Annotated in this window: 800 protein-coding genes, 11 tRNA genes and 122 pseudogenes (2 of these 933 running past the window's edge); 496 read left to right on the plus strand and 437 right to left on the minus strand. The window is 57.5% G+C overall.

Annotated elements, in window-relative coordinates; all coding sequences use genetic code 11:
- Together ACZ1HE_RS04390 and ACZ1HE_RS04395 are read left to right on the plus strand one after the other, a co-directional pair.
- On the plus strand, nucleotides 1-39 hold the end of the coding sequence (locus tag ACZ1HE_RS04390) for an MFS transporter (RefSeq protein ID WP_472619716.1). 156 nt of this gene lie to the left of the window's left edge; 39 of the gene's 195 nt are visible here — the last part of the coding sequence; its start codon lies off the left edge, out of view; it ends in the stop codon at nucleotides 37-39.
- Nucleotides 40-43: 4 nt separating this feature from the next.
- Nucleotides 44-1243 carry an MFS transporter gene (locus ACZ1HE_RS04395; protein WP_472619717.1) on the plus strand — a complete coding sequence of 400 codons (1200 nt, stop codon included), beginning with the start codon at nucleotides 44-46 and terminating at the stop codon, nucleotides 1241-1243.
- Here the strand turns inward: ACZ1HE_RS04395 and ACZ1HE_RS04400 are convergent.
- Nucleotides 1240-2187, minus strand: a complete 948-nt coding sequence (locus tag ACZ1HE_RS04400) for a LysR family transcriptional regulator (RefSeq protein ID WP_472619718.1) — start codon at nucleotides 2185-2187, stop codon at nucleotides 1240-1242. The two genes, ACZ1HE_RS04395 and ACZ1HE_RS04400, sit on opposite strands and share 4 nt — an antisense overlap.
- Nucleotides 2188-2271: 84 nt before the next feature.
- Between ACZ1HE_RS04400 and ACZ1HE_RS04405 the strand changes: the two genes are divergently transcribed.
- Entirely contained in the window at nucleotides 2272-5604 is a 3333-nt protein-coding gene (locus ACZ1HE_RS04405; RefSeq protein WP_472619719.1) for an SDR family NAD(P)-dependent oxidoreductase, read from the plus strand.
- A 54-nt stretch (nucleotides 5605-5658) separates the two neighbouring features.
- Nucleotides 5659-6051, plus strand: a complete 393-nt coding sequence (locus ACZ1HE_RS04410) for a DUF2147 domain-containing protein (RefSeq protein WP_472619720.1) — start codon at nucleotides 5659-5661, stop codon at nucleotides 6049-6051.
- Between the two features lie 554 nt (nucleotides 6052-6605).
- Here the strand turns inward: ACZ1HE_RS04410 and ACZ1HE_RS04415 are convergent.
- Nucleotides 6606-7529, minus strand: coding sequence for a helix-turn-helix domain-containing protein (locus ACZ1HE_RS04415; RefSeq protein WP_472619721.1), 924 nt, complete (start codon nucleotides 7527-7529; stop codon nucleotides 6606-6608).
- Between the two features lie 312 nt (nucleotides 7530-7841).
- Here ACZ1HE_RS04415 and ACZ1HE_RS04420 point away from each other — a divergent pair, with 312 nt between their 5' ends.
- Nucleotides 7842-9392 carry a sulfatase-like hydrolase/transferase gene (locus ACZ1HE_RS04420; RefSeq protein ID WP_472619722.1) on the plus strand — a complete coding sequence of 517 codons (1551 nt, stop codon included), beginning with the start codon at nucleotides 7842-7844 and terminating at the stop codon, nucleotides 9390-9392.
- 713 nt (nucleotides 9393-10105) lie between these two features.
- Here the strand turns inward: ACZ1HE_RS04420 and ACZ1HE_RS04425 are convergent.
- From ACZ1HE_RS04425 to ACZ1HE_RS04495, 15 genes are all read right to left on the minus strand, one after another.
- Nucleotides 10106-10399: a hypothetical protein gene (locus tag ACZ1HE_RS04425; protein ID WP_472619723.1), complete on the minus strand. Its 294-nt coding sequence runs from the start codon at nucleotides 10397-10399 to the stop codon at nucleotides 10106-10108.
- Entirely contained in the window at nucleotides 10399-13101 is a 2703-nt protein-coding gene (locus ACZ1HE_RS04430; RefSeq protein WP_472619724.1) for a calcium-binding protein, read from the minus strand. Before ACZ1HE_RS04430 ends, ACZ1HE_RS04425 begins: the two co-directional genes overlap by 1 nt.
- A gap of 60 nt (nucleotides 13102-13161) precedes the next feature.
- Nucleotides 13162-13806 (minus strand): sugar transferase, encoded by a 645-nt coding sequence (locus ACZ1HE_RS04435; protein ID WP_472619725.1) that lies wholly within the window; start codon nucleotides 13804-13806, stop codon nucleotides 13162-13164.
- Between the two features lie 38 nt (nucleotides 13807-13844).
- Nucleotides 13845-15905 (minus strand): GumC domain-containing protein, encoded by a 2061-nt coding sequence (locus ACZ1HE_RS04440; protein ID WP_472619726.1) that lies wholly within the window; start codon nucleotides 15903-15905, stop codon nucleotides 13845-13847.
- A gap of 3 nt (nucleotides 15906-15908) precedes the next feature.
- Nucleotides 15909-16751 (minus strand): glycosyltransferase family 2 protein, encoded by an 843-nt coding sequence (locus tag ACZ1HE_RS04445; RefSeq protein ID WP_472619727.1) that lies wholly within the window; start codon nucleotides 16749-16751, stop codon nucleotides 15909-15911.
- Nucleotides 16751-17266 carry a glycosyltransferase gene (locus tag ACZ1HE_RS04450; protein ID WP_472619728.1) on the minus strand — a complete coding sequence of 172 codons (516 nt, stop codon included), beginning with the start codon at nucleotides 17264-17266 and terminating at the stop codon, nucleotides 16751-16753. The genes ACZ1HE_RS04445 and ACZ1HE_RS04450 overlap by 1 nt, the downstream gene beginning before the upstream one ends.
- Before the next feature lie 22 nt (nucleotides 17267-17288).
- The gene (locus tag ACZ1HE_RS04455) at nucleotides 17289-17756 is read right to left on the minus strand and encodes a UDP-N-acetylglucosamine--LPS N-acetylglucosamine transferase (RefSeq protein ID WP_472619729.1); all 468 of its coding nucleotides are present in this window, start codon (nucleotides 17754-17756) and stop codon (nucleotides 17289-17291) included.
- A 106-nt stretch (nucleotides 17757-17862) separates the two neighbouring features.
- Nucleotides 17863-19098 carry a glycosyltransferase family 4 protein gene (locus ACZ1HE_RS04460; RefSeq protein ID WP_472619730.1) on the minus strand — a complete coding sequence of 412 codons (1236 nt, stop codon included), beginning with the start codon at nucleotides 19096-19098 and terminating at the stop codon, nucleotides 17863-17865.
- On the minus strand, nucleotides 19095-20024 hold the full coding sequence (locus tag ACZ1HE_RS04465; protein WP_472619731.1) for a glycosyltransferase family 2 protein: 930 nt from the start codon (nucleotides 20022-20024) through the stop codon (nucleotides 19095-19097). Before ACZ1HE_RS04465 ends, ACZ1HE_RS04460 begins: the two co-directional genes overlap by 4 nt.
- Before the next feature lie 23 nt (nucleotides 20025-20047).
- The gene (locus ACZ1HE_RS04470) at nucleotides 20048-21355 is read right to left on the minus strand and encodes a hypothetical protein (RefSeq protein ID WP_472619732.1); all 1308 of its coding nucleotides are present in this window, start codon (nucleotides 21353-21355) and stop codon (nucleotides 20048-20050) included.
- Nucleotides 21352-22335 carry an acyltransferase family protein gene (locus ACZ1HE_RS04475; RefSeq protein WP_472619733.1) on the minus strand — a complete coding sequence of 328 codons (984 nt, stop codon included), beginning with the start codon at nucleotides 22333-22335 and terminating at the stop codon, nucleotides 21352-21354. The genes ACZ1HE_RS04470 and ACZ1HE_RS04475 overlap by 4 nt, the downstream gene beginning before the upstream one ends.
- Entirely contained in the window at nucleotides 22332-23591 is a 1260-nt protein-coding gene (locus ACZ1HE_RS04480; RefSeq protein WP_472619734.1) for a Coenzyme F420 hydrogenase/dehydrogenase, beta subunit C-terminal domain, read from the minus strand. Before ACZ1HE_RS04480 ends, ACZ1HE_RS04475 begins: the two co-directional genes overlap by 4 nt.
- Nucleotides 23588-24814, minus strand: coding sequence for an oligosaccharide flippase family protein (locus tag ACZ1HE_RS04485; RefSeq protein ID WP_472619735.1), 1227 nt, complete (start codon nucleotides 24812-24814; stop codon nucleotides 23588-23590). Before ACZ1HE_RS04485 ends, ACZ1HE_RS04480 begins: the two co-directional genes overlap by 4 nt.
- Entirely contained in the window at nucleotides 24811-26064 is a 1254-nt protein-coding gene (locus ACZ1HE_RS04490) for a polysaccharide pyruvyl transferase family protein (protein WP_472619736.1), read from the minus strand. The genes ACZ1HE_RS04485 and ACZ1HE_RS04490 overlap by 4 nt, the downstream gene beginning before the upstream one ends.
- 144 nt (nucleotides 26065-26208) lie before the next feature.
- Nucleotides 26209-26811, minus strand: a complete 603-nt coding sequence (locus ACZ1HE_RS04495; RefSeq protein ID WP_472619737.1) for a response regulator transcription factor — start codon at nucleotides 26809-26811, stop codon at nucleotides 26209-26211.
- A gap of 235 nt (nucleotides 26812-27046) precedes the next feature.
- Here ACZ1HE_RS04495 and ACZ1HE_RS04500 point away from each other — a divergent pair, with 235 nt between their 5' ends.
- The 3 genes from ACZ1HE_RS04500 to ACZ1HE_RS04510 all read left to right on the plus strand — a co-directional run bounded on the left by ACZ1HE_RS04500 (nucleotide 27047) and on the right by ACZ1HE_RS04510 (nucleotide 31653).
- Nucleotides 27047-27583, plus strand: coding sequence for a putative pterin-binding protein (locus ACZ1HE_RS04500; RefSeq protein ID WP_472619738.1), 537 nt, complete (start codon nucleotides 27047-27049; stop codon nucleotides 27581-27583).
- Between the two features lie 56 nt (nucleotides 27584-27639).
- Complete coding sequence (locus tag ACZ1HE_RS04505) at nucleotides 27640-30099, plus strand: hybrid sensor histidine kinase/response regulator (RefSeq protein ID WP_472619739.1); 2460 nt, start codon at nucleotides 27640-27642, stop codon at nucleotides 30097-30099.
- 1023 nt (nucleotides 30100-31122) lie between these two features.
- Nucleotides 31123-31653 (plus strand): hypothetical protein, encoded by a 531-nt coding sequence (locus ACZ1HE_RS04510; protein ID WP_472619740.1) that lies wholly within the window; start codon nucleotides 31123-31125, stop codon nucleotides 31651-31653.
- An 827-nt stretch (nucleotides 31654-32480) separates the two neighbouring features.
- On the opposite strand, the gene cls is transcribed toward ACZ1HE_RS04510, so the two are convergent.
- Nucleotides 32481-33890: a cardiolipin synthase gene (cls, locus tag ACZ1HE_RS04515; protein ID WP_472619741.1), complete on the minus strand. Its 1410-nt coding sequence runs from the start codon at nucleotides 33888-33890 to the stop codon at nucleotides 32481-32483.
- A gap of 430 nt (nucleotides 33891-34320) precedes the next feature.
- Here cls and ACZ1HE_RS04520 point away from each other — a divergent pair.
- Nucleotides 34321-35051 (plus strand): annotated as a pseudogene (locus ACZ1HE_RS04520) (YihY/virulence factor BrkB family protein).
- A 93-nt stretch (nucleotides 35052-35144) separates the two neighbouring features.
- On the opposite strand, the gene ACZ1HE_RS04525 reads toward ACZ1HE_RS04520, so the two are convergent.
- Together ACZ1HE_RS04525 and ACZ1HE_RS04530 are read right to left on the minus strand one after the other, a co-directional pair.
- Nucleotides 35145-35675: a helix-turn-helix transcriptional regulator gene (locus tag ACZ1HE_RS04525; protein WP_472619742.1), complete on the minus strand. Its 531-nt coding sequence runs from the start codon at nucleotides 35673-35675 to the stop codon at nucleotides 35145-35147.
- A complete protein-coding gene (locus ACZ1HE_RS04530; RefSeq protein WP_472619743.1) occupies nucleotides 35617-36144 on the minus strand; it encodes an AraC family transcriptional regulator ligand-binding domain-containing protein in 528 nt (175 codons plus the stop codon). Before ACZ1HE_RS04530 ends, ACZ1HE_RS04525 begins: the two co-directional genes overlap by 59 nt.
- 409 nt (nucleotides 36145-36553) lie before the next feature.
- Here ACZ1HE_RS04530 and ACZ1HE_RS04535 point away from each other — a divergent pair, with 409 nt between their 5' ends.
- The 9 genes from ACZ1HE_RS04535 to ACZ1HE_RS04575 all read left to right on the plus strand — a co-directional run bounded on the left by ACZ1HE_RS04535 (nucleotide 36554) and on the right by ACZ1HE_RS04575 (nucleotide 44532).
- A complete protein-coding gene (locus tag ACZ1HE_RS04535; protein ID WP_472624357.1) occupies nucleotides 36554-38050 on the plus strand; it encodes an arylsulfatase in 1497 nt (498 codons plus the stop codon).
- 91 nt (nucleotides 38051-38141) lie between these two features.
- Nucleotides 38142-38651: a DUF1269 domain-containing protein gene (locus tag ACZ1HE_RS04540; RefSeq protein ID WP_472619744.1), complete on the plus strand. Its 510-nt coding sequence runs from the start codon at nucleotides 38142-38144 to the stop codon at nucleotides 38649-38651.
- Nucleotides 38652-38735: 84 nt separating this feature from the next.
- On the plus strand, nucleotides 38736-39137 hold the full coding sequence (locus ACZ1HE_RS04545) for a PRC-barrel domain-containing protein (RefSeq protein ID WP_472619745.1): 402 nt from the start codon (nucleotides 38736-38738) through the stop codon (nucleotides 39135-39137).
- A 91-nt stretch (nucleotides 39138-39228) separates the two neighbouring features.
- On the plus strand, nucleotides 39229-39795 hold the full coding sequence (locus tag ACZ1HE_RS04550; RefSeq protein WP_472619746.1) for an HdeD family acid-resistance protein: 567 nt from the start codon (nucleotides 39229-39231) through the stop codon (nucleotides 39793-39795).
- Nucleotides 39796-39855: 60 nt separating this feature from the next.
- Nucleotides 39856-41559, plus strand: a complete 1704-nt coding sequence (locus ACZ1HE_RS04555; RefSeq protein WP_472619747.1) for an alkaline phosphatase family protein — start codon at nucleotides 39856-39858, stop codon at nucleotides 41557-41559.
- Between the two features lie 53 nt (nucleotides 41560-41612).
- The gene (locus ACZ1HE_RS04560; protein WP_472619748.1) at nucleotides 41613-42407 is read left to right on the plus strand and encodes a hypothetical protein; all 795 of its coding nucleotides are present in this window, start codon (nucleotides 41613-41615) and stop codon (nucleotides 42405-42407) included.
- A gap of 42 nt (nucleotides 42408-42449) precedes the next feature.
- Complete coding sequence (locus tag ACZ1HE_RS04565) at nucleotides 42450-42779, plus strand: hypothetical protein (RefSeq protein WP_472619749.1); 330 nt, start codon at nucleotides 42450-42452, stop codon at nucleotides 42777-42779.
- Nucleotides 42780-42789: 10 nt separating this feature from the next.
- Nucleotides 42790-43254 (plus strand): hypothetical protein, encoded by a 465-nt coding sequence (locus ACZ1HE_RS04570; RefSeq protein ID WP_472619750.1) that lies wholly within the window; start codon nucleotides 42790-42792, stop codon nucleotides 43252-43254.
- Between the two features lie 126 nt (nucleotides 43255-43380).
- Nucleotides 43381-44532 carry a mechanosensitive ion channel family protein gene (locus ACZ1HE_RS04575; RefSeq protein ID WP_472619751.1) on the plus strand — a complete coding sequence of 384 codons (1152 nt, stop codon included), beginning with the start codon at nucleotides 43381-43383 and terminating at the stop codon, nucleotides 44530-44532.
- A 15-nt stretch (nucleotides 44533-44547) separates the two neighbouring features.
- Here ACZ1HE_RS04575 and ACZ1HE_RS04580 read toward each other — a convergent pair whose 3' ends face one another.
- The gene (locus ACZ1HE_RS04580) at nucleotides 44548-44787 is read right to left on the minus strand and encodes a hypothetical protein (RefSeq protein ID WP_472619752.1); all 240 of its coding nucleotides are present in this window, start codon (nucleotides 44785-44787) and stop codon (nucleotides 44548-44550) included.
- Between the two features lie 322 nt (nucleotides 44788-45109).
- Between ACZ1HE_RS04580 and ACZ1HE_RS04585 the strand changes: the two genes are divergently transcribed.
- Both ACZ1HE_RS04585 and ACZ1HE_RS04590 read left to right on the plus strand, forming a co-directional pair.
- Nucleotides 45110-46399: an AI-2E family transporter gene (locus ACZ1HE_RS04585; RefSeq protein WP_472619753.1), complete on the plus strand. Its 1290-nt coding sequence runs from the start codon at nucleotides 45110-45112 to the stop codon at nucleotides 46397-46399.
- A gap of 254 nt (nucleotides 46400-46653) precedes the next feature.
- Complete coding sequence (locus ACZ1HE_RS04590; RefSeq protein WP_472619754.1) at nucleotides 46654-46863, plus strand: hypothetical protein; 210 nt, start codon at nucleotides 46654-46656, stop codon at nucleotides 46861-46863.
- A 347-nt stretch (nucleotides 46864-47210) separates the two neighbouring features.
- Here ACZ1HE_RS04590 and ACZ1HE_RS04595 read toward each other — a convergent pair whose 3' ends face one another.
- The 3 genes and pseudogenes from ACZ1HE_RS04595 to ACZ1HE_RS04605 form a co-directional block, all read right to left on the minus strand.
- Nucleotides 47211-47441 (minus strand): integrase arm-type DNA-binding domain-containing protein, encoded by a 231-nt coding sequence (locus ACZ1HE_RS04595; RefSeq protein ID WP_472619755.1) that lies wholly within the window; start codon nucleotides 47439-47441, stop codon nucleotides 47211-47213.
- 84 nt (nucleotides 47442-47525) lie between these two features.
- A tRNA-Ser gene (locus ACZ1HE_RS04600) sits at nucleotides 47526-47615 on the minus strand.
- An 82-nt stretch (nucleotides 47616-47697) separates the two neighbouring features.
- Nucleotides 47698-48614, minus strand: a pseudogene (locus tag ACZ1HE_RS04605) (LysR family transcriptional regulator).
- Between the two features lie 96 nt (nucleotides 48615-48710).
- On the opposite strand from ACZ1HE_RS04605, the gene ACZ1HE_RS04610 reads away from it, so the two are divergent.
- Nucleotides 48711-49838, plus strand: coding sequence for an enolase C-terminal domain-like protein (locus ACZ1HE_RS04610; RefSeq protein ID WP_472619756.1), 1128 nt, complete (start codon nucleotides 48711-48713; stop codon nucleotides 49836-49838).
- Between the two features lie 11 nt (nucleotides 49839-49849).
- On the opposite strand, the gene ACZ1HE_RS04615 is transcribed toward ACZ1HE_RS04610, so the two are convergent.
- Nucleotides 49850-50371, minus strand: a complete 522-nt coding sequence (locus tag ACZ1HE_RS04615; RefSeq protein ID WP_472619757.1) for a winged helix DNA-binding protein — start codon at nucleotides 50369-50371, stop codon at nucleotides 49850-49852.
- A 123-nt stretch (nucleotides 50372-50494) separates the two neighbouring features.
- On the opposite strand from ACZ1HE_RS04615, the pseudogene ACZ1HE_RS04620 reads away from it, so the two are divergent.
- The 8 genes and pseudogenes from ACZ1HE_RS04620 to ACZ1HE_RS04655 all read left to right on the plus strand — a co-directional run bounded on the left by ACZ1HE_RS04620 (nucleotide 50495) and on the right by ACZ1HE_RS04655 (nucleotide 58125).
- Nucleotides 50495-51753, plus strand: a pseudogene (locus tag ACZ1HE_RS04620) (NAD(P)/FAD-dependent oxidoreductase).
- 35 nt (nucleotides 51754-51788) lie between these two features.
- On the plus strand, nucleotides 51789-52766 hold the full coding sequence (locus ACZ1HE_RS04625; RefSeq protein WP_108786030.1) for a TRAP transporter substrate-binding protein: 978 nt from the start codon (nucleotides 51789-51791) through the stop codon (nucleotides 52764-52766).
- Between the two features lie 64 nt (nucleotides 52767-52830).
- Nucleotides 52831-53361 (plus strand): TRAP transporter small permease, encoded by a 531-nt coding sequence (locus ACZ1HE_RS04630; RefSeq protein WP_472619758.1) that lies wholly within the window; start codon nucleotides 52831-52833, stop codon nucleotides 53359-53361.
- Between the two features lie 2 nt (nucleotides 53362-53363).
- The gene (locus tag ACZ1HE_RS04635; RefSeq protein WP_085797300.1) at nucleotides 53364-54683 is read left to right on the plus strand and encodes a TRAP transporter large permease; all 1320 of its coding nucleotides are present in this window, start codon (nucleotides 53364-53366) and stop codon (nucleotides 54681-54683) included.
- Between the two features lie 15 nt (nucleotides 54684-54698).
- Nucleotides 54699-55622: a hypothetical protein gene (locus ACZ1HE_RS04640; RefSeq protein WP_472619759.1), complete on the plus strand. Its 924-nt coding sequence runs from the start codon at nucleotides 54699-54701 to the stop codon at nucleotides 55620-55622.
- On the plus strand, nucleotides 55609-56358 hold the full coding sequence (locus tag ACZ1HE_RS04645; protein WP_472619760.1) for a 5-oxoprolinase subunit B family protein: 750 nt from the start codon (nucleotides 55609-55611) through the stop codon (nucleotides 56356-56358). Before ACZ1HE_RS04640 ends, ACZ1HE_RS04645 begins: the two co-directional genes overlap by 14 nt.
- Nucleotides 56355-57367: pseudogene (locus ACZ1HE_RS04650) on the plus strand (5-oxoprolinase subunit C family protein). The gene ACZ1HE_RS04645 and the pseudogene ACZ1HE_RS04650 overlap by 4 nt, the downstream one beginning before the upstream one ends.
- Nucleotides 57364-58125 carry a LamB/YcsF family protein gene (locus ACZ1HE_RS04655; protein ID WP_108786034.1) on the plus strand — a complete coding sequence of 254 codons (762 nt, stop codon included), beginning with the start codon at nucleotides 57364-57366 and terminating at the stop codon, nucleotides 58123-58125. The pseudogene ACZ1HE_RS04650 and the gene ACZ1HE_RS04655 overlap by 4 nt, the downstream one beginning before the upstream one ends.
- Nucleotides 58126-58169: 44 nt before the next feature.
- Here ACZ1HE_RS04655 and thiC read toward each other — a convergent pair.
- From thiC to ACZ1HE_RS04670, 3 genes and pseudogenes are all read right to left on the minus strand, one after another.
- A pseudogene (thiC, locus tag ACZ1HE_RS04660) lies at nucleotides 58170-59968 on the minus strand (phosphomethylpyrimidine synthase ThiC).
- Between the two features lie 506 nt (nucleotides 59969-60474).
- On the minus strand, nucleotides 60475-61794 hold the full coding sequence (locus tag ACZ1HE_RS04665; RefSeq protein WP_472619761.1) for a D-alanyl-D-alanine carboxypeptidase family protein: 1320 nt from the start codon (nucleotides 61792-61794) through the stop codon (nucleotides 60475-60477).
- Nucleotides 61795-62194: 400 nt separating this feature from the next.
- Complete coding sequence (locus ACZ1HE_RS04670; protein WP_472619762.1) at nucleotides 62195-62902, minus strand: HAD family hydrolase; 708 nt, start codon at nucleotides 62900-62902, stop codon at nucleotides 62195-62197.
- 86 nt (nucleotides 62903-62988) lie between these two features.
- On the opposite strand from ACZ1HE_RS04670, the gene clpS reads away from it, so the two are divergent.
- From clpS to hemF, 4 genes are all read left to right on the plus strand, one after another.
- Nucleotides 62989-63330: an ATP-dependent Clp protease adapter ClpS gene (gene clpS, locus ACZ1HE_RS04675; RefSeq protein WP_472619763.1), complete on the plus strand. Its 342-nt coding sequence runs from the start codon at nucleotides 62989-62991 to the stop codon at nucleotides 63328-63330.
- Between the two features lie 64 nt (nucleotides 63331-63394).
- Nucleotides 63395-64318, plus strand: a complete 924-nt coding sequence (locus tag ACZ1HE_RS04680) for a class I SAM-dependent methyltransferase (protein WP_472624359.1) — start codon at nucleotides 63395-63397, stop codon at nucleotides 64316-64318.
- Between the two features lie 35 nt (nucleotides 64319-64353).
- Complete coding sequence (locus ACZ1HE_RS04685) at nucleotides 64354-65154, plus strand: SDR family NAD(P)-dependent oxidoreductase (protein WP_472619764.1); 801 nt, start codon at nucleotides 64354-64356, stop codon at nucleotides 65152-65154.
- Between the two features lie 9 nt (nucleotides 65155-65163).
- Nucleotides 65164-66048: an oxygen-dependent coproporphyrinogen oxidase gene (hemF, locus tag ACZ1HE_RS04690; protein ID WP_472619765.1), complete on the plus strand. Its 885-nt coding sequence runs from the start codon at nucleotides 65164-65166 to the stop codon at nucleotides 66046-66048.
- A gap of 24 nt (nucleotides 66049-66072) precedes the next feature.
- Here hemF and ACZ1HE_RS04695 read toward each other — a convergent pair whose 3' ends face one another.
- The 3 genes from ACZ1HE_RS04695 to hemC form a co-directional block, all read right to left on the minus strand.
- Nucleotides 66073-66486 (minus strand): hypothetical protein, encoded by a 414-nt coding sequence (locus tag ACZ1HE_RS04695; RefSeq protein WP_472619766.1) that lies wholly within the window; start codon nucleotides 66484-66486, stop codon nucleotides 66073-66075.
- A 96-nt stretch (nucleotides 66487-66582) separates the two neighbouring features.
- Nucleotides 66583-67527, minus strand: a complete 945-nt coding sequence (locus ACZ1HE_RS04700; RefSeq protein WP_472619767.1) for a fatty acid desaturase family protein — start codon at nucleotides 67525-67527, stop codon at nucleotides 66583-66585.
- An 82-nt stretch (nucleotides 67528-67609) separates the two neighbouring features.
- Complete coding sequence (hemC, locus tag ACZ1HE_RS04705) at nucleotides 67610-68569, minus strand: hydroxymethylbilane synthase (RefSeq protein ID WP_472619768.1); 960 nt, start codon at nucleotides 68567-68569, stop codon at nucleotides 67610-67612.
- Between the two features lie 103 nt (nucleotides 68570-68672).
- Here hemC and hemE point away from each other — a divergent pair, with 103 nt between their 5' ends.
- Entirely contained in the window at nucleotides 68673-69716 is a 1044-nt protein-coding gene (gene hemE, locus ACZ1HE_RS04710; RefSeq protein WP_472624361.1) for a uroporphyrinogen decarboxylase, read from the plus strand.
- A 64-nt stretch (nucleotides 69717-69780) separates the two neighbouring features.
- Here hemE and ACZ1HE_RS04715 read toward each other — a convergent pair whose 3' ends face one another.
- Both ACZ1HE_RS04715 and ACZ1HE_RS04720 read right to left on the minus strand, forming a co-directional pair.
- Entirely contained in the window at nucleotides 69781-70863 is a 1083-nt protein-coding gene (locus tag ACZ1HE_RS04715) for a CaiB/BaiF CoA transferase family protein (RefSeq protein ID WP_472619769.1), read from the minus strand.
- Between the two features lie 80 nt (nucleotides 70864-70943).
- Entirely contained in the window at nucleotides 70944-71924 is a 981-nt protein-coding gene (locus ACZ1HE_RS04720) for a DMT family transporter (protein ID WP_472619770.1), read from the minus strand.
- Between the two features lie 176 nt (nucleotides 71925-72100).
- Here ACZ1HE_RS04720 and ACZ1HE_RS04725 point away from each other — a divergent pair, with 176 nt between their 5' ends.
- From ACZ1HE_RS04725 to ACZ1HE_RS04780, 12 genes and pseudogenes are all read left to right on the plus strand, one after another.
- The gene (locus ACZ1HE_RS04725; protein ID WP_472619771.1) at nucleotides 72101-72613 is read left to right on the plus strand and encodes a CoxG family protein; all 513 of its coding nucleotides are present in this window, start codon (nucleotides 72101-72103) and stop codon (nucleotides 72611-72613) included.
- A 91-nt stretch (nucleotides 72614-72704) separates the two neighbouring features.
- Nucleotides 72705-73634 carry an ABC transporter ATP-binding protein gene (locus tag ACZ1HE_RS04730; protein ID WP_472619772.1) on the plus strand — a complete coding sequence of 310 codons (930 nt, stop codon included), beginning with the start codon at nucleotides 72705-72707 and terminating at the stop codon, nucleotides 73632-73634.
- Nucleotides 73631-74392, plus strand: a complete 762-nt coding sequence (locus ACZ1HE_RS04735; protein WP_472619773.1) for an ABC transporter permease — start codon at nucleotides 73631-73633, stop codon at nucleotides 74390-74392. Before ACZ1HE_RS04730 ends, ACZ1HE_RS04735 begins: the two co-directional genes overlap by 4 nt.
- A 158-nt stretch (nucleotides 74393-74550) precedes the next feature.
- Nucleotides 74551-75348, plus strand: coding sequence for a S49 family peptidase (locus tag ACZ1HE_RS04740; protein WP_472619774.1), 798 nt, complete (start codon nucleotides 74551-74553; stop codon nucleotides 75346-75348).
- Nucleotide 75349: 1 nt separating this feature from the next.
- Nucleotides 75350-75523, plus strand: coding sequence for a hypothetical protein (locus ACZ1HE_RS04745; RefSeq protein WP_472619775.1), 174 nt, complete (start codon nucleotides 75350-75352; stop codon nucleotides 75521-75523).
- Nucleotides 75520-76482 (plus strand): calcium/sodium antiporter, encoded by a 963-nt coding sequence (locus ACZ1HE_RS04750; protein ID WP_472619776.1) that lies wholly within the window; start codon nucleotides 75520-75522, stop codon nucleotides 76480-76482. The genes ACZ1HE_RS04745 and ACZ1HE_RS04750 overlap by 4 nt, the downstream gene beginning before the upstream one ends.
- A 23-nt stretch (nucleotides 76483-76505) precedes the next feature.
- On the plus strand, nucleotides 76506-77285 hold the full coding sequence (locus ACZ1HE_RS04755) for an SDR family oxidoreductase (protein ID WP_472619777.1): 780 nt from the start codon (nucleotides 76506-76508) through the stop codon (nucleotides 77283-77285).
- Between the two features lie 290 nt (nucleotides 77286-77575).
- Nucleotides 77576-79447, plus strand: a pseudogene (gene uvrC, locus ACZ1HE_RS04760) (excinuclease ABC subunit UvrC).
- A gap of 53 nt (nucleotides 79448-79500) precedes the next feature.
- A complete protein-coding gene (locus ACZ1HE_RS04765) occupies nucleotides 79501-80658 on the plus strand; it encodes a serine hydrolase domain-containing protein (RefSeq protein ID WP_472619778.1) in 1158 nt (385 codons plus the stop codon).
- Between the two features lie 55 nt (nucleotides 80659-80713).
- Nucleotides 80714-81376 (plus strand): CDP-diacylglycerol--glycerol-3-phosphate 3-phosphatidyltransferase, encoded by a 663-nt coding sequence (gene pgsA, locus ACZ1HE_RS04770; protein WP_472619779.1) that lies wholly within the window; start codon nucleotides 80714-80716, stop codon nucleotides 81374-81376.
- A 3-nt stretch (nucleotides 81377-81379) separates the two neighbouring features.
- A pseudogene (locus ACZ1HE_RS04775) lies at nucleotides 81380-81610 on the plus strand (MoaD/ThiS family protein); the annotation flags it as partial.
- Nucleotides 81611-82072 (plus strand): molybdenum cofactor biosynthesis protein MoaE, encoded by a 462-nt coding sequence (locus ACZ1HE_RS04780; protein WP_472624363.1) that lies wholly within the window; start codon nucleotides 81611-81613, stop codon nucleotides 82070-82072.
- A 442-nt stretch (nucleotides 82073-82514) separates the two neighbouring features.
- Here the strand turns inward: ACZ1HE_RS04780 and ACZ1HE_RS04785 are convergent, their stop codons facing one another.
- From ACZ1HE_RS04785 to ubiA, 3 genes and pseudogenes are all read right to left on the minus strand, one after another.
- Entirely contained in the window at nucleotides 82515-82826 is a 312-nt protein-coding gene (locus ACZ1HE_RS04785) for a hypothetical protein (RefSeq protein WP_108786060.1), read from the minus strand.
- Between the two features lies 1 nt (nucleotide 82827).
- A pseudogene (locus tag ACZ1HE_RS04790) lies at nucleotides 82828-84781 on the minus strand (OmpA family protein).
- A gap of 65 nt (nucleotides 84782-84846) precedes the next feature.
- A complete protein-coding gene (gene ubiA, locus ACZ1HE_RS04795; RefSeq protein ID WP_472619780.1) occupies nucleotides 84847-85809 on the minus strand; it encodes a 4-hydroxybenzoate octaprenyltransferase in 963 nt (320 codons plus the stop codon).
- Nucleotides 85810-85821: 12 nt separating this feature from the next.
- On the opposite strand from ubiA, the gene ACZ1HE_RS04800 reads away from it, so the two are divergent.
- The 4 genes from ACZ1HE_RS04800 to ACZ1HE_RS04815 all read left to right on the plus strand — a co-directional run bounded on the left by ACZ1HE_RS04800 (nucleotide 85822) and on the right by ACZ1HE_RS04815 (nucleotide 89351).
- Complete coding sequence (locus ACZ1HE_RS04800; protein ID WP_472619781.1) at nucleotides 85822-86547, plus strand: 16S rRNA (uracil(1498)-N(3))-methyltransferase; 726 nt, start codon at nucleotides 85822-85824, stop codon at nucleotides 86545-86547.
- Nucleotides 86547-87389 (plus strand): GNAT family N-acetyltransferase, encoded by an 843-nt coding sequence (locus ACZ1HE_RS04805; protein WP_472619782.1) that lies wholly within the window; start codon nucleotides 86547-86549, stop codon nucleotides 87387-87389. The genes ACZ1HE_RS04800 and ACZ1HE_RS04805 overlap by 1 nt, the downstream gene beginning before the upstream one ends.
- Nucleotides 87386-87913, plus strand: coding sequence for a hypothetical protein (locus ACZ1HE_RS04810; protein WP_472619783.1), 528 nt, complete (start codon nucleotides 87386-87388; stop codon nucleotides 87911-87913). Before ACZ1HE_RS04805 ends, ACZ1HE_RS04810 begins: the two co-directional genes overlap by 4 nt.
- Nucleotides 87914-87980: 67 nt before the next feature.
- Nucleotides 87981-89351: a glutamate--cysteine ligase gene (locus ACZ1HE_RS04815; protein ID WP_472619784.1), complete on the plus strand. Its 1371-nt coding sequence runs from the start codon at nucleotides 87981-87983 to the stop codon at nucleotides 89349-89351.
- On the opposite strand, the gene ACZ1HE_RS04820 is transcribed toward ACZ1HE_RS04815, so the two are convergent.
- From ACZ1HE_RS04820 to ACZ1HE_RS04840, 5 genes and pseudogenes are all read right to left on the minus strand, one after another.
- On the minus strand, nucleotides 89348-90193 hold the full coding sequence (locus ACZ1HE_RS04820; protein ID WP_472619785.1) for a fatty acid desaturase: 846 nt from the start codon (nucleotides 90191-90193) through the stop codon (nucleotides 89348-89350). The genes ACZ1HE_RS04815 and ACZ1HE_RS04820 overlap by 4 nt on opposite strands.
- Nucleotides 90186-90683: a hypothetical protein gene (locus ACZ1HE_RS04825; RefSeq protein ID WP_472619786.1), complete on the minus strand. Its 498-nt coding sequence runs from the start codon at nucleotides 90681-90683 to the stop codon at nucleotides 90186-90188. Before ACZ1HE_RS04825 ends, ACZ1HE_RS04820 begins: the two co-directional genes overlap by 8 nt.
- 29 nt (nucleotides 90684-90712) lie before the next feature.
- Nucleotides 90713-91240 (minus strand): GbsR/MarR family transcriptional regulator, encoded by a 528-nt coding sequence (locus ACZ1HE_RS04830; protein WP_472619787.1) that lies wholly within the window; start codon nucleotides 91238-91240, stop codon nucleotides 90713-90715.
- Between the two features lie 110 nt (nucleotides 91241-91350).
- A complete protein-coding gene (locus ACZ1HE_RS04835; RefSeq protein WP_472619788.1) occupies nucleotides 91351-91827 on the minus strand; it encodes a YHS domain-containing (seleno)protein in 477 nt (158 codons plus the stop codon).
- A gap of 385 nt (nucleotides 91828-92212) precedes the next feature.
- A pseudogene (locus tag ACZ1HE_RS04840) lies at nucleotides 92213-93836 on the minus strand (GMC family oxidoreductase).
- Between the two features lie 119 nt (nucleotides 93837-93955).
- On the opposite strand from ACZ1HE_RS04840, the pseudogene ACZ1HE_RS04845 reads away from it, so the two are divergent.
- From ACZ1HE_RS04845 to ACZ1HE_RS04860, 4 genes and pseudogenes are all read left to right on the plus strand, one after another.
- A pseudogene (locus ACZ1HE_RS04845) lies at nucleotides 93956-95187 on the plus strand (TRAP transporter substrate-binding protein).
- Nucleotides 95188-95299: 112 nt separating this feature from the next.
- A complete protein-coding gene (locus ACZ1HE_RS04850) occupies nucleotides 95300-96145 on the plus strand; it encodes a TRAP transporter small permease (RefSeq protein ID WP_472619789.1) in 846 nt (281 codons plus the stop codon).
- Nucleotides 96145-97503 carry a TRAP transporter large permease gene (locus ACZ1HE_RS04855; RefSeq protein ID WP_472619790.1) on the plus strand — a complete coding sequence of 453 codons (1359 nt, stop codon included), beginning with the start codon at nucleotides 96145-96147 and terminating at the stop codon, nucleotides 97501-97503. Before ACZ1HE_RS04850 ends, ACZ1HE_RS04855 begins: the two co-directional genes overlap by 1 nt.
- A gap of 12 nt (nucleotides 97504-97515) precedes the next feature.
- Nucleotides 97516-98297 (plus strand): annotated as a pseudogene (locus ACZ1HE_RS04860) (IclR family transcriptional regulator).
- Between the two features lie 99 nt (nucleotides 98298-98396).
- On the opposite strand, the pseudogene plsY reads toward ACZ1HE_RS04860, so the two are convergent.
- The 5 genes and pseudogenes from plsY to ACZ1HE_RS04885 form a co-directional block, all read right to left on the minus strand.
- Nucleotides 98397-99006, minus strand: a pseudogene (plsY, locus tag ACZ1HE_RS04865) (glycerol-3-phosphate 1-O-acyltransferase PlsY).
- Nucleotides 99006-100289: pseudogene (gene pyrC, locus ACZ1HE_RS04870) on the minus strand (dihydroorotase). Before pyrC (ACZ1HE_RS04870) ends, plsY begins: the two co-directional pseudogenes overlap by 1 nt.
- Complete coding sequence (locus tag ACZ1HE_RS04875; protein WP_472619791.1) at nucleotides 100286-100663, minus strand: hypothetical protein; 378 nt, start codon at nucleotides 100661-100663, stop codon at nucleotides 100286-100288. The pseudogene pyrC (ACZ1HE_RS04870) and the gene ACZ1HE_RS04875 overlap by 4 nt, the downstream one beginning before the upstream one ends.
- Nucleotides 100660-101187 (minus strand): hypothetical protein, encoded by a 528-nt coding sequence (locus ACZ1HE_RS04880; RefSeq protein WP_472619792.1) that lies wholly within the window; start codon nucleotides 101185-101187, stop codon nucleotides 100660-100662. Before ACZ1HE_RS04880 ends, ACZ1HE_RS04875 begins: the two co-directional genes overlap by 4 nt.
- Complete coding sequence (locus ACZ1HE_RS04885) at nucleotides 101184-102119, minus strand: aspartate carbamoyltransferase catalytic subunit (RefSeq protein WP_472619793.1); 936 nt, start codon at nucleotides 102117-102119, stop codon at nucleotides 101184-101186. The genes ACZ1HE_RS04880 and ACZ1HE_RS04885 overlap by 4 nt, the downstream gene beginning before the upstream one ends.
- A gap of 735 nt (nucleotides 102120-102854) precedes the next feature.
- Between ACZ1HE_RS04885 and ACZ1HE_RS04890 the strand changes: the two genes are divergently transcribed.
- The 4 genes and pseudogenes from ACZ1HE_RS04890 to ACZ1HE_RS04905 all read left to right on the plus strand — a co-directional run bounded on the left by ACZ1HE_RS04890 (nucleotide 102855) and on the right by ACZ1HE_RS04905 (nucleotide 109152).
- Nucleotides 102855-103619, plus strand: a complete 765-nt coding sequence (locus tag ACZ1HE_RS04890) for a uracil-DNA glycosylase (protein ID WP_472619794.1) — start codon at nucleotides 102855-102857, stop codon at nucleotides 103617-103619.
- A gap of 24 nt (nucleotides 103620-103643) precedes the next feature.
- Nucleotides 103644-104186: a molybdenum cofactor biosynthesis protein B gene (gene moaB, locus ACZ1HE_RS04895; RefSeq protein WP_472619795.1), complete on the plus strand. Its 543-nt coding sequence runs from the start codon at nucleotides 103644-103646 to the stop codon at nucleotides 104184-104186.
- A 109-nt stretch (nucleotides 104187-104295) separates the two neighbouring features.
- On the plus strand, nucleotides 104296-105765 hold the full coding sequence (locus tag ACZ1HE_RS04900; protein WP_472619796.1) for an efflux RND transporter periplasmic adaptor subunit: 1470 nt from the start codon (nucleotides 104296-104298) through the stop codon (nucleotides 105763-105765).
- Nucleotides 105755-109152 (plus strand): annotated as a pseudogene (locus tag ACZ1HE_RS04905) (efflux RND transporter permease subunit). Before ACZ1HE_RS04900 ends, ACZ1HE_RS04905 begins: the two are co-directional and overlap by 11 nt.
- Here the strand turns inward: ACZ1HE_RS04905 and ACZ1HE_RS04910 are convergent.
- The gene (locus ACZ1HE_RS04910) at nucleotides 109136-109561 is read right to left on the minus strand and encodes an NUDIX hydrolase (protein ID WP_472619797.1); all 426 of its coding nucleotides are present in this window, start codon (nucleotides 109559-109561) and stop codon (nucleotides 109136-109138) included. The pseudogene ACZ1HE_RS04905 and the gene ACZ1HE_RS04910 overlap by 17 nt on opposite strands.
- 3 nt (nucleotides 109562-109564) lie before the next feature.
- The gene (locus tag ACZ1HE_RS04915; protein WP_472619798.1) at nucleotides 109565-110368 is read right to left on the minus strand and encodes a protein-disulfide reductase DsbD domain-containing protein; all 804 of its coding nucleotides are present in this window, start codon (nucleotides 110366-110368) and stop codon (nucleotides 109565-109567) included.
- A gap of 123 nt (nucleotides 110369-110491) precedes the next feature.
- Between ACZ1HE_RS04915 and ACZ1HE_RS04920 the strand changes: the two genes are divergently transcribed.
- Entirely contained in the window at nucleotides 110492-111067 is a 576-nt protein-coding gene (locus tag ACZ1HE_RS04920) for a YqgE/AlgH family protein (protein ID WP_472619799.1), read from the plus strand.
- Here the strand turns inward: ACZ1HE_RS04920 and ACZ1HE_RS04925 are convergent, their stop codons facing one another.
- Nucleotides 111068-112018 (minus strand): L-threonylcarbamoyladenylate synthase, encoded by a 951-nt coding sequence (locus tag ACZ1HE_RS04925; RefSeq protein WP_472619800.1) that lies wholly within the window; start codon nucleotides 112016-112018, stop codon nucleotides 111068-111070.
- Nucleotides 112019-112148: 130 nt separating this feature from the next.
- On the opposite strand from ACZ1HE_RS04925, the gene ACZ1HE_RS04930 reads away from it, so the two are divergent.
- From ACZ1HE_RS04930 to ACZ1HE_RS04965, 8 genes and pseudogenes are all read left to right on the plus strand, one after another.
- On the plus strand, nucleotides 112149-113852 hold the full coding sequence (locus ACZ1HE_RS04930) for an acyl-CoA dehydrogenase (RefSeq protein ID WP_472619801.1): 1704 nt from the start codon (nucleotides 112149-112151) through the stop codon (nucleotides 113850-113852).
- A gap of 23 nt (nucleotides 113853-113875) precedes the next feature.
- Complete coding sequence (locus ACZ1HE_RS04935) at nucleotides 113876-114898, plus strand: MBL fold metallo-hydrolase (protein WP_472619802.1); 1023 nt, start codon at nucleotides 113876-113878, stop codon at nucleotides 114896-114898.
- A gap of 16 nt (nucleotides 114899-114914) precedes the next feature.
- Entirely contained in the window at nucleotides 114915-115376 is a 462-nt protein-coding gene (locus tag ACZ1HE_RS04940; protein WP_472619803.1) for a DUF6173 family protein, read from the plus strand.
- A gap of 256 nt (nucleotides 115377-115632) precedes the next feature.
- Nucleotides 115633-116589 carry a glycerophosphoryl diester phosphodiesterase membrane domain-containing protein gene (locus tag ACZ1HE_RS04945; RefSeq protein ID WP_472619804.1) on the plus strand — a complete coding sequence of 319 codons (957 nt, stop codon included), beginning with the start codon at nucleotides 115633-115635 and terminating at the stop codon, nucleotides 116587-116589.
- A 134-nt stretch (nucleotides 116590-116723) separates the two neighbouring features.
- On the plus strand, nucleotides 116724-117470 hold the full coding sequence (locus ACZ1HE_RS04950) for a glycerophosphodiester phosphodiesterase family protein (protein ID WP_472624365.1): 747 nt from the start codon (nucleotides 116724-116726) through the stop codon (nucleotides 117468-117470).
- On the plus strand, nucleotides 117454-118026 hold the full coding sequence (locus ACZ1HE_RS04955) for a hypothetical protein (protein ID WP_472619805.1): 573 nt from the start codon (nucleotides 117454-117456) through the stop codon (nucleotides 118024-118026). The genes ACZ1HE_RS04950 and ACZ1HE_RS04955 overlap by 17 nt, the downstream gene beginning before the upstream one ends.
- Nucleotides 118027-118090: 64 nt before the next feature.
- Entirely contained in the window at nucleotides 118091-118225 is a 135-nt protein-coding gene (locus ACZ1HE_RS04960) for an aa3-type cytochrome c oxidase subunit IV (protein ID WP_085797357.1), read from the plus strand.
- A gap of 19 nt (nucleotides 118226-118244) precedes the next feature.
- Nucleotides 118245-118875: pseudogene (locus ACZ1HE_RS04965) on the plus strand (hypothetical protein).
- 276 nt (nucleotides 118876-119151) lie between these two features.
- On the opposite strand, the gene ACZ1HE_RS04970 reads toward ACZ1HE_RS04965, so the two are convergent.
- Together ACZ1HE_RS04970 and ACZ1HE_RS04975 are read right to left on the minus strand one after the other, a co-directional pair.
- Complete coding sequence (locus tag ACZ1HE_RS04970; RefSeq protein WP_472619806.1) at nucleotides 119152-119484, minus strand: AzlD domain-containing protein; 333 nt, start codon at nucleotides 119482-119484, stop codon at nucleotides 119152-119154.
- Nucleotides 119481-120197, minus strand: a complete 717-nt coding sequence (locus ACZ1HE_RS04975) for an AzlC family ABC transporter permease (RefSeq protein ID WP_472619807.1) — start codon at nucleotides 120195-120197, stop codon at nucleotides 119481-119483. Before ACZ1HE_RS04975 ends, ACZ1HE_RS04970 begins: the two co-directional genes overlap by 4 nt.
- A gap of 55 nt (nucleotides 120198-120252) precedes the next feature.
- Here ACZ1HE_RS04975 and ACZ1HE_RS04980 point away from each other — a divergent pair.
- The 4 genes and pseudogenes from ACZ1HE_RS04980 to ACZ1HE_RS04995 all read left to right on the plus strand — a co-directional run bounded on the left by ACZ1HE_RS04980 (nucleotide 120253) and on the right by ACZ1HE_RS04995 (nucleotide 124293).
- Nucleotides 120253-121138 (plus strand): annotated as a pseudogene (locus tag ACZ1HE_RS04980) (formate dehydrogenase accessory sulfurtransferase FdhD).
- Between the two features lie 3 nt (nucleotides 121139-121141).
- Nucleotides 121142-121738: a molybdenum cofactor guanylyltransferase MobA gene (gene mobA / locus ACZ1HE_RS04985; protein ID WP_472619808.1), complete on the plus strand. Its 597-nt coding sequence runs from the start codon at nucleotides 121142-121144 to the stop codon at nucleotides 121736-121738.
- Entirely contained in the window at nucleotides 121735-122226 is a 492-nt protein-coding gene (mobB, locus tag ACZ1HE_RS04990; RefSeq protein WP_472619809.1) for a molybdopterin-guanine dinucleotide biosynthesis protein B, read from the plus strand. The genes mobA and mobB overlap by 4 nt, the downstream gene beginning before the upstream one ends.
- 788 nt (nucleotides 122227-123014) lie before the next feature.
- Nucleotides 123015-124293, plus strand: a pseudogene (locus ACZ1HE_RS04995) (molybdenum cofactor synthesis domain-containing protein).
- A 189-nt stretch (nucleotides 124294-124482) separates the two neighbouring features.
- Here the strand turns inward: ACZ1HE_RS04995 and ACZ1HE_RS05000 are convergent.
- The 3 genes and pseudogenes from ACZ1HE_RS05000 to ACZ1HE_RS05010 all read right to left on the minus strand — a co-directional run bounded on the left by ACZ1HE_RS05000 (nucleotide 124483) and on the right by ACZ1HE_RS05010 (nucleotide 126616).
- A pseudogene (locus tag ACZ1HE_RS05000) lies at nucleotides 124483-125506 on the minus strand (hypothetical protein).
- Nucleotides 125507-125519: 13 nt separating this feature from the next.
- Nucleotides 125520-125990: a transcription elongation factor GreA gene (greA, locus tag ACZ1HE_RS05005; RefSeq protein WP_472619810.1), complete on the minus strand. Its 471-nt coding sequence runs from the start codon at nucleotides 125988-125990 to the stop codon at nucleotides 125520-125522.
- Between the two features lie 236 nt (nucleotides 125991-126226).
- On the minus strand, nucleotides 126227-126616 hold the full coding sequence (locus tag ACZ1HE_RS05010) for a VOC family protein (protein WP_472619811.1): 390 nt from the start codon (nucleotides 126614-126616) through the stop codon (nucleotides 126227-126229).
- Nucleotides 126617-126704: 88 nt separating this feature from the next.
- Between ACZ1HE_RS05010 and soxR the strand changes: the two genes are divergently transcribed.
- The 5 genes and pseudogenes from soxR (at nucleotide 126705) to ACZ1HE_RS05035 (ending at nucleotide 132372) form a co-directional block, all read left to right on the plus strand.
- Nucleotides 126705-127160, plus strand: coding sequence for a redox-sensitive transcriptional activator SoxR (gene soxR / locus ACZ1HE_RS05015; protein ID WP_472619812.1), 456 nt, complete (start codon nucleotides 126705-126707; stop codon nucleotides 127158-127160).
- Nucleotides 127161-127288: 128 nt separating this feature from the next.
- Complete coding sequence (locus tag ACZ1HE_RS05020) at nucleotides 127289-128935, plus strand: electron transfer flavoprotein-ubiquinone oxidoreductase (protein ID WP_472619813.1); 1647 nt, start codon at nucleotides 127289-127291, stop codon at nucleotides 128933-128935.
- Between the two features lie 125 nt (nucleotides 128936-129060).
- Nucleotides 129061-129516: a VOC family protein gene (locus ACZ1HE_RS05025; RefSeq protein ID WP_472619814.1), complete on the plus strand. Its 456-nt coding sequence runs from the start codon at nucleotides 129061-129063 to the stop codon at nucleotides 129514-129516.
- Nucleotides 129517-129823: 307 nt separating this feature from the next.
- On the plus strand, nucleotides 129824-131560 hold the full coding sequence (locus ACZ1HE_RS05030; RefSeq protein WP_472619815.1) for a tetratricopeptide repeat protein: 1737 nt from the start codon (nucleotides 129824-129826) through the stop codon (nucleotides 131558-131560).
- Nucleotides 131553-132372, plus strand: a pseudogene (locus ACZ1HE_RS05035) (4-(cytidine 5'-diphospho)-2-C-methyl-D-erythritol kinase). The gene ACZ1HE_RS05030 and the pseudogene ACZ1HE_RS05035 overlap by 8 nt, the downstream one beginning before the upstream one ends.
- On the opposite strand, the gene ACZ1HE_RS05040 reads toward ACZ1HE_RS05035, so the two are convergent.
- Nucleotides 132365-133363, minus strand: coding sequence for a polyprenyl synthetase family protein (locus ACZ1HE_RS05040; RefSeq protein WP_472619816.1), 999 nt, complete (start codon nucleotides 133361-133363; stop codon nucleotides 132365-132367). The pseudogene ACZ1HE_RS05035 and the gene ACZ1HE_RS05040 sit on opposite strands and share 8 nt — an antisense overlap.
- Before the next feature lie 56 nt (nucleotides 133364-133419).
- Between ACZ1HE_RS05040 and ACZ1HE_RS05045 the strand changes: the two genes are divergently transcribed.
- The 3 genes from ACZ1HE_RS05045 (at nucleotide 133420) to ACZ1HE_RS05055 (ending at nucleotide 134696) form a co-directional block, all read left to right on the plus strand.
- The gene (locus tag ACZ1HE_RS05045; protein WP_085797613.1) at nucleotides 133420-133635 is read left to right on the plus strand and encodes a putative signal transducing protein; all 216 of its coding nucleotides are present in this window, start codon (nucleotides 133420-133422) and stop codon (nucleotides 133633-133635) included.
- Nucleotides 133636-133639: 4 nt separating this feature from the next.
- Nucleotides 133640-134419 carry a tRNA1(Val) (adenine(37)-N6)-methyltransferase gene (locus ACZ1HE_RS05050; RefSeq protein ID WP_472619817.1) on the plus strand — a complete coding sequence of 260 codons (780 nt, stop codon included), beginning with the start codon at nucleotides 133640-133642 and terminating at the stop codon, nucleotides 134417-134419.
- A 112-nt stretch (nucleotides 134420-134531) separates the two neighbouring features.
- Nucleotides 134532-134696, plus strand: coding sequence for a YdcH family protein (locus tag ACZ1HE_RS05055; protein WP_472619818.1), 165 nt, complete (start codon nucleotides 134532-134534; stop codon nucleotides 134694-134696).
- Here the strand turns inward: ACZ1HE_RS05055 and yddG are convergent.
- The 9 genes and pseudogenes from yddG to ACZ1HE_RS05100 all read right to left on the minus strand — a co-directional run bounded on the left by yddG (nucleotide 134693) and on the right by ACZ1HE_RS05100 (nucleotide 142651).
- Entirely contained in the window at nucleotides 134693-135559 is an 867-nt protein-coding gene (gene yddG, locus ACZ1HE_RS05060) for an aromatic amino acid exporter YddG (RefSeq protein ID WP_472619819.1), read from the minus strand. The genes ACZ1HE_RS05055 and yddG overlap by 4 nt on opposite strands.
- Nucleotides 135556-136504, minus strand: a pseudogene (locus ACZ1HE_RS05065) (transcriptional regulator GcvA). Before ACZ1HE_RS05065 ends, yddG begins: the two are co-directional and overlap by 4 nt.
- Before the next feature lie 306 nt (nucleotides 136505-136810).
- A pseudogene (gene phbB, locus ACZ1HE_RS05070) lies at nucleotides 136811-137534 on the minus strand (acetoacetyl-CoA reductase).
- A 188-nt stretch (nucleotides 137535-137722) separates the two neighbouring features.
- Nucleotides 137723-138898: an acetyl-CoA C-acetyltransferase gene (locus ACZ1HE_RS05075; RefSeq protein ID WP_472619820.1), complete on the minus strand. Its 1176-nt coding sequence runs from the start codon at nucleotides 138896-138898 to the stop codon at nucleotides 137723-137725.
- A 184-nt stretch (nucleotides 138899-139082) separates the two neighbouring features.
- Nucleotides 139083-139922: an EAL domain-containing protein gene (locus ACZ1HE_RS05080; RefSeq protein ID WP_472619821.1), complete on the minus strand. Its 840-nt coding sequence runs from the start codon at nucleotides 139920-139922 to the stop codon at nucleotides 139083-139085.
- Between the two features lie 282 nt (nucleotides 139923-140204).
- The gene (locus ACZ1HE_RS05085) at nucleotides 140205-141131 is read right to left on the minus strand and encodes a sterol desaturase family protein (RefSeq protein ID WP_472619822.1); all 927 of its coding nucleotides are present in this window, start codon (nucleotides 141129-141131) and stop codon (nucleotides 140205-140207) included.
- Nucleotides 141128-141514 (minus strand): hypothetical protein, encoded by a 387-nt coding sequence (locus ACZ1HE_RS05090; RefSeq protein ID WP_472619823.1) that lies wholly within the window; start codon nucleotides 141512-141514, stop codon nucleotides 141128-141130. Before ACZ1HE_RS05090 ends, ACZ1HE_RS05085 begins: the two co-directional genes overlap by 4 nt.
- A gap of 60 nt (nucleotides 141515-141574) precedes the next feature.
- Entirely contained in the window at nucleotides 141575-141904 is a 330-nt protein-coding gene (locus ACZ1HE_RS05095) for a hypothetical protein (protein WP_472619824.1), read from the minus strand.
- Between the two features lie 167 nt (nucleotides 141905-142071).
- Nucleotides 142072-142651, minus strand: a pseudogene (locus tag ACZ1HE_RS05100) (TlpA disulfide reductase family protein).
- 22 nt (nucleotides 142652-142673) lie between these two features.
- On the opposite strand from ACZ1HE_RS05100, the gene argH reads away from it, so the two are divergent.
- Entirely contained in the window at nucleotides 142674-144065 is a 1392-nt protein-coding gene (gene argH, locus ACZ1HE_RS05105) for an argininosuccinate lyase (RefSeq protein WP_472619825.1), read from the plus strand.
- Nucleotides 144066-144079: 14 nt separating this feature from the next.
- Here the strand turns inward: argH and ACZ1HE_RS05110 are convergent, their stop codons facing one another.
- A complete protein-coding gene (locus ACZ1HE_RS05110) occupies nucleotides 144080-144211 on the minus strand; it encodes a hypothetical protein (protein ID WP_472619826.1) in 132 nt (43 codons plus the stop codon).
- A gap of 92 nt (nucleotides 144212-144303) precedes the next feature.
- Nucleotides 144304-145530: a patatin-like phospholipase family protein gene (locus ACZ1HE_RS05115; protein ID WP_472619827.1), complete on the minus strand. Its 1227-nt coding sequence runs from the start codon at nucleotides 145528-145530 to the stop codon at nucleotides 144304-144306.
- A gap of 277 nt (nucleotides 145531-145807) precedes the next feature.
- Here ACZ1HE_RS05115 and lysA point away from each other — a divergent pair.
- Nucleotides 145808-147075: pseudogene (gene lysA / locus ACZ1HE_RS05120) on the plus strand (diaminopimelate decarboxylase).
- A 99-nt stretch (nucleotides 147076-147174) separates the two neighbouring features.
- Nucleotides 147175-149677 (plus strand): annotated as a pseudogene (locus ACZ1HE_RS05125) (TIGR02302 family protein).
- A gap of 72 nt (nucleotides 149678-149749) precedes the next feature.
- Here the strand turns inward: ACZ1HE_RS05125 and ACZ1HE_RS05130 are convergent.
- Complete coding sequence (locus tag ACZ1HE_RS05130; protein WP_472619828.1) at nucleotides 149750-150610, minus strand: zinc-ribbon domain-containing protein; 861 nt, start codon at nucleotides 150608-150610, stop codon at nucleotides 149750-149752.
- 184 nt (nucleotides 150611-150794) lie between these two features.
- On the opposite strand from ACZ1HE_RS05130, the gene ACZ1HE_RS05135 reads away from it, so the two are divergent.
- From ACZ1HE_RS05135 to ACZ1HE_RS05150, 4 genes and pseudogenes are all read left to right on the plus strand, one after another.
- On the plus strand, nucleotides 150795-151472 hold the full coding sequence (locus ACZ1HE_RS05135) for a cell division ATP-binding protein FtsE (RefSeq protein ID WP_472619829.1): 678 nt from the start codon (nucleotides 150795-150797) through the stop codon (nucleotides 151470-151472).
- Entirely contained in the window at nucleotides 151469-152368 is a 900-nt protein-coding gene (locus ACZ1HE_RS05140) for a cell division protein FtsX (protein ID WP_472619830.1), read from the plus strand. Before ACZ1HE_RS05135 ends, ACZ1HE_RS05140 begins: the two co-directional genes overlap by 4 nt.
- A complete protein-coding gene (locus tag ACZ1HE_RS05145; RefSeq protein ID WP_472619831.1) occupies nucleotides 152368-153108 on the plus strand; it encodes a lysophospholipid acyltransferase family protein in 741 nt (246 codons plus the stop codon). Before ACZ1HE_RS05140 ends, ACZ1HE_RS05145 begins: the two co-directional genes overlap by 1 nt.
- Nucleotides 153095-153699, plus strand: a pseudogene (locus ACZ1HE_RS05150) (pyridoxamine 5'-phosphate oxidase family protein). Before ACZ1HE_RS05145 ends, ACZ1HE_RS05150 begins: the two are co-directional and overlap by 14 nt.
- Before the next feature lie 8 nt (nucleotides 153700-153707).
- Here ACZ1HE_RS05150 and ACZ1HE_RS05155 read toward each other — a convergent pair.
- The gene (locus tag ACZ1HE_RS05155) at nucleotides 153708-154301 is read right to left on the minus strand and encodes an NAD(P)H-dependent oxidoreductase (RefSeq protein WP_472619832.1); all 594 of its coding nucleotides are present in this window, start codon (nucleotides 154299-154301) and stop codon (nucleotides 153708-153710) included.
- A gap of 100 nt (nucleotides 154302-154401) precedes the next feature.
- Between ACZ1HE_RS05155 and ACZ1HE_RS05160 the strand changes: the two genes are divergently transcribed.
- Entirely contained in the window at nucleotides 154402-154938 is a 537-nt protein-coding gene (locus ACZ1HE_RS05160; RefSeq protein WP_472619833.1) for a TetR/AcrR family transcriptional regulator, read from the plus strand.
- 52 nt (nucleotides 154939-154990) lie between these two features.
- On the opposite strand, the gene ACZ1HE_RS05165 is transcribed toward ACZ1HE_RS05160, so the two are convergent.
- The 8 genes and pseudogenes from ACZ1HE_RS05165 to sucC all read right to left on the minus strand — a co-directional run bounded on the left by ACZ1HE_RS05165 (nucleotide 154991) and on the right by sucC (nucleotide 165482).
- Nucleotides 154991-156160, minus strand: coding sequence for a glycosyltransferase (locus ACZ1HE_RS05165; protein ID WP_472619834.1), 1170 nt, complete (start codon nucleotides 156158-156160; stop codon nucleotides 154991-154993).
- Between the two features lie 117 nt (nucleotides 156161-156277).
- The gene (gene lpdA, locus ACZ1HE_RS05170; protein WP_472619835.1) at nucleotides 156278-157666 is read right to left on the minus strand and encodes a dihydrolipoyl dehydrogenase; all 1389 of its coding nucleotides are present in this window, start codon (nucleotides 157664-157666) and stop codon (nucleotides 156278-156280) included.
- Nucleotides 157585-158166 (minus strand): MAPEG family protein, encoded by a 582-nt coding sequence (locus tag ACZ1HE_RS05175; protein ID WP_472619836.1) that lies wholly within the window; start codon nucleotides 158164-158166, stop codon nucleotides 157585-157587. Before ACZ1HE_RS05175 ends, lpdA (ACZ1HE_RS05170) begins: the two co-directional genes overlap by 82 nt.
- Before the next feature lie 122 nt (nucleotides 158167-158288).
- Nucleotides 158289-159786, minus strand: a pseudogene (gene odhB / locus ACZ1HE_RS05180) (2-oxoglutarate dehydrogenase complex dihydrolipoyllysine-residue succinyltransferase).
- A 3-nt stretch (nucleotides 159787-159789) separates the two neighbouring features.
- A pseudogene (locus tag ACZ1HE_RS05185) lies at nucleotides 159790-162748 on the minus strand (2-oxoglutarate dehydrogenase E1 component).
- Complete coding sequence (locus ACZ1HE_RS05190; protein ID WP_472619837.1) at nucleotides 162745-163287, minus strand: DUF805 domain-containing protein; 543 nt, start codon at nucleotides 163285-163287, stop codon at nucleotides 162745-162747. The pseudogene ACZ1HE_RS05185 and the gene ACZ1HE_RS05190 overlap by 4 nt, the downstream one beginning before the upstream one ends.
- A gap of 58 nt (nucleotides 163288-163345) precedes the next feature.
- Nucleotides 163346-164227, minus strand: coding sequence for a succinate--CoA ligase subunit alpha (sucD, locus tag ACZ1HE_RS05195; protein WP_108786130.1), 882 nt, complete (start codon nucleotides 164225-164227; stop codon nucleotides 163346-163348).
- A gap of 61 nt (nucleotides 164228-164288) precedes the next feature.
- Nucleotides 164289-165482, minus strand: a complete 1194-nt coding sequence (sucC, locus tag ACZ1HE_RS05200) for an ADP-forming succinate--CoA ligase subunit beta (protein WP_472619838.1) — start codon at nucleotides 165480-165482, stop codon at nucleotides 164289-164291.
- A 323-nt stretch (nucleotides 165483-165805) separates the two neighbouring features.
- Here sucC and ACZ1HE_RS05205 point away from each other — a divergent pair, with 323 nt between their 5' ends.
- The gene (locus tag ACZ1HE_RS05205; RefSeq protein WP_472619839.1) at nucleotides 165806-166852 is read left to right on the plus strand and encodes a glycosyltransferase family 2 protein; all 1047 of its coding nucleotides are present in this window, start codon (nucleotides 165806-165808) and stop codon (nucleotides 166850-166852) included.
- Nucleotides 166853-166908: 56 nt separating this feature from the next.
- Here ACZ1HE_RS05205 and mdh read toward each other — a convergent pair whose 3' ends face one another.
- Entirely contained in the window at nucleotides 166909-167871 is a 963-nt protein-coding gene (gene mdh, locus ACZ1HE_RS05210; RefSeq protein ID WP_472619840.1) for a malate dehydrogenase, read from the minus strand.
- Between the two features lie 160 nt (nucleotides 167872-168031).
- On the opposite strand from mdh, the gene ACZ1HE_RS05215 reads away from it, so the two are divergent.
- A complete protein-coding gene (locus ACZ1HE_RS05215) occupies nucleotides 168032-168787 on the plus strand; it encodes a sulfite exporter TauE/SafE family protein (protein ID WP_472619841.1) in 756 nt (251 codons plus the stop codon).
- Nucleotides 168788-168866: 79 nt separating this feature from the next.
- Here ACZ1HE_RS05215 and ACZ1HE_RS05220 read toward each other — a convergent pair whose 3' ends face one another.
- A complete protein-coding gene (locus ACZ1HE_RS05220; RefSeq protein ID WP_472619842.1) occupies nucleotides 168867-169181 on the minus strand; it encodes a hypothetical protein in 315 nt (104 codons plus the stop codon).
- A gap of 295 nt (nucleotides 169182-169476) precedes the next feature.
- Between ACZ1HE_RS05220 and ACZ1HE_RS05225 the strand changes: the two genes are divergently transcribed.
- From ACZ1HE_RS05225 to ACZ1HE_RS05285, 13 genes and pseudogenes are all read left to right on the plus strand, one after another.
- Nucleotides 169477-170331 carry an HpcH/HpaI aldolase/citrate lyase family protein gene (locus ACZ1HE_RS05225; protein ID WP_472619843.1) on the plus strand — a complete coding sequence of 285 codons (855 nt, stop codon included), beginning with the start codon at nucleotides 169477-169479 and terminating at the stop codon, nucleotides 170329-170331.
- 32 nt (nucleotides 170332-170363) lie between these two features.
- A pseudogene (locus ACZ1HE_RS05230) lies at nucleotides 170364-170919 on the plus strand (NnrU family protein).
- Between the two features lie 12 nt (nucleotides 170920-170931).
- Nucleotides 170932-171138 carry a DUF1737 domain-containing protein gene (locus ACZ1HE_RS05235; RefSeq protein WP_472619844.1) on the plus strand — a complete coding sequence of 69 codons (207 nt, stop codon included), beginning with the start codon at nucleotides 170932-170934 and terminating at the stop codon, nucleotides 171136-171138.
- A pseudogene (locus ACZ1HE_RS05240) lies at nucleotides 171138-172167 on the plus strand (MaoC family dehydratase). The gene ACZ1HE_RS05235 and the pseudogene ACZ1HE_RS05240 overlap by 1 nt, the downstream one beginning before the upstream one ends.
- Nucleotides 172164-172355: pseudogene (locus ACZ1HE_RS05245) on the plus strand (histidine phosphatase family protein); the annotation flags it as partial. The pseudogenes ACZ1HE_RS05240 and ACZ1HE_RS05245, both read left to right, overlap by 4 nt.
- A gap of 55 nt (nucleotides 172356-172410) precedes the next feature.
- Nucleotides 172411-172752, plus strand: coding sequence for a histidine phosphatase family protein (locus ACZ1HE_RS05250; RefSeq protein ID WP_472619845.1), 342 nt, complete (start codon nucleotides 172411-172413; stop codon nucleotides 172750-172752).
- Between the two features lie 24 nt (nucleotides 172753-172776).
- Entirely contained in the window at nucleotides 172777-173547 is a 771-nt protein-coding gene (locus ACZ1HE_RS05255; RefSeq protein WP_472619846.1) for a DUF4344 domain-containing metallopeptidase, read from the plus strand.
- Nucleotides 173544-174059 (plus strand): GNAT family N-acetyltransferase, encoded by a 516-nt coding sequence (locus ACZ1HE_RS05260; RefSeq protein ID WP_472619847.1) that lies wholly within the window; start codon nucleotides 173544-173546, stop codon nucleotides 174057-174059. The genes ACZ1HE_RS05255 and ACZ1HE_RS05260 overlap by 4 nt, the downstream gene beginning before the upstream one ends.
- Nucleotides 174060-174105: 46 nt before the next feature.
- Nucleotides 174106-174772 (plus strand): annotated as a pseudogene (locus ACZ1HE_RS05265) (DUF1194 domain-containing protein).
- A gap of 424 nt (nucleotides 174773-175196) precedes the next feature.
- Entirely contained in the window at nucleotides 175197-175580 is a 384-nt protein-coding gene (gene sdhC / locus ACZ1HE_RS05270) for a succinate dehydrogenase, cytochrome b556 subunit (RefSeq protein WP_472619848.1), read from the plus strand.
- Between the two features lie 12 nt (nucleotides 175581-175592).
- Nucleotides 175593-175964 carry a succinate dehydrogenase, hydrophobic membrane anchor protein gene (locus ACZ1HE_RS05275; protein ID WP_472619849.1) on the plus strand — a complete coding sequence of 124 codons (372 nt, stop codon included), beginning with the start codon at nucleotides 175593-175595 and terminating at the stop codon, nucleotides 175962-175964.
- A 24-nt stretch (nucleotides 175965-175988) separates the two neighbouring features.
- Complete coding sequence (gene sdhA / locus ACZ1HE_RS05280) at nucleotides 175989-177803, plus strand: succinate dehydrogenase flavoprotein subunit (RefSeq protein WP_472619850.1); 1815 nt, start codon at nucleotides 175989-175991, stop codon at nucleotides 177801-177803.
- 10 nt (nucleotides 177804-177813) lie between these two features.
- Nucleotides 177814-178593, plus strand: a complete 780-nt coding sequence (locus ACZ1HE_RS05285; protein ID WP_472619851.1) for a succinate dehydrogenase iron-sulfur subunit — start codon at nucleotides 177814-177816, stop codon at nucleotides 178591-178593.
- Between the two features lie 68 nt (nucleotides 178594-178661).
- Here ACZ1HE_RS05285 and ACZ1HE_RS05290 read toward each other — a convergent pair whose 3' ends face one another.
- On the minus strand, nucleotides 178662-179480 hold the full coding sequence (locus tag ACZ1HE_RS05290) for a DUF2189 domain-containing protein (protein ID WP_472619852.1): 819 nt from the start codon (nucleotides 179478-179480) through the stop codon (nucleotides 178662-178664).
- A gap of 172 nt (nucleotides 179481-179652) precedes the next feature.
- On the opposite strand from ACZ1HE_RS05290, the gene ACZ1HE_RS05295 reads away from it, so the two are divergent.
- From ACZ1HE_RS05295 to ACZ1HE_RS05305, 3 genes are all read left to right on the plus strand, one after another.
- Nucleotides 179653-180366, plus strand: a complete 714-nt coding sequence (locus ACZ1HE_RS05295; RefSeq protein WP_472619853.1) for a ZIP family metal transporter — start codon at nucleotides 179653-179655, stop codon at nucleotides 180364-180366.
- A 190-nt stretch (nucleotides 180367-180556) separates the two neighbouring features.
- The gene (locus ACZ1HE_RS05300) at nucleotides 180557-180751 is read left to right on the plus strand and encodes a hypothetical protein (RefSeq protein ID WP_472619854.1); all 195 of its coding nucleotides are present in this window, start codon (nucleotides 180557-180559) and stop codon (nucleotides 180749-180751) included.
- Nucleotides 180752-180808: 57 nt separating this feature from the next.
- Nucleotides 180809-181657, plus strand: coding sequence for an urea carboxylase-associated family protein (locus tag ACZ1HE_RS05305; RefSeq protein WP_472619855.1), 849 nt, complete (start codon nucleotides 180809-180811; stop codon nucleotides 181655-181657).
- Between the two features lie 500 nt (nucleotides 181658-182157).
- On the opposite strand, the gene deoD is transcribed toward ACZ1HE_RS05305, so the two are convergent.
- From deoD to ACZ1HE_RS05320, 3 genes and pseudogenes are all read right to left on the minus strand, one after another.
- A complete protein-coding gene (deoD, locus tag ACZ1HE_RS05310) occupies nucleotides 182158-182871 on the minus strand; it encodes a purine-nucleoside phosphorylase (RefSeq protein ID WP_472619856.1) in 714 nt (237 codons plus the stop codon).
- A gap of 16 nt (nucleotides 182872-182887) precedes the next feature.
- Nucleotides 182888-183205: an H-NS histone family protein gene (locus ACZ1HE_RS05315; RefSeq protein ID WP_472619857.1), complete on the minus strand. Its 318-nt coding sequence runs from the start codon at nucleotides 183203-183205 to the stop codon at nucleotides 182888-182890.
- Between the two features lie 110 nt (nucleotides 183206-183315).
- Nucleotides 183316-185281, minus strand: a pseudogene (locus ACZ1HE_RS05320) (methylmalonyl-CoA mutase family protein).
- A gap of 148 nt (nucleotides 185282-185429) precedes the next feature.
- Here ACZ1HE_RS05320 and ACZ1HE_RS05325 point away from each other — a divergent pair.
- The 7 genes and pseudogenes from ACZ1HE_RS05325 to ACZ1HE_RS05355 all read left to right on the plus strand — a co-directional run bounded on the left by ACZ1HE_RS05325 (nucleotide 185430) and on the right by ACZ1HE_RS05355 (nucleotide 192347).
- On the plus strand, nucleotides 185430-186821 hold the full coding sequence (locus ACZ1HE_RS05325; protein WP_472619858.1) for a 1-acyl-sn-glycerol-3-phosphate acyltransferase: 1392 nt from the start codon (nucleotides 185430-185432) through the stop codon (nucleotides 186819-186821).
- A gap of 108 nt (nucleotides 186822-186929) precedes the next feature.
- Nucleotides 186930-188215: pseudogene (ccrA, locus tag ACZ1HE_RS05330) on the plus strand (crotonyl-CoA carboxylase/reductase).
- Nucleotides 188216-188428: 213 nt separating this feature from the next.
- Entirely contained in the window at nucleotides 188429-188647 is a 219-nt protein-coding gene (locus ACZ1HE_RS05335; protein ID WP_472619859.1) for a hypothetical protein, read from the plus strand.
- Entirely contained in the window at nucleotides 188586-189305 is a 720-nt protein-coding gene (locus tag ACZ1HE_RS05340) for a helix-turn-helix transcriptional regulator (RefSeq protein ID WP_472619860.1), read from the plus strand. The genes ACZ1HE_RS05335 and ACZ1HE_RS05340 overlap by 62 nt, the downstream gene beginning before the upstream one ends.
- 84 nt (nucleotides 189306-189389) lie before the next feature.
- Complete coding sequence (locus ACZ1HE_RS05345; protein WP_472619861.1) at nucleotides 189390-190028, plus strand: acyl-homoserine-lactone synthase; 639 nt, start codon at nucleotides 189390-189392, stop codon at nucleotides 190026-190028.
- A 61-nt stretch (nucleotides 190029-190089) separates the two neighbouring features.
- Nucleotides 190090-191622 carry an ATP-dependent DNA helicase gene (locus ACZ1HE_RS05350; protein ID WP_472619862.1) on the plus strand — a complete coding sequence of 511 codons (1533 nt, stop codon included), beginning with the start codon at nucleotides 190090-190092 and terminating at the stop codon, nucleotides 191620-191622.
- Nucleotides 191619-192347 (plus strand): SDR family oxidoreductase, encoded by a 729-nt coding sequence (locus tag ACZ1HE_RS05355; protein WP_472619863.1) that lies wholly within the window; start codon nucleotides 191619-191621, stop codon nucleotides 192345-192347. Before ACZ1HE_RS05350 ends, ACZ1HE_RS05355 begins: the two co-directional genes overlap by 4 nt.
- Nucleotides 192348-192367: 20 nt before the next feature.
- On the opposite strand, the gene ACZ1HE_RS05360 is transcribed toward ACZ1HE_RS05355, so the two are convergent.
- The 15 genes and pseudogenes from ACZ1HE_RS05360 to trpS form a co-directional block, all read right to left on the minus strand.
- Nucleotides 192368-193129, minus strand: a complete 762-nt coding sequence (locus ACZ1HE_RS05360) for a TIGR02186 family protein (protein ID WP_472619864.1) — start codon at nucleotides 193127-193129, stop codon at nucleotides 192368-192370.
- 3 nt (nucleotides 193130-193132) lie between these two features.
- Nucleotides 193133-194056 (minus strand): annotated as a pseudogene (locus ACZ1HE_RS05365) (sulfite exporter TauE/SafE family protein).
- Between the two features lie 91 nt (nucleotides 194057-194147).
- Nucleotides 194148-195114, minus strand: a pseudogene (locus ACZ1HE_RS05370) (ABC transporter permease).
- Complete coding sequence (locus tag ACZ1HE_RS05375; RefSeq protein WP_472619865.1) at nucleotides 195114-196208, minus strand: ABC transporter permease; 1095 nt, start codon at nucleotides 196206-196208, stop codon at nucleotides 195114-195116. Before ACZ1HE_RS05375 ends, ACZ1HE_RS05370 begins: the two are co-directional and overlap by 1 nt.
- A 1-nt stretch (nucleotide 196209) precedes the next feature.
- Nucleotides 196210-197737: pseudogene (locus ACZ1HE_RS05380) on the minus strand (ABC transporter ATP-binding protein).
- 114 nt (nucleotides 197738-197851) lie between these two features.
- Nucleotides 197852-198850, minus strand: coding sequence for a BMP family lipoprotein (locus ACZ1HE_RS05385; protein ID WP_472619866.1), 999 nt, complete (start codon nucleotides 198848-198850; stop codon nucleotides 197852-197854).
- 156 nt (nucleotides 198851-199006) lie between these two features.
- Nucleotides 199007-199405 (minus strand): GNAT family N-acetyltransferase, encoded by a 399-nt coding sequence (locus ACZ1HE_RS05390; RefSeq protein ID WP_472619867.1) that lies wholly within the window; start codon nucleotides 199403-199405, stop codon nucleotides 199007-199009.
- Between the two features lie 11 nt (nucleotides 199406-199416).
- Nucleotides 199417-200001 carry a tRNA (adenosine(37)-N6)-threonylcarbamoyltransferase complex dimerization subunit type 1 TsaB gene (gene tsaB, locus ACZ1HE_RS05395; protein WP_472619868.1) on the minus strand — a complete coding sequence of 195 codons (585 nt, stop codon included), beginning with the start codon at nucleotides 199999-200001 and terminating at the stop codon, nucleotides 199417-199419.
- Nucleotides 199998-200465: a GFA family protein gene (locus ACZ1HE_RS05400; protein ID WP_472619869.1), complete on the minus strand. Its 468-nt coding sequence runs from the start codon at nucleotides 200463-200465 to the stop codon at nucleotides 199998-200000. Before ACZ1HE_RS05400 ends, tsaB begins: the two co-directional genes overlap by 4 nt.
- Nucleotides 200466-200468: 3 nt before the next feature.
- A pseudogene (locus tag ACZ1HE_RS05405) lies at nucleotides 200469-201031 on the minus strand (NifU family protein).
- A 69-nt stretch (nucleotides 201032-201100) separates the two neighbouring features.
- Nucleotides 201101-201694, minus strand: coding sequence for a DsbA family protein (locus ACZ1HE_RS05410; protein ID WP_472619870.1), 594 nt, complete (start codon nucleotides 201692-201694; stop codon nucleotides 201101-201103).
- Nucleotides 201695-201703: 9 nt separating this feature from the next.
- On the minus strand, nucleotides 201704-202159 hold the full coding sequence (locus ACZ1HE_RS05415) for a universal stress protein (RefSeq protein WP_472619871.1): 456 nt from the start codon (nucleotides 202157-202159) through the stop codon (nucleotides 201704-201706).
- Nucleotides 202160-202240: 81 nt separating this feature from the next.
- Nucleotides 202241-203104, minus strand: coding sequence for a branched-chain amino acid aminotransferase (locus tag ACZ1HE_RS05420; RefSeq protein ID WP_472619872.1), 864 nt, complete (start codon nucleotides 203102-203104; stop codon nucleotides 202241-202243).
- A gap of 89 nt (nucleotides 203105-203193) precedes the next feature.
- The gene (locus tag ACZ1HE_RS05425) at nucleotides 203194-203781 is read right to left on the minus strand and encodes a hypothetical protein (protein WP_472619873.1); all 588 of its coding nucleotides are present in this window, start codon (nucleotides 203779-203781) and stop codon (nucleotides 203194-203196) included.
- A gap of 23 nt (nucleotides 203782-203804) precedes the next feature.
- Nucleotides 203805-204836 (minus strand): tryptophan--tRNA ligase, encoded by a 1032-nt coding sequence (trpS, locus tag ACZ1HE_RS05430; protein WP_472619874.1) that lies wholly within the window; start codon nucleotides 204834-204836, stop codon nucleotides 203805-203807.
- Between the two features lie 102 nt (nucleotides 204837-204938).
- Between trpS and ACZ1HE_RS05435 the strand changes: the two genes are divergently transcribed.
- Nucleotides 204939-205625, plus strand: coding sequence for a rhomboid family intramembrane serine protease (locus ACZ1HE_RS05435; protein ID WP_472619875.1), 687 nt, complete (start codon nucleotides 204939-204941; stop codon nucleotides 205623-205625).
- A gap of 4 nt (nucleotides 205626-205629) precedes the next feature.
- Here ACZ1HE_RS05435 and murJ read toward each other — a convergent pair.
- The 3 pseudogenes from murJ to ACZ1HE_RS05450 form a co-directional block, all read right to left on the minus strand.
- A pseudogene (gene murJ / locus ACZ1HE_RS05440) lies at nucleotides 205630-207173 on the minus strand (murein biosynthesis integral membrane protein MurJ).
- A pseudogene (locus tag ACZ1HE_RS05445) lies at nucleotides 207170-209864 on the minus strand ([protein-PII] uridylyltransferase). The pseudogenes murJ and ACZ1HE_RS05445 overlap by 4 nt, the downstream one beginning before the upstream one ends.
- 94 nt (nucleotides 209865-209958) lie before the next feature.
- A pseudogene (locus ACZ1HE_RS05450) lies at nucleotides 209959-211133 on the minus strand (penicillin-binding protein activator).
- 85 nt (nucleotides 211134-211218) lie between these two features.
- On the opposite strand from ACZ1HE_RS05450, the gene rsmI reads away from it, so the two are divergent.
- From rsmI to gshB, 3 genes are all read left to right on the plus strand, one after another.
- Complete coding sequence (gene rsmI / locus ACZ1HE_RS05455; RefSeq protein WP_472619876.1) at nucleotides 211219-212076, plus strand: 16S rRNA (cytidine(1402)-2'-O)-methyltransferase; 858 nt, start codon at nucleotides 211219-211221, stop codon at nucleotides 212074-212076.
- 28 nt (nucleotides 212077-212104) lie between these two features.
- Nucleotides 212105-212449 (plus strand): YraN family protein, encoded by a 345-nt coding sequence (locus ACZ1HE_RS05460; protein WP_472619877.1) that lies wholly within the window; start codon nucleotides 212105-212107, stop codon nucleotides 212447-212449.
- A gap of 62 nt (nucleotides 212450-212511) precedes the next feature.
- Nucleotides 212512-213450 carry a glutathione synthase gene (gene gshB, locus ACZ1HE_RS05465; RefSeq protein ID WP_472619878.1) on the plus strand — a complete coding sequence of 313 codons (939 nt, stop codon included), beginning with the start codon at nucleotides 212512-212514 and terminating at the stop codon, nucleotides 213448-213450.
- Here the strand turns inward: gshB and ACZ1HE_RS05470 are convergent.
- The 5 genes and pseudogenes from ACZ1HE_RS05470 to cobU form a co-directional block, all read right to left on the minus strand.
- A complete protein-coding gene (locus ACZ1HE_RS05470; RefSeq protein WP_472624367.1) occupies nucleotides 213441-213827 on the minus strand; it encodes a magnesium chelatase subunit ChlI family protein in 387 nt (128 codons plus the stop codon). The genes gshB and ACZ1HE_RS05470 overlap by 10 nt on opposite strands.
- A gap of 18 nt (nucleotides 213828-213845) precedes the next feature.
- Nucleotides 213846-214968, minus strand: a pseudogene (locus tag ACZ1HE_RS05475) (YifB family Mg chelatase-like AAA ATPase); the annotation flags it as partial.
- 43 nt (nucleotides 214969-215011) lie between these two features.
- Nucleotides 215012-215884: a glutathione S-transferase gene (locus ACZ1HE_RS05480; protein ID WP_472619879.1), complete on the minus strand. Its 873-nt coding sequence runs from the start codon at nucleotides 215882-215884 to the stop codon at nucleotides 215012-215014.
- Between the two features lie 60 nt (nucleotides 215885-215944).
- A pseudogene (locus tag ACZ1HE_RS05485) lies at nucleotides 215945-216528 on the minus strand (histidine phosphatase family protein).
- Nucleotides 216525-217046, minus strand: a complete 522-nt coding sequence (gene cobU / locus ACZ1HE_RS05490) for a bifunctional adenosylcobinamide kinase/adenosylcobinamide-phosphate guanylyltransferase (RefSeq protein ID WP_472619880.1) — start codon at nucleotides 217044-217046, stop codon at nucleotides 216525-216527. The pseudogene ACZ1HE_RS05485 and the gene cobU overlap by 4 nt, the downstream one beginning before the upstream one ends.
- A 102-nt stretch (nucleotides 217047-217148) precedes the next feature.
- On the opposite strand from cobU, the gene ACZ1HE_RS05495 reads away from it, so the two are divergent.
- The 5 genes and pseudogenes from ACZ1HE_RS05495 (at nucleotide 217149) to ACZ1HE_RS05515 (ending at nucleotide 221676) form a co-directional block, all read left to right on the plus strand.
- The gene (locus tag ACZ1HE_RS05495; protein WP_472619881.1) at nucleotides 217149-218027 is read left to right on the plus strand and encodes an RNA polymerase factor sigma-32; all 879 of its coding nucleotides are present in this window, start codon (nucleotides 217149-217151) and stop codon (nucleotides 218025-218027) included.
- On the plus strand, nucleotides 218024-218857 hold the full coding sequence (locus ACZ1HE_RS05500; RefSeq protein ID WP_472619882.1) for a ChaN family lipoprotein: 834 nt from the start codon (nucleotides 218024-218026) through the stop codon (nucleotides 218855-218857). The genes ACZ1HE_RS05495 and ACZ1HE_RS05500 overlap by 4 nt, the downstream gene beginning before the upstream one ends.
- Before the next feature lie 91 nt (nucleotides 218858-218948).
- Nucleotides 218949-220145 carry a bifunctional phosphopantothenoylcysteine decarboxylase/phosphopantothenate--cysteine ligase CoaBC gene (gene coaBC / locus ACZ1HE_RS05505; protein ID WP_472619883.1) on the plus strand — a complete coding sequence of 399 codons (1197 nt, stop codon included), beginning with the start codon at nucleotides 218949-218951 and terminating at the stop codon, nucleotides 220143-220145.
- 27 nt (nucleotides 220146-220172) lie between these two features.
- Nucleotides 220173-220628, plus strand: a complete 456-nt coding sequence (dut, locus tag ACZ1HE_RS05510) for a dUTP diphosphatase (protein ID WP_472619884.1) — start codon at nucleotides 220173-220175, stop codon at nucleotides 220626-220628.
- Nucleotides 220628-221676: pseudogene (locus ACZ1HE_RS05515) on the plus strand (HesA/MoeB/ThiF family protein). Before dut ends, ACZ1HE_RS05515 begins: the two are co-directional and overlap by 1 nt.
- A 52-nt stretch (nucleotides 221677-221728) precedes the next feature.
- Here the strand turns inward: ACZ1HE_RS05515 and ACZ1HE_RS05520 are convergent.
- Nucleotides 221729-222943, minus strand: a complete 1215-nt coding sequence (locus ACZ1HE_RS05520; protein WP_472619885.1) for a trans-sulfuration enzyme family protein — start codon at nucleotides 222941-222943, stop codon at nucleotides 221729-221731.
- 141 nt (nucleotides 222944-223084) lie between these two features.
- Between ACZ1HE_RS05520 and ACZ1HE_RS05525 the strand changes: the two genes are divergently transcribed.
- Nucleotides 223085-225100 (plus strand): M3 family metallopeptidase, encoded by a 2016-nt coding sequence (locus ACZ1HE_RS05525; protein WP_472619886.1) that lies wholly within the window; start codon nucleotides 223085-223087, stop codon nucleotides 225098-225100.
- A gap of 149 nt (nucleotides 225101-225249) precedes the next feature.
- Here ACZ1HE_RS05525 and ACZ1HE_RS05530 read toward each other — a convergent pair whose 3' ends face one another.
- The 6 genes and pseudogenes from ACZ1HE_RS05530 to ACZ1HE_RS05555 form a co-directional block, all read right to left on the minus strand.
- Nucleotides 225250-226182, minus strand: coding sequence for a 2-hydroxyacid dehydrogenase (locus ACZ1HE_RS05530; RefSeq protein ID WP_472619887.1), 933 nt, complete (start codon nucleotides 226180-226182; stop codon nucleotides 225250-225252).
- 4 nt (nucleotides 226183-226186) lie between these two features.
- Nucleotides 226187-227335, minus strand: coding sequence for a rod shape-determining protein RodA (gene rodA, locus ACZ1HE_RS05535; RefSeq protein WP_472619888.1), 1149 nt, complete (start codon nucleotides 227333-227335; stop codon nucleotides 226187-226189).
- Nucleotides 227332-229279, minus strand: a pseudogene (mrdA, locus tag ACZ1HE_RS05540) (penicillin-binding protein 2). Before mrdA ends, rodA begins: the two are co-directional and overlap by 4 nt.
- The gene (locus ACZ1HE_RS05545) at nucleotides 229276-229815 is read right to left on the minus strand and encodes a rod shape-determining protein MreD (protein ID WP_472619889.1); all 540 of its coding nucleotides are present in this window, start codon (nucleotides 229813-229815) and stop codon (nucleotides 229276-229278) included. The pseudogene mrdA and the gene ACZ1HE_RS05545 overlap by 4 nt, the downstream one beginning before the upstream one ends.
- On the minus strand, nucleotides 229808-230722 hold the full coding sequence (gene mreC, locus ACZ1HE_RS05550; RefSeq protein WP_472619890.1) for a rod shape-determining protein MreC: 915 nt from the start codon (nucleotides 230720-230722) through the stop codon (nucleotides 229808-229810). The genes ACZ1HE_RS05545 and mreC overlap by 8 nt, the downstream gene beginning before the upstream one ends.
- A gap of 60 nt (nucleotides 230723-230782) precedes the next feature.
- Complete coding sequence (locus ACZ1HE_RS05555; protein WP_472619891.1) at nucleotides 230783-231829, minus strand: rod shape-determining protein; 1047 nt, start codon at nucleotides 231827-231829, stop codon at nucleotides 230783-230785.
- A 334-nt stretch (nucleotides 231830-232163) separates the two neighbouring features.
- Here ACZ1HE_RS05555 and ACZ1HE_RS05560 point away from each other — a divergent pair, with 334 nt between their 5' ends.
- The 3 genes from ACZ1HE_RS05560 to ACZ1HE_RS05570 are packed head-to-tail and all read left to right on the plus strand — an operon-like array spanning nucleotide 232164 to nucleotide 233574.
- Nucleotides 232164-233060, plus strand: a complete 897-nt coding sequence (locus ACZ1HE_RS05560) for a sterol desaturase family protein (protein ID WP_472619892.1) — start codon at nucleotides 232164-232166, stop codon at nucleotides 233058-233060.
- A gap of 18 nt (nucleotides 233061-233078) precedes the next feature.
- The gene (locus ACZ1HE_RS05565) at nucleotides 233079-233417 is read left to right on the plus strand and encodes a hypothetical protein (protein WP_472619893.1); all 339 of its coding nucleotides are present in this window, start codon (nucleotides 233079-233081) and stop codon (nucleotides 233415-233417) included.
- Nucleotides 233344-233574 (plus strand): DUF2141 domain-containing protein, encoded by a 231-nt coding sequence (locus tag ACZ1HE_RS05570; protein WP_472619894.1) that lies wholly within the window; start codon nucleotides 233344-233346, stop codon nucleotides 233572-233574. The genes ACZ1HE_RS05565 and ACZ1HE_RS05570 overlap by 74 nt, the downstream gene beginning before the upstream one ends.
- Nucleotides 233575-233640: 66 nt before the next feature.
- Here the strand turns inward: ACZ1HE_RS05570 and ACZ1HE_RS05575 are convergent.
- Nucleotides 233641-235216: pseudogene (locus ACZ1HE_RS05575) on the minus strand (2-isopropylmalate synthase).
- 305 nt (nucleotides 235217-235521) lie between these two features.
- Here ACZ1HE_RS05575 and ACZ1HE_RS05580 point away from each other — a divergent pair.
- Together ACZ1HE_RS05580 and ACZ1HE_RS05585 are read left to right on the plus strand one after the other, a co-directional pair.
- The gene (locus tag ACZ1HE_RS05580; protein ID WP_472619895.1) at nucleotides 235522-236187 is read left to right on the plus strand and encodes an SDR family NAD(P)-dependent oxidoreductase; all 666 of its coding nucleotides are present in this window, start codon (nucleotides 235522-235524) and stop codon (nucleotides 236185-236187) included.
- A pseudogene (locus ACZ1HE_RS05585) lies at nucleotides 236181-237709 on the plus strand (cryptochrome/photolyase family protein). Before ACZ1HE_RS05580 ends, ACZ1HE_RS05585 begins: the two are co-directional and overlap by 7 nt.
- A gap of 2 nt (nucleotides 237710-237711) precedes the next feature.
- Here ACZ1HE_RS05585 and ACZ1HE_RS05590 read toward each other — a convergent pair.
- A complete protein-coding gene (locus ACZ1HE_RS05590; protein WP_472619896.1) occupies nucleotides 237712-238293 on the minus strand; it encodes a helix-turn-helix domain-containing protein in 582 nt (193 codons plus the stop codon).
- 77 nt (nucleotides 238294-238370) lie between these two features.
- Between ACZ1HE_RS05590 and ACZ1HE_RS05595 the strand changes: the two genes are divergently transcribed.
- Together ACZ1HE_RS05595 and ACZ1HE_RS05600 are read left to right on the plus strand one after the other, a co-directional pair.
- Nucleotides 238371-238721, plus strand: a complete 351-nt coding sequence (locus ACZ1HE_RS05595) for a hypothetical protein (protein ID WP_472619897.1) — start codon at nucleotides 238371-238373, stop codon at nucleotides 238719-238721.
- The gene (locus ACZ1HE_RS05600; protein WP_472619898.1) at nucleotides 238696-239556 is read left to right on the plus strand and encodes an MFS transporter; all 861 of its coding nucleotides are present in this window, start codon (nucleotides 238696-238698) and stop codon (nucleotides 239554-239556) included. The genes ACZ1HE_RS05595 and ACZ1HE_RS05600 overlap by 26 nt, the downstream gene beginning before the upstream one ends.
- Before the next feature lie 3 nt (nucleotides 239557-239559).
- Here the strand turns inward: ACZ1HE_RS05600 and ACZ1HE_RS05605 are convergent, their stop codons facing one another.
- Nucleotides 239560-240969: an MORN repeat-containing protein gene (locus ACZ1HE_RS05605; protein ID WP_472619899.1), complete on the minus strand. Its 1410-nt coding sequence runs from the start codon at nucleotides 240967-240969 to the stop codon at nucleotides 239560-239562.
- A gap of 157 nt (nucleotides 240970-241126) precedes the next feature.
- Here ACZ1HE_RS05605 and ACZ1HE_RS05610 point away from each other — a divergent pair, with 157 nt between their 5' ends.
- From ACZ1HE_RS05610 to ACZ1HE_RS05620, 3 genes and pseudogenes are all read left to right on the plus strand, one after another.
- Complete coding sequence (locus tag ACZ1HE_RS05610) at nucleotides 241127-242797, plus strand: NAD+ synthase (RefSeq protein WP_472619900.1); 1671 nt, start codon at nucleotides 241127-241129, stop codon at nucleotides 242795-242797.
- 100 nt (nucleotides 242798-242897) lie between these two features.
- A pseudogene (locus tag ACZ1HE_RS05615) lies at nucleotides 242898-244228 on the plus strand (NAD(P)/FAD-dependent oxidoreductase).
- Between the two features lie 108 nt (nucleotides 244229-244336).
- Complete coding sequence (locus tag ACZ1HE_RS05620) at nucleotides 244337-245395, plus strand: dipeptidase (protein ID WP_472619901.1); 1059 nt, start codon at nucleotides 244337-244339, stop codon at nucleotides 245393-245395.
- Nucleotides 245396-245434: 39 nt separating this feature from the next.
- On the opposite strand, the gene ACZ1HE_RS05625 is transcribed toward ACZ1HE_RS05620, so the two are convergent.
- Complete coding sequence (locus ACZ1HE_RS05625) at nucleotides 245435-246367, minus strand: MBL fold metallo-hydrolase (RefSeq protein ID WP_472619902.1); 933 nt, start codon at nucleotides 246365-246367, stop codon at nucleotides 245435-245437.
- A gap of 132 nt (nucleotides 246368-246499) precedes the next feature.
- On the opposite strand from ACZ1HE_RS05625, the gene ACZ1HE_RS05630 reads away from it, so the two are divergent.
- Together ACZ1HE_RS05630 and gltX are read left to right on the plus strand one after the other, a co-directional pair.
- The gene (locus ACZ1HE_RS05630) at nucleotides 246500-246928 is read left to right on the plus strand and encodes a DUF1801 domain-containing protein (protein ID WP_472619903.1); all 429 of its coding nucleotides are present in this window, start codon (nucleotides 246500-246502) and stop codon (nucleotides 246926-246928) included.
- Nucleotides 246929-247019: 91 nt separating this feature from the next.
- Nucleotides 247020-248342 (plus strand): glutamate--tRNA ligase, encoded by a 1323-nt coding sequence (gene gltX / locus ACZ1HE_RS05635; RefSeq protein WP_472619904.1) that lies wholly within the window; start codon nucleotides 247020-247022, stop codon nucleotides 248340-248342.
- Between the two features lie 68 nt (nucleotides 248343-248410).
- Here the strand turns inward: gltX and ACZ1HE_RS05640 are convergent, their stop codons facing one another.
- Nucleotides 248411-248980: a gamma-glutamylcyclotransferase family protein gene (locus ACZ1HE_RS05640; RefSeq protein ID WP_472619905.1), complete on the minus strand. Its 570-nt coding sequence runs from the start codon at nucleotides 248978-248980 to the stop codon at nucleotides 248411-248413.
- A gap of 96 nt (nucleotides 248981-249076) precedes the next feature.
- On the opposite strand from ACZ1HE_RS05640, the gene ACZ1HE_RS05645 reads away from it, so the two are divergent.
- On the plus strand, nucleotides 249077-249523 hold the full coding sequence (locus tag ACZ1HE_RS05645) for an RrF2 family transcriptional regulator (protein WP_472619906.1): 447 nt from the start codon (nucleotides 249077-249079) through the stop codon (nucleotides 249521-249523).
- Here ACZ1HE_RS05645 and ACZ1HE_RS05650 read toward each other — a convergent pair.
- Both ACZ1HE_RS05650 and ACZ1HE_RS05655 read right to left on the minus strand, forming a co-directional pair.
- Nucleotides 249524-252053, minus strand: a pseudogene (locus ACZ1HE_RS05650) (ABC transporter permease). It abuts the gene before it with no gap.
- The gene (locus ACZ1HE_RS05655) at nucleotides 252050-252745 is read right to left on the minus strand and encodes an ABC transporter ATP-binding protein (RefSeq protein ID WP_472619907.1); all 696 of its coding nucleotides are present in this window, start codon (nucleotides 252743-252745) and stop codon (nucleotides 252050-252052) included. The pseudogene ACZ1HE_RS05650 and the gene ACZ1HE_RS05655 overlap by 4 nt, the downstream one beginning before the upstream one ends.
- A 50-nt stretch (nucleotides 252746-252795) precedes the next feature.
- Here ACZ1HE_RS05655 and ACZ1HE_RS05660 point away from each other — a divergent pair, with 50 nt between their 5' ends.
- Both ACZ1HE_RS05660 and ACZ1HE_RS05665 read left to right on the plus strand, forming a co-directional pair.
- Nucleotides 252796-253428, plus strand: coding sequence for an arylesterase (locus ACZ1HE_RS05660; RefSeq protein ID WP_472619908.1), 633 nt, complete (start codon nucleotides 252796-252798; stop codon nucleotides 253426-253428).
- A 57-nt stretch (nucleotides 253429-253485) separates the two neighbouring features.
- Nucleotides 253486-254103, plus strand: coding sequence for an SOS response-associated peptidase (locus ACZ1HE_RS05665; RefSeq protein WP_472619909.1), 618 nt, complete (start codon nucleotides 253486-253488; stop codon nucleotides 254101-254103).
- A gap of 40 nt (nucleotides 254104-254143) precedes the next feature.
- Here ACZ1HE_RS05665 and ACZ1HE_RS05670 read toward each other — a convergent pair whose 3' ends face one another.
- The 3 genes from ACZ1HE_RS05670 to ACZ1HE_RS05680 form a co-directional block, all read right to left on the minus strand.
- Nucleotides 254144-254350 carry a cold-shock protein gene (locus ACZ1HE_RS05670; RefSeq protein ID WP_472619910.1) on the minus strand — a complete coding sequence of 69 codons (207 nt, stop codon included), beginning with the start codon at nucleotides 254348-254350 and terminating at the stop codon, nucleotides 254144-254146.
- 222 nt (nucleotides 254351-254572) lie between these two features.
- Nucleotides 254573-255130, minus strand: coding sequence for a L,D-transpeptidase (locus ACZ1HE_RS05675; protein ID WP_472619911.1), 558 nt, complete (start codon nucleotides 255128-255130; stop codon nucleotides 254573-254575).
- A 58-nt stretch (nucleotides 255131-255188) separates the two neighbouring features.
- On the minus strand, nucleotides 255189-255572 hold the full coding sequence (locus ACZ1HE_RS05680; RefSeq protein ID WP_472619912.1) for a hypothetical protein: 384 nt from the start codon (nucleotides 255570-255572) through the stop codon (nucleotides 255189-255191).
- A gap of 124 nt (nucleotides 255573-255696) precedes the next feature.
- On the opposite strand from ACZ1HE_RS05680, the gene ACZ1HE_RS05685 reads away from it, so the two are divergent.
- Entirely contained in the window at nucleotides 255697-256080 is a 384-nt protein-coding gene (locus ACZ1HE_RS05685; RefSeq protein ID WP_472619913.1) for an acyl-CoA thioesterase, read from the plus strand.
- Between the two features lie 3 nt (nucleotides 256081-256083).
- Nucleotides 256084-256517, plus strand: a pseudogene (gene trxC, locus ACZ1HE_RS05690) (thioredoxin TrxC).
- A gap of 3 nt (nucleotides 256518-256520) precedes the next feature.
- Here trxC and ACZ1HE_RS05695 read toward each other — a convergent pair.
- Both ACZ1HE_RS05695 and ettA read right to left on the minus strand, forming a co-directional pair.
- Nucleotides 256521-256754, minus strand: a complete 234-nt coding sequence (locus tag ACZ1HE_RS05695) for a hypothetical protein (RefSeq protein WP_472619914.1) — start codon at nucleotides 256752-256754, stop codon at nucleotides 256521-256523.
- A gap of 651 nt (nucleotides 256755-257405) precedes the next feature.
- Nucleotides 257406-259074, minus strand: a pseudogene (gene ettA, locus ACZ1HE_RS05700) (energy-dependent translational throttle protein EttA).
- Between the two features lie 205 nt (nucleotides 259075-259279).
- On the opposite strand from ettA, the gene ACZ1HE_RS05705 reads away from it, so the two are divergent.
- A complete protein-coding gene (locus tag ACZ1HE_RS05705) occupies nucleotides 259280-259702 on the plus strand; it encodes a tellurite resistance TerB family protein (protein WP_472619915.1) in 423 nt (140 codons plus the stop codon).
- Between the two features lie 9 nt (nucleotides 259703-259711).
- Here ACZ1HE_RS05705 and dacB read toward each other — a convergent pair.
- A pseudogene (gene dacB, locus ACZ1HE_RS05710) lies at nucleotides 259712-261199 on the minus strand (D-alanyl-D-alanine carboxypeptidase/D-alanyl-D-alanine endopeptidase).
- A gap of 85 nt (nucleotides 261200-261284) precedes the next feature.
- On the opposite strand from dacB, the gene ACZ1HE_RS05715 reads away from it, so the two are divergent.
- Nucleotides 261285-262112, plus strand: coding sequence for a DMT family transporter (locus ACZ1HE_RS05715; RefSeq protein ID WP_472619916.1), 828 nt, complete (start codon nucleotides 261285-261287; stop codon nucleotides 262110-262112).
- On the opposite strand, the gene ACZ1HE_RS05720 is transcribed toward ACZ1HE_RS05715, so the two are convergent.
- Nucleotides 262092-262709, minus strand: a complete 618-nt coding sequence (locus tag ACZ1HE_RS05720; protein WP_472619917.1) for a nicotinate-nucleotide adenylyltransferase — start codon at nucleotides 262707-262709, stop codon at nucleotides 262092-262094. The two genes, ACZ1HE_RS05715 and ACZ1HE_RS05720, sit on opposite strands and share 21 nt — an antisense overlap.
- A gap of 30 nt (nucleotides 262710-262739) precedes the next feature.
- Nucleotides 262740-263207 (minus strand): MOSC domain-containing protein, encoded by a 468-nt coding sequence (locus ACZ1HE_RS05725; protein WP_472619918.1) that lies wholly within the window; start codon nucleotides 263205-263207, stop codon nucleotides 262740-262742.
- Nucleotides 263208-263447: 240 nt separating this feature from the next.
- Here ACZ1HE_RS05725 and ACZ1HE_RS05730 point away from each other — a divergent pair, with 240 nt between their 5' ends.
- The 3 genes and pseudogenes from ACZ1HE_RS05730 (at nucleotide 263448) to ACZ1HE_RS05740 (ending at nucleotide 267907) form a co-directional block, all read left to right on the plus strand.
- Nucleotides 263448-265022, plus strand: coding sequence for a lysine--tRNA ligase (locus ACZ1HE_RS05730; RefSeq protein ID WP_472619919.1), 1575 nt, complete (start codon nucleotides 263448-263450; stop codon nucleotides 265020-265022).
- A 54-nt stretch (nucleotides 265023-265076) separates the two neighbouring features.
- Nucleotides 265077-265478: a DUF4864 domain-containing protein gene (locus tag ACZ1HE_RS05735; RefSeq protein WP_472619920.1), complete on the plus strand. Its 402-nt coding sequence runs from the start codon at nucleotides 265077-265079 to the stop codon at nucleotides 265476-265478.
- 140 nt (nucleotides 265479-265618) lie between these two features.
- Nucleotides 265619-267907, plus strand: a pseudogene (locus ACZ1HE_RS05740) (glycosyl hydrolase family 28-related protein).
- A 30-nt stretch (nucleotides 267908-267937) separates the two neighbouring features.
- Here ACZ1HE_RS05740 and ACZ1HE_RS05745 read toward each other — a convergent pair.
- Nucleotides 267938-268681 carry a hypothetical protein gene (locus ACZ1HE_RS05745; RefSeq protein WP_472619921.1) on the minus strand — a complete coding sequence of 248 codons (744 nt, stop codon included), beginning with the start codon at nucleotides 268679-268681 and terminating at the stop codon, nucleotides 267938-267940.
- A gap of 107 nt (nucleotides 268682-268788) precedes the next feature.
- Between ACZ1HE_RS05745 and ACZ1HE_RS05750 the strand changes: the two genes are divergently transcribed.
- The 6 genes and pseudogenes from ACZ1HE_RS05750 (at nucleotide 268789) to ACZ1HE_RS05775 (ending at nucleotide 271231) form a co-directional block, all read left to right on the plus strand.
- The gene (locus ACZ1HE_RS05750; protein ID WP_472619922.1) at nucleotides 268789-269061 is read left to right on the plus strand and encodes a nucleotide-binding protein; all 273 of its coding nucleotides are present in this window, start codon (nucleotides 268789-268791) and stop codon (nucleotides 269059-269061) included.
- A gap of 41 nt (nucleotides 269062-269102) precedes the next feature.
- On the plus strand, nucleotides 269103-269369 hold the full coding sequence (locus tag ACZ1HE_RS05755; protein ID WP_472619923.1) for a hypothetical protein: 267 nt from the start codon (nucleotides 269103-269105) through the stop codon (nucleotides 269367-269369).
- A 30-nt stretch (nucleotides 269370-269399) separates the two neighbouring features.
- Nucleotides 269400-269719, plus strand: a pseudogene (locus ACZ1HE_RS05760) (antibiotic biosynthesis monooxygenase family protein).
- A 78-nt stretch (nucleotides 269720-269797) separates the two neighbouring features.
- A complete protein-coding gene (locus ACZ1HE_RS05765) occupies nucleotides 269798-270205 on the plus strand; it encodes a universal stress protein (protein ID WP_472619924.1) in 408 nt (135 codons plus the stop codon).
- Between the two features lie 349 nt (nucleotides 270206-270554).
- Entirely contained in the window at nucleotides 270555-270848 is a 294-nt protein-coding gene (locus ACZ1HE_RS05770; RefSeq protein ID WP_472619925.1) for a DUF5665 domain-containing protein, read from the plus strand.
- A gap of 29 nt (nucleotides 270849-270877) precedes the next feature.
- Nucleotides 270878-271231, plus strand: coding sequence for an MmcQ/YjbR family DNA-binding protein (locus ACZ1HE_RS05775; protein WP_472619926.1), 354 nt, complete (start codon nucleotides 270878-270880; stop codon nucleotides 271229-271231).
- A gap of 65 nt (nucleotides 271232-271296) precedes the next feature.
- Here the strand turns inward: ACZ1HE_RS05775 and ACZ1HE_RS05780 are convergent.
- Nucleotides 271297-271381 (minus strand) — tRNA-Arg (locus ACZ1HE_RS05780).
- Nucleotides 271382-271539: 158 nt separating this feature from the next.
- Here ACZ1HE_RS05780 and ACZ1HE_RS05785 point away from each other — a divergent pair.
- From ACZ1HE_RS05785 to ACZ1HE_RS05845, 13 genes are all read left to right on the plus strand, one after another.
- Nucleotides 271540-272784: a tyrosine-type recombinase/integrase gene (locus tag ACZ1HE_RS05785; RefSeq protein ID WP_472619927.1), complete on the plus strand. Its 1245-nt coding sequence runs from the start codon at nucleotides 271540-271542 to the stop codon at nucleotides 272782-272784.
- 53 nt (nucleotides 272785-272837) lie between these two features.
- Entirely contained in the window at nucleotides 272838-272975 is a 138-nt protein-coding gene (locus tag ACZ1HE_RS05790) for a hypothetical protein (RefSeq protein ID WP_472619928.1), read from the plus strand.
- 95 nt (nucleotides 272976-273070) lie between these two features.
- Nucleotides 273071-273451: a hypothetical protein gene (locus tag ACZ1HE_RS05795; RefSeq protein ID WP_472619929.1), complete on the plus strand. Its 381-nt coding sequence runs from the start codon at nucleotides 273071-273073 to the stop codon at nucleotides 273449-273451.
- Nucleotides 273452-273534: 83 nt separating this feature from the next.
- On the plus strand, nucleotides 273535-273771 hold the full coding sequence (locus ACZ1HE_RS05800) for a helix-turn-helix transcriptional regulator (protein ID WP_472619930.1): 237 nt from the start codon (nucleotides 273535-273537) through the stop codon (nucleotides 273769-273771).
- A gap of 91 nt (nucleotides 273772-273862) precedes the next feature.
- Nucleotides 273863-274201: a hypothetical protein gene (locus ACZ1HE_RS05805; RefSeq protein WP_472619931.1), complete on the plus strand. Its 339-nt coding sequence runs from the start codon at nucleotides 273863-273865 to the stop codon at nucleotides 274199-274201.
- 331 nt (nucleotides 274202-274532) lie between these two features.
- Nucleotides 274533-274763 carry a helix-turn-helix domain-containing protein gene (locus ACZ1HE_RS05810; protein WP_472624369.1) on the plus strand — a complete coding sequence of 77 codons (231 nt, stop codon included), beginning with the start codon at nucleotides 274533-274535 and terminating at the stop codon, nucleotides 274761-274763.
- A gap of 1221 nt (nucleotides 274764-275984) precedes the next feature.
- Complete coding sequence (locus ACZ1HE_RS05815) at nucleotides 275985-276761, plus strand: helix-turn-helix transcriptional regulator (RefSeq protein ID WP_472619932.1); 777 nt, start codon at nucleotides 275985-275987, stop codon at nucleotides 276759-276761.
- A gap of 114 nt (nucleotides 276762-276875) precedes the next feature.
- Nucleotides 276876-277937 carry an ABC transporter ATP-binding protein gene (locus ACZ1HE_RS05820; RefSeq protein WP_472619933.1) on the plus strand — a complete coding sequence of 354 codons (1062 nt, stop codon included), beginning with the start codon at nucleotides 276876-276878 and terminating at the stop codon, nucleotides 277935-277937.
- Nucleotides 277937-278893, plus strand: a complete 957-nt coding sequence (locus ACZ1HE_RS05825; protein WP_472619934.1) for an ABC transporter permease — start codon at nucleotides 277937-277939, stop codon at nucleotides 278891-278893. Before ACZ1HE_RS05820 ends, ACZ1HE_RS05825 begins: the two co-directional genes overlap by 1 nt.
- Nucleotides 278886-279716, plus strand: coding sequence for an ABC transporter permease (locus ACZ1HE_RS05830; RefSeq protein ID WP_472619935.1), 831 nt, complete (start codon nucleotides 278886-278888; stop codon nucleotides 279714-279716). Before ACZ1HE_RS05825 ends, ACZ1HE_RS05830 begins: the two co-directional genes overlap by 8 nt.
- Nucleotides 279717-279767: 51 nt before the next feature.
- A complete protein-coding gene (locus ACZ1HE_RS05835) occupies nucleotides 279768-280799 on the plus strand; it encodes an extracellular solute-binding protein (RefSeq protein WP_472619936.1) in 1032 nt (343 codons plus the stop codon).
- Nucleotides 280800-280907: 108 nt separating this feature from the next.
- The gene (locus tag ACZ1HE_RS05840) at nucleotides 280908-282128 is read left to right on the plus strand and encodes a serine hydrolase domain-containing protein (protein WP_472619937.1); all 1221 of its coding nucleotides are present in this window, start codon (nucleotides 280908-280910) and stop codon (nucleotides 282126-282128) included.
- Between the two features lie 29 nt (nucleotides 282129-282157).
- Nucleotides 282158-283828, plus strand: coding sequence for an amidohydrolase (locus ACZ1HE_RS05845; RefSeq protein ID WP_472619938.1), 1671 nt, complete (start codon nucleotides 282158-282160; stop codon nucleotides 283826-283828).
- A 510-nt stretch (nucleotides 283829-284338) separates the two neighbouring features.
- Here the strand turns inward: ACZ1HE_RS05845 and ACZ1HE_RS05850 are convergent.
- A complete protein-coding gene (locus ACZ1HE_RS05850) occupies nucleotides 284339-285304 on the minus strand; it encodes an SdiA-regulated domain-containing protein (protein ID WP_472619939.1) in 966 nt (321 codons plus the stop codon).
- 191 nt (nucleotides 285305-285495) lie between these two features.
- On the opposite strand from ACZ1HE_RS05850, the gene ACZ1HE_RS05855 reads away from it, so the two are divergent.
- Complete coding sequence (locus ACZ1HE_RS05855) at nucleotides 285496-286239, plus strand: hypothetical protein (RefSeq protein WP_472619940.1); 744 nt, start codon at nucleotides 285496-285498, stop codon at nucleotides 286237-286239.
- Here the strand turns inward: ACZ1HE_RS05855 and ACZ1HE_RS05860 are convergent, their stop codons facing one another.
- The 10 genes from ACZ1HE_RS05860 to ACZ1HE_RS05905 all read right to left on the minus strand — a co-directional run bounded on the left by ACZ1HE_RS05860 (nucleotide 286240) and on the right by ACZ1HE_RS05905 (nucleotide 293541).
- On the minus strand, nucleotides 286240-287181 hold the full coding sequence (locus ACZ1HE_RS05860) for a metallophosphoesterase family protein (protein WP_472619941.1): 942 nt from the start codon (nucleotides 287179-287181) through the stop codon (nucleotides 286240-286242).
- The gene (locus tag ACZ1HE_RS05865) at nucleotides 287171-288223 is read right to left on the minus strand and encodes a hypothetical protein (RefSeq protein WP_472619942.1); all 1053 of its coding nucleotides are present in this window, start codon (nucleotides 288221-288223) and stop codon (nucleotides 287171-287173) included. Before ACZ1HE_RS05865 ends, ACZ1HE_RS05860 begins: the two co-directional genes overlap by 11 nt.
- A 400-nt stretch (nucleotides 288224-288623) precedes the next feature.
- On the minus strand, nucleotides 288624-289268 hold the full coding sequence (locus tag ACZ1HE_RS05870) for a protein-tyrosine phosphatase family protein (RefSeq protein WP_472619943.1): 645 nt from the start codon (nucleotides 289266-289268) through the stop codon (nucleotides 288624-288626).
- Between the two features lie 114 nt (nucleotides 289269-289382).
- Nucleotides 289383-289556: a hypothetical protein gene (locus ACZ1HE_RS05875; RefSeq protein WP_472619944.1), complete on the minus strand. Its 174-nt coding sequence runs from the start codon at nucleotides 289554-289556 to the stop codon at nucleotides 289383-289385.
- A gap of 158 nt (nucleotides 289557-289714) precedes the next feature.
- Complete coding sequence (locus ACZ1HE_RS05880) at nucleotides 289715-290329, minus strand: hypothetical protein (protein ID WP_472619945.1); 615 nt, start codon at nucleotides 290327-290329, stop codon at nucleotides 289715-289717.
- Nucleotides 290330-290637: 308 nt separating this feature from the next.
- Nucleotides 290638-290976: a hypothetical protein gene (locus ACZ1HE_RS05885; RefSeq protein WP_472619946.1), complete on the minus strand. Its 339-nt coding sequence runs from the start codon at nucleotides 290974-290976 to the stop codon at nucleotides 290638-290640.
- Nucleotides 290977-291300: 324 nt separating this feature from the next.
- Entirely contained in the window at nucleotides 291301-291600 is a 300-nt protein-coding gene (locus ACZ1HE_RS05890; RefSeq protein ID WP_472619947.1) for a hypothetical protein, read from the minus strand.
- A gap of 982 nt (nucleotides 291601-292582) precedes the next feature.
- Nucleotides 292583-292659, minus strand: a tRNA-Arg gene (locus tag ACZ1HE_RS05895).
- Nucleotides 292660-292748: 89 nt separating this feature from the next.
- Entirely contained in the window at nucleotides 292749-293210 is a 462-nt protein-coding gene (locus ACZ1HE_RS05900) for a GNAT family N-acetyltransferase (RefSeq protein WP_472619948.1), read from the minus strand.
- Between the two features lie 19 nt (nucleotides 293211-293229).
- Nucleotides 293230-293541 (minus strand): ETC complex I subunit, encoded by a 312-nt coding sequence (locus tag ACZ1HE_RS05905; protein ID WP_472619949.1) that lies wholly within the window; start codon nucleotides 293539-293541, stop codon nucleotides 293230-293232.
- Between the two features lie 222 nt (nucleotides 293542-293763).
- On the opposite strand from ACZ1HE_RS05905, the pseudogene uvrB reads away from it, so the two are divergent.
- Nucleotides 293764-295951: pseudogene (gene uvrB / locus ACZ1HE_RS05910) on the plus strand (excinuclease ABC subunit UvrB).
- Nucleotides 295952-296256: 305 nt separating this feature from the next.
- On the opposite strand, the gene ACZ1HE_RS05915 reads toward uvrB, so the two are convergent.
- Complete coding sequence (locus tag ACZ1HE_RS05915) at nucleotides 296257-296646, minus strand: hypothetical protein (protein WP_472619950.1); 390 nt, start codon at nucleotides 296644-296646, stop codon at nucleotides 296257-296259.
- A 327-nt stretch (nucleotides 296647-296973) separates the two neighbouring features.
- Here ACZ1HE_RS05915 and ACZ1HE_RS05920 point away from each other — a divergent pair, with 327 nt between their 5' ends.
- Both ACZ1HE_RS05920 and ACZ1HE_RS05925 read left to right on the plus strand, forming a co-directional pair.
- The gene (locus ACZ1HE_RS05920; protein ID WP_472619951.1) at nucleotides 296974-297321 is read left to right on the plus strand and encodes a hypothetical protein; all 348 of its coding nucleotides are present in this window, start codon (nucleotides 296974-296976) and stop codon (nucleotides 297319-297321) included.
- Nucleotides 297322-297531: 210 nt separating this feature from the next.
- Nucleotides 297532-297960 (plus strand): hypothetical protein, encoded by a 429-nt coding sequence (locus tag ACZ1HE_RS05925; RefSeq protein WP_472619952.1) that lies wholly within the window; start codon nucleotides 297532-297534, stop codon nucleotides 297958-297960.
- On the opposite strand, the gene ACZ1HE_RS05930 is transcribed toward ACZ1HE_RS05925, so the two are convergent.
- The 8 genes from ACZ1HE_RS05930 to lpdA (ACZ1HE_RS05965) all read right to left on the minus strand — a co-directional run bounded on the left by ACZ1HE_RS05930 (nucleotide 297957) and on the right by lpdA (ACZ1HE_RS05965) (nucleotide 307994).
- Complete coding sequence (locus ACZ1HE_RS05930) at nucleotides 297957-299207, minus strand: helix-turn-helix domain-containing protein (protein ID WP_472619953.1); 1251 nt, start codon at nucleotides 299205-299207, stop codon at nucleotides 297957-297959. The genes ACZ1HE_RS05925 and ACZ1HE_RS05930 overlap by 4 nt on opposite strands.
- A gap of 116 nt (nucleotides 299208-299323) precedes the next feature.
- On the minus strand, nucleotides 299324-302176 hold the full coding sequence (gene gcvP, locus ACZ1HE_RS05935) for an aminomethyl-transferring glycine dehydrogenase (protein WP_472619954.1): 2853 nt from the start codon (nucleotides 302174-302176) through the stop codon (nucleotides 299324-299326).
- A 68-nt stretch (nucleotides 302177-302244) separates the two neighbouring features.
- A complete protein-coding gene (gcvH, locus tag ACZ1HE_RS05940; protein WP_472619955.1) occupies nucleotides 302245-302610 on the minus strand; it encodes a glycine cleavage system protein GcvH in 366 nt (121 codons plus the stop codon).
- Nucleotides 302611-302628: 18 nt separating this feature from the next.
- Nucleotides 302629-303726: a glycine cleavage system aminomethyltransferase GcvT gene (gcvT, locus tag ACZ1HE_RS05945; RefSeq protein WP_472619956.1), complete on the minus strand. Its 1098-nt coding sequence runs from the start codon at nucleotides 303724-303726 to the stop codon at nucleotides 302629-302631.
- Nucleotides 303727-303756: 30 nt separating this feature from the next.
- Entirely contained in the window at nucleotides 303757-304170 is a 414-nt protein-coding gene (locus tag ACZ1HE_RS05950) for a universal stress protein (protein WP_472619957.1), read from the minus strand.
- 75 nt (nucleotides 304171-304245) lie between these two features.
- Nucleotides 304246-305619: an alanine/glycine:cation symporter family protein gene (locus tag ACZ1HE_RS05955; RefSeq protein WP_472619958.1), complete on the minus strand. Its 1374-nt coding sequence runs from the start codon at nucleotides 305617-305619 to the stop codon at nucleotides 304246-304248.
- A gap of 49 nt (nucleotides 305620-305668) precedes the next feature.
- The gene (gene lipA, locus ACZ1HE_RS05960; protein WP_472619959.1) at nucleotides 305669-306598 is read right to left on the minus strand and encodes a lipoyl synthase; all 930 of its coding nucleotides are present in this window, start codon (nucleotides 306596-306598) and stop codon (nucleotides 305669-305671) included.
- A 13-nt stretch (nucleotides 306599-306611) separates the two neighbouring features.
- The gene (gene lpdA / locus ACZ1HE_RS05965; RefSeq protein WP_472619960.1) at nucleotides 306612-307994 is read right to left on the minus strand and encodes a dihydrolipoyl dehydrogenase; all 1383 of its coding nucleotides are present in this window, start codon (nucleotides 307992-307994) and stop codon (nucleotides 306612-306614) included.
- Between the two features lie 175 nt (nucleotides 307995-308169).
- Here lpdA (ACZ1HE_RS05965) and ACZ1HE_RS05970 point away from each other — a divergent pair, with 175 nt between their 5' ends.
- Nucleotides 308170-308784 (plus strand): helix-turn-helix domain-containing protein, encoded by a 615-nt coding sequence (locus ACZ1HE_RS05970; RefSeq protein ID WP_472619961.1) that lies wholly within the window; start codon nucleotides 308170-308172, stop codon nucleotides 308782-308784.
- A gap of 1 nt (nucleotide 308785) precedes the next feature.
- Here the strand turns inward: ACZ1HE_RS05970 and ACZ1HE_RS05975 are convergent, their stop codons facing one another.
- Together ACZ1HE_RS05975 and pdxR are read right to left on the minus strand one after the other, a co-directional pair.
- Nucleotides 308786-309613, minus strand: a complete 828-nt coding sequence (locus tag ACZ1HE_RS05975) for a PhzF family phenazine biosynthesis protein (RefSeq protein WP_472619962.1) — start codon at nucleotides 309611-309613, stop codon at nucleotides 308786-308788.
- Nucleotides 309613-311028, minus strand: coding sequence for a MocR-like pyridoxine biosynthesis transcription factor PdxR (gene pdxR, locus ACZ1HE_RS05980; protein ID WP_472619963.1), 1416 nt, complete (start codon nucleotides 311026-311028; stop codon nucleotides 309613-309615). Before pdxR ends, ACZ1HE_RS05975 begins: the two co-directional genes overlap by 1 nt.
- Before the next feature lie 94 nt (nucleotides 311029-311122).
- Between pdxR and ACZ1HE_RS05985 the strand changes: the two genes are divergently transcribed.
- A complete protein-coding gene (locus ACZ1HE_RS05985) occupies nucleotides 311123-311833 on the plus strand; it encodes a GNAT family N-acetyltransferase (protein ID WP_472619964.1) in 711 nt (236 codons plus the stop codon).
- A gap of 64 nt (nucleotides 311834-311897) precedes the next feature.
- On the opposite strand, the gene ACZ1HE_RS05990 is transcribed toward ACZ1HE_RS05985, so the two are convergent.
- Entirely contained in the window at nucleotides 311898-313940 is a 2043-nt protein-coding gene (locus tag ACZ1HE_RS05990; protein ID WP_472619965.1) for a molybdopterin-dependent oxidoreductase, read from the minus strand.
- A 169-nt stretch (nucleotides 313941-314109) separates the two neighbouring features.
- Here ACZ1HE_RS05990 and ACZ1HE_RS05995 point away from each other — a divergent pair, with 169 nt between their 5' ends.
- Together ACZ1HE_RS05995 and ACZ1HE_RS06000 are read left to right on the plus strand one after the other, a co-directional pair.
- Nucleotides 314110-314976 carry a 2-dehydro-3-deoxygalactonokinase gene (locus ACZ1HE_RS05995; RefSeq protein WP_472619966.1) on the plus strand — a complete coding sequence of 289 codons (867 nt, stop codon included), beginning with the start codon at nucleotides 314110-314112 and terminating at the stop codon, nucleotides 314974-314976.
- A gap of 132 nt (nucleotides 314977-315108) precedes the next feature.
- Nucleotides 315109-315339 (plus strand): annotated as a pseudogene (locus tag ACZ1HE_RS06000) (hotdog domain-containing protein); the annotation flags it as partial.
- A gap of 75 nt (nucleotides 315340-315414) precedes the next feature.
- Here ACZ1HE_RS06000 and gph read toward each other — a convergent pair.
- Nucleotides 315415-316071, minus strand: a complete 657-nt coding sequence (gph, locus tag ACZ1HE_RS06005; protein ID WP_472619967.1) for a phosphoglycolate phosphatase — start codon at nucleotides 316069-316071, stop codon at nucleotides 315415-315417.
- A gap of 311 nt (nucleotides 316072-316382) precedes the next feature.
- Here gph and hemP point away from each other — a divergent pair, with 311 nt between their 5' ends.
- The gene (gene hemP / locus ACZ1HE_RS06010; protein ID WP_472619968.1) at nucleotides 316383-316550 is read left to right on the plus strand and encodes a hemin uptake protein HemP; all 168 of its coding nucleotides are present in this window, start codon (nucleotides 316383-316385) and stop codon (nucleotides 316548-316550) included.
- Nucleotides 316547-317020, plus strand: a complete 474-nt coding sequence (locus ACZ1HE_RS06015; RefSeq protein ID WP_472619969.1) for a hypothetical protein — start codon at nucleotides 316547-316549, stop codon at nucleotides 317018-317020. The genes hemP and ACZ1HE_RS06015 overlap by 4 nt, the downstream gene beginning before the upstream one ends.
- Before the next feature lie 67 nt (nucleotides 317021-317087).
- Here the strand turns inward: ACZ1HE_RS06015 and ACZ1HE_RS06020 are convergent, their stop codons facing one another.
- From ACZ1HE_RS06020 to ACZ1HE_RS06065, 10 genes and pseudogenes are all read right to left on the minus strand, one after another.
- Nucleotides 317088-320156 carry an aminotransferase class III-fold pyridoxal phosphate-dependent enzyme gene (locus ACZ1HE_RS06020; protein WP_472619970.1) on the minus strand — a complete coding sequence of 1023 codons (3069 nt, stop codon included), beginning with the start codon at nucleotides 320154-320156 and terminating at the stop codon, nucleotides 317088-317090.
- Nucleotides 320157-320244: 88 nt separating this feature from the next.
- On the minus strand, nucleotides 320245-321123 hold the full coding sequence (locus tag ACZ1HE_RS06025; protein ID WP_472624371.1) for an NAD(P)-dependent oxidoreductase: 879 nt from the start codon (nucleotides 321121-321123) through the stop codon (nucleotides 320245-320247).
- A 90-nt stretch (nucleotides 321124-321213) separates the two neighbouring features.
- Entirely contained in the window at nucleotides 321214-321603 is a 390-nt protein-coding gene (cueR, locus tag ACZ1HE_RS06030) for a Cu(I)-responsive transcriptional regulator (protein WP_472619971.1), read from the minus strand.
- Between the two features lie 10 nt (nucleotides 321604-321613).
- Nucleotides 321614-324090, minus strand: a pseudogene (locus ACZ1HE_RS06035) (heavy metal translocating P-type ATPase).
- A 312-nt stretch (nucleotides 324091-324402) separates the two neighbouring features.
- Nucleotides 324403-325164 (minus strand): SDR family NAD(P)-dependent oxidoreductase, encoded by a 762-nt coding sequence (locus ACZ1HE_RS06040; RefSeq protein WP_472619972.1) that lies wholly within the window; start codon nucleotides 325162-325164, stop codon nucleotides 324403-324405.
- Nucleotides 325161-326093 (minus strand): SDR family oxidoreductase, encoded by a 933-nt coding sequence (locus ACZ1HE_RS06045; protein ID WP_472619973.1) that lies wholly within the window; start codon nucleotides 326091-326093, stop codon nucleotides 325161-325163. The genes ACZ1HE_RS06040 and ACZ1HE_RS06045 overlap by 4 nt, the downstream gene beginning before the upstream one ends.
- Nucleotides 326090-326260: a hypothetical protein gene (locus ACZ1HE_RS06050; RefSeq protein ID WP_472619974.1), complete on the minus strand. Its 171-nt coding sequence runs from the start codon at nucleotides 326258-326260 to the stop codon at nucleotides 326090-326092. The genes ACZ1HE_RS06045 and ACZ1HE_RS06050 overlap by 4 nt, the downstream gene beginning before the upstream one ends.
- The gene (locus ACZ1HE_RS06055) at nucleotides 326257-326991 is read right to left on the minus strand and encodes a bile acid:sodium symporter family protein (protein WP_472619975.1); all 735 of its coding nucleotides are present in this window, start codon (nucleotides 326989-326991) and stop codon (nucleotides 326257-326259) included. The genes ACZ1HE_RS06050 and ACZ1HE_RS06055 overlap by 4 nt, the downstream gene beginning before the upstream one ends.
- Entirely contained in the window at nucleotides 326988-327734 is a 747-nt protein-coding gene (locus ACZ1HE_RS06060; RefSeq protein WP_472624373.1) for an NAD(P)/FAD-dependent oxidoreductase, read from the minus strand. Before ACZ1HE_RS06060 ends, ACZ1HE_RS06055 begins: the two co-directional genes overlap by 4 nt.
- 1 nt (nucleotide 327735) lies before the next feature.
- Nucleotides 327736-328308 carry a flavin-containing monooxygenase gene (locus ACZ1HE_RS06065; protein WP_472619976.1) on the minus strand — a complete coding sequence of 191 codons (573 nt, stop codon included), beginning with the start codon at nucleotides 328306-328308 and terminating at the stop codon, nucleotides 327736-327738.
- An 80-nt stretch (nucleotides 328309-328388) separates the two neighbouring features.
- Here ACZ1HE_RS06065 and ACZ1HE_RS06070 point away from each other — a divergent pair, with 80 nt between their 5' ends.
- Nucleotides 328389-329030 carry a TetR/AcrR family transcriptional regulator gene (locus ACZ1HE_RS06070; protein WP_472619977.1) on the plus strand — a complete coding sequence of 214 codons (642 nt, stop codon included), beginning with the start codon at nucleotides 328389-328391 and terminating at the stop codon, nucleotides 329028-329030.
- Between the two features lie 11 nt (nucleotides 329031-329041).
- On the opposite strand, the gene ACZ1HE_RS06075 is transcribed toward ACZ1HE_RS06070, so the two are convergent.
- Together ACZ1HE_RS06075 and ACZ1HE_RS06080 are read right to left on the minus strand one after the other, a co-directional pair.
- Nucleotides 329042-329659 (minus strand): pyridoxamine 5'-phosphate oxidase family protein, encoded by a 618-nt coding sequence (locus ACZ1HE_RS06075; protein WP_472619978.1) that lies wholly within the window; start codon nucleotides 329657-329659, stop codon nucleotides 329042-329044.
- Nucleotides 329660-329669: 10 nt separating this feature from the next.
- Nucleotides 329670-330083 carry a nuclear transport factor 2 family protein gene (locus tag ACZ1HE_RS06080; RefSeq protein WP_472619979.1) on the minus strand — a complete coding sequence of 138 codons (414 nt, stop codon included), beginning with the start codon at nucleotides 330081-330083 and terminating at the stop codon, nucleotides 329670-329672.
- A 360-nt stretch (nucleotides 330084-330443) separates the two neighbouring features.
- Between ACZ1HE_RS06080 and ACZ1HE_RS06085 the strand changes: the two genes are divergently transcribed.
- Nucleotides 330444-331019, plus strand: a complete 576-nt coding sequence (locus tag ACZ1HE_RS06085; protein WP_472619980.1) for a TetR/AcrR family transcriptional regulator — start codon at nucleotides 330444-330446, stop codon at nucleotides 331017-331019.
- Between the two features lie 21 nt (nucleotides 331020-331040).
- Here ACZ1HE_RS06085 and ACZ1HE_RS06090 read toward each other — a convergent pair whose 3' ends face one another.
- Genes ACZ1HE_RS06090 through ACZ1HE_RS06100 form a run of 3 tightly spaced genes read right to left on the minus strand, consistent with a single transcriptional unit; the run spans nucleotide 331041 to nucleotide 334405 of the window.
- Entirely contained in the window at nucleotides 331041-331454 is a 414-nt protein-coding gene (locus tag ACZ1HE_RS06090) for a hypothetical protein (protein WP_472619981.1), read from the minus strand.
- The gene (locus ACZ1HE_RS06095) at nucleotides 331451-333181 is read right to left on the minus strand and encodes a 3-hydroxyacyl-CoA dehydrogenase NAD-binding domain-containing protein (RefSeq protein WP_472619982.1); all 1731 of its coding nucleotides are present in this window, start codon (nucleotides 333179-333181) and stop codon (nucleotides 331451-331453) included. Before ACZ1HE_RS06095 ends, ACZ1HE_RS06090 begins: the two co-directional genes overlap by 4 nt.
- Before the next feature lie 15 nt (nucleotides 333182-333196).
- Nucleotides 333197-334405 (minus strand): acetyl-CoA C-acetyltransferase, encoded by a 1209-nt coding sequence (locus ACZ1HE_RS06100; protein ID WP_472619983.1) that lies wholly within the window; start codon nucleotides 334403-334405, stop codon nucleotides 333197-333199.
- Between the two features lie 98 nt (nucleotides 334406-334503).
- Here ACZ1HE_RS06100 and ACZ1HE_RS06105 point away from each other — a divergent pair, with 98 nt between their 5' ends.
- From ACZ1HE_RS06105 to ACZ1HE_RS06125, 5 genes are all read left to right on the plus strand, one after another.
- Entirely contained in the window at nucleotides 334504-335505 is a 1002-nt protein-coding gene (locus tag ACZ1HE_RS06105) for an AraC family transcriptional regulator (RefSeq protein ID WP_472619984.1), read from the plus strand.
- 130 nt (nucleotides 335506-335635) lie between these two features.
- The gene (locus ACZ1HE_RS06110) at nucleotides 335636-336229 is read left to right on the plus strand and encodes a YceI family protein (RefSeq protein ID WP_472619985.1); all 594 of its coding nucleotides are present in this window, start codon (nucleotides 335636-335638) and stop codon (nucleotides 336227-336229) included.
- 105 nt (nucleotides 336230-336334) lie between these two features.
- Nucleotides 336335-336709 (plus strand): c-type cytochrome, encoded by a 375-nt coding sequence (locus ACZ1HE_RS06115; protein WP_472619986.1) that lies wholly within the window; start codon nucleotides 336335-336337, stop codon nucleotides 336707-336709.
- A gap of 16 nt (nucleotides 336710-336725) precedes the next feature.
- Nucleotides 336726-337259 (plus strand): RNA polymerase sigma factor, encoded by a 534-nt coding sequence (locus ACZ1HE_RS06120; RefSeq protein ID WP_472619987.1) that lies wholly within the window; start codon nucleotides 336726-336728, stop codon nucleotides 337257-337259.
- Nucleotides 337249-337989: a hypothetical protein gene (locus ACZ1HE_RS06125; RefSeq protein WP_472619988.1), complete on the plus strand. Its 741-nt coding sequence runs from the start codon at nucleotides 337249-337251 to the stop codon at nucleotides 337987-337989. Before ACZ1HE_RS06120 ends, ACZ1HE_RS06125 begins: the two co-directional genes overlap by 11 nt.
- A gap of 538 nt (nucleotides 337990-338527) precedes the next feature.
- Here the strand turns inward: ACZ1HE_RS06125 and ACZ1HE_RS06130 are convergent.
- Both ACZ1HE_RS06130 and ACZ1HE_RS06135 read right to left on the minus strand, forming a co-directional pair.
- Nucleotides 338528-339685 (minus strand): acyl-CoA dehydrogenase family protein, encoded by a 1158-nt coding sequence (locus ACZ1HE_RS06130; protein ID WP_472619989.1) that lies wholly within the window; start codon nucleotides 339683-339685, stop codon nucleotides 338528-338530.
- Nucleotides 339682-340323 carry a TetR/AcrR family transcriptional regulator gene (locus ACZ1HE_RS06135; RefSeq protein ID WP_472619990.1) on the minus strand — a complete coding sequence of 214 codons (642 nt, stop codon included), beginning with the start codon at nucleotides 340321-340323 and terminating at the stop codon, nucleotides 339682-339684. The genes ACZ1HE_RS06130 and ACZ1HE_RS06135 overlap by 4 nt, the downstream gene beginning before the upstream one ends.
- Nucleotides 340324-340438: 115 nt before the next feature.
- Between ACZ1HE_RS06135 and ACZ1HE_RS06140 the strand changes: the two genes are divergently transcribed.
- The 11 genes from ACZ1HE_RS06140 to ACZ1HE_RS06190 all read left to right on the plus strand — a co-directional run bounded on the left by ACZ1HE_RS06140 (nucleotide 340439) and on the right by ACZ1HE_RS06190 (nucleotide 351596).
- Complete coding sequence (locus tag ACZ1HE_RS06140; protein WP_472619991.1) at nucleotides 340439-342220, plus strand: acyclic terpene utilization AtuA family protein; 1782 nt, start codon at nucleotides 340439-340441, stop codon at nucleotides 342218-342220.
- Nucleotides 342220-343839, plus strand: coding sequence for an acyl-CoA carboxylase subunit beta (locus ACZ1HE_RS06145; RefSeq protein ID WP_472619992.1), 1620 nt, complete (start codon nucleotides 342220-342222; stop codon nucleotides 343837-343839). The genes ACZ1HE_RS06140 and ACZ1HE_RS06145 overlap by 1 nt, the downstream gene beginning before the upstream one ends.
- A 2-nt stretch (nucleotides 343840-343841) precedes the next feature.
- On the plus strand, nucleotides 343842-344048 hold the full coding sequence (locus tag ACZ1HE_RS06150) for a hypothetical protein (protein WP_472619993.1): 207 nt from the start codon (nucleotides 343842-343844) through the stop codon (nucleotides 344046-344048).
- Nucleotides 344027-344632 carry an enoyl-CoA hydratase/isomerase family protein gene (locus ACZ1HE_RS06155; RefSeq protein WP_472619994.1) on the plus strand — a complete coding sequence of 202 codons (606 nt, stop codon included), beginning with the start codon at nucleotides 344027-344029 and terminating at the stop codon, nucleotides 344630-344632. Before ACZ1HE_RS06150 ends, ACZ1HE_RS06155 begins: the two co-directional genes overlap by 22 nt.
- Nucleotides 344633-344635: 3 nt before the next feature.
- Complete coding sequence (locus ACZ1HE_RS06160; RefSeq protein ID WP_472619995.1) at nucleotides 344636-346612, plus strand: acetyl/propionyl/methylcrotonyl-CoA carboxylase subunit alpha; 1977 nt, start codon at nucleotides 344636-344638, stop codon at nucleotides 346610-346612.
- Nucleotides 346613-347365 (plus strand): nitronate monooxygenase, encoded by a 753-nt coding sequence (locus tag ACZ1HE_RS06165; protein ID WP_472619996.1) that lies wholly within the window; start codon nucleotides 346613-346615, stop codon nucleotides 347363-347365.
- Complete coding sequence (locus ACZ1HE_RS06170; protein ID WP_472619997.1) at nucleotides 347362-347742, plus strand: nitronate monooxygenase family protein; 381 nt, start codon at nucleotides 347362-347364, stop codon at nucleotides 347740-347742. Before ACZ1HE_RS06165 ends, ACZ1HE_RS06170 begins: the two co-directional genes overlap by 4 nt.
- Before the next feature lie 12 nt (nucleotides 347743-347754).
- The gene (locus ACZ1HE_RS06175) at nucleotides 347755-348543 is read left to right on the plus strand and encodes a TIGR03084 family metal-binding protein (protein WP_472619998.1); all 789 of its coding nucleotides are present in this window, start codon (nucleotides 347755-347757) and stop codon (nucleotides 348541-348543) included.
- Between the two features lie 317 nt (nucleotides 348544-348860).
- A complete protein-coding gene (locus tag ACZ1HE_RS06180; protein ID WP_472619999.1) occupies nucleotides 348861-350018 on the plus strand; it encodes an acyl-CoA dehydrogenase family protein in 1158 nt (385 codons plus the stop codon).
- A 203-nt stretch (nucleotides 350019-350221) separates the two neighbouring features.
- Complete coding sequence (locus ACZ1HE_RS06185) at nucleotides 350222-350830, plus strand: DJ-1/PfpI family protein (RefSeq protein ID WP_472620000.1); 609 nt, start codon at nucleotides 350222-350224, stop codon at nucleotides 350828-350830.
- Nucleotides 350817-351596 (plus strand): nuclear transport factor 2 family protein, encoded by a 780-nt coding sequence (locus tag ACZ1HE_RS06190; protein ID WP_472620001.1) that lies wholly within the window; start codon nucleotides 350817-350819, stop codon nucleotides 351594-351596. The genes ACZ1HE_RS06185 and ACZ1HE_RS06190 overlap by 14 nt, the downstream gene beginning before the upstream one ends.
- An 18-nt stretch (nucleotides 351597-351614) precedes the next feature.
- Here ACZ1HE_RS06190 and ACZ1HE_RS06195 read toward each other — a convergent pair whose 3' ends face one another.
- Entirely contained in the window at nucleotides 351615-352499 is an 885-nt protein-coding gene (locus ACZ1HE_RS06195) for a LysR family transcriptional regulator (protein ID WP_472620002.1), read from the minus strand.
- Between the two features lie 178 nt (nucleotides 352500-352677).
- On the opposite strand from ACZ1HE_RS06195, the gene ACZ1HE_RS06200 reads away from it, so the two are divergent.
- From ACZ1HE_RS06200 to ACZ1HE_RS06215, 4 genes are read left to right on the plus strand one after another with little or no spacing between them, the layout of a single operon-like run.
- On the plus strand, nucleotides 352678-354867 hold the full coding sequence (locus ACZ1HE_RS06200) for a dehydrogenase E1 component subunit alpha/beta (protein ID WP_472620003.1): 2190 nt from the start codon (nucleotides 352678-352680) through the stop codon (nucleotides 354865-354867).
- Complete coding sequence (locus tag ACZ1HE_RS06205) at nucleotides 354864-355898, plus strand: ACP S-malonyltransferase (protein WP_472620004.1); 1035 nt, start codon at nucleotides 354864-354866, stop codon at nucleotides 355896-355898. The genes ACZ1HE_RS06200 and ACZ1HE_RS06205 overlap by 4 nt, the downstream gene beginning before the upstream one ends.
- Before the next feature lie 30 nt (nucleotides 355899-355928).
- The gene (amaB, locus tag ACZ1HE_RS06210; protein ID WP_472620005.1) at nucleotides 355929-357431 is read left to right on the plus strand and encodes an L-piperidine-6-carboxylate dehydrogenase; all 1503 of its coding nucleotides are present in this window, start codon (nucleotides 355929-355931) and stop codon (nucleotides 357429-357431) included.
- On the plus strand, nucleotides 357421-358692 hold the full coding sequence (locus tag ACZ1HE_RS06215; RefSeq protein ID WP_472620006.1) for an NAD(P)/FAD-dependent oxidoreductase: 1272 nt from the start codon (nucleotides 357421-357423) through the stop codon (nucleotides 358690-358692). The genes amaB and ACZ1HE_RS06215 overlap by 11 nt, the downstream gene beginning before the upstream one ends.
- Nucleotides 358693-358738: 46 nt before the next feature.
- Here ACZ1HE_RS06215 and ACZ1HE_RS06220 read toward each other — a convergent pair whose 3' ends face one another.
- The 10 genes and pseudogenes from ACZ1HE_RS06220 to ACZ1HE_RS06265 all read right to left on the minus strand — a co-directional run bounded on the left by ACZ1HE_RS06220 (nucleotide 358739) and on the right by ACZ1HE_RS06265 (nucleotide 368510).
- Complete coding sequence (locus ACZ1HE_RS06220) at nucleotides 358739-359563, minus strand: TauD/TfdA dioxygenase family protein (protein WP_472620007.1); 825 nt, start codon at nucleotides 359561-359563, stop codon at nucleotides 358739-358741.
- Between the two features lie 78 nt (nucleotides 359564-359641).
- Nucleotides 359642-360214, minus strand: a complete 573-nt coding sequence (locus ACZ1HE_RS06225; RefSeq protein ID WP_472620008.1) for a HupE/UreJ family protein — start codon at nucleotides 360212-360214, stop codon at nucleotides 359642-359644.
- A gap of 79 nt (nucleotides 360215-360293) precedes the next feature.
- On the minus strand, nucleotides 360294-360848 hold the full coding sequence (locus tag ACZ1HE_RS06230) for a HupE/UreJ family protein (protein ID WP_472620009.1): 555 nt from the start codon (nucleotides 360846-360848) through the stop codon (nucleotides 360294-360296).
- Between the two features lie 90 nt (nucleotides 360849-360938).
- Nucleotides 360939-361333, minus strand: a pseudogene (locus ACZ1HE_RS06235) (RidA family protein).
- 14 nt (nucleotides 361334-361347) lie between these two features.
- Nucleotides 361348-362970 (minus strand): AMP-binding protein, encoded by a 1623-nt coding sequence (locus tag ACZ1HE_RS06240; RefSeq protein ID WP_472620010.1) that lies wholly within the window; start codon nucleotides 362968-362970, stop codon nucleotides 361348-361350.
- A 2-nt stretch (nucleotides 362971-362972) separates the two neighbouring features.
- Nucleotides 362973-364120: pseudogene (locus tag ACZ1HE_RS06245) on the minus strand (acyl-CoA dehydrogenase family protein).
- A complete protein-coding gene (locus ACZ1HE_RS06250; protein ID WP_472620011.1) occupies nucleotides 364113-365000 on the minus strand; it encodes an enoyl-CoA hydratase family protein in 888 nt (295 codons plus the stop codon). Before ACZ1HE_RS06250 ends, ACZ1HE_RS06245 begins: the two are co-directional and overlap by 8 nt.
- Nucleotides 364997-365464, minus strand: coding sequence for a MarR family winged helix-turn-helix transcriptional regulator (locus tag ACZ1HE_RS06255; RefSeq protein ID WP_472620012.1), 468 nt, complete (start codon nucleotides 365462-365464; stop codon nucleotides 364997-364999). Before ACZ1HE_RS06255 ends, ACZ1HE_RS06250 begins: the two co-directional genes overlap by 4 nt.
- A complete protein-coding gene (locus ACZ1HE_RS06260; RefSeq protein WP_472620013.1) occupies nucleotides 365461-366219 on the minus strand; it encodes an SDR family NAD(P)-dependent oxidoreductase in 759 nt (252 codons plus the stop codon). The genes ACZ1HE_RS06255 and ACZ1HE_RS06260 overlap by 4 nt, the downstream gene beginning before the upstream one ends.
- Complete coding sequence (locus tag ACZ1HE_RS06265; RefSeq protein WP_472620014.1) at nucleotides 366216-368510, minus strand: bifunctional salicylyl-CoA 5-hydroxylase/oxidoreductase; 2295 nt, start codon at nucleotides 368508-368510, stop codon at nucleotides 366216-366218. The genes ACZ1HE_RS06260 and ACZ1HE_RS06265 overlap by 4 nt, the downstream gene beginning before the upstream one ends.
- A gap of 130 nt (nucleotides 368511-368640) precedes the next feature.
- Between ACZ1HE_RS06265 and ACZ1HE_RS06270 the strand changes: the two genes are divergently transcribed.
- The 6 genes and pseudogenes from ACZ1HE_RS06270 to ACZ1HE_RS06295 all read left to right on the plus strand — a co-directional run bounded on the left by ACZ1HE_RS06270 (nucleotide 368641) and on the right by ACZ1HE_RS06295 (nucleotide 374273).
- Nucleotides 368641-369414, plus strand: coding sequence for an alpha/beta hydrolase (locus ACZ1HE_RS06270; protein WP_472620015.1), 774 nt, complete (start codon nucleotides 368641-368643; stop codon nucleotides 369412-369414).
- Between the two features lie 4 nt (nucleotides 369415-369418).
- Nucleotides 369419-370252 carry a tryptophan 2,3-dioxygenase gene (locus tag ACZ1HE_RS06275; protein ID WP_472620016.1) on the plus strand — a complete coding sequence of 278 codons (834 nt, stop codon included), beginning with the start codon at nucleotides 369419-369421 and terminating at the stop codon, nucleotides 370250-370252.
- Nucleotides 370253-370436: 184 nt separating this feature from the next.
- Nucleotides 370437-371319, plus strand: a pseudogene (locus tag ACZ1HE_RS06280) (FAD binding domain-containing protein).
- Nucleotides 371316-371795, plus strand: a complete 480-nt coding sequence (locus ACZ1HE_RS06285; RefSeq protein WP_472620017.1) for a (2Fe-2S)-binding protein — start codon at nucleotides 371316-371318, stop codon at nucleotides 371793-371795. The pseudogene ACZ1HE_RS06280 and the gene ACZ1HE_RS06285 overlap by 4 nt, the downstream one beginning before the upstream one ends.
- Nucleotides 371795-374035 carry a xanthine dehydrogenase family protein molybdopterin-binding subunit gene (locus ACZ1HE_RS06290; protein ID WP_472620018.1) on the plus strand — a complete coding sequence of 747 codons (2241 nt, stop codon included), beginning with the start codon at nucleotides 371795-371797 and terminating at the stop codon, nucleotides 374033-374035. Before ACZ1HE_RS06285 ends, ACZ1HE_RS06290 begins: the two co-directional genes overlap by 1 nt.
- Nucleotides 374028-374273, plus strand: a complete 246-nt coding sequence (locus tag ACZ1HE_RS06295) for a MoaD/ThiS family protein (protein WP_472620019.1) — start codon at nucleotides 374028-374030, stop codon at nucleotides 374271-374273. Before ACZ1HE_RS06290 ends, ACZ1HE_RS06295 begins: the two co-directional genes overlap by 8 nt.
- A 698-nt stretch (nucleotides 374274-374971) precedes the next feature.
- Here the strand turns inward: ACZ1HE_RS06295 and ACZ1HE_RS06300 are convergent.
- Nucleotides 374972-375046 (minus strand) — tRNA-Thr (locus ACZ1HE_RS06300).
- 82 nt (nucleotides 375047-375128) lie between these two features.
- Between ACZ1HE_RS06300 and ACZ1HE_RS06305 the strand changes: the two genes are divergently transcribed.
- The 16 genes and pseudogenes from ACZ1HE_RS06305 to ACZ1HE_RS06380 all read left to right on the plus strand — a co-directional run bounded on the left by ACZ1HE_RS06305 (nucleotide 375129) and on the right by ACZ1HE_RS06380 (nucleotide 385954).
- Complete coding sequence (locus tag ACZ1HE_RS06305) at nucleotides 375129-375284, plus strand: hypothetical protein (RefSeq protein WP_472620020.1); 156 nt, start codon at nucleotides 375129-375131, stop codon at nucleotides 375282-375284.
- A gap of 5 nt (nucleotides 375285-375289) precedes the next feature.
- A pseudogene (gene murA / locus ACZ1HE_RS06310) lies at nucleotides 375290-376556 on the plus strand (UDP-N-acetylglucosamine 1-carboxyvinyltransferase).
- Nucleotides 376556-377032 (plus strand): DUF2948 family protein, encoded by a 477-nt coding sequence (locus ACZ1HE_RS06315; protein ID WP_472620021.1) that lies wholly within the window; start codon nucleotides 376556-376558, stop codon nucleotides 377030-377032. Before murA ends, ACZ1HE_RS06315 begins: the two are co-directional and overlap by 1 nt.
- The gene (locus tag ACZ1HE_RS06320) at nucleotides 377033-377518 is read left to right on the plus strand and encodes a GNAT family N-acetyltransferase (protein WP_472620022.1); all 486 of its coding nucleotides are present in this window, start codon (nucleotides 377033-377035) and stop codon (nucleotides 377516-377518) included.
- A gap of 81 nt (nucleotides 377519-377599) precedes the next feature.
- The gene (hisD, locus tag ACZ1HE_RS06325) at nucleotides 377600-378901 is read left to right on the plus strand and encodes a histidinol dehydrogenase (RefSeq protein WP_472620023.1); all 1302 of its coding nucleotides are present in this window, start codon (nucleotides 377600-377602) and stop codon (nucleotides 378899-378901) included.
- Nucleotides 378902-379215: 314 nt separating this feature from the next.
- Nucleotides 379216-379695, plus strand: a complete 480-nt coding sequence (locus ACZ1HE_RS06330) for a UPF0262 family protein (protein ID WP_472620024.1) — start codon at nucleotides 379216-379218, stop codon at nucleotides 379693-379695.
- Between the two features lie 6 nt (nucleotides 379696-379701).
- Entirely contained in the window at nucleotides 379702-380160 is a 459-nt protein-coding gene (locus ACZ1HE_RS06335) for an arsenate-mycothiol transferase ArsC (protein ID WP_472624375.1), read from the plus strand.
- Nucleotides 380157-380555, plus strand: coding sequence for a ketosteroid isomerase-related protein (locus ACZ1HE_RS06340; RefSeq protein WP_472620025.1), 399 nt, complete (start codon nucleotides 380157-380159; stop codon nucleotides 380553-380555). Before ACZ1HE_RS06335 ends, ACZ1HE_RS06340 begins: the two co-directional genes overlap by 4 nt.
- Nucleotides 380548-381141, plus strand: a complete 594-nt coding sequence (locus tag ACZ1HE_RS06345; protein ID WP_472620026.1) for a GNAT family N-acetyltransferase — start codon at nucleotides 380548-380550, stop codon at nucleotides 381139-381141. Before ACZ1HE_RS06340 ends, ACZ1HE_RS06345 begins: the two co-directional genes overlap by 8 nt.
- 446 nt (nucleotides 381142-381587) lie before the next feature.
- Nucleotides 381588-382464: pseudogene (locus ACZ1HE_RS06350) on the plus strand (carbon-nitrogen hydrolase family protein).
- Nucleotides 382465-382554: 90 nt separating this feature from the next.
- Nucleotides 382555-382773 (plus strand): translation initiation factor IF-1, encoded by a 219-nt coding sequence (gene infA / locus ACZ1HE_RS06355; protein ID WP_005978431.1) that lies wholly within the window; start codon nucleotides 382555-382557, stop codon nucleotides 382771-382773.
- Between the two features lie 10 nt (nucleotides 382774-382783).
- Nucleotides 382784-383361, plus strand: a pseudogene (locus ACZ1HE_RS06360) (Maf family protein).
- A complete protein-coding gene (locus tag ACZ1HE_RS06365; RefSeq protein ID WP_472620027.1) occupies nucleotides 383358-384380 on the plus strand; it encodes a ribonuclease E/G in 1023 nt (340 codons plus the stop codon). Before ACZ1HE_RS06360 ends, ACZ1HE_RS06365 begins: the two are co-directional and overlap by 4 nt.
- Complete coding sequence (locus ACZ1HE_RS06370) at nucleotides 384377-384559, plus strand: DNA gyrase inhibitor YacG (protein ID WP_472620028.1); 183 nt, start codon at nucleotides 384377-384379, stop codon at nucleotides 384557-384559. Before ACZ1HE_RS06365 ends, ACZ1HE_RS06370 begins: the two co-directional genes overlap by 4 nt.
- 80 nt (nucleotides 384560-384639) lie before the next feature.
- Nucleotides 384640-384714: transfer RNA gene (locus ACZ1HE_RS06375), tRNA-Phe, on the plus strand.
- Nucleotides 384715-384775: 61 nt separating this feature from the next.
- Nucleotides 384776-385954, plus strand: a complete 1179-nt coding sequence (locus ACZ1HE_RS06380) for a DUF6538 domain-containing protein (protein WP_472620029.1) — start codon at nucleotides 384776-384778, stop codon at nucleotides 385952-385954.
- 60 nt (nucleotides 385955-386014) lie between these two features.
- Here ACZ1HE_RS06380 and ACZ1HE_RS06385 read toward each other — a convergent pair whose 3' ends face one another.
- The 4 genes from ACZ1HE_RS06385 to ACZ1HE_RS06400 all read right to left on the minus strand — a co-directional run bounded on the left by ACZ1HE_RS06385 (nucleotide 386015) and on the right by ACZ1HE_RS06400 (nucleotide 392583).
- Entirely contained in the window at nucleotides 386015-386308 is a 294-nt protein-coding gene (locus ACZ1HE_RS06385) for a hypothetical protein (protein WP_472620030.1), read from the minus strand.
- 415 nt (nucleotides 386309-386723) lie between these two features.
- Nucleotides 386724-388400, minus strand: a complete 1677-nt coding sequence (locus ACZ1HE_RS06390; protein WP_472620031.1) for a hypothetical protein — start codon at nucleotides 388398-388400, stop codon at nucleotides 386724-386726.
- A gap of 1043 nt (nucleotides 388401-389443) precedes the next feature.
- Nucleotides 389444-390436, minus strand: coding sequence for a hypothetical protein (locus ACZ1HE_RS06395; protein WP_472620032.1), 993 nt, complete (start codon nucleotides 390434-390436; stop codon nucleotides 389444-389446).
- A gap of 23 nt (nucleotides 390437-390459) precedes the next feature.
- Nucleotides 390460-392583 (minus strand): ATP-binding protein, encoded by a 2124-nt coding sequence (locus ACZ1HE_RS06400; RefSeq protein ID WP_472624377.1) that lies wholly within the window; start codon nucleotides 392581-392583, stop codon nucleotides 390460-390462.
- An 890-nt stretch (nucleotides 392584-393473) separates the two neighbouring features.
- Between ACZ1HE_RS06400 and ACZ1HE_RS06405 the strand changes: the two genes are divergently transcribed.
- From ACZ1HE_RS06405 to ACZ1HE_RS06430, 6 genes are all read left to right on the plus strand, one after another.
- On the plus strand, nucleotides 393474-395588 hold the full coding sequence (locus tag ACZ1HE_RS06405) for an AIPR family protein (RefSeq protein WP_472620033.1): 2115 nt from the start codon (nucleotides 393474-393476) through the stop codon (nucleotides 395586-395588).
- Between the two features lie 48 nt (nucleotides 395589-395636).
- Entirely contained in the window at nucleotides 395637-397271 is a 1635-nt protein-coding gene (locus ACZ1HE_RS06410; RefSeq protein WP_472620034.1) for an ATP-binding protein, read from the plus strand.
- Complete coding sequence (locus ACZ1HE_RS06415) at nucleotides 397268-398092, plus strand: HNH endonuclease (RefSeq protein WP_472620035.1); 825 nt, start codon at nucleotides 397268-397270, stop codon at nucleotides 398090-398092. Before ACZ1HE_RS06410 ends, ACZ1HE_RS06415 begins: the two co-directional genes overlap by 4 nt.
- 76 nt (nucleotides 398093-398168) lie before the next feature.
- Entirely contained in the window at nucleotides 398169-399785 is a 1617-nt protein-coding gene (locus ACZ1HE_RS06420) for a DEAD/DEAH box helicase (RefSeq protein WP_472620036.1), read from the plus strand.
- A gap of 112 nt (nucleotides 399786-399897) precedes the next feature.
- Nucleotides 399898-400158 (plus strand): EcoRII N-terminal effector-binding domain-containing protein, encoded by a 261-nt coding sequence (locus ACZ1HE_RS06425; protein ID WP_472620037.1) that lies wholly within the window; start codon nucleotides 399898-399900, stop codon nucleotides 400156-400158.
- A complete protein-coding gene (locus ACZ1HE_RS06430; protein WP_472620038.1) occupies nucleotides 400050-400328 on the plus strand; it encodes a DNA binding protein in 279 nt (92 codons plus the stop codon). Before ACZ1HE_RS06425 ends, ACZ1HE_RS06430 begins: the two co-directional genes overlap by 109 nt.
- Here the strand turns inward: ACZ1HE_RS06430 and ACZ1HE_RS06435 are convergent.
- Nucleotides 400325-400774 carry a very short patch repair endonuclease gene (locus tag ACZ1HE_RS06435; protein ID WP_472620039.1) on the minus strand — a complete coding sequence of 150 codons (450 nt, stop codon included), beginning with the start codon at nucleotides 400772-400774 and terminating at the stop codon, nucleotides 400325-400327. The two genes, ACZ1HE_RS06430 and ACZ1HE_RS06435, sit on opposite strands and share 4 nt — an antisense overlap.
- Before the next feature lie 4 nt (nucleotides 400775-400778).
- The gene (gene dcm, locus ACZ1HE_RS06440; RefSeq protein ID WP_472620040.1) at nucleotides 400779-401852 is read right to left on the minus strand and encodes a DNA (cytosine-5-)-methyltransferase; all 1074 of its coding nucleotides are present in this window, start codon (nucleotides 401850-401852) and stop codon (nucleotides 400779-400781) included.
- 677 nt (nucleotides 401853-402529) lie between these two features.
- Between dcm and ACZ1HE_RS06445 the strand changes: the two genes are divergently transcribed.
- Nucleotides 402530-404206: a hypothetical protein gene (locus ACZ1HE_RS06445; RefSeq protein WP_472620041.1), complete on the plus strand. Its 1677-nt coding sequence runs from the start codon at nucleotides 402530-402532 to the stop codon at nucleotides 404204-404206.
- 469 nt (nucleotides 404207-404675) lie between these two features.
- On the opposite strand, the gene ACZ1HE_RS06450 is transcribed toward ACZ1HE_RS06445, so the two are convergent.
- From ACZ1HE_RS06450 to ACZ1HE_RS06520, 15 genes and pseudogenes are all read right to left on the minus strand, one after another.
- Nucleotides 404676-406337 carry a fasciclin domain-containing protein gene (locus ACZ1HE_RS06450; RefSeq protein WP_472620042.1) on the minus strand — a complete coding sequence of 554 codons (1662 nt, stop codon included), beginning with the start codon at nucleotides 406335-406337 and terminating at the stop codon, nucleotides 404676-404678.
- A gap of 285 nt (nucleotides 406338-406622) precedes the next feature.
- Nucleotides 406623-409038, minus strand: a pseudogene (locus ACZ1HE_RS06455) (ligase-associated DNA damage response DEXH box helicase).
- A gap of 260 nt (nucleotides 409039-409298) precedes the next feature.
- Entirely contained in the window at nucleotides 409299-410606 is a 1308-nt protein-coding gene (locus tag ACZ1HE_RS06460) for an ATPase (RefSeq protein WP_472620043.1), read from the minus strand.
- Between the two features lie 118 nt (nucleotides 410607-410724).
- The gene (locus tag ACZ1HE_RS06465) at nucleotides 410725-411267 is read right to left on the minus strand and encodes a prepilin peptidase (protein ID WP_472620044.1); all 543 of its coding nucleotides are present in this window, start codon (nucleotides 411265-411267) and stop codon (nucleotides 410725-410727) included.
- 3 nt (nucleotides 411268-411270) lie between these two features.
- Nucleotides 411271-412116, minus strand: a complete 846-nt coding sequence (locus ACZ1HE_RS06470; RefSeq protein WP_472620045.1) for a tetratricopeptide repeat protein — start codon at nucleotides 412114-412116, stop codon at nucleotides 411271-411273.
- Nucleotides 412117-412146: 30 nt separating this feature from the next.
- Nucleotides 412147-412689, minus strand: a complete 543-nt coding sequence (locus ACZ1HE_RS06475) for a tetratricopeptide repeat protein (RefSeq protein WP_472620046.1) — start codon at nucleotides 412687-412689, stop codon at nucleotides 412147-412149.
- 52 nt (nucleotides 412690-412741) lie between these two features.
- Nucleotides 412742-413725, minus strand: a pseudogene (locus ACZ1HE_RS06480) (type II secretion system F family protein).
- Between the two features lie 13 nt (nucleotides 413726-413738).
- Nucleotides 413739-414708: pseudogene (locus ACZ1HE_RS06485) on the minus strand (type II secretion system F family protein).
- Nucleotides 414709-414720: 12 nt separating this feature from the next.
- Entirely contained in the window at nucleotides 414721-416166 is a 1446-nt protein-coding gene (locus ACZ1HE_RS06490) for a CpaF family protein (protein WP_472620047.1), read from the minus strand.
- Nucleotides 416167-416189: 23 nt separating this feature from the next.
- Nucleotides 416190-417429 (minus strand): annotated as a pseudogene (locus ACZ1HE_RS06495) (AAA family ATPase).
- A 190-nt stretch (nucleotides 417430-417619) separates the two neighbouring features.
- Nucleotides 417620-418246 (minus strand): OmpA family protein, encoded by a 627-nt coding sequence (locus tag ACZ1HE_RS06500; protein ID WP_472620048.1) that lies wholly within the window; start codon nucleotides 418244-418246, stop codon nucleotides 417620-417622.
- Nucleotides 418247-418262: 16 nt separating this feature from the next.
- Nucleotides 418263-419672: a type II and III secretion system protein family protein gene (locus tag ACZ1HE_RS06505; protein ID WP_472620049.1), complete on the minus strand. Its 1410-nt coding sequence runs from the start codon at nucleotides 419670-419672 to the stop codon at nucleotides 418263-418265.
- 191 nt (nucleotides 419673-419863) lie between these two features.
- Nucleotides 419864-420721 carry a Flp pilus assembly protein CpaB gene (cpaB, locus tag ACZ1HE_RS06510; RefSeq protein WP_472620050.1) on the minus strand — a complete coding sequence of 286 codons (858 nt, stop codon included), beginning with the start codon at nucleotides 420719-420721 and terminating at the stop codon, nucleotides 419864-419866.
- A gap of 320 nt (nucleotides 420722-421041) precedes the next feature.
- On the minus strand, nucleotides 421042-421227 hold the full coding sequence (locus tag ACZ1HE_RS06515) for a hypothetical protein (protein ID WP_472620051.1): 186 nt from the start codon (nucleotides 421225-421227) through the stop codon (nucleotides 421042-421044).
- 89 nt (nucleotides 421228-421316) lie between these two features.
- On the minus strand, nucleotides 421317-421502 hold the full coding sequence (locus ACZ1HE_RS06520) for a hypothetical protein (RefSeq protein ID WP_472620052.1): 186 nt from the start codon (nucleotides 421500-421502) through the stop codon (nucleotides 421317-421319).
- A 354-nt stretch (nucleotides 421503-421856) separates the two neighbouring features.
- Between ACZ1HE_RS06520 and ACZ1HE_RS06525 the strand changes: the two genes are divergently transcribed.
- A complete protein-coding gene (locus ACZ1HE_RS06525; protein ID WP_472620053.1) occupies nucleotides 421857-422675 on the plus strand; it encodes a lytic transglycosylase domain-containing protein in 819 nt (272 codons plus the stop codon).
- Between the two features lie 48 nt (nucleotides 422676-422723).
- Here the strand turns inward: ACZ1HE_RS06525 and ACZ1HE_RS06530 are convergent, their stop codons facing one another.
- The 3 genes from ACZ1HE_RS06530 to topA form a co-directional block, all read right to left on the minus strand.
- On the minus strand, nucleotides 422724-423353 hold the full coding sequence (locus ACZ1HE_RS06530; protein WP_472620054.1) for a 3-oxoacid CoA-transferase subunit B: 630 nt from the start codon (nucleotides 423351-423353) through the stop codon (nucleotides 422724-422726).
- 12 nt (nucleotides 423354-423365) lie between these two features.
- Nucleotides 423366-424082, minus strand: a complete 717-nt coding sequence (locus ACZ1HE_RS06535) for a CoA transferase subunit A (protein WP_472620055.1) — start codon at nucleotides 424080-424082, stop codon at nucleotides 423366-423368.
- A gap of 134 nt (nucleotides 424083-424216) precedes the next feature.
- Nucleotides 424217-426901 carry a type I DNA topoisomerase gene (gene topA, locus ACZ1HE_RS06540; protein WP_472620056.1) on the minus strand — a complete coding sequence of 895 codons (2685 nt, stop codon included), beginning with the start codon at nucleotides 426899-426901 and terminating at the stop codon, nucleotides 424217-424219.
- Nucleotides 426902-427033: 132 nt separating this feature from the next.
- Here topA and ACZ1HE_RS06545 point away from each other — a divergent pair, with 132 nt between their 5' ends.
- A complete protein-coding gene (locus ACZ1HE_RS06545; protein WP_472620057.1) occupies nucleotides 427034-427471 on the plus strand; it encodes a hypothetical protein in 438 nt (145 codons plus the stop codon).
- Nucleotides 427472-427474: 3 nt separating this feature from the next.
- Here ACZ1HE_RS06545 and dprA read toward each other — a convergent pair whose 3' ends face one another.
- Nucleotides 427475-428545, minus strand: coding sequence for a DNA-processing protein DprA (gene dprA, locus ACZ1HE_RS06550; RefSeq protein ID WP_472620058.1), 1071 nt, complete (start codon nucleotides 428543-428545; stop codon nucleotides 427475-427477).
- A gap of 337 nt (nucleotides 428546-428882) precedes the next feature.
- On the opposite strand from dprA, the gene ACZ1HE_RS06555 reads away from it, so the two are divergent.
- Together ACZ1HE_RS06555 and ACZ1HE_RS06560 are read left to right on the plus strand one after the other, a co-directional pair.
- Nucleotides 428883-429134, plus strand: coding sequence for a hypothetical protein (locus ACZ1HE_RS06555; protein WP_472620059.1), 252 nt, complete (start codon nucleotides 428883-428885; stop codon nucleotides 429132-429134).
- The gene (locus ACZ1HE_RS06560; RefSeq protein WP_472620060.1) at nucleotides 429131-429538 is read left to right on the plus strand and encodes a hypothetical protein; all 408 of its coding nucleotides are present in this window, start codon (nucleotides 429131-429133) and stop codon (nucleotides 429536-429538) included. The genes ACZ1HE_RS06555 and ACZ1HE_RS06560 overlap by 4 nt, the downstream gene beginning before the upstream one ends.
- Nucleotides 429539-429545: 7 nt before the next feature.
- On the opposite strand, the pseudogene tldD reads toward ACZ1HE_RS06560, so the two are convergent.
- Nucleotides 429546-430968 (minus strand): annotated as a pseudogene (tldD, locus tag ACZ1HE_RS06565) (metalloprotease TldD).
- A 176-nt stretch (nucleotides 430969-431144) separates the two neighbouring features.
- On the opposite strand from tldD, the gene coxB reads away from it, so the two are divergent.
- From coxB to ACZ1HE_RS06620, 11 genes and pseudogenes are all read left to right on the plus strand, one after another.
- Nucleotides 431145-431981 (plus strand): cytochrome c oxidase subunit II, encoded by an 837-nt coding sequence (coxB, locus tag ACZ1HE_RS06570; RefSeq protein WP_472620061.1) that lies wholly within the window; start codon nucleotides 431145-431147, stop codon nucleotides 431979-431981.
- Between the two features lie 106 nt (nucleotides 431982-432087).
- A complete protein-coding gene (cyoE, locus tag ACZ1HE_RS06575; RefSeq protein ID WP_472620062.1) occupies nucleotides 432088-433047 on the plus strand; it encodes a heme o synthase in 960 nt (319 codons plus the stop codon).
- Nucleotides 433044-433208 carry a hypothetical protein gene (locus ACZ1HE_RS06580; RefSeq protein ID WP_472620063.1) on the plus strand — a complete coding sequence of 55 codons (165 nt, stop codon included), beginning with the start codon at nucleotides 433044-433046 and terminating at the stop codon, nucleotides 433206-433208. The genes cyoE and ACZ1HE_RS06580 overlap by 4 nt, the downstream gene beginning before the upstream one ends.
- A complete protein-coding gene (locus ACZ1HE_RS06585; RefSeq protein ID WP_472620064.1) occupies nucleotides 433208-433783 on the plus strand; it encodes a cytochrome c oxidase assembly protein in 576 nt (191 codons plus the stop codon). Before ACZ1HE_RS06580 ends, ACZ1HE_RS06585 begins: the two co-directional genes overlap by 1 nt.
- A gap of 23 nt (nucleotides 433784-433806) precedes the next feature.
- On the plus strand, nucleotides 433807-434619 hold the full coding sequence (locus ACZ1HE_RS06590; protein WP_472620065.1) for a cytochrome c oxidase subunit 3: 813 nt from the start codon (nucleotides 433807-433809) through the stop codon (nucleotides 434617-434619).
- A gap of 108 nt (nucleotides 434620-434727) precedes the next feature.
- Nucleotides 434728-435396 carry an SURF1 family protein gene (locus tag ACZ1HE_RS06595; protein ID WP_472620066.1) on the plus strand — a complete coding sequence of 223 codons (669 nt, stop codon included), beginning with the start codon at nucleotides 434728-434730 and terminating at the stop codon, nucleotides 435394-435396.
- 6 nt (nucleotides 435397-435402) lie between these two features.
- Nucleotides 435403-436794 carry a threonine synthase gene (gene thrC / locus ACZ1HE_RS06600; RefSeq protein WP_472620067.1) on the plus strand — a complete coding sequence of 464 codons (1392 nt, stop codon included), beginning with the start codon at nucleotides 435403-435405 and terminating at the stop codon, nucleotides 436792-436794.
- Nucleotides 436791-438054: pseudogene (locus ACZ1HE_RS06605) on the plus strand (M16 family metallopeptidase). The gene thrC and the pseudogene ACZ1HE_RS06605 overlap by 4 nt, the downstream one beginning before the upstream one ends.
- Nucleotides 438054-438638 (plus strand): GNAT family N-acetyltransferase, encoded by a 585-nt coding sequence (locus tag ACZ1HE_RS06610; protein WP_472620068.1) that lies wholly within the window; start codon nucleotides 438054-438056, stop codon nucleotides 438636-438638. Before ACZ1HE_RS06605 ends, ACZ1HE_RS06610 begins: the two are co-directional and overlap by 1 nt.
- A gap of 101 nt (nucleotides 438639-438739) precedes the next feature.
- On the plus strand, nucleotides 438740-439567 hold the full coding sequence (locus ACZ1HE_RS06615; RefSeq protein WP_472620069.1) for an MBL fold metallo-hydrolase: 828 nt from the start codon (nucleotides 438740-438742) through the stop codon (nucleotides 439565-439567).
- 15 nt (nucleotides 439568-439582) lie between these two features.
- Complete coding sequence (locus tag ACZ1HE_RS06620) at nucleotides 439583-440998, plus strand: FAD-binding oxidoreductase (protein ID WP_472620070.1); 1416 nt, start codon at nucleotides 439583-439585, stop codon at nucleotides 440996-440998.
- A 52-nt stretch (nucleotides 440999-441050) separates the two neighbouring features.
- Here the strand turns inward: ACZ1HE_RS06620 and ACZ1HE_RS06625 are convergent, their stop codons facing one another.
- Nucleotides 441051-441533, minus strand: coding sequence for a fasciclin domain-containing protein (locus ACZ1HE_RS06625; protein ID WP_472620071.1), 483 nt, complete (start codon nucleotides 441531-441533; stop codon nucleotides 441051-441053).
- A 166-nt stretch (nucleotides 441534-441699) separates the two neighbouring features.
- Nucleotides 441700-442239, minus strand: a complete 540-nt coding sequence (locus ACZ1HE_RS06630; RefSeq protein WP_472620072.1) for an adenine phosphoribosyltransferase — start codon at nucleotides 442237-442239, stop codon at nucleotides 441700-441702.
- A gap of 335 nt (nucleotides 442240-442574) precedes the next feature.
- Between ACZ1HE_RS06630 and ACZ1HE_RS06635 the strand changes: the two genes are divergently transcribed.
- Entirely contained in the window at nucleotides 442575-442748 is a 174-nt protein-coding gene (locus ACZ1HE_RS06635) for a hypothetical protein (protein ID WP_472620073.1), read from the plus strand.
- A gap of 6 nt (nucleotides 442749-442754) precedes the next feature.
- Here the strand turns inward: ACZ1HE_RS06635 and ACZ1HE_RS06640 are convergent, their stop codons facing one another.
- The 4 genes from ACZ1HE_RS06640 to ACZ1HE_RS06655 form a co-directional block, all read right to left on the minus strand.
- Nucleotides 442755-443384 carry a LysE family translocator gene (locus tag ACZ1HE_RS06640; RefSeq protein WP_472620074.1) on the minus strand — a complete coding sequence of 210 codons (630 nt, stop codon included), beginning with the start codon at nucleotides 443382-443384 and terminating at the stop codon, nucleotides 442755-442757.
- 53 nt (nucleotides 443385-443437) lie between these two features.
- Complete coding sequence (locus ACZ1HE_RS06645; RefSeq protein WP_472620075.1) at nucleotides 443438-444445, minus strand: DUF418 domain-containing protein; 1008 nt, start codon at nucleotides 444443-444445, stop codon at nucleotides 443438-443440.
- A 320-nt stretch (nucleotides 444446-444765) separates the two neighbouring features.
- Nucleotides 444766-445638, minus strand: coding sequence for an S-methyl-5'-thioadenosine phosphorylase (locus ACZ1HE_RS06650; RefSeq protein ID WP_472620076.1), 873 nt, complete (start codon nucleotides 445636-445638; stop codon nucleotides 444766-444768).
- 72 nt (nucleotides 445639-445710) lie between these two features.
- On the minus strand, nucleotides 445711-446274 hold the full coding sequence (locus ACZ1HE_RS06655) for an invasion associated locus B family protein (RefSeq protein ID WP_472620077.1): 564 nt from the start codon (nucleotides 446272-446274) through the stop codon (nucleotides 445711-445713).
- Between the two features lie 175 nt (nucleotides 446275-446449).
- On the opposite strand from ACZ1HE_RS06655, the gene ACZ1HE_RS06660 reads away from it, so the two are divergent.
- Nucleotides 446450-448084, plus strand: coding sequence for a SulP family inorganic anion transporter (locus ACZ1HE_RS06660; protein ID WP_472620078.1), 1635 nt, complete (start codon nucleotides 446450-446452; stop codon nucleotides 448082-448084).
- A gap of 51 nt (nucleotides 448085-448135) precedes the next feature.
- Here ACZ1HE_RS06660 and ACZ1HE_RS06665 read toward each other — a convergent pair whose 3' ends face one another.
- Both ACZ1HE_RS06665 and ACZ1HE_RS06670 read right to left on the minus strand, forming a co-directional pair.
- The gene (locus tag ACZ1HE_RS06665) at nucleotides 448136-448768 is read right to left on the minus strand and encodes a CatB-related O-acetyltransferase (RefSeq protein ID WP_472620079.1); all 633 of its coding nucleotides are present in this window, start codon (nucleotides 448766-448768) and stop codon (nucleotides 448136-448138) included.
- On the minus strand, nucleotides 448768-449373 hold the full coding sequence (locus tag ACZ1HE_RS06670) for a flavin reductase family protein (protein WP_472620080.1): 606 nt from the start codon (nucleotides 449371-449373) through the stop codon (nucleotides 448768-448770). Before ACZ1HE_RS06670 ends, ACZ1HE_RS06665 begins: the two co-directional genes overlap by 1 nt.
- Nucleotides 449374-449463: 90 nt before the next feature.
- Between ACZ1HE_RS06670 and ACZ1HE_RS06675 the strand changes: the two genes are divergently transcribed.
- The 4 genes from ACZ1HE_RS06675 (at nucleotide 449464) to ACZ1HE_RS06690 (ending at nucleotide 451944) form a co-directional block, all read left to right on the plus strand.
- Nucleotides 449464-449952, plus strand: a complete 489-nt coding sequence (locus ACZ1HE_RS06675) for a GNAT family N-acetyltransferase (protein WP_472620081.1) — start codon at nucleotides 449464-449466, stop codon at nucleotides 449950-449952.
- Nucleotides 449953-449998: 46 nt separating this feature from the next.
- Entirely contained in the window at nucleotides 449999-450757 is a 759-nt protein-coding gene (locus ACZ1HE_RS06680; RefSeq protein WP_472620082.1) for an EcsC family protein, read from the plus strand.
- An 88-nt stretch (nucleotides 450758-450845) separates the two neighbouring features.
- Nucleotides 450846-451298, plus strand: coding sequence for a DUF1178 family protein (locus ACZ1HE_RS06685; RefSeq protein ID WP_472620083.1), 453 nt, complete (start codon nucleotides 450846-450848; stop codon nucleotides 451296-451298).
- 4 nt (nucleotides 451299-451302) lie between these two features.
- Nucleotides 451303-451944 (plus strand): SDR family NAD(P)-dependent oxidoreductase, encoded by a 642-nt coding sequence (locus tag ACZ1HE_RS06690; protein WP_472620084.1) that lies wholly within the window; start codon nucleotides 451303-451305, stop codon nucleotides 451942-451944.
- A 4-nt stretch (nucleotides 451945-451948) separates the two neighbouring features.
- On the opposite strand, the gene ACZ1HE_RS06695 is transcribed toward ACZ1HE_RS06690, so the two are convergent.
- Nucleotides 451949-452299 (minus strand): hypothetical protein, encoded by a 351-nt coding sequence (locus ACZ1HE_RS06695; RefSeq protein ID WP_472620085.1) that lies wholly within the window; start codon nucleotides 452297-452299, stop codon nucleotides 451949-451951.
- Between the two features lie 184 nt (nucleotides 452300-452483).
- Between ACZ1HE_RS06695 and ACZ1HE_RS06700 the strand changes: the two genes are divergently transcribed.
- The 5 genes and pseudogenes from ACZ1HE_RS06700 (at nucleotide 452484) to eda (ending at nucleotide 460716) form a co-directional block, all read left to right on the plus strand.
- Nucleotides 452484-453722, plus strand: a complete 1239-nt coding sequence (locus tag ACZ1HE_RS06700; RefSeq protein WP_472620086.1) for an aspartate kinase — start codon at nucleotides 452484-452486, stop codon at nucleotides 453720-453722.
- A 46-nt stretch (nucleotides 453723-453768) separates the two neighbouring features.
- Nucleotides 453769-456012 (plus strand): phosphoenolpyruvate--protein phosphotransferase, encoded by a 2244-nt coding sequence (ptsP, locus tag ACZ1HE_RS06705; protein WP_472620087.1) that lies wholly within the window; start codon nucleotides 453769-453771, stop codon nucleotides 456010-456012.
- 793 nt (nucleotides 456013-456805) lie between these two features.
- Nucleotides 456806-458256 (plus strand): annotated as a pseudogene (gene zwf, locus ACZ1HE_RS06710) (glucose-6-phosphate dehydrogenase).
- Between the two features lie 4 nt (nucleotides 458257-458260).
- Nucleotides 458261-460071 (plus strand): annotated as a pseudogene (edd, locus tag ACZ1HE_RS06715) (phosphogluconate dehydratase).
- A 6-nt stretch (nucleotides 460072-460077) separates the two neighbouring features.
- Nucleotides 460078-460716 carry a bifunctional 4-hydroxy-2-oxoglutarate aldolase/2-dehydro-3-deoxy-phosphogluconate aldolase gene (gene eda, locus ACZ1HE_RS06720; protein WP_472624379.1) on the plus strand — a complete coding sequence of 213 codons (639 nt, stop codon included), beginning with the start codon at nucleotides 460078-460080 and terminating at the stop codon, nucleotides 460714-460716.
- A gap of 80 nt (nucleotides 460717-460796) precedes the next feature.
- Here the strand turns inward: eda and ACZ1HE_RS06725 are convergent, their stop codons facing one another.
- Nucleotides 460797-462653 (minus strand): ABC transporter ATP-binding protein, encoded by a 1857-nt coding sequence (locus ACZ1HE_RS06725; protein WP_472620088.1) that lies wholly within the window; start codon nucleotides 462651-462653, stop codon nucleotides 460797-460799.
- A 171-nt stretch (nucleotides 462654-462824) separates the two neighbouring features.
- Between ACZ1HE_RS06725 and ACZ1HE_RS06730 the strand changes: the two genes are divergently transcribed.
- Entirely contained in the window at nucleotides 462825-464039 is a 1215-nt protein-coding gene (locus ACZ1HE_RS06730) for a pyridoxal-phosphate-dependent aminotransferase family protein (protein WP_472620089.1), read from the plus strand.
- 210 nt (nucleotides 464040-464249) lie between these two features.
- On the opposite strand, the gene ACZ1HE_RS06735 is transcribed toward ACZ1HE_RS06730, so the two are convergent.
- From ACZ1HE_RS06735 to ACZ1HE_RS06745, 3 genes are read right to left on the minus strand one after another with little or no spacing between them, the layout of a single operon-like run.
- On the minus strand, nucleotides 464250-464429 hold the full coding sequence (locus tag ACZ1HE_RS06735) for a hypothetical protein (protein ID WP_461405201.1): 180 nt from the start codon (nucleotides 464427-464429) through the stop codon (nucleotides 464250-464252).
- A gap of 49 nt (nucleotides 464430-464478) precedes the next feature.
- Nucleotides 464479-465612 carry a pyridoxal phosphate-dependent aminotransferase gene (locus tag ACZ1HE_RS06740; RefSeq protein WP_472624381.1) on the minus strand — a complete coding sequence of 378 codons (1134 nt, stop codon included), beginning with the start codon at nucleotides 465610-465612 and terminating at the stop codon, nucleotides 464479-464481.
- Between the two features lie 57 nt (nucleotides 465613-465669).
- A complete protein-coding gene (locus ACZ1HE_RS06745) occupies nucleotides 465670-466569 on the minus strand; it encodes an aspartyl/asparaginyl beta-hydroxylase domain-containing protein (protein ID WP_472620090.1) in 900 nt (299 codons plus the stop codon).
- Between the two features lie 245 nt (nucleotides 466570-466814).
- Here ACZ1HE_RS06745 and ACZ1HE_RS06750 point away from each other — a divergent pair, with 245 nt between their 5' ends.
- Both ACZ1HE_RS06750 and ACZ1HE_RS06755 read left to right on the plus strand, forming a co-directional pair.
- Nucleotides 466815-467885 carry an SMP-30/gluconolactonase/LRE family protein gene (locus ACZ1HE_RS06750; protein WP_472620091.1) on the plus strand — a complete coding sequence of 357 codons (1071 nt, stop codon included), beginning with the start codon at nucleotides 466815-466817 and terminating at the stop codon, nucleotides 467883-467885.
- A gap of 79 nt (nucleotides 467886-467964) precedes the next feature.
- The gene (locus ACZ1HE_RS06755; protein ID WP_472620092.1) at nucleotides 467965-468747 is read left to right on the plus strand and encodes a crotonase/enoyl-CoA hydratase family protein; all 783 of its coding nucleotides are present in this window, start codon (nucleotides 467965-467967) and stop codon (nucleotides 468745-468747) included.
- A gap of 221 nt (nucleotides 468748-468968) precedes the next feature.
- Here ACZ1HE_RS06755 and ACZ1HE_RS06760 read toward each other — a convergent pair whose 3' ends face one another.
- The 7 genes and pseudogenes from ACZ1HE_RS06760 to ACZ1HE_RS06790 form a co-directional block, all read right to left on the minus strand.
- Nucleotides 468969-469298, minus strand: coding sequence for a DnaJ family domain-containing protein (locus ACZ1HE_RS06760; RefSeq protein ID WP_472620093.1), 330 nt, complete (start codon nucleotides 469296-469298; stop codon nucleotides 468969-468971).
- Between the two features lie 39 nt (nucleotides 469299-469337).
- Complete coding sequence (locus ACZ1HE_RS06765; RefSeq protein ID WP_472620094.1) at nucleotides 469338-470174, minus strand: benzoate/H(+) symporter BenE family transporter; 837 nt, start codon at nucleotides 470172-470174, stop codon at nucleotides 469338-469340.
- Between the two features lie 82 nt (nucleotides 470175-470256).
- Nucleotides 470257-470502, minus strand: a pseudogene (locus ACZ1HE_RS06770) (benzoate/H(+) symporter BenE family transporter); the annotation flags it as partial.
- 119 nt (nucleotides 470503-470621) lie between these two features.
- Nucleotides 470622-473777, minus strand: a complete 3156-nt coding sequence (locus ACZ1HE_RS06775; protein WP_472620095.1) for a valine--tRNA ligase — start codon at nucleotides 473775-473777, stop codon at nucleotides 470622-470624.
- A gap of 346 nt (nucleotides 473778-474123) precedes the next feature.
- Nucleotides 474124-474891 (minus strand): dienelactone hydrolase family protein, encoded by a 768-nt coding sequence (locus ACZ1HE_RS06780; RefSeq protein ID WP_472620096.1) that lies wholly within the window; start codon nucleotides 474889-474891, stop codon nucleotides 474124-474126.
- Between the two features lie 81 nt (nucleotides 474892-474972).
- On the minus strand, nucleotides 474973-475572 hold the full coding sequence (locus tag ACZ1HE_RS06785) for an HD domain-containing protein (protein WP_472624383.1): 600 nt from the start codon (nucleotides 475570-475572) through the stop codon (nucleotides 474973-474975).
- Between the two features lie 36 nt (nucleotides 475573-475608).
- Nucleotides 475609-476508 carry a phytanoyl-CoA dioxygenase family protein gene (locus ACZ1HE_RS06790; protein ID WP_472620097.1) on the minus strand — a complete coding sequence of 300 codons (900 nt, stop codon included), beginning with the start codon at nucleotides 476506-476508 and terminating at the stop codon, nucleotides 475609-475611.
- A 109-nt stretch (nucleotides 476509-476617) separates the two neighbouring features.
- Here ACZ1HE_RS06790 and ACZ1HE_RS06795 point away from each other — a divergent pair, with 109 nt between their 5' ends.
- Nucleotides 476618-477499: a LysR family transcriptional regulator gene (locus ACZ1HE_RS06795; protein ID WP_472620098.1), complete on the plus strand. Its 882-nt coding sequence runs from the start codon at nucleotides 476618-476620 to the stop codon at nucleotides 477497-477499.
- Between the two features lie 168 nt (nucleotides 477500-477667).
- Here ACZ1HE_RS06795 and ACZ1HE_RS06800 read toward each other — a convergent pair whose 3' ends face one another.
- Nucleotides 477668-478105 (minus strand): Lrp/AsnC family transcriptional regulator, encoded by a 438-nt coding sequence (locus ACZ1HE_RS06800; RefSeq protein WP_472620099.1) that lies wholly within the window; start codon nucleotides 478103-478105, stop codon nucleotides 477668-477670.
- A 101-nt stretch (nucleotides 478106-478206) separates the two neighbouring features.
- On the opposite strand from ACZ1HE_RS06800, the gene ACZ1HE_RS06805 reads away from it, so the two are divergent.
- The 3 genes and pseudogenes from ACZ1HE_RS06805 to ACZ1HE_RS06815 all read left to right on the plus strand — a co-directional run bounded on the left by ACZ1HE_RS06805 (nucleotide 478207) and on the right by ACZ1HE_RS06815 (nucleotide 482746).
- Entirely contained in the window at nucleotides 478207-479349 is a 1143-nt protein-coding gene (locus tag ACZ1HE_RS06805) for a type III PLP-dependent enzyme (RefSeq protein ID WP_472620100.1), read from the plus strand.
- Between the two features lie 46 nt (nucleotides 479350-479395).
- On the plus strand, nucleotides 479396-481693 hold the full coding sequence (locus ACZ1HE_RS06810) for a xanthine dehydrogenase family protein molybdopterin-binding subunit (RefSeq protein WP_472620101.1): 2298 nt from the start codon (nucleotides 479396-479398) through the stop codon (nucleotides 481691-481693).
- Nucleotides 481671-482746, plus strand: a pseudogene (locus ACZ1HE_RS06815) (DUF2235 domain-containing protein). Before ACZ1HE_RS06810 ends, ACZ1HE_RS06815 begins: the two are co-directional and overlap by 23 nt.
- Before the next feature lie 290 nt (nucleotides 482747-483036).
- On the opposite strand, the gene ACZ1HE_RS06820 reads toward ACZ1HE_RS06815, so the two are convergent.
- Together ACZ1HE_RS06820 and metF are read right to left on the minus strand one after the other, a co-directional pair.
- A complete protein-coding gene (locus ACZ1HE_RS06820; RefSeq protein WP_472620102.1) occupies nucleotides 483037-483489 on the minus strand; it encodes a PaaI family thioesterase in 453 nt (150 codons plus the stop codon).
- A gap of 57 nt (nucleotides 483490-483546) precedes the next feature.
- Nucleotides 483547-484413 carry a methylenetetrahydrofolate reductase [NAD(P)H] gene (metF, locus tag ACZ1HE_RS06825; RefSeq protein ID WP_472624385.1) on the minus strand — a complete coding sequence of 289 codons (867 nt, stop codon included), beginning with the start codon at nucleotides 484411-484413 and terminating at the stop codon, nucleotides 483547-483549.
- A gap of 95 nt (nucleotides 484414-484508) precedes the next feature.
- Here metF and ACZ1HE_RS06830 point away from each other — a divergent pair, with 95 nt between their 5' ends.
- Complete coding sequence (locus tag ACZ1HE_RS06830; RefSeq protein ID WP_209251845.1) at nucleotides 484509-484703, plus strand: YqaE/Pmp3 family membrane protein; 195 nt, start codon at nucleotides 484509-484511, stop codon at nucleotides 484701-484703.
- Nucleotides 484704-484707: 4 nt separating this feature from the next.
- Nucleotides 484708-485613, plus strand: coding sequence for a LysR family transcriptional regulator (locus ACZ1HE_RS06835; RefSeq protein ID WP_472620103.1), 906 nt, complete (start codon nucleotides 484708-484710; stop codon nucleotides 485611-485613).
- Nucleotides 485614-485699: 86 nt separating this feature from the next.
- Here ACZ1HE_RS06835 and ACZ1HE_RS06840 read toward each other — a convergent pair whose 3' ends face one another.
- Nucleotides 485700-486740, minus strand: a complete 1041-nt coding sequence (locus ACZ1HE_RS06840) for an NADP-dependent oxidoreductase (RefSeq protein WP_472620104.1) — start codon at nucleotides 486738-486740, stop codon at nucleotides 485700-485702.
- Between the two features lie 175 nt (nucleotides 486741-486915).
- On the opposite strand from ACZ1HE_RS06840, the gene ACZ1HE_RS06845 reads away from it, so the two are divergent.
- Nucleotides 486916-487701 carry an inositol monophosphatase family protein gene (locus ACZ1HE_RS06845; protein WP_472620105.1) on the plus strand — a complete coding sequence of 262 codons (786 nt, stop codon included), beginning with the start codon at nucleotides 486916-486918 and terminating at the stop codon, nucleotides 487699-487701.
- 263 nt (nucleotides 487702-487964) lie between these two features.
- On the opposite strand, the gene ACZ1HE_RS06850 is transcribed toward ACZ1HE_RS06845, so the two are convergent.
- The gene (locus tag ACZ1HE_RS06850; protein WP_472620106.1) at nucleotides 487965-488384 is read right to left on the minus strand and encodes a MerR family transcriptional regulator; all 420 of its coding nucleotides are present in this window, start codon (nucleotides 488382-488384) and stop codon (nucleotides 487965-487967) included.
- Between the two features lie 300 nt (nucleotides 488385-488684).
- Here ACZ1HE_RS06850 and ACZ1HE_RS06855 point away from each other — a divergent pair, with 300 nt between their 5' ends.
- Both ACZ1HE_RS06855 and ACZ1HE_RS06860 read left to right on the plus strand, forming a co-directional pair.
- Complete coding sequence (locus ACZ1HE_RS06855) at nucleotides 488685-489143, plus strand: hypothetical protein (protein WP_472620107.1); 459 nt, start codon at nucleotides 488685-488687, stop codon at nucleotides 489141-489143.
- Nucleotides 489144-489148: 5 nt separating this feature from the next.
- The gene (locus ACZ1HE_RS06860) at nucleotides 489149-489367 is read left to right on the plus strand and encodes a GDCCVxC domain-containing (seleno)protein (protein WP_472620108.1); all 219 of its coding nucleotides are present in this window, start codon (nucleotides 489149-489151) and stop codon (nucleotides 489365-489367) included.
- A gap of 303 nt (nucleotides 489368-489670) precedes the next feature.
- Here the strand turns inward: ACZ1HE_RS06860 and ACZ1HE_RS06865 are convergent, their stop codons facing one another.
- From ACZ1HE_RS06865 to putA, 4 genes and pseudogenes are all read right to left on the minus strand, one after another.
- A complete protein-coding gene (locus ACZ1HE_RS06865; protein ID WP_472620109.1) occupies nucleotides 489671-490045 on the minus strand; it encodes a GFA family protein in 375 nt (124 codons plus the stop codon).
- Nucleotides 490042-490785, minus strand: coding sequence for a rhomboid family intramembrane serine protease (locus ACZ1HE_RS06870; RefSeq protein ID WP_472620110.1), 744 nt, complete (start codon nucleotides 490783-490785; stop codon nucleotides 490042-490044). The genes ACZ1HE_RS06865 and ACZ1HE_RS06870 overlap by 4 nt, the downstream gene beginning before the upstream one ends.
- A 241-nt stretch (nucleotides 490786-491026) precedes the next feature.
- Complete coding sequence (locus tag ACZ1HE_RS06875; protein ID WP_472620111.1) at nucleotides 491027-492364, minus strand: metal-dependent hydrolase family protein; 1338 nt, start codon at nucleotides 492362-492364, stop codon at nucleotides 491027-491029.
- A gap of 213 nt (nucleotides 492365-492577) precedes the next feature.
- A pseudogene (putA, locus tag ACZ1HE_RS06880) lies at nucleotides 492578-495980 on the minus strand (bifunctional proline dehydrogenase/L-glutamate gamma-semialdehyde dehydrogenase PutA).
- 103 nt (nucleotides 495981-496083) lie between these two features.
- Here putA and ACZ1HE_RS06885 point away from each other — a divergent pair.
- From ACZ1HE_RS06885 to ACZ1HE_RS06895, 3 genes are all read left to right on the plus strand, one after another.
- Nucleotides 496084-496572 (plus strand): Lrp/AsnC family transcriptional regulator, encoded by a 489-nt coding sequence (locus ACZ1HE_RS06885; RefSeq protein ID WP_472620112.1) that lies wholly within the window; start codon nucleotides 496084-496086, stop codon nucleotides 496570-496572.
- Nucleotides 496573-496602: 30 nt separating this feature from the next.
- Entirely contained in the window at nucleotides 496603-497169 is a 567-nt protein-coding gene (locus ACZ1HE_RS06890; RefSeq protein WP_472620113.1) for a tetratricopeptide repeat protein, read from the plus strand.
- Between the two features lie 151 nt (nucleotides 497170-497320).
- Nucleotides 497321-497407: transfer RNA gene (locus ACZ1HE_RS06895), tRNA-Leu, on the plus strand.
- A gap of 59 nt (nucleotides 497408-497466) precedes the next feature.
- Here the strand turns inward: ACZ1HE_RS06895 and ACZ1HE_RS06900 are convergent.
- Nucleotides 497467-497934: a hypothetical protein gene (locus ACZ1HE_RS06900; RefSeq protein ID WP_472620114.1), complete on the minus strand. Its 468-nt coding sequence runs from the start codon at nucleotides 497932-497934 to the stop codon at nucleotides 497467-497469.
- Between the two features lie 495 nt (nucleotides 497935-498429).
- On the opposite strand from ACZ1HE_RS06900, the pseudogene ACZ1HE_RS06905 reads away from it, so the two are divergent.
- The 6 genes and pseudogenes from ACZ1HE_RS06905 to ACZ1HE_RS06930 all read left to right on the plus strand — a co-directional run bounded on the left by ACZ1HE_RS06905 (nucleotide 498430) and on the right by ACZ1HE_RS06930 (nucleotide 503842).
- Nucleotides 498430-499492, plus strand: a pseudogene (locus tag ACZ1HE_RS06905) (Hint domain-containing protein).
- A gap of 171 nt (nucleotides 499493-499663) precedes the next feature.
- Nucleotides 499664-500284, plus strand: coding sequence for a 30S ribosomal protein S4 (rpsD, locus tag ACZ1HE_RS06910; protein ID WP_472620115.1), 621 nt, complete (start codon nucleotides 499664-499666; stop codon nucleotides 500282-500284).
- A 97-nt stretch (nucleotides 500285-500381) separates the two neighbouring features.
- Nucleotides 500382-500714, plus strand: a complete 333-nt coding sequence (locus ACZ1HE_RS06915) for a TraR/DksA family transcriptional regulator (protein ID WP_472620116.1) — start codon at nucleotides 500382-500384, stop codon at nucleotides 500712-500714.
- A 277-nt stretch (nucleotides 500715-500991) separates the two neighbouring features.
- Nucleotides 500992-502077, plus strand: a complete 1086-nt coding sequence (hisC, locus tag ACZ1HE_RS06920; RefSeq protein WP_472620117.1) for a histidinol-phosphate transaminase — start codon at nucleotides 500992-500994, stop codon at nucleotides 502075-502077.
- Complete coding sequence (locus ACZ1HE_RS06925) at nucleotides 502074-502994, plus strand: prephenate/arogenate dehydrogenase family protein (RefSeq protein WP_472620118.1); 921 nt, start codon at nucleotides 502074-502076, stop codon at nucleotides 502992-502994. Before hisC ends, ACZ1HE_RS06925 begins: the two co-directional genes overlap by 4 nt.
- Complete coding sequence (locus tag ACZ1HE_RS06930) at nucleotides 502991-503842, plus strand: extensin-like domain-containing protein (protein ID WP_472620119.1); 852 nt, start codon at nucleotides 502991-502993, stop codon at nucleotides 503840-503842. Before ACZ1HE_RS06925 ends, ACZ1HE_RS06930 begins: the two co-directional genes overlap by 4 nt.
- Here ACZ1HE_RS06930 and ACZ1HE_RS06935 read toward each other — a convergent pair.
- Nucleotides 503839-504840 carry a DUF2125 domain-containing protein gene (locus ACZ1HE_RS06935; RefSeq protein ID WP_472620120.1) on the minus strand — a complete coding sequence of 334 codons (1002 nt, stop codon included), beginning with the start codon at nucleotides 504838-504840 and terminating at the stop codon, nucleotides 503839-503841. The two genes, ACZ1HE_RS06930 and ACZ1HE_RS06935, sit on opposite strands and share 4 nt — an antisense overlap.
- A 68-nt stretch (nucleotides 504841-504908) precedes the next feature.
- Here ACZ1HE_RS06935 and ACZ1HE_RS06940 point away from each other — a divergent pair, with 68 nt between their 5' ends.
- The 3 genes from ACZ1HE_RS06940 (at nucleotide 504909) to ACZ1HE_RS06950 (ending at nucleotide 509080) form a co-directional block, all read left to right on the plus strand.
- Nucleotides 504909-505439 carry a gamma-glutamylcyclotransferase gene (locus ACZ1HE_RS06940; protein ID WP_472620121.1) on the plus strand — a complete coding sequence of 177 codons (531 nt, stop codon included), beginning with the start codon at nucleotides 504909-504911 and terminating at the stop codon, nucleotides 505437-505439.
- A gap of 71 nt (nucleotides 505440-505510) precedes the next feature.
- The gene (locus ACZ1HE_RS06945) at nucleotides 505511-506701 is read left to right on the plus strand and encodes a biopolymer transporter ExbB (protein WP_472620122.1); all 1191 of its coding nucleotides are present in this window, start codon (nucleotides 505511-505513) and stop codon (nucleotides 506699-506701) included.
- A 3-nt stretch (nucleotides 506702-506704) separates the two neighbouring features.
- Nucleotides 506705-509080 (plus strand): peptidoglycan -binding protein, encoded by a 2376-nt coding sequence (locus ACZ1HE_RS06950; RefSeq protein ID WP_472620123.1) that lies wholly within the window; start codon nucleotides 506705-506707, stop codon nucleotides 509078-509080.
- 6 nt (nucleotides 509081-509086) lie between these two features.
- Here ACZ1HE_RS06950 and ACZ1HE_RS06955 read toward each other — a convergent pair whose 3' ends face one another.
- From ACZ1HE_RS06955 to gloB, 4 genes are all read right to left on the minus strand, one after another.
- Nucleotides 509087-509602 carry a DinB family protein gene (locus ACZ1HE_RS06955; protein WP_472620124.1) on the minus strand — a complete coding sequence of 172 codons (516 nt, stop codon included), beginning with the start codon at nucleotides 509600-509602 and terminating at the stop codon, nucleotides 509087-509089.
- A 57-nt stretch (nucleotides 509603-509659) separates the two neighbouring features.
- Nucleotides 509660-510622, minus strand: coding sequence for a M23 family metallopeptidase (locus ACZ1HE_RS06960; RefSeq protein WP_472620125.1), 963 nt, complete (start codon nucleotides 510620-510622; stop codon nucleotides 509660-509662).
- Nucleotides 510622-512946, minus strand: coding sequence for an ATP-dependent Clp protease ATP-binding subunit ClpA (clpA, locus tag ACZ1HE_RS06965; RefSeq protein WP_472620126.1), 2325 nt, complete (start codon nucleotides 512944-512946; stop codon nucleotides 510622-510624). Before clpA ends, ACZ1HE_RS06960 begins: the two co-directional genes overlap by 1 nt.
- Before the next feature lie 174 nt (nucleotides 512947-513120).
- Complete coding sequence (gene gloB, locus ACZ1HE_RS06970) at nucleotides 513121-513888, minus strand: hydroxyacylglutathione hydrolase (protein ID WP_472620127.1); 768 nt, start codon at nucleotides 513886-513888, stop codon at nucleotides 513121-513123.
- Between the two features lie 62 nt (nucleotides 513889-513950).
- Here gloB and ACZ1HE_RS06975 point away from each other — a divergent pair, with 62 nt between their 5' ends.
- From ACZ1HE_RS06975 to ACZ1HE_RS07020, 10 genes and pseudogenes are all read left to right on the plus strand, one after another.
- A complete protein-coding gene (locus ACZ1HE_RS06975) occupies nucleotides 513951-514697 on the plus strand; it encodes a methyltransferase domain-containing protein (protein ID WP_472620128.1) in 747 nt (248 codons plus the stop codon).
- Between the two features lie 343 nt (nucleotides 514698-515040).
- Entirely contained in the window at nucleotides 515041-515601 is a 561-nt protein-coding gene (locus ACZ1HE_RS06980) for a F0F1 ATP synthase subunit delta (protein ID WP_472620129.1), read from the plus strand.
- Nucleotides 515602-517139 (plus strand): annotated as a pseudogene (atpA, locus tag ACZ1HE_RS06985) (F0F1 ATP synthase subunit alpha).
- 12 nt (nucleotides 517140-517151) lie between these two features.
- Nucleotides 517152-518030, plus strand: a complete 879-nt coding sequence (locus tag ACZ1HE_RS06990; protein ID WP_472620130.1) for a F0F1 ATP synthase subunit gamma — start codon at nucleotides 517152-517154, stop codon at nucleotides 518028-518030.
- 17 nt (nucleotides 518031-518047) lie between these two features.
- Nucleotides 518048-519472 (plus strand): F0F1 ATP synthase subunit beta, encoded by a 1425-nt coding sequence (atpD, locus tag ACZ1HE_RS06995; protein WP_461405284.1) that lies wholly within the window; start codon nucleotides 518048-518050, stop codon nucleotides 519470-519472.
- A 12-nt stretch (nucleotides 519473-519484) separates the two neighbouring features.
- Entirely contained in the window at nucleotides 519485-519889 is a 405-nt protein-coding gene (locus ACZ1HE_RS07000; protein WP_472620131.1) for a F0F1 ATP synthase subunit epsilon, read from the plus strand.
- A 118-nt stretch (nucleotides 519890-520007) separates the two neighbouring features.
- Entirely contained in the window at nucleotides 520008-520358 is a 351-nt protein-coding gene (locus ACZ1HE_RS07005) for an H-type lectin domain-containing protein (RefSeq protein WP_472620132.1), read from the plus strand.
- A gap of 153 nt (nucleotides 520359-520511) precedes the next feature.
- Nucleotides 520512-521000, plus strand: a complete 489-nt coding sequence (locus ACZ1HE_RS07010; RefSeq protein ID WP_472620133.1) for a twin-arginine translocation pathway signal — start codon at nucleotides 520512-520514, stop codon at nucleotides 520998-521000.
- A 2-nt stretch (nucleotides 521001-521002) separates the two neighbouring features.
- Nucleotides 521003-521434, plus strand: coding sequence for a hypothetical protein (locus tag ACZ1HE_RS07015; RefSeq protein ID WP_472620134.1), 432 nt, complete (start codon nucleotides 521003-521005; stop codon nucleotides 521432-521434).
- Between the two features lie 289 nt (nucleotides 521435-521723).
- Nucleotides 521724-522209 carry a RidA family protein gene (locus tag ACZ1HE_RS07020; RefSeq protein ID WP_472620135.1) on the plus strand — a complete coding sequence of 162 codons (486 nt, stop codon included), beginning with the start codon at nucleotides 521724-521726 and terminating at the stop codon, nucleotides 522207-522209.
- Nucleotides 522210-522281: 72 nt separating this feature from the next.
- Here ACZ1HE_RS07020 and ACZ1HE_RS07025 read toward each other — a convergent pair whose 3' ends face one another.
- Nucleotides 522282-523301 (minus strand): ribose-phosphate pyrophosphokinase, encoded by a 1020-nt coding sequence (locus ACZ1HE_RS07025; protein WP_472620136.1) that lies wholly within the window; start codon nucleotides 523299-523301, stop codon nucleotides 522282-522284.
- A gap of 103 nt (nucleotides 523302-523404) precedes the next feature.
- Between ACZ1HE_RS07025 and ACZ1HE_RS07030 the strand changes: the two genes are divergently transcribed.
- Together ACZ1HE_RS07030 and ACZ1HE_RS07035 are read left to right on the plus strand one after the other, a co-directional pair.
- The gene (locus ACZ1HE_RS07030) at nucleotides 523405-523998 is read left to right on the plus strand and encodes a DsbA family protein (RefSeq protein WP_472620137.1); all 594 of its coding nucleotides are present in this window, start codon (nucleotides 523405-523407) and stop codon (nucleotides 523996-523998) included.
- Complete coding sequence (locus tag ACZ1HE_RS07035) at nucleotides 523998-524795, plus strand: alpha/beta fold hydrolase (protein ID WP_472620138.1); 798 nt, start codon at nucleotides 523998-524000, stop codon at nucleotides 524793-524795. Before ACZ1HE_RS07030 ends, ACZ1HE_RS07035 begins: the two co-directional genes overlap by 1 nt.
- 121 nt (nucleotides 524796-524916) lie before the next feature.
- Here the strand turns inward: ACZ1HE_RS07035 and ACZ1HE_RS07040 are convergent.
- The 4 genes and pseudogenes from ACZ1HE_RS07040 to ACZ1HE_RS07055 form a co-directional block, all read right to left on the minus strand.
- Nucleotides 524917-525952, minus strand: a pseudogene (locus ACZ1HE_RS07040) (threonine aldolase family protein).
- The gene (locus ACZ1HE_RS07045) at nucleotides 525952-526422 is read right to left on the minus strand and encodes a YcgN family cysteine cluster protein (protein WP_472620139.1); all 471 of its coding nucleotides are present in this window, start codon (nucleotides 526420-526422) and stop codon (nucleotides 525952-525954) included. The pseudogene ACZ1HE_RS07040 and the gene ACZ1HE_RS07045 overlap by 1 nt, the downstream one beginning before the upstream one ends.
- Nucleotides 526419-527351 (minus strand): bifunctional riboflavin kinase/FAD synthetase, encoded by a 933-nt coding sequence (locus ACZ1HE_RS07050; RefSeq protein ID WP_472620140.1) that lies wholly within the window; start codon nucleotides 527349-527351, stop codon nucleotides 526419-526421. The genes ACZ1HE_RS07045 and ACZ1HE_RS07050 overlap by 4 nt, the downstream gene beginning before the upstream one ends.
- 211 nt (nucleotides 527352-527562) lie before the next feature.
- On the minus strand, nucleotides 527563-529035 hold the full coding sequence (locus ACZ1HE_RS07055; RefSeq protein ID WP_472620141.1) for a S8 family serine peptidase: 1473 nt from the start codon (nucleotides 529033-529035) through the stop codon (nucleotides 527563-527565).
- Between the two features lie 125 nt (nucleotides 529036-529160).
- On the opposite strand from ACZ1HE_RS07055, the gene ACZ1HE_RS07060 reads away from it, so the two are divergent.
- The 3 genes from ACZ1HE_RS07060 (at nucleotide 529161) to ACZ1HE_RS07070 (ending at nucleotide 532070) form a co-directional block, all read left to right on the plus strand.
- Complete coding sequence (locus ACZ1HE_RS07060) at nucleotides 529161-529850, plus strand: adenylate/guanylate cyclase domain-containing protein (protein WP_472620142.1); 690 nt, start codon at nucleotides 529161-529163, stop codon at nucleotides 529848-529850.
- Nucleotides 529838-530932, plus strand: coding sequence for a tetratricopeptide repeat protein (locus ACZ1HE_RS07065; protein ID WP_472620143.1), 1095 nt, complete (start codon nucleotides 529838-529840; stop codon nucleotides 530930-530932). Before ACZ1HE_RS07060 ends, ACZ1HE_RS07065 begins: the two co-directional genes overlap by 13 nt.
- 145 nt (nucleotides 530933-531077) lie before the next feature.
- Nucleotides 531078-532070 (plus strand): phosphatase PAP2 family protein, encoded by a 993-nt coding sequence (locus ACZ1HE_RS07070; RefSeq protein ID WP_472620144.1) that lies wholly within the window; start codon nucleotides 531078-531080, stop codon nucleotides 532068-532070.
- 95 nt (nucleotides 532071-532165) lie between these two features.
- Here the strand turns inward: ACZ1HE_RS07070 and ACZ1HE_RS07075 are convergent.
- The 3 genes and pseudogenes from ACZ1HE_RS07075 to ACZ1HE_RS07085 form a co-directional block, all read right to left on the minus strand.
- Nucleotides 532166-532610: pseudogene (locus ACZ1HE_RS07075) on the minus strand (MaoC family dehydratase).
- 102 nt (nucleotides 532611-532712) lie between these two features.
- On the minus strand, nucleotides 532713-533588 hold the full coding sequence (locus ACZ1HE_RS07080) for a TIGR01459 family HAD-type hydrolase (RefSeq protein WP_472620145.1): 876 nt from the start codon (nucleotides 533586-533588) through the stop codon (nucleotides 532713-532715).
- An 87-nt stretch (nucleotides 533589-533675) separates the two neighbouring features.
- The gene (locus ACZ1HE_RS07085; protein ID WP_472620146.1) at nucleotides 533676-534599 is read right to left on the minus strand and encodes a GlxA family transcriptional regulator; all 924 of its coding nucleotides are present in this window, start codon (nucleotides 534597-534599) and stop codon (nucleotides 533676-533678) included.
- Nucleotides 534600-534697: 98 nt separating this feature from the next.
- Here ACZ1HE_RS07085 and ACZ1HE_RS07090 point away from each other — a divergent pair, with 98 nt between their 5' ends.
- The gene (locus tag ACZ1HE_RS07090) at nucleotides 534698-535108 is read left to right on the plus strand and encodes a GFA family protein (RefSeq protein WP_472620147.1); all 411 of its coding nucleotides are present in this window, start codon (nucleotides 534698-534700) and stop codon (nucleotides 535106-535108) included.
- A gap of 67 nt (nucleotides 535109-535175) precedes the next feature.
- On the opposite strand, the gene ACZ1HE_RS07095 is transcribed toward ACZ1HE_RS07090, so the two are convergent.
- Together ACZ1HE_RS07095 and ACZ1HE_RS07100 are read right to left on the minus strand one after the other, a co-directional pair.
- On the minus strand, nucleotides 535176-536096 hold the full coding sequence (locus ACZ1HE_RS07095) for a manganese-dependent inorganic pyrophosphatase (RefSeq protein ID WP_472620148.1): 921 nt from the start codon (nucleotides 536094-536096) through the stop codon (nucleotides 535176-535178).
- Nucleotides 536097-536208: 112 nt separating this feature from the next.
- The gene (locus ACZ1HE_RS07100; RefSeq protein ID WP_472620149.1) at nucleotides 536209-537207 is read right to left on the minus strand and encodes a TraB/GumN family protein; all 999 of its coding nucleotides are present in this window, start codon (nucleotides 537205-537207) and stop codon (nucleotides 536209-536211) included.
- A 114-nt stretch (nucleotides 537208-537321) separates the two neighbouring features.
- Between ACZ1HE_RS07100 and ACZ1HE_RS07105 the strand changes: the two genes are divergently transcribed.
- From ACZ1HE_RS07105 to ACZ1HE_RS07145, 9 genes and pseudogenes are all read left to right on the plus strand, one after another.
- On the plus strand, nucleotides 537322-537993 hold the full coding sequence (locus tag ACZ1HE_RS07105) for a DUF2161 domain-containing phosphodiesterase (protein WP_472620150.1): 672 nt from the start codon (nucleotides 537322-537324) through the stop codon (nucleotides 537991-537993).
- 154 nt (nucleotides 537994-538147) lie between these two features.
- On the plus strand, nucleotides 538148-538435 hold the full coding sequence (locus ACZ1HE_RS07110) for a co-chaperone GroES (protein WP_472620151.1): 288 nt from the start codon (nucleotides 538148-538150) through the stop codon (nucleotides 538433-538435).
- Nucleotides 538436-538486: 51 nt separating this feature from the next.
- Nucleotides 538487-540137: pseudogene (groL, locus tag ACZ1HE_RS07115) on the plus strand (chaperonin GroEL).
- Between the two features lie 79 nt (nucleotides 540138-540216).
- Nucleotides 540217-540684, plus strand: coding sequence for a GNAT family N-acetyltransferase (locus ACZ1HE_RS07120; protein ID WP_472620152.1), 468 nt, complete (start codon nucleotides 540217-540219; stop codon nucleotides 540682-540684).
- 84 nt (nucleotides 540685-540768) lie between these two features.
- A complete protein-coding gene (locus ACZ1HE_RS07125; protein WP_472620153.1) occupies nucleotides 540769-540990 on the plus strand; it encodes a hypothetical protein in 222 nt (73 codons plus the stop codon).
- Nucleotides 540978-541229, plus strand: coding sequence for a hypothetical protein (locus tag ACZ1HE_RS07130; RefSeq protein ID WP_472620154.1), 252 nt, complete (start codon nucleotides 540978-540980; stop codon nucleotides 541227-541229). Before ACZ1HE_RS07125 ends, ACZ1HE_RS07130 begins: the two co-directional genes overlap by 13 nt.
- Nucleotides 541230-541245: 16 nt before the next feature.
- Nucleotides 541246-541578 carry an EamA family transporter gene (locus ACZ1HE_RS07135; RefSeq protein ID WP_472620155.1) on the plus strand — a complete coding sequence of 111 codons (333 nt, stop codon included), beginning with the start codon at nucleotides 541246-541248 and terminating at the stop codon, nucleotides 541576-541578.
- A gap of 40 nt (nucleotides 541579-541618) precedes the next feature.
- Nucleotides 541619-542389, plus strand: a complete 771-nt coding sequence (locus ACZ1HE_RS07140) for an alpha/beta fold hydrolase (RefSeq protein ID WP_472620156.1) — start codon at nucleotides 541619-541621, stop codon at nucleotides 542387-542389.
- Nucleotides 542386-543537, plus strand: coding sequence for an alpha-D-ribose 1-methylphosphonate 5-triphosphate diphosphatase (locus ACZ1HE_RS07145; protein WP_472620157.1), 1152 nt, complete (start codon nucleotides 542386-542388; stop codon nucleotides 543535-543537). The genes ACZ1HE_RS07140 and ACZ1HE_RS07145 overlap by 4 nt, the downstream gene beginning before the upstream one ends.
- A 79-nt stretch (nucleotides 543538-543616) precedes the next feature.
- Here ACZ1HE_RS07145 and ACZ1HE_RS07150 read toward each other — a convergent pair whose 3' ends face one another.
- From ACZ1HE_RS07150 to ACZ1HE_RS07160, 3 genes are all read right to left on the minus strand, one after another.
- Nucleotides 543617-544690, minus strand: a complete 1074-nt coding sequence (locus ACZ1HE_RS07150; RefSeq protein WP_472620158.1) for a 5-(carboxyamino)imidazole ribonucleotide synthase — start codon at nucleotides 544688-544690, stop codon at nucleotides 543617-543619.
- Nucleotides 544683-545171, minus strand: a complete 489-nt coding sequence (purE, locus tag ACZ1HE_RS07155; RefSeq protein ID WP_472620159.1) for a 5-(carboxyamino)imidazole ribonucleotide mutase — start codon at nucleotides 545169-545171, stop codon at nucleotides 544683-544685. Before purE ends, ACZ1HE_RS07150 begins: the two co-directional genes overlap by 8 nt.
- Nucleotides 545172-545283: 112 nt before the next feature.
- On the minus strand, nucleotides 545284-545508 hold the full coding sequence (locus ACZ1HE_RS07160; protein WP_085794755.1) for a YdcH family protein: 225 nt from the start codon (nucleotides 545506-545508) through the stop codon (nucleotides 545284-545286).
- A 162-nt stretch (nucleotides 545509-545670) separates the two neighbouring features.
- Between ACZ1HE_RS07160 and ACZ1HE_RS07165 the strand changes: the two genes are divergently transcribed.
- From ACZ1HE_RS07165 to ACZ1HE_RS07185, 5 genes and pseudogenes are all read left to right on the plus strand, one after another.
- Nucleotides 545671-546084, plus strand: a complete 414-nt coding sequence (locus tag ACZ1HE_RS07165) for an Hsp20 family protein (protein ID WP_207559640.1) — start codon at nucleotides 545671-545673, stop codon at nucleotides 546082-546084.
- Nucleotides 546085-546087: 3 nt separating this feature from the next.
- Entirely contained in the window at nucleotides 546088-546312 is a 225-nt protein-coding gene (locus ACZ1HE_RS07170) for a DUF1150 family protein (protein ID WP_472620160.1), read from the plus strand.
- A 141-nt stretch (nucleotides 546313-546453) separates the two neighbouring features.
- Nucleotides 546454-547331 (plus strand): annotated as a pseudogene (locus ACZ1HE_RS07175) (PhzF family phenazine biosynthesis protein).
- On the plus strand, nucleotides 547328-548188 hold the full coding sequence (locus ACZ1HE_RS07180; RefSeq protein ID WP_472620161.1) for a hypothetical protein: 861 nt from the start codon (nucleotides 547328-547330) through the stop codon (nucleotides 548186-548188). The pseudogene ACZ1HE_RS07175 and the gene ACZ1HE_RS07180 overlap by 4 nt, the downstream one beginning before the upstream one ends.
- A gap of 80 nt (nucleotides 548189-548268) precedes the next feature.
- Entirely contained in the window at nucleotides 548269-549294 is a 1026-nt protein-coding gene (locus ACZ1HE_RS07185) for a glutathione S-transferase C-terminal domain-containing protein (protein ID WP_472620162.1), read from the plus strand.
- A gap of 106 nt (nucleotides 549295-549400) precedes the next feature.
- On the opposite strand, the gene ACZ1HE_RS07190 is transcribed toward ACZ1HE_RS07185, so the two are convergent.
- The 4 genes from ACZ1HE_RS07190 to trxB all read right to left on the minus strand — a co-directional run bounded on the left by ACZ1HE_RS07190 (nucleotide 549401) and on the right by trxB (nucleotide 554636).
- Entirely contained in the window at nucleotides 549401-551116 is a 1716-nt protein-coding gene (locus ACZ1HE_RS07190) for a bifunctional sulfate adenylyltransferase/adenylylsulfate kinase (protein WP_472620163.1), read from the minus strand.
- Nucleotides 551117-551347: 231 nt separating this feature from the next.
- A complete protein-coding gene (locus ACZ1HE_RS07195) occupies nucleotides 551348-553036 on the minus strand; it encodes an adenylate/guanylate cyclase domain-containing protein (RefSeq protein ID WP_472620164.1) in 1689 nt (562 codons plus the stop codon).
- Between the two features lie 131 nt (nucleotides 553037-553167).
- Nucleotides 553168-553698, minus strand: a complete 531-nt coding sequence (locus ACZ1HE_RS07200; protein WP_472620165.1) for an RES family NAD+ phosphorylase — start codon at nucleotides 553696-553698, stop codon at nucleotides 553168-553170.
- Nucleotides 553695-554636 (minus strand): thioredoxin-disulfide reductase, encoded by a 942-nt coding sequence (gene trxB / locus ACZ1HE_RS07205; protein ID WP_472620166.1) that lies wholly within the window; start codon nucleotides 554634-554636, stop codon nucleotides 553695-553697. The genes ACZ1HE_RS07200 and trxB overlap by 4 nt, the downstream gene beginning before the upstream one ends.
- 224 nt (nucleotides 554637-554860) lie before the next feature.
- On the opposite strand from trxB, the gene ACZ1HE_RS07210 reads away from it, so the two are divergent.
- Nucleotides 554861-555361 carry an Lrp/AsnC family transcriptional regulator gene (locus tag ACZ1HE_RS07210; protein ID WP_472620167.1) on the plus strand — a complete coding sequence of 167 codons (501 nt, stop codon included), beginning with the start codon at nucleotides 554861-554863 and terminating at the stop codon, nucleotides 555359-555361.
- Nucleotides 555362-555481: 120 nt separating this feature from the next.
- Here the strand turns inward: ACZ1HE_RS07210 and ACZ1HE_RS07215 are convergent, their stop codons facing one another.
- The 5 genes from ACZ1HE_RS07215 to lgt form a co-directional block, all read right to left on the minus strand.
- A complete protein-coding gene (locus ACZ1HE_RS07215; RefSeq protein WP_472620168.1) occupies nucleotides 555482-556324 on the minus strand; it encodes a Hint domain-containing protein in 843 nt (280 codons plus the stop codon).
- A 255-nt stretch (nucleotides 556325-556579) separates the two neighbouring features.
- Nucleotides 556580-556729: a hypothetical protein gene (locus ACZ1HE_RS07220; protein ID WP_472620169.1), complete on the minus strand. Its 150-nt coding sequence runs from the start codon at nucleotides 556727-556729 to the stop codon at nucleotides 556580-556582.
- Nucleotides 556730-557013: 284 nt separating this feature from the next.
- The gene (pgeF, locus tag ACZ1HE_RS07225; RefSeq protein ID WP_472620170.1) at nucleotides 557014-557769 is read right to left on the minus strand and encodes a peptidoglycan editing factor PgeF; all 756 of its coding nucleotides are present in this window, start codon (nucleotides 557767-557769) and stop codon (nucleotides 557014-557016) included.
- Complete coding sequence (locus ACZ1HE_RS07230) at nucleotides 557766-558836, minus strand: class I SAM-dependent methyltransferase (RefSeq protein ID WP_472620171.1); 1071 nt, start codon at nucleotides 558834-558836, stop codon at nucleotides 557766-557768. The genes pgeF and ACZ1HE_RS07230 overlap by 4 nt, the downstream gene beginning before the upstream one ends.
- Nucleotides 558833-559735 (minus strand): prolipoprotein diacylglyceryl transferase, encoded by a 903-nt coding sequence (lgt, locus tag ACZ1HE_RS07235; protein ID WP_472620172.1) that lies wholly within the window; start codon nucleotides 559733-559735, stop codon nucleotides 558833-558835. The genes ACZ1HE_RS07230 and lgt overlap by 4 nt, the downstream gene beginning before the upstream one ends.
- 96 nt (nucleotides 559736-559831) lie before the next feature.
- Here lgt and ACZ1HE_RS07240 point away from each other — a divergent pair, with 96 nt between their 5' ends.
- The 5 genes and pseudogenes from ACZ1HE_RS07240 (at nucleotide 559832) to ACZ1HE_RS07260 (ending at nucleotide 563066) form a co-directional block, all read left to right on the plus strand.
- Complete coding sequence (locus ACZ1HE_RS07240) at nucleotides 559832-560080, plus strand: accessory factor UbiK family protein (protein ID WP_472620173.1); 249 nt, start codon at nucleotides 559832-559834, stop codon at nucleotides 560078-560080.
- A 346-nt stretch (nucleotides 560081-560426) separates the two neighbouring features.
- A pseudogene (locus ACZ1HE_RS07245) lies at nucleotides 560427-560928 on the plus strand (type III secretion system chaperone family protein).
- 40 nt (nucleotides 560929-560968) lie between these two features.
- Entirely contained in the window at nucleotides 560969-561784 is an 816-nt protein-coding gene (gene proC / locus ACZ1HE_RS07250; protein WP_472620174.1) for a pyrroline-5-carboxylate reductase, read from the plus strand.
- A pseudogene (locus ACZ1HE_RS07255) lies at nucleotides 561777-562103 on the plus strand (tRNA-binding protein); the annotation flags it as partial. The gene proC and the pseudogene ACZ1HE_RS07255, both read left to right, overlap by 8 nt.
- Nucleotides 562104-562113: 10 nt before the next feature.
- Nucleotides 562114-563066: pseudogene (locus tag ACZ1HE_RS07260) on the plus strand (2-hydroxyacid dehydrogenase).
- A 147-nt stretch (nucleotides 563067-563213) separates the two neighbouring features.
- Here ACZ1HE_RS07260 and ACZ1HE_RS07265 read toward each other — a convergent pair.
- Nucleotides 563214-563792 (minus strand): thymidine kinase, encoded by a 579-nt coding sequence (locus ACZ1HE_RS07265; RefSeq protein WP_472620175.1) that lies wholly within the window; start codon nucleotides 563790-563792, stop codon nucleotides 563214-563216.
- 378 nt (nucleotides 563793-564170) lie between these two features.
- On the opposite strand from ACZ1HE_RS07265, the gene ACZ1HE_RS07270 reads away from it, so the two are divergent.
- Nucleotides 564171-564629 carry a hypothetical protein gene (locus ACZ1HE_RS07270; RefSeq protein WP_472624387.1) on the plus strand — a complete coding sequence of 153 codons (459 nt, stop codon included), beginning with the start codon at nucleotides 564171-564173 and terminating at the stop codon, nucleotides 564627-564629.
- Between the two features lie 88 nt (nucleotides 564630-564717).
- Here the strand turns inward: ACZ1HE_RS07270 and ACZ1HE_RS07275 are convergent, their stop codons facing one another.
- Nucleotides 564718-565842 (minus strand): beta-ketoacyl-ACP synthase III, encoded by a 1125-nt coding sequence (locus tag ACZ1HE_RS07275; protein ID WP_472620176.1) that lies wholly within the window; start codon nucleotides 565840-565842, stop codon nucleotides 564718-564720.
- A gap of 167 nt (nucleotides 565843-566009) precedes the next feature.
- Here ACZ1HE_RS07275 and ACZ1HE_RS07280 point away from each other — a divergent pair, with 167 nt between their 5' ends.
- Genes ACZ1HE_RS07280 through ACZ1HE_RS07290 form a run of 3 tightly spaced genes read left to right on the plus strand, consistent with a single transcriptional unit; the run spans nucleotide 566010 to nucleotide 570563 of the window.
- On the plus strand, nucleotides 566010-566477 hold the full coding sequence (locus tag ACZ1HE_RS07280) for a MarR family winged helix-turn-helix transcriptional regulator (RefSeq protein ID WP_472620177.1): 468 nt from the start codon (nucleotides 566010-566012) through the stop codon (nucleotides 566475-566477).
- On the plus strand, nucleotides 566474-567511 hold the full coding sequence (locus tag ACZ1HE_RS07285; protein ID WP_472620178.1) for an efflux RND transporter periplasmic adaptor subunit: 1038 nt from the start codon (nucleotides 566474-566476) through the stop codon (nucleotides 567509-567511). The genes ACZ1HE_RS07280 and ACZ1HE_RS07285 overlap by 4 nt, the downstream gene beginning before the upstream one ends.
- A 10-nt stretch (nucleotides 567512-567521) precedes the next feature.
- Nucleotides 567522-570563 carry an efflux RND transporter permease subunit gene (locus ACZ1HE_RS07290; RefSeq protein ID WP_472620179.1) on the plus strand — a complete coding sequence of 1014 codons (3042 nt, stop codon included), beginning with the start codon at nucleotides 567522-567524 and terminating at the stop codon, nucleotides 570561-570563.
- Nucleotides 570564-570678: 115 nt separating this feature from the next.
- On the opposite strand, the gene ACZ1HE_RS07295 is transcribed toward ACZ1HE_RS07290, so the two are convergent.
- Nucleotides 570679-572088, minus strand: a complete 1410-nt coding sequence (locus tag ACZ1HE_RS07295; protein WP_472624389.1) for a sulfotransferase family protein — start codon at nucleotides 572086-572088, stop codon at nucleotides 570679-570681.
- A gap of 60 nt (nucleotides 572089-572148) precedes the next feature.
- A pseudogene (locus ACZ1HE_RS07300) lies at nucleotides 572149-572235 on the minus strand (hypothetical protein); the annotation flags it as partial.
- On the opposite strand from ACZ1HE_RS07300, the gene ACZ1HE_RS07305 reads away from it, so the two are divergent.
- Nucleotides 572202-572393: a hypothetical protein gene (locus tag ACZ1HE_RS07305; protein ID WP_472624609.1), complete on the plus strand. Its 192-nt coding sequence runs from the start codon at nucleotides 572202-572204 to the stop codon at nucleotides 572391-572393. The pseudogene ACZ1HE_RS07300 and the gene ACZ1HE_RS07305 sit on opposite strands and share 34 nt — an antisense overlap.
- A 163-nt stretch (nucleotides 572394-572556) precedes the next feature.
- Here ACZ1HE_RS07305 and carB read toward each other — a convergent pair whose 3' ends face one another.
- Nucleotides 572557-575901, minus strand: a complete 3345-nt coding sequence (carB, locus tag ACZ1HE_RS07310; protein WP_472620180.1) for a carbamoyl-phosphate synthase large subunit — start codon at nucleotides 575899-575901, stop codon at nucleotides 572557-572559.
- A gap of 182 nt (nucleotides 575902-576083) precedes the next feature.
- Between carB and ACZ1HE_RS07315 the strand changes: the two genes are divergently transcribed.
- The 3 genes from ACZ1HE_RS07315 to aspS all read left to right on the plus strand — a co-directional run bounded on the left by ACZ1HE_RS07315 (nucleotide 576084) and on the right by aspS (nucleotide 579800).
- Nucleotides 576084-577205, plus strand: coding sequence for an aminodeoxychorismate synthase component I (locus ACZ1HE_RS07315; protein ID WP_472620181.1), 1122 nt, complete (start codon nucleotides 576084-576086; stop codon nucleotides 577203-577205).
- Nucleotides 577160-577822 carry an aminotransferase class IV family protein gene (locus tag ACZ1HE_RS07320; RefSeq protein ID WP_472620182.1) on the plus strand — a complete coding sequence of 221 codons (663 nt, stop codon included), beginning with the start codon at nucleotides 577160-577162 and terminating at the stop codon, nucleotides 577820-577822. Before ACZ1HE_RS07315 ends, ACZ1HE_RS07320 begins: the two co-directional genes overlap by 46 nt.
- A 193-nt stretch (nucleotides 577823-578015) precedes the next feature.
- Nucleotides 578016-579800 carry an aspartate--tRNA ligase gene (aspS, locus tag ACZ1HE_RS07325; RefSeq protein ID WP_472620183.1) on the plus strand — a complete coding sequence of 595 codons (1785 nt, stop codon included), beginning with the start codon at nucleotides 578016-578018 and terminating at the stop codon, nucleotides 579798-579800.
- 301 nt (nucleotides 579801-580101) lie between these two features.
- On the opposite strand, the gene ACZ1HE_RS07330 is transcribed toward aspS, so the two are convergent.
- Nucleotides 580102-580821, minus strand: a complete 720-nt coding sequence (locus ACZ1HE_RS07330) for a response regulator (RefSeq protein ID WP_472620184.1) — start codon at nucleotides 580819-580821, stop codon at nucleotides 580102-580104.
- A 146-nt stretch (nucleotides 580822-580967) separates the two neighbouring features.
- Here ACZ1HE_RS07330 and mce point away from each other — a divergent pair, with 146 nt between their 5' ends.
- Together mce and ACZ1HE_RS07340 are read left to right on the plus strand one after the other, a co-directional pair.
- On the plus strand, nucleotides 580968-581372 hold the full coding sequence (mce, locus tag ACZ1HE_RS07335) for a methylmalonyl-CoA epimerase (protein WP_472624391.1): 405 nt from the start codon (nucleotides 580968-580970) through the stop codon (nucleotides 581370-581372).
- Between the two features lie 53 nt (nucleotides 581373-581425).
- Entirely contained in the window at nucleotides 581426-581701 is a 276-nt protein-coding gene (locus ACZ1HE_RS07340; RefSeq protein WP_472620185.1) for a DUF1467 family protein, read from the plus strand.
- 292 nt (nucleotides 581702-581993) lie between these two features.
- On the opposite strand, the gene ACZ1HE_RS07345 is transcribed toward ACZ1HE_RS07340, so the two are convergent.
- The 4 genes and pseudogenes from ACZ1HE_RS07345 to ACZ1HE_RS07360 form a co-directional block, all read right to left on the minus strand.
- A complete protein-coding gene (locus ACZ1HE_RS07345) occupies nucleotides 581994-582692 on the minus strand; it encodes an EI24 domain-containing protein (protein WP_472620186.1) in 699 nt (232 codons plus the stop codon).
- Nucleotides 582689-583266: pseudogene (locus ACZ1HE_RS07350) on the minus strand (nitroreductase family protein). The gene ACZ1HE_RS07345 and the pseudogene ACZ1HE_RS07350 overlap by 4 nt, the downstream one beginning before the upstream one ends.
- 359 nt (nucleotides 583267-583625) lie before the next feature.
- Nucleotides 583626-584741 carry a class II histone deacetylase gene (locus ACZ1HE_RS07355; protein WP_472620187.1) on the minus strand — a complete coding sequence of 372 codons (1116 nt, stop codon included), beginning with the start codon at nucleotides 584739-584741 and terminating at the stop codon, nucleotides 583626-583628.
- Between the two features lie 166 nt (nucleotides 584742-584907).
- Nucleotides 584908-585153, minus strand: coding sequence for a hypothetical protein (locus tag ACZ1HE_RS07360; RefSeq protein WP_472620188.1), 246 nt, complete (start codon nucleotides 585151-585153; stop codon nucleotides 584908-584910).
- Between the two features lie 119 nt (nucleotides 585154-585272).
- Here ACZ1HE_RS07360 and ACZ1HE_RS07365 point away from each other — a divergent pair, with 119 nt between their 5' ends.
- From ACZ1HE_RS07365 to ACZ1HE_RS07380, 4 genes are all read left to right on the plus strand, one after another.
- Nucleotides 585273-585983 carry a M48 family metalloprotease gene (locus ACZ1HE_RS07365; RefSeq protein WP_472620189.1) on the plus strand — a complete coding sequence of 237 codons (711 nt, stop codon included), beginning with the start codon at nucleotides 585273-585275 and terminating at the stop codon, nucleotides 585981-585983.
- Entirely contained in the window at nucleotides 585980-586348 is a 369-nt protein-coding gene (locus ACZ1HE_RS07370) for a YigZ family protein (protein WP_472620190.1), read from the plus strand. The genes ACZ1HE_RS07365 and ACZ1HE_RS07370 overlap by 4 nt, the downstream gene beginning before the upstream one ends.
- A 73-nt stretch (nucleotides 586349-586421) precedes the next feature.
- Complete coding sequence (locus tag ACZ1HE_RS07375; protein WP_472620191.1) at nucleotides 586422-586676, plus strand: DUF6455 family protein; 255 nt, start codon at nucleotides 586422-586424, stop codon at nucleotides 586674-586676.
- 9 nt (nucleotides 586677-586685) lie between these two features.
- Complete coding sequence (locus ACZ1HE_RS07380) at nucleotides 586686-586961, plus strand: DUF6455 family protein (RefSeq protein WP_472620192.1); 276 nt, start codon at nucleotides 586686-586688, stop codon at nucleotides 586959-586961.
- A gap of 175 nt (nucleotides 586962-587136) precedes the next feature.
- Here the strand turns inward: ACZ1HE_RS07380 and ACZ1HE_RS07385 are convergent, their stop codons facing one another.
- Nucleotides 587137-587379 carry a CDGSH iron-sulfur domain-containing protein gene (locus ACZ1HE_RS07385; protein WP_472620193.1) on the minus strand — a complete coding sequence of 81 codons (243 nt, stop codon included), beginning with the start codon at nucleotides 587377-587379 and terminating at the stop codon, nucleotides 587137-587139.
- 182 nt (nucleotides 587380-587561) lie between these two features.
- Here ACZ1HE_RS07385 and ACZ1HE_RS07390 point away from each other — a divergent pair, with 182 nt between their 5' ends.
- A complete protein-coding gene (locus ACZ1HE_RS07390) occupies nucleotides 587562-587858 on the plus strand; it encodes a diacylglycerol kinase (protein WP_472620194.1) in 297 nt (98 codons plus the stop codon).
- Nucleotides 587859-588030: 172 nt separating this feature from the next.
- A complete protein-coding gene (locus ACZ1HE_RS07395) occupies nucleotides 588031-589386 on the plus strand; it encodes a hypothetical protein (protein ID WP_472620195.1) in 1356 nt (451 codons plus the stop codon).
- Between the two features lie 30 nt (nucleotides 589387-589416).
- Here the strand turns inward: ACZ1HE_RS07395 and rimO are convergent, their stop codons facing one another.
- Entirely contained in the window at nucleotides 589417-590829 is a 1413-nt protein-coding gene (gene rimO, locus ACZ1HE_RS07400) for a 30S ribosomal protein S12 methylthiotransferase RimO (RefSeq protein WP_472620196.1), read from the minus strand.
- A 99-nt stretch (nucleotides 590830-590928) separates the two neighbouring features.
- Here rimO and ACZ1HE_RS07405 point away from each other — a divergent pair, with 99 nt between their 5' ends.
- The gene (locus ACZ1HE_RS07405) at nucleotides 590929-592881 is read left to right on the plus strand and encodes an AsmA family protein (protein WP_472620197.1); all 1953 of its coding nucleotides are present in this window, start codon (nucleotides 590929-590931) and stop codon (nucleotides 592879-592881) included.
- 138 nt (nucleotides 592882-593019) lie between these two features.
- Here ACZ1HE_RS07405 and ACZ1HE_RS07410 read toward each other — a convergent pair whose 3' ends face one another.
- The 4 genes and pseudogenes from ACZ1HE_RS07410 to ACZ1HE_RS07425 all read right to left on the minus strand — a co-directional run bounded on the left by ACZ1HE_RS07410 (nucleotide 593020) and on the right by ACZ1HE_RS07425 (nucleotide 597681).
- On the minus strand, nucleotides 593020-594516 hold the full coding sequence (locus tag ACZ1HE_RS07410) for a phosphomannomutase/phosphoglucomutase (protein ID WP_472620198.1): 1497 nt from the start codon (nucleotides 594514-594516) through the stop codon (nucleotides 593020-593022).
- Between the two features lie 20 nt (nucleotides 594517-594536).
- The gene (gene kdsA / locus ACZ1HE_RS07415) at nucleotides 594537-595370 is read right to left on the minus strand and encodes a 3-deoxy-8-phosphooctulonate synthase (RefSeq protein ID WP_472620199.1); all 834 of its coding nucleotides are present in this window, start codon (nucleotides 595368-595370) and stop codon (nucleotides 594537-594539) included.
- A gap of 4 nt (nucleotides 595371-595374) precedes the next feature.
- Nucleotides 595375-597044 (minus strand): annotated as a pseudogene (locus ACZ1HE_RS07420) (KpsE/RkpR family capsule polysaccharide export protein).
- Nucleotides 597022-597681 carry an ABC transporter ATP-binding protein gene (locus ACZ1HE_RS07425; protein WP_472620200.1) on the minus strand — a complete coding sequence of 220 codons (660 nt, stop codon included), beginning with the start codon at nucleotides 597679-597681 and terminating at the stop codon, nucleotides 597022-597024. The pseudogene ACZ1HE_RS07420 and the gene ACZ1HE_RS07425 overlap by 23 nt, the downstream one beginning before the upstream one ends.
- 340 nt (nucleotides 597682-598021) lie before the next feature.
- Here ACZ1HE_RS07425 and ACZ1HE_RS07430 point away from each other — a divergent pair, with 340 nt between their 5' ends.
- Together ACZ1HE_RS07430 and ACZ1HE_RS07435 are read left to right on the plus strand one after the other, a co-directional pair.
- The gene (locus tag ACZ1HE_RS07430; protein ID WP_472624393.1) at nucleotides 598022-598609 is read left to right on the plus strand and encodes a uracil-DNA glycosylase family protein; all 588 of its coding nucleotides are present in this window, start codon (nucleotides 598022-598024) and stop codon (nucleotides 598607-598609) included.
- Nucleotides 598602-599390, plus strand: a complete 789-nt coding sequence (locus tag ACZ1HE_RS07435; protein ID WP_472620201.1) for an SseB family protein — start codon at nucleotides 598602-598604, stop codon at nucleotides 599388-599390. Before ACZ1HE_RS07430 ends, ACZ1HE_RS07435 begins: the two co-directional genes overlap by 8 nt.
- 67 nt (nucleotides 599391-599457) lie before the next feature.
- Here ACZ1HE_RS07435 and yghU read toward each other — a convergent pair whose 3' ends face one another.
- Nucleotides 599458-600336, minus strand: a complete 879-nt coding sequence (gene yghU, locus ACZ1HE_RS07440; protein WP_472620202.1) for a glutathione-dependent disulfide-bond oxidoreductase — start codon at nucleotides 600334-600336, stop codon at nucleotides 599458-599460.
- A 252-nt stretch (nucleotides 600337-600588) separates the two neighbouring features.
- Between yghU and ACZ1HE_RS07445 the strand changes: the two genes are divergently transcribed.
- Nucleotides 600589-601116 (plus strand): YHS domain-containing (seleno)protein, encoded by a 528-nt coding sequence (locus tag ACZ1HE_RS07445; protein ID WP_472620203.1) that lies wholly within the window; start codon nucleotides 600589-600591, stop codon nucleotides 601114-601116.
- A gap of 122 nt (nucleotides 601117-601238) precedes the next feature.
- Here the strand turns inward: ACZ1HE_RS07445 and ACZ1HE_RS07450 are convergent, their stop codons facing one another.
- A complete protein-coding gene (locus tag ACZ1HE_RS07450; protein ID WP_472620204.1) occupies nucleotides 601239-601820 on the minus strand; it encodes a GcrA family cell cycle regulator in 582 nt (193 codons plus the stop codon).
- Between the two features lie 139 nt (nucleotides 601821-601959).
- Here ACZ1HE_RS07450 and ACZ1HE_RS07455 point away from each other — a divergent pair, with 139 nt between their 5' ends.
- Nucleotides 601960-602763 (plus strand): ABC transporter permease, encoded by an 804-nt coding sequence (locus tag ACZ1HE_RS07455; RefSeq protein WP_472620205.1) that lies wholly within the window; start codon nucleotides 601960-601962, stop codon nucleotides 602761-602763.
- Here ACZ1HE_RS07455 and ACZ1HE_RS07460 read toward each other — a convergent pair.
- The 3 genes from ACZ1HE_RS07460 to ACZ1HE_RS07470 form a co-directional block, all read right to left on the minus strand.
- Entirely contained in the window at nucleotides 602760-604007 is a 1248-nt protein-coding gene (locus ACZ1HE_RS07460) for an MFS transporter (RefSeq protein WP_472620206.1), read from the minus strand. The two genes, ACZ1HE_RS07455 and ACZ1HE_RS07460, sit on opposite strands and share 4 nt — an antisense overlap.
- Nucleotides 604008-604114: 107 nt before the next feature.
- Nucleotides 604115-604999: a DMT family transporter gene (locus ACZ1HE_RS07465; RefSeq protein ID WP_472620207.1), complete on the minus strand. Its 885-nt coding sequence runs from the start codon at nucleotides 604997-604999 to the stop codon at nucleotides 604115-604117.
- Between the two features lie 132 nt (nucleotides 605000-605131).
- A complete protein-coding gene (locus ACZ1HE_RS07470) occupies nucleotides 605132-606361 on the minus strand; it encodes an MFS transporter (protein WP_472620208.1) in 1230 nt (409 codons plus the stop codon).
- Nucleotides 606362-606644: 283 nt separating this feature from the next.
- On the opposite strand from ACZ1HE_RS07470, the pseudogene ACZ1HE_RS07475 reads away from it, so the two are divergent.
- The 3 genes and pseudogenes from ACZ1HE_RS07475 to ACZ1HE_RS07485 all read left to right on the plus strand — a co-directional run bounded on the left by ACZ1HE_RS07475 (nucleotide 606645) and on the right by ACZ1HE_RS07485 (nucleotide 609737).
- Nucleotides 606645-607831 (plus strand): annotated as a pseudogene (locus tag ACZ1HE_RS07475) (acetylornithine transaminase).
- Nucleotides 607832-607905: 74 nt separating this feature from the next.
- Complete coding sequence (argF, locus tag ACZ1HE_RS07480; protein ID WP_472620209.1) at nucleotides 607906-608832, plus strand: ornithine carbamoyltransferase; 927 nt, start codon at nucleotides 607906-607908, stop codon at nucleotides 608830-608832.
- Between the two features lie 20 nt (nucleotides 608833-608852).
- Nucleotides 608853-609737, plus strand: a complete 885-nt coding sequence (locus ACZ1HE_RS07485; RefSeq protein ID WP_472620210.1) for a GNAT family N-acetyltransferase — start codon at nucleotides 608853-608855, stop codon at nucleotides 609735-609737.
- On the opposite strand, the gene ACZ1HE_RS07490 is transcribed toward ACZ1HE_RS07485, so the two are convergent.
- The gene (locus ACZ1HE_RS07490; RefSeq protein ID WP_472620211.1) at nucleotides 609727-609963 is read right to left on the minus strand and encodes a hypothetical protein; all 237 of its coding nucleotides are present in this window, start codon (nucleotides 609961-609963) and stop codon (nucleotides 609727-609729) included. The genes ACZ1HE_RS07485 and ACZ1HE_RS07490 overlap by 11 nt on opposite strands.
- 7 nt (nucleotides 609964-609970) lie before the next feature.
- Nucleotides 609971-610654: a LysR family transcriptional regulator gene (locus ACZ1HE_RS07495; protein WP_472620212.1), complete on the minus strand. Its 684-nt coding sequence runs from the start codon at nucleotides 610652-610654 to the stop codon at nucleotides 609971-609973.
- 112 nt (nucleotides 610655-610766) lie between these two features.
- On the opposite strand from ACZ1HE_RS07495, the gene ACZ1HE_RS07500 reads away from it, so the two are divergent.
- Nucleotides 610767-611747 (plus strand): sterol desaturase family protein, encoded by a 981-nt coding sequence (locus ACZ1HE_RS07500; RefSeq protein WP_472620213.1) that lies wholly within the window; start codon nucleotides 610767-610769, stop codon nucleotides 611745-611747.
- A 180-nt stretch (nucleotides 611748-611927) separates the two neighbouring features.
- The gene (locus ACZ1HE_RS07505; RefSeq protein WP_472620214.1) at nucleotides 611928-612932 is read left to right on the plus strand and encodes a 2-dehydropantoate 2-reductase; all 1005 of its coding nucleotides are present in this window, start codon (nucleotides 611928-611930) and stop codon (nucleotides 612930-612932) included.
- Nucleotides 612933-612943: 11 nt separating this feature from the next.
- On the opposite strand, the pseudogene ACZ1HE_RS07510 reads toward ACZ1HE_RS07505, so the two are convergent.
- Both ACZ1HE_RS07510 and ACZ1HE_RS07515 read right to left on the minus strand, forming a co-directional pair.
- Nucleotides 612944-614420 (minus strand): annotated as a pseudogene (locus ACZ1HE_RS07510) (inorganic phosphate transporter).
- 92 nt (nucleotides 614421-614512) lie between these two features.
- On the minus strand, nucleotides 614513-614971 hold the full coding sequence (locus ACZ1HE_RS07515) for an NUDIX hydrolase (protein ID WP_472620215.1): 459 nt from the start codon (nucleotides 614969-614971) through the stop codon (nucleotides 614513-614515).
- 162 nt (nucleotides 614972-615133) lie between these two features.
- Between ACZ1HE_RS07515 and gndA the strand changes: the two genes are divergently transcribed.
- Together gndA and ACZ1HE_RS07525 are read left to right on the plus strand one after the other, a co-directional pair.
- On the plus strand, nucleotides 615134-616531 hold the full coding sequence (gene gndA / locus ACZ1HE_RS07520; protein WP_472620216.1) for an NADP-dependent phosphogluconate dehydrogenase: 1398 nt from the start codon (nucleotides 615134-615136) through the stop codon (nucleotides 616529-616531).
- Nucleotides 616528-617277: an SDR family NAD(P)-dependent oxidoreductase gene (locus tag ACZ1HE_RS07525; protein ID WP_472620217.1), complete on the plus strand. Its 750-nt coding sequence runs from the start codon at nucleotides 616528-616530 to the stop codon at nucleotides 617275-617277. The genes gndA and ACZ1HE_RS07525 overlap by 4 nt, the downstream gene beginning before the upstream one ends.
- A gap of 114 nt (nucleotides 617278-617391) precedes the next feature.
- On the opposite strand, the gene hrpB is transcribed toward ACZ1HE_RS07525, so the two are convergent.
- Nucleotides 617392-619842, minus strand: coding sequence for an ATP-dependent helicase HrpB (hrpB, locus tag ACZ1HE_RS07530; RefSeq protein ID WP_472620218.1), 2451 nt, complete (start codon nucleotides 619840-619842; stop codon nucleotides 617392-617394).
- 32 nt (nucleotides 619843-619874) lie between these two features.
- Nucleotides 619875-620591 carry a DUF3108 domain-containing protein gene (locus ACZ1HE_RS07535; RefSeq protein ID WP_472620219.1) on the minus strand — a complete coding sequence of 239 codons (717 nt, stop codon included), beginning with the start codon at nucleotides 620589-620591 and terminating at the stop codon, nucleotides 619875-619877.
- A gap of 80 nt (nucleotides 620592-620671) precedes the next feature.
- On the opposite strand from ACZ1HE_RS07535, the pseudogene meaB reads away from it, so the two are divergent.
- The 4 genes and pseudogenes from meaB to ACZ1HE_RS07555 all read left to right on the plus strand — a co-directional run bounded on the left by meaB (nucleotide 620672) and on the right by ACZ1HE_RS07555 (nucleotide 623199).
- A pseudogene (gene meaB / locus ACZ1HE_RS07540) lies at nucleotides 620672-621650 on the plus strand (methylmalonyl Co-A mutase-associated GTPase MeaB).
- Nucleotides 621651-621894: 244 nt separating this feature from the next.
- Complete coding sequence (gene rpmB, locus ACZ1HE_RS07545; protein WP_085794823.1) at nucleotides 621895-622182, plus strand: 50S ribosomal protein L28; 288 nt, start codon at nucleotides 621895-621897, stop codon at nucleotides 622180-622182.
- A 145-nt stretch (nucleotides 622183-622327) separates the two neighbouring features.
- Complete coding sequence (locus ACZ1HE_RS07550; protein ID WP_472620220.1) at nucleotides 622328-622678, plus strand: hypothetical protein; 351 nt, start codon at nucleotides 622328-622330, stop codon at nucleotides 622676-622678.
- 44 nt (nucleotides 622679-622722) lie between these two features.
- Complete coding sequence (locus ACZ1HE_RS07555; protein ID WP_472620221.1) at nucleotides 622723-623199, plus strand: copper chaperone PCu(A)C; 477 nt, start codon at nucleotides 622723-622725, stop codon at nucleotides 623197-623199.
- A 115-nt stretch (nucleotides 623200-623314) separates the two neighbouring features.
- Here the strand turns inward: ACZ1HE_RS07555 and ACZ1HE_RS07560 are convergent, their stop codons facing one another.
- A complete protein-coding gene (locus ACZ1HE_RS07560; RefSeq protein WP_472620222.1) occupies nucleotides 623315-624010 on the minus strand; it encodes an NAD-dependent deacylase in 696 nt (231 codons plus the stop codon).
- 57 nt (nucleotides 624011-624067) lie between these two features.
- On the opposite strand from ACZ1HE_RS07560, the pseudogene ACZ1HE_RS07565 reads away from it, so the two are divergent.
- Nucleotides 624068-624495 (plus strand): annotated as a pseudogene (locus ACZ1HE_RS07565) (low molecular weight protein-tyrosine-phosphatase).
- Between the two features lie 155 nt (nucleotides 624496-624650).
- On the opposite strand, the gene ACZ1HE_RS07570 reads toward ACZ1HE_RS07565, so the two are convergent.
- Nucleotides 624651-625616, minus strand: coding sequence for a LysR family transcriptional regulator (locus ACZ1HE_RS07570; protein WP_472620223.1), 966 nt, complete (start codon nucleotides 625614-625616; stop codon nucleotides 624651-624653).
- Nucleotides 625617-625695: 79 nt separating this feature from the next.
- Between ACZ1HE_RS07570 and hisD (ACZ1HE_RS07575) the strand changes: the two genes are divergently transcribed.
- Nucleotides 625696-626994: a histidinol dehydrogenase gene (hisD, locus tag ACZ1HE_RS07575; RefSeq protein ID WP_472620224.1), complete on the plus strand. Its 1299-nt coding sequence runs from the start codon at nucleotides 625696-625698 to the stop codon at nucleotides 626992-626994.
- Between the two features lie 2 nt (nucleotides 626995-626996).
- Here the strand turns inward: hisD (ACZ1HE_RS07575) and ACZ1HE_RS07580 are convergent, their stop codons facing one another.
- From ACZ1HE_RS07580 to ACZ1HE_RS07590, 3 genes are all read right to left on the minus strand, one after another.
- Nucleotides 626997-627659, minus strand: coding sequence for a glutathione S-transferase family protein (locus ACZ1HE_RS07580; RefSeq protein WP_472620225.1), 663 nt, complete (start codon nucleotides 627657-627659; stop codon nucleotides 626997-626999).
- Nucleotides 627656-627973, minus strand: a complete 318-nt coding sequence (locus ACZ1HE_RS07585) for a hypothetical protein (RefSeq protein ID WP_472620226.1) — start codon at nucleotides 627971-627973, stop codon at nucleotides 627656-627658. Before ACZ1HE_RS07585 ends, ACZ1HE_RS07580 begins: the two co-directional genes overlap by 4 nt.
- A gap of 167 nt (nucleotides 627974-628140) precedes the next feature.
- Nucleotides 628141-628881: an NlpC/P60 family protein gene (locus tag ACZ1HE_RS07590; protein WP_472620227.1), complete on the minus strand. Its 741-nt coding sequence runs from the start codon at nucleotides 628879-628881 to the stop codon at nucleotides 628141-628143.
- Between the two features lie 273 nt (nucleotides 628882-629154).
- Between ACZ1HE_RS07590 and lepA the strand changes: the two genes are divergently transcribed.
- Complete coding sequence (gene lepA, locus ACZ1HE_RS07595; protein WP_472620228.1) at nucleotides 629155-630969, plus strand: translation elongation factor 4; 1815 nt, start codon at nucleotides 629155-629157, stop codon at nucleotides 630967-630969.
- A 345-nt stretch (nucleotides 630970-631314) separates the two neighbouring features.
- Nucleotides 631315-631827 (plus strand): YkgJ family cysteine cluster protein, encoded by a 513-nt coding sequence (locus ACZ1HE_RS07600; protein WP_472620229.1) that lies wholly within the window; start codon nucleotides 631315-631317, stop codon nucleotides 631825-631827.
- On the opposite strand, the gene ACZ1HE_RS07605 is transcribed toward ACZ1HE_RS07600, so the two are convergent.
- The 3 genes from ACZ1HE_RS07605 to ACZ1HE_RS07615 are packed head-to-tail and all read right to left on the minus strand — an operon-like array spanning nucleotide 631824 to nucleotide 633837.
- Nucleotides 631824-632615 (minus strand): metal ABC transporter permease, encoded by a 792-nt coding sequence (locus ACZ1HE_RS07605; protein ID WP_472620230.1) that lies wholly within the window; start codon nucleotides 632613-632615, stop codon nucleotides 631824-631826. The two genes, ACZ1HE_RS07600 and ACZ1HE_RS07605, sit on opposite strands and share 4 nt — an antisense overlap.
- Complete coding sequence (locus ACZ1HE_RS07610) at nucleotides 632615-633361, minus strand: ATP-binding cassette domain-containing protein (protein WP_472620231.1); 747 nt, start codon at nucleotides 633359-633361, stop codon at nucleotides 632615-632617. Before ACZ1HE_RS07610 ends, ACZ1HE_RS07605 begins: the two co-directional genes overlap by 1 nt.
- Nucleotides 633358-633837, minus strand: a complete 480-nt coding sequence (locus ACZ1HE_RS07615; RefSeq protein WP_472620232.1) for a Fur family transcriptional regulator — start codon at nucleotides 633835-633837, stop codon at nucleotides 633358-633360. Before ACZ1HE_RS07615 ends, ACZ1HE_RS07610 begins: the two co-directional genes overlap by 4 nt.
- A gap of 136 nt (nucleotides 633838-633973) precedes the next feature.
- Here ACZ1HE_RS07615 and ACZ1HE_RS07620 point away from each other — a divergent pair, with 136 nt between their 5' ends.
- Nucleotides 633974-634261 (plus strand): metal ABC transporter solute-binding protein, Zn/Mn family, encoded by a 288-nt coding sequence (locus tag ACZ1HE_RS07620; RefSeq protein ID WP_472620233.1) that lies wholly within the window; start codon nucleotides 633974-633976, stop codon nucleotides 634259-634261.
- Complete coding sequence (locus ACZ1HE_RS07625; RefSeq protein WP_472620234.1) at nucleotides 634251-634994, plus strand: metal ABC transporter solute-binding protein, Zn/Mn family; 744 nt, start codon at nucleotides 634251-634253, stop codon at nucleotides 634992-634994. The genes ACZ1HE_RS07620 and ACZ1HE_RS07625 overlap by 11 nt, the downstream gene beginning before the upstream one ends.
- Before the next feature lie 68 nt (nucleotides 634995-635062).
- Here ACZ1HE_RS07625 and ACZ1HE_RS07630 read toward each other — a convergent pair whose 3' ends face one another.
- Entirely contained in the window at nucleotides 635063-635398 is a 336-nt protein-coding gene (locus tag ACZ1HE_RS07630) for an ArsR/SmtB family transcription factor (protein ID WP_472620235.1), read from the minus strand.
- Between the two features lie 468 nt (nucleotides 635399-635866).
- Nucleotides 635867-636871 carry a GlxA family transcriptional regulator gene (locus tag ACZ1HE_RS07635; RefSeq protein WP_472620236.1) on the minus strand — a complete coding sequence of 335 codons (1005 nt, stop codon included), beginning with the start codon at nucleotides 636869-636871 and terminating at the stop codon, nucleotides 635867-635869.
- A 263-nt stretch (nucleotides 636872-637134) separates the two neighbouring features.
- Between ACZ1HE_RS07635 and ACZ1HE_RS07640 the strand changes: the two genes are divergently transcribed.
- The 3 genes and pseudogenes from ACZ1HE_RS07640 (at nucleotide 637135) to ACZ1HE_RS07650 (ending at nucleotide 639696) form a co-directional block, all read left to right on the plus strand.
- Nucleotides 637135-637761: an ATP-dependent Clp protease proteolytic subunit gene (locus ACZ1HE_RS07640; RefSeq protein WP_472620237.1), complete on the plus strand. Its 627-nt coding sequence runs from the start codon at nucleotides 637135-637137 to the stop codon at nucleotides 637759-637761.
- A 177-nt stretch (nucleotides 637762-637938) separates the two neighbouring features.
- Nucleotides 637939-639206 (plus strand): annotated as a pseudogene (gene clpX, locus ACZ1HE_RS07645) (ATP-dependent Clp protease ATP-binding subunit ClpX).
- A gap of 127 nt (nucleotides 639207-639333) precedes the next feature.
- A complete protein-coding gene (locus ACZ1HE_RS07650) occupies nucleotides 639334-639696 on the plus strand; it encodes a RidA family protein (protein ID WP_472620238.1) in 363 nt (120 codons plus the stop codon).
- 23 nt (nucleotides 639697-639719) lie between these two features.
- On the opposite strand, the gene ACZ1HE_RS07655 is transcribed toward ACZ1HE_RS07650, so the two are convergent.
- On the minus strand, nucleotides 639720-640022 hold the full coding sequence (locus ACZ1HE_RS07655) for a hypothetical protein (RefSeq protein WP_472620239.1): 303 nt from the start codon (nucleotides 640020-640022) through the stop codon (nucleotides 639720-639722).
- Between the two features lie 167 nt (nucleotides 640023-640189).
- On the opposite strand from ACZ1HE_RS07655, the gene ACZ1HE_RS07660 reads away from it, so the two are divergent.
- The 3 genes from ACZ1HE_RS07660 to ACZ1HE_RS07670 are packed head-to-tail and all read left to right on the plus strand — an operon-like array spanning nucleotide 640190 to nucleotide 641417.
- Nucleotides 640190-640573, plus strand: coding sequence for an NADH:ubiquinone oxidoreductase subunit NDUFA12 (locus ACZ1HE_RS07660; RefSeq protein ID WP_472620240.1), 384 nt, complete (start codon nucleotides 640190-640192; stop codon nucleotides 640571-640573).
- Between the two features lie 26 nt (nucleotides 640574-640599).
- Nucleotides 640600-641055 (plus strand): outer membrane lipid asymmetry maintenance protein MlaD, encoded by a 456-nt coding sequence (mlaD, locus tag ACZ1HE_RS07665; RefSeq protein ID WP_472620241.1) that lies wholly within the window; start codon nucleotides 640600-640602, stop codon nucleotides 641053-641055.
- Nucleotides 641052-641417 (plus strand): DUF2155 domain-containing protein, encoded by a 366-nt coding sequence (locus ACZ1HE_RS07670; RefSeq protein WP_472620242.1) that lies wholly within the window; start codon nucleotides 641052-641054, stop codon nucleotides 641415-641417. The genes mlaD and ACZ1HE_RS07670 overlap by 4 nt, the downstream gene beginning before the upstream one ends.
- Here the strand turns inward: ACZ1HE_RS07670 and aat are convergent.
- The 4 genes from aat to ACZ1HE_RS07690 form a co-directional block, all read right to left on the minus strand.
- The gene (aat, locus tag ACZ1HE_RS07675; protein ID WP_472620243.1) at nucleotides 641372-642004 is read right to left on the minus strand and encodes a leucyl/phenylalanyl-tRNA--protein transferase; all 633 of its coding nucleotides are present in this window, start codon (nucleotides 642002-642004) and stop codon (nucleotides 641372-641374) included. The genes ACZ1HE_RS07670 and aat overlap by 46 nt on opposite strands.
- Nucleotides 642005-642052: 48 nt before the next feature.
- The gene (gene accC, locus ACZ1HE_RS07680) at nucleotides 642053-643402 is read right to left on the minus strand and encodes an acetyl-CoA carboxylase biotin carboxylase subunit (protein WP_472620244.1); all 1350 of its coding nucleotides are present in this window, start codon (nucleotides 643400-643402) and stop codon (nucleotides 642053-642055) included.
- 12 nt (nucleotides 643403-643414) lie between these two features.
- Nucleotides 643415-643924, minus strand: a complete 510-nt coding sequence (accB, locus tag ACZ1HE_RS07685) for an acetyl-CoA carboxylase biotin carboxyl carrier protein (protein WP_472620245.1) — start codon at nucleotides 643922-643924, stop codon at nucleotides 643415-643417.
- Between the two features lie 146 nt (nucleotides 643925-644070).
- On the minus strand, nucleotides 644071-644607 hold the full coding sequence (locus ACZ1HE_RS07690; protein WP_472620246.1) for a LuxR C-terminal-related transcriptional regulator: 537 nt from the start codon (nucleotides 644605-644607) through the stop codon (nucleotides 644071-644073).
- A 306-nt stretch (nucleotides 644608-644913) separates the two neighbouring features.
- On the opposite strand from ACZ1HE_RS07690, the pseudogene ACZ1HE_RS07695 reads away from it, so the two are divergent.
- The 3 genes and pseudogenes from ACZ1HE_RS07695 to pssA all read left to right on the plus strand — a co-directional run bounded on the left by ACZ1HE_RS07695 (nucleotide 644914) and on the right by pssA (nucleotide 647900).
- A pseudogene (locus ACZ1HE_RS07695) lies at nucleotides 644914-646357 on the plus strand (cryptochrome/photolyase family protein).
- A gap of 101 nt (nucleotides 646358-646458) precedes the next feature.
- Nucleotides 646459-647172, plus strand: coding sequence for a phosphatidylserine decarboxylase (locus ACZ1HE_RS07700; RefSeq protein WP_472624395.1), 714 nt, complete (start codon nucleotides 646459-646461; stop codon nucleotides 647170-647172).
- On the plus strand, nucleotides 647169-647900 hold the full coding sequence (gene pssA, locus ACZ1HE_RS07705) for a CDP-diacylglycerol--serine O-phosphatidyltransferase (protein ID WP_472620247.1): 732 nt from the start codon (nucleotides 647169-647171) through the stop codon (nucleotides 647898-647900). The genes ACZ1HE_RS07700 and pssA overlap by 4 nt, the downstream gene beginning before the upstream one ends.
- Nucleotides 647901-648205: 305 nt before the next feature.
- Here pssA and ACZ1HE_RS07710 read toward each other — a convergent pair whose 3' ends face one another.
- The 8 genes from ACZ1HE_RS07710 to ACZ1HE_RS07745 all read right to left on the minus strand — a co-directional run bounded on the left by ACZ1HE_RS07710 (nucleotide 648206) and on the right by ACZ1HE_RS07745 (nucleotide 656440).
- A complete protein-coding gene (locus ACZ1HE_RS07710) occupies nucleotides 648206-648775 on the minus strand; it encodes a PqiC family protein (protein WP_472620248.1) in 570 nt (189 codons plus the stop codon).
- A 2-nt stretch (nucleotides 648776-648777) separates the two neighbouring features.
- Nucleotides 648778-650871 carry a PqiB family protein gene (locus tag ACZ1HE_RS07715; RefSeq protein ID WP_472620249.1) on the minus strand — a complete coding sequence of 698 codons (2094 nt, stop codon included), beginning with the start codon at nucleotides 650869-650871 and terminating at the stop codon, nucleotides 648778-648780.
- On the minus strand, nucleotides 650872-651318 hold the full coding sequence (locus ACZ1HE_RS07720) for a paraquat-inducible protein A (protein ID WP_472624397.1): 447 nt from the start codon (nucleotides 651316-651318) through the stop codon (nucleotides 650872-650874).
- A gap of 173 nt (nucleotides 651319-651491) precedes the next feature.
- A complete protein-coding gene (locus ACZ1HE_RS07725) occupies nucleotides 651492-652148 on the minus strand; it encodes a paraquat-inducible protein A (RefSeq protein ID WP_472620250.1) in 657 nt (218 codons plus the stop codon).
- Between the two features lie 312 nt (nucleotides 652149-652460).
- Nucleotides 652461-653273, minus strand: coding sequence for a phosphosulfolactate synthase (locus tag ACZ1HE_RS07730; protein WP_472620251.1), 813 nt, complete (start codon nucleotides 653271-653273; stop codon nucleotides 652461-652463).
- Nucleotides 653270-654859: a tripartite tricarboxylate transporter permease gene (locus ACZ1HE_RS07735; protein ID WP_472620252.1), complete on the minus strand. Its 1590-nt coding sequence runs from the start codon at nucleotides 654857-654859 to the stop codon at nucleotides 653270-653272. The genes ACZ1HE_RS07730 and ACZ1HE_RS07735 overlap by 4 nt, the downstream gene beginning before the upstream one ends.
- Nucleotides 654859-655422, minus strand: a complete 564-nt coding sequence (locus tag ACZ1HE_RS07740) for a hypothetical protein (protein ID WP_472620253.1) — start codon at nucleotides 655420-655422, stop codon at nucleotides 654859-654861. Before ACZ1HE_RS07740 ends, ACZ1HE_RS07735 begins: the two co-directional genes overlap by 1 nt.
- Before the next feature lie 67 nt (nucleotides 655423-655489).
- Nucleotides 655490-656440, minus strand: a complete 951-nt coding sequence (locus ACZ1HE_RS07745) for a Bug family tripartite tricarboxylate transporter substrate binding protein (protein ID WP_472620254.1) — start codon at nucleotides 656438-656440, stop codon at nucleotides 655490-655492.
- A 122-nt stretch (nucleotides 656441-656562) separates the two neighbouring features.
- On the opposite strand from ACZ1HE_RS07745, the gene ACZ1HE_RS07750 reads away from it, so the two are divergent.
- The 10 genes from ACZ1HE_RS07750 to ACZ1HE_RS07795 all read left to right on the plus strand — a co-directional run bounded on the left by ACZ1HE_RS07750 (nucleotide 656563) and on the right by ACZ1HE_RS07795 (nucleotide 664169).
- Entirely contained in the window at nucleotides 656563-656781 is a 219-nt protein-coding gene (locus ACZ1HE_RS07750; RefSeq protein WP_472620255.1) for a hypothetical protein, read from the plus strand.
- A gap of 10 nt (nucleotides 656782-656791) precedes the next feature.
- Nucleotides 656792-657046 carry a MarR family winged helix-turn-helix transcriptional regulator gene (locus ACZ1HE_RS07755; RefSeq protein WP_472620256.1) on the plus strand — a complete coding sequence of 85 codons (255 nt, stop codon included), beginning with the start codon at nucleotides 656792-656794 and terminating at the stop codon, nucleotides 657044-657046.
- Nucleotides 657043-658482, plus strand: a complete 1440-nt coding sequence (locus tag ACZ1HE_RS07760; RefSeq protein WP_472620257.1) for a sulfatase-like hydrolase/transferase — start codon at nucleotides 657043-657045, stop codon at nucleotides 658480-658482. Before ACZ1HE_RS07755 ends, ACZ1HE_RS07760 begins: the two co-directional genes overlap by 4 nt.
- Entirely contained in the window at nucleotides 658482-659330 is an 849-nt protein-coding gene (locus ACZ1HE_RS07765; RefSeq protein WP_472620258.1) for an MBL fold metallo-hydrolase, read from the plus strand. Before ACZ1HE_RS07760 ends, ACZ1HE_RS07765 begins: the two co-directional genes overlap by 1 nt.
- Before the next feature lie 141 nt (nucleotides 659331-659471).
- Entirely contained in the window at nucleotides 659472-660320 is an 849-nt protein-coding gene (locus tag ACZ1HE_RS07770) for a fumarylacetoacetate hydrolase family protein (RefSeq protein ID WP_472620259.1), read from the plus strand.
- A gap of 132 nt (nucleotides 660321-660452) precedes the next feature.
- A tRNA-Gly gene (locus ACZ1HE_RS07775) sits at nucleotides 660453-660526 on the plus strand.
- Nucleotides 660527-660737: 211 nt separating this feature from the next.
- Nucleotides 660738-662555, plus strand: coding sequence for an ABC transporter transmembrane domain-containing protein (locus tag ACZ1HE_RS07780; protein WP_472620260.1), 1818 nt, complete (start codon nucleotides 660738-660740; stop codon nucleotides 662553-662555).
- Between the two features lie 72 nt (nucleotides 662556-662627).
- Complete coding sequence (lysM, locus tag ACZ1HE_RS07785; protein ID WP_472620261.1) at nucleotides 662628-663056, plus strand: peptidoglycan-binding protein LysM; 429 nt, start codon at nucleotides 662628-662630, stop codon at nucleotides 663054-663056.
- A gap of 258 nt (nucleotides 663057-663314) precedes the next feature.
- A complete protein-coding gene (locus ACZ1HE_RS07790; protein WP_472620262.1) occupies nucleotides 663315-663596 on the plus strand; it encodes a hypothetical protein in 282 nt (93 codons plus the stop codon).
- Nucleotides 663597-663722: 126 nt separating this feature from the next.
- Nucleotides 663723-664169 (plus strand): hypothetical protein, encoded by a 447-nt coding sequence (locus tag ACZ1HE_RS07795; RefSeq protein WP_472620263.1) that lies wholly within the window; start codon nucleotides 663723-663725, stop codon nucleotides 664167-664169.
- Here the strand turns inward: ACZ1HE_RS07795 and ACZ1HE_RS07800 are convergent.
- The gene (locus tag ACZ1HE_RS07800) at nucleotides 664144-664395 is read right to left on the minus strand and encodes a hypothetical protein (protein ID WP_472620264.1); all 252 of its coding nucleotides are present in this window, start codon (nucleotides 664393-664395) and stop codon (nucleotides 664144-664146) included. The genes ACZ1HE_RS07795 and ACZ1HE_RS07800 overlap by 26 nt on opposite strands.
- A gap of 211 nt (nucleotides 664396-664606) precedes the next feature.
- On the opposite strand from ACZ1HE_RS07800, the gene ACZ1HE_RS07805 reads away from it, so the two are divergent.
- The 4 genes and pseudogenes from ACZ1HE_RS07805 to ACZ1HE_RS07820 all read left to right on the plus strand — a co-directional run bounded on the left by ACZ1HE_RS07805 (nucleotide 664607) and on the right by ACZ1HE_RS07820 (nucleotide 669334).
- Entirely contained in the window at nucleotides 664607-664894 is a 288-nt protein-coding gene (locus ACZ1HE_RS07805; protein ID WP_472620265.1) for a hypothetical protein, read from the plus strand.
- 340 nt (nucleotides 664895-665234) lie between these two features.
- A complete protein-coding gene (locus tag ACZ1HE_RS07810) occupies nucleotides 665235-667124 on the plus strand; it encodes an acyl-CoA synthetase (RefSeq protein WP_472620266.1) in 1890 nt (629 codons plus the stop codon).
- Nucleotides 667125-667135: 11 nt separating this feature from the next.
- Entirely contained in the window at nucleotides 667136-668059 is a 924-nt protein-coding gene (locus ACZ1HE_RS07815) for an alpha/beta hydrolase (protein WP_472620267.1), read from the plus strand.
- 74 nt (nucleotides 668060-668133) lie between these two features.
- Nucleotides 668134-669334: pseudogene (locus tag ACZ1HE_RS07820) on the plus strand (NADH:flavin oxidoreductase/NADH oxidase family protein).
- 42 nt (nucleotides 669335-669376) lie between these two features.
- On the opposite strand, the gene ACZ1HE_RS07825 reads toward ACZ1HE_RS07820, so the two are convergent.
- Nucleotides 669377-670231 carry an alpha/beta fold hydrolase gene (locus tag ACZ1HE_RS07825; RefSeq protein ID WP_472620268.1) on the minus strand — a complete coding sequence of 285 codons (855 nt, stop codon included), beginning with the start codon at nucleotides 670229-670231 and terminating at the stop codon, nucleotides 669377-669379.
- Between the two features lie 125 nt (nucleotides 670232-670356).
- Between ACZ1HE_RS07825 and ACZ1HE_RS07830 the strand changes: the two genes are divergently transcribed.
- Together ACZ1HE_RS07830 and ACZ1HE_RS07835 are read left to right on the plus strand one after the other, a co-directional pair.
- A complete protein-coding gene (locus ACZ1HE_RS07830) occupies nucleotides 670357-670740 on the plus strand; it encodes a hypothetical protein (RefSeq protein WP_472620269.1) in 384 nt (127 codons plus the stop codon).
- A gap of 68 nt (nucleotides 670741-670808) precedes the next feature.
- Entirely contained in the window at nucleotides 670809-671363 is a 555-nt protein-coding gene (locus tag ACZ1HE_RS07835; RefSeq protein ID WP_472620270.1) for an AraC family transcriptional regulator, read from the plus strand.
- A gap of 37 nt (nucleotides 671364-671400) precedes the next feature.
- Here the strand turns inward: ACZ1HE_RS07835 and ACZ1HE_RS07840 are convergent, their stop codons facing one another.
- Entirely contained in the window at nucleotides 671401-672237 is an 837-nt protein-coding gene (locus tag ACZ1HE_RS07840; protein WP_472620271.1) for an alkaline phosphatase family protein, read from the minus strand.
- 282 nt (nucleotides 672238-672519) lie between these two features.
- On the opposite strand from ACZ1HE_RS07840, the gene ACZ1HE_RS07845 reads away from it, so the two are divergent.
- Both ACZ1HE_RS07845 and ACZ1HE_RS07850 read left to right on the plus strand, forming a co-directional pair.
- Entirely contained in the window at nucleotides 672520-673443 is a 924-nt protein-coding gene (locus ACZ1HE_RS07845) for a hypothetical protein (protein ID WP_472620272.1), read from the plus strand.
- Between the two features lie 55 nt (nucleotides 673444-673498).
- On the plus strand, nucleotides 673499-673729 hold the full coding sequence (locus ACZ1HE_RS07850; RefSeq protein ID WP_472620273.1) for a hypothetical protein: 231 nt from the start codon (nucleotides 673499-673501) through the stop codon (nucleotides 673727-673729).
- A gap of 45 nt (nucleotides 673730-673774) precedes the next feature.
- On the opposite strand, the gene ACZ1HE_RS07855 is transcribed toward ACZ1HE_RS07850, so the two are convergent.
- The 19 genes and pseudogenes from ACZ1HE_RS07855 to ACZ1HE_RS07945 form a co-directional block, all read right to left on the minus strand.
- Complete coding sequence (locus ACZ1HE_RS07855; RefSeq protein ID WP_472620274.1) at nucleotides 673775-675412, minus strand: ABC transporter ATP-binding protein; 1638 nt, start codon at nucleotides 675410-675412, stop codon at nucleotides 673775-673777.
- Nucleotides 675409-676224, minus strand: coding sequence for an ABC transporter permease (locus tag ACZ1HE_RS07860; RefSeq protein WP_472624399.1), 816 nt, complete (start codon nucleotides 676222-676224; stop codon nucleotides 675409-675411). The genes ACZ1HE_RS07855 and ACZ1HE_RS07860 overlap by 4 nt, the downstream gene beginning before the upstream one ends.
- Nucleotides 676224-677180, minus strand: a complete 957-nt coding sequence (locus ACZ1HE_RS07865) for an ABC transporter permease (protein WP_472620275.1) — start codon at nucleotides 677178-677180, stop codon at nucleotides 676224-676226. The genes ACZ1HE_RS07860 and ACZ1HE_RS07865 overlap by 1 nt, the downstream gene beginning before the upstream one ends.
- A 12-nt stretch (nucleotides 677181-677192) precedes the next feature.
- Nucleotides 677193-678783: pseudogene (locus ACZ1HE_RS07870) on the minus strand (ABC transporter substrate-binding protein).
- Nucleotides 678784-678900: 117 nt separating this feature from the next.
- Nucleotides 678901-680895, minus strand: a complete 1995-nt coding sequence (locus tag ACZ1HE_RS07875; RefSeq protein WP_472620276.1) for a CocE/NonD family hydrolase — start codon at nucleotides 680893-680895, stop codon at nucleotides 678901-678903.
- Between the two features lie 88 nt (nucleotides 680896-680983).
- Nucleotides 680984-682087 (minus strand): DUF4147 domain-containing protein, encoded by a 1104-nt coding sequence (locus ACZ1HE_RS07880; RefSeq protein WP_472620277.1) that lies wholly within the window; start codon nucleotides 682085-682087, stop codon nucleotides 680984-680986.
- Nucleotides 682084-682524, minus strand: coding sequence for a D-aminoacyl-tRNA deacylase (gene dtd / locus ACZ1HE_RS07885; protein ID WP_472620278.1), 441 nt, complete (start codon nucleotides 682522-682524; stop codon nucleotides 682084-682086). Before dtd ends, ACZ1HE_RS07880 begins: the two co-directional genes overlap by 4 nt.
- Nucleotides 682512-683423, minus strand: coding sequence for a carbohydrate kinase family protein (locus tag ACZ1HE_RS07890; protein ID WP_472620279.1), 912 nt, complete (start codon nucleotides 683421-683423; stop codon nucleotides 682512-682514). The genes dtd and ACZ1HE_RS07890 overlap by 13 nt, the downstream gene beginning before the upstream one ends.
- Entirely contained in the window at nucleotides 683411-684079 is a 669-nt protein-coding gene (locus tag ACZ1HE_RS07895; RefSeq protein ID WP_472620280.1) for a nitroreductase, read from the minus strand. The genes ACZ1HE_RS07890 and ACZ1HE_RS07895 overlap by 13 nt, the downstream gene beginning before the upstream one ends.
- A gap of 94 nt (nucleotides 684080-684173) precedes the next feature.
- The gene (locus ACZ1HE_RS07900) at nucleotides 684174-684695 is read right to left on the minus strand and encodes a hypothetical protein (protein WP_472620281.1); all 522 of its coding nucleotides are present in this window, start codon (nucleotides 684693-684695) and stop codon (nucleotides 684174-684176) included.
- Nucleotides 684641-685045, minus strand: a complete 405-nt coding sequence (locus ACZ1HE_RS07905) for an FAD-dependent oxidoreductase (protein ID WP_472620282.1) — start codon at nucleotides 685043-685045, stop codon at nucleotides 684641-684643. Before ACZ1HE_RS07905 ends, ACZ1HE_RS07900 begins: the two co-directional genes overlap by 55 nt.
- Nucleotides 684946-686199, minus strand: coding sequence for an oxidoreductase (locus ACZ1HE_RS07910; RefSeq protein WP_472620283.1), 1254 nt, complete (start codon nucleotides 686197-686199; stop codon nucleotides 684946-684948). Before ACZ1HE_RS07910 ends, ACZ1HE_RS07905 begins: the two co-directional genes overlap by 100 nt.
- A gap of 168 nt (nucleotides 686200-686367) precedes the next feature.
- Entirely contained in the window at nucleotides 686368-687504 is a 1137-nt protein-coding gene (locus ACZ1HE_RS07915) for a primosomal protein N' (replication factor Y) - superfamily II helicase (protein WP_472620284.1), read from the minus strand.
- A gap of 7 nt (nucleotides 687505-687511) precedes the next feature.
- The gene (locus tag ACZ1HE_RS07920) at nucleotides 687512-687661 is read right to left on the minus strand and encodes a hypothetical protein (RefSeq protein WP_472620285.1); all 150 of its coding nucleotides are present in this window, start codon (nucleotides 687659-687661) and stop codon (nucleotides 687512-687514) included.
- Nucleotides 687662-687668: 7 nt separating this feature from the next.
- Nucleotides 687669-688815, minus strand: a pseudogene (locus ACZ1HE_RS07925) (SPFH domain-containing protein).
- 129 nt (nucleotides 688816-688944) lie between these two features.
- A complete protein-coding gene (locus ACZ1HE_RS07930; protein WP_472620286.1) occupies nucleotides 688945-689907 on the minus strand; it encodes a DUF2927 domain-containing protein in 963 nt (320 codons plus the stop codon).
- Nucleotides 689908-689910: 3 nt separating this feature from the next.
- Entirely contained in the window at nucleotides 689911-691101 is a 1191-nt protein-coding gene (locus ACZ1HE_RS07935) for a toxic anion resistance protein (protein WP_472620287.1), read from the minus strand.
- A 41-nt stretch (nucleotides 691102-691142) separates the two neighbouring features.
- Nucleotides 691143-692054 (minus strand): 5-bromo-4-chloroindolyl phosphate hydrolysis family protein, encoded by a 912-nt coding sequence (locus tag ACZ1HE_RS07940; RefSeq protein ID WP_472624401.1) that lies wholly within the window; start codon nucleotides 692052-692054, stop codon nucleotides 691143-691145.
- Between the two features lie 174 nt (nucleotides 692055-692228).
- The gene (locus ACZ1HE_RS07945) at nucleotides 692229-693197 is read right to left on the minus strand and encodes a pseudouridine synthase (RefSeq protein ID WP_472620288.1); all 969 of its coding nucleotides are present in this window, start codon (nucleotides 693195-693197) and stop codon (nucleotides 692229-692231) included.
- 63 nt (nucleotides 693198-693260) lie between these two features.
- Between ACZ1HE_RS07945 and ACZ1HE_RS07950 the strand changes: the two genes are divergently transcribed.
- The gene (locus ACZ1HE_RS07950) at nucleotides 693261-693734 is read left to right on the plus strand and encodes a nucleoside deaminase (RefSeq protein ID WP_472620289.1); all 474 of its coding nucleotides are present in this window, start codon (nucleotides 693261-693263) and stop codon (nucleotides 693732-693734) included.
- Nucleotides 693735-693949: 215 nt separating this feature from the next.
- Here ACZ1HE_RS07950 and ACZ1HE_RS07955 read toward each other — a convergent pair whose 3' ends face one another.
- Together ACZ1HE_RS07955 and ACZ1HE_RS07960 are read right to left on the minus strand one after the other, a co-directional pair.
- Nucleotides 693950-694381, minus strand: coding sequence for a DMT family transporter (locus ACZ1HE_RS07955; protein WP_472620290.1), 432 nt, complete (start codon nucleotides 694379-694381; stop codon nucleotides 693950-693952).
- 91 nt (nucleotides 694382-694472) lie between these two features.
- Nucleotides 694473-694859: pseudogene (locus tag ACZ1HE_RS07960) on the minus strand (EamA family transporter); the annotation flags it as partial.
- A 74-nt stretch (nucleotides 694860-694933) separates the two neighbouring features.
- Between ACZ1HE_RS07960 and ACZ1HE_RS07965 the strand changes: the two are divergent.
- Nucleotides 694934-695812: a LysR family transcriptional regulator gene (locus ACZ1HE_RS07965; protein WP_472620291.1), complete on the plus strand. Its 879-nt coding sequence runs from the start codon at nucleotides 694934-694936 to the stop codon at nucleotides 695810-695812.
- Between the two features lie 215 nt (nucleotides 695813-696027).
- Here the strand turns inward: ACZ1HE_RS07965 and ACZ1HE_RS07970 are convergent, their stop codons facing one another.
- Complete coding sequence (locus ACZ1HE_RS07970; RefSeq protein WP_472620292.1) at nucleotides 696028-697554, minus strand: DUF1214 domain-containing protein; 1527 nt, start codon at nucleotides 697552-697554, stop codon at nucleotides 696028-696030.
- 346 nt (nucleotides 697555-697900) lie between these two features.
- On the opposite strand from ACZ1HE_RS07970, the gene ACZ1HE_RS07975 reads away from it, so the two are divergent.
- Both ACZ1HE_RS07975 and ACZ1HE_RS07980 read left to right on the plus strand, forming a co-directional pair.
- Entirely contained in the window at nucleotides 697901-698134 is a 234-nt protein-coding gene (locus tag ACZ1HE_RS07975) for a glycine zipper 2TM domain-containing protein (RefSeq protein WP_472620293.1), read from the plus strand.
- 11 nt (nucleotides 698135-698145) lie between these two features.
- Nucleotides 698146-698487 (plus strand): EF-hand domain-containing protein, encoded by a 342-nt coding sequence (locus tag ACZ1HE_RS07980; protein WP_472620294.1) that lies wholly within the window; start codon nucleotides 698146-698148, stop codon nucleotides 698485-698487.
- Between the two features lie 217 nt (nucleotides 698488-698704).
- On the opposite strand, the gene ACZ1HE_RS07985 is transcribed toward ACZ1HE_RS07980, so the two are convergent.
- The 8 genes from ACZ1HE_RS07985 to ACZ1HE_RS08020 are packed head-to-tail and all read right to left on the minus strand — an operon-like array spanning nucleotide 698705 to nucleotide 705443.
- A complete protein-coding gene (locus ACZ1HE_RS07985; RefSeq protein ID WP_472620295.1) occupies nucleotides 698705-699877 on the minus strand; it encodes a M24 family metallopeptidase in 1173 nt (390 codons plus the stop codon).
- A 15-nt stretch (nucleotides 699878-699892) separates the two neighbouring features.
- Nucleotides 699893-700870, minus strand: a complete 978-nt coding sequence (locus ACZ1HE_RS07990; RefSeq protein ID WP_472620296.1) for an adenylate/guanylate cyclase domain-containing protein — start codon at nucleotides 700868-700870, stop codon at nucleotides 699893-699895.
- Nucleotides 700867-701604, minus strand: a complete 738-nt coding sequence (locus tag ACZ1HE_RS07995) for an adenylate/guanylate cyclase domain-containing protein (RefSeq protein WP_472620297.1) — start codon at nucleotides 701602-701604, stop codon at nucleotides 700867-700869. The genes ACZ1HE_RS07990 and ACZ1HE_RS07995 overlap by 4 nt, the downstream gene beginning before the upstream one ends.
- Nucleotides 701597-701833, minus strand: coding sequence for a hypothetical protein (locus ACZ1HE_RS08000; protein WP_472620298.1), 237 nt, complete (start codon nucleotides 701831-701833; stop codon nucleotides 701597-701599). The genes ACZ1HE_RS07995 and ACZ1HE_RS08000 overlap by 8 nt, the downstream gene beginning before the upstream one ends.
- A complete protein-coding gene (locus ACZ1HE_RS08005) occupies nucleotides 701830-702804 on the minus strand; it encodes an adenylate/guanylate cyclase domain-containing protein (protein ID WP_472620299.1) in 975 nt (324 codons plus the stop codon). The genes ACZ1HE_RS08000 and ACZ1HE_RS08005 overlap by 4 nt, the downstream gene beginning before the upstream one ends.
- Nucleotides 702801-703778, minus strand: coding sequence for an adenylate/guanylate cyclase domain-containing protein (locus tag ACZ1HE_RS08010; protein ID WP_472620300.1), 978 nt, complete (start codon nucleotides 703776-703778; stop codon nucleotides 702801-702803). Before ACZ1HE_RS08010 ends, ACZ1HE_RS08005 begins: the two co-directional genes overlap by 4 nt.
- Nucleotides 703775-704746 carry an adenylate/guanylate cyclase domain-containing protein gene (locus ACZ1HE_RS08015; RefSeq protein WP_472620301.1) on the minus strand — a complete coding sequence of 324 codons (972 nt, stop codon included), beginning with the start codon at nucleotides 704744-704746 and terminating at the stop codon, nucleotides 703775-703777. The genes ACZ1HE_RS08010 and ACZ1HE_RS08015 overlap by 4 nt, the downstream gene beginning before the upstream one ends.
- A 4-nt stretch (nucleotides 704747-704750) precedes the next feature.
- Nucleotides 704751-705443, minus strand: a complete 693-nt coding sequence (locus tag ACZ1HE_RS08020) for a metal-dependent hydrolase (protein WP_472620302.1) — start codon at nucleotides 705441-705443, stop codon at nucleotides 704751-704753.
- A 55-nt stretch (nucleotides 705444-705498) separates the two neighbouring features.
- Between ACZ1HE_RS08020 and ACZ1HE_RS08025 the strand changes: the two genes are divergently transcribed.
- Nucleotides 705499-706164, plus strand: a complete 666-nt coding sequence (locus ACZ1HE_RS08025; protein ID WP_472620303.1) for a ceramidase domain-containing protein — start codon at nucleotides 705499-705501, stop codon at nucleotides 706162-706164.
- Here ACZ1HE_RS08025 and ACZ1HE_RS08030 read toward each other — a convergent pair.
- A complete protein-coding gene (locus ACZ1HE_RS08030; protein ID WP_472620304.1) occupies nucleotides 706136-706723 on the minus strand; it encodes a TetR/AcrR family transcriptional regulator in 588 nt (195 codons plus the stop codon). The two genes, ACZ1HE_RS08025 and ACZ1HE_RS08030, sit on opposite strands and share 29 nt — an antisense overlap.
- Nucleotides 706724-706811: 88 nt before the next feature.
- Here ACZ1HE_RS08030 and ACZ1HE_RS08035 point away from each other — a divergent pair, with 88 nt between their 5' ends.
- Entirely contained in the window at nucleotides 706812-707960 is a 1149-nt protein-coding gene (locus ACZ1HE_RS08035; RefSeq protein WP_472620305.1) for an aromatic ring-hydroxylating oxygenase subunit alpha, read from the plus strand.
- Nucleotides 707961-708080: 120 nt separating this feature from the next.
- Nucleotides 708081-708605: a hypothetical protein gene (locus ACZ1HE_RS08040; protein WP_472620306.1), complete on the plus strand. Its 525-nt coding sequence runs from the start codon at nucleotides 708081-708083 to the stop codon at nucleotides 708603-708605.
- 192 nt (nucleotides 708606-708797) lie between these two features.
- On the opposite strand, the gene ACZ1HE_RS08045 is transcribed toward ACZ1HE_RS08040, so the two are convergent.
- Nucleotides 708798-708881: transfer RNA gene (locus ACZ1HE_RS08045), tRNA-Tyr, on the minus strand.
- A 132-nt stretch (nucleotides 708882-709013) separates the two neighbouring features.
- Between ACZ1HE_RS08045 and rlmB the strand changes: the two genes are divergently transcribed.
- The 4 genes from rlmB to ACZ1HE_RS08065 all read left to right on the plus strand — a co-directional run bounded on the left by rlmB (nucleotide 709014) and on the right by ACZ1HE_RS08065 (nucleotide 711493).
- A complete protein-coding gene (rlmB, locus tag ACZ1HE_RS08050) occupies nucleotides 709014-709787 on the plus strand; it encodes a 23S rRNA (guanosine(2251)-2'-O)-methyltransferase RlmB (RefSeq protein ID WP_472620307.1) in 774 nt (257 codons plus the stop codon).
- Between the two features lie 26 nt (nucleotides 709788-709813).
- On the plus strand, nucleotides 709814-710143 hold the full coding sequence (locus ACZ1HE_RS08055; protein ID WP_472624403.1) for a hypothetical protein: 330 nt from the start codon (nucleotides 709814-709816) through the stop codon (nucleotides 710141-710143).
- Nucleotides 710144-710259: 116 nt separating this feature from the next.
- Entirely contained in the window at nucleotides 710260-710715 is a 456-nt protein-coding gene (locus ACZ1HE_RS08060) for a YHS domain-containing (seleno)protein (RefSeq protein WP_472620308.1), read from the plus strand.
- Nucleotides 710716-711022: 307 nt separating this feature from the next.
- Nucleotides 711023-711493 carry a CoA-binding protein gene (locus ACZ1HE_RS08065; RefSeq protein WP_472620309.1) on the plus strand — a complete coding sequence of 157 codons (471 nt, stop codon included), beginning with the start codon at nucleotides 711023-711025 and terminating at the stop codon, nucleotides 711491-711493.
- Nucleotides 711494-711575: 82 nt separating this feature from the next.
- On the opposite strand, the gene ACZ1HE_RS08070 is transcribed toward ACZ1HE_RS08065, so the two are convergent.
- The 3 genes and pseudogenes from ACZ1HE_RS08070 to hisF form a co-directional block, all read right to left on the minus strand.
- Nucleotides 711576-712142, minus strand: a complete 567-nt coding sequence (locus ACZ1HE_RS08070) for a putative periplasmic lipoprotein (protein WP_472620310.1) — start codon at nucleotides 712140-712142, stop codon at nucleotides 711576-711578.
- Between the two features lie 73 nt (nucleotides 712143-712215).
- On the minus strand, nucleotides 712216-712533 hold the full coding sequence (locus ACZ1HE_RS08075; protein ID WP_472620311.1) for a phosphoribosyl-ATP diphosphatase: 318 nt from the start codon (nucleotides 712531-712533) through the stop codon (nucleotides 712216-712218).
- A pseudogene (hisF, locus tag ACZ1HE_RS08080) lies at nucleotides 712530-713292 on the minus strand (imidazole glycerol phosphate synthase subunit HisF). The gene ACZ1HE_RS08075 and the pseudogene hisF overlap by 4 nt, the downstream one beginning before the upstream one ends.
- A gap of 122 nt (nucleotides 713293-713414) precedes the next feature.
- Between hisF and ACZ1HE_RS08085 the strand changes: the two are divergent.
- Together ACZ1HE_RS08085 and ACZ1HE_RS08090 are read left to right on the plus strand one after the other, a co-directional pair.
- A complete protein-coding gene (locus tag ACZ1HE_RS08085) occupies nucleotides 713415-713858 on the plus strand; it encodes a DUF302 domain-containing protein (RefSeq protein WP_472620312.1) in 444 nt (147 codons plus the stop codon).
- A 67-nt stretch (nucleotides 713859-713925) separates the two neighbouring features.
- A complete protein-coding gene (locus ACZ1HE_RS08090) occupies nucleotides 713926-714297 on the plus strand; it encodes a hypothetical protein (protein ID WP_472620313.1) in 372 nt (123 codons plus the stop codon).
- On the opposite strand, the gene hisA is transcribed toward ACZ1HE_RS08090, so the two are convergent.
- Nucleotides 714294-715016 (minus strand): 1-(5-phosphoribosyl)-5-[(5-phosphoribosylamino)methylideneamino]imidazole-4-carboxamide isomerase, encoded by a 723-nt coding sequence (hisA, locus tag ACZ1HE_RS08095; RefSeq protein WP_472620314.1) that lies wholly within the window; start codon nucleotides 715014-715016, stop codon nucleotides 714294-714296. The genes ACZ1HE_RS08090 and hisA overlap by 4 nt on opposite strands.
- 135 nt (nucleotides 715017-715151) lie before the next feature.
- Between hisA and ACZ1HE_RS08100 the strand changes: the two genes are divergently transcribed.
- The gene (locus ACZ1HE_RS08100; RefSeq protein WP_472620315.1) at nucleotides 715152-715550 is read left to right on the plus strand and encodes a DUF2147 domain-containing protein; all 399 of its coding nucleotides are present in this window, start codon (nucleotides 715152-715154) and stop codon (nucleotides 715548-715550) included.
- On the opposite strand, the pseudogene hisH reads toward ACZ1HE_RS08100, so the two are convergent.
- The 3 genes and pseudogenes from hisH to hisB form a co-directional block, all read right to left on the minus strand.
- Nucleotides 715551-716188 (minus strand): annotated as a pseudogene (gene hisH, locus ACZ1HE_RS08105) (imidazole glycerol phosphate synthase subunit HisH).
- A 68-nt stretch (nucleotides 716189-716256) separates the two neighbouring features.
- Entirely contained in the window at nucleotides 716257-716739 is a 483-nt protein-coding gene (locus ACZ1HE_RS08110) for a GFA family protein (protein WP_472620316.1), read from the minus strand.
- A 48-nt stretch (nucleotides 716740-716787) separates the two neighbouring features.
- Nucleotides 716788-717375 (minus strand): imidazoleglycerol-phosphate dehydratase HisB, encoded by a 588-nt coding sequence (hisB, locus tag ACZ1HE_RS08115; RefSeq protein WP_472620317.1) that lies wholly within the window; start codon nucleotides 717373-717375, stop codon nucleotides 716788-716790.
- A 183-nt stretch (nucleotides 717376-717558) separates the two neighbouring features.
- On the opposite strand from hisB, the gene ACZ1HE_RS08120 reads away from it, so the two are divergent.
- Nucleotides 717559-717798: an Lrp/AsnC ligand binding domain-containing protein gene (locus ACZ1HE_RS08120; protein ID WP_472620318.1), complete on the plus strand. Its 240-nt coding sequence runs from the start codon at nucleotides 717559-717561 to the stop codon at nucleotides 717796-717798.
- Nucleotides 717799-717802: 4 nt separating this feature from the next.
- Here the strand turns inward: ACZ1HE_RS08120 and ACZ1HE_RS08125 are convergent, their stop codons facing one another.
- The 7 genes and pseudogenes from ACZ1HE_RS08125 to ACZ1HE_RS08155 form a co-directional block, all read right to left on the minus strand.
- Nucleotides 717803-718666, minus strand: a complete 864-nt coding sequence (locus tag ACZ1HE_RS08125; protein ID WP_472620319.1) for a GNAT family N-acetyltransferase — start codon at nucleotides 718664-718666, stop codon at nucleotides 717803-717805.
- 89 nt (nucleotides 718667-718755) lie between these two features.
- Nucleotides 718756-718830: transfer RNA gene (locus ACZ1HE_RS08130), tRNA-Gly, on the minus strand.
- Between the two features lie 42 nt (nucleotides 718831-718872).
- A tRNA-Gly gene (locus ACZ1HE_RS08135) sits at nucleotides 718873-718947 on the minus strand.
- Between the two features lie 41 nt (nucleotides 718948-718988).
- Nucleotides 718989-719063, minus strand: a tRNA-Gly gene (locus ACZ1HE_RS08140).
- Nucleotides 719064-719500: 437 nt separating this feature from the next.
- Nucleotides 719501-722938 (minus strand): pyruvate carboxylase, encoded by a 3438-nt coding sequence (locus ACZ1HE_RS08145; RefSeq protein WP_472620320.1) that lies wholly within the window; start codon nucleotides 722936-722938, stop codon nucleotides 719501-719503.
- Between the two features lie 139 nt (nucleotides 722939-723077).
- Nucleotides 723078-724234 (minus strand): annotated as a pseudogene (locus tag ACZ1HE_RS08150) (alpha-hydroxy acid oxidase).
- Between the two features lie 44 nt (nucleotides 724235-724278).
- Nucleotides 724279-726042: a sensor domain-containing diguanylate cyclase gene (locus ACZ1HE_RS08155; RefSeq protein ID WP_472620321.1), complete on the minus strand. Its 1764-nt coding sequence runs from the start codon at nucleotides 726040-726042 to the stop codon at nucleotides 724279-724281.
- Between the two features lie 399 nt (nucleotides 726043-726441).
- On the opposite strand from ACZ1HE_RS08155, the gene ACZ1HE_RS08160 reads away from it, so the two are divergent.
- The gene (locus ACZ1HE_RS08160) at nucleotides 726442-728652 is read left to right on the plus strand and encodes an ATP-dependent helicase (RefSeq protein ID WP_472624405.1); all 2211 of its coding nucleotides are present in this window, start codon (nucleotides 726442-726444) and stop codon (nucleotides 728650-728652) included.
- On the opposite strand, the gene ACZ1HE_RS08165 is transcribed toward ACZ1HE_RS08160, so the two are convergent.
- Both ACZ1HE_RS08165 and ACZ1HE_RS08170 read right to left on the minus strand, forming a co-directional pair.
- Complete coding sequence (locus ACZ1HE_RS08165; RefSeq protein ID WP_472620322.1) at nucleotides 728649-728939, minus strand: DUF1330 domain-containing protein; 291 nt, start codon at nucleotides 728937-728939, stop codon at nucleotides 728649-728651. The genes ACZ1HE_RS08160 and ACZ1HE_RS08165 overlap by 4 nt on opposite strands.
- Nucleotides 728940-729418: 479 nt before the next feature.
- Complete coding sequence (locus ACZ1HE_RS08170) at nucleotides 729419-729643, minus strand: DUF1127 domain-containing protein (RefSeq protein WP_472620323.1); 225 nt, start codon at nucleotides 729641-729643, stop codon at nucleotides 729419-729421.
- 951 nt (nucleotides 729644-730594) lie between these two features.
- Here ACZ1HE_RS08170 and mraZ point away from each other — a divergent pair.
- From mraZ to ACZ1HE_RS08215, 9 genes and pseudogenes are all read left to right on the plus strand, one after another.
- Nucleotides 730595-731099, plus strand: a pseudogene (gene mraZ / locus ACZ1HE_RS08175) (division/cell wall cluster transcriptional repressor MraZ).
- Between the two features lie 4 nt (nucleotides 731100-731103).
- Nucleotides 731104-732084 (plus strand): annotated as a pseudogene (gene rsmH / locus ACZ1HE_RS08180) (16S rRNA (cytosine(1402)-N(4))-methyltransferase RsmH); the annotation flags it as partial.
- A gap of 6 nt (nucleotides 732085-732090) precedes the next feature.
- Nucleotides 732091-732441: a cell division protein FtsL gene (ftsL, locus tag ACZ1HE_RS08185; RefSeq protein WP_472624407.1), complete on the plus strand. Its 351-nt coding sequence runs from the start codon at nucleotides 732091-732093 to the stop codon at nucleotides 732439-732441.
- Nucleotides 732438-734225, plus strand: coding sequence for a peptidoglycan D,D-transpeptidase FtsI family protein (locus ACZ1HE_RS08190; protein ID WP_472620324.1), 1788 nt, complete (start codon nucleotides 732438-732440; stop codon nucleotides 734223-734225). The genes ftsL and ACZ1HE_RS08190 overlap by 4 nt, the downstream gene beginning before the upstream one ends.
- A gap of 19 nt (nucleotides 734226-734244) precedes the next feature.
- Nucleotides 734245-735726 (plus strand): UDP-N-acetylmuramoyl-L-alanyl-D-glutamate--2,6-diaminopimelate ligase, encoded by a 1482-nt coding sequence (locus ACZ1HE_RS08195; RefSeq protein ID WP_472620325.1) that lies wholly within the window; start codon nucleotides 734245-734247, stop codon nucleotides 735724-735726.
- The gene (locus ACZ1HE_RS08200) at nucleotides 735723-737105 is read left to right on the plus strand and encodes a UDP-N-acetylmuramoyl-tripeptide--D-alanyl-D-alanine ligase (RefSeq protein ID WP_472620326.1); all 1383 of its coding nucleotides are present in this window, start codon (nucleotides 735723-735725) and stop codon (nucleotides 737103-737105) included. Before ACZ1HE_RS08195 ends, ACZ1HE_RS08200 begins: the two co-directional genes overlap by 4 nt.
- Nucleotides 737106-737138: 33 nt before the next feature.
- A pseudogene (gene mraY, locus ACZ1HE_RS08205) lies at nucleotides 737139-738220 on the plus strand (phospho-N-acetylmuramoyl-pentapeptide-transferase).
- A 156-nt stretch (nucleotides 738221-738376) separates the two neighbouring features.
- Complete coding sequence (gene murD / locus ACZ1HE_RS08210) at nucleotides 738377-739777, plus strand: UDP-N-acetylmuramoyl-L-alanine--D-glutamate ligase (protein WP_472620327.1); 1401 nt, start codon at nucleotides 738377-738379, stop codon at nucleotides 739775-739777.
- An 11-nt stretch (nucleotides 739778-739788) separates the two neighbouring features.
- The gene (locus ACZ1HE_RS08215) at nucleotides 739789-740613 is read left to right on the plus strand and encodes a trypsin-like serine peptidase (RefSeq protein WP_472620328.1); all 825 of its coding nucleotides are present in this window, start codon (nucleotides 739789-739791) and stop codon (nucleotides 740611-740613) included.
- A 9-nt stretch (nucleotides 740614-740622) separates the two neighbouring features.
- Here ACZ1HE_RS08215 and ACZ1HE_RS08220 read toward each other — a convergent pair whose 3' ends face one another.
- The 4 genes from ACZ1HE_RS08220 to ACZ1HE_RS08235 all read right to left on the minus strand — a co-directional run bounded on the left by ACZ1HE_RS08220 (nucleotide 740623) and on the right by ACZ1HE_RS08235 (nucleotide 743832).
- Complete coding sequence (locus ACZ1HE_RS08220) at nucleotides 740623-741801, minus strand: BaiN/RdsA family NAD(P)/FAD-dependent oxidoreductase (protein WP_472620329.1); 1179 nt, start codon at nucleotides 741799-741801, stop codon at nucleotides 740623-740625.
- A gap of 135 nt (nucleotides 741802-741936) precedes the next feature.
- Nucleotides 741937-742296, minus strand: coding sequence for an amidohydrolase family protein (locus tag ACZ1HE_RS08225; RefSeq protein ID WP_472620330.1), 360 nt, complete (start codon nucleotides 742294-742296; stop codon nucleotides 741937-741939).
- Nucleotides 742196-743443 carry an amidohydrolase gene (locus tag ACZ1HE_RS08230; RefSeq protein ID WP_472620331.1) on the minus strand — a complete coding sequence of 416 codons (1248 nt, stop codon included), beginning with the start codon at nucleotides 743441-743443 and terminating at the stop codon, nucleotides 742196-742198. The genes ACZ1HE_RS08225 and ACZ1HE_RS08230 overlap by 101 nt, the downstream gene beginning before the upstream one ends.
- Entirely contained in the window at nucleotides 743380-743832 is a 453-nt protein-coding gene (locus tag ACZ1HE_RS08235) for a hypothetical protein (RefSeq protein ID WP_472620332.1), read from the minus strand. The genes ACZ1HE_RS08230 and ACZ1HE_RS08235 overlap by 64 nt, the downstream gene beginning before the upstream one ends.
- Nucleotides 743833-744262: 430 nt before the next feature.
- On the opposite strand from ACZ1HE_RS08235, the gene ftsW reads away from it, so the two are divergent.
- The 15 genes and pseudogenes from ftsW to ACZ1HE_RS08310 all read left to right on the plus strand — a co-directional run bounded on the left by ftsW (nucleotide 744263) and on the right by ACZ1HE_RS08310 (nucleotide 761107).
- Complete coding sequence (gene ftsW / locus ACZ1HE_RS08240; protein WP_472620333.1) at nucleotides 744263-745426, plus strand: putative lipid II flippase FtsW; 1164 nt, start codon at nucleotides 744263-744265, stop codon at nucleotides 745424-745426.
- Nucleotides 745426-746518: pseudogene (locus ACZ1HE_RS08245) on the plus strand (UDP-N-acetylglucosamine--N-acetylmuramyl-(pentapeptide) pyrophosphoryl-undecaprenol N-acetylglucosamine transferase). The gene ftsW and the pseudogene ACZ1HE_RS08245 overlap by 1 nt, the downstream one beginning before the upstream one ends.
- Before the next feature lie 11 nt (nucleotides 746519-746529).
- Nucleotides 746530-747924: a UDP-N-acetylmuramate--L-alanine ligase gene (gene murC / locus ACZ1HE_RS08250; protein ID WP_472620334.1), complete on the plus strand. Its 1395-nt coding sequence runs from the start codon at nucleotides 746530-746532 to the stop codon at nucleotides 747922-747924.
- Between the two features lie 82 nt (nucleotides 747925-748006).
- Nucleotides 748007-748222, plus strand: coding sequence for a DUF2484 family protein (locus ACZ1HE_RS08255; RefSeq protein WP_472620335.1), 216 nt, complete (start codon nucleotides 748007-748009; stop codon nucleotides 748220-748222).
- On the plus strand, nucleotides 748222-748461 hold the full coding sequence (locus ACZ1HE_RS08260; RefSeq protein WP_472620336.1) for a DUF2484 family protein: 240 nt from the start codon (nucleotides 748222-748224) through the stop codon (nucleotides 748459-748461). The genes ACZ1HE_RS08255 and ACZ1HE_RS08260 overlap by 1 nt, the downstream gene beginning before the upstream one ends.
- A gap of 232 nt (nucleotides 748462-748693) precedes the next feature.
- Nucleotides 748694-749620: a UDP-N-acetylmuramate dehydrogenase gene (gene murB / locus ACZ1HE_RS08265; protein WP_472620337.1), complete on the plus strand. Its 927-nt coding sequence runs from the start codon at nucleotides 748694-748696 to the stop codon at nucleotides 749618-749620.
- A 105-nt stretch (nucleotides 749621-749725) separates the two neighbouring features.
- A complete protein-coding gene (locus ACZ1HE_RS08270; protein WP_472620338.1) occupies nucleotides 749726-750646 on the plus strand; it encodes a D-alanine--D-alanine ligase in 921 nt (306 codons plus the stop codon).
- 98 nt (nucleotides 750647-750744) lie between these two features.
- Nucleotides 750745-751638, plus strand: coding sequence for a cell division protein FtsQ/DivIB (locus ACZ1HE_RS08275; RefSeq protein ID WP_472624409.1), 894 nt, complete (start codon nucleotides 750745-750747; stop codon nucleotides 751636-751638).
- Nucleotides 751639-751643: 5 nt separating this feature from the next.
- Nucleotides 751644-752978 (plus strand): cell division protein FtsA, encoded by a 1335-nt coding sequence (gene ftsA, locus ACZ1HE_RS08280; RefSeq protein ID WP_472624411.1) that lies wholly within the window; start codon nucleotides 751644-751646, stop codon nucleotides 752976-752978.
- A 6-nt stretch (nucleotides 752979-752984) separates the two neighbouring features.
- Nucleotides 752985-753389: a hypothetical protein gene (locus ACZ1HE_RS08285; protein WP_472620339.1), complete on the plus strand. Its 405-nt coding sequence runs from the start codon at nucleotides 752985-752987 to the stop codon at nucleotides 753387-753389.
- Between the two features lie 346 nt (nucleotides 753390-753735).
- Nucleotides 753736-755384, plus strand: a pseudogene (gene ftsZ / locus ACZ1HE_RS08290) (cell division protein FtsZ).
- Between the two features lie 200 nt (nucleotides 755385-755584).
- Nucleotides 755585-756517, plus strand: coding sequence for a UDP-3-O-acyl-N-acetylglucosamine deacetylase (lpxC, locus tag ACZ1HE_RS08295; protein ID WP_472620340.1), 933 nt, complete (start codon nucleotides 755585-755587; stop codon nucleotides 756515-756517).
- Between the two features lie 128 nt (nucleotides 756518-756645).
- A complete protein-coding gene (locus tag ACZ1HE_RS08300) occupies nucleotides 756646-757500 on the plus strand; it encodes an outer membrane protein assembly factor BamD (RefSeq protein WP_472620341.1) in 855 nt (284 codons plus the stop codon).
- A 24-nt stretch (nucleotides 757501-757524) separates the two neighbouring features.
- Nucleotides 757525-759174: a DNA repair protein RecN gene (gene recN / locus ACZ1HE_RS08305; protein ID WP_472620342.1), complete on the plus strand. Its 1650-nt coding sequence runs from the start codon at nucleotides 757525-757527 to the stop codon at nucleotides 759172-759174.
- Between the two features lie 247 nt (nucleotides 759175-759421).
- Nucleotides 759422-761107, plus strand: coding sequence for a chloride channel protein (locus tag ACZ1HE_RS08310; RefSeq protein ID WP_472620343.1), 1686 nt, complete (start codon nucleotides 759422-759424; stop codon nucleotides 761105-761107).
- 530 nt (nucleotides 761108-761637) lie between these two features.
- On the opposite strand, the gene ACZ1HE_RS08315 is transcribed toward ACZ1HE_RS08310, so the two are convergent.
- Together ACZ1HE_RS08315 and ACZ1HE_RS08320 are read right to left on the minus strand one after the other, a co-directional pair.
- The gene (locus tag ACZ1HE_RS08315; RefSeq protein WP_472620344.1) at nucleotides 761638-761982 is read right to left on the minus strand and encodes a DUF427 domain-containing protein; all 345 of its coding nucleotides are present in this window, start codon (nucleotides 761980-761982) and stop codon (nucleotides 761638-761640) included.
- Between the two features lie 81 nt (nucleotides 761983-762063).
- Nucleotides 762064-763854 (minus strand): aminopeptidase P family protein, encoded by a 1791-nt coding sequence (locus tag ACZ1HE_RS08320; RefSeq protein ID WP_472620345.1) that lies wholly within the window; start codon nucleotides 763852-763854, stop codon nucleotides 762064-762066.
- A gap of 116 nt (nucleotides 763855-763970) precedes the next feature.
- On the opposite strand from ACZ1HE_RS08320, the gene ACZ1HE_RS08325 reads away from it, so the two are divergent.
- Together ACZ1HE_RS08325 and ACZ1HE_RS08330 are read left to right on the plus strand one after the other, a co-directional pair.
- A complete protein-coding gene (locus ACZ1HE_RS08325; protein ID WP_472620346.1) occupies nucleotides 763971-764165 on the plus strand; it encodes a hypothetical protein in 195 nt (64 codons plus the stop codon).
- Nucleotides 764162-764329 (plus strand): hypothetical protein, encoded by a 168-nt coding sequence (locus ACZ1HE_RS08330; protein ID WP_472620347.1) that lies wholly within the window; start codon nucleotides 764162-764164, stop codon nucleotides 764327-764329. Before ACZ1HE_RS08325 ends, ACZ1HE_RS08330 begins: the two co-directional genes overlap by 4 nt.
- Nucleotides 764330-764396: 67 nt before the next feature.
- On the opposite strand, the pseudogene cobT reads toward ACZ1HE_RS08330, so the two are convergent.
- From cobT to cobS, 3 genes and pseudogenes are all read right to left on the minus strand, one after another.
- Nucleotides 764397-766273, minus strand: a pseudogene (cobT, locus tag ACZ1HE_RS08335) (cobaltochelatase subunit CobT).
- A gap of 121 nt (nucleotides 766274-766394) precedes the next feature.
- On the minus strand, nucleotides 766395-766967 hold the full coding sequence (locus ACZ1HE_RS08340; RefSeq protein WP_472620348.1) for an aspartate/glutamate racemase family protein: 573 nt from the start codon (nucleotides 766965-766967) through the stop codon (nucleotides 766395-766397).
- A gap of 41 nt (nucleotides 766968-767008) precedes the next feature.
- Nucleotides 767009-767995 (minus strand): cobaltochelatase subunit CobS, encoded by a 987-nt coding sequence (cobS, locus tag ACZ1HE_RS08345; RefSeq protein WP_472620349.1) that lies wholly within the window; start codon nucleotides 767993-767995, stop codon nucleotides 767009-767011.
- Between the two features lie 336 nt (nucleotides 767996-768331).
- On the opposite strand from cobS, the gene ACZ1HE_RS08350 reads away from it, so the two are divergent.
- On the plus strand, nucleotides 768332-769837 hold the full coding sequence (locus ACZ1HE_RS08350; protein ID WP_472620350.1) for an arylsulfatase: 1506 nt from the start codon (nucleotides 768332-768334) through the stop codon (nucleotides 769835-769837).
- 983 nt (nucleotides 769838-770820) lie between these two features.
- Here the strand turns inward: ACZ1HE_RS08350 and ACZ1HE_RS08355 are convergent.
- A pseudogene (locus ACZ1HE_RS08355) lies at nucleotides 770821-771445 on the minus strand (J domain-containing protein).
- A gap of 115 nt (nucleotides 771446-771560) precedes the next feature.
- Here ACZ1HE_RS08355 and ACZ1HE_RS08360 point away from each other — a divergent pair.
- Complete coding sequence (locus ACZ1HE_RS08360) at nucleotides 771561-771815, plus strand: BolA family protein (RefSeq protein WP_472620351.1); 255 nt, start codon at nucleotides 771561-771563, stop codon at nucleotides 771813-771815.
- 106 nt (nucleotides 771816-771921) lie between these two features.
- Here ACZ1HE_RS08360 and ACZ1HE_RS08365 read toward each other — a convergent pair whose 3' ends face one another.
- Complete coding sequence (locus ACZ1HE_RS08365; RefSeq protein WP_472620352.1) at nucleotides 771922-772440, minus strand: DUF4177 domain-containing protein; 519 nt, start codon at nucleotides 772438-772440, stop codon at nucleotides 771922-771924.
- A gap of 127 nt (nucleotides 772441-772567) precedes the next feature.
- Between ACZ1HE_RS08365 and ACZ1HE_RS08370 the strand changes: the two genes are divergently transcribed.
- Both ACZ1HE_RS08370 and ACZ1HE_RS08375 read left to right on the plus strand, forming a co-directional pair.
- Nucleotides 772568-773974, plus strand: a complete 1407-nt coding sequence (locus tag ACZ1HE_RS08370; RefSeq protein WP_472620353.1) for a phospholipase D family protein — start codon at nucleotides 772568-772570, stop codon at nucleotides 773972-773974.
- Nucleotides 773967-774107 carry a hypothetical protein gene (locus ACZ1HE_RS08375; RefSeq protein ID WP_472620354.1) on the plus strand — a complete coding sequence of 47 codons (141 nt, stop codon included), beginning with the start codon at nucleotides 773967-773969 and terminating at the stop codon, nucleotides 774105-774107. The genes ACZ1HE_RS08370 and ACZ1HE_RS08375 overlap by 8 nt, the downstream gene beginning before the upstream one ends.
- A 424-nt stretch (nucleotides 774108-774531) precedes the next feature.
- Here ACZ1HE_RS08375 and gatB read toward each other — a convergent pair.
- The 6 genes and pseudogenes from gatB to pepN form a co-directional block, all read right to left on the minus strand.
- A pseudogene (gene gatB / locus ACZ1HE_RS08380) lies at nucleotides 774532-776042 on the minus strand (Asp-tRNA(Asn)/Glu-tRNA(Gln) amidotransferase subunit GatB).
- Nucleotides 776043-776251: 209 nt separating this feature from the next.
- Nucleotides 776252-777382, minus strand: coding sequence for a hypothetical protein (locus ACZ1HE_RS08385; RefSeq protein ID WP_472620355.1), 1131 nt, complete (start codon nucleotides 777380-777382; stop codon nucleotides 776252-776254).
- 274 nt (nucleotides 777383-777656) lie between these two features.
- Entirely contained in the window at nucleotides 777657-778088 is a 432-nt protein-coding gene (locus ACZ1HE_RS08390) for a hypothetical protein (protein WP_472620356.1), read from the minus strand.
- Entirely contained in the window at nucleotides 778088-778207 is a 120-nt protein-coding gene (locus ACZ1HE_RS08395; protein WP_472620357.1) for an SDR family oxidoreductase, read from the minus strand. Before ACZ1HE_RS08395 ends, ACZ1HE_RS08390 begins: the two co-directional genes overlap by 1 nt.
- Nucleotides 778195-778827: an SDR family NAD(P)-dependent oxidoreductase gene (locus ACZ1HE_RS08400; RefSeq protein ID WP_472620358.1), complete on the minus strand. Its 633-nt coding sequence runs from the start codon at nucleotides 778825-778827 to the stop codon at nucleotides 778195-778197. Before ACZ1HE_RS08400 ends, ACZ1HE_RS08395 begins: the two co-directional genes overlap by 13 nt.
- A 3-nt stretch (nucleotides 778828-778830) precedes the next feature.
- The gene (gene pepN, locus ACZ1HE_RS08405) at nucleotides 778831-781383 is read right to left on the minus strand and encodes an aminopeptidase N (protein WP_472620359.1); all 2553 of its coding nucleotides are present in this window, start codon (nucleotides 781381-781383) and stop codon (nucleotides 778831-778833) included.
- Between the two features lie 240 nt (nucleotides 781384-781623).
- Here pepN and ACZ1HE_RS08410 point away from each other — a divergent pair.
- The 3 genes and pseudogenes from ACZ1HE_RS08410 (at nucleotide 781624) to ACZ1HE_RS08420 (ending at nucleotide 785142) form a co-directional block, all read left to right on the plus strand.
- Nucleotides 781624-783758 (plus strand): annotated as a pseudogene (locus tag ACZ1HE_RS08410) (malate synthase G).
- A gap of 64 nt (nucleotides 783759-783822) precedes the next feature.
- On the plus strand, nucleotides 783823-784248 hold the full coding sequence (locus ACZ1HE_RS08415) for a GlcG/HbpS family heme-binding protein (protein WP_472620360.1): 426 nt from the start codon (nucleotides 783823-783825) through the stop codon (nucleotides 784246-784248).
- A gap of 114 nt (nucleotides 784249-784362) precedes the next feature.
- On the plus strand, nucleotides 784363-785142 hold the full coding sequence (locus ACZ1HE_RS08420; RefSeq protein WP_472620361.1) for a gamma-glutamyl-gamma-aminobutyrate hydrolase family protein: 780 nt from the start codon (nucleotides 784363-784365) through the stop codon (nucleotides 785140-785142).
- Between the two features lie 86 nt (nucleotides 785143-785228).
- Here the strand turns inward: ACZ1HE_RS08420 and ACZ1HE_RS08425 are convergent, their stop codons facing one another.
- The 3 genes from ACZ1HE_RS08425 to ACZ1HE_RS08435 form a co-directional block, all read right to left on the minus strand.
- Nucleotides 785229-787316: a Hint domain-containing protein gene (locus tag ACZ1HE_RS08425; protein WP_472620362.1), complete on the minus strand. Its 2088-nt coding sequence runs from the start codon at nucleotides 787314-787316 to the stop codon at nucleotides 785229-785231.
- 492 nt (nucleotides 787317-787808) lie between these two features.
- On the minus strand, nucleotides 787809-790046 hold the full coding sequence (locus tag ACZ1HE_RS08430; RefSeq protein WP_472620363.1) for a xanthine dehydrogenase family protein molybdopterin-binding subunit: 2238 nt from the start codon (nucleotides 790044-790046) through the stop codon (nucleotides 787809-787811).
- 3 nt (nucleotides 790047-790049) lie between these two features.
- A complete protein-coding gene (locus ACZ1HE_RS08435) occupies nucleotides 790050-790514 on the minus strand; it encodes a (2Fe-2S)-binding protein (protein WP_472620364.1) in 465 nt (154 codons plus the stop codon).
- 101 nt (nucleotides 790515-790615) lie between these two features.
- Between ACZ1HE_RS08435 and ACZ1HE_RS08440 the strand changes: the two genes are divergently transcribed.
- A complete protein-coding gene (locus ACZ1HE_RS08440) occupies nucleotides 790616-791194 on the plus strand; it encodes a TetR/AcrR family transcriptional regulator (protein WP_472620365.1) in 579 nt (192 codons plus the stop codon).
- Here ACZ1HE_RS08440 and kynU read toward each other — a convergent pair.
- From kynU to ACZ1HE_RS08460, 4 genes are all read right to left on the minus strand, one after another.
- Nucleotides 791187-792380 (minus strand): kynureninase, encoded by a 1194-nt coding sequence (kynU, locus tag ACZ1HE_RS08445; protein ID WP_472620366.1) that lies wholly within the window; start codon nucleotides 792378-792380, stop codon nucleotides 791187-791189. The two genes, ACZ1HE_RS08440 and kynU, sit on opposite strands and share 8 nt — an antisense overlap.
- A 236-nt stretch (nucleotides 792381-792616) precedes the next feature.
- The gene (locus tag ACZ1HE_RS08450) at nucleotides 792617-793084 is read right to left on the minus strand and encodes a DUF2269 family protein (protein WP_472620367.1); all 468 of its coding nucleotides are present in this window, start codon (nucleotides 793082-793084) and stop codon (nucleotides 792617-792619) included.
- Nucleotides 793081-794394, minus strand: coding sequence for an SDR family oxidoreductase (locus ACZ1HE_RS08455; protein ID WP_472620368.1), 1314 nt, complete (start codon nucleotides 794392-794394; stop codon nucleotides 793081-793083). The genes ACZ1HE_RS08450 and ACZ1HE_RS08455 overlap by 4 nt, the downstream gene beginning before the upstream one ends.
- 71 nt (nucleotides 794395-794465) lie before the next feature.
- Nucleotides 794466-795218, minus strand: a complete 753-nt coding sequence (locus tag ACZ1HE_RS08460; protein ID WP_472620369.1) for an SDR family NAD(P)-dependent oxidoreductase — start codon at nucleotides 795216-795218, stop codon at nucleotides 794466-794468.
- 225 nt (nucleotides 795219-795443) lie between these two features.
- Between ACZ1HE_RS08460 and ACZ1HE_RS08465 the strand changes: the two genes are divergently transcribed.
- The 3 genes from ACZ1HE_RS08465 to ACZ1HE_RS08475 all read left to right on the plus strand — a co-directional run bounded on the left by ACZ1HE_RS08465 (nucleotide 795444) and on the right by ACZ1HE_RS08475 (nucleotide 799042).
- Nucleotides 795444-795893: a methyltransferase family protein gene (locus ACZ1HE_RS08465; protein ID WP_472624413.1), complete on the plus strand. Its 450-nt coding sequence runs from the start codon at nucleotides 795444-795446 to the stop codon at nucleotides 795891-795893.
- A 130-nt stretch (nucleotides 795894-796023) separates the two neighbouring features.
- On the plus strand, nucleotides 796024-797595 hold the full coding sequence (locus ACZ1HE_RS08470; RefSeq protein ID WP_472620370.1) for a Re/Si-specific NAD(P)(+) transhydrogenase subunit alpha: 1572 nt from the start codon (nucleotides 796024-796026) through the stop codon (nucleotides 797593-797595).
- A 13-nt stretch (nucleotides 797596-797608) separates the two neighbouring features.
- A complete protein-coding gene (locus tag ACZ1HE_RS08475; RefSeq protein WP_472620371.1) occupies nucleotides 797609-799042 on the plus strand; it encodes an NAD(P)(+) transhydrogenase (Re/Si-specific) subunit beta in 1434 nt (477 codons plus the stop codon).
- An 18-nt stretch (nucleotides 799043-799060) separates the two neighbouring features.
- Here ACZ1HE_RS08475 and ACZ1HE_RS08480 read toward each other — a convergent pair whose 3' ends face one another.
- Entirely contained in the window at nucleotides 799061-799264 is a 204-nt protein-coding gene (locus ACZ1HE_RS08480; RefSeq protein WP_472620372.1) for a hypothetical protein, read from the minus strand.
- A gap of 16 nt (nucleotides 799265-799280) precedes the next feature.
- Between ACZ1HE_RS08480 and ACZ1HE_RS08485 the strand changes: the two genes are divergently transcribed.
- Nucleotides 799281-800558 (plus strand): DUF3422 family protein, encoded by a 1278-nt coding sequence (locus tag ACZ1HE_RS08485; protein ID WP_472620373.1) that lies wholly within the window; start codon nucleotides 799281-799283, stop codon nucleotides 800556-800558.
- A 47-nt stretch (nucleotides 800559-800605) separates the two neighbouring features.
- On the opposite strand, the gene ACZ1HE_RS08490 is transcribed toward ACZ1HE_RS08485, so the two are convergent.
- From ACZ1HE_RS08490 to ACZ1HE_RS08500, 3 genes are all read right to left on the minus strand, one after another.
- Nucleotides 800606-801538 (minus strand): ABC transporter permease, encoded by a 933-nt coding sequence (locus ACZ1HE_RS08490; protein ID WP_472620374.1) that lies wholly within the window; start codon nucleotides 801536-801538, stop codon nucleotides 800606-800608.
- Entirely contained in the window at nucleotides 801531-802538 is a 1008-nt protein-coding gene (locus tag ACZ1HE_RS08495) for an ABC transporter permease (protein WP_472620375.1), read from the minus strand. Before ACZ1HE_RS08495 ends, ACZ1HE_RS08490 begins: the two co-directional genes overlap by 8 nt.
- A gap of 110 nt (nucleotides 802539-802648) precedes the next feature.
- Entirely contained in the window at nucleotides 802649-804355 is a 1707-nt protein-coding gene (locus tag ACZ1HE_RS08500; RefSeq protein WP_472620376.1) for a peptide ABC transporter substrate-binding protein, read from the minus strand.
- 283 nt (nucleotides 804356-804638) lie between these two features.
- Here ACZ1HE_RS08500 and ACZ1HE_RS08505 point away from each other — a divergent pair.
- The 6 genes and pseudogenes from ACZ1HE_RS08505 (at nucleotide 804639) to ACZ1HE_RS08530 (ending at nucleotide 811599) form a co-directional block, all read left to right on the plus strand.
- Nucleotides 804639-806461: pseudogene (locus ACZ1HE_RS08505) on the plus strand (ABC transporter ATP-binding protein).
- Between the two features lie 9 nt (nucleotides 806462-806470).
- Nucleotides 806471-807637, plus strand: a complete 1167-nt coding sequence (gene argE, locus ACZ1HE_RS08510) for an acetylornithine deacetylase (RefSeq protein ID WP_472620377.1) — start codon at nucleotides 806471-806473, stop codon at nucleotides 807635-807637.
- Between the two features lie 6 nt (nucleotides 807638-807643).
- A complete protein-coding gene (locus ACZ1HE_RS08515; RefSeq protein WP_472620378.1) occupies nucleotides 807644-808015 on the plus strand; it encodes a nuclear transport factor 2 family protein in 372 nt (123 codons plus the stop codon).
- Between the two features lie 24 nt (nucleotides 808016-808039).
- Nucleotides 808040-809206, plus strand: coding sequence for a M20 aminoacylase family protein (locus ACZ1HE_RS08520; protein WP_472620379.1), 1167 nt, complete (start codon nucleotides 808040-808042; stop codon nucleotides 809204-809206).
- A gap of 39 nt (nucleotides 809207-809245) precedes the next feature.
- Nucleotides 809246-810407 (plus strand): annotated as a pseudogene (locus ACZ1HE_RS08525) (M20 aminoacylase family protein).
- A 28-nt stretch (nucleotides 810408-810435) separates the two neighbouring features.
- Nucleotides 810436-811599 (plus strand): M20 aminoacylase family protein, encoded by a 1164-nt coding sequence (locus tag ACZ1HE_RS08530; protein ID WP_472620380.1) that lies wholly within the window; start codon nucleotides 810436-810438, stop codon nucleotides 811597-811599.
- Nucleotides 811600-811676: 77 nt separating this feature from the next.
- Here the strand turns inward: ACZ1HE_RS08530 and ACZ1HE_RS08535 are convergent, their stop codons facing one another.
- The 3 genes and pseudogenes from ACZ1HE_RS08535 to moaA form a co-directional block, all read right to left on the minus strand.
- The gene (locus ACZ1HE_RS08535; protein ID WP_472620381.1) at nucleotides 811677-812723 is read right to left on the minus strand and encodes a glycosyltransferase family 4 protein; all 1047 of its coding nucleotides are present in this window, start codon (nucleotides 812721-812723) and stop codon (nucleotides 811677-811679) included.
- Nucleotides 812720-814017: pseudogene (locus tag ACZ1HE_RS08540) on the minus strand (3-deoxy-D-manno-octulosonic acid transferase). The gene ACZ1HE_RS08535 and the pseudogene ACZ1HE_RS08540 overlap by 4 nt, the downstream one beginning before the upstream one ends.
- On the minus strand, nucleotides 814017-815024 hold the full coding sequence (moaA, locus tag ACZ1HE_RS08545) for a GTP 3',8-cyclase MoaA (protein ID WP_472620382.1): 1008 nt from the start codon (nucleotides 815022-815024) through the stop codon (nucleotides 814017-814019). The pseudogene ACZ1HE_RS08540 and the gene moaA overlap by 1 nt, the downstream one beginning before the upstream one ends.
- 92 nt (nucleotides 815025-815116) lie before the next feature.
- Between moaA and ACZ1HE_RS08550 the strand changes: the two genes are divergently transcribed.
- Nucleotides 815117-815584, plus strand: a complete 468-nt coding sequence (locus ACZ1HE_RS08550; RefSeq protein WP_472620383.1) for a hypothetical protein — start codon at nucleotides 815117-815119, stop codon at nucleotides 815582-815584.
- Here ACZ1HE_RS08550 and ACZ1HE_RS08555 read toward each other — a convergent pair.
- The 4 genes and pseudogenes from ACZ1HE_RS08555 to glmU all read right to left on the minus strand — a co-directional run bounded on the left by ACZ1HE_RS08555 (nucleotide 815581) and on the right by glmU (nucleotide 819997).
- Nucleotides 815581-816255: a DNA alkylation repair protein gene (locus ACZ1HE_RS08555; RefSeq protein ID WP_472620384.1), complete on the minus strand. Its 675-nt coding sequence runs from the start codon at nucleotides 816253-816255 to the stop codon at nucleotides 815581-815583. The genes ACZ1HE_RS08550 and ACZ1HE_RS08555 overlap by 4 nt on opposite strands.
- Before the next feature lie 17 nt (nucleotides 816256-816272).
- Nucleotides 816273-816815, minus strand: a complete 543-nt coding sequence (locus tag ACZ1HE_RS08560) for a pyridoxamine 5'-phosphate oxidase family protein (RefSeq protein ID WP_472620385.1) — start codon at nucleotides 816813-816815, stop codon at nucleotides 816273-816275.
- Nucleotides 816816-816817: 2 nt separating this feature from the next.
- The gene (gene glmS, locus ACZ1HE_RS08565; protein ID WP_472620386.1) at nucleotides 816818-818641 is read right to left on the minus strand and encodes a glutamine--fructose-6-phosphate transaminase (isomerizing); all 1824 of its coding nucleotides are present in this window, start codon (nucleotides 818639-818641) and stop codon (nucleotides 816818-816820) included.
- Nucleotides 818641-819997, minus strand: a pseudogene (gene glmU / locus ACZ1HE_RS08570) (bifunctional UDP-N-acetylglucosamine diphosphorylase/glucosamine-1-phosphate N-acetyltransferase GlmU). The gene glmS and the pseudogene glmU overlap by 1 nt, the downstream one beginning before the upstream one ends.
- 132 nt (nucleotides 819998-820129) lie before the next feature.
- On the opposite strand from glmU, the gene ACZ1HE_RS08575 reads away from it, so the two are divergent.
- The 3 genes from ACZ1HE_RS08575 (at nucleotide 820130) to ACZ1HE_RS08585 (ending at nucleotide 823434) form a co-directional block, all read left to right on the plus strand.
- Nucleotides 820130-820828 carry an HAD-IA family hydrolase gene (locus ACZ1HE_RS08575; RefSeq protein WP_472620387.1) on the plus strand — a complete coding sequence of 233 codons (699 nt, stop codon included), beginning with the start codon at nucleotides 820130-820132 and terminating at the stop codon, nucleotides 820826-820828.
- A gap of 46 nt (nucleotides 820829-820874) precedes the next feature.
- Nucleotides 820875-822071 carry a DegT/DnrJ/EryC1/StrS family aminotransferase gene (locus ACZ1HE_RS08580; protein ID WP_472620388.1) on the plus strand — a complete coding sequence of 399 codons (1197 nt, stop codon included), beginning with the start codon at nucleotides 820875-820877 and terminating at the stop codon, nucleotides 822069-822071.
- 199 nt (nucleotides 822072-822270) lie between these two features.
- The gene (locus ACZ1HE_RS08585; RefSeq protein WP_472620389.1) at nucleotides 822271-823434 is read left to right on the plus strand and encodes an isovaleryl-CoA dehydrogenase; all 1164 of its coding nucleotides are present in this window, start codon (nucleotides 822271-822273) and stop codon (nucleotides 823432-823434) included.
- 85 nt (nucleotides 823435-823519) lie between these two features.
- Here the strand turns inward: ACZ1HE_RS08585 and ACZ1HE_RS08590 are convergent, their stop codons facing one another.
- Nucleotides 823520-824125, minus strand: coding sequence for an OmpW/AlkL family protein (locus tag ACZ1HE_RS08590; RefSeq protein ID WP_472620390.1), 606 nt, complete (start codon nucleotides 824123-824125; stop codon nucleotides 823520-823522).
- A 182-nt stretch (nucleotides 824126-824307) separates the two neighbouring features.
- Here ACZ1HE_RS08590 and ACZ1HE_RS08595 point away from each other — a divergent pair.
- From ACZ1HE_RS08595 to ACZ1HE_RS08780, 38 genes and pseudogenes are all read left to right on the plus strand, one after another.
- A pseudogene (locus ACZ1HE_RS08595) lies at nucleotides 824308-825834 on the plus strand (AMP-binding protein).
- Nucleotides 825831-826331, plus strand: a complete 501-nt coding sequence (locus ACZ1HE_RS08600; protein ID WP_472620392.1) for a hypothetical protein — start codon at nucleotides 825831-825833, stop codon at nucleotides 826329-826331. The pseudogene ACZ1HE_RS08595 and the gene ACZ1HE_RS08600 overlap by 4 nt, the downstream one beginning before the upstream one ends.
- A gap of 14 nt (nucleotides 826332-826345) precedes the next feature.
- Nucleotides 826346-827950, plus strand: coding sequence for a carboxyl transferase domain-containing protein (locus ACZ1HE_RS08605; RefSeq protein WP_472620393.1), 1605 nt, complete (start codon nucleotides 826346-826348; stop codon nucleotides 827948-827950).
- A 3-nt stretch (nucleotides 827951-827953) separates the two neighbouring features.
- Nucleotides 827954-828259, plus strand: a complete 306-nt coding sequence (locus ACZ1HE_RS08610; protein ID WP_472620394.1) for a hypothetical protein — start codon at nucleotides 827954-827956, stop codon at nucleotides 828257-828259.
- Between the two features lie 51 nt (nucleotides 828260-828310).
- On the plus strand, nucleotides 828311-829855 hold the full coding sequence (locus tag ACZ1HE_RS08615) for an acetyl-CoA carboxylase biotin carboxylase subunit (protein WP_472620395.1): 1545 nt from the start codon (nucleotides 828311-828313) through the stop codon (nucleotides 829853-829855).
- Nucleotides 829856-829934: 79 nt separating this feature from the next.
- Nucleotides 829935-830210: pseudogene (locus ACZ1HE_RS08620) on the plus strand (acyl-CoA carboxylase biotin carboxyl carrier protein subunit); the annotation flags it as partial.
- A gap of 73 nt (nucleotides 830211-830283) precedes the next feature.
- Nucleotides 830284-831138 carry a hydroxymethylglutaryl-CoA lyase gene (locus tag ACZ1HE_RS08625; RefSeq protein ID WP_472620396.1) on the plus strand — a complete coding sequence of 285 codons (855 nt, stop codon included), beginning with the start codon at nucleotides 830284-830286 and terminating at the stop codon, nucleotides 831136-831138.
- Nucleotides 831139-831660 (plus strand): P-loop nucleotide/nucleoside kinase family protein, encoded by a 522-nt coding sequence (locus ACZ1HE_RS08630; protein ID WP_472620397.1) that lies wholly within the window; start codon nucleotides 831139-831141, stop codon nucleotides 831658-831660. It begins immediately after the preceding gene.
- Nucleotides 831661-831662: 2 nt separating this feature from the next.
- The gene (locus tag ACZ1HE_RS08635; protein ID WP_472620398.1) at nucleotides 831663-832442 is read left to right on the plus strand and encodes a crotonase/enoyl-CoA hydratase family protein; all 780 of its coding nucleotides are present in this window, start codon (nucleotides 831663-831665) and stop codon (nucleotides 832440-832442) included.
- Nucleotides 832443-832815: 373 nt separating this feature from the next.
- Entirely contained in the window at nucleotides 832816-833181 is a 366-nt protein-coding gene (locus tag ACZ1HE_RS08640; RefSeq protein ID WP_085795125.1) for an NADH-quinone oxidoreductase subunit A, read from the plus strand.
- The gene (locus ACZ1HE_RS08645; protein WP_037307875.1) at nucleotides 833172-833705 is read left to right on the plus strand and encodes a NuoB/complex I 20 kDa subunit family protein; all 534 of its coding nucleotides are present in this window, start codon (nucleotides 833172-833174) and stop codon (nucleotides 833703-833705) included. Before ACZ1HE_RS08640 ends, ACZ1HE_RS08645 begins: the two co-directional genes overlap by 10 nt.
- Nucleotides 833702-834307 carry an NADH-quinone oxidoreductase subunit C gene (locus ACZ1HE_RS08650; RefSeq protein ID WP_472620399.1) on the plus strand — a complete coding sequence of 202 codons (606 nt, stop codon included), beginning with the start codon at nucleotides 833702-833704 and terminating at the stop codon, nucleotides 834305-834307. Before ACZ1HE_RS08645 ends, ACZ1HE_RS08650 begins: the two co-directional genes overlap by 4 nt.
- Nucleotides 834307-834480 carry a hypothetical protein gene (locus tag ACZ1HE_RS08655; RefSeq protein ID WP_472620400.1) on the plus strand — a complete coding sequence of 58 codons (174 nt, stop codon included), beginning with the start codon at nucleotides 834307-834309 and terminating at the stop codon, nucleotides 834478-834480. The genes ACZ1HE_RS08650 and ACZ1HE_RS08655 overlap by 1 nt, the downstream gene beginning before the upstream one ends.
- Nucleotides 834477-834623, plus strand: a complete 147-nt coding sequence (locus tag ACZ1HE_RS08660) for a hypothetical protein (protein ID WP_472620401.1) — start codon at nucleotides 834477-834479, stop codon at nucleotides 834621-834623. Before ACZ1HE_RS08655 ends, ACZ1HE_RS08660 begins: the two co-directional genes overlap by 4 nt.
- A gap of 2 nt (nucleotides 834624-834625) precedes the next feature.
- Nucleotides 834626-835012: a nuclear transport factor 2 family protein gene (locus ACZ1HE_RS08665; RefSeq protein ID WP_472620402.1), complete on the plus strand. Its 387-nt coding sequence runs from the start codon at nucleotides 834626-834628 to the stop codon at nucleotides 835010-835012.
- Between the two features lie 41 nt (nucleotides 835013-835053).
- The gene (locus ACZ1HE_RS08670) at nucleotides 835054-836268 is read left to right on the plus strand and encodes an NADH-quinone oxidoreductase subunit D (protein ID WP_472624415.1); all 1215 of its coding nucleotides are present in this window, start codon (nucleotides 835054-835056) and stop codon (nucleotides 836266-836268) included.
- A complete protein-coding gene (locus ACZ1HE_RS08675; RefSeq protein ID WP_472620403.1) occupies nucleotides 836265-836564 on the plus strand; it encodes a hypothetical protein in 300 nt (99 codons plus the stop codon). Before ACZ1HE_RS08670 ends, ACZ1HE_RS08675 begins: the two co-directional genes overlap by 4 nt.
- Before the next feature lie 27 nt (nucleotides 836565-836591).
- A complete protein-coding gene (nuoE, locus tag ACZ1HE_RS08680) occupies nucleotides 836592-837677 on the plus strand; it encodes an NADH-quinone oxidoreductase subunit NuoE (protein ID WP_472620404.1) in 1086 nt (361 codons plus the stop codon).
- A gap of 24 nt (nucleotides 837678-837701) precedes the next feature.
- Entirely contained in the window at nucleotides 837702-838154 is a 453-nt protein-coding gene (locus ACZ1HE_RS08685; protein ID WP_472620405.1) for a hypothetical protein, read from the plus strand.
- Between the two features lie 27 nt (nucleotides 838155-838181).
- Nucleotides 838182-838421 (plus strand): DUF5337 domain-containing protein, encoded by a 240-nt coding sequence (locus ACZ1HE_RS08690; RefSeq protein ID WP_472620406.1) that lies wholly within the window; start codon nucleotides 838182-838184, stop codon nucleotides 838419-838421.
- Between the two features lie 7 nt (nucleotides 838422-838428).
- Nucleotides 838429-839725: pseudogene (gene nuoF / locus ACZ1HE_RS08695) on the plus strand (NADH-quinone oxidoreductase subunit NuoF).
- A gap of 11 nt (nucleotides 839726-839736) precedes the next feature.
- Nucleotides 839737-840054 (plus strand): annotated as a pseudogene (locus tag ACZ1HE_RS08700) (MAPEG family protein); the annotation flags it as partial.
- Between the two features lie 96 nt (nucleotides 840055-840150).
- Nucleotides 840151-840654, plus strand: coding sequence for a DUF3291 domain-containing protein (locus ACZ1HE_RS08705; protein ID WP_472624417.1), 504 nt, complete (start codon nucleotides 840151-840153; stop codon nucleotides 840652-840654).
- A gap of 70 nt (nucleotides 840655-840724) precedes the next feature.
- Nucleotides 840725-841081: a hypothetical protein gene (locus ACZ1HE_RS08710; RefSeq protein WP_472620407.1), complete on the plus strand. Its 357-nt coding sequence runs from the start codon at nucleotides 840725-840727 to the stop codon at nucleotides 841079-841081.
- A 98-nt stretch (nucleotides 841082-841179) separates the two neighbouring features.
- Nucleotides 841180-841596, plus strand: coding sequence for a DUF5333 domain-containing protein (locus tag ACZ1HE_RS08715; protein WP_472620408.1), 417 nt, complete (start codon nucleotides 841180-841182; stop codon nucleotides 841594-841596).
- A gap of 3 nt (nucleotides 841597-841599) precedes the next feature.
- A complete protein-coding gene (nuoG, locus tag ACZ1HE_RS08720; RefSeq protein WP_472620409.1) occupies nucleotides 841600-843621 on the plus strand; it encodes an NADH-quinone oxidoreductase subunit NuoG in 2022 nt (673 codons plus the stop codon).
- Nucleotides 843618-844004: a hypothetical protein gene (locus tag ACZ1HE_RS08725; protein ID WP_472620410.1), complete on the plus strand. Its 387-nt coding sequence runs from the start codon at nucleotides 843618-843620 to the stop codon at nucleotides 844002-844004. The genes nuoG and ACZ1HE_RS08725 overlap by 4 nt, the downstream gene beginning before the upstream one ends.
- Before the next feature lie 6 nt (nucleotides 844005-844010).
- Nucleotides 844011-845049, plus strand: a pseudogene (gene nuoH / locus ACZ1HE_RS08730) (NADH-quinone oxidoreductase subunit NuoH).
- A gap of 2 nt (nucleotides 845050-845051) precedes the next feature.
- Complete coding sequence (gene nuoI, locus ACZ1HE_RS08735; protein ID WP_108785594.1) at nucleotides 845052-845546, plus strand: NADH-quinone oxidoreductase subunit NuoI; 495 nt, start codon at nucleotides 845052-845054, stop codon at nucleotides 845544-845546.
- The gene (locus ACZ1HE_RS08740) at nucleotides 845543-845962 is read left to right on the plus strand and encodes a carboxymuconolactone decarboxylase family protein (protein ID WP_108785593.1); all 420 of its coding nucleotides are present in this window, start codon (nucleotides 845543-845545) and stop codon (nucleotides 845960-845962) included. Before nuoI ends, ACZ1HE_RS08740 begins: the two co-directional genes overlap by 4 nt.
- Nucleotides 845959-846561, plus strand: coding sequence for an NADH-quinone oxidoreductase subunit J (locus tag ACZ1HE_RS08745; RefSeq protein WP_108785592.1), 603 nt, complete (start codon nucleotides 845959-845961; stop codon nucleotides 846559-846561). The genes ACZ1HE_RS08740 and ACZ1HE_RS08745 overlap by 4 nt, the downstream gene beginning before the upstream one ends.
- 2 nt (nucleotides 846562-846563) lie before the next feature.
- Nucleotides 846564-846869: an NADH-quinone oxidoreductase subunit NuoK gene (nuoK, locus tag ACZ1HE_RS08750; RefSeq protein WP_005624625.1), complete on the plus strand. Its 306-nt coding sequence runs from the start codon at nucleotides 846564-846566 to the stop codon at nucleotides 846867-846869.
- 6 nt (nucleotides 846870-846875) lie between these two features.
- On the plus strand, nucleotides 846876-849011 hold the full coding sequence (nuoL, locus tag ACZ1HE_RS08755; RefSeq protein ID WP_472620411.1) for an NADH-quinone oxidoreductase subunit L: 2136 nt from the start codon (nucleotides 846876-846878) through the stop codon (nucleotides 849009-849011).
- Complete coding sequence (locus ACZ1HE_RS08760) at nucleotides 849011-850555, plus strand: NADH-quinone oxidoreductase subunit M (RefSeq protein WP_472620412.1); 1545 nt, start codon at nucleotides 849011-849013, stop codon at nucleotides 850553-850555. Before nuoL ends, ACZ1HE_RS08760 begins: the two co-directional genes overlap by 1 nt.
- A 14-nt stretch (nucleotides 850556-850569) precedes the next feature.
- A complete protein-coding gene (gene nuoN / locus ACZ1HE_RS08765) occupies nucleotides 850570-852012 on the plus strand; it encodes an NADH-quinone oxidoreductase subunit NuoN (protein WP_472620413.1) in 1443 nt (480 codons plus the stop codon).
- 54 nt (nucleotides 852013-852066) lie between these two features.
- Complete coding sequence (locus ACZ1HE_RS08770; protein WP_472620414.1) at nucleotides 852067-852816, plus strand: biotin--[acetyl-CoA-carboxylase] ligase; 750 nt, start codon at nucleotides 852067-852069, stop codon at nucleotides 852814-852816.
- A gap of 14 nt (nucleotides 852817-852830) precedes the next feature.
- On the plus strand, nucleotides 852831-853604 hold the full coding sequence (locus ACZ1HE_RS08775) for a type III pantothenate kinase (RefSeq protein WP_472620415.1): 774 nt from the start codon (nucleotides 852831-852833) through the stop codon (nucleotides 853602-853604).
- Nucleotides 853605-853606: 2 nt separating this feature from the next.
- Nucleotides 853607-855274: a ribonuclease J gene (locus tag ACZ1HE_RS08780; protein WP_472620416.1), complete on the plus strand. Its 1668-nt coding sequence runs from the start codon at nucleotides 853607-853609 to the stop codon at nucleotides 855272-855274.
- A 187-nt stretch (nucleotides 855275-855461) separates the two neighbouring features.
- Here the strand turns inward: ACZ1HE_RS08780 and ACZ1HE_RS08785 are convergent, their stop codons facing one another.
- The 7 genes from ACZ1HE_RS08785 to ACZ1HE_RS08815 all read right to left on the minus strand — a co-directional run bounded on the left by ACZ1HE_RS08785 (nucleotide 855462) and on the right by ACZ1HE_RS08815 (nucleotide 860676).
- Complete coding sequence (locus tag ACZ1HE_RS08785) at nucleotides 855462-855635, minus strand: RSP_7527 family protein (RefSeq protein ID WP_472620417.1); 174 nt, start codon at nucleotides 855633-855635, stop codon at nucleotides 855462-855464.
- A gap of 158 nt (nucleotides 855636-855793) precedes the next feature.
- Complete coding sequence (locus tag ACZ1HE_RS08790; protein WP_472624419.1) at nucleotides 855794-857050, minus strand: DEAD/DEAH box helicase; 1257 nt, start codon at nucleotides 857048-857050, stop codon at nucleotides 855794-855796.
- Complete coding sequence (locus ACZ1HE_RS08795) at nucleotides 856996-857175, minus strand: hypothetical protein (RefSeq protein ID WP_472620418.1); 180 nt, start codon at nucleotides 857173-857175, stop codon at nucleotides 856996-856998. The genes ACZ1HE_RS08790 and ACZ1HE_RS08795 overlap by 55 nt, the downstream gene beginning before the upstream one ends.
- Nucleotides 857176-857358: 183 nt before the next feature.
- Nucleotides 857359-858303, minus strand: coding sequence for a glycosyltransferase family 2 protein (locus ACZ1HE_RS08800; RefSeq protein ID WP_472620419.1), 945 nt, complete (start codon nucleotides 858301-858303; stop codon nucleotides 857359-857361).
- Nucleotides 858290-858445 (minus strand): hypothetical protein, encoded by a 156-nt coding sequence (locus ACZ1HE_RS08805; RefSeq protein WP_472620420.1) that lies wholly within the window; start codon nucleotides 858443-858445, stop codon nucleotides 858290-858292. Before ACZ1HE_RS08805 ends, ACZ1HE_RS08800 begins: the two co-directional genes overlap by 14 nt.
- Nucleotides 858442-859041 (minus strand): hypothetical protein, encoded by a 600-nt coding sequence (locus ACZ1HE_RS08810; protein ID WP_472620421.1) that lies wholly within the window; start codon nucleotides 859039-859041, stop codon nucleotides 858442-858444. The genes ACZ1HE_RS08805 and ACZ1HE_RS08810 overlap by 4 nt, the downstream gene beginning before the upstream one ends.
- Before the next feature lie 27 nt (nucleotides 859042-859068).
- Complete coding sequence (locus ACZ1HE_RS08815; protein WP_472620422.1) at nucleotides 859069-860676, minus strand: peptide chain release factor 3; 1608 nt, start codon at nucleotides 860674-860676, stop codon at nucleotides 859069-859071.
- Between the two features lie 156 nt (nucleotides 860677-860832).
- Here ACZ1HE_RS08815 and ACZ1HE_RS08820 point away from each other — a divergent pair, with 156 nt between their 5' ends.
- Entirely contained in the window at nucleotides 860833-861180 is a 348-nt protein-coding gene (locus ACZ1HE_RS08820; protein WP_472620423.1) for a BrnA antitoxin family protein, read from the plus strand.
- Nucleotides 861181-861306: 126 nt separating this feature from the next.
- Nucleotides 861307-861618: a hypothetical protein gene (locus ACZ1HE_RS08825; protein ID WP_472620424.1), complete on the plus strand. Its 312-nt coding sequence runs from the start codon at nucleotides 861307-861309 to the stop codon at nucleotides 861616-861618.
- A 562-nt stretch (nucleotides 861619-862180) separates the two neighbouring features.
- Here ACZ1HE_RS08825 and ACZ1HE_RS08830 read toward each other — a convergent pair.
- Together ACZ1HE_RS08830 and ACZ1HE_RS08835 are read right to left on the minus strand one after the other, a co-directional pair.
- The gene (locus tag ACZ1HE_RS08830; RefSeq protein ID WP_472620425.1) at nucleotides 862181-862618 is read right to left on the minus strand and encodes a c-type cytochrome; all 438 of its coding nucleotides are present in this window, start codon (nucleotides 862616-862618) and stop codon (nucleotides 862181-862183) included.
- A 311-nt stretch (nucleotides 862619-862929) separates the two neighbouring features.
- Nucleotides 862930-863938: pseudogene (locus ACZ1HE_RS08835) on the minus strand (Hint domain-containing protein).
- 184 nt (nucleotides 863939-864122) lie between these two features.
- On the opposite strand from ACZ1HE_RS08835, the gene ACZ1HE_RS08840 reads away from it, so the two are divergent.
- The 7 genes from ACZ1HE_RS08840 to ACZ1HE_RS08870 all read left to right on the plus strand — a co-directional run bounded on the left by ACZ1HE_RS08840 (nucleotide 864123) and on the right by ACZ1HE_RS08870 (nucleotide 871173).
- Complete coding sequence (locus ACZ1HE_RS08840; RefSeq protein WP_472620426.1) at nucleotides 864123-864902, plus strand: SDR family oxidoreductase; 780 nt, start codon at nucleotides 864123-864125, stop codon at nucleotides 864900-864902.
- A 3-nt stretch (nucleotides 864903-864905) separates the two neighbouring features.
- A complete protein-coding gene (locus ACZ1HE_RS08845; RefSeq protein WP_472620427.1) occupies nucleotides 864906-866012 on the plus strand; it encodes a hypothetical protein in 1107 nt (368 codons plus the stop codon).
- Between the two features lie 111 nt (nucleotides 866013-866123).
- The gene (locus ACZ1HE_RS08850; RefSeq protein ID WP_472620428.1) at nucleotides 866124-867167 is read left to right on the plus strand and encodes a methyltransferase domain-containing protein; all 1044 of its coding nucleotides are present in this window, start codon (nucleotides 866124-866126) and stop codon (nucleotides 867165-867167) included.
- A 67-nt stretch (nucleotides 867168-867234) separates the two neighbouring features.
- The gene (locus tag ACZ1HE_RS08855; RefSeq protein WP_472620429.1) at nucleotides 867235-868341 is read left to right on the plus strand and encodes an ABC transporter ATP-binding protein; all 1107 of its coding nucleotides are present in this window, start codon (nucleotides 867235-867237) and stop codon (nucleotides 868339-868341) included.
- 147 nt (nucleotides 868342-868488) lie between these two features.
- Entirely contained in the window at nucleotides 868489-869271 is a 783-nt protein-coding gene (gene surE, locus ACZ1HE_RS08860) for a 5'/3'-nucleotidase SurE (protein WP_472620430.1), read from the plus strand.
- Nucleotides 869268-869915 carry a protein-L-isoaspartate(D-aspartate) O-methyltransferase gene (locus tag ACZ1HE_RS08865; RefSeq protein WP_472620431.1) on the plus strand — a complete coding sequence of 216 codons (648 nt, stop codon included), beginning with the start codon at nucleotides 869268-869270 and terminating at the stop codon, nucleotides 869913-869915. The genes surE and ACZ1HE_RS08865 overlap by 4 nt, the downstream gene beginning before the upstream one ends.
- A gap of 67 nt (nucleotides 869916-869982) precedes the next feature.
- Nucleotides 869983-871173 (plus strand): peptidoglycan DD-metalloendopeptidase family protein, encoded by a 1191-nt coding sequence (locus ACZ1HE_RS08870; RefSeq protein ID WP_472620432.1) that lies wholly within the window; start codon nucleotides 869983-869985, stop codon nucleotides 871171-871173.
- Nucleotides 871174-871273: 100 nt separating this feature from the next.
- On the opposite strand, the gene ACZ1HE_RS08875 is transcribed toward ACZ1HE_RS08870, so the two are convergent.
- Both ACZ1HE_RS08875 and ACZ1HE_RS08880 read right to left on the minus strand, forming a co-directional pair.
- Entirely contained in the window at nucleotides 871274-871939 is a 666-nt protein-coding gene (locus ACZ1HE_RS08875; protein WP_472620433.1) for a helix-turn-helix transcriptional regulator, read from the minus strand.
- A 33-nt stretch (nucleotides 871940-871972) separates the two neighbouring features.
- Complete coding sequence (locus tag ACZ1HE_RS08880) at nucleotides 871973-872281, minus strand: hypothetical protein (RefSeq protein ID WP_472620434.1); 309 nt, start codon at nucleotides 872279-872281, stop codon at nucleotides 871973-871975.
- A 226-nt stretch (nucleotides 872282-872507) separates the two neighbouring features.
- Here ACZ1HE_RS08880 and ACZ1HE_RS08885 point away from each other — a divergent pair, with 226 nt between their 5' ends.
- The 8 genes and pseudogenes from ACZ1HE_RS08885 (at nucleotide 872508) to ACZ1HE_RS08920 (ending at nucleotide 880121) form a co-directional block, all read left to right on the plus strand.
- Nucleotides 872508-872735 carry a twin-arginine translocase TatA/TatE family subunit gene (locus ACZ1HE_RS08885; RefSeq protein WP_472620435.1) on the plus strand — a complete coding sequence of 76 codons (228 nt, stop codon included), beginning with the start codon at nucleotides 872508-872510 and terminating at the stop codon, nucleotides 872733-872735.
- Nucleotides 872736-872741: 6 nt separating this feature from the next.
- Nucleotides 872742-873207: pseudogene (tatB, locus tag ACZ1HE_RS08890) on the plus strand (Sec-independent protein translocase protein TatB).
- Nucleotides 873204-874088, plus strand: a complete 885-nt coding sequence (gene tatC / locus ACZ1HE_RS08895) for a twin-arginine translocase subunit TatC (protein WP_472620436.1) — start codon at nucleotides 873204-873206, stop codon at nucleotides 874086-874088. Before tatB ends, tatC begins: the two are co-directional and overlap by 4 nt.
- Before the next feature lie 505 nt (nucleotides 874089-874593).
- Nucleotides 874594-875826, plus strand: a complete 1233-nt coding sequence (locus ACZ1HE_RS08900) for an adenylate/guanylate cyclase domain-containing protein (RefSeq protein ID WP_472620437.1) — start codon at nucleotides 874594-874596, stop codon at nucleotides 875824-875826.
- 10 nt (nucleotides 875827-875836) lie between these two features.
- Complete coding sequence (locus ACZ1HE_RS08905) at nucleotides 875837-876469, plus strand: tetratricopeptide repeat protein (RefSeq protein ID WP_472620438.1); 633 nt, start codon at nucleotides 875837-875839, stop codon at nucleotides 876467-876469.
- A gap of 282 nt (nucleotides 876470-876751) precedes the next feature.
- A complete protein-coding gene (gene pepT, locus ACZ1HE_RS08910; RefSeq protein ID WP_472620439.1) occupies nucleotides 876752-877996 on the plus strand; it encodes a peptidase T in 1245 nt (414 codons plus the stop codon).
- Between the two features lie 69 nt (nucleotides 877997-878065).
- A pseudogene (locus ACZ1HE_RS08915) lies at nucleotides 878066-878909 on the plus strand (ATP-binding protein).
- Between the two features lie 240 nt (nucleotides 878910-879149).
- Nucleotides 879150-880121: an aromatic ring-hydroxylating oxygenase subunit alpha gene (locus ACZ1HE_RS08920; protein ID WP_472620440.1), complete on the plus strand. Its 972-nt coding sequence runs from the start codon at nucleotides 879150-879152 to the stop codon at nucleotides 880119-880121.
- Nucleotides 880122-880124: 3 nt separating this feature from the next.
- Here the strand turns inward: ACZ1HE_RS08920 and ACZ1HE_RS08925 are convergent, their stop codons facing one another.
- A complete protein-coding gene (locus tag ACZ1HE_RS08925) occupies nucleotides 880125-880769 on the minus strand; it encodes an SDR family NAD(P)-dependent oxidoreductase (RefSeq protein WP_472620441.1) in 645 nt (214 codons plus the stop codon).
- Between the two features lie 42 nt (nucleotides 880770-880811).
- Nucleotides 880812-881060 carry a hypothetical protein gene (locus ACZ1HE_RS08930; RefSeq protein WP_472620442.1) on the minus strand — a complete coding sequence of 83 codons (249 nt, stop codon included), beginning with the start codon at nucleotides 881058-881060 and terminating at the stop codon, nucleotides 880812-880814.
- 349 nt (nucleotides 881061-881409) lie between these two features.
- On the opposite strand from ACZ1HE_RS08930, the gene ACZ1HE_RS08935 reads away from it, so the two are divergent.
- On the plus strand, nucleotides 881410-881997 hold the full coding sequence (locus tag ACZ1HE_RS08935; RefSeq protein ID WP_472620443.1) for a hypothetical protein: 588 nt from the start codon (nucleotides 881410-881412) through the stop codon (nucleotides 881995-881997).
- 12 nt (nucleotides 881998-882009) lie between these two features.
- Here the strand turns inward: ACZ1HE_RS08935 and ACZ1HE_RS08940 are convergent, their stop codons facing one another.
- From ACZ1HE_RS08940 to radA, 7 genes and pseudogenes are all read right to left on the minus strand, one after another.
- Nucleotides 882010-882486 carry a TetR/AcrR family transcriptional regulator gene (locus ACZ1HE_RS08940; RefSeq protein ID WP_472620444.1) on the minus strand — a complete coding sequence of 159 codons (477 nt, stop codon included), beginning with the start codon at nucleotides 882484-882486 and terminating at the stop codon, nucleotides 882010-882012.
- A gap of 117 nt (nucleotides 882487-882603) precedes the next feature.
- Nucleotides 882604-884124: an amidophosphoribosyltransferase gene (gene purF, locus ACZ1HE_RS08945; RefSeq protein WP_472620445.1), complete on the minus strand. Its 1521-nt coding sequence runs from the start codon at nucleotides 884122-884124 to the stop codon at nucleotides 882604-882606.
- 384 nt (nucleotides 884125-884508) lie between these two features.
- Nucleotides 884509-885069, minus strand: a complete 561-nt coding sequence (locus tag ACZ1HE_RS08950; RefSeq protein ID WP_472620446.1) for a Hint domain-containing protein — start codon at nucleotides 885067-885069, stop codon at nucleotides 884509-884511.
- A gap of 352 nt (nucleotides 885070-885421) precedes the next feature.
- Nucleotides 885422-885922: a tetratricopeptide repeat protein gene (locus ACZ1HE_RS08955; protein ID WP_472620447.1), complete on the minus strand. Its 501-nt coding sequence runs from the start codon at nucleotides 885920-885922 to the stop codon at nucleotides 885422-885424.
- The gene (locus ACZ1HE_RS08960) at nucleotides 885919-887067 is read right to left on the minus strand and encodes an adenylate/guanylate cyclase domain-containing protein (RefSeq protein ID WP_472620448.1); all 1149 of its coding nucleotides are present in this window, start codon (nucleotides 887065-887067) and stop codon (nucleotides 885919-885921) included. The genes ACZ1HE_RS08955 and ACZ1HE_RS08960 overlap by 4 nt, the downstream gene beginning before the upstream one ends.
- Before the next feature lie 308 nt (nucleotides 887068-887375).
- Nucleotides 887376-887930, minus strand: coding sequence for a CvpA family protein (locus ACZ1HE_RS08965; protein ID WP_472620449.1), 555 nt, complete (start codon nucleotides 887928-887930; stop codon nucleotides 887376-887378).
- Nucleotides 887931-887974: 44 nt separating this feature from the next.
- Nucleotides 887975-889335, minus strand: a pseudogene (radA, locus tag ACZ1HE_RS08970) (DNA repair protein RadA).
- A 207-nt stretch (nucleotides 889336-889542) separates the two neighbouring features.
- Between radA and ACZ1HE_RS08975 the strand changes: the two are divergent.
- Nucleotides 889543-890025 carry a DUF2867 domain-containing protein gene (locus ACZ1HE_RS08975; protein ID WP_472620450.1) on the plus strand — a complete coding sequence of 161 codons (483 nt, stop codon included), beginning with the start codon at nucleotides 889543-889545 and terminating at the stop codon, nucleotides 890023-890025.
- Nucleotides 890026-890027: 2 nt separating this feature from the next.
- On the opposite strand, the gene ACZ1HE_RS08980 is transcribed toward ACZ1HE_RS08975, so the two are convergent.
- The 15 genes and pseudogenes from ACZ1HE_RS08980 to ACZ1HE_RS09050 all read right to left on the minus strand — a co-directional run.
- The gene (locus tag ACZ1HE_RS08980) at nucleotides 890028-890726 is read right to left on the minus strand and encodes a DNA repair protein (RefSeq protein WP_472620451.1); all 699 of its coding nucleotides are present in this window, start codon (nucleotides 890724-890726) and stop codon (nucleotides 890028-890030) included.
- A gap of 235 nt (nucleotides 890727-890961) precedes the next feature.
- On the minus strand, nucleotides 890962-891414 hold the full coding sequence (locus ACZ1HE_RS08985) for a paraquat-inducible protein A (RefSeq protein WP_472620452.1): 453 nt from the start codon (nucleotides 891412-891414) through the stop codon (nucleotides 890962-890964).
- A gap of 136 nt (nucleotides 891415-891550) precedes the next feature.
- On the minus strand, nucleotides 891551-891847 hold the full coding sequence (locus ACZ1HE_RS08990; protein ID WP_472620453.1) for a hypothetical protein: 297 nt from the start codon (nucleotides 891845-891847) through the stop codon (nucleotides 891551-891553).
- 59 nt (nucleotides 891848-891906) lie between these two features.
- A complete protein-coding gene (locus ACZ1HE_RS08995; protein WP_472620454.1) occupies nucleotides 891907-892653 on the minus strand; it encodes an ABC transporter ATP-binding protein in 747 nt (248 codons plus the stop codon).
- Nucleotides 892646-893086, minus strand: a complete 441-nt coding sequence (locus tag ACZ1HE_RS09000) for a hypothetical protein (protein WP_472620455.1) — start codon at nucleotides 893084-893086, stop codon at nucleotides 892646-892648. The genes ACZ1HE_RS08995 and ACZ1HE_RS09000 overlap by 8 nt, the downstream gene beginning before the upstream one ends.
- On the minus strand, nucleotides 893083-893865 hold the full coding sequence (locus ACZ1HE_RS09005; RefSeq protein WP_472620456.1) for an MlaE family ABC transporter permease: 783 nt from the start codon (nucleotides 893863-893865) through the stop codon (nucleotides 893083-893085). The genes ACZ1HE_RS09000 and ACZ1HE_RS09005 overlap by 4 nt, the downstream gene beginning before the upstream one ends.
- A gap of 107 nt (nucleotides 893866-893972) precedes the next feature.
- Nucleotides 893973-894998 (minus strand): annotated as a pseudogene (alr, locus tag ACZ1HE_RS09010) (alanine racemase); the annotation flags it as partial.
- A gap of 53 nt (nucleotides 894999-895051) precedes the next feature.
- Nucleotides 895052-895984, minus strand: a complete 933-nt coding sequence (locus ACZ1HE_RS09015; protein WP_472620457.1) for an isopenicillin N synthase family dioxygenase — start codon at nucleotides 895982-895984, stop codon at nucleotides 895052-895054.
- A 160-nt stretch (nucleotides 895985-896144) separates the two neighbouring features.
- Complete coding sequence (locus tag ACZ1HE_RS09020) at nucleotides 896145-897143, minus strand: agmatine deiminase family protein (RefSeq protein WP_472620458.1); 999 nt, start codon at nucleotides 897141-897143, stop codon at nucleotides 896145-896147.
- 74 nt (nucleotides 897144-897217) lie between these two features.
- Nucleotides 897218-898708, minus strand: a complete 1491-nt coding sequence (locus ACZ1HE_RS09025; protein ID WP_472620459.1) for a replicative DNA helicase — start codon at nucleotides 898706-898708, stop codon at nucleotides 897218-897220.
- A gap of 199 nt (nucleotides 898709-898907) precedes the next feature.
- Complete coding sequence (locus ACZ1HE_RS09030) at nucleotides 898908-899585, minus strand: orotate phosphoribosyltransferase (RefSeq protein WP_472620460.1); 678 nt, start codon at nucleotides 899583-899585, stop codon at nucleotides 898908-898910.
- Between the two features lie 72 nt (nucleotides 899586-899657).
- Nucleotides 899658-900695, minus strand: a complete 1038-nt coding sequence (gene pyrC / locus ACZ1HE_RS09035) for a dihydroorotase (RefSeq protein WP_472620461.1) — start codon at nucleotides 900693-900695, stop codon at nucleotides 899658-899660.
- A 94-nt stretch (nucleotides 900696-900789) separates the two neighbouring features.
- A complete protein-coding gene (locus ACZ1HE_RS09040) occupies nucleotides 900790-901752 on the minus strand; it encodes a phosphoadenosine phosphosulfate reductase (protein ID WP_472620462.1) in 963 nt (320 codons plus the stop codon).
- Nucleotides 901753-901838: 86 nt separating this feature from the next.
- Nucleotides 901839-902916 (minus strand): annotated as a pseudogene (locus tag ACZ1HE_RS09045) (glycosyltransferase family 2 protein).
- Between the two features lie 115 nt (nucleotides 902917-903031).
- Nucleotides 903032-905243, minus strand: the 3' portion of a protein-coding gene (locus tag ACZ1HE_RS09050; protein ID WP_472620463.1) for a glycosyltransferase family 2 protein. Its footprint extends 170 nt past the window's final position; 2212 of the gene's 2382 nt are visible here — the last part of the coding sequence; its start codon lies off the right edge, out of view; its stop codon occupies nucleotides 903032-903034.

Genomic DNA, 905243 nt, shown 5'->3' on the forward strand with positions numbered 1-905243 from the left:
GCGATGTTGGTTGACGCAATTTCAGATCCCTGGGCTTAGCTACTTGTCAGATCGTTGCACCTCCCGTTTGGGACGCAGACATCCGTTCATGTATGCCTCCATCGTGCCGATTGCGATCACCTATTACCTGCTTTGGACGCCGCCAGAGGCCAGCGAGTTCATGCTTTTCCTCTATCTGACGTTCATGTCGGTGGCGGTGCGTCTAACGCTCACCTTTTTTGAGATTCCCAACTCGGCGTTGATTGGTGAAATTTCTCATGACTATGACAAGCGGACAGCCATTACCGGTTTGCGCCTTATGTTCGGCTGGCTGGGTGGGGTCATCATGGCAGTGGTCGTCTATCAGGTGTTTTTGCCGGATTCAGTGGACTACGACCCGGGTATCCTGAACCCAGAAGGTTATACACGATACGCATTCTGGGCCACGTTGGTCATGGTAGTGACGATGTTTGTGTCTGCGGTTGGAACCCAACGGGCCGTCAAGGTTTTCAGCACTCCCGACACCAACAGCGAAGGCTACGGATTTCGATTTTTCAAGAACGTGGGGCATGTCTTTGCCGACAGTTCCTTTAGGTCGGTGTTTCTGGCATCGCTGTGCACCAACCTAGTGTCTGGCTTAGCCATGTCGCTGCAACTCTATTTTGGAATCTTCTATTTTGGCCTGAGTTCAACCCAGATCGCACTTGTGACACTAACGATGGTTCCTGCTGCGATCATCGCTTACTTGTCCACTGCATTTGTTGTGCGTGGTTTTGAAAAGAAATCTGTGGCTGTAACACTGAGCTGGATGGCTCTGGTGTTGTCGGTTTCACTGGTTGTTGGAAAGTACGTCGACGTGCTCCCAGCTCCGCGCAGCCCGGAATTGTTTTACGTGGTTGCCATCCTGACATTCCTGACGACAACCGTGACCGTACTTTTGAGCGCCGTGAAATTTTCGATGACGATTGACCTAGTGGACGCCGATCAGATCCGTACTGGGCACCGCGCCGAAGGGCTGTATTTTGCGGCGTTTTCGTTCACGCGCAAGGTTGTGACAGGCCTCGGGATATTTGTGTCGGGCGTCATGCTGAGCTTGGGAGCGCAAAGCGGTCGGCTGATCGATGGCAGTACAATGCACTCCATTGCCATCCCCTATGTCGTACTGATCGCAGTGTTGTACGCCTATTCTGTTTGGGTGCTGAAGGGATTCACACTGACCCGATCCGAACATGGCGATAACCTCCAAGCCCTCGGGAAAGGTTAAGGTCCACCTCGTGTGCGGCGCCGGAAGACGGATTGATCCAACATGCGTTGCACTTCTGACAGAAGCTGCTTGGCCGCTGGGGGCAGTGGACGTTCCCGCAGCCATGCGGCTACGCCGGATATGGTGTTATCGTTGAACGGCCACCCTTGGACTTCGACTTTGCGCACCAGGCCTGTAGCGACCTCTTGCTGAATTATGAACTCAGGCAGGATGGCCAATGCGTTGGTCCTCAACAGTAGCTGACGCAGCAAGCCGAAATCCTGCGATGTCAGAAACGTACCGCGCAGATCTTGAAGCCCCGAGAAAGCGTCGGGATATGCATCAAGAATGCGCCACAGGAACCAGTCTGGAACGTCTCCGCCAATGACCGACAGATGTCGCAGGTCGTTGATAAGAATAGTTGGTTTCGACAGCAAAGCGTGGTCAGACCGACAAAACAGAGCGGGCGGTTGCAAAACAAGCTTGCGATAGCTCAGCACGTCTTCCTCGCGATCCGGCTGAAGGCCAAGATACATGTCAATTTCGCGGTTGCGCAGGCGCTTTTCCCAACGTGCGCGATTGCAGGAGAGGACTGTAAATTGCAACGATGGATGCTTGTTGATCATCTTGGCAAGAGGCAGGGAAAGCAGGCTTTCGCTGACTGCTGGATCCACTCCGATCACCAACCTGCCGCCTTGATGGCTCTCCATCAGCTGCAAATCGCGCGCTGCGGTGTCCATGTCGTTTAGCGAGCGTCTGGCTGATTCGATCAGCCGTTCGCCAAAGGCCGTAGGCACGGTACGCCCACGCGTGCGATCAAACAGCTCAACACCGTAGCTTTCTTCGAGCTTGCTAATTGTTTGGCTCACAGCCGAATGGGAAACGCCTAAAGCCTCTCCAGCCAAGCGAAAATTGCCAGTGTCACCAAGCGCAACAAGTTGCCTGAGAGGGTTAAGGCTGTCCATTTCGATATCCCCGTAAGCATTGCTTACATTCTTTACAAGTTAGGTTAGCAGGTCAAACTTTGCACTGTGAGCAGAGGATGATTTATGGAATTCGAAGGTAAAGTCGCATTTGTCACTGGGGGGGCGAATGGCATCGGTTTGGCGATTGCCAGTTCGTTGGGTCGGCGTGGCATGTGCGTCATGCTTGCGGACATCGACAGCGACACATTGGTCCAAAGCTGTGCAAAGCTTTGCGATAAGGGCATCGATGCAGCTTGGGTGAAATGTGATGTCTCGGACCCGGCATCGGTAAAGAAGGCCGTCGAAGCTACTCTCGAACGATTTGGCAAAGTTCATTTCCTGGCAAATAATGCTGGTGTGTCCTTGGGGGGAGAGACGGGAACAATTCCCATCGAAGATTGGAATTGGATTCTTGGCATCAACTTGATGGGCGCAGTGCATTGCACCGAAGCATTGGTCCCCGTGTTCAAAACGCAAAGCGAGGGCGGCTTTATCTTGAACACTGCGTCCATGGCGGGGCACCTCGCCTTGCCTGGCGGTGGCCCCTATAATGCATCAAAGTTTGGTCTGGTTGGATATAGCGAGTCACTGCGTCAGGAATTTGCGTCTACCGACATCGGCGTCGGTCTGTTGTGCCCCGGATGGGTGCGCACAGATATTCATAAAAGCGCCCAAGGAAGCCCGTCGAAAAAAGAGAGTGAAGTCCCACGCGAACAAACAGAGCAGGACCGGCAGGTGGCTGCCGCGATTGATGCAGGGCTGGAGCCGGACGTCGTCGCCGAGTGGGCCCTGGATCAGATCGACAAAGGGCGTTTTTACATCTTTACACAAGCCGATCTTGCGCCTTTCGTTGCAGGGCGGTTCTCCGAGATCGAGACCGATTTGCAAGCAAGCGCAACCATCGAAGACTATGCGCTTGAGCACGCCATTAGGGTCGGCCAGGAACCGTTGGACGTGGCCGTTATCGGCGCAGGTTTTTCCGGAATCTGCGCGGCAATCAAACTGCAAGAAAGCGGCATCGTTAACTTTCGCGTCTTTGAAAAAAGCGATGGTCTTGGCGGCACTTGGTGGCACAACCGCTATCCAGGAGCAGCTTGTGACATCCCCTCGCACTTCTATTGCTACTCCTTCGAGATGAACCCCGACTGGAGCCGTTTCTATGCACCGCAGAAAGAGATACAGTCCTATATCCAGCATTGCGCCGAAAAGTATGGCGTGCGGGATCGGATAAGCCTGAAGTGCGAGATCACCGAACTTCAATTTGACGAAACCAGCTCGCTTTGGATCGTTCGTTTTGAAGACGGATCAGAAGTTCGTGCTCGCTTTGTCGTGAATGCGGCTGGTGGGCTGCACAAGCCGTTCATTCCCGAATTCCCCGGACGCGAGAAATTTGACGGCGTCGAAATGCACACGGCGGAGTGGGACGAGAATTTTGATCCTACCGGCAAGCGTATTGCTGTCATCGGAAGCGCAGCAAGCGCAATTCAAGCAGTTCCTCAATTGGCTCAGACTGCAGAGCATGTCACGTTATTTCAGCGCACGCCTAACTACATCGCAGCGCGCGAAGATTTTGGGTACTCCGACGAGGAAAAACACAGCTTCCGCAGAGATCCTTCGAAAATGCAGGCGGTTCGGGAGGAACAGTTCGAAGACAAGGACACCCGGCTTTACCCGATTGTCGTAAGTCCCGCGATCCGCAAGGTTGCCGAAGCTGAAATCAAAGCGCACATGCGTTCGCAGATCAACGATCCAGCCCTCGCTGACAAGCTGATGCCAGATTACGAACTTGGCTGTAAGCGCATCCTGATCTCAGACGACTTTCTACCCGCGCTCAATCGCTCCAACGTAACACTTGAAACCGCCCCAATCACGGCGATTGAATCGGCCGGTGTCAAATCCGAAGAAGCGCTGACGCCGGTGGATGCGATCATCTATGCGACGGGGTTTGATATCGAAGGGCAGCGGTCTGCCTTCCGCGTGACAGGGCAGAACGGCCGCTCGTTGGAAGACATCTGGCAGTCACGCGCTGACGCCTATAAATCCAGCATGGTTCCCGACTTGCCGAACTATTTCCTGGTGACTGGTCCCAACTCCGGTGTCGGCACCACTTCGGTTGTTTATCTGATCGAACAATCCGTGGACTGGATCGTTGACGTTGTGAAATTGGCAGGGCGTGATCGCTTGGTTTCGGTGAGTGATGAGACTTGCCATAAGTTCAGTGACACATTGCAATCGCAGTTGGACAACACCGTTTGGGCGTCCGGGTGTGATAGCTGGTACATCGGTTCAAATGGCCGCATCGAAACTCTTTTTCCGGGCAATGCACGGGATTTTGCGAACCAGATGAGCCATGTGGATGAGGCAGAGTTTGTTCTGACCGAACTTGCATCCAACAAAGGCAAACCGCCCCGCAACTGGACGGCCAGAAGGCAAGCTGGCAAAGATCCGACACCAGCACGTAAATTGGATCCTACAATCGGGGCGATCCTGTCATCTCCGGACGCCAAGAATGGCCCCAAGATGCAAGAGATGTCTGCCCCGGATGCCCGTGCATTGTTCTCTGCGATGGTCGAAAGACTGGAAGCTCCAATCTCAATCCCATGCGCCATTGAAGACGGAGCCATGGAACTTGAAGGCCGAACCCTGAACTACCGGGTCTACAGGCCCGCCGAGGCGAGTCCCGAGGCGGCCGGAATGGTGTTCTTTCATGGTGGCGGATGGGTGATCGGGGATCTGGACACTCATGACAATGCCTGCCGCGCACTTGCGATTGGAAGCGGCGTTACGCTGATTTCCGTGGACTACCGCCGCGCGCCGGAATTCAAATTCCCTGCGCCCGTCGAAGACGCCCGGGACGCATATCTCTGGGTGGTTCGGAACGCAGCCGCACTTGGCCTTGACCCAACGCGCATTGGCGTAGGTGGTGACTCCGCTGGCGCGAACCTAGCAGCAGTGACTGCTCAGTTGTTGCGTGACGCAGACGGTCCGAAATGTGCCTGGAGTGCGTTGATCTATCCTTCGGTTGTTGCGGGGCATGAAACACCATCGTCCATCGAGTTTGCCGAGGGTTTTGGGTTGGATGCAGCGTTGCAGGATTGGTTTGCGCGCCATTACATCCCCGAAGGCGTCGATTGGGAAGATCCGCGAATTTCACCGCTACGGGCTGAATGTCACGCAAACCTGCCGCCTGCGTTGATTGCAACAGCGGGTTTTGATCCATTGCGCGACGCAGGACAGGAGTTTGCCACCGCATTAAAGGACGCGGACGTGCCAGTCGACTATGTCGAATACAGTAGCCTGATCCACGGCTTCAAAAGCTGGGCCGGTATTGTTCCGGACGCCACTGCGGCCTTGCACGACATTGCAGAACGCATAGGGATGCTTGCAAGTTCACAAGGGCGAAAGCCTCCGGAATAAAACAAAAACTTCAACCACCACTCACAGAACAGCCAGATCCAAGAGGAGGATTTCATGAATAAACTGTTTGTTGGCGCCATGGCGCTGATGACTGCCGGACCGGCTTTCGCAGACGAACCATATGGCATTTGGCGCACAATCACGGATGACACTGGTGCTCACTTGTTGGTGGACATCCATCCTTGCCAAAATGTCGAAGAAAAACTGTGCAGCACAGTGACCGAAGTTGTGAATTCGGATAATCCAGCCGCTCAAGAACTTATCGGACGGGCCATTTTCTGGGACATGGAACTTGTGGAGGAAAACCGTTGGGAAAACGGGACGGTCTATGACGTTCTGACTGATACCAACTACGATGCACGCGTTACGCTGGGCAAAACTGCTATCAGAGTAGAAGGCTGTGTTTCTGGTTTCTGCGACGGTCAGAACTGGAAGCGGCCAGAGTAAGCAACATAGTTTCAGACCCGAATAAAAAACACTGCAAATTGATGCCTGCAATCGGAACGAATGCAGATTGCTTTTTGTTTCGTGACTGAGAGCGGTGTTCCGCGAGCGCTTCAGGAGACATCGAACTAGTGAACTGGTAAAGAGTATCGTTTCGATCTCGTGACCAAGGCCTATGTCCGCTTTGGGATAGGCTGAAAATTCTCTATCACGCGCCCGGGTATCTGCTTTGACCCGTTCGGATGACTTTGCAAAGATCGCAACGTTGCGCATATGCCACTGGCTGGATTGGTGTGTCTACGAGGGAGAACTGGAAGCCAATCCATTCTCCTCTGTGCGGTTCGAGGCCCGGGTCCGGCACCAGCTTTACGCTGTGCCTTCTGATAAGGAGGGAGCAGTCAATCAAGCTCCGCGCCAGGAACGGCAACTGAGAGCTGATAGTTCCAATTGCTTCGGATGATATGAGTTTGTGCTTTTCCTACACAGCGGTCATCTCAGGTTTTCGCTCGAATGTTCGGTTCGGGGCGATTTAGGTCACGGTTTTAGCCAGAAACGGATCAAGGAATCCCCGTTTCTGCTAGGGTCTGCGAGGGTAATTCACCAAAGAAAGTCCGGTAATCACGGGCAAACTGACCCATGTGCCAGAAGCCATACGAGTTCGCCACATCGGCAATCCCGCAGTCATATCTCTCTCTAGCGAGCTTGGCGTGCACCGCGCTCAGGCGGGACCTTTGTAAGAACTGTTTGGGTCCGATACCGTAGGCATCGAGAAACCCTCGTCTCAAGGTAGGCGCAGATACGCCGACTTCAGAGCAGATCTGCCTGATCGATATGCACTCGTCGAGGTTGGAAATCATGTATTCTACAGCCATTCGGGCAGCGCGGTTCCTTTGCGAAGACTTGCCGCTGCCGCCCCACACTCTTGGCGACGAGAGCATCTCAAGGATCGACAGGATAAGGTCATCTTCCTCTTCTGGTGAACACATTTCGAGGCCTCGGGCGATGCGCAGCCGTGCCATTTTTCTAATTCTGAAGTGATGCGCGCCAACGTTGCTCATGGAAGACGTTGCTGCGCCTTTCAGCGCTTCGCTGATATCAAGCCCGCAATGGTGTGCCATACCTTGAGCAAATTGGGTGTCGATGCCGAAAACTACACCTGAAAAGATTTGCGAGCTTACACCGTCAAAGGGTTGATCGCTGCCAAATGTCATAACGTCGGTGTCGGATGGTACCTGACCAAGCCATTTCGAAATTCGCTGTGGGTCCGGGAGCCCAAATGCCAAAACATCGGGACGCGATGTACCGGTCTGGTGTACTGCCTTGTCAAAATTCAGATCGATCAGCGTCAGTTTTTGCCCGGCCCAAACAGATACTCGGGTGTTCAAGTTGCCGCGTTCAATCTGCGTCAACTCTACATCCCAATTCGTTAGATCCCTAAACTGGCTCGGGTCGCGCAGTCGCAAGGATCCATCAGGGGTCATGCCCGAAGGCCTGATCGTTTTTTGATGTGGTCCATTTTCAGGTCCGCGTAGTTTCAATGCAATGTTGAAAGTTAATGTAGGTGCGAACCATTTGAGTTTCCAACATGAAAAAAGTCTCTGAAGCGACCACGGGCCGTCCATGCCTACCTGAGGGCACCGCTCGAACCGAAAGGGTAGTGGCTCTTCTGACCAAGTCAGAGCGAGCCGAATTGCTCGCGCAGGCCAAGCGGCGGTCGCTTTCGCTGTCCGGCTACAGCCACAGGCTGATTATCGAAGGTCTCAGAAAAAACCAGGAGCCAACGGGGTAACAATATGAAATTAAAACATTTACTTCAGACACTCGCACTTCTTGGCGCCGCCTCTTCGGCTGGAGCGCAAGAGGGTGGGATCATTCATGACGCCGAGTATTATGTGCTCAAGAAGCAGAACGCGGCTGTCTGGGCCGAGAACGATGCCGAAGTCGATCAGATGCTGGCCGAATTTCGGGATCGAAATGACGGCAAACCACCAAATATCTTCTACATCCTTATCGACGACATGGGGTTCGGTGACATGGGGATGCCTGAGATGAACGCAATCCGCGGCTACTCAACACCCAACATCAATGATCTGGCCGACGAAAGTATGCGGTTCGCCCGAATGTACACCGAGCCGTCTTGCACACCGTCCAGGGTTGCATTCATGACGGGCCGCCAACCTCACAGAAATGGAATGGGGGACACAGCTGTTGATATCTCGGGTTTCGGGTTGGCTGATGAAGAGGTCACGTTGGCTGAGGTCCTGAAAAGCGTGGGCTATAACACTTCTCATGTCGGCAAATGGCATATGGGGGATATCCAAGAATCCTGGCCGACCTATCAAGGTTTCGACTACGCGGCATTTCCGATCCACCAACAGGGCCAGCTGGCAATCTTCAACAAGGATGCCGCCAAAGAAGAAATCTCCATGGCCATCGGGGAAGAGAATTATAACAGCAAGTACACCTTGGACGGATGGTTTCGGCCGGACCCGGGCCACATGATCACCGGCCTTGAAGCAACAATTGGTAGCGAGGTGCGCGAGGTTCACATGGAGCCGGGAGAAGAGTGGACCCAGCAGAAGTACAACGAAATGAACATTCGCTACCAGGCGCAAGCATTGGAACAACTCCGCGACTTGGCCGGTAAGGAAGAGCCGTTTTTCCTCCAGTATTGGCCTCTGGTACCGCTCTCAACAACACGAACAACCCAAGAGGCGTTCACAACTCCAAACGGCGGCACCTTTGTCGAGAGTATGGAAGAACTCGACGAATGGATCGGCGTCATTCTTGATGAGGTCGAGGCACTCGGCCTAGAGGACAATACCCTTATCGTCTTGATGGGCGACAATGGGCATTTCACCAAATACGCGCCGGGCAGCGGCTTTTCCCCGCTGGTCTTCCGAGGCGGTAAGGCTGACACGTCAGAAGGTGGCGTTAGGGTTGACGCCTTCGCGCGCCTTCCCAGCCTCATCGAAGGCGGCTCGATTGTTTCTGACATAATCCATATCGCCGATCTGTTCACTTCGATCGCCCGAATGGCCGACGCCACCGATGCAATCCCTCGCGACCGCATCATTGACGGAGTCGATCAAACATCCCTCATGATGCTTGGCGACACCAATGGCCGACGAGACCACGTCATGATCTACTCAATCAATTCCTTGAAAGCGGTCGTGAAAGAGCACATCAAGTTAAAGGTTCCCGCCAAGGGCGAGAACGCAATCGTAGCCAAGTTTTTCAATCTCTTCAGGGACCCTCGCGAAGAGACTAGCGTGTCTACCGAGATCGGTGCACTGGGGTGGTCACGAGTTCAACCGCATCATCGCTCGGCACCTGAAGTTTAAGAAGATGTATCCCGATCAGCCCCCCGCGTACGGACGTCCGTATCAGGGCATTGCGAACTTGCGTCCCGAAACCGTCGCTGCCGTTGACGCATTCGTAGCCAAACGGGATATATCCCCAGATTGACCTCACCGTAATCGCATGCCACCCCCAAGATGCCTATTTTGTTTGGGGGTGGCTTTCCTTGTTCAACTGGGACCACATTTGGAAAACAGATTTTTGCAAAATCAACTCAACGTTCCCTCGGAACCGGAACCAGCTACCTGTTTCTGCACTTCCAACGGCGGCTCTCTCCCACTCTGCAGACCTTGATGTCCAATGGCCATGTCCACTATGGGCTGCGGCCAGCCATTCGCGCAAACCGCTGAAAACAGCAGTTATGAGCCCTTATTGACCGATGCTGCGGTTTGCATATTTTGGTAATGAGGGCGGAAACCTGACATTCGCTGCGGGTGCAATCGCTTAGAGTGCTAGGCCCTAATCCGGCATTCGATGGCCAAGCAGGCCTCACGGTATCGACAACCCATTTTGAAACTCAAAATGGCTCGAGAACACCGCCAAAAATAACTCCATGGCCAAATTTTGTCCCTACTTCATCATGGTCAACAGGTTAATTGTGTTCGAAACGAATTGAAGCTTGGGTATGGTAAACCAAAATGGAAGGTTCGAGCGACTGATACCGCTCGAACCCAGCGCATACAGCGATCTGTAGATACTAAACATCCCACGTGATTAAGTCGATATCTGCAACGTTTTGAATATCTAGTCCTCTCAGCAGAATTGAATCTTCTGACGTATAGATTAGCCGCACTCCATCTGTGTCGGCTACCAATTGCATAGTTTCAATGTAGCGTGCTTCGAGAAGCAAACTGTCGGCCGAAACATCGAAATCGCCGATCACGTCATGGCCATCACCTGTTTCAAACTGAAACGTATCGGAGCCGGTTCCGCCGTACATAAGGTCATCGCCAAATCCGCCGGATAGCCGATCATCACCAGAATCGCCCATCAGCGTATCGTGTCCCGCCCCCCGCTGAGGATGTCCGCGCCCTCGCCACCGTGCATTTTGTCCGAGCCGTTACCGCCTGACAGTTCGTCGTTTCCCTGCCGCCCGTCGATGTGGTCGTCGCCGCCCATGCCATTCAGAAGGTTGTCGCCCCCATTGCCAAGCAGCCGGTTCGCCGCGTCGTTCCCAGTTGCGGAGTAGTTGGCAGTGCCAAACAGGAAGGCATCCTCGACATGCTCGGACAGGGTCACATCGGCCTTGGCATGCACAACGTCATGCCCTTCGCCTGCGTATTCGATGATGGTGTCTAGCGTATCGGTGACCTTGTAAACGTCGTTCCCCAATCCACCGTAGGCAATGTCAGCCCCGGCGTTTCCCGACAGGATGTCACGACCATCCCCGCCATACATGACGTCATCCCCCTGTCCCGGGCAAAGGATGTCATTGCCGTCCCCGCCATATACCGTATCTGCCCCGTTGCCGCCGTGCAGCTTGTCATTGCCGACATCACCGTAAAGGAGGTCGTTGCCGTCCCCGCCATGCAGTTTGTCATGCCCGTCGCCGCCGTAGACCAAATCGTTGCCTGCGCCAGCGATCAGATTGTCGTTTCCGCCTTGACCATCGATCACGTTATCCAGTTCGTTGCCGACAATCATGTTACGAGCAGAGTTTCCAGTTCCGACCAGAGCCGCAGATCCCTTTTGCAGCCATAGGTTTTCGAGACCGTCGGCGAGTTCAAAGCTGACACGAGATTTGACTGTGTCGGTTCCATCTCCACCCGCTTCTGAGACCACATCGTTGAGATGATCAACAAAGTAGGTATCGTTTCCCAGCCCTCCATACATGGTGTCGGCGCCTGTACCTCCGTCCAGAACGTCTCGTCCAGCTTCACCAAAAATGAGATCACTTCCGGCCTGGCCACGGATGAAATCGTTACCAGCGCCTCCATAAACGTCGTCGTCACCATCACCGGCAAAGATTTTATCATCTCCTGAGAAACCAAGAATGACGTCGTTCAAGCCGTCTGCGCCATCAATCATTGTGCCGTCTGCGTCGGTGAAACCCACAAGGTGATCATTGGCCGCGGTTCCTTGAACCGGAGAAGTATTGATGGTCAGAGTCGCAGCGTCGGCCACTCCACTTTCATTTTCGATTCCATATGTAATTTCAACCGAGACATCTTGCGGCAAAGATCCAGGAGTAACCTCCACGAACCCGTTCCCCAGGTACTTGATAGTTTCCCCGTTGCGGAGCGTGAGAACGTCACCGGATTCGACCGGCACACCGTCAAGATGCGTCAAAGTCAAAACCTCGCCATCACTGACCTCGTCATTTTCAAATAAGTCGATAAGTACAGTTTCGCCCTTGGCCGCCAAATAAACGGTGTCGTCTTCTGCGACTGCAACCGAGATGACCGGCGCGCGAAGAAGAACGGTAGATGACGTGTCTATCCCGAAGAAGGGATCTATGCCGCGTGTATCCATGGCACCGTCATTGCTGGAAACTCTGGGTGCTTCGGCCAAAAGCTCCATATATAGTAACCCATCCGCCCCCGTCGTTATTGTGTAAAAACCTCCAGCGTTTGGTGTGCCGCTGTCCAAATCATGATCAGTATTGTTGGCCCCGGCATAAATATTGCCATCTGCATCAACCATTGTGGCGCCGTAAGCGCTTGCTGGCACACCGGATCGAATGTCGCCATCGACAATAGTGCCGACGATGACCTGTGTTGTGACGATAGGATCTCCACCCAGGGCAACTTGCGAAACATCAATGGAAACCAAGGTTCCTGGTTGCCCGCTCGCCCCACTATGGCCAACGCCGAAGAAGGTTTGTAGATCGGCATTGTAGGCCAGATCGGCCAAACCTTTTGTCGCAGCACCAGATGTTGGAATATCGATCGTCTGCGAAATCAACTCCCCATCGGGACCCGTCTCTGAAAGATCATATACGACTGCCTGACTGAGGTTCCCACTGAAGGTCCAGAGCTGACCTGTATCATCTACATCGCCAATGTAGGATCCCATTACACCGCTGGCGACTTTGTAGGTGGCGCCCGAGGCATCCATTGCGATGACGTCATTTTTGTTTATCGCTAGACCTGTGGCATCAGTTCCCACTGATCGGGCCAACCCATAGATCAAGTCTGTTTCAGTGGAGTATCCAATGGCGTTGACGTTGACCGCAGCAGGGGTCTCTGTCTCGGTGTATGAGTTTGTTTCCAAGTCAAATTTGACCAACTGGCCGTTCAGAACCTGGTAAACAAAGTTCTGACCCGGCGCAAAAGCATCCACCGTTACAGTGCTGCCCATAAATGTCATTGTCTGCTCTATGGACGGGATTACGCCAGATGTGTCGATTGTGTTGTCGGAATCACTGCCCACATCAAGTATGCGGAACTCGATCTGTGCGACTTCACCAGTTCCAACAAGTTCAAAAACGTAGGTTTCAAAAACAGCTCCGTCATGCGCGAATTGGCCAATGCTTTGACCGTCAAACACGACCTCTATCGTGACACTGGTAACGTTAGCCAGAAGGTTGGCTGCGAGGCTGAACTCCAACTCATAGGGAACGTCTTCGGTGGTCTGGACGCTTGTTGTAAGCACCGGCAAACCGTCGGCCGTCACTGCGCCGGACCAGTGATCTGAGACCGTGTATTGGTCAAATGTGAGCCTGTCGTCGGTATCTTGAAGTAGATTGTCCATGATCGGTTCCGTCTCTGCGATTTTTTGTGAAGGAAAAAGTTAAGTTTTGACCGGGCGGTGTCAGTAGGCGCCTCTTCCGGTCAAAACAGCGGTGAAAGTGCGCAACAGGATCACCAGATCAGTAATCACAGACGCGTCGCGTACATATTCCAGGTCAAGCTCGATCATCTGATCAAAGCCAATCTCAGCCCGGCCTGAAACTTGCCAGAGGCCGGTGATCCCGGGCAGGACCAGATGCCTGCGATGCGCATTTTCGGAATATTCCGCGACCTCTTGCGGCAATGCGGGGCGGGGCCCGACCAGCGACATGTCACCTTTCAGCACGTTGAAGAGCTGTGGCAGTTCATCCAGCGACCAGCGGCGCAGGATCCGACCAATGGGTGTGATACGGGGATCATTGCGGATCTTCAGGCACAGCCCCTCGCGGTCGCTTTGATGGATCAGCTCCGCGCGGCGAGCTTCGGCATCCGCGTACATGGAGCGGAACTTGATCATCCGGAAGGGGACGCCATGTTGCCCAATCCGGGTTTGCACAAAGAACACTGGCCCGCGCGAGGTCAGAGCCACGACCAAGGTGATGAGCAGCAGGACGGGCCAGATCAGTAACAATGCCAACAGGCCAAAGCTGAGATCCAGCCATCGAGCGGCGATCCGGGCGGGGAAGGTGCGCCGTTCGTTGGCGGCGTTGATGGATAGCATAGTCATTGTGTGTCTCCCCAAGTGGCAGAAGTTTTGGCAGCAGTTCATGTGCGCAAGCGCAGCCGGGGATCCCCCGGCAGGGCGTCGCGCAACACGGCGACGCTGCCATTGCGCGGCAGGCCGTCGAGGCGATTGATCTGGGCGAAAATGGCGTCCTTGCGGGTGCTGGGAATTATTTGCAAAACGCCGACATCAGCGGCTGGCAGGACAAACTGGCAGGACAAACGATCGCAGAGGCTGCCCGCGGACACGATTACGACGTCGAAATCATAAAGGACCTCGTCCAGTGCACCGCGCACCATTGGGGCGGACACACCTGAGTCTTCCAGATCGCAGGCGGGCCCCTGCGGCAGCTCCCAGATGCCATTTGCACCCTGCGTATACGTCGGTCCGGACAGTGTGTCGGCTATGAAGCTTCGCCAGTTGTTCGCTGATTGCGATGAATTCGCCGCGCCGATGTCTGCGTCAATAAACAGTGTCTTCATCTGCGCCCGGGCATGGCTTTCGGCCAGTGCACGAGCCAAATCTGTGGTCTGGCTGTCATCGGCAGAGGTTACCGCGATCACCGGCGCCTTCCCGACAAGGCGCGGTTTGCGCAAAGGATGCAGTTGCAGTTCGTTGCGCAGCAGATCCGCGGCATGGGCATCCGTCAGCCCGGCGGAAGACACCTGCAAAACCGGTACCTGATGCTCTACCGGTGTCAGGCTTTCACCGAACCGTATGCGACGCTCGGTCAGGCCCATGGCTAGTGCAAGCATCAGGGCCAGACCTGCGCCGCCCATCATGCCGGAGGCCGCCAGCATCTTGCGGCTGTCACTGACGGGATCAACCGGAAGCGATGCCGGTGACATCACCACGGCATAACCGGGCAGCGAGCGACCGGATTCCAGGCGGATAACCTCTAGCGCATGGCGAGTTTCTTCGAGCAGGTCGCGCGCCTCGACTATGTCCTGTTCAACCTGATCCAGCTCGATCCGGCGGCGGTTCAGGTCACGTGCTTCTGCCCTGGCGGCGTCGAGCTGTCCTTCGATCTTGGAATAGAGGCTGCGGATTTCTACGACGCTGGTGTCATTGCCGTCTGCGGATGCATTAGTCAGCGCGCCGGTCTGACCCAGTACCTTGATCTGTTCGCGCCGATCCGCCAACGCGGTTTCGATCACCGTGATCTCGTCCAGTTTGGCAGATTCCTTCAACCGGAATCGGGCGTTACTTTGCCCCTCATACCCTGCACGCAGACCCGCCAGTTCGGCCATCAGCTTTGCGCGTTCGAAATTCAGATCCGCCGTTGCGCGGTCCAACAGTGTAGCGCGCATGATCTCTTCGTCTGACGTATCCGCGGATGCCCCGCCCCGGTCTGCCTGGAGCGCGGTCAGGGTCGCTGCGACCTCGGATTTCCGGGCGGCCAGAGAGTCAATCTGCGCGATCTTTTCGATATGCGCCTTGGCAATCGCGTTCATGCCGAACTCACCACCAACTTCCAGCTGTGTCGCGCGCAATTGGGTCAGGCGTTGCACCAGTTCCTGTTCGCGGTTGTACAATTCGGACAGACGCACGGCGGACCGGGCGTCTTCCGCTTCGACCTTTAACTGCAGGTAGGCGGCAACAACGGCGTCCAGCTTTTGCTGTGCAAACCCAGGCTCGCGGCTCTTGGTTTTGAGGACGATCAGGCTGTCCCTGCGTTTGATTTCGATGGAGCCCGACAGATCTTTGGCCGATAGGTCGCCCCGCTTTTCGGGCTGGCTTGCGGTGATGGTGTCCACGGCGCGGGACATGACGGGGTGCGAGGCGACATAGGTGGTCTCCGCCTTGACGAAACTGTCAAAGGTTTTGAGGACCGAAGCCTCGCCGGTCGCATAGAGGATGTTGGATTCCTGGGGGTAGACCCGCAAAATCGCCTGCGATTCATAGAGTTGCGCGCCTGACAGGTAACCGATGCCCCCCAATGCCGGGCCCAACAACATTGCGCCACCAATGGCGTGTTTCCACCGCCCGCGCATTGCCCGGGCGAGGCTCTGCACGGGATTCGGTTCTGGACTTTCAGCAGGCTGCGCCAGCGGCGCGTCTTGCTCATCCACGAAATCCGGTTGGATAGCGACCAGCGACATGGCTTAGCCCACCGCGCGCGAAGACAGATCGCGTTCCCAGCGTGCTTTGGAGTTGTTCCCTTCAAAGGCCAGCAAGATGCGAACCCAGGTCATGATTGTTAGAAACACCAAAACAGGGATAACCTTGGACGGCTTGGTAAGTGCTTGGCGGATCATCCTGGGAAGGCTGCTGGGGTCCGGGCGGGACAGGCCCATTTTGCTGACTTGGCGCGCGCCCCGGATGCTACGGCGGCGCACTTTGATCAGGTCGCTTAGGTTCGAGGGAGCGCGGGCGGTAAAGGTGCAGCCCTCAGCAAGGGCGATGTCCGGCGCGGGAACGCAGCGACGAATGAATTCGTCGTCTGCAGTGATCTCGGGCAAAGGGAGAAGCCGCGCGGCGGTGGCTGCGGACAGGGCGAACAGGCCTCCGAACTTGCCGCGAGTGAAGTATGGATTGGTGCGCCAACCCCTATAGAATGCTTTCACCAACGGGGAGGCATGGGTCGTCACAACATCCATTTGGCCGCACGCAGCCTGCGCTGAACCAGTTGTCAGTGGCGCAATCAGGGCCTTGATCGAGTCCGAGGTCACATCAAGGTCTGCGTCCAGAAAGATAACTGGGCCACCTTTGGCACTGGCAGCATAGCCCAGGTTTAGGGCGTGACATTTGCCTGCACGTTCCGTTTCGATGACCGTTGCCTGTGGCACTGCCGCCCGTGCGCGCGCGGCGGTCGCGTCGGTGCAGCCGTTTGCGATGACGATCACCTCGTACACATTTTGCGGCAAGCCACGGGACAGAAACCACAGCGTGCGCCCGATGACTGCAGCCTCGTTATGGGCGGGGATCAGGATCGTTGTGCAGCTCATTACGCGCCTCTCTGCGCGGTCGGTTTCTCCCAGACGAAATCGCGGATGACGTTGAGCAATGGCTCCAGCTTGGGATTGACCGTATCGGCCCCGGATTGGGCGACCGGGAACCCTTGGAACAACGCGCGGTCCAGCGCCTCGTGCAGGGCCTCGCCATCTGCGACCACGGTGACATTGCCGAGGTGCGCCATTTCGGCGGCTGTATCCTGCTGGTGATCGGTGCGGTGTTCGCCAAACTTCAGCCGCCTGGGCATCAGGATCAGCGGCTTTCCCAGTTCCGCAGCCGACAGGATCGTGCCCATGCCCGCATGCGATACGATCAATCGCGCGGCGCTGAAACGGGTCGCAAACTCTGACTGGCTGAGATGATCAACCGTGTCGATATGGTTGAACTTACGCTGGCTCGCCCCTGTCTGGGCAAAGACAGGAACGACCGGATTTCGGGCTGCCCAGTTGTTAAGCCCATCCAGCAGACGGTCGAATGGCAGTTGCGTGCCTACGGTTGCAAAAATCATGGTGTGGTTTCCTGGATAAGGGTCAGATGACTGCGCCGCGATATTCGGCTCCAGTGGACTGGGCGACCTCGGGCCATTGGGACAGGACGCGGTCGGCGATGCCCATCGAAAGGCGGGCGGATATCGACAGCTTTCGCGCGTTCGCAATCGAGTCGATGAACATCGTGCGCGCGCCGATCAGGCGGGCCAGCCGGATGGCCAGAAATCCGCCAGCAGCTCCAGTTGAGATCACCACATCCGGGCGGATACGGAGTACGATCCACGCCATGCGCAGCACGCAGACTAGCAACCGAAGTGGTGTGTCCTTGTTCGCGTCCGGGTAGGTGTGAATGCGCTCTGACGGGGAGCGGTCTGCGGCGGAAGGGTCGGTGGTGGCAAAATGCAGTTCGGCACCGTCGAACGCGGGCGTTAGGTGCTGCATCTGGACCCAATGACCACCACCAGAGGAGACGGCAAGAACGACGGGGCGTGAGTGGTGGCGGACAGGCATCTTGCAATCTCCCAAGGTTTGGTTTGTTCCTGGGAAGAAAATACCGTGATTTAACTCATTGATGTTAATGCGCAAAAAGCGATTTTGAGCTCGCAAGTGGGTGGGGTTAGCTATCCTTTCGGATAGCGGTGGGCGCATTCTGCTGGATCAGTAAGTCTTTGTAGAGGGTGACCAACTTGTCGGCCTTCACGCTCCACAATCCTTCACGCAAAACCTTGGTCCGGGCGCCCTGTCCCAGGCGCTGGCACAGGGCGGAATCACTCGCCAAGCCCCGCACAGAATCGGCGATACTGGCGGCGAATGCATCGGGTGATGTGACCGGGACACGGACGCCGCATGTGTTATCGACAATCCAGCCCGGCCCGCCACGATCTGCAGTGATGATAGGAAGGCCGTGGCGCATTGCCTCGTACAGGACCCCGCCCGCTGGCTCGCGGAAAGAAGGGAAGCAAAAGGCGTCGTGACTGGCGTACAGCTCCTCGACCTGTTCGCGCGGGATCTTACCCAGAAAACACACACGATCCGCGACGCCCAGTCGCTGTGCCTCGGCCCGACAAAGGTCCAATTCTTCACCTGACCCAGCACTGGTCAGGGTCACGCCCGGCAAGTCGCGCAGATGTGCCAAGGCACGAACCGCATCGCGCAGCCCTTTGGTGCGCACGGCCCGGCCAACATGCAACAGGCGCAGAGAGCCAGGGCGGGAGGAGCGCTCAACCGCTGGCGCAACGGAATCAATGCCCAGCTCCAGAACCGGTTCAAACCGTTGCAACGGAATGTCACCCAACACGTCTTTCACATAGGGCGCCACACCCAGAACGCAGGCCGCCCCGGCATAGCTGGCGCGAAGCCATGGGTCATTGCGGAACCGGAACGAGTCCAGAGCGCGCAGACGGGTGAAGAGCGGGGCGCTGGTTGCTTCGGACTGGAACGCAGAGGGAGTATCCAGCGCGCCGCCGAGGGGGCCAATGATGTAAGGTATCTCGAAATGGCGCAGAGGAGAGGCATAGCGTGCCGCCTGCGGCATCAACTGATGGGCCAGATCGAAGCGTTCACCTCTGCTCAGGGCCTGACCGATCCACTGTCGCACATGTGTGGCAAAAACCGGCCAAGCGGGTTTCAGCATCGCGTTCAACCGCTCGTGCTTCATCGCCCACGCGGGTTCGGGCCACGTCACCACCCGCGCGCCGGGCAATTGCGAGGCGACATCAGCACGGCCCGGACGCTGAAAGGTCAGGACCGTCAACGCCACCCTGTCCGCCAGCGCTTCGGCCCATTTGAAGGCGACAAACGCCTCACCCACATCTGTGCCGTCCAGGTTTGGGGCGATCAGCAGAACCTTCATGGCCGGGCACCTTCCGTGGGCCAGGCTTTGTACAGATCAGCGGTTACACAACGGAAATGCCGGGCCCTGGCGCGCGCGGCCCCGCGCCGCAACGGGCTGAGCACTGTCCAAAGGGCTGCGCGTGTTACGTTGTGAAAGCTGAGCACTGCAAAGCAGGCCATCCCGGCCAGCAAGCCGCCGTGTTTGCGATGCAGGCGTGTGGTGCCTTCGGTCAGCATCACATCGCGGCGATGGTTCAGTCGCGCGACCGCCCCGCCGCCAAAATGTGTGATTTCAGGGAGCGGGACAAACATGATACCCCAACCCGCGCTCGCGAACCGGTGACACCAATCGGTTTCCTCGCCATAAAAAAAGAAGGCCTCGTCCAGCAGTCCCACCTGTTCCATCGCTACCTGGCGCACAAACATCGCTGCGCCGGAGATCACGTCGACCTGCCTCTCGGTCGACCGGTCCCAGCCGGTCATGCGATAGCTGTCCAGCCGTGCCAGTTTCGTCAGCCCTAGCGCCTGCATGGTCAGGAATTTGAGCGAGGGAAATGCGCTGCAAGATGATTGGATTGTGCCGTCTGCGTTCAGGACTTTCGGCCCCATCACGGCGACCTCGGGACGGGCATCCAGCCATGCCACCGCGTCTTGCAGTACCGTGCCATGCACCAGCGTGTCGGTGTTCAGCAACATAACATATCGTCCGCACGCCTGCCGCAACGCGACGTTGTTGCCGCCCGCAAAGCCCAGGTTATCAACGCTTTCGATCAGAGTAACATTCGGAAACTCTGCGCGAACCATGGCGACGGATGTGTCGGACGAAGCGTTGTCCACCACAAGAACCTCGACTTGCAGGTCGCCAAGTCCCGCTCGCACGGAAGTTAGGCAATCCCGCAAGAGATCACATGTATTCCAGTTCACGATGACAATAGAGAGATCCATGAAGGGTAACCTTTCTTAGGAATTCAGAATAAACGCGCAGGTTGCAGTACGACTGAATTTCGGCTCGCAGGTTTAACCGCCTGAGGATGCCGAGGCCTGGCATCCAGCATCCATGCGCCAGACCCAATGAGGAAAAAGAACAGTACAAACAGCGCGTTCCACAAATGAACCGTCGCTGCCGCCACAGCGATCCCGAACAGCGTGAACGCCCAGGCATGCCGCGCCCGCTGCCATGTGTCCGGCACGCGCTTGCGTTGCCCTACCGACCAGACCAACCCCAGCAATACGCCCAGCAACAACAGGAATGCAGGAATGCCGTAGCGCATGGCCGTCAGCAGCCAGAAATTGTCCATGCTGTCCGACATCCAGACCGGGCGTTCCCAGTCGCCCAACCCAATGCCAAAAATCGGATGCCGCGCGACCTCGGCCGTGCCGTACTCGAACAGCAGGATGCGGTTATAGGCGGATTGCTTGGAAAAGGTAAAATAGTTGACGAACACATGGAACGGCGTCCTGCTCGAAAACAGGTCGATGACCACATAGGCCAGCGCGAACAGCGAAAACAGCGCGGCCCAACGGCCTTGGATCTTGCCCAGCACACGCTCCCACGCGGCGACGAACCCTTGCATCATCAGTACCAGATACGGTCCGCCAGAGGCTGACATAAACGTCGCCAGCCCCACGCCGAACACCTTGGCCATGCCTGTGTAATTGTCGAGCCGCTTCTGCGCGACCACGAAATATGCCAGCGAAAAGGCCGACGCACTGAAAATGCCGCAAAGTATTGGATGATCAAACGGACCAAACGTCCGCTCGATCCCCATGCGGGGTTCGATGAACGGCGCGCGCGGTCCACCCACCGCGCCCGAGATCGTGTCGTACAGTATGTGCACACCCGTCAACGCCTCGGGTAAGGTGAACAGCAGCATGGCCACAACAACACCAACATAGGCACGGGCCATGGCGGAAAAGTCCTCGTAACTGCGGATGTAGAGACGCCCGACAAGGTACGCCCCCATACATTCCACAAAGTATATGCCGCCGGATTCGATGCCTTGGCGCAGCCCGCCCCATTTGATCAGCGCGAGGATCGCCCAGGCGCAATGGGCCAACAGCAGCATGTCGAACAGGTTCATTTTGCCCCGCCGACCGATAAAAAGCTGAAACAGCATCGGCAAGATCATCACGATCAGAACCACGCGATAGACAGACATCCGCAGCCCGCCCAAGTTGATAGAAACGGGGGTGGGCAACATGATGGCTAGGAAGAACACGGCGATGACCGCCGGGACACCGAACAGCGTGGGAGAGAAGGTCTTCGCGCGGGTCATTGCACGGCCACGGTCTTGCGGTAGGTCAGCGTCGGGTATTCGACCCCGTGCCAGCTGAAGACCGCGAAAGGAAATGTGAGGACGAGGGAAAGGGCCGCCAAGGGGACCGGGGCGATGCCCGGCAGCAGATAAACGACAGTTTGCGCGACGGGCCAGCCATAGATGTAAAGGCCGTAGGAAAGATCCGCGTTCAGGCGGATCGGGCGGGCGCAGAGCGTGATGGACAGAACGCCATAGCACAGTGCTACAACCGAGAAAGGGGCCGGAAGCAGGGTGACGGCGCAGATCGCGGCGATTCCGGCCCATGGGCTCAGGCGCAGGCTCTGGCTGACATGATGCACGGCCATGCCAACGGAAAACGCAAAAAACAGCGGCACAAAGGTGGCGAGCCGGGGAGACAGCGCGTCCTGCCAGAGGGACGCGACCCCGGCCAGCGTAGCAAGGCTCAGAACCCAAACGCCCCGACGCAGAACGCCCATCGACACCAGAGCCATGCAGACACCGTAAGCCAGCACTTCGTAAAACAGGCTCCACAATGGGCCATTGACGACGCCGGGATAGGGGTTGGTGGCAAATGCGCCGGTGATCCGGTGTTCGATGGACACAAGCGTGAAAGCACGCAGCCACCAGTGCGCGGCTTCTGCCGGGGTGGCCGTTGCCCCGCAGGCATAGGCCAGACACAGCGTTAGGATCAGGGCCACGCCCAACCCGGGAAAGATGCGACGCACCCGCGATCGCCAGAACGCGATGGCCGGGCGGCGCTCTGCACTGGCCGTAATCAACAGGCCGGACAGAAAAAAGAAGAGTAGAACTGCCCAACCTCCCAAGGACCGTCCGGTGAGGTGCTCCAAGGGCTCCGCTGTTCCGGGGCCTTGGGCAAGCGGCCACGCGTGGCTAACAATCACACAGCCCGCCAGTGCCAGCCGCAGCGCGTCCAGATTGCCGGACCGACCAGTACGAAATGCATCGGCCAGGGTCATGGGCCAACCCTGCCGATAGTCACGTTCCGCCACAGGCGATTACGCAGAATGCGTTTCCAGGTTCCCAGCACGGATTGCATCTTCTGTTTTGTCGACAGTCGCAGCCACAGTGACCACAGGCGCTGTCCCTTCAAATGCGGGGTCTGTAAACCGACAACCCGCATCGCAGCGATCCGTCCCCATGCTGCGCCATGTGTTTTCTTCAGGTTCGGTTGTGCGTCCTCAATGACATTTCGCGAACGTGGTTCAGCGATCAGAACGCCCGCACGAATGGCAGCCTCGACCAAGGCCCGGCCCCCGGCCGTCCGCGCAACGATCAGGGAGCGTCCGGCGTCCTGATCCCCATCGGGCGGCGCGTGCCATGGGTCGCCGACCGAGATGTCGGCAAAGGCCCCGGTGTGATCCGCGCAGATGTTGCAGCGCCAGCGGCGTTCGCCTTGCAGGATGGTGCCCCAACCTTCGGCATAAGGAATGCCCTTGGACAGATGTTCTACTCCCGACGCGTCCCGCCACGTGGCCTGCATCAGTCCCGGCCAGCCATTGCCGCGATAACGTAGCTCGATCAGGTCGCCGTCCTTGGGTACCTCTAACCGGTCCAGCAGCCGGTCTGTGGCCATCAAGTTCGGTGCGCCAGCGCAGAAGATCGCGATTGTCAGCGGGATCTTGGCTGCGAGTTCATTGTCTTGCTCCGTCGCACGCCGGACCGAAGCTACATCGCAGGGCTTGCCAATGAACGCGACCTGATCCGCGCCACGCGTGATCTCTCCTACCAATTCCGCAGGACTGGCCTGTGCATAGCGCGAGCCGGTGCCGCGCATCAGCCCAACCCGGTCGTGGCTGATAACGGCCTCGTTCAGACGTGGGTCGTCCCGCCGGGCGACGACATGAGCGACGCCATCAACCTGCCCAAAGTTCAACGCGAAGGCTGCCGGGGCTGTCACTGCGCCGCCTGACGACCCCTTAAGACGGATCTCCGGATCGGCGGCCCAGCCTTCCCATGTAGACTGGATCGGCCCCCAATCGGCTTCTGTCTGGTCCCTAATCGGAAGCTGAGACCAGTCGCTGTTTGCGCCCGAGCAAACTGCCATTGCTGCTTTAGATGCTGCGCGCCCCTCCTCACTACGCGCCACGACCGGGCGGCGGCCATGGACCGGGTCTTCCAGCATGCGGATAGCGTTTGGGAAAGCACCGGCGCAGCCCCCACATCCGGTGCAAAGGTTGCGTTCGACAACAGAGGTAATTGGATCGGCACTCATGAATAGACCTCATTGGAAATGGGAGTTGTGAAAGACAGTTGTGCTAAGGACATGGCCCGTAGAGTTGCCGCAGCCTCGCCCACTGCGGCGGCGGCTCCGATGGCGGCCAGTGGCAATCCAATAGCAGCAAAGGCCGCAGCAGGGATCAGGGCAGCGGCGCGCATCAAATTGGCGCGGGCGGGATCGCCGGTGCGCCCCGTGGCAATGGCAAGTTGCGAATAGGGCGTGCGCAAGATGCGGAATCCGGCGGCGATGCCTACGGCGATGGCTAGTGCAAGATCCGGGTGGACATCCGGGCCGTAGATAAGCGGGACGGCCACGGGGGCCAGCACGGCGAACCCGACAGCAATTGTCACGCTAAGGCTAATATGGGTAACCAGGACAGGCTGCCAGACCGAAGAGAGCATGCCCCGGCGCAGCGCGTCGCGCAGGCGGGGCAAAACCAGCGAGGCAGCCGCTCGCCCGACAATTTGCGCAGGCAGCAGGGCCAGTTGCAAAACCACACCGTAAACCGCCAGTGTGGCCCAGTCATAAGACCGCGCCACGATCAGGCGATCCGCGTAGAAGGTCAGGAACAACAGCCCTGCATTCAGGATTAGCGGTGCGCCAAATCGCCAAACGCGTTCGATCGCTTGTCGGGATAGGCGCAGGCGATAGGTGCGGGACGCCACCAGATGAGACAGGCTCACATAGGCCACTGCATGCGAGATCAGCACCAACGCCATGGCACGGTGGTCGTTCAACAGCGACGCTGCGGGCAGGACGAATGCCGCCATGACCAGAGTCGCACCGCCTTCGACCGCTGCCAGCGAGTGGTACCGGTACCGGCGTTCGGCGCGGCGAAAATCAAGGTGTGTCAGTCCACGCAGCAACGGGATGATCGCCAGCACGGCATATGTCGAAGCCTCAGGCCCATTCGCGAAGATCATCGCCAGCATCGGGGCCAGTGCCAGCAGCCCCAATGCCCCGACGACGCCCCTGATCACCGCGACCCCCTGCAAGTCTGCCTGCAACCGGGCGGTGTTGCCGTCCTTTGCCTGCAGGATCAGACGGTCGATGCTCAGATCGCTTGCCATTTCGGTAAGCCGGACAACCAGCGCCAGTATCATCGCTTGCCCCAGTTGTTCCGGACCAAGCATCCATGCAAAAGTCACCGATCGCGCCAATGCCGCGGCCTCGGCCAGAACCGGTACGGCCCAGGGAATCCAGCGGCCAGAGGTCACGCGGCCACTCCGGCCTGCCGCGCTATCACGTCCATTTCATCTGCCGCGCGGGATTTCACACCGGCTAGGCGACGGTGTAGGGTGGCGTGCATAGCGCTGCGTTGGGTGAAAGACGCAACTGCCCGTCCCGCCAACTGACGTGCATCTGCGCGGCGCAGATCGACAACCTCATCACCGATGCCGCATTGTTCGAAGACGCCATAGGCCTTGTCGGTATATCCCAGCCCCAGTGTCGGAACCCCCGAGGAAAACGCTCCGATAGTGGCGTGCATCCGCGCGCCAGCAAACCAGTCTAGCCGAGACAGGACCCATTTCAGTTCCATCGCGCTCAACCGCTCTTCCAGAACCTGAACGCGGTTACGTTCCCGCTCCCCCAACCGTGCCCGCAAGGCCCGCGCAGCGTCGAGGTCGCTTTCCGGATCACTGTCCGGGCGCTGCACATGAGGCACCAAAAGAAGCCGCAGATTGGGATCGGCCTGCAACAGGGCTTGTGCCAGTGCATCCAACTGATCCCGGTGACTGGCCTTCAGACCAAAGGCTTGCCGCGCGGTGTCGTCTTCGTTGCACAATAGGCCCGACACGTTAAGGCCTGCCACGGGCACGCCTCGGTCCGGCGTAAGCCAGTTGGCCAACTGACGAGGCAAGTGGGTGGGTTCAGCTGCGGGAAGGGCCACCGCGACATCCACCCCTAGACGATGGCGGTCGGCATCAAACGACGCCCCCAGCGCCATTTGTAGGAACTCAAAGCTTTGCGCATCCCTTACCCAAACCGCTTTGGCCCGGCGCAAGATCGACATGGCCTTATCCAGCGCGGCATTGTCTCGAAACGGGCCTAGCTTTTGCGGCAGTAGGATCAGCGGTACGCCCGCATCCAGCGCCAGCCGTTTGGTCAGGGCCATAGCCTGAAATCGCTTGGTTCCGTAGATGTCGGTGAAGCTGTCCCCGCCCGAGATGTCGAGCACAGCACGTGAACCCATAACGACGCGGGCGGGTGCGTTGAACCTGCCTTTGACGCGGGCAATCGCGTGGGCGGTGCGCAGGCTGTCCCCGCGCCAGTACCGGCGGTGATGGGTCAGGCCGACCAGATTGACGTTTGCGTAGCCCCAATCCGCTTGACGCAGGCCGCGCCCGTGATCGGCAACCGTCATTTGTGTAGCACCGCGTTGCGTCAATCCAGCCACAACCGAATGGCACAGCGCACTGACGCCCTGATTTCCAGTATCCGGTGCTGCGTTCAATAAGGTGATCATGGCGGTCCTCGCGACTGTTGCAAGGACGTTAACCCGGTGGCCTTACCTCTGTCCGCTGCGCGTCAGGTAAGGTCCGGCTCCTGATGGAGGGGGTGACCTATTCAAAGGGATAGGTCGCGGATCCATGGAAGGAAAAAGGTTGGGTCAGACCAGATTGCGATCGCGGGCGATCATGGCCGCATGCGTACGATTCTTAGCATTCAGCTTGCGACACAGTGTTTTGGCGTGCAGCTTCACCGTGGCTTCGTGCAGATCATAGTCGCGCGCGATTTCCTTATTCGCCTTGCCCTGACAAATGCCACGCAACACATCCATCTCGCGTTTGGTCAGCAACCCGGGTTCGGCTTCGTCTTGTTGCTGCATAAGGTTGAACGGCGCATATGTTTCGCCTGCAGCCATAAAATTGGCCGCGCTGATCATAGACTTCGACCCTAGCGTTTTCGGCACAAACCCCGCCGCCCCGGCGGCGATGGCCTCTTCCGCCAAAGCGCGCGTGGTGGTGCCCGATAAGATGGCAACGGGACGTTCCTCATTCGCTTCCTGCATCTGCGCCAATCCGTCCAACCCATTCATTCCCGGCATGTTGTAATCCAAAAGAACCAGATCAAACGTACCGGTGGCTTTGACTACTTCCAACGCCGCACCCAGGGTTCCGGCGGTTTCAACTTCTGCGTTCCCTTCAGCAATCAAGAACGCGGCAATAGCTTCGCGGACCAAATCGTGATCATCTGCAACAAGTATCCGCATGAATTCCCTTTCTTCAGACCACAAATTACGTCTGGTCACTGATATAAACCGCTCACACATCTCTAACCCTATTGCGTTTCTCAAGGATTACCACATGCATTTTACTGCCGTATTTCTTTCAAGCGGACAGCCGAGCACCCCATTTGAGACCCCCAAACCTATCCGAAAGTATAAGGCAGTATACGCATGGCCAGATGACGCGCAGCGGAGAATGTGCGATTCAAGAGTAGCTTCAATGAAAGGTTTGCGCATGGTGTCCCTGTTCTCAAAACTCCCTAACCTCTTAGGTTTGGTGGCCATCACGTGCATGATCGCGACCGGACCGGCGGCGGCGCTGGACCCCGTAACCGGAACACCCATCCTCACTGTGACTGGTGATGTGCAAAACACCAACGCCGATGGCGCGGCTGAGTTCGACTTCGACATGCTCGGGACGCTGGATACGGTCACGTTCGAGACCTCGACGATATGGACCGATGGCGTGCAAAAATTCACTGGTATCGAACTGGATGACTTACTTACACTGGTCGGCGCGGAGGGTGAAACGCTCAAGGCCTTCGCCGTCAACGATTATGCTATCGAAATCCCGGTAAGTGATGCGGTGGACGGTGGACCCATCGTGGCTTTTTTGCACAATGGCGAGCAAATGAGTCTTCGCAACAAAGGACCGCTCTGGATCGTGTACCCCTATGACAGCAAGTCGGACTACCAGTCGGAACTGATCTATTCCCGAAGCATCTGGCAACTTAACCGCATTGAGGTTCAGCGCTGAACGACAACAAGCAAAACCCGGAAGGCACGCACCGGCGCGGGCGGATCATTTCCGCCGTGACGTTTGTGGCTGTTCTGGCACTTGCATTGTTCGCAGCGGTCCTGCTGAATGGAGACATCAGACGCAAAATCGACGCGCTGGCCACGGCCCAGTCGGACAGCGTGCAATGGTCGCTGGCACAGGCGGATGTGGAACTACTGGCACTAAATGCCGAGGTTCTGTCTGCCACAATAGACCCACCTGCATCGCTGGCCCAACTGCGCAGCCGGTTCGACATTTTCTACAGTCGCGCACAGACGTTGATCATCAGCCCACAGTATGCGCCGCTACGTGAAGACCCAGAGGTCGCAGCTGCGCTAGAACAGATCGACGTTTTTTTGACCGAGGCCGTGCCGATTATCGACGGCTCGGATGACGCGCTGGGCGGGGCACTGTCTGACCTGGCCGCCCGAACCGATCAAGTACGCGGTCATGTACGGACAGTCACGTTAGAGGGCGTGTCAATCCTGGCGGAAACCGCTGATACCCAAAGGTTGGCCACCGCGCAAACGCTGTCGTGGGTTTCCGCGTTGACGCTTGGCGTTTTGTTGATCCTGGTTCTGATGCTTTTATTCCTATTGCGTCATTTCCGTCGCGAACGCGTGATTGCAAAGGAACAGAGCTTGGTGCAGTCGCGGTTGGCCGCCGTTGTGTCGACCTCGTTGGACGCGGTTCTTGTAGTGGATCGGCAGGGTCGGATCATGGATTTCAACGGCGCGGCGGAACGCGTTTTTGGGTATTCAAGGGACGAGGCCATTGGCGGTGATCTGGCCAAACTGATTGTCCCGGATCATTTCCGTGACGCTCATCGCGCTGGCATGACCCGCTACCTGACTACCGGGGAAAAGCGGGTGGTCGGCACTGGCCTCGTCCAGCTGGAAGCCAAGCGCATAACGGGCGAGGTGTTTCCGGTGGAACTGTCCATCTCGACCGCCGAGGCCGACGATGGTGAAATCTTCGTCTCTTTCATTCGCGATATCTCGGCCCGCGTGGCAGCGCAGGAGGAACTGGTCAAGGCCCGCGACGATGCGGTGGCAGGGGACCGCGCCAAGGCCGAGTTCATTGCCGTAATGAGCCACGAAATGCGCACGCCGTTGAATGGCATGTTGGGCACGTTGGACCTGATGGACGCCTATACACGCAACGCAAAGGAACAGGAATATCTAGAGATCATCCGCGCCTCGGGCAGGCTGCTGCTGCATCACGTCGACAACGTTCTTGAACTGTCGAGGGCAGAGGCGAGGCAGATAGAGACGGCAAAGGAGGTGTTTGATCTGCCCCAACTGGTGCAAGAGTTGGTGGAGGGTCAGCGGGGCGTGGCGCAGCATAGGGGGAATACGTTGCATGTTTCGGTCAGCGATGGGTGCGGTGACCGTGTGCTGGGCGATCCAATGCGGTTGCGCCAGATCCTGATGAACCTTGTTGGCAATGCCACCAAGTTCACGCGTGATGGTCGTATCTCTGTCTATGTGACCCGGATCGAGGCAGGCGACGAAGTCGAAATCAAGGTCGTCGATACGGGTATTGGCATTGCTCCGGCGGATCAAGAACGGGTGTTTGAAGATTTTGTGACGCTGGACGCGACCTACAGTCGGGAAATTGGCGGCACTGGGCTCGGCCTGGCCATCGTGAAGCGATTTGTTGAAGCGCTGAACGGACGCATAGTTCTGGACAGCGCCCTTGGCCAAGGTAGCATATTCCGTGTCACACTTCCTTTGCCCAAGGTGACCAACACCGAAGCTGAGTATTTTGAGCATTCCAGCGCTGATTTTTCGAAGGCCGCAGGAGGCAGCGGCCTTCGGATCCTTATTGTCGAAGATAACCGCAACAACCGGGTCGTGATGAGCGATATGTTGGAGTTGGACGGGCATTCAGTGGAGGCTGCGTTTGATGGCAAACAGGGTGTGGAGCGGGTGCAAAACGCAGGCCCCTATGATTTAGTGTTCATGGACATTTCGATGCCCAGAATGGATGGGATTGAAGCCACCCGAACAATTCGTGCATTCGAAGCACCCGATGCACATTTGCCGATCGTCGCGGTAACCGCACATGCTGATCCAGCCGAAGCCGACCGCTTTCGCGCAGCAGGAATGGATGACGTGTTAGTCAAGCCAATTTCACGAACGACATTGCGTCAAACTCTTAGTCGGTTGTGCCTGGAGAATTCGACCGTGTCTGACGGAAACGAAAGAAGCCGTACTAGTGTGAAGAGTCCCGTTCTGGATTTCAGCCAAATCCAAGAGTTGAGTCATACATTGGGCCGCAAAAAACTGACCACACTGGCCCAAGAGTTCATTCAAGAAGCGGATCCCGCAATTGATCAGATATGCCGAGCTCTTTCTTTGGGCAACACGGACACGGATTTGGTCTCCTTGATCCACCGCACCGCTGGATCTGCCGCCTTGGTGGGGGCTGCCGCGCTCCGAATTGAGCTGCAGGCCACTGGAAGCGCGCTTAAAGACTGCCTTGCCCCTTGAAGCTGAACTGCCCAAGCGCCTTCTATCGCTTTGGGATCAAACTAAGTTGTGCCTACTTGAATATCTAGAAAGGTAGATTTCGAATTGGCCACGGCATTCGCTATCGTGCGGTTTTATCATCGCGGCAGGGGCCATTGAACGATCACCACTCGATTTGAAGGCCTCTAACAGATCTGCGCATCTTCCGCCTGAGACTTTCCAATTGCTTCATTTTGGCCGCGCGTTGGTCCCGGCGGATCCGGCGATCATCTAGGCGGAAAGTCCGAGTTGTTGGAGCGATGTGAAAAATTCTGGTGTAGCTCCTTCGCAGACCTCGTTTGACTACTTCTTTCACACACTGAAGGTCCATTTAAAAAGCTTCGATTCAGTGTACGTGACCGTGATGAACGGCAGCTATGGGCCGAACTTGCTACTGACCCACGCACTCATCTTACTCTATCAGCTTTTTCGGATCTCACTGTACACGGATCAGATCATTGACCGCGTTGCGAGTTTCGGCGGCTTGACTAGAATGACCGTCACCCGCACGATCCAGCGCTGCGCACCAGACGGGTCAACAACAAGATACAGACCGCCGCCTTCCCTATGCCGCCCAGGGCCGAGTTTCTCCATCAGCTTCTGTGTCGGCTTTCCGCCGAGTGCCGCCATCTGAAATACCACAATTCATACCACCTAAAGAAATTACACGAGTTAAATTGAATGAAAGCGAGCAGAATGCCTAAGTAGCACTAGCTCCCTTAAAACAAGGGCCACATGCACATCATTGGAATGAAGGAAAATCCAGTAAAATGTGATGGTGGCGGAGACGAAGTTCGCCACATTTTCATCGTAACATGTTTAAATGTAATGATTAATTTCCCCCAAGCATTTTAAAGCCCACCTATAGGCCCATTTCAACGATAATTTTTTATGTCCGTGCGATGGCATCGGGCGCAATAAAACCGCCCTCAACCGATGTGATGTGTTTACAAAAGGGAAAAAAGGTAAGTAATATTGACGTATAAATGACGGAATTGACGGCTCATGCCTCATGATGAGAAAAAATCAAAACGTGGTCCAGATGGCAAGTTTCTCCCAGGACACAAGCCGCCGAAGTCACCCGGACGCCCGCTGGGTGCAAATGGCATCAAGGCGCAAGCATCACGTCTTGCAAGCGAGCGGCTGGAAGACATGCTCGGACGTGCCACTGACATCATTTCCGACGAACTGGATAACGGCAACCCAACCGTGGCCCAGTGGCTGGTTGATCGGGTTCGGCCACCTGGACGCTCAGACTTCGTTCAGCTGGCCGACGGGAACAAATTGGGCTCGATTGAAGGTATTCTGGTCGCTTCTGAGCGGGCCACAATTGCAGCATCGCGTGGCGAAATCAGCCTGCAACAGGCAATGCTTCTTCAGGATATCTTGGGTCGGCACGCACAACTAAAGGGGTTTCAGGAGTTGTCCGTGCTCCGCTCCGAAGTCGAAGAAATGCGTCATACAATCATGAAGCCTGCTGCCATCGGCAACTCTCTGCTGCCTATATGGGGCCGGTTAAGTGAGAAGCAGAAATGAACAGCCTGTCAGAAAGAAAAATTGTGAGAAACACAACAGCCCTTAAGTCTATGCCCGATTGGGCCGCTGTTAAGGCCACGCTTAAAGCAGCAATTGAGGCTGACAACCGGTTGAACGTGTCAATCCGGCATTCCGAGAAAATAGGCGCTTTACCTCCAAACCTGATGTCCGGGCAGTGCGATCTCTATCAGGCAAGACGGCTGCTTGCAGCCGCAATTTCACACCTGAGGAAAAGTAGCGCGTTGGGTCGGTAATTGATCGCTCAGAGCACGTAGACGACCTTGAGGACCAGCGCAGCATTTGTCGCAAAGGGCGTATTCTGTTGAAATCCTCTTCGCTCACCTCAAACGCATTTTCGGGCTGGGACAGCTGCGACTACATGGCCCATGTGGCGCGAACGACGAATTCCTTCTCGCCGCCACCGCCCATAACCGCATGACCCAAACCGGTCGTGCGGCCTAAAAGCGCGTGTCACAGCTACATGGGGAAAGGGGATCTTTCGGTCCGATTTAGATCCAGGCAACACGGCCGACTTCGAGCAGGTTGCTGCGTTTGCTGGATAATTGTGTTTAGTCCACGGGGCATTCTCAACCTTTTACGATTTTTGCGACACTACCGCCTTTAGTCGTCTTCGAAACGCCAGACAACTTGGCAATACCCGATTCCGCCTTCAGCTGGATTCGACCCCTTGATGGCCGCAGGCCCCCTAACTTCGGAACAGTCCCCAGAAACTCGCATTGCGGAAAATGCGTCCGATATTGGTTGTTCTATCGTCCAAAAAAGCACTCCACCCCAAGGGGTATCGAGAGACAATCCCTGGTCCCGGATTACAGGACCGGGGCGAACAGCCGAGCTATAGGGGCGCCGACTCGAATGTGCAAAGGCTGTTCGGCAAGGGTCTTGTCCAGCATCCACGCGCGGTCAAAGTCCATTTCCAGCATGGCCGCTGTTGCGGCCGCGGGGCGGCGGTCAAAAAACACGGCCATCGCCTCAAAGTTCAACCGGAATGAGCGGTTGTCCAAATTGGTTGTGCCAACAGCAGCAAAATCATCATCCAGCAAAACAACCTTCTGATGCATGAATCCCGGTTGGTAGCGCCAGACCTGCACGCCCGCGGCGCGTAATTCATCAAAATAGGCAAATGCCGCCAGCCAAGGGATCTTGTGATCAATCACCTCAGGCGCCAGGATGCGAACATCAACGCCACGAAGGGCTGCATGTTTCAAGGCCGTCAGAACATCCGTGTCAGGCACAACATAGGGCGATGCGATCCAGACCCGGTACTTGGCGGCGCTGATGGCTGAGAAGAAGAACAACGCTCCAGTTTCCATTTCGTCTCCGGGGCCCGTGGGAACAATCATCGCCGTCATGTCTTCGGGCGCATGTGGCGCTTCCCAGTCCAGATCCTCAATCAGAACCTCGCTGGTGGCCCAGTGCCAGTCCTCGGCAAAGATAAGTTGTAACTGAGAAACGACCGGGCCTTCTAGCCGGGCGTGTGTATCGCGCCATGTCCCGAATTTCGGGTCCAGTCCGACATACTCGTCGCCGACATTGAAACCACCGGTGAACCCGACCTTGCCATCGACGACAACGGTCTTGCGATGGTTTCGCAGGTTAATATGGAACCGGTTCTTCGGCCCCCGAACAGATTTGGGATCAACGACCTGCACACCGGCTTCTCGCAGATGTTCTTGATAGTCGCGCGGCAGTTTAGCGCTGCCCACTGCATCGAAGATCAGCCGCACAGTGACGCCCCGTGAAGCAGCGTCAATCAGATGCTTCTGCAAGCGCTTCCCTAGCCCATCGCTCCTAATAATATAGAACTGAACGAGGACATAGACTTTTGCCGCATCAATGGCGGCGAAAATCGCGTCGAACGTGTCATGCCCATCGATGAGGAGGGTCATGTTGTTTCCGCGCGCGGCGGGTAGTTCAGATATTTTTTCAAAGGCTTGAACCGGTATTTCGGTCGCGCTGGCGGGCGCGTTTGCTTCCTTAAAGGTCTTCACGCCTTCGATGATCTCTTCGCTGTCGCGGCGGGCAATCAGGTAGTGCTTGAATTTGTGGTGACCAAGGAAAAGATACATCGGGACACCAATATATGGTGCCGTAATCAGGAACACGACCCATCCAACCGCGCCTTGCGAGGTTCGGGCAGATGAAATCGCGCGCCAAGCAAACCAGATGGCGACAATTTCCAGAGCTACAAAGGTCAGAACGAATAACTGTGTGTCCATCGAGATCCCTCTTTTGTCAATCGCCCAAGCGGGCATGCGTAGGGTCCCGTAAGGGTCCTGAACAGTTGCACGGGTCAGTGGACAACAGTTGAATGAGTTCTGCAAGGTCGTCGCTGCCATGCGCCCCTGCCTGAACCCGGGAACATTGCGACCGCTACGCATTGGTGCCAACGGATCTACCGCTGTGTGGTTTTCCAGTAAGTGTCTGATTTAGCTTGAATGTCCATTGATAGCCCGCCGCAGGCAATAGAAGGACAGCTGATGTTTGCTTCAACCTGAAGCTTTAGCGTGCTAGAAAAAGTCGCTGATATCAATACAGAGGACGCGTGACATGACCGTACGGCTAGTGGCACGGGCGTTCTGGGCGGCATTACTTCGGTTTGAATCCAATTATGGCTGGTCAAAAAGCAGCCACATCGCCATGTCGATGATGCTGGCCTTGTTTCCATTCACGATCTTCGCATTGTCTCTGACACAGGCCTTATCGACAGAATATTCCACCCTTGACATTATCGAGTTCATTTATGGGACATGGCCCGACAGTATCGCCGAACCCATTGTCAAAGAAGTGCGGGCCGTTTTGCAAGATAGCAATGTCAAAGCAATGACCATAGGAGGTTTGCTCGCAGTTTTTTTGCCTCCAATGGCGTAGATGCGGTGCGCCAAGTCGTTACGGACGCCTATCGTGAACACGATCCCCGCCCACTTTGGAAATCGCGGGCGATATGTGTTGTATTTGTTTTGTGTGGCTCTGCCATTCTGGCCGTGGCGGCGGTTCTAACATTTGCTGCACCGTTTTTTGTCGACACGTTCCATTCTGGTGGTGACGGATTGGTGTCCTTTGACACAATACGGCTAGGCATTTCATTTGGCCTGTTGGTTTTTTCGATCTTCGCCTGCCATATGTGGCTACCCGGCCATCATCATACCGTGAAACAGGTTTATCCGGGGGTCGTCATGACGGTCCTACTGTGGCTTGTCGCTGGAAAAGTATTTGCGGAGTACGTCGCGAATTATTCGTCTTACAGCATAACCTATGCAGGTTTGGCTGGGATTCTGGCCGCCTTGGTGTTCTTGTACGTCATGTCGGTGATCTTTGTGATCAGCGCCGAATTCAATGGCCGTCTGATCGCAATCAAAACCCATCTGGTCGACGGGTGAGAAGTGACGCAACCAGTTTCGACCGACTATTGAACTGATCTTCTATCGAACTCGCGGCAAGGACTGTGCTCGAAGTCTCTGAGATGCGCCCGTTCAGTCCATGCGCGTCGAGTTTGCATAGGTTGAAGGTGTGCAGCCTTCCCATTGGGTGAATGCTTCTGAAAAACTTTGCCGATGCCCAAAACCAATGGCGTCCGCAGTGTCATCAATCGCGACTCCGGACTCCAGCAACCGTCGCGCTTCATTATGGCGTTCAGTCTTAAAGATTTTTCGAAACGACGTCCCTTCGTCTTTTAGCTGCATCTGAAGACTGCGGGGGCCTATCCCCAGTGCCCGGGAGGTGTCGGAAAATGACCACGGTGCAATTCCGAAAGAGGCTCGAACCAGGCCTGCGACCAAACCTGTTTTTTCTGAGCGAGCACCCCGTTGGATTTTTTTGTCGCCAAGAAAACGTGTTAGGATTTCTGCTTGCACGATATCCGTACGAAGCATTTTGGCCTTCAGCAATTTGTCGTTGAATTCGATGTAACCCTGGTTCGAATTCCGAACCGTCGTGACATTGGGGTTACTTTTGAAATGTGCTCGGCGATCCGCCGGGATAAGCGATCTGAATAGCCGGATCACTCTGTGCGCACGACATGAGTACGATTTGGGCCAGCAAGCTCACGGTATACTGAATGTCCTGTTTGGCATCCTTTGCGCCAAACGGATTGAAGTACCAAATGCGACATCGCCCTTTGTATGCCCTGATGACCAGTTCGGAATCGTTCTGATAGTACTTCAGAGCCGTGGATGCTGTTTGCAAAGCCTCCCAAAGCGTATCCGACGAGACGATTGCCCTTCCAAAAACGCCCAGCTCTGACAAGTTCTGATCCAGACCAGCCCGAACAAAGAAATCGTCATCACCTGCCATTCGGACAATATCGCTTATGCCCTTCATGTAGGTTGATGCGTCAATGGTTGCCTCAGCATCGGTTGGCAAATGCAAGGATCGCAGGGTTCGTTCAAATCGACCTTTGTCGTCGGCCAATATGATGACCGGGCCGTGAAATGCCCCGGCCCGGATCGCAAATGTGTTTTCTGTTTTGTGCATCTTGCCCATTTTCACAGAGGATTATCCTAAGAAAATTAAGTCAAACGGACGGCAAGTCGAATCGTCAAGCTGGAAGAAATTGTGCGCCTACGTCCTTTTGGCGCGCATCTGTTCGGTTTCAGACCGTAGTGCCGGGTATTGCTGTTCGTATCCCCGGCACGTTGAAAACGTATTCATACACTCAAAAATCATGATTTAGATTCGTGTTTGCCGACAAATCCAATGAAGCCTTCGCCTAACGTCATCGATAATTCTGAGTTTGGTCGGTAGCAAAATCGCCGAAATCGGAAGCCACCGACTTGGAAAATCAAGAAATCCTGGAGGTAAAATGCAAGAAAAACTTGGGCTTACAAAGACTGCAGCAGCGGGGGCTTTGTCAGCTTTCGTGGTTTTTGCAGCGGGCGCGGTGATGGCGCAGGACAAGCCGAATATCCTGGTGATTTGGGGTGATGACATCGGCCAATCCAACATCTCGGCCTACACACGGGGTCTAATGGGGTATGAAACGCCCAACATCGACCGGGTTGCAAACGAAGGCATGATGTTCACTGACTACTATGGGGAACAGTCGTGTACTGCCGGACGATCGTCTTACATTATGGGGCAATCCGTCTATCGGACGGGCCTGTCTAAAGTAGGTCTTCCCGGTGCTGATCTTGGCATGCAAGAGGAAGATCCAACGATTGCGGGCCTTCTGAAAGCCGAAGGATATGTTACCGGGCAGTTCGGCAAGAACCACTTGGGCGACCAGGACCGGATGCTGCCAACGAACCACGGTTTCGATGAGTTTTTCGGTAACCTGTATCACCTGAACGCGGAAGAAGAGCCGGAAAACCGCGACTATCCGGGCGATGCCGTTTTGGCAGACGGGCAGACATTCCGCGAAGCTTTTGGCCCGCGCGGTGTGATCAAATCATCGGCTGATGGTAGTGTTGAAGACACTGGTCCGCTGACCAAGAAACGGATGGAAACCGTTGACGAAGAAACAATCGCAGCGGCGATTGACTTCATCAAACGTTCTCATGAGCAGGGCAAGCCTTTCTACGTCTGGTGGAACGGCACGCGCATGCATTTCCGCACACACGTGAAGGATTCACTCACCGGTATCTCCGGCCAGGATGAATATGGCGACGGCATGGTCGAACATGACATGCACGTCGGCCAGCTTCTGGACGTGCTGGACGAGTTGGGCATCGCCGACAACACCATCGTTCACTACTCGACAGACAATGGGCCACATAAAAACACCTGGCCTGATGCAGGTTCGAACCCGTTCTACAGTGAAAAGAACACCAACTGGGAAGGTGGATGGCGTGTGCCTTCGCTGGTGCGTTGGCCTGGCAAGATCGAGCCTGACAGTGTTTCGAACGAGATCATGCACCATATGGATTGGCTGCCGACTTTCCTGGCGGCTGCTGGCAATGACAACATCAAGGAAGAGTTGAAATCTGGCGGTGTTCAGGCCATTGGTCGTGAATACAAGGTGCATCTGGATGGTTACAATTTCCTGCCGGTCTTGTTGGGTGATACCAAAGAAGGCCCCCGCCACGAAATCTTCTACTTCGCAGATACCGGTGAACTGACGGCGCTTCGCTATGACGACTGGAAGCTGATTTTCCTTGAGCAGAAGGCAGTTTCGACATTGCGGGCATGGATCGAACCCTGGACCGCACTGCGCGTTCCCTTGATCACCAACCTGCGGCGCGACCCATATGAACAGGCGCATCTGACATCCAACACCTACTACGACTGGATGATCGACCGGATTTATTTCCTGGTTCCTGCGCAGAAATACGTCGGCCAATTCCTAGCTACCTTCCAGGAATTCCCTCCGCGTCAGAAACCGGCGAGCTTCTCGATCGATCAGGTCATGGAGATGATGACTGCGAACAACGGTAGCAAGTAGTCCAAGCCGTTTACTTCAAAATTTGGGGCCGCGATTTCAGTGATCACGGCCCCTAATTCAAACCATCTGAATCAATTTTAGGAGATCTCCAATGTCCAATCTAGTAATTGTGTTGTTCGAGGGCCGCCACACCGCTGATGAGGCGTTACTTCGTGTCGCTAAGATGGATGCCAATTGGGAGGCTGATATCAATGACTTTATCGTTGTCACCCGGGGTGACGATGGCGAAATTCGCATCAAGAACTCGGATACCTTAGCCGCGACTGGAATGATTGGCGGAGCATCGCTCGGCTCATTGACCGGTTTTATGATCGGCGCGCTGGCAGGCAACCCCGCAGCAGGGCTTTTAATCGGCGCTGCTGCCGGGTCCGGAATGGGGACACTGGCCGGTGCACTGGATCAAGCTGATGAAGAAGACGCGCTAGCGGCACGGCTTGGCGCAAAGCTGACACCCAATAGCTCGGCTCTCGCAATGATCGGCTGGACAAACCGGCCAACCAAACTGCTCGGTGAATTGGAAGGCATGAAAGGCGAGGTCATCGAAACTTCGCTGTCCGTCAGCGATGAAAAAGAGCTGCGTGCTGCCCTGTCTGCAAGCTGATTTTGCGCCTTTAGCATCCCGGCACCCACTGCAGTTGGATGCCGGGATACTGTTCTTTGAATCCTTGAGACAGGAAGTGCTTCGATGAAGAAATTTCTTTCATCCGCCGCGTTCTTGACCGCATTCGTGCTTGGAAATTCGGGGCCGACCTCCGCCCAGCACGTAGCTGGCGGCGTTGTCGTTGAATACAACAATTTGGACATTACCGTGGTTGCGAACGGTTGGAGCGTGGTCGACCTCTTGCGTGGGAATGTTCTTAATTCTGACGGAGATTTTGTCGGTTATGTCCATGATGCAATTGTCCTGCCGGATGGTGATACAACCTTTGTGATCGTCAACGTCGCGGGGTTCGTCAATATCGGCGAAAAGCTGATTGCCTTGCCTGCTGCTGCGTTCGAGATCAACCCCGAGGGTGACTTGCTGCTGCCGAATGCAACCAAGGATAACCTGAAAAAATTGCCGCGGTTTCGCTACGCAAGAAACTAATGAACTTGGCGATTGCGATGCGCGATTTTCGCCGTGGAATCGCACATGAACAGATCTGGAAATGCGGTCCTCCAAAGAAAGAGACTTGGAAATGGCGAATTCTACATACGATCTTCAGAAAAGCTGGAGTTGGTTTCTGGCTGCGGGAATCTTGATGATGGTCGGAGGAGCCTGTGCGATCTTTGCGCCGTTCATCGTGTCTTTGGCTGTCGAATTGATCGTGGGCGCATTCTTTGCCGTTGTAGGTATCGTGATGCTCGTTCAGGTTTTCACAGCCAAGGATGGCTGGGATGCCCGGATTACCTACTTAGTTCTTGGGCTGTTCAACGCGTTTGCCGGGTTGATGCTTTTGTTTCGTCCGATTGAGGGCCTGATGACGTTAACCTTGGTCATGATCGTCGCTGTTTTTGTAAACGGTTTGATACGGATCGCAGTAGGTGTGATGGCACGCCCCGAGCCTGGTTCTGGGTGGGTTGTTTTCGGTGGCTCGATATCGGTTCTGGTCTCGCTCTATTTGATGACTGTTTATCCCGAAGCAAGCGTGGTGCTGCTTGGTGCCCTGGTTGGTGTCTCACTGATCGGAGAAGGCGCCGGGTATATCCGGTATTCCTACGGCCTGAAGAACAATGTGTCGGTTGCGATCGGACAGTCGGCCTAGCATGCCATTGTTCACTATTTCACGTGTAATCGCACGATCCTTTTCAGGTCAGGGGGAAACATGATCGACGCCTTTTCAAGATCTGTTGTAGTGGTCGCAATGACGCTTGGTTTCGTTGCCTCATCCGCACCAGTGGCGAATGGCGCGGAAGAACCTCGATTGGTCCTTCAGATCACGGTGGATCAGTTGCGCGGCGATCTGATTGACCGTTACAGTGCGCATTTGGGCGAGGGCGGTCTCAGGTATTTGCTGCAAAACGGGGTCAGTTTTGCCAACGCCCATCACCGGCACGCCAACACCGAAACCATTGTCGGCCACACGACATTATCCACCGGCACCGACCCGGCTATTCACGGCATGGTTGCCAACCTGTGGTTTGACCGCAAGACCGACACCCCCTTCTATAATGTGCAGGATCCAGATTTCCCGCTCGTAGGCGCGGCCGGGATCGATGCCGCGACCGAAATCGACCCGACCCAGCGCGCTGCCACAACCGACGGGCGGTCGCCGCGCAACATCATCAGCTCGACCTTGGCCGACGAAATCGCCCTTCATTTCGGGCCAACCTCGAAAATCTTTGGTGTATCGGTCAAGGATCGCGGTGCCATTGCCATGGCCGGGCACGCCGGTCAGGCCTATTGGTTCTCCAAAGCCGAGGGCCGGTTTGTCACCAGCACCTTCTATCGTAGTGACTACCCGGACTGGGTCGGGGACTGGGAGGCGCGGGGCAGGGTCGCATCCTACGCAAATCAGGACTGGATTCTGACGCACGACGCGGTGTCCTACGCCTTTGCTGACCGTGACGATCAGCCTTGGGAAACCGCGTTGCCCGGTTTTGGCCGCACGTTCCCGCATAACTGGGGGCCGCCGGACAATAAGTACTTCACTACCTTCCTGACCCTCAGCCCGGCAGGCGACGAAATCACCATTGATTTCGCAAAGGCAATGATGGACGCCGAACAGGTAGGGGCGGACGAGGTGACCGATTATCTGTCGGTCAGCCTGTCCTCGACCGACTATGTCGGGCATATTTTCGGCCCCTCCAGCCTTGAGGCCGAGGACAATTTCGCCCGGCTCGACCGGAGCATTGCCGATCTTCTGGCCCATGTTGAGGCCACCGTGGGGCTTGAGCATACGTTGATTGTCCTGTCGGCAGATCACGGTGCGCCCGAGCATCCGGGGTATCTGGCGACCCTCGGTATCGAGGCGGGATTGTTCGATTTTCAGCGCGTCGATACCGAACCGGGCTTCGTGCGCCTGCAACTGGATTTCGGAGCCTCTCGCGACCTGATCCAGAATTTCTCAAATCCGTATCTTTACCTCAACCAGGACCTGATCGCGGCGAAGGGGCTGGACCCGGTGGAGGTCGAGAATGCTGTGGCGGATGAACTTCGCAAATTGCCGGGAATTGCTTATGCCGTGGGCAGTTCCGCGTTGCGCACCGGATCCGTTCCTCGCGGGAAGATCACTGATGCGGTCCTGGCGAACTTTCATTCCGAACGGTCAGGTGACATCTATGTCGTGTTCGAACCACATTGGTTTGTCGCCGACTTCGACGGGTTGACGGTTGCCTCGGCGCATGGGTCGCCCTGGACATATGACACCCACGTCCCGCTAATATTCTCTGGCCCTGGGATCAAGCCACGGACGGTCGTGCGCCGGGTCGAAACTGTGGATCTCGCACCGACGGTGGCAGCCTATTTGGGAACCAAGCCTCCCTCTGGGGCAACAGGCGTACCTTTGCCCGAAGCGATGCGACAATGATCAAAATTACCTGCTGATGATTACGGGATTTCAATTTGGAGAACAAAATGAACATGCCAACGATTTTGATCCTGACTTGTGCGGCGCTCTTGTGGCTGTTCAACACGCAGGCCCATGCACAGCCAGACGTGGGTTCTGATGCCGCGCAGGCAAACAATCCGCTGGCCAAAATCAAGGCATTCAACATTCAGAACTACTATATCGGTGAATTCACCGGCCCCGGAAATTTGACCGGGAACCAGTTCGTGCTGCGGTATGCCCAACCAGTTTCTATCGGCGGTACCAACTGGCTGATCCGGGCATCCCTGCCGTTCAACTCTTTGCCCATGGGCGCGAGGGGACAGAAGATCAATGGAATTGGAGATTTTGACATTTTCGCGGCCTACCAGTTCGACACCGGAAACCCGGCGGTTAGCTTTGCCATCGGACCACAAGTTGTTGCTCCGACCGCCACCGACAGTAGGCTGGGCGCAGATCAGTGGCAATTGGGCTTGGCCAATGTTTACTTCAATGCCAAATCCTCAGTGCTTCAATACGGTTACCTTCTGACATGGCGCACAGGGGTGGGCGACACAAACAACCGTTCCCGGGCCAACCTTGGAGCGTTTCAACCGTTTATTTTCTACCAGTTGGGCAACGGATACTATACCGGCGGCGCACCGATCTGGTCTTACAATTTTGCCAACGACAATTACTCGGTCCCACTTGGAATTCGACTGGGCAAGGTGACCAAGCGCGGGAACACGGTGTTCAACTTTTTTGTCGAACCACAATACTCAGTTTCCGACAGGGGAACGGGTCTTCCAAAATGGCAGGTGTACATGGCGCTGAACATGCAATTCCAGTGACACTGAAGTGTAGCACCGGTCGGCCGAAAAGGTTTCAAGACGATGATCGACAAGCAAAAGATAACAACAGACGTGCCCGATCTTGAGATAGAGCGTTCAGTGGCTGCTGGGGAAATCACGAAACAGCCGGTCGAAAACGATGCAGCAGAACCGCAAACCAGTGGAAGTTCGGAAACTGATGAGGACGTTGAACCCCGACTGAAAGATATAGAACAAGTTCTAGAACAATACGGCCTAGACGCAGACGAACTGCAGGACATTTGGGCACGTTTCTTGGAAGAGCTAAAGGACCTTCCTTCAAAGAACCCGATTGTAACTGTGTTCGGGGCCTTCCTGCTTGGCTTTCTCGCTGGCCGTAGCAGCAAGCATTAGGAAAAACAAAATGAACCGAGTAAGCAGAAATATCTCGATCGCGCTGCGGGCGGAGCGCCTTATCGCGCAACGGCACATGATGGTTCTACGTAACCAGACCGGGCTGATGGCCGCTGCGGCACTGGTGGCCGGCATCGGGCTGATCATGATCAATATGGCAGCGTATTTTGCGCTTAGCGCACCGCTTTCTTCACAAGCGTCCGCCCTGATCGTGTCGATCGCGAATTTCATTCTTGCTGCTTTACTGGCCTTTGCAGCAAGCCGAATGAGCGCGGATGCGGATGTACAAAGTGCGACCGAAGTCCGTGACATGGCCATTGAGGATCTTGAGGCCGAAATCACCCTGGTGATGACCGAGGCGAAGGACGTCGCCACCGATATCCGGCAAATGGTTAAAAACCCGCTTGGAACTGTAGTGCCGGGATTGGTGGGGCCTGTGGCAGAGGCTTTGCTAAAGTCAGCCAAGAAAAAATAGGTTAGTAACAGTGTTTGATCTGCGGGCCCCTCGTAACATTGACCGGGCGTCTGCGGGTCGTGCATGGTGTTCCGGTCGGCAATCCTTCTAGCTAAGCTAGGTTTTACGTGACCACCACTGAAAGAAATGAACCAACCATTGGAATTTGACACAGCCAACTGGCCGAGCATCATTCAGAATTTCGGGGCCACCATGAATGGGTGGTTGGCGAGTATCGATCCTGGTTCAATGGCGGTTTCTCTTGCTGCTCTTGTTGTTATCTGTCTGCTTCGCAAGAAACTCTCTGACTGGATAGTCGCAGGCTTCGAATTGTTGCTGAAACGGTTCTCGGTCTACTTGACGGACGAGGTTACTTCCCAACTCAAGATCGCGGTGCAGGTTCTGGCCGTCACTTTTGCCGTCTTTCTAACACTAAGTATTGTCAAACCTCCTCATATATTGGTTGGGGTGTTGAACCAACTGCTCGGATCTGTTGCGCTCATCGCAGTTTTCGCAACCTGGTATCAACTAAGTGGCCCGTTTGTCTCGATTCTGGTTACGGACAAGATTGAACCCGCGACAAGCGAGACAAGTTGGATCCAGCGGGTCAGTCAATTCGCAATTCTGTTGTTCGGGCTGACCTCGCTGCTGAAGGTCTGGGAAGTGGACATAAGCGGTGCCCTGACCGGAGTTGGCGTTTTGGGCGCTGGCGTGGCAATTGCCACTCAGGACCTGATCCGCAACCTGGTCGCCGGAATGACCAACATGAGCGAGAACCGGTTCAAAAGTGGTGATGCGATCCAGGTCGAGGGGCAGTTTGTCGGAACCGTCCAGCGAATAGATTTGCGGTCAACCCTGATTGTAGGGTTCGATCAGATCCCTCGCTATATCCCCAATTCCGATCTGTCGAATTCCGTCGTGCTGAATTATTCGGCACGCAAACATCGCCGGATCGAGGTCGTGGTTCCGCTGGTGTTATCGTCAACCCGCGAGCAAATCGAAGCGGTTCGCGATGCATTGCGGCTGCATCATCTGACCAGTGGAGATTTTCATCTGGATGCGGAAGCCGCGCAATACATCTACATCAACGAAATTGGACCGAGTTCCGTCAATATCCTGATGTATGTCTGGACCAAAAGCGCGGATTACGAAGCGTATCTGCAGACGAAAGAAAAAGTGACACTGGCCATTCTGCATGCGGTCAAAAGCTCGGGAACCGAGCTTGCCTTTCCGACGCAGACACTCAATTTTCAAGGTGAACCGTCCAGTAGGTCGCCAAGATCAGATTTGGCCGAATGAGCGAGTCGGAGACTGTCAGTCCAACTGCTTCTTCATGCGATCGTAGGTGCTTTTCATCTTCAAACCGAGTTCTCGGGCGGCTTCGCCAACTTCCTCGGCCGTCTTTTCGAATTGCGAGTGTGACAAAAACTTGTCCCACTCACCCATCAATTCCTCCCATTCATCTTCTGCTTCCTTTGAAGCCAGATGAAGCTGCAGTTTCAGGTCATCTCGGCGCTGCTGCAAATCTTGCAACATCTTTGTGATTTTGGCCATTTTGTCCTCGTCTATTTCTGCAAAAAGTAGTGTAGGGTAAGCGGGCAAGAATGCAATGCTTTTTCAGATTAAGTAATTACAAATAAAAAACAAATTATGCTCTAGATCCTAATTTCGAAGCTCCGTTCTTCTTGAAGCGCAAATCCGGTTCCATCTTGAGTTGTTTGGATACTGCAGTGCGGCCGTCGATGGGAAAGAAACCGGCATTCCGGAATTCGCAAGGTGCAATGCCATCCGGTCGAGCACTATTTGGCTCATATTGAGAGATGGCCATAGCACGTTGATATGCTATGGTTTTGTTGCCAAGTGGAGGGCGGAAAAGATGGAACAGAACGTTTCTACCAAGGCTGAAGAAACGAATGTGCCATCTTCTGGTTCAAGGATGCCACTGACCATGCTGCCGCTGGCGGCGGTGACGGTTCTGTTCAGTGTTGCGTTTATCGAAATTGCGCGTCCCTTTTTGGCCGCCCTAGCGCTGGCGGCGATTTGCGCGATCCTTGTTCAACCGTTTTATCGCGCCATTCTGTCTCGGGTCGGCCAGCGGAGCGGAGTGGCCAGCACGATTACGGTTCTAGTTGGACTTTTCCTTGTGGTAGCACCACTTATCGGCATTTCCTATCTTGCTGCGTCACAGGCCACCGGACTGATTGAAGAGGCCGGTGAGCTACTGGACTCGCTGTCGGATAATGTTGAATCGATCAAGGGAGGGACGTTCGAGTACCCTCGTTGGGTACCTTTCCGCGAAGACTTGGCTGGTGCAGGTCCCCAGATCATTGAAAAAGTGAATGAACTGCTGGGATCCGTTGCCTCGTTTCTGGCTTCATCCCTGTCGGGGCTGACCAACGGAACTGCAAATTTCTTTCTGGGCCTGTTCACTTTCATTTATGCACTTTTCTTTTTCCTGCCGCTAGAGACATCGGCGTTCCGGCCGATCCTGGCTAATTCCGGGCTGTCGGTCGATCTTCAAGACAAGTTGCATGACAGGATCGTTTCGGTGAGTCGTGCGACGATCAAGGGAACCTTGCTAATCGGTGTGATCCAGGGCGCGCTGGGTGGGTTCGGTTTCTGGATGGCAGGCATCGAAGGCGCGGCGTTCTGGAGCATAGTGATGGCAATCGCCGCAGCGATCCCGGGGCTGGGAGCCACTGGCGTGGTTGTTGGTGGTGCCATTTACCTGTTTTTGGAAGGGTCGGTAACTTGGGGCCTTAGCTTGGCTGCCTGGGCGTTTCTTGTCGTCGGCACCATCGACAACGTCCTGCGCCCCACGCTTGTAGGGCGGGATGCTCAGATGTCCGACCTGATGATTTTTGTCAGCACTTTGGGCGGCTTAGCTGTCTTTGGTGCATCCGGGCTAGTTTTTGGTCCGGTGATTGCAGGTGTTTTTGTCACGTCCTGGCAGGCCGTTTCGAAAACCTTTCTGGAGCTGGTCGGCGCTTCAGGTGCGCATGACGCCTCTGCACAGGCTGCCGAGCCCGTTTCACCTCAGCCGCCCGGGCACGGCGAACCAAATCGCTCAATTCATAAGACCGGTTTTGTCACCGCTTCGAAAGATGACCTCGAGGCTCAGGTCGAAGCTCTCAAACGTGAATTGAAGGAAGGTGATCCGAGTTGACACCATACGGTGTTGTTACCTCAATACCCATTCGATCGTGTTTCATGGATCAGATTTGGGGCAAAACTGCCCATACCCGGCCGTGTTGCACGGATCATAAGCGATGCGAGATTGTCCTAAACCCCTTAACTCTAGAAGATGTGTTTTTTCTTCGTACGACCGAGAGATTTCATGCGGTTGAGCGCCTTTGATGCAATTTGTGCTTCGGCAATCTGGCTGTCGAAATCACGTGCTTGCAGGCGGTTGCAAATAACTTGTTTCCATCTACCGATCTGGGCTTCAACACGCGACCTCTCGTTGTATCCCGTCTTATCCAGATGCGGCACAGTCATCCGGAATTCTGGCCTGCTGCCGCATCCCGCACTTGGGACGAGCTCGAACCGATGGACCAGTATATCGAGCGGGCTGGTTTGGCCGCAATGCGTCAGGCGTTGGACGAAACACGGAGGCATGCGCCGGGTTGAACCGCGGCGCCGCAGTGAACGTCGGGCGGTGAAATTAAGCAACATCTTCGATGTGATTAACGGAACATAAGCCGACGGTCGAGGCACAAAACCTCCCAACCTCCCAACAAAACGCTCGGTGGGGAAGTTGGGAGGTTTTTTGCTTGTCCGCCCGCAACAACTGGCCGGTTGGTCTCGATGCGCGTTGTGACATTTTCGATCAAACCTTCCTTAGCAGGGCATTCTCGAACCGCGCGTCGGCACTATTGGGGCCGGGAATGAGGCGCGGCTCGACCTGTCGCAGCCTGCGTCCAAAACTGTTACGCGCAGGAATACGGCTTTCAGAAACGTCTTCAGCAGCACACCACTCACGAAAGCTCAAATAAAGATCCGCAACTTTGACGACGCTCAACCGCCACCTCGAAAGTGATCCGCTGCCGTTCTGGTTTTGACCGGCTGGAAATTGGATCTATACCGACAGATACTTTTGCTCGTGCATCCGCTGCCTTCCGGCGCGCTTCAGCCAAAGAGACAGCACCGCGACCACCGGTTCGCCCGCCCGGCCCACCCAAAAGCGCACCTAAGGGATGGGCCTTCATGAACTCACCTAGGCCCGTATGAGCCACATGTGCTCACAATTTAGCATATTTTCGGGGGGTATGACTTTGATTGAAGTTTGGTAGTGGCGGAGACGAAGGGATTCGAACCCTCGAGACCCTTCCGGGCCTACTCCCTTAGCAGGGGAGCGCCTTCGACCACTCGGCCACGTCTCCGTCGACCCGTTTATGGTGTTCCGAAACGAAGGACAAGAGTGAAATTGATCGATTTGCAAACTCGTTGCAGGCCCTTGGCTGATCAGTTGCGATTTGGTCTGACAGCCATCCGTTTCATTTGCTCGGACACTTGGTCCAGGAATTGACTTCCAATTGCGGAAAGCGGGCGGTCGCGGGCGGTGGTGATCACGATATCCAATAGGATGCTCGGTTCAAACCGCCGCAGAACATAACCTTGACCATCGTCGCTTGACAGGGTGAAGGGATCGATAAGGGTGGCTCCAAAGCCGTGTTTCACAAGGTTCAGTGCATTGCGAAAAAGGTCCGTATGGCAGGTGATGCGCCATTTGGCGTTGTGGGACTGAAACGCTTCGCGGACACGGCGGTTCACCATGTGTTCGGACCCGATGACGATGAAGGGGTAGTCGTCCATGATCGCAGGCGTCAGCACTTCATGCTGGGCCAGGGGCTGTCCTCGGGTACGGCGCAGAGCGTTTCAAAGTAGTAGTTTCGCGCCTCAAGCCCGTCGTGGCGCAGGGGAAGCTCGCAGATCCCGATTTCGAACAGGCCTGCCATAACCCATTCCTGCACGCGGGTCGAAAACTGCGATTGGAATGAAATGGTCAGGTTGGGGCGGGTTTCGGCAAATTTACGGAACTGCGACGGCATGAAGCCAAAGGCCAACGAATGGTTGGTGGCGATTTGCAGTTGCCCGGCCTGCTGGTTCTGCAGGTCGATCACCGCTTGGTTCACGTGATCCAGACCGCGCACCAACGTGTCAATCTCATCAAACAACAAGGCGGCTTCGGGTGTTGGCACAAGGCGACCCCGGTTGCGTTCAAACAGCTTGAGCCGCGTAGCCCGCTCGAGCTGGTTCAACAGGTTCGAGATACCGGGCTGTGAGATGCCTAATTGGGCAGCAGCCCCAGTGACGGTGCCGGTTTCGATGACGGCGTGAAAGGCCTGATACTGGCGAAAAGAAGCATTCATGATCGACATATATCATTTCAACTTATGGGTTGGATAGAAAATAGTATTGGAAATGATGGCCTTGCTTGCCCAGAATTCACGTGCGCACAAAAGGATGGGGGCTGCATGTCAGATTTGTCGCAAACCATTACGGGGTTTGATGTTTGGCATTTGGCCGTGCCGGTTGTTTCGGCGCGCGATCATGGCATTGGTCGGGTCGAGGGATCGTGTGAGATCGTTGTCCTGCGCCTGACATCTGAAAGTGGAGATCAAGGGTTTGGCGAGGCCTCTCCCTGGTCCGTGTTCACAGGCACGCCCGAGGCGACCTATGCCGCGCTGGATCGGTATTTGCGGCCCTTGGTGGTTGGGCAAAAGGTGGGTGATCGGGCCGCTATCATGGCCAAGGCGCAGCGCGCGGTGGCCCATTGCACTGAGGCAAAGGCGGCGCTGGAATCTGCCTTGCTGGATCTGTCCGGACACATCACTGGCCTGCCGGTCTGGGCTTTCTTGGGCGGTAAATGTCGCGATACCATTCCGCTGAGCTGTTCCATCGCAAACCCGAATTTTGATGCCGACATTGATTTGATGGAGCGTTTGCGGGCCGATGGCGTTGGCCTCATCAAGCTCAAGACCGGGTTCAAAGACCACGCGTTTGACGTAATGCGCCTTGAACGGATTGCTCAGGATTTCCCCGAGTTTGGCGTGCGTGTCGACTATAACCAAGGGCTCGAGATCGAAGAGGCGATCCCTCGCGTTCTGGATATAGCGCAGTTCCAGCCCGACTTCATCGAACAGCCTGTGCGTTTTCACCACTTCGATATGATGGCCCAACTGCGTGGAATCACTGATGTTCCCTTGTTGGCGGATGAGAGCGTGTTTGGGCCCGAGGATATGGTTCGTGCCGCCCGTGAAGGGATCTGTGATGGCGTATCGATCAAGATCATGAAATCCGGCGGCCTCACCCGGGGGCAATCGGTTGCTCGCATTGCGGCGGCCAACGGGTTGATGGCTTACGGTGGTGACATGTTCGAAGCTGGTCTGGCGCATCTTGCGGGAACTCACATGATCGCGGCAACGCCCGAGATCACGCTGGGATGTGAGTTCTATCAGGCCAGCTATTTCCTGACCGAAGATATTCTGGAAACGCCGTTTCAGGTGGAAAACGGTCAGGTGATTGTGCCGGATACTGCAGGTCTGGGCGGGCGGCCTGATCTGGACAAGATGAAACGTTTTGCTGTCAGGGCATCGTCATGAGCGGCAGAGCTTCAGAACGCCGTCGCGGCGCGGGCGGCCTGGTCGTATTGGCCGGACATCAGGCGCATCAGCGCGGACAGGCGGCTGAGTTGGTCGGGTTCAAAGCCAAGCTCGTTCATGGCGTTAAGCAACAGATTCTCGCGAATCTTGCGGTAGCGGTCGCATACGGCAATACCTTGATCCGTCGCCTCAACCGTCTTTTCCTTACCCAAGCGCCCGTCGCTGACCAGCCCGGACTTCTTCAGCTTTTTTACTGCGTAATTGACGTTGTGCGTGTCTTCGACATTCAGCACCAGACAAATGTCGGCCAGCTTTTTGGGGCGCCCGCGATGGCGCACTGTGTGCAAGACCAGAACGTCCAACGCCGACAGCTCGGGATGCCCGGCCGCGGCCATGGCCCGTTCGGTCCAGCGCGAAAAAGCGTTGTTGGCAATGATCAGGCCAAATTCGAACTCGGAAACTTCGGGAAAGCTCCCTTCGGCCAGATGGGCCGAGGAAACAACGGGGCCAAGTGTGTCAGAGGTTTTGCTCATGGGTAGAGAATGGCAAACGATGATAATTTGTCAACATTTTGTTGACGTATCGCAAAAAAGTGACATGCTTACGGCATTGGAATCACCAGACACAGGTCAATTCACAGCCGGAGGAGGGGTGTGATGCAGGACAGCAAGACCGTTGTTGTGATCGGGGCGGGCATCGTTGGTGTCTCGACCGCGATCTGGTTGCAACGGGAAGGGCACAAGGTCACCATCATCGACCGCAAGGGGCCCGCCGAAGGGACATCGTATGGCAACGGCGGCATATTGGCGTCGTGCTCGATCGTGCCGGTGACGGGGCCGGGTCTGTTGGCCAAGGCACCCAAAATGCTGTTCAGCCCCAATCAACCACTGTTCCTGAAGTGGAGCTATCTGCCCAAACTGCTTCCGTGGTTGACCAAATACATGAGCCATGCCAACGCTGATGACACCCGGCGGATCGCCGAAGCTTTGACGCCCATTGTTGGTGACAGCTTGCAGGACCATCTGGCGTTGGCCGAAGGGACGGGGGCCGAGCATTGGATCGTGCCGACCGACTACATCTTTGCCTACAATGACCGTGAACACTATGGCACGGACGCGTTTGGCTGGGGCCTGCGCAAGACGAACGGGTTCCAGTGGGACGAACTCGAAGGGCAGGCGTTCCGCAATTTTGACGACGTTTACTCTCCTGATCTAGGCTTTGCCGCGCGGCTGAAAGACCACGGACGCATTCGCGATCCGGGGCAGTACATCAAGGATCTTGCCGATTTCTTCGTGTCTCAGGGTGGCAAACTGATCATCGCTGATGTCGACGACATCGCGCGTGAGAACGGCCAAGTGACAGGCGTACGAGCAGGTGGTGACACAATCTCATGTGACACAGCCGTCGTGGCATTAGGGGCTTGGTCCGGGGCGCTGACGAAAAAACTGGGGATCGACGTTCCGCTTGAGGCCGAGCGCGGCTATCATCTGGAATTCTGGGAACCCACCGTGATGCCCAAGACACCTGTCATGGTCGCGGCGTATAAATTCGTGGCCACCCCGATGGAGGGACGCTTGCGTTTGGCCTAGCACCGTTGAGTTCGGCGGGCTGGAGGCTGGCCCGTCCGAGGCGCCACTGGATCTGCTGCGTCGCAATGCCAGCAAAGTGTTTCCGGGGCTGCGGGCGTCGCATGTGACCGAATGGTTGGGCCATCGTCCCGCACCGGCGGATCTCGATCCCGGTGATTGGCGAGCTGCCGCACCTAAAAGGGGCCTACACTGGTTTCGGGCACCACCATATCGGCCTGACCGGCGGGCCCAAGACGGGCCGTATCCTGGCGCAACTCATCTCGGGCAAAGCGCCCAACATTGATCTGAGCATCTATTCACCGGCCCGCTATACGAAGGCCGGATAGAACCAAAAAAGACAGTCCAACCAAGGGAGAAGATAATGAAAACCTTTACCAACCTGATGGCTGCTACAGCGCTGACCGCGGCCAGTGCACTGCCCGCTGTGGCGGAAACCTGGGACATGCCGATGGCCTATTCGGCGTCGAACTTCCACTCGGCGACCGGTGCGGAGTTTGCCCAATGCGTGACCACCGGCACTGGTGGCGAAATTGAAATCGTGACCCACCCGTCGGGTTCATTGTTCAAAGGCGCCGATATCAAGCGCGCGATCCAGACTGGTCAGGCCCCGATTGGCGAGCGACTGCTGTCGGGTCACCAGAACGAAAACGCGCTTTTTGGCTTTGACTCAATCCCGTTCCTGGCCACCTCGTTTGATGACAGCGCCAAGTTGTGGAAAGCGGCCAAGCCGTCGATCGAAAAGCTGCTGGCCGAGCAGAATCTGACACTGCTCTATGCTGTTCCGTGGCCGCCTCAGGGGCTGTATTTCAAGAACGAGGTGAACTCGGTCGCCGAAATGAAGGGTATCAAGTTCCGCAGCTACAACAACGCCACCTCGCGTCTGGCAGAACTGACTGGCATGCTGCCTGTGACCATCGAAGCGGCTGAAATCAGCCAGGCCTTTGCCACTGGTGTGGCGGAATCCATGGTCTCGTCGGGTTCAACCGGTTACGACCGCAAGGTTTGGGAAAGCCTGGGATTCTTCTACGAAGTGGATGCTTGGCTGCCGCGCAACTACGTGATGGTAAACTCCGAAGTGTGGGCTGAAACCGCCGACGCGCACAAGAACGTCATCAAAGGCTGTGCCGAGCTGGCGGAATACGCGGGCAACTGGCGCGCCAAGGAATACACCGGTTTCACGCTGCAAGGTCTGCGTGACGGTGGCATGAGCGTTGGTCCGGCGTCTGAACAGATGACCGGCGAGCTGAAGGAAATTGGCGTTACCATGACCAACGAGTGGCTCGAAGCCGCCGGTGACGAGGGCAAAGCCATCGTCGATGCCTTCAAGGCGTCACAGTAACGACTGAAACACCGGGCGGCGCGTCACGTGCCGCCCGAATTCCATCCGACGGGAGGGTGACATCATGGGCGTTCTGCGCGGCCTTAGGGCAGTTCTCGATTACATATACAGACTTGCAGAGATACTCGCGGCGCTCTGCATGATCGCCATCCTGGTTCTGATCTTGCTGCAAATGCTGGCCCGTTGGTCGTCCGAGGTATTCCCCGGTGCGCCGGAATACGCGGCTTATTTCATGGCGGCGGCCTCGTTTCTGGGATTTGCAGCGGCGCTTAATCGCGGCTCGCACATCCGGGTGTCGCTGCTGCTCAATGCGGTTGGACCGGGCATGAAGCGTTATGTAGATATCTGGTGCTTTGCCGTCTCCGCCGCTGTGGTCTGGTATTTCTGCTGGCATGCGCGCCAGTTCGTGTTCTGGTCGTGGAAGTTCAACGATGTCAGCCAGGCGCAGGACAGAACCGCGCTGTGGATTCCGCAATCGGTCATGGTGATCGGTGGTGTGATCCTAGCCATCGCGCTGACCGACCATCTGTTGCACCTGATCTTCAAGGGTGAGCATCGCATCCAGCACGACAACGTCGAAACGCAGGAGGTCTGACAATGGATTATGTCGTACTTGTCGTAATCTTCCTTGCGGTTCTTTTCCTGCTCTTGGGCAGCGGCGTCTGGGTTGGCATCGCCATGATGGGCGTCAGCTGGGTCGCGCTGGAGCTCTTTTCAAATTCACGTACCATCGGACAGGACATGGTCAGCCAGATCTGGTCTGCCTCGAAATCCTGGGAACTTGCAGCCTTGCCAATGTTCATCTGGATGGGCGAGATATTATTTCGAACGCGCTTGTCTGAGGACATGTTCAAAGGCCTGTCGCCGTGGATGGCAAAACTGCCGGGTGGTTTGGTGCATGCCAACATCGTCGGCTGTACCGTCTTTGCGGCCGTGTCCGGATCATCCGCCGCGACCCTGACCACCGTGGGCAAGATGTCGATCCCGGAACTGCGCAAACGTAACTACCCCGAGACGATGACGATCGGCACCTTGGCCGGTGCGGCGACACTTGGCCTGATGATCCCGCCGTCGCTGACGCTGATCGTCTACGGCGTGACCATTGATGGTGTCTCGATCATCAAACTGTTCTTTGCGGGCGTTCTGCCAGGTCTGGTTCTGGCTTCGATGTTCATGATCTATGTGGCGGTCTATTCCAAACTCTCCAAGAGCTGGAACCCGTCGCAAGAAGACGGGATGTCCTTTATGGACAAACTCAAGAACTCACGCTTTCTGATCCCGGTGATCCTGCTGGTTCTGACCGTGATCGGCTCGATGTACCTGGGCTTTGCCACCCCGACCGAGGCTGCGGCCATTGGTGTGGTCGGCGCATGGGTTCTGGCACTGATCCAAGGGTCGCTGAACTGGCAGACCTTCCGCGACAGCACCATCGGTGCGGTGCGGACCTCGGCCATGATCGCGCTGATCCTTGCGGGGTCTGCCTTCCTGAAGTTTGCGATGGCCAAGACCGGCCTGCCCAAGGAACTGGCCGAGTTGATCGCAGGGTGGGAATTCACCAAGTTCTGGCTGCTGATGGTCCTACTGGTGTTCTACATCATCCTGGGCTGTTTTCTGGACGGGATTTCGACCGTGGTTCTGACCATGGCGGTACTGGAACCTGTGGTTCGCGAAGCGGGCATCGACCTGATCTGGTTCGGTATCTTCATCGTGGTGGTGGTTGAGATGGCACAGATCACGCCGCCCATCGGGTTCAACCTGTTTGTGATGCAGGGGATGACGCAGCATGAGATGGGATTCATTGCCCGTGCGGCCTTCCCGATGTTCATGATCATGGTGCTGATGGTCTTTGTCCTCATTGCCTTCCCCGACCTTGCGACCTGGTTGCCCGACAATCTACGATCCGGGCCAGGTGGCTAAGGTAAAGGACCTGACATGTTCGGCAGTGGGCTGGCGTTCATCGCCCGGCATGGAAAGTTTGGTCTGATCATCGGATTGGTGGCGGGGTTGGCATTGCCTGACCTGGCCATCATCCTCAGGCCTTGGATCCCGGAAATGGTGGCCCTGCTGCTCTTTCTGACTGCGTTTCGGATCGGCCCGCGCGAGGCTATGGGAAATCTGGGTGACTTACGCACCACGGCTGTCACGGCGTTGTGCCTGCAACTGGGGCTGCCGCTGTTGTTCTTGTTCGGGCTATGGGTTTTCGGGGCGCAGTTCACCCCGCTGGCTATGGCCATCGTCCTGATGTTGGCCGCGCCGTCGGTAACAGGTTCGGCAAATTTCTCGATCCTGCTGGGGCATGATCCGGCGCCTGCGTTGCGGCTCTTGATCTTGGGCACGGCGATCTTGCCGCTGACCTGCGTTCCGGTGATGTATCTGTTGCCCGAACTCGGCGGATTGCAGGCGACACTGCTGGCGGCAGGGCGGTTGTTGGTAGTGATCCTGATCGCGGCGGTGTTGGGGTTTGCTTTACGACACTTCGGGTTCCCGAAGCTGTCGGAGGAGCGTCGCAGCGCCGTAGACGGGCTGACTGTGATTGCCCTGGCCATCATCGTGATTGCATTGATGTCCGCGATCCGCCCGGCCTTTGCCCGAGATCCGGCAGAGCTAGCGTTCTGGCTGGTCGCGGCTTTTGCCATCAACTTTGGCGCGCAGATCGTAACCTATGCGTTGCTGAAGGCCAAAGGACGCACGGATGCCGTTCCGATTTCGATCGTTTCGGGGAACCGGAACTTTGCTCTTTTCTTTGTGGCGCTTTCGCCCGAGATAACCGAACCGTTGTTGATTTTCCTGGGGTGTTACCAGTTTCCCATGTACCTGACCCCAACCCTGTTGCGGAGGCTCTATGACCCACGCTGACCAATTCCCTCTGGTGCGCAATGTCGGGCTGGACGGGATGCTTGTGACTTTTGCGGACACGATGACCGAAACATCGAACCGTGCTGCTTTGGCTTTTCGGGGGATGATGGAGGCCGAACGGCCATCGGGTGTCATTGAGACTTCGACCTCTCTGGCATCTGCCTATGTGCGGTTTGATCCGGGACAGTTGAGCCACGTTGAGTGTGAAGGTTGGTTGAACCGGTTGTTGGCAGATCGTGACTGGTACGCGGCGCGCCTGCCAAAGGGGCGCAAGTTTTGGCGTGTTCCCACGGTTTATGGAACAGACCTTGCGCCGCAACTCGAAGATGCGGCTGCGGCCGCGGGCCTGTCGGCCTCGGACGCGGTCGAAAGGCTCGCATCGTCCCGTGTCCGGGTGCTCACCATCGGGTTTGCGCCGGGTCAGCCATATCTTGGGCCGCTGGAGCCTGCGTTTGACATCCCGCGCCTCAAAGAGCTGAACCCCATGGTGCCAGAGGGTGCATTGGTGCTGGCGATCTCGCAGTTTGTGCTGTTTTCGGGGCCTACGCCTACGGGTTGGCGGCATGTGGGGCAGACGGCCTTTCGGTGTTTTCAGCCGGAGCGTACGCCGACGTTTGCACTGAACCCCGGGGACGAGATGCAGTTTGTGTCGATCACGCCTGATGAGTTGGACGAGATCCGCACCCGCAATGAAGATGGCTATGGTGGTGCGCAGATCGAGGAGATCGAGGCATGAGTTTGCGTGTTCTTCGCATCGGTCCCGCGTGTACGATCCAGGATCAAGGGCGCTTTGGGTATACCGAACAGGGATTGTCGCGGGCGGGTGCTGCCGATCTGATGGCCTTGCACGAGGGCGCGGCGTTGCTGGGCCAATCGCCGCAGCTTGCCGCGTTGGAGATGGCTGGGATCGGGGGCGAGTTCGAAGCGTCCCAGGACATGCGCATCGCCCTGACTGGGGCGCCGATGGCGTGCAGCATTGATGGAACGCCTGCGGTCTGGAATGCCTCGCATCAGCTGCTCAAGGGGCAGCACCTGAGCCTTGGGGCCGTGTCGCGGGGCAGCTATGGCTACTTGCATGTGGGTGGCGGGATTGCCTCTGACCCGTTCCTTGGATCGCGTGCCGTGCATCTGACAGCCAAGGTGGGGCAAGTGGCGGCAGCGGGCGATGCGCTGCCTGTTGGGCAAGACGATGGGGACGCTGGGCAAAAGATCGCCGTGTCCGACCGGTTTCAGGGCGGCACTCTACATGTTGTGCGCAGTTTCCAGAGCGACCTGTTTGACGACGCGACCCGGGCCCGGTTCGAGCAGACAGAGTTCACACGCGGTCCCCGGGCCAACCGCATGGGAATGCAGCTGGACAGTGCGGGCGAGGGCTTTGCCGCCAAGGGGCAGCTCAATATCCTGTCCGAGGTTATCACGCCAGGCGATATCCAGATGACGGGCACCGGCAACCCTTTCATCCTGCTAAACGAATGTCAGACGACCGGAGGATACCCCCGGATTGCAACCGTGTTGCCGTGTGACTTGCCCCGCGCGGCGCAGACACCGGCAGGGGGGCGATCCGGTTCAAGTTTGTGACGCTAGAAGAGGCGGCAGATCTGCAAGCGGCTTTCGTGCGCGATCTGGGGCGTTTGCCCAGCAAGACCGAGGCATTGGTACGCAACCCGCATGACATTTCGGACTTGCTGTCCTACCAACTCATCAGTGGTGTGGTCTCGGCCACCGAAAAAGGAGACCCCCAATGACCCAAGTCGATCTGAACGCGGATATGGGCGAGAGCTTTGGCCCCTGGAAGATGGGCGATGATGAGAACCTGTTGCAGGTGATCACCTCGGCCAACATTGCTTGTGGGTTTCACGCGGGGGACCCGGATGTGATGGCCAAGACCATGACAATCGCGGCTGAAAACGATGTCGGTATCGGGGCGCATCCCGGCTTTCCCGACCTGCAAGGGTTTGGTCGCCGCAACATGAAGGTGCCTCATGCCTCTCTGCGCAATCTGGTGCGCTATCAGCTGGGGGCGGCGATTGGCATGGCGCAGGCCGTGGGCACCAAGGTGCGGCATCTGAAATTGCATGGAGCGCTGGCCAACATGTGCTCGGTTGATCTGGACATGGCGCGGGCCTGTTATCAGGGCGCGTTGGACGTGGATCCGGACATCATCGTGATGGTGCTGGCCGTGACCAAGCAGGAAGAGGCCGTGCGGGAACTGGGCTGCAAATGGGTTGGCGAGATATTTGCCGACCGGGCTTATAATGATGACGGCACGCTCGTGGATCGGTCGCTGCCGGGGGCCGTTATCCATGATGCGAACGTGGCAGGGCCGCGTATCCTAGAAATGGTCAAGGAAGGCGCGATCATCACCGAGAGCGGCAAGCGGCTGGAGACCTCGATCGACACCATCTGTCTGCATGGCGATGGGGCGACAGCGTTGCAGATCGCTCGCTCGGTTAAACGCTGCCTGACCGAAGGCGGGGTCGAGGTGACCAAGTTCGTGCGCTGAACGCTGGAAAATGGGGGCCGTTGAACTCACGGCCCCCGCACTCGTTACTCGGCCGGTTCTTTGGCTGGCATGTAGAGATCACCGCCTTCACGGAACTTGGCGGCCATGGCCTCCATCCCTTCTTTTTGCGCCTCGGCCCGGATGTCGTGCGATATCCGCATCGAGCAAAATTTAGGCCCGCACATGGAACAGAAATGTGCGACCTTGTGGGCCTGTTTCGGCAAGGTCTGATCGTGGAATTCGCGCGCGGTTTCCGGGTCGAGTGACAGGTTGAACTGATCTTCCCACCGGAATTCGAACCGAGCCCGCGACAGGGCATCATCGCGGCGTTGCGCCCCCGGCAGACCCTTGGCCAGATCGGCGGCATGGGCGGCGATCTTGTAGGTGATCACCCCTGTTTTGACGTCGTCACGATCCGGCAGGCCGAGGTGCTCCTTGGGCGTCACATAGCAGAGCATCGCACAGCCGAACCAGCCGATCATCGCGGCCCCGATGCCGGATGTGATGTGGTCATAGCCCGGTGCAATGTCCGTGGTGAGCGGCCCAAGCGTATAGAACGGTGCCTCGTGGCAGCACTCCAGCTGTTTGTCCATGTTCTCTTTGATCTTGTGTATGGCGACGTGGCCCGGGCCCTCGATCATCACTTGGCAGTCCTTGGCCCAGGCGATTTTGGTCAGCTCACCCAAAGTTTCAAGTTCGGCAAACTGCGCCTCATCATTGGCATCGGCGATGGAACCGGGTCGCAGACCATCGCCCAGAGAGAACGACACGTCATAGGCCCGACAGATGTCGCAGATCTCGTCAAAATGCTCGTAGAGGAAGCTCTCCTTGTGATGATGCAGACACCACTTGGCCATGATCGAGCCACCACGCGAGACGATGCCAGTCACACGATTCACGGTCATCGGCACCATGTGAAGGCGCACACCGGCATGGATGGTGAAATAGTCCACGCCCTGTTCGGCCTGTTCGATCAAAGTGTCACGGAACACCTCCCACGTCAGGTCCTCGGCGATGCCGTTCACCTTTTCCAGCGCTTGGTACATCGGCACGGTCCCGATGGGTACAGGACTGTTGCGGATGATCCATTCGCGGGTGTTGTGGATATTGCGACCAGTGGATAGGTCCATGACCGTGTCCGCTCCCCAGCGGATCGACCAGACCATCTTGTCGACCTCTTCCTCCATGCTGGATGTAACAGCCGAAGTGCCCATGTTGGCGTTGATCTTGACCAGGAAATTGCGGCCGATGATCATCGGCTCGGATTCCGGGTGGTTGATGTTGGCAGGGATGATGGCGCGGCCTGCGGCAACCTCGTCCCGGACGAATTCGGGCGTGACGTAGTCGGGGATGTTGGCGCCCCAGTCGTTGCCGTCGCGGACTTCGGCCACCGCCTCGCGCAACTGGTTTTCGCGGATGGCGATAAACTCCATCTCGGGCGTGACGATGCCGGCGCGTGCATAGGCGAGTTGCGTCACTGCCTTGCCGTCCTTAGCGCGCAGGGGGCGGGGCTTGATCGGAAATTCGGGCGTCAGCCGGTCGCCTTCGACAAAACCGTTGTCAGCAGCGGTGATTTCGCGCCCCTGATAATCTTCGACGTCACCACGCGCTTCGATCCAGGCGCGACGCAGTGCGGGCAGGCCTTGTTTGATGTCGATCTGCACGTCGGGATCTGTGTAGGGCCCTGAACTGTCATAGACGGGGAGGGGGGCTCTCCGGCGGTCGGGTGGACCGAGATTTCGCGCATCGGCACCCGGATGTCGGGATGCCGCGTGCCGGGTACATAAATTTTGCGCGCGGCGGGCAGGCCACCCGTGGTGATCTTTGGATTGGGGACGTTCATGTCAGTGCTCCTCAAGCGTTTCACTTAAAAAGACACAGATGAAGAGGGCTTGGATGCACAGAGGGGTGTACGGCCCCATCTCGTCAGACAGCGCAACGGGTCATGATCCCGGCGATTGCGATGCCCTAGCTTCCTCCGCCAGTATCAACTGGGTCAGGTTCAAAGGGTCGCGTCGCCGTGCGTTTTGCACTGTCAGCCTCTCAGTCCCCTCGGTGGGACCCCCTGCGTGCGCCTTGGATAGTCGGTGAATACGGCGTAGGCCACGCTCCAGTTCGAAGTCGGCGATAAGGCCAATTCCGAAAGCGCTGTCCGCTTGGCGCACATGTTTATCGACAAGCGCCAACCGCCGAGCGTAGCGAGGCCAGACCCAACGGGAGTAGGTGTTTCGTCAGAAACATCGACAACGGGCGGGAATGCCCTTTCCAGTTGAAAATTGGCCGCCGCACAAGAAATGACCGCGGAAGTCCGCGGTCAGATCTTACGAGGTAGTTCTGGGGGTAGTTTTCTTAGGAGGGGCCGATCATGAAACAAGTCACATTGCGCGCCTTGAGGCGACGACAGGCCAGATCCGCCTGGTCGCGGGTCATGCCTTGAAATGTCGCATCAAACCCTCGGCTCGACTGGTTCACCTTGCGCAGCGTTCCGTCCAATGTTGCCATTTCGGCCAGTGCTGTGCGCAACAAAACTTTCTCGGCCAAGTACCGATTGGTGTAGCGCCCGACATTGATGCCCCAGTGATGGCCTCCCGACGTCGACAACCGCGTGACGACCTCCTGCTCCGGTTGAGGAGGAGGTGAAGGTTCAGCATTAGCAGAAGTCAGGACTAGGTTTTCAGGTCTCAAGGCCGGACGCGTGTCCGAAGTGGCGGCCGTGTTCGCGTCAACCGAGGCGATTGCTTCGGAGATTCCAGCCTGAATACGGTCCTTGTTCTGTTCGGCGGCTTCGGCCACCAACAATGCAGATGCAATTGGGCGCGTCTTTGGGCGCAGGCTGGTCTTGGGCGCGCCTGCCAAACGGATTGTTTTGCTTCCTACATCCGAAGTGTTGCCGACATAGGCCGGACGGTTCGGTTTGCGGATCGGTGCCCGGGACGGTGCCCGACGGAACCCCAAGTCGAGCAGTTCAGCGACCTTGGCATTCCGGGAAGAAGTCGACTTGCCGCCAAACACAGTTGCGATAATCCGTTCATTGCCACGTTTCGCCGATGCCACGAGGTTGAAACCCGCCGCGCGGGTGTATCCGGTCTTGATCCCATCTGCTCCCTTGTAAGCTCCCAGCAGCCGACGATTGGTGTTGTTGACCGATTTGATTCCGGCGTTGGTCGATTTGCGAGAGAACAGGTTGTAGTACTGCGGGTAGTCGTATAGCAGATGCCGCCCCAGTGTCGTCATGTCCCGCGCGGTCGACATGTGACCGCTCTCTGTCAGGCCATGTGCGTTCTTGAACGTGGTGCGTGTCATGCCCAAGGCTTTGGCTGTGCGTGTCATGCGGCGGGCAAAGGCGGCCTCGGAACCGCTGATGGCAATACCGATGGCCGTGGCGGCATCGTTGGCCGACTTCACTGCGGCTGCTCGAATTAGATACCGGAATGCAATCCGTTGACCTGAGCGCAAACCCAATTTGGAGGGCGGCTCGCTTGCCGCTTTTTGGGTGATGCGTACCTTGGTGTCTAGTGTGATCTCGCCATTCCGCACCGCTTCGAAAGCGATGTACAGGGTCATCATCTTTGTCAGCGATGCCGGATGTAGGCGGGTGTCTGCATTGCGTGCATGCAGAACTTCACCCGTGCGGGCATCAATAACCATTGCCGCATAGGGTGCTGACATCGCGCTGAGCGGAATCAGAACGCACAACCACAATGCTGTGAGAATAATAAGGCCCAAACGGGCCGACTTTATGCGTCGAACCTGCACGATTATTGCCTCTGTCTGCCTCTGGCCGCCGATTTTCCGGCTGACTCATTGATTTATTGGGATCAGGCTAACACAGTGATTCCCAAAATAAACCCGCAGCTTTAGTGCTGAAGCGGTTTTCGGCGGTAACTTGAAACCAGATGTAGCGTATAAGGCAAGGTTGCCCGCAATACCGGCGAATGTGGCAAGAATGAGGCGCAATTGGAGTAAAGAAAAACTCTGCCGTTGCCTGCAAAGCACAATCTCGGCCGAACCCAAAAATAGGTCTGCGGAAACCCGAAGGTGATTTGTTCCTGCTCCAAAACTCAGAAGGTCAATCCAGGACGGAAATCAGACTTGGCAAACCGCCAAGGTCTTGCAACTCGTGAAACCGCGAGGTGTCTCCAGGTGCTTCGGCCTGTTCGATTTCCCAAGTCAACTGATGTGGGACATGAACGCCCCAACCTCCGGCCTCGATCGCAGGCAGGACATCCGAACGCAGAGAGTTTCCGACCATCATCGAACGTTCTGGTCCGTGACCGTGATGCGCAAAAATCGTGACATAAGATGCAGCTGTCTTTTCACTGACAATCTCGACAGCGTCGAACAATTCGCCAAGCCCTGACTGGGCCAACTTTCGTTCCTGATCCAGAAGATCCCCCTTGGTGATCAGCAAAACCCGGTGCGTTTCAGCAATCGTTGCAACCGTTTCCTGAGCGTACGGCAACAACTCGATCGGGTGGGCCAGCATGTCCTGCCCTGCTTCGATAAGTTCGCGAACAACCGAGGCGGGAACACGTTCCTCGGTTACATCGATCGCGGTTTCGATCATAGATAGAACAAACCCTTTCACCCCATACCCGTAATGTCCCAAGTTTTTGCGCTCGGCCGCGATCAGCCGCTCGGCCAGGTGGTCTGGATCGGCGTGATCTGCCAGCAGTTCTGCAAAGCGATCCTGGGTCAGGCGAAAGAAGCGCTCGTTGTGCCAAAGCGTGTCATCGGCATCAAAGCCAACAGTGGTAAGTTTGCGATCCGTCAACACCTGTTCGCTTTCCCTTTTCTAAACCCGATGGAAGGTTATATAAGCCAGACTACCAAACGAGTTTACCAACCGGATAGATCCGCGCGATGCTGCTACAACCCCTGATGATGTCGGACAAGCCAGGCGACGACAATGACACTTCGGTGCTTGTTGAAACTCGGCCCAAGACCAAGCGTCCGCCGCTGTACAAGGTGCTGTTGCTGAACGATGACTATACACCGATGGAATTCGTAGTGCATGTTTTGGAGCGGTTTTTTGGTATGACACACGCAGAGGCGTTTGAAATCATGCTGACCGTTCACAAAAAAGGTGTGGCGGTTGTAGGTGTGTTCAGTCACGAAATTGCTGAAACCAAGGTGGGGCAGGTAATGGATTTTGCCCGCAGACATCAGCACCCCCTGCAATGCACCATGGAAAAAGAAGAGTAAGGCATCGACATGTCCGCCCGTCTGTCTCTGGCGCTCGATCTCGGGCGCGTTTTCCTTGTCCGGAGTGGTGTCTGCTGTATTGCCCACACCAGAACACGACCTGAGCAATTTACCGAAGTCCACAAAGATCGTTCAGCCCTTCAAGCCGTTTTTCGAGCATTTCGAGAAACAGGGGTTCGATTGTGTACCCGAAGGTAGTGATCCCTGTGATCTGGCTATCGTTTTCGTACCGCGTGCCAAGGCCCTTGCGCGGGCCGTGATCCATCAGGCCTGTGTTCGATCAGACGGGTGGGTGATCGTTGACGGAGCCAAGACCGATGGGATCGACAGCCTGCTCAAGGACGTGCGCAAACGGGTCGAGGTTCATGGCCCGATATCCAAGGCACACGGCAAGATATTTTGGTTTTGTGCCGCCGACAGAGAGTTCGATGACTGGGCCGCACCAACCGAACAGACAGTTGATGGTTTCCGAACGGCTCCGGGTGTTTTCTCAGCAGATGGTATTGATCCAGCTTCGGCACAGTTGGTTGATGTGTTGCCGGAAAAACTGGGCCGTCGGGTCGTGGATCTTGGGGCCGGTTGGGGGTTTTTGTCTGCGAAAGTAATACATACTCCGGGCATCGAAACACTCGATCTAGTCGAGGCAGACCACACCGCATTGAATTGCGCGCAGGTAAATGTGCCCGATCCACGCGCCCGGTTTCATTGGGCCGATGCACAAACATGGCGTTCGGCTGAGGCAGTGGATTCAGTTATCACAAACCCACCGTTTCATACGTCACGAGCGGCCGATCCGACCTTGGGGCAAGGGTTCATTGCCACCGCATCCAGAATACTGGCTCCATCGGGGCACTTGTGGCTGGTAGCCAATCGTCACCTTCCCTATGAGACCACAATGACCCAGCATTTCAAGCATGTGGAAGAAGTTGCCGGGAATAGTCGCTTCAAGATCCTGCATGCGTCGCGTCCCACTCGCACTCGTCACTGAACACCGCTAACCTGCGCCAAACTCAGGAGGATCAAATGTCCTTTTCAATAGCTGGTAAGACCGTAATCGTAACCGGTGCCGCCAACGGGATCGGTCTGGCCATAGGCCGCCATTTCGCGCAAGCCGGAGCAAACGTGATGTTCGCAGACATGGACGAAAAGCGGTTGATCAGCGAGTTGGGTGAACAGGCGGACGAGGGCAACGTTCGGTATTTCGCGGGAGATTTGCGAGAAAAGCTCACGATTGCCAATCTGCTGTCGGCCACAGTCGATGCATTTGAACAGATCGACATCCTGGTAAACGCGGCGCGTCAGGTCAGTTCGTCTGATCCATTGGATGCTGATGATCCGTCTGTCCGAACCTTATTGGACCAGAACCTGTTTCCAGCGATGCGCCTGAGCCAACTGGTCGCGAAACGGATGATCAAGCAATCCGAAGATCAGGACGAAGGAACTTGCGGGTCAATCATTAATCTGTCCTCCATTGCTGCGCGGCGTACACATCCCGACTTGCTGGGCTATTCGGTCGCGTCGGCGGCTCTGGATCAGATGACACGCTCCCTGGCCGTGGCTCTGGCTCCAAACCGAATTAGGGTGAACTCAATTGCTCTGGGATCTGTCATGAGTGCGTCTTTGCAGAACGCTCTGAAAGACAATCGCGAAGCGCGTAGCGACATCGAAGATCACACGCCATTGGCGCGCATTGCCTCTCCGACCGAATTGACCGAAACCGCTCAATTTCTGGCGTCCGATGCTTCAGCGTTCATGACGGGGCAGATTCTAACCTTGGATGGTGGACGTACGTTGTTGGATCCCGTAGGCGCGGCCGCACACTGAGGCATGGATATGTTCGAGACAGAAAAAGTCGCTGCTGCTGCCTGGTTTCGTAGCTTGCGGGATGAGATTGTTGACCGGTTTGAGGCGTTGGAAGATTCCCATGTCGACGGGCCTTTTGCGGAATTGGATGTGGGCAGGTTCGACGTCACGCCGACGAGGCGCACGGCTGAGGATGGGTCTGACGCAGGTGGAGGGCTGATGTCGGTCATGCGCGGTGGGCGCGTATTCGAAAAAGTGGGGGTTAATGTCTCTGAAGTGCACGGGACCTTGGGAGAACGCGCTCAAATGGCCATGGCGGCGCGCAAGGGCATTCCCGGTATGAAGGAAGACCCGAGGTTTTGGGCAAGTGGGATTTCACTGGTGGCACATATGCAAAATCCGCATGTGCCAGCGGTTCACATGAATACCAGAATGTTCTGGACACCGCATGCTTGGTGGTTTGGAGGGGGCTCTGACCTGAACCCTTGTCTAGAATATGATGAGGATACAGCCCATTTTCATGCCGAACAGAAAAGGCAACTGGATCCCCATGGATTGGCGCATTATCCCCGGCTCAAGGATTGGGCGGATGAATATTTCTATATTCCGCACCGCAAACGCGCTCGAGGCGTCGGCGGCATCTTTATGGATGATTACTGCACCGGTGACTGGCAAGCTGACTTCGAACTGACCCAAGACATCGGGCGGGCTTTCCTACCTGCCTATGTGCCACTTGTTGAGCAACGGCGCAAAATGGCCTTCACAGAAGCAGACAAGGACGCGCAATTGGTGCACCGAGGTCTCTATGCTGAATACAATCTAGTCTATGACCGCGGCACCAAGTTTGGCTTGGAGACCGGTCACGACCCCGATGCAGTGTTGATGAGCCTGCCACCTATGGCGAAGTGGACCTAACAGAAATCTTCGCCTGAATTGTACCTACCAGGGCCAAAGCTCGTCTTCGATCCGGTCGTAGCAGTAGTTCTGGGCCATGTGCGCGGGCATATTGTCCCCGACGTTTTTGACCGAAACCGAATATCCGGGTGTTGTGTTTGCACCCTGTGGTGGGCTCAAGGCATATTGAACACCTTTGCGACCCTGCACTGTCACAGCGGGGCCGACGGGTTGAACCAAGTAGATGCGTTGTGTCGCACTGGTACGAAGAACACGGATTGCATAGTCCCCAGCCCCGCACCAGAAGTCCTTGGGCGCGGAACCGTGCCGGTTCACAACTTCGAACACACCGCTTTTGTTGACGGGGTAGACCTCAAACCTATTCAACGCCTGAAATCCGGCTGCAACGGTCGGGACCATCAGTGCAATAGCCAGCAGCAGGGGTGACTTATGACGCATTACGAAATACCTCTCGGAACCCAATTTTTGAAAACCTTAGCCCGAAATTTGCTTGATGCCAGAAAAACTGGGTACTTGCTCTTCGGAATCGATGGATCACGCAGATCTCCATCCGGCCTCTCGTAGGGCCGTACCATAGTTCGCGGCGGTTTTCATCTGCGAGCCAAGCCCCTTGTTCAAAAGCGCTTTGTGCATCTTAGGCAGGTTATGGCAGGGCACGTGCATGACCATGTGGTGTTCCAGGTGGTAGTTGACCCAGTAGGGGGCCACCAACAAACGCGCCAGCGGTCCGGCCATTGTCGTGCGGACGTTCTGCAAGGGGTTCTCTGACTGTTCTGTTGCGCCGTGCTCCGCGATGTTGCGCACGCGTAAAACAAACTGGAACCAGGTCAGGTAAGGCAACAGCCAAAAAGCCAGTCCCCACCACCAATCTCCGACCAGGCTCATAATCAGCATGACGCCTAGGAACACAGGCATCGACTTCCAAAACTGTGGCGCCTTGAAGCTTTGCGCAAAATCCGAAGCCGCGGCTTCCATGGCTTCTTTGTCACCCGCCAATTGAAACGACCGCAAAATTTGTCCTGTCAATTGCTTCACCCCCGTGCGCCCGGTCAGATCACGAGTGAATTTGCGTTTGAGCGAAGCGTGCGAAGTCGGAAACTTGGAAGACAGCACCAGATCGGGATCTTTGTCCGTCTGCGTAAACCGGTGATGGGTCAGGTGATAATGCCGGTATGCAGCCAGTTCAGCCAATATCGGGCGACCGCAAAGCCATTCGCCAACGACGTCGTTAAGCCGACGGTTCTTGAACAGCGCGTTGTGCGCGGCCTCATGCATGAGGATCGCGAGACCCAACTGCCGCGAACCGATCACGATGACAGCGATCATGAATGTCACTGGGTTGGGCCAGAGGCCGAATAATGCAACTGCCAATGCAATCGTGCCCCAGCAATGCAGCGTCAACCAGACGCCCATGGCGTTAGATCGCTCGGCCAGGGGGCGAATTTCTTCGGTACTCAGATATGCCTTTCCAGGTGTCATGGTTGGTCCTCCTCCGCCTTTTGACGGTCCCAACACCATGACAGTCTGTCAAACTATGCGCGGCGTCACAACTTATGTGACGTCACGACCGCCATTCGAAAAACCCTTGGCCAGCTTGTTCCAGCAGTTTGGCGGCCATGGACCGACCCATTTCTGCACCATCTTCAACGGGGCCTGACTGGTCGTCGCTGATCACTTCGGACCCGTCAGGGCGCAGCACTTCTCCACGGAGGCGCAGGGTGGCGCCATCCAGCTCGGCCAGCCCGGCGATGGGTGTTTCGCAAGAGCCGTCAAGCGCGGCCAAAAAGGCGCGCTCGGCCCTCAGGCGCTGCTCTGTGTCGGTGTCATGAATGGCGCTGAGCAGATCGGCGGTCCGTGTGTCGTCGATGCGGCGCTCGATGCTGATCGCGCCTTGGGCGATGGCGGGCAGCATATCTTCGGGTGAAATCGCGGTGGCGGGCACGCCGTCCATGTCCAGCCGGTTGAGGCCCGCAAGCGCAAGGAATGTGCACTCGGCGACGCCGTCTGCCAGCTTTTTCAAGCGCGTTTGCACGTTGCCGCGAAACTCTACCACATTCAGGTCAGGGCGGCGGTTGAGCAGCTGCGCGCGGCGGCGCAAGGACGAAGTACCTACAACAGCACCCGACGCAAGATCGGCAATCGAGGTCGCGCTGGGCGAGATGAAAGCATCACGCACGTCTTCGCGCGGCAAAAACGTATCCAGGATCAGACCGGCGGGTTGCACCGTCGGCATGTCCTTGGTCGAATGCACGGCGATATCGATGTCACTACGCACCATCGCCTCTTCGATCTCTTTGGTGAACAGCCCCTTGTTGCCGATCTCTTTGAGCGGTCTATCTGCGTCGATCATGGCACGGTTGTCGCCTGTGGTGGTGATAACCACGATTTCAAAGGCGTCATCGGGCAGGTCATGCGCGGCCATCAGCCGGTTGCGGGTCTCATACGCTTGGGCCAGGGCCAGCGGAGAGCCACGGGTGCCGATCTTGAGCGGGGACGCGGGGGTAGGAAGCTGTGCTGTCATACCCCTGCTTTAGTCGCGTCACATTGCCCTGACAATGGGGGCACTGCTTGACAAATTGCCGCCGAAGGCAGAACCGGTGATGGAAACGGACATGGGGACGAGCATGGGTGAACAGAAGAAGCTGCTGCGCGCATTGGCTGGCGAGACGCAGGATGTGCCGCCGATCTGGATGATGCGGCAGGCTGGGCGTTACTTGCCGGAATACCGTGCGACCCGCGCGCAGGCCGGTGACTTCCTGTCTTTGTGCTACAACCCCGAGCTGGCGACGGAGGTTACCCTGCAACCAATCCGCCGCTATGGGTTTGACGCGGCGATCCTGTTTGCCGATATCCTTTTGGTACCCCAAGCGCTGGGCGCAGATCTGTGGTTTGTGACGGGTGAGGGGCCGCGACTGTCGACCATCACGTCGCAAGCCGATTTCGATGCGTTGAAACCGGCCGCAGATATTCACGAGACGCTGAACCCGATCTATGAAACCGTCCGTAACCTGTCACGCGAGCTGCCGTCTGAGACAACGTTGATTGGTTTTGCTGGCGCGCCCTGGACTGTCGCGACTTATATGATCGCTGGCCGTGGTACCCCGGATCAGGGACCGGCTCATGCGCTGCGCGAAGGTAACACTGCGCTGTTTGAGGCGCTGTTGGTCCGGATCACCGAGGCCACCATTGATTACCTGTCGATGCAGATCGAGGCTGGTGCCGAAGTGGTCAAGATCTTTGACAGTTGGGCCGGATCGCTGAAAGGCGAGGCTTTCGAGAAATATGCTCTGGAACCGACGCGTGTGATCACCAAGGCGCTCAAAGAGCGCCACCCGAGTACCCCCGTCATCGGCTTCCCGCGTGAGGCGGGCGATAAATATGTGGGATTTGCCAAGGCAACCGGCGTGGACTGTGTGGCGCTCGACAATTCGGTATCGCCCGACTGGGCGGCGGCAAATGTTCAGGTGGATGGATGCGTTCAGGGCAACCTGGCGTCACGCCATATGGTGACTGGAGGTCAGGATCTGATCGATGAGACCCGCGCGATCGTGCAGGCGTTTTCTGGCGGGCCGCATATCTTTAACCTTGGCCACGGGATTACGCCGGATGCGGACCCCGAGAATGTGCAATTGATGGTCGACACGGTGCGCGAAGGCGCGCGCGGATAAGGGGCTCTGCCACCGTCGCTTTGCGACTCTCCCGCCGTATCTTCACCAAGAAGAATGAAGGACGTCAGGTTTTGAGGCTGGCGCGGATTTCTTCGTCGTGTTCGCCGCGCTTCGGGCTGGGGCGTGGTTTCCAATCATAGGTGGAAAAGCGTGGCGCACTTGCCGCCTGCAGTGCGCCGTTTGCGGTCTGCCAGGTTTGCCGCGCCTCGTTCATCGGATGTGCCAGTGCTTCTTCGGGGCTGAGCACGGGGGCAACACAGGCGTCGGTGCCGACAAAGATATCGGCCCAATGATCGCGAGGATGGCTGGCAAAGATACCGGTCAGGCGGTCGGTAAGCGTCTGCCAGAGTTTAGGATTGTACTGCTGCTGAAACTCGGGGTCATCTGAAAGGCCAAGCAGCTCGAGGAAAAGCGCGTAGAATTTGGGTTCCAGGCATTGCACTGTCATGTAGCCGCCATCAGCACAGCGATAGGTGCGGCTCCAATGTGGGCCGTCCAGCAGGCTGCGCCCACGTTGGTCAGACAAGTTACCGGTCTGACGCAGGCTCATCAGTAGGTTCATCATATGGGCGGACCCGTCATAGATTGCGGCATCGACCACAGTGCCTTGTCCGGTGGCGCGCGCATTCAAGATGCCCGCGAGCAGACCCGTCACAAGGTACATGGCCCCGCCACCAATATCCCCCACCATCGTGGCGGGTGTTTGTGGCGCATCGCCAGGGGCCGAGCTGTACCAGAGCGCGCCGGACAGCGAGATGTAGTTCAGGTCGTGACCTGCGACCTTTTCCAACGGTCCGGATTGGCCCCAACCTGTCATGCGGCCAAACACCAGACGCGGGTTGAGTTGCTGGCAGACGTCCGGGCCGATCCCTAGTTTCTCCATTACGCCGGGCCGGAACCCTTCGATCAGGCCGTCAGCTGTGGCGATCAGGGATTTGAGCGTGTCCAGATCGTCCGCGTCCTTGAGGTCCAGTGCAACCGAGCGCTTGCCGCGGTCCAGCAGGGAGCGTTCTGGCATGCCAGGGGTGACTGCGCCGCCTTTGCGGTGCACGACGATTACATCTGCGCCCAAATCCGAAAGAAGCATGGAGGCAAAGGGACCAGGTCCCAGCCCTTCGATTTCGATGATCCGAATGCCGTTTAGCATATGCGTTGCTCCCTCTTCTCTGGACGCAAGGTTCCTGCGCGTCAGAAGGATTGCAAGCATCTGCTAATGCGACGTGGCGTTCAGTAGCGGCCTTTGATCTCGGTGCGGGCCACGCGGCGTGCTTTTTGTTTTTCCCTTAAGAAGACAAAAAGGCCCGATCCCATGATCATTGCCATGCCAACCCACACCGCGGGTGCGGGAATCTCTGACCAAAACAGCCAGCCCCAGAAGACGGCCAGCGGCAGTCCGATGTATTCGAACGGTGCGACAGTGGCCGCATCGGCCATACGATAGGCCTGGGCTAGGCAATAGCCGACAATTCCGGAGTTCAATCCCAGCCCGATGAACAGATACCAATCGTGCGCGTCCGGCCAGACCCATGCCCGCAAGAGAAAGACCCAGCTGGCGTTCTCCAGCCCTTCGGCATAGCGTCCGTCACCGGCAAAGATGTAAAAACCCACAGAAACAATGATGAACATGCCTTGGATATAGACGGCGAGGGCAGAGGCTTTGGTTGTGGCCCCCAACTTGCGAGTCATCACCTGGTTGATGGCATAGGTCAGTGCCCCGACGACGGGCAGCAGCAGAACAATCCGATCAGCAGTCGCGCTCTCGCTACCCTCCCACGGGCGCTGCATCAGGATCACCCCTGCAAATCCGACGACAACAGCCGATAGGCGCATAATTCCGACCTTTTCCCCCAAAATCGGGATCGACAGGACGGTGATGAACAGCGGGGCTGCAAAAAACAGTGCGGTGACATCCGCCAGCGGCAGTGTCGCAAGTGCCACGAAAAAGCTCATGTTTGAGGCAACGACCATCAAGCACCGAACGATGTGGAGGGTGGGATGGCGGGTTTTTAGCAGCGATACGCCGCCTTCGAAGTAGAGAAAAACGAATGACATCATGATGCCAATTGACGAACGCAAGAACACCGTCTGATGCAGGGGGTAGCCACCCGATAGCTGCTTGATCAGCATGTCGTTGATCGAGATCGCGAACATTCCGACTAGAATAAAAGCAATGCCCACGCCGGAGCGGGTTGCAGGTGTCTCTGTCATGTGGTGCTCCAAAACGACAGGGCCGATGAATTGCCCTGTGGCCTGTTGCCACCGCTATCACAGATCGGGCGTTTGTCTATCTCTGTTTTTGATAGCTGGTCTTCATAGGGTTGGCGGCTATGTTTGGCTGGATTAGACAGAGATGACCAATCAATCCCTACCAAGGAGCACAACCCATGCAGATGAGCGACACGCGCCAGATCAAGGCAGACCCAGCCGCGGTTTATGCCGCTCTGCTCGATCCTGAAGTGCTCAAGGCCTGCGTGCCCGGCGCGCAAGAGCTGACTGGCAACCCGCAGGATGGGTATGAGGCAACTGTGGTGCAAAAAGTTGGCCCGGTGAAGGCAACGTTCAAAGGTGCGGTGACCATGTCGGATCTGGTCGAGAACCAGAGCCTGACCATCGCGGGCGAAGGAAAAGGCGGAGCCGCCGGATTTGCCAAGGGTGGGGCAAATGTCACCATCACACCGTCCGAGGGTGGAACCGAACTGGCCTATGACGTCGAAGCCAAGGTTGGAGGCAAGCTGGCGCAATTGGGCAGCCGCTTGATTGACGGATTCGCCAAGAAGATGGCGGATCAGTTTTTCGCCAATCTGCAAGAGCAGCTTGAAGGGCTTACTGAAGCTGTTGAAGATGAGACACCTGAGGAAAAGAAATCCTGGCTCGGCAAGTTGACCGGCCGCGACTGACCCTGCGCCCGCGCGCAGGGGACTGTGCACGGACGCCCTGTTCCTTTGGATGTCGGGCGACTAGTGTTCCCGCCGAAACAACGGAGCAGACATGTCCAACATCCTGTCCATCACAGACCTGCGTAAATCCTATGCGGGCGGGTTTGAGGCGCTCAAAGGCGTCTCCCTCGACATTCACGAGGGCGAGATTCTCGCTCTTCTGGGACCTAATGGTGCCGGGAAGACTACTTTGATCTCAACCGTTTGCGGAATTACAACGCCGACATCTGGCACGGTGACAGTGGGCGGTCATGACATCCAGGCCGAATACCGTGCGGCGCGCCAAATGATCGGGCTGGTCCCGCAAGAGATCAATTTGGAGCCGTTTGAAACTGTCTGGAACACCGTGCGCTTCACCCGAGGTCTTTTTGGCAAGCCTCGCAATGATGCGCTGCTGGAGCAAATCCTGCGTAAACTGTCGTTGTGGGACAAGCGCAAGAACGCCACCAAAGAACTGTCAGGCGGCATGAAGCGCAGGGTGCTGATCGCTAAGGCGTTGGCCCATGAACCGCGCGTGTTGTTTCTGGACGAACCCACTGCTGGCGTCGACGTCGAGCTGCGCAAAGACATGTGGGAGATCGTGGTCGAACTGAAGAAGGACGGTGTGACCATCATCCTGACGACCCATTACATCGAAGAGGCCGAGGCCATCGCTGACCGTGTCGGCGTGATCAACAGCGGGCAAATCCTGCTGGTTGAGGGCAAGGACACGCTGATGGCCCAGATGGGTAAAAAACAGCTGGAAGTCGAGCTGACCGAGGCGATCTCGGAAATCCCCACCTCGCTGGCCGAGCACGACTTAACCCTGATCCGGGACGGGCAGGCGCTGCTCTACACGTATGACACCCGGGCCGAGCGCACCGGGATCACCGCGCTCCTCAACGATGTGGCGCAAGCCGGGTTGGTGTTAAACGACGTGCAGACCCGCCAAAGCAGCCTTGAAGACATTTTTGTCGACCTGGTCTCAGGAGAACACGCATGAACTGGACCGCAATCGCTTCCATCTATCGGTTCGAAATGGCGCGGTTCTTCCGCACCCTGGCGCAGAGCTTCATCTCGCCGGTGATTTCAACTTCGCTCTATTTCGTCGTCTTTGGCGCTGCCATCGGCAGCCGCATCCAAGAGGTTGAGGGCGTGTCTTATGGTGCCTTCATCGTGCCGGGGCTGATCATGTTGTCGGTGATCACGCAATCTATCTCAAACGCTTCTTTCGGAATCTACTTTCCGAAATTCATTGGCACGGTGTACGAACTTCTTTCGGCCCCTGTGAACTTCTTAGAAATCGTCTGTGGTTATGTCGGTGCAGCGGCGACCAAGGCGCTGTTTATCGGGATCGTGATTTTGGCCACATCGATGCTGTTTGTCGACGTGAGCATTCAACATCCCTTTGCGATGCTGGCGTTTCTGGTGCTGACGTGCCTGAGTTTCGCTTTGCTGGGGTTCATTATCGGTATCTGGGCTGGGAGTTTTGAGCAGTTGCAACTGGTGCCCCTGCTGATCGTCACGCCGTTGATCTTTCTTGGTGGGTCTTTCTACTCCATCTCGATGCTGCCGCCCGTCTGGCAAACCGTCACGCTATTCAACCCGGTGGTCTATCTGATTTCGGGTTTCCGGTGGTCGTTCTTCGGGATTGCAGACGTGCCAATCGGGCTGAGTCTGCTGGCCATTCTTGGGTTCACGATGTTGTGCCTTGGGGTCATATGGCTGATTTTCCGAACAGGTTGGCGTATCCGAAGCTAAACGTGGCGCAGCCCCAACAAACCAAGAGAATAATTGCACCTGACGCCCCTTGGCGTCGTTGCAAAATTGCCCTTGGACTGTGGGAATTTTGTTGCCGTCGCGTTTCTGTCCCGACCAGCGTCTTGTTTGTCGGCAAGCGGCATTCTACATCGGCTGTCATGAAACTAAGCTTGCCGTTTGTAAAAAAGCCACCATTGGTGGCCGTTGTTAGATTGTCTGGTACCATCGGTATGGCCGGGCGCGGTGCATTGAATGACACCTCGCTTGCACCCGTTTTGGAAAAGGCCTTTCGCAAAGGCAAACCCGCCGCGATTGCACTGGAAATCAACTCGCCCGGCGGTTCTCCGGTCCAAAGTTCGCTTATTGGTGCCCGCATTCGGCGGCTGTCTGATGAACTGGAAATTCCGGTTTATGCGTTTGTCGAAGATGTGGCAGCCTCGGGTGGCTATTGGCTGGCAGCCGCCGCGGATGAGATTTGGGCCGACGACAGCTCGGTTCTGGGTTCAATCGGTGTGATTTCCGCAGGCTTTGGTGCGCATATCTTTCTGGCACGCCAAGGCTTTGAACGCCGGGTGCATACGGCGGGCCAATCCAAATCGATGCTGGACCCGTTCAGCCCGGAAAAGAAAGAGGACGTTGAACGGCTCAAGGGCGTTCTGGACGACATCCATGGAAACTTTATCGACCACGTCAAATCAAGGCGCGGTGACAAGCTAAGCACCGAGACGGACCTGTTCACGGGCGAAATCTGGTTGGCGCGCAAGGCGACCGAACTGGGGCTGATTGATGGGATCGCGCATCTGAAACCCAAGATGCAGGAACGGTTCGGCGAAAAGGTGCGGTTCCGCCGCTATGGCCTGCGCAAGCCGTTCTGGTCGCGCTTCGGCGCCTCGGTTGTGCAGGACGCAGTTGCCGGAATAGAGGAGCGTGCAGCTTACGCGCGGTTCGGCCTCTGACATGATAATCAAGATCGTTGCGATATTTCTGGTGTTCATGGTCGTGCTGGCCATGTTCGGCAAGTTGCACTGGCTGCCTGGCGGCAAGCGCCTTGCTTCGGCCAAATGTCGCAAGTGCGGTCGTTACAAGATCGGCAAAGGCCCCTGCGCCTGCGGCCATGGAGGCGCAAAATGATGCCCTGGATTCTCTCGGGCCTTGGCCTGGTTATCCTGCTTCTGGCCGGTGATGCCCTGGTGCGTGGCGCCGTGAACCTTAGCTTGCGCCTGGGCGTGCCTGCCTTGATCGTCAGTTTGACCATTGTGGCCTTTGGCACCTCGGCACCGGAACTGCTGATCGCGATCAAGGCGGTAAAGGAAAATGCGCCGGGTATTGCCTTGGGTAATGTCGTGGGGTCGAACACGGCAAACATCCTGCTGGTTCTGGGTATTCCGGCCTTACTGGCCACGTTGCACACCAGCGAATGCAATACGCGCCGAAACTATGTTTTCATGTTGATCGCAACTGTGCTGTTTATCGGGCTGGCCTTCTGCGGAACTTTCACGGTCTGGAGCGGTCTGATCTTACTTGCAGCCTTGGCATTGGTGCTGCTGAACGCCTTTCGTCAGGCGCGTGCGCATCGCAGGCAAGGGGCTGCTGACGAGGATGAAGAAGAACTGGATGGCCTCGAAGATGCAGACCCGAACATGCCGTATTGGCGCATTGGGATTTACCTTGTCCTAGGTTTGATCGGTCTGCCCATGGGGGCCCATCTGCTGGTGGATAATGCCTCGATCATCGCGCGAACCTATGGTGTCAGCGAGACAGTGATTGGTCTGACGCTGGTCGCAGTGGGGACATCGTTACCCGAACTGGCCACAACGGTTATGGCGGCGCTGCGTCGTCAGGCGGACGTGGCGCTGGGCAACGTCATCGGGTCGAACATGTTCAACTTGCTGGCCATCGTGGGCCTGACAACATTGTTTGTGGGTGACATCCCTGTGGACGAGGAATTCCTGGAATTTGACCTGTGGGTCATGCTGGGTGCATCGCTGCTGTTGATTCCATTTGTGTTCTTCAAGCGCGACATTACCCGCATCTGGGGCGTGATCCTGTCCGTGCTCTATTTCACTTATGTAATCGCCGTGCTTGTGTAGGTCGATTTTCGAAGGGGATTGCAATGAAACGCTGTTTGGTAACAGGGGCTGGAATTCGGCTTGGCCGCGCTATGGCACTGTATCTGGCAGACCGCGGGTATGACGTCGCGGTTCATTTTGCGTCTTCTGAACAACCGGCATTAGAGACGGTGGAAGAAATCCGGGGCAAAGGGAGAAATGCGGTCGCGCTGCAGGCCGATTTGCTGGATGAAGCGCAGGTGAAAGAGTTGTTGCCGAGGGCTGTGGAAGCTCTGGGTGGTTCAGTCACCTGCCTTGTGAACAATGCTTCGATCTTTGACTATGATACCGTTTCCAGCGCGACCCGAACCAGTTGGGATCGTCATATGGAAAGCAACCTGCGTGCCCCATTTGTACTGACGCAGGCCATGGCGGCTCAAGGGCTGACCGCGGACATGGATCAGAACGGAGAACCGATAGCAACCGGCTTGATCGTCAATATGGTCGACATGCGCGTGAACAAGCTGACGCCGGAATTCATGACTTATACCCTTGCTAAGATGGGGCTGTGGGCAATGACACGCACGACTGCCCAAGCCCTGACGCTGACCATTCGCGTCAATGCAATCGGGCCCGGCCCGACGATGCAGGGCCATCGACAATCCGCAGAGCATTTTGCAGCGCAGCGGTCGAATACGATTTCAGGAAGAGGCGCAAATCCGTCGGATATCACTGCCGCTCTAGGTTATTTTCTCGATGCTCCGGCGGTTACGGGACAGATTCTTTGCGTAGACGGCGGACAGCATCTGGGCTGGAAAACACCAGACGTTTTAGGACCGGAGTGAACCTATCTGGCGCGAGTTTTGCACTGCTCCTGTTTTCGTTACTAAAGCGTTACAAAAATGTCTTTGTTTTCATGGCCTTGCTACATGCCAAAGAAAGAAATGTTTAAAATCAAACAGTTATGTAGCTGCCTATTTTTTGTGCAAACACGCGGAGAGCCCAATTTTAAACGGGTTTTTGTACTTCAGGGAAAGATATCTCCACAGTTATCCACAGGAATCGTGGATTTGTTTTCTCTTGATCCTGACGCGTCGAGATTGCAGCCGGAGCCAGAGAATCATATTTCAGTGACATGACTGACGCACACGCAATCAACGAAGACAGCACACCCACTGGATACGCCTGCATTCAGGGGTATCTGAAGACGCTCGACAATTCGCCGGGTGTCTATCGGATGCTCGATGCCGAAAGCCGGATTCTTTACGTTGGTAAGGCCCGCAACCTCAAGGCGCGCGTGTCGAATTATTCCCGCCCAGGACATTCCGGCCGAATAGAACGGATGATCCGTGCCACGGCCTCGATGATGTTTCTGACGACACGTACTGAAACCGAGGCGCTGTTGCTGGAACAGAACCTGATCAAGCAACTTAAGCCCAAATACAACGTGCTACTGCGCGATGACAAAAGCTTTCCAAACATCCTGGTGGCAAAAGGGCACACATTTCCACAGATCAAAAAGCACCGAGGGGCAAAGAAAGAAAAGGGTGCTTATTTCGGCCCCTTTGCCAACGCAGGCGCGGTCAATCGAACGCTCAACCAACTGCAAAAGGCTTTCTTGCTTCGCAATTGCTCGGATTCAATGTTTGACAGCCGCACACGTCCCTGTCTGCTGTATCAGATCAAACGATGTTCGGGTCCTTGTGTTGGGCTGATCTCGCAAGAGGGGTATGCAGAAAGCGTCCGGGACGCAGAACGCTTTTTGTCCGGCCGCTCGACCAAGGTGCAAGAAGACCTGGCAGAGCAAATGATGGCAGCCTCTGAAGCGATGGAGTTTGAACGGGCGGCCGAGCCTGCGCGATCGCATTCGCGCCCTTACACAGGTGCAGTCGAGTCAAGGCATCAACCCGCGTGGTGTGGCCGAGGCGGATGTGATCAGTTTGCATATGGAAAGCGGGCAGGCCTGTGTTCAAGTCTTTTTCATTCGGGCCAATCAGAACTGGGGTAACCGCGACTTCTACCCTCGTGTCGGGCCGGATGTATCATCCGCCGAAGTCATGGAAGCATTCCTTGGCCAATTCTATGACAACAAGGAGCCCCCCGTCAGTTGATCCTGTCGGATGCGATTGAAAACGCTGATCTGATGCAACAAGCCCTGTCTGAGAAAGCGGGGCGCAAGGTCGAAATTCTTGTCCCACAACGCGGTGAAAAACAAGAACTCGTTGCAGGGGCGTTGCGCAATGCGCGCGAGTCTTTGGCCCGACGCATGTCTGAAAGTGCGACCCAGGCTAAACTGTTGCGTGGTGTGGCCGAGGTCTTTGATCTGGACGGTCCTCCAGACCGGATCGAGGTCTACGACAACTCCCACATCCAAGGCACCAATGCTGTAGGCGGCATGATCGTTGCAGGCCCCGAGGGGTGGATGAAAAACGCTTACCGAAAATTCAATATCAAAGGCGATGACCTGACTCCGGGTGACGACTTTGGGATGATGAAAGAGGTATTGAACCGCCGCTTCACCCGATTGTTGAAAGAAGATCCGGATCGCGACAAAGGCCTCTGGCCCGATCTACTGCTAATTGATGGCGGAGCGGGACAGGTAAGTGCCGTGCATGAAATCATGGTTAACCACGGGGTTGAGGATATCCCGATGGTCGGTGTCGCCAAGGGGGTTGATCGGGATCACGGTAAGGAGGAGTTTCACCGGGTTGGCCAGCGCACCTTCGCTCTCAAACGCAACGATCCGGTTCTGTATTTCATCCAGCGTCTTAGGGATGAAGCGCACCGATTTGCAATCGGGACGCATCGCGCGAAACGTGCCAAGGCGATCGGGGCGACGCCGCTGGACGAGGTGCCCGGTGTAGGTGCCACGCGCAAACGCGCTCTATTGGCGCATTTCGGCAGCGCCAAAGCCGTCAGTCGCGCCAACCTTGCTGACTTGAAGGCGGTAGACGGGATATCAGACACGCTGGCTGAAACGATCTACGACTTTTTCCACGACCGGTGACTTGCCAATTCTGTTTCCCTGCGCTTGGCTGTTTGGAACAGGGAGAGAGACACATGCCGATCATGCAGGGATTTCCGCCAGAACAGGCGGACCGGGTTACTTTGGCCAATTGGCGCACACAACCTTTTTCGTCTTGGGCTTTTCATCATGTTCGCGAGATCGTTCCTTCAGCTGAAATAAGCAACGACCCAGCAAACATCTGGCATTTTCCAAAGGGCGATCAGCTTGTGGCGGATGCGCAAATCGACGAGGCGTTGGCCGGGACGCGCACCGACGCGCTGGTGGTGATGCACAAAGGGCAGGTTGTGCAAGAGTTCTACCGTAACGGCATGACCGCTGAGGATCCGCACATCCTGATGTCTGTCTCGAAATCGATGCTGGGACTGCTTGCGGGTTGCCTGCACGGCAAGGGATTGCTGGATTTGGGGGCGCAGCTGACGGATTACGTTCCAGAACTCAGCGACACAGCCTATGCAGGAGCCACCGTGAGACAGGCGTTGGACATGCGCGTAGGTGTCGAATTCTCGGAGGACTATCTGGCTACATCCGGTCCGATCGTCAGCTACCGCAAGGCTGCCAATTGGAACCCGGTGGAGCCAGGAGACACCATACCTGATCTGCGCAGTTTTCAATTGATGTTGAGCAATGCTGACGGGCCTCATGGGGGCCGGTTTCACTATGTTTCGCCGGTCACAGATCTGCTGGCCTGGGTTTTTGAGCGCGCAACCGGTTCACGCTATGCTGACCTGATGTCCCAGCATCTGTGGCAGCCAATGGGTGCCGAAAGAGCTGGTTATATCACCGTTGACCGTATTGGAGGTGCACGCGCTGCCGGTGGAATGTGCGTCACAGCGCGCGATCTTGCGCGCGTGGGGGCATTGATGTGTCGGAGAGGCCTGCGAGACGAAAAATGCGTGATCCCCGAAGCCTGGTTAATCGACATCATGGAAAACGGCGACCAGCAGGCTTGGGAGCAAGGTGATTTCCATGATCGCTTTGACACCTATGATATGTGCTACCGCTCAAAATGGTATGTGCATCAAGGAGATGCGCCACTAATTCACGGGATGGGCATTCACGGACAATATCTGTTTGCCGATCCCGTGCGGGATCTCTCAATTGCGATTTTCTCGTCCGAAGCCGAACCCACCAGTGATCTGGCATTTGCGCCCCGAATGGCGCTTGTGAAGCTGCTGCAGGCCGCGGTTTGACAAGCATGGCATCGACCCTCTTTCCTCGGGGCGCTTGCCGGGATAAACCGGTCGCATGACTTGGAACCTGCCCAATATCCTGACCGTACTTCGTCTGGTTGCTGCACCCGGCGTAGCGGTGATGTTTTTGTATTTCACTCGGCCCTATGCCGATTGGTTTGCTCTGGCGCTGTTTGTTGTGGCTGCCGTCACCGATTGGTTCGACGGCTATCTGGCGCGGGCTTGGAAACAGGAAACCAAACTAGGAGCAATGTTGGACCCGATTGCCGACAAGGCGATGGTTGTGATCGCATTGATGGTCATTGTGGGCTACTCTTCGATGTCGCCCTGGTTGGTGCTCCCTGCAACCGTCATCCTGTTTCGTGAGGTTTTTGTTTCGGGGTTGCGTGAATACCTTGGTGATACGGCTGGAACGCTGAAGGTAACGAACCTCGCTAAATGGAAAACAACGGCCCAGATGGTGGCGATTGCCGTATTGTTTGGTCAGGGCGTCTTCGAGCACTATTTGGGAATGAGCGCCTGGGGAATGGATGCACAGCTGATTGATGACATCTTGTCCGGTCGCGAAGAGGATCTGTTGGGCTTGCGCTGGAAACTGGCGGGAATGGAATTGTGCTGGTGGGTTGGTCTGACCTTGCTGTGGATCGCAGCAGGTCTCACAGCAATCACAGGTGTAGACTATTTTCGCAAAGCCATGCCGCACGTAAGAGAGGGTTGATTCGTGGATATCCTGTATTTCGCTTGGGTGCGCGAGCGCATTGGCCTGCCCAAGGAAAAGATCGAGACACACGCGGAAACCGTGTCACAGCTGGTCGATGAGCTACGGGCGCGTGAAGAACGCTATGAGGTTGCCTTTTCTGACCTGAGCGCGTTGCGCGTGGCCCTGGATCAAGAGTTGTCGGATTTCGACGCGTCGCTGGTCGGCGTACGTGAAGTGGCGTTTTTTCCGCCAATGACCGGGGGTGAGCCGGTGAAAATCTCGGTTCAACGAGAGCCATTTGATCTCGGCGCTGAAGCCAACGCATTTGCTGCTGGCGACACATCGAACGGGGCAATCGTGACCTTTACGGGCGTCGTGCGGGATTTGGCGCAAGGCGATCTGGATGTGATGGAGATTGAGCACTATCCAGGCATGACCGAAAAGGCATTGACCAAGATCGCGAGCGAAGCGCTTGCGCGTTGGTCGCTGGGTGACGTGATGGTGATCCACCGCCATGGCCGTCTGGCACCGGGCGATCAGATCATGATGGTGGCAACGGCTGCGCCGCACCGCAAGGATGCGTTTGAGGCGGCTGAATACCTTATGGATTACCTCAAATCGCGTGCACCGTTCTGGAAGAAGGAAATTACTGGCCAAGGCGCGGATTGGGTTGCAGCCAAAGACGAGGACGAGGACGCCCTGACGCGGTGGTGAAGCTCACTGGATCGTGGTCCAAGTCTCGAATGCGGCATCGACACGTTCCCGCCGTGTGCGTTGCGCGGCCGCATTAGCTCGGTCTCCATAATCTTCGCGATATCTTGCGCTGTTATGATCCATAACCTCGACCGAGACCGCGCCAAACTGATCGCTGTGACGTCCAGAGTGAACTTGTTCAACCGAACGGCGTGACCAATCCACCCATTGCGATAGCGGTACCCGACCAAGGCGTTAGAGACATTGCCAAGGACCACACGGGTGTGTCAGCTCATGCCTGCAGTGTTCGAAACAGAAACAGGCTGCTGGCTGGCAGGTGCCCGAACTTGGCGGCATAGGGACTTAGCGACGTTGGGCTTGGTGCCAATCTGTCCAGACATCTTGCTGTTGCAGCCGAATGCGGTGGCATTGATTCAGCAGGTCGCGTTTTGGTGATCACGGGTTAGCCTACGCGAGCGCGCAGTTCTTCGGCCTCTTGCCGGGCGGCACGCAGGCCATCCATGGCGGCGCTCAGTTCTGCTTCGGTCTGGGTCAGCTGGTTGGTCAACTCGGCCTCGCGCTGTTGCAGATAGGTGATTGCCTGGTCGCGAGTTTCTTCAGCTTCGTGCAACTCCTGGCTCATCCGGTCCAGATCCGCTACGTCGCTTTGCCGAACGCGTGTGAACCTGTGAACCAGCCAGTTGGCAAACCATCCCATGGCAAAGGCCACAAAGAGGATAATTGCGGTGGTGATGATGAATTCTGTTCGGTTCATGTCACTGGTCCTCTTCGTCGGGTTGAGGCGCGTCTTCCGGCGTGTCGGCCTCTGGCTCTTCATCTTCGCCAGAGGGTTCTGAAGCAGAAGTGTCGTTGGTGTCATCAGCGACAGCATCCAGGGTCGATTCGGAATCCTCGGCACCTTCAGGCCGGATCAATTTGAACTCGATCCGGCGGTTGGCTTCTCGGCCTTCTTCGGTTTTGTTATCAGCGATCGGCTGACTTTCACCATAGCCGATGGCGGCGTAGCTGGATGTTAGAACACGACGTGACCGCAACTCGTTCAGAACCGATTGCGCGCGCGCCTGACTCAGCTGCTGGTTCATTTCTTCGCGGCCTTGGCTGTCAGTGTGCCCCTGAATCTCAAGCCTGATCTGTCCACAGGCTTCCAGAATGTCGGCAATTCTGTTCATCGTATCCAGTGAGGCCGCGGCAATCGTGGCAGAGCCAGGTTCAAAAGCAATCTTGCCGGCTTCCTGAACAAGAGCAATTTCCGCTTCGCAAACTTCCGGGTCGGGCGCCTTGTCCTCGGGTTCTGGCGGGGCACGGTAAGTGACTGAAAGGTCAAATGTCTGGGCCTGTCCCAGTTTGTCCGAGAGAAGCCCGGAAATGCGCGAAGTGGCGTCTTCCTGTGTGCTGATCCCGGTCAAAATGACGTTGTCAGGTGTCACGGTCAGAGCGCCGTTGGTCAGCATCGATAGCGCTTCGAGCCCTGCCAGAACGCGTACTGGCCACGTGGCTGGAAGATCGGGAACGACGCGTGCCGCAGTATAGACGACGTCAGATCCAAACGCAGCCTTTGCATAACTATCGACCATGTGGCGCAGGTTTTCGTCGTTCAAGCGTCCGCGAAGCTGAACCAGACCTTCAGGACTGAGTGTGGCAACAAATTCGGGTGGTCCTACAGCGTCCGAAACCTCAGGTTCCGGAAGGATTGCATGCAAGGCAAAGACATCGGGCAAGTCGGCTTCTAGTTCCCCAACAATGCGGTCGAATTTAGTCTGATCCGTTCCTTGGGCCGCGACGAGTGTGATGTCGGCGTCGGCTATTGTGACCGATGCCTGCCCCAATTCGGCGACTGCGGCGATACTCAATTCCGAGGCCCGCGCCCATTTGGGGGTAGGAACCCCCATGCCGATAGTGCACTTCAGTGTTCCTTTCAGGCCAGCCTGACGAGCTGCGGCCTGTATTCTTGCTTGAGCAATACGGTCCTGAGCGGAGCAGGCGTCGAACCGTGCCCCCGTCTCATCAATGAGGAAACGTAGGGTAAAGGGCGTAATGACTGGCCGAGGCGCGGCTATGTCGATGCCGATGCGCAGACCCGGCGGAGCCGCGCGGTTGAGGGCATCTTCCAGCTGTTGCTTGGCCTCGGTGCTGTCCGAAATTGCGGTGATCGAGACGCGTCCAGCCGTTACCGAGACTTTGGAGCGGGGTAACATCGACAAAGCCTTGAGCGAAAAGCCCATGGCATCAATCCAGCCGTTCGGAATGTTGTAGTCGGCGGTCTCAAGCAGGTCAGTGACGTTTTCCGCTCCCGCCAGAGAGTTCAGGGCGTCGATTATCTCTTCTCGATTCGAATTGGCCGGAATAAGTCCGATAATCGAGATGCCACTATCGTTGCGCAGAATTTCGGCAGAAAACATGGGCGGTGCGAGATCGGCCGTCGGTGCGATCTGCATGTTGTCGATCACCCGTGATGGGTCAACTTCATCGCCCGCAACCGTCAGTGCGTTGAACCGCGTGGCCTCGTCTTTGGCAATGCCTAGCCATGATCACTTGCAGACCGTTTGCTTGCACCTCAGCCCAGTCGTGTCCGCCGCGATCCAAAGCACGTCGCACGACAATTTCAGAGTTTTCTTCGACGGCTGTAACGGCAAAGCTGGCGGCAACTAGGGAAAGCCCGGCAGCTAATGCAAAGGTCAGGGCGACCACAATCGAAAGGGGAAGGCGCATGTTTTAGGGTCGTTTTCCGTCCGGTCTTTGCAAGATGTCTTACAATCCCGGCGCCCTATGTGCAATCACGCGAACAGGGCCGCGCAAAAGAAGATGAGCGGAATAAAGCCGGTATCGCGATTTACACGGAAGAGTTGCAACAATTTCGCGTTGTCTTCTATGTCCAACCCGCGCAACTGCCAGGCCATGTGCCATCCCATGGCCCATGGGCCTGAAAGAGCCAAAAGCATTGCAAAAAGCGGGGCGTCGGGAAGCCCTGCTTCGATCACGGCAAGCCCCATGAGACCGACAGTTGCCACCAGGAAATACTTCATCCATCGAGCGGTATCGGTGCCAAACAGACGTGCCGTGGATTTCACCCCGATCAACGCATCGTCCTCGGTGTCCTGATGGGCATAGATGGTGTCATAAAACAAAGTCCAGGCGATCCCGGCGAGATAGAGCAGCACCGCGGGCGCACCCAGTGTGCCCGAATGGGCTGTCCAGGCCAGCAAAGCGCCCCAGTTGAACGCCAGACCCAGAAACACCTGCGGCCACCAAGTGAACCGCTTGGCATAGGGATAGACCGCAACCGGCAACAGCGACAGCACGCCAAGCGCGATGGCCGCGCGGTTGAAGGTCAACAGAATGGCCAGCCCCAACAGTGCCTGAAGCACCATCCAGAACAGTGCTTGTTTCACGCTCACCTGGCCCGAAGGGATGGGCCGAGATCGCGTGCGCTCGACCTGCCCGTCAAAATCACGGTCTGTTATGTCATTCCACGTACAGCCCGCACCACGCATCAAGAAGGCGCCCAGGCCGCAACCCACCGCGATCCACAAGTCGAACAGGCGCGGGGTTTGATCGTCAAAGATCGCCAATGCCAGGCCCCACCAGCAGGGGATCAAAAGCAGCCAAGTGCCAATGGGCCGATCCGCACGGCTCAGCCGCAGATAGGGACGGGTCCATGCAGGGGCATATCGGTCGACCCAGTTGTCTTGTGGTGCGTCTGATACCTGACCATCTGGTGTTGGGGCATTGCCTTGCATATGTAGGCTTTCATGAGTGCAAAGATCAGACTGTATGTAGAGCACCCTTTGGGGGATGGGCAATCGGTTCCTTTGGATCGTGATCAGGCGCATTATCTCTTTGGCGTGATGCGTATGACCGTTGGCGGGCAGGTGTTGTTGTTCAACGGGCGCGACGGCGAGTGGGTGGCCGATGTTGAGCAGGCGGGCAAACGCGCTGGGGTGTTAACCTGCGTCGAGCAGACCAAACCGCTACAGATGCCACCCGATCTTTGGTTGCTCTTTGCGCCGATCAAAAAAGCCCGTACGGATTTCATCGTTGAAAAGGCGGCAGAAATGGGCGCTGCGCGGATCGTACCGGTGCAGACCGAGTTTACCAATTCCGAGCGCATCCGCCAAGACCGCCTGCAGGCCCATGCGGTCGAAGCCGCAGAACAATGTGGCGGCACTTTTGTCCCCGAAGTGGCTGATCTGCAGAAACTCGACCGCCTTTTGGATCACTGGCCCGAGGATCGCCAGCTCATGTTCTGCGACGAGGCCGAAGTGGGCGCGGCAAAACGTCTGGCCGCCAATACACCCGGTCAGCCTTGGGCCATCCTGATCGGGCCAGAGGGCGGGTTCTCGGACCGCGAACGCGCACGCCTCTCGGCGCTGCCCTTTGCACATGTCGTCAGCCTTGGCCCCCGCATCCTGCGGGCTGATACGGCGGCGGTGTCGGCGATGACGGTCTGGCAGCAGGCGTTAGGAGATTGGGAGTGATGACTGACATCAATCACATCACCAAAGCGGCGTTGCCACGGGTAAGGGCGCTGCTAGAGCAGCGGATCGAAAGCTCAATGTTTCCACTGGCCAACCTGCGTGATCATGGATTGAACGGAAATCACCCCAACGCTGTAACCGGGTGGGTGACGCCGACAGCGGATCAGGCACTGTTTGTTACCAACAAGGGAATGATCTTACCCCAGATTGATCCGGTCCGAGCTAAGGATTGGGCAAGTGTCTTGAACGCCAGATCTGTGATTGGTTTTGCTGGCGCAACAGAACAAGTGCGGGCATTGATCCCTGCTCTTGGCATGCAGGACACGCCAACAGAGCTGGATGAGGATGAGCCGGGTTTGGGCTTGGATCTGGCAATGCTTCGTATGCCGGGAACAGACGGTTTCACATTGCGCCCCTTGTCAGATCTGGATCGGACCATCGCTATTCATTGGCGGGCCATGTCCCAGATCGAAACACTGGGGGCCCCGGCAGAAATCGCCGAAACCCGAGCCGCGGTTGACATCGATGCCTATTGCGCGCGCGACAGTCACCGTGTGCTTTTTCACAAAGGGGATCCCGTAGCTCTGACAGGCTTCAACGCGTCGCTTCCTAACATTGTGCAAATTGGCGGCGTCTTTACCCCTCCCGAACTGCGAAATCGGGGCTATGCGCGGGTCGCTGTTGCCCAACATCTGCAAGAGGTTGCAGCGCAGGGCGTGCAAAGAGCGGTGTTGTTTGCTGCCAACATAGCAGCTGTTCGTGTCTATCAAGCCTTGGGGTTCACACCTTGCGGCAGTTTTTCACTGGTTCTCTTCGATGGCCGACAGGAGGTTCGTGTATGAGTTTCATTCGTCCCGAAGCAAAAGCGGCCCTTTGGCGGTGGCGCGAAGTCATCGCCGCTCGACCTTTGGCCTTTGTTGGCTCTACATGGGTTGTCGGCCCCGGTGGCCTTCTTGGCGGGTTGGGTTGGATTGCAATCGCTGTCAGCCTTGGCTTGGCTGTCGTGGGCTTTCAACGCGCGCGGTTCCGTACCGGATCGGGAGGGCCGGGTGTGGTCCTCGTAGATGAGGGGCAGATCACCTACTATGGCCCGCTAACCGGGGGCGTAGTCGCGACAGATGCCATCGAACGGCTGGCGCTGGACCCCACGGCCAAGCCCGCGCATTGGGTGCTGGAACAACCCGGCCAGCCGCCGCTGCACGTGCCTGTGAACGCCGAAGGAGCCGAGGCGTTGTTTGATGTCTTTGCCACGCTTCCCGGACTGCGGACCGAACGCATGTTGGCCGAGATGGGGGGCAAGGGCGTTCACCCGGTCGTGATCTGGGAACGGCGTTCGATGCGTCCGCCCGAGCTCAGGCTGCATTGACAGTTCGGTCTTTTCGCCTCACTGCTGACGATCAGACATAGCTAATTCAGGATCAGGAGCGCGTCTCATGTCCATTCCTCAGTCCGGCGGTGGGCCGATCGAACGCCACGAACAACTGGCGCAATATCTGGCCGATGGGTGCAAACCCAAGGATCAATGGCGGATCGGTACCGAGCATGAAAAGTTCGGCTATTGCAAGGACACGCTGAAACCTCTGCCGTATGAGGGCAAACGTTCGATTCTCGCCGTTCTCGAAGGGCTGCGGGATGGACACGGATGGGCGCCGCTGGAAGAGGGCGGTAAGCTGATCGGTCTGGAAAAAGACGGGGCCAATGTTTCACTCGAACCGGGTGGACAGCTTGAACTTTCCGGCGCGCCGCTTGAGACGATCCACGAGACCTGTGACGAGGTCAATCAGCACCTGCGCGACGTCAAGGATATCTCTGACAAGATCGGCGTGGGCTTCATCGGTCTGGGCGCGGCCCCGATCTGGAGCCATGAGCAGATGCCGGTAATGCCCAAGGGGCGCTACAAGCTGATGACGGACTACATGGACCGCGTCGGCACCATGGGCAAGGTCATGATGTACCGGACTTGTACGGTGCAGGTGAATCTGGACTTCGCCACCGAGGCGGACATGGTGCAAAAGCTGCGCGTGGCCTTGGCGTTGCAGCCAGTGGCGAATGCACTGTTTGCCAACTCGCCCTTCTTGGATGGCAAGCCCAACGGGGTGAAATCCACCCGCGGTCTGGTCTGGCGGCATCTGGATGATGCGCGCACCGGCATGTTGCCGTTTGTGTTTGACGAGGGGTTCGGATTTGAGCGCTGGGTGCAGTACGCGCTCGATGTGCCGATGTATTTCGTCTATCGCGACGGCAAATACATCGACGCGCTTGGCATGTCGTTCCGCGATTTCCTTGAGGGCAAGCTGCCCGCGCTGCCGGGTGAAACGCCCACGCTCAGCGATTGGGCGGATCATCTGACCACCGCATTCCCCGAGGCGCGGATCAAGAAATTCATGGAGATGCGCGGTGCTGATGGTGGCCCTTGGCGGCGGTTGTGTGCCTTGCCCGCATTCTGGGTCGGTCTGATGTATGATCAATCATCGCTCGACGCTGCGTGGGATCTGGTCAAGGGCTGGGACGCCGAAACGCGCGAAGCGCTGCGTGTGGCTGCATCCGAGCGGGCCTTGCAAGCTCAGGTGGGTGATATCAACATGCACGAACTGGCGCGTGAGGTTGTCGCGATTTCCGAGGCCGGGCTGAAAGCACGCGCCAAGCCCGGCGCAGGCGGTCTGGTCCCGGACGAGACCCATTTCCTGAATGCGCTGAAGGACAGCATCGAAACTGGCAAAACTCCGGCTGACGAGCTGTTGGACCGCTACAATGGCGAATGGAACGGCGACCTGACCAGAATATACGATGAGTTTGCCTATTAAGTCAGCGCATCTCTGCGTTCAGCTGCGTGGTTCGAATCCAGCCATGGTATCACTGGCTGGCGGTTTTTGGCGTAGCCGGGAACCTGCTTGTCCAGCCGTTCTGCCAATTCCGGTAAACGGCTGACGGGCACCTTGGGAAACAGGTGGTGTTCTCGGTGATAAAACATCAGATAAGCGGCCCGTGCTAGCGGGCCGCGCTGGCTGCGTCCAGCCAAACCGCTGTGTGCGGTCCCTTGATGGGTGATCCAGACTGCGAAGAAGGCAGTCATGCATTGCGCCACCACCATCGCGGCCAGATGCAACCACAGGAAGGTCAGACCCAAGGCAAAGATCGCGGACACCACGCCTGCTACGGCGACTCCATCCACGATCAAGCGCCGCCGCCATTTCGGACCCCCATTGCGCCAGGCCGCTTGGATCAGATCGACTGGAAAACGCGGGCCATACAGCAAAACCTCAAGAGCGCCCATCTCGCCACATTTACCTTCGTGATCCTTGGGACCCATGGCGTGACGGTGGTGTTGCATGTGGCTCCATGCGACCGAACAGTTGCAGCCGCACATGGCCCCGCTCAGAACATGAAGGATCACGATATCCCATCGACGCGGCAGACCCAGATTGCCATGGATCGCCTCGTGGTTCAGGCGCAAGGCGCAAAGAAAATACATGAAGCTGCCGATGGCCCCCAAGGGCCAGAATGCGGATGCAAAAAGCCACCAGGATAATGCCAGCCACGGCAGGGGGAGCGTCAGTTCGATCAACTTCTGGCGGCGACTCAACGGGGTAAGTTCGTGCCAATTTACGCCTTTTGGGGGTGTTTCTTTGACATGAGCATCACACATGGCGTTCGCTCCTTTGGTTTTGACGATGACGTATAAGCAGGGCGGCAACGAAGCCCCAAACCGGGGCAATCATGGCACCTGCAATCAGCAAAATCCTGGCGAAATAGGAGAGGCCGTCGAAAAGGAACGCTGCACCAATTGCGAAGAGTAGAGCAGAGACGGCCGAGTTCGCTGTGAGGGCCAGCAGGGCAATCAACACGGGATTTGGGTGAAATCGAGCGAGGAAGCGCCGTAAAGTCCATCCGCCGATAAGAGTGAACTGAATGAATCCAAAAGGGATCGCAAAAAGGGCGAAGTACAAAGCGATCGTAAGGAACTGGAATGCATCTGACAAAATGCGAGGTAAAACGCCGACCCATTCGATTGCCACGGCAAGCGCAAAACAAATGCAGTAAAGGCCAATCACGCCAAGCAGAGTGGCAAACGGGGCAATGCCCACCGCAAAGTTGATGTCGGATTCTAGTTCGTTAATTTTAGTTATTTCTGTCATTTGAGAAATCTCCAGGCAAAATTTTTTGGCTACGAGCCTTTGGGTAAGAAGCGGGTGAGTTTAGAGCCGAGTTTCAATACAGCCAGATGGACGCTTCGAGGCAGGCGCGAGAAGTCGGTGTACCAGTCATCAAACATCTGCATCACACGCAGTGTTTCGGTCATGCGGATTTTGACGACCTTGGGCGTACCATCCTCAGCGGCTTCTTTCTCGACCTCTTTCAATGCGGCGAGAGTCGGAGCGAACTCGCGCTCGCGGCGTCCCTGGATCACGGTATCAACCAGATCGAACATGTCGCGCACCGATGTGAAATGATCGCGTCGGTCGCCTAGCTGTCTGCTGGATTTCACCAGCTTCCATGCTTGAAGCTCCTTCAGCCCGTTCGATACGTTGGAGCGTGCCATATCCAGTGTCTCGCAGATCTCTTCGGCGGTCATCGGATCAGGCGCGATGTGCAGCAGCGCATGAATTTGTGCAACAGAACGATTGACGCCCCACCGCGAGCCCATCTCACCCCAGTGAAGGATAAAGTTCTGCATGGACGGGGTCAGGTTCATTGTGCGACTCGCCTTATATTTCTGTAATGACAGAAATAACTGACGCGTGTGGTGCGGGCAAGAAAAAACCGGCAACGCGATGCGCTGCCGGTTTGTCGGGAAACCCGTGATTACTGCGCTTGCAGTTCTTCGGGGGTCTTGTCTTCGATATCGGTCCAGTTGGTGTTAGCCGATACGATGAAGCCCGGGACGTCTTCGTTCCAGCGTTCCTGGATCTGAGCCGACAGGTTCAGGTACAGCTTGTCGTCGACGATTTTCCAATAGTTCGGGTCGCCATCAAATTTGAAGCCCATCGCAGTGCCGAACGCGCAGAACCCGCCGTATGCAGGTGCATATGCTTCGGGGTTGGCTTCAAAAGTGGCCTTGTTCTCTTCGGATGAGAACCAGTAAGTCGCGTCGTTGTAGACTGAAGTCACGCGATAATCACCTTTTGTGGGTTCACCTACGGTGAAATAGGCGACCGGGTCAAAGCCCTGCAGAGCCAAGCCGGTGTTGCTCGCGTTGACGTCGACGCCAGCTGCCAGAGTTGCGCTTACCAGAGTTACGGACAGGGCGATGCCGCTGATCAAGGATTTTACTTTGTTCATGAGTCTTTCCTCACAGGTTCAGACCTTTTCACCAAATGCGAACAAGGTGCTGTTTTTTCGATGTTGGGTGACGTGTAATTCCGTCACGACACCGACATGGGACAAGCTTTGATCACGTTCAAAGCAACTCAATTTGATTGTGCGGGGGTGAAAACAGACTGTGCGTAAATGTGGGTTTACAGATCGGTAATCTTGCTTTTTCGCACAGATTTTGACTTTGAGAATTAGTGATGATTTGCTTCTGGGCCACAGGTTCATATGACGGCCAGCAACAAAACCTGCGTAAGAGAAACCTACACGCAGATCTAATAGCGATTTGCGAAAGCACTTTGAGTGGATGTTTCCTACGATGTATTTCCCGGTAAGACTTGGGTATGGCCCAATGTCAGACCGGGTTCTTGCGGTCTTCGAGGATCATGTCGCTGGCCTTTTCGCCGATCATTATGGTTGGCGCATTTGTGTTTCCTGACACGATGTCCGGCATGATCGAGGCATCCGCTACCCGAAGTCCGGCAATGCCGCGCACCCGAAGCCTATCATCGACCACCGCCAGATCATCTTGTCCCATCCGGCAGGTGCTTGTCGGGTGATAGATCGTCTGGCTGATGTTTCGGGCACAGTCCAGCAGCTCTTCGTCGGTCTGTGGATTGTTTGATGGCACGTGTTCACGCACGATAAAGGGCGATAGAGCCTTGGTTTCCGTCATCGCACGGGCAAATTTTACGGCACGGATGGCGCAGAGTTGGTCCGCCGTGGCTGACAGGTAATTCGGCACGATCTTGGGGTAATCCGCTGCGCGGGGCGTCGAAATATGGATGTGCCCCCGGCTTTCGGGGCGCAGCTGACAGACCGAGGACGTGATACCCGAAAACGGGTGCATCTCGATCCCTGGCTTGTCGGCACTGAGCGGTTGGAAATGGAATTGGATGTCCGGAGTCTCCAGCCCCTCCATCGACTTGGCAAATATGCAGACCTGGCTCGCCCCCAGGCTCATCGGGCCCTTGCGGAACAGCACATAGTTCAGGCCGATCCCCATGCGCGGGACAAAGCCGTTGATTGCATCATTGAGGGTTGCGGCGTTCACCTCATAGACGAGGCGGATCTGCAAGTGGTCCTGCAGGCATTCACCAACGCCCGGCAGCTCGTGGCGCACCGCGACGCCCGCCTTTTGCAGCACGTCGCCGCGACCAATGCCGGACAGTTCAAGGATTTGCGGCGATCCGATCGCTCCAGCGGACAGAATGACTTCGCCGCCGGGGTTCAAATGAACCTCATGCGTTTGCCCTTTGGTCGAGTACCGGACCCCAACGACACGCTTGTCGTCGTTGGGGTCAAAGATCAATTCCTCGGTATGAGCGTGGGTGATGACCTCAAGGTTGGGACGTTTCTTGGCTGGGTTCAGAAACGCGCGCGCCGACGAGCAGCGAAAACCGCCCTTGGCTGTTTGATGGAAATATCCGGCGCCTTCTTGGTCGGCTCCGTTGTAGTCCTCGGTTCGGGGGACACCCATTTCGACGGCGGCATCGATGAAGGCTTCGGAAATCTCGCTTTTGGCGCGGATCAAGGACACAGCCAACCCACCGTCGTCGCCATGATAATCGTCGGCGCCGTTCTCATGCGCTTCGGAGCGCTTGAAGAGCGGCAAAACATCATCATACCCCCAGCCGCGATTTCCCCGTTGCGCCCAACGGTCATAATCCTCTTTCTGACCGCGTACGTAGAGCAAACCATTGATTGAGGACGATCCGCCAAGCGTCTTTCCACGCGGCCAATCCAGGCTGCGATTGTTCAATCCCGGATCAGGTTCGGATTTGTAGCACCAGTCGGTGTTGGGGTTGTGCAGGGTTTTGAAATACCCCACCGGAACGTGGATCCAGGGGTTCACATCGCGGCCACCGGCCTCAAGCAGAATCACCCGATCTCGCCGGATTTTCACTCAGCCGATTAGCCAAGACACAGTCGGCAGAACCTGCTCCAACAATCAGAAAATCAGCTGTTTTTGGTGACATAATCAGATCCTCCGGCGGGTTAGCTAGGCAAGGTTAAAGAATTCCCTTGCGTCATCAATCAATAGATGAGTAAAAATGAGACCACAAGTCTCAATAATTAATACTTAGGGAGGAGAACTATGAGTATCGGAAACAAGCTGAGCAGAATGTCTCGGCGCGACCTATTCAGGGTCGCGGGGCAGTATGGTTTAAGCTCGACGTTGTTGGCGGCTGGTTCGTTTGGGGGGCTATGAGCGTGGCCAACCTGGCAAACGCCGCCGAGTCGACTTATGAGAAGCGGTTCGCAAAGCCAGCCAAGCACACACTGAAGTTCGGCGCAGCAGGGTTTAACCCTCAGAACCTGCTGATCGAACGCGCGGGTGCTTTGGAATTCGCACGCGATCTGGAAAGCCGCACCGATGGCGAGATTCGTGTTGAGTTCATCGGTAACAACCAGATCTGTGGTCAGGTGTCCTGTGTCGAGAAAACCCAGCAAGGCATCGTCGACATCTATGCGGCCTCCACCCAGAACTCGGCTGGTGGTGCACCGTATCTGAACGTACTGGACTACGCATACATGTTCCGTAACCGCGCGGACCAGTATCACTTCCTGTATTCGCCTAAGTCCCAGGCGTTGCTGCGTGAACCTTATGAGCGTCGTCACGGGCTGAAATTCCTGTTCAGCCATGCGGAACTGCGCGGGATCCAGTTGGGTCTGTCGTGGGAAGACAAGCCCACCGTCACCAGCGTCGAGCAGCTGTTCGGCACCAAGAACCGCGTCACGGGTACCCAATTGGGTCGGATCGCGATGACGGCTCTGAACCTCAACCCGGTTCCGGTCGCATGGGAAGAAACCCTGGATGGCCTGAAGCAAGGTCTGATCGACGGTGCTGAAACCTGGGCGTCGGCTGTGGCCTATGCCAACATGTCGCCGGTTGTTTCGCAGTCAGTTCACCTGAACTTCTTCTGCGGCACTGAGCACACGGCGATGTCGGCCGAGGTCTTTGATGGTCTGGGAGGTGAACTTCAGGATGCCGTGATGGAATCGGCCTATTGGGCGCAAACCCATGTTCAGGCTGCCAACGAAGCGGCGCTGGTCAAAACGGTCGGCATGTCCGATCCGCAGTTGCCAGACACCATCTTTGCCAAAAACAACGTGCGCAACGCATTCCTGTCCAAGGAAGAGCTGCGCAAGGCCGAAGAGATGTGTTCGCCCGAATTCCAGCCACAGCTGTGGGAAGAATGGCGCGAACGGATCAACGGCTGGCAAGGTGGCGCAGACACCTATCAGGAGATCTACGACGAAGTGCGTACGATCCCCGAGGATACGCTGCCCGAAAACGTCGAACCCCGCCGTTGGTGGAAATCGTAATCCACCGCTAAGGTATTGGAGCTGGCCTCGGGTTTCGGGGTAAGCTCATTTGTCCGTGCCAGCGGAAAATCTGCGGCACCGGGCGTATTTAGGAACATGGGAGGGGCACCAGATGTCAGTCTGGGCGGACATGTCCACCATCATCACGGCGACCGTGACGGGGGATATCAACTTCAAAGTCGTAAAGGCCTACCGCTCTGATGCGGCTTGGCTTGTGTTTGGACCGCTGACCTTGATCGGCGCGGTTATCTTTTACTATCGCGAAAAACTGGCAGTCAGATTGGAAGAGAGGCTGGGATATTCGGCCACGCGTATCACTCATCCGATCATCGCTGTAATGTTGGCCCTGGGTTTGGCGGCGGCCTTTCTGGATCCAGTTGCCAATTTCCTAAGTACGGTGACGGGCGACAATCTGCGACTGCTTGTCGTGCTCATTCCGGTTCTGCTGATCCTGTTGGAGCGTACACCCGAACGCACCATCGTCGTCTATTGTTACATCGTCATGGCGGTGATCATCTTTGTCGGCGTCATCCAGCGGTTTGTCTTTTCGGTGCAGGCCCCCTGGTCGACGACCATTCCGCCGCTCTTGTTCATGATCATGGCGTGGTACGGGTGCACCTTTAACATCCGTTTGCGCACGCATCTGAGCTTTTCCGAGTTCCGCACCAAGCTTGGCCGCAAAGGCCAGTTGTTCTGGCTGACCATGGACAACGTCCTGTGGCTTATTTTCTGCATCATCATTGTCACCACTACGGCCCGTGTGACGGTCAACACCTATGACAACTTTGCCATTGTTCTGGGGACCGACGACATCATGCGCTGGTGGTTCATCCTGACGATGCCTTTGTGCTTCATCCTATTGGCGACGCGCGCAATCGAGAACATTCTCGAAGATCTCGGCAAGTACCGCGGTGATGGTCCAATGATCGAGCAAGCCGTAATCGGGGGGGACACCTGATGACCGATGCAACCTGGATTACGATCATCTCGCTGAGCGTGACCTTTCTGTTCATGATGGGCACGCCGGTTCTGCTGATCATCTTCTATTGGGTCGTGGGGTGCAGCTTTGTTCTGGATTTGACACTCGACAACACGGGCGCCGAGATGCTGAACGTCTTCAAGGACGGGTTTGCGCTCATGGCGATGCCGCTGTTCATCCTGACCGGAGACCTGATTAACAAATCAGGGATTGCCAAAAGGCTATCGGACTTTGCCTATGCCTGCCTTGGCTGGCTGCGGGGCGGTCTGGCCATGGCCTCGCTTGGGGCTTGCGGCCTCTTTGCTGCGATCTCGGGCTCGAACTCGGCCACCACGGCCACAATCGGTTCGATGCTTCACCCCGAGATGGTCAAAGGCGGATATGACGAGCGCTTTTCAGCGGCCACGGCTGCGGCTGGCGGTACCGTTGGCATCATCATCCCGCCGTCGATCATCTTCATCGTCTACGGCTTCCTGATGAACCTGCCGATCTCGGACCTGTTTGTGGCTGGCATTCTGCCAGGCACACTGATGGTTGTCGGCATGCAGCTGGCCTGCTGGATCATCTGCCGCATCAACGGCTGGGGTTACCTGATCCCGCTGCAGCTGAACCGCGTTTTGAAAACCGCGTTTGGCGCGTGGCTGGGTTTCTTTGCCATTGGTCTGGTGCTTTGGGGCATCTACACCGGCAAGTTCTCTCCGACCGAAGCTGCGGGCGTGACCGTGGGGTTCTGTATCTTTGCAGGTCTCGTCAGTTACCCGGTCAACAAGATCATGGGGGCTGACAAAGACAAGCACATTTCGGACAAAAGCTTTGCCGAGATGTTCGCGGTCGAAGGGTTCACCTTGCCGGAAATCCCCTCAATCGTGGTCCGTTCAGCTCAGATCAGCGGCATTCTTGCGCCCCTGATCGCGGTGTCCGTCGTGATGCAGCAGATCCTGTCCCTGCTTGGTGCGCAGCAAACCATCGGAGATTTCGTAACCTCGATGGGCGGTTATCATGCGGTACTCTTCACCTCGATGGTGATCGTGTTCTTCTCGGGCATGGTTCTGGAAAGCCTGCCGGTGACGATCATTCTGGCACCGATCTTGGCACCTATTGCGGCCTCGGTGGGTATTGATCCGATCCACTTTTCGGTGATCTTCCTTGTGGGGGCATCCATCGGGTTCATTACGCCGCCATACGGGTTGAACCTCTATGTGGCATCGGGCGTAACCGGAGTTCCATATTTCCGTCTGCTTCGCTATACGGTGCCATATCTTGCCGCTTTGATCTCGGTCTGGGTGCTTGTGTCACTTGTACCGGATCTGGCATTGGCACTGTTGCCGAACAGATAGAAATGAGATGCGATGCCTGAAGACGCGACACCTTCGAAAGAACACCAGATCCCGACCAACCTTCGGCTTCTGCGGATTTTGGAAGAAGTTGCGCGTCTTGGGGTATCCGTAAAGCCGGTCGATCTAATCGATACGATCGGCTTACCGAAACCAACGATCCATCGGCTTCTGCAAACTGCAGAAGCCGAAGGTTTTTGCAGCGAGACCTGGATGGCCGCTCCTATGGGCCCGGAGATCGCTTGAGGGCGCTCGCGGTGAACACGATGTCGTCCGAGCGGATACGCACTGCGCGTTTGGCCATCATGAAGGCAGCCGCCGAGGAGATCGGGGAAACCATCAACCTTGCCACGCCGGATCGCGAAGGTATGACATATCTGGATCGTGTGGAAACCAAATGGCCGCTGCGCATCCAATTGCCCATTGGGACCCAAGTGCCGTTTCATTGCACTGCAAGTGGCAAGATGTATCTGTCCTCTCTGAAGTCGACTACATTGAACGGCGTCTTGAATTCGAAACCCTTAGAGGTTCTGACCGAACAAACCATCACTGATCCTTCCGTCCTTCGTCAGGAACTTATCGAAACTCGAAAAAGAGGGTATTCCCAAGACAACGAGGAGTTCTTGGCCGGAATGGCTGCGATTGCAGTGCCAATCTTCGATCCGCAGGATCGGCTTTTGGCGACTCTGTCGGTTCATGCTCCCGTCATGCGTTGCTCTCTTGAGGATATCCTTGGCTTCCTGGAGCCCCTGAAGGCGGCGGCTGCAAAGTTATCCGAACTTAACAAAAACCCATAGCGTCCGCAAAAAGAGCGGGCAGTTTTTGTCAGGCTTGTATTTTTGCCTATAGTTAGAATCTGACAAAGGCTTTTGGCAGAGGGACGGCAAACAATCCGATCAGCTTTTTTGTCCGATCCGGGGTTCAGACCCTGACCGGATACGGGCGATATTGGCCCGGTGGCGCCAATAGACAAGAAGCGTCAATATCATGCCTAAAAAAAGAGCAGTGCCATGCCCCAACAAAACCGCCCAGACCGTGGAGCTGGCCGCCGCTGCAAGAGCGGCCACGGACGAGATACGGGTTATTGTCGCTGCAACCAACCAGGTCAGGCAACAGGCGACACCGACAGGCCACGCCAAGGCCAGCCACAGGCCAAGAAATGTGGCGACCCCTTTGCCACCCTTGAACGCCAGCCAGACCGGATAGCAATGACCAATAAACGCGGCAAGGGCGGCCACCTGCGCTGCGGCTTCCCCGCTTATTGCGCGCGCCAGCAAGACGGCAACAATGCCCTTGCCACCGTCAAACAGCAATGTCAGGGCGGCCGCGGACTTGTTGCCAGTACGCAGCACATTGGTGGCTCCGATGTTGCCCGATCCGATATCGCGCAAATTGCCCAACCCCATCGCGCGTGCCCAGATCATGCCAAAAGGAATGGATCCCAGTGCCGTAGCCAATTGCGGCCCACAAAAGCAGGCCGAATGCGGGGGTATCAAATGGGGGCATCAGTTACTCCGAAAGACTTCGTGACCACCAACAAAAGTTGCCAGCACCCTACCTTGCATCCGCTGGCCGTCAAACGGGGTGTTCTGGGATTTCGACAACAGCGTCGTGCGGTCGAGCACAAAGGGCACATCCGGATCGAACAGCACCAGATCGGCGGGCGCACCAGCACTCAGCTTAGCCAGCGTCCAATCCCAAACGTTTCGCAGGGTTAAGCGACATCGCCCGGAACAAAGTCGGCAGGTCCAGATATTCGGCATGGACCAAACGCAGGGCTGCTCGAGCAGGAAAGTTTCTAAAGCAACTGCCCCGGCTGCGGCCTCTTCAAACGGTAGGCGTTTGCTCTCTTCGTCTTGCGGCGTGTGCATCGAACTGATGATGTCGATCAGGCCGCTGCGCACTGCCTCGATAACTGCCAGCCGGTCGTCTTCGGACCGCAGGGGCGGCTTGACCTTAAAGAAGGTGCGATAATCGGCTACGTCCAGCTCGTTCAATGTCAGGTGATGGATCGAGGTTCCAGCCGTGATGTCCAGCCCGTTGTCCTTGGCACGCTCCAATGCGGGCAGGGCGCGGGCGGTGGTGATCTGGTCGGCGTGATACTTGGCCCCGGTCATTTCCAAAAGGGCGATGTCGCGGTCCAATCCCATCCGTTCGGCCATGGGTGAAACCGCAGGCAAACCATAAAGCGCGGCAAATTTGCCGCTGGTCGCAGCGGCCCCCTTGCTTAGAATCGGTTCCTGGGTATGGGCCATGACCAACGCGCCACAGGAACGGGCGTAGGTCAGCGCACGGGTAAAGACCTTGGTGTCGCTAATCACATGATCGCAATCGGTAAAGGCCACGGCGCCTGCATCCTGCAGGAACCCGATTTCGGTCATCTCTCGACCTTCGCGCCCCTTGGTCAGCGCTGCCATCGGCAGGACATTGACCTGTGTGTCCGCTTGAGCTCGACGGGTCACAAATTCCAGTGTTTCGGGCGTGTCGATGGCAGGTGAGGTGTCGGGGCGTGTCACCATAGTGGTTACGCCACCAGCTGCCGCCGCGCGGCCGGCAGATTTATAGCTTTCTTTGTGGCGCTCGCCCGGCTCGCAAACCTTGACGCCAATGTCGATGATGCCCGGGGCAAGACATTTGCCTAGGCAATCTACGGTCGCGGCATCCGATTGCTCGGGTGACCCGGCACCAGAGGCCACAATCCGCCCGGAGCTTACCTGCAGCCAACCAAGCGTATCCGTGCCTGCATCGGGATCAATCAGGCGGGCGTTTGTGAAAAGAGTATCGCTCATGGAATGGCCCTTTCGATGGCGGCCTTGGTGGCCGCGGGATCGGCTTGGTATTTGATCAGGTGCTTGTCACCTGTTTTGGTCACGATCTGAACATAGCTGCCCATGGCGTTGACCGTTTCTATGTTGCTCAGCGCGACGTGGCGCGGACCAGGTCCAACAAGTTCGCGACCCTCGATAGACCAGACAAAACCCAGCTCTTCGGAGGCCAGATACCAACCGCGCAGGACTATGGCAGCCAGTCCGGCTGGAGCGCCAGTCCAGATGTAAGGGTTGCCGATCAGCCAAAGCACCAGCATCGCGCCGCCCATAGCGGCGGCGGCCATCCAAGTATGGCTGCGGATATAGGCTCTGCGGTCGGCGGGAAACTCGGTCATCGGATGATCTTCACCGCCGCGAATAGGATCAGAGCCATGACAATCGCAAATAGGGCAAATCCAATCCGACGTGCTTCAGACCTGATTTTCCGAGGCGCCACACGGGGTGCCGAGTAGGGGCGGGCACTTTCAGATGACATGGGGCGCGCAGACCAATCGGTTCCGTCTTCGGTATAGATACCAACAAGCGACACGTTGGACGAGGGCACGAGTATCGCTGGCGTCCCATCAAACGCTCGACTGCGAAGCAGCAGGAGCCATCCTTGAGTCGCGTCGAGTGCCGGTTTGTCCAATTGGCTTGGATCGATGCCGCAGCCTTCGGTCAGATATCCGTGCAACCCTACCTCTTCCAGATCCGAGACAGGAAAGACCTCAACCTGATCCTGAAGCAGTGTATCGACACCCAAAACCTGCGCCGCAGCTCCTGGCTCGCGCAGGAATTTCGCCTGCTCTGGGGGCATCTTCAGCGCAAAAAGGCGCACAACGCGCTGTTCGCCTGCTCGTATCTCGAGCGGGTTGGTCATGCTGCTGCACCCAGATTGCGGGCCAGTAGTTCCATTGCTGCCATACGCACGGCAACGCCCATTTCCACCTGCTCCTGAATGACCGAGCGGTTGATGTCGTCGGCCAACTGCCCGTCAATCTCGACGCCGCGGTTCATCGGGCCGGGATGCATGACGATGGCGTCCGGTTTGGCGAGGCTCAGTTTTTCAGCGTCCAACCCGTAGCGATGATAATATTCACGTTCCGAGGGTATGAAGCCACCATCCATCCGCTCGCGCTGAAGGCGCAGCATCATGACCACGTCGACATCCTGCAACCCTTCGCGCATGTCGTCGTAAATTTCGGCACCAAATTCGGCGAATTGGCCGGGCACCAGAGTCGGCGGTCCGATCAGGCGGATGCGGTTTTCCATCTTGCCCAAAAGGATCAGGTTTGAGCGCGCTACACGTGAATGGGCAACATCGCCACAAATCGCGATGTTGAGACGGTGCAGACGCCCTTTGGCCCGGCGGATTGTCAGCGCATCCAACAACGCCTGTGTCGGGTGTTCGTGCTTGCCATCGCCCGCGTTCAGCACCGCGCAATTCACTTTTTGCGCCAACAGATCGACCGCGCCAGAATGCGGGTGACGCACCACCAGCAGGTCGGGGTGCATCGCGTTCAACGTCATCGCCGTGTCGATTAGCGTTTCACCTTTTTTGATCGAGCTGGCCTGCATTGCCATGTTCATCACATCCGCGCCTAAGCGTTTACCGGCAATCTCGAAACTGGCCTGTGTGCGGGTCGAGTTTTCAAAGAACATGTTGATCTGCGTCAGCCCGGCCAACACATCGGCATGTTTGCTCGATTGCCGGTTCAGATCCACATAGGTCTCGGCCAGATCCAGGATCGCGGTGATGTCACTTTGGGAAAGCTGTTCGATGCCAAGAAGGTGACGGTGCGCAAAACTCATGGGCCGGACTCCGATCTGACATTTTGAGCGCTTATAGAAAGGTCGCTCGCCCCGTGCAATATGCAAGCAGGCCCTATTCTGGCGCACATCCACCATCGGGCAAACACTGCTCCCCGGGCTTGCACCATTTACCGTAACCGCAGTCGATCGCCTGGATCGGAACACAGCCCCGACCTTTGGAGCATTTGAATCCTGGGCGGCATTCCGACTCTGTTTCTTCGCATTGGTACCAGCCCGGAGACGAGCAGCCACCGCCAGGCAGGCAGCCCGTGGTTGGATCGGCGCCCGGAACGTCGAGGCGCTCTTGGTCTGTAACCCTGCGACACCCGCCACCAGGTACGCAGTCTGTGCCCGGCGGACAAATCTTGCCGTTGCTGCATTGGGTTGAGCCGTGAGCCGAGCAGCGAAGTCCCCCGTCAATGCAGATTTGACCGCGCGGGCATGATCGACCGCCGCCGCAATATGTCCCCCCAAGTGGAATACAATGCCCGTCCCAACTGCAGGTGGTTCCCGAACGACAGCAGTTACGCAGTCCGCATTGCAAAGTGCCGATGGGGCATCCAGATTGCGCGCCACCAAAAGGGGAGCCAATCTGCGACTGGGCCGCAGCAGATATGAACAAAAAAAGGCTGAGAACCACAAATCGCAACATTGAGGCAATGTTCCTTCGGGTCTTGCTGCATGGCAAGTGGTAATCCACTTTCCCTTGCCGCTGGGCAGGGTAGAGTGTGCGTCATGGAATCGGATCTGGATTATCACACTGCGAAGGCACTGCTGGAATGGCAGGTCGAACTTGGCGTGTCCGAGGCCATCGGGGACGCCCCGGTTGATCGTTTTTCACTGCCTGACAAATCCACAAAACCGAAGTCAGCTCATGTGCCACCGGCGACGCCCGTCAAGCCCAAGGTTGAAGACCCCGCGGTAATTGCCGGTCAGGCCGCTCGGGCGGCAAACTCTCTGGAAGCGCTGCGCGCCGCAATGGAATCGTTTGAGCACTGTGAACTCAAAAAAGGCGCCCGCAATTTAGTGTTTGCTGACGGCAATCCAGAGGCGCGCGTTATGATCATTGGCGAGGCGCCGGGGCGTGACGAAGATCGCGAAGGACGCCCCTTTGTCGGGCGCGCCGGGCAGTTGCTGGACCGGATGCTCGAGGCAATTGATCTGTCACGTGAGAGCTCGGTCTATATCACGAATGTCTTGCCCTGGCGCCCGCCGCAAAACCGGGACCCCAAGCCGGAAGAGATCGGGATGCTGAAACCTTTTCTGGAACGGCATGTGGAAATTGCCCAGCCTGATGTTCTGGTTCTCATGGGCAACATCAGCTGTCAGGCCGTTCTGGGAAAGCGTGGCATCACCCGACTGCGCGGCAATTGGGAAACAGCGTTGAACTTGCCGGTCATGCCCATGTTCCACCCCGCTTATCTGCTGCGGCAACCACAGGCCAAGCGTCATGCGTGGGCCGACTTGTTGGAGCTGAAGACAAAGCTGATGGGCAACTGACCTCGGACCATTGAAAGGCCCTCTATGTCTCGTATCGACGAAACCAAGGATTTTATCGCAACTCGAATTGCGGTGCTGACCGTGTCGGACAGCCGCTCGATAGAAGAGGATCGGTCTGGTCAGGTGCTGGTGAACCGGATTTCCGAGGCCGGTCATGTGCTGGCGGACCGAAAGATTTTGCCGGATGAACGGGTAGAGATCGCGGACCAACTTCGTGCCTGGGTGGCGGATCCCGAAATTGATGTGGTGATTTCGACCGGTGGGACGGGTCTGACTGGCCGCGATGTCACGGTCGAGGCGCATCGCGACGTCTATGAAAAGGAAATCGACGCCTTTGGGACCGTGTTTACCATCGTGTCGATGCAAAAGATCGGCACATCTGCCGTACAATCACGCGCCACGGGCGGGGTTGCGGGCGGGACCTATCTGTTTGCGCTGCCCGGCAGTCCGGGGGCGTGCAAGGATGCCTGGGACGAGATTCTGGTCAAACAACTGGATTACCGTCACCGCCCCTGCAACTTTGTCGAGATTTTTCCGCGATTGGACGAACATCAGCGACGGAAGTAGGATAATCCGACGTTAAACTCCCGATAACCGCCTTGTGCCTTGGCAATGTTAATAGCCTTGCTAGGTTAAGTGCATGGCAGCAATGAGCGACCGAAACAGGGTATAAGACATGCGTTTCCTGCGACAAAGCCTGGTTGGGGTGTTCCTGGCGTCCATGACGCTGGCATTGCTGATCTATGCCGGACAGCTTGTGATGGGGGCTGTGCAAACCAGACTTTCAAATCAAAAGGCACAACCACAGGCGCGGGAACGCGTGTTTGCTGTGAATGTCCAGCGGGCCGAAATGGAAACGATCGTGCCGCTGCTCGCAGCATTTGGACAGGTTCAAAGTCGGCGCACATTGGAGCTGAGGGCGCCGACGGCAGGCCGGGTCGTTGAATTGGCGGAAAACGTTGAAGAAGGTGGCGTGGTGTACGCGGGTGAGGTGCTGTTGCGCATTGATCCGGCAGATGCGCAATCTGCACTGGACCGCGCCGAGTCCGATCTTTTGGATGCTCAGGCCGAGGAGCGCGACGCAGAACGCACATTGGACCTTGCGCGAAATGAATTGGAAGCTGCCCGGGATCAGTCCGATCTGCGCACGCGCGCGTTGAAGCGCCAGCAGGATTTGGCAGAACGGGGCGTCGGTACGGCAGCGGCGGTGGAAACCGCCGAGTTGGCAGCCGCTTCGGCCCGTCAAGCGGTTCTGGCACGTCGGATTGCCGAGGCACAGGCTGAGGCGCGTATCGATCAAACCGTAACCCGTTTGGCGCGCGCACAGATCGCGCTTGATGCCGCACAGCGGGATTTGTCGGACACGACAATGACAGCCCGGTTTGACGGAACACTCAGCGGAGTTAGCCTCGTTGAGGGGCGCCTTGTATCAGCCAACGAAAAACTTGCGGAACTGGTCGATCCGATGGCTCTTGAAGTGGCCTTTCGAGTATCTACCGCGCAGTATGCACGTCTATTGGACGACGACGGGCGTTTGATCAAAGCCAAGGTAATTGCCTCTCTCGATGCTGCAGGTTCAAACTTGTTTGCGCATGGAACTGTCAGCCGAGACAGCGCTGCAGCAGGAGAGGGACAATCGGGCCGATTGATCTTTGCGCGATTGGATACCGCATTGGGCTTCAAACCCGGAGATTTCGTGACCGTTTCGGTTGAGGAGCCTCCACTCGCAGCGGTTGCTCGACTGCCCGCGTCCTCGCTTGATGCCGAACGTACAGTGCTGGTCGTCGGCGCTGACGATCGGCTCGAAAAGCTCAAAGTTCAATTGGTGCGCCGCCAGGGTGACCACGTGCTATTGCGCGGTGAGGGGCTTGAAGGGCGCGAGGTTGTGATTGGCCGCACACCGCTGCTTGGGACTGGAATCCGCGTCCGCCCACTGAGGGAAGAAGCCAATGCCGAGCCGACGGTTTCGATGTTGGAATTGACAGATGAGAGACGTGCAAAGCTTGTGTCTTTCGTCGAAAACAACGAGCGAATGCCAGATGAGATGAAGGCGCGCGTTTTGGCGCGTTTGGCTGAGGCCAAGGTCTCGGCACAACTGGTGCAACGGATCGAAGCCCGGATGGGGGTGACGTCTCATGACACGTGAGATTCCCGAAGTTGCCAGCGGATTGTTCAGCTATTTCACGCGCCATCGGACTGCAGCTAACCTGTTGTTGGTCGTGCTGCTGGTGCTGGGGGCAGCAGCGATGCCCAACATGCGGGCCCAGTTTTTTCCCGATGTTATTGTAGAGAATGTGGACGTTCGTGTCGTCTGGGATGGGGCCGGGCCCGAAGATGTCGATAGTGCCATTGTGCAGGTTCTGGAGCCGACGCTGCTTGCAGTAGATGGCGTTGAAAGCTCATCTTCGCGATCCAGTGAAGGCCAGGCTTACCTCCAACTGGAATTTGAACCGGGCTGGGACATGGCTCGCGCGCAAGATGATGTTCAGTCGGCTATCGACACGGTCACGACGTTGCCCGAGGACGCCGAGGATCCATCAGTTCGCCGCGGTGCTTGGCGTGACCGGGTAACAGATGTGGTTTTGACCGGGCCAATTGACCCTGATCAGCTGGGGCTGTTCACGGATGAGCTTGTAACCCGTTTGTTCGAAGTTGGTGTAACACGCACCACCATTCGGGGGTCGCCGCGCCGCGGACGATTGTCGAGGTCCCCTCGGCTCAGCTGATTGCCAATGACGTGAGCATGGCCGACATCGCATCAGCGATCGCAGCCGAGGTTGACACCGATCCAGCTGGAGACGTGGCGGGGGCCAATGCACGGGTGCGCACCGGGGTGGCCAAGCGCAATCCCGAAGATATCGAAAGCATCGTTTTGCGTTCGAACCCGGACGGTTCCAAACTGACCATCGGCGATGTGGCGGCGATACGAGTTGAAGGCGTAAACCGAATTCGAAGCTATTATGTGAAAGAACACCCGGCCATGTCGGTTCGCATTGACCGCTCGGATCAGGGGGACGCAATCCGCATCCAGCGCGTTGTCGAGGACGTCGTCGACGAGATGCAACTGAGCCTGCCGCAAGGTGTCACGGTCGAGTTGATCCGGACCCGCGCCGCGGCCATCACTGGCCGCCTGAACATCCTGGTCGACAACGGGTTGATGGGATTGTGCCTGGTGGTGGCACTGCTTTTCCTATTCCTGAATGCACGTATCGCATTCTGGGTGGCCGCTGGCATTCCGGCGGCGATGTTTGCGGCTATTGCGCTGATGTATGTCGGAGGCCTGACCATAAATATGGTTTCACTGTTCGGGCTGATCATCACTCTTGGTATCGTTGTGGATGATGCGATTGTTGTGGGGGAACACGCGGATTTTCGGGCGCGCCGCCTGGGCGAGCACCCTGTTGTCGCCTCGGAGCGTGCAGCACGGCGTATGGCTATGCCGGTTTTCGCAGCTACTCTGACAACAATTATCGCATTTTTTGGCCTGACGGCTGTTGGCGGGCGTTTTGGCGAACTGATCCGCGATATCCCGTTCACCGTGATCGCGGTTCTTGCAGCTTCTCTGGTCGAATGCTTCCTGATCCTTCCCAACCACATGAGCCACGCCATCGCCCATTCGGCCAAGGAACATTGGTACGACATGCCCAACCGGGTGGTGAACCGAGGTTTCAGATGGATGCGAGATCACCTGTTTCGTCCGTTCATGGGCTGGGTTGTTTGGGCACGCTATGTGGTGTTGGCCGGTGCCATAGTAATTTTGGCCAGCCAGCTTGCTTTGTTCATTCAAGGCGATGTCAAATGGCGATTTTTTAACGCACCTGAACGGGGATCGGTTACAGGCAACTTTGCCATGGTCGAAGGGGCCACGCGCGCCGACACTCTGGAAATGATGCGCGAAATGCAGCGCGCGACCGAAGAGTTGGGCAAGCAATACGAAGAACGCTATGGCCGCAACCCGTTGGATTATGTCTTGGCTGAAATCGGTGGCAATGCCGGGCGGGGCCTATCCGGCGTTGACACCAAGGACAAAGACCTGCTGGGCGGCATCTCGATCGAGTTGATCGACGCCGATCTGCGTCCTTATTCGAGCTTTGCCTTCGTAGGAGAGTTGCAGGATTTTGTAGTCCGGCATCCGCTGGTCGAGACCGTCAGCTTCCGCGGCTGGCGCTCGGGTCCCGGCGGTGACGCATTGGATGTACAGTTCTATGGGGCCGAAGTCACAACGTTGAAACAAGCGTCAGAAGACCTGCAAACGGCGCTGTTGCGCTACCCCGAGGTGTCGGCGGTCGAGGACAACCTGGCTTATGACAAGGAAGAGGTGGTGCTGGATCTGACGGCGCAAGGCCAGGCCCTGGGCTTTACCATCGAAACGCTGGGCCGCGCTCTCAGATCGCGTCTGAACGGGATCGAGGCTGCGACTTATCCCGACGGTCCGCGCAGTGCCGAGATCCGGGTGGAACTGCCCGAAGGGGAACTGACTGCCGATTTCCTGGAGCGCACCCTGATGCGCACTCCTCAAGGTGTATATGTACCGTTGGCGGATATTGTGAGCGTCGATCAACGCACCGGTTTTTCCACCGTGCGCCGCGAAAATGGCGTGCGGTTGGTGTCGGTGACGGGCGACATTTCCGAGGATGACCCCGCCCGCGCTGAAGAGATTTCACAAGCGCTGAGCGAAGAAATCCTGCCCAAGATCGCCAGTGAACGTCAGGTGGAATGGCGCATGTCGGGGCTGAGCGAGCAAGAGGACGAGTTTCTGAATGACGCGCGCACGGGCCTGATCCTGTGTCTGACGGGCATCTACCTTGTGCTGGCCTGGGTCTTTGCCAGTTGGACGCGGCCCTTGGTGGTCATGGCGATCATTCCCTTTGGTCTGGTGGGAACGATTTGGGGCCATTACCTGTGGGAGGTTCCGCTGAGCATGTTCACGGTTGTGGGTTTGTTGGGCATGACAGGGATCATCATCAACGACTCAATCGTTCTGGTTACGACCATCGACGAATACGCCAAGGAACGCGGGTTGATCCCTTCGATTATTGACGGCGCAGCCGACCGCTTGCGCCCGGTAATGCTGACGACTCTGACCACGGTATTGGGGTTGGCGCCACTGATGTATGAACAATCGCAGCAGGCCCAGTTCCTCAAACCCACCGTGATCACGCTGGTCTACGGTTTGGGTTTTGGCATGTTCCTGGTGCTGCTGGTTGTGCCTGCATTGGTCGCAATTCAGCGCGATGTAGCACGCCCTCTGACTGCCATGCGTCGCGCCATGCGTGGCCCGGATCGCCGTGTTCGCGGAATTGTCTACCTGGCGTGGATGGCGATGCTGGCGTGGTTGGTGACAACGATGGTCTGGCCGCTGGTCAACGGCGCGCTGCCCGTTCAGATCAGCGCCATGGTTCCTGTGCTGAGCGGACTGCCTGTCTTGCAAGCCGGGATTGCCTTGTTCTTTCTTGGGGCATTGATGATCACGCTCGTCGCCATGATCCTGGGGCTTGCGGTCATTGCGCGAAACTCTACGTCACGCGTGTAAGGGCCATGTCCAAAAGGTCAGTGACACGTGCGCTCATTGGCAACTCACCCGTCTTCACCACGTCAATTGGCACCCACCGCACGTCGGCAATCTCGTCGACTACGTGTGGATTGCCCGCGACGTACTCACACAGCACACCGACCAGCAGGTAATGCGTTATGACCTGGCCTGCATCATCCTGCCGGATCAGGTCGTAGTTTGTCAGATATTCTACCGGTTCCGCGATAACGCTGGTCTCTTCGCGCAGTTCACGGGTGGCAGCAGTCAGGGCCGTTTCTCCCCACTCCACATGACCGCCCGGAAATCCCCAGAGCCCCGCGTCGGGCTGTTTCTTGCGTTGCGCCAACAGGACATTGCCGTCATGGATCACGACGGCCAAAGCACCGAGTTTGGGGATAGGTGAACTCATAGTTCAACCCGGTGAGCAGCCCTGGATGTCGACACTGTGTGCCCCGCCCAGAACCGTTAGGCGAATCTCGGAACGGTCAATTGCAAAGGCGCGGCTGTTGTCGCTGATCAGCTCGGCGGTCGACGTCAGCACATTCCCCTCGCGTCGTGTCTGCGGCTCGGAGGCCCAAAGCGACGGATCGCCCGGTTCGATGACCATCATTTCGGATCCACCGGTTGCGGGCAGGCGTACCACGGCCTCGATCTTCATGCCGTCCTTGGTGGGTGACAGGCGGCAGGTGGCGGATTTCACTCCGGCCTCATTTGCCGAATACGGGCGCGCGGCAAGGGCTGCGGCGATTGCCGGGTTGCGACCGGCCGAGGCGTCCAGATCGTGATCGAACTTCAGCTGTCCGGGGACGCAGACGTCACTGCACACTCCAAACGACATCTGCCCTTTCAACTGAACAGGTTTTCCAGCACGTTTGGGTGTGATTTCGACCGGCAGGATCAACTGGTTTTCGTACCCTATGGTTCGCAGGCCGCTCTGATCAAAAACCTTTGGCGAGGGCCACGTGAATGAGACTTCGCCGACATTACGCGATCCGCGCCAATCAAAGTGTGGTGGGATGCCCGCGTCACCGGGTGCGCGCCAATAGGTTTTCCAACCGTCGGCGAGAGTCATTTTTATTGCGCCCAAATAAGTGCCGCGGTCTGTTTGGCCTCCATCCAGGATTTCCAACTGGACAATGTCATCCAGCCCGCCGACTTGGGCGGCGGCAAAGGAAGGAGCAGTCAGGCCAACGGCCAAGGCAACAATCTTAAGCATGATCCTTAGATGCGCGTTCTGCCGATGAAATCCAAGTAACGTTCGGGTCAGCCCAAGATTATTTTTCTTGTTTGTGACCTCGGCTCTTGCGCCACCGCCGGGGCGTGTCCATTCTTGGGGGACATGGAGCAAGAGAACACAAAGATGCAATTGACCGGCAAGTTGCTGATTGCCATGCCAGGCATGGGCGATCCGCGGTTTGCTCATTCGGTGGTGTTTGTTTGCAGCCATGGAGATGATGGGGCCATGGGTTTGATTGTGAACAAACCCGCAGATTTGCCCCTCTCGGCACTCCTGGAACAACTGGACATCAACTGCCCCTCACGTCGGATCGGCGAGCGGCCAGTTCGGTTCGGAGGCCCTGTGGAAACAGGGCGCGGATTTGTCCTGCATTCGTCAGATTACGAAGCAAACCTGCATTCGCTGGAAATTGGGGAGGGTTTCAGCATGTCAGCGACTTTGGACGTGCTGGAAGATATCGCCAATGGCGAAGGTCCTGCACGCGGGTTACTGATGCTGGGATATTCCGGTTGGGGACCCGGCCAGTTGGAAGACGAGATCGCAGCCAACGGGTGGCTGACAGCCGATGCAGATCTGGGGATCGTCTTTGACCTGGACGACGGGAATAAATGGGAAGCCGCGCTGAAGTCTCTGGGTATCAACCCGCTGACCCTGTCTGCCAGCGCCGGTCACGCCTGATTAGGCTCCTCTGGGGGCCGCTGCACGACGTAGACGGTCGTTGATAGCCAACCCCAATCCTTTTTCAGGGATCGGGGATACGGCAATAGGACGCCCGGTGATGTCCAGTTTGTGCAGGGCCGAGAAAAGATTTGCTGCGGCCTCTGTCAGATCCCCGGACGTAGAAAGGTTAAGATCGCAAGACACATTGCCAAAGCCCAGCAAAATCTCGTCCCCCACCGGGATCTCGACGTTTAGCCGAACGCTGGATTCGGGCGCATAATGCGACAGCAGCTGCCCCGGGGCGGACAGGGCGTCACCCTGTTTGTGGGTCTCGATGCGTTGACCCAGACAGGCCTCGATCAATTCTGCTGACAGCCCGCCGGGGCGGAGCAACACGACATTGCCCGAAAGTCCGACAATGGTGGATTCCAAGCCAACCTCACATGGGCCGCCATCTACAACCGCAGAAATGCGTCCGTTCAATCCGCTGCAAACATGTTCTGCGGTCGTTGGGCTGATCCGGCCGGATGGATTGGCCGAAGGGGCGGCGACTGGGCCGTCGAACTCTGCCAATAACGCGCGTGCTATGCCATTGGCCGGAACGCGCACCGCCAGAGTGTCCAGACCAGCAGTAACCAAAGGAGAGATCCCGTGACCCGGCTTGAGCCGTAGAACAAGCGTCAGTGGACCGGGCCAAAACGCCTGTGCCAGGCGATCGGCCTCATCCGTCCAGACAACATAGCGCTTGGCAGCCTCAATACTGGCAACATGGGCAATCAGCGGATTAAAGCTGGGCCGTCCCTTTGCCTCATATATCCCGGCGACCGCATCATCGTTGCGTGCGTCACCCCCTAAGCCATAGACTGTCTCAGTCGGAAAGGCGACCAGCTCGCCTGCGCGCAGCAGATCAGCTGCCGCCTCGATGTCGGCTGGGCGGGCCGTCAAATAAGATGTGTCCTTACGATACATGGTCGGTGACGCGGCGTTTTGGTTGCTTGCAAGGGGGCGGTGGATAGGTAATCGTCCAAACCCTGTCTTTTATCGGTGCCCAGCGTGGAAGCCAAGCCCGCGCTCACCGCCCAACCATCCGAGGGAACCAATGCCCTATCGCGCACCAGTCACCGACTACCAATTCCTGCTCCGTCACGTTGCCGGGTTCGATCAGATCGCCGAGACCGAGAAATTTTCGGAAGCCTCAGATGATGTTGTCGATGCGATCCTAACCGAAGCGGGCAAGATGTGCGAAGAGGTGATGTCGCCCCTGCAAGTCCCCGGTGACCTACAGCCCGCGCGCTTGGAAAATGGCGTTGTTCGCACGTCGCCCGGCTATGCCGACGGCTGGAAGGCCATTGCCGAAGGGGGCTGGATCGGGATGAGCGGCGATCCGGAATATGGTGGCATGGGCTTGCCGATGACGGTGACCACTGCCGTGAACGAGATGATGAGCGCTGCGTGCCTTTCGCTGCAACTGGCCCCGCTGATGAGCCAGGGTCAGATCGAAGCAATGGAACACCACGCCAGTGACGCGATCAAGGAACTGTTCCTGCCCAAGCTGATGTCAGGCGAATGGTCAGGCACAATGAATCTGACCGAACCGCAGGCCGGATCGGATGTGGGTGCGCTGAGTTCCAAAGCCGTAGATAATGGCGATGGCAGCTATTCGGTGACAGGGCAAAAGATCTTCATTTCTTGGGGTGACAATGATTTTGCCGGCAATGTCTGCCATCTGGTTCTGGCTCGCCTGCCGGATGGCGTGCCGGGTACCAAGGGTATCAGCCTGTTCATCGTGCCGCGCAACCTGCCGGATGACAACGGTGAGGCGGGCGTGGCCAACAGCCTGAAAGTGGTGAGCCTTGAGCACAAGATGGGCCTGCATGGCTCTCCCACCTGCGTGATGCAGTTTGACGGCGCCAAAGGATGGCTTGTGGGCAAGGAACACGGCGGCATGGCTGCGATGTTCACCATGATGAACAACGCGCGTTTGGGCGTTGGCGGTCAGGGTGTGGGCGTTGCCGAAGGCGCCTATCAACACGCGCTGGCCTATGCACTGGAGCGTAAGCAGGGCAAGACACCAAGCGGAACTATCGTGGACCACGCGGACGTGCGCCGGATGCTGATGAGCATGAAGGCAGATGTATATGCGTCGCGTGCGATTTTGCTGAACTGTGCGGCAGCCATCGACATGCAGACCGCCACCGGCGATGCCGAGTGGTCCGCCCGGGCGGCATTCCTGACGCCAATTGCCAAAGCGTTCGGAACCGAGACAGGCATGCGCGTGGCAGAGACAGGCGTGCAGGTGCACGGCGGCATGGGTTTCATCGAAGAAACCGGCGCGGCGCAGTTTTATCGCGATGTGCGTGTGACCGCGATTTACGAGGGTACCAACGGCATTCAGGCGATGGACCTTGTGGCGCGTAAGATGATGGATGGTGGCGAGGCTGCGGCCAAGCTGCTCGATGAGATCGAAGATCATGCAGAGCGCGCACGGGCGACGGTGCCCGAGTTGGCTGGACCAGTCTGGGAAGCCACGGAAACCCTGCGTGAGGCGACCGAGTGGTTGGTGGCGCAGGGAGACATGAATGAGCGGTTTGCCGGTGCGGTGCCCTATCTGAACGCCTTTGCGCGTGTGTTGGGTGGCCACTATCACCTAGTGGCGGCGTTGGCCGATCCGGCGGGGCCGCGTGAAAAACTGGCGCGCTTTTATATTAACGCATTGCTACCCGAGCATGCAGGCCTGCTGGCTCAAGCGCAGAGCGGGGCAACGGATGTCTTCGGTCTGACCATCGACGAGTTGGTCGCTTGATGGACGGGGCTCAGACATTGGCAATGCGATACCCTTGGGACACCCCTCCGGAGCTGGGCGAAGCCATAGAAGTGGCCGAGGGTGTTCTGTGGATGCGTCTTCCGCTGCCGATGAAACTGGACCACGTCAATGTCTATGCGCTGGACGAGGGCGACAGCTGGACGGTGATCGACACCGGCTTTGCGTCCAAGAAATCGCGCAGCATTTGGGAACAACTGATGGCGGGCCCTCTGGGGGGCAAGCCGATCTCGCGTGTGGTGGTGACACACCACCACCCCGATCACATGGGGCTGGCGGGCTGGTTTCAGTCCGAACATGGGGCGGAACTGGTGACAACGCGTACGGCATGGCTGTTCTCACGCATGCTGACGCTTGATGTCCAGGAAAGCTGGCCTGAAGAGACGCTGGACTATTACCGTTCGGCGGGTATGGATGCAGACATTCTGGCCAAGCGTATGGCGGATCGCCCGTTCAATTTCTCGGATATGGTGTACCCGATGCCGCTGGGGTTCCGGCGGATCAAACAGGGCGACGTGTTCCGTATGGGCGGGCGAGATTGGGACGTGCATATGGGCAACGGCCATGCGCCCGAGCATGCCACATTCTGGAGCCGGGACGACAATCTGGTGATCACTGGCGACCAAATCCTGTCCTCGATCAGTCCAAATATCGGCGTCTATGCAACCGAGCCGATGGCCGATCCGCTGGCGGAATGGCTCGAAGCCTGCGAGCGGCTTGCCCCATTGGCGCGAGAGGATCATCTGGCGCTGGGCGGGCACAAGTTGCCGTTCACAGGGCTGCCGATCCGAATGCGGCAACTGATCGACAATCACCACGGCGCGTTGAAACGCCTGCTGAACCATCTGGATACGCCCAAAACCGCATCCGAGTGTTTCGCACCGTTGTTTAAGCGCACCATTGGTGAGGGGGAATACGGTCTGGCCCTGGTCGAGGCCGTTGCGCATGTGAACCATCTCTACCATATCGGAGAGGTGACCCGGACCCGCCGCGAGGATGGGGCCTGGCTGTATCAGCGCAAAAACTAAGTTCAGGGGCTAAGACATGGACGACAAGATCGAAACGGCGGCCGAGGCAGCAGAAGCAGCAGCCCTTCCACGTCATCACGAGGTCCATGCAGACCCTGAACGCAAGGCCAAGCTAGGCCCAGTACCGGCGCAGATGCAAAAACCCGCCGAGGCCAAGAGCCCGTCGCGTTGGGCCTATGAGCGGCTGATTCTCTACATTCGCAGCTTCGAAGAACAGCTGGATGGCGAGCACGAAGTGGCCATGGGGTTCACCGGTGGCGATGCAGGCGTGCTTCGGATTGAGGGGATGGGGTACTTTGACCCGGATATCATCACCTTTTATGGCAGTGATTCAAACGGTGTTCGCACGCAGCTGGTGCAGCATGTAAGCCAATTGAACGTGATGCTGCGGGCCTTGCCCAAACCCAAGGAAGATACGCCCGCAACCCGCATCGGTTTTCGTCTGGCGGCAGATCTGGAATCGTCGAACGAGACCTAGTCCAAGTTCCGCTTTGGTGTATGATCGTTTAGGACCCGGGGCTGCTCCCGCCGGTCGAACAAGCATCAAAGATGCCCTCCTCCCGTTGGGCCAGGCGCCTCGCTGACGCGAGGCGCGCCACTGCAGAACGATAGAACAGGTTTCGCCGCTGCCACAATTGCAGGGGCAACCGCGCAACGGCCGATGTTCTCACAGTCTCCCCCTTGCCATACAGCGCCTCCCATCGTTCAATGCTCGCATTGAAAGGGAGATTGTCGTGTCGCATTATTCCACGGTAACAGAGGCTTATGCGCAAGCCTGGGCCAGAAGACGGGTGTTTGTGCCCCTCTACATGGCGTTGCGCCTGCTGGCTTATGCGCTGATCGCACCGGGTATGGCAGCGACCATCAACCTGGCGGTCTCGCTTTCAGATCAACCGGCGTTGACGGATCAAGATATTGCGTATTTCATCCTTACCCCCGTCGGGTTCCTTGCGACGTTGGTTGTTCTGAGCATCCTGTTGACTGTCGAGGTGTTGAGCTTTGCGGTCATGAGCACCAGCCTGCGCTATGATGGTTCTGACCGCTGGCGCACATCCTGGGCAGCTTTTGGTTATGTCGTCAGCCGTGTCAAAGAGTTGTTGATCTTTGGTATGCTGTTCGTACTGCGCGTGCTCTTGTTGGTGGCACCCTTTGCGCTGGTCGCGGGAGTGATCATGCTGTGGGCCACCGGGGACTATGACATCAATTACTATCTGACCTACAAGCCGCCATCGTTCCTGGCAGCGGCGGGCATTGTTGCCGTGATTCTGTTGGCTTTGGCGCTTGTCCTGCTGCTGCGCCTGTCGAGTTGGGCGCTCGCGCTGCATCTGGTTCTGTTCGAAGGCATCCGCCCGCGTGATGCCTTTGGTGAAAGCCGAACCCGCATGCAGGGCAAACAAACGCGACTCAAGATCGAGCTGGTGATGTGGGTCGCGGTGCGGTTGATGATCTCTCTAGCGATTGCATTTGTGGCGGGGATTGCGATCAACCTGGTTCCGGTCTCTGAGGGGCAATTGAAAACGGCGCTGACTCTCTCGATGGCGATCGTACTTCTTTGGGGGTGGCACTTATCGTTCTGTCCGCCGTGGCCCTTGGGGCTCTGGCTGTGCTGTTGGACGGATTCTTTGAAGGGGAACGGTTGCGGGCCCCCGAGATCACAAAAGGTGGCAGCCTGCGGGTGCGACTGGCATTGATCGTTGGTGTCGGGATCGTCGCGGTGGTCGGCGGGATCTGGATGGGCAACGGGTTGCTTGAATCTGTCGAAGCCGACGATGACGTCGAGATCATCGCCCATCGTGGCGCAGCCGGGTCACGACCTGAAAACACCATGGCCTCGATCGTCAAAGCTATTGGGGACGAGGCCGATTGGGTCGAAATCGACGTGCAGGAAACCGCAGATGGCGAAGTCGTCGTCATGCACGATAGTGATTTCATGAAACTGGCAGGTGTCAACCTGACGATTTGGGACGCGACGATGGCGGACCTGGCTGATATCGACATCGGCAGTTGGTTTGATCCAGCGTATTCGGACGAACGTACACCCACGCTGCATGAGGTACTGCAAGCTGCGCGCGGTAAATCCAAGGTTCTGATCGAGTTGAAATACTACGGCCACGATGAGGAACTGGAAAACCGAGTGGTCGCGATTGTCGAAGAGCTTGGGATGCAGGATCAGATCGCGATCATGTCGCTGAAGTATCCGGCGGTGCTCAAGATGCGGGAACTGCGACCTGAATGGAGAGCGGGTGTTTTGGCAGCCACGGGTTTGGGGGATCTGACCGCGCTCGAAGGCGACTTCCTGGCCGTAAACGCAGGCATGGCCAATGTGTCCATGGTCAACGCCACCGATGCGGTGGGCAAGGATCTTTATGTCTGGACCGTGAATGATCCGCTGCAGATGTCCAAGATGATTTCGCTGGGTGTCGACGGCTTGATCACCGATGAGCCCGCGCTGGCCCATCAGGTGCTGGAGTTCCGCGCGGGCCTGACCCCCACGGAGCGCATGTTATTGTGGATGACAGAGGAACTGGGGCTGGACCTTTCGAGCGGAGACTATCGTGACGCCAGCCCGTAGCCTGTTGACCATCGCGTTCGCGGCTCTGTCTCTGCCTGCCACCGCGGATGAGAACAGTGTGACGCGCGCCTTGGAAATGCCTGCACACCGTGCCTTGATGTCGATTCGCGTTGATGCAGAGTTGAATGGATTTGAGACTGACGGTTGCTCGGGTGGTCTGTCGTATAGTTGGCGTGTGGTGGCAGGTCGTTTCCCCGACTTTGCCGAGGCGCATGATCAGAACCCACCCTGGGAAAGCTGCTGTGTCATCCATGACCGTGCCTATCACAACGCAGGCGGGGCCGAGACGGTTGACGACAGTTATGATGCACGCCTGGCCGCCGACAAGGCTTTGCAAAGCTGTGTAAAGCGCACCGGTGCGCTACGCGTGGACGAAGTTGCCGCGCATTACGAAGTCACTCCAGATACTGTAGCGGCGGCTTATGATGCCATTGCCGAGGCGATGTATCTGGCGGTGCGATTTGGTGGTGGCCCATGTTCGGGCCTGCCGTGGCGGTGGGGCTTTGGCTATCCGGGATGTACCGTTCTGGATGCTATTGGCCCTGCGCGCGAATGACGTGGTGACAGCCGCTTTCAAATCCAGTATCCAACAAAAAAATCTGACGAATAGGAAAAAACCCATGGCGGACCACAAGCACGGCGAAATGGACATCACCGATCAAACCGCAATGTACAACGCTTTCATCAAGTTCTGCACTTGGTCCTGCGTTGTCATTTTTGGCATTCTGCTGTTCCTTGCGGTTTTTGCGTCCTGATCTGATCGCGATAGAGAACGTGTTTCGTCTTGTCTTGGCTGGCGCTTTGGCGCTTGGGTTGGTCGGTTGCACCTCGGCGCGAGGTCCGCAGGCGACCGACGCTCAAATTTCAGCAGTATCTTATCGTGACCCTGGTCCCGCGACGCTGACGCTTTATACGATGATCAACAACCGGACAGGCGGTGGAGCGCACACGTCGCTCATGATCAATGCGCGTGAGCGGATCATCTTTGATCCGGCGGGATCGTTCCAAGCTGATATTGTTCCTGAGCGAAACGACGTTCTCTTCGGCATCACACCCGCAGTAGAGCAAGCCTATCGGACCTCTCATGCGCGTTCGACCCACCATGTTGTGGTGCAAGAGATCGAAGTGACGCCTCAGCAAGCTGAGACGGCCTACCAATTGGCCAAGCAAATGGGCCCGGTTCCGGGCGCGTTTTGCGCGAGTGCAACTTCGCAACTGCTCCAGCAGGTTCCGGGGTTCGAGGGAATTAAGTCGGGATTTCAGCCGACGAGATCTGTCTGATCAATTTGAGCAGATGCCGGGTGTGAAGACAGAAAGATACTACGAGAACGACGACGCTGACCTGCAAAAAGGTTTGGCCGAGAACAACGCTAAGCTGAACGCCAAGGTGGCAACAGGCGGCTGATACATTTGCATTCTTCGTGACCTGCTTACTGTGTCATGATGGTTCGAGACTCGTAACCCTCCCGCACCCGAACGATCCCGACTTCGTCGGCACCGCTAACGGCTTTGGGCTGGGCGCCGGGCAAAGCCCGGCGCGGTCCTGCTTGGGGAATCTGGTTCGCCTCAAACGTCAACCGTCGAGCGAAGCGAGGCCCGGCCCAACGAGAGGAGGTGTCCCGTCAGGGGCATTGACGACGGGCGGGAGCGCCTCAGAGTGATGGCGACGAACCGAGGCGGGTTAACCCACCAGATACAGCAGCCCGTACAGCGTTGCCGCGCCTGAAAAGATCGCGGCAATCACATTTTTGGTCATGAGCCCCACCACCAGCGCCACGGTGGCGGCGCTGGTGCGCGCCAAGTCAGGTTCTCCGCCAGTCGCGGCAGGCCAGACCACCAGCGGCGCAATCAGGGCAGGTAGGATTGCCACCGCAGTATACCGCAGATGACGCAGCAGCCATGGGGGCATCGCCCGGTCCCCCACAAAGCCGATGAACACAAAACGCAGCACAAAGCTGCCGACCGCCATGCCGACGATCACGATCCACATGGTGGTGGGGTCGATGCTGCTCATGCCTGTAACTTTCTGCGCGCCAGAATGACTTCGGCCTGCGCGCCCGCCATCATGCCGATACAACCGGCGATCAGCAGCCCCAGGTTATAGGGAACGGCTGTTGTCAACAGTGCCGCCACAATGGCCACCAAGGCTGCAATCACATGGGGCAGGGTGCGCAGCATCGGCCCCAGCATCGCCAGAAACGTGATCGGCAGTGCAAAATCCAGCGCCCAGCTGTCGGGGATCTGCGTTCCCAGAACCGCGCCCAGATAAGTACACAGATACCAAAGCGGCGCGATGGGAGAGATCGAACCAAAGAAATAGGCCATCTTTTGCGGTACCGTCATGTCCGGTTCTTTCTCGAACTGCACGGTCGAACAGGCATAAGACTGATCCACCACAAAATAGGCTGCAACGGCTCGCTGCCAGAGGGGCGCACCACCCAGGTGTGGTGTCAGCGCCGCCGAATACATCGCCACCCGCAAGTTCACCGCCAGGGCCGAAGCCAACACGATCAGGGTCGGGGTTTCCTCTTGCAACAGCTGCAATGCGGTAAATTGAGCAGCCCCCGCGAAAACCGTGGCGGTGAAGATCATGGTCTGGACAATATCCAATCCCGCTTCGGTCGCCAGCACGCCAAACAGGGTGCCAAATGGGATTGCGACCAGAACAAAAGGCGAGCCGTCGCGAAAGCCTTTCCAGTAAAAGGAATTCGATGTGGTGAATGCCATGCGGAAATCCTAAGTTAAGCGCGAAACAGGTAACTGGCTTGGGGAAGGGTTTCAATTGGCTATCTCGGACGATCTGTCGGACTATATCATCGCCCCCGATCCGGGCGCGGTGCGGTTGACCCGTGCGGTCGAGGGGTTTGACCAAAATGGTCAAGCGACTGAGATTTCCGTGGTCGAGGAACGCCCCCTGACCATCTTCCTCAACAGTCAGGAAATCGTCACTGCGATGACCATTGGGGATTATCCTGAGTATCTGGCGCTTGGGTTCCTGCGCAATCAGGGCATGCTGCTGCCCGACGATGTGATCACCGGTACCGATTATGATGACGATCTTGAAACCGTTGTGGTGCGCACCGAGCGTGAAACGTCTTACGAAGAAAAGCTCAAGAAAAAGACCCGCACCTCTGGTTGCGCTGTTGGCACCGTTTTTGGCGACATGATGGAAGGGCTCGAGGACGTTCGCCTGCCTGCCGTTCAGGTGCGCACATCGTGGCTCTATGATCTGTCGGGTAAGATTAACCGCACCCCGTCGCTTTACCTTGAGGCCGGTGCGATCCACGGCACCGTGCTGTGCCGTGAGAACCGACCGCTGGTCTATATGGAGGACGTGGGCCGCCACAACGCGGTCGACAAGATCGCTGGCTGGATGCTGTCGACGGGTGAGCAGGCGTCGGACAAGATCCTCTACACCACTGGTCGGCTTACCTCCGAGATGGTTATCAAGACCGCGATGATGGGTATTCCCGTGCTGGCATCCCGCTCGGGCTTCACCGCACTGGGGCGTTGAAATCGCGCGTGAGGTCGGGTTGACCCTGATCGGCCGGATGCGCGGACAGCGGTTTGTGTGTCTATCCGGCGAGGATCGTTTGATGCGCGACGTTGATCCCGCCAGTGTGCCGGTTGAGGATAGAAAACACCGCAGAAAAAGCGCGGGAGCGTAGAACATGATGCAACCTCTCGGAGTGATCCTGGCCGGTGGTCAAGCCCGTCGGATGGGCGGCGGCGACAAGGGCGCGTTGATTCTGGGCGGGCGCAGCCTGCTGGATCGGGTGATCGACCGGCTGGGGCCGCAGGTTGAGCGATTGGTGCTGAATGCCAATGGCGATTCGCAGCGGTTTGTCGAATACGGCTTGCCGGTGGTCCCGGATACTTTGGCTGACTATCCGGGACCACTCGCAGGTGTTCTGGCGGGTATGGAATATGCCGCCGATCAGGGCTTTTCCCACATTGTTACCGCCGCCGCCGACACGCCGTTTTTTCCCACCGACCTGACCGAGCGTCTGACCCGGGCCGCCGAACGCGCAAGCACACCGATTGCTTTGGCCGCGACGCAGGAAGAGGGGCGGATGAACCGGCACCCCACCTTTGGCCTTTGGCCTGTCGCCTTGCGTGCGGATCTGCGTGCCTCGCTTGAGGATGGGTTGCGCAAGGTGGTGCTCTGGACGGACAAACACGGTGCGGCCTCGGCTCCTTTTGACGACAACGCTTTTTTTAACATCAACACGCCCGCCGACCTGGCCCAGGCCGAGACGATGCTATGAAGATCTATGGCGTCACGGGGTGGAAAAATTCGGGAAAAACCGGATTGATGGAGCGGCTGGTCACTGAGTTCACCGCCCGTGGGCTGAGCGTTTCAACCATCAAACATTCGCACCACAGTGCGGATGTAGATCATCCTGGCACCGACAGCTACCGGCATCGCCAGGCAGGCGCGCAAGAGGTGGTGCTGGCCTCGTCCGTGCGGGTCGCAATCATGCAAGAGTTGCAAGGCGCGCCCGAACCGGCTTTGGCTGATTTGCTGGTCCGTATTCGTCCCGTTGATCTGGTATTGATCGAAGGGTACAAGCGCGAAACTCACCCAAAAATCGAGGCTTTTCGCTTGGCTTCAGGCCAGGAACTGATCGCACCAAATGATCCAACAATCCGGGCGGTGGCTAGTGATACGAAACTGGATTTGAACCAGCCCGTTTTCGATTTGGACGCGACGAGCGAGATCGCCGATTTCATTGCCGCCGAGGTTGGTTTGTGACCCAATTTGTGTCCTTTGCCATGGTGGACTGGTCCGGGGGCAATGACACCGGGCCTCGACCGCGCAAGGATGCAATTTGGGCCTGTGTAGCGCGACAAGGAGCAGTCCAAGAACCAGTTTATTTGCGCAATCGTGGTATGGCAGAAGCCTGGCTGCAAGAGTTGATCGAGCAGGAATATGCCGCTGAGCGTCGGCTGCTGATCGGGTTCGATTTTCCATTTGGGTACCCAAGGGGCTTTGCGCGAGCGATGACGGGGTCTGATGATCCGCTTAAACTGTGGGAGTGGTTTGAGGCGCGGGTTGAGGATGAGCCGACCCAAAACAACCGGTTCGATCTGGCAGGGCAGATAAATGTGTCTTTGGGTGGGCGGGGACCTTTTTGGGCCAACGCTCTCAAGAGGGAAATTCCCGGGTTGCCGCGTACCAAGGCCAGCTATCGCAACCCCTTTCAAGACCGGCGCGATGTGGAGCATTTGGCAAAGGGCAGCTTCACTTGTTGGCAGTTGGCCGGTGCGGGCGCTGTGGGCAGTCAGGTCATCATGGGTCTCCCTGTTCTGGAGCGGCTGCGTCGGGCGAATGCTGACAAGATAGCCGTCTGGCCTTATGAAACGCTGGATAAACCAATTGCCTTTGTCGAAATTTGGCCCTCGATGACGGCTGGGCCCGCACCGGACGGTTGGATAAAGGATGCATGGCAAGTGCATCAGTTGGCGACGCAATTGTCAGCAATGTCAGTTGATGAGCTAAATCAAAAACTTGATGCTCCGGTCGGAGAGGAAGGGTGGATCATGGGAGTTGAGAATACCAATACTGACCTCTTGCCGCCGAAATTGAGCAATGATTGCTTTGCCTTACCTGCAGGTGTCCATTGGACCCCGGTCGACGAAGCACTGGATCTTCTGCGTCAACGTCTTTCGCCTGTGACACTTGTTGAAACCGTTGGGGTTGGCGAATGTCTGGGGCGGGTTTTGGCGTCGGATGTTGCCGCGCTTCGATCCAATCCGCCGCAACCAAATTCGGCCGTGGATGGATATGGGTTCGCTGGCGCAGTTCCCGATGGAGATCATGTTGTACCCCTTGTGAGGGGGCGAGCCGCCGCCGGAGTCCCGTTTGAGGGAAACGTGCCCAAAGGAAAAGCCATCCGGGTGCTGACCGGTGCTTCGCTACCCGATGGTGTGGATACGGTCATACTGGAAGAAGACGTCAACTCGGACGGGGCGCAGATTGCATTTCGAGGTCCCCTCAAAGAAGGAGCCAATGCGCGAAAGGCTGGAGAAGACGTCGTGGAAGGACAGGTAGTGCTGACAGCAGGTCGGGTGCTCACACCTGCCGATATGGCATTGATGTCCGCAGTTGGAGTTGCCAGTGTTTTGGTGCGTAAACCGCTGCGCGTGGCGGTGATATCCACCGGGGATGAATTGGTGAACCCGGGGATGGCTGCAGGGCCAGGGCAAATTTTTGACGCAAACCGGCCGATGCTACTGGCGATGGTTGCCCGATTTGGCGGGGTGCCTGTCGATATGGGGCAGGTTGCTGACAATCGCGAGGCACTGCGGGCCTGTCTTGACGATGCCGCCGACCGGGCGGATGTTATTTTGACAAGTGGCGGTGCATCAGCCGGGGACGAGGACCACGTTTCTGCCCTGCTCAACGAAGCAGGCGCAATGCAACAGTGGCGTATCGCAGTCAAGCCAGGGCGCCCGATGGCCTTGGGCCTTTGGAATGAGACGCCGGTTTTTGGCCTGCCGGGAAATCCGGTGGCCGCCATGGTTTGCACTTTGATCTTTGCCCGTCCTGCGATGGGGCTTTTGGCCGGTGAGAATTGGAAGGAACCGCTGGGGTTCGATTTGCTTAGCTGCATTTGAAAAGCGAAAGAAGCCAGGACGAAGAGAATACCTCAGAGGTCGCATTCGCGACGGACAGGTCGAGGCGTTCAAATCGGAAGGTTCAGGACGTATCAGTGGTTTGAGCTGGGCTGACGGTTTGATCGAGATCGACGACGGAGAACGCCACATCCAGACCGGAGATCTGGTGAGGTTTATCCCATTCGCCAGCTTTGGCCTATGACCGAACTTGGTGTGACAAAAACGGTTCAGGACCAATGAGCATTGGTTGAAACACTTCCACTATTGGATCGGGTGCCTTGCTGCCGCGCGGCAAGCGCCATTTCGGAAACGGAGAGTGTACGAAGTCGATGTCACCGGGCGCGCGTCAGTACAGGGCCCATCGCGAAAATCAACTCTACTCCGATTGAGGTCAGTCGAAAGTGCCAGCTACGCGGCCCAACAGCATGAAGGCGCGAGCTGTTCGTGTGTCCCCAAGCGCCGAAATCTCTGCGTCATCAGCTTCGGCCTCAAACTCGGTGAACATCTGATCAAACTTGCGCAGGAAGTGGTGCGCCGCATCTCTGAAGATCGGGTCTTGTTTCATGCGGCTAGGCCGTGAGGGCAAGTGATGACCGGTCACGCACCCCACCAAGTGCAGCCACCGCTCGACCCCGTGCACCGTGCGCAAACTGACGCCATACTTCGGGGCGGGCCATATCTGGGCGCAAATCGTCCATGTAGATGCCGTCTTGGGATAGCAACGTCAGAACATCTTGGGCGGCCTGGATCAGTTGGGCCGCTTTTCGGTCTTTGAGGGCGCGCCTCAAAGCTGCAAAGCCTTCAGTGTCTTCGGCTGTTTCGGGAAAGTTCAGGGCACGGATGAAATCATTGGACGGCAGCGGGGGCGACAAAGCTTCGGCCGGTGTCCCGAGTTCCAGTGAACCTTGATCGCCACCTTCACCTGAGGGCACGACCTGCGAGGGGGCTGCTGGTCGAGCGTTGTCCCGGCGTTTTGTCGAAAAAGTGGCCAAGGCAGTTTCCGTTTTACGGGCCGTTTCCGCAATCTCGTCCAGTTTTTTGGCGACCGAAGGTTCCTGATTGACCGAAGCGCGCTGTTGCTGCGTCACATAAGCGTGCCGTATGGCGTCAATGGCCGCCTGAAGGCGCTGACTTTCTTCGCGCATTACGCGGCTCGATTTAGCGGCTGTGGCAGCCACCCAGATCATCGCCACCGGCATAAATACGGCTAGCATCGCAACAAGGTACCCGATGGCGCCGAATTGCTCGCCAAATGCGGGGCCAAACACAAAGAAAGCCACTGCTCCGCCGAGCCACAGCACGCTAAGGGCAATGGCTGCCAATTCAATACCCGTAATAGCCGATTGCCTGGGCTTATCGTAGATGCCAAGCGGCGTGGGGCGTGCAGAATCTGGGTCAGGCGATGGGCCAGACATGGGCGTCAATCCGTCAGGAGTACTGGATATTCAAGACCTCGTAAGACCGTACACCACCCGGTGTGCGGACCTCAACGCTGTCGCCTTCGTCTTTGCCGATAAGCGCGCGCGCGATCGGCGACTTGATGTTCAAAAGACCTTTTTCGATGTTGGCTTCATGTTCGCCAACAATTTGCCAAGTCTTTTCCTCGTCGGTGTCCTCGTCCACCAAAGTGACCTTGGCGCCGAACTTGATGGTTCCGTTCAGTTTGGCGGGGTCGATGACCTCGGCCAGAGACAGAACGCCTTCCAGCTCTTTGATACGCCCTTCGATGAAACCCTGCTTTTCGCGGGCCGAATGGTATTCGGCGTTTTCCTTCAGGTCGCCCAATTCGCGCGCCGAGGCGATGGCCTCGATGATGGCGGGGCGTTCAACGGATTTCAGGTGCTTCAGCTCGGTTTCGAGCGCGGCGAACCCCGTCGGGGTCATTGGGATCTTTTCCATCGGCAACCGGTCCACATAAAATAGGTGTCGCCCCGCCGCGTTGAAAGCGCCGGGGCGACTGTTTGGGTTGAAGGATACCTGACCCAAACCAGAGGCAGATTGCAAGAGGAGTCGTTGGCCTGGATGCGCAAATCACTGCCTATTTCCGCTTTGAGGATGCAGGTCCTGGTCGTTGACGTCGATCAACGTGTCTTTCGTTGCGCCAGCGATCTGGCGGAACATTCAGCCAAAGCATCTCAATCATAATGGACCACCTCGAATTCTATGTCGTTGTCATCGTGGAAATAGAACCGTCGTCCCGGTTCATAGTCATGGTGTTCACCCGGTTTGAAACCTGCTTCCCTGACCAGCACCTCGGTGGCCTCAAAGTCGTCAACCACAACAGCCACGTGGTTTAGGCCTCCGAGAAAGTCATAGGACTCCTGATCCGGTTTTTGCAGCGGCTGCGTCGAAGGCGGACGGTAGAGCGCCAGATAGGTGTCCGCATTGCCGACATGGACGGTGTACCCGCCAGAGATCGCTTCGCCCTCCCACCGGGTGTGCCAGCCAAACACCTTGTGCATCCATGCGGCGGTGGCATGCGGGTCTGCAACAGTGAAATTGGTGTGTTCTAAGGTGGCGGTCATCTGCTCAATTCCTTTGCGTCTGAGTTGATCTTGAGATAGCGTAATTTCTAAACCTAACTTTAGGTCAAGCTATTTTTGATGAGGTGTCATGCCAGTATCAGACGGGTTGCCAATCGGGGCATTGGCCGAGCGTACGGGACTGGCCGTTTCGGCCATCCGATACTACGAGGATCAAGGGTTGATCTCGCCTTGGCGAAACCCGGGCGGGCAGAGACGTTATCAGCGTGCCGACATCCGGCGGCTGAGTTTTGTGATGATCGCGCAGCAATTCGGTCTGTCCTTGCCTGAAATCCGTGAGGTGTTGAGTGGGTTGCCGGGCAACCGCACTCCGACCAAAGCGGACTGGAACCGGATCAGCAAAGGACTGCGCAAACATCTGGACGCACGAATCAGCACATTGCTGCGATTGCGTGACAATTTGGACGGATGCATCGGTTGCGGTTGCCTGAGTTTGCCCAACTGCAAACTCTATAACCCCGAAGACCGGGCAAAAAAGGGCGGAAGCGGCCCAAGGTACCTGATGGGCGACACACCGGACACATGATTGCCGCGATGCAGCATGTGACGCTCAGTTTTATTTGACCTTAGGGGCCCCCAAAGGGTAATCACCCACGAAACAAAATTGCGCCCAAAGGGGCCACTAGCGAAAAGATAGCCAAGGAGCGCCACCAAATGGCCGAGATTGAACGCGAAGCGATGGAATATGACGTTGTGATCGTCGGTGCGGGCCCTGCGGGTCTGTCGGCGGCCATTCGTCTAAAACAGCTGGACGCAGACCTGAACGTCGTTGTTCTGGAAAAAGGTTCGGAAGTTGGCGCGCATATCCTGTCGGGCGCGGTTCTGGATCCTTGCGGCCTGGACGCTCTGATCCCGGATTGGAAAGAAAAGGGCGCGCCCCTGACCGTTCCGGTCAAGGAAGACAACTTTTACATGCTGGGCGAAGCCGGTCAGATCCGCATCCCCAACTTCCCCATGCCGCCGCTGATGAACAACCACGGCAACTACATCGTGTCGATGGGCAACGTCTGCCGCTGGATGGCCGAGCAAGCCGAAGAGCTGGGCGTCGAAATCTTCCCGGGCATGGCATGCTCGGAGCTGGTTTATGGTGACAACGGCGAAGTCAAAGGCGTCGTCGCGGGCGTCTTTGGTCTGGAGCAGGATGGCTCTTACGGTCCCGACACCGAGCCGGGGATGGAGCTGCACGGCAAATACGTCTTCCTGTCCGAAGGTGTCCGCGGCTCGCTGGCCAAGGAAGTCATCGCCAAATACGACCTGCAGGCCGGTAAAGAGCCGCAGAAGTTCGGTGTGGGCATGAAAGAGATCTGGGAAGTCGATCCGGCCAAGCACAAAGAAGGCACTGTGACCCACACCATGGGCTGGCCTTTGGGGTCGAACGCCGGTGGTGGGTCGTTCATCTATCATCTGGACAACAATCAGGTTTACGTCGGTTTCGTGGTTCACCTGAACTACAAGAACCCGCACCTGTTCCCTTACATGGAATTCCAGCGCTTCAAGCATCACCCCGTCGTGGCCGACCTCCTTAAGGGCGGCAAGCGCGTGGCCTATGGCGCGCGTGCGATCACCGAAGGCGGTTATCAGTCGATGCCCAAGATGGTGGCACCGGGTGTGGCATTGCTGGGTTGTTCGGTCGGCATGGTCAACGTGCCGCGCATCAAGGGCAACCACAATGCGATGCTGTCGGGCAAAGCCGCAGCCGAGGCCGCCTTTGACGCGATCAAGGCAGACCGTTCGGGCGACGAGCTGTCCGATTACGAGGTCGAAGTGCGCACCGGCCCGATTGGCAAGGACCTGAAGAAGGTTCGCAACGTCAAACCGATCTGGTCCAAGTGGGGCCTGACCGCGTCGCTGATGCTGGGTGGCCTGGACATGTGGACCAACACGCTTGGTTTCTCGCTGTTTGGGACCGTGAGCCATGGCAAGAACGATGCGGAATCGACTGGCAAGGCGTCGGACTACCAGCCGATCGATTACCCCAAGCCCGATGGCAAGCTGTCGTTTGACCGTCTGACCAACGTGTCCTTTGCAGCCACCAACCACGAAGAAAGCCAGCCCTGCCATCTGCGCCTGGCCGACCCGAACTTGCCGATCAATGTGAACCTGCCTCAGTTCGATGAACCGGCGCAGCGCTATTGCCCGGCCGGCGTGTATGAAGTTGTTGAAAAGGACGGTAAGCCGGACTTTGTGGTGAACTTCCAGAACTGCGTACACTGCAAAACTTGCGACATCAAAGACCCCAGCCAGAACATCACTTGGGTCACACCTCAGGGTGGCGACGGTCCGAACTATCCCAACATGTGATCTTTTCTGACAAGAGACATGAGAACGCCGGGTGCCCAAAGCGCTCGGCGTTTTTGTCTTGATCTAAAGTACGCTTGAGCCCCTAGAGTGTGCCCTGCATCTAGGGCTGAAGGCGGAGGTAGGCCGTGAAACCGGATACTCTTGGGATCTATGAGACGCATCTCCCCGTACGCGACCTTGAGCGGTCGATCAGTTTTTACCGCGACAAAATCGGGCTGGAGCTGGCCAAATTTCTGCCAGAACGTCAGGTTGCGTTTTTCTGGGTGGGTGGCAAGGAAAAGGGGATGTTGGGTTTATGGCAGTCTGGCGCAGGACCTTTGAACATGACCCTGCATTTTGCTTTTCGATGCAGTGTGGATGCGGTGATGTCCGGTTGTGCGCGGTTGGAGGGCAAGGGCATTCAATCCTTAGGATTTCACGGTGAGCCGGTGTCAGAGCCGGTCGTGATCGGCTGGATGCCTGCTGCGTCGCTCTACTTCAAAGATCCAGACGGACATTCGATCGAGATGTTGGCCGTGTTGCCGGATGATCCTGATCCTGGATTTGGCGTACAGAGCCATTCAGCGTGGTCGGAGCGGTGAAACCGCCTTCCGGATGGGTAGGAAGCTCGAAAGCCCTCTCGCCCGTCGTCGATGTCCTGGCGAGGCATCTTCTCTGGTTGGGCTATGCGCGGCGCGCCTTTGCGTACTCGGCAAATGGCACTGACAAAACCCAAGCAACAGGCGGGTCTCCCTCAGCACTGTCTGGTGCTACCGATAGTGTCTTTCACCTATGGGACGAGCGTCCTGACGATCGGCTGTATATGAGCAAGAATCTGTAGCTGTCTGGCATGTGAAGCGGACCACCATTGCCTCTGGTGACACTAAGCCCTAGCTTATGCGGGAGCATATGAGAAAAGGCAGGCTTTTGGTGTATTCCCTCGTTCGTACCGCGGCGGCGGCCGTACTGGCAGTTTCTTTGACTTTGCCATCAACTGGTTGGACACAATCGGGTGCGGGGTCATACTTGGCCGGACGGCAAGCCATATATGACAGTAACTTTGCGGCGTCTGCCAAATACTACACTCAGGCCTTGATGAAGGACCCTCAGAACCCGTTTCTGATGGAAAATGCCATCCTCTCACAATTGGCTCTGGGAGAGATTGAGCGGGCTTTACCCATTGCACAAACCCTTGAGGGATTGGGTTTGAGCAGTCAGATGGCATCAATGGCTGTCATAGCCAATCTGGTCGCAGACGAAGCCTATGACGAAATTTTGAGCAGACTGGTCGGCGAGCAAACGATCAGCCCCCTGGTAGATGGCCTTCTTATCGGATGGGCCCATATGGGGGCAGGGTCTGTCGGCAAAGCCCTAGCACATTTCGATAAACTGGGAGATGAGGCTGGATTGCGCGGTTTCGCTCTTTACCACAAGGCGATGGCGCTGGCATCGGTCGGTGACTTCGAAGGGGCAGATGCCATATTCTCCGGCGAAGACGGTCAGCAGGCATCGTTGACGCGCCGGGCAATTCTGGCAAACGTAGAAATCCTGTCGCAATTGGGGCGCAACAACGATGCGCTAGAACTGATGGCCGAAGCTTTTGCCGGTCGGTTCGATCCTGGTCTGACCGAAGTAGCCGACACCCTTGCGCAGGGCGAGACCCTACCGTTTGTTCAGGTCCGCTCAGTGCGTGATGGCATAGCCGAGGTGTTTTTTACAATTGGCGCAGCCTTGAGTGGCGAAGCTTCAGACGACTACGCATTGATCTATGCCCGTTTGGCTGGTTTTTTGCGACCCGATCACAATGACGCGCTATTACTCAGTGCTGGATTACTGGAAAATCTTGGGCAATATGACTTGTCCGTCGACACTTATAAGAAAATCCCGGAAAGTAACCCCGATCACTTCGCAGCGGAACTTGGTCGAGCTGAGGCATTGCGGCGCGCGGCCAAGCCGGATGCTGCAATCGAAGTTCTCGAGCAGTTGACACGCGAGTTTCCGACGCTGCCTGCTGTTCATTCAGCGTTAGGTGACCTGCTTCGTCAGCAAGAAGACTATGTCAACGCAGTCGAGGCCTATGACAAAGCGTTGGAATATACAGATGAAGAGGCCGCGAACCGTTGGTTCCTCCTCTATGCCCGCGGTATCAGCCACGAGCGTCTGAAACAGTGGCCACAGGCTGAAGGGGATTTTCGAACCGCCCTGGAACTGGAACCGGACCAACCTCAAGTGTTGAACTACCTGGGGTATTCGCTTGTCGAAAAGAAACAAAAACTGGATGAAGCACTATCAATGATTGAGCGCGCCGTCGCTGCGCGTCCGGATAGTGGGTATATTGTTGATAGCCTGGGTTGGGTTTTGTTCCGTTTAGGGCGCTATGATGAGGCCGTTGGCCACATGGAGCGAGCTGTTGAGCTTATGCCGATTGACCCTGTAGTGAATGACCATCTTGGGGATGTTTACTGGGCTGTCGGACGAAATCGCGAAGCTCAGTTTCAGTGGAGCAGGGCTCTCTCTTTCATCGACCCAGAGGATACGGACAGTGAGGCCGACCCGGAGCGGATACGTCGCAAACTGGAAGTTGGGTTGGACGAAGTGCTTGCCGAAGAAGGTGCAGACCCGCTCAAGGTTGCAAACGATGGCTGAGGGGCTAGCCCCGGCCAAGGTAAATCTGTCTCTACATGTAAGCGGCCAGCGAGAAGACGGTTATCACCTGCTAGATTCGATCGTTGTGTTCGCTGATTTCGGAGATCGCCTGAGCCTGACGCCCGGCAACGCCATGTCCTTGGTCGTCGGCGGCCCATTCTCAGCCGGAGTTCCGACAGATCACGGCAATCTAGTCTGGCGCGCGCTCGAAAAGGTCGGATGGTCTGGCAACGTTGATCTGCACAAGGCCCTGCCTCATGGTGCAGGGATCGGAGGTGGCTCGTCGGATGCCGCCAAAGCGCTGCAATTGCTGGCGGATCAAGGCGTCCAAATTCCTGACGGGTTGCCGCTCTCTTTGGGTGCGGATGTCCCGGTTTGTATGCATGCAAAGGCGGCGCGAATGCAGGGGATTGGCGAGCGCATCACGCCGCTGAACATGCTCGGCGCTTCCGGCGCTATTGATCAATCCTGGCGTGGCCGTTCCCACGGGAGCAGTGTTTTCGGGGCTCGAGAGTCGTGAAAATGCGCCGATGCCGGATCATGTTCCAGAGTTTGCTGGGGCTGAGGACTGTGCCGAATGGCTGTTGAACCAACGCAACGATCTAGAGCCGCCAGCCATTAAGGTCGCATCTGTAATCGAGCGTGTCCTGACGGACCTGCGAAATACGCGCAGTGTTCTAATGGCACGAATGTCGGGATCAGGATCAACCTGCGTTGCGCTCTATCCCACAATGAAGGCCGCGCATTTCGCGGCCTATGTCATTGGCGCCGAGCATCCCGATTGGTGGTGCATCGCAACCGAACTTAGTTGAGGCGCGACACCACGTAATCGGCCAGATCGCGCAGCATGGTGCGGATCTCATGGTCGGGCAGTGCATCCAACGCTGTCTTGGCCTTGGCCGCCCAGCCGTTGGCGTCATCGCGGGTAGCGTCCAACGTGCCATATTTGGCCATCAGCGCCATCGCGTGTTCCAGATCGCCCTCTTCCTGGCGACCTTTTTCGATGGTGCGTTCCCAGAATGCACGTTCGTCTGGAGTGGCCTGAGCCACGGCCTTGATCACTGGCAGGGTCAGCTTGCGTTCGCGGAAATCGTCGCCAACGTTCTTGCCGGTGGCCTTGCTGTCGCCTTGGTAATCTAACAGGTCATCCGCGATCTGAAAGGCGATGCCAAGCGCGTCGCCATAGTCATAAAGCGCCTGCACCTGTTCGTCGGAAGCGTCCGCGATTACGCCGCCCACCTGAGTGGCGGCGGAGAACAGTGCAGCTGTTTTGCCGCGCACAACTTGCAGATAGATGCCCTCGTCCGTTTTCAGGTCGGTCGCAGCGGTCATCTGCAGGACTTCACCCTCGGCAATCGTGGCCGATGCATTGGCGAGGATGTCCAGAACCTGCAACGAGCCGGTTTCGACCATCAGCTGGAAGCTGCGCGAAAACAGATAATCGCCCACCAGTACCGAGCTTTTGTTGTCCCACAGCAGATTTGCGGTGGGGCGGCCTCGGCGCTGCGCGCTTTCGTCCACCACATCGTCATGCAACAGGGTAGCGGTGTGAATGAATTCCACGGTGGCGGCCAGGCGCAGATGGTGCTCGCCCTGATACCCACACATACGCGCTGCAGCGAGCGTCAGCATCGGGCGCAATCGCTTGCCGCCGGCACTGACGAGATGTGCCGTCACTTCGGGGATGCGGGGTGCATGTTCCGATGCCATCCGGGTTTGGATCAGCTCGTTGACTGCGGCCATTTCACCGGCCAGCGTCGCGGCCAGTTGCTCATGAGGTTTCGAGACGGTGCTGATATTCATCACACTCCTGCTACAAGGGTCGACATATGCCCCACCTTGCCCTTACATCCGACGTCATGAAGGAACTATTGCGCAGCACCGATCCGACCATCATGGCCTTTGCCTCCGCCCTTCTTGAGGGCGAGGATATAGACTGCTTTCAGATGGACGTAAATATGAGCATCCTCGAAGGAGGCATCGGAATTTTCCCCCGTCGCATGATGGTGCGGGAAGAGGACTATGATTACGCCGTTCGAGTGATGCGCGACAACGAAATCCCATTGGGCAAATAGGCCCGTGACCTTTCACGTGTTTTCCGACGATCAGGTGACGCAGAACGCCTTTCTGGGCGGGCGGTTGAGCTTGCTTCAACCTCGCGAGGGGTATCGTGCAGGCGTTGATCCGGTCTTGCTCGCCTCGGTTGTACCCGCGCGGGCAGGTCAATCGGTGCTGGAGCTGGGCTGCGGGGCGGGCGCGGCAATTTTGTCGCTGCTGACGCGGATCGACGGGGTGCAAGGCCATGGTGTTGAATTGCAACCCGAATACGCCGATCTGGCGCGCCGAAACGCAGCGCAGAACAATTTGTCGATTGAGGTAACATGTGCTGATCTCAGCGCGTTGCCAGACGCGCTGCGTCAGCTTCGGTTCGACCATGTCATCGCCAATCCACCTTATTATCGCAGCGGTGCCCATAGTCAGGCCCGTGATGTGGGGCGCAGTGTCGCCTTGGGCGGGGACACGCCCCTGACCAATTGGGTCGAGGTTGCAGCGCGTCGATTGCTGCCTAAAGGCTTCCTGCATGTGATCCAGAGAACCGATCGCCTGCCGGAATTGATCGCTGCTTGCGAGGGGCGTTTGGGCTCGCTTGAAGTGCTGCCATTGGCGGCTCGCCCAGCGCGCGCGCCGGACTTAGTGATTCTCCGAGCAAGGAAAGAGGGAAAATCGCCCTTTCGCCTGCACGCTCCACAAATCCTTCACGAAGGCGAACGTCACACGGCTGATGTCGAAAGCTATGTCCCGGAAATTCGGGCGGTTTTACGCGATGGCGCAGCCTTACGGTGGCCTGCCGTAAGGTAAGCGATTGTTAGCCGATATGTCAGATTGATGACAGTTTCATGCACCTGCAGCGTGACAGAGCGATTTTGATATGCTCAACTCGTCCAGCATACAATTGAGAAGGAGGATTGCCATGAGCCTGAGCTCGCACCTGACGGAGCTGAAAAAGAAGCACGAGCATCTCAGTCTTGAAGTGGAAGAGGCACAGCGATCACCTAGCATTGACGGGCTGCATCTGGCAAATCTGAAGAAACAAAAACTCAAACTAAAAGAAGAAATAGAACGCCTGTCTGTCTAACGTGACATACTGCTGCGGGCCGCAATCACTGCACCGCCCGTGATCAACAAGGCCGCGATCGCCAAAGCCCAAGTGGGCGCGGCGATCCCGGCAACCACCAAAACAAGGGTCGACAACAGGGGCGCCGCATAAGAGCTGGTGCCGAGCATCTGAATGTCCCCGCGTTTCACTCCGATATCCCAGACGTAAAACGCCAGCCCCACTGGACCCAAGCCGAGGCCAAGCGTCGAGGCCCAGCCCCAGGTGCCTTGCGGCCAGACGGTTTCTTCGACCGCCAAGTGCAGGCCCCAGGACGCAATGGCCGTGGCGACGCAGAACACCGCGACCGAGCTTGTGGGCACCTCTCCCATGCGGCGCGACAGGACCGAGTAACCTGACCATGTCAGCGCGCATAGAAGTGCCAACATGTAGCCGGGCAGAAATTCAGCCTGAAATCCGTCGCTACCGCCGCCCAGGATGATCAGGGCTGCGCCGGAAAAACCGAAACAGGCTCCAACCAGATGGCCGAGTTTCAATTTTTCGCCGGGCAATAGTCCCGAGAGCAACACGATCAGCAGAGGCCAGAGATAGGCGATCAACCCGGCCTCGGCCGCTGGGGCCAGCCTAAGGGCTGAGAAATAGAGCGCGTGATAGCCAAAGAGGCCGATGGTGCCAAAGACATACACCTTGACCGGTATAGTACGCAGTTGCCCAAGGCTCCCGCTGGCCGCAGTCCAGATCAGCCCCAAGGTCCCGCCAATGGAGAAGCAGATAGCGTTCAGCAGCAGTGGTGGCGTCGGTGCGGACCCGACGGTTAACAACGCGAGCAACGCCCACAGTAGGACGGCGATAAAGCCGATGGCGGTGGCTTTGGATTTGCTCATGCTGACGGGACGTCCTCGACCGGAATAATGTCAAACTCGTCCGAGATATGCGCGGTCTTGTCAATCTCGGATACGAACCAATCGCGGAATGCCTTGACCTGCGGGCGCTCTTCGACTCCCGGTAGGCACAGGAACCGAAAGCGTCCGGTGCTTTCGATGGCGGTCTTGAAGGGCGCCACAAGCCGCCCCTCTTGCAGATCTTTTATGATCATCGCGCGCCGACCAAGAACAGCGCCAACCCCAGCCACGGCGGCATCTACGGCATGATCGGCATTAGAAAAATGCGTGCCATGTTCGGGGTTGTGTTGCACGCCGACTGCACGAAACCAGGTCGCCCAGTCACAGGGTGGGCGCAGAAAGGCGATGGAATCGTCAAAGATAAGCGGCGCGTGTGTCAGGCTGTCAGTCGTCGGGAACTGCTCAGCCATTTCGGGCGACATCACAGGCGTCAGCCACTCTTTGCGCACCTGAACCGAATACAGTCCCTCGTCAGGGCCATAGCCGAACCGGATCGCAACATCTACATCGTCGCGCTTCAGGTCTACCATACGCAGGGTGGCTGAAAAACTGAGGTCAATATCAGGATGTTGGCGGGCGAAATCATAGAGCCGTGGAGCGAGCCATTTTGCCGTCAAGGCGGGGCCAGCGGTGACGGTCAGCGATGTGTTGTCCTGCAATCTGCGTGCGGCGCGCCATGCATCGGTCAACGTTTGAAACCCGTCCGCCGCGCCTGGTGCCAGCGCACGCCCGGTTTCAGTCAATTCCACCGCCCGATTGAGGCGTTTGAACAGAGGCTGTCCCAAATGCTCCTCAAGCGACTTGATCTGAAATGACAAAGCCGTCGAGCGTGACATTCAGTTCCTTAGCCGCGTGGGCAAAGGACATGTGCCGAGCTGCGGCATCAAAGGCGCGCAAGGCGGTTAAGGGGGGCAGTCGGTCTCTCATGTTCGCATCAAAAATTCTTAAGTGAAGGTCTCAAAACTCTCGTTTGTACGATTGCAATTGGTGTCACATATTGGGTGCAAGTCAAGACAAACTGATCTGAGAAAGGGCAGAGAGATGATCGAGATGACGACAAACCCCGCCGCCCAACGTGCATTCCAGCGGGCACATGCAGAGCGGTCCAAGGCCATCAAGTCGGTATTTAACTGGCTGTTCGGTTCCCGCTGAGCGCAGCGCGCGCGTTCTTACGGGATATGAAAAGGGCCGGTCCTGATGGACCGGCCCTTGCTGTTTGTTTGGCACTAAGGCTTAGACGAAGAACTGTGCGCCGTTGGCCGAAATGGTCGAGCCGTTGACAAAGCCCGCATCGTCCGCAACCAGGAACGACACGCAGCGTGCGATCTCTTCCGGCTCACCCAGGCGACCTGCCGGGATCTGAGCGATGATCGACTCGCGGACTTTTTCCGGAACCGCCATCACCATGTCGGTGCCGATGTAGCCGGGGCAGATTGCGTTGGCGGTGATGCCTGCGCGCGCGCCTTCTTGGGCCAGCGATTTGACGATGCCCAGATCGCCCGCTTTGGTCGCGGCATAGTTCACCTGAGCGAACTGGCCTTTCTGACCGTTGATCGAGCTGATGACAACGATGCGGCCGAACTTGCGCTCGCGCATGCCGGGCCAGATCGGGTGAACGGTGTTGAACACGCCGGTCAGGTTGGTATCGATGACTTGGTGCCACTGCTCGGGCGTCATCTTGTGGAATGGTGCGTCGCGGGTGATACCTGCGTTGGCAACAACGATGTCGATTGGCCCAACTTCGGCCTCAACCTTGGCGATGCCTGCAGCCGAGATCCTCGTAGTTGGCGACGTTCCACTTGTAGGTGGCGATGCCGGTCTCTTCTGTGAATTTGGCTGCGGCTTCGTCGTTACCTGCATAGGTTGCCGCGACGTTGTAACCTTCGGCCTTCAGGCGCTTGGAAATCGCGGCGCCGATGCCGCGCGAGCCGCCGGTGACGAGTGCTGTTCTTGCCATTGAGGAATCCTCCAATTGAAATTTGGCGTTGTAATGCTGTTACCCATTACGGTCAGGATGCGCAATATTCTTTCGTGATGAAATTCTCATGACGGGCGGAGAATTTTGTCGCAGTCTGTGTAAGGAGTTGATGTTAAAAGAAAAGGGCGCCGCAATGGGCGCCCTCTCTATGGCGGATGCGCCGATGCTTAGTCGCGCTCCACGCACAAGGCTACGCCCATGCCACCACCGATGCACAGGGTGGCGAGACCTTTTTTGGCGTCGCGGCGCTTCATCTCGAAAAGCAGGGTGTTCAGAACGCGGCAGCCCGAGGCGCCGATGGGGTGACCAATGGCGATGGCGCCGCCGTTCACGTTCACGATCGACGGATCCCAGCCCATGTCCTTGTTCACGGCACAAGCCTGCGCAGCAAAGGCTTCGTTGGCTTCGACCAGATCCAGATCTTCAGGCTTCCAGCCTGCTTTTTCCAGAGCCTTGCGCGAGGCATAGATCGGACCCACACCCATGATCTGCGGGTCCAGACCAGCAGTGGCGTAGGACACGATGCGGGCCAGCGGCTCAATCCCGCGCTTTTCAGCGTTGTCGGCGGACATCAGCAGCGTCGCTGCAGCACCGTCGTTCAGGCCAGAGGCGTTGGCCGCGGTGACCGACCCATCCTTGGTGAAGGCCGGGCGCAGTTTCTGCATGGCTTCCATGGTGGCGCCGTGACGGATGTATTCGTCCTTGTCCATCACGATGTCACCCTTGCGGGTCTTGATGGTGAAGGGGGTGATTTCGTCCGCGAACTTGCCGGCCTTTTGGGCCGCTTCGGCTTTATTCTGCGAAGCGACGGCAAATTCATCCTGCATCTCACGGGAGATCTGCCACTTCTCGGCGACGTTTTCAGCGGTCTGACCCATGTGATAACCGTTGAAGGCATCCCACAAACCGTCGCGGATCATGGTGTCGATGTACTTCATGTCACCCATCTTGTGGTAGGCGCGCAGGTTTGCTGCGTGGGGCGACAGGGTCATGTTTTCCTGACCACCGGCGGCGACGATGTCGGCGTCACCCAATTGGATGTGCTGAGCCCCCAAAGCAACGGCGCGAAGGCCCGAACCACAGACCTGGTTGATGCTCCAAGCGGCGCTTTCTTGCGGTAGGCCAGCGTTGATGTGCGCCTGACGGGCCGGGTTTTGGCCTTGAGCGGCAGTCAGAACCTGACCCAGGATGGTCTCGCTGACTTCGCCTTTTTCGATACCGGCGCGCTCGACGACGGCCTCCAAAACTGCGGCGCCCAAATCATGCGCAGGGGTGTTCGCGAACGAACCGCCAAAGCTGCCTACACCCGTCCGTGCGGCCGAAGCAATTACTACGTTGGTCATGTGATCCAATCCTTTGCCGTCATATTTCTTGAGAAATGTGAAGGCTTCGGTCTTAGGAGTCGACTCACAAAGCGCCTCGCATCTCACACTCTCGCAAAAGGTGACATAGCGGAATGCTGCACTTGCAGCAACAGACAGCTTGCCTCATGTGTCGCAAAATCGAGTTTAGGCGCAATTTTTGTACTCAGGCACTGCGTTTGTCCTGAGCGGATTGTTTCCAAGGCGGATTAACGGTGGGAGCTCCAAACAGAAAACCCTGCAAACAGTCGACGCCTTGTGAGACCAGAAACTCGGCCTCTTCGACGGTTTCGACCGATTCGGCGATGGTGAACATGTCGAATTGCCTGGCAATTGTAATCAAGGATCGGACCACGGCCTGGTTGTCCGGGTTTTTGTCGATGCCCCGAATAAACTGACCGTCGATCTTTGCCGCGTCGAAAAAGAACTCACGAAACAGGCGCAAGGCGATATTGCCGGCGCCAAAATCGTCCAGAGCAAAAGCGATACCGTGCTCTTGGAGTTGATCCATAAAATCGATTACCAGTTCGGGAACCGTCATAACCGAGGTTTCGTTGATCTCGAGTATTAGACGTTCACCCAGCGAAGCGTCCTTTTTTAAATGACGGTTTAGGATCTGAGACCATTTTTTGAACCCAATCGAGCGAGCAGACATGTTGATCGACAGTCGGATAGTCGGATTGCGGGCCAAGGTTTGCAGGCCAATTTTTAGTGCGTTGCAGTCCAGTTCGCGCCCGATTTCGGTGTTTTCGACGCTCGGCATGAAATCTCGTGCCGGAATCACTCGCCCGGTTTCATCCAGAACACGGATGAATCCTTCGTAGAAGGCGCATTGATGCGGCGGCTGAGCTTGCATTACGGGCTGAAAGGCCAAAAAGCACTGATTGTGTTTCACGGCTTCTGTCGCCATTTGTACGGCGGAACGATCCCTTTGTCTGACAGCAGCATCCAATGGGTTGTCCAGTTGCCGATTAGCGTTGGCCATCATCATTCGGCGTTGCAGCATGTTGATCCTCTTATCGGCGGGCGCGGATATCGAGGACAAGACTTTGCCAAAAATGTGAATCAAGCCTTAAACCTAAAGTTTTCCTAAAGTTCTTGATGCATCGTTGAAAGCTATTGGTTGAGCAGTCCGTCCAAGCTCTTTCAAGTTAGATCAGCTTATTGAAAGTTCATGAATTTCAATTGGATGAATAAACTTCCCCCTTCTTCGAAGCGCGGCGAAGATGGATAGGTCGATTGTGATTGTGAAGCTTCGTTCAAAATTGAAAGAACTTTACGGCAGTCGTCAGAACCCAGGCGATCCTCGATCCTGTGGATTGCGGATCAGATGTTTGGATTTGATGGTTTCAGACGTGTCCCGGCTGCCGTCGTGGCTATAACCAGGCGGGCCAAAAGCATAACTCAGGCGCTCGCGCCAGCTTATCCCGGACTGAAAAACATCTTTGAAAATTCCCAACCATTCATGAAAAGCAACACGTAGCGGATTGAAACTGCCGAGGTTATGGACAAGGCCATAATCCACCTTTTCATCATCCTGTTCCGGAACAAATGTGCCGAACATCTTGTCCCAGATGATGAACACACCGGCATAGTTGCAATCCAAATAGCGTGGATTGCGACCGTGATGGACCCGGTGATGACTGGGGGTGTTCATCACTGCTTCGAACCAACGAGGCATCTTTCTGATTGCCTCGGTGTGAATCCAGAATTGATAGATCAGGTTCAGCCCGCCGCAGAACAGCACAATCGCGGGATGGAACCCCAAAAGGATCAGCGGTGCCCGTACGATCATCATGAAGGTGAAAGTCCCAGTCCAGGTCTGTCGCAGTGCCGTGGTCAGATTGTAGTGCTGGCTGGAGTGATGGTTCACATGGCTGGCCCAGACCCAGCGAATGCGATGCCCGAACCTGTGCACCCAGTAATACCGCAGATCGTCCAGCACAAAACACAAGATGAACACCCCGACCGAGGTTCCCAGATCCAGAGGTGTCAGCGCCCAGAGGAACATGAAAAATCCATAGGCGATAAACCCGACCAGCAGGCCCGACGCCACGCTGCCCGCACCCATGATTAAAGAGGTCACGGCATCGCGCGTCTCGTACCGCCCTCCTTTGCCTTTGACTGCGATCCAGATGAACTCGGCCAGAATGGCGGCAACAAAGAAGGGAACCGCCAGTTGAGTGGGGTCGGGAAAAGAAAGAGTGTCTGTCATGTCGCCTGAATCATGTTGCGCCATTGCTGGCGTTCTTCGGGTTCTAGCTCCACGCGGACGCTTGGGGCGGTGAAATCAGAAAAGCGGAAGCGCAGGCCTCGGCTGGTGTCATCCAGTTCGACTTGCGTCAGATGGCGCGCGACTGTGTCCGCGCCAAATGCCCATACAAGCCCCATCCCGGCCGAAGTCGTCACCAACGCCGCATGTCCGTCCTTGGCCGCGATCACACTTCTGACGTGATCATCCGGAAAATGACGCACCCAAGCCTCGCGCGCTGTGCCCTCGGTCAGGTGCGCGCGGTTGGACTTGCCGCTTAGATGCAGCATGACCGCAATGGATGCGATGCCGACAACCACAAGGATCAGCAGGGTATCAAGTGGCATGGGGTCCTCCTGCCCCAAAATCTGCGCAAGCTGGACGGCTCTGTCAAAGGTGGCGTCGCGTCAGCCAGGTTGGAGTTGATCCAAAACCATCGGCTGGACCACGCGCTCGACAAACGGAACCAATCCGTCGGGACCAGAACTGCGATCCTTGAGGTGGATGGACACATCCGGACGTCGACTGGCGATCACTCCGATCAGCGCGCCGCGAATTGCGTCGTCCAAACCAGCCCCCATGACGACGCAAGCAATCCTGGGTTCCGCTTCAAGCTGGTGGATGACTTCGGCCTGATCATGGGCCCCCAGCCATTCTATGGGTAGGTGTTGCAGTTGTTGGGCGACATTGCCAATCACCTGAGGCAGCCGACCAATCAGAAGTACCACGGGTTTCATGGCTCTCTCCATCTTACCAAGTCAGCGCCTGCACATTTGGCAGGCCTGCGTAGTATAGCACAAATGGCTCTTGGCTCAGCTGTCCCTCTTCTTCTTGCTAAAAACACACCGGAGCGCGAGGCAGAGCCTCGCTCTCCGTGTATCAACCGGCGAAGCGCTTCAGAAAATCAAGATGGCGTTGCAACAAGCGCCTTGATGATCGCTTTGGCGCTTTCCGAATTCCATTCTGCATCGCCCAACATCCGCGCGATTTCCTGACCTTCGGGGTTCAGGATGACAGTCACCGGCAAACCCAACACCCGCATCTCGCGCGACAATGTCATCCCCAGATCCTGGTGACGGGGCAGGTTGGTGACTTCGATGTCATCAAAGAACTTCTGAATTCCCGCCGGAGAATTGCGCCCGGTGGCGATGGTCAGTACTTCGAAATCGTCGCCACCAAACTCTTCCTGCAGTTCCGAGAATTGAGGCATCTCCTTGCGGCAGGGGGCACACCAGGTGGCCCAGAAATTCACCAACACATATTTGCCCTTGTAGTCAGCCAGCGTTTTCTGGCCGCCGTCATCTTCCAGGTCAAAGGCCTTGTCCGAAACGGGCAGGGGGTTGGGCAGGATGACAAGCTTCTTCATGCTCCCTTCGCGCAGGGCCTCAAGCGCTAAGCCGATCAAGATCGGCGGCGATGGCGCCGGATGGATTTGCGCCCACCGCAAGGGCGGTATAGACGAGGGCCAGCAACAGTTTCTTCATATCCCCTCCGAAGGGTTTCCAGATGACCGACAAGACCTCGAACCAAATGTGGGGCGGCCGCTTTGCCGCCGGACCGGACGCGATCATGGAGGCGATTAACGCCTCGATCGGGTACGATCAGCGGATGGCAGCCCAAGACATTGCTGGCTCGCGGGCCCATGCGGCGATGTTGGCCGCAACAGGCGTTATTACGGATAGTGATGCCGAGGCCATTCGTGAAGGCCTCCTCACCGTATTGTCAGAGATCGAAGGCGGAACGTTTGAGTTTTCGACCGCGCTCGAAGACATCCACATGAACGTCGAGGCGCGCCTGAAAGAGGTGATTGGCGAGCCTGCAGGACGTTTGCACACGGGCCGAAGCCGAAATGACCAGGTTGCGACCGATTTCAAACTCTGGGTCCGCGATCAACTGGACGCGGCGGAAAGTGGCCTGCTGGCCCTTATCCGTGCGCTTTTGGCGCAGGCCGAGGCCGGTGCCGATTGGGTGATGCCGGGCTTCACCCACCTGCAAACCGCGCAGCCTGTCACATGGGGCCACCACATGATGGCCTATGTCGAGATGTTTGGCCGTGACCTGTCGCGGGTCCGCGATGCGCGCGCCCGGATGAACGAATCGCCCTTGGGCGCAGCAGCGCTTGCAGGGACATCCTTTCCCATCGATCGGCACATGACCGCCGAAGCCTTGGGTTTTGACCGTCCCGCCGCCAACTCGCTGGATGCAGTCAGCGATCGTGACTTTGCGTTGGAATTCCTGTCGATCGCCTCGATTTGTGCCGTACACCTTTCGCGTTTTGCCGAAGAGCTGGTGATATGGTCCTCGGCCCAGTTCCGCTTTGTCACGCTGTCGGATCGCTTTTCGACCGGTTCGTCGATCATGCCGCAGAAAAAGAACCCCGACGCCGCCGAGCTGATCCGCGCCAAGGTCGGCCGCATCTATGGCGCCAACACCGCGCTGATGATGGTGATGAAGGGCCTGCCGTTGGCCTATTCCAAGGACATGCAGGAAGACAAAGAACAGGTCTTTGATGCTGCCGACAACTGGATGCTGGCGCTCGCCGCGATGGAGGGCATGGTCAAGGACATGACGGCGAACCGCGAAAGCCTGGCTGCTGCTGCCGGTTCTGGCTTTTCGACTGCGACGGATTTGGCTGACTGGCTGGTGCGGGTTCTGGGCCTGCCGTTCCGCGACGCCCATCACGTTACTGGTTCGCTGGTTGCGATGGCCGAAACCAAGGGCTGCGATTTGCCGGATTTGACGCTGGCGGACATGCAATCGGTGCATGCAGACATCACCAACGATGTCTTTGGTGTTCTTGGCGTCGATAATTCAGTAAACTCGCGCATGTCTTATGGTGGAACCGCGCCAAAACAGGTGCGTGCCCAGATCGAACGTTGGAAAGCGACCCTGTCATGACCCTGATCCGCACCTCACTTGCTGTCGTCTGTCTTGCAGTTCTGGCGGGATGCGGTGCGGATGGCGAACCCGTGCAGCCGTCCCTCAACGCCCATGTGGGTCTTGGGGGCAGCAGCACTTATGTCGGTGGCAGCGTCGGACTGCACCGCGGCCCGTTCAACCTGTACTTAGGTTTCTAGGAGCGATTTGCAGTTCGCTTATCCGCGATTTCTGGCGGCCGAGCTGCAAATAAAACCCGTCAATCAATGGCTTCGACCTGGCTGCGCGTCATTAATTGCGGCGGCTTTGAACTCCATGCGCTTCCTGTTTCGAACTTTGAGTAACCATATGCAAAAAGAGCCTGCATATAGTCTTGATCGAATGGAGTTGGCGAACTCTCCTTAAATCCGGCGCCGATCCAAGTAACCCTGTACGAGCTTCCAACATCGCGTGCACCTAGGTAAATTTCGAGTAGATCGTCGGTGCCTTGTGTCTTGACGAGTGTCTCTAGCGAGCGTGTGGCTATTGGAATCAACTTCCCTTTCGTTGTCTCGTGTTCAGGCAAAACTCGAAAATTCCGTATGACAAAAAGGTCTTCTGATTGCGAAGGCAACTCGCGTCGCGGATCGGCGAGATACCAGGCGTCCAATCCGGTGGACGCCGAGTAAATTGCGCCATCCACGTGCATTTCGTCCCGGATACCATTCGGAGTTTCAATTTCCATCAATACTGGCGGAAACGCTCCTGGAATGGATGAAGATGCCAGCAAAGCGTCTTCGAATACTCTTTCGGCATTTGGGGCCTTGCTCGCCGCAATTGCTCCCAGGTTCCAAATCACTGGCCGTTGCGCATCCAAGCTGAGCGATTGAATGAGAAGGCGTCTGCCCTTGTTGTGTTCCTGAGCAACTTCGGCAAGGAACTCCGGTGTCACAGTATCCCTGATGATTTGTTTCAGAGGGGCGTTGTCTGCTGCAGAGATGTTGAATGCGGTGCCGATCAGTGTCCGCGCTCTAAAGATCTGGTTGGCGGGTGTCCCACCATAGAACTGTCGAAGTGCGTCATCATATTTTGATCCCAGAAAAGCAAATGGCGCGATCAACGCGCCAGTACTTACACCGGTTACCGTTGTGAATTGGGGGCGCGTGCCGCTGTCTGACCACGCATTCAATAACCCAGCGCCATAGGCACCTTGTTCGGCTCCTCCGGACAAGACCAATACGGATCGTCCGCCGGACCCAACTCCCGACGATCTACGTTGGCTGTATGTTTCGGCTATTAAGGCATCAAGATTTGAAGGTGGTGTATCTGCCCAGTACCTGGCGTTCGGGATACCGGGGGTTTCCGGTGCGACCAGATCAGCTTGGCTCGCTGGAGCACGGTGCAGCTCGGCGCATCCTGCCAACGCGAGAACCAAGGACAAAACACCAAACATATTCAAGGTTTCCAAAATGTCGCAGGGCAAGAAACGTGACACTTTGAATCTCATGAGGTGGTTTCTCGTCTTTGAGGCATGCCTAAGAATACGAAGCTACTCGTGCCTTGGAGTATGTGTTGTGGATGCGGTTCACAGTGGTTTTGGTTCGCCTGCATTGCAACGCATTTTTTGCGGAAAACTTGGCAATGATCGCCTCTGTGCTTGGGCCATTGCGGAGCACTCTTTTACAATCAGCCTGTTGTCTTTGAAGTCGACGGCGAACTTCGTTCATTTTACAGGTTTCAATTCCCATTGATCCGGGCAGTGATTTTGGTCTAATCGCGCAAGTATGGATCACTTTCTCTATCGCGACGGCGCGCTCTACGCCGAGGATGTTCCGGTTTCCGAAATCGCCGCCAGCGTCGGGACCCCGTTCTATGTCTATTCGACGGCCACCCTGCTGCGTCATTTCCAGCTGTTCGATGATGCGCTGGAGGGAACAGACCACCTTGTCTGCTATGCGATGAAGGCGGCTAGCAATCAGGCGATCCTGCGCACGTTGGCGCAAGCGGGCGCCGGTATGGATGTGGTGTCCGAGGGCGAGTACCGACGGGCTCGCGCCGCCGGAGTACCGGGTGACAAGATCGTCTTTTCCGGCGTCGGCAAGATCGCCCGAGAAATTCGCACCGCGCTGACCGATGGTATTCGCCAATTTAATGTCGAATCCGAGCCCGAGATGGAGGTGATCAACACCGTCGCCCTCGAACTGGGCGTCGTGGCCCCGGTCACCATCCGTGTAAACCCGGATGTCGACGCCAAAACCCACGCCAAGATCGCGACCGGCAAGTCCGAGAACAAGTTTGGTATCCCGATCTCGCGCGCGTCAGAGGTTTACGCACATGCGGCTTCTCTGCCGGGCCTCGAAGTCATTGGCATCGACGTTCACATTGGCTCGCAACTGACTGAACTGGAACCGTTCAAGTTGGCCTATGAGAAAGTGGCCGAGCTGACCGAACAACTGCGCAGCGAGGGGCACAACATTCGCCGTCTCGATCTGGGGGGCGGTCTTGGCATCCCATACACCCGCTCGAACGAGGCACCGCCACTGCCGGTGGAATACGGCAAGTTGATCAAGGACACCCTGGGCCATCTGGGCTGTGAGATCGAGATCGAGCCAGGCCGCCTGATTGCGGGTAACGCAGGACTGCTGGTCTCGGACGTGATCTATGTGAAATCAGGTGAAGGTCGCGATTTCCTGATCGTGGACGCCGCGATGAACGACCTGATCCGCCCGGCAATGTATGAGGCGTATCACGACATCGTCGCCGTGAACGAACCTGCCCCGGGGACAGAGATGCAGCCCTATGACATCGTCGGCCCCGTCTGCGAATCCGGTGACACATTCGCCAAACAGCGTAACATGCCGCCACTCAAATCCGGCGATCTGATCGCCTTCCGCAGTGCCTAGGCGCTTATGGCGCGGTCATGTCCAGCGAATATAACACACGTCCCCTGATCCCAGAGGTTTTGGTGAATGGTGATCAATTCGCGGTTATCCGCCCACGTCCAACCTTTGACGAAATCATAAACCGCGATACCATACCCCAGTGGCTCTGACGCGATCCCGCGCGGGCCGTTGGGAGTGATGCTTTGAAAGCCAGACAGCCCGGGACATTGCCAATTCCGCGACTTTCGCTTTGGGCGACCCATTTGGGCATGGTTGCCGAGCAGCTTACTCGATCCTTCTGGCCGCTTTTCTCCATAGTGATGGCAGCCCTTGCGGCATTGCTTCTGGGTTTACACGAAATGGTGCCGGTCGAGGCTGTCTGGGGTGCCGCCTTAACAGCAGGTTTGGCGGCTTTGGTGGCTCTGGTGTTTGGCGCGCGCAGGTTTCGATGGCCAACACGAACCGACGCTTTGATCCGTCTTGACGAGTCGCTTCCGGGTCGGCCAATCCAAGCTCTTGTTGATACACAGACAATCGGTTCCAGCGATGCTGCTTCCGTCACCTTGTGGCAAGCACATCAGCGGCGCATGTCGGAACGGGCGTCACAGGCAGAACCGGTAAAGCCTGATTTGAATCTGTCACACCGTGATCCCTATGCGCTGCGATACGCGGCCTTGCTTTTGTTGTCCGTTGGTTTGTTGTTCGGTTCAATATGGCGGGTTCAGTCGGTCGCGAATTTGACGCCCGGCGGCGACGCTTTGGCGACGGGGCCGTCTTGGGAAGGGTGGGTTGAACCTCCGCGATACACCGGGTTGCCCACGCTATATTTGAACGATCTGACTTCGGACACATTGCTTGTACCCGAAGGGGGCGGATCACGCTGCGGTTTTATGGCCAAGTCGGCGCGCTTACTCTTTCGGAAACGGTCACAGGCGAAGTTATCGAGGGTAAAGGCGACGCGACCACGCACGATCTCATTGTCTCGCAATCGGGGTCCGTACAGATCCAGGGTCAGGGCGGCAAGCAATGGGCGATCGAGATGATCGAAGACAGTGCACCGCAAATTTCTGTAGCAGGTGTGATCGACGCAGAAGCGGGGGGCAGATGAGCCTGCCCTATACCGCGAGTGACGATTATGGCGTTGTTTCCGGCACCGCTCATATTGAATTGGATTTGGCGGCTGTGGATCGTCGGTACGGGCTGACTGCCGACCCTGACCCGCGCACTGTCGAGACTGTGGACCTGCCAATGCCCATAGCGGGCGACAGGCGCATGTTTACCGAGGATTTTATCGAAGACTTCTCGCAGCACCCGTGGGCCAACCTGCCGGTCAAAGTTACGCTGACTGCGGAAGACGCAAATGGAAACATAGGCGAGGCGATGCCCTACGGTGGTATCCTACCGGGGCGCCGTTTTTTTGATCCGCTGGCGGCTGCTGTGATCGAACAGCGGCGCGACTTGTTGTGGGCAACGTCCAACGCCAAACGAATCGCGCAAGTGCTGCGCGCCGTGTCTCATCGCCCCGAGGACGTATTCCGGTCCGAAACGGTCTATCTTCGTTTGCGTTTCACCCTTCGTCGTCTTGAGGCATTCACAGAATACGGGCTGCGTCCTGAACAGCAGGCAGAAATAGCGCAATCGCTATGGGATCTTGCCGTCATGATCGAAGACGGAACGTTAGGTGATGCCCTCGAACGCCTGCGTCAAGCGCGCGAACGTTTGGCCGAGGCGATGAAGAACGGTGCCTCTGATCAGGAAATTGCAGAATTGATGCAGGAATTGCGCGAGGCGACGCAAGACTATCTGCAACAGTTGCAGCGTCAGGCCGAAAACAACGGGCAGCAGTCGCCCGAAAGTCAGCAACAATCCGAAAACATGATGACGCTCAATCAGGATGACTTGCAGCGCATGATGGATCGCATTCAGGAGTTGATGGAACAAGGTCGGATGGCCGAAGCGGAACAGGCCCTGCGTGAATTCCAGGAAATGATGGAAAATATGCAAACGGCTCAGGGTCAACAGGGCCAGGGGCAATCCGAAGGGCAGCAGGCCATGGAAGGTCTTGCTGAAACCTTACGCAACCAGCAAGGGCTGAGCGATCAGGCGTTCCGCGATCTGCAGGAACAGTTCAATCAGGGTGGCCAATCCGGTCAGAGCCAGGAAAACGAAGGTCGCAATGGCGGCCAAGGCCGTGGCCAGAGCCATGAAGGGCAGCAAGGTCAAGGTCAGGGGAACGGTGATCGTCAAGCACAGGACGGGCAGCCAGGTGCAGGAGATCAGGGAACTCTGGCAGACCGGCAGCAAGCGCTGCGAAACGAGTTGCAACGCCAGCAGGATGGCCTTCCTGGTACTGGCACGCCGGAGGGAGACGCAGCGCGTGATGCCTTGGGTCGGGCGGGCGAGGCTATGGACAACGCCGAAGACGCATTGCGACAGGACGATCTGGCCGAAGCCATTGATCAACAATCTGAAGCGATGGAAGCACTGCGCGAAGGGATGCGGTCATTGGGCGAGGCGATGGCCCAGCAAAACAATCAGACACAACCAGGTCAAGGGTCGCAAGAGGGCGACATGCAGGCCCAAAATCGAGACCCCCTGGGCCGCCAACAGGGATCCGCCGGGTCCATATCAACGGACGAGAATTTGCTTCTTGGTGAGGACGTGTACCGTCGTGCTCGCGAGCTGCTGGATGAGATACGTCGCCGCGCCGGAGAAGGCGAACGCCCTGAGGCCGAGTTGGAATACCTAAAACGGTTGCTCGAGCGGTTCTGAACCGCAATATCGCCAGTACCGCCAAGGTATTCAGCGGTTTTGAAATCTAGAACCCCTAGTTTTCCAAATAAGCTATTGCGCTGAAAGGCTCGACATCTGCATGTCGAGCCATACACGGGCCTGGTCCACCAGCGCCACAAATGCGCTGAGCATTGGATCGGCCTGCGGTACGCTCTGAGCGATCTGCGGTGCATTCAAATACAACAAAGCCAGCAACGCGCCGAACAATATTGCCACCGTCAAACCGCGCATGAACCCCCCACCCCGATTGCGGCGGGCAGGGCCCGGGGCAACGGCGGTTGTTGGCGTCGCGGCGTCCGCTTGGTCCGATCCGCTGCGCAGCGTGGAATTGATTTCCTCGATGTCAGGAAGCAAATCTCGCCGAGTGGAACCGTCGACAGACGCGTCAGTTTTTTGTGGGTCTTCGCCCTTCATGACCGCCATTCGGTCGCGGGCTTCTTTGGCGCGCCGTGAGGGTTCGTCGCCTGATGTCGCATCCAGCCCCAATTCAGGCTGGCTTTCGATATTTTCGGCTTCATGCGCGCGCAACTCTGCTTCGCGTGCAGCTTCTTCTTTCAGAATGTTCGCAACCGATGGCTCCACACCCTTTGAATGGTCTTCACGGGGCGTCGAGGGCAGGTCATCGTCGTAGGTCAGATCATCTTGCTGATCGTCATAAATGTCGTCTTGGTCGTCAAACTCTGGCTCAGGTTCTGGCTGAGAGCTCTCTTGTCCGGTTACCGCGGCCCGCAAGTCATCAGGTTTGGGTTCCGGTTGTTGCGTGTCCGGCTGTTCGGTCGCCTGTTGCGCATCCGGATGGGGTTGAAACCAGGTGTCGCCACAGTTGGAACATTGTACGTCTCGACCTTCGGACGGGATCACCTCGGCCGGTACCTCGTACTGTGCTCCACAGTTCGGACATGTAAGACGCATGCTGCCTCCCGGACCAATGCTGGTCAGATGTTATTTTTGAAGCGATCATATGCCGTTAAGCCCTTTTCGAAAAGAGACATCTGATCACTTGCTGCCAAGTGTCACCTTGCGGACTCGGTTCGGGGCATTGAAACTGTTCACCGGCTGAGGCACAAGAACGCTCATAAGCGTCAGGGGGCAGAATTTGATCGAGCTGGATAATGTCGGCTACAGCTATGGTGGCGGCGAATTGCTGGGCGAAGTATCGGTGCAGCTTGCGCCGGGTTCGTTCTATTTCCTGACGGGCCCGTCGGGTGCCGGGAAGACCACGCTGCTCAAACTGTGTTATGGGGCACTGCAACCGACAGCGGGGCAGGTCCGCGTTTTTGACCAGGACATGCGCTATCTAGATCGGGACCAGATGGCCATGATGCGCCGTCGCATCGGTGTTGTTCATCAGGATTGCCGGTTTTTGGATCATCTGCCGTTGGCGGAAAATATCGCCCTGCCATTGCTCGTGTCTGGTCGGAGTATGACCAGTGAAGAAGAAAATTTGACAGAATTGATGCAATGGGTCGGGCTGGCTCCGCGTGCCGACGCCCTGCCTCCCGAATTGTCAGGCGGAGAGCGCCAGCGTGCTGCCCTTGCCCGGGCGGTGATCATGTCCCCCGATGTGATCATAGCTGACGAGCCTACCGGTAATGTTGATTGGGAAATGTCGCAGCGGCTGCTGAAACTTCTCGTGGAACTGAATCGCATGGGAAAGACCGTTTTGATTGCAAGCCATGATCTTGCATTGATCCGGGCGGCCAAAAGTCAGGTCCAGGCGCGTGTTCTTAGAATCTCCAATCGTCGATTGCAGCTTGCAGGAGCGGACCTATGAGCAACGGAACGATCCGTAGCCTGCTGATGGGCGACAAGCAGGCCGACAGGGTGGTGCCACCTACGGGGTTCACGGCGCGGCTGACGCTATTTGTTTCCGGCGCGATGGCTTTTTTGGCGGTCTTCGCGTTGGCTCTGTCCCTGGCGTCGGGGCGCTTGGCGGATCGTTGGGCAGATGAATTGGCGCGCTCTGCGACTTTGCGGATCAATGCACCTGCTGACCAAAAAGCAGCACAAACCGAATTGGCGCTCAAGATCCTGCGCCAGACCCCCGGTGTAGAAACTGCGCGGGCATTAAGCGTCGAAGAACAGACCGCATTGCTGTCCCCTTGGTTCGGACCGGATTTGCCGTTGGATACTCTGCCAGTACCGCAGCTTATCGAAGTGATCGAAGGTGACACAGGTTACGATCAGGCCGGGCTTCGGCTCCGGTTGAGCGCTGAAGTGCCCGGCGCGGTTCTTGACGATCACACACGATGGCGCGATCCACTGGTGGCAGCGGCGAATTCTTTAAGACGGTTGGCTTTGATTTCGATTTTGTTGATTGGCGGTGCAACGGCGGCGATGATTACCCTGGCCGCCAATGCGGCCCTTTCCGCAAACGCACAAGTGATTGAAGTACTGCGATTGGTTGGCGCGCAAGACCGTTTCATTGCCGGTGCTTTTGTACGTCGTTTCACATTGCGGACCCTGGTTGGTGCCGCGGTCGGTGTTGTTTTGGGCATGGGCGGTGTGCTGCTATTGCCCGAAGCATCGCAAGAGGGTGGTTTCCTGACGGGATTGGGCTTTCGCGGGGTGGGATGGTTGTTGCCGTTTACCGTGCCGATCATGGGAGCAATCGTTGCATTTGGCGCGACATGGGCAGCTGCTCGGCGAACACTTAAGGAGCTGACGTGATGGTCAATGCGTTTCAATGGCTGAGATCCCTGATCTTCATGATCGTGATCTACGCGTGGATGGTGTTTCTAGGGATTCTGTTCCTTCCATATGCGATCGTTTCAAAACGCGGCGCGTTGAACGCTTGCAAAACCTATGCACGCAGCACAATTTGGTTGGCGCGTTGGATGGTCGGTATCCGCTCCGAGGTACGTGGCAACCCACCCACCGAACAGGTCTTGATCGCGGCAAAACATCAGTCGTTCTTCGATATCCTGCTGATCTTCAACGCCATCCCTCATGGCAAGTTCATCATGAAACGCGAACTCCTTTGGACGCCGGTCATTGGTCTCTATGCCAAGCGCCTGGGGTGTATACCGGTCAATCGGGGCAAAAAGGGGGCTGCGATCTCAAAAATGGTCAAAGATGTAGCAGCCGAATTCGAAGAACCAGGTCAGTTGGTGATTTACCCTCAGGGTACTCGGGTCGCTCCTGGCGTGAAGAAACCGTACAAAGTTGGCACTGCTGTTTTGTACGAAGGGCTGGGTGATCCATGCGTGCCGGTGGCTGCTAACGTGGGCGTGTTCTGGCCGCGCACTGGCATCATGCGTAAACCAGGGCTCGCCATTGTGGAATTCCTCGATCCGATTGAGCCAGGAGTTGCGCGCAACAGTTTTATGTCGCGACTCGAAACTGCAGTTGAAAGCAAATCTGACGAGTTGATGCGTGAAGTGGGGTTTGACCCGAATGCAGTACATTGAGGACATAAGCGCACTTGAAGCGCTCTATGGTACCCCGGGTGCTGCCGCGACCCGCAAGGTGGCGCGCCGGATGACACCGCTTTATCGCAAATGGATCATGGCCTCCAAGCTATGTGTGCTCAGCACGGTGGGCCCTGAGGGCACCGACGGAAGCCCGCGCGGAGATGATGGCCCTGCGGTGTTGGAACTGGATCCCGGTACGCTGGCTATGCCCGACTGGCGCGGTAACAATCGGCTCGACAGCTTGCGCAACATCGTGCGTGATCCGCGTGTCGCGCTGATGTTTGTCGTTCCCGGATCGAACAATGTGGTCCGTGTGAACGGAAAAGCGCGACTGACTGCGGACGAGGGGCTGCGCCACCGGTTCGAACAAAGGGGCAAACACCCCGCCACAGTTATCGTGATCGAGATCGCCGAGATCTACACCCAATGTGCCCGTGCCCTGATGCGGGCAGGCACATGGACCGATGGCGACCAGAGCGCCGGATTGCCAACCGTCGGCCAGATCCTGGCCGAGGTTAGCGATGGCGAAGAAGGCGGCGAGCGTTATGATGCCGAATGGGCGCGCGCGCTGCCAAGACAATGTGGTAAGGCAACAGTCACACCGCTGCCGCACCGATCTTTGATACCTGTGATATCCACCGTTCCACGCGATCGGGTTTCGGCGTGCTTGCGCCTGCAAAATAGGTAAACCTGGTTGGTTTGAAGCCGACAAATCCCAGGATCTGCCCACGCATCTGCCGGATGAGCGCCTGACGATAAACCAACCGCATGAACCAGCCCGGCGTGTCTGACGTCAGTATGACTCGCGCTGTACGCCCGGACAGCATCGGGGCAGGCAGCCCGGCGAGCGTGGTCTTTCGGGTGTCAAAGGTGCGGCCCGGAATGAACATCCTATCAATCAGACCTTTCAGTTTGGCAGGCAAGCCGCCCCACCACATGGGTGTTGTCAGGACCAGATGATCGCTCCACTCGATGTCTTGCAGTACCTGCTCCAGCACAGGTTCCAGTGGCTTGAAGTCGTGATAGTTGCCCTGACCAAAGTCATGATCAAAGTCCAATTCGCTCAGATGAACAAAGCGTACATCGTGTCCCTTGTTCCTTGCGGCGTCACCATAGGTTTGGGCAAAGGTCCGTGACAGGCTGCTTTCTGCGGGGTGTCCATCAAGGACGAGAATTTTCTTGGGTTGCATCGAGAATCTCCAAAATTGACCATGGTCAATTAATAGAATCAAAAAATGACCGCGGTCAATAAAAATTTGACCATAGTCAAAATATGTGCGACCCAGCCACATGCAAAAGACGATTCAAAAACGTACGCTGAAAACCCGGGCCAAGCTGATCGCTGCGTCTGAAGAGGTGGTTGCCAAGGCCGGATACGAGGCCCTGAGAGTCGAGGATGTCGTTCAGACTGCCGGCGTTGCCAAGGGGACATTCTTTGCGCATTTTCGCGACAAGGATGCGCTGATGGAGATCCTGATAGGGGCCAAACTTGATAGCACCCTGACCCAAGCTGAAGGTCGCACTGCTCCCAAAACAGTCTCCGAGTTGATCAGTGGGCTGGAGCCCGTTCATAATCTTATGACGTCCGAGCGTTATGTCTTTGACCTGATTTTGCGCTATTCCGGCGCTGCCGCCATCGCCGAGATTGGTCCAATCGCACATTGTTTTGAACGGTATTTTCGTATCGTTGCGGCGTGGATGGAAACCGTCGAAACACGAAATGACATAGCTGCCGATCTGCTTGCCGAAGGGGTGCAGGCCTTTGCGATTCAGTCCATGTCACTGAAGTACTGTGCGTTGCACAGCGCACAAGATTTTTCCGGCTAAGCTCGAGGTTTACCTGAATGCCTGGCTGACGCCAGCCGCGTGCAAGTGACGATCAGACCAGCGACTGCAGATGCACCATCCGACGGGCAAACTCTGTTTCGAAATCATGCGTCTGTGCAAACTTCAACGCGTGGGCGCAGGCCTGCACGACTGTCTCGCGATCCTGATCCAACTGGGCCAGCCGCTCCGCCATTGCAGAGATGTCGTTCATCTTGACAGTCCAACCGGCTCCGCTCCGAGGCGCCAGGTCGGCCCACATCTTGTTGTCATACCCGGCAATCGCCAACCCGCAGCCCATACTTTCCAGATAGGTACACGACGGATCGGATTGCTTGTGACAGCATAGGTAGACGTCGGCATTTGTGATCTGCCAAGGTACCAGCTCACTCGAAAAATCCACCGGATCATGCAGTGTGACGCATTCGGTCAGACCGCGTGTCGATATCTCGTCCTGAATGCTGTCTCGCAGCCGTCCCGCACCAAATATGTCCAGTGTGACCTCAACTCCCAGATCCCGTAGGTGTGTCACTATAGGCACCAGGTCTTGGGCGCCTTTCATTGGCTCCAAACGACCGGAAAAGACCAGCCGCAAAGGCTCGCCACGGCGCAACCGTTCCCGCCGCGCCTGCATCTGCGCGTCACTGCAAAAAAGGTCAGGCGTCATGCGATTGTCGAAATAGGTCAGCCCACCGGGCACTTTATCCTGATAGGCAAGAAACCCGGGCGCGCCATTGCTTTGCAGAGCATCGCACGCTCGCAATGCGCCGATCCTACGTCGCTCTTGTAGCAGGTTCCATGCGATGGATTTCAACCGTTTGAACATGCTGGTGTCAGGTTCCAACCATGCAATCTGTAATCGTGTCTCCAGAATATACTCGATCACATAAACCGTCTTGATCCCTGTCCCTTTTGCCAGCGTCGAGATGTGCAGATTGGTATGATCATCGGCGCTACACATAACCAGATCTTGGTCTGATATGTCGCCCAAACTGATCTCATCTTCTAAGCCGACCGTACGCAATTCAAATCCCAGTTCTTCGCGGGTACGCCGGACGTTGTATTCGATATGGGTTGCGCCGGTTCGAAGTAAACAGGTCACGGGACCCGGCCAGAGGTCGCAGTGACGCTTCATACCTTCATAGAACTTGATGTCGAGAAGAGCGCCCTCTGGCGTTTCAATCACCGGTGCAGGGGCCAAAATGATAAGGCGAGGCGAAGTCACGGGCGATAGTCTCCGAGATCGGGTCAAGGCTACGTGAGCATCTACGAGCGCAGAACCGATGGCAAGCGCTGTGTATGAGGCGCAAAGTAGCAAACCGGGCCGCTTTGCGCCGAAGCTTTAGCTGTGAATGGCTCCATCACCACAAGCCAACGCAGCCTCGCGCACGGCTTCGGAATACGTTGGGTGTGCGTGGCAGGTCAGGGCGATGTCTTCGGCCGAGGCGCCAAACTCCATCGCCACACAGATCTCGTGGATCATGTCGCCGGCTGCAGGGCCTATGATTGCAGCGCCCAGAACCCGATCTGTTTCGGCGTCTACGATGATCTTGACGAAGCCCTCGCCTTGATGCACCGCCTTGGCGCGTGCGTTACCCATAAAGTTGAACTTGCCAACTTTGACCTTACGCCCTTCGGCCTTGAGCGCATCTTCGGTCGCGCCGACGGTGGCCACTTCGGGGGTGGTGTAGACGACGCCGGGGATCACGCCATAGTTCACGTGGCCATGCTTGCCCGCGATTACCTCGGCCACGGCCATACCCTCGTCCTCGGCCTTATGCGCCAGCATCGGGCCTTCGATCACGTCACCGATGGCATAGACGCCCGGCACATTGGTGCGCCATTGCGCATCGGTGGCGATCTGACCACGTTCGGTCATCTTGACGCCAAGCGCGTCCAGGCCCAGCCCCTCGGCATAGGGTTTGCGGCCGGTGGCAACCAGCACCACATCGGCGTCGATCACCTCTTCGTCGCCACCCTTTTTGAGCTGGTATTTGACCTTGGCCTTGGATTTGGTGGTCTCTACCCCTTGCACAGCGGCACCCATGATGAACTTCAGGTTCTGCTTTTCCAGGATCCGCTTGAACGTGCGCTGCACATCCTTGTCCATACCGGGGCAGACCGCGTCCATGTATTCAACGACCGTGACCTCGGATCCCAGACGCGCATAGACCGAACCGAGTTCCAGCCCGATCACACCAGCCCCGATCACAACCATCTTCTTTGGCACTTTCGGCAGTTCCAACGCCCCGGTCGAGGTCACGACGATTTTCTCATCGATCTCAACACCTGGCAGTGACGAGGGTACCGACCCAGAGGCGATCACGATGTTTTTGGCCTCATGCATGTCGTCGCCAACCTGCACCTTGCCCGCCGCCGGGATCGACGCCCAGCCCTTGATCCAGTCGATTTTGTTCTTCTTGAACAGAAACTCGATACCGCCGGTGTTCTGACCAACCACGTCCGTCTTATAGCTTTTCATCTGGGGCCAATCGACCGACGGCGTTTTGCCTTTCAGGCCCATGTCCGCAAAGTTGTGCTCGGCCTCATGCAGCATATGGGTCGCATGCAACAACGCTTTGGATGGGATACAGCCCACGTTCAGACAGGTGCCGCCCAGGGTCTCGCGCCCCTCGACCACAGCGGTTTTCAGGCCCAGTTGAGCGCAGCGGATTGCCGACACATAGCCGCCCGGGCCTGCACCGATGATGATGACGTCATAGTTAGCCATTTACGTGGTCCTTTGTGGTTGTGTCGGGGTGGGGGCGCTGCCCCCGGCCCGATGGGCCTCCCCGGAGTATATGGGAAAAAGTGAAAGGTCATAGAAGGGCCGCCACAAGCATCGCCATCGTCGCAAAGAACCCTGCCATCCAGATGAGCGTCCGCCCGGGCGTCCAGCCGAAAGCATAGGCTAAGCACATAAAGCACCCGTGCTGCCAGGTATATCCAGGCAAAGGCAGTGGTGAAGACGGTGGATTGATCGGTGACGGTGATCGCCAGCGCCGCAATGGCATAGAGAACCAACCCCTCGGTGTGGTTGCTCAGCGCGCGGTGCAGGCGCGCGCAGATCGGGGGACGGGCAAACGGCACATCCCGCGGCCCCATGGCGGCATTCAAATCGACCGAGCCGTGGCCGGAGGCGAGGTAGAGAAAAACTGCACGCCCCAAAGCAGGGCGGCGAGGGTGAGGGTGAGGAGTTCGGGGGTCATTGCTCCGAATGTTCCCATCCATGAGTACAGTTTAGAAAGATCGGCCCGGCATAGCCGGGCAGCGCCCGACCCTCCCCAAGGGAGGACGCCTTGCGCCCAACCAGGGTCAGGCGCTGCCCTCTATAGGGAAGGTCGGTCATATGATTACAGATCCATCAACAAACGACGCGGATCTTCCAGCGCTTCCTTGACGCGCACCAGGAATGTCACGGCACCCTTGCCGTCGACGATGCGGTGGTCATAGCTCAGCGCCAGATACATCATCGGGCGGATCACCACTTCACCGTTGATCGCCATCGGACGGTCCTGGATTTTGTGCATGCCCAGGATGCCCGACTGCGGCGGGTTCAGGATCGGCGAGGACATCAGCGAGCCATAGACACCGCCGTTCGAGATCGTGAAGGTTCCGCCCTGCATTTCCGCCATCGAAAGCTTGCCGTCGCGGGCGCGCTTGCCCTTTTCGGCAATCGCCTTTTCGATGTCCGCGAATGACATGGAGTCCGCATCCCGGATGACCGGAACCACCAGACCCGTAGGAGTGCCTGGCAGCTACGCCCATGTGGACGAAGTTCTTGTAGACGATGTCGGTGCCATCAATTTCGGCGTTGACCTCAGGCACTTCTTTCAGCGCGTGACAGCAGGCCTTGGTGAAGAACGACATAAAGCCAAGGCGTGCGCCATGCTTCTTTTCGAACTCTGCTTTGTACTGATTGCGCAGGGCCATCACCTCGGTCATGTCCACCTCGTTATAGGTGGTGAGCATGGCGGCGGTGTTCTGGCTGTCCTTCAGGCGCTTGGCGATGGTCTGACGCAGACGGGTCATCTTGACCCGCTCTTCGCGAGCGGCGTCATCGGCCGCGACTGGCGCGCGCGGCGCTTGGGCAGCGGGGGTGGGCACAGCCGCCGCAGGCGCTGGGGCTGTAGCCCCTGCTGCCACGGCACGGGCCACGTCGTCCTTCATGATGCGACCATCGCGACCGGTGCCGGTCACGGCAGCGGCGCTGATGCCAGCCTCGGCCATCGCTTTCTCGGCCGACGGCGCATTGGCCACGTCTTTACCCAAAGCAGCCGGAGCCGACACAGCCGCCGCCGGAGCGGCAGCCACAGCGCCCGAGGACGAGATCACGCCCAGCTTGGCGCTAGCATCCACGGTGGCGCCTTCGGGGGCGGTGATTTCGGCCAAAACACCCGCTGCCGGGGCAGGGACCTCGACCGAGACTTTGTCGGTTTCCAGCTCACAGAGCATTTCGTCCTGCGCGACGGTGTCACCCACGGCCTTGAACCAGGTCGACACGGTCGCCTCGGTCACGGATTCACCCAGCGTGGGGACCATGACGTCAACATTGTCGCCGGACGGCGCAGCGGCAGCAGCCGGAGCCGCCGCAGGTGCTGGGGCCGCTCCTTCACCTGCGGTGATGGTGGCCAGCAGCGCGTTGACGCCGACGGTATCACCCTCGGCAGCGACGATTTCCCCCATGACGCCAGCGGTAGGGGCGGGCACCTCGACGGTGACCTTGTCGGTTTCCAGCTCACAGAGCATCTCGTCCACGGCAACGGCATCACCGGGTTTCTTGAACCATGTGGCCACGGTGGCCTCGGTCACGGATTCGCCAAGCGTGGGGACACGAACTTCGGTTGTCATGCTTTAGTTTCCTTCGATGCTCAGCGCTTCGTTCACCAGCGCTTCTTGTTGTGCTTTGTGTTGGCTGGCCAGACCTGTGGCAGGCGAGGCCGATGTGGCGCGGCCGACATAGCGTGGCCGTGTGTGTTTGGCTTTGATCCGGGTCAGGACCCATTCGATGTTGGGCTCGATAAAGGACCAGGCCCCCTGGTTCTTGGGCTCTTCCTGACACCAGATCACCTCGGCACCCTTGAAGCGCTCCAGTTCGTTGATCAGAGAATGCGCCGGGAACGGGTAGTACTGTTCGATCCGCAGCAGATAGACATCGTCGATGCCGCGCGCGTCGCGTTCCTCCAGCAGGTCATAGTAGACCTTGCCCGAGCACATAACGACCCGCTTGATCTTGTCATCCGCCACCAGATTGGTGTCCGAATTGCCCTTTTGCGCGTCATCCCACAGCACCCGGTGAAAGCTTGATCCGGTGGTGAAATCTTCGGCCGTGCTGATCGCCAGCTTGTGGCGCAACAGCGACTTGGGCGTCACCAGGATCAACGGCTTGCGGAAGGTGCGGTGCAGCTGACGGCGCAGGATGTGGAAATAGTTCGCTGGCGTCGTACAGTTCGCCACGATCCAGTTGTCCTGACCGCACATCTGCAGGAAGCGTTCCAGACGTGCCGACGAGTGTTCGGGGCCTTGCCCCTCGAACCCGTGCGGCAGAAGCGTGACCAGACCGGACATCCGCAGCCATTTGCTCTCGCCCGAGCTGATGAACTGGTCGAACATGATCTGTGCACCGTTGGCAAAGTCGCCAAACTGCGCCTCCCACAAGGTCAGAGCGTTGGGTTCAGCCAGCGAAAAGCCATACTCAAACCCAAGCACCGCATATTCCGACAGCATTGAGTCAATGACTTCGTATTGCGATTGACCCGCGCGGATGTTGTTGAGTGGGAAATACCGCTCTTCCGTCTCTTGATTGACGATACCCGAATGGCGCTGCGAGAAGGTGCCGCGTGTTGCATCCTGCCCCGACAGGCGCACAGGATAGCCTTCGGTCAGAAGCGAACCAAAGGCCAGGGCCTCACCCGTAGCCCAGTCAAAGCCGGTGCCGCTGTCGAACATCTTTTTCTTGGCGTCCAGCAGGCGACCGACAGTCTTGTGCATGGGGAAGCCTTCAGGGACGCTGCTCAGCGATGCGCCAACCTCGGCCAGGGTTTCCGGCGTGATCGACGTTTCGCCGCGAACGTATTCGTCCTTGTTCTTGTCCAGATGGGACCAGCGCCCATCCAGCCAGTCGGCCTTGTTGGGTTTGTAGTCTTTCCCGGCTTCGAACTCATCATTCAGATGCGCCTGGAAGGCGGCTTTCATGTCTTCGATCTCGCCCTCGGGAATCAACCCGTCCTTGACCAGACGCTCGGTATAAAGCGACAGGGTCGTTTTGTGGGTCTTGATCTTCTTGTACATGATCGGGTTGGTGAACATGGGCTCGTCGCCCTCGTTATGACCAAACCGGCGGTAGCAGAAGATGTCGATGACGACGTCCTTGTGGAACTTCTGGCGGAACTCGGTCGCGACACGGGCCGCGTGCACAACCGCCTCGGGGTCGTCGCCGTTTACATGGAAAATCGGTGCCTCAACCATCAGCGCGATGTCGGTGGGGTAGGGGCTGGACCGGCTGAAGTGCGGCGCAGTTGTAAACCCGATCTGGTTGTTGACCACGATGTGCATGGTGCCGCCGGTCTTGTGACCGCGCAGACCCGAAAGGCCAAAGCCCTCGGCCACAACACCCTGACCGGCAAAGGCCGCGTCGCCATGCAACAGGATGGCCATGACCTTGGTGCGGTCCTCGTCGTTCAACTGATCCTGCTTGGCACGAACCTTACCCAGAACCACAGGGTTCACCGCCTCAAGGTGTGAGGGGTTGGCCGTCAGCGACAGGTGGACAGAGTTGCCGTCAAATTCACGATCTGACGAGGCACCCAGGTGATACTTCACATCGCCGGATCCATCGACATCTTCGGGCTTAAAGCTGCCGCCCTGGAATTCGTTGAAGATGGCGCGATACGGCTTGGCCATCACGTTGGCCAGAATGTTCAGACGTCCCCGGTGGGGCATGCCGACCACGATGTCCTGCAGACCCAAGGCACCGCCACGCTTGATGATCTGCTCCATCGCCGGGATCAGGCTTTCGCCGCCGTCCAGACCGAACCGCTTGGTGCCCATGTATTTCACATGCAGGAACTTCTCGAACCCTTCGGCCTCGACCATCTTGTTCAGGATCGCTTTGCGCCCTTCTCGGGTGAACGAGATTTCCTTGCCGAACCCTTCGATCCGCTCTTTCAGCCAGGCGGCCTCTTCGGGGTTCGAGATGTGCATGTACTGCAGCGCGAACGTGCCACAGTAGGTTCGCTTCACGATCTCGACGATCTGGCGCATCGAGGCGACCTGAAGCCCCAGCACATTGTCGATAAAGATCGGGCGATCCATGTCGGCGTCAGTGAAGCCGTATGTTTTGGGGTCCAGTTCAGGATGTGGGGTGCCCGAACGCATGCCGAGCGGATCCAGATCTGCGACCAGATGGCCCCGGATCCGGTAGGCCCGGATGATCATCAGCGCCCGGATCGAATCCAGCACCGCGCGTTTGATCTGGTCGTCGCTCACCTCGACGCCTGTCTTTGCGGCTTGATCCTTGATCTTCTTGCTAGGCCGCCTGCGTCTCGCCCGCAGGCCATTCGCCGGTCAGGGCACCCATAACCTCGCCATCGGGCATCGGCGGCCAATCGGGTCGCGCCCAGGACGGGCCAGCGGCCTCGGCCTTTACGTCCAGTTCCGTGTCACCCATCTGACGAAAGAACTCGGCCCAGGCGGCATCCACCGCGTTCGGGTCATTGGCGTATTGAGCATACAGCTGCTCCAGATACTCGGCATTGTGCCCCTGCATAAAGCTTGAGGCGTGGAACACGTCATTGGGTGTATGTTCGGTCATGATTGTACCTCTGTTGGGTTGGGACCGTATTGGTTTGTGCCGGGCTGGCTGGGGCGGGTGAGCCACCACAGAACCAGCAGCGGAGAGACGATGAGCACAAGCATCGTCGGAACCAGCACCAATAGCGTGGCGCGGGTAAAGAGAAGGTCAAGAGAGCCGCCCGCGGCAAAGCTCGACGCGATGCCGATGCCAAAGAACAGCACGCCAAACGCACCCACAATCAGCAAAATCGGGAGCAGGGCATAAATCCCGCTGCGACCGGTATCATGCATCCGCCGCCAGGCGACGGTGAGGTGGGGCAGGAAAACGATAAGACCAACCAGGCTCTGCACCGGTTGGCTGGACGTGGCGGTGATGGTTTTGACGCCATTCACCTCAGTTTCAACGACCTGAGTGAACATCTGCCAGTCAATGATGCCGGCGATCACGTTCCAGATCACGATGAACAGGAAAAAGAACCAATACTCAGGCCGCGATGCGCGCCCCGAGAACGTGAGAAACTTAGAGAAACATGTTCTTACGGCTTGGTTGAATGTCATGTGCCTCGCCCCTCTGGAAAATTCGGCCCCGGCGTTTGTGCCGGAGCCGATAACTGATTTAGCCGATGGCCTTCAGCACAGCCTCGCCCAGACCGGCGGGGCTGTCGGCGACCACGATACCAGCCGATTTCATGGCTTCGATCTTGTCCTCGGCACCACCTTTGCCACCGGCAACGATCGCACCGGCGTGACCCATGCGGCGGCCCGGAGGGGCTGTGCGGCCCGCGATGAAGCCAGCGGTTGGCTTCCAGCGGCCTTTCTTTCGCTCACCGGCCAGGAATTCGGCGGCTTCTTCTTCGGCCGAACCACCGATCTCACCGATCATGATGATCGACTGGGTCTCATCGTCGTCCAGGAACATGTCCAACACGTCGATGTGCTCGGTGCCCTTGATCGGGTCGCCGCCGATGCCAACAGCAGTGGACTGGCCCAGGCCGATGTCCGAGGTCTGTTTCACGGCTTCATACGTCAGGGTACCCGAACGCGACACAACACCGACCGATCCACGCTTGTGGATGTGGCCGGGCATAATGCCGATTTTGCAGGCGTCGGGCGTGATGACACCGGGGCAGTTCGGGCCGATCAGACGGCTTGCAGAGCCTTCAAGGGCGCGCTGCACCTTCATCATGTCCAGAACCGGGATCCCTTCGGTGATGCAGACGATCAGCTCCATTTCGGCATCGATGGCCTCGAGGATCGAGTCGGCCGCGAAGGGCGGCGGAACATAGATCACCGATGCGTTGGCTTCGGTCACGTGCTTGGCTTCGTGGACCGAGTTGAAGACGGGCAGGCCAAGGTGCTCGGAGCCGCCTTTGCCGGGCGTCACGCCGCCAACCATCTTGGTGCCATAGGCGATGGCCTGTTCAGAGTGGAATGTCCCCTGCGAGCCGGTCAGGCCCTGACAGATGACTTTGGTGTTTTCGTCGATGAGGACTGCCATTTGGCGTTCTCCTTAGAATACTTGCTTTTGGGGAAAGGTGGGCTGGCACCCACCCCAAGGATTAGCCTTTGACAGCTTTCACGATCTTCTCGGCGCCGTCGCTGAGGTTGTCGGCTGCGATCACGTCTAGGCCAGAGGTGTTGATGATCTCTTTGCCGGCTTCCACGTTGGTGCCTTCAAGGCGCACAACCAGCGGAACCTGCAGGCCGACCTCTTTCACCGCGGCGACGACGCCCTCGGCGATGACGTCACAACGCATGATCCCGCCAAAGATGTTCACCAGAATGCCTTTGACGTTCGGGTCCGAAGTAATGATCTTGAACGCCTCAGTGACCTTCTCTTTGGTTGCACCGCCGCCCACGTCGAGGAAGTTGGCAGGCTCGGCACCGTAGAGTTTGATGATGTCCATGGTGGCCATCGCCAGACCGGCACCGTTCACCATGCAGCCGATCTCACCGTCCAGAGCAATGTAGTTCAGGTCATACTTGGAGGCTTCCAGCTCTTTGCTGTCTTCTTCGGTCACGTCGCGCAGTTCGGCGATGTCCGAATGACGATACATGGCGTTGCCGTCAAAGCTGACCTTGGCATCCAGCACCTTCAGGTCGCCGCCATCGGTGACGATCAGCGGGTTGATTTCCAGCATCTCCATGTCCTTCTCGACGAAGGCGGTATAAAGCTGACCCATCAGCTTGACGCACTGCTTGACCTGCGCGCCGGTCAGACCCAGCGAGAATGCGATGCGGCGGCCGTGGTAGGCTTGGAAACCAGTCGCGGGATCAACGCTGAACGACAGGATCTTTTCGGGGGTCGCAGCAGCAACCTCTTCGATATCCATGCCACCCTCGGTCGAGCAGACAAACGAAATTCGCGAGGTCTGGCGATCCACCAGCAGAGCCAGATACAGCTCGGTCTCGATGCCGGAACCGGCTTCGATGTAGATGCGGTTGACCTGCTTGCCCACCGGACCGGTCTGATGCGTGACCAGAGTGCGGCCCAGCATCTTCTTGGCTTCCTCGGCGGCTTCTTCGACCGATTTGGTCAGGCGTACGCCGCCTTTTTCACCGGCGTCGGCTTCTTTGAAAGAACCCTTGCCGCGGCCACCTGCGTGGATCTGCGCCTTGACAACCCAAAGCGGTCCGTCCAGCTCACCTGCTGCGGTTTTGGCGTCCTCAGCTTTCAGCACAACGCGGCCGTCCGATACCGGGGCCCCGTATGTGCGTAGAAGGGCCTTGGCCTGGTATTCGTGGATGTTCATTTGAAACTGTCCCGTCTGACTACGATTGGACCTCAATAGAGGTGTGTTGAACCTTCAAATAAAGGGTTTTTTGCCAGACCGCTGCAATTCTCCGTGGTTTTCTCAAGTTTGTGATCACGCTCTGAAAAACTGTGATCACAAGGCGACCGATCGCGAATCAATTTGCGTTGTCGGGTCGCGTGGCTGTTGTGAAACGGCATCAAACAAAAGGAAACAAGGCATCCAAGAAAGCGGCTTACTTGGATCAACTCACGTGGTAATTCAGGTTATGCTACAAATGTCCTGGGCAGTGATCGTCCCGAACAGGTGTTGAGGTTTCAGATATGGCACAGCGGTTGGCCACATGGGCCGTAACAGCAACAGTTGCAGAGCCCGTCGAGTTGCTGGCCGCTTTTGCGTGTCATCACTTGAAGATGGGCGCGTCCGAGGTTCGCTTGTATCTGGACAAACCCATTGGACAGGCCAAACGGGAACTCAGGCGCATTCCCGGTGTCGTGGTCATTCCCTGCAACAAGAACTACTGGGCATCAGAATGGAACATCGAAGCGCCTGAGCGATTGATGTTGCGGCAACGGCGAAACGCGCTGCACGCTTATCGCGAGACCCAGGCAGATTGGCTGGCCAATATTGATGCGGATGAGTTCTTGTTTTCCCGCGGGTCCATTGACCAGGTCTTGGCCGAGGTGCCGGATGATGATGATTTTGTAATCATGCCAAATGTCGAACGCGTATTTCGGCGCAGTGACATGAGTACGATCTTTTCGGGTCTGTTTCGGGTTCGAAGCCCCTATCGCCAACGTCGCAACAACATCATCTTTGGAGATGTGAACACCTACACCCGATCAGGGTTTTCCGGCTATGTGATTGGAAAAAGCTTTCTGCGCACAGGTCGACGGATGGTTCCCGGTTTGCATCGGCCATTCCGCCGAGATGGAGATGACGGGCTGTCCAGCGACCTCAAGTCATCCGAGATTGCAATGCCAATGGTGTGCCATTTCGACGGGCTGACCCCGTTGCATTGGATAGCCAAGCTATTGCGATATCACGAAATGGGCACGTACAGCGGGCAAATGCGGCAGGATCCGGCTCGTGTGGCACAGATTGACTACGTGATGAAAAACCTGGGCTCGGTCGCGGCAGTACAAGAATTGCACGATTTGGTGAAAACAATAGATGCAGAGACTGAAAAGCGTCTTACTGAGCAGGGGCTGTTGATTGACCCCGGTCTGGATCCGTCCAGGGATGTGGCAGATTTAGCGCCTTGGTTGTCATTTGACTATGACGTCCAGAAATTTGACCGGTCCCTGCGAGCGTCACGGCCAACACTTGCCGAGCAATTGGTAGACTATGATCGTTATCGGGTGGCTTGAAACAACAAAGCCGACGGAAATTCCGTCGGCTTTGAGATTGGCTTGCAGCCAAAGGCTTAGGCCAGCGAGCTGTCGATGCCTTTGCATGCGTCGATCAGGCCTTTGACGGCGTTGACCGAGTTGTCGAATCCGGCTTGCTCTTCTTTGTTCAGCTTGATGTCGACAATGCGCTCGACGCCACCGGCACCGATCACGGTTGGAACGCCAACATACATGCCTTTGACACCCAGTTCGCCGTCGCAATATGCGGCGCAGGGCAGAACGCGCTTTTGGTCTTTCAGATAGGCTTCGGCCATTTCGATCGCCGAAGTGGCAGGTGCGTAGTAGGCCGAACCGGTTTTCAGCAGGCCAACGATCTCGGCGCCGCCGTCACGGGTACGCTGCACGATGGCGTCCAGCTTGTCCTGTGTGGTCCAGCCCATGTCGACCAGATCGGGCAGCGGGATACCGGCAACGGTCGAATAGCGAACCGACGGCACCATGGTGTCGCCGTGGCCACCCAGAACAAACGCGGTCACGTCGCGCATCGAAACGCCGAATTCTTCCGACAGGAAGTGCGCAAAACGCGCCGAGTCCAGAACGCCTGCCATGCCGCAGACCTTGTTGTGGGGCAGGCCCGAGAACTCGCGCAGAGCCCAGACCATCGCGTCCAGCGGGTTGGTGATGCAGATCACGAACGCGTCGGGCGCGTGGGCTGCGATGCCTTCACCGACCGACTTCATGACCTTCAGGTTGATGCCCAGCAGGTCGTCGCGGCTCATGCCTGGCTTGCGCGCAACACCGGCGGTCACGATGCAGACGTCAGCGCCTGCGATGTCAGCGTAATCGCTGGTGCCCGACATTGCGGCGTCAAAGCCTTCGGACGGGCCGGATTCGGCGATATCCAGCGCCTTGCCCTGGGGCAGGCCGTCTGCGATGTCAAAGAGGACAACGTCGCCCAATTCCTTGACTGCTGCGAGATGCGCAAGTGTGCCGCCGATGTTCCCTGCGCCGATAAGGGCAATTTTGGGTCTGGCCATTGGAAAGTTCTCCGATCCGAATGAAAATCGCGCGTTTGCTAGTCGCTTATGCGCCACCGCGCAAGGGTTCTGCGGCGCGGCATGCTATCGCATACAGGGTGTTACACCCGATCTGGGTGCGCTAACGTTCAATGGAATAAGGGTGATTGGGGTCGCAAACGTGCTGGAATTCAATTTGCTGTTTTTCGCCGTGGCAATCCCGGCAACGGTGTTTGCGGGCATTTCCAAGGGTGGCTTTGGCTCAGGTGTGGCCTTTGCGTCGTCTTCGATTCTGGCTTTGATCCTGACGCCAACTCAGGCTCTGGCCCTGATGCTGCCGCTCTTGATGCTGATCGATGTGGCGACCTTGCGCCCCTATTGGCGCAGGTGGAGCTGGCCGGACGCTCGCGTGCTGATCCTTGGCGGAGTTCCTGGGGTGGTGCTGGGGATCTGGTTGTTCCAGGTCACAAATGACGATGTGTTGCGATTGCTTATCGGGGGCATCTCGCTGGCCTTTGTGGTCTGGCAGCTCATGCAGCGCCAAGGCTGGTTGCCCGAGGCCCAGGATCGCCTGCCAGCATCAGCCGGAGTTGTGGCAGGGGTCGTCGCGGGCTTTACCAGTTTTGTGAGCCACGCGGGCGGTCCACCTGCTGCCGTCTACCTGCTATCGCAGCGCCTGACCAAAACCCAGTTTCAAGCCACAACTGTTCTGGTCTTCTGGACCATAAATATCGCCAAGTTCATTCCCTATGCGTGGCTCGGCCTCTTTACCCTGCAAACCACGTTGGCGAACTTGCTGCTTGCGCCCTTTGCTCTGTTGGGCGCATGGCTGGGTGTCAAAGCGCATCATCTGGTCTCCGAGCGCCTGTTTTTTGGGGTCACTTACGTCTTGTTGGTAGTCACAGGATGCAAACTCATCTGGGACGCCCTGACCTGACCAAGCAACAAAAAGGCCGCTTGCTCTCAGAGGGAAAGAGAGAGCAAGCGGCCCTGCGCCTGATACCACTCGACAGGTTTCAGGCGTCGTTCCCTTTGGCGGGCAGCGCCTCGGCCAAGGTCTCGAACGATTGGCCTGAAGCGACCAGACAGGTCACACCACTTGGCATGGTCACCGTGATCGTCCAGCTGCCGGTCTCGTGCGAGGCGAACACCTCGACCACGGACCCTTGCGCGGCCAATCCGATGCTCTGGCGGGTTTCGCCGTATTTCTCGGCCAACCGTTCCAGAACCGCGGGACGCGGTGCACAGTTCTGACCTTGGGCATTCACCGCTTGGGCGGCCAGAACCATCACACCCAGTCCCATGGTGAGTTTGAACATTTGCTTCATCATGACATTTCCCCTTTGCTGCGAAGTAGACCTTCTCCCGTCGGAGCCGCACCAAAGCGGCAGTAAAGTGACGAGTGTCGGAGGGGGCGCTCTTGTCGTCAGGTGGCCTGATCTTGTGGCGTTTCGTCTCCGATCTGATGCAGGAAATCCTGCGATAACTGTGCTGAAAACAGGTTAACGGACCGTGCGCGGGCCAAGACATTGCGTGATTATGCTGCATCGCGGCGATTTGCTCTTGAACTTTCCGGCTAAAAATGCCCCTGTCCGCGCAACATTCTTTCGCACGAGGTTTCCCGCCATGGACGCACGTCAACGCCCCTACCGCTCGGTTCTTTATATTCCCGGCTCGAAAGAGCGCGCTTTGGAAAAGGCCAAAACCCTGCCTGTAGACGCGATCATTTTTGATCTCGAAGATGCCGTGTCAGTAGATGAAAAGGAAAACGCCCGTGAAACGCTCAAGGCGGCTCTGGCGGCTGGCGGTTATGGCGACCGGGTCAAGATCGTGCGCATCAACGGCTTCGACACGCCCCGGGGCCGTGACGATGCGGCTGCCGTGGCAGACATGGACGCCGATGTGGTTCTGCTGCCCAAGGTCGGCTCGACCGATGATCTGGACGCATTGGCCGCTGTTACCGGCGATCTGCCGATCTGGGCGATGATGGAAACCCCGCGCGGCATGCTGAACGCGCCTGCGATTGCGGCCCACCCGCAGATGCAGGGCTTTGTCATGGGCACCAACGATCTCGCGAAAGAGCTGCAAACCCGCTTCCGCCCAGATCGCCTGCCGCTGCAAACCTCGCTTGGTCTGTGCCTTCTGGCTGCCAAGGCCGAGGGGCTGATCATCGTCGACGGCGTCTATAACGCGTTCAAAGACGACGAGGGATTGCGCGCCGAATGCGAACAGGGCCGCGACATGGGCTTTGACGGCAAGACGCTGATCCACCCGGCACAGGTCGACGTGACAAACGAAGCTTTCGCCCCGTCCGAGGCCGAGATCGACCTCGCCCGCCGCCAGATCACGGCATTCGAAGAAACCGAAGCCGCCGGTCAGGGCGTCGCCGTGGTCGATGGCAAGATCGTGGAAAACCTGCACGTTGCCACCGCCCGCGAAATTCTGGCAAAAGCAGAAGCAATCGCAGCCCTGGCATCCTGACAGGGCGCGCCAGCTAGCGGGGAGAGCAAGCAATGGGTTTTGGTTTGTTGATTTTGGGTGTGGCCCTTTGGTGGGCACCACATCTGTTTAAGAGGGTCATGCCCGAACAGCGCGCCGCCATGGGCAATGCCGGACGCGGTGTCGTCTCACTCGCGCTCGTTGCCTCTATCGTGCTGATGGTGATTGGCTATCGCGCCACCGACTTCATCTATGTCTGGGCCCCGCCCAGCTTCATGGTCCACATCAACAACCTGCTGGTGCTGATTGCCATCTGGATGATGAGTCCTGCTTAGCCAAAAGGGTCTTCTGCTCAACAAGGTTCGCCACCCGATGCTGGCGGGCTTCAAGGCCTGGGCGTTCGCGCACCTGCTGGTCAACGGCGATCTGGCCTCGATCATCCTGTTCGGCGGGCTACTGGCGTGGGCCGTGGTCGAGGTTATCGTGATCAACAAATCCGAACCCGACTGGACCCCGGGCGAACCCGGAACACTGGCCAAGGACGCCATGTTCTTTGTCGCCTCTATCGTGCTGTTGGCCATCATCGGCTACATCCACGGGCTGCTCGGCCCATCCCCATTCCCCGGCTAAGGAGCTGAACCCATGGCCAAACTTTATCGCCTCCTGACCGAGGAGGACACATCCGCCTTCTGCCACAAGGTAAGCGAGGCGCTTTCCAAAGGCTGGGAGCTGTATGGCGATCCCACCTATGCATTTGACCAGGAAAACAACGTCATGCGCTGCGGTCAGGCCGTCACCAAAGAGGTCGACGCCGACTATGCGCCCGACATGAAACTAGGACAGCAATAATGGCAAAAACCAACCCCGGCCGCTTTTTCGAAGACTACTCTGTCGGCCAAGTCCTGACCCACGCGGTGCCACGCACCGTCTCGGGTGGCGAACGGGCGCTCTATCACGCGCTCTATCCGGCGCGCCACGCGCTTTATTCTTCGGATGCCTTTGCCCAGGCCAGCGGTCTGCCCGCCAGTCCCATCGACGATCTGGCCGCGTTCCACGTCGTCTTCGGAAAAACTGTGCCTGATGTCTCGCTGAACGCTGTTGCCAACCTGGGTTATGCCGAGGGTCGTTGGCTGCTGCCGGTCTATCCCGGCGATACGCTGCGCTCGGAATCTGAGGTTATCGGCCTCAAGCAGAACTCCAACGGCAAGACCGGCGTTGTCTATGTTCGCACCCGTGGTCTGAACCAGCGCGACGAGGTCGTGATGGAATACGTTCGCTGGGTGATGGTCCGCAAAAACAACCTCGACGCACCCGCGCCCGAAACCATTGTGCCGGACCTGAACAAAGTGGTTCCCGCCGACCAGCTTGTGATCCCTGAAGGCCTGGATTTTTCGAACTACAACTTCGATCTGGCCGGTGAACCACACCGCTGGGGCGATTACGAGATTGGCGAGACTATCGACCACGTCGACGGCGTCACCATCGAAGAAGCCGAGCACATGATCGCCACGCGCCTGTGGCAGAACACCGCCAAAGTACACTTCGACCTAACCTTCCGCCCCGACGGGCGTCTGATCTACGGCGGTCACGTCATCTCGATGGCGCGTGCACTGTCGTTCAACGGTCTGGCCAACGCACAGATGATCGTGGGCCTCAACGGCGGCGCGCACGCCAACCCTTGCTTTGCCGAGCACCACCGTCAAAGCCTGGACCGAAGTGCTGGACAAGGCCGACACTCCCGCTCCCGGCGTCGGTGCCATCCGCCTGCGTCTGGTGGCCACCAAAGGCGGCGCACCGTTCGAGCTGAAAGACGAAAACGACAAGTACAAGCCCGACGTTCTGCTCGACCTCGACTATTGGGCGCTGATGCCGCAATGACCCAAGCTGGCCGGATCGCGATTTACCTCACCCATCCCGAGGTCAACATAGATCCGGCCATCCCCGTAGCGGATTGGGGCCTGTCCCCGACCGGGGCTGATCGGACCGCAACCCTCGCGGCCCGTTTGACCCAGGCCCCTGTGCAGGTCATAGCCAGCGCCGAACGCAAGGCGCTCGAAACCGCCTGGCCTTTGGCCGCACGGTTCGGCACGCCGGTCACGGTCCGCCCCGGCATGCACGAAAATGACCGCTCGGCCACCGGTTACCTGCTCGGCCCCCGAGTTCGAAGCCACTGCAGACGCCTTTTTTGCCACCCCGCACCAATCCATCCGCGGCTGGGAACGCGCCATCGACGCCCAATCCCGCATCGCGGACGAGGTGCGGCGCGCCGTGAACAGCCATCTGGGCGATCGGATCATGTTCTGCGGTCATGGCGGGGTCGGTACGCTGCTCTACTGTGATCTGGCCGACAAACCCATCGACCGCACGTGGGACCAGACCGGCGGCGGGCACTGGTTCTCCTTCGATCCAGACAACTGGACCGCGCTTAGCCACTGGGCACCGATGGAAACCCTGTCATTCTGATTGGCCTGTGATAGCGTCCGCCACATGACGCGCTTCAAATCCAATATCCTGGCCGCTGGCCTCTTGGTCGGGTTGACTTCACCCGTCGCCTCCGAGTTCTCAATGGATGCGGAAGAGGCTACGCAGGCCTATGTCGAAGCCAACCTTTTGGGCATCTTCTATCACGAGCTGGGTCACGCGTTGATCGACATGCTCGACCTACCGATCTTTGGGCAGGAAGAGGATGCAGCAGACGTCCTATCGGTCTTCCTCATCGACGCGCTCTATGAAGAGGACAGCGCTGTTGATCTGGCCTATGGCACTGCCTTTGGCTTTCTCGGAGAGGTGGAACAGCGTGAGGCTGAGAACGAATTGCCCGCCTATTGGGATGTCCACGGCCCAGACCTGCAACGCTATTACAACCTTGTCTGCATCTTTTTCGGCGCCAACCCGGATGAGCGCGAGGACGTGGCAGAGGATCTAGGTCTGCCTGCCGACCGAGCCGACTATTGTCCCGACGAATACGATCAGGCCAATCACAGCTGGGGCGCGGCCTTGGAAGACATCCTCTCGGATCGTCCTGCCCAAACCATCCGCCTAGGCCAGTTCGAGATCGAATCCGACGGCGGCGAGTTTACCGCCCAGTTAATCGAGGCCGAAGTCGAAGCGCTGAACCAGGACTTCAAACTGCCCGATGACCTGATCGTCTCGGTCCAACCCTGCGGCGAACCCAACGCCTACTACGACCCCCAAGCTCGAGAGATCACCATGTGTACCGAATTTGCTGACAACCTAGCCGCTTGGGCCCCCGAATGAACTTGCGATGCGCGCATGTGGACGATGCTTCAAGCCTCGCTGCTGTCGCCATCGAAGTCTGGGTCGGCACCTACCTGCGCGACGGCGTGTCAGGTTTCTTTGCCGACTACGTGTTTGAAAACCTGACACCGGACGCCTTTCGCGCCCTGATCGCAAACCCAAAGGAGCACATTGTGGTGTCGGAACGCGGCGATGGCATCGACGGGTTCATCCGCATCAGCCAGGGCAAACCGGCCGAGGTGTCGGGCTGTTCGGACGTTGAAATCGCTACGCTCTACTTGCAACCTCGACACCGCGGGCATGGGATCGGACAGGCGCTGTTACAGCGCGGACTGGACATCTGTTCCGATCTTGGAGCAGCTCAGCCATGGCTGATGGTGAATGCGGAAAACACCCGGGCGCGTGCCTTTTATGCCCGTAACGGGTTCGACGAAGTCGGCCATACGTTCTTTCGCATTCAAGATGGCGCGTATCGCAACGAAATCCTGGTCTATCGTCCTGACAAAAAATGATGTGTTCGTGACGTGACATTGTTGCTGCCTCTCGTAAGGTGGGGGCATGTGGCGCACCGCGATCTCAGCTCTGGCCTTTGCGGCCATGACCCTACCGGCTCAAGCCTGCGATCTGGCTTTGGCGCTTGCAGTGGATGTGTCAGGCTCGGTCGACAGCCGTGAATACGGCATTCAGATGAATGGCCTGGCCCATGCTTTGCGCGATCCGATCATTTCCGAGGCCCTTGTGCGGGGCGACAGCCGTCTGATGCTGGTGCAATGGACCGGGGCCTCGCGTCAGCAGGTGACCATACCCTGGACCCGGATCGACAGTTTTGACGCTATCGATGCTTTTGCCGTGGCGGTCGAACAGGACGTCCGCGTTTGGCGCAACTTCTCAACCGCGATCGGCGAGGCGTTGCAGGCGACGATGAATACCTTTGACCAGGTGCCCGACTGCAAGCGCCACCTGATCGACATTTCGGGCGACGGGTTCTCAAACGAAGGACTGGAGCCGACCACAGTGCACCCCGAACTGCGCGCGGCCGGAATCACAGTGAACGCCATCGCGATCGAAGAAAGCGAACCCGACCTGACGGCGTATTTCTTTGAAAACGTGATCGTGGGCGAGGGGGCCTTTGTCGTCTCGGCCGCCGGGTTTCTGGATTACCCCGAGCGGATCTCGAAAGAAACTGCTGCGTGAAGTGACCCAGCAAACTGCCGCGCTGGATTAACGCCACGTTTTGACCTGGCAGAGGGGGTACTCCCGCACCCGAGCGATCCTGACTGCGTCAGCACCGCTAACGGCTTTGGGCCCGGCACCGGGCAAAGCCCGGTGCCGGGCCCAACGGGAGGAGGTGTTTCGTCAGAAACATCGACGACGGGCGGGAGTGGCCCGAGAGGAGAGAGCTCTATTGGGGGTGATGAACCGCGGGTCTGGCCAGTCGATCAGGATTCGTGATCACAACACTATACCTTCGATATCGTTAACATTCGTGCAGATACTGATTATTTGTGATCACGCATCAGTTTGCTGTGATCACATAATCACATTTCTGCACTGCCGCGCCAAAAAACCGCGCCTTTTAACGCCCCTTCTACGTGACAGACCGGCAAAAAACAGTAAAACCAATCGCAGCCAACCGGAAAGGAGCCACCATGGCCGATGTCAATCGGGGCAACCGCCCGCTCTCGCCGCACATTATGATCTATCGCCCTCAGATGACGTCTATCTCGTCTATCATGGTCCGCATCAGCGGGTTGGGTGTTCTCGCTGTGTCCTTGCTCTTTGTCTGGTGGTTGTTGGCCGCCGCCTCGTCCGAGGCCGCCTTTGCGCAGATCGACGGCTTCCTGCGCAGCTGGTTTGGCGATCTCATCCTGTTCTTCACGACCTGGGGTCTCTGGTATCACACCCTCGGTCGGTTGCGGCACGTATTCTGGGACTTTGGCTATTGCCTGGATGTCGAGGTGTCCGAAAAGCTGGGCATGGGCATGTTTGTTGGTGCCACGATCCTCGCCATTTTGACCGCAGTTCTGGTGTAAGGAGGCTGGCAAATGCGATATCTGACCGACCGTAAACGCGCGCAAGGCCTGGGTGCAGGCAAATCCGGAACTCAAGGGCATTGGAACACCATGGTCCGCGCCATGTTGCTGACCATCCTTGTCCCGCTCTTCATCTTCACCGTTGGCGCTGGAATTGGCGGAACCCATGCCGAGGTCGTCGCCTACTTTGGACGCCCGTTCCCGGCAATCGTTGTAGCGTTGACGCTGATCGTCGGCCTGCAGCAGCTGATGTACGAGGCACAGGAAGCGATCGAGGATTACATCCACGGTGTCGCGGAAAAGGTCACGCTCGTGGCGATGTGGGGCTTTGGCTACACGCTGATGGTTGCCGGGCTATTTGCGCTCGTGAAACTCGCCCTCTGAGACGCGCGGTAAGGATTTAGAACAATGACAGCAGCATATGAATATGAAACCCACGATTACGACGTCGTTGTCGTAGGCGCAGGTGGTGCAGGTCTGCGTGCAACTCTTGGCATGGCCGAACAAGGCCTGCGCACCGCGTGCGTGACCAAGGTGTTCCCGACCCGCTCGCACACGGTTGCGGCACAGGGCGGCATCGCCGCCTCGCTCTCGAATATGGGTCCCGACCACTGGCAGTGGCACATGTACGACACCGTCAAAGGTTCGGACTGGCTGGGTGACACCGACGCGATGGAATATCTGGCGCGCGAAGCCCCCAAGGCGGTCTATGAGTTGGAACACTACGGCGTTCCGTTCTCGCGCACCGAAGAGGGCAAGATCTATCAGCGCCCGTTCGGCGGCCACACTACAGAATTTGGCGAAGGCCCCGCCGTGCAGCGCACCTGTGCCGCTGCCGACCGCACCGGCCACGCGATCCTGCACACGCTTTACGGTCAGTCGCTGAAAAACAACGCCGAGTTCTACATCGAATATTTCGCCATCGACCTGCTGATGAGCGATGACGGCCAATGTCAGGGCGTCGTCTGCTGGAAGCTGGATGACGGCACCATGCACGTCTTCAACGCCAAAATGGTCGTACTGGCCACGGGCGGTTATGGCCGTGCGTACTTCAGCGCCACTTCGGCCCATACCTGCACCGGCGACGGTGGCGGTATGGTGATGCGCGCGGGCCTGCCGATGCAGGATCTTGAGTTCGTGCAATTCCACCCAACCGGCATCTACGGCTCGGGCTGCCTGATCACGGAAGGTGCACGGGGCGAGGGCGGTTACCTGACAAACTCCGAAGGTGAGCGGTTCATGGAGCGTTACGCGCCCCAGTACAAAGACCTGGCACCGCGTGACTATGTCAGCCGGTCCATGACCATGGAAATCCGCGAAGGCCGCGGTGTGGGCGCCGAGGGTGACCACATCCACCTGAACCTCAGCCACCTGCCAGCTGAAGCCCTGGCCGAACGCCTGCCGGGCATTTCGGAAAGCGCCAAGATCTTTGCCGGTGTTGACGTGAACAAGGAACCGATCCCGGTTCTGCCCACCGTTCACTACAACATGGGCGGCATTCCGACCAACTACTGGGGCGAGGTTCTGAACCCGACCGAAGAAAACCCAACCGGCATCGTTCCGGGCCTGATGGCCGTGGGCGAGGCGGGTTGTGCCTCGGTCCATGGTGCCAACCGTCTGGGCTCGAACTCGCTCATCGACCTCGTGGTCTTTGGCCGCGCCTCCGCCATCAAGGCGGGCGAGGTTGTTGACCCCAACGCGGCCGTACCTCAGGCATCCGCCGACAAGGTCGAAAAGGTCTTTGAACGCTTTGACAGCCTGCGCTACGCCAAGGGTGCGATCCCGACCGCTGATTTGCGTTTGGAAATGCAGAAAACCATGCAGCGCGACGCGGCCGTGTTCCGCACCGCCAAAACCATGGCCGAGGGCGTCGATGCGATGACCGAAATCGCCGGCAAGATGGGCGATGTGAAGGTCACCGACCAATCTCTGGTCTGGAACTCGGACCTGATGGAAACGCTGGAACTGACCAACCTGATGCCATCGGCGCTTGCCACCATCGTCAGCGCCGAGGCCCGCAAGGAAAGCCGCGGCGCCCACGCGCACGAGGATCACACCGAGCGTGACGATGAAAACTGGCGCGTGCACACTGTCAGCCGCATCGACGAGACCGGCACCAAATGCGATCTCAGCTATCGCCCGGTGATCACCGATCCGCTGTCGACCGAAGCCGAAGGTGGCATCAGCCTCAAGAAAATCGCGCCCAAGGCGCGGACATTCTAAGGAGAGAGAAATGGTACAACTGACCCTCCCCAAGAATTCGCGCATCACCACGGGTAAAACCTGGCCCAAGCCCGAAGGCGCCACCAACATCCGCAAGTTCAAGATTTATCGCTGGAACCCGGATGATGGTCAGAACCCGCGTGTGGACACCTACTTCCTGGACATGGACGCCTGCGGCCCCATGGTTCTGGACGCGCTGATCAAGATCAAGAACGAGATCGACCCGACCCTGACCTTCCGCCGCTCGTGTCGCGAAGGCATCTGTGGGTCCTGCGCGATGAACATCGACGGGATCAACACGCTGGCCTGTATCTATGGCATGGACGAGATCAAGGGCGACGTGAAAATCTATCCGCTGCCCCACATGGAGGTGGTCAAGGACCTGATCCCGGACCTGACGCATTTCTATGCGCAGCACGCGTCAATCATGCCGTGGCTGGAAACCAAAACCAACCGTCCGGCCAAAGAGTGGAAGCAGTCGATCGACGACCGCAAGAAACTCGATGGCTTGTATGAATGCGTGATGTGCGCGTCCTGCTCGACATCCTGCCCCAGCTACTGGTGGAACAGCGACCGCTACCTCGGTCCCGCGGCCCTGCTGCACGCTTATCGCTGGATCATCGACTCTCGCGATGAGGCAACAGGCGAGCGTCTGGACGAGCTCGAAGATCCCTTCAAGCTCTATCGCTGCCACACCATCATGAACTGCGCCAAGACCTGCCCCAAGGGTCTGAACCCGGCCAAGGCCATCGCAGAGATCAAAAAGATGATGGTCGACCGCGCCGTCTAAGTCAGCGCGCAACGGTTTTCCAACAGGCCGACCTTTGGGTCGGCCTTTGTTGTTTGCAGAATGCGCCTTTAGCTTTCAGCGGGCATCACGGCCCGCTGATACAGGTGCCACGTGGTGTGCCCAAGAACAGGCAAGGTTAAGATCAGGCCCAGAAACGCCGGAACCATCGACACCAGCAACGTCACGGTAATGACTGCGGCCCATCCCAGCATGACAACAGGGCTTTCCTTGACCACGCGTATGGATGTCAGCATGGCCGAAATGAAATCGCTCTCGCGGTCCAGCAACATCGGCATGGCGATGACGGTCACCGTGAACAGGGCAGCTGACAGCAGGGCCCCTGCACAGGTACCGACCGCCAGAAACAGCCACCCCTCAGGTGTGAAAAACACGACCTCAAGAAACCCGCTCAAACCGGAAAAGGACGTATCCTTCAGGATAATGGCTAGCCAAAGCCGAACCTGGTAAATCCATATCCAGAACATGAACAGGGTAACAAAAGCCATCCAGCCCATTTCACGCCTGCGTTGATCGGCAACCACGGTCAGGATATCAGCCCAACCGAAACTCTGCCCGGTCTGCAACCGGCGCGACATCTCATACAGCCCGGCGGCGGCAAAGGGCGCCACCAGCGGAAAGCCAGCGATGGCAGGAATGATCACCCATATCTGGTCGAGCCAGAGCAGGCACCACACAAAGAGGATGCCAAAGATGGCGTAGAACAGACCAAAGAATCCGCTCATGACGGGGCGCGCCAGAAAGTCCGACATCCCGGCTTTGAGCGACGCGATGACATCAGCGGCCTTGATAGGGTTGATCCCTGGCAGCGTGTTTTGCTCTGGGGGCTGATTGTCCTGTGGTGCGGAACTTGTTGTCTTGGATGTCATGGCACTCCTCCCAAACCATGGTGCCGCGATTGGGTTTCTGTCGGCAGACCCTGCTCCAGTCTTGAGTGTGCAGCAGCTCTGGCGGCTGAGCAAGCGGACCGATTAAGAGATTGAAGGGGTGATCCGGGATTGCTGGCTTGGCAAAGACTGAAATTCCGACTTAGATCAAACAATGAGCGATCTGACTTACGCCTTGCTATTGGCCACTTTCGCAGGACTGGCCATGCCCCTTGGGGGGCTGTTTGCACGCTATGAACATGTGCGCGACACACGCATCCAATCCCGCATCGTGCATGCCGTGACCGCCTTTGGTGGTGGCGCGCTGCTGTCAGCCGTTGCGCTGGTTCTGGTGCCCCGCGGTGCCGAAGCGCTGCCCGTCACCCTTGCGATCCCATTGCTGGTGGCAGGTGGCGTCAGCTTCTACGTCGTAGACAAGGTGCTGGCACGAGCAGGGGGCAGCGGTGCGTTGTTGCTGGCGATGTTGTTGGACTTCCTGCCCGAAGCGATGGCCCTTGGCGCGCTGCTTACGACCGAGTCAGCCACGGCAAAGCTGCTGGCGGCGATGATATTCTTGCAGAATCTGCCCGAGGGGTTTTCCGCCTTTCGCGAAATCTGGTCACGGGGCCAAGTGCCTGGCTGGCAGATCCTGTTGATCTTCATCGGCCTCGCGGCCCTTGGCCCTTTGTGCGCGGCAATAGGGTTCCAATTTCTGTCAACCGACCCGGAAACGCTTGGCGCGATTATGATCTTTGCAGCTGGCGGTATCCTGTATCTGTTGTTTCAAGATATTGCACCCGAGGCCCACGTGTCCGGTGACTGGTCACCCGCACTGGGGGCTGTCTGCGGGTTTGCCTTGGGGCTGGCCGGGGACATGATCATCGGTTGATCCAGAGCGTTTCTCAGGATGCAAAGACAGACAGAGAGCCCTCCCGCCCGTCGTCGATGTTTCTGACGAAACACCTCCTCCCGTTGGGCCTAGCGCCGCGCTGTGCGCGGCGCGCCACCGCATTGTACGACAGGCATAGACGTAGGCTAAGGGCGTTTCGATTGCAGGTCGGATACGTTAAGCCCATGGCATGCTGATCTTGCTTCTTCCACTTACGCTGATGGTACTTGCCTATTTCATCTGGCGCACCAAGACCTCGATGCTCAGCCGCAATTGCAGATGGCGGCAAAGTCGGGCCAAAGGGCTTTGGCGCTGCGCATCCTGCGGAGCCGAGGTTCTGGGCACCGATCAACCGCGCCAGTGCAATGCTCGACGCCCAAGCTGACCTCTTGCATCTGCCCTGCCTATCGTGCCCATCTATCAGGCAAGAGGAGATGCCAAAATGACAACACCCCCAGCGGACGCAGCCGCCCGTCGCGCCATTGCACCAGTGATCTGTTACCCACCCGAGACGTTGCCCGAGCCGCCAGTGGAGCTTTATCGCGCCGCACGCGAGAGTGCGGTCAAGATCGACGAGGTCCTTGTGCCCGCCCGCGATGCGCGATGTTTTACCGTGCCTGCGGGCCATTTCTTTCGCATCTCCTCGGTCGAGGGACCGCAGGTGGGGGATTTGAACCTGCACAACCTGAACGACGTGACCGAGCGTTTCTATTCCGGCAAGACCCGAGCGCTGCATGGCACCCACATCACAACCGGTGAACGTATGTGGAGCAGTTTCCCTGACATGCGCCCGATGGCTACGATCATCGAGGACACGCTTGGTTGGTATGGGATCGACGAGTTTGGCGGTTCGGTTCACGACGTAATCGGCACCCGCTGTGATCCCTATACCGGCAACCTGCTGGCAGGCACCCAATACCACCACTGCTGCCATTCAAATCTGACCCGATCCTTGGCCGATTATCTGGGCGTGCCTTTGAAAGAGGCTGAGCCGCTGGTGCATGATGTGCTCAACGTGTTCATGTGTACCGGGTTCACCCGCGACACCGGACAGTATTTTATGAAAGCTTCGCCCGTGCAGCCCGGTGACTATCTGGAGTTTTTTGCGGAAATCGACCTCTTGGGCAACCTAAGTGCCTGCCCTGGTGGGGATTGTTCTTCGGAGCATTCTTCGGATGCAGCCTCTTGCTATCCGCTTTTGGTCGAAGTTTTTGCCCCGAAAGAAGGGGCGCTGGAAGGATGGAGCAGCCCAGGCCCCAACCGCTATGACGGAAGCCATGGCAGGGGATAGTGCCGGTTTTCTTGGGAACTGGCGTCTGTGTAATCCTGCTAAATAGGAACCCAAGGGTGCCAAACTCGAACGGCTCCCGCGCCCACGCGATCCCGACTGCGTCGGCACCGCTGGCGGCCTTGGGCCGGGCACCTCGCCTCTGGCTCGGCGCGGTCCCGCCTGTTGCGAACGCGGCATACCTAAACACCTTTGGTTGGCGACTGTGCCGCCGAGCGCAGCGAGGCCGGGCCCAACGGGAGGAGGTTTTTCGTCAGAAACATCGACGACGGGCGGGAGCGCCCCCTCCGTCAGTCACAATGTTGATTGGGATAGCGTCTTAACAAGGGCGAGGTAACAGTTTTGTTTTTTTACACATGAGACCAATGTGTGAAAGCACCGGGCGAAGGTTTAACTTTCGCCCGGCGTGTTGTGTCATGTTCAAGGGTGCATCCGCCGGTGCACGGGTAGTGCACGCTTGGTGCACGCATGTCACACCCAGGAATTGCAGCAACACCAGAAAGTTAAAGCACCTCTGCAAAGGAGGCTTCAAGCGCGATTTCTACCATATCGCCAAAGCTGCGTTCACGCTGTTCGCTGGGAAGCGCCTCGCCTGTCAACAAGTGATCTGACACGGTCAAAACGGCCAGCGCCCGACAGCCGTGGCGGGCTGCGAGATTGTAGAGTTCAGCTGCTTCCATCTCAACACCCAGGATGCCGTGACGCACCATCTGTTCGTTGAGATCTGGCCGCTCATCATAAAACACATCCGAGGAGTAGATCCCGCCGATGTGCGTTGTCGTGCCCTTGGCGTGCGCGGCATCGGCTGCCGACCGCAGCAGGGACCAATCCGCACAGGGCGCAAAGTTCACCTCTTTGAAGATCCCACGCGAAGGCGTGCTAAGCGTCGTGGCCGTCATTGCCAGGATGACATCCCTGACCGCAACTTTTTCCTGCATTCCACCACAGGATCCGATGCGGATCAGTGTCTTGGCTCCATAATCCCGGATCAACTCGTTGACATAAATCGACAGCGAAGGCATTCCCATGCCGCTTCCCTGAATGGTGACGCGCTGGCCTTTCCAAGTCCCGGTATACCCCAACATTCCGCGAACTTCGTTAACCAGTTTTATGTCCGATAGAAATGTTTCAGCCGCCCATTTCGCTCGATATGGATCTCCGGGCAAAAGAACTGTTTCTGCGATTTCACCGGATTTAGCGCCAATGTGAATTGTCATTGCTGAAAACCTATTCTCAGATTTCTAGATCTGAAATATCAGCACCCGATGTCAAGGCGTCGTGAATCCACTGTGGTTTGCGTCCGCGGCCAGACCAGGTTTGCTCTGGATTGGCGGGATTGCGATATTTCGGAGCAGCTTTCCCCAATTTTCCGCCCTTTTTACCTTCAGGTGACAATTCAGCTAATGAAAACCCGAATTCGGCAACGGCCTTTTCGGCGGCAGCCAACGCTTCACGGCGCTCTCTTCCTTCTGCTTCTCTGAGAGCAACTTCGACATTTGACCGCAATTCAAGCAGGTCTTTTCGTGACATTGAACTTAGATCGATTCCCATAGATCCCAACTCCTATTTTATAGAACGCCAAAAGATGGCGCACAGAGCGCCACCATAATGATTTTCTAGACGCATTTCAGCGACAAATTACAAATTAGGCGGGTTTTGGATTATTCAGCTGCGATTTCTTTGGGATCTGCAAGTGTTACAATGTCTGACATGATCGTATTGAGTTCAAAATCCTTTGGAGTATAGACTTTCGATACCCCCATTGATCTCAATCTATCGGCGTCTTCATCTGGAATAATTCCACCTACAATAAGTGGCACGTCATTGAGACCAGCAGCTTTCATGCGGTGCAATACGTCTTCGACCAATGGCAGATGACTACCGGACAAGATTGATAAACCTATTACGTGAGCTTCGTCGTCAATTGCTGCGGTGACGATTTCTTCGGGCGTCAGGCGGATGCCCTCGTACGAGATGTCCATGCCGCAATCACGCGCGCGGAACGCGATCTGTTCGGCGCCATTGGAATGCCCGTCCAGGCCGGGTTTGCCGACAAGAAACTTAAGGCGCCGCCCCAATTGGTCGCTGACCGCATCCACGCGCGACCGGATGTCGTCGAGCCCTTCGGTTTTGTTCGATACCGAGCCTGAAACACCCGTCGGGCCACGGTAAGTGCCATAAGCTTTGCGCATCTCTTCAGCCCATTCTCCAGTGGTGACACCGGCCTTGGCTGCAGCAATTGATGGTTCCATGACGTTTGTGCCAGAACGGGCAGCTTCGCGCAGGGCGGTTAGAGCGGCAGTAACAGCAACGTCATCGCGCTGGCTGCGCCATTCTTCCAGTCGACCGATCTGTTCTTGCTCAACTGCCGGATCGACAACCATGATGCCGCCGTCTTCGGTCTGCAACGGCGAGGGTTCGCCCTGCGTCCATTTGTTCACGCCAACAACGACGGTCTCGTTGCGCTCAATCCGGTTCAGGCGTTCGGCGTTGGAATCCACCAGGCGCGACTTCATGTATTCAATCGAGGCAACAGCCCCCATCAGAATCCAGGTTTGCCAGCTCGGCACGTGCCCCGTCTTTCAGTTCTTCGACCTTGGCGTCGACTGCTGGGTTGCCATCGAACAGATCGTCAAACTCCAGCAAGTCGGTTTCATAGGCCAGGATCTGCTGCATCCGCATAGACCACTGCTGGTCCCACGGGCGGGGCAGGCCAAGCGCTTCGTTCCATGCTGGCAGCTGCACAGCACGAGCACGGGCTTTTTTCGACAGGGTCACGGCCAGCATTTCGATCAGAATGCGGTAAACATTGTTTTCCGGCTGCTGTTCGGTCAGGCCAAGCGAATTTACTTGTACGCCATAGCGGAACCGGCGCGACTTCGGGTCGGTCACTCCGTACCGTTCAACCAAAATCTCATCCCACAGATCCACGAATGCGCGCATTTTGCACATCTCGGTGACAAAGCGGATGCCCGCGTTCACAAAGAACGAGATACGGCCGCAAAGCGCCGGGAAGTCCTCGGCCGGAACGCGTGGGCGCAGTTCATCCAACACGGCGATTGCGGTGGCCAGAGCAAAGGCCAGTTCCTGCTCAGGCGTCGCGCCTGCTTCTTGGAGGTGATAGGAACACACGTTCATCGGGTTCCATTTCGGCACGTTGGTGTAGCAATATTCAGCCACATCCGCGATCATCTTGAGCGACGGCTTTGGCGGGCACACATAGGTGCCACGCGACAGATACTCTTTGATCAGGTCGTTTTGAACGGTGCCCTGCAACTTCGAGATATCCGCGCCTTGCTCCTCGGCCACAGCAATATAGAGCGACAACAGCCACGGCGCAGTGGCGTTGATTGTCATCGAGGTGTTCATCTGCTCCAGCGGGATCTGGTCGAACAAGGCACGCATGTCGCCCAGGTGCGAGACCGGTACACCGACCTTGCCGACCTCACCACGCGCCAACACATGGTCGCTATCGTAACCGGTTTGAGTCGGCAGATCGAAGGCAACCGAAAGGCCGGTCTGACCCTTGGCCAGGTTGCTGCGATAAAGCGCATTCGATGCTGTTGCGGTGGAGTGACCGGCATACGTACGGATAAGCCAGGGGCGATCTTTCTGCGTCTGCGTCATGGTGGGCCTCTCGAGTCGGGTGGGCAATAATATTTCGTTGATGAGTTCTAAATCGTAATTTTCAGCACATGTCAATTCGCTGCGTTGCGGCGAGGTGTTGTAACGCGAGTGGATTGTGGCATGAGCAAATTAGTGGCAGGTTGCGCAAATGACGCAGACCGTAGAACTCCCGCTTTGGCTTTTTGTCCTGATCGTGCTGTTCGCTGCGGTCACCTTTGCCTCGCATTTTCTATTCCCATCTGTCCGCTGGTTTTTTCGTCATCGACTCGAGCGCGCTGTTGCTCGTTTGAACAAACGCCTTGAGCGTCCGATCCAGCCGTTCAAATTGGCTCGTCGACACGACATGATCCAGCGGTTGATTCATGATCCTCAGGTGGGGCAGGCCGTACGCGATCATGCAGACGCAGAGGGCATCCCCGAGGCGGTGGCATTCGAAAAGGCCCGCGGGTACGCGCGTGAGATCGTGCCGTCTTTCTCGGCTTTTACATATTTCAGCTTTGCGATCAGGTTGGCGCGGTTTCTGAGCAATGCATTCTATAATGTGCGTCTGGACTACCAAAACGAAGCAGCCATCAAAGGCATCGACCCGAATGCCACTGTCGTCTTTGTTATGAACCACCGCAGCAACATGGACTATGTGCTGATCACGTATCTGGCGGCGCAACGGTCCGCCTTGTCCTATGCTGTGGGTGAATGGGCGCGGGTCTGGCCGCTCAGTCGTTTGATCCGAGCCATGGGAGCCTATTTCATTCGCCGCAAATCAGGCAGCGACCTTTATCGGCAGGTCTTGGCCTGCTACGTACGCCACGCGACCGAGGCTGGGGTGACCCAGGCCATGTTTCCGGAAGGTGGGTTGAGCCTAAACGGCACGCTGGGGCGCCCCAAGCTGGGGCTGTTGAAATACATCATAGATGGAAGCGACCCGCAAAAACGCGATGTCGTTTTTGTTCCTGTTGCCCTGAACTATGACCGTGTGCTTGAAGATACGATTTTGACCACGGCGGCGAACCGAGCCGAGCGGCGATTTCGCGCACGGATCGGCGTTATCATGGGGTGGGTACTGAAACAGATCTGGCGTCGGATTACCGGGCGATACAAACGGTTCGGATATGCGGCCGTACGATATGGCGAACCATTGTCACTGCTCAATTTTCAAAACAGCACGGACGAGGATCTGACTATCCCCCTGGCGCGCGAATTGATGTCTCGCATTGGAAGCGCAGTGCCGGTTCTGCCGATCCCATTTGTGTCTTGGCAGATCAACAGAAATGGCCCAATGAAACGCGAGGATATTGAGCGGGCTTTGATCGAGCTAAATTCTGATCTCTCCCCGACCGAGGTCGCAGCCCTGATTGACGAAGGATTGGCACAGCTCACGGATCGGCGAATTCTTGTCAAGCAGAACGATGTCTATCTCGTCGGTTCTGAAAGGCCGGACCTGCTGAGGTATTATGCGGCGTCTGTCGATCACTTGTTGCAGCCTGATGGCCTAAATGATGCTGCGGATGCAAAGGATCATGCTGCGATCGCAGGGTCATAAAATTACAAAAAGCGTCTAAATGGTGTTGCAATGTTGCGCGGCCATTTGTATTTCATTTTCAAGCCCGCGATTCTGCGTTGCGGCGAGATTTAGAAAAAGGAGGCCGATATGGCTTTGGACACTAACGGCGGTATCGCGTCGTACGAGGCGCCTGAAAAAGACCTCTACGAAGTGGGTGAAATCCCCCTATGGGCTATGTGCCCAAGAAAATGTACGCGTGGGCGATCCGTCAGGAACGCGAAGGCGAGCCCAACAAGGCGATGCAGGTTGAAGTCGTCGATGTGCCTGTGCTCGACAGTCACGAAGTGTTGGTCCTGGTGATGGCAGCTGGCGTGAACTACAACGGGGTCTGGGCGTCGCTTGGTATTCCGATCAGCATGTTCAACGTCCACAAGCAGCCCTACCACATTGCTGGTTCCGACGCTGCAGGTATCGTCTGGGCCGTGGGTTCGAAAGTGACCCGCTGGAAAGTTGGTGACGAAGTTGTCATCCACTGCAATCAGGATGACGGCGACGACGAGCATTGTAACGGTGGCGACCCGATGTTCTCAGACAGCCAGCGTATCTGGGGCTACGAAACCCCCGATGGTTCGTTCGCTCAGTTCACCAACGTTCAGGCTCAGCAGCTGATGCCGCGCCCCAAGCATCTGACCTGGGAAGAGGCCGCTTGCTACACCCTGACCCTGGCAACTGCATACCGCATGCTGTTCGGTCACGAGCCGCACGATCTGAAACCAGGCCAGAACGTTCTGGTTTGGGGTGCTTCGGGCGGTCTGGGTTCTTATGCGATCCAGTTGATCAACACCGCAGGTGCCAACGCCATCGGTGTGATCTCGGACGAAAGCAAACGTGATTTTGTCATGGGGCTGGGTGCCAAGGGCGTTCTGAACCGCAAAGATTTTAACTGCTGGGGCCAACTGCCCACAGTGAACACTCCGGAGTATGCCGAGTGGTTCAAAGAGGCCCGCAAGTTCGGCAAAGCGATCTGGGACATCACCGGCAAAGGCGTGAACGTCGACATGGTGTTTGAACACCCCGGCGAAAGCACATTCCCGGTTTCAACCTTTGTTGTGAAAAAAGGCGGTATGGTTGTGATCTGCGCCGGGACCACCGGCTACAATCTGACCTTGGACGTGCGCTACATGTGGATGCACCAGAAGCGTCTGCAGGGCTCGCACTTTGCGCACCTCAAGCAGGCATCCGCGGCAAACCAGCTGATGGTCGAGCGACGCCTTGATCCGTGCATGTCCGAAGTCTTTACTTGGGACGAACTGCCTGAAGCACACATGAAGATGCGTCGCAACGAGCACCTGCCGGGCAACATGTCCGTACTGGTTCAGTCGCCCAAGACTGGCTTGCGCACATTGGAAGAGGTTCTGGAAGCAGGCAGTTAACCCTAACTGCAGAATCTAGCTGACAAACTGGCCCGCGAATCACCACTGTGGTTCGCGGGTTTCTTTGTGTTGGAAGGCGACATTCACCGTTTCAGTAGGTTAAGAATCTCGACCTCGCTGTTTATGGGGAGTAGAAAGAAGTGAATTTCCTAACACAAATCGCACATGCTATAGTTGTGTTAACCTATCGTTAACTGTTTCGGAGAGACTCTGATGGCGCACAATGACTGGATTTTGGACGTTCTGGCGGATCTCAAGAACTTCGCTTCCGCGAACGGGCTGGGAAAGCTTGCGGATCAGCTGGATGACACCACGCTGATTGCTGCTGTTGAAATAGCGTCCCAGAAAGAAGAGGCTCGTACGCGCGCGAATGGGGAAAACGGTCAGTTTGGATCAGATATTGGAGGCATTGGACGCTTCCAGCGGGCTTGAAGATCTACAAGTCGTTTCCGAAGCATTGAGGGATGTTTTGGCTGTCCGCCATGTTGTTTACCATTGGGTCGACAGCGCCGGGGAGCAATACGGTTGTGGGACCTATTCCGATGAATGGGTTCAACGCTATATTCAGCAGAATTATCACCGTATCGACCCTGTAATCATAGGGTGTTTCCAACGTTTCCATCCGGTTGACTGGAAGCGGATGGATTGGTCTGGCAAAGCAGCAAAGGCAATGTTGGATGATGCGCTGAAGCATAATGTCGGAAACCAAGGGTATTCGATTCCAATTCGAGGACCCAAAGGGCAATTTGCCCTGTTCACTGCAAATCACAGTTGCGACGACGACGAATGGGCAGCGTTTATACAAACCTATGGCCGAGACCTTTTGCTAGTCGCACACTACTTTAATCGTAAAGCACTGGACTTTGAGACCGGCAGGCAGCCGGAGCAAGCGCGTTCACTCTCGCCGCGCGAAGTGGACGCCATGACCTTGTTGGCCATGGGATACAACAGGGCCCAAGTAGCCCATTCTCTGTCGATATCCGAACACACCTTACGAGTGTACATTGAAAGTGCCCGGTTCAAATTAGGTGCGCTGAACACAACCCATGCGATAGCAACAGCAATGAGCCGAGGCTTAATCGTGGTTTAGAGCATCGTTCGCCATCCTGACCAGATGTTAACCATTGCTCTGTACTCCCTTTGTTCCATCGACGGACAGAAAGGGGACCCGCAAATGTTGCGCTACGTTTATGCAGATGAATTGGACCGATTTCCCAAATTGACCGATTCCATGTTCCGCGATCGCGCGGATCAGTTCAAAACCCGACTTGGTTGGGATGTGTCGGTTGATGGCGAGGGCTATGAGCGCGATCAATACGATGACCTGAACCCTCTTTATGTCATTTGGGAGGAAGCAGATGGGCGTCATGGCGGATCAATGCGCTTCCTTCCAACAACCGGGCCAGTCATGGTCAACGAGGTTTTTGGACATCTGACGGGTGGGGCACCGATATGCAGCCCTCTGATTTGGGAATGTACCCGTTTTTGCCTGGCGCGAACGGCCAGTCCAAATGTGGCCGCGGCCCTTATGCTGGGTGGAGGTGAAATCATGACAGGCTTTGGTATTCGCCACTTCGCAGGCGTTTTTGATGCCCGCATGGTGCGGATCTACAAAGCCATTGGTTCATCGCCCGAAGTACTTGGCTCCGAAGGGACAGGCAGGGAGCGGATATCGGTTGGCCTGTGGGAGTTCGCATCTGAGGCGCGAGAACGGGTCGCGAAGCGGGCGGGCATTTCACCAGCACTTTCAAAGTTATGGTTTAACAGTGCTTTTGGGCACGTACACACGTCACGATTTGCAAAGACAGGATAATCTGTGGAAAACAACGGCAGGGTATCTGGTGATAGAGGATAGCTGCCTATAGGGTCACGACATGACCCAATCTCCTGTCGTTTTTTCGGAAGACCAGGCAACCGCATTTGATGCGGTGGCCGATCTGTTGCGAAGTTCAGGTATCGACCTCGAAGACGAAGCGCTATTGAAACCTCCTGCGGGTGGCGACACCGGCGTCATGGCCGTCGTTGGCAAGGCAGGTTCGGGAAAAACCCTGCTTTTGGCAGAGCTGTTCAAAGCTTTGGAACAGGCAGGGGTTCAAATCGTTTCTGGAGACTTTGAAAGCCGCAAGAACCGTGATCGCAGAACGCTTGCGATCCTTGCTCCAACAAACAAAGCCGCGAGCGTTTTACGGTTGCGTGGTGTCCCGGCGACCACAATCCACAGGATACTCTACACGCCGGTTTATGATCCGGAGTACGAGCGTATTGCAGAATGGCTGGCCGGAAACGGCGAAAAGCCCGAGGTCGAGGGGTTGACCGAGGAGGCTTTGGCCCGAGCGGCTGCATTTTACGAAAAGAACAAGTCGATCCCCGGTGCCCTCGCTGCCGCAGGGCTGCGCGGGTCAGATTTCATCACTGGATGGAAACGGCGGGACGAGCCGTTGGACATTGGGTTTGTGGACGAGGCCTCGATGCTGGACGACCGGCAATTTGAGGACCTAAAGGAGATTTTTCCAACCCTTCTGCTGTTTGGCGACCCGGCCCAATTGGCGCCAGTCAATCAATCCGGGGCGATGGTCTTTGACGGTTTGCCGGAACCGCGAAAGCTCGAATTGCAACGCATTCACCGGCAGGAGGCGGACAACCCGATCCTTGATCTAGCTCATGCTCTGGCCGACCCGCAGCTGGAATTTCATGATTTCGAGCGAATGATCGAAGACACTTCCAAAAGAGATGAAAGAGTTGTTTGGGGCCAACGGGTCGAAGTTGACCTGATGGCGCGTAGTCCGGTTCTGGTCTGGCGCAATGCCACCCGAATACGTCTGATCAATGCGTTTCGCACGGTTCATGGAGCGCCCGAAGAAGAACTGTTGGAAGGGGAACCACTGATCTGCGACGGGCTGGAGCTGCCGCTGAAGCATCGCAAAAAACGTCTGGATCTTGAGGCGCGCGGCTTGATCAAGGGCGCGCAGGTGATCTATCTGGAGCCCGGACGCAAGGCGGGGTTCTCGCGTCTGCACGTGATGGGCGCCGAAGATCCGCAGGTCAGCGCAGCGTCCATCGTCAAGATCGAAAAACCGGACGAGGAAGAGCCGTTCATTCCCTTTGCCGCGCGGATGGGAGCCACGTTTCTGCATGGTGCAGCAGTGACGATCCACAAAGCGCAGGGTTCTCAATGGGACACGGTTCAGGTCTTTGCCCCTGACATCTATGTAGCAGCCCGCATGGGGCGGGTGGAGGCTGGTCAGCCTCTGTGGAAGCGTTTGGCCTATGTGGCGATCACACGGGCGCAGGAACGGTTGATCTGGGTCGTGCGCAATCGCCTGTCCAAACCCACCTATCCACTGCGGGTTGATGATCTGCGCGCAAAACCGGCTGCGACACTGACATTGGAGGCTGAGACAACATGAGTTCGATCATCGTCACCGGAGCAAGCTCGGGCATTGGCCGGGCGACTGCAGAGCTTTTCCTGGCCAAGGGATGGACCGTAGGACTATTGGCCCGTCGGGGCGACGCGCTGGCCGAAGTTGCCGGACGCAATCCGCAGGCGATCACATTGATCGCCGACGTCACCGACCCCACGGCCGTGCAACAGGCGTTTGACCGCTTTATGCGGCAGGCGGGCCGGTTGGATGTGCTGTTCAACAATGCGGGTATCTTTGCGCCCGGCGGAACGATTGACGAAATTGCTCTGGATGATTGGTATCAGACCGTTAACGTGAACCTGAACGGGATGTTCCTGGCAGCGCGCGCCGCGTTTGCAGCGATGCGCAATCAGACGCCCCGGGGTGGCCGGATCATCAACAACGGTTCGATTGCGGCCCATGTTCCGCGGCCAAACTCGGTGCACTATACCGCAACGAAGCACGCGATCACGGGGCTGACCCGCAGCCTATCGCTGGATGGGCGAGATTTAGGAATCGCCTGCGGTCAGATCGACATCGGCAATGCGCGGACACCGATGGTTCAGGGCTTGAACGATGCGGCCGTCGCCGCTGGTCGTAAACCGGACCCATCCATGGCAGTTGAAGATGCTGCAAAATCGGTCCTGCACATGGCCGAGCTGCCGCTTGAGGCGAATGTGCAGTTCATGACAGTGATGGCCACCACCATGCCGTACATTGGGCGCGGCTGAGAGCATCAGCCGCGTCAAATTTACCCGGCGCGGAAGATCCGGAACACAGCCGATGCGCCCCAGCCTGCGGCGATGGCAATGGCCAAGGACATCAGGCCATACCAGACGGGCTGTTCACGAGACATGTTGAACAGGAACCGCTCCAGGCCAACTTTCTGAACCGCAATCGAGGTCTCATAGTCGCCAACAATCTGCCCGTCGCGTGTCAGGAAAATACGCGTTGCATAATCGCCTTCGGTTAGATCTGCAGGCATATCGATGGATGTGCGGAACAGCGTCTGCTGATCCAGAGCAACCTGACCTTCAAGTGTCTGATACAGACCTTGGCTTTGCTTGATGCGAATAACAGCGTCAGTGAAGCTTTCAGCGTCCGTAATGTTCGCGGGTGCGCCGACCGAGCGGATGGCGTTGTCGATGGTGATCTTTTCGCGCAGGTCCTCGGTGTTGCTGAGGACCTGATCAATCGGGCCGGTGGTGGCAACGGCGTAGAAGCTGGGGGCGGCGTCAACCTCGACGGCATCGGTGTTCACCCAGATCCCGAATACGTTTTCCTTGCGGCGCACGACGACAGGCTCGGACGGTCCGGCCACGGTGATGACCACTTCAAGCGGCGAAGATTGATCGATGGGTGCCTCACGTTTGACAGCACCAAAGATCAGGATTTCCGAGCCGTCAAAGCTGGTGGTGATGGCAACGTTGTCCTTGCTCAGACCCAGCACGACCTCTTCGGCGGTGGCAAAGGTGGGCAGCAGGAACAGCAGGGTCAGAAAGATGCGGAACATGGCTTAATGACCTCCGGCTGCGCCGAGCGAAAAAGCTCGGTGGGTTGCAGGAGCAGATCAAGGGCAAGCTTGCCGCAAACCACCAGCACCATCAGGGCCAGCAGAACGCGCAGCTGTTCGGCCTTCATCTTGACGCCGATCCGGGTGCCAATCTGGGCACCGATCACGCCGCCAACCAGCAACAGAACCGCAAGCACCACGTCCACAGTATAGTTCGTGGTGGCGTGCAGCATGGTGGTAAAGCCAGTCACAAAGATGATCTGGAACAGCGAGGTTCCGACAACGACTTTGGTGGGCATGCCAAGCAGATAGATCATCGCAGGCACCATGATGAACCCGCCGCCAACACCCATGATGGCTGACAGGATACCGACGAAGACGCCGACGATCAGTGGTGGAATGACTGAGATATAGAGGCCCGAAGTACGGAACCGCATCTTCATCGGGAGCGCGTGAACCCATGTGCGCTGACGGCGCTTCGCAGGAGCACCTCCGGCAGCACCACGTGCCTTTCAGAATCGCGTTCAAGCTTTCGACAAACATCAGGCTGCCGATGATGCCAAGGAAGACGACGTAGCAAAGTTTGACCAGCAGATCGACCTGGCCGAGGCTCTTGAGATAGTTGAAGACCACAACACCAAGGGCAGCCCCTGTAAGACCCCCGACCAAAAGCACCGTTCCCATCTTAAGGTCCACGGTCTTTCGTCGGAAATGTGCCAGAACGCCCGAAAAAGACGAGGCAACGATCTGGTTGGCCTCGGTGGCAACCGCAACAGCAGGCGGAATACCGATAAAGAACAACAGTGGCGTCATCAGGAATCCGCCGCCGACACCAAACATGCCCGACAGGATTCCGACCATGCCGCCAAGTCCCAACAAGAGGAACGCGTTGACGGACACTTCGGCTATGGGAAGGTAAATCTGCATGAACACTGTTAGACTGCGGCGCGGGGCGAAATCAACCACCCATGCTGCTTTGCAGAAATCAGGACTGATTTGCCGCAGCCAACTGGACTTATCAGCGTTCCTTTACATAGGGTTCGCCGCCTGCTCGCGGTGGAATTGCTTTGCCGACAAACCCTGCCAGGATCACCACGGTCAAGATATAGGGCAGGGCATCCATCACCTGTACGGGAATCACCACGCCTCCGAGGTCGATATTCTGGAACCTCAGCGCTATGGCCTGCAGCAGGCCAAACAGCAGACAGGCCCACATCGCCTGCCATGGGCGCCATTTGGCAAAGATCAGCGCCGCCAATGCGATAAAGCCACGGCCTGCAGTCATGTCCTTGACGAATCCGGCCTGCAGAGCGGTTGCAAGATAGGCGCCAGCGATGCCGCAAAGCACGCCACAGATCGCCACGGCTGCATAGCGCAGTCCTACGACCGACACACCGGCTGTGTCCACAGCAGCAGGGTTTTCACCCACGGCCCGCAGGCGCAGGCCAAAGCGGGTGCGATACAGGACCCACCAAGTGCCGGGAACGGCCAGGAATGCCAGGTAAACAAGGATGGAATGGCCTGAAAGCAGCTCGGAGTAAATGGGGCCGAGAATCGGCACACCGCTGAGCGCTTCGGCAAAGGGGAAGTTGATCGGCTCGAATCGGCCTCCAGCAAAGAGCGACGGCGTGCGACCGCCCTGTTTGAACCAGTCCTGCGCGATCAGCACCGTCATGCCCGCCGCAAGGAAGTTGATCGCAACACCGGAAATCAGCTGATTGCCACGGAAGGTGATCGAGGCTAGGCCGTGCAGACCGCTCAGCACCAGTGAAGCAGCGATGCCTAGCCAAAAGACCCAGCCAGACAGAACCGGTCACCGCAGCGACGGCAGCTGAAAAGAAGGCCGCCATGAGCATCTTGCCCTCAAGCCCGATGTCAAAGATGCCCGCGCGTTCTGAATACAGCCCCGCCAAACAGGCCAGCAGCAAAGGCGTGGCTAGGCGAACCGTCGAATCGAGGACTTGGATGATCGTCAGGAAATCCATCACGCTTTGCCTTTCCGCAGGGCCAGGAACATCTTCTCAAGCGGCATGCGCACCATATTGTCGAGCGCACCGGTAAACAGGATCACAAGAGCTTGAATCACCACGATCAGCTCGCGCGGGATCGAGGTCCACAAGGCCAACTCTGCACCCCCTTGATAGAGGAAGCCAAACAGGATCGCGGCAAGGAACACGCCAAATGGATGGCTGCGCCCCATCAGGGCTACGGCGATGCCGATAAACCCGGCGCCTTCAGTCGAGTTCAGAACCAGCCGTTCCGCTTCGCCCATGACGTTGTTGGTGGCCATCAAACCCGCCAACGCACCCGAAATCAGCATGGCGATCATGGTGATTTTGACCGGCGAGATGCCTGCGTAAAGCGCGCCGGTTTCCGAATGACCATAGGCTCGGATTTCATAGCCCAGCCTAGTGCGCCAAATCAGTGCCCACACCACGAAGCAGGCTAAGATTGCCACCAAAAGCGTTACGTTCGCAGGGGCAGCTTTGGAAAAGCTGATCCCAATCGGGGCGAGCAATTCGTGCAGCGTCGGCAGGTGAACCGCTTCGGGGAATCGCGCTGACGCCGGGTCCATCGACCCCTGTGGGCGCATCACATTGACCAGCATATAGTTCAGCACCGCAGCCGCGATGAAGTTGAACATGATGGTGGTGATCACGATGTGACTGCCGCGTTTGGCTTGCAGATAAGCCGGGACCGCGGCCCAGGCAGCGCCAAAGATCATCGCGCCCGCACAAGCGGCAAGCAACGCCAGCGACCAATGTGGCCACGGCACGTAAAGACAGACCATGGCCACGCCAAGACCGCCCAGCATTGCCTGACCCTCGCCCCCGATGTTGAACATACGGGCATGAAATGCCACGGCCACGGCCAAGCCTGTGAACATGAAGTTGGTGGCATAATAGAGCGTATAGCCCCAGCCATAGGTCGACCCGAGCGCGCCGGTGACCATCAGGTTTACCGCCTCAACAGGGTCTTCGCCGATCGCAACGATGACGAGGGCCGACAGGATTGCGGCCAGGATCAGGCTGATGACGGGGATAAGGACCACGTCGGCCCATTTGGGCATCTTGTCCATCTTAAGCGGCCTTTCCATCGACGCCTGCCATCAGCAGGCCCAGTTCTTTTTCGTCCGTTTCATGGGGCAGGCGCTCGCCCATGATGTGGCCGTCAAACATGACGGCGATCCGGTCGGAGAGAGAAGATCTCTTCCAGCTCCACCGACACCAGCAGCACCGCCTTGCCTTGATCGCGCAGGGCGACGATCTGTTGGTGAATGAATTCGATGGCGCCGATATCGACGCCCCGGGTTGGTTGCCCAACCAGCAGCAGGTCAGGGTTACGTTCGATTTCGCGCGCGACGACGATCTTTTGTTGGTTGCCGCCCGAGAAGTTCTTGGCTGCCAGCCATCCGTCGGCTGGGCGCACATCGAATTTTTCAATCTTGCGCTCGGTGTCGGCACGCAGGGCGGCATTGTTCATGAAGATGCCGCTTTGGTAGGCGGGATCATGGTGATAGCCAAAGGCTACATTTTCCCAAGCGTGGAAATCCATGATCAGGCCTTCGCGCTGCCGGTCCTCGGGCACATGTGCGATATGTTGGTCGCGGCGCGCACGCGCGTCCGATCCAGCACCGCTCAACGCCGGGGGCGATCCGTTCAGACGAATGCTGCCGGTGCCGGGGCGCATGCCGCCCAGAACTTCGAGCAGTTCGGACTGTCCGTTTCCAGCCACACCTGCGATGCCCAGAATCTCGCCCGCGCGGACCTGAAGGTTAATGCCCTTGACCCGCTCAACGCCTTTTTCATCGGTGACATGCAGATTCTCGACCTCGAGAACCGGAGCGCCAACCTTGGCGGGCACCTTGTCCACTTGAAGTAGAACCTTACGGCCCACCATCAGCTCGGCCAGATGCTGCGGATTGGTCTCGGTTGTCTTGACCGTCGCTGTCATCTGCCCACGCCGCATGACGCTGACGGTGTCAGTGGCCTCCATGATCTCGCGCAGCTTGTGCGTGATCAGAATGATTGTTTTGCCCTCATCTTTGAGGCGGTGAAGGATGCGAAACAGCTGATCAGCCTCGGCCGGGGTCAACACGCCCGTGGGCTCGTCCAGAATTAGAATATCGGCCTGACGATAAAGCGCCTTCAGAATCTCGACCCGCTGCTGCATGCCCACGCCGATCTCTTCGATCACGGCATCAGGGTCGACGTTCAGCTCGTATTCAGTTGCCAATTCCTTGAGCGTTTTCCGCGCCTTGGCAAGCGAAGGCTTGAGGAGCCCGCCGTCTTCAGCGCCGAGGATGATGTTTTCCAGAACGGTAAAGTTCTCGACCAGCTTAAAGTGCTGAAACACCATGCCGATGCCTGCTGCGATGGCGGCTTGGCTGTCCGGGATCTCGGTCTTTGCACCGTTGATCCAGATCTCGCCTTTGTCGGCTTTGTAAAATCCGTAGAGAATGCTCATCAACGTGGATTTGCCTGCACCGTTTTCACCGATGATCCCATGGATCGTACCGGGGGCGACGCTGATAGAGATGTCCTTGTTTGCCTGGACGGGGCCAAAGGATTTGGAAATCCCTTTAAGCTCGATGGCTGGGACGGTCATGATTTAACCTCGATGGCCGAAGAGGGGCGCATGGTTTGGCGATGTGCCGCCAAAGTTGCGCGGGGAGGTGAAAGGTGGGCCGGTGCGGTCACACCGGCCCACGCGGATAAGCGATTAGAAGCTTACAGCCGGGCAGCTGTCGTTTTCGTAATAGCTGACAACGGTGGTCTTGCCGTCGATGATGTCCTGACGCGCTGTTTCAACCGCGCCTTTCATGTCATCGCTGACCAGCGAGGCGTTGTTGTCGTCCATGGCAACGCCCACACCTTCTTCGGCCAGGCCCATGGTGAAGACACCGGTTTCAACGTCTGCGCCTGCTTTCATCGCGTCATAAACGGCCACGTCCACGCGCTTCAGCATCGAAGTCAGGACCTTGCCCGGGTGCAGGTGGTTCTGGTTGCTGTCCACGCCGATCGACAGGATGCCTTCGTCGGCTGCGGTCTGCAGAACACCAACGCCGGTGCCGCCAGCAGCAGCATAGATCACGTCAGCACCTTGTGCGATTTGCGCTTTGGTCAGCTCCGAACCCTTCACCGGGTCGTTCCACGCCGACGGGGTGGTGCCGGTCATGTTGGCAACGATGTTTACGTCAGGGTTCACGGCCTTGGCGCCTTGGGCATAGCCGCAGCCAAAGTGACGGATCAGCGGGATGTCCATGCCGCCGATAAAGCCGACGGTGCCGGATTTCGATGCCATTGCGGCCATCATACCAACCAGGTACGAACCCTCATGCTCGGCAAAGCCGATCTGACGGACGTTTGGAGCATCCAGCCAAGTGACGTCAACGGCAACGAATTTGGTGTCGGGGTAATCAGCCGCAACTGCGCTGAGCGGGTCGGCCATGGCAAAGCCCATGGTGATCACCGGGTTGGAGCCTGCCTCGGCAAAACGGCGCAGGGCCTGCTCGCGCTGCGCTTCGGACTGCAGCTCGATCTCACGGTACTTGCCGCCGGTTTCTTCGGCCCAACGAGCCGCACCATTGTGGGCTGCTTCGTTGAAGGATTTGTCGAACTTGCCGCCCAGGTCAAAGATCAGCGCGGGCTCGGCCAGTGCGGCCCCTGCGGTCAGCGCCAGCGAGGCTGCGGCGCCCATCAGTGATTTCATGAGGGTCATTTTGTACTCCCGTTGGTTTTTGTTTCGAACGTCCAGCTTATGCCGACGCCCGTGCATGCGAGCAGAACTGCAATAATAACGGCAATTAAGGACGGAGCCAGCCCAAAGAATCAACCGCTTTTTGACCGATTGGTCCAAGAATCGCGGGGATTGCCGTCAGGGCAGGGGCCGTTGCATCACGATGGCGTCGATACTCTCCTTGGCGGAACGCTTGTAATAGCCGGATCTGCGGCCGTGGGGCGCATATCCGCAGGCTTGGTACAGCGCAATGGCCGGAGCGTTATCGGCCGCGACGTCAAGAAAGGCACGCTCGGCGCCTTGGCTGATGGCCATATCGTGCCATGCTGCCATGACCTGTTTTGCTAGCCCTTGGCGTTGGTGTTCGGGATGGGTTGCGATGGTCAGCAACTCGGCTTCACCGGCAATCACCTGAACCAGAGCAAAACAACGTGCATCACCTTTGGCAAACGTAAATGAGTTGGACAGAAGATCGCAAAATTCCGTTTCACCCCAGGGGCGTGATTGAATGAACGCTGCCCTGTGTGTAGCGGCCATGTCAGCCGGCGTCATTCGTCCAACAGCTTTGGCGGGACATCACGAGACGGGGCCGCGTCGGCAGGTCGAATGTAAAACGGTGCCGGTGGGGTCTCTATGTCGAGATGGCGTTCAAACGTGATTCGTGCGATGGCGATGGCTGTTTCGGCACTGTCTTCGCTTAGATACAGCGGTGCTACATCCTTGGCTTCGATGAGCGGCAAGAGTTCGGCAGGTTCCCCGTTGCGGCGAATGTAGACATGTTCGCGGGGTGCAGAGATGGCTGGCAAAGTGCCGTCAGGCGCGATCAGGCCAATCGATTCGAAGCCTGTAACACCAACGGCGGGAATTCCCAGACCCAATGCTAGCCCGCGCGCCGCTGAAACCGAGATGCGGATGCCTGTGAAATTCCCTGGTCCGGTGCCAACACCAATGGCATCCAGATCACGCCAGTGCACACCGCCCTTTGCCAGGACCTCTTCCAGCAGGGGCATCAGGCGTTCCGCTTGGCCACGCTTCATTTCTTCGCTTCGAGCCACAAGCACATCGCCATCTCGCAGCAAGGCTGCAGCGCAAAATGGCCCTGATGTATCAAATGCAAGAATGAGAGTGCTCATTGTTCTGTCGGTCCAGTTTCCGGGGCGGATTGCGCGTGCAGATAATCCCGACCCGAGCCATTGTCACGTGGCAAACCATCGTCCAGATGCAGCCAGTTTGGCGCATTGTTCGCATGGCAGTGCAAGTCCGGTGCCAGATCGTCGATCTGATCAATCACGCCAAGGGGCACGTACATCTGGTCTGGCAGGTAGTCGAACCACGCGGCCATGGCCGAGCCACAGGTCTGACAAAACCAGCGTTTAACCCCGGGATTGAATTCGACCGGATCTGGCCAGGAGGGCAGGATATTGATGACTTCTGGGTCAAAAGCCGCAAAAGCTGCAACCGGCCCGCCGGTTACACGGCGGCAGTCGCTGCAATGGCAATAGGCGACGACTTGCGCGGGGGCAGAGGTCTGAATGCGAAGGGCGCCGCAATAGCAACGCCCTGACAGTTTTGTTGTTGTTTGCGCCGGGTCAGACATGGGTTAGACGGCGACGGGGCGCACCTCGGTCACTTCGGGGATGTAGTGACGCAGCAGGTTCTCGATGCCCATTTTCAGCGTCAGGGTCGATGAGGGGCAACCGGCGCAGGCGCCTTGCATGTGCAAATAGACAACGCCGCGGTCAAATCCGTGGAAAGTGATGTCGCCACCATCTTGCGCCACCGCAGGACGCACTCGACTGTCCAGCAACTCTTTGATTTGGTCCACAACTTCGCCGTCTTCGCCAGTGTGTTCAGCGTGGCCCGAGGCCGCTTGGGCGTCATCCGCCATAACCGGTTGGCCGGACTGGTAGTGTTCCATCACCGCGCCAAGAATGGCGGGTTTGATGTGGTCCCATTCGACTGCGTCGTCCTTGGTGACGGTTACAAAATCGTTGCCAAAGAACACGCCCGTCACGCCGCTCACAGTAAACACGCGGGCGGCTAGGGGGATTTCGTGGCCGCTTCGGCCGAGGGGAAGTCTGCAGTGCCCACTTCAAGCACGGTCTGACCGGGCAGGAATTTCAACGTCGCCGGGTTCGGTGTCGATTCGGTTTGAATGAACATGAGCAGCCTCCATGATGCGTGCTTCTGATATGCGGTCATGGGCGAGGGAAGTCAATAATTGGAACCGTTCTAAATTGAGTCGGCGTGTAATAACGCCTCGTCCAATCGGTCATCGCCCCAAAAAAGCTCGTCCCCCGCGATGAAACTTGGGGCGCCAAACAGGTCCAACTTTTGCGCTTTGTCGGATTGAGCGCGCAACGCGGCTTTTGTCTCGGGGGCACTTGCGTCCTGCATCAGGTCGGCGTCCAAACCTGCCTCGAGCCAGCACTCGGCCAGAACCCCGACGTCCGAAATGGTCAAGCCGCGTCCGAACTGGGCTGTGTAAACAGCTCGAACAAAGGGAGCGATCCGACCCTGCTGCTTTGCCACCAACGCCAGCCGTGCTGCTATCAGTCCGTTTTGCGGAAATGGATGGGGTCGCAAGAATGGCAAATCGCGCGCAGCACATAGGCGCTCCATGTCACGCCACATATAGCGACCTTTGGCGGGGTAGATGTTGAATGGCGAGTTGTCCCAGCCCTGCGCCGCAAAGATCGGACCAAGCAAAAAGGGCTGCCAGTCGACGACAACCCCATGTCGTGCTGCGGCATCTTCGATCCGCATGGCGCTGAGATAGGAATAGGTCGAGGCGAATTCAAACCAGAATTGAATGCGCCCCGTCATGACTCGCCCTCAAGTGATCGCTTCGAGCTTTTCTTTGCTAAGATCACCGGGGACTATGGTGATCGGGATTGGCAGTGACCCAGACGAGCGACTTAGCTGCGACACCAATGGGCCGGGGCCCTTTTTGTCGTTGCCCGCTCCCAGAACCAAGACGCCAATTTCGGTATCTTCCTGAACCTGCGCAATGATCTCGTTCACCGCCTCACCTTCGCGAATGATCAACTCGGGCTCAACATGCTGCTTGTCACGCATCCATTTGGCGAACACTTCGTAATGGGCATGAATGCGTTCGCGGGCCTCTTCGCGCATCACTTCGCCAACGCCGATCCAGTGGTTGAATTCATCCGGCGGAATGATCGACAAAACGGCCACGCCGCCGCCGGTGTGCGACGCGCGCATCGCAGCAAAACGCATGGCATTCAGACATTCACGGCTGTCATCCAGGACGACAAGAAACTTACGCATGGGCAATTATCCTCTTTCACCGGATCATGCATTACGGGACGAGGGCTTGCAATAACAGGGTTTCTTATTTGGTCCAGAGGTTTACCCGGCTGACGCGGCCCAATCCCAATAAAGCGCACGCGCCCTGCGAGCGATAGGGCCAATCTGGAATTGCGTATCGTCCAGAGCTGTCACTGGCGTGACCTTGTTCATGTTACCGGACATGAAAATCTCATCCGCGTCATGGAAATCCTGGAACGACAGGACCGCCTCATGAACCTTTACGCCGTCTTCCTGTAGGTTCTTGATGTGGCGCGCACGTGTGATCCCGGCCAGAAAGGTGCCATTTGCGATTGGCGTGAACACCTCGCCATCGCGGACCATAAAGATGTTGGCGGTGGCTGTTTCAGCGACATTGCCCATGGCGTCGGCAACCAGCGCGTTATTGAACCCTTTGGAGCGGGCCTCCTTCAGCATCCTGGCGTTGTTGGGATAAAGGCATCCGGCCTTGGCATTGACGACTGCATCTTCCATCACGGGACGGCGGAACCGGGTGGTGGTCAGGGTGACCGAGGCCTCGGGCGCGGCCATCGGGATTTCCTCCAGGCAAAGGGCGAAACCGGTCGAATCCTCTTGCGGTACAATCGCGGTTGGATCGCCATCGATGCCCCAATACATCGGGCGGATGTAGACGGCCTTGTCTTTGCCATAGGCCTTCAGGCCCTCTCGGGCAATTTCGATCATTTCTTCAGTTGCGACAGTGGGGGTCAGCATCAATGCCTCGGCCGAGCGATTGGTGCGGGCGCAATGGGCGTCCAGATCCGGGGTCAAACCCTCAAAGAACCGAGCGCCGTCAAATACACCCGATCCCAACCAGGCGCCGTGATCAGCCGCACGCATGATCGGGATGTCTCCATCATGCCAAGTGCCTTCGAAATAGGTGCGGATGTTGGTGCCGGTTGCCATTGTAGTCTCCCTCTCTCATGTCAAAACCTGAGTGAGAAAGGGTCAGAAGTCCAGACCTGTGCGCGTCTGCAATGCAAACGTGATTGATGTCAGTTCAATTGCCACCACTTACCGGGCAGAGGTGCGTTCACGCTCCAGCAGGTTTCGGGCGGGTTAGCCCCCGAAATGTCGAAGTCTTCGCACGAAACAATCAGATAGTTGTATTTTCCAGCCAGAAAGGCTGAAAGCGCGATTACGCATGCAATTCCGACCAATCCATAGCGCAGCCGCCGGTTGGTCAGTTCCATCGCCTCAGGAAGGGCCGCGCGCATGATAATAAACATGATGTAGGGCAGCGATAGAAGAATGGCCGACAGCGCCAGCAATGACATCAGAAGCAGCACCCATTCGTTGGTGTTGCCCAGGAAAATGATCCCACCAATGATCCACGCCGACGGGACAATCAGAAGCACCGCACCAAGCGGCATAAAGTACTGTTCACCTTCTTCTGTCCGCCCGATCAAAGCATTGGCCAACAGGGCGGCAATCGAGGCAGCCCAGACCTTGAACAGGTGATCGGTGAAAACGGTTCCATAGGCCCCAAGGTTGAAAGCGACCGGCCAGATTGCAAAGGACGACAGCACAGCTGCCACAAAGAACGCGTTTGCTTCCCGAGAGGAGGGAGGGGCAGAAGGCATAGTTTTGCTTTCGTCGTGCAGGATCAGAGCGTGACAGGTGGCACCATGCCCACAATATCATAGGTTTGGCGCAGGATCGGGGCGGTGATCTCACGTGCGCGCTCAGCGCCGCGGGTCAGGATGCGGTCGATCTCGTCTTGCTCGTTCATCAGACGTGCCATCTCGGTCGAGATGGGGGACATCTTTGCCACGGCCAATTCGGCCAGCATCGGTTTGAACTCACCAAATTGCTTGCCGCCCACATCGGCCAGCACCTGATCCACTGACTGCTCGCTGAGCGCGGCATAGATGTTGACCAGATTGCGTGCCTCGGGGCGCTCATCCAGACCCTTTGCCTCGGATGGCAGAGCATCCGGATCGGTCTTGGCTTTGCGGATCTTTTTGGCAATGGCATCAGCGTCATCGGTCATGTTGATGCGACTGGCATCCGAGGGATCGGATTTCGACATCTTCTTTGACCCGTCCCTCAGGGACATGACACGGGTAGCTGCGCCCTCGATCACCGGCTCGGCCATCGGAAAGAAGTCGACGCCATAGTCATGATTGAACTTGGCAGCGATGTCCCGAGTCAATTCGACGTGTTGTTTCTGATCATCTCCGACCGGAACATGCGTAGCGTGATAGATGAGAATGTCCGCGGCCATCAGGGCAGGGTAGGCAAATAGGCCTAGCGACTGGTTCTGAGCGTTTTTACCGGCTTTGTCCTTGAACTGTGTCATTCGCTGCATCCAACCCATGCGGGCGACGCAGTTGAATATCCACGCGAGTTGCGCGTGTTCAGGCACCTGGCTTTGGTTGATCAGGATGGATTTCTCGGGGTCAATGCCCGATGCGATAAAGCCGGCACACAGCTCGCGGGTGTTCTTGCGCAGTGTTTCCGGCTCCAGAAACTTGGCAGTGATCGCATGAAGGTCAACCATGCAATAGACGGTTTCGAACTCTGATCCCTGCATGTCCACAAAGCGCTTGATCGCACCCAGGTAATTTCCAAGCGTCAAACCACCCGAAGGCTGGATGCCGGAAAACACACGCGGCGTGAATTGGGTCTCGGACATGTCAGACAACTCCCGTCTGGAATAATAGGCTCATGTCGCTTACCCATGAGGTCAAAGGACGTCAACAGGCGGAAGTTATACGCCCGCAACGGAGTTCCGGTCATGAGCAGCGACCCCAACCCATCCGCAGTAAATCCTCTACCACCGGTCGTGGTGGCCCTTTTTCTGATTATCATAGGGATCGAGTTGATCTTTACCCTGGGTGCACGCGGTATCGTCGGCGGCCCCGAAGCGGTCGGATGGCGATTGAACGCGATCCAGACCTATTCCTTTTCTGGCGAGATATTTGCCTGGATGTGGGACACCGGTCGCTGGCCATTGGATCAAGTTATGCGATTTGTGACGTACCCGTTTGTTCATGGGTCGTTCACACAAACCTTATTTGTCTGTGTTTTTGTACTAGCGATGGGTAAAATGGTCGCCGAGGTTTTTGGTGGCGTCGCAATGCTGGCGATTTTTGTGCTGTCGGGGATCGGTGGGGCGCTGATCTACGCAATTCTTTTGACGGAACCATACCCTTTGGTTGGCGGCTTTCCACCAGTTTACGGTTTGATCGGTGCCTTCACATTTCTGTTGTGGGTGCGGTTGTCCAGCGTTGGTGAAAATCAGAGCCGCGCTTTTACCCTGATCGCGGTCCTTATGGGTATTCAGTTGGTATTCGGTTTGCTGTTTGGGGGAACCAAAGATTGGGTCGCTGACTTGGGGGGATTTGCCACCGGATTTGGCCTGTCATTCTTGTTGGTGCCAGGAGGCTGGGCGCGCATCCGGCGCATGATGCAGCGTGATTGAAGGTTCACCCGCTGCGCCGCAGGGATTGTCTGAATTCTGACAGCCGAAACGCGCCGATCGCATGGCCGACCCCAAAGTAGACAATTGCGCCAATTGCGATCAACACCAACAGTGCCAGGTACCGCCACCCCGGAGCATGCAGAGCGGCTGCTCCGAACAAGGCCACGATCCACAAGACAACGCCCATGACAATTGACGCAACGACGATCCGCCAGGCGCGGGACCGGAACCGCGCATCGAACTTGGCAACAGCACCGTAGGACCGTGCCCCGAACATCAGCAAGCCGATCATGACCCAACCCGCGACGGTTGCGGCGATTGCAGGTGCAAGCCAGTCAAGATAGGGGTGCAGCCCGACGGCCAACGCGGCGTTGACGACCATTGCGACAAGCGCGTAGCGAAATGGCGAACGAGTGTCCTCGCGCGCGAAAAAAGCGGTTGCAACAGTTTTTGCAATACAAATGCAGGCAGGCCTAATCCATAAATCGACACGGCAACAGCGATGGCGGCTACATCGTCAGACGTGGTCTGCCCCCGCTCATACAGGACCGAAACCAGCGGCAGTGGAATGACCATGAAAGCTATGGCCGACGGGATCGTCAGCATCAAAGCGAACTCTCCGGCGCGGGAATAGGCCGCACGTGCGCCATCATCGTCCTTGGCACGCAGGCGGCGCGACAGTTCCGGCAAAAGAACGATGCCAACGGCGATGCCGACCACCCCAAGCGGTAATTGATACAGTCGATCGGCCACAAACAGCCAACTTACAGCGCTCTCTGTACCCGATGCGATCCGCTGCCCTACCACCAGATTGATCTGCATAACACCGGACGCAAGGGCCGCTGGGACTGCGACGCGGACAAGGTTTGCCATTTCCGGTCCCCATCTTGGTCGACTGGGGCGGATACGGATGCCTGCCCGCTCTGTTGCGATCCAAACCAACGCCAACTGTGCGACCCCGGCCACCGGAATAGTCCAGATCAACCAGGTGATGATTTCTCCGTCCAACATCGCCCCAACCACCATTGCCGAGCACGTGAAAATATTGAGCAGGACAGGAGCAGCAGCTGCGGCAGCAAAGCGTCCGGTTGAATTTAAAACACCCGAAAACAACGCCGCCAACGACATCAACAGGATGTACGGAAAAACCACATAACCATAGCTTACGGCCAAATCAAAACGCTCGTTGCCCCAGAATCCATCAGCCGTGAGCCAGACCAATCCCGGCATGAAGATCATGCCCAGACCGGTCAGGATCAATACTGAAAACCCAAGCACATTGAACGCCTGCTGGGCAAAAGCCTGCGCGTTCTCATCGCCTTCGTATTTCTTTGAGAACATTGGAACAAAGGCTGCATTGAACGCCCCTTCGGCAAAGAAACGGCGAAACATGTTGGGCAAGCGGAAGGCTGCAACAAAGGCGTCCATCACGGGGCCGGGACCAATCAACGAGGTGATCAGGATCTCGCGAAGAAATCCCAATACGCGGCTTGCAAGGGTCCAGAACCCGACCGTCAGAAACCCCGAAGTCAACCGCAATGTCTTCATGCGTTGGCCCGTTTTACACCTTCGGTGATTGCTTCGCGTAGTTTCTTTTCAAGCGTTCGCTGCTTGCTTGCGGCGTGGTACTTCAAACCGAACATGTCCTTAACATAGAACGTATCGACCACTTGCTCGCCATAGGTCGCAATGACGGCGTTTGCGATGTACACATTGGCCCCTGCAAGTGCGCGCGCCAGATCATACAGCAGACCGGGGCGGTCGCGTGTGTCGACCTCGATGATCGTATAGATTTCCGACCCTTCGTTGTCGAAAGTAATATGGGTCGGAACCTTGAACGCTTTTTCCCGTTTCTTGATCTTGTCACGAGATTTCAGCGCATCTCTGGCAACCACTTCACCCTTGAGCGTCTTGTGGATCATTTGCGTCAGGCGCGGCAGTCTTGCCGCCTCGTAGGGCCGACCTTCAGCATCCTGAATCCAGAAGGCGTCGGTCACATAACCATCTTTCGAGGTGTAGCTGCGCGCATCGACCACATTTGCTCCAACCAAGGCCAACGCCCCCGCCACTCGGGCAAAGATGCCCGGATGATCCCACATTGTGAAACAGGCGCGCGTCGCGTCACGGTCTTCGTCCGGATGTAGGCGGATCTCTATGTCGCCGGGATCCAACGACGTGTCCATCAATCGCAGCATCTGGGCAAACTCGACGTGAGTTTCGGTCTGCAGCCCCTGCCAATAGGGGGCATAGTGCCGCCCGGTTTCGGCCTTGAGTTCGGATTTTCCCCACCCGGCCAGGGCCGCGCGCAAGGCTTTCTTGGCTTCGGTTCCGCGGTTCTCTCGGTTCAGGTCCTCCATCCCCGTCTCAAGCGCCCGCTTGGTTTCGCGATGCAAGGCACGCAGAAGGGTGGCTTTCCAGTTGTTCCAAGTGTCTGGTCCAACGCCACGAATGTCACAGACTGTCAACACAGTAAGCAGATCCAACCGCTTGACCGTCTGTACCGCCTTGGCAAAATCCCTAACTGTTCTTGGATCGGAAATGTCGCGTTTCTGCGCCATATCAGACATCAGCAGGTGATAGCGCACCAGCCATTCAACCGTCTCGCAGTCCGACTTGCTCAACCCCAGACGAGGCGCCACCTTGCGCGCGATTTTGGCGCCCAGGATCGAATGATCTTCGGGGCGGCCTTTGCCGATATCATGCAGTAGCAGCGCGACATAGAGCACCTTGCGGTTGATCCCTTCTTTGAGGATGCCGGATGCCAAAGGCAATTCTTCGACCAACTCGCTTTTCTCGATCATCGCCAAGTTGGTGATGCACTGGATCGTGTGTTCGTCCACGGTATAGCTGTGATACATGTTGAACTGCATCATCGCCACGATGGGCTCAAACTCGGGGATAAAGGCCGAAAGAACACCAAGTTCATTCATCCGCCTCAGCGCGCGTTCCGGGTTGCCGTGTTTCAGCATCAAATCCAGAAAAATACGCTGCGCCTCTTTGTCGGCGCGCATCTCGTCATCAATCAACGCCAGATTTGCTGTTACCAGCCTCATTGCGTCAGGGTGAATCAGCATTCCCGTGCGCAGGCCCTCTTCGAACAGCCTTAGCATGTTCAACTTGTCGGCCAGGAAATTCTTGGGATCTGCCACGTCCAGACGCCCGCGCTCGACCTTGTAACCCGACTTTACACGAGGGCGGCGGCGAAAGATGCGTTCCAGCAAAGGTTCGCTTTTCATATGCGCCGCTTCCAACTTGGTCAGCAGAATACGTGTCAGTTCACCCACGCGGGTGGCTTCGCGGAAGTACTTTTGCATGAAGACTTCGACCGCGCGTCGGCCAGCACGATCCTCGTATCCCATACGGGCGGCCACTTCGACTTGCAGATCAAAGGTCAGTTGCTCGGTGGCCCGATTTGTCACCAGATGTAGATGCGAACGAACCGCCCAAAGAAAACTCTCAGCCTGAGCAAAAGTGTCCAACTCATCCGGTGTGAACAATCCCAGCGGGACAAGTTCAGCCACGTCTTGAACGCCGTAAAGGTATTTTGCGATCCAATACAAAGACTGCAAGTCGCGCAATCCGCCCTTGCCCTCTTTGACATTGGGTTCGACCATGTAGCGTTCGCCTTGCTTTCGATGACGCTGATCCCGCTCGGCTAGCTTGGCTTCGATGAACTCCTGACCGGTGCCGGTGAACAGGTCTGACTTAAGCCGTTCATCCAGTTCTTTGGACAAAGGGGCATGACCAGCCAAGAATCGCTGCTCCAGCATGGCAGTTCGAATGGTGAAATCCTCGGCTCCCAAACGCAGGCAATCTTTGATCGTACGTGAGGAGTGACCAACCTTGAGACGCAGATCCCACAGCATGTACAGCATCGATCTCGATGACGCTCTCGGCCCATGCCGTGATTTTGTAGGGGGTAAGGAACAGCAGGTCGACGTCTGAAAAGGGCGCCATTTCACCGCGCCCGTACCCACCCACGGCCAACACCGCGATGCGTTCACCTTGGGTCGGATTGGAAAGCGGATGGAGAATGTCACCGGCTACAAACAGCGCTGCGCGCACCAATCCGTCAGTTAAGTACGTATAGGATCGGGTCAGAGGTCGCGCGGCAAATGGAGACTTCGCAAAAGCCTCGGCTATCGCGGCACGACCTGATTTTTGAGTGTCACGCAGGACCTCGACAACGGCACTGCGGACAACTGAATTGTCGCTCGCCTGCTCCGCCACATCAAGAATTCGACGACGGATCTCGTCCGCGTCAAAGATGTCGGTTGGCTCACATATCAACTGCCCTGAAGGGTCCGGTTGTAGCGGGTTCTTTTGGATAAAATCAGAATCCGGCACCGGAGAAACTCTGTGGTGCAGGGTCGACTACGATAACCTGCTTGTCTTGAATTGTCGCCACTGCAAGGCCACGTTCGTTGGTCCCATCAGGTAGTAGGCGAAAGATGCCGCCAACGCCCTGAAAACCAGCGCTTTGGGTCAACGCAGCACCGGTTAGCGCGTTGGAATTACCCGCGCCGACCAAAGCGCCGATCGCGGCGATGCCGTCATAAGCCAGTCCACCAATCGGGTGGGGGACCCCCGTAAGCGGCCTGATAGCGGGCGCGGAAATTCTGGGCCTTCGAAGGGTCAGGCATTGCAAACCAGCCTCCCTGAACACCTGGCAACTCCAGTGTCTGTGCTGGAATATCCCAACGGGTCAGGCCAATGTACTGCGTCGTGACGTTGGAAACACCGGCCTCAGGCAAGAGTTGCGTAAACAGCGGCAGGGCCCCCGCAGTTGTCGAGGTCAAAAAAATCGACTGTGCGCCGGATCCATCGACTGTGGCCTTGACCTGAGGGATGGAGTTGATGACCCCTTGCTGTGAGCGTTCATAACCAACTGATCCCGCCTGTGATGCAGAACTGGAAGCGATGGCCTGAGCAATTGCGGCGCGGCCCAGTTGTCCGGCCTCGTCGTTGCTGTGGACGATGACGATATTGCCCTTGCCGGTTGCGGCAGCATAGTTGGTCAAACGGTTTGCCGCATTGTTGAATGTCGGCCCCAAAACAAAGACGTTACCGCTAAGCAATATTGGTGTTGTTGGAAAACGACAGAACGTTGACCTTTTTATTTAGCACAGCCAGGCCAGCCGCATTTGCCGCTTGAGCATAAACTGGCCCTAGAATGATCTGAGCTCCTTCACCAACTGCTTGCTGAGCAACGGCGGATGCGGTCGCCGCATCGCCTGCAGTGTCATAGACCCGTAAATCTATCTGAACATTCTGCAAATCACCAATTGCCAATCGCGCTGCGTTTTCCAGGCTTTGCGCGAGCACGGCGTCACCGGATTGTGCAGAACCCTTTGGTACCAGAAGCGCGACAGAAACCGGTTCCGAAGTGTTGATTGTTGGTCCACCACTGGTGATTCCACCTGGGTCACAAGCAGCCAGAAAAGTAGCGACAGTCAGGCCAAGGACCGACAGGGTCACCTTGCGGGTCGACTTCAAAACGGCAAACATCTAAATCAAAACTCCCTCATCCGGCCTTGTTCAGCCGATTATGTACAAGCCGCGATAATAAACGTCAGAAAGGTCGGGTCCAGCGTTGAATCACCAAAAGGTAAGATTGCCCTCGGGGCTCTACTTTGTTGGCACGCCCATCGGGACCGCACGGGACATCACCCTGCGGGCGCTCGATGTGCTTGCTTCGGCTGACATGATCGCAGCCGAGGACACGCGCAGCCTGCGTCGCTTGATGGAAATCCACGGTGTTCCGCTCGAAGGGCGCTATATCCTAGCCTATCACGATCACAGCGGCGCGGGCGCACGGGCCAAGGTTTTGGCCGCTTTGGAAGCTGGGCATTCAGTCGCCTATGCGTCCGAGGCGGGCATGCCATTGATTGCTGATCCGGGGTACGACCTCAGTCGTGCGGCGTCAGAGGCCGGGTATATGGTCACGGCGGCACCCGGCGCAACGGCGGTGGTGACGGCCCTGACTTTGGCAGGGCTGCCGACAGATGCGTTCTTTTTTGCCGGGTTCCTGCCAAACGCCAAATCCGCGCGCCGCTCCCGGTTGGAAGAGTTGCGCGAGGTTCCCGGTACACTGGCTTTTTACGAATCGCCCAAGCGGGTTGCGGCCAGCCTGTCTGACATGGCGCTGGTTCTGGGCGCAGACCGGCCTGCCGCAATGTGCCGAGAGCTGACCAAGAAGTTCGAAGAGGTTCGGCGCGGTACTTTGCAAGAGCTTGCCGACTCGCTGGCTGATGACCCGGTGAAGGGTGAGATCGTGGTGCTCGTCGACCGTGCCCGTTCAGGTCCTGTTAACGAAGAAGACATAGAAACGGCCCTGAAACAGGCGCTGGAAAGTCATTCGGTCAAGGATGCGGCAGATCTGGTGTCCAAAATGTATGGGCTTCCGCGCAGGGCGCTCTATCAAAAGGCGCTGCAGCTCGGGAAAGGGTGATATGTCGGTACAGGTCTGGCGCGGATCAATGGCTCATTACGCAGGTGACGCCGCCGAACAGATCGTGGCACGCACCTATGCAGATCTTGGGTTGGAACTGGCGGAGACCCGATGGCGGGGTCAAGCCGGTGAGATCGATTTGATCCTGCGCGACAGGGACGCGGTGGTTTTTGTTGAAGTCAAAAAGAGTCGAAACCTCGATCAGGCGGCCTTGCGTCTGGGACCTAGACAGATCGAGCGAATTTATGACGCGGGAGCCGAATTCCTGGCAAACGAACCAAAGGGTCAACTGACCGAGGCGCGCTTTGATGTGGCCCTGGTCGACGCGACAGGACAGGTTCAAATTCTTGAGAATGCGATTGGGATGGAGTGAACCCCATTGAACCCGGCCTGCGCCTGCGCCATGTATCGGGCAGCAGACAACAAGGACGCGCCATGAAAATCGCCTTTCAGATGGACCCGATCGGGAATGTGGACATCAACGCGGACAGCTCGTTCCGCCTCGCCGAAGAGGCGCAGGCGCGGGGTCATGAGCTGTTCTACTACAGTCCCGACCACTTGGCCTATCAAGAGGGACGGATCACAGCGCGCGGCTATGATATGACAGTGCAGCGTGTCGCAGGCGACCCGGCCGTTCTGGGCGAGATGCGGGAGGTCGATCTGGCAGATTTCGATGTGGTGTGGCTGCGCCAGGACCCGCCGTTCGACATGCACTATATCACCTCGACCCATCTGCTGGACCGGCTCAAGGGGCAGGCGCTGGTGGTCAATGACCCGTTCTGGGTGCGCAACTATCCCGAAAAGCTGCTGGTGCTGGATTTCCCGGACCTGACGCCGCCGACCACGATTGCGCGTGATCTGGACACCATCAAGGCGTTCAAAGCCAAACACGGCGACATCATCCTCAAGCCCTTGTACGGCAACGGCGGCGCGGGCGTGTTCCGCCTGGATGCCAATGACCGCAACCTGTCGTCGCTGCACGAGCTGTTCACCGGGTTCAGCCGTGAACCTCTGATCGTGCAGAAATTCCTGCCGGATGTGAGCAATGGCGACAAACGTGTGATCTTGGTTGATGGCGAACCGGTTGGAGCGATCAACCGCGTTCCGGCGGCGGGTGAGACACGCTCGAACATGCACGTTGGTGGACGTCCCGAAAAGATCGGCCTTTCAGAACGTGACCTGGAGATTTGCGCTGCCATCGGGCCTTTGCTGCGCGAAAAGGGCCAAATCTTTGTCGGTATCGACGTCATTGGCGATTACCTGACCGAGATCAACGTGACCTCACCCACAGGTATTCAAGAGCTTGAACGCTTTGACGGCGTCAACATCGCCGAAAGGGTCTGGCAAGCGATCGAGGGCAAGGTTCAGGCATAAGCCTTTGTCGTGATCCGGAAACTCAAAGCTTCGGCGACATGGGGTTTGCGCACGTCGTCGGACCCTTCAAGATCTGCGATCGTGCGCGCCACCCGCAAAATGCGGTGATAGGCGCGCGCTGACAGGCCGAATCTGTCGGCGGCCTTCAAGAGCATCTCTTTGCCCTCTTTGTCCGGTGTGGCGATGGCTTCGAGCACCGAGCCCTCGGCATCAGCGTTCTGCGCAGCGTCTGGAGTTTCACGAAACCGCTCGGCCTGCACGGTGCGGGCGGCTGCCACGCGCGCAGCGACGGTTTCCGACCGGTCACCGGATGGCGGCAGATCGAGGTCGGCAAACCCCACTGGCGGCACTTCGATCCGCAGATCGAACCGGTCCATCAACGGGCCAGAGATGCGCCCCAAGTAGTCCTCACCACAAATCGGCGCGCGAGAACAGGCCCGGGCAGGGTCCGTCATGTAGCCGCATTTGCAGGGGTTCGCGGCCGCCACCAACATGAATTTGCAGGGGTATTTTATGTGTGCATTGGCGCGCGCAACCATGACTTCTCCGGTTTCGATGGGTTGGCGCAGGGTTTCCAGCACGGTGCGCGAGAATTCGGGGAATTCGTCCATAAAGAGCACACCGTTGTGAGCCAGTGATATCTCACCCGGTTTGGCGCCCTTGCCGCCTCCGACGATGGCCGCCATTGACGCTGTGTGATGCGGCTCGCGAAAGGGGCGGGTCATGGAAATGCCGCCCTCGTCCAACAGACCACTGAGCGAATGTATCATGGATGTGCTGAGCGCCTCGGCTGCAGTCAGGGGGTAAGATACCGGGAATGCGTGCAGCGAGCATGGATTTGCCAGACCCCGGCGTGCCGATCATGATCATGTGATGACGCCCGGTGGCGGCGATTTCCAGCGCGCGTTTGGCCCGTTCCTGACCCTTCACGTCACGCAGATCTTTGGCAAAAGGATCGGAATGGATTTCTCCGGCTTTGGCAGGGGAAAGCAAGGCTTGGCCGGTGTAGTGGCGGACAACAGTGGCCAGCGTGTCGGCGCCGATCACTTGCGCGGAATCGACCCAAGCGGCTTCGGCGCTTGAGGCTTGCGGGCAGAGCAGCATACGGTCCTCTTCGGCGGCCGCCATGGCTGCAGGCAAGGCACCCACGACTGGCACCAGTGAGCCGTCGAGCGACAACTCTCCCAAGGCGACGGTTTGTTCGGCGGTTTCCTTTGGCACGATTTCGAGGGCGGCCAAAAGGGACAGTGCGATAGGAAGATCGAAATGGCTACCCTCCTTGGGTAGGTCGGCGGGAGACAGGTTGATGGTGATGCGTTTCGACGGCAGCGCAATCGCCATCGAACTCAGCGCCGAACGCACTCGGTCGCGCGCTTCGGATACGGCCTTGTCCGGCAGGCCCACGATAGAAAACGCAGGTAGACCGGGGGTGACGGCGCATTGCACCTCGACCAGGCGGGCGTCAACGCCTTGAAAGGCAACGGTATAGGCGCGGGCGACCATCTCTGTCCTGTTCATTGGTTAACAAGACATTGCTAGCGCCCGCGTGGTTTAGGAAAGGTTAACGCGCCCCGATCATTTCCACGAAGGCGGGCCATGCCTCGGGGTCGGCAACGGTTTTGTCGCGACAGAACGGGTTGCAAAGGCCCCAGATCTGACCGTCGAGTTCCAGGAAATTCTGCACCGGCTTGCCCGAATAAGGGCAATGCGTGTTCTCGCTGGATGTTGCCTCAACCGCTTTGGCCTTGCGGCTTGCAATCGGCCAGTGGGATGTCGGCAGGTCGACCGGGTAAGGAAACGGATCATAGGTCTTGGTCAGTCCCATCGCGCGCCATTGACGCACCGACAGATCCGACAGCAGCTCAAGGCAATAGGCGCGGTTGGCGTCGGACACGGGCAGGCCATAGCCAATGATGCGGGCGGCAACGGGGGTATAGAACACATCCGCCAGAGAATAGGTGCCGAACAGCGGGCCTGTAGTCGCGCCTGACACAGTCCGCGCATGCGCCCACAGGATTTCGATCCGCTCAAGATCGATCAGCGTTTCAGACGAAGGTTCAAACCCCTCATAGCAGTGCAACAGCTGCATCGCGCATTCCCCGCGCAAGGCCCCAAACCCCGCCACCATTTCGGCACACAGCCACCGGGCCGCAGCGCGACTGGCCGGGTCCGACGGCCAGAGGCCCGCGTCAGGGTTTTCTTCGGCCAGAGTTTCGGCCATCGCCAGACTTTCGCCCACAACAGTGCCTGCAGGTGTGCGTAGGGTCGGCACAAGGCGGGCAGGGGCAAGCGGGGCCATATCTGCGGCCATGGTCCCGGAATAAAGGCCAATCAAGTGGGTCCGGTGGGGGATGCCGAATTTCTCGAGCATCAGCCACCCGCGCATGGACCAGCTGGAAAACAGCCGATCACCGATGAAAAGGTCATAGGTCATGTGCGCGAGGGTAGATGCGGTTTAACCCATCGGTAAATCAGATTTTTGTGCGCCTTTACATCACGGGAGGTGATTGATCCGGTGCACATCCCATCCTTGTGAATGATGGCTGAGTTCCGTCACCGACAGGTTGTCGATCTTGTGGCCAAAGGCCTGCTCGGCATCCAAGCGCAGAGCGCGCTGCACCTGCGTCAGGATCACCCCGAAATGCGCCACAACGATCAAATCTCGGCCGCTGTGCTGCGTGATCAAGGTATCAACGGCGGCATCCACACGGGCGCAGACCTCATTCCAGCTTTCACCATTGGGGGGCGTACTTCGCCCGGAGTCTCCCAATAGGCGCGGATGCGCGTGGGATCTTCGGCCTCGATTTCAGCAAAACGGCGCAGTTCCCAGTCGCCAAAGTTGATTTCACGCAAGCCCGAATGATGCGCAAGGCGGGTGCGATCGCCCTGAATGGCGCTTGCGGTGTCCGCGGCCCGCAACAGATCGGAAGAGACAACAACGGCAGGGTGAGGCAGGTGGTTGGACAAGCGCGCGATCGCGGCGGTATCGCTCAGGTCGGCGGGCAGATCGGACCAGCCAACCATGGATTTTGCGTGCGTCGGTCCATGGCGCACCATGTGCAGGCGGGTCGTGGTCATGGCAATTGTCCTTTTAGTACATGAGGTAGGCCCACGGTGACGGAAACCACCAGATCTGCCTTGGCGGCCAATGCGATGTTCAGCCTGCCTTGCGCCTCGCGAAATTGCCGGGCCAGCGCGTTGTCGGGGACGATCCCGTGCCCCACCTCATTCGAGACCACGACAACCGACGCGGCTGTGTCGGTAATCGCGTTCAAAAGGCGGTCTTGAGCTGCGGTCAGGTCGCTTTGAGCTAGCAGATGATTGCTCAGCCACATGGTGGCGCAATCGATAAGGCAGGCGTTGTCGACGGCCAGCTCTGACAGGGTGTCGGCTAGCTCCAAAGGGGCCTCGACCGTGTGCCAGCCGGTTCCACGTTGAAGAATATGACGGTCAATCTTGGCCCGCATTTCTGCATCAAATACTTGTGAAGTGGCCAAATATACCCTGTTTTTACCTGACAGAACAATAAGTTGCTCGGCATAGGCCGATTTGCCTGATGCAGCACCTCCGACGATAAAGGTGAATTTTGGAAACAAGTTATTACCTTACATTTGATCCGCCTGACGTTTCCCTGCGTATCTATTGTGAACGCGCAAAACAAGCCACGGCAGGCGTGCCGGACATTTGGGGAGAGATGTATGGCCTTGGACAATGTACGAGACACGTCAATGTCGCGCAAAGCGATGAAGGCGGAGCTGCTAGACGCAGAAACTGAACGGGCGCTTGCCTATGCGTGGCGAGATGATCGCGACGAAGAGGCGCTTCACCGGCTGATCAACGCATATATGAGACTAGCTATTTCAATGGCAGCCAAGTTCAAGCGCTATGGCGCGCCCATGAATGACCTGATCCAAGAGGCGGGTTTGGGCCTGATGAAGGCGGCTGACAAATTCGACCCTGATCGCGGTGTTCGCTTTTCGACTTACGCAGTCTGGTGGATCAAGGCGAGCATTCAGGATTACGTAATGCGCAATTGGTCGATGGTGCGCACCGGTTCGACCTCGTCTCAGAAGTCACTGTTTTTTAATATGCGTCGTGTGCAGGCGAAATTTGAACGCGAGGCAGCGAGCGAAGGCGCTGCATTGGACCGACATCAGCTTCACGAGATGATTGCGTTGGAGATTGGCGTTCCGCTGCGAGATGTGGAAATGATGCACGGTCGCCTGTCGGGGTCCGACTTCTCGTTGAATGCGGTGCAGTCTGCAGATGAAGAAGGCCGCGAATGGATCGATGCACTCGAGGATGAGAGCGAACAGGCCGCTGAGCACGTTGAAAACGTTCATGACACGGCACAGCTGCGAGAATGGCTACTCAAGGCGATGGGTGCGCTGAATGCGCGCGAGCAATTCATCATCCGCGAGCGCAAGCTGCGCGATACACCCCGCACGTTGGAAAGTTTGGGCCAGGAACTCAATCTATCCAAAGAGCGGGTTCGTCAGCTCGAAGCGGCTGCTTTTGCCAAGATGCGCAAAAGCCTTGAAGCTGAATCGCACGAGGTGCAACACTTCCTCGTATGAGACATGTTGCGATTCTGATCTGCGCCTGCGTGGCGTTAGTGGCCGCCCCGATCCGGGCGGCCTTGGCGTCTGAGCTGGTGCCGGACGAACTTATGCTGAAAATGGCGGGCGCCGATGTGGTGATCGTGGGCGAAGTGCACGACAATCCCGTGCACCATCGCGTTCAGCGCGACGTTGTGGCCGCGTTGGAACCCCGCGCCATGGTGTGGGAGATGCTGACCGCAGAAGGCGCGGATCGTATCAACCGCAACCTGATTTCAGATCCCGAAAAGCTGGCTGCCACCATTAGATGGGCCGAATTGGGCTGGCCGCCCCTGTCGATGTACTTGCCGATTTTCGAGGCTGCGCCGGATGCGCCCATCTATGGCGCGCTTGTTCCGCGCGAGGCGGCAATGGCGGCGATGGATGCGGGCCCCGCTGTGGCGCTTGGCGCTGATGCGGCGCGCTATGGGTTGGCGGTTCCCCTTCCGGATGAAGAGAAAACCGCGCGCGAGGCCGGACAGATGGCGGCGCATTGTGACGCTTTGCCCGCCGAGATGGCGCCTGTTCTGGTGCAAATTCAACGCCTACGGGATGCCGTGCTGACCCGGGCCATACTGACCGCGATCAAGGATACCGGAGGTCCGGTTGTTGTAATCACGGGAAACGGTCATGCGCGCAAGGATTGGGGTATTCCCAGTTTCTTGTCCCGCATGCAGCCGGGATTGCGTGTGTTTGTGCTGGGGCAATCCGAAGGGGGCTCGATCCAAGGGACATTTGACGCCGTACTGGATGCGCCTGCGGTCGAGCGCGATGATCCCTGCGCGGCGTTTCACAAAGCCACTGACTAAGGCCCGCGAAAATCGGCTGGTGGTTGTGGCGGGCTTTGCCTAATGTCTGCCGGGCTGATTACGGGGCATCGGAAACGGGAAGGGGGCAGCCATGCTGGCATCCAAGCGCATACTTCTGATCATCGGAGGCGGGATTGCGGCCTATAAATCTCTCGACCTGATCCGCCGCCTGCGCGAACGTGGCGCCGAGGTGACGGTGGTCCTGACCAAAGCTGCTGAAGAATTCGTAACCCCTCTGTCAGTGTCGGCCTTGGCCGGAACCAAGGTTTACCGCGATCTCTTTGATCTGACGGATGAGGCAGAGATGGGCCACATCCAGCTATCGCGCTCTGCCGATTTAGTAGTTGTTGCGCCTGCAACAGCTGATCTTATGGGCAAGATGGCTTGCGGTTTGGCCAACGATCTGGCCTCGACCCTGTTGATGGCGACGGATACGCCCGTGCTGTTGGCTCCGGCGATGAATGTGCGCATGTGGGAGCACGCCGCGACGCAACGCAATCGCGCAACGCTGGCGGCTGATGGGATTGCTTTTGTCGGTCCCAACGATGGTGATATGGCCTGCGGTGAATACGGTCCGGGCCGCATGTCCGAACCGTTGGAGATTGTCGCCGCAGTCGAGGCGCATTTTTCTGATGGTCCTTTGCAGGGCAAGCGTATCCTGATCACGTCCGGCCCCACGCATGAACCCATCGACCCAGTGCGCTATATCGCCAACCGCTCGTCCGGCGCGCAGGGCACTGCTGTGGCGCGGGCACTAGCGTCTCTGGGCGCCCATGTGGTCTTTGTGACCGGCCCTGCGGACGTGCCCCCGCCCGATGGGGTTGAGGTTGTAGCTGTACAAAGCGCCCGAGAAATGGCTGACGCGGTGCAGGCTGCTCTGCCCGTGGATGCGGGTGTCTTCGCCGCCGCCGTTGCCGATTGGCGTGTCGCCAGTGCCTCGGACCGTAAGCTGAAGAAGAGCAAAGATGGGCTGCCTGTATTGGAGTTCGCCGAAAACCCCGACATCCTGAAAACCGTCTCGCGGATGGAGCAGGGCAGACCGGGTCTGGTTGTGGGTTTTGCCGCAGAAACCAACGATGTGATCGAAAACGCGACCGCTAAGCGGCTGCGTAAGGGCTGTGACTGGATTGTGGCCAATGACGTAAGCCCTGCGACTGGCATCATGGGCGGGGCCGAAAACGCGGTCATTTTGATCTCGGATACGGGTGCCGAAGAATGGCCGCGCATGAGTAAGTCTGATGTAGCCGCGCAACTGGCCGAGCGGATTGCGAAAGAGCTGGCGGGCTAGAAAAACATGCAAGCAGGAGGCCAGCAGATGGTAGCCATTCGGGTCATCAGAGACGAAGAAAGCGATCCGCAGATTGCATTGCCCAGCTATGAAACAGCTGGGGCGGCCGGTGCTGACGTGCGTGCCAACTTCCCCGATCGCAACGGGGTCGTGCTTGCACCCGGGGCACGGGCGTTGATCCCCACCGGTCTGCGGCTAGAGATCCCCGCAGGCTTTGAGGTGCAGGTGCGCCCGCGCTCGGGTCTTGCGCTGAAACACGGCATAACGCTGCCCAATACGCCCGGCACCATCGACAGTGACTATCGCGGTCCGCTCGGGGTGATCTTGCTCAATGCAGGCGCAGATCCGTTCGAGGTGGCGCATGGCGAGCGTATTGCACAGCTTATTGTTGCGCCGGTTTTGCAGGCGCAATTCGACCTTGTGGACGGGTTAAGCGACACCGAACGCGGCAGCGGCGGTTTCGGCTCGACCGGGCGCGGCTGATGCTTCTGGTTCTGGGCATGGCCGCAATGCTTTGGGGCATTGGCATGGTGATGGGGGTGTCCCGTCAGGCACGGCTGACCCTCATGGGCGGATTGCTGGCGCTGGTGTTGCTGTTGCAGTTCGCACTGCCTGTCGGCCACCCGGTCCGCGAGGCGACGGGACAATCCCCGGCGCTGTGGCTGATCCTGACAGGCGCGGTAGTTCTGATCATCGGATATTCGCGGCTGATCGCCTGGCTCCGGACCCGCAGCGCCTCTGAGACGACCGAGCAGACGCCCAAACAGACGGGCAGTTTCACCGAAACCGAGCTGGAACGCTATGCCCGCCATATCGTCTTGCGCGAATTGGGCGGACCAGGACAAAAGCGCCTGAAACAAGCCCGTGTTCTGGTGATAGGGGCGGGTGGTCTGGGCGCGCCGGCTGTTGCAATATCTAGCGGCGGTTGGGGTCGGCACCATTGGGGTGATCGACGATGACGTGGTCGAAAACGCCAACCTGCAACGACAGGTGATCCACCGGGATGCAGATATCGGCGTGCCCAAGGTGTTCTCGGCCCAAATGGCAATGGAGGCGCAGAACCCCAACGTTTCTGTGCGCCCCTACAACCGACGGCTGACAGCCGACATCGCAGCCGAGCTTTTCGCGGATTATGATCTGATCCTCGATGGCACCGACAATTTTGAAACCCGTTATCTGGCCAATGAAACCGCGGTGAAGCTGGGCAAACCGCTGATTTCTGGCGCGTTGGCACAGTGGGAGGGACAGCTGAGCGTGTTCCATCCGGCTGACACAGGCCCCTGCTATCAATGCATCTTCCCCGAAACCCCCTCCGGGTTTGGCACCATCGTGTTCCGAGGCCGGGGTGATTGGCCCGCTGCCGGGCGTGGTCGGGTCCATGATGGCGGTCGAGGCGGTCAAGCTGATCACGCAGGCAGGTGCGGTGCTCAAAGGTGAGATGCTGATCTATGACGCACTTTATGGGGAAAGCCGCAAGATCACCCTGTCCAATCGCGCCGATTGCCCCATTTGCGGATCAGGCGCGGCATAGCGCAATCGCCGCGCGTCGACAGGCGCGCGGCACGGCACGGCTCAACCCTGATTTACGACAGTGCCACGTCCAGATCGGCAATAAGATCCTCAGCGTCTTCCAGTCCCACTGACAGACGGAAAATCCCGTCTCCGGCATAGGCGCGGTAATCTTCAAGCTGTGCTCCTTCTAGACGGAATGACGTCTCCATCAGCCCGGCAGTTTCCATCCAGAAGATCAGCGAGCGATGATGACCCAGCGACACCGCATAATGGATCACCTGCAAGCGGTCGATCATCTGCTGCGCGATCCGTTGACCTGCCACAGCATCCCCCACCTGGAACGAGATCATGCCCGAGGTGTTTGACATCTGCCGCTCCGCCAATTCCGCCTGCGGATGCGACGCGAGCCCCGGATAGATCATACGGGTGACCGATGGGTGGCTTTCCAACCATTCCGCCACCGCATGCGCACCCGCCTGATGGGCTTTCATTCGCAGAGGTAAAGTCGAGGCACCGCGCGCAATCAGCCAGGCGTTGAAGGGCGACAGGATCCCTCCGTGATGGATCGACGCCTCCGCACGCATCTTGGCGATCAGATCCGCGCGACCCGCAACCGCCCCGCCAACCGCATCACCATGTCCGCCGATGTATTTGGTGATCGAATGCATCGTCAGATCCACGCCCAAGCCAGCGGTGTCCATGCCCAAAGGCGAGGCAAAGGTCGCATCGCAGCTGTGCAAGGCGCCCACCTCCTTCGCCAGCTTCGACACCGCCGTCAGATCCGTCAATCGCCCGATTGGGTTCACCGGAGTTTCCGTGTGGATGAGCCGGGTGTTTGGTCGAATTGCCGCCGCAACCGCCTCGAGATCCGACATGTTGACCGTGCTTACCTCGATCCCCAGGCGTGGCAGGGTTTCACGCGCAAGCTCCGCGACCCCGGCATATGACACGTCTGAGATCACCACGTGATCGCCCGCCGACAGAAACGTCAGAAAGATCGCCGTGGCCGCCGCCATGCCGGAAGCGGTGCACAGACAGGCCTCGGTCTCCTGCATCGCCGCGATCTTCTTTTCCAGCATCGCCACGGTTGGGTTGTCCCATCGGGCGTACAGAAACCCCTCGGGACCACTCTCAAGATCATGCGCGGAAAACCCGGCCACCTGATCGGTCACAAAGGTCGATGACATATGCAGCGGCGGGGCCGAGGCACCCGTCGCAGGGTCTGGCCCTTCGCCCGCATGAATGGCTTGCGTCATTGGACCCAGGGGGCGGTTTCGTTGCGTCATGATCTTCTCCCGTGTTTCGGCTCACAGTGGGCGGGCATGGCCGACCGGGCAAGAGGCTTCCCGACAGAGTCTGCCAAATCGCGACACACCCTCTGGACCAACGGCAGGCGCGCACCTAGCTTGAGCGCAAAGGAGACACCCATGACCAACCCGATCCTTGCCGAGTGGCAAACCCCTTTTGAAATCGCGCCGTTCGATGCCATCAGCGATGATGATTTTGCCCCGGCTCTGGACGCAGCGCTGACAGCTCACCTCGAGCAGATCGAGGCCATTGCCAAAAACACCGAAACCCCCGATTTCGACAACACCATCGGCGCGATGGAGGCGGCGGGTGAGGCGCTCGACAAGGTGCTTTCGGTGTTCTTCACAGTCGCGGGGGCCGACAGCAACCCCAAGCGCGAAGAGTTGCAGCGAGATTTCTCGCCAAAGCTGGCGGCACATTTTTCAGCAATTTCATCGAACAAGGCGCTGTTTCGCCGCGTGGCAGACCTCTGGGCGGGCAAAGATGATCTGACCCTGACGCCAGAGCAGTCCCGTGTCCTGATGCTGACCCATCGCGGCTTTGTTCGCGCCGGTGCCGCGCTGGAAGGCGCCGATGACACCCGCATGCAAGAGATCAAAGCGCGACTTGCCACTTTGGGGACATCTTTCACCCAAAACCTGCTTGCGGACGAGCGTGAATGGTTCATGGAACTGACCGAGGACGATCTCGACGGTTTGCCTGAGTTCGTCGTCGATGCTGCCCGCGCCGCTGGGGCAGAGAAGGGAGTCGACGGCCCTGTCGTGACCCTGTCGCGTTCTATCATCGTGCCCTTCCTGCAATTCTCGCCTCGCCGCGACCTGCGCGAAGTGGCCTACAAGGCCTGGGCCGCGCGCGGCGCCAACGGCGGCGAGACGGACAATCGCGAGATTGCGGCCGAGACGCTGAAACTGCGTGAGGAACGAGCGCATCTATTGGGCTATGATAACTTCGCCACCTACAAGCTGGAAACCGAAATGGCGCGCACGCCCGAGCGCGTGCGCGATCTGCTAATGCAGGTCTGGGAACCCGCCAAGGCACAGGCCGATGCAGATGCGGAAATCATGACTCAGATGATGCAGGTGGACGGCGTCAATGGCCCGCTCGAAGCTTGGGATTGGCGCTATTATGCAGAGAAACGCCGCAAGGCTGAACATGATCTGGACGAGGCCGAACTCAAACCCTACCTGCAACTAGACCGCATGATCGAGGCCTCATTTGCCTGCGCCAACCGCCTGTTTGGCTTGGATTTTGTCCCGCTGGATATCCCGCTCTACCACGAAGACTGCCGCGCATGGGAAGTCACCCGGAATGGCGAACATGTGGCTGTATTCATAGGCGACTACTTTGCCAGGGGTTCCAAACGCTCGGGCGCATGGTGCAGTGCCATGCGCGCTCAGGCCAAGTTCCCGAAGGTACAGGCGCCCATCGTGATCAACGTCTGCAATTTCGCCAAGGGCGATCCGGCGCTTTTGTCCTATGATGATGCACGCACCCTGTTCCACGAGTTTGGCCACGCCCTGCATCAGATGTTATCGAACGTTACTTATGAAAGCATTTCAGGCACATCCGTGGCGCGTGACTTCGTCGAACTGCCCAGTCAGCTTTATGAGCACTGGCTCGAAGTGCCCGAGGTCCTGGCCGAGTTCGCCACTCATGCCGACACAGGCGCGCCGATGCCGCAGGAAATGCTGGACAAGGTGCTTCGGGCCGCGAATTTCGATATGGGGTTCCAGACGGTGGAATATGTCGCCTCGGCGCTGGTGGATCTGGAGTTCCACGATGGGGACGCGCCTGCTGATCCGATGGTCAAACAGGCTGAGGTGTTGAACCGGATCGGCATGCCCCACGCCATCGGGATGCGTCACGCAACACCGCAGTTCGCCCACGTTTTTGCGGGCGATGGCTATAGCTCGGCCTACTACAGTTACATGTGGTCCGAAGTGATGGATGCAGACGCCTTTGCCGCTTTTGAAGAAGCGAGTGGTGCGTTTGACGAGGAGCGGGCCAAAGCGCTTGAGACGCACATCCTGTCCACCGGCGGCTCGCGCGAGGCTGAAGAACTTTACTTGTCGTTTCGGGGCAAGCTGCCGGGTGTTGAGGCACTGCTCAAAGGGCGCGGTCTCATCGCAGCCTAACTGCGCGGTCTATCGACCTTGCGTCCTGCGGTCGGCAGGGGGCCAGGCTCACGCGGGCTTTGCCCGCGTGAGCCTGGCCCAACGGGAGGAGATGTTTCGTAAGAAACATCGACGACGGGCCGGAGCACCCCCGAAGCTGAATCGACGGGTTAATATCCGAGGGACCGATCCACGACATGCAACAAAGGCTCACCGTTCAGGTCGCGGCGGATGTTTTCCGCGATGACCTGGCTGGCTGTGTTGGCGCGGGTCTCGGATGCGATGTGGGGTGTCACCGTCACTTGGGGGTGCGCCCAATAGGGGTGCTCGGCGGGCAAGGGCTCGACGCGGAAAACATCCAGGGTCGCGTGGGCGATCTGGCCGCTGTCCAAGGCCACGAGCAGGGCGTCGTCGTCGATCAAAGGACCTCGGCCCGGATTGATGATACAAGCGCCATTCGGCATCAGTCTCAGCGCGTCTGCATCCAGTGTGTTTTCGGTCGCCTGTGTGTTCGGCAACAGTAGAACCACAATCTCTGCCTCTGATAGTGCCGCCCGCAGACCTTGCGGCCCGCTTTCGCAGCGGATTCCGTTGATTTCCTTGGCGGACCGACTCCACCCCGTAACATCGAACCCCAAACCGGCCAGGGCCTGCGCCACGGCTGCCCCCAAGGCCCCGAGGCCCAGAACGGTGACTTTGCGATCCTGAGCTAAGGGCGGGGCTTCATTGCGCCAGATCCCGTCTTGGCCGTGGATGTGGCCATCGATTCCAAGGTGATAGCGCAGCGTGTGTCCCATCACCCATTCGATCATGCCCTGAGTCAGCCCGTGGTCCACCATCCGCGTTAGCGGCACAGTCAGGGTGCCGTTGCCAACCACGTCCTCGACCCCCGCCCAAAGGTTCAGAACCGCACGCAGCCTTGAATAGGGAGTGAAGTCCTGAACATTGCTGTTGGGCGCATAGACGATGTAGTCCACGGCCTCCGGCGCAAACTCGGTTCGCAGATCGAAGTCCACGCCCGCGTCCGTCAAGGCTTTGGTCAAAGGTTGCTCATAGGTCGTCCAACGCTCAGCCTTGGCGGCGAACAGGATGTTTGTGGTCATGATGTCAGGATCCCAGACGAGGTCGGTGGATATGCGCACTTTGTACCAGGCCAAATGCAACCATCAATACCAGCATGGCTGAACCGCCATAGCTGACCATTGGCAGCGGCACGCCAACGACCGGCGCAAGCCCCATGACCATCGACATGTTGACAGCAAAGAACAGGAAGAAGTTGATCGAAATGCCTAGCGTGACCAAAGAAGAGAACCGGTCTTTCGTGGCAAGCGCTGTAAAGATGCAGAAGAAGATGATCAGGCTGTAGAGACCCAGCAGGGAGAAACCGCCTACGAAGCCGAACTCTTCGGCCAATGTCGTAAAGATGAAGTCAGTGTGCTTCTCGGGCAAAAAGTTCAGACGCGACTGCGTCCCTTGCATGAACCCGCGCCCCGTCCAGCCACCTGAACCAAGCGCGATCTTGGATTGAGTGATGTGGTAGCCCGCGCCGAGAGGGTCCGAGGAGGGATCAAGGAACGTGTCAATCCGACGATATTGATAGTCCTTGAGCAGCTGCCAGTCGGTCTCACGGCTTTGAAATACGGCGGTGACAAGCCCCACACCTGCCGCAACAACTGCCGCGAAATAGGCCCAGTGAACTCCGGCAAGGAACATCAATCCGCCGCCCGCAGTCATCAGCAGGATCGAGGTGCCAAGGTCTGGTTGCCGCAGCACTAAGAAGGTTGGGAAGAGGATCATGATCACCGGCATTAGAACCCAGAACGGGCGCGAGGTCTTGTTGCCAGGCAACCAGTCATAATAGGCTGCCAGAAGCATCACCAGTGTGATTTTCATTAACTCCGAGGGTTGCAATCGCATGAAGCCAATGTCGATCCAACGTTGTGCACCCATGCCGACGGTCCCAAAAAACTCAACGGATATCAACAGGATGATCGAGATCAGATAAGCCACCACAGCCATATTGCGCCAAAACCAAATTGGAACCATGGCCACAAACATCATGACAGCAAGGCCAAGCGCAAAACGCTTCATCTGCGGTTCGGCCCATGGAGTGAACGATCCGCCTGCCACCGAATAAAGCATTAGGAACCCGATGCCCGCCACACTGATCAGCAGCACGGTCAATGCCCAGTTCATGTAGAACACCTTGCGCAGGCCCGTGGGCGTCGACTTGACCGTATATTCAAGATAACTCATGCGCGGTCCTTTTCATCGGTCCGGGCACGCGGGCGGCGCTGGCGCTTCATGCGCTCTTGCTGGGCCTCGATGCGGCCACGGTCTTTGCTGGGATAAGCCTCCAGCGGGGGCGTTCCTCCATAGAGTGCCTGAAGCATGATGTCTCGCGCGACAGGGGCAGCGGCTTTGGATCCACCGCCGCCGTGCTCCACCACGACGGATATCGCAAATTTTGGGTTATCATACGGGGCAAAGCTCACAAATAGCGCATGGTCTCGACGTTCCCAGGGCAAATCTGCGTTGCGGATTACGCCTGCGGCGCGTTCGGCAGTGGTAATGTTGCGAACCTGGCTTGTACCCGTCTTTCCAGCCATTCGAAAGGCATCGTCAATGATCCGGCTACCATAAGCAGTACCGCGGCGATCGTTGCTGACCGAGTACATCGCTCGCCGCAGTTTTCGCAGGTTGCTCTCCTGTACGTCCATGGTTTCGCTCGGCACCCGTTGGCTGTTCGACGCCGTCAATGGATTTGACCAGGCGCGGGGATACGCTGCGGCCTGTTGCAATCCGAGCGGTCATCACCGCCAATTGCAATGGCGAGGCCAGCATGAAGCCTTGGCCGATTGAGGCATTTGCTGTGTCGCCTACCAGCCAGTCTTGCCCGTGAACTCGCGATTTCCATTCACGATTTGGCGCCAGTCCGCTGGCCACGGCAGACATCGGCAGATCGTGCCTGACGCCTAGCCCAAACTTTCGGGCCATCTCTGAAATCTTATCGATCCCAACTTTCAAAGCGACGTCGTAGTAGTAAACGTCACAGCTGCGTTTTAGCGAGTTTTGCAAATCGACGTGTCCGTGGCCACCGCGTTTCCAACAGTGAAATCTTCGGCTGCCAACTTCGAGATAGCCTGGACAGTATACAGTGTCATCTGGTCCGGTCAGTCCCGCTTCCAGTGCAGCCATGGCCGTGATCATCTTGAACGTTGAGCCGGGTGGATAAGTACCCTGGACCGATTTGTTTGCAAGTGGACGATAAGGGTCCTCGGTCAATTTCCGATAGTCGGCAACTGAAATCCCACGAACGAACAGGTTCGGGTCGAATGACGGAGCAGAAGAGATCGCCCGCAAATCACCGCTTTCGCAATCGATCACCACGGCCGAGGCGCTTTCGTTGCCCAAACGGGCTTGGACATACTCCTGCAAATCCGCGTCGACCGATAGCTGCAGGTCAGATCCTTGTTGGCCTTCGCGCCGACCCAGTTCCCGCATCACCCGTCCAGTGGCATTGACTTCGACCCGCTTGGCGCCGGCCTTGCCGCGCAACAGGCTCTCGCGCTTGGCCTCAATGCCCACCTTACCAATCTGAAATCGAGGGATGCGCAAAACGGGTTCCGGGTCGGTGATCTGGCTAAGATCATAGTCGCTGACCGGGCCGACATAGCCCACGACATGCGCAAAGTCCGACTCTTGAGGGTAGACCCGGGTCAGGCCAACCTCTGGCGTGATGCCAGGCAAGGCCGGGGCATTGACCGCAACCTTTGATATATCGTCCCAAGTCACGCGCTCGGCGATGGTGATCGGTAGAAACGGCGGTGACCGGCGCATCTCAGCGCGAGCACGATCCAATTCCTCGGGATCAAGTGGCACCAGCTTGGACAAATCCGAGATAACCTTGTCCACGTCACCCGCATCTTCGCGCACCATGATGATGCGATACAGCGGGATGTTTTGACCTAGAATATTGCCGTTTCTGTCGAACAGCTCTCCTCGGGTTGGCGGGATGAGGCGAATGTTGACACGGTTTTCTTCAGCCAAAAGACGGAATTGGTCAGCCTGATCAACCTGCATGTACCGCATCCGCATTGCCAAACCGCCAACAAATGCGGCTTGAACGCCGCCCAGCAACAGGGCTCGACGGGTCAGTTTGCGGTGCGTACCTTCGACGTCTCTTGGGTTGCGTTTCATGACCGGCCTCCCAAGACGTCGGCATCAGCGGGCGTCAATTTGCGTACAGCGAACAGGTTCTGGGTGACAAAAACCACGATGGGGTACAGTACAACAGTCAGCACCAATTGTATCAGCACCAGCCAAAGCGGCGCTTGTTCAACAGCGGTGAGCCCGAGGATCATTCGGTTCAGAACCATAACCGACACCAGTACCAGACCAACCGAAGCCCACTCTCCCAGAAAACTTGCATCGCTCAAGCCCGCTGACCAATTGCGTAGGTAGGCAGTTCCGGCCACAATCAAGGCCGCCAACAAACCAGGTGGGCGTTGCAGCATGAAATCGGCCATGAGCATGACAATGGCCACAGAAAGAAGCGGAACGTAGTCTGGACGCCTCAAGGTCCAGGCAAAAGTGAAGGCAAGCAACAGATCAGGCGGCGCCCAACGACTGGGCAACGTTCCAAGAGGCAGCAGGTGAAAGAACAGGATCAGCAAAGCCAACCCAAAATACAGGATACGCATCACCCATAAACGCGAAGGCAAAAGGCTATCCATCGGCCGCCTCTTCGTCATCCACGATCTCGACGTTTGTGTCATCGACCGGATCCGTTGTCACGATATCGCCGGGTGACTTAATTTCTTCATTGCCCAAATGCCTGATGACACGCAGAAATTCGAGGCGTTCGTAGTCGGCAGAAAGACGTACACGCAAACGCCCCGAAGGGTCCTGAGCGATCTGCCCGATCAGAAGTCCAGCGGGAAAGACACCTCCGTCGCCGGACGTAATTACCCGGTCGCCGGCCTTGATGAGTTCTCGGTTTTCCAGAAAATCCACCACAGGTGCCGCTGTGTTGTCTCCGGCAACCAAAGCGGTTTGACCCGAAGGTTGGATCGTTGCTGGAATGGAACTGGTCGCGTCAGTCAGCAAGATCACGCGGGCCGTATTTTGACCGACACCGGAAATGCGCCCCACCAAGCCTATGCCATCCATGGTCGCCCAACCGTCAACAATCCCGTCACGAGCGCCCACGTTCAGCAACACCGACTGGCGAAACGGCGAGCCGCTATCAGCCATTACAACGCCGGTCACGTAGGTCAGCTGTGGATCAAGACGCACGTTGTTGAGGTCCAGCAGACGAGCGTTTTCCTGTTCCAATTGCAGGGCAGCCTCTTTCCAGGCGCGCATCTGTCGCAATTCGCTTCGCAGTTCACGGTTTTGTTCACTAAGCCTCTGGTAGCTTTGGAAGTCACGAAACAGGTTGATGGTGGCAGTGACCGGAACCATGGCCCAATCCATGGATGGAACGACTTTATCCGTTACCTGCGCCCGGAAACGTTCGACCCGTGGGCTATCGATCCGCCAGACAAGGAAAATACCGAGTAAACACAGCAACAAGACCCCAAGCAACAACCTGCGCAATGGGGCGGTGTAGTCTTCGCGCTGTGAACGATCCTTGGCCACGGGACTCCCTTTCGGCGCGCGCTTGGTCCTGAACTCGTTGTGCCCTGAAGGGTGCGCCCCTTAGCTGTCGTAGTCAATCGCGTGGCGCAGTTGCTTTTCGTATTCCAGCGCTTTGCCGGTGCCGAGTGCCACACAGTTCAAGCTTTCGTCAGCAATCGACACGGCCAAGCCAGTCTGCTCACGCAGGGCCAGATCCAGATCACCCAGCAAAGCACCGCCGCCGGTTAGCATGACGCCGCGATCGACAATATCGGCGGCCAGGTCGGGCGGAGTTGTCTCCAGCGCAGTCATCACTGCTTCACAGATCTGCTGTACCGGTTCAGCCAGAGCCTCGGCAACCTGGGCCTGGCTAATCTCGATTTCTTTCGGCACACCGTTGAGCAAATCACGTCCGCGAATTTGCATTGAACTTCCGCGTCCGTCGTCGGGCATCCGGGCGGTGCCGATCGAAGTCTTGATGCGTTCGGCCGTGGATTCGCCCACCAGCAAGTTCTGCTGACGGCGTAGGTAGCTGATAATCGCTTCGTCCATCCGGTCGCCGCCAACACGGACTGAACGGGCGTATACGATGTCACCCAGAGACAGGACCGCAACTTCGGTTGTTCCGCCGCCGATGTCGACAACCATGTTGCCGGTGGGATCGGTGATCGGCATGCCCGCACCGATGGCCGCTGCAATCGGTTCGGCGATCAAGCCGGCGCGGCGGGCGCCAGCGGACAAAACCGACTGGCGAATCGCTCGCTTCTCGACCGGGGTGGCCCCGTGCGGGACACAAACGATGATCTTGGGTTTGGAGAATGTCGAACGCTTGTGCACTTTACGGATGAAGTGTTTGATCATCTCTTCGGCAGTATCAAAGTCGGCAATCACACCCTCGCGCATTGGTCGGATTGCTTCGATGCTTCCCGGTGTCCGACCCAGCATCAGCTTGGCGTCCTCACCTACGGCGAGAACCTTTTTTACACCATCTTTGACATGATAGGCCACAACGGATGGCTCTGACAGAATGACCCCGCGGCCTTTGACATAGACCAGTGTGTTGGCAGTGCCGAGGTCAATGGCCATGTCCGATGTGAACAAGCCGCCGAGATTTCCAAACACTGACATTTACGCGTGATCCTGCTGAGAGCTGCCGATTGGTACCGCGACTCTGATGGCGCGGGACGATGATCTTATAGGCGTCCAAAGGGGAGGGCGAAAGTAGAGAATCATCGGAAACAGCGCGTTTCCGCCAGTTCCTGCATGGTTTTGTGTCGGAACTGCTCTGCCATCTCCGAAATATGCAATTTTGGACAATGGTTTCTACTTTTTGCCTTCGCGCATCAGGTTCTCGCAAGATTTTTACTTACAAAAGCATGTTTGCTATTGCATTAGAGAGAGCGTTCACTAATTAAGTTGTCATAAATGACAGCAAAACTCTATCTGACGAACGGGATACGCTATGGACTTCCTCAGTCAATATATCAGCGACTTTCAGCTGACACATTGGGAAACCTTCATCGACGAGTGGTTTCTCGTCTTCGCCCTTGCATTCTTGGCGTTTGAATTAATCCGCTATGCGGTGGTCAAGCGGCTGAACTGGGAAATGGTTGGTGACACTGTGACCAACTTCATTACTCTCGCATTCTTCATCGGCATCACCTTTCTGGGCATGGCTGCTTTCTATGTCGGCGCATATTTCTATGCCGCCCAATTTGCGGTGTTCGAGATACCGACAACATGGGCCTCTTTTCTGATTGCGCTGGTTCTGGCCGACCTTGCCTATTATTGGGAGCACCGGATCCTGCACCGGATCAATTTTCTCTGGGCAACCCATTCGGTGCATCACAGCTCGCCCTTCTTCAACATCTCTGTGGCCTACCGCCACGGACCGTTGGATGGCTTCTGGCCCCTGTTCTTCCACCTGCCGCTGGTTTTGCTGGGCTTCAACCCGATCCTGATCCTGGTGGTGGAATTGCTGGTGCAGCTCTACCAGACCGCGCTGCACACCGAGGTGATCGGCAAACTGTGGAAACCGATCGAGATGATCATGAACACGCCGTCGCATCACCGTGTCCACCACGGTTCGAATCCCAAATATCTGGATAAGAACTATGCTGGGATCTTCATCATTTGGGACCGTATGTTCGGCACCTTTGAAGAGGAAGAGGAAGAGGTGGTTTATGGCCTCGTCAAACCGATCGACTCGATCAACCCATTTGTGGCCTTTTTCCACGGGTTCACGCGCCTTGCAAAAGATGTCTGGAACATGCCGGGGTTCATGAACAAGCTGGGGGTCTTCTTTGGCCCACCGGGCTGGCAGCCGAAAAACCGCAAAGACACCCCGCCTGCAGAATAAGCCATAAGGACAGCACAGATGCCATCCAACGTACAACGCATCACCGCCGCCATGGCGACAGCCGCTCTGTTTGTGGGCGGCGCATGGCTCGCCACGGGCTTTGCCGTAGACCTGCCGGACGCCTCGGTTTCAACTTCGGGCGCAACCTCGGACGCGGGTTTGACCGTCAACCTGCACGGCGCGCGCAACGATACCGGAAATCTGATTGTCATGGTGTTCGATCAGGCCGAACCCTTTGCGAACATGGATTACCAAAACGCGGTTGGCTACCTTGAGACGCCGCATGAGCACCTATCCGCAACGGCTGGATTTCCCGGATCTAAACAACAACTACTACGCTCTCGTCGCCATCCATGACGAAAATGGTGATTATGAGTTGAACTATGACGAGAACTACTTGCCGACCGAAGGTTACGCTATTTCGGGATCAAATGACCTGTATAGCGATCCGGTGTTTGAATATTCGCTGGTCGAACCCGGAAAGGTCGATCTCACGTTCTACTACTGGCAGTAAGTCAGTTGGGGAAATAGAAAGGGCGGCTCTTCTGAGCCGCCCTTTCTTTGATCAGTGACCTATAGGTCAGGTCACGTCCTTGTACGAGATTTCGCGGGCATCCACACCTGGGCCCGACTTTTCGCGGCGCACGATCAAACGGTTGAGCGCATTAATATATGCGCGGGCCGAAGCTACGACGGTATCGGTGTTGGCGGATTCGCCCGTGGCGATCACGCCGTCCTCTTCCAGACGTACAGTCACGGTGGCTTGTGCGTCGGTACCCGCAGTTACGGCGTGCACTTGATACAGCTGCAGGCGCGCAGTGTTGGGATAGAGCGTGCGGATGGCCTTGAAGGTTGCATCAACCGGGCCATCGCCATGCTCCGTCGCATCGACGTCCTTGCCGTCGATCTCCATCTCGACGGTGGATTCCGCAGGGCCACCAGTGCCGCAGACCACTTTCATCGATACCAGTTGCAGATGATCGTTTTCCGCATCCTCACCCGAACGCATCAGCGCGACGACGTCATCGTCAAACACCTCTTTCTTGCGGTCGGCCAGTTCCTTGAACCGAACAAAGATATCCTTGAGCTGGTTGTCGCCCACCTCGAACCCAAGCGTTTCCAGCTTGTCGCGCAGCGCGGCGCGGCCCGAGTGTTTGCCAAGCGGCAGCGAGGTGCCTGCAAGGCCCACATCCTCTGGGCGCATGATCTCGAACGTTTCCTTGTTCTTGAGCATGCCGTCCTGGTGGATGCCGGATTCATGCGCAAAGGCGTTCTTGCCGACGATGGCCTTGTTGAACTGCACCGGGAAACCCGACACAGTCGCAACGCGGCGCGAGATGTGCATGAGCTTTTTGGTGTCGATGCCCGTGTGCCAGGGCATGATGTCATTGCGAACTTTCAGGGCCATCACGACCTCTTCGAGCGCGGTGTTGCCCGCACGTTCGCCCAGGCCGTTGATGGTGCATTCGATCTGACGCGCGCCACCCGCAACAGCGGCCAGCGAGTTCGCGGTCGCCATGCCAAGGTCGTTGTGGCAGTGGGTGGCAAAGACTACCTCATCCGCGCCCGGCACAGTTTCGATCAGGTTTCGGATCAAATCGGCGCTCTCGACCGGAGCGGTGTAGCCCACCGTGTCGGGAATGTTGATCGTGGTTGCGCTAGGCCTTGATCGCAATTTCGACCACGCGGCAGAGATAGTCCCATTCAGTCCGCGTTGCATCCATCGGCGACCACTGCACGTTTTCGCACAGGTTGCGCGCGTGGGTGACCGTCTCGTGGATCTTGTCGGCCATCTCATCCATGGTCAGGTTCGGGATCGCACGGTGCAGCGGTGATGTGCCGATGAAGGTGTGAATGCGGTTCTTTTCGGCGTGTTTTACGGCCTCCCAGCAGCGGTCGATATCAGCGTAATTCGCACGGGCCAGACCGCAGATGCGGCTGTTTTTGGAGTTCATCGCGATCTCGGACACGGCCTTGAAATCACCTTCGGATGCGATCGGAAAACCGGCCTCGATGATGTCGACGCCCATCTCATCCAGCAGCCCCGCAATCTCGAGCTTTTCCGAATGGGTCATGGTCGCGCCGGGGCTTTGCTCGCCATCACGAAGCGTGGTGTCAAAGATCACGACGCGATCTTGGTCAGGAATATTGGTCATTTTGGTATCTTTCGTATCTGTCCTAAAGCCATTTGGCGCGCGGGCTGCCTCCTCTGAGCGGGCGCGCCGGATGGCACGCTCAGAGGCGGATTAGGATCAGTAGGCCACGCAACGACGCACCGCAGTCAGCGGTGAAGGTCGAATTATGTGCGTGGTTGATCATAGGGAAAGTTTATACAGACCGTTTTTGGAATGGAAAGGGTAAAATGCGCGGGCCCTGTGCCACAGCCGGGTGCGACGCAATTTCTGTCCTTTCGGACGAATGGAAATTTGAAGTTGGTTGCGTGTCAGCTAGTTCCGTAGAAATGAAACGTGCATTGATCATTGGAGCGTCCGGCGGGATCGGGCGGGCAGTTGTCGCAGAGTTGAAAGCCCGCGACGTGTCTGTCGCGCAGCTTTCGCGGTCCGAAGACGGGTTGGATTTGACCGACCCCGAGGCGGTTGAGCGCGTGCTAAGCGGAATAGAGGGGCCGTTTGATCTGATCCTAGTGACCTCGGGGGCATTGGAAATCGATGGCGCTGCTCCGGAAAAGACAGTTCGCGCGGTCACAGCAAAGGCGATGATGGATCAGTTCGCAGTAAACGCGGTTGGTCCTGCTCTGGTCTTGCGGCACGCATCCCGGTTGCTGCCACGCGACCGGCAGGCGGTTTTGGCCGTGTTGTCCGCGCGGGTGGGGTCGATTGGAGACAACCGATTGGGTGGCTGGGTCAGCTACCGCGCTGCGAAAGCGGCCGTGAACCAGATTGTACATACCACAGCCATCGAACTTGCCCGCACACACAAGGAGTCTGTGTGTGTCAGTCTCCATCCGGGTACCGTGGCGACTGATTTTACCAGAAAGTATCTTGGTCGAAATCCAGCGGTTTCACCGGAAGTGGCTGCAGCGAACCTGCTTGCTGTTATCGAAGGGCTGCATCCCGAGCAGACTGGCGGATTTTATGATTGGACCGGCTGGGCGGTGCCTTGGTGACGCGTTTAGTTCTGGTTCTTGGGGATCAACTGTCGTCCTATCTTTCCGCATTGCGTCAAGCGGACAAGAAAACTGACATTGTCGTCATGGCAGAGGTTTTGGCTGAGGCCGAGTACGTTCCACATCATCCCAAAAAGATTGCGCTGATCCTTACAGCAATGCGCAAGTTTGCCTTGAGGCTTGAGGCAGACGGATGGACCGTGGCCTATACAAAACTCGAGGATCCAAGCAATAGCGGCTCTATCGGCGGCGAACTGTTGCGTCGCGCTCAAGAAATGGAGGCGACCGAAGTTTTGGTCACATCGCCCGGAGAATGGCGGCTGATTCAGGCTCTTCGGGAAATACCTCTGATGCTCCGATTTCTCGCGGATGATCGATTTGTTGCCAGCCGCGAAGACTTTGAAGCTTGGGCCATTGGCCGCCGACAGTTGCGCATGGAATATTTCTATCGCGATATGCGGCGCAAAACCGGCTTGATGATGGAGGGGGACAAGCCCGCTGGCGGGAAATGGAATTTCGACGCAGATAATCGCAAAACCTTGCCAAAAGGGGTGCAGCCGCCCGAACCCCTGCGGTTTGAACCAGATAGCATAACCAACGAGGTTCTTGATCTGGTTGAACAGCGGTTTGGTAAAAACTTTGGAACGCTCAGACCGTTTTGGTTTGCCACGGATCAAGCGCAAGCCGAAGCTGCATTCGAGCACTTTATCACCCACGCATTGTCCTCGTTCGGAGACTTTCAGGACGCAATGGTCATTGATGAGCGGTTTTTGTTTCACGCCGTTATGTCACCGTACCTGAACATCGGGTTATTGGACCCGCTTTCAGTTTGTCGACGTGTCAAAGACGCGTGGGAGGCGGGCGACGTTCCGATCAATGCAGCCGAAGGTTTCATTCGGCAGGTCATTGGTTGGCGAGAATTCGTGCGGGGGATCTATTTTTTGCAAGGACCCGAATACGTTACCCGGAACGCCTTGAAACACGACCTCCCTTTGCCGACGCTCTATTGGGGGGCGAGACGCGCATGAATTGCCTGTCGCAGGCTGTTGAGCAGACCAAGGATGAGGCGTACGCACACCACATTCAACGGCTGATGGTAACCGGTAATTTTGCATTGTTGGCGGGTGTCGATCCCGCGCAGGTGCACGAATGGTACTTGGCTGTCTATGCAGATGCTTTCGAGTGGGTCGAGGCACCGAATACCATCGGGATGAGCCAGTTTGCAGACGGCGGAGTGGTAGGGTCCAAACCGTACGTCTCTAGTGGTGCATATATCAATCGCATGTCTGACTATTGCAAGACATGCGCGTATTCGGTGGCGACTAAGACGGGACAGGACGCGTGCCCGTTCAATTTGCTGTATTGGCATTTTCTGGAGCGCCATAAGTCGCGGTTCGAGACGAACCAACGCATGGGCAACATGTACCGGACGTGGAGAAAGATGGACCCAGACAAGCGGGCACAGATTCTTGCCGATGCCGAAGTCTTTCTTGCCCGTCTCTCGGCAGGCGAAAAAGTTTGACTCTAATAGTGCGGCGGCGTGACGGCCCACACGAGTACGGTCTTGTCCGGGCCGGGGTTGTGATAGCGATGCGGACGGGTCGAGGCGAATTGGATCGTGTCACCGGGTCCGAGCAGATAGGTCTGATCGTCCACCGTCACCTCCAGCTGCCCTTCAGCGACATATCCAGCCTCTTCGCCCTTGTGCGAAAACAGTTCCTCGCCCGAGCTGGCGCCGGGTTCGAACGTGGTCAGAACCAGTTCCAACTGACCTGACAAAGAGGGGCTGAGCAACTCGTCTTTCAAGCCGGATGAGAACCTTAGCGCCCGACGACGGTTGGCCCTTACTATCAGTTCGGCCTCGGGGTCTGCTTCGGTTGCAGGGTCTGGAAAGAACCAGTTGATGCCCACCCCAAGCGCTTTGCCGATCACATTGAGAGCGCGAATGGAAGGGTCAGCGTCCTGCCGCTCCAGCTGACTAAGGTACCCTACCGACAGGCCGGTTTCACCCGCTAGTTGCTTCAGGGTCAGACTGCGTGCTTTGCGCAGTTCGCGCATGCGCGCCCCGATGATGGGCGTAGTTTGGCGAGGTGAGGTATTCGTCATTGACTCATCTGAATTTTGGATCAAAAATTATGATACATAATAATATCGCATCTGAGAATTCAGATAAAGGAGACATCATGTTCCGCAGTCCCTTCTTTCGTGCCTATGGATTCTGGCATTGGGGTGAGGGGCTGCAGACGGTTCTGTTCACCTGGTACATGACTTTTCACGCGGGGCTGTCGGCCAGTGAGATCGGGTTCTATCAAGCGCTGGTCCTTTCTCCGTTTCTGGTGTTCACGATTGCCGGAGGGATGCTGACGGATCGCATCGGGGCAGGGGTGAGTTACATCGGATCAACGACGCTTTTTGGGGTGTTGTTGATCGGATATGGTGCGCTGGACCACATGGTCGGGTTTGTGCCGGTGCTGTTCTTTGCCTATTGCGTGGCGGCAGGTGTGGTCAGTGCGGTGTCAGAATCCGGCGATTGACACGTTTATCCCAGAGGCAGGGAGGGGCACTGCCTATGAAAACGGGTTGTTGGCAGCCACGGCGCATAATCTGGCAAAGCTGAGTGGTACGATCACCGGGTTGCTGCTGCCGTTGCTGGCGGCGTTTGGTGGGTTTGTCGTCAACGGTGTGCTGATGTTGCTGAGCGTTGCTTTCCTGCGCAAACATTTGCTGAAAAACGAGGCGCATCCAAAGGTCCAAACATCGGTCGAGGGACCACCCTGGTCGCGGATATGGCGGCACTATCGCGCCTGCCCCGAGAATTTTGACATCCTGCTGTCCAGCGCCATGTTAGGGCTTCTGATCGTGCCAACAGGGTACATCCTGTGGCCGCTGACCCTTCGAGAACGCTTTCCCGAATATGGGGATTTGATCGCACTGGTGAACATCGCCAGCTGGATCGGGGCGATTTCGGCCACCGCGATAACGGGCCGACATTCCAGACGCATTTCTAAGCCGGGTCTGGTGTCTCTGGCAGTGTGGGGCGGCTATGCCGTGATGCTGACCACGCTGACAATGGTTGGCAGTTTCCAAGCCTTATGTCTTGTCGTGATGATCCTGGGCAGCGTCAAGGTCGGCAAGGCGATGGTCTATGGTAAATACATCCACAATTGCCCGACCAGGACACGCGGGGTGTTGATCTCTGTCGAACAGACGGCGTTCTGGGGGCTGGCCACGTTGGGGACGTTTGTCATGGGCGCATCAGTTGATCTGATCGGATTGGATACGACCACCCTGACAACAGCGCTGCTGGTGTTGGTGTTTGTGGCGGCGTTGGCTATGCGCGGACGCTTGCTGCACCTTAGCCCAGCCTGACGTTTACCCGTCCGAAGCGTTGTCGGTTTTCAGTGCACCGTTTTCCCAGTCGCCCTGTTCCTCTTGTCCGCTGGCATAGCGCATGGTGCCTTTGCCCTGGCGTTTGCCGTTCAGGAAGTTGCCTTCGTACACGTCGCCGTTGGCGTAGGTTGCCACACCGTAGCCCGAGATTTTCCCACCCGACCACGCGCCCTGGTATTTGAAGCCGCTGGCCATAACGATTTCTCCGGTTCCTTCCCGCTGACCATCGGTGAATTGCCCTGTGTAAACAGAACCATCCGGGTAAGTTGCCTGACCTTGGCCATGGCGTACGCCAGACCTCCATTCGCCGTCGTAGCGATACCCGTCGGCGTAGGTCATGACACCGTAACCGTCATTCTTGGCATTCTTGAAATCGCCTTTGTAGACAACACCGTTAGTAAAAGTAGCGGTTCCCATCCCTTCAATCACACCGGCGACCCAGTCGCCTTCATAGGTTGACCCGTCAGGGTAGGTGATTTTCCCCAGGCCGTCTGCAAGATCGCCTCGAAAATTACCTTCGTAGACCGAACCGTCAGGGTAAGTTACCTTACCGTGCCCTTCGATCTGACCTGCAACCCAACTGCCGATGTAAATGTAACCGTCGGTTCCAGTGAATGTGCCGATGCCTTCACGGCGATCGTCTGCGAATTGGCCTTCATAGACATCCCCGTTGGCATAGGTGACTTTGCCGCTTCCCTCACGCCGCCCAGCAATCAGATCACCTTCATAAACATCCCCATTGGGTTGCGTCAGCCTTCCTTGCCCGCTGATTTGCCCATCTGCCCAGAGGCCGACGTAAATCAGCCCGTCCGGCAAGGTCAGTGTTCCCTGACCGTGACGTTGCCCGTTCTTGATTGCGCCTTCATAGGCTGCGCCGTCAGGATAGGTAACCTTGCCTTGTCCTTGTTTCTGCCCATCGAACCAGTCGCCTTCGTAGATGTATCCGCCGGGGCTTTGCATGATGCCTTTGCCATGATGCTGGGCATTGAGAAAGCTGCCCTCGTAGCGCACGCCATTGGCGTAAACAGCGACGCCTTGACCATTTATGACACCGTCTTTCCATTCACCCTCATAGGTGCCGCCATCCGAAAATGTGATGCGGCCCAATCCCTCGGGTTTTCCTTTTGAAAACTCACCTTCGAAAACGGATCCGTTGGGAAAACGTGCGACACCCCGCCCCTTGATTTCACCGTCGATCCATTCGCCGGTGTATTCGTATCCGTTGGGCAGGCGATAGGTGCCGGTTCCGTGCTGCAAGCCCCCGCGGAAAGTTCCTTCGTAGACGCCGCCAATGTCATCCTGTGTGGTCAGGATCTGACCATCCTGTGCCCAAACCGCCGTGGTAAGGGTCAGTGCGGAAACAACGATGGTCGCTGTACGGATCTTGTTCATTTGTGCTCTGCCTGCCCTTTGTTCGGCCAACCACGCGGCTGGCAACACAAAATTATGTCAGGTCGCGCTCATGAGCAACGCCTTTTGCCGCATCTGGGTTTTCACCCGCTCATGATCTGCTACATCGCCGTAAGCAACGATGAAATTGAGAACGTAGATGGCAGACCGTTTCCGAATAACAGTGGCGCAGTTGAACCCGACTGTGGGGGATTTGAAAGGCAATGCCGATCGAGCCCGAGTCGCATGGAACACGGCCCGGGACGCGGGTTCGGACCTCGTGGCGCTGCCGGAAATGTTTCTGGTCGGCTACAATCCTCAGGATCTTGTTTTAAAGCCTGCGTTTCAAAAAGCTGCCAAAGAGCAGGTTCTGGAATTGGCGCGCGATTTCCGAGACGGCCCCGCACTTGCCATCGGCGCCCCCTGGGTCGAAGACGGAAAGGTGTTCAACGCCTATCTGGTTCTCCAAAATGGGGACATCTCGGCGGTGATCCTCAAGCATCATTTGCCAAACGAAGCCGTGTTCGACGAAAAACGGGTGTTTGAACCCGGGCCGATCGCTGGTCCTTTTTCGGTCAACGGCGTGCGCATTGGATCGCCGATTTGCGAAGATGCATGGCACGAAGATGTCGCCGAAACGCTGGAGGAAACCGGAGCCGAATTTCTGCTCATCCCCAATGGCTCGCCTTATTTCCGTGGCAAACATGACATTCGGCTCAGCCACATGGTGGCCCGCGTGGTCGAGACGGGATTACCACTGATTTATCTGAACATGGTGGGTGGTCAGGATGATCAGGTGTTTGATGGCGGTAGTTTTGCATTGAATCCAGGCGGTCATCTGGCTGCACAGTTTCCTGTGTTCGATGAAGTGTTGGACCATATCGATCTCGAGCGCGGAGGGCATGGTTGGCGCGTCGTTGATGCCAACAAAGCAAACCAACCACCCGAGATCGAGCAGGATTATCGCGTGATGGTCGAAGCGCTTCGGGACTACACTCGCAAAACCGGGTTTTCAAAAGTTGTGATTGGTTTGTCGGGAGGCGTGGATTCCGCCCTGGTCGCCACCCTCGCTGTCGATGCTTTGGGTGCTGACAACGTGCGGTGCGTGATGCTGCCGTCTGAGTTTACGAGCCAAACCTCACTTTCCGACGCTCAATCGGTCGTTGATGCCTTGGGCACGCCTTTTGACACTGTCCCGATCGGCGATAGCCGTGCGGCCGTGACCGATACGCTCGCACCGCTTTTCGCGGGCACTAAGCCGGGTTTGACCGAGGAAAACATCCAATCCCGATTGCGTGGCTTGTTGCTCATGGCGATCTCCAACAAATTTGGAGAGATGCTGTTGACCACCGGCAACAAATCCGAGGTCGCGGTAGGGTATGCCACGATCTATGGCGATATGAATGGGGGCTACAACCCGATCAAGGATCTTTACAAGACCCGGGTGTTCGAGACCTGCCGCTGGCGCAACCTGAACCACCGCGTATGGATGCAAGGGCCATCCGGGCAAGTGATTCCGCAATCGATCCTGAATAAACCACCCAGTGCTGAATTGCGTGAAGATCAAAAAGACAGCGACAGCCTGCCGGACTATTCGGTGTTGGATGCAATTTTGGAAATTCTGATCGATCAGGACGGTTCGATCGCCGACTGTGTAGCAGCCGGGTTTGATCTGGATGAGGTCCGCAAGATCGAGAGCCTTGTGCTGATCAGCGAATACAAACGATTTCAATCTGCCCCGGGCGCGCGTTTGAGTCGTAGGGCTTTTTGGTTGGACAGACGTTATCCGATAGCAAACCACTGGCGTGACAACGGATCACTTTCGGACTGAGTCTTCCTGACCACAGTGTCGGGAAAGATGTGCGCAGCACTTGTTTCGGATCCAATTCACCCTCCATATCGCGTGAGTTGCCAGAAATGATAATCCAGCCATGCCCGGACCCCGCCTGACCGAGTTTTATTCGGACCTAGCTCTGCCTAAGAATGTTGACGTCGTCGTAATCGGTGGCGGCATTATCGGGGTATCAACAGCCTTGGAATTGGCTGAACGCGGCGTTTCGGTTCTGCTGTGTGAAAAAGGCCAGATCGGGGCCGAGCAGAGCTCGCGCAACTGGGGCTGGGTGCGATTGGGAATGCGCGACCCACGTGAAATTCCGTTGATGGTCGAAGCCATCAGGTTATGGGAAGGGCTGGACGGGCGTTTGGGTCGGTCAACGGGATACACCCAATCCGGCATTTTGTTTGGCGCTTCAGGTAAACGGTCACTGACCGAATTGGAGCGTTGGGCTGAACACGTGGCGGGTTTGCAGGTTGGCGAGCGTATTCTGACCAAAGACACTTTGGGCGAGGTTTTCCCGGACTCCGAACTCCCTTTTCCGGTGGCTTACTCATGCCCGGCGATGGCCGTGCAGAGCCACAATTGGTCGCGCTCAGCAATCGCCGAGGGTGCTCGTGACCGGGGTGCATCGATCCTGACAAGCTGCGCCGTCCGGGCAGTCGATGTCCAGGGCGGTCAGATTGCCGGAGTTGTGACCGAGCGTGGCCGCGTGACCTGCGATCAGGTGGTGCTGGCGGGGGTGCGTGGTCGCGGCTCTTTGCTGGAAATACCGGAATTGAATTGCCGCAGCTTAAAGTTCTGAACACGGTTATGCGCACGTCGCCGATCAAAGATGGACCCGAAGTTGCGATGTGGTCTGACAAGTTCGCCATCCGCAAGCGGGCGGACGGGGGGTATACTATCGCCTCGGGCCACGAAAACACCGTGGATCTGGTGCCGGACAGCCTGCGGTTGGCATGGTCATTCCTGCCAGCGTTCCGTCAGGAATGGCGTTCGCTAAGATTTCGTCTGTCCAAACGCTGGCTGGAAGAAGCCCGGCAAGATCGCAGGTGGTTGTCGACGGACGTGTCCCCGTTCGAACATTGCCGCATCCTGGACCCGGAGCCGTCAGAAAAGGTTTTGCGCAACGCCTGGAGCAATGCGCGCAAGGCGTTTCCCGCTTTGGACAAAGCCGAGATCGTACAAAGTTGGGCCGGGATGATTGACGTGACACCTGACGCGATCCCGGTGATTTCGAAAGTTGTCGATCTGCCTGGCATGCACATCGCGACCGGGTTTTCCGGCCACGGCTTTGGTATCGGCCCCGGCGCTGGGCGTCTAATGGCCGATCTGGTGACAGGTGCGACCCCGCTGGTGGATCCGTGGGAGTTCCGGCTGTCGCGATTCACGGACGGCACGCGTGTGGCGCCTGATCCTGGCTATTAAAAAACACGCCAGACATTGATCAGGTGACCATTCACATTGATCTGTTGGGCCATCCATTGTTACGAACAAGGCGTTACGGTTCAACAGATTAAAGGTCACCCGTTCGCCATGCAGCATTCACAGCCCTTTGTCTTTGATGGTCACAACGATGTTCTAAGCAGGATGCTGTCACAGTCTCTGCCAAACCCTGCCGAGGTTTTTGAGTCCGGCTGGGACGGTCATATCGACATCCCCAAGGCCAAAGCAGGTGGTTTGGGTGCTGCGTTCTTTGCTGTCTATATCTCCTCCGGAGGGGACGGTCCAAACATCCTCGAACTCATGCAAGGGTATGGCTATGACCTGCCGTTGCCTGCGCCGTTGCAGCTCAGCGATGCAGGTCCAGTGGCATGGCAGCAAGTCGAAATCCTAAGAACTTTTGAAAAACATCGCCTCGTCCGGATTTGCACAAGCGTTTCACAGATCAATGAGAGCGTAGAAGACGGGGTGATGGCCGCCGTCCTTCACATGGAAGGCGCTGAGGCGATTGGGCCTGATCTGGCCGAACTTGACGCGTTTCATGCAGCGGGGCTGCGGTCTTTGGGGCCGGTGTGGAGTCGTCCAACCATTTTTGCGGAGGGCGTGCCGTTTCGTTTTCCCTCGACACCGGACATTGGCGGAGGCTTGACGGACGCGGGGCACAGTTTGGTGCGCCGCTGCAACCAGCTGGGTATCATGCTGGATGTATCGCATCTGAACGAGGCGGGATTTTGGGATCTGGCTTCCACAACAGATGCGCCAATTGTGGCAACCCATTCCAACGTACACGCCATCTGTCCCCATTCCCGCAATTTGACGGACAAGCAGCTGGAGGCGATCGCGGAAAGCGGTGGAGTGGTCGGCCTGAACTACGCCACTGCCATGCTACGCACTGACGGTCGCATGGTCGCTGAAACTCCCGTGGCCGAGATGATCCGGCATCTGGAGCACATGCTGAGTTTCTTGGGTGAAAATGGCGTGGCGCTTGGGTCGGATTTTGACGGTGCCATGGTGCCCGAGGCCATTGGTGACGCGAGCGGGCTGGGTGTTCTGAGGTCCGCGATGCAAGAGGTCGGATTTGGTGAAGAATTGATCGAGAAGATCTGTCACCGCAACTGGCTTGACGTTCTGGAGCGCACTTGGAAAGACTAAGAAAGCCGGTGGCCCAACTGGCGGGCCACCGTGTGAGTATCAGCCCATCAACTGATAGCTCACGGGCACATAACGGAAGCCTTCGTCGCGGGTTTCAACGTAACCAGCGGCGGGGAAGGGCATGTGATAGCCGATCATCGGGATCTTGTCGGCGGCCAGCATGCCCAGAACGCGACGGCGCGACGCGGCAGCATCCTCGGGCGAGGCATCAAAGCTGAAGGCCCAATCCGGGCGCGCAAAGCTCCAGACATAGTGGTTGGCAAGGTCAGCGGTCAGCAACAACTGACGCCCGCCGCTTTCCAGCATGAAGCAAGTGTGGCCTGGGGTATGCCCATGGCTGGCCACGGCGGTCACGCCTGAAGCAACGCTGTCGCCGTCGTTGATGAAAGTCATCTTTTCGGCCAATGGAGTGACCAGTTTGGCGACCATGTCACCCACGCGGTTCCCGGCCTCCATCTTGGACCAGAAGTTGTATTCGGCTGCTGCTGTCACGTAGCGGGCGTTCGGAAACGTCGGCGCGCCATCGGTCATCATTCCACCAATGTGGTCGGGGTGCATGTGGGTGATCACCACGACGTCAATCGCATCTGCCGAAACGCCTGCCTGCGCCATCGCCTTGGCAATGCCGCCCTGACCAAGGCCGGTGTCGAATAGAATGATCTCGCTGCCGGTGTCGATCACGGTCGGGGTGAAATAGAACTGTACGCTGTCGGCGGGAACGAAGTTCTCAGCAGAAATCTGTGCGAATTCCTCATCCGACGCGGCCTTGCCGAACAGATCCTTTGGACCTTCTCGCATGGCGCTGCCATCCAGTAGCGTTGTCACGGACATATCGCCCAGTTTGAAACTATGCGCCAGCGGGGCAGGGGCTTTGCCGCCATGTCCACCTGCCAGCAAGGGCGAAGCAGCGGCAGCAAGCGGAAGGGCGGCGGCACCGGTCAGTGCGGCACGGCGGGTCAGGTTCAGGGTCATCGGGTCACTCCTTGTTGGTCTTTCAACGTGCGGGTCGAATATCGGCAAAGCTAGTCCGGTTGAGTGACAGGACAATCAACTTCGCGTGTGCTTGGGCTGGTCTGGGTGTTTGTTGACGCCTAAAGTGGAGACATGAGCGCCAACAAGACCCAACCCACCAACGCAGATGTAGCTACCTATATTGCTGGGGTGACGCCGGACTCCAAGGCTGCAGACGCCGCGCGACTGGACCAACTGTTTCGTGAGGTCACCGGGTTTCAGCCGGTGATGTGGGGCGAGGCGATCGTTGGGTATGGACGCTATCATTACCGCTACAAGTCGGGCCGCGAAGGTGATTTTCTGGCCACCGGATTTGCACCGCGCAAAGCGGCCCTGTCGATCTATATCATGCCGGGCTATGCGGATTTCGGGGACATCTTGGCGCGTCTTGGAAAGCACAAGATCGGCAAATCCTGTCTCTATGTGAACAAACTGGCAGATATCGACCTGGACGTATTGGCAGACCTCATCCGCGCCGGGCTGCGTGATCTGGCGACCCATTGGCCGGTCGAGCCGACCTGAACCTGTTCTTCGTTCCAAATGTGGTTCAATGTGTCCTCTACTGGACAAAACCTCGGGCCTGTGACACAGCACGCGGCAACAGGAGATGCTGATGACCACCACTCGTTTCGCCCCGTCGCCCACCGGTTACATTCACGTGGGCAACCTGCGCACTGCGCTGATGAACTACCTGATCGCCCGCAAGGCAGGTGGCACGTTCATCTTGCGCATCGACGACACCGACCCTGAGCGGTCGAAAGAAGAATACGTCGACGGCATCAAGCAGGATCTGGAATGGCTGGGTCTGCACTGGGACCGGGTCGAGCGGCAGTCCGAGCGGCTGGAACAGTACAACGCGGCCGCAGACAAGCTGCGCGAAATGGGTCGTTTCTATGAGGCGTTTGAGACACCAACCGAGCTGGACCTCAAGCGCAAGAAGCAACTGAACATGGGTAAGCCGCCGGTCTATGACCGAGCTGCGCTGAACCTGTCGGATGCCGAAAAGGACGCCTTGCGTGCCGAGCGTGGCAATGGAGTGTGGCGCTTCAAGCTGGATCACGAGCGGATCGAATGGACCGATGGCATTCTGGGTGACATTTCGATCGACGCCTCCAGCGTGTCCGACCCTGTTCTGATCCGTGGCGACGGGCAATTGCTCTACACGTTGGCTTCGGTTGTCGATGACACCGAAATGGGAGTGACGGATGTTGTGCGTGGGTCTGATCATGTGACCAACACCGCAACCCAGATCCAGATCATCAAGGCGCTTGGCGGCGACTGCCCGCGCTTTGCACATCATTCGCTGCTGACCGGCCCGCAGGGCGAAGCGCTGTCGAAACGTCTGGGTACACTGGCCCTGCGCGACCTGCGCGAGGCTGGCGTGCAGCCGATGGCTCTGCTGTCGCTGATGGCGCGTCTGGGGTCGTCTGACCCGGTGGAACTGCGCACTGAGATGGCTGAACTGATCGACGGGTTCGACATCAACCGCTTTGGTGCGGCTCCAACCAAGTTCGACGAGCAGGACCTGTACCCGCTGACCGCGCACTACTTGCAGACACTGCCGCTGGACGCCGTGGCTGAGACCGTCGCAAGTGTTGGCGTTCCGGGTGATCTGGCCGAGGCGTTTTGGTTGATGGCACGGGGCAACATCACCACGCTGGGGGATCTGGGCGCTTGGTGGGACCTGTGCCGCGACGGGGCCGAGCCGCTGATTGATGACGAAGATCGTGACTTTATTGCCGAGGCCATGGCGCTGCTGCCTGACGAGGTGGATGGGGACACTTGGGGCAGTTGGACCAAAGCCGTAAAAGAGGCCACTGGTCGCAAGGGCAAGGGTCTGTTCATGCCGTTGCGCAAGGCGCTGACCGGGCAAGAGCGTGGGCCGGAGATGGCGGTACTTTTGCCGCTGTTGCAGGTAATCAAGGTACGCGGGTAAACCCTCCTTCAGCGACCGTATTTGCAACAAGAAGAATAAGGGCGGCTCCGGACCAGGGCCGCCTTTTCCTATGTCTGCTCGATGGGTTTGACATTTAGGTCTGAAAGGTGGTGATCCACCAACGCAGTCTCCTTCATCGTCAGCGTCTGATGGCGTGGATAGCGCGGATCCGAGCGATCATCCAAGATCGGCGCGTCCCAGCCATCTGTGGTGGCAAAGAAGTCAGCGACACCGTCAAGGCCAAACATCTGGCGGTAACCTTGGACGACCACGTCCAGATAGCTCAGTAAAATCGGGTGGCGCGTGTCCGGGGGTGATTGGCGTTCTATCGGCACGGCATAGACGGCGATGTCGGCCGGGTGAGTCAGGCCGTGGGTGATGGAGTAGGTCGCCGAATGACGGTCATAGGCCCATTCGCGCTCATCCAAGGCGGCCCAATCGTTGTTGGGGACATGGGCGATCAGCCCGTCGATCTCGGACGCCTCACACGGAACAGCCGTCAGAAAGGCGACCGGACGCAGGTCGGTGTGCCGCCAGGCGCGCCGCCATCCCCGCAGCCGCGCAGGTTGCGGGTCGAGGTAGTCGTGCGTGGCGCGGTTCACCAGGCTGCCATAGCCAAAGAAATAGGGGGCCGTCATTGTTGTCCTGCCGCAAAGCTCCATTGATGTATGTCAAACCGCTTTTTTGCGGGATGTGCAATACAGGACGCAGCCAAGTAGTGAGGAGGCGTTGTCATGCGTATTACCAAGAGAACCAACATTGCTGTGCGGTTGTTGATGTATTGCGCCGCGCATACCGACCGGTTGGTGACAAAGTCGGAAATTGCCGAGGTCTGCAACATCTCGGAAAACCATCTGGCCCAGGTCATCAATCAGCTGAGCCAGTTGAATTTCCTGAGCACGCAACGCGGCCGTAACGGTGGCATGAGCCTGGCGCGAAGTGCCGATCAGATCCGTATTGGCGAGGTTTTCCGTCACATCGAAGGCAGCCTGCCGATTGCCGAGTGTTTTGCGGATGTCGACAACACCTGCCCCTTGACGGATGCTTGCCGCCTTCGTGTGGCGCTGAGTGACGCGGCGCAGGCATTTTATGCTTCGCTGGACGAGATCACGCTGGATGCTCTGGTCTGCGACAATGTCGATCTGCTGAAAATCCTGCAGCCGATCAGCTGCGGGCGCTGATCACTCGCGCGCTCGCAAATTCTGAGCCGGGCTGACGGACAGGGGTCGCCACGCAAAGGCAAGCCCTGCAAGCAAGGTGGCGAATACGCCGCCCGATACGATGGCTATGGCCGAGGGCCAGATCACGGTGAAATCGGTTTCCAGCACATAGTTACTGACGGCCCATCCTCCCAACACACCTGCCAGCAGCGCAATGCAGCCTGCCGCCGCGCCCAGGAACGCGGAGCGCAGAGCGAAGCTGGATAGCACTCGCGCGCGTGTCGCGCCCAGGGTTTTCAGGATCGAGGCCTCATAGGTGCGCGCGGCTTCACCGGCAGCGGCGGCTCCGATCAGGACTAGGAATCCGGTCAACAGGGATGCTCCTGCGCCGTAAGATGTGGCCGCTGCCAATCCGGCCAGAACATCGGACACACGGTCGATGGCGTCTTTTACGCGGATTGCGGTGATGTTGGGATAAGCCTCGGCCAAGTCACGCAGAATCTGGGTTTCGGCCTCTTCTTCGGCGTAGACGGTCGAGATGAAGCTGTGCGGTGCGCCTGCCACGGCCGAGGGGTTCATCGTCATTACAAACCCGATCCCGGCGGTCGAAAAATCGACCTCGCGGAACGAAGTGATCGTCGCCTCAATATCCCGACCAAGGATATTCACTGTAAGCTTGTCGCCAAGCGAAAGACCCAATTCTGCGCCTTCTTCGGCGGCAAAGCTGATCTGCGGCGGGCCGGTGTAATCCTCGGGCCACCATTCCCCTTCTAGAAGGCGCGTATTGTCCGGCATGTCGGCGGCATAGGTGATGCCCCTGTCGCCTTCGATCACCCAGTGATCGCCAGCCACTTCGATGGCTGACTCGTCGTTGATCTGCGTTATCACACCGCGCAGCATCGGCGCGCTTTCGATCTTGCTGACAGCGGGGTCGTTTTCCAGTCGCTCCATGTAACCCGGCATCTGATCTTTCTGGATGTCGACAAAGAAATACGACGGAGCGATGTCAGGCAAATTGCCGGAAATGGCATTGCGCAGGTTGCCGTCGATCTGCCCCACTGCGGCCAGAACCGACAGGCCCAGACCTAGCGACAGCACGACCGAGGCTGCCCCTTCGCGCGGGTCCGAGATGGCGGCAAATGCCCATCTGAGGGCGGGTTTGCCGCGTGCCGGGCGCGCGCTGACGCGGGCCAGTTTGCGCAATCCAACGGCAGAGAGAGACAGCAGCAACAAGGTGCCGATCAGGCCCCCCGCAGTCCAAAGTGTCAGCTCGGCGGAGCCACTGAACCAGGCTGCAAGACCGATGAGCAGACCCAGACCGCCCAGAGTGGCCAGCACATAGCCAAAGCGAGGCAGCAGGCGCGCACGGCTCAATGCATCACGGTACAGCGCGGCAGGGCCGATCTCGGCCGTGCGAGACAGGGGCCAGAGGGTAAAGACAAAGGCCGTCAACATACCGTAAAGCGCGGCCTCGGCGAGCGGGCCCGGATAGATGGCAAAGGCTGCGGGGATAGGCAGGCGCGCCTCGATGATGGGGGCGAGCAGGACCGGGACAAGGCCACCCAACAAAAGGCCCATGGCGATGCCCAGGATCGACAGCGCACCGATTTGCAGGAAATAGGTTTGAAAGATCGTGGCCCGGTCCGCGCCAAGAGTTCGGAAAGTGGCGATCGTGCTGGTCTTGCCTGCAAGGTAGGACCGCACTGCGGCGGATACACCGACGCCACCTACGGCGAGACCGGCCAGCCCGACCAGAATAAGGAATGCGCCCAATCGGTTCACAAATTCAGCCACGCCGGGCGCGCCGTTGCGGGCGTCCGTCCAACGCATGCCGGACGTTGTAAAAGCGTCTTTCGCCTGTTCGGACAAGGCAATCAGATCCGCCTCATCCGGCAGGTCCATGCGGTATTTGGTTGAATACAGCGATCCCGGAGCGAGCAGCCCGGAGTTTTGCAGGTCCTTGGTGCGCAACAAAGTTCTGGGACCCAGTGCCAAAGCCATCTGCGGCCCCGTCGGGTTCGCGGGTGAGTTCAGCCATTAGGACAAAATCCTGCGTGCCCAAACGGAAGGTATCGCCGGGGGTCAGCCCCAAGCGGTCTATAAGGACGCGGTCCATGACAGCACCGGGAAGGCCCTCGGTCCCATCAAAGGCCGTAGCCAGCGGGATTTCCGGCGAAAGCTGTACACTGCCCACCAACGGATACAGATCGTCGACCGACTTTACCTGCGTCAGCCCACGCTCGGTCACACCGTTGTTGTCGACCACGGCCATGGAGCGGAAATCGGTGACCTCGGACACTTGGGTGGCGTTTTCGGCCATCCAAGCCCGTTCAAGATCGGACGCAAAGCGATAGGTGAATTCCATCTGGGCATCGCCACCCAGAATGGCAGACCCTTCGCGCGTCAGCCCTTCGGTGATGCCCGCGCGGATCGAGCCCACAGCGGCGATGGCTGCAACACCAAGGGCGAGGCAGGCGAGGAAGATGCGAAAGCCGCGCAGGCCGCCGCGCAGTTCTCGGGTCGCAAAGCGGGACGCGAGACGCAGACTCATTCTGCGGCCTCTTGGGCGGCGCTTTCATCAATGCGTCCATCGCGCAGGCGGATCACCCGGTCGCAGCGCGCAGCGAGGGCGCGTGAATGCGTGACTAGGACTAGCGTTGCCCCGTGTCGGTCGCGCAGATCAAACAGCAGGTCCATGATCGCGTTGCCATTGGTGCCGTCCAAGTTGCCGGTGGGTTCATCCGCCAACAGGATATCGGGACGGGGTGCGATGGCCCGGGCGAGTGCCACGCGCTGTTGCTCTCCGCCCGACATTTGGGTCGGGTAGTGGTGCGTTCGGTGGGCAAGCCCGACAGCTTCTAGCTCGGCCTCGGCCCGGTCAAAGGCGTCGCGGTGCCCGGCAATTTCTAGCGGAGTGGCGACGTTTTCCAGAGCCGTCATCGTCGGGATCAGGTGAAAGTTCTGGAACACCACTCCCATGTGTGCCCGGCGAAAGGTGGCCAATTGATCCTCGGACATATCCGTCAGCGTCTTGCCCAAGGCGGTGATTGTACCGCCAGTTGCCTGCTCTAACCCGCCGATCAGCATCAGCAGCGAGGATTTGCCCGAACCGGACGGCCCGATCATGCCCAAAGTCTCACCCTTTGCGACCTCAAGCGAGATCGAGTGCAGAATATCCACCCGTCCGGCATTGCCATCCAGCGACAAACACGCATCTTGGAGGGTGAGAATGGGCTGTGTCATGTGGGCTGTCCTGTTTTCGTTGTTCATTGGGATATGGAGTGTACTGCGAAATGCGCAAGGTTCTGATTGCTGGGCTTTTTGTCGTGTGCGGTTTTCCGGCAACGGCAGAGCCGGTTGTGATCGCCGCTTTGGGGGACAGCCTGACCCAAGGGTATGGCCTGCCGCAGGGACAGGGATTCGTGCCCCAGCTACAAGAGTGGCTTGACGATCAAGGGGTCGAAGTGGAACTGGTGAATGCAGGCGTTTCGGGCGACACTACCGTCGGCGGAGCTGCTCGGGTGGCCTGGACCCTGACACCTGAAGTGGACGCCATGATCGTTACACTTGGCGGTAACGATATGCTACGTGGGATTGATCCCGCAGCCGTACGCCAGAACTTGACCACGATTCTAACGGCAGCGCGCGACGCGAATGTAGAAGTTCTGTTGGTTGGTATGCAGGCACCGGGCAACTATGGCCCAGAATACAAGGCGGATTTCGACAAGGCTTACGTCGAATTGGCCGATGAATTTGGTGTTCTGCGGGCCGAGAGCTTTTTTCAGGGCTTTCCAGTGAACGACGACCCGTCTGCGGTTCAGCAATGGATGCAGGCAGACGGGATTCACCCAAACCCCGAGGGCGTGAACCTGATTGTCGAAGGGTTGGGACCCCAGGTTTTGGAGCTTGTCAAAGCTGCAAACTGACTTGCCATTAGAGGAAGTGATCCTTCAGTCTGGTCAGGACGCCAAACGGGGGATCAGATGCCAGGGCGATTTTTTCTAACCACGCCGATGGTCGAGATTGCAGAGCAGCTGAATGTGCCAGTTGGCGATACGGCAGATGAATCGCCGCGTCAGAATATCAGGCCCGGTCAAGAAGTCGTTGTGCTCACCGATCAAGGGCTGACCCGTATGCGATGGGGCATGATCCCTGTGGGTCGGGTCAATGCGCGCGGGCGTCCGGTGATGGAGACGATCATCAATGCGCGCTCGGAAACCGTATTCGATAAGTCAGCCTTTGATGGGGTTGGGCGGGCCGTAATTCCGGTCGATGGGTGGTACGAATGGACCGGTGAGAAACGGCACAAAACGCCTTGGCGTTTGTCGTCCAAGGACGGCCATCCGTTGTACTTTGCCGCTATCACCGATGTCTGGACCGCCCCGGGTGGGTTGCAGGTTCCGCAGGTCGCGGCGGTCACCTGTGAACCAAATGCGGATGTAAAACCCATTCATCACCGAATGGGCGTTATCCTACATATCGATGAGGTGCAAACGTGGCTGTCGGAAGAGGAGGGCGTTGCTCGCAATCTAATGCGGCCCTTGCCCAATGGCTTGCTGGACATACGCGAAGCCCTAGGTGTGGATTGGTCAGATCCGTAAAGGGCGGGTCGTTTTCCGGCCCGCCCTTCGATATCAAAGCTCAAACAACTGCAATGTTAATAGCTGCTTCGCGGCCATCACGACCGGGCTCGATGTCAAAGGTGACTTTCTGGTTGTCGGCTAGGCCGGTCAAACCCGCCCGCTCTACAGCCGAAATGTGCACGAACACATCGCGTCCGCCATCTTCGGGTGCAATAAAGCCGTAGCCTTTGGTTGTGTTGAACCATTTGACGGTGCCATTTGCCATCGTCGTATTCTCCTGTTTTGTGCTGCCCACGGAATGCGGCAACCCGGCTAAGTCAGTGCAAGATCGAAGACTGTGCCGGTGTAGGAGCAGTAGGGTCGATAGCGTAACGTCGCACCGGGAATGTGGAGCGAATAAGGGGCAGTTTCAAGAAGAAACTACCTTTTTTAGCACGTTCAGCGACTTACAGCGCAGCGAGCAATAGTGTGATTTTCGAACTGGAAGTTAGAGGACTGACACAACAGTTCCCAAGGGTACCCGCGCGTATAGGTCCTTGACGTGTTCGTTCAGCATGCGGATGCATCCGTTCGAAGCCGCCTGTCCGATAGTTTCGGGCTGTGTGGTGCCATGAATGCGGAAATAGGTGTCTACCCCATTCTGGAATAGATATAGCGCCCTGGCACCCAGTGGATTGTCGGGGCCGCCAGGTTGAATATAGTCGTTGTCCACAAATTTTGCGTATGTTTTCGGCGAGCGCTCGATCATCTCTTGCGTCGGTCGCCATGTTGGCCATTCTTTTTTGACATCGATTGTTGCAGTCCCGGTAAACTCCAGTCCAGCCTTACCAACTCCACAGCCGTAGCGGATGGCTTTGCGAGGCTCTGTGACGTAGTACAGATAAAATGACCGTGGCAGTATCAAAAGACGACCGGGTTCGAAATCCTTGCGGATGCGAACTTCTTGTGGTGCCGGATCGAAAACAGCCGAACTCTGAGACCATGCGACTTGGGGCATGGCGCCGACTGCAGCTGCAGTGGCAATAAAACTGCGTCGTGAAAACATGACCGACCTCATTCAAAACGTCCAAACAAACCCATTTTTGGCGCTCTTCGCAAATGGGTCAATGGTTTTGCCGCCGATACCGCAAAAGTGATAGCAGAAATGCGGCCGAAAAAGCGCAGGTGGCGATCCAGCCGAAGTACCACATTTGCCCGGCAACTGCATCTTCGGCAAACGAAGCCGCAAAGCGGGCTTTGCCCTGTGTGGCCGCGCCGAAGGCTATAAGGGTCGCAAGCCCGAGACCGGCAACCTCTGGAAAACGGGGAAGCCGGAGCGGCCTCAGTGTTGCATAGATACCAAGTCCAAGCGGTAAACCCAGCCAGATCACTTTGTCCGCCCACCAGGGATGTGCCCCCAGTTCTTGCGTCAGGTTAAGTGCTAAAGCAGCTGCTGCGGTTGCCAGCAGCACGGCAAGCGGGACAATCATGTGGCGCGTCTGGTTCATGTTCTAAATCTAAGTCGGCACGGGCCGTGGCAAAAGCCTCGTGACAGATATGTGATGCACGTTGCAGATTTTGGGGTTTATCGATCTACTGCAAAACTCGGAACGCCGCGAAAAGGACAGCATGATGGACCAACAAACCGAACCGAAAGGTGAGCTTACCCTGCGCACGCTGGCCATGCCCAAAGATGTGAACGTGAACGGCGATATCTTTGGTGGCTGGGTACTCAGTCAGATGGACATCGCTGCTGGTATCATGGCGGGTGACAAGGCGCATGGCCGGGTAGCAACGGTGGCGGTTGATGCGATGAAGTTCATTCGACCCGTCCACGTTGGTGATGTTTTATGCATCTATTGCGACCTGGCTCGGATCGGTCGTACTTCTCTGGCGATCGAGATTGAGGCCTGGGTGTTGCGCGACCGCTATGGCGAACGGGAAAAGGTAACCGAGGCAATGTTTACGTTTGTGGCTATTGATGAAGGTGGTCGGCCGCGTCCGGTCGAGGCGTAGGGCATGGGCGACAAGACACTGACTTGCCTGAGTTGCGGGCAGCTCAACCGCGTTCCTGAAACCAGGCTCGGAGCAGGAGCGAAGTGCGGTAAATGCAGCCATGCGCTGTTGTCTGTGGATGCAGTCGAAGTTTCGCTGCGGCGATCCTGGAGAAGGCCAGCAAGAATGACGATTTGCCGTTGGTGGTTGATTTCTGGGCGCCTTGGTGTGGTCCTTGCAAGATGATGGCGCCTGAGTTTTCAAAGGCTGCAAAGAAACTGCGTGGCAAGGCCAGGCTTGTGAAGCTGAACACGCAGGCGCATCAATCGACCGGTGGGCGGTACCGGATCAAGGGCATTCCAACCATGGTCGCCTTTGCGCGCGGCAAGGAACACAAACGACAAGCTGGCGCCATGCGCTCCGGTCAGATCGAAAGTTGGGTTTTGTCCGGGAAATAGAGTTCAGGCCGTGGCTGGTCGCGGGGTATCCAGATCGCTTGCCACGCGCGCTGGCGGCTCTTGCAACTTTGGCTGAGTGCGTAGGATCAGCACGCCGATAGTGGCGAAAACGATCGCTGTTCCGACAACCGGGTAAAGGACAACAGCAAACCAAAAGGGCAGCGACCAGACCGTGTAGCCAAGAATCGAGGCCAATAGTCCACCGAAGATGCCTGCAATCATACCAATCCATGCCATTATGCAGTCCTCCATCTGAGTTGTGACACACCTATTGGTTGAGTGTGCACGATTCACCTGCCGATACAATCATAGGTTACTGAGAATTGTGTTCAAACTGGGGCAAACCCGTAGTTCTGGCGTATTTTCGCTAAATTGGCTAAACCCACCAGCGGGCGGTCGCCCACCTATGGTTGTGGTAGTCGGGGCTGGTTTTGTGTTGCGAAGCAATGGGTTCTGAGAGCGGGGCGCTACGGTGTTCAACGTTTTGGCAGGTTTTCGCTCAGATGAGCGTTGACGACCTGTGTTTGACCTTCCCCGTCACGCTGGATGCGTGCTCGCAACACGAATGTGTTTCGCAGCGCCCTGGGGAGGCGCGGTCTACAATGGGGAAACCCAAAGTTAGAAAATTGAGTTTCTAACTCAGATCGTGGCGCATCGATGCCTTCAGTTCGCCTGTAACTTGGATACGCTGGTTGGAGCGGGGCATCGTTTCTTGCCTTACCCAAGCTTCAAGAAGGCCAATGGAGGCCTTCTTGGGTTCTTGAAATGAGCGCGCATTTGTTTGGTTGCGCAACGTCTGTCAGATTTGAACAAACGCGGTTACTACAGAGCCCAAGCCAATGGCTCCTAAGAGTGGAAGCCAGAGATTTGTGTCCTCGAGGACGTCTGTCACCGCACAAACTTCTTGTGCTTCAACCGCTTCGGCTCCAAGGCATCCGGTCCCAGACGGCGTTTCTTGTCTTCTTCGTAGTCCTCGAAGTTGCCCTCGAACCACTCCACATGCGCGTCGCCTTCAAAGGCCAGGATGTGTGTGCAGATCCGGTCAAGGAAGAAACGGTCGTGCGAGATGACCACGGCGCAGCCGGCGAAATCAACGAGCGCGTCTTCCAACGCGCGCAGGGTTTCGACGTCGAGATCGTTGGTCGGTTCGTCGAGGAGCAGCACGTTGCCGCCCTCTTTCAACAGGCGCGCCATGTGGACTCGGTTACGCTCACCACCTGACAGCAGGTTCAGCGGTTTCTGCTGATCGCCGCCTTTGAAGTTGAACGACGAGCAATAGGCGCGGGAGTTCACCTGCGCATCGCCAAGCTCGATGATCTCGGCCCCGCCGGAAATGGATTCCCAGACGGTGTCTTTGTCGTTCAGGTCGTCACGCGACTGGTCGACGTAGGACAGTTTGACGGTGTCGCCATAGGTAACCGAACCCTCGTCGGGTTGCTCCTGACCGGTCAGCATGCGGAACAGGGTCGATTTACCGGCACCGTTGGGGCCGATGACGCCGACGATGCCGCCGGGGGGCAGGGCAAAGGACAGGCCTTCGACCAGTTGTTTGTCGCCATAGTGTTTGGCGATGTTGTCGACCTCGATCACCTTGCCACCCAGACGGGGGCCGTTGGGGATGACGATCTGCGCGCGGGTGAGTTTCTCGCGCTCGGACTGCTGGGCCAGATCGTTGTAGGCGTTGATCCGGGCCTTGGACTTCGCCTGGCGGGCCTTGGCGCCCTGACGCATCCATTCCAGCTCGCGCTCCAGTGTTTTCTGCTTGGATTTGTCTTCGCGGGCTTCCTGTTCCAGACGTTTGGCTTTCTGTTCCAGCCATGCGGAATAGTTGCCTTCGTAGGGGATGCCGCGGCCGCGGTCGAGTTCCAGAATCCAGCCGGTGATGTCGTCCAGGAAATAACGGTCGTGGGTGACGATCAGGATTGTACCTTTGTAATCAATGAGGTGTTGCTGCAGCCAGGCGATGGTTTCCGCGTCCAGGTGGTTGGTCGGTTCGTCCAAGAGCAGCATTTCGGGCGCTTCGAGCAGCAGCTTGCAGAGAGCCACGCGGCGCTTCTCACCGCCCGAGAGGTTCTTGATGTCGGCATCATCGGGAGGGCAGCGGAGCGCCTCCATCGAGACGTCGATCTGGGCGTCCAGATCCCACAGGTTCTCACTGTCGATGGCGTCCTGCAGCTCGGTCATTTCGGCCATCAACTCATCGGTGTAGTTCTCGGCCATCTCGATGGCGATCTGGTTGAAGCGGTCAACCTTGGCCTTCTTTTCCGCGACGCCCAGCATGACGTTTTCGCGCACGGAAAGGCTCTCGTCGAGCTGGGGCTCCTGTGGAAGGTAACCCACTTTGGCGCCCTCTGCGGACCAGGCTTCTCCGGTGAAGTCCTTGTCGAGGCTAAGCCATGATCTTCATCAGGGTAGATTTACCCGCGCCGTTTACACCGACGACACCGATCTTTACGCCGGGGAGAAACGACAGGTGAATGTTTTCAAAGCATTTCTTGCCACCGGGATAGGTCTTGGAGACCCCCTGCATGTGGTAGACGTATTGATAGGCAGCCATGGTGCGTCCTCTGCATCGGGGAATTCAGGTTGGGCGGTGTGATAACTGAACGTTGGGGGCGGGGCAATCATGGATGCAACAGTCAAAAGGGCCTGTTTGGTCGCCCGGTTGAAGTTCCGTTGCCATATCCGGCAAAACCGGGTGTTGAACAGACCGGTCGGCCCCCGTATCGTGCGGACAATAACATCAATCAAGGTTTCCAGAGATGACCGAGCAAGCGCCCCACCCGATGACACCGCAGGATTGCCTTGTTGCGATCATGGTTGCGGTATCCGCTTCGGACGAAAACATTCGGACGGCCGAGCTGGTCAAAATCCAGTCAGCTGTAAACATGCTTCCGGTGTTTGCCGACTATGATATCGATCGCATCAATCGTGTGTCCTCGGTTGTTTTTGATCTGTTTGAGCAAGAAGATGGTTTGGACGCCTTGTTCGGTTTGACACGAGAAAACCTGCCGGAACGGTTGTATGAAACAGCCTATGCGCTTGCGTGTGATGTGGCCGCAGCTGATGGCAATCTGGCCGAAACGGAACTTCGTCTGCTTGAAGAGATTCGGTATGAACTTAACGTCGACAGGTTGCACGCGGCAGCCATCGAACGTGGTGCGCGCGCTCGTCACGTGGTCTGAGGCGGCAATTTAGCTTCCGTAAAGTGCTCCCCAGCGTTCGATCAGCTTTTGCTGCAATCGCTTGGAACGCCTGTTCCAGGCTCGCGCGCCCTGCGGTACTTCGCGATCAGCTCGTTTGATCTGCGACCGTTTTGCAGTGTCTGCCGTGAAAATGGCGAATGCCAATTCCGTCCCGTCAGCCGCTGTCATGAAGCCACCCAGACCCGAAACGAAATTCAGCGTTCCGGTTTTGGCATCCACCTTGATGGGGTGTGATTTCACAATCCTCCCCTTGCTGTCACGCATTGCAAAGGGTTTGAACAGAGGTCTAAGCAAATCCAGTTTGCGAACTTGAACCAAAGCCGCAACCAGATCTTGCGGAGTCATGCGTGACGCGTCTCCCAATCCGGAGTGGTCCACCAAAGACGTCCCTGTCATCCCATACTTTGAGGCGGCCCAACGGCTCATTTCACGCGCCGAAGACTTGAGTGAACTTGGCTTGCCGCTTCGAGCGGTGGTGGCCGACATTCCAACCATTTCTGCAGTCAGATTCGTAGAGTACTTCAGCATACCCTTTAGAATAACGCGCAATGGAGCACTTTGATTGACTGAAAGCACGGTGCCCGCTGGCCGTTTTTTTCAACTTTCGGGTTTTTCAAGACGATCCCGTTAGCGCGCGCTAGTGTTTGGAACACGTCAGCCGGCATAGAGCGCTGGTTTGCGGACGGGCAACCATCTGGATCCCCCTTTGCCCAAAGCCTGACTCGCCACGGTCCATTTGTCGATACGAGGAGTTTCTTCATATGTGTAAACAGGAAGACGTCGGTTCTTGACCCGCATCTGGGCCATGGCGACCTGGGGTTTGTACTTGCTGCTGCGGGCATCCATGGCCACCGAGTACCCCTGTCCTCCACGCTTCCATTCAAAATGAACGCGGTTGAAATTCAGGGAAATTCCCGAAACTGCTGGGCTGTAGCCCAAATGATCAGGCTGCGCTGGATCAATGCTTTTTACGTAAGGCAGTGCACCGTCGTAAACCTTGAAAGCCCCGCGTACTTCTCGTACTCCGGCTGCCTTCAGGTTCGCTGCCAATGCTCCCAATGCGTTGGTGTCTAAGGTTGGATCGCCACCGCCAACAAGCACCAAATCGCCGTGTAGTACGCCATTGCGAACTGACCCTTCGGCGACTAGTTCAGTGCGAAAAACGTGACTCGCGCCTAGAACGTCCAGAGCGTAAAGCGCCGTTAGCGCTTTGGCGACGCTTGCAGGTGGTAATCCTGTTGCTGCTTCAACAGATTCCAACCGCAACCCGGTCTTTACATCGGCGACTGCAAACGCCACGTCGCCGGTCAAACCTGACGCCTTGATAACTGTTTCGGGACCTCCTTGCGGGACACCGCCTGATCCACGCAGTTGGGGGCGAAGTGACGTTGTCGGCGCATTGGCAGACACTGCTCCGGGGATTGCGCTCGCCCCTAAAGCCGCCAGAAGAAAACGTCGTGTGATCAAACCGCTCATACGATCATATGATCGTAGACCGGCATGTCAGACAAGCGGCAGAATCAAGGTTTTCTCTATCTGTGACCCATGATAGGCGCGACAAATGCTCCAGGCGGTTTTGATCATGTTTGTTGCGATGTCCCTGATCCCGACCGGGGACATGGCCGGAAAGGTTCTTGCAGGGGAATTTGGTGTCTCTCCTGTCTTCATTGCCTGGTCGCGATTCGCCTTGGGCGTGTTGTTCATTTTGCCTTTCACTCCACCTTCGGCGTTTGCCTTGCTACGCGACCTAAGGATCTGGTTTCGCGCGTTGCTTTTGGCCGGAGGGATATTTTCCATTCAGACTGCTCTAAAGACCGAACCACTGGCTGATGTTTTTGCAGCATTCTTTATCGGCCCGATCCTGAGTTACATCCTTTCGGCGGTCCTTTTGGCCGAGCCAGCTACGCGGCTCAGATCTGCGTTGATGTTGATGGGGTTTGCCGGAGTTCTTTTGGTTGTTCAGCCCGGCTTTGGGGGTAGTTCAGGTTTGGGGTGGGCATTTCTGGCAGGGTGTTTCTATGGCGGGTTCCTGACCGCGTCCCGGTGGTTGTCCCACTTAGGAACGCCATTGGCGCTTAGTTTTTCTCAGCTTTTTGTTTCTGCGCTGGTCCTGTTACCCTTTGGGGTCATGCATATGCCCGAATTCACGATTTCGGTGGGAAGCTTCACGATAGTCAGTGCGTTGGGTTCCATGTTGGGAAACCTGCTGTTGCTGATGGCATATGCACGCGCGCCCGCGACCAAACTGGCGCCATTGGTGTATTTCCAACTGATCGCGGCAACCGGTCTGGGTTGGGCTGTCTTCGATGATTTCCCAGACGCACTGACTTGGGCCGGATTGGCGTTGGTTCTGGTGTCGGGTCTGGCGTCAGCTGCTCTTCGAAGGTGACCAGTTGCCAGTTGCGCGGATTTCGGTCGAACTGATGTCCACCATCGGGACATTCACAAAGCACCACGCTGGAGCCTGTGCTCTCCCAAGCAAACGCCTGGCCTGTCCATCCAGCCTCGCCTGAACGTAAGCGCGAACTGCAGGCGCCATTCTTGCAGAAATGCGATCCCCGGGACGCGCAACCACGCCCACTGGAACATTGTCCATGATTGTACGCCAATTGCCCCAGCGATGGAGTTGCGCCAGATTGTCGGCGCCCATCAGCCAAACGAACCGCACACCTGGGTACAGCTTTTTCAAGCGGGTCAACGTGTCTGCAGTCACCCGAGTGCCAATCTTTTCCTCGATGTCGGTGACTTCTACTCGGGGGTCCTCCAACATTTTGTGGGCTGCCTCCAACCGTCTGTCGAGTGGTGCGGGCCCTCTTTCCTTAAGGGGATTACCCGGGGAAACGAGCCACCAGACTCGATCCAGGCCGAAAGCTTTGATTGCTTCGCGCGTTATGTGAACATGGCCTGCATGTGGTGGGTCGAACGAACCACCCAGTAAACCAATGACCTGCCCAGGCCGAGCATATGGCAAGAGATGTCTCATCATACTTTTGCTTGGCCTGCCTGTTTGCTGTTGTCAATCAACGGGCTGAACGGCATCGCCCGATCTAACTAGGCCGGGTTGAAGTACCTGGGCGCACCATCCACCATGTCCCCTCACTGCTGAATAGCCACCATTACCAAAAACCTCTTCCATTCGACTGCAAGGTGCGCAGATCGTCGTAAATAGCAGCACAGCCTTACCCACTTGCACCTGCCGCCCTTTTAGAGCGGATAGATTAATATTGGAGATCACAAGATTTCGGCGCAGTGTTTCCGCCGAAACCGGTTCTAGGCCCAAGTAGGATCCAATGGACGTCAAATGTTCGTGCTGCATCAGAGTCACCGCGCGCTTTCCTGCGCGGCCGCGGTCCCCCTGCAAGCCGTCCAGATCAATCCAAACTTCCGACAGGGCCTGCATGGCAGAACGCCGCTCAGGTCGCACTCCGATCCAGGTGACGCGACCCGGCTGATACCAACCGGCGACAAGTTCTTTCAACGACACTGTGGTTCCTCCTGATCGAGGGGCAATAGCACTCGGCGTAGTCCTGAACCAGACCGCTTCGCTAGGCTGGAATGACACGCGGCTTTTTTGGCGTGAGGATCAGGATGCCGTCAGGTTAACGGAACCTGTTGTGGTCACTGAAAATGGTTACTTTGTTGACTCATGCCGCAGTTGCACAATAGGAGAGGCCGGGTTGGTTGCATGGGGCAACCGGCGCCGAATTTCCCTATGGAGACTGATATGTCTGATCTGCGTGAAACCGCTCTTGCGTCCAAGGCCTGGCCCTTTGAAGAAGCGCGCCGGGTGCTCAAACGCTATCAGAAGAAGGATCCGGAAAAGGGATATGTGCTGTTCCAGACCGGCTATGGCCCATCGGGTTTGCCGCACATCGGGACATTTGGTGAGGTGGCGCGCACCTCGATGGTGCGCCATGCGTTTGAACAGATGTCGGACATTCCGACCAAGTTGATCTGTTTCTCGGACGATATGGACGGGTTCCGCAAGGTGCCCACCAACGTGCCGATGCAGGACGAGCTGAAAGAAGATCTGCACCTGCCGCTGACGAAGGTGCGCGATCCGTTTGGCACTCATGAGGGTTTTGCACAGCACAACAACGCGCGTCTGTGCGACTTTCTTGATAGCTTTGGCTTTGAGTACGAGTTCGCATCGGCCACCGATTATTATTTGTCCGGCAAGTTCGATGAGATGCTGCTGACTGCTTTGGCGCGGTTCGACAAGATTCAAGAGATCATGCTGCCGACGCTGGGTAAGGAACGGCAGGAGACGTACTCTTGCTTCCTGCCCGTGTCGCCCAAGACCGGCCATGTGCTGCAGGTGCCGACGTTGGAGCGCAATGTCGAGAAGGGCACCATTGTTTACCAAGAGCCCGACGGTGAGAAGGTCGAGATCCCTGTCACCGGTGGCAATGTCAAAATGCAGTGGAAGCCTGACTGGGCCATGCGCTGGGCCGCGTTGGGTGTGGACTACGAGATGTCGGGCAAGGACCTGATCGACTCGGTCACGCAGTCGTCCAAGATCTGTCGTGCGCTGGGCAAGCAACCACCCGAGAGCCTGAGCTATGAGCTGTTCAATGACGAGCAGGGCCAGAAGATTTCAAAATCGAAGGGCAACGGCCTGTCGATGGAGGAATGGCTGACCTATGCGGCGCCGGAATCGTTGTCGTATTTCATGTACCAGAAGCCAAAGACCGCTAAGCGGCTGTTCTTTGATGTGATCCCCAAGGCGGTGGATGAATATCACCAGCAGCTGCGGGCCTATCCAGGCCAAGAGCTGAAGGCGCAGTTGAACAACCCCGTGTGGCACATCCACGGTGGTGACGTTCCGGCGTCTACTTTGGTGGTGCCGTTTGCGATGCTGTTGAACCTGGCGTCGGTATCGGGGGCCGAGGACAAGGAAACGCTGTGGGGCTTTATTGGGCGTTATGCGCCGGATGCGAGTGCCGAGAGCCATCCTGATCTGGATCAGGCGGCGGGCTTTGCGGTGCGCTACTTCAACGACTTCGTCAAACCGACACGGCAGTTCCGTGCGCCGACGGATCAGGAGCGTGAAGCGTTGGAGGCGCTGCGAGCAGAGTTGGCGGCCTATGATGGGCCGGTCGAGGATGAGGCGCTGCAATCCATCGTCTATTCGGTGGGGCGTGAGCGTTTTGACCCGATGCGGGCGTGGTTCACGGCACTTTATGAAGTTCTGCTGGGTGCCAGCCAAGGGCCGCGGTTTGGTGGGTTCATCGCGCTTTATGGTGTCGACGAAACCATTGCTTTGATCGACAAAGGCCTGGCGGGAGAGTTGACCTGATTTGACGATTTCGCGCGTGGGGCTAACTCCGGAACATAGCCCGGAGGATGTCCCATGCGCCATTTCGTATCCGCCATTGCACTGACCTTTGCCCTAACGGGGCCATTGCCTGCACAAGAAGCCGAGATCGAGAGCCAGATCCGGTCGCAGATCCAGGCGTTCAAGGTCGATGACTTTGTCACCGCCTTTGGCTTTGCGTCACCCACCATTCAAAACATGTTTCGCACGCCTGAAAACTTTGGCGTGATGGTGCGGCGTGGCTATCCGATGGTCTGGCGACCGAGCGAAGTTCGCTTTCTGGAATTGCGTGAGGTCGCTGGGAACCTTTGGCAAAAGGTTATGATCACGGATGCCGACGGATCAGTCCATATTCTTGACTACCAAATGGTAAATCAGGAAGGAGTGTGGAAAATCAACGGCGTACAGATTTTGGACGCCGGAGGTGAGACCGCGTGAGCAACGCCACCGTGACGGTGCTATGAGGCGGCTTTAATCCCTTTCCTTTACCCAATGCTCGCGTCCGAGTTTTCCGCTTGGACCACGGGTTTCATGCGCCATCGCAGGTGGTCTGCGGCGCGATTGGGAAAGGGATTTGGATGAACAAGGCAATCACCGAGGGTATTCAGTTCATGCCGCCTGCGTTCAAGGATGGTCTGGATGTCTGGTCGAACGGAAATGGTACGCCGGGCTCTGACACGTATGAAGGGGCGGTTAATGCGGCATTTGTGCTTCAGCGGATGCGGATTTCGGCGGCTGTCTGGAATTGCAAAAGACCAGTTCGACCCAAAGGTTGCGGTATATGGGGCAAACGCCATTGCAACCGGGGTGTTACCTGCAGATCAAGGTGCGGATTAAAGCCGTGAGTGGAAACCTACCGTCGGTGCGCGTGGCCGGTTGGGCTGGTGGTGCCGGAAACTCACATGTATCGGGCGTCACGGAACGTGCGGACGCTGTTACCCTTACGTCCTACGGGGACGTTGTCGAGGTTTCGGGAATTGTCGGATCGGGCACGCGCAGCGGTGTTGATATGCCTTGGGGGCGTTCTGCGCTTTATGGTCATTTTGGCTTGGATCTGGAAGGGGCCAACGGCGGTGTTGTTCGGATCGATGACATCGAGATTACCGATATCACCAACGTGTTCCTTCGCGACATGATCGGCATTGTCGATGTCAGAGACTTTGGCGCGAGCGGCGATGGAAGCACAAACGATTCAGCGGCCTTTGAGGCGGCGGATGCGGCCGCGAACGGGCGCACTGTCTTTGTGTCAGAAGGCACCTATCGGCTTGATAACAGTGTGACATTCGATTCTGAGGTCTCATTCGAAGGTACGGTTTCAATGCCCTCTAGCAGAATGCTGATCCTGACCAAGAATTTTGACCTGCCTAGCTACATTGATGCCTTTGGTGACGAAGAATTGGCGTTTCGTAAGGCCTTTCAGGCGTTGCTGAACAATGCTGATCACGAAAGTCTGGATCTCGGGGGGCGCAAAATCTCGCTTTCTGGGCCAATCGACATGCAGGCCGCGGTGCCTAACAAAAGCAGTTATGCGACGCGCCGTGTGATCCGCAACGGTCAGTTCGAGGCGCAGGATAACGCAGCCTGGAACACTCAGGTCTATACATCTCAGGCGAGCTATGATCCCGAAAACGGCCTGAAGCTCACGAATGTCGCCAATGTTGCCAATATCCCGGTTGGCGCACTGGTCAAAGGCAACGGTGTCGGCCGCGAAGTTTATGTCCGGTCGAAAGATGTCGGGGCGGCGGAAGTTACCTTGACGTCGGGGCTGTATGACGCCGTCGAGCACACAGAATTACACGTTCCATGATTTCAAATACATGCTGGATTTCAGCGGCTTCAGTCAGTTGTCGAAATTCGCGATGTCAGACATCGAATTTCAGTGCAACAGCCGATGCAGCGGAATCCGTTTGGCAACGTCGGGAACCGGTTTTAACCTGCGGGATTGTTTCATAAGCCGACCAAAAGATCGTGGACTCACCTCCAGCGGGCGAGGGTGTCAGGGTATGCTGATCGACCGATGCCAATTTCTGTCTGCTGAAGAAAACCTGAACATTGAAGACCGGGTATCCATTGCGCTGAACGCGAACGCAAACGATGTCAAACTCAGAAATAACCGTGCGACTAAGTTCTTACATTTTGCCGTGCTGTCCGGTGCCAACTCTTTGGTTTTGGGAAATCACTTTTTTCAGGGTGATCCGGTGCCAAACGGGCCGCGCTCGGCGGGCTTGGTGATTGTCGGAACCTATACCAGCACAGCAGTTTCGGGGAATTACATCGATAACTGTTCGGTAGAGTGGACCAACGAACACGATTCCAGGCCAGATTTTGTCTCTGGGTTTTCGTACAGTGCGCTTAGCATAACCGACAATATCTTCCTGTCCGGAGATGCTGCTCCTTGGTTCAGCTACATTGTCATCCGCCCCTACGGGACTGGCCACTTCTTGAACGGTGTTTCGGTAACCGGCAACAAGTTCCGTTCGATCAACGGTTCGATTGACCGGGCAGAGCGGGTCGATACCAGTTTTTCTGATCTGAACTTCAGCCGCAGTACGGATGTGCATTTTGAGGGTAATACCTATCATGGTGTTTCAAACAAGGCTGCCAACCCATTGCGCATTCGACATGAGCAAAGCTCAGCCTCGCAGACGTGGGTTATCGATTCAGATGATAAACTGCCATTTGGGGCCCGCGCACGAGGCGTCGACGGGGTCGTGCCTATCAACCAGCTACGCAATGGTGCGGGAAGTACTCGGTATCTTGCCCCATACGCTCAATTGGAACGTGGTAGCAGCGGCGATCAAGTGCATCTGGTATTTGGAGAAGCTGTGCGCGGAACAGTGTCTGTTACGATGCGCATAGACAAATAACGTGTTGATGGGGCCGCAAAAGCGGCCCCTTCAAAATTCGCGCCATAGGGCAACCTTCAGTCCATAGCCTTTTGGATAAGCCGAGCGACGCTCGATGCCAAAGATCCAGCGGGTTTGGTTTTGTCCCTTGATCACGACAGAAGGGGTAATAGACCAATAGATTTGGGAATTGCTGAAATAGGAGCTTTCGATCTGTAGCATCGGGTTAAAACGCCGATTTGCAGACAATCCGATTGTTGCGTCCAGCTTGTAGAACGGATCACCTGATCCCAGGCGATGTTCAACGGCCATGTCAACGGCCAACCAACCTGGGCCCCATTGAGTTGATAGGTCACGGCCGTACGACAGGCCAGATTTGTACATTGGGTGCCATTGATTGACATAATGGTGACCTCCACCTCCGAATTCCAAGGATAGCCGTCCGTTTTTGCCAAGATCCAGTAAGGGGACACGGGCGAACACCAAAGCATGCCCTGTCAAACCCGGCCGGTCATTCAGGTCGAACCCAACGGTGATCTTTGGTGAAAGCCCCCATTCACCGTAAACTGCAGATTTGTAGTTAAACGTATCTGCAGAGCCAAAGAGCGTTCCAGTCAATGATAGGAAGCCAGTGCCTTCGTCGCGCAGCCAAGCTCCAGCGTTGGCCGGTAGAGCCACACACAGACTGAGCAGAATTATTGCCAGGATGTGACCCATCTCGCGCCCCCGGGCGGCAGTTTCGTAAACCTTGGTTAACGAGACGTTACCAATCTGTCGCAGAATTGGTTTTTGCATTGCGACCTTGCGAAAGAGGGTTATGCTGCGCTGCGGCAAAGCGGGAGTCGCCGATGGGACATGTAATTTCGATTGCACAACAAAAGGGCGGATCTGGTAAAACCACGATGGCTGTCAATCTTGCTGTGGCATTTGCCAAAGCAGGTAAGTCTGTTGCTCTTATGGACACTGACCCACAGGGCAGTGCCGGGCGTTGGTTCATGACCCGCCTTGAGAATACCAACGACCAACCGGGGTTGGAGTTTTCAACCGCTTCGGCTTGGGGTGTTACCTATGAGGTGCGCAAACTGGCTGAAAGCCACGACATCGTTCTGATAGACACCCCCCAAAAGCGGATAGCGATCTGCGACCCGCTCTACGTGCGTCTGATCTGGTTCTGATCCCGATTGCAACTTCGCATCTGGATTTGTGGGCTGTCGAGATGGTGCTATATCTGGCAGACCGCGAACATAAGCCTGCAATGATGGTAATGACCCGCTCGAGATCGGGAACCCGCTTGGACGCCGAGGTAACCGAAAAAGCCCGAGAGTTGGAGGCCGACGTCGCACAATCCCAACTTGGCAATCGTGTGGTGTACGCGGAAACTCTTGGCCAGGGTCGAACGGCAATCGAAGCGCGTAACGCTTCCGCAAAAGCCGAAGTAACTGGATTGATGCAAGAAATCGAAGGCGTCTTGAAAAACCTGTGATAGGTTGGAGGAGACTCAAGGAGGATCCGCATGCCAACAATTTCCAAAGCCGCCCCGGTCCAAACAGTCATCACCACCTTCGAAATGACCCTGGCACTTGCCAGGATTTGCTCGAAGCGCTGACGGATGCCTATGCCGAGTTCATTTCCAAACAGCCTGGGTTTATCGGAGCTGGATTGCATGTAAACGATGCGCAAACGCGGATCGCAAACTACTCGCAATGGGAGCGGCGTGAAGATTTCCAAGCGATGCTAAGAACTCCTGAGATGCGCGCTCGCAATCGCAAATTCAATGATTTGTGCAAGAGTTTCGAGCCTGTAATGTACGACGTGGCAGGAACTTTTGGCTGAAACATGATCTGAATCAACACGCACGGCAGGTGAAGTAGGGCAGGGTAACCGCATCTCAAACCAATAGGAGCGCGTTCCATGTATCATAACATTCTTGTTCCGATCTCGTTCGACAGCGAACGCGATATTTCTGGGCCGCTAAAGCTGAGCAGGCTACTTGCTACACCAGAGGCGCAAATTACGCTGTTGCATGTAGTCGAACATATTCCGGCCTATGCAATTTCGTACATGCCATCCGACTATTTGACGGAAACGCGGGTCGCGCTTCAGCGCGAGCTTGAAGGTTTGGCAGACCCATTGCCCAACGCCAAAGCCGTTGTCATCGAAGGTCACAAGGGTCGGTCGATCCTTGACTGGGCTGAAGAGAATAACCCGGATTTAATCATCGTTGCCTCGCATCGGCCGGGCATGCAGGACCTTTTGTTAGGGTCAACAGCAACGCAAATCGTCCGCAATGCCAGCTGCGCGGTTCACGTCGTGCGGTAAGGTAGATTGCTATGACCAAGAGCAGATAAGGGGCTGGATCTTATACACATGGCTTTCGGCCACTGAAATTCGTTGTGCCAAATTCAGAGTTTGGCAATCGGATATTGCAGATGGGCGGCTATTGTCATGATGTCCGAGATTGGGAGAGCGTGTTGTCGATCTGCGGCTTTTGCCTCCAACCAAGAGCTGAGTTGCACAACTCTGCTGGGTTAGGGTCATCAAATCCGAAGGTGAAAGGGAAGCCTGCAATTCAGCCGATATTGCGCAACAAAGCCGATTGGATTCAAAAAGACACCCGTACCCAAGGGTCACGTCTGGACAGTGCAAATGAATTCAATAGGCTGTCCCAATGACACAAAGTACAGATCACGAAATCCGCGCCTTGCGCGAAGAAATTGCCAAATTCAACAGTCACCGGTTCGTCCGGGTTCAGAACTCGGTTTGGCTCATGTTGTGGCAGGCTTTGTTGCGCGGCATGGCAGTTGGATTAGGCACCGTTGTCGGGGCGTCAATCCTGGTTTCTGTTCTGGTCTACGTGCTTAGCCAGATTGATTTTCTACCGATTATTGGTGACTGGGCCAAGGAGATTTCGAAAGAGATTCAGAGCTCTACAGGCGTAGATGTCGAGGCGTCGTCGGATTGACTGCCCGCAGTCGCTGATGGGAGACGGATATGAACCGGGAAGAATTCAACAGCTTCTGCAATGGCCTTAAAGCCACGACCCACGTGGTCCAGTGGGGGAACTCTGACGTATGGAAAGTCGGCGGTAAGGTGTTTGCTCTGTGTGGATGGAATGATGGAGAGGACGCATTCACTTTCAAGGCCACAGATCTGGCCTATGAAGTGCTTCAGGGTGAACCAGGCATTCGTCCGGCCCCCTATCTGGCCTCAAGAGGAATGAAGTGGCTGCAAGTCTACGAAGAACGCGGCATGAGTGATGCTTCGCTGAAAGAGCACATCATCACGTCCTATGATTTGGTTGTGGCCAAGCTGACTAAAAAGCTGCGTTCTGAACTGGGCCTTTGATTCACTGAGGCGCCGCCTTTTCAAAAGAACAAGTGGCTCGATGTATTTCATAGATTATGAAAAACTGGCGATCCCTGAAGGACTCGAACCCTCAACCTGCTGATCAGAAGTCAGCGGAACGCTGTTTCTAATCAATTCCCGAGCGGTTCCACAGCGTCCAAATGCTTCCTTTTTTCAATGGGATGGCCTGGTTTCTCTCAGTCAGGGTGTCCATTTTGATCTCAAAAATCCAACCCAAGCGCGTCTCAAATTTGCCCCTACGGCGCCCCCAGATACGCGGGCGCGCGGACGGAACGAGGAAAAGAGCAATGTCCGAACAATTGACGGCACGTGGCCTTGAATCGGTCAAAGCGCCCGAGAAGGGGCGAGTTGAGATCATGGACAAGGAACAACGCGGCCTCTGTTTCCGGATCACTGCTAACGCTCAGCGTACCTGGTCGTTGAGAATCAAGGTCGAAGGCCGCTCGCGTCGCTTCCTGATAGGCCCCTATCCCGACTTTTCCCTTGCCGACGCCCGCAAACGCGCCGCCCGCCTGCGTCTTGAGGCGCTCGACGGCAAAGACCGCATCGAGGAACGCAGAGAAGCCGCCGCCCGCAAGCGCGCTCAAATGACGCTTGTGGACATTATGGACATTTATTCGGGCTCGCATTTGGCCCAGCGCGCGCAAGGAGAACGCACGGGCCGCGTCTTGAGGGCCAACCTGTCGGGCCTTTTGGAACGCCCCGTCGCGAGCGTGACCCGTGCGCAGTTGCAACTGACCCTCGACGCAAAGGCAAAAACTGCGCCGATTCAATCAAACCGCTTGCGTGCCTATGTTCATCACTTTTTTGGCTGGGCAATGCGACGCGGATACATCACAGAGAACCCAGCGGCGGGCCTTGAGCGCCCAGCGAAGGAGAAACCGCGTGATCGGGTTTTGTCCCTCGATGAAATCGGCTCGATCTGGCAGGCGAGCGCAGAACTCGGGCCGGTCTGGCGGGTATTTGTGCGCCTGTCGATCCTGACCGCCCAAAGACAAGGCGAATTAGCGGGTGCGCATTGGAATGAGATCGTGGGCGGCACCTATTCGCTCCCTGCTGAACGGACAAAGACTGACGCCGCTCATATTGTTCACTTGAGCGCGCCAGCGTTGGAGGAACTTGCGATCCTGGAGGCCGATCGCGACGGGTTCTCGCTTGTTTTCACGCACAACGGCAAATCACCTGTCTCCGGGTTTTCGGCAGTCAAAAAACGTTTGGATAAACTATCTGGCGTCACAGATTGGCGCTTCCATGATTTCCGAACGGCCTTTGCGTCAAACATGGCCGAGGCCGACGAGAGCGAGGGCGTTGTCGACCGCGTTCTAAACCACGCCGCAAGCGCAAGCCGCATTTCGACTGTTGCCCGCGTTTATCAGAGGTCGGCCTTGTTACCCCAGCGCGCTCGTTGCCTGGATCGTTGGGCGGCAATGGTTTTGCGTGCAGCTGATGAAAGTAAAGGCGCCAAGATCGTCCAGATTGGGGCAGGCAAACAAACCGCAGACACAGAAAAACGCAAGATTGCCTGGACATAGAACGCCTACTTAACCGGGCCAGGTTATTCCTTCGCATGCTCTCTTGCTGGGGCATGTTCTCCGCAATCGGCGCCGAAATTGGCATGATCATCCAGCCGACCAGCAAAGACCCGTTCGGCAGTGTTGCGCCCGCCGCGATCGGTGTCGCAATCGCCTTGGAGATCCTCTGTCGCACCGCGCGCCCGAAATAGGACATAGATTAATGCACCCTATTTGCAAAAAGCCTGCCCCAAAGCCAGACTATGCGCCTGCAGAATGGCACGAACCGGATTGGTGGCCCGAGGTTGTGGCCATCGAGATCACGTCAAAGGCAATGGCCAAAGAGATTTTGGATCTGTGCGACGAAGGCCAGAAAGTCGAAATACGGGATGATCGGCTTAACCATTACCTCACATCAATTGGACGCATTTGGGAGAGCGACTATCGCCGCGCGATGATAGTTTGGCGAGGTTCAAGCCCCGCAAAACCGGGGCGCCCAAGGATTCACGATTGGGAAATTGTAACGGCTCTCATCCTAGAAGCTGCCGAGAACGAACCGAACCCGATCAACAAAGCTGAGATCGCCCGCAGGGTTTCGGATGCCTATAAAGAGCGACACGGCATGACATTGAACCCCGATAACAGCGGCTTACGAGCTCGAGTTCGCGAAGTCTTAAAGAAAATCTGACCGGACAGAAATTCGACTGTCCGGACTGTCCGCTCTTCGATTTGCAACACCTGAGGCACGAAAACTCTCAGGAGATTCCAAAAATGCAAATCGACACTTCCAATTCAATTCCCGAAACTGAAACTCCGCCGATCGGGGAACGGCTTTTGCGGCGCCCAGAGGTCGAGCGCAAATTCGGCATGACACGTTCGACGCTCTATCGGATGATCGACAAAGGCCTCTTTCCCGCGCCCGTTCATATCGGCGGTTGCGCTGCATGGCCGCTTTCGGAACTCGAGGAATGGATCGCAGGCCTCAAAGCGACACGCGACGCCGCCTAAAGAGAAACCGCGCCCGAGGAAGGATCGGAACGCGGCCTCATAGCAAATCGCCCCCTGATCCTATCGCAAGGCGCGCAAAGGAACAAACCCGATGCGCACAATTACCAAGAACACTACCGAAACTCGCAACGCGATTGGCGTGTTTGCTGATACGGCCAGCCTCGTGCCTAATTTTGGTGTAGGTCTCTTCCGTTTTCTCTCTTCTTCATGGGCCGACGCAAAGAAACTTGAACGGGCTGAGGCCTTTGCCACTTACCTTAAATTTCAAGACCTATTAGGTGTTACTCTCCGGGCCAGACACGACAAGAGCGAAATTTCAATACGTATTGTACGAGCGAAACCTGCCGTGGCCCGCAAAAAACGAGATTGCAGCTCAGAAGGCAAGCCGCATCTTTTCGGCTGCGCGACGATAAAAGGTAAGGGGGAATGAGCGGTAAGTCGAAGCCCATTGGCGACGCGCTGGGCGAGCTCAAAGAGTCCACCGAACGCTCTCGGCTAGCCAGAGACGATGGCCTCAACAGCGCGTTGGAAAGGCTTTTGGATCAAGAGCCCTGCGTGCAGCAAGTAAAGAAGGGCGCCAGCGTAAGCTCAACGACAAATCCAACTACACTGACATCCGGGCGCGTCAAGCTTCCAACTATCGGAAAGCGATCCATGGCAATAAACTCCATGCAGTGAACACTGTTCGATACTTTGTTTGCGCTTTGAACGCGCATGCCCAACTAACAGGTACATCGAGCCTCAGCCCCAAGAACTGCCAAGTGCTCTCGTGCCTCGCCACCCACATCAACAAGGCGGGCAAGGCATGGCCAGGGATTTGCACATTGTCTTGCGAAACCGGCCTCTCCACAAGAACCTTCAAGCGTGCGCTCAAGGAACTGGAAGGCATGTCGCTGATCACAAGGCAGAGGCGAAACGGGCGCAATGGAACGACTACTTACCAGATTACTCTGCCAAGCGAACCCTTTTTTGACACAGAGGACGAGGCATGAAACGGAGTAAGATGCGCCTCGCCTGCGTTCTTCGAAGTGCCAACGTGTCACCCAGACCGGACCCTAGAGGATCTCCTCGGAGTGCCATTGTGACCGTTCATAGTGCCATCATGTGCCAATCGAAGTGCCACTGTGACACCTAAACCACCAAAACCCAAAAAAACCAATAACGGTGCACCCAAATCGCTACCCTTTCAAGTTTCCACGGCAATGACCCGGCTTGGGCTTGGGGCAATGGAAGTGACCCAACTGGTTGGAATGTATCAATTGAAGAGGACCAAAGCCTGACAGACGAATCCAGTCACGCCAAAGAACTCGTGGACTTTGTCGCGTTTAGCGGCGCCGAAGTTTTATCGGGAGTGGACGCTGACTGGCTAGTTTAATCGAGTTGAGCCGATCCTAAGTTCAGGTTTCATAGTCAAGAAATATCGGTTGCAACCATGACGATCAGCGACCTGAATAGTTCAGCGCATCCTTAGTGACATGCCAACATATACGGACAGGTACGGCTGTTTCTTTCAGCGCTCCAGCGAAGGTAGTGCCGGGCATCCTTGCACCTACGGCGAGGAAGTCAGTTACATCAGTCCCGTTTTGTGGAGAATGGCCGGGATCTGTTTCTTGACCTTGAAGTACCCGACATTGGCATGAGGCCAGATTGATCTGTACCAATCCCTGCGCCACCCAACCAAGTCTATGCGAACTTTCCTGACGTTCGGCCATCCAGCCAAATTGAACGCAAACGGCCCAAAGCAGTCTTTTTTGCAATTGACAGCAAAAGGCAGCTTCGAACACAAAGTGAGCTTTTGATAGTGGAGCGTTAGTCTCCAGGGACAGGAAAAAAGCCGCTCTGGTCGGGTATACTGGCACAGTCGGTAATCTCGGATTGGACATACTAGGATTTTAGTTTGTGGTTCAGTCGAGCATACTGGTTTCAGCCGCAACACGATGCTTTGCAGCGAACAAGAGTTCCTCTGAACTGGCGTAAGATTGCCAGAGGACGGATAATCATTAGGTTAAGCCTTTAAAGAGATTTAGCATAAAGTCATTGTTCTTCTGCTTCTCCAACATTTGAAATCTTGTATCGGAATATGTTTTGAGCATTGATTCAGCAAGTCTATGCGAAAAAACGCCTCTCCCGGCTGATAGCTGCGCGAAAAGGTTGCCAAGTTAAATCCGGCTAGCCACATTGGGCAGAAAACGCCCTTTAGCCAGGTGGGATACTTGGGAAAGTCCGAAAAGCCAACTTACGCGGAAGACGTCGCCGGGGCGATCAGGGCTGTAGGCACGTCCAGTTTTATGCTGGAATTGTTGAACCTCATGCGCGAGGCAGCTTCGTTCAAGGGCGCGTTTGTCAGCCTTTTGACCCCGGGAAAAGCGCCCGAACATGTCTATGACAATGTGCGTTCGGAACGCCGCTCGGTTGTTGTCGACCGATGGCTTGATCGCGCCTGGCTTCTGGACCCGTTTGTTGTTCGTTTCATTGGTGAACGCCACGAACCAGTGATGGTACTAAGAGACGTTGCACCGGACAGGTTTGCCAATTCCGACTACTTTCGGATCTACTACAAATCCCTGTTTCTGACGGACGAGATCGGGGTGTTCGTGGCAATAGCAAACGGCACCTTGTTTCTTTCTCTCGGTCCTTCCGAGGGAAAAACCCGGTTCACGCGGCGGGATGTCGAACGGTTGACAGACCTGCACCCGATAATATCGGCGCTTTGCGAGCAGCACTTCCACCGCAACTCCTCGTCAGGCCGACTCGACGAGAGCGAGGTCGATTTCGACAGGGTCATCGACAAGGTTTGCAAAGGTTTAACACAGCGGGAGATCGAGGTCGTGCAGTTCCTTTTGCGCGGGCACTCGACGCGATCCATTGCGCTTTTGCTGGATGTTTCCCCGGCGACGATCAAAGTGCATCGCAAGAACATCTATAGAAAGCTGCGCATATCTTCCCAGTCTGCCCTGTTTTCAATGTTTCTGCATTCGGCAAACGATTAGTCGTACCCCTTTGGGGGTACAAATCACACCGCCCTTTGGAGGTATTCACAGGGTAGGTCTCCCGGCTCTAAGCTGATTCTACAAATCAACAAGTGCGGGTGTTCGGATCAGACCATGATCGACGTAGAGAATGTGACAAAACGCTTTGGCGAAGGTCATGCGGCCGTGACGGCTCTGGAGGACGTGTCGCTGACCATTCCCGAAGGAAGCTTTTTCACGCTTTTGGGTCCGTCAGGTTGTGGCAAGACGACACTACTGCGGCTGATCGCCGGGTTCGAGCTTCCAAGCGAAGGCGAAATAGCGCTGGACGGCGAGTCGATTGGCCATCTGACACCCAGCAATCGGCCCGTGAACACGGTGTTTCAGAACTACGCCCTGTTTCCGCACATGAGTGTGGCCCGCAATGTTGGGTTTGGCCTTGAGATGCTGAAAAGGCCGAAAGCCGAGATCGACAGCACCATCACCGAGATGCTGGACCTGGTGCAGCTGGGCGAGTTTGCGACGCGCCGGGTTGATCAATTGTCAGGCGGGCAGCAGCAACGCGTGGCCTTGGCGCGCGCACTGGCGCCACGCCCAAAGGTTCTGCTGCTGGACGAACCCCTTTCTGCTCTGGACCTGAAACTTCGCAAAGGAATGCAGAGCGAGTTGAAGCGGCTGCAGCATGAGACAGGCATTACGTTTGTCTTTGTCACCCATGACCAAGGTGAAGCGCTGGCAATGTCGGATCAGATCGCAGTGATGTCAGCGGGCTCAGTACGCCAGGTTGGCACACCGGAAGAGATATATACAGCTCCGCAAAGTAGGTTCGTCGCGGACTTTATTGGCGACACCAACATAGTAAATGCGACTTTGCTTGGCTTTGACGGGGATGCGGCAAAAATCCAATTTGGCGAGGGCACACCACTCACGGTTCATACAGCCAGCACCTCGCTCACACCCGGTCCTGTGCATGTGGCTCTACGCCCTGAAACCATCCGCGTGGTTGATGAGAGTGCAGAGACGGCGCTCTTGCGAGGTGAAGTCGTGGACAGCACCTATTTCGGGGCCGGGTCACAGATGCTCGTGCGGCTGGAAGATGGCGTCAGCGTTCACGTCCAGGTTTCCACCCCGCGCCCAGTCGGATCGCGGGTTGGTCTCGAATGCGACACCTCCATGCTGCACGTGCTGGAAGACTGATGGGTGTCGCTGCACATATCTCGCGCCCCGACGCCGCAACGAGATTGCGTGCGGCCCAGGAGGAACGCGCACGCCAAAGACGCAGAACGCGGCTCTTCCTGCTAGTCCCGGCGCTTGGGATCATTGGTATCTTTGGTCTGTTCCCGCTCTCGATTGCACTGGTCTACTCGTTTCTTGAGCCTGGGACCTATGGCGGCGTTGAATGGGTGTTCTCTTACGACGCTTATGTACAGTTTCTGTTTGAGCGCGACATCTTCGATGACACGCTGACCTTCAACAGCGCCTATCTGCAAATCTTTGGGCGCTCCTTTGGTCTCGCCATCACCACAATGATTGGAACCCTGATCCTCGGGTTTCCCGTGGCCTACTTCATCGCTGCCCGTCCACCGGAGCAACGCAATTTCTGGCTCTTCGCCATCACGCTGCCGTTCTGGACCAACCTCTTGATCCGTACCTACTCGATGCTTCTGATCGTACGGGACGAGGGCTTTGTGAACTTGATGCTGATGAAAATCGGCCTGATCAGCGAACCGCTTGAGATGTTGTACACCGACGGTGCGGTACTGGCCGGGCTGGTCTACAGCTACCTGCCATTCATGATCCTCCCGATCTATGCGTCGCTGGAGAAATTCGATTTTTCGCTGCTTGAGGCAGGGCATGATCTCTATGCCACACGCACGCAGGTGTTCCGCCACATTGTTGTACCGATTACCCGTCCGGGCATTGTCGCGGGCTGCGTTCTTGTGCTGATCCCGGCGCTTGGGGCCTACATCACGCCGGAACTGCTCGGCGGTGGCAAGAAACTGATGATCGGCAACCTGATTGCCCTGCAGTTCGGCTCGGGCCGCAACTGGCCCTTTGGCGCCGCTGCTGCACTGATCCTGATGGCAGTCGTGTTAATCGCGCTTCTTGTCAGCTTGCGGGCAGGTGCTTCGAAGGAGGGTGGACATGGATAAACTGTTGTCGATCTTCCGCCCGTCGACCGGTTCTCGCGAGTTGCGCAGACAACCCCTGTTTACTGGCATGTCCTGGCTGGTTCTGTTGTTCCTCTACGCACCGATTGCTGTACTGGTCGTGTTCTCGTTCAACGACAACCGCTCCGTTGTGCGGTGGACCGAGTTCAGCTTGCGCTGGTACGCGGCGGCCTTGGAAAACGATGACATCCGGCGTTCGGCGATGATCTCTATTCAGGTTGCGCTCACGGCAACCGTGTTTTCCACCATCATTGCCACCATGGCGGCACTGGCAACAACGCGCGGGGGCGTTTATCGCGGCCGCTCTGCGGCCATCGCGCTCATAAATCAACCCTTGATGATCCCCGAGATTGTCACGGCCATTGCCACGCTGGCCTTCTTTTCGATCCTGCGCCAGCTCACGGGTGTAACCGGGATCGGCTGGCTGATCCTCGCCCACACAGTTTTCTGTGTGCCCTTTGCTTACATGCCGATCCGCGCACGTTTGTCAGATATGTCCGTGACATATGAAGCCGCAGCCGCCGATTTGTACGCAACGCCTTGGCAGACGTTCCGCCATGTGACGCTGCCGCTCTTGATGCCTGGAGTCATGGCCGGAGCCATGCTGGCCTTTGTCGTATCGCTTGATGACGTGATCATTACGCTTCTGGTGGCCGGACCGGGTGAAACCACCTTGCCCATCTATATTCTGGGCCAAATCCGTCGCGGCGTAACGCCAGAGGTCAATGCCGTTTCAACCATCCTGATCGGAGTGACCATAGCTATGGTCGCCCTGACCTTCTTTCTGCAACGCAAACGAAAATAACAAGAAACCCGCGCTTGCTGCGGGACGCCATCAATCTCAACGGAGGACAAAATGAAAAACACTCTTCTCAAAGCCGCAGCCATCTCGGCCCTGGGGCTCAGCGCGGCAGGAGCGTATGCCGAAGGCAAGCTGAACATCTACAACTGGGGCAACTACACAAACCCCGAGATGATCGAGAAATTCGAAGCCCAGTATGGTGTCGAAGTCACTCTGGATGGTTACGACAGCAATGAAACCATGTTGGCCAAGGTCAAGGAAGGTAACACCGGCTATGACGTCGTTGTGCCAGGCGACTACATGATCGCGATCATGGTTGGCGAAGGTTTGCTGGCCGAGATCAACGCGTCCGAAATGGAGAACTTCAAGAACATGGATCCGAACTGGGTCGATGTCTACTGGGATCCGGGTCGCAAGTATTCGGTTCCCTACCAGTGGGGTACCACCAGCTTTACAGTCGACAGCGCAATCTACAGCGGCGACATCAACACGCTTGGTCTGATCTTTGACACGCCTGAAGAACTCAAAGGTCGCATCAACATGCTCAATGACATGAACGATGTGATCAATGCCGGCCTGCGGTACCTGGGGTATCCGCGCTGCAACTCGAACCCCGATCAGATGAAAGAGCTGATGGCGCTTCTCGCCAAGGCCAAGGGCGACTGGCGCACCATGGACTATGCAGTGATCGAGAAACTGACCTCAAAAGACGTGGACCTGTCGCAAAGCTGGAACGGCGCCGCTATGCGCGCTCGGGCGGATCGCCCCTCGCTGCAATACGCCTATCCCAAAGAGGGTTTCACTGGCTGGATGGACAACGTTGCCGTTCTTGCTGACGCGCCCAACATGGAAAACGCAAAGCTCTTTGTGAACTTCATGATGGATCCTGAAAACGCGGCGATGACCTCGAACTTTGCGCGCTATGCTAACGGTATCAAAGGGTCGGAGGCCTTTATGGACCCGGAGATGCTCAGCGCGCCCGAGATCGTAATGCCCGTAGATGCGCCGGTTCCGGACTTCGTGAAGCCCTGCGATCAGGATGTCGTTGACCTTTACAACAAGGTTTGGACCCGCCTTAAGCAATAAGTCTCGAAGCCTCCTGAATGACGGCCCGTCCTTGGTCGGGCCGTCACTTTCCCAAGTTTCTTAACCTGACTGCGACCCCTGTTGGGTCGCCCTGCGGGAGCGTGGAAAATGCACAACAGCAAATCCGGCACCAGGCCCAAGACGGCGCGTGAGATCGGCATCATGCAGGGTTTCCCGCCCCCACCTGAAAAGCGTCCTTCGCTTGAGAACTGGGACCTTGCTCCGTTCAATCGCTGGACTTTTCAGAACATGCGGAGCCTGTTTCCTACTGTAGATGTGCGTCCAGGGCCGGAGCCCCGAGAATTGAAGCAGGCACACCGCGACCTGTTGGAAGTCGAGTTTCAAACTTTTGACGAAGGCCACCTTTCCATCGCGGCCTGGCTGACTGAGAGCTACACAGATGGTTTTCTAGTGCTGAAGGGTGACCAGATAATTGCCGAGATTTACGCCAACGATTTCACTCCAGACGCTACGCATTTGGGGCAATCTGTCTCCAAATCCCTGATTGGTTCCTTGGCCGGTGTGCTCCATGGCGAGGGCAAGCTCGACCTATTGGAACCGCTTGAAAATATCGTCCCGGAACTTGCCGCGACAGGCTATGCCGGATGCACCGTAGATCAGGCGCTTGATATGCTGTCCGGCGTGCGTTTCACCGAGGATTATGGCCTTCCGGGCAGCGACATGACACGGGTTGATGTGGCGTCGGGCTGGCGGCCTGTTCGCAAGGGCGAAATCAAGCCGACCATCCGGGACGTCATTCTCACTCTGCCCCAGGAAAGACCGCACGGGCAGGCGTTTTCTTATCGCTCAATCGAGACCGATGTCATTGCCTGGGCTTTGGAACGTGTAAGCGGGGAGGACCTTGCCTCGCTCTTGTCCAATCGCATCTGGCAGAAAATTGGCTGCGCGCATTCCGGCTTTTTCACCGTGGACGACGCCAAGACCGCTCTCGCGGACGGCGGGTTCAATGCAACTCTGCGCGACTATGCACGGTTTGGCCGGATGATGGCCGATGGTGGCAAGGTTGGGGGCCAACAAGTGGTGCCGGAAAGCTGGGTTTCGGGGATTTGTTCAGGTGCGGACCCCTCGAAACATGGTGATCCGTATGACGTTCTGTCTCCCCAGGGGGCGTACCGAAAGTTCTGGTGGGTCCACGACCCCGGTCGGGGCGTGTTCATGGCGCGTGGGGTTTTTGGTCAACTGATCTTCATTGACCTGACTGCCGACGTCGTTATCGTCAAGCTGTCTAGCTGGCCCGACTATCTGATCCAGTCCTTTAGCCATGATGCCGTACGCGCTTGCGAGGCCATCATTCGCGCGCTTTCGTAGTTCAAACCATCACAGACACAAGAGGCCGCATGTCGCCAACACCTGATCTGATAATCCTCAACGGTTCTCTCCTGACCTTTGACGACGCCACGCCGAAGGCTTCGGCCCTGGCCATTCAGGGCGGCATAATTGTGGCTGTTGGAAACACCGACGACATTCGCGCCCTGGCTGGGATTGGAACCAAAATCATTGATGCCGCTGGTGGCACAGTCATGCCCGGCTTTATTGACAGCCACGTGCACCTTTTTGGCGGGGCGGCCGAGCTGGGCATGTTGGACCTGCGCGAAACGATGGGCGCTGATGCACTGACCAAGGCGTTGCGAACTTTTGCTGCTGAGCACCCGGAAGAACCTTTGCTGATGGGCGTTGCGGCCGATTACGAAATTCTCGGACCAGGCGTCAAAACCACTCGGCAAGATCTGGATCGCATTCTGTCTGAGCGACCGGTTGCGCTGATGTCGGCGGACCATCACACGGTCTGGGCGAACACAATCGCCTTGCAGAAGGCGGGCATTCTTAAAGGCGCAGTCGTACCCCCCGGTTCGGAGATCGTGATGGCCGGGGATGGCACCGCACAAGGCCAGTTGAACGAAACCGGCGCATTTGGCCCGGTTCTCCGCCTGTCGCAACTGGGAGGACGTGATCTGCTGGGCTACGTCACAGGGGCGGATCCCGAGCCGCCCGCGACGCTCAAAGAACGCGCCTTTGACAAAGAGGTCATCCTGCGTGGCTTGAACCACTGTGCATCCCACGGGATTACGGGGCTGCACAACATGGATGGCAACTTCTACCAACTCGAACTGCTGAGCGAACTTGAGGCGGAGGGTCGTCTCCCGATACGGGTTCAGGTTCCCATGCACCTCAAAAACACTGACTCCCTGGATCGACTGGAAGAGGCCGATGAGATGCGCCGCCGCTTTGCTTCGGATATGGTTTGGTCCGGTCGGGTTAAGATGTTCATGGATGGCGTGCTGGACAGCTACACGGCGCTGATGCTTGCGCCCTATCCTGGGAAGCCGGATAGCCTGGGAGATGCCGTATTCAGCGCCGAACACTTCAACGAAGCCTGCATTCGTGCTGATGCAATGGGGTTGCAACTCAGCACGCACGCAATAGGCGACGGTGCCGTTCGGTGCACGTTGGACGGTTACGAGGCCGCGCGCAACGCCAATGGCGCCCGGGATTCCCGACACCGCATCGAACATATCGAGGTTATTGACCCCTTGGATTTGCCGCGGCTGGCAGCCCTCGACGTCGTTGCCTCTCTCCAGCCCCTGCACTCACCCGCAGGAGGATTGTTTTCTCCCTATTCGGCCGGAGACATTCTGACAACCGAGCAAATCCCTTTTGCGTTTGCTTGGAACAAAATACGCGAGAGTGGCGCCAAGATTTGTTTCTCGACGGATTGGCCAGTCGTTCCCGTCGACACGATGATGACGATTGCCGGAGCGGTAAACTGCAATGAGCTGCCATCGCCCTGGCAGGACAACCGTCAAAGCCTTATGGCCACGCTTTCCGCTTATTCGCATGACAATGCTTGGCTGGAGTTCAACGAGAATCAAAAGGGCCGTCTGAAGTCGGGATATCTGGCCGACATTGCCATTCTCGAACAGAACCTGTTTTCGATTGAGGAAAACCAATTAGCAAATGCGCGCATTGCCGTGACCGTTTGTGGAGGCGCCGTTTCGCACACAGCTTGAACTGCTAAGCAGCGATTGTATCGGTGCTTAGAGAACTTATTTTAGGCCGCGACGATTGTCGGCATTGCGCAGCAAAGCAGACCTTGGCCTCGAGCGCAGCGAATGACCACTTCCCGCCCTGTATGCCTCAGTTTACTAACGGCCCAAACCTGACGTTCTTGCCGTTGGTGATCAAGGTCCGCTACTAGCTAAATCCGCGTAGGCGACGGTCTACCTACCCGGCCAGTAGAGCACTTTCGATGTCGAAGCGATTTTTGGTCCGATCTATTTGCTTTTTGGGGTCCCAAGTATCTGGCGCAACAAGTCAGGACTGAACCCCAACGCTTTCCAGGCAGCCCGTCGCATCGGTTTTGCCGCGATCTGCCGAAAGCAAGATCAAAACGTGTTCCAATCCGGTGCGTTTATCTAAATAGGACGAGCAATCCACATGAGGGTTGCGGAACTCATTGTCCATAAAAATTGTCTCTATTTGTAAGTGTTATTGCCTGAAACAGGTCTCATCATTGGCCCTCAAAACTTTGGCATGGAAAACGCAAGAAGTCGGGATTTTTTGCCATCATCCGTCAATATATAAAGGACGCCACCTCTTTCATCCAAGGCTATCCCCTCAGGGTTTTTGACTTCTTTTAGGTCCTCTTTTTTTGAGTAGACTAGGTCCAATGCTTTTGTGGTCTTCGTTTTGTAGTCAAAGATGAATATTCCTCGTCCTTTGTCGCTGAGTATCCACAATGACTTCGTTTTCCCGGACCAAGCGATCCCACTGACATCCAACTCGTCGTCGGTCGCGCGAGGTGAAACAAAACCACTCTGTTCCGTTAGTGGAACTGCATCGACGATCTCGTCAATCTCCGGAGAGATAACGAGCAACAGTCTTGGTTGACCCTCAATAACAACAAACACCTGCCCGGTATGTTGATCTACAGTGATCCCCTCTGGACCCTTGTTCAGGGGGTTCTCAGCAAGCATTGATGCAACTGTCTCATAGCCCTTGAGTGAAGATATTGATGTCGCACTGACTGTGATTGGATCGGTAGGATTTACCGTCACGATGGACCTGTCAGTTTCCTGCAACAACAAAACAGATCCGTCTTTTCGACTTGCGACGCCTTCCAGGTCTGTTCCCATCTGTTCTGGCAATTTGAACGAACTCTTAAGTCGTCCGTCTGTTCCAAGGAGATGTAGTTTTGGGGCTTCATCGCTTACCGCCCACAAGAAGCCGTCAATACTGGAAAGCGATAATCCTGATGGCTCTGCAAAACCTTCGGATTTGTCAGCGACCTTGTATGAACCTAAAAGTTCCAGCACATCAGTTTGCGCCTTTACTGGGCTTAACAAAGCCAGACTGCTGGCAACCAGGAAGATAGTTGCGCAGACACCACTTGTTCTAAAGGGATGATCAGTCGACTGCTTCATACGTGCAATTTTTGTGTTGCTGTTGACGTGACTCTCAGCCAACCAAACTAGGATGATGACCAAGCTAACACAGTGTTTCGTGAAAGTCTGGTTTTTGACGCAGTAAACCTTTGCCGGTTTTAGACACATACGGTTGAATGAACATGCTGGAGAGCATCTTGGCCGCTGATCACTGAGGAAATGAGGCGAGCTGCCTGGCGGAGACGCACACTTGGAAACCACAGCAGGAGGAATAAACTTTGAGGACACTTTTTGTGACACAAGCTTTTCTGTTGGCTGCGTTTGCACCGACCATCGGCTATTCACAAATAGACCCTGCTTCCCTGCTTGCAGGCACGTCTGAGTCAGAAATCGTCATTGAGCAGGGTTGGACTCAGTTCCGAGGCAAACGGGAACTGTACTTCTTCGTTCTGGATGTCGTTGTGACGATTTTTTTGACCGCGTTGATTGTCTATCATCCCGTAAGGCGTAGAGCACGACGAAGTGTAAGCGACTTGGTTATGCCCAGATTGTTCTTCCTCTACGCTCTGATTGGAATGGCCGTTGGTTTCCTGGTCGTGCAACACGGGTCAATGATCGGTTTCGTTGTCTTTGGGATTGGCGCGTTGCTCAGGTTCCGCTCAAATCTCGACGATCCGGTAGACACTGTCGAAATGATAATCGTAACCGTTCTTGGGTTGGCGGTTGGTCTGGGCTTGCCCCTTATGGCAGCGCTGGTTGGCGTTGTATGCTGGTGCTTCATTTGGCTCGGCGGGCGAAACAAAGGCGTAGAGGTTTCTCTCAAGAGTTCGGATGAAGAGCATTCCTTGGAAATCAGTGGAGCCGTTGAAGCTATGGCCACAGACGCCGGTTGGCAGTTGGTCAGAAAGCATCACGTTCCCGGCAAGTCTCGGGTTACACTGCTTTATGTCACTTCCGGTGGACTTTCAGAAGCCCGGATCGAAGAGATGATCATCAAGGTAGTTCCTGAGAAAGTTGAGCTGAAACTCAACCTCTAATCACTTCACAAGATCAAGTCGTTTTAACACGGCGCTCGGGGATCTGATCTCTTTTGGGAGCGACCTGAAGTCTGTCGACCTTTCGAAATCGGGACCTCGATACACAGCAATATCAAACTCTCCGTCTGGCCGGAATTTGACATGAGTGAAGCTGTGTGGCGATCTGTCGGCGGTTCCGATCAACCGCCTGGCCCCTCCTCCCAAACAAGCCTGCGAGACATAGGCGACACCATCTTTCCACCCTGGGTAGAATACGTGGTGATGACCAGACAAATGCAGAACAACCCCGCTATCGAGATAGATATTCTCGAGTGTTGGATCACCGATAATCTCGCGTTCTCGCTGGATCGCAAACGGCCAAAGCGGCAAGTGACTGAATGTTACAATGGGGTCTCCATGTGCGCCCAGCGCTTCAAGTCGGTCCATCTGATCGCCGGACAACGGTCCAAGGGTTGTGGCATCCAAAGATGCAAACGTTATGCCCTGCATCTCGAATGCGTAGAAAAACGGGTAATCATCCGAAACAAGAAAGTCGACTTCTGGCTTCCTAGGCGACCACTCCTGCGCATAGATTTTTCTTTCCCGCTCGAACCCACGATAGGCAGAGGCATCATGGTTTCCAGGGGTCACCGCAAACGGAATCCCCGCTGTCTTCAAGGGATCTGAGACAGCCTTGTGAAAAGACTTCCACATCTCTCTGACCTGCTTGTCAGACAGGTTGGGAGTGCGCTGTCCAGCGACCATGTCACCGGTTGATATCACCAGATCGGGTTCAATCTCAACGATGCGCTCAATCGCGGCATCAACGCGGGCACTGTAATCTGTTGAACCATAGCTGCCGTTCAGATCCGATATTACGATAACATCCAGTGCCGCCGCTCTACCTGCGATCAGCGAGGTCAGTATGACGCTCGCGAAAAAGGCGCGGAACTTACGGGTCATTGCAATCTATCGCTTCGGCGATGGTTTCGTTCTTCAAGAAGAATGCGACCGGGTCTAAGTCAAACTTCACGTCACCATTCGAACAACTGTTCCGAAGAATGGACGTTGCAAGCGCAGTGTTTTTGACAACTTGAGTAACCTGCCGGTCCGAAAGTCCAAGACTCTGATTCAGCCAGTTAAAAATTGGACCTTGTGCTTGCAGATCAGTATCCAGCGCAACCAAACGACGATATGTGCTCGGAGAGAAGTGTCGTACCTTTTCCAGCATCTGAGTGGATTTTGCAAAGTTGGCGTACTCGACCCGCCCCCCGGCATCGTTGTCGTTCAAATTGCTGCGACGGATCAATTCTGCGTTGGCCGGAACATCACCATCATCTGGTTCATGATGCTTCGCCTTCTTGTGCTTGAGTTCACCGTCTTCGATCCAATACCAGTAGGGTGTGAAATCTATGTTGCCGACGCGGTCCTGTTGGCTGAAAATGAAGTCGAGCAGAACAATCTCAGTAAGCTCCTGCATCCAGAATGCCATCTGCCGATCGCTGACATCCGGGCCAAGATCTTTGTTTATTTGCCTGTCTTTTCGACCTTTTTCGAGGCCTTCAACAATCGCCTCTGGCAGCGGTTTTTGGGAACGCAATGCCAAGAACGCCGGGGTTTCCTGAAAATCGCGGTTCTGACCTTTGCCCCAACCGGATTTCCGGATGCCGTTGATTTCAGAGCCATATCGATGCCCCGGACTATCAAGAAGCACACCGTAGATTTGTGATCGATCCTCGGTGAACAGATCGTCTGTCGGTTTGTATGAGGCCGGATCAGAGTCCGCAGTGACGAAAACCCGCCAGCCCTCATGGTTCATACGTCCGCCATGAGAGCCACCAGAAATCGCAAGGCCGGGCTCTGCAACCTCGGAAAGATGCGCCTTTGCATCCATGCTGCGCCAAACAGATACTGGAACTTTCACCGTGGTGTCGAAGTATCTGGAGAAGTGGTAGTAGAGCAATGAAGAGGTGGAAAACGTACCACTGGTGCCCTTTTGGTTCATGGTGGACTTGAACTTTGCCACCCTGTCCTTGGCCAGGTCCTTTGCTGACTTGCCCTCTTTGCAAGCATTTCGTTCAAACTCGGGTCGGTTACCTACGTAAGACCCCTCGGACACATCATAAACTGCCATCCCTGGGCTGGTGCTCCAGGTTTTCGGGCAGATAGCAGTGGTCGGTGCGTAGAAGTCAATCTCGCAGTAAGCTTCTTCGGCTCTGAGATCGCTGCTCGTGTATTCGCCGGTTGGAATGCTTTCGATCCGAATGCAACGTTCAATGACGCCGTTGGGGCTTTCAAATGTAGTAGCCTGACCTATGACCTCATCGCTCGCCAATAGCATATTGGGCAACACGAACGCCAAAGGAGTCATTAGACTGATCTTCATCTGAAAGGTCCTCACACTGCTATTTGGGGCAAATCGCTGCCTGTTGTTGGGCGGAAATCTTCAAATTGGGATCCACACTGAAGTTAGAGAACTTTGCGTCGATCCATTTGTCACATCCACCCGAACAAGGGGCTCCGTTTCGGGCTTCGTTCCAATAGCCCTTAGCTCTTTCTTCCGACCACCCGCAAAACTGAACAAGTGCCATTGCCGATAGTGCGCCGGAAGAATGAACTCCCCACATGCAGTGGACCAAAACGGGTCCTTGTCCTGGGTTTTCGATGACATTGTGTATGGAGGTCATAACTGCGCTGGGACGGGATGATCTGGCACTTTGATAGTCAAAAGACCCGTTTCCGCAACTCGTGCGACCATATTCAGTGTTCTTACCGAAGTCAGCATAAAAACCGGTTGAAAACCCCTCGCTACAGAGAGCTTTGCGCTGACCGTCACTCAAGCCAGTTCGATCCTTATCACCCCCTTTGAAACCGGATCGATACAAAACTCCGCTTAAGACTGGGCGGAAATAAGCAATGCCATCAACCCCTCCGTCTTTACCTTTAGCGAGCATTTGACTGCTACTCGCGCCGCCGTTTCGGCTGGTCACGTCAGAGCTCGCGGTGGTTGCGAGAGCAACCGCGAAAACAAGGGATACCAAAAAACGCATGCCAGTACCTTTCTATTCTTCAGACCTATGTGCCAGCATCCTTACGTCCGGATACACGCTTAGAGAGATTTCGCACTATGGCCATATCAAGATGACGCTGAGATCTCTCCAGCTTCACATTGGCCACACAAGATTGATGATAGCGACGACGACGAAGTAGGCTAGAACAACTTTCCAGTTCCACTGGTGTTTGTTTTCTTCGTTGATCACACCAACCGATTTCAGCGCCAAGTTTGTGGCTATCAAGGCGGCAACAATAACCGCCGCATGGGCCAAATCGAAATGCAATTCGATGCTCCTTCTTTCAGGTATGATGTTAGTGAAGATACCTCAGCAACTCCCATTGCAAGCTGTCGGCGTGGAAAGACAAACCGCGCTGGCAAACATCAGGCCATTGTTTCTCACTTTCAATCGCTCGTTGGCCTCTTGGTTTGTTATGCGATTGCTCACTCAATCCCGAAAATTACGTTGTAATCGACGGAAGAGTTCCCGCGATTGATGACTTCGATAACGTGGTCGCCGGATTGCCAAAGTTGTCCGCGGTACTCTTGGTCCGCCGACATCAACCCCAAAAGTTCAGATCCATCAGGGTTTCGAATAACGTAGTCCAATGAGCCACTACGCGGGGCAACGCGGACGTACAGGAATTGTTCGTTCTTCGCACCTAAAACGTATTGTTGGGATGCTCCGGGCGCGAGTTGACCGACAAGTTCGGCGCCGGTTGATCCGGCATCGAATTTGACCCGTTGGCTACCGGTGGAACCTGCTGCGCCCGCCATTGCGCCATTGCCATCATCCATGGCTTCGACAACCGACATTTCTCCAATGCTGCCATCTTTGTACGCAATGCATCGCCAAAGTGTTCCACCAGCATCACGCAACATGACCTGCGTACCAGCTTCTGAGAATTGCGAGCTTTCAATTGTGCCGGATTGCCCGTCTGGTCCACCAACCTGCCGTAAATGGTCGAGGCATGCGTCATCGGCTTCCGACATTGCCAACGCCGCGGTGTTTGCGAATACAAACAAAGGTGTGAGAAGTTTGAGCGTCTTACGGTTCATCAGATGATCCCTTGTTGAATGATCTTTGAAGTTTGCAGCCCAACACAACAGTGACCGGACAGTCTTTATGTCATGGTCCGTAAGGCCATACCAAATTCAGTACGAATACGACGACTGCCATTGCAATGACTGCTTTCCAGCTAAACTTGTTGCGGCCTTCTTATTTGATGATGCCCAATTTTTGGAGGACAAACATCGTAGCGAGAAGCAGCAGTACGGTTACAATCGCGTGCGCCAAGTCAAAGTGCATTTATGGGGTCCTTTGCGTTGTTTGACAATTTCTTCGCTGTAGCGAAGCCGGGATACGCTCACTTTTCCTCTCGTAGCTTTGCCAAAAACTCATCGCATGCTTTTGCAGTTCCGACGATCTGTTCAGTTGTCTCAATGCCTTGCAATGCCGCCATTTCCGAATTCACGCGATTGAGGATCTGATCAGCTTGCTCTGCGGTGATCAAGTCTTCGGCTTGTGCACCTTTTAATGTCGAGCAGACACCGGCAGACAGGCCCGTCGCGACGCCAACGCCCATTGCGGCACTTCCGCCAAAGGTCATCGCCCCGAGCACGCCAAGGACAAGTCCAATCACAATCCCCAAAATCAGTTTACCTATTTTGTCCTCCCATGCGGTAATCATTAGATCCGCTTTCACTTCTGACGCCGACCACGCGCCCATCTGCAAAAAAAGAACAGTGCTAACAGGTTAACCACCGGTGCACTTGCGGCGAGCCAGGGCTTGGCCTGTTCCGAAAACATGTCCGACAAAAATACCCAAGGCAGACCCAGCGGTAAAAGGAACACGCCGGACAAGGGATCTCTTTCCTGTCCAAACCAACCATAGGTTCCGGTCAAGAATAAAAACAGCGCCACCACGTAGAGCAATGCGAAAATCGTAGTGGTTGCTTTACAAACCAAGTCGAACCTCGGTGGATTGAGCCATTGCCGCGTCGCTGTTCCCAGCTACGCAGGAACTAGGTCAAAGTGTTCCTTCGTCACCCATAAACTCGATACCGGCAGTAGCGCCATCACTGTATGCGATACAATTCCAAGGTGCGCGATCTTCACCGACGCCAACAATGACCTGCGTTCCAGCCTCACTAAACGCCGATGAAAGCACTACGACTTGAGAGTTGTTTGTGGTGTTGGCCACATCACGCAAACACGCTTGCTGTGCATGTGTTACATCTGTCGATGCAGTCGAGCTTCCAGCATCGTCGCATGCGGCAAGTGTCAAAGTCGCCAATAGCAAAATAGCTGGAGCGAGAAATTTCTTCATAGTCGGTTCCTCGTTGTTCCTATTCGCAATTGAACGAAGTATGCGGAAAACATTCAACTATGCAAAGCTGTTATGATCAATGCGTCATCGGGGTATGCAAAAGCAATATTTCTGCGCATAGCTGCCGTTCATCGAGAGAGCAGCGAATGGCAACAGTCCGCCCTCAGCACTAACAGGTAGGACCCGCCGACCGTTTACACTGTGTCCGCATTGGGCTGAGAGACGTCGCCGGATGAGTTTCGTACCAAAAGTTACTTGGTGCCTGAATCTATGCGGCCAGTGCTCATCGTGGGTGGAGGTCATGCGGATTACCCAAAGCTGAGATTGGCACTATGAATTACGTTGGCACAACTGTGATTGAAGTTGGCTATCGTGCCAAGGCGCTCTTGATCCAGGTTTTCGACGCTCTCAACTGTAAATCAGGTGACGGAAAGCGGTTACTCTTTTGGTGTGCATTTGTAGAGAACTAGGATTTTCAGGAGCGCATGGATTCGCCCGAGCTATGACAGCGGCCGGATATACAAAGCAATGGCGTTACAGACGCGATTGGCTTGCTTGGCGTCATAGAGTAGCTGACGCGCGGGATTTGCGTTGGTGCATCCTCTGCGGGTGTTACTTGCGCAAAGACGCTAAGATTTCGGCAATGTACTGCACAGCCTCTTGTCGTGAGAACGCGCGTAAGAAACGCAGAAGGCGCGGCGTGTTTCCTGGCCACATGCACAAAGGGCCCATTTGCGACGGTTTAGCTCTGGACGTTAGAGAACTTGAGATCCGCCGAGAGGACGCGTTTTATCTTTGTCATGGCAAAACAATCGATTAGGCGCCGAATTTGTGCAAACGATGGCGGAAGCCGTTTTATGCTCAGGACGAAAAATAGGACTCAAGCGATCATCCTTGGCGCCCCCACGGCGTCCCAGGCACAAAACGAATTTTCGCAAAAGAAAGCAGAGCGAAAATAAATAATTGAAAATGTGTGAAAAACTGGCGATCCCTGAAGGACTCGAACCCTCAACCTGCTGATTAGAAGTCAGCTGCTCTATCCAGTTGAGCTAAGGGACCGCTCTGGTCGACCAATTTGGGTCTGAAAGTCGTCTTACCGACCCCGGCGATTGAGTTCAAAAGGAAATTGCCGGAAAAGCAGTATTTTCTCAGTCGCCTGCCCGCAGGTCCAATCGCATGAAGGCACTGTTCGGGTCTGCCTCATAGCCGGGAATCGGGCCGCAATAGTTGTACCCAAGTGCTTCGTAGAGCTTGCGAGCTGCATCGTAATTGTTCAGATGCGCTGCGCCGGTTTCTAGAACCAGTGCTGAAATACCATTCTTTCGAGCTTCAGCTTCGATATGCGTCATCAGGTTGCGGGCCAGACCTTGCCCCCGAGCGGCTGCTGCAACATGGACGGATTTGATTTCTGCAGTGCCGTCTTCAAGATGTTTGAGTGCACCGCATCCCAAAGGTGTGTCCCCGTCATAAACAACCCAGAACAGCATTCCGGGCTCACATAGCCCGTCAACATCCATTGTGTGGTTACTTTCGTCGGGACCAGCATCTTGGCTGTGCGACAAATGCGCCTCGATAAGTGGACGCACGTCATGCGCACTTGGGTCAGCCAAGCGAATTGCAAACACGGGCTTAGTGGGTCCAGGGGCCGCGGCGGTTGGTGGCAAAATTCTCACCATAGCCACCTGCGCGCACATTTGCTTTGCGAGGTTTTGGTTCGATGACCTGGGCGTCAATCCCATGAGCCTGGGCGTATTCGACCGCCTCTTCTTTGGTTCCGAACCTCAGCCGCACCTGGGTTTGTGTGTCCGAACTGGACGTCCAGCCCATCAGCGGGTCCACTTCTCGGGACGAGGCCTGACCGTACTCCAGAACCCACTTGCGGGTCTTGGCCATACCAGAGGTCATGGCGTTTCGAGCTGGCTTGAAAATACGGGCACGCATTGGCTGTCTCCTGTTCCGATTTCTGTATAGGCAAAAAATCGTATTACCGACAAGAACCCAATCTACAAATTGCGCTGCTTTGTCCTGTCGTTACAGGGGGATCGGGTCGTTGAGGCCTGTGGCTCCATCCTAATGTCAGTTTTTGTCATTGGCTTGCCAAATCGGCCTTGAAACAAACACCGAACAGATCAAAATATGAGCTTCCACAAAGGACGCCGCCTGATGCCCTATGCAAACTCTGACAAAACCCAGATGACGACCGAGGACGTCCGCGCCCGTCTCAAGCTTGAGGGCGGAAAACAGTTCGTCATGCACACGGATTTCACACCTGCAGGCGACCAGCCCACAGCCATTGTCGAATTGTCCCAAGGCGTCAACGATGGTGAACGTGATCAGGTTCTCCTGGGCGCAACTGGCACCGGGAAAACGTTCACTATGGCGAAGGTGATCGCGGAAACGCAGCGACCTGCAATCATTTTGGCTCCCAACAAGACGCTGGCGGCGCAGCTCTATGGCGAGTTCAAAGGGTTCTTTCCCGAAAACGCGGTCGAGTATTTTGTTTCGTACTACGACTACTACCAACCCGAGGCTTATGTCGCACGCTCGGACACGTATATCGAAAAGGAAAGCCAGATCAACGAACAGATCGACCGCATGCGCCACTCGGCCACGCGGGCGCTGCTGGAGCGGGATGACGTGATCATCGTTGCTTCTGTGTCCTGCATCTACGGTATCGGTTCGGTGGAAACCTACGGGGCGATGACGCAAGATCTCAAAGTTGGCAAGGATTACGACCAGCGGCAAGTGATGGCGGACCTGGTGGCGCAGCAATACCGCCGAAACGATCAGGCGTTTCAGCGCGGCTCGTTCCGCGTGCGCGGCGACAGCCTGGAGATCTGGCCCGCTCACCTCGAGGATCGCGCCTGGAAGTTTTCGTTTTTTGGGGAAGAGCTGGAACAGATCACCGAATTCGACCCGCTGACCGGTGAACGCAAAGACACGATGGAGCAGGTGCGGGTCTACGCAAACTCGCACTATGTCACCCCAAAGCCGACGATGCAGCAGGCCATCATCGGCATCAAGAAGGAGCTGCGCATCCGATTGGATCAACTCGTGGGCGAGGGCAAACTACTTGAGGCACAGCGATTGGAGCAACGGACAAACTTCGATTTGGAAATGCTCGAGGCCACCGGCGTCTGCAACGGGATCGAGAACTATTCGCGCTATCTGACCGGCCGCGCCCCCGGCGAACCGCCCCCAACGCTCTTTGAATTCATCCCCGACAACGCCATTGTCTTTGCCGACGAAAGCCACGTCTCAGTGCCCCAGATCGGTGGCATGTACCGGGGCGACTATCGGCGCAAGTTCACATTGGCCGAACACGGCTTCCGCCTGCCGTCGTGCATGGACAACCGACCGCTGAAGTTCGAAGAATGGGATGCCATGCGGCCTCAATCGGTCTTTGTCTCTGCCACGCTGCGGCGAAATGGGAGATCGAACAAACAGGCGGCGTTTTCACCGAACAGGTGATCCGTCCCACCGGTCTTTTGGACCCTGAGGTGGAAATTCGCCCAGTCCAGATGCAGGTCGACGATCTGCTGGACGAGGTGCGCAAGGTCGCCGCCGACGGCTTCCGCACGCTGGTGACGACGCTCACCAAACGCATGGCCGAGGACCTGACCGAATACATGCACGAGCAGGGCATCAAGGTCCGCTATATGCACTCGGACATCGACACGCTGGAACGCATCGAGATCCTGCGCGATCTACGCCTTGGCGCCTTTGACGTGTTGATCGGGATCAACCTGCTGCGCGAGGGTCTGGATATTCCCGAATGCGGGCTGGTGGCCATTCTGGATGCGGACAAAGAGGGCTTCCTGCGCTCCGAGACCTCGCTGGTGCAGACAATCGGCCGCGCCGCACGGAACGCTGAGGGCCGCGTGATCATGTATGCCGACAAGATCACCGGTTCGATGGAGCGCGCGCTGGGCGAGACCAACCGCCGCCGCGCCAAACAGATGGCCTATAACGAAGAACATGGGATCACGCCCGCAACGGTAAAAAGAACGTCGAGGATGTTCTGGCCGGCCTCTACGAAGGCGACGTCGACATGAACCGCGTCACCGCCACCATTGACAAACCGATGCACGGCGCGAACCTTGAGGCACATCTGGACGGTCTGCGCGAGCAGATGCGCAAGGCCGCCGAGAACCTGGAATTCGAAGAGGCCGCCAACCTGCGAGATGAGATCAAGCGGCTGGAAGCGGTCGATCTGGCTGTCGCCGACGACCCCATGGCGCGCCAATGGGCGGTCGAGAAGGCCTCAGAGGATGCGGTGAAATCACGTGGTCGGTCCACTGCTGGGAGGCCGGGGCAGCGGGGCGGGAATGTGAAACGGCGGAAGCGATGAGCTTAATTCTCAGCCTTCTGCGTGTACGAGCGCAGTGAACCCAATTGCAATCAGACATGTTCCAACCAATAGCTCCAAGCTACTATGGTTATAGTTTATGGCCGCAAGAACTTTCAGATATCCCGCTGTAACATACGAATAGGCGTATGTAGCTTGAACAAACTTCATGATTTCACTCCATTAAGGGACTGAAATCATCATCTTTTCTATCAGCGCTTATGGGTAGCTTTCTTAAGTCAAACATTGATGAAACTAAAGACAGCTTTAGCCAGAGATAACCTCACTTAAGCGAAGAGAACAGTTCATCAAGCGGCGAGTTTTGACGCAATACTACGAATACATGCTTCGGAGTTCACTGGCGTATTACCTCTCCCAACAACGCAAGGCTCAACTGATTCGGCTTTCAAACCCGCAACTTTACAAATGTCTAATGCGATGGACTTTGGTACGAGCCTGCCGCTTGCCACACTGGCGATTGTACTTTCTGTGACACCTACACCGACTGCAATACTTTCAAAGGTCATAGAACCGTGTTCCGACGTCCGCTGGCTTATGGCATCGAACAATCCCACAACGCGATGATTGAAGGGCACCACGCTTCTGGCTTCATTTACCAAGCCCAAGCCAACCTCATGACGCTTGAAGTTCACCAGATAAAGAACATCTGCGGCAGTTTTGAAATCAACAAGCGACATACGCTCAACTCTAAATTTTTGTTCAAAGAGTTCTATTTGATAGCCTACTTTTGTATGGAAGAGAGAAGTCGTCGCGGTTGCAATAGTTTAGGTTCAGGTTCTTCAAAGTAATGTGATTTCCTGCCAACCCTGTGTCTTCAAGGTGCTTCCAAACACAAGGATAGAGAAAGGATGAAGGCGGTCTGCCAGGCATAATAATATTCTCACTTTAGCGCGATTTATTTCGCTTTATTACATTTTTTGGAGCGATTCGTATAGGAAATTACAACCCTGCTGAGGTTGAGAAAATCGCCCTTTCGTGTGAGTGATCGAAGACTTTTATCCATCGTGAAAAAAGAAACTTTTGCTCGAGTTCTGACAGTTGGCAACGCGCCGAACAATGCAGAAGACTACGTCGTCTTTTCTTCTCTGAGCACAAAAAATTTTTCTAACGTCTTTCACAACCTCACGCGTAAACACTTTATCTACCATATTTCCACCATTCTGCTGCCACGCAAAACCGAAATTCCCCCTTTCGTCCGAGATTTGATTGGACAACTTGTTCATTTCCAAGCTGTGATGCAGGGCCCGGTGATCCGTCGTAAGGCATGTGATGTCGAGCGGTTTACAGGGGTGAGGCATTTCATGGCTGAAATCGAAAGACGCGAATGTCAAATGGGGGAGAGTGCTGGCTAGGTCAGGGCGTTTTGAAACCGAGCACCTGCACACGGGCTTTCGGGCACACGCGCGGCGCTTTTCAAAATGGAATGCAGGCCAAAATATTCAGAGGAATTCGGTTCCTCATCCTAGATACATATTCGGTGATTTCCTGTTGGTCAGTCTGGACGCTGACATTCGGTTAAGACAATGCCTTGCCAAGTAGTCGCAACTCTCTAATTCTTCTGTATGCGAATTCTTCTGGCCTGTCTCTTCATCACCACCCCCGCTTACTCATGGGAAGCCGAAATTGGCGATATCTGTACGCTGTCCCATGATACAGAAACCGCCGATATCATTCTCACCTACGATCCAAGCAAGCCGCTCTACACGCTGACGGTCACGTTGAAATCCCGAACGTGGAGCGTCTCTCCCTGGTTCGGAATGCGCTTTGACGGTGGTGCCCCGATCGAGATTGCAACGGCGCGGCATGTCTTGTCCGAGGATCGGTTTGACCTCACCGCATCTGACAGTGGGTTTGGCAACGTCTTGGATGGCTTGGAATACAACGACACCGCTGTGGCCTTCACTCAAAACCAAGTTGCTCAGTTCCCATTGGACGGGGCCGCTCCCGCGGTTCGCGCCTTTCGTGAATGTGCGGGTCCTGCGCTCTCTTAAGCCGATCTTACACCGTCCCTGATAGGCGAAATCTTTGGTTTTGAAGGTGCACCGCCAGTTTCTTTGTTCCAATCAAAGAGGGCAAACGGCCTGCCTGCCAGTTTCCGGACCTTTGATTTACCTTGTTGACCTAGTCGCGCAAGGGCCTGTGTAAGACGCATTGAACTGATTGTTGTGATTGTTTTCCCAGGCAAATACGCCCGGCCAACCGGAGGCGTATTCTTCAGCAAAGCTGACTGAAACGTCGTTAGGCAGTACCCACTGTCGCCGCGTTGGCGAATGCCTGTCTGCGCAGGCTCCTGGGGCTGGAGCCGAGCTCTTTGCGGCACCAATAGCTGAGGTTTGTCAAGGAACTGAACCCGGTCGCGATCACAATCTCTGGCAGTGACAGGTTCGAGATGCACCATCAACTGATGCGCCCGTTCGATCCGCAGGTTGCGATATGCCACCAAGGGCGTCGTATCAGTCTTTTCCTGGAAACGGCGTTCCAGTTTTCGTGTCGATACACCGACCTGACGGGCCAGCTCGCGGACCCGTTTGGGTTCTTCGATGTGGTCCTGCATCAAGTCCAGAATGCGTGCGATCAAAGCGTCCCCTTGGGCGCGTTGTTTCAGATGCAGCGCGACCTTGCTGCGCGTGCGTTCGGACGGGTGTGACAGACCCAAATATTCGGCCAGAGCACCTGCGATGAACTGCCCATGGTCGTTGCGGATCAGGTCGATGAATAGATTGAGCGCGGCGAAGGGGCTTGTGGCGCTGTGCAGCGCGTTCGAATGGGCGGTGTGGCCGCCGCCTTGGGCCGGGGTCAGGTGCTCTTCTTGGGCGGCAGCCAAGAAATTGGGGTGCACGGCGATTTGGTGGCTTTCGCGTAAGCCAGTCTCGCCCAGTAGAAAGACAGCGCCACCGACCAAAACAGTGCGTGGGGCAAGGCGAATGATGCGCTGCACTTTGTGGCGGTCGCTGTCGGTGATCAGCCAGCGGCTGTGAATATCGCCGAGAAACACCACCGTGCGGCGGCTCCAGCGGCGAGGGTCCTGGTGATGGGGCTCGGACAGATGGCGCACCGACAGGCGGTAGCCGCCATCGGTGAGTAACTCGTTGGCGGAATGGAACAAGTCCTCGATCATCCGGGTGCCAGCAATCGGCGCGCCGTCGGGCAATAGAATGTCGATGTCGTGAAAGGGTGTCATGCCCGCAGGCGCAAGGGTGCATTGAGCGGTGTCTGAAACCGGATTGAAAAAGGTCATGCCTGTCTCCTCCTGGTGATGGATCGCGTCAGTCTTTGGGGGCACCCTGAGAATAGGGGAGGGTGTGCCCCGCCGGAGAATTTCCGGCGGGGTGGTTGTGAATGGCCTGTGTTGGATCAGGCGTCGTCTTCGTAGTCCGACATGGGGGGGCAGGTGCAGATCAGGTTGCGGTCGCCATAGGCATTGTCGACCCGGTTGACGACGGGCCAGTACTTGTCCACGCCCAAATTGCCCGGAGGGAAACAAGCCTGCTCGCGGGTGTAAGGACGATCCCATTCACCCACCAGATCACGCACCGTGTGCGGCGCGTTCTTCAGCGGGTTGTTTTCCGCGTCGATCTTGCCGTCGATGATGTCCTGCGCTTCCTGACGGATCGAGATCATGGCATCGCAGAAGCGGTCCAGTTCTGCCATCGGCTCGGATTCCGTGGGTTCCACCATCAGCGTGCCGGCCACCGGCCAGGACATGGTCGGCGCGTGGAAGCCCGAGTCCACCAGACGCTTGGCAACGTCGTCCACAGAAACGTGGGCTTCGTCGTTCAGCGGGCGGGTGTCCAGGATACATTCATGCGCAACACGGCCCGTTTCCGAGGTGTAGAGGATCGGATAGGAATCCTTCAGACGCGCGGCGATGTAGTTGGCGTTCAGGATGGCCACCTTCGTCGCTTGCGTCAGACCTGCACCACCCATCAGCAGCACATAGGCCCACGAGACAGGAAGGATCGACGGCGAGCCGAAGGGCGCCGCAGAAACCGGACCCACGGCGGTGCCGTATTCCGGGTGACCCGGCAGGTGTTCGGTCAGGTGCGCCTTGACGCCGATCGGACCCATGCCGGGGCCGCCACCGCCATGCGGGATGCAGAAAGTCTTGTGCAGGTTCAGGTGGCTGACGTCGCCGCCAATGTCACCCGGACGCGACAGACCCACCATGGCGTTCATGTTGGCCCCGTCGATATAGACCTGACCGCCATGCTCGTGCGTGATGTCACAGACCTCTTGCACGGTGGTCTCAAAGACGCCGTGGGTCGAGGGGTATGTGATCATGCAGCCCGCCAGCTCGTTCGAGTGTTTTTCAGCCTTCTCGCGGAAATCCACCAGATCGATGTTGCCGTTGTCATCCGCTTTGATCGGAACAACCTTCCAGCCCACCATCTGCGCCGACGCCGGGTTGGTGCCGTGCGCCGATGTCGGGATCAGGCAAACGTTCCGGTGCCCTTCGCCGCGGGCGAAGTGATAGTTGCGGATCGTCAGCAGGCCCGCGTATTCACCCTGCGCACCCGAGTTGGGCTGCTGGGAAATCGCGTCATAACCAGTGATCTGGCAGAGCTTGTCGTTGAGATCGTCGATCATCTGGTGATAGCCCTGCGCCTGATCTTCGGGGCAGAACGGGTGCAGGTTGCCGAATTCCGGCCAGGTGACCGGGATCATTTCGATCGTTGCGTTCAGCTTCATGGTGCAGGACCCCAGCGGGATCATTGCACGGTCCAGCGCCAGATCGCGGTCGGCCAGACGGCGCATGTAGCGGGTGATCTCGGCCTCGGCCCGGTTCTTGTGGAAGATCGGGTGGGTCAGATATTCGCTTTCACGCAGCGCGTAATCAGGCAGGCGATAGTGCTTTTCCGAACTATCGTCTTTGCGGTCGATGCCAAAGGCAGCCCAAACCGCTTCGATGGTTTCCGGACGGGTTTGTTCGTCCAGCGAAATGCCAACCTTGGTCTCGCCCACTTTGCGCAGGTTGACGCCACGGGAAACGGCAGCCTCCATCACGACGGTTTGCAGGTGGCCGACTTCGACGGTGATGGTGTCAAAGAACACTTCGGGTTCGACGGCGAAACCTGCTGCTTCCAGACCATTGGCCAGACGCGAGGTTTTGCGGTGCACCGACTGAGCAATCGCCTTGATGCCATCGGGACCGTGATAAACGGCGTACATGGATGCAATCACGGCCAGAAGCGCCTGAGCGGTACAGACGTTCGAGTTCGCTTTTTCACGGCGGATGTGCTGCTCGCGGGTTTGCAGGGCAAGGCGGTATGCCTTGTTGCCACGGCTGTCGATGGACACACCGATGATCCGGCCCGGCATCGCGCGCTTCAGCTTGTCGGTGGTCGCCATGTACGCGGCGTGGGGGCCGCCGTAGCCCATGGGAACACCGAAACGCTGGGTCGAGCCGATGGCGATATCCGCGCCCATTTCACCGGGCGATTTCAACAGGGCTAGCGACAGGATGTCGGCGGCAACAATGGCGATGGCCTTGTTTTCATGCAGCGCGGCGATCTGGCTGGTAAAGTCCTGCACGTGACCATTGGTGCCCGGATACTGGAAGATTGCGCCAAAGACGGCACCTGCTTCCAGCTCAGCAGGATCGGCAACCTGCACGTCGATGCCCAAGGGCTCGGCGCGGGTTTTGATCACGGCGATGGTCTGCGGGTGACAGTTCTTGTCGACAAAGAAGGCCGCGTTGTTGGCTTTGGAGCGGCCGCCGCGTTTTGCCATTGCCATGGCTTCGGCAGCTGCGGTGGCTTCGTCCAGAAGCGAGGCGTTCGCCACGTCCAACCCGGTCAGGTCGCTGACCATGGTCTGGAAGTTCAACAGCGCCTCAAGGCGGCCCTGGGAAATCTCGGGCTGGTAGGGGGTATAGGCCGTGTACCACGCCGGGTTTTCCAGAATGTTGCGCAGGATCGGCGCCGGTGTGGTGGTGCCGTAATAGCCCTGACCGATCAGCGAGGTCAGAACTTTGTTCTTGCTCGCGATCTCTTTCATGTGGAAGAGCGCGTCCCGCTCGGTCATCGCTGGGCCCCAATCGAGCGCCTCTTTCTGGCGGATCGCGGGGGGGACAGTGGCGTCGATCAGCTCGTCCAGGGTTTTGAAGCCGATCACCTTGAGCATGTCGCGCATTTCGGCAGGCGACGGGCCAATGTGGCGGCGATTGGCGAAATCGTAAGCTTCGTAATCGGTGAGTTTGAAGGCCATTTCAGCGCTCCTGAGGTCAAATGTCCGGCCCGGCGGTCAGCCGCCGGGCGTTTTTGGCAAATGAAGACTTAGCCGATCAGGGCTTTGTAGCCGTCCAGATCCATCAGATCTTCAAGCTGCGAGGCGTCCGACAGTTTGATCTTGTAGATCCAGGCATCGCCCTCGGGGCTTTCGTTCAGCTTGCCGGGGTTCTCTTCCAGATCGCCGTTCACAGCGACAACTTCGCCGTCGACGGGGGCATAGATTTCCGAGGCGGCCTTGACGGATTCGATCACGCCGATTTCGTCGCCCTTCTCGAACTCGTCGCCTTCTTCCTTCTGCTCGACAAAAACGATCTCGCCCAGCTGGTCAGCGGCGTGCTGTGTGATGCCGATGGTGGCTGTGTCGCCTTCGACCAGAACCCATTCGTGCTCTTCGGAATAATAGATAGCCATGTTCTAGTTGCCCTTTGTTTAGCGTTTGTAGTTTTGCTGCACGAAGGGCAGCGATACGATTTCGGCAGGTTGAACCTTGCCGCGAATGATCAGGTTGACCTTCTCGCCCGGCTCACCGTGGCCCGCCGAGACATAACCCATGGCCACCGGTCCACCGACGGTGGGACCAAAACCGCCCGAGGTGATTTCACCGATAGTATTGCCTTCAAGGCATTGGATTTCAACATGTTGACGGGCAGGGGCGCGGCCTGTCGGTTTGATGCCAACCAGTTTCTTGGCGGCGCCTTCGGCCAGTTCCTTTTGGATGCGCGCGGCTCCGGGGAACCCGCCTTCTTCCTTGCGGCGCTTTTGCATGGCCCAGCCCAGCGATGCCTCGACAGGTGAGGTCGATTGGTCGATGTCATTTCCGTAAAGGCACAGACCGGCTTCAAGCCGCAGGCTGTCGCGTGCGCCCAAACCCGCAGGCTCGCAGTCGTCATGTGCCAGGAAGGCGCGTGTGATTTCGACGGCCTTGTCTTCGGGGATCGAGATTTCGTAACCGTCTTCGCCGGTATAGCCCAGACGTGAGACGCGGCAGGTGGCGCCCATGATGTCCGCCATGATGGTTTCCATGAACTTCATGTCGCGTGCCTCGGGGCAAAGTGCTCCGACCACGTCTTCGGCTGATGGCCCCTGTACAGCGACCAGAGCGCGATCAAAGATCTCGGTCACCTCGACGCCTTCGAGGTTCTCGATCATATGCGGGATGTCCTGGTGACGCAGGGCAGCGTTTACAACCACAAACCAATAGCTGCCTGCGTTGGACACGATCAGGTCGTCCATGATGCCGCCTTCTTCGTTGGTGAAGAAGCCGTAGCGCGCTTTTCCCTCTTTCAAGGTTGCGTAGGCCTGCGGGCAGATCTTCTCGAGCTCTTGGCCGACATTGTCGCCCTTAAGGATCACCTGACCCATGTGGCTGACATCGAAAAGTCCGGCCTTGGCGCGGGTGTGGTTGTGCTCGCCCATGATTCCCATGGGGTATTGGACGGGCATTTCCCAGCCGGCGAAATCGACCATCTTGCCGCCGAGTTCGACGTGCAGATCGTAAAGAGGAGTGCGTTTGGGCGCGTCGGTCATGACAGGTGCCTTTCAGTTGACGGGTCGGGATCAGTCACGGACGACCATAACGGTGCAATGCGCGTTGCGCACCACCCGGGCCAGGTTCGGACCAATTTCATAATTCGGGAAGTCACCCTTGGCCGATGCCATGACGATCATGTCATAGCCGTCCTTGTGGGCAAGCTTGAGGATTTCGCGGTAAACGCTGCCTTCTTCGATGTGCACTGGCACATGGGCGGCGTCATTTGCGGCCAGGATGGCCTCGACTTTGCCGCGGACAAAGTCCTTGGCGCCTGAGCCGTACCCTTCGGGCAGGTTGGGCAGCTGGATGATCTCGGGGATGACCTCGACGGCGTGCAGTTCTGCGCCATAGAACTTGGCCTGTTCCAGCGCCGTCGCCAGAGCTTTTTTCCAGGACCGGTCATCGGTGTGGTCGATCGGAAGCAGGATTTTCGTAGCCATCTGTCGTCTCCTCACGAGGCAAGAAATCTGTTTGGGGATGAGAGGGCCATGGAACGGCCCTCTCAAAAGTTTGGGTTACTCAGCAGCCGTGCTGTCGCCGCTTTCCGAGGCTCCGCCAGAGGCGAAGAATTCTTTGGTCAGCTTGAAGACAATCGGGCTCAGAAGGGCCAGAGCGATCAGGTTCGGGATCGCCATCATGGCGTTCAGCGTGTCCGCCAGCAGCCAGACAAAGCCCAGATCGGCGGTTGCGCCAAAGTAGATCGCGACGATCCACAGCACGCGGTAGGGCATCAGCGCACGAGCGCCAAAGAAGAAGCCCACGCATTTTTCGCCGTAGAACGACCAGCCCAGGATGGTGGTGAAGGCAAAGATCGACAGAGCGATAGCGATCAGTGCACCACCGATACCCGGCAGCGAGGTTTCAAAGGCCAGCGAGGTCAGGGCCGCACCGCTTTCACCGCTGAGCCATGCGCCAGAGGCGATGATGGCCAAACCGGTGATCGAGCAGACGATGATGGTGTCTATGAACGTACCCAGCATTGCCACCAGACCCTGATTCACAGGACCAGCAGTCGACGCGGCAGCGTGTGCAATCGGAGCGGAACCAAGACCAGCTTCGTTCGAGAAGACACCACGGGCCACACCAAAGCGGATCGCGGCCCATACGGCTGCACCGGCAAAGCCACCTTCGGCAGCGGATGGGGTGAAGGCGTGGGTGAACACCAGGCTGATCGCGTCGCCGATGGCGCCGATGTTGATCAGCAGAACCAGCAGACCTGCGATAATGTAGCTGACGGCCATGAAGGGCACCAGTTTACCAGCCACAGCACCGATGCGCGTGATGCCGCCCAGAATAACGGCTGCGGTCAGGACCATCAGAACAACGCCGGTTACGGATGTGTTGACGCCAAAGTTGCTGTCCAGAACCTGTGCCACACCGTTGGCCTGCACGCCGTTGCCGATGCCGAACGCGGCAATCGCGCCGAACAGGGCAAACGCAGGGGCCAGGAAGTACCACTTCGAGTCGAGGCCGTTTTTGATGTAGTACATCGGACCACCAACAAAGTTGCCCAGCTCATCTGTCTCGCGGTACTTCACGGCACAAACGGCTTCGGCATATTTGGTGGCCATGCCCACCAGGGCGGTCATCCACATCCAGAACAAGGCGCCCGGACCGCCCAGGAAGACAGCGGTGGCAACACCGGCGATGTTTCCTGTGCCGATGGTGGCCGACAGCGAGGTCATCAGCGCGTTGAACGGGCTGATCTGGCCTTCGCCTTGGCCTTCACGGCCTTTGAACAGCAGGCTGAAGCCCGTGCCCAGTTTCAGGATCGGCATGAATTTCAGGCCGACCTGCAAGAAGAAGCCAACGCCGAGGATGAGGACCAGCATCAGCGGCCCCCACACGACGCCATTGATGGCTCCTACGATTGAACTTAACGCTTCCATGGTTTCCCTCCCATTTGCGTCTGGTAATTTGCCTTGATCTTCGACCGCTTCAGGCGAGTGCCGTCAGACGAGCTTGTTTCAAGGCGGCAAAATCTTCGTCCGCGTGGAACGAGGATCTGGTCAACGGCGTTGCGGATACGCCGAGGAAGCCTTTTCCCTTTGCGATCTGTTCCAGCTGGGCGAACTCCTCTGGCGTCCAGAACCGGTCGATCGGGTGATGTTTGGGGGTGGGCTGTAGGTATTGGCCGACGGTCAGAAAATCGACCCCAGCCGCGCGCAGGTCATCCATGACCTGACGCACATCGTTCATTGTTTCACCCAGTCCGACCATCAGGCCGGATTTGGTAAAGACCTGCGGGTTGGCGCGTTTGGCGTCATCCAGCAGGCGCAACGACGTGTAATAGCGAGCGCCGGGGCGCACACGCGGGTACAGGTGCGGCACGGTTTCAAGGTTGTGGTTGAACACATCCGGCGCGGCGTCGAACACGGCCTGCGCGGCGTCGCCTTTGCCCAGGAAATCGGGGGTCAGCACTTCGATGGTGGTCGCTGGTGTCTGGTGGCGCACGGCGCGGATGGTTTGCGCGATGTGCTCAGCGCCGCCATCATCAAGATCGTCGCGGTCGACCGAGGTGATCACCACATGGCGCAGGCCCAGTTTCTTGACCGCCTGCGCAACGCGACCGGGCTCAAACACATCCAGCGCGTCGGGACGGCCGGTGGCGACGTTGCAGAAGGAACAGCCGCGGGTACAGGTCTCGCCCATGATCATCATGGTGGCGTGGCGCTGCGACCAGCACTCGCCAATATTGGGGCAGGCAGCCTCTTCGCACACCGTGGTCAGCCCATGATCGCGCATCAGGCGGCGGGTTTCGTAATACTCGGCACTTTCGATCTTTTTCTTGCGGATCCACTTGGGCTTGCGCGGGATCACGCTGTCGGCTTTCTTGGATTTCTCGGGGTGGCGAAGCTGGATGGTCATCTGGCGGTTCCCCTTATGCGTGAATGGCGCGACCAAGCGCGTCAAGGCAGGCTTCTTTCACTGCTTCACCCATCGCCGGGTGAGCGTGGCAAGTGCGCGCGACCTCTTCGACGGTAGCCCCTTTGGTCATGGCCAGCACCAGTTCAGCGATCAGATCGCCGCCGTGTGCGCCGCAGATGTGCGCGCCCAGAATTTGGCCGTCGAGTGTGGCCAGAACCTTGACCGCACCGTCGGTTTCGCCGGTCGAGCGTGCGCGCGAGTTCGCCATGAACGCAAACTTGCCGCTGAGATAATCTATGCCCGCTTCTTTCAGCGCCTCTTCGGTCTGCCCGACTGAGGCGACCTCGGGGTCAGTATACACGACACCGGGTACAGTGTTGTAATCGACGTGACCGTGCTGACCGGCAAGGGTTTCGACGCAGGCGACGCCGTCCTCTTCGGCTTTGTGCGCCAGCATCGGTCCAGGAACACAGTCGCCGATGGCATAGATGCCGGGGACCGAGGTCTGGAACGTGCCGTCGACCTCGATGAAGCCGCGCGTGTTGACCGCGATACCCAAGGCTTCGAGGCCCAGACCACGGGTGACGGGGCGGCGACCGATGGCGATCAGCACCTTATCGGCTTCGATCTGCTCGACTTTGTCCTTACCGACGCGCTCGACGGTCAGCGATAGGCCGGTGTCGGTTTTTTCAACGGTCTTGACCGCACGGCCCAGCTGGAACTTCAGCCCCCGCTTGGACAATGCGCGCTGCGACAGCTTGGCGATCTCGCCGTCGATGCCGGGCAGGATACGATCGAGGAATTCAACAACTGTGACCTTGGCACCCAGCCGTGCCCAGACCTGACCCAGTTCCAGACCGATGACGCCTGCGCCCACGACGACCAGATGCTCTGGCACTGCATCCAGCGCCAGTGCGCCGGTTGAACTGACCACATCAACCTCGTCGATCTCGACACCCGGCAGCGGGGTCGGTTCGGAACCCGTGGCGATCAGGATGTTCTTGGCTTCATACAGGTCGTCGCCAACCTTGACCTGACCAGGGGCGGGGATGCTGGCCCAGCCTTCGATGTGTTCAACGCCGTTCTTCTTGAACAGGAATGCGATCCCTTTGGTCAGATCGCCCACCACCTTGTCCTTGCGCCCCATCATGGCGCTCAGATCAATGCTGGCCCCCTCGACCGAGATGCCGTGTGAGGAGACATGGGAGAGTTCGGCAAACTTGGCCGAGGAGGTCAACAAGGCTTTCGAGGGGATGCAACCGACGTTCAGGCAAGTGCCGCCCAAGGCGCCGCGCCCTTCAACACAGGCGACTGACAGGCCCAACTGAGCCGCGCGGATAGCGGCGACATAGCCGCCCGGACCACCACCGATCACGATCAGATCAAATGCGCTCATGGCTGTCTCCTCCCCGAGATGGCGCGTAGCGGATTGTCGCCGAATGCGCCTGTACGCTGCGTTGTGACTCCTTTAGGAAACTTTTCCCCTTTAAGCAACAAAAACTATTGTTGAGAAATTTTGACTATGAACTAGGTCGTGGCTAAGCTCTGCGGAAAACAGGAAAAATGGGCGGATGGAACCAGTTCAACTAGAAGAGAGCGGCATTGCAGCCGAGGCAAACGAGGCCCCGGATGGCGAAGTTCTGGGCAAAATGATTCGCGATGCCCGCAAGGAAAAGGGCCTGACGCTGGAAGAGGCGGCCAAGGCAGCGGCCATTGGGCGATCGACCCTATCCAAGATCGAAAACAATCAGACCCGCCCCAGTTTCGAGATCATCCGCCGCCTGATGCAGACGCTGGAGCTGGAAACACCGCAGTTGTTTGTGCAATCCGCGCAAAGCGATATCTCCGGCCGCCGTGATTTCACCCGCAAGGGGCAGGGCGAGCACAAGGAAACCCCAACCTATGATCATGAGTTGTTGTGCAGCGAGCTGACCAGCAAACGCATGGTGCCCTATATCAGCACGATCAAGGCCCGCGATGTGACCGAGTTTGAAAGCTGGGTGCGACACCGGGGTGAAGAGTTCATGTTTGTTCTGGGCGGCGAGCTGACACTTTTTACCGAGCACTACCGGCCGCTGAAGATGAAGGCTGGGGATTCCGTTTACTATGACAGCGGCATGGGCCACGGCTGTGTCTCGACAAGCGAAGAGGACGCAACTGTTCTTTGGGTCTCGTTGGAGGGCTGAGTTACAGGGTGACGGTGCCGTTGATCAGAGTGTGGCTTTGTCCGCCGATCCAGACGATGCCATCGCGATAGTCCGCATAGACGCGACCGGTGCGACCGATGCATGTGCCTTGTGCGATCACTTTTGGTCCGGTCCAATCGCCGGATTCATATTTCCAGCAAGCAAGGGCGGCGTTCAGCGATCCGGTGATCGGGTCCTCGCTCATGGTACTTGCAGGGCCAAGGTTGCGCACTTCAACGTCTGCTTCGCCTCCCGCTCCAATCAAAGCAACGCCGCGAAACTCGGGTCCGCGCGTGGTGAATGGTTTCACCGCCAGCACGTCCGCGGCGTTTTGCAATTCGATCACCTGCCACGTGGGGCCATTGTTCAGCAGCGCGGTGCGGGTGATCCGGTCGCGAGGCAGGGCAAGTGCATCGCAGATGCAGTCCACCTGTTCCGGAGCTAGTGTGCCCACCGCGGTTGTAGGGGCCGCAAAGGCGGGCATCTCGCCAGTCTGGTCAATCTCGACCAGGCCAACGCCGCACTCTTGCACAACGATACCTGCGCGTTTCGGCGTACCCCCTGCGGCGAGCCAGGCCGCACAACTGCCCAACGTGGGGTGGCCTGCAAAGAGCATCTCACCTGACAGCGAAAAGATGCGAAGGCGATAATCTGCACCCGGCGAAGTTGCGGTCTGAATAAACGTGGTCTCGGCCAAGTTGGTCCAGGTGGCAAAATCCTGCATCTGTTGATCGCTCAGCCCATCCCCATCCAGCACAACCGCCAGCCCGTTGCCTTGGGTCGGAGTGGGTGTGAACACATCAACTTGCATGAAACGACGGGTCTGCATCAGCGGCTCCGGTGTAAAGGGTCGAATATCTGTTCAAGACGGCTGAGGGCCTCTTCCAGTTCTTCGATGGAAAAGCCGCAGTACCCCAGAAGGAAACCATTATAGTCTGCGCCATCTGCGCAGAAGTGCGACAGGGTGTCGACATTCAAGCCCAGCTTGTGCGCGCGCGTTGCCAGCGTCGTGTCGTTGAGCCCGTCACGCAGGTGAAAAGCCACCTGCATTCCTGCCTGATGATCCACCAGTCGCCCCACATCGGAAAAGTCCCGTGACAGCCGGTCAAGCAGGTACTTGCGCCGTTCGTCGTAGGTGCGGCGCACGCGGCGCAGATGTCGATAGAACTCGCCGTCGCGAATGAACTCGGCCAAGGCCTGCTGCGGCATGTAACTGGCGTGCAGGCCGAAGTGTTCGAGCGAAGTGCGGAAGTGATCCGTCAACGCCTGCGGGACGATCAGATAGCCAAGACGCAGAGTATTCGAGAAGATCTTGGAGAAGCTGCCGACATAGATCGTGCGGTTCAACCGGTCGAACCCCGCCATCGCTGGGATTGGACGTCCGGCATAGCGAAACTCGCTGTCATAGTCGTCTTCGATGATCCAGCCGCCGGTGCGATCGGCCCATGTGATAAAGGCTTGCCGCCGGTCCGGTGACATGGCTCCCCCCAGCGGAAACTGATGCGAGGGGGTCAGCACGGCCAGACGAACGTCCTGTTCCGGACGGGGGAGTTGCGCACCATGCTCGTCGACGGGCAGGAAATGCGTCACCAGTCCGCGTGCATCTGCAAAGCGGCGAAGGGGCGGGTAACAGGGGTTTTCCAGTCCGATGCCCTCACCACGCTGGGCCAGCGTTCTGGTGCAAATCTCCAGCGCGTCTGCCGAGCCTGCGGTGACAATGATCTGTGCCGGGTCGGCCGTGATCCCGCGCCACTCGGCAACGTGCCCGGCGATGGCCTGACGCAGTTCGAAATTGCCAAAGGCCGCGCCGCCCAACAGCATGGCCTGCGGATTGGTGCGGCAGACCCGCGCCACCGACTTGGCCCATTGCCGATAGGGAAACAGCCGCATGTCGGGATAACCCGGCGCAAAGGGCAGGCGGGTGGGCGCGGCCTCAGATCGTGTCGTGCGGGTGGGCGCCGGGTTGGGGGCAGTGAACTCAACGCCTTCCATGGCGCGGATGGTATAGCCGGAACCTTGCAGGCTGCTCAGATAGCCTTCGGCCACCAATTGCTCGTACGCAGTCACGACAGTTGAACGCGACACCCCCAGTTCCGTTGCCAAAGCGCGGGTCGCAGGCAGGCGCGCACCATGCAGCAGCTCGCCCCGCGTGACCCTTTGGCGGATGTGGTCGCAGATCTGCTCGAACACGGGCGTGCGGGCCTCGCGGTCGATGGAAAAGGCGATGGCGGGTGTTTGGGTCATCGAATTGGTCTGCTCAAATCGTTATTCTTTGGACATTAACGGCGCGCCGAATGTGGTGCAAACCCGCAGTTGGCACTAAGAAACGGAGAGCGTCATGACGCAGCGGATGAATGAACACGGTCAACCCATCGGCGCTTCGGTGCCGAACTGGGCCGGATGCGACAAGCCCGGCGATGCGCCAATGGAAGGGCGGTTCTGCCGGGTTGAGTGTCTGAACCCCGAACGGCACGGTGCGGACCTGTTCGGCGCCTATAGCCATGATGAGACAGGGCAGCTTTGGACTTATATGCCGGTTGGTCCCTTTGTGGACGATCGTGCCGGGTTTGACGCCTGGCTGGCCGACGCAGCGATCAGTCTTGATCCGCTGTTTCACACCATCATTGATGTGCGCAGCGGACGGGCGGTTGGTGTGGCCAGCTTTTTGCGCATCGCGCCGCAGGCTGGTACGATCGAAGTGGGGTTCATAGCATTCTCTCCACTCCTGCAGCGGACGCCGATCGCCACCGAGGCGATGTTCTTGATGATGAAACGTGTGTTTTCCGAGCTGGGTTATCGCCGCTACGAATGGAAATGCGACGACTTGAATGCTCCTTCCAAGCGCGCGGCAGAGCGGTTGGGCTTTACTTATGACGGCACATTCGAACAGGCGCTGGTCTACAAAGGAAGGAACAGGGATACCGCATGGTATTCGATCCTGGACCGAGATTGGCCGCAAATTGAGGTGGGATTCAACGCGTGGCTTGCACCCGAGAATTTCGATGAGCAGGGGAAACAGCGACAGTCCTTGGGTGCTTTGATGTCGTGATAAAAAAGGCGAGATCTTCGGACCATCGAAAATCTCGCCAGGCAGGGAGCTGGGCAAATAGTGCTCAGCTTAATCTCACATCCACAAAGGTTTCGTTGTAACAGGCGCCGTCTTCGATATCGGTGCGGATGCCTGCCGGGATCAGCGCGTTGGCGGTCAGGCCGGTTTTTGATGTGGCCCGCCATGTGCCCTTCGGGCTGTACAGCACACCGGGGCGGGTGGCGTCCGTGACGGAAAGTGTGAAACTCACCTCTCCTTGCCCGTTGAACACCATAACCTCTGCCCCGTCCTGCAGGCCTAGTTCCTGGGCGTCTGCGGGGTTCATCTCGACCACTTCGGGTCCAAGGCTGTCGGCATGTCCGCCAAAGGTGGCGTTGGTACGCTTGGCCGAGGATGGTGTGATCAGGGCAAAGCGATGGTCTTGCGGGACCGGTTCATAACGCGGCACGCCATAGCCAAACCGGTCTTGCAGATTTTGGCTGAACAGTTCAATCTTGCCGCTTGGCGTGGCGGGGTGGACGGTGTCGCACATGATCATGTCGGCACCATCTTGGGTCTTCATGCCGATGGCACGATCTACTGCGATTTCGCTGGGACGTTGGCCGTTTAGTTGCGGATGGGAGCGATCCATCGCCTGATCCATCAGATCGCGGTCACTGGCCAGGAACTCTGGCCCGTCAAAACCGAATTTTGACGCAAGGCGCCGGAAGATTTCAGTGTTGGGCAGGCTCTCCCCGACCGGAGGAATGACCGGAGCCGCCCGTTGCAGATAGTTCTGCCCATAGGCGCCAAAGATGTCGTCATGTTCGAAATGAGTGCAGGCGGGCAGGATCACGTCGCACAGCATCATGCTGTCGGTCATTGCCACATCGCAGCCCGCCACAAACAGATCCTCGCACATCAGCGCCTTGATCATGTTTGCCTGATCGGGGTGGGTCGCCACCGGGTTGTGGTTGTAGATCATCGTCGCCTTGATCGGTGGGTCCAGTGTCTCGTCCTGCAGCTTTTCCGCAATGTCCACGATGTTGAACACCCGCGTCCCTTCAGGGATCAGATGTGATCCTTGCAGAATGTCCGTGGTCTTGGGCACCGAAAGGCCGGATTTCGCAATCACGCCTGCGCCCAAGCGCCCATGCTGACCAGTTAACGCCTGCAGCGCCATCGCCGACCGCAGGCCGGAACCGCCGGAGCGCCCACGCTCCATCCCGTTGCCAAGCGAGGTGGCCATCTTGCCCGCGGCCATGATCCAATCGGCCAATTGGTGGAACTGGCCCACAGGGACGTGGCAAATCGTTTCGACGTCTTCGACTGAATAGCTGCGCGCCTGTTCCATGTAGGCATCAAAACCCACAGTCCATTCGGCGATGAAAGCCGTATCCAATGCGTCCCGCCGCTCAAGTTCAGCGGCCAGAGCCATGGCAAGGATCACGTCGGTGCCGGGATGGATATGGACGTGCATATCGGCCTGTTCGGCCTGTTTGATCCGCTTGGGGTCGATGACCACAACGCGGGCACCTTTGCTACGCGCCTCTTTCAACACACGCGTCATGTGCAGGTTCGACACCGTGACGTTGTTGCCCCAGACCAGGATCAGATCGGCATGCACCGCCTGTTCGGGCGGCATGCCCGGAGCCGCGCCGTAGAGACTGCTGTAAGCAGTGCCGCGCACCGCACCACACAACGGGCCGCGATTGAGCAAGGATGCGCCGAGTTTGTAGAAGAACCGCCGGTCCATCGAGCCGCCTGCAAGTTCCCCATGCGGACCCGCATAGTTGAACGGCAGGATCGACTGCGGCCCATGCTCGGCAATGGCTGCAGAAAACTTGTCATGAATGATATCCAGGGCGTCGTCCCAACTGATGCGCTCAAACTGACCACTGCCGCGCGGGCCAGAGCGTTTCATCGGGTGGGTCAGGCGTTTGTCCCCATGCACGAAATCAGGATAGGCCCGCGCGACCTTGTTGCAGATCACTCCGGCGGTATAGGGGTTCGCTCCCGAGCCTTTCACCTGCGTGATCTGGTCAGCCTCGACAGTGATGTTCAGGCTGCAAGTGTCGGGGCAATCCAGCGGACAGACGCTGGGGAGGATTTTGGCTTGCTGGGTCATGACAGAGTCCGGGCGTTGCTGTGTTTGAGATAGGATAGCGCTGCCATTTGGTTGTGCAGAACGGCCAAAAGGGCAAAATCTGACCAGACCAATTGGATTGGTTTGGTTGGCTTGTGGCAGGCCAGCACGGAATCCGTTATGGCACATTGACCGCAAAGCAGGAGCAGACATGGATACCTCGCCCGAATGGATCGCAGTTGATTGGACGCCTGTGCGCAGACGGGCCTGGGCTATGCGTGGCGATACGGTTCTGGACACGGTCACTCAGGTTGGTTCGGTTGATGCCTCGCGCCCAGCCGAGGCATTGCTCGGGTTGATCTCAGGTTTTTTGTCAGACAGGGCGATCGATGTGATGACTTGTGGCACGCTCGGTCCGGTGGGTGCTTTGGTGCCTTGCGAGCCGCTGTCAGACGGGGCGTGGTCGGTGGATATCGGCGATGCGCGGGTGCGCCTGCGCGGGGTCTCGGGCTTACGTCAGAAGCAGCCGGTCGACCTGATGCAGGGCGATGAGACCCGCGTGGCTGGGTTTCTGGCGCTGAACGCTGATTGGGACGGGGTGATCTGTATCCCCGGTGAATACAGCCGCTGGATCCATGTCAGCGCCGGAGAGATCGTGAGCTTTCAGACCTTCATGACCGGCGTGGTCGCGGCCACCTTGCTGGATCGCGCTGTGCCTGATGCGCGTGCGGCCCGTGTGGATAGCGCGACTTTTGCCGAGTCGGTCGACGATGCCATCGCCAAGCCCGAGCGCGTCATGGCGCGCGTTCATTCCATTCATGCCGAGTCTGTGCTGGACGGGCTGGAACCCGAGATTGCCCGCGCGCGTCTGCTCGGCGGGTTGATCGGCGCGGAACTGGCGGCGGCGCGTCCGTTCTGGCTGGGTCAGCAATTGGCAGTGGTGGGCGAGGGCGAGCTGGCGCAGCTCTATGTCGATGCCCTGTCGGCTCAAGGTGCCCCAGCAGCCTTGGCGGATGAGCCGCGTGTGACACGCGCCGGGTTGGCGACCGCTTGGCGCACTTTGACCGCGGCCTCTTGAGCCCCCGCGAGAAACACCCGACAGTGCGCGCAAACAGATAGGAGCAGCCCCTTGGCCTTTGACGTCCAGATCCCGGTTCGGTTCAAACATTGCGACCCTGCAGGGATCGTGTTCTTTCCGCGTTATTTCGAGATGATCAACGATGTGGTCGAAGATTGGTTCGCGCAGTCGCTCGGAACCCCGTTCGAGGCGCTGGTCAAAGAAAACGGCGCGCCAACGGTCGAGATTTCAGCCAACTTCACAGCACCCAGCCTGCATGGTGATGTGCTGGATTTCCGCCTGACGCCCACGCGTTTGGGGCGATCCAGCGTGAGTTATGAGATCACTGCACATTGCGGGGTCGAGTTGCGGCTGACAAGCAAGGGCACTGTTGTTCACATCCAACGGTTGGGCAAATCGGTTCCCTGGCCCGATGACATCCGCGGGCAGAATCGAGGCTCAGCTGCCGAGCAGTTGATCTATGGCGGTGAGCAGTCCGTCGCTGTCATCATAGGTGGTATGGTGAGGCAGCTGATCCACCGGCGTCTTGCGATAGCCTTTGGTGAACAGAAGAAACGGAACACCTGCGCGATGTGCGGTTTCGGCGTCGACCTCGCTGTCGCCGACATAGATCCGTTGCGCGGCTCCCAAGGCGTCGAATGTGGCGTGCAACGGCGCCGGGTCCGGTTTGCGTTGGCGCAGGCTGTCGCCGCCGATCACCACGTCAAAGAACCGCGCCAGATCAAGTGCGTCCAGCACATGGCGGGCCGGTGCTTCGGGTTTATTGGTACAAAGACCCATTTTGAGGCCGCGCGCCTGGAGTGTTTCAAGCACCCTGATGATGCCGGGGTAAACTACCGTCAAAGCAGTTGAGGCGCGGTTGTAATGCGCCAGAGTTGCTGCCGACAGTTCTGAGTGGCGCCCCATGTCCAATCCGACGTGCTGGATCACCAGTTTCACCAGATGCGGCAGGCCATTTCCGACAAATGAGATCACTGTCGCAAGGTCCAGCGATTCGTAACCCTCGTCCGCGAGCATGGCGTTGACGGCGGCGGCGATGTCGGGCGCGCTGTCTACGAGTGTTCCATCCAGATCAAAGACGATGCTTGCAGTCATGGGCCAACTCCTTCGTTTCCGCCTTGAGTGACAGGGCCAAGGGTCAAGTGCAAGTGCGCCCGTCTGCATAATTCTGCAGACGCAAAATTGCATGCTTGACATACCTTACTATTTTTATCAGATTATACATCAACAACACCAGCCAACCCATCTTGCCAACCTGCTTTGCAAAGGGTCAGCCAACATCGCAACCCAGTCCGATCTCTGGTTCGCTACATGCAAAGCATTGAATTCACATGTCTGTTTCCCCGAGCCCGGACAAATGTCCCAGCCACCACTCGCATCCAGTCCAAAGCTCAGGAGATGATCCAATGAACGCGCAAACCTCTACTCCGACCGTCGGTTACCCCGTATCCCTGCTGCCCGCCCACAAGGCCGAAGAACTGACCAAGGGGGGCAATCTGGCCCATATCGAACTGGGCGATCAGCTGTACACGCTGCGCATCACCCGCGCCGGCAAGTTGATCCTGACGAAATGAGCGGCACACCTCGGGGCGGGGCGGCTGTTGGTCGTCTCGCCGACCTGGCCCCAGTCGAAGCAGGCGCTGTGATGTATCTGCGGATGTGGAGCGACAGCGCGCATTCACGTGCCGATGCCGCCAGCGATTTCGACCTTGCCTTGGGGCGGGGTTTGGGCAAATCGGCGATGTCCAATCTCGAGCAGATCTGTTCGCTGTGTGCCTCGCATGGACGTCGCCCGTTGATCCGGCACGGATTGGGTTGTTCCTGTCTGGGTGCAGATGAAAGCTGTTTTGCGCAGATGATCGGTGCCGCAGCAGATGGCCAGCACGAAGACGCGATGATGATGGCCGCTCTGATCGTGCGGCCCGACTTTGCGCCGTCTCTGGCGGCTTTGTCAGAACAATTTGGACTGGCCCTGCGGCGCATGACCCTTCCGTTTCAGCAAGGGCGGGTGACACGTTCCCCAACGCCATCAGTTTTGCACTGACAGCATTAAAGCCTTTTCAAAAAGTCATACCTGCCCCGGCTCTCCCTCAGAGTCGGGGCAATTTCCGTCAGCAGCAAGAACAGCCGTGATGGTGGTGTTCATGCCCACAGTCGTGATCATGCGCGGGCGCAAAATCACCCACCTCTAGCAACACTTGATCTAAGGTCAAAAGGATCATTTCGACGTCGTCTTCTTCGATCGTCAGAGGCGGGCGGATTTTCAGGATGTTGTCCTTGGGGCCCTCGCTGCCAATCAGGATGCGGTGATCGCGCATCCGGTTTTTGACGTATTTGCAGATTTCGGTGCCTTCGGACCCGTCCGTGTTGATCAACTCTAAGCCCAAGAACAGCCCCATGCCTCGCACATCTCCAACACAACCATGTTTGGCTTCAAGCACCTTAAGGCCCGTCATCAGAGTGTCGCCCATCCGGTGGGCGTTGTCCTGCAACCCTTCGTCATCGACGATGTCCAGCACCTCTTTGCCGATCCGGCAGGACAGCGTCGAGCCACCAAAGGTAGAAAAGAATTCGATTCCGTTGTCAAAGCTTTGGGCGATCTCTTTGGTGGTGACCAGCACACCCAAAGGGTGCCCGTTGCCAATTGGTTTGCCCATGACCACGATGTCGGGCAGGGCGCCTTGGTGTTCGAACCCGAAATAATGCTCTCCAAGACGGCCCAGTCCAGTTTGCACCTCATCTGCGATGCAAACCCCGCCAGCGGCGCGGATCTTCTCATAAACTGCAGGCAGATAACCCTGTGGTGGGATGATCTGACCCCCAACCGAGGGGAAGGTTTCGGCTATGAACCCTGCCAACCCTTGACCGCGCTGCTGCAGCGCGGCAATGGCCGGATCGACCAGATCGGCGAACTTCTGGGCCCGATCCGGGTCGTCGCGCTTGAAGCTGCCGCGATAGTCATCTGCCACCTCGACCAGTTCGACCCAATCGGCCTGACCAATGCCACCCGGTTTGTTGAACTTGTAGGCTGAGATCGCGACAGCTGCGTTGCTGTTGCCGTGATAGCCGTGATCCGGGGTCACAATCCCCTTTTTGCCGGTGTGTGCCCGCGCCAATCGCAAGGCCAATTCATTCGCCTCGGTCCCGGAATTGACGAAAAAACAGACCTCCAGATGGTTCGGCATCTTCGACAGTACCTTGTCAGCAAAGGCCGTTTGCGCCGGGTGCAGATAACGGGTGTTCGAGTTCATGCGTTTCAGCTGATCGGCTGCGACCGCCTGAATGCGGGGATGGGCGTGACCAACATGGGGAACGTTATTGTAGGCATCCAGATAGGGCCGCCCCCATTCGTCGAACAGGTGATGTTTCCAGCCGCGCACCAACATGACCGGATCGTCATAGGTCAGGCTCAGGTTGCCGCCGAAATGGTCCTGCCGCCCTTGCAACACGCCACTTTTGTCAGTGGGCTGAAAGAACACTTTGTCATCGGGCAGGTTCAGCATTGCCGCCGGATTGGGGCAGACGGCGTGCCACAGATACATCTCATCCGGGTCACCCACGCCGGGCCAGTCGTCCTCCATCCCGTCAGTCGTCAGGGCCAGTTGGAAATGCACATGTGGAGCCCAACCGCCGTTCTGTGTGTGATCTCCCAGCCGCGCAAAGGCGGACCCGCGCGCCACCGGATCACCCGGTTTCAGACGGTCGCAAACTTCGGGGTCAAGATGACCGTAGAGCGTGTAGAAGGCGTCACCTTCGGGCGTTTCGTGATGCAGGATGACAACGCCGCCATAATCCAGATGCCCGGTGCGGTTTTCTACGACCTCAACCCGTGCGCTCATCGGTGCATAAAGCGGCGTGCCAGCCGGGGCAAAGACATCAACCGCCAGATGCACAGTGCGACGGTCGCTGGCCTTCCACGGGCCCTTGCGGAACCCCGGTTCGGCATAGATCAGGCGCGGTTCGCTGTAATAGCCCAACCACCAATCGGGGCCAAACTCCTCGCCCACACGTGCCGCCTCGTCCAGTGGCATGTGGAACGGGTTTTGCGGCCAGGTCGAGTTTTCGACCGAGAGCGAACCCATTGGCACATCCGCCAGGTCGCGACCAAAGAGATCGGCAAACTCGCCCCGATGTTCCTCCAGATAAGTAAGAACTCGGTCGGCCCCGTCGGTCACGGGCAGGTAACACGCCGCCCGCAGTCGCGCCGACATCAGGCCACCGTTGACTGCGTCATTCTCTAGGAACCGCCATGCGGGGGCTTGAGAAATGGTCACGTAAGGATCGTCTGGGTTTTCTCGCGCCATCAGGGTCGAATTCACCACCGACACCGCCAGCCGCATCCGCAAAAGCGGCCAGACCAGATCGACCTCTTGCGCGCTCAGGCGTCCGGATGCGTGATAGCCTTGTACGAGGGCTCCTAACGCGGCTTCGGGGTTGGGATGATCCAGCACAATGTAGGCGCCACAGATCGCCAGATCGCAGATGCGCGGCGCAGCGCACATGTCGCCCAGATCAATCAGGCCCGAAATCTGCTTGGGCGCGCCTAATTCGCCCTCGACCAGAATGTTGTAGTCATTGGCATCGTTGTGAATCGCTTGTTTAGGCAGGGCCTCCAACTCGGGCTTGATCGTCGCAAAGACCTCGGCGATCTCCCCCAACAGTGCCCGCCGTGCCGGATCTTCGACTGCATCCAGATTGTCGGCGATCCAACTGCCCTGCATCAGATCCCACTTGAATTCCCGCGCAAGCCCGTCGTGCTCGAACCCTTTGAGCGCCCGTCCGGTTGCGCCCAGAACCCGACCCAGTTTGACGATCAAGTCCAGCGGTTTTGGGTTGGATTTGGCGTAACACTCGCCCGGCAGCCGTTCGAGCAGCCAAGCCAGACGCGGCTGCCCGCTTTCATCGGCAATCTCTGGCAGCAACGCTCCGTCGATTGTCGGGAACACCTTGGGGAACGGCAGGCCAGGTGCCGCCGCCGCGATGTGCTCCAAAGCCTTGACCTGCATGTCGACAAGATCGGACGCACAGCCCGCCCGCATGACCTTGAGCACATAGTCCTGCCCATTGGTGGCGCGCGCCAGAAAGTTCAGGTCGTATTCACCGTCCAGCCGTTCCAGTTTGGCCTCATGACCCCAATGTTTGCGCAGGGCAGCCGCCCAAAATTCCAAATCCACGCTCATATTTCGCGCCTTCCTTGGGCAACTTCACCCTTTTGAAAATACTCCGGGGAGTCGCACAGCGACGGGGGCAGCGCCCCCTGATCCGCTCTCAGTCCAACGCCTTCAGACGTTTGAACAACGATGAGGTATCCCAGCGACCACCGCCCATTTTCTGCACGTCCTTGTAGAACTGATCGACCAGTGCAGTGACAGGCAGAGAAGCCCCGTTTTCATCGGCCTCGTCCAGACAAATCCCCAGATCCTTGCGCATCCAATCGACGGCAAAGCCATAGTCGAAATGATCATCCAGCATCGTCTCGTGCCGGTTCACCATCTGCCAGCTACCCGCAGCACCCTGGCTGATCACCTCGACCACGGCGCGGCCATCAAGACCGGACTTTTCGGCAAAATGCAGCGCCTCGGACAGACCTTGCACAAGCCCTGCGATGGCGATCTGGTTGGCCATTTTGCAACGTTGACCGGCTCCTGCTTCGCCAATGCGGCGACAGATTTTGGAATAGACTTCCATCACGGGCAGGGCGGTGTCGTAGGCAGCTTGGTCACCGCCACACATGATCGACAGCACACCGTTTTCAGCCCCTGCCTGACCGCCCGAGATCGGGGCGTCGACAAAGGACAGGCCAGCCGCTGTGGCGATATCACCCAATTCGCTTGTGACCTTGGCTGAAACAGTGGTGTGATCGACAAAGATCGCCCCCGCTTTCATGGCCGAGAACGCCCCTTCTGCGCCGGTGCAGACCATGCGCAGGTCATCATCGTTGCCAACGCAGGCCATGACCAGATCGGCATCTTTGACGGCTTCGGCCGGGGTGGCCCCAAATGCGCCACCGTGTTCGGCGGCCCAGGCTTCGGCCTTGGCAGTGGTACGGTTGTAGACAGTGACTGAATGCCCGGCGGCTTGCAGGTGGCCCGCCATGGGATAACCCATGACCCCAAGGCCCAGAAATGCGACGTTTGCCATAGTGATGATCCTCTCGGCTGTGCGGTCCCTTTCCCCAAGGGTCGCTCTCGCGCAGAGACAAATCAAAGCTGGCGGCGCAGGGCAACCCCCGTTTGTTCAACTGGTGCCACCTAGATCCTGTAAGATCGGGCAATCGGGGCGATCATCGCCTGCGCAGCAGTCCACCAGATGGGTCAGCGTATCGCGCATGGCCTGCAGATCGGCGATCTTGGCCTCGATCTTGGTCAGGTGCGATCTCGCCACTCGCTTGACGTCAGAACTGGCGCGGGTCTCATCCTCGTATAGCGCCAGCAGGGTCCGGCAATCTTCGATGGTGAACCCTAAGGCGCGGGCGCGTCCCAGAAAGGTCAGCTTGTGCAGGTCCTGTTCGCGAAACTGGCGATAACCGTTGTCGCTACGGCCCGGAACGACAAGGCCGATGTCTTCGTAGTAACGGATGGTCTTGGGGGGCAGGCCGGTTTTGGTGGCGACGTCTCCGATGTTCATAGTTGGCCTCTCATTCTGCTGGCGCGGGTTCGAGCGTGGCTGCGGTTTGGGTCGCAGGCGCGGAGCGGGCTACAAACCGCAGCCGCAGGGCGTTGGTCAGGACAAAAACGCTCGACAGGGCCATGGCGCCAGCCGCCAGCATCGGCGACAGAAGCGGCCCGCCAAAGGGATACAGGACACCGGCCGCCACCGGGATCAGCAGCGTGTTGTACCCAAAAGCCCAGCCCAGGTTCTGGCGGATGTTGCGCAGGGTGTGACGCGAGATTTCATAGGCGTTGGTCACACCCGATACGTCGCCCGACATCAGCACCACATCCGCGGCCTCAATCGCCACATCCGTGCCGGTTCCGATGGCGATGCCCACATCGGCCGAGGCCAACGCGGGTGCGTCATTGATCCCGTCGCCGACAAAAGCCACCGCACCAAAGCGGGCGCGCAGATCGGTCAGAGCATCGACCTTGCCGCCGGGCATGACCTCGGCCACCACATGATCGATCTGCAACTCGGCGGCGATGGCCTGAGCGGTTGCTGCATTGTCGCCGGTGATCATGGCAACGGTCAGTCCCTGGGCGTGCAGGGCGGCAATGGCGTCGTGGCTTTGCGGTTTGATCGGATCGGCCACGGCCAATGCGGCGGCAAGCTTGCCGTCGATGGCCACATAGAGAGGTGTTTTGCCCTTTGCCGCCAGTTCTTGCGCTTGGGGCTCAAGCGCTGAGACGTCGATGTTCTGCCGCGTCATCAGGCGATCTGCACCAATCAGGACCGAGCGACCTTCGACCTTAGCCCTCAGGCCAAGTCCTGTGAGCGATTCAAATGCGGTCACATCAGGAAGGGGGCAGGCGCAGCGTGTGTGATGGCGCGCGCGATTGGGTGTTCCGACGACGCTTCGGCAGCGGCGGCAAGGCGTAGAACCTCGTCACGGTCAAACCCTTCGGTTGTGATCAGATCAGTCAGCTCAGGGCGTCCCATCGTCAACGTGCCGGTCTTGTCAAAGGCCACGACGCGGGTGTCCTGCAAGGCTTGCAGCGCGTCGCCTTTGCGGAACAGCACCCCCATTTCAGCGGCCCGCCCGGTGCCCACCATGATCGAGGTCGGTGTGGCCAGACCCATGGCGCAGGGGCAGGCGATGATCAGCACGGACACACCAGCCACCAGCGCCATCGACAGCGCCGGGTCAGGACCAAAGATCAGCCACACCAGAACGGTCAGTGTAGCGGTTGCCAGAACGGCAGGCACAAACCATGCGGTGATGCGGTCGACCATTCCCTGGATCGGCAGTTTGGCGCCTTGTGCCTGTTCCACCATGGCGATGATTTGGGCAAGAACCGTGTCGGCACCAACCTTGGTGGCTGTGACACGCAATGCGCCGGTGCCGTTCAACGTACCACCAACGACTGTTTTCCCGGCGGATTTGAGAACCGGAACAGGCTCGCCAGTGATCATGCTTTCGTCGACATAGGTCTGACCGTCCAGCACCGTGCCATCCACGGCGATGCGCTCGCCGGGGCGGACGTGCAAAAGGTCTCCGGTCACGATTTCGGCAATGGGACGTTCGGTGACGATGCCATCGACCTCGACCCGCGCGGTTTTGGGTTGCAGGCCGATGAGCTTGCGAATGGCTGCGCCTGTGCGCCCCTTGGCGCGCGCCTCAAGCAGGCGACCAAAGAGGATCAGGACCACGATCACCGCCGCCGCCTCAAAATAGACGTTGGCGGTGCCTGCGGGCAGCAGGTCTGGTGCAAATGTTGAAATAACCGAGAACCCATAGGCCGCAAGCGTCCCGATCGCGACGAGGGCGTTCATGTCCGGAGTGCCACGGAAGAGGGCAGGCAGGCCTTTGGCATAGAACATGCGGCCCGGACCGATCAGAATGACGCTGGTCAAGGCAAACTGGATCAGCTGGCTGGTCTGCTGCCCAATGGTGGCGTGGACCCAGTGGTGGAAGGCAGGGATCATGTGCCCGCCCATTTCCAGCACAAATACAGGCAGCGCCAAAAGGGCCGCAAAGAGGGTTTGGCGGGCGAGCGTTTGGATTTCCTCGGCCTTGCGGTCAGTGATCTCGGACGTCTCGCTTGGCGGTGTGGCTGCATAACCAGCTTGGGTGACGGTTGCTGCCAGGATGCTTGGGTCGGTCGTGCCGGTGGCGAAGGTTACGCTTGCGGTTTCTGTTGCCAGATTGACATTGGCCAAGATCACACCGGGTGCTGCCAAGAGGGCGCGCTCGACCCGACCGACACAGGAGGCACAGTTAAGCCCTTCGACGGTCAGTTGGGTGTCTTGGGTCGCGATAGGATAGCCTCTGTCTGACAAGGCCGCAGCAATGTCGACAAGTGACGCATCATGGCTGACTTGCGCCGATTCGCTGGCAAAGTTCACTTGCGCCTGATCGACGCCTGGTAAAGCGTTCAGGACAGCCTCGACCTTGCCCACGCAAGACGCGCAGCCCATGCCGGTGATCTGGAGCTTTGTGGTGATGTGGTGCGACATATCCAAGGCCAAACATTTCTTGAGTCGTGCCTCAGATAAGGGTTCCAGTTAGGGGAAGGTCAAGGGGGAGCTATGTGTCTCTGGTCTTAGCCGCAATTCCAGAAGGCCGGGGAGCTCCCGCCCGTCGGTCGTGCATCAAAGATGCCCTCCTCCCGTTGGGCCGGGCCTCGCTCCGCTCGGCGGTCGGTGCTTGGGGCGAGCCAGTTGCACCAAGCGGGACCGCGCCGCGCCGCAGGCGAGGCGCCTGGCCCAAGACCGCCAGTGATTTTGGCGAAGCCGGGATCAACGCGGGCGCGGGAGTTCCCCGTCCTTCTAGTGCTGACCGTCGATCTGGCGTTCCATCAGCCGTTGGAACAGGCGCGGGGACAGGCTGTTGACCCACCACGCAGCGCGCGCGATGCGGCCGACCGGGATCATCGGGCGGGATTTGCGCAGGCCGGTCAGGATTTCGGCGGCTGCATCCTGGGGTGTCATATAGTCCATCCCGTCGGTGGCCGATCCGGGCCGCGCCGTTCCGTCCTCCTGCCTCTGGTCATTGCCGATGTTGGTTGCCACAAAGGACGGCGCGGCGATTAGGGTCTGTACGCCATGTTTCTTTTCTTCTGACCTCAGCGATTTGAAAAACCCCTCGAGCGCGTGTTTTGACGCGGCATAGGCGGTGCGGTGATAAAGCGGCGAGAAGCCAGCCACGGAAGAGATCGCCAGATGTGTGCCCTTGGCCGCGCGCACCGGCTCCAGCAGATGTCGCGCCATGGAAACAGCCGCGAAATAGTTGATCTCGAACACCTTGCGGTGGCTGACATCATCAGTGGCGTCAAAGGCGCCGATCTGAGTGATGCCCGCATTGTAGACCGCCAGATCGACCTGTGGAAACCGCATGGTGATCTGTTCCATGGTTGCGCCAAGTTGCTCCATGTCAGTCAGGTCGCATTGCATGGGGATCTGCGTATCGCTCGCCTCTAGCGTCGAGATGTCCAAGTCGATCAGCACAACTTGCCACCCGTCAGCCTGTAAAGTTGCCGACAGCGCGCGGCCCAAACCGCCCGCTCCCCCAGAAATCACCGCTGTTTTCATTTGATGGCCTGCTTTCTCCAGAACTCGAAGACCTCGATACTGGTCTTTTCGGGTGTGTAGCCAAAGTCCGCTTTCAGTGCGTCATTGGCCAATACGGGACGGTATTGCAGGAACCGCACCTGCTCGGGCCCGTATTGCGACAGGCCCAAAGGTCGCGCCACGGCCAATGCGGCCTTGAGCGCCCATGCGGGCAGGCGCAGCACCGGTTTGTCCAAAGCGCGTGCCAGATCCGTGACCCCCATCGAACCGTCGCCTGAGACATTGTAGATGCCCGTTGGACCATCGGTGGCAGCGCGCGCGATGATGCGAACCAGATCGCGGGTCCAGATGAAAACAAAAGGGCTTTCGCTGCCTCGCACCGCCAACAGCCGGGGTTTGTGAAACAGCGCGGTGATCTGGTTTTCCGTTCCCGCGCCCAGAACAGTGCCCACGCGCAGAATGACCTGCTCGAGGTGTGGTGCGGTCTTGCGCGCCTCGGCCAGCATCTCTTCGACCTGACGCTTGTGGTCGGAATAGGGAAACTCGGGGTTGCCACGCACCGGATCGCTTTCGCGCAGAGGCACCGGATTGTCAGCGTGATAGCCATAGGCCGCGCCCGAAGACGTCACCACCAACCGCCGCACGCCATGTTTGATACAGGCGTCCAGCACGTTTCGGGTGCCGGTCACATCGACGTTGTAGGCGAAGTCGCGCCCTGTACCCTTGGGCGGCGTCACGATCGAGGCGAGATGCACCACCACATCCGGTTTCACCTTCGCGATTACGCGCTCAGGATCGCCGCCTGTGACATCCATGCGAGCATAGCTGACGCAATCAGGCAGTGGATCGGGCGGGGTCAGATCGGTGGCAAAAAGCTGATGTCCCTTCACCTCTTCCAACAAGGCCCGCCCCACCATTCCCGCGGCGCCAGTTACAAGGATGCGAGTCATCGTTCCGCCTCGGTCCGGGACATGACCGCCGCCAGACCCAACCCCGTGACCGCATGCCAGATGCCCCAGAACGCTGCGACAACCGCCATGCCACCAAGCCCATTGAAGAAGGCAAAGATCAGCACCAGCCCAAGGCCCGAATTCTGTATGCCGGTTTCAATGGTCACGGCGCGGCGATTGAAAGGGGACAGGCGTGCCAGAGTGGCCACAGCGTACCCGCCCCCAAAGCCAGAGCGTTGTGCACGATGACAAGCCCGGCAACTGCTCCAGCGAAGGCCAGGAAAAACCCCCAGTTGGCCGCCAGAGCGAGAACGATGAATGCGATAAAGATCCCCATGGACAACAGTTGCAGCGGCCTGCGCAGCCGCCGTGTCAGATCAGGGCGCCGCAAGTTCAGCTGAATGCCCAGCACCAGCGGCAGAATCAGCATCAGCCCCACAGTGATCGCGATCTGCACCGGGTCAATCTGCGTTTCTTGCAGGATTGCGCGGGTGGGTTCGTACAGGCCGCCCCACAGCGCGATGTTGATCGGGGTCAGCAGGATCGCACCCACCGTGGCAAAGGCTGTCATTGACACCGACAAAGCTGCATTGCCGCCCGCGCGGTGAGTGATGAAGTTCGAGATATTGCCACCAGGACAGGCCGCGACCAGGATCAGTCCCAAGGCTATCGAGGGGCTGGGTTCGGTCAGCAGAACCAGGCCGAAGGTCAGCACCGGCAGCAGGATGAACTGGGAGCACAACCCCACCAGAAGCGGCTTGGGCGCGCGTCGCAACGCACTGAAATCGTTGGGTTTCAAGTCAATGGCGATTGAGAACATGACCACCGCCAGAATTGCATTTAGCAAGGTCAGAGAGCCGGGCGAGAAATTCAACGTAATGTCGTCTATGCCGGTCATGCCTGCGCGCCTTTGCTGAGTTTGGTAATCCAACTGGTGACGGCGTTGCGATAGGTGGCTTTGTCCACATAATACGCCATGCGCGCGAGCTTGAGGTAGTTCATGCCGCCCGTGGCGCGTTCAAAGCCATTTGCTTTTTCGGATTTCAACGATCCGGCAACCGAGCAACCTGTTTTCAGACCCTTGATGTAGTGCACGATCATCTCGGCCTGCTCGTGGCGACCCTGCCAGCCAAGCCCGCTGGCCTCGACCATGCCCAGAACAAACAGGTCATCCCGCTCGGGGTGCATGGCGTTCAGATACAGATGCGGCGCGTCGCCCTGCCAGTTCAGCAATTCGCGGTCGATGAATGGATAGTGTAGTTTGTACCCCGTCGCGGACAGGATCATGTCGTATTCGTCTGATGAGCCATCGCGGAAATGCACGGTCTTACCGTCCAGCCGCTCGATATCCGCCCGAATGCGCAAATCGCCGTGGCCCGCGTGATAAAGCACCAGCGAGTTCACCACCGGGTGGCTTTCGTAGAGCTGATAATCAGGCTTGGGAAACCCGTACTTCTGCGGATCGCCCACAAACCATTTCAGGATCATCCCGTCGATCCGGCGTTTCAGCCACATGGGCAGTTTGATCAGCCCACCCATTGTGTCGGCTGGTTTGCCAAAGACGTATTTGGGCACAAAATAGTAGCCCCGCCGCATTGACAGATCACACAGCTTTGCATGGTGGATCGCATCTACTGCGATGTCACAGCCTGAATTGCTTAGCGCCCACGATCAACGTGCGCTTGCCGTCAAATTGGCTGGGGCGGCGGTACTGCGAGGAATGGATCAGCTCACCGTCAAACTGCCCCGGAAAGTCAGGCATGTTCGGCTCGGATAAGGTGCCGTTGGCGATCATGACGCCCGCAAACTCGGCCGTATGATCGCCATCGACGTCCCGCCAGGTGACGCGCCACCCATCACCTGGTCCCCCCAGTGGCTCAGTCTTCAACACCTCGGCGTTGAAGGTGTAGTGATCGCGCAGACCGAAATGATCAGCAAAGGCGCGAAAGTAGTTACGAAGGTCGCGGTGTGACGGATACTCGGCCACGTCCTCGTCCATCGGAAAGTCCACAAACTCGGTCATGGTCTTGGAAGAGATCAGATGCGCGGTCTCGTACATGGTCGATTTTGGCCCGTCGATGTCCCACAAGCCCCCCACGTCCGAGTGCATCTCGAACCCGCGAAAGGGGATGCCTTGTTCCTTGAGCACCTTGGCCATGGCAAGCCCCATCGGGCCCGCCCCGATCAGGGCGTAAGCAGCGCGCGTTTCCGACATGTGACCTCCTAAAAAACTGACGCTTAACTTGAACGATCGTTCAAAATAAGGCAATATGTTTTTGCAAGCAGGAGATTTGCATGGAAAAACAACGCAAAAGGGCACCTTCGGCGCGGTCGTTACAGACCAAAGCGCGTATCTTTGATGCGGCAGAACAGGTGTTTGCAGCGCGGGGATTCGATGGTGCTTCGATCCGTGATATCGCAGGCGAGGCAGGCGTGCAGGTGGGGCTGGTTCATCACCATGGAGGTGGCAAGGAGGAGCTGTTTCACCAGATAGTTGCACGCCGCGCGGATGAGTTGTCGCGGATCAGGCTGGAGGCACTGGATGCTGCCCGGGCGCAGGGCAATCTGACACTGCGTTTGGTTCTGGATTGTTTCATCCGGCCCTATGTGACGCTGGCCCGGAAAGGTGGGCCGCAATGGATGGCCTATGGCCGCCTTGTCGCCCATGTCTCGGTCGATCCGCGTTGGCGGGCGATTGCGGCAGAATGTTTCGATCCCACAGCGGGCCAGTTCATTGACGAGATTGTGCGGCTCTATCCGCAAGCCGACCGGCAATCGATTGCCGCCGGTCAGGTCTATTCAGTGTCGGCCATGCTGGCGTTCCTGAACACGGGATGGCGGATCGAGGCTTTGAGCCCCGGCGCGGTAGAGGCACGGGTGGATCAGTTGATTGATTTCTGCGCGGCAGGGGTAGAGGTGATGGTGGAGACGAATTAGCCCCAACTCACTTACCTGTCTGCCAATTCCGCTTTCAACCGCTCATTCTCGGCCTTGAGTTGCGCGATTTCCAACCCCAACTGGTTCAGATGCGGGCGCAGTTCGGCCTCGGTGTAGCGCGGCATGATGTGGGCTGGGCAGTTCCAATCCAGCGCCTCGACCTTGATGATCACGGCGCGCTCGGGCTGGCTTTCGGAGCCTTCGATGAATAGGCTTGCAGCCGCCTGCTCGCCTTCGGTAAAGCTCACCCGACCCAGGACTTTCAGGCGGCGGCGGTTGGCATAGTCCATCAGGATCATCGCCACCCGGTCGTTGCCGTCGAGGTTCCCGCGCGAGATGTACTGGCGGTTGCCGCTCAGATCAGCGTACCCCAAAGTGCTCTCTCCCAACACCTTGAGGAAGCCAACCGGACCGCCGCGATGCTGAACATAAGGCCAGCCGGTTTCCGAGATTGTGGATTGATAAAAGCTGTCGCGCGCCTCGATGAATGCTTTTTCTGCCGGGCCGATCAGATGGCCGCTTTGCGGGCCTTGGGTCAGAAATTTTTCATAGGCTTTGGCAGACCCCAAGCGTTCTTGATGGGCCAAAACGGCGGGGGTGAACATCAACTTATTGAAGGCGCGGGGCATGGGGTGTCTCCTAAAGGCCGAGATCGCTCAGGCCGGGGTGGTCGTCGGGGCGGCGGCCAAGGGGCCAGTGAAAGAGGCGGTCTTTTTCGTCAATGGCAAGGTCGTTGATGGATGCATGCCGGTGCGCCATGCGCCCGTCGGTGGCAAATTCCCAGTTTTCGTTGCCATAAGACCGCGTCCAATTCCCATCAGCGTCGCGCCATTCATAAGCATAGCGTACCGCGATCCGGTTGCCGTCAAAGGCCCAAAGTTCCTTGATCAGGCGGTACCCCTGCTCTTTCTCCCATTTGCGGGTCAGAAAAGCGTGGATTTGCTCATGACCCGCGGGAAACTCGTTCCGGTTTCGCCATGTGCTGTCTTCGGTGTAGGCGGGCGTCACCACATCGGGGTTGCGGCTGTTCCAGCCGTCTTCGGCCAGACGCACCTTTTGGATTGCACTGTCGCGGTCAAATGGGGGCAGGGGGGACGTGTCATTGTGATGTCTTTCAGGTCAGCGTGGCCACCAACAAAACTACGGCCAGTAGCGCAGGGTTGAAGGGGGAAGCTTTGATTTCTTGGGGCAAGGCATCGGGGAACTCCTTCATTCGTGTGGGTGTACAGATCGGTAACTCCTGTGATTATATGTACAGATCGGTACACCTTATTGCAAGACAGATACGGTTTTGTGATCTGCCCCTTGGGTCAAACACACGAAAGGGTGTGAAACCTGTCACGACCGGGCCACATCGTTGCGCCATGGGGCGGCGTGACCTATGTACTGATCAGTTCATGCAAAGGACGAGCGATGCGCCCGAACAAGAAAGACGAGTTGGTCTCCAAGGCATTGGAGGTGTTTTACCGGGACGGGTTTCATGCCACGGGCATGGACAAGCTGGTGGTGGAAACCGGGGTCTCCAAGACTTCGATGTACAAACATTTCCGCACCAAGGACGACTTGATCCTGGCCGCACTTGAACTGCGCGACCGGAGTTTTCGCGAGTGGTTCCTGCACCGCGTGGCCGAGATGGCGGACACGCCCGAAGGGCAGTTGATCGCGGGCTTTGATGCGCTGGCCGAGTGGTTTGAAGAGGACAACTATCGCGGCTGCATGTTCATCAAGGCCTGTTCCGAGTTTCAGGAGGCAGATCACCCGATCCACCGGCAGGCCGCGCGACATAAGGAAATCTTGCTGGAGCATCTGACGGCGTTGGCCAAGGCGGCTGGCGCAAAAGACCCGGACTGTTTGGGCAGTCAGATGCTGTTGTTGAAAGAGGGGGCCATCGTGTCCTCGGTTTTGATCAACAGCGGCGCTCCTGCGCGCGATGCCAAGGCCGCAGCGCAGATTCTGTTGGATCAGGCCTTAAAGCACCAGGCCGCCTGAGCGACGGCCTGGCAAAGAGGTTTAGGCAAACAGCTTCTGCTCGGAAGCATGCTGTTTGAGGATCGCGGGCGGCGTGAAACGGTCGCCGTATTTCGCGGCCAGTTCTTCGCAGCGCGCGACAAACCGATCCAGGCCGTAGGTGTTCACGAACTGGATGTAGCCGCCGGTGTGAACCGGTGCGCCGATGCCCAGGATCGAGCCCACGTTGCCATCCGCAACCGAACGCAAGACACCCTCTTCCAGACAGCGCAGGGTTTCCAGCACCGCGCGGAACAGGATGCGGTCCTGAATGTCCTGATCCGGCAGGTCAGTGCCTTCTTTGCGCCATGCGGACAGACCGGGCCAGATCACCTTGCCCTCAGACGTATAGTCATAGAGCCCCTTACCGGTGGCGCGCCCATGGCGGTCGTGCTGGCTGACCAGCTCGTGGATCATCTTGCGCGCTTGGGGGTGGCTTCCTGCTCGGGGTCGAGCAGGCCCATTTCCACCTGAGTGCCGTAGATGTCGTTGGCCAGTTTCAGCTGTACCTCATCCAGCAGCGACAGCATCCCGGTGGGCATGCCGGTTAGGCGTGACAGGTTGTCGACGCGCACGGGGTCTTGGCCCTCGGCCACCAATTGCAGCGCCTCGAACATTTTGGTCGAGATGGTGCGCGAGGTGTAAAAGCCGGTCTTGTCGCCCACGATGATCGGGGTCTTCTTGATCTGGCGGGCAAAGTCAAAGGCGCGTGCCAGTGTCTCGTCCGAGGTCTTCTCTCCGGCTATGATTTCCAGCAGGGGCATTTTGTCGACGGGCGAGAAGAAGTGCAGGCCGACATAGTTCTCGGGCTTCTTCGACGCGGTGGCCAGACGGGTGATCGGCAGGGTTGAGGTGTTGGAGCCCCAGAAACCGCCGTCGGCTAGCAGGTCCTCATGCTCGGCCAGCACCGCGTTCTTAACGTCGATCTTTTCAAACACGGCTTCGATGATCAGGTCGCAGCCTTTCACATCGTCGGTTCTATCCGTCGGAGTGATCAACGAAAGCACCGCGTCGCGCTGCTCAGGCGTCATGCGGCCCTTGTCGACGCGCTTGTCCAGCAGCTTTTCGGTATAGGCCTTGCCGCGCTCAGCCGCTTCCATGCTCATATCCTTGAGCACGACCGGAATACCCGCCATGGCGGCCGAATAGGTGATGCCCTGACCCATCATGCCCGCCCCCAGAACGCCGAGACGTTCGACTTTGGAACGCGGGATGTCCTTGGGCCGCGAGGCACCGCCGTTGACTTTGTTCATGCCGAAAAACAGTGTCTCGATCATGTTCTTGGTCGGCGCGAGCGGTGTCAGAGAGGCAAAGCGGCGGCTTTCATAGCGCTGCGCGGTGTCGAAATCGACTTTACCTGCCGCTTCGGTCATGATGTCGAGGATGCGCACGGGTGCCGGCATCAGACCGCGGGTCTTTTTGAACAGCATCGCTGTGGCCCCCGCAATGCGCGGCGCGTTTTTGGGCGAGGTCGATGGGCCCCCGGGGATTTTGTAACCCTTGGTGTCCCAGGGCTGGGTCACGGCAGTGGCGTCGCCTTGCACCGACAGGATGTGCTCCTTGGCGCGGGTCAGCAGTTGGTCAGGGGCGACAACCTCGTGGATGAGACCTGCGTTGAGCGCCTTTTGCGGGTTGAGCTGACGCCCTTCCAGCAGGAAAGGCATCGCGCCCTCTAGTCCCAGCAGATAAGTCAGGCGCACAACGCCGCCGCCGCCGGGCAACAAGCCCAGAGTGACCTCGGGCAGGCCGATCTTGGTCTTGGGGTTTTCAGCGGCGATGCGGTGGTTGCAGGCGAGGCAAATCTCGTACCCGCCCCCCAGGGCCGCGCCGTTGATGGCGGCGACCATGGGAACGGGCAGCTTCTCCATCCGGCGCATGACGGCCTTGGTCGCTTCGACCTGTTCGAACAGATCACCGACCGTGTCGGGGGTGATGCCCTTGAGCATGTTCAGATCGCCACCGGCAAAGAAGGTCTCTTTGGCCGAGGTCCAGATCACACCTTTCAGGTCGTCTTCGGCTTCGATCTGGTCCATAGCACCCTTGAAAAGCGGCCAGAATTGATCGTTCATCGCGTTGACGGGGCCGTCCATGTCCATGGTGATGGTGACGATGCCGTCCGCGTCTTTGTCGTATGCAAATGCCATAGGTCTGGTCCTTCCTTACACGCGCTCGATCAGGGTCGAGATGCCCATGCCGCCACCGACACAGAGCGAGATCATGGCGCGTTTGGCGCCGCGGCGTTCCAGCTCGTCCAGCATGGTTGAAACCAGCATCCCGCCCGTGGCCCCCAGCGGGTGCCCCATGGCGATCGAGCCGCCGTTGACGTTAGTGATCTCGTGGTCGATGCCCAGATCTTTCATGTAGCGCATGGCGACGGAGGCAAAGGCCTCGTTGATTTCCCAGAGGTCGATGTCATCCACGGTCAGGCCAGCACGGTCGAGGCATTTTTGGGCGGCGGGGCCGGGGCCTGCCAGCATGATCACCGGATCGGTCGAGATGACGGTGGCCGAGACAATGCGCCCGCGTGGTTCAAGGCCGAGGTCCTTGCCTGCCTTCTCGGACCCGATCAGAACCGCGGCTGAGCCGTCGACGATGCCCGAGCTGTTGCCGGGGGTGTGGACGTGGTTGATGCGGCTGACTTGGGGATATTTCGACAGGGCCATATCGTCGAAGCCGTAGCTGCCCATACCGGCAAAGGATGGGTTCAGCGCGCCTAGCTTTTGCATGTCGGTGCCGGGTTTGATGAAGTCGTCGCGTTCCAGAATGGTCAGCCCGCCTTCGTCCCTGACCGGGACCACGGATTTGTCGAACCACCCACTGTCGCGCGCGTGCGCGGCGCGGCGTTGGCTTTCCATGGCGTAGGCGTCGACATCTTCGCGGCTATAGCCGTCGATGGTGGCGATCAGGTCGGCACCGATACCTTGGGGTACGCCAAGCTGGTCGTGGATGATGTCGGGATCCCCGAACATCGCCCCACCGTTTGACCCCATGGGCACGCGGCTCATGGATTCGATGCCACCGGCGACAACCAGATCCTCTTGATCCGATCCCACCTTGGCGGCGGCCATGTTCACGGCCTCCAGCCCAGACGCGCAGAACCGGTCGAGTTGGACCCCCGGCACAGCTTCGTCCCACTGTGCGGTCTGCACTGCGGCCTTTGCCACGCAAGACCCCTGATCGCCGATGGGCGTCACGCAGCCCAGGATCACATCACCCACTTGGCTGGTGTCCAGGTCGTGGCGGCTTTGCATTTCGCGCAAGAGGCCTGCGGCCAGTTGCACCGGTTTGACTTCGTGCAGGGTGCCGCTGGATTTACCGCGCGAGCGAGGGGTGCGCAGGGCGTCGTAGATATAGGCAGCAGTGGCCATCTGTGATCTCCTATCAGGGTTTGGAACGTAGCGTGACAGGGTCGATGCGATGCGACAATGATCTGGATGTGCAGAAAAATTGACATTATCTGACAGTCATGGCCAATCGCATCCCAGCCGCTTTTGCTTCGAACATGCTCGCCGGGGCCCGGCGTCGAGGGTTGGAGCCTGCCGCAATCTTGTCGCGCGCCGGGCTGGGCACCCAGGTGGCTCCGCTGACGCCGCCCGATTTCGTGCGTCTTGTGCGCACGGTGACCTTGTCTTTGGATGATGAATTGGGGGGATTGCAGGATCGCCCGCAGCGCATCGGTATAACGGCGATGATGGCAGCGCACCTGAGCCACGCGCCAACCCTTGGGGAAGCGTATGCACGCGCCATCGAGTTCATGGACCTTATGGACAACTCCTTTCGGTACGAGTTTCGTGAGGAAGGCGTGCATGCGGTGTTCGTGATGCGGCGCATTCCCGGTCGCTTGGTGCTGAACGAACTGGCGGTTGAGATGATCCTGGTGTTGGTCAACCGCATGCTCGCTTGGTTGGTAGGAAACAAGGGGGCGATCAATCGCGCCTGGTTCGACTATCCACCACCTGCCCATTTCACCGCCTATCGGATGATGTTTCTGCGCGCCCCGGTTCAATTCAACAAACCCAGCAGCGGATTGGCTCTACCTCGGAGCCTGATGAAGCTGCCGCTGATCCGCACCGAAGAACAGGCGGTTGCCTACGCACGCCGCACGCCATTGGATGCGTTCTTGCCATTGGCGGGCACTGCGGGGTTGGCGCTGGAGGTTTCGGTCACGGTGGACGGCATTTTGGCAACCGAGAGACGGCTTGCCGATATGGAAGAGGTGTCGCGCAGGTTGGGTCTGCCCAGTCACACGTTGAGGCGCAGGCTTAAACGCGAAGGGGTGGACTATTCCGATATTCGAAAGCAGGTGCGCCGCGACATGGCAGTCCGGTTGTTGGCAACGTCTGATTTATCTGTCGAAGAGATTGCCAATCAAACTGGCTTTAGCGAAGCCAGTGCTCTCATTCGGGCGTTCAGGTCTTGGACTGGGGTGACGCCAAGGGCCTATCGCGCCTCTGATACTTTGGAATAGTTTGTAATTTTTTCAGTTAGTTAAAAGGGAACCTGCAGATTATTTCACTTTCTTCCGAATAAATACCCGGGCTCGGGCGTTTTCATATCAGAGCGCCAATTGCGCGAGATATAACCGGAGGAAACATCCCGTGAACCACCTGACCCGCCTCGCCACTGCGGCGATTTTGACAACCAGCCTTACCACCATTGCCCACGCAGGCGGACACGCGAATTGGACCTCGGTTGCGGACCAGTCGAGCGTCGCTTTTGGGTCGATCAAGAAGGACACTGTTGGTGAAGTACATCATTTCGATGATGTCAGCGGAACGGTCAGCGAAACAGGCGAATTGGCGGTTTCCATCAACCTTGGTTCCGTCGAAACCTACATCGAAGTTCGCAATGAGCGCATGATCGAGCATGTGTTCAAAGCAGCCGACGCCAAGGCCACACTGGCAGGCGAAGTCGACATGGAAGAGTTCGACGTACTGGCCATCGGCGAAACGACCCTGACCGATTTTGAGGGCGTTTTATCGCTGGCTGGTCTGGAGGCAGACATCGAGGCCGAGCTGCTGGTGGCCCGCCTGAGCGAAGATCGCGTTTTGGTGACAACGGCCAACATGATCATGTTGTCGACCGCTGATCTGGGCATTGATGCGGGCATCGACACCTTGATGAAACTGGCCAAATTGCCGGGGATCACGCGAGTCACACCGGTGACCGTGCGCATGATTTTCGAGAAATAGTCTTACAGTTGAGTAACGAGTGTTTGTTTTGTGTGCGAGCGGTGACACGCGGTAAGCGTGTCACCGCCCCGCACTCTAGAAAATAAGCCAGATAAGGGGCACGGCATGAAACGGATGATCATTAGGGCGACGCTGGTTTTGGGCGCTTTGAGCACAACAGCCTGGGCCGAGGGCGATGCCAAGGCTGGCAAGAAAGTGTTCAAGAAGTGCAAGGCCTGTCACACGGTCAAGGAAGGAAAGAACAAGGTTGGTCCAACACTCTATCGCATTGTCGACGCGCCAGCGGGGCAGGTCGAAGGGTTCAAATACTCGGACGCGCTACTGGAAGCGGGGCTCACCTGGGATGCCGAGACGCTCAAGGCGTTTCTGACCAAGCCCAAAGAGCTGGTGCCGGACAACAAGATGTCCTTTGCGGGGCTGAAAAAGGAACAGCAGATCGACGATCTGATCGCTTACCTGGTGGCGGAAAGCGAAGAGTAACGAGACGGGATGAGGAATGAAGTTTTGGCGGCGTCAGACATCGCATGAAGTAGTGCGAGATGGAGTTGCGGACGTATTTCCTCGACTCTGGCGATATGGTCTGGCCTTGACGTGCAAACCTGACACGGCCGACGATCTGGCACAAGCCACCTGTTTGCGGGCCATCGAGCAAGCTGAGGGGTTCGAGATCGGCACCGATCTGGCCAAGTGGATGTTTCGCATTGCCCATAACTTATGGATCAGCGAGCTGCGCAAGACAGCCGTGCGTACAGGTGGCGGGCTGGTCGCAATCGAGGATGCCGATCTTCGTGACCTGAAACCCGGGCCGGAAACCGCGGTTCTCAACCGCGAGGTCATGGTAGCCATCCTGCGCCTGCCCGAGGCGCAACGTGCCACAGTGGTCCTGGTTTATGTCGAGGGTTATGCTTACCGAGAGGCGGCCGAGATACTGGATATCCCCATCGGCACCGTCATGAGCCGTCTGGCCAGTGCAAGGGCCACGATCAGCCAGATGTTCGAACACGTAAAAGGCACGCGCCATGGCAGATAGAACCTTCACCAACGAAGAGCTGGTCGCTTATCTGGACGGCGAGGAGGAGCACGCGCCTATGGCCGCGATCGAGTCGGCCTTGAAAGAGGATGCGTTACTGCGACAGCGGCTTACTGCGTTGGACATCGACAAACAGGCCCTTTCGGATGGGTTCGCGGCTTTGTTGGGGCAGGATCGGCCCGCGCCTGTTCTGCCGGAACCAGCGGCGCCACGCGGTCATAGTTTCGCGTCCCTCGCGTTGGTGGCAAGCCTTGCCTTGGCGATCGGGCTTGGTTCCGGGGTCTATCTGAACCGCGCCTCGCAGCCCGGCTGGTTGGAGTATGTGGCGGCCTATCAGGCGCTCTATTCCACCGAGACCCTGTCGCACATCGAGCAGAGCGAAGCTGAACAGCAGGTCGAATTGGACCGGGTGGCCGTGGCTATCGGTAAGATGCTGACACCAGCGGAACTCGATATGTTGCCGGGCGCGGAGTACAAACGCGCCCAGGTTCTCAGCTTTAATGGAAACCCGCTGATTCAGCTGACGTTTCTGACCGATGCTGGCGATCCACTGGCCTTGTGCATAATCCGCTCCAACAAAGAGCGTGGGCGGCAGCCTGCGCTGTCGCAGATGGAAGGGATGAGCGCCGCCGTTTGGGGGCACGATGGCTATGAGTATCTGCTCATAGGCGGCCAAGACGATATGCAGATCGAACGATTTGCCGATGCGTTTTCAGCAGCCGAAATTTAGAGAGACCGACCCGCACCTGCACCCTGTTGGCGATAAACGATACACCCATTGCGTCATTGACCGATCCAAATCCGGCTGGCCCACAAATTGAAAGTGGCGGTGTCGAAAACCCAGCCTCCATTGCGGTCGTTCTTTTCCGATGAACGAACTAGCCTCAACGGGACTTTGCTGCCGCTTGTTCCCTAGGGGCGAACGACTGGTTTCGTTTGCCGCACTCAAATTTTCAATTGAAGGGTTTGTTACAGGTCCAGTCGAAGGTGTCGGCGTCCCGTTCCCGCACCGCCTGTTTCCAGCCGCCTTGCTTCACGCGGGCTTTGATGTTCATGAAACGCGTGTTGGCAAATAGCCGATTTACGCGGTATCGCCCATGACTTTCAGGTCCGCACATTCCTGCGAAAGTTGACGTTGTGATCAATTTTCGCATCGCTGTGATAGGCTTCGGCTGAAACCCGATGGGCAGATCCGCCATTCAAGCATGACGCAGCATCGGGCAAAGTGAGCGCGCTTTGACCCTGCCGTTAAGCGCGACAGAAATCGATCACTGCCCGGCCAGTCCCATCTGTCGCACCGCCAGATCGCGCATGATCTCTTCGGAGCCTCCGCCGATGGCCATGACCTTGATCTCGCGCCAGACGCGCTCGACCGGGTTGCCGGTCATGTAACTGGCGCCGCCAAAGACCTGCATCGCCTCCGAGGCTACGAACTCCAGCGACTTGGTCGCCTGCACTTTGGCTTTGGCCAGTTCTGCCACAGGCATCAGCCCCTGATTGATGGCCCAGCAGATGCGTTCGATATAAGCCTCGTTCAGGTCGATCTTGGCAGACATTTCGGCGAACTTATGGGCGATGACCTGATGCTCGATCAGACGTTGTCCGAATGTCTTGCGCTCGCGAGCCCAGTCCAGCGCGCTTTCATAACAGATCTTCATCATGCCCAGAGAGCCTGAGGCCAGCGACAGCCTTTCAAAGTTGAAGTTGTTCATGATCGCGATGAACCCCTTGTTTTCCGGTCCCAACATCGCGCTTTCGGGCAATTCGCAATCATCCATGTGCAGTGTCGCCTGTTGCGAGCAATGCCACCCCATCTTGCCGCCCAATGGCGTGCGACTGAAGCCGGGCGCGTCGTGGGGCACCAGAAACAGCGATATCCCCGCCAATCCCGGCCCGCCGGTACGAGCGCCGATGACGAACCATTCGGCGTCCATACCACCGGTGATGTATGTCTTTTCGCCGTTCAAGATCCACTTGTCGCCTTTGCGCTCGGCCTTGGTCGTCAGACTAGCCACATCCGACCCGCCCCCTGGTTCGGTGATCCCGAGCGACGACATCATCCGCCCGCTCAGGATTTCTGGCAGCAGCTTTTTCTTGACGTCTTCGGACGCGAATTTGGCGATCGGAGCGATTGAGATCAGGCGTCCACCCACAGCGGCAGCGACACCCGAGGCGCCGCAACCAAAGAGCAGCTCGTTGAAGTCATGGCGCATAAAGGCATCGTCGAACCCCAGCCCGCCGTAAGCCTCGTCAATGCCGAACCCATAGACGCCAAAGTCGCCAATGGCTGTGTGCAAATCGGCTGGAACCGCGCGATCAGCTTCCCACTTTTCGATGTTGGGTTTGATCTCGGTATCGACAAAGCGGGCGAAGTCCCGTCTCAGGGTCTCGCGCTCCGGGGTCATGAAGGGGGAAGGCAATGTCATGTGTCGATCTCCTGATCGGGGGTGGGGCGAATGGAAAGCTGGGTTTCCATCATGCGGGCAAAGCGGTCCATCATCCGGGTGAGGTATTCGGGTGATGAGACGAATTTTTCGTGCAGCAGCAGCCCGCGCAGAAAGTTCCGCGCGATGCTCCACAGCAGTTCCGTGTCGTCGCGATCACCGCTCGCACTGGTGTAGGATTGCGCGATCAGCGCGAGGTTTGATTGGTCCCAATCCAGCAAGCTGTCTTCGAGCAGTTGATAAAGCTCGGCATCGGTGCGGCAGGCCACGAGGATCTCGACAATCGCGCGGCCTCCGGATGAATTCACGATCCGGGTCCAGGATGTCATAATCAGGTCGTAGACTGGCAGCACACCGACGCTTGCCGCTGGACGTTCCACAGGCCCCTGCGCGTTGCTGAGCAGTTGCATCGCCGTGGCGGCCACCAGTGCCTGTTTGGTGGGAAAGTGATGCGTGATTGCCCCACGTGATACATTGGCCTTGGCCTGTATCTTGGCAAACGTGGTCTCGGCATAGCCAAGCCGGTCCAGGCAATCGATGGCCGCACGGCAAATCTTGGTCCGCATGGCTTGCGAGCGCTTGTCTTGCAGCGAAGGTTTGTTCGTTGGTGTCTCAGTCATGTTCCGTGGCGTCGGTTTGTCAGATCACCGTTGACCGGTGGGGTTGAGCAGGACCATAAAAACAGAACAGGTGGTCTGTAAACTGAGTTTCGCCGTCTGAAGGGAGGGACGTAACGTGACAAAGCCACTGAAAATTGGTGGAGCCAGCGGGTTCTGGGGAGAAGCCCAGCACGCGACGGCGCAGCTTTTGCGCGTGCCCGATCTGGATGTACTCGTCTACGATTATCTGGCCGAGGTAACTATGTCGATCATGGCCCGCGCCCGGATGAAGGACGCGGATAAGGGCTATGCAGACGACTTTGTGACGGATGCGATGGGGCGAAACCTGTCGGCGATCGCCGAGAAAGGCGTCAAAGTCCTGTCCAACGCGGGCGGGGTGAACCCAGTGGCCTGTGCCGAGGCGTTGCGGGCCAAGATCGCTGATGCGGGGTTGCCCCTGCGCGTGGCTGTGGTCGAAGGCGACGACTTGTTGCCGCGCGCCGCCGCATTTGCAGATGAGGTTGAGATGTTTTCCGGCGCGCCGATGCCGCCGATAGACAAGATCGCCTCGATGAATGCCTATATCGGCGCAGCTCCGATCGTGGCTGCGCTGGAGGCTGGCGCGGATATCGTCATCACGGGGCGTTGCGTCGACAGTGCACTGACGTTGGCCGCGTGTATGCATCATTTTGGCTGGCAGACGGATGATCACGATCTACTGGCGGCGGGCTCGCTTGCGGGGCATCTTTTGGAATGCGGGCCGCAGGTGACGGGCGGCAACTTTACCGATTGGGAGCTGTCCGGCGATATCGCCAAGATCGGCTATCCTGTGGCCGAAGTTGATGCCGATGGTTCGATGATCCTGACCAAGCCCGAGGGTACTACAGGTTGCGTCACGCCTGCCACTTGCGCCGAGCAGATGCTGTATGAAATCGGCGACCCAAGCGCCTATCTGCTGCCGGATGTGGCTTGTGACTTTACTGAAGTGGCAATGGAGCAGGAAGGGCCGGACCGAGTTCGCGTCACCGACACCAAAGGGCGGGCACCCACCGGGCAGCTCAAGGTATCTGCCACCTGGGCGGATGGGTTTCGCGCTGGGTTGACGTTTCTTGTCAACGGTCGTGACGCGCACGCCAAGGCGCAGGCCTTTGCCCAAGCTGGGCTGGACCGTGCCCGTGACGTGCTGAATAAAATGAAGGCGCCCGACTACCGTGAGGTCTGTTTTGAGGCATTCGGTGGCAAGCCGGGTGAGGGCGACTATGAAGAGATTTCGTTCAAGGCTGCGGTGCATCACGATGATGCGCGCGCCGTTAGGTTGTTTTTGAAAGAGCTGACCGGGGCAGCTTTGGCCACACCTCCGGGTTTACACATCTTCACCGCAGGCGGCCGACCGAGACCGTCGCCAGTGGTTGCGTTGTTCTCGTTTCTGGTTCCCGCAGCCGACCTGACTTATCGTGTTTCGTTGGATGGGGAAGAGGTCGCATTCGAGACGCCCAATCTTCCGCTATCCACACTGACCGGTTCAGCACCCGGCGTGCCGCAAGCACCCGACACCAGCGCCGACATGACCTTACGCAGCCTGGAAGATCTCGCCTGGGCACGGTCTGGCGATAAGGGCAACAAGGCCAACATCGGCGTCATTGCACGGCATCCCGCCTATCTGCCCTACATCTGGGCAGCGCTTAGCGAGGATGTGATAGCGGCACGTTTTGCGGACTACTTGCAAGGCGGCATCGACCGTTACCATCTGCCGGGCACCCATTCGATGAATATTCTGCTGCATGATGCGCTGGGCGGGGGCGGTGTCACCTCGCTGCGCAACGATGCCCAGGGCAAGAGTTATGCCCAAATCCTGCTCGCCACGCCGGTGCAAATCCCGGCAGGGCTGATCGTCAATTCAAGTGAGGGAGGCCTCTGATGGGGTTCGTCAGTCAGGTCGTTCGCGACTCAGAAACCTACGCCAAGAACCGTGCTGACATGATGGCGCTGATCGATGAGATGCGCGCGCTCGAAGCAAGGCCTGTGGCCTTGTCAGAACAGCGACGCGAACGCATGGAGGCGCGCGGACAGATCACCCCGCGTGACCGTCTGGCGCATCTGCTTGATCCGGGCATGCCGTTCCTGCAAATCCACGGTTTGGCGGGCTACTGTGTGGACAACAAAAACCCCGAGAAATCTGTGCCGGGCGCGTCGCTGATCGTAGGTATCGGCTTTATCTCGGGCGTGCGCTGCATGATAATTGTCGATGACGCCGGGATCAAAGCGGGGTCGATGGTCGAAATGTCGGGTGCCGCCTTCCTGAGCGCGCAGGACATGGCGCTCAAACAGAACCTGCCGTTTGTGCATCTGGTGGAAAGCGCCGGGGCCAACCTGATGGAATACAAGGTCGAGTTCTGGGCCAACGGCGGCAAGCTGTTCCGCAATCTGGCGCGCCACTCGGCCGCTGGCCTGCCGAACGTTGCGGTTTTGCATGGGCCATCCACGGCGGGTGGGGCTTATATGCCAGGGCTGGCCGATTATGTGGTTGGGGTGAAGAAGAACGGCATGGCGGCTTTGGCCGGGGCGGCTCTCACTCACGCGGCGACCGGCGAGAAAGCCAACGACCGTGATTTGGGTGGATCAGAAATGCACGCAACCAAATCCGGCCTGGTGGAATATCTGGCCGAGGATGACGCCCACGGTGTGGCCATGGCCCGTGATGTGATGGCGCGGCTGGATTGGAACAAGTCACTGCCCGAGCGACGCGCCAAAGAGGTGCCGCCGCCCAAATACGACGCCGACGAGATCGCGGGCGTGGTGCCAACGGACTATCGCATCCCATATGACGTGCGCGAGGTTGTGGCGCGGATCGTGGACGGGTCGGAGTTTGAGGATTTCAAACCCGGTTACGGCGCGGCTACAGTCTGTTTGCAGGCGGCGATTAACGGTATTTCCGTGGGCATCCTTGGCAATAACGGCCCCTTGGACCCCGACGGGGCCAATAAGGCCAGCCAGTTCATCCAGCTCTGTGTGCAAAGCGACACGCCACTGGTTTTCCTCAATAATATCACCGGGTTCATGGTTGGCACCCAGTCTGAACAGGGCGGCATGATCAAGCATGGCGCCAAGATGATCCAGGCCGTCACCTCGGTCGATGTGCCCAAGATCACGCTTTATATCGGGGCGAGCTTTGGGGCCGGGAATTATGGCATGTGTGGCTATGCCTATGACCCCGACTTCCTCTTTGCCTGGCCCAACGCAGCCACCGGTGTGATGGGCGGTGAACAGGCGGCCGGCACGATGGAAATGGTCGCGCGGGCCGGGATGAAGCGTAAGGGCATCGAGCCGGACGAAGACAAGCTCAAGATGCAGACGGCGATGATCACTCAACATTTCACCAGCCAGGAAGGGGCTTTCTATACCTCGGGCCGCTGTATCGACCACGGCGTGATTGACCCGCGCGATACGCGTCGGGTCTTGGGGTTCTGCCTGGAAACTTGCCTTGAGGGTCGTGCGCGCAAGGTCAAACCGACCTCTTACGGCGTGCACAGGTTCTGATCATGCTGCCAACATCACAACATCTGGATTTGGAACTGGACGGCGCCTGGCTGACCGTCTGGTTCAACGAGCCCGAAAAGCGCAACCCGCTGACGAACGACCGGGTTGAGGCGTTGATTGATCTTTGTTCCGCGCTGCAATCGGCCCCTGTCCGAGGCGTCACCTTCCGAGGGCGTGGCGGCATCTTTTGCGCCGCAGCGGCGATCTGAAATCCTTCAAGACGGTGTTTCATGGCGGCGCTTCGAAAGAAGACGTCGTGGCGCTCAGCCTGCGCGCGGCTGACTTGTTCGATTCAATAGCAGCCTTGCCGCAATTCACCGTGATGGCGGTAGAGGGCGCGGTGATGGCCGGTGGTTTTGGTCTGGCCTGCATCGGCGACATGGTGATCGCGTCCGAAGACACAAAATTCAGCCTTTCTGAAACCCGCATCGGCCTGACACCTGCTCAGATCGCACCTTTCGTGGTTGCACGCTTGGGAATGCCCAATGCGCGTCGGATGATGATGACGGGCGCGATGTTGGACACCGATGCGGCGCGGGCAGTTGGCCTGGTGGATCTGGTCACGACTGACATGGACGAAGCACTTGCTGCTCAACAGAAAAAGGTGATGGCCGCCGCGCCACAGGCGCTGGCGACGATCAAACGGCAACTGGCGGCGCTGGCATTTCAAACTCGCGATGAACAACGCCAGATGGCGGCTGAAACATTTGCCGAGGCGATGCTTTCGGATGAGGCACGCGAGGGCATTTCCGCATTCTTCGACAAACGCAAACCCAAATGGGCAGAGGGATAATTCATGGCTTTTGACACACTCCTTGTGGCGAACCGGGGTGAGATTGCCGCCCGCGTGATCCGCTCGGCACAATCCCTGGGTCTGCGCGCGGTGGCGGTTTACACCACGGCTGACGCCAAATCCCCCCACGTGACGCTTGCGGATGACGCCGTCTGGATCGGCGAAGGGCCGGTGGGTGACAGCTATTTGGTCGGAGACAAGATACTGGATGCGGCACGGCAGACAGGGGCCGGTGCCATCCACCCCGGCTATGGCTTCCTGTCCGAGAATTCCAATTTTGCGCAGGCCGTCGAGGCCGCCGGATTGACGTTCATTGGACCAGAACCAAGGGCCATCGAGTCCATGGGCAACAAGGCCGAGGCCAAGCGCCTGATGATCGCGGCCGGGGTACCCTGTGTTCCGGGCTACGAGGGTGAGGATCAGTCGGACGCCATCCTGATCGAGGCGGCAGACAAGATCGGTTTCCCGATCATGGTTAAGGCCGCCGCGGGTGGCGGTGGGCGCGGCATGCGGCTGGTGCACGACAGTGTGGATCTGGCCGAGGCGATTACGCTGGCCCGTTCCGAGGCGGAAAACGCTTTTGGCTCGGGTGAGTTGATCCTGGAAAAGGCCATCATCGAACCTCGGCATGTGGAAATTCAGGTTTTTGCCGACACCCTTGGCAACGTGATCCATCTGGGTGAGCGTGATTGCTCGGTTCAGCGTCGTCACCAGAAAGTGGTGGAAGAAGCCCCATGCCCGGTGATGACGCCCGAGTTGCGGGCCCGCATGGGGGCGGCTGCCGTGGATGCGGCACGGGCGGTGAACTATCGCGGGGCTGGGACGGTGGAGTTTCTGCTCGATGGCTCGGGGGCGTTCTATTTCCTTGAGATGAATACTCGTCTGCAGGTGGAACACCCCGTGACGGAACTGGTGACAGGGCTTGATCTGGTGGCAATGCAGATCGCCGTGGCACAGGGTGAGGCTCTGCCTCTGACGCAGGAGGATGTGACCCTAAAAGGTCACGCCATCGAGGTGCGGCTCTATGCCGAAGACCCTGCCAACGACTACCTGCCTGCGACCGGCCCGATCGACCTCTGGCAGCCTGCGAGCGGCCCCGGCGTGCGTGTTGATGCCGGTGTTGTCACAGGACAAGAGATCTCGCCTTTCTATGACCCGATGCTGGCCAAGCTGATCGCCTATGGTCCAACACGCGAGACAGCGCGGGCGCGCCTGATCAAGTTAGTGAAGAATTCTGTCCTGTTGGGCACCGTCACCAACTCGGCCTTTTTGGCGGACGTCTTGGGGCAAGAGGTGTTTGCCAAGGGAGAGGCGACAACGGCCTTTTTGGATCAAGCCTATCCCGAGGGCTTCCCGGCAACCGAAGCGAAGCCCGTCAATGTAGCGCTGGCCCTGGGCCTGTTGCTGGATGCCGACCAGAAGCGAACCAAGCAGGCGTCGGGCTATGTTTCGGACGACCAAATGGGCTGGTCCAGCGCGGCGCTGTTACCGCTGCATGTGAACCTAATGTTCGGAGACGAAGAGCTGACGCCGCGCGCCTTGGCCAATCCGGGTGGCTGGACGGTTTGGGTTGGCGAAGAGCAGTTCGACGTGTCTTTCAGCAGTCGCGCCAACGGACACGTTCGCGCGCGGATCAATGACCAGACCGTCGATGTGGTGGCCCATGTCACCCGCGACACCGTGCAGATTGCAGTTGGTGCTGACCGCCTGAGTTTCCGCCGTTCGCGCCCCGGTGCGCAGGATGACACCTCTGCTGCCGGAGGCCGTGTAGCGGCTCCGATGCCGGGGCTGGTGGTCGAAGTGCAGGCCAAACTTGGGATGGCTGTCACCAAAGGCGACCGCCTTGCGGTTCTGGAAGCCATGAAGATGCAACATCAGATCGCTGCAGCCGTCGACGGCACGGTGTCGGCGGTTCACGTCAAGGTGGGGCAACAGCTGACCGCAGGCGACGTAATGATCGAGATCGAGGAGAATGAGTAAATGAATTCCGACCTGTGCCGCCAGCTTGGCATCGAATTTCCCCTTTTTGCCTTCAGCCATTGCCGCGACGTAGTGGCGGCCGTCAGCCGCGCCGGGGGCATGGGCGTCTTTGGTGCCGTCATGTACACGCCCGAGCAATTGCGGACCGAACTGGAATGGATCGACGCGCATTGTGATGGCAAGCCTTATGGCGTCGACCTGATTGTTCCGACCTCGATCCAGAAGCAGGGCGCTGAGCCATCGGACGCGGACCTGCTGGGCGCCGTGCCTGCGGAGCATGTGGAGTTCGCCAATCAGGTGCTGAGCCAATACGGGGTTGTAGCAGACGATCTGGACGGCGCACGCAAGGAATTGCTGCATTTTTCGCACAATATGAATAGTGCAGGCGCGCAGGAAATGCTGGATGTGGCGTTTTCCTTTCCGATCAAGCTGATCGCCAACGCGTTAGGAACGCCTCCGCAGGTCATGATAGACCGCGCTCGCGAGGCGGGTGTGCCTGTTGCCGCTCTGGTGGGGGCCAAAAAACATGCCGAGCTACAGGTGGCAGCGGGCGTGGATATCCTTGTGGCTGCAGGCGGCGAAGCGGGCGGCCATTGTGGAGAGATTTCGACCATGGTTCTGGTGCCCGAGGTTGTATCCGTGGCTCAGGGCACGCCGGTTCTGGCCGCCGGCGGCATCGTTACGGGCGCGCAAATGGCGGCTGCCATGGCGATGGGGGCCGCTGCGGCGCCTGGTGTGGGTCGGTTTGGTTGACAACGGCTGAAGGCGAACCCCCACAGCAGATCAAGGACAAGATGCTGGCCGCGACCTCGTCCGACACGGTGCGGTCCCGTTCGCGCACTGGCAAAGGATCACGTCAGTTGAAATCCGCCTGGACCGACGCGTGGGAGGCAACGGGACCAACGCCGCTGCCGATGCCGCTCCAGACGCTGGTGTCTGAACCTGCTTTGCGCAAGGTCGAGAAACTGGCCCAGTCAGGGCATGAAGGGGCGGCTGAGCTGTCGACCTATTGGGTCGGTCAGGGGGTTGGGCTGATGAATCAGGCAACCTCGACAGCGGCCGTGGTGCAGGATTTCAAAGAGGATTACTTGACGGCGGTAGAACGCTTGATGGCGACATTGGCGGAATAGGGGGAAGAGTAAATGGAACAGGCAACGGATTTTCTGGCCGAAAGCGAGGCACTGAATGCAGCGTTTGATGGCGTCACCGGTGATCAGTGGAACACCGCGACCCAGTTCAAGGGGTGGACCCTGAATGACGTACTGGTGCACCTGCACTTTTGGAACCAGATGGCAGATCTGTCCCTGATGGACGAGGCGGCGTTTCAGGTGCGGCTGGCCAAGACATTTGCCGGGATCGGCAAGAACGGGTTTCGGACGACTGAAAACAGCATGATTACCTTGCGCGGAGAAGAGCTGCGCGCGGCGTGGCAGGACCTCTATCGTGATATTGGTGCCCGTTGGGTTGATCTGGATCCAAAGCAGCGGGTGAAATGGGCAGGGCCGGACATGTCTGTGCGCTCGTCGATTACCGCGCGGCAGATGGAAACCTGGGCGCATGGGCAAGAGGTGTTTGATGTTCTGGGGCTGCAGAGGGATGAACAAGATCGGGTCAAGAACATCGTAGTGTTGGGTGTGAATACCTTTGGCTGGGCGCACAAGGTCAACGGTCGGGATGTACCAGAAACTATGCCTCATTTGGAATTGACCGCACCGTCTGGCGCGGTTTGGGAGTTTGGCGAGCCGGGCGAGAACATGATCAGCGGATCAGCTGTCGAATTTGCCCAAGTGTCAGCCCAGACCCGCAATATTGCGGACACCGATTTGCGGGTTGAAGGTTCGGTTGCCAGCGAATGGATGGCCATCGCTCAGTGTTTTGCAGGAGGGGCTGAGGCGCCTCCGGCCAAGGGCGCTCGTTGCCGCCGGGCGTGAATTTCACAGCAAGGCAGGGAAGGCTCCCGCCCGTCGTCGATGTTTTTTGGCAAAACAACTCCTCCCGTTGGGCCAGGCTCAGATGGGCAAAGCCCATCTGAGCCTGGCCCCTCTGCCGTCCGCAGGACGCAAGGCCGGTAGGCCGCGCAAGATGGAAGTCCGGCGAAGCTGAGTTGCGACACTGTATGAGCCCACAGACGTGCCATTGTGGAAATAGACGTTGCGTTGCCAAAACAAGACGCGGCGTCACCCAGATTGGTTTGAACCGGCAGCAAGGGTAACGTGTCGGCAACCTGAGATTTTGGAGGACGCACAAGATGACGCTCTTTACCCCGACAGCCGATTGGATCACCGAAGAACACAAGATGTTTGCCGAAATGTCCGGCCGGTTCCTCGACGACGAACTGGTGCCGAACATCGACACATGGAACGCCAACGGCATGGTGGACCGTGCTTTTTGGAACAAGGCAGGCGAAGCGGGGCTGATGGGCGGTACCATTGCCGAAGAATACGGCGGCGTTGGCGGTGGCATGGGCTTTGACTCGGTGCTGATGTATGAACAAGCCTCGCGCGGGGATAGCGGTTGGGGCTACGGCATTCAGTCCATCGTCATGCATTACATCGCGGGCTACGGCAGCGAAGAGCAAAAGCAGAAATGGCTGCCCAAGCTGGTTTCGGGCGAGATGGTCGGCGCGATTGCGATGACCGAACCGGGCACCGGGTCCGACCTGCAGTCGGTGCGCACGACCGCCGAGAAGGATGGCAACCACTACAAGATCAACGGATCCAAGATTTTCATCACCAATGGGCAATCTGCTGATCTGATCATCGTTGTGGCCAAGACCGACAAAACGCAAGGCGCCAAGGGCGTTTCGCTGATCGGGGTCGAGACGGAAGGCACCGAAGGGTTTCGTCGCGGACGCAATCTCAAGAAGCTGGGAATGAAGGCCAACGACACCGCCGAGCTGTTCTTTGAGGACGTCAAGGTGCCGATGACCAACCTGATCGGCCAGGAAGAGGGGCAGGGGTTTTATCAATTGATGAAGCAGTTGCCGTGGGAGCGTCTGACCATCGGGATCATGGCTCTGGGTGCAATCGACTTCGCCATTGCCGAAACGGTGAAATACACCCAAGAGCGCAAAGCATTTGGTCAGCGAGTAATGGATTTCCAGAACACGCGCTTCAAGCTGGCGGAATGCAAGACCAAGGCTGAACTTCTGCGCAGTTTCGTCAACGACTGTATCGCCCGCCTGGAGCAAGGCAAACTGGATGCAACTACGGCTTCGATGGTGAAATACTGGGGCTCCGAAGTCCAAAACGAAATCATGCACGAGTGCCTGCAGTTGTTTGGCGGCTATGGTTTCATGATGGAATATCCCATTGCCCGCATGTATGCCGATGCGCGGGTACAAATGATTTATGGCGGCACCAATGAGGTGATGAAAGAACTCATCGCTCGCTCGCTGGACGTTTGACCTAAAAGAGGGGGCGCTCCCGCCCGTCGTCAAGGTTCCTCACGGAACCTCTCCTCCCGTTGGGCCGGGCAGGCTCGGGCAAGGCCCGAGCCTGCCCGGCCCCCTCTACGTTCCATCCGCAGGACGCAAGGCTGCGCAGGTTGCACGTTACAAGCTTCGCTGTAACATCGCCCCTCCGATCTACGAAACTCAGGGGTGGCTCAATGCGCAAAATCGCGGCGCTCATATTTCCAGGCTTCGAATTGCTCGATGTGTTTGGCCCGATGGAGATGTTCGGACTGCTACCAGATGATTACGCACTAGAGCTGATTGCCGAAACAACTGGTCCGATCCCGAGCAACCAAAGCCTTTCGGCACAGGCCACCACCACAACCGCTGATGAATTGGGCCATGATATCTTGTTCGTACCCGGTGGCGCGGGTACGCGACGCGAAGTTGAAAACGCAGACCTGCTTGGTTGGATCGCCAAGGCATCGGCGCAGGCGGAATTCACGCTGAGCGTTTGCACCGGCAGTGCACTGTTGGCTCGCGCAGGTGTTTTGGATAATCGCAAGGCTACCACCAACAAAGCGGCATTTGACTGGGTTGCATCGCAGGGGCCACACGTCGATTGGGTGCCCAAGGCGCGGTGGGTTGAGGATGGGAACATCCTTACGTCCTCGGGTGTTTCCGCTGGCATGGACATGGCACTTGCGGCGATCGCACTCATGCACGGGCGCAACCGTGCTTTAGAGGTTGCCAAATGGTGCGAATACACGTGGCATGAAGACCCTGACCACGACCCATTTGCCAAGGTGCATGGACTGGTTTGAAACGAGAGGAGGCAAGATGATGTCCAACAAGGATCGCATTCGAGCATTGCTCAAGAGCATCGAGACCGGAGATCCCGGGCCGATCTCAGTCGTCAACGAGGCGAAGTATATTCAGCACAACCCGCAAACTCATGAGGGCAGCGAAGGGCTGGCCGCCTTGTTCAAACGGTTGTCGCAAACCAACCCCAAGGTCAATATCGTGCGCGCCTTTGAAGATGGTGATTTTGTTTTTGCCCACACCGAATATGACTTCTCGCGCCGCAACATTGGGTTCGAGGTGTTTCGTTTCGATCAGGGGCAAGCGGTCGAGCATTGGGATAACATCCAACCCCGGCTGGGGCCTAACGTGTCGGGCCATGATATGGTAGGCGGGCCGACCGAAGCCCAGGATCCGAAACAAACAGAGAGCAACCGTTCGACCGTCCGCGAATTCGTGCAAACGGTTTTGATCGCAGGGCAAGTTGATCAATTGGGACACTGGATTGGCCAAGACGACTTCACCGAGCACAATCCACATTTGACCGATGATCTGACTGGCCTGGAACAGCATCTGTCGGACACTGACGCAGTTGACTATCAGCGCTTGCATCGCACGCTTGCCGAAGGGGACTTTGTTCTCACTGTTTGTGAAGGGGACAGAAACGGCAATCACAGTGCATTCTATGACCTCTTTCGCCTGTCAGGTGGGCGGATTGTCGAGCATTGGGACACTACTGAAAATGTGGCACCAGCTTCGGAATGGAAGAACAGCAACGGCAAATTCTGATGGCGTTGAAAGAACGGTCTAGCCCAGTTGGAACTGCAACCATTCGCGAAAGGCCTGTAACGGAGCCGATGCTGTCGTTCCTTGCGGCCAGACCAAAAAATAGCGACCAAGGCTGACTTTAGGGCCATCCCAGGCGTAGACCAACCGCCCATCCAGCAAGTCCTGCGCCACCATGTAGCTGGGCAGCAGCGCCACGCCAAGCCCATGGACTGTGGCCTGAATCATCGTTGAAAACTGATCAAACAGCATACCATGCATACCAAACGCCTCGACGCCTTGGGCGGCAAACCATTGCTCCCATGCGTCTGGCCGGGTGTCGAGGTGCAACAGCGGGGCGGACAACAACCAGCCTGGCGTCCCGTCTGAGTGCTCCATCAATGCAGGCGCGCAGACGGGGATCACTTCTTCGCGCATCAGTTCTAAGTAGTTCACACTGGCCCAGTCCTGAGCGCCAAAATGGATTGCGGCATCAAATACTTCGGTGCTGAAATCAAACGGCCGCAGGCGGGTGTTCAGGTTCATGGTCACGCCCGGGTTCTTGCGGGCAAAATCCTGCAAGCGCGGCGCCAACCAGTGCATGCCAAAGGCGGGCAGTATGGCCAGTTGCAGCGATCCGCCTTGCGGATTGGCCTTGAGTTTGAGCGAGGCCTGCGCCAGTTGCTGCAAAAGGATTCTTGCGGTTTCCACATACTCTTGCGCCGCCGGGGTCAGTTGCAAACGCATCTGCGATCGCTCAATCAGGGCGACGCCCAATTGCTCTTCCAACGTCTTTAACTGCCGACTGACCGCGCTTTGCGTCAACGACAATTCTCCAGCAGCGGCAGACGCACTTCCAAGCCTGTCGACGGCCTCCAGGGCCAATAGCGAGTTGATCGAAGGGAGAAAGCGTCGGGGTGCGATCATATGAGTTTTCCTCATGCCTTTTGAACTTATTATCACTCGCTCTTTCCGTGATCCAGAGCGATATAGAGGCGGTACATCCTACCATGCGGGACGCCGCATGAGCATTTCGCACGCACCCACCAAGCGTGTACCCTGAGGTCGGAACATCGCCCCGCACCTTGCAAGAGAAGGCCTACACATGGATCGCGCCCAGATTGTTCACGATAACTTCCTGTCTCGCGTGGCCTCGGGCGACCTGCCCGCAGGCGCGCCGCCATGTGAGGGTTTGAACAAGACAGATGCGGTGTCGCTTTACCATGCGCAGGTGCTTAGCCGGGCCTTGGATCGCACCAGCAGAGCGATGCAGAAGGCGGGGCAGGGGTTTTATACTATCGGCTCGTCCGGACACGAGGGGATGGCGGCGGTGGCCCATGCGCTTCGCCCTGATGACATCGCGTTCCTGCACTATCGCGATGCGGCGTTCCAGATCGCGCGTGCCGATCAGGTGCCAGGGCAACAAATCACTTGGGACATGCTGCTGAGTTTTGCCTGCTCGTCCGAGGACCCAACGTCTGGGGGGCGGCACAAGGTGCTTGGGTCCAAGGCTCTGATGATCCCGCCACAAACCTCGACCATCGCCAGTCATCTGCCCAAGGCGGTCGGCGCGGCCTATTCGCTGGGATCGGCTCGTCGCCATGCGCCCGAACATCGTGAGTTGTCCGAAGATGGCATCGCGGTTTGCACATTTGGCGACGCCTCTGCCAATCACTCGACCGCCCAGGGCGCGATCAACACTGCAGGCTGGACGTCGATCCAATCGGTGCCTTTGCCGCTTTTGATGGTGTGCGAAGACAACGGGATCGGCATTTCCACCAAGACCCCCAAAGGGTGGATTGAGATGTCGATGGAACACCGCCCAGGGATCAAGTACTTCCGCGCCAATGGTCTGGATATCTTTGAAACATTTGCCGTGGCGCAAGAGGCGGCTGAATACGTGCGCAGCCGTCGCAAGCCCGCCTTCCTGCACCTGAAAACCGTGCGCCTTTATGGCCACGCAGGAGCTGATGTGCCGACCACATACCTCAGCAAGGCCGAGGTCGAGGGGGATGAGGCCAACGACCCGCTGCTGCATTCCGTCCGCCTGTTGGGTCAGGCGGGGGCGATGACGCCGGATCAGGCGCTCAAGGTCTATACCGACACCTGCGCGCGCACGGATCGAGTTGCCGCAGAGGCGGCCAAACGTCCGCATCTGTCGGATGCCAAGGCGGTGATGGCCAGCCTTATTCCGCCCAAACGCGACTGCAAACCCACAAACGGCCCAAGTGCCGAGGCGCGCGCTGCCACATTCGGGCCAGACATGCGGGCGATGGGTGACCCGCAACCCATGAGTCGCCTGATCAACTGGGCGCTGACCGATCTGATGCTGGAACATGGCGAGATCGTCATGATGGGCGAGGATGTCGGTCGCAAGGGCGGGGTCTACGGCGTCACCCAAAAGCTGCATCAGCGTTTTGGTCCGGACCGGATGATCGACACGCTGCTGGATGAGCAATCCATTCTGGGCCTGGCAATCGGCATGGCGCACAATGGGTTTCTGCCAATGCCGGAAATCCAATTCCTGGCCTATTTGCACAACGCCGAGGACCAACTGCGAGGCGAGGCGGCGACCTTGTCGTTCTTTTCCAATGGTCAATTCACCAACCCGATGATCCTGCGGATCGCGGGGCTGGGGTATCAAAAAGGCTTTGGGGGGCATTTCCACAACGACAACTCGCTATCGGTGCTGCGCGATATCCCCGGCGTGATCATCGCTTGCCCCTCGACCGGGGCGGATGCGGCGCAGATGATGCGCGAATGCGTGCGGCTGGCGCGTGAGGAGCAGCGGGTGATCGTCTTTCTGGAACCCATCGCACTTTATCCAATGCGCGATCTTCACGGGCCCCAGGATGGCGGCTGGATGACGACCTATCCCTCACCCGATCAGCGGATCGGGCTGGGAGAAGTCGGCGTTCATGGTCAGGGAACCGATCTAGCCATCGTGACCTATGGCAACGGACACTATCTGTCGCAACAGGCTTTGCCCGAATTGCAGGCAGCGGGGGTAAACACCCGCATCATCGACATGCGCTGGCTTGCGCCTTTGCCGGAAGAGGCGCTGCTCGCAGCCACAAAAGACTGCAAACATGTGTTGATCGTCGACGAATGCCGCCGCACCGGCAGCCAATCCGAGGCACTGATGACGCTGTTCACCGAACAAAGCGATCACCCCATTGCCCGCGTCGCAGCCGAAGACAGCTTTATCGCCACTGGACCCGCCTATGCTGCGCCCTTGCCCTCCAAGGACGGCATTGTTGCGGCCGCGTTTTCGCTGACAGGAGCCAAAACATGACCCGCACTGCCGTCGTGATCTGCCCCGGACGCGGGACGTACAACAAACCTGAACTTGGCTATCTGCACCACCACCACGCGAACCGGATGGAGATGTTCCGCAGCTTTGACGCCATCCGCGCCGAAGCCGGGCAGAGGTCCGTGACCGAATTGGACAGCGCCAGCCGCTTCACGGTCGGCACCTATTCGCGCGGCGACGTGGCCTCACCCCTGATCTATGCCGCCTCGCTGGCCGATGCGCAGGCGTTGGCTGAGGACATTGAGGTGGTCGCCGTTACTGGCAACTCGATGGGGTGGTACATCGCTTTGGCCGCGGCCGGGGCACTGTCGCCACAGGATGGGTTCCGGGTGGTCAACACCATGGGCACGCTGATGCAAGAGCAGCTGATTGGCGGACAGCTGGTCTATCCCTTTGTTGGCGACGATTGGTTGAACGATGCCGCCCGCAAGGCCGAGCTTTTGGCCGATGTGGCTCGGATCAACGCGACCGAGGGCTGTGACCTGGCGCTGTCAATCGATCTGGGCGGGATGCTGGTGCTGGCCGGGAATGAGGCGGGGTTAAAGGCGTTTGAGGCAAGCCAGCCTACCGTGCAAGAGCGGTTCCCGATGCGGCTGGCCAACCACGCGGCGTTCCACACTGCTCTGCAAACGCCTGTCGCGGCTGAGGGGCGTGCGCGTCTTCCCGTCAGCTTACTCACCCAACCTGACCTTCCATTGATCGATGGGCGTGGCAAGATCTGGTGGCCAGGTGCCTCTGATCTTCAGGCGTTGTGGGATTACACTCTGGGTCATCAGGTGATCGAGCCTTACGACTTTACCCACGCGGTTCAGACTGCCGCGCGTGAGTTTGCCCCGGACCTGTTCATCGTCACCGGTCCCGGAGCAACCCTGGGCGGTGCAGTGGCGCAATCGCTGACATTGGGCAACTGGCGCGGCATGTCCGACAAGGCGCAGTTCCAGACTTTGCAAGCCGAGCAACCGTTCCTGATTTCCATGGGCCGCGATGATCAGCGCGCCCTTGTGACCCCCTGAATTCTGAATGTCGTAGAGGAGAGATAAGACATGACCCACCTCGATATTCTGACCGCTGCCGGATTGACCGAACCCCAATTGACCGGCGGAACCTTGTCCGTCACCACGCCAATCGACGGCCGCGAGATTGCGCAGATCAAAATGCACAGCGTTGCTGAGGCGCAGGCGCAGATCGCGGCGGCCAATGACGCCTTTCATGCTTGGCGCAGTGTACCCGCACCGCGCCGTGGAGAGCTGGTGCGCCTGCTTGGCAACGAGCTGCGCGCGCAGAAAGAGGCCCTTGGCCGTCTGGTGACATTGGAATGCGGCAAGATCTATCAAGAGGGTCTGGGCGAAGTGCAGGAGATGATCGACATCTGCGACTTTGCCGTCGGCCTGTCACGGCAGCTTTACGGTCTGACCATCGCGTCCGAGCGTCCGGGCCATTCGATGCGTGAGACCTGGCACCCGATGGGGGTTTGCGGCGTGATCACCGCCTTCAACTTTCCCGTGGCGCCCTGGTGCTGGAACGCGGCGCTTGCGCTGGTTTGTGGCGATCCGGTGATCTGGAAGCCCTCGGAAAAGACGCCGCTGACCGCGCTGGCAGTGCAAAAGATCTGCGACAAGGTGATGGCCGAGTTTGGCGAGGATGCCCCAAAAGGGCTGATCCAGACCTTGATCGGTGAACGTGATCTGGGCCAGACGCTGACCGCATCCAAGGATGTCGCCATCGTCTCGGCCACCGGCTCGGTTCCCATGGGGCGGGCCGTGGCCGGCGATGTGGCGGCACGTCTTGGGCGATCGATCCTGGAGCTGGGGGGCAACAACGCGATGATTGTGGCGCCTTCGGCGGATCTGGAAATGGCCCTGCGCGCGATAGTGTTTTCTGCCGTGGGCACCGCTGGACAGCGCTGCACCACTTTGCGCCGTTTGATTGTGCATGCGGATGTCTATGACCAACTGATCCCGCGTCTCAAGGCGGCGTATGATAGTCTGCCAATCGGTGACCCGCTGGACGAGGGTACGCTGGTCGGGCCGCTGATCGATGCTGACGCCTTGACTGCAATGAACCGCGCATTGAAACAGGCGCAGGCTGAAGGGGGCACGGTTCACGGCGGCGGTCAGGTTCTGACGGATACTTATGATAGCGCAGCCTATGCTGCGCCCGCCATTGTCGAGATGCCTGCGCAATCCGCGATCATGCATCACGAGACTTTTGCCCCGATCCTCTATGTCGTGAAATACACCGAACTGGAACAGGCCATCGCCATGCAGAACGCTGTGCCGCAGGGCCTGTCGAGCTGTATTTTTTCCACGGATGTGCGAGAGACCGAGACCTTCCTGTCGGCAATCGGCAGCGACTGTGGCATTGCCAACGTCAACATCGGGCCCTCGGGGGCCGAGATCGGCGGTGCTTTTGGTGGCGAAAAGGAAACGGGTGGCGGACGCGAGAGTGGATCAGATGCCTGGAAAGGGTACATGCGTCGTCAGACCAACACGGTGAATTATTCACGCGAGCTTCCTCTGGCGCAAGGGATCAAGTTTGACATCTGAAAACACCTTCAACCTGTGGCACCAGACCTGCGCCGAGCAGATCGAAGCCCCCTGCCTGTCCGGTGACGTGACCGTCGATCTTGTGGTGATCGGCGGCGGCTACACGGGCTGTTCGGCGGCCTTGCATGCGGCGCAGATGGGCGCGTCGGTTTGCCTGCTCGAGGCCGAAGAGATCGGGCATGGCGGTTCGGGTCGAAATGTTGGGTTGGCCAATGCGGGGTTGTGGCTGCCGCCTGCAGACATTCGTAAACATCTGGGGGACGAGCCTGGGAGAAGGCTGGTGGACCTACTGGCCGATGCGCCGCGTCTTGTGTTCGACCTGATTGCACGCCACGGCATCGAATGCGAGGCGGTGCAAAACGGCACCCTGCATTGTGCGCATTCGCCCGCGGGCTTCAAGAATCTACAAGCGCGGTTCACGCAACTCAGGACTTCAGGCGCGCCGGTTGCTTTGCTGGATGCAAAAGAGACGGCTGCCCGCACAGGCGCTGACACCTTTCACGGGGCCCTTTTTGATCCGCGCGCAGGTACCATCCAGCCTTTGGGCTATGCTCGCGGCCTTGCGCGAGCCGCGATCCAGGCGAACGCGCGGGTTTGCCAGTACAGCCCTGTGCGTGACATACGGCGTGACGGGGATGTCTGGCACGTCGAAACCCCCAGTGGAAACGTTCGGGCCAAAGCATTGATCCAGGCCACCAACGCCTATCACCGGGATCTGGCCTCTACCGCGCCGGAATACGTGCCGGTTCATTACTTTCAGTTCGCCACCGATCCCTTGCCTGAACTCGTGCGGGCCAAAATCCTGCCGGGAAGTGAAGGGTGCTGGGACACAGGCCTGATCATGACGTCGTTCCGGATGGATCAGGCTGGCCGTCTGATTATCGGTGCGATGGGGCATCTCGGGCATTTCGCCAGTGGCATTCACCGGTCGTGGATGAAGCGCAAGTTGTCTGCGCTTTACCCTGAGCTGCGTGGCACGCAATTGAACCAAGGTTGGCACGGGCGCATCGCCATGACCTCGGACCGCATTCCAAAGATCATCTCGATTGGTCCCAATGCCTACGCTGCGCATGGGTTTTCGGGCCGAGGGATCGGGCCGGGGACGGCCTTTGGCAAGGGCTTGGCCGAAGCGCTGTTGACCGGCAACGATGGCAGTTTGCCAGTTCCAGTGGTCGAGGAGTATCACGAACGGATGATATTCCCCCATCGGGTGTTTTTCGAAACAGGTGCCACGCTGGCACATCTGATCAAGGCCCGTTGAAGGAGGGTAAGAGGTCAGGTTGAGAGCGAAGGCCTGTGTGCCAGTGCTAGGAGTTTGCGCCTTGAAGAGTTTGCCCCTCGACCGTGATGCGATGCATTAGGCGACGCGCGCCTTGGTAATCGGCCACGGCGTAATGCTGCACCAACCGGTTGTCCCAGATCGCCACGCTGCCGGGTTCCCAGCGAAACCGGCAGGCAAAGGCGGGTTGGGTGCAGTAATCGTAAAGATAGTCGAGAAGGGGTTGTGATTCTGCCCGGCTCCACCCTTCGAAACGAGTGGTGAAATCGCCGTTGACGTAGAGTGCCTTTTGACCCGTCTGCGGATGGCGGATCACGACGGGGTGCAACACGGGTTGGCTAACGCCCTCGTCCGACAGGCGCTCGTCTTGGATGCCCTCGCTGAAAGATGCATCCGAATGCCAAGCGTTTAACCCCTCAAGTGTGGCTTTCAGCCCGTCGGACAGGTGCTCATAGGCCGCGGTTTGCGAGGCAAACAGCGTGTCCCCTCCAAAGGGTGGCAGTTCGCGTGCCACCAGAATGGAACACATGGCGGGGGCCGGATCATAGGAATGATCGGTGTGCCACGTGCCGCCGATGACCTGGTTATGATGCGGTTCGGTTCGCACCTCGGCGACCTGAGGATGAGTGGCGACAGGTGTGAAAAACCGGTTTACGTCAATCGTGCCGAACCGTTCGGCCAGGGCGATATGCCCTTCGAGAGACAGATCCTGGTCGCGAAAGAACACGACGCCATGGGCAAACAGCGTATCGCGAACCGTAGCAAACCCGGCATCATCCAGAGTGTTGAGCGACAGGCCCTCAATCTCGGCCCCCACATGGCCCGCGATCGGCCGAACGGAAACTTCGGTCATTTCGATTCCTCCCTGGGTCGACTGTTCCCGAATTCCGCGCGCGGGTCGAGTCGGTCAAAGGTGGGGAGAGCCGTTCTTTTATCCAGACACGGTCGGTTCAACGGTGGACAGCGCCAGCATCACCAGAGAAATTGCGCCAATCCATGCAGCGGCGACCCGAAAGGCGATTGCAACCCAAGCCCATGTGAAACGTTCTTTCAGAATGTGCACGCCGCCGAATATGTAAAGCAGCCCGATGGTCGCCCCCACCATTGAACCGGACATTGTGAAGATCCGGTCTCGCAGTGGTCCCGCATCCGTTATCGACGCCGATCCGATCAGAAAACCACCTGTGGCGGCGACCACTAGGGCCACGGGCAAAAACCTTCCCCAACCAAGCGCGGCGACCCCGCATGCCACAAAAGCCGTTGCGAACAAGGCAATGTCCACGTTCAGATCCGCTGACCCAGCAAACAATCCGACGAAACAAACAGCGATGAAAGCAGTCCAGACCTTCCAAGCGTGTTGAACGCCGAAGGTCCCGATCATCAAACCCACCCCCAACATCAACATCGCTTGTGAAGGGGTAGAAAACGGGTGAAACAGCCCAATGTAAAATCCCTTGATGCCTTCAACGGGAGCATGCGCATAGGCGGGTTCGGCTCCCAGCATTGCTGGAAGCCAGAGCAATCCTCGGGCGGCCTTCACGTTCAGGCCATGCCTGTGAGAAATGCCAGGCCAGCAAGAGAGATCACGCCCCCGCGCCCCGTACAGCCACGCGACCGGCAGGCCATTTGACCAAATGTCCAAAGGCGATTCCAGCAAGATGCAACAGCCCGGTAGAAATGACGAAACCAACGGCGTAGGCAAAGGCATTCACAGTCGCGGGCAGCTCGGTTCCGTGGGCATAGCCGTGAAAGATCGCAAATGCGCCCACGATCACTGCGGAGACCATCAAGGGTGGCCTCACGGCGAAAACAATCATCAATCCCAGGACAACAGCGGACATTGCGATGCCGGTTTCAACGGCTGGGACAGGGATGCCGACAATTCCAGCCACCGCTCCAAGCGCCATGACCAAAGGAAACACGACGGGGAGTGTCCAAATGGCAGGTGCACCCAGGAAAGCACCCCAGAGCCCCACGGCCACCATGGCCGCGACGTGATCCCATCCCAGGATTGGATGGGTGAAGCCAGCAGCAAACCCTCCGCCGTATCCGTCACCGCTGTGTGCAAACGCTGGAACTGCAGTGAAAAGAAATAGTAGCGCAAAAACCAAACAAGACTGCATCGCGTGGCGAGCCATCAAAAACTCCCTTGGGTTGAATCACTTAGGGCCTCAAAGTAACAACCATATCGTGCGAGTCTACGTTTAGTTTCAGTATGTTCTTGGCAGTCAGTCGATTATGGCGGTCGCCTCGATTTCCAGTAAGGCGTCATCCTCCACCAGCCCAGAGACGACAACCATCGCCATAGCCGGAAAATGCCGCCCCACCACTTTGCGGTAGACCGCGCCGATCTCGGCCTGGCGTGCAAGGTATTCTTTTTGTCCGTCACGTACCATGTCAAACGGGTGAGGTGCTCGGCGCGCCCGCCTGCGGCCTCGACCACGTCCATGATGTTGCGCAGGGTCTGCTCCATCTGCCCGATGAAGTCATGGGTTTCAAAGATCTGATCCGCGTTCCAGCCGATCTGCCCCCCGACGAAAAGGTGCCCGTCCTTGGACAGCACGCCATTGGCATAGCCTTTGGCCGGTGCCCAGCCTTCGGGTTGGATGATTTGATGGGCCATTGGTGCCCCTCCGTCTAGTGCAAATCCGAGCGCAGGCGAAAGCGCTGGATCTTGCCGGTTTGTGTTTTGGGCAGGGCGTCGATGAACTTCACACTGCGCGGGTATTTGTAGGGGGCGATGGTGGCTTTGACGTGATCCTGCAGCGTCTTGACCATCAGCGCATCGCCCGTTTCCCCCTCGGCCAGCACGATATGCGCCTCGACGATGTGACCGCGCGCCTCGTCGGGTGCTGCGATCACGCCGCATTCACTGACTGCCGGGTGGGACAGCAGTGCCGCCTCGACCTCGGGTCCTGCGATGTTGTAGCCGGACGAGACGATCATGTCGTCGCTGCGCGCGGCAAAGTGCAGATACCCGTCGTCATCCATCACAAAGCTGTCGCCGGTGACGTTCCAGCCGTCTTGGACATAAACGGCCTGCCGGTCGTCGGCCAGATATCGGCAGCCAGTGGGGCCGCGTACGGCGAGCTTGCCAACCTCACCCGCGGGCAAGGGATTGCCCTCGTCATCAAGAATGCGCACCTCATAGCCACTGACGGGTTTGCCGGTGCACGCGGGGCGGTGATCGTCAAACCGGTTCGAAATGAAAATATGCAGCATTTCCGTCGCCCCGATCCCATCCAGCATCGGCTTGCCGGTCTTCTCGATCCAGGCGTCATAGACCGGGGCAGGGAGCGTTTCCCCGGCCGAGACTGCGGCGCGCAGGGATGACAGGTCCGCGCCTTCCTCCATCGCTTGCAGCATGAACCGATAGGCGGTTGGGGCGGTGAAACAGACAGTGGCTTTGTATTGCTCGATGATTTCTACCATGTTGGGTGGACTGGCCTGTTCCAGCAACGTCGCCGCCGCACCGAACCGCAAGGGGAAGACCGCCAAGCCGCCCAGGCCAAAAGTGAACGCCAAGGGGGGCGAGCCGATGAACACGTCATCCTCGGTTACGCCCAGAACCTCTTTGGCATAGCCGTCGGCGATAATCATCAGATCGCGGTGGAAATGCATCGTCGCCTTTGGATCACCCGTGGTGCCTGATGTGAACCCCAGTAGGGCGACATCATCGCGGCCCGTATCTACGGCATCAAAACGCACCGATTTTTCCAAGGCAAGCCGGTCCAATTCGGCATCATGGTTCGACGTGCCATCAAACCCCACCACCGATTTCAGGAACTGGGACCCCTTGGCACAAGTCACCAGATCCTCCATCAGGCGGGTGTCACACAGCGCGTGGGAAATCTCGGCCTTGTCGACAATCGCCGCCAGTTCGCCGGCGCGCAGCATGGGCATGGTGTTTACCACCACGGCGCCCGCCTTTGTGGCGGCCAGCCAACAGGCGACCATGGCCGGATTGTTGGCCGAGCGGATCAGCACCCGGTTGCCGGGCTTCACACCCAAATCCTCGACCAGCACATGGGCCAAGCGATTGGTCCAATCCGACAGCTCCTTGTAGGTGCGCCGCCGTCCGTTGCCGATCAGGGCCGTGTGATCGCCAAAGCCCTTGTTCACCATGGCATCGGTCAGTTCAACGCCAACGTTCATGTGGTCGGGATAGTCGAACCCATCCAGATGAAACTCGGGCCACATGTCCGGCGCGGGCAGATTGTCCCGAGCAAATGTATCGCTATGGGCTGTTGGTCCCAGCATGATCAGTTCCCTCCCAGAAACGCTCCCATCGTTTGGCGCGCGATCACCACGCGTTGGACGTCCGACGCGCCCTCGTAGATGCGCAGGGCGCGGATATCACGGTACAGTTCTTCGACCTTTTGCCCGTGTTTGACGCCGTCGCCGCCGTGCAGCTGCACTGCCTTGTCGATGACTTGCTGCGCCTGATCGGTGGAGAACAGTTTGGCCATCGCCGCCTCGCGGCTGACGCGCGCGGCCCCTGAATCCTTGGTCCAGGCGGCGCGGTAAACAAGCAAGGCCGCTGCATCCACATCCAACGCCATGTCGGCGATGTGTCCCTGTACCATCTGCAACTCGAACAAAGGCGCGCCTTGCACTTGCCGTTCATTGACCCGCGCCAAAGCCTCGTCCAACGCGCGCCGGGCAAAGCCAAGTGCGGCGGCCGCCACAGTGGTGCGGAACACGTCCAACGTGGCCATCGCCACCTTGAACCCCTGTCCTGGCGCGCCAAGCAGGGCTGATTTCGGCACGCGGACATCATTGAACCGCAAGGTTGCAAGAGGGTGCGGCGCGATCACTTGCAAGCGTTCCACCACTTCGAATCCGGGCAAGCCCGCAGGCACCACAAAGGCGCTCAAGCCCTTGGCCCCCGGTCCCTCTCCGGTGCGGGCAAACAGCGTGTAGACATCCGCAATCCCCCGTTCGAGATCCAGGTCTTCTCGCCGTTCAGAACATAGTCGTCGCCATCCTGCGTCGCGGTCATGGTGGAATTTGCAACATCCGACCCCGATTGCGGTTCGGTCAAAGCAAAAGCCGAAATCGCCTTGCCCGCGCGCGTCAGCGGCAACCATTCCTCCTGCTGCGCCGGGGTGCCAAAGAGCGAGATCGCCCCGGTTCCCAACCCTTGCATTGCAAAGGAAAAATCCGCCAACCCATCATGGCGGGCCAAAGTCTCGCGGATTAACGCGAGCGTGCGCACGTCCAGCACTTCACCCGCTGTCGGCTGCAACCACCCCGCCGCGCCCAAATCCGCCACCAGCTTGCGACAGGCTGCATCAATGTCGGCGTGATCCACAGACAAATAATCCGCACACCAAACATCCAGAGCCTCAGCCAATTCCCGATGACGCTCCTCAAAAAACGGCCACTGCAAAAAGCTCCGATCAGCCATGACAGACCCTCATCTTCATCTTTTTACAAGTACTCCCGCCGGAGGCATCCAAACCGAACCACATGCGCAAACCCATCGGCTCAATCCCCTCAAACACGGGGCGTTCTTTCGCGACAAACGCCCTATAAGCACGCTCGAAGTCCCCGGTTTGCATGCAGATCGCTTGTGCCTGCGCTTCGGCCTCGATGGCCTGTTCGATCGACATCGACCATTCCTGCGCCAGCATCGTCTTGGTGATCATGTGACCAAAGTTTGGACCGGCCGCGATCTGTTCGGCCAGTTTCAAAGCGGCACCATCCAGCTCTGCGGCAGGAACCACCTTGTTGTGAAAGCCCCAGGCCGCGCCTTCGTCCGCCGACATTGACCGGCCGGTGTAAAGCAGGTCCGCGGTGCGGCCCTGACCGATGATCCGGGGCAGGATGGCGCAGGCGCCCATGTCGCAACCCGCCAACCCGACGCGGGTGAACAGGAACGCCACCTTCGCCTCGGGCGTGGCGATCCGCAGATCGGATGCCATGGCGATGATCGCGCCAGCCCCCACGCAGATCCCGTCGATGGCCGCAATGATCGGCTTGCCGCAGTTCACCATCGCCTTGACCAGATCGCCGGTCATGCGGGTGAATCGCAGCAGTTCTTTCATGTTCATCTTCGTCAGCGGCCCGATGATGTCATGTACATCCCCGCCCGAGCTGAAGTTACCGCCGTTTGAGGCGAAGACCACAGCCTTAACATCGTCGTCATAATGCAGATCGCGGAACCAGTCGCGCAGCTCGGCGTAGCTGTCGAATGTCAACGGGTTCTTGCGGTCGGGCCGGTCCAGCGAGACCGTGGCAATGCCGTCCGTGATGGAGCAGTTGAAATGCGTCGTATCGGCGTTCATTGCGCCTCCTCCCTGATAATCCGGTCTAGCTGCTCGGTCATGGCAGTGGCCTCATCGGCCTCCAACGCACCCAGCAGTTCATTCACCCAATGTTCGTGTTCTGACGCCTGCCGCGCGAACTCCTCCGCACCTTTGCGGGTCAGGCGCACACGGCTGGCGCGGCGGTCGCCCGGTACGGCCTCGCGCAGGGCGATCCCGTCCTCGACCAGCCGCTCGACGATGCCGGTGACATTGCCGTTGGACACTTTGAGCAGCCCCGACAACTCGCTCATCTTCAGGCCTTCGGCGTGGCGGCTCAGCGCCGACATCACGTCAAACCGGGGCAGGGTCGAGGCGAATTCGACCCGCAAGGCCTCACGCAGATCAGCCTCGACCGCGCGGGTCACCTTGAGCAGTTTCAGCCACAGCCGCAGGCGGGCCTTGCTGTCGGGTTCGGGCGTCATTTCGGGATCGGGGGATGTCATACTTCACCTCCGCTAAGGGTCAGGGTGTGGCCGTTGACCGAGCGCGCGGCATCAGAGCAAAGCCAGAGCGCGGTGCCCGCAACCTCATCGGTTTGGATGAACCGTTGCTGTGGGTTGGATTTATACAGCGACTTGGCGGCTTGCTCGGCGGTCATCCCGGTCTTGTCCACGATGTTCTGGATCGAGCGGTCCAGCAAGGGGGTTTCGATGAAACCCGGGCAGATGGCGTTGACCGTGATCCCGTGTTTCGCAAGTTCCAGTGCCAAAGCACGGGTCAGGCCGACAACCCCGTGTTTGGCCGCGACATAGCCCGAGACATAAGGATAGCCTTTGAGACCGGCGGTTGAGGCGACGGCGATCATGCGACCCCAGCCGTTGGTTTGCATGTCGGGTAAGGCCGCCTGCCAGGTGTTGAACACACCGGTCAGGTTGACTTGCAGCATGGTCGTCAGTTGATCGGGGCTCATCTTGGCAAAGGGCACGCTGTCGGCGGCACCTGCGTTGGCGACGGCCACCTCAACCGGCCCGTTCAATCCGCGCGCTTGGGTAAATGCGGCGCGCATGGCCTCTGCGTCTGTCACGTCACAGGTGATCCAGCCGATGAACTTGTGTTGCTTGGCAACCTCGCGAAGTGGCCCCTCGCGGCGGCCCAGGATTGTGACCTTGGTCCCGGCATGAGCCATCGCTTGCGCGATCTCAGCGCCGACGCCGGTGCCGCCGCCGGTTACGACGACATGTTTGCCATCGACACTCACGCACGGATCTCCGCTTCGGCTTCACGGTCGGCCAATCGCCAGGCCTGATCGCGCCCCGCGAGATAGGGCAGGGGCCAGTCCGCATGGCGATCGCCAATGCGCGCGGCCTCGTGCAGGGTCCAATAGGGATCGGCCAGATGTGGACGGCCCACGCAGATCAGGTCGGCACGGCCCGCCATCAGGATCGAGTTCGCATGGTCGGCCTCATAAATGTTGCCAACGGCCATGGTGGCAATCCCGACCTCATTGCGGATGCGGTCCGAAAAGGGCGTCTGAAACATACGGCCATAGACGGGTTTTGCGTCGGTGGTGGTCTGTCCGGCTGAGACGTCGATGATGTCGGCACCTGCCGCGCGGAACATGCGTGCGATTTCGACAGCCTCTTCTGGCGTCACACCAGCCTCACCCACCCAATCGTTGGCCGAGATGCGCACTGACATCGGTTTGACTTCGGGCCAGACGGCGCGCATGGCGGCAAACACCTCCAACGGATAGCGCATGCGGTTTTCGAGCGACCCGCCGTAGTCGTCAGTGCGGACGTTCGACGCGGGCGAGATGAAGGACGAGATCAGGTAGCCGTGCGCCGCGTGCAGTTCGATCATGTCGAACCCGGCGCGGTCGGCCATCTGAGCCGCGGCGACGAACTGATCCCGCACGTGGTCCATGTCGTCGCGCGTCATTTCGTGGGGCGTGGCGTTGTCATCAGACCAGGGCAGGGCAGAGGCCGACATGACCTCCCAATTGCCGCTGGTCAGAGGGGCGTCCATCTTCTCCCAACCCAGTTGGGTTGAACCCTTGCGGCCTGAATGCCCGATCTGACAGCAGATCTTGGCTGGGGTGTGATCGTGCACATAATTTGTCAGTCGCGTCCAAGCAGTCTCATGCTCTGGCGCATACAGGCCGGGACAGCCCGGCGTGATCCGCCCTTCGGCCGAAACACAAGTCATTTCGGTATAGACCAGCCCGGCCCCACCCTTGGCGCGTTCGCCGTAGTGCACCAGATGCCAGTCGGTTGGGGTGCCATCTTCGGCCTTGTATTGCGCCATGGGCGAGACGACGATGCGGTTTTGAAGTTCCATCTCGCGCAGGCGGTAGGGGGCAAACATCGGAGCGCGCACTGGGTCGGCCATGCCGCCAGTGCGGGTCTGAAACCAGCCCTCTGCCGACTTAAGCCAATCTGCATCCCGCAGGCGCAGGTTCTCATGGCTAATGCGCTGCGAGCGGGTGAGCAGGGAATAGTTGAACTGCACCGGGTCCATGTCCAGATAGCGTTCCACCTGCTCGAACCATTCCAAAGAGTTGCGCGCTGCTGATTGCAGGCGCAGCACGTCCAACCGACGCTCGTCCTGATAGCGGACGAAAGCCTGTTCCAGCGTCGCTTCCGAATGCAGGAAGGTGGCCAGCGAAATGGCGCTGTCAAAAGCAAGACGCGAGCCCGAGCCGATCGAGAAATGCGCCGTCGCTGCGGCATCACCCATCAGAACCACATTCTCGTGGTGCCACTTTTCGCACAACACACGGGGGAAGTTGATCCAGACCGCCGAGCCGCGCAGGTGGGTAGCGTTCGACATCAATGCATGCCCATCCAAATGATCGGCAAAAATGCGTTCGCAGGTGGCGACGCTCTCCTCTTTCGACATGTTCTCGAACCCGAAGGCGTCCCATGTCTCTTGGCTGCATTCGACGATCACCGTCGCGGTTTCATCGTCGAATTGGTAAGCGTGGACCCAGACCCAGCCATGTTCGGTTTTCTCAAAGATAAAGGTGAAGGCGTCGTCGAATTTCTGGTGCGTGCCAAGCCAGATGAACTTGCATTCGCGGGTGTCGACATCCGGTTTGAAATGGTCCGCCAGATCGCTTCGCACGCGGGAATTCAGCCCGTCACAAGCAACCACCAGATCATACTCGGCCTGGTATTCGGCAACCGGCCGCGCTTCGGTCTCATACTGCAGATCAACGCCCAGTTCACGCGCGCGGTCTTGTAGCAAAAGCAGCATCTTTTTGCGTCCGATCCCGGCAAAGCCGTGGCCGCCCGACACCGTACGCACGCCGTCATGCACCACGGCAATATCATCCCAATAGGCAAAACTGGCACGGATCGCCTCGGCGCTTTTGGGGTCATTTGTGGTCAGGTTCTCCAGCGCGTCATCGCTGAGAACCACGCCCCAGCCAAAGGTATCATCTCCCTTGTTGCGTTCGATCACCGTGATCTCGTGGGCGGGATCGCGTAACTTCATCGAGATCGCGAAGTAGAGCCCGGCTGGTCCGCCCCCTATGCATGCAACGCGCATCGATTCCCTCCCGCAGACAATGTTGTTGGGTAGTACGATACCCCGGCTGCTAATTATTTCAAGCATAAACCTTTAAGCTTGAAATAACCATGTCTCAGGAATAGGCTGATCTTAAGACAGGGAGGATCGCATGATCGACTGGGATGATGCCTTTGACAATTCCGGCTATGTTGCGGGGTCAGATAGGTTGGCCGCCGAATGGGCGGCGCAGGCAGAGGTATATCGCGCCAAAGGGGGTGCGTTTGACCTGCCTTACGGCGATAGCGCTCGCAACCGGTTTGATCTGTTTCGGCCCGAAGGCGCAGCGAAAGGTCTGATCGTCTTTGTTCATGGCGGCTATTGGCAGATGCTGGACAAAAGTTATTGGTCCCATTTCGCCGCTGGTCCCGTGTCGCAAGGTTGGGCCTTGGCGGTCCCCAGCTATACGTTGGCACCCGAAGCGCGGTTGTCACAGATGGTCGCTGAAATCGCGGCGGCGACATCTGAGGCTGCGGGCATGGTTGATGGTCCAGTGCGCTTGATCGGCCATTCGGCTGGCGGGCATCTGGTGGCACGCATGGCCTGTGCCGATGGACCTTTGCCCGATCGTCTTGACCGGGTGATCTCGGTCAGCGGCATTCACGATTTGCGCCCGCTGCTGTGGACCAAGATGAACAACTCCCTGCAGCTGGACGCATCTGAGGCCGAGGCGCAAAGCCCGGCCTTGGCACCAAAACGCGCCGGACTGGATGTGACCGCCTGGGTGGGCGCGCAGGAGCGTCCCGAACTGGTACGCCAGACCCGCATCCTGTCGGAGAACTGGCAAGTACCAAACGTCTTTGAACCCGATCAGGACCATTTTTCGGTGGTCGAGGCCATTGGCCGACCGGGTTCCCCACTTCTAACAGAACTGCTCAAGGATTGATGCCATGACACAGGCCTATGACCCCAGCCAGGACGGCGCAAAGATGTCTTATGCCAAAGACATGAGCTATGGTGACTATCTGCACATGGATCAGCTGTTGGCCACGCATGAGCTGCATTCCGATGCTCACGACGAGCTGTTGTTCATCATCCAGCATCAGACATCCGAGCTGTGGATGCGCCTTGTGCTGCACGAAATCGCTGCTGCGCGTGAACTGCTAAAGGGCGACGATTTCCGCCCGGCATTCAAGATGCTGTCACGGGTGGCGCGGATTTTTGATCAGTTGAATTCCGCCTGGGATGTGCTGCGCACCATGACCCCCAGCGACTACACCACGTTTCGCGAGGCACTTGGCAACTCGTCGGGTTTTCAGTCGCATCAGTATCGGTTGATCGAGTTCTCTCTGGGCAACCGCAATCCGGCAATGATGAAAGTGCACGAGCATCGCCCTGAATCGCATCAGATACTGGCGGGTGAATTGGCGCGCAAATCACTCTATCATGTGGCGCTGGATGCGTTGTCGGCCAAAACTGGCGTTGCTTTTTCGTCCGAAGCTTATTGCCTTGATGCTCCGCATACATCGGACCCTGAAGTCCAAAGGGCCTGGACCATGGTTTATGAGGATCCAAAGACCTATTGGGATCTCTATGAACTGGCAGAAAAATTGGTGGACCTTGAGGATTATTTTCGCCGCTGGCGCTTCAACCACGTCACAACTGTTGAACGTGTGATCGGGTTCAAGCGGGGCACAGGTGGGACCAGCGGGGTGCAATATCTGCGCCGTATGTTGGAGGTTGAACTGTTCCCAGAGCTTTGGCATCTGCGCGGCGATCTGTGATTTGAGCATTCTTTTTTGCACACAGTGAGCTTGGAAATTTTCCAAGGCTCAGAAGGTAATGTTCGAATGCGACATACAGAGTTTGATCAAAGTGTCGCTACTGGCCATGGACCTGCCTGATTTGCTGTTCTAACGTCGCCTCAAACCACCCAGTCAATTCCTGACCAACAGGTGCGAGGTAAACATGAACTATCACAGCCCTGCCAGTTTTGCCGAAGCTTCGGCACTGGCCGCAAATGCGGATGGCGTGACGCGGTTTCTTGCGGGCGGGACGGATGTCCTGGTGCAGCTGCGCGCGGACATCGTCACCCCAGACACGCTGATCGACATCAAGAAGATCGACGGTGTCAGCGACATCACCCAAAACGACGACGGCAGCTGGACACTTGGTGTCGCCGTCACCGGCGCTGAAATGACTGAGCACGCCAGCCTGTCGAACGATTGGCCCGGCGTTGTCGAAGCGATGGATCTTGTGGGCTCGACCCAAGTGCAGGGCCGCGCCACGTTGACCGGTAACTTGTGCAACGGTTCGCCTGCAGCTGATAGCGTTCCGGCCATGGTCGCCGCGGGTGTGACCGTGACGGTCACTGGCGCGGATGGCAGCCGTGAAGTCGCGGTTGGGGACATCCCAACCGGTCCCGGTCGCACATCACTTGCGAAAGGCGAAGTGGTTTCGGCCGTGAATATTCCCGCTCGTGGTGAGAACGCAGGCGACGCCTATCTACGCTTTATCCCGCGGACCGAAATGGACATCGCGGTTGTCGGCGTGGCCGTTTCCTTGCGTCTTGACGGCGACACCGTGACCGAGGCGCGTGTCTCTCTGGGCGCCGTAGCGCCGACTGTTCTGCTGGTGCAAGAATGCGCAGATGCCATCAACGGCTCGACACTGGATGACGCGGCTCTGGATGCCTTGGCTGCTGCGGCTTCGGCTGCCTGTAATCCGATCACTGACAAACGCGGGACAGTCGAGTTCCGCACAGACGTGGCTAAGCGTGCTGGCCAAACGTGCGGCGAAAATCGCCTATGCCCGTGCCAAGGGCGAGACCGTGAAAGGAGATCACGCATGAGCAAGATCCATGTCACAACATCTGTGAACGGCGACGAGACAGAGTTCCTGTGCGATCCGCGCGAGACACTTCTGGACGTGCTGCGCGACCGCCTGAACCTGACCGGCGCAAAAGAAGGCTGCGGCACCGGCGATTGCGGCGCCTGTTCGGTGACCATCGACGGTCGTCTTGTGTGCTCTTGCCTTGTTCTTGGAGCCGAGGCCGAAGGTAAGGAAATCGCCACGGTCGAAGGCATCGCGGATGGCGACACGCTGCACCCGTTGCAGCGCAAGTTCATTGAACATGCGGCCCTGCAGTGCGGGATCTGCACACCGGGTATCCTGGTGGCAGCGAAATCGCTGCTGGAAAAGAACCCGGACCCGACCGAGACCGAGGTCCGTTATTGGCTGGCAGGCAACCTGTGCCGCTGCACTGGCTATGACAAGATCATTCGCGCCGTGATGGATGCGGCCACTGAAATGCGGGAGGCATCGTAATGGCTCTGGACGATCGTAAATCCGACTTCACCTTTGTGGGCACACGCCCCGACCGCCCTGATGGGCTCGACAAGGTCACGGGCCGCGCCAAATTCGGCGCCGATGCCGTGGCACCGGGAATGCTCTTTGGCGCCATCGTGCGTTCGCCCCATGCCCATGCCCGGATCGTGAAAATCGACACGTCCAAGGCCGAGGCCATGAAAGGCGTCAAAGCCGTGGTCACACGCGCTGATTTCGCAACTGGTCTGACTGGCGAGTTCTGGAACGTGCAGGAAAACGTCATGGCGGGCGACACCGCGCTTTATGACGGCCACGCAGTTGCCGCTGTTGCGGCCACGTCAGCTTTGGACGCCCGCGATGCAGCCAAGCTGATCGAGATCGAATATGAGGTGCTGCCTCACGTCACCGACGTGGACAAGGCGATGGCCGCCGATGCTCCGGTGATCCGTGACGGCACCGCTGATGGCTCGGTTCCCGAGGGGATGCACCCGAACGTCGTGCGCTATCACGAGAGCGGTCACGGTGATGTTGCGGCAGGCTTTGCCGAGGCTGATCTCGTGATCGAGGACAGCTTCAAGACCGAAGCGACCCACCAAGGCTATATCGAACCGCACGCCTGTCTGGCTTCGCTTGGCGCTGATGGCAAGGGAGAGTTGTGGTGCACCACGCAAGGGCACTGGTACGCGCAGAAACACTGTGCGGCGCTCTTGGGCATCGAAACTTCGCAGTTGCGCGTGACCGCGTCTGAAATTGGTGGCGGTTTTGGTGGCAAGACGACTGTTTTCATTGAACCGGTTGCGCTGGCCCTGTCGCGCAAAGCCAACCGCCCAGTGAAACTGGTGATGAGCCGCTCCGAGGTGCTACGCGCCACTGGCCCGACCTCGTCGACTTCGATGGACGTCAAGATCGGCATGAAAAAGGACGGCACCATCACTGCTGCCGAAGGGGTGTTCCGCCTGCAAGGCGGCGCGTTCCCCGGTGCACCGATGGAATTCACCGCCATGTGCGCCTTTGCGCCTTACGCGCTCGAGAACGTCCGGCAGGTTGGCTACGACGTCATCGCCAACCGTCCGAAACAGGCCGCATACCGTGCACCGGGTTCGCCCATGGCGGCCTTTGCGGTAGAATCGGTCATTGATCTGCTGTGTCAGCAACTGGGTCTGGATCCGGTCGAGGTGCGCCTGAAGAACGCCTCGAAAAAAGGCACCAAGGCCAGTTATGGTCCGCGCTTTGACGACATCGGCCTGGTCGAATGTCTGGAAGCAGCGCGGGATCACCCGCATTACTCGGCCCCACTGGAGCAGGGACAGGGACGCGGGATTTCCTGCGGCTTCTGGTTCAACCACGGTGGCGAGACATCCGTGTCGCTGGCGCTGAGTGAGGATGGCACCGTTCAGGTCTCGGTCGGTACACCCGACATCGGCGGCAGCCGGGCGTCCATGGCGCTGATGGCGTCGGAAACGCTGGGCATTCCTTACGAGAATATCCGTGTAACCATCGCCGACACCGCGACATTGGGCTACAACGACGTAAGCCACGGTTCGCGTGTGACCTATGCATCCGGTCTTGCCACCATCAAAGCGGCCCAAGCCGCGATTGCCGAGATGTGCAAACGCGCGGCGGCCAAATGGGGCATCCCCGAGGATGCGGTGAAATGGGAAGACGGCTGCGCTGTTCCTTCTGGTCCCAACGCGGGTGACTTTGAGCCGCTGGCGATGGCCGACATCACTGCAGACATGGGCGCAACCGGTGGTCCGATCTCAGGCCACTTCGAGGCCACGCCCGAAGGGGCAGGGGTGTCGTTTGGCGTGCACATCGTGGACGCGCAGGTTGACCCGGAAACCGGCAAGACATCCATCCCGCGTTACACCGTCATTCAGGACGCCGGCAAAGCGGTTCACCCGGCCTATGTCGAAGGTCAGTTCCAAGGCGGTGCCGCACAAGGCATCGGTTGGGCGCTGAACGAGGAATACATCTATGGCGAAGATGGGCGTCTGCAGAACGCCGTGTTCCTTGACTATCGCATTCCCGTCGCTTCGGACCTGCCGATGATCGACACAGTGATCGTCGAGGTTCCTAACCCCGGCCACCCCTACGGTGTGCGCGGTGTAGGCGAGACCGGCATCGTGCCTCCCTTGGCGGCCATTGCCAACGCGGTATCACGGGCCGCAGGTGTGCGGATGCACGAGCTACCAATGTCGCCGCCGCGCATTCTGGCGGCGCTCAAAGCGGATGGTTGAGGTCAACCTCTGGTCCGGTTTGCGTAGCCTGACCGGCGGCAAACAGATGGTGGAGGTCGAGGCCTCCACCGTCGGCGAGGTCCTGTCGGCCCTCGTCAAAGCTTATCCACAGCTGCAAGGCCCGATCGAGGCCGGTGTATCTGTGGCTGTGGACGGGCGCATCATCGCAAGTGGATTGACCGAACCGGTCAGCCCCGACAGCGAAGTCTACCTGATGCAGCGCCTCAAGGGCGGCTGAACATCACACGCTAAAATTCGATGGCATTGCAAGGTGAGGGTTGAGGGACCGGCCCAAAATTGACCGATCCCTCAAAGGTAGGAGTGACCAACATGAGGGGGGTGTTGTCGGTGTCCATAACAATATTGGTAAACCTTTCGTTCACATCCCGCCATTGGGGGTTTCCCTTAGCCGGACGAGAAATTTCGCCTAACCAAATTTTCAAAGGCTAAAGGCTTTGTGCACAAATCGTGTGAAGGACGTGCCTCCGCTTACCCCGGACGGAATTATCCTACGGCGTCTGTGACAGGTAGGGGCGGACCTCTTCAGTGGGGGAGGTTCAATGATGAGCTCCAATTTCAGAAGCCAAGCCGCTGCCACTCCTTCTGAATGCGCCTCAAAACCTCGCGTTTTAGCCCTTCCGGCCAAATATTTCTGTCATAAGGAGTTTGTCGGATCGTGAACCTCCAGACTTCGGAATCTTGCGCATTTGCCTCCAACCAAAAAACTGTAGGTCTTTCATACCATTAGCGGGCTGGGTGAGTTTAGAGGTGAAATCTGAAGCCAGATGAAACGCTTACGAACATCCATCGAAAATTTAGACGGGTTTTGCACGGATCTCTGCAGTATTCTGCCTGGTTGTTCCCGCATTGGTCCGCGCAAATAAATCTCAGCAGCTTGTTATCTCGCTGCAAGAATTTGATTTGTATGGGATTCCATGGTGCTGCTGGAGAGAATTGAACTCTCGACCTCTCCCTTACCAAGGGAGTGCTCTACCTCTGAGCTACAGCAGCGCCGTGAGCGGGTGATTAGCTTCAAACGAAACGGGGTGCAAGGGCATCTGGACGGTTTTTTCCACTCCTGTACAGAAGGGTCATGGCAGACAAAGAAACACCCCAAAAAAAGGCCAATACCGGCGCCACGCGCGAAGACAGGCTCAAGGCGGCGCTTAAGGCAAACCTGGGTCGGCGCAAAGCGCAAGCCAAGGCGCGCTTGGTACAGGACAACGGCAACAAAGAAAGCGAAGGGTAGGGCAGATGGATTCGATTCTGGTGACAGGAAATGGCGCGCTGAGCGGCCAGATCCCGATTGCGGGCGCAAAGAACGCCTGCTTGACGTTGATGCTTAGCCACATTGCTCAGCGAGGAACCGCTGACGCTGACAAATGCGCCTCGACTCAGCGACATCAAGACCATGTCGGCCCTGCTTCAGTCGTTGGGTGCCGAGGTCTCAACGTTGCAGGACGGGCAGGTTATTGCCATGTCCAGCCACAACCTGACCAGTCACACGGCGGACTACGATATCGTGCGCAAGATGCGCGCTTCGAACCTTGTGCTCGGGCCGATGCTGGCCCGGATGGGGCAGGCCGTTGTTTCTTTGCCCGGCGGGTGCGCCATCGGCGCTCGGCCGATGGATTTGCACGTCGAGGGGCTCGAAGCTCTCGGCGCCGAGATCGAACTCAAGGATGGCTACCTACACGCGGTTGCAAGAGGTGGTCTCAAGGGGGCTGTGCACGAAATGCGCTTTGCCTCGGTCGGAGCTACCGAAAATATCGTCATGGCCGCCACGCTGGCCAAGGGCACGACCGTACTTAAGAACGCTGCCCGTGAGCCCGAGATCGTGGATCTGGTATCCTGTTTGCGAAAGATGGGCGCGCAGATTTCCGGCGAAGGTACGTCGACTATTGAAATTCAAGGTGTTGACCGATTGCATGGGGCCACCCATCAGGTCGTAACCGACCGGATCGAGTTGGGTACATATATGCTTGCCCCGGTGATCTGCGGTGGGGAGGTTGAATTGTTGGGCGGACGACTGGAATTGGTCGGAGCCTTTGTCGAAAAGCTGGACGCCGCCGGGGTTCAGGTTGACGAAACCGATTTGGGGCTGCGGGTCAAACGGCGCAATGGAACGGTAAAGGCGGTGAACGTAACCACCGAACCTTTCCCTGGTTTCCCTACTGATCTACAAGCGCAGATGATGGCGCTTCTGTGTACTGCAGAAGGGACCAGTGTGCTGGAAGAAAAGATATTTGAGAACCGGTTCATGCATGCGCCAGAACTGACGCGCATGGGGGCGCAGATCGAAGTACACGGTGGTACTGCCACCGTAACTGGTGTCGAAAGGCTTAAAGGCGCGCCAGTGATGGCCACCGATTTGCGGGCCAGCGTTTCGCTTATTCTGGCCGGGCTTGCTGCGGAGGGTGAAACCGTGGTGAGCAGGGTGTACCATCTGGACCGCGGGTATGAGCATGTGGTCAGCAAACTCGAAGGCGTGGGTGCAAAAATCGAACGGATCAAGGGCTGATGACAGACGCAACATTCGAAGACGGGCGCGAGGCGCCACTAAACCTGGGTGTGTTGGATGTCGAAGACCTCAAGGTCGTCTCGACCCTAACACAAGATGCGGTTTTTCCGATTACAGAAATGTCCTGGCGTCCGGCCGAGCGGCGCTTTGCACTACTGTTGAACCGTTTCCGGTGGGAGGATGAGGACGCCGCACGAAAACGAGGACGCGCGTTTGAACGGGTACAATCAATGCTCGTGGTCGACTCCGTTCTCAAGGTGGCCAGCCAGGGCATCGACCGCTCGGACAAGGACATGGTTCTGTCGCTGCTTTCAGTAGATTTCGAACCCGGAGAGGATGGCGCGGGGCAGGTTCTGCTGACACTTGCCGGGGATGGAGCGATCCGCCTGCAGGTCGAAGCGCTCGAGGTTTCCCTCAAGGACGTAACACGGCCCTATGTGGCGCCATCTAAAAACGTTCCTACTCACCCCGAATAAATGCAGAACAAGCGGGGTATTTCGCAGACGTTTGGCGCAATGCCCCTTGGTCGGGTTGTGCGCCCGGCCACGATCTTTGACGTCTTTGACATGAGCGCTGTCCTGACCCGCTCGATCACCGAGCTTTGCGAGGCCGATCATAAGGGCGATCCTGACCGGATCGCCGAATGGACAGCCAACAAATCCCCCGAAGGCATAAGGCAATGGTTGAACGGCGCGCATCTTCTCTGGGTGGCAGAATTGGATGGTCGGCTTTGCGCCGTTGCCGGGACCTCGCCCGATGGTGAGGTGTCGGTTCTGTACGTCGACCCTTGGGCGGTAGGGCGTGGGCTTGGCACGGCGCTACTGTCTCAGGCAGAACGCCACTTGCGAGAGGTTGGGTTTACCCAGGCCAGCCTGAAAAGCACCGCCACCGCGCTTGAATTCTACAAGCGTCACGGGTGGGTGCAGGAAGGTGACGAAATGCACATGACCAAGAGGCTATGAGCAGGGCCCTTTGCCGCAAGGCGCGGCTACGGGTTGAGACCGAAGGTGGGGCCGGGTATGTGACCGGCAAAGGAGACGCCGATGCCAAAGTTCCTCGACACCACGCAGCCCGAATTTGAAAAGGCCTTTACAGAGCTGCTGAGCGCCAAGCGCGAAGACAGCCCGGATGTGGATGATGTCGTTGCAGGGATCATCGCGGACGTCCGCGCCCGCGGCGATGCGGCCGTGATCGAGTTGACCCAACGGTTCGACCGGATGACGTTGTCGCCCGAGACGCTGGCGATTTCGGCGGCTGAGGTTGACGATGCGATTGCGCAGGTCTCGGACGCGGAGCGCGAGGCGCTGGAACTCGCCGCTGCGCGCATCCGGGCCTATCACAGCCGTCAAATGCCAGCGGATGACAGCTGGACGGACGACAGCGGCGCCACGTTGGGCTGGCGCTGGTCTGCGGTTTCGGCAGCCGGGCTTTATGTGCCGGGCGGATTGGCGTCGTACCCGTCGTCGGTTCTTATGAACGCCGTTCCGGCCAAAGTGGCTGGCGTCGAGCGTTTGGCAATTGCAGTGCCCACACCGGATGGTCAGATCAACCCGCTGGTCCTGTTGGCTGCGCGTTTGTCGGGTGTGGACGAGATTTATCGCATCGGCGGTGCACAAGCGATTGCCGCGCTGGCCTATGGCACCGAAAGCATCGCGCCGGTGGACAAGATCACCGGCCCCGGCAATGCCTTTGTGGCGGCCGCAAAACGCCGCGTGTTCGGCAAGGTCGGCATCGACATGATCGCAGGCCCGTCCGAGATTTTGGTGATCGCCGACAAGGACAACGACCCCGACTGGATCGCGCTCGACCTGCTGAGCCAGGCGGAACACGACGAAAGCGCGCAATCGATCCTCATCACCGATGATGCTGCGTTTGGCCGCGCCGTTGGCGAAGCCGTCGAGCAACGTCTCACCTCCCTGCAACGTCGCTCCATCGCCGGTCCGAGCTGGCGTGATTTTGGTGCTGTCATTACGGCGCGAGACCTGGATGAAGCTGCAAGCCTGTCCAACCGGATTGCGCCTGAACACCTGGAGCTTTGCGTGGCTGATCCGGATGCGCTCAGCCAGAAAACGGTGCATGCGGGGGCGATCTTCCTCGGTCAGTTTACGCCTGAAGCCATCGGTGACTATGTGGGTGGGCCGAACCACGTGCTGCCGACGGCGCGCTCGGCGCGGTTCTCGTCCGGCTTGTCGGTGATGGATTTCCTCAAGCGCACCACGCTCAGCAAAATGACGCCTGAAGCTCTGCGCGCCATCGGTCCTGCGGCTGAAAAGCTTGCGCAGTCCGAGAGCCTTGAGGCGCACGGGCTGTCGGTCAAGGTACGCCTGGACGCGTTGAACCGCTAACCCGACCCTTCCCCTTTGGGTCCGCGTATTGATCCGCAGATGCAGGCCCAAGGGCATCGCTTCAAAATCCGTTAGGACCGGGGGCAGATGCTCGCGTGCGATCAACTTGTGGACCGCGTGGCGGCGCTGCGACGTCAGACCGGCACCAACACGGGCGATCCGGGTCTGAGCGCCAAGGTGATCATGGGTGAGGTTTCGTGCCCTTGATGTTGCACGCAGCACAGTGAAACAAGGCAAAGGAAACCGGGCGTTGCCCCTGCTGGCGTGTTCATGTAGGACCGTCCGCAACTTACGCTGACCGAGATTTTGAGACGATGAACCGCATCAGTCAAATCGAACTGGACGATCGCAATCTGCCTCCTCCGACGCCCGAGATCGAACAGGAGCGCAAGGTGGCAATGTTCGACCTGTTGGAAGAGAACAGCTTTACCCTGCCCAAGCGCGAGGATCGGTCGATTCCCGACGGTCCCTATCACCTCAATCTGTCGATCCGCGACAAGCGACTGGTGTTCGACGTGGCAACCGAAGCCGAGGACAAGGCGGCCGAGTTCCACCTGTCGCTTGGTCCGTTTCGTCAGGTGGTCAAGGACTACTTTCAGATCTGTGAAAGCTACTTCAACGCGGTAAAAACCCTGCCACCCAGCCAGATCGAAACCATTGATATGGCCCGGCGCGGAATCCACAACGAAGGCAGCCGTGTCCTGCAGGAACGGCTTGAAGGCAAGGCCGACATCGACACCGACACCGCCCGTCGCTTGTTCACGCTGATCTGCGTGCTGCACTTCGGAGGCTGACAGGTGGTGTTGCCGCGTCCGCAATCGGTTCTGTTTTGCTGTGACCACAATGCGGTGCGATCCCCGATGGCCGAGGGGATCATGAAAAAATACTATGGGATGGACACCTATGTTCAGTCCGCAGGCGTCCACAATGACATGGAGATCGACGGGTTTTCGATTGCAGTATGTCAAGAAATGGATGTCGAGCTCAGCCGCCACAGGTCACGTTCCTTCGACATGATGGAACAATGGGGCGATGATCTCAGTTCCTTCGATCTGGTTGTCGCGCTATCGCCTGCCAGCCAACGCCGGGCGCTGGAACTTACGCGATATTTTCACCTTGATGTCGAATATTGGCCAATAATGGACCCTACTGGGCTCGGCGAGACGCGGGCTGACAAGCTAAACAGCTACAGGCAAACCCGCGATCAGATCATTCAGCATCTCAAGGATCGTTGGGGCGAACCAACGGAGATGATATGAACGACACCGTCAAACGCTACTTTGCAGCTTTCAACGCAGGCGATGTGGACACAATGCTGTCCTGCCTGTCCGATGATGTGGCCCACCATGTGAACGAGGGCCAGATCCGGGTCGGGCGCGCGAAATTTTCGGATTTCTGTGCGCATATGAACCGCTGCTACAAAGAAGAGCTGACCGATATGGTGGTGTTCGACGCAGCAGGCGGCACCCGTGCGTCGGCAGAATACATCGTCAACGGCACTTATTTGCAAACCGACGCAGGCCTGCCCGAAGCGCACGGCCAGAGCTATCGCCTGCCAGCGGGATCGTTCTTTGATCTGAAGGATGGCAAGATCACCCGCGTCACCACCTACTACAATCTGGCGGATTGGGTGAAACAGGTATCAAATGGCTAAGGTCACGGACGTCCGCGTCCTGACCGGTGCAGCACTCGCGGCTGCGTTGGATGATGTGGCGGCCCTGAGGATCGCCGTGTTTCGGGCCTTCCCTTACCTCTATGATGGTGATCTGGCGTATGAGCGCGATTACCTGCAAACCTACCGCACCAGTACGGGTGCGGTTCTGGTAGGGGCTTTCGACGGCGACAGGCTGATCGGCGCATCTACGGGCACACCGCTGTCCGATCACGCAGACGATTTCGCTGCGGCCTTTTCGGATGCGGGATTGAACCTGAACGACATCTTCTATTGCGCCGAATCCGTGCTGTTGCCCGACTACCGCGGGCAGGGCGTGGGGCACCGGTTCTTTGACCTGCGCGAAACTCACGCACGCGCGCTGGGATTTGGCAAAGTCGCGTTCTGCGGAGTGCAGCGTCCCGCTGATCACCCTGACCGGCCAAAGGATTATGCTCCGCTTGATCCCTTCTGGACAGCGCGTGGGTATCGCAAACTGGACGGTGTGGTGGCGCAGTTTTCATGGAAAGATCTGGGTGAATTGACTGAGACGGCAAAGCCGCTGCAATTCTGGATACGCGATCTTTAAGGTGACGGCGTTGAGGGCCCCCATTGCAGGGGCGTTCGGATAATTCTGTTTAACGAAATCGAATTGAGCGGGGTGAACAAGTTCACGCCCATGATCGCCCGGCCCAACGGGAGGAGGTGCTTCTCCAGAAACATCGACGACAGGCGGGAGCGCTTTGGAGTGAGAAGGCAGAGCGGGAGCAGGACGATAAATGTTGGCGGTCAGGCTTTACCTATTGGTGACCTTTTGCCCGTGCGTTGCGTTAACCCGTCCCATTCCTGCGACATCGGGATGTCCCGGTGCACGGGTGGTGCACGCCCTGTGCACGGATGTCACCGTCGCCAAATGCACCCCCACAACGCCGTTAACCTAAGATTCGCAAAATTCAGGGTCGGTGCATATCAGGGGCGTTGCGTTTGTCGCCGTCTCTGGTCTTAACTCGCGGCAATACGCAGGGAGCTCAACCCATGAAGATTGCAACCGCCGCTTATCCGCTCGACTGGCTCGACAGTTGGTCCCACTACGAAGACAAGATCGCCACCTGGGTCAGTGACGCCGCCGGGCAGGGGGCTGATCTACTGGTGTTCCCCGAATATGGTGCGATGGAGTTATCGACTCTGGCTGGTGCCAATGTGGCTGCGGATCTTGAGCAGTCTTTGCATGCGGTTTCTGACAGGATGGAGCCGGTGCATGATTTGCATCAGAAACTGGCGGCCGAACACGGTGTTCACATCTTGGGGGCTTCGGCTCCCGTCAACGATGGCTACGATAGGCCCGTCAACCGCGCCACGCTCTATGCGCCAAACGGCAAGCGCGGGCATCAGGACAAACAGATCATGACCCGGTTCGAACGTGACCCTTGGAATGTCGTGCCTGGTGATGGGCTGCAAATCTTTGAAACCACCCTGGGCAAGATTGGCGTACTCATCTGTTATGACAGTGAATTTCCTCTTCTCGGGCGTGAACTTAGCGAATGCGAAATCCTTCTGATCCCGTCCTGCACCGAGGCGTTGGCGGGCTATTGGCGGGTGCGAGATCGGGGCGATGGCGCGGGCCTTGGAGAACCAATGCGTCAGTGCCATGGCGTCGTTGGTGGGTGAAGCGCCCTGGTCGGAGGCGGTGGATGTGAACACAGGGATGGGCGGCATATTCGGGCCGCCCGATACCGGCTTTCCCATGACCGGTGTTCTGGCCGAAGGTACCCTGAACCACCCCGCCTGGACCTATGCCGAGGTCGACATGGATGCCATTGCCCATGTGCGGGCTGATGGCGTGGTTTTGAACCGAACCCACTGGGAAGAACAGGACAGCCGGGTCAATTCGGTCACAAACACCCTTGTTTGAGCGATTGGGGCCTTGAAATTAGGGGGTAATAGGCTCATTTAAGCGCACGGCCCGCGGATTCTGCGGGTGCAACATTTAGATGGAGACAACATGGCCAAGGAAGATACGCTCGAATTTCCCGGTGTCGTGAAGGAACTCCTGCCGAATGCGACGTTTCGGGTCGAGCTGGAAAACGGCCATGAGATCATCGCACACACGGCAGGCAAGATGCGCAAGAACCGCATCCGTGTTCTGGCTGGCGACAAAGTTCAGGTCGAAATGACCCCCTATGATCTGACCAAGGGTCGGATCAACTATCGCTTCAAGTAACGCCAGCCTTATGGCGTTCATTCTCGGATCGGGCAGCCCGCGGCGGTTGGACCTGCTGGCGCAGCTTGGCGTGCAGCCCGATGCCGTCCGCCCCCCAATATTGACGAAGACCCCCTGAAGAGGGAACTGCCTCGTCCCTATTGCATCCGTATTGCACGAGAAAAGGCGAGGGCGGTCGAGGCGGCGCCAGATGACCTCGTGCTCTGCGCTGACACCACTGTGGCCCTGGGTCGTCGGATCATGGGCAAGCCTGCTGACGCAGGCGAAGCTGCTGAGTTCCTGCACGCTCTTTCGGGGCGCCGCCATCGTGTGATCACCGCTGTTGCGGTGCGACGCGGTGATAATCTGTGGGAACGTGACGTGGTCAGTCAGGTCAAGTTCAAGCGCCTGTCGGACGTAGAAATCAACGCCTACCTCGCCACCAATGATTGGCAGGGCAAGGCGGGTGGGTATGCCATCCAAGGCCCTGCTGGGGCTTTCATCCCATGGATCAGCGGCTCGTTCACCGGTATTGTGGGCTTGCCACTTTCGGAAGCCGCAGGCCTGTTGCAGGCCGCAGGGTATCCCTTGTATCAGGAGCACACATGAAGGGCCGCACCATCGTTCTAGACCACCTCAATGACCGCGAAGCTGCGGCGCTGATGGTGGATGGCAAGCTCGAAGACTTTCTGATCGCGGGCAACGCTCCGGCTCCCGGTACGATTTACCGCGCCCGCGCCGACCGCCCGGTCAAAGGCCAGGGCGGTATGTTCCTGAGCACCCCCGACGGCCCCGCATTTCTGCGCCAGGTCAAAGGTTTGGCGCCGGGTGCAATGCTGTTGGTCCAAGTTACGGGCTACGCCGAACCCGGTAAGGCCATTCCAGTTACCTCGAAGGTTCTGTTCAAAAGCCGATATGCAATCGTCACACCCGATGCGCCTGGTCTTAACATCTCGCGCAGCATCCGGGATGAGGACGAGCGCGATCGCCTATTGGAAATTGCGCACAGGGAAATGGGCGTATCCGAACATGGCCTGATCATTCGCTCGTCCTGTGCTGGCATGGATGACGGCGACATTGGCGACGACATCGCCGAAATGGCCGAAACAGCCGCAGGTGTTTTGTCCGATGGAGGTTCGGATATTGCCCGTCTTGTCGAAGGCGACACCCCCCACACGCTTGCCTGGCGTGATTGGACGGACCCGGCCGAAGTGGTCACTACCCCTGGTGGTTTTGAAGACCACGGTGTCCTGGACGCGCTGGATCAGGCCCAGGGCATTGCCGAGCCGCTGCCCGGTGGCGGCTATCTTTACATCGAACCCACCCGCGCCCTGATTGCGATCGATGTGAACACTGGCAGCGACACCTCCATGGCGGCTGGACAAAAAGCCAACTTCGCCTGTGCCAAAGCTCTACCGCGGGCCTTGCGCGTTCGCGGGTTGGGCGGGCAAATTACGCTGGATTTGGCCCCGATGCCCAAAAAGGACCGACGCGGTTTCGAAACTTCATTGCGTGCCGCATTTCGGGCCGACTCTGAAGAAACGACATTGGTTGGCTGGACGCCTCTGGGGCACTATGAATTGCAGCGCAAACGCGGTCGTGTCCCTTTGTCCGAGGCCCTGACATGAAGTGTCCATTTTGTGAGGCAGAGACTGATCAAAGATATCGTCCGTTCTGCTCAAAACGCTGTGCGGACCTGGATCTGGCCAAGTGGTTAAACGGCTCCTACGCGGTGCCTTCTCAAGACCTCGAAGATCTGGATATGGATGTTTCCGAAGAAGAAAATACTTCAGACCGAACGCATTAACAAAAAGATGAAAAAGCCTCTGGACACCGCCTTTGGCACGTCATAGAAGGCCTCCACCCAACGGCAAACGTCGTTCCCGTGCCCGGGTAGCTCAGGGGTAGAGCAGTGGATTGAAAATCCTCGTGTCGGTGGTTCGATTCCGCCCCCGGGCACCACTTCTAAAGCTAACTCATTGGTTTTGCTTCAGCTTTTAGCCGCTGCTAGGAGCCGTAGACCATGTCGGAGACCATTTCGCGCCCGTTCACCTTCGTGAAAGACGGAGTTTTCTACTTTAGCCGTCGTATCCCGAAAGAACTGAGGGACCACTACACATCACCTCGGATTGCTTATTCGCTGCGAACAAAGTCGCCAAAGATCGCAGAAGCCAGAGCCAGAAGAGCTGCGGATCAGCTAGACGAGTATTGGTACCACCTGAGGAGCCGTGACGCAGAGCTGCCGGGTAGGCACATGCTGAGGCTGCAGCGGACTGCAGGACAAGAGGACGTTGGTCCACCGCTTTCTATCTCTTCATCATCTGTTCTTTTGTCTGAGGCCGTGGGGATTTACTTGCAGCTAAAGGGCAAGGGCCGTCCTGTGACCTTCCACCGGGCCGCTGAGAGGGCCTGCGGTTATGTGATCGACGCCTGTGGAGACAAACACCTCGACGCGTACACCAAAGCCGACGCTAACGCCTTCCGCGACGCGTTGATTGCTCGTGGCCTTGCCGGAAGCAGCATGACGCGGGTTTTCGGCACCGTCCGGGCTGTGACGAACTTCGCGGCAAGTGAACAGGGGCTCACCCTGAACAACCCCTTTTCTCGCGTCTACTACGACAGATCAGCTGGTGTCTCGGATCGCACCTCTGTCCCAGCTGACGCTTTGGCTGTCGTCCAAGAGAAGTGCAGGGAACTGGATGATGATCTTCGTTGGCTCGTGGCATTGGTGTCGGATACGGGAATGCGCTTGGCTGAAGCCGCTGGGATGACCAGAGCGGACTTTGTTCGTGGCGAGGATGGAGTATTGATGGCCGGGGTCCGTCCCCATCCGTGGCGTCGCCTGAAGACCAAAGGAAGCGAACGCGATGTTCCTCTGGAAGGTGAAGCACGATGGGCAGCAGAACGCATCCTAGCCCAAGACTCCACCTCTCAGTTCGCTTTCCCGAGGTACAACAAGACGAGCGTAACCAATGCTAATGCAGCCAGTGCCGCACTGAACAAATGGATGAAGCAACACGTACCTGCAGGATGCACGATGCATGGTTTCCGTCACTCTATGCGGGATCGCCTCAGAGCCGTTGAGTGCCCGGCTGATGTTGTTGACCAAATAGGTGGCTGGCAAACAGAAGGCGTTGGTCAAGGCTATGGCAATGGTTACCCACTGTCTGTTTTACGTAAATGGCTGCAGAAAGCCACTTAGACTGCAGTTAGGCTTTTGGCGGAGAGTTGAGGAAGGGCCGTAGACCCTCCCTCGAAAACATCACTGCATCTGGATAACTTTTTCTTCCAGTTCTTTGACGCACTTTGATTGAACTTTGAATGCATCGTCGAGTGACATATCGCCGTCAAAAACTTCGAGAATACTTTCCAACTCTAGGAGGGTGTCGTTCTCCATTCGCAACTTGAGTAAAACCAAGGACATTTCTCTGTGCTTCTCTCTGATTGCTTCGACTTCCACGCCGTTGTCTTGTTCAGACATAGTATCTTTTCCATTGTGCCGGTAGCGATTGCCTTCGCGTGGCCTTCCGCGAAGTTGAGACAGGTTTTCTGTCATCAATGGTGGAACTCAATTCCAGCACAAAAGTTGAGAGAGGCGCAGAGCGACCATCCGACATGGTCTACGGCTCCTAGCAGCGGCTAAAAGCTGAAGCAAAACCAATGAGTTAGCTTTAGAAGTGGTGCCCGGGGGCGGTGGGGTTTCTCACTTTGGCTCCCGTTACAGGCACTTCCTCAGCTGGTAGCTCCAGCAAAACAAGGGCTATCCGAGGTCGGGGTTGTTCGTCAACAGGCACCAGCTGGTCTACGGTATGGTCTACGGTGACCGGTTCGAGGCTGCGGTGCGGTTCCCGGGGGCGTACTCACATTGCCGCCGCTACGGCGGTTCCATGGTCATCGCTGCAGCCGTTGGCCACGAATAGGGCATGGGGGAAGCGCGAACGCCCCGCCCATGGGGAGGGCGCTCACATTTTTCAGGCTCGAACATCCGCGATGTAGCTGGAGCCTTCCACCGGACCGAAGGACTGGGGCCTTTTCGCCAGAGCGTTGCGGTGGGGGTAGTGGCCGACGGTGGTCTCCTCGATGCCCAGAGCCTCCAGTCCAGCCTTGAAGCTGTCGTGGTCGCGGATGGTCTTACGGAAGTTGGACGATGACGTGATCTCCAGCTCTGACTGCAGCTCGGAGAACCGCAGCGGTTCATCTGGGTAGTCGTCGAAGTGCATCTCCACGTAGGTAAGCGCCTGCTGCACTTTCCCTGTGGTCTTCACCTTGGTTGACCTCCATGTCTTAACCCTGCACCCGGGGAAGACCACGGGGAGGAGATCAAGGATGCCAGAACGCTTCGGAGCAATGATGTAGGCGTTGCAAGTACCACACTCGGAACCTCTGCCTTGCCTGACTGCGGATCGACACAGCGCCTGCAGGATGTGGTGCATGTGTTCACCCGCCTCGATCTCCCGCACGAGAGACTTAGCGACCGTCTGGTTGTTCTTGATGCCGCTGTAGTACCGGGCCATCAGCTCGTAGTCGGTCTCCGAGTAGTTGTTGAACCCGGCCAGGATGACGTTCTGGATGTGCCGGAACGCATTGGTCCCCTGATGCTTGCCCCAGTTGAGGTAGCTGACGCGGTCCGGGTTCGTGCTGAGCAGCCCCCCGATCTGGTCAGGTATGGCCCCGCCCTTGACCCCCTTGTGGTAGACGACCAGCCATTCCTCCTCGGGCTTGCTGTCGATCAGCTGGGTGACTTCCTGAGCCAGAGCGTCACCGTTCTTCATCCATGCGGTCTTGCCTGAACCCTTGTCCATGACGTGGACGGTGAGGTTCCGATAGCTTCTGGCCGCTGAGGGCAATCGCACGAGCTTCCCTGCTGCCTTCTCCCATTGCTCATAGGCCGCACGAACACGCCCAGAGGCGTCGAGGATCACCATGGGAGCCAGATCGTCTGGTATCGCGTCTCGGCTGTCGAGCGCGGTGATGACCGTGGTGGCGTTGTTGGACTTGCGCAGGAGAACGCATCGCCCTGAGAGAGCGTACAGGTCGTCGAGGTAGGAGGCATGGCGCTGGTCCAGACCTCGCTTGGCCAAGTAGCAGCTGATCCCCGTGGCGTCCTCGACATCGGGCCATGTACAGGTCCCTCGACCACCTGATGCCTCAAGCTCACGCTCCAGACCCTCGACCAGCTGAGCCAGCGAGGGATGGGAGAACCGCAGCGGGTCACGTAAGGACGCAAGCTGATCCGTGTTGAGGGAGACCACCTCGCCGGGCAGCATCGCCTCATCCCAGAACCGGACAGCGCGGACCTTGTCCCGGTACTGGAAGACATCAGCATTCCCGAAGCGGCGACCACGGCAACGGCTCATGACCATCGCATGGGTGGTGAACAAGACACGGGCCTCGCTTGTCGGCGTGGAACTCAGCCGGTTGACCTCATCCTCTGACGTCAGGACCGCGAAGTCACCCTCATCGAGGTTCATCTCCTCGACCAGCCGGACAATCTCTTCCAGTCGGGAGACGCAAAGCAGGACCGCTACGTCTTCATGTTGTTGCGACCTCAGAAGCTGTTGGACGAAGTGGATCAGCGTCGTGGTCTTCCCGACACCGGGATCAAGGCTGGAGAGGAAGAAGCTGGGCGGGGCTGTCCCGTCAGCCATAGCAGCCATCTTAGCGACGAGTTCTCGCAGGGCTGTAGCGACATCCTGCGACGTAGGACCCCCTCCACGTAGAGCCAGTTCTTCCAGCAAGGAGGTAGTCGTCGCGTTAGCCAAGTCGCCTGAGCCGTAGCTGGTACAATCGCTATAGGGAGGTCTTAATGGTGTTTGTACCACCGAGCCTGACCCATGCCGCAAAGCACAAGCCGACCCAGTGGCCAAAGCAAATGCTTGGTCCATGAGTTGGTCCTTGATCATGTTGTTGTTGGAGGGGGCGGTCGAAGCTGAAGACGCTTCAGACAAAGCAGAAGATCACCTAGATGGTTAATCTATCGCAATGGTGGAACCCAATCAGCGCTAAATATCAGATAGCAGGATCGCATGCGAAACCTCGCCAGAGGGTGCCTGCCTTCATTGGCCACAAGTCCAAGCGCTCACGCTGATTTAACTGTGGATGGTTCGGCCAGTATGTTCAGAGCTCCCCGCAGCTTCGCCACTTGTTCTAACGGGAGTGAATTCAGTGCTAAACGTCATTCCAAAAACTGTGTGAGCCAAGCGTTTAACTTGCTTTTGTTCTCAAGGTTTTTCTCATCGAGAATTCTGGTTATATCTACAGCTGAAATGATGATTAAGTGATGCTTGTATTCGGCAACTGCGCGGTATGCTTGGTCAGCAACGAATGCCTGCCTGTGATGAGAGAAACCCTCAAAGCTACAATCTTGCAATCGGCTTAGCCGTTGGAAGTTAACCAGGTTCTGTGACCCCCAATCGTGCCGCGTTCGTTCGCAAACCAAAAACAAGCTTATCCAAAAGGGCCGCTCTAATCCTAAATTCCGGCTGGAGTTCTTTCGCGCGTTCAGCGGGCAAGCTGACTATAAAGCGCCCGAGCAAGTACATCTCAACTTTTGTGTTTTCAAGGAAAAGCGACCTAGTAGTCTCGACGCTACCCTTTGGGTTCCTTTTTCGTGATACATTAGAAGGGACTGTAAACGCCAAACAATAAGGCAGGAGACCTGGGTGATCTTGAGCTTCGTCGCAGGCCGCATTCACTTGAACAAGAAACCACTTGGCAGCTTTGACTGCCTCCTCACTTGCTTTCCACGCAGTGTTTTTTTGGTGGAGTTTTCCTCATCCTTTTGCAGGTAGCCACAATCCATCAGCAAATCCGTTTTTTTGAAACCGAAAACGCCTGTGAAATGATCGTCCGGAAAACATCCTTCTAATGGGCTGGCAGAGCCTCGTTTATCAGCACCGTAACCTGTTGGAACCTCTACATGAAGCGCAGTGTACAAAGCTTCTGACGCAGCGCCACCATTCCGATTTTCGACATCAACCGCCTCTGTCCAAAGCGCTTCATCAACTCCTTGGGCCTCAATTTGGTCCGCGAGAAGGGGCACCAATGCCTCCAATACACTCCGCCCTGGCATGGCCGTGCCAAAGGAAATTCCGGCTGCACCGGCAGCCAATTTTCCAAGCGTCTTGCATAGAGCTTGATCGGGGTTCTTGCTGCTAGTGTCCAAGCTTAGTTGCCAAAGGCGATTTGTAACCTGAGCAGCTGAATACGAAGTGGATTGTTCCCAACTCAGCATTGCAGCCAATCCTGGCTGGTCGGAAACTGTGCTCTGGATCTCACCGGGAAGATCCTTCCCTTCCAAAGCGGTTCCGTTCGCCACGTCAATGAAATGGTTTTTGTCCAAGCAGGTGTGGTGGAAAGGGCGCTTTGCTGGCGCAAGTTCTTCAAGATAACCTGACAAGCTCTCAATCCTATCCGGAAATTGAGACCAGATAATAAGCAGGTAGGGCCCATGAAGCTCCGAAATTGCCGCGTCCAGCATCCCAACAATGTGACTACACTCGGCTTTTCCATCAGTAGTCATTGCGTCAGTGTTCAAGTGTAGATCGCAAAAAACCAAGCGTGCACCGGCAAGAATGTTGGGTTCAGGAATGTCGCCTGAATACAAGAAGGAAAGTGAAGCCGATCCCAATAAGCCAAGTGCATCAGCAATTGCACTGAGATGCTTGGAATTATCGTCAATCAATACAATTCTAGCTGGCTGTAGTATCATTTTTCTGGAAACACCAATGCAACAACTGCGCCATCAAATTCTTGGGGGATGTCGACATCTTCTTTTTCGGGAAAAACGACCTCTCCACCAGACAATTCCATAACCAGTTTTGTGTAGTATAGCCCAAGGCCCATCCCATCCGGGCGTCTTGTAAAGAACGGTTCAGCAAGCGTTTCCGGATCATCCTGAAATCCCGGCCCAGTATCGGCAATCACAAGCGCAGGACCGGCCTCAAAATCGTCGCTGGCCCCGATAAAGATTTTCCGAGGGCTATCTTCTTGGCCTGCAGGTTTGGATGGCCACTTGGCTCGCAGCCAATAGAAGGCATTGTCCAACAAGTTCGTAACCGCCCCAACGAATAAACGACTGTTTATCCGTATTTTGAAGCTATCTTGAACGCCGTGCAGCAATGGACTGACTAGTTGGACGCGATGGCTTCTAAACCGAATAAGTGACGCTTGCCTGACCTTTTTCACGAGGTCGACAGCCTCCAACTCAGCCTTTTCTTCTTTGCGTAACAGGCCTGAAATACCATGCAGTAGTTGTTCGAGCTCTTGGGCTTGGACGACGATTTCATTAACTGACGCACCGGATTTCGCGCGGCGCAGCAACGCAGTTACTCCGTGCTGTATCTCATGAAATACGGTGGCCAACCCGAGGCCTGACAACCCCGCTTGAAGCATGGTTTCACGCAACTCATTGTAGTTTTTTTCGAGGCGCACAAGGCTAGGCTCAATCTTCTCCGCCACCTTTTCTTTTTTTGCGATAGTCCGAATTTCGGCAATTGGGTCCTGAATTTTATCTGCTTCGACTTGGACAGACTTTCTTTCGGTTTTTCTGATGGCTTCTTTGTCGAGAGAACGTTCAGTTTCGAAAATGTGGAATGCCCCAAGAACCACCTTTCGGAGCCTGTCCAACGCTTCGTTTTCAACGAAACCCTCTCTATTAGTTTTGTCTTTTAGGGCTGTGCTGGATAACTGATCAATCGAAACCGCACCAACTACTATGTTGCGGCTGATCCGCAAAGAGGGTGCCATGAACCGTCGGTAATCCAAGGCCAACCAATCGTCGTCTTCCTCGCCATAGTTGTAAACCCTAACTCCGTCCCGGTAAACGCGCACTCCTCCGTTCTCATCTAGAAAACGGAAAACCAATTGCTTCTCGGGTTGCAATTTCCAAAGCTCTTGGCCTCTGTCGAATGCAAAAAACTCAGCAGAAACCGGGCCAATCCCTTCGATTGTGTTATTGTCGGCTACGATTGTTTCTTCGCCTGAAATTGTCGATATTGGATCAACAATTAGGGCAGCCCCATCCTCAGAGGATTTAGACCTACTCCCAATCCTTGTTGAGAGGGCTGCAGGTGGATTGAAGCGGTAACTCCAAGAAAAATTCTCACCATCAAACTCAAACTGAAAATGCCATGGTGCTCTTTTGAGAATTTCCGAAGTGTCGGGGATATCTTCAAATTCTTTCTCGCGACCAGGAACGGAAAACAAAACATCGAACTCGCCAGGTGCATCGAATGGAGAGCAGATAGACGTAATATCTCGCCTTAGCCTTCTTAGATCGCCTCTGCTCCAAGTTTTATCACGCAGTTCACCGATCTCAATTAATGTGCCTGTATCTTTTCCAAGAAACACTTCCGGTTCACGAGTTGCGATTACTGCTTTGGCTTCGCTGAGAAACTCGCTTTTCATTAAGTCCGCCCAGTCGATCTCCAAGAAAACCTCGTCTGCGCCCTCCGTTCGGGATACTAATCTTATTGTATTTCCGAGTTTATGGGCGGCAAACCTCCCGACGCCTTTCTCACCCACAGGCGCGCGCCCGAGCTTGGTGCGTATACCACTCTGCTTTTGTTTTTCTTTGTGATCGTGGCCCGGGACGAACCAAATATCTCTGATCGTTTCCGCAGACATGCCAACGCCATTGTCGCGTACGCTGATTGAAGGAGCCCCGCCTCCCAGACCATCTATTCGAACATCCACTTGGGTTGCGTCTGCATCGTACGAGTTTTTAACCAGCTCAAAAACGGCCAACCTAGGGCTTCTAATCAACTGATCTCCCAGCAACTGCAGCAAACGCGCTCGTGGTCGGAATTCGATATGTTCCTGTCCGGTCACTTTCAAGAGCCTCTGTGGTCATTTGTATTTTTGGGTTTAAAAAATGCGTACCCGACGCTAGTTCAATACGCTCATGGTTCGCAACATCCAAAAAACGTATTAGCTCCGCCGCCCTCACCTTTGGGTAGATCTTTAAGAAACCGTCAGATGGGGAACGACAGCTACGTTGCAGATGTTTGTGCCAAAAAATGTTAGGGCCCTACCAATCAGCGGGGCGCTTGCATTAGCCACAGAAGCTTGCCACGGGGAATTTCGGCAGTAACGATCAGCGGCTTGTGCGATAGTGCAGAATTCGGGGGAACCCCGCCAAAACAGGTGGTCATCCCTTGGGTTTGGACGAATGAACGCGGGATTGATCAAGATCCTGCGGAGCTTCGGACAGTCACCGCTCCGAGCCAACTGGACCAGCTCTTCCATGTATCCGAACCGCTCAGTTGGTGGCATGCTGTAGAGTGTCTCAGCCAGAGGGTCAGCCAACTCGTAGACCTCATGTTGTTCACGGCGTGTGGCAGGACAGTTCTTGGCGTTGATCCCTAGAAACCCTCTGGCGCAGCAAAGCCTCAAAACAGCATACCGAACAGTAAAGCTGTTTAGGCGGCTCAAGTAGTTCGTTGTGATTGCTGCGACAGAGTCTCGACGAACGGGGCTTAAGCACGATCTATTGGCGATTACCCTCATTTGTTAAATTCAGCCAATTTCTTTTTGTTTTTGGCCAACTCATTGAAATTGTGACATCATGATCTCACATTTATGTGAAGAAGAACAACTATTGGCTGAATTCTGCGCATTAACCTAAGGGGCAAGAGTTCTCTTGCGTCGCCACTAACACGTGAGCGGAGATCCACTTGCGTGTGGGTCTTTGTGTTTGAGAAAAAATTGTGGAAGGGAACATGGAACAAATTCAAGAGTATTTCGATTTTCTGGACGCACAGCTTAAGTGTGAGGCCAGCCAAGCGGGAATCGATGTTGAGAGTGCCTTTCTGGAACGTATGGGGGCTCAACTGGAGGCCGAAGGTGAGCTCGTCACGCTCGACCGCGTTGGTTTTCGCGGCACCGCTGGCGGGAAGACTCTCAGAATTGACGCCATTGGCGGGAATCCGAAGGAAGCAGAGAACATTCTAAGCGTGATCGTGTGCGACTACCATTCAGGCTCATCACTTCGAAAAATCAACGCAGCCGAAGCAAAAAAGCGCTTCTCTCATCTGGTGAATTTCGTTGCAGCCGCACGCCGCGGAAAGCTTGTTAGTGAACTTCCGGAAGGCAGCCTTGAGGCAGGAGCAGCAAGTACTATTGAGGCAGCGTGGAGTTCAATCGCGAAGGTAAAACTGATTATTGTCACCAACGATGTTTACAGTGCAAGAACCGATGCCGTTCTCGCTGGAACGATTGCTAACGTGCCGGTGACTTACAACATTTGGGATCTGAGTCGGTTCCACCGTTATGAAACTTCAGGACAGCTTCGAGAAAAACTCACTGTGAATTTCTCCGAAGACTTCGGTAGTTCAATCCCTGCACTCGCTGCGTCGGCAGGCGGCGAAGCACTCCAAAGTTACCTTGCTGTGGTTAGTGGTGAACAACTCGCGGACATCTACGAAAAGTGGGGGTCGCGCTTGCTCGAGTCTAATGTCAGGAGCTTTCTGCAGGCGCGTGGTGCGGTCAATAGGGGCATCCGAGACACCATTAAAAACGAACCAGAAATGTTCTTCAGTTATAACAACGGGCTTAGTGCTACTGCAGACAGTGTGGAGCTAGAGAACACATCCGAAGGTCTCAAAATCGCGTCGGCTGAAAACCTCCAGATCGTAAATGGTGGCCAAACTACTGCCTCGCTACACGCGGCCAGAAAGACGTCACCTGAAACGCTGAAAGACGTCTTCGTGCAAATGAAGCTAACGGTGGTTCCCGAACACGCTTCAGAAGAACTAGTTCCTAACATTTCCAAGTATGCCAACAGTCAGAACAAGGTTAGCGCTGCCGACTTCTTCTCAAACCACCCATTCCACATGCGCATGGAAGAGTATTCGCGGCGTGTTCTGGCCCCTGCGGCCGAGGGAACCAATCGTGAGACCAAGTGGTTCTACGAAAGAGCCAGAGGGCAGTATCTCGTCGAACGCTCGAAACTAACTCAAGCAGCAAGAAGACGCTTCGACTGGGAGAATCCTAAGTCGCAATACTTTGTAAAAACTGATCTTGCGAAAGTTGAGATGAGCTTCCGAATGCGCCCTGATGTCGTTAGTAAGGGGGCGCAGAAAAACTTTGGAGCGTTTGCACAAGAAATTGGAGCCGCATGGATTCGAAGTGAAAAGCAATTCGACAGGACTTGGTTTCGCCACTTAGTCGCGAAACTCATTGTATTTCGTTATCTTGAAAAATCTGTACCAAAGCAGGAATGGTATCCTGGTGGCTTTCGCGCGAACATCGTGACTTATGCCATCGCAAAGGTCATGTCCGACGTTGCTGAAACAGACCTTGAGATTGACTTTGATACAATCTGGCGGAAACAGACGCTTCCAGCGGCCTTAGCGAAAGTGTTCTTGACTGCTGCAAAGGAAGCATCCGTTGTCGTGACCAATCCTGAAGCAGGTATCAACAACGTTACGGAGTGGGCAAAAAAGCAAGCCTGTTGGGCTACATTGAGACGTCTTGAGGTTGACTATGAGATTGCCCTTGAATCCCTTTTGATTGAACCAAGCGAAGCACAGGCCGAACGACGTGACGATAGAAGGGATGAAGCGCTAATCAGCGGGATTGAAGCCCAAGCAAAAGTTGTGGAGCATGGGGGCGATTTTTGGAGCCGCGTTCGACGTTGGTCGGTATCAAAAAAGATCATCTCTGAAAGGGAAGCGGGAATTCTTGCCGTTTGCGTCGTTGTACCAGCCCGGATTCCCAGCGAGAAGCAATCTCTAATCGCAATGCAAATACTAAACAGAGCGCGGGAAGAAGGTTATGTCGATAAGGGAGAAGCTACCAAGATTAAGATTGGCGTCACGAACCGACTCCACTGAACCTATTTGCCCAAGCCGACAAAAAAATCGAAACTGCAAAGGCACAAAATGAACGATCTAATCAACGAACCGGATGCAACACGCCTGATCTTTGGACTTCGCGACACGGGGTACAACGTTCGTACCGCCGCCGCCGATATCATAGACAACTCGGTTGCCGCGAAAGCAGACAAAATCAACGTTGAAATTGTACTCCATGAGGATGGCCGAAAGGTTGTTTATTTCGGCGACAACGGTGAAGGTATGAGTGCATCAGCCGTTCACCAAGCTATGCGATACGGCGCTCCGGTTAGAGAAAATCCAGAGAGCCTCGGGAAATTCGGCTTGGGCTTGAAGACAGCTTCTAGTTCTGTCTGTCGCAAGTTCACCGTTGTGTCACGAGCCAGTGCTGAACAACCACTCGCCAAACTAGCATGGGACTTAGACCATGTCGCAAAGCTCGACAGTTGGGAGATGCTGCGGGAACCGGTGACAACGGACGAAGACGAAATGTTTGATGAGCTGTGCGGTGAAACAGGCACGCTCGTTGTCTGGGAGAAGTGCGATCGGATTTTGTCGAAGGAGTATGAAGCTGGCGGAACGCGTGAGCAGGCTGCAATCAAAAGGTTGGCCGATACCCTAAGCAAGCACCTTTCACTGGTGTACCATCGTTTTCTTGAAAAGACAGACAAGCGTGAACGGGATATCGAGATCTTTATCAATTCCAGTCCAGTCGTCCCATGGAATCCCTTCTACCCTCAGCGTTCAGATCAGGTTTTGGCGGAAGCAAAACAAAAATTGATTATTGAGCTTCCAGATGGCTCTGAGGATGTTGCGGAAATTAGGGCTTGGATCCTTCCGCACCGCAGCGAAATGACTAAAGATGAAGCACGGGAATATGCGAGAATCAGCAATAAGGCACAGGGCTTTTATGTTTTCAGAGAAGGCCGTCTTATTCAGGATGGTGGATGGATGGATGTTTTTGGGTCCCCCGAGCCGCACACATCCCTTTTGAGGATCGAGTTTGATTTTGGCCATCGGCTTGATGACGCCTTCAGAATAGACGTGAAGAAGTCCCGAATTCTATTCCACCGAGACCTTGAAGATGGGCTAAAGGAGCTGCTTCAGCCAATTTATAGGGAGGCGGGAAATAGATACCGACGGACGAGCCGGGCTCATACCAACTCCGCTAGAAAAATTGACCATACTAGTGCGAATAACAACATTTCTGGCACACCAAACACTACCAAACCTTCAGTCAATTCGGTTGATGTGGGTTCACAGTCAGCGACGGTTTCGAACAACATGGGGGCACGCATACGAATTAAGTCTCCAATCGAGAACAACGTTAGCCCTCAGACCGTGCATGTAGAAGCCGTTGAGACAATAAACAGCGGCGAGTTGTGGCAACCCGCTCTTCGGAGTCCAGGCGAAGATGGTCATGTACCCTCGGTTCTACTCAACAAACATCATGACTTTTATCAGAAGATATACCTTCGGGCCGCGGCTAATGGATACGCAGTTGAAGGGATGGACCTTCTGCTATGGGCTTTCGCGGTAGCGGAGCAAAACAACATCAACGATGAACTGGAACCCGTCTTTGAAGACATTCGAACTGAGATTTCAAATAACCTCAAAAAGCTTCTTAGGGGTCTTCCGGATCCAGACCCAAGTGAGCTCGGGAAAGACGACACCACGCAATGATACTTGAGAAGAAGCGCTTAATTGTTCGCGAACTTGAGGAAGGCACGGGGGCAAGTATTGACATCGAACCGGACAAGACTGGTGTACGCTCTGCAATGAAACTTTGGTTTTCCGATCTTGGAAAGAACGGTGGTCCAATAGCATCTCTTAAGCCTCATGGTTTGCGAGGACACAAAGTAGACATCAAGTTTGGTTCTTTTGCTGGCGGCGTCATTGGCCAGATTAAACGAGCCCAAGACGAGGATGTTCAACTTGCAAGAGCGCTCGTCGACACATTAGGGAAAAACGTTGCTCTTTCCTTCGCGGGCCAAGACTCGCACTGTTGGTATATTGAAGACGGCAAGTTTCTCATCGAGGCGATAGTAAGGGACCTCAGCGCACCTGATTCCGATGCCGCTGTGGCCAAGACTTGTCGCGAGGTCATCACTCCGCTGATGGCCGCTATGGCTGAACTAATCGGGTATGATGTCATCGATGCCATCACCGAAGAAAAAGATGGTGATCTAGAAGGAGCCATCAAGCAATCTGTTGTCGCAAGACGCGAACGCAATCCAAGAAGCCGACTCCTCTGTATCAGGCTCCACGGCAATTCATGTTTCGTTTGCGGAATTGATCCACAAGACCTGTATGGGAAGGCTGGCGACATTGTGGAAGTGCACCATTTGGAACCGCTTTCCTTGTTGACTAAGCCGAAAGCTTACAATCCGAAAACAGATTTGGTCCCTCTGTGCCCGAGTTGCCACCGGGCGGCGCATACGCGTCGTCCTTTGCCATGGTCAGTCGAGGAGCTTCGTCAATTGATGGGATCTAATGATGAGTAGCTATTCTGATCTGCCTCTAGGTTTTGAGGGGTTGAGGTCCTCACCTCCAACAGATCACACGTTGTCAGAAAGACTCTTGGAACCTGCAGTTTTTTTACAGCGTGAAGGCGATAAACTCGTGGCCCGCCTGGGCGGCATCAGAATGCGCAAGGGGCAGGCTCAAGAACTCCTTGCCCCCACTAACAGGCATTGTTGGGTAGTCGATGGCACCATACTACGTCCGCTTCCACGCGACTCCGCCGAATTGTTCGCCGAGTTGATAGGAAATGAAGACCCGGAGGACCTAAGCTTTCCCAAGGCTATCCAACTGATTCGGGAAGAAAATCCACTGTTTGCCGTGAATGCGGCGGACAATGTATTGGAAGCGGGGAACAACGCCGCCCTACACAATAGCGAGACCATTTCTATTGAGGGTTTGGATGCACAGCTGTTTCCATACCAAGCCCGCGGCGTACAATGGATGAGCAATACCATTCGACGAACAAATGGCTTAATTCTGGCTGACGAGATGGGATTAGGAAAAACACTCCAGATCATTGCTCTACTGATGATCTCTCCTCCGGCAAATTCTTCTCCTGCTCTTATCGTTTGTCCGACTAGCCTAATCGCGAACTGGGTTAGAGAGATCGAGCGCTTTGCTCCATCCCTCTCTCTAGTGGTACATCGTGGTGCGCACCGTACGGGTGTGGTGACCGGGCTCCAATCAACACAAGTCGTAATCACAACATACGACACATTGGTTAACGACGTTTCAGTATTCTCGTCCATGATGTGGTCTTGGGTCATTTGCGATGAGGCACAAGCCATAAAGAACCCAAGGTCCAATCGTCGAAAGGCGCTTTCAAGCATTCCTCGCCAACGCTCGATTCCAATGACCGGTACTCCGGTCGAAAACTCCTTGATGGATCTCTGGTCACTTGCTGATTTTGCAGTTCCAGGATTGCTCGGCACCAAAAACGAGTTCGAATTTGAGTTTCCTGACAGCTTTGACTCTGCTCAAGAGCTAAGCCGATTGACCGATCCAATAATCCTCAAAAGAAGGGTGGCAGACGTTGCGGGCGACCTGCCGGAAAGGCTCGATATAGACGTCCCTCTCGAACTCGATGATCTCCTAATAGACCACTACCGCGACGTCCGCGATGCGACCCTAGCCAAGTATCCAGTAGCCGGTGCGCTCGTGGCTACGCTTCAACTTCAGCTGTTGTGTGCACATCCTTGGCTGAGAAAGAATGAGGACGGTGATGAAGAAAACGCGTCTTTGCTTCCGTCAGAATCTTTTCCGATCCTCACCCCGAAAGTCGAGCGCACAATCAGTCTGTTGAATGAAGCATTCCGCAATCGACGAAAGGTTTTGGTTTTCTCACTGTTCAACAAGGTTGGTGAGATTCTTAAGTCAGCAGGCAATCATTTGCCCCTTGCTTTCTGGGGCGCCATAAACGGAGCTACGGCTCAAGAAGACCGCCAACAGATTATCGACGAGTTTTCTGCGTTCGATGGCCCAGCATGTTTGATCTTGAACCCAAAAGCTGCTGGTGCAGGGCTAAACATTACTGCTGCAACGGTTGTGATACACTTCACACCGTTGTGGAATCCGGCACTTGAGGCGCAAGCCAGCGCTCGCGCACATCGTCGCGGGCAGACTGATCCGGTATCGATCTATAGGCTTTTTTTAAAGATACCGTCGAAGAAGTGATGATTGAGCGCTCGGATTGGAAGAACGATCTAGCCAATGAAACGGTACCTGTGTCCACCCGCGATGCCCATGATCTAAACAAAGCACTGCAAATTATGCCAAGGAGAGAGTGATGACGACGACTTTCCGAAAAACACTTACGGCCAATGACGTGGGCGCGACTGGCGGCCATCAAGCTGGTGTTCATATCCCCAAGACAGAAGGTGAACTACTGGCTATGCTTCCGTTGCTTCCGCCGAGCGAAAAAATCCGGATGCTTGGTTGTTGTGCATTGACGACGCAGGCAACGAGCTTCGCTTCAGATATGTCTACTACAACAACCGCTTACACGATGAGAATGGCACCCGGAACGAGTACCGAGTCACACATATGACGAAGTGGTTCAAGGATGTAGGGGCGAACGAGGGAGATGAATTCGAGATCTCAAAATCCCCTGACTCCAATGAATACCTAGTCCGCATTATTCCGTCGGGCCGGACTTCGTTGGCTGATGACGAAGCAGGCGTGCGTATACGACTAACAAACTGGCGGCGCGTTCATTAGTTTCTGAGGAAGCCACGTTCGGTAATCTCGTTAGAAGCTTCCGCGCAAAGGAGCCATTCCGCTATCTGTTCGGCAAGCGATTTACTTGGAATGTTTCTGGTGGCACATTCCCATATCGTCAGGACCCTCCATCCACCATCAAGTAGGCTTTCACGCGCGAGAACGTCCCGCGCGGCATTTGCCCGTAGCTTTTCTTTCCAGAACCGGACACGTGTTTTCGGAATACGAAAGAACCTGCATCCCTCGTGCGCATGCCAAAAGCAGCCGTGAACGAAAATAGCCGTGCGATGTTTTGGTAAAACTAAGTCAGGCTTCCCCGGAAGGTCCCTGCGGTGCAGCCGAAACCGGAAACCCTCTCTATGAAGGGCACTACGCACGATCATTTCCGGCTTGGTATCTTTATTGCCAATGCGCTGCATCATTTCGGAGCGCGACATAGTTCCCATGAGATCAAGCAACCCAATCTTTCGTTGGTCGTAAAGACACAGTGTTTTTGAGCCATGGCGCCATTGCCTCAGCTACAGCCAAGGCCACTGGTACAGCCACAGCGTTACCAAACTGCTTATAGGCTTGAGTATCTGAAACTGGGATTTTCCATGGTTGATTGGAGCCGAGGCGGTCAAAGCCCATCAATCTGGCACATTCCCGAGGTGTCAGGCGGCGCGGGTTTTTCCCTTTTTGCGCGATCAATATCTCGGATCCATCCTTATAGTATCTCGCACTTAGGGTTCGTGCGACACCGTCAGGAGTGCAAAGACCATAGCCAAAACCGTTTCCAGCAGCTTTGTGCTTGGCAGCGTATGCCTGGAGATAACTCCAAAGCTTGTCGGACAAGGTATATTTTGACGCAACTTTTGCCAGCTTACCCTCAGTATAGGGAGCTTCGGCGGCTTCAAAGCCATCCTCCGGATGAAGAATGCTTTCAAGTTTGGGACGCGGAGCCTCAGGCAAGACGACATCATCAAGAGTGAATCCCACAGGATGATCCCGTCTAAATCCGGCAATAAAAATTCGCTGACGATGCTGCGGTAACCAACTCTGAGCATCAATCACTTTGTGATCTACATGGTAGCCCAGCTCATCAAGCGAATGTAGGATAACCCGCATTGTGTTACCTTTGTCGTGAGACAAAAGGTTTTTGACGTTCTCAAGCAAGAATGCTCTAGGCCTGTGGTGTTTGAGTAGCCTTACTACGTCAAAGAATAAGGTTCCCTGAGTCTCATCTAAGAAGCCGTGTAGCCTTCCTAAGGAGTTTTTCTTGCTTACGCCCGCGATTGAGAATGGCTGGCATGGAAAACCGGCAAGCAGTACATCGTGTGCTGGAACATCGGATGCGGCTATTTTCGTTATGTCGCCAGCGACCGGATGCTGATCTCCAAAGTTCTCAAGGTAGGTTTGCTGTGAATAGCGATTCCATTCGCTAGTGAAGACGCACGTCCCTCCGATTCCCTCAAAACCAAGCCGAAGGCCGCCGATTCCAGCGAACAAGTCAATGAAACGAAACTCTGGGGTGGTAGGTTGCATACTCTCGCCTCTATCTGCTCTTGGGAAGCATATCCAGGCAGAAGTAGCAAAGAAACAACAATATGTGTCAGTCACAAGCCCAATGCGCACCGTGCTGTAATGTGAGACGCCATCAACCAAACACCCTTGAAATCTCCGCGAGGAGGAGGGAGCTTGGAGCTTGGGTCACTGGGTATGCAAACCCTATTAAGACATCCAAGAAAGCGGCAACATTAGCTTCGCGGTCTTAACGCATTTTGGATTTTGTCAACTGATGTTGATGCGGGGAAGGGGCTTCAAATTGTTTTGATGCGCTCCCCCTGACGTTGGCTGCAGGGAGTTAGCGCTGATTGGGTTCCACCATTGCGATAGATTAACCATCTAGGTGATCTTCTGCTTTGTCTGAAGCGTCTTCAGCTTCGACCGCCCCCTCCAACAACAACATGATCAAGGACCAACTCATGGACCAAGCATTTGCTTTGGCCACTGGGTCGGCTTGTGCTTTGCGGCATGGGTCAGGCTCGGTGGTACAAACACCATTAAGACCTCCCTATAGCGATTGTACCAGCTACGGCTCAGGCGACTTGGCTAACGCGACGACTACCTCCTTGCTGGAAGAACTGGCTCTACGTGGAGGGGGTCCTACGTCGCAGGATGTCGCTACAGCCCTGCGAGAACTCGTCGCTAAGATGGCTGCTATGGCTGACGGGACAGCCCCGCCCAGCTTCTTCCTCTCCAGCCTTGATCCCGGTGTCGGGAAGACCACGACGCTGATCCACTTCGTCCAACAGCTTCTGAGGTCGCAACAACATGAAGACGTAGCGGTCCTGCTTTGCGTCTCCCGACTGGAAGAGATTGTCCGGCTGGTCGAGGAGATGAACCTCGATGAGGGTGACTTCGCGGTCCTGACGTCAGAGGATGAGGTCAACCGGCTGAGTTCCACGCCGACAAGCGAGGCCCGTGTCTTGTTCACCACCCATGCGATGGTCATGAGCCGTTGCCGTGGTCGCCGCTTCGGGAATGCTGATGTCTTCCAGTACCGGGACAAGGTCCGCGCTGTCCGGTTCTGGGATGAGGCGATGCTGCCCGGCGAGGTGGTCTCCCTCAACACGGATCAGCTTGCGTCCTTACGTGACCCGCTGCGGTTCTCCCATCCCTCGCTGGCTCAGCTGGTCGAGGGTCTGGAGCGTGAGCTTGAGGCATCAGGTGGTCGAGGGACCTGTACATGGCCCGATGTCGAGGACGCCACGGGGATCAGCTGCTACTTGGCCAAGCGAGGTCTGGACCAGCGCCATGCCTCCTACCTCGACGACCTGTACGCTCTCTCAGGGCGATGCGTTCTCCTGCGCAAGTCCAACAACGCCACCACGGTCATCACCGCGCTCGACAGCCGAGACGCGATACCAGACGATCTGGCTCCCATGGTGATCCTCGACGCCTCTGGGCGTGTTCGTGCGGCCTATGAGCAATGGGAGAAGGCAGCAGGGAAGCTCGTGCGATTGCCCTCAGCGGCCAGAAGCTATCGGAACCTCACCGTCCACGTCATGGACAAGGGTTCAGGCAAGACCGCATGGATGAAGAACGGTGACGCTCTGGCTCAGGAAGTCACCCAGCTGATCGACAGCAAGCCCGAGGAGGAATGGCTGGTCGTCTACCACAAGGGGGTCAAGGGCGGGGCCATACCTGACCAGATCGGGGGGCTGCTCAGCACGAACCCGGACCGCGTCAGCTACCTCAACTGGGGCAAGCATCAGGGGACCAATGCGTTCCGGCACATCCAGAACGTCATCCTGGCCGGGTTCAACAACTACTCGGAGACCGACTACGAGCTGATGGCCCGGTACTACAGCGGCATCAAGAACAACCAGACGGTCGCTAAGTCTCTCGTGCGGGAGATCGAGGCGGGTGAACACATGCACCACATCCTGCAGGCGCTGTGTCGATCCGCAGTCAGGCAAGGCAGAGGTTCCGAGTGTGGTACTTGCAACGCCTACATCATTGCTCCGAAGCGTTCTGGCATCCTTGATCTCCTCCCCGTGGTCTTCCCCGGGTGCAGGGTTAAGACATGGAGGTCAACCAAGGTGAAGACCACAGGGAAAGTGCAGCAGGCGCTTACCTACGTGGAGATGCACTTCGACGACTACCCAGATGAACCGCTGCGGTTCTCCGAGCTGCAGTCAGAGCTGGAGATCACGTCATCGTCCAACTTCCGTAAGACCATCCGCAACCACGACAGCTTCAAGGCTGGACTGGAGGCTCTGGGCATCGAGGAGACCACCGTCGGCCACTACCCCCACCGCAACGCTCTGGCGAAAAGGCCCCAGTCCTTCGGTCCGGTGGAAGGCTCCAGCTACATCGCGGATGTTCGAGCCTGAAAAATGTGAGCGCCCTCCCCATGGGCGGGGCGTTCGCGCTTCCCCCATGCCCTATTCGTGGCCAACGGCTGCAGCGATGACCATGGAACCGCCGTAGCGGCGGCAATGTGAGTACGCCCCCGGCACCATTTTACCAAAGAAAAACAGTGTTGTGACGATGTGGCTGTTGCTACACCTGAGTGTTTGATTGTGCCGGACCGCACCGGGACTACAAACACAGTAGCTTGAGGCCTGTCGCATAAGTAGGCTCAATCTCGACTGTCGCGCCACCTCACAAACTGTAGGATCAACGTATTAGAACGTCCAGAAACGCCATTGTCGCGCGAGCGGCTTTGTCCTCCCTCGCATTTCCACCTCTTGTTAGGCCAGTCGTGTCGAGGGCCGCCTCCACTGTGCTATCCCCTTCACTCTATCCGCAAAGAAGGCACCAATCTAACTCGATGCCTTCGATAACACTTAGGAATGCGGGTTATACGATCTGAAATTGATCTTCGTCGACGTGATAGGTGCCAACAAGAAAAATTGATCCGCCGTCCTCAATATCGAGAATCCCACCTCCTCTAACCCATTGAATTGATTCAACAGCGTCATGAGCTGAATGGAAGTCGTCGGACGAGAGAACTAGTTCGTCATGCGAGCGGAGACCGTAAACTCTGTTGTCACCTTCTAGGTTTGTGAAATCGAATTCATCTGACCCGGATCCACCGAAGTAACGATCATCGCCGTTGCCATCGATGAACTTGTCATCTCCACTGCTACCAAAGTAGCGATCATTGCCAAGTCCGTCGATGAAGATGTCGTCGCCACTATGTCCGTATGAGCTGTCGTTACCTGCCCCATCGACAAATGTGTCATCACCTTTTCCGCCATAGGATCTGTCTTTACCCGCGCCGCTGCTCAGAACGTCGTTGCCGGATTTACCCCACAACTTGTCGTCAGCGCCACCGCCCTGAATGACGTCGTCTTCTTTAGTACCGCGAATCCGCAAGGATTGCGGCTCCAGGTCGAAAGGCAGCAGAACACCGTCGATCGCCTGTATTTGTCCGTTCGCGGCCTCGATATCCGTCAAGCCATCGATAAGATCAGGGTTGTCGAGCTGGGGATCGGCATCAACCACTTCGCTGCCGTCAAGCACCAATGGTGCATCATCCAGAAGTGTGTCCAGCACCTTCTGTTCTTGCAATTCGCTTACTCTGTCCCCACCAGCTTTGACGTGATACTTCAGAACGTCCGAGACTGTTTCGGCCCCCAGGACTTGCGCCAGAGCCGTCGCGTAGTCCGCGTCCACTATGTCGTTGGGATCTTTCTGAAGGACGGTGGACACATCGATACCAAGAGTGTTGGCTAGCGTTATGAACGCGTCATCCGTCGGTGCAAAAACAGTTACATCTGCGTCGCGGGAGAGGGCTGCGTCAAGCAGGCCATTTATTCCGTTCGTTGCGACCAGAGCGGCGGTCAGAATTTCAAAATTTTCGTTTCCGCTCGCAATTTCTGCTATCGTTGGCTGCGATACTGCTTCCATCACGTCCAAAGGAAGAAGAACTCGGTCGATTGCTTGTATCGTGCCGTTGCTGGCAGGAATGTCTGTCAGACCTGCAATGAACTCGGGGTTTTCTACTTCTGGATCTGCATCTTCCAGTTCGCCGTCCGAGACGCTGAAGCTCGTTGCCAAACCGTCGGCATCTACAAGAGTATCAATAGAGCCAGCGTCTTCAATTTCGGCAAGTGAAGAACCTCCAATTTTGATGTGATACTTGAGAACCTGACTCACTGTTTCAGCGCCCAGCACCTGGGCCAGAGCGAGTGCAACGTCCGCATCTGTTACGTCTGCGGGATCCTTACCTAGAACCTCGGGAACATTGATGCCCAATGATTTGGCAAGCTCCGCGAATGCAGCATCCGTTGGTGCAAAAACCGTAATGTCAGCCGTCGGATCCAAGGCTGTCGTTAGAAGTCCATCGAGGCCATCTGTGGCTTGAAGGGCTGCCACGAGCGTTTCGAAACTTTCGTTGCCAAGCGCAATCTCTGCGATGGTTTCAAGCTCTTTTGAAGGTTGCTCAACTGCTGGTTTTTCAGCGGGCTTGTCGAAAAGCTTTTGAAAAAAATCAGCAAGAAAAGGAATGTGAAACATTGTATTCTCCCTAGCTTCGTTTCTTACGGTTCACACGGTTCACCTAGGAAGTTAGATTTTGCGCCGCGCGGGTTCTTCCACGCTTGCTCTCCCTCAAGTGTCGTTCCAATACGGGCTCGGGTCAGATTTAGATGAGTGAATGTGGTAACGTTTTGTTGAACTTCGGGTGTCAGGTGCAAACTCGATCATGTGTCCGCTGGACGTAGAATGGGTCATTGAAAGGAGTGCATCCAAGGACTGGTTCGACTGGTTGGCCAAGTTTTAGCTAAGGCTGAATTACGCCTTCTAACTCAATTCGATAAGGCTGGAAGCTTGCATTAGTCGCTCACTTTCCTCGTGCAACAAACGTTCTTCAGCCGATCCTTTCACCGGGACTTTTCCAACTTCCAGTAACAACGGTGCGGCGAGTGGAGTGACACGTTCAAGGCGTTTGAGGTCAATTCGAGAACCGACGCGATCGATCATTTCTTCAATGCGTCCGAAATCGACCAGCCCGCGCATTGCTTCCTCTCGTGTGATTTGGAGCAATAAGTGTTCGGGATCATACTTGACCAAAGTGTCGTACAGGATGTCCGACGAGAACGTGGCTTGACGCCCACTTTTTCGGGCCGTTGGCGTGTTGCGTTCGATCAGCCCAGCAATAGTGGCGCTGTTGCGAAACGTACGCTTCATCACGGCATTGCCTGCCAGCCAAGTGCTCAAGCCAGCTCGCAGGTCGTCGACTTGAAACAGAGGGCCTGGGTCGGTGAGAATGTCCAGTCCCCAGATCAGCGTTGCATAGTCGGTGGCGACGAAGCCTAAAGGATGCAAGCCCAGCTCTTCCATACGTTTGGTGATCAACAAGCCCAGTGTTTGCTGTGCGTTGCGCCCGGAAAAACCGTAGATACAGGTGTGTTCTCGTCCGTCATGCGGAAAAGTCTCAATCAGAAGCCTGCCACGTCGTGGCAACGTTGAGACCCGCCTTTGCAACGCTAACCAGTCTGCTGTGTGCGCTGGAAGCTGGGGCCAATCAGGTTGAGCGAACAGGTCGAGAATGCGATTGCATAGTTGAGTAGATGTCGAAAATTTGGTGCCCGAGAACGTTGCAATCTTGGGCTTCTTTGCAGAGTTGCGAGAAACCTCTACCGTCATCTCGCGCAACCCTTCGTAACGTACGATTTGACCGCCAATCAGAAAGGTGTCGCCTGTTGTAAGTGATGCGGCGAAGGCCTCTTCAACTTCGCCTAAGGGTTTGCCTCCGCGGTTGCGTTTCAGCCGTACCTTCAGAGTATCCGTGTCTTGTATCGTGCCCAGGTTCATGCGAATTCGCGCTGCGGATCGTGGGTCACGCAATTGCCACTGCCCGTCGGCACTCTGCATCAGGCGCTTCCAGCGATCATAAACGCGAAGTGCATAGCCACCCGTCGCGCAAAAATCCAAGCAAGCGTCAAATTCATCGCGGCTCAAATTGGCATAAGGACCGGCAGACGACATTTCGGCAAAGAGATCGTCTGCCACAAACGACCCGGCAGCCGCGGCGACAAGAATATGTTGGCAAAGCACGTCTCGGGGTCCGTCGCCGCGTGGATCGCCGTCCAAAGCCTTTTCTTTGACGGCCTCCAGGGCCGCAACACATTCGACAACTTCAAACCGATTGGCAGGTACCAGCAACGCCTTGGATGGGGCGTTGTATTGATGGTTTGCTCGACCAATGCGTTGAACCAAGCGCTTGACGTTTTTTGGTGCACCGATCTGGACCACCAAGTCCACGTTGCCCCAGTCAATGCCCAAGTCCAGGCTGCCGGTGCAGACAATGGCTCGAAGGTCCCCGCGCACCATGGCGGCTTCAACCCTTTCACGCTGCTGCCTGTCCAACGAGCCGTGGTGAATCCCGATAGGCAGCCCGTCTTCATTGGCAAGCCAGAGGTTTCGAAAGAATATCTCCGCCTGCGCCCGCGTGTTATGGAAGATGATTGTCGTCTCATGCGCCTTGATCTGTTCCATTACCGCGGGGATTGCATAGGCGGCGCCTCCGCCTGACCAGGGTGGCATCTCTTCTGTTTGCAGCATGGAAATATCCGGATCAGGGCCCGGGTCGGCCAGCACGATTTCGCAAGGGTCCGGGTGGCGCGCCAGGAAACGAGCGACAGCTTGGGGATCCTCGACGGTGGCCGAAAGGCCGACCCGCCGCAAATCGGGGCAAAGTGTTTGCAATCGGGCAAGGGCCAACATCAGTTGATCTCCCCGTTTGCTTTCGGACAGTGCATGAATCTCGTCAACGACAACACGTTGTAGGTCGACAAACATCCGAGCAGCGTCCTCGTATGAGGTAAGTAAAGCGAGGCTCTCGGGGGTCGTCAGCAGGATATGAGGCGGGTCTGCGCGTTGGCTTTTCTTCCGTGTGGCCGAAGTGTCTCCAGTTCGATCATCAATGCGAATTGGCAGCCCCATGTCGGCCACCGGAGTACGCAAGTTTCGTTTGATGTCCGCGGCCAGCGCCTTGAGCGGTGAGACGTACAAAGTGTGCAACCCTTGGTGTTCGCCATTTGCCAACTCCGCCAGTGGTTGGCAGAAACCCAGCCATGGTTTTACCGCCTCCTGTTGGGGCGATCAGTAGGGTTGAGGCCTCAGCAGCCTTCTCGAGCATCGTGATCTGATGTGGGTGGATGGACCACCCGCGACGCGCGAACCAGTCAGTGATTTTAGAGGGAAGGGTTGCCATGTTGCGACCCTAGCTTGGGAGGAGATCACGGAAAAGGGGGCAGTTTTTGCGCGACCCCGAGGGCGCTGCTCGATGTTTCCCTGTGGTGAACAAGAAGAATGTAGAGATACTCAGGTGTTGCGAATGTGGTGGTTCAATGGCGTAATCCTGCACCTGACCGTGCAAAAATGCACGGGTGCGAGGTGCGCGCTTTGCGAAAATTGGCTTGCGAAATCAGTACCGTTCGGATGTGATCCGACTAAATCACAAAGCTATGCGTGTTACTTTACGATTGTTTCGTCCTTGACGAACATGTTGGCCCAAGCACGGTCAATCAAATCTGGTGTCATTTGATAGGGAATGCCCTCAAACTCGCAGATAGCAATCATCTGATCGATCAGGAACACCGGCTGATAGTTGGCATAAGTGTCGTCGATTGTCGGATATTTGACTTTGAGCAGATGAACCAACGCGCTCTCATCCAGCGGGATCCCTTTCTTTCGGGCCACGAGTGCAAAGATCTTCAAGAAGTTTTCCTGGTTCGGCCCGTCGATTTTGATTTTGAAGAAAATCCGACGCAACGCGGCTTGGTCAAAAATCTCGTTGGGATGGAAGTTTGTCGAGAAGATGACCAGCGTATCAAAAGGAACCTCGAATTTTTCGCCTGATTGCAGTCCAAGGATATCCTTGCCTTCTTCAAGTGGAACGATCCATCGGTTGATAAGTGCCTGTGGTGGTTCGGCCTGTCGTCCTAGGTCATCGACGATGAAGATGCCGCCGGTTGATTTCAATTGCAGCGGCGCCTGATAGGTGCGCGCAGTCGAGTTGTAGACCAGATCCAACATCGATAGTGACAGTTCGCCCCCGGTCACCACGGTTGGTCGTTCGCACTGCACGTACCGTGTATCGAACCGCTTGCGACGGCGTAGCTGAGTTGGATCATCCGGTTCTTGTGCGATGGCGTTGTGTACGATCGGATCGTAAACGGTGATGACCTGACCAGAATACTCGATGGCACGCGGCACATAGACCATGTCGCCCAGGGCATCGCGAATGCCATTCGAAATTGACGACTTACCATTGCCCGGCGGTCCGTACATCAAGATCGAGCGCCCTGCGCTGACCGCTGGCCCCAGATGATCCAATAGGCTGTCAGGCAGAACCAGATGGCCCATAGCGTTGGTTAACTGCGTGCGTGTGACCTGAATGTTTCGGATGGATTGCCGTTTCACTTGTTCGCGGTAAACCTCAAGTGGAACTGGCATGGCGCCAAAATACTCTGACTGGCTGAGCGCGTCGAGCGCGCGTGATTTGCCCGCGTCCGTGAGTTGGTAACCCATCTCATTTCCGCTATTGGCGTTCAACGTACCGGTTGCTTCGAGCAGCTTTTGCTCGCGTGCCATATCCACCAGTTCTTGCGTTACGGACAGTGGCAGGCAGATAGCCTCAGAGATCTCGGTGACCATATCCAGGTTCTTGCGAAACACAGTCTTAAGCAGGATGTCCCGCATCATCACAATGGGAAGCTGCATTTCAGCCAGCCCCTTGGGGGCGGGAGGAGCAATAACCGACGTTGGCTGCATGTTCATGGGATTAAGCCTGTCTTTCCGCTATCAACACAAATGCTGCGGTCGTCCCGCATTGTTTCCAAACTGCCTAGGCAATGTGGCATCACAAGGGCAGAGGCAGGGCGCGAAAGCGAAAGTTTCAGCTGCCGTGAATGGTTCCCAGTATCAAATACAGGGCTAGCGTTCCCCCAAGGCTCAAACCCATGGGGAAATCCAACCCCATGCTCCAGCTTTGCCAATTGGGGGCGAGGCTGCGCAGGGCTGTGAGTTTTGCGATCTTGTGGGTCGACCATGCGGCGAGCAAGTTGGCCGCAAACAGGGCAATCAACAGGCGAATGTCACCAATCGCAATGAACGGAGCGGCAGCAGCCGCGAACTTGGCATCACCGGCGCCGACAGCGCCTATCATGTTCAGAACAATTCCGAGCAGCAGGATCACAACCAGTTGCAGCAGCTGCCAGACATAGACAGGGAGTGCGACGGGAAATGGCCCAATATGTCCAGTGGGCCAAGGATCAGACCAGGGCAAAGCAAATGGACCAATCAGTACGAATACAAAGAACAAGGCCATCACGGCCTGGTTGGTTATTCGCATTTCGCGCAGGTCAGTGAAAGCCACGTAGTAGCAGATTGGGAGCACGAATGGTAGAAAACACCACGCGGCCTGCGTCGTAAGTTCCACGGATCAGCTCTCGAGCGCCCGCAGGGATCTGACCGCTTCTTCAAAATGCTGAGGGTGGGTCGCGATGGCTTCGCGCAAAAGCCCCTTTCCGGTGGTGACGTCGCCCTGCTTCACCGCGGACAGAGCCATTGTGTGCAACAACTGCGCCCGTTCGGATTGATCCATCGGGATCACCGGCAGGGTATAAACACGCTGTGCTCCACGGGCGAGGACGAGGTTGTTCTTGGCCGTAAACAGGGTCTGGTCTTGGCGGATCGCGTCACCGAAAAGACGTTCGGCTTCCGAGTAGTCGCCGCGAGTCAGTTTGGAATAACCCCAGTTGTTCATGACACTGGCCGGGCGAGTGGTGAGTCCAACGGCCGTTTCGTAAAATGTATCGGCCTTTTTCCATTCCTTGTTCGCATCGGCGACCATGGCCTCAAGACGATATCGCTTGAAGGTTTCATGTGTCGGGGGAACCTCGTCCAGGATTTTTTCGGCACTGTCCCAGTCGCCGGTGCGGATCAAGGCATCGGCTAAGTCGACCGCATCGTCCGGACGCGCACCTTCCATCTTGGATACGCGTTTCCAGGCGCTAACGCCTTCTGTATTGCGCTTTGCGCGGACCAATGATTTCGCCAGACCGCGTTGAAGGTCGACCCGATCGGGGTTTGCCTTAGATGCTCGCGCGAAATAATCGACCGCTTCGTTCGGATCAGCGACCGTGAGCATCACATCGTTCAGGTCGGTTTCATCTACGACGTTTACATCCTGAAATGCCCGTTCGACGGTTTCATCCGCACTTTCGGAACAGGCCGAAAGCGTCAGGCCAGTGGCCAGCAACGCTGGAATCAAGAAATGATGGCGCATTTTTTGCGTCCTTTACTGCTCTTGCCCTTGTCATGGTGTCTTGCGGATCTGGAACTCGCCCTGTCCCCGCTGCACCAGTTTATATTGTTCTTGTTGTCCAGCATTATTATCAGGATTTTCGGATTTTGCGAGTGCAATCCGTAAATTATCCCGGATTGAGTCACTTTGGCCATTGTCCAGAGCAAATGCTTTACGGAAAACACCGGTTGCTTCGGCCAATTCACCCTTTTCCATCAAGACGACACCCAGATTGTTCCAGGCTTCGGGCCAGTCCGGGGCTTCTTGTACGGCGCGCCGGAGCATTTCTTCGGATTGTCCCAGACGTCCAAGGCCCAGATTGGCAGTCCCCAATCCGGTCAGTATCTCGGTCGTCATTCCGTCATCCAAAGCCGCTCGCGTAAAGGCATCAAGGGCAAGCTCATACTCTCCGGCGTCCAAAAGGCGTTGCCCCACTTCTACACCATTCACCGCGTCTGCGTTGTGATCCACACCCGGTGGGTAAGGACCCTCGGGTAATTCGTCCAGGCGTTCAGAACTGCAAGAGGCCACCGCTGCAATTGCAACGATGGCCATGAGTGCTGTTCTGAGGGGTGCGCCTGTTGTCACACCTGGCTTTGCCATTTCTTCAGTTGCTCATGTTGCCCAGGTCCATGATGCCTTTTGCCGAAGGTCCAACAAGGATGATCAGCAGCGGCGGAACCGTCAGCATCATTGTGGCAAGGGTCATTTTGGTTGGCAACTTGTTTGCGGCCTCTTCAGCACGCATCACGCGTTTATCACGCATTTCGCCTAAGCATAAACTCTAAGCGCCTCTGCGATCGACGTACCAAAGCTGGCGGATTGGATCAGCACTGTCACAAATGAGGCAACGTCAGAAACACCGCAACGAGTTCCCATATCGCGCAAAACCTTGTCCTTGTCTTTGCCTAGCCTTCATCTCATAGGCCACAACCTCGAATTCGTCAGCCAAATCCGGGTACGATGCACGAAGTTCTTTGGCGACGCGAACAATAGACTGGTCCAGGGATTGGCCAGCTTCGACACAGACAAGCATCATGTCCAAAGAGTCTGGGAACCCTGCTGTGATGTTTTCTTTGCGGGTTTCGACCCGGCGCGTGATCCAATAACGCGGAAGAAAATACCCAACCCCGCCAGGGCCAAGCACGCGGATCAAAAGGGCCTGAGTGTCAAATTCCTGATCGGCGGCAATGACGGTTACATAAATGAAACCAAGGATCAGGCCGACCAAGCCCAATGCAAATTGCGCAAAGTGGAAAAAGCGGACTGCGTCCTTAGATTGGTACCCCGCCTGACGCAGTTTGAGATGCATGGCGGACAATTCTTCGGCGTCCTGCGGCTCAAGAAAGGTGGCAAAACGCTCAAGCTGTTCGTTGCGCCCGCCTTGACGCAGTCGCTCTTTCTTGGGTTTCTGCTGCGTTTTGGGGTCGATATCGCGTTTGAGTTTCTTCAGCGGATCCTCGGGCTGGTTCAACATCATGGGAACCGTTAGCAGGATCATGAACAGTCCAAGGATACCGACCACGACAAGGGGCCCAAACTCGCCCAGATGTTCGGTCAAAACATCGTTGATGTTTGTCAAAAATTCCATTGCCTTGCTCCCCTCAGACTTTGATGTTCGTCAGTGCCCGCATGACGATAAGGTTGGCCGTCAGCAGAATTCCGACAACAAAACAGGCGGGAATGAACCAGGGGTGATCGACCACCCCATCATAGTACCCAGGGTCATTGACCAAGATGACAACCAACGCCAACAGAGGGAATGCGGACAGGAATTTGCCTGACCACTGCGCTTCGGCGGTGATGGCTTTCACACGGCGGAACAGGCGGAACCGTGCACGGATCACCTTGGCCAGACCGGCAAGGACCTCGGCCAGGTTACCACCTGATTGCTGTTGAATTGTTACGGCAACAGACAAAAAGCGCAGATCCTGCATGTCCAGGCGCTCTGCCATTTCCTTGAGCGCCTCGCCAACGTCACGTCCATAGGCACTCTCATCCGCGATAATTCCAAACTCTGTTGCGATTGGGTCGTCGGATTCCTTTGCCACAATCTGAATGGCGGAAACGAACGGGTGACCAACGCGCAAAGATCGCACCATCAGTTCAACCGCGTCCGGCAGTTGTTCTTCGAACAGCGACATGCGTTTTTTGGCTTTGCTATTGACCCAAAAGTACACCGCGCCCACACCGATAAGAACCGACGCGCTCGACGCGCAGTGGAACCTCTGTTTCCGTGCCGATACTCAGGCCCAAAAAGGCAATGCCCGCCAGCCCGGCCATGATCATGATCAACTGGCGCGGGGTAAACGCGATCGCCGCTTTTTGCGCTTTTTCGGCCAACAGCGAATACAGCGGGATCGACGTCGATTTCATGTGCTGCTGCATTTCTTTGCGCAGTTGTTCCAGCACCTGTTCGCGGCCTGCGCCCTTGTCGAGCATGTCCAAACGACGGTTGACGCGGCTGTTCAGGCTGATCGACTTGCCAAAAGCTACTAGATAGATGCCCTCGACAAGGGCAATTACGCCGACGAAGATCAAACCATAGATAATTGGTTCCGCACTTAATTGCATGACTGGTCCCCCTTACATGCTCGTCGGTTCATAGATGGATGCAGGCAGGTCATACCCCCACATCCGGAACCGCTCGGAATAATGGCTACGTACGCCGGTCGCCGTGAAGTGGCCGATGATTTTGTTTTCTGGTGTCAGACCGACGCGCTGATAGCGAAAGATTTCCTGCATCGAAATAACATCACCTTCCATGCCGGTGATTTCGGTGATCGAAGTCATACGGCGCGAGCCGTCTTGTAGGCGGCTTGCCTGAACAATCAGATTCACAGCTGATGAGATCTGGCTGCGGACGGCTTTGATCGGCATTTCGATCCCGGCCATGGCGATCATGTTTTCCAGGCGGCTGACCCCGTCGCGGGCCGAGTTGGCGTGGATCGTGGTCATCGAGCCATCATGGCCAGTGTTCATGGCCTGAAGCATGTCGATGACTTCCTCGCCGCGCGTCTCGCCAACGATGATGCGGTCCGGGCGCATCCGCAGCGCGTTTTTCAGACAGTCTCGGGGCGAAACCTCGCCTTTGCCTTCAACGTTGGGTGGACGGCTTTCCATTCGACCCACATGTGTCTGCTGCAACTGGAGTTCCGCCGTATCCTCAATCGTCAAGATGCGCTCGGCGTTATCGATGAAACTGGAAAGTGCGTTCAGTGTGGTGGTCTTACCCGACCCGGTACCACCAGATACGATTATGTTAAGCCGCGTTGAAACGGCGGCTTGTAGATAAGCGGCCATTTCTTCAGTGAAGGCTCCGAAATTGACAAGGTCGTCGATGCCCAGCTTGTCTTTTTTGAACTTACGGATCGAGACCAGCGAACCGTCGACAGCAATCGGTGGAACCATTGCATTGAAGCGCGACCCGTCGGCCAGGCGGGCGTCGACATAAGGATTTGATTCATCTACGCGACGACCCACAGCGGACACGATCTTGTCGATAATCCGCATCAGGTGCTTCTCGTCCTTGAACGTCACGTCGCTGATTTCCAGCTTGCCGGAGCGTTCTACAAAGACCTGTTGCGGGCCGTTCACCAGAATATCGTTGACGCTGTCGTCCTGAAGAAGAGTTTCCAGCGGACCCAGACCCGTGACTTCGTCATAGAGGTCCTTGTTCAGCGTTGTGCGGTCCTCACGGTTCAGCACGATGCCTTTTGTTTCCAAAATCTCGCTGGTGATCGTGCTGATTTCGGTTCTCAGCTCGGCTTCGGCCGCATGTTCCAGCGCCGCCAGGTTCAAGTTTTCCAGCAAATCACGGTGCAGTTCGATCTTGATCTCGCCCAAACGTTCCTTCCGTTTGCGATCACGATCTGCAGGTGCGGCCTCGGCTGACTTTCGCGGCATAGGCTTGCGCAAACTAGCCGCCGTCGGTTGAGGTTGCGGCGCGCTTGGGGCGGCTTCGGCCTTTTTGGTCGGTTCGGCAGCCTTTACCAGTTCAGTTTTGGCGTTCTTTTTGTATCTCGAAAACATCTCGGTCCCCCAATCTTACTCATTCATGCGGCTTCGGCGTCGCTGCGACCAAGGTCGTGCAAGGATTGCGCCAGCTTGGCGATTTCCTTACGCAGCGGGTTCTTGGCAGCGGATGAAGCCAGCGGGAGGCCATGATCGGCGCCTTGCGTGACCTGCTTGCCCCCGTCGGGTAGCTGCAGATCAATCGATATCCCCAGGGATTCTCCCATACGTTTGACGCGACTCTTGCCGCTCAGGTCCGTAAATTTCGGAGCTCTGTTCAGGGCGAACCGCAATTTATTGAACGGCAGATCCTCGGATTGAAGCGCGCGCTTCATCCGCAGGGCATTCTGAGCCGAGCGCATGTCCAACTCGATCAGTGCAAAATAGACATGTGCTGCCTGAAGAACTGTTTCCGACCATTGAACAAGCGTTTTGGGCATATCTACGACGACATAATCGAAATGCGCGCGTGCCATCTCAATGACGCGTTCGATGTCTTCCGGATTGACGATATCCAATGGAACCATGTCTGACGGTGCCGTCAAAACCTGAAGCTTGTCTTCAAAGCTCAGCAGAGCTTGTCCAAACACTTCTTCGTCCATGGTATCGGTGTCTGACAGCATTTCAAAGACGGCCTCGCGGCGCGGCAGGTCCAGATAGGTTGAAATCGACCCGTATTGCAGGTCGAGGTCCAACAAGCAGACGCTTGGGGCATCGTTCTTGTCGATGTTGGTCAATTCCCACGCCAGGTTGACGGCCAATGTGGTCGCGCCTGTTCCGCTTAGCCAATCCCTGTACAACGATTAGTGCGCCTTCTTTTGAAGTGCCTGATTTCAGCTGCGCTGTATTGTGTTGCGATTGATTGACCTCTGGTTCTGGAGAGCTCAGTCGCTCTACGGCGGACTGCAACTCGTGTTCGGGCAAGGGGTAGGGGACAAATTCATCCGCGCCCTTGCGCAACAGTTGGTGTAACGATGCCGGAGTGACGTCCTCGGCGATCAGAATAACTTTGATCCCGCGGGCTTTTGCCTGGGTGATAATCTCACCCATGAGAACAAGGTTGTCCTCATCTTCACCATCAATAGCCAAGGCGATGAATTCAAGTGTTTCCGCTTCGGGTTGGCCAAAGAATGCCAGAGCCTCTGCAAAACCCAGATCACCCCAACTTTCACCAAGTACGGTTTCCATGTCCTCGATCAACAGATCGAAATTTTGAACGTCCCTGCTGACTGTACAGGCCAGGATCGGGTTGCTTTCCGGTTGTGGCGCTTCGCTGCTCATTGCCTTCTTCCTCTTTACGGGGGCATACCACCAAGCGTTTCCGCTTTAGCGTTAATGCCGTCGCGCAACCTGGGAGCGGTCGCACGTCACCTATTGGAAGCAATGTCGCGAGGAAGTTGGGCGAGATTTGGGCCGAAACAAACCAATTGTAGGGAATTGGGCGACGATACCGCCCAATTCGAGCGGATTGTTACTCGTCAAAGCCCGTGGCGCTGCTGGTTGTTGTGATCTGCGTCTTGGCTTCAGCGCTCTTGACGTAATCACGATAGACGATTTGGGCGTATTTTCCATCCAGAACGGTAGGGTGGCGGCCAACAAAACCGGAAACTTCAGTCACGGTACGGCGATTGCGCCGATCGCGATCCTGGGTGTTCACAAGCGGTCTGGTTTCACCGAAGGAAGCCAGCGCTTCGACCCGGGACCGGTTGATGCCTTGGCGGCCCAAAAAGGCAACAACAGCGTTGGCGCGGCGAAGTCCGAGAGACTTGTTGTAAGAAGATGATCCGACAGCATCCGTGTGACCGTAAACCCGGAACCGTACTTCCGGGAATTGCCGAATAAAATCAGCCTGTTTCAAGAGAATTTGCTGTGCGGTGGCATCGAGCGTCGCGCTATCGAATGCAAAGTTGATCTGCGTTGGAACTTCGCGTGCAAACCTGTCGGCCAGTGTCTGGGCGTAGTTGCGTTCCCCGTTCTGCATCTGGGTGTTGTTCAGGGTCGCATTCCCGAAGCTTCCAGAGTCAACTTCGAACCCTGCCTCGTAACCACATGCCGATACGGCGACCATCAAAGTCAGTGAGACAAACCATTTCTGCATCGGATCCATCCCTCTCTTAATCCAGCACGTATCCGTACGAGCCGCTGAAGTCTTGTTTGGCCACTTCTGACGCGGCACCGCTACCAGCCCGTTCTGTGCGGGCGACACGGCCCATGATGAACAGATCGTTTTCCGACGGCGGTTTGACCCGGTCGGTAGGCAAAGCTAATGCTTCGCCACGGGTTGGCGTAACCAGATGCGCTGTCACGATAATGACGAGTTCGGTCTGGCTGCGCTGATAGTTGGCGCTGCGGAACAGGGTACCAAGCACTGGTACATCTCCGAGCCAGGGCAACTGTGAGTTGTTGTCTAGGAATTCATCCTCGATCAGACCGGCGATGGCAAAGCTCTCACCATCCCGCATTTCAACGGTGGTCGTGGTCTCGCGGCGAGAAAAGGCATTGACGTTGATGCCGTTGATTTCAACTGCATTTGCTGGATCAAGTGCCGAAACCGCGGCCAGCAGTTCAAGATTGATCAGGTCGCCGTCAACCACTCGGGGTATGAATTTCAGTTCGATGCCGAAAGGCTTGTATTCGATCGAGAACAACCCATCACGCTGAGCTACCGGAATTGGATATTCTCCGCCAGCAAGGAAGGTTGCTTCCTGGCCGGACAATGCGGACAAATTCGGCTCGGCCAGCGTCCGGACGACGCCTTTACGTTCTAGCGCTTCGATCAGCAGGCGAACCTGCGTTGCACCTGCGCTGAACCCGAACAAGAGGGCTCCGGTGTTTTCATTGGCCGCCGGGATATTGCCGTTGAGCGCTCCCGTAAGGTTGAGTTGGTTGTTCAGGGTGTTTATGCCGCCAGTCGAATTGCCGCCGCTGAAGCCCAACGAAGCGCTGAGCGACTTGGAGACCGATCGCTGCATTTCCGCGAAGCGTACTTTCAGCATAACCTGTTGCACGCCACCGACACTCATCAGGTTGGATACACGCTCAGGGGCGTAGCGTTCCGCCAGATCCAGGGCGCGCTGAAGACGAGCGGCGCTGGAAACAGTGCCCGATAGCACAATGCCGTCGTTGGCGGTGCGGACTTCGATTTTTTCACCCGGCAGGATCTGCCCCAGGCGTTCTTTGAATTCTGTGACATCCGCAGCGACGCGAACGTTGACGTTCGTTATCAAGCGACCGGTCGCGTCCAGCAAAGTCAGCGTGGTCAAACCCGGAGATTTACCCAAAACATAGATCGTCCTGTCCGAAAGGGACGAGATATCTGCAATACTCGGATTAGCGATGCTCAGCTCTGCAAAGGGTTCGTCACTTTCGACGACCACCGCGCGATTCATCGGAACATCCAGCGTTGCCGCAGTGCCCTTTTTCACAACCCGCAAGTTTTCAGCATTTGCTGTTGTCGCGACAATAGGGGTGCACGCTAGTGACAGCCCCATCAGGGCCGCTTTGATCCATCCATCAATCTTCATGTGACCTGCCTCTCCGATCACGCCTCGAAACCGGGTCTTGTTGCCCGCTCTTTCCGGTACTGTGCGCCAGATAAGTTTTTTTGCAAGAATCAATGGTTTCCGGTCGCTTTCTTATGTGATGTCCGGGCAACAACGCACAAAAGAGGGCGCACGTTTCGTGCGCCCTAATTCCGTAACTGCCTGAATTACTGTCAGTTTGTGCAAGGAATTGGAATTTCCATGACTTCGGCCCCTCGACGAGTGCGGATCGTGCAAACCTTTTCTTCGACCGCTTGCGGAGCTGCTTCAAGTTCGCCCAAACCTAAAAGTGAACGCTGGTTAACTTCAACAGCTGCGGCGATCGTGTCATCTTCTGCTCCGACCAAGGACAGAGACAGGCGACCAGTCGTCTGAGCCTGGGCCAATGCTGCAACTTGCTCGGGGCGCGCAGCCACAGTGACTGTTCGTGCGATAGTGGCACCGGTTAGATCACCGTCGGCGATCTGATCAACCGCGATCAAGCTAATACCTGCTTGAATCAAACGGGTGACTTCGCCGTGTGCGCCTTCTACGGTATCCGCAATGTTGCCAGTCCAATAGACGTCGACCCGGTCACCGGGGCGAAGGAACCCGGACACACCCGAGGATACGTCCACGCTGATTGCAAAAGCCCGCATCCCGCGTGCCAACTGCGACGTCAGCCCCGCATCTTCACCAGGAGCGGTAACCTTGATGTTCATGATCGCTTCGTCTTTTTCCATTGCGCGCAGGACGAAGCGGTTGTCTTCGGTGTTTTCCGGGAACAACACGTTCATTTCTGAAAATGAACCTTCGGGAATGGAACTGACGGGCCATTTAACAGCGCGTACATCTTCCTGATTTAGGCGTTCGCCGTATTTCAATGCCCGCGTCGCTACATATACATCCTGAGTGGGCACAACGGCCTGGCGCGCCAAGCGTTCACGGGCCAGCTCATCCTTGTGAGCGGAAATGTATTTCTGGGCCATCATGACCGCTCCACCGGCCAAAGCGACCCCGACGATCAACACCAATCCAAATACTGCTCGCATGACTGCACCTCTACTTGATATCCAATTCGCGACTTCGAGGTCATTCCCCCCTCGACGCAAACACCCACTGTGTGAACTAACGGCCAATTGTGTCACAAAAGGGGACAATGATGGCCAATTCGGTGATTGTTGATATTATTTTGCTCTAATTTTCTGCACGTGACCGCGCATGAGTCTGGGTATTCAAAAACGAAAAGCAGCCGTGTGGCTGCGATCGCGATCATCACTCGGGTTTGCAGACAACGCGAGTAGATGAAACTTGAAAACCAGACTTGTCTTGACTGAAACCGGACCCGCCCTGGGCGGCTTAGTATTCCAGATTAGTCAAGCGAGACTTCATGATCCGAAAGCGCATTGCTGAGATTTGATGAAACATCTCCGGTTGGCCCATGAAGTGCAGTAATTGTGGCACCAGCCAATCCAACTACGGCAGCGGTTAGAACAACCCAATCAACTGTGACAGCTCCGTCTTCATCCTGAGCTATGGTTCTTAGCTTCTCCCACATGTCACTTTTCCTTTGGCAGCTTTTAGACAAAATGGGGCCACGCCTTAATCAGACGCGGCCCCTCAAATTTTTCGGCTTCGCGCCTCAGCTTAGTCGAGCGAAACGGTCTCGGTCGACAGAGCGGTGTCGATGTTGCCCGCCAGAGCCGAAGTACCGTCGCTGATGCCTTGGTATGCAACGCCTGCCAGAGCAACAACGGCTGCGGTCAGAACGACCCAGTCAACAGTTACGGCGCCGTTTTCGTCTTTACGGAAGTTTTTGATGAACTTGATCATGGTATGTCCCTCCTAAGGATCACTTGATTTGGTTGTCTCACCCTCGGTGACCTTCGAACCTGCTCTCTCTCGTTGGCCCGTGTCCGCCGTGGTATGAATGTATATTTGCCTGTGGTGCGTGGCAGGATTTGGGCCAAAAACAGAAATTTTCTGCCTGAATTTAACTTTTTGCTTAGAATTCTGGTAATGGCATGAAAATAAAGGAAAAAAAATTGAAAGTTTACACCTAACACCCTATTGAGCGATGCAAAATGGTGCCAAATGGGGCAAAATCGCCCTATTTCGGCGGGTTTTTCTGGCTTTGAGGCGGCATTTCAGAAAGAAAAACAAAAAACATATCAATGAGGCGAGCAGATGAACCTCAGGAAAATTGCACTATGCGCCGTGGCGCTGGCTATTGTTCTGCCCGTGGGAGGGACAGCGCAGTCTCCTGCGCCGTTCCCAGACTTCAAGGCCAAGCGCGTCAAAGCTCCTCCGCCGGGCAGCCGACCCAGAATCACGATTCAAATTGATCCGTCTGATCAGATCGCGCCGCCCAAAGCAAAACAAACCAAGAAACCGGCTGAGGATGGCTCAGTGCGGGATGCGCCCGGCAGATATGCGTGGTTTTGGGACAAGATTTCGCCAGACCTGGACAACTCCCGCCCCGGTCGGCTGGATGATGCAATGATGGCCTTGTCTGCAACCGATGGTGTGTCAGTACCTCGATTGCAGTTCTTACAGGACATCGCGCAGGAACGTGGCATACCGATTCTTCGCTCAACCATAGGGACGGATGTTTCACCGGCATTGGTTTTGGCCGTGATCGCGGTTGAGTCGGCTGGTAAAGAGGAAGCGGTCAGTGGGGCAGGGGCTCAGGGACTCATGCAGTTGATGCCCGCCACCGCGGCCCGCTTTGGGGTGAAGGACAGTCTGAAACCTGAAGAGAACATTGCAGGCGGGGTGAAGTACCTGGATTGGTTGATGGGCGAATTCGACAGCGACCCAATCATGGTATTGGCTGGATATAATGCGGGCGAAGGATCGGTTAAAGAGCACAAAGGTGTTCCGCCGTTCGCCGAAACACGCGATTATGTGCCAAAAGTTCTGGCCGCATTTCAGGTCGCGCGCGGGTTGTGTAAAACACCACCTCAATTGATCTCAGACGGGTGCGTCTTTACTTCGATGAAATGAAATAGGCCCGCCGTTGAAGGCGGGCCATTGCACTCAGCGTAGGGGTGATCAATTCACGATTGTGGCTTGGGTCGCTGCGCGGAGCTCTTCTTCGCTCACGCCGTCAGCAGTTTCCACGATCTTCAATCCGCCCTCGACCACGTCTAGGACGCCCAGATTGGTAATGATACGATCGACCACCGATTTGCCGGTCAGCGGCAGGGTGCATTCTTTCAGTACCTTGCTGTCGCCGTGCTTGTTGGTGTGGTCCATGACGACAACCACGCGGCCAACACCTGCCACCAGGTCCATCGCGCCGCCCATGCCCTTGACCAGCTTGCCGGGGATCATCCAGTTCGCCAAATCGCCGTTCTCGGCCACTTCCATCGCGCCAAGGATCGCCATGGCGATCTTGCCGCCACGGATCATCGCAAAGCTCTGCGCTGAGTCAAAGTAAGCGGTCTGGGGCAGTTCGGTGATGGTCTGCTTGCCTGCGTTGATCAGGTCAGCGTCCTCTTCACCTTCAACAGGGAAGGGGCCCATGCCCAGCATGCCGTTTTCCGACTGCAGGGTCACTTCGACACCCTCGGGGATGTAGTTGGACACCAGCGTCGGAATGCCGATGCCAAGGTTCACGTACCAGCCGTCCTGCAGCTCTTGTGCCGCGCGGGCGGCCATTTGATTACGGTCCCATGCCATGATGCGGTCTCCTTATGCTGCCGGGCGCGTGGTGCGCTGTTCGATGCGTTTCTCGTGATCGCCCTGGATGATGCGATGCACATAGATGCCGGGCAGGTGGATCGAATCCGGGTCCAGCGAGCCTGTGGGCACGATTTCCTCAACCTCGACGACACAAACCTTGCCGCAGGTGGCGGTCGGCGCGTTGAAGTTGCGCGCGGTCTTGCGGAACACCAGATTGCCGGTCTCATCCGCTTTCCACGCCTTGACGATGGCCAGATCGGCAAAGAGACCCTCTTCCATGATGTAGTCTTCCATCGCGCCGTCGGGGCCGGTGGGGAATTGCTTTTCCATCTTGCCGTCGGCGATCACGGTGCCCACGCCGGTCTTGGTAAAGAAACCGGGAATGCCCGCGCCACCGGCGCGCATACGCTCGGCCAGGGTGCCTTGCGGGTTGAACTCAAGCTCAAGCTCGCCCGACAGATACTGGCGCATGAACTCGGCGTTCTCGCCCACGTACGAGCTGATCATTTTCTTGACCTGTTTGGTCTGCAACAGGATACCGATGCCGAAATCATCGACGCCTGCGTTGTTGGACGCAAATGTCAGATCCTTGGTGCCTGCATCTTTGATGGCGTCGAGCAACAGCTCGGGAATGCCGCACAGACCGAAGCCACCGGCCGCGATGAACATGCCGTCGTGCAGCAGCCCGTCGAGCGCCTCGGCGGCGTTGGCGTAAACTTTCTTCATGGAAAACTCCCCCAATGACTTGGTGATAAAAGGCCTTGTGCCGCCGCGTCACGGCGAAGTCAACAAAGCGCAGGGGGCGCTGGTATTTCTACCTAGTCACTGGTCGGACCTGATGGCCCGGCCAGCCAAGGATATCAGCCTTCAGCGGCTTTCTTGGTTGCCGGTTTCTTGGCGGCGGTCTTTTTCGCGGTGGTCTTCTTAGCGGTCGCCTTCTTCTTTGGCGCTGCTTTCTTCTTGGTGCCCTTCTTGGCCGCCTTTTCGTTGACCAGTTCAACGGCCATCTCGACGGTCACATCCTCGGGCTTGACGTCCTTGGGTAGGGTCGCGTTGACCTTTTCCCACTTCACATAGGCGCCATAGCGCCCGTCCAGCACACTCATCGCGCCGCCATCGGGGTGATCGCCCAGTTCCTTGAGCGGCTTGGCCGCAGCCCGACCCCGTCCGCGTGGGTTGTTGCGCTTTTCGGTCAACAGCTCGACGGCATGGTTCATGCCGATCTCGAAGACATCGTTGGGATCCTTGACGTTGGCATAGACCGGTTTCGCCTCATCCGGCAGTTGGTGCATGATGTAAGGACCAAATCGGCCAAAGTTCGAACTGATCATGCCACCCTCGGGGTGCTCGCCGATCTGACGCGGCAGGCTCAGCAGAACCAGTGCCTTTTCCAGATCCAAATCATCCTTGGACCAGCCGCGCGGCAACGAGGCGCGCGGGGGCTTCTTGACCTCTTCAGTGGGCTCGCCACGCTGGACATATGGACCAAAGCGACCCGCCTTGAGCCAGATCTCATCCTCGCCATCCATGCCCAGCATGCGCTCGTCACCCTCGGCCCCTTCGCCTGCGATGGGGCGGGTGTACCGGCATTCAGGATAGTTACCGCAGCCGACGAACCCGCCGGTGCGCGAGGTTTTCAGATGCAGCTGACCGGTGCCGCACTTGGGGCATACACGCGGATCAGAGCCATCTTCGCGCGGCGGATAGAGCTGCGGCGCCAATACCTCGTCCAGCTTGTCGAGCACTTCGGAAATCCGCAGCTCGGACGTTTCACCGATCGCGGCCGAGAAATCACGCCAGAACTTGGCCAGCAGTTCCTTGTAATCCCCGTCGCCCGCGCTGATGTGGTCCAGTTGGCTTTCCAGGTTCGCGGTGAATTCATACCCGACATACTGGCGGAAGAAATTCAGCAAAAAGATCGTGACGATCCGCCCCTTCTCCTCGGGGATCAGGCGGTTCTTGTCCTTGCGCACATATTCACGGTCCTGAATCGTGGTCACGATCGACGCATAGGTCGACGGACGCCCGATGCCCAACTCCTCCATCCGCTTAACCAGTGTGGCTTCGGTATAACGAGGCGGGGGCTGTGTGTGGTGCTGCAACGCGAGAACAGATTCGTTTTCTGTCAGAATCGCCTCTTTGGCGATTTTGGCGCCTTCAGTCACCTGCACTTCGCCGCTTGCCTTGGCAAACTGATCGGCCAGCGAGGTTTTGGCGAACACAGCCGGTTCACCCTGCATGATCTGGGGCAGGCGCTTGTCGTCCTCGTCTGCCACATCATCGCGACCCTCTTCATAGACGCGCATGAACCCATCAAACAACACAACCTGACCCGTGGCACGCAGGCCAACCTGGCCATCGTTGCTGCCAATCTCGACCGTAGTGCGTTCCAGACGCGCGGCGGCCATCTGACAGGCTAGCGTGCGTTTCCAGATCAGATCATAAAGCTTGCGCTGATCATCCTCGATTTTCAGCTGCGAGGCATCCTTGGTCATATCCGTCGGGCGGATACATTCGTGTGCCTCTTGCGCGTTCTTGGCCTTGTTCTTGTACATGCGCGGGCTGTCGGGCACGTAGTCCGCGCCATAGCGATCTGCGATGGCATCGCGCGCCGCCGCCACGGCCTCGGGCGCCATGTCGATGCCGTCGGTCCGCATATAAGTAATGTAACCCGCTTCATACAGCCGCTGCGCCGTGCTCATGGTCTGGCGCGCGCCCATGCCGAACTTGCGGCTGGCTTCTTGCTGCAGGGTCGAGGTCATGAAGGGCGCAGATGGGTTGCGGTTGGCAGGCTTCGCCTCGACCGACTGCACACTCAGTGCACGAGAGGTGATCGCCTGCACGGCCAATTCGGCCTGCGTGACGTTGGTCAGGTCCATCTTGTCGAGTTTGTTGCCCGCCAGTTTGACCAGCCGTGCTTCATAGGTCTGACCGCGCGGCGTGTCGAACAGCGCCTTGACCGACCAGTATTCCACCGGCTTGAAGGCTTCGATTTCCATCTCGCGCTCGACGATCAGGCGCAGGCAGACGGATTGCACCCGGCCTGCCGATTTCGCACCGGGCAGCTTGCGCCACAAAACGGGCGACAGGTTGAACCCCACGAGATAATCCAGCGCGCGGCGGGCAAGATAGGCCTCGACCAGGGGCATGTCGACCTGGCGCGGGTTCTGCATCGCCTCGGTCACGGCGGATTTGGTGATCGCATTGAACACCACCCGGCTGACCGGTGTGTCCTTCTTGATCGAACGCCGTTTGGTCAGCGCCTCTTGCAGGTGCCAACTGATTGCCTCGCCCTCGCGGTCGGGGTCGGTCGCGAGGATCAGTTCGTTGTCTTCTTTCAGCGCATCCGCGATGGCTTTGACATGTTTGCGGCTGTCGTTTCCGACCTCCCATTTCATGTCAAACTCGTTCTCAGTATCGACCGATCCATCCTTGGGTGGCAGGTCGCGAACATGACCGTATGAGGCTAAGACTGTGTAGTCCGAGCCAAGATACTTGTTGATTGTTTTGGCCTTGGCTGGCGATTCTACAACAACTACAGGCATTTAGGGGTAAACCTCATTAAGCGGATACGGCGCGTTCTATGGCCGGGCAAGATGTGGGGTGCAAGGGGCGATTGTCAATCCGTGCCGTTTCGGCGCAGGATTTACGAAGCGTTTTTGGTACAGGGGGCAGGAATGCGTGCAGTTTGGGTGGTTGTATTGTGGGTGATGTTTGCGACGTCAGCGCAGGCTTGGACGGAACCCGCGCGCGGCGGTCAAACACGCAGTGACCTGATGAGCGCCTTGCGCCCGCTGGCCGAATGGCAGTTGGGCGCGCCGGTGCAGTTTGTGGTGAACGATCTGCGGGTGGATGGCGATGTCGCCTATGGGTCGCTGTCTCCGCAAAGACCGGGTGGTTCCGAAATCGACTTGTATTCCACCCCGGCTTACAGGCGGGGCGCACTAAGTTATGAAGAACTCGATGGCCTACGGTTTGACGTGCTCTACCGGAAGTCCGGCACCGTATGGGTCGCCGTGCAATGGTCGATTGGCGCGACTGACGTCTGGTGGTCCGCGCCAGAGTTTTGCGCGACATGGCGCCATGTGACACCCGAGGTTTGTCAGGGACAATAACTTTCAGTGCGCCAATGACAGCAAGCCACCCGCCTGACGGTTGATCTTGCCATCCAGCTCCAGATCCACCAACGCCGGACCCACATCCCCGGCCGAGGCCTGCAGGTCGCGGATCAACTGATCCTCGGCCACGGGCGATGGTCCAAGCCGGTTCAGGATCTGTGTGTGCAGTTGTGCGGTTTCCTGCAACGTGCGCTTTTGCGCGGGCACGGGTGCCTCTTGCAGGACCTGATCCAAAGCCAAGTGCGGCTGCTCGGGCTCTTGCATCGGCAGGGCGGCAATCACGTCATCGGCGTTGCGCACCAACTGGGCACCATCGCGGATCAGCATGTTGCAGCCAGCGGCGCGTGCATCAAAGGGGTGGCCCGGCACCGCCAGAACCTCACGCCCTTGGTCCAGCGCATCGCGCGCTGTGATCAGGCTGCCGGATTTGGCCGCCGCTTCGACCACAACAACCGCCTGAGACATGCCCGAGATGATGCGGTTGCGTCGGGGGAAATGGCGTGCCTGCGGGCGCAGGCCCATCGGTTGTTCTGAAATACGCAGACCCTGCTGGGCAATATCATTGGCCAGCCCGGCATTCTCTGACGGATAAATCACGTCGACACCACCGGCCATAACTGCCACGGTTCCCGTCTTCAAAGACGCCAGATGCGCCGCCGTATCAATGCCACGCGCCAGCCCTGACACAATGACGTTGTCCTTGGCCCCCAAATCATGAGCCAAAGCCCGGGCCATTCGCGCACCCAGAGAACTGCAATTGCGAGCGCCGACCATCGCTATCATTGACTGGGTCACTAGTGACGTATCGCCAATCGCCCACAACAGGGGCGGCGCGTCCGAGATATCGGCAAGAAACTTGGGGTAAAGAGCATCGCCCAGGCACAAAAGCCGCGCTTTGGCGGCCTTTGCAGCCTTGAGCTCTGCAGAAATTACACCGGCTGGACAGATTTCATAGTCCTTTTCACCGGCAGCGCGCGCCACTTCGGGCAACGCGGCAAGCGCGTTCTGCGCTGTGCCATGTTCGCTCAGGAGACGCCGAAACGTTGTCGGCCCGACCCGTCGCGAGCGCAAAAGACGGAGCCACGAAAACCGATCATCTTCCGTGGTGGGTGGGAGTGGGGGTGATTGGAAGAATTCAGTTCCTCGGTCATCCTGTGCTCCGCCTTGTTGCAGTTCAAGGTTTACAGGTGAGGGGGTTAACGCGCGGTGAATCGACTAAAATTTATTCCGTTTCTTCTTCGTGTTTTTGACTAATCCGCCGTTTCCATTTGAAATCAAATGAAAAAAATACTGAACGGAGGAGCACATCCCCCAAGCAGACAAGGCTGTTGCAGCAGAATCGCACGGGAAAAACGGCCGCTGACTTTACATTGTTGACTCATGTTACCTGTGTACCTAGATAACAATTATGATCAAAAAACCAGAACGCGTTCAGACCGGCATACGCATCGAAAAACGGTTGTTGAAAACCCTCAAGGCGCTGGCCGAACACCTCGATATGTCCCTTGGCGACCTGATCGAGGGCATGGCTCTGCATAGCTTTGAAGGAAAACCGCCCTTTTCGGACGAAACGCTTGCGAAAATCGAAAAACTCAAAAGCGTCTATGACCTGGACTGGACTGCCGCCGACAGTCACATGTTCAAAGAGGACAACACATGACCCACCCCCAAACCTCGGACCTCACGCAGGCGTTTGAAGCGCATGAGATCGACAACACCCAGTTCGGGCATGCCGAGCATGTGCAGGTCGCTTATGAGCTGTTGCAGAAGTACGATTTCATTGATGCCGCAGCGATCTATGCAAAGGGCATTCGCACTCTGGCCGCCGCCGCCGGGGCGCCGCAGAAATTCAACCTAACGATCACATATGCCTTCATGAGCCTGATTGCCGAGCGGCAGATCCAGTCAACACAGGGCGATTTTTCGGGGTTCGTGGCCGAAAACCCCGATCTGATGTCAAAAGACGTCCTGTTGCAGTGGTACGGCAAAAGCCGACTGACATCGGACACCGCGCGCAGCGTGTTTCTGATGCCGGAACCGGCTCAGACCATGCGCGCGGCGTAAGCGCTCGTCAGGCGGCAGAACCACCCACGGTCAGCCCGTCCATCAACACAGTCGGCTGGCCGACACCCACGGGCACCCATTGCCCGTCCTTGCCGCAATTTCCCATGCCGGGATCCAACGCCATGTCGTTGCCAAGGCCCCGGATCCGTTTCAGGGCAGATGCCCCATCGCCAATCAGGGTCGCGCCCTTGACCGGCGCGCCTATCTTACCGTTTTCGACGCGGTAGGCCTCGGTGCAGGAGAACACGAACTTGCCGTTGGTAATGTCGACCTGACCTCCACCAAAGCCCACGGCCCAGATACCATCCTTAATCTGCGCGACCAGATCCGCCGGATCAGCCTGACCGCCCAACATGTAGGTGTTGGTCATGCGTGGCATGGGTTTGTGCGCATAGCTTTGGCGACGCCCGTTGCCGGTGGGGGCGACCCCCATAAGCCGTGCGTTCTGGCGGTCCTGCATATAGCCCACTAGAATGCCGTCCTCGATCAGCGTGGTCTTGTTCGATGGCGTGCCTTCGTCATCCACGGTAATCGACCCGCGCCTATCCGGGATGGTGCCATCATCCAGCACGGTCACGCCCTTGGCCGCCACTTGTTGCCCCATCAGCCCCGCAAAGGCCGAACTGCCCTTGCGGTTGAAATCACCCTCCAGCCCGTGACCGATGGCTTCGTGCAGCAAGATGCCGGGCCAGCCGGGGCCAAGCGCCACTTCCATCACACCTGCGGGGGCAGGGACTGCCTCAAGGTTTACCAAAGCCACCCGCAGCGCCTCGCGCGCCTTGGCCTGCCAATCTACCGGGTCGATCAACCCGTCCAGTCCCACACGTCCGCCACCCCCGGCGCTACCGGATCTCGCGTCGGCCATTCTGTTCGACGATGACTGACACGTTCACACGGGTCATCGGACGCACATCGCGTACATGCACACCGTCGGGGCGTAGGATCTCGACCTCTTGCAAGGAGGCTGCCAGCGATGCCGAAACCTGAACCACACGGGAATCCAGATCGCGGGCAAAAGCGTCGATCTCGCGCAGCGTCTCGATCTTGACCGGAAATGAGGCGGATTCGATCGGGTCGTCGTCGGTATAGAGATGCGTGTTGGTGCGGGCAGGGGCCTCGGCCGTGGTGCCGCCTCCTGCGCCGACTGCAAGCCGTGCTGTTTCAGCCGCCCGCTTCATCGCTGCGATCGACACCTCGGTCGAATGGGCATAGCCGGTCACGTCGCCTTGAACCGCGCGCAGACCAAACCCCTCAGACGCATCATAAGACGCAGAGCGCAGCCGCCCGTCGTCAAACACCAGTGATTCGGATTTTCGCCGTTCTACAAAGACTTCTCCGTCATCGGCCCCATCGGTTGCCCCTTGCAGGACAGACAGGGCGTCATCCATGGGAAGAACGGTTTCAAAAGGTCGAAAGGTGTCCTGGGACATGCGCGGGGCCTCGTTCATTTGATCCAGATCAAAAATAGCGTCTGTTTGACGCAAGCATTTTGCTTTATCTGCCACCCGGAATATGATTTTTAGCGTCGACAAAGACAATGGGAGCGGTGCGTTTTGATTCACCGTGCCCCGTCAGGGACAAAAAGATCAAACGATCAGGACACGAAATGAAAAACCTTTTCACGCTTACGGGGCTGTTTGCCACACTTCTCAGCCTGCCCGCCGCGGCGCAAGATCTGGAAATCATCGGCAAGCCCGTCGACGGCGCCATGGGCTTTCAGCCTGCGGCAACTGGTCTGGCCTCCGAATTGCACTGGTTGGACAACCTGCTTCTGATCATCATCACTGTGATCTGCTTGTTTGTTGCCGGTCTGATCCTTTACGTGATCCTGCGCTTCAACCGCCGCGCAAACCCGAACCCCTCATCGTTCACTCACAACACCCCGATCGAGATCCTGTGGACCCTTGGTCCGATCGTTATCTTGGTGGGCATCGGTGCCTTCAGCCTTCCGGTGCTGTTCAACCAGCAGGAAATCCCCGAAGGTGACATCACCATTAAGGTGACCGGCTACCAGTGGTACTGGGGTTATGAATACGTTGACCACGAGTTTGGCTTCGAAAGCTTCATGCTGGGCCGTGAAGGTCTAGAAGACGCCGGTTACAGCCAGGATGAATACCTGCTGGCCACCGACACCGCCGTTGTCGTGCCTGTTGGCAAGACCGTCGTGATGCAGGTGACCGGTGCGGACGTGATCCACTCGTGGACCATCCCGGCCTTTGGCGTGAAGCAGGACGCGGTTCCCGGTCGTCTGGCCGAGCTGTGGTTCAAAGCCGACAAAGAAGGCATCTACTTCGGCCAGTGCTCCGAGCTGTGTGGTAAGGACCACGCTTATATGCCGATCACCGTCAAAGTGGTCAGCGAAGAAGCTTATGAAGAGTGGCTGAAAGGCGCGATCGAAGAGTATGCGGGCGTTCCGCAGACCTATCAGGTCGCCTCGAACTAAGGTTCGGATGACAGACGGACGGGGTGCGCTGGGCGTGCCCCGACGCAGCCGAAAGTAAGATGTAAGGTGCGCCACGCGGCGCATTTTTCGCCCCGAAGGACCCAAGATGACCGACGCAAGCATCAACGCCAGCACCCAGAGCCAGACACAAGGCTATGAGGACGAGGCCAGCTTTGGCGATTACTTCGCGCTGCTGAAACCGCGCGTGATGTCTCTGGTCGTGTTCACGGCCTTTGTTGGTCTGGTGGCGGCACCAATATCGGTGCATCCGGTCGTTGGCTTCTGCGCCATCTTGTTCATCGCCATCGGTGGCGGCGCATCTGGTGCGCTGAACATGTGGTGGGATGCTGACATCGACCGTGTGATGAAGCGCACCAAGGGCCGCCCGATCCCGTCGGGGAAAGTGCAGGAAGGCGAGGCGCTGAGCCTTGGTCTGGCGCTGTCCGGTCTGTCGGTGATCATGCTGGCGCTGGCGACCAATGTGTTTGCCGGCCTGTTCCTGGCCTTCACCATCTTCTTCTACGTCGTCATCTACTCGATGTGGCTGAAACGCTCGACCCCGCAGAACATTGTGATCGGCGGCGCGGCGGGTGCGTTCCCACCCGTGATCGGCTGGATCGCGGCAACTGGAACGATGGCGGTTGAACCCTGGCTGATGTTTGCCCTTGTGTTCATGTGGACCCCGCCGCATTTCTGGGCCTTGGCGCTATTCATGCGTTCGGACTATGACGATGCGGGCGTGCCGATGCTGACCGTGACCCACGGTCGCCGCGCCACCCGTGTACACATCCTGGTCTATACCGCGCTGCTGGCTTTGCTTGCCGTTGGCGCTGCGTTCTCAGGCATCGGCGGCCCGATCTACCTGACCGTTGCTGTGGTGCTGAACGCCATGTTCTTGCACGGCGCCTGGAAGATCTCGCGCCGCACCGAGGACGATTCTGAGGCAGACAACTTCAAGGTTGAGCGCAGCTTCTTCAAGCTTTCGCTGCTCTATCTTTTCCTGCACTTCGGCGCGATCCTGGCCGAAGCTGTCCTGAAACCTTATGGTCTAGGAGGCTGGTCATGAGCCTGCGCAAGGAACATGAACTCCACGGTCGTCGTTATGGCCGCAATCTGGGCGTCGGCCTGACGCTCGCCGCCTTCATCGTGATCGTGTTCAGCCTGACCATCGTCAAGGTGTCGCGTGGGGACTTCCAGATGGTGCCAAACGAGCAGGTGCAGAACTGATGGCGATGAGCGGTCCCCAGAAAACGGTGTTTCAAACCGTTGGCGTGGTTGTCCTGATGGGCAGCTTGGCTTGGGCGTCGGTGCCGTTTTATGACTGGTTCTGCCGGGTCACCGGCTTTGGCGGCGTCACCGGCGTGGCTGCAACCGGTTCGGAAACGATCCTGGATCAAACCATCAAGGTCCGGTTCGACGCGTCCAAAGACCGCGACATGCCATGGGAGTTCAAACCGGTCGAGCGTACCATGGAGGTGCGTATCGGCGAAACCGGGCTGGCGTTCTATGAGGCCTACAACCCCACCGACCGCCCCGTGGCAGGGCAGGCGTCCTACAATGTGACGCCCTATGCCGCCGGTGGCTATTTTGACAAGATTCAGTGCTTCTGCTTCGAAGAGCAGGTGCTGCAACCAGGTGAGCGGGTGCAAATGCCCGTGACCTTCTTTGTCGATCCCGAAATTGTCGAGGATCGAGAAGCCAAGTATGTTCATACGATCACGTTGTCGTATACATTCCACGAAATTGATCTGCCCGAGGGCTATGCTGCCCTTGATACAAAAGCAGACAATCAAACGAACTAAGCCGCTAGGTGAGGGACACTGAAATGGCACACGCTAAAAACCACGATTATCACATTCTACCGCCATCGATCCTGCCTTTCCTGGGCGCGATCGGCGGCTTTGTCATGCTGTTCGGCGCTGTGCTGTGGATGCACGGCATCACGCCTTACATGTTCTGGGGCGGCTTGGTTCTGGTACTCTACACGATGTACGACTGGTGGTCCAAGGTCGTGGTCGAAAGCCGCGTAGGCGACCACACGCCCGTCGTGCGCATCGGCCTGCGCTATGGCTTCATCCTGTTTGTCATGTCCGAAATCATGTTCTTCTTCGCGTGGTTCTGGTCGTTCTTCAAACATGCGATGTATCCGATGCAGGAGTACACCGGCACCGAATACGTCCAGCCCGACATCCACGTGGTTGACGCCTTCCACCTGCCGCTGATCAACACCGTTGTTCTGCTGCTGTCGGGTTGCGCCGTCACCTGGGCGCACCACGCTCTGGCGCACGACAACGACCGCAAGGGCCTGATTCAGGGTCTGGCGATCGGTATCGTTCTGGGCGTCTTCTTTACCTTCCTGCAGGCGTTCGAATACTACGAGCTGCTGGCTCACGAAGGCTGGAAATTCGGCGACGACATCTTCTACTCGAACTTCTTCATGGCCACCGGTTTCCACGGTTTCCACGTTCTGATCGGGACCATCTTCCTGCTGGTCTGCTTGGCGCGTGCGGGCAAGGGTGACTTCACCCCCGAGCAGCACGTCGGGTTCGAGGCCGCCGCATGGTACTGGCACTTTGTTGACGTTGTTTGGCTGTTCCTGTTCTTCGCCGTCTACCTCTGGGGCCAGTCGGTCCTGTAAAGAAAGGCGTCTGGCGGTTGCAAAACGGCTGACAACACGTAACAAGCACAGCGCGCGGGCAGGTCCCGGGCGCTGTTTTCAATTCAACCAGTTGGGCAAGGCACATCCATGGGCCGTTTCCTTTTTCTGCTGATCATCGTGGCCGCTGGCCTCGGGGTGCTGCTCTATCTGGGCACCTGGCAGGTGCAGCGCCTGGCCTGGAAAGAGGGCGTGCTAGCCGAGATCGAGGCCCGCATCGCCGCCGATCCCGTCGCCGTCCCTGATCAGATCGACCGCGAGCGTGACCGCTATCTACCTGTCACCGTGACCGGGGAAATGCTACCGGGCGAAATCCACGTGCTGGTCTCGGTCAAACGCGTTGGCCCCGGATACCGCATCCTGGCCCCGTTTGATGATGGCGCACGCGTGATCATGATCGACCGCGGCTTTGTCCCGCTTGAGGACAAGAATGCCGCCCGCGCCATCGGCCCGATGACGATCACCGGCAACCTGCACTGGCCGGACGAGGTCGACGACTTTACCCCCGAGCCGGATGTCGAGGACGAGATCTGGTTCGCGCGTGAGGTCGACATGGCCTCGGTTGTTTTAGGCGCCGATCCGATCCTTTTGATCGCAAGGTCCAAAACCGACCCGAATGTGACGCCCTTGCCCGTCGACACCAGCGGCATTCCCAACGATCACTTGCAATACGCGGTCACATGGTTTGGCCTGGCCCTTGTCTGGGCCGCCATGAGCGCGTTTTTCCTGTGGCGCACCCGCGCCCGTACAGAGAGCTAGAGAGCGATGAAATACATCTCGACCCGGGGCCAAGCGCCCGAGCTGACATTTGAAGAAGCCATGCTGACCGGCCTGGCACGCGACGGCGGCCTGTATGTGCCTGCCGAAATTCCGACGATGACCAAGAACGAGATCGCCGACCTTGCGGGCAAATCTTATGAAGAAGTCGCTTACCGCGTCATGCGCCCCTTTGTCGGTGACAGCTTCTCGGACGAAGAATTTCGCGCCATCATCGACCGCGCCTACGCGGTATTCGGCCATGACGCCCGTGCGCCTTTGGTGCAGCTGAACGAAAACCACTATTTGCTGGAACTGTTCCACGGCCCCACGCTGGCGTTCAAAGACTTCGCCATGCAGCTGATCGGTCAGCTGTTCCAGGTTGCTCTGAAACGCCGCAACGACCGCGTGACCATTGTCGGCGCCACATCAGGTGACACCGGTTCGGCGGCGATGGAGGCGTTCAAGGGCCTCGACGCGGTCGACGTCTTCATCCTGTTCCCCGATGGCCGCGTCTCTGAGGTGCAGCGCCGCCAGATGACCACCCCGCAAGAGGCAAACGTTCACGCGTTGGCGCTGGATGGCGATTTCGACGACTGCCAGGCGGCGGTCAAAGAGATGTTCAACGACTTCGACTTCCGCGATGGCGTCAAACTGGCCGGTGTGAACTCGATCAACATCGCGCGCGTGTTGGCGCAGGTGGTCTACTACTTCACCTCAGCCGTGTCGCTTGGCGCACCGCATCGCAAGGTCAGCTTTACCGTGCCCACCGGCAACTTTGGTGACATCTTTGCCGGCTACATCGCCAAGCAGATGGGCCTGCCGATCGAGCGTCTGGTTGTGGCCACCAACCAGAACGACATCCTGCACCGCTGCCTGAGCGGGCAGGGCTATCACAAGGGCGAGACGATCCCCTCGATCAGCCCGTCGATGGACATTCAGGTCAGCTCGAACTTTGAACGCGCTTTGTATTTCGCCTATGGCCGTGACGGCAACGCCGTGTCGCAGTTGATGGACGAGCTCAAATCGGGCGGCGGGTTCGAGGTCAGCCAAGGCGCGATGGAAGCCCTCAGCGAGCAATACGATTCTGGCCGCGTCAGCGAAGACGAGACACTGGCGACGATTAAATCGACACTGGCGTCGAGCGGTGAGCTGCTTTGCCCACACTCGGCTGTCGGCGTGATGGTCGGCGAGGCGCAACGCGATGCCGCCACACCGATGATCACCCTTGCCACCGCACACCCCGCCAAATTCCCGGCAGCGGTCGAAGAGGCCAGCGGTGTACATCCACCTCTTCCCTCTCGCATGTCTGATCTATATGAACGCTCGGAACGGATGACCCGCGTTGCCAATGATCTGGGCGTCCTGCAATCCCATATCAAAGAGCATATCGCCAAGTGACAGTAAGACAGGATCAGCTGAGCAACGGTTTCCGGATCGTCAGTGAACACATGCCGGGGCTGCAATCTGCCTCGATCGGAATCTGGGTCGCCGCCGGCTGCACGCCATGAACGCATCGAGCAGAACGGCATCGCCCATTTCCTTGAACACATGGCGTTCAAGGGGACCGAGCGGCGCAGCGCCTTGCAGATCGCCGAGGCGATCGAGGATGTGGGCGGCTATATCAACGCTTACACCTCGCGCGAGGTAACGGCGTATTATGCTCGCGTGCTCAAGGCGGACGTGCCGCTGGCGATGGACGTGATCGGCGACATCGTGATGAACCCGATCTTTGACCCCAAAGAGATCGAGATCGAGCGCGGTGTGATCCTGCAGGAAATCGGTCAGGCGGCAGATACGCCAGATGATGTGATCTTTGACTGGCTGCAGGAAGAAAGCTATCGCGATCAACCTTTGGGGCGGACCATTCTGGGCCCGACAGAGCGGGTGAGCAACTTCACGCGCGAGGACCTGTCGGGCTTTGTGGCGGAACACTATGGCCCTGAACAGATGATCCTGTCTGCCGCTGGTGCTGTGGATCACGACATGCTGGTCAAACTGGCGACTGAGATGTTTGGCCATCTGAAGCCCCGCAAGGGCCTGATCGCCGATGCCGCCCGGTTTACCGGCGGTGAGGCGCGCCAGCTCAAAGACCTGGAGCAGGCGCATTTTGCTTTGGCGCTGGAAAGCCCCGGATACCGCGACGATCAGATCTATACGGCGCAGATCTATTCCAGTGCTTTGGGCGGCGGCATGTCGTCCCGTCTGTTTCAGGAAGTGCGCGAAACCCGCGGCCTCTGCTATACGATCTTTGCTCAAACCGGCGCCTATGCCGACACCGGCGCCACCACGATTTATGCGGGCACATCCGGCGAGCAGGTCGCGGAATTGGCGGGCATCACCATCGACGAGATGAAGCGCGCCGCTGACGACATGTCAGATCAAGAAGTCGCCCGTGCCCGCGCCCAGATGAAAGCCGGGATGTTGATGGGGCTGGAAAGCCCGTCGAACCGCGCTGAACGTCTGGCCCGATTGGTTCAAATCTGGGACGAGGTGCCCTCCCTCGAAGATACCGTGACCCGTATCGACGCCGTCACGACCGAAGACGTGCGCGCCTTTGCCGAGCAGATGGCTGTCAATGCGCCTGCTGCACTTGCGGTCTATGGCCCGGTCGATGCGGCACCGTCTCTGGAGGAGTTGCAGCAGAGGCGCGCCGCCTGATGCTTCTGTCCAAGCGCAAGCTGAAGATCGAGACCGAACGTCTGAGCCTGCGCCCGCCGGTGCATTCAGATTTTCGCGAATGGTCTGCCTTGCGCCGGTCAAGCGAAGCTTACCTGACCCCGTGGGAGCCCAGCTGGGCCGCCGATCACCTGACCCGCAAGGCTTTCACCAACCGGGTCTATTGGGCGCAGCGCTCGGTCTCGGGCGGCACGGCCATCCCACTGTTTCTGTTTCGCCGTGAAGACGAGCGCCTGCTGGGGGCCATCACGCTGGACAACATCCGTCGCGGCCCTGCACAAGCGGGTACACTGGGCTATTGGACTGGTCAGGCCTATGCGCGCCAAGGCTTTATGCGCGAAGCCATCGGTGCGATGCTGCATTACGCTTTTGCCCGCCTTGACCTTAGTCGTATCGAAGCGGCTTGCCTGCCTGAAAACGCTGCCTCTCGTGGGCTGCTGGAAAGCTCGGGTTTCAAGTACGAAGGCGTTGCGCAGTCCTATTTGCAGATCAGCGGGCGGTGGCGAACGCATGTATTGTATGCATCACTGCGCAGTGACCGGCGTGGAAAAACCGACGCCGGGTGATGTGTGGTGAGTTCGGATTGCGGCTTTGCCCCAAACCTCGCCGATTTATTAACAAGAAGAAGATAGGGTGACTTGAGGCTCATCTGCGCTAGACTTCTCTCATGCGGTGGATTCTGGCAGGTGTCTTGAGTTTGGTGGCAGCGGCAGCGGGCGCGCAAGAGCGGCGGCCAAGCCACTGCATCGCCATTGCAGATGCCGCGCCCGGTCTCGAGTATCTACACAAAGCCAGCTGGCAGGATCCGGTGCCGAAGTATTCGGTCAGGATCAGCTATATCGCCCATGCCTCTTTCCTGTTGCAGACTCATGGGGGGCTGAGCGCAGTGACAGATTTCACCGGATTCATCGGCAATGTGGATCTGATCCCCGATGTGGTCACCATGAACCACGCCCATGAAACCCATTGGACCGCCTTTCCCGACCCGGCGATCAAACACCCCCTTAACGGTTGGGGCGAAGAGTTCGGCCAAGGCATCGAGCATCACCTGGATCTGGGGGAAATGCTGGTCCGCAATGTCTCGACCGACATCCGCTCGCAGTTCAGCGGGGTCGAAACCAAGGGCAATTCGATCTTTGTTTTCGAGGTCGAGGGGCTGTGCATTGGGCATCTTGGCCACCTGCATCACATGCCAAGCGACGAACAGTTTGCGGCACTTGGGCGGCTCGATGTGGTGATGGCCGCCGTGGATGGCGGCTCAACACTTGCACTGCCGGAAATGATCAAGGTGATCAACCGGCTCAAGTCGTCAATTGTTATTCCCATGCATTGGTTTGGCGACTATACGCTTGGGGCGTTTCTTGTCGGAGTTCGCGAAGAATTCGATGTGCGGCGCGACTGGATAAACGAGATCGAAGTGTCCCTGGCAACCTTGCCCGACCGTCCCACGGTGATCGTGCTTGAGCCTAAACACCTGATTGAACCTGACAACTAGCTCTTGAGGATTGGCATGATTTTGAACGCGGCGGATGAGGCATTTGCAACGCGGTTGAACACCCTTGTGCCCGAGGATGTACTGCGCCCGCCCGAAGCCCGTTATGCCCAAGACCCGCGCGGCAGACGCGAAGGGCGGGTTGGTGTTCTGGCTTTGCCGCGTGACGTGAACCAGGTCTCAACCTTGGTCAAAGCCGCAGCCGAGGCGCGCGTGCCGGTGCTGCCCTATGGTGGTGGGACCGGACTGGTGGGCGGGCAGGTGGCATGGGATGGCCCGGCGCCGCTGGTGATCTCGCTCGAACGCATGTCGGCGATCCGGGGCGTCTACCCGACCGAAAACGTGTTGGTGGCAGAGGCGGGCGCTGTACTGGCTGATGTTCAGGCGGCGGCCGAGGCCGAGGGGCGACTGTTTCCTCTGTCGCTGGCTGCCGAAGGGTCGTGCTGCATAGGTGGTAATCTGGCGACCAATGCGGGCGGCGTGAATGTTCTGCGCTATGGCAATACGCGCGATCTGTGCCTAGGACTTGAAGCGGTACTGCCCAACGGCGAAATTTGGAACGGCCTGACCCGGCTGCGCAAGGACAACTCTGGCTATGATTTGCGCAACCTGCTCGTGGGGTCCGAGGGGACGCTGGGCGTCATCACCGCCGCCGCATTGAAACTCTCGCCTGTACCAGTGGGGCAGGGTACGGCGATGATCGTTGTACCCTCGGCTGCTGCCGCGTTGGAGCTGCTCGCCTTGGCGCGTGCGATCGTTGGGGATGGCGTCAGCGCCTTTGAACTGATCCATAGGCAGGGACTGGAGTTCCTGGCTGAGGTTTTGCCGGACGTCCGCCAACCCTTTGCCGAGCCGCCTGAATGGTGCGTGCTGATCGAACTGGGGCTGGGGGCCGGACTAGACCCGGCGCAGATGCTTGAACTGCTGTTTGAACAGGCCGCTGAGCAGGGGCTGGCTCTGGATGGCGTGATTGCGCAATCACAGGCGCAGCGGCAAGAGCTTTGGACCGTGCGCGAGCACATCCCCGAGGCGAACCGCCTCATCGGCTCCATCGCCAGCCACGACATCTCGGTCCCGATATCGCTGATCCCGGATTTTGTGGAGGAAGCAGGCAAACGCATTGCGGCCAAGGGCGAATTCCGCATCAACGCCTTTGGCCATGCTGGCGACGGAAACCTGCACTACAACATCTTCCCACCCAAAGGGCAGTCGCGAGATGCATTTAAACCAATGGCGGGCGATCTGACCCGCATCGTGCATGATCTGGTGCATCAGATGGGCGGATCGATCAGCGCCGAACACGGCATCGGACGGCTAAAGGCGGCGGATCTGGAACGCTATGGCGACCCGACCAAGCTGGCCGCGATGAGGGCGGTCAAAGCCGCCCTCGACCCATTGGGTATCATGAACCCTGGCGCTGTTTTGCGCGCTTAGAAGTGGGTATACGCAGTGTGGGTGGCGGTAAAACTAGCCACGCCTAAATCGTTTACGAACTGGGCAGAATAACTTTGTCGATCACGTGGATCACGCCATTGCTGGCGTCGATATCAGCCGCAACCACAGTCGCGTCGTTGACCATAACCCCATTGTCCAGATCAATGGTGACATTGCTGCCCTGTACAGTCGCAGCTTTCATGTCATCGCTTAGGTCGGTCGACATGACTTTACCCGGAACGACATGATAGGTGAGGATCGCAATCAACTGATCCTTGTTTTCGGGCTTGAGGAGGTTCTCAACCGTTCCTTCCGGCAGGGCCGCAAATGCCGCGTCGGTTGGGGCGAAAACGGTGAATGGGCCGTCGCCCTTCAAGACGTCGACGAGTTCGGCTGCCTGAACTGCAGCCACCAGGGTGCCAAAGTCGCCCGCGCCTACGGCGGTGTCGACAATGTCTTTGGATGTGTTGCCTGCAAAAGCGGCGGTTGCAGTGATGGCTGTAGCAGCCGCGATCAGAGCGAATTTGCGAAACATAAGGTATCCTCCTTGTCATGCCGTCAGTGGCAATGGAAAGGCTACGGGATGGCATGGCAGCCGGATCAAAGAGTGCCCACGGTTTCTTGGCTTGAAGCGGTGTCGTCTTGCGCTAAGCCGCGCAAGACCAGTAAATCCAGTCACGATCTTGTGACCGATTTTTGACTTACTCTCCCTCGAATGCGCACAAGACATGGACGTCCATACCCATTTCTTCCAGTCGTTTGCGGCCGCCCAGGTCAGGAAGATCGATAATGAACGAGCAAGAGATGATTTCACCACCCAGACGTTCGATCAGCTTGATGCCTGCTTCAGCTGTGCCTCCAGTGGCCAACAAATCATCTACGACCAGAACTTTTTCGCCCGGCTGAATGGCGTCGTCGTGGATTTCAACAATCGCCTCGCCATATTCAAGCTTGTAGTCTTGACTGATTGTTGTTCCCGGAAGCTTGCCCTTCTTGCGAATGGGAACAAAGCCGACACTTAGTTGATGTGCAATTGCACCCCCAAGGATAAAGCCGCGGGCTTCAAGCCCGACGACCTTGTCGATTTGCTCGCCTGCGTAGGGATGCAGCATCTGATCGATGGCCATGCGGAACCCGCGGGGATCAGCAAACAGGGTTGTCACATCTCGAAACATGATCCCCTCGTGAGGGAAGTCTACGATCGTGCGGATGTAGTCTTGTACCGATGTTTTCTTTGGCATTTAGCGCCCCCAATTCAGGTCAGAATAAATGGGGTTTGGCCGATGTGACCTCAGCTTGCAAGTGTCAAACCGTCCAATTTGGGCATAGCGAGACACGCCGTCGTTTACTTCTTGTCCTACTTGCCGACGTGGCTGCGATACAATGCTGACGGTCGCCAAAGAATGTGGGGGTTTTGCTAATTGCGGTGGTCTTGAATGAGAAGAGATGTTGCGATTAACAGGTTCAACTGGTTTCGGTTCTTTCTGGTTACTCGTGTTGTCACATATTGAGTTGCTATGCTTTGTATATACAAAGAACATTGGTATGTGGCGATCAAACGTGGGGGGCGGAAACAATGCAGAAAAAGGATGGCAAGTCGTCGAGTAAGAAAAATGCTCAACTTGTCCTTCGATTGGACAAGGCTGAAAGAGACGCTTTTGTCGATCTGTGCAGGGACCTTGATACTAGCGCAGCCAGAGAAATTCGCCGCTTTATTCGCGGGTTTTTGAATGAGAACAAAGAAGACTAAACACTATCAGGCGGGGCGGCGCAAAAACGCGGTGGCCAGTCCCATTCCCATCAAAGTGAGCCCACCAAATCGGGTCAAACCGTCGATCACAGCCGGGCGTCCGATCCACTGTCTGAGTTTGTCAGCAAGCAGCGCGTAAGCCAAAGCATTCAGGCCAGCCAACCCCACAAACGTTGCGATAAGCAGTACGAATTGCGGTAAAAGGGGATCGGACAAACGCAGAAACTGCGGAACAAAGGCAATAAAAAAGGCGATTGATTTTGGATTAAGGGCCGTGACCAAAGCAGTGTGAAAAAACACACTACGAGGCGTAACTTCGCCGCCGGTAGAAAGCGTTGTCATACCCTTCGATGGCGCCGAACGCAGTAACTTGAACCCCAGCCAGAGTAGATAGACAGCCCCCGCCCATTTTAGCACCGTGAACAAAGATGCAGAGGCCAGAACCAATGCACCCAAACCTGCGAGCGAGGCCGACATGGCTACAAGATCGCCCAATGCAACACCTGTCGCCGAAGCTACGGCAACGGGGCGCCCTTTGGACAAGGCGTAACTGAGCACCAAAAGGACCGTCGGCCCGGGTATCAGGAGCAAGGCCGTCGAAGCGGCGGCAAAGGCGAGCCAGAGATCAAAAGACATGTGACGGGTCCTTTCGGCTTTTGCTTCGCAGAATCACCCGGTCAGCTTGCGCATCATTGCCTCCAGCGGGCCACGACGAAAGAGGCGTGACCAAAGTATTGCATAAATTGAACAAACCGCTGCAAATCCCATTCCGATCCAAAAATTTCTGACCCAGTCAGAGTACCGCCCAATAACCCAAGTTCTTCCAGTGTTCCCATCCCGACAAGGATATGAGCGACATAAAGTGTAAGAGCCTGTCGACCTGGGGCGGTCAATGCGAGCGACAAGTGAAGTTTGTCCAATATCGGAATGAATTTCAGTACCAGACCGATAGTAACGCAAGCCGTACCTGTTCCTGCCAGAATGTAGAATGGGCCTGGAGGTATGGACTCGGTGCCCAATAGTGCTTGCAGGTCTGGGTCATGGGTCAGGAACTGCGGTAGAAGAGCAAAAATTGCGGCTGCTGCTCCCCACAGGATCAAACGGTGCTGAACGCAGCGTTGCCCGAGGTTGGCTTGTCCCAAAGCCATCCCAATGAACAGGAACGCAGCCCATGGAAGGACAGGATGCCACCCATTGAACAGTGCGTTGCGCACAAATCCCGGCAACGTCCAAAGGTCCGTGTAAACAAGTGAGTCCCAGTCCCATCCTAGGTCATAATCAACGATCAGATGAGTAATGAGAGACAGCGCCACGATCCCCGCTGCTGCCAACCACAGAACGCGGGCTGATCTTCCGATAAGCGGGATCGCAACCAGGAAATACAGGGCATAGAAATGCAGAATGTCGGCGTCGAAAATCATCATGTTCAGCAGGCCGATACTAAACAGGAACACAGCCCTTTTGACCATTAGAACAGGCGTCGGCTTGCCCAAAGTGACGCCGATCCCAGCCAAAACAACAAACATTGCGGCCGCGCGCCCCTCAAGGCTGTCGATCAGAACATTGGCCCAATCCGTTCCCGGAGAGACTTCGGCAGCGATACGAAAATTAACCAACACCATGCCGCAAAAAGCCAGAAAACGAGCGGCGTCCAGACCATGCAACCGGGTGGACGAGCGGGCATCATGTGCTTGCATGGCAAGGTCTCCGGAAAAGGTGTTGGTCAGAGTGAAATGGGTAGCGAAAGTAAGTTTGTCGAGACGTAAGTGATCAGGTTCTGGGCAGAGACGTATTCGCCTAGTCAATAATTTTTGCACCGATCAGGTTTCGGTACTGTCTTGGTGGGTAAGTGTTTTTTTGCTTTGGCAATGCTATGCAGGCCAGCCGACAAAATACAACGGCGTCCTTCACAGTGCGTAAACGGCACTCGATAGCAGCTCCCCAACTTTTGCCCATTATCTAAGGGGTAAACGCCACTGCTAGAGCCTTTCGGCGCTACGAGCGCCGGAGCGCGTGCTCAAAGCACGCGTCCTGCAATCGCATCCAACTTTGCCAGCAGTGCAGGGTCGCGTTTTTCGGGGGCGGTCAGGATCGCATATTCCAGCGCCCGGTCGCAGCCATGGGGGCAGGGTTCGCGGTCTTCACCCAGCAATGCAGGCAGGCCTTTGACCAAGGCGCGGCCCTTTTCGGCGTTCCCGGTCAGTGTCGCGATGATGGCGGTCACGTCGACCTCGCCATGATCGGGGTGCCAGCTGTCATAGTCGGTGACCATGGCGACGGATGCATAACAAAGTTCTGCCTCTCGGGCGAGCTTGGCTTCGGGCATGTTGGTCATGCCGATGACATCCGCGCCCCATTGCTCGCGGTACATCTTGGATTCCGCGAGTGTGGAAAATTGCGGGCCTTCCATAGCCAGATAGGTGCCGCCGCGGTGCACATTGATACCTGCCGCCTTGGCCGCCGTTTCGCACGCGTCGCTCAGACGCGGGCAGGTTGGGTGGGCAACGCTAACATGGGCCACGCAGCCGGTGCCGAAAAAGCTTTTGTCGCGTGCAAAGGTCCGGTCGATGAACTGGTCAACGATGACGAAATCACCCGGTGCCATCGCCTCGCGGAACGATCCGCAGGCGCTGACACTGATCACATCCGTCACACCCAACCGTTTCAACGCGTCGATGTTGGCGCGATAGGGCACCTCGGTCGGGGAATGCACGTGGCCACGGCCGTGACGGGGCAAGAATGCCATGTCGACGCCATCAAGCAACCCGGTCAGAATCTGGTCCGAGGGCGTGCCCCAAGGCGTTTCGACGTTGACCCATTCAGCGTTTTGCAACCCGTCGATATCATAAATGCCCGAGCCACCGATAACGGCAATTTTGGTTTTGCTCACGGGTTCTATCCCCCTGTTGGATTGAGTGTTTTGCAAGTTGTGAGGGCTGATGCCCGGTTTGGCAAGAGCGGCCTATTGGTCAGCGGGCAAAAGGCCGCGTGCCTTGGATTGCCGTTGAAAGTCCCGCCAGGCGTCACCGAAACCAGACAGTGACCAACTCAAGTTCTGAGGTTGGCTATGACGGTCGCGAAAGGTGAACCGAAAGGCCTCGCCATCGTGCATGCTGGCAATCAACGCGTCTGCACTCGCGCCGGTAAAAGTGCAGCTCAACCCCGTCAGACAACCGGGAAATCGGGTGCGCCAGATGTCGCCCTGCATCGTTTCGATCCGGAATCCATTGGGCGAAAACAACGTGCCGGGCTCGACCCCGAAGTCGACCTTGTATCCTTGCGCTTCGGGTGTGATGAACAGGAATTGAGCTGCGAATTTGGGGCGAGGGGAAAAGACATCAACCCGGCGCAAATAGCACCGCTGCACCAATGCGCCCTGTTCCTCTCGCTCGTCACACATGGAATTCCAGATGTCGTGGATTGCGTGATGCGTCACCCGCCAGTTGCCGGGCGTATCATTGCCTTGCAGGTCCTGAGCTGCGGCCGCCAATGGGAGCAGCGCGAGTATCATCCATAGCCATCTCATCCCTCAGGGATGACGATGGTGTGGCATTCTCGCAAGTCACGTTGGCGAGAGGGGTGGTTTTTCGCCTCAGGTATGTTAAGGGCTGCGCGACGTCAGTTGCCGGGCTCGCTGGGTTTTCCTGCGGTTTCCGGCGAGAACGCGCCAAAGTCGCGAACATACCCCATAGGAAACCGCCATGCCCCGAGCCCTTTTGGCCTCATTCGCCAGCCGTTTAGACTATCCCGATCTGCGTTGGATGCCCGACGAAGGCTTCAGCATTGGCCGCATCCGGATTGAACTGCTGTCTGGTCTGACCGTTGCTCTGGCGTTGGTGCCCGAGGCGGTGGCCTTTGCTTTTGTGGCGGGCGTTCACCCGTTGGTGGGCCTTTATGCGGCGTTTCTGGTTGGCCTGATCACGGCGCTGATCGGTGGGCGCCCTGGCATGATCTCGGGCGCGACGGGGGCGTTGGCTGTGGTCATGGTGGCGCTCGTGGCGCAGCATGGGGTCGAATATCTGTTTGCGACCGTGGTCTTGATGGGGATTTTGCAGGTCATTGCGGGTGTGATGCAATGGGGCAAGTTCATTCGCCTTGTGCCGCATCCGGTGATGTTGGGCTTTGTGAACGGGCTGGCGATCGTGATTTTCCTGGCGCAAATGGGCCAGTTCAAAGTGCCAGGCACGATGGAAAACACTGGTCATGGCATGTCAGGTGGCGAGTGGCTGTCCGGCACGCCGCTGTACATGATGCTGGGGCTGGTTGCGCTGACTATGGCAATCATCTGGGTTATGCCGCGTATCACACGGGTCATTCCGGCGCCTCTGGCAGGCATCGCCGTGGTGGCGGGTCTTGTCATTGCGATGGGGTTGGATGTTCCGCGTGTGGGCGATCTAGCCTCGATCAAGGGCGGCTTGCCGAGCTTCCACATCCCGATGGTGCCGCTGAATTGGGAAACCTTTGAAATCATCCTGCCCTACGCCGTGATCCTAGCGGCCATCGGCCTGATTGAATCGCTGCTGACACTGAACCTCGTGGGTGAGATGACCGGCAAGCGCGGTGGCGCCAGCCAGGAATGTATCGCCCAAGGCGCAGCCAACGTTGTCACCGGTTTCTTTGGCGGTATGGGCGGTTGTGCGATGATCGGTCAGTCGATGATCAACGTGAAATCCGGCGGACGGACCCGAGTTGCGGGGATTGCTGCGGCCTTGTTCCTATTGCTCTTCATTCTTGTGGGCTCGCCCCTGATCGAGCAGATCCCGCTGGCCGCTCTGGTCGGTGTGATGTTCATGGTGGTGATCGGGACCTTTGCCTGGAACTCGTTCAAGATCATGCGCAAGGTGCCCCTGATGGACGCCTTTGTCATCGTGCTGGTGACGGTTGTGACCGTGATGGAAGACCTGGCCGTCGCCGTCGTCGTGGGCGTCATTGTCTCGGCGTTGGCCTATGCCTGGAACAACGCCAAGCGCATCCATGCCGAAACCCGCGAATCCCATACCGAAGAGGGCGCGAAAGTTTACGAAATCAACGGTCCGCTGTTCTTTGGCTCAGCGGACGGATTTGGTGAACTGTTCACTGTGAACGAAGACCCCGATACAGTGATCGTAGACTTCGCCAATAGCCGTGTGGTGGACCAATCCGCATTGCAGGCGATCGAGGCCGTGGCACTGAAATACGAAGAGGCGGGCAAGAAAATCATGCTGCGCCATCTGACCCGTGACTGTCACCAGCTGCTAACCAAGGCTGGTCACCTAATGGTCGACAGCGACGACGACCCGGACTATGCGCTGGCCGTGGATTATTCGGTTCGCACCGGTGTTCTGGGCGGTCACTAATCCCCACAGAATTGATGCAAACGGGCGGCTCATCGGGCCGCCCGTATTGTTTCAAAGTCGCTTGAGTGCTTTGATATCGCCGCTTAGCAATGCAGGCTCGGCTTGCGCGATTTGCTCTGCAGGCCAGTTCCACCAGGCGATATCCAGCAGCGCGGCGATCGTATTTGCATCGAACCGGTATTTGACGACCTTGCCCGGATTGCCGGTCACAACGCCGTAATCTGGCACGGTTCCACGTACCACTGCACCCGCACCGATGATTGCCCCGGTTCCGATCTGCACGCCCGGCAGGATCAGGGCGCCGTAGCCGATCCAGACGTCATGCCCGACCAGCGTGTCGCGCGTGTCTGGTTGGTAACTGCTCATCAGCGCGGGGTCGAACACCGGGAACGGGAAACAGGTTAGCCCGTCCATTGCGTGATTGGCCGAACTGGTGATGAACCGGGCCCCATGGGCAATCTGACAGAATTTGCCGATGCGAAGATGCTCGGCGGAGGTTTCAAATAGGTATGGAGCCAGATGGCTCGCCCAATCTTCAGGAGGGTTAAAGTCCGACGCATAGGTGTAATCGCCCACCTGAAACCGGGGGTGGTCAATCACCCGGTTCAGGAACACGGTTCCCTTGTGATCGCTGCCATTTGGCAGCGTCACCGGGTAGCGGCGTGTTTGATCGGGCAAGGGCATCAGTCGTCCGGACGTTGCAGTGAGAAGAGATCGCGCACCACGGAATAGTCGCGATAACCAAGACGCGCCAATGGCTGGAATGTGGTCACGTCAAAGATTCCATCGCGCAGGCAATCGTCGCGCAGGTGGATGCCGGTCACCTCGCCAAATGCCACGCGGTTTGACGCGCCCGGTAAGGTCACGATTTTGGTCAGCTTGCATTCCAATGCGGCAGGGGCCCCTTCGATCCGGGCGCAGTTGATGGTTTCACACTCTACGGCCGTCAAGCCAGCGTGCGCAAACTCGTCCACGGATTTGTCCAGCGTGGCCGAACTCGCGTTCATCGCGTCGCGGGCGGCAAATTCCACCACGTTGACACAGAACTCGCCTGTTTCTTCGATGTTTGCCATGCTGTCCTTGGTGTTGTCCTGATCCTCTTTCACCCCGGTTGAGGCAAACATGACCTGCGGCGGAAAATAGGCCACACCGTTGAAAAACGAGTAAGGGGCAAGGTTGTTTACGCCGGTCCCATCGCGCGACGAAATCCACCCGATCGGGCGTGGCGTGATGATGGCGTTGAACGGGTTGTGGGGCAGGCCGTGGCCGTCCTCGGGGCGGTAGAACATGCAAATCTCTCCAAGTGTTTGCCCTAGGGGTAGCGAAGTGGTAGGGCGATTGCCACCCGTGGAAAGAGTTGGGTAAAGGGCAAGACGCAGGTGATCGAGGTCAAACCGGAAACTGCCAATGATTGGTGGGAGGTCGAGGCGCTCTTTGACCTCTGCTTTGCACCCGGTCGCGAGGCGCTGTCATCTTATCGCCTGCGCGATGACGTGGACCCGGTGAAAGAGTTTTCGCTGGTTGCTCGCGATGAGTTGGGCATTCTGGCCGGTGCTATCCGGTTCTGGCCTGTGCATGTGGGTGAACATGACAGCCTGCTCCTTGGTCCCGTCGCCGTTCATCCGACCCACCAAGGTGAAGGTCTGGGCGGTTTTTTGATACAGGAGGGGCTAGAGGCCGCCGCCAATCACGGTTGGAAACGGGTGATGTTGGTAGGCGATGCGCCCTATTACAACCGGTTCGGGTTCGAGCGTCTGACAGGTGTCGAAATGCCGCCCCCCACCAACCCGGAACGGGTTCTAGGCAATGCCCTGCGAGAGGGGGCCTGGGACGGTGTTACCGGGCCTGTAACCCGCTGGAGCGCTTGAAATCCCGACCTTTGCTCCCAATGTTGAAAGACAAGAAGGGAGCATCATGCACGACATTATCACTCGCCCGCCGCTTAACACGGACATGGAACTGGACCGGATCGCCAAGCATTACCGCTCGGCTGGGGGAACGGGAGTGCAGATGCTCAACGCCTTGGGCGGCAAAGCCGAAGGGCTGCTGGACCAATTGCCAAGTAATGTGCGCGAAGGGTTGAATGAGGCGACTGAACGGGCACTACGACTGTCTGTGAAGGCCGCACAAGGATCGCGCCGCGCTGTGCCGGATCAGAATGAATGGGTCAATGCCGCCGTCACGACTGCGATGGGTGCCGCCGGGGGATTTGGCGGTTTGCCCGGTGCTTTTGTCGAACTGCCTGCCACGACCACGATGTTGTTGCGTGCCATTCAGGGGGTCTCAGCTGAAACCGGCTTTGATCCCGCGATCGAAGGCGTTCAGTTTGATTGCGTTCGGGTTTTGTCTGCGGCAGGCCCATTGGATTTCGACGACGGCGCTGATCTTGGATTTCTATCTGCTCGAGTGACCCTGACAGGTGGCGCTATGCAAAAACTCATCTCGACGGTTGCGCCAAAATTGGCAACCGCGTTAGGGCAGAAGCTGGCGGCGCAAACTATTCCCATTTTGGGCGCAGTTGCGGGGGCCGGGACGAACTTTGTCTATACACGCTATTATCAACAGATTGCGCGCGTTCACTTTGGCCTGCGTCGACTGGCTGTTGAAGCCGATGTGCCGCACGATGACCTTGTGTTGCGGCTCCAGGCTCGTATGTCAGATCAAGTACGATAGAATGGGGTCGACGCATAGGCTGGTTTTCAAGGCTTGATCTCAAAGCTGTTGCAGATATTTATTCGCGAACGCAAACCACGAGCCGCAGATGATTCAGTATTCTTTGAAATGCAGCGAGGGCCATAGTTTCGACAGTTGGTTCCAGTCCGCCGAAGCCTATGACAAGTTGGCGGTGGCGGGCATGGTGACATGTGCGATCTGTGGCGGTTCGCAAGTGGAAAAGGCGATTATGACGCCTCGTGTCCGGCCTGCGCGTTCTGCCGCAACGGCGCCGCAAACCACTGAGGCCGAGCCGAAGGCAAAACTTGGCGAGCCGACCTCGGACGTGGAAAAAGCGGTGGCCCAGGTGCGCAAACAGATCGAAGAAAACTCGGACTACGTTGGCAAGGATTTCGCGTCCGAAGCTCGTGCGATGCACGAAGGTGATGCACCGGAACGCTCGATTTATGGCGAGGCGAACCTGGAAGACGCCAAGTCCTTGATCGATGATGGGGTCCCTGTCACACCTCTTCCTTTCATGCCAAACAGAAAGACAAATTGATCCTATGCATATCCTGATCACGGGGGCCAATCGCGGCATTGGCAAGGCGTTGGCAGATAGATACCGCGCCGGGGGTCACACGGTGACCGGTACAGCGCGCACTGCCTCTGAAGCGGTGAAGTTGGATGTGACGGATCCGGCGCAACACCAGGCGATGGCGGAACAGTTGGCAGGACAGCCCGTTGACCTGCTGGTCTGCAACGCCGGGGTTTACCTTGACAAAGGACAGAACCCCGAGGGCTATCCGGCCGAGATGTGGGCGCAGGCTTTTGCGGCCAATGTCACCGGCGTGTTTCTGACCGTGCAGGCGCTAATGGCCAACCTTGAGCTGGCTGAGGGCGCACGCATCGCAATTATCTCGTCTCAGATGGCCTCACACACCCGCGCCCCTGGTGGAAGTTACATCTATCGTGCGTCTAAGGCAGCGGCGTTGAACCTGGGCCGCAACCTTTCATCTGACCTGAAATCCAAGGGTATCAGTGTTGGAATTTATCATCCCGGGTGGGTCCGCACTGATATGGGCGGGGTTGAAGGGGACATTTCTGTCGACGAGGCTGCCGATGGTCTTGTCGCCCGCTTTTCCGAATTGAATTTGGACCTAACGGGCTGTTTCAAAACATGGGATGGACGCGACCACCCCTACTGAGGCTTCACGGCATTCGCCGGAACTTCGTATACCTCGCCAGGTTCAATAAAAATCCGCATGATCCCGCCCTGAACGTCGTGACTGATGGGCGACGGAGAACTTGAGGACGTTGGCTGGCCATCCTCGAAATAGATGCGCCGGACGTCTCCCCGGGGATTTGCACTGCCAGGGTAACGCCGCCATCTTCTTTGCGGCGCAGCTCGGCATGGCAGTTTTGCAGGGCGGCCCCAGCAACCGCGCAGGGCACGGTGCCCAGGGCATTGTTGTTCCCATCGGTGCCGGAAACGGTGGCTTGTTGGGCAAATAGGGGAGTAGCGAGCAGGGTGAGCGCAAAGGCCGCGGGAAACAAACGCATGGAATTTCCTGTAAGATCAGTGATTTTGTTTCAAACTGGCACCGCCAATCCGGCGTGTAAAGCAGTTGCGACATAAAAGCGGCCCAGATGACGCTAACATTGCGGCCTCGCCACTTGCGATCAAGGACCCCCTCGCATATGAGGCGTGGAACCAACAATCCAAGGCGCGGAGACTTCTGACCCCATGCCCGTACTCGTGATGAAATTCGGTGGCACGTCTGTTGCCAACCTTGATCGTATCCGCCGCGTAGCCAAACGTGTCGGTGTAGAAGTGGCCAAGGGCTATGACGTCATTGTCATCGTATCGGCCATGTCAGGCAAGACCAACGAATTGGTTGGCTGGGTGAATGAAACCTCGCCTCTGTATGATGCACGTGAATACGACGCCGTTGTGTCCTCGGGCGAAAATGTGACCGCTGGCCTGATGGCGTTGACCTTGCAGGAAATGGATGTGCCTGCGCGCAGCTGGCAGGGCTGGCAGGTGCCGTTGATGACCACATCCGCCCACGGTCAGGCCCGGATCGAAGAGATCCCGACCAAGAACATCAACGAAAAATTTGGCGAAGGCATGCGTGTGGCCGTTGTGGCCGGTTTCCAGGGCATCAGCCCCGAGGGACGCATTACCACGCTTGGCCGTGGCGGCTCGGACACTACAGCCGTGGCATTTGCCGCTGCTTTTGATGCGGAACGTTGCGACATCTATACTGACGTCGACGGCGTTTATACGACTGACCCGCGTATCTGTGAAAAGGCGCGGAAGCTGGACAAGATCTCGTTCGAGGAGATGCTCGAACTGGCCTCGCTAGGGGCCAAGGTGCTGCAAACCCGCTCGGTCGAGCTGGCGATGCGCTATAAGGTAAAACTGCGCGTTCTCAGCAGCTTTGAAGAACAATCCGACGAGGCCGGAACCCTGGTCTGCGATGAGGAGGATATCATGGAATCCAATGTAGTTTCGGGCGTCGCCTATTCGCGGGACGAGGCCAAGATGACCCTGCAATCGGTTGCTGACCGTCCGGGCATCGCCGCCACGATCTTCTCTGCGCTCAGCGATGGCGGCGTCAATGTCGACATGATTGTGCAAAACATCTCGGATGAGGGGCGCACTGACATGACCTTTAGCTGCCCGACCGATCAGGTCGCGCGCTCTGAACAGGCGTTGCAAGCGATCAAAGATCAGGGAGAGCTGAACTACGCCGAACTTATTGCTGATACGGATGTCGCCAAAGTCTCGGTCGTGGGCATCGGCATGCGCTCGCAGTCGGGGGTTGCAGCCAAGATGTTTAAGGTGCTCTCGGATGAGGGGATCAACATCAAGGTAATTACAACCTCTGAGATAAAAATTTCCGTCCTGATCGATCGGAAATACATGGAACTTGCCGTTCAGGCACTGCATGATGCCTTTGAACTGGATCAGGCAGCCTGAGCGAAACGCTCTGGGCCTGCCTGAATAAAACAAGGTGACAGGCCCGATGGCGGACGGCACAGAAAGTGAATCCCGCAAGCTGCTTAGGCGGCTGCGCGAGGCCATGGCCAGCGATGACGCTGGCCAGGCGCGTCTTGATAAGATCACCCATCTGATTGCGGATAGCATGGGGACCGAGGTCTGTTCGATCTACTTGTTCCGCGATTCTGAGACGTTGGAGTTGTGTGCCACCGAAGGGCTGCAGCCCGAATCTGTCCACCAAACCCGTTTGCGTATGGGCGAAGGACTCGTGGGTCGCGTCGCCAAATACAACAAGGTCATCAACACGCCTGACGCGCCGTCGGCCAAGGGGTTCCGTTACATGCCCGAAACGGGCGAGGAGCGATTTTCATCATTCCTTGGTATTCCGGTACAGCGTCTGGGTGAGAAGCTGGGTGTGCTTGTCGTTCAGTCGCGTGACGCCCGCGAGTATTCCGCCGATGAGGTTTACGCTTTGGAAGTGGTCGCCATGGTGGTGGCTGAAATGACCGAGTTGGGTGCATTTGTGGGCGAGGGTGCAGCCTTGTCACCGCTTCATCAACAGTCCGTGCTGTTACGAGGAGGTACCGGGCAAGAGGGCGCTGCCGAAGGGCATGTGTGGTTGCACGAGCCGCGCGTTGTTGTGACCAATCCTATTGCTGATGATCCACATCGCGAGGTGGAGCGGCTCAACGAAGCGGTGGAAGAGTTGCGCGTCGGCGTCGACAAGATGCTCGAGATGTCACAGAACGGCGACAAGGAACAACTGCAAGTCCTTGAAGCCTATCGTATGTTTGCCAATTCCAAAGGTTGGATGCGGCGCATGGAAGAAGACATCGCCCGTGGTCTGAGTGCCGAGGCGGCCGTTGAAAAGGAACAATCTCAGGCCCGTGCCCGGATGGAGCAGGTCAACGACGCATACCTGCGCGAGCGTCTGGCGGACCTGGATGACCTGAGCAATCGTCTTCTGCGCATTCTGACTGGGCAAGGTCGCGATTCCGGCGCTGAACTGCCTTCAGATCCTATTTTGGTGGCGCGAAACATCGGACCCGGAGAGCTTCTGGAATATGGCCGTTCTCTCAAGGGGATCGTTCTGGAAGAAGGGTCTGTCGGCAGCCACGCAGCCATCGTTGCCCGTGCTCTAGCCATTCCATTGGTGGTGCATACAGAACGGATCACAACCGAAGCGCTCAACGGCGATCACATCATGGTTGATGGTGATCAGGGTATCGTACACTTGCGCCCGGACGACACTGTTGTGAGTGCGTTTCGTGACAAGATCGCGATGCAGGCAGATGCGCAAGAACGCTATGCTTCAATCCGTGAACGGAAAACCGTTACCCGGGATGGTAAGGAAATCTCACTGGTGATGAATGCGGGGCTGATGGCAGATTTGCCTTCGCTCGATAGTTCGGGTGCCGAAGGGGTTGGGTTGTTTCGCACCGAGTTGCAGTTTCTGGTTCGCAATAAGATGCCGAAACGGTCCGAGCTTGTTTCGCTCTATGGGCGGGTCCTGGATGCCGCCCATGGGAAACGAGTGGTTTTTAGAACCTTGGATATCGGGTCGGATAAAGTCCTGCCCTATATGAAGCCGACGGATGAACCCAATCCCGCCTTGGGGTGGCGCGCAATCCGTGTTGGTTTGGACAAACCTGGCGTAATGCGGATGCAATTGCAGGCTTTGATCCGCGCTGCCAATGGTCGCCCATTGACCATCATGTTTCCGTTTGTTGCACAGGCCGAAGAATACCGTCTGGCCCGAGCTGAAGTCGACAAAACAATCGCAAGGGAAAAGCGGTTGGGCCACGTGCTTCCGGAAACTCTGGAAATCGGGGCCATGCTGGAAACCCCGTCATTGGCCTTTGCCCCGCAGAAGTTCTTCGATGATGTTGGCTTTCTATCGATCGGGGGCAACGACTTGAAACAGTTCTTCTTTGCCGCCGACCGCGAGAATGAGCGCGTTCGCCGCCGATACGATACACTGAATGTCAGTTTCCTAAGTTTGATCGAACGTATCGTCGAGCGTTGCGCAATATCGGGCACGCCGCTGAGTTTTTGTGGCGAGGATGCTGGCAGACCTATCGAGGCACTGTGTCTGGCAGCCATGGGGCTGCGTACTTTGTCCATGCGACCCGCTTCAATTGGGCCTGTCAAAAGCTTGTTGTTGCGATCAAATCTGGATGAGCTGCGCAAGATCATTGCAGATGCTCGGCATCGTGGCGAGCAAAGCGTGCGACCTGCAGTTATGAATTGGCTCAAACAACAAAGCTAAGACTTTTTGGCTTTGGGTTTTGGAAAATTGCTCAAGCGAGCAGGCGCTGCAGGTTTTTCTTATTTTTGAGCGGCTTGGAGGGAAATGCCTTTTTTTCCTGGGTGCGGGCCGCGATGTTGCCGCATCTTTTGGCGTTACGTCGCCAAAATGCCTGCTCGGCCCTAATTCACAGACTTACCCCCGATTTTTTTACATGCTGAGGATAGAATCAAGGCGTTTGAATTTAAGTTTTGTGATCTTTTCTCACCGGTTATCCACTACAACCTCTGGATCTTTCAGTTTTAGGACAATTCATTGAATTTTTTTCTAGATAACACACGGTTTTATCAACAGGTGAAAGGACTCCTGCGTCAACTGGCTTGGAGTGGTTCCCAAATTGATAGGATGGACGTCAACTTTCTCAGGCTGAATTGATATCTTGGGTAATTTTTATATTTAAAAACAGACATTTATGAGATTTTGCGCTCACAGATTAAGAGTGAATGATAAGTCTTTGAAATTGTAAGATATGAAGCTAACTTTGTGTTTCGAAGTTACCATATGTGCTTGTCAATAAAGGGTTTTCCGAATGGCTTAGTTGCCTTCCTGAATGTTGTTCTCACGTCAAGGAAAAGCGCATTTTTTTGCTCTACCAGCTCTTAAGCAAAGCCTGATACGAACAACAAAAAACCTGTCGTGACATGCAAGTGGGTTGCTATTTTGAGCACCAGAAGGCAAAAGGCTCCCGAAGAATGTTAACGCTAACATTGCGAACAGAAACCTTGTAGGCAGCGTAGCGGAAGAGGAACAAGTCATGGTATCGCGAGTGATCCCAGTCGCCCCCTTTGATTTGGTATTGTTCGGTGCGACCGGGGATCTGGCGCATCGAAAGATCTTGCCCGGGCTCTATCACCGGTTTGTGGTCGGGCAGATGCCAAGGGGCGCACGCGTCATCGGGGCAGCCCGATCAGACATTACAGTGGACGACTTTCGGGAGTCGGTGCGAAAAGCGATCTACGAAACTGGGGAAACCCCCATGACCAGTGGGGTCAGATTGACGAGTTTCTGGCAGCAATCGACTATGTTTCTGTCAACGCCACCGGAGTTGAGGGATGGAGTGAGCTTGCCAGCAAACTACGCGACGACGCTGTGCGGGCGTTTTATCTCTCTGTAGCTCCATCGTTGTTCTCGGAAATTGCATCGCGTTTGCATTCTGGCGGGTTGTCGAACAGCGAGAGTCGCATCGTGGTTGAAAAACCTTTCGGGCGCGATCTGCAGTCTGCACGAGAGTTGAATGCCGGATTGCGCGCCTGTTTCGAAGAGCACCAGATCTATCGCATTGATCATTATCTGGGCAAGGAGACCGTCCAGAACCTGATGGCATTGCGCTTTGCCAATTCGCTGTTCGAACCTCTTTGGAATTCGACCCATATTGATCACGTGCAGATCACTGTGTCTGAGAGCCTTGGCATCGAAGGGCGCGAAGCTTACTACGACAAATCCGGAGCCATGCGGGACATGGTTCAGAACCATCTGGTGCAGCTTCTGTGCCTGACAGCGATGGAACCGCCGTCAAAATTTACGCCCAACGCGGTTCGAGATGAAAAAGTCAAGGTAATCGAAGCTTTGGACCCCGTGTTGCCCGGCGATATTGCACGCGGTCAGTATCGTGCGGACAAGGGAAGCGACAGCTATCTGGATCATGTCGACGACCCTGGCAGTCGAACCGAAAGTTACGTGGCCATGAAAGTTTGCGTAGCAAACTGGCGTTGGTCTGGCACACCGTTTTACCTGCGGACTGGCAAGAAACTGCGTGAGCGGGAATCCGAGATTGCGGTGGTGTTCAGGGACCCGCCACATACGATTTTCCCTAACGTGGACAATTTGCGTGGAAACGTTCTGGTTATCCGTTTGCAGCCCGACGAAGGTATTACCCTTCGAACAACGATCAAGGATCCGGGCCCCGGTGGATTGCGCCTGAAGGAGGTGTCGCTGGACATGTCATTTGCCGAGGCTTTGGGGGCGGGTAACAGGCCACAGGATGCTTATGAGCGCCTTGTCATGGATGTGATCCGTGGCGATCAGACGCTGTTCATGCGCGGGGACGAGGTTGAGGCAGCTTGGGCCTGGGCTGACCCCATCATCAGCGCTTGGGAAGAGGGCACAGATCGACCTGCGTTGTATGATGTGGGTAGCTCTGGACCCGAAGATGCATTGATGCTCATGCATCGAGACGGGCGCAGATGGCGTCAGATTGGAGGGTAACACTATGACCCTGAACCAAACCATTCGCGATGTAACCCATCGTATTGTCGAACGCAGCTTCCCACTGCGCTCACAATATATGTCACACATGGCGCAGGCGGGATCGGACGGACCCGCTCGGACGCATCTTAGCTGCAGCGGTCAGGCGCACGCCTATGCAGGTGCCGGGCCAGATCAGGCAGCGCTGGCAGATGGTACCGTAGGCAATCTGGGTATTGTGACCAGCTATAACGACATGCTGTCAGCCCACCAGCCATTTGAACGGTATCCCGAGTTGATCCGCAATGCAGTTCGCGCCGCAGGGGGCACAGCCCAGGTTGCTGGGGGGTGCCTGCCATGTGTGATGGAGTCACTCAGGGTGCGCCGGGAATGGAGTTGTCGCTGTTCTCGCGCGACGTGATTGCCATGGCTGCAGGGATTGCTTTGAGCCACAACACCTTTGACGCTGCGGTTTTTCTTGGTGTGTGCGACAAGATCGTGCCAGGCTTGGTGATCGCTGCACAAAGTTTTGGGCATTTGCCTGTGGTCTTTCTGCCCGCAGGCCCCATGACCAGCGGCTTAGCCAATGACGAAAAAGCCAAAGTCAGGCAAAGCTTTGCGGCTGGGGAATGTGGGCGCGAAGAACTGATGGCGGCAGAAATGGCCGCCTATCACGGACCAGGCACCTGTACCTTCTATGGCACAGCAAACACAAACCAGATGCTGATGGAGTTCATGGGGCTTCATCTGCCGGGGTCTTCCTTTGTCACACCAAACACTGAACTCAGGGATGCGCTGACGGTCGAGGGCGCGCTGCGGGCATTGTCTCTCGGTGCTTTGGGTAATGACTATACGCCTGTGTGTCAGATTCTCGACGAACGGGCCTTTGTGAACGGTATTGTTGGCCTGATGGCCACAGGAGGCTCAACCAACTTGTTGATCCACCTTGTTGCCATGGCACGGGCTGGCGGGATTGTTCTGGATTGGCAGGACTTCTCTGACATTTCTGCCGAAGTTCCGCTGATTGCGCGGATCTATCCAAACGGGCTGGCAGATGTGAACCATTTCCATGCTGCAGGCGGCCTGGGGTACACCATCTCTACCTTGTTGGACGCAGGCCTGTTGCATCCGGACACGCAAACAGTCGCAGGAAAGGGGCTGGAACATTACACTCAGGAGCCCAAACTAATTGAAGGCGATCTGACCTGGAGGGACGGCACCAAACACAGTTTGAACGAAAAAATTCTGCGGCTAAGCCTCGAAACCGTTTCAGGAAACTGGTGGCCTGTCGCGTCTCAGTGGTTCGCTGGGAACTGGCGTGATGAAGGTCTCTGCCGTGGCACCCGAACATCGGGTGGTCGAGGCGCCTGTGCGCGTGTTCAACGACCAAGAAGAAGTAAAAACTGCCTTCAAAGCCGGAGAGTTGGCTGGCGATGTCATTGTTGTTGTGAGGTATCAGGGGCCGAAAGCAAACGGAATGCCCGAGTTGCACTCGTTGACGCCGGTTCTGTCGATCTTGCAGGGCCGAGGACAAAAGGTGGCCTTGGTCACGGATGGTCGCATGTCAGGTGCGTCAGGCAAGGTGCCCGCCGCAATTCATGTCTGCCCAGAGGCTTTGGATGGCGGCCCGATTTCCCGTCTCAGAGACGGTGATTTGGTGCGGGTCGATGCGGTGTCTGGGCGGTTGGACATTCTGACGGAAGGTGTTCTTCAGCGCGACCCGGACCCCGTGGATCTTTCCGCAAACGAGTTTGGCACGGGGCGAGATCTTTTTGCGTCGTTCCGCAGGTCGGTTTGTTCTGCCGATGCCTAAGCGCATCCGTGTTCGGGAGTTAAACCATGATGATGAAATCAGAGACAACTCGCGAGATTTGCGCCTTGGCCCCGATCGTACCTGTTCTGGTGGTCGAAGACCCTAGTCAGGCCGCCCCCCTGGCCGAAGCACTTGTGGCAGGAGGTCTGCCCGCACTTGAAGTGACCTTGCGCACACCTGCCGCCTTGGATGCGATCCGTGCGATGGCTGGCGTACCGGGTGGAGTCGTCGGGGCCGGTACGCTGATCACACCGCAAGACGTGCGCGCAGCGAAACAGGCCGGAGCACAATTCGGTGTCTCCCCCGGGGCAACCAGAGCTTTGATCGATGCCTGTGAAGCAGAAGACCTGCCACTCTTGCCAGGAGCTGCAACAGCGTCCGAGGCGATGTGGCTGCTTGAGCAGGGCTATGACATGCTCAAGTTTTTTCCGGCTGAGGCATCCGGCGGAGCGCCTGCGTTGAAAGCCATTGGCGCACCGCTACCGCAAATCTCATTCTGTCCAACCGGCGGAGTGTCCCTGAAGAATGCCGACAGCTATTTGAGCCTGCCCAATGTCGTCTGCGCAGGCGGCAGTTGGGTGGCTCCCAAGAACCTGGTTTCAGCCGGGGATTGGGCAGGGATCGAGCGCCTTGCTCGTGAAGCTGCCACACTCAAGTTCAGTTCCTGACGTCTGCGATCTTTCATCCCTGCGTCGGCAGACGTCGGGTGAAAGGCAGAAAAATTCAATGTTACGTCAACAAGAGGGTTCTACCCGATGAAACGACCCAAAACACGCCGTACCCACGACGGCTGGGCAGACGTGATCGCAGGCGCGCGCTGTGACAACGCAGCGACGCCCTCGGGGTCGATGACGGTTTTCCCATCTTGAAACTGCAAGCGATAAAGGTCGGCGTAAATGCCACCCCGAGCCAACAGGTCTTCATGCGTTCCTTCATCAACAACTTCACCGCGATCCATGACCACAATCTTGTCGGCATTGCGGATTGTGGACAGGCGATGCGCAATGACAATTGTGGTACGTCCGCCGGACAAGCGATCCAGTGCCTGCTGCACAACTTTCTCGGACTGGGCGTCCAGAGCACTTGTCGCTTCATCCAAAAGCAGTACCGGAGTATCTCGTAACAATGCTCGGGCAATCACAACGCGCTGCCGCTGACCACCCGATAATGCTGATCCGCGCGGCCCTACTTGTGTGTCCAGGCCGTTTTCCAGCTTGGGCAAGAAATCCGAGACATGAGCATCATCCAGAACGCTCTTCAGTTGTTCCTCACTCACGTCTGTGCGACCCAACAGGATATTTTCGCGAAGGGTTTCGTCAAACAAAAGCGCCTCTTGGGTGACGACAGAGTACATATCCCTCAGCTTGTCCAAGGACATGTCACGGACTTCGACACCACCGACCGTTACTGAACCGCTCTGCGGGTCAACGAGGCGGGTCAGCAAGTTGAAGATCGTCGATTTACCGGCGCCCGACGCTCCAACCAAGGCCGTGGTCTTACCGCTTTCGGCACGAAGGGTTAGCCCCCGCAAAACCAGCGCATCACCATAGCTAAGTTGCACTTCTTCCAGTGAAATCTCGGGGCGACCAGAAGGGGCTGCAACTGGTTTGTCGGGCGACAGCAGTTTGATTGGCTCGTCCATCAGGTCCTTTAGGCGGTCCAAAGCAGCGGCCGCGACTTGCCAAGTGCCACTGACCGATGCAAGACGGCGCATCGGGTCAAAAGCCAATCCGATGGCCGTAAAAAAGCTCATGAATTCGCCTACAGTTTTTTCGCCGGAAATGATTTCGGAACCACCGTAAAGAAGAACCCCCATGAAACCGACACCAGCCATGATATCGACCAACCCTGTGATTGATGCGGTTCCAAAACTGGCCCGCACCTCTGAACGAACAAAGCCGCTCATGTGGCCATCGAACCGCTTGACCTGATACTTTTCAAGGTTGTTGAGTTTGATTGGAACGATCCCGTGAAAAATCTCATCCAGTCGAGTCGAAAGTTCTGCACCCAGGTCCCGTGCCTGGGCAGCCTTTTTACGCACGTAACGCTGGGCCGCGGCCACGGGCAGAAGCAGGATCGGAACGCCTATCAACATGACGGCGGTCCAGACCCAATCAACATTGATGGCGACCCCAATGAGGACAACGAGGGACACGGCATCACGCCCTGCACCGGTGATGATGACTTGCCAGACGTGATTCACGGCGCTCACATCCATCTGCACGCGCTGGATCAAGAAACCGGGCGGGTGGGTCTGATGAAACGACGTATCCTGCCGGATCAGGCGATTCAAAAGATCCAGACGCAAATGCGCTGCGGTTTCCTGAGAAATACGGGTGAGTAGCACCTTTTGGATAACGCCTGCACCACCTCGGATCACAAAAATGATCAGAAATGCCAGGCTCACCCACTTCAATGCATCTGTGTTGCCTTGTACAAAAACGTCATCAAACATCGGCTGCATCATGTAGCTCAGCACGCCAACCATGCTGCCTTCGAGCAACATGAAGATCATAGCAACGCCCAAGAGCGGCAGGTGTTTATTCAGATACCCCCGCCAGAGCCAGCCCATGAGTTCACGGCTTGATTTGTGTTTTACACTCATGGCGTTGCTTTCATATGGGGGAAGGGTGGCGTCGACAGGTTTTGGGTCATGACGCGCCCATTTAAGCACGTCACAGCAAAGGCGCAAGTTTGCAACGCGCATGTCGTTTGGTGAATTGACGTCCCATGCGCGTTCGCTAGGGTGACGGGCGGAGAGAAAACAGGCATTCAAATGACAACGAATTCAACACCCGTCTCGGGCCGCCACTACCTTGCCATTCCTGGCCCCTCGGTCATGCCCGATGCGGTTTTGCAAGCCATGCACCGCGCCGCCCCCAACATCTATGAGGGTGAGCTGATCGATATGATGCCGGGTCTGACAGCCGATCTGCGGCGCGTGGCCCGGACCGAGCATAACGTGGCCATCTACATCGCCAATGGTCACGGCGTGTGGGAGGCTGCACTGGCCAACACCATCGCGCCCGGCGAGCGGGTTCTGGTGCCCGCCACTGGGCGGTTTGCCCATGGTTGGGCGCTGATGGCGCAGGGGCTGGGGATCGAAACGCAGATCCTCGACTTCGGCAAATCCAGTCCCTGGGACATGGATCAGATTGCCGAGGCTTTGCGAGCGGACACTGCCCATCAGATCAAGGCGGTGCTGGCCGTTCATGTGGATACATCGACATCAATCTGCAACAACGTACCCGCGCTTAGGACGCTACTGGACGAATTGGAACACCCTGCACTGCTGATGGCCGATTGCATCGCGTCGATGGGCTGCGACCGGTTCGAAATGGATGCTTGGGGCGTGGATGTAGCGGTCACCGGCAGCCAGAAGGGGTTGATGGTCCCGCCAGGGACGGCGTTTGTGTTTTTCAACGACAAGGCGGCGGCGAAACGAGCCTCCATGCCGCGTGTGTCTGGATACTGGGATTGGTCGCCTCGTGCGCATCCGGAAGAGTTTTATCAGTATTTTAACGGCACGGCGCCCACGCATCACCTCTATGGTTTGCGTCAGGCATTGGACATGATTCACAGCGAAGGGATGGAGAATGTCTGGGCGCGGCACGAGACATTGGCGCGTGCCATCTGGGCCGCATGTGAGGTTTGGGCCGAAGGCGGGGCGCTTGCGCTCAATGTCGGCGATCCAGAGTTCCGCTCGCGCGCGGTCACGTCGCTGCGCCTGGATCAAGGGCGCGGAACGGCCTTGCGCAACTGGGTGGAAAGCAACTTGGGGCTGACCTTAGGCATTGGCCTGGGAATGGCGGAACCGGATGATCCAAAACGGGATGACTTTTTCCGCCTGGGTCACATGGGGCATCTGAATGGTCAGATGGTCATGGGGATGTTGGGAGGTGTCGAGGCTGGACTGGCTGCGCTGGAAGTGCCTCGAGGTAAGGGCGCATTGGATGCGGCAGCGACGGTGATTGCTGGCCGTGGTGCCTAAGGTTCGAAACGCTCCCGCCCGTCGTTGATGTTTCTGGCGAAACACCTCCTCCCGTTGGGCCAGGCCTCGCTGCGCTCGGCGGTTGCCGCTTGTGGCGGAACAGATGCCCAAGGCGTGACCACGCCGAGCGAAGCGAGGCGCCCGGCCCAAGGTCGCTGGCGGTGCTGACGTAGTCAGGATCGCTCGGGCGCGGGAGTTCCCTGTTGGCTGTTACCCTGTTCGTTTCCCCAAGCGAGTGATCCCGGCATTCAGGACAGCGGCCAAAATCAACGCCACGCCAAAACCAAATAGCGCCCAGATTGCACAGAGCATCCACATCAGGTTCACACCCAACATGGTCAGTGCGGCTGTTGTGTAATCGGGCGCGCGGCCCGGTGGTTTGCCTCGCACGGGTCTCTCCTCCACGCAATAGTATAGCGTGACGGAGAGACATGTCAGGTCACGCTTGGGTGTTGGCCTGAGCCTGCGCGACCCGTAGCGCGCCGGGCAGGGCGGCAGCGAAGGCGTCAAGGTCTTGTGGGCGGCCACAGCTGATACGGATGCATCGGTTCTGTGGTGCCGCAAAGGGCATGCGCACAAACAGCCCGTCTGCGATCAGCGCGTCCAGAACGGCTTTGGCAAAGACCCCGTCCTGGCCACAGTCGATGGCGACAAAATTAGTGGCAGATGGCACCGTGCTCAGCCCGTTGTCCCTGGCAATTGCGTCGATGCGTGCACGCGCTGTACTGATTTCGGACTTCACATGCGCCAGCCAGTCACTGTCGTGCAAGGCGGCCAAGGCCCCAGCCTGTGCCGCTCGGTTCATACCGAAATGGTTGCGCACCTTGTTGAACGCCGGGATCAACTCGGGGGCACCAAGCGCATAGCCAACTCGCGCGCCTGCCATCCCGTAAGCTTTTGAAAACGTGCGCATCCTGATCAAGCGCGGATCGTTCATGTCGACGTCCACAGCGGTCCCTTCGGGTGCGCATTCGACATAGGCCTCGTCCAGAACCAGCAAGCACCCTTCTGGCAGGGCTTCCATCGCAGCGACGATCTCGGCGCCCGAGTGCCAGGTGCCCATCGGATTGTCTGGGTTGGCCAGATACACCAGCTTGGCGTCCACTTCAGCAGCTTTGGCAAAGAGTGCCGCCGGGTCCTCATGGTCCCCCGCATAGGGTACTTTGTGCAGAATGCCGCCGAACCCCGCGACGTGGTAGTTGAATGTGGGATAGGCCCCTTCGGACGTCACCACTGCATCGCCGGTTCCGATGAACAGACGCACCAGGTACCCCAACAGCCCATCAATTCCTTCACCCACCATGATGTTCTCGGGCGCAATGCCGTGGTGTGCGGCCAAGGCGTGGCGCAGATCGTGGTTTTCCGGATCGCCGTACATCCAAATACCGCTGGCCGCCTTTTGCATCGCCTCGATTGCTCGGGGCGAAGGGCCAAATACGTTCTCGTTCGCCCCAAGGCGCGCATCAAAGGGCGCGCCGCGTTGGCGTTCTTGGGTTTCGGGTCCGACAAAGGGGACGGTGGCGGGCAGGGATTGGGCGAGGGGGTAAAGCGGAGCTGTGTCATACCCGCAGATAACCGCAGCGCGCGGGCTCTCGCAAGCCTCGCGCGCTTTATGGGTGTGTCGATTTGCTTAGAAGAAGATCAGATAGATGATCCCGGCATAGATGCCGTATTGGATGGCGTAATAGACTGTCCTGTTCCACGCCTTGATGCGTTTGCCAAAGGCGCGCACCTTGTAGATCCAGGCAAAGGCCTTATTCACGGCGCCCACTTTGTCACCCGGCACGTTTTTGGTGGCCGAAGCCGACATCACGATGTTGGAGAACGCGGTGTTGATCCAGTTGATCGGTGCGAAGGTCACCGGGCGTTTGATGTCCAGGAACAACACGATGCGGTTTGCATCGGTCGTGTTTTCCGCGTGATGGATGTAGGTCTCGTCGAACATCACCACTTCGCCGTCACGCCACGAGTAGTTCTCGCCATCAACATTGATGTAGCAGCCATCATCGTTGGGCGTGGTGAGCCCCATGTGATAGCGCAGCGAACCCGCAAAGGGATCGCGGTGGCGCACCAGCGTGGCGCCGGGCGGCAAGCTGGCAAACATCGCGCCTTTGATCGAGGGGATCTGTTCCACCATATGCGTGGTCACCGGGCAGTTGTCCTTGGCCGACCCCAGCGACGAGCCGTACCACTTCAGATAAAACCGGGTCCAGCCGGTCTTGAAGAACGAGTTGAAGCCGATGTCGTCCAGATCATCGGATGCCTTGATCGCGCCAGTACTGTTAAGCTGAACGGCTTCGTCCCGGATGGTTTCCCAGTTGTCCTGCAGTGGTTTTAGCTCGGGAAACAGGGCGGGGTCGATGTAGGGCGTCGTGGGGACCTTGGAAAAGGCGTAGAACAAGCAATTCAGTGGTGCAAAAAGGTTGGCGTGGTCCGTGATCCGGCGGCGGATCAATTCGTGACGCAGCTTGCCTCGGGTCTGTACGTATATCGAGCACAGCACAAAGATAGCGAGGATGGCAAAACCCATTCAATGTCCCTCCGAGGAAATCTTATTGTTTAACTCTGATTTTACCGCATATGCAGATAGGCAGTCTGCTGCGCAAGAGGGCAGCATTCACTTTTTGCCTATTGCGACAAACCCCTCAGCGGGTCTTTGCCGAGGCGTTTGAGCCCGAGTGAGCGGCAAAAACCGGTATCACATCCGCCAGCGGGTTGCGCTGATCACCTCAAGGTTGCAGGGTTCGCACGAGTTTTGTAGCGGCGGGGACATTCATGCGCATTCTTTTGATTTTGCTTCTGGCGGGGCTTGGGTATCTGTTGTTCTGGCCTGTTCCAGTTGATCCGATCGCATATCACCCACCCGAAGATCGCGGTTTTGTGGGGGACTTTGCCGAGAACGCTGCGCTCGACGAGGCTCAGATCGTCACCCTGCCGGATGGCGAAATCGGCCCCGAGGATCTGGCGGTGCTGCCCGACGGTCGCATTTTCACGACCAGCCTGTCCGGCGTGCTTTATCAGATCGAGGGTGACGTCCCTGTCGAAGTTGACCGACTCGAAGGGCGCCCTCTGGGGCTCAAGGCCGGACCAGATGGAGCGCTTTACATCGCCGACAGCTTTCGCGGGATCATGCGGTGGACGGGGCCGGGCACGTTGCAAAGCGTAGTGTCCGAGATCGACGGCGAGCCGGTGATCTATGCCAATCAGCTGGATGTTGCCCGAGACGGAACGATCTATTTCTCGAACTCGACAGACCGGTTCGACCCGGAAACCATGGGCGGGACCAAACCAACGTCTGTCTTGGCGATCTGGGAGCAGTCTGATGCAGGATACGTTGCGCGGCGCACCCCGGATGGCGCAGTCGAAAAGATCGCAACAGGGTTTGTCTACACCAATGGGGTGGCGCTCTCACCGGATGAGGATTTCCTGCTGATCAACGAAACCGGGCGCGCACGTGTACATCGATTGTGGCTGACAGGCCCCAAGGCGGGAGAGCAGGAAGTGTTTCTGGACAATCTGCCGGGTTACCCCGACAACCTCGAGCGGCAGGATGACGGCACATACTGGTTGGCTTTTGCCAGCCCGCGTGTGCCTGCGGAAATGTTGATGCCGTACCCCTTTTTGCGCAAGGTGATCTGGCGGCTGGGTTCTGCCGTGCGACCCGCCCCGATTGAACGTGGCATGGTCGTTCATTTTGACGGGGATGGGGCTATTCTACGCACTCTGCAAGACCCTAAGGGACGGTTGGGTATTACCACCGGAGCGCAGGTTGTCGGAGATCAGTTCTATGTCATGACGCTGGACTCGCCTGGATTTGGTCGGATGCCCGTCGCGGACATGCCGTAGACTGCCCCGACGTTTTGGTGGCGTGGCGGCCATGTTCGCGGCAGAGTGCCCGCAACAGTGAATGAGGAGAGGCCAAGCCATGGCACGTGTATCGGTTGAATATCAGGACAACATCGCCCGGGTGACCCTGACGCGGGGCGACAAGATGAATGCGCTCGACAAGGCGATGATCGAGGCAATCGTGAGCGCCGGGCAAGAAGTCGCCGCCTCGGACGCACGCGCAGTGGTCCTGTCGGGTGAGGGCAAGTCGTTTTGTGCCGGTTTGGACATGGCAAGCTTTGGCGCGATGGCTGCGGGTGGCAACAACGATTGGATCATGGAGCGGACCCATGAGGATGCGAACCTGTTCCAAGAGGTTGCTCTGGTTTGGCGCCGGGTTAAGGTACCGGTGATTGCGGCCATTCAGGGCGCAGCCTACGGCGGCGGTTTGCAACTGGCGCTTGGAGCAGACATCCGGATTGCCACGCCTGATGCCAAGTTTTCGGTCATGGAGATGAAGTGGGGATTGATCCCTGACATGGGTGGCATGGTTCTTTTGCCGCAACTGATGCGCTCGGACGCGCTGCGGCAGATGACCTATACCGCGCGGCCCGTGGATGCCAACCAGGCGTTGGCTTGGGGGCTTGTGACTTCCATTGCGGATGATCCGGTGACGGTGGCCCTGGCGCTGGCCGAAGAGATTGCAGGCAAGAGCCCAAGCGCCATTCGCGCAGCCAAGCGCCTGATTGATGTGGCTGAAAGCCATGGCCGTCAGGACGTGCTGCTGGCCGAAAGCGCAGAGCAGGGCAAGTTGATTGGTGGGGCCGAGCAGATGGAGGTGATTGCCGCCAACCTCCAAGGACGTGCACCGGTCTTCAAATGATCTGTGTCTGGGTGACGGGCGCACTCCCGCACCCGAGCAGTCCTGGCTTTGCCAGCACAGCTAACGGCTTTGGGCCGAGCGCCGCGCTGCGCGCGGCGCGGTACCGTTTGGGGCACCTGGTTCCCGAAAAGGATCAACCGCCGAACGCAGTGAGGCCCGGCCCAACGGGCGGAGGGCATCTTTGATGCACGCACGACAGGCGGGAGTGCTCCGGGATTGCGTCAGCGCATGAAGCTGCGTCGAGCGTCCTGGGCCATGTGATAGCGCATTTCCAGATCGGCGAGACGGGCCATTGCGGTTTTGCGCTCGTCAGGGTCGGTCAGTGTCGGGTACTCGGCCCGTGCGGCATCGAGCTCTTTCTTGATCTTGAATTCTTCGGGCAAAACACCTGCTTGCGCCATGATCCGATGCGCAGTGTTCAAGGCCGCGTCTCCACCAGCCTCCACTGAGCGGTCAGGTAAAGGTTTACCAACGCCAGGCAGGTCGTCAAATTGACCTTCGGCTTGGGCCTTGTTGATCTGACGTTCGATCAGGTTTCGAAAACTTCTCATGGATTCAACATAGAAACAGAGCTCTGTTTTCTAGATGCGTTATGATGTCTTTTGTGAGAACAGGTAAACCATACCACCTGCCAGCAGCCCCCAGACGGCTGCCCCAAGACCGTAGACAGTTATGCCCGAGGCGGTGATGACGGCAGTGATGATGGCTGCTTCGCGTTCCTCGGGTACCGCCAGGGCGGCATGTGTGGCATTTGCCAACACCCCCATAAGGGCCACTCCCGTGAGCGTCGCCATCAGGAGCGGGTCTGCGTGTCCGGCGAAACCAGTGATCGCCGCTGCAAAGATGCCTAGGATGCAATAGAACACACCCGCCATGATCGCCGACCAATAGCGTAAGGTCGGGTCGGGGTGGCTGTCAGTGTTCGAGCACATCGCTTGCGTGATCGCTGCGAGACAGGTGGCTGCCGCACCAAAGGGGGCAGTCAGGATGCTTGCAACCCCGACAGAGGCTAACAATGGGCCTGGCTTGGGAGAGTAGCCGAAGCTGCGCATTACCGCGATACCGGGGATGTTCTGCGTTGCCATAGTGACCACAAACAGAGGCACACCGATACCGATGGCCGAAGCCAATGAAAAGGTGGGCGTAATCCAGAGCGGCGCTGTCAGCACCTGGTCAGGCGCGATGCTTGCCGCGTCTGCGTTCAGGACCACCACGACAGCGGCGGCTATGACTGCGGCTGGAACCGCAAAGAGGCGGTTGAAACGACCTGCAATGAACCAGGTCAGGATGACAGGCAGGGCTTGGGCAGGCAGCTCTGCTGCAGCCTGAAATGGGGCGATGCACAAGGGCAACAGAACACCCGCCAACATGGCCTGGGCCAGCGAGGTGGGAATGGCAGAGGCCAATCGCGCCAATGGCTGCCACATGCCCGCAAGTACTGTCAGAGCGCCGAGCGCAGACGAAGGCGCCTGCCGCCTCTGCAAATCCGCCGACGGGCAGCACCGACACCGCAAGGAGCGCCACACCAGGCGTCGACCAGGCCACGCTGATCGGCTGGCGGTAGAGCAAGCTGAGAACAATGGCGGTGATCCCCATCGCAAGTGCCGCACTCATCAGGCCAGAGGCCGCCTGTGGCGCCGTGGCCCCCATGGCCACTAGGCCCTGCAGCACGATGGGGAAGGAGCTGAAGAAGCCCACGACGGCCACGACGAGGCCGGTTGAGATGGTTTGCAAAGGGGGAAAGGGACGCGTCATTCAAGGCCTCGTGCTCAATAGGGCCGAGCTAACAATCGCAGCGCTGAGAAGGCAATCAAAAACCCCGCCGTGGCGTGCGCGGCGGGGTTTGGAATTTGAGTATTTGGAAAAAGTGAAGATCAGGCCAGTTCTTGCAGACGCGCCAGAGCCTGTTTGATCTTGCCTTCTTGCTCTTCCCGCGCAGCGAGATTGGCGCGGGTTTCTTCGACAACCTCTTCGGGTGCGGATTCTGCGAATTTGGGGTTCTTGAGACGCCCGCGCAGACCGCCAAGCTCTTTAGTCAGCTTGCCCAGTGTCTTCTCAAGCCGTGCGATTTCCGAACCCACATCGATGATGTCGGCCAGCGGCAGGCCGAAGGTGCCGCCCGCAACTGGGATGGTCACCGTCCCCTTGGGGAATTCATCCACCGCCGTCAGGCTTTCGATCCGGGCCAGACGCTGGATCAGGACATGGTTGTTGTCCCAGGCTTCTTGCCCCTTGTCATCCAGGCTCGACACCAGCAGTGCCACCTTAAGGCCGGCAGGTACATGGGTTTGCGCACGAGCCGAGCGAACCGTGTCGATCAGCCCGATGACCCAATTCATTTCGCGGTCTGCTTCGGCATCGACCAGATCGGCGGCCGTATAGGTCGGCCAATCGGCGTGGATCAGCATCTTGGCGCGTTGATCGGCGTGACCCCAGAGCTCTTCGGTGATGAAGGGCATGATCGGGTGCAGCAGGATCAGTGATTGATCCAAAACCCACCGCAGGGTCGCCTGCGTCTCGGCCTTGGCCGCCGCGTCCTCGCCCTGCAGAATCGGTTTCGAGAATTCCAGATACCAGTCACAGACCTTGCCCCAGACAAAGCCGTAAAGGGCCGAGGCGGCATCGTTGAAGCGGTAGCTGTCGAGCGCTGCGTCAACCTCTTCTCGGACCTTGGCGGTTTCGCCGATGATCCATTTGTTCAGGGTTTGTGTCGCCTCGGGGCGTACACTCTCACCGGTGTAGGGGATCTCGTAATGTTCGGCAAAGCTGAAGGCGTTCCAGAGCTTGGTGCCAAAGTTGCGATAGCCGGTGATCCGGTCGCGGCTGAGTTTCAACACGCCGCCAATGGCCGCCATGGAGGCGTTGGTAAAGCGCAGGGCGTCGGCGCCGAATTCGTCCACAATCTCTAGCGGGTCGATGACGTTGCCGGTGGTTTTTGACATCTTCTTGCCCTTCTCGTCGCGGACAAGCTGGTGCAGGTAGACGGTGTGGAACGGGATCTGATCGACCACGGCCAGTTGCATCATCATCATGCGCGCGACCCAGAAGAACAGGATGTCAAAGCCGGTGATCAGCACATCCGTAGGGAAATAGCGCTGCATTTCCTCGGTGTCCGCAGGCCAGCCGAGCGTGCCGATGGGCCAGAGGCCGGAGGAGAACCAGGTGTCGAGGACATCGGGGTCGCGCCAAACCGGATAGACCAGTTTGGTCGGGTCCTGGTCAACCGCGTAGTGGGCAAGGCTCTCGGCGAACTGATGAATCGCCTCATGCTTGTCGGCGACTTCGATGACGGTTGCGTGGCTCAAAGGGCTGGGGATATTTGCATTGTCATCGAGGAACTTTTCGATGGCGTCTTCCAAGCTAGCGGCACATTCCATGACATTGCCACGGTGCAACATGCCACCTTCGTTCAGCAGGCGACCAAGTTCGACCAGGTCAAGCTGACCGTCGTTTTCGTCGTCCTTGAAGTTCTCGGCAGACAGGTCAAGGCCATACCAAACCGGGATCTGGTGCCCCCACCACAGCTGGCGCGAGATGCACCAGGGTTCGATGTTTTCCAGCCAGTGGTAATAGGTTTTCTCGCCGCTCTCGGGAATGATCTTGACGGTGCCGTCTTTGACCGCATCCAGCGCGGGGCCGACGACTTTTTCGGCGTCCACAAACCATTGATCGGTGAACATCGGTTCAATGACCACTTTGGAGCGATCGCCAAAGGGCTGCATGATCGGCTTGGCCTCGACCAGCGGGACGGTTGTGACCGCAGGCGCTTCTTCGCCCTTTTTCAGCTTGGGCTTGGGGCCAAGGCGCGGATCGTCCGAGGTGGTCATGACGGCCAGACCGTCGGCGGTGATTTCTTCGACAACCTTGGCGCGCGCCTCAAAACGGTCGAGGCCGCGCAGGTGATCGGGGATCAGGTTGATGGCGTCGATTTCGTTTTCGGTGAACGTCCTGCCGCGTGCGTATTCCTGCGCTTTGCCTGCCTCTTTGGAGTAAGGCGCGCCATCGGCACGCATCGCGCCTTTGGTGTCCATCAGGCGATACATCGGGATGCCGCCGCGTTTGGCGACCATGTTGTCGTTGAAGTCATGCGCACCGGTGATCTTGACCGCGCCCGAGCCGAAGTCGGGATCGGGGTAATCGTCGGTGATGATCGGGATCTGGCGGCGGTGCTCTTTCGGGCCCACGGGAATTTCGCACAGCTTGCCGACGATGGGGGCATAACGCTCGTCCGAGGGGTGCACGGCGACCGCACCGTCGCCCAGCATGGTTTCGGGGCGCGTGGTGGCGATCGAGATGTAGTCGCGTTCCTCTTCCAGGATCACGTTCCCGTCTTCGTCTTTCTCGATGTAGGTGTAGGTGACCCCATCCGCGAGCGGGTATTTAAAGTGCCACATGTGGTCGGCGACTTCGATGTTTTCGACCTCAAGGTCCGAAATGGCGGTTTCAAAATGCGGGTCCCAGTTGACCAGGCGCTTGCCGCGATAGATCAGGCCCTTGTTGTACATCTCAACAAAGACTTTGATGACGGCGTCGTGGAAGTTGGGCGAGTTTTCGTGGCCCGTGCGCGGATCGTCGGCGGCACCGGCCATGGTGAAGGCGTTGCGCGACCAGTCACAGGTCGAACCGAGGCGCTTGAGCTGCTCGACAATGGTGCCGCCGTATTCGCCTTTCCACTCCCAGACTTTCTCCAGGAACTTCTCGCGACCCAGTTCATTGCGCGATGGCTGCTGCGTTGCAGCCAGCATCTTTTCCACCTGCATCTGGGTGGCGATGCCTGCGTGGTCCTGACCGGGCTGCCAGAGCGTGTCAAAGCCGCGCATCCGGTGCCAGCGGATCAGGATGTCCTGGAGAGTGTTGTTGAAGGCATGACCCACATGCAGCGCGCCGGTGACGTTGGGCGGCGGGATCATGATGGTGAAGCTTTCGTCACGCGATTTGTTCGCGCCTGCCTTGAAACAACCGGCCTCTTCCCAGGCCTTGTAGAGGCGGCTTTCGGCCTCGGCTGCGTTGAATGTCTTTTCCATCGCCATCTGATGTGTCCTGCGTCATCGAATTCGGGGTCAGCGCCTGCAATAGCGAATGGGGGCAGGAAGGGGAAGGGTTTGTGGGTAAGGTGAGGGAGATTGAGTTTTGCGAAACGGTGGAAGGGGGCTCCCGCCCGTCGATCAGGCATCCAAGATGCCCTCCTCCCGTTGGGCCGGGCCTCGCTTCGCTCGGCGGTTGGCGATTGCAGCGAAACGGGTGGGCCAAGCAGGACCACGCCGGGCATTGCCCGGCGCCTGGCCCAAAGCTGCTAGCGGTGCTGGCGAAGGCAGGATCGCTCGGGTGCGGGAGCGTCCCTTGTCCCTGAGGGTGGTGATCTGTCTGAAACCGAAATCAAACTTGCGCAAATCTTTCGCGAAAATAGGTCTCGACCCTGTGATAGGCAGGATCGTGAAAGTGCAGCGTCAGCAAGGAATGATCGTTGCCGGGAAATTCGACCGATTGCAGGTCCTCGCCAAAGGCGCGCTCAAGTGCGCGCATCAGGCGGGCCGGAGCCACCCGATCGCCGGTATAGCGCATGGCGAGCCCGGGGCCCTTGCTCTTCATTCCCGAACGCGCCTCGGCAATGTCGGCCACACTCATGTGCAGCTTGTCACCCCCAAACAAGGGCAAGGCTGGCTGGCTGGCAACGCCGCCCAGTACCGAGTCATCCGCCATCAGCGCCAGTGCAAAACTGCCTGTCAGGCACATGCCGATCACGCCAACGCCCGCGGCATCTTCTTCGGATCTGATGTGGCGACACAGTGCGCGCATCCAGGTCGAGATCGGGCTTTGGCGACCTTTCAGGAACACATTGAATTCGCGCCGGATACAGAACATGCGCAGGGCATTGCGCGTCATCGTCACTTTGCCGAATGTGCCAAAGAGGTGGGGCAGATAAACGCGAAACCCAGAGTCCGTCAGACGATCTACCAGATCCAGCGTTTCCGGGCCGATCCCGGGCAACTCCTGTAACAACAGGATCGGGGAGCCGTCGCCCCGGACATGGACGGTATGCGTGACCTCGTGACCGGTGCTGAGTGCAGCGGTGAAATCAAACGTTCGATGAGGTTCCCACGACGACATATCCGGGAAATAGCGCAGTACACATGCTAAATCCACGTCCTGAGCCAAAACGGTGCGTTTCCGGCTGAAATGGGTCGAAGTTTTGCAGTTTTGCTGCTTTTTTAGTCAGTTTTAGCCTCAATCGGGCCGGGCAGCCGCAATTTCCGCGTTCTGGAGCGGCTCGCGCGCACCAGGTCGGATGACGTCCGGATCGTAGGGCGTGCGGTCAAACACCTTGCGTACCATCGGAGCAAAGAACTCCAGCGGAAGGTCCTTGTAGTCCGGGTCAAACGAGGCTTGATCCCAGCGTTCGCAGAACACTTCGTTGTCCTCAAAATATGCATGGCCGCGGTGACGCTCGCGTTTGTGCTGGTCGAACCCTTCCAGGTGATGGCCGTAGTAGAGCATCTGGAAATCGCCGTGGGTTTGCACGACCCATGAACACTGCTCGCGCACAAAGGGCTTCAGGATCGTGGCGGCATATTCGTCGTGGTTGTAGGGCGCATAAATGTCGCCGATGTCATGCAGCAGGGCCGAGACGATCCAGTCGATGTCAGCCCCGTCGCGGTACGCGCGGGTGGCCGATTGCACCGAGTGTCCCAGACGGGTGATCTGATAGCCCGACAAGCTTTCGTCAAGATCGACCAGCGCCTGCAACAACCGGTCGGCGGTGTGTTTGGTATGGTCGATTTCGTGGGCGGTCAGGAATTCATACTCTTCCTTGGTGCCGTCCTTCATTTGGGTAAAACTGACTTTGTCCACAGTCGGTCCTTCCTAGTCGTTTGCGGCCGCGAGGCCTTGATACAGAGAAACATCCTTTTTCAGGCCCTGGGCAAGTGCTTTTGTCTGTTCCGATTGAATTTCGTGGTGCAGTGCGAGCGCCTCTGTCGCGAACAGACAAGACGGTGTCGGTACGTGGACAAACGCGCCCGAAGTGTCGGTGCCGCGCGCCATCATGGCATAGTCTCGGTCGGCCACCTCTTGGCGGGCATTCGGGTTGATGTAGCGGATGGCAAACCCGATCCGGCGGTCGCCCGAGACATTGGGGCCCGAGCCATGGAACGTCAGGCCATGGTGCAATGAGATCTGACCGGGCTGCAGTTCGATATGGGTTTTGTCATCGTCGCACACATCCACTGCAATCTCTTGCCCGCGCGACAGCAGGTTGGTTTCCGAAAACGTGTCATTGTGTGGCATGATCGGGTTTTTGTGGCTGCCTTTGACAAAATCCATGCACCCGCTGTCGACCGTCGCAGGCGAGAGCGCCACCCAGGCCGTAACCTGATCCGAGGTCTCTCCCAAGCCCCAATAGGTCAGATCCTGGTGCATGCCGACCACGTGTTTGGTGTGGGGTTCCTTGATGAAAAACTCGGCCGACCAGATCATCAGGTCTGGCCCCAAGATGCCTTCGACTGCGTCCAGGATACGCGGGTCGGTCGCCAGCTTGGCGGCCAGCGGCATCACCATGTGGGCGTGGTTGCGTTTGTAGGTCATCAGCGGCTTGGGTAGATCGGCCGTCAGCCAGTTTCGTTCGATCCTTTCGAGTTCCGCGCGGATTTCAACCGCTTCGTTGGGGGGCATGATCTGGATCGGGAACAGGAAGCCGTCCGTCCAGTATTGGTCCTTTTGCGCTTCGGTCAGGCGACCGTGGTCCAGAGAAAGGGGCTGCGGCATGGGGGCTCCTACGGGCTGCGAATTCGTTGGTTCACGCTAGACTTGGTTCCACGAATTTCAGAACGCGAAGTCTTGCAGCTGAGGCTAAGTTTTGCTTAGCCTGCTGCTCATGGCGTCTCGTATCCCGTCCCTCAATTGGCTGCGTGTGTTCGAAGCAGCTGCGCGCACTGAAAGCTTTGCGCGCGCAGCGCAGCAGTTGAACATGTCGGCCGCCGCCGTCAGTCAGCAAGTCAAGGCGCTGGAAACGCAATTGGGTGCGCGGTTGTTCGTGCGCCATCCCCATTCGGTGACATTGACCGAGGCGGGCCGCGGGTATCTGCCCTCGGTGCAGCAATCCCTATTGATGCTTGAAACAGCGACGACCGGATTGTTCGGGGTAACTCGGCAGCAACGCGTGTTTGTGCAATCCAACATGCTTTTTGCGCATGGGGTCCTGTCGGCGGGTATTCCGCGCTTCAACCAGACACATCCGGACGTGCGGGTGATGTTGGGCACCAGCAATCAGGCCAGTGAGAACGCCAGCCAGTTCACCGATCTGCAGATCGTCTTTGGCAACCCGACCTTGTTTGGCGCGGAACACGACCCGTTGATGGAGGAGCGCTTGTACCCCGTGACTGCACCTGAGGTGGCAGACCGGATCAAGTCACCACACGATTTGCTGGATCACGTTCTGATCGAAGTGGCTTCGCACCGGGCGGGATGGCCATATGTGTTCGAGGCGCTGAAACTGCCCCAAGGCAATGCGCGCTATACCTTTGTCGATAACACGATCATGGCGGCAACCATGGTCGCTGCGGGAGGAGGCGTTTGTCTTGCACGTGCGCCTGCCAGCGATACCATTACATCACTGTGCGGCCTTGTGCCTTGCCTGCCGGGTTTTGAGGTTTCGGGGCAGGAGCAGTACCACCTTGTCTACGCCGCCGCATCCTCGTTGCGTCCTGCCGCCCGTGTCTTTCGCAATTGGTTGATGGAATATCTTGCTTTGACCTAGGCGCCGCTGTGTACTGGAGCTTGCGCAGTACCAGCATTCGGAGTGCTCCCGCCCGTCGATCAGGCATCAAAGATGCCCTCCTCCCGTTGGGCCGGGCGCCGCGCTTTGCGCGGCGGGCCAACACCCGTTGCGGCAAACAATGATAGGGAACGAGAGAGCTGGCCGTCTTTAGCGCCCGCCCCGGTCCAACTTGGTGGATAGGTGGATCAGGCTTTCGGAAGACAAGACCCCACGGGCTTCGCCAATCCGGTCAAGGGTTTCGTCCAGCTCTGCGGTGGTTGCTGCACTGACCTGCACGAGCAGATCGAACCGCCCCGAAGTGGTATGCACCACCTCGACCCCTGGCAAATTGCGTAGGCGACTGAGAACTGCAGGGCCGGTGCGGGGCTCGATTGAGACCAACACCGTTGCCTGCAATGGGGGGCGAGCAGCAGCGCTGAGCCGCAAAGTGTATCCCGCGATGACGCCTGTGTTTTCCAACCGCTCGATCCGGGCCTGAACTGTGGTGCGTGCAAGCCCCAGTGACCGCGCCAACTCGGTCACGGGTGTGCGAGCGTTGTCCCCCAGAAGCGACAGAAGTTTCGTGTCTATTTCATCAAATTGCATGGCTATCTCGGCAGATTGACGACTCTTTCTTGCATATTACTCAATCCGCCGCGTGAAATCGACGTCTGATCGCCTCATTCTAAGAAAAAAGTGAGGCACCGATGCAGCATCTCTCGACCCCTTGGGCCACTCCGGAAACCCATCTGAGCCGAATTCGTCCCGATCACCCTGTGATGTATCTGTCGCCTGCGGTGCTGCAAGCGACGGCTCAAAGGTTCCAGCAGGGGTTCGACGGGTTGGTGACCTACGCGGTCAAGGCCAACGACCGGGCCGAAGTGCTGGCCAATCTGGTCGCGGCAGGTTTGACCACATTTGACGTGGCCTCTCCGGTCGAGATGCAGGCGGTGCGTGCGGCGTTGCCGTGTGCGGTTTTGCATTACAACAATCCGGTGCGCTCTGAGACCGAGATTGCGGCGGGCATTGCTCATCAGGTGGCGAGTTGGTCCGTGGATGAAGCCACCGAACTGGACAAACTGGCAGCTGTTCCCAAGTCCTGCGAAATCTCGGTGCGCTTTGCCTTGCCGGTTGAGGGTGCTGCTTATGACTTTGGCGAGAAATTCGGTGCTACCAAGGATCAGGCCATTGCGTTGTTGCGACGCGTTCAAGAGCAAGGCTGGTCGCCGTCCTTGTGCTTTCACCCCGGTACACAGTGTGAAGACGCAAGCGCCTGGGCGCGCTACATCGAAGCAGCTGCCGATATTGCGCAAGCTGCTGGCGTCACATTGGCGCGTTTGAACGTGGGTGGTGGGTTTGCCGCGCATCGCAACGGGCAAGCCCCAGACCTGGAAGGTGTGTTCCAGACCATCCGTGAAACAGTGGATCGAGTATTCACGGATGTCGCGCCTGCGCTGATCTGCGAGCCGGGGCGGGCCATGGTGTCCGAGGCTTTTGTCCTGGCGACCCGAATCAAGGGCATGAAACAGGACGGGCGCATCGTTTTCTTGAATGATGGCATCTATGGTGGTCTGGTCGACCTGCGGGACATGGGATTGATGGACCGCGTACGCGTTGTTTCTCCCGAGGGTGCGGAACGCTTAGGTGGCGGTCGGGCGAGGATTGTCTTTGGGCCGACGTGTGACAGCCTGGACCGCTTGCCCGATGGATTGGTTCTGCCCGACGACACACAGACCGGCGACTACCTGTTGATCGCCGGCATGGGTGCCTATTCTGTCGCCATGTCGACCGTGTTCAATGGTTATGGTCTGCGCGACGTGGCGACTGTGCTTTCCTTCTCTGGACAATGACACATCACGGGCTATCGTCGCGTCCTGAGCCAGCAGGGAGCGCGCGATGGAAAAGTTCGGAAAAAGCCAGCCAGTCAAACGGGTCGAAGACGTCCGTTTTCTGACTGGGCAGGGGCGGTTCATGGAAGACGTGGCCCCGGATGGTGCGCTTTTTGCCGCGTTCTTTCGCAGCTCGGTGGCGCACGGAATCATCACCTCGCTGGATCTGGATGCGGCGCGGGAAATGGATGGCGTCCATCTGATCGCAACGGTCGAGGATCTTGAGGCGGCGGGGATCAAGGTGGCGATGGATGGCACCACCTTGCAAAACCGCGATGGGTCCAAGGCAGCCGCGCCTGAACGCCCGATGTTGGCGCGGGATCGAGTGCGTTTCGTGGGTGAGCCCGTGGTCATGGTGGTGGCCGAAACCCCCGACCAGGCCCGTGACGCAATCGAAGCAATTTGGATGGACACCGAAGACCTGCCCGCAAAGACCGACCTTGCACCCGGTGGACCGGAACTGCACCCCGAAGCACCTGACAACCGCGCCTTTGATTGGGGGTTGGGCGATGAAGAAGCGACGCAAGCGGCATTTGCGGCTGCGGCGCATGTCGTTTCGTTGGATGTGCACGACAACCGGATCATCGCCAATTCGATGGAGCCGCGCGGATGTCACGCCGCTTGGGAAGGTGATCACCTTCACTTCTCATATGGTGGGCAGGGCGTTTGGGCCATGAAGGCGCAACTTGCCGACAAGCTGGGGATGGAGCCCGAGAACCTGCATGTCACCACCCCGGATGTGGGCGGTGGGTTTGGCATGAAGGCGATGCCTTATCCCGAGTACATTCCGGTCGCCCATGCTGCACGGGTTTTGGGCCGACCGGTGCGCTGGATGTCCGAGCGCACAGAGGCGATGCTGACCGACAATCACGGCCGTGACCTGACCTCGCTGGCCGAGCTGGCCTTTGATGCGAACCACAAGATCACCGCATACCGTGTTCAGACGCGCTGCAACCTTGGGGCCTACAACAGCCATTTTGCGCAAGCCATTCAGACCAACCTGTTCAGCCGCGTGCTGATGGGGGTTTACGATGTGCAGACCACCTGGTTGCAGGTCGAAGGGATCTACACCAATTCTACTCAAGTGGACGCCTATCGTGGCGCTGGGCGGCCCGAAGCGATCTATGTGTTAGAGCGTGTCATGGACCGCGCCGCACGCGAATTGGACGTCGATCCGTGGGAACTGCGGCGCAAGAACTTCATCAAGCCCGATGCTTTTCCTTACAAGACCGCAACGGGCGAGACCTATGACGTGGGCGACTTTGACATGATCCTGTCACGTGCGGGGGAACAGGCTGGGGCGGCAGGGTTTGCTGCGCGCCGCGCTGCGGATGCTGAACGTGGCCAGCTGCGGGGGCAGGGCCTGTGTTACTATATCGAAAGTATTTTGGGCGATCCTTCTGAGGGTGCGACGGTCGAGTTCTGTGAGGATGGCTCGGTCAACCTGTATGTCGGGACGCAATCGAACGGGCAGGGGCATGAGACGGTTTATGCTCAATTTCTGGCCGATCAAACCGGCATCCCGGCGGAGTTGATCCGGGTCGTTCAAGGCGACAGTGACCGCATCGCGCAAGGCGGGGGGACGGGTGGATCCCGTTCCGTGACCACGCAGGCCAACGCCACCTTGGCAACGGTCGATGTGATCCTCGCCGCATTCACGCCCTATCTTGCTGACAAGATGGGGGTTCAGGAGAGCGACGTTATGTTCGACGACGAGACATTCCGCGCACCGGGGTCGAACCTGACCCCGACGCTGGTTGAGGCGGCCGAGATGGCGCGCGCGGATGGTCGCACCGATTTGCTGAGACACGAGGCCCGGGCGCAACTGCCTGGTCGCAGTTATCCCAATGGCGCCCATGTTGCCGAAGTTGTGATCGACCCGGACACCGGGGTGGTCACGGTGGACCGCTACACGGTGGTCGACGATTTCGGTAATCTAATCAATCCGATGCTGGCCGAGGGCCAAGTGCATGGCGGGGTGGTTCAGGGCATCGGTCAGGCGATCACAGAACATGTCGTGCATGATGCAGATGGACAACTGCTCACGGCAACGTTGATGGACTATGCCTTGCCCCGCGCTGCCGACGTGCCCATGATTGAGTTTACCTCGCAACCGGTTCCGTCGACGGCCAACCCCATGGGGATGAAGGGCTGCGGCGAGGCCGGGACGGTCGGGGCGCTGGCCGCAGTGGCAAATGCCGTGCAGGACGCGCTCTGGGATCGGGGGGTGCGACAGGCGGATATGCCGTTCACACCTCTCAAAGTATGGGAAATGATCAAGGATGGTGCTGTCGCGGCTGAGTAATAAACTTCTGGGTTGGCTTGGGCGGCCACTGCAGTCCAGGCATTCTGCAGAGACGCCGCATCGCGGGCCTCAGACGCATGTGATCATTCTGGACGGCACCATGTCGACGTTGGAACCTGGACGTGAAACCCACGCCGGTCAGTTCTTGCGCTTGGCCTGCGAGGCAGGCTCGCAGGTGTCAGTATTCTACGAGGCCGGGGTGCAGTGGAAAAGCTGGCGCACGACCTTGGATGTGATGATGGGGCGTGGGATCAATCGGCAGATTCGGCGGGCTTATGGCTACCTTGCGTCGCGCTACAAACCAGGTGATAGGATATTTCTGATCGGATATTCGCGCGGCGCTTATGGCGTGCGAAGCTTGGCTGGTGTGATCGACATGGTCGGGCTACTTAAAGCCGAGCACGCGACCGTACGTAACATCCGGCAGGCCTATCGTCACTATGAGTGCAATCCCAGTGGTCCACATGCGGCGACCTTTGCGCGGGCTTATTGCCACAAGGAAACACCCATCGAGATGGTTGGGGTCTGGGACTCGGTCAAGGCTCTGGGGATGAGATTGCCGCTTTTGTGGCGCTGGGCTGAGGCGCGCCATGCTTTCCACAACCACCAGCTGGGGCCAAGCATCCAACATGGCTATCATGCGCTGGCGTTGGAGGAGACGCGGCAGGTGTTCACACCTGTATTGTGGCAATGCTCGCCGGGGTTCAAGGGCCATGTCGAGCAGGTCTGGTTCCGGGGCAGCCATGGGGACGTCGGCGGGCAGTTGGGAGAGTACGAAGACGCGCGACCCTTGGCCAACGTCTCACTCGTCTGGATGCTGGAGAAGGCCGAGAAACATGGGTTTCCCCTGCCACAGGATTGGCGGGAACGGTTTCCGGCCGATCCGGATGCACCATCGGTTGGAACATGGCGGGGGTGGGGCAAGATCTTTTGCTTCGTGGTCCGCGAACTGTTGGACGTGATCGGTCAGAGCGGTTGCACGAAACGGTCAGGCCGGAAGACGTACCCGGCACAGCCAGCGCGCCGATGGCAGAGCCCACAGCCACACATTGAATGGATTTACCTGGCTGGGCTGAAGGCGCGCAGCCTACGGGGCGCTCCCGCGCCCGAGCGATCCTGACTGCGTCAACCTCGCCAGCGGTCTTGGGCCGGGCGCCTCGCCTTCGGCTCAGCGCGGTCCCGTTTGGAGCGACTTGCTTCTCCGCAACTGCCAACCGCCGAGCGTAGCGAGGCCCGGCCAAACGGGAGGCGGCGTTCCGTGAGGAAAGCCAACGACGGGCGGGAGTACCCTGTTTATGTAACAGATGTGCAGATTGCTATTTGTGAGCTGACGGAATGTCAGTCTACTTCATCTTCATGATGATGCAGGTGGTGGTTCCAGTCGCATAGAGCTTGCCATCCTCGACGCCGCGAATTTCGCCATGCGCAATCCCGGTGGATCGGCCTGCGTGATCGGTGATACCAATCGCTTCGATCTGGGTGCCCAGTTTGATCGGGCGGATGATGTTCACCTTGTACTCAAGCGTCGTATAGGTCGATCCGGCAGGCACCTTGGTCCAGACCGCGCAAGCCATGCAGCTGTCGAGCAGTGTGCCGTACCAGCCGCCATGAACACCACCGTGGGGGTTGGTTGCCCCCTCATTGGGTGTGCCGCGAAAGATCACCTTGCCGTCTTCGACGAGATAAGGCGCAAAGCCCAATGTACGAGCAATCGGTGCACCGGGGATGTCGCCGTTCAACACGGCCTGCATCAGTTCCAGCCCGGACATGTCGGTGATATCGAATGTGTCGCTCATCGTGCGCCTCCTGCTTTTGCGACGCAACGCTAACAGCGCCGCGTCGAGCAGCAAGTCTTACGCGACGTTCTGCAGGTCGACCTTGGGCACGACGCCAAGCGCGTGACAAACGTCCCGTGTCAACTCAGGGCGATTGAGTGTGTAAAAATGCAGCTTGTCCACCCCGCCTTCGATCAGCTCCGAACACAACTCGGTGCAAATTGCGGTTGCGAGCAAGTCTTCTCGATCGTCGCGGACTGCCTTGGCAAAGGCGTCTTCGACCCACTGCGGGACGATCGTGCCGCAGCGGCGGGCAAAATTGCGCGCGCCCTTCCAGTTCTCGATTGGCAGAATGCCAGGTGTGATCTGCTTGTCGATTCCTGCCTTGGCGCAGGCATCACGGAAACGGAAAAAGGTCTCTGCTTCGAAAAAGAACTGCGTCAAAGCTTCATCCGCGCCTGCGTCCAGCTTGCGCTTGAGCCATTCGACGTCGTCTTGGGCGTGTTGAGCGTCGGGGTGGATGTCGGGATAGGCACCGACGCGGATATTGAATTTGCCCGTGGCGGCCAGCGCCTCGATCAGCTCAACGGAATTGGCAAAGCCTTCGGGGTGCGGTGTGAATCGGCCTTCGCCCTTGGGGGGGTCGCCGCGCAGGGCGACAATGTCGGTGACGCCAGATGCAGCAAATTGATCGGCGATGGCGAGCGTTTCCGATTTGGTGGCATTCACGCATGTCAGATGCGCTGCAACGTTTAGTCCGGATGACTTGTGCAGCGTCGCCACGGCGTCGCGGGTCAGATCGCGTGTTGTACCGCCTGCGCCATAAGTGACCGAGACAAAACGTGGATCCATCGGCGAGAGGGTCTGAACCGTATCCCAGAGGCGGAACGAGGCCTCCAGGTTCTGGGGAGGAAAAAACTCAAAGGAAATTTCAGGCGCGGTCATCGGTGTCTCACTCATATCTCTCGGATTTGGCCCCTTGTCGCACGTGCAGCATTGTGAGACAATTTCATAATACTCAAGAACAACATGAGGTTGATATGAGGTTATTATTGGCGCTGCTGCTGCCCCCGGTTGTGTTTTTCACAATTGGACGCCCTTGGCAGGGACTGTTTTGCCTGATTTTACAGCTGACTCTGATCGGTTGGATACCCGCTGCGATTTGGGCCGTGTATGCGCTGAGCCAGTACAGGACTGAGCAAATGATTGCGGACTCGGTTCGCGACCGAGAGTAGATTCATGCATATCGAATTCCGACATCTCAGAACGATCAAAGCCATCCACGAGTGCGGTGGATTGGCGCGCGCGGCGGATCAGTTGAACATCACACAATCGGCGCTCAGTCATCAGATCAAGGGACTTGAGGATCAGGCAGGCGTCGAGCTCTTCATACGCCGATCCAAACCTATGAAACTCTCGGCGGCGGGTGTGCGGCTTTTGCGGTTGGCTGAACAAGTTCTGCCTCAGGTTGAAGCCGCTCAGGCCGAGTTTTCGTCACTGAGGGATGGCAAAACAGGACGGATGCATATTGCGATTGAATGCCACGCCTGTTTCGAGTGGCTGTTCCCAGTACTAGAGAAATTTCGGAAAAGTTGGCCTGATGTGGATGTAGACATTCGTCCGGGATTGGCGTTCGATGCTTTGCCAGCCTTACAAAAAGAAGAGGTGGATCTGGTGGTGTCCTCGGATCCCGAAGAGCTTCCGGGTGTCGAGTTCATTGAGCTTTTTGAATACGATGCCGTGTTCGTTGCAGCAGCGACCCACGCCCTGGCTCGGAAACCATTTATCGAGGCCGAGGATTTTCGCAAACAAACACTGATCACCTACCCTGTGGAACGGACGCGATTGGATGTATTCAGTCAGCTGCTTATCCCGGCCAAGGTGGAACCGGCGATGATCCGACAGGTGGAACTGACGGCAGTTATCCTGCTTCTCGTTGCGTCAAACCGTGGAATTTCGGTGCTGCCGGATTGGGTGGTGCGCGAGGTGAAATACAGTTCGGATTACGTGACACGCCCCCTGACTGAGAATGGGATCACACGTAGCCTTTATGCAGCAGTCAGGTCTGAAGACCTTGAGAAACCGTTTGTGCAGAAGCTGATCAATCTGGCAAGCGTTGAGGCCAAGAGGCTCCAGTCGCAATAGAAGCGATGGCGCAGGTGCGGCGGCCGAATGGGCGGGGTGCCCACCCATTCGGCCGCCGCACCTGCGCGGTTTCGTGATACGGGCCGTTAGATCACTTTGACGATCTGCTTGCCCATGTTTCCGCCTCGCAACATCGACATGAACGCCTGTGGCGCGTTTTCCAGACCAACGGCAATGTCTTCGACATAGCGGATGTCGCCACTAGCGATCTTGGGCGCAATCTGTCCCAGGAATTCCGGATAGCGGTCAAAGTGGTTTGAGATGATGAAGCCGTTCACGCTCAGGAAATTCACCAGGATCGTGCGCCAGAGTCCGGGAGCAGAGAGCCCTGCATCACTTGCGCCCGCACCCAAGCCGCCAGCGTTGTACCAGCTGATCATGCCGCAAATCGGGATGCGGCCATGCGGGTTCATCAGCGGCATCACCGCCTCGAGCACCTTGCCGCCCACGTTTTCGAAATAGATGTCGACACCGTCTGGGCAGGCCTCTTTCAGTTCGGCACGCAAGGCCTTGGCATCCGGATAGGCGCGGTGATCCGGGCAGGCGTCAAAACCAAAGGTCTCGGTTGCTAGCTTGCATTTGTCGGCCCCACCCGCGATGCCCACCGTCCGCAAACCGGCCAACCGTGCAACTTGGCCTACCATCGATCCGACCGGACCGGTGGCAGCAGCGACGACCAAGGTTTCGCCCGTCTTGGGCCGACCCAGCTCGGTCAAACCGTACCAGCCGGTGAATCCAGGCATGCCAAGCACCCCAAGCGCTGTGGTGATTGGCATCTGGTTGGGGTCAATCTTGCGCATCATGTTGGCTGGTTGAACTGCATGGGTAGCCCAACCGAACATGCCAAAGGCAAAGTCACCGGGCGCAAAATGTGGGCTGTTCGAAGCAATGACCTCGCCCACGCCGCCTCCTTCCATAGTGCCGCCGACAGGTACGGGGGCCGCATAGGACTTGGCATCATCCATTCGGCCCCGCATGTAAGGATCAAGCGACATATAGTGGACGCGGACCAGCACCTCTCCGTCACCAGGTGTTGGAATAGGTGCGCTTTCATAACTGAAATTGGCGGCCTCGGGCGCACCTGTGGGGCGGCTGGCCAGAGCCACGCGGTACATCTGTTCGGTCATAGTTTGCTCCTCGCTGTTGCGCGACAGCGTAGGCGCATGTACGCGCAACGCAAGCATTGCGGGCATGTAACGCCACGATAGGCAAAAGTACGGGGGCAGCCATGCAAAAGCTGCCTCTTGGCAAGAGCGTCCGGTCCAAGTATACGCGCGATCTGACCGAACAGGAGCCCACCCGATGATTGGCAGTGCAAACCTCAACATCATGCAAAAAGCCGCGCGCAAAGCGGGGCGTTCCCTTGTGAAGGACTTTCGCGAGGTTGAAAACCTGCAGGTGTCGATGAAAGGTGCCGGAGACTTTGTCTCCAAGGCTGACATCGCGGCCGAGGCGATTCTCAAAGAAGAACTGATGGGTGCGCGCCCGACATACGGCTGGATCGCCGAAGAGGGCGGTGAGATCGAGGGCGAAGACCCCACCCGTCGTTGGATCGTTGATCCGCTGGATGGGACTACCAATTTCCTGCACGGTCTACCCCACTGGGCGATTTCGATCGCGCTGGAGCACAAGGGCAAGATCGTGGCGGGCGTGATCTATGACGCCGCGAAGGACGAGATGTTCTTTGCGGAAAAAGGCGCGGGTGCCTGGATGAATGAAAGCCGTATCCGCGTGTCGGGCCGTCATCGTATGATCGAGTCGATCTTTGCGACGGGTCTGCCGTTTGCCGGTCGCTCCGATTTACCTGAAACTTTGCAGGATTTGGCGCGTATCATGCCGACCTGTGCTGGCGTGCGTCGGTTCGGATCTGCCGCACTCGATATGGCTTATGTTGCGGCAGGGCGTTACGAGGGCTTCTGGGAGCGCCGCCTGAAGGCTTGGGATGTCGCTGCTGGCATTATCATCGTCAAGGAAGCGGGCGGATTTGCCCAAGCGATTGACCCTGAGGGGCATATTCTGTCGGACGGTGAAGTGATCTGCGCCAACGAGCCAATTTTTGAAACATTTGCCAAGGTGATCCGCGGATAAGGTCTGTGCCGGTGCTGTGCACCGGATCCTCTGGCGGTCAAATTTGGACAAATGGAAGGGGCCGAACGGCCAGCCCATGCGACAAATGTTGAAGATTGACTGAATAGGAACCAAGCGGACAGATCTTGTGTGTCGGGAAGCGGACATGCGTCGACTTTTGTCCGGTGTCAGCAATGAGCCCATTCAAACTGATGCTGCGCGAGGCAAGAACGGCAGCAATGCGCAGAAAGCGGGCTTTGCAAAGTCGGGTTTGAAGTGTCGGCTCAGCGGACTAACCTGCCGTCCGGCCAATGTCCTCTTGCCCTTAGCGCGTCCAGCATCGGGCAGGCGTTTTTGCCATTTGCGCAGTTGGAGACCAACTCTGCCAGAGCTTTTTCAAGCTGTCTCAACTCCTTTAGCTTCACTCGAACTTCCTGAAGGTGTTTTCGACCAAGATGCTCAACCGTCCCACACGAGTCGCTTGGCGCATCGGCCAGATCACGCAGTGCCACTACATCCGCGATTGAAAACCCAAGATCACGGCAACGCCTAATGAAGCAGAGCTCGGATACTTCTTTGTCCGTATAGGTGCGTCGTCCAGACGCTGTGCGGCCTGCTTTGGATATTATTCCTTCTCGCTCGTAATAGCGAATGGTCTCAATGGAAACGCCGCTTTGTCGGGATGCTTCTCCAATCGCAATCATGTGATCGAACTCCGCTTGATTCTGTAGCCACTACAGGATGCATAAGTCCGGCATGATGTCGAATACCGAAACTTTAATTGATGGAACCAAGGGGCCGAACCGCCTGCTAATCGGCGGTGCTGGATTGCTCGCTTTGCTCAGCGCGTCATGCTGCGTCCTACCGATTGGCCTTTCCATAATTGGCTTGGGCGGATCATGGCTTGTCATGCTTGGCCCATTTGTAGAATACCGCGTCGAAATTCTCGCGGTCGTAGGGCTGATACTAGTTTGGGGGTGGCTTCGTCTTTTGCGACGTTGGCAATGCGCAAGCCAAAGGCGCTCAACTGTGGTTTTACTCAGCTTAACAACACTTGCTTTCATTCTCGCAACCAGTTCACCGCTGTGGGAGGAAGACGCAGCGAGAAAAATGTTTGCTCTATGGCGGGAAGCACGCCAATGAAGAACTACGTGCAAGCAAGTTTCTTGGTGTCAGTATCAGCGCTTGGAGTGGCTGCGTGTTGCGTTCTTCCGATGACGATGATGCTCGTCGGATTAGGTGGCGGTTGGCTTGCCGTCTTTGGAAAAATCGCCGCAATTAGCTTTTATGTGTTGGCGGGTTCAACGCTGGTTCTCTTGTTGGCATGGCTCTTTGCCTACCGAAAAGGTTCTCTATCTCACCTCAAATGGTGGCTCGCAGGAAGCACCGTTCTAACTGCCCTCGCGTGGGTCGTCGTGTTTAACGAGGCTCGCATCAATGACTATCTGATAACTCTGATGTGAAGAACATGGATGATCAACAAATCGAACTGAACAGCAAAATCACGTGTCCAGAGTGTGGACATTCGCAGGTGGAAACCATGCCAACAGATGCGTGCCAATGGTTTTATGAATGCAAGTCTTGCCATGCGGTGCTGAAACCGCTCGAAGGGGATTGCTGCGTCTATTGCTCTTATGCAACCGTGCCTTGCCCGCCGATACAGGAAGGTAAGTCCTGCTGCGCATAGCAAAAGCCGCCGTTCGCTGCGCTCCAACAAATGAACAGGTTGGGCTCGAAACAGTCGTTCGCCGCTCGCTGGACAAATGTCCGCTTTGGACTGGCTGAAGACACTGGAGCAGTTTCCGTCAACGGCAGCTAAGTCCGCACAGCAGTCATTGACCGAGGTTACATCAAGGTCTGCTTTTGTAAGTTGAACACCTTCCCGAGGATTTCTTCGAGATGGCCGTGGGTAGAAAAGCCCTGCAAGCTGGGGACGGATCGGTGTCGGTTCAACATTTATGGCAGGGGCTGGGGCTGGGCGGCTCCTTTTTTATTTGGCCCGGTCAGAGGGATGATTGACGCCGTCATTCCAGGCGATGGGTTCGTGATCACGCGGATTGACGCCTTGGATGCAGCCTAAATTGACACCGCATTCGGACGGATCCGAGCGGCGTTGGTGATGGGTGTAGATGCCGCAGATCTTGCAAAAGTGGTGCTTGGCCGCGCCGGTTCCCCAAGTATAGAGCGTGAGGTGCTCAGCCCCTTTGATCACCTGCAGACTGGCGGCGATAGCGGTGACGGCCGCAGCGCCCCGGCGACGACAAAAGGAACAGTCACAGCGCGCGGCTGATGCCAGACCTAGGGGAAACTCGGCCTCAAGCGCGACAGCGCCGCAATGGCAGGTGGCTGTCAGAGTTTCGGTCATTTGCGGGGCACCTTCGGGATGCGGGAAGTTGAAAAGCGGTAGTCATGCTCGGGATGGGGCGGGTGGCCATGGGTGCGGTCCCAAAACGCCACGCCGCCAAGTTTGAGCCAAAGTGGGATACATAGGACGAGACCCACAAAAAAACCTCCTGCATGAGCCCAGTATGCCACGCCACCCGTGTCCGGGTCAGACCCGATGCCGCCTAAGAATTGCATCCCCAACCAAACGCCCAGCATGACAAAGGCGGGGATCGAAAAGACGCGGAAATAGATGATCAGGATCAACAGGATATCGACGCGGGCCTTGGGAAAGAGCAGCAGGTACCCGCCCATAACACCCGCGATTGCTCCAGACGCGCCCACCAACGGAACGGTGGATGCGGGCGCGGTCAACACATGCAGCAGCGCAGCACCGACGCCACTGACCAGGTAAAATATCAAGAAGGGGACGTGCCCCATTTCATCTTCAAGGTTGTCGCCAAAGATCCACAGGAACAACATGTTGCCCGCCAGATGCATCCAGCCGCCGTGCAGGAACATCGAGCTGATCAGGGTTTCGAGGGCAAAGCCGTCAGCGGTGCGTGCCGGGATCAGTGCCCAGTCGAAAAAGAAACGGTTGATCTGCGGAGCATCGTTGATGATCCCGACATAGCTGATAAAGATTAGGATGTTAGCCGCCATCAGGGCATAGACGACATAGGGCGTGCGCCCCGACGGGTTATGATCGCGGATGGGTAACATGGGGCTGACGCTGGGCCGAAAGCAGTCCAACGTCAAGAGAGGTTAAGTATCGAACGACAGACACCTTCAATCTTTGCGTCAAAAGCGGGCGCGAGCGCCACAAGCCGAATGTTCGAGACCTTGCCGAACATAACCTGCTCGATAGCGAGATCATCCGATCTTTTACCCAACGCGAATGTCCGGTTTGAGCCCAAAGCAGTCGTTACAAAATTGGACTTGAGCAAAGGACTTCATCTGGAACTCAGTCCAGCGTGTTCTTGTAGACTTTGCCGTCTTTCATGATCAGATCGAAATTCTCATGCGGGTCTGCGATCAGGTCGATATCTTGCAGCGGATTGCCGTCCACAAGGATTAAGTCGGCATAAGCGCCCTTTGCGATTACACCCAAATCACCTTGTTGATAGGGATGGCGCGGGCCTGAGAGTTTGAGCAGTTCAGCATTGGTTGAAGTCGCCATTTTCAGCACCTCGTATGGCGTATACCAGCGCTGCAGTTTGGCAAGGAACGCGCCTTGACGTTCGGCCAGTTTGGGATCGAACAGGATGTCGGTGCCGAAAGCGACTTTCACGCCAACTTCTTTCGCCGTTTTGTAGGTGAAATCTGTACCGTTGGTGACATCGATCCATTTTTGCTGGCTGACAGGGTCGTCGAAAGAAAAGCCATCCTCGTCATCCAGCAGAGGCTGCACTGACAACCAAACTTCATTGTCACGCATCAGTTCCATCGTTTCGCGGCTCATCAAAAAGCCATGCTCGATGGACTTAACGCCAGCGGCAACGGCAATTTCCACGGCCTCGTCCGTGAAGACATGAGATGCAACATAGGTGTTGTAGGTGTCGGCCACCTCTACGAAAGCCTCGATTTCTGCCTTGGTGTATTGGCGTACATCCAGAGGATCATAGGTGGATGAAACCCCGCCACCGGTGGAGATCTTAAGCTGGGTTGCGCCCATGCGCATGATTTCACGCGCGCGTTTGACCACTTCCGGAACGCCATCAGCCTGCGCCATCAAACCAACGCTGTACCAGTACCATTGCGAATCCGCGCCGTTCGTCGGAACCGCTTGGTAGGGGCGATAGTCAAAGTGGCCGCCGGTTTGTGTCACGGGTGGGCCGGACGGCAGGATACGGGGGCCTTCGATCTCGCCTGCGTCAATCATCCGTTTTATGGCAAAGGAATTGCCGCCAACGTCGCGCACCGTTGTAAAGCCCCGCATCAACGTACCTTCGGAACCGATGGCACCCCGCACCGCGACCTCAAGAATATCGCCGGTCACAACCACACTCTGCGGATTGCAGCAGTAAAGCGTGTGCCAGTGTACGTCGATCAGGCCCGGCATCAACGTGCGCCCGCCGCCGTCGATGACGATACCATTGGCGACGGCGAGGGGTTCTGAGGACACTTCTGTAATCAGATTGTCAGTTACAATAACATTGGCATTCTCAATCATTTCCTCATTCACACCATCAAACACGTTGACGTTTGTGAACAGTATCGGTCCCCCATCCTGGGAGAGCGCTTGCGAACTGGCTATAGTGAGAAAAATCGACGAAACCGCCGCAAGTTTTGGGAAATGCATTTTCAATTCCTCAGAAAATTCTGTCGGAGAAACCATCCCAGCGGAAGCAAGGTTTTTCAAGGATTCCCTCACTTTTCTGCAAGGTCGGCTTTGCCCGCAAACCGGAAATTGGGTCAGATATTCTGGGCAGCGGACTCAACGATGCATGAGGCGCTGCACTGATCGGACTAAGAAAACCGCTTAACAAGAGTCAAAGGGTCACGACGCTCCACTTCATACCGCGCCACCCAAAAGGGCGGCATTTCCCCCGGCGGCGGTTGTGTCGACGCAGACGTGACGCTCGGCCAGGACGCGGGTGCGGTCGGGGTGGCCCGGGATCAGTGGCAGGATCGGACCGCTACGGCGCGACAGAGCCCGTTCGATTAAGGCGGCAGTCTCGGCATCGCCCCACCAAAGCACTCCGGCAAATTCGTCAGCGCCCTCCAGTCGGTGCAAGTCGACCATGCCGGTGGCGCGGATGGCCGTGCCGCCTTGCGCCTCGACGCTTTGGGCACTGGGTTGCGACGGCATCGGTTCCCGGTCCTAGGCACAACAGAGGCGGGCGGGGCAGGGTGGTCAGGCGATTTGACTCGCCGGTGGGACCGGGCAGGGATTGCGTTTCAGCCGATGCGGGCGTGCCGGTAGGCTTTGGCAGCACTGCCATTGTACCCGCCCAGCTGTCATCACTCGACTGGCGATCCGGTGCGCAGAACCGGGCCATGTAGTTAGGGCCGCCTGCTTTGGGGCCGGTGCCGGACAAGCCCTCACCACCGAACGGCTGACTGCCGACGATGGCCCCGATCTGGTTGCGATTGACGTAGATGTTGCCTGCATGGATGGCGTCGGTGACGTGCTGCACCCGGTCGTCGATGCGGGTGTGCAGGCCAAAGGTCAGCCCATAGCCAGTGGCGTTGATGTCGGCGATCACCCGGTCCAGATCTTGTGCCTTGAACCGCGCCACATGCAAAACGGGGCCAAAGATCTCGCGCTTCAGATCGCTGATGCCGGACACTTTGATCAGCGTGGGTGCGATGAATGTGCCCTGTTTGGGTGGGTCGATTTCTTTGAGAACACGATCATCGGTTCGCGCGGCCGCGATATGATCGGCGATGCCTTTGTGCGCGGCGTCATCAATGACCGGCCCGCAGTCTGTCGAAATTTGCCACGGGTCGCCCACCTGAAGCGCGTCCATTGCCCCCATCAACATGGTCAGGACGTCATCGGCGATATCCTCTTGCACATAAAGGCATCGCAGGGCCGAGCAGCGTTGTCCCGCGGATTGAAACGCGCTTTCGATGATCGACTGGACGGCCTGTTCGGGTAGGGCGGTGCTGTCGACGATCATCGCATTCAGCCCGCCGGTTTCCGCAATCAGCGGCGCGCCGGGGGTCATGTTCTGCGCCATCGCCGAGCGTATTTTCAACGCGGTGGCGGTCGATCCGGTAAAGGCCACGCCCGAAATGCGGGGGTCAGACGTCAACCGTGCACCTACAGCGCCACCACCGGGCAGCAGTTGGAGCACATCACGGGGCACACCGGCCTCGTGCAGCAATTGTACCGCACGATAGGCGATCAGGGGCGTCTGTTCGGCGGGTTTGGCCAGCACGGCGTTGCCGACGGCCAAAGCAGCCGCGATCTGACCCGAGAAGATCGCCAAGGGGAAGTTCCACGGGCTGATACACGTAAAGGTACCCGCAGGCGCGGCGTCAGGAATGTTGGCCGCGTAGTAGCGCAGGAAATCCACGGCTTCGCGCAGCTCAGCCACGCAGTCAGGCAGGGATTTACCGGCCTCGCGCGCCAGCAGGGCAAATAGCTCGCCGTGGTGCGCCTCATATAAGTCAGCAGCTTTGTTCAAAGCCGCCGCGCGCTCGGCCGCAGGTACGGCCCACAGCGTGGCAGAGGCCATGGCGACCTCGGCATCTGCGGCACTGGCTTGCGCGACAGTTCCGGGGCTGTCTTGAGGCAGGGCTGGGTTTGTAATCGGCACAGAGGCCTCGGGTGCTGCTTCCGTCGCCAGCAAGGGGGCAGCGAGCCAATGGTGGTCGCGGAATGCATCACGCGCGTCATCTACCGCATCCAGGGTGGGCGTGTGGTGCAGATCAAAGCCGATGGAATTGCACCGCTCTGGCGCAAAAAGGTCCGGCCCGGTTGGAATGGCCCGCACAGGATCGTTGATCGTGAGGAAGGGATCAGCAACGACCTCTTCCGGGGGAACATCTTCATCCACGATCTGGTTGACGAAAGAGCTGTTGGCGCCGTTTTCCAACAGGCGGCGCACCAGATAGGCCAGAAGGTCGCGGTGCGCGCCCACCGGGGCGTAGATGCGGCAGCGGGCGTTGGCCTTGGCTTTGACCAGCCCGTGCAGTGTTTCGCCCATGCCGTGCAGGCGCTGGAATTCGAACGGCTGATCGTCTGCCATATGCAGGATGGCGCTGACAGTGTGGGCGTTGTGGGTGGCAAATTGCGGATAGATGCGATCCGTCATGCCCAGCAGTTTGCGCGCATTGGCGATATAGGAAATGTCGGTCGCGGACTTGTTGGTGAAGACCGGGAACCCATCGACCCCTTCGACTTGGGCGCGTTTGATTTCGGTGTCCCAATAGGCACCTTTTACCAGTCGAACCATCAACTTGCGGTCATGACGTTCGGCCATTTCATAGAGCATGTCCAGCGCCAGACTTGCGCGCGGGCCATAGGCCTGCACCACGATGCCAAAGCCGTCCCACCCCTTGAGAGCGGGGTCGCCCATCACCTCTTCGATCACCTGCAGCGACAACGACAGGCGGTCGGCCTCTTCGGCGTCCACGTTCAGACCCATACCAGCGGCCTTGGCCAGCAGAGCCAGGGCTTGCAGACGCGGCACCAACTCTTCCATGACGCTTTGTTCCTGCGCAATCTCATAGCGTGGGTGCAGAGCTGACAGCTTGACCGAAATACCGGGGTTCGCGCGGATGTCATCATGAATGCAGGCGTCCGCGATGGCGGCAATGGCGCGCGAATAGCTCAGGTGATAGCGGGCGGCGTCAGCCTCGGTCCGGGCCGCTTCGCCAAGCATGTCGTAGGAGTAGGTGTATCCCTTGTCTTCCATCCCCTTGGCGCGGGTCATGGCGCTGGTGATGGTTTCGCCCAGAACAAATTGGCGTCCCATTTCCTTCATCGCGCGGCTGACGGCAGTGCGGATCACTGGCTCGCCCAGACGTTTTATCGCAGACCGCAGCGCGCCTACGGGCGAGGGGCCGTCGTCATCCAGAACCTTGCCTGTCAGCATCAACGCCCAAGTTGAAGCGTTCACCAGAGAGGAAGATGAATGCCCCAGATGCTTGCCCCAATCGGACGGCGCAATCTTGTCCTCTATCAGCGCGTCGATGGTGTCGGCATCCGGAACGCGCAACAACGCCTCGGCAAGACACATGAGCGCAATCCCCTCGTCGGTCGACAGACCATATTCGGCCAGAAAGACCTCCATCATGCCGGGGGCCGTGCTGCTTCGAATGTCGCGCACCAGATTGGCCGCATACGCGCAGATGGCAGAACGGTCAGCGTCGCTCAGAGCGGCGGTTTCGATAAGCTGGTTCAGGACGGTGTCCTGCGCGGCATAGGTTTGGCTGTCCAGGCGCAGACGAAGTGATTTTGACATTTTTCCTCCGGTCGTTTTGGGTAGTATACTGTGGTTCGTGCAGTCGATATTCCCGAAATTCTGTTCGTGACGGTCAAGTCGGCTGAAAAATTGGAGTTTAGCGATGCAAACGGACTTTTCTGATTTGGACTCATTCGATCGAGCGATTCTGGCGGTTCTGAATAAGGACGGCCGTATCTCGGTCGCGGATTTGGCGCGCCAGATCGGCCTGTCGAAATCGCCCACCCAGGCGCGGCTCAAACGGTTGGAAGGCGAGGGGGTCATCACCGGCTATCGGGCACTAATCGACCCGATCCGCCTTGGTCTGGATCACGTGGCCTTTGTCGAAGTCCGCCTAAGTGACACGCGCGAGACTGCATTGGGTGCCTTCAATGAGGCGGTGTCAAAGATCGGCGAGATCGAGCAAGTCCACATGATTGCAGGGAATTTCGACTATCTGATGAAGATCAGGACAGGGTCGATGAGCGAGTATCGCGCAGTTCTGGCCGAAAAGATTTCGACCCTGCCGCATGTGGCCAGCACATCCACTTTTGTGGCAATGCAGGCGGTGAAAGAGACGGCAACGATGGGGGCGCTCGAAAACGTGAGTTGACCTGTCCCGAATATGCTTCAGCATTGCAATATGCGCCGTACAGCCGGAATAGTGATCTTCTCTGCTTTCTTGTCCTCGCCCGCTTGGTCCGAGACCTGTCCCCCCGCGCCTGATCATTCCGCAAGCCTGGCCAAGTTGATTTCCGATATCCAAGCTGCTCAATCCGAAGCCGAGGCGCGCGTTGTCTCGAACAAGATGTGGGGGTTTTGGGCAGATGCGCCCAATGAACAGGCGCAAGCAATGCTGGACCGAGGCATGTCAAAACGCGCCGAGTGGGATCTGTTGGGTGCGAAGAAAGATTTTGACAAGCTCGTCGCTTATTGTCCGAACTATGCCGAAGGCTACAATCAACGGGCTTTTGTGCATTTCCTAAGTCAGAATTTTCAGGAAGCCCTTGCGGACCTAGATCGGGCTTTAGACATCTCTCCTGATCATATTGCGGCCTTGAGCGGCAGAGCCCTGTCCTTGATTGGGCTCAATCGAGTGGACGAAGCACGCGAAACCCTTTTGGTAGCACTGGAATTGAACCCCTGGCTGCCTGAGAGAGGGTTGTTGGACAAGGGTGGAGCATTGGTTCCAGAGGGCGAAGATATCTGATCATAATCAGATGTGTTTTACCAATTGGACAAAAAATGCAAAAAATCGACTTAACCACATTGAGATCACCAAGCGGCCCGTCTACAGCTAGCTCAGCCTTTGCAGTTATGGCGCCACTTCGTTGTCGAAAGTGATCGCCTGCGGCTTCGGCGGGGATGTGGTGGAATGGTAGACACAAGAGACTTAAAATCTCTGGCCAGAACATGGCGTGCGGGTTCGAGTCCCGCCATCCCTACCAGTCGAGGTCTGGCCTCTTGTGATCTCGACAATTTCCAACCAACTTTCAAAACGTACATCCTAACCGGTGTGCATGGCTTTCTTGGTTTTTCTCGCGCGCTTTGGCTTTTTTGTTTTTGCAATCGGGTTCGAGAAATAGTCCTGCAACAGCTCGTATTCCTCGTTCAGGCGGGGTCGAAGGGCGTCAATCGTTTCAGGCTTGAGATCATCAAGCGTTAGCTTGAAAGAAGATGAGTTTTCTTTGTTCAGAACGATTTCTCGGCCGGTGAGCTCATTCAAATCCAACGCCAGTTGGCCAAGATTCTCGGTTCGGTAGACTGTCTTGTAGCGGTCCATCTTACGGCCCAAAAAGGCGCGAGCGGGCAAGGAATGGTGTTTTACGACAGACGCCTTTTCGCTGTACCTCTCAAGGTTTTGAAAGAAAAAATCTGGATCTGGATCAATCGGAAGATCGATGGATGGGCGTCGCAATTTTTGGCTGGTGTGCAAGAGCTGCCGTGTCGCGACGATGTCTGTAAAGCAGGACATCAAACGTTTTACCGGGTCCCTAACCACGCAAAACGTCCAATAGTCTTCATAGGGTTCCCATTTGCGATAATGGAATCTGCTGGTCGGATAAATTTGGTGCCACAATCTGTGTGAATACTGATCCGGGGAGGGAGTCGAACATCCAGATCAATTCTCGCGAGAGCTGCCTTGACCGTCGTGCATGCTGCCTTTGGCAGGGCCATGTATGCAATACGGTAGTGTTCGACAGAAATGACCATGTTCTAAATCCTTGGGTTCACGCGCAATGTAAAATACCGAACGAGTACTTTGAAAGGCAGATATGAGCCGCCGGGCTTATTTGTGACCTGCAGGAGACTTGGCGCAAGGTGGTGCGTTGGTCATGGAATTATCTCACCGTGACACTGAGGTATTAAGAACACGCTATAACAATCTGTAAACAAGCATCTTCCTTTTGCCTGCGCATATTGTTAACGGTTTCTCAATAAAAAAATATAAAGGCAGGCATACAGGCAGATGAAAACGGGCTTTCGTGGCACGTTCGTCATTTCCTGGTCGCAAACAGATATCGACGGCCTAGAAGCCGCCCCTGTGGAGACACTTTCCGTGGGAGTTGCTTGGTCGTGGCACGGTGAGGCAGTGCGTGTGGATGGACCCACTGGTCTGTTGCGATTGGATCATGCGGACGGTGAAGATACGCTCAGAAAACGGGCAGCGCACAAAGTGCGACGTCTTGTGGGCGCAGCAGTGCAACACAGAACAGATGTTGACGCAATCGAGTTTGAAGATCCCTTGTTGGATCAAAGCTTTGTGGTCACCAATGGTGCGCAAAGTTATACTGTGACGGTGATTGATCCCGAAAACGGTGCCGCTCCATTGCTGATGTTTCTGGATCAAATCCCCCCGAAACACAGAGCTTTGGGTAGTGCATCATTCCCTGTCGCCATCGAACCCGGCTCATTCCGATACCAGTGGGCGTGGTGTCATCTGTTTTACCCCGGGTACACGGATTGCGACACCGACCGGACCTAAGCTGGTCGAGGAATTGCGCGAAGGTGATAAAGTTCAGACACGAGACAGTGGCCCTCAGCAAATTCAGTGGATAGGCAACCGCCGCATGAGTGGCGCGCGGTTGTTTGTGATGCCTGCTTTGCGTCCGGTTCGCCTCCGCATTGGTGCTTTGGGGATCGATCGCCCGGATGCAGAGCTACTGGTTTCGCCGGAACATCGCATGTTGGTGAAGGGACAGGCGGCCCAGGCCCTGTTCAATACATCAGAGGTGCTGGTTCCAGCGCGCGAGTTGATTAATGGATCAACCATTTCTGTCGATCTTAACGTGCGGGAAATTACATACATCCATCTCTTGCTACCGAGCCATCAGATTCTGTGGGCCAACGGTGTGGAAACCGAAAGCTTCCATCCTGCAAATGCGGCCTTGAACTCTTTGACCGCTGACGACAAGGCAAGGTTGCTGGGACATATGCCAAATCTGGAGTCCGATCCGCACAGCTACGGCACTTTCGCCCGTCGGAATCTCACGGACACAGAAGCGGCGCTGTTAAGGCACGAGGCGGCTTAATTAGAAAATGCTTCAACTGATGTTGACTCTGAAAGCTGCGCGGATATAAGCGCGGCTTCATTGGTGTTGGTGGCCCTCGCAAGGGGATCCCTGTCATGCCTGAGAAGGCAAGAGGACAACGCCCTTCATAGTAGCCCAACCGGGCCGCGACCATAACGAAGGAGATCAGCCGTGACAAAACGCACGTCTGCCAAGTACAAAATTGACCGCCGCATGGGCGAAAACATCTGGGGTCGTCCGAAGTCCCCGGTTAACCGCCGCGAATATGGCCCCGGCCAGCACGGTCAGCGTCGCAAGGGCAAACTGTCCGACTTTGGTATCCAGCTGCGCGCCAAGCAGAAGCTCAAAGGTTACTACGGTGACCTGACCGAGAAGCAGTTCCGCCGCATCTATGCCGAAGCTGTTCGTGTGAACGGCGACACCGGTGAAAACCTCATCGGTCTGCTGGAGCGCCGCCTGGATGCGGTTGTTTACCGCGCCAAGTTCGTTGCAACCGTGTTTGCTGCACGTCAGTTCGTGAACCACGGCCACGTCAAAGTGAACGGTAAAAAGGTCAACATCCCCTCCTACCGCGTCAAAGAAGGCGACGTGATCGAGGTGCGTGACAAGTCCAAGCAGCTGGCTTTTGTGATGGAAGCAGCAGGCCTGGCCGAGCGTGACGTTCCGGATTACATCGAAGCCGACCACTCGAAAATGACCGCCACCTTCGTGCGCACCCCCGGTCTGGGCGACGTGCCATACCCGGTGATGATGGAACCGAATCTGGTCGTCGAATTCTACGCGAAGAACTAATCTTCGCCGACAGACAGTTATTAGAAAGACCGCGCTTTCGGCGCGGTCTTTTTTTGTGCACTTGCTTGGGACAGCAGGGCGACTACACTCTCAGGGTATGGACACAGAACACTTCCGTTTCTCTATCCTGGAACGCCTGACTGCGCTTGATGCCGAAGACGAGGCAGGCAAGCAGGGACAGGCGATTGTCGAGCTTGATCAGGCTGCCATCGGAAGACTTAGTCGAATGGATGCACTGCAGCATCAGGCGATGGCCCAGGCCACTGCGCGCAGGCGGGACGCCGAGAGATTGCGTCTGAGGGCAGCGCTTACCCGGATTGATGATGGGGAATTCGGCTTTTGCACCGATTGCGGCGAAGATGTTCCACCGGAACGACTAGAAGTCGACCCGGGTCTTGCACGATGTGCAGAGTGCACGCGGGGCGCGTGAGGCAACGCCCTCACAGGAACCTAGGCGCTGCACCAAGTTTCAACGCGATGTAGTTGGACACTGATCAGAGCAAATTTAGGTTTCCTAATTTGACGGATCTTAAAGCAGCAGAGCTAATCCCTTGCAGTTTCAGTGAACTGCTCGGTCAAGATGTGCGTTCCAGCCCGACCTTTTCCAAAGATCTGGTCAGGAAACGTTTCAAGAGAGCATGGTGGCTTTTGTTGCTTTTCTCTGAGGGGCCGCCCCGGTATGAGAAGCTATCCAAGGGAGCCCAGACATGACCAAACTCATCCCACAGCCCGGCATCATGGACATCGCCCTGTATCAGGGGGGCGCGGCTCATGTGAAAGGTGTTGAGAACGTCATCAAACTCAGTTCTAACGAGAACCCGTTCGGACCAAGCCCCAAAGCGATTGAAGCCGTCCGCGATAGCGCAGCTGACTTGCATAGGTATCCCAGCACAGATCATGCGGCACTGAGGACAGCGATAGGAACGCAGCACGGGCTGGCGCCCGAGCGGATCATTTGCGGTGTTGGCAGTGATGAAGTGCTGCAATTTGTCGTACAGTGCTATGCTGGTGTGGGCGACGAAGTGATCTACACCGAGCACGGGTTTTCCATGTACCCGATTCTGGCCCGTGCGGCGGGTGCAGTGCCAGTGCAGGTGTCAGAACGTCAGCGCAAGGTTGATGTAGATGCGATATTGGCAGCCTGCACAGACAGAACACGGGTCGTGTTTCTGACCAATCCGGGCAATCCAACATCGACCATGATTCCCGAGAGTGAGGTCATGCGCCTTGCTGCTGGCTTGCCGGATCATGTGATCCTGGTGGTTGATGGGGCCTACACCGAATACGTCGCCGGATTTGACGGCGGTGCGGCCGTGGTCGATGCCCACGACAATGTCATCATGACGCGCACGTTTTCGAAGATCTATGGATTGGGTGGTTTGCGTGTTGGCTGGGGCTATGCGCCCCAAGCAATTATTGATGTGCTGAACCGAGTACGCCAACCCTTCAACCTATCTGCTACAGCGCTGGCTGCAGCGGAAACCGCAGTGCGCGATCAGACTTATGTCGAACACTGCCGGTCAGAAAATGCCCGCCTTCGCATTTGGCTTTCCGAAGAGCTGGCAAAGTTTGGTGTGCCGTCTGATGAGTCGAACACAAACTTCATCCTCGCCCGCTTTGCCGATCAGGCCGAAGCCGAAGCGTGCGACGCCTATTTGCAGCAGCAGGGGTTGATCGTTCGACGGGTGGCTGGATACAACCTTCCAAATGCTTTGCGGATCACCGTGGGGGATGAAGCGGCCTGCCGCCGAGTTGTGCGGGCCATTTGCGAGTTCAAGGAGCGCACCGCATGAGCCAAGTTTATGAACGCGTTGCCTTGATCGGTCTTGGTTTGATCGCGTCGTCCATGTTCTGGGCCATCAAACGTGCGGGGTTGGCAAACGAAGTAACGGGCTATGCCCGATCCGAAGAGACTCGGAACACAGCGCGTCGTATCGGGCTGTGTGATCGTATCTGCGACAGCGCAACAGAAGCGGTAGAAGGCGCTGATCTGGTTGTTCTTTGCGTCCCTGTGGGCGCAATGGGGCAGGTCGCAAGGGAAATCGGACCGGCTTTGAAACCTGGTGCGACCGTAAGTGATGTGGGATCGGTGAAACGTCACGTGATTGAAACCGTGTCAACTTTCATTCCCCAAGGGGTTCATTTCGTCCCGGCCCACCCGCTTGCCGGAACAGAACATTCCGGCCCCGAAAGTGGTTTTGCGGAACTCTTCGACAATCGCTGGTGCCTTCTGGTACCGGTTGAGGGGAGTGACCCTGTTGCAGTTGCCGACCTGCGGGCCTTGTGGGAGGGGATGGGCTCGAATGTCGAGGAAATGGAAGCAGATCACCACGATCTTGTTCTGGCAGTGACCAGTCATGCGCCCCACCTGATCGCCTATACTATGGTTGGAGTGGCCGATGACCTGCGGCGCGTGACGGATAGCGAGGTGATCAAATATTCGGCCGCCGGTTTTCGCGACTTCACACGCATCGCGGCCTCGGATCCGACAATGTGGCGAGATGTTTTCCTGACCAACAAGGACGCGACGCTGGAAATTCTTGGTCGCTTCACAGAGGAACTGTTTGCCTTGCAGCGTGCCATTCGAACTGGCGACGGCGAGCATCTGCATGACTATTTCACCCACACCCGCGCCATCCGGCGTGGCATTATCGAGGCAGGGCAGGATACCGATGCGCCTGACTTTGGTCGTGGCAAGGCGGCGCAATGAGCAGCAAGATGCTCATAGCAACGACATTGGTCGCAGTTGTGCTGACTGTACCGGTCACCGCAAAAGCACCGGAAACGTCTCTGCGCCCTGAAGCACGAAGTGGGAACAAGCCCCATGGCACAGTCGTGATCGCCTCTGCAGATAGTCCCGCTTTGGTTCTCAGCAGTCGTTCCCGGCCTCAATCGCGTCCTGCATCCGATCAGTTGCTTCAAGCCGCAGCACGGCCCAAGGACCTGGAGTTGCTTGGGCCCGATGTTTCTCTGCGCCCCTACCTGCGCCCCAAAGAGGTGGAACAAGAAGCGTTTTTTAAGAAGCGCCGCAAGCGCAAAGGGTCAATCTGCGGCGACATCGAGATTCAGGGGCAGCCTGCAGGGGACGTTCCTGGCAAGATACGCGGGTGTGGAATCAAGGACGCGGTTCGGATCACCTCGGTGTCCGGGGTCATGTTGAGCCGCCCGTCACTTATGAATTGTGAGACTGCGAAAAGCCTGAACAAATGGGTGGAACGCAGCGTGAAGCCGACGTTCCGACGCCGCGGGCCAGTGGTTGAGTTGAAGGTGGCAGCGCATTATTCCTGCCGGACACGCAACAATCGCCCCGGTGCCAAGATTTCCGAGCACGGCAAGGGCAACGCAATCGACATCTCTGGTTTCAAGATGAAAGATGGCGAGGTCATCACGATTTTGGAAGGGTGGAAACGCGGCAGCACCAGAAGACTGCTACAGCGAGTCTGGAAAGGGGCTTGCGGGCCGTTCGGGACAGTGTTGGGACCGAATGCGGATCGTTACCACCAAGATCACCTTCATATGGATACCGCCCGGCATCGCAGCGGAGCGTACTGCCGTTAACGCAGGATCAACCTAGGAGCCGGGCCAAGCGGCAGCGGACCAAGGGCAACAAACCCGTCACGAAAATTCAATTGAACGTCCAGCGCACTGGGGTTGCCACCTAATCCGGCCAGCATATTCAACACGCGTTCAGCCGGGCTAACGGCCTGCTTTGGAATTGCACCCGCTGCCTCGGCCATGGCCAGCATCTCACGCCAGTTTTCAGCCTTGAGCGCTACTTCACCAGTGGGGATGCCCTGCCCGTCAACGGTCAATTCGCCTGCAGCGAACAAGCGAAGCTCGCCCCAGTGAAGCTCGACCAGCTTCAGGTCGATCGCGACGGGTTGCGGTCGCTTTTCTTCGAGCGCACTGCGATCCCACTGTTTGTCAAATTGAACGGTTGCATCCAGCTTCAGGGCTTCAAAACTGCGGGGTAGTGCAGTTGATGATGCTAAAATACGGCGGATGTTATCGCCCGGAGCAAACTCTGAAGCATTGAGGGATATCTGATAGGTTTCAGATTCCCCGACTTGTACCATAGACAGGGCTAGGTCATTGGCCTGCGCGACTGGGCCGTCTGAGCCGGAAATGGACCAGGTTGATGAATTAACAGCCATCCTATCCAGAGCCAGTGCGATCCCGGGATGTAGATGGAGTTGCGCCTGCAGCTGATCGGCTTCGACGACAAGCGTTTGGTCAAAATACGAAAGGCGTTGAGGCGTTTGGGCAAACCGCAACGTTTGACGGCCTGGCCAGATCGCAGGGCTGTCCAGTTCCAGCCAGTCTGCCTGCCACGCTGTTCCGGTTGCTGGATCTGCCAACGCTGGACTGGTCACCATTGTTCGATGTCTTGTGGGGTAGCCCGAGGTCGAGATCGTAGAATAATCGGCCTGCCATCCGCGACCGGCCTGGGTCGCAAACCAGCCTTCGATCCCCGACCGAATGCCAAATCCGGCGATGTACCAATAGGCCGACCACACCAAACCCAGAACAATGATAACCCGTATCAGCCGCAACATGTGCTATGGCCCCTTTTTCCTGCTCGTATTTTGATGTTTATAGGCCGAAACAGGCAAGGACCAGTACCATGACAATGTGGGTTTTCGGATACGGATCGCTTTTGTGGAACCCTGGATTTCCGGTCGCACGCAGCGAACTGGCGACGTTGCATGGATATGCACGCTCGTTTTGCATGAGTTCGATCCATCATCGCGGGACCGAAGACAAGCCGGGTTTGGTTTTGGCTCTGGACGAAGTAAACGAGGCCCACTGCCGAGGTTTGGCGCTTGCGGTCGATAAGGGTCACGAAGATCGAACACTTGCAGAGCTGCGAGAGCGGGAACTGGTGTCGTCAGCCTACCTGGAGCGGATGCTAGACGTGCAGCTTGATGACGGGAGTGTGGTGAATGCTGTTACCTATGTCATCGACCCCGACCACGTACAGTATTGCGGTGGGATGGAATTGGAACGTCAGGCTCAGATTATCGCTCACGCCGTTGGTGGGCGGGGGCCGAATACCGAATATCTGTACAACACTGCACAACATCTGACTGAAATCGGCCTGAGTGATCCTGATCTGGACTGGCTGTCGAACCGTGTCAGGGCTCTTTCGGCATAAATCCTTGGCGCGTCGCCCAATTGTTCGTTAGGTTCGGGCCAGAGCAGACGAAAGTGTCAGGAAGACAGCGCATGGCGCACCCAGAACAAGAGGCGAGACCTCAATTCTCGCAACCGATCCAACAGATCGTCACCATGCTGATTGTCCTGGGCCTATCGGGTGCGGGTGCGTTTTTAGCACTGCCACGCGTACTCCCCGTGTTCGAAGCGAACCCTTACCTTAACGGGTTTATTGTCTTTGTTTTCATCATCGGCGTTTTGGCCTGTTTCTGGCAGGTGTTTCAGCTCATCGGTTCTGTTCGCTGGATCGAAGCATTTGCCGTAGGGGAGCACAACGCCAATGTGGTTCCACCGCAACTGTTGGCACCTTTGGCTTCATTGCTGCGGTCACGCGGCGCACGGATGCAATTGGGCTCTTCATCGACCCGCTCGATTCTGGATTCGGTGGCCCAGCGAATTGATGAAGCGCGGGAAATCACCCGTTACATCGTAAACTTACTGATTTTTCTCGGTCTTCTGGGCACTTTCTATGGTCTGGCGACGACGGTTCCTGCGGTTGTGGACACCATCCGCAGCCTCGCCCCGCAAGAGGGTGAAGAAGGGATTACCGTATTTAACCGCCTGATGACCGGGCTTGAAGCGCAGTTGGGTGGCATGGGAGTGGCTTTTGCATCTTCTTTGCTGGGTTTGGCAGGGTCGTTGATTGTTGGCTTGCTGGAACTTTTTGCGGGTCACGGGCAGAACCGGTTTTACCGCGAGCTAGAGGAATGGCTCTCTTCGATCACTCGCGTGGGCTTCAGCTCCGGTGATGGAGATGAAGGCGGCGTTGACACCGGCGCCATCACCAACGTCATGGACCATATGGCTGAGCAGATGGAAGGCCTGCGGCTGATGTTCCAGGCATCGGATGCGTCACAGGCCGAAGTAAACACAAGGCTGGGCGATTTGGTCGATGCCATCACTGCGATGAGTGACAGGGACGCACAGACCGAAGGCACAATCGCGGCATTGGAACGGGTTGCTGCTGGGCAGGATGCCTTGGTCGAACTCATGCGAACACAAGGGCAGCACGAAGGGCTGGATGCAGAAAGCCGGATGCGCCTGCGTTCAATTGATGTGCAAATGCTGCGCATACTCGAAGAAATTTCTGCGGGTCGACAGGAAAGCATGACAGAGCTGCGCAAGGACATTGACTTGTTGGTGACAGCCTTGTCTTCACCGCGCGGCATGGGCCGTTCAAGCAAGACCGACGGCGAGGGTTGAACGATGCCCCTGTCTCGTCGCACGGGTCAACGATTCCAAGGGTCGATCTGGCCCGGATTCGTGGACGCGATGACCGGACTTTTGCTGGTGTTGATGTTCGTTCTCACCATTTTCATGGTGGTGCAGTTTGTATTGCGAGAGACTATTTCTGGTCAAGAAAATGAGTTGGACGCACTGTCTGACGAAGTCTCGGCACTGGCTCTTGCGTTGGGATTGGAAGAGCGTGAGAGCAACCAGCTAGAGGCCCGCTTGGGTGCATTGAATTCGACTCTGAATCAAGCGCAAGACAATCTGGATGCGGCGCAGGCTGAACTGGCTGAGCGCGCATCGATCATCGATACATTAACCCAGGAGCGAGAACAGCAACGGGCAGCATTGGCCGAGGCCCAAACTCAGATTACCGGTTTCGAGGCACAGGTCGCAGCGCTTCTGGCTGATCGCGATCGCGCTCTATCCGACATCGCCTCATTGCGACAAGAACGGGATGCCCTTGATCAGGCCCGTGTTGAATTGCTGTCCGAACAAGAGGCTTTGAACCTTGCCCTCGCGCAATCCCGCAGCGAGATCGACGCGCAGACCGAAGCGGCACGTTTGGCGGCAGCGCGCCGCGAGGCGCTTGAAGCTTTGGTGGCAGACCTGCGTGCCGAAAGCGAGCAAAATTCTGACAAGATATCTTCGCTGGAAACACAGCTGACAGACGAAGAAGCCGCGCGTTTGACCGAAGCCGCTGCCGCCGAAGCCCTGCGTGCCCGGTTGCAAAATGCGGATGCGGAGCTTACCGCGATGACGCTTGCTTTGGAACAGCAGCGCAAAGAGGCCGAGGATACGTTGACGCTTTTGGCGGCGGCGGATGTTGCGCGCGATGCATTGCAGCAAGAGTTGGCAGAAGCGCTCGAGAAGATCGAAATCGCACAAGCTCAGGGTCGGGAACGAGATGAACTGGCCGAAAGGTTAACCCGTGTGCTCGCGCAGATGGAAGTTTCCCAGGCTGAAAACACGGCCCGCGTTTCAGCCTTAGAAGCCGAATTGGATCGGTTGCGTGCCGACGGTGCCGCAACGCGAAATGCTCTTTCGTCCGAGCTTGTTGCAGCGAGGGCTCGGGCGGACGAAACACGTGACGCTCTTGAGGCCGAACTGGCACGGCAACGGGCAGCAAATGTGCAGACACAATCCGAGTACCAGGCCGAACTGGAACGTCTACAGGCCGAAAACGCACAAAACCGCGCTCGGCTCGAAGAGGAATTGAGCGAAGCCGAAACTCGGGCCTCGGAAACGCTGCGCGCGGTTCAGGACGAACTGGCCCGCGTCAAAACGGAATCAGAGACTCGCATCGCAGGGTTGGAAACCCAGTTGGCGCAGGCTCAATCTGATCTGTCCGCGGCCCGCGAACGGGTGGTGAGCACGTCGGAAAGCCGTGCATCTGTCGAAGCGCGTTTGCTGCAAGCTCTGGAATCTCTGGAACGCGCGCAGGCTGCGGCAACAGATCAGGGTGTATTGCAAGCTCGATTGCTGGCTGCGCTAAATGCCCAAGACAGCTCCAGCCAGGTTGCAACAGAGCAAAGAAACCTGGCGGAAGAGCGAGCCGCTCTGTTGGCCAAAGCCCGCGAAACACTGGCCGAAGAAAAAGAGATTTCAGCCGAAGCGCAACGGCAAACCGCACTTTTGAATCAACAGGTCGCGGCGCTCAGGACCCAATTGGGAGGGCTGCAGGCCCTGCTGGATGATTTCAAGGAACGTGATGTGGCTGCACAGGTCCAGTTACAGACACTGGGTCAGGATCTGAATGCAGCTTTGGCCCGTGCCGCATCCGAAGAACGCAAACGTCGCCTGCTTGAAGAAGCCGAACGCAAACGGCTTGAGGCGGAAGCGCAGGCACTTGAAGAGGAAGCTCGCGCGCTTGAGGCGCAGGCAAAAGACTTGGAGCAATACCGCTCGGAGTTCTTTGGCCGCTTGCGTGGGCTTTTAGGAGATCAGGAAGGTGTTCGGATTGAAGGAGACCGCTTTGTCTTTTCATCCGAGGTTCTGTTTGATCCCGGCAGCGCCGATCTGTCACCAGAAGGTCAGTTCGAGATTGGAAAAGTCGCGCGTATTCTGCGCTCGATTGCCGGAGAAATTCCAGCCGAAATCGACTGGGTTATCAGGGTGGATGGTCACACCGACAACATACCGTTGTTCGGAAGCGGGAAGTATACCGACAACTGGGAACTGAGTCAGGGAAGGGCCCTTTCCGTTGTGCGATACATGGTGGACTTTCTAGCGATCCCTCCGGAACGGCTTTCAGCAAATGGCTTTGGTGAGTACCAGCCGCTGAATACAGAAGACACACCAGAGGCCCGTGCCCAAAACCGGCGAATCGAATTGAAGCTTACCGAGAAATAGTTTTCGTCAAAGCGACGCATAACTTTCAGGCATGAACGGCAGATCGGTGTCACCCGGTCGAGTACCTGTTGCCGTCAGCATCGCGTGGATTTGCCCTCGATGATGTGTTTGGTGGTTGAAAAACTGCATTACCAACGTGGTCTTAGGTTGGGTTATTTCCCGCTCAACGGCTCCAGAGTACCAGCTCAGATTTCCGTCAAACCACTCCGGTGGTACCTGTTTTGCCCATTGCAGGATCTTCTGGTCCAACTCTTTTCTATATTCCCGGAAACCATCCCATTCGGGCAGAAAATTGCCTGAATCCTTTATTCCAAGTTTCGGAGGTGCGATATCGGCAAACCGGCTGAACCAAATCGTGTCGCCCCAGCACAGATGGGAGAACGTTCGTTGGATCGATCCAAAAAAAGCGCCGCGGTCTTGTTGACGTTCAACATCGGTCAAAGCATCGGCCGAAGCCAAAAGGTTGTCGTTTTGCCAGTTGTTGTAACGAGCCATTAACAGGCAATAGCTTTGGTTAGGCATGGCGCCCTCCTGTGATAAACTGTTGGATGTTTTTTGAAAAACTGATCGTCGTTTGGATCAGTTTACGGTCACCTGTGTTTGGGTGCGACTGATCATCTGGTCATCGCGGATCATTGTCACGATGCCATCATAAGTTCCGGATGGCCATTGGGATGACGTCAGACGTTTACCATAGGCGCGAAAGAAAAGCGCTTGGTTCTTGCCCAAATAGGTGTCTTCACTACCGATCGGACGCCCGTTAGGGTCAATGATTTCGATCCGCACGACGTCGCCTTGCTGACCACCGTAAGCAAATCCATAAAGTACCAGACCACCTGCGGTCGCAGGTAATTCGCTCTTTCGTGCTGTGCCGTCTCGCACGGCCTGATACTCCGGGAGGTGATCTGTGAAACCTGCCTCGATCAGAGCGCCGGGGTGGTAATCGGGTGTGTCGTGCCACAAGCTTTCGCCTTGGACGCCACATTCCCGAACATCGCCAGTATTGAACGGGTCGACAACAGTGCCGTTCTCTCGAACCGAAAGATGCAGATGGGGGAATTGGGTTTTGCCGCTCAAACCGATTTCGCCAAGGACAGTGCCGCGTTTTACCCGGTCACCGGTGCGTACCCGAACAGACCCTTCCTTCAAGTGGCAATACTGTGTTTCCCAGCCATCTTCATGGCGCACGACAACGCCATTGCCACATTCCTTGCCCTTTATGGCATCAGCAGTGGCGCGAGTGTAAAGTTGATCCTTCATCCCATCGCGGGTTCCGCGAACTACACCGGGAGCGGCGGCAAGCACATTCACTCCATCTTGCATCGCTTTGAACGTTGGTAGTGAGAAGTCGGTGCCTTTGTGGCCATCATAGGCCAGCGTACCGCATAGATAATCGCGATATCCGCTGTTTGGGTCGCGGTCCACATACTGCTGGATGTGACAGGTTTCGCCGAGAATACAATCGACTGGCACGGTCAATACGGGGTCGCTCGCCGCTGGACATGCGGCGAGCAATGTTAGTGTAGTCAGTGTTGCACGCATCAATCCGCTGTCAACAAAGGCGGTTTGTCGCCCGAAATTCGTGGCTTATCCGGCCCGTCGATCTGTAGGTTCAACTCGCCGTCCTTGATACTGACGCGCACGACCCCGCCTTTGGAGAGTTTGCCGAACAGCAACTCTTCTGCGAGCGGTTTTTTTATGTGCTCCTGGATCACACGGCCCAGGGGTCTTGCACCCATCTTGTCGTCATATCCTTTGTCGGCCAGCCATTCCGCCGCAGGACGTGTCAATTCAATCGACACGTTACGATCCATGAGTTGAGCTTCCAATTGCAGCACAAATTTCTCAACAACCTGCAGGATAACCTCTTTTGGCAACGGTGCAAAAGAGATCACGGCATCCAGACGGTTGCGGAATTCAGGTGTGAACGTGCGTTCAATGGCGGCTGTGTCCTCACCCTCACGTCTATCGCGTCCAAATCCAATTGCGGCTCTGGCTTGCTCGGCGGCCCCTGCATTTGACGTCATGATCAGCACGACGTTCCGGAAATTCACCGTGCGGCCGTTGTGATCGGTCAACTCGCCATGGTCCATGACCTGTAGCAGGATGTTGAAGACATCCGGGTGCGCCTTTTCGATCTCGTCGAGAAGCAGCACACAGTGCGGGTGCTGATCGACACCATCGGTTAGCATGCCGCCCTGGTCGAACCCGACATAGCCCGGAGGTGCACCAATCAGACGACTGACGGCGTGCTTCTCCATGTACTCGGACATATCAAAGCGCAGCAATTCGACACCCAAGGTGTCGGCCAGTTGCTTGGCGACCTCTGTTTTGCCGACGCCGGTTGGGCCCGCGAACAGGTAGTTTCCGATGGGTTTTTCAGGCTCCCGAAGGCCCGCGCGCGCCAGTTTGATGGCGCTCGACAGGGCTTCGATCGCCTTGTCTTGACCAAAGACCACGCGTTTCAGGCTGGCCTCCAGATCCTTGAGCACCTCGGCATCGTCCTTGGTGACGTTCTTGGGCGGGATGCGCGCGATTTTGGCCACTACAGCCTCGATCTCTTTGACACCAATGGTCTTGCGCCGCTTGCTTTCGGCGACCAGATGTTGCGCCGCACCAGCCTCGTCAATGACGTCGATGGCCTTGTCGGGCAGCTTGCGGTCGTTGATGTAGCGCGCCGACAGTTCCACGGCGGTCTTGATCGCGTCCGCAGTGTATTTGATGTCGTGATGCTCCTCAAAATAGGGCTTCAATCCCTTCAGGATCTTGATGCTATCCTCGACCGTCGGCTCGCTCACGTCGATTTTCTGGAACCGGCGGCTCAGCGCGCGGTCTTTTTCGAAATGCTGACGGAACTCTTTGTACGTGGTAGAGCCCATGGTGCGCAGCTTGCCACCCTGCAACGCAGGTTTCAGCAGGTTTGACGCGTCCATTGCCCCACCCGAGGTCGCACCTGCACCTATCACGGTGTGGATCTCGTCAATGAACAACACCGCATCGGGGTGATCTTCTAGCTCGTTCACGACCGCTTTCAGGCGTTCCTCAAAGTCACCGCGATAGCGGGTGCCTGCCAGCAGCGCGCCCATGTCGAGCGAATAGATCGTGGTGTTCGACAGAACCTCGGGCGTGTTGCCGTTGACGATCTTGCGTGCCAGCCCCTCAGCAATCGCCGTCTTGCCAACGCCGGGATCGCCCACCAAAAGCGGGTTGTTCTTGCGGCGACGGCAGAGCACCTGAATGCAGCGTTCCACTTCGGAATCGCGGCCGATCAGCGGGTCAATGTCGCCTTCACGCGATTTGGCGTTCAAATCGACGCAGTATTTGGCCAGCGCGCTTTCCTTTTGCTCGCCTTCGGTCGTGGCGGCGTGCACTTCTTCTTCGGCATCGGTTGCACCTGACACGGGGCGGTTTTCGCCGAATTCCGGGTCCTTGGCCACGCCGTGCGCGATAAAGTTCACCGCGTCGTACCGCGTCATATCCTGCTCTTGCAGGAAATAGGCGGCATTGCTTTCGCGTTCGGCAAAGATCGCAACCAGCACGTTGGCGCCGGTGACTTCGGTGCGACCCGACGACTGTACATGGATCGCTGCGCGCTGGATCACGCGCTGGAAGGCGGCAGTAGGAACCGCCTCGGATCCGTCTATGTCCGTGACAAGGTTCGACAAATCCTCGTCGATGAACTCGACCAGGGTGCTGCGAAGCTCGTTCAGGTCCACGCTGCAGGCCTTCATGACGCGCACCGCATCGGGCTCGTCCAGAAGGGCCAGAAGCAGATGCTCTAGCGTGGCAAATTCGTGACGCCGTTCGTTGGCAGCGGCCAAGGCTGCGTGAATGGCTTGTTCAAGTGTGCTCGAGAATGAAGGCACGCGGGTGCTCCTCTGTCTTGGGTCGGGCGGGGCGTGGGAAGGAGGCACCCCCAACAGCCAACCATGTCCTCATAGTATTAGAGTTTGGTTGATGTTTGCCCGGCTTCAAGGGTTTTCTTTCATTTAGCGGTCACATTTGTTGTGACTGTTGTTGTGATCCGTAGGGTAGCAGGGTCAGAAATTGTCCTTGCGCGATCGGATTTCGGCAAACACAGCAGCCGGATCGGCGCCTGTCATGCCTAGATTGGCGGCAATACCTGGCTCTGCGGCGCGGAGAAAGGGGTTAGTTGCCAATTCCAGGGCCAAAGACGACGGAACGGTCGGGGTTCCGGCTGTGCGGGCTTGGGCGATGTCGGCGGCGCGGGCCTGAAGGTCGGCATTTTCGGGCTCGATGGTGACAGCAAAAGCAGCGTTCGACTGGGTATATTCATGTCCCGAGCAGACGGTGGTTTCAGGGGGCAGTGCGGCCATCTTGCACAGCGAGGCCCACATTTGATCCGGCGTACCTTCGAACAACCGGCCACAGCCAAGCGCCATCAGGCTATCAGCGGTAAACAAAACGGCGCTAGCGGGCATGTGAAAAGCGATGTGGCCGACCGTGTGACCCGAGACGTCCATGACATGCACCGTCTCACCACCAAAGTTGAAACTGTCGCCGTCATTCACTTGGGCATCCAAGGCGGGCAGGCGGTGCGCGTCTGTGGCGGCACCGATGACCTTTGCGGGATGTTTGGCCAGAATGTCGCCCAGACCGTCCACATGGTCCCAATGGTGGTGGGTCAACAACACATGGCTGAGCGTCCAGCCGCGCGCTTCAAGCTCGGCCACAATAGGCCCGGCTTCGGGCGCGTCCACAAGGGCGGTTTCACCGCTTGCGTGATCATGGGCCAGAAAGGCATAGTTGTCAGAGAGGCAGGGTATGGTGACGATCTCGAGAGGCATGGCCTTTTGACCTTTCGTTGCTAAACTGTCCCGCAGCTTGGCCGATCATACGGGCGTCCGCAATGCATCTTGATGTGCAGGATCTTAGGAATTTCTATTACCGCAGCACGTTGGGGCGGGCGGCGCAGGCAGCTGTGCGCGGCCGCGTACAGGCAATTTGGCCAAAGGCGACCGGACAGACGATTGCAGGCTTTGGCTTTGCTGTGCCTTTGTTGCGGCCTTATCTGGGCGATGCGCGCAGGGTGATTGGGTTGATGCCTGGGCCGCAAGGGGTCATGGCTTGGCCTGCGGGGCAGCCCAATGTTTCGGTCCTTGTCGAGGAAACGCTCTGGCCAATTGAAACGGGACACATCGACCGGCTGATCGTGATGCATGGGCTCGAAACGTCCGAGCGGCCCTCGGATCTGCTGGATGAATGCTGGCGGGTTCTGGGCCCGGGGGGCAGGGCGCTGTTTGTGGTGCCGAACCGGGCAGGCCTTTGGTCACGGTCGGACAAGACGCCGTTTGGTTTCGGTCGGCCATACACGCTCACTCAGTTGGAAGCTCAGTTGCGCAAGCACGAGTTCGAGGTCGAATTCCATTGCTCGGCGCTCTATCATCCACCTTCGTTCAAGCGCTTCTGGCTAAAATCCGGCCCGCTGCTCGAGCGCTCGGGCACGCGGATGCCGACAATCATGGCCGGTGGTGTATTTCTGGTCGAGGTCTCCAAGCGCCTGCATCCACCTCGCGGGGCCGGGATCAAGGACAAGGTGCCAAGCCGCATTCGCATCCTCGAAGGGCTGTCCAATCCTATTCCTAAACCCGCCTGACAATTATTGCGCAGGTTGGAGCGGATTTCGTTCGAAACTGGACCTATCGGCTGTGCCAGTTTCGCGGCAGACTGCATGAAATCTGTCACAGGAATCGCAAAAACCTGCAAATTGGTAACATTTTTCAACCCCACGACCCGACACAAACGGTCGCAGTTTTGTTAAGGTATTGAAAGTAAACAATATGTGGATAAATCTGTTACCGCTATAGGTTATTGCTAGGTCGCAAACGCTCTGCTACATCCCCCAAGAATTTGATGCCCTGCCGCCACGGCGGGGTTTCTTCACGCCCCCGTGTTGCCACTTCGGGCAGTTGCGGGGCCAACGTATCGGAAGGGTGGACGTGTCCGAACCAGCTTCGATTTCCGCAGGCATTGCCGAGCGCTATGCCACCGCGATCTTTGAGATCGCGAAAGAGAACAACAACCTCGACGGTCTGGAAACCGGCATCAACGATCTGGTTGCTGCTTTGGCAGACAGCGCTGATCTGCGCGACCTGATTGCGTCGCCGCTTGTATCTCGTGTCGACCAAGAAGCCGCCATCGCGGCTGTCGCCAAAAAGATGGGTCTGGATCCGGTTCTAACGAACTCGCTGGGTCTGATGGCGCAAAAGCGTCGCCTGTTCGTCGTGCCGCAGTTGCTGACCGCGCTGCGCGAGGCTCTGGCAGAGGCCCGTGGCGAAGTGACTGCAGATGTCGCATCGGCCAAGGCGCTGACCAAGACCCAACTCGAAAAACTGTCCAAGACGCTGTCCGAGCGCGTGGGCAAAACCGTGACTATCAATGCGACCGTTGATGAGGATCTCGTCGGCGGTCTTGTCGTTAAAGTGGGCTCAAAGATGATCGACACGTCGATCCGCTCCAAGCTCAACTCCCTCCAGAATGCAATGAAAGAGGTCGGATAAATGGGTATCCAAGCTGCAGAGATTTCTGCAATCCTGAAGGACCAGATCAAGAACTTTGGTCAGGACGCAGAAGTGGCCGAAATCGGTCGCGTACTGAGCGTCGGCGACGGTATCGCCCGCGTTTACGGCCTCGACAATGTTCAGGCCGGTGAAATGGTTGAATTCCCCGGCGGCATCATGGGTATGGCGCTGAACCTGGAAAGCGACAACGTCGGTGTGGTTATCTTCGGTTCCGACCGTGACATCAAAGAAGGTGACACAGTCAAGCGTACCAACTCGATCGTGGACGTGCCAATCGGCACCGGTCTGCTGGGTCGCGTTGTTGACGGCCTGGGCAACCCCTGGACGGCAAAGGCCCTATCGAATCCACCGAGCGCGGCGTTGCAGACGTCAAAGCGCCGGGCATCATCCCGCGTAAATCGGTTCACGAGCCGATGGCAACCGGCCTGAAATCGGTTGACGCGATGATCCCGATTGGCCGTGGCCAGCGCGAGCTGATCATTGGTGACCGTCAGACCGGGAAAACTGCTGTTGCCCTCGACACCATCCTGAACCAGAAGTCGGTCAACGACGCCGCTGGCGATGATGAGAGCAAGAAACTGTACTGTGTGTACGTTGCTGTTGGTCAGAAGCGTTCGACTGTTGCTCAGCTGGTGAAGAAACTGGAAGAGTCCGGCGCGATTGACTACTCGATCGTTGTTGCTGCGACCGCGTCCGACCCGGCACCTATGCAGTTCCTGGCGCCTTACGCTGCGACCGCGATGGCCGAATTCTTCCGTGACAACGGCAAGCACGCCCTGATCATCTACGATGACTTGTCCAAGCAGGCCGTTTCGTATCGTCAGATGTCGCTGCTGCTGCGTCGTCCGCCCGGACGTGAAGCTTATCCTGGCGACGTTTTCTACCTCCACTCGCGCCTGCTGGAGCGTTCGGCGAAGCTGAACGAAGACTTCGGTGCCGGTTCGCTGACAGCTCTGCCCGTCATCGAAACCCAAGGCGGCGACGTTTCGGCGTTTATTCCGACCAACGTGATTTCGATCACCGACGGCCAGATCTTCCTAGAAACCGAACTGTTCTACCAGGGCATCCGTCCTGCTGTGAACACCGGTCTGTCGGTTTCGCGTGTGGGTTCCTCGGCTCAGACCAACTCGATGAAATCGGTTGCTGGTCCGGTTAAGCTGGAACTGGCTCAGTACCGCGAAATGGCGGCCTTTGCTCAGTTTGGTTCCGACCTTGACGCCGCAACTCAGCAGCTGCTGAACCGTGGCGCGCGTCTGACCGAGCTGATGAAACAGCCGCAGTATTCGCCGCTGACCAACGCGGAAATCGTTTGCGTCATCTTCGCAGGCACCAACGGCTACCTCGACAAGATCGAAGTGACCGATGTGGGCCGCTACGAGGCTGGCCTGCTGGCGCACCTGCGTGGCAAGCACGCTGACCTGCTGGAATGGATCACCAACGAAGATCCTAAGATCAAGGGTGATGCGTCCGACAAGATCAAGGCTGCGCTGGACGAATACGCCGCAACCTTCGCCTAAGGAGACGCGGCAATGCCAAATCTTAAGGACCTTAAGAACAGGATCGAGTCGGTCAAATCGACCCGCAAGATCACCAAGGCCATGCAGATGGTCGCGGCTGCAAAACTGCGCCGCGCCCAGGAATCTGCCGAAAGCGCACGTCCCTATGCCGAACGGTTCAACACCGTGATGGCGGGGCTGGCGGCTTCGGTCGGGGGTAGCGACAGCGCCCCCAAGCTGCTCCGTGGTACGGGCAGTGATGATGTGCACCTGCTGGTCGTAATGACAGCCGAACGCGGTCTATGCGGCGGCTTTAACGGCAACATCGCCAAACTTGCCCGCGCCAAAGCGGACGAGCTGCGCGCAAAAGGCAAGACGGTGAAAATCCTGACGGTCGGCAAAAAAGGTCGCGATGCGATCAAGCGCGATTATGGCGATATGTTCGTGGGTCACGTCGACCTGAGCGACGTCAAGCGTCTTGGTTATGCCAACGCGCAAGACATCGCAAAGGATGTGCTGGCCCGTTTCGATGCCGGGGACTTTGACGTCGCGACGATCTTCTTCTCGAAGTTCGAAAACGTCGTCTCGCAAATCCCAACAGCGCAGCAAATCATCCCTGCCTCGTTCGATGAGACCGAAGGTGGAGACGACGGTGGCGCGATCTTCGATTACGAGCCCAGCGAAGAGGCCATCCTGGCCGACTTGCTGCCCAAGGGGGTTGCGACCGCGATCTTCTCGGCTCTGCTCGAAAACGGGGCCTCGGAACAAGGTGCACGGATGTCCGCAATGGACAACGCGACACGCAACGCGGGTGAAATGATCGACAAGCTGACGATCCAGTTCAACCGTTCGCGTCAGGCCGTGATCACCAACGAGCTGATTGAAATTATTTCCGGCGCCGAAGCGCTGTAAGAAACCGGAGACACAAAATGGCGAATGCACAAGGCAAAGTCACACAGATCATCGGGGCCGTCGTTGACGTCCAGTTCGATGACGCACTGCCTGAAATTCTGAACGCGCTGGACACCACCAACAACGGCAAGAAGCTGGTTTTGGAGGTTGCACAGCACCTGGGCGAAAACACTGTCCGTACCATTGCGATGGACGCGACCGAAGGTCTGGTTCGCGGCGCAGCCGTGACCGACACCGGCGCACCGATCGCAGTTCCGGTCGGCAACGCAACCCTGGGCCGTATTCTGAACGTTGTGGGCGAGCCCATCGACGAAAAGGGCCCCGTTGAAACCGACGAAACCCGCGCGATCCACCAGGACGCACCGGATTTCGCGGATCAGGCAACTGAATCCGAAGTTCTGGTCACCGGCATCAAGGTCGTCGACCTGCTGGCGCCCTACGCCAAAGGCGGTAAAATCGGCCTGTTCGGCGGTGCCGGCGTTGGTAAAACCGTTCTGATCATGGAACTGATCAACAACATCGCAAAAGTGCACTCGGGTGTGTCCGTGTTCGCGGGTGTTGGTGAGCGTACTCGTGAAGGTAACGACCTGTACCACGAGATGATCGAATCCGGCGTTATCGTTCCCGAAAACCTGAGCGAATCCAAAATCGCCCTGGTTTACGGCCAGATGAACGAGCCTCCGGGTGCGCGTATGCGTATTGCTCTGTCGGGTCTGACCCTGGCGGAACAGTTCCGTGATGCGACCGGTGCTGACGTTCTGTTCTTTGTCGACAACATCTTCCGCTTCACTCAGGCCGGTTCCGAAGTTTCGGCTCTGCTGGGCCGTATTCCTTCGGCTGTGGGCTATCAGCCGACGCTGGCGACCGACATGGGCGCGATGCAGGAACGCATCACCTCGACCAAGTCCGGTTCGATCACCTCCGTTCAGGCCGTTTACGTTCCTGCGGATGACTTGACCGACCCTGCGCCTGCAACCTCGTTTGCACACCTGGACGCGACAACCGTTCTGAACCGTGCGATCTCGGAAAAAGGTATCTACCCGGCTGTTGACCCGCTCGACTCGACCTCGCGTCTGCTTGACCCGGCCATCGTTGGTGAAGAGCACTACAAGGTTGCGACCGACGTTCAGCAGATCCTCCAGCGCTACAAGTCGCTGCAGGACATCATCGCCATCCTCGGCATGGACGAACTGTCCGAAGAGGATAAGATGACCGTTTCGCGCGCTCGTAAGATCGAGCGTTTCATGTCGCAGCCGTTTGACGTTGCTCAGGTGTTTACCGGTTCGCCGGGTGTTCAGGTTCCCCTGGATGTCACCATTGCGTCGTTCAAAGCAGTTGTGGCCGGTGAATACGACCACCTCCCCGAAGCAGCCTTCCTCATGGTTGGCGGCATCGACGAAGTGATCGCCAAAGCCGAGAAGATGGCCGCAGAAGCTGCCTAAGGAGTATCCCTGATGGCAAACACGATGCAATTCGACCTCGTCAGCCCGGAGCGGAGCCTTGCTTCGCTTCAGGTCAGCGCGGTCCAGATCCCGGGTGCGGACGGGGACATGACGGCTATGCCCGATCATGCTCCGACCATCACCACCTTGCGCCCTGGTGTGCTCAAGGCCGAAGGTCCTGAAGGTACCACCGAGTATCTGGTGACTGGCGGTTTTGCCCAGATCAACGGCGACGGTCTGTCGGTACTGGCTGAAAAAGCCATCCCGATGGACGAGGTGACCCGCGCACATCTGGATGAGCTGATCGCTGAGGCTCGCGGCGCCCATGAGGCAGCAGCAGAGCACCCCTCGATCGTCGACGAAGCAGCCAAGCTGCTCGCCGACATGGAAGCCCTGGGCGACCACATGAGCCTCTGAGCGCATGTGAAATGAAATTGAAAGAACCGGCCCTGTCACAGGGTCGGTTTTTTTGTGCCTTGTTGTCGCCAGAGTTTTTCTGACAATGGGGATCGTAATCTTTAGACCAGTTAGACGTATGAGAACTTTCAAAACCCATCCCGTAGGTATCGCCCAAGGCGATGAGCAGATTTTTGCAGATTTTGAAAACAATGGAGAAATGTGGACTGGATCGGGCACGCGCGAGCGGCGTCACGCCGTGGTATTTGACCAGGAATTTAGATCGACACCAGCCGTACAGGTCGGGATTTCGTTGTGGGACGTGGACACCTCGGCCGCCGTTCGGGCAGAAGTGGTGGCAGAGAATGCCACGGCCGAAGGGTTCGAAATCGTATTCCGCACCTGGGCCGACAGCCGGGTCGCTCGCGTCCGTGTCGCCTGGATGGCGATAGGTGATGTGACAACGGATGATGACTGGGATGTGCCGTAGAGCTGATCTCTTAAAGTCGACCTCATTCACATCATGTTGAAGCCGGGCGAGGACCGAACAGGCCTTCCAACTCGAAATTTTGAAAATCCGCGCTAAGGTATCAAGTGAAAGTCGGCTGTCCTATACGGCAAACACCTTGCAGGGAGGTATCGTATGTCATTTGTCCGTTTCTCTCGACGCGCCTTTTTGGCCACTGGCGGAGCTCTGGCCGGATTAGGAGCCTCTGGTTTTCGATCTTCAGTTGGCGCGGCAAGTTTGAAGCCGACCCGGTCCATGCGCGGCGGTTCAAACAACTACCTCTCGGGTGCTCCGATCGTCGAGCGGATTGGCAATGGTGGTTTCTGGATGAGCGGCACAGTCAGAAGGGCCGGGGACGGCGCACCGCTCGCTGGCCAGCGCATTCAGATTTGGGCGCACACCACCGAAGGACACGAACGAGACCCGCATAGTCATGGGGCAACGCTGACGGACGCAGATGGAGTATTCCGACTTGAGATGCCGCAAATTGTACCGGCATTTGGGCAGCCACACGGTCATTTGGCCTATGACAGTGGCGAATATGAAACCGTTTTCTTGCGGCCAGTCATGTCAAGTGCCCGAGACAAACACCTGGAAGCCCATTTTGTACTTACGCCAGCCTGACCATGATGAGCCCATCGCGGTTTGATCGGCTGCGTGCCGTACTGATTTGGGGCGGGTTGCTAGCCATCTTTCTGATTCCCCTTGCAGCGGCGGGTTTCAGTCCGCTTTTGGCTTGGCGAGAACCGATTTACATCATCGCGGGATTTGCAGGCATCTTAGCCCTTTGTCTTGTGGTGATGCAGCTGTTGTTAATCGGAGGGGGCGTCCCTGGCGCCAAGGGCATAAAGGGCAGGCGTATCCACAAATGGGTCGGGCTTCTTTTGGTTGCCACTGTTTTACTGCACGTGGTTGGCCTGTGGATCACAAGCCCTCCGGATGTGATCGATGCATTGCTGTTTCGTTCACCGACCCCGTTCTCGGTCTGGGGTGTTGCGGCCATGTGGTCCGTCCTTGTTGCAGCTATGATGCTTGCATTTCGGCGACGGCTTTTTTGAACCCTGGAAATTGGCGTCGAATTCACGTCACCCTGGCACTGGTGACAAGCCTTGGTACCATTGTGCACGCCTTGTTGATCCAAGGCACGATGGAGACCACTTCCAAGGCCCTGGTCAGCCTTTTATTGCTAATGGTGATGTGCAAGGTCGTGTTGGTTCCAATGGTCAGAAACGCTTGGAAACACAAAAGGCCCTGAACATCCTGGACCAAACCCACTTAGAGAACGACGGACACCGGATCAGAAATGATCTAACATGCTGGAATACTTCACAGCATTTGGGACCGAACATGCCGACACCAGAAGAGAAATTGACAGAACTTGGGTTGCAACTGCCGCAACCGACCAAGCTGCCTGACGGGCTGCATTTGCCGTTTGAGTTTGTGAACATCAGGGGGGATCGGCTGATGTTCTCCGGACATCCCAAGAACGCGATGGATGGCAGCATTGGTGGACCGTTCGGCTTTGTCGGCAGCGATATGACGACCGAACAGGCTTATGCAGAGGCCCGCGAAATTGGGCTGACAGTGCTGGCCAATATCAAGGCCGAGATTGGCGAGTTGTCACGGATCTCAGGCTGGGTGCGTGTGTTCGGGATGGTGAGTTCGGCTGAGGGTTATTCCGAACAGCACATTGCCGTGAATGGGTTTAGCGATCTGGTCATCGATGTTTTTGGGCCGGATGTCGGTCGTCACGCACGCTCTGCCATTGGTGTGTATGGACTGCCCATGGGATTTGCTATGGAGATTGAAGGGGAAGTTCTGATTTCTCCGTGAGAGGCTCGACTAAAGGGTCATGAAAAAGGCGGCCAAATGGCCGCCTCTCAAAATACCAAGATCAACTCTCGCTCAGTCCATATGATAGAGCGACTCGTAGATCGGGGTCAGGGTCTTATCTTCGAACAGGGAAGAGACTGACGTGCCGTTCCAGATGTTCAAGATAGCCTGGGTAAAGATCGGTGCAGTTGGCACAACGCGGATGTTGGGCGTGTTCAGGATTGCATCAGTCGGCTGGATCGAATCTGTGATCACCAACGACTTCATCACCGAATTGGTCACCCGCTCGACTGCAGGGCCGCTCATGACGCCGTGGGTGATGTAGGAGTGCACTTCCTTGGCACCGTTGTCCAACAGCACTTGGGCGGCCTTACACAGCGTGCCAGCCGTGTCGCACATGTCATCGACGATCAGGCAGATCTTGTCGGTGACGTCGCCGATGACGGTCATCTCGGCCACTTCGCCGGGTTTCTCACGGCGTTTGTCCACGATCGAAAGCGGTGCGTTGATGCGTTTGGCCAGCTCTCGGGCGCGGGCCACGCCACCTACGTCTGGGGATACAACCATCAGCTCGTCCATCTGACCTTTGAACTGGTTTTTGACGTCCAGGGCAAAGACGGGGCTGGCATAAAGGTTGTCGACCGGAATGTCGAAGAAGCCTTGGATCTGGGCGGCATGCAGATCCATGGTCAGGACCCGCTCAACACCGGCTTCGACCATCATGTTGGCAACCAGTTTGGCGCTGATCGGTGTGCGGGCCTTGGTGCGGCGATCCTGACGGGCGTAGCCGAAGTAGGGGACCACTGCGGTGATGCGCTGTGCGGACGATCGACGCAGTGCGTCGCAGATGATCAGCAGCTCCATCAGGTTGTCGTTGGCCGGGTTCGACGTGGGCTGGATGATGAACATATCCTCGCCGCGGACGTTTTCGAACACCTCGACAAAGATCTCGCCGTCATTGAACCGTTCGACGCGGGCATCGACCAATCCCTGATCAACCCCCCGATACAGGCTCATCCGGCGTGAGATGGCTTCGGCAAGTGGAAGGTTGGCGTTCCCAGAGATGAGCTTGGGTTCGTTGAGTGTCGGCATTGAAGAGACCCGTGGCAGCGAGGATGTGACAGATTCGTGATGTTGACACCGCTTAGCATGGGCTTACCGTCCCGCAAAGGTAACGCCGCGGAGAAAACGACAGATGGCCCATATCAACTACTATTTTGCGACACTTTCACCCTATGCCTACCTGGCAGGAGATGGTCTGGAACAGATTGCTGCCAAACATGGCGCGACGATCATATACAAACCCGTCGATATCATGACGCTATTCAGCCGCACCGGAGGGACGCCGCCAAAGGACCGGCACCCTTCACGCGTCGAATACCGGGCGCAGGATCTGCTGCGTCGGTCGTCGAACCTGGGGATGGATTTCAACCTCAAGCCCGCCCATTGGCCGACCAATGCAGCCCCGTCGTCTTATGCGATCATCGCGGCCGCCAATGCGGGCGGTGGCGACGTGGGGCAGCTGGTGCGCCTTATCCTGCGGGCCTGCTGGGCCGAAGAGAAGGACATTGCCGAGGATGCCGTGGTGCGCGACTGCCTTTCGGCAGCTGGGTTTGATCCAGCACTCGCCGACAGCGGTATGCTTGTGGGTGCGGAAACCTATGCCGCCAACCTGGAAGAGGCTATTGAACGAGGCGTCTTTGGTTCGCCTTTCTACGTGACCGAAGACGGGCAACGGTTCTGGGGCCAGGACCGCCTGGCGGATCTGGACGCGCATCTGAGCCGCTGATGCGCGACTTGCCGCAACCGATCCACGTGCGCCTGATGGGAGAGGGCGCACGTGACATTTTGGCCATTCATTGCACTATCGCGCATTCGGGCGCGTGGAAAAGACTGGCTTCACTTTTGAGTGAAGAAGCTTCGTTCCACGCCTTTGACATGCTGTCGCATGGAAAAAGTGCCGATTGGGACGGGCTGGGCGATTTTCAGGATCGCAATGTCGAAGCCGCTCTGACGGTGCTCGACCGGCCGATGGATGTGGTGGGGCATTCTTTTGGGGCTACGGTTGCCCTGCGCGCGGCGGTGAAGCGCCCCGACCTGGTGCGCAGCCTGACCCTGATCGAGCCTGTGTTCTTCGCGGTTGCATTGCAGGATGCGCCCGAGCTGATGGCCGAACATGACAAGATCGCACAACCGTATCAGGCGGCGATGCAGGCTGGTGACTGGCCCTTGGCGGCGCGGCTGTTCAACCGGATGTGGAGCACGGAGGGCGGCCCGCGCTGGCCACAGCTGCCCGAGGCGACGCGAGCGGCCATGATCCGTGGAATCCCGGTGGTTCCGGCTTGTGACGCTGCACTGTTTGACGATCGTGCAGGGTTGTTGGCACCGGGCGTTCTGGAGGAACTGAGAATGCCGATGATGTTGCTGCGAGGAGGGCAAACCCAGAGAGTGATTGGCAGCATCAACGATGGTTTGGCGCAGCGCATTCCCGGTGCGGTAAGTCACGTGGTCGAGGGGGCAGGGCACATGCTGCCGATTTCGCACCCGGCTGAGACCGCGCAGCATCTAAGGTCGTTTTGGCTTTGAAAACTGGGGTTCTCCCGCCCGTCGGGACATGCATCTAAGATGCACGCCCTCCCGTTGGGCCGGGCGCCGCGCTATGCGCGGCGCGGTGTCGCCATTGGCGGATCGGCTGATAAAATACTGATCAGAGCAGTGCCACGAAGGCGTCGATCTGTTCGTTTGAAATCGACCAGTCGCAGACCAGACGGCAGGCCAGCATTTCTTCGTCATCTTCACCTTCGAGTGTGGCGCCCCAAAGGTGATAGACAGCGCCAGCCTCATGCAGCGCCTTGTGCACCCCGCGTGGGAAGCTGGCAAAGATCATGTTGGCTTGCGGCTCGTGCAGGAAGCTTGCCCCAGCCGAGCGCAACCCGTCGGCCAGACGCGCGCAGTTGGCGTTGGCTTGGCGCGCCGAGGTCAGCCACAGATCGTTCGTCAGATAGGCATCCATTTGCGCCGACAGATACCGATGCTTGGAAAACAGATGCGCACCGCGTTTGCGGCGCAGCTCGAATTCCCAGGCTTTGCTCTCGTCAAAGAACACAACTGCTTCGACGCCCATCAAACCGTTTTTGGTGCCGCCAAAGCTGACGGCATCCACACCCGCCTTCCACGTCATTTCCGCCGGGGTGCAGTCCAGCGCCACGAGGGCGTTGGTGAAACGCGCGCCGTCCAGATGGACAGGTAAGTTGTAGTCCTTGGCCACACCGCAAAGTGCGCGCAGTTCATCAAGGGAATACACCGTTCCACGTTCGGTCACCTGCGTGATCGACACCGGCCCGCGTTGAGGGCCATGCACACCACGCGTCTCTTCGCCCGCGATGGACTGGCGTAGGGCACTGGGGCGTCATCTTTTCACCGCCGGGAACCAGTGTCAGCTTGGCACCGCTGTAAAATTCGGGCGCGTTACACTCATCCTCGTGGATGTGGGCCATGGGTGAGCAGAAGATGGTCTGCCATGGCTCGGACAATGTCGCCAAGGCCAGCGAGTTGGCAGCGGTGCCGGTGGCCACCAGATAAACGGCAGCGCCCGGTGCATCAAACACACCACGGATCTTGTCGCGCACATCGTTCATCAACGTGTCCGCGCCATAGGCCATCTGATAGCCTTCGTTCGCTCGCGCCAATGCGTCCAGCACTTGCGGGTGAACAGGTCCGGAATTGTCAGAGGCAAAGTACATCAGATCGGCTCCTCGATAATGTGGTCTTCCCACTCCTCCTCGGGCGTCTCAAACTCGGAGACGGTCCATCCCTGAACCGACACTCCGGCCTTGTGCACGCTGTCCGGGTCACCTGATATCAACGGGTGCCAATCGTAAAGGGGTTTTCCCTGCCACAGCAGCCGATAAGCGCAGGTTTGCGGCATCCAGTAGGCGTGCGTGTCCAGGTTGTCGGGTTTCAGCACGATGCATTCAGGGACGAACTGATGGCGGATGGGGTATTGCGCGCAGCGACAGGTTTCGTCATCCAGTAACCTGCAGGCGACACGGGTCAGGGCAACCTCACCACTGTCTTCGTCTTCGAGCTTGTTGAGGCAACACTTGCCGCATCCGTCGCAAAGTGCTTCCCATTCTTTTTCCGATAGCTTGGCGAGAGGTTTTCGTTCCCAGAACCGTTTACCAAGCCCATTGCGGTCAATGGGATCCGTCATAGCGCGCTCAATACGGCCCGGGCCTGGCTGCAATCGGTATCCATCTGCTCGATCAAGGTGTCCAAGCCATCGAACTTGAGTTCAGGTCGTAAGTAATCCACCAGCCCTACGGAAAGTGTCGCGCCATAGAGGTCGCCCGAGAAGTCAAAAAGAAACGTCTCAATGTTCGGGTGTTCTCCATCGAACATGGGCCTTGTACCTACCGAAGCGGCACCGAAATAACTGCCCGCATGGGGGCCGTCCAGCACGTCAACGAGTACTGCATAGACACCGAACTTCGGGGGGTGCAAACCGTCGATGGACATGTTCGCCGTTGGAAACCCCAATTCGCGACCGCGTTGCTCGCCGCCGACAACCTCGCCCTCGATCCGATGCCAATGGCCTAACATATCCGCAGCGTCCCGTGGACGACCGTCGGTCAGGGCCTTGCGGATGGCAGTTGAGGACACGATATCCTCTGAACGTTCCAGAAGCGGGGCGATGGTGACGCCGAACCCCAGCTCTTGGCCGAACCGCTGCAGGTCCCGAGCCGTGCCCTTGCGGCCTTGACCAAAGCAGAAATCGGCACCGACAATCACATGCTGAAGCCCAAGTCCTTCGGAAATGACGGTGCTGGCAAATTCTTCTGGGCTCAGGTTCGAAAGGGAGACGTTGAAGTTCAATTCATACAGTTTTTCAACACCCAGTTTCTCCAGGCGATGTGCCCTTGCATCCCCTCGCATCAGACGAAAAGGCGGGGCTGCGGGGGCAAAAAACTCGCGGGGGTGGGGTTCGAAGGTCAAAACACCCAAAGGTGCTTCAGGTGCGACTTCACGCGCAAGGTTGATGACGGACTGGTGCCCAAGGTGCACGCCGTCAAAATTACCAATCGCGGCGCAGGCGCCGCGATCCTCTGGCTCGACAAACTGATAGTCTCGGATGATCCGCATGTGGGTGAGTTACCGTCATGCCCGGTTCGGTGCAAGCCCAGCTTTGAGCATCGACGCACCGGTAGTTTGCAAAGACCTTTTTGAGGTTGCTTGTTACCAAGACGCATCGTGGCGGAGGCCTATGCGCTGATCGGCTGTGCAGACGGGCACAACCAGAGGATATTCATTAGGTAGGATAACCCTAAAAAAGGGATTCAACTTGGATCGTGCGCTAAAAGGTGTCTGTGGCGATTCCAAACCCCAGACGGTTGCTGTGGCCGGTGTGACCGATCTTCTTGGCGTTCCCCAAAGCCGCTGCGACATCCAAAGGTGTTTTGTGTTCCCGCCATCTTTTCGCAATCAGCCCCGCTAACATCCCGCAGCTGCCGGAGCTGCCAGTGGTGGCGACATGTGCATCCATGTCCTCGCGGAAGTAGCTGGGTGCGCTAAGTTTGGGTTGCAGGTTGGCCCCCGCCGCGCCCGGAGAACCTTGCGAAGACGAGCCAATCCACTTTCCGGAACAATCACAGGCGCCTGTGCTCAGGACATGTTCAAGAGAATTGGGGTGCCAGATACTGCGCCCTGGCCCTTTGTCGTATGGGCCTGCTTCAGGGTCCGGTGTAAAACTCCCGGTGTTTCCGGCTGCAAAGACCACAGAGATCTTTGGTTGATTGGCCAGCAAAGTGATGAGTTGATTCAGACCATGGCCCGGGGTCTCGCTCAAAGCCCCTTGCGGGTTTTCACGTCGCCGGTCCTTGATGCCCCAGGCGTTGACTACGACAACTGCATCCTTTGGACCTACTCCAAGTTTTTTGGAGAAAATTGCGAGGTTCTGGAAGCTAATGTTGTTTGCGGTGTCCAATACTTGTCCAACGCGATTGGGTATGACGGGAACGTCATAGAAAACGATAGGCTCCTCGTTAGCCTTGAGGTTTCGGTTGTCCCCGGCAATCGACAGAATGTTTCGAACAGTCATGTGGGCGTGCCACTGGGGCATGCTGCGGTATCGGTGCCGCTGTTCTGTCGGTAGATCGCCTAGACTGGGTTTCGGTTGTCCCTGAATCACGAAAGGCGGAATCGGTATGAATATTTGGTCCCACCAAATTATGCCGCCATACGTTCCAGGACCACCCAACGTATCGACAAATTTTGGGTTCATGCCCTGATCAACTACAAACACGTGTACCTTGTTCTTACGGTTAGTCGGCACACCTTTGAAATCCATCAAGCGCAGTGCCTGCGTACGTCCCATGAACGTCGCACTACCGTGAACGCCGGGTGCACGATGCTGCTGTGCTGGCGCACCGTTTTCCGAAACCCCTATCCTTAGATCCACGGCTGGAGATGCCGCGACACCGATCTCGGTGGGATCTTTGCCGAACGGGAGCATGAGGCCAACTGGCACAGAACTTTCGGGTATAAATCCATGATCATTGTCGTAGGTGTGAAACCGATATGGATTGGGAACTGAGGCAACCTCGACGATCTTGGCTGGGCCGCCAGCTTTTCGGGCCAAAACGCCAATCTCCTCGACAGTGCTGAATTCATCCAGCAATCGCCCACGGGCGTCTTCGGTCAGGTAGTTGACGAGAGAGTTTGGTCCGCTGGCAAAAAGCTGGGCGGAGATGTCTTGGCCATCCTTATAAAAGGTTTCGACAATCGCCTGGGCGCTGTCTTTCAAAATACTGAACTTTGCCTTTTCCATGACCGCTCCCTTATAAAAGCTGAAATTTGGCGCGGGTTATGTTATGTAATGGTGCGACTATACATCAATTTTGTTCTGATTTGCGTATTTATTGAATCTTGGACTTCGGGACTTGGGGGTCTTGAATGGCCGTAGGAAGGCAACTGAATGCATTGGAAACGTCGGACAAGACCGTGAATTATGAACGGTGCGCCGTGGCGTTTCTGGATGTAGTCGGGTTTTCAGCCCAAATGGGGGCAGACGAACAGGCGACATTCACCCGTTGGACAGACCTCAAAAACGATCTGATTGTTCCTTGCATATTGGCTTATGGCGGCGAATTCATAAAGGCACTTGGCGATGGCGTTCTGGCAGCCTTTCCAAATGCTGAACAGGCAATGTACTGGGCTGTAGAAGTGCAAAAAAAGGCGCGTAGCCAGGGGCAAAGTATGACCCTGCGTATCGCATTGGGGTTTGGTGATGTCATCCGCGATGCCGACGGTGACCTGGTTGGAGATTGTGTGAACATCACCGCACGTTTAGAACAACGATCTTACTCTGGCGGCGTCATTGTCACGCAAGACTTCCGAAATGAACTTCCCAACGAATTGGAATACCAATTGCGTGCGACCGGTCCGCTTCGGTTGCGAAATATTTCCCGCGATATCCACGCATTCCATGTCATGATTGACGGTCGCCACTTTGCAAGCACTCCGCGTGCTTCACGGCTCCCGTCGATTGCCGTGTTGCCATTTGAAACCGATGAAGAAAAAGCCGTCTTTTCGAGAGGTGTTGTCGACGACATTATTGTTTCGCTCGGGGGGTGCAGGAACTGAATGTGATCGCCCAATCCACCGTTAAAGCTCTTGGCGAACATCGCTACATTGATCCGCGGGAAATCGGCGAAACGCTTGGTGTTGATTACATCGTGACCGGGACCATCCAAAAGTCTCACGTTGCAATGCGGGCCGAAACCAAATTGATCGACGCATTGACGGGTGAGATTTTGTCGACAGACCGATCCGTATTCAAGATCGACGAATTGTTTCAGGTGCAGGACAAATACGTCGAGAGGATCATCGCGCTGGCTGCCCCCGAAGTTAAGCGAGCCGCGCTGGAAAGAGCGTTGCGGAAACCACCTGGCAACTTTACGGCCTATGAACATATGCTCAGGGCTCTCGACAAGGTTTCCAGTTTCGATCGAGCGGAATTCAACGAAGCCAGGCACGATCTGAACGCCGCCATTGCCGCAGACCCCTACTTTTCCAATCCGCATGCATGGCTTGCACGATGGCACACAATGTGCGTTGGGCAGGGGTGGTCCGATGATCCGGTAGCCGACAGCCAGCTTGCTTTGACAACTGCCAAAAAGGCGATGCGTCTAGACCGTCGCAACGCCTTAGCCCTTGCCAGTTATGGGCATGTTCACGCCTACACAGAACGCGACTATGACACTGCAATCAATTATCTGGACCGCGCCGTGGCCGCAGGGGCGAACAACGCGATTGCCCATTCCTTGCGCAGTGTAACCCTGAGTTTTCTCGGACGGTCAACAGAAGCTATCGAAGCTTCTGAAAAGGCATTGCGGTTGTCACCCTTTGACGAACAGCTCTTTCAGTTTTTTTCGTTTCTGGCCCTTGCGCATTATGCTCACGGAAATTTTGACGACGCGATTGCCTGGGGTCAGCGCAGTCTGGCAGAGAACCCAAATTACACCAATACGTTGAAGATAATCATTATTTCAAAGGCCGCGGCTGGGGATGTCGCAGGTGCCAGAGAACTTGCGGCCAGATTGCTCAAAATGGAGCCTGGGTTTTCGCTGGCCCGCTACAGAAACGGTCGACAACCCTTCAAGGACGAAGGGCGCACAGAAAAATTGCTGGAACATTTTGGTTTGGCCGGTATCCCGGACCAATAGAACGAAGAAAATGGAGACAACACATTTAGGAGGTGAACATGCCAGGGACAGCTGATGGACTTGACGCCCTTGACGCATTGGACGCGCTGGACGCATTGGACGCACTTGATGCGCTGAACATGGGGGAGGGGGAGCCGGAAACGGAATGCGACCTGTTGGTATTTCTCCGCATCTTGATCCGGCAGAGACGGGATTTGCCAAGCACGAACAATGGTGGAACGGCAATTTGTGGCCTGCGGCCAACCCTGAAGCGTGGACGCACCCCGGAGGCGCCGCCAGTTATGTTCCACTCCACGAGATATACAAATTTGTAACCGGCAGGAGGTATGACCAAAACCATTGGTCAACGGATTCATATGCCGATGTCATTGCTGCTCAATTTGCTGCGGAAAGGACCGCAGCAGGCACAGGGTCTACTCCAAGTGCGAGTTGGAAAAACTGGCCAGAACCCGATGTGGCATGGAATGATCTGGCAAAGAATACGACATTCAAGGCTGAAACATACAACTTCGACGGCTGGACCAATCTTCCGGACGCTGTTTTTCCCGCTTCCAGTGCAGGAACCCTGGAGAGTGAACTCACCGAACTTGTGTCACTGATCGAGTATCGCGGCGGGGCGATGCATGAATCAATTGCCCAACGACATGGAATTGGGGTGTTTTTTCGTGGTGTTGTGCCGTTCAGCAGAACAACCCATCCCAAGACAACACTGGCTCTTGCCGGGGCTATGCGGGTCGCGCAGTTTCTGGCCCTGCACTATAAGGAAAAGCTGAAACGCCCGCGTCCGACGCAGCTTGCGCCAGCCTTGATGCCACCAATACCAAACCCAGGACATGCATCGTTTCCCAGTGCACATGCGACCGAGGCCTACATGTGTGTTCATGTCCTGAGCTGTATTCCGTTCATCAAGGGAATGCAGACAACCCATAGAAACCGGGCAGACGATGAAGACGTCGTACGCGACCCTGTATTGGATATGGCACGTCGCATTGCCAGAAACCGCGAAGTTCTGGGCGTTCATTATCCATCCGACAGTGAAGCAGGTCGGCGTCTGGCTGCTTTTGGCTTCTGGCACTTACACAAAACAGTCAGTTTCAAAGACTTGTTGGAGGAAGCCATTACCGAGGAGTGGATTTGACAAAGGTCAGCCAAGGATAGTTCTTTGAACTCGCGGTTGCGCGAATGCAAACTGGACCGCCGGAACGGCGGTCCAGTGTCAGAAAATGTGTTGTTTCAGTCGAACTTGCGCGAGGGTGCCAGCACCATGGCCTCGCCAATCAGCACCTTTTTACCGTCAACCGAGCAGTGGCAATCCAGCTTCACGCGACGTTTGGACATCTCGATGTCCACCACCTTGACCTCGGCATAGACCATGTCACCGGGACGTACCGGCGCCAGAAACTTGAGCGATTGCCCCATGTAGACCGTGCCGTGCCCGGGAAGCTGCTCGCCGATCACGGCCGAGATCAGGCTCGACGGTCAGCATCCCATGCGCGATGCGGCCCTCAAAGATCGTGTCACGAGCGTAATCATCGTCCAGATGCACCGGGTTGCGGTCCGTGGACACTTGGGCAAACATCTCGATGTCTTCGTCGGTCACCACTTTGCGCAGGTACCGGGTCATGCCCATTTCGATGTCTTCAATGCAGATCGTTCCGCGAGGCAGATTGTCCAACATGATGTCCTCTTTTCTGATCGGCGCAGCAATAAAACGTCACGCCCCATCTGGATAAGGCAACTTTATTACTTTGCAGGTGCAGAAAATCAAGCTCTTTTTTCGTCAACGCAAACGCCCGATTGTGTAGGTCGGGTTGGACTTTTCCGTGTCCAAATAAGCTTTTAGCGCGTCCGCATCTGGGCTGAAGCCAGTTTTTGTTTCCTGTGCGGCCAGACCACCCGAGATGAAAAGGGAATCGATCCCTTCCCCCATGCCGCCCGCAATGTCAGTCAGCACGCCATCGCCGATTGCCAAAATCTCGGAATCAGGCACGTCTTTGCCCAGGCTTGCCAGCCTCCGCCGCGCCAAATCATAAATCGGCGGATGCGGTTTGCCGAAATAGAGGCTCTCGCCCCCCATCTCAGTGTAAAGCCGTGCCAGAGCACCCGCACACCATTCACGCACTTCGCCGCGGTCGACCACGATATCGGGGTTAGCGCACAAGAGCTTCATGCCTTTGGTTTTGGCATAGAGGAAGTCCGAGCGGTTCACGTCCGGGTTGGCCATAGGGTCGAAGGGGCCACAGCACACGATACCTTCGGCCTCCTGCAGTGGAACACGTTCGATTTCAACCGGGTTTTCCAACAAGTGCAGCGGCTCAAAGAAGCCGACATCCCGTTGCCATTCACCCATGAAATAGACCTTGTTCCCAACTGTGCCCCGGAACATGGCAGACCGCGCGCTGTCGCCGCTGGTGGCGATGATGTCATAGGCGTCATTAGGCACATTGAACTGGCTCAACTGGCTGGCCACACCTGCGCGTGGTTTCGGAGAGTTGGTGACAAGGACTACGGTGCCGCCTCTGGCCCGGTATTGCTGCAATGCGGCAACAGCTTCGGGGTATGCGGTTACGCCGTTGTGGACACAGCCCCACAGGTCAACGAACAACGCCTGGTAGCGGTCTGAAACTTCGGAAAGTGCGGTGATGATCTGAGACATGAAATCGGCCTAATCGTGCAGTGTCTGACAAGAGGTGTATGCCCGACAGGGATCGGATTGACCATGCTGAGAATGCGAGGCAGATGTTCAGCGTCGAAAATTCTCCAGGGTTTGACCTGTCCGCTTGAGCATCACCCGCCGCAGGGCCGTATCGTCGCCATAGCCGACGCGATGTGCAATCTCACCTTGAGGCAGGTCAGTGGTGCGGGCCAGCCGAATTGCTTCGGTCACGCGCAAGGTCTGGGAAAACTCGGTGGGCGTCATTGCCGCCTTTTGCGCCAATCGCCGGGCGAATGTCCGCGTCCCCAAACCCGCCGCCTTGGACAACTCGGCCAAATCCACCTGACGCGAGATATTGCGCCGCAGGAAAAGCTCGGCCCTTTGCAACGGGGAGTCTCCGGCCACCAAGGTGGCGACTGAGAGATAAGGCAACTGGCTGGGTCGGCTATCAGCCATGGTGAACCGGCGGCAATCTTCGGCGAGCGCAAAGCCGCCGAACTGCTCGATCAGCGCCAGCATCAGGTCGATCTGTGCAAAGGCGGCGCCGGCCGTGAACAGATTGCCGTCGCGCCGAACGATGTGCGAGGAATCGAGCCGCACTTTGGGAAACAGCGATTTGAGGTAAGGGGCCAGCCACCATGTTGTGGTGACCGCGCGACCGTCCAACAGCCCTGCCGCGCCAAGGGCAAAACACCCTGAACAGGCGCCCGCAATTGTGATGTCAGTGTCGGCAAGAGTTGCCAGGCACCGGGTCAGTTGCGCGAAATACTCTCCAGCCATGGCGTGCTGCAACTCACTCGGTGTTGCCAGACCCAGGCCCGGCAAAATAACCAAATCCGCATCACACCCCTGTGCCAGAGCATCATCCGGTGAGAGTATGTGCTGCTCGAACAACGGGTGTTCCCCAGTCAGCGCGGCAATCCGGTTGGCCGTGTCCAGCATCTCTTGAGCGATTGCCAAGCTTGAAAGCTGGCAGGGCGTGGGGTGCAGGATCAGGGTTCGAATGGGCATTTGTCTAAATTGGCATGGTAAATGTCATGTGTGACACTGCACAAAACTCGCCTCCTTGTCCATCCTTCACCTGACAATACAGATGGGAGACACGACAGATGACACATTCAGGCGGGTGCTTTTGCGGCGCGATCCGGTACAAGGTGACGGGCAAACCCATGCTCAAGGCGCAATGTCATTGCCGGGCGTGCCAGCATTTCACCGGCGGGGCGCCAAACTTGTTTATGGTGTTGCCTAAGGACGGGTTTCGCTACACTGAATGCAGCCCAAGCACGTACCAACGCCCCGATCATGAGGCACGAGTCACGCGAGAGTTTTGTTCGGTCTGTGGTACACACCTGACATCCCGACGGCCGGGACTTGATGCCGTGATCCTCAAGATTGGCACTTTAGACGAGCCAAGCGTCTACAAAGCCCCCAAGATGTCGATATATGTGGCTGAGGCACAGCCTTTTCATCACATCCCGGACGATCTGCCTGCCTTTGATGGATATCCTCAAATGAGGTGATCCCCGTCCGTTAGGACTAAAAAAGGCGCCCCAATGGGACGCCTTCGAAACTACGAAAAGAAGCTGATCAGACCTTGAGGTTCGGTATGATCTGCTTTTTGCGGCTCATGATGCCGGGCAGAACGACGGCGTCTCCGTCAACCGACGCGCCAAAGCTCTTTTCTGCCAAGCCTTTAACCAAGTCGTTGGGGACTAGCAGAGTTGCCTCTTCGTTCAGGATGTCGACGACAAACAGCAGAACTTGATCTACGCCGTCTTCGCCTGCGACCGAAGTCATCGAGTCCATCAGCGATGCCTTGCGGTCCAGAACGACGCCCGGCGCAGTGGTTTCCAAGACCGAAACGCGGAACTTGGTGCTGTCAACTTCGTATTCCTTGCTGTCCATGCGGATCAGTTCTGCGTCCGAGAATGACGAGACGTCCGACTTGGCGGCAAACATGTCGGCAGCATAAGCCGATATGTCCAGACCCAGATCGGCGGCCAGTTTTTCGGCTACGGCGCGATCGTGGTCGGTGGTGGTGGGGGACCGGAATTCAAGCGTGTCCGACAGGATGCAGGTCAGCGCCGCGCCTTTGATGGCTTCGGGCATCTTGTCGGCATCATCACCCATCAAGTCGATCATGATGGTGGCAGTGCAGGCCAGCTGACGAATGGTGATGTCGATCGGGCCTTTGGTTTTCAGGCCACCCACCAGAGCGTGGTGGTCGATGATGGCTTGAACGTCGGCGCCGTTGATGTTGGCGGGCAGTTCCGCAGGGTTGTTGGTGTCGACCACGACACAGGCCTGACCGTCGGCTACGTCTTCGATAATCTCGGGTTTGTCGAGGTTCCAGCGTTGCAGCATGAAGGCCGCTTCGGTATTGGGCTCGCCCAGCAAGACGGGCTTGGCGTCAACGCCTTTGATTTCGTTCAAATACCAGGCCCAAATTATGGGCGAGCCGGTGGAATCCGTGTCGGGGGATTTGTGCCCAAATACAAAGGTGGTCATGACTGCGTCCTGAACTGATCTGATGTTGGCGCCTTATAGGTCGCGCCAGCTGCCTTGTCACGGGGCAGAATATCCGGGTGCGACGCATGGTCTACCTCCGGGGAAATTATGGTCAGAACTTGGCGCGTTCCAGCTTGTACCCTTTGCGTTGCAAGAGGTTTAGCAATCCGTTTTTGCCGGGCAGATGTGCCGCTCCTGCCGCAATCACTATCAGGCGCTCCGGCCGCGTGGTGATTACAGGAATCCAGGCCAGATTTCTGGCATCCAGAAGTTGAGCGTCCAGTTGGCGTATCAGTCGGGTCGCCTCTTTACGTGACACGTGACCCGAACTGTAGTGGTTCCATTGTCGAAGCAACCACGCTTCAGTAAGCGACTCGTTGAAGTAGGCGTTGCGCATTGTGATCAGGAAGTTGTTGTTATCGGTGCCATTAACCAAGCTCAGCTCCAAAAGTTTTGCTTGATCCCGGTAGGGGCGATTTGAAAGGGCGCGGAATCCGGCACTCTTGGGTTCCAAAGCCATAATCGGTGTTTTGGTGCGGTCGGCGTGGAGTTTGATTCGATAGTCCAGCCCCTCGCGAGACGTGAGGCCCCGGACGTTACAAGCAGAACCTCCAAGCGCTATCGCAAACACCCAGGGCTGGATATGTGGCAGGACGTCTGATGGGATGTTCATCCGCAAGCTGGCCCATTGAACCGTTTGCCACGTGGACTCATTCAAGATCGCTGGCAGTTTCGTTCCGGATCGCATGAAAAAGATTCGAGGATTTTGACGAACGATGTCTTCGTCGTTCTTAACAAAGTCGGAAATTCCTTCCGCCATGATCAAATCCGCTTCTGCAATAATCGGGCGCAGGCGGCGCATGACCGGATGCATTCGCGCATCTCCGAAATGCTGAGTTCCGACAATATGAAGACGTTGACCGTTTCTTGTGGCAATCCAGTGATTGCCATAGGCAAACGGGACTTTGCTCGCTTCTTGCTCCAATCGTGCCTTTGCGCTTGGGTCCAATCGCTTGATCAGGTCCCGCCCTTTGCAAGCTGCTTGCACCGCGGTAGTGGGCAAGAGAATGAGACTAAACACAAACAGTACGACCAAAACGATGCGCTGCATATTCACTCCAATTGGGCAACGGTTAGATCAACTTTAGGTTGAAAGCAACAATGCGCAATGGCGTGAGTGTTTGGGCAATTGTGATTGGGGCATTTTAGGTTCTAAGGTAAAACAATGCAGCGTGAACAGGAACTCTATCCACCGATAAAGACTCTGCTCGAAGGGCAGGGGTACGAGGTCAAGGGCGAGGTTGGAGCCGCCGATGTCATGGCCTGCCGTGGGGATGAGGCACCTGTTATTGTAGAGTTGAAACTACGGTTTTCCTTGAACCTGTTTCATCAGGCGATCACGCGATTGTCGGTGTCGGATCTGGTCTACGTCGCTGTTGCCCGTCCCACAGGACGGTCCGCGCGTCGAACACTCAAGGACAATCTTGCCATGTGTCGGCGGTTGGGATTAGGGCTGATCACCGTTCGCGCCGATGGTCGGGTTGAAGTGCATTGTGATCCGGGTCCGTATGCGCCGCGCAAGTCCAAGAAGCGGGCCGAGCGGATGTTGCGTGAATTCAGCCGCCTCAAAGGCGATCCAAACGCTGGAGGCGCGACACGACACGGCATTGTCACTGCGTATAGGCAAGATGCATTGCGCTGCGCTGCGTTTCTGGCAGAGAACGGTGCGGCGAAGGGGGCGATCGTGGCCAAGTCCACCGGTGTGACCAAGGCCACAACTTTGATGCGGGACAATCACTATGGCTGGTTCGAGAAGGTTGAAACCGGTGTGTACGCACTTACTTCGCAGGGGGCCGAGGGGTTGATCCACTGGGCCTACAGCTGGGAAGCGGACTAATTTCGCAAAAATTCTGGCCTCAGGCGTTGACTCGGAAATTCCATGTGCCTAGCTATGCGTCGTTAGCACTCAACTACGGTGAGTGATAACGGCTCGATGCAAGGGAGCGTCGGAGCCGTAAGGAAACGAACTTTGAGCTTAAGGAGCTGCAAAGATGGCATTGAAACCGCTTCATGACCGGGTACTGGTTCGCCGTACCGAAAGCGAAGAAAAAACCTCGGGCGGCCTGATCATCCCCGAATCCGCAAAAGAAAAGCCCAGCGAAGGCATTGTTGTGTCGACCGGCGAAGGCGCACGTAAAGACAGCGGTGAGCTGATCTCGATGGCCGTTTCGGCTGGCGACAAGATCCTGTTCGGCAAATGGTCGGGCACCGAGGTTCAGGTCGACGGCGAAGAGCTGCTGATGATGAAAGAAAGCGACATCATGGGGATCATCGAGTAAGCCACCCGGCTTCTCTGACCCCATTTCAAGACTTTTCAAGGAGAAAAGAACATGGCTGCTAAGGACGTCAAATTCGACACCGATGCCCGTAACCGTATGCTGGCTGGCGTGAACATCCTGGCTGACGCTGTCAAAGTGACGCTGGGCCCCAAAGGCCGTAACGTGGTTCTGGACAAATCGTTCGGCGCACCGCGCATCACCAAAGACGGTGTATCTGTTGCCAAAGAGATCGAGCTGGAAGACAAGTTCGAGAACATGGGCGCACAGATGGTGAAAGAAGTTGCTTCGCGCACCAACGACGAAGCAGGCGACGGTACCACCACTGCAACCGTTCTGGCTCAGGCGATCGTTCGTGAAGGCCTCAAGCAGGTTGCTGCTGGTCTGAACCCGATGGACCTGAAGCGCGGCATCGACCTGGCGACCTCGAAAGTGGTTGAAGGCATCGTTGCATCGGCACGTGAAGTCAAAGACAGCGACGAAGTTGCTCAGGTTGGCACCATCTCGGCCAACGGCGAAGCAGCAATCGGCCAGCAGATCGCAGACGCGATGCAAAAAGTTGGCAACGAAGGCGTCATCACCGTTGAAGAGAACAAAGGTCTGGAAACAGAGACCGATGTTGTCGAAGGCATGCAGTTCGACCGCGGTTACCTGTCGCCCTACTTCGTGACCAACGCTGACAAGATGATCGCAGATCTGGACGACTGCATGATCCTGCTGCACGAGAAAAAACTCTCGTCGCTGCAGCCGATGGTTCCGCTGCTCGAGCAGGTGATCCAGTCGCAGAAGCCTCTGCTGATCATTGCTGAAGACGTCGAAGGCGAAGCGCTGGCAACTCTGGTTGTCAACAAACTGCGCGGCGGCCTGAAAATTGCTGCTGTCAAAGCACCTGGTTTCGGCGATCGCCGCAAAGCCATGCTGCAGGACCTGGCAATTCTGACCGGCGGTCAGGTGATCTCGGAAGATCTGGGCATGAAGCTCGAGTCCGTGACCATGGACATGCTGGGCACCGCCAAGAAAGTCGAAATCACCAAAGACGAAACCACCATCGTCGACGGTGCTGGCGAAAAAGCCGAGATCGAAGCCCGTGTTGGCCAGATCCGTGCGCAGATCGAAGAAACCTCGTCGGACTACGACCGTGAGAAACTGCAAGAGCGCGTTGCCAAACTGGCAGGCGGTGTTGCTGTTATCCGCGTCGGCGGCATGACCGAAGTTGAAGTCAAAGAGCGTAAAGACCGCGTTGACGATGCACTGAATGCGACCCGCGCAGCGGTTCAAGAAGGTGTAATCGTTGGTGGTGGTGTTGCTCTGGTTCAGGCTGGCAAAGCACTTGCCGAGCTGGAAGGTGCAAACTCGGACCAGAACGCTGGTATCGTGATCGTTCGTAAAGCAATCGAAGCGCCTCTGCGCCAGATCGCTGAAAACGCAGGCGTTGACGGTGCAGTTGTTGCTAGGCAAAGTCCGCGAAAGCGACGACGCATCGTTCGGCTTTAACGCTCAGACCGAAGAATATGGCGACATGTTCTCGTTCGGCGTCATCGACCCGGCCAAAGTGGTTCGCACCGCTCTGGAAGATGCGGCATCGGTTGCTGGTTTGCTGATCACCACCGAAGCCATGGTTGCCGACAAGCCCGCCAAAGAAGGCGCGGCCGGTGGCGGTATGCCCGACATGGGCGGCATGGGCGGCATGGGCGGCATGATGTAATCTGCCTAGCCTTTGTGCTAAGAAAGAAGGGGTCGCCTGTTGGCGACCCCTTTTTCTTTATTATCAAGGTGTTAATTTGATGCCCTCAGCGTCTCCAGCCGCGTTTCCCCAACACGTTGATTCGTTGTTGCAGGCCGCGTTCAAATCAGAAGATGAAGCGGCTCTGGTTCACATGTTGCGTGCGGATCGTGACATGGCAGCGGAGTTGACGGTGGTAGAAGACGATCGCCTTGTTGGGTATGCTGCCTTGTCGTGGATGCAGCGCCCTTCTGGGTGGGTCTGCCTTGCTCCGGTCGCAGTCGAACCTTCGGTGCAACGGCGTGGAATCGGTGGAAAGCTGATGAAGCTGGTGGGCCAGTGGATCGCCGAGCGAGATTTGACCGCGGTGGTTCTTGGAGACCCCGAATATTACGGAAAGCGCGGTTTCTCCGTTGCGCGCGCCCGAAATCTGTCGTCACCTTATCCCATAGAACATACTCTGCTGGCCGGACCGGGAGATGGGGCACCCAAAGAAAGGCTGGTATACCCTTCTGCCTTTGACGCGTGATCTTGTGACGTAATTTTGTCTGTTGGTCAGATTGACCTCAGGCTATGTGAGAGCATGCGTCTGATTTTGCTCACATCCGTGGTGATGATCGCCTTCGCCGCCAATTCGATCTTGAATCGGCTTGCCGTAAACAGCGGTTTTATTGATCCGGGTAGTTTTGCAGTGGTTCGCGTACTGTCCGGGGCATTGATCCTCTCGGTCCTGGTTTTATTGCAGGGGGGCAATTGCAATTTTGGCTCCGCCGAAGACTGGTTGGAGGTGGCGCCCTATCTCTCTATCTCGTCGGATTTTCCTTGGCGTACCTGACCCTGGATGCAGGTGCCGGGGCACTGATCCTGTTCGGTGTCGTGCAAATCGTGATGTTTGCGGTCACCAGCGTTTCCCAAACGCCGCCCACAGGGCGCCAATTCACAGGAGCACTGGTGGCTTTTAGTGGTCTGGCCTGGGTTTTGTGGCCAGGCGAAGGCGCCTTGGTCAACTCTTCTGGGGCTGTCTTGATGGGGCTGGCGGGGATCGGTTGGGGGGTGTACTCGTTGGTTGGCTAAGCATGAGAGTGATGCGTTGTCCGGAACAGCAGCCAACTTCATTGTGGCCTTTCCGGTAACCACTGTGTGCATCGCCCTGATATCTGGGGATTGGGTTGTCACACCTTGGGGGATCGGGCTTGCCGTTTTGTCCGGAGCGGTGACGTCGGGTCTTGGATATGCCTTGTGGTACCGTGTCCTACCGCAGTTGGTTCCGGCCGTTGCCGGAACCGTGCAATTGAGCGTTCCAGTCATTGCGCTTTTTGTCGGGGCATTGCTGCTTGGCGAAAAGTTGTCCTGGCCCTTGATTGCCGCTGCAGCCCTGGTTCTTGGCGGCATAGCGCTGGCCACGACGCGACCAAAGCGCTGATCTGCTTTTACCTCGGGCAAAAACGGGGTAGACGAGCCTGATGCGCAAGCTTCTTTTTCTTCTTCTGTTTTGGCCAGCATCTGCGAGCGCGGATTGCGTGGTTCTGCTACACGGCCTTGCCCGGACCGAGGCCTCTCTATCGGTCGCAGAAGAGGTGTTGGAGCTTTATGGTTACGATGTTGTACGACCTGGGTATCCGTCGACAGATTTGACCATTCCGGTTCTTGCAGCCCGGACAATACCAGCAGCGGTTCGTACCTGTGGTGATCAGACGGTGCATTTCGTTGCGCATTCCATGGGCGGCATTCTGATCCGCTATTGGTTTCGGGAACACAAGCCCACGAACCTTGGCCGTGTGGTGATGCTGGGGCCACCAAATCAGGGCAGCGAACTGGTTGATGAGCTTGGGGCGTTTGAAGTGTTTGGCATGCTGAATGGGCCTGCGGGACTTGCGTTGGGAACCGGTCCAGAGAGTATACCGCGCGCCTTGGGACCAGCGGATTTTTCGCTCGGTGTCATTGCCGGAACGAATTCTCTCAACCCTTTGTTCTCCGCAATCATTCCAGGGTCGGATGATGGCAAGGTGTCAGTGGCTTCAACCCGCGTTGAGGGAATGGCAGATCATATCGAAATGCCAGTGACGCACACTTTTATGATGAACAATCCGCAGGTGATCGCACAGACCATCCACTTCTTGCGATTTGGTCGCTTTGATCCCGGACTGACGTGGATCGAGTCTGTGCTTGGCACTATTGAGCAGGTGTGCGAGGGGCTGGGCTGCGAAGTTCCCATGTCCAAGAGCACCCGATGATCCCACTTGAATTGACCCTGACTGGTGCCCGCGTTCTGTTGCCGGGCGTAGGCTTGAGCGATGCTACGCTGAGTTTTGGAGCAGGTGTCATTCAGGCAGTTGAACAAAAGCGTCAGGTCGATTTGTCTGGCTATCTGGTTTTGCCGGGTATCGTAGACTTGCATGGGGACGGGTTCGAACGCCATCTCGCGCCTCGTCGTGGCGCAATGAAGCAAATGGACGAAGGCGTGATCTCGGCCGAGGCAGAGTTTGCGGCCAATGGGATTACCACAGCCGTGATGGCACAGTTCTTCAGCTGGGAAGGCGGGTTGCGCGCCCCGGAGTATGCAAGGCAGGTTTTTGCCGCGCTCAAGGCGGTCAGAGCCCGTGTCGTGACTGACTTGATCCCGCAGTTGCGGTTCGAAACCCATATGCTGGATGATTACGACGAGCTGGTAGATCAAGTGAGCGAATGGGACATTCCCTACGTTGTGTTCAATGACCATCTGCCGCATGACAGGCTGGCGGCGGGTAAAAAACCACCTCGATTGACGGGACAGGCGCTTAAGGCCGGGCGAAACCCGGATGTGCATTGGCAGATGCTGAAAGACATGCACGCGCGGGCAGAAGATGTCCCTGCAGCGGTGACAGCTTTGGCCGCGGACCTGTCTGCGCGCGGGGTACGGCTGGGCAGCCATGACGATCACACGGCCGAGGATCGCAAAACCTGGAAAGCGCGCGGCGTGTCGATTTGCGAGTTCCCTGAAACGGCAGAGGCGGCCGAGGCTGCGCGGGCCGCAGGTGATCCGGTCATTCTGGGCTCGCCCAATGTGGTTCGAGGTGGGTCGCACAAAGGCAATGCCTCGGCCCTGGATCTGATCGCCATGGGGCTTTGCGATGCTCTTGCATCGGACTACCACTATCCCAGCCCGCGGCGCGCGGCGGTGATGCTTGCGAAATCTGGAGTGCTGGATTTTGCAAGCGCATGGGACCTGGTGTCTGCGGGACCTGCGCGGGTGTTGGGGCTGTCTGATCGCGGTCGGTTTGAACCGGGACAACGCGCAGATTTGGTCATTTTGGAAGCGGACAGCCACCGTGTGGCCGCCACCCTGTCAGGCGGCGTGGTAAGCTACATGAGCGGGGAAATTGCCACGCGGTTCATCGGCTAGGCAGCGCGCCCACTCAGGCCCCGTTGGGACCATCGGGGACGCGCCCGAAAAATCAGGGATTTTCCGGCACCGCGCCGTTTCAGGTGTTGCGCTGGATCCGGTTGATATGACCCATCTTACGGCCCGCCTTGGTCTCGGCCTTGCCGTAGAGGTGGATTGCGGTGTCACGCTCTTTGGCGAGTTCGGGGATGCGGTCAACATCATTGCCGATCAGGTTTTCCATCACCACATCTGAATGACGCTGACCGTCGCCCAAGGCCCAGCCCGCAACCGCGCGAATGTGCTGTTCAAACTGATCCACAGCGCAGCCGTTCTGCGTCCAGTGGCCTGAGTTGTGTACACGCGGGGCGATCTCGTTCACGATCAACCCTTGAGGCGTCACAAAAAGTTCGACCCCCATCACACCAACATAGTCCAGCGCATTCAGGATATTGGCCGCCAACAAAACAGCATCCATGCGTTGTGCAGCGCTCAGGCGCGCGGGAACTGTGGTGGTGTGCAGGATGCCATCAAGATGCACGTTTTCACCGGGATCGAAGCAGGCGACTTCCCCGGACAGGCTGCGGGCGGCGATGACAGAAACCTCGTGGCTGAAGTCAACGAACCCTTCGAGTATCGCGGGGGCACCGGCCATGTCCGCAATCGCGGTTTCGGCATCATCAGCCGTTTTTAGACGCGACTGGCCCTTGCCGTCATAGCCGAAGCGGCGGGTTTTCAGGATTGCGGGTGTGCCGATTTCCGCCACCGCGGTATTCAGGCTTTCGAGATCGGTAACATCCGCGAAAGGGGCCGTTTTCAGGCCCAGACCTTGCAGGAACGTCTTTTCGGTCAACCGGTCCTGGCTCACGCGTAGGGCTTCGCGTCCCGGGCGAATGGGCCTGTGAGTTTCGAGTAGATCCAAAGCTTGGGTCGGGATGTTTTCGAACTCATAAGTGATGACGTCCACGGCTTGGGCGAACCGCTGCAATGCCTCGGCATCGTCGTAGGCTGCCGTGGTCACCTGATCGGCAACGTGGCCCGCAGGTGGGTTGGCTCCCGGTTCAAATACATGCGTTTTGAACCCCAGACGAGAGGCCGCGACCGAAAGCATGCGGCCCAGTTGGCCACCGCCGAGAATGCCAATTGTTGCTCCGGGGGCGAGGGCTTCAGTCATCGCTGGGCACCTCGGGGATTGAGGCGGAGAGATCATCGCGCCATTTATCCAGGCGCACGGCCAGATCAGGATCGCTGATGGCCAGAATGCCAGCTGCCATCAGGCCGCCGTTTGCAGCGCCTGCTGCGCCGATGGCCATGGTGGCGACCGGGAACCCTTTGGGCATCTGCACGATGGAATATAGCGAGTCGACACCAGACAACGCGCGGGTCTGAACCGGAATACCAATTACCGGGACGCGGGTTTTGGATGCCATCATGCCAGGCAGATGCGCGGCCCCGCCAGCGCCCGCGATGATCACATGCAGGCCGCGTTCCACTGCCGTCTTGCCATAGTCCCACAAACGGTCCGGCGTTCTGTGTGCCGAGACGATCCGGGTTTCATAGGCAACGCCCAATTCGTCCAGAATATCCGCTGCCCCTTTCATCGTAGGCCAGTCCGATTGGCTGCCCATGATGATCCCAACTTTGATCTCGCTCATCCGATCCGCCCCTGCTTGCGAAAGAGCGCGCACTATAGCCAAATCGCCTTGTTAAGCAATGTGGATGAGACGGGTTTGTCAGAGGTGTTTCGTCGCGGCTCTGCCACACGCGTCAAGCGATGATATCCGGCGTCAGGCGGTCTTCGATCAGGGCGATCATATCCTTGACCCGCAGCTTTTGCTTTTTCAGCCGTTTGATGGTGAATTGATCGCCGGTTCCGCGATCAACCAGAGCCATGATGGCCTCGTCCAGATCCCGATGTTGCCGCTTGAAAACCTCCAACTCCACCCGCAGGACGTCGTCGGTTTTCATCGATAGATCTGTGGGAGCGTTCATATGCGACTCGGGTATTGGTGGTCTTGCTGGACATAGGATACGCGTTCACGATGTTTTCGCCTAGACCTTGTTAAGGGGGAATTTCTTCCCATATTCAACAGGTGTGGTTGCCGAATCTGGGACCGTGCGCACCGTCGCTTTGACAATAAAGGACGATAAGACGTGTCAAAACTTACTCTTGGCTCATACCCACACATGCTGGGGTTCGAGCAATTGGAACGCCTTCTGGAACGCTCGGCCAAATCGGGCAACGAAGGGTATCCCCCGTATAACATCGAACAGACCTCGGATTTCTCGTACCGCATCACGCTGGCGGTGGCCGGTTTCGCCGAAGAGGACCTGTCGATCACAATCGAAGACCGCCAGCTGGTGATCCGGGGCCGTCAAAGCGACGACAGTGAAGGGCGGGTTTTCCTGCATCGTGGCATTGCCGCGCGCCAGTTTCAGCGCATGTTTGTATTGGCCGACGGGGTCGAGGTCGGCGAGGCGGTAATGGAAAACGGGTTGCTCCATGTGGATCTGACGCGCGCGCGTCCGGAAACCGTGGTGCAAAAGATCAACATCAAGAAAGGGTAAGCGATGGAAACGCCATTTGATTTCAATGAAAACGGCAGCCGTATCGTATATGTCAAAACCGTAGAGGTTGCGGACCTGCCCGATCAGATCAGGGCCGAGGCCGGGGATCACGAACAGCTTTACGCGGTGCACGACGAAGAGGGGCAGCAATTGGCCCTGGTCGCGGACCGCAAGCTTGCCTTCATGCTGGCACGTGAGCATGACTTTTCGCCGGTTGCCGTGCACTGAATATTGGGAATTCAGAGATTTGTGTGAAAGGCGCAGCGTTCTGCTGCGCCTTTTTGCTGCCCGTACTTGGTGCTTTTGAAGTGACACTCTGAGAATGAGGCAGTACCTCTTGATCCCGATTGCGCCAATAGGAGGCTGACGATGAGCTGGTACGAGTTTGACTGGGTGGACGCTTTCACCGATCAGGCCTTTGGTGGCAATGGCTGCGCTGTGGTTCACGACGGTGCCCATCTATCCGAAGATATCTGTACGGCCTATGTGCGAGAGACCTCTCTGGTTGAATGCACCTTTACCGGTCCGTCTGACGTGGCCGATATCAAAGTGCGCTATTTCCTTGCCAGTCGCGAGATCCCCTTTGCCGGTCACCCAACTATCGCAACCGTTGCTGCGATGCGCTCTCGAGGGTTGATCGAGGGTGACGAATTGGTGCTTGAGACAGGCGCTGGGCTGGTGCCGATCCGGCTGAACGGCGAGGACATCGAAATGACGCAGGTGGCGCCACAATTTGGTGCCGCCGTGCCGGTCGAAATGGTGGCCCGCACCGTCTCATTGCCGCCTGAGGCGATCGTAGCTCAGCCCCAGATGGTATCAACCGGACTGCCGTTCTGCATCACCGTCCTGCGGGATCATGAAGCGCTGCAACAGGCCAAGCTGAATGTGAATGCCATGCGCGAGATGGCGGCGAGCCAGGGCTACGCTGGAACCGACATGCTCGAGCCGTTTCTGGTCGTCTTGCAGGGCGCGACCGAGACAGGTGACACCTTCTCGCGGCTGTTGATGGCGCCGCCCAGCCCCCCGAGGACCCCTTTACAGGTTCCGCTACTGGTGCGATGGCCGCCTATCTCTGGCGACATGGATTGATGAAGAAAGAGATATTCACAGCAGAACAGGGTCACGGCATGGGCCGCCCTGGTCAGGCCACGGTGACGCGCGTCGGCCCACGTGACGACATCACTGGGGTCAAGGTCGCGGGGCAGGGGTTTGTCCTGATGCGCGGCCAAGTGGATCTGCCAGAATGAGCGTCGCAGCAATCGCAGTTCTGCCTTATGGCATGGGGCTTGGGCCCAAGCTGGCGACAGTGCCGGTGACAGATCTGCTCTGGCCGCTTGGATGTCCTGACCGACTGATTGGCAAGACAGTGGGCGATCTGCTGCCGAGCGATCACCTGATCGTTTTTCCAAAGACTGCCACGCACTTTCGCCTGCGACGCGGTACCCGCGCCAAGATATCTCTGGTGATGGGAGAGCCTTCAGTCATTCATGCCAAGCACCTGAAACTTTTACGGTTTACCTGGCGGCGTTTCTTTCGCGTGTTGACGTTTCATGAAAGCCTTTTGAATCGTATTCCCAATGCGGTGTTCTTCCCTTTGGGCACCACCTGGGTGCCAGAGTGGAGAGAGCTGCCATCAAACAAGACAGCAATGTGTTCCCTGATCGCCTCGGCCAAGCGAGACAGTGCCGGACACAAGCTACGCCATGCGATTGTTGATTGGTCTCGTGACACCGACCAGGACATCATCATCATGGGGCGGGGATATACCCCGTTCGAGCACAAGGCAGATGGTTTGGCGCCATACCGTTACTCGGTCGTGATCGAGAACGTGCAGGAACGGAACTATTTTTCGGAAAAACTGCTGGATGCCGTGTTCTGCAACACGGTGCCGATATATTGGGGGTGTCCCAACCTCGAAGACTTTGTTGACCCCAAAGGTATCATTCGCTGCAATTCCGAAGCCGAGGTTCGGAGTGCCGTCGCTAAGATGTCGAATGAGGATTTTGAAGAACGCCTCCCGGATCTGAAACGGCTGCAACTGGAGTTGGAACCCTACGCCAATCTTGAACGCCGCGCGGCCGAAGCCATTCATGCTTGCCTGTGACCCAAAGACGGTGCGGGTCTATTGCCAAAGAGTGCGATGCTGAGGCTTTCTTAGGTAGGAAGAATTTTGGAAATTGACCCATGACCGATAGATCAACGCAGGAAGATCAGGCAGACGCTACGGCGCGGCGGGAGCGTGGAGAATTTGTGCGGGGCGTCAGTGGTTTTAGGGGCGCAATTGGTGACCAACACTTTCCGTCGGAAATGGGTCGGTACCACCTATTTGTTGCGCTCAACTGTCCCTGGTGTCACCGGGTGACGTTGGCGCGGAATGTTTTGGGCCTGCACGACAGCATTTCGATGGATGTTGCCTTTCCCAATCGCACAGACGAAGACGATCCTGCGGGACCTAATTTCTGGCAATTCGCACCTGATCTTGTGGCGTCAGTGACCGGGGCACCCTTGTCAGAGTGCACCTTGGACACCGGCACGGGGCAGGGGTATCGGCTTGTTCGCGATATCTATCGGGCCGAGGGGTCACAAGAACAGTCCGTGCCTGTCCTGTACGACAAGAATTTGGGGCGCATTGTCAGCAATGAAAGCGCCGAGATCATTCGCATGCTGGATCGGAATGCAGAGGCGCTGGGCAGCACACTGAAAGGGCCTCAAAGACCGCGCCTATATCCCGACGACTCTGCGAAGCAGAATGAAATCAACGTCCTGAATGAACGTATTTATGTCGCTATCAACAACGGGGCCTACAAAGCAGGGTTTTCATCTGATCAGAGCACCTACACAGCCGCATTTGATGCCTACTTCGAGGCATTGTCAGAGCTTGAAAACATCCTCGCAAGCGACAGCCGACCATATCTGACAGGGGCCAATTTCAACGAAGCTGACCTGCGACTGTTTCCTACGTTGTACCGTCACGACCCGGTTTATTACGTGCGCATGAAACTGAACGGGGCCAGAATTCTTGATTATCCGCATCTTTGGCGATGGCTTTGTCGGGTGCATGCCCTGCCGGGCGTGGCAGAGAGCAATTCACTTGTCCACTGTCGACAGGGGTACTTTGGTCGAAGCTGGAATGGTGTGATACCGTTGGGTCCCCTCAAGCCGATGACCTACCCCGAAGCCTACCGTCATCCGGAATTGGCAAGCCAGTGAACGGAAATTCGTAAGGTAACAAAAAATCACCTCGCCGAAGATCGGCGAGGTGTCGTTTTTTCCTAAACTTCAAACTGGACCAAAACAGGCTTCCGGTTTGTAAGCTTCAGCCGGATACAAGACCCATGCTTTCGAGTTTGAGCAGAACTTGATGCGCACAGTTGTCAACATCGACGTTCTCCGTTTCCACACGCAGCTCTGGATTTTCCGGAACATCGTAAGGATCTGAGATGCCGGTGAACTCTTTGATTTTCCCCTCACGCGCCAATTTATACAGCCCCTTGCGGTCTCGGCGCTCACACTCTTCGATCGTGGTTGCGACGTGCACTTCGACAAAAGCTCCAAAGGCTTCGATATCTTCGCGCACAGCCCGCCGTGTCGTCGCATACGGGGCGATGGGTGCGCAAATCGCGATGCCACCGTTTTTTGTGATCTCGGAGGCGACATAGCCGATACGGCGAATGTTGAGGTCGCGGTGTTCTTTCGAAAAGCCCAATTCTGAACTGAGGTTCTTACGCACGATGTCGCCATCCAGCAGTGTCACCGGACGACCGCCCATCTCCATCAGTTTAACCATAAGCGCATTTGCGATGGTTGATTTTCCTGATCCCGAAAAACCGGTGAAGAAAACAGTGAAACCCTGTTTGTTCCGTGGCGGACGAGTGCGGCGCAATTCGGTCACCACTTCGGGGAAAGAGAACCATTCGGGGATCTCCAAACCCTCTTGCAGGCGGCGACGCAATTCGGTGCCCGAAATGTTCAGGATCGTGACGGCATCCTTGTCGGCAATCTCGTCGTTGGGTTCGTACTGAGCGCGTTCCTGGACAAAAACCATATGCTTGAAGTCGACCATTTCGATGCCGATTTCATCCTGATGCTCTCGGAACATGTCCTGCGCATCATACGGGCCATAAAAATCTTCGCCCGCTGAGTTCTTGCCAGGTCCAGCATGGTCACGGCCGACAATGAAATGCGTGCAACCGTGGTTTTTCCGGATGATCCCGTGCCAAACGGCTTCGCGCGGACCGGCCATGCGCATGGCAAGGTTCAACAGTGACATACCTGTGGTGGCAGCCGGGTATTTGTCCAGTACTGCCTCGTAACAACGCACGCGGGTAAAGTGGTCTACATCTCCCGGTTTGGTCATGCCGACCACCGGGTGGATCAATAGGTTGGCTTGAGCCTCTTTCGCGGCGCGGAACGTAAGTTCCTGATGCGCACGATGCAGGGGGTTACGGGTTTGGAATGCAACGACGCGACGCCATCCGACCTTGCGGAAAAACGCACGCAACTCGTTGGGAGTGTCACGCCGGGCGCGAAAATCATAGTGAATGGGTTGCTGAATACCGGTAACCGGTCCACCCAGATAAATCTTACCTGCGGTATTGTGCAGATAGTTGACTGCCGGATGAGCTTGATCGTCCGCACCAAACACTTTCTCGGCTTCGCGCGCCTTGTTGGGTTCCCATTTGTCGGTGACAGTCATGGTTCCCAGAATGACACCCTCCTGGTCGCGCAGGGCGATATCCTCATCGGCGTTCAGAGATGCGGCAAACTCTTCGGACACATCCAGCGTGATTGGCATCGGCCACAAAGTTCCGTCCGAAAGACGCATGTTTTCGACCACGCCGTCGTAGTCTTTTTCAGTCAAAAAACCTTTGAGCGGATTGAAACCGCCGTTCATCATCAGTTCAAGATCGCAGATCTGTCGTGGGGTTAGGTCCCAGCTTTTCAGATCAGCTGCTTCGACTTTCAGTTTTTGGGCTGAGTCATAGGAGACATAGAGTTCGGGAATAGGTGCAAGGCTATTTGACATCGTCATTCAATTCTCTCTTCGAGGCCAGTGCGTATTAAGGACGAAATGCTTCCGGTTCGCGGAGTAACCCCAGTTGAGTGGCAATGTCCAGAAGTGAGACTCAAGAGAAGGACAGCGTGTGATTGTTTCGCACAGGGCGGAACAAATACAACGAAACCGTAACGTTGGACGGACCTACGTTTGTTTCTGAAACCCGATGAACGGAGACACGTTTTCCTTCAAAGCCGAATGAGTGGTTCAATTCTGTTGCGACCCGGCCATCGAAAGCTGTTCATACAAAAGCTTTGCTTCCTTTACAGGCAGGGCGCGAATTGGTTCGGGCACGCCGCGTAGGGTAAAACTGGTCAAGGTTACGTCCGAGGTATCGATGTCGGCCTCAACAAGAACAGGCTCGGACACCAAAAGTTCGACGCCGAGTTCTTTTGTCTGACCTTCAAGTCGGCTGGCCGCATTTACGGTGTCGCCAATAATGGTTCTGGGGGCGTGTCCGGCAGAGCCGATTTCACCCAATACAAGGTTCCCAAGGTGCAATCCGATGCCAATACGTACCGGCGGATCGCCTTCTGAAAATAGTGTTTGATTAAATTCTTCCAGTGCCTTGCCGACTTCTGCCGCAGCCCGAAGAGCAGCCTTGGCAGATTTTTGTGCACTTTCGCTTTCGAACACCGCAAGCAGTCCGTCGCCCAGGTATTTGTCCACGGTGCCGCCCGAGCCTGTGATGGGAGGTACAATGGCGTCAAAGAATCGGTTGAGGAGGAACACCACATCATAAGGCAATTGCCCAGTGGTTCGGGACGTGAAACCGCGCATGTCCAGAAACAAAATAGCCAGCTGCCGTTCTTGCCCGTGACTTTTGTGGGCACGATGACGTTCTCCGTTCGGTTTGAACACCCGAAATACTGTGGCCGGATTGGTTGGGCGGATTTGACAGGCGAGGCGGGTGTTGGCCGACGCATTGACCGCGCGCAGACTTTTCGCTTCGGTTTCAGAGGGAGGCTCCAGCAGATCAATGCCTTCTTCGATCACGACGCGGCAGGTGGTGCACCGCCCCTTGCCACCGCATAGGGCGGTATGTGGAACCCCGTTGGATTGGGACATTTCCAGCAGAGTCATGCCTTTTTCAGATGTGATTTGCGGTCCCTGAACATAAGAGATGCGAACAGAACGGCGCCGGGCCAGCAATTTGCGGCCCATGTAGGTGGCCGCTGTCAAACCCAGAAGAGACCAGAAGACCGCCATACCGGTTTCATTTGCATCAAACAGGGCCTGAAATGTTTCGCGTGAAGGCCAGTTGAAGTATTCCATGTACTCTGGCCTGAGTTCGTCATCTATGAATATGTCGTACATTCTGCGGCCTTCGGTGAGCAATCCGGCCAAACCGAATGCAGGAACCAGAACCGCAACTCCAATGAGATACGAACTCAACTTGCGCCACAAAGGATGGAGCCGCAGCCAGAAATGCATCCCGATACACCCGTGAACCCACACGATCAGCATCAGCCCGCTCTGCTTCCAGATCGACGAGGTTGGCCACATGAGAATGATTAGATAGCTCATCTCGTCGTTCACATCGAAGAAGGTGTGGGCGTATCGTGTCTGAACCAGATGCAGTATCAGCTGTGTTGGAATGATCAGCCCCAAAACAACTTGCAATGCTTCGCTGACCGGCATGCGTAATGTGCGACGCCTTGCGACCCGGGTAAGCGCAAGACCCGCGTGGACAACAAGCGACGTATAAAGGACCGCACTGCCCAATGGGCTGCGAACCACGCTCCGCATGATGTCTTCCATTTGGATCATGGCGTCCTGTGACACCAGCCCCATGCCAATATTTGCAAAGTGAAAAAAGGCGTAGATGAACAGGACAAGGCCCGTGACGATCCGGGCCCGTGTCTGCCAATCTCCGCGCCATAATGCGCTTTTCAAGTGGAACTCCACTGCAGTTTATTATTGTTCTCACTGTGGCGGGATGGTTTGCGATTGGTCAAGGCACAGTGGCCGATCAATCATTTGAGGTCTTGTGGGACGCGGGGCGCTTCGATGATGACTATCGGGCGTTACGCTTCGCCAATTTTGTAGTGTGGATCAAATGGCATTGGCGGCCCGTCACGGCGAACCGTTGGCCCATCCTCACAATTCCAGCGAAATAAGGTCAGATGGGTTAGGTCCGGGCGGCTTCGGGAAGGAGTCAGCACTCCGGTGACGCCACTGGCCCTCAGGCGATCAGCCAACTCCCATGTGGGAGAAGTTTTTCCTGCAGCGTGCATGTTAGCCCAAAACACGTGCAGGTCATCTAGGGTGACCAGCAATAGTTCGCGTGTCGGGGGCCTGCGCAAATCAACAACGCGCGCGGCTTTTATTTGAAACGGAAAGATTCCACGCGACGGGTCAGCTGGCTTTACATAGGCGCGCAACGCGACTTGGCAGCCTTCGGGTGTGCCTGAGAGGTATAGAGCATTTTGCCCGTCGTGATGCCAGCGCCCGTTTGGGGCGCCGGCAGGGGCCAACAACTGTTCATCCTGACCCAAAAAACCGGCACGCCAGAAACGCCCCGTGACCTGAACAACGTGGTCAGGTGGCAAGTTCATTCGTGTTCGGCCAAGAACCTTTCGGCATCCAGTGCCGCCATGCAACCCATTCCGGCGCTTGTAACGGCCTGACGGTATACATGATCGGTCAGGTCGCCAGCTGCAAAGACGCCGGGTACCGATGTGCGAGTGGTGCCTGGTTCGGTCACGACATAGCCGCCCATATGGGTGTCGAGCGTATCCTTGACCAATTCATTCGCAGGCGCGTGGCCGATGGCAATGAAGACGCCCTTGCAGGGAATGTCGGTGATTTCACCGGTTTGCACGTTTTTAACCTTGACGCCTTCGACGCCCAGAGGGGCGTCGGTGCCATAGACCTCGTCCAGTTGGTTGAACCAAAGGGTTGCGATCTTTTCGTTCTTGAACAGGCGATCTTGCAAAATCTTTTCTGCACGCAGCTCGTCGCGGCGGTGGATCAATGTGACTTTGGAGGCAAAGTTTGTCAGGAACAATGCTTCTTCAACCGCGGTGTTGCCACCGCCCACAACCACGATTTCCTGCCCGCGATAAAAGAAACCGTCGCAGGTGGCACAGGCAGAGACACCAAACCCCTTGAATTTCTCTTCGCTTTCCATCCCGAGCCATTTGGCACGTGCACCTGTGGCCAGAATGACGGCGTCGGCGGTATAGACCGAGCCGCTGTCGCCCTTGGCAGTGAAGGGTCGTTTGGAAAGGTCGAGATTCGTGATGATGTCACCGATAATCTCGCAGCCCATCGCCTGTGCGTGTTCTTGCATCTTGATCATCAGATCAGGGCCCTGAACCTCGGTGAAACCGGGGTAATTCTCTACCTCGGTTGTCGTGGTCAGCTGCCCGCCCGGTTCAATACCCTGAACAAGGATCGGCTCTAGCATAGCGCGGCTGGCGTAAACGCCGGCAGTATAGCCTGCTGGACCTGATCCGATGATCAGAACTTTGGTGTGACGTGTTTCGGCCATCATGACCCCCTGTGATCTGCCCGAATGCTAGAGGCAACGCCTGCCGCCCCGGGGCATGGATATAGCGATGGAGTTGCACGTCTTAAACCCCTCAATCATGTCCCCGTGAATTTTGGGTGACTGTGAAGCGAGCAATTGAAAACGATCCCGTTCGGCTAGCGACGAAACATTATTGCGCCCGCTTGGGGCGCTGCTATAAGAAACGCAATGTGAGGGAGCTATTCATGGTCGCAACACGACTGGATCCGATTGATCGAAAGATACTGTCGGAATTGCAAGCAGACGGCCGAATGACAAACGTCGAATTGGCCAAGAGAGTGGGGATATCCGCCCCTCCATGCCTGCGGCGGGTGCGCACGCTGGAAGAAGCAGGGCTGATCCGGGGATACCACGCGGACGTCAATGCGCGCGAGTTGGGATTCGAAGTGCAGGTTTTTGCCATGGTCGGCCTGGATAGTCAGGCCGAATCGGAATTGAGCGCCTTTGAGGAACGCTGCAGGAATTGGCCACTTGTGCGGGAGTGCCACATGCTCAATGGCGAGGTGGATTTCATCTTGAAGTGTGTCGCGCCCGATCTCAGCAGCTTTCAAAGCTTTTTGACGGGCGAATTGTTGAGCACACCGAATGTGGCCAGCGTCAAAACATCCTTGGTTATTCGCGGCGCGAAAGATGAGCCCGGCGTTCCTTTTGATATCCTGGAAGAGCGTTTGAACCGGACGGCTTAATTGCCGCCTTGGGATCCAGCTGGCCGGAACGGACGGACGGTAATAAAATGGCCGCGAAAACACAGCCTATCCACCAAAATAGAAGTTTCATATTTCTATCAAATACTTAGGCTGTCAATCTCACCTTCGCTCAGCGCGTGGAAAAACCTGCGGGCCAAAGTCGGTGAGTTTGTCGATATGAGAAAATAGATTGAGATACAGGCTGCGCATTGCGTGGCTCATGACACGAACTGCATTTACCCCGGGATGATACGTTTCGAATTCAAGACCGTCGACACTGATCACGGCATGTTTGCGCAGGCAAATGTGGAACAATTCGACAGGGGTAGGCGGTGATGTCTCGATTACATTCATACCATCAACGAATTCCTGCACTGGCGTCAGGATCGGTTGACCATTGGCGATAGCGCGCAGGTGACCGGGTGTCGACAAAAGCCGCGCAGATGGACCCGCGATAACACCAGACATCGGGCGCTGCATTCCAAAGGCATCTGCCATAAAACGAGTTAACCTATGAGTACGACCCCGTTGATCCGCCTTGCCCGGAACGAGGGTAGTTGACCCCTTCCAGACGACTTCCTGTGCCGACCCGTCCTGTGTGATCACGTGGTCCCCAGGTAGTAGATCTTGAATAGCCATCGGGCCTTTGTCTGTGTCGACCAGAGATCCACGGCTGAATGCACAAAATGCGTTTTCAAACAAAGGAAGTGCCGGAGCAATCTGTCGTGTTTCGACAATGTTTCCGTTGCCGAGAAGGCTGGTGATTTGATAGCGGCGCAATTGGGGCCGCGTCGGCGCGCGAAGGGCAGCAGGATCTTGAAGAATTGTGCTTGTTTCAACGGCATTCCGCGCCGCCCGGGCAAGCGAGTGGGGAATCGTCATAGCGTATTCGGCCCTTTCTTTTCGGGTCGCATCTGCGTCGGCCCCCACCGACAACGTCAGATGGACAGTTTCGGTGTCCACATCTGAATCGGCTTCGAATATGCCGAACGTCGTTTCAAATTGTCAAAAAAACTTCTGTTTTTGGGGCTTGCTTTGCAGACAGTGTGGCCGACCTCAGGTTTTTGTTTCCAAGTTGGCGTTCAATACGCCGGTTTTTTGAGTTCTGCCCCAAACCCGCCTCACCATTTAGGTGAGACGGGCTCTTGCGCCCGGCCGGTCAGGGGCAGCGTCCGGCGACGGGTCCGTAGGGATGGCAATCACACTGCCATCACATGGTTATGCGGTTTTGGTTTGGCGAAGCTCAGGCTCGGCTTTGCGGCGTGCGATCAATGCGGCACGGCGTGCGCCTCGTGTCCAAGGCATCTGAACCTCACATTTTGATGCTTCTTCCACGATGGAACTCAGAAAACGTGACTTGGATTTCATGGTTGGTCTCCTGCCTTGGACCTGGCCCCCCGGCCGGTGTCTTGTGTCGTTGTTGAGACCAATATCACCTTGTATTGCGGCATCTGTTTGTCTGATCCGGGGAAAAATGGCGCGCTCACGAAAAACCTATATTCAACAAGGTTTGAATATTTTCAGGTTGATGTAATTATTTGTTTTTGAACTGAAAAGTGAACTCTAGGTGCGAATTAGCGTCAAGATACTCACAGTCCAGATAGTCAATTGTGGCCAAACCGGATCCTTTGGCGCCACAATCTTGGCAGCCTCTACAGCCTTATGGTTGAAATTAGGCGGCCGTAGTCAGCTTCCTTGGCATGTGTGGTTCGACGATAAGAGTAGAATCGATCCGGATCTGAATAGGTACAGTGACGAGTCCATTCTGCGTGCCCTATTCCGGCGCGCCGCAACCGATGAAGGCCATAGCTGGGTAGGTCAAACTGCATCCGGTCGCCGTTGCCGCCAGCAAAGAACCGGCTGTTTTCGGTATCGTGCATCAGGAAATTGTCCAGAAATTCAGGGCCAACTTCGTAGGCTTGCTGTGAAATCGACGGACCAATGACGGCGACTGTGTTCTGTCTGCTGGCACCCAATGCCTCCATTGCTTCAATGGTTGCTTCCAGAATCCCGTCCAAAGCGCCCTTCCAACCAGCATGAGCTGCACCGACGACACCGGCCTCCGGATCAGAAAACAATACGGGTTGGCAATCCGCAGTCAGGATCGACAGTACAATGCCAGGTTCTGCCGTGACCATAGCATCCGCACGTGGTTGATCCATTGAGGTGGTTGAAACCGTTACAACGTCGGCCGAATGAACCTGATGAACCCCCATGAGATTATCGACCGTTGCTTCCATGGCTTCGGCTACGCGCGCGCGATTGATTGCCACGGCTTCCTTCTGATCCGTCGAGCCCGTTCCGCAGTTCAGTCCATGAAAGACACCGGACGATGCACCGCCGCGACGCGTGAAGAACCCATGATGCACGGGTGCGAGAAGGTCTGATGTCAGAATTTCCAGCGTCATGTTTCCAATCCGGGCGGTGGCGATGTCCGGGCTGGAAATACGCCCAGAACTTTGAACAGGTTTCCCATTTCTTCGGGGTGCGTCAACCTGCGATGTGCGCGGATTAGGGACTCCAGCTGTTCGCCTTCCGATTGGTCGGCCAAACTTCGCGCACGCGCCGTTATACCGAGCCGTTCCAAAAATACGCCCTGTGTTGTGAGGCGGCTGTAGTTACACCCGACTGCTTTGACGGCATCTGCAAGTGCTTCAAAGTCAACATGCGCAGTTAAATCTGCTCGTCCAGGGGTAAGAAGGGGGTTCACAAATGCATGGTTTGTCATGGCTTGAAACGTGTCCCCAACCGACCGCCAATCTCCATAGTCGATCACCAGCGCCACACCGCCATGTCCAGCAATGCGTTCTGCAACCTCTCGCATAATACCAGGCGCAGTCTCGCAAATTTCGACAAGATCTCCATCCCGCGTATCCTCAAGGCGCGGCGCCAGTGCCGCTTGCGCAGCCTGCGCACCGCGTCCAAACGTCAAGGTTCCCGTATCGGACAGCCCAACCAGTCGCTCGGTCCAGCCCGAACCAGTGCGAATGAATTGTCGAACGGGCAAGGCGTCAAAAAACTCGTTCGCGACCAGAAAGAGAGGAGCGTCGGGCAGTTGGGAGGTGTCGTCCAGCCAGACAGGAGAATATTCCCGTAGGGTTTCAGCCTGGACTTTCCGCAGGCGGGAAGAGGCCTCGATCAGATGTATTTGCGCCGCTTCTTGAAATCCAGGTACCTTTTGCGTTGCTCGCAAAGCATCCAGTAAGAGTGTTCCGCGCCCGGGTCCCAGTTCAGCAAGGGTAAAGTGGTCTGGCCGCCCTTGGTCCACCCAGGTCTGCGCCAGAGACAGTCCCAGAAGTTCTCCGAACATCTGGCTGATCTCTGGGGCCGTGACAAAGTCACCTTTGGTTCCAAACGGTTCATGTACAGCGTAGTACCCGAACTTTGGGTGAAGAAGGCATTCGCTCATGTATTCAGCGATCGTTAAGGGGCCCGACTGCTGAATGCGCTCTTTCAACAGAGCCATGAGCGTCATGTAACTGGCACCTTTTGGGCGCGGGACTTGGCTGACCAGATAAACCAGAGACCCAGAGCGATCATGGGCAAACACAGGATTTGTCCCATCGTCAGCCCGTATCCACCAACATGCCATGCAAGTCCAAGAGGATTGCCGGGGGACACAAATTGCGCGTCCGGTTGGCGTGCAAATTCGACCAGGAATCGTGCGAGTCCATACCCGGATAGGAAGACGCCGACTGCAAACCCCGGCATCTTAAGCGCACCACGCCGATAAACGAGCCACAAGAGGACGATCCCGAGAATCAACCCCTCCAGCGCGGCTTCATAAAGTTGCGACGGATGACGCGCGCACAAACCGACCACATTAGGGCAGTCCTGCGCCGATGCTCCGGGAAAGATGAAGGCCCATGGCAGGTCGCTTGGGCGTCCCCAAAGTTCGGCATTGATGAAATTTGCCAGACGACCCAGAAGAAGTCCGGGCGGTACTGTATGAGCCACAAGATCGGTTAGACTAAGTTTTGGAAGGTTGTGACGCACCGCGTAGATCCAGCTTGCAATCACTACCCCCAACAAACCCCCATGAAATGACATTCCTCCCTGCCAGACCATCAGGATCTCGGTGGGGTTCTGGACGTAATAAGCAGGCTGATAAAACAGGACAAAGCCGATGCGACCCCCAAGGATCACTCCAAGAATGATCCAGGTGAGAAGATCCTCGATCTGCTGGGCCGTCATTGGCGGCGTGTCGTTAGGCCACAATGTTGGACGTCGAACAGCCGCCACGGCAAGACGCCAAGCGATCAGAATGCCTGCGATATAAGCCAGGGCATACCAGCGCAGCGCAAAGTCGAACCCGAATACATTGATCGAGAACAGTTCGGGCGAAAAGTCGGGAAAATTCAGAACAGCCTGCATGTGCGTCTCAATGCCTTTGCCGATAGGGGCAAGTCAACCTTGTGGCTGACCTAGTTGTTGCCCATATAGGAGGCAACTTCGATACGGAGAAGACAGATGCAGACTCGCAACAAGATCCTTGATGATATTTCTCAACTGATGACCAACGCGATGGGGGTGGCCCAAGGCGCCAAGGATGAAGCCGAGACCGCGATGAAGTCCATGCTGGACCGCTGGCTCGCTGATCGTGATTTTGTAACACGTGAAGAATTCGACGCTGTCCGGGCAATGGCTCAGAAGGCACGCGAAGAAAACGAGGCTCTATCGGCGCGCATCGCTGCCTTAGAGGCGAAACAGAACGACTGATTTTGCGATCAGTAGGATCTGGGCCAAATCTAATGTGCCCACTTTCCCTGAAGTTGTCCGATAACAAGCCGTCGCGAGAGCCGTGGCGGCTTTCACGTCGCGGTGTATTCTGCCACAGACTGTGACAATCGCAAGAAAAAGCTGATTTTTTTGTCGATATTTTGGGTTGCGTGTCGAGTTGCCCACAACTTATTGGCTTTATCCCCAAAAATAGGGGTTGCCAGATTTCTGACTACACCGCACCATATCTAGTAGAGACACGGGGGCTCGCCCCGGTTTCTAGAGCAGGCAACTAGCGCTGGGGCGCTGCCAGCCCCGACACGCTAGAGATCAGTGAGGTGGCACCATGGCCCTTTCCGAGCAGTATCTGGAAGATGACATTCATCCCATCGACATCGTCGAACATCTGGCCGAACACCATGATTGGGAGTTCGACCGCATCGGGGACGACCAGATTGCTATGGCCGTCGAGGGTCAGTGGCGCACCTATTCCATAACTCTGGCCTGGTCAGGTTACGATGAAACCTTGCGGATGGTCTGTACTTTCGAAATGGAGCCACCGGACGAAGCGGTGCCACAGCTTTATGAATTGCTGAATGCGATGAATGATCAGTGTTGGGCGGGTGGGTTTACCTATTGGGCCGAACAGAAGCTGATGGTTTACAAATACGGTTTGGTTCTGGCTTAGCGGACAGGTGGCTAGTCCCGAGCAGATTGATACAATGATCAATGCAGCCGTATTGAGCGCGGAACGCTATTACCCAGCAATCCAGCTAATGGTTTACGGTAATCGCACGCCTGCAGATGCCATGCAGGTGGCCATTGCAGAGGCCTACGGCCGGGCGTAAAGCTTTGCCCTGAACCACGTCGAAGGGGAGGGGCATTTTCATGGACATTTCACATGTGGCAGACCGGGGGCTGGTGCTTTTGGGCTGCGGCAAGATGGGCTCGGCGATGCTGGCAGGTTGGCTCGATGGAGGGCTGCCTGCTTCGTCGGTTTGGGTAATCGACCCCTATCCGTCGGATTGGGTCAAGGCGCGGGGCGTTCATGTGAACGCAGAACTGCCGACGGTTCCGGCCATCGCACTGATTGCCGTAAAACCACAGATGATGGGCGAAGCGCTACCTGCGATGCAGGCGCTTGGCAATGGTGAGACGTTGTTCGTCTCGGTTGCAGCAGGTACGTCAATCGCGACTTTTGAGGAGGTTCTGGGCGATCGAACCCCCATCGTGCGTGCGATGCCCAACACGCCGGCGGCGGTGGGGCGCGGGATCACCGCGATGATCGGGAATGAAACCGTCTCTGACGCGCAATTGGATTTGGCCGAGAGTTTGCTGGCTGCTGTAGGCCAGACAGTGCGTCTGGAGAATGAGGCTCAAATGGACGCTGTCACAGGGGTCAGCGGCTCGGGTCCAGCTTATGTGTTTCACCTGATTGAAACGCTGGCGGCTGCAGGTGTGGCCCAAGGGCTACCAAATGAGATGGCGATGCAACTGGCCAAGGCGACAGTGGCGGGGGCTGGCGCGCTGGCAGAAACGGCGAACGAAGACCCCAGCCAGTTGCGCGTGAACGTGACGTCTCCTAACGGAACGACACAGGCCGCGCTTGAGGTGCTGATGAGTGAGGAAGACGGGTTTCCACCACTGCTGAAGCGCGCTGTGTCTGCAGCTACAAACCGATCCAAGGAGTTGTCAGGTGGCTGAGATCAGTTTTGACGATTTTCTAAAAGTTGACATTCGCGTAGGCGAAGTCGTCCGCGCCGAGGACTACCCCGAGGCGCGCAAGCCTGCGATCAAGATGTGGATCGATTTTGGCGGAGAAATCGGCGAGCGTAAAACGTCAGCCCAAGTGACGGCGCATTACGACCCGTCCAGCCTTGTCGGTAAACAGGTCATGGCAGTGGTCAACTTTCCTCCGCGCCAGATTGGCAAGTTCATGTCCGAGGTTTTGGTTCTGGGCCTACCGGACGAACACGGCGAGATTGTTCTGATAGGCCCTGACGGCAAGGTACCGTTGGGGGGCGGATGCACTGATGAAACTGTGGATCACACGCCCGATGCCTGCCCAAGTCACGGCGCGCGCCAAGCGTGAATTTGACGTCGAGATACGGGACAGCAACCTACCATTATCCCTGGAAGAGATGCACCGGGCACTGACAGAGTTTGACGTCGTGATGCCAACGCTTGGAGATCAGTTCTCCGCAGAGGTATTTGAAACCGTGTCCAAACCAAGGTGCGGTCTATTGGCGAACTTTGGTGTTGGATACAATCATATCGACGTGAATGCTGCCCGAACGGTAGGGGTTGCAGTGACGAACACACCGGGCGCTGTCACGGATGCGACGGCTGATTTAGCCATGACCCTGATTCTGATGACCGCGCGCCGTGCGGGCGAGGGTGAACGCCTTGTGCGAGCTGGATCCTGGTCAGGTTGGAACCCCACCCAGATGCTAGGTCTTCATGTCACCGGAAAATCCGTAGGCATCGTTGGAATGGGCCGTATTGGTCAGGCAATAGCTCGTAGGTGCCACTTCGGTTTCGGCATGGATGTAAGTTATGTTGCAAGAAGCCAAAAAACCTAGAGTTTCCCGCGCATCGTGCCGAAAACCTGCACGAGCTGTCCGGGGATGTGGATGTATTGGTTGTCTCTGTTCCGGGTGGCGTGGAAACGCGACATCTGATTGATAGGTCGGTCCTTAGCGCAATGAAGCCAACGGGGCTATTGATCAATATTGCCCGCGGCGAAGTTGTGGACGAGCAAGCCCTGATATCTGCCCTTGAGGCAGGTGAAATCGGTGGTGCAGGTTTGGACGTGTATGAATTTGAACCTTCCGTTCCAGATCGTCTGTGCAATCTGGAAAATACGGTATTGTTGCCTCATCTGGGCACGGCAACCGAAGAGGTGCGGAGCAACATGGGTCACATGGCGCTGGACAACGTTGCGGCCTTTGTGACCCGCTCCGAATTGCCAAATAGGGTTGAGTAGCGGGAATCAGTTCGCTCCAGCCAGATGGACAGCATCAATAATATTCCTGGCCGCCGGGGCCGGTGGTGCGATGCAAGGGATGCTCAAATAAGCTTTGGGCATCGGTGACCGAAGTATGGGGCAGGTGCGTGGGAACGGGTTTAGGCCTTATTCCCCCACCGCTTCGCGCCAGTGTTTTCGACAGAGTGAGACATAGGTTTCGTTCCCGCCGATCTGCACCTGATCGCCTTCGAGCAGGGCGTTCCCATTTTCGTCCTGTCGGATGACCATGGTCGCTTTGCGCCCGCATTCGCAGATTGTTCGAACTTCGCGCATTTCGTCGGCCAGAGCCAGCAGCGTTGCCGATCCGGGGAACAGCTTCCCCTGAAAGTCAACTCGCAAGCCATAGCAAAGAATAGGAATATTCAGATCGTCAACAACACGGGCCAACTGCCATACCTGCGACTCACTCAAGAATTGTGCTTCGTCGACAAAAACACAGGCAACCGAACCAATCGACAGCCTGCGCTCAATCATTGCAAACACATCATCTTCGGGACCAAAGACATCCGCTTTCGATTCTATACCGATCCGCGAAGCAATGCGTCCGACACCTGACCGGCCGTCCAATGCGGCTGTCATCAGATATGTGTCCATTCCACGTTCCCGGTAGTTGTGCGACGCCTGTAGCAGAACCGTCGATTTACCAGCGTTCATGGTTGAATAGTTGAAGTAGAGCTTGGCCATGTGTCACGGTCTAAGGTGCCGCTGCGAACGGGACAAGATGTCAGTCACAAAGGTGGGACAAAAAACCGTAACGGGGCCATCACCGGGACGGGAGAGTCCGTAAGACGGGCTTACTGGGGAAGGACAGCACGCAGTTGTCCGATGATGGCACCCTGCATCGCGGCGCGATGTTTAACCATTGAAGCCAGTGCTAGGAAACCTGCCTGGACATCCACTCGTTACCGGCCCGAGAAGCGGCCGCTCACTCACTCTTAAAACCCCTGAAAACCTGAGGGATAGCCAATGTATGACATTTGGACTAGAACTCATGAATGGGAAATATTTCGGGCCTTTCCCCTACGCAACGGGGCGGGCCTGATGGTTTGGGAAAGGTTGCAGATGGCCGATATCGGGTCTTACCTCAAGAAACACACCGAAGCATTGGTCAAGGATGTTGGAATTGAGGCTGCTTGTGAACTGACCGGAAAGTCCAAAGCGACACTCGGTAGATACTATTCTGAAAATGCAGAGCATGCTGACCGTTTTATGCCGGTAGATGCGGTAGGTCGACTGGAGGCTGCGTCTTCTTATCCACATGTCACGTCGGCCTTGGCCGAATTGCGAAACATTACGTTGTCATATGATGATCGTCAGCCGAACCAGGAGAGAAATGGTGGTGTGAACGCGGATGTAATCGCGCTCAGCCAAAGGTTTGCAATGCTGATGAGCGAGTATCAGTCCGCCATCGAAGACGGTATCATTACCGTAAACGAAGCCAAACGATTGCTCCGCGAAACGGTTGCATTGCAGCAGGTGTTGATCGACATGAAACTGCATCTGGAAGAAGAAAGCACTTAATCAACTCAATTCGAGTTGTTCGCCGCGAAAGGCGCGCCGTTTGCGCGCCTTTTTGACTGAACGTGCGAAAGTTCGAAAGGGCAGACGCTCAGGTGTGGCGGCGCAGGATGACCGACCCAACAGAGTAGCCCGCGCCAAATGAGCAAATCAGCCCAACATCGCCATCGGCAAGGTCATCCGAGTTCTGCGAGAACGCGATAATCGATCCGGCAGAGGATGTATTGGCATAGTCTTGCAGGATGTTGGGTTGTTCGCCAGCTTCTGGCGTTCGGCCCATGACCTTTTTGCCAATGAAGTCATTCATGGACTTGTTGGCCTGATGCAGCCAGATGCGTTTCAGATCGGTGTTGACGACATTATTGTCTTCCATGTGTTCGGTGATGTGTTGGCTGACCATAGGCAGCACCTCTTTGAACACTTTTCGACCGTTCTGCATAAACTGCATGTCGCGCCGGTCCTTCAGACCGTCGGGCCGTGATCGGCGCAGGAAACCGTTGTTGTTGCGGATATTGTTCGAAAACTCGGTTGCACAACGGGTCGACAAGATCTCAAAGTGCGGGCCGGTAGCGTCCTCGACTCGTTCGATTAATGTGGCAGTGGCCACATCGCCAAAGATGAAATGGCAATCCCGGTCGCGCCATTCCAAATGGGCCGAGCAAATCTCGGGATTGACCACGAGGGCTGACCGAATCGAGCCCGAGCGCACCATGTCCGCTGCGGCCTGAATACCGAAGGTGGCAGAGGAGCAGGCGACATTCATGTCAAAGGCAAACCCTTTGACCCCCAAAGCCTCTTGTATTTCGATGGCCACCGCTGGATAGGCCCGTTCCAGGTTTGAAGCGGCACAAATCACGGCGTCCACGTCTGCGGCCGTTTTACCTGCTTGTTGCAATGCCTTGTTTGCAGCGTCGACGGCCATCTCGGTCATGATCCCGGGTTCATCATCACTGCGTTGACGCAGCAAGGGATGCATCACATCCGGGTCAAGCACTCCAGATTTGTCCATGACGAACCGTCGTTCGATACCGGACGCCTTGATGATGAACTCTTCTGACGAATGTTGCATCGGTTCGATTTCGCCTGCCGCTATCGCGTCAGCGTTCAGGGCGTTCATCTTGTCCGCATAGGCGTTGAAGGCTTCGACCAGTTCGGCGTTTGTGATGACTTGCTCTGGTGTGAAAACGCCAGTCCCGGTGATCGCGGGTGTGTACATTGCGGACTCCTGAAATGTGCCGGATTTGCACAAAATGCGTGCATAATGGCTTTGGATCAAGAGGAGGTTCCCCAGCGGAACCCTGCGGATGCCGTGAATTTCTTGCTTCGATTGTTGAATGTTTTGAAAAATGAAGTATATCGCCCAAATATGTTGGGGCAGACATGATGACCGAAGACGAATCTTTTGTGCTGGATGGGCTCAGCCCGGAAATTCAGTCAATGATGGGGGTCTATGCGCTTTACTGGAAAGTAGAGGAAAGCATTGATGACCTTCGCGCTGACCTGACCCAGCAAGAATGTCACCTGTTGATCAAGTTGGATCGCCCCAAGCGGATGGGCGTATTGGCCTGCGACATGATGATGGCTCCGTCGACAATTACTGCGTCGGCTGATGCCCTGGAGCGGGCGGGGTACATCGTGCGACAAAGAGATCCCGACGACCGGCGCGCCTGGCTTTTGGTTCTGACCGAGCAGGGCGAAGCTGCGCGAAGTGATCTGGTGACCAAGGCGGGTGAGTTGTTTCGCCATGCCTCGGGGCTGAACCCACAAGAAACAGAGGATTTCGCGCGATTGGCCCGCAAGATCCGTGACAATATACTCAAGACAGGTATTCCCGAAGGATTAAAGAAATGAAACTCCTCCACACATTTGCTTTCGGATTGGCCATTCTGGCTGCGCCCTTGGCTGCGCAGGACACGCCCAAGCCCGTAAAGCTCCTTCGAGTTTCGGAAACGTCTCCCGGATTCTCCAGACAATTTTTTGGTCAAGTGGCGGCCCGACAGTCGGTTGATCTGGCGTTTCAGGTCGCCGGACAGATTGTCGAGTTCCCGGTGACCGAGGGCAATGTTGTACCCAAGGGTGGGTTGATTGCGCAATTGGACCAAGAGCCGTTTGAACTGCAGTTGAAACGAGCGCGTTTGCAGAAGGAACAGGCTGATCGTACCGTTGCCCGATTGAGCCGCCTGAAGGGCACAACGGTCAGCCAGGTATCACTGGATGATGCCGAAACGAATTCAGCTCTTGCTTCCATTGCTCTGCGCGACGCGGAATATGCATTGGAACATGCAACACTGACCGCGCCCTTTGACGCCTTGATCTCGCGTCGCAACGTGGCCGCCTTTACAACTGTTGCGTCAGGCAATCCGATTGTGCGCATTCATGACATGTCCGAATTGCGCATCGAAGTGGATGTTCCCGAGATCTTGTTTCAGCGGGCTGGGGAACAGGATGACGTAACGATTACAGCAAAGTTCCCCTTCAGCGACGAAGTTTTCCCATTGCAGATCCGTGAGTTCGACGCTGAAACCTCGAGCGTGGGGCAGACTTTTCGCATCAACTTCGGGCTGACCCCGCCTGAAAATCACCAGATCCTTCCCGGTTCGTCTGTAACGGTCACTGCGCATATTCAGGACGGTCGTGTCGGCATCGTGATTCCGCCTAATTCTGTGGTCACCACGCCAAATGGTGAAATTGGTGTGATGGTGTTCGAAGCAAGCGGAGAGGAAAGCGGTACGGTCCAGTGGACCAAAGTAGACATAGAACCCACCGTATCAGGCAACGTGCGCGTCACTAGCGGATTGTCAGATGGGGACGAGATCGTTGCCACCGGGGGGAGCGCGTTGACCGACGGACAAGCAGTGCGTCGCTTCACCGGCTTTGCGAATTGAAGGCCGAGCCATGAAGATTGCACGCGCATCCATTGAAAAACCTCTCTACACGTGGCTGATCATCCTGATCTCTCTGTTTGGTGGGATTTGGGGGTTCACCTCTCTGGGTCGACTGGAAGACCCGGCATTCACCATCAAACAGGCAGTGATTGCCACGCAGTATCCCGGTGCGACAGCCGAGCAAGTCGCGCTCGAAGTGTCTGAGCCATTGGAATCGGCCATTCAGAAGATGGGTGAGGTCGACAAGATCACATCGGTCAATCAGCCGGGACAGTCGTTGATCGAAGTCGAAATCAAATCGACTTATGACGGAACCGAACTCCCCGAGATTTGGACCAAACTCCGTGCCCGGGTGCGGGACGCCGCTCGAGGGTTGCCGCAGGGGGTCAGCCAACCCTATGTCAACGATGCGTTCGGAGACGTATTTGGCCTGTTCTATGCGGTAACCGCGGACGGGTATACAGATGCCGAGAAACATGAGCTTGCCACCTTTCTCCGCCGAGAGCTTTTAACCGTTAGTGGCGTGGCTGATGTCGAGGTTTCCGGGCTTCCAGCCGAAGCGATTTTTGTGGAACCGGACCTGTCCCTGTCGGTTAACCAGAACGTTCCTTTGAACGCGATTGCCAATGCGATTGCGACTGCAGATTCTGTCAAGGATTCTGGCATTGTGCGCTCTGAAACCGGTAAAACACAGATTTTGACAGCGGAAGGTTCGGACACAGTTTCTGCTATTGCCGGGCTTTCGGTCGGAACCCAAGGTAAGGTTATCAACCTTTTCGACATGGCGAATGTCTATCGCGGGCGTCAAACCGACCCCGAGTTGATTGTGCGGTTTGACGGTACAGAGGCGTTCACCTTGGGCATTGCCGGCCTAGCCACGGAAAACATTGTTGAGGTCGGCAAGCGTGTCGACGCAAAAATGGCAGAATTGGACAGTGATATCCCCTATGGGGTCAACGTTTTGCCAATCTATCAGCAGCATCTGGTGGTCGAAGAGGCCTCGAACAACTTCCTGGTGAACCTTGCCATGTCAGTCGCCATCGTCGTCGCGGTGCTCGCCATTTTTATGGGGTGGCGTGCGGCCATTGTTGTCGGCTCGACGCTTCTTTTGACCGTGGTGGGAACGCTCTTGTTCATGGCGATCTTCTCGATCGAAATGGAGCGCATTTCGCTAGGGGCGCTGATCATTGCAATGGGGATGCTGGTCGACAATGCCATCGTCGTCGCCGAGGGGATGCAGATCTCCATGCGACGTGGCAAGACCTCGGTCGAGGCTGCGGATGAAGCAGCAGGCAAGACACAAATCCCGCTCTTAGGGGCGACGGTTATCGGTATCATGGCCTTTGCTGGGATTGGACTCAGTCCGGATGCGACTGGCGAATTTCTGTTCTCGCTTTTTGCGGTGATCGGTATTTCGCTGCTACTCAGCTGGGTGCTGGCACTGACGGTGACGCCGCTTTTGGGTCACTACTTTTTTAAGCAGGGCAAAGGGGATGAAGGCGACGCCTATGGTGGGCTGATCTTCCGCGCCTATGGCGCAACCTTGCGCGCGGCGCTGAAGCTGCGCTGGTTGGTGATCCCGGGCCTTGTCGCCATCACGGCGGCCTGTTTCATGGGGTTTGGCCTGATGAAGCAGCAGTTCTTCCCGAATTCAAACACTCCGCTGTTCTTTGTCCACTACAAGTTGCCGCAGGGCACGCCCATCGACTTGACGTCGAACCATCTGGGTAAGGTCGAAGAATGGCTGGCCGAGCGTGACGATGTGGTATCCGTGACGACCTTCGTGGGGCAGGGGGCGACGCGGTTCATGCTGACCTATTCGGCGGAAAAGCCGAACCCCAGCTATGGGCATATGATCATTCGCACGGAAACGCTGGATGACATCCCGGCGCTGCAGGCGGATCTAGAGGCGTTCGGAACTGCAAAATTCCCCGAGGGCGAATTCCGCACCAAGCGGTTGGTCTTTGGCCCCGGCGGAGGGGACCCGATCCAGGCGCGGTTCTCAGGAAGCGACCCGCAGGTTCTGCGCGAGTTGGCCGCTGAGGCCAGCCAGCGCATGACTTCAGCATCCGACAACCTGATCGGTATTCGCACAGATTGGCGTGAGCAGGAATTGGCGGTTCGGCCCATCTATGCCACCAACCGGGCGCAAACAGCGGGCGTAACCCGCGATGACATTGCCGACATGCTGCTGTTCTCAACAGACGGGGCGCGCGGCGGTGTATTCCGCGAACGAGAGCGCTTGATCCCAATCATTGTACGACGCCCTGCCGATGGCGATTACAGTATTGTCGATCAGGTCGTCTATTCGCCGGTGTCAGAGAAATTCGTGCCGGTCGAGCAGATGGTTGATGGCTTTGAGTATGAGGTCATGAACACGCTCGTGCATCGCCGCGATCGTGTGCCGACCATCACCGTGGGCGCCGACATCCCACCCGACCTGACTGCAGCCCAGGTTCACGCCGAAGTACGCGAAACCGTCGAGGCGATGGAGTTGCCGCCGGGTTACAAGCTGGAGTGGGGCGGAGAGTTCGAAAGTTCGCGTGATGCACAAGAAAGCCTGGCCGGTCAGCTGCCGCTCAGCCTTATCATCATGGTTCTGATTTCGGTTTTGCTTTTTAACGCGATCCGTCAACCGGTGATCATCTGGCTGTTGGTGCCAATGTCGGTGAACGGTGTCGTCATCGGATTGCTTGGCACAGGTCTGCCGTTCACATTCACTGCATTGTTGGGCCTGCTCAGCCTCTCGGGTATGCTGATCAAGAACGGCATTGTTCTGGTCGAGGAAATCGATCTGGTACGCGCAGAGGGCAAGCCCTTGCGAGAGGCGATTGTCGAGGCCTCAGTCTCGCGTCTGCGTCCTGTGATGCTGGCCGCCGTGACCACGATCCTTGGAATGGCCCCACTGCTGACGGATGCGTTCTTTGTCTCGATGGCGGTGACGATTATGGGCGGTCTGGCTTTTGCCACCATCCTGACCCTGATCGCAGCACCGGTGTTCTATCTGGTGTTTTTTGCACGGGACGAGAAGCGCGAGATGGGAGCGTCATGATTAGGAAGGCCCTCCGCTAGAGTGGAGGGCTAACCGTTAGGCACTTGGTCTTTTAGGTGTCCATCACGTCTGAAACAGTCTTGGAGCAAGAGATGATGACATCACTGACCTCCACTCAGACTGCAGCCAATTCCGGCCAGAGTTTGGGGTCAAGGCCATCAAGGAAAGGTTTCAGAAGATCCTCCTGGCCTGGCCACTTTCCAACTGATCGACTGTGCACGGGTTGGCGCAGTTGGTACGCTGTCAGTGTTCTTACCGTGTTTGCGCTTGTTTCGGGATTCGCCATCGCGTCCAGCCAGGTCACATCACATAAATCTGCCAACCTTTTGCTGACAGATACGGGGTCAGAGACCACGTCTTCGTAGTGCACAACATGGATCTCGTTGGGATACAGGCGCTGCCACATTTGCATCATCTCTGCGTACAAATTGAAGCGATGCGCCATATCTGAAAAATCATAGGTATAGGCCAACGCCCCATCCGCGAAACGAGCGCGCCACATCGACAAAGCGGTGTCGCGTGGGTCTCTTTTGACGTGTATGATACGGCAGTCGGGATACGCGGTCTTTAGAAAGCCGATCATGCGATGGTTCTCGGGCATCTTGTCGGTATAGAACCTGCTGCTCTTGGCCTCTTCTGACAACTCAGCTTGGTCACGTCTGACAAATTCGTCCGCCGCCGTTTTGTCGAAGACAAGATTGCCGTCAACAACTGGATACAACAAGTCGCAACTGTCTCTTTCACCCAATGGGGATATGTCGGGATGGTTGCCCAAAATCGTTTCGATCAGCGTCGTCCCTGAACGAGGTAGGCCAAGGATGAAGATCGGGCAGGGGCCCTTGTGGCTCTCACTTTGCTCAGGGGGTTTGACATCGGCATACCGACCCATGATCTTGTCATTGACTGTCTGTTCGGATTTGCGCGAGTAGGGGGTGAGCTTTGCCATTTCACGATTGGCTGTAGAGAGGTAAGACTGTGCTGCTGCGTTGTCGCCCTTTTGCTCGGCAATAGCCGTGAGTGCAAACCCAAGAATGGCCCGGTTTCGACCCTTTGCACTTTTGAAAAGGCTCGCCACAGAAGGCTCCAGGCCTGCGTTGTCTTCGGCAGTCTGAAGTTTTGCCAGTTGATCAATCGTTTCCGGTTCACCGGGATTGAGAGCCAGTGCCCGGCGATACCCTTGGATGGCTTCGCTGCGAAACCCGGCTCCCAGCAATAGATTTGCCTGTTGCATGATGGCGCGCGGATAGTCTGGCGCAATGCTCACGGCCTGTTCTGCGGTCTGCGATGCAGCATCGTGTTCACCACGCTCAGCGTTCAGCATACTCAGCCTGATCCAAAGTTCGGGGTCGTTGGGCATCTTCGCAATTGCGTGCTCGACGTCTTCTGCAGCTTCTTTCAGGCGATTGCCTGCTTCAAGTATGTCAGCGCGAAGTAAATAACCCTGCACATCGTCGGGTTGCAGTTGCAAAAAGTGCGTTGCTGCCTCGGTCGCCGCGTCAAGTTGGCGTTCGGAAAATTTGGCCAAGGCCGTGAGTTTTGCAATTGCAGGATCATCAGGTAAGGCTGCAGATGCGCGGCGCAACACGCTAACAGCCTGTTTTGCTTGACCAAGATTAATCAGAGCGGTGGCATACGTCTTTGCCGCATCATGAAAGTCCGGGTCAAGTTTCAACGCTTTTTGGAAATTTGGTATGGCCTCTCTTTGTTTTCCTGCTGCGCATTGAGCAAGAGCGGAAACATGAAAAAGAGCAGGATGTTGACCATATCGGCGTATGGCCGCCTTTGCTTGAGCAAGGGCCTTTTTGGACTTTCCCTGACTCACCAAGCTGAACAAGCGGTTCAGTTCATTTTGCAGGGACATGGCGGCTCCTTTTGCTGTCTGCTTTGAACCTGCCTGCGAGCAATGCGCTTGACAAGGTGCGTCTGGGCCATTGGGAGCTCGAAAGAAACAAGCTCTGGCAATCTCTTGCCAGGGCTTGTGGTAAGACCAGGGTCAGCCTTGTAGCGACTTTACTTCAACGTCGCCTTCGGCTTGCGCCTTGATCGCCAACGCTGCAGCATGTGAGCCCGCGGCGGTGGTGAAGTAGGGGATCTTGTCGTAGAGAGCGATAGAGCGGATGGCCTTGCTGTCTTCGACCGCCTGCGCGCCTTCGGTGGTGTTCATCAGCAGTTGCACCTGACCGTCTTTGAGCATGTCGACCACGTCCGGGCGGCCCTCGTAGACCTTGTTGACGGTGTCACAGGGCACACCCTGTTCCGCCAGCCAGCTTTGCGTGCCGCGGGTTGCGACCAGGGTAAAGCCCTGTGCCACCAGTACTTGCGCCGCCTCAAGCATCAGCGCGCCCTTGTCGGCGTCTTTGATCGAGATGAAAGCACGGCCTGCAGACGGCAACACCATGCCCGCGCCCATCTGCGCCTTGAGGAAGGCGCGCGGGAAGTCGCGGTCCCAGCCCATGACTTCACCGGTTGAGCGCATTTCCGGGCCCAGGATGGTGTCGACGCCGGGGAAGCGGGCAAAAGGCATCACCGCCTCTTTGACCGAGAACCACGGCATGTTGGGGTCGGCCAGCGTCATCTGGTCAGCGATCTTGGTGTCCTGACCTTCCTTGTACGCGGGACGCTTGGGGAAGCTTGCGAGCTTCTCGCCCGCCATCACGCGCGCGGCGATCGACGCAATCGCGCTATCGGTAGCTTTGGCCACAAACGGCACGGTGCGCGAGGCGCGGGGGTTGACCTCGATCAGATAGATCTCATCGTCCTTGATGGCGAACTGCACGTTCATCAAACCTACGACGTTGAGCGCCTTGGCCAGTTTGAATGCCTGCGCTTCGATCTCGGCGATGATCTCTTTCGACAGCGAGTAGGGCGGCAGCGAGCAGGCACTGTCGCCCGAGTGTACACCGGCCTCTTCGATGTGCTGCATGATGCCCGCGACATGCACGTCGGTGCCGTCACAGATCGCGTCCACATCCAGTTCGACAGCGCCCGCCAGATAACTGTCGAGCAACACCGGGCTGTCACCGGACACCACAACCGCCTCGGCGATATAGCGTTCCAGCTGGCCCATGTCGCGCACGATTTCCATCGCGCGGCCACCCAGAACGTAGGACGGGCGGATCACCAGCGGGAAGCCGATGTCGTCTGCAATTTCCAGCGCCTGCGCATCTGTCGAGGCGATGCCGTTCCGGGGCTGTTTTAGACCCAGTTCGTTCACCAGCGCTTGGAACCGCTCGCGATCTTCGGCCAAGTCGATGGCGTCGGGCGAGGTGCCCAGGATCGGGATGCCCTCGGCCTCCAGCGCGTTTGCCAGTTTCAGCGGTGTCTGTCCGCCGTACTGAACGACCACACCGTGCAAGGTGCCGTTTTCCTGTTCTTTCGTCAGGATTTCCATCACATGTTCGAACGTCAGCGGCTCGAAATACAGGCGATCCGAAGTGTCATAGTCAGTCGACACAGTCTCGGGGTTGCAGTTGATCATGATGGTCTCATACCCGGCTTCGGTCAGTGCGAAGCAGGCGTGACAGCAGCAATAGTCGAACTCGATGCCTTGACCGATCCGGTTCGGACCACCACCCAGGATGACGACTTTTTTGCGGTCGCTGGGGCGCGCCTCGCACTCCACCTCGCCCATCATGGGCGCTTCATAGGTCGAATACATGTAGGGCGTCTGCGCTTCGAATTCGGCGGCGCAGGTGTCGATACGCTTGAATACGGCCGTGACGCCCAAGTTTTGACGGGCGCGGCGAACGTTGTCTTCGTCGCGGCCGGTCAGCTCGCCCAGGCGGGCATCGGTGAAACCCAGCATCTTGAGCGCGCGAATGCCTTCGGCGGTCACAGGCAGGCCGTCTTTGCGAATGTCGCGTTCGGCATCGACAATCTCGCGGATGCGGGCCAGGAACCAGGGGTCGAACATGGTGACGCCGTGGATTTCATCATCCGTCAAACCGTGGCGCATCGCTTGTGCGATGGTGCGCATGCGGTCGGGAGTCTGCTGGCTGATCGCCTTGATGACCGATGCTTTGTCGTCGGCCTCGTCCCACACACCCACGGTCAGGCCGGGGATTTCGATCTCGTTGAACCCGGTCAGACCCGATTCCATCGAGGCCAGAGCTTTTTGCAGGGATTCGTGGATGGTCCGGCCAATCGACATCGCCTCGCCTACCGATTTCATGGCGGTGGTCAGGTAAGGCTCGGAGCCGGGGAACTTCTCGAAGGCAAACTTCGGGATTTTGGTGACAACATAGTCGATGGTCGGCTCGAACGATGCGGGCGTGACCTTGGTGATGTCGTTGTCCAGCTCATCCAGAGTGTAACCCACGGCCAACTTTGCCGCGATCTTGGCAATCGGGAAACCGGTTGCCTTGGACGCCAGCGCCGAGGAACGCGATACGCGCGGGTTCATCTCAATCACGACCATACGGCCATCGGCGGGGTTCACGGCCCACTGTACGTTCGAACCGCCGGTTTCAACGCCGATCTCACGCAGAACGTTGATGGAATGGGTCCGCATGATCTGGAACTCTTTGTCCGTCAGCGTCAACGCCGGGGCCACGGTGATCGAGTCGCCGGTGTGCACACCCATCGGGTCTACGTTTTCGATGGAACAGACGATGATGGCGTTGTCGGCGGTGTCGCGCACGACCTCCATCTCGTACTCTTTCCAACCCAGCAGGCTCTCATCCACCAGGATTTGGTTCACCGGTGAGGCATCCATGCCCGAGCGGCAGAAGTGGATGTAATCGTCGCGGTTATAGGCCACACCGCCACCGGTGCCACCCAGGGTAAAGGCGGGGCGGATGATCGCGGGCAGGCCAATATCGTCCAGTGCTTCCAACGCAATGCGGACACCTTCGTCCAGGTCGGCAGCGCCGTTATCTTTCTTGGGGGCGGTCACGATGGTCGCTTTGGGATTTTCGATGCCCAGACGATCCATAGCTTCGCGGAACAGCTTGCGGTCTTCGGCCATTTCAATGGCGTCGCGTTTGGCGCCGATCATTTCGACGTTGAACTTGTCCAGCACGCCCATTTCTTCCAGAGCCAGCGAGGTGTTCAGGCCAGTTTGCCCACCCATGGTCGGCAGCAGAGCGTCGGGGCGCTCTTTTTCGATGATTTTGGCGACAACTTCGGGCGTGATTGGTTCGATGTAGGTCGCATCTGCAAGGCCGGGATCAGTCATGATCGTCGCGGGGTTCGAGTTCACCAGAATAACCCGGTAGCCTTCCTCGCGCAGCGCCTTACAGGCCTGTGCGCCGGAATAGTCAAACTCGCAAGCCTGACCAATAACGATGGGGCCCGCCCCAATGATCATGATCGACTGGATGTCGGTTCTCTTCGGCATGGCCTGGTTCCTTCGATTGTCCGCGAGTCAGGGCACCGCCCAAGCGCCCAAATTGTCCTGCGTTATAGGGACCGCGCGAAAAGGTGCAAGGGCCTTCGCAATATGACCGCTATTCGCCGCATTCCCCCTTTTCGTCGGCACGGATTTGAGTATACGGCAAGCCTGCCGAAATGGGGTCGAAATTGCAGATACGCTTTGATCAGGGGCCAGCGGGTCCGGGGACGACATTTGCCGAACCGGTGTATGTGGTGCGGGCGGATGAACCATGCCATGTATCTGATGCATTGCGTGAAATCGACGCCGCTCAAAAGAACGGTGCGTGGGTGGCGGGCTATGCCAGTTACGAGCTTGGCTATGCGTTGGAGGCCAAACTGGCAGGCAGGATGCCCAAGGGTCGCAAATTGCCGCTGATTTGCATGGGCGTCTATGGAGCGCCCGTTCAGCGACCTTTGGCCGCTGCTGGCGGTGGCATCACTGCGTTTGGGCCGCGTTGGGATGAGGCGCGATATGGGCAGGCATTCGCCAAGGTGCATGACGCGATCGGGGCGGGCGACATCTATCAGGCCAACCTGACCTTTCCGATAGATGTCGAGGTGGAGGGCACACCTGAGAAGCTTTATGCGGCGCTGTCTGAGCGCCAATCTGTCGGCCACGGCGCTCTTGTTCGCCAAAAAGGTCTGCCCGATATCCTCAGTCGCTCGCCCGAGCTGTTCTTTCGCACGGATGCAACTGGTGTGATCGAGACCCGGCCGATGAAAGGCACGCAACCCCGAAGCGCCAATACGGCCGAGGATGCGCGCCGCAAGTCGTTTTTGTCTGTGGATGAAAAAAACCGTGCTGAAAACCTGATGATCGTGGACCTGCTGCGCAATGACATCAGCCGTGTGGCACAGCCCGGTTCGGTCCATGTGCCCGAACTGTTCAAGGTGGAAACCTATGCGACCGTGCATCAGATGGTTTCGCTGGTTCGGGCCAAACTACACCCAAATACAGGACTTGCCGATATCCTGTGCGCGTTGTTTCCCTGCGGTTCGATCACCGGCGCGCCAAAAATCCGCGCGATGGAGCTTCTGTCTGATCTGGAACCTTGGCCACGCGACATCTATTGCGGCACTATCGGCTGGGCCGCCCCCGATGGGCGATCCGAATTCAACGTGTCGATCCGCACACTTTTGGTTGAAGGGGCAAATGCCACGCTGAACGTGGGTGGCGGCGTCGTTTGGGACAGCACAGCCCCGTCAGAGTATGAGGAAGCCTTATGGAAAGCCCGTTTCGCAAGCCAGCTGAGCCTGACTTCCGCCTGATTGAAACCTTTCGGATCGACCCGGAAACCGGCCCGCACAACCTGTCGCGTCATCTACGCCGCTTGGAGCGTTCCGCAAAAGTGTTCAATATCGGCTTTGATCGCCGCGCAACCGAAGCCTCTATTGGCAAAATAAAGGCAACCGAGGCTTTGCGGGCGCGTCTTACATTGGATGTTACGGGAAACACTGACATCACCACCGTTCCTCTCGGTCCAGTAGCCAGATCATGGACCGTGCAAATCGCCCAGCAACAGATCAACTCCGATGACATCTGGCTGCGGTACAAGTCCACTCGTCGTGCGCTTTATGACCAGGCCCGCGCCAACTTGCCCAAAGGCGTGGATGAGCTTTTGTTTCTGAACGAACGCGATGAAGTATGCGAAGGCACGATCACCAACGTCTTTGTCAAATTGCATGCAGGGCTGGTTGTCACGCCTCCCTTGAGCGGTGGATGCCTGCCTGGCGTACTGCGTCAAAGGCTTTTGGAAGAGAACAAGGTGATCGAGCAGGTTGTAACACCAACAGACTTGGAGCAAGCCCAATGGGTCACCGTCGGGAATTCACTGCGCGGGCAGATCGGGGTCACCTATCAGGAACCTGGCGGGCCGTCGAACTAAGCCCCTATTCTTCCTCTTGCCCCAAATACCCCGGGGGTTAACTAGCGCTAGGCCAAGAGGGGCTGGCCCCCTCAAACCGGATTTTTCCAAAAATCTGTCCACGCGCCTGTGGAAACGCTGCTCTCCCTTGACTTCTGTGTGCTGGCGCGGTGTATCGGCCCGACGCTTATTACGCCCCCAAGGGATATCTGACATGCATGCCTATCGTTCGCACAGCTGTGCCGACCTGAACAAATCCAACGTTGGTGAAACCGTTCGCCTTTCGGGCTGGGTGCACCGCGTGCGCGATCACGGCGGGCTACTCTTCATCGACTTGCGCGACCACTATGGCGTCACGCAAGTCATGGCGGACCCCGACAGTCCCGTTTTTGCACAGATCGAAAAGGTCCGCTCGGAATGGTGCATTCGCATCGACGGCGAGGTAAAAGCCCGCGACGAGAGCCTGATCAACGCAAAGATTTCGACCGGCGAGATCGAGGTCTTTATTCGTGACATCGAAGTTCTGGGTGCCGCTGACGAACTGCCGCTGATGGTGTTCGGCGAACAGGAATACCCCGAAGAAACCCGCTTGCGCTATCGCTACCTCGACCTGCGCCGTGAGAAGATGCAGGCGAGCATGACTCTGCGCTCGGACGTTGTCGCCTCGATGCGCCGCCGGATGTGGGACAAGAACTTCCGCGAATTCCAGACTCCGATCATCACCGCATCTTCGCCCGAAGGCGCGCGCGACTTCCTCGTGCCCTCTCGTCTGCATCCGGGCAAGTTCTATGCCCTGCCGCAGGCCCCGCAGCAGTTCAAACAGCTGATCATGGTCTCGGGCTTTGACAAGTATTTCCAGATCGCGCCGTGTTTCCGTGACGAAGACCCTCGTGCCGACCGTTCGCCTACCGATTTCTACCAGCTCGACCTGGAAATGAGCTTTGTCACTCAGCAGGACGTGTTCGACACCATCTCGCCGGTGTTGGCGGGCGTGTTCGAAGAGTTTGGCGGCGGCAAGAAAGTTGACGCCCCGCAGGACTGGCCACAGATCCCTTATGCCGAAGCGGCGATGAAATACGGCTCGGACAAGCCTGACCTGCGCAACCCAATCGAAATGCAGGATTGCTCGGAACACTTCCGTGGCTCTGGCTTTGCAATCTTTGCCAAGCTGCTCGAGCAGGACGGCACCCAGATCCGCGCCATCCCGGCACCCACTGGCGGCAGCCGCAAATTCTGTGATCGGATGAACAAGTTTGCCCAGGGCGAAGGCTTGCCGGGCATGGGATATATCTTCTGGCGCGATCAGGGTGAGGGGATGGAAGCGGCTGGCCCGCTGGCCAAGAATATTGGACCTGAGCGCACTGAAGCGATCCGCCAGCAGTTGGGTCTGGGCGTGGGCGACGCGGCCTTCTTCCTGGGCGGCAAACCCAAGGCGTTCGAAAAGGTTGCGGGCAAGGCGCGCGACGTGATCGGCGAAGAGTTGGGGCTGACCGACAAGGACCGCTTTGCCTTTGCCTGGATCGTGGACTTCCCGATCTACGAGCAGGACGAAGAAAGCGGTGCGATTGATTTTGAACACAACCCCTTCTCGATGCCCCAGGGTGGGATGGACGCGCTGAACGGCGACCCCCTTGCCGTAAAAGGATATCAGTACGATCTGGCTTGCAATGGGTACGAGCTGGTGTCGGGTGCGATCCGAAACCACAAGCCCGAGATCATGCTCAAAGCCTTTGAACTGGCTGGATACGGCGCGGATGAGGTCAAGAGCCGCTTTGGCGCGCTGTTCAATGCGTTCCACTACGGCGCCCCGCCACACGGTGGCTGTGCTGCTGGTATCGACCGGATCGTGATGCTGTTGGCGGACGAGGCCAACATTCGCGAAGTGATGATGTTCCCGATGAACCAGCGTGCCGAAGATCTGATGATGGACGCGCCATCCGACCCGACTTCGGACCAGTTGATGGAGTTGGGTTTGCGGGTCATTCCGCAAGAGCAGTAACTCCTGCGATACCGTAAGAATTTGAGCGGCCCATTGTCTGAGCGACGGGCCGCTTTTCATTTTTGCTTTGAAAACTGCCGTTTTGAGACGCTCTGTGAAACTAAGCCAAGCTGTGCAAGTGCCAGGAGTTCTTAGGTTTCATTCTCCTCGCGGTTTTGGCTTTCGGGCCAGCACAAGGTCCCTCTTTAGTGGCGCGCGCATTGTTGATCGATGGCGTCGGATTTCTCGGGCAGTAATGCGTGCCTGAGCAAATAGGACAATGCCCAGAGTACCCAACGCAACCAGGAAAGTACCTAACACGTCATATGGCCTTTCTGCGTTCCAGTCGCTCTTGAACCAAACCGGCGATACGCGCAGCATCTGTTGCAACCGGTGATCCTGTCGCTCGGGCGTTGGCCAAACATTTGGCGGCGTCTTCCAGGACTGTGTCCTGGGCGCTGCGGGCAACGCCTGACACGAACTGCGCTACGTAGTCGAGTGTTTTACCATCACATCTTTCTGTCAAAACGTCCGCAACATGAGCCATGTCGTCTTGATAGGCGAGTGGGTCCGGCGTGACGGTTTCATCTGACAGATACCTGGGACCAGTTGGATGTCGGTCCGCTGGCAATCGGGACAGTACAGCCGCCTGGAAAGTTGCCAGCGAAGTGACCGGTTTGGCAAGGAACCCGTCGGCCCCCGCCGCAATGGCAGTGTCCTCAGCAAACTCGTCCCCGGATGTGCCCAGAATGACGCCAACCCGCGGACTGGTGTTCGACAACTCTTCGATGAGGTCTGCACCTGATCCATCAGGAAGCCCAAGGTCGACAACGAGTACAGACGGACGATAAATCTGCAGGTGCCTGCGTGCAGACTTCAGGCAATCTGCGCGACGAATACGTGCACCACTGCGCAGACACAGCAAACGCATGGCTTCACAGGCATACCTGCTGTCTTCGACCACCAGAATGGTCAGGCCCAACAAAGGGCGCGTGGCGGTTGGAATGCGGTTTGGGGCGGCAAAGGGATCCGAATCGTCCATGGCAAACTCCTCTCGTCGAATTGCTGACAAGCTAGGCAACCCTGGCTAACAAGCAGTTAACAGGGGAGGGCGAAATGGCGCACTTGCTCTTGAGCCGTGCAGAACGCATAACCGCCGCCAACCAACAGGAGCGTAGGAGAGTTGCCATGATCGGCCGTCTGAACCATGTCGCCATTGCTGTGCCTGACCTTGAGGCGGCTTCGGCGCAATATCGCAACGCTCTGGGTGCCAAGGTTGGCGATCCGCAGGACGAACCCGATCACGGTGTGACAGTGGTGTTCATCGAATTGCCCAACACCAAAATCGAGTTGCTGTACCCCTTGGGTGATAACAGCCCAATCAACGGTTTTTTGGAAAAGAACCCTGCAGGTGGTATTCACCACGTTTGCTATGAGGTCGAGGATATCATTGCTGCGCGCGACCATCTTAAGGAGACGGGCGCCCGTGTGTTGGGGTCCGGAGAACCCAAAATCGGAGCACACGGCAAGCCGGTTTTGTTCTTGCACCCCAAAGATTTCAACGGTTGTCTGGTCGAACTCGAACAGATCTGAGACATCTAACCAGCCCTGCCCAATAAGGGCAGGACAAACGCAGGAGAGCGGTCATGTCCATCACTTCGGCACTGGTATTATATGCCGTCATCTGGTTCATGACGTTCCTTGTCGTCCTGCCAATCCGGGTGAAGACCCAAGGTGACTTGGGCGAGATTGTGCCTGGGACTCATGCAGGCGCTCCCGAAGAGCACCATCTTAAGAAAAAGGCCTGGATCACTACCGGAGTGGCTTTTGTCCTGTGGCTGATTATTGTCGGGATTATTCTGAGTGGCTGGATAACAATCAGTGATTTCGATTGGACGAAGAACCTGCCTTCTAATCAGTAACCATTGGGTGGGCCTTCTATTTTTGGCTACCTAGCCGGAACGCTTCTTTCTCCGGACATGCTTTTCCGGTTTAACTCTAGGTCCGGCCTTATGAAGGAAGACCAAAGTAACAATTATCAAAACCTGGAAAATCTATAAACACCGAGTGTTTCTGAAGCCTGTAAGACATAGGGTAAATGGGGATTGAAGGTTGAAACCGGCGAACAAGGTTCAGGTTTCCGCGTCCTGTTGTTCAAAGTTCCGAACCATCAATGACCACCCTAGTGACTTTGTCCGAAAAGCTGCGCCGGGGTTAGACCCGGCGCTTTTCCAGCTGGTGATAGATGTGGGTAAAGGTCGCGGCGCCAATGATTGGGATCAACAGGTTGATCAGGGGCACGGAAAGCGGAATGGCCATCAAGGTGCCCGCCATCCAGATCGTGAGGCCATGTTTCGAGCGTAGCTTTCGCGCGCCTTCTCGTCCAAGTCGACGCATGGCCGCCAAGGTAAAATACTCTCGACCCAGAAGGAAACCGTTCAGTGCCCAGAAGATGAACGGGGCAAGCGGCGCAAAGATCACATAGAGAATGAGCGCCACCAGATTGGCTGCAATCAATACCCCCAAAAAGGTAACCGAGTCCCTCAAGCCTTCTACAAAAGGTATCCCAGGCACAGGCGGTAAATGCGGGTAGTGCCGGTCTTCGACGGCCTGCGCCACTTCGTCAAGAAACATGGACGTAAAGGCCGAGGCTACGGGCACCATCAGAAACACCGAGAGCACCATCATCAAAAGGACCGATGACACGCCTGCAGCATCACCCACCCAGGTTACTTCGCCAATCCAGGGTAGGGTTACGGAAGGCCCCACCAGATATTGCACCAACCAAACAAAGCCCAACGTGGCGCCAACCAGCAGAGCGAGAGTTAAACCGACCCCAAGGAATAGGACCTTGCGAAAACGTGTGTCACCCAACTGCCCCAATGCGGCAAAAAACGAATTCAATATGATCATTCCGACACCCAGCTTGTGATGGTGCTCAGATCTGGGCGGGGGCGTTCGGGTGGGGCGGTCCCTTCGGTCGCGATATGGACAAAGCCTGCGACGCGTTCGTTTTCAGCAAGACCAAGGGCCTGCTCGCAAAAGGCTCGATCATGGCTGATCCAGCCCGATAGCCAATTTGCGCCCCAGCCTGCTGCCAAGGCGGCGTTGAGCAAGGCAAGGCAAACGGCTCCGGCGGAATAGGTCTGTTCGATGGCCGGGATTTTTTCAGACGGTTTCTGCACCTCAATCACGGCAACAGCCAGCTGACTCAGATCAAACTGATTGCGTCCCTTCAGGATTTCCTCGGGTGTTTTGCCCAAGGCATGACCGCGTTCCTCGGTCAGCCTCGCCATTCTTGGCATAGCGCCCTTTTCCAGAACGATGAACCGCCAGGGCTCAAGCTTGCCATGATCGGGCTGCGCGCGGCGGCAGTTAGCAATGGACGTAATTCTTGTGCCGTCGGTGCAGGTGCCACCAGCGTCTTGGCGGGCCGCGATCGGCGGGACAACAAAAATTCGAGCGCGGCGGGGCTCTCAAGAGTCATATGTGAAACCTATTTACATTTGGTTGACTTGTATTTCGGTTAGCAGGAACCAAGTTTCAAGAGTAAATACCGCGTTAGGGCAGGGCGAACCGGGTTGTTTTCAACCTTTGATGCCAGATACGTATGAATGCAACTGAGTTGCGAGGCCATTCATGTTAAAACATCTACCCCTTCTTGTTGGCGCTTTGGTGGCATTGTCTGCCTGTCAACCAACCGTTTCAGGGTCTGTGAGTGTCGGGGCGACTAACCCGGTATTTTCGTCAGGCTCACCACCGCCGCCCGGTCGAACAGATGCCGAACGGCAAGCGCGGCGAGACTACTATCGTGGACCGCGTGGGGACGAGTTCTGATCAATGGGGCTAAATGGCCCTCGGGTTTAACTCACGAGCCATGTCCCCAATCAATTCCAGCAGAAAACATTCAAACCGGGTAGAGGGTTGGCGGGCGTCCAGCACTTCGGCGAGGGGGTCGGGCGCGTGAACGTTGCTGCCTGACAAGGCCTCAAGTGCTGCATGAGCGCAAAAAGGAACGTGGACTTCGGAATACCCGCCCTCGTGCACGAGGACCAACTTACCCGAGCACAAACGTTCAGCGGCAGCTTTGGTTTTGAGTGTCATCTGCCGGAACGTATCAGAGGTGGCCAGCATTCGGGCCAGCGGGTCTACACCCGAAGCGTCATAGCCACAGGCTACAATGATCATTTCGGGCTTAAACGCGTCGAGCGCTGGCAGCACAATCTGATCCATCACTGCCATATAAGCCGTGTGGCCCGCTCCCGCAGGCAGGGGCACGTTCAGATTATATCCCAGACCATCGCTCTCGCCGCGGTCCCCCAAGGCTCCGGTATCCATCGGATAATTGCCTTCCTGATGCATCGAGATGGTCAACACGTCAGGACGATCATAAAAAATACCTTCGGTCCCGTTACCGTGATGTACATCCCAGTCTACGACGGCGACCCGCCCAAGACCGTGATTGGCTTTGGCGGCCTCGACTGCGATGGCGATGTTGGCAAGTAGACAGAACCCGTTTGGAAAGTCTGGCAGGCAATGGTGCCCGGGAGGGCGAGAGAGCGAATATGCGTTGGGTAAGTCCCCGGTCCATACGGCCTCGACTGCGTTCAAACACAAACCCGCCGAAAGGGCCGCAATCTCATACCCACCTGACCCGAATGGTGTGCGACGCCCAAGCTCTCCTCCGGTGCCATCCGAGAGCTTCTTAAACTCATCAAGGTAATTGGCAGGGTGAACTCTGAGCAGATCCGTGCGAGAGGCAACGGATGCACCGCGCATATCGAGGTCGTGAGTAATCCCGGTGACGTTCATCAGGTTCATCAAGCGACGCTTGGTTTCTGGATTTTCCGGAAACCCACCTGCGGCCAGTGGTTGAACCAATCCGCCCACCGGCAAAGTGAACGCATAGTTCCCACCACTGTGCCAGAAACATCTTTCGTCCCAGTAGAAGCCGGTTTTCATGTCTTTTGCTTCCCTTTGCTAACAGCTTCAAAGTTCAGCCCAGCCTAACCATCAGACCGCGGTCAATCACCAGATCAAACTTACGCCTTTGAAGGTCATTTTCGCCAGATCACGCAAGGGCGATGCTGATCAAACAATGTTCTGCCGTACATCTGAAACTCTGCCATTACCCCTCGTCCGGCGTCAGGCGAAGTTGATATACCCCTTCGGGTAAATCCAATGCTGCTGCCAGATCGCGGAGCTGTTCAGGAGACAGTGTGACCTTCTGCACGCTGTCAGTGCGCGGGTCGAATTGCTCCAGCGTAACGCATTCGGCAAAGCTGTTGATTGTTATATCTTCCTGGAGTGGTGTTTCGCCTTCGTCCACAAGAGTGATAACGGTAGCGTCGAATTCGTGCTCGATCGTAAACATGCGACCACAGTGCCCATACGATCGAAGCAATGCAACCCGAAGACCAGCGTTTTCGGGGTGGTACCGCTGGGGCAATCGCTCTACCTTTGAGATGTTCGTGATGGAGAGAGGCATTTTGCATGCGTCGAATGCTTTTGATGCTAGCCCTGTTGGTGTCAGCATGTACCCAACCATCCACGATCTATCTGACTGAAGGCGCTGAGCAACCTGAAAAGTTCGACCCCGCGACAGCACCGGAAACTGCAATGTTTCGCGAAGTGCGAAGCAAGGTCGTGCCAGCAGCTGAGCAGATGTGTCGTCGCCATGCGCGCGGCGTCCGGTGTGCTTTTGTCATGGTTGTCGATCTGGACCCCAAGGAACCTTCGAATGCTTTTATGTTCGAAGCCGAGGATGGTACGCCGGTTCTCAGGTTCAACATTGGCATTCTCCAAGAAGTCCGCAACGCTGATGAGTTGGCATTTGTCATGAGCCACGAAGCCTCTCATCATATCTTGGGTCACACTTCGAAGACCGAAGAGGTGGCGGCCTTGGGCGCTGAATACTTTGGCACGCTCGAGGCCGAGCGAGGTGGATCGGAGAATGCGATCGAGGAGGCCCAGGAGTTAGGTGAGTTTGTCGGTTCGCGGATATTTTCCAAGTCATTCGAGCTAGAGGCAGATGCAATGGGGTCGGTCATAACGGCCAACGCCGGGTACAATCCCCTACGCGGGGCCGAGTTTTTTGCACGTCTGCCTGACCCGGGGAACAGGTTCCTTGGGACGCATCCACCCAACACTGAGCGTCAAGACGTCGTACAGGCGGTTTCAGAGGAATTGGGGTTCATTCAATGAGCAAATTGAACCGATTGGGTGTGGTTCTTACTGATCGCGGTTCAAAATATGCGGTGACGGGAGCATCGGTGACCAGCCGGGCTGAGGTTGACGCCGTGCTGGCCGAACTCAAACAAGACCGTTCCTATGCCAAGGCAACACATAACACTTGGGCTGCGATACTTCCCCAAGGTGCTCTGAAGGCCGACGACGGTGAAGGCGGAGCGGGAATTGTGATCCTGCGGATGATGGAACGGGCGGGGCTTTCTGATCACTTGATCGTCGTCACACGTTGGTATGGCGGAAAAAAATTGGGAGGGGACCGGTTTCGCCGGGTACAGGATGCGGTGCGCGCTTACTTTGATGACCAGAAAATCCCTCATTGATCTGAATCAATGCGGTGTTCGGAAGGGGCGCTACCTTATCCAAGGTGACACGCGCGATCAGAGGATGAAACCGATGCACAACCCTGAACAACTTAGACGCCACGCAGACTTGGTCGATCGAATGGCTACAACCCGTGGCATTGATCTAGAAGAACAGGCGCTGCGCGGCCATGTATCGATCGACGAGATCAGCGACGCGGTTCTCAGCTGTACCAATTGCACCAATCCCGAACATTGTTCGCAATGGCTGGACGCCAACGATAGCGCGTCAGCTACGCCGGAATATTGTCGTAACGCAGAACTGTTTGCAGCGTTGGCACCAAAATAGAGCAAACTCATGACCACACGTGACAGCCTTGGCCCTATCAATCGCCATTTCTGGCTGACACGTTCGGTGGCACGATGCATCGGGGTGTCACTGACTGATGCGATGGCAATGGGGCACCTTTCCGAACCGGACTATGCACGAATGGTAACCAACTGCCGACGGGCAAGTTGTGCAGATACGTGCCAGGCGTGGTTGGCAGAACAGACCACTATCGCGGATGAGGCCCCCATGCATTGTGCTAATGCAAAGATGCTAAACAACCTCCGTCAAGATCAGGAACAGTAGCGGGGCACTCCCGCCCGTCGTCGATGTTTCCGTGGAAACATCTCCTCCCGTTGGGCCGGGCGCCGCGCTGTACGCGGCGCTGAGCCGAAGGTCGCGAATGATCTGGATACAGCCGGGATGTCTCGAGTGTGGAAGCGTCTTGGAAACCTGTCAGCACGTTACCCCGTTGCGGCGGTCAAAGCTTGGAGTGGCTGCCGTCGCATAAAGGGAACTTTCCACTGGCTTTGCAGCCGCAAAAGAAGACTTTTTTATCAGCAGTTGCCGTGTATTTGACAGGAGTCAGGCTGGTGTCCTTGTGGGACCCATCGCAGAAGGGTTGTTTTTGGGACTTCCCGCAGGCGCACCAGAAATAGGTCTTTCCCTCGGTTACCTCTACCGGATATGGGGCTTTTTGAGCGATAATGGGCACATCGGACATTTGGCTCTCCTTGGATGGCTGATGTCATAAATCCACCATAGCGCGCAGCGCTCTGATTGATAGTCTAGGGGCAAGATGCCGTCCTATGTGCGGTACTGACGTCTGATCGAGCGGAGGACCCATGCGAAATTTCTTTGAGCGGTTGAAGGACCGGACGATCTGGAGTTGGGCTAAGCCTGGCGGTGACCTGGCGAGAGGAATATTCGTTCCGGGTTTGGGTCTGGGCCAACCTGATCTCGGGCGGGCTGGCGCTGTGGCTGCCGCTGAGTTCCGGCGAGCGCGCTCTGATCCTGGTGCTTGGCATTTTGGTGTTGGTGGCCGAACTGTTCAACACCGCCATCGAGCGCGCGGTGGACCACACATCAACCGAACATCACGAACTGGCCGGGCAAGCCAAGGACGCGGCCAGTGCGGGGGTTGCGTTGACGGCGGTGGCTGCTGGCGTGGCTTGGGTGGTGGTTCTGGTGGGGCTGGTTTGAGAGCACTACCCGCTTCTAGCATGCTTTTGCAAAGCAAAAGCCGCGCCCGACTTTCCCCCGGGAGGGCGCTTACGCACCCACCTAGTGTTGGCGCTGACTTATTTTTCTCTTCTGGGTTGCAAAAGGAGGATTCTGTTTCATACTTCGAGCATAGTATAAAAGGAGTTTGGTGATGGATCGTCCTGAATATTTGAAAAGTGGAGAGCCAGCGAGATTGTTTCCTGTTCTCTCAAACACTTCAAAGGAAGGACGTACTACGTCAATTGTTCTGGCTTGCATATCGAAAGTAGAGGAATTCGGGAATGATCTGCTTGCCACCTTAGGGCAACGGGTTGGGAAACGGTCAAAAATCGACACCTACACCGAAGTTGTGTTCAAGGGACAGAAGAGTGAGGGGAAAGATCGACCAGATGGATTGATTGTTGTCAAAACCGGTACACGTGAATGGCGCGCAATGATAGAGACCAAAGTTGGTAACAACCCTCTGACAACAGAACAAATCGAACGATATCGAAATCTCGCCAAAGAAAACGAGATTGACTGTGTCATCACGATCTCAAACCAGTTCGCAACCCTACCTGACAACCATCCTTTGGAAGACGTTAGAAAAAGCCGTTCCAAGATTCCGGTTTTTCATTGGTCTTGGATGTTTATCCTGACAACCGCAGACCTTTTGATCAGCAACGAAGGAGTGGCAGATGAAGACCAGAGGGTTCTTCTGAATGAACTTAGACGGTTTCTGACACACGAAAGTGCAGGTATCCGAGGGTTTGATCGGATGCCTCCGGAATGGGGAGAACTCAACAAACTGATTTCCGCAGGTGGAAAAGTCGCGACTAAGTCGCCTGAAGCAGCGGTAGTTTTGGAGGCTTGGCATCAAGAAACCAAGGATTTGTCTTTAATCTTGAGCCGTCAAACCGAAACCACTGTAAGGGAGAGATTGTCGCGCAAACACGCGAAAGACCCGGCAGATCGACAAAAAGATGAACTAATGCTTCTACGTGAAGCGCAACAGCTCAAAGTGAGTTTCGAAATTCCAAATGCAGCCGCGCCTTTGGATATCGTTGCCGACTTGAACCGCAGAACAGTCGAAGTTGGAATGCTTTTGAGAGCACCGGAGGATAAAAAATCCTCAAAAGCGCGTCTAAATTGGCTCTTGAGGCAAATTAAATCCGAAAGCAATGAGCACCTATTTATTCGCTTAACTTGGCCAGGCAGGAGCGAAGACACCCAGTTTTCTTACGCTGAACTAGTAGAAGACCCTGATCTCTGTGAAAAAGACAAAATTGGAATGCAAGTTGTCAGCTTCCACATATTTGTAGCACGGCGTCTTGGTGCGAGATTCACCCAACAGGCGAATTTCATTACCGAATTGGAAGAATTGGTTCCAGATTTCTACCGGGAATTTGGGCAGAATCTAGTGTCTTGGCGAAAACCTGCTCCAAGAATGAAGGCACCTCAACAGGATGTGGATATCCAAGCAATTGAGGACGAGGCTGATCTGGAAGCGCGCCAAGGGAAATTTTAAGCCGTCCCTACAAACGCAATTCCCACTAGGTTAACGCTGGGGTAATAATTTACCCCAAAGATCATACTCCCCTGCCTCATCAACTTCAACGGTCACGATCTCGCCAACGCTCAACCCTTCTGTCCCTTCGTCAATGAACAGGTTCCCATCGATCTCTGGCGCGTCGGCCTTGGTGCGGCAGGTGGCGACGCCGTCTTCGTCGATGTCGTCCACGATCACGTCCATGACCTGACCGACCTTGGCCTCTAGCTTGGCCTCAGAAATCGCCTGCGCCTTCTCCATGAAGCGGTCCCAGCGGTCCTGTTTGACCTCGGCCGGGACATGACCCGGCAGGTCGTTCGACCGCGCGCCGTCGACGTTTTCGTATTGGAAGCATCCAACGCGGTCCAATTGCGCCTCGTCCATCCAATCCAGCAAATACTGGAATTCGGCCTCGGTCTCGCCCGGATAGCCCACGATAAAAGTCGAGCGCAGGGTGATGTCGGGGCAGACCGCGCGCCAGGCGGCGATCTCGTCCAACGTTTTGGCAGACGCGGCCGGTCGGGCCATGCGTTTCAAAACATCCGGGTGGGCGTGCTGGAACGGGATGTCCAGATAGGGCAGCACAGCATTGTCCGGGTCCGCCATCAGCGGAATCAACTCGCGCACGGACGGGTAGGGATAGACATAATGCAGTCGCACCCAGAGGTCTTTGGCGTTGCCCAGTTTGCCCAGTTCACGCGTTAGATCGGTGATGTGGCTGCGCACGTCGCCGTCTTTCCACGGGTTGGTGTCGTACTTGCGGTCTAGGCCATAGGCCGATGTGTCCTGCGAAATCACCAGCAGCTCGCGCACGCCGGCATCCACCAGTTTCTCAGCCTCGCGCAGTACCGCATGGGCCGGGCGGCTGGCGAGCTTGCCGCGCATGTCGGGAATGATGCAGAACTTGCACTTGTGATTACAGCCCTCGGAAATCTTGAGGTAACTGTAGTGGCGCGGCGTCAGCTTGACCCCGCTGGCGGGCAGCAGGTCGACGAACGGATCAGGAGAGGGCGGCACCGCGTCATGCACCGCATCCAGCACCTGTTCGTATTGATGCGGGCCGGTGACGGCCAGGATGCGGGGGTGATGTTCGCGGATGTAATCTGGTTCGGCCCCAAGACAGCCGGTCACGATGACCTTGCCGTTCTCGGTCAGCGCTTCGCCGATTGCATCGAGGCTCTCGGCCTTGGCCGAATCCAGGAACCCGCAGGTGTTCACAATTACAGCGTCTGCGCCTGAATAGTCGGGGGAGACGCCATAGCCTTCGGCCCGCAGCCGGGTCAGGATGCGTTCGCTGTCCACCAGCGCCTTGGGGCATCCCAGGGACACCATTCCAATCGTTGGCTGGCCTGCACGGGGCTGCTCGGTCATTCGGGCGGCAGGGGCAAGGTCGGGGCGGAGATTTGGCGGGTTCGTGCTCATGCTCGCGCGTATAGTGGGGTTTGAAGGCCCTTGCAAATGTTGTGCCCAATGGAGCGCGCTGGCATAGAATGAGGTAAAAGACGGTTAAGGAGCAGTGTCATGGGGTGGTTGGTTCGGATCGGTGTGATCCTGATTGTCGTCGTGGGGCTGATTGTGGGCGTTCTGCTGATGTTGCCGGGTGATAAGATCGCCTCGCTCGCCGCAGACCAGATCAAGGCGCACACCGGGCGTGACGTGGACTTCGGCACGGACGTCAAGGTCACTCTCTGGCCCGTTCTGGGGGTCGAGACCGGGGCAGTGACCGTTGGCAATGCGGATTGGGCCAGCGATGCGCCGATGCTGACGGCTGATGCCTTGTCGATCGGCGTTGCCGCAGCGCCTTTGATGTCTGGTGAGGTTCAGATCAAGCGGGTTATTGTCCAAAACCCTGTACTGCGTCTGGAAGAGTCTGCAGGGCGTCAAAACTGGAACTTCTCGACTTCGTCGGGCACGGCGACTGAATCGGGGAGCGGGACGTTGGCGGCGTCGACAGGAAACGCCTTTGGTGTCACGCTGGAGAAGTTGGAACTGCGCAACGCTCGGCTTGTACATATCAAAGAGGGCCAGCGTGACCTGGATTTTGACGGTGTCACACTCAAGGCGCGTTGGCCGAACCCAACTGCTCCGCTGCAGGTCGACGCGAGCTTGGCTTTGGGTGAGGATACCATTGATGTGGCGATGACCCTTCCTGATTTTCCGGGGTTTGCGGCGGGCCGTGTGTCAGACTTGATCTTCTCGATGACAGCACCTGAGACAACGGTCAGCTATACCGGAAAGGTCAGCAGCAAGGGCGAGATCGCGGGGCAGGCCATACTGTCGTCCAAAGATACGGCCCGTATGCTGGCTGCTTTTGGGCAGCAGGGTGTCAGCTTGCCCAAGGGGTTGGGGCAAGTGGCTGAGGTTTCGGCGCAGATCACTTACACGCAGGACGGCAAGCTTGCGTTGCGCGGGTTGCAAGCCACGCTGGATCAGAACTCTTTTGCAGGGAACGCCGATATTTTCGTAGCTGATCCGCCACGGATCATTGCGCGGCTTTCAACCGGTACCCTCGATCTGACTAGCCTGACATCAGGCGAAGGGGGCAGCGCGGCCAATGACGGCGCAGCAACGGCGAGTGGTTGGTCCAATGATCCAATCGATGCGTCGGCGCTGACGCTGGCCAACGGCAGCATCCGGTTGACGGCGGATGCGATCGAGACTTCCGCGCTCACGCTCGGCGCAAGTGATCTGACCTTGGAATTGGATCGCGCGCGGGCCGTTCTGAAGTTATCACCCGTATCGGTGTTTGGTGGCATGGTGACTGGTCAGCTTGTAGCCAACAATCGCAATGGCCTTTCCGTGGGTGGCAAACTGCGGATGAATGGGATCGAGGCGCGCGATGCTATGGTCACGCTGGCTGACATCGACCAACTGTCAGGCAAGCTTGATGGCAGTTTTGAATTTCTGGGCGTGGGCGAAACCGAAGATACCATCATGCACTCTCTATCCGGCCATGGGAGCATACAAATGGGACAAGGGGTGATCTCGGGCATCGATCTGGATGGGCTGATGGGGACAGGAAGCGGTTCGGGTGGGACGACCGTGTTCAACAGCTTGACGGCGAGCTTCACGATGCAGAATGGCAATCTGGATAACCGCGATCTGCTGCTGCAACTCGACAATTACCGCGCCGACGGGGCGGGCCGGGTTGGTCTGGGCAAAAGGGATATCGACTATCTGTTCACGCCCGTGGCTTTGCGGGCAAATGCAGGTAAGGGGCTTTCGATCCCGGTGCGCGTCGTGGGGCCTTGGGCAGATCCGGCCATCAAACCGGATCTGAGCCAGGTGATCGAGGCTGCAGCCGGGGTTGAGATCGACAAGATCGAGCAAGAAGCCAAGGACCGGGCGCTCGAGAAACTTGGGCAGGAGCTGGATGTCACCGTGACCGAAGATCATGACATCGAAGAGCTGATCAAGGACCGGCTCGAGGATGAGGCCAAGAAAGGCGTGCTGAAGCTCTTTGGGCTCGATTGATGCAGAACGGGCAGGGGGCGGCTCGTACCCTTGTCGGCTGCATGCAGGCCGCCGCGCGGAACGCGCGGCCCGGCCCAACCCCGAAATGGGCTCTCGTCAGAGAGGTCTTTGAGGGGGCGGGAGCGCCCCTTCTTTCGCTTAGATGGTCTGGTCATAGTCGCCTACACCGGGTTCGGTGCGGATCACCGCGTCGATGTCTGCAAAGATCGCGCGCATTTCCGCTTCGCTTTCGCTGCTTTCACACACCACCACCAGATTGGGCGTATTGGACGAGGCGCGCACCAGCCCCCAGCTGCCATTGTCCAGGATCACGCGAGCACCGTTGACGGTGACAACCTCTTTGATCGTTCGGCCTGCCAGAGTTTCACCGGCGTCATGTTTGGCCACCAGCTTGTCCACCAGCCGCGCCAGGATGTCGTATTTCTCGGTGTCAGCCGCATAGGGAGACATGGTGGGTGTCGACCAGGTCTTGGGCAAGGCCTTGCGCAGGTCCGACATGCTTTTGTCAGGGTTGCGATCCATCAGCTTGCAGATCTCGACGGCCACGCGCATGCCGCAGTCGTAGCCGCGCCCGACCGGCTCGGCCAAAAAGTAGTGACCGGATTTCTCGAACCCTGCCAGAGCGCCAATTTCCTTGACCCGTCGTTTCATGTGGCTGTGGCCGGTTTTCCAGTAATCCGCTGTCACGCCGTTTGCCTGCAATTCAGGATCGCTGGCGAACAGGCCGGTGGATTTCACATCCGCCACAAATGTCGCGTTAGGATAAAGCTTGGACAGATCGCGGGCCATAATCACGCCGACCTTGTCGGCAAAGATCTCTTCTCCCTCGTCATCCACCACACCGCAACGGTCACCGTCGCCATCAAACCCAAGCGCCATATCCGCACCAGATGCTTTGACCGATGCCGACATGTCGTGCAGCATCTCCATTGCTTCGGGGTTGGGGTTGTAGTTGGGGAAGGTGTAGTCGAGTTCGGTGTGGCTGTGCACAACTTCGACCCCGATGCGCTCGAAAACCTCGGGCCCAAACGCCGCTGCAGTGCCATTGCCGGTGGCGCAAACAACCTTGAGCGGGCGGGACATTTTGAAATCCCCAACCAGGTCGTCGATATAAGCTTCTTTCACACCATCGACGAATTCGTATGATCCGCCTGCGCGGGGTACGCCTTCGCCGCTAAGAACGATATCACGCAGCTCGGCCATCTCGTCCGGGCCATGGGTCAGCGGACGATCAAAGCCCATCTTAACCCCAGTCCAGCCGTTTGGATTATGGCTGGCGGTGACCATGGCGACAGCAGGGACATCAAGATGGAATTGCGCAAAATACGCCATCGGAGAGACCGCAGGCCCGATGTCTTTGACCTGAATCCCAGCCTGCATTAGCCCTAGAATCAGCGCATTTTTGATGCTCAGAGAATAGTCGCGATAGTCGTTGCCGACAGCGATCACCGGCTCGATCCCGCGCTTGTGCATCTGTGTGCCCAAGCCCAGGCCAAGGGCCGTCATGCCGGGCAGGTTGATCTCTTCGGGGAACTTCCAGCGGGCGTCGTACTCACGAAAGCCCGTGGGTTTGATCATTGCATCGCGCAAGAACTTCCAGGTGTTTGGTGTCACCTCGGGAAGGGGTTTGGTCATGTTAATTTTCTCTGTATGGATCAGATCTTAATGGGGTTTGCCTTAGCAAGGCCGTCGAAGTCCATCAACGACTTAATAAGCGCAGGCATCTGGTTCAGGAAGATCATGTTCGGCCCGTCGCAGGGGGCATTGTCAGGATCCTGATGAGTTTCCATGAAAACCCCAGCGACGCCGATTGCCACCGCGAACCGAGCCATGATTGGAGCAAACTCGCGCTGCCCACCGGATGACCCACCCAGGCCGCCAGGTTGGGCTACGGTGTGTGTGGCGTCCATGATGACCGGATAGCCGGTGCGCGCCATTTCCGGCAGAGACTGCGGATCAACCACTAGCCGGTTGTAGCCAAAGCTTACACCGCGTTCGGTGAGCATGATTTTCTCGTTGCCGGTGCTTTCGATCTTGGCCGCGACGTTGACCATGTCCCAAGGGGCCAAGAACTGACCCTTTTTGACATTCACCGTCGCACCGGTCGAACCTGCCGCCTTGAGCAGGGCGGTTTGGCGGCACAGGAATGCCGGGATTTGTAGGATGTTGCAAACCTCGGCCACCGGCGCGCATTGTTCTTTTTCGTGAACATCTGTGGTCACGGGCACGCCGATGCTGTCTTTGACCGATTGCAGAACCGCTAATCCCTTGTCCATTCCCAAGGCCGGGGCTGCATTGACGGACGTGCGATTTGCTTTGTCAAACGACCCTTTGAACACATACTGCGCCCCAACGGCGTCGCAGGCTTCTTTCATAGTGCCAGCAATCATCTGCGCATGGTCTGCGCTTTCCAGCTGGCAAGGGCCCGCAATGATGGTGAGCGGTAGGTCATTGCCGATCTTCAGATCGGCGACTGGGACATGTTTCATGAGATTACGATGATACCTGTTCACGAAGGATGGACGCTGTAAGCGAGATCATCAGGTAAATACCGGAAAATACCAGAAATGCCAAAATCGTATTTTCGAAGGCACGCGGATAGCTGGGTTCTTGGCTAGGCACCGGATAAACTGATGTGGTCAGGTAGCGCACTTGGCGATTGGCCTCCATCCGCGTGGTTTCCATTTGCTGCAAAGACGATTGCAGCATGGCGTCGCGTGTCACAAGGTCGGCTTGGGCCATCTGAATTCGAACGGCCAACTGCGCCAGCGAATTTTCGCCGTTCGAGAGCATCGGTCATCTGTGCATTCAGGTCATCCAGAACGGCCTGCAGGCGTTGGACGTCTCCGCGTGCACCATCGACTTTGGCGCGGTTGGGGCGAGCGTTGTCCAGCAATGCGGCCAGTTCCAACTCTTTCTCTTGCAACTGAATCTCGACCGTATTGATACGACTGCGGAGGCTGGTGATCACTCCTTCGGGATCAAGCAGAGCGCCCTTGATTTGTAATTCTACCAGACTTTCTTGAGCCTCGCGGCGTTTGCCCTCGGCAATCTCAAGACTTTCTTCCGCGTCTTTCATCTGATCTGAGCGCTTTTTTACAGACAGGTCGTTGACGCGCGACTCGGCGTAAGAGATCAGCTTCTCCGAGTATTCAGCCGCCACCACCGGATCGGGTGCAATAACCTCCATCCGGATAACGCCTTCTGTCGGATCATATCCGATTTTCACGTTGCGGGAATAAACTTTGTAGGCGGTTTCATTCGTCGCGTCAGGGGCCAGGCGTTGAATAGGATCAATCCATTCTTCAGCGAACTGCGATTTGAAGCCGACGTCCCGATCCAGCCGAAGCATGACTTCTTTGGACTCGAGATATTCTTGAACCGCAATCGAGATCCTGACTTGTCGCGAATTGGGTCCCGGACAACAGCCCACCGATCCCGCTGGCATTGTCAGCTTGCAGGATCAGGAAAGCGGATTTCGAGGAATACATCGGTGTCGCAACGACATAGAAATACCAGCCCACGATGAGAGTTGGCAGGAACACAAATGCGGTCAACCTCGTCATCAAAAGCATGAGCTTTCTGCGTCGACGGCGCGCGATATCCTGCTGTATTTGTCCGATTTCCTGATTGCGACGTTCAGCAGGGCTTAACTCGGTCGAGGGCAGGGTCTGCTTTTGGGGCGCTATCGTCTGAGGCAGTTGAATTTTGGCCGCTTCTTCCGCGTCTTGATTGTCCGGAACTGCGTTGTTTTCGGATTTAGGAACAACAAGCTCCAGCATGTTTGATCGCTTGAGTGGGTCGATCCCCTTTTGCCGCAAAAGTCGAATTGCGTCATAGTCAGACGTCGCAGGAAGATTGTGCTTTTGGGCCACTCTGCGGGCCATGCGAAGCTGACGTCCGGTTAGACCCTCACGCTTGATCGCTTCGATATCTGTTTCGGCGCCGGTTTCACGCGAGGAGGAAACCTGTCCCTCCATGGAAGGTGCAGCTCCGCTGGTCTGCGAGGCTTGCTGTTGGACGGCCTCATCTGATCTTGCGGTTGGCTGAGCGCGTGTGGTCGTTGCCGAAGCAGGCCCCGGCGTTGCAGCCTCCGGCTCATTAGTCGGAGTGTTCGGGTTTCGACGGATTCTAAACTTTTTAGCCTTGGGTTTCGTAGTCATAGAGCTGCTTTGCCTCTTCCAAGGTGTCAAACATGTGCAGATGCCCGTCCAGTAACACCGCGGACTGGCGAGCAAATTTCTGGAGAGTTTCGGCTTGATGCGAAACAATGATAATCGTGGTGGTTCTCAAACGCTCCTCAAGGATGGATCCAGCGCGTTTGTTAAATTCCACATCAGTCGAGCCCGGCATCCCCTCGTCGATCAGATACATGTCAAAATCAAGTGCCAGCATCAAGGCAAACGAAAACCGTGCCCGCATGCCTGATGAGTAGGTTCCAAGAGGCTGATCGAAATACTCGCCTAGTCCACAAAGCCACCGGCAATACGCCTCGACGTAATCGGGGTCCATTCCGTAAAGTTTTGCAATGTAACGAGAGTTTTCCATTGCGGACACACGTCCAACAACCCCACCCATGAAACCAAGAGGGAACGAGATATTGCAATGACGGCGGATTTCCCCTTCGTCAGGTTTTTCCAGCCCGGCGATCATGTTGACTAGCGTTGTCTTGCCAGTGCCATTCGGAGCGAGAACCCCAAGCGATTTACCCAGCTCCACCCGAAAAGAAACCCGATCCAGGATCACCTTGCGATGACTGCCGGTCCAGAACGACTTGCTGACGCTATCGAATTCTAACATCGGTTTACTGCTGCTGCCTTTTTTCGGCTCATTGGTCGGTTATCGCTGGCAAACCCTCTTCGCGGGGTGCGTTTGCCGGTCTACAAAGCGATTTTGGCCACATTATGTCGAAATGTGAAACAAATATTCATCGTGCGTCGCGGTCTCGTGATGGATCGATGTCAAATAAGATAGAGTTCGCCGAACTTCATCACAGAGCTAACAAACATATTGTTTACATCGAGTGAACAATTGATCGTGTGCAGCGCACCGGGCTCTGGACCGGAACCACAGCGATTCTATTGTGAATTTTGAGTGTAAACAATGACAAGCCGGAAGAAGGATTAGTTTTTTGGCATCCCTGTCTCCTCTCAAGGCCGAAATCCGAAGCTGTACCTTGTGCAAGGATCGATTTTCACAAACAGCCTCGGCCCATGAACCGCGCCCCGTCGTCTGGTTCAGGGAGGACGCTCGCATTCTCATTGCCGGGCAGGCGCCGGGTGCGCGGGTTCACAACTCTGGGAGGCCCTTTACGGATCCTTCGGGCGATCGGCTGCGCGACTGGTTGGGAATGGATGAGCAGACCTTCTATGACAAGAATCGAGTTGCAATCGTACCCATGGCCTTTTGTTTTCCAGGGTATGACGCGAAGAAATCCGACCTTCCGCCACCTGCGATCTGTGGCAAAACCTGGCATTCCAAGGTCATGCAGGGGTTGGACAGAATTCGGATGACGGTTTTGGTCGGTGGTTACGCGCACAAGTTTCACATGTCTGCAAAGGGATCGGTAACGGAAACAGTCGCGGGATGGCGAAATCACGCACCTGACGTCTTTACCTTGCCTCATCCTTCCTGGCGCAATACGGCGTGGGTGAAAAAGAACCCATGGTTCGAAACCGAGTTACTGCCGGTTCTGCGAGCCCGTGTACAAAAGGTGCTGAATGACTGAAACAACGCCCATCGATGTCGCTCATGCCAAGATGCAGGCCAGTCCGGGGGATGACACTGCGCGACTTGGTTTCTTTGAGAGGCTGGGAGATAGCGAGCTCTACGTGTTGTTGACCGAAGAGGCTGATGGCAACAACATTTCACCCGAGGTGTTCGAGGTGGAAGACGGGCGGTTTGTGCTGGCGTTTGATCGCGAAGAGCGACTAGCCCAATTCGTCGGACAACCCGCGCCATATGCGGCGCTTTCTGGGCGTGTTCTGACGGCAATGCTGGCAGGGCAGGGGCTCGGACTAGGTCTGAATCTGGAAGTGGCGCCATCCTCGGTTCTGATCCCGTCCGATGCGCTGTCGTGGTTACAAGAAACGTTAGAGAACAGCCCGGAAGAAGTGCAATCCCATATCGAAAGCGTGACAGTGCCGCGAGGATTACCCGAGGCATTTGTGTCGTCTTTGGATACGAAATTGACAACTGCGCAAGGATTGGCACGTGCGGCATACTTGGTTGGTGTCAGTTATCAAGGCGGAGGAAAAGGGCACCTGCTGGCCTTTGTCGATGCCATTCCAGAGGCCCAAGGGGCTCTGGCCAAAGCGGTTTCGGAAGCATTGACCTTCTCTGGTGTGGATGCTGCTGCTCTGGATGTTGGATTTTTTTCGCAATCAGACCCTGTGGTGTCCAAGCTGACTGTAACAGGTCTCAAGTTTGATATCCCCGAACGCGTAGTGTCAGAATACCAACAAGTAGCGCCAGGCAGCGATCCAGACAAACCGCCGAGATTGAAGTGAGGGGCGCGAGGACCGGAGGGGCATGGTCGCAACGCGGTCATGCCCCTCCGGTCCTCGCGCGTCCGCTCTATTCTTCGGCCGGTTCGAGCTTGTCCTGCGTCTTGGTTTCGAAGTCTCCGGCGTCGTGGCGCTCGCGCAGCTGTGTGTGCAGTTCGCCAAAAGCCCGGTTCACCATTCGGCCCCGGCTTACGGCGGGACGGGCATCGATGTCTTTGGCCCATCGTAGAACATTCTCGTAGCTGGTCACGTCCAGGAACTCGGCGGCATCATAAAGACGCCCCAGAACCAGTTGACCATACCAGGCCCAGATCGCCATGTCGGCAATGGTGTATTCGGGCCCTGCGATGAACGCCGTTTCGGCCAATTGCCGATCCAGCACATCCAACTGGCGTTTGGTTTCCATCGCAAAGCGGTCGATTGGATACTGCCATTTCTCGGGTGCATAAGCATAGAAATGACCAAAGCCGCCGCCCAAGTAAGGTGCGCTGCCCATCTGCCAGAACAGCCAGTTCATCACCTCGGTCCGCGCTGCGCCCTCCTTGGGTAGGAAGGCGTCGAACTTTTCGGCCAGATGCACCAGAATCGAACCAGATTCGAAAACGCGCACGGGTGTTTCGCCCGAATGATCCATCATCGCGGGGATCTTGGAATTTGGGTTGGCCCCGACAAAGCCCGATCCGAACTGCTCACCTTCGCCAATGTTGATCAGCCAGGCGTCATATTCAGCGCCCTCGTGTCCAAGGGCCAGCAGCTCTTCGAGCATCACCGTAACCTTGACCCCGTTGGGTGTCGCCAGCGAGTAAAGCTGCAGCGGGTGTTTACCGACTGGCAGATCCTTGTCGTGAGTAGCGCCTGCAATAGGGCGATTAATGTTGGCAAAGCGTCCGCCGCTTTCGGCGTCCCAAGTCCAGACTTTGGGTGGGGTGTAGGTCGTGTCATCGCTCATGTCGCGTTTCATCCGTATCTGATTGGGGTCTCTTGCCCCGGTTCCGAGCTAGTCCGAGGGTGATCAAAGTCCAACCGCGCGGCAGGGGCAAGGGGAACATTGAAACAAAACGGGGCGTCTTGTTCACGAAATCTCGTGCGCTCTCACAGCCGCGTTAACCCCCTTCGCAGATTGAAATTTTCACATATTGTTTGGGAACGGCCGGTACAGATGCCGGGCGCCACGAGATTTGAACCCAGACAGGACCCCGCCATGAAACGTTTTGCCCTGGCTTTTGCCGCCGCCTCGATGTTCGCTCTGCCTGCACTTGCAGGCCCCCAATACGTTGATGAAACCGGCTTTGCCGTTTCAGGCTACGATGTAGTCGCCTACCGCAGTCTGGATCAGGTAGCGGTCGGACAGTCACAGCCCGAAGGCATCAAGGGCCGTACCGATATCACCGCTGATTACAACGGCTCGACCTTTGCCTTCTCGACCGAGGCCAACCGGGACGCGTTTGTGGCCAACCCCGCGTTCTATGCGCCGCAATACGACGGCCACTGCGCCTATGGTGTCTCCAAGGGTGGCAAGGTGCACGGCAACCCGAACCTGTGGCGGATCGTTGATGACAAGCTGTATCTGAACATCACTGATGTCGTCGTAGGGTTCTGGGAAGAAGACATTCCCGGCAACCTGAACTTGGCACAAGGCAACTGGCCGGGGATCGAAGGCAAGGATGCGTCGACCAGCACGATCCCGAAGTTTACGTCCCAGTGCGCCGATCAAGAACTGATTGTCTGAACCAACACCACTCAAAGCGCCCGGGTCCATACGGGCGCTTTGTTGTTTGAGGTCCACGAAAAAGGCCCGCGTCGGATGCGCGGGCCTATGTTCGATTTGGTGCTCGGTTTCGATGCCGTTGATTAGCGGCGGCGATCCCGGCGCGCGCTCATGGGTTGGAAGGCCACCCCAACATGCGCCTCGCAATAGGGTTTGCCTTGTTGCACGGGCAGGCCACAGAACCAGAAGTCTTCGGTGGCTGGGTCGCCCACCGGCCACTTACAGGTGCGTTCGGTCAGTTCCATCAGGCTCAATTTTTTGGCCTTCTTTTCAACTTCATTGACCTTGGCTAATGCCTCGGGGCTGATTTCATTCGCCGATGGCTGCGGTGGCAACGGCTGGCCAGCAGGGATGATCTGCTTGCGGGCCGGGATCGGTTTAGCCTCGGCTGCGGGGGCAGGCTCAGCGGTCAGCTTGCGCGCAGGTTCGGTCTTGGGCGCAGGTTTAGCGCGCGGTTCGGCCTTGGCGGCGGGTGCGGCCTTTTCCTTAGGCTCGGCCTTGGTCGAGGCGTTGCTGGTTGCGCGGTTCGACAGGCCCAGGCGATGCACCTTGCCGATGACGGCGTTGCGTGTCACGCCGCCCAGTTCCTTGGCGATCTGGCTGGCCGATTGGCCCTCGCCCCACATTTTCTTGAGCAGTTCAACGCGCTCGTCGGTCCAGGACATGGCATGCCTTTCAAAGCGGGAAAGCGGCCCCCATCGCGGCCGCCTTCGGAATTTGTCTCAGCGCCCTATTTTAATCACTGCGCCCCGAGTTACAAGGCGTCTTAGAATCAGATTCGCAGCAAAGCGCGAGGCAAGGCAAATGTCGGATTTCATGGAGCTTGGCGAGCGCCGGTTTGGACGGGTCAATTGGTTGGGTCTGCGCACGCTTGCACACCGTGAAATGGCGCGGTTTATGGTGGTCTGGACGCAGACCCTTTTGGCGCCTTTGGTGACAGCTGGATTGTTTCTGTTGATTTTCACAATCGCTGTGGGGTCAAAGCGGGGAGACGTCATGGGCGTGCCCTTCCTTACCTTTTTGGCGCCCGGCATTCTGACCATGACAGTGATTCAGAACGCCTTTGCGAACACCTCATCCTCGATTGTGATTTCCAAGGTTCAGGGCAATATCGTTGATACGCTGATGCCGCCGCTGTCTGCCATCGAGCAATTGCTGGGCTATTTGGCAGGTGGTGTAGCGCGGGGTTTGTTGGTTGCTGTTGCAATCAGCGTGGCCCTTGCGTTGGTTTTGGGGATTGTGCCTCAGCACCCGTTGGTTGCACTGCTGTTTGTGGTTATGGGGGCAACATTCCTGGGAGCCCTTGGAATTGTCGCGGGCATCTTTGCCAACAAATTCGATCAGATGGCGGCGATCACCAATTTTATTGTGACGCCCTTGGCCTTTTTGTCGGGTACATTCTATTCGGTCGAGGCGCTGCCACCGGTTCTAAACGTGATCAGCCATTTGAACCCGGTGTTTTACCTGATCGATGGCGTTCGATTTGGCGTCATCGGGGTATCGGATAGCTCCCCGTTGTTGGGGTTTGCCGTGTGCTCAGGAGCAACAACAGCTGTTTGCCTTTTGGCCTGGTGGATGTTGAAGACAGGGTATCGCCTGAAATCCTAAGCCGCTTCGGCTTGCGGCTGCACCAACTCGCTTGGACGCAAAGGGGTTTTGGGCTGGCCCAGCCTTGGATGTAGACGCGCTGCGATCACCCAAGCAATTGCCAGCGCCGCGCCGCCTGCGGCAAAGATGCCTGCCACTGGGAACACCAGCAAAACGGCCCAAGCAGCACCTGGGGTCAGGATGCCGCTGACATCGCGGTACGAGCTGTAGACGGCACTCATCTCGGTCCGCTCGGATGGTTTCACCGCCATCAGGAATGGTAGCCCGGCACAGATATCCAGCACGATCATCCACATTGACCCCACCACCATCACGGCAACAGCGGCCCACGGCAGGGGTGAAACCACGGTCGCAAGTACGAAACAGGTGGCTGCTGCGGCAAACCCGATGCGGACCGATTGTTTGACCGACCGGCGCTGCATCCATTTGAGTATCAATGGTGAGGCGAAGAGCATGCCATTGGTAAACGACAGCAGGATGCCGCCCAGTTGCTCGCCCAACCCGCTCTGGATTGCAAAGATTGGCAGATAGACAACATAGATCCACCACCCGCAGGACCGGATCACTGCAAAGAGCCAGCCAGCGACGAGCCGGGGTTGGGCAAAGAATCGCGGCAGATAGGCCAGCGGATTGGCCGCCTGGCTGCGGGCGCGGCTGATCAGCTTGCCATTGCCCAAGCGCATGGCCCAGAACACGGCCAGCATGACAACGGACGCCACGGCCGAGATCACAAAGGGTGCAGGCATCCAATATTCCAGCAGCAACACGCCCGCCATGGGACCAGCGGTCCAGCCGATTGCGCTGTAGAACATGCGGCTGGTTTCGCATTTCCCCAACTCGATTCGGTCGATGTAATCCAGCACATAGGCGTTGAAGCACACAAAGGTGGTCACAGCCGCAACCGTATTGAGCCCCAAGGCACCGATGACCGCCACAGGTGTACCAACGATCGCCAGAACGGCAGAACCGGTGAACATAAGCGCACCCGCGGAATAGGCCCATCTGCGAGGCACATAGCGCACCGCATAAGGCACCATCAGGCCTGCGATCAGCGATACGATGCCAATCAGGAAATAGATGAAGGAGACGGTCCCCGCATCCCCCAGCGTCCGGTACATGATCAGCGGAAAGACCGAGATCAGGATGCCGCGCACCACGGCCTCGAGGCCTGCAAGGATACCAAAGTCCCGGACGGACGGGGCAGGGGCGTGACGGACCCACTCGGGGATTCGACGTTCATGCATGGCGGAGACTCACTTGTTCTATGAGCCCAGTGTGTATGCTGTGGAATACAGGTCTTTGGGGTTTGCGACATGGGGGTCGCCCGCAGACCCTACGCCAGAATTTTTCTTCAGCGCTTGGCGTGTCGTCCCTCGCGCCAGGCCAGCACCAACGCACCGCTCAGGATGATCCCGGCACCGATCAGGCTCACGCTGTCAGGGGTGACGTCAAAGCCAACAAAGTCGTAAAGGGCGGCAAATATCAGGGTGGCATAGCTGAACGGTGCCACAAATGAGGCATCCGCTCGCGCCATGCCATTGACGAAACAGGCCTGCGCGCAAGCCATCAGGAAACCCACGCCAGCCAATGCCGCCCATTGCTCGGGTGTCGGCATCTGCCAGACCGGTAGAACGGCCACGGTAGCAATGGCGAGACCCATGGTGTTGTTGACCAACAGGATCTGGAACGGGGATTCCCGCGACGAAAGTTTCTTGATGAAAATCAGTTCCATTCCCATGACCAGCGCCGCACCCAGAGCCAGCAGCGCGGCGGGTTGAAAACTGTCTGGAGTCGGACGGAGGAGGATCAGCGCTCCGAACAGGGCCACAATCGCAGCCCCCCACCGCCAGGGACCGACACGCTCGCCGAGCAGAGGGATCGCCAGAACCATGGCAAAGACCGGGTTCAGGAATGAAATCGCCGTGGCGTCTGCCATCGGGATATAGGCAACACTGGCAAACATCAGTGTTACACCGGACCAGCCAAAAGTAGTGCGCCCGATATGCAGGCCCCAATGCGGGCGTTGCAGGGGCGGGCGGACCATTGCGACGACGGCTCCGATCGCGATGAAGGCAAATAGGAAACGACCATGGCTGATCTGCATGGGATGCAGTGCAGGTCCCAGCACCCCGGTGCCAAGCGCCTTTGCCAACAGGGTCGTGCCAGCAATAAAGGCGGTTGCTGTGAAAATCAGCGTAGCGGCCAGGGCCGGGTTCTGTTTGCGGGGCTCATACATGGCCCTAGCGGTGGACGAGCGGCTTTCGGTTGGCAAGCGTGAAAATGTGTGGGGTACAAACAAGGAGCGGCTCAGTCCCCGGCCCCTTCGGCATCTCGTCGGGGTGTTTTCAACGAGAGGAATACCGCTCGATCAGAGGCGAAGTTGTCGCCATGCATAGACGCAAATTGTCAGCATTCCGATTGCTCCCAGCATGTAGGGCAAACGGAGCGCAGCCTCGCGCCCCATCGAGGGCTCCACCATCGAGACGATCGCCCCGCCGATCAGCGCGCCAAAAGGCATCATGCCCCAACCAAAGAACCGGTAGAGGCTATTGACGCGGCCCAGCAATTCGCCCGGGATCAGCCGCTGGCGGTAGGATACTGTGACCACATTCCAAAGCAGGGCTGCGAACATCTCGACAAACAGGGCGAAGGCGACCACCCAAACAGACGTCGCAACCCAGATCACAAGCAGAGCGGTCCCAAGCAGAGCAAGTGCGACCAAAAGCGAGGACCGGCGCCCGAGTCTGGCGGCTATGTTGGGACACAGCAACCCGCCCGCGACTCCTCCGGCGGCGCCAGCGGTCAGCAATAGGCCGTGCCCTGCCGCGCCCAGGCCCAGGATCTCCTGGCTGTAGAGGACCAGAACTGTCAACGTCATCAATGATACAGCGTTCATCAGCCCCAACATGATGGCCAGTTGCAAGATGATTCGATGCCCGCGCAGCCAGGTGATCCCCTCTTGCGCTTCAATCAGCCATGACCGACGTTTTGGATTCAAACGCGGTGCAATCGCCATACACCAGACCAGCCCGGCCGCCAGCGCAAACGTGGCAGCGTCCAGCACAAAGGGCGCAGGCACCGCTGTTGCAATCAGCAGCCCCGCCAGCGGCGGGCCAACAAAGGACCCCATGATCTGCTCAATGCTCCAGATCTGCCCATTTGCGCGTTCCAGCTGATCGGTGGATACGACCGCAGGCAGGACCGTCTGGGCTGCGTTGTCGCGCAGCACCTCGGCCGATCCCAGAAGGAAGGCCAGAACCGAGATCGCCGCAATATAAAGCTCGGCCCGGGCTAACGGAAACTCCGGTGCGCTCAAGATCACTGCAACCACGCCAAAGGTCAGCAGCATCCGCACCAGATCAGCCTGCACCATCAAGCGGCGACGATCCATCCGATCCGTCCAGACGCCGGCGGGAATGGAAAACAACAGCCACGGTAGACGTGTGGCAAAGGCGACCATGGCGATCAGCATCGGATCACGCGTGATCAAAGTGGCGAGCCAGGGAAAGGCCAGGGCGGATACTCCATCCCCCAGATTGGAAATAGCAGAAGCGGAAAATAGCAGGCGATAATTGCGCAGGGACCAAAGTGTTGTCATGCTTCGCATTGGTTGCCAATTCATAAACCAGGTCAAGGTGGGTGACAAAATGCAGGTCGATCCTTGCAAAAGGGGTTTTCAACCCGTGATTCCTTCGTTATGGAGCCATCCTATGATCAAAGTTGCACATATCACCCTGCTCCGACGCCGACGCATTTTTGCGTAACTGGCTAGTTTGATCCTGCGCGTATGCAAAATCGCGCCCCTCCACTTCAAAATGTTGACGAAACCGCCCCATGTGATGCACTCATCGGGCTTCTATTATTCGAAAAGGATGATCCAGATGATCCCGTCCGTTCTGCCGACCTATAATCGTGCGCCCCTTCAATTCGTGAAGGGCGAAGGCGCTTGGCTGATCGAGGCAGATGGCCGACGTTTTCTGGATCTGGGCGCAGGCATCGCGGTGAACGCGCTGGGCCATGCTCATCCCGCCTTGGTAGACGCATTGACCGATCAGGCGCAGAACCTCTGGCACGTCTCGAACCTGTATGAAATACCGCAGCAACAGGCGCTGGCCGACAAGCTGGTGGAGCATACTTTTGCCGATACGGTGTTTTTTACCAATTCCGGCACTGAATCCTGCGAGTTGGCAGTGAAAATGGCCCGTAAGTACTTCTACGACAAAGGCCAGCCTGAAAAGGTAGAAATCATCACCTTTGACGGCTCGTTCCACGGTCGGTCATCCGCAGGCATCGCCGCCGCCGGGTCAGAGAAGATGACCAAAGGGTTCGGCCCGCTGCTGGGTGGGTTCGTCCATCTGACGTTTGGCGATCTGGATGGTGTGACCAATGCCATCTCTGAGGCCACTGCTGCAATCATGATCGAGCCGGTACAGGGCGAGGGCGGCATTCGCCCCGTTCCAGACGCTGAACTCAAAGCCCTGCGCCAGATCTGCGACGACAACGGTTTGCTTCTTATCCTGGATGAGGTGCAATGCGGCGTTGGTCGGACCGGCAAGCTATTTGCTCATGAATGGGCAGGCATCACGCCTGATATCATGATGGTTGCCAAAGGCATTGGCGGTGGTTTCCCATTGGGTGCCGTTCTGGCCACGGAAGAGGCCGCATCGGGCATGATCGCAGGCACACATGGCTCCACCTACGGCGGCAACCCGCTGGGATGTGCCGTTGGCTGTGCAGTTATTGACCATGTGGCGAACACGGATTTTCTGGCCGAGGTGAATCGCAAATCCGGGCTGCTGCGCCAAAAGCTCGAAGGGTTGATCGCCGATCACCCAGAGGTCTTCGAAGAGGTGCGCGGATCCGGCATGATGCTGGGCATCAAATGCAAGGCTACCAACATCGACGTGGTGAATGCGGGCTACGACAATCAGGTCATCACAGTTCCCGCTGCCGACAACGTCATCCGATTGCTGCCCCCCTTACCTTGACCGCAGACGACATTTCCGAGGCCACAAACCGACTGGATGCGGCCGCCAAACAGGTCGAAAGCCAGTTGGAAACGGCCTGACTTTCATTTTTTCAGAAATACTCCGGGGGTCCGGGGGCAGCGCCCCGGCTTCGGCCCAATAAACAGACAGCGATATGAACCATTTCCTCGACATCCACAAAACCGATGCGGCCGACTTGCGCAGCATCATCGACCAGGCGGCCAAGACTAAGGCCGCCCGTGTTGGTCAACCCAAAGCCGCTCTGGACGACGATCTGCCTCTCAAGGATCGCATGGTCGCCCTGATTTTTGAAAAGCCCTCAACCCGAACACGCGTGTCCTTTGACGTAGGCGTGCGTCAGATGGGCGGGCAAACAATGGTGCTCAGTGGCAAGGACATGCAATTGGGCCACGGCGAGACCATTGCCGATACCGCGCGGGTGTTGTCGCGCTATGTCGACATGATCATGATCCGAACCTTTGATGAAACCGTCCTGACCGAGATGGCGGAATACGCCAGCGTACCGGTGATCAATGGCCTCACCGATCGCACGCACCCATGCCAGATCATGGCGGACGTTCTGACCTACGAAGAGCACCGAGGCCCGATCAAAGGCAAAAAGGTGGTCTGGACAGGCGACGGCAACAATGTTTGCGCGTCTTTCCTGCATGCTGCTGGTCAATTCGGATTTGACCTGACCTTTACCGGGCCCGCGCAGTTGGACCCCGAAGAAGAGTTCATGGGCTTTGCGCGCAAACAAGGATCAAAGATCCAGATTGAACGCGACGCCTTCAAGGCCGTCGAAGATGCTGATCTGGTGGTCGCGGACACCTGGATTTCGATGCATGACGCACAATCGGCCAAGGAACGCCGCCACAACATGCTGCGCCCCTATCAGGTCAACGCCGAGCTCATGTCCCACGCCAAACCCGATGCGCTGTTCATGCACTGCCTGCCTGCGCACCGCGAGGAGGAGGCGACATCCGAGGTGATGGACGGCCCGAACTCGGTGATCTTTGATGAGGCCGAAAACCGCCTGCACGCGCAAAAAGCCATCATGCGCTGGTGCCTGGGCAGCTAAGTCAAACTAAGGAAAACATCATGACTGTGCAGCTCGTGCTGAACGCGCTGCCGGGAGCCTACGCGGTGACCCGGTGCGCGCCCGATATGCCTGTGCCTGATTGGGTGCGGGGCAAGGGGCTGGTGAGTGTCACCCAAGCCCCCGATGAAACTTCGATCCTGTGCCTTGAGGATCGCGTGCCGACAACCGAGCAAAGCTCGGGCGGATGGTTGGCGGTGCAGGTGACGAACCTGGTTGATCTGGATATACCCGGCGTGGTGCTGGCAGCGGTTAAACCGATCTCCCAGGCCGGTTTGGGGGTTTTTATCACTTCGACCTTTGATCGCGACTATCTGCTGGTGCGCGCCGCTGAAAGTGTCGCTGCACAAATGTCCTGGATCGGGGCAGGGCATCACTATTGCGACGGCGATGTGACTTATCGCCTGGCAACGCCTTCGGATGGAGAGACACTGGCGCAGGTCCATTTCGAAACCTGGCAGGAAACCTATGCCAAGACCGCCCCGCCCGAGGTGCGTTTGGCGCTGAACCTCGCGCATCGTAAGCGGTATTGGCAGACCCGATTGGAGACCGGCGCGCGCACGCTGGTGGCAGAGGTAGGCGGGCACATCATCGGCCTGTGCGCCCTGTCAGAGTGTGCGGCAGAGGTCGACCACCTGTATGTTTTGAATGCAGCCCGCGGGTCCGGGGTAGGTGCTCATCTTTTGCGGTTGGCCCAAAACATGTCTGCCAACGCGGGAAATGCGCAAGTGACATTGGCTGTTGTCAAAGAAAACACGCAGGCGATCGGGTTCTATTCAGCTCAGGGCGGCACCGTCGTGGCCGAGAGGCTAGACAAGGGGCCATTGTGGAAATCCGACAACCTGATCTTTGGCTGGTCTTTGGGGAAACACGCCGCTAGCGAGTGATCAAAGCGCGCGCCTCGGGTCCAGCGAACCAATCGTACAACTGGTCCTGAAACACCTGTACCAATCGACGCGGTTTTCCGGCAGCGCGCCCGGTGACCAGGTGCAGGGGCTCTCCATCCTTCAGGGGAAGCGCCTGTACCAAATCACCGCCATAGCTTTGTTCTGTGCGCGGGCGCATGTTCAACACGGCAACGCCTGCGCCCGCACCAATCAGCGAGCGCACCATCTCGACACTAGTGCAGGTGGCGGCGATACGTGGCTTGACAGCCGGCGGCGCGCAATAGGCGCCGGACATAAGCCCCGGCCACGGGCAGATCGAGCAGGACAAGAGGAACGTCTTGCAAATCGCGTAAACTCAGCTCTGACCGTGTGCTCAGTGTGTGACCTTCGGGGGCAAGCACATATGGGGGCAGGTCCATCAGTGGGCGCGTCTCTACACCGGTCAACAGCTCATCCCCCGCAAAAATGGCCACATCCAGCGTGCCATCCAATAGCCCTGATTGTGCCGTTATATTGTCGCATTCTTGCAGGTTGAAACCTAGATTTGGATTGTCGTCGACCATATTTTGCAATATGTGCGGCAGAAATGCCGGAGCAACGGGGGCGTAGTAACCAATGTGCAGTGTGCCGCGCAAACCCTGATTCAGTGCATACCCCTGTTGCATGACATCCGAATACGTCTCGATCAGTGGTTTGATCCGCGCGGCCAATGCCCGTCCCGCCGGGGTGGCGGTAATGCCACGGGCACGGGCACGGACCAGCAACGTGGCACCAAATTCCGCCTCCACCCGGTCGATTGCCGAGGCCACGGCAGAAGGGGCCACATTCAACACCTCAGCCGCGCCCGTGATCGAGCCACAGTCGACAGCGACTGAATAGGCCCGCAGCAATCGGAGAGACAGGCGAAGATCGTCCATCGTTCCCTTCCTCACAAAATCAGATGTTATTGGTCAATTAGTTCTGTTTTTCAGGTTTATAGGCACGTGACATGCTGGGTCAACGCAATTGAGCAACCAACAAAGGCCCGCCATGTCCAATCGTCCAAAGCTGCCCGGCTGGGCGCATACACCTGATGTGCCGATCGCGGTTTCGCCGTTTTTCAGTTGGCCGCCAGACCCGGCGCGCATGGTGCAGTGGATCGCCGTGCGCTGGCTTGGGGTAGCGGAAAACGTCCTTGTCCTGCTGATCGCTTTCATCAGCTGGACTTGGCTGACCCCGTCGATGGAGCGGATGGCGGTACTGTCGCTCGACTGGATCGCCCTGATCTGGCTGCGCAATCTGGCGCTGATGACGTTAGTCGCGGGCGGGTTGCACCTATTCTTTTTCCGCGCCCGCAAGCAGGGTGAGCAGCTCAAATTCGATCCACGCCCTTTGGCGGGCAAAGGCAAGCAGTTCACCTTTGCCAATCAGGTGCACGACAACATGTTCTGGACGCTGGTGAGTGGCGTTGGTTGGTGGACTTTCTTCGAAGTTCTGATGTTCCACGGCATGGCACAGGGCTGGGTTCCCATGCTTGTGCCTTCGGAACACCCCGTTCTGTTTGTGCTCTTCTTCCTGCTCACTCCGGTCTGGATCTCGTTCCATTTCTACTGGATCCACCGGGCCTTGCATTGGGGGCCGCTCTATCGTCTGGCCCATGCGCTGCACCACCGCAACGTCAATGTCGGCCCATGGTCGGGACTGTCGATGCACCCGCTCGAGGCGTTCTTCTTCTTCACCTCGATCCTGATCCATCTGGTGGTGCCTGCCCATCCGCTGCACATCCTGTTTCACCTGCAGCATCAGGGTTTGACAGCAGCAACGTCGCATACAGGGTTCGAAAGCTTGCTGGTCAAGGACCGTAAGACGCTGGCGCTTGGGACGTTCCACCACCAGATGCACCATCGGTACTTCGAGGTGAACTACGGCAATCTCGAAATGCCCTGGGACAAGTGGTTCGGTTCGTTTCACGATGGTACGCCCGAAGCACATGCCCGCCTCAAGGAACGCAGGCAACGACGAGCAGGCTGACGACGTGGCTGGATGCAAGCGCGCCGAGCCGAAGGCGAGGCGCCCGGCCCAACTGAGCAAGGGCCCGTCAGGGCATGCAGCGAAGACGGGAGAGATTTGAGCAAGGTTTCAATTGTCGCAAGGTAAAAGTTGCCCCAGCGGTTCTCAGGACACAAGGTTGCCCAAAAGGGAGAGAGTGGAATGCGGATCGTAATTGCCGGGGCAGGCAGCATAGGCTGTTTTGCAGGCGGGCTTCTGGCGTTGGCTGGCAAGCACGTGACGTTGCTCGGGCGTGCGCGCATTTTGGATCAAATTCGGTCTCAGGGTTTGACGGTCAGTGACTTTTCAGGCGTTTCGGAAAACATACCGGCCGCGCAACTGGGGTTGAGCGAAGATCCCGTGTGTCTGGCGGAAGCTGATTTGGTGATCGTCACGGTCAAATCCGGTGCCACTCGGGAAGTCGCGGACTTGATTGCTCAATTCGCTCCGGGCAAAGCTCCGGTTGTTTCGTGGCAAAACGGGATGGACAACGCGTCTATACTACGAGAGCGCTTGCCAGATCGGGATGTCCGTGCAGGGATGGTGCCGTTCAATGTTGTGCCAAAACAAGATGGTGGGTTTCATCGGGCTACGTCCGGCGACATTGTGATCGCTTCCGGCCCGGGGAAAGTGGCCGACACACTTTCTGTAAAGAACCTGCCCGTCACAGAAAGCACCAGAATCGAGGCGGTTCAATGGGGTAAGTTGGTTATCAACCTGAACAACGCTTTGAACGCACTCAGCGGTTTGACATTGCAAGACCAACTCTTAGACCGGGACTGGAGGCGCCTGATGGCGGATCAGATGGCCGAAGCGCTTGGCGTATTGAATGCCGCAGGCATAGAGGTTGCTTCGACAACACCCCTTCCCGCATGGATGACGCCTCACATTCTTCGGCTGCCGACGCCATTGTTCAGCCGGATCGCAGCAAAGATGCTGACCATCGATCCCAAGGCGCGCACGTCCATGGCGTATGATCTGATGGCGGGACGTCAGACCGAGATTGAAAGCCTCCAGGGAGAGATCATTGCGCGCGGGGTGCAGTATGGGGTCTCAACCCCGATCTGTGATCGGATCCGCGAAATGATACGTGAAGCAGGCGACAAGGGGCCTGACCAAGAACCGGTAACGGCGATCGGACTGCTCAATCACCTTGCCAAGACCTGAGCCATCGGGGCTTAGAACAGCAGTGAAAGCACCCAGAAAACTGCGGCGGACATACAGGCTGCAGCAGGGACAGTGATGATCCAAGCCGCCACGATGGTCATGAAATGCGATCGGCGTACAAGTTTTCGGCGCCGACGTTCTTCACGCGCGATGCGCTTCTCAGGCGGGCGTATGGCGCTGGATTTTTGCAGGCGCCGTTCCATGTGCCATTCCCGGTAGAACCCCACGCCAAAGACGCCGCCAACGGCGATATGTGTCGAGCTGACAGGCAGCCCCAGCCAACTGGCGACAATCACGGTGATGGCGGCGGACAGGGCCACGCAATAGGCCCGCATCGGGTTGAGCTTGGTGATCTGACTGCCAACCATACGGATCAGCTTGGGGCCAAACAGAAATAGGCCGAATGAAATGCCAAATGCCCCAATGACCATGACCCATGTTGGGATTGCTACTTTGGCCGCAAAATCACCAAACTCGGTGGCATGAACAATGGCCGCAAGTGGCCCGACGGCATTTGCCACGTCGTTGGCGCCATGCGCAAAGCTGAGCAACCCGGCAGACACGACAAGGGGCAGGCCAAAGAGTGTTTTGACCGACTTGTTGCGATTTTCCAGCCCCTCGGATTGTCGGCGTATCAACGGTACACAAAGTGCCCAGACCGCAAAGCCACCGGCAAGTCCTATCAATAGGGCAATTTCGAGGTCGATCTTGACGATGCGTTTAAGGCCTTTCACGGCCAGATAAGCTGAAAATGCGCCAGCCATGACGCCAACAAGAATGGGAACCCAACGGCGTGACGCACCGATCTTGTCTTCCTGGTAGAGGATTTTGGCTTTGATCAGCGCAAGAAATGCAGCTGCGATTGCCCCCCAGAACCGGGGATATAACCCAACTGGCCGCAATCTTACCCATGGTTGGCCAGCTGACGGCTGTCATCCCGGCCGCTGCAATTCCCGCACCCATGACACCGCCAACTACTGAATGCGTCGTGGAAACCGGGGCACCGACCCAGGTTGCGAGGTTTACCCACAATGCCGAAGAGATTAGCGCGGCCATCATCGCCCAGATGAAAATTTCGCTGTTTTGCATGCCCGAAGGGTCGATGATGCCCTTGGAGATAGTGGACACCACGTCGCCGCCAGCCAACAGCGCACCAGCGCTTTCAGCGATGGCGGCAATTGCGATGGCGCCACCCATAGTCAGCGCATTCGCTCCAACCGCAGGGCCCATGTTGTTTGCGACATCGTTGGCGCCAATGTTGATCGCCATATAGGCGCCAAACGCTGCCGCCAATGCAATAATCAGGCTGCCTGAGGTGGTGCCAAAGGCTAGCATGGCAACAAGGGCTGCAATCACGATGAAAGCTAACGCGATCCCTGGCCCAACCATTGGCCGTGCAACATAGGCGTTCGCGACTTCGATCCGCGATATCCGGTTCAAGTCACGATCGAGCGTAGTCCATTTGTTGCTGTTTTCCGCGTCAGCCATCTCATCCGCCGTCTTTTCAATTCATAGCGCGGGCAAGTAGAGGCTGAACTCTATCAAAGCAATAGAGTTGTAACGAAACAGGCGTGAGCGTGTCACAATTCCCGCAGAATCTCTTGCAGCTGGGGTTCTCGAACCAGATTTGCGGCCTCAGATGCGGACATCCAGCAGCGATTGCGCTCGCTGACCTCTGGGTATTCGTCAGACAGTTCGGATACCGTGATCTTGTAAACCTGAGTTTCGACCGGTTCCGAAGTGCCGTTGTCTAAGATTTTGTCGTAGTTGTACCTACCGACCGGTTCCTTCTGGACATTTGCTTCCCTGACACCTGCCTCTTCCCAAGCTTCCTGAAGCGCGGTTTCCGGCCCGTTCAATCCGTCAATGGGCCACCCTTTAGGAACAATCCACCTGCCGGTTCCCCGGCTCGTGATCAGCAGCACTTCTTGACCGTCTTTGCCATCTCTCAGGCATAGAGCGGCCACTTGTACTCGTTTGGGACGCAGAAACAGGGGGCGTACAACCTCCTGCCAGGTTTTCTTAATAACATTGGTCATTGGGCGCGCTCGATCTGGCCGCTTGTGCCGCGGCGGTTGGAAAGAAGTATAGGGAATGTAGCAATACTTACAATGCGCAAATGGCCAATCGCGCCTTCGGGGACTTGCACCTGTGTCCCGGATATCGCAACGTTTGCAGATTGTTCAGCGATGAGGTGGTGCATGTCAAAGGCGCGGGTCGGGGTCTACGGATTGGGGACCATGGGCAGCGCACTGGCGCTGAATTTGGCAGACAAAGGGTTCGATGTGGCGGTAACCAACCGCGAGACGGATTGGATTGAACCCTTTTTGACGGAAGCAGGAGAGCTTGCGGGCAGACTATCAGCGTCCTCGACATTGGAAGACTTCGTTCACGACATCGCCACACCGCGGTTGATCATTCTGATGATCCCTTCGGGCGCACCAGTTGACGTTATGATTGATCGTCTGGGGCCTGTGCTTGCGCCGGATGATATCCTGATCGACGCAGGTAACGCGGATTTCCACGATACGCGCCGCCGAACCGCGCGGGCCAATGGGTTTCATTTTGTCGGCATGGGTGTGTCAGGCGGAGAAGAAGGGGCCCGGCACGGAGCGTCAATGATGGTCGGCGGTGGTAAACACAGTTGGCGTCAGCTTGCTCCGGTTCTTGAGCCGATTGCGGCAAAATTCGACGGAGACCCTTGTGTGGCACATGTCGGACCTGATGGGGCCGGTCACTTTGTCAAAACGGTTCACAACGGCATCGAATATGCTGACATGCAGATGATCGCCGAGGTCTATGGCCTGCTGCGCGACGGTCAGGGATGGGATGCGCAGCAGATCGGGGCGCTGTTCGAGGGGTGGACAAAGGGCAAATTGGCATCCTTCCTGATAGAAACCACGGCCCGAGTGTTGCAGACGAATGATGCGTCGAGTGGCGCGCCAATGGTTGACATCATTCGGGATCAGGCCGGGCAAAAGGGAACCGGACGCTGGACAGTGATAGAGGCGCTGAAGTTAGGACAGTCCGCAAGCGCGATCGAGGCCGCTGTCGGCGCACGAGCATGGTCGTCGGCCAAATCCGCACGTCTTGCGGCGGCATCGCAGTTTCCGGGGACAGGGACGCTGGAGATAGGCTCAGCGACGCTGGAAAGCGCCTTGTTTGCAGGTCGGGTGTTGGCGCACTTGCAAGGGTTCGAGGTCCTGCGGGCGGCCTCTGATGACTACGAGTGGTCGATAGACCTCGCCCGGGTTGCCGAGATCTGGCGTGCAGGGTGTATTATCCGGTCAACCCTGCTGGATGATCTGGCTCCTCTGCTGCAGCAAGTTCCGAACCGGCCAGTTCTGTTAGCCGAAGGTATGGCCGAATTATTGTCGCCCGCGATCCCAGCATTGCGGGAGGTCGTGGCATCCGCAGTTGCCGCAGGTTTGCCCGTCCCTGCCTTGTCAGCGGGGCTGGCCTGGTTTGACACGGCCCGTCAGGCATTGGGGACCGCGAATTTGATTCAGGCGCAGAGAGATGCATTTGGCGCGCATGGTTTTGAACGGATCGATAGGGCCGGAAAACACCATGGCGATTGGGGAGAAGTGGACGGATGAAAACAGCACTCGTAACCGGTGCCGCGCGCGGGATTGGGCTGGCGACGACGCGGCAATTGCTTGATCAGGGGTGGCGTGTCGTCATGTTGGACAGGGATGAGCCTGCCTTGGCCGCGGCAACAAATGGTCTTGATGGAGCCATTGCCCGGATCGCGGATGTGTCCAAACCCGAACACGCAGCGCGCACTGCAGAATGGCTGGAGGCAGAATTCGGTCAGCTGGATGGACTGGTCAACAATGCCGGCGTGGCAGATTTTGGTCCCATCAGAGAGACCAGTTTTGAAAGGTGGAAAACCGTTATGGCCACCAATCTGGACGGTCCTTTTCTAATGACTCAAGCCGTTACTGGATTGTTGGAGAAGGGTGGCGGAGGCGCGGTGGTCAACATCACTTCGATCTCGGGCCTGCGCGCATCGACCTTGCGGGTGGCCTATGGCACGTCCAAGGCGGGGCTGGCGCAGCTGACGCTTCAGCAGGCAATTGAACTTGGAGAACTTGGCATACGCGTCAACGCAGTGGCGCCTGGGCCGGTAGATACCAAACTGGCGTTGGCGGTTCACACTCCGGACATTCGCGCCGCCTATCATGATGCTCTTCCGCTAAACCGCTATGGCAGTGAAGATGAAATCGCTTCGGCCATCACTTTTTTGCTCAGCGACAAGGCGAGCTTTATCACGGGTCAAATCCTGGCCGCAGATGGCGGGTTTCAGGCCACGGGGATCGGGTTGCCCAGCCTACGATCGTAGCACTCCCGCCTGTCGGAACACGCATCAAAGATGCGCGCCCTCCCGTTGGGCCGAGCAGCCCGCCTGTGGCGCGCTGCGGTTGCGTCCAGCCGTGAGACTATAGATTTAAGCAGGTCATTTCCTGCGTTTGGCACGCAGGGTCGGATCCTCTTGAGTCGGATCTTCGGGCCAAGGATGCTTTGGGTATTGCGCCCGCATGTCCTTGCGTACATCTGCATAGGACCCGCTCCAGAAACCAGGCAAATCACGGGTGATCTGGATCGGGCGTTGTGCAGGCGACAGTAGCGTAATTTTCAAAGGCACCCCGCCACTCGTGGGGTGGCGAGTTACGCCGAACATCTCTTGCAGGCGGACCTGGATTTCTGGATTGCCTTCGGCGTCATAGTCGATGGCGATCTTGCGGCCCAATGGGGTGACGAATTTTGATGGCACGAGACGGTCCAAGGTTTGCGTCTGGTTCCAGCTGAGCGCCGCTTGCAACGCGGGTAGCGGGTCGAACCGTTTCCAATCGTCGGCGCTCCGCACACCGGTGAGCATCGGCAGTAGCCAATCCCCGAGCGTGGCAATCAGCCCGTCATACGAGAAATCCGGCATATCGGCTCCATCAACGCGGGCAAGTTCCACCCGGGCCGCCAGTCGCGCGGCGGCTCCTTCCAGTCGCAACCCTAGATCGCGAACACCGTCCAACATGGCCTGTGCAACTGCTTCGGGCGGCACATCCTTCCAAATGCGGTCGTCCAAGGCGATGGCCCCGAAGCATTCCCGTTTGCGCGCCACCACCCGGCGCTCGCGTTTGGACCATTCGCAATGCTCGACCCACTTGATCTGATCGGCAAACTGCGCTCGTATCTCGCTTTCGGTGATCCGCGCCGCCAAACGAACACGTGCCTCGCGCGGGTTGCCGTCGGTGTCTAGCGCCACGATCAGGGGGGCTGCGGCCAAGGTATCGCTGTCTTCCATCACAACGCCTTTGCCGCCAGACAGGACATATCGCGCTGCGTCACCCTTGCGCCGCTGGCCGATCCGGTCGGGATAAGCCAGCGCGGCCATGGCGGCCGGGGAAAGGTCATTGCCTTGAGAGCGGGTGAAAGCACGGAGGCGTTTGGTTTCCGTTTTGACGCGGTCAAGAACACCATAGTTCACCTGATACGATCGCTTGCGCTGAAACGCTTTTGGATCGCGCAAGGCTTCGAGCCGCAGGGTCAGGTCGGTGGGGGCACCACGCAACGGGTCGCGTTCTGCCAGCAACGCCGCCAAAGGGGCGGCCGCTTGACCCGCAGTCACCAACATATGCGCCAAACGTGGATGCAAGGGCAGGGCCGCCAGTGCTCTGCCGTGATCGGTCATGCGATGAGATGCATCCAAAGCGCCCAGCATCTGCAAAAGCGCGCGGGCCTCGGCCAACGCACCCTCAGGCGGAGGTGTCAGGAATGCCAGATCTTGGGCGTCAGCGCCCCAAAGCGCCAATTCCAACGCCAAACCGGTCAGGTCGGCGGCTTCGATCTCGGCCGGGGGATAAGCAAATAGCGCGCCTTCTTCGCCCTTGGTCCACAGGCGATAACAGACCCCGGCGGCCACGCGACCTGCGCGGCCTGCGCGTTGCGTGGCCTCTGCTCGAGTCACGCGTTCGGTGACCAGCCGCGACATGCCCGATCCGGGATCGAAGCGGGCGCGGCGGGCCTGCCCCATGTCCACTACGACGCGGATATCCTGAATGGTTAGCGAGGTTTCCGCGATCGAGGTTGCCAGAACCACCTTGCGACCTGATTTGACCGGCGCAACGGCGGCGCGCTGATCGGCAAAGGGCATCGCACCAAACAGGGGGCGCACGGTGCAATCGCCAGATAGCCTTCCGTTCAGGGCGCCTTCGGTGCGGCGGATTTCCCCCTCTCCGGGTAGGAACACCAGAATGCCGCCACCTTCGGCCCGTGTGTCGCGCTCAGCCTGCACCACCAGATCGATCAGCGCTTCCAGCTTGCGAGCCTTGGGTGGCAAAGGTCGGTCCAGCCAGCGGGTTTTCACCGGGAAACTGCGCCCTTCCGAGGTCACCAACGGTGCCTTCATCAGTTCGGCCACGGGACCGGCGTCAAGAGTTGCGGACATGGCGATTAGCATTAGGTCATCGCGCAGGGCCTCGGCCACCTCAAGGCTCAAGGCCAAGCCAAGATCGGCGTTCAAAGAGCGTTCGTGAAATTCGTCGAACAGGATTGCGCTGACGCCTGGCAGGTCCGGCTCGGATTGTAGCATTCGGGTCAGGATGCCCTCGGTCACAACCTCGATCCGGGTCGCTTTCGTTGTTTTGGAGTCGCCCCGGATTCGGTAGCCAACGGTCTGTCCAACCGGTTCCCCCAAGGTCTGCGCCATGCGTTCGGCAGCAGCGCGCGCAGCAAGACGGCGGGGTTCCAGCATGATGATGCGTCCGTTGCAAAGTCCTGCTTCGAGCATCGCAAGGGGGACGCGCGTGGTTTTGCCCGCACCGGGTGGGGCCTGCAGCACGGCGCGGCCCGTGCGTCGCAGGGCATCGATCAAGTCGGGCAGGGCGTCTTCGATGGGGAGCTTGCTCATGTCTGCCTTATCGCCAAAGCAGGCGACGACGTCTAGCGTCGGGTCAGGATGGCGGTGCCGCGTGAGCTGGTCACCCGTGCCTCTTGCACCCGCATCAAGCGACCGACGGGGACATAGGTGAGCTCATAGCTGGAATTGCGCCCTTGCCGAAGTTGCTTGGCCGAATACCCGCCCAACCGTCGGAATTGCCCGGTGCAGATCACCTTGTCACCATCGTCCCTGCGGTCAGTCATATAGGCAATGGTCCGTCGTGCGCCGTCAAAGATCGGTTGGTTGAGTGTGCACAAGCCACTGCGCGGTTGATCGCGCAGAGCAACGAACATGGCGGTCAGCGGATCAACGGTGTCCGTTTGTGCGGTGGCGTCCAGAACCTCGGCGTCTTCGGTGCCAAGTTTGCCACCCGTGAGCAGCGGAAAGCCCGAAGAATAGTCGATCTGGGCTTCGGATTTGCGCCGCCCCGTCTGAACGCGTTCGGCATAGCGTGCCGGGACAAAGCCGCCACCCGACTTTTGCCCCTCGGCGGACATCGTGAACCAGATGCGACCTAGCTGTTTGACCAGACCTGTTGTCTCGAATTTTGAAGTCACGGAATAGCTGCTGATACGGTCCTGGCCCGATATGCGAAACTCGCCGATCTTCACGCCCCAGGCCTGCACGTCAAAGAACGCATCGGTATCCGCCGCCCGCACCGGGAGGGCACCAACCAGCGGTAGTATCGCAAGAACGCAGGCAATGCGGCGAAGATACATATTGTGAAACCCTTTCAAACTCTGGACAAAGCAACCCGCTCGACGTCAAGTAGCGCAAATTTGAGAGGGGTCGAACCACCATGGACATCGCACAGCTGGGTGACAGGATTCTGACAGGTGATCGCCGGGCGTTGGCGCGCGCGATCACATTGGTGGAAAGCGGGCGCGCAGATCACCGCGCGCAAGCCACGGATTTGTTGGAACAGTTGAGTTCCGCCCGGCGACAGGCGATGCGGATTGGTCTTTCGGGCACCCCAGGAGTAGGCAAATCCACCTTCATCGAGATCCTTTGGAATGCATCTGGTTGGGCAGGGGCTGCGTGTGGCCGTTCTGGCGGTCGACCCCAGCTCGTCCCGCTCGGGTGGTTCGATTCTAGGTGACAAGACCCGCATGGAGAAGTTGAGTCGCGAGCGAAACGCATTCATCCGTCCATCTCCCAGCCAGACCCATCTGGGCGGTGTGGCACGGCGCACGCGCGAAGCCGTCGCCTTGTGCGAAGCGGCAGGGTTTGATGTGGTGCTAATCGAAACCGTGGGCGTCGGTCAGTCCGAAACGGTGGTTGCAGAGATGTCGGACCTGTTCTTGTTGCTGCTGGCTCCGGCCGGAGGTGATGAATTGCAGGGGGTCAAGCGCGGCATTATGGAAATGGCGGACCTGATTCTGGTCAACAAGGCCGATGGTGATCTGAAACCGGCGGCCACCCGAACTTGCGCCGACTACGCGGGCGCCCTGCGGCTGCTGCGCAAACGCCCGCAGGACCCCAAGGAATTCCCCAAGGCTATGATGGTTTCGGCCCTGCAAGAGGACGGTCTGGTCACAGCCTGGGACGAGATGCAGGCGCTGATCAACTGGCGCAGAGAGAATGGGTTCTGGGAGATGACTCGCGCCAATCAGGCCCGCTATTGGTTTGATCAAGAAGTGCGCCAAGCCCTGCTGGCGCGTCTGGAAACCCCTGAAGCACGCGCGCGGATGGATAGCCTGGCTCAGGATGTGGCGCGGGGAGCTTTGGGCCCGGCTATGGCAGCGGAACAAATGCTGCAGTCGCTGTCGCCTGCGTGAACAAGTGTCCGCAACTTCTTCTTGTGTCCAATACGGTCGCCGAAGGTGTGGTCCAATCCCGGCCAACCCTGCGTCATTGAGTAGGGGAAGGCAGACAAAGGCAAAGAATCCGTGACAGCTGTCTTGACCATCCCGGCGATTCCTCCTAAACGCATCCAACCAGTTTTCGGGCGCGTCAACGGATAGCGCCCCTTGTGATTTGGCTGCGGGGGATCCCGGGCCTCCAGATACGAAGGAAGAAACCATGTCGCGCCGTTGCGAACTGACCGGAAAAGGCCCGATGACTGGCAACAATGTCAGCCACGCCAAAAACAGAACTCGTCGTCGTTTTCTGCCGAACCTGAACGACGTTACCCTGCAGTCGGAAACCCTGGGTCGTGGCGTCAAGCTGCGCATCTCAGCGGCTGCTCTGCGCTCGGTAGACCACCGCGGTGGTCTGGACGCGTTCCTGGCCAAAGCCAAGGACGAAGAGCTGTCGGCAAACGCGCTGAAAGTGAAGAAAGAGATCGCCAAGGCACAAGCCGCGGCCTGATCACTTCACGCGCTTTTCAGATTTCAGGAAAACCCTGCACGCTGCGTGCGGGGTTTTTCTTTTGTGGTCCTGGTTGCGTCATGAAGTTGCAGGCAGCGCTTTCAACTTGCAGCCAAATCCGTCCGGTGCGACCACCTGTGACAATATGAAAGCCATTGTTCGCACATATCTTGCCTTTACGCTGAGCCTGCTGGTTGTTCTGACCGGCCAGAGCATGGCTGCGTCGCGGGGAATGAACGCGGCGGTGGGGCATATGGTGATCTGCACCGGCACCGGGCCGATTGTGGTCATGGTCGATGAACACGGCCAGCCCACGCAAGCCCCGGCGTTTTGTCCTGAATACGCTTTGACCCTTTTGGGGGCAGTCCTGCCCGATGAGGTGGCGCTGCGCCCTAAACCGACGGTTGAAGTACCAGCACCCGCAAGTTTGAGCGCGGCCTTGATCTCGGCTTTGCGCTTGCCTCCTTCGGCGCGTGCGCCGCCTGTAGCTGTCTGACATCCAAGTTCCTTTCAGACAGACAAACATACAGGAGAGAAGTCATGCGCTTCACCAATACTCTCGCCGCGGCCCTGGCGGCTGTCACCGTTGCAACATCCGCTTTTGCTGCCGACGCTATCATGGTCAAAGATGCTTATGCGCGCTCGGCTGGCAAGGCCGCCAAAACCGGCGCGGCTTTTATGATGATCATGAACCACGGGACCGAGGACGACCGTCTGGTCGATGTCAAATCAGACGTGGCCGCACGGGTCGAGTTGCACACCCACAAGGAAAACGCCGACGGTGTCATGCAGATGCTGCATATGGAAGAGGGCTTTGCCATCCCCGCAGGCGAAATGCATGGTCTGCAACGTGGAGGGGATCACGTGATGTTCATGGGGTTGAACCAACCCTTTGCTCAAGGTGACATGATCCCTGTGACCCTGGTGTTCGAAAAGGCCGGAGAAGTCGAGATCGAAGTGCCGGTTGACCTTGAACGCAAGCCCGAAGCTGGCGCGCACGGTTCGCACAATAACTGAGGCATAGCACGGTGGCCGGGGGCTCCCGCCCGTCGTTGATGCCCCCATGGGGTGGGGCATCGCCTCCCGTTGGGCCGGGCGCCGGGCTGCGCCCGGCGCTTCACCGCATAACGCCCTAACGTTTGCCGAGTAGCTCATCGACCCAGGCCGGAACCGTTTCGCTTGCTGGGCCGAAACGGGTCTCGTCAAAGCTGGACACCACGGCAGAGGGATCGAGGTTCAACTCGACCGTCCGCGCGCCCGCTGCAATCGCTTCGTGCACAAAGGCTGCAGCCGGATAGACCTGACCCGAGGTGCCGATGGCGGCAAAGATAGTGGCCTCGGCAAGGTGGTCATAGATCTGGTCCATGAAATACGGCATCTCACCGAACCACACCACATCCGGGCGCGCCGACGCAGCACCGCAGGAGGGGCAGGGCTCGCCCACCTGCATCTGATCCGGCGCGCTCCAGCGGTGGCCGCAGCTGGCGCAAAGCGCCCCTGCCAGAGTTCCGTGCATGTGCAGTACATCGCTGGCCCCGCCCGCCTCGTGCAGGCCATCCACGTTCTGGGTCACGATCACCACCTCACCCGGCCAGTCCCGTTGCAGCCGCGCAAGTGCCTGGTGAGCCTTGTTCGGCTGCGCCTGGGCCGCTTGCACGCGTCGGGCGTTGTAGAACCCCTGGACCAGAGCGGGGTCGCGTGCAAACCCTTCGGGGGTTGCCACATCTTCGATCCGGTGTTGAGACCAAAGCCCGCCCTCGTCGCGAAAGGTGCCCAATCCGCTTTCTGCCGATATTCCGGCCCCAGTTAGAATGACGATCTTTTCCATTCCCGTTCCACTCCTTAAAACTGCGGGATCACAGGAGCCTGCCCATGACCCACCGAGATCCTCTTTGTCTGTCTTGGTAATATCTGCCGTTCCCCCGCCGCCGAAGGTGTTTTTCGCGCCTTGATGCCCGAAGTCAAAACCGACAGCGCGGGAACCGCGAGCTGGCATGTGGGCAAGCCGCCCTATGGCCCGATGCAGGACGCGGCTAGAGAGAGGGGCTTGAGATCGGAGATCTGCGGGCGCAGCAATTTCAGGCGGACGACTTTGACCGGTTCGATCTGATTGTCGGGATGGATGCTGAGAATGTCGAAAACATCGAAACTCTACGCCCTGCGGCGAGTAACACGCCGGTGCGGGTTTTCACCGATTACATCGACGACGCGAGCATCGATCACGTGCCCGACCCCTATTACACCCGCGACTTTGACGGGGCGCTGGATCTGATCGAACGCGCCGCCGAAGGGTTGAAGCGCAGCCTTACTTAAGCAAAGCCAAAACAATCATCTGCTGATCAGGAAACTGATCCAACCTCTCTTGCGGGTGGGACGGTGCGTGCGATTTACCAAAGATGATCCACCACCTTTTGCCACAGGACCGCCCCGCAATGTCACCGCTCTGCGCCAGCCCGCGCCTTGCCCGATTAGCTGTCGATCACGCGCAACTGGGTGTTGAGCCACGGCAACTTGGCCACCGCCGGGTCGATCATCTGGCTCTGCACCAGGCGGCGCATGGTCTGGGCCACGTCGCGCGGCACCCGGTCAGCCCAATCGGCCCCGGCAAAGAGCGAAATGGTCCGCGAGAACGAGGAGAACGGCAGCGGGAAGGCGTCGATCTGATCGTGGAACCGCGCCGCCCGCATGTAGCCCAACGGCGTCGTCACCGACCAGCCCACCCGGCGGGCCACCATGGCAATAAGCGCCAGATGCGAGCCAATCTCGAACCGCTCTTCAAACACCAGCTTTTGGCGCGCCAGATGCGCCTCGATCTGCCGACTGATGAGCTGCTCGCGGGCATAGCGCAGCAGCGGCAGGCCTTGCAGGGATTGCATGATATCAGCGCCGTCCGGCACGTGCCCCTTGGGCGCAACCAGCAAGAAGGGGTCGCGCACCAGCGGGTATTCGACAACGCCATCCAGCATTTCTCCGGTGGTGGCGGCAACGGCGATGTGCAGGCGCTGCTGTTGCATTGCTTCGCTGATCTCGTGGCTGGGTGCGGTGATCAGTTTGAACCGGCATTTGGTGAGGCTATCCGCAAGGATGGTGACCAATCGCGGGGTCAGATCGTTGTCGAAATCATCAATCAACCCGATGGACAGCGTGCTCAGATGGGTCAAATCCATCACCGTCAATTCGCTCTGCGCCAGCCGCAGTTCGGACAACACCGCCTCGGTCCGGGCCAGAAACGACCGCCCCGCGGGCGTCACCACCATCGGGCGTTTGCCGTGATCTACCAGATCGGTTCCAAGTGCCTTTTCCAGGTTGCGCAACTGTTGGCTGACCGCCGGTTGGCTCAGGCCCGTCAAGTCCGAGGCCTGCGCCACCGATCCCGTTTTTGCGAGCGCCTCGAACACTTCGAGACCACGCAATGTCACCCCTTTCATCAGCATCTGGCAGACCCTCACAGTTTTGCCTTTTGTGAAACTCTGCGGCCCGTTGGTCAAGCTTAGAACGCACAGGACATCGAACATGGTTGAATATCTGAAATCCGCACCCGGCCTTGCACCCCAACCTGGGGGCGACACGGCAGACACTGTCCAGGTCATGCTGGCACGTTTGAAGGTAGGCGGCGAAGAGGCCGTGCGCGAATACGCCGTCAAGCTGGATGGATGGGAGGGCGACATCGTTGTCACACCGGAGCAGGTGGAACAGGCCTCGCTGCATGTACCCGATCCGCTCAAGGCAGAGATCCGCTATGCTCATGACAACATCCGCCGCTTTGCCGAGGCGCAGAGAGCGTCGGCGATGGATTTCGAAACCGAGTTGCGTCCCGGTTTGATTGCGGGGCAGAGACAGATCCCGCTGAATGCGGCGGGTTGCTATGTGCCGGGCGGGCGGTATGCGCATATCGCGTCCGCTCTGATGACGATCACCACGGCACGGGCGGCAGGAGTGCCCAACATCACGGCCTGTTCCCCGCCGCGACCGGGGCAGGGCGTGCATCCTGCGATCTTGTATGCAATGTCTCTGGCAGGTGCTGACCGCATTCTGGCTGTGGGTGGTGTGCAAGGCGTGGCTGCGATGGCCTTTGGCCTGTTCGGAGTACCCGAAGCCGATATCCTGGTTGGCCCCGGCAATCAGTTCGTGGCCGAGGCCAAGCGGCAGCTTTTTGGACCAGTTGGGATCGACATGTTTGCCGGGCCGACGGATTCGCTGGTGATCGCGGACAAAACGGCAGATGCGCTGACGGTGGCGTGGGATTTGGTGGGGCAGGCCGAGCACGGTTACAACTCTCCCGTTTGGTTGGTGTTGGATGATGCGGATTTGGCAGCCCAAGTGCTGGCGCACATCCCCGGCTGTATTGCCGAGTTGCCTGAACCCAACCGGTCCAGCGCGCAATCCGCTTGGGACGCCTTGGGTGAGGTTGTTCTCTGCGCCGACCGCGAAGAGATGGCGCAGGTTGCTGACCGCTACGCGCCAGAACACCTGCATGTACAGGCAGCCGACCTGGATTGGTGGCGCGGTCGCTTGAATGCTTATGGCTCGTTGTTTTTGGGGGCCAACACAACCGTGGCTTTCGGTGACAAAGCCAGTGGACCGAACCATGTGCTGCCGACGTCCGGAGCTGCGCGTTATACCGGAGGTCTGAGCGTGCACAAATACCTCAAGACAGTGACCTGGCAGCGTGTCGAGGATGAGGCGCTGCCCGCGCTTGCCCGCGCAACAGCTGCCATTTCACGTGCCGAAGGGATGGAGGGGCACGCCCGCACGGCGGACATCCGGCTGGAGCGGGTGCACTCACCGTTTCAGGCGATTGGCAACGGCTAAGATCAGATATTCGACAATGGATCAGTGTCACGCAGAAAGCTGAGTTGCGAGACCCTGATCCACCATTGTGTGAGTGCGGGGTAGTTTTGCATGGCGTTCGCCCCTTCAGAGGCGCGCTGAAAGTAGCTCATCATCGGGCCAAGATGACAATCGGCGAGTGTCAGTTCCGCGCCGTTCAGAACAACCTGTTCTTTGGCAATGGCTTCAAGGGCCGCCAGAACAGGTGCGGCGGCATCAAGCCCTTGGGCAATGACGTTTTCATCCGGAATTTGACCGACCAATGGCTGAAACACACGTTGAGCAGCGACTTGGCGGATCATTGGCCAATAGCCGTAGTTGTCGACAATGGATACGACTTGCATGGATCGGGCCCGTTCAAGCGCGTTTTCTGGTGTCAGAGTTGGCTTGTCCGTAACTGCATCGACATATGCGCAGATCGGTGCGGTTTCAAAGATTGTGACGTCCCCATGCTGCAACATTGGTACCCGGTTAAATGGGTGCGGGTTTTCGCTGGCATCTTCTGTGAACGGGTCGAAATCCTCAAACCGGTATTGGATCGATTTCAGGTGCAAAACGGCCCTGACAATCCAAGTATAGACTGAGTACTGGTAACCAATCAGTGTAAACGGGGCAGCCAGATCTTTGGCTGAACCCCGATTGCTCATTTGCAGATAGCCTGAACCAGTTGTCCAAACGCCTGATAACGTTCCCACAACGCGTCATCTTTTGCAGTTTGCGACATCTTGAGTTCTTGTGCCTGATGCGGGTCCGCAAACCACTTGGCCACGGTTTTGCGGTCGCTGCGTGATAGGGCGTCGTTAGCAACGCGCTGAATACAACGGCAACGGGCGGGTGTGGCGGCCGCGCGATCAGACGCACGGCACGCGCGGTTGATAACTCCACTGGCTGCGTCTGCAGGGCTTGGGGCCATAACGCCCAAAGTTCCCGCGCACAGCATTGCTGTCAGGAAATATTTCATGTCTTGCCTCGGTTTTGTCTGCACGGAGGAATCTGGCGTTCCTCTTGGTCTGCGCCAGAATATGGGGCAAAAGGGCAGGCGGATCAATCACACGTTGCGAAAATGTGAAGAACTGAGTTTCTGACGATGCATTTCCCACGCGGAGCCACGAGATGGTTTTTGGGGGCTTAGAACTCGTTTGTCGTGATTTTCCAGTCTCCAGCACCCTTGACTGTTTTTCGTGGGTAGGGTCCGCCGTGGATGGGCAATCGAGCACCGAGCAATCTAGATTTTGAAATCTTAGAAACCGAGATCTTGTTCGATTGGTTGCCACCCAACACATGATAGTGGGTTTTGTCCTCGGAATAGTAGAAACCTACGTGACCTTTGGTTCCAGATACACTCTGACGCCAGAAGACAAGCACCGACCCAAAGCAGCTATCCACCGTCATTCCGAATTTTAGCCAATTTCGGGCAAGGTAGGGGTTGTTCGGAATTGGTACATTGGGCAATGCCACGGCGACACAGGTTTCGACGAAATCTCCGCACCACGGAAGCTGCGCCGGATCCCCAAGTGTTTTCCCGTCGGACTTTAGGAACTTTCGCAGTTCGACGTTGTTCGTGGCCTCGTGCAACCCTTTCTTGCTGATTGCCAACTGCATCCACGGAAAATAATCGAGAAGATCTCTATTTGGTGAAGTTGGGCTGGCGGCGCCTGTCGGCCCAATAGGAACGCCGTTCGGCAGGCTTGGGTCAAGACGAAGCGCGGCAATCGTGGCATTGTTCAATTGTCCGTTTGGTGAAAGATTGTGGGCGGTCTGAAACGCTATCACTGCGTTCCGAGTATTTCTGCCCCAGAGGCCATCTACGAGACCGGGATTGAAATCATGAACAAGTAAGCGACGCTGAATCCATTCCATGAAAGTCATGACAAAACTCCAGTTATTTGAAATTAAATGCTTCTAATACGGCGCTTGTGAAAAATGGGACGCGCCGCTGACACTCATTTGACGCGAATCAGTGCGCTTGAGTCAAATGTGCGGCAAAGGCAGACTTTGAGTGGCGAATTATGATGCTGAACGTGCAGCTCGCCGGTTGCTGGCAAACTTCGTCAGCAGATCGGCGGATTGTGCCGCTTATCTATCGTTCCAAGGCCGCAAAGGTCTCGACAAGTCTGAAAAACGCGGCCATATCCCCAAGCCATGACAGACCTCGCTCATATCCGCAATTTCTCCATCGTCGCGCACATCGACCATGGCAAATCCACCCTTGCTGACCGGCTCATCCAAGAGACCGGGACCGTCAAGGATCGCGACATGAAGGAACAGCTGCTTGACAGCATGGATATCGAACGCGAACGGGGCATCACGATCAAGGCCAACACGGTCCGCATCGATTACACCGCCGACAACGGCGAGGCCTATGTGCTGAACCTGATCGACACCCCCGGTCACGTCGATTTCGCCTATGAGGTTTCCCGCTCCATGCGCGCGGTCGAGGGCTCGCTGTTGGTGGTCGACAGCTCGCAGGGGGTCGAGGCGCAGACGCTGGCCAATGTCTATCACGCGCTGGACGCCGATCACGAGATCGTCCCCGTGCTCAACAAGATCGACCTGCCTGCATCCGACTGTGACCGCGTGGCTGAACAGATCGAGGATGTGATCGGCATCGACGCGTCCGAGGCCATTCAGGTCAGCGCCAAGACCGGGCAGGGCATCCACGAAACGCTTGAGGCCATCGTCACGCATCTGCCCGCACCCCAAGGTACGCTGGATGCGCCGCTCAAGGCGATGCTGGTGGACAGCTGGTATGACGCCTATCTGGGCGTGATCGTTCTGGTCCGCATCATCGACGGCACCCTGAAAAAGGGGATGCGGGTCAAGTTCATGTCCAACAACACCCTGCACCACGTCGACCGCGTTGGTGTCTTCCGGCCTGAGATGGAGATGATCGACAGTCTGGGACCGGGTGAGATCGGGTTCCTCACAGCGTCGATCAAGCAGGTGCGCGACACACGTGTGGGCGACACCATCACCAATGACCGCAACGGCACCGAAGTGGCGCTCGACGGCTTTAAGCCTGCGCAACCGGTGGTGTTCTGTGGTCTCTTCCCGGTAGATTCATCCGAATTCGAAGACCTGCGCGAAGCCATCGACAAACTGGCCCTGAACGACGCCAGCTTCTCGTTCGAAATGGAAACATCCGCCGCGCTCGGCTTTGGTTTCCGCTGCGGTTTCTTGGGTCTCTTGCACCTCGAGGTCATCCGCGACCGGATCGAGCGTGAATATGATATCGAGCTGATCACCACCGCGCCGTCGGTGATCTATCACGTCTTCATGAAAGGCAAAGATGGAGAGCCGGGGGAGAAGATCGACCTGCACAACCCCGCCGACATGCCCGACATGTCCAAGGTCGACCACATCCAGGAACCGCGCATCAAGGCGACGATCCTGGTGCCGGACGAATATCTGGGCGACGTGCTGAAGCTGTGTCAGGACCGCCGGGGCATTCAGGAAAACCTGACCTATGCGGGCAGCCGAGCGATGGTGGTCTATGACCTGCCGCTGAACGAGGTGGTGTTCGACTTCTACGATCGCTTGAAATCGGTGACCAAGGGCTATGCCTCGTTCGACTATCAGATGACCGGCTACCGCGAGGACAATCTGGTCAAGATGTCGGTGCTGGTGAACGACGAGCCGGTCGACGCGCTGTCGATGATGGTCCACCGCGACCGCGCCGAGATGCGGGGCCGGGCGATGTGCGAAAAGCTCAAGGACCTGATCCCGCGCCACATGTTCAAAATCCCGATCCAGGCGGCCATCGGCGGCAAGGTCATCGCGCGGGAGACCCTGTCGGCCCTGCGCAAGGACGTGACGGCGAAATGCTACGGCGGCGACGCGACCCGTAAGAAGAAACTGCTGGAGAAGCAGAAGGCGGGTAAAAAGAAGATGCGTCAGTTCGGGAAGGTAGACATTCCGCAGGAGGCGTTTATTTCTGCGTTGAAGATGGACTCATAGCCTAATTTGAGTGCTCGCATCGTAGGGTTGGTCAGCGACCGAGTTTCCTACGAAGGATGTTCTACTATCGGCATGACCGCCCGATGTACTCTAAGTGCCAATTCTTCAGCGAAGCTGAAGTTTTTTGCCAGACTTCCAGAGCTCTTCAATTCTTTGATGAGTTCTCTTGTGGGGAGCTTTCGAATTTGGCAGTACCGATCGAACCATTTGGTACTTTCTGGCTCCAACCGCTTTGAAAAACTGTGTTTCACGGCGCAGCCCTTTCTTCCCGTTGGGGGGACGGGGGCGCTCTGTTAGTCTCGTCACGGGAACGTGAGGGGAGATCATCATGACCGGACGGGGTTCATGAGCGGGCTGTGTGTGTCCTGCAACCTGTGTTGTAACGGTTCGATTTTTGCGCGGGTGCCGATCACCGAAGAAGAGCGGCCCCGGCTGCCGAAAGAGGTTCAGATCTTTGCCCGCAACGGTGCGTTACGGATGCGGTTGCCCTGTCCTCGGCTCGGCAATGACGGGGCGTGTACCTGCTATGACGTGCGCCCGGACACCTGCCGGACGTATAATTGCAAGCTCTCGAAACGGCACAATGACGGCGACATCGACGAGCGGTCAGCGGTGGAGATCACGCAAGAGATCAAGGCGGCGCAGGCGCGGTCGACTGTTTTGGCGGCGCGGGCCATGGGGCAGGGGCCTGACGCGTTCAAAGGCATGACGATCTTTGAGGTGTTCAAGGCGCTGAATGCAAAGATCAAGGATCCGAACGTCGCGGTGGACGCCTATACGGCACGGCGGGCCAAGCTCCACCGCAATTTTTATGTCGATCTGGTCAAGTTCCACATCCAGTCGGGATATTGGGACTAGCGGCGGATCAGGCTGCCGATCACGGTGGTTGCCACAAAGGCCAGCGAGGCGCCGCAGACGATGCTGGGGCCTGCGGGGGTGTCGAACCAGTATGCGCCATATAGCCCCCCTAACGCCGACAATGCGCCGATGATGGCCGCTGTCACAGCCATGGCTTCGGGGGTTCTTACAAGGGGCCGTGCGGCGGCGGCGGGGATGACCAGCATCGCGGCGATCAGCAGCACGCCCACCACCTTGATCGCAACGGCCACCATGAGGGCAAGTGCCAGCGTCAGCCAGACCTCCTCTCGCCGCGGATCAATGCCGGATGCGCGGGCAAGGTCGGGGTTCAGCGTCGACAAGAGCAACGCCGACCAGCGCCAGACGACCAACCCGGCCACCAGCAGGCCGCCTCCCCAAATGGTCACAAGATCAGTGCGGTTGACCGCCAGGATGTCTCCAAACAGAAAGGCCATCAGGTCCAGCCTGACATCGGCCAACACCGCGACAGCGACCAAGCCAACGGCCAATGCACTGTGGGCCATCACGCCAAGCAGCGTGTCCATTGCATATCCGCGCCCTCGCAGGGCAGTGACAGCCGACGCCATCGCAAGTGCCGCCACGATCACTGCGGGAAGGATTGGTAGCGAAAACGACAAGGCAAGCGCCACGCCCAGGACTGCCGCATGGGCCGTTGCTTCGCCAAAATATGCCATCCGGCGCCAGACCACGAAACAGCCCATGGGGGCTGCTGCCAACGCGACGCCAACCCCGGCGAGGGCAGCGCGGACCATGAAATCGTCTAGCATCAGTGGGTTTGCCCGTGATCGTGTTCGTGAGAGTGTGTGTGCTGGTGCCGATACAGGGCCAGCGCGCCCTTGGTGCCTGAGCCAAACAGGGCGCGGTATTCAGGCGCTTCGGCCACCACCTCGGGGGTTCCTTCGCAGCAGACATGGCCGTTCATGCACAGCACCCGGTCCGAGGCGGCCATAACCACATGCAAATCGTGACTGACCATGACCACCGCGCAGCCCAGTTTGCGGCGGACCTCTTCGATCTGTTGATAAAAGGCGGCTGATCCCGGCTGATCCAGTCCTTGGGTAGCCTCGTCCAAAAGTAGCAACTCCGGGGTGTTGAGCAATGAGCGAGCCAACAACACCCGCTGGAACTGACCCCCAGACAGTTGAGTCATTTGCCGATTTTCGAGTCCAGGTGCGCCCGCCTGTTCCAAGACACTTCGCGCTTTGGTCCCGGAAATGCGCTTTGGCAAACCCAAAAACCGATGGACCGTCATCGGAAGCGAGGCGTCAATCGCAAGTTTCTGGGGTACATAGCCAATTCTCAACCCGTCAGCACGCGTGACGCGACCGGACGTTGGCGGTTGTGCCCCGATCAATGCGCGCAGAAAGGTCGATTTTCCAGACCCATTGGGCCCAACGATGGTCACGATCTCTCCGGGCACGATTTGAACGCTGACATCATGCAAGATGGTGCGGCCTTCAAACTTGACTTTCAGGTTGTCCGTTTCAATGAGCGGCGCGGATGCGACGGTCATGACGCTTCCTTTTGGCAAGATGGGCACAGACCCTCGGCTTCAATAACGATTTTTTCAATGGTGAAGCCTGTTTCCTTCGCTGCGATCCCAAGCCGCCCCGGGGTCAATTCTGTTTCGGCCTCGGCAACGGTCTTGCAGTCACGGCAGATTAGGAAGGCAGGCATGTGATCCTGTGTCGGGTGCGCGCAGGCAGTGTATGCGTTCATGCGCTCGATCCGATGGACAAAGCCGTTCTGAACGAGAAAATCCAATGCCCTGTAGGCCACCGGAGGCTGCGAGCCCAGGCCATTCTCAGCCAGAATTGCTAGAATTTCATAGGCACCCATTGCACGATGTTTATCTAGCAGAATTTCCAAAACACGGCGACGAACCGGAGTGAATTGTAACTTTCTTTCAGCACACCGAGCTTCTGCTTGTGCCAGAGCGGTGTCGATACATCGATCGTGATCATGTTCAGTGAACCCGATAGCGGCCATTTTAGCTCCTGACGACAAATTTGATGCTTGATATGTTATAATGTCCGGTCTAACAAGCGCAATCTCTGTTATATCGTAACATCCAACGGCGCTCGAGGTATCCATGATCCGCCCACTTGCATTGTCTTTACTTTCTATGACCGTCCCTGCCGGGGCGGTTTTGGCTCAATCGCCACAGGTCGCAACGGATATCGCACCGGTTCACAGTCTGGTCGCCAAGATCATGGACGGAGTGGGCTTGCCTGCACTGGTGGTCCGGCAAGGGTCATCCCCACATGGATATTCTATGCGCCCGTCCGAGGCGCGTGCATTGCAAGATGCAGACCTTGTTGTTTGGGTCGGCCCTGAACTGACGCCTTGGTTTGAGAAGTCATTGACCACTTTGGCAGGAGACTCGGTTCGCACTGGAACTTTTGGATGTTGAGGGTGTGCTCAAACTCGATTTTCGTGACCTTGCCAATGATCACGACGACAGTGATGGTCACGACGATCACGACGGCGATGATGATCACGCAAAACATGACGATCACGACGATCATGAAAATCACGACGATCATGAAAATCACGACGATCATGAAAATCACAACGATCATGAAAGCCACGATGATCATGCAGGACATGACGATCATTCTCATCATCATGACGGTGTCGACCCACATGCATGGCTCGATCCCCAGAATGCTCAGATTTGGTTGGCGGCAATCGCCGAACAGCTTGCTGAAATAAATCCGGAGAATGCGGACCTGTATCGACGGAACGCGGAAAACGCGATCGAAGACCTCAAGCTACTTGAAGCGGAATTGGCAGGTAAGCTCAACGGTCTGAAAGAACAACACTTCGTGGCATTTCACGATGCTTATCAGTACTTTGAAAATCGGTTCAATCTGACGATGGCCGGTACAATCGCCCTTGGCGATGCAAGCGATCCAAGTCCGGCGCGCCTTGCCGCTTTGCGGAACAAGATCGCCGAATATGGTGTGAATTGTGCGTTTGCCGAGCCGCAATTCGATCAAAGGTTGTTGAAGGCCGCAGTTGAAAGCGGTGACTTGGAAATTCGGGTTATCGATCCACTGGGAAGTCGTTTTGAGACTGGGCCAGAGCTCTATCCGCAGCTCGTCAAAGATATGGCAGCAGAGTTCGCCGCCTGCAGCCAATGATCTGAAGCTTACGCACGTCAAGACAAACCCGGTTCATTCGGGATAGCCCGCAGGAGGTGACCTGCGGGCTATTTTTTGTCGCAGAATAAATCGTAGACAACTTCCAGAATGCGTCTCGGACGTTCGTCAGCGAGGCTGTAGTAGATTGCCTTACCTTCGCGCCGGGGTATCACCAGACCTTCCAGACGCAATCGCGACAACTGCTGTGAAACAGCTGCCTGTCGCGCGGACAGAAGGTTTTCCAGTTCGGTCACTGATTTTTCACCGGTAACGAGATGGCACAAGATCATGAGGCGTCCTTCGTGAGATATCGCCTTTAGAAAGTTGGATGCCCTAGTTGCGTTATCGACCATACCGTCGAAGTCTTTTTCGTCCAAGGCAGTAGAAAGCTGTGGGAGAGCCATATTTTTTGTCCTTTTGCCCGGCAGTTCCGGGGTCTTTTCGTCGCGATGTCCTCGCAATTCTCTATTATTGGGGTGCTGCGATACATCATTTGTCCAATCAAATCTACATTACTGGCGAATTTGCTCGGACAAGAAACCATGTGAGATCGAAGTGAATTGGCTCGAACGCATGTCTGTGAAAGACAGATTCAACCGGGTCGACGTGCTCTTTTCCTTACCCCGGTGCAGCTCAGGGGAAACCGATGAAACCATTTCGAAATTTTGCGGTTCCTTTGGCATGACGAGGGCAGGGTAGGGAATGAATTTTCCAAGGATCGGATCAACTGCGACCGGACAAATGGGCGAAAAAAAGAGCAGTGGGGAAAAATTGACCTAAGGTCACCTTGCGCTTGCGTTTCGCTATTTGGGCTTGGCTAGTTGAGGTAACTTGGAGGGATTCGCCGAATGCGCAGGACGGACAGGGATGTGTCACGACCACGCTTTGCGAAACGAATGTGGTGAATCTCCGTACTTCAAGCGGAATTGTCTGGACAGATGGCTGGTGTTGGCAAACCCCGTGGCTGCGGCAATCTCTGCAACGGTCATGTTGGTTTCGTTCAGGTAGGTGAATGCACGCGAAATGCGCAGGTCCAAGTAGTAGGCCATTGGACCTTGTCCCAAGTACTTCTTGAACAGCCGTTCCAGTTGGCGGCGCGAAATGTTCAATCGTTCGCACAGATCAGGGCTGGAAAGTGGTTCTTCCAATTCCTTCTCCATGAGGCTTATGGCGCGCAACAGGGCGGGGTTCCGGCTTCCAATGGCTACGGAATGTGCAGATCTCTGCGGTGATTTTGTGCCCGAGCGCATGTGAATGCACATATCAGCCACCAAAATGGCGAGTTCCGGTCCGTGGCGTTGTTCAATCAACGCGAGCATCATATCGATGGACGTGTTGCCGCCACCACAGGTGGTGATCCGACCGTCGGTTTCAAAAATGTTTGGTGATGGGGTGAGCGACGGGAATGTTTCGATGAACCCCGGCTGGTTTTCCCAATGCAGAGTGAACTTGCGGTTTTCCAACAGACCGGCATGTGCCAATGCAAAGGAACCTGTGCAGATACCGCCCAGAGAACGGCCAAAACGATACTCTTTGCGCAGCCAGTTCAGAACGCCAGGTGAAGCTGACTTCTCGGGCTCAACCCCGGCGCAAACAAACCCGAACGTGTCGGCATCCAATTGAGCCAAGGCTATGTCCGGCGTGATTTTTAGCCCGTTTGAGCAGGTGATCGGTTCACCGTCCTCGGTCATGGTTTGCCAAGTGTACAGCTGTCGCTTGGTCAATTGATTGGCAATCCGTAGTGGCTCGATCGCGGCGGCCAAGGCCAGCATGGTGACCTTCGGTAAAAGCACAAAACAGAACTTTTGCGGCGGCCCGTCAAAATGCAGGGGCAGGTTGGCAGAAGCGCCTTTCTGGACAAACGGATCCCGGGACATGTGTTTTGGCCAACGACGGGCAGGCAGCCGACGGCGGCAATCTCCTTGCTTTGAATGGTGCGAGGTGTCGGGTTTATATCTTGCGCTTGCGCACGGTAGGGGTCAACCATGCGGCGTTCGGCACAGGTATTGCGACAGGGAATCGGGCCAGCAACAGGAATTCATCCCGGAGCCCTTGCAGCCCCCAACCGGCGACACTAAGACTCAGGTAACTTTAGTCGGGTAGCGTCCCGATCCATCGCAAATGAGCAGGCAGGTCCCATATGTTTGATCCAGTTGATACCTACATGAACACGCTCGTCCCAATGGTCGTTGAGCAGACCAGCCGAGGCGAACGTGCGTATGACATTTTTTCGCGCCTGCTGAAGGAGCGGATCATTTTCATCAACGGTCCCATCCACGATGGCATGAGCCATCTGATCGTGGCGCAACTGCTGCATCTTGAGGCGGAAAACCCCTCGAAAGAGATCTCGATGTACATCAATAGTCCTGGCGGCGTCGTGACCAGTGGCCTGTCGATCTATGACACCATGCAATACATCAAGCCGAAATGCTCGACCCTGGTTATCGGCCAGGCAGCGTCGATGGGCTCGGTTCTGCTTGCCGGTGGCGAAAAAGGCATGCGTTTCTCGCTGCCCAACAGCCGCATCATGGTGCACCAGCCTTCGGGTGGATATCAGGGTCAGGCGAGCGATATCATGATCCACGCTGCCGAGACGCAAAAGCTCAAGGACCGCCTGTACGACATCTATGTCAAACACACGGGCCAGACCAAAAAATCCGTTGAAAAAGCGCTAGACCGCGACAATTTCATGAGCCCGGAAGAAGCCAAGGATTGGGGGCATATCGATGAAATCGTTGAAAGCCGTCCCAAGGGTGAAGACGCTTAAGCAGTAAGTTAACGAACGCCTCCCCGGGTCGTGAGCCTCGGGGGTGCGTTTTGCGATTGTAGAGGTCACGGTGCTGGCCTAAGCTGACCGAACAAACGGCAGCAGAGTCTCTGGAAGCAGGGACGATGCGACAGACGGCTTAGACAGCACGGTTTAGACGAGACCGAAAGGTAGACCATGGCGACAAATTCCGGCGGTGACAGCAAAAATACCCTCTACTGCAGCTTCTGCGGTAAGAGCCAGCACGAGGTGCGCAAGCTGATTGCTGGTCCGACAGTGTTCATTTGCGATGAGTGCGTCGAATTGTGCATGGACATCATTCGCGAAGAAACCAAGGCCAGCGGTCTGAAAGCCTCGGATGGGGTGCCGACGCCTAAGGACATATGCGAAGTTCTGGACGACTATGTTATTGGTCAGGCCATGGCCAAGCGCGTTCTGTCGGTTGCCGTCCACAACCATTACAAGCGCCTGAACCACGCGCAGAAGGCGGGTGGCGATATTGAACTGGCGAAATCCAACATCCTGCTGATTGGCCCGACCGGCTGCGGCAAGACGCTGCTGGCGCAGACGCTGGCGCGCATTCTGGACGTGCCGTTCACCATGGCGGATGCCACCACTCTGACCGAAGCTGGTTATGTGGGCGAAGACGTCGAGAACATCATCCTGAAGCTGTTGCAGTCGTCGGAATACAATGTCGAGCGCGCGCAGCGCGGCATCGTCTATATCGACGAAGTCGACAAGATCACCCGCAAGTCGGAAAACCCCTCGATCACTCGCGATGTATCGGGCGAGGGCGTGCAGCAAGCGCTCCTGAAGCTGATGGAAGGCACGGTTGCATCCGTCCCGCCGCAAGGGGGCGTAAGCACCCGCAGCAGGAATTCCTGCAAGTGGACACCACGAACATCCTGTTCATCTGCGGCGGTGCATTTGCCGGACTGGACAAGATCATCGCGCAACGCGGCAAGGGCTCGGCCATGGGCTTTGGCGCGGACGTCCGCGACGAAGATGCACGCGGCATTGGCGAAATCTTTACCGATCTGGAACCCGAAGATCTGTTGAAGTTCGGACTGATCCCGGAATTCGTCGGTCGTTTGCCGGTTCTGGCAACGCTCGAAGATCTGGACGAGGATGCTCTGGTGACCATTCTGACCCAGCCCAAGAACGCTTTGGTCAAACAGTACCAGCGCCTGTTCGAGCTGGAAGAGACCGAACTGGACTTCACCGATGATGCACTCACGGCGATCGCCAAGCGAGCCATTGAACGCAAGACCGGTGCACGCGGCTTGCGCTCGATCCTCGAAGACATCCTGCTCGACACTATGTTTGAGCTGCCGGGTCTGGACAGCGTAACCAAGGTTGTCGTGAATGAAGAGGCGGTGACGTCAGACGCTCAACCGCTGATGATCCACGCAGATGCGGAGAAAGAGCCTGCCTCGGCAGGCTGAAACTTCGGAATTTGAGATAGAAAACGGCGCGAACCTGATCGCGCCGTTTTTCGTTGGCTAGATAGGGAAGGGGCTCTGCCCCGTCGCTGCGCGACTCGCCCGAGATATTTGAAGCAAAGGGAAGAACATGAGCATCACGCGCATTTCGACTGGCAGTGAATTTGAGGCCAAAGTTGGCTATTGCCGTGCGGTTGTGGTAAGCGGGTTTGTGCATGTGGCGGGCACTGTGGGGCAGGGCAACGATGTTGTCAGCCAGTGCCGCTCGGCGCTTGAAGTTATTGAAGGCGCACTGGAGAAGGCAGGTGCATCTTTTGCCGACGCAGTGCGGGTGACATACATGTTGCCAGACCGGCACGAATTTGAACCGTGCTGGCCGCTGTTGCGCGAGGCCTTTGGCGACAATCCGCCCGCGGCCACGATGATCGAATGCAACCTGATCGATCCAAAATTCCGCATCGAGATCGAGGTTACCGCGCTTCTACCTGGTTGATCGTTTTCGACCTGGTGATCGCTTCAGTTCGATTGGATATGATAGGCGAAGCCTTGCGTGTTGGAAGTCTCTTTCCGGCGTCGGTCCATTAGCTTTTCGAGATCGCTCTTATTTTCTGCCGGGCCCATACCCAGCATGTGGCGGACGACAGGTACGGCGTTGTCGATCATCTGCGCAAATTCGCCTTTCTCGTCCTCCTTTAGCGAAATCGTCTTTGCCCCTTGTTGCTGCGTCCCGCCAGCCATCAGAGAACCGATTTCGCCTTGCAGTTGCCAAAGCGTTAGTGAAACCAGTGCGGTGCCAATGAATGAGAGAATGTACTTCAAATTTTACTCCGTGATCTAAATGCGTTGCACATGATCAAAGTGACGCGAAAATGCGTCATAATTTGGTGGAGGTTGTGAAATTGTTGGCCCCGCACTGACTTGGCAATGTGGTCTCTGGACCTTGATGCAATAATGCGGCATACGAAGGACAATTCATCGGAGGCAATATGGGCATTCTCAATACCCTTCTAAGCGCCGTCACATGGTGGAACGGATCTACGCTGAACACCCGCATCTACACCAGGCGCAAAGGCGTCAAGGTGGGCGAGGATGATCAGGGCAATGTGTTCTATCGTACTGCGGACGACAGTAGACGCTGGGTCATTTTCAACGGCGAAGCCGAGGCAAGCCGTGTTGATCCCGACTGGCATGGGTGGTTGCATCGGACCTGGGACGAGCCGCCAACGGACAAGCCCTTGGTACACAAGGATTGGGAAAAGCCTCATCAGGAAAACCTGACCGGAAGCGCACTGGCCTATGCACCCGCAGGGTCACTACGGCAAGCTCAACCCTCTGAGCGCCGTGACTACGAGGCCTGGAGCCCCGAATAACGAGGCCTAAACAAACGAGGACCCTCATGTCCACACACAGCACAGCCGAAATTCTTGTCGGTGGCGTAGTTCTGGCCGCAGCCATCGGATTCGGCGTTTTTGCGACGCAGGCAACCGGACTGTCGCAAGGCAGCGCCGGATATGAATTAGGAGCATCGTTTCGATCTTTGGAAGGTGTGACGGTCGGAACCGACGTGCGCCTTGCAGGGGTTAAGGTTGGCACCGTCACGGATGTGGACCTGAACCCGGAAAGCTATCGTGCAGACACGACGTTCAGCGTCGCCAACAACATCCAGATCCCGGACGACAGCGCAGTTGTGATTTCTTCCGAAGGATTGTTGGGCGGTAATTTCGTCGAGATCATGCCAGGCGGGTCCCCGTTCTATTTTGAAGCTGGTGATGAGATCGAAGATACACAAGGCGCAGTCAGCCTGATTTCTCTGCTTGTCAAATTTGTTGCTGGCGACGGGAGCGGCGAGTGATCCGCGCTGCTCTTGCTCTGATCCTGATGGCTGGAACGGCTTTTGCTCAGGATAAGGTGACCTCGGCTCCGGGAGCAATGCTACGTGGGCTCGACAAGGTGAACGGCCAGACAGTTGATGTAGAGATGCAAACCGGCGAAACAGGAGCCGTGTTTGGGTTGGACGTGGCTCTTGGAGATTGTCGGTACCCGGTAGACAACCCGACTGGGGATGCTTTTGCGTTCCTCACGATTTGGGAAAAAGGGCAGCAGCAAGCATTGTTTGACGGTTGGATGATCGCTACCGCACCGGCGTTGAGCGCATTGGATCACAACCGCTATGATGTCTGGGTGATCCGCTGTATTACGCCTTCGGCGGACTGACTGACCTGGGCAGTGAAGTCTGCGCTCTCGTTTACGGCGTTGTCCAGCAGCCTGTGATACCGGCCTCTGGGAATTTCGATTGCCCCCAACGACGCCAGGTGGGGCGTCAGAAATTGCGTATCAAAGAGTTTGAACCCGGTTTGGTTCAATCGGTCTACAAGGTAGGCTAGGGCGATTTTTGATGCATCAGTACGACGGGAAAACATGCTTTCGCCGAAGAAGCTAGCCCCTAGTGTGACCCCATAGACACCGCCAACAAGGGTTTCGCCTTCATTCACCTCTAGGGAATGCGCAAAGCCGCGTTGATGCAACGTCATGTAGTTTTGGTAGATCTCTGCGTTGATCCAGGTTTCTGCCCTGTCTGCACATCCTTCGACGACACTCGAAAACGCCTTGTTAACTGAAATACTGAACTCGCAGCGACGGATTCGGCGGGCCAGGGATCGTGAGATATGGAAGCCATCCAGAGGCATGATCCCACGCAGTTTCGGGTCGACCCAAAAAACCTCGGGGTCGTCTCTGTGTTCGGCCATGGGAAAGATGCCGATGGAATAGGCGTGCAACAAAAGTTCCGGTGACAACGTCATTTGCCAACCTCAAGCGCCGGGCAGGTAGAACCCACCCGGCGGCAAGAGTTATTCACCCATGTTCGACTCAAGCCAACGTTCCAGCCAGTGGATGTTGTAGTCACCGCTGTGAATATCGGGCTCTTGCAACAGGGCGTCGAACAGCGGCACAGTGGTGTCCACCCCGTCGACGATTAACTCTCCTAGCGCGCGGTTCAGACGGGCCAGGGCCTCGGCCCGGTCGCGGCCCTGCACGATCAGCTTACCGATAAGCGAGTCGTAGTAGGGCGGGATCGAATAGCCATTGTAGAGTGCCGAATCCATCCGCACCCCCAGACCACCGGGCGCATGATAGGCCGAGATATTGCCCGGACAGGGGGCAAAGTTCGGCAGACGCTCGGCATTGATGCGCACCTCGATTGCGTGACCGTTGATCTGCAGATCGTCCTGACCAAAGGACATGGGCAGGCCAGCGGCAACGCGGATCTGTTCGCGCACCAGATCGACGCCAAAGATACCTTCGGTTACCGGGTGCTCCACTTGCAGGCGGGTATTCATCTCGATGAAATAGAATTCGCCGTTCTCATAGAGGAACTCGATAGTGCCGGCACCGATGTAGTTGATACGTGCAACTGCGTCGGCGCAGACTTTGCCGATTTTGGCGCGTTCTTCGGGCGTGATGCTGGGGCCGGGGGCCTCTTCGAACACCTTCTGGTGGCGGCGCTGTAGCGAGCAGTCACGTTCACCCAAATGCACCGCGTTGCCCTTGCCGTCACCAAAGACCTGTATCTCGATGTGGCGCGGTGTGGTGAGGTACTTTTCGATATAGACCTCATCGTTGCCAAAGGCGGCTTTGCCCTCGGCACGCGCGGTCATAAAGGCGCTTTCCATGTCCGCAGCGGTTTGTGCAACCTTCATGCCGCGGCCGCCACCACCGGCGGTGGCCTTGATGATCACAGGATAACCGATCTCTTCACCGATCCGCTTTGCAGCGTCCAGATCAGGCACACCACCATCCGATCCGGGCACGCAGGGCACGCCCGGGTCCTTCATCGTGTCCTTGGCGGTGATCTTATCACCCATGATGCGGATGTGCTCGGCGGTGGGGCCGATGAAGGTGATGCCGTGGTCTTCGACGATCTGCACGAAACCGGCGTTTTCCGAAAGGAAGCCATAGCCCGGGTGGATCGCCTGTGCGCCGGTGATCTCGCAGGCCGAGATGATGGCCGGGATCGATAGATAACTTTGCGGGCTTGGGGGCGGGCCAATACAGACCGATTCGTCGGCCATCCGCACATGCATCGCGTCGCTGTCGGCAGTGGAATGCACGGCAACCGTAGCGATCCCCATCTCGCGGGCGGCGCGGATGACGCGCAGGGCGATCTCGCCCCGGTTGGCAATCAGGATTTTGTCAAACATGCCAGCGCCGCCTTATTCGACAATGACCAGAGGCGTCCCAAACTCGACCGCGGCTCCGTCATCGACAAGAATGCGTTTCACAGTGCCCGATTTAGGCGCGTGGATGTGGTTCATGGTTTTCATGGCTTCCACGATTAGCAGGGTGTCGCCTTCGCTGACTTGAGCGCCTACGCTGATGAACGACGGCGCGCCAGGCTCGGCTTGCATGTACACGGTCCCCACCATCGGCGAGGTCACGGCGCCGGGGTGGCTGGCGGGATCGTCTGCAGGAGAGGCAGCGGGCGCTTCGGCGCCGTGGGAGGCCGCAGGTGCCGCAGCGGGGGCAGCGGCAGGTACGGCCACTTGCGTTGGCGCAGCAGTCATGACCGGAGCAGGGGCGGCGCGGCTGACACGGACATTCAAACTGTCATCATCACCGTATTCGCGCATGACCTCTAATTCGGTCAGATCGTTGTCGCGCAGCAGCTCGGCCAGTGCCTTGATGAATGCCACATCCGCTTCGTGTTTGGTTTCTTCGCTCATGAGTGTCCTCGAAGGTTCCCTTGGTGCCCGTCTGATGTGCGGGTTGCATAGATTACCCGGCGTTATAGGCCATGCGATCAGCCATGAAAAGCACCGTTACAATGGGGTAATATGGGGAAGGCAACAAAATTTGCGAGGGGGAGCCGTCAAAGTGGCATGCCAGAGAGTTTCGCCACCAGTTCCGGAAGTTTGCGCGCTCCGAATTTCTCCAGCAATCGTGCCCGATGAGCTTCGATGGTGCGGTAGGAAAGGCCGAGTTCAAGACCGACTTCCTTTGCTGATAAGCCTCGGCAGGTCATAATCGCAACTTCACGCTCGCGGGGGGTCAGTTCGACAACGGGTCGATCCTCGGAAATGTCCGAAAAGCTCCAGATTCCGTGCCTGAACGGATCATCTGGCGTCAGAGATTTTCCGCGGGCCCGGCACCAGAAAAGATCACCATTGCGTCGTCGCATGATCCGCTCGTCACTGTAATACCCAGTTTCGCGCATGACCTGCAATCCTCGCTCACCGATGCGTTCAAAATCCTCGTGGCTTGGATAAAGATGCAAGAGCGGCATGTCGCGATAGTCATTCTCCTGCCCGCCGAACATCATCGAAAATTGGAGATTGCACCGCCGAATGACCCGATTTTCGAGCTCGACAAGGCCGATAGGTGCGTATTCGAAGGCTGGATCGCTCATGACGTCAACAAATTTGGAGTTACAGGGAACGTGTCTGCCAGATCCCTGAAAACCCTAGCGTATTTGGAGCTTTACAACAACGGTAAGACCGGGCTCGCCCTGTCGGGTAGTTTCTGAAAACTAGAATGTCGAAACGCCATTCGGGTTGCCGCGCGAATATTTGCCCTACTTACTGCGGGTGTTCGCGCCCGATTGAGTCGTATTTTGAGGAAGTCTCTCGAAACGCTTCTGAAGGCGTCAAGTGGGCACAGTGGTACTGCCAACTTAGGTTTGCGGGATGCATCAAGAACTAATGGCAAGGAAAGGATGGGGCAGTTGCGAGAAGGTGAAAGTAAGCCGATAATCTATTGGTTTCGTAGGGATTTCAGGCTTGCAGACCACCCGGGCATTGCAGCTGCCGCAAAGTCGGGCAGACCAATCATCCCCGTTTTCATACTTGATGAAGTTGTCGAAAGTTACGGAGCGGCTCCAAAATGGCGATTGCATCAATCTATCAAACAATTTGCCAGGACGTTGGAGCAGATGGGATCAATGCTGATCCTCCGACGCGGGGATGCGGCCACTGTACTAAGCCAATTGGCAAAGGAAACCGGGGCCGGTGATATATGGTGGACTAGGCTTTACGACCCTGAAACCATTCCTCGCGATCGCTTGGTCAAAAAGACCTTTGCCGAAAGTCGGTTGGATGCGCACAGTTTTCCTGGACACATCCTTTTTGAACCCTGGGCAGTTTCGACCAAAGCAGGTACCCCTTTCAAAGTGTATTCCCCGATGTGGCGCGCAGTCCGCAATTTGGATGTTTCTTTTCCAGAAGCGGCGCCGTCGTGCTTACCTCGACCGAGCTAGGCGGCCTGCGAGTGAGAACTTGGACGACTGGTTCTTGACGCGGCCAATGAATCGAGGAGGAATCGTCGTTGGCCGCTATTCCGCAGTTGGAGAAGACCGGGCACTGGACCGGTTGAACTGTTTCCTCATGGATAGAGTTGAGGACTATGGAAAGCTACGCGATGTTCCCTCGGTCGAAGGCACATCGCGACTGTCCGAAAACCTCGCTTGGGGAGAGATCGGGCCACGTACAATATGGCACGCCACGCAAAGGGCATTGACTGAAGGGAAAGCCGGTGCAGAGGTTTTTCTGAAAGAGTTGGTGTGGCGCGAGTTTGCCTACCATTTGATTTACAACACGCCCTGGATCACGACAAACAACTGGCGTTCAGAATGGGATAGCTTTCCCTGGTCTGAAAACGACGATGACGCTGTTTTGAAATGGAAACAGGGTCGGACTGGAATCCCATTGGTCGATGCTGCAATGCGAGAACTTTATGTTACGGGAACGATGCACAATAGAGGTCGCATGATTGCAGGGTCTTTTTTGACCAAACATATGATGAAGCATTGGCGGATCGGCTTACGCTGGTTTGAGGAATGTTTGATTGACTGGGACCCGGCAGCCAACGCGATGGGATGGCAATGGGTTTCGGGGTCCGGGCCCGATGCGTCGCCGTTTTTTCGAATTTTCAACCCCGAAACACAGGCGCAAAAATTTGATAAGGACAAGACTTATGTCGAACGCTTTGTTGGCGAGCTAGCCCAAACACCAAGCCGACATGCACTCGATTTCTTTGCAGCATGTCCTCGCGCCTGGAAACTCGGAATTGACAAAGCCTATCCACAGCCCTTGTTGGATTTGGCCGAGGGTCGCACCAAGGCTTTGCAAGCCTATTCTGCAAGACAGGAAGACAATCCATAGCTACGGATTGGCACTACGACGTAAAGGCATAGTTACAAGAACGTCACCTTTTTGTTGCCTTTATCACGATTTGGCTGGATGTACGGGCGCGACTGATTACTCTGAATGGCGAAGGATCGCTTATGAACATGCTCAAGATCGTGGCGGTGCCTATGCATCCCGAAGGCCGAAAGTTTGTGGCCGTTTTTGCTGCCGCAAGTGTCGTGGCCGGGTTTATTTTTGCACCGCTATTCTGGATCGGCCTTGGGCTAACGGTTTGGTGTTACTACTTTTTTCGCGACCCGGTTCGGTCAGTCCCCGTGGATGACAGGTTACTTGTATCTCCTGCCGACGGCATGGTTTCGTTGATCACCGAAACAGTGGCGCCCCCTGAATTAGAACTGGGGGACGAGCCACGCATGCGGGTGTCGGTGTTCATGAACGTATTCAATTGTCACGTGAACAGGGCACCCTTTGGTGGTACGGTCAGCAAAATCGTCTATCACCATGGCAAGTTTCTGAATGCCTCGCTGGACAAGGCGAGCGAGCACAACGAACGTAATCTGCTGGCAATTCGTCGCGATGATGGCACTGATATCGCGGTGGTCCAGATTGCGGGGCTGGTTGCGCGGCGCATCGTGTGCTTCGTGAAGGAAGGGGAGCGTGTCACAACTGGTGGGCGCTTCGGCTTGATCCGTTTCGGTAGTCGGCTGGACATCTACCTGCCGCCCGGGGTACAACCCTTGGTCACTCTGGGACAGACGACAACCGCAGGCGAAACCATTCTGGCTGAACTTGGCCAGGAGCAGATAAGACGATCGGGAAACATGGTATGAGTTCACGCACTCCCTGGCCGCAGGGCGGTCCGTTTAGGCGCAATATTCCCAATGCTTTGACAATCCTGTCATTGTGTTCCGGGTTGACGTCGCTGCGGATGACGCTGACCGACAGGGTGGAGCCCGCAATCTATTTTATTCTGATTGCGATTGTTCTGGATGGTTTGGATGGCCGTGCTGCGCGTCACTTGAATGCTGAAAGCCATTTCGGGGCGGAACTGGATTCGCTGGCTGATTTTCTGTGCTTCGGTATTGCCCCAGGCATGTTGGTCTATACGTTCATGTTCCACGGCACGGAAATGAGCAGCGTCGGCTGGGTCGCCTGCATGTTGCTTGTTGTTTGCTGCATGCTTCGGTTGGCTCGATTTAATGTGTCCGGCGCCGAAGTCGCAGAAACTGGTCAGCCAGTGTTCACCGGAGTACCGGCCCCTGCGATCGCGTTTCTCGCGCTCATGCCGATTTACCTTCTGCAGTGCGGCTTCACCGCAACCGGTTTCTTTCATTACGTTTTTGTACTGTATCTCGTGGGTGTCAGCTACCTGGCTGTCAGCCGCATTCCGACATTCTCGCCCAAAATGGTCTCGTGGCAAACGGCCGGTTCGCGGGTGGTCGGGGGGATGGGGCTGGCGGCTTTGCTCTTGATGATGTCGGTGACCTGGTACGCTTTTGTGTTGTTGGCCGCCGTATATCTGCTGTCGATCCCGTTGCTGGCGCGGCGCTTTCGATAGAAGTATTTATGTCCTCAACTACAGTATCCGGCCTTTTACCTAACTAAAAAAGTGGCACGGATGTACCGAAAATGCCGAAGGTATGGACGGGTATTCGTGTATCTGAGTGTAGAGCGGATTCCAAAAGAGTGTCTTAGAAAACCGGGTTGCTGCTGCGCTCGAACAATCCCATTTCGTCGAAACTGTTGGCAGCCCTAAGGCGCGCGCCGCGCAATGCGATGCGCCCGGTCCAACAGGAGGCGGTGTTCCGCGAGGAACATCGACGGCGGGCGGGCGAGCACCGGGACGTTAACTCAAGTCTAGCTTTAGCGTCCTGTCGCGATCCGTTTGGCGATATCGTTGACAAGCTGTTTCATGGCGTCACTCTGCGCTGTTGCCACCGAAGTTACGCTGTCATCCGCCATCGGAACTGAATAGGCAAACCGATAGGCCTTCTCCAGATGCCCATGTGCTGGCGAGGTCAGAAAATATTGACCGGTGAAACGCAGACTTTGCCCAGGTACACCCGACAACTTGCCGACTTTTACGTTCACTTGCACGTCCGGAGGTGTGTCAAATGGCCAGGGCTCGGCGGCAACATTCGACGACAAAGCTTGATCCAGTCCGGCTGCCAGTAATTCTGTTAGAGCCCGGTCGGGTTCATCAGCCCAGAACCCGCTTTTCGTAGGGCGTAAAACACCGTCTTCGCCTTGCAGCGAAATTTCGGTGTCCTCGGCATAGGCAGGAAGGTCCAGCGTACTTACTTCGACGGTACGTACGCCGGTGCGATAGGTGTCCACTCCGGAAATCTCGGGTAGAAGGTATCGCTCGACGGGGCCGCTGCACCCGGCCAGCAAAAGCAGCGCAACAGAAAGAGGGCGGATCAAGCGGGTCATGTTCATCGTCCTACCAGGAGAGAGTTCGGTTTGCGGCGGATGGCTTGCACCAGAGAATTCAGGGATTTGACGGTCTTGCGCAGGTCGGCAATTGCGGCTTGCACCTCGCGATTGACCGGCGAACCTGGACCATATGCCCCTATAGTGGCTTCAGCAGTGTTTGCCAGTTGTTCCAACTGATCAGCAAGCTTAGGCAGGTCTGAAACAGCGGCGGAAATATTGTCTGCCGCCGCACTGGCCGATTGTAAAGTCCGGTTCAGGTTTTCAGCTGCGCCGCCGTCGCGCAATTCATCCAATGTGGCCTGCGCTGCATCCAGAGCCCCGGCCAACGCGCCCGGCACTTTTTCCATATCTTCACTCGAGATCAATTTGTCCGCAGATTTCAGCACATCATCTGCCGACGCAACCACCGTGTCCAAGGGCAATTCGTTTGCCTTGACCACAAAGGCGTCAATGTCGGCCAAAAGCTGAGGCAGGCTCTCTGACGCAGTCGAAATATTGGCGACTGCACTGCGCAGATCCTTGAGAGCGCCCACCATGTTGTCAACGCCTTGCGCGTCTTCAAATCGGTCGAGGATATCGCGCACAGATACGATTGTCTCACTGAGTTCATTGGGCAAACGCTGGATTCCGTCGGATGCGGCGACCGCGTTCACGTTTTCCAGCAGGGCTCGCACGTCAGCGGGGATAGCCTTGGTGTCTTCGTTTGCCAGGATCACGTTCAGATCGCCAACTAGGTTGATCACCCTGTCCATCAGCTCTTCGATCGGCAATTTGGAAACGCGGTCCAGAACCCCTTCGGTAGCGACTGACAAGGTGTCTGGCGGTGTCGGAAGGGAAGGTAGGATCGGATTTGGTGTTGCCTCGACATTCAGTGTCGCAGGCGAGGCTTCCTTGTCTTCGAACAGCTCAATGTGCAATCCGCCCGACAGAAAGGAATTTGGCATCAAACGCGCTCGCAAACCTGACTGTTCAACCATTGACTCGAGTAATTTCAGAGTTTCATCAGAATTTTCGATGTCAGCCAATCCCAGTCTGCTGGGTTGGACCGTGTAGGATGCCAAAATGCGTATCTCGGGCGCTCCGGATGCGTTGATCTCGGTGATGGCAGACAGAGTTTTTACCAGGCCGATCTTGAGCCCCCGAAACAGTACTTCCGAGCCTTCGGACAACCCCTTTAACGATCCTTCGAACGACGAGGACAATGTCACCGTTGCCCTAAGGTTGTCGTCGAGTTCGCTGTCGTCCGCCAGGGCCTTGTTGGCATAAAGGTCAAAAACAGCCTTTGGTCCGATCGGTTTTCCCCCGGACCGCGTGGTGTCAAATTCAATGCCGCCCTGAAGCACCGATGACAGGCTGCCAACATTCAGGTGTAACCCCTTGTCGTCTAACTCGACATTGATGCCGGATGCGTTCCAGAACCGGGTGCCAGTATTGATCAACCGGTCATGGGGGGCATTGATAAAGCCTGTTATGCGAACGCTGTCCGACGTTTCGTCATAGGCAACGGCTTCAACGGTGCCCATGGTTACCCCTTTGTGCAGGATAGGTGCGCCGATTGACACCGAACCTGTTTTTGGGCTGCTGAGAATGATCTCGGTCCCCATGGCGCCTGGTTGGATCACAGGCGCTTCTTTGAGTGCAACAAATTTGCGGGCCTCAGTGCCCTGTTGGGCATCCCAGTCGACACTGATGTAGGCGCCGGATAACAGCGTGCTGAGGCCTGAAATCCCGGCAGCAGTGACCTTGGCGGTTACCAGCCAAAATCGAGTGTCGGCATCCAGGTATTTTTCCATGTTGCGGTGAATGTCGGCCTCTACGATGACATTTTGCAGGTCATCTGAAAACCGCATGTCCGACACGGTGCCCACGACAAGATCCCGAAACTTGATCTGGGTTTTGCCCGGTTCGATACCCTCGGCCTCGTGAAACTGAATTTCGACTGAAACATCCCGCTCGCTGTAGGCATTCCAGGCCAAGGCCAGGGCACCGATCATGGCCGCAATCGGAACGGTCCAGACCAGTGCGATGCCTCCGAAAAGGCCTGACTTGCGGGTGTGCATATCGGGCTGGCGAATTTCATTCTGATCGGTCATTCAGCAGTACCTTTTGCAGCGGTATCGGTCGCGGGTGCATCCCAGATCATTTTGGAATCGATACACAGCGCGGCAATCATGGTAAAAATGACAGACAAAGCAAAGCAGATCGCGCTCAGCTCCAGGCAGGATGGAAATGACGGCCCCCAGTTTGACCAGACCGGCCAACAGGGCAACGACAAAAACATCAATCATGGACCACCGGCCGATAAACTCGACAAACTCGTAAAGGAGCAATCGGGTTTTGTTGTTGAGGGGCCATCTGAACTGAATGCTGAGCAACAAAATGGCGATAACAAATATCTTACTGAACGGGATCAGCAGGCTGGCGATCAAGATGACAATGGCGACAAGGTAGTCTCCGGTCTGAAAGAATATGGCGATGCCCTCGGCGATCGTGTGACCTTCGTTGTGACCCAAAACGAGATTGGACAAGAGCGGCAGCATATTTGCAGGGATCAAAAACAATGCACCCGTGATCAACCAAGCCCAAGTCTTCTGCAGGCTATTTGGCAGGCGGCTGTGCAACCGTGCAGAGCAGTTTCGGCAACGGGTTTGATCCGCCGTATGTACGGTGCCGCATGTATGGCAGCCGATCCATCCCAGATCACTTGCGCGGGTCAATCCGTTACCTCACGCATCAACGCCCAAATCGTCCACCGGCACACGGCTGCGTTCTTGAGCGCAATCACAACCACTAGCCCGCAAAAAAGCCAAAACGCGGTTTCAAATCCTATGGATGCCAACCCCATCATTTTGATCAGCGCGACGGCGGTGCCAACAATGAAGATTTCGGTCATGGCCCAAGGATTGAGGCGCTCTGCAAACAAGAAAATCTGTTTTGCTCCAGCAGGGGGTGGCCTGCCCTGACGCAGAGGCCACATCACGTAAATCAAAGCGATCATGCGGGAAATGGGCAACGCCAAAACAAACACGGCCACCATGATTGCAAGAATATTGTACCAACCGTGCGACAGATCGAGGACGATCTCGATCATCGATATCTGACTGGTGAGCCCGGACTGAGAGATAGTCAAAAAGGGAAAGCAAAGCATCGTCACCATCAGAACCGAGGCGGTTATGGACAAGGCTATTGTCCTGTTCAATGTGTCGGGCTTGGGGTCCATCAGCTTGAAATGGCACTGCGTGCAGCGCGCGATGTGACCAGCGCGAACGGGAACCGCCTTGTGCAGGGTGTCACAGGCCGGGCAGGCAATCAGACTGTCGGGGTCTTGCTCAAACTGCTCTTGGTAAACGGCGTGCCCTGTTTTGGTCATGGCGCGATGTGTAAACCTTGTACTTGTAGTGGCCTTAACTAGGGCTGTATTGAACGAGAGATAAACGCTTGCGCGATGAGAGTCACCTTCTTTGCACTGCTTGATGCGACGGTGATCATTATGCCCAGTCCCAATCAGTGTTTACAATCTGCGCGGCCTGTCGGCCTTGCGTCCTGCGGACGGCGGGGGCCAGGCTCAGACGGGCTTTGCCCGTCTGAGCCTGGCCCAACGGGAGGAGACGTCCCGTCAGGGACACCGACGACGGGCGGGAGCATTCCTTACCAACGACCCGTCAGAACTGACCCGATTGCTTCAGTGTCCGATACCTGCCAGACGAAATGCGCCGTGCGGGTGTCGCGTGTCACCAGCGATGCCACGGCGCAGGCATTCGAGAAGGTAGATTTCATCGTGCTCCACGTTTGCCAGGTTCACGTCGGTTCCCAATGTCGCCACCAGGCGTGACGCCGTCTTGTGTTTTATCGCTCGAGTAATGCCCGGGAGAACATCGACGGGCAGTTCATAGATCAAGGCCTCTGGTGGAAAGCTTTGCGCGAGCCTTGTGATCAGGTCTTCCCGCGCTGTTTCACCGTCAAATAATTCGTTTGCCTCCAGGTACACCGCAGACACGCCCGCATTCAGATAAGTTTCGACATCCGCCATGATCTCGTCGTCGGTCATCACACCTTCCTTGCGCCCGACTTCGCCAAGAACGTCCAGACCATAGCTCTGTTTGGCGAGGCGCACAGCGTTGGTCTTGTCCATGGCGCTCAGAGGCTGCAGGTTTTCGGACACTTCCACGGAAGAAAATCCGATCTCGGCCATCTCGCTGAGCAACTTGTCATAGGTTCCTTGTGCCAATGTCAGTTCCGTGAAAAGCCCGCCATTCGCTGTCGAAATATTCGCTGCTTTGTATGCCGCAAGCTTTTGCCGGAGCAAATCGCGTGGCATAACCCGTGGAATTCCGGCGGCAATCTTGGCTTTATCCACCAGATGACTCTGGTTCGCGATGATGTCCTTTTGCTTGGACAATGGAATGCCCCAGTCGATCATCATGGTAATACCCGTACGTCGCGGTTTCTTTGTACGTTCTGGGGTGGGGATCTGATCGAAAGCGAAATGGGTCAAACTGCTTTCCTTTTCTGTCTGATGCTGAAGGCAATGATTCCGACCGAGGCCGCCATGAAGGCAACCGAGATTGGTGAACTGAACAAAAACCAGGTGTCGCCGCCGGTTGCCGCGAACGCCTGCCGCGCGCTGTCTTCCAGTTTTCCACCCAGGATAAAGGCAATCACAAACGGAAGCGGGGAGATGGCCAGCAAGCGCATCACATATCCCAAAGCCCCAAACCCAAGGGCAAACCATATCGCCTCGATCCTGGTTTCCTGGACATAGATAGCCGTCAATGTCAGCAACAGCACGGTTGGCAGCAGTATGTGTTTGGGGATGCGGACCATGATGCCCATTGACCGCATGAAAAGGCCGCCGATGGTCCAGTTCAACGCGTTGGCGATGAACATGGCCGTGAATAGACCAAAAGCTATGACCAGTTCGGGATTTACGACATCTTGGCTGAATCGAAACACGGAAGGGCCCGGATTGAAACCGCCGATGCTTTCTGCCGCCAGGATCAGGAAAACGGCCGCCGCATTGCCGGGGATGCCAAGGCTCAGCACCGGGATAAGATTGGCGCCGGACACGGATGAGTTTGCAGCTTCGGTGGCCGCGATGCCCTCGGGGGCGCCTTCACCGAACTCGAGAGCGTCTTGCCGTTTGGTTTTTGTGTGGCGCGCGCGACCAACAGTGTATCCTAGCGTTGCCGCCAGAGTGGAACCAATACCGGGGAGCGCGCCAATTGCTGTTCCAATAACGGCTGACCGGCCAATAAAGGGCAACAAGCGCCGAACCTCAGCCCGTGATAGCCGTTGATTACCGTTGTCTTGGTGGGACGGCATGGCGCCGCCGCTGCGCTGCTGATGCCACAGGTCGGTCATTTCCTTGAACACGGCGCCGATGATCAGGACGCCCAAAACAGACGTTGCAATTGGAAAGCCCTGACTTAGGTGGTCACTGCCCATTGACAGGCGCGGATAGAAATCCTCGCCTGTGCCGATGTAAACGGCCAGCAATCCAAGCCCGGTAGACAAAACCCCTTTGGCCGGAGAGCCGCCAATGACGACGCCGATAAAGCTGAGCGACAGGATCAGAAGCGCAGTCTTTTCGGGGAAGTCCAGATAGGCTTCGACGATCAGTGCCAGGAAGGGTGCACAAATGATCAAAACAATATCGGAAAAGGTGTCACCGGAAGCCGAAGCAAAATGGGCCACGCGCAACGCTTTGCCTGCCTGTCCATTGCGCGTCATGGGGTAACCGTCAAGGGTCGTCATGAATGCGTCGGGCGTACCGGGCGTATTGAAAAGGATCGCAGGCACGGCCCCACCAATCGTGGCGCCTTTCATCACCCCAATCAAAAAACCCAGAACAGGCAAGAGCGCGTCTGGCGTATATCCGAAAACCGAGATGAGAATGGGCAGTGCAATGGCCATGGCGACCGGACCGGCTAAGCCCGGTGTCGCCCCGACGGCGATTCCGATGATAAAGCCCATCAGTATCATCACCAGCGTTACCGAGATCGGCAATCCAAAGAGTGACAACACTTCGGGCCCTTGGAACACTGCCAGTATTCCCAGCCAGATGTAGTCAAGCGTTCCCATCAGACATCTCCGTTGGGTGGCAGAAGAAGGTCATCGAATGGCAGGTCATAAATGGCGGCCATCACCGCAACCGAGATCAACGCGATCAGTAAGGTTCTTGGCCGCAGGTACCCTTCGACGAGACTGACAAGTCCCGTGATCATGAACGTACCACCCAGGACGAAACCTATATATTTCCACGGAGCGGTGTCGCGAAGCAGGCGGTATTCAAGCGCGTCTCCGGTCAAGGCGTTCCAGAGCCAGATGACAATGGGGCCCGCGTGGCGCATGATCAAAACAGCGGTCACAATCAAAAAAAACATTGCCAAACCAAACAGTATGTCCTGTTTCGCGAGACGAGGCTGGTTCTCGTCTTGGCGTTCAGACAGGATCAGCATCAAACCGCCCAGTACCAAAAAACCTGCCGCGATTGTTGGCGCCAAAGCATCACCGATGGTGATTTGCCTGCGAACTTTTTCGATCAGACCGGTTTGGGTGTCGAGCGGGATCCAGACGAAGATGACCAGAATGGCAAACGCAACGGTCACCGCGCCCAAGATCAGGTTGCCGTTGGAATGGCGCATGGCGTCCCCCTGAGCCAGATGGAAAAGCGGGACTGCCTAATGGCATTCCCGCGCGTATAGGGGCGTGCTATTGGGAAGCTGCGTCCAGCAGGGTGCCTGCATTGGCATAGTCGCTGGCCAAAAGCTGGGTCAGGTCTTCCCCCATGATGGTGGATGCGCCGCCAAAGGCCTTCTTGACCAAGCCGCCCGCCTTCGAGCTTTCGTCGCTGACAACAGCAGCAATGGCCTCGGATAGCGCCTTGCGCGCGTCGTCGGGCATGCCCGCCGGACCCACAAAGACGAAATAGCCGTCCGAGTTGAAGTCGACCCCAAGGTCGGCCATCGTTGGCGCGTCAGGGGTTTGTACAAGCGGCTGCGACAAACCGGAGGCCAAATTGACCAGATCACCTGCGGCTACACCCTTGGCCTGAATGCCAGCCATGAACCCCACGTCCAGATCGCCTGCAGTCACGCCGTTCATCACGGCCTTGCCGCCTTTGACCTGCACGATGTTGAACTCGACGCCTTGCGCCTTGCCCAGCAGATAGGCGAGATCGGCGAGCTTTGGGCTCATGACGCCAAAGCGGATGTCCTGACCGCCTTTGGCGGCGGCGATCATATCATCAAAGCTGGCCCAGCCTTTGTTTGACGGGGCCACGATGCCCATCTGAAAGCCAGCTGTCGTGGTCAGGCCGGTAAAATCCTCTGGCGTCATACCCGCGTTGGCGGCGGCCATGTTGTAGCCAAAAGTTTCAGTAACCGCGAGGCCGATGGCTGTACCGTCGTTGGGCTGACCCTTTAGTGTGTTGGCCATGTTCAAGCCACCCTTTCCGGTGACTTGCTCGGGGATGAACTTCCACCCCATCTTCTCTTCCAGCGCTTCGGCGATCAGGCGGGCCTGGGTATCGGCGCCGCCGCCTGCGCGGAACGCGATCATCAGCTTGATGGGGCCGGGCGGTGTCCAGTCGGCGGCCATGCCTGCGGTTGCAGTGACGGTCAGGCCGATTGCAGCGATTGCAGCTTTCAGTGTGCGTTTCATGTGTTCCTCCCTGAACGCGCTGTTTTAACAAGCCTGCGTCAGGAATGGTTGACAGGTCAACAAAAAAGTTGACGGATCAACTAAACGATGCCACGGTGAAAGCAAGAAAGAGGAGGTTTCGCATGTCAGCGGATCAGGTCACGGACACCGAATTTGACATTCCATTGCAGCAAATGGTGACGTTTCGCCTGAGCCGGATACATGCCAAGCTCAATGCGCAAGCCGCTAGAATACTTAAGGAAACCGCAGGGATTTCGTTGTCGCAGTGGCGGATTTTCGTGATGATCGAAAACCACGGCAGGATCACGCTAAGCCCAAATCGTCAAGCGCACGGACTTTGACAAAGGGCAGGTGAGCCGGACGGTGAAAGGTATGTTGAAAGAAGGGCTGATCGCGGTCGAGGGCAGCGAATCGGATCAGCGCAGCCATACTTTGGAATTTACCGACAAGGGGTTCGCGGTGTTTCAACAGGCACGCCCCGCCATGCGCGCGCGTCAGAATGGGCTGTTGGGAAGCCTGACCGCAAGCGAACGGCAGGTGATGTTCACGGCGATGGACAAGCTGGAATTGGCAATGGAACAGATCGAAGGCGAGAGCCAGTCATGACCGGGAATCTGCTTGTCATCATGTCGGACGAGCATCAGGCACGTGCCATGGGCTGTGCCGGTCATCCTGTCGCACAAACGCCGCATCTGGACACTCTGGCCGCGCGTGGGACCCGGTTCACCAATGCCTATACGCCGTCGCCTATCTGCGTGCCCGCGCGCGCCAGCTTTGCCACTGGGCGCTATGCGCATGAAACGCGGCTGTGGGATAATGCCATGCCCTATGACGGCTCCATCCCCGGGTGGGGGCATGCGTTGCAGAGCAGGGGCGTGCCGGTTGAAAGCATTGGCAAGCTGCACTACCGCGCCGAAGAGGACCTGGCCGGGTTCGACACGGAACACATCCCGATGATGGTGGCGGGTGGCGTCGGCATGGTCTGGGCCTCGATCCGCAAGGAAGACGAGCGCGTGATGGGTAAGGGCCGGATGCTGGGTGACTATGTTGGGCCAGGCGACAGCAAATACACCGAATACGATGCTGCTGTGACGACGCGTACTGTGGATTGGCTGAATGATCGCGCCGCGAGTGACGACAAGCGCCCCTGGTGTTTGTACGTCGGCCTTGTCGCGCCGCATTTCCCTTTGGTGGTCCCGCAAGAGTTCTATGACCTTTATCCGCATGACCAATTGCCTGAGCCAAAGCTGCACCCGCGCGACGGTTACACGCGCCACCCTTGGGTGGAAAAACAGAACGCCTTCATGGACAGCGAGGCCAAGTTTACGGATCAGGACGAGCGCCTGACGGCAATCGCCGCGTATTATGGGCTGTGCAGTTGGTTGGATCACAACGTCGGTCAGATCATGGCCGGTCTTGAACAGGCGGGTTTTGGTGATGACACCACGGTCATCTACACATCGGATCATGGCGACAACGTTGGTGCCCGGGGGTTGTGGGGGAAATCCAACCTCTATGAGGAAAGCACCGCCATTCCGATGATCATGACCGGTCCGGGCGTGGGGCAGGGGATTTGCGAAACCCCGGTCAGCCTTCTGGATGTGTCAGCCACCATTGCTGATCACTTTGATGCACCGCTGGAGGCTTCGGACGGGGTGCGCTCGCTTTACGATATTGCCGCGAAGGAACCGGCCCCCGAACGTCCTGTGTTCTCGGAATACCACGCCGCAGGAGCCGTGTCAGGGGCGTTCATGCTGCGGATCGGGCGCTGGAAGTATCATCACTATGTGGGCTTTGAGCCCGAGTTGTTCGATTTGGACGCAGACCCCGAGGAAACCCGCAATCTGGCCGGTGATCCGGATCACTTCGACAGATTGGCCCGGATGGAAGCTGCCTTGCGTGCAATTTGCGACCCGGACGCGGTCGATCAACAAGCGTTCGATGATCAGGCGGCTTTGATCGCCAAACATGGGGGCCGCGAGGCTGCCCTGAAACTTGGCGCGCCTGGTGCGACGCCACCCCCAATGATGGAAGCAAAGTAATGAAACTGACCATTCTCGGTTCGGGTTCTCCTGAAGCGTATGCCCGTCGTGCTTCGACCGGTTATCTGCTGGAAATCGGCGATGACAAAATCCTGTTCGACTGCGGAGGCGGGGTATTTGACAACCTCGTGCGTTCAGGCCGATTGCCCAGTGACATAACGCATCTGTTTTTCACACACCTGCACACTGATCACATGATGGATTACGCCCGTCTTGTGCATGCTGCTTGGGACGAAGGTGCGCCGCCGCTCAAGGTTTGGGGGCCCAGCCCGATTGCGCGCATGACCGAAGGCTACTTTGGCCGCGAAGGCGTGTTGTCGCCCGATCTCTATGCCCGCACCGAACTTGCCCCCAGTCAACAGGTCTGGGTCGCGCGCGGTGGTACCTTGCCACGCGCCTGGCCTGCACCCGAAGTGACCGAGATCCAGCCTGGCTTTTCCTACCAAGGCAACGGGTGGGAGTTGAAAAGCTGCGAGGTTCCCCATGCCCAACCGGCGTTCGATTGCATGGCCTTTTCGGTCGAGGCGGGCGGTAAGAAGTTCGTCTATTCCGGGGACGCGGGCATTTGTGATGCATTGACCGATCTGACGACCGATGCCGACCTGCTGATCCACTGGTGCTATCGCCTGTCGACCGATGACATCCATCCTGCGATTGCCGAGTTCTCACCTACCCCCGAGCACATCGCCAAAATGGCGCAATCCGCAGGCGTCAAGGAACTGCTGATCACTCACTTTCGCATCCACATGGACAGCGAAGCGGGGCACATAAGCGCCAAAGCCGAGTTGAAGGAACATTTTGCAGGCCCGGCAAAGATTGTCGAAGATCTGGACGTGTACGAGATCTGATCGACCAACGCCGACCGCGCGCTCCTCTCTCCCCGTGGCGCGCGGTCGGTTTTCATCGCCGATCCATATGACAAGTGATTGACCCCGCGGTTTGAGCAGTGATGATGCCGCCATTCCAAAGAAGGGTCAGGGGAACACATCATGAAACTGTTGCGGTATGGAGAAGCCGGAGCCGAGAAGCCGGGACTATTGGCCCCGGATGGCACCCTTCGCGATTTGTCGGGCCATGTGACCGACATCTCGGGCGCGGTGCTGTCGGACGTCGGACTGGAACGGCTGCGTGCTGTCGACCCAAGCAGCCTGCCGGTGGTGGAGGGCGCCCCACGCCTTGGTCCCTGCGTCGGATCCATCGGCAAATACCTGTGCATCGGTTTGAACTACTCAGATCACGCAGCCGAGGCGGGAATGCCCATTCCGGACCATCCGATCCTGTTCATGAAGGCCAATTCGGCCATTTCCGGTCCGAACGATGACGTGGTGATGCCGCGCGGATCGACCAAGACCGATTGGGAAGTGGAACTGGGTGTGGTGATCGGCACCAAGGCCAAATATGTCAGTGAAGAGAACGCCCTGAACCATGTGGCGGGCTATTGCATCGCCAATGATGTGTCCGAGCGCGATTTTCAGATGCATCTTACGGGGCAATGGACCAAGGGCAAATCTTGCGACACCTTTGGCCCGACGGGTCCCTGGCTAGTCACCCGCGACGAGGTGCCGGACCCTCAGGCCCTGTCGATGTATCTGGACGTCAACGGTCAGCGGATGCAAACAGGGAACACTGGCACCATGATTTTTTCCGTGGCACAGATCATTTCGCACCTCAGTCAGCTTTTCACTCTGCATCCCGGCGACGTTGTTTCAACCGGTACACCCCCGGGCGTGGGCATGGGTATCAAGCCCGAGCCGGTCTATCTGGAAGCAGGCGACGTGATGGAGTTGGGCATAGAGGGTCTGGGGAAGCAACGTCAGCTGGTGCGTGCTGACGACTAAGGCGTGGTGTTGCTCTGAATTTTTCTGAGCAACATCAAATCTCTGGTCGCGTTTTTTGCTCGTGAAAGACCAGTTCTGCCCGGATCGCTATTGACGTCCCAGATTGGCTGTTCTACCAAGCAAAAATTCTGGGCGGGTATGGTGAAATGGTATCATAAGAGCCTTCCAAGCTTAAGGTGCGGGTTCGATTCCCGCTACCCGCTCCAAGAATATCCCAGCCGACAGTATTGATGCCTTGCCCCTGAAATTAGGGGATCGAGAAGCTATGTTTGCAATGTGCGATGCACGCGGCAAAGGGTCCCGCAAGCTAGGCTGCGCGCGTTGACTGCTTGACCCTCCCGCTTGCGACAGCCATGAAACGAAACAACGCTTGGCCCATTGGGCCACGAGGGGATCAAACAGGACCAAAGGCCCAACATGGCAAGACAACCAGCGCACCAATCGACCACCTCTGCACCCGGAGGAAGCGAAGAGCGCGAAGGCTCCAAGAAGATTGGCGTTCTGCGCGCCTTGTGGCCGTTCATGCTGCCGTACAAGGGGTTGATGATTGGTGCGACGATTGCACTGGTGCTGACCGCTGCCATGTCGCTGACATTGCCCTTGGCGGTGCGCCGTGTCGTCGACAATTTTCGGATCGGCGATTCCGAGGTGCTAAACCTTTATTTCATGGCTGCCATGGGCATTGCTGCCATTCTGGCTGTGGGGACGGGTATTCGCTACGCGCTTGTGACCCGGTTGGGGGAACGCGTGGTTGCTGACATCCGGATCGCCGTCTTTGACCGTGTGATCGGGATGAGCCCCGAGTTTTATGAAAAGATCATGACCGGCGAGGTGCTGAGCCGGATCACGACGGATACCACGCTGATACAATCGGTACTGGGGTCTTCGGTGTCCATTGCCTTGCGCAACATGCTGCTCTTTGCTGGCGGTATGGTTCTGATGCTGCTGACATCGGCCAAGCTGACTGGCATGGTGCTGTTGATCGTGCCTGCCGTGGTTGTGCCGATCCTGGTGCTGGGACGCCGCCTGCGGGTGATCAGCCGTGAGAACCAAGACTGGATCGCCGCGTCTTCCGGTAACGCGGGCGAGGCGCTGGGCGCGGTGCAGACGGTTCAGTCGTTCACCAACGAAAACGCCAGCCGCGATCGCTTTGCTGACATGACCGAGACGTCATACGAGGTGTCGAAAAAACGCATCCAGACTCGCGCGGTTTTGACCGTGATCGTGATATTTCTGGTCTTTACCGGCATCGTCGGCGTCTTGTGGATGGGGGCCAATGACGTGCGTCAGGGTGAAATGACCGAAGGCACCCTGATCCAGTTCGTGATCTATTCCATCATCATGGCAGGCTCTGTCGCCGCCTTGTCCGAGATCTGGAGCGAGTTGCAACGCGCCGCCGGTGCCACAGAACGTCTGGTTGAATTGCTAAACGCCCAAGATACGGTTCTGGACCCTGATGGGCCGGTTGCTGTGCCAGACCCCGTTCAAGGTGAGATCCAATTCGACAACGTAACATTTCGGTACCCTGCGCGGCCTGAAACGCTGGCGTTGGACAGCCTGTCGTTGACAGTGAAACCGGGCGAAACTGTTGCCTTTGTCGGCCCATCGGGTGCGGGCAAGACGACCGTGATTCAGATGATCCAGCGGTTCTATGATCCCGATCAGGGGCAAATCACGCTGGACGGCATTGCGCTGACCGACATGCGGCGCGACAGCTTCCGCCGCGCCATTGCTATGGTGCCCCAAGACCCGGTGATATTTGCGGCCTCGGCCCGTGAAAACATCCGCTTCGGTCGGCCCGGTGCAACAGATGCCGAGGTCGAGCAGGCCGCGCAGGCCGCTGCGGCGCATGACTTCATTTCGGCGCTGCCCGAAGGCTATGACAGTTTTGTGGGCGAACGCGGTGTGATGCTGTCGGGCGGCCAGAAACAGCGCATCGCCATTGCCCGCGCCATCCTGCGCGATGCGCCGGTGCTGCTGCTGGACGAGGCGACCTCGGCGCTTGATGCGGAAAGTGAACTTGCGGTGCAACAAGCCGTGGACGAACTGAGCGAGGGACGCACGACGCTGATCGTGGCGCACCGTCTGGCGACTGTGAAAAAGGCAGACCGCATCGTAGTGCTGGAAAATGGTCAGATTGTTGATCAAGGCACCCATGATCAGCTTGTGGCGGGTGGCGGGCTTTACTCGCGTCTGGCGCGGTTGCAGTTCACAGATGGTTTGGCTGCCGAATAATTCCCCCTGCCTGTCTGACTGCAGGCTGCTACCCCTTCAGTGAGATTGGCACGCAGAAAAAGGAGTAGTGACATGGGCTTGTGGAGCTTTATCAAGGATAGCGGAAAATCTATCTTTGGCGGAGATGATGCAGAACCCTCGAAAGAGGCGCTGGAGCAAGAGATCGCTGACTTGGGGTTGGATGCCTCGGGCGTCGATATCTCGGTTGAGGGGGATACCGTCAAGCTGACCGGTTCGGCCGCCAGTGACGAGATCAAGGAAAAGTTGATCTTGGCTGTTGGGAACGTTGAAGGCGTCGCTGCAGTCGAGGAAGAAGTTGCAGCGCAAGGTGGTGTTCCGGTGTTCCACCGGGTCGAGAAGGGCGATACCCTGTGGGCGGTCGCTGAGAAATCGCTGGGTAACGGTGCGCGCTATCAAGAGATTTTCGAGGCCAACAAACCGATGTTGAGCCACCCCGACAAAATATACCCTGGTCAGATGCTGCGTATACCGCAGGCCTGATCAGCAATAAGCAGAGCAATAGTTCTGTTCAATTCATATTGCGGTCGGCGATCCAGCCCGGCCGCAATTTGATATTGGAATTGTACCCAAATTTGTATGAGCGTTTGCGGAACTGTTCCCCGAGCGCTGAGAATTTCCAGTTTTCAGATTGAATAGATTGTTCACAAATTCTCGGTTCGCTCGAGGACGAGAACGTTGAGAAGTGTTTCGTCGTTTTCTTGAATTGCCGTAGAAATTGATGTCGTTGGATTTGCCTTGGTGGGCTATCCCCGCATCCTGTTTGCCACAAACCGGACCACTCAGGTGACGATGGGCATCGTGAGTGTTCATTATTTTGAGCTGTTGATCCCGATTTCACCTCTGAAGGTCCTGACGGTACTAATCTTGCATGCTGCAATTCTCCGGCAGTTTTGTTCAGATGTCGCGGCAAAAAGTTATGCCTGCATCGATGCACGTCTTTTCGAAGGGCTTGACGCTGGTGCCTTAATATTGTTTGCATACGAACAAGTAGAGGTGAAGAAAGGTGCAACAACCGGTTAAGCCACTTGGAAGGTTTTTTGGTCTTAGGTTCTTCGGGCCATTGATCGATCTTCCCGAAAGTTCAACTGCGCGCGTTTTGTTCATCTGAAATTGGAAATCACAAGAAACCGCCAAATGGGGGATACGATGGCTGACGCACCAAAAGACATGCCGGAACAAGGTCGCACACTTATTCGCAACATCGGTTTGCTACTTACCGGTGATCTCGACAGACCTATCGCGAATAGTGATTGTCTGCTGATCGAAGATGGGGTGATCGTCGGATTTGAGGCCGCCGACGCCGACCGCACGATTGATGCTTCTGGCTGCGCAGTGGCCCCGGGTTTGATTGATGGGCACTGTCATCCGGTTTTTGGCGATTGGACACCGCGCCAAAATCAGCTGGGCTGGATTGAAATGAACGTCAACGGTGGTGTCACCAGTTTCATATCGGCGGGTGAGGTACACTTGCCGGGACGTCCAAAGGATGCCGAAGGCGTCAAAGCATTGGCGATGGTGGCGCAACGCTGCTTTTCCAATTTCCGCCCAGTCGGGGCCAAAGTCATAGCTAAGCGCCCCGGTTCCAGAGCTTGACTTTGATCGCGATTTTTATGCCGGTGTAAAGGCAGCTGGCATTCGTCACATAGGTGAGATCGGTCTGGGAACAGTGGCCAAGGGGCCGGATGCTGCTCGCGTCACTGGGTGGTGCCGGGAATTGGGGATCGAAACCATCATGCACACCGGAGGCCCATCCATTGCCGGGTCGCACGATGTTCGAGCTGCCGATGTACTTGAGGCACAACCTGACGTGGTCAGCCATATCAATGGTGGGCCGACTTCTATTTCGCAGGATGAAATCCGAGAGCTTTGCCGCCACGCCCAGGGTGCGCTTGAAGCAGTGCACAACGGCAACGAAAAATCTGTTTTGGTGACGTTGGAAGGGGCATTGGCAGAGGATCGTCTTGCCGATTTCCTGATTGGTACCGATGCGCTTAGCCGGGTCTGGCGTGCAACCCAACGGAATGCTGCGAATGGCGACTCTGTTGGCCAGCCTCGGCGGTTTGCCCGCCGAACAGGCTTGGTGCTGTGGTACCGGCAATGTGGCAAAGAAACGAAACCTCGCGCAGGGCATCGTCGAAACGGGACGCCCGGCAGACTTGGTGTTCATGGATCGCCCAGAGGGATCGGATGGCAAGGATGTTTTGGGCGGCATGGCAGTTGGAAACATCCCGGGGATTGCGGCTGTGATGATCGACGGCAAAATGCGTACCGGGCGGTCGCGTTCAACCCCACCTGCTGCGCGTGTGCCGACGCACTAAGAAAGAGGGAGGACAGACGTGTGAAACGCTGTCCTGTCACTCAAATTTTCGCTGCGCCTGTAGTTACTGGGCGCAGATTTTTTGACATCAGGGAATACGGTTGCTTGCCGCGCAGAGAACGTCGTGCGCGGCTTTCCGGTGGGCGCACGGCAAGGTCTTTACAACTCAGGACACTGTTTTGCGTTTGGCCGTAGCGTAAAAACATGGGTTGCGTGACGTCACCTGTGTCGATTTTTGTGTCTCCGGCTATGCGCTTGCTTGCACAAGAGCGGGAGAGGCCGCATCTTGTTCTTGAGAATTACTTTGTCCGGTGAACGGGCAGACGTTGGGAGGATTACGGATGACTTTTGCAACCGTCGCAGATCGCGCGCGCATGGAAAATGAAATGAGCTGGGAAGAACGGGACGTTCCCGTCACCCTGCATCAACTGCTTTCGCGCACGGCTGGAAAATTTCCGTCCCGTCCGGCGATGAGCTATCAGCTGCTTTCTGGTCCGACGGACAAGGCCGAGACACTCAACTGGCAGGATTTGCTAGAAAAGACCAACCAGGCAGCGAACTTGTTTCGGTCTTTGGGTGTCGGCGAGAACGATGTCGTTGCGTATGTCTTGCCTAACTGCAATGAGACGTTGCTAACCTTTTTGGGAGGTGCAGTTGCGGGCATCGTAAATCCGATCAATCCGCTTCTTGAACCCGAACAGATAGCCTCGATCCTGCGTGAGACTGGGGCAAAGGTTGTCGTCACGCTCAAACCTTTCCCCAAGACGGATGTCGCGCAAAAGGTGGCAGAGGCCGTACGTCATGCGCCGGGTGTGAACACCGTGCTCGAAGTGGACCTGAACCGCTATTTGACGCCGCCCAAATCCTGGATCGTTCCGCTGATCCGTCCGAAGTTGGAGAACAAGGATCAGGTCGCGCACGCGGACTACAAGAACTTCAACAAGGAATTGAGCAAGCAACCCAAGACGCTTGCTTTTGCTGACAGCACCGAAGACCGGGTTGCCTGCTATTTCCACACCGGTGGCACCACTGGGATGCCCAAGGTGGCACAGCACAAATATTCGGGCCTGATCTACAACTCGTGGCTGACGTCCGAACTGTTGTACACCGAAGAAGACGTGATCATGTGTCCGCTGCCGTTGTTCCACGTTTTTGCCTGCCACGTGATCGTCATGGCAGCAGTGGCATCTGGTGCGCATGTGGTGTTCCCGACGCCGCAGGGCTATCGCGGCGACGGCGTGTTCGACAACTTCTGGAAGCTGATCGAACGCTGGAAGGTTACGTTCATCATCACGGTTCCCACCGCGATCTCGGCCAAGATGCAGCGCCCCGTTGATGCGGATATCTCAACCGTGAAAACCGCCTTTTCGGGCTCGGCCCCGTTGCCGATTGAACTGTTCCGCCGCTTTGAAGAAGCCACCAACATCAAGATCATCGAAGGGTATGGTCTGACCGAGGCGACCTGCCTTGTGTCCTGTAACCCCATTGATGGTGAAAAGAAAATCGGTTCGATCGGGATCACCTTTCCCTATACGGACGTCAAGATCCTCAACAACACGCCCGACGGTCCGGCCGAGGCTGGCGTGGACGAGATTGGCGAGATCTGCATCTCGAACCCGGGTATCTATGCGGGCAACACCTATACCGAGGCGGAAAAGAACGCCGACCTTTATCACTTCGACAAATACCTGCGTACCGGTGATCTGGGCCGCGTGGACGGTGACGGGTATCTGTGGATCACGGGCCGCGCCAAGGATCTGATCATCCGTGGCGGTCACAACATCGACCCCGCCGAAATCGAAGAGGCTCTGCTGGGTCACGAAGCGGTCGCCTTTGCCGGGGCCATCGGCCAGCCAGACGCGCATTCGGGTGAGGTGCCTTGCGCCTTTGTCGAATTGGTCGAAGGCGCTTCGGTCACGCCCGAGGAACTGATGGAATACTGCAAGGTGCATGTGCATGAACGCGCCGCACAACCCAAGCATATGACCATTCTGGATGAATTGCCCAAGACCGCCGTGGGCAAGGTGTTCAAACCCGACCTGCGTAAAAACGCGATCACCCGCGTCTACAACGGCGAGTTGGAAGAGGCAGGCGTCGCAGCGCGCGTGGTCTCGGTCATCGACGATAAGAAACGCGGTTTGGTCGCGCAGCTTGACGCAAACGGCAGCTCGGACGACGATGTCGCCAAGGTCTTGGGTGGTCACACCCGGCCGTGGGAGTGGGCAGCCTGAGCGGAGGGCAAATGGACTACAACAGTCTGATCGACGAAGAAACCTGGGCGTTTATCGCCCAGACAATCGAAAGCTACCCCGAGGACGCGGTCGAACTGTCCATCGAAGGACAGCGGCAGGTCTATGACGACATGTGTCGCGTCTTTCATCAGGGGTATCCCAACGGGGTCGAGGCGACGGATGTTCAGGCCAATGGCGTCCCGGTTCGTGTCTATTCGGCAGGCCAACCCACCCGCACCGTGGTTTACTACCACGGCGGCGGGTTTGTTGTTGGGGGCTTGGAGAGCCACGATGACGTCTGCGCCGAGATTTGTGCCCAAACCGGCTATCGCGTGGTAGCGGTGGATTATCGCCTGTGCCCTGAATTCCGACATCCGGTGCAATTTGAAGACAGTTGGGCCGCAACCGAATGGTCTGCAGCAGAATTTGGAGATCCGCTGATTCTGGCAGGCGACAGTGCAGGCGGCAATCTGGCGGCCTGTGTGGCGCATCATTCACGCGGTCGGTTGGACAATGTACTGGGACAAGTGCTGATCTATCCGGGCTTGGGCGGTGATATGACCCGGGGCTCTTACATTGAACATGCCAAAGCGCCACTGCTCACGCTGGACGAGATCAAGTTCTATCAAACGGTGCGGTTCCATGGTGACGAACCGGTCGGTGATCCGACCTATGCACCGCTACATGACACTGATTTTTCCGGTCTGCCGCCCACGGTGGTCTTTACTGCCGACTGTGACCCACTGCGTGATGATGGCCGCGACTATCGCGACCGGCTGCAGGATGCGGGTGTCAAAGCCCATTGGATCAACGAAGATGGACTGATCCACGGCTATCTGCGCGCGCGCACCACTGTTGGCCGTGCTCGCGACAGCTTTGAGCGCATCTCGATCGCGATCGAGGCCTTGGGGCAGGGGATCTGGGCCTACGACTGACTTGGGTCGTGCATCGCGGCCTGAGTGTAGCAATGCTGGAGACAAGCCAGCTTTGACCGTCTAACGTCGGGCTCATGACTGATCTCAAGCCTTCCGTTCTCTTCGAGCCTCTCTTGCTGCCCTGCGGTGTTACCCTGAAAAACAGGATCGCAAAATCTGCGATGTCGGACTCGTTGGGGGATGGCCATGGCAATCCGACCGATGACCAAGTCAGCCTGTACCAACATTGGGCCCAGGGCGGTCTTGGCTTGTCGATTATCGGGGAGGTGCAGGGCTCGCCCCATTTTGCCGAGAAACCCGGCAATCTGGTTCTGGACCCCTCTGCCGATCTTACGCGCTTTCGTGCTCTTGCCGAAGCGGGGAGAACCGACAGTGCAAACCTGTGGATACAGCTCGGGCACGCCGAGCGCGATGGCGGATGCGCCCATCAGCTCTCCCAAAGGGCCAAGTGCGCTGGACCTGCCGGGGTTGAAATGTGCGGAACTGACTTTGGAGGAGATCCACGCGATCCCGGCCGAGTTTGCACGCACAGCAGCATTGGCCAAAGATGTCGGGTTTGGTGGAGTGGAAATCCACGCGGCTCACGGGTTCCTGCTCAACCAGTTTTTGTCGCCTTTGTTCAACCAGCGAACGGACGCGTATGGCGGGTCACTAGAAAACCGTATGCGGTTGCTGCTTGAAGTCGTCAATGCGGTCCGAGAAGCCGTTGGCCCGCAGTATCCTGTAGGGATCAAATTGAACGCGACCGATCAGTTGGAGGGGGGCTTTCAACAAAACGAGGCTTTGGTCGTGATCGCGGCCCTTGATACCAAGGCGGTTGATCTGATCGACATCAGTGGTGGAACCTATTTCCCTGGCGCGCCATCCTCGTCCGACCGGGCGGGATCGGGTCCGTATTTCCTGGATTTTGCCGAACGTGCGCGGACGAAAACAAACATACCCCTAATGGTGACGGGTGGATTCAAGACATTTGAGCAGGCAGAGGCGGCGGTGTCAGAGGGCAAAGCAGATGTCGTTGGTCTTGCCCGAGCGTTAGTGGTCGATCCTGACCTGCCTGCCAAATGGCAAACAGGCCAGGAAAAGCGCCCGACATTTCCCCGGTTCACCGCCCCTCCCGAAGGAGGGGTGACGGCCTGGTACACGATGCAGATCACGCAGATCGCGAGTGGTGGCGCGCAGTTACGGGCTGATGATCTGCAAAAGGTGATTGACGTTTATGACGCCAGGGATCGTCAAAGGCACGCGATGTGGAAAGAACACTTTGGGATCATGTAATTTAGTCCCAAAGGGGTTTTGGCTCTTTCCGATTCTCCGGCGTCAGAGAGAGGCCAGCCACTTCTTGATGGCTTCTGAATACATCTCGGGTTTTTGAAACATTGCAAAGTGGCTGGTTCCATCCAGCACCAAAAGCTGTGCGCCTGGGATGTTTTCGGCGATGGCAGCCGAGTGCTCATGCAGAATCGCCTCGTCATGTTCGCTTTGCACGACCAACGTGGGGACAGTGACGGCTTTGATAGTTTCCAACCCGTCCGCCTTGTCGGCAAACCACATCTCGGACACGCCCGCGACGAACCCTTCGAACCCGTCTGGGGTAGGGGACATCTTGGCGTAATCACCGGCCATCATGCCGACGTAGCCGCCGAACACTTCGTTTGTCTGTACCGACGGGTCAACCCCCGCCAGCGTAACATTGCCCGCATGTGCGAAATGGCTGGCCAGACGGTCAGGTGCGGTCTTGGATATTTCGTAGCCGATGTTGGCCCCATCGGACCAACCGACCAGATGTACCGTGTCCACATCCAACGTGTCCAGCAACGCCAGATAGTCCTGCGCCAGCAAGCTGATGGAATAGGCACTGCCATCGTTGTTTGAACGTCCATGCCCGCGGGTGTCTGCCACGATCACCCGGTGATCCTTCGACAGCTCTGCGACCTGAGACGCCCAGATGTCGGCGTGTGCCAATCCACCATGTATCATCAGGATTGGCGTACCGTCACCTTTTCCATAGGTGGCATAGTACATGTCGATCCCATTCGCGGATGCAGTGCCGCTGTCGGTAGCTTCAGGCATGGTGGGCGGGGCGGGGATGGTCTTCCACACCTCTTCGGCAACGGCAATCTGAGCTGTGCCGACAATGGCTGTCGTGGCTGCAATGGCGAGTGTTTTGAGCATGATGGTTCCTCCAGAAGCGCTCTGGTGTTGATTTCGGCACCGGATCTGGTGCTACATTCGTTCATGATACGTCGGGTTCGGGCCTGCGTGTTATCGCGCCAGTGCAGGGTGACCGGAGGAGAAACGTGACAAATATCGCAACGTTATCAAATGCCTGCATGCCGGACTACGTGCTAAGCGCGAACCCCGCGCTGATCTGGGACGCGCGCTATAATGACTTTGACGCACAGGCACAGCGGTTGGTGGGGCATGATCAGAGTTATGTCCAGCTGACGCCCGGTGCCTTTGAGGGACGGTTTTTGTCTTGCACTCTTGGGTCAGATGTCGCCATCCACATCGAACACTGCAATCAGGCGCTAGAGCAACAGGTGTCGGGGCACTCGACAGCTCTGTCAATTGGTGTCGCCGTTCAGGGCGCGCATAGTTTTCTGGCCAATGGCGAGGATCTGTCGCCTGACGATATTCTGTTCATCCCACCGGGGGGGACCTGCATCTGCTCAGCCCGGTGAACGGTGCGGTTCTAGCAATCACGATACAGGACAGCTGTCTAGCTTCTTATGCAGAGCTTTCCGAGTCCTTGCAGGCCTATCTGCACGAACAACCCCAAGTGCGCATTCTGCGCAACCCGCAATTGGCACGGCGCATTCGCGAGGACGTAGTACAGGCCATCGAAGGGTGCAACCGCACGGACTGTTCCCCGAGAGAGGCCGCGCGCATCGGGCACGCCTTGCTAACAGGACTGTTTGCGAAACTGTCCATCGACCTCTGTGCGGTGTCGGGTGGCGATCACGGACAGATCCGGCAGTCTTATGACCGGTTCATGGCTTGTCGCGACACGATCTTAAAGGATTGGGAACAGGTGCATGATCTGGGCGCACTAACCAATCAGACCGGCATCAAACGCCGGTCACTACAGCAGGCGTTCACCTCACATGTTTCGGCAGGGCCGCTGACCTATCACCGGATCATCAGGTTGCATCTGGTGCGCCGGGCGTTGCTGGATGAGACGGGTCAGGGCGATAGCATCGGCGACATCGCCGCGCGGTTCGGGTTCTGGAACTGGAGCCAGTTCACTCAGCATTACCGCAGCCATTTCGGGGAGGTGCCGTCGCAGACGCGGGCTTTGATCTGAGTGGAGGAAGGCTGTTGAGCCCTCCCCCGTTGCAGATTTACTTGAGAAAGGGGTCAGCCTTCATCGTCTCAGCTACAGGCGCGCCCATCATCGACAGGATCGTCGGGGCCAACTGCAGCTGGTCGATCACATAGTCCTCGGCGGGGCCTTCGGCGTCGCCAAAGTAGTAAAGCGCGGTTTCCTGTTGTAGGGGGCCGCGTCCGCCATGGTGGCCGCGTTCATCTTGCCCATGATCGGCGGTGACGATCACGTCATAGCCCAACTGCCGCCAACGCGGGATGAAGGGGGCCAGCATCTCGTCCATGACGAAACAGGCATGATCCATTTCCTGACAGTCGTGAAAGAAGCGATGCCCCATGCTGTCGAGTGTACAGGTGTGCAGGATGCCATAGTCCAAGCCAAAGCGCAGGGCCAAATTGGTGAGCGTACCAAACAGGTCCACGTCCGACGGGGTCATCTGGTTGTCGCGGCCATAGCCGGTCATCGAATGAAAGCGGCCGTGGTTGATCGTTTTGCTCTCGGGTTCGTCGTACTCGACGTCGCGAACATAATCGAACGGGTGGCGGTTGAAGAATTGCGACCAGAAGCTGTGAGTTACGGCCCCGGTCACTCCACCACCTTCTCGCACTTGGCTAAAGATGTCCTTGTGGCTCAGGCGGAACACGTTGCCGTTGCCGGTGCAGCCATGTTCGGCCGGGGCCACGCCCGTATGGATCGAGGCATAGCAGCTGGCCGAGATCGACGGCAGTACGGCACGCAGTTTCCACACGCGAGCGTCGCCACTGTCGACCCATCCTTCGAGATTGCCAAAAAGGCGTCGGAAATTCCGAAGGGGCACGCCGTCAAGAATGATCAACAGGACTTTGCGGTTCATGTGCCGTTCCTTTGTTCTTTAGTTCGGTAATGCCAATGCTAGCTGTCATCCGAACTGGGGATATGCCTGATTACGTCTAAGTTGAGTTCACTGGCGTCGCAACAGCCTGTTCAGGCTTTTGCGCCTGCGTCTGTTTGGTCACATTTAGTGAGCCATCACGAAATTATCACAGAATTATCACGGTTGTGTGATAAGTGTGGTTTCTAATTTGAACTGGGTGGAATTGAGTGAGGGAAGAGTTTGAAAAATAAGACTTTGATTTCATGTGCCGGATGCATTGGAATGACCTTTTTGTCACCATCTGTATCTGCGCAAAACTGGAGCGGCTCCTATGATATCGTGCCTGGTGCCGTGTCCACCGACGTTGAATACTCGGCCAGGATGTTTGATCGCCAAGATGATGTGACCAACAAAATTGCATTGGCGCTTAGAGCCCGGCAAAGCGGACAACTTGCAACCAACCGGTTGTACTTTGGGGGGCGATTTATCGGGTCGGTGATCAGCGAGCACACAAACACACCCGGAAAGTTCCCGATTTTGTCGCGACTACCACCCACACACACTGCCGGGACGTCAGACACCTATAGCGTTGTCAACGAGGCATCCATTAACGCCACTTTGACACTGCCTTGGGTAACGGCATTTGTGCAAGGGGAATACACTGAGGTGGAATACCCGGGGCAAGACGATACCCAATTGAGAAAGTACTGGGTCGCGGTTGGAGATCTAAGCCAATACCCTGTCTATCTGGCCGTGGGACGAAAGACGGTGAACTTTGGCAATTTTGCCAGCTACGCGCCTTTTACCCATACCCACAGCAGCCACTACTTTTGGGCTCAATCTGATGATCCGCTCATTGAATTGGGGTATGTTACGGACCGGACCGAACTGACTTTTTCCCTGTTGCCATCCCATCGCGGACTTCGAGTGGTCAGCAGCCCCTCAAACAACGGGGATTATGATAACTATGCCTTCAACGCATCGCATCGGTTCGACCTGCAGCAGGATCTGTCGCTCAAGGTAGGGGCGGGTTATCTGCGGGGTACGATCTATGACAGCACCATTGCTCATCACCCGCCCGGAGTTGGCATCAACCGATCCTGGAACGGGGCCTTTAACCTGAACGCGACGCTGAGCGGTGGAAATTTCGATGTTATGGCGGAGTTTACCCAGACTGAAGATATTTGGCTAGGCAACGGGCCATAAGGTCAGTGCAACAACACTGCAGGGGCGCTATCGCTCGTATTTGTTTAACAAGCCGGTGACCTATTCCATAGCAGCCAGCCGTGGCATTCAAGGGCCATCTGGCACCGCTTGGCACAAAATGGATCAAGTCATTCTGGGGGTGGAAATGGACGTGAACAAACACGTTCAAGTGGGTTTGGAGTATTTGTACAACGACGGTTTCGTGCCGTTGATCATGCCCACTGTAACTTCGGTTAACGGTGTTCGCTCAGATACGTTTATCGCTGGCTTAAAGCTGACGTTCTAAACACAGACGAACCCCTGCCCAATTTGCATCGGGCAGGGGAAGGGGTTAGTTCCCCGCGCTTTCCATCTTGCGGTTGGCAACCACCTCTTCCAGCCAACCCAGACGCATCTCTGGGACCGAGCTGAGCAGAAGGTCGGTGTAGTCGTCGAACGGCGGGCTGAGAACCTCGGACTTCGATCCATAGCGCGCAACGCGGCCTTGATACATCACCGCAATACTGTCGCTGATCGCGCGGACCGTCGCCAAATCGTGAGTGATGAACAGATACGCCACATTCTCGATCTTCTGCAAATCCAGCAGCAGCTTGAGAATGCCGTCCGCCACCAGTGGGTCGAGCGCCGATGTCACCTCGTCACAGATGATCATCTTGGGCTTGGCTGCCAGCGAGCGGGCGATACAGACACGCTGTTTCTGACCGCCGGACAGTTCCGCCGGATAGCGGTCGATGAACTTTTCACCCAGTTCGATCTCATCCAGCAGCTCGATCGTTCGTTTGCGCTTTTCCGCGCCCCGCAGACCAAAGTAGAACTCCAGCGGGCGTGAGATGATTGTACCAACGGTCTGACGCGGATTCATCGCGGTGTCCGCCATCTGATAGATCATCTGCAACTCACGAAGATCCTCAAGCGAACGCCCTGCCAGATCACTACTGAGTGAACGCCCGGCAAAGTCGATTTGCCCGTCGCGGGGTGGCAACAAGCCGGTGATCACACGCGCAAGTGTCGACTTGCCCGACCCGGATTCGCCCACAACAGCAAGCGTCTGACCAGGGTGCAGGTCTACGCTGACATTGTGCAGAACATCAAAGTTGGTGCCCTTGTAGCGCGCGGTGATGTTCTTGACGCTCAGCACCGGCTCTGGGGTAGGGGCTTTCTCTTCGTGTTCGATAGACCGGACTGACACCAAGGCTTGAGTATACTCATCCTTGGGGCGGTTGATGATCTGATCGGTGTCCCCGTATTCGATGGTGTTGCCCATCCGCAGAACCATGATGTCGTCGCTCACCTGTGCCACAACCGCCAGGTCGTGGGTGATATAGAGCGCGGCGACGCCGGTATCTGCGATGGCCTCTTTGATTGCCATCAAAACGTCAATCTGGGTTGTCACGTCCAGAGCCGTCGTGGGCTCGTCGAACACCACCAGATCAGGCTCTGGGCAGAGTGCCAGTGCCGTCATGCAGCGTTGCAGCTGTCCACCCGACACCTGGTGCGGATAGCGCTCACCGATGTTGTCCGGATCGGGCAGACCCAGTTTGGCGAACAGGGTACGGGCTCGCTGCTCGGCGTCTTTGCGGCTGAACTTCTTCTGTTCAACCGCAGCCTCAACGACCTGATCCATGATCCTCTTGGCCGGGTTGAATGAGGCCGCCGCCGATTGCGACACGTATGTTACCTCGGCACCGCGCAGGTTGCGGATGTCCTTGATCCCCGACTTCATGATGTCCCGGCCATTGACCCAGACCTCACCGCCGGTGATTTTCACACCGCCCCGGCCATAGGCCATTGAGGCAAGGCCGATGGTGGATTTACCGGCCCCGGATTCCCCGATCAGCCCCAACACCTTCCCGCGCTCGAGGTCAAAGTCGACCCCGTGCACGATTTCGATGTCATGGGGCTTTTCGCCCGGAGGATAGACCGTCGCGCCGATTTTAAGGCCGCGTACTTTCAGCAGAGTGTCGCTCATCCGCGGCCTCCTTTCAGCGATGTGGTCCGGTTCAGCACCCAGTCAGCGATCAGGTTGACCGAAATCGCCAGAGTGGCGATGGCCACGGCAGGATAAAGCGCCGCACCGATACCAAAGTTGATGCCTTCCTTGTTCTCTTTCACGATGCCACCCCAGTCCGCGAGCGGCGGCTGAACGCCAACACCCAGGAACGACAGGGTAGAGATGAACAGAACCATGAAGATGAACCGCAGGCCCAGTTCCGCCACCAGTGGTGACAAGGCATTGGGCAGGATTTCTCGGAAGATGATCCACTTGAGCTTTTCACCGCGCAGGCGCGCGGCCTCGACATAATCCATGACCGAGATATCCACCGCAACCGCGCGGGCCAGACGATAGACACGGGTTGAATCGAGCAGCCCCATGAGTACGATCAGGGTCACCACAGTGGCCTCGATCGACGACAGGATTACTAGCGCCAGGATCAGCGACGGGATCGACATGAACAGGTCAACCAGACGTGACAGCGCCATGTCCACCCAACCGCCCGTGACGGCTGCGAAAAAGCCCAAGGTGGATCCGGTCACAAAGCTCAGGATCGTGGCCAGAGTCGCGATCCAGATGGTGGTGCGCCCGCCATAGATCATGCGGCTCAGCAGGTCACGACCAATCTGGTCGGTGCCCAGCAGGTGTTCCGCTGACGAGGGTTCCCAGACGTCGCCCACAACCTCGGCCATGCCATAAGGGGCGATGACGGGGGCCAGGGCGGCTGCGATAAAGTACGTTGCCGTGATCACCAATCCGATCAGGGCTGAGAGAGGGATATTCTTCATCATTTTGGATGCCTCAGCCTTGGGTTGGTAAGAATAGAAACGACGTCGGCAAAGATGTTGAGCAGGATGTAAACGGCGGCAAAGATCACGCCGCAAGCCAGAACAACCGGCACATCACGTTTCACCACCGCATCCACCAGATACTGTCCCATGCCGGGATAGGCGAACACCACCTCAACCACCACAACACCCACAACCAGATAGGCCATGTTGATCATCACAACGTTGACGATCGGAGCAATGGCGTTGGGGAAAGCGTGGCGCGCGATGACCTGGAAGCCGGTCAAACCCTTGAGTTCAGCCGTCTCGATATAGGCCGACTGCATCACGTTCAGGATCGCGGCGCGGGTCATGCGCATCATATGTGCCAGAACCACCAGCACCAGAACGGCCACAGGCAGGGCAATCGCGTGCAGCTTGTCCAGCAGGTCCATCGAAGGCGAGATATTCGCAAAGGATGGCGCCCAGAAAAGTTTCACTGCGAAGAAGAAGATCAGGATATAGGCGATCATGAATTCCGGCAGCGAGATCGAGGCCAGCGTGACGCCCGAGATGGCCTTGTCCGGCCAGCGGTTCTGATAGCGTACCGCAATCAAGCCCAAAAGAATGGCCAGCGGTACTGAAATCAAAGCGGCCCAAAATGCCAGGAACAGCGTGTTCGCCATGCGCGACGCAACGCTGGTTGCGATATCCAATTTATTGGTCAGGGCGACACCCATGTCGCCAGTCATAATTCCACCCAGCCATTCGAAATAGCGGGTCAGTGCAGGTCGATCCAGACCCATTTCCTCGCGCAGGTTGGCAAGGGATTCTTCGGTTGCGGCTTGTCCCAGGATGGCTTGCGCTGCATCTCCGGGAAGGGCCTCGGTCAACCCGAATATCAGGGCCGAGGCGGCGAGGAGCAGTAGGGCGCCCAACGCTAAGCGTTGAGCGACCAGTTTTACGATCGGATGCATCCGTCCGGGACCTTAGGCTTTCCAGGTCTTTTTGGAAGCATACCAGTTCATGACCGGGCCGTTCGGATCGGGCTCATAGCCTTGAACCGAATTCGAAACAGCGTCGATGAAGTCATTGAACATCGGCAGGATCAGGCCGCCTTCGTTGCGCAGCATTTGACCCATTTCCGAATAGGTAGCCTTGCGCTTGGCTTCATCCAATTCGGCACGGGCCGACAGCAACATCTCGTCAAAGGCCGGAACCTTCCAACGGGTGTCGTTCCAGTCTGCGCTCGACAGATAGGCTGTCGAATACATCTGGTCCTGCACCGGACGACCACCCCAGTACGAGCAGCAGAACGGCTGCTTGTTCCAGACTTCCGACCAGTAGCCATCGTTGGGCTCACGCTTAATTTCCAGCGGGATGCCGGCGGCTTGGGCCGACTGCTGGAACAGGGCGGCTGCGTCCACAGCACCGGGGAAGGCGCCATCAGCGGTGCGCAGGATGATCGGCGAACCGTCGTGGCCGGACTTAGCGTAATGCTCTTTGGCCTTTTCAAGGCTGTGCTCACGCTGTGGAATGGTGTCGTCAAACAGCGGGTAAGCCGCATTGATGGGCATGTCGTTGCCCACACCACCGTAGCCGCGCAGGATCTTTTCGACCATTTCTTCGCGGTTTACGGCGTATTTCAACGCCAGGCGCAGCTCGTTGACGTCAAACGGCGCGGTGTCCACGTGCATGATGAACACATAGTGGCCGCGGCCCGACACATTGCGAACAGCCAGGTTCGGTGCGCGGTCCAGCAGCTGAGCGATCTTGGGCTCAACGCGGTTGATGATGTCAACCTGACCCGACTGCAGCGCTGCGGTACGCGCAGTTGCGTCGTTCAGGGTGATGACTTCAACGCCGTCATAGTGTGCGACAGCGTCGCCACCCCAATAGTTCGGGTTGCGTTTGAACACCATGCGTACACCGGGCTCATCGCTTTCCAGTGTATAGGCACCTGTACTGATTGCGGCGGTCGGGTTGTCGAAACCACCTTCTGGCTGGATCACCAGGTGATAGTCGCCGATCAGATAAGGCATGTCAGCGTTGCCGACGCCCAAGGTCAGTTCGAAAACATCACCATCTGCGCGCATCGATTCGATGCCTTTGACAATGCCCAAAGCGCCGGACTGCGAGATCTTCGTTGGTGTGACGCTCCATGGTGCGCACCACGTCTTCGGCGGTTACGGTCTTGCCGTTCGAGAACTCGATGCCCTTACGGATTTTGAACCGCCAGGTCTTTGCGTCGGCCGAGCCTTCCCAGCTTTCTGCGACCAATCCTTCGAGGCTGCCATCGGGGCCAACCTCGACCAGCGTTTCACCCCAGTTGCGGCCGCCGGCGATCGGAACGTCCGATGCCCACAGGGCCGGGTCTTGCGAGTTGGTGGATTCGCCGCCCTGAACACCCATCTTCAGAACACCGCCCTTAACTGGGCTGGCCGCCTTGGCAGCGTCGGCAAACATCGAGCTGGCAACAGCAGCAGAAACGCCCAGTGCAGCAGCTTTGCCCATGAATTCGCGGCGGGTCATTTTCCCGGCCGTCACATTCTGGGCCATATAGTCGAGTTGATCTTTCATAGAGTACTCCCGTTGAGTGGTCGCGCGTGTTGCGCTGTTTTTGTTGATTGGTGAGTCAAGGTTTGCGTATTTCCCCCTTCGAGCAAGCCTGAATGCAGGGCTTTGCCCGGACCGAAGTTACATTTCGGTTCTTGGAATTTTATCACTCAGGTCGCGTTTGTACACAAGCCTGTCGTTTTCATACGCAAACAGGCTGGCTTTGAGGTGGAAATCCGCATGATCCGCCCACATTTCACAATGTGTTTCGGTGCGAATATTCCAGCCACCTCGTCCCATTTCGTCGGTCCAATGGCAGGTTCCGCGTGCCGAAAGCGGGTCATCGGGGTGAATCACCCATGTCTCGCGCGCGATACTGGCGGTCACCATGCCGTGGTCGTCGTCTATGGTTCGTCCATTGTCGTCTTCGATGATCAAGCGCACTTTGCCCGTGGCCTGATCGATCTCGGTGCGACGTGTGTTGGAAGCGTCCTTCACAACCGTGATCTTCCAGGGCTCGTCCGCGTCTGCCGGAGGAAAAGTCCATTCATCCTTGGGTCCCGACGACCGCAGCGGGAGTGCAATCTGTCCTTGGCTCAGCTTTAGCGTGGGGCGCTCGGGCGAGGGCCAGATCATCGGCCAATAGCTGGTCGAGATCGCTACCCGCAGGCGATGCCCCTTTGGCACGCGATAGGCAATGTGGTCCAGATCAAGCGTGATGTCGTAGCCTTCACCGGGGGTCAGTGGGGTTGGGTCAGTGTGGCTGTTGCGATGGGTCAGATTCAAAACGCCGTAGGTGATGCGGGATGAGGTGCCATCGGGCAGAACGTGGTTCAGACGCACCGCAATTTGGGCCTGCGGTTTGTCGGAACCCAGTGTCAGTTGAATGCGCGGCGCACCGACGATGTCCAGATCCTGATCCAGTGGCTGGCTGTCAAAGCAGCAAGAAAGAGAGTCATCCAAGCGTTGATCGCCGGGCAATTCAGGTCCGGCCCAGAAACTCCCGTACTCACCACATTCCATACCGCAATGAAGTGGTGTGCTGATCGATCGATCCAGCGCGCCCTCGGCTCCCAAACCGTTATTGCTTAGATGCCACGTTTGGGTTGGCAGGTGGGACGTTGCCCCCTCAGCCTCGGCAATCCAACGTCCTTCGCGGTGCTCGGATCGACGTTCAGGCGCGATGCCATCCATCACATAGGCGCGGTAATCGGGGTCATCTTCGGCCCCGTTTTCGATACCCTTCAGCCAGCGATCCCACCAGCGCAGTGCCTCCTGCAGGAAGCCGATACGCGGGCCTGGGATGGCGAAATGGGGGTATTTGTGAATCCATGGCCCGTTGATGCCCTTGGTCGGCACCGACAGATTTTCTACCAGCAAGGGAACGGTGTTCATGTAACTGTCGCCCCAGCCGCTAAAGGTTAGGACGGGCGTGCGGATGGCCGCGTAATCTTCGCAGATCGAACCGTGTTGCCAATATTCGTCTCGTTTCTGATGGCGCAGCCATACGGTGGGTAGAAAAGGCTCGTTCTCAAGCCGTTCCATCCACATGTCGCGCCATGTGTCCCCAACCAGGGCAGGGTCCGGGGCACGAGAGGAAAACGACCACATGGTCGCGCCCCATCCCAAATTCTCGTTCAGCAGGCAGCCGCCTTTGTAGTGGATGTCTTCGGCATAGCGATCCGCTGTGGAGCACAGCGACACCACCGCCTTGAGCGGTTCGGGCTGCATCGCGGCTACCTGGAGACTGTTAAAGCCGCCCCAACTGATGCCCATCATGCCAACGGATCCGCTGCACCATTCTTGTGCGGCGAGCCAGTGGATCACTTCGACCGCGTCGTCGAGCTCTTGCTGAGTGTATTCATCTTCCATCAAACCCTGACTGTCGCCATTGCCCCGGATATCGACCCGGACGCAGGCGTAGCCGCGTTTGGCCATATAGGGATGGGTCAGCGCATCACGGGCACAGGTGCCGTCGCGTTTACGATAGGGGAGGTATTCCAGGATAGCGGGAACTGGTGAGTTACCAGCGTTCTTGGGACGCCAAATGCGGGCCGACAGGCGGCAGCCATCTGACAGGGTAATTCCGACATCGGGAAACTCTTCGATTTCCAGCAGGGTATTCGTGCTCGTCATGCCTCTGACTGTCCCGGGCGACAAGCGACACGTCAAGCACTGTAAGCGACTGGCAAAATGCGATTCACGACAGTTGAGTTTGCGACACCTACGAACGAATGGCGACTAAGAGGTCCATGACATTGGTGCCGGTGGGACCCGTCACCAACAACGCGTCTTGTTGGGCCAGATAGGATCCGCTGTCGGCAGCACTTAAAAACACCTCTGCTGCGGGGGTCCATGTGGCCCCATCAACGATGCCGCCGGCCGCGTCAGTGGGGCCATCGGTGCCATCGGTTCCACCGACCAGAACAGTCAGATTGGCCTCTCTGTCGATCTCTTTGGCCAGAGCCAGTGCCAACGCTTGATTGCGTCCGCCCTGACCTGGATTTGGGGGTAGAACCACAGTCGGCTCTCCGCCCATAACAACCACACCGCGTGGCATGTCGCGAAGCTGTGTGCCTACCTGTGTCGCTAATGTAGGCAGGTCCAGATGAAGCGCTTCTGAATTGGCTACAACATCCAGACCAAGCTTGACGGCTTTGTCTGTCGCCGCTGCGCGGGCGTGCGCGTTGCTTGCGATTATCCGTGCCTGCGCCACAAAATCATGCTGATCCGGTAAGGCACCGATGCCTGACCCTATGACCATCAGGTCGTCACCCGGCACATCCGAAATGGCCAAAACATCAACATGAGCGCCGTTGAAACCTGCAAGCAGATTGCCGCCCTTCAAGCGTGAGATCTTGCACCGTTCCGCATTCATGGCAGTGATGTCCAACCCTTCGGCCAGCAGACGCGTGTTCAGCGTGGTCAGGTCTTTCAGGTCATGGCCCTCAACCAGATCTTCGGCCAGGGACGAGGCACCGCCAGAGACCAGAAACAACAAGTGGCTGCCCGCAGGCATTGCTTCGACCGCGCGTCGCAAGGCGCGTCCGCCTGCCAGACTGCGAGCGTCTGGAACAGGATGAGAGGCCTCGATCAGCTCGACAGTATTGGGCAGCCCCTCTCCATGACCGTCCTTGGTCACCACCAGACAGGGTGTGCCAGGAAAGCGCTCCAGAGCGGCCTGAGCCATCGCGGCTGCGGCCTTGCCCACGGCCAGAATCCGGTCAGGATGTGTGCTGTTCAACAGCGCCTTTTCCGTAGCTGCGTAGCCGCCAACGGCATCCACACCTGCCTGCCAGATCGCACGCGCTTGGTCCTGTGGGGTCATTCTGTGTCCATCCAGATCGTGACGGGACCATCGTTACGCAAGTCCACTGCCATATCCGCACCGAATTTGCCGGTGGCCACCGGGATGTCCAAACCCGCGACGCGTTTTGCAAAGTCGAGGTACAACCGCTCCCCTTCGTCGGGTCGCGCTGCTGTCGAAAATCCTGGCCGGTTCCCACGTGATGTATCTGCCGCGAGTGTGAATTGACTGACTATAAGGGCCGAGCCGCCGATATCCTTGAGCGAGCGATTCATCTTGCCCGCCTCATCTTTGAAGATCCGCAGTTTCGAGATCTTATTGGCCAGCTGCTCGGACTGCGCTTCGGTATCGCCCTGCATCGCACAGATCAGGATCAACAGCCCTTGACCGATTTCGCCGATAACCTCGCCTTCAACCGTGACAGAGGCGCGGGAGACACGTTGTATCAAAGCTCGCATTCGATTTCTTTCCGAGTTGGGGCGTGTGCCCCAGGGTAACTGACACTGTATGAGGCCGCGCGTACACCATAGGCGATTGCAGCGGCCAAGTTGGGTTTATCGATCTTTTCCATCGGTCCTAGCAGGTCTGCGTGGGCCAGCGATGCAAGAACTCCGGCATTGAATGTATCGCCTGCGCCAACCGTGTCGTGCACCTTGACTTTGTCGGCGGCGATGCTGTGCTGCCAGTCTCCCATCCGTGCCTCGACCCCGACCGCGCCGCGTGTGTGCAGCATCAGCTGATCCGGCCGCAGGTCGGGCAGGGGTCCGAACCAGTCCAAATCTTCGTCCGAGACTTTCAGTACCGAAGCATGGCAGATCATGCGACGCAAACGTGCGCGATACTCATCTGCATCCCGGATCAAGGACGGACGAATGTTCAGATCCAGCCACGTTAACCGGTGTTCTGCTCGTGCCATCAACTGCTCAAAAGCGTCGGCGGCGGGGGCATGTACCAGGCTGATGCCTCCGAAAACCAGGGCTGTAACCGCCTTGGGCAGTTCGGGTAACAGATCCAGTGTCAGTGATCGCCCGGCGCTGTTTTCATCGTAAAGATCAAAGTGCACGCCGCCCGGTTGCACCTGCGCAACCGCCAGGGTTGAGGGACGCGCGTCAAGATGAGCAAGGGATATGTCGACACCTTCATGTTGCAGGTGCTGGGTTATCCGGGTGCCCATAGCGTCCCGAGACAAGGCACCCACAAAGCCCGCAGGCACATCAAGGCGGGACAGAGCAACAGCGCAATTGACCGCTGCGCCCCCCGCAACGGGAAGAAGCGCATCCAAGCTGTCGGCTTGCGGGATCAGATCCATCACCGCCTCGCCACAACACAGGATACGGGCGGGGCTCAACCGTGCCATGTCACCGTTTCATCCAGGTTTGCCCGCTCGGTTCTGAACCCATTCGCGGGGTGTTCCGTATCGGAAAATCCGAATGAAATGGCGCAGAGGATCAGCCGATCTTCAGGGATGTCAAAATAGCGGTGCAGGAATGGACCGTATGACGCAACGGCCGCCTGCGGGATTGTCGCAACACCAAGCGCCTGCGCAGCCAGAGTGAAGGCCGTCACGTATCCGCCGGTGTCCATCGCCCCATAAGGGCCCAAATCAGCAGGGCTGTGAAGGATCGCGCAATGCGGCGCTCCAAACAGGGCAAAATTCTGCATCATCTGTTTGGCTGACCCTGCGCGGTCTCCTTTTTCAACGCCAACCGCCTCGTAAAGCGCCCAGCCACAGGTGCGGCGGCGATCCTGGTAGACGCCGGTGTAGGCCGATGGAAACGGCAAATCGGGGGCAGGAGCGCCAGTTGTCACCTCGTTCTGCAACGCCTCGCGAAAATTGTCGGTCTCGGTGCCACTGGTGATCAGAACCTGCCAGGGCTGCGCATTGCACCAGCTTGGCACGCGCTGTGCTGCCGTCAGGATCTGCTCGACTACCTCGCGCGGGACTGGATCTGGCCGGAAGGCACGACAGGAGTGGCGGGTGCTCAGCAGAGTGTTCAGGGCGTCATAGGACATGGATGGATCTCCTCTTGTGCCGCACCTTGGCGGGAGGGTGCGCACTGTGCAAGTCCCGACGCGGGGGCAGATCTATCGCTGTTATACCTGTCCGTTAAAAAGCAACACACACGCGCATTGCATCCAAGATGGCCGCATGCATGTTGCGGCCTGAGACGGCATCCCCAATGCGAGCCAGGTGGTATTTTCCCTGCTTATTCGTCTGAGGAAAGGGGAACGCGCCCGCGATCAAAGCGTCATGATCCAACTGTCCGTGATTGGTGGCGCGTGATTTGAGGTCGATAAAGAGGTCGTCCATGGGGTTCAGCCCATGTTCGACAACCACATGGTCAACGCGTCGCTCTGATCTATCACCGGTCAGGACATGTCTGAGATGCACGGTGATTTGGTTTCCCTCTCTTGTCAGAGCAACCAGTTCGTTCAGACAGGTGAAAGACACCGCATTGGCGCTCAAATCGCGCAGAGCGACGGCGCTGGTGGTGGGGCCAAGATCATGGAGGAGTGTGCGGTCGGGTGTCACCAGCTCAACCGCGTTTCCTGCTCGGGAAAGAACATCGGCGGTCACCGCCGCGGGGTGATCGCCCACTTCGTCAAACAACAGAATGTTTCCAGACATCCGCGCGCGCCCTGAGAGAACCTCCCAACTGGAAACCGCAAGATCGCCGCCCGCAGTATTGAGGGGGAGGGCCATCCACCTGTAGCAATCACGACCAGGTCCGGGTTTTCGTTCAATATATCAGGGGCTTCGGCCAGCGCATTCAGGCGAAGATCAACGCCCAAAGTGCTCACCTCGGATATCAGCCAATCGGCAACACCCCAGATTTGTCTGCGCGTCTGACCTTTGGCAGCCAATACCAGCTGGCCGCCTAGCCGATCCGAGGCTTCGAATAATACGACATCATGCCCACGTAAGGCACTGACGCGTGCGGCTTCCAATCCACCGGGACCACCTCCCACGACAACCACTTTTTCCGGTCCCTACTGGCCGAGACAATGTGGGGCAGGGCCTGTTCGCGACCGGTCGCGCCGTTGTGGCCGCAGACAGCTGGTTTGCCCTGATTGACCCGGTCCACACAGTACCCCAGTCCGACGCACGGACGAATGCGTGCCTCATCCCCGCGCGCCAGTTTCGCGACCAGATGAGGGTCCGCCATCTGGGCCCGGGTCATGCCGACCAGATCAACGTGTCCACCATCGATTGCATGCTGGGCTGTGGCGATGTCGGCGATGCCACCTGCATGCAGGATCGGCAGATTGACCGCTTCGCGGATGCGCCCAGCCACCGGAATATGTGGTGCGGCGGGCAGGCCCATGGGACGTACCCATTCAGCCAGCCCCAGATCATCGTAGGGAGCGCCCGCAAGAATATTGAGCATGTCCACATGGCCAGACGCCTCCAGCATCCTTGCAGCCGAGACACATTCGTACGCGCTTAGTCCGCCTTCGGTCAGCTCGTCCCCGGTCACGCGCATCGAGACGATGAAGTCAGGGCTGACTTCTGCCCGTACGGCGTCCAAAACCTGCAATGTCAGGCGCATCCGATTTTCCAGCGTCCCCCCGTAATCATCATCGCGGAGATTTGTGAGTGGAGAGAGGAACTGTCCTAGCAGATGCGAGTGGGACAACAGCTCGATCCCGTCAAACCCGCCCTGTTGGCAGCGCCGTGCTGCGGCGGCAAAGTCATCAATAACCCGGTTGATGTCTTCTTGCTCCATGACTTTTGGAAACGACCGGTGCGCTCTTTCGCGAACCGCTGATGGTGCAAGAACCGGGAGCCAATACCCGTCGTCCCAGGCGGTTCTGCGTCCCATATGGGTGATCTGACACATAACCGCAGCGCCATGTTTGTGCACACCGTAAGTCAGTCTTTGAAACCAGTGTATGATGCTGTCGTCGCCAGCATAAAGCTGACCAAAGACCGAGGGGCTGTCGGGGGCAATGTTTGTCGATCCGCCGATCATTGTCAGCGCGACGCCGCCTTTAGCTTTTTCCTCATGATAAAGTCGGTACCTGTCACGGGGGTGGCCTGCTTCGACATAGTTCGGAGCATGCGACGTGCTGACGATACGGTTGCGCAACGTCAGGTGTTTGACGTCAAAGGGCTCAAGAAGGCTGGTCACGATCGCGGCTCCGAATTGGCTGTCGACAGGGAAACTTTCGCTATTCGCGAGAGCACCTTGGCCGCAGGTTAGCTGACAAAGCACGCGGCAGTTTCGCTTCGCCCGACATCAACTTGCGATCTGCCGACATGACATCAGTTGCTGCGGCTCGCCATGAACCGATTGGTATTATTGGTTCGTCGCCACCAGATAACCAAGTCCAGCGGCCGCCAGCAGACCCAGGGTCACGGCAATCGTGATTTTGATTGCCGACCAGGGGCGTTCGCCCTGAACTCGACCAGTGCGCCCGTTGACGACAAAGCGATAAGTCTTGCCGCGGTATTTGTAGGCAGCCAACCAAACCGGCAGAAGAATATGCTTGAACGTCACGTCCGAGATCATGGTGTCGATGTCATGAATGCGTTGCTGATCCCCGCCGATGTCGAAGCGCACATCGCGCTCGATCACGCGGGCCATATGGCCGCGCGCCTCGGAATAGCCGTCCTGCAACTGGACGGTATAGGCCTCGGCCCGAAACCCGGCCAAGTACTGCGGTTGATAGGGCTCCAACGCGGGCAAGTCCCAGGGTTCCAACGCGTCGGTGTAAGATTTCGGCAGGCTGGTCGAGGCCAGCACCAGCACATCGTCAAAGAACCGAGCGACCCGGCCGGATTTTGGCGACCAGCGAATCTTGGGTACCTGTTCGGTCGTCGGCTTACCATCGCGCATGACGGTGCGCGTCTCATAGTAGATAGTGCCGCGCTCGCCGCGATAGCTGGACTTGGTATCGGCATCAAAGGTCCAGTAGGGCACGTAGATGCCCTGCATCTTGCGCCCCTTGCGAGCGTATTCCTTCAACCCGTTTGGTGCGAACCACAACGCACCCAGCCAGTCGCTCATCGCCTCATGAGCAGAACGTTCGTCCAAGGTAAAAGGTAGTACGCCACGCGGTTTGATGTGACGGCTGATCCCGGTGTCAGTGACAACAGGGGTAGCGCAAAAGGGGCATTCAGCGGCATGGGTATCTGGATCGAACTCGACTTGGGCGGCGCAATTGGGGCAGCTCAGGACGCGGGTTTCCTCGATCTCTGTCTCGGGCAGGTTTTGCGCCACGGCGGCGTCGAAATCCAACTCGCGCAGGGTTGCACCCTTCCTCGGGCCAGCTTTGATCTCGCGGGAATGACCGCAATGATCACAACTCAGTGTGCCGTCACTCGGATTGAACCGATAATCTGAACCACAGTTATCACACGGGAAACGATGTTCGCCGTTTGCGCTGTTCTGCGGGGCCGTTTCGGACGGCAGAGGCGGAGGGGCAGGCGTCATTGTTAACTCACTCGTCGCATTGCGGATGACGGAAGGCAGAACTGTTGTCTGTCGACAGGACGTTTTTCAGTGTCGTGACCTCGTTGGCCCCGATGGAGTGAAAGCTTTGCCGTGCCTTGCGTCGCTTGGCGTGTGTCATGGCTAGGCGATGGGCCATGGTGCGCTTACGCTCCTGGTGGTGGCGGAGGTAGGATGGTGAAAAGCTGCGCCAGTTCCTGAACGTCCTCTGCTTGCTTCCATCCGTCTTGTCCGGCGGTCCAAACAAAAGTTTCGCGTGTGATCTCGCCAGCGGTGGCCATGCGCCCCAGTTTGGCTTTCGAAAAGGGGCCGGATGTGACCCCATCTACCGCAATATGCCAGACATGCTCTACCGGTGGTGGTGGGGGCGGTGCAACGGGCGCTGACCCTTGCGGCGCAGCGGGGGCAGGGCGGGCGCCCCATGGACCAGACGGTTGACCCGCTGCCATGCCACTCATCTGCTGGGCCATCGCCATGCCCATACCCATACCAAGACCGGCACCCATGCCACTATTCGGGGTGCTGGCGGCTGCAGTCATTGCCTCGGCTGCGGAGTACTGCGTGAACTTGCCCAGATCGCCTAGCTAGACCCATCGATGTCCGTTTGTCCAGCGCCGCCTCGACCGCGGGGGGCAGCGAGATGTTTTCGATGTAGAACTCTGGCATCTCCAACCCATAGCCTTCCAGCACGGGCGAGACCTCGGCCGCGATCAGCTTGCCCAGATCGGCCGTGTTGGCCGCCATGTCCAGAACCGGAATACCCGAGCCGGAAATCACGCGGCTGAACTCCTGCACGATGATATTGCGCACCTGGAACGAGATTTCGTCCATAGTGAACTCACCATCGGTGCCGACGATCTCGATTAGGAAGCGGGCCGGATCTTTCACCCGAATTGTATAGGTCCCGAAGGCGCGGATGCGGGTTGGCCCGAATTCGGGGTCACGCAGCATGATCGGGTTTTTTGTGCCCCATTTGAGGTCATTGAACCGGGTTGTGTTGACGAAATAAATCTCGGACTTGAAAGGTGATTTGAACCCATGGTCCCAATGCTGCAGCGTCGTCATGATCGGCATGTTGTTGGTCTCGAGCATATAAAGCCCGGGGGTGAAAACATCCGCCAATTGCCCTTCATGCACGAAGACAGCTGCTTGCCCTTCGCGCACGGTCAGCTTGGCGCCGTATTTGATCTCGTGCCCTTCACGCTCAAATCGCCAGACCATCGTGTCACGCGTATCATCGACCCAATGAATGACGTCGATGAACTGTCCCGAGAGAAAATCGAAAATACCCATGATTTGCGGCTCCCATGTCGCTTGTGCGGAACTATACCCGCTTTGTCGGACAAATCTATGTAACTTTGTCCATTTGAAAGAGTGAGAATGTCAGCAAAAACATCCCCCTACTTCAAAAAAAGGTCTTGCCTAAAGTGACTGCCCCATCGCCTCGCGTGCCAGAATGTTGACCACAGGACGCGCTTCTTCCGCCGTCATGCCTTGCTTAAGGCGAGGGTCATAGAGCATCCTCAAGAGTTTCTCGTCGTGGCTGGTTAGAAAAGCAAACTCGTTGTCATCATTAAAGATTGACGGGCGCGCGCGCGGGCTGTCGTTGGGCAACCCCAGGGCCTGTGCCAACTCTTCGTGTACACAGGCCTTTCGCACAATATCAGTGTGCTCTGCTCGGATCAGAGCGACCGCGCGGCCCAGATTATAGGGCGCGCTAGTGTCTGTCACAGTAACGACCAGACATTCGTAGGATGTTGGAATGTCGCGGAAGATTGCCAATTCCTCATCGCTGATTGACGGAATAAGGCGTTTGAGGCGCTTGAGGAGGAAAGCGCGATCATCCTCGCCTGCGACAAATACGTGAAAGTTTGCCTGCCTTGAGGTTCGGCTGATCGGATGCCCGGTAATCCGAGCCAAACGCGTGACATATGCGTCAATATTTGAAACATCCTGTTCCCGCTGCTGCAAAGGAACGCTTGCTCCGAATTCGACGTTAACGCGGACAGGTTCGCCCCACCTGTTGAGTTGGCCGCTGGTCCCTCGCCCGGACAAGAAAGGCCGACCCGGAGCGTATTCGCTAAAAAAAGCAATGGTTTCAAAATTTCGCGCCAGGTCGTTCGCGTCGTAAGGCGTATCGGGACCACCTCCATCCGTACGCAAAAGGCCCCGCGTTAAGAGGTTGTTCGAGACGGTTTGGTAGTATTGGGCCAAGTCCTGACTTTCGGCCGAGGGTGGATTTACGGTGTCACCGACCGGTGCCAATCCAGCTGGGCGTGTTTGCGGAAAAGGAGTTGTGCGCGGCGTCGGATCACAGCCCGCCAATGCCACAAAGGCGGCCAAAGCCGCCCCCGTGCGCCAGTCTATGCGCCCCTTAACCTGCACCGATCAGTTGGGCACGGCTGTGCCGGAATTGTCGCCGATGCCGTCCTTGCGTGCCTTGGCAGCAGCCAGCGTGTCTCGCAGTTCGGCCTCCATCTTCTTGAGGTCCTCCTCGGCGGCGGCGCGTTTGGCTTTGCCTTCGTCAGCGATCTGCAGGCTTTCCTGAATGGTGCCAATCAAATCGGCGTTGGCCTGTTTCACTGCTTCGATATCAAAGACACCACGCTCCATCTCTTGGCGGATCATCTTGTTGCTTTCGCGCAGGTTTGCGGCGTTCGAGGTCAAAAGCTCGTTGGTCAAGTCATTGGCATCACGCACTGCGGCAGCGGCCTCGGCCGAGCGTTGGATGGTAACCGCCTGGGCCAGCTGCGTCTCCCATAGGGGCACGGTGTTAACGAGCGTCGAGTTGATCTTGGTCACCAGTGATTTGTCGTTTTCCTGAACCAGCCGGATCGAGGGCAAGGACTGCATGGTCACCTGACGTGTGAGTTTCAGGTCGTGCACACGGCGTTCCAGATCGTCGCGCGCGGCGCGCAGATCGCGCAACTCTTGCGCCTTCATAACCTGATGCTCTTCGGGCGCGGCCTGAACCTCGGCCTCTTTGGCGGGGATCTCGGTGGTATCCAGCTCTTCCAGCTTTTCTTCGCCTGCCGCAATGTACAGCGCCAGTTCGTCGTAGAAATTCAGCGTCTTGTCATAAAGCAGATCAAGCGATTTGATGTCCTTGAGCAGCGTGTGCTCGTGCCCCAACAGGTTGTCGGTGATCCGGTCGATCTGGCCCTGAACCTCTTCGTACTGGGCGGTGAACTTGGCAAAGGGCGCGGCTTTGCCCAGCAGTTTTTCCCACCAGCTGCGCTCGCGGCGCACGTCCAACTCGCTAACGGAAAAGCCGCGAATGGTCGTGACAATGTTGCGCAAGCTGTCGCCCGCTGGCCCCACATCCTTGTTGCGCACATCCGCCAGCATTGCCTGGCTGATTTCTTGCAGTTCGGCCTGCGCACCGGACCCAAAGGCCACGATCGAGTTGGTGTTGCCCATGTCGATTTCATCCATGCGCTTGCGGATCTCGGCGCTCACGGGCTCGTCGGCGTCTTGCATCGACACCACTTCGGCCTGCGGTTCGGGCAGGACGACGGCGGTGATTTCCTCAACGGCGGTTGTGGCCTCAGCGGCCTTTTGACGAACTATGTCGGACATTTTGGGATTCCTCGTTACGTTTGGGCCACGTCAATGGGCGGTCAATCCAACCGAACACCTTCGCGCTGCAAGCGGTCGCGCAGCACGTCGATTTCCACGGTCAGGTCGCTGCGATCATCCAGCAGCATCTTCTGTGTTCGGGCGGCAAAATTCTGTTCAAGATCGTCAAGCAGGGCGACATAATCGGCGAGAGCGTTTTCGTCACGGCTGTGGCTGTAGAAATCGGCAAACTTGATCGTCGCATCGCGAGCACCCTGCAAATAGACAGTCAGATATTTGCGCGCACCACTCAGGTCGCGGGGGTCTTCCTCGACCGTGCGAAACAGATCGCGGGCGGTGGTCTGAAACCGCTCGACTCGAGCCTCTACCTGACGGTTCTTGGCGCGTTTCACGGCATCAGTCATGGCGCCAAGATAGGCTTCGGCCTCATCCACGACACGTGCGACACGGTCCTGCTGAAAGGTGTCGACGCCTTCCATCCCCTTGTCGGACAGCGGATCAAGCCCGAAGGCCAAACTATGGAGCACGGAACCAGCGACGCCAAACAGAACAGGCGCGATCAGGCTGACCTGACCGGCAACCTCGACATCAAGATAGTCGTTACGAAAGGCGGCAATCGCGACGCCGATACCCGTTAGCAAGCTTGCAGCAATCTTACGTGGGAATGCAGGACGGCGTGCTACCTTGCGGGCGTTGAACGCGGCTTCGGCGCGCAGTCCCTCGCGTAGCAACAATGCCGCTCCTGTCAGCACCCCTGCGGCGACGAGACCAAGGGACATGCCGATTGCACCATCAGTTATCGAAAAGAAAATCAGCGGGACCGCAGGCACAAACATAAGGTTTGCGCGCGCGCCAGCGGGTTCTACCCGCGCGCCGTCAAATGTGCCGCGAGGTTTCGGGGGATCATCGGATTTGCCATCGGGGCTGTATTTTCCGCCAAATCGCTGTGCCATGAGTTCAGAGCCCCCTAGCCATCCAGTGCAGACACCAAACAGCAAGACAATAAGGGCCGCGTAGGCCAGTTTCTGAACTCCGGTCTGAGACATGCCGCCCCCCTCGATGAACCGTTGTCAACGAGATTAGGCGATGGCGCACAACCTTGCTAGGGGAAGTCTGCCCTAAATCGCTCAATCCCGGCGCTTTTTCGCCGGGGGCTTGCCTTTGGGGCCTGCCGAACGGGGGCCGGGTTTGCTCACCGGTTTAGTTCCGGGTTTGCCTGTTGGTTTACCGGGGCGGCGCATGCTTTTGCTTGGGTCGTTCACGCCGGGTTTGCTGGCAGGGCCACGTCGACGCTGCGGGCGTGCAGGAGCTTTGGCGTCCTCGTCCAGCGGCTTGCTTTCGGCATCCAAGCCAAGCTGGTCGCGCAGAACACGGCGGCGGATCTCTTCGACTTCACCGGCCTTGAGTTGACCCAATTGAAACGGGCCGTAAGACACGCGCAGCAAGCGGTTCACCGACAGGCCGATCTCTTCCATCGCACGGCGGATCTCACGGTTTTTGCCCTCGCGGATCGCCACAGTCAGCCAGGCGTTTGCCCCCTGTTGGCGGTCCAGCGAAACTGTCATCGGCTGGAACCGTTCTCCGTCAATGACCAGCCCCTTGCGCAGAGGCGCAAACTGATCTTCGGTTGGACGTCCGTTCACACGGACGCGGTATTTGCGTACCCACCCCGTCGAGGGCAGTTCCAACTTGCGTTTGACACCGCCGTCGTTGGTCAGCAGTAGCAGCCCTTCGGAGTTCAGGTCGAGCCGACCGACGCTCATCACACGCGGCATATCCTCGGGCAACTCGTCATAGATCGTGGTGCGCCCCTTTTCGTCGCGATCCGTGGTCACCAGACCCGAGGGCTTGTGATAAAGCCACAGGCGCGCGGGTTCGGGCGCGCTGATCGGCTTGCCTTCGACGGTGATTTTGTCCTTGTCGGTGACATTCAGCGCGGGCGAGGTGATGGTCTGGCCATTCACCGTGACCAGGCCTGCCTGGATCAGGCGTTCGGCATCCCGGCGCGAGGCGACACCTGCGCGGGCCATAACCTTGGCGATGCGGTCGCCTTTAGGCGTCTCGGATGAGGGCGAGGAAGATGGGGTTTTGCTCATGGTTTGGGGCTTTAGCCCATTCCGGCTGCTTGCGAAAGCACCCATTCTTGGGCAGGGTAGGGCATGACCTTCAAATCCCATATGAATCAGGCACTTGCCGAGGCGCGCGCCGCAGCTGACCGGGGCGAAGTGCCCGTGGGCGCCGTCATCGTATCGCCGACAGGCAAGGTCGTGGCCGCCGCCGGTAACCGCACCCGCGAGCGGAACGACCCGACTGCGCATGCCGAGATTGTGGCTCTGCGCGAGGCCTGCGCGGCGGCAGGGTCAGAGCGTCTTGTGGGCTATGATTTGTATGTCACGCTTGAACCTTGTGCGATGTGCGCCGCCGCCCCGGCCGCCGCGCGGTTCGGGCGGATCTATTACGGCGCATCCGACCCGAAATCTGGCGGCGTGGCCCACGGTGCGCGGGTGTTTTCTCACCCTCAGGCACACCACAGACCCGAGGTCTACGATGGCATCGCGGCGCAGGAGTGCGAGCAGGTGTTAAAGGATTTCTTCGCGCTGCGACGCGGCGCAACAGAGGGCGACGAGGGTTAGGTTTCGGGCTGTGACATCCGTGCACCAAGCGTGCACCAAGCGTGCACCGCTGTGTGCTGCTGCGGTGCGGCACATGAATTTGGAGTTTGGTAAGAAAGATATTGGAATTGGTTAAGATTCTTCTGGATCGCGTCGCGATCGCCTAAGGTCGCGGTGCCCTTGTCTATCTGCCAGCTCTGGCTTTGATGTGCCTTGGTGTCATGCATCATTTTCGGTTAGTAAGAAAGACGCCGAGCAATCACCAGCGCACCGCCTGCCAGCATCGGTGCTGCGAGTGGTTCGCGCAATATTGCTGCCCCGAGCACAACACCAAAGACAGGGACAAGATTGGTGAAAACCGCTGTTCGCTCGGGTCCTAGAAGGCGCACACCCCGATAGTACCAAACAAATGGCACGACGGTCCCGCCGATCGCCAAATACACAAGAGCCAACGTGCAATTGACCGTTGGCATGTGCAGCGGCTGTGTGTAGCCGACAAACAGCAACCCCAGTGACAGAAAACCAAATCCGAACAGCGCAGCCCAAGTCGTGGCCGCTAAGGGCGACATGCTTCCAAGCGCCTTGCGACCAAGAAGTGTATAGCCCGCCCAACTGCCAACGGCTGCAAGCATGAAGAGTTCGCCAAGCACCGAAACTATTCTGGACATCGCGCAGTATCCCTACAATGTCGCCCCCGCTGATCACGACCACGGCCCCAACCAGCGCCACACAAATCCCAGCGGTTTGTTTGAATGGCAGCCGCCGCCGTGTCGTGAGTGCTGCGATCAGTGCCACAGCAATCGGATTGAAGGCCACAAACAGCGCGGTGCGGGACGCTGGCATCTCGGTCAAAGCCGCAAAGAAGAACAGGTTGTAAAGGCAAACTCCAAACAGACCCAGCCACGCCATCAAAACGCTTTGATGCAACGTGATGCGCGGCAGACCGCCTTCTTCCTTCCAGACAAGCCCAAGCAAGAGCAATGCAGCCAGTCCAAAGCGAGCAGTTGCAGCGACCAGCGGGGGTAATTCTGCGGACACCACGCGACCGGCAACAAAGGTGCCGCCCCAAAGGAAAGCCGTCAAAGTCAGACAGGCGTAAAGCAGGGTGTTCTGCGAAATGAAGAGTCGTGGCACGGCTTGGGTCATCGGGCACCTAAGAGATCAGTTTGCCATCGACGAATTTCAGTTATACTGAGTTATAGTCAAATGAGTGTTTGCTTATGACCTTCGGTCAACTTGAAATCTTTGCCGCACTTGCCGAATCCCGCGGGTTTACGGCTGCTGCCCTGCGTTTGGGTGTCAGCCAGCCAGCGGTGTCACATGCACTCAAGATACTCGAAGGAGAGCTTGGGGTGACGCTCTTGGATCGCACGGTTTCCCCGATCGAATTGACCCCAATGGGGGAGCGGCTTTTGGCGCGCGCTCGCGAAATTCTTGGGCTGGCCGATGCCATGCATCAGGAAGCCTTGGAATATCGTGGCGTACAATCCGGCAGGCTGCGCATCGGGTCTTTTGGGGCCACGTCATCGTTGCAACTGCTTCCACGTCTTTTGGAGAAGTATCACAAAAGCCATCCCGGCATCGAAGTGATGGTTGAAGAGGCCGCTGACGATGAAATCATTCGCTGGCTTGAAGACCGGCGTATTGATCTTGGGTTTGTTGTTTTGCCGAACGAGAACTTTCGGACATGGCCTATTGCAAAGGACCAGTTTGTTGCACTGGTTGCGGTAGGCAGCGCTTTGGCAGAACAACCCTGCGTCCGATTGGAACAGCTTTGCGAGATGCCCTTCATTATGCCCGAGTCAGGGTCTGCCGGGATTATCCGGCGATTGTTCACTCAGTCCCGCCTAAGTCCAAATGTACGATATCGGACCTCGCAGATTCTCAGCACGTTGACGCTGGTGTCCCGCAATCAAGGCGTATCCGTTGTGGCCGAGATGGCCTTGCCACCGTCAAGTGGAAATGAGGGGTGGGTCAGCAAGCCGTTGAATCCTGTCAGGACTCGGAAAATAGGGCTGGCGATGCACCCTCAGGCAAAGCCGTCCCCTGCGGCCATCGCTTTTGTTGATGTCGTGGAGAAGATGACAGGGGAGTTTTGAGGACGCTTCAGTAACGCGCCTACCGCCGAGCGAAGCGAGGCTCGGCCCAACGGGAGGAGGGCATCTGTGATGCCTGATCGACGGGCGGGAGTGCCCCTGTCGGCTTTTGCCACCAGCGCGCGGGGTATATCATCGTGGCGTTGGGCTGGCGCGGGGGTATTGCGACCATCCTAACAACGTAAAACAAAGGGCTCTCGCAAGAGCCCTTTGGGGTGCTATTGCTTCGAGATGTTTTCGACGTCGTTCAGCATCCAATTCTTGAACCAGTCCTTGGAGGCGGGTCGATACAGGCGGAACAGAAAGAACCAATCGTTTGCATTTGTCGCACTCTCGGTGGTTACCCAATTCGCTTCGAACCCTTCGGGGACTTCATCGAGATCTGGGGCATAATAAATATCGACAGAGCCGTCGTCGTTCTTAACCATGTTATCCAGATCTTTGGTCGAGGCGCCAACCCGATCAACACCGCGGTTAAAGTTCTTGGTTTCCATGTTGTAGACGATGGCGGACCAGAAATCCTTGGCGGGTACGTCCTCAGGAACGTTGAGTTTGTAGGTGTCTTCGCCGTTCAGCATATTCCCGTCTGAATCACGCAGACCCGTCAGGTAGAAGGTGGCCCCACCCAGTTCACTTGGCAGGAAGGTCACGTAGAAGTAAGTCGCCGCGCGCTTGTCGATGAGGATCTCTTCGCCGTCTTCAAACGGGAACCCCATCTGGGCTTGGGGGCCGAAGTTCCAGAAGGACCATTCAGTTAGTTTCTCACCATCTTTGACCCAAAGGGGGGCCACGGTTTCGCCCTCGGTCACGAACTTCTTCTGCATGTATGAATAGGCGAGTTCCAGACCTTCGAGCGCTGCTTTTCTCTGGATTTCCGTTGGCTCGAACGCTTCATCTTTCTTGATGCCGATGCTTTGCAGCATTGAGTAAACTGCGCGGTCTTTCTCGCGCACCGGGTTGTTTTGAACCACATCGTTGATGTCTTCGATGAAGGTCATGTTGTAGTAGGGCAGGCAGTCGTACGGAAGGTCTGTTGCATCCAGGTAATGCGTGGGCTCGATGTCACCGTTCACGGCTTCTTCCAACGAGTAGATCTTGATGCCTTTGGCGTGTTCTCCGGCTTCGGCGTGCGTCGCACCGTTCAGCAGTGTTGGGCGGAACGAAAAGGATGCGTCATGTGTGTCAAACTTGGGAACGATTATGTAGCCTTGTGCTTCCAGCTCTGCCGCTGTGCCGAAGGCGTCGTCGTAGTCAGGTGGAAGGAACAGGTATTTGCCGCCCTTGCCAGCGTCCGCGCCCTTGGAGCCGACATCCATCATTGGGACGTGCCAGGCCGAGATGAAGGACCCGAAGTAGTCCACCTTGTCGGTCATTGGGGGCACTTCGACGATCATCGGGCCGTCCTGGGCCGAGATCGAACCCCAGGCATAGGCTGTGGTATCGTTGGCGGTGAGAAACCCTTTCTCTGAACCGAAAGGTTTGGTCACAAAGTTGACCGTATCGTAATCACCGCCTGCGCGTCTGGTTGCCTTGATGAAATCCACTTGGGCAACGGCTGGCATGTAGTGGATCGCCGCTTGGGTCGCGCGCTGCACCATGATGTCATATTCGATGTCTGTGTGCTGCCCGGAACGCGCCAGAATGTCGCCGGTATCGTTAAAGCCCGTGCCGGTCGGTGTGACCGCCACAGAGGCACTGACCATGAGTGAAAATGCAAGAGCCGTCGAACAAAGTAGTGATTTCATTGACCAAGTCCCAATAGTTTCAAGGGGATAATTTACAACATCTAAATCTTCGCACTTGTTGATGTGATCATGAAACAGCCTTGGCCGGGCGTTGGCAATGATATTGTGGGTTGATGCGACGGTGTCAAAGTCTGTGTCCCAACCGCAAAGTGTCACCGGCCGAGCGAAGCGAGGGAAGGCCCAACCTGAGGGCGGCCATCGGCCGTTCCTGAACGCATAGGATCGGCGTGATCCTTCTTACCGCCAACCAGACCGGTTGCAACGGTTTTGCAGACCATTACGTTGGCCAGGTAAAAGTCGTGTCAGCCAGTCACTGCGATGCGACCCGAAACAAGAGGAGAGCACGTTGAACGCCATCGTTAAAATTTCGGTCGTGATGGGGTTGGTTGCCGCTTCGGCCGCATGTACCCCAACAACACCTGCACAGCATGAAGTGGCCTGCGTCGGCGGATCGCTCACTGGGGCTGCTATTGGTGGTGCGCTTGGAAACCGGTTCGGAGGCGGCTCTGGACAGACGATAGCCACTGCCGCAGGCGCGTTCGCTGGCGGTTTGACGACCGCAAGAACCATGGGGTGCTGAGGATGAAAACCATGAAACTTACCGCACTGTCAGCCTCGGCGATTGTCGCTTTCTCGTCGGTTGCATTCGCTGAAACAATGCCTGGTGAGGCCCTGCTGTTGCTTGACGGAGACGGCGACGGCCTGGTCACCTATGAAGAGTTTTCCAGCCAGATGGACACGCTGTTTGGGGGAATGGACACAGATCAGAATGGCCGACTTGAACGCGGGGAGGTCGAGAGCTTCATGAGCGGGGATGTGTTTGATGCAGCGGACACGAACCGGGACGGTCGGATCTCTAAGGGAGAGTATGACATACAGATCCGGAAGGATTTCGAAGGTGCCGACCGGGATGGTGACGGATCTCTGGATTGATCGAGGGCCCCTCCATCATAGGGGAACAAGACGCTAATCTGGATGTCTTGGATCTGCGCTGGCGGATGGGTGAACTCGTCGGCTTCATTTAGAATCCCAATGGGTTGGACCCGAACACCATCTTGCGGCAAAGCGCAAACCGCCGAGCGGAGCGAGGCCCGGCCCAACGGGAGGAGGTGCCCCGAAAGGGGCATCAACGACAGGCGGGAGTGCCCCGCTATCCTTTCACGACAAGGGCGCGGGGAATGTCGGCCAGAGGCTGGCCTCCGTCCGGGGTGACGACGAAGCTTTCGGTTATCGCCACGCCCCAGTCCGGGGTCCAGAGGCCGGGCATCAGGTGGAAGGTCATGTTTTCGCGCAACGGCGTGGTGTCGCCGGGGCGCAGGCTCATGGTGCGTTCGCCCCAATCGGGCGGGTAGCTGAGGCCGATGGGGTACCCGGTGCGGTTGGCTTTGACGTATCCGGCGCGGGCAAAGCTGTCGTAAACGCAGGCGGCGACCTCCTCGCAGGCCACGCCGGGGTGGGCGGCGGCGAAGGTGTCTTCGATGGCTTGCAGCACGGCCTCTTCGGCGCGGCGGATGTCGGCGGGCACCTCGCCCAGAAACAATGTCCGGCTGGCCGGGCAATGGTAGCGGTGGTAGCAGCCCGAAACCTCGAAATAGGTGGCCTCACCGCGTGTCAGTGGACGGTCATTCCAGGTGATGTGTGACGCGGAGGCCTCGAGCCCCGACGGCGCAATTGGCGCGATGGCGGGGTAGTCGCCTGCCAGCCCGGGTAGACCGGCGACACCTGCAGCCTGCACTTCGGCCACCAGCTCATTCTTGGGGCGTCCTTCACGGAAGCCTTCGCGCAGGGTGGTGTGCATATGAGCGGTCAGCTGGCCTGCCTTGCGCATCATCGCCAGTTCCGCCTCGCTTTTGACCGCGCGCTGCCAGTTCACCAGACCAGTGGCGTCGGCAATCTCGTCGCGGCCAAAGGCGGTTTCAAGGATGCGGTGGGACGCGGCGGAGTAGTAGTAGTTGTCCATCTCGACCCCAAGCGCCTTGGTCCAGCCGCGCTCGCGCAGGAGTGTGACCAGCGCATCAAAGGGGTGGTGGTCGGGATGCTGGACGTGCTCTTCGGGCCAGTCGAACAGGTTCTCGGCCCCGATCCAGGTGGTCTGCGCCGCGCCTGCCTTGTCCTGGGTGCGGCCCCACCAGAGCGGTGTGCCGGTGGCCGGGACAATGACCACTTGCGGGACATAAAAACTCCACCCGTCATAGCCCGTCAGCCAGGCCATGTTCGATGGGTCGGCGACGACCAGCGTGTCGATGCCCTGTTGCGCCATGGCAGCGCGGGTTTTGGTCAGGCGGGCGTCGTATTCGGATTGCGAGAAATCTGTGGCTGGCACGGTTGGCCTTTCCTTTCAGTCCGCAGGCGCGTCGCGCCAGGTCAAAAGATGCGTTGTGTGAGTTCCATCTAGCCCTCGAAGGGGGCTGGTTGTCTGGTCTGAAAACGAAAATTCAGGGTCGGTTCCGATCATCAATTGTGTGGCGTCAGAGACACGGATGTCGTCCGGACCAGCCAGAGAGGCGATGCGGGCGGCCTTGTTCACGACGGTGCCAAAGAAATCATCCCCGGTGTCGATGACCTCGCCCGTGTGCAGGCCGATGCGGATCTGGATGCGGGGTTCGGAGAACACATCTTTCAGATCGCGCTGCAGCTGTTGTGCACAGGTCAGGGCGGCGCGGGCCGAGGTAAAGGTGCACATGGTGCCATCGCCCAGAGATTTGATCATGCGGCCGCCGTTGGCCTCGACGCAGGTCCTGACGCTGGCGATGTGGTCGTTGACCGTGCGGCTCCACAATGCGTCACCCACGGCTTGCGCAATGATGGACGAGCCGACGATGTCGGTGAACATGACCGTGGCAACGCCGCTTTGGCCCTGCATCGGGTTGTCGGCGCGGGCGGCTTCGATCAGGTCGTCCAGCGCGTGATGGTCAGCGCCCATCTTTTCCCGGTTCGACATCGGGTTCGAGACATGCAGCTGTATGAGGCGCCAATTGCCCTCTTCAAGATGCAACACAAACGTGAACCGATGAAGGACGTCCTTGTCATTTTGGGGGAAAGTCAGGGTTGCCAGGCAGTGCGCCCAGGCCATGTCGCCGCATTCAAAGGCCTCAAGGCTGTGTTCCTTCCAGTCGTAGTCCGGGATTTCGTGGACGTGGTCGGCAAAACCCTGGCGAAAGATTTGCCCGGCCCAGCTTTCGCCTTCTGCCGAGCCTTGATAGCGCAGGTGCTCTGAGCGTGAGAGCATGTTTTCCAAGGTTGCGCCGTCCTTGCCGTGGACGGCGGCGTTCCAACGGCGGATGACGGCGGCGATTTCGGGCGAGGGTCGGATCATGTCTGCCACTCCAGTTCCAACAGGACATGAGTCCCTTCGATGCCTTTCAGCGACACGGTCGATCTGTTCTTGAATACAAAGTTGCCGTCACGCCCGATCATGGCCCGGCTCACATCCGAAACCGAGATCGTGCCGGGAGGGGCCATCGTTGCGATGCGGGCGGATTTGTTGACAACAGTGCCGAAAAAGTCGTCTTCGGTCTGGATCACATCGCCGGTGTGAAGCCCGATGCGCAGGGTCAGCGCTGGTTCCGCCGTATCCCCTGAATTGGCACGTTGGATGTCACGCGCGGCGCGCAGGGCGGCGCGGGCCGAAGGGAAGGAGGCCATGCTGCCATCGCCCAGAGATTTGACCAGCTGGCCGCCGTGTTCGCCGACAATCCCGGCCACCATGTCCAGATGATCCGCTACCCGCGTGGCCCAGGCCCGGTCCCCCATCATCTGCGCCAACCCGGATGAATTTTCGATGTCCGAGAACATGACTGTCGCCAGTCCTTCGGTCTGATCCAGTCGAAACCCGCTTTTGGCGGCCGCCATGAGTTGATCAAAGGCTTTGTGTTCGTAGCCCAACACATCCAGATTCGAAATCGGGACCGAGTTGTGGATGTGCTGGACGCGCCAAATCCCATTCTCGAGCGTGAAGACAAAAGTAAGCCGACAGGGGATTTGATGGTCTTGCGTCGCGGGTGTCACGTCCCCAGTCCAGAGCGACCAACCGGTGTCGGGGCTAAGCAAAGGCGTGCACTTCTTCGTTGGCGATCTGACTCAGGGGAAATTCGTCAACGTGTGCCGCGTACATGTCGCGCAAAGTCTGCCCTTGCCAGATCTCGTTCACCGCACTTCCGCAGAACAGCAGCGGGTCTTCGGTCGCCAGAAAATTGGCGACCGTTTGCCCCTGACCGCTGAGCATTGCAGCCATGATGCGCCTTGTGATCGCGGCAAGTTCGGGCGAGGGGGACATCATCTGCGCCAGTCCAGCCGGTGGATCAGGTGTTCGCCTGTAAGGCCCTTTAGCGAGACGGATATCGGGTCTGCAAAGGTGAAATCGGCGCTGCCGCCGACCATGGCACGGGTGGGGTCCGAGACGCGGATTTCTTCGGGGGCGGCGGCTGCGGCCACACGTGCGGCGGTGTTTACCACCGTGCCGATGTAGTCGCCGTCGCGTTCCACGACGTCGCCGGTGTGAATGCCGATCCGCACCCGGAGGTGTGGTTCCTGCTTTTGGTCTTGCATCGATTGCTGAATGCGCGTGGCGGCGCTTAGGGCGGCAGAGGCCGAAGAAAAGGATGACAGGGTTCCGTCGCCAAGCGATTTGACCAAGGTGCCGCCATGTGCTGCGACCGCCTCGCCGATCTCGGCCATGTGGGTCTTGACGATGCTGCTCCAGGCCGCGTCGCCGGTTGCGGCGGCCAGCGCGGTACTGTCGACGATGTCGGTGAACATCACGGATGCGATGCCTGTATGGCCCAACTCCAGTGTCTCGGACTGCAGCGAGGCGGTCAGCTCCTCGATGCTGCGCGAGGTGTAACCCATCGCCTCCATGTTGGGCTTGGGGTTGGAATTGTGGATGTGCACGATGCGCCAGACGGCGTTTTCCAGCGCAAGGACAAAGGAGCAACGGAAGGAGACGCTTTTGTCGGCGTCGGGGGCGATGATGGTCATCGTCGCGAGCGCCCAGCCGAACGATCCGGCCTCGTAAGCAGAGACTTCGAGGTTTTCGGGGACCAGAACAGCCTGATCGTCACAGAAGACGGCAAAGGTCTTGTGAAAATCGGGCTCGGTCAGCAGTTCGCCGTCATCCGAGCCGACATAGGTGATCGCCGCGGATCGTGAAAACAGGTTGATCACGGGCTCGGATTGGCGCGCTGCATAAGCGTGGAGCCAGCGTTTGACGATGGCCGCCAGTTCGGGAGAGGGGGTGAAGGGATCGGTCATGTCTGCCACTCCAACAGATAGGTGGTGTGTCGCCCCTCGAACCCTTTGAGGTCAAAGTCCTTTGAGCCGGAAAAGACGAACCCTCGGGTGCTTCCGGTAAGCAGCCGCGTCGTGTCTGACACTCGGATTTCTTGGGCCTGTGCCTTGGCAGCGATCCGTGCCGCCTTGTTCACAACTGTGCCGAAAAAGTCGTCATGGGCCTGCATCACCTCGCCGGTGTGGATGCCGATGCGGACGGTTAGGTGCGGTTCGCTGTCTTCGTTTGCCAGAGTGGATTGTATCTGTGTTGCGGCGCTCAGACAGGCGCGGGCGGAGGGGAAGGACGACATGGTGCCATCGCCTAAGGATTTGACAAACTGGCCGTCATTCTTTCCGACGATGTCGCGGATCGTATCGAAATGGGCCGAGATTATGGGCGACCAGGTGCGATCGCCAAGGGCCGACGCCAGAGCCGATGAGCCGACGATATCGGTGAACATGATAGAGGCGAGGCCTTCGGTCTGATCCAGCGTGATCCCGTCCTTTGCTGCGTTAACCAGATCGGCGATGGCGGGTTGCTCGACGCCGGTGTGAACCTCGTTCGGCGTGGGCAGGGAGCCATGGCGGTGGACGATTTTCCAAGCCCCGTCTTCAAGTGTAAGGACCAGCGTGTTGCGTACTAGAAATGATCGACCGGGGCGGGAAGAGAATGCGACGACATGTGTGAAGCAGGCCCAACCGGTTTCGCCGTTTTCATAGGCTTCGCCGAATTGCTCTTCACATTTGATGAAATCCGAGAGTGCCCCAAAAAAATCACCAACCCCATCTCGGACAGGTTTGCCTGACCAGATTTCGTCTTCTGCTGTTCCCAAAAACAGCAGATGGTCCTCTTTGGTCATCAGGTTGCGCAGGTCATTTGGTTTCCGGTTCGGGACCGCTTCGATCCAGCGCCGCGCGATGGCCAGGATTTCGGGCGAGGGCCGGACGTCGCTCATGTCTGCCACTCCAGCCGATAGGTTGTGTGTTGACCTTCAAGCCCTTTCAGGCGGACCTGGGTCGGTCCCGAGAAGCGGAATTGTCGCGCGCCGCCGATCATGATGTGGGTGGCGTCCGACAGGCAGATGACGCCCGGCGCTGCAATCGACGCCACGCGGGCGGCTTTGTTCACCACGGTGCCGAACATGTCGCCGTTCTGTTCCACCAGATCGCCGGTGTGCAACCCGATGCGGATTTGCAGGCGCGGTTCGGCGGTGCTGTTTGTGATGGTCTGTTGGAGTTCGGAAGCGGCTGACAATGCAGCGGTGGCCGAAGGGAAGGCTGACATGGTGCCGTCGCCCAGCGTTTTGACAAGCGTGCCGCCGTGATCTGAGAGGATGCCGCCAACCTGTTTCATATGCGCCTGCACAGCGGCGGACCAACGGGCGTCGCCCAGGGCTTCAGCCAAGGCCGAGCTGCCGGCGATGTCGGTGAACATGATTGTCGCCATACCCGTCTGTGCCAGTTCGACCGGGGCGGACAATGCGGCCTCTAGCAGGTCTTCGAACCCGCGGGATTGATAACCCAAAGCGTCCATGTTCGAGACAGGGTTGGAGTTGTGGACATGAACGATGCGCCAGACGCCCTTTTCCAGATGCAGCACAAAGGTCGAGCGAAAGGTGATTTCCTTGCCGTTTTCCAACGAGACACGCTCGCCGAACCATTCGACCCAGCCCAGCTTGCCGCATTCGAACCCCCGGAAATCGTCCTTGTCCCATGAAAAGTTCGGGATGTCCTCCATATAGCCGCCCATGCCCCGGCGCAGGGTATCGTCGCGCCAGATCTCGCCATGGGAGGAGCCGATGTACCCCAAAGCGCTGTCTTGGGAGAAGAGGTTGAGCACCGCCTCTTTGTCCCCCGCCGCATAGGATCGGAGCCAGCGGCGAACGATGGCTCCAAGCTCGGGCGAGGGGGTGATGTCGCTCATGACATCATAGCGTGATGGCCTGCATCACCTGCGGTTCGATCACGTCGGCACCGGGGAGCCCTGCGCGCAGGTCGTCGGCGTTTTGTTCCAGGATCGGGAAGGTGCCATAGTGGCAGGGGATCACGGTCTTGAAGTTGAAATACCGCTTGGCGGCATAGGCCGCGCCTTTCATGTCCATGGTGAAATGGCCGCCCGCTGACAGGATGCCGATGTCAGGTTTGTAGTAATCCCCCATCCAGTCCATGTCGGCCATGATGTCGGTGTCGCCCGAGACGTAGAGCATCTTGCCCTCGGAGGCGATCATGAAGCCGACCTCGGTGCCGCCCGTGCGGATGCCTTCGGGTGTATTAAAGGTCGAAGAATGCGAGGCCGGGACCATCGACACTTTGACCCCGTTCAGGTCCACCGTGCCGCCCTTGTTGAAGCCCACGGTTTCGATGCCCTCGGTCTCTCCCCAATGGCCCATCAAGTCGTATTGGCCGACGACTGGCACACCCAGTTTCTTGGCCAGTGGCAAGACGTCGACGACGTGGTCGAAATGCACATGGGTCAGCAGGATGTGGGTGGCGCCTGCGATGGCCGCGTTGTGCTTATCCTCGGGGAGCGATGGGTTGCCGGTCAGCCAGGGGTCGATCAAAAGCACCTGTCCTGCGGTTTCAATGCGAAAGCTGCCGTGTCCCAGCCAGATAATGTCCATGAATGAATCTCCGATTGTAGTTGGCATGAGCCTAACACCGGTTACATAGAAATCCATGGATTGGTTGCAGGAAATCGATGGGTACTGCGAGCGGTTGGGATCTGAATATTGGGCCGAACCGATCAATGCAGTGACAAATGTCGCCTTTATTGTGGCGGCCTTGATCATGTGGCGGCGGACCCAAGGGATTGCGGTTGCGCGGCTGCTGGTTGTCATTCTGGCAAGCATCGGGGTGGGCAGCTATCTGTTTCACACCCATGCGCAGGTCTGGGCAGCCATCGCCGATGTGGTGCCGATCCTGGGCTATATCTTGATCTATATCTACGCGGTTAATCGCCATGTCTGGAACCTGCGGCCGTGGCCTGCGCTGGGCCTGACGGGGCTGTTCTTTCCCTATACTGCCGCGACCCTGCCTGTGTTCCAGATGGTGCCGGGTTTGGGGGGCTCGGCGGCCTATGCGCCGGTGCCGCTGCTGATATACCTTTATGCAATTGCCCTGCGGGGACGCGCGCCTGAGACGGCGCGGGGGCTGGCCATCGGGGCCACGATTCTGGTTGCCTCGATCACGTTCCGTGCTCTGGACGAGCCCCTTTGTGGCGCGATGCCCGCGGGCACGCATTTCATGTGGCATATTCTGAACGGGATCATGTTGGGTTGGATGATCGAAGTGCTGCGGCGCCACATGCTGGGGATTAACGCACCTGCGCAAAGTCACGAATGACGGTTTGCAAGTCGCTTGAAAGGGCCTGCTGCAGATCGTTGACGATGACATCACCATACATTCCGGAAAGCGTTGGAGCGGAAATCGCGAAGTACTGAATCGCACCGATCAACTGATAAATGCTTGCCAAGGCCTCGGTGCGACCGGCGATCTGCCAGCGCGGGGTTTGCACTGCCAGATCCGCAAGGCGGTCAAGGTATGGTTTTAGCGGCCAACTGCGTGACTGAGAGTCGCTGTCCAGAAGCGCACGGACCACAAGGCGGGCGTCTTCGGGTCTTGAGATGGCTGTGGCGGCATAGCCTTCCAGGTAGGTAATCAGGTGCTGGGTGGGCGAGGAGGTGTCAATGGCCTCGATCTCTGCTAGCAGTCGCTCTGCAAGCCGGTTGAGTACTTCGGCATAAAGGCGTTCCTTGCTGCGAAAATAGTGCAAGACCGCCTGTTTCGTGACACCTGCGTCCTTCGCCACCAAAGCGAGCGAGACGCCATGATACCCCAGTTCCGAAAAGCGCTTGGTTGCAAGGTCTAAGTATCTTTCGGAAGGGTCGGGTTTGATCGTCATGAGGGCTCCTTTGAGGGTGATCCTATACCAAACACTTGACGACTTACCAATCGGTAAGTAACTCGTGTAAGTCAAGGGAGGGAGCCACATGGAACGCAGCGAAGAGATTGGTTTGATCCAAGAAATCATCGGCCTGGCCGAACAAAAGTCGGCCTATCTGGACGATACGATCAGCCACTCCCCTATCTCGCGGTATTCCAGCCCGGAACGATTTGCACGTGAAGAAGCAACCTTGTTCCGGCGCAAGCCGGTTGTAGCCGCGCATTCTGGCGAGTTGGAAGGGGCGGGTAGCTTTCTGACACGTTCCGTTATGGGGCTGCACGTGTTGCTGGTGCGCGACGCGGATGGCACGGCGCGCGCATTCTTGAATGTTTGCCGCCACCGGGGGGCCAGGCTGGAAAGGGATGAGGCAGGATGCAAACGTGTCTTTACCTGCCCCTATCACGGATGGAGCTGGACAAATCAGGGTGAGTTGCGTGCGGTCCCGCAGGAAAAGCAGGGCTTTCCCGATCTTCCCCGTGCTGAACGTGGCCTGCGGCGCTTGCCGGTGGCCGAGGCACATGGATTTATCTGGATCATCGCCAACCCCGAGATGAGCGAAATACCAAGCATCGATGATTGGCTCGGACCTGTTGTCGATGACCTAAAGTGGTTGGACTTGGGCAGTCATAGGATTGCTGCGGAAAACACAGTCGAGATCAAGGCGAACTGGAAGGTCTTGGTCGAAGGTGGACTTGAGGCGTATCACTTTCGTGTTGCCCACGCCAAAACCATTGCACCTTATTTTCCGGACAACCTGTCAACGTATCGTTGCTTTGGGCCACACATACGCTCGGTTCTGCCACGCAGTACTATGCCAGATCTGGCCACCAAGCCAGAAGCGGAGTGGTCCATACGGGCCGATGCCAACGTGCTTTATACACTGATGCCCACCACGCAATTGCTGGTCCAGCAAGATCATGTTGTCTGGGTTCACGCTCAGCCTCGTGCACAGGATCAAACCACCTTGCGGATCGCCACCCTCGTGCCGGGGGATCAAATCGAAGGGGTCGATAAACGGGCCCATTGGGCGCAAAATCAGAAAATAACAATGGCCACATTGGTTGAAGATTTTGAACTGGGCGAAGAAATTCAATCAGGTTTCGCGTCTCGCGGTAACCCCAGTCATTTGTTCGGTCGGTTTGAGGGAGCGTTGAACCGGTTCAACCTCATGGTTGAGGAATTGATTGCAGGATAAATGCTGTTTGTCGCATCGATTGTGACAATTGGTTTCATGAAATCAGAAAAAAATCGCCCAATTCCAAACACAAAATCGGGTTACGAGTATCCATGATTTTATTCATTGGAGCCACGTTTCATGTCCTATTCTTATGATTTTGATATGTTTTCCATCATGCCTGATGAGGTGCAGCAAGAGTTTCAGGGGTTTCTGAACGACATTGGTATGGCGCATACGGCCACCCAACAGTTGGCCCTGTTCCGCGATCCCGGTCTGGTCGAGGCGCTGAGCGGTGCGGACGAAGAAATCAAACAGATGTTTCTGGATTCAGGATTTGGCCTCAACGTTTATCACAGTGGCGCGCCCGAAGGTCGTTTCCCGGCCAGAGACGAGAACGCCCGCAATGTTTGCGTCAGCCGATTGGCGGATAACATGAGCAAGGTCGACAATCTCAAAGGTCGAAATTGGGGTGGCTTCGACATCGTGGCTTTCCTTGATTATTTTCAGTCTGCTCAGGCCATGAACGAAGTCGATATTGAAGCACACCAAAAAGAGTTGGCTCGTGCCGTGCGCAAGCACAAGATGCAAAGACGCCTGGTGCAGGCCGGGCTTGTAATGGGATGTACCATGGTGGTCGGCGCGGCGGCAGCAATGGTTCTTTGATGACCCGATCGTAAAGACGTGAACGGGTCAGGCAGGGAGTGCGGCCCATTTTCATTCTGGTTGCTTGAGCTGTGCAAAGTGCAGATTACAGGAACTTGAGCTGTTGCAGGCAAACTTGAGAGATGCTTGAAAACACACCGCTTGGACAAGCGGACAACCATTCCCTTGAAAACAAATTTTATTGAGAGAGAATGGTGGGCGACCCCGGAATCGAACCAGGCGTGCGTCTCCGCGAGGGAGTTACAGTCCCCTGCCACACCTTGCGGCCTGTCGCCCACTTTCAGGCGTTGCGCCTGCTGTGGAGGCGTGATTACTAGCGCGCCAAAGGGGCGTCAACAGGAAAATTTCACCTAGGCGCGTGAAACTGAAATCAAGGCCCTGTGGCCGATAAAACGAGGCCGTCAAAAAATGAAGAAACCAAAGTGGGTCGTAGAAAAGGAACAGGCCCGCAAAGCGGCTGGTTCGGAAACTGTATGGTTGTTTGGCCTGCATGCCGTTCGGGATGCATTGATGAATCCCAAACGCGAAAAACTGCGCCTGATCGTGACCAAGAATGCAGCTGACAAATTGGCCGAGGCCATAACTGAATGCGGTATTGAACCCGAGGTGATTGACCCACGCAGGTTTACCGCCCCGATCGACAAGGGGTCGGTGCATCAGGGTGCGGCGTTGGAGGTCAAGCCATTGAATTGGGGCGGGCTGGCCGAGAACTGTATCGGGGCAGAGATACCGCGCGTCATATTGTTGGATCGGGTTACTGATCCCCATAATGTCGGGGCAATTTTGCGTTCGGCCGAGGTTCTTGGAGCCAGTGCGGTAATCGGCACACGGCATCATTCTGCACCAGAGACAGGTGCGCTGGCAAAGACTGCCAGCGGCGCATTGGAGCGGCAGCCTTATCTGCGGATGCGCAATCTGGCGGATACGATCGTGGAACTGCAACAAATGGGGTACGTGGTGCTTGGTTTGGATGGCGAAGCGGAGCTGACCATTGAAGCCGCCCTGGACGGTCGCAAGGATCAACCGGTGGCTTTGGTTTTGGGGGCCGAAGGGCCGGGACTGCGGCAAAAAACCAAAGAAACCGTGGATCAATTGGTGAAAATCGATGCTGCGGGTGGTTTTGGCTCGCTCAATGTCTCAAATGCTGCGGCAATCGCCCTATATGCATCCAGGGCACGCTGAGCGGTTCGCAACGACAGGAGGCATCCATTTCACATCCAACCAAGATTGCAACCTGTTGTTATTGCGGTACGCGGGCAGCATTGGTTCTGGGCGGTCGAGACCGCCACGAGCTTAGTTGTTCTGCCTGCGGGGCGCCTTTGCATAATCTCAAAATGCTCCGCAAATCCAAACAGGAAAAGGCGGTGAGCCATCAACCCGTTCACCACAAGGCCAAAAAGACCAAGAGCCGAAGCGTTCAATCTGACCGGGATTCATGCAAGGCCCGCAAGTCCCAAAAAAAGTCCAAGAAAAGAAAGAGTTTGATGTCGCGGTTCCTGGATGAAGCCTGGGATGCGGTGGAGGACATTTTCGATTGAGATCACGGACCCGAGACCCAAGTGACACGACTTGATCACAACCGCGTCAAAGGGGCTTGGCTGATGGGTTTCATGCGTTCATTTTAGGCGGCACACCTACGATCAAACGGATTCTCATGTTCCTTCGACGCAACATCTTGGCCAGCGCGACATGCGCACTTCTGCTTGCGGCCCCTGTGGCCAGGGCAGAACAGCTGCAGATATACTATGCGAACGACGGTGCGGCGATCGGAGGGTATGACACGGTATCCTATTTCATGGCTGAGACGCCGGTGATGGGGAACCCCAACATAGCCGTGATGTGGAAGGGGGCTGTCTGGTACTTTGCCAGCCACGAGAACCGTGAAGCCTTTGAGGCCAACCCCAAAGCCTATGCACCGCAATTCGGTGGCTACTGCGCCTATGCGGTGTCTCGTGGATACACCACAAGCACAGACCCAAATGCGTGGAAGATTGTCGACGGCAAGCTCTACCTTGTGCATTCCCAGGTGGTTGAAAACCTGTGGGAACGGGACGAGCAGGAAAACATCGAATTGGCGGAAGAGCATTGGCCACAGGTTTTGCGCAACTGAATTGAGCGACAGAATCGAATCATTCATACAGCCTGTGGTCGCGAAGTAAGTGCGTTTGAGCTTTGTTTTTCATACTGGATTTGGTGGTGTGACGCCCCTTTAGCTTCGGTTTTTGAAAAATCCTTCGAAAGTCATCAAAAAAATGTCACTTACCTCTTTTTTTATCCTCGCCTAGACTTAAATGACACAGTGACCGCGGAACGGAACTGCCGCGGGTCATTTCACTGTCCCTCGTTCCATACCTCGCGCCCATGGCATCGTTCCATGGGCGCTTTTTTCTTCCTTGCGACATGGTTAGCGTGCAGTCATGACCAGCTATTCTGACGACCATCTCACCACCATTCTGAAACGCACCAAGGTTATCGCCGTGGTGGGTGTTTCCATGAAACCGGTTCGGGCCAGCTATTATGTGGCGCGCTATCTGGGGCTCAAGGGCTACACCGTGATCCCGGTCAATCCCGGCCATGCGGGCAAGGTTCTGTTTGGTCAGACGGTGCGCGCAGGGCTGAATGAGGTGTCAGAGCCTGTGGACATGGTCGAAATCTTTCGCCGGTCCGAGGCGGTGCCGCCCATTGTGGATGAGGCGCTGGATCAGTTTCCCGATCTCAAGACCGTCTGGATGCAGATCGGAGTGGAACATGCCGAAGCCGCAGCCACAGCAGAAGCTCGTGGCGTCGATGTGATTCAGAATCGCTGTCCAAAAATCGAATACCAACGACTGTTTGGAGAACTGCGTATGGGCGGCTTTGCGACGGGTATCATTTCTTCAAAGCTGTGATGGCCTTTGAATTGAAGAGATTTCACTTAACACGCGCCTGAAACAGTATCGCATCCCTTTGCTTGTGGGGATCTACAAGCTCTTACTGAGAAACGGATGTCGGAAAACTTTCGGGGTATTTCTCGGCCAGAACTTCCAGCCTTGGGCGCCAGTTATATCGTGTATCGTCCTGTGTGGCGGCCCAAAACAGGTCGCCGCCATTGCGCCAAGGGTCCAGAATGACGCCTTCGTACATGGAATCTCCGCGTCTGCTGATCAGAGCGGTACTGTGATCGATGTTGAATACCGTCTTGGGCAAGGCAATCGCTCGGTGTACCTGCAATGTGCGAAAGTTTTCCTGCTTCAGGCGTCGCTCCATATCTTCAGCGTAGTGCACACAGAGACCACGGTCGGCGAAACCTTCGTTGACTTTGGCATTGTGGACGATGGGCGATGAGCTGACGCCATATTCAGTGGCCAGTTGACGCGAGTAAGAAAGCGCAACCTGCGCCGCTCGAAGTGCTTCATCCGGGTCAACTTCAGGACCGAGAGACTGCAGTTTCTGGGACAACTCGGCAACTTCGTTCTGAGTGACAGCCGATTGTGGCGCACCGCATCCACCGAGTAAAAAAACGGTCATACAGGCCAAGGCGGCCGTCAGGATTTTCATGAAAGGTTGGTCCCGGATTTGAACAAGTGGCTTCACAGAACCCTAGCAATATCGGGAACCGCCTGAAAAGGCATCATTTGTCTGTCCGGGCGGCCTTTTCCGATATCCCGCTTATTCCTTGTCGCCTTGCAAGTTCATTTAACACGTCTTGCAACGGAATATCGCGAGCGGCCAGCATCACCAGCAAGTGATAGAGCACATCTGCCGCCTCATATGTCAGGTTCTCGCGGTCGTCCTTGGCGGCGGCGATGATCGCCTCGATCGCTTCTTCGCCGAATTTCTCGGCGCATTTCTCGGGGCCTTTGGCCAGTAGCTTGGCGGTCCAGCTGCTGTCAGGGTTCGCGCCTTTGCGGCTTTCGATGATGTCGGCCAGTTCGTTCAGAATGCTCATGTCAGCCTCATCGGGATGCCAGCAGCGGCCATGTGTTCCTTGGCCTCTTGAATGGTGTAGTCGCCAAAGTGAAAGATCGACGCGGCAAGCACGGCGCTTGCACCGCCCTTGGTGACGCCCTCGACCAGGTGATCAAGGTTGCCGACCCCACCCGACGCGATCACCGGCACGTCCACCGCGTCACTGATCGCGCGCGTTAGCGGCAGGTTGAAGCCCGCTTTGGTCCCGTCGCGGTCCATCGAGGTCAGCAGGATCTCTCCTGCGCCTTTGGCGACCACGGTTTTGGCAAACTCCACCGCGTCGATGCCGGTTTCGCGGCGCCCACCGTGGGTAAAGATCTCCCACTTGCCGGGGCTGACGGTTTTGGCGTCGATGGCCACGACAATGCATTGGCTGCCGAACTGATCTGCGGCCTCGGCCACCACGTCCGGCCTTGCGACGGCGGCCGAGTTGAAGCTGACCTTGTCGGCACCGGCCAACAGCAGGTCACGCACGTCTTCTTTGGTTCGTACGCCACCGCCCACAGTCAGTGGGATATAGCACTGCTCGGCTGTGCGCCGGACCACGTCAAACATCGTGCCGCGATTTTCGTGAGTTGCATGAATGTCCAGAAAACACAGCTCATCTGCGCTAAGCCGCATCATAGGCCTTGGCCGATTCCACCGGATCGCCTGCATCGCGCAATCCGACAAAGTTCACACCTTTGACCACACGGCCGTCGGCGACATCAAGGCAGGGGATGATACGGGTCTTGAGCATAGGCATTCCTCTGGGTCGGGGCACGTGTAGCGGCAAACCCCTGCCGATGCCAGACTCGTGATTGGATGAAGCGCTGCAGGTGTGAAAACTGAACCATGAATTCAATCAAAGGAGGTTTCACAATGCGCGCTCTGATTTGGGCAGGAATACTAGCAATCACAGGTGGGGCAGCTATGGCTCAGGACATCATCAAGGTTAAGACCGACAAAACGGTGCAGGGTGCGATGGACGCCCTTGAAGCCGTAGTTGGCAAGGCTGGCGCAACGGTGTTTGCGCGCGTGGATCATGCGGCGGGGGCAGTGAAGGTGGACCTGGAGCTGGCCGACAGCCAGCTGCTGGTCTTTGGTAATCCCAAGCTGGGCACGCCCGCGATGCAGGTGGACCCGTTGGCGGGTTTGTTCCTGCCACTCAAGGTGCTGGCTTATCAGGACGCTGACGGACAGGTCTGGCTAGCCTATGAAGACCCCAAGCACACCATGAGCGATCTGAACGGTGTGAGCGACGCGCCGGTGGTCGAAAAGATGCAAGGCGCGTTGAAAAAGCTGACCACGGCCGCCTCGCAGTAACGGCGCGACGCCGGGATTCGGGCAAACCTTCCCTTCGTGTTAAAATGCGCGTGAAGGGAGGAACCCCATGCTGAAACAAATGACATTGGCCCTGACACTTTTTGCTGCGCCCGTAACTGCGGGCGAGATGATGAGCGCGCAGGATCTGATGCAGACTATTCCCGGTGCAACTTTGTCGGGGATTTCGAACGAGGATTATTCCAAGCGTTGGGTGCAGACCTACGGCCCCGGAGAGCTGTCCGGTAAGGGTGAGGGCACCTTTGGTGAGCGCGTCTATACCAGTTCCTGGTCGATCCGGCAGGATCTGTGGTGTGAAACGTGGAGCAACCGGTCCGAATGCTGGCGCATCGAACGCGTCAATGAGACCACTTTGCAGCCCTATGTCGGGCAGCAGAAACTGCCCAACGTCTGGACCATTGTTGAACCAGCTGGAGGTTAACCCTTGAGGGTTGCCAGAGCCTCTTTCAAATCCAAAGCGCCATCATAAAGGGCGCGGCCCGAAATGGCGCCATTCAAAGCGACACCGCAATCGCGCAGGGCAATCAGGTCGTCCAGCGAGCTGACGCCACCGCTGGCGATGACCGGGATCGATACGGCGCGGGCCAAGTCGGCAGTTGCTTCGATGTTGGGGCCTTGCATTGCACCATCGCGGTTGATGTCCGTGTAGATGATCGCCGCCACGCCAGCGTCCTCGAACGATTTTGCCAGTTCGGTCACCTGCACGTCGGTTTCCTCGGCCCAACCTTTGGTGGCGACCATGCCGTTGCGCGCGTCGATGCCAACGGCAACCTTGCCTGGAAATTCGCGCGCGGCTTCACGCACCAGATCGGGATTTTCGACCGCCACGGTACCGAGGATCACGCGGGCCAATCCTTTTTCAATCCAGGTCGCGATGGTGGCCATGTCACGGATGCCGCCGCCCAGCTGGGCGGGGACGTCGCAAGACGCCAGGATCGCCTCGACCGGGGCTGCATTGACCGGCTCACCGGCAAACGCACCGTTCAGATCCACCAAATGCAGCCATTCGCACCCTGCGTCCACAAAGGCGCGTGCTTGGGCCGCGGGATCGTCGTTGAACACGGTCGCCTTTTCCATTTCGCCGCGCAGCAGGCGCACGGCCTGTCCGTCCTTGAGGTCGATGGCAGGGTAGAGGATCATAGTGGGGCAGCCTTTCGCGTCACGTTTCGCGGCGATATGGCATGAGACCGCCCAAGGATGCAACGCGACCCAAAGTCAACCTTGCCAGATGCAGGGCATGCGCGCCACAGTCAGTCAAAACAGGGAGAAACGCTTATGAAACATCTGATCTTGGGCGCGGCACTGGGGCTTGGTTTTGCCGGTATGGCAGCAGCGGAACCGGTAGCGGGTATTTGGCAAACCGAAAAAGCCGACGATGGGGCCTATCTGCACGTTGCCATCGCACCATGCGGCAGCGCAATCTGTGGAACAATCAATACGGCCTTTGACAGCTCGGGCAACATGTCGCCCGAGTATGAGAACCTGGGCAAAAAGATGATCTGGGACATGACGCCAGACGGTGGTGGCTCTTATTCCGGTGGAAAAATCTGGGCCCCGGATTCAGACAAAACCTACAGTTCAAAAATGTCGCTCAGCGGCAATACACTCACCGTCAAAGGCTGTGTTGCAGGTGGTTTGATCTGTCGCGGTCAGGATTGGAAGCGCGTCAAGTAATTACGGCTTCCAGTTCAGGAAGTTCGCAATAAGCCGGAGCCCCGTGCTCTGGCTTTTTCCGGGTGGAATTGCATGCCCACCATCGTGTCACGCCCGATCACGGCGGTGACGTCGCCTGCATAATCCACGTGCGCCAGGCGTTCGGCCGGGTTGGTTACGCGGAAATGGTAGGAATGCACAAAATACGTGTGGTCGCCCGTTTCGATGCCATCAAACACCGGGTGAGGGTGATCAATAACCAGATCGTTCCACCCCATGTGCGGTACTTTCAGGGCGGGGTCTGAAGGTTCGATCTTGATCACGTCGCCCGCGATCCAGCCCAAACCGTCGGTTTCCCGGTATTCGTGCCCCTTGCTGGCCATCAGCTGCATGCCCACGCAGATGCCCAGAAACGGGCGGCCTTTGATCTCAACCGCTTCGACCATCGCGTCATAGATGCCTTTGTGTCCGCGCAATTCGGCTGCGCAGGCCGGAAAGGCGCCATCACCGGGCAACACCAATCGGTCAGCTTGTGCCACGACATCAGCGTCCGATGTCACAACAACCTCCCCGGCATCTGCCTCGCGCGCCATGCGTTGAAACGCTTTCTCTGCCGAGTGCAGATTGCCCGATTCATAGTCAATGATTACGGTCAGCATGAAGGGGCGCTCCGAGTGGTTAAAAGCTCGCACGCTGCCTAGCGCAATGGGTCACTGCTGCCAAGCCTTCAGCGGATGTGAAGCGCTTCTTGCATGATTTCAGGTTCCAGCGGGGTGCCTTCTGCGGTTGCGGCGTGTTGACGAAAGACCTTGAAGCCGGGTGGAACCATGGTGCCGCGCACGGCTTCATCTACGAAAATGAACTTGCTGTTGTCCGGCTCGAACTTGAACCAGCCAGGATCATCAAACGTCCCGGCATAGATACCTAACCGATCGGGCCAGCGTTCAAAGGTCAGATGGGTTTTTGTTCCGCAACGGTTGCAAAAATGAATGTTCACCGCTTTGCCACTGCCCGTTGAGATATGAGAATACTGGGTGGGTTCCCCTTGGACGACTTCGAATTGCGTCAGGTCAAAAGCTGGAAGGACAACCCCGTTTGTGCCACTTGCCTGCTGACAAAACTTGCAAAAGCAGGCGGTGACCCAAAGTGGTTCACCGGAAACGCGATATTTTACTTTGCCGCACAAGCAGCCGCCTTGATGACTTTGCATGCAATAGCCCCTGTGAAGGTTCTAGAGGAAGCCTATCACAGATGCGAGTTAGAGCGCGCCTTTGGTCGACGGGATCGCATCCGCCTTGCGTGGGTCGGTCTCGACTGCGGTGCGCAAAGCACGCGCCACAGCCTTGAATGCGGCCTCGGCGATGTGGTGGCTGTTGAACCCGTGCAACTGGTCGATGTGCAGGGTGATGCCGCCATGGGTGCTGAACGCCTGAAAGAATTCGCGCACCAGTTCAGTATCAAACGTGCCGATTTTCTGTGTCGGCAGGTCCACGTTCCAGATCAGGAAAGGGCGCGCTGACAGGTCCAGTGCACAGCGCACCTGAGCGTCATCCATCGGCAGGTGGCATTCGCCATAGCGGTTGATACCCTTCTTGTCCCCAATGGCTGCGGTCAGCGCCTGACCCAGGGCAATGCCTGTGTCCTCGACCGTGTGGTGATCGTCGATGTGATAATCACCCTTGGCACGGATTGTCATGTCGATCAGCGAGTGGCGCGCCAACTGGTCCAGCATGTGATCAAAGAACCCGACGCCGGTCTGGTTGTCATAAGCTCCGGTGCCGTCGAGGTTGATCTCGACCGAAATCTCGGTTTCGGCGGTCTGGCGGGTGATGGTGGCGCGGCGCATGGCGGTCTTTCCCTGATGGTCACGGGGCTGCTTATAGTCAAAACAGCCCGCGCATTGCCACCCCGAGCAGGCGACCTGCGACACAAGTGTTGCGCAAAACACCGATCCCGCAAGGGATTGCACCCACCCGCACAGCATGGCAGCTTGACCATAGATTAACTCCCCCGACAAAGGGCGCCCCAAATGGCCACGTGTGTTTTCATTCAGATCCGCTGCAAACCCGGCTCGACCTACAAGGTGGCCGAGGATATCGCCCTGCGCGAAATCCACTCTGAGCTTTATTCAACCAGCGGTGAATACGATCTGCTGCTTAAACTCTACATCCCCGAGGATGAGGACGTGGGTCACTACATCAACGAGCACCTGTTGGTGATCCCCAACATCGAACGATCCCTGACCACGATGACGTTCAAGGCGTTTTGAGCGTCTAACCCAACTCGAATGTGGTGACGCCATAAATTCGGCCCAGGTCAATATCGGGGGCCGGACCGGTGTACATGCGCGCGGTTTCAAACACCGGGGTCAACTCTAGGTCACGCGCAAGGGATAGGGCCGCCTTGTTCGGCTCGGGCACGTCCAGAAACACCTCCCTGTCATGATCGGCTGCGGGAACTGAGGCCAGCAAGGACCCGGCAAGGTCGCGCGCTATCTGCGACGTGTCGGCAAACAAGGGGCCGATCTTGTAACCGCTTCGACACGGCCGGATGACGCCGTATCCCTGAAGGGTGCCATGATCGACAACGGCGCGTGCTTCATGCCCATGTGTGCCCAGCCACATCGCCAGAAACGGAGTACGCGGGGCAGGGAAGGCGGCACGGTCGAAACGCTCTAGTTCAGCCGTGACGTGGCTCAGCGGTCTCGCATGGGCACTGTCGGGCAAGTTTGCCAAGGCCCGCCCGATTTGCCCGCCAAACCGGATGTTGCGATAGGCCAGCTCAAAGCCAGACTTGGCGTAATTTGCCTGTTCCTCTTGCACCCCATCCAGCCCGATCAGGCGGCGGCCCGCGTGTTTGACGGCAGCTTGCCACAAACGCAGCCCGGCTCCGCGTCCACGGTGGTCCGGGTGCACGATGTAGAAGCCCAGAAAGGCGAACTGCGTGTCGTAGTTGACGACCGAGATCGTGGCGATCAACTCTCCATCCAGAAATCCGCCCCAAAACCCCTCTGGATCGACTGACAGAAAGCATGCTCGATCTGACAGCCCCGGATTCCACCCCTCGTTTGCAGCCCAATCCACGGCAATCTGCACTTCGTCTGAGGAGAGGGGGCGGATGTAGTAGTCTGCGGACATGGGAAACACCTTGAGGGTTGAACACCCCAAGCATGACGCAGAACGCCCGTCGCCGCCAAGTCACCAATGTAGAGAAAGAGAGAAGATATTGGAGCGGGCGAGGCGATTCGAACGCCCGACCCTAACCTTGGCAAGGTTATGCTCTACCCCTGAGCTACGCCCGCAACCGATATCTTTTGTTCCCGGATGGGTTACCGGGATCTTGATGGAGCGGGCGAGGCGATTCGAACGCCCGACCCTAACCTTGGCAAGGTTATGCTCTACCCCTGAGCTACGCCCGCACTATCAAGTCTGTGCTCCGGATGGGTGATCCGGATCTCAATGGAGCGGGCGAGGCGATTCGAACGCCCGACCCTAACCTTGGCAAGGTTATGCTCTACCCCTGAGCTACGCCCGCCTCCTTGAGTGAGGCGTGAATTAGAATTTCTGAGGCCGTACCGCAAGAGCAAAAGTGCAGAAGGGCCAAAATTCTTTGTCAGAACGATGAGCCGGAAACCGTTTGTTCAGCCGTTTCATTCAAAGTGAATCCATCTAGCTCATTGTTGAACGAGGTAATCCATGGTTTTTGGAAAAATCTATGTGGTATTGGGGGCGTTGGTTGCATTCGGCTCCTTCGCGGTTCTAACCCCGGTCACAGGTGCGAAACAGCCTGAAGATCTGCCAGTCCTACAGCCGCCGACTCAGATCAAGATCACAGTTTTATCGTGACGCGGAGCAAGTCAGAGATATATCTGATTGTTTCCCGTTTTCGGACATTGCAATCAAATTGACCGGTATTGTTCGCGGCATGTTGCGTTCGAGATTGAACGCAACATGCTCTATTTGCGCTTTGATTTACTCGAGCTCGATGAGCAAATCTTTAGCGTCGATTTGGCCACCGGGTTGAACGTGCATGGCCTTGACGGTGGCCGATCGTTCAGCGTGGATGCCGGTTTCCATCTTCATTGCTTCAATGGTCAGCAGCAGATCGCCTTCGTTGACCTGTTGGCCTGCCTGTACGGCAACGCTGGCCACAACACCGGGCATCGGTGCGCCGATGTGGTCGGCATTGCCAACTTCGGCCTTGGGCCGCAGGATGGTCGAGGATTTGACCAAGCGGTTCGGCACCCGGATCACACGGGGCTGACCGTTTAGCTCAAAGAACACCTTCACTTCGCCGTTTTCGTCGGTCTCACCGAGGGCTTGCAGCCGGATCTCCAGCGTCTTGCCGGGGTCGATCTCGGCCGCGATCTCTTCGCCGGGCTCCATACCGTAGAAAAAGGTCTTGGTCGGCAGGGCCCGCACTGGGCCATAGGTGCGGTGGCGGCCCATGTAGTCCATGAAGACCTTGGGATACATCAGGTAGCCGTTCAGATCCTCGTCATCGACCACCTTGCCTTCAAGTTCTTTCGAAATTTGCGCGCGCAACGCATCCAGATCGACAGGCTCCGGGTGCTTGCCCGGACGTTCCGTGTTGGGCGCTTCACCTTTCAGCGCCTTGCCCACGATTGTGTCGGGGAAGCCGCCCGGAGGTTGCCCCAGATTGCCGCGCATCATGTCGATCACCGAATCCGGGAAGGCCACATCCGTCGATGGGTTTTCCACGTCATCTCGGCTCAATCCCTGACTCACCATCATCAGCGCCATGTCGCCAACCACCTTGGACGATGGTGTCACCTTGACGATGTCGCCGAACATCTGGTTCACGTCGGCATACATCTGCGCGACCTCGTGCCAGCGTTCTTCCAGCCCCAGCGAGCGGGCCTGTGCCTTGAGGTTGGTGAACTGACCGCCGGGCATCTCGTGCAGGTACACTTCGGACGCGGGCGCCTGCAGGCCGCTTTCAAAGGCAGCGTACTGGCCCCGAACGGCTTCAAAGTAATCGCTGATCTCGCGGATCGCCTTGATGTCCAATCCGGTGTCCCGATCGGTGTTGCGCAGCGCCTCGACCACCGAGCCAAGCGTCGCTTGGCTGGTGTTGCCCGAGAAGCTGTCCATCGCGCAATCGACCGCATCCACACCAGCCTCTGCGGCAGCAAGGATGGTCGCGGAGGCGATGCCCGCCGTGTCATGGGTGTGGAAGTGGATCGGCAACCCAACTTCCTCTTTCAGGGCTTTGATGAGCACGCGGGCAGCGGCGGGCTTCAATAGACCGGCCATGTCCTTCAACCCCAGCACATGCGCCCCTGCGTCTCGCAGTTCTTTGCCCATGGCGACATAGTATTTCAGGTCATACTTGGAGCGCTCTGGGTTCAGGATGTCGCCGGTGTAGCAGACGGTACCTTCGCAGATCTTGTTCTGCTCGATCACCGCATCCATCGCCACGCGCATGTTCTCGACCCAGTTCAGGCTGTCGAAGACGCGGAAGACGTCGATGTTCTTGGCCGCTTCCTTGACAAAAGCCTGCACCACATTGTCGGGATAGTTGGTGTAGCCAACCCCGTTCGAACCGCGCAGCAGCATCTGCGTCATCAGGTTCGGCATCGCCTCGCGCAGGTCGCGCAGACGCTGCCGGGGGCATTCCTGCAGGAACCTGTATGCCACGTCGAAGGTCGCGCCGCCCCAGCACTCGACCGAGAACAGCTGCGGAAGGTTCGACGCATAGGTCGGTGCCACGCGGATCATGTCAATCGAGCGCATACGCGTCGCCAGCAGCGACTGGTGCCCGTCGCGCATGGTGGTGTCGGTGATCAGCAGCTGGCGCTGCGCCTTCATCCAATCGGCCACCGCCTGCGGGCCTTTTTGCTCCAGCAGGTTGCGGGTGCCCATCATCGGCTCGGCCCGGCGTTCCGGTGCGCGCGGTATCTTCAGATCCGCTGCTGGCAGGGGGCGATCCTTGGTCTCGGGGTGCCCGTTCACCGTGATGTCGGCGATGTAGGTCAGCACCTTGGTGCCCCGGTCTCGGCGGCGTTTGAAATCAAACAGGTCCGGTGTCTCATCGATGAACTTGGTGGTGTATTCATTCGACAGGAACGTTGGGTGTTTCAGCAGGTTCTCGACAAAAGCAATATTGGTCGAGACACCGCGTACACGGAATTCCCGCAGCGCGCGGTCCATCCGGGCGATCGCCTTTTCGGGCGTCGGCGCCCAGGCAGTGACCTTGGTCAAGAGCGAGTCGTAATACCGCGTGATCACGCCGCCCGCATAGGCCGTGCCGCCGTCCAGGCGGATGCCCATGCCCGTGGCCGAGCGATAGGCGGTGATGCGGCCGTAATCAGGGATGAAGTTATTGAGCGGGTCTTCAGTGGTCACACGGGTCTGCAACGCATGGCCGTTCAGCCGGATCTCGTCCTGAGCGACCTTGCCAGTCGCCTCGGCCAGGGTCTTACCCTCGGCGATCAGGATTTGGGCCTGCACGATGTCGATGCCCGTGACTTCCTCGGTGACGGTGTGTTCGACCTGCACACGGGGGTTCACCTCGATGAAGTAGAACTTACCCGAGGCCATATCCATCAGAAACTCTACAGTGCCCGCGCACTCATAATTCACATGGGCGCAGATCTTGCGGCCCAGCTCGCAGATCTCGGCGCGCTGGTCTTCGGTCAGATACGGGGCAGGAGCGCGCTCAACCACTTTCTGGTTGCGGCGCTGGACCGAGCAATCACGTTCATAGAGGTGATAAATCTCGCCATGCTTGTCGCCCAGGATCTGCACCTCGACGTGGCGGGCGCGGGTGATCATCTTTTCAAGATACCCCTCGCCGTTTCCGAACGCGGCTTCAGCCTCGCGGCGGCCTTCGAGCACTTTTTCTTCCAACTCATCCGGGCCATAGATCGGGCGCATACCGCGCCCGCCGCCGCCCCAGGAGGCTTTCAGCATCAGCGGATAGCCAACTTCAGCCGCCTCGGCGCGGATCGCGTCCATGTCATCGCCCAGAACCTCGGTCGCCGGGATGACCGGAACACCGGCCTCAACCGCAACCCGACGGGCGCTGGCCTTGTCGCCAAGGGCACGCATGGTTTCGGCCTTGGGGCCGATGAAGGTGATGCCGTTCTTGGTGCAGGCGTCCACAAAGTCGGGGTTTTCCGAAAGCAGGCCATAGCCCGGATGGATCGCATCTGCGCCGCTTTCCTTGGCGACACGAATGATCTCATCAATGCTCAGGTAGGCAGCAACCGGCCCCATCCCTTCGCCAATGCGATACGCCTCGTCCGCTTTGAACCTGTGCAGGCCCAGCTTGTCTTCCTCGGCAAAGACGGCAACCGTCTTTTTGCCCATCTCATTGGCGGCCCGCATCACGCGGATCGCAATCTCTCCGCGGTTCGCGATCAGGATTTTCTTGAAGTCTGTCATGGCAGGTCCCGGCTCTCTTCGTTGGGCGTGGGTTTTAGGCGGACAATAAGCGTACGTATATTGGTAGTTCTGGGTAGAACCGGCATGTTATCGCTCGCAAACGCCGTTTTTTTCTGCGGTGCAGTGATTGCTTCGCGATTTAACTCAACTCCGACAGGGCTCGGACAGGTGGTAGATCTTTTAGTGTGGCCGCGCCGATCTGGCCCATGTTGGCGATCATGTCCTGTCTTAGCACATCGATCACGTGGGTTGGTCCGCGCGTTCCAAGTGCTGCAAGTGCGAAATGGATGGCACGTCCCAGCATCACAAAATCCGCGCCAGAGGCAATGGCGCGCAGGATGTCCAAGCCGCTTTCGACACCACTGTCAAAGATCAGCGGCAGCCGCGTCGCGGCCCGAATCGCAGGCAGGGCTTCGATCGACGCAGGGGCCCCGTCAAACTGACGACCTGCGTGGTTTGACACCCACAGCGCGTCGACGCCCGCATTTTCCAGCGGCTTGGCATCCTGGGGTCGCATCACACCCTTGATGATGAACGGGCCCTCCCAATGATCGCGCAGCCATTTCACATAGTCCATATCGGGTGAAGTGCGGAGCAGGTATCCGATGTGAGCAGTGGGGGGAGGTTCAATTGCTCGGAGACGTATTTGTCCAGTGTTCGCATGCGCGGCATGCCATCCTGGATCATTTCTTGCATCATGCCCATGGCCCAAGCGGGGCGCGTTGCAATCTGGGCCAGCAGGCGTGGGGTCAATTTGGGCGGCTGCGTCAAACCCGATCGTGTCTGACGCTCACGGCGCGAGGCGACAGGGATGTCCACAGTCAGCACCAATGTGGAAAAACCCGCTCGGCGGGCGCGATTTATTACATCTTGGCGGATTTCAGGGTCCTTGGGCGGGTACAACTGAAACCACGCGTGCGGTCCCACATGCGGTGCCAGCTCTTCCGGGCTGCGGCTGGCGACAGTGGACAGCGTATAGGGAATCCCGGCTTGTGCGGTGGCTCGTGCCAATAGCGCTTCTGCTCCAGGCCAGATTAGGCCGGACATGCCAATAGGGGCCGCGCCAAAGGGTAGGGGAAAGTCCTGCCCCAGAAGGCGGGTTGATAGCTCGCTTTGCAGCGCGCCATGCAGGATCGAGGGCTCAAACCCGATGCGGTCGAGTGCATTTCGGTTGCGGGCTTTGGTGGCTTCGACCCCCGTGCCGCTGTCCAGGTATTCCCAGACAAATTTGGGCAGCCGTCGTTTGGCCCGCCATTTCAGGTCCATGACGCCGGGATAGGTGCTGTGCAGATCCATGCCGATTGATCGGATGCAACGGGCGATTCTGCAAGCGCCTGGCTTTATTCTGCCGCGATTTGAGGTTGTTCTTTGTTTTCTTCGGCCTGATGCGGCAAGGTCGCGATGCGCACCTGATTGCGCCCTTTGGCCTTCGCATCATAAAGTGCGTCATCCGCCGAGCGCATCAGGTCCTGAGGCATGGTGCCGTGGGTCGGGTAATGCGCGAGTCCAAGGGAAATCGTGATGCGCGGCAGTGTCTTATCTCCATAACGAACGGCAATGTCCTCGACCGCCTTGCGCAGTTTTTCGGCGCGGCTCTGCACTTCGGACGGGCTGTTGTCGGGCAAGATCAGGGTGAATTCCTCACCACCCATGCGGCAGGCGATTTCATCACCGTCGCACGATTGCTGTAGTACCGATCCCACGGCCCGAAGCACCATGTCGCCTGCATCGTGGCCATGGTTGTCATTGAATTTCTTGAAGTGATCGACATCCACAGCGACCAGGCTGATCGATGCCCCACTGGCCTGACTGCGGGAAATGAGTTTACGCAATTGGTCGGTCATGTGGCGACGGTTGTACAGGCCGGTAAGCGGATCCCGTACGGATTGGTCGTGCAACTGGTCACGCATCCGCACGTTAGCAATGGCCATGCTGATCTGTTCTGCGCACATCTGCGCCAGCTTCTTGTTCTGGGCCAGAATCCCCTCGCTTTCGTGCTGCGCGCGCAGGTGCATCAGGCCAACTGTTTCCCCATGCGCCAGAATTGGAAAGCAGAAATAGGGGCGGCCATCATGCGGTTCGGCATGTTCGCAGACAAAGTCCACCTCTGTGGCGCCATATTCATAGGTCCGCCCGCGACGCAGGCCCCAGCAACCGTCGGGGTGGATGTGATCCTTATGCGTGCCGCCATTCCAACTGGCGCTGCCGTCCAGCACGTCGCGCGAGTTGGAGTAGACATAGACGCTCCCCTCGGCATCGGGCAGAATGTGCGTCATGAATTTAGCAACCATGTCAAAGAGTTCGTCCAATGACCGGCTGGATTGCAGCCACTCGTTCAACTCTCCCAGCAAGCGCACTTCACGGGCCAAACGCAATTGTTCGTCCATCAGCTCGCGTTCGCTTTGAGAGCGGGCGCGTAGCGAGTTGATCTGATGGCGGTTGGTGCGAAACAGGACCAAAGTCACAATTGTCATCGCGGCCAGAGCAACGCCGCACAACGCGCCAAGCAGCAACCGGACTCGCCAGATGAAGGTTTCGCGAAGCTCGGTGATGTCTGTATAAAATTCGATTGCGCCCAGAAACTTGCTGTTGTGCATGACCGGCACGAACACTTCGGCCACGTGGTGATCCATCTGCGCCCCAACAAGGCCCGAGTGCAGGATCAGGTCATCGATCTCCGAAGCTGGGACCTCCTCATGGGCATAGTAGACCTCGCCGTTCTTCAAAGTTCCGGTAAAGTAGGATTTGGTGTTGGTTGTGCCGACGTCCGAAGCACGGGTGGACCAGAAAACAGTGCCATCGGCGTGGAACAACTTGAACCGGTACACATCCGAGGCTTCGGGCATAAGCTCCAGGAACTCCTGATCATGTAAGCCTATCACGCCGGTTTGAAACGTCGCTTCGGGGCTTTCCATGTGCAGCAGAACGCGGCGCTTCCACATTTCGGATTGTTTGCGAATGTCTGCTTCGAGCATGCTGTCGACGATCGGGGTCGGCAATGTGTAGACGCCCCATGCGGCTGCCACGATCATCGTTATCAACAATATACCCGCGCTCGCCCACTTCAGCTGCCGTGCAGCCGAAGCCTTGTATTCCGTCGTCATCGTTTCGCGCTCCCGTACTTCAGCTGGAAACATGTGAAGCAGAGGTTGAGATGAAGTTAACAAGAGACCTTCTGGTCCCTCAAACCTGTACACGGGTTTGTGCAAATTCTGCTCAAATTGCGCCAGAATCGCGAACATGTCGTGAACAAACCCTTTCCCTTCGGTGAATTCCCAATTACTTTGCAGGCATGAGCAGCTTTGACGAAATGGACGCCTTTGAAGGCGCCGCGCAGCAACCTTCCCTTTCCGCGCGCGCGATGGCCGCGCGGCCGATGCCCTATCTGGATGACCTCAATCCGGCGCAGCGAGAAGCCGTTGAAATGCTGGACGGTCCGGTGCTGATGCTGGCCGGGGCCGAGCACAGGCAAAACCAAGGCTCTGACAACACGCATTGTCCATCTGCTCAATACCCACAAGGCTCGCCCAAACGAGATTCTGGCCGTGACCTTCACCAACAAGGCCGCGCGCGAGATGAAGAACCGCGTGGGCCGCATGTTGGGCCAACCGGCCGAGGGAATGCCCTGGCTTGGGACGTTTCACTCTATCTGCGTCAAGCTGCTCAGGCGACATGCCGAACTTGCAGGACTGAAATCGAATTTTACCATTTTGGACACCGACGATCAGCTGCGTTTGATCAAGCAACTGGTGCAGGCAGCGGGGGTCGACGACAAGCGCTGGCCCGCGCGGCTGCTGTTGAACGTCATTGATGGCTGGAAAAACCGCGCTTTGACGCCGGACAAGGTACCCACGGCGGACGCCGGGGCCTATGACAACAAGGGTGTCGCGCTTTACGCGCAATACCAAACCCGTCTGAAAGAGCTGAACGCCGTCGATTTCGGCGATCTGCTTTTGCATGTCGTCACCATCTTTCAGGCGCACCCAGATGTGCTGGAACAGTACCAACGCTGGTTCCGCTACATCATGGTCGATGAATATCAGGATACGAACGTGGCCCAATATCTGTGGCTGCGGCTGCTGGCGGGGAAGCATAAGAACATCTGCTGCGTGGGCGACGATGATCAGTCGATTTATGGCTGGCGCGGGGCCGAAGTGGGCAACATCTTGCGGTTCGAAAAGGATTTCCCGGGCGCGCATGTGGTGCGGCTGGAGCAGAACTATCGCTCGACCCCTCATATCCTTGCCGCCGCATCCAACGTCATTCGCGGCAATGAAAACCGCTTGGGCAAAGAACTGTGGACCGCAGCGGATGAGGGCGAAAAGGTTCGCCTGATCGGTCATTGGGATGGCGAGGAAGAGGCGCGCTGGATCGGCGAAGAGATCGATGCGATGCAGGGTGGTACGCGCGGCATGCGTCCCTTTAGTCTGGATGACATTGCGATTCTCGTGCGTGCCTCGCACCAGATGCGTGCGTTCGAAGATCGGTTTCTGACCATTGGTCTGCCCTACAAGGTGATCGGCGGCCCGCGCTTCTATGAGCGGCTAGAGATTCGCGATGCCATGGCCTATTTCCGGCTGGTGGTGTCGCCTGATGATGATCTGGCATTTGAACGCATCGTCAACACACCCAAGCGCGGTCTTGGCGACAAGGCACAGCAAACCATCCAGATCGCTGCACGCTCGAACGGGGTGTCTTTGGTTGATGGTGCGCGGATCGCTTTGGATCAGGGGTTGATCAAAGGCAAAGGTGCTGGCGCTCTGCGCAAACTGGTCGAAGATCTGGCCCGCTGGCGCACCATGACACGCGGGCCTGTGATCGAGGCCAATGAAGATGAGGTGATCGACGACGGAGGCGAGCCGCAATTGGCGTTTGGCCAGCCAGAGGTCAGCCACATCGAGCTTGCACAGATCGTTTTGGACGAATCCGGCTACACCACCATGTGGCAGAATACTAAAACGCCCGAAGCTCCGGGACGGTTGGAAAACCTCAAGGAACTGGTGAACCAACTGGACAATTTCGAGAACCTGCAAGGGTTCCTGGAGCATGTCAGCCTGGTGATGGACAACGAACAGGAATCAGATGGCGCCAAAGTGTCGATCATGACCTTGCACGCGGCCAAAGGCTTGGAATTTCCGGCTGTCTTTCTGCCGGGATGGGAGGATGGATTATTCCCCTCGCAACGCTCAATGGACGAATCCGGTCTCAAGGGCCTCGAAGAGGAACGCCGCCTGGCTTACGTGGGAATCACCCGCGCCGAAGAGCTGTGCACGATTTCCTTTGCCGCCAATCGGCGGGTGTTCGGGCAATGGCAAAATTCCATGCCGTCCCGGTTTGTCGATGAGCTGCCTGAGGATCACGTTGACGTCCTTACCCCATCCGGCCTGTACGGTGGTGGTGCGGTCGGCGTCAGTTCGCAAGGCATCGAAACTCGCGCGGCCGAGGCGAATGTCTACAACTCGCCGGGATGGAGGCGACTTCAAGCCCGGCAAGGGCAACGGGGATTGTCGCAACCCAAAGAGAGCAGAAGCCCTGTGATCGATCTGAATGCAGTGTCCAGCTTTACGCTTGGAGAGCGCGTATTTCACCAGAAATTCGGCTATGGTGCGGTGATCGGGATCGAAGGCGACAAGCTTGAGATCGAGTTCGAAAAGGCAGGCACCAAAAAGGTCGTGGCCAAGTTCCTGTCGGCCAGCGACGACGTGCCGTTTTAAAGACCATCAACGATGATTGCGTTGGTTGATGCCGTGGCGTGCCGGATGCGCGCAAGCTCGACATAGTCGGGATCGTTCTTCCACGCATAGGCTGTTTCCAGGTCTGGGAATTCCATCAACACCACGCTCCCCTCGGGCCAGTCCCCTTCGACACAGTCGACGGTTTTAGATGAAACCGTGAGCAGGCGGCCCTTGTGTCGTTCAAAGATCGGCATGAACCCCTTGAGGTACTCCTGGTACCCTTCGCTGTCGTGAATGTTCAGCTGTGCAAAGAAATAGGCAGGCATCTTGAGCTCCCTGGCTGCAGAGGCCTCCAGCATACCACCCCTTACTAAGAACAAAAAACGGCGGTTCCCAGGGAGGAGGAGGGGAACCGCCGTTCATGACAACATCGAGACAGGGAGGAGGAGAGCCCCGATGTATTCGAACCCGGGTTTGAGCCCGGTATGAGGTCGCGGCGGCTTCAGGGAGGAGGAGGAAGCCACCGCGCGCTTTCAACATCCAAGGCCAGGGAGGAGGAGAGGCCCGGATGTATCCGCGTTCCGGCGTCATTAGGCCGGTATGGGGTCACGGTGACGCCAGGGAGGAGGCGGGCGCCACCGTTCGCTTTCAACACCAAGGTCAGGGAGGAGCGACCCGGTGTATCTGCATCCGGCATCATCAGGGCCGGTATTAAGTCGCGGCGACATCAGGGAGGAGGACGATGTCGCCGCTTAACTCAGGTCCCAGGGAGGAGGAGAGACCTGAATTCAGTATCTTGTGCCGCTTAGCGCGCGGCGTATTCCGCCGATGCTTGTTCGGCGACGCGTTTGATCATTGAGCGGTGCAGGCCAAGATCGGCCAGCTCACGCGCCGACAGGGCGCTCAGCTCGTTAACAGTGCGACGGTACATCCGGTTGCGGATATAGCGGGTTTTTGCGGCCTCGATCATTGCAGAGAAGCCGGAGAATGTTGCGCCTTTGGCGGCAGTGTAGTCGCTGGTGACAGCCATGTTCTTTACCTATCGTCGTATCGTCTGTTCCGCGTCGGTGCGGCGTTTGCTTGAGATTGAAAATAAGGAAATGCTGCAGGTGCACAATGGCTTGCCGTGTCAATGCCGCTATGCAGCAATTGCATAGATTGCTTCATGAAATCACGGCCTTCTCGGAACACACTTGTTTTATTGGGGTTTTGATGTGCCTGATACGTTCTTACGGCAAGGAATTTCCTGTCACAAATGATCAAGCGCCTGTTTCTTACGCAGCGTGACGCAAATCCGGCCCTTGAAAAAACTTTGCCAATACTTCGTGCGATCGACTCACTCGATGTGCCCTTGACGTGAGTTGGGTGGGCTGCCGATGGGAAAACACGGGAGGGATTGCATGGGATACTTGGGAATTCATGGGACCATGTTCCCAGGGGCTAGTGTTTGTGGCGAAAATGGTGGTCGAATCCTAAAGGCTCACTTAAATTGGACCGCTGTTTAGCTGTATTTTCACCCGCGAGAGATTTTTTGGGAAACGATGGGAAAAACTTTAGTGGTTTCGATTTGTCTATATGTAGATAAAGGCATTTCTCAAGTAACTATATGATGTGCATGTGTCGCCGATTGGAAGGTTGACTATACTCTGCCAATTAGTCAGTTTCACGAGTCTCTCCAAAATTTCCTATTGATTTCCATGAATTCCCATGGCATCCCTTGTTCATCGGATGAGAACGAGACGACACGGGACGCCAAACGATCCCAAACCAACAATAAGCAGGTTTCATACAGGCGCTTCGCTTTCATCAGAACCAAGAGATCCGGCGCGCGAGCGAGCAGACATCCCCCAGGTGGCGCGCGCAGTCGGACATCCCCGCACAGCGGGATCAGGCGGCGGGTTGATCAGTGGCAGCAGATCAACCCGCCGTTTCTACTTTCTGGGGACGAAAAAGTTGGCGCATAGCGAAAGGGACAGTCGTTTTGGCGCGCAGGTTCAGAGGCGAAAGCCAGAATAAGGTAGATACGAAGGGCAGGGTGTCGATTCCTGCCTCGTTTCGCCGTGTTCTAGAGGCTGGCGACCCGAACTGGCAGTCCGGCGATCAGCCCGAACTTGTCATTGTCTATGGCGACCACCGCCGCAAGTTCCTTGAATGCTACACGATGGAGGCGATCGACGAGGTCGACGCCAAGATCGACGCGCTCCCGCGTGGTTCGATGGAGCGTAAAATGCTCCAGCGCATGTTCCATGGTCAATCTTTCCCCACTGCCGTCGATGAAACCGGACGTCTGGTTTTGCCTAGCCAAGCTGCGCAAGAAGATCGACCTGGAGAAAGAGGCGTTCTTTATCGCCGCCGGTGACACTTTCCAGATCTGGAAGCCCGAAACATACGAAACGGAAGAGCTTGCCAAAGCCGAGGAATGGCTGGACGAGCTGCCAGACGATTTCGATCCGATGGCCTTCCTTGATGGCGCAGGGGGCGCGTAACGGCATGGCTGCTGCGGCCCGCCCCGATCAAGACCCTCATATCCCTGTATTGTTGCGCCCTTTGCTGGCAGCGGTGTCCCCGGTTGCGGGCACTTGGCTGGATGGGACCTTCGGCGCGGGCGGCTATACCCGCGGTTTGCTGGCCGCAGGTGCGGACACAGTCATTGGCGTAGACCGCGACCCGCTGGCGTTTGAAATGGCCGCTGATTGGGCGGGAGATTATGGCGACCGGCTGGTGATGCAGGCCGGTGTGTTTTCACGCATGGATGAATATGCAGACGATCTGGACGGTGTGGTGCTGGATCTGGGTGTTTCATCGATGCAGCTGGACTTGGCCGAACGCGGCTTTTCTTTCATGAAAGACGGCCCGTTGGATATGCGCATGTCGCAGGATGGCCCATCTGCGGCTGATCTGGTGAACGAGGCCGCCGAGGAAGATATCGCCGACATCCTGTTTCATTACGGTGAAGAACGCGCCAGCCGCCGGATCGCCAAGGCCATTGTACGAGAGCGCGCTGACGGGAAGATCACTTCGACCCTGCAGCTGGCCAAGATCATCGAATCTTGCCTGCCACGCCCCAAGCCCGGTCAATCGCATCCCGCCACGCGCAGTTTCCAAGCGCTGCGGATCGCGGTGAACGATGAATATGGCGAACTGTTTCGCGGCCTCATGGCGGCCGAGCGTGCATTGAAGCCCGGCGGCCAATTGGCTGTGGTCACCTTTCATTCTGTCGAAGACCGGATGGTCAAACGGTTCTTGCAGGCGCGTGCGGGCAAAACTGGGCGCGCCAACCGCTACGCACCGGAGATCGTACAGGATGCGCCGCAGTTCACGATCAAGACGCGCAAGGCCGTTGGGCCTGATGAGCAGGAACTGGAAGAAAACCCACGCTCACGCTCGGCCAAGTTGCGCGTGGCCATCCGTACCGACGCCCCGGCGGGGGAGGTTGAAGGAAAGAGTATCGGTATGCCGATGCTGAAGGGGGAAACGATGAGAAGCGTGATCTACGTTTTGACGGCCTTGGCGGTCTTTGGCCTTGCCCTTTGGGCCTATCAGGAAAACTACAAGACGCAGCAGGTCCTCAAAGATACCCAGCGTCTCCAGCGTGAGATTGGCGAGGCCCAGATTCGCTTGAGTGTATTGCGCGCTGAGTGGGCCTACCTCAACCGCCCGGATCGCTTGCGCGAGCTGGCCGATCTGAACTTTGACCGGTTGGGCCTGCTACCTCTGCGCCCTGATCAGTTCGGTCGCGTGGACGAGGTCGCCTATCCCCCGGTGGATCTGCCACCGATTACCAATGCGGTTGATGTTTCGACCCTGAATGGGGAGCAGTTCCCATGATCCGTACGCCGCTCCGTCCGCTTGCTCGAATTCTGGACGCCCGCAGCAAGGGCGAAAACCCAGACGCTATTGAACGCGAGAATATTCGCCAACGCCACGAAGAGATGCAGGACCGCACCCGCGCGCGTGCCGAGGGGCGTCTTTTGGTTCTGGGTGTCTTCTTCTTCTGTGCCTTTTCGGTCGTGGGTGCCCGCATGGGCCTTTTGGCCACGTCCGAGGCCCAAGAACCGCTGGCCAGTGCTCAAGGCGCCAACATCGCCACCCAACGCGCCGACATCGTCGACCGCGAAGGTCGTATTCTGGCCACCAACTTCGAAACCCATTCGCTCTATGCTCAACCACCGTTGATGGTCGACCCGGTTGCCGCTGCCGAAGGGCTGGTAACGGTGTTCCCGGATCTAGAAAAAGAGCGCCTGATCAAGGACTTCACTGGCAAGCGCAAGTTTATCTGGATCAAGAAACGGATCTCGCCCGAGCAGAAACAGGCCGTACACGATATCGGTGATCCCGGCCTGCTGTTTGGCCCGCGCGAAATGCGGCTTTATCCCAACGGTATGCTGGCCGCCCATGTGTTGGGCGGGGCAGGTTTTGGTAAGGAAGGTGTGAACGCCGCCGAGGTGATCGGTGTCGCGGGTGTGGAAAAACAGTTCGATGGCTATCTGCGCGACCCGGGCAATGGCGCCAAGCCGCTGAAACTCTCGCTGGATCTGACCGTGCAAGCCGCGGCTGAGCGTGTTCTGCTGGGCGGCATGAAGATTATGAACGCCAAGGGAGCGTCCTCGGTTCTGATGGATGTGCACACTGGCGAGGTGATTTCGGTTGCCTCATTGCCAGCGTTCGACCCCAACGACCGCCCACGCCCACCCACAGTCGGTTTTGACCCTTCCGACAGCCCGCTCTTTAACCGTGCCGTACAAGGTGTTTACGAGCTGGGGTCGGTTTACAAGATTTTTGCGGCAGCACAGGCAGTTGATCTGGGCCTCGTCAATTCGGAAACCATCATTGACACTTCGGGCCCGATGAAGGTCGGCGGCTTCAGGATTGGCGAATTCCGTAACAAGAACTATGGCAAGCTGAGTGTTGCCGACATCATCGTCAAAAGCTCGAACCGGGGCACCGGACGGCTTGCAATGCAGATCGGGATCAAGCGGCAAAAAGAGTTTCTGAACTCCTTGGGTATGTTCGACCCGACACCTTTCGAAATAGTCGAGGCGCAGGGCGGTCAACCTTTGTTGCCCAAGAAATGGGGCGAATTGAGCTCAGTCACGATCTCATATGGTCACGGGTTGTCCACGAGCCCAATGCACTTGGCGGCTGGTTATGCCGCGATTGCCAATGGCGGGCATTATGTCAGCCCGACAATCCTGCGCCAGAAAGGACCACAATATGGCCCTCGCGTGATGTCGCCGACAGCGGCCCGTCAGGCGCGCAAGATGTTGCGAAAGGTTGTGACCAGTGGGACAGCCAGCTTTGGCGAGGTTCCGGGCTATGCGGTTGGCGGCAAGACCGGCACGGCTGACAAACCCAAACCCCGCGGCGGGTACTATGATGACAAGGTGATCGCCACATTCGCCACGCTTTTTCCGGCCCACGACCCGAAATATGTGCTGGTGGTAACACTGGATGAACCATCAATCACTGCCTACGGCGAAAAGCGCCGTACCGCGGGTTGGACCGCAGTTCCGGTGGCGGCCGAGATGATTGGCCGCGTTGCGCCATTGCTGGGGCTCAGGCCGCAGGTTGAGCCCGGCGAAACCGCTGGTATAACGCTGACCTCGAATTAACCAATTGGGCAGGGGCGTCATGGGCACACCGGCAAAGAAACTCAGCCAGCTGGCCCTGACCGCGCGCGGTGGTCGGGACCCGGATATCACGGGGTTGGCGGTTGACAGCCGCGAGGTAAAATCCGGTTTTCTGTTCGCAGCGATGCCCGGCACGCGGGTACATGGCGGCGAATTCATCACCTATGCTCTGCGTATGGGGGCCTCGGCTATTCTGACAGATGCCAAAGGCGCTGAAATTGCGGCAGACGAACTGGCCCAATCGGACGTCGCGGTTGTCATTGCCGAAGACCCGCGACAGGCTTTGGCCGGGGCGGCGGCGCTTTGGTTCGGTAAACAGCCCAAGACCATGATCGCAGTTACGGGAACAAACGGCAAAACCTCGGTTTCTACTTTTGTACGTCAAATTTGGTCTGAACTGGAGCATGCCGCCATCAATCTGGGCACCACTGGTGTAGAAGGCGCCTGGACCGCGCCGCTTGCGCACACCACGCCCGAGCCGATCACGCTGCATCGTACCTTGGCCGAAGCGGTAGAGAACGGCGTGACCCACGCCGCGATGGAAGCCTCATCCCATGGTCTGGAACAACGGCGACTGGATGGCGTGCACCTTATCGCAGCAGGGTTTTCTAACTTTACCCAGGACCACCTAGACTATCACGATACCTTCGAGGCCTACTTTGCCGCCAAGGCGGGCCTGTTCCGCCGGGTGTTGCCACAGGACGGCACGGCGGTGATCAATATGGATGACCCCAAAGGGGCCGAGATGCGCGCAATCGCGGCGTCACGTGGGCAAGAGGTGTTGTCCGTGGGGCGCAGTAACTGCGATCTGAGCCTGCTGAACCAGCGGTTTGATGCCACGGGACAGGACTTGCGGTTCTCGTGGCGCGGTAAACCATTTCAAACCCGCCTCAACCTGATTGGTGGCTTTCAGGCCGAAAATATCCTGCTGGCTTGTGGTCTTGTGATTGCGAGCGGCGATGACCCAGAACACGTGTTCGACACGTTGCCCCATCTGGCGACGGTACGCGGGCGGATGCAGCTGGCCGCGACCCGCAGCAATGGCGCGTCGGTCTTTGTCGATTACTCGCATACGCCGGACGCGGTTTCGACCGCGCTGAAAGCCTTGCGCCCTCATGTTATGGGCCGCCTGATTGCCATCGTCGGCGCCGGCGGGGACCGGGATGCTGGCAAACGCCCCTTGATGGGACAAGCAGCGGCAGAAAACGCCGATATCGTCTTTGTCACCGACGATAACCCTCGTAGCGAAGACCCGGCCGCCATCCGGGCCGCCGTCATGGGCGGTGCGCCAGAAGCCACCGAAGTGGGCGACCGCGCCGAGGCGATTTTGCGCGGGGTGGATGCCTTGCAGCCGGGTGACTCGCTGCTGATTTGCGGCAAAGGGCACGAGACAGGTCAGATCGTGGGTGATCAGGTTCTGCCCTTTGACGACGTGGAACAGGCCAGCATTGCTGTAGCCGCTTTGGATGGGGGGCTGGCATGACACTCTGGACTGCAACCGAAGCCGCAGAAGCCACCAAGGGACGTGCAATAGGCGACTGGTCGGTTAATGGCGTGTCGATCGACACCCGTACCCTTGAGCCGGGTGATCTGTTTGTGGCGCTAAAGGCCGCGCGTGATGGGCATGAGTTTGTGGGGCAAGCTTTGGAGAAGGGAGCGGGTGCCGCTCTTGTCTCTCATATTCCCAATGACTTATCGGATGATGCGCCTTTGTTGCTGGTTGATGATGTGCAAACCGCGCTCGAGGATTTGGGTCGGGCAGCGCGCGCGCGCACAGATGCGCGGGTTGTGGCCGTGACCGGCTCGGTCGGCAAAACCTCGACCAAAGAAATGCTGGCAGCAATGCTGGGTGGTCAGGGCAAGACCCACGCCAGCGTGGCCAGCTACAACAACCACTGGGGCGTGCCGCTGACGCTGGCCCGGATGCCGGCAGACACTGAATTCGCAGTGATCGAGATCGGCATGAATCATCCCGGAGAGATCGCCCCGCTGGCCAAACAGACCCGCCCTCATGTGGCGATGGTCACCACCGTGGCCGCCGCACATCTAGAGGCATTCGATAGCGTAACCGCAATCGCACAAGAGAAAGCTTCGATCTTTGAAGGGTTGGAACCGGGCGGCGTGGCCGTAGTGAACGCGGATATCGACGACGCAGAGGTCCTGCGCGAAGCGGCATCGCAGGCTCGGGCGACCGTCCTCGCCTTTGGCACTAAAGCACAGGGCTATCACCTGCAAAGTGTTGAGCTTGATGGGGATCAAACCATTTCGCGTGCAGCCGTTGCGGGGCAGGAAATTACATTTGAAATTCAATCCGCTGGCGTTCATTTTGCAATGAACGGTTTAGGTGCCCTGGCTGCTGCCGCAGCCCTTGGCGCGGATCAAGGAGCCTCTGTCACCGGGCTTGCAACTTGGCGCCCCTTCAAGGGGCGCGGCGTGCGCGAGACGCTGACCTTGCCAGATGGGTCCTTCGAGTTGCTTGACGACAGCTACAATGCCAATCCTACGTCGATGGCGGCAGCGCTGGCGGTTCTTGCCGCAGCCAAGGGTGTGCGTCGCATCGCTTTTGTGGGTGACATGAAGGAGTTGGGCCCGCAAGCTGACGCGTTGCACGCAGGGCTTGCGGATTTGGAGGCGATGTCCAGCATTGAGAAGGTGCATTGTGTCGGACCTTTGATGAAATCTCTTCATTTGGCTTTACCGAATGACAAACGCGGTTTCTGGTGCGAAACCAGTGCTGAAATGGCACAAAAGCTGAATGAACTGGTCGAAACTGGCGACATCGTGCTTGCCAAAGGCTCGCTCAGCATGGGATTGGCGCGGATCGTTGACGGTCTGCGGAAATTGGGTCAAGGGGCCGGATAATCGAAGACCACGGATGAGTAGGGGCAAAAGCAGATGTTGTATTGGTTGACCGCGCTGTCGGATGGGGGGATTTCTTTAACCTCTTCCGCTATATCACTTTCCGCGCGGGCGGGGCTTTTATGACAGCGTTGCTGTTTGGCTTTCTGTTCGGGCGCCCATTGATCAACGTTCTTCGTCGCAAGCAGGGCAAGGGGCAACCGATCCGCGATGACGGCCCTGAGGGGCATTTTGCCAAAGCCGGAACGCCAACCATGGGTGGTCTGTTGATCGTCGGTGCGCTGGTGACTTCGACGCTCATGTGGGCACGGCTGGACAATCCGTTTGTATGGCTGGTGCTCTTTGTGACGCTGTCTTATGCGGCAATAGGGTTCGCCGATGATTACGCCAAAGTGTCGAAACAAAACACCAAAGGTGTGCCCGGAAGACTGAGGCTGGCGTTGGGGATCATCATTGCGGTGATCGCGTCGATCTGGGCGGCCTACAACCATCCCGAGGCGTTGCAGTATCAACTGGCGATGCCGGTGTTCAAGGACACGCTGATCAACCTCGGTCTTTTTTATGTGCCGTTTTCGATCTGCGTCATCGTTGGCGCAGCCAACGCCGTGAACCTGACCGATGGTTTGGATGGACTGGCGATTATGCCCGCCATGATCGCAGCCTCGACCCTTGGCGTGATTGCTTATGCCGTGGGGCGGGTCGACTTTACCGAATACCTTGACGTGCACTATGTGCCCGGTACTGGCGAGATCCTGATTTTCACCGCTGCACTGTTTGGCGGCGGCCTGGGTTTCCTGTGGTACAATGCTCCGCCTGCTGCAGTCTTTATGGGCGACACAGGCTCACTGGCGCTTGGCGGCGCTTTGGGTGCAATCGCCGTGGCCACCAAACACGAGCTGGTTTTGGCTATTGTGGGTGGTCTCTTCGTGGTCGAGGCACTCAGCGTGATCATTCAGGTGCTTTACTTCAAACGCACAGGCAAGCGAGTCTTTCTGATGGCTCCGATCCATCATCACTATGAGAAAAAGGGCTGGGCCGAACCCACCATCGTCATCCGTTTCTGGATCATTTCTCTGATCCTGGCGATGATCGGGTTGGCGACGTTGAAAGTCAGATAACAGAAGCTCCCGCCAGGGTGCCGACGGGCCTTTGGCCCATCTGCACCCTGTTGGGCCCTGCTCACGCTGACGCGTGAGCCTATTTGGTGGCTTGCACTGGGTCTCATGTTGCGGGCAGGGTGTCGAACAAATGTCAGAATTTCACGAGGATAGCGCATGATCCCTGTCAAAGGGTGCACTGGACAAAAGGTGGCCGTTCTTGGGTTGGGGCGGTCTGGACTTTCCGCTGCGCGCAGTTTGCGGGCTGGTGGAGCAGAGGTGGTGTGCTGGGACGACAACCCAGCTGCTCGCGAGGCCGCAGAAAGCGAGGGGTTCACCTGTGCCGAGATGCGCCGTGTCGCCGCTTTTGAGGGCGTCGCGCGACTGATTGTCAGTCCAGGTATTCCACATCTCTACCCAACCCCGAATCCAGTGGTTGCTGTCGCGATGGATGCTGGTGTGCCCGTGGACAACGACATCGGATTGTTTTTCCAATCCTTTGCCGATGCCACCTGGAACAATTTCGAAACCTTGCCGCGGGTCGTGGCTGTGACGGGATCGAATGGAAAGTCGACAACGGCAGCCTTGATACATCACATACTGACCGAAGCAGGCCACCCGTCGCAATTGGCTGGCAATATTGGTCGGGGTGTTTTGGACATCGATCCTGCCGAGAATGGCTCGGTGATCGTTCTGGAATTGTCCAGCTATCAGACAGAACTTGCGCGATCCTTGACCCCTGACGTGGCGGTCTTCACTAACCTCAGCCCTGACCATTTGGATCGCCATGGCGGAATCGGCGGTTATTTCGCGGCCAAGAGGCGGCTGTTTTCTGAGGGTGGACCGGATCGTGCCATCATTGGGATCGATGAAGCTGAGGGGATGTTTCTGGCCAATCAACTGTCCGAGGGCACGGCAGATGACCGGGTCATTCGATTGTCTGTGGACCGCAAGCTCTCTGGTCCTGGCTGGCATGTTTTTTCCCGAAAGGGGTTTCTGAGCGAATACCGCAAAGGTCGGCAGGCTGGATCGATCGACCTGCGGCCGATCAAGGGTTTGCCTGGCTCTCACAATCATCAGAATGCCTGTGCCGCCTATGCCGCCTGTCGGTCGTTGGGTTTGGCTCCACGCGTGATCGAGGCGGCTTTGCACAGCTATCCGGGTCTGCCTCATCGCAGCCAGATCATCGCGGAAGCGAATGGCGTGACCTTTGTTAATGATTCCAAGGCCACAAATGTCGACTCGGCGGTTAAAGCTTTGCAGGCGTTCAAGAAGATCCGGTGGATCTGTGGCGGGCTGGAAAAGGAAGGCGGGCTATCGGCATTGAGTGCAGCAACGGACAATGTCCAAAAGGCCTATGTAATCGGGCGCGAGGCGGCGGCATTTGCCATGCAGCTAGAGGTCGAGGCCGAGGTGTGCACGACCATGTCCCGCGCCGTTGAGCGAGCAATGGCGGAAATGCAGGACGGGGAAACTGTGTTGCTTGCTCCCGCGGCTGCGAGTTTCGATCAATACGACAACTTTGAACAACGCGGCGAAGATTTCGAGGCAGAGGTCCGCGCCAGGCTATCTGGCTGAGCGGGCACACGATGCGATTGATCTTGCTCGTGATGCTATCGTTTTTTGGGGTCTCGTCACCGGGGTTAACCCAGACCAGGCAATATGTCCTGGATGTGCAGTTGAATGAGCAGGTTCATGTTGGCCGTTTGGATGGAATCTGCGCTCTGGGTCAGAACCTGGCCAAGGGTTGTACCGCCATACGTGAACGAAGGATTTTGGATGCGTCAGTAAACCCATGGCAAGCGATCGGCCGGGTCAATTTCGCAAGCCGTCAAATCCTTACGCATTGTTCGGGTGTGCTTGTTTCAAGTCGCTTGGTCCTGACGGCTGCGCATTGTTTGTTCAACAACGCGCGCAAGACATGGATCCCTCCGTCGTCCATCAGATTTGTGGCCGGGTATCAACGTGGCAAGGCCGTTGCGGTATCGACTGTGACGCGGTTTATCATGGATCCGGTCAATGACACCCGGCAACGCAGCTTTCAGGCCAAAGCACAACAGGATTGGGCTCTATTGGTGCTGAAAGATCCGCTTGGGGATCGCGTCGGGTTTCTTCCGATGACAACGAAGTTAGACCCGAATGCAGCATATAGCGTTGCTGGTTATCCTGCGCTGCGAAAGAATGTACTTTCTCTGGCCACCGATTGCGGGGCTCCAGTCGAGGGTGTTGAAACTGATCTGTTGATCCAGCGTTGTTCGGTCATGAAAGGCGATTCAGGAGCGCCTTTGTTGATGATGAAAGGGGATCGCCCTTGGGTCGTGGGGGTTTTGTCGGCCCTTTCGAGCAGTCGGGATGGACCGGTCAGCGTCGGAGTGCCCTCATCCACGTTCAGCCGGTATTTCAACCCGATTTGAATTGGCGACTTACTTCGCGGAAATGGCTTTGCCCGCTGCATGCCCTGACGCCCAGGCCCATTGGAAATTGAACCCGCCGAGCCAGCCAGTCACATCCACCGCCTCGCCAATAAAATAAAGGCCTGGAACGGTTTCGACCTCCATTGTTCGTGACGACAGCGCCGAAGTGTCGATGCCACCCAGTGTAACTTCGGCAGTGCGGTAGCCCTCGGTTCCTGAAGGTGTAACGCACCAGTTTGAAAGTGCGGTACACAAGGCCTGCAACCTGTCGTCCGACTGATCCGCCAAGTTTCCGTCCATTGGAATATCACCCTTGAGGCTATCAACAAGGCGGGCCGGGAGATGCGTGGCCAATTCGGTGGTCAGTGCCTTGCGTCCATGGACCTGACGCTGCTCGCGCAGGGCGTCGAAGAGGGAGCCGTTGGGGTTAAAATTGATCGAGATCTCCTCTCCCTCGCGCCAGAAAGACGACAATTGCAACACAGCAGGCCCGCTAAGGCCGCGATGGGTAAATAGGAGGGCCTCGTCAAAGCTGGTACGAGAGTTGCTCAGACGCACGGGGGTGGAGACACCGGCAAGTGGCTTGAACCGTCCCTCGGGAAAGGTAAAGGGCACCAAAGCAGGGCGCGTTTCTGTAACAGGGACGTCGAATTGGCGTGCGACGTCATATGCGAGACCGGTGGCGCCCATCTTGGGGATTGATTTGCCGCCGGTGGCCAGAACCAGATTTCGGCACGTTACAACATGGCGCTGGCTGTCCTTTTCGAAAGTCAGGCGGTAACCACTGTCTGTCTTGCTCAAATCCACAAGCGAGGTTTGCAGCCACAAGGTAGCACCTGCTTGGTTCATCTCTTGCACAAGCATCGATACGATCTGCTTTGACGAGCCGTCGCAAAACAGCTGCCCAAGTGTCTTTTCGTGCCAAGCGATGCCGTGGCGCCCGACCAATTCGATGAAATCCCACTGGGTATAGCGCGCGAGTGCAGATTTGCAGAAATGGGGGTTCTGCGACAGAAAGTTGCCAGGCTCGGCATACATGTTGGTGAAATTGCAGCGCCCGCCACCCGAAATGCGGATTTTCTCGCCCGGATTCTTGGCGTGATCCACCACCAAAGTGCGCCCGCCCGCATAGGCGGCGCACATCATGCCAGCAGCTCCGGCACCCAGGATGATCGTGTCAAATCTCATGCGCCGGGCATGGCCGGGTTTGGGCGCGATGGCAAGAGGAATGGGGTTCGACGTCTTGCTCGAAAAGTGCGGAAAGTCCGTGACGAGCCCATACCAGACAACCTCTTCCGACAACTGATAACATAAAAACGAGAGTTAAAGATGTGTGTGGACAACTTTGAGAGCATGCTCAAGTGTTGCGCGTGCAAAGTCAGCGTCTATGTTGCCATCTCTACCGACCGGAGGCATCAACGACGCTTTTCTCTCTGCCTTTTCAACTGGAAAAACCCGCCCTTCCATTACGGTTCCCCAGACTTTAACGTCTCTGATTTTCATTGGATCCACCGCAATAGGGTTGTCGTCGAGAATGGTAAAGTTTGCGCGTTTCCCTGGTTCAATGCTGCCGATCTCATCTTCAAGTTTCAATGAAAAGGCGGCTTTGATCGTGACACCTCGAAGGGCTTCCTCCGCACCGACCCGTTGATCCGGCCCCGCGATACGACCTGACGCAGTCACCCTGTTTACGGCACACCACATCAGGAAAAGCGGATCGGCTTAGCGCCATTGGCATATCGGAATGCAGCGACCAAGAAATGCCTGCCCTCGAAACATCGCCCAGACGTACCATCGCATCCGCTCTCTTCGGCCCGAGTCCGACAGCAGAATATTGGTCTGAAAGGGCAGTGACGTAGTATGGATTGCCACTGACGATGGCGCCAAGGTTCGAAATTCTGTGCACCTGTTCTTCGGCGCTAACTGCGAAATGAACCAGAACGGTCCGATGGTCATAGCGCGGATTGCGTCTTAGGTTCATTTCCAGTGCGTCCAGAACGCGATCAAGTCCAGCGTCTCCGTTTACGTGCACATGGATTTGGTAACCTGCATCCCAGTAGATGCGAAATGCTCTGTCAAACAGGCTTTTGTCCATCATCCATTCGCCTTCGTGCCCATCCAGATACGGATCACGTACCTGCATGAGTAACGAATAGATTGCCCCGTCCGCAAACAGCTTGGCTTGCTTGGGCGCAAGGCTGGTCATGCCCCCATACCAGCTTTCAAGTTTTTCGGTCTCGGCGATTACCTGATCGTCATCGGCGTAGGTGTCGACCAAGGTTTTCGCGTCCGGCATGAAGGACCAACGGAAGGGCATGTCGGGACTGGACATAACCGCGTTGATGCCGTCCTGAACTGGCTTGGCCAGAATGCCACCGGGTTCGTTTCCAAACGTAATGCCTTTGGCGTGCATGTAGTCACGCGTCAGTTCCAAACCGGACTGCAGTCGTTCTGGGGTTGCGGCAATTGAAGCTATGAATGGCAACACCGCAAACAATCCCTGTTCCCAGAACCGTCCCTCCGAAAAATTGGACTGTGCCTGCTCCGAAGCTCCAAACCCTTCGACGACGTCCTGCGTGACACCGCCCATTTCCAGTGCGGCACTGTTCAGTATCATCTCATGGCACGACCTTGCCCAAACCAGTATCGGTTGGGTCGAACTTATAGCGTCAAGGTCCTCCCGCGTAAGCGGGCCATAAAAGGCTGGGTGATACCCCCATGAAACGACTGGCTCAGATGGGTCGGTACGTTGCTCGACTGCTTTTGTCAGCCGGTCGGTGAAGTCTTTTTGTCCTTTACGGCAGGCACCGTGCCCGTGGGCAAAACCCAATCTTCAATTGAAAGGATTTCCGAAGACATCGTGAGAGCCGCCAAAAGCGGGTGATCATGCTGGGCGATAAAACCAGGCACAATGACGTGGTCGGCAAATGTTGTATCGACTTTATGGCGCTGCCCTTTAAGGATGCGTTGAACGTCTTCAAGACTACCAACCAAAAGGATGCGGCCATTTACGACGGCGACGGCTTCAGCCGAGGGCTTTGCCGGATCAAGCGTCATTATTTCTCTGGCGGTGTAAACCGTCACCTCAGGAAGTGGTACGATTGCCGTTCCCAATTCAGAAAGCGAACTGGACTGTCCAAATGCAGCGCTAAGCGGTGTTAATGCCGTTGCACCGGCAAGCCCTGCTCTTAGAAATATGCGACGGTTGATCCTGGGCATTTCTGACCTCCTGAAGTCTGTTTTTGTACTATGCCGGAGAAACGCAGCGGCAACCAAATGGTTTTCAAGTAGGTTTACATACAGAAGTTACTTCTTTGCGAGCGTCCGCTTAGTCCGCACAGCAGGTCTTGGACTTTACTAGCGCTGCGTCGTTTCAGTTTTGGTTAAGCGTTGTAGAAAGACGCCGCACTTTTCGCTGGAAAGGCAGCTCGCTAAGCGCTCAGTTTCTTAGCCAGTTGCTGTTGGCTGGTCAGTTGGTCCTGTTGGATCGCTTCACCGAAAGTGGCGAGTTGGGGGGCAGATACGCCACTTCAGGCCGTTTTTTGCCCGCCTCCCGTATATCCCCTAGCCCAAATGCAAAACTGTCTGTAGAGTCGGCCACAGATCCCGAAAAGGGACATCAACGAGGCAGATCAGTGGCGGTAATCTCATGACTGAGATGGTGTATGGTGCCGTGCCCGCGCAGGGCGGCGAACCAATTCTTCCGAAATGGTGGCGGACGCTCGACAAATGGTCGATGTCCTGTGTGTTGATCCTGTTTGGGATCGGCTTGCTGTTGGGGCTGGCTGCATCGCCGCCCCTTGCCGCGCGCAACGGGTTTGATCCCTTCCACTATGTTGAACGTCAAGCGATCTTTGGCGGGGCGGCTTTGGTTGCCATGCTGCTGACGTCGATGATGTCGCCCACGCTAGTGCGGCGTTTGGCGGTTCTTGGGTTTTTGTGTTCTTTTGTGGCGCTTGCGTTTCTGCCGATCTTTGGAACGGATTTCGGCAAAGGTGCTGTGCGGTGGTATTCGTTGGGTTTTGCATCTGTGCAGCCATCCGAATTTCTGAAGCCGGGCTTTGTGGTTGTCGCCGCGTGGCTTTTTGCCGCCAGCCAGCAGATCAACGGCCCTCCGGGTCGCCTGTGGTCGTTTGCGCTGTGCATGGCGATCGTGGCGATGCTGGTGATGCAGCCCGATTTTGGTCAGGCCTGTCTGGTGCTCTTTGGCTGGGGCGTAATGTACTTCGTGGCCGGAGCGCCGATGTTGCTCTTGGTGGCCATGGCGGGTGTTGTGGTTCTGGGCGGCATGGTTGCCTATTCCAGTTCCGAGCATTTCGCGCGTCGAATTGACGGCTTTCTGAACCCCGACGTGGACCCCACAACTCAGCTGGGCTATGCGACCAACGCGATCCGCGAGGGTGGCTTGTTTGGTGTTGGCGTGGGCGAGGGGCAGGTGAAATGGTCGCTGCCTGACGCGCATACCGATTTCATCATTGCCGTCGCCGCCGAGGAATATGGTCTGATCCTGGTTCTGATCATCATCCTGCTCTACGCCTCGATCGTGGTGCGCTCCTTGCTGCGTCTGATGCGGGAACGTGATCCGTTCATCCGACTGGCCGGTACCGGTCTGGCCTGCATGTTCGGTGTTCAGGCGATGATCAACATGGGTGTGGCAGTGCGACTGCTGCCAGCAAAAGGCATGACGTTGCCCTTTGTCAGCTACGGTGGATCATCGCTGATTGCCGGTGGGATTGCTCTGGGGATGCTGCTGGCGTTTACAAGAACGCGCCCTCAAGGCGAATTTGGTGACATTTTGCGCGGACGGGGATGATGACGCAAAACTATCTGCTGATTGCGGCAGGCGGCACTGGTGGGCACATGTTCCCGGCACAGGCGCTGGCCGAAGCGATGTTAAAAAAGGTTGGCGGGTGCGCCTGTCAACAGATGCACGCGGCGCGCGCTATACGGGCGGCTTTCCGCATACGACCGAGATTGTCGAGGCATCGAGTGCGACTTTTGCCCGCGGCGGTGTGCTGGCCAAAGCACTGGTGGCCCCAAAGATCGCGGGTGGCATCGCCAGCATGGCCTGGCAGATGAAGCGCGACACGCCGGATGTTGTCGTGGGATTTGGCGGCTATCCGTCGATCCCGGCGCTTGGAGCGGCGACGCTGTTGAAGCTGCCGCGCATGATCCACGAACAGAACGGGGTTCTGGGACGGGTCAATCAGCTTTTTGCAAAACGCGTCGCAGGTATTGCCTGCGGCACCTGGCCCACGGATGTGCCCGAGGGCGTGGAGGCCGGTCATGTGGGCAACCCGGTGCGCGCCGCGATCCTGGAACGGGCCGGGGCAGGCTATATCTCGCCCGGGGATTATCCGATGTCGGTGCTGGTCATGGGCGGCTCACAAGGTGCGCGCATCCTGTCGGATGTGGTGCCCGGAGCGATCGCAATGTTGCCCGATGACTTGCGTCAATACATTCGCGTCGCCCATCAGGCCCGCGATGAAGATGGCGAGCGGGTGACGCAGTTTTACGCCGAAAACGGCATTGCAGCCGAAGTGAAGCCCTTCTTCAACGATGTCCCGCGTCGCATGTCCGAGGCGCAACTGGTAGTGAGCCGGTCCGGTGCCTCCAGTGTCGCGGATATTTCTGTCATTGGGCGGCCATCCATCCTGATCCCCTTTGCCGCGGCGACGGGGATCACCAGACCGCCAATGCGCGTGGGCTGGTCGACGCCGGTGGCGCGATCATGATCCCGGAAAGCCGCCTTGACTCTGCCGTGTTGGCAGAGCAGATGGCGGCGGTTCTTACAAACCCACAAGCCGCTCAGCAGATGGCCAACGCCGCGCTCAGTGTTGGTATCCCGGATGCAACCGAGCGTCTGGTGGCGCTTGTCGAAGATCTGGCCCAAGGCGCGGCCTGAAAGGAAAACGGATGACCCCTGCAACCAAGCTCCCCACTGACGTCGGACCGATCCATTTCGTGGGCATCGGCGGGATTGGCATGTCGGGCATCGCCGAGGTGTTGTTGAACCTTGGCTACCAGGTGCAGGGTTCCGACCTGAAGGCGTCGAAAATCACCGACCGCCTTGGCGAACTGGGCGCGCGCATCTTTGTTGGCCAGAGCGCCGAAAACCTTGAAGGCGCGGCAGTTGTCGTGGTGTCCACCGCGATCAAGCCGGGTAACCCCGAGCTGGACGGCGCACGCGCCCAGGGCCTGCCGGTGGTGCGTCGCGCCGACATGCTGGCGGAACTGATGCGCCTGAAATCCAACATCGCGATTGCAGGCACGCACGGTAAGACCACCACCACGACGATGATGGCCGAATTGATGGTGGCCGGAGACTTTGACCCAACCGTGATCAATGGCGGCATCATTCACGCCTATGGCTCAAACGCGCGGATGGGGCAGGGCGAATGGATGGTGGTCGAAGCGGATGAAAGCGACGGCTCGTTCAACCGTCTGCCCGCGACAATCGCCATCGTTACCAACATCGACCCCGAGCACATGGAGCATTGGGGCGATTTCGACACGCTGCGCGACGGGTTTTATGAATTTGTCTCGAACCTGCCGTTCTACGGGCTGGCCGTTTGCTGCACCGATCATACCGAGGTGCAGGCACTGGTGGGCCGGATCACTGATCGCCGCGTGCGCACCTATGGGTTCAACGCGCAGGCCGATGTGCGCGCCGTCAACCTGACCTACAAGGGGGGCGTGGCGCATTTCGACGTTCATTTGCAGCACGAGGATATGGTGATCGAGGGATGTACCCTGCCGATGCCGGGTGACCACAATGTCTCAAACGCTTTGTCTGCCATCGCAGTGGCCCGTCATCTGGGCATGAAGGCCGATGAAATCCGCACCGCGCTAGCCAACTTTGGCGGCGTCAACCGGCGCTTTACCAAGGTGGGTGAGGTGGACGGTGTGACCATCATTGACGATTATGGTCACCACCCTGTTGAGATTGCCGCCGTTTTGAAAGCGGCGCGACAGGCGAGCGAGGGTCGTGTGATTGCAGTGCACCAGCCGCACCGCTATTCGCGCCTGCACAGCCTGTTTGATGATTTCTGCGCCTGTTTTAACGAAGCCGACGTCGTGGCTATTGCCGAGGTCTTTGCCGCAGGCGAAGACCCGATTGAGGGCGCCGACCGGGACGCTTTGGTCGAGGGGTTGATCCGCCATGGCCACCGTCATGCACGCGCCATCCTGAACGAGGATGATCTGGAGCGTTTGGTGCGCGAACAAGCGCGCGCAGGCGACATGGTTGTCTGCCTTGGTGCTGGCACGATCAGCGCCTGGGCCAACGGGTTGCCAGCGCGTCTTGGGTGACGCGGTTATAGGAAGAGAGCCAACGTGACGCTTTTGATTGTTGTTTCGGCCATTTGGGTTCTTGCCGCCATGCGGCGTTGCGATGTTGCCGCTGCGCCATCAATACGTGCCGGGCGTCACCTTGATGTTGGCGGCACCGGTTCTGATTTACCTGTTGAGTCGCGAGTTTGGTTGGGTTGCCGGGATTGCTGCCGCAATTGCATTCATGTCGATGTTCCGCAATCCGCTGCGCTATTTTTGGCGCAAGTGGGCGGGTGGCGATGCTGACACTCTGATCAAGGAACAGGAGCCTCACTGATGATTTCCATCGCGCTTGTCTGTTTTTGGGCCATCGTGGCCAACGTGCTGGCGATGACGCCAAGCAAGGACAACCATTGGCGCAACGCCTATGTGTTGATCGCCATCGGCATCCCGCTTTTGGGTTATGTCACCTACGAAAACGGCCCCTGGGTTGGGCTGGTGGTCCTGCTGGGTGGCATGTCGGTACTGCGCTGGCCAGTGATCTACCTGGGCCGTTGGGTGCGGGGAAAAAGCTGAGCCGGGGTTCGCGATTTGGATATCGCTTGCCCAGTGTACATAGATCAGCCCCTGACCCTGGGTTGAGGGCTGGTCGGCGTCGCCGACTTGGGGACGACCCTGTTGCCGAACTCCTATTGCGGTCTATCCGATTTGTGGTGTCATGGAGCTGTGGTTCCATCGTTGAAGGCATTGTGAAACCGATCCTCCTTGGGCTAGATGCATCCCAAGAGACCACCAGCCGGATGACCTTATGATCCCCACCAACACCCTACGCGGAAAATTGACCCCGCAGCGCGATCTGTCTGATTTTACCTGGCTGCGCGTGGGTGGTCCGGCAGACTATCTGTTTCAACCTGCCGATATTGAGGATCTGCAGGACTTATTGCGGCAACTGCCCGGTGATGTGGATGTATTTCCCATGGGTGTCGGCTCGAACCTGATCGTGCGGGATGGGGGGTTGCGAGCCGTTGTGATCCGGCTGGGGCGTGGCTTCAACTCAATCGACGTTGATGGTCTGACCGTGACCGCAGGGGCGGCGGCGCTGGATGCGCATGTGGCGCGTAAGGCAGCGGATGCAGGTGTTGATCTGACCTTTCTGCGCACCATTCCGGGCTCCATCGGCGGGGCAGTTCGGATGAATGCGGGCTGCTACGGCAGCTACACGGCGGATGTGTTTCAATCGGCCACCATTGTGACGCGGCGGGGAGAGCTGCGCGAGATCGGGCCGGATGAGCTGAACTTTCGCTATCGCCAGACGGATATGCCTGAGGGCGCTGTACTGGTGTCGGCCACGCTCAAGGGGGTGCCGGGCGATGCGGAGGAGTTGCATGCCCGAATGGCGGCGCAGCTGCACAAGCGTGACGAGACGCAGCCGACCAAGGATCGTAGCGCCGGATCGACCTTTCGCAACCCGGCCGGTTTTTCTTCCACGGGGCGCGCGGATGATGTGCATGACCTGAAAGCGTGGAAGGTCATCGACAACGCCGGCATGCGGGGCGCGCGCGTCGGCGGCGCTCAGATGAGCGAAAAACACTCGAACTTCATGATCAACACCGGTGGCGCAACTGCCGCAGACCTCGAAGGCCTTGGGGAAGAGGTGCGAAAAAAGGTTTACGATTCCAGCGGGATCACGCTAGAATGGGAAATCATGCGGGTCGGTGAGCCGCTGAGCAAATAACACCCCGTTTCCCGAACCTGATCAGGCCAATAAAACAGGCGGGAATGGCGGCAAATAGCAGACACGGACCACCAAATAAGGTCCGGCAAATTCGAGGCACGTGTTGTGGGTCAGTCGAGCAGGGCACCCCGGACAGTGGCGGTATTGATGGGCGGACCCTCGGCTGAACGCGAGGTTTCCCTTTCCAGTGGGCGTGAATGCGCCGCCGCGCTGCGGGACGAAGGATTTAACGTGATAGAGCTGGACGCAGGTCCGGACCTGTCCGAACGCCTGCAAGAGATCAAGCCAGATGTTGTCTTTAATGCTCTGCATGGCCGCTGGGGCGAGGATGGATGCGTTCAGGGTCTGCTGGAGTGGCTGAACATCCCTTACACGCATTCAGGTGTGTTGTCGTCGGCGCTGGCGATGGACAAGGACCGCGCCAAAGAGATGTTTCGTGCGGCTGGCCTGCCTGTGGCCCAAAGCGTGATTGCCGACCGTGACGAGGTGAAGACGCGCCATGTGATCGCGCCACCTTATGTCGTTAAGCCCAACAACGAAGGTTCGTCTGTCGGCATCTATATCGTGCAAGAGGCTGCCAATTCACCACCGCAGCTGGAATCCACCATGCCCGCGCAGGTGATGGTTGAACAATATGTGCCAGGGCGCGAGTTGACGACGACTGTTGTGGGCGACAAGCCAGTGACCGTGACAGAGATCTTTGCCGATGGCTGGTACGACTACGAGGCCAAGTATTCCCCCGGCGGTTCGCGCCACGAGGTGCCCGCCAACATCCCGCAAGACATCTTTGACCTTTGCCTGGACTATGCCCTGCGCGCCCATCAGGCTTTGGGCTGTCGCGGTGCCAGCCGGACCGATTTCCGCTGGGATGACAGCAACGGCGCTGACGGCCTGTTCCTGTTGGAAACAAATACACAGCCCGGCATGACACCGACCTCGCTGGTACCCGAACAAGCGGGTGAACTGGGCATGACATTTGGTCAGCTCTGCGCCTGGATGGTGGAGGACGCCTCGTGCAACAGGTAAAGCGCAACCGCATGCTGCCGGTGCTGTTCCGGTCCAAGGTGCCACAGGCGCAGGATGCGGAATTTGCCAGTGGCGAGTTTGACGCTCAGGGCAAAGGCATGCCCTTGGAGGGCGTGGGTCGTATTCGTGTCTCGGGGAAATCTGCAGACCCGGCTCCATCTCGTTGGAGCTACCGGTTTCAACGGTGGATGCTTACCCCGGGCATCCGTCTGGGGTTGCGGATCGGGGTTCCCTTTTGTCTTGTGTTTGTTGCAGGTAGCGCCTTTTTGGCAAACGAGAAACGGCGCGATGCACTGAACCTCTTTGTCGCCGATGTACGTGCTTCGATCCAGGAGCGGCCTGAATTCATGGTCAACCTTATGGCCATCGATGGGGCGGGCGATAGCCTGTCCGCCGACATTCGCGAAGTTGTTCCATTCGACTTTCCGATCAGTTCTTTCGATCTGGATGTCGAACAAATTCGTGAAGTCGTCGCAGGCTTGGACCCGGTTAAATCGGCGTCAGTCCGTATTCGTCCAGGCGGTATTTTGCAAGTCAACGTAACCGAGCGCATTCCTACCGTTGTTTGGAGGACGCGTGAAGGTCTTGAGGTTTTGGACGAAACCGGAGCCCACGTAGACGATCTAAAAGCGCGGTCCGATCGAGCGGATCTTCCCCTGATCGTGGGGGATGCCGCGGATGAAGCAGTTGGCGAAGCAATGGCACTGCTTCGAGCTGCCCGCCCTCTGGGGAAACGATTGCGTGGTTTGGCACGTATCGGCGAACGCCGGTGGGACGTGGTTCTGGATCGCGGCCAACGCATTCAATTGCCCAGTGAACGCCCAGTGCGTGCGCTCGAAAGGGTCCTCGCGGTCAACGAAGTGCAGGATCTTCTGGAGAGAGACGTAGCGGTAGTGGATATGCGCCTTGGCGCGCGACCAACAATACGAATGACGGAAAACGCTGTCGAAGAATGGTGGCGGATAAGAAAAACAAGCGAGAACGGACAGTAATCATGATGGCGGACCTCTATCAGTCTCAGCGCGCAATGCGGCAGATGCGACGTCAGGCGATGCAGCGTGGTGTTGTGGCCATTCTGGACGTGGGCAGCTCGAAAATCTCATGCCTTGTGCTGCGGTTTGACGGAACCGGCCGCTTGAGCGAGGACAACTCCATCGGCTCAATGGCGGGGCAGACAGGCTTTCGGGTGATCGGTGCCGCGACTACGCGCTCTCGGGGCGTGCAGTTCGGAGAGATCACCGCGATGCAGGAAACCGAGCGCGCGATCAGGACGGCGTTGCAGGCGGCGCAGAAGATGGCGGAAATTCGGGTGGATCACGTGATTGCCTGTTTCTCGGGGGCCAACCCGCGCTCTTACGGTCTGGACGCGCAGATCGAACTGGAAAGTCAGATGGTTACCGAAGCAGAGGTGGCCCGGGTCCTCAGTTCATGCGATGTGCCAGAGTATGGAGAGGGGCGTGAAGTCTTGCACGCACAACCGGTGAACTTTGCATTGGACCACCGTTCAGGGTTGAGCGATCCCCGGGGGCAACTGGGGCAGGCGCTCGCGGTGGACATGCATATGCTAACCGTTGACGGCGCGGCCATCCAGAACCTCGTGCATTGCATCAAACGCTGCGATCTGGAGCTGGCAGGTATCGCGTCATCTGCCTATGTCTCGGGCATTTCGTCATTGGTTGAAGACGAGCAGGAACTGGGCGCGGCGTGTATCGACATGGGTGGCGGGTCTACCAGCGTTTCGATCTTCCTCAAGAAACACATGATCTACGCTGACAGCGTTCGGATGGGCGGTGATCACGTGACCAGTGACATCTCTATGGGTCTGGGTGTGCCGATGGCCAACGCCGAGCGGATCAAGACGTTCTGCGGTGGTGTCCATGCCACTGGCGCGGATGACCGAGACATGATCGACATTGGCGGCGACACGGGAGACTGGGAGCATGACCGGCGAACTGTTAGCCGCGCTGAATTGATTGGTATCATGCGCCCACGCGTTGAAGAGATCCTCGAAGAGGTACGTGCAAGGTTGGATGCAGCAGGTTTCGACCATTTACCGAGTCAGCAGATTGTATTGACCGGCGGTGGTAGCCAGATCATGGGGCTGGATGGCCTGGCAAGCCGAATTCTGGGCCAACGTGTGCGACTGGGACGGCCATTGAGAGTTCACGGTCTGCCACAATCCGCGACAGGTCCTGGCTTTTCGAGCGCAGTAGGACTGAGCCTGTTTGCGGCAAACCCGCAGGACGAATGGTGGGATTTTGAGATCCCGATTGATCGCTACTCGGGCCGGTCTCTCAAACGCGCAGTGAAATGGTTCCGTGACAACTGGTGAACCTTGATGTGGCGTGTCGGAGCTTTGGTGGGCTGGGTACTGGCATCATCAGCGTCGGCGCAAACTCTTATGCCTGCCGAGGCCTTCATCGATTTTGTGCTGGGTAAGACCATCAGGTTCGAGGATTTTCAATCCGGACGGCTGGTTGGGGAAGAGCAGTTTCTAAGCCGGTCTCAAACCATTTGGAAAACACCCGAGAACGGGTGCGTCACCGGCCAACTATATGTTGATCGCGGACGCGTGTGCTTCATCTACGATGACCTTCATGGAGACGAACCTGCGTGCTGGTGGCCTTATGAATACAAAGGCAGGATCATTGTCCGTCCGGTTGGTAATTTCACGCTTGGCGTGCAAAGCGTTGGTGGCATTTCGGAAGAGCCATTGATGTGTGAAACCCTGCCCTTGAGCTGAAGAAACGGCTTGCGGACCGTAGAGTTATCCCCCAAACTGTCCACAAGGTTCATCAGAAACCCGACGGCAGGATGAGCAGTCGTCAAGACATTGAACTAATACGCGTCCAACGGTGCCCAGACATACTTGCGGCAATCCGAGGGGGTGTTTTGTGCTGTTCGGGTGAAAGCTCGCAATATGTAGCGGGTGCTTAGGCGAAATACTGCTGATGCACACCAGAAACCCTCGATATTTTGGGGTTATATTGCGTTTTTTTGATGACGCCCTTGCCAGATCACAGTAGAGTCAACTGTGGATAGGTAAGAAAAAGCTTGCGCAAGCGGGCATCTAAACAGGCGGACAGAGCATGACATTGAATCTTTCGATGCCCGGTCAGGACGATTTGAAGCCGCGGATCACGGTTTTTGGCGTCGGCGGCGCGGGTGGTAACGCAGTCAACAACATGATCGAAAAAGAACTCGACGGGGTCGAGTTCGTGGTGGCAAACACCGACGCTCAAGCCTTGCAGCAGAACCATGCGACCAGCCGGGTTCAGTTGGGCGTGAAGGTCACCGAAGGTCTGGGCGCGGGGGCCCGTGCCTCGGTCGGGGCCGCGGCAGCCGAAGAAAGCATCGAGCAGATCGTCGATCACCTGGCAGGCGCGCACATGTGCTTCATCACCGCCGGAATGGGCGGAGGCACCGGAACCGGCGCTGCCCCGATTATCGCGCAGGCTGCACGTGAACTGGGTGTTCTGACCGTTGGTGTTGTGACCAAGCCGTTTCAGTTCGAAGGTGCCAAGCGCATGCGTCAGGCTGAAGACGGCGTAGAGGCGCTGCAAAAGGTCGTCGACACGCTGATCATCATCCCGAACCAGAACCTGTTCCGCCTGGCCAACGAAAAGACGACCTTTACCGAGGCGTTTTCGATGGCCGATGACGTTCTGTATCAGGGCGTCAAGGGTGTGACTGACCTGATGGTCCGTCCGGGCCTGATCAACCTCGACTTTGCAGACGTTCGTGCCGTGATGGACGAGATGGGCAAGGCAATGATGGGCACGGGTGAAGGTGAGGGCGAGGATCGCGCCACCCAAGCCGCTGAAAAAGCTATTGCAAACCCCTTGCTGGACGAAATCAGCCTGCGGGGCGCAAAGGGTGTTCTGATCAACATCACCGGCAGCCACGACCTGACCCTGTTCGAACTGGACGAGGCCGCAAACCGCATCCGCGAAGAAGTCGACCCCGAAGCAAACATCATCGTTGGTTCGACTTTGGACACGGCAATGGAAGGTGCGATGCGCGTTTCCGTTGTGGCAACAGGCATTGATGCATCCGAGGTTCATTCGGACGTCCCTGTGCCGCGCCGCCCGATGGCTTCGCCGCTTAAGCAGAAAGTTTCGGCAGAAGACACTCAGCCCGTAATGACCCCCGAGGTCGCCCCGGAGCAGCCGTTGACGTTGGAAACCCCGGCAGCACCGGTTGTTGCAGAGGCAGCCGAAGAGCCTAGCCTGTTCACTGGCATGGGTGTTGAAGAGGTTGCCGCGCAAGATCTGGGTGAGGACATTTTGAAGCAGATGACCCCGAGCTGGCATCTGATGATGGTCTGCCACCGCCAGCGTATCAACCACAAGTGGCAGCCTTTGAGCCCCGTCACGAAGAGGTCGAAACCGAAGCCGAGACTTTTGTCGCACCACGTGCACCAGCTCCCGGTACCCCCTCACCAGAGGCGTTGCAAAGGTTGCAGGCTGCGGCTCAAAAAGTGCCTTCAGCGTCGTCGCGTCAGGCGGCAGCACCCGAGGCTGCGCCCGCGCAGGAAAAGGGACGTTTCGGCTTCAATCGCTTGATCGACCGCATGACAGGTCACGCGGCTGACACGCCAGCTGAACGCCCCGCTCCGCAGGTCCGTCAACAACCTATGATGCGTCAAGCTGACGCCGCGGCACCTGCTGCGGTTGAGAGTGATCCAGAGCAGGAACGGATCGAAATTCCGGCATTCCTGCGTCGCCAAGCGAACTGATAGCGGTCACAAAATTGATGAATAAGGCCACCGAAAGGTGGCCTTTTTTAATTGTTTTACATGATGTTAGTGGGCGATGAGCAGTGTTTCGCTTATCTGTTACATCGATGTTTCATTCGGTTACAAAGATTGAGTTGAGAGTGAGCTCCCCCTCCCTTACTTCAGGGTCAACACAGCGCAAGGACGCTGGAAACTGATGTATGAGGCACACGTTGCAAAATACGCTCAAAACCTCTGTAACCTTTGAAGGTGTCGGCCTGCATGGCGGCGCTGGTGTCAAAATGGTTCTGCGTCCGGCCGCGGCTGGACATGGTATCTGGTTCAAGCGAACCGATATCCAGGTGGGCGATGCAATGATCCCTGCAATCTATGATCTGGTTGAACGCACCCCGCTGTGCACGAAACTGGTCAACGATGCCGGTGTGACCATCTCGACTGTCGAGCACATCATGGCCGCTTTGGCTGGCTGCGGCATCCATAATGTTCTGATCGAAATTGATGGACCAGAAGTCCCGATCATGGATGGATCGTCGGTCGACTTTGTTCGCGGCATAATGGCCAAAGGTGTGCGTCGTCAGGCAGCGCCGGTTCTGGCCTACGAAGTCCTGAAGCCGATAACCGTGGAAAAAGACGGCGCCAAAGCGACGCTTTTGCCGTCGGACCGGCTGGAAATCGAATTCCACATTGATTTCGAAGACAAGGCAATCGGGTGTCAAAACAAGAAGCTGGATATGCGCAATGGAACGTTTGCCCGGGAATTGAGCGATAGCCGCACATTCTGCCGCCAGGCCGACGTGGATGCCATGCACGAAAACGGTTTGGCGTTGGGTGGTACTCTTGACAATGCGGTTGTTGTTGATGGTTCGGACGTCCTGAGCCCAGGCGGTTTCCGCCATGCCGACGAAGCTGTTCGTCACAAAATGCTGGATGCGCTTGGTGATCTCTATATGGCCGACGGCCCGCTGCTTGGTCACTATATTGGTGAACGTGCGGGTCATTCACTGACGAATACCCTTCTGCGAAAGCTGTTCGAGACACCCGGCGCGGTTCGCCCCGTTTTGTGTGACCCTGAAACTGCGGCGCGCCTGCCAGGGCAGGGGTTGGTCTGGGCAGAAATTCCGCAGGTTGCTTAAGGACTCGACGCGAGACTGCAGGTCTTTTTCTTAACTGGTCGTTAAGGCGTTTTGCAGCGGAAATTAATGTGCTAGACCGATGCTCAGTCGGGTTAACCGGCAAGGCAAGACGACAAGGATGAGCGAGTATGATCGGCGGCAAGGTGGGGGCCAAATTAGTTGGTGCACTTCTTCTGACGGCTTTTCTGGCAGCTTGTAGCGGAGGGGGATTGCGCAACTCGGCAGACCGCAGCCAGAACCTTGAGGGGTTTACGCCAGAACAGATTTTTGAACGCGGTGAATTTGAACTGGCACAATCCCGGACCGACGATGCCGCATGGTATTTTTCCGAGATTGAACGGCTTTACCCGTATTCCAATTGGGCAAAGCGCGCATTGATCATGCAGGCCTTCGCTTATCATTCGGGCAAAGACTATCCCGAGAGCCGGGCTTCGGCTCAGCGCTACATTGACTTTTATCCAACGGATGAAGATGCGGCCTATGCTCAATACCTTCTTGCGCTCAGCTACTACGATCAGATCGACGAAGTGGGTCGCGATCAGGGTCTGACCTTTCAGGCTTTGCAGTCTCTGCGTACGGTGATCGAGGTCTATCCTGACAGCGAATACGCAACATCGGCGATCCTTAAGTTTGATTTGGCCTTCGATCATCTGGCAGCAAAAGAAATGGAGATCGGGCGCTATTATTTGCGGCGTGATCACTACACCGCTGCAATCAACCGATTCCGAGTTGTCGTCGAGGATTTCCAGACCACAACGCACACAGCCGAGGCTCTGCATCGACTTGTAGAGGCTTATCTGTCCCTGGGACTGGTGAACGAGGCCCAGACTGCTGGTGCCATCCTGGGCTACAATTACCAATCCTCTGAATGGTACGAGAGCAGCTACAAACTTCTGACGGCCGCAGGGCTGAAACTCAAGGACCGTGGCAACAACTGGTTGAGCCAGATCTATCGTCAATCGGTCAAGGGTGAGTGGCTGTAAAGGCCCGGCAAACGGGATCGCATTATGCTGCGAACACTTGATATCCGCGACATGCTGATCATCGACCGGCTGGAACTGGAGTTCCAGCCGGGTTTGAATGTTTTGACCGGGGAAACCGGGGCCGGAAAATCCATCTTGCTGGATTCGCTGGGGTTTGTTCTTGGTTGGCGGGGGCGTGCTGAACTGGTTCGCCAGGGGGCACAACAAGGTGAAGTGACCGCGGAATTCCACCTTCCGGCGGGACACCCGGCACATGACATCCTTGCCGAAGCAGGTTTGCCAACCGGGGAAGAACTCATTTTGCGCCGTGTGAATACCGCTGACGGGCGCAAAACGGCGTGGGTTAACGATCGCCGCTGTTCGGGAGAGGTGCTGCGCACTCTGTCTGAGACATTGATCGAACTGCACGGTCAACATGATGATCGGGGTCTTTTGAACGCGCGCGGTCATCGGGCCATGTTGGACGCGTTTGCCAAGCTTGATGGAATGTTGACGACTACTCGAGCGAGCTGGACGCATATGGCCAAGGCTCGAAAAGCAGTAGATGCGACGCAATCTGCGCTGGATGCTGTTCGGGCCGAAGAAGAGTTTCTACGCCATGCGGTGGCTGAACTGGATCAACTGGATCCGGTTGCAGGCGAAGATGCAGATTTGGATGCGCGCCGCCGCTTGATGCAAGGTGCAGAGAAGATCCGCGATGACGTGGCCCGGGCCTTTGCTCTGTTGGGCGGAGAGGGCGCCGAAGGCGCGATGTCTGATGCGTTGCGTTGGCTCGAAGGCGTTTCATCCGAGGCGGGTGGTCAGTTGGAGGAGCCATTGGCCGCCTTGGGACGCGCCATTATCGAATTGGGAGAAGCCCAATCTGGCGTTGAAAGCTGTTTGAATGCCCTTGAATTTGATCCGGCAGAATTGGAAACAACTGAAGAACGCCTGTTTGCCATCAGGGCCTTGGCCCGAAAACATGACGTATTGCCTGACGAACTTGGCAACTACGCAGAGACGCTGCGCGAAAAACTGAATGCTCTTGACGCTGGGGACGCTGACTTGGCCCGGCTAGAAGCAGAGTTAGCCGAAGCCAAAGTCGCCTATGACGATGCAGCTGATGCCCTGTCGAAGGCTCGGACTGACGCAGCAGGGCAGTTGGATGTTTCGGTTATGTCAGAGTTGGCGCCGCTCAAGATGGAGCGCGCTGTGTTCGAAACCAAACTGACCAGAGGCGAAGCTGGTCCTGAAGGTTACGACTTGGTCGCCTTTACCGTAGCGACTAACCCGGGCGCACCAGCCGGTCCGCTAAACAAAATCGCGTCAGGTGGCGAGCTCAGTCGTTTCCTGCTAGCGCTCAAGGTGTGCCTGACCGGCGACGACAGTGCACGAACAATGATTTTTGACGAGATCGATCGCGGCGTTGGTGGTGCAACTGCCGATGCGGTGGGACGGCGTCTTGCCTCGTTGGCTCAAGGCGGTCAGGTTTTGGTGGTCACGCATTCCCCTCAGGTTGCGGCGCAAGGTCAACATCACTGGCGCGTGCAGAAACAGGTGCAAAACAATGCGACCCTGTCATCGGTTGTGCCTTTGTCGACGGATGAACGCGTGGACGAGATTGCCCGAATGGTTGCTGGCGACACCATCACGGACGAGGCGCGGGCGGCGGCGAGGGCTTTGCTGACGTCCTGACTTTTACTGCCGATTGCTGAGCTTCTTACATGGGCAGGGCTGTGAACTTGGTACCAGTCAGGCATTTTATAGGGTTCGATGGACAAGGCGTACGTAATATGGGGCGATCTCACGCAATTAGGGGCCTGAGACACAAGCTCGACAGTAGCAAAAATTGACGTCTTTCCAGCGCCCCTAGGCGGGAATGCTCCTTTTCTGTTAACTCTCAGTGTCCTAAACAGGTTTAAGAGATGTCCTGAGGTCGCGCATGACCCCTTCTACCAGAAGCTTGCTCAAGCAGCAGATCACATTGGCCATGGCGGCCATCAAAGACGGTTGGCGTGTGATGCGCCATCGTGGTCCAAGCCAGATACAGTTTTGGTTCATAGCCTTGGTTATCGGTATTGTTGCCGGATTTGCTGCTTTGTTCTTTCGCAAGGCAATCAACGCTTTGCAGGCCACTCTTTACGGGACAGAAGACGTACAGTTTCTGCACAGTTTTGCAGAACAACTACCGTGGTACTGGGTTCTGTGTATTCCGATTGTCGGTGGATTGATTGTCGGTGTAATCCTGCACAAGTTTACCGAAGATGGTCGGGTTCGCTCGGTTGCGGACGTCATCGAAGGGGCTGCCTTAACCGACGGAAGGGTCGAGAAGAAGGCGGGTATCGCATCGATGCTGGCCTCTTGGATAACGTTGAGCTCTGGCGGGTCAACCGGGCGCGAGGGTCCCGTGGTACATATGGCCGGTGTTGTATCAACCTGGGTCAGCGACCGGATCAACGCTGATGGCATTACCGGTCGTGATCTCCTAGGGTGCGCGGTCGCCGCTGCGGTCTCCGCAAGCTTCAACGCGCCCATAGCAGGTGCTCTTTTCGCGCTTGAAGTGGTGCTTCGCCATTTTGCTGTCCACGCCTTTGCCCCAATCGTCATTGCTTCTGTGGCGGGCACAGTGATCAACAGGCTCGAATTCGGAGATGTCACTGAATTTGTGCTGAACACGCCGGGGTCGCTGAAGTTCTACGTTGAATTGCCAGCATTTTTGTTGCTTGGCCTGTTGTGTGGGGTGATCGCGGTTGCCTTGATGCGTTCGATTTTTCTGGCCGAAGATCTGGCCAACCATTTTCAAGCCAAGTTCAGCTTACCGCGCTGGTTACGCCCTGCGATATCGGGCGCCATGTTGGGAGGGTTGGCAATATGGTTCCCCCATATCATTGGTGTTGGGTATGAGACGACGACGTTGGCCTTGAGCGGCGATCTACTTTTGCACAACGCGATCATCTTTGCCGTGCTCAAAACCATTGCAGTTGCCATTACCTTTGGTGGTCGCATGGGGGGTGGGGTTTTTTCACCGTCATTGATGGTGGGTGCCTTGTCTGGCTTGGCTTTTGGCCTGGTCGCTACAGGGTTGCTGCCAGATGTTTCTGGCACGCACACGCTTTATGCCTTTGCCGGAATGGGCGCCGTGGCCGCCGCCGTCTTGGGCGCACCGATTTCGACGACGCTCATCGTGTTTGAATTGACAGGAGACTGGCAGATCGGGATTGCGGTCATGGTTTCTGTTTCGATGTCCACGGCCCTTGCGTCACGGCTGGTCGATCGCTCGTTCTTTTTGACACAGCTAGAACGAAGGAACATCCATCTCGCGGCGGGTCCGCAAGCGTATTTGCTTGCTTTGATGCGATGTTCTTCAGTAATGCGCGCGCTGGATGACCCGCGCTGCGCTGATGTCGAGACCTGCGAACGCATGATCGGCGAAGGACTGTGCGTAGAGGCCAGCGCCACGCTCGAGGCGGCAATGCCCTTCTTTGACCGGGCGGACGTGCCATTTATTCCGGTTGTTGTCCCAAAGGAGAATATGCCGCCTAAGCTGGTGGGTGCATTGTTCCACATAGATGCACTCAAGGCATATAACCGGGCGCTAGCGGCGACTGCGGCCGAGGAGCACTCGTAGCGTACAAGAGTGTTGCCGCTGATTTTTGGTCGTGATCTCAACACGACCATTGCATATCGATAATTGCCCATGGCTTGGCCAGCCGTTGACGGCAATCAATTGTCTAAAATTCGTCTGACCCGTAACGTTCCAGATCTTGATACTCAGAGCTTTGGATATGTTTGGGGAGGGTAGGCATCTCGGATACGTCGCGGTCATTAAGGCGAGTAAGGGGTGCGCCCGATCGGTTGGAAAAACCATTGGACAATTGGCCTAAGCTGTCTTTGTCGAGGAGGCTATAGAGAAAGACGTCGTTCTCTGACGTCATCGTCTCTTTCTCAAAAGTACCAAATGCACGTCTTGGGGACCGTTATGCGATGGTCACGATACGCGACACTGATGACAACCCATAGAAAGTCGATCTGAGAACTGATCAGGATGACGTTTCTAAAGGATTGAAGGAACGAAACGGAGTTTGCTGTTCAGGCAATTCACCCCGTTTCGAAATTCTTAGCTATGGATTGGATTGCAAAATTCCTTTGCCGCCCGCTTCAGAGCTGTTCCACCGTCACGCCATCGCGCAGGTGAAAGGCCAGGTAGTCCTTTATCTCTGCCACAGCCTCGATGGGGGCCTCATACGACCAGGCGGCATCCTTGGTGACTGATGAACGGTTGACGATAGAAAAGTAAGTTGCATCACCCTTATGTGGGCAGTGCGTGGTCTTGTCAGACACGTCCAGGAACGCCATCGCAATATCCTTGCGGGGGAAGTAGATCACCGGATCAAGATCGCCTTCGCTCAGTTCCAGCACCTCGCTGCTTTCGCCAAGAATGGCCCCACCGGAACGTACGCTCCACTTGCCGCCCGGTTTTCGGATCTTGATGTGATCTGTCATATTGTCTCCTTCCCCATCGTCTTTCATGGTGAGCGGTCTTGTCGCCCGCTCGTGTAACAGCCAAGTGTCAGACCTCTTGTGTCAAACTGGCGCGGTTGCTGCGTCCAGCCACTGGCGCGCCTCGGGTCCCACACGTGGGCCGATCTTGTCGGCCACGTCGCGGTGATAGCCATTCAGCCAATCCCGTTCTTCGGCGGACAACATATCCACGACGATCAGCCGCCGGTCAATGGGGGCAAAGGTCAAAGTACGCCACGACAGGAAGGTGCGTTCCGGATCGGATGTCGGTAACGCGGAGGCATCCTGCACCACCACCAGGTTTTCGATGCGGATGCCAAAGGCCCCTTCGCGGTAATATCCCGGCTCATTGGACAGAATCATGCCCGGTTCCAGCGGCACATGGCTGGTGCGTGCCAGTCGTTGGGGACCCTCATGAACACTCAGATATGCGCCAACGCCGTGGCCGACACCGTGGTTGAAATCCTGCCCGGCTAGCCACAGCGGCAAACGTGCGACACATTCGATGTCGCGCCCAGCCAGACCCGCAGGCCAGCGCAGCATCGACAGGGCAATCATGCCTTTCAGGACACGGGTGAAGCAGGCTTTTTCTTCATCGCCCACGTCGCCAATGGCGATCGTGCGGGTGATGTCGGTGGTGCCGTCCAGATATTGCCCGCCGCTGTCCAGAACCAGCAGGTGACCGTTTTCCAGCTTGCTGTCGGTCTCTTCTGTCACGCGATAATGCATGATCGCGCCATTGGGACCGGCGCCCGAGATCGTCTCGAAACTGATGTCTTGCAGGGCGTTGTCGGTGCGGCGACGGGCCTCCAGTTCGGTGACGACCTGTGTCTCGGTCAGAGAGCCGGGGGCTTGCGCGTCAAGCCAGGTCAACAGCTCGACAATTGCGGCCCCGTCGCGCAGATGCGCCTCGGCCGAGCCTTCGATCTCAGCGGCGTTCTTGCGTGCCTTGGGCAGGGCGCAGGGATCACCTGCGTCCACCATGCGATCACCCAAGATATCGGCGACCTTCTGTGGCACGGTGCCCGCGTCGACCTGCACCTTGCCCGCAAGCGTTTCCACTTCCACCAAGAATTCGGCTGGGTCATGAACGGACACGGTCTCGGGGAAATGATCACCGAGATTCGAGAGCCTTGCACCGGCCATGAACAGATCCATTGCGCCGCTGTCATGCAGAATGGCAAACCCATGTGCGACTGGATTGCGGGGGATGTCAGCGCCGCGAATGTTCAAAAGCCACATGATCGAATCCGGCAGGGTGATCACTGCGGAACTGTGCCCGGCGTTCGTCAGCCCGGCGGCCAGTCGGGCCATCTTATCAGCGGCGCTTTCGCCTGCAAATTCAATTGGGTGCGCTTTGACAGGGCTCATCGGTGGGGCGGGTTGATCGTCCCAGATGGCATCGACCAGGTTGTCTGTGCGGATCAGTTCAATGCCTGTGCCCTGCAATTCTTTTTCGGCCTGGGTGATTTGACCGGCTGAATGCAACCAGGCGTCATAGCCCACCTTGCCACCATCAGGGAGCTGTTCCTTCAGCCAGGTCGACAGGGTGATGTCAGGCCAGGGGACAGGGGTGTACACATCGGCCACCTGCGCCTTGACTTGGGTACGGTAACGCCCGTCGATGAAAACACCCGCGATCTGATCCAGTACGACGCAAAACCCGGCAGAGCCGGTAAAGCCGGTGAGCCAGGCAAGCCGTTCGTCCCGCGCGGCCACATATTCCCCCTGATGCGCATCAGCGCGAGGCACGAGGAAGCCGTTCAGGCCTTGCTTGGCTAGTTCGGCGCGCAAGGCTGCCAACCGGGGCGGGCCTTGTTCCGGGCGGGCGGTTACCTCAAAGCTTTGAAACATGGGGGCCTCGATCTGGTTGTCTTTGGTTCGGGCAAAAGGTGAGGCGACGGGTAAGAAATGTCCAGACGGGAAAGCGTGACCCTTGGCAATTTGCGTGCCGTCGCTAAGGTGGCCATATGACCCGATACCTTGCATTTATTCTGTGTTTTGCCTGTCCAGCATATGCGCAAACGCAATCCGAGCTTGTGGAGCGTGCCCGTCAAACGGCTGCGGAAGCGATTGCCAAGAGTATGACCGATCCATCTAACCCGGGACAGGCTGGCGTGTCGCGGCTGTTCGATAAGGGGGGCGCCCCACTTTATGTTCAGTGACGGATGCCCACACATCAGGCGGCACATACATCGGCCGGACCTATTGGGAGGTCACGCTGAGCGAAGACGGGTCCGAGGTTTTGCGAACACGTGACGTGACCGGCCTGTTTTCGAATTGCTATGGCGAGGATTATCAGGTGTTTCGCGAGCTATTAAAAAAATAAGTGGGGGCGCTGCCCTCGTCACTGCGCGCGCCCCCGAGATATTTTTGGCAAGAAGAAGAGCAAGGCCTTAGGAGGCCCGACGCATTCCCATAACCCGGGCGCGAGCACGCGGGTCGCTGTCGAAAAGGGCTGCGAGCTGTTCGGTCATGGCCCCGGCCAGTTGTTCGACATCAGTGATAGTCACCGCGCGGTCATAATAGCGGGTCACGTCGTGGCCGATGCCGATGGCCAGAAGTTCGACCATCTTGCGCTTTTCGACCATGGCGATCACATCGCGCAGATGCTTTTCAAGATAGTTGGCCGGGTTCACCGACAGGGTGCTGTCATCCACTGGGGCGCCGTCTGAAATGACCATCAGGATTTTACGCTGTTCACGCCGCGCCATCATCCGGCGGTGTGCCCATTCCAGCGCCTCGCCGTCGATGTTTTCCTTCAAGAGCCCCTCTTTCATCATCAGGCCCAGGTTGGGCGCGCGCGCCGCCATGGGGCGTCGGCGTTTTTGTAGATGATGTGGCGCAGGTCGTTCAGTCGGCCGGGCTGTTGCGGGCGGCCATCGTTCAGCCAGGCCTCGCGGGCTTGTCCGCCTTTCCAGGCGCGGGTGGTGAAGCCCAGGATTTCGACCTTGACGTTGCACCGTTCCAGCGTGCGCGCCAGAACGTCGGCGCAAATCGCGGCGATCGAAATCGGGCGGCCGCGCATCGAACCGGAGTTGTCCAACAGCAGCGTCACCACGGTGTCGCGGAATTCGGTGTCTTTTTCGACCTTGAAGCTGAGCGGTGTGGTCGGGCTGGCGACAACACGGGCCAGACGGCCGGCATCCAGAATGCCCTCTTCGCGGTCGAATTCCCAGCTGCGGTTCTGTTGCGCCTGCAGGCGGCGTTGCAGCTTGTTGGCCAGACGGCTCACCGCGCCTTTGAGCGGTTCGAGCTGCTGGTCCAGATAGGCGCGCAGACGTTCCAGCTCGGCCGGTTCGGCCAGATCTTCGGCGGCAATTTCTTCGTCATGCTCGGACAGGTAGACCAGATAGTCAGGGTCGGCATCTGACACAGGCTGTGGCGCAGGCGGCTCAAGTGGGGCCTCGCCCTCGGGCATCTCGGCCTCTTCGCCCAATTCCTCGTCTGCCATCTCGTCCATCGAGACTTGGGCTTGGGATTGGTCCTGTTGCTCTTCCTGCGATTGCTCGGGATTGGCGTCGGCGTCTTCCTGATCTTGCTGGTCGTCTCCGGTGCTATCGGGATCGGGTTGCTCGTCTGCGTCGTCTTCGGCCTGATCTTCCTGATCTTCGTCCAGCTCATCCGGGTCATCGCCCAATTGGTCGCCGTAGCCCAGATCTTCGATCACCTGACGGGCGAATTTGGCGAACTCGGCCTGATCGCTGAGCATGTCCTGAAGGTTATCCAGCGTCCCGCCGGCCTGTTCTTCGATGAAGCCGCGCCACAGGTTCATGACGTTGTCGGCAGCAGCTGGCAGGTCGCGGCCCGTAGCCAGATGGCGGATCAGGTACCCGGCGGCGACGGGCAGGGGGGCATCGGCGGCCTGGGTGCATTGGTCATAGCCCCGGCGCAGCGCCTCATGCGTGATCTTGACGTCGATGTTGGATGCAGTGCCCGGCATGTCGCGGGCGCCCATGGCCTCGCACCGGGCGGTTTCCATCGCCTCATAGAGATCGCGCGCCATATTGCCCGGAGGGGCATAGCGGGCATGGGTTTCAGCGTTGTGGTACTTGCGTTGCAAGGCCAGAGCATCGGCGGTGCCGCGCGCCAGCAGAACCTCTTCGCGGGACATGCGGCGGCTGACTTGGGGCAGGCGCATCGAGTCGCCCGAAACCCCCGATGGATCAACCGTATAGCTGACGTTCAGCTCGGGATCATCGGCCATGACCTTGGTCGCCTCGGCCAGGGCCTTCTTGAACGGATCAGCGGGGTTGTCGTTGGGCTTTTTCATAGGGACAAATCCTGCAGTTTCAGGGCGCCAGAGGCAAGAAGGAAGAGTTGATCGACATGCACGTCGATGGCGTCGATGACCGGATACCCAGTGGTTTTGGCCGTCAAAGGCCAGTCCCAAATCAGTGCTTAGCCAATACAACGGCATCTGCTCCCATTTCATCAACCATTCTGCGTCCTGCAGTAAAAAACAAGTCTCGTTGAGCATCGCCTACCTGCCCCGCAAGAGCGGTGTCTACATAGGCTTGGCCCACTTCGGCGATCTGACCTTCGGGCACAACCGTGCGGGTCTTTGTCAACCGCCCGTAGAGGTGGCTTTGCATGACGGTCTCGGTGCCCAGGATACCGACGGTGTCGATCCCCTGATTGGCAAAGTGATCGTCCAATGCCCCAAGCGCGCTGATCAAAGGCAACGAAGACAATGCGCGGGTTTCATCCTCGCAAAAGCTGCCACCGATCGAGGTGATCGCCGCCACCTTGGCGCCGGATGCCGCAAGGCGGGTGATGACATGGGCATAGACGCGGGCCTGATCGTCGCGACGGTCGGTCTGCGCATTGCGCGCAAGTACCTGAATGTCTGCGTTGACGATGGTCAGGTCAAGCGGAACACCGGCCGCGCGACAACGATCAGACAGCTTGAGGTAATAAGCTGCCGTGGCTGCCGGGCCAATGCCTCCGATCAAACCGATGTGCATCACGTCCCCCCTTTGCGAACGCCGTGTGGGGAGCGAGGGGCTTACCCCATGCTCGCGCTGGCGGCGCTTTCGGGGAGTTCCTCGTCAAAGCAGCGCTGATAGAACTCGGCTACGGTCTGGCGCTCCAGCTCGTCGCATTTGTTCAGGAACGACAGGCGGAAAGCATAGCCCACATCGCGGAAGATCTCGGCGTTTTGCGCCCAGTTGATCACGGTCCGTGGCGACATGACGGTCGACAGATCGCCGTTCATGAAGGCGGTCCGGGTCAGGTCCGCAACGGTGACCATCTGGCTGACGGTCTTGCGGCCATCGGCGGTGTTGTAATGCGGTGCCTTCGACAGGACGATCATCGTCTCGGCGTCGTGGCTGAGGTAGTTCAGCGTCGCGACCAGCGACCAGCGGTCCATCTGGGCCTGGTTGATCTGCTGGGTACCGTGATAGAGGCCGGTGGTATCACCCAGACCCACGGTGTTTGCGGTGGCAAACAGGCGGAAGTGCGGGTTGGGCGTGATGATCTCGTTCTGGTCCATTAGCGTTAGCTTACCGTCGTGTTCCAGAACGCGCTGGATCACGAACATCACGTCAGCACGGCCTGCGTCGTATTCGTCGAACACGATCGCAACCGGGTTGCGCAGGGCCCAGGGCAGGATGCCCTCGTGGAATTCGGTGACCTGCTTGCCGTCGCGCAGTTTGATCGCGTCCTTGCCGATCAGGTCGATACGGGAAATATGGCTGTCCAGGTTCACACGGACGGCGGGCCAGTTCAAGCGCGCGGCGACCTGTTCGATGTGGGTCGATTTGCCCGTACCGTGGTAGCCCTGAACCATGACACGACGGTTGTGGCTGAATCCGGCCAGGATCGCCATCGTGGTGTCGGGGTCGAACTTGTAGGTGTGGTCGATTTCGGGCACGCGGTCCGAGCGCTCGGCAAACCCCTTGATCGTCATGTCGGTGTCGATGCCGAACACCTCACGGACCGAGATTTCTTCGGTGGGTTTTGCGTTGATGTCGATCAAACCGTCAGCCATGCCAATCGTCCTTATCCTCTCGGCCCCTGTCTGTGGGGCATGAACTTGCGTTTGGTGCAACATCTTTGGGGCAAGGGCAAGGGGAACCGGACGTTCCTGACGGCTGTGTCCAAAAAAGGTTGTGAACTGGACTTATCAACCGGCCGGAATACGTCACATCTGACGGAATTAGTTGTTGTCTTCTGCGATTGGTGGTCGCTGTTTTTGAGACTCAACGTATCAAAACACTAGAGCCAATGCGGATCGCGCGCTATGCTGTCTGTGTTTAACCGGGTTGTTGTTCAAAAAATGACCGGCGATCCAGAAACTCAACTTTGGTTGTTTTTGGGGAGAAAAATGACTGTACTTACACATTTTGGAAGAACGTTGCTGGCAGGTGCTCTTAGCCTTGCAGGCACTGGGGCCGCATTAGCCCAAGAGAAACCGATGAATTTCCTGGTCATATGGGGAGACGACATCGGATATTGGAATGTCAGCGCCTACAATCAGGGCATGATGGGGTATGAGACCCCCAACATCGACCGCATCGCGAAAGAGGGGATGTTGTTCACCCACGGCTATGGCGAGCAATCCTGTACCGCAGGGCGCGCTTCTTTCGTGACCGGACAGTCGGGTTTTCGCACCGGATTGCTCAAGGTCGGACTGCCGGGCGCCAAAGAGGGGATCAGCGAAAAAGACCCCACAATCGCAGAATACATGAAGTCCAAAGGCTACATGACAGCCCAATACGGCAAGAACCATCTGGGTGATCTGGATGAGCACTTGCCTACAAACCACGGATTTGATGAATTTTTTGGCAATCTTTATCACCTGAATGCCGAAGAAGAGCCGGAAAATTCGGATTATCCACAAGACCCTGAATTCCGAGAAAATTTTGGACCGCGCGGGGTTATCAAATCGTCTGCCGACGGCAGTGTCGAAGACACCGGACCCTTAACTCGCAAGCGTATGGAGACCATCGACGAAGAGGTCACGGCAGGGGCGCTGGATTTCATCGATCGGGCCGCCGAGCAGGAGAAACCCTTTTTCCTGTGGTACAACACTACGCGGATGCACATTCATACGCACCTCAAGGAAGAAAGCGAGGGCGTGACCGGGCTGGGTGTTTACCCGGACGGGATGGTCGAGCATGACAAGATGGTCGGGCAAATGCTGGACAAGCTTGATGAGCTAGGCATCGCAGACAATACGGTTGTCATGTATTCGACCGACAACGGAGCCGAAGTGTTCAGTTGGCCTGATGGCGGTACCACGCCGTTCCGTGGCGAAAAGAACGACAATTGGGAAGGCGGGTTTCGCGTCCCCATGATGATCAAGTGGCCCGGTGTGATCGAACCCGGCAGCCGGTCGAACCAGATCATCAGCCACTTGGATTGGTTTCCGACGGTCATGTCCGCCCTTGGCGATACCGATATGAAGGAGCGAATGCTGTCCGAGGCCCCCTTTGGCGAGGGCAATGAGCCGGTGCATCTGGATGGTTATGACTTCATGCCGTATTTCCGAGGCGAAGCCGAAGAAGGCCCCCGGCGCGAATTCCTGTATTTCTCGGACGGCGGGGATTTGATGAACCTGCGCTACAACCGGTGGAAGGTGGTTTTTGCCGAACAGCGGGCTCATGGGTTTGATGTCTGGCAGGAGCCGCTGACGTTCTTGCGTCTGCCCAAGATCATTGATCTGTATTCGGATCCATTTGAGCGCGCTGAACACGAGTCGATCGGGTATTCGAAATGGCGTCTGGATCGCACTTATCTGCTGGTGCTTAGCCCAAGCTTTTGTCGCGCAGTTCCTGGGGACATTCCAAGACTACCCGCCGCGTCAGAAACCTGCCAGTTTCTCGATTGATCAGGTGCTGGAGAGCTTGCAGCGCAACCAAGGAGGGTAGGAGACAACTTTAAATTTGTCTCGAAGTTTTCGGGCCCAAGCTCGAGCTTGGCGCCCCTGTCTGCCCTTGGAGGCAGGTGGTCCGGGGGCTCTCCCGCCCGTCGTTCGTGCATCACAGATGCCCTCCTCCTGTTGGGCCGGGCCTCGCTACGCTCGGTAGTCGGTAATTGTGGCAATATGGGCGCGTCCAGCGCGACCGCGCCGAGCAATTAGCGAGGCGCCCGGCCCAAGCCCGCTAGCGGGGCTGACGTAGTCAGGTCTGCTCGGGCGCGGGAGTGTCCCGTATAAAGGTTCGTTGAGTTGGGAAATGTCTGGGTGGAAAGGCCCGATTGAGGAGGCACGCTGACGCTGGGCTTTCGCGGCAACGCTCCAAAAGGGCGACCGCCGAAACCTTTGGCCAAAGTACTTCGACGACCACGCTGCATTTATGTCTTCGAATTTTGTTTCGTCCGCTTCAAAGACGTCTAGGGCATGTGGGATGTGGCGCATCGCCGAAACTGGTGGGCACCCAAGATTGCTTAGAAATCTGCGTATGTTGACCACCACTTGTGAACTGCGGCATCGGCCTGCGGAATGGGGGACGATTGCGTATGTCTTGAACGAAAGCAGCGAGCCGCTGAAATGACTAAAAAGACCAGCCAGTGCCGGGCCCGTGGAGCAATTGCATTCCGGGTTCACAGCGCATTGGCGAAGTGCGGCTTGTTTGGGTGGCTCAGCTCGTAGTCGAGCGGGCCTTTGATCAAGGTACCCACTCCGACCTCTATGTGCTTTCGCGCTGATCCCCCCAGAAAGACAAGCGTTTTCGGCACTGTAAAAACCCCGAACTATGAAAAAGAAATGCTCAAAGGCTTCCTTTCACAGAACCTTCATCGCCCCAGCCGAAGGCGGTGAAGGTCAACAAGTGGTCCGTACAAGGGTAAAACTGGTTTGCAGACACCTGCCGTTTACTTGAAGTTGCGACTGTCCTTGATCTGATCCCAAGCCCAGACGACTTCTTGCAACTGTTCTTCCTGGCTGCGATCGCCGCCGTTCATATCTGGGTGCAGGACCTTGATCAGCTTTTTATAGGCTTTGCGCACCTCGGCCTTGGTCCAGCTGTCTTTGGCTTCCAGAATCTCGACAGCGCGACGCTCGGTGGGGGAGGCGTTTGCCGCCGCCACCGGATGTGCGGCCCTTGTTCTGCGTGCCGTTGGCGCCCAAAACCTGATGCGGGTCCTCGATGCCAAGACGGGCCCAGGCGCGTGCTTCGGGGTCGCCCATGGGTTTGGTCTCGCGTTCCCAGACCTTGTCCTTGGATTGCTGTGCGTTCAGCTCGGCCTCGGTGGTGCCGTCAAAGAAGTTCCATTTGAGGTTGTATTCGCGCACGTGCTGCTGGCAGAACCAGAAAAAATCATCCAGAACGTCTGGCGCTTTGGGGGCGCGAAACTTGCCTGGTTCTTCGCAACCCTCATGCTCGCAGACACGCACCGAAGTTTCGGATGCTCCCGACATGCCCCGACGTCCGCGCGGGTTCTTTTTCTTTGCTGAGGAGACAGACATATCGAACCCAAAGGGATCTGATTTGGCCATGACGGATACCTTTCGAACGCAACTTCTCGACTCGGAGGCAGGAGTTTAATCTAAGTGGCGCCAGATAGAAGAGGGCACGGCAAAAAAAACCGTGAAATAAGGAAAGAAAACACCAATGAGCATAACAGAAGAGATCCGGGATCGGCTGGAAACCGCCTTTAGTCCAACGGATTTGGAGGTAGTTGACGACAGCGAAAGCCACCGCGGTCACGCGGGTTACCAAGAAGGTGGTGAAAGCCATTTCAATGTGCGAATCCGTTCAGCGGCCTTTGTGGGCAAATCGCGTGTTGCACGTCATCGAGCTGTGCATACCGCCCTGGGCGACATTGTACCGCGTATTCACGCGCTGGCGCTGGATATTGACGTTTGAAATATCCTGCCATTGGAGAGAGAGACTTTGACAGCAAGTGTTCCTAGATCTGAAATGGTCAGATGAAGCACCGTTTGCTCGACTCCAATTGGCAAAGGATTGCGGATCAGGCGTCCCTCTTGGGGGCGTCGCCGTCGTCGGTGTCGGATGTTTCGACTTCGGCAGACTGCTGTTCGGCACGATTCTTGAGCGCGGTTGTCATTCCGGACACATCACTCAGTTCTTCTACACCATTGTCTTTGAGCATGCGTTCAGCGCCAGATGCCAGGGGCGGGTCTTGAGGGGCCTCAGAGATCGGGGCAGGCGCTGCAACGGGTGCAGGTTCGGATATTGGGCCAGGCACCGGTCTCGCGGCAATTTCGTCATCAGGATCGTCGGTTGGCATATCCGGTGCTACTTTCCTACGGAACACCAATACATTGCGCCAGTTTTGAACCGATCCTGTTAGGCCTGTCCGTTCATCGCTGGGCAACAACTCTGCGCGCTGAAACTCCCACCCGTCGGCGCCCATCTGATTGAGCAGCTGTTCAACAGTCAGGGCAAAGCGCCCTTCGGGCGTTTTCACGCCTTTTGCTTTGGTGCCTTTGGACGGCGCAGGAACGACTTTGTATTCGTAGCGATGCATGGTGCTTCCCGGAACTTCGTGTCGCGGCAATCTAGCAGGTTAACGCGCAGGTAAAAGACCTGTTCGCGGGGAAAGGGCCGGTCTAAGGTGACACCAATGATCCCTTCCAAGGAGGAAGGGCGAGGCGATGGGCAAGGGCGTGGTGCAAAAAACGGGTTTCATTCAAGGCGTTTTGGTTGGCGTAGCCTTAGTTTGCCTGCAGGCTTGCTCCGAGACACCGCTTGATCAGGTTACTCCCGTCACTCAGGCGCGCAATGCTCCGCATTCTACCCTTGCAAGTGCGGCAGCTCGCTTGTCACAAGGGCAGGCGGGGTTCGTGCCGCTGCCGGATGGGGATCAGGCCCTGGGCGCCCGGTTACGGTTGATCGAAGGTGCTCAAGACACGCTGGATCTACAGTATTTTCTAATGAAGCCGGACTTAGGTGGATCGTTAATCGCCGACGCTTTGCTCAGGGCAGCCGATCGCGGAGTGCGAGTGCGGTTTCTGTTGGATGATTTTTTTACCACCGTGGAGGACAGTAGCCTTGCCCTGATTGATGCACACGACAACATTCAGGTGCGAATTTACAATCCGGCGGCACGCCCCTGGCCCAAACCGGTGGGCATGGCCTTGGAGTTCTCGCGGGTCAATCGACGAATGCACAACAAATCCTTCGCCGCGGATCAAGCCTTTGCCATCATCGGGGGGCGGAACATTGCGGACGAGTATTTTCAGCTCAACACCAATTCCGAGTTTGCCGATTTTGATCTGCTGGTGGTGGGGCCGCCGGTTTCTGAGATCGGTGAAGAATTCGACCGTTATTGGAACGACGGCTGGGCCGTGCCTTTGAGCAGCCTGTATGAGCCCGCAAGCGCGCAGGAATTGCGCGAAGCTCGGGTAGAATTGACCGCAGAACTGAAGCCGGCGCGCCAAGTCTATGATGATGCGGTAGAAAACCGATATATCCGTCAGATCGGCACCTCGGCGGTGCCGCTCTATCGCGGGCGGGCCGAACTGGTGGTTGACCCGCCAGAAAAGCTAAAGCAGCCGGTGCGGGGAGGGCCCAGGCCCCTTGCCGAGACTTTGCTGGCGCGGATGCGGGATGCCAAACACGAAGTCATTCTGCTGACGCCTTACTTTGTTCCCGAAGACTATGGCGCTCGGCTGTTGTCCGATTTGGCACAGCGCGGAGTGCGGGTTCGGATCGTCACTAACTCGCTGGCGGCGACCAACCATACCTATGTTCACGCAGGATACCGCAGGCACCGGGTGAATCTGCTAAAGGCAGGGGTCGAACTGTATGAGCTGCGCGCAGATTCGCTGCAAGCGCTTGGGCTGGTTCCGGCAGAGTCCGAGATCGGCGTTGTCATGCACACCAAGCTGGCGGTGATCGACGACACTGTGTTTGTGGGCTCGCTGAACTTGGACCCCAGTGTCGATCAAGCAAAACACCGAACTGGGCGTGTTCATGGCCAGTCAGCAATTCGCGCGCGATACCCTGTCCGAGCTGGAGCAAGGGCTGGCAGATTACACCTATCGTATCACGTTGGATGACAGCGATCGGCTTCAATGGCGCTATGAGCAGCCCGATCAGATCACCGTGAAAACAGCCGAGCCGGGCGCCACATTCGGGAAGCAACTGGTGGTGGGTATCACCGCACTGCTGCCGGTCGAGCAACAGTTGTAAAGTTAATCAACAAAGTCGGGCGCGTATTCGGCGACCTGAACGCGGCGCTCCAGAAGGCTGCTTTTGCGGTAAGCTGTCAATTGCGCGTCTCCGTAGACCACATAGTCCTAGGTCTCGTAGGCGTCGGCGAAAAACGCGCGGGTCGGGATCAGAGGGGAGAGCACTGGCTTGCAAGGTGGAGTGAGTAGCTGCGGTGTCACGGGTGAGGAAAAGGGAAGTGCCGGTGACAACTGCGGAAACGGCTGCGAGCCCAACAAACGTTTTCTTGAACATGTAACCTATTAAAACCAATCAAAGCTGTATTTTGAATCTGCCCAGGCGGGAAAACAGGTCAAGTCGCTGGATGTATGATTGACCTGGCCGCGAAAAAAAAGGCGGCACATCCGCGCCGCCCTTGGAAAATTCTGATGGTCAGCTTTTCCTGTTATTGGCCCAGCTTCTGCGCCACCAGTTGGTTGACCGCCTTGGGGTTGGCCTTGCCGCCGGTCGCTTTCATCACCTGACCCACGAACCAGCCCGCCAGTTTCGGGTTTACTTTGGCCTTTTCGACCTGCGCTGGGTTGGCTGCGATGATGTCATCCAGGGCGGCTTCGATGGCGCCGGTATCGGTCACCTGTTTCATGCCGCGCTCTTCGACGATCTGAGACGGATCGCCGCCTTCGGTGTAGACGATCTCAAACAGGTCCTTGGCGATCTTGCCCGAAATGGCGTCTGAACTAATCAGATCAATGATGCCACCCAATTGGTCCGGGGACACGGGGCTGTCGGTGATCTCGTGGTCTTCTTTTTTAGGCGACCAAAGAGCTCGTTGATGACCCAGTTGGCGGCCAATTTGCCCGAACGGCCATTAGCGACTTCTTCGAAATAGGCCGCCGATTCCACTTCGGCCGTCAGAACCGAGGCATCATAGTCGGTCAGGCCAAAGTCCGCGATAAAGCGCGCCTTTTTGGCGTCCGGGAGTTCCGGCAGATTGCTCGCGATGTCATCGACCCAAGCCTGTTCGATCTCCAGCGGCAGCAGGTCGGGGTCGGGGAAGTAGCGGTAATCATGCGCTTCTTCCTTGGACCGCATCGAGCGGGTTTCGCCCTTGTCCGGATCATAGAGGCGGGTTTCCTGATCGACCGTACCACCACCTTCGACGATTGCGATTTGACGGCGGGCTTCGACATCGATCGCCTGCTGAATAAAGCGCATCGAGTTCATGTTCTTGATTTCGCAACGGGTACCCAGGTGCGAGAAGTCCTGTGTTTCCATGTACTTCTCATACTGACCGGGACGGCAGATCGAGACGTTGACGTCCGCGCGCAGGTTGCCGTTTTGCATGTTGCCGTCGCAGGTGCCCAGGTAGCGCAGGATCTGGCGCAGCTTGGCGATATAGGCGGCGGCCTCTTCGGGGCCGCGAATATCGGGGCGAGAGACAATTTCCATCAGGCAGACGCCGGTGCGGTTGAGATCGACAAACGACATGTTGGGGTCCATGTCGTGGATCGACTTGCCCGCGTCCTGCTCCATGTGGATACGCTCGATGCGCACCAGACGGGCAGTGCCGTCGCCCATTTCAACCAGCACTTCGCCTTCGCCCACGATGGGGTGGTACAGCTGGGAAATCTGATAGCCTTGAGGCAGGTCGGGGTAGAAATAGTTCTTACGGTCAAACGCCGATTTCAGGTTGATATCGGCCTTGAGGCCCAGACCAGTACGAACGGCCTGCTCGACGCAATACTCGTTGATCACTGGCAGCATTCCAGGCATAGCAGCGTCCACGAAGGCCACGTTCGAGTTCGGTTCGGCGCCGAATTGAGTCGATGCGCCCGAAAACAGTTTGGCGTTCGACGAAACCTGCGCGTGTACCTCCATCCCGATCACCAGTTCCCAATCGTGTTTGGCTCCGGCGATGGTCTTTACCTTTGGGGTGTCGAAAGTCAGGTCCAACATGGCTTTTTCTCTTGTCCGCTTGGTTCAATCCGCCTTCTAGGCCGCTGCGCGCTGCAGGGCAAGAGCAGAACGGCGCAGTGTGGCGACACCCAGTAGAGGGGAGGGAAGGGAAAGGAAGTAGAAAACAACGCTTGGCTGTTGGACGACAGACTGCGATCAGATCTCTTTGGAGCCTTCAGCAAAGCTGTTTTTTTGCCAGAGACGTTGATTCATCCGGCGTCCAATTGTGGTCCGTTGGGGGTAAAGGTTACCCGCAGTCCACGGTTGATTTCGTCTCGGAAAAGATCCGCGATTACCTGCAATGCGTCTGCCCGCCCACGTGCCGCAAAGCGACTGGGTGAGGTGATCCGTACGTTGTTATCAAAGCCATCCGCTGCATGGGCCCAGATCATCGGATGGACTTCTGTCAGATGATCGCGGATCAACCAGCGTTCGTTGTCGCATATCTGGACCCGAACCAAATCTCCCGCTTCATCCAGCCCCATTCCTGCGCGCAGGGCAACAGAGCAGTAGGCTGCCAGAAGATTTATCATTTCCTGATCCGGGCGAGTTTTGATGATGTCTCTTAGGCCATCCACAAAGAACTCGACATCAACTCTGCCACAAGCACCTTCGTCCAGCGCGATGGCGTCGAAATACACCCAAGTATAGCCGTCGGCACCCCAAGTGGCTTGTGTCCGTGATGCGGTTCGGCGGGCTTCAAGCTCCAATTCTTCATAGCTTCCGAACCATCGTGGCAACAGTTGGGTTCCCATTGAACGCATATGCCGGTGATTGTCAGGAGCCAGATCAATAAGTTTTTCGTATTCGTCCCCGATCCGAACCTTGGGCAGACGGCGGCCTGCAAACAGGGCGCATCGGGCAGTGGACAAAAAGGCGCTGTTTCGGGTGCGTTCGGCATATGGTGCCAGCAGGTCAGCCGCTCGATCAAAATGGGCAGCGCAGCGCTCCTGATTCAGCCGCGGAACGATGGAATCCCAACCAGTCCCTCGCCATGCCCAACCTAGATCTATGTGCGCCAACGCGACAACGGCGCTCAACATCGCATTGTCAGGCGTTTCGAGTAAAACTTCCTCTAGGCCAATTACGCCTTCGACCAAAGACGACGAATTTGTTAGCGCGTCATCCATCAAGGCGTGCTCGGCGGCCTGAACAACATCCGAGCGGGCGCCATACGCCAGCAAATCTGCTGCAGGGGCCCCGTCGGCCAACACGTGCTTATCGGCGTCGGCAACTTCAATTTCTCGCGCAAGTTCTTCCCAAAGGTCCTGTCTGGCCAGAAACCTACCCCGGTTTTGCAGCTCACTTGCCGTTGTTTCGCTGTGGGATATGTCTGCCATCGGAACAGATAGGTGATCCTCGATGCGGAAGGGTTTGGAGACCGCCCGAGCTTGGAAGTTACCTGACCGAAATTCAGGACTGCGACGGGACAGCAAATCGCGAAAGCGAGACATAAAACGGCTGGACCTGGTGCTTGGGCGGTGAAACATTGCTGCTCCGAAAACGGGTTCTTACTCCGTGCAAAGCTGACGCTGGTTTGCGGCACAATCGTGTCCAAGCTGGGGAGTTTCAGGACAGCTTTGTGGATTAGCAGGTGAAAGGTCGCCACATTCCCTAAAGAATGGTGAAGTGGTGTCTCTCTACACGTAAACCGTGTGCCTGGAACGCGAATTCCAGGTCGCGATGAGGGGGCAGGCTGTCATATGGTAAGCGGACACGCTTGTTTGTTTTTAGATACAAGGTGACTCGTACTGAAAAATCCCAACGGGTGCCCATGCGAACAAAATCGATTTCGTTCAGGTCAACCTGCGCAGTGCGTTTCCCGCTGAACCAGCGTAAGCCCTGCCCATCGATGGACAAACCTGCGGCCGTGTTTTGTGCCAGATCCCACAGCGTCGGCAGAGTAACCAATGCCAACCCACCGGCAATCCACCATGCGGCATCAAACAGCACCATCAGGGCAATCAGGCCAGAGTAGACCATGATCAGGATCGCCACCGTCTTTGGTTGCCTATGGTGGCGCACAAACGAATAGGGCTCGGTCATCATCTTCCGCCTGATACGTCCAGGCAGGTTCCGGTGACGTAAGAGGCCTGGTCCGATAGCAGATACAGCACGGCGTCTGCGACCTCTCGGGGTGATCCTGTCCGTTTCATCGGAACCATGTGCGAAAGTCTTTGGGCCCGACCCGGTTCGCCCCCTTGGAATGGATGTCAGTTTCGATCAAACCGGGGCGGATCGCATTGACGCGGATATTTTGTGCCGCGACCTCATCGCTCAAGCCTTTGGTGAAAATGTCGATTGCTGCTTTTGAGGCCGCGTAGTCGACATATTGATTGGCCGATCCAAGGCGGGAAGCGGCGGAAGAAATGTTGACAATAGACCCACCCTGACCATGGGCTTGCATTCGCAGCACTGCCTCTTTCGCGACCAGCATGGCGCCTATCACATTGATGTCGAACATCCGGCGCAGCCGCTCGTGGGTCAGGTCAGTGACCTTGGCGGCCACATCGACAACGCCGGCGTTGTTCACCAGACCGTCGAGACGCGGGAAGGCCGCGTCCACCTGCGCATAAATCTGCGCGATGTCGCCGGGGTCGGCCACGTCGCCTTGGCACAACACCACCTGCGCGCCGGCAGCTTGCGCAGCCTCGGCTACCGCAGCAGCCCCGGCATGGTCGCTGCGATAGTTCAGGGCCAGGTCATAGCCCTGTTCAGCCGCCAACCGAGCCGTTGCCGCGCCGATCCCGGCGCTGGCGCCTGTAATAAGGAGGGTCTTGCGCATGGTTCATGCCCCCCGGATGCGGGTGATCATTTCGGTGACATCACGGGACAGCTGGGGTGTTGCGGCGATACGATCAAGCTGTGCGCCGATCAGGGTTTGGCGGGCATCGTCATAGCGCCGCCATGTCTGGAAGGCCGAGCACATACGTGCAGTTGTCTGCGGATTGATTGGGTCGAGTCGGATCAGCCAATCTGCGAGCAGCTTATAAGACGCACCGCTGGCATGGTGGAACCCTGCATGGTTCATCGCAAGCGCGCCAAAAACGGCACGGAAGCGGTTGGGGTTCTTCCAGTTGAAATCGGGGTGTTCGCTTAAGGTGTGTGCGACATTGGCCGTCTGCTCGGGATCAGCCAGCGACACCTGCAGGCCGAACCATTTGTCGATCACCAGACGATCCGCTTTCCATTGATCATAGAACGCCTGCAATTCAACCTCTCCTTTTCCTGCCTTGATCAGGCAGCCAAGCGAGGAGAGTTGTAGCGTCATGTTGTCGGCCTTGCTGAATTCCGCGCTGGCCAAAGCCCCGCCATCCAAGCGAGTGATCAAGGACAGCGCCATACCGCCAAGAGCCCGGCGGCCGGATTGATTTGCATCTGGTTGATAGCTGGCCGAAACCTGAGCTTCGCTGTGGAGCCGTGGCAACAGGTCCTGCATGTGTTGAGCTTGCGCCTGACGCAAAGTTTCAGTTGCCGACCAGATCGCTTGTGGATCCGGTGTTGTGCCGCCATCGTGCAAGGCCGCGGCCAGTTCCGACTGACCGGGCAGGCCCAGCATCAGCGCGCGATAGGCGGGATCAAGCGTATCGTCCCGCAGAACTGCCTGCACGCCGTCAAGGTATGCACCCGACGGCGAAGTACCGTCAGTGATCATCGCAAGCAGGGTCTCGCGTGCCAGTGACCGGCCTGCCTCCCACCGATTGAACGGATCGGTGTCGTGCGACAGCAGAAAAGCGCGCTGGGCGCTGGTGGTATCGTGATCCAGAATGACCGGGGCCGAAAAACCTCGCAGGATTGAGGGGACAGGTTTGGCGGCCAGCCCGTCGAAGGTAAAGCTCTGTTCCGCTTCGGTCAGTTCCAGCACCCGCGTTTGCGCGACCTCATCGCCGTTTGCCCCCAACAGCCCCACGGCGACCGGGATCACTTGTGGTTGCTTGTCGTCCTGACCGGGGGTCGCGGGCGTCGATTGCGACAAGGTCAGGGTATAGGTGCCATCGGCCCACGCGTCCGAAACTGTCACGCGAGGTGTTCCCGCTTGCGAATACCAGCGTTTGAACTGGCTCAAATCGCGGCCGGTGGCATCCTGAAACACTGCCAGCCAATCCTCGATCGTGGCGGCGTCGCCATCGTGGCGATCAAAGTACAGATCGACCGCCTTGGAATAGGCTTCATCGCCGACCAGAGTCTTGAGCATGCCGATCACCTCGGCGCCTTTTTCATAGACAGTGGCGGTGTAGAAGTTGTTGATCTCGACAAAACTCTCGGGTCGCACGGGATGCGACAGGGGGCCGTTGTCTTCGGGGAACTGGCGCCCGCGCAGGTCGATCACGTCGCGGATGCGTTTGACCGGCTCGCTGCGCATGTCGGATGTGAACTGCGCGTCGCGGAAGACGGTCAGGCCTTCTTTCAAACACAGCTGGAACCAATCTCGACAGGTGATGCGGTTGCCGGTCCAATTGTGGAAATACTCATGCGCGATGATCGCTTCGATCCGTTCGAAGTTGTCGTCGGTCGAGGTTTCGGGGCTCGCCAGAACGCACGACGAGTTGAAGATGTTCAGCCCCTTGTTCTCCATCGCGCCCATGTTGAAGTCGTCGACGGCGACGATGTTGAACACATCCAGGTCGTATTCGCGGCCATAGACATCCTCGTCCCAGGTCATCGATTTTTTCAGCGCCTCCATCCCAAAGGCGCATTTGTTTTCGTCACCAGGGCGAACCCAGATGTTCAGCTCGACATCCTTGCCCGATTTGGTGGTGAAACGGTCGGGATGGTTGATCAGGTCTCCGGCCACCAGTGCAAAGAGGTAGGTCGGCTTTGGCCATGGGTCATGCCATTCTGCAAAACCCTCGCCTTGATTGGTGGGGTTGCCGTTCGACAGCATCACCTGTTCGGACCCGTTGATGCGCACGGTGAATGTGCTCATCACATCGGGGCGGTCGGGGTAATAGGTGATCTTGCGGAACCCTTCAGCCTCACACTGGGTGCAATACATGCCGTTCGACATGTAAAGCCCTTCGAGTGCGGTGTTGCCTGCCGGGTCGATCTCGACTTCGGTCTCCCAAACAAACGGCGCGTCGGGGACATCGCAAGTCAGGCCCTTGTCGGTGACGTCGGGTGTCACGGGCTGGCCGTCGATGCTGGCCCGGATCAGCTTCAACTCTTCGCCATGCAGGAAAAACGTCGGGTCGGTGGCGTTCGGGTTAGGGCTGAATGTGATCCGCGACGTGACGCGCGTGGCACCGGGGGACAGATCGAATGTCAGATGCACATCATCGACGGTAAATCCGAAGGGCGTGTAATCCTTGAGGTAGATCGTGGTCGGGGCAGCGTCGCGCATGGGGGCCTCTGGATGATAGGAGTTTCGGGTGACGTTATGGGGTTCGTCAAGGAGCCGCAAGCCGGTCCGGTTTGCCAATCATTCGAGTGGCGATTGTTCGGTGCCATTTGAAACTGCATTCACCAAAACAGCACAGTTTCGACGCGGCGACAAAAGTTGCCTATCGGAAACTTTCGATCTATCTGGGACTGCATACTGTTGTACACGGTCCGCCAGAGGGGCCGCCAGAGGGAGAGCGCAATGAGTGTCAGAGAAAACCGGGCAGGGTTGCAGGTCGCGTCCGAGTTTGTGGCGTTTGTCGAAGGGCAGGCGTTGCCGGGAACGGGTGTCGAGGCGGGCGATTTCTGGGCCGGTCTGGCACGTATGATGGCCGAGCTTGGGCCGAAGAATCGCGCCTTGCTGGGTAAACGCGCTGAGATCCAGAGCCGTATTGACGCCTGGCATCAGGCCAACCGCGATGCGGACGCCGTCGCATATGAGGCGTTTCTGCGCGAGATTGGCTATCTGGTCAAAGAAGGCGATGCGTTCTCTATCGACACGGCCAATGTTGACCCCGAGATCGCCCACATTCCCGGCCCGCAGCTGGTGGTGCCGATCACCAATGCGCGCTTTGCTCTGAACGCGGCAAACGCGCGGTGGGGCAGCCTATATGACGCGCTCTATGGCACCGACGCCATGGGCGATCTGCCGTCGGGTAGGGGCTATGACACGGCGCGCGGCGCGCGCGTGATTGCCTGGGCCAAAGGGTTTCTAGATGATGCAGTTCCACTGGCCAGCGGGTCGTGGAGTGATGTTGACGGCGTGAGCGTCGTGAATGGTACTTTGATTCCAGCACTGTCAAATGCAGGCGCATTTGTGGGCCATGGCGGCGCGGCCGATAAACCGGATTTCGTTTTGCTCAAAAACAATGGGCTGCACATCCAGATCATGATCGATGCAAGTTCGAACATTGGCTCGACCGATCCGGCGGGCATTGCCGACGTGCGCACTGGAATCGGCTCTGTCGACAATCATGGACTGCGAAGATTCCGTCGCTGCCGTCGATGCCGAAGACAAGGCGTTGGCTTATGGCAACTGGCTGGGCCTGATGAAGGGCGATCTGGCCCAAGAGGTGACTAAGGGCGGTTCGACCTTTACCCGCACCTTATCTGACGATCTGAGCTACACTGCTGCAGACGGCAGCACGGGCAGCGTCAAGGGCCGCTCGCTGATGCTGGTGCGCAACGTCGGCCACTTGATGACCAACCCCGCCGTGTTGGATAGCGAAGGCAATGAGGTCGGCGAAGGGCTGCTGGATGCGCTCTGCACCACGATGATCGCGATGCATGACCTGCAGCGCGAAGGGGGCAACTCGGTCCATGGCTCGGTCTATGTGGTGAAGCCCAAGATGCACGGACCTGAAGAGGTCGCTATCTCGGTTGAGATTTTTGATATGGTCGAGGACATCCTGGGCCTGCCGCGCAACACCGTGAAACTGGGCATCATGGATGAAGAACGCCGCACGTCGGTGAACCTCAAGGAATGTATCAGGGCCGCAAAAAGCCGGGTGGCGTTCATCAACACCGGATTCCTTGACCGGACGGGCGACGAAATCCACACCTCGATGGAAGCAGGCCCGATGCTGCCCAAGGGCGACATCAAGAACACGCCTTGGATCGCGTCCTATGAGGACCGCAATGTCGACATTGGCCTGACTTGTGGCCTTAAGGGGCGTGCGCAGATCGGCAAAGGCATGTGGGCCATGCCGGATCGCATGGGCGAGATGCTGGAAGCCAAGATTGGCCATCCGCAGTCGGGTGCGACCTGTGCACGGGTACCGTCGCCGACGGCGGCGACCCTTCACGCGACGCATTACCACAAGGTTGATGTGCTTGCGCGGCAGGATGAGCTGGCCGCTGGTGGGGCGCGTGGAACATTGGCTGATCTTTTGACTGTGCCGCTGCTTGGTGGTCGCAACTTGAGCGACGAAGAGATCACCCGCGAGATCGAGAACAATGCGCAAGGCATCCTAGGGTATGTGGTGCGTTGGGTCGATCAGGGCGTTGGCTGCTCGAAAGTACCTGACATCAACGACGTGGGGCTGATGGAAGACCGAGCCACCTGCCGGATCTCGTCTCAGGCGTTGGCCAACTGGCTGCACCATGGTGTGATCGAAGAAGGTCAGGTGATGGATGCGATGCAGAAGATGGCCGCCGTTGTGGATGGTCAGAACAGCCGGCGATACGGACTATCGGCCAATGGCCCCCGGATTTGATGGGGTTGCCTTTCAGGCGGCCTGCGACCTTGTGTTCAAGGGGCGTGTGCAACCTTCGGGTTACACAGAGCCGGTATTGCATGCACGGCGTCTGGAGCTGAAGGCCAGCTTGAGCGCGTGAAGACAAATGGGGGGCGAGACCACGCCTCGCTCCCTGAACACAGCAAGAAAAAGGAAAAGCAGGGATGGCACTTTCACTGAGACGGGCGCGGACGATCATCCGCAAGGCGCTGGAAAAAGGCCGTGAGATGGAGCTGAAGCCGCTTTCGGTTGTGGTTCTGGACGCGGGCGGTCACGTACAGGCGTTCGAGCGTGAGGATGGCGCAGCACCGGGGCGGTTCGCGATTGCCCATGGCAAGGCTTATGGCTCGGTCATGTTGGGAATGGCCGGTACAGCGCAGATGGCGCGGGCCGAGGGGCAGGCTTACTTCATGGCGGCCGTGAACGGGGTTTATGGCGGTCAGGTCATCCCAGTTCCGGGTGGCGTGCTGGTGCGCGACAAGAAGGGTGTCGTGATTGGTGCCGTTGGGGTCACTGGCGACACATCGGACAACGACGCGGCGGCGGCTTTGGCAGCGATCGAGGCGGTTGGGTTGGTTGGCGAAGTCTGATCCACCAAATGTGCATCACTGAACAACGGCCTGCGCCATGGTGCAGGTCGTGCGCTGTTGCGGAGGTTCGATAGGCTGGGTAGGTTGACCCTGAACACATCCTAGGGAGACCCCATGTCGCGACCGGTCGTTGGTATCATTGGCAACTCATATCTGATGAATGATCAGTATCCCACCCACGCGGGCGGGACGATGAATTCGGACGCGGTGGCCAATGTGGCCGGATGTATTCCTTTGCTGATCCCGGCGGACCCGCGGTTTCTATCGGTGGATGAACTGCTGGACACCTGCGATGGCTTTTTGCTGACCGGTGGTCGACCCAACGTACACCCCGAAGAATACGGTGAGCCCGAGACCGAGGCGCATGGGGCTTTTGATCGGGCGCGCGATGCCATCGTGTTGCCGTTGGTGCGGGCTTGTGTCGAACGAGGGCAGCCGTTTCTGGGCATTTGCCGTGGCTTTCAAGAGGTGAACGTTGCCATGGGTGGCACGCTCTATCCCGAAATCCGCGATTTGCCGGGCCGCATGAACCACCGGATGCCCCCCGACGGGACGCTTGAAGAGAAATTTGCCCTGCGCCACACGGTCGAGATGACCGAGAACGGCCCATTCCATCGGCTTTTCGGCGCGCGTGAGGTGATGACCAACACGCTGCACGGGCAGGGGATCAAGCGCCCCGGCGCGCGGATTGTGATTGACGGGTATGCCCCAGATGGAACGCCCGAAGCCATTTACGTCGAAGATGCCCCCGGGTTCACCTTGTCTGTGCAATGGCACCCGGAATGGGATGCCGCCAACGATCCGGTATCCAGGCCCTTGTTTGAAGCTTTTGGAAAGGCGACTCATGTCTGGGCGCGTGATCGCCGTGGTCACTCGCTGCAAAAGTCCGCGTAGACTTTTGTTGAACACGTGAACCTGTGATAGATTTCTACCGGTACGCTCGCATTCACAGCTCTATACTCAATTGTCTTGGCTGCGCGTCATGCAGCCAAGACTCGTGCTTCGTGAGCCCTTAGACATAGGCGCGCGGTTTCGCCAAAAGCTCCGTGATGGCTGCGCAATTCCGGGAACACCGAGAACATCTCGTTTCTGCAGGCTGGCGTCAAAGCACTCAGGGCGGTGTTGCCCGGGAAGAAACTTTCGGTCGGGGCGCCATTAGCATAAATGACCTCGTGGCGATCAAGCATCAAATGGATGTAGGTAACGTCTCCACCCTCGCGAACAACGGCTCCTGGGTTGCCGAGCAAATGCTGTGCGGCCACAAGGACTTCGCTGTCGCCAAACAACATTTGCGCCCGCGGACCAGTCCACAGCATCCGATGTTGTGGTGAGACCAGCAGAGGGGCGTTGGCATCCTGTAGCAAGGATGAGTTCAATTCGATCGGGGCGTTTGCACCAAGGGCCGCAACAGTTCGTCGGCCAATCCACCGCAGCGGCTGCGGGCCGTTGTCACGGGTGAGAATCAAATCACCCAAGCACAGATCTTCGATCCGGCGCGGTCCTTGGACCGTTGCTATCTGTGTGCCGGGGGTAAAGCAGATAATACGTTCGATGTTTGAAAAGGTGACAACAGACCCGTCAGCCATCTCGACCGTGCCAGCCAGATCTCCTGGTGTGGTCGAGGTGAAATTCAACGTTCCATCGACCGCCAGCCCGTTGAAATCAAGCAGGTCACCGTCGGTTTCGCCACCTTCCCCGCCGATGATTTCGATATCGGCACCACCTGCTTCACTCAGATCGGTCAGAACAAAGGTGTCATCGCCTTCTCCGCCTAGAACGGTGTCACCTTGCGCCGTGTTGAACGTATCGTCACCGGTGCCACCATCTGCTGCGTCTGCTCCACGTCCACCACTCAGAACATCATCGCCGTCTTCTCCAAACAGGATGTCGTCACCAGAGCCGCCGAACAATGTGTCATTGCCAGCGATCAGAGGAATCGTCTCGAAATGGATGTCCGTGACCCAGATGGCCTGAGTGCCGTCCAAGCCGTTCTCGTAACCGATTTCGATCTCAGACACGGGGCCAGCGATTTCAACCAGAACCGATCCGGCCTGATCCGCCTGGCTCTCACTGGATTCTCCTGCAGTGACTGTGTTTCCTGATACCGTGTCGGGATTAGCCGCCGTAGTATCGGGTGTGATTATCACCGTGACCGGATTCCCATCAGCATCGATCGCGTTGACAGTTACGATGTCGCGGTGATTGCCCGCGGAGAAGTCGATGTCGTTTATGCGAAAGGAAACGTTTTCGACCTCGTCGCGTACGTCACCACCGGTTGCCGATGAAAACTCGAATGTCGTGATCGACGTAGAGCCGTCGCCGTTGCCAAACAGATAGAGAGAAGATTGTGTATTGAACGGCTCGTCCGTGCCGATGTAGAGGGCGTCCGAGCTTTCGATCGAAAATTGTGGAGCGTTGTCGCCGTCATTGAGAAAGCTGACTTCGATGTCGATGTCACCGGTGTTCTGCGTGAAGCCCGCAGATACATCCGCTTCGTCAGCGTCTTGTGTATCCCAATTCAAGGCCTCGAGCGAACGGTCGCCATAGAGAACGTCGTTACCTTGGTTGCCTCGCAGGATGTCATTGCCAGCACCCCCAAACAGCCAATCATCCCCCGACAGTCCGCGCATCGTATCATCGCCGGAAAAGCCAAGAACAAGATCTTCATTGTCTGCGGAATCATTCAGGCTGCTGCCAAAAACATCCGTATAGGACGCGTCGATGGAATCGTCCCCAACAGATCCAAAGACGACGTTGTCCGGGAGGCTGGAAGACACGTCAAATGGAGACGGCGGAGTATAGAGAGGAGCAGTAACGGTTGATGCGCTGTCCAGTGTATCAACTTCGCCGAAGTCAGGAACGAAGTAGACGTTACCGTCTTCGGCGACGAAGAATTCACCCGGTTCTTGTTCATCGGTATAGAGAGTACCTGCATCTGTGCCGGTAAACACCCATTGCCCGGAACCAAGGGCTGTCTGTGTGACGAACTCTATCCATGCGCCGCTGATGACATCATTGGCGTTGAGCGTGTTGTCCGCTCCCAACGAAACGAGATACCCAAATGGCATGGTTCTGGCCCCTGTCTGGCTTGCAGCCCGATAAGGGGTGCCTGCGCGTATTTCTGCTCTGTGGGCTTCGACTGGTCTCGTTTGCCAGTTCTTTTGCCCCATCTGACGGTCTAGGCGCCGCGCAAGGCAAAAGGACGGAGGTAATCTGACGAAAAGGGGTGATTTTCAGAAGTTTTGCCACAATTGTTTCCAATTCGTGGACGGTGGTGGGTCGACGGCGGGGAACTCCCGCCCGTCGGCCACGTGCCTGGCGGGACATAGCCTCCCGTTGGGCCGGGCCTCGCTTCGCTCGGCGGTTGGTGTCGGGTTACGACTTTTGTGGTTCAAGAATTCACTGGATTCGACGGTGGAGCGAAACAGCCGGCTAACAAGCGGGCCCGCGCCGAGCGAAGCGCGGCGCCACGCCCAAGGCCGCTGGCGGTGCTGGCAAAGCCAGGACTGCTCGGGTGCGGGAGCACCCCGGCCTTTGAACGGCGCTGCAGGTATTGTGCCTTAGATCAACAGATCAAAGGTGTGGCTCAGTGGCAATGAGCGCGCGCGTGTCCCTGTCAGATCAAACAACGCATTGCCGAGCGCGGGCATGGAGGGTGGAGTTCCTGGCTCGCCTGCGCCGCCCATGAAGCGGTTAGTTTCCAGCACCTCGACTTCGACCTTTGGGGCTGTGTGCATCCTCAGGGCATCGTAGTCGGGGAAGTTCCATTGATCCACTTCACCCTCGTCAAAGGTGATTTCACCAAAGCAGGCAGCTGACAGGCCATAGATCATGCCGCTGAACATCTGCGCTTTGACCACGTGTGGATCAAGCGCAAGTCCCATGTCACAGGCGATCCAGGCCTTGTTGATGCGGATGGTGCCGTCCTCATCCACCACCTCGATCACCTGTGCAACTGGTGTTCCGAAGCTGTAGGTCATTGCAACACCACGCCCCACACCCTCTGGCGTCTTCCCTGTCCAGCCCGACATGTCGCGCACTTTCTCCAGGCACCCTGCGGCGACATCCCATTCATCACGGGCATGCTCCAGTCGAAATTCCAGAGGGTCACGGTAAGCCGCATGGGCCAGCTCATCCATGAATGTCTCGTGGAAAAAGCCGTTGTAGCTGTTGCCGACCGAGCGCCAGAAGCCCACCGGAACCTGCACGTCGGACACATATCCGCTCATGCGGTAGTTGGGTACGGCATAAGGCTGGTTGAAAAAGCCTTCGACCAGTACCTTGTCGGGGCCTCCGCCAGCCATTCCGGTGATCCGCTCCATTGCCTGCTGCACGGGTGATTGAGCCGCGACATGACCGTCGATCAGTACCGCTTTGCCGTCTTTCAAAGCTCCGCGTAGACGGGCCATTGCGCCGGGACGGAAATAGTCGTGGCGCATGTCCTCTTCTCGAGACCATGTGGTCAACACCGGGGTGCCGGGGACTGCCATGGCGACCTTGACGGCCACTTCGACGAAATCCAGCTCCAATCGGCGACCAAAGCCGCCACCCAGGTATGTTGTGTTGATTTCGACCTGTTCGCTTTCAAGTCCTGCGACGCTTGCAGCGCGCATTTGCGCAAAAAGCGGCATCTGTGTGCCGGTCCAGACTTGCAACCCGTTGCCGTCCAGCTGAGCCGCAGCTGTCATCGGTTCCATAGTCGAATGCGCCAGGAAGGGGGCGGTGTAGTCCGCCGTGATCTCGGTCGCGCCCTCTACGGCCACGTCCACATCGCCGTCATTGCGCATGGTCGAATTTGGTGATCCGTCAAAAGCCTTTGCGATCTGTTCGAAAATTGCGTCTGTTGTTGGCGGATAAGGGGCATCTTCCCATTCGATCTCGACCGCTTCGGCGGCTTGGATGACCAGCCAGGTGTTGGTGCCGATCACAGCGATGCCGTCGCCGATATCAATGATCTTTTCCACGCCAGGCATGGACTTGGCATCGCGATCGTTAAACGACTTCATCCCGCCGCCCAGCTTGGGGTTGCGTCGCACAGTGGCGAATTTCATTCCCGGTAGGCGCACGTCGATTGCAAACTCGGCGGTGCCGGTGGATTTGCCCACCATATCCAGACGCGGCTGGCTGCGACCAAGGTAACGCCACTCAGTCGGATCGCGCAGCTCGGTCTCGATAGGCTCAAGCCTGGCGGCCGCCTTTGCCAACTCGGTATATGGGATAGCAGTGCCGTCGGGAGCAATCACCTGACCAGCTTCGGTTTTCAGCTGCTCACGATCCACACCCAAACGTTCTGCGGCAGCCTGTTTTATGGTCTCGCGCGCGCTGGCACCAGCCTCTCGCATGCGGGTGAACCCGTCCTTCATCGAGGTCGATCCACCGGTACCGTGCAGCGACAGGGATTTGCCAATGATACCCAGAGCCTCGCCCAGATTGTGCTGGAATTCACTCTTGTCATAGCCTTTGCCGGGCAGACCATCAGACAGGAAGGCCGAATTGTAATATGCCGCCGCTGCGGGTCCGTGAAGCACGTTGACCTGCTCCAGCTCGACGTCCAGCTCCTCGGCGATGAGTGCCGCCCAGGAGGTTTTGACGCCTTGGCCCATTTCGGCGCGCGGCGCAAAGAGCGTCACGCCATTCTGGTCGATTAGAACAAAGGGGTTCAGTGCGGCCTGACCCTCGCCCGGGTCTAGCGGGTTAGGGGCGGCACGCGTGACGCGGTAGGCGCCAAAGGCCACACCGCCGACGATTGCTGCGGAACCGATTAAGAAAGTGCGGCGCAAGATTTTTCCGATACCCATGGATCAGGCCTCCTTCATCTTGACAGCAGCATCATGAATAGCGGCGCGAATGCGAGGGTAAGTACCGCAGCGACATAGATTGCCCTGCATCGCATCGTCGATGTCTTCATCCGTGGGGTTGGGGTTCTCGGCCAGAAGCGAGGCCGCCTGCATAATCTGACCCGACTGGCAGTAGCCACATTGCGCTACCTGGTTTTCGATCCAGGCCTGCTGGATCGCGGCCAGGCTGTCGGGTGTGCCGATGCCTTCGATTGTTGTAACCGGGCCATCAATGTCAGACAGCGGTGTCTGGCAGCTGCGCACCGCCTCGCCATTGATGTGCACTGTGCAGGCGCCACAGGCGGCAACGCCGCAGCCAAATTTGGTTCCCGTCAATCCGACCTCGTCGCGCAGCACCCACAGCAGGGGCACGTCGTCGGGCAGGTCGACCTGATGGGTCTTGCCGTTGATGGTAAGTGTGGTGGCCATGGCGCGTCGGTCTCCGCTTCAGCTTAGGATTCTGACATATTTAATACGAAACGTCAGGGTGTCAATTGACAGTTTGAACAAAAACTGTCAGATCATGAAGTATGAAAGACATCAGTACTGATCCAAAGCAGCAGGCGATCCTTGGGTCGGCGTTTCAGGCCTTTGCGACCTATGGGTTCCGCAAGACGTCGATGGATGACATCGCGCGCGGTGCAGGCATGTCGCGTCCAGCGCTGTATCAGCACTACCGCAACAAGGAAGACATCTGCCGCAGCCTTGTTCAACATCACTATGACAAAGCCACAACGGCCGTGTCAGAGGCTTTGAGTGCAAGTGGGTCTGTAACGGAATTGCTGAGCTCAGCCATGCTCAAGCAGGGCGAGGGCATCGCGGTGTTGTTGGCTTCTCCGCATGGTATGGAACTGCTGGATGCCAGCTCTAGCATGGCCTCTGATCTTGTCGATGCGGGCGAGGGTGCGCTACAGGCGCTTTATGCCGAGTGGATGACCCAAGAGGCCGCCAAGGGCCGGGTGCATCTGCCGGGCGATGCGTCCGAGATCGCGGCAACGCTGACCACGGCGCTCAAGGGCGTGAAAATCCACGCCCCTGATTTTGAAGTCTATACCGCCCGCGTCAGCCTGCTGGCGGCCATCGCAGGGGCAGGGTTGTCCGTCAAGTAACGCGGTTGCGGACTTTGTATTCCGGCCGGTCCCACAGTTTGTTGTTCATCACATCTGAAATGATTGCCACGGCGGCATGCACGTCGCCCTCGTCGATGTAGAGCGGGGTGAAGCCGAACCGCATGATGTCAGGGGCGCGGAAATCGCCAATTACACCGCGCGCGATGATGGCCTGCATTGCGGCATAGCCCTCGTCAAAGCTGAACGACACCTGGCTGCCGCGGATTTCAGCATCGCGCGGGCTGGCCAGCGAGAGCATCGGGCAGGCGGCTTCGATTTCGGCGATGAACAGCTCCGTCAGTTCGATGGATTTTGCACGTACGTCGTGGATGTCGGCCATGTCCCAGACGTCCATCGCTGTTTCCAGCGCAGTCATCTGAATGACCGGCGGGGTGCCGACACGCATCCGTTCAATGCCCGAACCGGGGCGATAGTCCAGATCAAAGGCAAAGGGGGCCTCATGCCCCAGCCAGCCAGACAAGGCCGGGCGGACCTGATCTGCGTGACGAGGGGACACGTAGATGAACGCAGGCGCACCAGGGCCGCCGTTGAGGTATTTATAAGTGCACCCGACAGCGAAATCGGCATTACAGCCCGCCAGATCTACGGGCACCGCACCCGCCGTATGTGCCAGATCCCAAACGGTGATAATGCCGTTGGCATGGGCCTTTTCGGTCAGCACCTTCATGTCGTGCTTGCGCCCGGTCCGATAGTCGACCTCGGTTAGCATCATCACGGCGACATCGTCGGTCAGGTTGTCAGCCACCGCCTCGGGGTCGACCACGCGCAGTTCATAGTCATCGCCGAGTGAGCCCAACAGGCCGTCTGCCATGTAGAGATCAGTGGGGAAATTGCCATTGTCGGACAGGACAACTTTGCGTTTGGGGTTGAGTTCCAGCGCAGAGGCCACTGCCTGATAGACTTTGATCGAAAGGGTGTCGCCCATCACGACGCTGCCTGGTTCTGCCCCAATCAACTTACCAACACGATCGCCCAGATCGGTTGGCTTGGCCATCCAGCCTGCTTTGTTCCAGCCGGTGATCAGCAGCTTGCCCCATTCCTGTGTCAGCATGTTCTGGACGCGCGCGTTGGCCGCCTTGGGCAGCGGGCCCAGAGAGTTTCCGTCCAGATAAATCATGCTCTCGGGCAGCTCGAACATGGCCTTTGTAGCAGCGAAGTCGGTCATGATGGCCTCTCAGGTATTTTAAGCTTGAAGTATTCTGTGCCGTGGCTATCCCAGAACCGACGCACATGTCCAGCTTTTGTGCGTGTGAGCCATCAAAAGGCAAGAGCGCCCGTCGATGGTAGAACGGGGTGAAAATTGGGAAATGCGCTTATTCTCAAAGCCTTGCGAGTTGATATTCAGTTCTCTGAACTGGGTTGCGTATTTTTGAATATCGGCACGGTTGTCGAGGGTTGACCTTAAAGAGGTGGTTTGGTCAGCATCAGCCAGACAATAGCCAGCACCGCTGCAAACGCTGGAAAACCACAGGCGAACCAGATGCTGTAAAGGCGGTGATAGGTTGATGGCAAAACTTGCCCGGTGTCGCGCGCAACGATGGCCAAATCGCGCATTCTGATCTGTATCCACACTACGGGAAGCCAGAAGGCGCCGACAAAAACATAAAGCACAAGTGAGAGCGCTACCCAGCCTTCCAACATTGGCCAACCGATCTCCTTGGCCAAAAAGTAACCGGTAATCGGCTGAAAAATGGCGGCTGTTGCGGTAAAGAGCATGTCCGCCAGCACAACGATGCCCGCCACATGGGCGATCAGCTGCGGATCCTTGCTGCGATTAGACATGACCATGAAAAAGGCGATACCGGCGCCGGTGCCCAAGAGAACCGTGGCGCCGACTACGTGTAGAAAAAGGAGCGCTTCATAGGTCATCTGTCCTCCACCATCAGCCAGACCATCGATGCCAAGGCGATCCCCGGTAATACCTTGATCATCGGTCCAAGAGGATCGGACCAAAGATCAGGAGCAAGGACCAGTCCCCCCAGCAGATAAACAGCTGACAGGGCAATCATGCCCAAGGACGCTTGTTTGGTCCACGGACGATAGAGGATGGCGAAGCCAAGGAAAATGTCGGCGATGGCACCCCCAATGACGCTTGGCGTGACCATCCAACGGGGTGCGTTTCGCTCGGTCAGAACCGCCATGGCCCCCTGTGGATCAAACAGCGTGATAATCCCGGATAGCAGCCAGAACAGCGCCAGAACGCAGATGGCGACGGGCAATGCGAGATATGCCCGCGCATAGAGCCGCTCTTGCCGTGTCGATGGCAGATGCAAAAGCGTGTCCTCCAACGACCGGCAGGGCCGCCCACCTGCGACTTCCCACGCCTGCGGGTCACCGCGCACCCCGTCGGACAGGACCCGCAAGGCGGTTGTTCTGAGCGGCGAGCGCCAGCCGAAGTATCCGAGCATGTCAGCAATCCGCCCAAGGGCTGAGATGCAAAGGCCTGCCACGCGGAGGGATATACGCGGGGCTGGCCACCCCTGCCACCTCCGTATTTCTGCGATCAGTTCGGGGAGGCTGCGCTCTGTGGGTTCGGTCAAGTCGGCGATGGTGCCAGCGGCGACTTCACCTTCGGCAGCGCAAACCACTGCGGCGGCTACGTCGTCGATGTGTACAGTCCGGACTTGCGCGTCAGGCAGGATGACCGGATGGACGAGAGGAATTGCAGCGGCCGCGCGTAACGCGGCCGTACCACCGTAAGCTTGAGGGGCTAACAACAGGGTGGGGCGCAGGATGACCCAGTTCTGCATTGCGCTCATCAGCGTCGCGTCCCCGCGTGCCTTGGTGCGAAAGAAAGCTGTGGAAGCCTGTTCGCTCACGCCTGCCGCTGAGATTTGGATGACCCTGATGGGCAGGTCCGCCGCTGCTTGGGCCAGTTGCGCGATGGCGGTAACGTGGATTGCCTCCAGATCATCCAAGAGGCCGTCTTGAAGGGCCCCGGCTGCGTTAACGACCACATCCACGCCAGCTAGGATCTCGCGCCATTCTACGGGTGAGACCGTCGTAGCGTCCCGGATGATCCATTGGGCCATAGCGTCGGCTGTGTCCGCGGCCTTGCGCGAGCGGCCCAATCCGACGACGTCAAAGCCGGATTGCGCCAACGCACGCATACAAGCCGATCCGATCAGGCCATAACCGCCAAGAACAATAGCCTTGGGCACACCTATTCCCTTCATCATCCCGATGTCTTTTGTGCACCAGTTGAGAGAGTAAGGTGTTGAAATTCAACAGGCCTCTTGTCGCAGCCGCGTCAGATTTTGCCGCCCGATATTTCGATGCACTGGCCATTCATGCTTTCTGATCCGGGGCGAACCAACCACAGCGCGGCGGCGGCGACCTCTTCAGGTGCAATCAGGCGTTTGTGGCGGTTTGAGCTGACCATCATCTTTAGAGCGTCTTCTTTGCTGACCCCGGCACGTTCCGAGATCGACACGGTGTTACGGTCAACGATAGGCGTATCCACGTAGCCGGGGCAAAGCGCGTTGAAAGTATAAGGCGTGCCCATGAACTCTTCTGAATAGGTTCTCGTTAGCCCCACGAGCCCGTGTTTCGATGCCGCATAGGCACCAGCTCCTGGAGCGCCACGCAAACCTGCGATCGAGGCCACGGGGATCACGCGACCCCAGTCGGTCTCCAACATTGAGCGCAGGCTTTCGCGAATGGTCAGGAACGCACCGTCCAGATTGGTTGCCATTATGTTGCGCCAAAATTCCATGTCGGTCTTTTGCAGCATCTTCCCCTCGGCAATTCCGGCATTGGGAACAGAGATCTGGATGGGGCCATTCTTGGCAACAGCAGCGGCAATCTTGGTGGTCACGTCTTCCTCGTCCCGGACATCCATGGCCATGGCTGTCATGTTATCGGTGGCAACCTCTTCCAGCACCTCTTGGCGGCGTCCGGTGATCGTCACATGTGCACCCTCATCAGCAAGGGCGCGTGCAATGGCCAGTCCTATCCCTGTACCGCCGCCTGTGACCAGCGCGTGTTTTCCCTGCAAGCTCATATCCTGTCCTCCCGTTTCCTGATCCAACCCTACCTTTGACGCGCGATGAGGCAAGTCGCGCCGTTCCGTCACAACATGGTATCGGAGCATACCATTGCATGCCGGAAACGACGTTCAAATTGTCGCATTTCACATGTTCATCTGTACAGATCCCCCGTTCGTGCAGTAGGGGACACACAACTTGCCCGAAAGGTGCGTTTCATCCATGGAACAACGCACATGACTTTGCAAAAGATCGACCTGCCGCCGATTTGGCTGTTGGGGTTTGCAGTTTTGGCCTGGCTTCAGGCGCGGTATCTACCCATGGGGTTGTCGTTGGACGGGCCTATCACGGATTTGCTGAGCGGTATTCTGATCGGGGCCGGGCTGTTGCTGATGGTGCTGGCGGTAAGTGAGATGCGCAGGCATCAAACGACGCTCTGGCCACATGAAAACGCCCAATCCCTAGTGCAATCGGGTATATTGAAACGCACGCGTAACCCGATTTATCTGGGCGATGTGCTGATTTTGGCGGGGCTGATTCTGCGGTTCGACGCGGTGTTGGCGCTACCACTGGTTCCGATCTTTGTCTGGCTGCTGGAGCGACGCTTTGTCATCCCAGAAGAAAACCGGCTCAGACGGGCGTTTCGCGCGGATTTTGCTCGTTATCAAGGCAAAACGCGCCGTTGGGTGTAGGAGTTTTGTGACACTGGACCTAACGTTCTTTATGCTGCGCTTGCGAAATAATCTTGCGCAATTTATGGCATGGCTTTGCGAACCGAACCAAACCGCGTCCAGTTTTGGGCGAAAAAGGGGGACCTGACGGGTGAAAATAGGCACACCAAAGGAAATATTTGAGGGGGAAGCGCGAGTCGCGATGACCCCGGCGTCTGCGCTGCAGTTGCAGAAACTTGGCTATGACTGTGCGATAGAAAGCGGGGCAGGTGTTGCTGCTGGCTTTTCGGATGCGACATACGAAGAAGCAGGGGTCGAGGTCATCAAGACCGCGGCGGCCCTGTGGAAAGAGGTCGACATCATCGCCAAGGTGCGCCAGCCCAACGAGACCGAGCTCAAGCGCCTGAACGGCGACAAGACGTTGATCTCGTTCTTCAACCCGGCAGGGAACGAAGAGGGGATGGAGCTGGCCAAGTCCAAGGGTGCAAACGTCATCGCCATGGAAATGGTGCCGCGCATCTCCCGCGCGCAGAAGATGGACGCGTTGTCGTCGATGGCCAACATCGCCGGTTACCGTGCCGTGATCGAGGCGGGCAACAACTTTGGTCGCTTCTTCACTGGTCAGATCACCGCTGCGGGTAAAGTGCCTCCGGCCAAGGTTCTGGTTGTGGGGGCGGGCGTTGCCGGTCTGGCCGCCATCGGGACCTCGACCTCGCTTGGTGCGATCACCTTGGCGTTCGACGTGCGTCCTGAAGTGGCCGAACAGGTCGAATCCATGGGCGCCGAGTTCGTTTACCTCGACTTCGAAGAAGAACAGCAGGACGGTGCTGCGACGGGCGGTTATGCGTCCGTGTCTTCGCCCGAATTCCGGGAAGCACAGCTGGCCAAGTTCCGCGAACTGGCCCCAGAGGTCGACATCGTCATCACCACGGCCCTGATCCCCAACCGCGAAGCGCCGGAGCTGTGGACCGAAGACATGGTCGCCGCGATGAAGCCGGGTTCGGTCATCGTTGACCTTGCGGCTGAAAAGGGCGGCAACTGCAAGCTGACCGTCATGGACGAGAAGATCGTGACCGACAATGGCGTGACCATCATCGGCTACACCGACTTCCCCAGCCGGATGGCGTCGCAGGCATCGACCCTCTATGCGACCAACATCCGTCACATGATGACTGACCTGACCCCTGAAAAAGACGGTCAGATCAATCACAACATGGAAGACGACGTGATCCGCGGTGCAACCGTGACCCACCAGGGTGAGATCACTTTCCCGCCGCCGCCGCCAAAAGTGGCCGCGATTGCCGCGCAGAAAAAACCCGAGGTCAAGGAACTGACCCCGGAAGAGAAACGCGAGCAAGAGGTTGCAGCCTTCAAGGCGCAGACCAAGCAGCAAGTAACACTGTTGGTTGTTGGCGCGGTTCTGCTGCTGGGTGTCGGTTTGGTGGCTCCCGCCAGCTTCATGCAGCACTTCATCGTGTTTGTTCTGGCCGTGTTTGTGGGCTTCCAGGTGATCTGGAACGTCTCGCACTCTTTGCATACGCCGCTGATGGCCGTAACCAACGCCATTTCATCGATCATCATTCTGGGTGCTGTGATGCAGATCGGATCAGGCTCGTTCCTAGTGATCCTGCTCGCTGCGATTTCGGTTTTCTTTGCCGGGATCAACATCTTTGGTGGCTTCCTCGTGACACGGCGCATGCTTGCCATGTTCCAGAAATCCTAAGGAGTAGAGGACAATGGACTTTGGATTTACGACTGCCGCCTATGTTGTCGCGGCTGTTCTCTTCATCCTGTCGCTCGGCGGTCTGTCGGGTCAGGAAAGCGCCAAGCGCGCCGTCTGGTATGGTATCGTCGGTATGGCGATTGCGGTCTTTGCGACCCTGATCGGCCCCGGCGCCGGTCTGTGGTGGCTGTCGATCATCCTGATCGCGCTTGGTGGCATGATCGGGTATCAGCTGGCGTCTAAGGTCGAAATGACCCAGATGCCGGAACTGGTTGCAGGCATGCACGCGCTTGTCGGTTTGGCGGCTGTGTTCGTGGGCTTCAACGCTCATTTCGAACTTGGCAATGTCATGGCCATGGACGAGGCGACCAAGAAAACCCTTGAAGGGTTTGCAGCTCTGCTGGCCAAGAAAGACGGCGTCGAGATCAACATCCTGCGTGTTGAGGCTGCCCTGGGCATCTGGATTGGTGCCGTGACCTTTACCGGGTCGGTCATCGCCTATGGCAAGCTGTCGGGCAAGGTCACCTCGGCGGCGGAAAAACTGCCGGGCGGCCACATGCTGAACGCTGGTGCAGCTGCGCTGTCGCTGATCTGCCTGATCTGGTACCTGAACTCGGGCGGCTTCTTCCCGCTGCTGATCCTGACCATCGCGGCGCTGTTCATCGGCTATCACCTGATCATGGGCATCGGTGGTGCGGACATGCCGGTGGTTGTGTCCATGCTGAACTCCTACTCGGGGTGGGCTGCGGCTGCTATCGGCTTCTCGCTTGGCAACGACCTGTTGATCGTTGTGGGTGCTCTGGTGGGCTCCTCGGGTGCGATCCTGTCCTACATCATGTGTAAGGCGATGAACCGTTCGTTCGTCAGCGTGATCCTGGGCGGCTTTGGCGGCACAACTGGTCCCGCGATGGAAGTCGAAGGCGAGCAGATCGCAATCGACGCCGAAGGTGTGGCAACTGCACTGGACGAGGCCGACAGCGTCATCATCATCCCGGGCTACGGCATGGCCGTTGCTCAGGCACAGCAGAACGTGGCGGAACTGACCCGTCGTCTGCGCGCCAAGGGCAAAGAGGTACGCTTTGCGATCCACCCCGTTGCGGGGCGTCTGCCGGGGCACATGAACGTGCTCTTGGCCGAAGCCAAAGTGCCGTATGACATCGTGATGGAGATGGACGAGATCAACGATGACTTCCCGGACACAGATGTGGCCATCGTCATCGGCTCGAACGACATCGTGAACCCGGCGGCGCAAGAAGATCCGAACTCCCCCATTGCGGGCATGCCGGTTCTGGAGTGTTGGAAGGCCAAGCAGGTTTTCGTGTCCAAACGTGGTCAGGGTACTGGCTATTCAGGCATCGAAAACCCGCTGTTCTACAAAGAGAACACCCGCATGTTCTATGGCGACGCCAAGGCCTCGCTGGACACGCTGCTGACCATGATCAACTGATCTTAGGTCTGCACGAAATCAGGAAGGGCGCTCTTTGGAGCGCCCTTTTTTCATGCGAGGCTCTGCTGCGCGTTCCGGGATATTCTTGGTAAGAGGAACGGGCAAGGTTGAAAAATCGCCAGCTTTCAAGGTGTTGTCAGGTTTGTATGCATTGGTATTCAGGTAAGTTGTTGATTTAAAAAGATAATTGATGTTGCGTCGGGCGACGCTATAGTAGCGCAAAGCCCGGAGACACCCCATGCCGCCTATTCATGACCACCCACTGCGATATGCGCTGGCCAACGAGTTGCACGCGCGGCCGTTTCCTGTGTCACAAGCGCCGTGCACGGTGGTGTTTCTGGCGATAAAGAAGCCGGACCAGGCGGCAGGGCGTGATCGGGGATTGGACCGGGCGCATCTGTTGGACTTGCTGGACCGTCACGGCGCGCCTCACCCGCAACCGGATGCCACGCATTACGCCGGGCAGATCGGGCGGCATTGGTTAAAGTGGGAACAGCACACAGAGTTTGTGACCTATACCGCGTTTTCGGATGGCGTGAGTGAGCGAGAGTTCAACCCGACCGATTTTGAGGTGTTCCCTTCAGACTGGTTGGAGCAAGCTCCGGGGCAACGAGTGACATCGGCGATGGTGCGTGTTTTGGATCGTCCTGACCAAGCGCAGGTCAAGCGATATTTGGCGGACTGGTTTGTGCCCGAAAGCCTTGCTGTGTCGCACATGCTGGATGATGCTGCCATTGCGGCGGGGGACTTTCGGATCGACCCGGCCGGGCACATGCGCTTTGCCGCCTTCGTCTCCAAAACCACCGGCAAGCGCCGGGTGGGGCGGATTGTGCAGCGACTGTGCGAGATCGAAACCTATAAGGCGATGTCGATGCTGGGTTTCGCGCGGGTCAAATCCCTGAACGAGCGGCTTGGCGAGATGGACATGCGGCTGACGAAACTGATGGTCGAAATGACGGAGGGTGATGCTCCTGCCGAGGAGATGCTGCCACAGCTGATTTCGACCTCGACAGAGTTGGAAACTATGGCCGCGCGTTCGTCGTTTCGTTTCGGCGCGACGGGGGCTTATGAGGCCATCGTCAACCAGCGGATCCAATCCCTGCGCGAAGAGCGGTTCGAAGGGCGGCAAAGCTTTGCTGATTTCATGATGCGCCGGTACGAACCTGCCATGCGGACGGTTAAGTCTACGGAAACCCGGCTGCAGATGCTGTCGGATCGGGCGATCAGGGCAGGGGAGTTGCTGAGAACGCGGGTAGATGTGGAACGCAGTGCTCAGAATCAGGCCTTGCTGGAAAGCATGGACCGCCGTGCCGATCTGGCCTTGCGCTTACAACATACCGTCGAAGGATTGTCCGTGGTTGCGATCAGTTATTATGCCGTGTCCCTTGCGGGCTATCTGCTCTACCCGCTGACCTCGACTGGGTTGAGCAAAGGGATGATCACGGCGTTGGTGACGCTGCCCGTGGTGGCAGGGGTTTGGATGTCGGTGCGCAGGATCAAGAAGAAACTGCATTGAAAAAAGGCCGCCCGGTTGGGGCGGCCTTTTGACGATGTGGTTGCCAATCAACGGCCCCGGATGCGCGGGTCAAGCGCGTCGCGCAGGCCATCACCCAGGTAGTTGACGCTGAGCACGGTAAGCGAGATTGCCAGGCCCGGCCAGATCACACGCTCGGGGTATTGCTGCAAGTAGTCGACACCATCAAACAACAGGCGCCCCCAAGTTGGGAAGTCGGGTGGGAAGCCCAGGCCAAGGAAGCTGAGTGCGCTTTCGGTGATGATCGCCGTTGCGATGCCCAGTGTGGCCGACACCATGATCGGCGACAGCACGTTGGGCAGAATGTGACGGGTGATCAGCTTGGAGTTAGTTGTGCCGATGGAGCGCGCGGCCAAAACAAATTCACGCTCTTTCAGGGCCAACACATCGCCGCGCACAATGCGGGCGGTTGGCATCCACGAGGTGATGCCAATGGCCGACACGATCAGGATGAAAATGCCTTGCTCCAGGCCGAAGGCAGCGTTCAGCGGTTCGCGGAACAGCAGCATCATGACCAGCAAGAGCGGTAGCAGGGGCAGGGCCAGGAACAGATCGGTCAGGCGCATCAGGGGGCCGTCCAACCGCTTGAAGAACCCGGCGAGGACGCCAATGAACGAACCGAGGAAAAGCGCCAGCAGCATCGCGGTGATGCCAACGGACACGGACGTCGCGCCCCCGGCCATCATGCGAGCCAGCAGGTCACGGCCCAATTGGTCAGTGCCAAAGGGATGAGCCCAGCTGGGCCCCTGGTTGCGGGACCGGATGTCGATCTGCGTTGCGTCGATGTCCCAGAAGAAAGGCCCAAGATAAACCCCGGCCAAGATAAAGACGAACAGAACGCCGCCCATCATCGCGCCCTTGTGGGTCTTGAACTGGTCCCACACGTCCAGCCATTGGCTACGCGGCGGCTTCGTCGGTTCCGGTTGGTTCAGCTCCGTCTGAGTTTTGCTTAGTTCAGTCATAGCGGATCCGTGGGTCAAGGATGCCATACAGGACATCGGCGATCAGGTTGAACAGCACGATGAGCACGGCGAAAATGAATGTGAGGGTCTGCACCATCGGCAGGTCGTTGGCCTGAATGGCGCCGATCAGCAATTGGCCGATGCCGTTCACCTTGAACACCTGTTCAGTGATGATGGCGCCGCCGAAGATGGCCGGGATACCCAGGGCGATCACAGTGACAACCGGGATCATCGAGTTGCGCAGGACGTGAACCATGACCACGACATATTCGCTCAGGCCCTTGGCGCGTGCGGTACGGACGTAATCCTGGTTGAGGTTGTCCAGCATCGAAGCTCGCATGAAACGGCTGAGCTGTGCGGTGATCTGCAACGCCAGAACCATGACCGGCATGATCATCTGCTGGAGCTGTTTGACGAAACTGTCCCAACTGTTGACGACTAGCGTGGTGTCATAAATCGACGGGAACCATCCCAGTTGGACCGAGAAGATCACGATTACCAGAACGCCAGAGAAGAAGGGCGGAACCGAGAAGCCAACCATCGATACAAATGTTCCCAACTGGTCGAACCAGCTGTACTGGCGATAGGCCGAATAGATGCCGATGGGCAGGGCGATGATGATCGCGACCACATAGGCGGTGCCAACAACCCACAGGGTCTGGGGGATGCGCTGAACCACGATGTCCATGACGGGCGAGCGGGTCTGCCAGCTGATCACGCGCAGCTTACCTTCGGAGAATGTCGTGCCCAGGTAATGATCGATCAGCACCTGCGGTTCGATCCAAAAGAACTGAACGATCCATTTCCAGAACCGGATGGGCATCGGCTCACCCAGGCCAAGGGCCTCGCGCATCTTTTCTTTGACTTCGGGGGGAACTGTCAGTGGAACCTGGGCCATCGGGTCACCGGGGGCCATTTCTAGCAACAGAAAGATTACAAGACTGATGAACAAAAGCGTCGGTACAGCCAGAACCAAACGTCGGATAGTGAAGGTCAGCATTCGTGTGCGCCTTTGTTTATGAGTCTTTTTCTTGGGTGCGACCTGAGGGTCGAGGTGCCAGAGGCCGCGCCCCGATAATCATCGGAGCGCGGCTTTGCAAGGGCTAACGCTTAGGAACCGGTCTTACGATACCAGTCTGCTGCGTTCCACAGTTCGCTGTCCCAAACGTTCAGGACAACGCCGCCAAGGGTGTTGGCGTGGGCCGACAGACGACCACGGTGAACCAGCGGGATCATGCCGCCGTTTTCAACCATGATGTCGTTCAGGCGCCGTGCGATTTCGGCACGTTTGTCTGCATCAGCTGTCTGGGTCAGTTCACCGTGCAGCTTGTCGAACTCTTCGTTGCAGAAGCGGCTGATGTTCTCACCCTGCCACTGGCTTTCCGGCTTGGGTGCTTTGTCGCACAGGCCGTTGCCCAGATAGGACTGCGGGTCGGTACCATTGAAGGTGTTCGCATACATTTCAACGTCTGCATAGAACTTCTGGAAGGTGTCAGGCGAACCCGGATCACCACCGAAGAAGACCGATGCGTTGAGGTTACGCAGCTCGGTTTCGATACCAATCTGGCTCCACCACTCTTTGATCAGAGCCTGGAAGTCCTGACGAACGGCGTTTGTCGAAGTCTGATAGACAACTTTGAGCGGCACACCGTCTTTTTCACGTACGCCATCACCGTTGGTGTCAACGATACCTGCATCATCCAGCAGCTTGTTGGCGCCAGCGATGTCTTGGGTGTCGCACGAGAAAGTCGATGAGTTGACAGCGGCAGGAGCCGGAACCCAGTTACAGGTGACCTGACCTGCTTTGCCATAGCCGATTTCCACCAGCAGCGGGCGGTCAATTGCCATGGACATGGCTTTGTAGACGGCAGGATCCTGCAGGAATGGGTGCGGATGCTTGGCAGTCGAACGCTCGCCTTCAGGCAGGTCGGGCGACGCGTTGGTTTGGTTCAGCATGATACGCTCGACCAGCGGGCCGAAACCTGCAACAGGCGTACCTTTGCCTCCAGCTTCCATCTGCGCGATCACTTCGGGTGCCAGCTGCAGGTTCCAAGCGTAGTCAAACTCGCCCGTTTCCATAACCGCACGACCCGCCGCAGTTGCATCGCCGCCACCTTTGAAGGTCAAAGTGGCAAATGCGGGCTTGGCCGGATCACGATAGTTCTCGTTCGCCGCCATGGTGATCACGTCGTTCGGTTTGAACTCGGTTACAACAAACGGGCCAGTTCCGATCGGGCCAAAGTTTTCCGTCGTGCATTCCGGCGCTTTTGCACCCATGCAGTTTTCAAACTGAGCTTTTTGGATGATGGGGCTTTCACCGCCAACAAAGGGGCCATACGGGAAAGGGGTCGGTTTGTCGAAAGTGACGACAACGGTCATGTCATCAGGCGTTTCGACTGACGTAACACCATCGAATTTGGTTAGCTGGGCGCAGCCGCCTTCGGGGTGCATGCAGTAGTCTGCTGTGAATTTGACGTCTGCCGACGTAAAGGGCGTTCCGTCCGACCAAGTGATGCCGGGGGCGATCTTCCATGTGATCTGGGTCAGGTCTTCGCTGACACCGCCGTTGCTGACTGTCGGAATATCGGACGCCAGAAATGGCACCATAACGCCATCCTGATTGTAGCGTGCCAGAGGTTCAATAACCAGCGAGGCCGATTCTACGTCCTTGGTACCGCCGGAAAGGAACGGATTCAGGATGGAAGGCGCCTGCCAGTAAATGATGCTGACGTTGCCGTCCGAACCACGCTCGGCCATGGCCATCGGGGCCATTGCCGTGCTTGCGATCGCACCAAGTAAAAGGGCTCTAACTTTCATTATACACTCCATGTTGGACACATTCGTGTCTCGATTATCTCCGCGATGCCCGCGGACTTAGCGTGTGCCGACCAGTGGGTAAGAATTTGGAATCGAACGATAAACGCTGTTACGCGGCGTAAGCTTCACTCTCCCCAGGGAACGGTTACGAGGCGTATCGAAACAGAGTTTCAAAAAATTGCAAGCCTATGTGACCGGAAAATCTATGCGTTTGACTTTCCCCCTTGAGGGGTCTTAGCGTTTGGAACTCAATGAAATGGGGCGGCCAAAGGGGAGCGCGCGCGTGCTGGATCAGCCTATTGCACAGATCAATGGTCTTCGGGTCGAGTTTCAGACCAAGGACGGCCCGGTTGTCGGCGTCGAAGATGTTTCGTTCGAAGTAAATCCCGGCGAAACCGTATGTATTGTTGGCGAATCCGGATCTGGTAAATCGGTCTCATCTTTGTCGCTGATGCGCTTGGTCGAGTTCGGGGGCGGCAAAATCGCGGGTGGCAAGCTTCTGTTCGACCGTCGTGATGGCGGCGAAATGGATTTGGCCAATGCCGACCAGGAATTGATGAAACAGATTCGCGGCAACGAAATCGGAATGATCTTTCAGGAACCGATGACGGCCCTGAATCCCGTCTTTACCGTTGGTCGTCAGTTGACCGAAGGCCTGCGCGTTCACAAGAACATGTCGCAAAAGGATGCCGAGGCCAGGGCGCTGGAACTGCTGCGTCAGGTGCGAGATCCCCGAACCCGAGCGCCGGTTGAAGCAATATCCGCACGAACTTTCGGGTGGGATGCGCCAGCGTGTGGTGATTGCCATGGCGATGGCGTGTGAGCCGCGCCTGCTGATCGCGGATGAACCCACAACCGCACTGGATGTGACCATTCAGGCCGAAATTCTGGCACTGATGGACCGCCTGAAGCGTGAAACCGGCACTGCCGTGATGTTCATCACCCACGACATGGCGGTGGTGGCGCAGATGGCCGACCGCGTGGTCGTCATGTTCCGTGGCAACAAGGTCGAAGAGGGCACGGTTCAGGAAATCTTCGAGAACCCGCAGCACGACTACACCAAGGCGCTGTTGGCCGCGGTCCCGAAACTGGGCGAGATGCGCGGAAGCACCCAACCTAGCCCGATGAAACTGATGGGAGTAGAGGGGCAGAACCTCGACCCCATCCCCGGTACCAATGAGGTGCTGCTGCGCGTCAAAGGTCTGACCACGCGGTTCCCGGTTAAGGGCGGTTTTTTCCGTCGCACCATTTCCAATGTGCACGCGGTCGAGGATGTGTCATTCACCATCAATCGGGGCCAGACCCTGAGCCTGGTGGGCGAATCGGGCTGCGGTAAGTCTTCTGCCGGACGTTCGATTCTACGGCTTGTCGAACCTATGGCCGGCGAGATCGACCTTGATGGCGTCGATATCATGAAGCTGGACCCAGGCGGCCTGCGCAAGGCGCGTCTGGACATGCAAATGATTTTCCAGGACCCGTTTGCTTCGCTCAACCCGCAAATGCAGTTGTTGGAGCAGGTGGCCGAGCCGATGCGCAACTATGGCGTTGCCAGCGGGTCTGAGTTGACGGATCGGGTGGCGAACCTGTTCGACCGTGTACAACTGCCGCGCAGCTTCATGCGCCGCTATCCGCACGAGATGTCCGGCGGTCAGCGTCAGCGAGATCGCGATCGCGCGTGCCTTGGCCCTGAACCCCAAGCTGATCATCGCGGACGAGGCAGTCTCAGCGTTGGATGTGTCGGTGCAGGCGCAGGTTCTGAACCTGATGATGGAACTACAGGCCGAATTGGGGCTGAGCTATCTGTTCATTTCCCATGACATGGCTGTGGTCGAACGCGTCAGCCATCAGGTCGGCGTGATGTATCTGGGCCGGATCGTGGAACTTGGCCCGCGCAATCGCGTGTTTGAGAACCCGCAACACCCCTATACACAGGCGCTGATGAAGGCTGTTCCGATCGCCGATCCGAATAAGCGAAAGTCGGAAAAAGATTTGAATTTCAAGCCGATCCCGTCGCCGATTCACGGGCTGGATTACGATCCGACCCCCTCGGAATACAATGAGGTCGAACCGGGTCACTACGTGCTGACCACCGACAGCGGTTACTAAGAGGGCATCATGACCGAGCGATTATCGCCGCTGGAGATCATGACCCAGCTGATCTCGTTCCCGACGGTCAGCCGGGATACAAACCTGCCGCTGATCGACTGGGTCGAAGGGTATCTGGCTGACCACGGCATCGAAAGCCACCGTTGGCCCGATCCAGATCAACCGCACAAAGCCGCACTTTTTGCTCATGTCGGCCCCTGGGTAGAGGGGGCTGTTGTTCTGTCCGGCCATACGGACGTGGTGCCGGTTGATGGGCAACCTTGGGACAGTGATCCGTTCACGGTGGTTGAACGCGACGGCAAGTATTTCGGGCGTGGCACTTGCGACATGAAGGGGTTCGACGCCATTGCCATCTGGGCTTTGGTCGAGGCCAAATATCGCGATCTCAAGCGGCCCCTGCAATTGGCGCTCAGCTTTGACGAAGAAATCGGCTGCACCGGTGCGCCGCCGATGATCGAAGCGATGCAGCCGGTGTTGCCCAAAGGGTCCGCCGTCATTGTGGGTGAACCGTCGATGATGAAAGCGGTCACCGGCCACAAGGGCGGGCAGGGCTTTGTCGTGGATGTCTGGGGGTTCGAAGTCCACAGCTCGATCATGCACACCGGCGTCAACGCGATCATGGAAGCCGCCAAGATAATTGCTTGGGCGAACGATGTGAACGAGGTCGAGCGCGCAAAAGAACCGACACCCGTTGCCGCCATGTTTGAACCGCCCTGGACGACGCTGCACACCGGTGTGATCGAAGGGGGCACCGCCGCCAACATCACCGCCAAACACTGCCAGTTCGATCTGGGGTACCGCGCTGTGCCGGATGCGGACAAAAACGCTTGGGACGCGATGGTCAAAGACAAGATCAGCGAAGTCGAAGCCGGAATGCAGGCGATCCACCCTGAAGCTCGAATCGAACTTCATCAGCGCTTTGCCGTACCGGGTCTGAAGCCGGAGACCGATGGCGAGGCCGAAGGGCTGGTGCGCAAGATCACCGGCGACAACGCGGGACATGTGGTCAGCTACGGCACTGAGGCCGGACAGTTTCAAGAGGCGGGCTATTCCGCCGTGGTGTGCGGACCGGGCGACATTGCCCAGGCCCACCAGCCGAACGAGTTTATCACGGTGGAACAGTTCAACGCGGGCCATGCATTCATGGAACGCCTGCTGGACCGATTATCGGAGTAACGCCACATGACGCGAACTGAGCGGATCGAAGCTTACTTTGAAGCGCTGACCGCCGGAGATATCCCGGCAATCCTGGCGCTTTTCACACCTGAGGCAGAGATCCACTCGCCGTTCTTGGGTGTGCTCAATGTCTCGGATTTCTATGCCCGCCTCGACAGCGCCTCTGCCAACAGCGAGTTGACGGTGCTGGACGTGCTGATGGGCAAGAACAGCGGCGCAGCACGGTTCCGCTATGACTGGACGCTGAAATCGGGCGACAACATCGTCTTTGAGGGCGTGGATCATTTCACCTTTGGTCCCGACGACCGATTTATCGCGATGCGCATCTACTACGACACGCACCCCGTCCGCGAGGATGTGGGTGACAAATACGCCTGAGGCGTGACAGCAAGGGAGAGAGAAATGCCAATCAAGAACCGCCTGGCGGAAATGCATGACGAAATCACCGGCTGGCGTCGGCACCTCCACGCACATCCCGAATTGCTCTTTGACGTCGAAGAGACCGCCGCCTTTGTTGGCGAGCGGCTCAAAGAGATCGGTGTTGATACGATCACGCCGGGCATCGGGCGCACGGGCGTCGTGGCCACCATTAAGGGTCGCACCGACACCAAGGGCCGGGTGATTGGCCTGCGCGCCGATATGGACGCGTTGCCGATCCACGAGGCTACGGGGCTCGACTATGCCTCGACCGTGGAGGGCAAGATGCATGCTTGCGGGCATGACGGGCATACTTCGATGTTGTTGGGGGCGGCAAAATATCTGGCCGAAACACGGAATTTTGACGGCACCGCCGTTTTAATCTTTCAACCCGCAGAAGAGGGCGGAGCCGGTGGTCTGGAAATGTGCCAGGACGGGATGATGGACCGTTGGGGCATTCAGGAAGTCTATGGGATGCACAACACGCCAGGCATGCCAGTTGGTGAATTTGCGATTCGTCCCGGTGCGCTGCTGGCCTCATCTGACGAGTTCGAAATCGTCGTGACCGGCAAGGGTGGCCATGCGGCGGCTCCGCATGATGCGGTCGACACCACTCTGGTCGCATCGCAGATTGTTGTGACATTGCAATCAGTTGTGGCCCGTACTGTTGACCCGATCAAACGCGTCGTGCTGACCGTCGGCACCTTTGAAACCGACAGCGTTGCATCCAACGTGATCGCGCATACCGCGCGCCTTCAGGGCACTGTGCGGACGCTTGATCCCGAATACCGTGCCATTGCCGAAGAGCGTGTTCGCCGGATCGCCGAAGATACCGCGTCGGCTTTTGGAGCGACAGCTCAGGTCACTTGGACCCCGGGTTATCCTGCTACTGTCAATACTCCAGACGAGACAGAATTCGCGGCCGAGGCCGCCAAAGCAGTATCCGGATCAGTCAACGACGCCACTGATCCAATCATGCCGAGCGAAGATTTTGCCTACATGCTTGAAGAGCGCCCCGGAGCCTACATCTTTATTGGCAACGGGGACACGGCCATGTGCCATCACCCGGAATACAATTTCGATGATGAGGCGATCCCGGCTGGGTGTAGCTGGTACGCCGAAATCATCGAACGACGAATGCCTGCCGCCTGAGCGCGGCCCATCCATAGGTGTGACAAAGGGGAGAGTGACATGCCGATCAAGAACCGCCTGGCCGAAATGCACGCCGAAATTACCGCGTGGCGGCGCGACATCCATGAAAACCCCGAGATCCTGTATGACACCCACCGCACCAGCGCACTGGTGGCCGAGCGGCTGAAAGAATTCGGCTGCGACGAGGTCGTAACCGGCATCGGGCGCACCGGAGTTGTCGGTGTCATCAAAGGCAAGACCGACACCAAGGGCGCGGTCATCGGGTTACGTGCGGACATGGACGCACTACCCATGCAAGAACAGACCGGGCTGGAGTATGCTTCAAAAACCGATGGAGCGATGCACGCCTGTGGTCATGATGGTCACACGGCGATGGTTTTAGGGGCGGCGAAATACCTATCGGAAACTCGCAATTTTGATGGCACCGCTGTGGTCATCTTTCAGCCCGCCGAAGAGGGCGGCAATGGCGCCGAGGCGATGGTCAATGACGGGATGATGGACCGCTTTGGCATTCAAGAGGTCTATGCCATGCACAATGTGCCGGGGCTGGAGGTAGGGCAATTTGCAATTCGATCCGGCCCTATGCTGGCTGCTGCTGACACCTTCGACATTGCGCTCGAAGGACGTGGCGGTCATGCAGCCAAACCGCATGAAACGGTTGATACGACCGTGATGGCTGCGCAACTCATCGTGGCGTTGCAGACTATCGTGTCACGCAACACCGATCCGGTGTTGCAGGCCGTGGTGTCGGTGACGTCGGTGGAAACCTCATCGAATGCGTTCAACGTCATTCCGCAAAGCGCGCGGATAAAAGGCACGGTGCGGACCCATTCCAACGACATGCGCGCCCTTATCGAACAGCGGGTGCATGAAGTTACCCAAGGGATTGCGGCGACTTTTGGTGGTTCTGCCAAAGTGACTTATGAACATGGTGTTCCAGTGACCAGCAACGCGGATGAACAGACCGAATACGCCGCCGAAGCCGCGAACAGCGTCGGGGGAGTTGTGTCGAAGCACCCATGGTCATGGGGGAGAGGACTTCTCGTTCATGCTTGAAGCGCGACCGGGGGCCTTTATCATTTTGGGCAACGGCGACAGCGCCGGGCTGCACCATCCTGAATACAACTTTAACGATGAGATCATCCCAATCGGTTGCAGCTGGTTTGCCGAGATGGTCGAGCGGCGCATGCCCGCCGCGTGAACAAGATAAACCAAGAGAGAGAAGAGACATGCCAGTCAAGAACCGCTTTGCGGAACTGCAAAATGAAATCACCGAATGGCGACGCGATATTCACGAAAATCCGGAAATTCTGTTCGAAACCCATCGCACCAGCGCTCTGGTAGCCGAAAAATTGCAAGAGTTCGGCTGTGACGAGATCGTAACCGGTATTGGCCGCACCGGCGTTGTGGGCGTGATCAAGGGCAAGTCCGACACCAGTGGTAAAGTCATTGGTCTGCGCGCGGATATGGACGCACTGCCGATCCTTGAGGCGACCGGGTTGGAGTATGCCTCGAAAACCGACGGAGCGATGCATGCCTGTGGCCACGATGGTCACACAGCCATGTTGTTGGGCGCAGCGAAATACCTGTCCGAGACGCGCAATTTTGACGGCACGGTCGTGGTGATCTTCCAGCCTGCCGAAGAAGGCGGTGGTGGCGGCAAAGAGATGTGCGACGATGGCATGATGGAGCGTTGGAACATTCAGGAAGTGTACGGCATGCATAACTGGCCGGGCCGTCCGGTTGGCTCGTTTGCGATCCGCCCGGGTGCGTTCTTTGCGGCAACCGATACGTTTGACATCACGCTTGAGGGGCGTGGCGGCCACGCGGCGAAACCGCATGATACCATCGACACCACCGTGATGGCGGCGCAGACCGTGCTGGCGCTGCAGACGATTGCGTCGCGCAATGCCGATCCTGTGGATCAGGTTGTGGTGTCCGTCACTTCGTTCGAAACGTCGTCCAAGGCGTTCAACGTGATTCCGCAGACGGTGCAGATCAAAGGCACCGTGCGCACCATGTCGAAAGAGATGCGTGATCTGGCCGAGACCCGGATCAAAGAGATCTGCAACGGTACCGCGGCCACTTTTGGTGGAACCGCCGACATCAACTATATGCGCGGCTATCCAGTGATGGTGAACAGCGAGGAGCAGACCGAATTTGCCGCCAAGGTGGCGGCGTCTGTGTCAGGCTCCTGCGATGATGCCCCTTTGGTGATGGGAGGCGAGGATTTCGCTTACATGCTCGAAGAGCGCCCAGGGGCTTACATTCTGGTCGGCAATGGCGACACGGCGATGGTGCACCATCCCGAGTACAACTTCGATGATGACGCAATCCCGGCTGGCTGCAGCTGGTGGGCTGAGATTGTCGAGCAGCGGATGCCTGCTGCTTGATCGTGACGAGGGAAGGGGCTCTGCCCCCGACCCATACGGGGCCTCCCCGGAGTATTTCTGAAAAGGTGAAGAGGCGGTCAGGGGTTTGACCAGATCTCTTCATAAACAGCGCCGATGCCCGCGGCTTCTCGTGCGGCGCTGAAGCTGTGTTCGGCAACTTCACGTGCGGCGTGGGACATGGCGTTGTGTTTGTCTGCATCTAACAGAAGCGCTTTGGCTTCTTTGGCAGCGTTTTCGGCAGCTTCCACCGGGACGATCGACCCGGTGCGCCCTTGGGCTGAGAAGGCCTGGTAATAGCCTGCGTCGCTGCCCACAAAAGGCACGCCGCTGGCCATCCCTTCGAGAGGGGCCATACCGTAGCCTTCGTACCGGGGCAGTTGCATCACCAGTGACAGGGCGCGCATCAGGGCAGGCAACTCGGCGGCGGGAACCTCACCAGGAAAAAGGATGCGGTCGCTTAGGCCTGCGGCGGCGATCCGGTCTTCGAGAGTTTTCTGAAAGGCGCTATGCTTACCCCCTGCGCGTCCGATTACAAGGGCAGTTGCGCCCGGCAGATCTGGCAGCAGGCGCAGCATGGCCTCGACAAACAGATCGGTGCCTTTTTCGGGCCGGATGCGCCCAATTGTGGCGATGCCCATTGTGCCGCCATATCCGGTTGCAGCCCAGGCGGCGGCACGGGCATCGGTCGGCGTGAAAAGGTCCGTGTCGACGCCATGCGGAACCACGGCGCGCACATGGGGTACAAACTCGGCGGCACGCTCGGTAGTGGCGACCACCGCATCCATGCGGCTGATCAGCCAGCGGGGATAGGCGGAATGCAGGCGCTGCGCGGCCGAGGTAAAGATGATGCGAATGGGCAGTTGCAGCACATCACGCGCCCAGATTGCCACGCGCATTTCCGGGTTGCGGCGAACATGCCAAATGGCAAATGGGCGACCCTTTGGTGTCTGTCGGCTCAGGCGTTTGGCATCGCTGATGGTGATCGGATCAGGACAGCCGGGCAGGGGATGCCCCACAAGCCGCAGGTCGTGGTGCTTGACTTGTTGGCGGATCACATTCGCGGCCGTGGCCGACACCCCGGTGAAGTTCTTGTTGAAGTTGGTGACAAAGAGCTCGGGCGTCATTCCAGCTCCAGCGCGGAGATCAGGGTTTCCACGACGTCGTCCAGAGCTTTGGCTTGATCCTGAACGCAGGTGCTTGCGGCGGCGCAAGCCGCTTCCAGAGCTCGCGAGTTGGTAAGCCAGTGTGAGACGGCTTTTGCCAGACTGGCGGCGTCCGTGATCTCCACCGCGCCCCTTTGGGCAATCAGCGGTTCAAACGTCTCGCGGAAATTGTAGTATCCGGGTCCGGTGATGACGGCGGCTCCGGCTTGTGCCGGTTCGAACGGATTGTGGCCGCCTATTTCCAGCAGCGAGCCACCCATGAACACCAGTGGGCAGAGCGCATACCATGTGCCAGTCTCACCCAGTGTATCCGCCATATAGACTTGCGTGTCCGGGGCCAACGATTGCCCGGCCGAGCGTTGCGCGCATGTCAGCCCCGCTTGCCCGACCAGACGTTTGACCTCTTCCCCGCGATCCGGGTGACGGGGGATGAGCAGCAGCAGAAGATCGGGGTCGCTCTTGAGCAGTTCCTTGTGTGCGGCCAGCACCGTTTCCTCTTCGCCTGCGTGGGTCGAGCTGGCGATCCAGATCGGGCGGTCACCGATCTCCCCCGGATACGCGCCAAGGTTAACTCGTCCACCGGCAGCGGGGCCGAGGTGGCCTTGAGGTTGGTGCCCGGTTTAACACGGGCCGGATCGGCGCCCATTTCCAGCAGGTTCTGCGCGGTTTTGTCGTTCTGCGTTAGCATCAAGCGGAACTGATCCAGAAGAAAGCGCGCCGTCTTGGGACGTTTCTTCCAACCGTCGACAGACTTCTGAGACAATCGCGCGTTTAGCAGAGCCAATCGGGTGCCGCTTTCGCGTCCCTTAACCAGCATCTGCGGCCAGATCTCGCTTTCGACAAATATCCCGGCCTCAGGCCGCCAGTGATTGTAGAACCGTCCCACAGGGCCGTGCACGTCGAGCGGCGCGAATTGATGTCGGGTGCGCGGCGGCAGGCGTTTGGCAATCAACTCGGCCGATGTTGGCGTGCCGGATGTGATCAGAAACTCGGTCCCGGGCAGGCGTTCACCCATGCGGGTGATCAGGGTCAGCACTGACAGGCTTTCGCCGACACTGGCGGCGTGAAACCACACCAGCTGTCCCGGCGGGCGCGGCAGGCTGGCCACGCCCAGGCGTTCCTGTTGGCGTTCTGCAGGCACGCCGACCTTGCGCAGCTTGCGCGCGACAGAAGCCCAGGCAAATGGTGCAATCGCCGCCGTCACACCCCGATACAGGTGATATAGCGGCGTCGGTTTCCCGGATGGGGCAGACATCAGCCGCCCGTGTGGCTCATATGGCGGCTCATCTGGCCGTCAGCGCGTTGGCGGGAATAGTCGAAATCGTGACCCTTGGGTTTGTGCGAGATGGCATCGCGGATCGCGGCCTCAAGCGCAGCTGGGTCATCGGGATGCGCCCTGAGAGGCGCCCGCAGGTCGGCCATGTCTTCTTGACCCAGGCACATGTACAGCTCGCCGGTGCAGGTCAAACGCACGCGGTTGCAGCTTTCACAGAAGTTGTGGCTGAGCGGTGTGATGAAGCCGATCTTCTGACCGGTTTCTTCCAGCCGCACGTAACGCGCAGGTCCGCCGGTCCGCTCGGCCAGATCGGTGACAGTGTAATGCTGGGCATATTCGGCGCGCACATCTTTGAGTGACCAATACTGATCCAGCCGGTCCTCGTTGCCCAGATCACCCATCGGCATGACCTCGATCCAGGTCAGGTCCATGTCCCGTTCGGCGCACCACTGGGTGATCTGCGGCAGTTCGGGTTCGTTGAACCCTTTAAGAGCCACGGCGTTGATCTTGACCCGCAGGCCCGCCTTTTGCGCCGCATCAATGCCGCGCAAAACTTGCGGCAAGCGGCCCCAGCGGGTGACATCGGCGAACTTTTTTTCATCCAGCGTATCAAGCGAGATGTTCACGCGGCGCACGCCAGCGGCATAGAGCTGATCGGCAAAGCGTTCGAGTTGTGAGCCATTGGTGGTCAGCGTCAGCTCTTTGAGAGCGCCGCTTTCCAGATGCCGGGTCATCGACTGGAAGAACGTCATGATATCGCGCCGCACCAGCGGCTCTCCACCCGTGATGCGCAGCTTTTCAACGCCAAGGCCCACAAAGGTCGAGCACATGCGGTCCAGCTCTTCGAGTGTCAGCAGTTCTTTCTTGGGCAGAAAGGTCATGTTTTCCGACATGCAATAGACACAGCGAAAATCGCAGCGGTCTGTAACGGAAACACGCAGGTATGTGATGGCGCGGGCGAATGGGTCTATCAACGGTGCGGTCATGAATCCATAGGTAAAGCTTGGTCACCACCCCGGCAAGGGCATAGTACGAATTGGGCTGGCGAGTCACCGATGCGGTGACTAGAGTCAGAGACATGAAGTACTTTTTTCTATTTGCTGTTGTGGTGGTTGCAGGATGCAGCCAGGTTCGATCGACCACAGATAAGGTTGGGGGGTGGTTCTCCTCTGATCCCAAGCCCGCCGAATCCACAGTCGTTGAAACTTCTGCAGAGGCTTCCGTGGATGCCGACCCAATCGAGGCGGCTGCAACAGATGCGCCGCAGACCACCGAAGCACAATCGCTGGAAACCTGGGAAGGGGCAAAGCCGACCATAGCTGGATTGGGCGATCCCACCCGAGGTGGGATTTGGATGGAAACGCCTTTGGTAAAAATTGAGCGGACCGGCAGGGTTGTCGTGCGAAAGACGGGCCTGTCTGCGCCCGTCACTCTCATACCTATCCCTGGGGATGAAGGGGCGGGCAGCCATCTTTCGCTTGAGGCCATGCGCAAGTTGCTTGCACCGTTGGACGAACTTGTGGAGCTTGACGTTTACTCTAGCTAGATCCCTAGAAATCGCCCTGCTTCCTTGCGAGCAAAAGGCTTCATATTTTCGCCATGGGTTTCCAGAAAGGCGATGGTCCTGCCCGCGTCGTGCTTGGACAGTTCGCGCAACCACCATGCGATCGCTTTCTGAATGAACCAATCCCGATCCGGAACATAACCTGCGGCCCAACTCAAAATTCGGTCGCGGTGAATCAGATCATCAGGTTTTGGGTGGTTTTGCTTGGTCCATGGTAAGGTGGCGACCAAAGCGGCACGTCTGGTCCACATGTGATCTGATTTGGTCCAAAGTTCGACCTGGTCCAAACGATTGGGGTCAGCTGTCAGACGTTTTTGCGCTGCCATACAGGCATGATCTGCGATCGCCCAACTGTCGAAATCACTGAGCCAACTTTGAAGCAATTCCCAGACGCTGTCATCTGGTCGAATTCGGGCCTGGGTCAAAAGTTTCGAAGCAGCAAGGCGCGCTTCGTAAATGTTCGTCTGCCACAGCTCTGAAGCCAGGTTTACACGCTCATCTACCGTCAGCTCTTTTCGCCAAGCCTTTGTAAGGTCGTTAATAATCGGGTTTGAGACACCAAGGTACTCTCGGTCGATCTTGTGGTACGATGCCATGCCAACCGCGCGTTCAGGATCGGCATGAGATTTGATCTGCTCCAGATAAGGGCTCATTCCCGAGTGACTTTCTTTCATGCCGGAACGCCAGTTGGCTTTCCATCGATGGTCGCGGTGTTTTTGTCGTGCCAATACTGGCGAATTTGCTCGTCCGACTTGTCGTCTACCCATTTCTGCATGGTATCTCGGTCTGACTGAAATTCCATGAAAGGGACGGCATAGCCGCAAGACGTCTGTACAAGGTCGATATCCAGGTCGAAAATCTGCCGAGCGCTGCGGTGCGCCGGGAAATGCGCGGCCAGTTCCTCCCAGCCTGCGTCATTGACGTGCACCGTACGCGCTGTGCCAAAGGTCCGCAGGATCATGGGGCGGGTTGTGAATGAACACCACATAAGTGTCATTCGGCTGTTTTCCAGCAAGTGACCGGCTGTTTCGTTGCCGCTGCCCGTCAGGTTCATCCAGAGAATTCGGTTCGATCCCAGAACGCGAAGAGAATCCATCCCCTTGGGTGAAACATTCACACGGCCCTCGGGTCCTGCCGATCCGGTGAAAAACATATGCTGGTCTTGAATGAATTTCTGCTGCGTTTCGTCCAGACTTTTGAACTGTTTGGCCATGATCACTCCACCGTCACGGATTTGGCAAGGTTTCGGGGCTGATCGACATCCGTCCCCTTTGCCACTGCCGTATGATACGCCAAAAGCTGCGCCGGTATAGAGTACACAATAGGGGTCAGGTTGGGATGAACTGGGGGCATCGTTATCGAAGACCAGATGCCATCCTTGGCCTCGGCAATGCCATCTTGATCGGAAACCAATACGACTTTGCCCTTACGCGCCATCACCTCTTGCATATTAGAGACCGACTTGTCGAAAATCGCGTCGCGGGGGGCCATAACGACAACCGGCATATGTTTGTCGATCAGGGCAATTGGCCCATGCTTTAGTTCTCCTGAAGCATAAGCTTCAGCATGTATATAGCTGATTTCTTTTAGTTTAAGGGCACCTTCAAGAGCCAGAGGATACATCAGACCCCGACCCAGAAAAAGGATATCCCTCGCTTCGCTGAGGCGTTGAGCGGCTGCTCGAATGGCGTCGTTCTGTTCAAGAGCCGTGTTCAAAACAGTCGGTATTCCCCGCAACGCCGACACGTGATCTGACAACTCCTCGGCAGCGATCGTTCCCCGGTCGGTGGCAGCCTTGAGGGCCAACATCAGAAGAACGCTTAACTGACATGTAAAGGCCTTGGTCGAAGCAACGCCAACCTCGACGCCGGCGTGAATAGGCAGGGCCAGATCGCTTTCCCTTGCAATAGAGCTTTCGGGCACGTTGATCACAGATACGATTTTGTCAGCTTTGCCTTCGCAATACCTAAGCGCTGCCAAAGTGTCTGCGGTTTCACCTGACTGGCTGACAAACAGGGCAACGGTCCGGTCGGCAATCGGTGGTTCGCGGTACCGAAATTCCGAGGCGATATCGACCTCGACTGGCAATCGAGCCAGTTGCTCGAACCAATACTTCGCCGTCAGGCAGGCGTAGTAAGCCGTGCCGCAGGCCACCATTGTCAGGCGATCCACCTTGCTGAAGTCCAGGCCCTTGCCAGGTAACACAACGTTTTCAGAGCCAGTTGGTAGATAGTGACGGATGGCTTCGGCAATGACGGTTGGCTGTTCGGCGATTTCCTTGGCCATGAAGTGCTTGTGGCCGCCTTTGTCGACCCGTGTGGCATCCAGTTGGACAGTTTTGATTTCGCGGTTGGCCAGTTCCCCTTGGGCATCGCGGATCTCAAGCGAGGTTCGGGTCAACACGGCCCGGTCGCCCTCTTCAAGATACGTGATCCGGTCCGTCAGCGGCGAAAGCGCTATGGCGTCCGAGCCGACGTACATTTCGCCGTCCCCATGACCAATGGCCAAGGGAGAGCCCTTGCGCGCCGCTACAATCAGATCCTGATGCCCGTCAAACAAGAATGCCAAAGCAAACGCTCCGTCGAGCTTGTCGAGTGTCCGGTTTGCAGCGTCCACTGGGGAAAGGCCTTCGCTCAGATAGCGTTCGGTCATCAGCGCGACGGTTTCAGTGTCGGTCTCGGTTTGAAAATCAACGCCCAATTCGCCCAGTTCAGCCCGCAAGTCGCGATAGTTTTCGATGATACCATTGTGTACGACGGCCACACCCCCAGCACGGTGGGGGTGTGCGTTTCCAACGGACGGTGCGCCATGCGTTGCCCAACGGGTATGGCCGATCCCGGACTTGCCTGGCAGCGGCTCATGAACCAGAAGGTCACTGAGGTTAACCAGTTTTCCAACGGCTCGGCGGCGATCAAGGTTGCCCTTGTTTACCGTGGCGATACCCGCACTGTCGTAGCCGCGATATTCGAGCCGTTTTAGCGCCTCAACAAGGATCGGCGCTGCCTCGTGGTTGCCGAGGACCCCAACAATTCCACACATTATTCTGCCTCCTGGCTGCGCTTTTCTTTTTTGAACTTTAACATTTCGAACAATTTCCGCGCATAGCCTTCTTTTGTGTCCTGCTTGGCTCGTCCGACTGCCAAAGCATCATTCGGTACGTTTCTGGTCACCACAGTACCGGTCGCCGTCATGGCGCCATTGCCGACGGAAACAGGTGCAACCAGCATAGTATTCGACCCGATGAACGCATCTGATCCAATCTCGGTGCGGTGCTTCATGAAGCCATCGTAATTGCAGGTGATTGTGCCTGCGCCGATATTTGTATGGGCTCCAACTGAGGCATCGCCGACATAGCTCAGGTGGTTGACCTTCGCGCCTTCGGCAATCTCGGCGTTTTTGATTTCGACAAAGTTCCCGACCCGCGTATTTTCCGCAAGTTCGGCGCCAGGTCGCAGACGTGCGTAGGGACCAACAACCGCTCCACGGCTGACATGGCAACCTTCCAGATGTGAGAATGCGCGAATGTTCGCACCACTTTCGATTGTTACACCGGGGCCAAAGACCACGTTTGGTTCGATCACTGCGTCTCGGCCAACAACGGTGTCTGCCGCCAGAAATACCGTTTCAGGGGCCATCATTGTTACCCCATTGTCCAGCAGCGCCGCTCGCGCGTGCGTCTGAAAAACGGATTCCGCAGCAGCGAGGTCAGCGCGTGAGTTGACACCCAGTGTTTGTTCTTCGTCGCAGGCCACAGCGGTCACGCGCAGACCCCTGTTGCGAGCCAACTCAACGATATCGGTCAAATAGTATTCTTCCGAGGCGTTTTTGTTGCCGACTTCTGAGATTAGAGAAAACAATGTTGCACAGTCGCATGCCATCAGGCCGCTGTTGCAGAAAGTCAAAGCCCGTTCGTCTTCCGTCGCATCCTTGAATTCAACAATGCGCTCCAATGTGTCACCCTTCATGACCAGTCGCCCATAGCGTTTTGGGTCGGCTGCTTCAAAACCCAGGATCACCAGGTCATGGGTCGCTCGCGCTGCAACCATGCGCTCCAGTGTTTCTGGCTGCAGAAAGGGCGTGTCTCCAAAAAGGACAACCACGTCGCCGTCGAACCCATCCAGCAGGTCCCTCGCTTGATCAACTGCATGAGCCGTACCCAGTTGTTCGGATTGCAAGACAACTTCGGCCGTGTCGTCCTCGGCCTGGGCTGCCCTGGCCACGGCGTCGGCGCCATGGCTAGGCAACAATCACGGTCCGGTCAGGCGACAATGCGGCGCCAGTGCGCATCGCGTGAACAAGCATCGACGCGTGGGCGATGGGGTGTAGAACCTTGGGCAGATCCGAGTTCATCCGGGTGCCTTTGCCTGCAGCCAGGATGACAAGTGCGGTGCTCATGCTTTTTGTTTTCTCTTTTGTTTTCGGTTGGTCCGTTTTATCCGCTTGGAGCAGGCACGCAAGCTCTGCTGCAATCAAACATGGTTGCGGGTTGCAACAAGACATGGCGAAAATACGCCTAGCGAGGACAATATGCAGACTGTCATCTTTGATTTGGACGGGACTTTGGCCGACACATCAGGCGATTTGCTCGCAGCAGCAAACCATTGTTTTCGGGACATGGGGTATGGCGATGTGTTGGTGCCGGATCAGGATGCAGGGATAGCGTTGCGGGGTGGCCGGATAATGCTGACCCGGGGGCTGGAACGTGTGGGAGCATTTGAGGTTGACACGGTTGATCGGTATTACCCGGTTCTGCTGGAAGCGTACCGGGACGCGATCGACACTCATACCTTTCTTTATCCCGGGGCCATGGCGGCAATCGAACGTCTCAAGACACTAGGGTATGGTGTCGGAATTTGCACCAACAAACCAGAAGCACTGGCCGAATTGCTGATGCAGCGGCTAGGAGTGCGTGATGTGTTTGCGTCCTTGGTCGGCGCAGACACATTGCCGGTGCGCAAGCCTGATCCCGAGCCACTGCGCGAGGCCGCTCGGCAGGCAGGCGGACATCCGGATCATTGCGTGCTGATCGGGGATTCGGACACGGATCGCAATACCTCGCGCGCGGCGGGCGTGCCTTCGATACTTGTGACTTTTGGCCCGTCAGGTGCAGATATGGCTGCCCTGGAGCCCGAGGCGCTGTTGGAGGACTACGCCGATCTGCCCGAACTGGTGGGGCGGGTCCTGAGTGCCAAGACCAAAAACGCGACTTTAGGAAATGTGAATTGACCATTGGGCGCTTGACGGCCCTGTACTGCAATCGGAAAAACCTAGCATGACAGAGAACTTTACAGGCAGCTTCACGCAGCAGGAACCTATCCCGGATGAGGCTATCGAGGCGGCTTTGGCCGTTTTGCGGCACGGGCGTTTGCATCGTTACAATGTGGTGGAAGGAGAGTTGGGCGAGACCGCTCTGCTCGAGCAGGAGTTTGCGGCGCAAACGGGTGCGAAATACTGTCTCGCAGTGGCCTCGGGTGGTTATGCGATGGCGACGGCCCTGCGGGCCGTGGGGGTCCAGCCGGGTGACGCAGTTTTAACCAACGCGTTCACGCTGGCGCCGGTGCCGGGGGCAATCGCCTCGGTCAATGCGCGGCCGGTGTTTGTTGGCGTGACCGAAGAATTGACCATTGATCTGGACGATCTTGCAGCTAAAGCGGATCAGGCCAAAGTTTTGCTTCTCAGCCATATGCGCGGGCATCTGTGCAACATGGACCGGTTGATGGAGATCTGTGATGCTGCCGGGATCACGGTGATCGAGGACTGCGCGCACACTATGGGTGCCGCGTGGCGCGGGGTGCCTTCGGGGCGGCAGGGGGCCTTTGGCTGCTATTCCTGTCAGACCTACAAACATGTGAATTCGGGCGAGGGTGGTCTGTTGATCACCGACGACGAAGAACTGGCCGCCAAGGCGGTGATGCTGTCGGGGTCGTATATGCTCTATGAACGGCATCTGGCGGCGCCAGGGCCGGAGGTGTTTGATCGCATCAAGTATCACACGCCCAATGTCTCGGGCCGGATGGACAACTTGCGGGCTTCGATTCTGCGCCCGCAGTTGAAAGATCTGGACCGTCAGGTTGCGCGATGGAATGAGCGGTATCAGGCGTTGGAGGCGGGGCTGCGCGACATCCCCGGGCTGACGGTGATCGAACGGCCCAAAGAAGAGAGCTATGTCGGGTCGTCGATCCAGTTCTTGCTGCTCGATTGGACACCGAAGGCGGTGCAGGAGGCGATAGCTCGCTGCGCGGCACGTGGGGTAGAGCTCAAATGGTTTGGTGCGGATGAGCCTGCGGGATTCACGTCGCGCTATGACAGTTGGCGCTATGCGCAAAGCGAACGGATGCCTGCAAGTGATCGGGTTTTGACCGGCATTGTAGATATGCGTGTACCGCTCACGTTCAGCTTGGATGATTGCGCGTTGATTGCACGGCTCATCAGGGCCGAAGTGAGCGCGGTGCACCAGTCACAGCTGTAGCTAAATTGTGTGCGCTTGCGCGCACGCTCGAGTGTTTGTTTGCCGCCCCGCCGCACCCGGTGGGGCGGTTTTCTTTTGTCGCCTCAGGCCGCGACATCGCAGCACAATACGCAATCGTTGACGCATATCGGAATCGCTGCTATCTCTTTATTGAACACTTGTTCATAAACGGTTGTTCTTAGACTCGATGGGAGAGGCGATGTTTACCGCAACAATGAAGTTTGATCATGGCGAGGATGTGGACGCCCTGCGCGATATGGTTCACCGTTGGGCTCAAGAGCGGGTCAAGCCAATGGCGGCCGAGATCGACCAGACAAACGAGTTTCCGGCCGAGCTGTGGAAGGAAATGGGCGATCTGGGGCTGCTGGGTGTAACTGTCCCCGAAGAGTTCGGTGGCGCGGGCATGTCCTATTTGGCCCATACCATCGTTGTGGAAGAGATCGCGCGCGCCAGTGCATCAGTTTCGCTGTCTTATGGCGCGCATTCGAACCTGTGTGTTAACCAGATCAAGCTGAACGGCACGCAGGAGCAGAAGGAAAAGTACCTGACGCGTCTGGTGTCGGGTGAGCATGTGGGTGCGCTTGCGATGTCCGAGCCGAGCGCTAGCTCGGACGTGGTGTCGATGAAGCTGCGTGCCGAAAAGCGCAATGGTTACTACCGGCTGAACGGCAACAAATACTGGATCACCAATGGTCCTGATGCAGACACGCTGGTGGTTTATGCCAAAACAGACCCAGAGGGTGGGTCCAAAGGGATCACCGCGTTCCTGATTGAGAAAGAGTTCAAGGGGTTCTCGACCTCGCCACATTTTGACAAGCTGGGTATGCGTGGGTCCAACACCGCCGAATTGATCTTTGAAGACGTCGAAGTGCCGTTCGAGAATGTTCTGGGCGAAGAGGGCAAAGGCGTTGCGGTTCTGATGTCCGGTCTGGATTACGAGCGCGTGGTGCTTGCGGGTATCGGCCTGGGCATCATGGCGGGCTGTATGGACGAGGTCATGCCCTATATGGCCGAGCGCAAGCAGTTTGGGCAGCCCATCGGGAACTTTCAGCTGATGCAGGGCAAGATTGCGGACATGTACACCGCGATGAATTCGTCGCGCGCTTATGTTTATGAGGTCGCCAAGGCCTGTGATCGGGGTGACGTGACCCGTCAGGATGCGGCGGCCTGCTGCCTCTATGCCTCGGAACAGGCGATGGTGCAGGCGCATCAAGCGGTGCAGGCCTTTGGTGGCGCAGGTTACCTGTCTGACAACCCGGTGGGGCGCATTTTCCGCGATGCCAAGTTGATGGAGATCGGGGCCGGTACGTCGGAAATTCGCCGGATGCTGGTCGGGCGCGAGCTGATGAGCTCGATGCTCTGAGACGAAAAAGCCCCCATGCGGTTCGGGTCGCATGAGGGCGTTGCGTGACGACCTGAGTGAAGGCGTCACGCGTGGGAGGGAAGGATCAGAACCGGTGCACGTAAGCCAGACCAACCACAACAGGGTCGATCTTTGCTTCGCCGATGTTCGCGCCATTCAGGCTGGCGTCCGAGCGGATCTGCATCCAGCGCACGTTCAGTCGCAGCGCGCCGTTGTCGGAAATCTGGTAGTCGGCCCCGGCGTTCAGTGCGACGCCAAAGCTGTCGTCGAGGCTCAGGTCGCCGAGCGGCGAGCTTTCCTCGAAGAACGTGGTGTAGTTCAGGCCGATGCCGACAAAGGGCTTGATCGCCGATTTGGTCGGAAAGTGGTAGTTGACCGACAGGGTGGGCGGCAGGTGTTTGACCGAACCCACTTTGCCTGCGCCCGCCAGCGAGACGTCATGTTCGAACGGGGTCGCCAACAGCAGCTCGATGCCGATGTTGTCGCGCACGAAGTATTCGAACGTCAGGGTCGGGCGGGTGTCGTCCCCGATCGAGGCCGCGGCACCGGCCAGCGTGCCGTTCGAGGATTTGGGATTGACGTTGGCAACACCGATACCGACGGTCCAGTCGCCTTGGGATTGGGCCAAAGCCGGGGCGGATACGGCGGCAAGCGCGGCAGCACAGACCGCGGCAGCTGTCAGGGATTTCATCAGAATGCCTACTCTTTCTATTGTGAGTCTTTGCGAGACATCCCGGTTTTTAAACAGCGGTGGACTGAGTGCTCTGATCTGGATCAAGTTCTGCATTCAGATCGTCCGACAAGTAATTTGATTTACATCAAAAAACGCCAAAATGATGTCGCGACTTCAAGCGTTTCTGGTGAGGTCGCCTCATGACTTTCGCTGAGCACATTCCAGGTTTGACCCAGGCGGGCAGCTGGGACATCCCCGAGCGTCTGAACATGGCACGCCAATGCCTGTCACAGGACGCGGATCAGGTGGCGATCATCGACCTGACCGGCGTAGAGCGCCGAGACGTGCGTTTTGGCGAATTGGCGGATATGGTCGATGGTCTGGCACGTGCCTTGATGGTACAGGTTCGCCCCGGGGATCGGGTCGGGGTGTTGCTCAGCCAGTCGCCCTGGTGCGCGGCGGCTCATCTGGCGATCTGGAAGATTGGCGCGATCTCGGTGCCGTTGTTCAAACTGTTCAAGCGAGACGCTTTGGCCTCCCGCATCGGCGACGCGGGTGCCGCGCTGGTGCTAACCGATGTCGAAGGGGCCGCGTTGCTGGATGATCTGGCGACGCCGTTGATGGTGGCGGAGATCGGGCAGAATGGTGGTCCTGTTGATTTCGTCGAAACCGGCCCCGAGGATCCGGCGGTTCTGATCTATACCAGCGGCACAACCGGTACGCCCAAGGGCGCGCTGCACGGCCACCGTGTGTTGACTGGCCACTTGCCGGGCGTCTCGATCAGCCACAACCATCTGCGCGCGGGCGATTGCCTTTGGACAGCCGGCCGATTGGGCCTGGATCGGGGGACTGTTCGATGTGCTGATGCCGGGGCTGGCGCTTGGCATTCCTGTGGTCGCGGCGCGTCTGGATAAGTTCACACCCGAGGCCTGCGCCGACATCGTGGCGCGCGGCGATGTGCGCAACGTGTTCTTTCCCCCTACAGCCCTGCGCATGCTCAAGGCGGCGGGGCAGGGGCTCGACGGTCTGCGCTCGGTTGCCTCCGGTGGAGAGCCCCTGGGCGCAGAGATGCTCGCTTGGGGCGAACGCTCCTTTGGGCTGACGTTCAACGAATTCTATGGCCAGACCGAATGCAACATGGTGGTGTCGTCTTGTGGTCTGGATTTTCCGGTTCAGCCCGGCTGCATCGGTAAGCCGGTGCCGGGGCATGAGGTTGCGGTGATCGATGACGATGGCAACCCAACGCGTGAAGAGGGCGATGTGGCGGTCCGGCGTGGCTCGGCGTCGATGCTGCTGGAATACTGGAAACGGCCCCAGGAAACGGCCGAGAAGTTTCGGGGGATTGGCTGATCACCGGCGATCGCGGTGTGTGGGAGGGCGACTATCTGCGCTTTGTTGGCCGTGATGACGATGTGATCACTTCGGTCGGCTATCGCATTGGCCCCGCCGAGATCGAGGACTGCCTGCTGACCCATCCGGACGTAGCGACCGTAGGCGTGGTCGGCAAACCCGATCCGCTGCGCACCGAGATCGTCAAAGCATATGTGGTGCAAAAAGAAGGGGCCGAGGTCAGCGCCGAAGATCTACAGGCCTGGGTCAAGGACCGGCTGGCGCAGTATTCCTACCCGCGCGAGATCGCCTTTCTGGACGCGCTGCCGATGACGGTGACAGGGAAAGTTATTCGGAAAGAGTTGAAGGCGCGGGCTGCGGGGGAGTTAGAAACGTGACAATAAGATCTGAGTTCTTGTTTGCTGCTATTGTCGTCATCACGTGCTTCATTGGATCAAAACAGGCGAGCGCAGACGAAAATTTCGAAACGGGTGCCTTTTTGTCCTACTGTGCGGATTTTGTTCCCAATGTTCCACTTGCAGTGCCGATGGATGCGCAGTGCGTTTCACATGGGCGGAAAATGTGTGAACTGGCTGCGACAGGGACACCTCCGGATCATTGCCTGCTCGAAGTTACGAAATGGATGCTGGATGAAATCTCTGCAAAATGGGTGAGGCTACCAGCAGATCTGCGAAAGGGGCGTGACACTCCGCCCAAGCTCGAGGAAATGGCAGGCGATGGCATGTTGTCCACCTTGAGCTTGTCTACGCCCGACTGTGAAACCGTTCAAATCAATGGCATTCCAAAGCAATCGCTGTGCGACTACTCAAGCGCATTAGCGGGGTGGCATGCTCTTAGAGTACTCCAACGTTCGGCGAAAGCCGTCAGTCAATAACGGATGGACACGACATGAAGCTCAACTCCAAAGCCATGCCCTCCTCGGACGGCTTCAAACAGAACCGCGCGTCGCATCTGGATGCGTTGGCGCAAATCAGCGAGGCGGCGGAGGCTGCGCGTTTGGGGGGCGGTGAGAAGTCCCGTGCCCGCCATGAAAGCCGGGGCAAGATGCTGCCGCGCCGCAGGGTGGCGAACCTGCTCGATCCGGGCTCGCCGTTTCTGGAGGTTGGCGCGACGGCGGCCCATGACATGTACGGTAACGCGGCCCCTGCGGCGGGTGTTGTTGCGGGCATCGGACGGGTGCACGGGCAAGAGGTCATGGTGGTCTGCAACGACGCTACCGTGAAGGGCGGCACCTACTTTCCAATGACGGTCAAGAAACATCTGCGCGCGCAGGAGATTGCTGAGGAAAACCATCTGCCCTGCATCTATCTGGTCGACAGCGGCGGCGCCAACCTGCCGCAACAAGATGAGGTGTTCCCGGACCGCGACCACTTTGGCCGTATCTTCTATAATCAGGCACGGATGTCTGCGAAGGGCATCCCGCAGATCGCGGTGGTCATGGGGTCGTGCACGGCGGGCGGCGCTTATGTTCCGGCGATGTCGGACGTCACTATCATCGTCAAGGAACAGGGCACCATCTTTCTGGCGGGTCCGCCGCTGGTGAAAGCCGCCACTGGAGAGGTGGTGAGCGCCGAGGATCTAGGCGGCGGTGATGTCCACACGCGCCTGTCCGGTGTGGCGGATTACCTGGCCGAGGATGACGCGCACGCTCTTGCTCTGGCCCGGCGCGCGGTGCAGTCGCTCAATATCACCAAGCCGCTGACGGTGAACTGGGCCAATTCGGAAGATCCCGCTTATGACCCCGAGGAAATTCTGGGCGTGGTGCCGGGCGACCTGCGCACGCCATATGACATCCGCGAGGTGATCGCGCGGCTGGTCGATGGTTCGCGGTTTGATGAGTTCAAGCCGCGCTTTGGCGAGACGCTGGTGACGGGCTTTGCCCACCTCAAGGGCTGCCCCATCGGAATCATCGCCAACAATGGCGTGCTGTTTTCCGAGGCCGCCCAAAAGGGCGCGCATTTTGTCGAGCTGTGCTCGCAACGTAAGATCCCGCTCGTGTTCCTGCAGAACATCACCGGCTTCATGGTGGGCCGCAAATACGAAAACGAAGGCATCGCGCGGCATGGGGCCAAGATGGTGACCGCCGTGGCCTCGACCAACGTGCCCAAGATCACCATGCTGGTGGGTGGCTCGTTTGGCGCGGGCAACTATGGCATGGCGGGGCGCGCCTATCAGCCGCGCTTCCTGTGGACCTGGCCCAACAGCCGCATCTCGGTCATGGGCGGCGAACAGGCGGCGGGCGTGTTGGCCACCGTCAAACGCGACGCCATCGAACGGCAGGGTGGCGAATGGTCGGCCGAGGAAGAGGCCGAGTTCAAGCGCCCCACGATTGAGATGTTCGAAGAGCAGAGCCACCCGCTCTACGCCTCGGCGCGCCTGTGGGACGACGGCATCATCGACCCGCGCAAATCGCGCGATGTGCTGGCTCTCAGCCTCAGCGCCGCATTGAACGCCCCAATCGAGGAGACACGTTTCGGCGTGTTCCGGATGTGAAGCATGGTCCAGTTTCGAGGTTTGATTGAGGATGCATTGCTATTGTCTAAGAAGCCAGGGACCGCGCTGATGCTGTCGCACATCGAGGGAATGCCGAAAGCCGGTATGCAGGTATCCGTTTCTGGCAAGTTTGCCGAGACAAAGGAACTGGGGCGTAATACGACGGATGGCCAGCCAGTATCTGCGAGATGTTGTTTAACGGGCCAACCTTGCGCTCCGTATGGAAGCATTTTGGTTGAATGGAAAGAAGACGCAGTGGCGCTGAATGATCTTCATTTGCTGTGGGTAACAGAAGAGGCTATGAACTGATGTCTCGATACAATTCTGATCGCAAATCGTGGCGAAATCGCATGCCGTGTGATGGACACAGCCCGCTCCATGGGCGTCAAAACCGTGGCTGTCTATTCCGATGCGGATGCTGGCGCGAAACATGTTGAAAAGGCCGACCGGGCCGTCCACATCGGCGGGCCTGCGCCTGCCGACAGTTACCTGCGGGGCGATGTGATCATTCAGGCCGCGCTTGATAGCGGCGCGCAGGCGATCCATCCCGGCTATGGCTTTCTGTCCGAGAACCCCGATTTTGTGGACGCGGTCGAGGCGGCGGGACTCACTTTCATTGGCCCTTCGGCCAAGGCGATCCGGGCCATGGGGCTTAAAGATGCGGCCAAGGCATTGATGGAAGAGGCGGGCGTTCCGGTTGTCCCCGGTTATCACGGCGCCAATCAGGAGCCCGCATTCCTGGCAGAGCAGGCGGCGCAAATCGGTTATCCGGTTCTGATCAAGGCCGTCGCGGGCGGCGGTGGCAAGGGGATGCGGCTGGTCGAAGATCCCGCTGATTTTGCAATGGCGCTTGAAAGTGCGCAGGGTGAAGCAACCACGGCCTTTGGCAACCCGGATGTGCTGATCGAGAAATTCGTGCAAAAGCCGCGCCATATCGAGGTGCAGGTGTTTGGCGACGGCACCCATGCGGTGCATCTGTTCGAGCGCGACTGCTCGCTGCAACGGCGCCACCAAAAGGTGATCGAAGAAGCACCGGCGCCGGGTATGACGGCCGAGATGCGCGAAGCCATGGGGCAGGCAGGTGTCCTTGCCGCCGAGGCGATCGGCTATTCGGGCGCGGGCACGGTGGAGTTCATCGTTGACGGCTCGGGCGGGGGAACGGGCGGGCTGCACCCAGATCACTTCTGGTTCATGGAGATGAACACGCGCCTGCAGGTTGAACATCCTGTGACCGAGGAAATCACCGGTGTGGATCTGGTGGAATGGCAGCTACGGGTGGCCTCGGGTGAGTCCTTGCCTGCGCAACAATCGGACTTGAGCTTCAAGGGCCACGCGTTTGAGGCGCGGATCTATGCCGAAGATGTGCCAAAGGGGTTCCTCCCTGCAACCGGTACACTGACCCATCTGGAGTTCCCCGAAGATGCGCGCATCGACAGCGGTGTGCGTGCGGGTGACACGATCAGCCCCTGGTATGATCCAATGATCGCCAAGGTGACGGTGTACGGTCCTACCCGGGGTGCCGCACTGCGCAAGTTGGAACGTGCCTTGCGCTGGACCGATGTGGGCGGGACGGTGACCAATGTCTCGTTCCTGAGCGTGCTGTCGGCGCAGCCTGATTTTGTGGCTGGCAACATGGACACCGGTCTGATCGACCGCGAGTTGGAGGCGTTGACGCCTGCGCCGGTGGCGTGCACCAAGGCGCGTTCGATTGCGGCATTGGCGGCTTTGGGGCTGACCGATGGGGCGGGCAACGAGGGTGGCTTCACCCTCTGGGGGCCGCTTGGTTGGGACGTGACGCTAACCCATCATGACGAGACATCTCGAGGCCCGCGTTCTGGCCGAGGGACCGGAGAGTTTCACTGTTGCATTGCCGGATGTGACGCATCGCGTCAGCCGCCGCGATAGCACCTGGTGGGTGGATGCCACCAAAGTGCAGGCGCGCGTGTCGCACGTCGGCGACGAGGTCACGGTGTTCTGGGGCAATGGCTATCGGTTCGCTGTGACGGACCCGTTGGATCGCGACGCGAGCACCGCAGGCGACGGCAATGTGATCGAGGCGCCGATGCCCGGTCTGGTCAAGGCGGTATTTGCCGAGGCAGGGCAAACAGTGAGCGAAGGCGACCGGCTGGCCATTCTTGAGGCGATGAAGATGGAGCATTCGCTGCTAGCAGCGCGTGACGGGGTCGTGGCCGAAGTTTTGACCGAGGCGGGGGCTCAGGTCGAAGCCGGGGCTGCTCTGGTACGGTTGGAAGAGGAATAAGTTGGGACCATCGCCCCGGGCGGGCGGTGGTTCTTCCGTATTTGGAACAAAAAAGAAGCAGGGGGCATGCGTCATGGGTGACCGGGTCGAGGTATTCGAGATGGGTCCGCGGGACGGGCTGCAGAACGAAAAGCGTGAGATTCCGGTGGCCGAGAAGATCGCGCTGGTTGATTGCCTCAGCCGCGCGGGCTTTCGCCGGATCGAGGTGGCCAGTTTTGTCTCTCCCAAATGGGTGCCGCAGATGGCAGGCTCGGGCGAGGTTTTGGGCGGCATAACCCGAGCTGAGGGCGTGAGTTATGCAGCGCTGACACCGAATATGCGCGGTTATCAGGATGCCGTGGCGGCCAAAGCGGACGAGATCGCGGTTTTTGCCAGTGCGTCTGAAGGGTTTTCCAAGGCCAACATCAACGCCACCATCGCCGAGAGCATCGAGCGGTTTGTGCCGATCCTTGAGGCCGCTCGAGAAATCGGCTTGCCGGTGCGGGGCTATGTCTCTTGCGTGACCGACTGCCCCTTTGACGGGCCAACCCCACCGGGGAAAGTGGCGGAGGTTGCTGGGCGGCTGTTGGAACTGGGCTGCTATGAGGTGTCGTTGGGGGATACCATCGGGCAGGGCACGCCCGAGAGCATCGCAGCGATGTTGCGCGCGGTGCTTGACCGGGTGCCCGCAGATAAGCTGGCCGGGCATTACCACGATACCGCTGGCCGGGCGCTGATCAACATCGACGCTTCGCTGGAGTTGGGAGTGCGTGTCTTTGATGCGGCCGTTGGTGGTTTGGGCGGCTGCCCTTATGCGCCGGGCGCGGCGGGCAATGTGGCGACCGAGGCCGTTGTGAAGCATTTGACCGAGCAGGGCTATGAAACCGGGTTGGACATGGCGGTTCTGGATGAGGCGGCACAGATGGCTCGCATGATGCGGACAGGATGAGTGCCGGTTCTTGTGTCTCTCACCGGCTTGCCGGGCGTGGGCAAATCCACGGTTGCCAAGCAGGTGGCTGAGGAAACCGGTGCGCTGTGGTTGCGGATTGATCAGATCGAGGTGGCGATGAAGGCTTCTCACATGGTGACAGATGATCTGGCCGATGGTGGATATGCTGCAGCACAGGCCGTGGCCAAAGGGGCCTTGCGTCAAGGGTTCGACGTCATTGCGGATTGCGTGAACCCGATCGCGATGACACGCGCGTCGTGGCGTGCTGTGGCGGACGATACAGGTGCCCGTTTGATCACGGTCGAGCTGATGTGTTCGGATCAGGATGCACATCGCCGCAGGATCGAAACGCGGCAGGTTGATCTGCCGGGCTGGGTCGGCCCCGACTGGCAGGCGGTGCAAGACCGCAAGTATGAGCCGATGGCGGATGCGGATGTGACATTGGACACCGGCCTGACCTCGGTCGAGGTCTGCGTTGAGAGATTGAACCGGGCACTCGAGGCGGCGAAACAGGAGACTTGAAAATGTTTGAGACCATCGACCTTTCGACTGACGCACGTGGAGTTGCGACGCTTACCCTGAACCGTGTGGATAAGCACAACGCCATGTCGGCACAGATGCTGGCTGAGTTGACACAGGCGGCAGGGCAGATTGCAATCGATGACGCAATACGGGTCGTGGTTCTGACTGGTGCTGGAAAAACGTTCTGTGCGGGTGGTGATCTGGGCTGGATGCGGCAGCAGATGGCAGCCGATTCCGAGACGCGGTTTGTCGAGGCACGCAAGCTGGCCGAGATGCTGCAGGCGCTCAACACCCTGCCGAAACCACTTATCGGAGCCTTGCAGGGGAATGCCTTTGGCGGGGGTGTGGGTATGGCGTCGGTCTGTGACATCGCCATCGGGGTCGATACACTGAAGATGGGGCTGACCGAGACACGCCTGGGGATCATCCCGGCGACCATTGGGCCCTATGTCATCTCTCGCATGGGAGAGGCACGGGCGCGGCGTGTGTTCATGTCCGGTCGCATTTTTGGCGCGGCCGAGGCGGTTGAGCTGGGTCTTTTGGCAAAGACAGTTCCGGCCGAGGATCTGGCAGCTGCGGTCGAGGCGGAGGTGACGCCGTACCTCAGCTGTGCGCCAGGGGCTGTGGCGGCAGCCAAACAGCTGACCCGAGAGCTGGGACCGCGCATTGATGATGCGGTGATCGACACCACGATCCAGGCGTTGGTTGATCGGTGGGAAACCATTGAGGCGGCCGAGGGGATCGGAGCGTTTTTCGACAAACGCAAACCCAACTGGGTTTGAGGTAAAGGTGAATCTGGCCCTACTCTTTTGTGGCGAACTGGGGGAATCACATAAAGTTTTGCTGCCATTCGCCGATCAGGAGCTACATGCCGACGGGCACAGCCACTAAATTCGCTAACCCCTTCTGATCACGGCAATCTGTCCAAAGATTGCCGCTTTTCCCCAGTTCGGCGCCGGAAAGGCCAAATTGCGTGTGTTCCGGCGGTGAATCGAGGGCAAACACCGAAATCACTCATTTCCCCGTTGCGGCAATTCGACGGGGTTTCGAGGCCTCGCTTTGGTTGACGCTCTGGTGCGGCACAGGTAGAGAATGTCCAGTCAACACGCCAATTGACGGCGCGCCAACACGTGGTGCGCAGGAAAGGAGCCACTCGTGGAAGAGCTGTTGCGGGAGTACCTCCCGATTCTTGTGTTTCTGGCCGTTGCTGTCGGCCTTGGCATCGTTTTGATTTTGGCCGCCGTGATCCTGGCCGTGCGCAACCCGGACCCCGAAAAGGTAAGTGCCTACGAATGCGGTTTCAACGCCTTCGACGATGCGCGTATGAAATTCGATGTGCGGTTCTATCTCGTCTCGATTCTTTTCATCATTTTTGATCTGGAAATCGCATTCCTGTTCCCTTGGGCCGTTGGGTTCAAGGACATCAGCGACGTGGGTTTCTGGTCGATGATGGTGTTCCTGGGCGTTTTGACCATCGGCTTTGCCTATGAGTGGAAGAAGGGGGCCCTGGAATGGGAGTGATGACCGGAGCCAACACGGCAGGCGTCGACAAGGAAGTCGCCACTCAGGCTTTGAATGCCGAATTGCAGGATAAGGGCTTTCTGCTGACCTCGACCGAGGACATCATCAACTGGGCACGCACGGGTTCGTTGCACTGGATGACGTTTGGTCTGGCCTGCTGCGCGGTCGAGATGATGCATACCTCGATGCCGCGCTATGATGCAGAACGCTTTGGCATCGCACCGCGTGCCTCCCCGCGTCAGTCGGACGTGATGATCGTGGCCGGGACGCTGACCAACAAAATGGCCCCGGCGCTGCGTAAGGTTTACGACCAGATGCCCGAGCCGCGCTATGTGATCTCGATGGGGTCCTGCGCCAATGGCGGTGGCTACTATCACTATTCCTATTCGGTGGTGCGCGGCTGTGACCGCATTGTTCCGGTGGACATCTATGTTCCCGGCTGCCCGCCAACGGCCGAAGCGCTGCTGTATGGTCTGATGCAGCTGCAACGCAAAATCCGCCGCACAGGGACGATTGTAAGATGAGTGAAGCCTTGAAAGAACTGGGCGCGCATATCGAGCTCAAGCGCAGTGACTGTGTGCTGGCGTGGGATGTGACCCATGACGAGTTGAATCTGGATGTCACGCCCTCGAACATCGTTGGCTTGGTCGAGTTTTTGAAATCCGACCCGAACTGCAAGTTCTCGACTTTGGTGGATATCACTGGGGTCGATTATCCCGAGCGCGCCAAGCGGTTCGACGTTGTCTATCACCTGCTTTCGATGTACCAGAACCAGCGCATTCGCCTGCGGGTGTCGATCCGCGAGGATGATATGGTCCCGTCGATCATCGACGTGCACCCCTCGGCGAACTGGTTTGAACGCGAGGTGTTCGACATGTTCGGCATCCTGTTCAGTGGTCATCCCGATCTGCGTCGCATTCTGACTGACTATGGTTTCCGCGGCTATCCGCTACGCAAGGATTTCCCGACCACCGGCTATACCGAGGTCCGCTATGACGAGGCGCAAAAGCGTGTTGTTTATGAACCTGTCAGCCTTGTGCAGGAATACCGTCAATTTGATTTTATGTCACCGTGGGAAGGCGCTGAATACATTTTGCCGGGGGACGAAAAACAGGAGGCCAAGTAATGGGAACCATCGTCTGGATCACCTTTGTCATTGCGACGGTCATACCGATGCTCAAGTTGCTGCCCCATTTCGGCATCAACAAGTACTGGGCGGCGGCCTGTGTGGTCCCCTTGGGGGTGCTGGTGCTGCTTTGGGTCATGGCGATGAAGTTGCAGGAGCTTGACCGCAGATGATGGCGTTTCTTGGTGAGTTGGCGGCTCTTGGTGTTCTGGGTATCCTGCTGACAGGCGCCGCAGCCAAGGCGGCTCAAGCAGAAAAGGCCCGGGTTCGGGTCAAGGCAAAGACCAAATCGCGCACCGTGCGGCGGAAAGGGTGACGATGGCGTTGGATATTACAACAGCCCTGGAACACGTGAACGCGGCGGCCGAGGCCTACTGCGTGGCGCTGAACAAGGCGGACGGCGATGCTCTGGATGCGCTGTGTCATGACCGGTTCTTGATGACATGGGTCAAGGACGACGGCACCCCACGCTTTCTGAACAAGGAAAAGTTCGTGGGTGGTATCCACACATTGGATGCCGACAAGGACGGGCCCTCGTTCGAGGTGATCTCGGTCGATGTCGAAGGCCCTGACATGGCCCACGTCAAACTGTGGGTCGACATGCCGCCGCGCCGGTATCTGGATTACCTGGGCTTCTTCCGGGTCGAAGGTGAATGGCGCCTGATTACAAAACTGTTCCGCGTGGCCGAAGGCCCCGAACTGTAAAGGAAACGCCGGGGGCAACCCGGACAGGAGAGACACGGATGATGGACGGCAGCAAGGGCTTCGACGACGCTCTGACGGGCGAGCAAAAAATCCGCAACTTCAACATCAACTTTGGCCCCCAGCACCCGGCGGCACACGGTGTGCTGCGCCTAGTTCTGGAACTGGACGGCGAGATCGTGGAACGCTGCGACCCGCACATCGGTCTGCTGCACCGTGGCACCGAAAAGCTGATGGAAAGCCGCACTTATCTGCAGAACTTGCCGTATTTTGACCGATTGGATTACGTGGCTCCGATGAACCAGGAACATGCCTGGTGTCTGGCCATCGAAAAACTGACCGGAGTAGAGGTGCCGCGCCGCGCTTCGCTGATCCGGGTGCTCTATTCCGAGATTGGCCGGATTCTGAACCACTTGCTGAACGTGACCACTCAGGCGATGGACGTGGGCGCGCTGACCCCGCCGCTGTGGGGGTTTGAAGAGCGTGAAAAGCTGATGGTTTTTTATGAACGCGCCTGTGGCGCTCGCCTTCACGCAGCCTATTTCCGCCCGGGTGGTGTGCATCAGGACCTGCCTGACGCCCTGATTGACGATATCGAGACATGGAGCCACGAGTTCCCGTCCGTTCTGGACGACATCGACGGGCTGCTGACTGAAAACCGTATCTTCAAACAGCGCAACGCGGATATCGGCGTCGTGACCGAAGATGACATCCAGAAGTATGGCTTCTCGGGTGTGATGGTGCGTGGCTCGGGGTTGGCGTGGGATTTGCGCCGTGCGCAGCCCTATGAATGCTACAACGAGTTTGAATTCCAGGTGCCCGTGGGCAAAAACGGCGACTGTTACGACCGCTATCTGGTGAGGATGGAAGAGATGCGCCAGTCACTCTCCATCATTCGCCAGTGTATCGGAAAGCTCCGCGAGACACCGGGTGATATCCTGGCTCGCGGTAAAATCACGCCACCGAAACGTTCGGACATGAAAACGTCGATGGAGAGTTTGATCCACCATTTCAAACTTTATACGGAAGGCTTCCACGTTCCGGCAGGCGAGGTTTACGCTGCTGTCGAAGCGCCAAAAGGCGAGTTTGGTGTCTATTTGGTCGCTGATGGAAGTAACAAACCCTATCGCGCCAAATTGCGGGCACCGGGTTTCCTGCATTTGCAGGCCATGGATCACGTCGCCAAGGGACATCAATTGGCCGACGTCGCGGCGATCATTGGAACCATGGACGTTGTTTTCGGGGAGATCGACCGATGAGGGTGGCAACTTTGTCTGTGGCGGCGGCGGTTGCTCTGACGGCATGCGAAACCACGACGATAGGTGGTGCCGGAGGAGCGATTACTCAGGAAATGCGTCAGGAATACCTGACCGCGGTCGCATCTGTTGGATGTGTTCTGAGGGACGAACGGCAATACGGTGCGGTCGGCTTCCAAGCCGGGTTGACTCGTGAGCAAACGGTTTCCATCACGTCAAGCTATCTGGCGCGCGGCAAAGCCAAGCGCATTGATGACGGCAACTCTGTCCGGATTACTGCCGGACCGTGCGCTGCCTAACGGGAAAAAGAAGGACTACAAGAAATTATGCTACGCCGTCTGCATCCCGAACAACCCGACAGCTTTGCTTTCACCTCGGCCAACCAGGCTTGGGCTGAAGGGCAGATCAGCAAGTATCCCGAAGGGCGTCAGGCCAGCGCGGTCATCCCGCTGTTGTGGCGCGCGCAAGAACAGGAGGGATGGCTGAGCCGTCCCGCCATAGAAGCTGTCGCCGACATGCTGGATATGGCCTATATCCGTGTGCTCGAGGTGGCCTCGTTCTACTTTATGTTCCAACTACAACCGGTTGGTTCTGTTGCGCATATCCAGGTGTGCGGCACAACGTCCTGCATGATCTGCGGCGCTGAGGATCTGATCGCCGTATGTCAGGAAAAGATCGCGGCCAAGCCGCATGTGGTCTCTGCCGATGGCAAGTTCAGCTGGGAAGAAGTGGAATGCCTGGGCTCTTGTACCAACGCGCCCATGGCTCAGATCGGCAAAGATTACTACGAAGATCTGACAGCCGAAAAGTTCGGCCAGCTGATCGACGAGCTGGCGGCTGGCAGGGTGCCGACACCCGGCCCTCAGAACGGTCGCTATGGCGCCGAGCCGCTGAGCGGTTTGACCAGTCTTACGGAATACGACAGCGGCCGCACGCAGTATAACGCATCCGTGCAACTGGCGACGGACATTGGCGATACGGTTAAGCGCATCGATGGCACCGAAGTGCCGCTGCTGACACCCTGGCTCAAGGACGCCAAGGCACCCGCGGCTGAAAAGCCCAAAGTCAAACCTGCACCCAAGAAGGCGGCAGCGCCGGAGGCTGAAGCAGAGGCGGGCGACAAGCCTGCAACTCTGGACGCGGCGCGCGGTGGCAAGGCGGATGATCTGAAGATGATCAAGGGAGTTGGTCCCAAGCTGGAAGGGGTGCTGAACGGCATCGGCATCTTCCACTATGACCAGATCGCTGCATGGAGTGCGGATGAGGTTGCTTGGGCGGACCAGAACCTGGTCGGTTTCAAGGGCCGTGTAAGCCGGGATGATTGGGTGGCTCAAGCCAAGCAGCTTGCCACCGGAGAGGAAACAGAGTTCGCGAAGCGGGCCAAAGAAGACGGGACATACGACGAGGACTAACAAACGGGAAGGGAGACCCACATCATGACGAATGCGACAGACGAGGCAGGCTGCAAGGCACGCAGCTGGAGATTATCCGCCTATGGCGGCGTAGTATTGGCAGTTTTGTTCATGCTTGTGGGGAATGCCGGGATCGTATCAGCAGCCATTGGGGGCGTTGTCGGATTTGTCGTGTTGGGTTTTGTGCTGACACGCTTTCTGTGCCCCGAGGGTCAGCAGGATACGGCGTCTGCGGCACCTGCTCCGGCACCGGAACCCGCGGCAGAGCCAGTGGTAGAGGCGGCACCAGAGCCAGAGGCAGTGCCCGAGCCAGAGGCGACACCCGAACCGGAGCCAGTGGCCGCGACCGAAGCCACCCCGGACCCGACACCCGTTTCGGCCAGCTCGCTGGTCAAACCGTCAAAAGAATTGCCCGGCCAGATCGAATTGGCCAACCGCAAGGGCAGTTGGACATACAAAGGAAACGCCACTGCATAATGCGCAGTGGTCAACGACAGGAAGAAGATGAACACGGAACAGGACAAAGCCATTGCCCAAAAGGGCCGCCACATCGGTCTGGTTATCGCCGGAACGATGGTGCTGTGGATTGTCATGACTCTGTTCGTTGGTCCGGCCATTGGTTTGGCCGGGCGCTATGCGCTGCTGTTTGATCTCGCTGCATTGGCGGGGTTCATCTATGCGGTGATCAATATCATTCAACTCTGGCGGATGCGTCAGGCCAGTGAACAAGACAGGCAAAGGTAGGCACGCGATGCTGAAGGATCAGGACCGGATCTTTACCAACCTCTACGGGATGCACGACCGAACGCTCAAAGGTGCGCAGATGCGTGGCCATTGGGACGGCACCGCCGGGATCATCGAAAAGGGGCGTGACTGGATCGTCCAGAATATGAAGGATTCCGGTCTGCGTGGTCGTGGAGGCGCGGGCTTTCCCACGGGTTTGAAATGGTCCTTCATGCCCAAGGAAAGCGACGGTCGCCCGGCGTACCTGGTTGTGAATGCAGATGAATCCGAGCACTGGCACCTGCAAAGACCGCGAGATCATGCGCCATGATCCGCACACACTGATCGAAGGGTGCCTGATCGCGTCTTTCGCGATGAATGCGCACACCTGCTATATCTACATCCGCGGCGAATACATCCGTGAGCGCGAAGCGCTTCAGGCTGCAATCGATGAGGCATATGACGCGGGCCTTCTGGGCAAGAACGCCGCTGGCTCGGGCTGGGATTTCGATCTGTTCCTGCACCACGGGGCGGGTGCTTACATCTGCGGCGAAGAAACTGCGCTGATCGAAAGCCTTGAGGGTAAAAAGGGCATGCCCCGCATGAAGCCGCCGTTCCCTGCGGGCGCGGGCCTTTATGGCTGCCCGACCACCGTGAACAACGTTGAATCCATTGCCGTCGTGCCCACGATCCTGCGCCGTGGGGCCGACTGGTTCAGCTCCTTCGGGCGTCCGAACAATGCGGGCACCAAGCTCTTTGGCATCTCGGGTCACGTCAACAACCCTTGTGTGGTTGAAGAGGCGATGTCGATTTCGTTCGAAGAGCTGATCGAGAAACACTGCGGCGGCATTCGCGGCGGCTGGGACAACCTCAAGGCGGTGATCCCGGGCGGCTCGTCGGTTCCCTGCGTGACCGGCGAGAACATGCGGGACGCGATCATGGATTTCGACGCGCTCAAAGAAAAGGGATCATCCCTTGGAACCGCTGCGGTCATCGTGATGGACAAGCAGACCGACATCATCAAGGCGATCTGGCGTCTGTCCAAGTTCTACAAGCACGAAAGCTGTGGTCAGTGCACGCCCTGCCGCGAAGGCACCGGCTGGATGATGCGGGTGATGGATCGTCTAGTGAAAGGTGAGGCGGAGGTCGAAGAGATCGACATGCTGCTGAGCGTGACCAAGCAGGTCGAAGGTCACACCATCTGTGCCCTTGGCGATGCGGCAGCCTGGCCGATCCAGGGCTTGATCAAGAACTTCCGCGAGGAAATCGAAGACCGGATCAAGGCCAAGCGCACCGGTCGCATGGGAGCAATGGCGGCCGAGTAAAGGAGGAGACGATGGAAGGTTTTGCAGAATATTCCCACGCGATTGTGTCGTTGGTGCTGTTCACGCTGGTCGTGCTCGCACTCTCGCCATTTTCGGCGCTCGCCAAGGCGGGCAAGGGGCTGGCACCGGGTGCCACGCCCGAACAGGACTATTCTGACAAGGCCTATCGTCTGAACCGGGCTTATCTGAATGGCACTGAAACCCTGCCTGCGTTTCTAACCGTGACCGTGGCGGCGATGCTGGCCGGGGCGAGCCCGTTCTGGGTTAACCTTTTGGCCTCACTGTTCCTTGTGGTGCGTCTGATCATGCTGGTCATCCACTTACAGGGCGTCGGCAAGCCGCACAGCGGGCTGCGCTCGGTGTTTTATGTGGCTAAGCTGGGCCTGCTTGGTGGTTCTGGGCGTAATGGCATTGGTGGCAGCGTTTTGAAACAACCTGACGGATATCATTTGGCCGAGCTGAACGTTGGCCGCCTGCTGGCACCGACGGATGATCCGCGCGTGGCTGAATTCATGGACAACCTTGATCGGGTGAACGGGTTGGGCAAGCGCATGCCCGGATTTGTCTGGATGATGGAGGGCTCGGGCGAGCCCGGCACCGGCAACACCGAAAACAGCATTGGCGATGATCCACAGTTCGTGGCCAATCTAACCGTCTGGAAAGACGCCCCAAGCCTAGAGAAATTCGTCTGGGGCACAATCCACAAACAATTCTACGAACGTCGCCAGGACTGGTTCGAGGTTCTGGGTCAAATGCATTTCGTTATGTGGTGGGTGCCCGAGGGGCATGAACCCACGGTTGACGAAGCCATGGAGCGGCTTGAGCACTTGCGCACGCATGGCGCCACCGAACACGCCTTTGACTGGTCTTCCCTGAAGGACGCCAACATGTGGCAAACCCACGGTTGCACCCATGTGGCGGCGGAGTAAGAGAAGATGAAGAAATTGAAACTCAACAGCCAACCCAGGGTTCTGGGCACAGCGACAGGAGGACATTGACATGAAGACCACTCGTCTTGCCCTGCTTGGGGTTCTGTGCGCAGCCGTTGCTGTTGCCGGATGCAACCGTAAGAAAAACAAGGTGAACCTGGTCACCTATGATGGCATCGAATTCCGCACCGATGCTCAACCAATCGACAAGAAAGTTACTTTGGCCGACTTCTACGTTCGCGTTGAAGGCGCGGCCATCTCGCTGGATTCGGCGCGCAAGGCCGGTCGCGACCGGGCGTATCGTTATTGCATCGAAAACTTCGGCACCTCGAAAATCGATTGGACCGTAGGGCCTGATACCGACCCCGCGCAACTGCAACTGGTTGACGGGGCGCTGACCTTCCGCGGGACATGTGGCCGCCCATGATCCGCGCATTGGCATATCCTTGCTCATCTGGCGGGCTGTTATTGAATAGCAGCGCAGATGACGTTCGTTTTGGAACATCCAAAACGAAAGGGAATGTCATGTCCGTTATCAAGTATGCCGTTTTTGCGACCCTGGTTGCTCTGCCAGTCTCGATCCCTGCTACGGCTCAGGCCAAACCACCCTTGCGCCAAGTAAGCGAGATCGACAACGAGCTTTACTACATCGCCATCGCCAATGAGATCGCCGAGATTTGTGACAGCATCACCGGTCGACGCATGAAGGCTATTGGCGTGATGTGGGGACTGCGGTCTAAGGCCAACAAACTGGGCTACTCGGACGATGAAATCCGGGCCTACGTGGAATCAGATTCCGAAAAAGACCGTATGCGCGCCAGGGGCGAATCTTATTTGGCCGCCAATGGTGCGAAATACGGACAACCCGAAACCTTCTGCGCGCTTGGCCGCACAGAGATCAATAAAAACAGCGCGATCGGCGTGTATTTGAGGGCGAAATAGACCATGTCTGACCTCCGCAAGATCAATATCGATGGGCAAGAGCTCGAAGTGGACGGCGCAATGACCCTGATCCAGGCCTGCGAGCAGGCCGGGGTCGAGGTGCCGCGGTTCTGTTATCACGAGCGCCTGTCCATCGCGGGCAACTGCCGCATGTGCCTGGTTGAGGTTGTGGGCGGCCCGCCCAAACCTGCGGCATCCTGTGCGATGCAGGTGCGCGATCTGCGTCCTGGTCCCGAAGGTCAGGCGCCGGTGGTCAAGACAAACTCGCCCATGGTCAAGAAGGCCCGCGAAGGGGTGATGGAGTTCATGCTCATCAACCACCCGCTGGATTGCCCGATCTGCGATCAGGGCGGCGAATGCGATCTGCAGGATCAGGCGATGGCCTATGGCATCTCGGCGACGCGCTTCAAGGAAGCCAAGCGCGCGGTTGATGATCTGGATCTGGGCCCGCTGGTGTCGACCGCGATGACCCGCTGCATCAGCTGCACCCGCTGCGTGCGCTTCACGTCTGAAGTGGCCGGTATCACCCAAATGGGCCAGACCGGTCGCGGTGAAGACGCCGAGATCACCAGCTATCTGAACGAAACGTTGGTGTCGAACCTGCAGGGCAACATTATCGACCTGTGCCCGGTTGGCGCGCTGACGTCCAAGCCTTACGCGTTTACTGCGCGTCCGTGGGAGCTGACGAAGACCGAAAGCATTGATGTGATGGACGCGCTTGGGTCCAACATCCGCGTTGACACCAAGGGTCGCGAAGTGATGCGGTTCCTGCCGCGCAATCATGACGGCGTGAACGAAGAATGGATCAGCGACAAGACCCGTTTTGTCTGGGACGGCCTGCGCCGCCAGCGTCTAGACCGGCCCTATGTGCGCGTTGATGGCAAGCTGAAACCCGCAAGCTGGCCCGAAGCTCTGGCCGCCGCCGCGAAAGCGATAAGCGGGGCCGAAAAGCTGGCTGGACTGGTTGGCGATCTGGCGTCAGTCGAGGCGACATTTGCGCTGAAACAACTGGTTGAGGGGAAAGGCGGGGTTGTGGAATGCCGCACCGATGGCGCGAAGCTGCCTGCGGGCAACCGTGGCGCCTATGCCGGGACCGCAGCGATCGAGGACATCGACAGCGCCGAGCGTATCTTGCTGATCGGAACCGACCCGCGCAACGAGGCACCCGTGCTGAACGCGCGTATTCGCAAAGCCTGGATCAACGGGGCCGAAGTTGCGCTGGTCGGTCAGGCTGTCGATCTGACCTATGACTATGCCCACATGGGCGATGACCGCGCAGCGCTGCAAAAGGTCGTCGACATGGGCGGCGATGATGAAATCAAGGCCAAGCGCTCATTGGTGATTTTAGGGCAGGGCGCCTTGCAAGAGGCGGACGGCGCGGCTGTTCTGGCCGCGGCCCAAGCTGTTGCGGCAAACACCGACAGCGGATTGTTGATCCTGCACACCGCCGCCGCGCGCGTTGGCGCGATGGATGTGGACGCGACCAACGAACGCGGCATGGACGCGATCAGCGAAGCGGACGTGATCTATAACCTCGGCGCGGATGAGGTCGAGATCGGAGACGGCGCCTTTGTCATCTATCAGGGCAGCCATGGCGATCGCGGTGCGCACCGCGCCGACGTGATCCTGCCGGGCGCGGCCTATACCGAAGAGAACGGCCTGTTTGTGAACACCGAGGGGCGCCCGCAACTGGCCCTGCGTGCCGGATTTGCACCGGGAGAGGCCAAGGAAAATTGGGCTATTCTGCGTGCACTCAGCGCGGAAACAGGCGAGGCGCTGCCATACGACAGCCTTGCACAATTGCGTCAGGCACTGATTGCCGCTGTGCCGCATCTGGCCCGGATCGACGAAGTTTCCGAAAAAGAGGTGCAGGCCCTGGAAACAGGCCAGCTTGGCAAGGCGACGTTCCGCACGGCGGTCAAGGATTTCTACCTGACCAACCCAATCGCGCGTGCATCCGAGCTGATGGCTGAACTGTCGGCAGGGGCTAAGGCGCGTACCGCGGAGCAGATTGCGGCAGAATGATCCGGATTGCTCTCATATCCCTGATCGCATTGGCGGCCTGTGAAGAGCAGGCCGACGATACGGTGACGCGGTTCTCGCCTGATTATCAGGGTGTTGAAACCTCGCTACTGGATGGGGATCTGGTGCAATTTGATGTGACTATGGCAGGCGCCCGCGACGAAAAGGACGTGGACGCTTATGCCGAATGTGCGGCGGCGCAATATGCGCTGATCCGTGGTTACGGTTTTGCGCGGCATTTGCGCACGAACATGAATGAAAAAGGTGGCGTGTGGTCGGCGGATGCTGTTTACACCATCTCGTCATCATTACCCCGTGGGTTGGATACCATCGACGCCGAAGTCGTGGTCGCCAATTGCGCGGAAAACGGAATACCCACGGTGTGAGGACCTATGGCTGAATTCTTTAACACCCCAGGCGGCATCGCCGTGATCATCCTGGCACAAGTGCTTGCAGTTGTTGCTTTTGTGATGATCTCTCTGCTTTTCCTGGTGTACGGCGACCGCAAGATCTGGGCCGCAGTTCAGATGCGCCGGGGCCCCAACGTGGTTGGTGTCTTTGGTCTGCTGCAATCGGTGGCGGACGCGCTGAAATATGTGGTCAAAGAGGTGGTGATCCCCGCTAGCGCCGACCGCACCGTGTTTATCCTGGCGCCGCTGACCTCGTTTGTGCTGGCGATGATCGCTTGGGCGGTTATCCCGTTCAACGATGGCTGGGTTCTGTCGGACATCAACGTCGCGATCCTCTATGTCTTCGCCGTCTCCTCGCTTGAGGTTTACGGCGTGATCATGGGCGGTTGGGCCTCGAACTCGAAATACCCGTTCCTGGGATCGCTGCGTTCAGCCGCGCAGATGATTTCTTACGAGGTCTCGATCGGTCTGATCATCATCGGCGTGATCCTGTCGACCGGGTCGATGAACTTTGGCGACATCGTGCGCGCGCAGGACGGTAATCTGGGCTTGTTCAACTGGTACTGGCTGCCGCATTTCCCGATGGTCTTCCTGTTCTTTATTTCGGCACTGGCCGAAACCAACCGACCCCCATTCGACCTGCCTGAGGCGGAATCCGAACTGGTGGCTAGGCTATCAGGTGGAATATTCGGCAACCCCATTCCTGTTGTTCATGGCAGGTGAATACATCGCGATCTTCCTGATGTGTGCGCTGACCACGCTGCTGTTCTTTGGCGGTTGGCTGTCGCCGATCCCGGGGCTGCCAGATGGCGTGCTGTGGATGGTCGCCAAGATGGCGTTTTTCTTCTTCCTCTTCGCGATGGTCAAGGCGATCACGCCGCGCTACCGCTATGACCAGTTGATGCGCCTGGGGTGGAAAGTGTTTCTGCCGTTCTCGCTGGGTTGGGTGGTTTTCGTGGCCTTTGCGGCAAAATTTGACTGGTTCTGGGGGGCATTTGCCCGCTGGAGCGTAGGGGGCTGATCATGGCAAACATCGACTATACCCGCGCCGCCAAGTACTTCCTGCTACAGGATTTCTGGGTCGGCATGAAACTGGGACTCAAGTATTTTTTTGCGCCCAAGGCAACGATCAACTACCCGCACGAAAAGGGGCCACTTAGCCCACGTTTCCGCGGCGAACATGCGCTGCGTCGTTATCCCAATGGCGAAGAACGCTGCATCGCGTGTAAGCTGTGTGAGGCGGTCTGCCCGGCACAGGCGATCACCATCGACGCCGAACCCCGCGAAGACGGCAGCCGTCGCACCACGCGCTATGACATCGACATGACCAAATGCATCTACTGCGGCTTCTGCCAAGAGGCCTGCCCGGTGGATGCAATCGTCGAGGGGCCGAATTTCGAATTCGCTACTGAGACCCGCGAAGAGTTGTTCTATGACAAGGACAAGCTGTTGGCGAACGGCGAGCGGTGGGAAGCCGAAATTGCCCGCAACCTGGAAATGGATGCGCCCTACAGATGACCGATCCGAAAAACCCGTTTGAGATGATGATGAAGCAGGCGCAGGACATGGCTAAGGCCATGAACCCCGCGCTTGAGAACTTCTCGCCCACCGATGCCTTCAAAGGGTTCGAAGCCATGTGGCCGACCATGCCCAAAGAGGTCATGGAGATGATGTTTGGCAACACCGTCAACAAAGACGGACTGGATGCCAAGACACGTCTGTTGATTACGTTGGCAGGGTTGACCATGCAGGGCGCGCAGGCGGATTCAGCCGTACGCCAGACGGTGCGCCACGCGGTCGAGGCGGGCGCCAAGAAACAAGAGATCGTTGAAACGATCGGACAGATGTCGGTGTTTGCCGGCATTCCGGCCATGACCCGCGCCTTGGAGCTGGCGCAAGAGGTCATGGGCGAAGAAGGGGACAGCGAAACATGAGTGTATTTGCCTTTTACCTATTCGCGATCAGCGCGATCACCGGGGGGCTGTTCACCGTGATCAGCCGCCAGCCGGTGCATTCGGTGCTGTGGTTGATCTTGTCGTTCATCTCGTCAGCGGGGCTGTTTGTTCTGCTGGGGGCGGAATTCGTGGCGATGCTGCTGATCATCGTCTACGTGGGTGCGGTCGCGGTTCTGTTCCTGTTTGTGGTGATGATGCTGGATGTGGATTTTGCCGAGCTGAAGGCCGAGATGGCCCGCTATATGCCGCTGGCCTTGCTGATCGGCCTGGTCATCCTGATGCAGTTTGTCATGGCCTTTGGGGCATGGGAAAGTGCTCCTGGGGCCGCAAATCATCTGGCGCAGCCGGTGCCGGCGGACCGCCACAACACCGAGGCGCTCGGCGTCATCCTATACGATCAATATTTCCTTCTGTTCCAGCTGGCGGGCCTGATCCTGCTGGTCGCAATGATCGGCGCCATCGTGCTGACCCTGCGCCATCGGACCGACATCAAGCGTCAGGACATCGTCGCCCAGATGATGCGCGACCCGGCAACCGCGATGGAGCTCAAGGACGTCAAACCGGGGCAGGGGCTGTAACCATGATCGGACTTGAACATTATTTGACTGTCGCGGCGACTCTGTTCGTCATCGGCATCTTTGGTCTGTTCCTGAACCGCAAGAACGTGATCATCCTGCTGATGAGCATCGAACTGATGCTCTTGGCCGTGAACATCAACCTTGTGGCGTTCTCCAGTTTCCTTGGCGATCTGGTCGGGCAGGTCTTCACGCTCTTCGTGCTGACCGTGGCCGCCGCCGAGGCCGCGATTGGTCTGGCCATCCTGGTCTGCTTCTTCCGCAACCGCGGCACCATCGCCGTCGAAGACATCAACGTGATGAAGGGTTAAGAGATTATGGAAACCACTATCCTCTTTGCCCCTCTGGTCGGCGCGATCCTGTGCGGGTTCGGCTGGAAGTTCCTGGGCGAAAAAGCCGCCATGTGGACGGCCACTGGCCTGCTGTTCCTAAGCTGTCTGCTCAGCTGGATCGTCTTTTTCACCTTTGACGGCCAGACCCAGCAGATCGAGCTTCTGCGCTGGATCGAAAGTGGCGCGCTGAGCACCGACTGGGCGATCCGTCTGGACCGGATGACCGCGATCATGTTGATTGTTGTGACCACGGTTTCAGCGCTCGTGCACCTTTATTCCTTTGGCTATATGGATCACGATCCGCAGTGGCGCGAAGGCGAGAGCTATAAGCCGCGCTTCTTTGCCTATCTGTCGTTCTTTACCTTCGCCATGCTGATGCTGGTGACGGCCGACAACTTGGTGCAGATGTTCTTTGGCTGGGAAGGCGTGGGTGTCGCGTCCTATCTGCTGATTGGGTTTTACTATCGCAAACCAACGGCCAATGCGGCGGCGATGAAAGCCTTTATCGTCAACCGCGTGGGTGACTTTGGTTTTGCGCTTGGCATCTTTGCGCTGTTCTTCCTGGTCGACAGCATCAATTTTGACGACATCTTTGCCGCTGCCCCGACGCTTGCGGAAACGCAGCTGACGTTCCTGTGGGGCGAGTGGTCTGCGATCGAGGTTGTCTGTGTGCTGCTCTTCATCGGCGCGATGGGGAAATCAGCGCAGTTGATCCTGCACACCTGGCTGCCGGACGCGATGGAAGGCCCGACGCCTGTGTCGGCCCTGATCCACGCTGCGACCATGGTTACGGCTGGTGTCTTCCTGGTCTGCCGCATGTCGCCGCTGATGGAGTTCGCGCCGGGCGCGACCGGCTTCATCACCGTTCTGGGTGCCACAACCGCATTCTTTGCCGCGACCGTGGGTCTGGTTCAGACCGACATCAAGCGCGTCATCGCCTATTCGACCTGTTCGCAGCTTGGCTACATGTTCGTGGCTGCGGGTGTGGGCATGTATTCGGCGGCGATGTTCCACCTGTTCACACACGCCTTCTTCAAGGCGCTGTTGTTCCTTGGGGCCGGTTCGGTAATCCACGCGATGCATCACGAGCAGGACATGATGAACTATGGCAACCTGCGTAAGAAGATCCCCTATACCTTTGCGGCGATGATGATTGGTACGCTGGCGATCACCGGTGTAGGCATTCCGCTGACGCACTTTGGCTTTGCAGGCTTCTTGTCCAAGGACGCCATCATCGAAAGCGCTTATGCGGGCGGCTCGTCTTATGGCTTCTGGCTGCTGGTTGTGGCCGCTGCGATGACGTCGTTCTACAGCTGGCGTCTGATCCTTCTGACCTTCTATGGCGAAGAGCGCGGCGACAAACATACGCATGAGCACGCGCATGAAAGCCCGATGACCATGCTGGTGCCGCTTGGTGTTCTGTCGGCTGGTGCCGTCTTTGCCGGTATGATCTGGTACAACAGCTTCTTTGGTCACACCGATCAGGTTGCCAAGTTCTATGGCATTCCGGTGGCCGAGGCCGTAGCGGAAGGTCATGGTACATCGCATGGTGCGTCAGGTTCCGACACTGTGTCGTCGGATGACCACGGCAATGACGCTGGCCATGCTGATGACGGACATGGCGAGGCGTCTTCGGGCGAGCACCACTATGTCTTTGCCGGTGAACCGGGTGAGGGTGCTTTGTACATGGCACCGGATAACACCGTTCTTGATGACGCGCATGCCGCACCCAAATGGGTCAAGGTCTCGCCCTTCATCGCGATGGCCTTGGGTTTGATCGTGGCGCTTTGGTTCTATGTCTGGAACCCGGCGATGCCCGGCCGCATGGTCGAGAACTTCAACCCGCTGTACAGGTTCCTCAAGAACAAGTGGTACTTTGACGAGCTCTATGACGTGGTCTTTGTCAAACCTGCCCTGGCAATTGGTCGGTTCCTGTGGAAACGCGGTGACGGCAACACCATCGACGGCTTCCTGAACGGGATTGCCATGGGCGTTGTTCCCTTCTTTACCCGCCTCGCAGGCAAGGCGCAGTCGGGCTACATCTTTACCTATGCCTTCTGGATGGTTCTGGGCATTGCAGCCCTGGTCACCTGGATGTCGATCGGCGGAGGCGCACACTAATGGATAATATCCTCTCCATCGTCACCTTTGTCCCGGCGATTGCCGCGCTCATCCTGGCCGTGTTCCTGCGCGGCGAAGATGCAGCCGCACAGCGCAACGCCAAATGGGGGGCGTTGTTTGCGACGACCGTGACCTTCCTGGTGTCCATCGGGATCTATACGGGCTTTGATCCGGCCAACACGGGCTTTCAGTTCGTGGAAGAGGCCGAATGGTTCATGGGGCTGAAGTACAAGATGGGCGTTGACGGCATCAGTGTGCTGTTTGTCCTGCTGACCACCTTCATCATGCCGCTGACCATTCTGGCCAGCTGGAACGTGGAAACACGGGTCAAGGAATACATGATCGCCTTCCTGCTCTTGGAAACGCTCATGCTGGGCGTGTTCATGGCGCTGGATCTGATCCTGTTCTACCTGTTCTTCGAGGCGGGCCTGATCCCGATGTTCCTGATCATCGGCATCTGGGGCGGCAAGGAACGCATCTATGCCAGCTTCAAGTTCTTCCTTTACACCTTCCTTGGCTCGGTGCTGATGCTGGTGGCGATGGTGGCCATGTATGTGGATGCAGGCACCACCGACATCGAGGCGCTGATGAGCCATCAGTTCGCATCGCAGAGCTTCAGCGTGCTGGGGATCTATGTCGTGGGCGGCATGCAGACGCTGATGTTCCTGGCGTTCTTTGCTTCCTTCGCGGTCAAAATGCCGATGTGGCCGGTCCACACCTGGTTGCCGGATGCGCACGTTCAAGCGCCAACAGCCGGTTCGGTCGTTCTGGCGGCGATCCTGTTGAAAATGGGCGGCTACGGCTTCCTGCGTTTCAGCCTGCCAATGTTCCCAGTCGGTGCAGAGGTTCTGACGCCGCTGGTGTTGTGGATGTCGGCGATTGCGATTGTCTACACCTCGCTGGTGGCGATGGTGCAGGAAGACATGAAAAAGCTGATCGCCTATTCGTCGGTTGCGCACATGGGCTTTGTGACCATGGGCATCTTTGCGGCCAATCAGCAGGGTGTGGATGGCGCGATCTTTCAGATGATCAGCCACGGCTTCATCTCGGCGGCGCTCTTCCTATGTGTGGGCGTGATCTATGACCGGATGCACACCCGTGACATCGACGCCTATGGCGGTTTGGTGAACCGGATGCCTGCCTACGCAATGGTGTTCATGCTTTTCACTATGGCCAATGTGGGCTTGCCGGGCACGTCCGGGTTTGTCGGCGAATTCCTGACACTGATGGGCATCTTCCAGGTCAACACCTGGGTGGCGGCTGTTGCAACTTCGGGCGTGATCTTTTCGGCTGGTTATGCCCTGTGGCTCTATCGTCGGGTGGTCTTTGGCGACCTGATTAAGGAAAGCCTCAAGTCCATCACCGACATGAGCTCGCGCGAGCGTGCAGTGTTCACACCGCTGATTGTCATGACTATCCTGCTGGGGGTCTACCCCTCGCTGGTCACCGACATCATCGGCCCGTCGACTGCCGCGCTGATTTCGAACTATGACACGGCCCTGGCCGCGGCAGAGGCCGCGACCCAGGTTGCCGAGACGCACTAAGGGGGCCCCGGGACATGATCCAGGCTGATCTGACCGTAATCCTGCCAGAGATTGTTCTGGCCGTGTACGCCATGGTGGCGCTCTTGGGGGCAGTTTACACCACCAAGGACGGCATGGCCCCGTTGCTGGTTTGGACGACCAGCGGCTTGATGGCCGTGCTGGCCATCTGGATCGCAACCGGCGGCCATGGCACCAATGTGGCGTTCAATGGCATGTTCGTCGATGACGGCTTCGCCCGGTTCGCCAAGGTGGCGATCCTGCTGAGTGCGGCGGCGGTTCTGGTGATGAGCCAGGACTATATGAACCGCCGCGGTTTGCTGCGGTTCGAATACCCGTTGCTGGTGGCCTTGGCTGCTGTTGGTATGATGATGATGGTGTCGGCGGGCGACCTGATGGCGCTTTACATGGGGCTCGAGCTGCAATCGCTGGCGCTCTATGTTGTGGCCGCCTTGCGTCGTGACAGTGTGAAATCGACCGAAGCGGGACTGAAGTACTTTGTCCTGGGCGCGCTTAGCTCAGGCTTGCTGCTCTATGGCGCTTCGCTGGTTTACGGCTTCTCGGGCACCACCCTGTTCTCGGGGATCATCCAGACCGCTAAGCATGGCGAGCTGTCGGTTGGTATGCTGTTTGGCCTGATCTTCCTGATCTCGGGTCTGGCGTTCAAGGTCTCGGCCGTTCCATTCCACATGTGGACCCCGGACGTGTACGAGGGCTCGCCCACGCCGATCACCGCCTTCTTTGCCACCGCACCCAAGGTTGCTGCGATGGCTCTGTTTGCGCGTCTGATGCACGACGCATTTGGCGCGGCAGTGAAAGACTGGCAGCAAGTCATCGTCCTGCTGTCGGTGCTTTCGATGTTCCTGGGCGCGATTGCAGCCATCGGGCAGCGTGACATCAAGCGACTGATGGCGTTCTCGTCGATTGCGCACATGGGTTATGCCCTGATTGGTTTGGCGGCTGGTACGGAACTGGGCGTCAAGTCGATGCTGATGTATTTGGCGATCTACGTGACCATGAACGTGGGTACCTTTGCCTTTATCCTGATGATGGAGCGTGACGGCCAGCCCGTCACCGACATCGAAGCGCTGCGCCAGTATGGTCGCCGCGAGCCGGGCAAGGCTCTGGCCGTTCTGATCCTGATGTTCAGCCTCGCCGGTGTGCCGCCGATGCTGGGCTTCTTTGCCAAGTACGGCGTCTGGCAGGCGGGTGTGCAGGCGGATTTGACCGGGCTTGTGATCGCCTCGGCCGTGGCCTCGGTCATTGGTGCGTTCTACTACCTTCGGATCGTGTTCTACATGTACTTCGGGGAAGAGACCGAAGAGGCTCTCGATACCCATTCCTCGCCCATCCTGTGGGCGGCCTTGATGGGATCGGCGGCGTTGATGCTGGTCGGTGTGGTCTATCAGTTCGGGATTGAGGGCGCAGCGGCTGCTGCGGCGGCTACTCTTGTCAACTGATCTGCACAAACGCTACGAACAAGGGGGCCTGGTCACACGACCGGGCCTTTTGTCATGAAGGCCTGGCCGCATGGATATGGCCGCCGGGTGTTCGAAGAGATCGACAGCACCCTGAACGAGGCCGCCCGGATCGCGCCAACGCTGGCAGGGCCGGAATGGATCATGGCCTATCACCAGACCGCAGGTCGGGGGCGGCGTGGCCGGGTGTGGAAAAACCCGCGCGGTAACTTTTCGTCCACATTGGTTTTGCGCCCCGAGGGTCCGCCCGAACAGGCGGCTCTGCGCAGCTTTGTGGCAGCACTGGCGCTGTTTGATGCCTTTGTGGCCGTGACGGGCCGGGCAGACGGCCTTTCGCTGAAATGGCCCAACGATGTGCTGTTGAACGGTGGCAAGGTCGCGGGCATCCTGCTGGAAAGCGCGGGCAACGGGGGCGGGGTTACCCATCTGGCGGTTGGCATTGGCGTGAACCTGATTGCTGGCCCACCTGATGACATTCTGGAAGAGCGTGCGACGCGGCCTGTGTCGCTGCTTGGCGAAACCGGTCTTAAGATTGAGCCCGAGGATTTCCTGCTGGAGTTGGCGCTTTCGTTCGACAAATACGAAACCCAGCTGCGAACCTATGGGTTTGAGCCCATTCGCACCGCTTGGTTGGCGCGGGCTGCCAAGCTGGGAGAGGTCATAACCGCCCGTACCGCTACGTCCGAAACCGTGGGCACCTTTGAAACGGTGGACGCAGACGGCAACCTTGTCCTAAAAACCGCCAAAGGACGCGTCAGCATTCCCGCCGCTGACGTGTATTTCTAAGAAAGGGGCAGATCATGCTCTTGGCCATCGACTGCGGCAACACCAACACCGTCTTTTCGATCTGGGACGGGACCGAGTTCCTGTGCACCCTGCGCACCTCGACCCACCATTCACGGACGGCGGACGCCTATTTCACCTGGTATTCGACGCTTGTGAAACACTATGGGCTGGATGTGGACATCACCGAGGTGATCATCTCGTCCACCGTGCCGCGGGTTGTGTTCAACCTGCGCGTCTTTGCAGATCGCTTCTTTGGCGCGCGTCCTATTGTGGTGGGTAAGCCCGAGTGCCTGCTGCCGCATCAGCCACGTGTGGACGAGGGGACGCAAGTTGGCCCTGACCGGTTGGTGAACTCGGCAGGGGCCTATGACCGCCATGGCGGTGATCTGATCGTGGTAGATTTCGGCACTGCGACCACCTTTGACGTTGTGGATCACGATGGCGCCTATGTGGGGGGCGCAATCGCTCCTGGCGTGAACCTGAGCCTTGAGGCGCTGCATATGGCCGCCGCTGCGCTGCCACATGTGGACATTGCCAAGCCACAGCGTGTAGTAGGCACCAACACCGTGGCCTGCATGCAATCTGGCGTGTTCTGGGGCTATGTCGGCCTGGTGCGAGAAATTTGTACGCGCATCCGCGAGGAGCGCGACCGACCAATGAAGATCGTGGCGACAGGTGGGCTGGCCCCGCTGTTTCAGCAAAACGCTGATCTGTTTGATGCCATGGAAGAAGATTTGACGATGCACGGGCTGACCGTGATTCATCGCTATAACAAGGAAAATAGCTGACAATGAGCAGCGAGAGATTGATTTACCTGCCCCTCGGTGGGGCGGGCGAAATTGGCATGAATGCCTATGTGTACGGTTATGGGGCAGCGGATAAGGAACGCTTTATCCTAGTCGACCTGGGCGTCGCCTTTCCCGATATGGACACCACGCCGGGCGTGGATCTGATCATGCCCGACATGGCTTGGTTGATGGAGCGCGCGGACCGGTTGGACGCGATTTTCATCACCCACGCGCATGAGGATCACGTAGGCGGTGTGGCGCATTTTTACGCCAAGCTGGGTGCGCCGGTTTATGCCCGCGCCTTTACCGCCAACATCGCCCGCCGCAAGCTGGACGAACACGGTCACCCGGCAGAGGCAGTGCGCACGGCGTCAGCTTGGCCCGAGACGGTCAAGGCTGGGCCCTTCACAGTGGGGTTTGCACCCATGTCGCATTCCATTCCCGAAAGCGCGGGTCTGGTTATCGACAGCCCGGCGGGTCGCGTGGTGCACACTGGTGATTTCAAACTGGACCCGAACCCGGTGGTGGGCGAAGCGTTTGACCCTGACATGTGGGCCGAGATCGCCAAACCCGGTGTGCGTGCTTTGGTCTGTGACAGCACCAATGTGTTCTCGCAGCACGCGGGCCGCTCGGAAACCGAAGTGGGCCCTGAGATCGTGCGTCTGGTCAGCGAGGCTACTGGCATGGTGGTGGCGACGACATTCGCCAGCAACGTGGCCCGCGTGAAAACACTGGCCGAAGCAGCGGATCGGGCCGGACGTTCGGTCGTGCTGTTGGGCCGTGCCATGCGACGGATGATCGAGGCTGCGATTGAAACCGGCGTTCTGACCGACTTTCCAAAGGTGATCAGCGCCGAAGAAGCGCGCGATGTGCCGCGAGACCATCTGATGCTTCTGGTTACTGGCAGCCAGGGTGAGCGTCGTGCGGCAAGTGCTCAGTTGGCGCGCGGGAAATACCGCGGTCTTGAGGTCAAAGAGGGCGATCTGTTCCTGTTCTCGTCCAAGACCATTCCGGGCAACGAAAAAGGTGTGATCCGCATCATCAACCAGCTTAGCGAAAAGGGCGTGGACGTCGTTGATGACAGCTCGGGCCTTTATCACGTTTCTGGCCACGCCAACGGCCCGGATCTGGAGCGGTTGCATGGTATTATTGATCCGCAAATGGTGATCCCGATGCACGGGGAACACCGTCATTTGCGCGAACATTCCAAATTAGCCGAGAAAAACGGACGTCCGGGTATTGTGGCAGTTAACGGCATGATGCTGGATCTGTCGGGTAATGCGCCAACTGTTGCAGAATATGTTGAAACCGGGCGCAGCTATTTGGACGGTTCCGTCCTTGTGGGCGCGTTGGATGGTGTCGTCAGAGATCGAATTCGGATGGCTCTGAACGGACATGTACTCGTCACGGTTATTCTGGATGAGGAAGACGAACCATTGGGTGAGCCCTGGTGCGAGACGATGGGTCTGCCCGAGATGGGCAGCTCGAAGGCCGCGCTGATTGAGGTCATGGAAGAAGACTTGAATCAGTTCCTGATGCGAGCGGATGCCAAGACGTTGAAGGATGACGACCGGCTTGAAGAAGCGTTGCGCCGTATCGTGCGCCAGACCGGGCAGGCCGAGATTGGGAAGAAGCCTGAGGTTACCGTAGTCACCAGTCGGATGCGTTAAAACGCCCGTCTCAAACCTGAGGCACGAATGTCCTGACATGTCTTTGGCATTCTTGGGACATTCGTGCCAATTTTGGGTTCCAGAAATGAGGCCGGATGCCGTAAGTTTTCAGCCTACAAAAAAACGCCTGCTAGATCACTCTGGCAGGCGGTTTTCTTTTTGTGAGTGGTGGTTTTTTGCTTTGCGTTTACGCCGGGCGCTTGCCTGCAAACAGCAGGCCGATCTTGCGGGGCAGGGTAAAAATTGCCTTGACCACAGAGGTCACGCCATCGGCCATGGCACGGCTGCGGGCCATTTCGGCCTGCAGGCGGATGGCCTCAATTTCGTCGGAGCACGGAAAGTGCATGTCTTTGGTGTTCATCTTCGTATCTCGGGTCAAACTTGTGAACCCGTGAGATAAGGCACCAATGGTCCAAGTACATCGGATGTTTGTGCAATGCCGTCATGACTCCGCTGCACGGCTACTGCACAAAAAAAGCGCCCGTAAAAGGCGCTTCTTCCTTGTTGGTAGTCCGGGCCCTAGCTGGCGCGGCGTTCTTCAAAGCTCAGGGCGATGAAGCTGGGCAGGTGATCGCCCATGCCTACCACCTTGTTGCCGCCACGGTCGTTACGGTCGCGTCCGCGTGGCTTTTGCTTGCCTTCGACGGGTTTGTCCGATTTGCGAGGTTTGCTGACGGATTTCTTTTCGCGAGGCTCCTTGGCCTCGTCGCTTGTGACCTTTGAAGGCTGTTCCTTGGCTTCGACCTGCTTGGTTTTGACCGGATTTTCCAGACGTGGAATTTCCTTTTGGATCAATTTTTCAACTGCATCCAAGGCTTTCTCGTCTCGCGGACCGCAAATTGTAATCGCCTTGCCTTCGCGTCCTGCTCGACCGGTGCGACCAATACGGTGGACGTAATCCTCGGGGTGGCCGGGGACGTCGAAATTGATCACGTGACTGACGCTGGGAACGTCCAGACCGCGTGCGGCCACATCCGAGGCGACCAGCAGGCGCAGGGATCCGTCGCGGAACCCATCGAGCGTCCTGGTGCGCTGCGATTGATCCAGATCACCGTGAATGGCAGCAGCGTCATAGCCATACTTCTTGAGCGATTTCGCGCAGATATCCACGTCGGTCTTGCGGTTGCAGAAGATGATGGCGTTGGTGCATTTGTCGCCTTCGTCGTCGATCAACGCGCGCAGTACCTTACGTTTCTCGCTGCTCTCGCGATCGCGGCGTGAGGCTTTAAACATCACGACTTGCTGTTCGATGGTCTCGGACGCGGTAGCTTGGCGCGCCACCTCGACCCGTTCGGGTGCGGAAAGGAACGTGTTTGTGATCCGTTCAATCTCGGGCGCCATGGTGGCCGAGAAGAACAGGGTCTGTCGGGTGAACGGTGTCAGGCCAAAGATGCGTTCGATGTCGGGGATGAAGCCCATGTCGAGCATCCGGTCGGCTTCGTCCACGACCATGACCTTGACGTCCGACAAGATCAGCTTGCCGCGTTCGAAATGGTCCAGCAGACGACCGGGGGTAGCGATCAGAACGTCGACACCTTTGTCGATGATCGCCTCCTGCTCCTTGAAGCTGACGCCGCCGATAAGCAGCGCTTTGGTCAGCTTCATGTGCTTTGTATATGTGTCAAAGTTCTCGGCCACCTGGGCCGCCAACTCGCGCGTTGGGCACAGCACCAAGCTACGCGGCATGCGCGCACGGGCGCGGCCACGGGCCAGAAGCGTGATCATCGGCAGCGTGAAGCTGGCGGTTTTGCCAGTGCCAGTCTGAGCGATCCCCAGAACATCACGCCCCTCAAGAGCGGGGGGATGGCTCCGGCCTGAATCGGGGTGGGGGTTTCATACCCCGCCTCGGCAACAGCCTTGAGAACCTTGGGGTTCAGGTTGAGGTCGGTAAATTTCGTCATGTGTTTCCGCGGTTTGCGGACACAATCACGGCCCGCACGTCTGAAGTGAGCCGGGTCCGGATGACCCTGCGTTGATTGCGCATCACGGCTCGGTCGGGGGCATAGCAAAATCCCCGGCTGCGGTCAAATGCCGAGGGTTTGTATTAAGTTGAAACGTGACGATACATGCTTTCCGGAGACAAATTATTCAAAATCAGGGAACTGTTTCCTGAGTTTTTGATCAAGGTCGAGGGAGCAATGGAAAAGAAGATCACGATCTGCCAGCCGTTGACGGCCTTCGGGAAAGGTGGCGTTCATTTCATTGTAGAACGCCCGTAGCCCGCTCTCTCCGTCCTGATCTTCGATTTTGGCGAGCAATTCGTGCAGGGACAATCCGCCTTTGTCACGAGGCTGATTGGTGGCGAGGTCGGCGCGATAGGCGCCTTGTTTGCGGCGAAACTCAAGGCTGTTCCTCCAGTCGGTCCAATTTTTGGCGTGACAGTGAAGCAAAGCTACATCGGGTAACTCGTTCGAAGGGATCTGAGTTTTTCCGCTATGAAACGCGTTGTGAATGCGGATACCGATCTTGTCTAAACCTGTGCGAACTATGACCTTACCGGCCAGGTGACTAAGGAAACCGCCTTTGACGTATCTGCCGTAGATTGGAAAGATATCGTTGACTGTGGTGGCCCGGTCAGGACCTGGGGGAATGAACCCTTTGAACAAATTGTCGGAGCCCGCCAATTGTTCTCGCGGGCGGACCCTTAGGCAAAGGGTCTCAGATGAAATGGTACTCAGAATCTGATCCAGGGGCCGTTGGGGCCACAGGAATTCGTCGACATCGATGTGGGCCAGCCAATCTACGTCAGGGCGTCGACGATAGGCGCGCGTGGCATTGAGACTTTGGCGCGGCTGGTGCATGTCCGGACGTTCTTTGCCCCATTTGGTCCAATAAGCATCATCGCAGGTGGTAACGCGGACTTTGGGGTGGGCTTTAAGGTGGACAAAGGCGACCTCGTCCGGGGCATCCAGATAGATGTGAACGCGGTGCGCACCAAGTTCCAGGTGGTGGGCGGCGAACTTCAGCGTGTCCTGCGTTGGGGCCTTGATTGTTGCGACGACACCCCATGTGGGGTTAGGTTTCGGCATCTGGCTTCTTTGGTTTGTAGCGCCGCAGGCGGGCAAATATGGTTTTGCGGTCTGACATGATCATGCGGAGCATGCGGAACCCCAGCGGACGCAAGACTGGGTCCGCTTCGGAAAGGCGCCAGAGGCGCGCAAGCATGTTCATGTCCAGATCACCTTTTTCAAGGGAATAGGCATCCATGTCGAAAGCCAGCGGGTCACGTGGTTTTGCCCCCGGACGCGGGGAAAGCCAGCGTCGTTTGCCCGGCCAGAGATTCGGCGCTCGCTGTCGTGGAGCTTGATGAGATCAAAGAGCATCGACAGCCCTTGGCCGCCCAAACGTTGTTCGATGGTGTCGCCATGATCGCCAAAGGTAGTGGCGGCAGAGATCATCCAGCGGACAGAGAGGCTGTCGGCAAGAAACTGACCCTGTTCGCGCCACAAGCGCAGGTAAAGCTGGCGTGCGTCTTGTGATGGATCGCGGCGGCGTAGCAGGGCGATTGTCAGCGCATGTAGCAGGTGTAGGGCATTGCCACCGTCAAATTCCAGCTCAAGGGCGTGAAGCTTACGCCGGGCGTCGGTAACGCCGTCCGGCAGGAGACGGTCGGGGGCGGCGGTCACAGTTCGATCCACCAAAGTCGCCAGGTCGATATCCGGTGGAGGCAGCACCATATGGGCGTTCAAGAACGGCCGTTCGGCGTGTTCCAGATGCCGCATCAGGCTGTAGTAACCGCCCGGATATACAGGGTTTTCAATGTCCATCGGGCTGACTTTAGGCCAGCCCGAGGTTCAGGTCATCATTTCTTTTGTCGCGGTCAGGCGCACGTCCGGATAGTCTCGTTCTACCCGGTCGATGTCCCACTGCAGGCGCGTCAGATAGACTACATCGCCATCATGATCGTGGCTGATGTGCTGCTTGTTGGCGTTGATGAACTTGTCCACCGCCTGTTTGTCACCGCTGACCCAACGGGCCGAGGTGAACTGCGACTGTTCGAACCGCACCGGCAGGCCGTATTCCATTTCGATCCGGCTTGCCAGAACCTCGAACTGAAGCTGGCCAACAACGCCCACGATAAAGCCGGAGCCAATGGACGGCTTGAACACCTTGGCCGCGCCTTCTTCGGCAAACTGCATCAGCGCCTTTTCCAGATGCTTGGCCTTCATCGGATCACCAGCCCGCACACCCTGGAGCAGTTCGGGAGCAAAGCTGGGAATACCCTTAACACGCAAAGCTTCACCTTCGGTTAACGTGTCGCCGATTCTGAGCTGTCCGTGGTTCGGGATGCCGATGATGTCGCTAGCCCAGGCCTCTTCGGCCAGTTCCCGGTCGGAAGCGAGGAAGAGCACCGGGTTTGAGATTGCCATGGGTTTCTTGGACCGCACATGGGTCAGTTTCATGCCGCGTTTGAAGTGACCGGATGCCATGCGAACAAAGGCCACGCGGTCGCGGTGCTTGGGGTCCATGTTGGCTTGAACTTTGAACACAAAGCCGGAAACCTTTGTTTCTTCAGGCGAAATCTCGCGTGGTTGTGCCGATTGAATCTGCGGCTCTGGCCCGTAGTTGCCGATGCCGTCCATCAATTCCTTGACGCCGAAAGAGTTGATTGCCGAACCAAACCAAATGGGGGTCAGCGTGCCATCCAAAAGCGCCTGCGGGTCAAGCGGCGGCAGCAACTCGCGCGCCATTTCCAGCTCTTCCTGCAGCTGCTCCAGCAGATGCGCGGGCACATGTTCGGCCAGTTTAGGGTCGTCCAAGCCGTTGATTTCAATGCTTTCCGCGACCTTGTTGCGGTCGGCGCGGTCCATCAGTTCCAGCCGGTCGCGCAGGATGTCGTAGCAGCCGACAAAGTCGCGGCCAACCCCGATGGGCCAGCTGGCCGGGGTCACGTCGATGGCCAGGTTTTCCTGAATCTCGTCAATGATTTCAAAGACATCCCGGCTTTCGCGGTCCATCTTGTTACAAAACGTCAGGATCGGCAGGTCGCGCAGGCGGCAGACCTCGAACAGTTTCTGAGTCTGGCTTTCAACACCCTTGGCCCCGTCGATCACCATCACCGCCGCGTCCACCGCTGTGAGCGTGCGATAGGTGTCTTCGGAGAAATCGCTGTGGCCGGGCGTGTCCACAAGATTGAATCGGTAGTTGTTGTAATCAAACGACATTGCGGATGCGCTGACCGAGATTCCACGGTCCTTTTCCATCTGCATGAAGTCCGAGCGCGTGCGCCGTGCCTCACCCTTGGCGCGCACCTGACCGGCCATCTGGATGGCACCCCCATAGAGGAGGAATTTCTCGGTCAGGGTCGTCTTGCCGGCATCCGGGTGAGAGATGATCGCGAATGTGCGGCGACGCGCGATCTCGGGCGGCAATTCGGGGCGGTTTGTGGCACTATCAAGCATGAGCGCGCGTATAGGTAAGGAACGCAGGCAACGCAAGAAAAACGCGATGTGACATGCGTGCACCAAGCGTGCACAACCCGTACACCGGTCGGTGACCAGATCGGGCGTTAACCTTTGTGCTGCAAAGTTGCTGGCACGTTAACGAGAGGTAACGCGATGGTAAGCCGGAAACAGGCGCGGACCGAGATGCTGCATGAGCTGGAAGCGCTGCAAGATGGATTGGCAAGCGAGTGGCTGGACAAGAGCCTGCCCGACGATTGGCATGGGATCGACACCTGGCACGGGGCGGTGCGTGACAAGACCCGCGTAACCCTGCGCCTGGATGCGGATATGGTGCGGTGGTTTCGCAAGCTGGGGCCGGGATATCAGGCGCGGATCAATCAGGTGCTTCGGATCTATTGGACAGCGCTGCTGAGTGGGCACATCAGCGGGCATCAGTATGACGATACGTTGCCCCGGCTGGTGCTTGAGGCGAAGCGTATTCAAGAGGAGTTCTCGCGGTAGGGGCGCTCTCCTTATGCTTGTAAAGCTCCTGGGTCGATCTTATCAAATCATCCGACTAACAGTTTGAGAATGGATTTGATTTAGGTGTTTCAGTCTAAGTGTTTTAGGAATGCGGTTTATGGGGCATTGCTGTGTCTGAGTGTCGTTGTTTCGCCGGATTACGCTTTGGGTCAGAGTTGGGATCCAGGGACATCTGATGGCAAGTATGTCGTGAACCCGAAGGTTGACCTGTCGAAGCCTGTCAAACGGCACGTCCGACAGGGTGGGCGACGTGGCGGTACCCCCGGGTTTTATGGCGCAATTGCCGTCAGCCAGGGTGCCAGACCGGTTTGGCATGAAACTCAAGGTTATCAGAGCATGGATCTGGCGATCGATGTTGCCATTGCGGCCTGTGAAGCGAAAGCGGGGGAAGCGGTGGATGCCGCGTTGCGGCTGTGACAGTTCCCGACAGTTACGACGTAACTTTTGAGCAGTCCCTGCATCTGACTGGTCTGAACCGGAGGTGCCTGTGGACATTGGAAAGCGTGCGAACCCCCAAGAAACGCTCAACCTTTTCATCTGGTGGTGGAGGATGTGCGTCGTTTTTTGCAAGTACAACAGGAAGTCGGAATATCAACGATGCGCGCGAGGCTGGGCATACGTTGGTCGTCGCATCCAACGGAGTGTTTGCAACCGGGCTTGTTTTTGGGCCGGATCCACAGCTTGCAAAGCGCAAAGCACTGGAGTTGTGCATGAACAGTCATGACGCTTTCCAAAAAGGGCTGGGGAAGCCAAAATTCAGAGATCCAGGTGCGCGGATTAGAAATCGGGCGGAGCTGGAATTGGAGCTGCGCGCCTTTCAGTTGGTTATCGTTAATCACAAGAAAGCCGCGACCTGTCAGATACTGGGATCTGAAACCCTGAAATAAGTGTGGATCAGGATTGCACTGTGGCGCGGTAAGTCAGGTCCAATGCACCCGGCGGTCGTAGAGGCGGAGGGGGTGGGGGCTGTGAACGGCGCCTATTCTCGATAGCGCTTATGACATGCTCGGCAGGCGCCGCCGATGTTGGCGATGGCCTGGGCCAGGGTGGGGCGATCCTGGATCGTGGGGGCGGCTTTGGCGGCGGCCTGCTCCAGTTCGCGGGTCAAAGCGGTGAAGGCGTCAAACTCGTCCCAGATGGCGGGCAGGGCCTCGGACTTGGGGTCGGATTCGGGGGCTTTGAACAGGGTGGTGATCTTGGGTGTTGCCGCCTGGATGCGCTGAACGGCGGCTTGGGCGGCGTTAGCGTCCATCGCAGTTTCCCCCTTGGCCATCGCAATCATAAGCTTGAGGTCATCGTCCAGCCCCATCATAGAATGCATCCGCGCTTTGACGGCGGCGTTCTGGACCCCTTGATGCGCGAAAGCTGTGGTTGCTGCAAAGAGGAGAGCTGCGGTCGTTAGGCGGTGTGGGATCATGGGGTTCCGGGGCTTTTTTAGAACTTGAAAACCTCTCACCAACATCAAGAGGGCGTGTGCCGACATTTTTGCAGCGTTTGGCAGCGGTTGACAATGGTGAGCAGCGGCAAAGCAAGTGCTCCCGCCCGTCGTCGGTGTTTCTGACGAAACATCTCCGCCCGTTGGGCCCGGCGTCGCGCAAAGCGCGGCGCCGGGCCCAAGGCCGCCAGCGGTGCCGACATTGTCGGGACCGCGCGGGCGCGGGAGCCCCCGGCATTATTTGGCGACGCTTGTGCGAAGGTTGGGGGCAGTACCTATTCGCTGGGTAGTCTTCAGTGTCGCGAGGCGCGTTTCAAAAGTGCGATTGCATCGGGGCGATCCAGCAGCGCTTTTGCTACGTCCAAGCCATGATCGGTTCCCGACCCGTGTTGATCCAACAACGGCGCGATGCGGTCGATCAGATCCTTCGGCAGTGCGGGTTTGGTGCGGGGGTCCAGCAGCATGGATTCCGCTGCGATCCCTTCGGCATATATGATGTGGTGCCTGTCGAACAGCAGCTGGAAGTAGTCTACAAATCCCCCGTTCTGCACAAAAACGGTCTCTCCATTCACGAGGTGTCGGGCCTTGACCAGCAGCTCAGGGCGTCCGGCTCCAAGTTGGTCGGAGCGTTGATAGACAAAAAGCCGGTGGTCCGGGCTGACCAACAGGTCGTTCTCGTTATTGAGCGCGCTCGGCCTTGATCATGATGGGCGCCAGCTCACCAACCGCGCGTACCGTGCTTTGTCCGATCCAGCGAACCTGCTGTACGCCATCATCCCGTGTCAGGATGCGGTCGCCAACTTTCAGATCCTCAATCCGGATCTGCGCACCCGAAGCAAGGGTGATGTGTGTGCCGCGGGTGAACGACACGCAGGCCACTTGGGCAAATTTCTGTCGAGCACTGTCGCGGTCCATCCCGACCAGTGTGTATTCGATCTTGGGGTTGAGCGGAGACAGCGGAAGCAGGTATACGTCGGCAATGTGGCCGGTTTCATCAACTTCGACCAATATGAGGGCGTCGGTGGTTTGCCCGTCCGGCGACATCAGGTTGAGCGCGCAATCTAGATGGATGAGTGCTCCGGGCGTGCCACAATCGGTGTCGGACGCAACCTCGAACAACCCTTCCGCATCGGCTTGTACGGCCAATCGGTCCAGGCTTGCCCCATTTGCCAGCGCATAAATGTCATCCAGCATCAACTCGTCCAGATAGGATATCTCGTCCCCGAGGTTGGCACCGTTTACAACAGTGAAGCAGTGGGCACGGTAAACAGGGATGGATTGAACTGGACTGGTTGCGGTCACGGGTGTTGGCTCTTGCTTGTTCGGTTTTAAAGAGTGTGTGATTGCGGATTGCGTTACAAGTCACGATACCGCCAGATTATGGCGGATATCGGTCAAGGCTTCGGTGAATTGCTGGCATTTCAAGGTTGGCTGGTGCTAACTCGGGGCAACGCATGTCCGTACAGGATAAACTTGGGAGTGAGAAATGGATCTGGGAATCACCGGAAAACGGGCCTTGGTTTCGGCCAGTAGTAAAGGGTTGGGACTGGGGTGTGCCGAGGCTTTGGCAGAAGCGGGCGTTGATTTGATCATGACCGCCCGCGGGGTGGACGCGCTTGAGGCTTCGGCAAACGCCATTCGATCGGCGCACAATGTCAACGTGCAGACCGTGGCGGCGGATGTAACCACGCAAGAGGGGCAAGCGCGCGTGATCGAAGCCGCGCAGGGTGTCGATATCCTGGTGACAAATGCGGGCGGCCCGCCTCCTGGCATGTGGTCGGATTGGGAGCGTGACGATTTCATTAAGGCGCTGGATGCCAACATGCTGACGCCGATCGCCTTTATGAAGGCGCTGTTGCCGGGGATGATGGACAAAGGCTGGGGCCGGGTGGTCAACATCACCTCGCAATCCGTGCGCGCGCCTATCGCCGTTTTGGGGTTGTCGAATGCAGCGCGTACAGGGTTGACGGGCTATGTCGCGGGCACCTCGCGGCAGGTGGCGCCGCATGGGGTGACGATCAACAACCTGCTGCCGGGCATTCACGCCACTGACCGGGCCGTATCACTGGACACCGGGGTGGCAGGTCAGGAGGGGATTTCTCTGGACGAGGCCAAGGCCGCGCGCGAGGCGACGATCCCGGCGCGCCGCTATGGCACACGTCAGGAGTTTGGAGCGGCCTGTGCGTTCCTGTGTTCGCAACATGCAGGATTCATCGTCGGCCAGAACATCCTGTTGGATGGTGGCGCCACAAATATGACGATGTGATCCATGACTTCCGGTTTTTCGATGAAAGATCAGCTGTTTAATGCCGAAAAGGTCCGCTATTTGGCGGATCTTTTTGCGTCTGACAGTTTTGATGCAGAGGCGTTTCAGGGCCGCGTCATGTCGCGGTTGCTGGAGCTGGAGTTGAAAGAGCGGATGACCTGGATCGCGGCTTGTCTGGCCGAGGCGGTGCCGGGTCAGCTGCCGGATGTGGCACCGGTGATTTTGCGCGCGCTGCCGCCGCCGCTGGATCCGAATTTGAACGATGATGACTTTGGCGATTTCATCTTTGCCCCGTTGGGTGAGTGGGTGGCCGAGGTGGGGATTGACCACCCCGATCTTGCGCTGGATGTGTTGGCGGAACTGACGCAGCGGTTTTCGATGGAATGGGCGATCCGCCCTTTTCTGAACCGCTGGCCAGATGCAGTTCTGGAGCGGATGGAGCGCTGGGCGGAGCACGACAGCTATCACGTGCGGCGGTTGGTGAGCGAGGGGACGCGGCCCCGCTTGCCCTGGGGCATGGCCGTAGGATTGTCACTGGATGATCCGTTGCCGCTGCTGGACCGGTTGCATGGGGACCAGACCCGGTATGTCACGCGGTCGGTGGCGAACCATCTGAACGACATTGCCAAGAAAGACCCAGATCTGGTGTTGGCGCGGTTAGGGCAGTGGCAGGCGCTGGGCGTGCAGGATGCTCCAGAGCTTGGGTGGATGACGTCTCATGCCCTGCGCGGGTTGGTCAAAGCGGGGCATCCGGGCGCTATGGCGATGCTGGGGTTTGACCCGGAGGCGGACATCCGAGTGACTGTGGGAATCGACGGTGAGGCGCGCATTGGTGGCGCGCTGGAGTTTGAGGTTACGATTGCCCACGCCGATGAGGTCCCTGTGCTGGTGGACTATATCATTCATTTTCAACGCCCTGGCGGCAAAACATCAGCCAAGGTTCACAAGTTGAAACAGGCCACGGTCAAAGATGGCAATCTGACACTTCGCAAGCGTCACAAGCTCAAAGGCGATGCCACCACGTTCAAGCTGGTGCCGGGGGCGCATCTGTTGCAGGTGCAGGTGAATGGGCGGGTTCGGACCGAAGTTGGGTTCGATTTGCTGGGGTAGAAGTATTGGGTGCGCGCCCCTTCACGGTTGTGTTAAGTGAGCCTCTGACGGATTGCCGGGTGGCTTGCGGGCGGCTAGCTGCGTCGGGACAATCAAGGAAAGGGCGGTCAGATGAAGCATGAATCTGTGCAGAACTATTATGGCGAGGTACTGCAAGGGAGCGAGGATCTGCAGACCAATGCGTGCTGCACACCCGATGAGATGCCCGATCATCTGAAGAAGATCTTGTCGTTGGTACATGACGAGGTTTTGACACGGTATTATGGTTGCGGGTTGATCGCTCCACTGGATCTGACCGGTATGCGCATTCTGGATCTGGGATGCGGCGCGGGGCGCGATGTCTATGCATTGTCGGCTATGGTAGGCGAAACAGGTCGCGTTGTGGGCGTGGACATGACGCCCGCGCAGCTGGACGTCGCTCGCGCCCATCAGGACTATCACGCCGAGGCCTTTGGGCATTCCGCAAGCAATGTAGAGTTTTATCACGGGTTCATCGAGAAGCTGGATGAGTTGGACCTTGAGCCGGGTTCGTTCGACATCATCGTGTCGAACTGTGTGGTCAACCTGGCCACCGACAAGGGTGCGGTGTTGCGCGGGGTGCATCGCCTGTTGAAACCGGGTGGGGAGATGTATTTCTCGGACGTTTACGCAGATCGCCGGGTGCCGCAGGCGATGGCCGAGGATGACGTTCTGTATGGCGAGTGCCTTTCGGGGGCGTTGTATTGGAATGATTTTCTGTCGATTGCCAAGGCATCGGGGTTTGACGATCCGCGCCGGGTGACCCAACGCCCGCTGACCATTGAGAACCCCCAGTTGGAGGCTCGGGTGGCTCCGCTGTCGTTCCTGTCGGCCACGTATCGTCTGTTCAAGCTGCCGGAACTGGAGCTAGCCTGCGAGGACTATGGGCAGGCCGTGATCTACAAGGGCACGGTCGAACATGCGCCCCATGAGTTTGTGTTGGACGATCACCATGTGATTGAAGCAGGTAAGGTTTTCCCGGTCTGCGGCAACACATGGATGATGTTGAAGGATACGCGGTTTGCACGCCATTTCGAGTTTATCGGCTCATTTGACACGCATTTTGGCATCTTTGAGGGCTGCGGGGGCGAAAGCCCGTTCAACCAAGAGCCGGGAACGGCGGTCAGCTGCTGCTGATCCCTTGCGCCGGATGGGGTGGGTTGCTATCCCGTTCAAAGCCCGATGAAAGTGGTCGGGAAAGGCGATGAGGCGTGCTTTGAGCTTTGATACACAGGCCCCTGCGGTTCCCCGGTTGGAAATTCGCAATATGATACGCCGCTTTGACGGGCGCGCGGTTGTTGATGATGTTTCGATGACCATTCAGGCAGGACAGGTGACTTGTCTTCTGGGGCCGTCCGGCTGCGGGAAGTCGACGACGTTGCGAATGATCGCGGGCGTCGAAATGCAGGATGCTGGCGAGATTTATGTCGATGGCAAACTGATCTGTGATACGCGATTCCGTGTGCCGCCCGAACGACGCGAGATCGGGCTGATGTTCCAGGACTTTGCCTTGTTTCCGCATCTGAGCGTGGCTGACAATGTTGCCTTTGGTCTGAAAGGGCCAAAAACCGAGAAACGCGCAAGGGTCGAGGAGCTGCTGAGCAAGGTCGATCTGATCAGGTATATCGACGACTTCCCGCACCAGTTGTCAGGGGGCGAACAGCAGCGGGTCGCGCTGGCACGAGCCCTGGCGCCGCGGCCCCGGATCATGCTGATGGATGAACCGTTTTCCGGCCTCGACAACAGGTTGCGCGATGGTATCCGGGATGAGACATTGGCGCTGTTGAAAGAAGAAGACACTGCCGTTTTGCTGGTAACCCATGAGCCGGAAGAAGCGATGCGGATGGCTGATGAGATCGCACTGATGCGCGATGGTAAGATCGTTCAGCGCGGTGCTCCCTACAATGTTTATACCCGTCCCATGGACAAGGCTGCAGTTGCATTTTTTAGCGATATCAATGTCTTGAACTCCAAAGTTGAAGGCGCTTTGGCGCAAACGCCTTTCGGCCAGTTCCTGGCGCCCGGGGTGCCGGATGGCACAGAGGTTGAGATCGTCTTTCGCCCGCAGCATGTGAAGTTGGATTTTGATCGGGGCGGCAAAGGGCCGTTGCCGACACCGGCTGCAGGGGTGGCTGCTCGGGGCGTTGTGGAACGGGCGCGGTTTCTGGGCAATGAATCTCTGGTCGAGTTTCGGATGGATTTCGATGGATCTGTCCTGCGCGCTACGGTGCCCAATGTCTTTGTTCCCGAGGCGGGTCGGGTGATGTGGCTGACAGTGCGGCGGGATCGCTGTTTCGTGTTCCCGGCCTGAACGGGCGCAACGCATGAATTGCCTGATTGTGTCCTGAACGACTCGGTTGTCTGAATTTCCAACCGGCTGCGCGAGTGTGCTTGCCGCCTGCGGGGGGCGCGTCTATCAAGGGCGAAATCGGCAAAAACCAGATGGGGCGGCGGTTTCATGCGCATTCTTTTGACAAACGACGATGGCATCAACGCGCCTGGACTGGCCGCGTTAGAGGAGATCGCGGCAGAACTGGCCGGACCTGACGGAGAGGTTTGGGTCGTGGCTCCTGCGTTTGAGCAATCGGGCGTCGGACATTGCATCAGCTACACCCACCCGATGCTGGTCGCCAAGATGGGCGAGCGGCGCTATGCGACCGAAGGCAGCCCAGCAGATTGCGTACTGGCAGGGTTGCATCACGTGATGAAGGACGCGCGCCCCGACCTGGTGTTGTCTGGGGTGAACCGGGGCAACAACTCGGCTGAAAATGCACTTTATTCCGGCACATTGGGTGGCGCGATGGAGGCCGCTCTTCAAGGTCTGCCCGCGATTGCCATGTCGCAATACTTCGGTCCGCAGAACTATGGCATTGACGAGCCGTTTGAACTGGCGCGTGCCCACGGGGTAGATGTCATCCGAAAGATACTGGCCAAGACACCTGATCAGGATCAGGACTATCGATTGTTCTACAACGTCAATCTGCCGCCTGTGCGCGTGGGCAACGTCAAGGGCATTCGTGTCGTGCCGCAGGGGTTCCGGCGTGGGTCGTGTTTCAGTGTCGAGCCGCATAACTCCCCCTCTGGAAAGCAATTTTTGTGGATCAAGGGCGGCAACCAGCAAGTGATGACCGCTCCTGGAACAGATGCAGCGGTGAACCTGGAGGGCTATATCTCGGTGACGCCAATGCGGGCGGATCTGACGGCCCATGACGCGATGGAGGCCTTTGCGGACATCGAATGAGTGGGCCTGACGCACAAACCAAAATGCAGTTTCTCTTTGCTCTGCGCTCCAAAGGGGTGACAGACAAGAAAGTGCTGAACGCGATGGAAGGGATCGATCGTGGGCCGTTTGTACGCGGCATCTTTACCGATCGCGCATACGAAGATATGCCGCTGCCGATTGCCTGCGGGCAGACGATCAGCCAGCCCTCGGTTGTGGGGATCATGACGCAGGCTTTGCAGGTCAACCCGCGCGACAAGGTGCTCGAGGTGGGGACCGGATCGGGCTATCAGGCGGCGATCCTGAGCAAGCTGGCGCGCCGGGTCTATACGGTGGAACGCCACGCTCGGCTGGTGCGTGAAGCACAAGAGATTTTCCAGGCGCTGCAGCTGGTAAATATCACCACGATGACGGCTGACGGGTCGTTCGGTTTACCGGATCAGGCACCCTTTGACCGCATCATTGTTACCGCGGCGGCCGAAGACCCGCCGGGACCGCTCTTGGCGCAGCTCAAAATCGGCGGTATCATGGTCGTGCCGGTAGGCCAGTCCGATGCGGTGCAGACCCTTATCCGGGTACGGCGTACGGAAAGCGGCTTTGACTATGACGAGATCCGGCCCGTTCGGTTTGTTCCTTTGCTTGAGGGATTGGGCAAGGACGGCTAGAGACGAGTTGTAAAGAATGTATCGCCAAACCTCCGGACAACAGGGGGCGCGTATTGAGGATAGCGAGATGAGATTTTCCACTCGGAACACGCCCGCCCGACTGGCATTTGTCGGTGTGGCAGCTGCTTTGGTTGCAGGGTGCGAAGGCCCGCTGGATTACGACCTGCGGGGGCAACTTGGTGGGTTCAGCACCACGGAAGCCGCGCAATCGGTCAAAACCGCGCCGCGCCCCAAGCCCGATGATCGCGGTGTTATTTCCTATCCCAACTATCAAGTGGCGGTGGCACGGTCCGGCGACAGCGTGACGGATCTGTCGAACCGGCTTGGCCTGCCTGCCGGTGAAGTGGCCAGGTACAATGGGCTGGACCCGAATACCAAGTTGCGCAAGGGCGAAGTGGTGGCACTGCCACGCCGGGTGCCCGAAAGCGCCGCCTCAGGCAACGTGGATATCGAGTCGCTGGCGAGCAGTGCGATCGACCAGGCGCCGGATACGACGCCGGTTGAAAGCACGACACTTGCTCCGGCCCAAACATCCAAACCCGCAGCGAAACCTCCAGTTGGGCCAGAACCCGTGCGCCACAAAGTAGCCCGGGGTGAAACCGCCTATACCGTGTCGCGGCTGTACCAGGTTCCTGTGAAATCCCTGGCTGAATGGAACGGGTTGGGGTCAGATTTCGCCGTGCGTGAGGGGCAGTATCTAATCATTCCCGTAAAGGATCAGGCCGCGCCAAGCAGTGGAACAGCCGCCGCGGCGGCGACGACCTCTGCTGCAGCGGTGACAAAACCCGGTGCAGGTAGCCCGACCCCAACCCCGCCAAGCGCCACAGCGCCGCTGCCGGACGAAAAGGTTTCGGCCAAAGCGCCTGAACCGGAACCAGTCAAGGTGGAGCAGCCGACGCAGGCCAGCACTGCTGCGATGTCGATGCCGGTAAACGGCAAGATCGTTCGTCCATACAAGAAGGGAAAGAACGACGGGATCGACATTTCCGCCGCTGCGGGTTCGGCAGTTGTTGCAGCCGACAAGGGCACAGTAGCGGCGATCACTGCGGATGCGGACCAGGTGCCGATCATCGTGGTGCGCCATAAGGACAACCTGCTGACCGTCTATGCCAATGTCGAGAACATCGAGGTCAACAAGGGCGACCGGGTGAAACGTGGGCAGAAGTTGGCTCAGCTGCGCTCGGGTGACAATGCTTATGTGCATTTCGAAGTGCGCAAGGGCTTCGACAGCGTCGACCCGACCCCCTATTTGCAGTAGCGGGTACTGAAGGGCAGCGAGGCCCGGCCCAACGGGAGGAGGGCATCTTTGATGCCTGATCGACGGGCGGGAGCGCCCCCGGATTTGGCGAGGTGATAGGCTAGGGTGTGTAGTCCTCGAGCCGTTTGCCGGGTTCATCGACAAAGAGTTCGGGTAAGGGCGTAATCTCTTCGATCAGATCGACGCGGAAGACGCGGAAATCGCCGCGTGTCTCGCACCAGGCCGTCAGCGTCCACACCCGGCCCCAGTATTCCATGTGCAACGGTCTGATGGTTCGGTCTGTCAGCGTGCCGTCGATACGGCGGTATTTGAGCGCCAGTTTCTGGCGGGACTTTATGGCTGATCGGAGCGGCGCCATGTGGGTAAAGCCACGCGCCGCATCGGCAAAGGGGTAGACTGCGAATTTCCAGGTGTCTGCTTCGGCCACCGTTTGCGTTGGCAGCACCGCGTCGATTTTGTCGACCAGCGATTGCGCCGCCGCTTTCAACCCCGGATCTGCAGCTTCAGCGACGATGGCCATCCCTAGGTTCAACGCCTCCAGCTCCTCGGTTGTCAGGGTCAGCGGGGGCAGGGTGATCGCCTCGCGCACCATGTAACCCACGCCGCGTTCACCCTCGACCGGCACACCGCTGGCGACCAGAGTGTCCATGTCGCGATAGATCGTGCGCACCGACACCTCTAGCCGGGTGGCGATGTCCTGCGCGCGGTGCAGTTTGCCGTCGCGCAGGATCTGGATGATGTCAAAAAGGCGGTCGGTGCGGCGCATGGGCGTATCCTTGCCGCGCCCGACCACCTACCGTCAAGCAGCCATCATCTGCCAGTGCACCTCTTCGTGGCGCATTTGCTCACTGCCAGACGCAATCGCGGCCATCAAAGCGGGGGCAAACTCTTGTTGAGGGAAAGAAGCGGCCACCTTCTGTGCGGTCTCCATGTCTTGCCAGATCACATAATCCGTCCAGCGGCCGTCCGCGCCTTTGCTCAATTGGCGGTGCAGAAAGCCGGGTGTGGCGCGCACAAATGCCTCTGAGGCCTGACTGAGGGCGACGAATTCGGCATCGCTGATACCGGGGGCGAGCGAGAAGGTGACGATTTCGGCGACTTGGGTCATTTGGGTACTCCTTGTGTTTGACCTTTGATGGGGTGGACCTATCGCAGGGCAACTGACATAAACCTGTCAGTTGGGTTTCGGCGGCGGCGGAAAACTTCACTTTTGCCGGAGCAGGGCACGAATTCTGGACCCATGTGCCTTTCCCCGCATCAAGCCGCCGCGCTAGACCTGTGCCCGAGATATTCCCCGCGCCACTGCGCGCGGACCCAAGTTGAGGAGACATCACATGTTGAACAATATCGGCCTTCCCGGCATCCTGCTGATCGCGGTTGTGGTTCTGGTCCTGTTTGGACGCGGCAAAATCAGCTCGCTGATGGGCGAAGTGGGCAAAGGCATCACCTCGTTCAAGAAAGGCATCAACGAAGGCACCGCCGAACTGGAGCAGGAAGCCGCGGAAGAGGCCAAGGACGTGACCCCCGAAGCCGAAGCCGTGTCCGAAAAAGACAAGGTATAAACTCGCATGTTCGATCTGGGCTGGACCGAGCTGCTGGTGATCGGCATCGTGGCGCTGATCGTTGTTGGCCCCAAGGATTTGCCGGTGCTCTTTCGCAATGTCGGCCGGTGGGTCGGCAAGGCCCGCGGCATGGCGCGCGAGTTTTCCAGTGCGATGAATGACGCGGCCGATCAGGCAGGCGTCAATGACATTGCCAAGGGGTTGAAAACTGCGTCGAACCCGATGGGGGCGGCCATGGACGGCGTCAAGGACGCTGCGCGCGAGATGACCAGCGCCATTGATCCCACCAAGTTCGACCCTGAAAGCGAGACCGGCAAGCTGGCGGCTGAACGGGCGGAGGCTGCGAAGAAAATCCAGTGCCTCGACCGCGCGGGCAGCGGCTGAACGCAAGGCGCGCGAGGCTGAAGAGGCGATGGCCAAGGCCGAGGCTGCCGAGGCGGCGTTGAACACAGACACTGAGACCAAAACATGAGCCATACCGACGAGATCGACGACAGCTCTGCCCCGCTGATCGAACACCTGGCCGAGCTGCGCACGCGGCTGATCCACTGTGTGATCGCGTTCCTGGTGGGCATGATCGCGTGTTTCACGGTCGCGACGCCGATCTTTAACTTTCTAACTGCGCCGCTCTGTGAGGTGCTGAATGAACGCGGGCAGGACTGCGGGCTGATCTTTATCTCGCCGCAAGAGGGCTTTTTCGTCGCCATCAAGGTCTCGCTTCTGGGTGGGTTCATGCTGGCCTTCCCCTACATCGGGATGCAGATGTGGCGCTTTGTGGCGCCGGGCCTATACAAAAGCGAGAAGGGCGCGTTCCTGCCGTTCCTGGTTGCGTCGCCCTTCATGTTCATTCTGGGCGCGTCTTTTGCCTTCTACGTTGTCACGCCGCTGGCCTATGATTTCTTTTTGGGTTTCCAGCAGTTTGGTGCCGAGGGAGAGGCCGTGACCGACACTGCCACGGCTGCACCGCTGAGCGTGGTGTTCCAGGGCTCGGCGCAGGAATACCTCAACCTGACCATCAAGTTCATCGTGGCCTTTGGCATGTGTTTCCAGCTGCCTGTATTGCTGACGCTGATGGGCAAGGCCGGGTTGGTGAGTGCCGAAGGTCTGGGCAACGTGCGCAAATATGCGGTGGTGGCCATTCTGGTGCTGGCCGCGTTGGTGACGCCGCCGGATGTGATCACTCAGGTCATCCTGTTTGTTGTGGTCTATGGCCTCTATGAGGTGTCGATCTTCCTGGTGGCTCGCGTCGAGAAGAAGCGCGAGGAACAGCTGCGCGCTGATGGCTACTATGACGACGAGATGGACGCCGAAATGGATGATGATCTGGCCGAGCACGGTGATGATCTGAAATAAGGTATGATCAGTATGGGGCGCGGGGTCCAAACTTCTCGCCCGGCGCATTTGATCGCCTGATCCGGCGCCTTTAACCGCTGACAAAAAGAACAACACCCTTGCTGAATGCGGCGAGGGTGTTTCTGTTTTAAGCTTCGGGTTTGTCGGTAAACTGACCATTCACGTGGAATAGTCTAAGCGGTGCGTGAGACCCTGTGCAGATACTCGAGCAAAATGCGGCGAACGGAAGATTCGAGCCCAATTTGACGGATGCTGCAATTTGCCCGAAGGTCTGGTTTGCATCAACGGACCACTCTTGTGTCGAAGTTCAGACGGGTCGGGCCAAGGGTCTGCTACAAAGCTCCATTCTTACCAGTGTTGTCGGGTTTCTGCTGGCCTCGGGATGACGAGCCGCCACACGGTTCGCAGATTCAAGAACACGTCTCAATATTGTCCGATTTCAACAAGGACATTGCTGTAAGGCGTCCAGAGTGGCTACGATACGTTCACAAAGAAAGGGGCCAATTTGGAGCGGCGTCTGTCAGCCATCATGATGACCGACATGGTCGGGTACTCTCGCCTTATGGAACAGGATGAGGCGAGCACGCTTTACCGCCAGAAATCCCATCGTGAAGACCTCTTCGATCCAGCGCTGGCCAAACATCACGGTCGCATTGTCAAAACGACCGGGGATGGGTTGCTGGCAGAGTTTCCCAGCGTGGTCGAGGCTGTTGCCTGTAGCGTTGACGTTCAGCGAGAAATGGCCAAGCGAGAGGCCGACCAGCCCAAAGACAGTCGCATCGAATACCGCATCGGAATCCACTTGGGCGATATTTTCCATGAGGACGGAGATATTCACGGCGACGGCGTGAACATAGCGGCTCGCCTAGAAGCCCTCGCAGAGCCCGGTGGTATTTGCCTATCAGGTGACGCTTACAACCAACTGCGCAATGTTGATGACATAGGTTTTGAAGACCTGAGCGAGGTGCAGGTAAAGAATATCGCGCGCCCAATCCGCGCTTGGCGAGTGCTGCTTGACCCAGAGCTGGCAGGGAAACGAACCAGCGCGCCAAAAGCCCGTCCCAACACCTTAAGATTTGCTGCTATTGCGGCCTCTATCATTTTGGCGCTCGCACTAGGCGGGGTCTGGTGGTCCCAGCGCACCGATTTCACACCCGCAGATCCAGATAAAATGGTGTTCGAATTGCCAAAGGACCCGTCCATCGCGGTGATGCCATTCGAAAACCTGGCTGATAGCACGGAAACGGATTACCTTGGTCGTGGTTTGACCGAAACCCTCATCAATACTCTGGCCAGCTCTCCCATTTTGTTGGTTGTGACGGCCGAGTCTATTCCCGGGAAAAGGGGTGTCTCTGCCGCGCAAGAAACTGCGGAAGCCAACAGTGTTCGCTACGTACTCAGTGGCACCTATCAAGTTCAGGGTGGAAGTCTTCGGGTTTCAACGCAACTCGTTGACGCGCTACAGGGCCGCTTGCTGTGGGGAGAAACGCTGGATCGTGCTTTGTCGCCTGAGGCGTTGTTTGAGATCCAGGATGAGATTGCAGAACAAGTCGCCTTTAACGTTGATGCAGAACTTGGATCTGGATCCACACTGCGATCAAGATATTCCGACGCGACGACCTTGGAAAGCATTCGCCTGGGCATTGAAGTCGTGGACGCGTTTCAACGCTGGGACCAAGCAGGAAACGCCAGGGCCAAGAACATTGCGAATGAAATGTTGGCACTGGATTCTGAATGACTCTAGCGCCATGACTATGGCGGCTTGGGCCCATTGGCAAGAAGTGGCAATGGGTTGGGCAGAGCCTGATTTTTCGATTGCACGGGGCTATGCTGAACAGGCAATTGAGGCTGATCCCGAAAATGCAGGCCCTCATGCCGTGTTGGCTTGGGTTTCACTTTCTCGACAAGATTTCTCAGCCACTCAGGATCAGGTGGATCTACATATTGCCAAAGCCAATGGCGACGTGGAGGTCAGTGTCGGGCTGGCCTTGTTACGGCTGGATCGACCTCAAGAGGCGGAGGTGGTTTTTCGCAACGTCCTGCGCCGTCAGCCACGCTTCCACGACTGGACGCCGCGCGCACTTGGCGATGCCTTAATGAGACAAGGGCGGTACGAAGAAGCGCGTTTCTTTTATGACGCGGTGCTCGCGTCAGACACCCAGGACGTACGCCTAAAGCCGCAAACATTGGTCAGGCTCATCGTACTTTCAACCCTTGTGGATCGCCCCGATGACGTGCGCCTCTATGCAGAGCAACTGATGACAGTGGCCCCAGGGTACTCGATACAGGCTGACACGCTTGGGGAATTCAAAAGTGAAGTCAACCGGGCCTGGGTTGATACTTTTTTAAAGGCGCTTCGTGCGGCCGGTATCCCTGAATGACTGCGGAGCGAGTTTACACAGAGATCTGATAGATCTCCGAAAGCGGTCATCAAAGTGGCGGCAACGAAGGGCAGCTCCGTCCCGCGAAGAAGTGTTTCGCTTTTGTTGCAGCCAATGACAGCTCCCTGTCTTTTTTTGAAGGCCGCTGGGACCAAACTCAAAGTCGTTTTCGGGTTCATGCTCGGCACTGATGAGTTGCTGAACTGGTCTGCATGCGCAATGAATGGGCGAAACATACTTTGAGAGGTCAGTTTGGTGCTGGCCCGTGCATTTGGGGATCCCATGACAGCGACCGACCACACGAGCTTTGACACCGAACTGCAAGACCGTCTGATGCGCTATGCGGCCATCGACAGCCAGAGTGATGCCACGACAGGCATCACCCCCAGCACGGAATGCCAGTGGGACATGCTGCGCCTGCTGGAGCAGGAGTTGACCGAGATTGGCGCGGCGGATGTGGAACTGACCGAGTACGGCGTGGTGCTCGCCACCGTGCCAGGCACGGTAGAGGGACCAACGATCGGGTTTTTGGCCCATGTGGACACGGCGCCGCAATTCAACGCCACCGGCGTCAAGCCGCGTGTGATCGAGGGGTACAACGGCGGCGACATCACTTATCCCGATGATGCAGAGCTTGTGCTATCGCCTAAGGATCACCCCTATCTTGGCACCAAGGTGGGGCATGACATCATCACGGCGTCTGGGACGACTTTGCTGGGTGGCGATGATAAGGCTGGGGTTGCGATCATCATGACAATGGCGCGGGAGTTGCTGAATGCCCAAGGCGTGCAGCACCCGACGTTGCGGATCGCGTTTACGCCCGACGAAGAGATTGGCTGTGGGTTCGACAACCGGTTGGCCGAGGATCTGAAGGTTGATTTCGCTTATACGCTGGATGGCGGCGTTGTGGGTGAGATCGTCTATGAGAGCTTTTCAGCAGACGGGGCCGTTGTGACGGTCACCGGCGTGTCGATCCATCCCGGCTACGCAAAGGACAAGATGGTGAATGCCGCGCATCTTGCGTCCAAGATCATCCAGACCCTGCCGCAGGCCACGATGCAGCCGGAAACCACGGACGGGGACGAGGGGTTCATCCATGTTACCGACATGAACGGCGGCTCGTCCGAGATGGAGCTGAAGTTCATTTTGCGCGATTTCGAACTGGACGGGCTGGCGGCCAAGGGCGATCTGTTGCGGCAGGTTTGCGCGGCAGTGCAGGCGTCCGAGCCGCGCGCCAAGATCAGTTGTGAGATCACGCCGCAGTATCGCAACATGCGCTATTGGCTGGAAAATGACATGACCCCGGTCGAACTGGCCCGCGCGGCATGCACCGACAACGGGGTCGAGGTTCTATCAGTGCCGATCCGGGGCGGCACGGACGGCTCGCGCCTGACCGAGATGGGCATTCCAACGCCCAACATCTTTACCGGTATGCAGTGCATCCACGGGCCAAAGGAATGGATTTCGGTTCAGGATATGGCGCTGGCCACAAAGGTGTGCCTGAGCCTGGTGCAGCGCGCCGTCTAGGCAGGCGGGGGATTGTACCCCCGTCCAAACCTGCTTTGACCTGCTGCCAGACAATACCCGGAGGATCACATGACCGAGATGACCCTGACCCGCATTGCCGAAGCATTGGAGCGTATGGCGCCTAGCCCCGCTTGCGGCACCGGATTTCAACGCGGCCAGCGCCTTTGTCTGGCATGTGGAGCCGGACCGTCTAACGCCGGTGCCTCAGGTCAACCGCGTGGCGCTGGAGTTGCTGGTGGGGATCAACCGGTCGCGGGATACATTGCTCGACAATACCCGTCGGTTTGCGGCCGGATTTGGGGCCAACAACGCACTTCTCTGGGGTGCGCGCGGGATGGGAAAATCAAGCCTTGTCAAAGCAGTACATGGTGCGGTTCATGCAGATTTTCCCGATTTGAAACTTGTGGAGTTACAGCGCGAGGACCTGCCTTCGGTAGGACGTCTGCTGAACCATCTTCGCGGGTCCGAGCACCGGTTCATCCTGTTCTGTGACGACCTGTCCTTCAGCCACGATGACCAGCATTACAAAAGCCTCAAGGCGGTGCTGGATGGTGGTATTGAGGGTCGGCCCGAGAACGTACTGTTTTACGCAACATCGAACCGGCGCCACTTGATGCCGCGCGACATGATCGAGAACGAGCGCCAAAGCGCGATCAACCCGTCCGAGGCCGTAGAGGAGAAGGTCTCGCTGTCGGACCGCTTTGGTCTGTGGTTGGGCTTTCATCCCTGCGACCAGGACGAGTACCTGGCGATGATCGACGGGTATTGTGCCGCCCATGGTCTGACCATCGACCCCGCCACATTGCGGGCCGAAGCGATTGAATGGCAGGCCACACGAGGCGCGCGCTCGGGGCGGGTGGCGTGGCAGTTCTTTTGCGATCTGGCGGGGCGAAACGGGATCGCCTTGGGGTGAGGTATCGAAACCGCCGGTGATGACGTTTTCGGAATAGACAGGCTGTGACCTCTGACGCGACATGATCGCAGCCAGTCACGGAGGACAAGCAATGCGGGACGAACGGGCATTCGAGAACTGCCGCAAACCGGCGAATGAAGCGTCAAGCCTGTCGCCACAATGCTACGTAAGCGCTGAGGTGCAGGGCGCTGAAGTAAAAGATTTTTCCGTCAGGGTTGGGTCGGCGTTGGGCGCTCGGATATGGTGGCTAACCCGGGTGACTACATCACCCTAGATTTCGCAGGTCAGACCGTCTTGCTGCTGCGCGACAACGATGGTCATCTGCGCGCCTATGCCAACTCTTGTCGTCACCGTGGGGCGCGGCTGGCGGATGGGTCAGGCACCTGCAAAGGTATCCGTTGCCCATTTCATTCCTGGTTCTATGCGCTGGATGGGCGGTTGGTGTCAGCGCCACAGATGGAGGCGGCGAAGGGGTTTGACCGCGCCGATAACGGGTTGATTGCCTATCGCGCTGAGGAACGGGCGGGGTTTGTCTTTGTTTGTCTGGATCAGGCGTCGGGGCCGCTGGATGCACATCTGGGGGAGTTTCTGGAATTCCATGCTCCCTGGCCGCTGGCTGAATTGCAAACTGTGCGGCGGCGCGAGCTGGAGATCGACTGCAACTGGAAAATGTTCCTTGAGGTTTTCAACGAATATTACCACCTGCCGTTTGTGCACCCCGATTCTATCGACAGCATCTATGCCACGCCCGATCCGGCGGATCAGGTGACAGGAGCTTTTGCCACACAGTTCGGGCGAACTGAGGGCACCGGGGGGCTGCTGGAAAGCGCGCAGGACAGTGCGCTGCCAGATATGCCGGGGCTGACCGGGCAGGCGAAGCAGGGCGCGCGCTATACGTGGGTGTTCCCGAACATGACCTTTGCCGCCAACAAGGATGCGCTGTGGTGTTACGAGGCTTATCCGCTGGCCCCTAACCGCTGCAAGGTCGTGCAGACCGCCTGTTTCCATCCCGAGACCTGCGGGCTGCCCGGGTTCGACACTCGTGTGGCTGCCTATCTGGAGCGGTTGGATGCGGCTTTGGTCGAAGATGTGCCTGCGTTGGTCAACCAACAGCGCGGGACGGCGTGCCCCGACGCGGTGCCGGGGCGGTTTCAGCCGGATCTGGAGCCGAATGTGGCCAGTTTCGCACGCTGGTACAGCGACGCGATCTGAGGCTTACAGGCTGGCGACGATCTTTGCGGCCTCGTCCGAGACCGAAGCCAGCGCCTCGCGGTCCTCGCCCGGGTGGAAGCGTGCGCGCAGGGCGGTCGGCATAGGAGCAGGTTCTACGATGGTGACACGTGGGCCGGTCTTGACCGTCTCGGCCGCCCAACTGCGGGCCAGTGCCATCTGAGCGCCTTTGGTGGCGCCATAGGTGCCATAGAACTTCTCGCCCGCCTTGGGGTCGTCAAAGAACACAGCGTGCCCTTCGTGGCCCAGAAGGGGCGCGACATATGGGATCAGGACGGACGTCGCGGTGGTGTTGATCGCCAGAGATTTGTTCCAATCCTTGGGATCGACAAAGTTTGCAGGCGTCAGAGGGGCGGCGTGAATGGCGGTGTGCAGCCACAGGTCCAGCTTGCCCCAGCGGTCATGAATACCCCGGCAAAGTGTTGCCATGGCATTGGGGTCGGTGATGTCCATTGGGGCAAGGGTGGCGCTGCCGCCCGCCGCCTGAATGCGGTCATCCAGCTCTTCGAGCGCGCCGGTTGTGCGGGCCACGGCGATAATGTGATGGGTCGGCGCAAGCGCCTCGGCCAGGGCAGCGCCTAGGCCGCGCGAGGCGCCGGTGATCAGGGCAAGTTTGGGTGCATCGGTCATGGGCGCGGTTTGGACTCGCTGATGCGAGGCGTCAAGGGCAGATCAGCTGCCCGCGATGTTCAGCCGCTCTGTCTTGCCGTTTTTCTCGAGGATCAGCCCGTCTTTGTCGATGCCGACGACCTTGGCGGAATTGATCCGCGCGCCGGGCTTGATCTGTTTCACACGGCCTGAAGAAGTGCGCACAAGTGCACGCATGTTACCCTGGGCACCAAAAACGCCGAGGACTGACGTGCTGTTTCGATTGAGCGCACCCGATTGCGTGGCCGCCTTGTTGACGGTGGAATTGGACATGAGCGTTTCCCCAAAAAAGCTCGGAACTAAGTTACCGAAGCGGGGACCTATCAGTCCCGTAGGGGAGGTTAAAGAGGGTGGGCTGCCCCATGCGCGGGGTTTTGCTGCAACTGCACGGTGAGTTATGTGGCTATCTGAAACTCGTTAGTGACGGTCGGCTCATGGCCAACATTTCGCGCATTGCAAGAAGTTTGAGTGGGCAATCATTTAGACATGCCGGAGGGAGCAATCGTCAAACCAGGGAGAAAAACCGGAGAGATTTATTTAGTCCAAGTGGACTAAATAAATTGACACAGGCAAAACACCCTCCTAAATGGCCTCCAAGCCCAAAGCATTGGAGAGACGCAAAATGAAAATCAGTTGGGACTTGCCTGCATTCCGACCAGGAATTTGGGGCAGCATAGACAAGTTCATCGGTCCGGGTGCCACCAAAGCCGAAAAGAACATCCAGCTTTACCCGCCCTTTATTCTGGCGGCGGGTGTCGTTGCCTTTGGTCTTTTTCACCAGGTCGATTGGTCAGTTTGGCAGTATGTCATCATCGCCCTTCTGGCGGTGGACATGCTTGGGGGCGTCATCACCAATGCGACGTCAGCGGCCAAAAGGTGGTTCTTCCGCGAGGGGGAGGGGTTCAAGGAACATATGACGTTTGTGGCGTTGCATCTGCTCCAAACGGTTGCCTTCAGTTGGGCGTTTCTGGGTTTCAACCTGATGTGGATCGCCGGAGTTTATGGCGTTCTTTTGGGGGGCAGTGCCGTCATTCTAAAAACACCGCTGTACCTGCAGCGTCCGGTTGCGGCGTTGATCTATGTGGTGACGCTGTTCCTGTCGCTCTACGTTTTTGAAACGGCGCCATATCTGGAGTGGTTTCTGCCGGTTCTTTTCTTCAAGATACTGGTCAGCCACGTTTTGCGAGAAGAGCCCTATCAACCCGAATAGGCGGGGCAGCAATCACCGGCCGGACATATAGTCGAGCATCAGAATGCCAAACAAACGGGCCAGGGTTTCTTCGGCTCGTTCTTCGCCCACAATGCGCGCCGCAACAGTGCGATAAGCCTGCATGGCAATTTGCATCGCTTCATCACCCGCAATTTCAGTTCGATCTTTCCCCCTGAGATAGTCAAAAACCAGAGCCATCTCGGTCGCGAAATCCTTGCGCAGCGCATCTTCTAAACGGCGAAGGTTTTCTTTTTCCGACAGCTCCTGATCGACGATGTCGGTATCGAAGGTGGCCATAACCTCATTCGTGCAGGCCAGAAACAGGTCGTCTTTGGTCGGGAAGTAGTGGTAGAGCGCGCTTTTAGAAACGCCGAGATACTCGGCCACCTTGCGCATGCTTGTTCCAGAATAGCCGTGATCCGAAAAGTATTTTGCGGCGCGCTGTGCCAAATCTTTGCTGTGTGCTTCGTGATCGACGATTTTGGGCATGTTGTTCGTCCAATGACCTTAGATATTGGTCCTGTTTGATCGATCGAAAGCTCATACAACCGGCGACATCACATGTGCCGCTTTCGGCAACGCCGAAAGCGACGTCAATTTTTTGGGTTACCCCGACGCCAGTTTGGCCGCATTCCACGATGCGCCTGCGACCGGCATGTCTTCGATCTTTTTGCTGACGCGGCTGCTGCTTTCCAGGCTTTCTAGATAGCTGTCGTCCAGACCAGTGATGTAGTTGCCGTCAAAGCAGGAGCAGTCGAATTGTTTGATCTCGGGGTTGCCCTCTTGTGCGGCCCAGATCAGGTCGTCGAGGTTTTGGTAGAACAGCGCGTCCGCGCCAAGTTCTTCGCGGATTTCCTCGATGCTCAGGCCATTGGCGATGAGCTCATGCTTGGTGGGCATGTCGATGCCATAGACGTTGGGGAAAATCACCGGCGGCGAGGCAGAGGCGATGTAGACCTTCTTGGCGCCCGCTTCCCGGCACATCTCGACGATTTTTTTGATGGTGTTGCCGCGCACGATGGAGTCGTCGATCAGCAGCACGTTGTGGCCGTCGAATTCCAGCGGGATGGCGTTGAGCTTGCGGCGGACCGATTTCTGGCGCTCGGCCTGACCGGGCATGATGAAGGTGCGGCCCACATAGCGGTTTTTCACCAGACCCTCGCGATAGGGGATGCCGGTGGCTTTGGCGACCTCAAGCGCGACCGGGCGGGCGCTGTCGGGGACGGGGATGATGCGGTCGATGTCCAGACCGCTGTCTTCGATCTGCTTCGCAAGGGTCTGCCCCATGCGCATCTGCGTCTTGTAGACCGAAATCCCGTCGAGCAGCGAATCCGGGCGGGCGAGGTAGACATATTCGAAGATGCAGGGGGTCAGGTTGCCCTCGACCGCCTGAAACTCATGCAGGTTTCCATCTAGGTCGACCAGCATTGCCTCGCCAGGTTTCAGGTCGCGCAGCTTGGTAAAGCTGTTGATGCCGAACGCGACATCCTCGGACGCAAAGGCGTAATCGTCACCGGTCCCTTCTGCGTCGCGTTTGGCGACAGACAGAGGGCGGATGCCGTGGGGGTCGCGGAACGCGAGCATGCCGACGCCCGCGATCAGGCAGATGACGGAATAGGCACCCTGGATGCGCTCCATCGTCATTTTCACGCCCGCAAACAGGTTGCGGATCGGGTCGGCGTTGCCGTTGACCTTGATCGCATCAGCCACTTTGTCGGCCAGCACGTTCAGCAGGATTTCGGAATCGGATGTGGTGCGCAGGTGGCGGCTGTATTTCGCCGTAACCTTCTGGCGTTGTTCCTCGGTGTTGGTGATGTTGCCGTTGTGAACCAGATAGATGCCGTAGGGCGCGTTCACAAAGAACGGCTGCGCCTCGGCCGCCGACAGCGAACCGGCGGTGGGGTAGCGGACATGACCCATGCCGATCTTGCCGCGCAGGGTATCGGCGTCTTCGGCCTTGAACACATCTTTGACCAGACCGTTGGCCTTGCGCTCGCGAAAGTTCTCGCCAGTGTAAGTCACAATACCCGAGGCGTCCTGTCCGCGGTGCTGCAGCATCAGCAAGCCGTCATATATCTCGGCAAAAACTTCGTCTGTCCGGCTTGCGATCCCCAAAATCCCGCACATGTAAGGGCTCCAAAATCTGCGGCTTTGGCCGCGTGAGGTGTTGCTGCAGTTGGCGATGTGGTGGTGCCGTGGCGGCAGTATAGATCAAGATCGGCCAAATTGGAGCGTCGATTGCAGCATCAACTCGACAGCACCGGAGAGATTGGACAGACCTTTGCGGGGTTAGCTGTCCGGGGACATGATCAGTGCGTCGTTTTTCAGTCTTGGCACGGCCCTGAGGAAGGGGCCGGTCCGGTCGGCGGGGGGCATCTGCGGGCTAGGCAAGGCAGGCAGCTCCGATTCCGTTGCGAGTGGTTGGCTTCCACATAATGCCTCGGAGCCGCTCTGTCACGAAAGGATCACATTTCTTTTTGCCGCAGGGGGTGTGAAATACTCCGCTGCAGATCAAGCTGCGATGTCAGGGGCGTGGCAGCCGTTGCTGGAGAGAAGGAGAAGCGCGCGCGTTTCGCCATAATTGAGCTTGCGATAGTGGCTGGATGATTGGTCCTCCGCGCCAACGTGTACACGGGCCCCGGTGTGCGCCCAGATCACCTCTTCCTCGTTGAAATGCAGGGCAAAAACGCCAGTTTGAGTTACTGTTTGTTGATGAATTCCCTGATGACCGGCCAGTGCGGAAACCGGGGCGAGCACGGTGGGAATGCCAAACAGGCGACGGCAAGCGGGGTCATTCAGTGCCAGGTACTGATCCTGGGTCAGGAAGAGATCCGAACAGGTACCCAAAGCGCCACCGGGAATGCGCCAAACCGATGTCACGTCTTCACGGCTGTTGATTCGTGTTATCGCGCGAAACCTGCCATCCAAGGTGGCGACCAAATCGCCTGGTTTCAAATCCTGAACTTGCGTCCAACCCGAGGGCGTTTCGACAAGTGTCCCCGAGACAAATCCGGGCTGAACCTTTGGGGCAGGGGTGTAGGTGGCAAATGCGGTTTTGTGGTTGAGTTGCATGGCGGGGTTCCTCCGAAAGTTGGTCAATTCTGGACTGACCCCAAACAAGCCCGGCAAGTTTGCCAAATTTTCGACACGATTAAGGCCGAATTCGAGAACTGTTTCCGCTGTTGATACAAAGCCGGAGGGGATCTTGGGATTCCTTCGAGTTCGAGAACGTGGAGTAAGGAATCATTAACCAAGACAACGGGTTAACATGCCCATGATACCAGAAGTCTTGTGCGATTCGGGGGCGAAACCGGGGTCGATACGGGGCAGGAACTTGAAAAAAGTATGGCGAGATGTCGGGGCAATTTTCGCGACATACACAGAAGTGGTGGAAATCTTAGCGCCACGGGGTAAGGCAGCCTGTCTACTCTGGCATGCCTGCGGTTCTCAAATCATCAAGCCAGCGGTCCAGACCACCTGGCGCGGTCCACACATCGGCGTAGCGGTCGATTTCAAACTGCAATGTTCGGTTCGGAATGGCCTCGAGAAGTTGGGACATTGAATTGCGTGCTGCTTCGATCTCGCCCGCGCACACCTGGATCACGATACGTTTGGGCAATGCTCGCGAAGGCAGGTTCGAGACTTGCTGTATTGTTTGCAACGCCTTGTCGCATTGTTCATCAGCCCAAAGTGCAAACGCCATTTCGGTATTGTAGGACCAGTCATAGAGAGGGTTGATGTCGATAGCCTGCTGAATGTCGGCAATGGCCCCATCGATGTCCCCCAACAAAATCTTGGTAGAACCACTGGCCCGAAAGACGTTTGAGTAGCTTGGATTGAGTTGTTTTACCTTTTCGTAGAATTGAAGTGCTGCTTGCAGGTTGCCGCGTGATTCCTGCAATCGGCCCAACAAATAGTGGTTCATATAGTTGTCGCCATCCAGTGAGATAGCCTTGTTCGCAAAGGCTTCGGCTTTGTCCAGTTCTGCTTCACGCTCGTCATTGGTGCTCGAGCGTAGTGAGATTCACTCCAATGAACGAAACCCATGGACATGTAACCGATGGAAGCCTCGGGATCTGCCTCGATTGCTGCTTCATAAAATTCGACGGCCCGAGCGTTTGCCTCCTGCCCGGGTTTGCGGAAATGGCTGAACCCTTCGGCTGCCAGGTGCATGGCCGTTACCGTGCGACGCGTGCCTTTGGGCGGCGTATAGTGTGAAACGCGCCCACCTACGGTTGAGGCGACCGATCGGATAATTTGGCCCTGAAATTCGAAGAGTTGCGCAACCTCGCCTTCAAACCTTTCAGACCAGATGTGCTCTCCATTGGTTGCGTCGACCAATTGAACCGAGATCGTCAGGTTTTCGCCGATCTTTTGTTGACTGCCAGTCAAGAGCAGGTCAGCTCCCAGTGCTTTGCGAATGCTTTCCACACTGGCGTCTTGGTCCTTGAACTTGAAACTGGAAGTCCGGGCGATTGTGTTGAACGTGGTGTAGCGCGACAGGTTATTCAGGATGCCGTCGCTTATCGCGTCGCTCAGATAACCACGATCAGGACCGGGGCTTTGATCGTCAAAGGCCATGACGGCGAGGGTCGGCTCACCTGATTCGAGGTTGGAGTTCGTCGAGGGCGTGAAAAAGTAGGTGGCTACAGCAGCGATCAACAAAATTGCCGTCAGTATCAACGCCAGGGGACGATGGGAGCGCGCCTGTTTGGTAATTGCCTTTGCATCCTGTTCCGGCCAAACGCAGACGCCGATTTTCTTTTTGATGTTCTTCAGTTTGTGATCGCCTGCAAAGGAAAACTGTGCATCAACCTTGTCGACAACCAAATCGGCAATTGGTTTTGAAAGGCAAATTCCGCCAGCCGGAGCCAATTTTTCCAGCCGTGCAGCGACGTTCACACCGTCACCGAAAAGGTTATCGCCATCAACAAGAACATCGCCGATGTGAAGGCCGATCCGAAACGGCATATCGTCTGTGCGGAGTGTGGTCTGGATGCTAAGCGCACAACGCACGGCTTCAACCGGGCTGGCAAATTCAGCGACAACGCTGTCGCTAAGCACTGCCAAAAACGCGCCCTCCATGGGACGCGATTTCGGTGTCGATTTTTTGGCGTAGGTTTTTGAGAAGAGAGAAAGTTTCTTCTTCGTTTTTCTCCATCCTCGTGGAGAAACCAACTGCATCCGCAGCCAATATGGTCGCCAGTCGCCGCGTCACGTTCATGTCCATCGGTTACAGCCCACTTCAGGAAAGTGTGCTCAACTCAATGAGTCAAGTAGTGTGCGCATGTCCGGTTGCCGCCATCGGCCCCGGACACCAGCAGGATGTTGGGAGGGTTTTGCGGCGGAGTTGACCTATCTCGCGCCGCTTTAAACTCTTACTCCGAGCAAGCGCCAACCAGGTTTTCATATTGCTGTGTAACCCAGCCAAGGGCCTGCTCGGGGTTCTGTTCTTCGATCTTGCCGGTCATACGTTCAAACACCTGCGCCGAACGGCTCTCGTCGACGATGGTGAAGTTCTGACCGGTCATGACGGTGTCGTAGACAAAAAAGGCAATCGCAACGAGCAGGATGCCTCGTGCAACCCCAAAGAGGAAACCAAGCGCCTGATCCAACCCACCAAGAGCCGAGCGTTGCACCAGAGAAGAAAACAGCGGCGTGAAGAAGCTGACGATGATCAGCGCCAGAGCAAACACAGCTGCAAAGGATGCGATGATTGACAGTTCGCAGCTACCAGTCAGAAAATCACCCACGACGGGCAATTCCTTGATCAAGGGCATGGCTTTGGGCGCAAATATGAAAGCCAGCACAGCGGCAGCCACCCAGCCTGCGATTGCCATGGCCTCGCGTACCACGCCACGCGAATAGGCCAGCAGCGCCGACACAACAATTACAAGGGCCACAACCCCGTCAACAATGGTAAAACCTTCCATGGCCCTCGCCTGTTCTTCTCAATTGCCCGCCCGTGTGGGGGACCTTAGCCTGCTCCGAATGTTTCGCCAACAAAACCGGTCAGATCTGCTGGCCGCTTGAGCGTCAGCCCGCCGCCTGTGCCAGTTTTGCCACCAGCCGGAGCAATGGCTGAGGTGAAACCAAGTTTTTGCGCCTCTTTCAACCTGTTTTCCGTCTGAGGGGCCGGTCTAAGGGCGCCAGAGAGGGAAATCTCGCCAAAAACCACGGTATCGGCGGGCAGGGCGGCGTCTTCGCGCGCACTGAGCAGGGCGGCGGCGACAGCAAGGTCAGCAGCGGGTTCGGAAATTTTCATGCCGCCTGCGACGTTGAGATAGACATCTAGTCCGGCAAAGGGGATGCCGCAGCGCGCCTCGAGCACGGCGAGGATCATCGCCAGCCGCCCGCCATCCCAGCCCACGACGGTGCGGCGGGGTTGGGAATGGGGCGAGGGGGCGACAAGCGCCTGCAACTCGACCAGCACGGGGCGGGTGCCTTCGATGCCGGCAAAGACCACCGAGCCGGGGCTGGGTTCGCCGCGCTCGGACAGGAAAAGGGCAGAGGGGTTGAGGACCTCGGCCAATCCCGCCCCGGTCATTTCAAAGACGCCGATTTCGTCTGCCGGGCCAAAACGGTTTTTGACCGCGCGCAGAATGCGGAACTGGTGGCCGCGTTCGCCTTCGAAATAGAGCACCGTGTCGACCATATGTTCGACCACGCGGGGGCCTGCGATTTGGCCCTCTTTGGTGACATGGCCGACCATGACGATCGACACGCCGTGGCGTTTGGCAAATGTCGTCAACTCATGCGCGGCGGCGCGCACTTGGCTGACCGAACCCGGCGCGCTGTCGACATTGTCGGCCCACATGGTCTGAATCGAATCGATAATGGCAAGCTGGGGCTTCTCGGCCTCAAGCGTGGTCAGAATGTCGCGTAGGTTGGTTTCTGCGGCCAGCTGCACTGGCGCGTCGCTGAGACCCAGACGTTTGGCGCGCATGCGGACTTGGGCGGAGGCTTCTTCGCCCGAGACATAAAGGGTTTTGAGGCCGGAGCGGGCAAATTGCGCCGCCGCTTGCAACAGCAAGGTCGACTTGCCGATGCCGGGATCGCCTCCCACCAGAATGGCCGAGGCGGGCACCAGGCCGCCACCGAGGACGCGGTCAAGCTCTCCCATACCGCTGAGGGTACGGGGGGCGGTGTCTCTTCGGTTGAGAGGTCTGTGAGAATGATGGATTGGCCACGCTTAGCCCCAAGGGATTTTGAGGCGGGGCCGGTGGAGAGGCCCTTGTCCTGGGAAATGGTGTTCCAGTCGCCGCAGCCTTCGCAGCGACCGGACCATTTGGAGAATGAGGCCCCACAGGCGGAGCAGGAGAAGGATGTTTTTGCCATGGCGCCTTGATGCCCCATGGTTGGCAGCTCCTCAAGCCCTGACGGACTTTTGTCGCTGCCGGGGGCGCAGGGCGCGCCTCAGGCCCCGTTGGGGCCATCGGCGCGCCCTTGGGAACAGATGCGGCCGGTATGCTGTGGCGAAATGGCCGATTGTTCCGGGAATGTTTGGGACACAGATCAGTGTAGGGGCGAAATAGGGATGACAGGATGAGCAAAGCAGCAGGGTGCGAAGTCAGGTTGGTAGGTGCAGAGACCGAGTTGGATTTTCTGGACCGCCAGTCGGTTACGCTGGCGCGTCCGCTGAGCGCAGTTGAAGTGTGGCGGTTGATCATGGCACAGCCCATGCCGCTGATGCAGCGGGCCTTTCAAATCCGCGACGCGGTGGCGTCAAAGTTCGGGGTCAAGCGGATCGGTGGCTTTTCTGGCCGAGTGCCGGAGCGCGTCGAAGTTGGGCAGATGCTGGATTTCTTTTTGGTTGAAGAGGTGAGTGCACAGATTTTGGTTTTGACCGAGCGGGACCGGCATCTGGATGTGATGACATGTGTGTCCGTTGACGGGCATGAGGTCTCGGTCACCTCGTCCGTCAAGACACACAATTGGTTCGGGCGTCTCTACATGATCCCAGTTCGCCCTGCGCATAAATGGATTGTCGCCAGAAACCTGAAGGCTTTGCGGGCCTCGGTGGTTTGATCCTATTCCTTGGAACGCGTGGATTGCAGCGGCACTACCGAACCCTCGTCGGGATCGGTACCGTCGGGAGGGCTTTGCAGTTGCGCAGACAGTTCCGGCAGCAGTTCAAACAGCTCTTCGCGCAGGCGGGAGAGTTGTGACTTGGCGACGGATTCTTCGATTTCAACATCGCGGGTCCATTGCCGCAGCTCGTGCATGATGATCTTGGCTTCGTCCAGTCGGATTTCGAACTTCTGCATCTCTTCTTGCCGTTGGCGCAGGAAGGTGCGTGCGCGTTCGACCTTGGTATCCGAGTAGACGTCGGCCAATTCGTGGCTGACCTGGCTCATCTGGGCGGCAAGTTCCAGCACTTCGGGTTCCAGGTCGCCGAGTTCCGGGTGTTCCCGCAGGAAGGCAAGCCGGTCCTTGACGGCATCGAATTCGGACGCGATCTGAAACGTGTCCGCCCGGTCGGCCGCGTGGGCGGCATGATATGCGCGGGCTACATCATTCATATGGATGTGGAAGTCACGATGAGAACGTTCCAAAGCCAGAATGCGCCCGTTTGCAGGCAGGTAGAAAGCCAGCATGACCGCAAGTCCGGTCAATCCAACCTGCGCAATCATCCCTGCGTAGGGATGGGTTTGCCCGTCGATGCCAGCCTGAAGCGAAAGCCAGGGCCACACACCGGTGGCCGACAGAAGTGTCGCGAGAACTGACATAAAGGCGGCGAGACAGATAAGAAAAAATGCAAGCCGTACAAACAGAGCTTGAACACGAATAACGAGCTGACGAAGGGTAGACATGGGCAACCTTTCCGACCGAAACCAATGCTGGCGCAGGGACCGGCGGAATTATGCCCAACTAAAATCTGGGTTTCCTTTTGCCGACCCGGCCTATCAATTACTTTGCTGCCCGAACATAAATGATGATACACAAATGCAGCTTTTCAAGCAATTACAAGGTTTCCTTGTTCCGGCTCATGCCCCGTTCACTGAGGTATCCCAGCAACATTGATGTCAGAATGCAGGCCGTAAACAGGTAGAGACCCCATGCAGGTTCAATGGTTCCGACACCAATGCTCTTGACAACCGTAATGTATATGGCAGCCAGAAAAATGTCGGCCATTGCCAGTTTACCAAGCACATGTAAGACGGGAAAAGTTCGGGTATCCAGCAGCCCCCATTGCACCAACGCCAAACCGATTGTTTTGAGGTAGGGGGCGAAGATCGCAAAGAACGTCACCAGCAGGGCCAGAAAGATGTCTGAGGCCCAGAGCGCCTGCAGGCCGGTGAGCACGCTGATCTCGGAGAGGCCAAAGATCGGCAGCAGGCCCGCGCGCATGAGCGGCGCAAACCAGGCGATGGGGTAGAGGATCAGCAGAGAGAGGGTGGCCAGGCGTAAAAGCATGAGCGCGACTTAAGGGCTTGGCGGTGAGGGTGCAAGGTTGGGGGCGCTGCTAGCATCGCCCATTTGTCGATTGTTTCGGGATACTTTGGGTAAAGAGGATGGGCGACGTTGCCCAAAACGAACCAGTGGGACACGTTCAAAAGATGAACAACGTGGCGTAGAAGATGATCGAGATCGCCCAGACGGTCAGAGCAATATGCAAACGAACTGGAGCGAGCCCTGATTTTCGCAGGTTTATCAAGTCGATGCCGGATTTGATGTAGAAGAGGACGGCCAGTAGAAGGGAGACGTTGACCTTCCAGTTCAGCGGCGGTTCTGGTGTAATCCAAATTAGCGAAAGAGAACTAAGCAGGATTGGAAGGGTTCCGGTCGCTGCATATTTGATGAATTCGCGTTCCCGGCGACCTTCGTATCTGAGATCGATGATGGCCAACAAGTTTAGGCCCAAATAGATCAGAGGGCTAAAATACAGCAGTATTATCAATGGAAAAACTAGCGGACCGCCTCAATCGGCCCCTCAGCCCTACCGTGGATAAATTGGTCCAGATGCGGGTCACCGCTGGCGTCCATGTCCGCCACTGGGCCGGTCCATTGGATCACGCCGTTGTGCAGCATCGCCACATTGTCGGCGATGGCGCGGACCGATGACATGTCGTGGGTGATAGTCATTGCAGTGGCGCCCATTTCCACCACGATCTCGCGGATCAGGTCGTTGATGACGCCGGACATGATCGGGTCGAGGCCGGTTGTGGGTTCGTCGAAAAAGATGATCTCTGGCTCGGCGGCAATCGCGCGGGCAAGGCCGACGCGTTTCTGCATGCCACCCGACAGTTCAGCGGGCAGGCGGTCGGCGACATCCGATTTCAGGCCCACGCGGCGCAGTTTCTCGATCGCGATTTCGCGCGCCTCGTCCGTGGGGCGTTTAAGCGAGCCGCGCAGCAGGCGGAAGGCGACGTTCTGCCAGACGGTGAGGCTGTCAAACAGCGCGCCGCCCTGAAACAGCATCCCGAACTTGGCGAGAAACGCGTCGCGGTCGCCCTTGCTGGCGTCCTGACCGTCGACCGTGATCGTGCCGCTGTCGGGCGTGATCAGACCAAGGACGCACTTCAGCGCCACGGATTTGCCAGTGCCCGAGCCGCCGATGATCACCATGGAAGAGCCCTTGGGGATATCGAGGTTAAGCCCTTGCAGCACGTGGTTCTCGCCAAAGGACTTGTAGACGTTGTCGAGCTTAATCATAGAGCACCGTGAAATCGCTGTCTTTGGGGCGGCGGTGCCAGGGAACTTCGCCGGTTTCATAGCGGAAGTTGGCGGAAAGGTCCTGCGGCGAGCGAATGACGTCCGTCAGCAGCGTGATGGCAAAGGTGGCGCGCGTGGTGCGGCGCTTGCTGAAAATGCTGCCGGCCTCGTTCGAGGTTTCCTTGTCCACGATCACCCGTTCGCAAACCCCTTCGAGACAGCGAAAGCGTTCGGCGACCAGAAATGCGTGCGCCTCGGCCTTGGTCTTGCCCTGGAGGAAGCCAAAGGCGATCTGGCGCAATTCGGCATCGAACCCCATGGTCTGTTCGAGGCGTTGGGTGTTGAACTCTCCCAGCAACTGGCTTTGCGCACTGGCTGCCATTGGCAGGGACAGGGCGATTGCGGTGGCGGCGGACAGGATCAGGCGGGTCATAGCGAAAAGAACACTCCGGTCAGGACGAAGTTGGCGGCCAGGATGAGCACGGCGGCGGCCTCGACCGAGCCTTTGGTGGCGCGGCCCACGCCTTGGGCCCCACGGCCCGAGTTCATGCCGTAGTAGCAGCCCATGATGGCGGCGATGGTGCCAAAGGCGGCGCCTTTGACAAGCGAAGAGACGATGTCGCGCATCTCGAGAAAATCAACGGTGTTGCGCAGATAGGCGGCAGAGTTGAAGCCCAGATTCTGCACCGCGACGGTGTAACCACCAGCAATGCCGATGATGTCGCCAACGGCCACAAGCGCAGGTACCGTCAACAGCGCGGCCAAAACGCGGGGCGCGACGAGGTACTTCATCGGGTGGGTCGACAGGGTGACCAGAGCGTCGATCTGTTCGGTCACTTTCATTGTGGCGATTTCGGCTGCGATGGACGAGGTGACACGGGCTGCGATCATCAGGCCGACCAGAACGGGGCCAAGCTCGCGCACCATGCCGATGGCGACGATCTGGGGTACTACGGCTTCGGCATTGAAGCGCGCGCCGCCAGCATAGATTTGCAAGGCCAACGCGCCACCGGTGAAGATTGCCGTCAGGCCCACAACTGGCAGAGACAGCCAGCCGATGTTCAACAGTGCCACGCCGAATTCACGCGGATAAAACGGCGGGCGCAGGATGTGCGACAGTGCATCAAGCGCAAAGAGTGCCACCCGGCCAAAAGCCGCCATGACGGTCAGAACAGCCCGTCCCAAGTGGCCCAACAACAAACCCGGGTTCATCCAGCAAAACCTGCGCGTGCAAGTTCGGGACGTTTGCGTAGAAGTTTCTGCTGAATGCTTTCCAGCGAAGCCGCCTTTTTAGAGGCAGAGACGCTTTCAGCCCCTCGATAGCTGCGGGTATAGCGGCGGCCCATCGAGGTGAGGATTTCATAACCGATGGTTTCGGCGGCCTCGGCCAGATCATCGACGGTCTGAAGGCGGTTGAGGATCTGAACGCTTTCGGGCGAGCCGTCGACGTCGGTGATGTCGACGGTAATCATGTCCATCGAGACACGACCGACAACGGGGCAGGCGGCGTCACCGACATAGACGTCAATGCCATTGCCGATGGCACGGATCAGACCGTCGGCATATCCAGCGGCGATTGTAGCGATGCGTGACGGGCGCTTGGCGGTCCAGCGGTTGGAATAGCCAACGCTCTCGCCTTCCACGACCTCGCGGATCTGGATCACAGGAACGTCTACGGTGACCACTGCCTTGGCCTCGTCGTAGGGTTCGCCACCGTAAAGACCGACGCCAGGGCGACAAAGATCGAAATGGTAGTCAGGACCCATCAGCAACCCACCTGTGGCCGCGAGCGATCTGGGAACCCGAATTCCGTCAGTCATCTCTTTGAAAGCGTTCAACTGCTTTCGGTTCATCTCGTGTCCGGGCTCGTCCGCGCAGGCCAGATGTGACATGACCAGCACGGGGTTTTGTTGCAACGCGATGTCACGCAGGGCGGCCCATTCGTCGGGTTCCATCCCCAGTCGGTTCATGCCGGTATCTAGCTGGACGCCAAAGGCGTGTCCCGGGAGTTCCTCGACATGGCGTAGCATCTGATCGACCGAGTTCAGCATGGGCGTCAGGTCATTGTCGCGCAACATATCGCGGTCACCTGCCATGTGGCCGGAAAACACCGACACCCGGGGGCCGGGGCCAACCGCGCGGCGCACGGCGATGCCCTCTTCGGCGGCGGCGACAAAGAAATGGCGCGCGCCTGCATCGGCCAGAGCTCGCGATACGCGGCCCGCGTCCAGCCCATAGCCGTCTGCCTTTACCACCGCGGCGGTCTCGACAGAGGTTTTTGCATCCAGCGCCCGCCAGTTGTCGGCGAGCGCGCCCAGATCAATTGTCAGTCTTGCAGTGCTCATGGCCCGTTCTTGACAGGCGCGGGCCATAGGTCAAGGGGAAATACCCTAATTGCTTAAGCGGGTTTATGCGCATCATAGGCCGCTTCAAGTTCAGATCGCAGGAAATCGGCGAATTTGAGCGGCGGGAACTTTGGCTCCCCGGTTCCCGGAAGCGGTTCAATCACCGTGTTCACATGGGGATCGTAGAAGAACGGGCAACTGTAACGTTCGCGGCCAGATCGGTTGATCACCCGGTGCGGGGTGGACAGCAACCTGCCGTTCGACATCCGATGCAACATGTCGCCCACGTTGACCACAAAGGTGCCTTCACGGCGGGGCACGTCGACCCAATTGCCCGCAGGCGTCTTGACCTGCAGCCCGCCGACATCGTCCTGCACCAGCAGCGTCAGGCAGCCGAAATCGGTATGAGGCGCCGAGCCATAGAGGTCTTCGGGGCTGCGTTCAGGTTGCGAAGGATAGTGTAGCAGACGCAACCACGTGGTTGGTGTGTCAAACGCTGAAAGAATTGAAGAGTCCGTGATTTCAGCGGCTTGCAGCGCAATGTTCATAAGACGGCGGCCAAGTTTCTGCATGGCCGTGTCATAGGCCACCAGCGCCTCGCGGAAGTCTGTCACCTCGGGCCAGCGGTTGGGGCCGCTGAGATAGACGTCTGGGTCGGTCTGTGCATCCTCTCGCATCATCATGAAGCTTGCGGACTGGTTGGGCTTGGTGACATCGGCCAGTGTCGAGTTGACGTCAGTTGAGCTGTTGATCGGGATATAGCCGCGATGGGTCTTGTCGACGGCGACGGCCATTTTCTGCTCCAGTGGCAAGGCGTGGAACCGGGCAGAGGCGTCGAACAGATCCTCGATCAGCTGCGGATCAATTCCGTGATCAGCGATATAGCCAAAGCCAGTGGTGCCATAGGCGGCGCGAAACTCGGCTGCGATGTCGGCATCGGGGCGGTTCCCCAGTCGAATGACGGGGATTTCAGTGAATTCGGTCATGATGAACCCTTTGTGCGTTTCGTTGGATGGGAACAGGGGCGAAGCGCCCCCGGTCTATCCAGCGAAGCGTTTACGGCGGTGGCCGTAGTGGCGTTCCAGCACCACGAGATGTGCGAACTTGCGGGTCATGGGCGCATCTGGCGGAAAGAGGCGTTCCAAGTCAAGCGGGCATCTGCTGGGTGGCGCAATGGATGCCGCCGCCAAGCTCGCCCAGGACGTCAGTGTTCAGCATGATCACCTCACGGCCGGGGTAGTGCCGGGCAAGGGCCGCGCGGGCTGTGGCATCTGTGCGGCGGTCGCCTGTGTTCGAAGCAATCACACCGCCGTTGCAGACATAGTAGTTGGCATAGCTGCTGAGCTTATCTGGGTTGCGGACGCGGCCATCATAGCCGGGCGGGACAACATCAACGCCCAGTCCGGCATCCAGTAACCGATCACGCAGAGCATAAGCCGAACGTGAAAAGGGGTCGTTTGCCTCGGGTTCCGGGTCGAGCATCATCAGCACCGATCTGGGTCCTGTGAAGCGCGCAAAGCCGTCGATGTGATCGTCGGTCACGTCCTGACCTTTGACCCCTGTGCCCCAGATCATGCGCGTCGCGCCATAGGCGGCGAGTAGGCGTTTCTCGATCTGATCGCGGCTCATGCCTGGATTGCGGTTCTTGTTCACCCAACTGCTTTCATTTGCCAACAACAGGCCATGACCACTGGCCTCAACCCCGCCAGCTTCACCGCGCAAGCCACTGTCAACAAAGAGCAACTCCAAACGCTCGGCCACGCGTCGAGCGATCTGTTCGTCGTTCCGCAGGTGATAACGACGCCCCCAGCCGTTGAAGTTAACGCCACGAACCGACAGTTGCCCGGCGCTGTTCTTGGCAAAAAGCGGCCCGGCATCGCGGCACCAAAGATCATCAGTCGGGATGTCCCATAGCTCGACTTGATCCGAGAGCAGTTTGCGAGCCTTGGCATGCTGATCGGGGTGGGCCAGCAAGGTGACGGGTTCGAACTCGGCGATGGTGTTGGCAATCTCGGCGATGGTGGCCTGCGTCCGGCGCAGAAAGCGGCCCCGGCCATAGACCGAAGCGATGTTCGGCCACTGCATGAAGGTGCGCTGGTGGTGGGCTTCTTCGGGCGGAACACGGAACCCATCTGCAAGCGCCATTCCTGCACCTCCTACATACAATGACGCCCCGGCAATCTGGGCCAGGGCGTGACGTCGTGTGATCGGGGTGGGGTTCAATAGCCGCCTTCGTCGCCGTCCTGTTGCCAGGGTTTGGCGAGATTTCCGAAGCGGGTGAACTGACCCTCAAACGACAGGTCCACCGAGCCGATGGGGCCATGACGCTGCTTGCCGATGATCACCTCGGCGCGGGCGTGCAGGCGTTCCATGCGTTCCTGCCAGGCGGCCATTTCATCCAAGCGGTCGTCCGATGGTTTTTCCCGTTCCACATAATATTCCTCGCGAAACACGAACATAACCACGTCGGCGTCCTGCTCGATCGAGCCGGATTCGCGCAGGTCGCTGAGCTGCGGGCGTTTGTCGTCGCGGCTTTCCACGGTACGAGACAGCTGGGACAGCGCGATGACGGGGATGTTGAGTTCCTTGGCGATGGCCTTCATGCCCATCGAAATCTCGCCAATTTCCTGCACACGGTTGTCCGCTGTACCGCGGCACAGCTGCAGATAGTCGATGATCAACAGGTCCAGCCCGTGGGTCCGTTTCAGGCGACGGGCGCGGGCGGCCAGCTGGCTGATCGGCAGTGCGGGCGTGTCGTCGATGAAAAGCGGGCAGGCCTCAAGCGATTTGGCGGCGTCGACAAAGCGGCGGAATTCGGTCTCGGTCATGTCACCACGGCGGATCTGCTCGGATGGCACCTCGGCCGCCTCGGACAGGATACGCGCGGCAAGCTGTTCCGAGCTCATTTCCAGTGAGTAGAACCCCACAACGCCGCCCTGAATGGTGCCTTCGGTGCCGTCCGGGCGAATGCCCTTTTTGTACGCTTTGGCGACGTTAAAGGCGATGTTGGTTGCGAGCGAGGTTTTCCCCATCGACGGGCGACCCGCCAGGATCAAAAGGTCGGATGGGTGCAGACCACCAAGTTTCTTGTCCAGATCAATTAGCCCGGTCGAGACACCGGCCAAACCACCGTCGCGCTGATAAGCGGCGTTGGCGGTGTTGACGGCTTCGGTCACGGCCTTGAGGAAGGAGACAAACCCGCTTTCGGTCTGGCCCTGCTCGGACAGCTTGTAGAGCTTCTGTTCGGCCTCGACGATCTGCTCGCGCGGCTCGGATGCGACGTCGACCTTGGCGGCCTTGTCCGAGATGTCGCGGCCCAAGCCGATCAGCTCGCGCCGGATCGCCAGATCATAGATCATCTGCGCATAGTCGCGCACGGCAAAGGCCGAGATCGAGGCGGCGGCCAGGTTGACCAGATAAGCGGGACCGCCGAGTTCCTTGAGGCCCTCGTCATCCTCCATAAAGGCCTTGAGGGTGACCGGCGAGGCCAGTGCATTCTTGGCGATCCGCGCCGCTGCGATCTCATAGATGCGCGCGTGCACGGGGTCATAAAAATGCTGTGGACCGATAACCGATGCCACCCGGTCGTAGACGTCATTGTTGGTCAGAATCGCGCCCAGCAGTTGCTGTTCTGCTTCGACCGAATGTGGCATCGTATCGGCATTCTGGACCTGCGCCGGTACCTGCTCGATGTTACTTATCTCGTTCATTTGTGTGTGTGCATCCCCTTGAGCACAAGGTCATAGCCGAGGCACGGGATTCCTAGCAAATTGTATGTTTGTGTGGATAAGATGTGCATATCCTGACCCCCATCATATTGACGGGGATCTGGGTAAAAATCCAACATTTTGTGATGCGGGGCAGGAAACCGCGCTGCGGAAACCTGCCAATGCCATACCTGACCCTAGGTCAGGATTTGTTGGCATCCTGCCATGCGCGCGGGTCATTCAGGAAGGATTCGACCTCGGTCAGGGTCTCTTCGTCGAACGCCTTTTGTGCCTTGGCCTCGGCCAGGACGTCCCACCAGGTGCATAGGGAATGCAACTGCACGCCGTGATCGCCGAGCGTCTTTTCGGTTTCGGGGAAGATGCCGTAGTAGAAGATAACCGCCGTATGCCCGCAGGTGGCGCCGGTCTCGCGGATGGCGTCCACAAAGCTGAGTTTCGAGCCGCCATCAGTGGTCAGATCCTCGACCAGAAGAACGCGCTCGCCTTCGCTCATCGCGCCCTCGATCCGGGCGTTGCGGCCGTACCCTTTGGGCTTCTTGCGCACGTAGGTCATCGGCAGGGCCATCCGCTCGGCCACAAAGGCGGCGAAAGGAATGCCTGCGGTCTCGCCGCCAGCGATATTGTCGAATGCCTCAAACCCGGCGTTGCGCATGACGGTGACAGTCAGAAAATCCATCAGCGTCGAGCGGATGCGGGGGTAAGAGATCAGCTTACGGCAGTCGATATAGGTCGGGCTCGGCAGACCCGAGGCCAGCGTGAAGGGCTCACGCGAGTTGAAATGGACCGCTTTGATTTCCAGCAGCATGCGGGCGGTGAGGCGAGCGATCTCTTCGGCGGGCGGATATGAGGTGGGGATCATCGGAGCATCCTTGGGGCAGGGGCCAGAGGCGCGAGCAGGGCCTCTGGCGGAAGTGGAGTTCAAAGGGTGACGTCAGGAGACGTGCCAATGCAGTGGGAAACCTGCGTCAAAGACGGTGACGGGACCATCGCCGCTTTCGATCTTGTCAGGGTAAGTGACGACATCGCCTTTGGTCAGGGTGATGGTTTCCTCGTTTACGGGCAGGCGGTAGAAGCCGGGGCCGTTGAGCGAGGTGAAGGCTTCGAGCTTGTCCAGAGCGTCAGCTTTTTCAAACACCTCGGCAAGCAGCGACATGGTGTTGGTGGCGGTGAAACAACCCGCACAGCCACAGGCCATTTCCTTGTTCGCGTCGGTGTGGGGCGCCGAGTCGGTGCCCAGGAAGAAGCGCGCGTCGCCGGATGTGGCGGCGTTGACCAATGCCAGGCGGTGCTCTTCGCGCTTGGCGACGGGCAGGCAGTAATAATGCGGCTTGATCCCACCAACCAGGATGTGGTTGCGGTTGATGATCAGGTGGTGCGTGGTGATCGTTGCGCCCAGATCGGCCTCATGGGCTTTGACATAGTCGACGCCGTTGGCAGTTGTGATGTGTTCCATCACGACGCGCAGGCCAGGGGTAGATTTACGTACGGGGTCAAGCACGCGGTCGATGAACACGGCTTCACGGTCGAAAATGTCGATGTCGTGATCAGTGACCTCGCCGTGGCAGCAGAGCGGCAGGCCGATCTCGGCCATTTTTTCCAGAACCGGGCGGACTTTGTCGAAATCTTTCACGCCCGAGGCGGAGTTGGTGGTGGCCCCGGCCGGGTAGAGCTTAACCGCTTTGACCAAACCGCTGGCATGGGCTGCGGCTACATCTTCGGGGTCAGTGTCTTCGGTCAGGTAGAGTGTCATCAGCGGCTCGAACGTCCTGCCATCGGGCAGGGCGGCCAGGATGCGGTCGCGATAGGCTGCAGCATCAGAGCCTTTGACCACGGGCGGCACCAGGTTCGGCATTATGATCGCACGGGCAAAATGGCGGGCGGTTTCGGGCAGGACGGCCTGCAACATTGCGCCATCGCGCAGGTGCAGATGCCAGTCGTCGGGGCGGCGGATGGTGAGGCTGTGGGTCATGCGGTTCCGCTAGCACAGGCGGCCAAAGCGGAAAACCCCTGCCAAACATTGGACGGAGAATTTTGAGTTCAATTTGGGTGTGTTGTGGTCTGTATCAACTCTGCGTCGTGGGTGGGGGAACAAAACTCCCCTTGTCCGCCAGTTCTTCCAACTGTTCCAGTCGAATGCGAAAGCGTCGGGCTGGCATGCGCGAGGTGACGTTTCGGCACAAAAGCGTATTCAGATAGAACCGCTCACCGGCGTCCAGTTGACCCATAAGGCCACGCAAGTAGCGCGGATAGGACCGACGTGCCCGATAAACGCGATGGAAACTGCGCGCGCTCAACTTGCCAGCGCCTGCCATCGCGAGCAGACGATAAAGCAGATTCATGTCAAGCAGGCGCGACTGCAGCTCGCCACCCATGTTGCGCATGCGCAGGCGGGTGACGTTGGAACGTTCGAAAAGTGTGGCGTGCATCGCATCGAGTGTTTCATGGGGATCATAAAGAACAAAGGCGTGCTCGGCAGCATCCAGCATATCAGGGGCATAGCCATAGCGATCCGTGAACGACGTTCTGCGCATCTCGATAAAACGGTCGTCCCATTCCGTCATTTTGGGGTCCAGTGTTGCCTGAGGCTGGACTGCGACCACGGTGGCACCAGGTGAAGCCACGGAAAAGGCCGCTGCCGCATACCCGCATGGGCCAGCACCGTAAAATATGACGCGCTCGAAATCCTCGAAGAAGCCATCGTCAATCAGTCGATCAAAAAACCCATAGACTTTGGGATCGCGAAACCAGGTATCCCCGTTTGAAATGATGCACAAATGTGACCAGTTCTTGGTTTTTACCAGATCAAAACCAAAGGGTTGCTGGGTTTCGGACATCGCGCGGATGCCCTGCATCGTTTCGAATGTGACGACCAGGGTTGCATCCCGGTCAATGAAGGTCGCGAAGTGTTTGTCACCTAGTTGCTGTGCCATGCCTTCGGCCTCGGCCTGTTCCAACAGCTTACGTTTCCAGATCGCAGGGCGGTAACCTGCGATGGATGTGTCGATACCGATTTGTGCGTCCTGCATTTGCTCGTCCTCGAAACTCCAGCCGCTTTTCGGGCTGGTTGTTTCCAAGAAATCTAAGCGCAGAATGAGGCCAAAATGGGAAAAACTCAGGCCCGTTTCGGGCCGTTTCCGTTTTCAGGTGAGCGGTCGCGCAATCGGCCCAGGTTCGCGAAACCGGTCAGGGTTCGGGCCGTGGCGGCGTTTATCGGGCGGGATGGGGGTCATCATCAGCCGTGCCAAAAGCGCGCGATAGGGTTCTTGCTCCATCAGTTTCTGGAAGCGGTTCAATCGCCAATCGACAGCGCGCTGATGCAGTTTTGCAAGGGTGGGATCTGCTGTCAGCGTCTCGCGCAGACCACTTGTTTGGGCTGCATATCTGCTGATGGACGTGTCTGTGTCGGTGTTGAAGTTTCGTTCAACCCAATAATCGACATCCAGCATGTGTTCGGAATGTACCGCGCGTCCTCGGTCCGCCTTGAGGATGTAGCTTTCCATTGCTCCAAGTGGATAGTGGTTCATCTGGGCCAGTTGGAAATTGTCTCGACCGTAGTTGGAAAACAACCGCTTGAGTTTGAACTGCTCGTCCAACTCGCGACCATTGCAATCAAACCAACGGCTTTGATCGAGCAGGTCTGGATCCGGGCTGCGGGGACGGTGGACGCCAAGTTTGGAATAGACGCCGTCGTTCTTGTACAGCGTCTTGAACATCGAAGCCCGCCATGGCCAAAACATCACCGCAGGGGCGCAGCGGGTAAAGCTCTCCGTAATGGCAGCGTCCTGGTATCGGATCGTGTCAGAATTGCCGAACAGGCGCCAGGTCAGCGTGATTGCTGTCGCATCAGGTAGAGCATCAATCAGGTCGGTCAGCCTGCCGTTCCCGGTGTGGATGTTAACGAACTCGTCCACGTCCAGTGACAATATCCAATCAGCCTGCTTGACCAACGGGTGCTTGCCCGCGGTCTTGAGTGCCGTGAATTGTATCCCGCGTTTATCATATGGCCCGTTGTTTGGTTGATGTGTCACAAGACCCATGGCTTGCAGACGGTCCAGGATCTTGTCGGTTCCATCCTGGCAATCGTTAGAAAAAACAAGAAAATCAGTGAACCCGACGGCCTGATGATGGGCAAGCCATTCCAATAGAAAGGCGCCTTCGTTTTTGACGGTCAGGACGGCAAGTGCACGCATGGGTTACCCGCCTTTGCTTCGTTTAACGGGCACGAACATGATAACCTCCTGCCAAGGGGGCTATTGTGGGCCAACCGTGCTGAAGTGTTATTCGGGTGCGGGAACTTTCCAAAACTCAGCTCTCCAGATCCAGAGCAAGCGCATAGGCAACGCGTTCATTTTGTGAAAGCTTCACTTTAAGTGCTTGTTGGTACAGATCCTCGAATTCGGGGTTTTCGTGTAATTCCCGAGCTTTGGATTGGTGCCATTCAACGCCTTTGTTGTGCCAATTGCGCAGTTCGTCGTCCTGCATCAGACGGTCAAATTCTGCGCGCAGGCGTGGAAGGTTACGCTTGATCGTTACATCACGATAGTCAGACCAATCCATTCGGATCCAGTAGTTCAGCCCAATGGAACGATCCACATGCAAAGCCCGGCCACGCTGACGTTTGATCAGGTAACTTTCGGCGCTGCGCAGTGCATAGTGGTTCAGCTGAATCAGGTCGTAACCAATGGATTTCTTGGAGTTTCGCCATCCATTGTCCACGGCTTCTTGTGTCATGTCACGCCCCGACCCATTGACCCAACGCACCCGGTCGCGCTTGTTTTCGTTCAGTTTGTTGGGGCGGTGGCAGCTGATCTTGGAGTAGGCGCCGATGTTCTTGAACATGGTCTTGAACCCCCAGACCGTGTGCGGCTTGGGGCAGAACTTGGGGGCGCAGGTGTCGAACTGGTTGATCACGAAATCGTCTGCCAGTCTGGTTACACCGTTGTGACCGAACAACCGCCACGTCATGGCAACATTTGTTGCGTCAGGAACTGCGTCAAAGAAGTCCTGCAATGTTCCGTTTCCGGTCCTGACATTGACAAACTCGTCCACGTCGATGTGCAAAATCCAGTCAGCGTTTCGAATGACCGGTTCATCGAGAGCCTGATTCAAGGCGTACTGCTGGGGAGAATTGCCTTTCCAGTTGTCATTGTTGCGATGTTCCACGATGCCCATGGCTTGCAACCGATCCAGGATCTCGGACGTGCCGTCGCTACAGTCATTGGTGTAGATCAGAATGTTGTCGACACCGATCGAACGGTGATAAGCGACCCATTCAACAATATACGGCGCCTCGTTTTTCATACAGCCAACGATTACGTTGCCACTCTTGCCTTTGGACAAGGATCGCGTCGGGACCTCGGTGTATGCTGCCGCCAATTGCTCTTCATCTACAGCACCCAACCTATTGTGGGGCGCAAATGTCGACTTTCTCAGGCGCTCAAAATTTTCGACCGCTTGCGGTGGCATCAAATTGCGTGCCACGTCTGAAAGCCCGTCAAATTCCTGTGCCGAGGGGACGCTTTGACCACTGGCATCTGGTGCCGAGTTGGTATCCGTCGTCAGGTCCTCTATGCGCTGAGCGTATTTTTCATTGGTCGCCTTGTTAATCCGAAACAGAAACGACAGCAGATATTGCGACGCGCGAAACCCATATTCGGGATCGGCTTCTGTCCAGATGTCTTTTGCATGCGGTGACGTATAAGTGTCCTGGTCCAGATCCTGGTACCTGTCGATCAGATCGGCGTTATCCTTTTCAAAGTGCTGGGAAATCGGGAAGAGACTTCCCGGATCCATCGCTTGACCAGGCACCTCTAACTCGGCCACCAGACTTCGCCATAGCTGCCTTGGGGCGTGCTTACCTCCTTGGGCAAGCAAGGTGATCAGCAATGCATTGAACTGCCGCCCCCGGGCTGTCCAGGCTGCCGACATGGGGGGTGTTTCGGAGGCTGCCAGGCCTTTACCGATTGTTGCCTTGATCCCGAACGCGGTTCGGATTTCATTTGTGATCATGTCAGGTGCAAACACATCTTCGGCATAGGTTCGCAGATCTACCGAACCATCGCCAAAAACCGTTTCCCACTCGTGGACCAACGCTTTGGTGTCGAGCCAGAAAGCGGGCCCCTGCGTCTCTTCGAACTGGCCCGCCATGGGATCAATGGCCAGCATAGCGTCGATGCACGCTTGCCACCAGTTGTCAGACCCTACAAGGTCAAGCTCCTGGGTTAGTGGTTCTGCCCGTCCTTCAAGCACTTGCTGGCAATAGTGGGACGATAAAAGGCGCGCCGGATCGTCCACATAAGTCAGTATTCTGATGTCATCAGATAGAGCGCTCAAGATTTCATGAATGCGTTCAATCTCGGGCCGTCGATAGATGGACGTCGCCAGCTGCGGCACCGACAATATCATGGTTTCGGGTTGGTGTTGGTCAATTTCCTGTTTGAGGTCTTTGATCACAGAATTTCGAAGTTGGGCCTGTTTGTCCGTAGCCGCAAATCCACGATTGAACCGAAGGGGGTCG

The sequence above is a fragment of the Falsiruegeria sp. JB4-1 genome, assembly GCF_055693495.1.

Excerpts from the sequence above, each read along its gene's own strand:
- ACZ1HE_RS04400 (WP_472619718.1), bottom strand. The coding sequence starts at position 2,187 with ATGGACAGCCTTAACCCTCTCAGGCAACTTGTTGCGCTTGGTGACACT.
- ACZ1HE_RS04405 (WP_472619719.1), top strand. The coding sequence starts at position 2,272 with ATGGAATTCGAAGGTAAAGTCGCATTTGTCACTGGGGGGGCGAATGGC.
- ACZ1HE_RS04410 (WP_472619720.1), top strand. The coding sequence starts at position 5,659 with ATGAATAAACTGTTTGTTGGCGCCATGGCGCTGATGACTGCCGGACCG.
- ACZ1HE_RS04415 (WP_472619721.1), bottom strand. The coding sequence starts at position 7,529 with ATGACCCCTGATGGATCCTTGCGACTGCGCGACCCGAGCCAGTTTAGG.
- ACZ1HE_RS04420 (WP_472619722.1), top strand. The coding sequence starts at position 7,842 with ATGAAATTAAAACATTTACTTCAGACACTCGCACTTCTTGGCGCCGCC.
- ACZ1HE_RS04425 (WP_472619723.1), bottom strand. The coding sequence starts at position 10,399 with ATGGGCGATTCTGGTGATGATCGGCTATCCGGCGGATTTGGCGATGAC.
- ACZ1HE_RS04430 (WP_472619724.1), bottom strand. The coding sequence starts at position 13,101 with ATGGACAATCTACTTCAAGATACCGACGACAGGCTCACATTTGACCAA.
- ACZ1HE_RS04435 (WP_472619725.1), bottom strand. The coding sequence starts at position 13,806 with ATGACTATGCTATCCATCAACGCCGCCAACGAACGGCGCACCTTCCCC.
- ACZ1HE_RS04440 (WP_472619726.1), bottom strand. The coding sequence starts at position 15,905 with ATGTCGCTGGTCGCTATCCAACCGGATTTCGTGGATGAGCAAGACGCG.
- ACZ1HE_RS04445 (WP_472619727.1), bottom strand. The coding sequence starts at position 16,751 with ATGAGCTGCACAACGATCCTGATCCCCGCCCATAACGAGGCTGCAGTC.
- ACZ1HE_RS04450 (WP_472619728.1), bottom strand. The coding sequence starts at position 17,266 with ATGATTTTTGCAACCGTAGGCACGCAACTGCCATTCGACCGTCTGCTG.
- ACZ1HE_RS04455 (WP_472619729.1), bottom strand. The coding sequence starts at position 17,756 with ATGCCTGTCCGCCACCACTCACGCCCCGTCGTTCTTGCCGTCTCCTCT.
- ACZ1HE_RS04460 (WP_472619730.1), bottom strand. The coding sequence starts at position 19,098 with ATGAAGGTTCTGCTGATCGCCCCAAACCTGGACGGCACAGATGTGGGT.
- ACZ1HE_RS04465 (WP_472619731.1), bottom strand. The coding sequence starts at position 20,024 with ATGGATCTCTCTATTGTCATCGTGAACTGGAATACATGTGATCTCTTG.
- ACZ1HE_RS04470 (WP_472619732.1), bottom strand. The coding sequence starts at position 21,355 with ATGACCCGCGCGAAGACCTTCTCTCCCACGCTGTTCGGTGTCCCGGCG.
- ACZ1HE_RS04475 (WP_472619733.1), bottom strand. The coding sequence starts at position 22,335 with ATGACCCTGGCCGATGCATTTCGTACTGGTCGGTCCGGCAATCTGGAC.
- ACZ1HE_RS04480 (WP_472619734.1), bottom strand. The coding sequence starts at position 23,591 with ATGAGTGCCGATCCAATTACCTCTGTTGTCGAACGCAACCTTTGCACC.
- ACZ1HE_RS04490 (WP_472619736.1), bottom strand. The coding sequence starts at position 26,064 with ATGATCACCTTATTGAACGCAGCACCGGATACTGGAAATCAGGGCGTC.
- ACZ1HE_RS04495 (WP_472619737.1), bottom strand. The coding sequence starts at position 26,811 with ATGCGGATACTTGTTGCAGATGATCACGATTTGGTCCGCGAAGCTATT.
- ACZ1HE_RS04500 (WP_472619738.1), top strand. The coding sequence starts at position 27,047 with ATGAAAGGTTTGCGCATGGTGTCCCTGTTCTCAAAACTCCCTAACCTC.
- ACZ1HE_RS04510 (WP_472619740.1), top strand. The coding sequence starts at position 31,123 with ATGCCTCATGATGAGAAAAAATCAAAACGTGGTCCAGATGGCAAGTTT.
- cls (WP_472619741.1), bottom strand. The coding sequence starts at position 33,890 with ATGGACACACAGTTATTCGTTCTGACCTTTGTAGCTCTGGAAATTGTC.
- ACZ1HE_RS04530 (WP_472619743.1), bottom strand. The coding sequence starts at position 36,144 with ATGCACAAAACAGAAAACACATTTGCGATCCGGGCCGGGGCATTTCAC.
- ACZ1HE_RS04535 (WP_472624357.1), top strand. The coding sequence starts at position 36,554 with ATGGCGCAGGACAAGCCGAATATCCTGGTGATTTGGGGTGATGACATC.
- ACZ1HE_RS04540 (WP_472619744.1), top strand. The coding sequence starts at position 38,142 with ATGTCCAATCTAGTAATTGTGTTGTTCGAGGGCCGCCACACCGCTGAT.
- ACZ1HE_RS04545 (WP_472619745.1), top strand. The coding sequence starts at position 38,736 with ATGAAGAAATTTCTTTCATCCGCCGCGTTCTTGACCGCATTCGTGCTT.
- ACZ1HE_RS04550 (WP_472619746.1), top strand. The coding sequence starts at position 39,229 with ATGGCGAATTCTACATACGATCTTCAGAAAAGCTGGAGTTGGTTTCTG.
- ACZ1HE_RS04555 (WP_472619747.1), top strand. The coding sequence starts at position 39,856 with ATGATCGACGCCTTTTCAAGATCTGTTGTAGTGGTCGCAATGACGCTT.
- ACZ1HE_RS04560 (WP_472619748.1), top strand. The coding sequence starts at position 41,613 with ATGCCAACGATTTTGATCCTGACTTGTGCGGCGCTCTTGTGGCTGTTC.
- ACZ1HE_RS04565 (WP_472619749.1), top strand. The coding sequence starts at position 42,450 with ATGATCGACAAGCAAAAGATAACAACAGACGTGCCCGATCTTGAGATA.
- ACZ1HE_RS04570 (WP_472619750.1), top strand. The coding sequence starts at position 42,790 with ATGAACCGAGTAAGCAGAAATATCTCGATCGCGCTGCGGGCGGAGCGC.
- ACZ1HE_RS04575 (WP_472619751.1), top strand. The coding sequence starts at position 43,381 with ATGAACCAACCATTGGAATTTGACACAGCCAACTGGCCGAGCATCATT.
- ACZ1HE_RS04580 (WP_472619752.1), bottom strand. The coding sequence starts at position 44,787 with ATGGCCAAAATCACAAAGATGTTGCAAGATTTGCAGCAGCGCCGAGAT.
- ACZ1HE_RS04585 (WP_472619753.1), top strand. The coding sequence starts at position 45,110 with ATGGAACAGAACGTTTCTACCAAGGCTGAAGAAACGAATGTGCCATCT.
- ACZ1HE_RS04595 (WP_472619755.1), bottom strand. The coding sequence starts at position 47,441 with ATGAAGGCCCATCCCTTAGGTGCGCTTTTGGGTGGGCCGGGCGGGCGA.
- ACZ1HE_RS04610 (WP_472619756.1), top strand. The coding sequence starts at position 48,711 with ATGTCAGATTTGTCGCAAACCATTACGGGGTTTGATGTTTGGCATTTG.
- ACZ1HE_RS04615 (WP_472619757.1), bottom strand. The coding sequence starts at position 50,371 with ATGAGCAAAACCTCTGACACACTTGGCCCCGTTGTTTCCTCGGCCCAT.
- ACZ1HE_RS04625 (WP_108786030.1), top strand. The coding sequence starts at position 51,789 with ATGAAAACCTTTACCAACCTGATGGCTGCTACAGCGCTGACCGCGGCC.
- ACZ1HE_RS04630 (WP_472619758.1), top strand. The coding sequence starts at position 52,831 with ATGGGCGTTCTGCGCGGCCTTAGGGCAGTTCTCGATTACATATACAGA.
- ACZ1HE_RS04635 (WP_085797300.1), top strand. The coding sequence starts at position 53,364 with ATGGATTATGTCGTACTTGTCGTAATCTTCCTTGCGGTTCTTTTCCTG.
- ACZ1HE_RS04640 (WP_472619759.1), top strand. The coding sequence starts at position 54,699 with ATGTTCGGCAGTGGGCTGGCGTTCATCGCCCGGCATGGAAAGTTTGGT.
- ACZ1HE_RS04645 (WP_472619760.1), top strand. The coding sequence starts at position 55,609 with ATGACCCACGCTGACCAATTCCCTCTGGTGCGCAATGTCGGGCTGGAC.
- ACZ1HE_RS04655 (WP_108786034.1), top strand. The coding sequence starts at position 57,364 with ATGACCCAAGTCGATCTGAACGCGGATATGGGCGAGAGCTTTGGCCCC.
- ACZ1HE_RS04665 (WP_472619761.1), bottom strand. The coding sequence starts at position 61,794 with ATGTCAGCACCCTATGCGGCAATGGTTATTGATGCCCGCACGGGTGAA.
- clpS (WP_472619763.1), top strand. The coding sequence starts at position 62,989 with ATGCTGCTACAACCCCTGATGATGTCGGACAAGCCAGGCGACGACAAT.
- ACZ1HE_RS04685 (WP_472619764.1), top strand. The coding sequence starts at position 64,354 with ATGTCCTTTTCAATAGCTGGTAAGACCGTAATCGTAACCGGTGCCGCC.
- hemF (WP_472619765.1), top strand. The coding sequence starts at position 65,164 with ATGTTCGAGACAGAAAAAGTCGCTGCTGCTGCCTGGTTTCGTAGCTTG.
- ACZ1HE_RS04695 (WP_472619766.1), bottom strand. The coding sequence starts at position 66,486 with ATGCGTCATAAGTCACCCCTGCTGCTGGCTATTGCACTGATGGTCCCG.
- ACZ1HE_RS04700 (WP_472619767.1), bottom strand. The coding sequence starts at position 67,527 with ATGACACCTGGAAAGGCATATCTGAGTACCGAAGAAATTCGCCCCCTG.
- hemC (WP_472619768.1), bottom strand. The coding sequence starts at position 68,569 with ATGACAGCACAGCTTCCTACCCCCGCGTCCCCGCTCAAGATCGGCACC.
- hemE (WP_472624361.1), top strand. The coding sequence starts at position 68,673 with ATGGGTGAACAGAAGAAGCTGCTGCGCGCATTGGCTGGCGAGACGCAG.
- ACZ1HE_RS04715 (WP_472619769.1), bottom strand. The coding sequence starts at position 70,863 with ATGCTAAACGGCATTCGGATCATCGAAATCGAAGGGCTGGGACCTGGT.
- ACZ1HE_RS04720 (WP_472619770.1), bottom strand. The coding sequence starts at position 71,924 with ATGACAGAGACACCTGCAACCCGCTCCGGCGTGGGCATTGCTTTTATT.
- ACZ1HE_RS04725 (WP_472619771.1), top strand. The coding sequence starts at position 72,101 with ATGCAGATGAGCGACACGCGCCAGATCAAGGCAGACCCAGCCGCGGTT.
- ACZ1HE_RS04730 (WP_472619772.1), top strand. The coding sequence starts at position 72,705 with ATGTCCAACATCCTGTCCATCACAGACCTGCGTAAATCCTATGCGGGC.
- ACZ1HE_RS04735 (WP_472619773.1), top strand. The coding sequence starts at position 73,631 with ATGAACTGGACCGCAATCGCTTCCATCTATCGGTTCGAAATGGCGCGG.
- ACZ1HE_RS04740 (WP_472619774.1), top strand. The coding sequence starts at position 74,551 with ATGAAACTAAGCTTGCCGTTTGTAAAAAAGCCACCATTGGTGGCCGTT.
- ACZ1HE_RS04745 (WP_472619775.1), top strand. The coding sequence starts at position 75,350 with ATGATAATCAAGATCGTTGCGATATTTCTGGTGTTCATGGTCGTGCTG.
- ACZ1HE_RS04750 (WP_472619776.1), top strand. The coding sequence starts at position 75,520 with ATGATGCCCTGGATTCTCTCGGGCCTTGGCCTGGTTATCCTGCTTCTG.
- ACZ1HE_RS04755 (WP_472619777.1), top strand. The coding sequence starts at position 76,506 with ATGAAACGCTGTTTGGTAACAGGGGCTGGAATTCGGCTTGGCCGCGCT.
- ACZ1HE_RS04765 (WP_472619778.1), top strand. The coding sequence starts at position 79,501 with ATGCCGATCATGCAGGGATTTCCGCCAGAACAGGCGGACCGGGTTACT.
- pgsA (WP_472619779.1), top strand. The coding sequence starts at position 80,714 with ATGACTTGGAACCTGCCCAATATCCTGACCGTACTTCGTCTGGTTGCT.
- ACZ1HE_RS04780 (WP_472624363.1), top strand. The coding sequence starts at position 81,611 with ATGACCGGGGGTGAGCCGGTGAAAATCTCGGTTCAACGAGAGCCATTT.
- ACZ1HE_RS04785 (WP_108786060.1), bottom strand. The coding sequence starts at position 82,826 with ATGAACCGAACAGAATTCATCATCACCACCGCAATTATCCTCTTTGTG.
- ubiA (WP_472619780.1), bottom strand. The coding sequence starts at position 85,809 with ATGCAAGGCAATGCCCCAACACCAGATGGTCAGGTATCAGACGCACCA.
- ACZ1HE_RS04800 (WP_472619781.1), top strand. The coding sequence starts at position 85,822 with ATGAGTGCAAAGATCAGACTGTATGTAGAGCACCCTTTGGGGGATGGG.
- ACZ1HE_RS04805 (WP_472619782.1), top strand. The coding sequence starts at position 86,547 with ATGACTGACATCAATCACATCACCAAAGCGGCGTTGCCACGGGTAAGG.
- ACZ1HE_RS04810 (WP_472619783.1), top strand. The coding sequence starts at position 87,386 with ATGAGTTTCATTCGTCCCGAAGCAAAAGCGGCCCTTTGGCGGTGGCGC.
- ACZ1HE_RS04815 (WP_472619784.1), top strand. The coding sequence starts at position 87,981 with ATGTCCATTCCTCAGTCCGGCGGTGGGCCGATCGAACGCCACGAACAA.
- ACZ1HE_RS04820 (WP_472619785.1), bottom strand. The coding sequence starts at position 90,193 with ATGTGTGATGCTCATGTCAAAGAAACACCCCCAAAAGGCGTAAATTGG.
- ACZ1HE_RS04825 (WP_472619786.1), bottom strand. The coding sequence starts at position 90,683 with ATGACAGAAATAACTAAAATTAACGAACTAGAATCCGACATCAACTTT.
- ACZ1HE_RS04830 (WP_472619787.1), bottom strand. The coding sequence starts at position 91,240 with ATGAACCTGACCCCGTCCATGCAGAACTTTATCCTTCACTGGGGTGAG.
- ACZ1HE_RS04835 (WP_472619788.1), bottom strand. The coding sequence starts at position 91,827 with ATGAACAAAGTAAAATCCTTGATCAGCGGCATCGCCCTGTCCGTAACT.
- ACZ1HE_RS04850 (WP_472619789.1), top strand. The coding sequence starts at position 95,300 with ATGTCAGTCTGGGCGGACATGTCCACCATCATCACGGCGACCGTGACG.
- ACZ1HE_RS04855 (WP_472619790.1), top strand. The coding sequence starts at position 96,145 with ATGACCGATGCAACCTGGATTACGATCATCTCGCTGAGCGTGACCTTT.
- ACZ1HE_RS04875 (WP_472619791.1), bottom strand. The coding sequence starts at position 100,663 with ATGACCGAGTTTCCCGCCGACCGCAGAGCCTATATCCGCAGCCATACT.
- ACZ1HE_RS04880 (WP_472619792.1), bottom strand. The coding sequence starts at position 101,187 with ATGACCAACCCGCTCGAGATACGAGCAGGCGAACAGCGCGTTGTGCGC.
- ACZ1HE_RS04885 (WP_472619793.1), bottom strand. The coding sequence starts at position 102,119 with ATGAGTTTTGCGCACCGTCACCTTCTTGGCATCGAACAGCTTTCCCAA.
- ACZ1HE_RS04890 (WP_472619794.1), top strand. The coding sequence starts at position 102,855 with ATGGAATCGGATCTGGATTATCACACTGCGAAGGCACTGCTGGAATGG.
- moaB (WP_472619795.1), top strand. The coding sequence starts at position 103,644 with ATGTCTCGTATCGACGAAACCAAGGATTTTATCGCAACTCGAATTGCG.
- ACZ1HE_RS04900 (WP_472619796.1), top strand. The coding sequence starts at position 104,296 with ATGCGTTTCCTGCGACAAAGCCTGGTTGGGGTGTTCCTGGCGTCCATG.
- ACZ1HE_RS04910 (WP_472619797.1), bottom strand. The coding sequence starts at position 109,561 with ATGAGTTCACCTATCCCCAAACTCGGTGCTTTGGCCGTCGTGATCCAT.
- ACZ1HE_RS04915 (WP_472619798.1), bottom strand. The coding sequence starts at position 110,368 with ATGCTTAAGATTGTTGCCTTGGCCGTTGGCCTGACTGCTCCTTCCTTT.
- ACZ1HE_RS04920 (WP_472619799.1), top strand. The coding sequence starts at position 110,492 with ATGGAGCAAGAGAACACAAAGATGCAATTGACCGGCAAGTTGCTGATT.
- ACZ1HE_RS04925 (WP_472619800.1), bottom strand. The coding sequence starts at position 112,018 with ATGTATCGTAAGGACACATCTTATTTGACGGCCCGCCCAGCCGACATC.
- ACZ1HE_RS04930 (WP_472619801.1), top strand. The coding sequence starts at position 112,149 with ATGCCCTATCGCGCACCAGTCACCGACTACCAATTCCTGCTCCGTCAC.
- ACZ1HE_RS04935 (WP_472619802.1), top strand. The coding sequence starts at position 113,876 with ATGCGATACCCTTGGGACACCCCTCCGGAGCTGGGCGAAGCCATAGAA.
- ACZ1HE_RS04940 (WP_472619803.1), top strand. The coding sequence starts at position 114,915 with ATGGACGACAAGATCGAAACGGCGGCCGAGGCAGCAGAAGCAGCAGCC.
- ACZ1HE_RS04950 (WP_472624365.1), top strand. The coding sequence starts at position 116,724 with ATGGCCTCGATCGTCAAAGCTATTGGGGACGAGGCCGATTGGGTCGAA.
- ACZ1HE_RS04960 (WP_085797357.1), top strand. The coding sequence starts at position 118,091 with ATGGCGGACCACAAGCACGGCGAAATGGACATCACCGATCAAACCGCA.
- ACZ1HE_RS04970 (WP_472619806.1), bottom strand. The coding sequence starts at position 119,484 with ATGAGCAGCATCGACCCCACCACCATGTGGATCGTGATCGTCGGCATG.
- ACZ1HE_RS04975 (WP_472619807.1), bottom strand. The coding sequence starts at position 120,197 with ATGGCATTCACCACATCGAATTCCTTTTACTGGAAAGGCTTTCGCGAC.
- mobA (WP_472619808.1), top strand. The coding sequence starts at position 121,142 with ATGATGCAACCTCTCGGAGTGATCCTGGCCGGTGGTCAAGCCCGTCGG.
- mobB (WP_472619809.1), top strand. The coding sequence starts at position 121,735 with ATGAAGATCTATGGCGTCACGGGGTGGAAAAATTCGGGAAAAACCGGA.
- greA (WP_472619810.1), bottom strand. The coding sequence starts at position 125,990 with ATGGAAAAGATCCCAATGACCCCGACGGGGTTCGCCGCGCTCGAAACC.
- ACZ1HE_RS05010 (WP_472619811.1), bottom strand. The coding sequence starts at position 126,616 with ATGACCGCCACCTTAGAACACACCAATTTCACTGTTGCAGACCCGCAT.
- soxR (WP_472619812.1), top strand. The coding sequence starts at position 126,705 with ATGCCAGTATCAGACGGGTTGCCAATCGGGGCATTGGCCGAGCGTACG.
- ACZ1HE_RS05020 (WP_472619813.1), top strand. The coding sequence starts at position 127,289 with ATGGCCGAGATTGAACGCGAAGCGATGGAATATGACGTTGTGATCGTC.
- ACZ1HE_RS05030 (WP_472619815.1), top strand. The coding sequence starts at position 129,824 with ATGAGAAAAGGCAGGCTTTTGGTGTATTCCCTCGTTCGTACCGCGGCG.
- ACZ1HE_RS05040 (WP_472619816.1), bottom strand. The coding sequence starts at position 133,363 with ATGAATATCAGCACCGTCTCGAAACCTCATGAGCAACTGGCCGCGACG.
- ACZ1HE_RS05045 (WP_085797613.1), top strand. The coding sequence starts at position 133,420 with ATGAAGGAACTATTGCGCAGCACCGATCCGACCATCATGGCCTTTGCC.
- ACZ1HE_RS05055 (WP_472619818.1), top strand. The coding sequence starts at position 134,532 with ATGAGCCTGAGCTCGCACCTGACGGAGCTGAAAAAGAAGCACGAGCAT.
- yddG (WP_472619819.1), bottom strand. The coding sequence starts at position 135,559 with ATGAGCAAATCCAAAGCCACCGCCATCGGCTTTATCGCCGTCCTACTG.
- ACZ1HE_RS05075 (WP_472619820.1), bottom strand. The coding sequence starts at position 138,898 with ATGACCAACGTAGTAATTGCTTCGGCCGCACGGACGGGTGTAGGCAGC.
- ACZ1HE_RS05080 (WP_472619821.1), bottom strand. The coding sequence starts at position 139,922 with ATGCTGCAACGCCGAATGATGATGGCCAACGCTAATCGGCAACTGGAC.
- ACZ1HE_RS05085 (WP_472619822.1), bottom strand. The coding sequence starts at position 141,131 with ATGACAGACACTCTTTCTTTTCCCGACCCCACTCAACTGGCGGTTCCC.
- ACZ1HE_RS05090 (WP_472619823.1), bottom strand. The coding sequence starts at position 141,514 with ATGCCACTTGATACCCTGCTGATCCTTGTGGTTGTCGGCATCGCATCC.
- ACZ1HE_RS05095 (WP_472619824.1), bottom strand. The coding sequence starts at position 141,904 with ATGAAACCCGTGGTACTTCTGATTGGTCGGCTGCCTCAGGTGATTGGC.
- argH (WP_472619825.1), top strand. The coding sequence starts at position 142,674 with ATGACCGACAAGACCTCGAACCAAATGTGGGGCGGCCGCTTTGCCGCC.
- ACZ1HE_RS05115 (WP_472619827.1), bottom strand. The coding sequence starts at position 145,530 with ATGAGATTCAAAGTGTCACGTTTCTTGCCCTGCGACATTTTGGAAACC.
- ACZ1HE_RS05130 (WP_472619828.1), bottom strand. The coding sequence starts at position 150,610 with ATGCGTCTTACATGTCCGAACTGTGGAGCACAGTACGAGGTACCGGCC.
- ACZ1HE_RS05140 (WP_472619830.1), top strand. The coding sequence starts at position 151,469 with ATGAGCAACGGAACGATCCGTAGCCTGCTGATGGGCGACAAGCAGGCC.
- ACZ1HE_RS05145 (WP_472619831.1), top strand. The coding sequence starts at position 152,368 with ATGGTCAATGCGTTTCAATGGCTGAGATCCCTGATCTTCATGATCGTG.
- ACZ1HE_RS05155 (WP_472619832.1), bottom strand. The coding sequence starts at position 154,301 with ATGCAACCCAAGAAAATTCTCGTCCTTGATGGACACCCCGCAGAAAGC.
- ACZ1HE_RS05160 (WP_472619833.1), top strand. The coding sequence starts at position 154,402 with ATGCAAAAGACGATTCAAAAACGTACGCTGAAAACCCGGGCCAAGCTG.
- lpdA (WP_472619835.1), bottom strand. The coding sequence starts at position 157,666 with ATGGCTAACTATGACGTCATCATCATCGGTGCAGGCCCGGGCGGCTAT.
- ACZ1HE_RS05175 (WP_472619836.1), bottom strand. The coding sequence starts at position 158,166 with ATGGATGGGAACATTCGGAGCAATGACCCCCGAACTCCTCACCCTCAC.
- ACZ1HE_RS05190 (WP_472619837.1), bottom strand. The coding sequence starts at position 163,287 with ATGACATTCAACCAAGCCGTAAGAACATGTTTCTCTAAGTTTCTCACG.
- sucD (WP_108786130.1), bottom strand. The coding sequence starts at position 164,227 with ATGGCAGTCCTCATCGACGAAAACACCAAAGTCATCTGTCAGGGCCTG.
- sucC (WP_472619838.1), bottom strand. The coding sequence starts at position 165,482 with ATGAACATCCACGAATACCAGGCCAAGGCCCTTCTACGCACATACGGG.
- ACZ1HE_RS05205 (WP_472619839.1), top strand. The coding sequence starts at position 165,806 with ATGGCACAGCGGTTGGCCACATGGGCCGTAACAGCAACAGTTGCAGAG.
- mdh (WP_472619840.1), bottom strand. The coding sequence starts at position 167,871 with ATGGCCAGACCCAAAATTGCCCTTATCGGCGCAGGGAACATCGGCGGC.
- ACZ1HE_RS05220 (WP_472619842.1), bottom strand. The coding sequence starts at position 169,181 with ATGATGAAGCAAATGTTCAAACTCACCATGGGACTGGGTGTGATGGTT.
- ACZ1HE_RS05225 (WP_472619843.1), top strand. The coding sequence starts at position 169,477 with ATGGACGCACGTCAACGCCCCTACCGCTCGGTTCTTTATATTCCCGGC.
- ACZ1HE_RS05235 (WP_472619844.1), top strand. The coding sequence starts at position 170,932 with ATGGCCAAACTTTATCGCCTCCTGACCGAGGAGGACACATCCGCCTTC.
- ACZ1HE_RS05250 (WP_472619845.1), top strand. The coding sequence starts at position 172,411 with ATGACCGCTCGGCCACCGGTTACCTGCTCGGCCCCCGAGTTCGAAGCC.
- ACZ1HE_RS05255 (WP_472619846.1), top strand. The coding sequence starts at position 172,777 with ATGACGCGCTTCAAATCCAATATCCTGGCCGCTGGCCTCTTGGTCGGG.
- ACZ1HE_RS05260 (WP_472619847.1), top strand. The coding sequence starts at position 173,544 with ATGAACTTGCGATGCGCGCATGTGGACGATGCTTCAAGCCTCGCTGCT.
- sdhC (WP_472619848.1), top strand. The coding sequence starts at position 175,197 with ATGGCCGATGTCAATCGGGGCAACCGCCCGCTCTCGCCGCACATTATG.
- ACZ1HE_RS05275 (WP_472619849.1), top strand. The coding sequence starts at position 175,593 with ATGCGATATCTGACCGACCGTAAACGCGCGCAAGGCCTGGGTGCAGGC.
- sdhA (WP_472619850.1), top strand. The coding sequence starts at position 175,989 with ATGACAGCAGCATATGAATATGAAACCCACGATTACGACGTCGTTGTC.
- ACZ1HE_RS05285 (WP_472619851.1), top strand. The coding sequence starts at position 177,814 with ATGGTACAACTGACCCTCCCCAAGAATTCGCGCATCACCACGGGTAAA.
- ACZ1HE_RS05290 (WP_472619852.1), bottom strand. The coding sequence starts at position 179,480 with ATGACATCCAAGACAACAAGTTCCGCACCACAGGACAATCAGCCCCCA.
- ACZ1HE_RS05295 (WP_472619853.1), top strand. The coding sequence starts at position 179,653 with ATGAGCGATCTGACTTACGCCTTGCTATTGGCCACTTTCGCAGGACTG.
- ACZ1HE_RS05300 (WP_472619854.1), top strand. The coding sequence starts at position 180,557 with ATGCTGATCTTGCTTCTTCCACTTACGCTGATGGTACTTGCCTATTTC.
- ACZ1HE_RS05305 (WP_472619855.1), top strand. The coding sequence starts at position 180,809 with ATGACAACACCCCCAGCGGACGCAGCCGCCCGTCGCGCCATTGCACCA.
- deoD (WP_472619856.1), bottom strand. The coding sequence starts at position 182,871 with ATGACAATTCACATTGGCGCTAAATCCGGTGAAATCGCAGAAACAGTT.
- ACZ1HE_RS05315 (WP_472619857.1), bottom strand. The coding sequence starts at position 183,205 with ATGGGAATCGATCTAAGTTCAATGTCACGAAAAGACCTGCTTGAATTG.
- ACZ1HE_RS05325 (WP_472619858.1), top strand. The coding sequence starts at position 185,430 with ATGACGCAGACCGTAGAACTCCCGCTTTGGCTTTTTGTCCTGATCGTG.
- ACZ1HE_RS05335 (WP_472619859.1), top strand. The coding sequence starts at position 188,429 with ATGGCGCACAATGACTGGATTTTGGACGTTCTGGCGGATCTCAAGAAC.
- ACZ1HE_RS05340 (WP_472619860.1), top strand. The coding sequence starts at position 188,586 with ATGGGGAAAACGGTCAGTTTGGATCAGATATTGGAGGCATTGGACGCT.
- ACZ1HE_RS05345 (WP_472619861.1), top strand. The coding sequence starts at position 189,390 with ATGTTGCGCTACGTTTATGCAGATGAATTGGACCGATTTCCCAAATTG.
- ACZ1HE_RS05350 (WP_472619862.1), top strand. The coding sequence starts at position 190,090 with ATGACCCAATCTCCTGTCGTTTTTTCGGAAGACCAGGCAACCGCATTT.
- ACZ1HE_RS05355 (WP_472619863.1), top strand. The coding sequence starts at position 191,619 with ATGAGTTCGATCATCGTCACCGGAGCAAGCTCGGGCATTGGCCGGGCG.
- ACZ1HE_RS05360 (WP_472619864.1), bottom strand. The coding sequence starts at position 193,129 with ATGTTCCGCATCTTTCTGACCCTGCTGTTCCTGCTGCCCACCTTTGCC.
- ACZ1HE_RS05375 (WP_472619865.1), bottom strand. The coding sequence starts at position 196,208 with ATGGACAAGATGCCCAAATGGGCCGACGTGGTCCTTATCCCCGTCATC.
- ACZ1HE_RS05385 (WP_472619866.1), bottom strand. The coding sequence starts at position 198,850 with ATGACCCTCATGAAATCACTGATGGGCGCCGCAGCCTCGCTGGCGCTG.
- ACZ1HE_RS05390 (WP_472619867.1), bottom strand. The coding sequence starts at position 199,405 with ATGGCCGCTACACACAGGGCAGCGTTCATTCAATCACGCCCCTGGGGT.
- tsaB (WP_472619868.1), bottom strand. The coding sequence starts at position 200,001 with ATGAGCACTCTCATTCTTGCATTTGATACATCAGGGCCATTTTGCGCT.
- ACZ1HE_RS05400 (WP_472619869.1), bottom strand. The coding sequence starts at position 200,465 with ATGTCTGACCCGGCGCAAACAACAACAAAACTGTCAGGGCGTTGCTAT.
- ACZ1HE_RS05410 (WP_472619870.1), bottom strand. The coding sequence starts at position 201,694 with ATGACGGGGCGCATTCAATTCTGGTTTGAATTCGCCTCGACCTATTCC.
- ACZ1HE_RS05415 (WP_472619871.1), bottom strand. The coding sequence starts at position 202,159 with ATGCGTAAGTTTCTTGTCGTCCTGGATGACAGCCGTGAATGTCTGAAT.
- ACZ1HE_RS05420 (WP_472619872.1), bottom strand. The coding sequence starts at position 203,104 with ATGGCAACCGGCACCAACATCCGCACCTATTTCGAAGGCACTTGGCAT.
- ACZ1HE_RS05425 (WP_472619873.1), bottom strand. The coding sequence starts at position 203,781 with ATGCCTTCTGCCCCTCCCTCCTCTCGGGAAGCAAACGCGTTCTTTGTG.
- trpS (WP_472619874.1), bottom strand. The coding sequence starts at position 204,836 with ATGTCCGAGACCCAATTCACGCCGCGTGTGTTTTCCGGCATCCAGCCT.
- ACZ1HE_RS05435 (WP_472619875.1), top strand. The coding sequence starts at position 204,939 with ATGAGCAGCGACCCCAACCCATCCGCAGTAAATCCTCTACCACCGGTC.
- ACZ1HE_RS05460 (WP_472619877.1), top strand. The coding sequence starts at position 212,105 with ATGGCTCATTACGCAGGTGACGCCGCCGAACAGATCGTGGCACGCACC.
- gshB (WP_472619878.1), top strand. The coding sequence starts at position 212,512 with ATGAAAATCGCCTTTCAGATGGACCCGATCGGGAATGTGGACATCAAC.
- ACZ1HE_RS05470 (WP_472624367.1), bottom strand. The coding sequence starts at position 213,827 with ATGGACCGGTTCGATCTGCGGATCGAAGTGCCGCCAGTGGGGTTTGCC.
- ACZ1HE_RS05480 (WP_472619879.1), bottom strand. The coding sequence starts at position 215,884 with ATGACCTATGACCTTTTCATCGGTGATCGGCTGTTTTCCAGCTGGTCC.
- ACZ1HE_RS05495 (WP_472619881.1), top strand. The coding sequence starts at position 217,149 with ATGGCCTTGGACAATGTACGAGACACGTCAATGTCGCGCAAAGCGATG.
- ACZ1HE_RS05500 (WP_472619882.1), top strand. The coding sequence starts at position 218,024 with ATGAGACATGTTGCGATTCTGATCTGCGCCTGCGTGGCGTTAGTGGCC.
- coaBC (WP_472619883.1), top strand. The coding sequence starts at position 218,949 with ATGCTGGCATCCAAGCGCATACTTCTGATCATCGGAGGCGGGATTGCG.
- dut (WP_472619884.1), top strand. The coding sequence starts at position 220,173 with ATGGTAGCCATTCGGGTCATCAGAGACGAAGAAAGCGATCCGCAGATT.
- ACZ1HE_RS05520 (WP_472619885.1), bottom strand. The coding sequence starts at position 222,943 with ATGACGCAACGAAACCGCCCCCTGGGTCCAATGACGCAAGCCATTCAT.
- ACZ1HE_RS05525 (WP_472619886.1), top strand. The coding sequence starts at position 223,085 with ATGACCAACCCGATCCTTGCCGAGTGGCAAACCCCTTTTGAAATCGCG.
- ACZ1HE_RS05530 (WP_472619887.1), bottom strand. The coding sequence starts at position 226,182 with ATGACCACAAACATCCTGTTCGCCGCCAAGGCTGAGCGTTGGACGACC.
- rodA (WP_472619888.1), bottom strand. The coding sequence starts at position 227,335 with ATGAGTTATCTTGAATATACGGTCAAGTCGACGCCCACGGGCCTGCGC.
- ACZ1HE_RS05545 (WP_472619889.1), bottom strand. The coding sequence starts at position 229,815 with ATGGATAGCCTTTTGCCTTCGCGTTTATGGGTGATGCGTATCCTGTAT.
- ACZ1HE_RS05555 (WP_472619891.1), bottom strand. The coding sequence starts at position 231,829 with ATGTCAGTGTTTGGAAATCTCGGCGGCTTGTTCACATCGGACATGGCC.
- ACZ1HE_RS05560 (WP_472619892.1), top strand. The coding sequence starts at position 232,164 with ATGGACTTCCTCAGTCAATATATCAGCGACTTTCAGCTGACACATTGG.
- ACZ1HE_RS05565 (WP_472619893.1), top strand. The coding sequence starts at position 233,079 with ATGCCATCCAACGTACAACGCATCACCGCCGCCATGGCGACAGCCGCT.
- ACZ1HE_RS05570 (WP_472619894.1), top strand. The coding sequence starts at position 233,344 with ATGAGCACCTATCCGCAACGGCTGGATTTCCCGGATCTAAACAACAAC.
- ACZ1HE_RS05580 (WP_472619895.1), top strand. The coding sequence starts at position 235,522 with ATGAAACGTGCATTGATCATTGGAGCGTCCGGCGGGATCGGGCGGGCA.
- ACZ1HE_RS05590 (WP_472619896.1), bottom strand. The coding sequence starts at position 238,293 with ATGACGAATACCTCACCTCGCCAAACTACGCCCATCATCGGGGCGCGC.
- ACZ1HE_RS05595 (WP_472619897.1), top strand. The coding sequence starts at position 238,371 with ATGTTCCGCAGTCCCTTCTTTCGTGCCTATGGATTCTGGCATTGGGGT.
- ACZ1HE_RS05605 (WP_472619899.1), bottom strand. The coding sequence starts at position 240,969 with ATGAACAAGATCCGTACAGCGACCATCGTTGTTTCCGCACTGACCCTT.
- ACZ1HE_RS05610 (WP_472619900.1), top strand. The coding sequence starts at position 241,127 with ATGGCAGACCGTTTCCGAATAACAGTGGCGCAGTTGAACCCGACTGTG.
- ACZ1HE_RS05620 (WP_472619901.1), top strand. The coding sequence starts at position 244,337 with ATGCAGCATTCACAGCCCTTTGTCTTTGATGGTCACAACGATGTTCTA.
- ACZ1HE_RS05625 (WP_472619902.1), bottom strand. The coding sequence starts at position 246,367 with ATGACCCTGAACCTGACCCGCCGTGCCGCACTGACCGGTGCCGCCGCC.
- ACZ1HE_RS05630 (WP_472619903.1), top strand. The coding sequence starts at position 246,500 with ATGAGCGCCAACAAGACCCAACCCACCAACGCAGATGTAGCTACCTAT.
- gltX (WP_472619904.1), top strand. The coding sequence starts at position 247,020 with ATGACCACCACTCGTTTCGCCCCGTCGCCCACCGGTTACATTCACGTG.
- ACZ1HE_RS05640 (WP_472619905.1), bottom strand. The coding sequence starts at position 248,980 with ATGACGGCCCCCTATTTCTTTGGCTATGGCAGCCTGGTGAACCGCGCC.
- ACZ1HE_RS05645 (WP_472619906.1), top strand. The coding sequence starts at position 249,077 with ATGCGTATTACCAAGAGAACCAACATTGCTGTGCGGTTGTTGATGTAT.
- ACZ1HE_RS05655 (WP_472619907.1), bottom strand. The coding sequence starts at position 252,745 with ATGACACAGCCCATTCTCACCCTCCAAGATGCGTGTTTGTCGCTGGAT.
- ACZ1HE_RS05660 (WP_472619908.1), top strand. The coding sequence starts at position 252,796 with ATGCGCAAGGTTCTGATTGCTGGGCTTTTTGTCGTGTGCGGTTTTCCG.
- ACZ1HE_RS05665 (WP_472619909.1), top strand. The coding sequence starts at position 253,486 with ATGCCAGGGCGATTTTTTCTAACCACGCCGATGGTCGAGATTGCAGAG.
- ACZ1HE_RS05670 (WP_472619910.1), bottom strand. The coding sequence starts at position 254,350 with ATGGCAAATGGCACCGTCAAATGGTTCAACACAACCAAAGGCTACGGC.
- ACZ1HE_RS05675 (WP_472619911.1), bottom strand. The coding sequence starts at position 255,130 with ATGTTTTCACGACGCAGTTTTATTGCCACTGCAGCTGCAGTCGGCGCC.
- ACZ1HE_RS05680 (WP_472619912.1), bottom strand. The coding sequence starts at position 255,572 with ATGAACCAGACGCGCCACATGATTGTCCCGCTTGCCGTGCTGCTGGCA.
- ACZ1HE_RS05685 (WP_472619913.1), top strand. The coding sequence starts at position 255,697 with ATGGACCAACAAACCGAACCGAAAGGTGAGCTTACCCTGCGCACGCTG.
- ACZ1HE_RS05695 (WP_472619914.1), bottom strand. The coding sequence starts at position 256,754 with ATGGCATGGATTGGTATGATTGCAGGCATCTTCGGTGGACTATTGGCC.
- ACZ1HE_RS05705 (WP_472619915.1), top strand. The coding sequence starts at position 259,280 with ATGACCGAGCAAGCGCCCCACCCGATGACACCGCAGGATTGCCTTGTT.
- ACZ1HE_RS05715 (WP_472619916.1), top strand. The coding sequence starts at position 261,285 with ATGCTCCAGGCGGTTTTGATCATGTTTGTTGCGATGTCCCTGATCCCG.
- ACZ1HE_RS05720 (WP_472619917.1), bottom strand. The coding sequence starts at position 262,709 with ATGATGAGACATCTCTTGCCATATGCTCGGCCTGGGCAGGTCATTGGT.
- ACZ1HE_RS05730 (WP_472619919.1), top strand. The coding sequence starts at position 263,448 with ATGTCTGATCTGCGTGAAACCGCTCTTGCGTCCAAGGCCTGGCCCTTT.
- ACZ1HE_RS05735 (WP_472619920.1), top strand. The coding sequence starts at position 265,077 with ATGCGCCATTTCGTATCCGCCATTGCACTGACCTTTGCCCTAACGGGG.
- ACZ1HE_RS05745 (WP_472619921.1), bottom strand. The coding sequence starts at position 268,681 with ATGCAAAAACCAATTCTGCGACAGATTGGTAACGTCTCGTTAACCAAG.
- ACZ1HE_RS05750 (WP_472619922.1), top strand. The coding sequence starts at position 268,789 with ATGGCTGTCAATCTTGCTGTGGCATTTGCCAAAGCAGGTAAGTCTGTT.
- ACZ1HE_RS05755 (WP_472619923.1), top strand. The coding sequence starts at position 269,103 with ATGGTGCTATATCTGGCAGACCGCGAACATAAGCCTGCAATGATGGTA.
- ACZ1HE_RS05765 (WP_472619924.1), top strand. The coding sequence starts at position 269,798 with ATGTATCATAACATTCTTGTTCCGATCTCGTTCGACAGCGAACGCGAT.
- ACZ1HE_RS05770 (WP_472619925.1), top strand. The coding sequence starts at position 270,555 with ATGACACAAAGTACAGATCACGAAATCCGCGCCTTGCGCGAAGAAATT.
- ACZ1HE_RS05775 (WP_472619926.1), top strand. The coding sequence starts at position 270,878 with ATGAACCGGGAAGAATTCAACAGCTTCTGCAATGGCCTTAAAGCCACG.
- ACZ1HE_RS05785 (WP_472619927.1), top strand. The coding sequence starts at position 271,540 with ATGTCCGAACAATTGACGGCACGTGGCCTTGAATCGGTCAAAGCGCCC.
- ACZ1HE_RS05790 (WP_472619928.1), top strand. The coding sequence starts at position 272,838 with ATGTTCTCCGCAATCGGCGCCGAAATTGGCATGATCATCCAGCCGACC.
- ACZ1HE_RS05800 (WP_472619930.1), top strand. The coding sequence starts at position 273,535 with ATGCAAATCGACACTTCCAATTCAATTCCCGAAACTGAAACTCCGCCG.
- ACZ1HE_RS05805 (WP_472619931.1), top strand. The coding sequence starts at position 273,863 with ATGCGCACAATTACCAAGAACACTACCGAAACTCGCAACGCGATTGGC.
- ACZ1HE_RS05820 (WP_472619933.1), top strand. The coding sequence starts at position 276,876 with ATGATCGACGTAGAGAATGTGACAAAACGCTTTGGCGAAGGTCATGCG.
- ACZ1HE_RS05825 (WP_472619934.1), top strand. The coding sequence starts at position 277,937 with ATGGGTGTCGCTGCACATATCTCGCGCCCCGACGCCGCAACGAGATTG.
- ACZ1HE_RS05830 (WP_472619935.1), top strand. The coding sequence starts at position 278,886 with ATGGATAAACTGTTGTCGATCTTCCGCCCGTCGACCGGTTCTCGCGAG.
- ACZ1HE_RS05835 (WP_472619936.1), top strand. The coding sequence starts at position 279,768 with ATGAAAAACACTCTTCTCAAAGCCGCAGCCATCTCGGCCCTGGGGCTC.
- ACZ1HE_RS05840 (WP_472619937.1), top strand. The coding sequence starts at position 280,908 with ATGCACAACAGCAAATCCGGCACCAGGCCCAAGACGGCGCGTGAGATC.
- ACZ1HE_RS05845 (WP_472619938.1), top strand. The coding sequence starts at position 282,158 with ATGTCGCCAACACCTGATCTGATAATCCTCAACGGTTCTCTCCTGACC.
- ACZ1HE_RS05860 (WP_472619941.1), bottom strand. The coding sequence starts at position 287,181 with ATGACCCGTAAGTTCCGCGCCTTTTTCGCGAGCGTCATACTGACCTCG.
- ACZ1HE_RS05865 (WP_472619942.1), bottom strand. The coding sequence starts at position 288,223 with ATGAACCAAAAGGGCACCAGTGGTACGTTTTCCACCTCTTCATTGCTC.
- ACZ1HE_RS05870 (WP_472619943.1), bottom strand. The coding sequence starts at position 289,268 with ATGCGTTTTTTGGTATCCCTTGTTTTCGCGGTTGCTCTCGCAACCACC.
- ACZ1HE_RS05880 (WP_472619945.1), bottom strand. The coding sequence starts at position 290,329 with ATGAACCGTAAGACGCTCAAACTTCTCACACCTTTGTTTGTATTCGCA.
- ACZ1HE_RS05890 (WP_472619947.1), bottom strand. The coding sequence starts at position 291,600 with ATGAAGAAATTTCTCGCTCCAGCTATTTTGCTATTGGCGACTTTGACA.
- ACZ1HE_RS05905 (WP_472619949.1), bottom strand. The coding sequence starts at position 293,541 with ATGCGTGCCCGTATTTTCAAGCCAGCTCGAAACGCCATGACCTCTGGT.
- ACZ1HE_RS05915 (WP_472619950.1), bottom strand. The coding sequence starts at position 296,646 with ATGTCGCTTGTTGATTTCAAAACTGCCGCAGATGTTCTTTATCTGGTG.
- ACZ1HE_RS05925 (WP_472619952.1), top strand. The coding sequence starts at position 297,532 with ATGCGAATTCTTCTGGCCTGTCTCTTCATCACCACCCCCGCTTACTCA.
- ACZ1HE_RS05930 (WP_472619953.1), bottom strand. The coding sequence starts at position 299,207 with ATGACCTTTTTCAATCCGGTTTCAGACACCGCTCAATGCACCCTTGCG.
- gcvP (WP_472619954.1), bottom strand. The coding sequence starts at position 302,176 with ATGGCCTTCAAACTCACCGATTACGAAGCTTACGATTTCGCCAATCGC.
- gcvH (WP_472619955.1), bottom strand. The coding sequence starts at position 302,610 with ATGGCTATCTATTATTCCGAAGAGCACGAATGGGTTCTGGTCGAAGGC.
- gcvT (WP_472619956.1), bottom strand. The coding sequence starts at position 303,726 with ATGACCGACGCGCCCAAACGCACTCCTCTTTACGATCTGCACGTCGAA.
- ACZ1HE_RS05950 (WP_472619957.1), bottom strand. The coding sequence starts at position 304,170 with ATGGCTACGAAAATCCTGCTTCCGATCGACCACACCGATGACCGGTCC.
- ACZ1HE_RS05955 (WP_472619958.1), bottom strand. The coding sequence starts at position 305,619 with ATGGAAGCGTTAAGTTCAATCGTAGGAGCCATCAATGGCGTCGTGTGG.
- lipA (WP_472619959.1), bottom strand. The coding sequence starts at position 306,598 with ATGACCATCCAGCTTCGCCACCCCGAGAAATCCAAGAAAGCCGACAGC.
- lpdA (WP_472619960.1), bottom strand. The coding sequence starts at position 307,994 with ATGAGCGCATTTGATCTGATCGTGATCGGTGGTGGTCCGGGCGGCTAT.
- ACZ1HE_RS05970 (WP_472619961.1), top strand. The coding sequence starts at position 308,170 with ATGGAACCAGTTCAACTAGAAGAGAGCGGCATTGCAGCCGAGGCAAAC.
- ACZ1HE_RS05975 (WP_472619962.1), bottom strand. The coding sequence starts at position 309,613 with ATGCAGACCCGTCGTTTCATGCAAGTTGATGTGTTCACACCCACTCCG.
- pdxR (WP_472619963.1), bottom strand. The coding sequence starts at position 311,028 with ATGACCCAAACACCCGCCATCGCCTTTTCCATCGACCGCGAGGCCCGC.
- ACZ1HE_RS05985 (WP_472619964.1), top strand. The coding sequence starts at position 311,123 with ATGACGCAGCGGATGAATGAACACGGTCAACCCATCGGCGCTTCGGTG.
- ACZ1HE_RS05990 (WP_472619965.1), bottom strand. The coding sequence starts at position 313,940 with ATGACCCAGCAAGCCAAAATCCTCCCCAGCGTCTGTCCGCTGGATTGC.
- ACZ1HE_RS05995 (WP_472619966.1), top strand. The coding sequence starts at position 314,110 with ATGGATACCTCGCCCGAATGGATCGCAGTTGATTGGACGCCTGTGCGC.
- gph (WP_472619967.1), bottom strand. The coding sequence starts at position 316,071 with ATGACTGCAAGCATCGTCTTTGATCTGGATGGAACACTCGTAGACAGC.
- hemP (WP_472619968.1), top strand. The coding sequence starts at position 316,383 with ATGAACGCGCAAACCTCTACTCCGACCGTCGGTTACCCCGTATCCCTG.
- ACZ1HE_RS06015 (WP_472619969.1), top strand. The coding sequence starts at position 316,547 with ATGAGCGGCACACCTCGGGGCGGGGCGGCTGTTGGTCGTCTCGCCGAC.
- ACZ1HE_RS06020 (WP_472619970.1), bottom strand. The coding sequence starts at position 320,156 with ATGAGCGTGGATTTGGAATTTTGGGCGGCTGCCCTGCGCAAACATTGG.
- cueR (WP_472619971.1), bottom strand. The coding sequence starts at position 321,603 with ATGAACATCGGAGACGTCGCCACCAAAACCGGCCTGCCCCCCAAGACC.
- ACZ1HE_RS06040 (WP_472619972.1), bottom strand. The coding sequence starts at position 325,164 with ATGAAAACAGCGGTGATTTCTGGGGGAGCGGGCGGTTTGGGCCGCGCG.
- ACZ1HE_RS06045 (WP_472619973.1), bottom strand. The coding sequence starts at position 326,093 with ATGACTCGCATCCTTGTAACTGGCGCCGCGGGAATGGTGGGGCGGGCC.
- ACZ1HE_RS06055 (WP_472619975.1), bottom strand. The coding sequence starts at position 326,991 with ATGACCGGCATAGACGACATTACGTTGAATTTCTCGCCCGGCTCTCTG.
- ACZ1HE_RS06065 (WP_472619976.1), bottom strand. The coding sequence starts at position 328,308 with ATGTCGGAAACGCGCGCTGCTTACGCCCTGATCGGGGCGGGCCCGATG.
- ACZ1HE_RS06070 (WP_472619977.1), top strand. The coding sequence starts at position 328,389 with ATGGAAAAACAACGCAAAAGGGCACCTTCGGCGCGGTCGTTACAGACC.
- ACZ1HE_RS06075 (WP_472619978.1), bottom strand. The coding sequence starts at position 329,659 with ATGCCCCGCGCCTTCAATAAGTTGATGTTCACCCCCGCCGTTTTGGCC.
- ACZ1HE_RS06085 (WP_472619980.1), top strand. The coding sequence starts at position 330,444 with ATGCGCCCGAACAAGAAAGACGAGTTGGTCTCCAAGGCATTGGAGGTG.
- ACZ1HE_RS06090 (WP_472619981.1), bottom strand. The coding sequence starts at position 331,454 with ATGATCCACGAGCTGGTCAGCCAGCACGACCGCCATGGGCGCGCCACC.
- ACZ1HE_RS06095 (WP_472619982.1), bottom strand. The coding sequence starts at position 333,181 with ATGGCATTTGCATACGACAAAGACGCGGACGGCATCGTCACCATCACC.
- ACZ1HE_RS06100 (WP_472619983.1), bottom strand. The coding sequence starts at position 334,405 with ATGGCCACTGCTGCCTATATCTACGACGCCCTGCGCACCCCTCGCTCG.
- ACZ1HE_RS06105 (WP_472619984.1), top strand. The coding sequence starts at position 334,504 with ATGGCCAATCGCATCCCAGCCGCTTTTGCTTCGAACATGCTCGCCGGG.
- ACZ1HE_RS06115 (WP_472619986.1), top strand. The coding sequence starts at position 336,335 with ATGAAACGGATGATCATTAGGGCGACGCTGGTTTTGGGCGCTTTGAGC.
- ACZ1HE_RS06120 (WP_472619987.1), top strand. The coding sequence starts at position 336,726 with ATGAAGTTTTGGCGGCGTCAGACATCGCATGAAGTAGTGCGAGATGGA.
- ACZ1HE_RS06125 (WP_472619988.1), top strand. The coding sequence starts at position 337,249 with ATGGCAGATAGAACCTTCACCAACGAAGAGCTGGTCGCTTATCTGGAC.
- ACZ1HE_RS06130 (WP_472619989.1), bottom strand. The coding sequence starts at position 339,685 with ATGACATTGCCTTCCCCCTTCATGACCCCGGAGCGCGAGACCCTGAGA.
- ACZ1HE_RS06135 (WP_472619990.1), bottom strand. The coding sequence starts at position 340,323 with ATGACTGAGACACCAACGAACAAACCTTCGCTGCAAGACAAGCGCTCG.
- ACZ1HE_RS06145 (WP_472619992.1), top strand. The coding sequence starts at position 342,220 with ATGGGGTTCGTCAGTCAGGTCGTTCGCGACTCAGAAACCTACGCCAAG.
- ACZ1HE_RS06150 (WP_472619993.1), top strand. The coding sequence starts at position 343,842 with ATGCTGCCAACATCACAACATCTGGATTTGGAACTGGACGGCGCCTGG.
- ACZ1HE_RS06160 (WP_472619995.1), top strand. The coding sequence starts at position 344,636 with ATGGCTTTTGACACACTCCTTGTGGCGAACCGGGGTGAGATTGCCGCC.
- ACZ1HE_RS06165 (WP_472619996.1), top strand. The coding sequence starts at position 346,613 with ATGAATTCCGACCTGTGCCGCCAGCTTGGCATCGAATTTCCCCTTTTT.
- ACZ1HE_RS06175 (WP_472619998.1), top strand. The coding sequence starts at position 347,755 with ATGGAACAGGCAACGGATTTTCTGGCCGAAAGCGAGGCACTGAATGCA.
- ACZ1HE_RS06180 (WP_472619999.1), top strand. The coding sequence starts at position 348,861 with ATGACGCTCTTTACCCCGACAGCCGATTGGATCACCGAAGAACACAAG.
- ACZ1HE_RS06185 (WP_472620000.1), top strand. The coding sequence starts at position 350,222 with ATGCGCAAAATCGCGGCGCTCATATTTCCAGGCTTCGAATTGCTCGAT.
- ACZ1HE_RS06190 (WP_472620001.1), top strand. The coding sequence starts at position 350,817 with ATGGACTGGTTTGAAACGAGAGGAGGCAAGATGATGTCCAACAAGGAT.
- ACZ1HE_RS06195 (WP_472620002.1), bottom strand. The coding sequence starts at position 352,499 with ATGATCGCACCCCGACGCTTTCTCCCTTCGATCAACTCGCTATTGGCC.
- ACZ1HE_RS06200 (WP_472620003.1), top strand. The coding sequence starts at position 352,678 with ATGGATCGCGCCCAGATTGTTCACGATAACTTCCTGTCTCGCGTGGCC.
- ACZ1HE_RS06205 (WP_472620004.1), top strand. The coding sequence starts at position 354,864 with ATGACCCGCACTGCCGTCGTGATCTGCCCCGGACGCGGGACGTACAAC.
- amaB (WP_472620005.1), top strand. The coding sequence starts at position 355,929 with ATGACCCACCTCGATATTCTGACCGCTGCCGGATTGACCGAACCCCAA.
- ACZ1HE_RS06220 (WP_472620007.1), bottom strand. The coding sequence starts at position 359,563 with ATGACCGAAGTTTCCGTTCGGCCGATCGCGGGCCATGTGGGGGCCGAG.
- ACZ1HE_RS06225 (WP_472620008.1), bottom strand. The coding sequence starts at position 360,214 with ATGCTGGGAGCCGAACCCGCCTATGCGCATGCTCCCGTTGAAGGCATC.
- ACZ1HE_RS06230 (WP_472620009.1), bottom strand. The coding sequence starts at position 360,848 with ATGGCTCGCCACGCGATGCAGTCTTGTTTGGTTTTTGCGCTACTATTT.
- ACZ1HE_RS06240 (WP_472620010.1), bottom strand. The coding sequence starts at position 362,970 with ATGCTGGGACCAACAGCCCATAGCGATACATTTGCTCGGGACAATCTG.
- ACZ1HE_RS06250 (WP_472620011.1), bottom strand. The coding sequence starts at position 365,000 with ATGAACGCCGATACGACGCATTTCAACTGCTCCATCACGGACGGCATT.
- ACZ1HE_RS06255 (WP_472620012.1), bottom strand. The coding sequence starts at position 365,464 with ATGACATCCCCCGATCCCGAAATGACGCCCGAACCCGACAGCAAGGCC.
- ACZ1HE_RS06265 (WP_472620014.1), bottom strand. The coding sequence starts at position 368,510 with ATGCGCGTTGCATGCATAGGGGGCGGACCAGCCGGGCTCTACTTCGCG.
- ACZ1HE_RS06270 (WP_472620015.1), top strand. The coding sequence starts at position 368,641 with ATGATCGACTGGGATGATGCCTTTGACAATTCCGGCTATGTTGCGGGG.
- ACZ1HE_RS06275 (WP_472620016.1), top strand. The coding sequence starts at position 369,419 with ATGACACAGGCCTATGACCCCAGCCAGGACGGCGCAAAGATGTCTTAT.
- ACZ1HE_RS06285 (WP_472620017.1), top strand. The coding sequence starts at position 371,316 with ATGAGCAAGATCCATGTCACAACATCTGTGAACGGCGACGAGACAGAG.
- ACZ1HE_RS06290 (WP_472620018.1), top strand. The coding sequence starts at position 371,795 with ATGGCTCTGGACGATCGTAAATCCGACTTCACCTTTGTGGGCACACGC.
- ACZ1HE_RS06295 (WP_472620019.1), top strand. The coding sequence starts at position 374,028 with ATGGTTGAGGTCAACCTCTGGTCCGGTTTGCGTAGCCTGACCGGCGGC.
- ACZ1HE_RS06305 (WP_472620020.1), top strand. The coding sequence starts at position 375,129 with ATGGCAGACAAAGAAACACCCCAAAAAAAGGCCAATACCGGCGCCACG.
- ACZ1HE_RS06315 (WP_472620021.1), top strand. The coding sequence starts at position 376,556 with ATGACAGACGCAACATTCGAAGACGGGCGCGAGGCGCCACTAAACCTG.
- ACZ1HE_RS06320 (WP_472620022.1), top strand. The coding sequence starts at position 377,033 with ATGCAGAACAAGCGGGGTATTTCGCAGACGTTTGGCGCAATGCCCCTT.
- hisD (WP_472620023.1), top strand. The coding sequence starts at position 377,600 with ATGCCAAAGTTCCTCGACACCACGCAGCCCGAATTTGAAAAGGCCTTT.
- ACZ1HE_RS06330 (WP_472620024.1), top strand. The coding sequence starts at position 379,216 with ATGAACCGCATCAGTCAAATCGAACTGGACGATCGCAATCTGCCTCCT.
- ACZ1HE_RS06340 (WP_472620025.1), top strand. The coding sequence starts at position 380,157 with ATGAACGACACCGTCAAACGCTACTTTGCAGCTTTCAACGCAGGCGAT.
- ACZ1HE_RS06345 (WP_472620026.1), top strand. The coding sequence starts at position 380,548 with ATGGCTAAGGTCACGGACGTCCGCGTCCTGACCGGTGCAGCACTCGCG.
- infA (WP_005978431.1), top strand. The coding sequence starts at position 382,555 with ATGGCCAAGGAAGATACGCTCGAATTTCCCGGTGTCGTGAAGGAACTC.
- ACZ1HE_RS06365 (WP_472620027.1), top strand. The coding sequence starts at position 383,358 with ATGAAGGGCCGCACCATCGTTCTAGACCACCTCAATGACCGCGAAGCT.
- ACZ1HE_RS06370 (WP_472620028.1), top strand. The coding sequence starts at position 384,377 with ATGAAGTGTCCATTTTGTGAGGCAGAGACTGATCAAAGATATCGTCCG.
- ACZ1HE_RS06380 (WP_472620029.1), top strand. The coding sequence starts at position 384,776 with ATGTCGGAGACCATTTCGCGCCCGTTCACCTTCGTGAAAGACGGAGTT.
- ACZ1HE_RS06385 (WP_472620030.1), bottom strand. The coding sequence starts at position 386,308 with ATGACAGAAAACCTGTCTCAACTTCGCGGAAGGCCACGCGAAGGCAAT.
- ACZ1HE_RS06390 (WP_472620031.1), bottom strand. The coding sequence starts at position 388,400 with ATGGCTGACGGGACAGCCCCGCCCAGCTTCTTCCTCTCCAGCCTTGAT.
- ACZ1HE_RS06405 (WP_472620033.1), top strand. The coding sequence starts at position 393,474 with ATGGAACAAATTCAAGAGTATTTCGATTTTCTGGACGCACAGCTTAAG.
- ACZ1HE_RS06410 (WP_472620034.1), top strand. The coding sequence starts at position 395,637 with ATGAACGATCTAATCAACGAACCGGATGCAACACGCCTGATCTTTGGA.
- ACZ1HE_RS06415 (WP_472620035.1), top strand. The coding sequence starts at position 397,268 with ATGATACTTGAGAAGAAGCGCTTAATTGTTCGCGAACTTGAGGAAGGC.
- ACZ1HE_RS06425 (WP_472620037.1), top strand. The coding sequence starts at position 399,898 with ATGACGACGACTTTCCGAAAAACACTTACGGCCAATGACGTGGGCGCG.
- ACZ1HE_RS06435 (WP_472620039.1), bottom strand. The coding sequence starts at position 400,774 with ATGGGAACTATGTCGCGCTCCGAAATGATGCAGCGCATTGGCAATAAA.
- dcm (WP_472620040.1), bottom strand. The coding sequence starts at position 401,852 with ATGCAACCTACCACCCCAGAGTTTCGTTTCATTGACTTGTTCGCTGGA.
- ACZ1HE_RS06445 (WP_472620041.1), top strand. The coding sequence starts at position 402,530 with ATGGCTGACGGGACAGCCCCGCCCAGCTTCTTCCTCTCCAGCCTTGAT.
- ACZ1HE_RS06450 (WP_472620042.1), bottom strand. The coding sequence starts at position 406,337 with ATGTTTCACATTCCTTTTCTTGCTGATTTTTTTCAAAAGCTTTTCGAC.
- ACZ1HE_RS06460 (WP_472620043.1), bottom strand. The coding sequence starts at position 410,606 with ATGAACATGCAGCCAACGTCGGTTATTGCTCCTCCCGCCCCCAAGGGG.
- ACZ1HE_RS06470 (WP_472620045.1), bottom strand. The coding sequence starts at position 412,116 with ATGCGCCATCATTTCTTGATTCCAGCGTTGCTGGCCACTGGCCTGACG.
- ACZ1HE_RS06475 (WP_472620046.1), bottom strand. The coding sequence starts at position 412,689 with ATGGCCATCGTTGCAATTGCAGCGGTGGCCTCTTGCAGTTCTGAACGC.
- ACZ1HE_RS06490 (WP_472620047.1), bottom strand. The coding sequence starts at position 416,166 with ATGTTTTCGAGATACAAAAAGAACGCCAAAACTGAACTGGTAAAGGCT.
- ACZ1HE_RS06500 (WP_472620048.1), bottom strand. The coding sequence starts at position 418,246 with ATGCAGAAATGGTTTGTCTCACTGACTTTGATGGTCGCCGTATCGGCA.
- ACZ1HE_RS06505 (WP_472620049.1), bottom strand. The coding sequence starts at position 419,672 with ATGAAGATTGATGGATGGATCAAAGCGGCCCTGATGGGGCTGTCACTA.
- cpaB (WP_472620050.1), bottom strand. The coding sequence starts at position 420,721 with ATGCGAGCAGTATTTGGATTGGTGTTGATCGTCGGGGTCGCTTTGGCC.
- ACZ1HE_RS06515 (WP_472620051.1), bottom strand. The coding sequence starts at position 421,227 with ATGTGGGAGAAGCTAAGAACCATAGCTCAGGATGAAGACGGAGCTGTC.
- ACZ1HE_RS06520 (WP_472620052.1), bottom strand. The coding sequence starts at position 421,502 with ATGATCAAGTTCATCAAAAACTTCCGTAAAGACGAAAACGGCGCCGTA.
- ACZ1HE_RS06525 (WP_472620053.1), top strand. The coding sequence starts at position 421,857 with ATGAACCTCAGGAAAATTGCACTATGCGCCGTGGCGCTGGCTATTGTT.
- ACZ1HE_RS06530 (WP_472620054.1), bottom strand. The coding sequence starts at position 423,353 with ATGGCATGGGACCGTAATCAAATGGCCGCCCGCGCGGCACAAGAGCTG.
- ACZ1HE_RS06535 (WP_472620055.1), bottom strand. The coding sequence starts at position 424,082 with ATGAAGAAAGTTTACGCCAACGCCGCCGAGGCGCTCGACGGGCTGCTG.
- topA (WP_472620056.1), bottom strand. The coding sequence starts at position 426,901 with ATGCCTGTAGTTGTTGTAGAATCGCCAGCCAAGGCCAAAACAATCAAC.
- ACZ1HE_RS06545 (WP_472620057.1), top strand. The coding sequence starts at position 427,034 with ATGCGTGCAGTTTGGGTGGTTGTATTGTGGGTGATGTTTGCGACGTCA.
- ACZ1HE_RS06555 (WP_472620059.1), top strand. The coding sequence starts at position 428,883 with ATGATCAAAAAACCAGAACGCGTTCAGACCGGCATACGCATCGAAAAA.
- ACZ1HE_RS06560 (WP_472620060.1), top strand. The coding sequence starts at position 429,131 with ATGACCCACCCCCAAACCTCGGACCTCACGCAGGCGTTTGAAGCGCAT.
- coxB (WP_472620061.1), top strand. The coding sequence starts at position 431,145 with ATGAAAAACCTTTTCACGCTTACGGGGCTGTTTGCCACACTTCTCAGC.
- cyoE (WP_472620062.1), top strand. The coding sequence starts at position 432,088 with ATGACCGACGCAAGCATCAACGCCAGCACCCAGAGCCAGACACAAGGC.
- ACZ1HE_RS06580 (WP_472620063.1), top strand. The coding sequence starts at position 433,044 with ATGAGCCTGCGCAAGGAACATGAACTCCACGGTCGTCGTTATGGCCGC.
- ACZ1HE_RS06585 (WP_472620064.1), top strand. The coding sequence starts at position 433,208 with ATGGCGATGAGCGGTCCCCAGAAAACGGTGTTTCAAACCGTTGGCGTG.
- ACZ1HE_RS06590 (WP_472620065.1), top strand. The coding sequence starts at position 433,807 with ATGGCACACGCTAAAAACCACGATTATCACATTCTACCGCCATCGATC.
- ACZ1HE_RS06595 (WP_472620066.1), top strand. The coding sequence starts at position 434,728 with ATGGGCCGTTTCCTTTTTCTGCTGATCATCGTGGCCGCTGGCCTCGGG.
- thrC (WP_472620067.1), top strand. The coding sequence starts at position 435,403 with ATGAAATACATCTCGACCCGGGGCCAAGCGCCCGAGCTGACATTTGAA.
- ACZ1HE_RS06610 (WP_472620068.1), top strand. The coding sequence starts at position 438,054 with ATGCTTCTGTCCAAGCGCAAGCTGAAGATCGAGACCGAACGTCTGAGC.
- ACZ1HE_RS06615 (WP_472620069.1), top strand. The coding sequence starts at position 438,740 with ATGCGGTGGATTCTGGCAGGTGTCTTGAGTTTGGTGGCAGCGGCAGCG.
- ACZ1HE_RS06620 (WP_472620070.1), top strand. The coding sequence starts at position 439,583 with ATGATTTTGAACGCGGCGGATGAGGCATTTGCAACGCGGTTGAACACC.
- ACZ1HE_RS06625 (WP_472620071.1), bottom strand. The coding sequence starts at position 441,533 with ATGTTTCGCAAATTCGCTCTGATCGCGGCTGCTACAGCCATCACTGCA.
- ACZ1HE_RS06630 (WP_472620072.1), bottom strand. The coding sequence starts at position 442,239 with ATGCCAAAGAAAACATCGGTACAAGACTACATCCGCACGATCGTAGAC.
- ACZ1HE_RS06635 (WP_472620073.1), top strand. The coding sequence starts at position 442,575 with ATGCAGAAAAAGGATGGCAAGTCGTCGAGTAAGAAAAATGCTCAACTT.
- ACZ1HE_RS06640 (WP_472620074.1), bottom strand. The coding sequence starts at position 443,384 with ATGTCTTTTGATCTCTGGCTCGCCTTTGCCGCCGCTTCGACGGCCTTG.
- ACZ1HE_RS06645 (WP_472620075.1), bottom strand. The coding sequence starts at position 444,445 with ATGCAAGCACATGATGCCCGCTCGTCCACCCGGTTGCATGGTCTGGAC.
- ACZ1HE_RS06655 (WP_472620077.1), bottom strand. The coding sequence starts at position 446,274 with ATGAGATGGCTATGGATGATACTCGCGCTGCTCCCATTGGCGGCCGCA.
- ACZ1HE_RS06660 (WP_472620078.1), top strand. The coding sequence starts at position 446,450 with ATGCCCCGAGCCCTTTTGGCCTCATTCGCCAGCCGTTTAGACTATCCC.
- ACZ1HE_RS06665 (WP_472620079.1), bottom strand. The coding sequence starts at position 448,768 with ATGCCCTTGCCCGATCAAACACGCCGCTACCCGGTGACGCTGCCAAAT.
- ACZ1HE_RS06670 (WP_472620080.1), bottom strand. The coding sequence starts at position 449,373 with ATGTTCTACCGCCCCGAGGACGGCCACGGCCTGCCCCACAACCCGTTC.
- ACZ1HE_RS06680 (WP_472620082.1), top strand. The coding sequence starts at position 449,999 with ATGCACGACATTATCACTCGCCCGCCGCTTAACACGGACATGGAACTG.
- ACZ1HE_RS06685 (WP_472620083.1), top strand. The coding sequence starts at position 450,846 with ATGATTCAGTATTCTTTGAAATGCAGCGAGGGCCATAGTTTCGACAGT.
- ACZ1HE_RS06690 (WP_472620084.1), top strand. The coding sequence starts at position 451,303 with ATGCATATCCTGATCACGGGGGCCAATCGCGGCATTGGCAAGGCGTTG.
- ACZ1HE_RS06695 (WP_472620085.1), bottom strand. The coding sequence starts at position 452,299 with ATGCGTTTGTTTCCCGCGGCCTTTGCGCTCACCCTGCTCGCTACTCCC.
- ACZ1HE_RS06700 (WP_472620086.1), top strand. The coding sequence starts at position 452,484 with ATGCCCGTACTCGTGATGAAATTCGGTGGCACGTCTGTTGCCAACCTT.
- ptsP (WP_472620087.1), top strand. The coding sequence starts at position 453,769 with ATGGCGGACGGCACAGAAAGTGAATCCCGCAAGCTGCTTAGGCGGCTG.
- eda (WP_472624379.1), top strand. The coding sequence starts at position 460,078 with ATGATGAAATCAGAGACAACTCGCGAGATTTGCGCCTTGGCCCCGATC.
- ACZ1HE_RS06725 (WP_472620088.1), bottom strand. The coding sequence starts at position 462,653 with ATGAGTGTAAAACACAAATCAAGCCGTGAACTCATGGGCTGGCTCTGG.
- ACZ1HE_RS06730 (WP_472620089.1), top strand. The coding sequence starts at position 462,825 with ATGACAACGAATTCAACACCCGTCTCGGGCCGCCACTACCTTGCCATT.
- ACZ1HE_RS06745 (WP_472620090.1), bottom strand. The coding sequence starts at position 466,569 with ATGGGTTTTGCCATCCTCGCTATCTTTGTGCTGTGCTCGATATACGTA.
- ACZ1HE_RS06750 (WP_472620091.1), top strand. The coding sequence starts at position 466,815 with ATGCGCATTCTTTTGATTTTGCTTCTGGCGGGGCTTGGGTATCTGTTG.
- ACZ1HE_RS06755 (WP_472620092.1), top strand. The coding sequence starts at position 467,965 with ATGGCACGTGTATCGGTTGAATATCAGGACAACATCGCCCGGGTGACC.
- ACZ1HE_RS06760 (WP_472620093.1), bottom strand. The coding sequence starts at position 469,298 with ATGAGAAGTTTTCGAAACCTGATCGAACGTCAGATCAACAAGGCCCAA.
- ACZ1HE_RS06765 (WP_472620094.1), bottom strand. The coding sequence starts at position 470,174 with ATGTGGCAGCCATTGGCGCGATTGGCCTCTGCCATTCCCACCTCGCTG.
- ACZ1HE_RS06775 (WP_472620095.1), bottom strand. The coding sequence starts at position 473,777 with ATGGCGATGGAAAAGACATTCAACGCAGCCGAGGCCGAAAGCCGCCTC.
- ACZ1HE_RS06785 (WP_472624383.1), bottom strand. The coding sequence starts at position 475,572 with ATGAAGGACGGCACCAAGGAAGAGTATGAATTCCTGACCGCCCACGAA.
- ACZ1HE_RS06790 (WP_472620097.1), bottom strand. The coding sequence starts at position 476,508 with ATGCCGCAGCCCCTTTCTCTGGACCACGGTCGCCTGACCGAAGCGCAA.
- ACZ1HE_RS06795 (WP_472620098.1), top strand. The coding sequence starts at position 476,618 with ATGGCGTCTCGTATCCCGTCCCTCAATTGGCTGCGTGTGTTCGAAGCA.
- ACZ1HE_RS06800 (WP_472620099.1), bottom strand. The coding sequence starts at position 478,105 with ATGCAATTTGATGAAATAGACACGAAACTTCTGTCGCTTCTGGGGGAC.
- ACZ1HE_RS06805 (WP_472620100.1), top strand. The coding sequence starts at position 478,207 with ATGCAGCATCTCTCGACCCCTTGGGCCACTCCGGAAACCCATCTGAGC.
- ACZ1HE_RS06810 (WP_472620101.1), top strand. The coding sequence starts at position 479,396 with ATGGAAAAGTTCGGAAAAAGCCAGCCAGTCAAACGGGTCGAAGACGTC.
- ACZ1HE_RS06820 (WP_472620102.1), bottom strand. The coding sequence starts at position 483,489 with ATGAGCGACACATTCGATATCACCGACATGTCCGGGCTGGAACTGATG.
- metF (WP_472624385.1), bottom strand. The coding sequence starts at position 484,413 with ATGACCGCGCCTGAAATTTCCTTTGAGTTTTTTCCTCCCCAGAACCTG.
- ACZ1HE_RS06830 (WP_209251845.1), top strand. The coding sequence starts at position 484,509 with ATGAGGTTATTATTGGCGCTGCTGCTGCCCCCGGTTGTGTTTTTCACA.
- ACZ1HE_RS06835 (WP_472620103.1), top strand. The coding sequence starts at position 484,708 with ATGCATATCGAATTCCGACATCTCAGAACGATCAAAGCCATCCACGAG.
- ACZ1HE_RS06840 (WP_472620104.1), bottom strand. The coding sequence starts at position 486,740 with ATGACCGAACAGATGTACCGCGTGGCTCTGGCCAGCCGCCCCACAGGT.
- ACZ1HE_RS06845 (WP_472620105.1), top strand. The coding sequence starts at position 486,916 with ATGATTGGCAGTGCAAACCTCAACATCATGCAAAAAGCCGCGCGCAAA.
- ACZ1HE_RS06850 (WP_472620106.1), bottom strand. The coding sequence starts at position 488,384 with ATGATTGCGATTGGAGAAGCATCCCGACAAAGCGGCGTTTCCATTGAG.
- ACZ1HE_RS06855 (WP_472620107.1), top strand. The coding sequence starts at position 488,685 with ATGCGCAAGCCAAAGGCGCTCAACTGTGGTTTTACTCAGCTTAACAAC.
- ACZ1HE_RS06860 (WP_472620108.1), top strand. The coding sequence starts at position 489,149 with ATGGATGATCAACAAATCGAACTGAACAGCAAAATCACGTGTCCAGAG.
- ACZ1HE_RS06865 (WP_472620109.1), bottom strand. The coding sequence starts at position 490,045 with ATGACCGAAACTCTGACAGCCACCTGCCATTGCGGCGCTGTCGCGCTT.
- ACZ1HE_RS06870 (WP_472620110.1), bottom strand. The coding sequence starts at position 490,785 with ATGTTACCCATCCGCGATCATAACCCGTCGGGGCGCACGCCCTATGTC.
- ACZ1HE_RS06875 (WP_472620111.1), bottom strand. The coding sequence starts at position 492,364 with ATGCATTTCCCAAAACTTGCGGCGGTTTCGTCGATTTTTCTCACTATA.
- ACZ1HE_RS06885 (WP_472620112.1), top strand. The coding sequence starts at position 496,084 with ATGCAAACGGACTTTTCTGATTTGGACTCATTCGATCGAGCGATTCTG.
- ACZ1HE_RS06890 (WP_472620113.1), top strand. The coding sequence starts at position 496,603 with ATGCGCCGTACAGCCGGAATAGTGATCTTCTCTGCTTTCTTGTCCTCG.
- ACZ1HE_RS06900 (WP_472620114.1), bottom strand. The coding sequence starts at position 497,934 with ATGTCCTGCTTTACAGACATCGTCGCGACACGGCAGCTCTTGCACACC.
- ACZ1HE_RS06915 (WP_472620116.1), top strand. The coding sequence starts at position 500,382 with ATGGACACAGAACACTTCCGTTTCTCTATCCTGGAACGCCTGACTGCG.
- hisC (WP_472620117.1), top strand. The coding sequence starts at position 500,992 with ATGACCAAACTCATCCCACAGCCCGGCATCATGGACATCGCCCTGTAT.
- ACZ1HE_RS06925 (WP_472620118.1), top strand. The coding sequence starts at position 502,074 with ATGAGCCAAGTTTATGAACGCGTTGCCTTGATCGGTCTTGGTTTGATC.
- ACZ1HE_RS06930 (WP_472620119.1), top strand. The coding sequence starts at position 502,991 with ATGAGCAGCAAGATGCTCATAGCAACGACATTGGTCGCAGTTGTGCTG.
- ACZ1HE_RS06935 (WP_472620120.1), bottom strand. The coding sequence starts at position 504,840 with ATGTTGCGGCTGATACGGGTTATCATTGTTCTGGGTTTGGTGTGGTCG.
- ACZ1HE_RS06940 (WP_472620121.1), top strand. The coding sequence starts at position 504,909 with ATGACAATGTGGGTTTTCGGATACGGATCGCTTTTGTGGAACCCTGGA.
- ACZ1HE_RS06945 (WP_472620122.1), top strand. The coding sequence starts at position 505,511 with ATGGCGCACCCAGAACAAGAGGCGAGACCTCAATTCTCGCAACCGATC.
- ACZ1HE_RS06950 (WP_472620123.1), top strand. The coding sequence starts at position 506,705 with ATGCCCCTGTCTCGTCGCACGGGTCAACGATTCCAAGGGTCGATCTGG.
- ACZ1HE_RS06955 (WP_472620124.1), bottom strand. The coding sequence starts at position 509,602 with ATGCCTAACCAAAGCTATTGCCTGTTAATGGCTCGTTACAACAACTGG.
- ACZ1HE_RS06960 (WP_472620125.1), bottom strand. The coding sequence starts at position 510,622 with ATGCGTGCAACACTGACTACACTAACATTGCTCGCCGCATGTCCAGCG.
- gloB (WP_472620127.1), bottom strand. The coding sequence starts at position 513,888 with ATGCCTCTCGAGATCGTCACCATACCCTGCCTCTCTGACAACTATGCC.
- ACZ1HE_RS06975 (WP_472620128.1), top strand. The coding sequence starts at position 513,951 with ATGCATCTTGATGTGCAGGATCTTAGGAATTTCTATTACCGCAGCACG.
- ACZ1HE_RS06990 (WP_472620130.1), top strand. The coding sequence starts at position 517,152 with ATGCCAAATCTTAAGGACCTTAAGAACAGGATCGAGTCGGTCAAATCG.
- atpD (WP_461405284.1), top strand. The coding sequence starts at position 518,048 with ATGGCGAATGCACAAGGCAAAGTCACACAGATCATCGGGGCCGTCGTT.
- ACZ1HE_RS07000 (WP_472620131.1), top strand. The coding sequence starts at position 519,485 with ATGGCAAACACGATGCAATTCGACCTCGTCAGCCCGGAGCGGAGCCTT.
- ACZ1HE_RS07005 (WP_472620132.1), top strand. The coding sequence starts at position 520,008 with ATGAGAACTTTCAAAACCCATCCCGTAGGTATCGCCCAAGGCGATGAG.
- ACZ1HE_RS07010 (WP_472620133.1), top strand. The coding sequence starts at position 520,512 with ATGTCATTTGTCCGTTTCTCTCGACGCGCCTTTTTGGCCACTGGCGGA.
- ACZ1HE_RS07015 (WP_472620134.1), top strand. The coding sequence starts at position 521,003 with ATGATGAGCCCATCGCGGTTTGATCGGCTGCGTGCCGTACTGATTTGG.
- ACZ1HE_RS07020 (WP_472620135.1), top strand. The coding sequence starts at position 521,724 with ATGCCGACACCAGAAGAGAAATTGACAGAACTTGGGTTGCAACTGCCG.
- ACZ1HE_RS07025 (WP_472620136.1), bottom strand. The coding sequence starts at position 523,301 with ATGCCGACACTCAACGAACCCAAGCTCATCTCTGGGAACGCCAACCTT.
- ACZ1HE_RS07030 (WP_472620137.1), top strand. The coding sequence starts at position 523,405 with ATGGCCCATATCAACTACTATTTTGCGACACTTTCACCCTATGCCTAC.
- ACZ1HE_RS07035 (WP_472620138.1), top strand. The coding sequence starts at position 523,998 with ATGCGCGACTTGCCGCAACCGATCCACGTGCGCCTGATGGGAGAGGGC.
- ACZ1HE_RS07045 (WP_472620139.1), bottom strand. The coding sequence starts at position 526,422 with ATGACGGATCCCATTGACCGCAATGGGCTTGGTAAACGGTTCTGGGAA.
- ACZ1HE_RS07050 (WP_472620140.1), bottom strand. The coding sequence starts at position 527,351 with ATGCGGATCATCCGAGACTATCAGTTTGTCGAGCCAGAGGATCGCGGC.
- ACZ1HE_RS07055 (WP_472620141.1), bottom strand. The coding sequence starts at position 529,035 with ATGGAAAAGGCAAAGTTCAGTATTTTGAAAGACAGCGCCCAGGCGATT.
- ACZ1HE_RS07060 (WP_472620142.1), top strand. The coding sequence starts at position 529,161 with ATGGCCGTAGGAAGGCAACTGAATGCATTGGAAACGTCGGACAAGACC.
- ACZ1HE_RS07070 (WP_472620144.1), top strand. The coding sequence starts at position 531,078 with ATGCGACCTGTTGGTATTTCTCCGCATCTTGATCCGGCAGAGACGGGA.
- ACZ1HE_RS07080 (WP_472620145.1), bottom strand. The coding sequence starts at position 533,588 with ATGTCTCAGATCATCACCGCACTTTCCGAAGTTTCAGACCGCTACCAG.
- ACZ1HE_RS07085 (WP_472620146.1), bottom strand. The coding sequence starts at position 534,599 with ATGCCCATTCGAACCCTGATCCTGCACCCCACGCCCTGCCAGCTTTCA.
- ACZ1HE_RS07090 (WP_472620147.1), top strand. The coding sequence starts at position 534,698 with ATGACACATTCAGGCGGGTGCTTTTGCGGCGCGATCCGGTACAAGGTG.
- ACZ1HE_RS07095 (WP_472620148.1), bottom strand. The coding sequence starts at position 536,096 with ATGACCACCTTTGTATTTGGGCACAAATCCCCCGACACGGATTCCACC.
- ACZ1HE_RS07100 (WP_472620149.1), bottom strand. The coding sequence starts at position 537,207 with ATGCAGCGCATCGTTTTGGTCGTACTGTTTGTGTTTAGTCTCATTCTC.
- ACZ1HE_RS07105 (WP_472620150.1), top strand. The coding sequence starts at position 537,322 with ATGCAGCGTGAACAGGAACTCTATCCACCGATAAAGACTCTGCTCGAA.
- ACZ1HE_RS07110 (WP_472620151.1), top strand. The coding sequence starts at position 538,148 with ATGGCATTGAAACCGCTTCATGACCGGGTACTGGTTCGCCGTACCGAA.
- ACZ1HE_RS07120 (WP_472620152.1), top strand. The coding sequence starts at position 540,217 with ATGCCCTCAGCGTCTCCAGCCGCGTTTCCCCAACACGTTGATTCGTTG.
- ACZ1HE_RS07125 (WP_472620153.1), top strand. The coding sequence starts at position 540,769 with ATGATCGCCTTCGCCGCCAATTCGATCTTGAATCGGCTTGCCGTAAAC.
- ACZ1HE_RS07140 (WP_472620156.1), top strand. The coding sequence starts at position 541,619 with ATGCGCAAGCTTCTTTTTCTTCTTCTGTTTTGGCCAGCATCTGCGAGC.
- ACZ1HE_RS07145 (WP_472620157.1), top strand. The coding sequence starts at position 542,386 with ATGATCCCACTTGAATTGACCCTGACTGGTGCCCGCGTTCTGTTGCCG.
- ACZ1HE_RS07150 (WP_472620158.1), bottom strand. The coding sequence starts at position 544,690 with ATGACTGAAGCCCTCGCCCCCGGAGCAACAATTGGCATTCTCGGCGGT.
- purE (WP_472620159.1), bottom strand. The coding sequence starts at position 545,171 with ATGAGCGAGATCAAAGTTGGGATCATCATGGGCAGCCAATCGGACTGG.
- ACZ1HE_RS07160 (WP_085794755.1), bottom strand. The coding sequence starts at position 545,508 with ATGAACGCTCCCACAGATCTATCGATGAAAACCGACGACGTCCTGCGG.
- ACZ1HE_RS07170 (WP_472620160.1), top strand. The coding sequence starts at position 546,088 with ATGGAAACGCCATTTGATTTCAATGAAAACGGCAGCCGTATCGTATAT.
- ACZ1HE_RS07180 (WP_472620161.1), top strand. The coding sequence starts at position 547,328 with ATGAGCGTCGCAGCAATCGCAGTTCTGCCTTATGGCATGGGGCTTGGG.
- ACZ1HE_RS07185 (WP_472620162.1), top strand. The coding sequence starts at position 548,269 with ATGACCGATAGATCAACGCAGGAAGATCAGGCAGACGCTACGGCGCGG.
- ACZ1HE_RS07190 (WP_472620163.1), bottom strand. The coding sequence starts at position 551,116 with ATGACGATGTCAAATAGCCTTGCACCTATTCCCGAACTCTATGTCTCC.
- ACZ1HE_RS07200 (WP_472620165.1), bottom strand. The coding sequence starts at position 553,698 with ATGAACTTGCCACCTGACCACGTTGTTCAGGTCACGGGGCGTTTCTGG.
- trxB (WP_472620166.1), bottom strand. The coding sequence starts at position 554,636 with ATGGCCGAAACACGTCACACCAAAGTTCTGATCATCGGATCAGGTCCA.
- ACZ1HE_RS07210 (WP_472620167.1), top strand. The coding sequence starts at position 554,861 with ATGGTCGCAACACGACTGGATCCGATTGATCGAAAGATACTGTCGGAA.
- ACZ1HE_RS07220 (WP_472620169.1), bottom strand. The coding sequence starts at position 556,729 with ATGAAATCCAAGTCACGTTTTCTGAGTTCCATCGTGGAAGAAGCATCA.
- pgeF (WP_472620170.1), bottom strand. The coding sequence starts at position 557,769 with ATGACGCTGGAAATTCTGACATCAGACCTTCTCGCACCCGTGCATCAT.
- ACZ1HE_RS07230 (WP_472620171.1), bottom strand. The coding sequence starts at position 558,836 with ATGACGCTCATGGCTCTGTTGAAAGAGCGCATTCAGCAGTCGGGCCCC.
- lgt (WP_472620172.1), bottom strand. The coding sequence starts at position 559,735 with ATGCAGGCTGTTCTGAATTTTCCCGACTTTTCGCCCGAACTGTTCTCG.
- ACZ1HE_RS07240 (WP_472620173.1), top strand. The coding sequence starts at position 559,832 with ATGCAGACTCGCAACAAGATCCTTGATGATATTTCTCAACTGATGACC.
- proC (WP_472620174.1), top strand. The coding sequence starts at position 560,969 with ATGGACATTTCACATGTGGCAGACCGGGGGCTGGTGCTTTTGGGCTGC.
- ACZ1HE_RS07265 (WP_472620175.1), bottom strand. The coding sequence starts at position 563,792 with ATGGCCAAGCTCTACTTCAACTATTCAACCATGAACGCTGGTAAATCG.
- ACZ1HE_RS07270 (WP_472624387.1), top strand. The coding sequence starts at position 564,171 with ATGGCCGATATCGGGTCTTACCTCAAGAAACACACCGAAGCATTGGTC.
- ACZ1HE_RS07275 (WP_472620176.1), bottom strand. The coding sequence starts at position 565,842 with ATGTACACACCCGCGATCACCGGGACTGGCGTTTTCACACCAGAGCAA.
- ACZ1HE_RS07280 (WP_472620177.1), top strand. The coding sequence starts at position 566,010 with ATGACCGAAGACGAATCTTTTGTGCTGGATGGGCTCAGCCCGGAAATT.
- ACZ1HE_RS07285 (WP_472620178.1), top strand. The coding sequence starts at position 566,474 with ATGAAACTCCTCCACACATTTGCTTTCGGATTGGCCATTCTGGCTGCG.
- ACZ1HE_RS07290 (WP_472620179.1), top strand. The coding sequence starts at position 567,522 with ATGAAGATTGCACGCGCATCCATTGAAAAACCTCTCTACACGTGGCTG.
- carB (WP_472620180.1), bottom strand. The coding sequence starts at position 575,901 with ATGCCGAAGAGAACCGACATCCAGTCGATCATGATCATTGGGGCGGGC.
- ACZ1HE_RS07320 (WP_472620182.1), top strand. The coding sequence starts at position 577,160 with ATGGAAAGCCCGTTTCGCAAGCCAGCTGAGCCTGACTTCCGCCTGATT.
- aspS (WP_472620183.1), top strand. The coding sequence starts at position 578,016 with ATGCATGCCTATCGTTCGCACAGCTGTGCCGACCTGAACAAATCCAAC.
- ACZ1HE_RS07330 (WP_472620184.1), bottom strand. The coding sequence starts at position 580,821 with ATGGACGATTCGGATCCCTTTGCCGCCCCAAACCGCATTCCAACCGCC.
- mce (WP_472624391.1), top strand. The coding sequence starts at position 580,968 with ATGATCGGCCGTCTGAACCATGTCGCCATTGCTGTGCCTGACCTTGAG.
- ACZ1HE_RS07340 (WP_472620185.1), top strand. The coding sequence starts at position 581,426 with ATGTCCATCACTTCGGCACTGGTATTATATGCCGTCATCTGGTTCATG.
- ACZ1HE_RS07345 (WP_472620186.1), bottom strand. The coding sequence starts at position 582,692 with ATGATCATATTGAATTCGTTTTTTGCCGCATTGGGGCAGTTGGGTGAC.
- ACZ1HE_RS07355 (WP_472620187.1), bottom strand. The coding sequence starts at position 584,741 with ATGAAAACCGGCTTCTACTGGGACGAAAGATGTTTCTGGCACAGTGGT.
- ACZ1HE_RS07360 (WP_472620188.1), bottom strand. The coding sequence starts at position 585,153 with ATGTTTACGATCGAGCACGAATTCGACGCTACCGTTATCACTCTTGTG.
- ACZ1HE_RS07365 (WP_472620189.1), top strand. The coding sequence starts at position 585,273 with ATGCGTCGAATGCTTTTGATGCTAGCCCTGTTGGTGTCAGCATGTACC.
- ACZ1HE_RS07370 (WP_472620190.1), top strand. The coding sequence starts at position 585,980 with ATGAGCAAATTGAACCGATTGGGTGTGGTTCTTACTGATCGCGGTTCA.
- ACZ1HE_RS07375 (WP_472620191.1), top strand. The coding sequence starts at position 586,422 with ATGCACAACCCTGAACAACTTAGACGCCACGCAGACTTGGTCGATCGA.
- ACZ1HE_RS07380 (WP_472620192.1), top strand. The coding sequence starts at position 586,686 with ATGACCACACGTGACAGCCTTGGCCCTATCAATCGCCATTTCTGGCTG.
- ACZ1HE_RS07385 (WP_472620193.1), bottom strand. The coding sequence starts at position 587,379 with ATGTCCGATGTGCCCATTATCGCTCAAAAAGCCCCATATCCGGTAGAG.
- ACZ1HE_RS07395 (WP_472620195.1), top strand. The coding sequence starts at position 588,031 with ATGGATCGTCCTGAATATTTGAAAAGTGGAGAGCCAGCGAGATTGTTT.
- rimO (WP_472620196.1), bottom strand. The coding sequence starts at position 590,829 with ATGAGCACGAACCCGCCAAATCTCCGCCCCGACCTTGCCCCTGCCGCC.
- ACZ1HE_RS07405 (WP_472620197.1), top strand. The coding sequence starts at position 590,929 with ATGGGGTGGTTGGTTCGGATCGGTGTGATCCTGATTGTCGTCGTGGGG.
- ACZ1HE_RS07410 (WP_472620198.1), bottom strand. The coding sequence starts at position 594,516 with ATGACCAAACCCCTTCCCGAGGTGACACCAAACACCTGGAAGTTCTTG.
- kdsA (WP_472620199.1), bottom strand. The coding sequence starts at position 595,370 with ATGAAACATGTCCCAGTCGCCGATCTGAAGATCGGCAATGACCTACCG.
- ACZ1HE_RS07425 (WP_472620200.1), bottom strand. The coding sequence starts at position 597,681 with ATGTTAGAATTCGATAGCGTCAGCAAGTCGTTCTGGACCGGCAGTCAT.
- ACZ1HE_RS07435 (WP_472620201.1), top strand. The coding sequence starts at position 598,602 with ATGACTGAAACAACGCCCATCGATGTCGCTCATGCCAAGATGCAGGCC.
- yghU (WP_472620202.1), bottom strand. The coding sequence starts at position 600,336 with ATGAGCGATGACACGACCTACACCCCACCCAAAGTCTGGACTTGGGAC.
- ACZ1HE_RS07445 (WP_472620203.1), top strand. The coding sequence starts at position 600,589 with ATGAAACGTTTTGCCCTGGCTTTTGCCGCCGCCTCGATGTTCGCTCTG.
- ACZ1HE_RS07450 (WP_472620204.1), bottom strand. The coding sequence starts at position 601,820 with ATGTCCTGGACCGACGAGCGCGTTGAACTGCTCAAGAAAATGTGGGGC.
- ACZ1HE_RS07455 (WP_472620205.1), top strand. The coding sequence starts at position 601,960 with ATGTCGGATTTCATGGAGCTTGGCGAGCGCCGGTTTGGACGGGTCAAT.
- ACZ1HE_RS07460 (WP_472620206.1), bottom strand. The coding sequence starts at position 604,007 with ATGCATGAACGTCGAATCCCCGAGTGGGTCCGTCACGCCCCTGCCCCG.
- ACZ1HE_RS07465 (WP_472620207.1), bottom strand. The coding sequence starts at position 604,999 with ATGTATGAGCCCCGCAAACAGAACCCGGCCCTGGCCGCTACGCTGATT.
- ACZ1HE_RS07470 (WP_472620208.1), bottom strand. The coding sequence starts at position 606,361 with ATGACAACACTTTGGTCCCTGCGCAATTATCGCCTGCTATTTTCCGCT.
- argF (WP_472620209.1), top strand. The coding sequence starts at position 607,906 with ATGAACCATTTCCTCGACATCCACAAAACCGATGCGGCCGACTTGCGC.
- ACZ1HE_RS07485 (WP_472620210.1), top strand. The coding sequence starts at position 608,853 with ATGACTGTGCAGCTCGTGCTGAACGCGCTGCCGGGAGCCTACGCGGTG.
- ACZ1HE_RS07490 (WP_472620211.1), bottom strand. The coding sequence starts at position 609,963 with ATGGTGCGCTCGCTGATTGGTGCGGGCGCAGGCGTTGCCGTGTTGAAC.
- ACZ1HE_RS07495 (WP_472620212.1), bottom strand. The coding sequence starts at position 610,654 with ATGGACGATCTTCGCCTGTCTCTCCGATTGCTGCGGGCCTATTCAGTC.
- ACZ1HE_RS07500 (WP_472620213.1), top strand. The coding sequence starts at position 610,767 with ATGTCCAATCGTCCAAAGCTGCCCGGCTGGGCGCATACACCTGATGTG.
- ACZ1HE_RS07505 (WP_472620214.1), top strand. The coding sequence starts at position 611,928 with ATGCGGATCGTAATTGCCGGGGCAGGCAGCATAGGCTGTTTTGCAGGC.
- ACZ1HE_RS07515 (WP_472620215.1), bottom strand. The coding sequence starts at position 614,971 with ATGACCAATGTTATTAAGAAAACCTGGCAGGAGGTTGTACGCCCCCTG.
- gndA (WP_472620216.1), top strand. The coding sequence starts at position 615,134 with ATGTCAAAGGCGCGGGTCGGGGTCTACGGATTGGGGACCATGGGCAGC.
- ACZ1HE_RS07525 (WP_472620217.1), top strand. The coding sequence starts at position 616,528 with ATGAAAACAGCACTCGTAACCGGTGCCGCGCGCGGGATTGGGCTGGCG.
- hrpB (WP_472620218.1), bottom strand. The coding sequence starts at position 619,842 with ATGAGCAAGCTCCCCATCGAAGACGCCCTGCCCGACTTGATCGATGCC.
- ACZ1HE_RS07535 (WP_472620219.1), bottom strand. The coding sequence starts at position 620,591 with ATGTATCTTCGCCGCATTGCCTGCGTTCTTGCGATACTACCGCTGGTT.
- rpmB (WP_085794823.1), top strand. The coding sequence starts at position 621,895 with ATGTCGCGCCGTTGCGAACTGACCGGAAAAGGCCCGATGACTGGCAAC.
- ACZ1HE_RS07550 (WP_472620220.1), top strand. The coding sequence starts at position 622,328 with ATGAAAGCCATTGTTCGCACATATCTTGCCTTTACGCTGAGCCTGCTG.
- ACZ1HE_RS07555 (WP_472620221.1), top strand. The coding sequence starts at position 622,723 with ATGCGCTTCACCAATACTCTCGCCGCGGCCCTGGCGGCTGTCACCGTT.
- ACZ1HE_RS07560 (WP_472620222.1), bottom strand. The coding sequence starts at position 624,010 with ATGGAAAAGATCGTCATTCTAACTGGGGCCGGAATATCGGCAGAAAGC.
- ACZ1HE_RS07570 (WP_472620223.1), bottom strand. The coding sequence starts at position 625,616 with ATGCTGATGAAAGGGGTGACATTGCGTGGTCTCGAAGTGTTCGAGGCG.
- hisD (WP_472620224.1), top strand. The coding sequence starts at position 625,696 with ATGGTTGAATATCTGAAATCCGCACCCGGCCTTGCACCCCAACCTGGG.
- ACZ1HE_RS07580 (WP_472620225.1), bottom strand. The coding sequence starts at position 627,659 with ATGAGCAATCGGGGTTCAGCCAAAGATCTGGCTGCCCCGTTTACACTG.
- ACZ1HE_RS07585 (WP_472620226.1), bottom strand. The coding sequence starts at position 627,973 with ATGAAATATTTCCTGACAGCAATGCTGTGCGCGGGAACTTTGGGCGTT.
- ACZ1HE_RS07590 (WP_472620227.1), bottom strand. The coding sequence starts at position 628,881 with ATGACTTTCATGGAATGGATTCAGCGTCGCTTACTTGTTCATGATTTC.
- lepA (WP_472620228.1), top strand. The coding sequence starts at position 629,155 with ATGACAGACCTCGCTCATATCCGCAATTTCTCCATCGTCGCGCACATC.
- ACZ1HE_RS07600 (WP_472620229.1), top strand. The coding sequence starts at position 631,315 with ATGAGCGGGCTGTGTGTGTCCTGCAACCTGTGTTGTAACGGTTCGATT.
- ACZ1HE_RS07605 (WP_472620230.1), bottom strand. The coding sequence starts at position 632,615 with ATGCTAGACGATTTCATGGTCCGCGCTGCCCTCGCCGGGGTTGGCGTC.
- ACZ1HE_RS07610 (WP_472620231.1), bottom strand. The coding sequence starts at position 633,361 with ATGACCGTCGCATCCGCGCCGCTCATTGAAACGGACAACCTGAAAGTC.
- ACZ1HE_RS07615 (WP_472620232.1), bottom strand. The coding sequence starts at position 633,837 with ATGGCCGCTATCGGGTTCACTGAACATGATCACGATCGATGTATCGAC.
- ACZ1HE_RS07620 (WP_472620233.1), top strand. The coding sequence starts at position 633,974 with ATGACCGTCCCTGCCGGGGCGGTTTTGGCTCAATCGCCACAGGTCGCA.
- ACZ1HE_RS07630 (WP_472620235.1), bottom strand. The coding sequence starts at position 635,398 with ATGGCTCTCCCACAGCTTTCTACTGCCTTGGACGAAAAAGACTTCGAC.
- ACZ1HE_RS07635 (WP_472620236.1), bottom strand. The coding sequence starts at position 636,871 with ATGTCCCGGGATCCGTTTGTCCAGAAAGGCGCTTCTGCCAACCTGCCC.
- ACZ1HE_RS07640 (WP_472620237.1), top strand. The coding sequence starts at position 637,135 with ATGTTTGATCCAGTTGATACCTACATGAACACGCTCGTCCCAATGGTC.
- ACZ1HE_RS07650 (WP_472620238.1), top strand. The coding sequence starts at position 639,334 with ATGAGCATCACGCGCATTTCGACTGGCAGTGAATTTGAGGCCAAAGTT.
- ACZ1HE_RS07660 (WP_472620240.1), top strand. The coding sequence starts at position 640,190 with ATGGGCATTCTCAATACCCTTCTAAGCGCCGTCACATGGTGGAACGGA.
- mlaD (WP_472620241.1), top strand. The coding sequence starts at position 640,600 with ATGTCCACACACAGCACAGCCGAAATTCTTGTCGGTGGCGTAGTTCTG.
- aat (WP_472620243.1), bottom strand. The coding sequence starts at position 642,004 with ATGACGTTGTCACCGGAACTTTTGTTGCACGCCTATTCCATCGGCATC.
- accC (WP_472620244.1), bottom strand. The coding sequence starts at position 643,402 with ATGTTTGACAAAATCCTGATTGCCAACCGGGGCGAGATCGCCCTGCGC.
- accB (WP_472620245.1), bottom strand. The coding sequence starts at position 643,924 with ATGAGCGAAGAAACCAAACACGAAGCGGATGTGGCATTCATCAAGGCA.
- ACZ1HE_RS07690 (WP_472620246.1), bottom strand. The coding sequence starts at position 644,607 with ATGAGCGATCCAGCCTTCGAATACGCACCTATCGGCCTTGTCGAGCTC.
- pssA (WP_472620247.1), top strand. The coding sequence starts at position 647,169 with ATGAGTTCACGCACTCCCTGGCCGCAGGGCGGTCCGTTTAGGCGCAAT.
- ACZ1HE_RS07710 (WP_472620248.1), bottom strand. The coding sequence starts at position 648,775 with ATGACCCGCTTGATCCGCCCTCTTTCTGTTGCGCTGCTTTTGCTGGCC.
- ACZ1HE_RS07715 (WP_472620249.1), bottom strand. The coding sequence starts at position 650,871 with ATGACCGATCAGAATGAAATTCGCCAGCCCGATATGCACACCCGCAAG.
- ACZ1HE_RS07720 (WP_472624397.1), bottom strand. The coding sequence starts at position 651,318 with ATGCTGCCGCTCTTGTCCAATCTCGTTTTGGGTCACAACGAAGGTCAC.
- ACZ1HE_RS07725 (WP_472620250.1), bottom strand. The coding sequence starts at position 652,148 with ATGACCAAAACAGGGCACGCCGTTTACCAAGAGCAGTTTGAGCAAGAC.
- ACZ1HE_RS07735 (WP_472620252.1), bottom strand. The coding sequence starts at position 654,859 with ATGGGAACGCTTGACTACATCTGGCTGGGAATACTGGCAGTGTTCCAA.
- ACZ1HE_RS07740 (WP_472620253.1), bottom strand. The coding sequence starts at position 655,422 with ATGCGCCATTCCAACGGCAACCTGATCTTGGGCGCGGTGACCGTTGCG.
- ACZ1HE_RS07745 (WP_472620254.1), bottom strand. The coding sequence starts at position 656,440 with ATGAAACGCACACTGAAAGCTGCAATCGCTGCAATCGGCCTGACCGTC.
- ACZ1HE_RS07750 (WP_472620255.1), top strand. The coding sequence starts at position 656,563 with ATGTCAGCGGATCAGGTCACGGACACCGAATTTGACATTCCATTGCAG.
- ACZ1HE_RS07760 (WP_472620257.1), top strand. The coding sequence starts at position 657,043 with ATGACCGGGAATCTGCTTGTCATCATGTCGGACGAGCATCAGGCACGT.
- ACZ1HE_RS07765 (WP_472620258.1), top strand. The coding sequence starts at position 658,482 with ATGAAACTGACCATTCTCGGTTCGGGTTCTCCTGAAGCGTATGCCCGT.
- ACZ1HE_RS07770 (WP_472620259.1), top strand. The coding sequence starts at position 659,472 with ATGAAACTGTTGCGGTATGGAGAAGCCGGAGCCGAGAAGCCGGGACTA.
- ACZ1HE_RS07780 (WP_472620260.1), top strand. The coding sequence starts at position 660,738 with ATGGCAAGACAACCAGCGCACCAATCGACCACCTCTGCACCCGGAGGA.
- lysM (WP_472620261.1), top strand. The coding sequence starts at position 662,628 with ATGGGCTTGTGGAGCTTTATCAAGGATAGCGGAAAATCTATCTTTGGC.
- ACZ1HE_RS07795 (WP_472620263.1), top strand. The coding sequence starts at position 663,723 with ATGGCTGACGCACCAAAAGACATGCCGGAACAAGGTCGCACACTTATT.
- ACZ1HE_RS07800 (WP_472620264.1), bottom strand. The coding sequence starts at position 664,395 with ATGGCTGACCACGTCAGGTTGTGCCTCAAGTACATCGGCAGCTCGAAC.
- ACZ1HE_RS07805 (WP_472620265.1), top strand. The coding sequence starts at position 664,607 with ATGGCGACTCTGTTGGCCAGCCTCGGCGGTTTGCCCGCCGAACAGGCT.
- ACZ1HE_RS07810 (WP_472620266.1), top strand. The coding sequence starts at position 665,235 with ATGACTTTTGCAACCGTCGCAGATCGCGCGCGCATGGAAAATGAAATG.
- ACZ1HE_RS07815 (WP_472620267.1), top strand. The coding sequence starts at position 667,136 with ATGGACTACAACAGTCTGATCGACGAAGAAACCTGGGCGTTTATCGCC.
- ACZ1HE_RS07825 (WP_472620268.1), bottom strand. The coding sequence starts at position 670,231 with ATGCTCAAAACACTCGCCATTGCAGCCACGACAGCCATTGTCGGCACA.
- ACZ1HE_RS07840 (WP_472620271.1), bottom strand. The coding sequence starts at position 672,237 with ATGAACCGCAAAGTCCTGTTGATCATTCTTGACGGCGTGCCCCTTCGG.
- ACZ1HE_RS07845 (WP_472620272.1), top strand. The coding sequence starts at position 672,520 with ATGACCTTTTTGTCACCATCTGTATCTGCGCAAAACTGGAGCGGCTCC.
- ACZ1HE_RS07855 (WP_472620274.1), bottom strand. The coding sequence starts at position 675,412 with ATGAGCGACACTCTGCTGAAAGTACGCGGCCTTAAAATCGGCGCGACG.
- ACZ1HE_RS07860 (WP_472624399.1), bottom strand. The coding sequence starts at position 676,224 with ATGAAGAATATCCCTCTCTCAGCCCTGATCGGATTGGTGATCACGGCA.
- ACZ1HE_RS07865 (WP_472620275.1), bottom strand. The coding sequence starts at position 677,180 with ATGCATCCGATCGTAAAACTGGTCGCTCAACGCTTAGCGTTGGGCGCC.
- ACZ1HE_RS07875 (WP_472620276.1), bottom strand. The coding sequence starts at position 680,895 with ATGACGAGCACGAATACCCTGCTGGAAATCGAAGAGTTTCCCGATGTC.
- ACZ1HE_RS07880 (WP_472620277.1), bottom strand. The coding sequence starts at position 682,087 with ATGACCCCACAGGACCAAGCGCGTGCGATCTGGCAGGCAGGTGTGGAT.
- dtd (WP_472620278.1), bottom strand. The coding sequence starts at position 682,524 with ATGCGAGCTTTGATACAACGTGTCTCCCGCGCCTCTGTCACGGTTGAA.
- ACZ1HE_RS07890 (WP_472620279.1), bottom strand. The coding sequence starts at position 683,423 with ATGGCACGGTTGAGCCCCGCCCGTATCCTGTGTTGTGGCGAGGCGGTG.
- ACZ1HE_RS07895 (WP_472620280.1), bottom strand. The coding sequence starts at position 684,079 with ATGTCCTATGACGCCCTGAACACTCTGCTGAGCACCCGCCACTCCTGT.
- ACZ1HE_RS07900 (WP_472620281.1), bottom strand. The coding sequence starts at position 684,695 with ATGTCTGGAAACATTCTGTTGTTTGACGAAGTGGGCGATCACCCCGCG.
- ACZ1HE_RS07915 (WP_472620284.1), bottom strand. The coding sequence starts at position 687,504 with ATGACGCCTGCCCCTCCGCCTCTGCCGTCCGAAACGGCCCCGCAGAAC.
- ACZ1HE_RS07920 (WP_472620285.1), bottom strand. The coding sequence starts at position 687,661 with ATGGCCCATCGCCTAGCCATGACACACGCCAAGCGACGCAAGGCACGG.
- ACZ1HE_RS07935 (WP_472620287.1), bottom strand. The coding sequence starts at position 691,101 with ATGTCCGACATAGTTCGTCAAAAGGCCGCTGAGGCCACAACCGCCGTT.
- ACZ1HE_RS07940 (WP_472624401.1), bottom strand. The coding sequence starts at position 692,054 with ATGGCACAGCGATTTGGCGGAAAATACAGCCCCGATGGCAAATCCGAT.
- ACZ1HE_RS07945 (WP_472620288.1), bottom strand. The coding sequence starts at position 693,197 with ATGAGCAAAACCCCATCTTCCTCGCCCTCATCCGAGACGCCTAAAGGC.
- ACZ1HE_RS07950 (WP_472620289.1), top strand. The coding sequence starts at position 693,261 with ATGACCTTCAAATCCCATATGAATCAGGCACTTGCCGAGGCGCGCGCC.
- ACZ1HE_RS07955 (WP_472620290.1), bottom strand. The coding sequence starts at position 694,381 with ATGTCCAGAATAGTTTCGGTGCTTGGCGAACTCTTCATGCTTGCAGCC.
- ACZ1HE_RS07965 (WP_472620291.1), top strand. The coding sequence starts at position 694,934 with ATGACCTTCGGTCAACTTGAAATCTTTGCCGCACTTGCCGAATCCCGC.
- ACZ1HE_RS07970 (WP_472620292.1), bottom strand. The coding sequence starts at position 697,554 with ATGAAATCACTACTTTGTTCGACGGCTCTTGCATTTTCACTCATGGTC.
- ACZ1HE_RS07980 (WP_472620294.1), top strand. The coding sequence starts at position 698,146 with ATGAAACTTACCGCACTGTCAGCCTCGGCGATTGTCGCTTTCTCGTCG.
- ACZ1HE_RS07990 (WP_472620296.1), bottom strand. The coding sequence starts at position 700,870 with ATGATCCGACCCTCGCCCGAAATCGCCGCCGTCATCCGCCGTTGGAAC.
- ACZ1HE_RS08000 (WP_472620298.1), bottom strand. The coding sequence starts at position 701,833 with ATGATGTCCCCCTCGCCCGAACTTGCCGCGATCACAAGGCGCATCATG.
- ACZ1HE_RS08005 (WP_472620299.1), bottom strand. The coding sequence starts at position 702,804 with ATGACCGATCCCTTCACCCCCTCTCCCGAACTGGCGGCCATCGTCAAA.
- ACZ1HE_RS08010 (WP_472620300.1), bottom strand. The coding sequence starts at position 703,778 with ATGAGCGACGTCCGGCCCTCGCCCGAAATCCTGGCCATCGCGCGGCGC.
- ACZ1HE_RS08015 (WP_472620301.1), bottom strand. The coding sequence starts at position 704,746 with ATGAGCGACATCACCCCCTCGCCCGAGCTTGGAGCCATCGTTCGCCGC.
- ACZ1HE_RS08020 (WP_472620302.1), bottom strand. The coding sequence starts at position 705,443 with ATGGACATTATCTGGCTGGGACACGGCAGCTTTCGCATTGAAACCGCA.
- ACZ1HE_RS08025 (WP_472620303.1), top strand. The coding sequence starts at position 705,499 with ATGGATTGGTTGCAGGAAATCGATGGGTACTGCGAGCGGTTGGGATCT.
- ACZ1HE_RS08030 (WP_472620304.1), bottom strand. The coding sequence starts at position 706,723 with ATGACGATCAAACCCGACCCTTCCGAAAGATACTTAGACCTTGCAACC.
- ACZ1HE_RS08035 (WP_472620305.1), top strand. The coding sequence starts at position 706,812 with ATGGAACGCAGCGAAGAGATTGGTTTGATCCAAGAAATCATCGGCCTG.
- ACZ1HE_RS08040 (WP_472620306.1), top strand. The coding sequence starts at position 708,081 with ATGTCCTATTCTTATGATTTTGATATGTTTTCCATCATGCCTGATGAG.
- rlmB (WP_472620307.1), top strand. The coding sequence starts at position 709,014 with ATGAAGAAACCAAAGTGGGTCGTAGAAAAGGAACAGGCCCGCAAAGCG.
- ACZ1HE_RS08060 (WP_472620308.1), top strand. The coding sequence starts at position 710,260 with ATGTTCCTTCGACGCAACATCTTGGCCAGCGCGACATGCGCACTTCTG.
- ACZ1HE_RS08065 (WP_472620309.1), top strand. The coding sequence starts at position 711,023 with ATGACCAGCTATTCTGACGACCATCTCACCACCATTCTGAAACGCACC.
- ACZ1HE_RS08070 (WP_472620310.1), bottom strand. The coding sequence starts at position 712,142 with ATGAAAATCCTGACGGCCGCCTTGGCCTGTATGACCGTTTTTTTACTC.
- ACZ1HE_RS08075 (WP_472620311.1), bottom strand. The coding sequence starts at position 712,533 with ATGAGCATTCTGAACGAACTGGCCGACATCATCGAAAGCCGCAAAGGC.
- ACZ1HE_RS08085 (WP_472620312.1), top strand. The coding sequence starts at position 713,415 with ATGCGCGCTCTGATTTGGGCAGGAATACTAGCAATCACAGGTGGGGCA.
- ACZ1HE_RS08090 (WP_472620313.1), top strand. The coding sequence starts at position 713,926 with ATGCTGAAACAAATGACATTGGCCCTGACACTTTTTGCTGCGCCCGTA.
- hisA (WP_472620314.1), bottom strand. The coding sequence starts at position 715,016 with ATGATCCTCTACCCTGCCATCGACCTCAAGGACGGACAGGCCGTGCGC.
- ACZ1HE_RS08100 (WP_472620315.1), top strand. The coding sequence starts at position 715,152 with ATGAAACATCTGATCTTGGGCGCGGCACTGGGGCTTGGTTTTGCCGGT.
- ACZ1HE_RS08110 (WP_472620316.1), bottom strand. The coding sequence starts at position 716,739 with ATGCAAAGTCATCAAGGCGGCTGCTTGTGCGGCAAAGTAAAATATCGC.
- hisB (WP_472620317.1), bottom strand. The coding sequence starts at position 717,375 with ATGCGCCGCGCCACCATCACCCGCCAGACCGCCGAAACCGAGATTTCG.
- ACZ1HE_RS08120 (WP_472620318.1), top strand. The coding sequence starts at position 717,559 with ATGGCCACGTGTGTTTTCATTCAGATCCGCTGCAAACCCGGCTCGACC.
- ACZ1HE_RS08125 (WP_472620319.1), bottom strand. The coding sequence starts at position 718,666 with ATGTCCGCAGACTACTACATCCGCCCCCTCTCCTCAGACGAAGTGCAG.
- ACZ1HE_RS08145 (WP_472620320.1), bottom strand. The coding sequence starts at position 722,938 with ATGACAGACTTCAAGAAAATCCTGATCGCGAACCGCGGAGAGATTGCG.
- ACZ1HE_RS08155 (WP_472620321.1), bottom strand. The coding sequence starts at position 726,042 with ATGACGACGGAATACAAGGCTTCGGCTGCACGGCAGCTGAAGTGGGCG.
- ACZ1HE_RS08165 (WP_472620322.1), bottom strand. The coding sequence starts at position 728,939 with ATGCCTGCCTATTTCTTTGCACAGCTGAACATTCACGACAGCGAAGGG.
- ACZ1HE_RS08170 (WP_472620323.1), bottom strand. The coding sequence starts at position 729,643 with ATGGCTGTCACCAGCGACTACACTGCCGCCAAAGGCGCAACATTCTCC.
- ftsL (WP_472624407.1), top strand. The coding sequence starts at position 732,091 with ATGAGAAGCGTGATCTACGTTTTGACGGCCTTGGCGGTCTTTGGCCTT.
- ACZ1HE_RS08190 (WP_472620324.1), top strand. The coding sequence starts at position 732,438 with ATGATCCGTACGCCGCTCCGTCCGCTTGCTCGAATTCTGGACGCCCGC.
- ACZ1HE_RS08195 (WP_472620325.1), top strand. The coding sequence starts at position 734,245 with ATGGGCACACCGGCAAAGAAACTCAGCCAGCTGGCCCTGACCGCGCGC.
- ACZ1HE_RS08200 (WP_472620326.1), top strand. The coding sequence starts at position 735,723 with ATGACACTCTGGACTGCAACCGAAGCCGCAGAAGCCACCAAGGGACGT.
- murD (WP_472620327.1), top strand. The coding sequence starts at position 738,377 with ATGATCCCTGTCAAAGGGTGCACTGGACAAAAGGTGGCCGTTCTTGGG.
- ACZ1HE_RS08215 (WP_472620328.1), top strand. The coding sequence starts at position 739,789 with ATGCGATTGATCTTGCTCGTGATGCTATCGTTTTTTGGGGTCTCGTCA.
- ACZ1HE_RS08220 (WP_472620329.1), bottom strand. The coding sequence starts at position 741,801 with ATGAGATTTGACACGATCATCCTGGGTGCCGGAGCTGCTGGCATGATG.
- ACZ1HE_RS08235 (WP_472620332.1), bottom strand. The coding sequence starts at position 743,832 with ATGCCCAGGATCAACCGTCGCATATTTCTAAGAGCAGGGCTTGCCGGT.
- ftsW (WP_472620333.1), top strand. The coding sequence starts at position 744,263 with ATGACTGAGATGGTGTATGGTGCCGTGCCCGCGCAGGGCGGCGAACCA.
- murC (WP_472620334.1), top strand. The coding sequence starts at position 746,530 with ATGACCCCTGCAACCAAGCTCCCCACTGACGTCGGACCGATCCATTTC.
- ACZ1HE_RS08255 (WP_472620335.1), top strand. The coding sequence starts at position 748,007 with ATGTTGCCGCTGCGCCATCAATACGTGCCGGGCGTCACCTTGATGTTG.
- ACZ1HE_RS08260 (WP_472620336.1), top strand. The coding sequence starts at position 748,222 with ATGATTTCCATCGCGCTTGTCTGTTTTTGGGCCATCGTGGCCAACGTG.
- murB (WP_472620337.1), top strand. The coding sequence starts at position 748,694 with ATGATCCCCACCAACACCCTACGCGGAAAATTGACCCCGCAGCGCGAT.
- ACZ1HE_RS08275 (WP_472624409.1), top strand. The coding sequence starts at position 750,745 with ATGCCCTTGGAGGGCGTGGGTCGTATTCGTGTCTCGGGGAAATCTGCA.
- ftsA (WP_472624411.1), top strand. The coding sequence starts at position 751,644 with ATGGCGGACCTCTATCAGTCTCAGCGCGCAATGCGGCAGATGCGACGT.
- ACZ1HE_RS08285 (WP_472620339.1), top strand. The coding sequence starts at position 752,985 with ATGTGGCGTGTCGGAGCTTTGGTGGGCTGGGTACTGGCATCATCAGCG.
- lpxC (WP_472620340.1), top strand. The coding sequence starts at position 755,585 with ATGAGGCACACGTTGCAAAATACGCTCAAAACCTCTGTAACCTTTGAA.
- ACZ1HE_RS08300 (WP_472620341.1), top strand. The coding sequence starts at position 756,646 with ATGATCGGCGGCAAGGTGGGGGCCAAATTAGTTGGTGCACTTCTTCTG.
- recN (WP_472620342.1), top strand. The coding sequence starts at position 757,525 with ATGCTGCGAACACTTGATATCCGCGACATGCTGATCATCGACCGGCTG.
- ACZ1HE_RS08310 (WP_472620343.1), top strand. The coding sequence starts at position 759,422 with ATGACCCCTTCTACCAGAAGCTTGCTCAAGCAGCAGATCACATTGGCC.
- ACZ1HE_RS08315 (WP_472620344.1), bottom strand. The coding sequence starts at position 761,982 with ATGACAGATCACATCAAGATCCGAAAACCGGGCGGCAAGTGGAGCGTA.
- ACZ1HE_RS08320 (WP_472620345.1), bottom strand. The coding sequence starts at position 763,854 with ATGTTTCAAAGCTTTGAGGTAACCGCCCGCCCGGAACAAGGCCCGCCC.
- ACZ1HE_RS08325 (WP_472620346.1), top strand. The coding sequence starts at position 763,971 with ATGACCCGATACCTTGCATTTATTCTGTGTTTTGCCTGTCCAGCATAT.
- ACZ1HE_RS08340 (WP_472620348.1), bottom strand. The coding sequence starts at position 766,967 with ATGCACATCGGTTTGATCGGAGGCATTGGCCCGGCAGCCACGGCAGCT.
- cobS (WP_472620349.1), bottom strand. The coding sequence starts at position 767,995 with ATGGCTGACGGTTTGATCGACATCAACGCAAAACCCACCGAAGAAATC.
- ACZ1HE_RS08350 (WP_472620350.1), top strand. The coding sequence starts at position 768,332 with ATGACTGTACTTACACATTTTGGAAGAACGTTGCTGGCAGGTGCTCTT.
- ACZ1HE_RS08360 (WP_472620351.1), top strand. The coding sequence starts at position 771,561 with ATGAGCATAACAGAAGAGATCCGGGATCGGCTGGAAACCGCCTTTAGT.
- ACZ1HE_RS08365 (WP_472620352.1), bottom strand. The coding sequence starts at position 772,440 with ATGCATCGCTACGAATACAAAGTCGTTCCTGCGCCGTCCAAAGGCACC.
- ACZ1HE_RS08370 (WP_472620353.1), top strand. The coding sequence starts at position 772,568 with ATGGGCAAGGGCGTGGTGCAAAAAACGGGTTTCATTCAAGGCGTTTTG.
- ACZ1HE_RS08385 (WP_472620355.1), bottom strand. The coding sequence starts at position 777,382 with ATGGCAGACATATCCCACAGCGAAACAACGGCAAGTGAGCTGCAAAAC.
- ACZ1HE_RS08390 (WP_472620356.1), bottom strand. The coding sequence starts at position 778,088 with ATGACCGAGCCCTATTCGTTTGTGCGCCACCATAGGCAACCAAAGACG.
- ACZ1HE_RS08395 (WP_472620357.1), bottom strand. The coding sequence starts at position 778,207 with ATGGTTCCGATGAAACGGACAGGATCACCCCGAGAGGTCGCAGACGCC.
- ACZ1HE_RS08400 (WP_472620358.1), bottom strand. The coding sequence starts at position 778,827 with ATGCGCAAGACCCTCCTTATTACAGGCGCCAGCGCCGGGATCGGCGCG.
- pepN (WP_472620359.1), bottom strand. The coding sequence starts at position 781,383 with ATGCGCGACGCTGCCCCGACCACGATCTACCTCAAGGATTACACGCCC.
- ACZ1HE_RS08415 (WP_472620360.1), top strand. The coding sequence starts at position 783,823 with ATGGCACTTTCACTGAGACGGGCGCGGACGATCATCCGCAAGGCGCTG.
- ACZ1HE_RS08420 (WP_472620361.1), top strand. The coding sequence starts at position 784,363 with ATGTCGCGACCGGTCGTTGGTATCATTGGCAACTCATATCTGATGAAT.
- ACZ1HE_RS08425 (WP_472620362.1), bottom strand. The coding sequence starts at position 787,316 with ATGCCATTTGGGTATCTCGTTTCGTTGGGAGCGGACAACACGCTCAAC.
- ACZ1HE_RS08430 (WP_472620363.1), bottom strand. The coding sequence starts at position 790,046 with ATGGGTATCGGAAAAATCTTGCGCCGCACTTTCTTAATCGGTTCCGCA.
- ACZ1HE_RS08435 (WP_472620364.1), bottom strand. The coding sequence starts at position 790,514 with ATGGCCACCACACTTACCATCAACGGCAAGACCCATCAGGTCGACCTG.
- ACZ1HE_RS08440 (WP_472620365.1), top strand. The coding sequence starts at position 790,616 with ATGAAAGACATCAGTACTGATCCAAAGCAGCAGGCGATCCTTGGGTCG.
- kynU (WP_472620366.1), bottom strand. The coding sequence starts at position 792,380 with ATGACCGACTTCGCTGCTACAAAGGCCATGTTCGAGCTGCCCGAGAGC.
- ACZ1HE_RS08450 (WP_472620367.1), bottom strand. The coding sequence starts at position 793,084 with ATGACCTATGAAGCGCTCCTTTTTCTACACGTAGTCGGCGCCACGGTT.
- ACZ1HE_RS08455 (WP_472620368.1), bottom strand. The coding sequence starts at position 794,394 with ATGATGAAGGGAATAGGTGTGCCCAAGGCTATTGTTCTTGGCGGTTAT.
- ACZ1HE_RS08460 (WP_472620369.1), bottom strand. The coding sequence starts at position 795,218 with ATGAGCTTGCAGGGAAAACACGCGCTGGTCACAGGCGGCGGTACAGGG.
- ACZ1HE_RS08475 (WP_472620371.1), top strand. The coding sequence starts at position 797,609 with ATGGACTTTGGATTTACGACTGCCGCCTATGTTGTCGCGGCTGTTCTC.
- ACZ1HE_RS08485 (WP_472620373.1), top strand. The coding sequence starts at position 799,281 with ATGCCGCCTATTCATGACCACCCACTGCGATATGCGCTGGCCAACGAG.
- ACZ1HE_RS08490 (WP_472620374.1), bottom strand. The coding sequence starts at position 801,538 with ATGACTGAACTAAGCAAAACTCAGACGGAGCTGAACCAACCGGAACCG.
- ACZ1HE_RS08495 (WP_472620375.1), bottom strand. The coding sequence starts at position 802,538 with ATGCTGACCTTCACTATCCGACGTTTGGTTCTGGCTGTACCGACGCTT.
- ACZ1HE_RS08500 (WP_472620376.1), bottom strand. The coding sequence starts at position 804,355 with ATGAAAGTTAGAGCCCTTTTACTTGGTGCGATCGCAAGCACGGCAATG.
- argE (WP_472620377.1), top strand. The coding sequence starts at position 806,471 with ATGACCGAGCGATTATCGCCGCTGGAGATCATGACCCAGCTGATCTCG.
- ACZ1HE_RS08515 (WP_472620378.1), top strand. The coding sequence starts at position 807,644 with ATGACGCGAACTGAGCGGATCGAAGCTTACTTTGAAGCGCTGACCGCC.
- ACZ1HE_RS08520 (WP_472620379.1), top strand. The coding sequence starts at position 808,040 with ATGCCAATCAAGAACCGCCTGGCGGAAATGCATGACGAAATCACCGGC.
- ACZ1HE_RS08530 (WP_472620380.1), top strand. The coding sequence starts at position 810,436 with ATGCCAGTCAAGAACCGCTTTGCGGAACTGCAAAATGAAATCACCGAA.
- ACZ1HE_RS08535 (WP_472620381.1), bottom strand. The coding sequence starts at position 812,723 with ATGACGCCCGAGCTCTTTGTCACCAACTTCAACAAGAACTTCACCGGG.
- moaA (WP_472620382.1), bottom strand. The coding sequence starts at position 815,024 with ATGACCGCACCGTTGATAGACCCATTCGCCCGCGCCATCACATACCTG.
- ACZ1HE_RS08550 (WP_472620383.1), top strand. The coding sequence starts at position 815,117 with ATGAAGTACTTTTTTCTATTTGCTGTTGTGGTGGTTGCAGGATGCAGC.
- ACZ1HE_RS08555 (WP_472620384.1), bottom strand. The coding sequence starts at position 816,255 with ATGAGCCCTTATCTGGAGCAGATCAAATCTCATGCCGATCCTGAACGC.
- ACZ1HE_RS08560 (WP_472620385.1), bottom strand. The coding sequence starts at position 816,815 with ATGGCCAAACAGTTCAAAAGTCTGGACGAAACGCAGCAGAAATTCATT.
- glmS (WP_472620386.1), bottom strand. The coding sequence starts at position 818,641 with ATGTGTGGAATTGTTGGGGTCCTCGGCAACCACGAGGCAGCGCCGATC.
- ACZ1HE_RS08575 (WP_472620387.1), top strand. The coding sequence starts at position 820,130 with ATGCAGACTGTCATCTTTGATTTGGACGGGACTTTGGCCGACACATCA.
- ACZ1HE_RS08580 (WP_472620388.1), top strand. The coding sequence starts at position 820,875 with ATGACAGAGAACTTTACAGGCAGCTTCACGCAGCAGGAACCTATCCCG.
- ACZ1HE_RS08585 (WP_472620389.1), top strand. The coding sequence starts at position 822,271 with ATGTTTACCGCAACAATGAAGTTTGATCATGGCGAGGATGTGGACGCC.
- ACZ1HE_RS08590 (WP_472620390.1), bottom strand. The coding sequence starts at position 824,125 with ATGAAATCCCTGACAGCTGCCGCGGTCTGTGCTGCCGCGCTTGCCGCC.
- ACZ1HE_RS08605 (WP_472620393.1), top strand. The coding sequence starts at position 826,346 with ATGAAGCTCAACTCCAAAGCCATGCCCTCCTCGGACGGCTTCAAACAG.
- ACZ1HE_RS08610 (WP_472620394.1), top strand. The coding sequence starts at position 827,954 with ATGGTCCAGTTTCGAGGTTTGATTGAGGATGCATTGCTATTGTCTAAG.
- ACZ1HE_RS08615 (WP_472620395.1), top strand. The coding sequence starts at position 828,311 with ATGGACACAGCCCGCTCCATGGGCGTCAAAACCGTGGCTGTCTATTCC.
- ACZ1HE_RS08625 (WP_472620396.1), top strand. The coding sequence starts at position 830,284 with ATGGGTGACCGGGTCGAGGTATTCGAGATGGGTCCGCGGGACGGGCTG.
- ACZ1HE_RS08635 (WP_472620398.1), top strand. The coding sequence starts at position 831,663 with ATGTTTGAGACCATCGACCTTTCGACTGACGCACGTGGAGTTGCGACG.
- ACZ1HE_RS08645 (WP_037307875.1), top strand. The coding sequence starts at position 833,172 with ATGGGAGTGATGACCGGAGCCAACACGGCAGGCGTCGACAAGGAAGTC.
- ACZ1HE_RS08650 (WP_472620399.1), top strand. The coding sequence starts at position 833,702 with ATGAGTGAAGCCTTGAAAGAACTGGGCGCGCATATCGAGCTCAAGCGC.
- ACZ1HE_RS08655 (WP_472620400.1), top strand. The coding sequence starts at position 834,307 with ATGGGAACCATCGTCTGGATCACCTTTGTCATTGCGACGGTCATACCG.
- ACZ1HE_RS08660 (WP_472620401.1), top strand. The coding sequence starts at position 834,477 with ATGATGGCGTTTCTTGGTGAGTTGGCGGCTCTTGGTGTTCTGGGTATC.
- ACZ1HE_RS08665 (WP_472620402.1), top strand. The coding sequence starts at position 834,626 with ATGGCGTTGGATATTACAACAGCCCTGGAACACGTGAACGCGGCGGCC.
- ACZ1HE_RS08670 (WP_472624415.1), top strand. The coding sequence starts at position 835,054 with ATGGACGGCAGCAAGGGCTTCGACGACGCTCTGACGGGCGAGCAAAAA.
- ACZ1HE_RS08675 (WP_472620403.1), top strand. The coding sequence starts at position 836,265 with ATGAGGGTGGCAACTTTGTCTGTGGCGGCGGCGGTTGCTCTGACGGCA.
- nuoE (WP_472620404.1), top strand. The coding sequence starts at position 836,592 with ATGCTACGCCGTCTGCATCCCGAACAACCCGACAGCTTTGCTTTCACC.
- ACZ1HE_RS08685 (WP_472620405.1), top strand. The coding sequence starts at position 837,702 with ATGACGAATGCGACAGACGAGGCAGGCTGCAAGGCACGCAGCTGGAGA.
- ACZ1HE_RS08690 (WP_472620406.1), top strand. The coding sequence starts at position 838,182 with ATGAACACGGAACAGGACAAAGCCATTGCCCAAAAGGGCCGCCACATC.
- ACZ1HE_RS08710 (WP_472620407.1), top strand. The coding sequence starts at position 840,725 with ATGAAGACCACTCGTCTTGCCCTGCTTGGGGTTCTGTGCGCAGCCGTT.
- ACZ1HE_RS08715 (WP_472620408.1), top strand. The coding sequence starts at position 841,180 with ATGTCCGTTATCAAGTATGCCGTTTTTGCGACCCTGGTTGCTCTGCCA.
- nuoG (WP_472620409.1), top strand. The coding sequence starts at position 841,600 with ATGTCTGACCTCCGCAAGATCAATATCGATGGGCAAGAGCTCGAAGTG.
- ACZ1HE_RS08725 (WP_472620410.1), top strand. The coding sequence starts at position 843,618 with ATGATCCGGATTGCTCTCATATCCCTGATCGCATTGGCGGCCTGTGAA.
- nuoI (WP_108785594.1), top strand. The coding sequence starts at position 845,052 with ATGGCAAACATCGACTATACCCGCGCCGCCAAGTACTTCCTGCTACAG.
- ACZ1HE_RS08740 (WP_108785593.1), top strand. The coding sequence starts at position 845,543 with ATGACCGATCCGAAAAACCCGTTTGAGATGATGATGAAGCAGGCGCAG.
- ACZ1HE_RS08745 (WP_108785592.1), top strand. The coding sequence starts at position 845,959 with ATGAGTGTATTTGCCTTTTACCTATTCGCGATCAGCGCGATCACCGGG.
- nuoK (WP_005624625.1), top strand. The coding sequence starts at position 846,564 with ATGATCGGACTTGAACATTATTTGACTGTCGCGGCGACTCTGTTCGTC.
- nuoL (WP_472620411.1), top strand. The coding sequence starts at position 846,876 with ATGGAAACCACTATCCTCTTTGCCCCTCTGGTCGGCGCGATCCTGTGC.
- ACZ1HE_RS08760 (WP_472620412.1), top strand. The coding sequence starts at position 849,011 with ATGGATAATATCCTCTCCATCGTCACCTTTGTCCCGGCGATTGCCGCG.
- nuoN (WP_472620413.1), top strand. The coding sequence starts at position 850,570 with ATGATCCAGGCTGATCTGACCGTAATCCTGCCAGAGATTGTTCTGGCC.
- ACZ1HE_RS08770 (WP_472620414.1), top strand. The coding sequence starts at position 852,067 with ATGAAGGCCTGGCCGCATGGATATGGCCGCCGGGTGTTCGAAGAGATC.
- ACZ1HE_RS08775 (WP_472620415.1), top strand. The coding sequence starts at position 852,831 with ATGCTCTTGGCCATCGACTGCGGCAACACCAACACCGTCTTTTCGATC.
- ACZ1HE_RS08780 (WP_472620416.1), top strand. The coding sequence starts at position 853,607 with ATGAGCAGCGAGAGATTGATTTACCTGCCCCTCGGTGGGGCGGGCGAA.
- ACZ1HE_RS08785 (WP_472620417.1), bottom strand. The coding sequence starts at position 855,635 with ATGAACACCAAAGACATGCACTTTCCGTGCTCCGACGAAATTGAGGCC.
- ACZ1HE_RS08795 (WP_472620418.1), bottom strand. The coding sequence starts at position 857,175 with ATGACGAAATTTACCGACCTCAACCTGAACCCCAAGGTTCTCAAGGCT.
- ACZ1HE_RS08800 (WP_472620419.1), bottom strand. The coding sequence starts at position 858,303 with ATGCCGAAACCTAACCCCACATGGGGTGTCGTCGCAACAATCAAGGCC.
- ACZ1HE_RS08805 (WP_472620420.1), bottom strand. The coding sequence starts at position 858,445 with ATGAACATGCTTGCGCGCCTCTGGCGCCTTTCCGAAGCGGACCCAGTC.
- ACZ1HE_RS08810 (WP_472620421.1), bottom strand. The coding sequence starts at position 859,041 with ATGGACATTGAAAACCCTGTATATCCGGGCGGTTACTACAGCCTGATG.
- ACZ1HE_RS08815 (WP_472620422.1), bottom strand. The coding sequence starts at position 860,676 with ATGCTTGATAGTGCCACAAACCGCCCCGAATTGCCGCCCGAGATCGCG.
- ACZ1HE_RS08820 (WP_472620423.1), top strand. The coding sequence starts at position 860,833 with ATGGTAAGCCGGAAACAGGCGCGGACCGAGATGCTGCATGAGCTGGAA.
- ACZ1HE_RS08830 (WP_472620425.1), bottom strand. The coding sequence starts at position 862,618 with ATGATCCCACACCGCCTAACGACCGCAGCTCTCCTCTTTGCAGCAACC.
- ACZ1HE_RS08840 (WP_472620426.1), top strand. The coding sequence starts at position 864,123 with ATGGATCTGGGAATCACCGGAAAACGGGCCTTGGTTTCGGCCAGTAGT.
- ACZ1HE_RS08845 (WP_472620427.1), top strand. The coding sequence starts at position 864,906 with ATGACTTCCGGTTTTTCGATGAAAGATCAGCTGTTTAATGCCGAAAAG.
- ACZ1HE_RS08850 (WP_472620428.1), top strand. The coding sequence starts at position 866,124 with ATGAAGCATGAATCTGTGCAGAACTATTATGGCGAGGTACTGCAAGGG.
- ACZ1HE_RS08855 (WP_472620429.1), top strand. The coding sequence starts at position 867,235 with ATGAGGCGTGCTTTGAGCTTTGATACACAGGCCCCTGCGGTTCCCCGG.
- surE (WP_472620430.1), top strand. The coding sequence starts at position 868,489 with ATGCGCATTCTTTTGACAAACGACGATGGCATCAACGCGCCTGGACTG.
- ACZ1HE_RS08865 (WP_472620431.1), top strand. The coding sequence starts at position 869,268 with ATGAGTGGGCCTGACGCACAAACCAAAATGCAGTTTCTCTTTGCTCTG.
- ACZ1HE_RS08870 (WP_472620432.1), top strand. The coding sequence starts at position 869,983 with ATGAGATTTTCCACTCGGAACACGCCCGCCCGACTGGCATTTGTCGGT.
- ACZ1HE_RS08875 (WP_472620433.1), bottom strand. The coding sequence starts at position 871,939 with ATGCGCCGCACCGACCGCCTTTTTGACATCATCCAGATCCTGCGCGAC.
- ACZ1HE_RS08880 (WP_472620434.1), bottom strand. The coding sequence starts at position 872,281 with ATGACCCAAGTCGCCGAAATCGTCACCTTCTCGCTCGCCCCCGGTATC.
- ACZ1HE_RS08885 (WP_472620435.1), top strand. The coding sequence starts at position 872,508 with ATGTTGAACAATATCGGCCTTCCCGGCATCCTGCTGATCGCGGTTGTG.
- tatC (WP_472620436.1), top strand. The coding sequence starts at position 873,204 with ATGAGCCATACCGACGAGATCGACGACAGCTCTGCCCCGCTGATCGAA.
- ACZ1HE_RS08905 (WP_472620438.1), top strand. The coding sequence starts at position 875,837 with ATGACTATGGCGGCTTGGGCCCATTGGCAAGAAGTGGCAATGGGTTGG.
- pepT (WP_472620439.1), top strand. The coding sequence starts at position 876,752 with ATGACAGCGACCGACCACACGAGCTTTGACACCGAACTGCAAGACCGT.
- ACZ1HE_RS08920 (WP_472620440.1), top strand. The coding sequence starts at position 879,150 with ATGGTGGCTAACCCGGGTGACTACATCACCCTAGATTTCGCAGGTCAG.
- ACZ1HE_RS08925 (WP_472620441.1), bottom strand. The coding sequence starts at position 880,769 with ATGACCGATGCACCCAAACTTGCCCTGATCACCGGCGCCTCGCGCGGC.
- ACZ1HE_RS08930 (WP_472620442.1), bottom strand. The coding sequence starts at position 881,060 with ATGTCCAATTCCACCGTCAACAAGGCGGCCACGCAATCGGGTGCGCTC.
- ACZ1HE_RS08935 (WP_472620443.1), top strand. The coding sequence starts at position 881,410 with ATGAAAATCAGTTGGGACTTGCCTGCATTCCGACCAGGAATTTGGGGC.
- ACZ1HE_RS08940 (WP_472620444.1), bottom strand. The coding sequence starts at position 882,486 with ATGCCCAAAATCGTCGATCACGAAGCACACAGCAAAGATTTGGCACAG.
- purF (WP_472620445.1), bottom strand. The coding sequence starts at position 884,124 with ATGTGCGGGATTTTGGGGATCGCAAGCCGGACAGACGAAGTTTTTGCC.
- ACZ1HE_RS08950 (WP_472620446.1), bottom strand. The coding sequence starts at position 885,069 with ATGCAACTCAACCACAAAACCGCATTTGCCACCTACACCCCTGCCCCA.
- ACZ1HE_RS08955 (WP_472620447.1), bottom strand. The coding sequence starts at position 885,922 with ATGAACCACTATTTGTTGGGCCGATTGCAGGAATCACGCGGCAACCTG.
- ACZ1HE_RS08965 (WP_472620449.1), bottom strand. The coding sequence starts at position 887,930 with ATGGAAGGTTTTACCATTGTTGACGGGGTTGTGGCCCTTGTAATTGTT.
- ACZ1HE_RS08975 (WP_472620450.1), top strand. The coding sequence starts at position 889,543 with ATGAGCAAAGCAGCAGGGTGCGAAGTCAGGTTGGTAGGTGCAGAGACC.
- ACZ1HE_RS08980 (WP_472620451.1), bottom strand. The coding sequence starts at position 890,726 with ATGTCAGTTCTCGCGACACTTCTGTCGGCCACCGGTGTGTGGCCCTGG.
- ACZ1HE_RS08985 (WP_472620452.1), bottom strand. The coding sequence starts at position 891,414 with ATGCTTTTACGCCTGGCCACCCTCTCTCTGCTGATCCTCTACCCCATC.
- ACZ1HE_RS08995 (WP_472620454.1), bottom strand. The coding sequence starts at position 892,653 with ATGATTAAGCTCGACAACGTCTACAAGTCCTTTGGCGAGAACCACGTG.
- ACZ1HE_RS09000 (WP_472620455.1), bottom strand. The coding sequence starts at position 893,086 with ATGACCCGCCTGATCCTGTCCGCCGCCACCGCAATCGCCCTGTCCCTG.
- ACZ1HE_RS09005 (WP_472620456.1), bottom strand. The coding sequence starts at position 893,865 with ATGAACCCGGGTTTGTTGTTGGGCCACTTGGGACGGGCTGTTCTGACC.
- ACZ1HE_RS09015 (WP_472620457.1), bottom strand. The coding sequence starts at position 895,984 with ATGACCGAATTCACTGAAATCCCCGTCATTCGACTGGGGAACCGCCCC.
- ACZ1HE_RS09020 (WP_472620458.1), bottom strand. The coding sequence starts at position 897,143 with ATGGCGCTTGCAGATGGGTTCCGTGTTCCGCCCGAAGAAGCCCACCAC.
- ACZ1HE_RS09025 (WP_472620459.1), bottom strand. The coding sequence starts at position 898,708 with ATGAACGAGATAAGTAACATCGAGCAGGTACCGGCGCAGGTCCAGAAT.
- ACZ1HE_RS09030 (WP_472620460.1), bottom strand. The coding sequence starts at position 899,585 with ATGATCCCCACCTCATATCCGCCCGCCGAAGAGATCGCTCGCCTCACC.
- pyrC (WP_472620461.1), bottom strand. The coding sequence starts at position 900,695 with ATGACCCACAGCCTCACCATCCGCCGCCCCGACGACTGGCATCTGCAC.
- ACZ1HE_RS09040 (WP_472620462.1), bottom strand. The coding sequence starts at position 901,752 with ATGCAGGACGCACAAATCGGTATCGACACATCCATCGCAGGTTACCGC.